Annotated in this window: 715 protein-coding genes, 5 tRNA genes, 6 pseudogenes and 3 riboswitches (1 of these 729 running past the window's edge); of the genes and pseudogenes, 375 read left to right on the top strand and 351 right to left on the bottom strand. The window is 51.4% G+C overall.

What is annotated here, in order from left to right:
- Positions 1 to 518 precede the first annotated feature (518 nt).
- Positions 519 to 1,985, top strand: coding sequence for a hypothetical protein (locus SH449x_RS00935; RefSeq protein ID WP_482379441.1), 1,467 nt, complete (start codon positions 519 to 521; stop codon positions 1,983 to 1,985).
- A 276-nt stretch (positions 1,986 to 2,261) separates the two neighbouring features.
- Here SH449x_RS00935 and SH449x_RS00940 read toward each other — a convergent pair whose 3' ends face one another.
- Positions 2,262 to 5,633 carry a TM0106 family RecB-like putative nuclease gene (locus SH449x_RS00940; RefSeq protein WP_482379442.1) on the bottom strand — a complete coding sequence of 1,124 codons (3,372 nt, stop codon included), beginning with the start codon at positions 5,631 to 5,633 and terminating at the stop codon, positions 2,262 to 2,264.
- 185 nt (positions 5,634 to 5,818) lie between these two features.
- The gene (locus SH449x_RS00945) at positions 5,819 to 6,346 is read right to left on the bottom strand and encodes a JAB domain-containing protein (protein ID WP_482379443.1); all 528 of its coding nucleotides are present in this window, start codon (positions 6,344 to 6,346) and stop codon (positions 5,819 to 5,821) included.
- 243 nt (positions 6,347 to 6,589) lie between these two features.
- On the opposite strand from SH449x_RS00945, the gene SH449x_RS00950 reads away from it, so the two are divergent.
- Positions 6,590 to 7,051 carry a hypothetical protein gene (locus tag SH449x_RS00950; RefSeq protein ID WP_482379444.1) on the top strand — a complete coding sequence of 154 codons (462 nt, stop codon included), beginning with the start codon at positions 6,590 to 6,592 and terminating at the stop codon, positions 7,049 to 7,051.
- 115 nt (positions 7,052 to 7,166) lie between these two features.
- Here SH449x_RS00950 and SH449x_RS00955 read toward each other — a convergent pair whose 3' ends face one another.
- The gene (locus SH449x_RS00955) at positions 7,167 to 7,532 is read right to left on the bottom strand and encodes a phosphoglycerate kinase (RefSeq protein WP_482379445.1); all 366 of its coding nucleotides are present in this window, start codon (positions 7,530 to 7,532) and stop codon (positions 7,167 to 7,169) included.
- Between the two features lie 353 nt (positions 7,533 to 7,885).
- Positions 7,886 to 8,098, bottom strand: a complete 213-nt coding sequence (locus SH449x_RS00960; RefSeq protein WP_482379446.1) for a helix-turn-helix domain-containing protein — start codon at positions 8,096 to 8,098, stop codon at positions 7,886 to 7,888.
- A gap of 226 nt (positions 8,099 to 8,324) precedes the next feature.
- Here SH449x_RS00960 and SH449x_RS00965 point away from each other — a divergent pair, with 226 nt between their 5' ends.
- Positions 8,325 to 9,437 (top strand): trypsin-like serine protease, encoded by a 1,113-nt coding sequence (locus SH449x_RS00965; RefSeq protein WP_482379447.1) that lies wholly within the window; start codon positions 8,325 to 8,327, stop codon positions 9,435 to 9,437.
- A 97-nt stretch (positions 9,438 to 9,534) separates the two neighbouring features.
- Here SH449x_RS00965 and SH449x_RS00970 read toward each other — a convergent pair whose 3' ends face one another.
- Entirely contained in the window at positions 9,535 to 9,720 is a 186-nt protein-coding gene (locus SH449x_RS00970) for a Flp family type IVb pilin (RefSeq protein ID WP_482379448.1), read from the bottom strand.
- A 365-nt stretch (positions 9,721 to 10,085) separates the two neighbouring features.
- On the opposite strand from SH449x_RS00970, the gene SH449x_RS00975 reads away from it, so the two are divergent.
- The gene (locus tag SH449x_RS00975) at positions 10,086 to 11,255 is read left to right on the top strand and encodes a CHASE2 domain-containing protein (protein ID WP_482379449.1); all 1,170 of its coding nucleotides are present in this window, start codon (positions 10,086 to 10,088) and stop codon (positions 11,253 to 11,255) included.
- 20 nt (positions 11,256 to 11,275) lie between these two features.
- Here the strand turns inward: SH449x_RS00975 and SH449x_RS00980 are convergent, their stop codons facing one another.
- From SH449x_RS00980 to SH449x_RS00990, 3 genes are all read right to left on the bottom strand, one after another.
- Complete coding sequence (locus SH449x_RS00980; RefSeq protein WP_482379450.1) at positions 11,276 to 12,211, bottom strand: serine/threonine-protein kinase; 936 nt, start codon at positions 12,209 to 12,211, stop codon at positions 11,276 to 11,278.
- Between the two features lie 40 nt (positions 12,212 to 12,251).
- The gene (locus tag SH449x_RS00985) at positions 12,252 to 13,481 is read right to left on the bottom strand and encodes a M50 family metallopeptidase (protein ID WP_482379451.1); all 1,230 of its coding nucleotides are present in this window, start codon (positions 13,479 to 13,481) and stop codon (positions 12,252 to 12,254) included.
- A gap of 200 nt (positions 13,482 to 13,681) precedes the next feature.
- On the bottom strand, positions 13,682 to 13,981 hold the full coding sequence (locus SH449x_RS00990) for a hypothetical protein (protein ID WP_482379452.1): 300 nt from the start codon (positions 13,979 to 13,981) through the stop codon (positions 13,682 to 13,684).
- Between the two features lie 340 nt (positions 13,982 to 14,321).
- Here SH449x_RS00990 and SH449x_RS00995 point away from each other — a divergent pair, with 340 nt between their 5' ends.
- Together SH449x_RS00995 and SH449x_RS01000 are read left to right on the top strand one after the other, a co-directional pair.
- On the top strand, positions 14,322 to 15,272 hold the full coding sequence (locus SH449x_RS00995; protein ID WP_482379453.1) for a hypothetical protein: 951 nt from the start codon (positions 14,322 to 14,324) through the stop codon (positions 15,270 to 15,272).
- Positions 15,269 to 15,715 carry a hypothetical protein gene (locus tag SH449x_RS01000; protein WP_482379454.1) on the top strand — a complete coding sequence of 149 codons (447 nt, stop codon included), beginning with the start codon at positions 15,269 to 15,271 and terminating at the stop codon, positions 15,713 to 15,715. Before SH449x_RS00995 ends, SH449x_RS01000 begins: the two co-directional genes overlap by 4 nt.
- A gap of 222 nt (positions 15,716 to 15,937) precedes the next feature.
- On the opposite strand, the gene SH449x_RS01005 is transcribed toward SH449x_RS01000, so the two are convergent.
- Positions 15,938 to 16,933 carry a tyrosine-type recombinase/integrase gene (locus SH449x_RS01005; RefSeq protein WP_482379455.1) on the bottom strand — a complete coding sequence of 332 codons (996 nt, stop codon included), beginning with the start codon at positions 16,931 to 16,933 and terminating at the stop codon, positions 15,938 to 15,940.
- A gap of 27 nt (positions 16,934 to 16,960) precedes the next feature.
- A complete protein-coding gene (locus tag SH449x_RS01010) occupies positions 16,961 to 17,662 on the bottom strand; it encodes a hypothetical protein (RefSeq protein ID WP_482379456.1) in 702 nt (233 codons plus the stop codon).
- A 407-nt stretch (positions 17,663 to 18,069) separates the two neighbouring features.
- Between SH449x_RS01010 and SH449x_RS01015 the strand changes: the two genes are divergently transcribed.
- Positions 18,070 to 18,366: a hypothetical protein gene (locus tag SH449x_RS01015; protein WP_482379457.1), complete on the top strand. Its 297-nt coding sequence runs from the start codon at positions 18,070 to 18,072 to the stop codon at positions 18,364 to 18,366.
- A 166-nt stretch (positions 18,367 to 18,532) separates the two neighbouring features.
- Here SH449x_RS01015 and SH449x_RS01020 read toward each other — a convergent pair whose 3' ends face one another.
- The 6 genes from SH449x_RS01020 to SH449x_RS01045 form a co-directional block, all read right to left on the bottom strand.
- Positions 18,533 to 19,018 (bottom strand): JAB domain-containing protein, encoded by a 486-nt coding sequence (locus tag SH449x_RS01020; RefSeq protein ID WP_482379458.1) that lies wholly within the window; start codon positions 19,016 to 19,018, stop codon positions 18,533 to 18,535.
- A 265-nt stretch (positions 19,019 to 19,283) separates the two neighbouring features.
- Positions 19,284 to 19,661, bottom strand: coding sequence for a hypothetical protein (locus tag SH449x_RS01025; protein WP_482379459.1), 378 nt, complete (start codon positions 19,659 to 19,661; stop codon positions 19,284 to 19,286).
- Positions 19,662 to 19,775: 114 nt separating this feature from the next.
- The gene (locus SH449x_RS01030; RefSeq protein ID WP_482379460.1) at positions 19,776 to 20,630 is read right to left on the bottom strand and encodes an ArdC-like ssDNA-binding domain-containing protein; all 855 of its coding nucleotides are present in this window, start codon (positions 20,628 to 20,630) and stop codon (positions 19,776 to 19,778) included.
- Between the two features lie 387 nt (positions 20,631 to 21,017).
- The gene (locus SH449x_RS01035; RefSeq protein ID WP_482379461.1) at positions 21,018 to 21,320 is read right to left on the bottom strand and encodes a hypothetical protein; all 303 of its coding nucleotides are present in this window, start codon (positions 21,318 to 21,320) and stop codon (positions 21,018 to 21,020) included.
- A 164-nt stretch (positions 21,321 to 21,484) separates the two neighbouring features.
- The gene (locus SH449x_RS01040) at positions 21,485 to 21,904 is read right to left on the bottom strand and encodes a hypothetical protein (protein WP_482379462.1); all 420 of its coding nucleotides are present in this window, start codon (positions 21,902 to 21,904) and stop codon (positions 21,485 to 21,487) included.
- 250 nt (positions 21,905 to 22,154) lie between these two features.
- A complete protein-coding gene (locus tag SH449x_RS01045; RefSeq protein WP_482379463.1) occupies positions 22,155 to 22,649 on the bottom strand; it encodes a hypothetical protein in 495 nt (164 codons plus the stop codon).
- Positions 22,650 to 23,458: 809 nt separating this feature from the next.
- Here SH449x_RS01045 and SH449x_RS01050 point away from each other — a divergent pair.
- Complete coding sequence (locus SH449x_RS01050) at positions 23,459 to 23,860, top strand: hypothetical protein (RefSeq protein WP_482379464.1); 402 nt, start codon at positions 23,459 to 23,461, stop codon at positions 23,858 to 23,860.
- An 8-nt stretch (positions 23,861 to 23,868) separates the two neighbouring features.
- On the opposite strand, the gene SH449x_RS01055 is transcribed toward SH449x_RS01050, so the two are convergent.
- Both SH449x_RS01055 and SH449x_RS01060 read right to left on the bottom strand, forming a co-directional pair.
- Positions 23,869 to 24,663, bottom strand: coding sequence for a hypothetical protein (locus SH449x_RS01055; RefSeq protein ID WP_482379465.1), 795 nt, complete (start codon positions 24,661 to 24,663; stop codon positions 23,869 to 23,871).
- A gap of 6 nt (positions 24,664 to 24,669) precedes the next feature.
- Positions 24,670 to 25,521: a DUF488 domain-containing protein gene (locus SH449x_RS01060; RefSeq protein ID WP_482379466.1), complete on the bottom strand. Its 852-nt coding sequence runs from the start codon at positions 25,519 to 25,521 to the stop codon at positions 24,670 to 24,672.
- Positions 25,522 to 26,088: 567 nt separating this feature from the next.
- On the opposite strand from SH449x_RS01060, the gene SH449x_RS01065 reads away from it, so the two are divergent.
- The 8 genes from SH449x_RS01065 (at position 26,089) to SH449x_RS01100 (ending at position 33,080) form a co-directional block, all read left to right on the top strand.
- Positions 26,089 to 26,868 (top strand): hypothetical protein, encoded by a 780-nt coding sequence (locus tag SH449x_RS01065; protein WP_482379467.1) that lies wholly within the window; start codon positions 26,089 to 26,091, stop codon positions 26,866 to 26,868.
- A 465-nt stretch (positions 26,869 to 27,333) separates the two neighbouring features.
- Entirely contained in the window at positions 27,334 to 27,912 is a 579-nt protein-coding gene (locus SH449x_RS01070; protein WP_482379468.1) for a PRC-barrel domain-containing protein, read from the top strand.
- 98 nt (positions 27,913 to 28,010) lie between these two features.
- A complete protein-coding gene (locus tag SH449x_RS01075) occupies positions 28,011 to 28,388 on the top strand; it encodes a YHS domain-containing protein (RefSeq protein ID WP_482379469.1) in 378 nt (125 codons plus the stop codon).
- Positions 28,389 to 28,391: 3 nt separating this feature from the next.
- The gene (locus tag SH449x_RS01080) at positions 28,392 to 29,270 is read left to right on the top strand and encodes a YihY/virulence factor BrkB family protein (RefSeq protein WP_482379470.1); all 879 of its coding nucleotides are present in this window, start codon (positions 28,392 to 28,394) and stop codon (positions 29,268 to 29,270) included.
- Between the two features lie 108 nt (positions 29,271 to 29,378).
- Complete coding sequence (locus SH449x_RS01085) at positions 29,379 to 30,251, top strand: SDR family oxidoreductase (protein ID WP_482379471.1); 873 nt, start codon at positions 29,379 to 29,381, stop codon at positions 30,249 to 30,251.
- Positions 30,252 to 30,486: 235 nt separating this feature from the next.
- Positions 30,487 to 31,491 (top strand): hypothetical protein, encoded by a 1,005-nt coding sequence (locus SH449x_RS01090; protein WP_482379472.1) that lies wholly within the window; start codon positions 30,487 to 30,489, stop codon positions 31,489 to 31,491.
- 109 nt (positions 31,492 to 31,600) lie between these two features.
- Positions 31,601 to 32,845, top strand: a complete 1,245-nt coding sequence (locus SH449x_RS01095; RefSeq protein WP_482379473.1) for an AI-2E family transporter — start codon at positions 31,601 to 31,603, stop codon at positions 32,843 to 32,845.
- The gene (locus tag SH449x_RS01100; protein ID WP_482379474.1) at positions 32,820 to 33,080 is read left to right on the top strand and encodes an MgtC/SapB family protein; all 261 of its coding nucleotides are present in this window, start codon (positions 32,820 to 32,822) and stop codon (positions 33,078 to 33,080) included. The genes SH449x_RS01095 and SH449x_RS01100 overlap by 26 nt, the downstream gene beginning before the upstream one ends.
- Here the strand turns inward: SH449x_RS01100 and SH449x_RS01105 are convergent.
- From SH449x_RS01105 to SH449x_RS01130, 6 genes are all read right to left on the bottom strand, one after another.
- The gene (locus tag SH449x_RS01105; RefSeq protein ID WP_482379475.1) at positions 33,017 to 33,757 is read right to left on the bottom strand and encodes a hypothetical protein; all 741 of its coding nucleotides are present in this window, start codon (positions 33,755 to 33,757) and stop codon (positions 33,017 to 33,019) included. The genes SH449x_RS01100 and SH449x_RS01105 overlap by 64 nt on opposite strands.
- Before the next feature lie 67 nt (positions 33,758 to 33,824).
- Positions 33,825 to 34,643 carry an alpha/beta fold hydrolase gene (locus SH449x_RS01110; RefSeq protein WP_482379476.1) on the bottom strand — a complete coding sequence of 273 codons (819 nt, stop codon included), beginning with the start codon at positions 34,641 to 34,643 and terminating at the stop codon, positions 33,825 to 33,827.
- A 97-nt stretch (positions 34,644 to 34,740) separates the two neighbouring features.
- The gene (locus SH449x_RS01115) at positions 34,741 to 39,222 is read right to left on the bottom strand and encodes a PAS domain S-box protein (RefSeq protein ID WP_482379477.1); all 4,482 of its coding nucleotides are present in this window, start codon (positions 39,220 to 39,222) and stop codon (positions 34,741 to 34,743) included.
- A gap of 13 nt (positions 39,223 to 39,235) precedes the next feature.
- Complete coding sequence (locus SH449x_RS01120; protein WP_482379478.1) at positions 39,236 to 39,724, bottom strand: circadian clock KaiB family protein; 489 nt, start codon at positions 39,722 to 39,724, stop codon at positions 39,236 to 39,238.
- Positions 39,725 to 40,213: 489 nt separating this feature from the next.
- Complete coding sequence (locus SH449x_RS01125) at positions 40,214 to 40,513, bottom strand: hypothetical protein (protein ID WP_482379479.1); 300 nt, start codon at positions 40,511 to 40,513, stop codon at positions 40,214 to 40,216.
- A gap of 698 nt (positions 40,514 to 41,211) precedes the next feature.
- The gene (locus SH449x_RS01130) at positions 41,212 to 42,765 is read right to left on the bottom strand and encodes a sigma-54-dependent transcriptional regulator (protein WP_482379480.1); all 1,554 of its coding nucleotides are present in this window, start codon (positions 42,763 to 42,765) and stop codon (positions 41,212 to 41,214) included.
- A gap of 327 nt (positions 42,766 to 43,092) precedes the next feature.
- Here SH449x_RS01130 and SH449x_RS01135 point away from each other — a divergent pair, with 327 nt between their 5' ends.
- Positions 43,093 to 43,443, top strand: a complete 351-nt coding sequence (locus SH449x_RS01135) for an Hpt domain-containing protein (protein WP_482379481.1) — start codon at positions 43,093 to 43,095, stop codon at positions 43,441 to 43,443.
- A 373-nt stretch (positions 43,444 to 43,816) separates the two neighbouring features.
- Here SH449x_RS01135 and SH449x_RS01140 read toward each other — a convergent pair whose 3' ends face one another.
- On the bottom strand, positions 43,817 to 44,329 hold the full coding sequence (locus tag SH449x_RS01140) for a hypothetical protein (RefSeq protein ID WP_482379482.1): 513 nt from the start codon (positions 44,327 to 44,329) through the stop codon (positions 43,817 to 43,819).
- A gap of 244 nt (positions 44,330 to 44,573) precedes the next feature.
- Here SH449x_RS01140 and SH449x_RS01145 point away from each other — a divergent pair, with 244 nt between their 5' ends.
- Entirely contained in the window at positions 44,574 to 45,161 is a 588-nt protein-coding gene (locus tag SH449x_RS01145) for a type 1 glutamine amidotransferase domain-containing protein (protein ID WP_482379483.1), read from the top strand.
- 393 nt (positions 45,162 to 45,554) lie between these two features.
- Here SH449x_RS01145 and SH449x_RS01150 read toward each other — a convergent pair whose 3' ends face one another.
- The 13 genes from SH449x_RS01150 to SH449x_RS01210 form a co-directional block, all read right to left on the bottom strand.
- Positions 45,555 to 48,875 (bottom strand): TlpA family protein disulfide reductase, encoded by a 3,321-nt coding sequence (locus tag SH449x_RS01150; protein WP_482379484.1) that lies wholly within the window; start codon positions 48,873 to 48,875, stop codon positions 45,555 to 45,557.
- Complete coding sequence (locus tag SH449x_RS01155; RefSeq protein ID WP_482379485.1) at positions 48,875 to 49,993, bottom strand: prenyltransferase/squalene oxidase repeat-containing protein; 1,119 nt, start codon at positions 49,991 to 49,993, stop codon at positions 48,875 to 48,877. The genes SH449x_RS01150 and SH449x_RS01155 overlap by 1 nt, the downstream gene beginning before the upstream one ends.
- The gene (locus SH449x_RS01160; RefSeq protein ID WP_482379486.1) at positions 49,980 to 50,942 is read right to left on the bottom strand and encodes a hypothetical protein; all 963 of its coding nucleotides are present in this window, start codon (positions 50,940 to 50,942) and stop codon (positions 49,980 to 49,982) included. Before SH449x_RS01160 ends, SH449x_RS01155 begins: the two co-directional genes overlap by 14 nt.
- A 15-nt stretch (positions 50,943 to 50,957) precedes the next feature.
- On the bottom strand, positions 50,958 to 51,863 hold the full coding sequence (locus SH449x_RS01165; RefSeq protein ID WP_482379487.1) for a hypothetical protein: 906 nt from the start codon (positions 51,861 to 51,863) through the stop codon (positions 50,958 to 50,960).
- A gap of 72 nt (positions 51,864 to 51,935) precedes the next feature.
- Positions 51,936 to 55,235, bottom strand: a complete 3,300-nt coding sequence (locus tag SH449x_RS01170) for a hypothetical protein (protein ID WP_482379488.1) — start codon at positions 55,233 to 55,235, stop codon at positions 51,936 to 51,938.
- Positions 55,236 to 55,349: 114 nt separating this feature from the next.
- Positions 55,350 to 55,982, bottom strand: coding sequence for a Uma2 family endonuclease (locus SH449x_RS01175; protein ID WP_482379489.1), 633 nt, complete (start codon positions 55,980 to 55,982; stop codon positions 55,350 to 55,352).
- 51 nt (positions 55,983 to 56,033) lie between these two features.
- Positions 56,034 to 58,259 (bottom strand): hypothetical protein, encoded by a 2,226-nt coding sequence (locus SH449x_RS01180; RefSeq protein ID WP_482379490.1) that lies wholly within the window; start codon positions 58,257 to 58,259, stop codon positions 56,034 to 56,036.
- Positions 58,256 to 60,298 (bottom strand): BatA domain-containing protein, encoded by a 2,043-nt coding sequence (locus tag SH449x_RS01185; RefSeq protein ID WP_482379491.1) that lies wholly within the window; start codon positions 60,296 to 60,298, stop codon positions 58,256 to 58,258. Before SH449x_RS01185 ends, SH449x_RS01180 begins: the two co-directional genes overlap by 4 nt.
- A 13-nt stretch (positions 60,299 to 60,311) precedes the next feature.
- A complete protein-coding gene (locus SH449x_RS01190; RefSeq protein ID WP_482379492.1) occupies positions 60,312 to 61,856 on the bottom strand; it encodes a hypothetical protein in 1,545 nt (514 codons plus the stop codon).
- Between the two features lie 38 nt (positions 61,857 to 61,894).
- Entirely contained in the window at positions 61,895 to 62,791 is an 897-nt protein-coding gene (locus tag SH449x_RS01195; RefSeq protein WP_482379493.1) for a DUF58 domain-containing protein, read from the bottom strand.
- Positions 62,788 to 63,804 (bottom strand): AAA family ATPase, encoded by a 1,017-nt coding sequence (locus tag SH449x_RS01200; RefSeq protein ID WP_482379494.1) that lies wholly within the window; start codon positions 63,802 to 63,804, stop codon positions 62,788 to 62,790. The genes SH449x_RS01195 and SH449x_RS01200 overlap by 4 nt, the downstream gene beginning before the upstream one ends.
- A 157-nt stretch (positions 63,805 to 63,961) precedes the next feature.
- The gene (locus tag SH449x_RS01205; protein WP_482379495.1) at positions 63,962 to 65,605 is read right to left on the bottom strand and encodes a serine hydrolase; all 1,644 of its coding nucleotides are present in this window, start codon (positions 65,603 to 65,605) and stop codon (positions 63,962 to 63,964) included.
- A gap of 1,399 nt (positions 65,606 to 67,004) precedes the next feature.
- A complete protein-coding gene (locus tag SH449x_RS01210; protein ID WP_482379496.1) occupies positions 67,005 to 68,756 on the bottom strand; it encodes a hypothetical protein in 1,752 nt (583 codons plus the stop codon).
- A gap of 362 nt (positions 68,757 to 69,118) precedes the next feature.
- Between SH449x_RS01210 and SH449x_RS01215 the strand changes: the two genes are divergently transcribed.
- The 16 genes from SH449x_RS01215 (at position 69,119) to rfbA (ending at position 85,584) form a co-directional block, all read left to right on the top strand.
- On the top strand, positions 69,119 to 70,132 hold the full coding sequence (locus tag SH449x_RS01215; protein ID WP_482379497.1) for a sirohydrochlorin chelatase: 1,014 nt from the start codon (positions 69,119 to 69,121) through the stop codon (positions 70,130 to 70,132).
- Between the two features lie 671 nt (positions 70,133 to 70,803).
- Complete coding sequence (locus tag SH449x_RS01220) at positions 70,804 to 71,268, top strand: nucleotidyl transferase AbiEii/AbiGii toxin family protein (RefSeq protein ID WP_482379498.1); 465 nt, start codon at positions 70,804 to 70,806, stop codon at positions 71,266 to 71,268.
- 519 nt (positions 71,269 to 71,787) lie between these two features.
- On the top strand, positions 71,788 to 73,080 hold the full coding sequence (gene tviB / locus SH449x_RS01225; protein WP_482379499.1) for a Vi polysaccharide biosynthesis UDP-N-acetylglucosamine C-6 dehydrogenase TviB: 1,293 nt from the start codon (positions 71,788 to 71,790) through the stop codon (positions 73,078 to 73,080).
- A 941-nt stretch (positions 73,081 to 74,021) separates the two neighbouring features.
- On the top strand, positions 74,022 to 74,534 hold the full coding sequence (locus SH449x_RS01230; RefSeq protein ID WP_482379500.1) for a hypothetical protein: 513 nt from the start codon (positions 74,022 to 74,024) through the stop codon (positions 74,532 to 74,534).
- Between the two features lie 432 nt (positions 74,535 to 74,966).
- The gene (locus SH449x_RS01235; protein ID WP_482379501.1) at positions 74,967 to 75,200 is read left to right on the top strand and encodes a hypothetical protein; all 234 of its coding nucleotides are present in this window, start codon (positions 74,967 to 74,969) and stop codon (positions 75,198 to 75,200) included.
- Positions 75,197 to 75,757, top strand: a complete 561-nt coding sequence (locus SH449x_RS01240) for a DUF6036 family nucleotidyltransferase (protein WP_482379502.1) — start codon at positions 75,197 to 75,199, stop codon at positions 75,755 to 75,757. The genes SH449x_RS01235 and SH449x_RS01240 overlap by 4 nt, the downstream gene beginning before the upstream one ends.
- A 1,303-nt stretch (positions 75,758 to 77,060) precedes the next feature.
- Positions 77,061 to 77,621: a Uma2 family endonuclease gene (locus tag SH449x_RS01245; protein ID WP_482379503.1), complete on the top strand. Its 561-nt coding sequence runs from the start codon at positions 77,061 to 77,063 to the stop codon at positions 77,619 to 77,621.
- A gap of 578 nt (positions 77,622 to 78,199) precedes the next feature.
- Positions 78,200 to 78,436, top strand: coding sequence for an antitoxin (locus tag SH449x_RS01250; protein ID WP_482379504.1), 237 nt, complete (start codon positions 78,200 to 78,202; stop codon positions 78,434 to 78,436).
- Positions 78,433 to 78,834: a type II toxin-antitoxin system tRNA(fMet)-specific endonuclease VapC gene (gene vapC / locus SH449x_RS01255; RefSeq protein WP_482379505.1), complete on the top strand. Its 402-nt coding sequence runs from the start codon at positions 78,433 to 78,435 to the stop codon at positions 78,832 to 78,834. The genes SH449x_RS01250 and vapC overlap by 4 nt, the downstream gene beginning before the upstream one ends.
- 350 nt (positions 78,835 to 79,184) lie before the next feature.
- Positions 79,185 to 79,403 carry an antitoxin gene (locus tag SH449x_RS01260; protein WP_482379506.1) on the top strand — a complete coding sequence of 73 codons (219 nt, stop codon included), beginning with the start codon at positions 79,185 to 79,187 and terminating at the stop codon, positions 79,401 to 79,403.
- A gap of 12 nt (positions 79,404 to 79,415) precedes the next feature.
- Positions 79,416 to 79,802, top strand: a complete 387-nt coding sequence (locus SH449x_RS01265) for a PIN domain-containing protein (RefSeq protein ID WP_482379507.1) — start codon at positions 79,416 to 79,418, stop codon at positions 79,800 to 79,802.
- Between the two features lie 802 nt (positions 79,803 to 80,604).
- Positions 80,605 to 81,756: a non-hydrolyzing UDP-N-acetylglucosamine 2-epimerase gene (gene wecB / locus SH449x_RS01270; RefSeq protein ID WP_482379508.1), complete on the top strand. Its 1,152-nt coding sequence runs from the start codon at positions 80,605 to 80,607 to the stop codon at positions 81,754 to 81,756.
- A gap of 39 nt (positions 81,757 to 81,795) precedes the next feature.
- Positions 81,796 to 82,152, top strand: coding sequence for a four helix bundle protein (locus tag SH449x_RS01275; RefSeq protein ID WP_482379509.1), 357 nt, complete (start codon positions 81,796 to 81,798; stop codon positions 82,150 to 82,152).
- Between the two features lie 32 nt (positions 82,153 to 82,184).
- The gene (wecC, locus tag SH449x_RS01280; protein ID WP_482379510.1) at positions 82,185 to 83,543 is read left to right on the top strand and encodes a UDP-N-acetyl-D-mannosamine dehydrogenase; all 1,359 of its coding nucleotides are present in this window, start codon (positions 82,185 to 82,187) and stop codon (positions 83,541 to 83,543) included.
- Positions 83,544 to 83,589: 46 nt separating this feature from the next.
- On the top strand, positions 83,590 to 84,675 hold the full coding sequence (gene rfbB / locus SH449x_RS01285; protein ID WP_482379511.1) for a dTDP-glucose 4,6-dehydratase: 1,086 nt from the start codon (positions 83,590 to 83,592) through the stop codon (positions 84,673 to 84,675).
- A 45-nt stretch (positions 84,676 to 84,720) separates the two neighbouring features.
- Positions 84,721 to 85,584, top strand: a complete 864-nt coding sequence (rfbA, locus tag SH449x_RS01290) for a glucose-1-phosphate thymidylyltransferase RfbA (protein ID WP_482379512.1) — start codon at positions 84,721 to 84,723, stop codon at positions 85,582 to 85,584.
- Positions 85,585 to 85,708: 124 nt separating this feature from the next.
- Here rfbA and SH449x_RS01295 read toward each other — a convergent pair whose 3' ends face one another.
- Complete coding sequence (locus SH449x_RS01295; protein ID WP_482376664.1) at positions 85,709 to 87,343, bottom strand: hypothetical protein; 1,635 nt, start codon at positions 87,341 to 87,343, stop codon at positions 85,709 to 85,711.
- Positions 87,344 to 87,729: 386 nt separating this feature from the next.
- On the opposite strand from SH449x_RS01295, the gene SH449x_RS01300 reads away from it, so the two are divergent.
- The 8 genes from SH449x_RS01300 (at position 87,730) to SH449x_RS01335 (ending at position 96,985) form a co-directional block, all read left to right on the top strand.
- On the top strand, positions 87,730 to 87,981 hold the full coding sequence (locus SH449x_RS01300) for a hypothetical protein (RefSeq protein WP_482379513.1): 252 nt from the start codon (positions 87,730 to 87,732) through the stop codon (positions 87,979 to 87,981).
- Between the two features lie 173 nt (positions 87,982 to 88,154).
- Positions 88,155 to 89,420: an AMP-binding protein gene (locus SH449x_RS01305; RefSeq protein ID WP_482379514.1), complete on the top strand. Its 1,266-nt coding sequence runs from the start codon at positions 88,155 to 88,157 to the stop codon at positions 89,418 to 89,420.
- Entirely contained in the window at positions 89,413 to 90,141 is a 729-nt protein-coding gene (locus SH449x_RS01310; protein WP_482379515.1) for an SDR family NAD(P)-dependent oxidoreductase, read from the top strand. Before SH449x_RS01305 ends, SH449x_RS01310 begins: the two co-directional genes overlap by 8 nt.
- An 885-nt stretch (positions 90,142 to 91,026) precedes the next feature.
- A complete protein-coding gene (locus SH449x_RS01315; protein ID WP_482379516.1) occupies positions 91,027 to 91,947 on the top strand; it encodes a WxcM-like domain-containing protein in 921 nt (306 codons plus the stop codon).
- On the top strand, positions 91,944 to 93,077 hold the full coding sequence (locus SH449x_RS01320; RefSeq protein ID WP_482379517.1) for a DegT/DnrJ/EryC1/StrS family aminotransferase: 1,134 nt from the start codon (positions 91,944 to 91,946) through the stop codon (positions 93,075 to 93,077). The genes SH449x_RS01315 and SH449x_RS01320 overlap by 4 nt, the downstream gene beginning before the upstream one ends.
- Complete coding sequence (locus SH449x_RS01325; RefSeq protein WP_482379518.1) at positions 93,056 to 94,615, top strand: O-antigen translocase; 1,560 nt, start codon at positions 93,056 to 93,058, stop codon at positions 94,613 to 94,615. The genes SH449x_RS01320 and SH449x_RS01325 overlap by 22 nt, the downstream gene beginning before the upstream one ends.
- A 111-nt stretch (positions 94,616 to 94,726) precedes the next feature.
- Positions 94,727 to 95,713, top strand: coding sequence for a glycosyltransferase (locus SH449x_RS01330; RefSeq protein ID WP_482379519.1), 987 nt, complete (start codon positions 94,727 to 94,729; stop codon positions 95,711 to 95,713).
- Between the two features lie 60 nt (positions 95,714 to 95,773).
- A complete protein-coding gene (locus tag SH449x_RS01335; RefSeq protein WP_482379520.1) occupies positions 95,774 to 96,985 on the top strand; it encodes an ISAzo13 family transposase in 1,212 nt (403 codons plus the stop codon).
- A gap of 116 nt (positions 96,986 to 97,101) precedes the next feature.
- Here SH449x_RS01335 and SH449x_RS01340 read toward each other — a convergent pair.
- From SH449x_RS01340 to SH449x_RS01350, 3 genes and pseudogenes are all read right to left on the bottom strand, one after another.
- Positions 97,102 to 97,854, bottom strand: a pseudogene (locus SH449x_RS01340) (DUF6399 domain-containing protein).
- A complete protein-coding gene (locus SH449x_RS01345) occupies positions 97,775 to 98,227 on the bottom strand; it encodes a hypothetical protein (RefSeq protein WP_482379521.1) in 453 nt (150 codons plus the stop codon). Before SH449x_RS01345 ends, SH449x_RS01340 begins: the two are co-directional and overlap by 80 nt.
- A gap of 85 nt (positions 98,228 to 98,312) precedes the next feature.
- Positions 98,313 to 98,579, bottom strand: coding sequence for a hypothetical protein (locus tag SH449x_RS01350; protein ID WP_482379522.1), 267 nt, complete (start codon positions 98,577 to 98,579; stop codon positions 98,313 to 98,315).
- A 329-nt stretch (positions 98,580 to 98,908) separates the two neighbouring features.
- Here SH449x_RS01350 and SH449x_RS01355 point away from each other — a divergent pair, with 329 nt between their 5' ends.
- From SH449x_RS01355 to SH449x_RS01365, 3 genes are all read left to right on the top strand, one after another.
- A complete protein-coding gene (locus SH449x_RS01355) occupies positions 98,909 to 100,093 on the top strand; it encodes a CapA family protein (protein ID WP_482379523.1) in 1,185 nt (394 codons plus the stop codon).
- Positions 100,090 to 101,142, top strand: coding sequence for an ATP-grasp domain-containing protein (locus tag SH449x_RS01360; RefSeq protein ID WP_482379524.1), 1,053 nt, complete (start codon positions 100,090 to 100,092; stop codon positions 101,140 to 101,142). Before SH449x_RS01355 ends, SH449x_RS01360 begins: the two co-directional genes overlap by 4 nt.
- 129 nt (positions 101,143 to 101,271) lie before the next feature.
- A complete protein-coding gene (locus tag SH449x_RS01365) occupies positions 101,272 to 101,961 on the top strand; it encodes a hypothetical protein (RefSeq protein WP_482379525.1) in 690 nt (229 codons plus the stop codon).
- Here SH449x_RS01365 and SH449x_RS01370 read toward each other — a convergent pair.
- The gene (locus tag SH449x_RS01370; RefSeq protein WP_482376664.1) at positions 101,944 to 103,578 is read right to left on the bottom strand and encodes a hypothetical protein; all 1,635 of its coding nucleotides are present in this window, start codon (positions 103,576 to 103,578) and stop codon (positions 101,944 to 101,946) included. The genes SH449x_RS01365 and SH449x_RS01370 overlap by 18 nt on opposite strands.
- A 99-nt stretch (positions 103,579 to 103,677) precedes the next feature.
- Between SH449x_RS01370 and SH449x_RS01375 the strand changes: the two are divergent.
- The 3 genes and pseudogenes from SH449x_RS01375 to SH449x_RS01385 all read left to right on the top strand — a co-directional run.
- Positions 103,678 to 103,954 (top strand): annotated as a pseudogene (locus SH449x_RS01375) (ISKra4-like element ISRma1 family transposase); the annotation flags it as partial.
- 166 nt (positions 103,955 to 104,120) lie between these two features.
- On the top strand, positions 104,121 to 105,437 hold the full coding sequence (locus tag SH449x_RS01380; RefSeq protein WP_482379526.1) for an O-antigen ligase family protein: 1,317 nt from the start codon (positions 104,121 to 104,123) through the stop codon (positions 105,435 to 105,437).
- 15 nt (positions 105,438 to 105,452) lie between these two features.
- The gene (locus SH449x_RS01385) at positions 105,453 to 106,568 is read left to right on the top strand and encodes a glycosyltransferase family 4 protein (RefSeq protein ID WP_482379527.1); all 1,116 of its coding nucleotides are present in this window, start codon (positions 105,453 to 105,455) and stop codon (positions 106,566 to 106,568) included.
- 521 nt (positions 106,569 to 107,089) lie between these two features.
- On the opposite strand, the gene SH449x_RS01390 is transcribed toward SH449x_RS01385, so the two are convergent.
- Together SH449x_RS01390 and SH449x_RS01395 are read right to left on the bottom strand one after the other, a co-directional pair.
- A complete protein-coding gene (locus SH449x_RS01390; RefSeq protein WP_482379528.1) occupies positions 107,090 to 108,724 on the bottom strand; it encodes a hypothetical protein in 1,635 nt (544 codons plus the stop codon).
- 228 nt (positions 108,725 to 108,952) lie between these two features.
- Positions 108,953 to 109,666, bottom strand: coding sequence for a transposase family protein (locus SH449x_RS01395; RefSeq protein ID WP_482379529.1), 714 nt, complete (start codon positions 109,664 to 109,666; stop codon positions 108,953 to 108,955).
- Positions 109,667 to 109,817: 151 nt separating this feature from the next.
- On the opposite strand from SH449x_RS01395, the pseudogene SH449x_RS01400 reads away from it, so the two are divergent.
- The 11 genes and pseudogenes from SH449x_RS01400 to SH449x_RS01450 all read left to right on the top strand — a co-directional run.
- A pseudogene (locus SH449x_RS01400) lies at positions 109,818 to 110,002 on the top strand (IS701-like element ISRba4 family transposase); the annotation flags it as partial.
- Positions 110,003 to 110,233: 231 nt separating this feature from the next.
- Entirely contained in the window at positions 110,234 to 111,307 is a 1,074-nt protein-coding gene (locus SH449x_RS01405; RefSeq protein WP_482379530.1) for an acyltransferase family protein, read from the top strand.
- A 68-nt stretch (positions 111,308 to 111,375) separates the two neighbouring features.
- On the top strand, positions 111,376 to 112,362 hold the full coding sequence (locus tag SH449x_RS01410) for a glycosyltransferase family protein (RefSeq protein ID WP_482379531.1): 987 nt from the start codon (positions 111,376 to 111,378) through the stop codon (positions 112,360 to 112,362).
- A gap of 71 nt (positions 112,363 to 112,433) precedes the next feature.
- Positions 112,434 to 114,602, top strand: coding sequence for a bi-domain-containing oxidoreductase (locus SH449x_RS01415; protein ID WP_482379532.1), 2,169 nt, complete (start codon positions 112,434 to 112,436; stop codon positions 114,600 to 114,602).
- 382 nt (positions 114,603 to 114,984) lie between these two features.
- Positions 114,985 to 116,223 carry a glycosyltransferase family 4 protein gene (locus tag SH449x_RS01420; protein WP_482379533.1) on the top strand — a complete coding sequence of 413 codons (1,239 nt, stop codon included), beginning with the start codon at positions 114,985 to 114,987 and terminating at the stop codon, positions 116,221 to 116,223.
- Positions 116,224 to 116,874: 651 nt separating this feature from the next.
- Positions 116,875 to 118,788 (top strand): heparinase II/III domain-containing protein, encoded by a 1,914-nt coding sequence (locus tag SH449x_RS01425; RefSeq protein WP_482379534.1) that lies wholly within the window; start codon positions 116,875 to 116,877, stop codon positions 118,786 to 118,788.
- 417 nt (positions 118,789 to 119,205) lie between these two features.
- Positions 119,206 to 120,873 carry an exosortase U gene (gene xrtU / locus SH449x_RS01430; RefSeq protein WP_482379535.1) on the top strand — a complete coding sequence of 556 codons (1,668 nt, stop codon included), beginning with the start codon at positions 119,206 to 119,208 and terminating at the stop codon, positions 120,871 to 120,873.
- A 158-nt stretch (positions 120,874 to 121,031) separates the two neighbouring features.
- Entirely contained in the window at positions 121,032 to 121,226 is a 195-nt protein-coding gene (locus tag SH449x_RS01435) for a hypothetical protein (protein ID WP_482379536.1), read from the top strand.
- 400 nt (positions 121,227 to 121,626) lie between these two features.
- Positions 121,627 to 121,854: a DUF433 domain-containing protein gene (locus SH449x_RS01440; protein WP_482379537.1), complete on the top strand. Its 228-nt coding sequence runs from the start codon at positions 121,627 to 121,629 to the stop codon at positions 121,852 to 121,854.
- Complete coding sequence (locus SH449x_RS01445; protein WP_482381867.1) at positions 121,811 to 122,035, top strand: DUF5615 family PIN-like protein; 225 nt, start codon at positions 121,811 to 121,813, stop codon at positions 122,033 to 122,035. The genes SH449x_RS01440 and SH449x_RS01445 overlap by 44 nt, the downstream gene beginning before the upstream one ends.
- A 187-nt stretch (positions 122,036 to 122,222) precedes the next feature.
- Positions 122,223 to 122,435: a hypothetical protein gene (locus SH449x_RS01450; protein ID WP_482379538.1), complete on the top strand. Its 213-nt coding sequence runs from the start codon at positions 122,223 to 122,225 to the stop codon at positions 122,433 to 122,435.
- Positions 122,436 to 123,114: 679 nt separating this feature from the next.
- On the opposite strand, the gene cls is transcribed toward SH449x_RS01450, so the two are convergent.
- Together cls and SH449x_RS01460 are read right to left on the bottom strand one after the other, a co-directional pair.
- Positions 123,115 to 124,602, bottom strand: a complete 1,488-nt coding sequence (gene cls / locus SH449x_RS01455) for a cardiolipin synthase (RefSeq protein WP_482379539.1) — start codon at positions 124,600 to 124,602, stop codon at positions 123,115 to 123,117.
- A 2-nt stretch (positions 124,603 to 124,604) separates the two neighbouring features.
- Positions 124,605 to 125,390 (bottom strand): metallophosphoesterase, encoded by a 786-nt coding sequence (locus SH449x_RS01460; RefSeq protein WP_482379540.1) that lies wholly within the window; start codon positions 125,388 to 125,390, stop codon positions 124,605 to 124,607.
- 688 nt (positions 125,391 to 126,078) lie between these two features.
- On the opposite strand from SH449x_RS01460, the gene SH449x_RS01465 reads away from it, so the two are divergent.
- Together SH449x_RS01465 and SH449x_RS01470 are read left to right on the top strand one after the other, a co-directional pair.
- Complete coding sequence (locus SH449x_RS01465; RefSeq protein WP_482379541.1) at positions 126,079 to 126,201, top strand: hypothetical protein; 123 nt, start codon at positions 126,079 to 126,081, stop codon at positions 126,199 to 126,201.
- 45 nt (positions 126,202 to 126,246) lie between these two features.
- Positions 126,247 to 127,770, top strand: a complete 1,524-nt coding sequence (locus SH449x_RS01470) for a bifunctional aminoglycoside phosphotransferase/ATP-binding protein (protein ID WP_482379542.1) — start codon at positions 126,247 to 126,249, stop codon at positions 127,768 to 127,770.
- Between the two features lie 860 nt (positions 127,771 to 128,630).
- Here the strand turns inward: SH449x_RS01470 and SH449x_RS01475 are convergent.
- Positions 128,631 to 128,939, bottom strand: a complete 309-nt coding sequence (locus SH449x_RS01475) for a hypothetical protein (protein ID WP_482379543.1) — start codon at positions 128,937 to 128,939, stop codon at positions 128,631 to 128,633.
- A gap of 645 nt (positions 128,940 to 129,584) precedes the next feature.
- Between SH449x_RS01475 and SH449x_RS01480 the strand changes: the two genes are divergently transcribed.
- The 3 genes from SH449x_RS01480 (at position 129,585) to SH449x_RS01490 (ending at position 132,728) form a co-directional block, all read left to right on the top strand.
- Complete coding sequence (locus SH449x_RS01480) at positions 129,585 to 130,877, top strand: PEP-CTERM sorting domain-containing protein (protein ID WP_482379544.1); 1,293 nt, start codon at positions 129,585 to 129,587, stop codon at positions 130,875 to 130,877.
- A 246-nt stretch (positions 130,878 to 131,123) separates the two neighbouring features.
- Entirely contained in the window at positions 131,124 to 132,242 is a 1,119-nt protein-coding gene (locus SH449x_RS01485; RefSeq protein WP_482379545.1) for a DUF1559 family PulG-like putative transporter, read from the top strand.
- Positions 132,243 to 132,308: 66 nt separating this feature from the next.
- The gene (locus tag SH449x_RS01490) at positions 132,309 to 132,728 is read left to right on the top strand and encodes a hypothetical protein (protein WP_482379546.1); all 420 of its coding nucleotides are present in this window, start codon (positions 132,309 to 132,311) and stop codon (positions 132,726 to 132,728) included.
- Positions 132,729 to 133,847: 1,119 nt separating this feature from the next.
- Here SH449x_RS01490 and SH449x_RS01495 read toward each other — a convergent pair.
- Both SH449x_RS01495 and gmd read right to left on the bottom strand, forming a co-directional pair.
- Entirely contained in the window at positions 133,848 to 135,314 is a 1,467-nt protein-coding gene (locus SH449x_RS01495) for an IS4 family transposase (RefSeq protein ID WP_482379547.1), read from the bottom strand.
- A 1,281-nt stretch (positions 135,315 to 136,595) separates the two neighbouring features.
- Positions 136,596 to 137,717 carry a GDP-mannose 4,6-dehydratase gene (gmd, locus tag SH449x_RS01500; protein WP_482379548.1) on the bottom strand — a complete coding sequence of 374 codons (1,122 nt, stop codon included), beginning with the start codon at positions 137,715 to 137,717 and terminating at the stop codon, positions 136,596 to 136,598.
- 660 nt (positions 137,718 to 138,377) lie between these two features.
- Between gmd and SH449x_RS01505 the strand changes: the two genes are divergently transcribed.
- From SH449x_RS01505 to ispD, 7 genes are all read left to right on the top strand, one after another.
- Entirely contained in the window at positions 138,378 to 138,656 is a 279-nt protein-coding gene (locus SH449x_RS01505; RefSeq protein ID WP_482379549.1) for a hypothetical protein, read from the top strand.
- A gap of 350 nt (positions 138,657 to 139,006) precedes the next feature.
- Entirely contained in the window at positions 139,007 to 142,744 is a 3,738-nt protein-coding gene (locus SH449x_RS01510; RefSeq protein WP_482379550.1) for a hypothetical protein, read from the top strand.
- Positions 142,745 to 143,165: 421 nt separating this feature from the next.
- On the top strand, positions 143,166 to 143,384 hold the full coding sequence (locus tag SH449x_RS01515; protein WP_482379551.1) for a hypothetical protein: 219 nt from the start codon (positions 143,166 to 143,168) through the stop codon (positions 143,382 to 143,384).
- Between the two features lie 105 nt (positions 143,385 to 143,489).
- On the top strand, positions 143,490 to 144,317 hold the full coding sequence (locus SH449x_RS01520) for an MlaE family ABC transporter permease (RefSeq protein WP_482379552.1): 828 nt from the start codon (positions 143,490 to 143,492) through the stop codon (positions 144,315 to 144,317).
- A complete protein-coding gene (locus SH449x_RS01525) occupies positions 144,314 to 145,213 on the top strand; it encodes an ABC transporter ATP-binding protein (RefSeq protein ID WP_482379553.1) in 900 nt (299 codons plus the stop codon). Before SH449x_RS01520 ends, SH449x_RS01525 begins: the two co-directional genes overlap by 4 nt.
- Before the next feature lie 14 nt (positions 145,214 to 145,227).
- Positions 145,228 to 146,469, top strand: coding sequence for an MlaD family protein (locus tag SH449x_RS01530; protein WP_482379554.1), 1,242 nt, complete (start codon positions 145,228 to 145,230; stop codon positions 146,467 to 146,469).
- A 37-nt stretch (positions 146,470 to 146,506) separates the two neighbouring features.
- Positions 146,507 to 147,217, top strand: a complete 711-nt coding sequence (gene ispD / locus SH449x_RS01535; protein WP_482379555.1) for a 2-C-methyl-D-erythritol 4-phosphate cytidylyltransferase — start codon at positions 146,507 to 146,509, stop codon at positions 147,215 to 147,217.
- Positions 147,218 to 147,348: 131 nt separating this feature from the next.
- Here the strand turns inward: ispD and gluQRS are convergent, their stop codons facing one another.
- The 3 genes from gluQRS to SH449x_RS01550 are packed head-to-tail and all read right to left on the bottom strand — an operon-like array spanning position 147,349 to position 149,981.
- Positions 147,349 to 148,311 carry a tRNA glutamyl-Q(34) synthetase GluQRS gene (gene gluQRS, locus SH449x_RS01540; protein WP_482379556.1) on the bottom strand — a complete coding sequence of 321 codons (963 nt, stop codon included), beginning with the start codon at positions 148,309 to 148,311 and terminating at the stop codon, positions 147,349 to 147,351.
- A gap of 18 nt (positions 148,312 to 148,329) precedes the next feature.
- A complete protein-coding gene (locus tag SH449x_RS01545; protein WP_482379557.1) occupies positions 148,330 to 149,349 on the bottom strand; it encodes a GHMP family kinase ATP-binding protein in 1,020 nt (339 codons plus the stop codon).
- Between the two features lie 56 nt (positions 149,350 to 149,405).
- Positions 149,406 to 149,981 (bottom strand): DUF2760 domain-containing protein, encoded by a 576-nt coding sequence (locus SH449x_RS01550; RefSeq protein WP_482379558.1) that lies wholly within the window; start codon positions 149,979 to 149,981, stop codon positions 149,406 to 149,408.
- 153 nt (positions 149,982 to 150,134) lie between these two features.
- Between SH449x_RS01550 and SH449x_RS01555 the strand changes: the two genes are divergently transcribed.
- Complete coding sequence (locus SH449x_RS01555; protein ID WP_482379559.1) at positions 150,135 to 150,995, top strand: hypothetical protein; 861 nt, start codon at positions 150,135 to 150,137, stop codon at positions 150,993 to 150,995.
- A gap of 2 nt (positions 150,996 to 150,997) precedes the next feature.
- On the opposite strand, the gene SH449x_RS01560 is transcribed toward SH449x_RS01555, so the two are convergent.
- The 6 genes from SH449x_RS01560 to SH449x_RS01585 all read right to left on the bottom strand — a co-directional run bounded on the left by SH449x_RS01560 (position 150,998) and on the right by SH449x_RS01585 (position 164,876).
- Entirely contained in the window at positions 150,998 to 152,104 is a 1,107-nt protein-coding gene (locus SH449x_RS01560) for a vWA domain-containing protein (protein WP_482379560.1), read from the bottom strand.
- A 331-nt stretch (positions 152,105 to 152,435) separates the two neighbouring features.
- Positions 152,436 to 154,034, bottom strand: coding sequence for a transposase (locus tag SH449x_RS01565; protein WP_482379561.1), 1,599 nt, complete (start codon positions 154,032 to 154,034; stop codon positions 152,436 to 152,438).
- 410 nt (positions 154,035 to 154,444) lie between these two features.
- Positions 154,445 to 155,389 carry a DUF1559 family PulG-like putative transporter gene (locus tag SH449x_RS01570; RefSeq protein ID WP_482379562.1) on the bottom strand — a complete coding sequence of 315 codons (945 nt, stop codon included), beginning with the start codon at positions 155,387 to 155,389 and terminating at the stop codon, positions 154,445 to 154,447.
- 231 nt (positions 155,390 to 155,620) lie between these two features.
- The gene (locus tag SH449x_RS01575; RefSeq protein WP_482379563.1) at positions 155,621 to 159,547 is read right to left on the bottom strand and encodes an outer membrane protein assembly factor BamB family protein; all 3,927 of its coding nucleotides are present in this window, start codon (positions 159,545 to 159,547) and stop codon (positions 155,621 to 155,623) included.
- 116 nt (positions 159,548 to 159,663) lie between these two features.
- Positions 159,664 to 160,755 carry a hypothetical protein gene (locus tag SH449x_RS01580; protein WP_482379564.1) on the bottom strand — a complete coding sequence of 364 codons (1,092 nt, stop codon included), beginning with the start codon at positions 160,753 to 160,755 and terminating at the stop codon, positions 159,664 to 159,666.
- A 2-nt stretch (positions 160,756 to 160,757) separates the two neighbouring features.
- Positions 160,758 to 164,876, bottom strand: coding sequence for an outer membrane protein assembly factor BamB family protein (locus SH449x_RS01585; RefSeq protein ID WP_482379565.1), 4,119 nt, complete (start codon positions 164,874 to 164,876; stop codon positions 160,758 to 160,760).
- A 171-nt stretch (positions 164,877 to 165,047) separates the two neighbouring features.
- On the opposite strand from SH449x_RS01585, the gene SH449x_RS01590 reads away from it, so the two are divergent.
- The 6 genes from SH449x_RS01590 to SH449x_RS01615 all read left to right on the top strand — a co-directional run bounded on the left by SH449x_RS01590 (position 165,048) and on the right by SH449x_RS01615 (position 169,605).
- Entirely contained in the window at positions 165,048 to 166,637 is a 1,590-nt protein-coding gene (locus SH449x_RS01590) for a substrate-binding domain-containing protein (RefSeq protein ID WP_482379566.1), read from the top strand.
- Positions 166,634 to 167,488: an ABC transporter permease gene (locus SH449x_RS01595; protein ID WP_482379567.1), complete on the top strand. Its 855-nt coding sequence runs from the start codon at positions 166,634 to 166,636 to the stop codon at positions 167,486 to 167,488. Before SH449x_RS01590 ends, SH449x_RS01595 begins: the two co-directional genes overlap by 4 nt.
- Positions 167,485 to 168,102, top strand: a complete 618-nt coding sequence (locus SH449x_RS01600) for an ATP-binding cassette domain-containing protein (protein ID WP_482379568.1) — start codon at positions 167,485 to 167,487, stop codon at positions 168,100 to 168,102. Before SH449x_RS01595 ends, SH449x_RS01600 begins: the two co-directional genes overlap by 4 nt.
- 600 nt (positions 168,103 to 168,702) lie before the next feature.
- Positions 168,703 to 169,059: a transposase gene (locus tag SH449x_RS01605; RefSeq protein ID WP_482379569.1), complete on the top strand. Its 357-nt coding sequence runs from the start codon at positions 168,703 to 168,705 to the stop codon at positions 169,057 to 169,059.
- Positions 169,019 to 169,372 carry a hypothetical protein gene (locus tag SH449x_RS01610; RefSeq protein ID WP_482379570.1) on the top strand — a complete coding sequence of 118 codons (354 nt, stop codon included), beginning with the start codon at positions 169,019 to 169,021 and terminating at the stop codon, positions 169,370 to 169,372. The genes SH449x_RS01605 and SH449x_RS01610 overlap by 41 nt, the downstream gene beginning before the upstream one ends.
- A complete protein-coding gene (locus tag SH449x_RS01615; RefSeq protein ID WP_482381868.1) occupies positions 169,294 to 169,605 on the top strand; it encodes a transposase in 312 nt (103 codons plus the stop codon). The genes SH449x_RS01610 and SH449x_RS01615 overlap by 79 nt, the downstream gene beginning before the upstream one ends.
- A 499-nt stretch (positions 169,606 to 170,104) precedes the next feature.
- Here SH449x_RS01615 and SH449x_RS01620 read toward each other — a convergent pair whose 3' ends face one another.
- The gene (locus SH449x_RS01620; RefSeq protein WP_482379571.1) at positions 170,105 to 170,734 is read right to left on the bottom strand and encodes a superoxide dismutase; all 630 of its coding nucleotides are present in this window, start codon (positions 170,732 to 170,734) and stop codon (positions 170,105 to 170,107) included.
- Positions 170,735 to 170,899: 165 nt separating this feature from the next.
- Between SH449x_RS01620 and SH449x_RS01625 the strand changes: the two genes are divergently transcribed.
- Positions 170,900 to 171,388, top strand: coding sequence for a GNAT family N-acetyltransferase (locus tag SH449x_RS01625; RefSeq protein WP_482379572.1), 489 nt, complete (start codon positions 170,900 to 170,902; stop codon positions 171,386 to 171,388).
- Positions 171,389 to 171,526: 138 nt separating this feature from the next.
- On the opposite strand, the gene ahcY is transcribed toward SH449x_RS01625, so the two are convergent.
- On the bottom strand, positions 171,527 to 173,071 hold the full coding sequence (gene ahcY, locus SH449x_RS01630) for an adenosylhomocysteinase (protein ID WP_482379573.1): 1,545 nt from the start codon (positions 173,069 to 173,071) through the stop codon (positions 171,527 to 171,529).
- 49 nt (positions 173,072 to 173,120) lie between these two features.
- A complete protein-coding gene (locus tag SH449x_RS01635; protein ID WP_482379574.1) occupies positions 173,121 to 174,032 on the bottom strand; it encodes an ArsR/SmtB family transcription factor in 912 nt (303 codons plus the stop codon).
- A gap of 352 nt (positions 174,033 to 174,384) precedes the next feature.
- On the opposite strand from SH449x_RS01635, the gene SH449x_RS01640 reads away from it, so the two are divergent.
- From SH449x_RS01640 to phnX, 14 genes are all read left to right on the top strand, one after another.
- Positions 174,385 to 174,690, top strand: a complete 306-nt coding sequence (locus tag SH449x_RS01640) for a hypothetical protein (protein ID WP_482379575.1) — start codon at positions 174,385 to 174,387, stop codon at positions 174,688 to 174,690.
- Positions 174,691 to 174,741: 51 nt separating this feature from the next.
- Positions 174,742 to 175,107 carry a response regulator gene (locus tag SH449x_RS01645; protein WP_482379576.1) on the top strand — a complete coding sequence of 122 codons (366 nt, stop codon included), beginning with the start codon at positions 174,742 to 174,744 and terminating at the stop codon, positions 175,105 to 175,107.
- A gap of 41 nt (positions 175,108 to 175,148) precedes the next feature.
- Positions 175,149 to 177,278, top strand: coding sequence for a chemotaxis protein CheA (locus SH449x_RS01650; protein WP_482379577.1), 2,130 nt, complete (start codon positions 175,149 to 175,151; stop codon positions 177,276 to 177,278).
- A gap of 64 nt (positions 177,279 to 177,342) precedes the next feature.
- Positions 177,343 to 177,825, top strand: coding sequence for a chemotaxis protein CheW (locus tag SH449x_RS01655; RefSeq protein WP_482379578.1), 483 nt, complete (start codon positions 177,343 to 177,345; stop codon positions 177,823 to 177,825).
- A 45-nt stretch (positions 177,826 to 177,870) separates the two neighbouring features.
- On the top strand, positions 177,871 to 180,741 hold the full coding sequence (locus SH449x_RS01660; protein WP_482379579.1) for a methyl-accepting chemotaxis protein: 2,871 nt from the start codon (positions 177,871 to 177,873) through the stop codon (positions 180,739 to 180,741).
- Between the two features lie 89 nt (positions 180,742 to 180,830).
- Positions 180,831 to 182,357 (top strand): CheR family methyltransferase, encoded by a 1,527-nt coding sequence (locus SH449x_RS01665; RefSeq protein ID WP_482379580.1) that lies wholly within the window; start codon positions 180,831 to 180,833, stop codon positions 182,355 to 182,357.
- A 4-nt stretch (positions 182,358 to 182,361) separates the two neighbouring features.
- Entirely contained in the window at positions 182,362 to 183,429 is a 1,068-nt protein-coding gene (locus SH449x_RS01670; RefSeq protein WP_482379581.1) for a protein-glutamate methylesterase/protein-glutamine glutaminase, read from the top strand.
- Between the two features lie 51 nt (positions 183,430 to 183,480).
- Complete coding sequence (locus tag SH449x_RS01675) at positions 183,481 to 184,593, top strand: methyl-accepting chemotaxis protein (protein WP_482379582.1); 1,113 nt, start codon at positions 183,481 to 183,483, stop codon at positions 184,591 to 184,593.
- Between the two features lie 415 nt (positions 184,594 to 185,008).
- Positions 185,009 to 185,419: a hypothetical protein gene (locus SH449x_RS01680; RefSeq protein ID WP_482379583.1), complete on the top strand. Its 411-nt coding sequence runs from the start codon at positions 185,009 to 185,011 to the stop codon at positions 185,417 to 185,419.
- A gap of 52 nt (positions 185,420 to 185,471) precedes the next feature.
- Complete coding sequence (locus SH449x_RS01685) at positions 185,472 to 185,849, top strand: response regulator (protein ID WP_482379584.1); 378 nt, start codon at positions 185,472 to 185,474, stop codon at positions 185,847 to 185,849.
- A 350-nt stretch (positions 185,850 to 186,199) separates the two neighbouring features.
- Complete coding sequence (locus tag SH449x_RS01690) at positions 186,200 to 186,598, top strand: hypothetical protein (RefSeq protein ID WP_482379585.1); 399 nt, start codon at positions 186,200 to 186,202, stop codon at positions 186,596 to 186,598.
- A gap of 7 nt (positions 186,599 to 186,605) precedes the next feature.
- On the top strand, positions 186,606 to 188,648 hold the full coding sequence (locus SH449x_RS01695) for an ATP-binding protein (protein WP_482379586.1): 2,043 nt from the start codon (positions 186,606 to 186,608) through the stop codon (positions 188,646 to 188,648).
- A 253-nt stretch (positions 188,649 to 188,901) separates the two neighbouring features.
- Entirely contained in the window at positions 188,902 to 190,032 is a 1,131-nt protein-coding gene (locus tag SH449x_RS01700; RefSeq protein WP_482379587.1) for a TIGR03364 family FAD-dependent oxidoreductase, read from the top strand.
- 11 nt (positions 190,033 to 190,043) lie between these two features.
- A complete protein-coding gene (phnX, locus tag SH449x_RS01705) occupies positions 190,044 to 190,886 on the top strand; it encodes a phosphonoacetaldehyde hydrolase (protein ID WP_482379588.1) in 843 nt (280 codons plus the stop codon).
- A 102-nt stretch (positions 190,887 to 190,988) separates the two neighbouring features.
- Here phnX and SH449x_RS01710 read toward each other — a convergent pair whose 3' ends face one another.
- The 4 genes from SH449x_RS01710 to SH449x_RS01725 form a co-directional block, all read right to left on the bottom strand.
- Positions 190,989 to 192,140, bottom strand: coding sequence for a phosphonoacetaldehyde reductase (locus tag SH449x_RS01710; RefSeq protein ID WP_482379589.1), 1,152 nt, complete (start codon positions 192,138 to 192,140; stop codon positions 190,989 to 190,991).
- Positions 192,141 to 192,207: 67 nt separating this feature from the next.
- The gene (locus SH449x_RS01715; protein WP_482379590.1) at positions 192,208 to 193,572 is read right to left on the bottom strand and encodes a hypothetical protein; all 1,365 of its coding nucleotides are present in this window, start codon (positions 193,570 to 193,572) and stop codon (positions 192,208 to 192,210) included.
- Positions 193,573 to 193,619: 47 nt separating this feature from the next.
- Positions 193,620 to 194,069 (bottom strand): transthyretin-like family protein, encoded by a 450-nt coding sequence (locus SH449x_RS01720; protein WP_482379591.1) that lies wholly within the window; start codon positions 194,067 to 194,069, stop codon positions 193,620 to 193,622.
- A 147-nt stretch (positions 194,070 to 194,216) separates the two neighbouring features.
- A complete protein-coding gene (locus tag SH449x_RS01725) occupies positions 194,217 to 195,296 on the bottom strand; it encodes a DUF1559 family PulG-like putative transporter (protein WP_482379592.1) in 1,080 nt (359 codons plus the stop codon).
- Positions 195,297 to 195,530: 234 nt separating this feature from the next.
- On the opposite strand from SH449x_RS01725, the gene SH449x_RS01730 reads away from it, so the two are divergent.
- Entirely contained in the window at positions 195,531 to 196,394 is an 864-nt protein-coding gene (locus SH449x_RS01730) for a helix-turn-helix domain-containing protein (protein ID WP_482379593.1), read from the top strand.
- 50 nt (positions 196,395 to 196,444) lie between these two features.
- Here SH449x_RS01730 and SH449x_RS01735 read toward each other — a convergent pair whose 3' ends face one another.
- Together SH449x_RS01735 and SH449x_RS01740 are read right to left on the bottom strand one after the other, a co-directional pair.
- Positions 196,445 to 200,155: a proline dehydrogenase family protein gene (locus SH449x_RS01735; protein ID WP_482379594.1), complete on the bottom strand. Its 3,711-nt coding sequence runs from the start codon at positions 200,153 to 200,155 to the stop codon at positions 196,445 to 196,447.
- A 438-nt stretch (positions 200,156 to 200,593) separates the two neighbouring features.
- Positions 200,594 to 201,742, bottom strand: coding sequence for a transposase (locus SH449x_RS01740; protein ID WP_482379286.1), 1,149 nt, complete (start codon positions 201,740 to 201,742; stop codon positions 200,594 to 200,596).
- Between the two features lie 187 nt (positions 201,743 to 201,929).
- Between SH449x_RS01740 and SH449x_RS01745 the strand changes: the two genes are divergently transcribed.
- Genes SH449x_RS01745 through SH449x_RS01775 form a run of 7 tightly spaced genes read left to right on the top strand, consistent with a single transcriptional unit; the run spans position 201,930 to position 210,479 of the window.
- Positions 201,930 to 203,759, top strand: a complete 1,830-nt coding sequence (locus SH449x_RS01745; protein ID WP_482379595.1) for a hypothetical protein — start codon at positions 201,930 to 201,932, stop codon at positions 203,757 to 203,759.
- Positions 203,756 to 205,270, top strand: coding sequence for a DUF4350 domain-containing protein (locus tag SH449x_RS01750; protein WP_482379596.1), 1,515 nt, complete (start codon positions 203,756 to 203,758; stop codon positions 205,268 to 205,270). The genes SH449x_RS01745 and SH449x_RS01750 overlap by 4 nt, the downstream gene beginning before the upstream one ends.
- Entirely contained in the window at positions 205,267 to 206,235 is a 969-nt protein-coding gene (locus SH449x_RS01755) for an AAA family ATPase (RefSeq protein ID WP_482379597.1), read from the top strand. Before SH449x_RS01750 ends, SH449x_RS01755 begins: the two co-directional genes overlap by 4 nt.
- Entirely contained in the window at positions 206,232 to 208,073 is a 1,842-nt protein-coding gene (locus SH449x_RS01760; RefSeq protein ID WP_482379598.1) for a DUF58 domain-containing protein, read from the top strand. Before SH449x_RS01755 ends, SH449x_RS01760 begins: the two co-directional genes overlap by 4 nt.
- A complete protein-coding gene (locus SH449x_RS01765; RefSeq protein ID WP_482379599.1) occupies positions 208,070 to 208,798 on the top strand; it encodes a hypothetical protein in 729 nt (242 codons plus the stop codon). Before SH449x_RS01760 ends, SH449x_RS01765 begins: the two co-directional genes overlap by 4 nt.
- A gap of 9 nt (positions 208,799 to 208,807) precedes the next feature.
- Positions 208,808 to 209,044 carry a hypothetical protein gene (locus SH449x_RS01770; protein WP_482379600.1) on the top strand — a complete coding sequence of 79 codons (237 nt, stop codon included), beginning with the start codon at positions 208,808 to 208,810 and terminating at the stop codon, positions 209,042 to 209,044.
- Between the two features lie 46 nt (positions 209,045 to 209,090).
- The gene (locus SH449x_RS01775) at positions 209,091 to 210,479 is read left to right on the top strand and encodes a hypothetical protein (RefSeq protein WP_482379601.1); all 1,389 of its coding nucleotides are present in this window, start codon (positions 209,091 to 209,093) and stop codon (positions 210,477 to 210,479) included.
- 90 nt (positions 210,480 to 210,569) lie between these two features.
- On the opposite strand, the gene SH449x_RS01780 is transcribed toward SH449x_RS01775, so the two are convergent.
- Positions 210,570 to 212,330, bottom strand: a complete 1,761-nt coding sequence (locus SH449x_RS01780; RefSeq protein WP_482379602.1) for a methyl-accepting chemotaxis protein — start codon at positions 212,328 to 212,330, stop codon at positions 210,570 to 210,572.
- Between the two features lie 600 nt (positions 212,331 to 212,930).
- Here SH449x_RS01780 and SH449x_RS01785 point away from each other — a divergent pair.
- Positions 212,931 to 214,037, top strand: a complete 1,107-nt coding sequence (locus SH449x_RS01785; RefSeq protein ID WP_482379603.1) for a hypothetical protein — start codon at positions 212,931 to 212,933, stop codon at positions 214,035 to 214,037.
- Here SH449x_RS01785 and SH449x_RS01790 read toward each other — a convergent pair.
- The 3 genes from SH449x_RS01790 to SH449x_RS01800 all read right to left on the bottom strand — a co-directional run bounded on the left by SH449x_RS01790 (position 214,034) and on the right by SH449x_RS01800 (position 220,905).
- Positions 214,034 to 215,512, bottom strand: coding sequence for a DUF1501 domain-containing protein (locus SH449x_RS01790; protein WP_482379604.1), 1,479 nt, complete (start codon positions 215,510 to 215,512; stop codon positions 214,034 to 214,036). The genes SH449x_RS01785 and SH449x_RS01790 overlap by 4 nt on opposite strands.
- A gap of 27 nt (positions 215,513 to 215,539) precedes the next feature.
- Complete coding sequence (locus SH449x_RS01795; RefSeq protein ID WP_482379605.1) at positions 215,540 to 218,368, bottom strand: PSD1 and planctomycete cytochrome C domain-containing protein; 2,829 nt, start codon at positions 218,366 to 218,368, stop codon at positions 215,540 to 215,542.
- A 125-nt stretch (positions 218,369 to 218,493) separates the two neighbouring features.
- Positions 218,494 to 220,905, bottom strand: a complete 2,412-nt coding sequence (locus SH449x_RS01800) for an alpha/beta hydrolase family protein (protein WP_482379606.1) — start codon at positions 220,903 to 220,905, stop codon at positions 218,494 to 218,496.
- Positions 220,906 to 221,143: 238 nt separating this feature from the next.
- Between SH449x_RS01800 and SH449x_RS01805 the strand changes: the two genes are divergently transcribed.
- Entirely contained in the window at positions 221,144 to 221,716 is a 573-nt protein-coding gene (locus SH449x_RS01805) for a hypothetical protein (protein ID WP_482379607.1), read from the top strand.
- Positions 221,717 to 221,756: 40 nt separating this feature from the next.
- Here SH449x_RS01805 and SH449x_RS01810 read toward each other — a convergent pair whose 3' ends face one another.
- Complete coding sequence (locus SH449x_RS01810) at positions 221,757 to 222,968, bottom strand: S1C family serine protease (protein ID WP_482379608.1); 1,212 nt, start codon at positions 222,966 to 222,968, stop codon at positions 221,757 to 221,759.
- A 425-nt stretch (positions 222,969 to 223,393) separates the two neighbouring features.
- Here SH449x_RS01810 and SH449x_RS01815 point away from each other — a divergent pair, with 425 nt between their 5' ends.
- Positions 223,394 to 224,200 (top strand): DUF3050 domain-containing protein, encoded by an 807-nt coding sequence (locus SH449x_RS01815; protein ID WP_482379609.1) that lies wholly within the window; start codon positions 223,394 to 223,396, stop codon positions 224,198 to 224,200.
- Here the strand turns inward: SH449x_RS01815 and SH449x_RS01820 are convergent.
- The 5 genes from SH449x_RS01820 to ilvD (SH449x_RS01840) all read right to left on the bottom strand — a co-directional run bounded on the left by SH449x_RS01820 (position 224,156) and on the right by ilvD (SH449x_RS01840) (position 231,804).
- Positions 224,156 to 225,151 carry an alpha/beta hydrolase gene (locus SH449x_RS01820; protein WP_482381869.1) on the bottom strand — a complete coding sequence of 332 codons (996 nt, stop codon included), beginning with the start codon at positions 225,149 to 225,151 and terminating at the stop codon, positions 224,156 to 224,158. The genes SH449x_RS01815 and SH449x_RS01820 overlap by 45 nt on opposite strands.
- A 433-nt stretch (positions 225,152 to 225,584) precedes the next feature.
- The gene (locus SH449x_RS01825; protein WP_482379610.1) at positions 225,585 to 226,784 is read right to left on the bottom strand and encodes a DUF790 family protein; all 1,200 of its coding nucleotides are present in this window, start codon (positions 226,782 to 226,784) and stop codon (positions 225,585 to 225,587) included.
- Positions 226,729 to 228,186 (bottom strand): DEAD/DEAH box helicase, encoded by a 1,458-nt coding sequence (locus tag SH449x_RS01830; RefSeq protein WP_482379611.1) that lies wholly within the window; start codon positions 228,184 to 228,186, stop codon positions 226,729 to 226,731. Before SH449x_RS01830 ends, SH449x_RS01825 begins: the two co-directional genes overlap by 56 nt.
- A gap of 241 nt (positions 228,187 to 228,427) precedes the next feature.
- The gene (locus SH449x_RS01835; protein ID WP_482379612.1) at positions 228,428 to 230,065 is read right to left on the bottom strand and encodes an FAD-dependent oxidoreductase; all 1,638 of its coding nucleotides are present in this window, start codon (positions 230,063 to 230,065) and stop codon (positions 228,428 to 228,430) included.
- Positions 230,066 to 230,121: 56 nt separating this feature from the next.
- Complete coding sequence (ilvD, locus tag SH449x_RS01840; RefSeq protein WP_482379613.1) at positions 230,122 to 231,804, bottom strand: dihydroxy-acid dehydratase; 1,683 nt, start codon at positions 231,802 to 231,804, stop codon at positions 230,122 to 230,124.
- Between the two features lie 298 nt (positions 231,805 to 232,102).
- Between ilvD (SH449x_RS01840) and pepF the strand changes: the two genes are divergently transcribed.
- Positions 232,103 to 233,902 (top strand): oligoendopeptidase F, encoded by a 1,800-nt coding sequence (gene pepF / locus SH449x_RS01845; RefSeq protein WP_482379614.1) that lies wholly within the window; start codon positions 232,103 to 232,105, stop codon positions 233,900 to 233,902.
- A gap of 319 nt (positions 233,903 to 234,221) precedes the next feature.
- On the opposite strand, the gene SH449x_RS01850 is transcribed toward pepF, so the two are convergent.
- Entirely contained in the window at positions 234,222 to 236,540 is a 2,319-nt protein-coding gene (locus tag SH449x_RS01850) for an ABC transporter permease (protein WP_482379615.1), read from the bottom strand.
- Between the two features lie 104 nt (positions 236,541 to 236,644).
- On the bottom strand, positions 236,645 to 237,622 hold the full coding sequence (locus tag SH449x_RS01855) for an ABC transporter ATP-binding protein (RefSeq protein ID WP_482379616.1): 978 nt from the start codon (positions 237,620 to 237,622) through the stop codon (positions 236,645 to 236,647).
- A gap of 286 nt (positions 237,623 to 237,908) precedes the next feature.
- Here SH449x_RS01855 and SH449x_RS01860 point away from each other — a divergent pair, with 286 nt between their 5' ends.
- Positions 237,909 to 239,129, top strand: coding sequence for a helix-turn-helix domain-containing protein (locus tag SH449x_RS01860; protein ID WP_482379617.1), 1,221 nt, complete (start codon positions 237,909 to 237,911; stop codon positions 239,127 to 239,129).
- 8 nt (positions 239,130 to 239,137) lie between these two features.
- Positions 239,138 to 239,437 carry a DUF1330 domain-containing protein gene (locus SH449x_RS01865; protein WP_482379618.1) on the top strand — a complete coding sequence of 100 codons (300 nt, stop codon included), beginning with the start codon at positions 239,138 to 239,140 and terminating at the stop codon, positions 239,435 to 239,437.
- Here SH449x_RS01865 and SH449x_RS01870 read toward each other — a convergent pair whose 3' ends face one another.
- Positions 239,438 to 240,196, bottom strand: a complete 759-nt coding sequence (locus SH449x_RS01870) for a phytanoyl-CoA dioxygenase family protein (protein WP_482379619.1) — start codon at positions 240,194 to 240,196, stop codon at positions 239,438 to 239,440.
- Between the two features lie 203 nt (positions 240,197 to 240,399).
- Between SH449x_RS01870 and SH449x_RS01875 the strand changes: the two genes are divergently transcribed.
- The 3 genes from SH449x_RS01875 (at position 240,400) to SH449x_RS01885 (ending at position 245,110) form a co-directional block, all read left to right on the top strand.
- On the top strand, positions 240,400 to 240,609 hold the full coding sequence (locus SH449x_RS01875) for a carbon storage regulator (protein WP_482379620.1): 210 nt from the start codon (positions 240,400 to 240,402) through the stop codon (positions 240,607 to 240,609).
- A 199-nt stretch (positions 240,610 to 240,808) separates the two neighbouring features.
- Positions 240,809 to 243,586: a PSD1 and planctomycete cytochrome C domain-containing protein gene (locus SH449x_RS01880; RefSeq protein WP_482379621.1), complete on the top strand. Its 2,778-nt coding sequence runs from the start codon at positions 240,809 to 240,811 to the stop codon at positions 243,584 to 243,586.
- A gap of 12 nt (positions 243,587 to 243,598) precedes the next feature.
- Positions 243,599 to 245,110, top strand: coding sequence for a DUF1501 domain-containing protein (locus SH449x_RS01885; RefSeq protein ID WP_482379622.1), 1,512 nt, complete (start codon positions 243,599 to 243,601; stop codon positions 245,108 to 245,110).
- Between the two features lie 101 nt (positions 245,111 to 245,211).
- Here SH449x_RS01885 and SH449x_RS01890 read toward each other — a convergent pair whose 3' ends face one another.
- From SH449x_RS01890 to SH449x_RS01915, 6 genes are all read right to left on the bottom strand, one after another.
- Positions 245,212 to 247,092, bottom strand: coding sequence for a MutS-related protein (locus tag SH449x_RS01890; RefSeq protein WP_482379623.1), 1,881 nt, complete (start codon positions 247,090 to 247,092; stop codon positions 245,212 to 245,214).
- The gene (locus tag SH449x_RS01895; RefSeq protein ID WP_482379624.1) at positions 247,089 to 248,066 is read right to left on the bottom strand and encodes a bifunctional riboflavin kinase/FAD synthetase; all 978 of its coding nucleotides are present in this window, start codon (positions 248,064 to 248,066) and stop codon (positions 247,089 to 247,091) included. The genes SH449x_RS01890 and SH449x_RS01895 overlap by 4 nt, the downstream gene beginning before the upstream one ends.
- A gap of 56 nt (positions 248,067 to 248,122) precedes the next feature.
- On the bottom strand, positions 248,123 to 249,712 hold the full coding sequence (locus tag SH449x_RS01900) for an amidophosphoribosyltransferase (RefSeq protein ID WP_482379625.1): 1,590 nt from the start codon (positions 249,710 to 249,712) through the stop codon (positions 248,123 to 248,125).
- A gap of 373 nt (positions 249,713 to 250,085) precedes the next feature.
- Positions 250,086 to 251,507: a sodium:solute symporter family transporter gene (locus tag SH449x_RS01905; RefSeq protein ID WP_482379626.1), complete on the bottom strand. Its 1,422-nt coding sequence runs from the start codon at positions 251,505 to 251,507 to the stop codon at positions 250,086 to 250,088.
- 5 nt (positions 251,508 to 251,512) lie between these two features.
- Positions 251,513 to 252,952, bottom strand: coding sequence for a DUF1501 domain-containing protein (locus SH449x_RS01910; RefSeq protein WP_482379627.1), 1,440 nt, complete (start codon positions 252,950 to 252,952; stop codon positions 251,513 to 251,515).
- Between the two features lie 17 nt (positions 252,953 to 252,969).
- A complete protein-coding gene (locus SH449x_RS01915; protein ID WP_482379628.1) occupies positions 252,970 to 255,477 on the bottom strand; it encodes a PSD1 and planctomycete cytochrome C domain-containing protein in 2,508 nt (835 codons plus the stop codon).
- Between the two features lie 253 nt (positions 255,478 to 255,730).
- Here SH449x_RS01915 and SH449x_RS01920 point away from each other — a divergent pair, with 253 nt between their 5' ends.
- The 4 genes from SH449x_RS01920 to pstB are packed head-to-tail and all read left to right on the top strand — an operon-like array spanning position 255,731 to position 262,648.
- The gene (locus SH449x_RS01920; RefSeq protein ID WP_482379629.1) at positions 255,731 to 256,675 is read left to right on the top strand and encodes a PstS family phosphate ABC transporter substrate-binding protein; all 945 of its coding nucleotides are present in this window, start codon (positions 255,731 to 255,733) and stop codon (positions 256,673 to 256,675) included.
- On the top strand, positions 256,668 to 259,379 hold the full coding sequence (locus tag SH449x_RS01925) for an ABC transporter permease subunit (protein WP_482379630.1): 2,712 nt from the start codon (positions 256,668 to 256,670) through the stop codon (positions 259,377 to 259,379). Before SH449x_RS01920 ends, SH449x_RS01925 begins: the two co-directional genes overlap by 8 nt.
- Positions 259,376 to 261,805 (top strand): PstA family ABC transporter permease, encoded by a 2,430-nt coding sequence (locus SH449x_RS01930; protein WP_482379631.1) that lies wholly within the window; start codon positions 259,376 to 259,378, stop codon positions 261,803 to 261,805. Before SH449x_RS01925 ends, SH449x_RS01930 begins: the two co-directional genes overlap by 4 nt.
- An 18-nt stretch (positions 261,806 to 261,823) precedes the next feature.
- A complete protein-coding gene (gene pstB, locus SH449x_RS01935) occupies positions 261,824 to 262,648 on the top strand; it encodes a phosphate ABC transporter ATP-binding protein PstB (protein WP_482379632.1) in 825 nt (274 codons plus the stop codon).
- 76 nt (positions 262,649 to 262,724) lie between these two features.
- Here pstB and SH449x_RS01940 read toward each other — a convergent pair whose 3' ends face one another.
- Positions 262,725 to 263,315 carry a Uma2 family endonuclease gene (locus SH449x_RS01940; protein WP_482379633.1) on the bottom strand — a complete coding sequence of 197 codons (591 nt, stop codon included), beginning with the start codon at positions 263,313 to 263,315 and terminating at the stop codon, positions 262,725 to 262,727.
- A 92-nt stretch (positions 263,316 to 263,407) separates the two neighbouring features.
- Positions 263,408 to 265,651: a Tex family protein gene (locus tag SH449x_RS01945; RefSeq protein ID WP_482379634.1), complete on the bottom strand. Its 2,244-nt coding sequence runs from the start codon at positions 265,649 to 265,651 to the stop codon at positions 263,408 to 263,410.
- A 595-nt stretch (positions 265,652 to 266,246) separates the two neighbouring features.
- Here SH449x_RS01945 and SH449x_RS01950 point away from each other — a divergent pair.
- Positions 266,247 to 266,711, top strand: coding sequence for a hypothetical protein (locus SH449x_RS01950; protein ID WP_482379635.1), 465 nt, complete (start codon positions 266,247 to 266,249; stop codon positions 266,709 to 266,711).
- A gap of 384 nt (positions 266,712 to 267,095) precedes the next feature.
- Here SH449x_RS01950 and SH449x_RS01955 read toward each other — a convergent pair whose 3' ends face one another.
- From SH449x_RS01955 to galE, 3 genes are all read right to left on the bottom strand, one after another.
- Complete coding sequence (locus SH449x_RS01955) at positions 267,096 to 267,749, bottom strand: CAP domain-containing protein (RefSeq protein ID WP_482379636.1); 654 nt, start codon at positions 267,747 to 267,749, stop codon at positions 267,096 to 267,098.
- Between the two features lie 392 nt (positions 267,750 to 268,141).
- Positions 268,142 to 269,359, bottom strand: coding sequence for a 1-acyl-sn-glycerol-3-phosphate acyltransferase (locus tag SH449x_RS01960; protein ID WP_482379637.1), 1,218 nt, complete (start codon positions 269,357 to 269,359; stop codon positions 268,142 to 268,144).
- A gap of 12 nt (positions 269,360 to 269,371) precedes the next feature.
- Positions 269,372 to 270,355, bottom strand: a complete 984-nt coding sequence (gene galE, locus SH449x_RS01965) for a UDP-glucose 4-epimerase GalE (RefSeq protein ID WP_482379638.1) — start codon at positions 270,353 to 270,355, stop codon at positions 269,372 to 269,374.
- Between the two features lie 164 nt (positions 270,356 to 270,519).
- Between galE and xerD the strand changes: the two genes are divergently transcribed.
- Both xerD and SH449x_RS01975 read left to right on the top strand, forming a co-directional pair.
- On the top strand, positions 270,520 to 271,473 hold the full coding sequence (xerD, locus tag SH449x_RS01970) for a site-specific tyrosine recombinase XerD (protein WP_482379639.1): 954 nt from the start codon (positions 270,520 to 270,522) through the stop codon (positions 271,471 to 271,473).
- 52 nt (positions 271,474 to 271,525) lie between these two features.
- Positions 271,526 to 272,335, top strand: a complete 810-nt coding sequence (locus SH449x_RS01975; RefSeq protein ID WP_482379640.1) for a hypothetical protein — start codon at positions 271,526 to 271,528, stop codon at positions 272,333 to 272,335.
- A gap of 276 nt (positions 272,336 to 272,611) precedes the next feature.
- Here the strand turns inward: SH449x_RS01975 and SH449x_RS01980 are convergent, their stop codons facing one another.
- A complete protein-coding gene (locus tag SH449x_RS01980; protein ID WP_482379641.1) occupies positions 272,612 to 273,043 on the bottom strand; it encodes a hypothetical protein in 432 nt (143 codons plus the stop codon).
- A gap of 285 nt (positions 273,044 to 273,328) precedes the next feature.
- Here SH449x_RS01980 and SH449x_RS01985 point away from each other — a divergent pair, with 285 nt between their 5' ends.
- Together SH449x_RS01985 and SH449x_RS01990 are read left to right on the top strand one after the other, a co-directional pair.
- Positions 273,329 to 273,478, top strand: coding sequence for a lmo0937 family membrane protein (locus SH449x_RS01985; RefSeq protein ID WP_482381870.1), 150 nt, complete (start codon positions 273,329 to 273,331; stop codon positions 273,476 to 273,478).
- Between the two features lie 265 nt (positions 273,479 to 273,743).
- Entirely contained in the window at positions 273,744 to 275,030 is a 1,287-nt protein-coding gene (locus SH449x_RS01990; RefSeq protein WP_482379642.1) for a hypothetical protein, read from the top strand.
- Between the two features lie 99 nt (positions 275,031 to 275,129).
- On the opposite strand, the gene ruvA is transcribed toward SH449x_RS01990, so the two are convergent.
- The 5 genes from ruvA to SH449x_RS02015 all read right to left on the bottom strand — a co-directional run bounded on the left by ruvA (position 275,130) and on the right by SH449x_RS02015 (position 280,941).
- On the bottom strand, positions 275,130 to 275,762 hold the full coding sequence (gene ruvA, locus SH449x_RS01995) for a Holliday junction branch migration protein RuvA (RefSeq protein ID WP_482379643.1): 633 nt from the start codon (positions 275,760 to 275,762) through the stop codon (positions 275,130 to 275,132).
- Positions 275,759 to 276,301, bottom strand: a complete 543-nt coding sequence (gene ruvC / locus SH449x_RS02000) for a crossover junction endodeoxyribonuclease RuvC (RefSeq protein WP_482379644.1) — start codon at positions 276,299 to 276,301, stop codon at positions 275,759 to 275,761. The genes ruvA and ruvC overlap by 4 nt, the downstream gene beginning before the upstream one ends.
- Positions 276,301 to 277,992: an outer membrane protein assembly factor BamB family protein gene (locus SH449x_RS02005; RefSeq protein WP_482379645.1), complete on the bottom strand. Its 1,692-nt coding sequence runs from the start codon at positions 277,990 to 277,992 to the stop codon at positions 276,301 to 276,303. The genes ruvC and SH449x_RS02005 overlap by 1 nt, the downstream gene beginning before the upstream one ends.
- A 62-nt stretch (positions 277,993 to 278,054) precedes the next feature.
- A complete protein-coding gene (gene lepA, locus SH449x_RS02010; RefSeq protein ID WP_482379646.1) occupies positions 278,055 to 279,893 on the bottom strand; it encodes a translation elongation factor 4 in 1,839 nt (612 codons plus the stop codon).
- Positions 279,894 to 279,915: 22 nt separating this feature from the next.
- Complete coding sequence (locus SH449x_RS02015; RefSeq protein WP_482379647.1) at positions 279,916 to 280,941, bottom strand: ROK family protein; 1,026 nt, start codon at positions 280,939 to 280,941, stop codon at positions 279,916 to 279,918.
- Between the two features lie 223 nt (positions 280,942 to 281,164).
- Here SH449x_RS02015 and SH449x_RS02020 point away from each other — a divergent pair, with 223 nt between their 5' ends.
- A complete protein-coding gene (locus SH449x_RS02020; protein ID WP_482379648.1) occupies positions 281,165 to 283,036 on the top strand; it encodes a multiheme c-type cytochrome in 1,872 nt (623 codons plus the stop codon).
- 114 nt (positions 283,037 to 283,150) lie between these two features.
- On the opposite strand, the gene SH449x_RS02025 is transcribed toward SH449x_RS02020, so the two are convergent.
- The 6 genes from SH449x_RS02025 to SH449x_RS02050 are packed head-to-tail and all read right to left on the bottom strand — an operon-like array spanning position 283,151 to position 290,875.
- Positions 283,151 to 283,957 carry a GNAT family N-acetyltransferase gene (locus tag SH449x_RS02025; protein WP_482379649.1) on the bottom strand — a complete coding sequence of 269 codons (807 nt, stop codon included), beginning with the start codon at positions 283,955 to 283,957 and terminating at the stop codon, positions 283,151 to 283,153.
- A complete protein-coding gene (locus tag SH449x_RS02030) occupies positions 283,958 to 285,649 on the bottom strand; it encodes a permease (protein ID WP_482379650.1) in 1,692 nt (563 codons plus the stop codon).
- Positions 285,534 to 286,064 carry a hypothetical protein gene (locus SH449x_RS02035; RefSeq protein ID WP_482379651.1) on the bottom strand — a complete coding sequence of 177 codons (531 nt, stop codon included), beginning with the start codon at positions 286,062 to 286,064 and terminating at the stop codon, positions 285,534 to 285,536. The genes SH449x_RS02030 and SH449x_RS02035 overlap by 116 nt, the downstream gene beginning before the upstream one ends.
- Positions 286,065 to 286,088: 24 nt before the next feature.
- The gene (locus SH449x_RS02040; protein ID WP_482379652.1) at positions 286,089 to 287,045 is read right to left on the bottom strand and encodes an AAA family ATPase; all 957 of its coding nucleotides are present in this window, start codon (positions 287,043 to 287,045) and stop codon (positions 286,089 to 286,091) included.
- Between the two features lie 23 nt (positions 287,046 to 287,068).
- Positions 287,069 to 289,579 carry a transglutaminase-like domain-containing protein gene (locus SH449x_RS02045; protein WP_482379653.1) on the bottom strand — a complete coding sequence of 837 codons (2,511 nt, stop codon included), beginning with the start codon at positions 289,577 to 289,579 and terminating at the stop codon, positions 287,069 to 287,071.
- On the bottom strand, positions 289,580 to 290,875 hold the full coding sequence (locus SH449x_RS02050) for a DUF58 domain-containing protein (protein ID WP_482379654.1): 1,296 nt from the start codon (positions 290,873 to 290,875) through the stop codon (positions 289,580 to 289,582).
- Positions 290,876 to 291,229: 354 nt separating this feature from the next.
- Here SH449x_RS02050 and SH449x_RS02055 point away from each other — a divergent pair, with 354 nt between their 5' ends.
- Genes SH449x_RS02055 through SH449x_RS02065 form a run of 3 tightly spaced genes read left to right on the top strand, consistent with a single transcriptional unit; the run spans position 291,230 to position 293,934 of the window.
- Positions 291,230 to 292,270: a DUF1559 family PulG-like putative transporter gene (locus tag SH449x_RS02055; RefSeq protein WP_482379655.1), complete on the top strand. Its 1,041-nt coding sequence runs from the start codon at positions 291,230 to 291,232 to the stop codon at positions 292,268 to 292,270.
- Between the two features lie 14 nt (positions 292,271 to 292,284).
- Complete coding sequence (locus SH449x_RS02060; RefSeq protein ID WP_482379656.1) at positions 292,285 to 292,830, top strand: hypothetical protein; 546 nt, start codon at positions 292,285 to 292,287, stop codon at positions 292,828 to 292,830.
- Positions 292,831 to 292,848: 18 nt separating this feature from the next.
- Positions 292,849 to 293,934, top strand: a complete 1,086-nt coding sequence (locus tag SH449x_RS02065) for an ATP-grasp domain-containing protein (RefSeq protein ID WP_482379657.1) — start codon at positions 292,849 to 292,851, stop codon at positions 293,932 to 293,934.
- A gap of 104 nt (positions 293,935 to 294,038) precedes the next feature.
- On the opposite strand, the gene SH449x_RS02070 is transcribed toward SH449x_RS02065, so the two are convergent.
- Positions 294,039 to 294,542, bottom strand: a complete 504-nt coding sequence (locus tag SH449x_RS02070) for a macro domain-containing protein (RefSeq protein WP_482379658.1) — start codon at positions 294,540 to 294,542, stop codon at positions 294,039 to 294,041.
- A gap of 468 nt (positions 294,543 to 295,010) precedes the next feature.
- Between SH449x_RS02070 and SH449x_RS02075 the strand changes: the two genes are divergently transcribed.
- Together SH449x_RS02075 and SH449x_RS02080 are read left to right on the top strand one after the other, a co-directional pair.
- Positions 295,011 to 295,673 carry a hypothetical protein gene (locus SH449x_RS02075; protein ID WP_482379659.1) on the top strand — a complete coding sequence of 221 codons (663 nt, stop codon included), beginning with the start codon at positions 295,011 to 295,013 and terminating at the stop codon, positions 295,671 to 295,673.
- 47 nt (positions 295,674 to 295,720) lie between these two features.
- On the top strand, positions 295,721 to 297,262 hold the full coding sequence (locus SH449x_RS02080; protein ID WP_482379660.1) for a methyl-accepting chemotaxis protein: 1,542 nt from the start codon (positions 295,721 to 295,723) through the stop codon (positions 297,260 to 297,262).
- Positions 297,263 to 297,416: 154 nt separating this feature from the next.
- Here the strand turns inward: SH449x_RS02080 and SH449x_RS02085 are convergent, their stop codons facing one another.
- The 4 genes from SH449x_RS02085 to SH449x_RS02100 all read right to left on the bottom strand — a co-directional run bounded on the left by SH449x_RS02085 (position 297,417) and on the right by SH449x_RS02100 (position 302,071).
- The gene (locus SH449x_RS02085) at positions 297,417 to 298,316 is read right to left on the bottom strand and encodes a ThuA domain-containing protein (RefSeq protein WP_482379661.1); all 900 of its coding nucleotides are present in this window, start codon (positions 298,314 to 298,316) and stop codon (positions 297,417 to 297,419) included.
- Between the two features lie 70 nt (positions 298,317 to 298,386).
- On the bottom strand, positions 298,387 to 299,055 hold the full coding sequence (locus SH449x_RS02090) for a GNAT family N-acetyltransferase (protein WP_482379662.1): 669 nt from the start codon (positions 299,053 to 299,055) through the stop codon (positions 298,387 to 298,389).
- Positions 299,052 to 300,317, bottom strand: coding sequence for an MFS transporter (locus SH449x_RS02095; RefSeq protein WP_482379663.1), 1,266 nt, complete (start codon positions 300,315 to 300,317; stop codon positions 299,052 to 299,054). The genes SH449x_RS02090 and SH449x_RS02095 overlap by 4 nt, the downstream gene beginning before the upstream one ends.
- Positions 300,314 to 302,071 carry an alanine/glycine:cation symporter family protein gene (locus tag SH449x_RS02100; RefSeq protein ID WP_482379664.1) on the bottom strand — a complete coding sequence of 586 codons (1,758 nt, stop codon included), beginning with the start codon at positions 302,069 to 302,071 and terminating at the stop codon, positions 300,314 to 300,316. The genes SH449x_RS02095 and SH449x_RS02100 overlap by 4 nt, the downstream gene beginning before the upstream one ends.
- A gap of 203 nt (positions 302,072 to 302,274) precedes the next feature.
- Between SH449x_RS02100 and SH449x_RS02105 the strand changes: the two genes are divergently transcribed.
- Entirely contained in the window at positions 302,275 to 303,396 is a 1,122-nt protein-coding gene (locus SH449x_RS02105) for a pyridoxal phosphate-dependent aminotransferase (protein WP_482379665.1), read from the top strand.
- A gap of 321 nt (positions 303,397 to 303,717) precedes the next feature.
- Here the strand turns inward: SH449x_RS02105 and dnaK are convergent, their stop codons facing one another.
- Positions 303,718 to 305,631, bottom strand: coding sequence for a molecular chaperone DnaK (dnaK, locus tag SH449x_RS02110; protein ID WP_482379666.1), 1,914 nt, complete (start codon positions 305,629 to 305,631; stop codon positions 303,718 to 303,720).
- 204 nt (positions 305,632 to 305,835) lie between these two features.
- On the opposite strand from dnaK, the gene pheA reads away from it, so the two are divergent.
- Positions 305,836 to 306,939, top strand: a complete 1,104-nt coding sequence (gene pheA / locus SH449x_RS02115) for a prephenate dehydratase (RefSeq protein ID WP_482379667.1) — start codon at positions 305,836 to 305,838, stop codon at positions 306,937 to 306,939.
- Between the two features lie 48 nt (positions 306,940 to 306,987).
- Positions 306,988 to 307,917, top strand: coding sequence for a putative 2-dehydropantoate 2-reductase (locus tag SH449x_RS02120; protein WP_482379668.1), 930 nt, complete (start codon positions 306,988 to 306,990; stop codon positions 307,915 to 307,917).
- A 1,084-nt stretch (positions 307,918 to 309,001) separates the two neighbouring features.
- On the opposite strand, the gene SH449x_RS02125 is transcribed toward SH449x_RS02120, so the two are convergent.
- The 4 genes from SH449x_RS02125 to SH449x_RS02140 form a co-directional block, all read right to left on the bottom strand.
- Positions 309,002 to 309,301, bottom strand: coding sequence for a hypothetical protein (locus tag SH449x_RS02125; protein WP_482379669.1), 300 nt, complete (start codon positions 309,299 to 309,301; stop codon positions 309,002 to 309,004).
- 150 nt (positions 309,302 to 309,451) lie between these two features.
- Complete coding sequence (locus tag SH449x_RS02130; protein ID WP_482379670.1) at positions 309,452 to 310,924, bottom strand: RHS repeat domain-containing protein; 1,473 nt, start codon at positions 310,922 to 310,924, stop codon at positions 309,452 to 309,454.
- 35 nt (positions 310,925 to 310,959) lie between these two features.
- On the bottom strand, positions 310,960 to 311,895 hold the full coding sequence (locus SH449x_RS02135) for an Rpn family recombination-promoting nuclease/putative transposase (RefSeq protein ID WP_482379671.1): 936 nt from the start codon (positions 311,893 to 311,895) through the stop codon (positions 310,960 to 310,962).
- A gap of 181 nt (positions 311,896 to 312,076) precedes the next feature.
- Entirely contained in the window at positions 312,077 to 312,340 is a 264-nt protein-coding gene (locus SH449x_RS02140; protein ID WP_482379672.1) for a hypothetical protein, read from the bottom strand.
- Between the two features lie 327 nt (positions 312,341 to 312,667).
- Between SH449x_RS02140 and SH449x_RS02145 the strand changes: the two genes are divergently transcribed.
- Both SH449x_RS02145 and SH449x_RS02150 read left to right on the top strand, forming a co-directional pair.
- Positions 312,668 to 315,700 carry an RHS repeat domain-containing protein gene (locus tag SH449x_RS02145; RefSeq protein WP_482379673.1) on the top strand — a complete coding sequence of 1,011 codons (3,033 nt, stop codon included), beginning with the start codon at positions 312,668 to 312,670 and terminating at the stop codon, positions 315,698 to 315,700.
- 31 nt (positions 315,701 to 315,731) lie between these two features.
- Positions 315,732 to 316,868: a hypothetical protein gene (locus tag SH449x_RS02150; RefSeq protein WP_482379674.1), complete on the top strand. Its 1,137-nt coding sequence runs from the start codon at positions 315,732 to 315,734 to the stop codon at positions 316,866 to 316,868.
- A gap of 732 nt (positions 316,869 to 317,600) precedes the next feature.
- Here the strand turns inward: SH449x_RS02150 and SH449x_RS02155 are convergent.
- On the bottom strand, positions 317,601 to 318,545 hold the full coding sequence (locus SH449x_RS02155) for an IS91 family transposase (RefSeq protein WP_482379675.1): 945 nt from the start codon (positions 318,543 to 318,545) through the stop codon (positions 317,601 to 317,603).
- A gap of 362 nt (positions 318,546 to 318,907) precedes the next feature.
- Here SH449x_RS02155 and SH449x_RS02160 point away from each other — a divergent pair, with 362 nt between their 5' ends.
- From SH449x_RS02160 to SH449x_RS02180, 5 genes are all read left to right on the top strand, one after another.
- The gene (locus SH449x_RS02160; protein WP_482379676.1) at positions 318,908 to 320,914 is read left to right on the top strand and encodes a hypothetical protein; all 2,007 of its coding nucleotides are present in this window, start codon (positions 318,908 to 318,910) and stop codon (positions 320,912 to 320,914) included.
- Positions 320,915 to 321,314: 400 nt separating this feature from the next.
- Complete coding sequence (locus SH449x_RS02165; RefSeq protein ID WP_482379677.1) at positions 321,315 to 321,665, top strand: site-specific integrase; 351 nt, start codon at positions 321,315 to 321,317, stop codon at positions 321,663 to 321,665.
- Complete coding sequence (locus SH449x_RS02170; RefSeq protein WP_482379678.1) at positions 321,662 to 322,279, top strand: tyrosine-type recombinase/integrase; 618 nt, start codon at positions 321,662 to 321,664, stop codon at positions 322,277 to 322,279. The genes SH449x_RS02165 and SH449x_RS02170 overlap by 4 nt, the downstream gene beginning before the upstream one ends.
- 355 nt (positions 322,280 to 322,634) lie before the next feature.
- Positions 322,635 to 323,600 (top strand): RHS repeat domain-containing protein, encoded by a 966-nt coding sequence (locus SH449x_RS02175; RefSeq protein ID WP_482379679.1) that lies wholly within the window; start codon positions 322,635 to 322,637, stop codon positions 323,598 to 323,600.
- A gap of 146 nt (positions 323,601 to 323,746) precedes the next feature.
- Positions 323,747 to 324,184 (top strand): flagellar basal-body rod protein FlgG, encoded by a 438-nt coding sequence (locus tag SH449x_RS02180; protein ID WP_482379680.1) that lies wholly within the window; start codon positions 323,747 to 323,749, stop codon positions 324,182 to 324,184.
- 1,006 nt (positions 324,185 to 325,190) lie between these two features.
- On the opposite strand, the gene SH449x_RS02185 is transcribed toward SH449x_RS02180, so the two are convergent.
- Positions 325,191 to 325,484: a transposase gene (locus SH449x_RS02185; RefSeq protein WP_482379681.1), complete on the bottom strand. Its 294-nt coding sequence runs from the start codon at positions 325,482 to 325,484 to the stop codon at positions 325,191 to 325,193.
- Positions 325,485 to 325,865: 381 nt separating this feature from the next.
- On the opposite strand from SH449x_RS02185, the gene SH449x_RS02190 reads away from it, so the two are divergent.
- From SH449x_RS02190 to SH449x_RS02265, 16 genes are all read left to right on the top strand, one after another.
- Positions 325,866 to 326,891, top strand: a complete 1,026-nt coding sequence (locus tag SH449x_RS02190; protein WP_482379682.1) for a methyltransferase — start codon at positions 325,866 to 325,868, stop codon at positions 326,889 to 326,891.
- Positions 326,892 to 327,043: 152 nt separating this feature from the next.
- Entirely contained in the window at positions 327,044 to 328,390 is a 1,347-nt protein-coding gene (locus SH449x_RS02195) for a beta-ketoacyl-[acyl-carrier-protein] synthase family protein (RefSeq protein WP_482379683.1), read from the top strand.
- Positions 328,391 to 328,540: 150 nt separating this feature from the next.
- Positions 328,541 to 328,723, top strand: coding sequence for a 50S ribosomal protein L32 (gene rpmF, locus SH449x_RS02200; RefSeq protein WP_482379684.1), 183 nt, complete (start codon positions 328,541 to 328,543; stop codon positions 328,721 to 328,723).
- 46 nt (positions 328,724 to 328,769) lie between these two features.
- Positions 328,770 to 329,681 carry an ACP S-malonyltransferase gene (gene fabD, locus SH449x_RS02205; protein WP_482379685.1) on the top strand — a complete coding sequence of 304 codons (912 nt, stop codon included), beginning with the start codon at positions 328,770 to 328,772 and terminating at the stop codon, positions 329,679 to 329,681.
- 28 nt (positions 329,682 to 329,709) lie between these two features.
- Positions 329,710 to 330,477, top strand: coding sequence for a 3-oxoacyl-[acyl-carrier-protein] reductase (gene fabG, locus SH449x_RS02210; RefSeq protein ID WP_482379686.1), 768 nt, complete (start codon positions 329,710 to 329,712; stop codon positions 330,475 to 330,477).
- 212 nt (positions 330,478 to 330,689) lie between these two features.
- On the top strand, positions 330,690 to 332,468 hold the full coding sequence (locus SH449x_RS02215) for an aspartate kinase (RefSeq protein ID WP_482381871.1): 1,779 nt from the start codon (positions 330,690 to 330,692) through the stop codon (positions 332,466 to 332,468).
- A gap of 83 nt (positions 332,469 to 332,551) precedes the next feature.
- On the top strand, positions 332,552 to 332,860 hold the full coding sequence (locus SH449x_RS02220) for a Dabb family protein (RefSeq protein WP_482379687.1): 309 nt from the start codon (positions 332,552 to 332,554) through the stop codon (positions 332,858 to 332,860).
- A gap of 15 nt (positions 332,861 to 332,875) precedes the next feature.
- Positions 332,876 to 333,700, top strand: a complete 825-nt coding sequence (trpC, locus tag SH449x_RS02225; protein ID WP_482379688.1) for an indole-3-glycerol phosphate synthase TrpC — start codon at positions 332,876 to 332,878, stop codon at positions 333,698 to 333,700.
- A gap of 7 nt (positions 333,701 to 333,707) precedes the next feature.
- Positions 333,708 to 334,898, top strand: coding sequence for an MFS transporter (locus tag SH449x_RS02230; RefSeq protein ID WP_482379689.1), 1,191 nt, complete (start codon positions 333,708 to 333,710; stop codon positions 334,896 to 334,898).
- A 66-nt stretch (positions 334,899 to 334,964) separates the two neighbouring features.
- Positions 334,965 to 336,026, top strand: coding sequence for an SAM-dependent methyltransferase (locus SH449x_RS02235; protein ID WP_482379690.1), 1,062 nt, complete (start codon positions 334,965 to 334,967; stop codon positions 336,024 to 336,026).
- A gap of 244 nt (positions 336,027 to 336,270) precedes the next feature.
- On the top strand, positions 336,271 to 337,260 hold the full coding sequence (locus tag SH449x_RS02240) for an AAA family ATPase (RefSeq protein WP_482379691.1): 990 nt from the start codon (positions 336,271 to 336,273) through the stop codon (positions 337,258 to 337,260).
- Between the two features lie 26 nt (positions 337,261 to 337,286).
- Positions 337,287 to 338,171, top strand: a complete 885-nt coding sequence (locus SH449x_RS02245; protein ID WP_482379692.1) for a DUF58 domain-containing protein — start codon at positions 337,287 to 337,289, stop codon at positions 338,169 to 338,171.
- Positions 338,168 to 339,349, top strand: coding sequence for a hypothetical protein (locus SH449x_RS02250; protein ID WP_482379693.1), 1,182 nt, complete (start codon positions 338,168 to 338,170; stop codon positions 339,347 to 339,349). The genes SH449x_RS02245 and SH449x_RS02250 overlap by 4 nt, the downstream gene beginning before the upstream one ends.
- Entirely contained in the window at positions 339,342 to 340,421 is a 1,080-nt protein-coding gene (locus tag SH449x_RS02255; RefSeq protein ID WP_482379694.1) for a VWA domain-containing protein, read from the top strand. The genes SH449x_RS02250 and SH449x_RS02255 overlap by 8 nt, the downstream gene beginning before the upstream one ends.
- Positions 340,343 to 343,300, top strand: a complete 2,958-nt coding sequence (locus SH449x_RS02260; RefSeq protein ID WP_482379695.1) for a VWA domain-containing protein — start codon at positions 340,343 to 340,345, stop codon at positions 343,298 to 343,300. The genes SH449x_RS02255 and SH449x_RS02260 overlap by 79 nt, the downstream gene beginning before the upstream one ends.
- A gap of 2 nt (positions 343,301 to 343,302) precedes the next feature.
- Complete coding sequence (locus SH449x_RS02265) at positions 343,303 to 346,017, top strand: BatD family protein (protein WP_482379696.1); 2,715 nt, start codon at positions 343,303 to 343,305, stop codon at positions 346,015 to 346,017.
- A gap of 269 nt (positions 346,018 to 346,286) precedes the next feature.
- Here the strand turns inward: SH449x_RS02265 and SH449x_RS02270 are convergent, their stop codons facing one another.
- Together SH449x_RS02270 and SH449x_RS02275 are read right to left on the bottom strand one after the other, a co-directional pair.
- Positions 346,287 to 347,429, bottom strand: coding sequence for a phosphatase domain-containing protein (locus SH449x_RS02270; protein WP_482379697.1), 1,143 nt, complete (start codon positions 347,427 to 347,429; stop codon positions 346,287 to 346,289).
- A gap of 36 nt (positions 347,430 to 347,465) precedes the next feature.
- Complete coding sequence (locus tag SH449x_RS02275) at positions 347,466 to 348,809, bottom strand: Gfo/Idh/MocA family protein (protein ID WP_482379698.1); 1,344 nt, start codon at positions 348,807 to 348,809, stop codon at positions 347,466 to 347,468.
- A gap of 279 nt (positions 348,810 to 349,088) precedes the next feature.
- Here SH449x_RS02275 and SH449x_RS02280 point away from each other — a divergent pair, with 279 nt between their 5' ends.
- Positions 349,089 to 349,775, top strand: a complete 687-nt coding sequence (locus SH449x_RS02280) for a hypothetical protein (RefSeq protein WP_482379699.1) — start codon at positions 349,089 to 349,091, stop codon at positions 349,773 to 349,775.
- Positions 349,776 to 349,972: 197 nt separating this feature from the next.
- The gene (locus tag SH449x_RS02285) at positions 349,973 to 352,654 is read left to right on the top strand and encodes a PQQ-dependent sugar dehydrogenase (RefSeq protein ID WP_482379700.1); all 2,682 of its coding nucleotides are present in this window, start codon (positions 349,973 to 349,975) and stop codon (positions 352,652 to 352,654) included.
- Positions 352,655 to 352,665: 11 nt separating this feature from the next.
- Here the strand turns inward: SH449x_RS02285 and dusB are convergent, their stop codons facing one another.
- The 3 genes from dusB to SH449x_RS02300 are packed head-to-tail and all read right to left on the bottom strand — an operon-like array spanning position 352,666 to position 354,959.
- The gene (gene dusB, locus SH449x_RS02290; RefSeq protein WP_482379701.1) at positions 352,666 to 353,802 is read right to left on the bottom strand and encodes a tRNA dihydrouridine synthase DusB; all 1,137 of its coding nucleotides are present in this window, start codon (positions 353,800 to 353,802) and stop codon (positions 352,666 to 352,668) included.
- Between the two features lie 4 nt (positions 353,803 to 353,806).
- A complete protein-coding gene (locus SH449x_RS02295) occupies positions 353,807 to 354,748 on the bottom strand; it encodes an alpha/beta hydrolase fold domain-containing protein (RefSeq protein WP_482379702.1) in 942 nt (313 codons plus the stop codon).
- Complete coding sequence (locus SH449x_RS02300; RefSeq protein WP_482379703.1) at positions 354,738 to 354,959, bottom strand: CopZ family metallochaperone; 222 nt, start codon at positions 354,957 to 354,959, stop codon at positions 354,738 to 354,740. The genes SH449x_RS02295 and SH449x_RS02300 overlap by 11 nt, the downstream gene beginning before the upstream one ends.
- Before the next feature lie 154 nt (positions 354,960 to 355,113).
- On the opposite strand from SH449x_RS02300, the gene SH449x_RS02305 reads away from it, so the two are divergent.
- Both SH449x_RS02305 and SH449x_RS02310 read left to right on the top strand, forming a co-directional pair.
- Positions 355,114 to 356,538 (top strand): MFS transporter, encoded by a 1,425-nt coding sequence (locus SH449x_RS02305; protein WP_482379704.1) that lies wholly within the window; start codon positions 355,114 to 355,116, stop codon positions 356,536 to 356,538.
- 217 nt (positions 356,539 to 356,755) lie between these two features.
- Positions 356,756 to 357,895, top strand: coding sequence for a Ca2+-dependent phosphoinositide-specific phospholipase C (locus SH449x_RS02310; RefSeq protein WP_482379705.1), 1,140 nt, complete (start codon positions 356,756 to 356,758; stop codon positions 357,893 to 357,895).
- On the opposite strand, the gene SH449x_RS02315 is transcribed toward SH449x_RS02310, so the two are convergent.
- The 3 genes from SH449x_RS02315 to SH449x_RS02325 are packed head-to-tail and all read right to left on the bottom strand — an operon-like array spanning position 357,846 to position 362,969.
- Entirely contained in the window at positions 357,846 to 359,174 is a 1,329-nt protein-coding gene (locus SH449x_RS02315) for an amidohydrolase family protein (protein WP_482379706.1), read from the bottom strand. The genes SH449x_RS02310 and SH449x_RS02315 overlap by 50 nt on opposite strands.
- A gap of 11 nt (positions 359,175 to 359,185) precedes the next feature.
- A complete protein-coding gene (locus tag SH449x_RS02320; protein WP_482379707.1) occupies positions 359,186 to 360,535 on the bottom strand; it encodes a DUF1552 domain-containing protein in 1,350 nt (449 codons plus the stop codon).
- Entirely contained in the window at positions 360,528 to 362,969 is a 2,442-nt protein-coding gene (locus SH449x_RS02325; RefSeq protein WP_482379708.1) for a DUF1592 domain-containing protein, read from the bottom strand. Before SH449x_RS02325 ends, SH449x_RS02320 begins: the two co-directional genes overlap by 8 nt.
- Before the next feature lie 565 nt (positions 362,970 to 363,534).
- On the opposite strand from SH449x_RS02325, the gene SH449x_RS02330 reads away from it, so the two are divergent.
- The 4 genes from SH449x_RS02330 to SH449x_RS02345 all read left to right on the top strand — a co-directional run bounded on the left by SH449x_RS02330 (position 363,535) and on the right by SH449x_RS02345 (position 369,104).
- Entirely contained in the window at positions 363,535 to 365,490 is a 1,956-nt protein-coding gene (locus SH449x_RS02330) for a TolC family protein (protein WP_482379709.1), read from the top strand.
- Positions 365,491 to 365,809: 319 nt separating this feature from the next.
- Complete coding sequence (locus tag SH449x_RS02335; RefSeq protein WP_482379710.1) at positions 365,810 to 365,932, top strand: hypothetical protein; 123 nt, start codon at positions 365,810 to 365,812, stop codon at positions 365,930 to 365,932.
- A gap of 133 nt (positions 365,933 to 366,065) precedes the next feature.
- On the top strand, positions 366,066 to 368,540 hold the full coding sequence (locus tag SH449x_RS02340) for a sodium-translocating pyrophosphatase (protein WP_482379711.1): 2,475 nt from the start codon (positions 366,066 to 366,068) through the stop codon (positions 368,538 to 368,540).
- 243 nt (positions 368,541 to 368,783) lie between these two features.
- On the top strand, positions 368,784 to 369,104 hold the full coding sequence (locus SH449x_RS02345; RefSeq protein ID WP_482379712.1) for a hypothetical protein: 321 nt from the start codon (positions 368,784 to 368,786) through the stop codon (positions 369,102 to 369,104).
- A gap of 5 nt (positions 369,105 to 369,109) precedes the next feature.
- Here SH449x_RS02345 and SH449x_RS02350 read toward each other — a convergent pair whose 3' ends face one another.
- The 3 genes from SH449x_RS02350 to SH449x_RS02360 form a co-directional block, all read right to left on the bottom strand.
- Positions 369,110 to 369,841: a hypothetical protein gene (locus SH449x_RS02350; RefSeq protein WP_482379713.1), complete on the bottom strand. Its 732-nt coding sequence runs from the start codon at positions 369,839 to 369,841 to the stop codon at positions 369,110 to 369,112.
- Between the two features lie 194 nt (positions 369,842 to 370,035).
- Positions 370,036 to 370,968 (bottom strand): MotA/TolQ/ExbB proton channel family protein, encoded by a 933-nt coding sequence (locus SH449x_RS02355; RefSeq protein ID WP_482379714.1) that lies wholly within the window; start codon positions 370,966 to 370,968, stop codon positions 370,036 to 370,038.
- Positions 370,969 to 371,099: 131 nt separating this feature from the next.
- The gene (locus SH449x_RS02360; protein WP_482379715.1) at positions 371,100 to 372,470 is read right to left on the bottom strand and encodes a tetratricopeptide repeat protein; all 1,371 of its coding nucleotides are present in this window, start codon (positions 372,468 to 372,470) and stop codon (positions 371,100 to 371,102) included.
- Positions 372,471 to 372,631: 161 nt separating this feature from the next.
- On the opposite strand from SH449x_RS02360, the gene SH449x_RS02365 reads away from it, so the two are divergent.
- The 3 genes from SH449x_RS02365 (at position 372,632) to SH449x_RS02375 (ending at position 375,528) form a co-directional block, all read left to right on the top strand.
- Entirely contained in the window at positions 372,632 to 373,138 is a 507-nt protein-coding gene (locus SH449x_RS02365; RefSeq protein ID WP_482379716.1) for a SixA phosphatase family protein, read from the top strand.
- A 94-nt stretch (positions 373,139 to 373,232) separates the two neighbouring features.
- Entirely contained in the window at positions 373,233 to 374,219 is a 987-nt protein-coding gene (locus SH449x_RS02370; protein WP_482379717.1) for a bile acid:sodium symporter family protein, read from the top strand.
- Between the two features lie 307 nt (positions 374,220 to 374,526).
- Complete coding sequence (locus tag SH449x_RS02375; RefSeq protein WP_482379718.1) at positions 374,527 to 375,528, top strand: DUF1559 family PulG-like putative transporter; 1,002 nt, start codon at positions 374,527 to 374,529, stop codon at positions 375,526 to 375,528.
- A gap of 141 nt (positions 375,529 to 375,669) precedes the next feature.
- Here the strand turns inward: SH449x_RS02375 and SH449x_RS02380 are convergent, their stop codons facing one another.
- Entirely contained in the window at positions 375,670 to 376,563 is an 894-nt protein-coding gene (locus SH449x_RS02380) for a ThuA domain-containing protein (RefSeq protein WP_482379719.1), read from the bottom strand.
- A gap of 325 nt (positions 376,564 to 376,888) precedes the next feature.
- Here SH449x_RS02380 and SH449x_RS02385 point away from each other — a divergent pair, with 325 nt between their 5' ends.
- Complete coding sequence (locus SH449x_RS02385) at positions 376,889 to 378,433, top strand: GumC family protein (RefSeq protein WP_482379720.1); 1,545 nt, start codon at positions 376,889 to 376,891, stop codon at positions 378,431 to 378,433.
- A 10-nt stretch (positions 378,434 to 378,443) separates the two neighbouring features.
- Positions 378,444 to 379,139 carry a CpsD/CapB family tyrosine-protein kinase gene (locus SH449x_RS02390; protein ID WP_482379721.1) on the top strand — a complete coding sequence of 232 codons (696 nt, stop codon included), beginning with the start codon at positions 378,444 to 378,446 and terminating at the stop codon, positions 379,137 to 379,139.
- 8 nt (positions 379,140 to 379,147) lie between these two features.
- Here SH449x_RS02390 and SH449x_RS02395 read toward each other — a convergent pair whose 3' ends face one another.
- Positions 379,148 to 380,560: an O-antigen ligase family protein gene (locus tag SH449x_RS02395; RefSeq protein ID WP_482379722.1), complete on the bottom strand. Its 1,413-nt coding sequence runs from the start codon at positions 380,558 to 380,560 to the stop codon at positions 379,148 to 379,150.
- Positions 380,561 to 380,711: 151 nt separating this feature from the next.
- On the bottom strand, positions 380,712 to 381,392 hold the full coding sequence (locus SH449x_RS02400) for an anthranilate synthase component II (RefSeq protein WP_482379723.1): 681 nt from the start codon (positions 381,390 to 381,392) through the stop codon (positions 380,712 to 380,714).
- A gap of 288 nt (positions 381,393 to 381,680) precedes the next feature.
- Here SH449x_RS02400 and SH449x_RS02405 point away from each other — a divergent pair, with 288 nt between their 5' ends.
- The 5 genes from SH449x_RS02405 (at position 381,681) to SH449x_RS02425 (ending at position 387,239) form a co-directional block, all read left to right on the top strand.
- Entirely contained in the window at positions 381,681 to 383,615 is a 1,935-nt protein-coding gene (locus tag SH449x_RS02405; RefSeq protein WP_482379724.1) for a hypothetical protein, read from the top strand.
- Between the two features lie 35 nt (positions 383,616 to 383,650).
- Positions 383,651 to 385,012 (top strand): FAD-dependent oxidoreductase, encoded by a 1,362-nt coding sequence (locus SH449x_RS02410; RefSeq protein ID WP_482379725.1) that lies wholly within the window; start codon positions 383,651 to 383,653, stop codon positions 385,010 to 385,012.
- Positions 385,013 to 385,027: 15 nt separating this feature from the next.
- Complete coding sequence (locus SH449x_RS02415) at positions 385,028 to 385,378, top strand: hypothetical protein (RefSeq protein ID WP_482379726.1); 351 nt, start codon at positions 385,028 to 385,030, stop codon at positions 385,376 to 385,378.
- Between the two features lie 107 nt (positions 385,379 to 385,485).
- Positions 385,486 to 386,223 (top strand): class I SAM-dependent methyltransferase, encoded by a 738-nt coding sequence (locus SH449x_RS02420; RefSeq protein ID WP_482379727.1) that lies wholly within the window; start codon positions 385,486 to 385,488, stop codon positions 386,221 to 386,223.
- Between the two features lie 92 nt (positions 386,224 to 386,315).
- Complete coding sequence (locus SH449x_RS02425; RefSeq protein ID WP_482379728.1) at positions 386,316 to 387,239, top strand: DUF1559 family PulG-like putative transporter; 924 nt, start codon at positions 386,316 to 386,318, stop codon at positions 387,237 to 387,239.
- Positions 387,240 to 387,255: 16 nt separating this feature from the next.
- Here the strand turns inward: SH449x_RS02425 and SH449x_RS02430 are convergent, their stop codons facing one another.
- The 7 genes from SH449x_RS02430 to SH449x_RS02460 form a co-directional block, all read right to left on the bottom strand.
- Positions 387,256 to 388,752 carry a DUF1501 domain-containing protein gene (locus tag SH449x_RS02430; RefSeq protein ID WP_482379729.1) on the bottom strand — a complete coding sequence of 499 codons (1,497 nt, stop codon included), beginning with the start codon at positions 388,750 to 388,752 and terminating at the stop codon, positions 387,256 to 387,258.
- Between the two features lie 15 nt (positions 388,753 to 388,767).
- The gene (locus tag SH449x_RS02435) at positions 388,768 to 391,989 is read right to left on the bottom strand and encodes a PSD1 and planctomycete cytochrome C domain-containing protein (RefSeq protein ID WP_482379730.1); all 3,222 of its coding nucleotides are present in this window, start codon (positions 391,987 to 391,989) and stop codon (positions 388,768 to 388,770) included.
- A gap of 185 nt (positions 391,990 to 392,174) precedes the next feature.
- A complete protein-coding gene (locus tag SH449x_RS02440; protein ID WP_482379731.1) occupies positions 392,175 to 393,239 on the bottom strand; it encodes a dipeptidase in 1,065 nt (354 codons plus the stop codon).
- A gap of 34 nt (positions 393,240 to 393,273) precedes the next feature.
- A complete protein-coding gene (locus tag SH449x_RS02445) occupies positions 393,274 to 394,128 on the bottom strand; it encodes a hypothetical protein (RefSeq protein WP_482379732.1) in 855 nt (284 codons plus the stop codon).
- A 1-nt stretch (position 394,129) separates the two neighbouring features.
- The gene (locus tag SH449x_RS02450; protein ID WP_482379733.1) at positions 394,130 to 395,083 is read right to left on the bottom strand and encodes an ABC transporter ATP-binding protein; all 954 of its coding nucleotides are present in this window, start codon (positions 395,081 to 395,083) and stop codon (positions 394,130 to 394,132) included.
- The gene (locus SH449x_RS02455; RefSeq protein ID WP_482379734.1) at positions 395,080 to 396,081 is read right to left on the bottom strand and encodes an ABC transporter permease; all 1,002 of its coding nucleotides are present in this window, start codon (positions 396,079 to 396,081) and stop codon (positions 395,080 to 395,082) included. Before SH449x_RS02455 ends, SH449x_RS02450 begins: the two co-directional genes overlap by 4 nt.
- Positions 396,082 to 397,011: an ABC transporter ATP-binding protein gene (locus SH449x_RS02460; RefSeq protein WP_482379735.1), complete on the bottom strand. Its 930-nt coding sequence runs from the start codon at positions 397,009 to 397,011 to the stop codon at positions 396,082 to 396,084.
- Between the two features lie 437 nt (positions 397,012 to 397,448).
- Between SH449x_RS02460 and SH449x_RS02465 the strand changes: the two are divergent.
- Positions 397,449 to 397,733 (top strand): annotated as a pseudogene (locus SH449x_RS02465) (hypothetical protein); the annotation flags it as partial.
- Positions 397,734 to 397,830: 97 nt separating this feature from the next.
- Here the strand turns inward: SH449x_RS02465 and SH449x_RS02470 are convergent.
- Positions 397,831 to 398,274 carry a YkgJ family cysteine cluster protein gene (locus SH449x_RS02470; RefSeq protein ID WP_482379736.1) on the bottom strand — a complete coding sequence of 148 codons (444 nt, stop codon included), beginning with the start codon at positions 398,272 to 398,274 and terminating at the stop codon, positions 397,831 to 397,833.
- Positions 398,275 to 398,432: 158 nt separating this feature from the next.
- On the opposite strand from SH449x_RS02470, the gene secA reads away from it, so the two are divergent.
- Entirely contained in the window at positions 398,433 to 402,164 is a 3,732-nt protein-coding gene (secA, locus tag SH449x_RS02475) for a preprotein translocase subunit SecA (protein ID WP_482379737.1), read from the top strand.
- A gap of 149 nt (positions 402,165 to 402,313) precedes the next feature.
- Here the strand turns inward: secA and SH449x_RS02480 are convergent, their stop codons facing one another.
- The 7 genes from SH449x_RS02480 to mutL form a co-directional block, all read right to left on the bottom strand.
- A complete protein-coding gene (locus SH449x_RS02480) occupies positions 402,314 to 403,633 on the bottom strand; it encodes a DUF1015 domain-containing protein (RefSeq protein WP_482379738.1) in 1,320 nt (439 codons plus the stop codon).
- A gap of 112 nt (positions 403,634 to 403,745) precedes the next feature.
- A tRNA-Gln gene (locus SH449x_RS02485) sits at positions 403,746 to 403,816 on the bottom strand.
- Positions 403,817 to 403,895: 79 nt separating this feature from the next.
- Positions 403,896 to 405,992 (bottom strand): hypothetical protein, encoded by a 2,097-nt coding sequence (locus SH449x_RS02490; protein ID WP_482379739.1) that lies wholly within the window; start codon positions 405,990 to 405,992, stop codon positions 403,896 to 403,898.
- A complete protein-coding gene (locus SH449x_RS02495; RefSeq protein ID WP_482379740.1) occupies positions 405,989 to 406,771 on the bottom strand; it encodes an ABC transporter ATP-binding protein in 783 nt (260 codons plus the stop codon). Before SH449x_RS02495 ends, SH449x_RS02490 begins: the two co-directional genes overlap by 4 nt.
- A gap of 6 nt (positions 406,772 to 406,777) precedes the next feature.
- Positions 406,778 to 410,992, bottom strand: coding sequence for a neutral/alkaline non-lysosomal ceramidase N-terminal domain-containing protein (locus SH449x_RS02500; RefSeq protein ID WP_482379741.1), 4,215 nt, complete (start codon positions 410,990 to 410,992; stop codon positions 406,778 to 406,780).
- 46 nt (positions 410,993 to 411,038) lie between these two features.
- On the bottom strand, positions 411,039 to 411,932 hold the full coding sequence (gene rarD / locus SH449x_RS02505) for an EamA family transporter RarD (RefSeq protein ID WP_482379742.1): 894 nt from the start codon (positions 411,930 to 411,932) through the stop codon (positions 411,039 to 411,041).
- 11 nt (positions 411,933 to 411,943) lie between these two features.
- The gene (mutL, locus tag SH449x_RS02510; RefSeq protein ID WP_482379743.1) at positions 411,944 to 413,935 is read right to left on the bottom strand and encodes a DNA mismatch repair endonuclease MutL; all 1,992 of its coding nucleotides are present in this window, start codon (positions 413,933 to 413,935) and stop codon (positions 411,944 to 411,946) included.
- A gap of 236 nt (positions 413,936 to 414,171) precedes the next feature.
- On the opposite strand from mutL, the gene SH449x_RS02515 reads away from it, so the two are divergent.
- Positions 414,172 to 415,377 carry a 2,3-bisphosphoglycerate-independent phosphoglycerate mutase gene (locus SH449x_RS02515; protein WP_482379744.1) on the top strand — a complete coding sequence of 402 codons (1,206 nt, stop codon included), beginning with the start codon at positions 414,172 to 414,174 and terminating at the stop codon, positions 415,375 to 415,377.
- Here SH449x_RS02515 and SH449x_RS02520 read toward each other — a convergent pair.
- The 4 genes from SH449x_RS02520 to SH449x_RS02535 all read right to left on the bottom strand — a co-directional run bounded on the left by SH449x_RS02520 (position 415,325) and on the right by SH449x_RS02535 (position 418,527).
- Positions 415,325 to 416,353: an HTTM domain-containing protein gene (locus tag SH449x_RS02520; RefSeq protein ID WP_482379745.1), complete on the bottom strand. Its 1,029-nt coding sequence runs from the start codon at positions 416,351 to 416,353 to the stop codon at positions 415,325 to 415,327. The genes SH449x_RS02515 and SH449x_RS02520 overlap by 53 nt on opposite strands.
- Positions 416,350 to 417,168 carry a hypothetical protein gene (locus tag SH449x_RS02525; RefSeq protein WP_482379746.1) on the bottom strand — a complete coding sequence of 273 codons (819 nt, stop codon included), beginning with the start codon at positions 417,166 to 417,168 and terminating at the stop codon, positions 416,350 to 416,352. Before SH449x_RS02525 ends, SH449x_RS02520 begins: the two co-directional genes overlap by 4 nt.
- 3 nt (positions 417,169 to 417,171) lie before the next feature.
- Positions 417,172 to 417,486 (bottom strand): DUF3253 domain-containing protein, encoded by a 315-nt coding sequence (locus SH449x_RS02530; protein ID WP_482379747.1) that lies wholly within the window; start codon positions 417,484 to 417,486, stop codon positions 417,172 to 417,174.
- A gap of 126 nt (positions 417,487 to 417,612) precedes the next feature.
- The gene (locus tag SH449x_RS02535; RefSeq protein WP_482379748.1) at positions 417,613 to 418,527 is read right to left on the bottom strand and encodes a sugar phosphate isomerase/epimerase family protein; all 915 of its coding nucleotides are present in this window, start codon (positions 418,525 to 418,527) and stop codon (positions 417,613 to 417,615) included.
- A gap of 370 nt (positions 418,528 to 418,897) precedes the next feature.
- On the opposite strand from SH449x_RS02535, the gene SH449x_RS02540 reads away from it, so the two are divergent.
- The 11 genes from SH449x_RS02540 to SH449x_RS02590 all read left to right on the top strand — a co-directional run bounded on the left by SH449x_RS02540 (position 418,898) and on the right by SH449x_RS02590 (position 436,689).
- On the top strand, positions 418,898 to 420,013 hold the full coding sequence (locus tag SH449x_RS02540) for a transposase (protein ID WP_482379749.1): 1,116 nt from the start codon (positions 418,898 to 418,900) through the stop codon (positions 420,011 to 420,013).
- Between the two features lie 368 nt (positions 420,014 to 420,381).
- The gene (locus SH449x_RS02545; protein WP_482379750.1) at positions 420,382 to 421,818 is read left to right on the top strand and encodes a hypothetical protein; all 1,437 of its coding nucleotides are present in this window, start codon (positions 420,382 to 420,384) and stop codon (positions 421,816 to 421,818) included.
- A gap of 879 nt (positions 421,819 to 422,697) precedes the next feature.
- Positions 422,698 to 425,556: an amidohydrolase family protein gene (locus tag SH449x_RS02550; protein ID WP_482379751.1), complete on the top strand. Its 2,859-nt coding sequence runs from the start codon at positions 422,698 to 422,700 to the stop codon at positions 425,554 to 425,556.
- Entirely contained in the window at positions 425,556 to 426,800 is a 1,245-nt protein-coding gene (locus tag SH449x_RS02555; protein WP_482379752.1) for an amidohydrolase family protein, read from the top strand. Before SH449x_RS02550 ends, SH449x_RS02555 begins: the two co-directional genes overlap by 1 nt.
- Positions 426,801 to 426,895: 95 nt before the next feature.
- Complete coding sequence (locus tag SH449x_RS02560; RefSeq protein WP_482379753.1) at positions 426,896 to 428,233, top strand: amidohydrolase family protein; 1,338 nt, start codon at positions 426,896 to 426,898, stop codon at positions 428,231 to 428,233.
- Positions 428,234 to 428,288: 55 nt separating this feature from the next.
- Positions 428,289 to 430,850: an amidohydrolase family protein gene (locus SH449x_RS02565; RefSeq protein ID WP_482379754.1), complete on the top strand. Its 2,562-nt coding sequence runs from the start codon at positions 428,289 to 428,291 to the stop codon at positions 430,848 to 430,850.
- Positions 430,850 to 432,136, top strand: coding sequence for an amidohydrolase family protein (locus SH449x_RS02570; protein WP_482379755.1), 1,287 nt, complete (start codon positions 430,850 to 430,852; stop codon positions 432,134 to 432,136). The genes SH449x_RS02565 and SH449x_RS02570 overlap by 1 nt, the downstream gene beginning before the upstream one ends.
- A gap of 1 nt (position 432,137) precedes the next feature.
- Positions 432,138 to 433,517, top strand: coding sequence for an amidohydrolase family protein (locus tag SH449x_RS02575; protein ID WP_482379756.1), 1,380 nt, complete (start codon positions 432,138 to 432,140; stop codon positions 433,515 to 433,517).
- A gap of 46 nt (positions 433,518 to 433,563) precedes the next feature.
- Complete coding sequence (locus SH449x_RS02580) at positions 433,564 to 435,126, top strand: amidohydrolase family protein (RefSeq protein ID WP_482379757.1); 1,563 nt, start codon at positions 433,564 to 433,566, stop codon at positions 435,124 to 435,126.
- A gap of 706 nt (positions 435,127 to 435,832) precedes the next feature.
- Entirely contained in the window at positions 435,833 to 436,426 is a 594-nt protein-coding gene (locus tag SH449x_RS02585) for a hypothetical protein (protein WP_482379758.1), read from the top strand.
- Positions 436,423 to 436,689, top strand: a complete 267-nt coding sequence (locus SH449x_RS02590) for a TIGR03643 family protein (RefSeq protein WP_482379759.1) — start codon at positions 436,423 to 436,425, stop codon at positions 436,687 to 436,689. The genes SH449x_RS02585 and SH449x_RS02590 overlap by 4 nt, the downstream gene beginning before the upstream one ends.
- Positions 436,690 to 436,738: 49 nt before the next feature.
- Here SH449x_RS02590 and SH449x_RS02595 read toward each other — a convergent pair whose 3' ends face one another.
- From SH449x_RS02595 to SH449x_RS02610, 4 genes are all read right to left on the bottom strand, one after another.
- The gene (locus SH449x_RS02595; protein WP_482379760.1) at positions 436,739 to 438,607 is read right to left on the bottom strand and encodes a tetratricopeptide repeat protein; all 1,869 of its coding nucleotides are present in this window, start codon (positions 438,605 to 438,607) and stop codon (positions 436,739 to 436,741) included.
- Between the two features lie 223 nt (positions 438,608 to 438,830).
- Positions 438,831 to 439,706, bottom strand: coding sequence for a radical SAM protein (locus SH449x_RS02600; RefSeq protein WP_482379761.1), 876 nt, complete (start codon positions 439,704 to 439,706; stop codon positions 438,831 to 438,833).
- Between the two features lie 19 nt (positions 439,707 to 439,725).
- Positions 439,726 to 441,051, bottom strand: a complete 1,326-nt coding sequence (locus tag SH449x_RS02605; RefSeq protein WP_482379762.1) for an asparagine synthase-related protein — start codon at positions 441,049 to 441,051, stop codon at positions 439,726 to 439,728.
- Positions 441,052 to 441,788: 737 nt separating this feature from the next.
- Positions 441,789 to 441,861 (bottom strand) — tRNA-Lys (locus SH449x_RS02610).
- A gap of 228 nt (positions 441,862 to 442,089) precedes the next feature.
- On the opposite strand from SH449x_RS02610, the gene SH449x_RS02615 reads away from it, so the two are divergent.
- Positions 442,090 to 444,249 carry a hypothetical protein gene (locus tag SH449x_RS02615; protein ID WP_482379763.1) on the top strand — a complete coding sequence of 720 codons (2,160 nt, stop codon included), beginning with the start codon at positions 442,090 to 442,092 and terminating at the stop codon, positions 444,247 to 444,249.
- Between the two features lie 11 nt (positions 444,250 to 444,260).
- Here the strand turns inward: SH449x_RS02615 and hemB are convergent, their stop codons facing one another.
- Positions 444,261 to 445,286, bottom strand: coding sequence for a porphobilinogen synthase (hemB, locus tag SH449x_RS02620; RefSeq protein ID WP_482381872.1), 1,026 nt, complete (start codon positions 445,284 to 445,286; stop codon positions 444,261 to 444,263).
- Between the two features lie 184 nt (positions 445,287 to 445,470).
- Between hemB and SH449x_RS02625 the strand changes: the two genes are divergently transcribed.
- Both SH449x_RS02625 and SH449x_RS02630 read left to right on the top strand, forming a co-directional pair.
- The gene (locus SH449x_RS02625) at positions 445,471 to 446,823 is read left to right on the top strand and encodes a cytochrome c (protein WP_482379764.1); all 1,353 of its coding nucleotides are present in this window, start codon (positions 445,471 to 445,473) and stop codon (positions 446,821 to 446,823) included.
- A 170-nt stretch (positions 446,824 to 446,993) separates the two neighbouring features.
- Positions 446,994 to 448,952: an alpha-galactosidase gene (locus tag SH449x_RS02630; protein WP_482379765.1), complete on the top strand. Its 1,959-nt coding sequence runs from the start codon at positions 446,994 to 446,996 to the stop codon at positions 448,950 to 448,952.
- Between the two features lie 583 nt (positions 448,953 to 449,535).
- Here SH449x_RS02630 and SH449x_RS02635 read toward each other — a convergent pair.
- Positions 449,536 to 450,576 carry a DUF1559 family PulG-like putative transporter gene (locus SH449x_RS02635; protein WP_482379766.1) on the bottom strand — a complete coding sequence of 347 codons (1,041 nt, stop codon included), beginning with the start codon at positions 450,574 to 450,576 and terminating at the stop codon, positions 449,536 to 449,538.
- A gap of 327 nt (positions 450,577 to 450,903) precedes the next feature.
- Between SH449x_RS02635 and SH449x_RS02640 the strand changes: the two genes are divergently transcribed.
- The 7 genes from SH449x_RS02640 to SH449x_RS02670 all read left to right on the top strand — a co-directional run bounded on the left by SH449x_RS02640 (position 450,904) and on the right by SH449x_RS02670 (position 458,799).
- Positions 450,904 to 452,304, top strand: coding sequence for a sensor histidine kinase (locus SH449x_RS02640; protein WP_482379767.1), 1,401 nt, complete (start codon positions 450,904 to 450,906; stop codon positions 452,302 to 452,304).
- A 1-nt stretch (position 452,305) separates the two neighbouring features.
- Positions 452,306 to 453,802, top strand: a complete 1,497-nt coding sequence (locus SH449x_RS02645; RefSeq protein ID WP_482379768.1) for a sigma-54-dependent transcriptional regulator — start codon at positions 452,306 to 452,308, stop codon at positions 453,800 to 453,802.
- 135 nt (positions 453,803 to 453,937) lie between these two features.
- A complete protein-coding gene (locus SH449x_RS02650) occupies positions 453,938 to 454,648 on the top strand; it encodes a DUF4058 family protein (RefSeq protein WP_482379769.1) in 711 nt (236 codons plus the stop codon).
- Positions 454,649 to 454,863: 215 nt separating this feature from the next.
- A riboswitch (cobalamin riboswitch) is annotated at positions 454,864 to 455,071 on the top strand.
- 125 nt (positions 455,072 to 455,196) lie between these two features.
- Complete coding sequence (locus tag SH449x_RS02655; protein WP_482379770.1) at positions 455,197 to 456,192, top strand: ABC transporter substrate-binding protein; 996 nt, start codon at positions 455,197 to 455,199, stop codon at positions 456,190 to 456,192.
- Positions 456,193 to 456,273: 81 nt separating this feature from the next.
- On the top strand, positions 456,274 to 457,251 hold the full coding sequence (locus SH449x_RS02660; protein ID WP_482379771.1) for a FecCD family ABC transporter permease: 978 nt from the start codon (positions 456,274 to 456,276) through the stop codon (positions 457,249 to 457,251).
- Entirely contained in the window at positions 457,248 to 458,054 is an 807-nt protein-coding gene (locus SH449x_RS02665; protein ID WP_482379772.1) for an ABC transporter ATP-binding protein, read from the top strand. Before SH449x_RS02660 ends, SH449x_RS02665 begins: the two co-directional genes overlap by 4 nt.
- A 31-nt stretch (positions 458,055 to 458,085) precedes the next feature.
- Positions 458,086 to 458,799, top strand: a complete 714-nt coding sequence (locus tag SH449x_RS02670) for a copper homeostasis protein CutC (protein ID WP_482379773.1) — start codon at positions 458,086 to 458,088, stop codon at positions 458,797 to 458,799.
- A 17-nt stretch (positions 458,800 to 458,816) separates the two neighbouring features.
- Here SH449x_RS02670 and SH449x_RS02675 read toward each other — a convergent pair whose 3' ends face one another.
- From SH449x_RS02675 to SH449x_RS02705, 7 genes are all read right to left on the bottom strand, one after another.
- On the bottom strand, positions 458,817 to 459,980 hold the full coding sequence (locus SH449x_RS02675; RefSeq protein ID WP_482379774.1) for a metallophosphoesterase: 1,164 nt from the start codon (positions 459,978 to 459,980) through the stop codon (positions 458,817 to 458,819).
- A 49-nt stretch (positions 459,981 to 460,029) separates the two neighbouring features.
- Positions 460,030 to 461,658, bottom strand: a complete 1,629-nt coding sequence (locus SH449x_RS02680; RefSeq protein WP_482379775.1) for a response regulator — start codon at positions 461,656 to 461,658, stop codon at positions 460,030 to 460,032.
- Positions 461,659 to 462,004: 346 nt separating this feature from the next.
- Positions 462,005 to 462,784 carry an SDR family NAD(P)-dependent oxidoreductase gene (locus SH449x_RS02685; RefSeq protein WP_482379776.1) on the bottom strand — a complete coding sequence of 260 codons (780 nt, stop codon included), beginning with the start codon at positions 462,782 to 462,784 and terminating at the stop codon, positions 462,005 to 462,007.
- Positions 462,785 to 462,905: 121 nt separating this feature from the next.
- Entirely contained in the window at positions 462,906 to 463,295 is a 390-nt protein-coding gene (locus tag SH449x_RS02690) for a calmodulin-binding protein (RefSeq protein ID WP_482379777.1), read from the bottom strand.
- Between the two features lie 29 nt (positions 463,296 to 463,324).
- A complete protein-coding gene (locus tag SH449x_RS02695) occupies positions 463,325 to 464,818 on the bottom strand; it encodes an anti-sigma factor family protein (RefSeq protein ID WP_482379778.1) in 1,494 nt (497 codons plus the stop codon).
- Positions 464,815 to 465,408, bottom strand: coding sequence for an RNA polymerase sigma factor (locus SH449x_RS02700; RefSeq protein ID WP_482379779.1), 594 nt, complete (start codon positions 465,406 to 465,408; stop codon positions 464,815 to 464,817). The genes SH449x_RS02695 and SH449x_RS02700 overlap by 4 nt, the downstream gene beginning before the upstream one ends.
- A 66-nt stretch (positions 465,409 to 465,474) precedes the next feature.
- Positions 465,475 to 465,807, bottom strand: a complete 333-nt coding sequence (locus SH449x_RS02705) for a hypothetical protein (RefSeq protein ID WP_482379780.1) — start codon at positions 465,805 to 465,807, stop codon at positions 465,475 to 465,477.
- Positions 465,808 to 466,109: 302 nt separating this feature from the next.
- Between SH449x_RS02705 and SH449x_RS02710 the strand changes: the two genes are divergently transcribed.
- The gene (locus tag SH449x_RS02710; RefSeq protein ID WP_482379781.1) at positions 466,110 to 466,319 is read left to right on the top strand and encodes a hypothetical protein; all 210 of its coding nucleotides are present in this window, start codon (positions 466,110 to 466,112) and stop codon (positions 466,317 to 466,319) included.
- Between the two features lie 90 nt (positions 466,320 to 466,409).
- Here SH449x_RS02710 and SH449x_RS02715 read toward each other — a convergent pair whose 3' ends face one another.
- The gene (locus SH449x_RS02715; RefSeq protein WP_482379782.1) at positions 466,410 to 467,315 is read right to left on the bottom strand and encodes a sugar phosphate isomerase/epimerase family protein; all 906 of its coding nucleotides are present in this window, start codon (positions 467,313 to 467,315) and stop codon (positions 466,410 to 466,412) included.
- Between the two features lie 109 nt (positions 467,316 to 467,424).
- Between SH449x_RS02715 and SH449x_RS02720 the strand changes: the two genes are divergently transcribed.
- A complete protein-coding gene (locus SH449x_RS02720; protein ID WP_482379783.1) occupies positions 467,425 to 468,852 on the top strand; it encodes a succinylglutamate-semialdehyde dehydrogenase in 1,428 nt (475 codons plus the stop codon).
- 18 nt (positions 468,853 to 468,870) lie between these two features.
- Here the strand turns inward: SH449x_RS02720 and SH449x_RS02725 are convergent, their stop codons facing one another.
- Entirely contained in the window at positions 468,871 to 469,998 is a 1,128-nt protein-coding gene (locus tag SH449x_RS02725; protein ID WP_482379784.1) for an acyltransferase family protein, read from the bottom strand.
- A gap of 80 nt (positions 469,999 to 470,078) precedes the next feature.
- The gene (locus SH449x_RS02730; RefSeq protein WP_482379785.1) at positions 470,079 to 471,104 is read right to left on the bottom strand and encodes a lipid II:glycine glycyltransferase FemX; all 1,026 of its coding nucleotides are present in this window, start codon (positions 471,102 to 471,104) and stop codon (positions 470,079 to 470,081) included.
- A gap of 429 nt (positions 471,105 to 471,533) precedes the next feature.
- Here SH449x_RS02730 and SH449x_RS02735 point away from each other — a divergent pair.
- Together SH449x_RS02735 and SH449x_RS02740 are read left to right on the top strand one after the other, a co-directional pair.
- Positions 471,534 to 471,620 (top strand) — tRNA-Ser (locus tag SH449x_RS02735).
- Positions 471,621 to 471,708: 88 nt separating this feature from the next.
- Positions 471,709 to 471,882 (top strand): hypothetical protein, encoded by a 174-nt coding sequence (locus SH449x_RS02740; protein ID WP_482379786.1) that lies wholly within the window; start codon positions 471,709 to 471,711, stop codon positions 471,880 to 471,882.
- A gap of 23 nt (positions 471,883 to 471,905) precedes the next feature.
- Here the strand turns inward: SH449x_RS02740 and SH449x_RS02745 are convergent, their stop codons facing one another.
- From SH449x_RS02745 to SH449x_RS02785, 9 genes are all read right to left on the bottom strand, one after another.
- Positions 471,906 to 472,421: a type I restriction enzyme endonuclease domain-containing protein gene (locus SH449x_RS02745; RefSeq protein WP_482381801.1), complete on the bottom strand. Its 516-nt coding sequence runs from the start codon at positions 472,419 to 472,421 to the stop codon at positions 471,906 to 471,908.
- Between the two features lie 6 nt (positions 472,422 to 472,427).
- Positions 472,428 to 475,418, bottom strand: coding sequence for a type I restriction endonuclease subunit R (locus tag SH449x_RS02750; protein ID WP_482379787.1), 2,991 nt, complete (start codon positions 475,416 to 475,418; stop codon positions 472,428 to 472,430).
- Entirely contained in the window at positions 475,415 to 476,422 is a 1,008-nt protein-coding gene (locus SH449x_RS02755; protein WP_482379788.1) for a virulence RhuM family protein, read from the bottom strand. Before SH449x_RS02755 ends, SH449x_RS02750 begins: the two co-directional genes overlap by 4 nt.
- The gene (locus SH449x_RS02760) at positions 476,419 to 476,613 is read right to left on the bottom strand and encodes a hypothetical protein (protein ID WP_482379789.1); all 195 of its coding nucleotides are present in this window, start codon (positions 476,611 to 476,613) and stop codon (positions 476,419 to 476,421) included. Before SH449x_RS02760 ends, SH449x_RS02755 begins: the two co-directional genes overlap by 4 nt.
- On the bottom strand, positions 476,610 to 477,200 hold the full coding sequence (locus tag SH449x_RS02765; RefSeq protein ID WP_482379790.1) for a hypothetical protein: 591 nt from the start codon (positions 477,198 to 477,200) through the stop codon (positions 476,610 to 476,612). Before SH449x_RS02765 ends, SH449x_RS02760 begins: the two co-directional genes overlap by 4 nt.
- Before the next feature lie 27 nt (positions 477,201 to 477,227).
- Positions 477,228 to 478,715 carry an RNA-binding domain-containing protein gene (locus SH449x_RS02770; RefSeq protein ID WP_482379791.1) on the bottom strand — a complete coding sequence of 496 codons (1,488 nt, stop codon included), beginning with the start codon at positions 478,713 to 478,715 and terminating at the stop codon, positions 477,228 to 477,230.
- Positions 478,712 to 479,356 (bottom strand): DUF4062 domain-containing protein, encoded by a 645-nt coding sequence (locus SH449x_RS02775; RefSeq protein ID WP_482379792.1) that lies wholly within the window; start codon positions 479,354 to 479,356, stop codon positions 478,712 to 478,714. Before SH449x_RS02775 ends, SH449x_RS02770 begins: the two co-directional genes overlap by 4 nt.
- The gene (locus tag SH449x_RS02780; protein ID WP_482379793.1) at positions 479,353 to 480,843 is read right to left on the bottom strand and encodes a type I restriction-modification system subunit M; all 1,491 of its coding nucleotides are present in this window, start codon (positions 480,841 to 480,843) and stop codon (positions 479,353 to 479,355) included. The genes SH449x_RS02775 and SH449x_RS02780 overlap by 4 nt, the downstream gene beginning before the upstream one ends.
- A gap of 161 nt (positions 480,844 to 481,004) precedes the next feature.
- Positions 481,005 to 481,202: a helix-turn-helix domain-containing protein gene (locus tag SH449x_RS02785; protein WP_482379794.1), complete on the bottom strand. Its 198-nt coding sequence runs from the start codon at positions 481,200 to 481,202 to the stop codon at positions 481,005 to 481,007.
- A 168-nt stretch (positions 481,203 to 481,370) separates the two neighbouring features.
- On the opposite strand from SH449x_RS02785, the gene SH449x_RS02790 reads away from it, so the two are divergent.
- Both SH449x_RS02790 and SH449x_RS02795 read left to right on the top strand, forming a co-directional pair.
- Positions 481,371 to 481,517 carry a hypothetical protein gene (locus SH449x_RS02790; protein ID WP_482379795.1) on the top strand — a complete coding sequence of 49 codons (147 nt, stop codon included), beginning with the start codon at positions 481,371 to 481,373 and terminating at the stop codon, positions 481,515 to 481,517.
- A 309-nt stretch (positions 481,518 to 481,826) separates the two neighbouring features.
- On the top strand, positions 481,827 to 482,339 hold the full coding sequence (locus tag SH449x_RS02795) for a hypothetical protein (RefSeq protein ID WP_482379796.1): 513 nt from the start codon (positions 481,827 to 481,829) through the stop codon (positions 482,337 to 482,339).
- 46 nt (positions 482,340 to 482,385) lie between these two features.
- Here the strand turns inward: SH449x_RS02795 and SH449x_RS02800 are convergent, their stop codons facing one another.
- The 4 genes from SH449x_RS02800 to SH449x_RS02815 all read right to left on the bottom strand — a co-directional run bounded on the left by SH449x_RS02800 (position 482,386) and on the right by SH449x_RS02815 (position 484,510).
- Positions 482,386 to 482,679, bottom strand: a complete 294-nt coding sequence (locus SH449x_RS02800; protein WP_482379797.1) for a DUF1294 domain-containing protein — start codon at positions 482,677 to 482,679, stop codon at positions 482,386 to 482,388.
- A complete protein-coding gene (locus SH449x_RS02805) occupies positions 482,676 to 483,056 on the bottom strand; it encodes a cupin domain-containing protein (protein WP_482379798.1) in 381 nt (126 codons plus the stop codon). Before SH449x_RS02805 ends, SH449x_RS02800 begins: the two co-directional genes overlap by 4 nt.
- A gap of 78 nt (positions 483,057 to 483,134) precedes the next feature.
- A complete protein-coding gene (locus tag SH449x_RS02810; protein WP_482379799.1) occupies positions 483,135 to 483,656 on the bottom strand; it encodes a DUF6398 domain-containing protein in 522 nt (173 codons plus the stop codon).
- Positions 483,657 to 483,658: 2 nt separating this feature from the next.
- Complete coding sequence (locus SH449x_RS02815) at positions 483,659 to 484,510, bottom strand: plasmid pRiA4b ORF-3 family protein (RefSeq protein WP_482379800.1); 852 nt, start codon at positions 484,508 to 484,510, stop codon at positions 483,659 to 483,661.
- A 259-nt stretch (positions 484,511 to 484,769) separates the two neighbouring features.
- Here SH449x_RS02815 and SH449x_RS02820 point away from each other — a divergent pair, with 259 nt between their 5' ends.
- The 7 genes and pseudogenes from SH449x_RS02820 to SH449x_RS02850 form a co-directional block, all read left to right on the top strand.
- Positions 484,770 to 485,714, top strand: a complete 945-nt coding sequence (locus tag SH449x_RS02820) for an extracellular catalytic domain type 1 short-chain-length polyhydroxyalkanoate depolymerase (protein ID WP_482379801.1) — start codon at positions 484,770 to 484,772, stop codon at positions 485,712 to 485,714.
- A gap of 25 nt (positions 485,715 to 485,739) precedes the next feature.
- On the top strand, positions 485,740 to 486,228 hold the full coding sequence (locus SH449x_RS02825) for a cupin domain-containing protein (protein WP_482379802.1): 489 nt from the start codon (positions 485,740 to 485,742) through the stop codon (positions 486,226 to 486,228).
- A gap of 129 nt (positions 486,229 to 486,357) precedes the next feature.
- Positions 486,358 to 486,906, top strand: a complete 549-nt coding sequence (locus SH449x_RS02830; RefSeq protein ID WP_482379803.1) for a DinB family protein — start codon at positions 486,358 to 486,360, stop codon at positions 486,904 to 486,906.
- Between the two features lie 34 nt (positions 486,907 to 486,940).
- Positions 486,941 to 487,687, top strand: a complete 747-nt coding sequence (locus tag SH449x_RS02835; protein WP_482379804.1) for a DUF4262 domain-containing protein — start codon at positions 486,941 to 486,943, stop codon at positions 487,685 to 487,687.
- Positions 487,688 to 487,710: 23 nt separating this feature from the next.
- Positions 487,711 to 488,010: a DUF7710 domain-containing protein gene (locus SH449x_RS02840; RefSeq protein WP_482379805.1), complete on the top strand. Its 300-nt coding sequence runs from the start codon at positions 487,711 to 487,713 to the stop codon at positions 488,008 to 488,010.
- A gap of 67 nt (positions 488,011 to 488,077) precedes the next feature.
- A complete protein-coding gene (locus SH449x_RS02845; RefSeq protein WP_482379806.1) occupies positions 488,078 to 488,341 on the top strand; it encodes a DUF2625 family protein in 264 nt (87 codons plus the stop codon).
- Positions 488,292 to 488,408: pseudogene (locus SH449x_RS02850) on the top strand (hypothetical protein); the annotation flags it as partial. The gene SH449x_RS02845 and the pseudogene SH449x_RS02850, both read left to right, overlap by 50 nt.
- Before the next feature lie 41 nt (positions 488,409 to 488,449).
- Here SH449x_RS02850 and SH449x_RS02855 read toward each other — a convergent pair.
- The 4 genes from SH449x_RS02855 to SH449x_RS02870 form a co-directional block, all read right to left on the bottom strand.
- Positions 488,450 to 489,028, bottom strand: coding sequence for a CIA30 family protein (locus tag SH449x_RS02855; RefSeq protein WP_482379807.1), 579 nt, complete (start codon positions 489,026 to 489,028; stop codon positions 488,450 to 488,452).
- Positions 489,025 to 489,489, bottom strand: coding sequence for a nucleoside deaminase (locus tag SH449x_RS02860; RefSeq protein WP_482379808.1), 465 nt, complete (start codon positions 489,487 to 489,489; stop codon positions 489,025 to 489,027). The genes SH449x_RS02855 and SH449x_RS02860 overlap by 4 nt, the downstream gene beginning before the upstream one ends.
- A gap of 355 nt (positions 489,490 to 489,844) precedes the next feature.
- Positions 489,845 to 491,491: an L-aspartate oxidase gene (nadB, locus tag SH449x_RS02865; RefSeq protein ID WP_482379809.1), complete on the bottom strand. Its 1,647-nt coding sequence runs from the start codon at positions 491,489 to 491,491 to the stop codon at positions 489,845 to 489,847.
- Between the two features lie 163 nt (positions 491,492 to 491,654).
- Positions 491,655 to 493,034, bottom strand: coding sequence for a hypothetical protein (locus tag SH449x_RS02870; RefSeq protein ID WP_482379810.1), 1,380 nt, complete (start codon positions 493,032 to 493,034; stop codon positions 491,655 to 491,657).
- A 309-nt stretch (positions 493,035 to 493,343) separates the two neighbouring features.
- Between SH449x_RS02870 and SH449x_RS02875 the strand changes: the two genes are divergently transcribed.
- From SH449x_RS02875 to SH449x_RS02900, 6 genes are all read left to right on the top strand, one after another.
- Positions 493,344 to 494,312 (top strand): LysR family transcriptional regulator, encoded by a 969-nt coding sequence (locus SH449x_RS02875; RefSeq protein ID WP_482381802.1) that lies wholly within the window; start codon positions 493,344 to 493,346, stop codon positions 494,310 to 494,312.
- A 55-nt stretch (positions 494,313 to 494,367) separates the two neighbouring features.
- On the top strand, positions 494,368 to 498,924 hold the full coding sequence (gltB, locus tag SH449x_RS02880; RefSeq protein WP_482379811.1) for a glutamate synthase large subunit: 4,557 nt from the start codon (positions 494,368 to 494,370) through the stop codon (positions 498,922 to 498,924).
- Positions 498,925 to 499,101: 177 nt separating this feature from the next.
- On the top strand, positions 499,102 to 500,610 hold the full coding sequence (locus SH449x_RS02885; RefSeq protein WP_482379812.1) for a glutamate synthase subunit beta: 1,509 nt from the start codon (positions 499,102 to 499,104) through the stop codon (positions 500,608 to 500,610).
- Between the two features lie 156 nt (positions 500,611 to 500,766).
- Complete coding sequence (locus tag SH449x_RS02890) at positions 500,767 to 503,136, top strand: hypothetical protein (protein ID WP_482379813.1); 2,370 nt, start codon at positions 500,767 to 500,769, stop codon at positions 503,134 to 503,136.
- The gene (locus SH449x_RS02895; RefSeq protein ID WP_482379814.1) at positions 503,072 to 506,233 is read left to right on the top strand and encodes a secretin N-terminal domain-containing protein; all 3,162 of its coding nucleotides are present in this window, start codon (positions 503,072 to 503,074) and stop codon (positions 506,231 to 506,233) included. Before SH449x_RS02890 ends, SH449x_RS02895 begins: the two co-directional genes overlap by 65 nt.
- Positions 506,234 to 506,343: 110 nt before the next feature.
- Positions 506,344 to 508,101 carry a hypothetical protein gene (locus SH449x_RS02900; RefSeq protein WP_482379815.1) on the top strand — a complete coding sequence of 586 codons (1,758 nt, stop codon included), beginning with the start codon at positions 506,344 to 506,346 and terminating at the stop codon, positions 508,099 to 508,101.
- A 167-nt stretch (positions 508,102 to 508,268) separates the two neighbouring features.
- Here the strand turns inward: SH449x_RS02900 and SH449x_RS02905 are convergent, their stop codons facing one another.
- Together SH449x_RS02905 and SH449x_RS02910 are read right to left on the bottom strand one after the other, a co-directional pair.
- Positions 508,269 to 509,582: a glycosyltransferase family 4 protein gene (locus SH449x_RS02905; protein ID WP_482379816.1), complete on the bottom strand. Its 1,314-nt coding sequence runs from the start codon at positions 509,580 to 509,582 to the stop codon at positions 508,269 to 508,271.
- A 568-nt stretch (positions 509,583 to 510,150) separates the two neighbouring features.
- Complete coding sequence (locus SH449x_RS02910) at positions 510,151 to 510,732, bottom strand: hypothetical protein (protein ID WP_482379817.1); 582 nt, start codon at positions 510,730 to 510,732, stop codon at positions 510,151 to 510,153.
- Between SH449x_RS02910 and SH449x_RS02915 the strand changes: the two genes are divergently transcribed.
- Positions 510,731 to 511,006 carry a hypothetical protein gene (locus SH449x_RS02915; RefSeq protein ID WP_482379818.1) on the top strand — a complete coding sequence of 92 codons (276 nt, stop codon included), beginning with the start codon at positions 510,731 to 510,733 and terminating at the stop codon, positions 511,004 to 511,006. The two genes, SH449x_RS02910 and SH449x_RS02915, sit on opposite strands and share 2 nt — an antisense overlap.
- A 1,519-nt stretch (positions 511,007 to 512,525) precedes the next feature.
- Here the strand turns inward: SH449x_RS02915 and rpiB are convergent.
- Positions 512,526 to 513,041, bottom strand: a complete 516-nt coding sequence (rpiB, locus tag SH449x_RS02920) for a ribose 5-phosphate isomerase B (protein WP_482379819.1) — start codon at positions 513,039 to 513,041, stop codon at positions 512,526 to 512,528.
- A 315-nt stretch (positions 513,042 to 513,356) separates the two neighbouring features.
- On the opposite strand from rpiB, the gene SH449x_RS02925 reads away from it, so the two are divergent.
- The 5 genes from SH449x_RS02925 (at position 513,357) to SH449x_RS02945 (ending at position 518,223) form a co-directional block, all read left to right on the top strand.
- Positions 513,357 to 515,156, top strand: a complete 1,800-nt coding sequence (locus tag SH449x_RS02925) for a 30S ribosomal protein S1 (RefSeq protein ID WP_482379820.1) — start codon at positions 513,357 to 513,359, stop codon at positions 515,154 to 515,156.
- Between the two features lie 391 nt (positions 515,157 to 515,547).
- The gene (locus SH449x_RS02930) at positions 515,548 to 516,429 is read left to right on the top strand and encodes an RNA polymerase sigma factor (RefSeq protein WP_482379821.1); all 882 of its coding nucleotides are present in this window, start codon (positions 515,548 to 515,550) and stop codon (positions 516,427 to 516,429) included.
- Between the two features lie 65 nt (positions 516,430 to 516,494).
- A complete protein-coding gene (locus tag SH449x_RS02935; RefSeq protein ID WP_482379822.1) occupies positions 516,495 to 517,247 on the top strand; it encodes an SDR family NAD(P)-dependent oxidoreductase in 753 nt (250 codons plus the stop codon).
- A 47-nt stretch (positions 517,248 to 517,294) separates the two neighbouring features.
- Entirely contained in the window at positions 517,295 to 517,588 is a 294-nt protein-coding gene (locus tag SH449x_RS02940) for a DUF1330 domain-containing protein (protein WP_482379823.1), read from the top strand.
- Positions 517,589 to 517,746: 158 nt separating this feature from the next.
- A complete protein-coding gene (locus tag SH449x_RS02945) occupies positions 517,747 to 518,223 on the top strand; it encodes a hypothetical protein (protein ID WP_482379824.1) in 477 nt (158 codons plus the stop codon).
- Positions 518,224 to 518,242: 19 nt separating this feature from the next.
- Here SH449x_RS02945 and SH449x_RS02950 read toward each other — a convergent pair whose 3' ends face one another.
- Both SH449x_RS02950 and SH449x_RS02955 read right to left on the bottom strand, forming a co-directional pair.
- Positions 518,243 to 520,414 (bottom strand): protein kinase domain-containing protein, encoded by a 2,172-nt coding sequence (locus tag SH449x_RS02950; protein WP_482379825.1) that lies wholly within the window; start codon positions 520,412 to 520,414, stop codon positions 518,243 to 518,245.
- A 5-nt stretch (positions 520,415 to 520,419) separates the two neighbouring features.
- On the bottom strand, positions 520,420 to 521,010 hold the full coding sequence (locus SH449x_RS02955; RefSeq protein ID WP_482379826.1) for an RNA polymerase sigma factor: 591 nt from the start codon (positions 521,008 to 521,010) through the stop codon (positions 520,420 to 520,422).
- A gap of 127 nt (positions 521,011 to 521,137) precedes the next feature.
- Between SH449x_RS02955 and SH449x_RS02960 the strand changes: the two genes are divergently transcribed.
- Together SH449x_RS02960 and SH449x_RS02965 are read left to right on the top strand one after the other, a co-directional pair.
- Positions 521,138 to 521,701 (top strand): hypothetical protein, encoded by a 564-nt coding sequence (locus SH449x_RS02960; RefSeq protein WP_482379827.1) that lies wholly within the window; start codon positions 521,138 to 521,140, stop codon positions 521,699 to 521,701.
- Entirely contained in the window at positions 521,679 to 522,056 is a 378-nt protein-coding gene (locus SH449x_RS02965) for a hypothetical protein (protein ID WP_482379828.1), read from the top strand. Before SH449x_RS02960 ends, SH449x_RS02965 begins: the two co-directional genes overlap by 23 nt.
- A gap of 103 nt (positions 522,057 to 522,159) precedes the next feature.
- Here SH449x_RS02965 and SH449x_RS02970 read toward each other — a convergent pair whose 3' ends face one another.
- Together SH449x_RS02970 and SH449x_RS02975 are read right to left on the bottom strand one after the other, a co-directional pair.
- On the bottom strand, positions 522,160 to 522,429 hold the full coding sequence (locus tag SH449x_RS02970; RefSeq protein ID WP_482379829.1) for a hypothetical protein: 270 nt from the start codon (positions 522,427 to 522,429) through the stop codon (positions 522,160 to 522,162).
- A 72-nt stretch (positions 522,430 to 522,501) separates the two neighbouring features.
- Positions 522,502 to 523,521 (bottom strand): hypothetical protein, encoded by a 1,020-nt coding sequence (locus tag SH449x_RS02975; RefSeq protein ID WP_482379830.1) that lies wholly within the window; start codon positions 523,519 to 523,521, stop codon positions 522,502 to 522,504.
- Between the two features lie 889 nt (positions 523,522 to 524,410).
- On the opposite strand from SH449x_RS02975, the gene SH449x_RS02980 reads away from it, so the two are divergent.
- The 4 genes from SH449x_RS02980 (at position 524,411) to SH449x_RS02995 (ending at position 528,491) form a co-directional block, all read left to right on the top strand.
- Positions 524,411 to 524,773: an RNA polymerase sigma factor gene (locus SH449x_RS02980; protein ID WP_482379831.1), complete on the top strand. Its 363-nt coding sequence runs from the start codon at positions 524,411 to 524,413 to the stop codon at positions 524,771 to 524,773.
- Positions 524,774 to 524,934: 161 nt separating this feature from the next.
- Positions 524,935 to 525,348: a hypothetical protein gene (locus tag SH449x_RS02985; RefSeq protein WP_482379832.1), complete on the top strand. Its 414-nt coding sequence runs from the start codon at positions 524,935 to 524,937 to the stop codon at positions 525,346 to 525,348.
- 145 nt (positions 525,349 to 525,493) lie between these two features.
- Positions 525,494 to 526,087, top strand: a complete 594-nt coding sequence (locus SH449x_RS02990) for a class I SAM-dependent methyltransferase (protein ID WP_482379833.1) — start codon at positions 525,494 to 525,496, stop codon at positions 526,085 to 526,087.
- Between the two features lie 4 nt (positions 526,088 to 526,091).
- Positions 526,092 to 528,491, top strand: a complete 2,400-nt coding sequence (locus tag SH449x_RS02995; RefSeq protein ID WP_482379834.1) for an amino acid permease — start codon at positions 526,092 to 526,094, stop codon at positions 528,489 to 528,491.
- 152 nt (positions 528,492 to 528,643) lie between these two features.
- Here the strand turns inward: SH449x_RS02995 and SH449x_RS03000 are convergent, their stop codons facing one another.
- From SH449x_RS03000 to SH449x_RS03020, 5 genes are all read right to left on the bottom strand, one after another.
- On the bottom strand, positions 528,644 to 528,886 hold the full coding sequence (locus tag SH449x_RS03000) for a type II toxin-antitoxin system PemK/MazF family toxin (protein WP_482379835.1): 243 nt from the start codon (positions 528,884 to 528,886) through the stop codon (positions 528,644 to 528,646).
- Positions 528,828 to 529,079 (bottom strand): AbrB/MazE/SpoVT family DNA-binding domain-containing protein, encoded by a 252-nt coding sequence (locus SH449x_RS03005; protein WP_482379836.1) that lies wholly within the window; start codon positions 529,077 to 529,079, stop codon positions 528,828 to 528,830. Before SH449x_RS03005 ends, SH449x_RS03000 begins: the two co-directional genes overlap by 59 nt.
- A 90-nt stretch (positions 529,080 to 529,169) precedes the next feature.
- Entirely contained in the window at positions 529,170 to 529,421 is a 252-nt protein-coding gene (locus SH449x_RS03010) for a hypothetical protein (RefSeq protein ID WP_482379837.1), read from the bottom strand.
- Between the two features lie 63 nt (positions 529,422 to 529,484).
- Positions 529,485 to 530,099 carry a TolC family protein gene (locus tag SH449x_RS03015; RefSeq protein ID WP_482379838.1) on the bottom strand — a complete coding sequence of 205 codons (615 nt, stop codon included), beginning with the start codon at positions 530,097 to 530,099 and terminating at the stop codon, positions 529,485 to 529,487.
- Positions 530,100 to 530,261: 162 nt separating this feature from the next.
- Entirely contained in the window at positions 530,262 to 530,798 is a 537-nt protein-coding gene (locus SH449x_RS03020; protein ID WP_482379839.1) for a hypothetical protein, read from the bottom strand.
- A gap of 282 nt (positions 530,799 to 531,080) precedes the next feature.
- Between SH449x_RS03020 and SH449x_RS03025 the strand changes: the two genes are divergently transcribed.
- Entirely contained in the window at positions 531,081 to 534,311 is a 3,231-nt protein-coding gene (locus SH449x_RS03025; RefSeq protein WP_482379840.1) for an efflux RND transporter permease subunit, read from the top strand.
- Between the two features lie 33 nt (positions 534,312 to 534,344).
- The gene (locus SH449x_RS03030) at positions 534,345 to 535,682 is read left to right on the top strand and encodes an efflux RND transporter periplasmic adaptor subunit (RefSeq protein ID WP_482379841.1); all 1,338 of its coding nucleotides are present in this window, start codon (positions 534,345 to 534,347) and stop codon (positions 535,680 to 535,682) included.
- A gap of 80 nt (positions 535,683 to 535,762) precedes the next feature.
- Here SH449x_RS03030 and SH449x_RS03035 read toward each other — a convergent pair whose 3' ends face one another.
- Positions 535,763 to 537,841, bottom strand: coding sequence for a M56 family metallopeptidase (locus tag SH449x_RS03035; RefSeq protein ID WP_482379842.1), 2,079 nt, complete (start codon positions 537,839 to 537,841; stop codon positions 535,763 to 535,765).
- A complete protein-coding gene (locus SH449x_RS03040; RefSeq protein WP_482379843.1) occupies positions 537,838 to 538,221 on the bottom strand; it encodes a BlaI/MecI/CopY family transcriptional regulator in 384 nt (127 codons plus the stop codon). The genes SH449x_RS03035 and SH449x_RS03040 overlap by 4 nt, the downstream gene beginning before the upstream one ends.
- 612 nt (positions 538,222 to 538,833) lie before the next feature.
- Between SH449x_RS03040 and SH449x_RS03045 the strand changes: the two genes are divergently transcribed.
- The 4 genes from SH449x_RS03045 to SH449x_RS03060 are packed head-to-tail and all read left to right on the top strand — an operon-like array spanning position 538,834 to position 541,935.
- Entirely contained in the window at positions 538,834 to 539,217 is a 384-nt protein-coding gene (locus SH449x_RS03045; RefSeq protein ID WP_482379844.1) for a GntR family transcriptional regulator, read from the top strand.
- Positions 539,214 to 540,152 carry an ABC transporter ATP-binding protein gene (locus SH449x_RS03050; protein WP_482379845.1) on the top strand — a complete coding sequence of 313 codons (939 nt, stop codon included), beginning with the start codon at positions 539,214 to 539,216 and terminating at the stop codon, positions 540,150 to 540,152. The genes SH449x_RS03045 and SH449x_RS03050 overlap by 4 nt, the downstream gene beginning before the upstream one ends.
- Entirely contained in the window at positions 540,149 to 540,859 is a 711-nt protein-coding gene (locus SH449x_RS03055) for an ABC transporter permease (protein ID WP_482379846.1), read from the top strand. Before SH449x_RS03050 ends, SH449x_RS03055 begins: the two co-directional genes overlap by 4 nt.
- The gene (locus SH449x_RS03060) at positions 540,856 to 541,935 is read left to right on the top strand and encodes a TlpA family protein disulfide reductase (RefSeq protein ID WP_482379847.1); all 1,080 of its coding nucleotides are present in this window, start codon (positions 540,856 to 540,858) and stop codon (positions 541,933 to 541,935) included. Before SH449x_RS03055 ends, SH449x_RS03060 begins: the two co-directional genes overlap by 4 nt.
- Before the next feature lie 281 nt (positions 541,936 to 542,216).
- Here SH449x_RS03060 and SH449x_RS03065 read toward each other — a convergent pair whose 3' ends face one another.
- The 7 genes from SH449x_RS03065 to SH449x_RS03095 form a co-directional block, all read right to left on the bottom strand.
- The gene (locus SH449x_RS03065) at positions 542,217 to 543,236 is read right to left on the bottom strand and encodes a redoxin domain-containing protein (protein WP_482379848.1); all 1,020 of its coding nucleotides are present in this window, start codon (positions 543,234 to 543,236) and stop codon (positions 542,217 to 542,219) included.
- Positions 543,237 to 543,241: 5 nt separating this feature from the next.
- Positions 543,242 to 544,327: a redoxin domain-containing protein gene (locus tag SH449x_RS03070; RefSeq protein WP_482379849.1), complete on the bottom strand. Its 1,086-nt coding sequence runs from the start codon at positions 544,325 to 544,327 to the stop codon at positions 543,242 to 543,244.
- Positions 544,328 to 544,381: 54 nt separating this feature from the next.
- Positions 544,382 to 544,963: a TetR/AcrR family transcriptional regulator gene (locus tag SH449x_RS03075; protein ID WP_482379850.1), complete on the bottom strand. Its 582-nt coding sequence runs from the start codon at positions 544,961 to 544,963 to the stop codon at positions 544,382 to 544,384.
- Positions 544,964 to 545,113: 150 nt separating this feature from the next.
- Positions 545,114 to 545,611: a nuclear transport factor 2 family protein gene (locus SH449x_RS03080; protein WP_482379851.1), complete on the bottom strand. Its 498-nt coding sequence runs from the start codon at positions 545,609 to 545,611 to the stop codon at positions 545,114 to 545,116.
- Positions 545,612 to 545,679: 68 nt separating this feature from the next.
- On the bottom strand, positions 545,680 to 546,759 hold the full coding sequence (locus tag SH449x_RS03085) for a mannose-1-phosphate guanylyltransferase (RefSeq protein WP_482379852.1): 1,080 nt from the start codon (positions 546,757 to 546,759) through the stop codon (positions 545,680 to 545,682).
- A 134-nt stretch (positions 546,760 to 546,893) separates the two neighbouring features.
- A complete protein-coding gene (locus SH449x_RS03090) occupies positions 546,894 to 548,282 on the bottom strand; it encodes a UTP--glucose-1-phosphate uridylyltransferase (protein WP_482379853.1) in 1,389 nt (462 codons plus the stop codon).
- A gap of 210 nt (positions 548,283 to 548,492) precedes the next feature.
- Positions 548,493 to 550,349 carry a ferredoxin gene (locus SH449x_RS03095; protein ID WP_482379854.1) on the bottom strand — a complete coding sequence of 619 codons (1,857 nt, stop codon included), beginning with the start codon at positions 550,347 to 550,349 and terminating at the stop codon, positions 548,493 to 548,495.
- A 258-nt stretch (positions 550,350 to 550,607) separates the two neighbouring features.
- Between SH449x_RS03095 and SH449x_RS03100 the strand changes: the two genes are divergently transcribed.
- Genes SH449x_RS03100 through SH449x_RS03115 form a run of 4 tightly spaced genes read left to right on the top strand, consistent with a single transcriptional unit; the run spans position 550,608 to position 555,150 of the window.
- Positions 550,608 to 551,939 carry a tetratricopeptide repeat protein gene (locus tag SH449x_RS03100; protein WP_482379855.1) on the top strand — a complete coding sequence of 444 codons (1,332 nt, stop codon included), beginning with the start codon at positions 550,608 to 550,610 and terminating at the stop codon, positions 551,937 to 551,939.
- A complete protein-coding gene (locus SH449x_RS03105; protein WP_482379856.1) occupies positions 551,936 to 552,244 on the top strand; it encodes a P-II family nitrogen regulator in 309 nt (102 codons plus the stop codon). The genes SH449x_RS03100 and SH449x_RS03105 overlap by 4 nt, the downstream gene beginning before the upstream one ends.
- A gap of 12 nt (positions 552,245 to 552,256) precedes the next feature.
- Positions 552,257 to 553,501, top strand: a complete 1,245-nt coding sequence (locus SH449x_RS03110) for a molybdopterin-binding domain-containing protein (protein WP_482379857.1) — start codon at positions 552,257 to 552,259, stop codon at positions 553,499 to 553,501.
- A complete protein-coding gene (locus SH449x_RS03115; RefSeq protein WP_482379858.1) occupies positions 553,498 to 555,150 on the top strand; it encodes a formylmethanofuran dehydrogenase subunit A in 1,653 nt (550 codons plus the stop codon). Before SH449x_RS03110 ends, SH449x_RS03115 begins: the two co-directional genes overlap by 4 nt.
- Positions 555,151 to 555,170: 20 nt before the next feature.
- On the opposite strand, the gene SH449x_RS03120 is transcribed toward SH449x_RS03115, so the two are convergent.
- Both SH449x_RS03120 and SH449x_RS03125 read right to left on the bottom strand, forming a co-directional pair.
- Positions 555,171 to 556,103, bottom strand: coding sequence for a D-2-hydroxyacid dehydrogenase (locus SH449x_RS03120; RefSeq protein ID WP_482381803.1), 933 nt, complete (start codon positions 556,101 to 556,103; stop codon positions 555,171 to 555,173).
- A 51-nt stretch (positions 556,104 to 556,154) separates the two neighbouring features.
- Complete coding sequence (locus tag SH449x_RS03125; RefSeq protein WP_482379859.1) at positions 556,155 to 557,885, bottom strand: hypothetical protein; 1,731 nt, start codon at positions 557,883 to 557,885, stop codon at positions 556,155 to 556,157.
- Between the two features lie 397 nt (positions 557,886 to 558,282).
- Between SH449x_RS03125 and SH449x_RS03130 the strand changes: the two genes are divergently transcribed.
- Positions 558,283 to 558,477 carry a hypothetical protein gene (locus tag SH449x_RS03130; RefSeq protein ID WP_482379860.1) on the top strand — a complete coding sequence of 65 codons (195 nt, stop codon included), beginning with the start codon at positions 558,283 to 558,285 and terminating at the stop codon, positions 558,475 to 558,477.
- Between the two features lie 47 nt (positions 558,478 to 558,524).
- Here the strand turns inward: SH449x_RS03130 and SH449x_RS03135 are convergent, their stop codons facing one another.
- From SH449x_RS03135 to SH449x_RS03145, 3 genes are read right to left on the bottom strand one after another with little or no spacing between them, the layout of a single operon-like run.
- The gene (locus SH449x_RS03135; RefSeq protein WP_482379861.1) at positions 558,525 to 560,024 is read right to left on the bottom strand and encodes a sugar ABC transporter ATP-binding protein; all 1,500 of its coding nucleotides are present in this window, start codon (positions 560,022 to 560,024) and stop codon (positions 558,525 to 558,527) included.
- Positions 560,021 to 561,205, bottom strand: a complete 1,185-nt coding sequence (locus SH449x_RS03140; RefSeq protein WP_482379862.1) for an ABC transporter permease — start codon at positions 561,203 to 561,205, stop codon at positions 560,021 to 560,023. Before SH449x_RS03140 ends, SH449x_RS03135 begins: the two co-directional genes overlap by 4 nt.
- The gene (locus SH449x_RS03145; RefSeq protein WP_482379863.1) at positions 561,205 to 562,380 is read right to left on the bottom strand and encodes a substrate-binding domain-containing protein; all 1,176 of its coding nucleotides are present in this window, start codon (positions 562,378 to 562,380) and stop codon (positions 561,205 to 561,207) included. Before SH449x_RS03145 ends, SH449x_RS03140 begins: the two co-directional genes overlap by 1 nt.
- 224 nt (positions 562,381 to 562,604) lie before the next feature.
- Here SH449x_RS03145 and SH449x_RS03150 point away from each other — a divergent pair, with 224 nt between their 5' ends.
- The 3 genes from SH449x_RS03150 (at position 562,605) to nadD (ending at position 566,145) form a co-directional block, all read left to right on the top strand.
- A complete protein-coding gene (locus tag SH449x_RS03150) occupies positions 562,605 to 563,672 on the top strand; it encodes an RluA family pseudouridine synthase (protein ID WP_482379864.1) in 1,068 nt (355 codons plus the stop codon).
- A gap of 58 nt (positions 563,673 to 563,730) precedes the next feature.
- Complete coding sequence (gene polX, locus SH449x_RS03155) at positions 563,731 to 565,461, top strand: DNA polymerase/3'-5' exonuclease PolX (protein WP_482379865.1); 1,731 nt, start codon at positions 563,731 to 563,733, stop codon at positions 565,459 to 565,461.
- 63 nt (positions 565,462 to 565,524) lie between these two features.
- Positions 565,525 to 566,145: a nicotinate-nucleotide adenylyltransferase gene (nadD, locus tag SH449x_RS03160; protein WP_482379866.1), complete on the top strand. Its 621-nt coding sequence runs from the start codon at positions 565,525 to 565,527 to the stop codon at positions 566,143 to 566,145.
- A 218-nt stretch (positions 566,146 to 566,363) separates the two neighbouring features.
- Here the strand turns inward: nadD and SH449x_RS03165 are convergent, their stop codons facing one another.
- From SH449x_RS03165 to SH449x_RS03185, 5 genes are all read right to left on the bottom strand, one after another.
- Positions 566,364 to 568,136 (bottom strand): outer membrane protein assembly factor BamB family protein, encoded by a 1,773-nt coding sequence (locus SH449x_RS03165; protein WP_482379867.1) that lies wholly within the window; start codon positions 568,134 to 568,136, stop codon positions 566,364 to 566,366.
- 232 nt (positions 568,137 to 568,368) lie between these two features.
- Entirely contained in the window at positions 568,369 to 570,786 is a 2,418-nt protein-coding gene (locus SH449x_RS03170; protein WP_482379868.1) for a tetratricopeptide repeat protein, read from the bottom strand.
- 195 nt (positions 570,787 to 570,981) lie between these two features.
- Positions 570,982 to 572,439: an outer membrane protein assembly factor BamB family protein gene (locus tag SH449x_RS03175; RefSeq protein ID WP_482379869.1), complete on the bottom strand. Its 1,458-nt coding sequence runs from the start codon at positions 572,437 to 572,439 to the stop codon at positions 570,982 to 570,984.
- 439 nt (positions 572,440 to 572,878) lie between these two features.
- A complete protein-coding gene (locus SH449x_RS03180) occupies positions 572,879 to 573,094 on the bottom strand; it encodes a hypothetical protein (protein WP_482379870.1) in 216 nt (71 codons plus the stop codon).
- A gap of 33 nt (positions 573,095 to 573,127) precedes the next feature.
- Positions 573,128 to 574,705 carry a glycoside hydrolase gene (locus tag SH449x_RS03185; protein ID WP_482379871.1) on the bottom strand — a complete coding sequence of 526 codons (1,578 nt, stop codon included), beginning with the start codon at positions 574,703 to 574,705 and terminating at the stop codon, positions 573,128 to 573,130.
- Between the two features lie 186 nt (positions 574,706 to 574,891).
- Between SH449x_RS03185 and SH449x_RS03190 the strand changes: the two genes are divergently transcribed.
- Both SH449x_RS03190 and SH449x_RS03195 read left to right on the top strand, forming a co-directional pair.
- Complete coding sequence (locus SH449x_RS03190) at positions 574,892 to 575,881, top strand: 3-keto-disaccharide hydrolase (RefSeq protein ID WP_482379872.1); 990 nt, start codon at positions 574,892 to 574,894, stop codon at positions 575,879 to 575,881.
- Positions 575,882 to 575,973: 92 nt separating this feature from the next.
- Positions 575,974 to 576,732, top strand: coding sequence for a GDSL-type esterase/lipase family protein (locus SH449x_RS03195; RefSeq protein WP_482379873.1), 759 nt, complete (start codon positions 575,974 to 575,976; stop codon positions 576,730 to 576,732).
- 46 nt (positions 576,733 to 576,778) lie between these two features.
- Here SH449x_RS03195 and SH449x_RS03200 read toward each other — a convergent pair whose 3' ends face one another.
- From SH449x_RS03200 to SH449x_RS03230, 7 genes are all read right to left on the bottom strand, one after another.
- Positions 576,779 to 577,126: a P-II family nitrogen regulator gene (locus SH449x_RS03200; protein WP_482379874.1), complete on the bottom strand. Its 348-nt coding sequence runs from the start codon at positions 577,124 to 577,126 to the stop codon at positions 576,779 to 576,781.
- 45 nt (positions 577,127 to 577,171) lie between these two features.
- Positions 577,172 to 577,747, bottom strand: coding sequence for a hypothetical protein (locus SH449x_RS03205; protein WP_482379875.1), 576 nt, complete (start codon positions 577,745 to 577,747; stop codon positions 577,172 to 577,174).
- The gene (locus tag SH449x_RS03210) at positions 577,744 to 578,703 is read right to left on the bottom strand and encodes a formylmethanofuran--tetrahydromethanopterin N-formyltransferase (protein ID WP_482379876.1); all 960 of its coding nucleotides are present in this window, start codon (positions 578,701 to 578,703) and stop codon (positions 577,744 to 577,746) included. The genes SH449x_RS03205 and SH449x_RS03210 overlap by 4 nt, the downstream gene beginning before the upstream one ends.
- Positions 578,704 to 578,913: 210 nt before the next feature.
- Positions 578,914 to 580,203, bottom strand: coding sequence for an alkaline phosphatase family protein (locus SH449x_RS03215; RefSeq protein ID WP_482379877.1), 1,290 nt, complete (start codon positions 580,201 to 580,203; stop codon positions 578,914 to 578,916).
- Positions 580,200 to 582,650: a polysaccharide biosynthesis tyrosine autokinase gene (locus SH449x_RS03220; RefSeq protein WP_482379878.1), complete on the bottom strand. Its 2,451-nt coding sequence runs from the start codon at positions 582,648 to 582,650 to the stop codon at positions 580,200 to 580,202. Before SH449x_RS03220 ends, SH449x_RS03215 begins: the two co-directional genes overlap by 4 nt.
- Before the next feature lie 224 nt (positions 582,651 to 582,874).
- Complete coding sequence (gene purH, locus SH449x_RS03225; RefSeq protein WP_482379879.1) at positions 582,875 to 584,494, bottom strand: bifunctional phosphoribosylaminoimidazolecarboxamide formyltransferase/IMP cyclohydrolase; 1,620 nt, start codon at positions 584,492 to 584,494, stop codon at positions 582,875 to 582,877.
- Positions 584,495 to 584,579: 85 nt separating this feature from the next.
- A complete protein-coding gene (locus SH449x_RS03230; protein WP_482379880.1) occupies positions 584,580 to 584,837 on the bottom strand; it encodes a hypothetical protein in 258 nt (85 codons plus the stop codon).
- A gap of 249 nt (positions 584,838 to 585,086) precedes the next feature.
- Between SH449x_RS03230 and SH449x_RS03235 the strand changes: the two genes are divergently transcribed.
- The 6 genes from SH449x_RS03235 to SH449x_RS03260 are packed head-to-tail and all read left to right on the top strand — an operon-like array spanning position 585,087 to position 589,525.
- A complete protein-coding gene (locus tag SH449x_RS03235; RefSeq protein ID WP_482379881.1) occupies positions 585,087 to 585,431 on the top strand; it encodes a hypothetical protein in 345 nt (114 codons plus the stop codon).
- Positions 585,428 to 586,486 carry a mandelate racemase/muconate lactonizing enzyme family protein gene (locus tag SH449x_RS03240; RefSeq protein ID WP_482379882.1) on the top strand — a complete coding sequence of 353 codons (1,059 nt, stop codon included), beginning with the start codon at positions 585,428 to 585,430 and terminating at the stop codon, positions 586,484 to 586,486. Before SH449x_RS03235 ends, SH449x_RS03240 begins: the two co-directional genes overlap by 4 nt.
- Positions 586,473 to 587,558: an N-acetyltransferase DgcN family protein gene (locus SH449x_RS03245; RefSeq protein ID WP_482379883.1), complete on the top strand. Its 1,086-nt coding sequence runs from the start codon at positions 586,473 to 586,475 to the stop codon at positions 587,556 to 587,558. Before SH449x_RS03240 ends, SH449x_RS03245 begins: the two co-directional genes overlap by 14 nt.
- Before the next feature lie 12 nt (positions 587,559 to 587,570).
- Complete coding sequence (gene panD / locus SH449x_RS03250; RefSeq protein WP_482379884.1) at positions 587,571 to 587,987, top strand: aspartate 1-decarboxylase; 417 nt, start codon at positions 587,571 to 587,573, stop codon at positions 587,985 to 587,987.
- A 19-nt stretch (positions 587,988 to 588,006) separates the two neighbouring features.
- Entirely contained in the window at positions 588,007 to 588,699 is a 693-nt protein-coding gene (locus SH449x_RS03255) for a class I SAM-dependent methyltransferase (RefSeq protein ID WP_482379885.1), read from the top strand.
- 28 nt (positions 588,700 to 588,727) lie between these two features.
- Entirely contained in the window at positions 588,728 to 589,525 is a 798-nt protein-coding gene (locus tag SH449x_RS03260) for a thymidylate synthase (RefSeq protein ID WP_482381804.1), read from the top strand.
- 103 nt (positions 589,526 to 589,628) lie between these two features.
- Here SH449x_RS03260 and SH449x_RS03265 read toward each other — a convergent pair whose 3' ends face one another.
- Positions 589,629 to 590,126, bottom strand: coding sequence for a hypothetical protein (locus tag SH449x_RS03265; RefSeq protein WP_482379886.1), 498 nt, complete (start codon positions 590,124 to 590,126; stop codon positions 589,629 to 589,631).
- Positions 590,127 to 590,412: 286 nt separating this feature from the next.
- Between SH449x_RS03265 and SH449x_RS03270 the strand changes: the two genes are divergently transcribed.
- From SH449x_RS03270 to SH449x_RS03290, 5 genes are all read left to right on the top strand, one after another.
- Positions 590,413 to 592,623, top strand: coding sequence for a multiheme c-type cytochrome (locus SH449x_RS03270; protein WP_482379887.1), 2,211 nt, complete (start codon positions 590,413 to 590,415; stop codon positions 592,621 to 592,623).
- A gap of 96 nt (positions 592,624 to 592,719) precedes the next feature.
- The gene (locus tag SH449x_RS03275; protein ID WP_482379888.1) at positions 592,720 to 594,915 is read left to right on the top strand and encodes a hypothetical protein; all 2,196 of its coding nucleotides are present in this window, start codon (positions 592,720 to 592,722) and stop codon (positions 594,913 to 594,915) included.
- Positions 594,916 to 594,939: 24 nt separating this feature from the next.
- The gene (locus SH449x_RS03280; protein WP_482379889.1) at positions 594,940 to 595,896 is read left to right on the top strand and encodes an AAA family ATPase; all 957 of its coding nucleotides are present in this window, start codon (positions 594,940 to 594,942) and stop codon (positions 595,894 to 595,896) included.
- Positions 595,897 to 595,911: 15 nt separating this feature from the next.
- On the top strand, positions 595,912 to 596,853 hold the full coding sequence (locus tag SH449x_RS03285; RefSeq protein ID WP_482379890.1) for an aldo/keto reductase: 942 nt from the start codon (positions 595,912 to 595,914) through the stop codon (positions 596,851 to 596,853).
- Positions 596,853 to 598,421, top strand: coding sequence for an NAD(P)/FAD-dependent oxidoreductase (locus SH449x_RS03290; RefSeq protein ID WP_482379891.1), 1,569 nt, complete (start codon positions 596,853 to 596,855; stop codon positions 598,419 to 598,421). Before SH449x_RS03285 ends, SH449x_RS03290 begins: the two co-directional genes overlap by 1 nt.
- A 171-nt stretch (positions 598,422 to 598,592) precedes the next feature.
- Here the strand turns inward: SH449x_RS03290 and SH449x_RS03295 are convergent, their stop codons facing one another.
- The 4 genes from SH449x_RS03295 to SH449x_RS03310 all read right to left on the bottom strand — a co-directional run bounded on the left by SH449x_RS03295 (position 598,593) and on the right by SH449x_RS03310 (position 606,067).
- The gene (locus SH449x_RS03295) at positions 598,593 to 601,250 is read right to left on the bottom strand and encodes a hypothetical protein (RefSeq protein ID WP_482379892.1); all 2,658 of its coding nucleotides are present in this window, start codon (positions 601,248 to 601,250) and stop codon (positions 598,593 to 598,595) included.
- A gap of 29 nt (positions 601,251 to 601,279) precedes the next feature.
- Positions 601,280 to 603,520: a protein kinase domain-containing protein gene (locus SH449x_RS03300; RefSeq protein WP_482379893.1), complete on the bottom strand. Its 2,241-nt coding sequence runs from the start codon at positions 603,518 to 603,520 to the stop codon at positions 601,280 to 601,282.
- Between the two features lie 14 nt (positions 603,521 to 603,534).
- Complete coding sequence (locus SH449x_RS03305; RefSeq protein WP_482379894.1) at positions 603,535 to 605,730, bottom strand: FdhF/YdeP family oxidoreductase; 2,196 nt, start codon at positions 605,728 to 605,730, stop codon at positions 603,535 to 603,537.
- A 61-nt stretch (positions 605,731 to 605,791) separates the two neighbouring features.
- Positions 605,792 to 606,067 (bottom strand): acylphosphatase, encoded by a 276-nt coding sequence (locus tag SH449x_RS03310; RefSeq protein ID WP_482379895.1) that lies wholly within the window; start codon positions 606,065 to 606,067, stop codon positions 605,792 to 605,794.
- Positions 606,068 to 606,320: 253 nt separating this feature from the next.
- Here SH449x_RS03310 and SH449x_RS03315 point away from each other — a divergent pair, with 253 nt between their 5' ends.
- The 8 genes from SH449x_RS03315 to SH449x_RS03350 all read left to right on the top strand — a co-directional run bounded on the left by SH449x_RS03315 (position 606,321) and on the right by SH449x_RS03350 (position 614,397).
- Positions 606,321 to 607,136, top strand: coding sequence for a PSP1 domain-containing protein (locus tag SH449x_RS03315; protein WP_482379896.1), 816 nt, complete (start codon positions 606,321 to 606,323; stop codon positions 607,134 to 607,136).
- 40 nt (positions 607,137 to 607,176) lie between these two features.
- Entirely contained in the window at positions 607,177 to 607,590 is a 414-nt protein-coding gene (locus SH449x_RS03320) for a Minf_1886 family protein (RefSeq protein WP_482379897.1), read from the top strand.
- Between the two features lie 251 nt (positions 607,591 to 607,841).
- On the top strand, positions 607,842 to 608,774 hold the full coding sequence (locus SH449x_RS03325; protein WP_482379898.1) for an RDD family protein: 933 nt from the start codon (positions 607,842 to 607,844) through the stop codon (positions 608,772 to 608,774).
- 13 nt (positions 608,775 to 608,787) lie between these two features.
- On the top strand, positions 608,788 to 609,828 hold the full coding sequence (locus tag SH449x_RS03330) for a stage II sporulation protein M (RefSeq protein WP_482379899.1): 1,041 nt from the start codon (positions 608,788 to 608,790) through the stop codon (positions 609,826 to 609,828).
- The gene (locus SH449x_RS03335; RefSeq protein ID WP_482379900.1) at positions 609,818 to 610,747 is read left to right on the top strand and encodes a hypothetical protein; all 930 of its coding nucleotides are present in this window, start codon (positions 609,818 to 609,820) and stop codon (positions 610,745 to 610,747) included. The genes SH449x_RS03330 and SH449x_RS03335 overlap by 11 nt, the downstream gene beginning before the upstream one ends.
- Positions 610,748 to 610,851: 104 nt before the next feature.
- On the top strand, positions 610,852 to 611,595 hold the full coding sequence (locus SH449x_RS03340) for a hypothetical protein (protein ID WP_482379901.1): 744 nt from the start codon (positions 610,852 to 610,854) through the stop codon (positions 611,593 to 611,595).
- A complete protein-coding gene (locus SH449x_RS03345; protein WP_482379902.1) occupies positions 611,596 to 613,140 on the top strand; it encodes a hypothetical protein in 1,545 nt (514 codons plus the stop codon).
- A gap of 69 nt (positions 613,141 to 613,209) precedes the next feature.
- The gene (locus tag SH449x_RS03350) at positions 613,210 to 614,397 is read left to right on the top strand and encodes a phosphoglycerate kinase (protein ID WP_482379903.1); all 1,188 of its coding nucleotides are present in this window, start codon (positions 613,210 to 613,212) and stop codon (positions 614,395 to 614,397) included.
- A 265-nt stretch (positions 614,398 to 614,662) separates the two neighbouring features.
- Here the strand turns inward: SH449x_RS03350 and SH449x_RS03355 are convergent, their stop codons facing one another.
- The 5 genes from SH449x_RS03355 to SH449x_RS03375 all read right to left on the bottom strand — a co-directional run bounded on the left by SH449x_RS03355 (position 614,663) and on the right by SH449x_RS03375 (position 618,147).
- A complete protein-coding gene (locus SH449x_RS03355) occupies positions 614,663 to 614,881 on the bottom strand; it encodes a hypothetical protein (RefSeq protein WP_482379904.1) in 219 nt (72 codons plus the stop codon).
- 105 nt (positions 614,882 to 614,986) lie between these two features.
- Positions 614,987 to 615,130: a hypothetical protein gene (locus SH449x_RS03360; protein ID WP_482379905.1), complete on the bottom strand. Its 144-nt coding sequence runs from the start codon at positions 615,128 to 615,130 to the stop codon at positions 614,987 to 614,989.
- 14 nt (positions 615,131 to 615,144) lie between these two features.
- Entirely contained in the window at positions 615,145 to 616,275 is a 1,131-nt protein-coding gene (locus tag SH449x_RS03365; protein WP_482379906.1) for a DUF1559 family PulG-like putative transporter, read from the bottom strand.
- A gap of 633 nt (positions 616,276 to 616,908) precedes the next feature.
- On the bottom strand, positions 616,909 to 617,079 hold the full coding sequence (locus SH449x_RS03370) for a hypothetical protein (RefSeq protein ID WP_482379907.1): 171 nt from the start codon (positions 617,077 to 617,079) through the stop codon (positions 616,909 to 616,911).
- 24 nt (positions 617,080 to 617,103) lie between these two features.
- Positions 617,104 to 618,147, bottom strand: coding sequence for a DUF1559 family PulG-like putative transporter (locus SH449x_RS03375; RefSeq protein ID WP_482379908.1), 1,044 nt, complete (start codon positions 618,145 to 618,147; stop codon positions 617,104 to 617,106).
- A gap of 794 nt (positions 618,148 to 618,941) precedes the next feature.
- Between SH449x_RS03375 and SH449x_RS03380 the strand changes: the two genes are divergently transcribed.
- Positions 618,942 to 620,342 (top strand): OprO/OprP family phosphate-selective porin, encoded by a 1,401-nt coding sequence (locus SH449x_RS03380; RefSeq protein WP_482379909.1) that lies wholly within the window; start codon positions 618,942 to 618,944, stop codon positions 620,340 to 620,342.
- 19 nt (positions 620,343 to 620,361) lie between these two features.
- Here the strand turns inward: SH449x_RS03380 and SH449x_RS03385 are convergent, their stop codons facing one another.
- From SH449x_RS03385 to SH449x_RS03395, 3 genes are read right to left on the bottom strand one after another with little or no spacing between them, the layout of a single operon-like run.
- A complete protein-coding gene (locus tag SH449x_RS03385; RefSeq protein WP_482379910.1) occupies positions 620,362 to 621,525 on the bottom strand; it encodes a phosphorylase family protein in 1,164 nt (387 codons plus the stop codon).
- Between the two features lie 12 nt (positions 621,526 to 621,537).
- Entirely contained in the window at positions 621,538 to 622,044 is a 507-nt protein-coding gene (locus SH449x_RS03390) for an FmdB family zinc ribbon protein (RefSeq protein WP_482379911.1), read from the bottom strand.
- A gap of 44 nt (positions 622,045 to 622,088) precedes the next feature.
- Positions 622,089 to 623,402: an MFS transporter gene (locus SH449x_RS03395; RefSeq protein WP_482379912.1), complete on the bottom strand. Its 1,314-nt coding sequence runs from the start codon at positions 623,400 to 623,402 to the stop codon at positions 622,089 to 622,091.
- Between the two features lie 301 nt (positions 623,403 to 623,703).
- On the opposite strand from SH449x_RS03395, the gene SH449x_RS03400 reads away from it, so the two are divergent.
- The gene (locus SH449x_RS03400) at positions 623,704 to 624,990 is read left to right on the top strand and encodes a PQQ-binding-like beta-propeller repeat protein (protein ID WP_482379913.1); all 1,287 of its coding nucleotides are present in this window, start codon (positions 623,704 to 623,706) and stop codon (positions 624,988 to 624,990) included.
- Positions 624,974 to 625,783 (top strand): TIGR02117 family protein, encoded by an 810-nt coding sequence (locus tag SH449x_RS03405; protein WP_482379914.1) that lies wholly within the window; start codon positions 624,974 to 624,976, stop codon positions 625,781 to 625,783. Before SH449x_RS03400 ends, SH449x_RS03405 begins: the two co-directional genes overlap by 17 nt.
- On the opposite strand, the gene SH449x_RS03410 is transcribed toward SH449x_RS03405, so the two are convergent.
- From SH449x_RS03410 to SH449x_RS03420, 3 genes are read right to left on the bottom strand one after another with little or no spacing between them, the layout of a single operon-like run.
- Positions 625,780 to 626,814, bottom strand: a complete 1,035-nt coding sequence (locus SH449x_RS03410; RefSeq protein WP_482379915.1) for a phosphotransferase — start codon at positions 626,812 to 626,814, stop codon at positions 625,780 to 625,782. The genes SH449x_RS03405 and SH449x_RS03410 overlap by 4 nt on opposite strands.
- A gap of 21 nt (positions 626,815 to 626,835) precedes the next feature.
- Entirely contained in the window at positions 626,836 to 627,648 is an 813-nt protein-coding gene (locus SH449x_RS03415) for an ABC transporter ATP-binding protein (protein WP_482379916.1), read from the bottom strand.
- Entirely contained in the window at positions 627,641 to 629,290 is a 1,650-nt protein-coding gene (locus SH449x_RS03420; RefSeq protein WP_482379917.1) for an ABC transporter permease, read from the bottom strand. Before SH449x_RS03420 ends, SH449x_RS03415 begins: the two co-directional genes overlap by 8 nt.
- A gap of 347 nt (positions 629,291 to 629,637) precedes the next feature.
- On the opposite strand from SH449x_RS03420, the gene SH449x_RS03425 reads away from it, so the two are divergent.
- Together SH449x_RS03425 and SH449x_RS03430 are read left to right on the top strand one after the other, a co-directional pair.
- Positions 629,638 to 630,273 (top strand): response regulator transcription factor, encoded by a 636-nt coding sequence (locus SH449x_RS03425; RefSeq protein ID WP_482379918.1) that lies wholly within the window; start codon positions 629,638 to 629,640, stop codon positions 630,271 to 630,273.
- Between the two features lie 214 nt (positions 630,274 to 630,487).
- Entirely contained in the window at positions 630,488 to 630,868 is a 381-nt protein-coding gene (locus SH449x_RS03430; RefSeq protein ID WP_482379919.1) for an ATP-dependent Clp protease adaptor ClpS, read from the top strand.
- Positions 630,869 to 631,028: 160 nt separating this feature from the next.
- Here the strand turns inward: SH449x_RS03430 and SH449x_RS03435 are convergent, their stop codons facing one another.
- The 9 genes from SH449x_RS03435 to SH449x_RS03475 form a co-directional block, all read right to left on the bottom strand.
- Positions 631,029 to 632,741: a SufS family cysteine desulfurase gene (locus SH449x_RS03435; RefSeq protein WP_482379920.1), complete on the bottom strand. Its 1,713-nt coding sequence runs from the start codon at positions 632,739 to 632,741 to the stop codon at positions 631,029 to 631,031.
- Between the two features lie 6 nt (positions 632,742 to 632,747).
- A complete protein-coding gene (locus SH449x_RS03440) occupies positions 632,748 to 633,077 on the bottom strand; it encodes a metal-sulfur cluster assembly factor (protein WP_482379921.1) in 330 nt (109 codons plus the stop codon).
- The gene (locus tag SH449x_RS03445) at positions 633,070 to 633,378 is read right to left on the bottom strand and encodes a Rieske (2Fe-2S) protein (protein WP_482379922.1); all 309 of its coding nucleotides are present in this window, start codon (positions 633,376 to 633,378) and stop codon (positions 633,070 to 633,072) included. Before SH449x_RS03445 ends, SH449x_RS03440 begins: the two co-directional genes overlap by 8 nt.
- 110 nt (positions 633,379 to 633,488) lie before the next feature.
- The gene (gene sufD / locus SH449x_RS03450; RefSeq protein WP_482379923.1) at positions 633,489 to 634,817 is read right to left on the bottom strand and encodes a Fe-S cluster assembly protein SufD; all 1,329 of its coding nucleotides are present in this window, start codon (positions 634,815 to 634,817) and stop codon (positions 633,489 to 633,491) included.
- A gap of 1 nt (position 634,818) precedes the next feature.
- Positions 634,819 to 636,228, bottom strand: a complete 1,410-nt coding sequence (sufB, locus tag SH449x_RS03455; RefSeq protein ID WP_482379924.1) for a Fe-S cluster assembly protein SufB — start codon at positions 636,226 to 636,228, stop codon at positions 634,819 to 634,821.
- Positions 636,229 to 636,278: 50 nt separating this feature from the next.
- A complete protein-coding gene (sufC, locus tag SH449x_RS03460; protein WP_482379925.1) occupies positions 636,279 to 637,100 on the bottom strand; it encodes a Fe-S cluster assembly ATPase SufC in 822 nt (273 codons plus the stop codon).
- A 67-nt stretch (positions 637,101 to 637,167) separates the two neighbouring features.
- Positions 637,168 to 637,842 carry a helix-turn-helix transcriptional regulator gene (locus SH449x_RS03465; RefSeq protein ID WP_482379926.1) on the bottom strand — a complete coding sequence of 225 codons (675 nt, stop codon included), beginning with the start codon at positions 637,840 to 637,842 and terminating at the stop codon, positions 637,168 to 637,170.
- Positions 637,843 to 637,989: 147 nt separating this feature from the next.
- Positions 637,990 to 638,145 (bottom strand): hypothetical protein, encoded by a 156-nt coding sequence (locus SH449x_RS03470; protein WP_482379927.1) that lies wholly within the window; start codon positions 638,143 to 638,145, stop codon positions 637,990 to 637,992.
- Between the two features lie 99 nt (positions 638,146 to 638,244).
- Entirely contained in the window at positions 638,245 to 639,327 is a 1,083-nt protein-coding gene (locus SH449x_RS03475; protein ID WP_482379928.1) for an LOG family protein, read from the bottom strand.
- Between the two features lie 57 nt (positions 639,328 to 639,384).
- Here SH449x_RS03475 and tmk point away from each other — a divergent pair, with 57 nt between their 5' ends.
- Both tmk and SH449x_RS03485 read left to right on the top strand, forming a co-directional pair.
- Positions 639,385 to 640,029: a dTMP kinase gene (gene tmk, locus SH449x_RS03480; protein ID WP_482381805.1), complete on the top strand. Its 645-nt coding sequence runs from the start codon at positions 639,385 to 639,387 to the stop codon at positions 640,027 to 640,029.
- A 238-nt stretch (positions 640,030 to 640,267) separates the two neighbouring features.
- The gene (locus tag SH449x_RS03485) at positions 640,268 to 642,196 is read left to right on the top strand and encodes a TolC family protein (protein WP_482379929.1); all 1,929 of its coding nucleotides are present in this window, start codon (positions 640,268 to 640,270) and stop codon (positions 642,194 to 642,196) included.
- A 15-nt stretch (positions 642,197 to 642,211) separates the two neighbouring features.
- Here the strand turns inward: SH449x_RS03485 and SH449x_RS03490 are convergent, their stop codons facing one another.
- Positions 642,212 to 644,389 (bottom strand): VWA domain-containing protein, encoded by a 2,178-nt coding sequence (locus SH449x_RS03490; protein ID WP_482379930.1) that lies wholly within the window; start codon positions 644,387 to 644,389, stop codon positions 642,212 to 642,214.
- Between the two features lie 299 nt (positions 644,390 to 644,688).
- On the opposite strand from SH449x_RS03490, the gene SH449x_RS03495 reads away from it, so the two are divergent.
- Positions 644,689 to 645,837 carry a transposase gene (locus tag SH449x_RS03495; protein WP_482379286.1) on the top strand — a complete coding sequence of 383 codons (1,149 nt, stop codon included), beginning with the start codon at positions 644,689 to 644,691 and terminating at the stop codon, positions 645,835 to 645,837.
- A gap of 354 nt (positions 645,838 to 646,191) precedes the next feature.
- On the opposite strand, the gene SH449x_RS03500 is transcribed toward SH449x_RS03495, so the two are convergent.
- Together SH449x_RS03500 and SH449x_RS03505 are read right to left on the bottom strand one after the other, a co-directional pair.
- Entirely contained in the window at positions 646,192 to 646,323 is a 132-nt protein-coding gene (locus tag SH449x_RS03500) for a hypothetical protein (protein WP_482379931.1), read from the bottom strand.
- A gap of 230 nt (positions 646,324 to 646,553) precedes the next feature.
- Entirely contained in the window at positions 646,554 to 647,777 is a 1,224-nt protein-coding gene (locus SH449x_RS03505) for an FtsX-like permease family protein (protein WP_482379932.1), read from the bottom strand.
- Positions 647,778 to 647,868: 91 nt separating this feature from the next.
- Between SH449x_RS03505 and argH the strand changes: the two genes are divergently transcribed.
- The 13 genes from argH to SH449x_RS03570 all read left to right on the top strand — a co-directional run bounded on the left by argH (position 647,869) and on the right by SH449x_RS03570 (position 664,657).
- On the top strand, positions 647,869 to 649,254 hold the full coding sequence (gene argH, locus SH449x_RS03510) for an argininosuccinate lyase (RefSeq protein ID WP_482379933.1): 1,386 nt from the start codon (positions 647,869 to 647,871) through the stop codon (positions 649,252 to 649,254).
- A gap of 195 nt (positions 649,255 to 649,449) precedes the next feature.
- Positions 649,450 to 651,120, top strand: coding sequence for a DUF1549 domain-containing protein (locus SH449x_RS03515; protein WP_482379934.1), 1,671 nt, complete (start codon positions 649,450 to 649,452; stop codon positions 651,118 to 651,120).
- A gap of 62 nt (positions 651,121 to 651,182) precedes the next feature.
- A complete protein-coding gene (locus SH449x_RS03520; RefSeq protein ID WP_482379935.1) occupies positions 651,183 to 652,475 on the top strand; it encodes a DUF1501 domain-containing protein in 1,293 nt (430 codons plus the stop codon).
- 15 nt (positions 652,476 to 652,490) lie between these two features.
- Positions 652,491 to 653,030 carry an RNA polymerase sigma factor gene (locus tag SH449x_RS03525; protein ID WP_482379936.1) on the top strand — a complete coding sequence of 180 codons (540 nt, stop codon included), beginning with the start codon at positions 652,491 to 652,493 and terminating at the stop codon, positions 653,028 to 653,030.
- Positions 653,023 to 655,284 carry a DUF1549 domain-containing protein gene (locus SH449x_RS03530; protein ID WP_482379937.1) on the top strand — a complete coding sequence of 754 codons (2,262 nt, stop codon included), beginning with the start codon at positions 653,023 to 653,025 and terminating at the stop codon, positions 655,282 to 655,284. The genes SH449x_RS03525 and SH449x_RS03530 overlap by 8 nt, the downstream gene beginning before the upstream one ends.
- Positions 655,285 to 655,627: 343 nt before the next feature.
- Positions 655,628 to 656,545 (top strand): DUF1559 family PulG-like putative transporter, encoded by a 918-nt coding sequence (locus SH449x_RS03535; protein ID WP_482379938.1) that lies wholly within the window; start codon positions 655,628 to 655,630, stop codon positions 656,543 to 656,545.
- Positions 656,529 to 656,963 (top strand): hypothetical protein, encoded by a 435-nt coding sequence (locus SH449x_RS03540; RefSeq protein ID WP_482379939.1) that lies wholly within the window; start codon positions 656,529 to 656,531, stop codon positions 656,961 to 656,963. Before SH449x_RS03535 ends, SH449x_RS03540 begins: the two co-directional genes overlap by 17 nt.
- Positions 656,964 to 657,035: 72 nt before the next feature.
- A complete protein-coding gene (locus SH449x_RS03545; protein ID WP_482379940.1) occupies positions 657,036 to 657,905 on the top strand; it encodes a tetratricopeptide repeat protein in 870 nt (289 codons plus the stop codon).
- A 3-nt stretch (positions 657,906 to 657,908) separates the two neighbouring features.
- On the top strand, positions 657,909 to 658,658 hold the full coding sequence (locus tag SH449x_RS03550; RefSeq protein ID WP_482379941.1) for a hypothetical protein: 750 nt from the start codon (positions 657,909 to 657,911) through the stop codon (positions 658,656 to 658,658).
- Positions 658,659 to 658,692: 34 nt separating this feature from the next.
- Positions 658,693 to 659,400 carry a hypothetical protein gene (locus SH449x_RS03555; RefSeq protein ID WP_482379942.1) on the top strand — a complete coding sequence of 236 codons (708 nt, stop codon included), beginning with the start codon at positions 658,693 to 658,695 and terminating at the stop codon, positions 659,398 to 659,400.
- Positions 659,401 to 659,487: 87 nt separating this feature from the next.
- Positions 659,488 to 662,394, top strand: a complete 2,907-nt coding sequence (locus SH449x_RS03560; protein WP_482379943.1) for a DUF3386 family protein — start codon at positions 659,488 to 659,490, stop codon at positions 662,392 to 662,394.
- Positions 662,395 to 662,405: 11 nt separating this feature from the next.
- Positions 662,406 to 663,941 carry a DUF2271 domain-containing protein gene (locus SH449x_RS03565; protein WP_482379944.1) on the top strand — a complete coding sequence of 512 codons (1,536 nt, stop codon included), beginning with the start codon at positions 662,406 to 662,408 and terminating at the stop codon, positions 663,939 to 663,941.
- An 8-nt stretch (positions 663,942 to 663,949) separates the two neighbouring features.
- Positions 663,950 to 664,657: a PepSY-associated TM helix domain-containing protein gene (locus SH449x_RS03570; RefSeq protein ID WP_482379945.1), complete on the top strand. Its 708-nt coding sequence runs from the start codon at positions 663,950 to 663,952 to the stop codon at positions 664,655 to 664,657.
- A 177-nt stretch (positions 664,658 to 664,834) separates the two neighbouring features.
- On the opposite strand, the gene SH449x_RS03575 is transcribed toward SH449x_RS03570, so the two are convergent.
- The 4 genes from SH449x_RS03575 to SH449x_RS03590 all read right to left on the bottom strand — a co-directional run bounded on the left by SH449x_RS03575 (position 664,835) and on the right by SH449x_RS03590 (position 667,568).
- Positions 664,835 to 665,836, bottom strand: a complete 1,002-nt coding sequence (locus SH449x_RS03575) for a ThuA domain-containing protein (protein ID WP_482379946.1) — start codon at positions 665,834 to 665,836, stop codon at positions 664,835 to 664,837.
- Between the two features lie 122 nt (positions 665,837 to 665,958).
- Complete coding sequence (locus tag SH449x_RS03580) at positions 665,959 to 666,246, bottom strand: hypothetical protein (protein WP_482379947.1); 288 nt, start codon at positions 666,244 to 666,246, stop codon at positions 665,959 to 665,961.
- 138 nt (positions 666,247 to 666,384) lie between these two features.
- Entirely contained in the window at positions 666,385 to 667,224 is an 840-nt protein-coding gene (locus tag SH449x_RS03585) for an RNA polymerase sigma factor (protein ID WP_482379948.1), read from the bottom strand.
- A gap of 2 nt (positions 667,225 to 667,226) precedes the next feature.
- Positions 667,227 to 667,568 carry a YciI family protein gene (locus SH449x_RS03590; protein ID WP_482379949.1) on the bottom strand — a complete coding sequence of 114 codons (342 nt, stop codon included), beginning with the start codon at positions 667,566 to 667,568 and terminating at the stop codon, positions 667,227 to 667,229.
- 359 nt (positions 667,569 to 667,927) lie between these two features.
- Here SH449x_RS03590 and SH449x_RS03595 point away from each other — a divergent pair, with 359 nt between their 5' ends.
- The 8 genes from SH449x_RS03595 (at position 667,928) to SH449x_RS03630 (ending at position 682,601) form a co-directional block, all read left to right on the top strand.
- On the top strand, positions 667,928 to 668,674 hold the full coding sequence (locus SH449x_RS03595; RefSeq protein ID WP_482379950.1) for a hypothetical protein: 747 nt from the start codon (positions 667,928 to 667,930) through the stop codon (positions 668,672 to 668,674).
- A gap of 566 nt (positions 668,675 to 669,240) precedes the next feature.
- Positions 669,241 to 669,504 carry a transposase gene (locus SH449x_RS03600; RefSeq protein ID WP_482379951.1) on the top strand — a complete coding sequence of 88 codons (264 nt, stop codon included), beginning with the start codon at positions 669,241 to 669,243 and terminating at the stop codon, positions 669,502 to 669,504.
- A 606-nt stretch (positions 669,505 to 670,110) separates the two neighbouring features.
- Positions 670,111 to 670,461, top strand: coding sequence for a hypothetical protein (locus SH449x_RS03605; protein ID WP_482379952.1), 351 nt, complete (start codon positions 670,111 to 670,113; stop codon positions 670,459 to 670,461).
- 216 nt (positions 670,462 to 670,677) lie between these two features.
- A complete protein-coding gene (locus SH449x_RS03610; protein ID WP_482379953.1) occupies positions 670,678 to 675,363 on the top strand; it encodes a DUF4011 domain-containing protein in 4,686 nt (1,561 codons plus the stop codon).
- A gap of 479 nt (positions 675,364 to 675,842) precedes the next feature.
- Positions 675,843 to 677,219, top strand: coding sequence for a putative collagen-binding domain-containing protein (locus tag SH449x_RS03615; RefSeq protein ID WP_482379954.1), 1,377 nt, complete (start codon positions 675,843 to 675,845; stop codon positions 677,217 to 677,219).
- Positions 677,220 to 677,562: 343 nt separating this feature from the next.
- On the top strand, positions 677,563 to 679,146 hold the full coding sequence (locus SH449x_RS03620; protein WP_482379955.1) for an alkaline phosphatase D family protein: 1,584 nt from the start codon (positions 677,563 to 677,565) through the stop codon (positions 679,144 to 679,146).
- 345 nt (positions 679,147 to 679,491) lie between these two features.
- Entirely contained in the window at positions 679,492 to 679,575 is an 84-nt protein-coding gene (locus tag SH449x_RS03625) for a hypothetical protein (protein WP_482381806.1), read from the top strand.
- Positions 679,572 to 682,601 carry a thioredoxin family protein gene (locus SH449x_RS03630; RefSeq protein ID WP_482379956.1) on the top strand — a complete coding sequence of 1,010 codons (3,030 nt, stop codon included), beginning with the start codon at positions 679,572 to 679,574 and terminating at the stop codon, positions 682,599 to 682,601. The genes SH449x_RS03625 and SH449x_RS03630 overlap by 4 nt, the downstream gene beginning before the upstream one ends.
- Before the next feature lie 542 nt (positions 682,602 to 683,143).
- On the opposite strand, the gene SH449x_RS03635 is transcribed toward SH449x_RS03630, so the two are convergent.
- The 5 genes from SH449x_RS03635 to SH449x_RS03655 all read right to left on the bottom strand — a co-directional run bounded on the left by SH449x_RS03635 (position 683,144) and on the right by SH449x_RS03655 (position 695,454).
- Positions 683,144 to 683,671 (bottom strand): macro domain-containing protein, encoded by a 528-nt coding sequence (locus SH449x_RS03635; RefSeq protein WP_482379957.1) that lies wholly within the window; start codon positions 683,669 to 683,671, stop codon positions 683,144 to 683,146.
- Between the two features lie 17 nt (positions 683,672 to 683,688).
- Positions 683,689 to 684,744, bottom strand: coding sequence for an ADP-ribosylglycohydrolase family protein (locus SH449x_RS03640; protein WP_482381807.1), 1,056 nt, complete (start codon positions 684,742 to 684,744; stop codon positions 683,689 to 683,691).
- Positions 684,745 to 684,915: 171 nt separating this feature from the next.
- Positions 684,916 to 685,374 carry a cupin domain-containing protein gene (locus tag SH449x_RS03645; protein WP_482379958.1) on the bottom strand — a complete coding sequence of 153 codons (459 nt, stop codon included), beginning with the start codon at positions 685,372 to 685,374 and terminating at the stop codon, positions 684,916 to 684,918.
- 86 nt (positions 685,375 to 685,460) lie between these two features.
- Positions 685,461 to 694,835 carry a DUF1583 domain-containing protein gene (locus tag SH449x_RS03650; RefSeq protein WP_482379959.1) on the bottom strand — a complete coding sequence of 3,125 codons (9,375 nt, stop codon included), beginning with the start codon at positions 694,833 to 694,835 and terminating at the stop codon, positions 685,461 to 685,463.
- Between the two features lie 430 nt (positions 694,836 to 695,265).
- Positions 695,266 to 695,454, bottom strand: a complete 189-nt coding sequence (locus SH449x_RS03655; protein ID WP_482379960.1) for a hypothetical protein — start codon at positions 695,452 to 695,454, stop codon at positions 695,266 to 695,268.
- A 786-nt stretch (positions 695,455 to 696,240) separates the two neighbouring features.
- On the opposite strand from SH449x_RS03655, the gene SH449x_RS03660 reads away from it, so the two are divergent.
- Entirely contained in the window at positions 696,241 to 697,119 is an 879-nt protein-coding gene (locus SH449x_RS03660; protein WP_482379961.1) for a tyrosine-type recombinase/integrase, read from the top strand.
- Here the strand turns inward: SH449x_RS03660 and SH449x_RS03665 are convergent, their stop codons facing one another.
- The 10 genes from SH449x_RS03665 to SH449x_RS03710 form a co-directional block, all read right to left on the bottom strand.
- Positions 697,120 to 697,620, bottom strand: coding sequence for a hypothetical protein (locus SH449x_RS03665; protein ID WP_482379962.1), 501 nt, complete (start codon positions 697,618 to 697,620; stop codon positions 697,120 to 697,122).
- A 1,132-nt stretch (positions 697,621 to 698,752) separates the two neighbouring features.
- Complete coding sequence (locus tag SH449x_RS03670; protein WP_482379963.1) at positions 698,753 to 700,729, bottom strand: terminase gpA endonuclease subunit; 1,977 nt, start codon at positions 700,727 to 700,729, stop codon at positions 698,753 to 698,755.
- A gap of 322 nt (positions 700,730 to 701,051) precedes the next feature.
- The gene (locus SH449x_RS03675) at positions 701,052 to 701,261 is read right to left on the bottom strand and encodes a hypothetical protein (protein WP_482379964.1); all 210 of its coding nucleotides are present in this window, start codon (positions 701,259 to 701,261) and stop codon (positions 701,052 to 701,054) included.
- Positions 701,251 to 701,655, bottom strand: coding sequence for a hypothetical protein (locus tag SH449x_RS03680; protein ID WP_482379965.1), 405 nt, complete (start codon positions 701,653 to 701,655; stop codon positions 701,251 to 701,253). Before SH449x_RS03680 ends, SH449x_RS03675 begins: the two co-directional genes overlap by 11 nt.
- Positions 701,652 to 703,793, bottom strand: a complete 2,142-nt coding sequence (locus SH449x_RS03685) for a phage head spike fiber domain-containing protein (RefSeq protein WP_482379966.1) — start codon at positions 703,791 to 703,793, stop codon at positions 701,652 to 701,654. Before SH449x_RS03685 ends, SH449x_RS03680 begins: the two co-directional genes overlap by 4 nt.
- A gap of 1 nt (position 703,794) precedes the next feature.
- The gene (locus SH449x_RS03690; RefSeq protein ID WP_482379967.1) at positions 703,795 to 704,181 is read right to left on the bottom strand and encodes a hypothetical protein; all 387 of its coding nucleotides are present in this window, start codon (positions 704,179 to 704,181) and stop codon (positions 703,795 to 703,797) included.
- Positions 704,182 to 704,183: 2 nt separating this feature from the next.
- On the bottom strand, positions 704,184 to 704,450 hold the full coding sequence (locus tag SH449x_RS03695; RefSeq protein WP_482379968.1) for a hypothetical protein: 267 nt from the start codon (positions 704,448 to 704,450) through the stop codon (positions 704,184 to 704,186).
- Positions 704,451 to 704,469: 19 nt separating this feature from the next.
- Positions 704,470 to 705,186 (bottom strand): hypothetical protein, encoded by a 717-nt coding sequence (locus SH449x_RS03700; protein WP_482379969.1) that lies wholly within the window; start codon positions 705,184 to 705,186, stop codon positions 704,470 to 704,472.
- Positions 705,177 to 706,091 carry a S8 family peptidase gene (locus SH449x_RS03705; protein WP_482379970.1) on the bottom strand — a complete coding sequence of 305 codons (915 nt, stop codon included), beginning with the start codon at positions 706,089 to 706,091 and terminating at the stop codon, positions 705,177 to 705,179. The genes SH449x_RS03700 and SH449x_RS03705 overlap by 10 nt, the downstream gene beginning before the upstream one ends.
- A 10-nt stretch (positions 706,092 to 706,101) precedes the next feature.
- On the bottom strand, positions 706,102 to 706,422 hold the full coding sequence (locus tag SH449x_RS03710) for a hypothetical protein (protein WP_482379971.1): 321 nt from the start codon (positions 706,420 to 706,422) through the stop codon (positions 706,102 to 706,104).
- 251 nt (positions 706,423 to 706,673) lie between these two features.
- Between SH449x_RS03710 and SH449x_RS03715 the strand changes: the two genes are divergently transcribed.
- The 17 genes from SH449x_RS03715 (at position 706,674) to SH449x_RS03795 (ending at position 721,316) form a co-directional block, all read left to right on the top strand.
- Complete coding sequence (locus SH449x_RS03715) at positions 706,674 to 706,952, top strand: hypothetical protein (RefSeq protein WP_482379972.1); 279 nt, start codon at positions 706,674 to 706,676, stop codon at positions 706,950 to 706,952.
- Positions 706,939 to 708,537 (top strand): phage portal protein, encoded by a 1,599-nt coding sequence (locus SH449x_RS03720; protein WP_482379973.1) that lies wholly within the window; start codon positions 706,939 to 706,941, stop codon positions 708,535 to 708,537. Before SH449x_RS03715 ends, SH449x_RS03720 begins: the two co-directional genes overlap by 14 nt.
- Positions 708,527 to 709,948, top strand: coding sequence for a signal peptide peptidase SppA (gene sppA / locus SH449x_RS03725; protein WP_482379974.1), 1,422 nt, complete (start codon positions 708,527 to 708,529; stop codon positions 709,946 to 709,948). Before SH449x_RS03720 ends, sppA begins: the two co-directional genes overlap by 11 nt.
- A gap of 66 nt (positions 709,949 to 710,014) precedes the next feature.
- Entirely contained in the window at positions 710,015 to 710,743 is a 729-nt protein-coding gene (locus SH449x_RS03730; RefSeq protein ID WP_482379975.1) for a hypothetical protein, read from the top strand.
- Between the two features lie 100 nt (positions 710,744 to 710,843).
- On the top strand, positions 710,844 to 711,824 hold the full coding sequence (locus SH449x_RS03735) for a hypothetical protein (protein ID WP_482379976.1): 981 nt from the start codon (positions 710,844 to 710,846) through the stop codon (positions 711,822 to 711,824).
- A 27-nt stretch (positions 711,825 to 711,851) separates the two neighbouring features.
- The gene (locus tag SH449x_RS03740; RefSeq protein ID WP_482379977.1) at positions 711,852 to 712,202 is read left to right on the top strand and encodes a hypothetical protein; all 351 of its coding nucleotides are present in this window, start codon (positions 711,852 to 711,854) and stop codon (positions 712,200 to 712,202) included.
- Position 712,203: 1 nt separating this feature from the next.
- Positions 712,204 to 712,713, top strand: coding sequence for a hypothetical protein (locus SH449x_RS03745; protein WP_482379978.1), 510 nt, complete (start codon positions 712,204 to 712,206; stop codon positions 712,711 to 712,713).
- Positions 712,710 to 713,654 carry a hypothetical protein gene (locus SH449x_RS03750; protein WP_482379979.1) on the top strand — a complete coding sequence of 315 codons (945 nt, stop codon included), beginning with the start codon at positions 712,710 to 712,712 and terminating at the stop codon, positions 713,652 to 713,654. Before SH449x_RS03745 ends, SH449x_RS03750 begins: the two co-directional genes overlap by 4 nt.
- Positions 713,651 to 714,241: a hypothetical protein gene (locus SH449x_RS03755; protein WP_482379980.1), complete on the top strand. Its 591-nt coding sequence runs from the start codon at positions 713,651 to 713,653 to the stop codon at positions 714,239 to 714,241. The genes SH449x_RS03750 and SH449x_RS03755 overlap by 4 nt, the downstream gene beginning before the upstream one ends.
- A gap of 69 nt (positions 714,242 to 714,310) precedes the next feature.
- Complete coding sequence (locus SH449x_RS03760) at positions 714,311 to 714,616, top strand: hypothetical protein (RefSeq protein WP_482379981.1); 306 nt, start codon at positions 714,311 to 714,313, stop codon at positions 714,614 to 714,616.
- A 322-nt stretch (positions 714,617 to 714,938) separates the two neighbouring features.
- Positions 714,939 to 716,540, top strand: coding sequence for a hypothetical protein (locus SH449x_RS03765; protein WP_482379982.1), 1,602 nt, complete (start codon positions 714,939 to 714,941; stop codon positions 716,538 to 716,540).
- Complete coding sequence (locus SH449x_RS03770; RefSeq protein ID WP_482379983.1) at positions 716,541 to 717,461, top strand: hypothetical protein; 921 nt, start codon at positions 716,541 to 716,543, stop codon at positions 717,459 to 717,461.
- On the top strand, positions 717,461 to 717,871 hold the full coding sequence (locus SH449x_RS03775; protein ID WP_482379984.1) for a hypothetical protein: 411 nt from the start codon (positions 717,461 to 717,463) through the stop codon (positions 717,869 to 717,871). The genes SH449x_RS03770 and SH449x_RS03775 overlap by 1 nt, the downstream gene beginning before the upstream one ends.
- Complete coding sequence (locus tag SH449x_RS03780; RefSeq protein ID WP_482379985.1) at positions 717,871 to 718,542, top strand: hypothetical protein; 672 nt, start codon at positions 717,871 to 717,873, stop codon at positions 718,540 to 718,542. The genes SH449x_RS03775 and SH449x_RS03780 overlap by 1 nt, the downstream gene beginning before the upstream one ends.
- Positions 718,542 to 719,609, top strand: a complete 1,068-nt coding sequence (locus SH449x_RS03785; protein WP_482379986.1) for a hypothetical protein — start codon at positions 718,542 to 718,544, stop codon at positions 719,607 to 719,609. Before SH449x_RS03780 ends, SH449x_RS03785 begins: the two co-directional genes overlap by 1 nt.
- On the top strand, positions 719,591 to 720,871 hold the full coding sequence (locus SH449x_RS03790; protein WP_482379987.1) for a hypothetical protein: 1,281 nt from the start codon (positions 719,591 to 719,593) through the stop codon (positions 720,869 to 720,871). The genes SH449x_RS03785 and SH449x_RS03790 overlap by 19 nt, the downstream gene beginning before the upstream one ends.
- 127 nt (positions 720,872 to 720,998) lie before the next feature.
- On the top strand, positions 720,999 to 721,316 hold the full coding sequence (locus SH449x_RS03795) for a hypothetical protein (protein ID WP_482379988.1): 318 nt from the start codon (positions 720,999 to 721,001) through the stop codon (positions 721,314 to 721,316).
- A gap of 245 nt (positions 721,317 to 721,561) precedes the next feature.
- Here the strand turns inward: SH449x_RS03795 and SH449x_RS03800 are convergent, their stop codons facing one another.
- From SH449x_RS03800 to SH449x_RS03925, 26 genes are all read right to left on the bottom strand, one after another.
- Complete coding sequence (locus SH449x_RS03800) at positions 721,562 to 721,879, bottom strand: hypothetical protein (RefSeq protein ID WP_482379989.1); 318 nt, start codon at positions 721,877 to 721,879, stop codon at positions 721,562 to 721,564.
- A 226-nt stretch (positions 721,880 to 722,105) separates the two neighbouring features.
- Positions 722,106 to 722,507: a hypothetical protein gene (locus tag SH449x_RS03805; protein WP_482379990.1), complete on the bottom strand. Its 402-nt coding sequence runs from the start codon at positions 722,505 to 722,507 to the stop codon at positions 722,106 to 722,108.
- 37 nt (positions 722,508 to 722,544) lie between these two features.
- Entirely contained in the window at positions 722,545 to 722,754 is a 210-nt protein-coding gene (locus tag SH449x_RS03810) for a hypothetical protein (protein WP_482379991.1), read from the bottom strand.
- Positions 722,754 to 723,071, bottom strand: coding sequence for a hypothetical protein (locus SH449x_RS03815; RefSeq protein ID WP_482379992.1), 318 nt, complete (start codon positions 723,069 to 723,071; stop codon positions 722,754 to 722,756). The genes SH449x_RS03810 and SH449x_RS03815 overlap by 1 nt, the downstream gene beginning before the upstream one ends.
- A 141-nt stretch (positions 723,072 to 723,212) precedes the next feature.
- Positions 723,213 to 723,335 (bottom strand): hypothetical protein, encoded by a 123-nt coding sequence (locus tag SH449x_RS03820; RefSeq protein ID WP_482379993.1) that lies wholly within the window; start codon positions 723,333 to 723,335, stop codon positions 723,213 to 723,215.
- Positions 723,332 to 725,842 (bottom strand): DNA primase family protein, encoded by a 2,511-nt coding sequence (locus SH449x_RS03825; protein WP_482379994.1) that lies wholly within the window; start codon positions 725,840 to 725,842, stop codon positions 723,332 to 723,334. The genes SH449x_RS03820 and SH449x_RS03825 overlap by 4 nt, the downstream gene beginning before the upstream one ends.
- Before the next feature lie 31 nt (positions 725,843 to 725,873).
- Positions 725,874 to 726,242 carry a hypothetical protein gene (locus SH449x_RS03830; protein WP_482379995.1) on the bottom strand — a complete coding sequence of 123 codons (369 nt, stop codon included), beginning with the start codon at positions 726,240 to 726,242 and terminating at the stop codon, positions 725,874 to 725,876.
- A complete protein-coding gene (locus tag SH449x_RS03835; protein WP_482379996.1) occupies positions 726,206 to 726,568 on the bottom strand; it encodes a hypothetical protein in 363 nt (120 codons plus the stop codon). Before SH449x_RS03835 ends, SH449x_RS03830 begins: the two co-directional genes overlap by 37 nt.
- A complete protein-coding gene (locus SH449x_RS03840) occupies positions 726,565 to 726,849 on the bottom strand; it encodes a hypothetical protein (protein ID WP_482379997.1) in 285 nt (94 codons plus the stop codon). The genes SH449x_RS03835 and SH449x_RS03840 overlap by 4 nt, the downstream gene beginning before the upstream one ends.
- A 4-nt stretch (positions 726,850 to 726,853) precedes the next feature.
- Positions 726,854 to 727,771, bottom strand: coding sequence for a hypothetical protein (locus SH449x_RS03845; RefSeq protein ID WP_482379998.1), 918 nt, complete (start codon positions 727,769 to 727,771; stop codon positions 726,854 to 726,856).
- Positions 727,768 to 728,535, bottom strand: coding sequence for a hypothetical protein (locus tag SH449x_RS03850; RefSeq protein ID WP_482379999.1), 768 nt, complete (start codon positions 728,533 to 728,535; stop codon positions 727,768 to 727,770). Before SH449x_RS03850 ends, SH449x_RS03845 begins: the two co-directional genes overlap by 4 nt.
- On the bottom strand, positions 728,525 to 728,767 hold the full coding sequence (locus tag SH449x_RS03855; RefSeq protein WP_482380000.1) for a hypothetical protein: 243 nt from the start codon (positions 728,765 to 728,767) through the stop codon (positions 728,525 to 728,527). The genes SH449x_RS03850 and SH449x_RS03855 overlap by 11 nt, the downstream gene beginning before the upstream one ends.
- Positions 728,768 to 728,769: 2 nt before the next feature.
- Positions 728,770 to 730,224, bottom strand: a complete 1,455-nt coding sequence (locus tag SH449x_RS03860; protein ID WP_482380001.1) for an ATP-dependent DNA helicase — start codon at positions 730,222 to 730,224, stop codon at positions 728,770 to 728,772.
- Entirely contained in the window at positions 730,221 to 730,697 is a 477-nt protein-coding gene (locus SH449x_RS03865; protein WP_482380002.1) for a GNAT family N-acetyltransferase, read from the bottom strand. The genes SH449x_RS03860 and SH449x_RS03865 overlap by 4 nt, the downstream gene beginning before the upstream one ends.
- Complete coding sequence (locus SH449x_RS03870) at positions 730,663 to 730,923, bottom strand: DUF551 domain-containing protein (protein ID WP_482380003.1); 261 nt, start codon at positions 730,921 to 730,923, stop codon at positions 730,663 to 730,665. The genes SH449x_RS03865 and SH449x_RS03870 overlap by 35 nt, the downstream gene beginning before the upstream one ends.
- The gene (locus SH449x_RS03875) at positions 730,920 to 732,098 is read right to left on the bottom strand and encodes a helix-hairpin-helix domain-containing protein (RefSeq protein ID WP_482380004.1); all 1,179 of its coding nucleotides are present in this window, start codon (positions 732,096 to 732,098) and stop codon (positions 730,920 to 730,922) included. Before SH449x_RS03875 ends, SH449x_RS03870 begins: the two co-directional genes overlap by 4 nt.
- A 246-nt stretch (positions 732,099 to 732,344) precedes the next feature.
- A tRNA-OTHER gene (locus SH449x_RS03880) sits at positions 732,345 to 732,426 on the bottom strand.
- Between the two features lie 307 nt (positions 732,427 to 732,733).
- Positions 732,734 to 733,384, bottom strand: coding sequence for a hypothetical protein (locus tag SH449x_RS03885; RefSeq protein WP_482380005.1), 651 nt, complete (start codon positions 733,382 to 733,384; stop codon positions 732,734 to 732,736).
- A gap of 179 nt (positions 733,385 to 733,563) precedes the next feature.
- Positions 733,564 to 734,520, bottom strand: a complete 957-nt coding sequence (locus SH449x_RS03890) for a hypothetical protein (protein ID WP_482380006.1) — start codon at positions 734,518 to 734,520, stop codon at positions 733,564 to 733,566.
- Between the two features lie 162 nt (positions 734,521 to 734,682).
- Entirely contained in the window at positions 734,683 to 734,931 is a 249-nt protein-coding gene (locus tag SH449x_RS03895) for a hypothetical protein (protein ID WP_482380007.1), read from the bottom strand.
- Positions 734,932 to 734,958: 27 nt separating this feature from the next.
- A complete protein-coding gene (locus tag SH449x_RS03900; RefSeq protein WP_482380008.1) occupies positions 734,959 to 735,654 on the bottom strand; it encodes a ribonuclease H-like domain-containing protein in 696 nt (231 codons plus the stop codon).
- A 41-nt stretch (positions 735,655 to 735,695) separates the two neighbouring features.
- On the bottom strand, positions 735,696 to 736,181 hold the full coding sequence (locus tag SH449x_RS03905) for a hypothetical protein (protein WP_482380009.1): 486 nt from the start codon (positions 736,179 to 736,181) through the stop codon (positions 735,696 to 735,698).
- A gap of 50 nt (positions 736,182 to 736,231) precedes the next feature.
- Positions 736,232 to 736,639, bottom strand: coding sequence for a hypothetical protein (locus tag SH449x_RS03910; protein WP_482380010.1), 408 nt, complete (start codon positions 736,637 to 736,639; stop codon positions 736,232 to 736,234).
- A gap of 55 nt (positions 736,640 to 736,694) precedes the next feature.
- Positions 736,695 to 736,850, bottom strand: coding sequence for a hypothetical protein (locus SH449x_RS03915; protein ID WP_482380011.1), 156 nt, complete (start codon positions 736,848 to 736,850; stop codon positions 736,695 to 736,697).
- A gap of 150 nt (positions 736,851 to 737,000) precedes the next feature.
- Positions 737,001 to 737,219: a helix-turn-helix domain-containing protein gene (locus tag SH449x_RS03920; RefSeq protein ID WP_482380012.1), complete on the bottom strand. Its 219-nt coding sequence runs from the start codon at positions 737,217 to 737,219 to the stop codon at positions 737,001 to 737,003.
- 167 nt (positions 737,220 to 737,386) lie between these two features.
- Positions 737,387 to 737,468, bottom strand: a tRNA-Ser gene (locus tag SH449x_RS03925).
- Positions 737,469 to 737,820: 352 nt separating this feature from the next.
- On the opposite strand from SH449x_RS03925, the gene SH449x_RS03930 reads away from it, so the two are divergent.
- The 4 genes from SH449x_RS03930 to SH449x_RS03945 all read left to right on the top strand — a co-directional run bounded on the left by SH449x_RS03930 (position 737,821) and on the right by SH449x_RS03945 (position 741,295).
- The gene (locus SH449x_RS03930) at positions 737,821 to 739,965 is read left to right on the top strand and encodes a hypothetical protein (protein WP_482380013.1); all 2,145 of its coding nucleotides are present in this window, start codon (positions 737,821 to 737,823) and stop codon (positions 739,963 to 739,965) included.
- Between the two features lie 22 nt (positions 739,966 to 739,987).
- Entirely contained in the window at positions 739,988 to 740,380 is a 393-nt protein-coding gene (locus SH449x_RS03935) for a zincin-like metallopeptidase toxin domain-containing protein (RefSeq protein WP_482380014.1), read from the top strand.
- Positions 740,374 to 740,619, top strand: coding sequence for a hypothetical protein (locus tag SH449x_RS03940; RefSeq protein ID WP_482380015.1), 246 nt, complete (start codon positions 740,374 to 740,376; stop codon positions 740,617 to 740,619). Before SH449x_RS03935 ends, SH449x_RS03940 begins: the two co-directional genes overlap by 7 nt.
- 523 nt (positions 740,620 to 741,142) lie before the next feature.
- Entirely contained in the window at positions 741,143 to 741,295 is a 153-nt protein-coding gene (locus SH449x_RS03945; RefSeq protein WP_482380016.1) for a hypothetical protein, read from the top strand.
- Between the two features lie 43 nt (positions 741,296 to 741,338).
- Here the strand turns inward: SH449x_RS03945 and SH449x_RS03950 are convergent, their stop codons facing one another.
- The gene (locus tag SH449x_RS03950; RefSeq protein WP_482380017.1) at positions 741,339 to 741,782 is read right to left on the bottom strand and encodes an HNH endonuclease; all 444 of its coding nucleotides are present in this window, start codon (positions 741,780 to 741,782) and stop codon (positions 741,339 to 741,341) included.
- 11 nt (positions 741,783 to 741,793) lie between these two features.
- Positions 741,794 to 742,015, bottom strand: coding sequence for a hypothetical protein (locus tag SH449x_RS03955; RefSeq protein WP_482380018.1), 222 nt, complete (start codon positions 742,013 to 742,015; stop codon positions 741,794 to 741,796).
- Between the two features lie 110 nt (positions 742,016 to 742,125).
- Between SH449x_RS03955 and SH449x_RS03960 the strand changes: the two genes are divergently transcribed.
- The 4 genes from SH449x_RS03960 to SH449x_RS03975 all read left to right on the top strand — a co-directional run bounded on the left by SH449x_RS03960 (position 742,126) and on the right by SH449x_RS03975 (position 746,675).
- Positions 742,126 to 743,937 carry a toxin C-terminal domain-containing protein gene (locus SH449x_RS03960; protein WP_482380019.1) on the top strand — a complete coding sequence of 604 codons (1,812 nt, stop codon included), beginning with the start codon at positions 742,126 to 742,128 and terminating at the stop codon, positions 743,935 to 743,937.
- A 4-nt stretch (positions 743,938 to 743,941) separates the two neighbouring features.
- Complete coding sequence (locus tag SH449x_RS03965) at positions 743,942 to 744,364, top strand: hypothetical protein (protein WP_482380020.1); 423 nt, start codon at positions 743,942 to 743,944, stop codon at positions 744,362 to 744,364.
- An 877-nt stretch (positions 744,365 to 745,241) separates the two neighbouring features.
- Entirely contained in the window at positions 745,242 to 746,243 is a 1,002-nt protein-coding gene (locus SH449x_RS03970; RefSeq protein ID WP_482380021.1) for an AHH domain-containing protein, read from the top strand.
- Positions 746,244 to 746,249: 6 nt separating this feature from the next.
- Positions 746,250 to 746,675, top strand: a complete 426-nt coding sequence (locus tag SH449x_RS03975) for a hypothetical protein (RefSeq protein ID WP_482380022.1) — start codon at positions 746,250 to 746,252, stop codon at positions 746,673 to 746,675.
- Between the two features lie 953 nt (positions 746,676 to 747,628).
- Here the strand turns inward: SH449x_RS03975 and SH449x_RS03980 are convergent.
- Complete coding sequence (locus tag SH449x_RS03980; RefSeq protein WP_482380023.1) at positions 747,629 to 750,859, bottom strand: error-prone DNA polymerase; 3,231 nt, start codon at positions 750,857 to 750,859, stop codon at positions 747,629 to 747,631.
- 499 nt (positions 750,860 to 751,358) lie between these two features.
- Here SH449x_RS03980 and SH449x_RS03985 point away from each other — a divergent pair, with 499 nt between their 5' ends.
- Both SH449x_RS03985 and SH449x_RS03990 read left to right on the top strand, forming a co-directional pair.
- A complete protein-coding gene (locus tag SH449x_RS03985) occupies positions 751,359 to 752,264 on the top strand; it encodes a GGDEF domain-containing protein (protein ID WP_482380024.1) in 906 nt (301 codons plus the stop codon).
- 9 nt (positions 752,265 to 752,273) lie between these two features.
- Positions 752,274 to 754,445 (top strand): ATP-binding protein, encoded by a 2,172-nt coding sequence (locus SH449x_RS03990; RefSeq protein ID WP_482380025.1) that lies wholly within the window; start codon positions 752,274 to 752,276, stop codon positions 754,443 to 754,445.
- A gap of 96 nt (positions 754,446 to 754,541) precedes the next feature.
- On the opposite strand, the gene SH449x_RS03995 is transcribed toward SH449x_RS03990, so the two are convergent.
- Positions 754,542 to 755,966, bottom strand: a complete 1,425-nt coding sequence (locus tag SH449x_RS03995) for a DUF6513 domain-containing protein (RefSeq protein WP_482380026.1) — start codon at positions 755,964 to 755,966, stop codon at positions 754,542 to 754,544.
- A gap of 129 nt (positions 755,967 to 756,095) precedes the next feature.
- Between SH449x_RS03995 and SH449x_RS04000 the strand changes: the two genes are divergently transcribed.
- The 3 genes from SH449x_RS04000 to SH449x_RS04010 all read left to right on the top strand — a co-directional run bounded on the left by SH449x_RS04000 (position 756,096) and on the right by SH449x_RS04010 (position 761,548).
- Positions 756,096 to 756,827, top strand: coding sequence for an RluA family pseudouridine synthase (locus SH449x_RS04000; protein WP_482380027.1), 732 nt, complete (start codon positions 756,096 to 756,098; stop codon positions 756,825 to 756,827).
- Complete coding sequence (locus SH449x_RS04005; protein ID WP_482380028.1) at positions 756,809 to 758,155, top strand: polysaccharide biosynthesis protein; 1,347 nt, start codon at positions 756,809 to 756,811, stop codon at positions 758,153 to 758,155. Before SH449x_RS04000 ends, SH449x_RS04005 begins: the two co-directional genes overlap by 19 nt.
- A 174-nt stretch (positions 758,156 to 758,329) precedes the next feature.
- Positions 758,330 to 761,548, top strand: a complete 3,219-nt coding sequence (locus tag SH449x_RS04010; protein ID WP_482380029.1) for a WD40/YVTN/BNR-like repeat-containing protein — start codon at positions 758,330 to 758,332, stop codon at positions 761,546 to 761,548.
- A gap of 240 nt (positions 761,549 to 761,788) precedes the next feature.
- Here SH449x_RS04010 and ilvD (SH449x_RS04015) read toward each other — a convergent pair whose 3' ends face one another.
- Together ilvD (SH449x_RS04015) and SH449x_RS04020 are read right to left on the bottom strand one after the other, a co-directional pair.
- Complete coding sequence (gene ilvD, locus SH449x_RS04015) at positions 761,789 to 763,486, bottom strand: dihydroxy-acid dehydratase (protein WP_482380030.1); 1,698 nt, start codon at positions 763,484 to 763,486, stop codon at positions 761,789 to 761,791.
- Positions 763,487 to 763,553: 67 nt separating this feature from the next.
- Positions 763,554 to 764,372, bottom strand: coding sequence for an SDR family NAD(P)-dependent oxidoreductase (locus tag SH449x_RS04020; RefSeq protein WP_482380031.1), 819 nt, complete (start codon positions 764,370 to 764,372; stop codon positions 763,554 to 763,556).
- A gap of 320 nt (positions 764,373 to 764,692) precedes the next feature.
- Here SH449x_RS04020 and SH449x_RS04025 point away from each other — a divergent pair, with 320 nt between their 5' ends.
- Positions 764,693 to 765,481: a 3-keto-disaccharide hydrolase gene (locus SH449x_RS04025; protein ID WP_482380032.1), complete on the top strand. Its 789-nt coding sequence runs from the start codon at positions 764,693 to 764,695 to the stop codon at positions 765,479 to 765,481.
- A gap of 76 nt (positions 765,482 to 765,557) precedes the next feature.
- Here SH449x_RS04025 and SH449x_RS04030 read toward each other — a convergent pair whose 3' ends face one another.
- Positions 765,558 to 766,907 (bottom strand): chloride channel protein, encoded by a 1,350-nt coding sequence (locus SH449x_RS04030; protein ID WP_482380033.1) that lies wholly within the window; start codon positions 766,905 to 766,907, stop codon positions 765,558 to 765,560.
- A gap of 279 nt (positions 766,908 to 767,186) precedes the next feature.
- Between SH449x_RS04030 and SH449x_RS04035 the strand changes: the two genes are divergently transcribed.
- Complete coding sequence (locus SH449x_RS04035; RefSeq protein ID WP_482380034.1) at positions 767,187 to 767,936, top strand: helix-turn-helix transcriptional regulator; 750 nt, start codon at positions 767,187 to 767,189, stop codon at positions 767,934 to 767,936.
- A gap of 138 nt (positions 767,937 to 768,074) precedes the next feature.
- Here the strand turns inward: SH449x_RS04035 and SH449x_RS04040 are convergent, their stop codons facing one another.
- From SH449x_RS04040 to SH449x_RS04065, 6 genes are all read right to left on the bottom strand, one after another.
- Complete coding sequence (locus SH449x_RS04040; protein WP_482380035.1) at positions 768,075 to 771,227, bottom strand: glycosyl hydrolase 2 galactose-binding domain-containing protein; 3,153 nt, start codon at positions 771,225 to 771,227, stop codon at positions 768,075 to 768,077.
- A gap of 178 nt (positions 771,228 to 771,405) precedes the next feature.
- On the bottom strand, positions 771,406 to 771,825 hold the full coding sequence (locus SH449x_RS04045) for a hypothetical protein (RefSeq protein WP_482380036.1): 420 nt from the start codon (positions 771,823 to 771,825) through the stop codon (positions 771,406 to 771,408).
- Between the two features lie 640 nt (positions 771,826 to 772,465).
- Positions 772,466 to 773,581 (bottom strand): transposase, encoded by a 1,116-nt coding sequence (locus SH449x_RS04050; RefSeq protein WP_482380037.1) that lies wholly within the window; start codon positions 773,579 to 773,581, stop codon positions 772,466 to 772,468.
- A 69-nt stretch (positions 773,582 to 773,650) separates the two neighbouring features.
- Positions 773,651 to 774,433: an ankyrin repeat domain-containing protein gene (locus SH449x_RS04055; protein ID WP_482380038.1), complete on the bottom strand. Its 783-nt coding sequence runs from the start codon at positions 774,431 to 774,433 to the stop codon at positions 773,651 to 773,653.
- 356 nt (positions 774,434 to 774,789) lie between these two features.
- Positions 774,790 to 775,617, bottom strand: a complete 828-nt coding sequence (locus SH449x_RS04060; protein WP_482380039.1) for an ankyrin repeat domain-containing protein — start codon at positions 775,615 to 775,617, stop codon at positions 774,790 to 774,792.
- A complete protein-coding gene (locus tag SH449x_RS04065; protein ID WP_482380040.1) occupies positions 775,614 to 791,192 on the bottom strand; it encodes a putative Ig domain-containing protein in 15,579 nt (5,192 codons plus the stop codon). The genes SH449x_RS04060 and SH449x_RS04065 overlap by 4 nt, the downstream gene beginning before the upstream one ends.
- Positions 791,193 to 791,409: 217 nt before the next feature.
- On the opposite strand from SH449x_RS04065, the gene SH449x_RS04070 reads away from it, so the two are divergent.
- Positions 791,410 to 793,110, top strand: a complete 1,701-nt coding sequence (locus SH449x_RS04070; protein WP_482380041.1) for a hypothetical protein — start codon at positions 791,410 to 791,412, stop codon at positions 793,108 to 793,110.
- A gap of 51 nt (positions 793,111 to 793,161) precedes the next feature.
- Here the strand turns inward: SH449x_RS04070 and SH449x_RS04075 are convergent, their stop codons facing one another.
- From SH449x_RS04075 to SH449x_RS04085, 3 genes are all read right to left on the bottom strand, one after another.
- Entirely contained in the window at positions 793,162 to 793,986 is an 825-nt protein-coding gene (locus SH449x_RS04075; protein ID WP_482380042.1) for a DUF4465 domain-containing protein, read from the bottom strand.
- 188 nt (positions 793,987 to 794,174) lie between these two features.
- Entirely contained in the window at positions 794,175 to 794,441 is a 267-nt protein-coding gene (locus tag SH449x_RS04080; RefSeq protein ID WP_482380043.1) for a hypothetical protein, read from the bottom strand.
- A riboswitch (cobalamin riboswitch) is annotated at positions 794,406 to 794,680 on the bottom strand. Its footprint overlaps the gene before it by 36 nt.
- A gap of 114 nt (positions 794,681 to 794,794) precedes the next feature.
- Positions 794,795 to 796,135, bottom strand: coding sequence for a DUF1559 family PulG-like putative transporter (locus SH449x_RS04085; RefSeq protein ID WP_482380044.1), 1,341 nt, complete (start codon positions 796,133 to 796,135; stop codon positions 794,795 to 794,797).
- Positions 796,100 to 796,375, bottom strand: a riboswitch (cobalamin riboswitch). (Overlaps the previous gene by 36 nt.)
- Positions 796,376 to 797,024: 649 nt before the next feature.
- Between SH449x_RS04085 and SH449x_RS04090 the strand changes: the two genes are divergently transcribed.
- From SH449x_RS04090 to SH449x_RS04100, 3 genes are all read left to right on the top strand, one after another.
- A complete protein-coding gene (locus SH449x_RS04090; protein ID WP_482380045.1) occupies positions 797,025 to 797,174 on the top strand; it encodes a hypothetical protein in 150 nt (49 codons plus the stop codon).
- 403 nt (positions 797,175 to 797,577) lie between these two features.
- Positions 797,578 to 798,669: a DUF1559 family PulG-like putative transporter gene (locus SH449x_RS04095; RefSeq protein WP_482380046.1), complete on the top strand. Its 1,092-nt coding sequence runs from the start codon at positions 797,578 to 797,580 to the stop codon at positions 798,667 to 798,669.
- Between the two features lie 144 nt (positions 798,670 to 798,813).
- Entirely contained in the window at positions 798,814 to 802,980 is a 4,167-nt protein-coding gene (locus SH449x_RS04100) for a DEAD/DEAH box helicase (RefSeq protein WP_482380047.1), read from the top strand.
- A 127-nt stretch (positions 802,981 to 803,107) separates the two neighbouring features.
- Here SH449x_RS04100 and zigA read toward each other — a convergent pair whose 3' ends face one another.
- From zigA to SH449x_RS04145, 9 genes are all read right to left on the bottom strand, one after another.
- Positions 803,108 to 804,334 (bottom strand): zinc metallochaperone GTPase ZigA, encoded by a 1,227-nt coding sequence (gene zigA, locus SH449x_RS04105; protein ID WP_482380048.1) that lies wholly within the window; start codon positions 804,332 to 804,334, stop codon positions 803,108 to 803,110.
- A 75-nt stretch (positions 804,335 to 804,409) separates the two neighbouring features.
- Positions 804,410 to 805,243, bottom strand: coding sequence for a hypothetical protein (locus SH449x_RS04110; protein WP_482380049.1), 834 nt, complete (start codon positions 805,241 to 805,243; stop codon positions 804,410 to 804,412).
- Between the two features lie 14 nt (positions 805,244 to 805,257).
- The gene (locus SH449x_RS04115; protein ID WP_482380050.1) at positions 805,258 to 806,517 is read right to left on the bottom strand and encodes an LL-diaminopimelate aminotransferase; all 1,260 of its coding nucleotides are present in this window, start codon (positions 806,515 to 806,517) and stop codon (positions 805,258 to 805,260) included.
- Between the two features lie 249 nt (positions 806,518 to 806,766).
- Positions 806,767 to 807,051 (bottom strand): hypothetical protein, encoded by a 285-nt coding sequence (locus SH449x_RS04120; RefSeq protein ID WP_482380051.1) that lies wholly within the window; start codon positions 807,049 to 807,051, stop codon positions 806,767 to 806,769.
- 376 nt (positions 807,052 to 807,427) lie between these two features.
- Positions 807,428 to 809,365, bottom strand: a complete 1,938-nt coding sequence (locus SH449x_RS04125) for a DUF4340 domain-containing protein (RefSeq protein ID WP_482380052.1) — start codon at positions 809,363 to 809,365, stop codon at positions 807,428 to 807,430.
- A gap of 32 nt (positions 809,366 to 809,397) precedes the next feature.
- On the bottom strand, positions 809,398 to 812,292 hold the full coding sequence (locus tag SH449x_RS04130) for a Gldg family protein (protein ID WP_482380053.1): 2,895 nt from the start codon (positions 812,290 to 812,292) through the stop codon (positions 809,398 to 809,400).
- A gap of 111 nt (positions 812,293 to 812,403) precedes the next feature.
- The gene (locus tag SH449x_RS04135) at positions 812,404 to 813,147 is read right to left on the bottom strand and encodes an ABC transporter ATP-binding protein (protein ID WP_482380054.1); all 744 of its coding nucleotides are present in this window, start codon (positions 813,145 to 813,147) and stop codon (positions 812,404 to 812,406) included.
- Between the two features lie 194 nt (positions 813,148 to 813,341).
- Positions 813,342 to 815,021, bottom strand: a complete 1,680-nt coding sequence (locus SH449x_RS04140; protein WP_482380055.1) for a SpoIIE family protein phosphatase — start codon at positions 815,019 to 815,021, stop codon at positions 813,342 to 813,344.
- 141 nt (positions 815,022 to 815,162) lie between these two features.
- Positions 815,163 to 816,335, bottom strand: coding sequence for a tetratricopeptide repeat protein (locus tag SH449x_RS04145; protein ID WP_482380056.1), 1,173 nt, complete (start codon positions 816,333 to 816,335; stop codon positions 815,163 to 815,165).
- 128 nt (positions 816,336 to 816,463) lie between these two features.
- Here SH449x_RS04145 and SH449x_RS04150 point away from each other — a divergent pair, with 128 nt between their 5' ends.
- Together SH449x_RS04150 and SH449x_RS04155 are read left to right on the top strand one after the other, a co-directional pair.
- Positions 816,464 to 816,610: a hypothetical protein gene (locus SH449x_RS04150; protein ID WP_482380057.1), complete on the top strand. Its 147-nt coding sequence runs from the start codon at positions 816,464 to 816,466 to the stop codon at positions 816,608 to 816,610.
- Between the two features lie 54 nt (positions 816,611 to 816,664).
- On the top strand, positions 816,665 to 820,552 hold the full coding sequence (locus tag SH449x_RS04155) for an alpha/beta hydrolase (RefSeq protein ID WP_482380058.1): 3,888 nt from the start codon (positions 816,665 to 816,667) through the stop codon (positions 820,550 to 820,552).
- 2 nt (positions 820,553 to 820,554) lie between these two features.
- Here SH449x_RS04155 and SH449x_RS04160 read toward each other — a convergent pair whose 3' ends face one another.
- A complete protein-coding gene (locus SH449x_RS04160; RefSeq protein WP_482380059.1) occupies positions 820,555 to 821,904 on the bottom strand; it encodes a dihydroorotase in 1,350 nt (449 codons plus the stop codon).
- Between the two features lie 240 nt (positions 821,905 to 822,144).
- On the opposite strand from SH449x_RS04160, the gene SH449x_RS04165 reads away from it, so the two are divergent.
- Complete coding sequence (locus SH449x_RS04165) at positions 822,145 to 822,870, top strand: hypothetical protein (protein WP_482380060.1); 726 nt, start codon at positions 822,145 to 822,147, stop codon at positions 822,868 to 822,870.
- A gap of 290 nt (positions 822,871 to 823,160) precedes the next feature.
- On the opposite strand, the gene SH449x_RS04170 is transcribed toward SH449x_RS04165, so the two are convergent.
- On the bottom strand, positions 823,161 to 823,361 hold the full coding sequence (locus SH449x_RS04170) for a hypothetical protein (RefSeq protein ID WP_482380061.1): 201 nt from the start codon (positions 823,359 to 823,361) through the stop codon (positions 823,161 to 823,163).
- 120 nt (positions 823,362 to 823,481) lie between these two features.
- On the opposite strand from SH449x_RS04170, the gene SH449x_RS04175 reads away from it, so the two are divergent.
- The 3 genes from SH449x_RS04175 (at position 823,482) to SH449x_RS04185 (ending at position 831,624) form a co-directional block, all read left to right on the top strand.
- Positions 823,482 to 826,739: a DUF1553 domain-containing protein gene (locus SH449x_RS04175; RefSeq protein ID WP_482380062.1), complete on the top strand. Its 3,258-nt coding sequence runs from the start codon at positions 823,482 to 823,484 to the stop codon at positions 826,737 to 826,739.
- A 4-nt stretch (positions 826,740 to 826,743) separates the two neighbouring features.
- Positions 826,744 to 828,174 (top strand): DUF1501 domain-containing protein, encoded by a 1,431-nt coding sequence (locus SH449x_RS04180; RefSeq protein WP_482380063.1) that lies wholly within the window; start codon positions 826,744 to 826,746, stop codon positions 828,172 to 828,174.
- A gap of 96 nt (positions 828,175 to 828,270) precedes the next feature.
- Positions 828,271 to 831,624, top strand: a complete 3,354-nt coding sequence (locus SH449x_RS04185; protein WP_482380064.1) for a DUF6797 domain-containing protein — start codon at positions 828,271 to 828,273, stop codon at positions 831,622 to 831,624.
- Positions 831,625 to 831,646: 22 nt separating this feature from the next.
- On the opposite strand, the gene SH449x_RS04190 is transcribed toward SH449x_RS04185, so the two are convergent.
- The 3 genes from SH449x_RS04190 to SH449x_RS04200 are packed head-to-tail and all read right to left on the bottom strand — an operon-like array spanning position 831,647 to position 834,890.
- Positions 831,647 to 832,528, bottom strand: coding sequence for an ABC transporter ATP-binding protein (locus SH449x_RS04190; protein ID WP_482380065.1), 882 nt, complete (start codon positions 832,526 to 832,528; stop codon positions 831,647 to 831,649).
- Between the two features lie 58 nt (positions 832,529 to 832,586).
- Positions 832,587 to 834,461: a serine/threonine-protein kinase gene (locus SH449x_RS04195; RefSeq protein WP_482380066.1), complete on the bottom strand. Its 1,875-nt coding sequence runs from the start codon at positions 834,459 to 834,461 to the stop codon at positions 832,587 to 832,589.
- 33 nt (positions 834,462 to 834,494) lie between these two features.
- Complete coding sequence (locus tag SH449x_RS04200) at positions 834,495 to 834,890, bottom strand: amidohydrolase (RefSeq protein ID WP_482380067.1); 396 nt, start codon at positions 834,888 to 834,890, stop codon at positions 834,495 to 834,497.
- Positions 834,891 to 834,994: 104 nt separating this feature from the next.
- Here SH449x_RS04200 and SH449x_RS04205 point away from each other — a divergent pair, with 104 nt between their 5' ends.
- Positions 834,995 to 836,875, top strand: coding sequence for an adenylate/guanylate cyclase domain-containing protein (locus SH449x_RS04205; protein WP_482380068.1), 1,881 nt, complete (start codon positions 834,995 to 834,997; stop codon positions 836,873 to 836,875).
- 28 nt (positions 836,876 to 836,903) lie between these two features.
- The gene (locus SH449x_RS04210; protein ID WP_482380069.1) at positions 836,904 to 837,797 is read left to right on the top strand and encodes a YdcF family protein; all 894 of its coding nucleotides are present in this window, start codon (positions 836,904 to 836,906) and stop codon (positions 837,795 to 837,797) included.
- A gap of 50 nt (positions 837,798 to 837,847) precedes the next feature.
- On the opposite strand, the gene purN is transcribed toward SH449x_RS04210, so the two are convergent.
- From purN to SH449x_RS04235, 5 genes are all read right to left on the bottom strand, one after another.
- Positions 837,848 to 838,432 carry a phosphoribosylglycinamide formyltransferase gene (gene purN, locus SH449x_RS04215; protein WP_482380070.1) on the bottom strand — a complete coding sequence of 195 codons (585 nt, stop codon included), beginning with the start codon at positions 838,430 to 838,432 and terminating at the stop codon, positions 837,848 to 837,850.
- Positions 838,433 to 838,436: 4 nt separating this feature from the next.
- Entirely contained in the window at positions 838,437 to 839,549 is a 1,113-nt protein-coding gene (locus SH449x_RS04220) for a hypothetical protein (protein WP_482380071.1), read from the bottom strand.
- A 66-nt stretch (positions 839,550 to 839,615) separates the two neighbouring features.
- Complete coding sequence (locus SH449x_RS04225; RefSeq protein ID WP_482380072.1) at positions 839,616 to 840,344, bottom strand: HEAT repeat domain-containing protein; 729 nt, start codon at positions 840,342 to 840,344, stop codon at positions 839,616 to 839,618.
- 183 nt (positions 840,345 to 840,527) lie between these two features.
- The gene (locus tag SH449x_RS04230; RefSeq protein WP_482380073.1) at positions 840,528 to 843,311 is read right to left on the bottom strand and encodes a phosphoenolpyruvate carboxylase; all 2,784 of its coding nucleotides are present in this window, start codon (positions 843,309 to 843,311) and stop codon (positions 840,528 to 840,530) included.
- 559 nt (positions 843,312 to 843,870) lie between these two features.
- The gene (locus SH449x_RS04235) at positions 843,871 to 845,421 is read right to left on the bottom strand and encodes a N,N-dimethylformamidase beta subunit family domain-containing protein (protein WP_482380074.1); all 1,551 of its coding nucleotides are present in this window, start codon (positions 845,419 to 845,421) and stop codon (positions 843,871 to 843,873) included.
- A gap of 568 nt (positions 845,422 to 845,989) precedes the next feature.
- Between SH449x_RS04235 and SH449x_RS04240 the strand changes: the two genes are divergently transcribed.
- The gene (locus tag SH449x_RS04240) at positions 845,990 to 849,424 is read left to right on the top strand and encodes a DUF7133 domain-containing protein (protein WP_482380075.1); all 3,435 of its coding nucleotides are present in this window, start codon (positions 845,990 to 845,992) and stop codon (positions 849,422 to 849,424) included.
- Positions 849,425 to 849,467: 43 nt separating this feature from the next.
- Here SH449x_RS04240 and SH449x_RS04245 read toward each other — a convergent pair whose 3' ends face one another.
- From SH449x_RS04245 to SH449x_RS04255, 3 genes are read right to left on the bottom strand one after another with little or no spacing between them, the layout of a single operon-like run.
- A complete protein-coding gene (locus SH449x_RS04245; protein ID WP_482380076.1) occupies positions 849,468 to 850,679 on the bottom strand; it encodes an alkaline phosphatase family protein in 1,212 nt (403 codons plus the stop codon).
- A gap of 15 nt (positions 850,680 to 850,694) precedes the next feature.
- Positions 850,695 to 850,970: a hypothetical protein gene (locus SH449x_RS04250; RefSeq protein ID WP_482380077.1), complete on the bottom strand. Its 276-nt coding sequence runs from the start codon at positions 850,968 to 850,970 to the stop codon at positions 850,695 to 850,697.
- Between the two features lie 48 nt (positions 850,971 to 851,018).
- Positions 851,019 to 851,759, bottom strand: a complete 741-nt coding sequence (locus SH449x_RS04255) for a hypothetical protein (protein WP_482380078.1) — start codon at positions 851,757 to 851,759, stop codon at positions 851,019 to 851,021.
- A gap of 250 nt (positions 851,760 to 852,009) precedes the next feature.
- On the opposite strand from SH449x_RS04255, the gene SH449x_RS04260 reads away from it, so the two are divergent.
- The gene (locus SH449x_RS04260) at positions 852,010 to 855,330 is read left to right on the top strand and encodes an efflux RND transporter permease subunit (protein WP_482380079.1); all 3,321 of its coding nucleotides are present in this window, start codon (positions 852,010 to 852,012) and stop codon (positions 855,328 to 855,330) included.
- A gap of 48 nt (positions 855,331 to 855,378) precedes the next feature.
- Here the strand turns inward: SH449x_RS04260 and SH449x_RS04265 are convergent, their stop codons facing one another.
- Positions 855,379 to 856,695 carry a PQQ-binding-like beta-propeller repeat protein gene (locus SH449x_RS04265; protein WP_482380080.1) on the bottom strand — a complete coding sequence of 439 codons (1,317 nt, stop codon included), beginning with the start codon at positions 856,693 to 856,695 and terminating at the stop codon, positions 855,379 to 855,381.
- 193 nt (positions 856,696 to 856,888) lie between these two features.
- On the opposite strand from SH449x_RS04265, the gene SH449x_RS04270 reads away from it, so the two are divergent.
- The 3 genes from SH449x_RS04270 to SH449x_RS04280 all read left to right on the top strand — a co-directional run bounded on the left by SH449x_RS04270 (position 856,889) and on the right by SH449x_RS04280 (position 861,068).
- A complete protein-coding gene (locus SH449x_RS04270) occupies positions 856,889 to 858,469 on the top strand; it encodes an alpha/beta hydrolase-fold protein (RefSeq protein ID WP_482380081.1) in 1,581 nt (526 codons plus the stop codon).
- A gap of 36 nt (positions 858,470 to 858,505) precedes the next feature.
- Positions 858,506 to 859,360 (top strand): site-2 protease family protein, encoded by an 855-nt coding sequence (locus SH449x_RS04275; RefSeq protein ID WP_482380082.1) that lies wholly within the window; start codon positions 858,506 to 858,508, stop codon positions 859,358 to 859,360.
- A 115-nt stretch (positions 859,361 to 859,475) separates the two neighbouring features.
- Positions 859,476 to 861,068 carry a sulfatase family protein gene (locus tag SH449x_RS04280; RefSeq protein ID WP_482380083.1) on the top strand — a complete coding sequence of 531 codons (1,593 nt, stop codon included), beginning with the start codon at positions 859,476 to 859,478 and terminating at the stop codon, positions 861,066 to 861,068.
- Between the two features lie 12 nt (positions 861,069 to 861,080).
- On the opposite strand, the gene SH449x_RS04285 is transcribed toward SH449x_RS04280, so the two are convergent.
- The 5 genes from SH449x_RS04285 to SH449x_RS04305 all read right to left on the bottom strand — a co-directional run bounded on the left by SH449x_RS04285 (position 861,081) and on the right by SH449x_RS04305 (position 867,396).
- Positions 861,081 to 862,853 (bottom strand): DUF4129 domain-containing protein, encoded by a 1,773-nt coding sequence (locus SH449x_RS04285; RefSeq protein WP_482380084.1) that lies wholly within the window; start codon positions 862,851 to 862,853, stop codon positions 861,081 to 861,083.
- 46 nt (positions 862,854 to 862,899) lie between these two features.
- Positions 862,900 to 864,549 carry a CotH kinase family protein gene (locus SH449x_RS04290; RefSeq protein ID WP_482380085.1) on the bottom strand — a complete coding sequence of 550 codons (1,650 nt, stop codon included), beginning with the start codon at positions 864,547 to 864,549 and terminating at the stop codon, positions 862,900 to 862,902.
- A gap of 31 nt (positions 864,550 to 864,580) precedes the next feature.
- Positions 864,581 to 865,732 carry a hypothetical protein gene (locus tag SH449x_RS04295; RefSeq protein ID WP_482380086.1) on the bottom strand — a complete coding sequence of 384 codons (1,152 nt, stop codon included), beginning with the start codon at positions 865,730 to 865,732 and terminating at the stop codon, positions 864,581 to 864,583.
- 25 nt (positions 865,733 to 865,757) lie between these two features.
- On the bottom strand, positions 865,758 to 866,501 hold the full coding sequence (locus SH449x_RS04300; RefSeq protein ID WP_482380087.1) for a hypothetical protein: 744 nt from the start codon (positions 866,499 to 866,501) through the stop codon (positions 865,758 to 865,760).
- Between the two features lie 130 nt (positions 866,502 to 866,631).
- Complete coding sequence (locus tag SH449x_RS04305; protein ID WP_482380088.1) at positions 866,632 to 867,396, bottom strand: MBL fold metallo-hydrolase; 765 nt, start codon at positions 867,394 to 867,396, stop codon at positions 866,632 to 866,634.
- A gap of 98 nt (positions 867,397 to 867,494) precedes the next feature.
- On the opposite strand from SH449x_RS04305, the gene SH449x_RS04310 reads away from it, so the two are divergent.
- Positions 867,495 to 867,932 carry an NUDIX domain-containing protein gene (locus SH449x_RS04310; RefSeq protein ID WP_482380089.1) on the top strand — a complete coding sequence of 146 codons (438 nt, stop codon included), beginning with the start codon at positions 867,495 to 867,497 and terminating at the stop codon, positions 867,930 to 867,932.
- Here SH449x_RS04310 and SH449x_RS04315 read toward each other — a convergent pair.
- From SH449x_RS04315 to SH449x_RS04325, 3 genes are all read right to left on the bottom strand, one after another.
- The gene (locus SH449x_RS04315; protein WP_482380090.1) at positions 867,929 to 869,560 is read right to left on the bottom strand and encodes an AMP-binding protein; all 1,632 of its coding nucleotides are present in this window, start codon (positions 869,558 to 869,560) and stop codon (positions 867,929 to 867,931) included. The two genes, SH449x_RS04310 and SH449x_RS04315, sit on opposite strands and share 4 nt — an antisense overlap.
- A 102-nt stretch (positions 869,561 to 869,662) precedes the next feature.
- The gene (locus SH449x_RS04320; protein WP_482380091.1) at positions 869,663 to 870,628 is read right to left on the bottom strand and encodes an alpha-E domain-containing protein; all 966 of its coding nucleotides are present in this window, start codon (positions 870,626 to 870,628) and stop codon (positions 869,663 to 869,665) included.
- 88 nt (positions 870,629 to 870,716) lie between these two features.
- Positions 870,717 to 872,216: a circularly permuted type 2 ATP-grasp protein gene (locus SH449x_RS04325; protein WP_482380092.1), complete on the bottom strand. Its 1,500-nt coding sequence runs from the start codon at positions 872,214 to 872,216 to the stop codon at positions 870,717 to 870,719.
- 307 nt (positions 872,217 to 872,523) lie between these two features.
- On the opposite strand from SH449x_RS04325, the gene SH449x_RS04330 reads away from it, so the two are divergent.
- The 6 genes from SH449x_RS04330 to SH449x_RS04355 all read left to right on the top strand — a co-directional run bounded on the left by SH449x_RS04330 (position 872,524) and on the right by SH449x_RS04355 (position 881,507).
- Positions 872,524 to 873,138, top strand: coding sequence for a TlpA family protein disulfide reductase (locus tag SH449x_RS04330; RefSeq protein ID WP_482380093.1), 615 nt, complete (start codon positions 872,524 to 872,526; stop codon positions 873,136 to 873,138).
- Complete coding sequence (gene pdxA / locus SH449x_RS04335; RefSeq protein WP_482380094.1) at positions 873,138 to 874,208, top strand: 4-hydroxythreonine-4-phosphate dehydrogenase PdxA; 1,071 nt, start codon at positions 873,138 to 873,140, stop codon at positions 874,206 to 874,208. The genes SH449x_RS04330 and pdxA overlap by 1 nt, the downstream gene beginning before the upstream one ends.
- Positions 874,205 to 874,591: an adenosylmethionine decarboxylase gene (speD, locus tag SH449x_RS04340; RefSeq protein WP_482380095.1), complete on the top strand. Its 387-nt coding sequence runs from the start codon at positions 874,205 to 874,207 to the stop codon at positions 874,589 to 874,591. Before pdxA ends, speD begins: the two co-directional genes overlap by 4 nt.
- A 402-nt stretch (positions 874,592 to 874,993) precedes the next feature.
- A complete protein-coding gene (locus tag SH449x_RS04345; RefSeq protein WP_482380096.1) occupies positions 874,994 to 877,597 on the top strand; it encodes a S9 family peptidase in 2,604 nt (867 codons plus the stop codon).
- A gap of 83 nt (positions 877,598 to 877,680) precedes the next feature.
- On the top strand, positions 877,681 to 878,232 hold the full coding sequence (locus SH449x_RS04350) for a sigma-70 family RNA polymerase sigma factor (protein ID WP_482380097.1): 552 nt from the start codon (positions 877,681 to 877,683) through the stop codon (positions 878,230 to 878,232).
- On the top strand, positions 878,229 to 881,507 hold the full coding sequence (locus SH449x_RS04355; RefSeq protein ID WP_482380098.1) for a protein kinase domain-containing protein: 3,279 nt from the start codon (positions 878,229 to 878,231) through the stop codon (positions 881,505 to 881,507). Before SH449x_RS04350 ends, SH449x_RS04355 begins: the two co-directional genes overlap by 4 nt.
- Before the next feature lie 209 nt (positions 881,508 to 881,716).
- Here SH449x_RS04355 and SH449x_RS04360 read toward each other — a convergent pair whose 3' ends face one another.
- The 4 genes from SH449x_RS04360 to SH449x_RS04375 form a co-directional block, all read right to left on the bottom strand.
- A complete protein-coding gene (locus tag SH449x_RS04360) occupies positions 881,717 to 881,959 on the bottom strand; it encodes a hypothetical protein (protein ID WP_482380099.1) in 243 nt (80 codons plus the stop codon).
- A 572-nt stretch (positions 881,960 to 882,531) separates the two neighbouring features.
- Entirely contained in the window at positions 882,532 to 883,131 is a 600-nt protein-coding gene (locus tag SH449x_RS04365; protein WP_482380100.1) for a hypothetical protein, read from the bottom strand.
- Between the two features lie 112 nt (positions 883,132 to 883,243).
- Positions 883,244 to 883,414 carry a hypothetical protein gene (locus SH449x_RS04370; protein WP_482380101.1) on the bottom strand — a complete coding sequence of 57 codons (171 nt, stop codon included), beginning with the start codon at positions 883,412 to 883,414 and terminating at the stop codon, positions 883,244 to 883,246.
- A 694-nt stretch (positions 883,415 to 884,108) separates the two neighbouring features.
- On the bottom strand, positions 884,109 to 884,444 hold the full coding sequence (locus SH449x_RS04375) for a hypothetical protein (RefSeq protein WP_482380102.1): 336 nt from the start codon (positions 884,442 to 884,444) through the stop codon (positions 884,109 to 884,111).
- 293 nt (positions 884,445 to 884,737) lie between these two features.
- On the opposite strand from SH449x_RS04375, the gene SH449x_RS04380 reads away from it, so the two are divergent.
- Positions 884,738 to 884,992: a hypothetical protein gene (locus SH449x_RS04380; protein ID WP_482380103.1), complete on the top strand. Its 255-nt coding sequence runs from the start codon at positions 884,738 to 884,740 to the stop codon at positions 884,990 to 884,992.
- A gap of 38 nt (positions 884,993 to 885,030) precedes the next feature.
- A complete protein-coding gene (locus SH449x_RS04385) occupies positions 885,031 to 885,351 on the top strand; it encodes a hypothetical protein (protein ID WP_482380104.1) in 321 nt (106 codons plus the stop codon).
- On the opposite strand, the gene SH449x_RS04390 is transcribed toward SH449x_RS04385, so the two are convergent.
- Positions 885,310 to 885,573 carry a hypothetical protein gene (locus tag SH449x_RS04390; protein ID WP_482380105.1) on the bottom strand — a complete coding sequence of 88 codons (264 nt, stop codon included), beginning with the start codon at positions 885,571 to 885,573 and terminating at the stop codon, positions 885,310 to 885,312. The two genes, SH449x_RS04385 and SH449x_RS04390, sit on opposite strands and share 42 nt — an antisense overlap.
- 517 nt (positions 885,574 to 886,090) lie before the next feature.
- Between SH449x_RS04390 and SH449x_RS04395 the strand changes: the two genes are divergently transcribed.
- The 20 genes from SH449x_RS04395 to SH449x_RS04490 all read left to right on the top strand — a co-directional run bounded on the left by SH449x_RS04395 (position 886,091) and on the right by SH449x_RS04490 (position 904,932).
- The gene (locus SH449x_RS04395; protein ID WP_482380106.1) at positions 886,091 to 887,569 is read left to right on the top strand and encodes a DUF1501 domain-containing protein; all 1,479 of its coding nucleotides are present in this window, start codon (positions 886,091 to 886,093) and stop codon (positions 887,567 to 887,569) included.
- Positions 887,570 to 887,731: 162 nt separating this feature from the next.
- Positions 887,732 to 887,995 carry a hypothetical protein gene (locus SH449x_RS04400; protein ID WP_482380107.1) on the top strand — a complete coding sequence of 88 codons (264 nt, stop codon included), beginning with the start codon at positions 887,732 to 887,734 and terminating at the stop codon, positions 887,993 to 887,995.
- Positions 887,996 to 888,101: 106 nt separating this feature from the next.
- Positions 888,102 to 889,193 carry a redox-regulated ATPase YchF gene (ychF, locus tag SH449x_RS04405; protein WP_482380108.1) on the top strand — a complete coding sequence of 364 codons (1,092 nt, stop codon included), beginning with the start codon at positions 888,102 to 888,104 and terminating at the stop codon, positions 889,191 to 889,193.
- A gap of 20 nt (positions 889,194 to 889,213) precedes the next feature.
- Positions 889,214 to 890,161: a phosphatidate cytidylyltransferase gene (locus SH449x_RS04410; RefSeq protein WP_482380109.1), complete on the top strand. Its 948-nt coding sequence runs from the start codon at positions 889,214 to 889,216 to the stop codon at positions 890,159 to 890,161.
- A 117-nt stretch (positions 890,162 to 890,278) separates the two neighbouring features.
- On the top strand, positions 890,279 to 891,268 hold the full coding sequence (locus SH449x_RS04415) for a PhoH family protein (RefSeq protein WP_482380110.1): 990 nt from the start codon (positions 890,279 to 890,281) through the stop codon (positions 891,266 to 891,268).
- 44 nt (positions 891,269 to 891,312) lie between these two features.
- Positions 891,313 to 893,679, top strand: a complete 2,367-nt coding sequence (locus tag SH449x_RS04420; RefSeq protein WP_482380111.1) for an HD family phosphohydrolase — start codon at positions 891,313 to 891,315, stop codon at positions 893,677 to 893,679.
- 24 nt (positions 893,680 to 893,703) lie between these two features.
- Complete coding sequence (locus tag SH449x_RS04425; protein WP_482380112.1) at positions 893,704 to 894,063, top strand: P-II family nitrogen regulator; 360 nt, start codon at positions 893,704 to 893,706, stop codon at positions 894,061 to 894,063.
- Between the two features lie 548 nt (positions 894,064 to 894,611).
- Positions 894,612 to 896,174, top strand: coding sequence for an aldehyde dehydrogenase (NADP(+)) (locus tag SH449x_RS04430; RefSeq protein ID WP_482380113.1), 1,563 nt, complete (start codon positions 894,612 to 894,614; stop codon positions 896,172 to 896,174).
- A complete protein-coding gene (gene truA / locus SH449x_RS04435) occupies positions 896,146 to 896,958 on the top strand; it encodes a tRNA pseudouridine(38-40) synthase TruA (protein ID WP_482380114.1) in 813 nt (270 codons plus the stop codon). The genes SH449x_RS04430 and truA overlap by 29 nt, the downstream gene beginning before the upstream one ends.
- Positions 896,959 to 897,338: 380 nt before the next feature.
- Positions 897,339 to 898,568, top strand: a complete 1,230-nt coding sequence (locus tag SH449x_RS04440; protein WP_482380115.1) for a polymorphic toxin-type HINT domain-containing protein — start codon at positions 897,339 to 897,341, stop codon at positions 898,566 to 898,568.
- An 11-nt stretch (positions 898,569 to 898,579) separates the two neighbouring features.
- Positions 898,580 to 898,987, top strand: a complete 408-nt coding sequence (locus tag SH449x_RS04445) for a hypothetical protein (protein WP_482380116.1) — start codon at positions 898,580 to 898,582, stop codon at positions 898,985 to 898,987.
- Between the two features lie 490 nt (positions 898,988 to 899,477).
- Positions 899,478 to 899,741 carry a transposase gene (locus SH449x_RS04450; RefSeq protein WP_482380117.1) on the top strand — a complete coding sequence of 88 codons (264 nt, stop codon included), beginning with the start codon at positions 899,478 to 899,480 and terminating at the stop codon, positions 899,739 to 899,741.
- A 157-nt stretch (positions 899,742 to 899,898) separates the two neighbouring features.
- Positions 899,899 to 900,075 carry a hypothetical protein gene (locus SH449x_RS04455; RefSeq protein WP_482380118.1) on the top strand — a complete coding sequence of 59 codons (177 nt, stop codon included), beginning with the start codon at positions 899,899 to 899,901 and terminating at the stop codon, positions 900,073 to 900,075.
- A 138-nt stretch (positions 900,076 to 900,213) separates the two neighbouring features.
- Positions 900,214 to 900,558, top strand: a complete 345-nt coding sequence (locus SH449x_RS04460; protein WP_482380119.1) for a hypothetical protein — start codon at positions 900,214 to 900,216, stop codon at positions 900,556 to 900,558.
- A 17-nt stretch (positions 900,559 to 900,575) separates the two neighbouring features.
- Positions 900,576 to 900,800 carry a hypothetical protein gene (locus tag SH449x_RS04465; RefSeq protein ID WP_482380120.1) on the top strand — a complete coding sequence of 75 codons (225 nt, stop codon included), beginning with the start codon at positions 900,576 to 900,578 and terminating at the stop codon, positions 900,798 to 900,800.
- Between the two features lie 62 nt (positions 900,801 to 900,862).
- A complete protein-coding gene (locus tag SH449x_RS04470) occupies positions 900,863 to 901,501 on the top strand; it encodes a polymorphic toxin-type HINT domain-containing protein (protein ID WP_482380121.1) in 639 nt (212 codons plus the stop codon).
- A gap of 3 nt (positions 901,502 to 901,504) precedes the next feature.
- Entirely contained in the window at positions 901,505 to 901,990 is a 486-nt protein-coding gene (locus SH449x_RS04475) for a hypothetical protein (RefSeq protein WP_482380122.1), read from the top strand.
- A 121-nt stretch (positions 901,991 to 902,111) separates the two neighbouring features.
- A complete protein-coding gene (locus tag SH449x_RS04480) occupies positions 902,112 to 903,140 on the top strand; it encodes a polymorphic toxin-type HINT domain-containing protein (protein ID WP_482380123.1) in 1,029 nt (342 codons plus the stop codon).
- A 78-nt stretch (positions 903,141 to 903,218) separates the two neighbouring features.
- On the top strand, positions 903,219 to 903,401 hold the full coding sequence (locus tag SH449x_RS04485) for a transposase (RefSeq protein ID WP_482380124.1): 183 nt from the start codon (positions 903,219 to 903,221) through the stop codon (positions 903,399 to 903,401).
- Between the two features lie 991 nt (positions 903,402 to 904,392).
- Positions 904,393 to 904,932 (top strand): nucleotidyltransferase family protein, encoded by a 540-nt coding sequence (locus tag SH449x_RS04490; protein WP_482380125.1) that lies wholly within the window; start codon positions 904,393 to 904,395, stop codon positions 904,930 to 904,932.
- A gap of 545 nt (positions 904,933 to 905,477) precedes the next feature.
- On the opposite strand, the gene SH449x_RS04495 is transcribed toward SH449x_RS04490, so the two are convergent.
- Positions 905,478 to 908,705, bottom strand: coding sequence for a serine/threonine protein kinase (locus tag SH449x_RS04495; RefSeq protein ID WP_482380126.1), 3,228 nt, complete (start codon positions 908,703 to 908,705; stop codon positions 905,478 to 905,480).
- An 80-nt stretch (positions 908,706 to 908,785) separates the two neighbouring features.
- Here SH449x_RS04495 and SH449x_RS04500 point away from each other — a divergent pair, with 80 nt between their 5' ends.
- The 6 genes and pseudogenes from SH449x_RS04500 to SH449x_RS04525 form a co-directional block, all read left to right on the top strand.
- The gene (locus SH449x_RS04500) at positions 908,786 to 909,403 is read left to right on the top strand and encodes an RNA polymerase sigma factor (protein WP_482380127.1); all 618 of its coding nucleotides are present in this window, start codon (positions 908,786 to 908,788) and stop codon (positions 909,401 to 909,403) included.
- 233 nt (positions 909,404 to 909,636) lie between these two features.
- A complete protein-coding gene (locus SH449x_RS04505) occupies positions 909,637 to 911,121 on the top strand; it encodes a hypothetical protein (protein WP_482380128.1) in 1,485 nt (494 codons plus the stop codon).
- A gap of 13 nt (positions 911,122 to 911,134) precedes the next feature.
- Positions 911,135 to 912,016 carry a lysophospholipase gene (locus tag SH449x_RS04510; protein WP_482380129.1) on the top strand — a complete coding sequence of 294 codons (882 nt, stop codon included), beginning with the start codon at positions 911,135 to 911,137 and terminating at the stop codon, positions 912,014 to 912,016.
- A gap of 93 nt (positions 912,017 to 912,109) precedes the next feature.
- Positions 912,110 to 912,778 carry a hypothetical protein gene (locus SH449x_RS04515; RefSeq protein WP_482380130.1) on the top strand — a complete coding sequence of 223 codons (669 nt, stop codon included), beginning with the start codon at positions 912,110 to 912,112 and terminating at the stop codon, positions 912,776 to 912,778.
- Between the two features lie 77 nt (positions 912,779 to 912,855).
- A complete protein-coding gene (locus tag SH449x_RS04520) occupies positions 912,856 to 913,182 on the top strand; it encodes a DMT family transporter (RefSeq protein ID WP_482380131.1) in 327 nt (108 codons plus the stop codon).
- Positions 913,183 to 913,284: 102 nt separating this feature from the next.
- Positions 913,285 to 913,470, top strand: a pseudogene (locus SH449x_RS04525) (hypothetical protein); the annotation flags it as partial.
- A gap of 310 nt (positions 913,471 to 913,780) precedes the next feature.
- Here SH449x_RS04525 and truB read toward each other — a convergent pair.
- Positions 913,781 to 914,659: a tRNA pseudouridine(55) synthase TruB gene (gene truB / locus SH449x_RS04530; RefSeq protein ID WP_482380132.1), complete on the bottom strand. Its 879-nt coding sequence runs from the start codon at positions 914,657 to 914,659 to the stop codon at positions 913,781 to 913,783.
- A gap of 158 nt (positions 914,660 to 914,817) precedes the next feature.
- Here truB and SH449x_RS04535 point away from each other — a divergent pair, with 158 nt between their 5' ends.
- The gene (locus tag SH449x_RS04535; protein WP_482380133.1) at positions 914,818 to 917,874 is read left to right on the top strand and encodes an FtsK/SpoIIIE family DNA translocase; all 3,057 of its coding nucleotides are present in this window, start codon (positions 914,818 to 914,820) and stop codon (positions 917,872 to 917,874) included.
- Positions 917,874 to 918,017, top strand: a complete 144-nt coding sequence (locus SH449x_RS04540; RefSeq protein ID WP_482380134.1) for a hypothetical protein — start codon at positions 917,874 to 917,876, stop codon at positions 918,015 to 918,017. Before SH449x_RS04535 ends, SH449x_RS04540 begins: the two co-directional genes overlap by 1 nt.
- 19 nt (positions 918,018 to 918,036) lie before the next feature.
- Here SH449x_RS04540 and SH449x_RS04545 read toward each other — a convergent pair whose 3' ends face one another.
- The 4 genes from SH449x_RS04545 to SH449x_RS04560 form a co-directional block, all read right to left on the bottom strand.
- Positions 918,037 to 918,603: a hypothetical protein gene (locus SH449x_RS04545; protein WP_482380135.1), complete on the bottom strand. Its 567-nt coding sequence runs from the start codon at positions 918,601 to 918,603 to the stop codon at positions 918,037 to 918,039.
- 34 nt (positions 918,604 to 918,637) lie between these two features.
- The gene (locus SH449x_RS04550; protein WP_482380136.1) at positions 918,638 to 918,994 is read right to left on the bottom strand and encodes a hypothetical protein; all 357 of its coding nucleotides are present in this window, start codon (positions 918,992 to 918,994) and stop codon (positions 918,638 to 918,640) included.
- Positions 918,995 to 919,097: 103 nt separating this feature from the next.
- The gene (locus tag SH449x_RS04555) at positions 919,098 to 920,804 is read right to left on the bottom strand and encodes an L-serine ammonia-lyase, iron-sulfur-dependent, subunit alpha (RefSeq protein WP_482380137.1); all 1,707 of its coding nucleotides are present in this window, start codon (positions 920,802 to 920,804) and stop codon (positions 919,098 to 919,100) included.
- Between the two features lie 177 nt (positions 920,805 to 920,981).
- Positions 920,982 to 922,746, bottom strand: the 3' portion of a protein-coding gene (locus SH449x_RS04560) for an efflux RND transporter permease subunit (protein WP_482380138.1). Its footprint extends 1,313 nt past the window's final position; the window shows 1,765 of its 3,078 coding nt (coding positions 1,314-3,078); its start codon lies off the right edge, out of view; it ends in the stop codon at positions 920,982 to 920,984.

A 922,746-nucleotide genomic window follows, 5' to 3' on the forward strand; every position in this document is an offset into this window, starting at 1 on the left:
AATACTGCTTGAGTCGCATTGCCACTCGAGATAAATGGGGGGCTTGAACTATCTCAGCATGATTCCATCTGAATGAGTCGTTTCAAACTCCAGCTCGTACGCATCCTACTTATTCGTGACATTGTCACGCCATACTCTATAGGAACATTTTGAACGAGAGGATAGTACGATATCAGCCGCGATGTATGTTACTAACCCTGCTGCTCAATTGCACGCATCGGCCTACCTCACTAATCGTTCATGGGATCATAATTCTGAACAGCAGAGTCCGTTTATCTTTGATTTCCGAAAAACCTGGTTTTGATAGGAAAAATCGTGGGCTAGCTCAATCGAACCATAAGGGTGGCAAACATAGTCATATTGCCGTCAAATTTTAAGTGTCAGTCCGTCGCAAGGCGCGGCATTTTCACCTACAATGTCGACGGTTTTACGGGAGCACACGCTGTGAGACACCTTACAATAATCTCCCGATCCGGCTTTGTTCCCCGATAAAACTCCTACACGATTAGGATCTGCCCATGCTTACCCAGCAACCACGCCGAAAGTTCTTCGTTTTGTTAGCCTTTATGCTTAGTTACTTGCCGCAAAATGCATTCGCTCAAAAGCCGAATCACGTAAAGCTATATGAATACGCTCAAGGTATCATGGAGGAGGAAAGAAGATTCAACGAGGCGAAGAAGATTACACTGGTCCCCCTGCCCATTGCAGAGGCAGTCCCATCCCAACCAGAGAGGCTGGATATTGACAGGCTGAATACTGGTTTGTCAGGTCGCCTTTGGCCAATGCAGTTTACACAACTCAGAGGCGGTGCAATTCTGTTCAAAGTTCTTAGTGTTCCTGATGACAAGAATACAATTCTAATCAATCGCGCCGGGAAAGTAATCTGGCTCGAAGGCTACCCAACTAATGAACTTGTAGACGGCGATAGCGTCGTAATCCTTGACTACGTAAAGGTAGTCGGCACCAAACAGTATCGAACCGTCGGTGGAGCGGATTCAAAGGTGTGGGCGATACAGTTACTACCAAAGGAGGAAACAGCAAAGAGGCTTCAAGCTGACCGAGCTCAGCAAAAGCTCGTGGTTGATCCGCTTGACAAGGAAACGGGATTTCGAGAATGGGTTCAGAAAGACCAGAAAAAGACGATGGGACGATTCGTAGAAATGAAGTCCGCTAATGTATATGTACAATCAAAAGACGGTAAAATCACTCCGATCAAGTTTGGCACGCTTGTAGATAGTGACAAGTTGCTCGCGAGAAAACTACAAGCAACCAAAGATGCTGAGAAGGCCACCCAACCAATACAAGAAAGTTCGAAACTCGGTGACAGCCAAGAATCAAATTCATTTCCAGGAAAAAGGCAGAGATGGAACAATGTCTCGTATCGAACGTACATTTTTTATACCGATGAACGTAGGTGGTCGAACGTCGACAGCGAAACAGGGAAACACCTCTCTTACATGGAGTTTCGCACCCAAACACCAGAATACGTCGAGTTATTCAATCTAGACCCACTGAGAAAAGATTTGCTCCGACTCTACAATGACCGACTTGAGTGTAAGCACGGGGATAAATGGGTTGTGATTGGATCTGGGAACTGGGATATCCCACCAGACTCGTCACCCGTCAGAACTCCGACTCGAACAAGCAGCTCGGATGTTTCTGCTGAGATTAAAGACGTGAAAATTGTCACTGAGACAAGTCCAACTGGTAAGCGAATACGCGTGGTAAAGGTCGCCTGGAAAAACACGGGTACGAAGCCCATTCGCGCACTAGATGGAAACTTCTTCATAAATGACAACACAGGAACTCTGCCCGCTAAATTCGAATACAGCATTTTCGCATGTTCAAATCTTGAACCCGGCGTTAAGCCAGGGGAAGATTTCGTTTTAGCGACCGGGGGGTTCGTGTTACCTGAAGGATGCACCGCCGATCGAGCCAAAGTTGAGATAACGAACGTTCAGGAACAATCTAACTTTGGAAATTAAGCAGGCTCTCAGACAGTGATACACGCGACTGATAAAGACTTCGCCCCCCCCTACTGGAGTCACTTAAGAACTCTGGGGAGCAATCCAGTTGCGTCCATCAAATACTCTTCCCGAACGACTAATGAGATGACGATTCAGCTGTAGGAGTGACATTGTCACGCTTTAGCCTCTTGCTAAATTTAGGATAGGGGGAACCGCAATAGCACGGGCAAAGTTTGGGATAACGGCTGCGGACTATTTGTTCAATAGGTTGCGATCCAGCCTCATTTATCTCGTTCAGGCTCTCATCCCGAACTCACCAACGCGACACAAACCATTCGCCATCTTCATCTGCTCGGGGGACGAGCAAGATGGAGCGAGTAGCAATGGACTGCCAACGACTATAGCAAGACACTTGGCGCGACTGGTCGCTACGTTCATCCGGTTTCTGTTGAGAAGGAAGGTTACCCCACGGGGGGCGTCTTCGATCGAGGAACTGGTCATCGAGTAAATCACAATAGGTGCTTCTTGACCTTGGAACTTATCGACCGTCCCAATTCGAGCCCCTTGCGGTAGGGAAAGTCGCAACGCATTCACTTGTGAGTTGTAAGGAGCCACGATCAGGATGTCCCTCAACGTGATGTCTTTTTTAACTCCATCCCGATCAACCCAAGAAAAGCCTCCGGAAAGATATTGATCGACCAGCTTCCTAACTTCTTCGACTTCCTCTAGTGAGTGATTTTCGTTACCCGTGTGCATGACCGGCAAAAATCGTAAACCAAAACTTTCCTTTCCTCCGGCACTTAGTATCTTTTGTTGATCGAGCCCCTCTTTGCTTCTCAACCGTCCGTCGTAGTAGAGCTCTGATGTAAAGCGACAAATCTCCGGATGCAAACGCCACGTGTCTTCTAAAAACAGACCCGCATTAGCGGAGATGGTGGAATTGTCTCCTAGTACGTGACTTAGAGCTGCCACGCCTGATCCATGCGGATGGCTACCTTGCTGCGGTTGTTCTAGTTGCTGTGGATCACCTAACAACACAATGTTCCTCGCTGATTGCCCGGCTGCAAGAGCCATTGCAAGCGACATTTGACCGGCCTCATCAATGAATAAGAAGTCCAGCTGCTCGCTCATCGCAGGGTCACTCCACAGCCAAGCTGTTCCTCCAACGACACACCCACTATCCAGGTAAGCAATCGAATCGGCTTTTTTTTTTGCAAGTTGAACTGTTTCTGGGAAGTCACTGCCGGGTTCGGATATCTGGTGTGCCGCATTCACCCGCGATTCGCTCATCTCGATTACTTTGCTGAGAAGATTCAGTATGACTTTATGGCTCACAGCGGTTACGCCGACGCGATAACCAGCCTGAGCGAGAGCAATAATCATGGTGCTGCCGACGTGAGTCTTGCCCGCTCCGGGAGGCCCCTGGATGGCAAGATAGCTATGGTCGAGATCCAACGCCAACTTGGCTGCAATCTCAGATATCTCTCCGTCTAGTGGGAGACTTAACGTCTTTAGTCTTGGTAATCGTCTGGCCAGTAGGTCAAATGTTGCCGATGGGGGAACCGATTGCGTTGGGGTACTCTTAACTAACTTCTTCCCAAGCTCTAAGAGTGCCTGTGGCATGCAACCAGGGCTGATGCTTTTAAAGGAGAATACATCGGATGGACGGGCTTCCAAAGTTGCTTTTGTCTTCTTGATATCGATTGTTTTAGCCTCTAGGTCAAGGCCATCAACCTTACCGATTTTGTTGCCTGCCGAATCATAAACATCGTCACCGATGTCCATCGCCACTTCCTGTTCAGGGAAGGAATACCGATGGGATGGAATTCGCGACTTACCGATCAGGGGCAATTCCGAAACATGTTGCAGACTAGCGATCGCTGCGCGTTCATAAAACAGGTCGTCTGGATTCAAGTCTCGCAAGCGGAAAAATTCCCACCAGGCTACCTTTTGCTCTCGTCTAAAGTACTCAAGCATGTGCGCAAGAAGCCATCGGCAACTCTCAAACTCATCTTGCGGGCCGTCTTCGATGCCCTGAATAAGGCTTTCAAAAACCTGTTTCGTCTCATTTGCAACATCAAGAGCCTGGGGATTAGCATCGTGCTGCTTTACGACTCGACGCGGTACTGTTTGGTTCTGCTCCTCAAATTGCAACCTAATCAGTTCAAGCCACTCACGAAGAGCCAACGTAGATTGACAGTCATCTTCGTTGTACCGCTCAACTGATTCTTTAGCGTCGCTACCAATCTGCTCGACGATATCCAACTCGATTAGGCGTTCAACGATGCTTAATGAGTAACGCGCTTGGTCTAAGGATTCTTTTCGCTTGAATCCGTAAAACTGTTCCATCTGCTTGATCGAATAGCTTTCGACGGAAGCACGAATCGATTGCTTAACGATTGAGTACAAGTCCACAAATCGTTCCGCACGAAGGATGTCGTCCAATTCATCTTCATACGTTGCATGCTCCAGTGCCAAACGCTTCAGGGCGGATGGCTCATAGGGCGCATAGTGGTAAATAAACATCTCTGGATACTTCTCGATGCGGTCAACGAGATACTGCATAAAGGCTTGAAAGTTTGCTTTTTCCTGAGCTTTGTCTAGTGCCCACAATGCAACATACCTTGGTTTCCTGGAGTTTATCTCTACGTAGCCGAGCAAATACTCAAGACCATTGTTCAATGCTCTCGGATTACCCTCGATATCAAAGAATATGTCACCTGGGTTAGGTTGTGGGAGTAGACAGAAGCCTTTTGATGGTTCGAAGGTTTCGAATTCAAACTCGGGCCGACCGTTGGACCGACCTTTCATCTGTACCTTTGCTTGAAGGTGCACCTTGGTTAGAGATTCGAGTGAACCGCGTTTTGGCCTTCCGGGGTGTGGAGTAGGGGATGAAGCGAAATCCTGCAGTCGTTTGATACCAATCTCGTGCAGTTCGATAAGCTGTGATTTTCGTATTCCTGCTACGAATCCCAGATGATCATCATTTCTAAGTTGCGACTCGCATGTACTTGACCATTTACAAACCTCGCAGTGGGAGCATGGCTGGGGATAACTTTCGGAGACCTTTTGCTCGCCGATGAACTCTAGGAAACGTTTCTTTGCCATTCGATAGTATGCGCCGAAGTCATGTATTCGATACGATTCGGTGTCAAACGGCTTTCCGGGCTTGATTACATGAAACCTGATCGGCTCCACGCCTTGGATCTCTGCGAGTAACTCGCTGTACAGACAGAGTTGCATCACCGTTGCGGCCTTTGTCGTCGAAGACAGCTTCGTGTCAGCAACTTCGTACGACCAAGGTCCGAATTTAGAAGGCGACTCGACTTTAATGAGGAAGTCGGCCTTTCCCTGCCAGGGGGCGCTACCCATAAACGCTTGGTAGATTACGTCTGCACCTGCCGTCATAGCAGAGTTCAAAGCCACATGATCCTGGGCACCGTTTAATTCGACGACTATTTTTCCGGCCTGCTTCTGACTCTCAAGGTATTTTTGTTCGTGGATATGACCAAGCTCAATGAGTAGATCGAGTGTGGGATTAAAGCCGAACGCCGGGGTTGCTCCGGACTCCAGAGAAAGCAGGTCAAGGTTTGTAAGGTGTGAGCAAGCAACATGGCCAGCAAGGTCGGACGGAGAACAGAACAGTTGGCCTTTTTCTTTGTGCATCGTTTTTCGTAAGTGGACGTAATTTGAAGTGTAAAAGCGAATACGACGCCACTAGTGTAACAGCACTAGGCACGAGATTCCAAACAATCGTTGCTTGGTTTGGCTGGTGAACAGCGAGAACTAGCCATCTTGGCCTCTGGTCGGTGCGAACATCTATCGGCTGGAGCTTCAATTCGAGAGAATTTTTATGACTCCCGTAACGACCGCACCTCCCCCGTCCCATCCCCATGAATGATGTGGTCAAGCACATTGATGCCTAACAGTTTACCTGCCTCGGTTAGCCGGTCGGTAACAAGGATGTCCTCGCGACTGGGCTCGGGATTCCCTGAGGGGTGGTTGTGCGATAGCAGAATAGCTGCCGAGCCCTCGATGAATGCGGGTTTGAAGACCTCACGCGGATGAACGAGGGAAGCATCGAGCGTCCCAACTGTCACTTTGACCACGCACTGAACTCGGTGCTTTGTGTCGAGACACGCTACGATGAACTGCTCCTGGTCGTTGGCTGGGTGACGCTTCCAGTAGTTCCTGAAAAGCTGCTTGGCGTCCTCGGTGTTGTTGATAATGGGCCGCTCCTGGAGCGAGGCCTCATATACGAGGGATACTCGCTTTACAGACGCAAATGGGTCCCCTTGGCTCCGGGCAGGAAGCGACAGCTGAGCCAGCGACTGCTCTGAGGGCTGTGGTTTTTCAAACTGTAATTGCAGCTGCCTCATTCTCCTCCAAGGAATCTTGCAAGCCACGGTACCAAGTGTTTTTTCGATTAGGATTTTTACTAATTCCCGGGCGCTACTCAATAAGCCGCGATAACGATCGAAACAATTCCCGATTCTTACGAACCGATACCGATAGGTTTGGTCCCATTCACCAATTGACGAAAAATAAGCACCTCAATTTCGAAAGCGTGACATTGTCACAGGCGGGACTCTCGCTACGATTACAGTAGAAGGGGGGGGCAAATGTCACGAACACGATTTGTTGTCACATCGGCAGATTATCTACATGCTTCCGAATATCTGACGAATCAACTGCGACTTCGTAAACTCGAGTTGCTTGAGTCCTATTCTTGGGTTGATGCCGAAAGGGCGTTCATGTCCGTCGTTGGCGGAGGCCACAAGGCCACGGTTCGCGTTGCATTGCTCCAAGAGTGGTGCGAGTCGCACTTATCAGCAAGGGACTGGAATAAACTACAAACCAATGTAAGAAAGAGACGCCAGCGATGGAAGACTTCAGAAGCTACCAAGTCGATCACGGTTTCAGCAGAGGTACATACGCTCCTGACGCGACTTGCTAATCGGGACAATGTCACGTTTGATGACGTGCTGCATTTTGCACTAACGCATACCTTAAGGTCGGGGAGAACAATCAAACCAAAGGATAGCTCAAGGAGTAGGGGAGTACGGCGAAGTCGTTCGAGGTGATACCCACAGCTGCGGCGGGATGATTGACTTTACTTGAGGACTCATCCCCTCGAAGGTACCAAAGGGACATCGGTAACTTGGTGTACAGGCAAGGAGCCTGTACACCGAATCTTACCTACCACCAAGAATCATAGAACACCTGGTATCCCTCTTGGATCGCTGCACGGGCGTTTTCGATGAACATGAGGTCTTCCTCTTTTTCTGTTCCATCGGTGATCCCAAAAAAGAATCCATCGGTACAGGGCAAGTCGTCGTTTAACACATCAGCTTCCAAACGCTCCAGGTCTTCAAGAGTTAATAAAACGGTATTGCCGTTAAAGTCGACTCCAGATCCACCTTTCTTGCGATAGAGCGATTCCATCCAGCCGTGCAAGTTTGGATGCTTGCGCCATTGCTGAATAAGCTCAGCGTGCTGAGTTGAGAAATCAACCGACTTTGTTATCTGTTCAAGAGTCCTACATGCGTACATATCCAATCCCATATCATCTCCTCTGTTAGACGTTGCTGCCCACTGGGCAAAGCGAGCCCAACAGCGGGCATAAGCCGCAGCGGTCAATGGGCAACACGGTCCGCCAGGAGTGGTGCGGGCCGCCCATTGACGGCAAGGCGACCGCTGTACAATCGAGGAGGCCAGTGGATAGCTACGTGAGAAGACTCGAGTGCAGATACCTCGGAAAGGAGTACGGTGTACTAGGTGAATCCGTCTAAGATATCGATGGGCTGGCTTTTTACGTTGCAGGCATGTGGAGTTGCTGGCCTATGAAGGTAACGGGCGGGATACCTTGAAGCAGGGGAGACTTACGTAGTCCTGTGCCCCAGGAAGATCGTTAGGCTTTAGAAGAATTCCTTGGGTGTTATTCCAAGAGCCTTAGCGAGGCGGACGATGTTACAGAGGGAGATATTTCGTTTCCCATTCTCAACAGAATTGACGTAGGTTCTGTCCAGCCCAGCGCTAAGTGCCAGTTTTTCTTGGGAAATCCCTTTCTTTTCTCTGGCACTTCGGAGTTTCTCTCCAAATGCCTTTTGGATCCTTTCTTCTGGAGTCATCCAGGAAGGATGTAGATTTTAGGTCACTGTGACTGTAGACTTTAAGTCACGTCTGTCTAAAATCATGCAAAAACACTGAGAAATATCGCATGTTTAGTGGCGTGAGCAGGATTCGACTATTTCGGCTAGTTCGATCCTGGTTCCTTAGTCCTAAAAAAGGTGCTAGCCTCCCAAGGAAAAAGCAGGGAGCCAACGCCCCTTACGTCTTTGCGTCCTGGTGAGCACTATGCAACAAAACACTGCTAAAGAAACCTCTGGCCAATCAACATCAAAAACGCATGGCGAATCACCCGCTCTTCCGAGTCATCTTTCGGATGACATGCTCAACGCATCATTACCCACAAGAACGTGGGGTGAGTTCCTTGGCGAGACGTCAAGGAAACTTGGTCTAGGCTCTGCATTGCTCGGGGCTGGGCTAGGGCTCAGTGGGATTGCGCCTAGCGGGATGGAGAAGCGGGCTGAGGGGGGGATAATTATCTCTGGGGGGGATGATCAGCAGGCTAGGGATAACGGAGTTGCATTTAGTGTATTCGGCGGGGGGAATACCGGATTTCTGCAAATGGTTTCGAGCACGAGAGTAATGCATAGTTCGGTCGTCTTCATCAACGACCGCACAGCAATTGCTGCCGCACATCAAGTCTTTAACCCGGAGTGGGGATCAGATCAGCTGTATTTTGTCGGCACCAGCCCAAATTTTAATGAACCTTCGCTGGGCTCGGTGCATCAAGCGTCTCGAATAATCGTACATCCGACGTGGAACGGAAGTTATGCGACAGGTATCGATCTGGCTGTAATTCAATTTGATTCACCAGTCGCGGGCGTTAACCCCATCGTTTTTGCGGATTCAAGACCGTTTGTGGGTGATACAGTTTGGTTTTCTGGGTACGGGATTACCGGGGACACAGTTCGAGGCTATGTTGGGCAGGATGGGTTCATACGAGCGGGAACATCGATTGTGCAATCGACAGCGCCTCTATTAGGAGGAGACCCTATGTTCTACCTCAACGCAAGGTACAGAAACTTTGATTCATTTCCGACAGATATGCGTCCTGCTGGTGGGGATTCAGGGGGTGGAGCTTGGACTCCAGATGGTGCACTTTGGGGATTGATCGTGGCTGGTGACTTGGAGGTCTTTGGAAATAGGAGCATGTCGCTTGATTTGAATGCACCTGGAGTGAGATCCTTTATTTCTGAGAACACAGTTGCAGTACCTGAACCTGGCACATTGGCTCTCCTAGTATCTGCCGGTGGGGCTTTTGCAGCCTGGCGTAGAATAAGAAGACGATTGGACGCCAAATTAAACTCAGGAGATTCTTCACCCAAATCGACAGAACTTTAGTTTGTTAGTCATTAGGAGAGCCTGCTAATCAATTGATTCATGGGCTGTGACCTCCAGTCCCGATGGAGCTATAACTACAACGTAAGCTGTGAACCACTTATCCTGGGTTGTATCCACCAGCAGCAGCAACGAATTCGTCGGTGGCGTCCTCGAACTTCATAGCCACCTGTTGCCCCAATGTCTTTACCGCTATTATACAAACCATACAAATAAGCGACATTAGGATTACGTACTCGAACAGCGATGCGCCACACTCTTGATGCTTGGTTCGTTTATCAGTCATAGTGGACTCTCTCTAGCAAATTTCTAAGGCAATTATCGACTCGCCCCATAAACACTTGAGCTTTTCTGGTTGAATTTCCGAAAACATCTGATTTTTAATAAATATCGATATATTCCTTATTGTTACGTGGAAGCCGCATGCCCTTGTCTTTGTCGAAAAGTCGCCTACTACGACAGAGTGGTCTTTTTTACGGATTTAGTCTTTTCCAAAATACCCTTGCGCTAATTGCCTGATTTTCCGATATGTTTTGGAGTGAGCCAAAATGGGTATCTTCAAGTATGTTTACGACGATCCGCAAACGGAGAATAAATTCCCTACTGAGACGCTACGGAAGTCTACCAAAGCAAGTCTCTATAGTGCTATTGATGACTGTTTTCGCTGCACTTCTTTACCTGACCTCTGCTGGATCGATGACAAATATTCAGCTAGTACGTCTGTACTTTGCGTTACGAGGGACAATTACCCCGCCTGAGGATGTGGTCATTATTGCTATCGACGACCGGAGCTATGGAGAACTGAATGCTCCGACTACTTATCCACTCCCCCGTCGATACCTGGCGTCCGTCAGTGAAGTAATTGCAGACGCCAACCCTCGGGTGTTTTTCGCTGATTTAAAGTTCCCCGATGATAGAGAGTACGACGCCGAATCCGACGATCGAATTGTTACAGCATTTGCGAGAATGCCGACTACAATCTGGACAGGGCGAGAGGATAATAAACCAGAAACGATTCCTCTTCCTTCTGGTTCGCATTTTCGTCGTGCTGCAAAAATGGAACTCGATATGTTTATCGAGGGCTCACATGGATATCTTTTTGGGGCTGGCAATAGGAGAAGCTCAGAGATTTCCTTTCCATCTTACACCCCGATCACACGAGAAAGCCCTGTTAAGTTGAAGGAGATGCTAAGGTTGCGCTCTCCGATTTGTCATGCGCTAGTCGAATTAGGTGGATATTCAATAAAACCACCCGCTGCATCGTCATTTATTAACTTCTACGGTCCGAGCAAAACGATTCCGTATATTTCTTTTGTAGATCTCATAAGCAGTGACACCCAAGCACTACAGGAAAAAATCCGTGGCAAAGTAGTCCTAATGGGTTACCTTAGCAAACAGTATATGAAAGGCATCCTTAATCGAGATGAATTTTTTGTACCTTCCGACAAGAACGGGATGTTTGGGGTAGAAATCCATGGGCATCTCATCGCGAATCTAATTCACAATCACACTATAACTCGCATGGATCTTTTGGATGAGTTGATATTTGTGGGGGTAGCTATCTTTCTGTTTGCCGCTGCAGCACTTCGAAAACCCACTCCCTCAGTCATAGGCTTCATACTGCTAACCCCACTCGTCTTACTCGCAATCGGCTACTTCTCTTTTGTCTACTTCCGGTTCTTCATTCCGGGAATCCCAATAATTACATTCATGTCGTATCTGATCACTGCGCCGAGCATAATCCACTTCCTCTTAAGGTCGCAGCGATTCAATAACTACCTCAACAAACAACTAAAAATCGAAACCGAACAAGAGATCTAACCCGTATTCCCGCAACTGCCCTACGTCGCTTTCTGCCCCGTTACCCCCCTAAAGCCCTGCACGAATCGGGCGATTAACCCCTTTTCTGTCACTTTCCCTAGGTAATGAATCACCTCTGCCATGTCTGTAAATCGGTCTGCGGGGGCCTTCTCCATTGCTACTTGCACGATGATCTCTAGTGATTTGGGGATGGCAGGATTCTTTGCTCGTATTGAGGGGGTTTTTGCTACCGCTTGGTTGGCGATAAGAGCCATCGGATTATCCATCTGGTACGGTAATTGGCCTGTACATAGTTGGTAGGCCACTATTCCGAATGCGTAAATGTCGGTTCGATTGGTGAGGGGGTCGCCCCGTACCTGCTCGGGGCTTAGGTGTGTCATGGTTCCAACGAGGCTTTTGTGTTGTGAGGCAGAGGGGTCAACTGCGGTGTCGAGGGGAACGCTTTTACACGCGAGTCCGAAATCAATAAGGGTTACGGCAAAATCACCCTCTACGTCCCTTACAAAGATGTTGGCAGGGGTGAGGTCTACAAAGACATACCCCGCGTCATGGATGACTTGAATAGCCTTGGCTATCTGGAGCAGGAGCTTCACGAGGTCTCCGACAGGTAGGGTAGCGGGGAGATCCCGTTCCTTGATCCAGGATGCTAGGGGCTCACCTTGAACGATCTCCATGGTGTAGTAGGGAACCCCGCTCTTTGTCTCTCCGCGTTCGAGTACCGTTACGATATGCGGACTCTGGAACGTGCGTGCTATTTCGTACTCGGATATCAGCCGGGACCATGCCGAGCTTCGGTCGGCTGAGGTGCTCGATGCTATCTTAATCGCTATAGATTTTCGGTCGGAGGAAGCAAGGTCGCGCACTTCATAGACACTTGCCATTCCTCCCTGCCCGAGCAAGCGAACGACTTCGTACCGTTGGTGATCATCGATAAAGCTTCCAGCAGGTAGTGCCATAGGAGGTCATCCGAAATAAGGTGAATCGCCTCATCAAGAACTACGAAATAAGCCGAGAGACGACCTCATAAGCATCCATCACTATCGAGAATCCGAAAAGAGCAAGCATGAGGTACAGGCCGCAGCAGGATAAACGCTCTTTAACGACGAACGGAACAGGCTTACCCCGAATTCCCTCAACCAGGTGGACAAGGATCTGAGACCCGTCGCAGGCAGGAATGGGAAGCGCATTGAGGATTACGATTGATATGGATAGGAGCACAAAGTAGGTCAGGAAGTTCAGTAGGTCTTGGGACGCCACAACTCCGAGCTGCACCATGCCACCAACGAAATTGAATGACTCGATTTCTTCATTCGAGTTCTTTCCCTGATTTTTTGCTTTATACACGCCTGTGAGAGAGAGCATGTTGAGAGAGATCTCCTTAAACGTGGTGCCTATAAATACAGCAGATTCCGATGCCACGAGGCCAATCGGAGGTTTTCCTTTCGTTCCAGCAAGCTGAAACCCTACGTGCCTTTTCGATTTTCCAGAGCCCGGGCTTACGACCCTCTTGGGTACGATGGTGAAGGCTAAACGCTCTCCATCTCGGTTCACTAGGATCGGGATCGGCGCGTCGTTGACGTTCGCCTTTAGGCTGCTTTTTATTTCAGAAATAGCGGGAGATTCTTTACCATCCCAGACAACGATCCTGTCTCCAGGGAGTAAGCCTGCAACTCCAACCGCCGAATCAGCCTTTACGCTTTCAACGATAAGGTTCGGATCTGTGTACTTGGTAACGAAAGCGCAATAAAAGTACGCAAATATCACCAGGTACGCCGAAAGGACATTGAAGATCAGTCCGTTCGTGTAAAAGAACATCTTCCCCCAGAAAGACGCATGCGCGAGGGTCCCGTGGCTGGCGGTCGATGATTTCTCTATTTCAGCAAGCTCCTCTTCGGAGAATTGTCCTATTGCTCGAAGGATCTTTGGGGACTTGTGATTCGGCCCCACCGTTGGATTGGGGCCACTAGCAGGCAGCACGTAGCCACCGAAGGGAACCATTGATAAGCAAAAGGTCGTTTCCCCGATTTTTCGCTGCCAAAGTCTCTTCCCGAACCCGAGAGAGAATGTGATGACTTTCACTCCGATGAGTTTTGCCGCTACAAAGTGTCCGAGTTCGTGGATGAAGATGATGCTGCCGACCAAGACTACTATGATGGCGATGATGCCTAAGGACTCCATTAATAACCTCCCTGTGTTCTCGGCGTGAGGATACGCAACGATCTGCAAAAAGATAGGTCGACTATTAGTGGTAAGTGGGTAAGGATTCGTGGCTAAATTATACGCCTAGCGAGGCCAACCCCCTAAATTTGCAATGAGTTAGGCATGCGGGCTAGATCCGAATCCGCTCAATCTCATCCAGCGTGATTTCGTCATTCGTCCGGTCATAGAGCTTTGTCGTCCGTGGGCGGCGATGGATTGGGTCTTCTCTATTTGAATGCCTTAGATACGTCGTCGTATTTATTTAAGGGAAACACTCCAATTCTCAGCAACTTCGTTTGTCCTATTCCTAATACCAAGTCGTCAGTCACTTGTTCTCTCAAATCCTGCGGATATGCAAGCATTTCCGTTCCCCCAATTTGAAAAGCAGCATAACTCAAAAACTCAAACAAGCACTTTAAACCATACCAGTCAGGGCATTTCTCAAAATCCTTGTCCTTCCAAGGAGTCTTTTCGCTCTGACGATCGGTAATTGCGTTTGCTTTTTCGAGCGTACCACTATCTTTCATTTAGCCCGTTGTTCAGCTGAGTAGTCGCGAAGGGGGCCTAGGGGCGGATCCGTTCACGGGGCTATTTTAGCTCACAAATCAAGGGAGTTGCAGGAACAACTTTTGCTGCTAGGCGAACCTTTCGCCGACAACGAGGTTAATCGCTCGTTGACTGACTTTGTGAACGGCTAGTTGTTATCACCCCCGATTTACTCCGTAGATGGACCCCTTAGGGGGATCATCGCTTAGCTCGATTTGTTGCCGAGGCGTGAACGGTTACCTAGGGGTATTGTCCACAACACACTAAACGCTAAAATCGACACGATAACATTTGGGCCCAATAGATTAACGGAGACGCCCCGTGCAGAGGATAAAAAAACATGTACCGACAGTTAGAAATGTCTGTATTTTGCTTATCGTCTTTGCATTTGGTGCTGTTCTCTTTTCGCCGAGTGATCAGCCGAGTGCATTAAGCAAACTGATAACTGACCCATCAGATTCCGCTTCCCTCCAGACTGTTGTGTTGGGTCCATTGGAGTTCCAATTCGATAACAAAAAGCGATCAAGCCTTTTACTCGTTGTACTGGCAATCCTGCTCTATTCTCCGAATCTCGTTGCGTTGCTAGTTAGCAAAGTCCAAGGTAGGCCTTCGCAGGGGAGTCAGGGTGGGCTGTTACAGAACACGGAGGTATCAAGCACCACAACAGTTAAATTAGACCAACAATTCAACTTCCCGCAACTTGAGCAAAATCTAGGTGCAGAAGCCGATTTTTTTAACGAAGGAGTTCGCGTAGGGAGTCGGTACGGATTCCAGGTCGTTGCCCATCAGATGATTGCGAAGATTCGGACAGAGGCTCGCGCATTAGGTGCAGGTTTTACCGAGGAAGAGCACGCGACTAGGTATAGGAGCTCCAAGCTAACCCGATTGACTGAATTTTGTTCATCGATCGAAGCGGCTTGCGAAGAGCAATGGTTCCTCCAGGCTTGTGAACAGTACCAAGAAAGCGTTAGTGAGAAACACGTCGCCCTTAAACAGTCCTTACAGGGGCTGGATGCAATTCGAAAGGAACTATTTTTGCTCATAGGTAAATACGAGCGGGAGGCGAAGAAGAAAAACATTCCAAAAACAATAGCGATGAAATACGAGGAGCAATTTAAGGGGATCTACGAACGCCTGATTGACGAACTCAGGACGCTATGTGATGCTTTATCGGCTTTAAACGCGCGCTGTGCTGCCGAGTTTTCGCAACTGGCTGCAACAGACGCGATGTGTGACTTTAGACTTAAGCTAGCTGCAAGGAAGAACTCATGATCGTAGCTCGAGAAATGAATACAGAGAATCTGACCGATCTAGCAGAAGCAGGATTTCCTGGGTTGCTTCTCTCCGATCTTGTTGAACTTACCGATGAATTGATGGATCGATTGCCACCACATAACAGCGGGATGGAACTTTGGGAAGTTACTTGCCAGGCGTTTAACAATGCAACTGTCCTCGCTGGAAGAACATCAGCGGTAGAGCGATTGAATTCTCTAATGAAATCACTGGAGAGATTTCACGAGCTTCTTACGACCGCTGCGGACCATAGTCATGCTCAGACTAGACTTTCCGTCTTGGAATTCATCCGCCATACAGAAAATCGACAACTAGTCATATCCGAATTGATTGACCAGGCTAGGTCAAATGCAGCCTATGAAATCCCTGCTGCACTGGAATCGTCGAGGGACGAAATTCAATCACCACTGCGACCGAGGTAGATTGGCGATTGCGGCTTTCGGTCGACCCATAACTTGCTCTCCGTCCAAGATTTAAGCGAAGCGGGTATTGCGTGACAATGTCACGTAAATGGAAACCTATTGATTGTCCGACGGAATCGTTGTGCACCCAGATCATCCATGCGATCCCGTTCGATATGGTCAATGGTAACCTACATCTATTTGCGAATAGAATCTTTAAAACACTCGATCTTGCTCGCGACGTTATATTCGGATGCGTTCAATTTCATCCAACGTAATCTCATCGCTGGTTCGGTCGTAGAGCTTTGTAGTACGAGGACTCTCATGCGCCGCAATCGCTTGCGCGTTTTCAACGGTCCCGCCGTTTTCCAAATAGGCTGTGATTCCCGTCGCGCGGAATGTATGGCAACAGATCTTCTCCGATAGACCAGCTACTGCAGCACGACGCTTTACCATGCGGAAGGCATCGGTTCTACTCATTCGGCGGTCTGTGAGCTGTCCGGTTTTGCCCTTAGCCGTCAGGAAGAGGGAAGCTCCTTTGGTTGCACCATGTCCGGTATAGGCTAGATAGGCATCCAGGTACTCCTCGGCAGTATGATGGGTTGGTACTTCGTGGTGCTTGCCACCTTTTTCGTGGAGTCGAATCCATGTTCGTTTCCCGATCTGGTAGTAGTCGTCGACGTTCATGTTGACCACGGCACTCACTCGGGCAAAGGTGAATAGCATCACCGCAATGATGGCTCGGTCTCTAAGTCCAACTGCTGTGGATACATCGATACTATCAAGAAGCACACGGGCTTCCTCAGCAGTCAGCACGGGCGTTTTGCCTTTTTTTACGACATGCTTAGGACCGCGAACCGAAGAAGACGGGTTCATGGGAAGGACTTGGCCAACAACGAGCCAGTCCAGGCACATTCGAATGGCGGCTAGGTGCTGCTTGACGGTTGGTTTGGTGTAGATGGTCCCGAGGTACTCAACATAAGCGGCAACAACAATTGGTTCCAAGTCGTCTAATTGCAGCCCTCGAGCCTCAGACCATGCAAAGAAATCGACAATCGCACGGTGGTAAGCCTCTCGAGTGTTTCGATTCCGGATGTTTGCCGTAAAGAACTCGTAGAATCGTTTGGTTGCTCTCTGCCCTGATTTTCTAATGAGGGAAGGTGCCACGGCATTGAGCCCAATCCGGGTGGCTGCCGCTACGAGAAGCTGTTTGGAATCAGTGCTTGGGAGTCGTTTCATAGCCCTTATAGTGAATCATAACGTCCTTTATGATGCACTAGGATTTACGCGTTCGGAGTCAGTGAAAAGGGTGAAAGCACTAGGCTTGAACTCTAACGTCAACCCAGAGTTCGCAAGTGCGGATAACCCGATGAGAGGTAGACGTGGATAGATGCGAGCAGGCACACTGCGTTCCTTTCGATAATTTTGCAAAGCAAATTCGTCAATTTCAAAATCTTGAGGGACATTTACGCTTGGATCGAACGTCGGGATACTTCTACCATATCTGCGGATAAGCCAAGCTCGCAAACCTAAGTTCGGCGTCTGGCGACTGGGAACAACAACATCTCCAATAGCAATTCCAAGCGGCAATAAAAGTCTGTGAGCGCTACTGTGCGGTGAATCCTGGGACTTATGAATCCACAAAGAGACTAAACCGAAGAAAAAGACGGGTTGACCATGAACAAAGATCGCCTGTTCCCGAACCTGCTTTAAGGTTTTCGGGGCGATATGAAACCATCTCTTGAAATGCCAGAAATTAGCTAAACAATCTAAAGTACAACCGGAGTCTAGAACTGCGGGCACACGCGGGGCAGATTCAGGGCAAGCGCGGGGCGTTCCTAATACGAGCGAGATCCAGACAATTGGTTGAAAGGGATAAACATGCGTGGAATGTAGTTCATTTTCAGCGGAACGAAAGACGGCTTGACTCCGCCTAGACTTGAGTTGACCTTGTGCTATAATTTTCATAAGTGATTGATACTTATACGGCTTCGAGGGGCGGGGGGGCTTCTGCAGGAAGGTCGGGAGGATTGCTTGTCCATCCTTATGCCGAAAACTGATGCCTAACCTGGCAGCGAGCATTTGGTAAACGCAAGCATGGTTTTATTGTTTTTATTCACCTAGGCAAGGTCAACCCGTGAACTATGTTCGACGTAATCTCTGTAGTCGCTTAGAGTCACTTGAAACGTGACTCAGCCGAGGTTTGCTTTGACTTTAGAGCAAAGGTCGTGTATATGAATGAAAAAGAAGTTAAGGAAAACAGCCCTTGCCCTCCACCTTCTGAATTGCCTTCCCCACCTGAGAACTTACATGGTGGTGGGTGGCGTTCTGACCTTGAAAGGCAGGAGCACGATAATTCGAAGGGAGTCACTCAGATGCTAAGTTCCAAGAATGACTTTACGGAATTCGTTCTTCCTGCTGCGGTTATCGATGGAGTCGAATTTCCCGAAGTCTCACGCATCCTTTACGACGATATGATTCTAGCCGAAAGACAGCTTAATGGGTTGGTAAACAGTGGAGTTTGTGGGCCACACGGCAAGCCGTTGATTTGCGTTTTGCCCGATGGTAGTCATTCTTTTTTCGCTACGATGGAAGAAGCAGAGGATTGGGCCGCATCTAAGGGAGAGGCGGGCATTCACTATGTTACGGACTTGTTGCCCACACAAGAATGATTCAATTGATCGGATCGCCAACAGTCACAGCGAGCCTAAAGGCATCTACTGGCTTGATACCGATGGAGCCTGCTATTGGCGATCTTACACTGGGTATAATTCACGATTTACATCGCAGAGCTGCGTTGGATCCTACTCCGTGCTAGTAGAGGCTAGTAGTACGGGCTCAGTCCCCTTTAAAGACTTCCTCGCGCTCGGATCTCAACGATACAAAATCACGATTCGTAACAATCACATGGTCCAAGAGCAGGATCCCCATGAGTCGAGCGGACTGAAAGACCTTACTCGTGAGCGATACGTCTTCTTTGCTTGCGATTAGGGACTCGGAAGGGTGATTGTGTGCCAGCACCAACGAAACAGCTCCTACCAGAAGGGCTCGTTGCAGAATCTCTCGCGGAACAGCTACGGTCATGTTTGCGGTACCGGTAGAGATCAGCGAATACGCAATCAAACTGTGATTGCCGTCTAGGAACAACCCAACCATATGTTCTCGGCTATTGTCCGGGACAACGCTCCGGAAGAATTCTGCAATGTCCTCTGGCATTCTAACCTTGAGTCTTGAATGGGACAGCGTCTTGTACTGTACAAGCACCTCACGAACAAGCTGAAGGTCAATTGGCAAATTGGGTGTGTGTTTTGTTGGTTTTGTCATAGTCCTCCTGTGATACAGACCTCGATGCCGAAGTCTTGGACCTTCTAAAATCACGGCAAGGCAAGGTGGAGCCTTTGCGAGTGAGCGAGCAAAGCCGCAAGAAAGCCGACGGAAGGAGGGTTTCGGACCTTGTTGACGTGATACGCTAACTAAGACTGAGGGAGAGAGAGCTCAATATGATGGATAGAGGTTTCCATGGCGTGCAAACGAAACCTCTATATTGATGCCAATCGCTTGGATTGGGCCGTCACAGGGAAAGAAGTCCCTAACTCCATCCTCTACTCTGTCGAGCACAGGATACAGAACAAAACATCTCTCCCACGTATTCAAAACCGGTATCGCCCAGGTACAGCGGACAGCCGCAGAAACAGCACTCCCCTTCTTCAGTATGGTGACCGATCTCGAATCGACGAGGAAGCGGCCCGGGATCTGTGCCGGTAAGCACTTCAAGCCAATCCCTGATCGCATGCTGGTTGGTCAGACCCTTCTCGCGAGCCTTTCGAACTCGCTTTTGAGTCGTTCCTAGACGATGAGCCAAACGCTCAATCGTCCACCGATGCTTTCTCATGAGCTGAACGAGACGTTTGCCCGTCAGAGTATCGCATGCGTGCGACTCTTCCGAATTTGAAAGCCCTTCTATCACGATATGGTACTCCTTTCGTGAGGTTAACAAGATAATAGAACCGATGTGACCTAACGTCTGGACCCGCCAGCTTGTAGCGGATCCAGACCAATGAGATCCTTCTTTAACCACGACTCAGGCTACCTGAGAGACCTCTGGTGCTACGCGATTGTTGTTGGACAACTGCTGCAAGATGCCAGAAGCAATCAAGCGAATCCGATCAAGGGATTGCAGCAAAAGCTTTTCATCTCCACTCCAGAGCTGGATATAGTCTGAGGCCCGTGTTGAGCACTCCAAACCAATTCCTCGACATACGACATAGGCAACCGCTTCAGCCTCCGTTTCTCGAACTGATTTCGTGACATTGTCACGCTCATCGTTCCAGTGGAGCAGCTCATGAGCAAGCTCGTGCACCATCGTTGAGAATTTCTGAGGTGGTGGCAGTGACTGCTTAATCGTAACAGCCCCCCCTTGCGACATGCCATTGGCATCGCGAGGGAGTTGCTCAGCAAACTCCAATCGAATCCCCTTCTCCTGGTAAATACCTAAGAGGGTATCTACGTGGTCCCCAGGATCACCTCCGAGGCTAGCAAAACTGGGGATCTCCTCCCCTTCTGTTTGTGAAACGTCAAAAACGTACACAACTCTGAACCCAAAAAGCACCTTTTCATCGGAAGCTGCCCCCGAAGATTCCGGTGTTCTTTCTCCGAGTTCATCCTTCTTCTTTCGAACGAGAGGGGCAAGGATAGCGATACCCTTTTCCCCCTTTCGAACGAAGCGATTTAGCTCCTTCCATTTCCCAAAACCCGCAACGTGAGTTGCATCGGGCTTTTGAGAGTAAATCAGCATACAGTTGCAGAACGAATACTGATGAAACCTCACCATGGTATCGAGGTACTTCGTCAATTGTTCGCTCTTCCCCTGCCTAAGTGCTTCAGCCAGAGATTGTAGCGCGTCATCGCTGACACGCAGTGCTTCTTCCCTATCCATCTTTCCTCCAAGTGGTATCGACCCGACGTTGTCGATAAAGAGTGTTCACAGGGAGCCCGTCGGCGGCTCAGAAACGAAGAAGCCACAGCAAAGGCAAGGTGGAGTCTTTGCTACCGAGCAAAGCCGCGAGGAGAGTCGCTCTTAGCGACTCGGGGACCTTGCTGCTGTGGTAAACTTGAAGGGGCCGCAGACGGAATGCATAAAACCGTACATGCACGCCACGGACCTCCAGGAACCGGAGAAAGTTTCATCGGCTCATGGATTCCGTAGCTGAATCATCTACCCACACCGAAATAAGGGCGAGAGGTTCAACGATGGATGAAACCTTTTGAAATGGAAGAGAGAGCCTCTCGCACCTTCGGGCAAATACCATTCGGAATCAGCGAACTATCGCGATCCGTTTCTCTGCCGACTTTCCGATCCGTTTTTCGCACGGGGATTGCGGTCTGGCTCCGACTCACCTCGATCGCTCTGCTGATAGATCCAGGTGTGGGCCATATCTGCAACTTTCCCGAGCAACGGAAGCTCGTCACGACCAAACGAGGAACTGGATTCCCAGCCATCATCAGTCTTATAGATTCGGCTGAAGGTTACCCCGTAACGAGTTCCAGAGTCATTCTCGTTCCGCCAAATGGCAGCCTTGACTTTACCGAGTCTCACTTCATGAACGGGTTTTTCATTTTGTGCCATGAGGCACCTCTCTTTCTTGGTTAAAAAAGGACAGCAACCGTTCATCCACCGTTGATCTCTCACCGCTGATTCTGCGAGCCTCGAAATCGCTAAGCCAACATTTTTTTTGTGCAACTCGGCAGTATCCTAAGATAAAAACTGATCAAAACTGCATGGAACAGAAACTAACTTTTACGTTCAGAATTCAAGCGAAAGTGCATCCAAGAAGCTTCTACGAGTGCGTCGAATCCTGCACGCCAACCGTCTAACCCTTCGATTCGGAAGATGTAACCTCGAATCGAAAGTCGGTGCTGTGGATGACGTAAGTAGCTGAAAACGATTCCTAGAAAATCGGCTTTTACATTCTTTGAGGACCGCCACAATTCATATCGCTCCAGTAAAAGCGAAAGAACCGCGATGGTAACAGGCCGATGAATCGGAAGATCATCCAGATTGAGCTTAGAAAGTCTCAAAAGCTCGCGTCCTGTTTGATATCTGGAGAGCTCGGGTAGCTGGATATTTTTGCAAATGGGGATATCGAATTGACCTAGGTCCGGAGCGTCAGAATTGAGCCCTGATGGGAAGGAGAAAGGTTCGATTTGCATAATGTTTACCGTTGTGGAAAAAGTAGAGTGCCTAGTGAAGCGTAAGCAGCTCTGCGGGGACGCAACTGCCCAGGAATAGCTAGGTCGAAAGGGTCGAAGTAAAGACTTCGTGCAGCAGGTGCTTGGGACTCCCCTCTCCTGCTGCAACCTTTTTTTCTTATGGTTCCGGAGCGCGGCCATCCGTCAAAGGTTACGATTTATTTTGGCCGCACCCTTCATTCCGTTAAGAGTTATCATCCCCTTCGTCATCCTACTGCGGGAGCCAAGCGATAAAGGCATCGACCAGATGACTTCTGAGGAACGCCAGCCTTTCCTCGAGTTCAGGGAGGACCGACTCGGCACTGCCGCAACCTCTCGTTCTATAAAGAATACCCGTTGTGGTATTGGGGCCATCCATACAGTGTCGAATCGCGATCGCGGGATAGGTTCCCCAACAGTTGGGGCAGGTTTTGTGGTCATCCCGTTTTGAGGGCCACTTTAGTTCTGCCTTTGCAAGAATGTTCTGCAAGTAGTCGTAGTCGCAAATCGTATAGACGCGGCGGTACTGTGCAGTGGGTGGTTTCTCCGTAATTTCAAACCAGACATCAACACCTTCCTCGCTGGCATGAATCGTTGGAAAGCCCTCCTTAACGGTATTCTTATGGCCGATTGTGGGAAGGTGCATATCGTTGCTGTACGCTGAGACAATAAGCTGCTGTTTTCGCATCTCATTGACTGTGGCGATCTGGTAAATGGTTGAGATCATGAATGCGGGTTCCTTTCTAATGTGGAGGTGCGTTGCTGTTTTGGATGGGGCAATCCTTACTGGTCTCGAGTCGTTAGAGTCACTAGCAAGACCGGCAGGGAATAGCGTTCACTTAAGAAGTGGCACTCGTTGGGTTTCTGCGCAAAAACTGGCTGGAGAAAAAGTTCAACTTGTTGGATAAGGGGTCACGAGTTGCCGCCAATGCCCCCCAAAAAATAGGACTTTGATTCTGAGCCATGCCCAAAAAAATCCTGGGGTTCGGGGCAAAGCCCCGAGTGTGACAAGATCGTTAGGAATGCATCGGGATCATGGCATTTTTGCTGTAAGAGAAAGAGACGGCAGAACAACGCAAAAGCGTTGATGTGCCGTCTCTTTCGACCACGTTTGAGGGCAAGTCTTTTGAGTGGCATCTTCGAAGAAGGATGCCTCTCAAAAGACGATCTTAGGTAGTGAGCCATCGAGGCAAGCAATTTTGAATTCCGGATGTCACATTTTTTGTTGGTACGTCATAACCGGTTCTGAGGACTTAGACGTCAAGGTTGTGTACCACTGGCGGTTCGCTCTTGAGCCCTTACCAGAGGACTTGTGAGCCTGCTAGGCCAGCGGGGAATAGTGTTTTTTCGGGCATTGATGGGCACCTGAGCCGCTTTTCCACTGAAATTCAAAAGCGTGGATGAAGACTGCCTTGGAGACCTAGAATCAACCCGACTGCCGACGCCCCAGTACGGTTTTGAATTTCTAGGTCCTACCATTATCCTTTAGTGATGCGGTCGTGCACCTAACACGAGACTTCAAGGGACGTGGAAACAATGGATCCTGGGTTAAGTAACAGTTCAATGGAGTTACGAAGGCATCTCCTACGTTTCAATGGGGATGATATCGTTCGTCGCATGAAAGAGTCGGGTCTTGAGACGCCAGTGGGCCTCATCGTAGAAATGACGGACCGTATGGGCAAGGTTCTGACCTATGCCGCAATGGAGTCCAACGGGATACCAAAGCATGAAATCCCGGAGTTAATCGCACGATACACCAAGGATCAAGCAACTCCGACGTTTCTTTACGTCGTGGACCTCCAGGTTGCCAAGAGAATTCTATCCGCGACTTCAGAATCTGCCGAAGTTAATCTGTCTGCCCCTCTACCTTCCGGTCGCGGTTTTGTCGTTATCGTTGCTGGTGGAGGGAACAGTTACGCACAGGTGCCGCTTCAATAGGCATTCACTCAAAAAAGTGTTGGTTGAATCGATTTAGGTGGCCAGAAAACCCCTAGTACCAGCCATGTGTTGTACGGAAAATAAGTACCCATAAAGAACCGTGTGTCTTTATCGTGCCTGCAAAGCTCGCCAAAGAACTTGGTCTTTACGCTTTCGGCGGCAGCTTCATCAGACCCAAGTCGGGCGGCCTCGTTGAGAAACAAGGTACCTAATTCCCAATCTTCGCACATGGCTACGTGTGGTTTGCTACTGTCCTCACATTCGAAGACATAGTGAAACGTGTATGGAATTTTCCGCAAGGGTTTCTGGGGAGGTCCGAAAAGAGTCATTTGTTCGAAGAGGTTTCTCCATTCTGGCTTCCACTCTTTGTCAGCAGCACGAATCTCAAGATCAAGGATTCGTGTTGGACGAACAATTCCTAATGACGTTTTGTCACGTGTGTACTGCTCTGCTAATTGAAGACGAGTAAAATGGGGTAGTCTGTCCACATAATCTCGCCGAGCCCTCCATTCATTTTTAGACGGAATAGGGTTACCAAGAACTCGAATCGAATCAAGATTTGGGCGACGACTCTCTTTTCGATCATCGTTTTTTGCACCTTTTGGTTCGAGTTCCACTTCAATCCACTGGTATTTATGGAACTGTTGTTCTGGCGGCCGATATCGGTAATCGATCGGATAGAGCCTGACCCACTCTAATTCTTCCGTTATGCCTGCGGTGCAGACAAGCTCCTGATGAGCCCGCGAAGGTAGCGGATAGGTCATCACAAGAATCAGGACTTTGGAACGTATGAGAGGACTCACTGCGTATCACGTAAGATGGGAGACAGGAAGCTTAGATTCCGATGCTATTCTTGTTGCGAGGTGGCTGCGATGGCAACAGCACGGCTCTGCTTCCATGCAGACAAGAACGGATGGCATATCCTTGCATAAGGTTGTCGCCGACTGAATGGCGTGTTTTTCAGTCACCAGCGTAGTTAATCTATACTGGTCAAACAACCGTTCATAGTCGTCTTGTGTATCGAGGCTTTGTCGTAGTTCGGAGGGAATCCCAAGTTCGGGAAAGTGAACGTAATCGATTCCAAGCGTTTCGGTTAATCGCTTCAATGTCGATTTATGAAAGCCATATCGACGTGCAATTGGGTTCCGTCTTACATCGATGAGACGTTTGATTCCGTTTTCGACAAGTCTGTTAAGAAATGCATCAATACTGAGACCTTCGTAGCCAGACGTATAAATTTCTTCCCTACCTTCGGGCCTGCTTGCAAGTCTTTGACGCTTACTGTTCATCGTAAAGTAAGGGAAGCGGGAGTAGATTTGATCTAGCAGGTTATCGACAGAGAGGTGCGAAAGGGTTTGGACAGCATTTCTCGCATCGGATTCGATGTCGGTCGGAGGTTTAATAGGAGTCTTGGGACCAAGCATCCAATGATTCTCATCGTAGGAGGCAACGTATCCGTGCTCTTCAAGTTTGCCGACCTCTTGATAAAGAGCGAATGAAAACGGACCAAAATGGTAGGGTAGAAAGTCGTAGAAGGAATCCCCACCCTGTGAGGGAGTCGCTTGCCGCAAGTAGAAGGCCCACTTCATGAGCTCAATTCGACTGACTGGCCGGTCTGCTAGCTCTAGCATCGAAAGTAGAACTTTTTGACGATTGAGCATGTTCTCGGTTCCAGGGGGTAAATTACGCTACTCAGGTATAGCAAGGGCGATTTCGTTAGAAAAGACCAAAGCGCGTTCCTGTTAGGATCTCGGCGGTTTGTTGGGCGTTTTTAAGATAAAGAGTAAGTTTTGTTCTCTGCGATCCGTATAAAAAGAGTCGCTGCGATAATTCTCGGCTTAACCCGATGATGCTGCATTCATGTTCGCCATTCGTCGCATTGCAGCGGTGGCAATCGTGCTTAAAATCGAGTTTTTCTCAGCGTCATTGAGGAAGGCCCATGACATACCGACTAGCTGAAGTTGTGGGTCAGAAAATGTCTTAGAATGACTAGAAGGGAAATCCAACTGCAGCGCATTTGCAGCGCATGATGCATGCGTAAACTCGCAAGATTCCTTGGCAAAAGTACTTAGCTCAGAATTCGATTCAGGTTCGAATCCTATCACCCCGACTTTAGTTTTATCAAGCGAATCGTTGATAAAACCGATACCGGGAGCCGTTTCCCGAGCGATGTTTTCCAATCACAAAAGTCTGTCATTACAGACTTGCAGTTGGAGGCAGTCGGAGAAATGACGAAAGAACCTGGGTATTGTCTACACAAGCCGAGCGGCAGGGCGTACGTAAATCTTGGTGGCAGAGTTGTCTATCTGGGCAAATATGGCACACCTGAAAGCCGCGATGAGTATAACCGCGTGAAAGCCGAGTGGCTGGTCAATCGCCACAATCCACGGTTCGCTATGGGTTCTAGGGGGCCGACCATGGCGGATGTCTGCCTCGCGTATCTCGACCACGCCGAAAAGTATTACCCCACCAGCAACGAATTTCTCAACATACGCTCCGCACTCAGGCCGATCAGCGACCTTTACGCCGTGATGCCTGCCAATGAGTTCGGACCAGTCGAGTTCCGTACGATTCGAGACTGGTGGATTAAGACCCCCATAGAGTTTTCCCGAAAAGGCAAAAGTAACAAGCCTCCAAAGTTTCGCAGTCGCAAAACAATAAACGATCAAATGAGCCGGCTGGTGCGGATGTTCAAATGGGCGGTATCTCAAGGGATGGTTCGGGTTGAGGTCTACCAGACCCTCAAATGTGTGGAACCTCTAAAACGCGGCCGGTGCGATGCGGTGGAGTCCAAACCGATCATGAGCGTGAAACCGGAGCTTGTCGAAGCTACCCTCCCGCACCTCACACAGGTCCTAGCCGACATGGTAAGGTTTCAAATGCTAGTGGGGTGCCGGCCGGGAGAATTCGTAAAAATAACACCTAGTAAGGTGGACCGCTCCGGCAGCGTGTGGACGATTGAACTAAAAGCCACGGAGAACCCCTGGAACAAGTTACGACACAGGTAATTATGCTCAAGCGATCAAATATGCTTGCAAGCGAGCGATACTAGAGCAATTCGGTATCGACGCTGCTAGCGTGTTATTGGGACACAGTGGATTAGATGTAGCTCAGGTCTACGCCGGGCAAGACAAAAAGGGTTGCTCAAGAAAGCACGACTTGATCTTTGATTCTTGAGGATGCAATCGAGTCCGTTGCTCCCCAGGTTCTCTGGATCGATGCCACATGGCTCTGTGATGCACCGAACGCAGAATTCGCTTTAGCGTACGTTGAGGTTGCTGGTTGAACAAACAGCCTGAAACAGAAGCAACCTTTGAGAGCGATAACCATGCACCAGCTAAACCTATCCAGGTTCTCGCCCTCGGGCAATTCAAGGTTGGCACACAAGTTGCGTTACAAATTGCGTAGGAAAGACTCGATGGAGCACTCTGCTCGCAACCTCACATTCTTAGTAACTCAGAAGGTAGACTGTTATGAAGATCTCAAAAATTTGGATTGCCTCGGTCATGACCGTTGCATTTTCCAGCACGTTGGTCGCACAGAATCCAAACGTTAAGCCCGCACAAGAGACTGCAACGCAAAACCTGCAAAAGCTTGACACCACCACATCTGGCCCAGGAATCCGTGCCAGCAAGTTGATGGGGATGAATATTCAAAACTCTAAAAAAGAGCATGTTGGCCAGATCAAGGATATCGTTGTGGATCCTATGTCAACGCGAATCCAATACGTGGCGGTCACCTATGGCGGATTCCTTGGACTCGGCAACAAAATGTTTGCTGTCCCAATGCAGGCCATCAAGGTTCAACAAGATCCAGACAATCGTGACCAAGTCGTTTTGGTTCTCGATGTAACCAAGGAACAAATGAACGGAGCTCAAGGCTTTGATGAAGCCAATTGGCCCAACTTTTCCGATGAAAAATTCTCCGGTGAGCTGCACCGTCGGTACAGAGTTGAAGATCGTTGGAATAACCGAGGAAGCCGGGATGGAAAAGTTGACGTTAACATTGGTCGCGATGGCGTCGAAGTGAATGTTGACGGAAAGAAGAAGTAAGGTTTCAAATTGGGGAGCCGGGACTGCAGTTCTGCCGAAGCACTCAGTCCCGCATACTTTTGAGTGACTGATCGTAAGTCCCGTACTAAGGAACAATCATGACCAAGTCGAATTTTGAAAATGTTACTGCAGCGAGCCCCGGATATGACGCAGAGCCCGAAAACGTAACCGAAAGCTTCGGGCCAGCTGCTGATACGGGTGAAGATCTAGCGTACGAGGGGAGCGGGAAGGAAATAGTCAAGCCTACGTTCGATGGGGGTAGGCCTGCTGAAGACCAGAAGGATAACGGTGTTTCCGAACCGATTGCTCCAACGCTTGATCCAATCTGTGGCAAGTCCGTAGACGAAGACACATTGTTACACTTGGAACGTGACGGGAAGATCTTCTACTTTTGCAGCGAGCAATGCCTTCAGACTTTCATCTCGACTATTGCGGGAGTGAAATCGGAGAGTAAGGCCGGGAGCTGTTGCGGATAGGGAATGCGATTCGCAATTAGAAGCCACTTAGCTTGGTCAATCGTGCGGGACACTGCAATCAGTTGGGTGGCTCACAATGCACCTCGACTGTCGGCCTCGCTCGCCTTTTATACGATTCTATCTGTCTCTCCACTTTTGCTCATCGCCACTGCGATTCTGAAGAATGTTTTCGTGGAAACGGGTGCGTCTGACCAGCTCATGGTACAAATGCAATCCATTCTCGGCAACTCGGGCGTTGAGGTGTTCAAAACCATCGTTCAGAATCCAGCCCCTCCGTCCATGGGAGCGATCGTTTCCATCATCGGGACGGTGACTCTGTTGATTGGTGCCACAGGAGTTCTTACTGAGTTACAGAGTGCAATGAATTTAATATGGAACGTCCAGCCGAGAACAAATGTTGATTTCTATGGCAACATTCTCCATCGAGCTGCATCTTTCGGAATCGTACTCGCCGTAGGTTCATTGTTAATCGCAACTGTCATATCATCCGCTGTGATCGCCGCGTTTGGTGTACGACTTCTGGACATCGTCCCCGATCTCAAAGCAAACCTAAGAGTTGCAAACAGCGTCTTAAGTTTCGCTCTTTTGACGATCTTATTTGCACTGACATTCAAGTTCTTGCCAGACGCGAAAATCTGGTGGCGAGATGTTTGGTACGGTGCGTTCGTTACAGCCGTACTCTTTACGATTGGAAACTACTTTATCGGAATCTATCTCAGTTCGGCTGGGATTTCGACTCCGTTCGGCGCTTCAGGATCCTTGGTGGTTTTCATCGTCTGGACCTACTATTCGTCACTCATTCTGTTCTTTGGGGTCGAGCTTACTCAGGTGACTGCGACCCATCTCGGTCATCGAATCGAGCCTTCAACTACAACATCGTAAGTGACAACATGATGCGACCGATTGAGCCTAAGGTATCGAACATCGGAGCGACCGTATCCGATGAACAGGGACTATGAAGAAGCTACTAAAAACAATTAGGAGAATCCAATGACAATCGAACAAAGCGAAAACGTGGACACCATACCTGCGCAGACCCAAAGTAAACCCGGTTTAGAATCTGAGATGCATCCCAGACCACTTTACATGGCGGATGGATACAAGGGAGCCGAGAAGCTTCTGAATCAGGTCGCGCTAATTACGGGAGGTGACTCAGGGATTGGTCGAGCGGTAAGTGTCTTGTTCGCTCGCGAAGGTGCGGATGTGGCCATTGTTTACCTACCAGCAGAACAGACGGACGCTGAAGAAACGGCAATGGCGATCAAAGCCGAAGGACGACATGCGCTGTTGTTGCCAGGAGACGTTACTCAACCCGAATTTTGCATCGCGGCAGTCGATAAAACCGTGGAGCGATTTGGCAAGTTAGACATCTTGGTCAACAATGCCGCTTACCAACAAACTAAAACACGTCTCGAGGACATCTCAAACGATGATTGGGACTTAACCTTCCGAACCAACATTTTTGGTTACTTTTACATGGCAAAAGCTGCGTTGAAGTACATGAAAGAGGGAGGAACCATCATCAACTGTGGTTCAAGAACTGGACTGGAGGGAAACAAGACATTGATCGACTACGCTTCAACTAAAGGAGCGATCCATGCGTTTACGAAGTCGCTCGCGCTAAATCTTGCTGACAGGAGGATACGTGTGAACTGTGTCGCGCCAGGTCCAATTTGGACAGTGCTGCAACCTGTCTCGAAGCCTGCGGAAGCCGTTGCTGAGCATGGTGCGAAAACGCCCATGAAGCGCCCTGGGCAACCAGAAGAAGTTGCGCCCGCGTTTGTCTTTCTGGCGTCCAATGCAGATTCAAGCTACATCTCCGGCGAAATCTTGACGGTTCTCGGTGGGGAAACGACGGCCTAAACTAATTGTAGGATTGCGAGAAGCAACATGACGAAACGATACCGTCACCGACTAGGAAGTCGGTCAATGGAGCGAGGAATGCCTCCTATTCAATGAGCGATTAGTTGCTCGATGAAGCCAGCAATTCTACGTTACGGCACGCGACGTGCGTCTCTGGAGATTTAGGAGTGTCGATATTGGAATCAATTCCCTACACGACACACAAATTGTTTTAAGTACCCAGAGGAGAATTACGATGCATCGTCATTTAATCGCAGGCGCATTTGCTTGCTTCGGTTCCAGTTTGTTTGGACAAACGACCGACACTGCCAATCAAACAACCGGCACACTTAACAAAGTTCAGAGCACACTTCAGGATGGCGTTCAAAAGGGGCAGGATTCCGTGAACCGAACTATTCAACAAAGCCCTCTAACTCCGACATTGCGAGATGGCCAGAACCAACCTTTCTTGGACAATCAAACTCAAGCTGGCGGTTCGTTGGGGCCTACCGGAAGTACACGCATCCAGAACAATTCCAATCTGCAGAACAACTTAAATCGTCAACCTGGGCAATCGAGTTTAAACTCATCCACTCAGATCCAAGGGCAAGGAACACTCAACCAACAGCTTAGGGGTAATCGCATACAGGATCCAAACAGTCAGAATGGCAATGCATACCAATTGAATGGTAACGGCGGATTTCAGGCACAATCGCCGCAAATCCAGGGGCAAACAACGCAGAATGGTCAACCATTGCAGCAGTCGTGGTCGTCGCATAATTCCGGTCGCGTTTACATGCTTCGCGTTGATGCATGCGGGCGCGAGTTTATTTGCGTAGATGGCAGGCCAGTCTATTTTGACAAGGTCAATTCGCTCTCAATGCAAGCAAATGCAGCGACTCAGAATCAATACCGATCAGGTAATGGAAGCTTCGATTCTCAGAACGGTCGCAACGCAGAAGCCCCTCCTGCGGCAGATAATCAGAACGCCGATCAACCGATAATCGATCAACAAGGCTCACTCGCTGTACCGAGGTCTTCGAGAGACGGCAGAAGCGAACCAACACAAGATCGGTCTAAATCACGCGATATCAACAATGATGAATTGAATCCTAATACGTTGGATGATGCACGCAATAACAATTCGAGCGAGCTCAACAAGCGTGAAAACGATAATGTCGTGCAAGCCGACGTTGACGCTAACGCAGAAGTGAATCAGCAGGGCGAGAGCACGAAGGATCTCATTCAGCCCAAACGGTAGTCAGCTTGCAGTGGACCACAATTCTCGATCGATGCTCGACGGCAAGCCGCATCTTGAAAGTCGGGCCGGGAGAGGGAATGACAAGTTCAAGCCGTAATAGGAGATGGAGATGACAACCAATTCGGAGCCCGGACCAAAGCGGCTGTCGATTCCTCTCTATCTGATGCTAGCCGTGGGGCTGTTCGCTTTCGTTCAGACCTTCTCGACGCTCTCCCCCATCTATCTTTCGTTTTTGCTGACGCTAATCATTTCGCTCGCGCTCAATCCTCTTGTCAACAACCTGAGGAGGCTGACAGGGGGCCGAAAGGGCGCGACTGGCTTAGTGATACTATCCATGGTCAGCATTCTTGTTTTAACCGGATGGGCTTTTTATAATCCGCTAAAAGATTCAGTCGCAAACTTGTCGAAAGCGTTGCCGGAATATTGGGAGCGACTTCAGAAGCCCCTAATCAAGATGGAGCAGCATGCCAAGCGTTCGGAGATGCGATTGCAAGAGGAAGTGAACTCGGAAAACGCTCATGATACCAACGAAGCTTACCGTCCTAACGATGATAACAACGACAACACTGAATTAGAGAATACTGGATCCGAAGGCGAATTGAACGCGAGTGACCTTCCCAGAGAATCGAATTCGATCCGATCCAGTTTGGCCGAAATGCTCCGCGGTGTCGTGGGAAACTTCACCAAAGTTGCATTCAATGGTGCCCAGATGCTTGTCGTACTTGTGACAGTGTTTTTCGGTGTCATTTTTATGTTGATGAATCCTCGACCAATCATAGGTGCCATCTTCTCGTTCGTGCCAGAACGACACCAAGGTGTCGCCATATTAATCATGCACCGTGTCTGTAGATTTGCGCCCGCCTGGGGGGGATCCACGCTAGCTGGCATGCTGTCCATCGGCTTGCTCGTATTCTTGCTGATGTGGCCATTGCTAGGCTTGATGGATGCACTCGTGTTGGGCCTCATTGCGGGAGTGCTTGAATGTGTACCCTTCCTTGGACCAACCCTTAGTACCGTACCCGCACTCTTGCTAGCTCTTGGAAGAGGGGGCATGACTCCCTTATGGGTGCTGCTGGCATACATCGGTGTACAAGCTCTTGAAAATAACATTGTTCTTCCACTCATCATGTCGCGGGGCATGAAGCTGCATGCAGTTGCTGTCATTTTTTCAATGCTTTTATGCGTTGCTGCCTTCGGAGTTCTGGGCGTACTGATCGCTGCTCCCATGGTTGCGATCGTTACTATTCTTCACGAAGAACTCTATCGAAAAAGGCTCCTTCCGACAGTGACTGATTTGGACCTGGAAAATCGAACACGGCAAGTGTTGCATGAAAAGATCCTTGCAAGCGATTAGTTTACGAATCTCGATTCAACTCATTCTTGCGGCAGCACTGGGAGGATTGCCCCGGTACGATAGAGCGAGTGCGGGAAAGCCAGTGGGTTTACGCACATACCTGTTGGTATCTCTTGTCGCAGCTTTGTTCGTATTGCTCCTTCATAACATTGAGGACGAGCCCGCCGCTTCTCAAAGATCTCCCTTTTCACCCACAATCCATCTTTCCAACATCACACGTTCCGACGGCATTTGATGCGTTCCTCCTGCCAAGATGTCTAAGAACCGGTCCCACAAATTCTTGCCATGGTCGAATTCGTGTAAAAAGTCAGCGACCGCGCTCTTGTACTGGAGTTCGTACTCTTCGGCTTCCTCAACCGAAAAGTCACTTGGGGTTTTGTGAGAGATGAACTCATTGATTCTCGTCAGTTCTTCCTCCGAATACTTCTCGAGCAATAGAAGCTCAACACGACAAGCATCGGCATAGGCAACCACCATTGGCAGAAAGACACCTTCGGAGTCTCGCATCTCCCTCTGCCACTCGACATTTTCGCTTTGAGGGAGCACATCAACTCCCATTTGGGGCAGGTCCTCCAGTTCTTTTTCGAGTTTCGTCATCACTGCGTCAAACTCGATCCACATTCCAGACGAATCGCTGCGGTCCTTGTTCTCTATTCTTCGTTTTCCCTCTGCGAGTAATCGCTTTATGGATTCAATGGAGTCATTGATAATGAGAAGCTTGGCTTTCCAGCTCGCAACTGCACTCGCGTTAGACGTATTCAGCGCAGCACCGCTTGCGCTGTCGTTTAGACGCTTTATCTTTGATTCAACCTCAACCATTTGATCGAAATTGCGATCCAAGTCCTGCCTAAATCGCTTAATCGACATCACAGCCTGAAGTTCGGACGCATGACTAAGACTAGAATTTCCCATTTTGATTTTTAAACCTTAATAATCGAGTACTATTCTCAAAGTCATTGGCAATTGCACTTCAAATTCTTCAACTGCAGAATCTGATCAGATCGGTAATAAGTTGGGCTCGATGCGTGGCGAAGAGCCCGTGAGGTGCACCTTCGTACTCGATTAGTTGCGAACCGCGGATTGCCTCTGCTGCTGGACGTGCCGTTGCGTCGATAGGTACGGTTTTGTCGAGCGTGCCATGTACGATCAATGTTGGCAGATCGAACGATTTGAGATCCGGACGAAAGTCTGTCATTGCGAAAGCGTTAACGCAATCCAATGTGGCTTTTAGGCTTGCTTGCATGGCCATTGAGAGTGTCCAAGCCAACCATTCGTCGCTCACTGGTCGCGACAGTGCCTCCACCCCGTAGAAGTCTTTAAAGAACGAAGTGAAGAAATGCGAGCGGTCTTCGATAAGACCTTCAAGCATTTCGTCGAAACCTTCTTTTGGTACCCCATGGGGGTTCGTGTCGTCTTTCAGCATGAAGGGGACAACGGACGATATCAATGCGACAGAATGGACGTTGCTTTTGCCATGGCGACTTAGGAATCTCGCGATTTCTCCGCCCCCCATCGAAAATCCTATGAGAGTGACATCCGAGAGTTGAAGTTTGGCTATGACATCCGCCAAATCGTCCGAGAGAGTGTCGTAGTTGTATCCGTCCCAAGGCTGACTGGATCGACCGAAGCCACGCCGGTCGTAGGCAATAATTCGAAAACCCGCATTCGCGAGAGGAACAGCGACGTCGTCCCAACTGTCGGCCGTCAAGGGCCAACCATGGATCAAGACCAACGGGCGTCCGACACCCCAGTCCTTGATATAGATTTCAGTTCCGCTGCGAGTCATAATGGATAGCATTGTCTTATCTTTTCTGCTTTACAAATTCGTGAAATCTGAGTGTCTTCAACCCACACTTGGCAGGAACGGACAGGAAGTTTTCGAGGTGTCGTAAGACTTAAGAGCATTCTTCGTGCCAAAAACGAACTTCCTCCAACAGTTCACGTATCACTCTGATGTCGACAGGTTTGACCAAATGATGATTGAAACCTGCATCAATTGACCGCTGTCGATCGTCCTCGTCACCATGCCCCGTTAGGGCAATCAGCATGGCGTCTTTGAGCTTGGGCTCAAGGCGCATTTGTGTTGCTACTTCGAGACCACTCATGCCCGGAATGCTGATGTCCATCAGTACTAAATTAGGCTGAAAGTCTAATGCCAAGGAAATTGCAGTGAGGCCGTCAGACGCGGTTCTAACATCGTGGCCGGATGCCTTTAATAACGTCGAGAGCATGTGCCTGGCATCACGCATGTCGTCTACAATAAGAACTCGCAATGGACCGTTTTTTTCAGTCGGAATATGTGGTAACTTGCGATCAGTGAGCAAGAGATTGCTAAGATTACTAAGGTTAACTGGCTTTACCATGTGGTAATCGAACCCAGCTTCACTGGACCTTCGCCGGTCTTCGTCTTGCCCCCACCCCGTCACAGCGACAAGGATCATTTTTTTGTCCCGGGCCTGTTCCTTCATCCGACGGCAAGCCTCGTAACCGTTCAATTTCGGCAGGCCGATGTCGCACAACACGACGTCGGGCCGAAACTTCGCTGCTGCCGCCACGGCCTCTTCGCCGTCGTGCGCGGTGTAGACATTGTTGCCCATCGCCGTGAGGAGCATCGCCAAGCTCTCAGCGGCATCCCGGTTGTCGTCCACTACCAGGATGCGAAGGTTGGAGATCGCCTTAGCATTATCGACATCTTGGCTCGCGAGGCGAGAGTAGGTTTGCTCCACGACGATCGGCAAGCGGAACACGAACTTGCTGCCCTGGCCCGGGCCGTCGCTCTTGGCCACGATGCTTCCGCCGTGCATCTCGACGAGCCGCTTCACCAAACACAAGCCGATGCCCAGACCGCCCTGTGAACGCGACAACGCACCCTCCACCTGCGAGAACATCTCGAAGAGGGTCGGCAGCTTGTCGGCGGGAATACCGACGCCGGTGTCCGTCACCGACACGACCACGTCACTGCCTTGCAGCTCCGCACGCAGGTCGATTCGACCTCCCCGCTCTGTGTACTTGGCAGCGTTGTTGAGCAGGTTTAGGATCACTTGAGCCAGACGAATCGGATCGGCGTCCACGATCACGGGGCGCGGCGGAAGCGTCACAGTCAGCTCGTGGCCCATCTCTTCGATCAGCGGGTGGCTGGTCTCGACAGCCCCCTGCACTATTTTCGCCAATTCAACCTGCTCCCGCTTAAGTTTGACCTTGCCCTGGTTGATGCGGCTGACGTCCATCAAATCGTCGATCAGCCTGGTCATCGCCTGCGTCTGCCGATCAATAACATCCTTTGCCCATTGCAATTCCGGGATGTCTGGGCCCTTCCTCCGCAGGAGTTCGACTGCGGTCCGCATGGGGGCCAGCGGGTTGCGAAGTTCGTGGGCCAGCGTCGCCAGGAACTCGTCTTTGCGGCGATCGGCGTCGCGTAAAGATTGCGCGGCCACTAGGCGATCAGTGACATCCAGATTTGTGCCTAGCACCCATTCGGCCTTGCCTTCGTGATTCGCGCGCACCGTCTCCACGGCCCTAATCCACCGGCACTCGCCGTCATTGCGCCGTCGGATACGAAACTCTCGCGTGCTTTGCCCACTACATCGGATGGTGTCTAGGAGGATTGCCTCATTCTCCGCCATATCCTCGGGCAGCACTGCGTCACTCCAGTCTTGGTAATGCAAAAATCCATCCGGTGTGGGTTCCATGCCATAGATCCGGAACATCATGGCATCCCAGCGGATCGCGTTCGTAATGACGTTCCATTCCCAGATACCGACGCCAGTGGCTTCGGCGGCGAGGCGCATGCGTTCCTGGCTCGCACGAAGCGCCGCCGTGGCCCGCGTGCGTTCAGTCACTTCGTGGAAATAGCAGACTACACCATGCTGGCCGTCAGGCAGGGTCACGCGCTGTGTCTCCCATTCGTAGGTCTGCTCGATGCCTAGGTCGTTGCGTTGCTCGTTGAAAGGGGGCGAAATGTAGGGTTCGCTCGTCGCCAACGTGTGCCGGAAGATGTCTGCAATCCGCCCTCCAACTTTCGGTCCCCAGAGAATCTCGACCACTTCCTGGAAATCGCGACCGATGATCGGATGCACGGAGCCAAAGGCTGGCATCGCCCCGGCATTAATTTGCCGCATGCGGAACTGAGCATCGACCACATAAGTCCCCATCGGTGCCTGAGCGATTAGGGTGGAAAACAGCTCGGCATTTTCCCGCAGTGCCTCTTCGACCCGCCTGCGTTCTGTGACGTCGCGGAGAACTCTAGATGTGCCGATGACTTTGCCGGCCGCATCCTTCAGCGGCGCGATGGTGATCGAGGCGGGAAACTCCCGCCCTTCTTTGGTCAGCCGGATCGCTTCAAACGTTCCACCCAAATCCCCGGCGACGATTTGTCGCTGGAGCTCGTGCTCCGCTGGCTGCCGATCCGCGGTCAAAAGCCGCATGATCGAGGTGCCCACGATCTCCTCCGCGAGGTAGCCGAAGATTTTTTCCGCTCCCCGATTCCAACTGGTAATGATCCCGTCGAGATCCTCGCTGTAGAGTGCGTCGTGGGACGATTCGACGATAGCTGCTAGTCGAGCCACAACCTCCTCGGATTTTTTCCGGGCCGTGATTTCCTCCACCACCGCACCGAATCCGATGATTTTCCCCTCCCAGCCTCGCACCGGATACCAGCTCTCATTCCAATAGCGTCTGCAGCTAGGCGAGTCAGCCGTCTCGCTACAGAACTCCAGATTGCAAACCGCCTCGCCCGTCTGGAGAATTCGCTCCGTGACCGCGCGTATGCTAGCTTCCATGGTCGGCATGATCTCGGTCACTTTTCGTCCGATGTGTGATGCAACAGGGAAGCCATTGAATCCTGCGAGCTTGTCATTGATGCGGACGTAGCGAAGCTCGCGATCCATCATGCAAAAGCCGATGGGAGCCCGCGTGAGGAGTGTATCGAGGAGGATGTTGGATTCAAGCAGCGCCTCCTCCGCGCGGGCGCGTTCCACCCGCACATACACGCGAGCGGCCAACTCTGTGAGCATCTCTACCTCTTCCACGGGCCAAGCATACGGCTCGGCATGGGAGGCGTGCAGCACGAAACTCCTGCGCCCGCCCGGCACGAAGCCCGTATTCAGCAACGCGCGGATTCCCATCGCCTCGAAGTACTCTGCCCTCTCCGTCGGGCGTCTGCCATCGCGCACGTCAGCGATCACCAGCGGTGCCCCCGACGCCAGCACCCGCTGCTCCTCCTCGGCGAGAAAGTCCGACAGTCGGTAATCGCCCGCGAGGTTCCGCGTACCAGGTGCGTTGTGATCGTGCAGCACCTTGCAGGTGTCCGTCGCTTCATCCACTTCCACGAGCATGCAATGGATTAGCCCCAGATGCTCTGCGATCCTCTCGCCGACCGCTTTCATGATTTCCGTGGCGGAGGTGAGAGGGGCGAATACCTTCTGAATGTCTGCCAGGAAGACGAGATTGCGATCACGGAGTTTGCGCGCCGTGATGTCCACATTCGTGCCGACCATGCGCGTGGGTTTTCCTGTCTCGTCCCGGAAGACCCGTCCGTGCGCCTCGAGGTGATGCACCGAACCATCCGGCCAATTCACGCGAAACTCGATCGAATATTCCTTGCGTCCAGCAAGTGCATCCTCCGATGCGGCTGTGCTGGCTGCCCTATCCTCTGGGTGCAGGCGGGCTGCCAACGCAGCGTAAGCTCCCGAAAAATCCTCCCGGCGCCCGCCATAGAGGGCAAACATGGCGTCGTCCCAGACCAGCGTATCGTTTACCAGGTTCCAATCCCAGATACCAACCCGGCCCGCCTCCGCGGCGATCTTCAACCGCTCCTCGCTCAACCGGCGCGTTTCCTCCTCGTGCTTGCGTTCGGTGATGTCGCGGATCGCGGCCACCATGCCCGTGGTCGCGCCGTCAGGACCGCGCAGCGCGACGATACTCGACTCGACGTGTAGCTCACGGCCTTTGTGCGTGACGTGGATACTTTCACCACGCCATTCTCCGCGCTCGCGCAGAGCTTCCGCAGCCGCGTCTCCGTCGCCGGGCTGGAGCCAGCGGTACTCATAAAGCTCGCCCAGGCGGCAACCGAGTACTTCGGCAGCGCTGACTCCGTATTGCCGCTCGGCGGCGGTGTTGAGAAAAGTGACGCGTTCCTCGGAGTCCACGGCGATCACCGCATCGGTAACCTGCGCAAGCATCTCGCCTCGCATGCGGTTCTGCTCGGCGTCGACGCCTTGCAGAGTGAAAAGTTTCGGCCCGGCGGCGGTTTCCACCACAATCGTATCGACCTCGCCGGCGCGGATCGCCCGCAGCATCTCTTCCGCTTCCTCTAGGCGAGCGCGCAGCAGCTCATTTTCGGCGAGGAGCGTTTCGTTGGTGGAGGTTATTGATTTCATCGTCACTACAATTTCAGGACTCGTGTTTCTCACCCTTCGCCCGCAAATCCAACCCGAGCAGGATGCGCTCGGTCCGCGACATGTCGCCTATGAAACGACGCGGGGGAAGCGGCAGTTTTTTGATCAAGGTCGGCGCGGCGATAATCTGCTCGACTACAGACAGCTTGGAGTTCTGGGTGATGTCAATGACTTCCAGGTCGTAACGCCCTTTCAGACGCTCCTCGCAAATTCTGCGAACGTTGATCATCGCCCGCATCGAGAGCGGCGTGGTGCTGGTGACGTAGAGCCGTAGTTCTAAGCTGAGCGCGGTGGGCTCCTCCGGTTGTTTTGTTTGAGTGGCTGATGTGGTTTTTATCTGCAAGGTTTCCTTCTCAATGGCGAAATTCACCACCCTCTCCTCCGCCTCGCCTCCGGCCTGGAACGCTGCGATCTGCGCGGCGAGGGTTTCGTCACGAAGACACAGCGCCCGTGTCGGCGGATAAATTGCCCGTACCCTATCCAAATAGGTTTGCGATCAGACTTTCCCACGACTGCAGCTATCTCTTCACCAATCTGAATGAACGTTTACAAGAGGTCGGATGAGTCATCGTATCAGAATGTGAAACTCAGGGGGAATTTACGCCAGGACACGGCCAGTCCTTGCGGCTGAACTTGGCAGCCCCGTCGAAGGAAATTGATTTCCACTCCATCTCACTCCCCACCCCCGCGATTTGTGGAACGGATCGACGACAGGGATGCAAGTGTCGTGCGACTCGTGGCAACGTATTTTTTCTACGGCACGGATCTCGCTTCAGAGGAGAAAAGCTCTTATACACAACGCTGAACTTCAATGGAAGGTAAGCGAGATTGGAACATCGTCCCTCATGATGGCTGTTTATCGATCAGTCTGCTCTCTGATGTTGCATCAGCCAGTTTGGCACTTCGTTTGTACTGTTCGAGCGCACTCTCGCAACGCAACCAAAGATCGCGTTAGCCGATGAGAGCCATTAATCTATTGGCCAATCACTGCCTGGACACTTAGCATTACGATGAGTCGTACCGTATTCCATGGCGGCTGAGGAATATACCGTAACGAGGAGCATCGCCACCGCGATTGCCGTACGATCAACCAGATCGTACGCACACTCTGCAAATTGGTCGTTCGGAAACCGCTCGTCTTCTCTTCGCTAGGGTTCTCGGTTGCGATAATCGACACGGCACAGCATTTGCCTGCTTGGCATATTTGGTTGGAGGATAGGCCTTCAATCAAGTAAGCGGCAACGCGCTCTTTGACGCCGATTGCCTTAACCACAATGATTATGGGCGTCGTTGCCCGAACCGATTAAGCATTCCTTGAAAGGGAGACATGATGTTTAGAAAAGTTCTTGGTATTGGTTTGATAGCCGCAGCTTGCGTCGCTGGCATTTGTGATACTAGTGATGCTGGGCATCGCCATCGACGGGCTGGCAATATTGGAGCTAGGAACCATTGTGAATCGGTTCAACAGTCTGCTTGCAACAACACCAATTCCGGGTATTCCACTTACTCGGGTTCGTGTTGCGGATACCCATCGTCGCAGCAGTACGGTTCAAGCAGCTGGTCAAGTAACTGCGGGTCAAGTAACTGCGGCTACAACGGCATAACAACCCAAAGTTATGGATCTTCGCCTTATCAAGGCGGTCAAGTTAATGTTAACGGAAGAGTTGGCGGAAATATGTTTGGGAACACGACGCTCCTGAGCCGTTAGTCAAAGTAAGGTTCTCTACCGTTTAAAGTGGTCTTCGAACCACTACATCTCGGACGCGAAACAATCTTGCGGATTGCTGGTTGGCAGTACATGGTTGCAGTACATGGTTGGCACGTCCTAGAGCGCTAGCGCAGGGTGTGAGGGAGTACCTTGGCGATTCCCACGCCCTTCGCACCTCAAGGTCGTGCCACAAGCCTGAGGAAATCCTTGATTTCAATGTATCCAAAAGCTGTTCTAACTCGCGTTGATTGCCTACAAAGCGTCTATTGCTTGCCAACAACAACAGTCCGCTCCAATGAAATTCCGAAGGCAGCGATCCGATCGCGGACCTTGCCGCGTGTTATCCCAAGAACCTCCGCAGTCTTCGACTGGTTTCCGTTCGTGACATCGAGCACTTTTGCAAAAAGTCGTCGCTCCATCTGTTCCAATGCTTCGGCGTAGATGTTCGTGGAGCCCGCAGCCAAGCGTTCATCAATGAAGTTGAATAGCTGAAAGTCGTCAACTGCTGATGGCCAGATGCTGTTTTCCTTTTGGTCTGCAACTTCAATCGCAAGTCTACCGTCCCCACATTCCGGACCGATAGCAGAACTAGACTCCTCTGCAACCGAACACACAGGCTTTGCTTGATTGGTATCTGTTGCGGCTATTTCGGACACAAACATGGGCAGGTTCTCTACTCCTATCACCGTGCCGGACGTGTTGATCATGGAGTGCCGTATGGCGGACTGTAGTTGTCGAACATTTCCTGGCCAGTCATATTTGATAAGCAGCTCATACGCATCGGAAGCGATTCCTCGAATATCCATTTTTCCCATATCGGATTTCGCCCTACGCAGAAAATATTCCAGCAGTATGGGGATATCTTCTCTCCTCTCTCGCAGCGGAGGAAGGTCGATCGTGAATCCGTTCAATCGGTAGAGCAGATCTTCTCGGAATTGATTGTCCTTAACCATGTTCTCGAGTGGCCGATTGGTTGCAGCCAAAACTCGCACGTTGGTTGTTACCATCTCAGTGCCACCAACTCGCTCAAATTTCTGCTCCTGAAGCAGTCGAAGCACCTTGCCTTGAATAATGGTCGACATGTCTCCAATTTCATCCAAGAAGATAGTACCTCCGTCGCACTGCTCAAATCGACCGATGCGCCGTCGCTCCGCACCTGTGAATGCACCCTTCTCATGGCCGAAAAGCTCGCTCTCTAGAAGTTGGTCGGGAATGGCTGCACAGTTCACGGCAACAAACGGTTTATCTGACCGATCGCTGTGTTGCACTAAAGCACGTGCAACAAGTTCTTTTCCGCAGCCACTTTCGCCTCGAATTAGGACTGCTACGTTCTCTGCTGCAACTCGGCCAATCGACTTATACACTTCGATCATCGCTTTAGATTTACCGATGAACCGTTCACTGCACGAATCCCCATCACCAACGTGAAAGGCGACAGGTTCGTCCATCATGCGGCGAGCCTTGATCGCACTGAGCGTTAGGCTCTTGATCTGAGTGATATCCAGAGGCTTCGATAGATAATCGAACGCGCCTACTCGCATCGCTTGGATCGCCGTTTCGCTCGATGTATCCCCGGTAATAAAAATGACTGGCAGCTTTCTGTCGATCGCTCGAATCTTGCGAAACAGTTCCAGGCCATTGTGATTTGGCAAATAAACGTCCAGCAAAACGACAAGCGGCTTGTGCGTTTCAATCAATTCCAATCCGATGTCACCATCGGCAGCAGATTCTACGGAGATCCCACAGTAGCCATTCAATCCACGCTCGACTGTGTGTCTTACGGATCGATCATCGTCGATAATCAGTACTTTTGGCATGCAATTTCCCTCCCACGAAACTATTGGCCAACCCATTAGTCGCTATGAGTCAGTAAGATGAAGCATCATAGCATTTATTCAACCATTACCATAAAGTTAGCCAAAATTCTCCTATGGTTCCTGCAATTAAAATCCGTTTGGTAATAGTACGTTTTGGCAACTCTGCGCTTAGTTTGATCCGTCAGCAAGCAATTGGAGGAAGGCCTGTTGGGCGAGAAACAAGACTCAATCTAACGAAATCAGTTCGGTACGGAAATTGCCCCTACTGGAAGGATTCGGAGTGCTAGGTCGAATTATTTCCTATCCTCGTTTGAGAAAAATGCCACCATGTCACCTATTGACATTGCTCGCGCTCTTCAGTCCCTAGAAGGCAATGAGGAGCTGCTAAAAGATTTGGCAAGCATGTTCGTTGAAGACGCTCCAGTTTTACTCGATCAATTGAAGGTTGCGCTATCTGACAATGACTCGCTTCAAGCCAGAAACGCCGTGCACAGCTTGAAGGGGCTCGTCTCTGCCTTCTATGCGACAAAAGGTGTCGAGATTGCACAGCGATTGGAGGATTACGCCGCTGCTGGGGACTTGGAAGAGTTTCGCAATGGCGAACTTGAGATACTTGAAGAATGCGTCAATTCGGTTTCTGCAGACTTTAGATCTCGAGGTTGGGTGGATCGGATTTAGACTTCGATGATCCAACTTGGAAACTTGCGACCATGACTTTGCACGGATATTGCACTCTTGTCAATCAAATTGTTTTGGGTACGACTTCAAGAGGGACTTCGCGTTTCAGTGGCAACGTTACGTGCGTTATTCGAGATAACCCGTCCGGAGTATCCAACCTTTGTTGTATTACAGGTGAAGTGAGAATCTTGTTTCTGATAGTGGAAACTGTTAAAATTCCTGGAGTTTATAGCACCTCCGGAACTCTAACAAGATTCCACTACTTGCTGGTTCTTAGCTCGCTGGTTCTTAGCCATTCCTGCTTGTACCAAATGGCCTCAACGTATAATCGGCCCCCTACGTAGCTGCGAAATGGTTTTCGGGCCATTCACACTTACCTGGGTTTGCTGCCAGCTCGCTCGTTGATCCGTCCATATGCATCTTCAGCGGCCAATCTGGCTTGGTCCCAAGTCATGGTTGAAGCCCCCCCTTCAGATTCCCAACGATTCTTGGCATCTTCCTCCCGTTCTTTCCAATCCAAGCTCGACGACGGATCGTAAGATTCCCAACCCGATCGGTAGGCAGGTTCGTAGTCTTCGTAGGAATATTCCTCGGAATAGTACGGGCGATCTTCATACGCATCGCGCCAGTAAGTTGACTCGACCGTTGGATCGATGTTCTCCGCTATCGCTTTTCCTGCGTACGCGCCTGCTATTCCCCCGGCGATGGTTCCGACTACCGTTCCGATCGGACCGGCAACGGTTCCCGATACGGCACCCGTTAACGCGCCTCCTAAAGCAGCTCCAAGCCCGGTTCCCATTGGATGAGCACCGGCTTGACCGGTAATTGGGTCTTCGTTACTCAATTCACTTTTGGTTGTTTCGCCACCACTAAGCTTCGGTTTCATGTTTCTTCTCCCGACAATAGGGCCAATTGAAATTCATTCTTCGAACAAAGTCGATCTTGGCCTATCGAGCAATTGCTATGCCAACAAGCGAACCTGTCGGAAATGATCGGCCGCAACTTGCAGACTCAGGACTCGGTGCGGTAGGATTTGGCATCACTTTTGCGTTAAAAGACAAGTCAGACTATTTACCGCCTTCCATCAAAATGGAATGCGATATCAAACTTCAATGCAAAGTCCAACGCAAATGGAAAACTTAATTCTTTACGGTAAAACGATCGCTTTTCTCGCAACCGATGGATTCGAACAGATCGAGCTAACAGAACCTTGGAAAGCGATCAAAAACGCGGGCGGAACAGTTAAGCTTGTTGCTCCCAAGATTGAGGGAACGATCCGTGGGTTCCATCACGATGTTCCGGGCGACGAGTTCCTCGTAGATGTGCTTGTATCGAACGCTAACATGGAAGACTACGATGCATTGGTGTTGCCAGGTGGAGTATTCAGTCCAGATGCAATGCGGTTGGATGCGGAGTCCGTCAAATTTGTGCGATACTTCTTTGATGCTCACAAACCTGTTGCCGCAATATGCCATGGTCCGTGGCTACTCATCGAAGCCGACGTCGTCGACGCGAGAAGGCTCACTTCGTGGCCAAGTCTGCGTACGGACATTATCAATGCCGGAGGAATTTGGCTTAACGAAGAATGCGTTTGCGATCGGGGACTCATTACCAGCAGGAGCCCTGACGACCTTCCAAAGTTCTGCGAGATGGCAATCAAAGAATTCGCAAAGGGGGTGCCAGCAGTTCAACCTGTGACATCTGACTCGGATGCCTAAGGCGGTCACCACATCGATCGCCAAAGTATTGTACTTTCTGTTGATCGTGTTGTTTGGTGTGAACTGGTTAGGCAACATGGTCCGTGGCCGGAATATTGTTGAGAGAACTACATGAACGTACTCGCATCTTCAGCCCTCAGTCGAGCGTTTTTTGCAATAGCGATTTTTTGCGTGGCGATTGCCATTGTCATAACTGGCAAACCGTTGCTCGCGCCGTTAGCAAACCCATAGAGCACCAACGCAGAAACCGCTCATCAACTTCGCCAGTTAATACTCTGCACGCACTGCGAAAATTCCGCCGAATGGATTGGCTGTTCGTTGGCGTGGTGAGATGCCTGAAAGAATGGGGTAAGTTGGGGGATTCCAATTTTCGGTTGTACGGCGATGGTCGGTTTAGTTGGCGAGTAAACTCTTTATGGCGAGCTGCAAGGATTGCCTTAAGTCGCTCGTGTAGCCGACTTTCACAAACGCGATCTTTCCGTCAGGTCCGATGATCACCGTTTGAGGAATGGCCTGAACTTTCAGTCTTCGGGAAAGGATGCCGTTATCCAACCCGACTTGCACCATCCATTCGCGTTCTTGCAAAAACTCTCTAATCGTAGCGGGATCCTCGTCCTGATTGACTGCCAAAAGTACGACATCCTCTTCTTCGAACTCACTGGTGGCTGCAATTAAGTCAGGCATCGCCCGGATACATGGACCACACCAAGTCGCCCAAAAGTCTAAAACGACCACCTTACCCCGCAACGTGGATAACTCCAGAGTTTCTCCATCGAGCATGGGCAATTTTAGGTCCGTGATTTCCGTACCGATCAATGAGGATTGCGTCCCAAAAAGCATATCGCTGCGTTGATCTCCCTCCGCTCCGGTCATGATCTGCGGTTCTGGAGCCAATCGGGCTACCCAATCGGAATAGGGAACATCCAACGCCTGAGTCGCAAACGAACCGAATCGCAATTCCTCTATCTGATCCAAGGGAATAGAACACTCCCCCAAGGCCTCTGAATATCCAATTAATTGATCGTCCTTCCAAGAGGTTAAGCCAAAAGTCAGTCGACGATCACCTGAGACAAGGACTTGAGCCATTTGCCGACCGTAGAAATTGGCAACTTGCTCGTCGCTAGCCTCCGTTGCCGGCAGATCGGAGCTCGCATTCGTAGAGCTGTCGACCATCACCGTATTAGAGGAATCGGTAACTGCTGATAACTCTTCCGGTTTGTAGTGAAGCCAAATCAAAGTGGAAACCAACGAGCGAGGAATCATCAATAAGTCTTGGTTAGCTTTGAACTGGATCGCATTCTCATCCAATTCAATCAACTCTCCTCGGACCATGTCTCCGTTCTCCGCGCGGAGAATGTGTTGGGGTGGATTGTTCTTGCGAATCCTCGGTATGGTCAACAGCAACTCCCGTTGGTTATTACCTGTGCTAGCGAGAGGGTCGTTCAATGAAGGGGACAGCAGAATCACTTTGGAGAGATTGCCGACAAACTTGTTTTCATTAACTCTATTAAGGGACAACTTTACCTCTGATTTTAATGAAACATCCTTCGGAATATTAAAGGTCATCATCGGGCTGTTATCGACATGCATTCTTAAAGTGTCACCAATACGACCAATGCTAATCCTTGCATTCTGGGAAGAAGGGCGCTGTACTTGTTGCATTCGCCCACCTTCGATTGTGCCGATAACCTCCGAATCGTAGAAGTGCAGGACAAAATCGAACGTACTCCCACGATTCTCCTTGTTGCTCCCGTAAACCTGCAGCGTCAAGCTGCCATAAGTATTTGGTTTCCATCCAAAATCGAATTCGAATCCACCCGCTCGCATTAGTCGGGGGTGGATCAAAGTGGCTGAATCGCTGAGTTGGATTTCTTCGTCTCTCACAACGACTGCATCTTTGGATTTCTCTGGAACAATCCAGTTTGAGTCGTTGGGTGCTATCTCAGACTGGGAAAAGGAAGAACCAAAATCGATCGCCTTGAGAAGCGAGGATGCGACTCTCGTCTTCTGCGTGAAGGACTCAAATTCAACGATGCCGTTACGAATTCCCAGGACGCGACAAGGAATTTTGTCCCGATTGTAGAAGTAGAGTGTATCGGGCCATTGCTCGTCGGTTCCCTCCTTTGCTTGACGCTTTTGCAAAAGGATTTTCGCATCCGCCGAATCAAAAGCCCCCCCTTTTTTTGTCCCCGGAAACTGCCAATGAATTATGTCGCTATCTTTTTGCGAGCCAGGCACCAATCGACCACGAATGCTCCCTGAAGTATGCAATAATTGGTGCGTGAAGTTTTCGCTAATCGCAACTTCCGGAACGGCTGGGAACGTGATTTGCCGAGCCCCGTTGATTTGAATCTCGAGCGGTTCTTCACTAGCCTTGGTTGCCAGACGCACATTGCCTTTCTCGATCCCCAACAACTCACCGGAAATCAGCATGCCGTCATGAAAATCCACTCGTGCTATCGAAGCATTCGACGGCACTGCAGGTTGCAAAGAAAATGCATTGCTGAACTCGGAATGAGGTATCGAAATGGTTGACCTTTGCTGATCTGAACTGGGCCCATCTGAACCGGACCCAGCAGGACTAATCGAACTCGTTGGCTCTACCAACCAGTGCAATCCGTCAAACGAGATAACATTTCCATTGGTAGCAGGTGCATTTGCTATTTGGTACGAGGAACGCGTGGAGTCAAAGCCTGGCTCGGATTGACGAACCCGAAACTCAGTCACGACCAAGTCTCCGGTTTTGTTCTCGATGTAGATCCCCGGCTTGTTTCGGGTTTTCGAATCATCCAAGTCTGCAGTGCACAATAATTTTCCCGATGTATCATGGATCGCTACACGCTTTTTGACCTGGTCCCAAAAAATCAACAGTCGAACCTTACGATCCTTGTTAAGGAACGACTCCATCACGATCTCAAAGTTATCCCCAAACGAGAATACCAAGGAATCATCCCACGTTTCCAATCTTGGCAATTGATCGGTTTCTCTTGCGTTGGTCGGTACACCTAACCCGAGTACCATGTCAAGTTTCTTGGTCCAGCTTAGTTCGACTTCGATCAAAGAGGTCTCTGGCAGTTCTGCTTCGCGGTACAAATGAATATTTCGCCGAGTGCTGAGTAACTGACCCAGCGTGTTGACTTGCCAGAAGCGTTTCTGCCCCCTTGCCGCTTCCCATTGATTCAAATCAAATCGATCTGTAGTCCATTGCCCAGCGATGGCCAAGTTTTGCACGGCGGCCACATAGTCGCGTCGCAGTTTTACTTCGCCAAGTCGAGAACTGAAAATCGTCCAATGCGTTGCATCGAGTTGCCGAATCTCCCCATAGATACGACCGCCGTCTACCAGTTGAATCAAGAAATCCTTAGGGGACACGTCCGTTTTGATTGTCTCGACGGCTTCTGCGGGAAAGGATATTTCCTTCAGAAAGTTTCGATCGATCTCGAGTGGGTCGCGAAACAGCGAATCAGCGAACCAATACAGTGCTCCTTGGTCGAGCCCCATGCAGCTTCCGGGCAACGTTTCACCATTAGTCCAAGTCAACGTGGCTGGACCGGACTTCCAAGTCGATGCACCTGCAGGATCGGACAAAGAGTTCGAATCGTCACCAGCAAGTCCTTTCCCATCCGTCTGAGCAAACAATCCAGCAGAATAGAAAAAGAGTACCGCAAACGCGATAAAGTTTGTCGCTAGCTGGATAACCCGAAACATATTCATCAGCGTTCGTAGATGGGGAGGAAGCGATAGTTGAGAGCGAGAGCTAGTAGTGCCATTGAAGTGGAATAAACAGGCCCGTGTTGACTGGTACCAATTTGGCCGTCAGCTTGCTGCATGTTTCGCAACGTTTGAATCGTGGTCTGATTCCATCGCTGCCACGATTCATAGTCCGCTTGAAAGAGTGCTTGAGCTTTGTAATACCGCTCGTACTCAGCCCATCCAGACCCACCCCCCTCGAGGCGGTCGATCAAGTATTGACGCGTGGCGGTACGTTCCTCCCATTCGGTACGTTTGCCGATGGAGAAAACTAGGCATGCAATTGCTGTTCTCGCATCGGAACCACCTAGACCGCCCAGCCCGCTGTAACCAACCGCACCATCAGAAGTGGAGGTCATCGATTTCATATAGTCGAGGGCGCCGTCAATGGTTTTGTCGGGAACATCGAAACCGGCATTGCGAGCGGCAAGCAGTCCCATCAATACGGCGCCCACAACCGAAGTGTCCGCCGAATTGTCGTTTGGGGAATATCGCCACCCCTTGGACGGATTCTTCTCCTGCGAGGTGACGGCCAATCGAACGGCCAATTCTAACGACTGCCCAATGGTTCTCCGTTTCGAAGGATCTGTCTCGCCCGCCCAAATCAAATCGTCGTCCACTGCTCCGTAAGCTTCTGCCAACGCCAGCATCGCGAAACCGTGAACGTACATGTTTCCTCCGTAGTACCCGGTTGAACCACTCTGTCTTTGGATAATAAAGCGAATCGCGCTACGAACATTCTTGGCATAGCGACCGAAATTGGGATCCTCTCCCGTCGAGAGAAATGCCATAACGGCCAGACCTGCGATCCCACTGGCTTCGTCGCCATGAAAATTGGCCGACGAATTCCAACTCCCATCTGCGCTTTGAGCATTCACCAAGTAGTCGATGCCACGTTGGTAAATCGTTCGCACTTCGGAAGGCACCCCCGTTCCCTCCTGGATTTGGGTTTGCAACTGCTCCAGTTGCGACCAAGCGGTCGATTGGTACACCACACCGAAAACTAGCCACAACGCTGTAGCGGCGACAAAGGAACCGAATCGGGGGGTTCTCCTCCGCTGGTTATCGTTAAACACCATCATCTGCATCTTCTCTTTCCCCTTGAACCTCCTCATCTTCCGCCTGCGCAAGCTCCACAAAATCTTTCACTGGCGCCAGAAAGATAAAATACAATTGCATTTGTGCGGGAGACAGTACCTTGGAAAGTTCCTCTTTTGTAGCTTTAGATGCAATGCAGTAGCTCAGATAGGGTTCGAAAACCGTCAATGAGGTGAGATCTGTTTTGGCAAAATGAGGATGCAAGACCCCTTGCAACTTTTTCTGCTGTTCTTCATTTAAATGAAGTTCTCGCGTTACTGCTCCCATGAACAACGTAAGCAATTCCTCTCGACGTTTCAATTCTTGCGACTCTGAACATGCGGACATGATGTTGTTCTGATCAGACGACAGAATCGTAGTCACCAAACTCTGCCAGAACTTATGTTCTCGGGGACGATTGGTTTTAAACGGATTTCCATTGATATCTAAGACGACATCCTCGATCCATGATAAATCGATCTCATTGATGTCTTCGATCTCTTTGATTTCCAAGTCTGCCATGTTCGAGAGTTGTTCTACTTCATCGCCCTCTTGCGATTCGGCAATAACTCGAGGTAGGAGATCCTTGTCCTTCCCCCACTCTTCTGTTAGTTTCTTTACAGCGCCTTTCGATGCGATACGGAGCTTCATCACTTGTTCTGGAGTCGGATTGCAAAGTTGCTGAATCAATTCAATCTCAACTTGAAATACCTGTTTCAAATAGAATCGCTTAATCGCTAGTTGTCCTTCGGGTGTATGAGCGTCGATTTTGTCCTTCGCATCTTTCTCTGGATCAACTGCGGAATCAACGATTGTCTCCTGATCGTCTCGATTCTGCTCAACATTCTTTGTGTCTTGACCAAAACCGATACCTCCCTGGGGAATGCTTAATAGAAGAAGCAGATGAGCAAACCCAATGGTCTGAAATCCTAATGCCTGGGAGCGAAATTCCATTGTTATCGATCGTCCTTATTGATCTTCCATCGCCATCATTCGTTCGATCTCGCGTGCCGGCCAGAGCATCATTCGCATCGACTGGATTTGGGCAGGCGAAAGAAACTTTGCAAGCTCATCGTTGCTGACTTTGGCTGCGAAATAGTAACCCATGTAGTTTTCGAAAAAGGGGATACCACTAACCTCCGCCGAATCAAAGTGAGGCTTGATCGCATCGTGCAACTTTTGTTTCTCGTCAGCACCTAGTCTGAGTTCCCGACAAATCGTACCCAATACCGCCTGCAGCATGTCACTCCGCTGTTGGTTCACTTGCTCCGCTTGGTAAGTTGCCAGCTTCCCCTGCTGCTCTGGCGTCAAAACGCTAGCAATGAGAGTTGCCCACACCTTCTCCTTGGTAGGTACGACGGCCTTAAACGGGTTTCCCATTTCGTTAAGCAACACCATTTGGGCCATGCGATCATCAATCTCACTTGCATCCTTAATCTCGACGATTGCCTCTTCCAGTTGGTCTTCATCCTGAGAATCTTGATCATTGCCTTCTATTTGTCCCATTCGCCCGAACATCTGACCTGACTTTTTCCACCATTCCTGGGATAGTTTTTTGACAACACCTTTAGACCCGACTTTCAACTTTGTAATTTGCTGTGGGGTAGGCTCGCAAAGTCGTTGGATGTGCTCAATCTCCAATTGAAAGGCTTGCGACAGTTGGAATCGTTTCGCCGCTAGCATCTTGCTAGGTTCAAAGCCAAAGGGATTCGCCATCTGAGCTTGGGCAAGCTCTGCGGCGTCAGCATCGTCTAATGCGACAACCTCAACTTGAACCTCGTCCTGCCAAGCATCGACTCTCACTGTCAAAGTAACAATCAGCATTAGACTCGCTACGGACAGCAGACCCAATCGAAAACCAATAAACTTCAACATGACCGCACTCCCAAACCAATAACATCAAATAGTAAATCAATCGACATCTCTTAACCACCGACACTGAATGAATCACTCTTCTAAGGATTCAAAATAGCGATCCAAGCCGTCTCGGAACTCGTCCGGAAGTTCGCGACCTGATTTGCCACTCGCTTGTAAACTTTCCCGTTGCACCGTTGCTCCGTTCTTTTCCGCAGAACTGCCCAACTGCGCTAGAGCCGAGGTTGCAAAGTCTCCTCCGGAGCGTTTTCCATCGCCAGGATTGCTTCCCCCCCCGCCACTACCATTTCCTGGACGACGAGCTTGCAACAGCCACTCGATCGCCTCGGTTTCGGCAGCCAGTGTCGGCTTACACGTTTCGGATTTCGCTAACAAGCTTTCTGCATCGCTCATCGCTGCAGAAGCTTGCGACAACTGTTGAATCTCGCGTGCAAATTCGGACTCGCCCTCTGGCAAATCTAAAATGGCTTCAATCACGGCATCGGTTCGCTCGACTAAAGCTTGTTGAATTGTTTTCAAGTTCGAAACGCGTTCATTTAGGTTTGATGCCAACAACTGCGGTCTGGCTTGTTCCGTCTCTCGAGTCTGCTCGCGAAGATCGATTTCCGCTGCCAAGATCTTCATGACTTCGAGTACGAGCGATGGCGGTAAACTCCCCTTGGGCCCGCCAGGACATTTGCCTCCTTTACAACCAGGACCTACCAACTGCTCGCCCCAACGATCCAGCGTGTCTGCAAGCCATTCCGCATGCGCTACCGAGGTCCCGGTCTCGTTGCTGGCTAATCTATCAGCCACTAATCCGATCTGCTGCGCGATTCGAACCTCTTGCATTTCGTCGTATACGGTCTGAAACTTTCCGTCAGGATTGCGTGTCAAATAGGCGGATAAGTCTTCGAGAATATTCTCAATCGTACTGATGTAGGCTCGCTGCCGTTCGGCCAGCAATTCGGTTCGGGCTCGGGTGGACTCAGCCACCTCAACAGCATCTGTTCCAAACCCGCCCAAACTGGTTCGACTGACATCGTTGGCTAGCACCAATTCGTATCGTGATAAGGCTTTCAATCGTTTGACGAACGTGCTTCCCTCCAAATTAGAAATCAGCTTCTGCAACTCCTCGGCCACCTTTTGAAATTCGGCCAAGAGCGATTCTTGAGCCGCCACTGCCGCCTGCATTTGGTTTCCCGCCGGACTCGAAGGTTCGCCTCTCGGTTCTTTATCGGGGAGTGGATCTAACGAAACCTTGGGCAACCGTAGCGACGGCGACGATGGAGAATTCGACTGCCCTGGTGGCTTGCTCTCTTGTGAGCTATTATCCCCAGAGTTCATGCTGGATTCTTTGAGCGAGACCGAAGGGACCACAGGTTTTGCTTCGCTCGCGTCATCCTGTTTTTGGTTGGCCCCTGCGCCAGCAGATGGCTTTTGTCCCGGGTTGTTCTGGATATCGGAAACGGATGTTTGCGGCGACTCGGAATCGGTAGGTTTATTCCCCTTCTCCATGCTCGTCACGGCTGCCGATGCGGCTTGTTTGAGCAAATCGGAAACCGACGGCATCCTATTTTCATGGATGTCTTTCAATTGCTGCATCATGTCGGCCAACTTCTCAAGATGATCGACTCCGAAGTTTTCGTTGCGAGCTGCTTCTTGAACCAATTTCTCACCACGCTGCGTAAGTGCGTCCAATTGACGAGCTTGTGCAGATTCCGCCGTGGCTTGTGCCTCGATTCGACGCCTCGTTTCTGGGCGATCCAAGTCCGAAGTTGACAGATCCCTAAGCTCCTTATTGCGTTGATAGAGTTGCTGCTCGCGTTCGTAAACCTCGAGGGCCTGCTTAAACCACTCATCCAATCGACGAGTCATCCAAATGGCATGCTCGTCCTCCGATAGCACGAACACCGTGTATGTCGGCGAGAAAACTGGCTCGCGGTCCGGCAAGTAGTCCTCAACAAACAATCGCAACTGAATAGCCTGTGGTTCGATGCCTTCTGTGGCAGGCGAAAAGGTGCATACAACTTGTGTCAGCTCGGCTGCGTAAGGATCTCCGGCCATGACGATCTTTTCCCCTTGGGCTGCAACAGAGGGCGAACCGGGGGCCGGTTTACCTTGCCATTGCATGCCGATCCGTCGAACACCAAAATCGTCTGACGCATCGATGGTAAACGTCAACACATCTCGCTCCATCAGGACGCGTTGTTGTTCGAGATCGCGACAAGTGATCGAGGGTGCTTGATCATCGACCGATCGCAGCTTTACTTGCAACGGTGTCTTGGCTGACAACCCAAGCGAATCATGCCACACTAACTCCAGCGTCTGGGAATCGGCTACCGACACGGGAGGCACCTTTAATGAAGCTCCTTGTACGCTAACCTCGCTGCCGTTAACGCGAGCCCTTTGCAAGTCACGAGTGGCGACAGCGGTGAGTGTCACGCGACTGCCAGCCACCGTGCTCAAACCACCACCTCGCAACGGTCGTTGCAATGGTTCAGAGCGTTGCAAGTAATCAGGAAACTCGATCGACGCAGTCAGCTCCGAGAGCTCGGGACGGGGTTGTGGGTCTAACTGAATCGAGTGCAACACATCGCCAATTCGAACCTCAGCTTGACTAGCCGCACTTATTGGTGGTAAACGAAACTGAAACGCTCCGCTCTTGGCATCCGATTCAATCTTTTGATTTCCTAGCCAAACCGCGCCTCGCTCTGGATTCCACCGCGATGTAGAAGCGATCGTTGCCGAAAACTCAACCGGTTCCGCAGCGGGGACAACCAAATGCTCAGGCAATGGATCCAACATCGTGAATGTGTATCGATCGATGGCACGCCATGGTAACAGCCAACGTTGCAGAGCGTTCCAACCAGCAGCAGGAACTACCAACAACGCAATAAGTGCAATCGCAATCGGCAAGCTCGCTGTTCCTATCCATCGTCGATGACGAGGATACGGGACTGCGTCACTCAAGTCCTTGTTGCTCGTCTCCCGGTCCGCTTGAGCCAACGCAGCACGGCATAGTGATTCACTGGTACCTTGAAAGTCTTGCGTCTTAACAAGCTCCACGATCCCTAACAGATAGTCCCCAAGCCGTGGTTGCGTAATCTTGAGCATCCGAGCGACCTGTTCCAATTGTCGGCTGCGCCAAATCCATCGGTGGCAAACCCACGGTAACCAAACCGCTAATCCTAACGAGCCCGTGATGAGAATCGCTCCTCTCACTATTGCCGAAGTGTTGAAGAAACGATCGAGACTGAAAACAAACAGATAGGAGAGTATCAAGCCGAACACGGCAGCTGAGATCCCCTCGATTAATTTCACGGTCCAAAGTCGCCGTCTAAATTCGAGAAGCTTAGATCGGGTCTGTTGGGGCAGTTCCAGTTTCGTCATGATTCCATCGAACCTTATTTCGGTAACAAGAGTCCATCGCGACATCTTCTAGCAGCAAAGAGTATACCACAATCAATTACCTAACTGCTCCTGCCAAAACTAAAGAAATACCGGTCAATCTATGATCGATTTTCGAAATTCCTTAATCAACTTGGTTTCTCCTGTCGAATTTCTGAGGCCCATGGTCGCGTTAATGCGCTCGCTAACCAACCCAGGCAATTCCACACTGGAGAGGATCGATTGATATTGGTTGTCCACGAGGCGATACATAGACAGATTCTTGCCATCGTGCCGCCAAACCTCGGGTACCTTCATCGCAGCGAACAAATCCATCTTTTTTATTGCGGAAGATGTCAACTCGACCTCGACAATTAAATCGGGGGGCGGATCGACCTCGAAATCCATGTCCTTCTTGCCCAGAACCTGTGCAGCGTGAGTGACATAGTAGGACTCATCTGGTTCGAACCCCTTTGACAAACCAGAGTGCTTCACTGTCATCGAAGCCACGCTGATAATCTCTATGTCATGAACTTCGGAATAGGTCTCGATCAGTCGCCCAAGCAAACGCCCTATATTCTCATGCTCCCTGGCCGGACTCATCATTTCTAGAATCCCTCGGTCGTAAGTCATGCGTGGAGTGCGTCCATCACGTTGGTCAGAAAGTGCATCATAGGTTTCCCAAGCGACCTCTCGTAGGACCATGCGCACCTCTGGCAATGTAAGTTGACCTAGCAGTTTGTCAGCCATAGGAGCACTCCTGTTCCGTAAAATACAACCGCTATCATGATTGCCCATCCATCATACCAGCCCCGCAAGCTTCCGACCAATCCATAACAAACTCATCAAACCGATCAACAAACCGACCCAAAGCGGATGCCCCCATAGACGAATGCGGCGTGTCTCAGGCTCTGGCTCAGGAATTTTCCGTATAGCCGTTAACACTTGTTCGATGTCTTCGGGTTTCACCACCTGCCCCCGGGTAATCGCTGCGACCTCCTGAAGCGAAGCGAAATTCACAGGCTGCCCTAACCGCTCTCGCACCATCCCTTGAACACTGATCGTTGTTTGCAACGTGCCTCCGGTCTCTCGACAAGTCAAAGTCGCTCGGTGTTCGCCAATCTCCTGAGGTACAAACGAGCCGGTAAACAATCCCCACTGTCCTGTCTCGGCTTGAGATGATAACTGCACGTTCTGCACATTCCCCGACGGTGCCACCAATTGCACGGCAACTTGTCCGGTTTGCAGCGGTTCACCATCGGCAGCCATGACATTGGCATTCAACGATAGCGTTTGACCTGTTCTTGGACGGTCTGGGGAATAAAACAAACGCATGGAATCCCCTCCAGCCATGTTTCGTTGGTATGCCATCCACCGTGCTACTTGGCCCCAGAAACGATAATGGTATTTATCCTCGACTCCTTCTCGCCAACGCCACGCTCCGTCGGTTCCCATAAACAGGATCTTGCCCGCACCGAACGTTTTGGTCACTAGTAACGGAATCCGCCCCTCCGCATTCGACTCGCTGGAGTGAACCGCTAACACCTGCGAACCAATCTTCGCTCGCAACACCGGTGCATACCATTGAAAGCCAGGCAATCGATTCCACAACGCCATATTGTTCTCTGCGGAATCGGCTAACTTAGTCAGCAAACTTTGGCTGCCGACCTCGGTCAACTGCAACTGAGCGGGGACCCGGTTTCCCCAACCGCGTGGCTGAGCGAAATCAAATACAACAGGAAAGAGATCCGATAACTCCGTATCGATCAGCGAAAATTGGCGACCTCGCATCCCCGGCATCAAGATCAAACCGGTCGCTTGGTTTTGTACTAAGCCTTTGATGCGACGACAATCCTCAACCGTTAGCTGGCCATCACCGATCCCTACGTCCCCAAGGAATATGACATCGTAAGTGGATAATGCATCCACCGAATCTGGGAACTGAGGCAAGTATTCCTTCCCGCCCCCCATAGCTTCGACATCAGGTTGGTAAAGCACACAACGAACCTCTACACCAGGATCGCGAGACAAAGCGTTTCTTAAAAATCGATACTCCCAACGCGAATACGATTCGACGATCAGCACCTTGAGCGACTCACGCCGAATCTCAATCGGAACCGTTAAGCGATTGTTTTCAACGATGCGTTCGCCGTCTACAACCTCCACCTCGACGTTCAGTTCATAGTCCCCAATCTTCTGAGGATTCCAAAGAAACGCTTGCTGCAACGTGCCGTTCGCGGGCATCGTTAACCGATTGACCATTCGTTCACCGTCGTTCGATGAAAAGGTCACGTCGACATCGACATCCCGAGGCAGCGTGCTGCTGATCGTGAACGGAATACGAGTCGGCTTGTTGACAACACCGAACGTGGGAGCTTCGAGACTGACCAACTCCAAATCGGGAAGCGGCGTTTCGCTCCCCACAGCTACCGCCCAAACCGGGACATCATTGGTCCGCAACAGTGTTGCTGTTACACTAGGGGAATTGCCATGGTTCCAGCTCCCGTCGGTCAGCATCACGATGCCTCGCAGGTTGGAATGCTTTTCCACCGTCCGTTGCAAGGCAATATCGATATCGGTAGCAGAAGTCGGCGGATTCAACTCCGACGAAAAAGGCTCAATCACGATTTTTATCTCACGATTTCTCTCCCCGACCGCAGGTGACCAAAAATCGGGATTGAGAAACCTCTCAATGGACTCCTTGCGCGACACGACCTCGTCTTTCTCAGCCCCCCCAGGCGATGGCACATCCTGCGTGTTCATGCTGTCGGATTCATCCCACAACACCACCAGGACTGGCTCGGTCTCAGGCAAGAAAGACTGAACCCACTCCGGTTGGCAAATCATCAACGCGACCAAAATTAACAAAGCGATGCGCAGCAGCTCCAGCCCTCCAATCATTCGCTTGTAACCAGACCGGCGAATGGCAATAACCGCGAGCACGACTCCGGTCAGTACCAAAAGCACGGCAAACGAAAACGCGAGTCCGCTGGTACCTGAAAAGCTAAGCGTTTGCGTTTCCGTCATGCCGCAGCCCTCAGTGGAGTCTTTACGGTTTCGGCCCGCTTTTCCGGTTTCTGAGGCATGCAGAGGATCGCTTCCACAATCAGAGCCAACCCCATCCCAATGACAAACAACCTCCAGATCTCACTTGCCAAACTCCGACCACTTCCAATTTGGTCCTCGACGATCTGAAAATCCAAACCGGCCAACAAGCTTTCGATTTCCGGTTTGGCGAGATACTGCGAGCGGTCTTCTGCGACGGGGCGATTCATCGCGATCCATTGTTTCTCATCGCCGTAAATGCCAGCCCTTGCGCGGCGATCCCCTATCCACTCTTCGTCGGTGTGCGAGTGAACGTGAGGCATTTGGTTAACCACGCGAGCCGGTACGCTTCCCGCTGTCAACGTCTTGGCATTGCCGATGGTTTCGGCTCCCGAGGCAATGGCACGCTGAATAGCCACGAACAACGTGATCCCCTCGCGATCCAAACTGGAATGAGTTCCGACCGGCCAAGTGCTCAGAAAATAAATCGTCCCGCCTCCCGTTTTGGAACGCTGGAGCAAAACAGCCCCGTTCTCGAGTTGCGCCAAGGTCGTTGCTGGAAATGCTCGGTCTGCATCCGACGAAGCTTCAAGGGCCCGCAGTTCCGCAAACTGATAAAAGCGGAGCTCGTTCACGGGTAGCGATTGTCCGTTGCGAGTACGGGCTAACAAATCTTCGTCGCTGTTCCAATAACGGACCACCTGCCCCTGGCGATCGATGTCGGACCATCTCCCCCAACGCCAACCGGCAAAGTGATTCTCGTTCGCTTCGCTCGGTGGTAGAAATACGATCGAGCGACCACTCTCGAGAAAGTTGAACATCACCCGGGCAAGATCCGCGTCAGGCAGGGGAGCTTGCCAGACAAGTAACGCGGTGGATTGCCAATCGATCAAAGCCGTTTGATCAGGCGTGAGGACTTGCGATTCGTGATCGACTCCACTTAGAGCAGGAGTTTCCGACGCACGCAGAATCGCACGAGTATAGATAGGCTGCTCGGTGACGATGACGGTGCGGCGAATTGGTTCCGGTGCAAAAGCAAAGTAAGCGAAGTTGTCACTCTCGTTTTCATCATACGGAATCTGCACCGATCCCCAACCCGACTCGAGCTCTTTGTCGATCGGGATTCGATGACCGATCAGCGTGGTCGCCTCACCGCTGAGTTCCAGGTCGTGCACGGATCGGAGCCCGTTGATTGTAAACGTGAGCGGTATTTTTACTTGATCGGTTTTTCCCGTAACCGTTATGTCGAGTACCAATTCGGCGTTGTTCGAGTCTGACACAGATTGCCTTCGAACTCGATCGACTGTGACGGTTAGATTGCTATCGGCTGGTTCCGGATATTGCAGAATTTGAAACCGCACACCGTCCCTTTTGGCAAAGCTACTTTGAAGGGCGCGCCATCGGCTACTATCTGCATTCCAATCGTTGGATGCTGCGTCGGATACGAGCCAAACATCCGTTCGGCCTGTTTCATTTTGAACGATGTAGTCCAAAGCAGTCTGCAACATGACCGGGATATCGGCAGAAGCGTCCGTCGGACCAGTTCGTGGATGATCCAGCAAATCGCTCGGGCGATCGAGCAGTAGCGGAGTTGGCGAACCGCTTTCGATCAGTACGATCGGCTTTTGGTAGCCCATGGTTTGCAAGGCTTCTACAATTTTTTCCAATCCCGACTGTAGTTTCGATTGGCCAGTGTTGGTGCGTTGTTGCTGCATGCTTGCCGAGCGATCCAGTAGCACCAAAATGGTTTCGGGTTGGCCTCCCGTAATCGATCCGATCCAACCTGAAGAAAGGGGGCGGCTGACAGCGAAAATCAGCCCGGCGATCGCAATCATCCGAGCGGTTAGAATGAGAATCTGTTTGAGGCGTGCCATGCCTCGATTCATTCTTTTGGCCATCAATAGGAATTGCATGGCTCCCCAATCGATCGAACGATGCCTACGTTGATTCAATAAATGAATCACGATCGGCAACGCAATCAACGGTAAAGCCAATAGCCAAACGGGACTCAGAAATGTCATTTGAGTCTCCGGCTTAGAACCATCGCAGAAACCGCTTTCGGAATTCTTCCATCAACTGATAGATGTTGTAAGACCATTGCTGAACCACAACCGTATTTCCATACACTTTGTCGCTGAGAACTTGCGTCCCCTCTGGCTGCATCTTAATCGTCACTTCGGTCACAACATCTGGTTTCAGTTGGATCCGAACGTAACGATCCGTGCCGTTTAGTGGCATTTCAAAGCCCTTCAACAAGGCAATCAGCTGTTGATTTCGATTAGGTGGCATCGTGTGCAATATGGCGATACCATTCTCATCGGTTTTCGCCGTATAACGGTTGCCTGCTTCAAAAACGATCTCTTTACCCTGACGTGATCCGATCAGCAAGTTAGTCATTGCGAAGGCGGTACCTAGAATTTGGGAACCTCCATCAAACCAGTACTGATATGGCCGTGAAGCAACTTCAACTCCGGGAAGTGGCTTGTTGTTGCGATCCACTACTGTCACTTTAACCGAAGTAGCAGGAATCATTTTGAGCGTGGGCTCAATTTGAGGTCCTCTCGATCGAAATAACTGTGGATACGCCACAAAGACGCCTAGCCTTTCTGCCATATCAGGGAAGAAAGGAAGAACGTCTTCCTTGGTAGGGGGCTTTGGCACCCAGCCATCGCAAATCGGTATTAACTGGAGGACTTCGTCGGTGGGCATTGACTCGAAGACAAACGTACCATCCTCTGCAATGATTGTTTTGTCCAACCAACGCCAAGTTGAAAACCAGTTGAATCGTCGGCCGTCTGACCCTCGGCGATTGATCGCGGCGGAAACGATACCGTTTTTGACAGGCCTAGTCACGGAATCATCAAGCTTCCCTTCGACCCGCGTCCCAACGGCCAACTTGATATTTCTCAATAGAACGCGGCTCCGGTCTGCGGGGTCAATCTCGATCAACTCGCTGAACAACGTCGGCTCGCCAGGGACAATCTTCATCATCCGGAACCATGTCTTATTCGACTCGTACACGGGGGATACAAGCATCCCATTCTCGGCGAGCTTCCAATCACTCATTCGCGTGTCACCGCTGACCAATCCGTACAAATCGGTCTTGATGGGCTCCCCAGAATTTGCATCCACAGCCGTGGCGGCAATGCGAAAACCTATCTTGAGAGGGACTTCTGCGGGGGCATCATCGACACTGCGATCCTCTCGGAACGTTACAAAGTCCGGGTGCTCGACCGAAATCGTAACGGTACCGACCTCGAGCTTTTCAGTCATGTATTTTGGATAGGGCAAATCCACGAGCCCCTCCGCACTGGTCTGCATTTTTGGCAAGAGACCAAACAGCTCTTCCCGCCATCCCCAATGACTACTAGGCTCCGCTTTGGTTCTCAAACCCGACGGAAACACGGTTGCATTCTCAATCGGATGACCATCAGGATCTTTCACTAAAACCTGCAAGGTCAACATCTCGACCTTGGGCTTGCCGTCCTTTTCTGCGTCCGGTGCCTGTAGTCCGAATGCAGGCTCGAGATAGCCTACGACTAGGAACGAGGCCAAACACAACATTGTTACAAGTCGCATACACTTTCCCCTCTTTTCCTGTACTATCTGTTGCCTAGCTACCTCTGCTTGGGCATTCGGGCTAAAAGAAACTTGGACAATACATCACCATAGTGCTGATCCAGCGTCAGTCGTTGGTAGTCCACATTAGCCTCCCTGACAATCGACTTGAGATCGTGCAAGTAGCCGTCGACAGCCCGACGGTACTCCGTTGCGACAATGCTAGGATCGGCCAACACGGCTGGTCCACCCTCCAAATCCACAAACCGCATTGGACGATCAAAATCGAACTGCAACTCAGATTGCTCCAGAAGATGGAATACGACCACATCGTGCTTGCGAAATCGAAGATGCTGAAAGGCGCTACTTAGCTCTTTCGGAACAACAAACAAATCCGAAAGAATGACGACCAACGCTCGCTGACGGATCCGTTCCGCTGCTTCATGCAACGCGGCCACCAAGCCCGTGCCACCTGACGCGGTGCTGTTCGCTAAAGAATCCAGAATGACACGCAAGTGTGCAGCACTGCGTTTCGGAGTAATTTGCCGCTGAAAGGTCTGTCCCGCGCAGTACAAACCAATCGCATCGCCTTGAGTGCCGGCTAGATAAGCTAGCGTCCCTGCGATCTGTTTGGCAAAGTGCAGTTTGGAAAGTCCACCACGAGAATAGTTCATCGAGCCGCTGGTGTCGACGATCAAGCACAATCGCAGGTTCGTGTCGGCTTCGAACTCTTTGATATAGAACCGGTCGCTGCGACCGTATGCACGCCAATCCAAACGCCTAGTATCGTCCCCAGGAACGTATTTGCGATACTCGGCGAACTCAAGACTCGAGCCTCGGTGCGGGCTTCGGTGCATGCCGGTAACATTACCTAGCATCGGCAGCCGAGCATGCAAATTGAGAGCTTTCAAACGCGCAATCACACGCGGTTCAATAAAGTCGTGGGGCGTTGTCATACTTCACGGTTCAGCTCGGTTACTAAACGTCTTACGATGTCGCGGCTACTTAGGCCTTCGGACTCGGCTGCAAAGGTGGTTAGCACACGATGCGTGAGAACGGGCTCTGCTACCTCCAGAATATCTTCCAGTCGGACGATGTAACTGCCGTGCAGCGCCGCGCGAGCTTTCGCACCAAGTATCAAATACTGAACCGCCCGAGGCCCCGCTCCCCAGCTTACTAACGGTTTGAGCCAGTCCGGTGAGTCTGGCGATTTGGGGCGAGACCGCCGCGTCAAATCGACCGCGAATTCGTAGATGTGATCAGGTACGGGAAAGCGACGGACCAAATCTTGAAACCGAATCACTTGCTCGCCAGTGAGAACCGGTTCCAGTGGAGCCTGCGCCGCCCCCGTTGTACTGCGAGCAATGCGGATCTCTTCGTTCCGGTCGGGATAATCGACCTCGATCAGAAACATAAACCGGTCTAATTGGGCTTCGGGAAGCGGATAGGTGCCTTCTTGTTCAACGGGGTTCTGAGTCGCCAACACAAAAAAGGGTGGCGGCAAGTGAAACGTTTTCCCGACGACTGTGATGCGTTGTTCCTGCATCGCTTCGAGCATTGCGGCTTGTGTCTTTGCTGGAGCTCGATTGATTTCATCCGCCAGAACTACATTCGCGAACAACGGACCTTTGACGAATTCAAACACGCGACGTCCATCCGCCGTTTCTTGAAGAATATCGGTGCCGGTGATATCCATCGGCATCAAGTCGGGTGTGAACTGAATCCGGGAAAAGTCGAGCGACAATGTTTCCGCCAATCGACTGATGAGCAGCGTCTTGGCCAATCCCGGAACACCCATCAACAAGCTATGCCCTCGCGCGAACAAGCAAATGGCAAGGCGTTCGATCACCTCGTGCTGACCTACGATAATCTTGCCCAGCTCAGTTTTCAGTTTTTGAAACGTTTGCCCCAGTTCATCGATGGCCGCTACATCATCGGTCTGCAATTCGTTCGGGTTGGCTATCGACATAGGCGATTCTCGTGGTGCAAGGTTTCGAAGAGAAAGCACTTTGGCTTCGCCTGTAGCATATCAAATTTTTACCCAAACTGGATAAATCCAGTCGGGATAGCAAGAAAAAAGAGGTTGCGATCCAAAACCTTTGTGCGATCCAAATCCAATGCAGGTGCTATCTGCGGAACTGCAGCTCGTGGAACCAAAGATCATCATTCGGTACATTCAGCTTGAGTTCGACAAATTCCCCTTTAGCGTTGGAGATAAATAGAGCCGAGCCTTCATCGAACCAAGCAAATTTGGTTCTCCAGCGAATCACGAACGTGTCGTAGTGGAGGTGTTCTAAGTCCGCCACCATATTGGGATTAGCGGGGATTCGCAAAACGAGCTGCTCATTTTCCAACGATACAGTCGCCTCTCCCAGCATGGGACAACGAAACGATTTTGCATAGTCGGCCATAGGATGACTCGGCTTGGTCCCTTGCGCCACCGGAGTAATCTCTGCGTCGATTCGCTTTCGAAACTCATTGCGTGACTCGGTAAACCGTTTCAAGCTCTCTTCACTTCGGTTACCAACGCTCCCGCCGGTCGCCCAATCCATCGCCATACTGCAAAGGGTATTGGGGAGTGAGGTCATGCTATTCGAGAGAACAATAATTCCAAACTGCTCACCCGGCAGTAGCATTTGGTGAGAATACATTCCATCGTAACCGCCACCGTGCCCGACGACTTTGCGCCCGTTGTAATCGGAGAGGGACCAACCCAGACCGTAAGCCCGATACAATGTTTGCGGGACTCGTTGCGAAGCGTTCTTGGAAACGCGGATTGGCGTGTAAGGTTGCGTCATCTCATGCATTGAATCGGCTGAGATCAATTGCACTCCATCCCATTCCCCTTGCTTGAGCTGGAATCGCATCCATTGAGCCATGTCCTTGGCGCTCGAAACAATCCCGCCGGCTGCAGCCATGGTATCCCAGTTGACCCATGCAATCGGCTCCGATCGATCTAGATGGGTTTTATGTGGCGTTGCAAAGTTGCCGTGACTGACGAGATCTCTGACACTCGTCACCGAACGAGACATGTTCAGCTTCTTAAGGATTCGATTCTGGACAAACGATCCCCACGACTCACCGCTGACCTGCTCAATAACTAATCCAGCCGCCAAGAACATGACGTTCGAATAACCATAATGATGGCGAAACGGACCTTCGGACGGCAAGTGTTTGCAACGTTCGAGAACTTCCTTTGCTGTGAAAGGGGTTCCGTACCAGAGGAGATCGCCGCTAAAGGTGCCTAGCCCGCTGCGATGGCACAATAGATCGCAGATTCGCATCTCATGACTCACCCCGGGATCGTAAATCTGGAACCATGGCAAGTAATCTTGAACGCGGTCAGTCCACTGGATCTTTTTCTCATCCACCAGGATCGCCAAGGCCGCGGCGGTGAACGCTTTCGAATTGGAGGCGATAGCGAACAACGTGTTTTCATCTACCGAAGCCGATAATCCGCTTTCGCGGACGCCATACCCCTTGGCGAGCAGAACGCGATCCTTATGAACGATGGCAACCGACAGACCGGGAACTTGCCACTGGGCACGAGCAGTCTCAATGAGAGCCTCGAATTCAGCCAACTTGACGGCGAGATCTTCTTCCCCCCAGGAGGAAATTCCACCCGGCAGAACCGAGTCAGGCTTGGCGGTTGGTGGGTTAGCTTCCTGCGAAAGGATTTGCGCGACCGGGGTGGCGGTCAGACACGCGGCAAAAAGGATTGACCGTGCGAGTCGTTGGGAAACGACAGACGACAAAAATTGCTTAATCATGATGAATAACTTGAGGGTGAGCAGCAAACGTAAAAGCTACTCGACCAATTATAAACCAACATCGCGCCGCGAGGCCAATAGTAGTTGAAAGGACGGAAGAAGTTTGAATTGTGAAGTTCGAAGTGTGAAAAAATCGTTTAACCGCATGGGCATCGCCCTGCGCTAGATTTTGTTTAACCGCATGGGCATCGCCCTGCGTTGAGGCCTCCAGGGCAGTAGCAACCAGATTACCAGCAGATTCAAGGAGGCCAGCAGATTAGAACTCCACCCCTTTTTTGGTTGTTTGTTCCATGTCGAAAGATTTAGGTCAAAAAATGGGATAAACATCTTTCGCCCAACATTTTTCGTCAGCCCTGATTTTGGGGCAACAACAGCCAGATTTCCAGCAGATTCAAGGAGGCCAGCAGATTGTAAAAATTCGCATCGCGAAACAAATACTAGCGGATAGGGCAGAAGAAGTTGGAATTGTGAAGTTTGAAGTGTGAAAAAATCGTTTAACCGCGTGGGTATCGACCTGCGTTTAGGGCTCCCGCACTCTCACCGCCCACCAGTTCACCCAGCTATCCCCCTCCTCCGGTGCATTTGTTTTCCGTCGCCGAAGGGCGACTCCCGGCTCGCTTCGCATTGCCGGACGACACCGTACGGCTAGCACCGTTACGCTAACATTGGTGGCATCCATCCCTGAGCGAGGAAACCCTCCCCGGTCGAAGCGACCGACCCTCCCGCGCGCGGGAGGGTGAATAAGATGCAAGGCAGGAGCCTTGACGCATCCCGTTACAAGGCAGAGCCTTGTAACGAGTAAAATGCACCTGGCTTGCCCAGGTGAAGTTTACGCTCCTCCCTTCATAAACCGTTCCCAACCCAAACCAGGAAAGCTCCTGGCTTGATCAGGAGATCGTTACGCTTCCGGCACAGAATGTTAGGATCGGCGTCGCTGGCCGGAAACCTAACGATCCGCCGCTCAAGTCGGCGGGATTCGATAGGCATCAGGGGCGGGCGTTTATTTAGCGGGAAACCTAACGATCCGCTGGGCAAGCCAGCGGGATTCGATAGGCATGATGGGCATCGCCCTGCGTTGAGTTCTCCCGGGGAGTAGCAACCAGATTTCCAGCAGATTCTTGGAGGCCAGCAGATTGTAAAAATTCGCGCCGCGAAACAAATCGTAGCGGATAGGGCGCGAGGCCTCCGGTAGGGCTCCAGCACTCTCACCGCCAAACAGCGTACCCAGCCATCCCCGCTTTGCCGGTGGTTTGGGTTTCGTCGCCAACGGCGAAACCCGGCTCGCTTCGCATTGCCGGACGACACCGTACGGCTTGCGCCGTTACGCTATTATTGCCGGAGGACACCGTAGGCCTTGCGGCCTAACGCTAACATTTTTTTAGCGTGCAGTTGTTCATCACTACTCGTCCGAGAGAGGAGCAATTTTCTTGCGAGGGAGTGTTTCGCTCGTGTCGGTCTCGCCGCTACCTTCCTGAGGGCCGAGCTCCAGCTTCTGGGAAGCCTTCCTCTCGGGCAATTCCTCAGATTTCTCGACTTCTGGCTTCGATGCTTCCACCTTTCGAGACTCGGACCCGTTGCTCCCGCTGCCGTTCGATTTAGCAGGCTCCTTCGAGCTGCCTGGCTCGGCGTAGGTCGATGCGGAGCCGTTCGATGTTGCTGGGCGGCTCTCCACGATTGGGTTACCGTAGGCATCAATCGGCACCTTGACCGTTCTTGTGCGATAGGCCATACGAGTTTCCGTGACTGGGACAGTCTTGGCAACTCGCTTTGGTACCTGAACTTTAGTCACAACTCGTTCGGTGTAGGGGACTCGGACGATGACATCCTCGGTAATGATTTCGTCACGATAGGACGTTGTGGTTACCGGGACTTCTTTGACCACAACCTCGGGAACGTACTCGATTTTTTGTCGCGCGACCTTGCGAGTAACAGGCTTTTGAACCGTATGCGGCACAACTACCTTTTCCTCGTAGGTTTCCATCCTCTGCACTTGCACCGGAGTTTGCTGCTCGACGATCTCGTTGGTCATGCGAGTTGTGGTCACGGGAACTTGTTGCTGCACAATCTCTTGTTGCATGCGTGTGGTTGAGATCGGAATCTGCTGCGCTACCACTTCTTGCTGCATGCGTGTCGTGGTGACCGGAATTTGTTGCTGCACCTGTTCGGTAACCATGCGTTGGGTTTGAACAGGAACCTGTTGCGTGATCGTTTGCGGCATGTAACTGGTTTGAGGAACAGCGAACTGTTGCAAATTCGGCTGATAGACATTCTGGGTCACTACTTGGCCGGCAGACTGGTAAGGAACCCAGCCCAATCCGCCAAACCGAAATGCTGTCTGCCCCGTTTGTTGGTTTACGTTGTAGCCGCCTTGTTGCCACCGCAATCTGTGTGTCGTATCTCCTGGTTGGTAGAACGCTTGTTGCACGTAGTTCCCGACATCAGCCACCACCGGTTGGTAAGTCGTAACGGGTTGCAATTGGGTGAATTGCTGATTCTGGTAAGTCGTTTCGGTGACCGGACGCTGGACGGTAAAGTTCTGCGTCTGCATGGTTGTTTCGGTGACAGGGCGTTGCACCAAATATTGCTGCGTCTGGTAGGTCGTTTCCGTAACAGGCCGCTGCACCGTATAGCTTTGCGTTTGCATGACGGTTTCTGTTACAGGCTTTTGGACCATGTAACGTTGCGTTTGAATTTGTGTCTCAACAACGGGGCGTTGACGAACCACGGTCTGTTCGACTTGCGAGGTTTCGGAAACCATCACAGTTTCGTCGACCCACTCCTCCCGAGTAACAGGCTTGTACACGGTGTGCTGTTCGAACTTTTTCGTCGTTTCGGTGACCGGGCGACGCACGGTTCGCTGTCGCTTTTCGATTCGTTCCTCTACCGCAGGACGATAGCTCACGACCTCCCGTTCCTCGATGATGTCTTCGTAGACAACTCGCATCGTGGTGACGGTGATCGGCTCTTCAATCCTTTGTGTTTCCAAGCGATAACGAGCGACAGGTACGCAGTCCTGGCCCAGATCGACCACTTGGCCAAAAGCTGCACTTCCTAAAGGGCCAAGTGCGAAACTGCTCGCAGCGGTGGCAGATACCAACGAGCCAACCCATAAAGCACGACGAAATCGCTGGCGTAGTAGTTTTGCATTCATAGAGTTGTTTGTCTCCGATTAGTACTGGACGCGAATCATGCCGTTTTTAGTTTAGGACGAACGGCAGGTCGCTACCGATTTAGCGACCGCATTCTCTAGGACTTGAGAGAATCCGCGCACAATGAACCTAATTCTGGTATAAGTTCGCGGAGGATTCAAATAAGAAAACCAATTACCGTACCGAATTTCCTCCCGAAGTTGTTGGCAGCACGATCTTTAGGAAAACTTTATCTTTTTGACAATCTCTTGGCGGTTGGTAGCCTTCATAATTTCCGTATTCCTTACAACCATTAAGACCGGCAAAGTCTCGCTTGTGTAGACTGCCTATCCCCCCTAAACCCCACAATGAGATCGAGATTGTTATGTCCTTTCTGTTCCGTGAAAGCCAACCGCTCGAATCCTCGCGTACGGATGAGCCTCATCACAGCCGAGATGATGCGGCAACCCAAGAATGCGATTTTCCTTGGCTAGCAAAATTGACGGAGAAGAACATCGGCGTGCTGGTTGTCGGGCACGGTACCAGGAATCCTAGTGGTGCAGGACAATTGATTCAGCTGACTGAGGAGATTCAAGCACGATTGCCTGGAGTTTCGGTCGAGGCATCCTTTCTCGAGCTATGTGAACCGGACATAGCGAGCGGTTTGTCGCAGTTGAGACAACGCGGTTGCACCGAGCTAGTGGTTTTACCGATTTTGCTGTTCTCGGCTGCCCATGCACAGGATGATATCCCTCAGGCTGTAGCAACCAGCTCTGAGGAACTCGGTATGCGAGTGCTGGGGCAATCGGAACCTCTTGGGACGCATCCTAGGGTAGTAGAGCTTTCTCGGCTGAGGTTCGATCAAGTTCTCCGGGCGCGAAGCAACTGCGAGCCCGGCCATTGCAGCTGGGGGAGCGAACCGAGCCGACGCTGCTTCACGACGGAGGGCCGAACGGATCGTTGCCGTCTGGGGGATTGGCACGAATCGCGTCGAACCGATGGATCAGCAATCGAGGGTTCGGGGCAATCTCGTATTGGTTTGGCCATGGTCGGCAGGGGGACCAGCGACCCCATTGCTCGAGGTCGGATGAAGGAGATCACTCGATTGCGGGTGGAAACCAGCCAGGTTTCGTGGCATCAGACAGGATTTTTTGCGGGAGGCGAGATCAGCGTCGATCAGCTTTTGGAGGAGGCGGCCAAGGGGGACTGCGACACGGTGGTTGTCCAGCCGCATTTATTGTTCGAGGGGGAATTGATGAACCAATTGAGGGGCAAAATTCTAGCCATGCGTGAGCGATTTCCGGCTAAATCCTGGTGGTTAGCAGGCTGTTTAGGGGCCGACCCGAGTCTTGCGGACGTTTTCGTGGGGCTTTTGGGAGAGCGGGTGGAGCGTTTGTAGAGATTTAGGCCAAGATCCGTTTTTTCTAGGTTTTTTCGTTCCAGTCCTGCGGGAGAATGGCCTCATAAGGAGACATTCGGATCGTGACAAATCGTGGTGGCGGGTTACGATCATTAGATCGGCGAAAGCGACCAAATCCCCCTGGTTGATGGATCGTCTCCTAAAAAAGTTTGCAGGGACAAAGTCGAGGAGAGAGGTCGGATTTCGGAAAAATCGGGCAAAAAAGGGATAACGAGGCCACCCACGAGAACGAAGTCTGCGCTCAAAGAGCGGTGTTGCCGCAAGGCGGCGTGCTCGGTGTTTTGTGCTTGGTTGAAAACCGTTGTGCTCGTTCCCAGGCTCCTGCCTTCCGAGATTGAAGGTTATTGGTTGACAGTTCCACTCCAATAACCAAAAGCGACAAACAAAAAACTCAAGGCATGACCGGGAAGAAGTGTGAAGTTTGAACGGCAAAGTTTGAAACTAAGCACCGAGCACCCGCGAAGCGGCAACGACCCGCGTCAGCGGCAGCACTAATACTAATAAGTTGAATGGAATCTAAAACATGGACAAAGTTCTCCGCCAGTTCGCCAGTCAGGAAGAAGCAGCCCAGGCAGAATTTCTTGACGATAATTCCATCACGTGTAAGAAACGATACGAAGCCTTCATGGCGTTAATGAGACCGTATTACCATGCTGCCCCAGGATTTCAAAGAGTTTATCGAGTTGATGATCTCAAATCGCGTTCGATTTGTGATGATTGGGGGCTACGCTTACAACCTATATCGGAACCCCCGGGCAACGGGTGATATCGATTTTATTGTGGACCTTGACCCGGAAAACGAGAAACGAATTCGAAAGGTTTTGACAGATTTTGGCTTTGGCTCGACTCTCCCGCCGGAACATCAAAAACTCCTTGAAGATGGGAAGGTCATCATGCTCGGGCGTTCGCCATTACGCATTGATATTCTTACCCGAATAGATGGGGTTGAATTCGCCGAGGTGAATGAGACCAGTCAAAGAGTCGAATTGGACGGATTGGCTGTTCCGGTAATCTCACCGAGGACTTTGTTGAAGAACAAGAGGGCGGCGGGGCGGCCAAAAGACTTGCCAGACATTCTAGAGCTTGAAGCGTGGCTTCGAACTCAGAAGGGGTAGAACCATTAAGGTTGTTGGCCGACGGAAGCAACCCTCAGTCCTTAGTCCTTACTCCTTAGCTTCCCCCGCCACCATTGACCTCGCGTCAGTGGAGCGCTGAATAACCGGCTAGCCCGCCTTTTCAAACTTCCCCCTTCACCCTTCAAACTTCCTTTCACCCTCCCCTCGGGGAGGGTCGAGCGTAAGCTCGGGGAGGGGGGGGGAATGTCAGGAATCAGTCTTCAGTTTTCAGACTTCAGTCCATACTCGTTCCCAGGCTCCTGCCTGGGAACGCACTGGCTTGGAGGCTCCCGCCTCCTGACATCAGGCTTCAGCAACCAGTCGTCAAGCTTCAGAGTTTTTGCCTTTTGTTTTACTTATCACGTAAACCTTACCCCTTACCCCTTCCTTCACCCTCCCCTCGGGGAGGGTCGAGCGTCAGCTCGGGGAGGGGGGCAGAGCGCCAGCTAACATCTCCTACCCCACAAGTCACGCTCCCCTCGAGATGTGCTCAGTGGAGAGCTAATCACTAAACACCTCATGAATTCTCATTTAACGCTATCCAACGAGTCGACGACGATCTGTGTCTGTGGCCTAGGATACGTCGGGCTCCCCCTCGCCGTGGAATTCGGCAAGCACTTCAAAACCTTTGGCTTCGATATCAATCAAGCTCGTATCGCGGAGCTTCAAGCGGGCGAAGACTCGACCCGCGAGGTCGAATGTCAGGAGCTCGCGGCAAGCCAGCACCTGAAATTCACCAGTTCTCCTGCCGATATCGCCGCTGCGAACATCTATATTGTGACCGTACCGACCCCGGTCGACGAACACAAACGCCCCGATTTGACTCCCCTTATCAAGGCGAGTGAAACGATCGGCAAGGTCATCAAAAAGGGGGACGTCGTCATCTACGAATCGACGGTATATCCTGGTGCGACTGAGGAGGATTGCATACCGGTCATCGAACGAGTTTCCGGGCTCCGTTTTAACGAAGATTTCTTCGCCGGTTACAGCCCCGAGAGAATCAATCCGGGGGACAAGGCTCACCGGCTAACCACCATAAAAAAGGTGACCTCGGGTTCGACGCCAGAAATTGCCGACTTCGTCAATGAGTTATACGGCACGATCGTAACAGCTGGCACATATAAGGCTTCTTCGATCCGAGTCGCCGAGGCGGCCAAGGTTATTGAGAACACGCAACGGGATTTGAATATCGCGTTGGTAAACGAGCTAGCGTTGATTTTTAATAAAATGGGAATCGACACGACAGAGGTTCTTGAAGCAGCGGGCACGAAATGGAATTTCCTCCCTTTCCGGCCGGGGTTAGTTGGTGGGCATTGTATTGGGGTGGACCCGTATTACTTGACCCATAAAGCTCAGGAGATCGGTTATACCCCTGAGGTGATTTTGGCAGGCCGTCGAATCAACGACAGCATGGGGCAATATGTGGTCGCGCAGGTGGTCAAGAAGATGCTCAAGAAACGGCTGCACGTCGAGGATTCCAACATTCTGATCTTAGGTTTAACGTTCAAAGAGAACTGTCCAGACATACGCAACACCCGAGTGATCGATTTGATCAAGGAGTTCCGAGAGTACGGAGCCAACGTTGATGTTTACGATCCATGGGTCAATCCTGCTGAAGCGAAGCAAGAGTATGGCATTCAGCTCATTGAAACGGTCCCGACAGGCAAGTACGACGGGATCGTCATCGCCGTCCCGCACCATCAGTTCGTTACCCAAGGGATCGAGGACATTCGCAAGGCAGGTCGCAGAGAATGCGTTGTCTACGACCTGAAATCGATTTTCCCGAAAGAGACAACCGATGGCCGTTTGTAATTGGCCTTCACCCTCCCCTCGGGGAGGGTCGAGCGCCAGCTCGGGGAGGGGGCGTCGGCAGTAATCAGGCCTCAGGAGTCAGGCTTCAGTAATCAGGTTACATTCCTTACCCCTTACCCCTTACCCCTTACCCCTTCCCCCTTACCCAAGAATAATCGCCTCAATTGTTACCTCCCGCTCGTATTTCCTCTGAAACGGACCGAAGAGGCGTTTTGGACAGGTCGGATGCAAAACGGCGAGTACATTCCTATGTTGAGGTTGCTTTCGTTGCAAAGCCCTCCCAACCGGTAAATCTTATCCATTCAAAGAATTAGCAACCTCGGTCAAGAGGGCAAAAACGGGATAGAGGCCACCCACGGGAACGAAGTCCGCGCCGGCGCGAGTCCTTAGTCCTTAGGCCTTAGTCCTTAGCTTCCCCCGCCTCCATTGACCTCGTGTCAGTGGAGCGCTGACTAACCGGCTAGCCCGCCTTTTCAAACTTCCCCCTTCACCCTTCAAACTTCCTTTCACCCTCCCCTCGGGGAGGGTCGAGCGTCAGTCAGTCCATACTCGTTCCCAGGCTCCTGCCTGGGATCCATACTCGTTCCCAGGCTCCTGCCTGGGAACGCACTGCCTTGGAGGCTCCCGCCTCTCGACATCAGGCTTCAGCCCCTAGACATCAGGCTTCCGTCGTCAGGAAACCCAAAAGCCAGAATAAAGTCATCAGCCATCAGAGTATTCCCGCTTCGCCCCTGGCTCCGTGCCTTTGTTCTTCGCTGCCCCCTGAAGTCTGCCCCCTTACCCCTTACCCCTTTTTTTAGATCTATGTGCCCTTTCGTGGTTAACTCCTAATTGTCAACAATCTTTCCACGGCTTTCCAACTAAGTACTACACGCTAAAATCGTGACTTTAGCGGCAAACATGGAGTATAGCCTTCACAAATCACAAAGAACATTGATGACTTGAAACTGTACCTCGATACCTGTTGCCTCAACAGACCGTTCGACGATCATTCACAACCTCGAGTCGCATTAGAGTCCCAGGCCATTCTCGCCATATTGTCTAAGTGCGAGGCCGGTGTCTTTGGCCTTGTTAGTTCCGAGGTTGTGCAATTTGAGAACAGCAAGAACCCTTTTCCTCAGAAGAAGGCGTATGTAGACTCGGTGATACGATTAGCTGGCACCATATTCCAGGTTACCGACCAATGCGAATCCCGAGCAATAGAATTGGAGTTACGAGGATTCAAATCTTTTGATGCGTTACAAGTGAATCTAGAATTGATGACCACCGCTGAGATTACCACGGAAGCAATTAAGCTACTTTGTCGAGAAATTGGCCCCGTTAACACAGCACGTTTCATCAACCAGTTTAGTTCTGGCACGGGGGACTATACGCAAGACAGGAGTCGTTTTCTAGGGGACCGCTCTGTTCAGGATATCGTATCCGAAATTAAAATCCAACGCACCCAACCGTAGTCATCCCAGCAACTTCAGCTATATTCAGAATCTCTATACCGGTCTTTTTTCAATCGAAGTCTTTTGCCCGTGTAGGCCGTAACAAGGCTCTGCGTAGCTACAGCATTCAGGTTACAATCCTCACCCCTTAGCTTCCATCCCGCCTCCATTGACCTCGTGTCAGTGGAGCAATGACTAACCGGCTAGTGACACCCTTTCCAACTTCCCCCTTCAAACTTCAAACTTCCTTTCACCGGCCCCTCGGGGAGGGTCGGACGCTTCGTCCGGGGAGGGGAGTGGCAGGACGCCAGCAACCATCTCCTAGCCAACAACTCTCGCCCCCACTGAGACGATCTCAGCGGAGAGCCAAGCACAAGGCACAGAGCGCCAAGCACGCCGCATCGTGGTTGCACTAAGCACTGTTTTTCAAACTGTTTTCAAACCGAGAACTGCATGCTCTCTCCTGAAACCCTTGAGTCTTACCGGCGCATGAAGCCTGGCGAGCGATTGCGTCTGACGCTTGATCTTTGCGACAGCGCATGGCCTGCAATGCTTCAAGGCAAGACTGATATCATTGAGCGTCGATTTCAACGACTGCGTGAAGAGAACGAGTCGCGAAACCAAGCGATTTGTAAAGCGTTGTATAGCACAGCATCGTCTCATCAGCCTACGAAAAGAGTCGATTGAATAAGACGGTCGAGCAGGTATTGATGGCGATGGTGGACCTGTGCGAGCGATTCTCTTTTGATTACGCGATCATGGGTGGCATTGCAGTGAGAGTCCATGGGATACCTCGTCCGACCTATGACGTCGATTTTGAAGTTGCGATGACGGACGCACAACTGGAGGTTTTTTTAGATAACGCTGAAACACTTGGCTATGAAGTGCCCGCGATCTACCGAACTGGCTGGCGAGATGAAATCGGCTCAATGCCATTGGTCAAGCTTAAGACCTATTTAGCTGCTGGCAAGAGCGTAGACGTAGACATATTTTTGGAGGAGACTGAGTTCCAGCGTTCGATCATGTCGCGCCGACAGTTGGTTGAGTTTGAAGGTAGGAATCTTTGGTTCGTCACTCCGGAAGATCTAGTTTTGTTAAAGCTGATAGCATTCCGTCCGCGCGACCTCGGTGACATATCGGACATCATCTTTGTCCAGGGGGAGTTAGATGAAAAATACATGCGGCACTGGGCATCAAAACTTGGAATCGAAGAGCGACTTACCTCCACGCTCAATCAACCCTAAGACTTAAGCAATTAGTCCTTAGGCCTTAGGCACCCGCCACCATTGACCTCGTGTCAGTGGAGCGTTGACTAACCGGCTAGCCCACCCTTTCAAACTTCCCTTCACCCTCCCCTCGGGGAGGGTCGGACGCTTCGTCCGGGGAGGGGGGGATTTCAGAAATCAGTCCTTACACCTTACACCTTACACCTTAGCCACCATTGACCTCGGGTCAGTGGAGCGCTGACTAACCGGCTAGCTCACCCTTTCCAACTTCCCCCTTCAAACTTCAAACTTCCTTTCACCCGCTCCTTTGGGGAGGGTCGAGCGTCAGCTCGGGGAGGGGGAGGCTTCAGTCATCAGTCATCAACCCTTACACCTTTCCCTGTTTTCATTAGTGTCAATCAGTGTGGATTAGTGTTCCCCCCTGGTCCTTACCCCTTACCCCTTCCATCCCCCCAATCCTGTCAATCGACGCATGAGTTGCATTGCGTTTGACCGTCAATCTCATTTAGAAACGGTTAACTCTCTCGTAAATCTTGCCTCCCAGGTCGTGACAGATTAGGTTACTCATGTAGACTCGGGGGGGTGAAGTACCAGCGTCGAGGGTAGTGAATGAGTAACGGTTCACCCAGGTGACTAGATCCAAGTGGTCGCAGCACCATTTTTTGGCACATAATGTAGTATTGGGCAAAAACGGGATAGAAGCCACCCACGGGAACGAAGTGTGCGCTGGCGCGAGACCTTAGTCCTTAGTCTTTAGTCTTTAGTTTCCATCCTTCCTTTCACCCGCTCCTTTGGTGAGGGGCGAGCGTCAGCTCGGGGAGGGGAAGGCTTCAGGAATCAGTCATCAACCCTTACACCTTTCCCTGTTTTCATTAGTGTTAATCAGTGTGGATAAGTGTTCCCCCCTTAGACCTTCCATCCCGCCTCCATTGACCTCGCGTCAGTGGAGCGTTGACTAACCGGCTAGCTCACCCTTTCAAACTTCCCCCTTCACCCTTCAGACTTCCTTTCACCCTCCCCTTTGGGGAGGGTCGAGCGTCAGCTCGGGGAGGGGGGGAATGCCAGGTTTCAGGAGTCAGCCTTCAGTCATCAGTTTTCAGTCTTCAGTCCATACTCGTTCCCAGGCTCCTGCCTGGGAACGCACTGGCTTGGAGGCTCCTGCCTCCTGACATTAGGCTTCAGCACCCAGGCTTCATTCGTAAGGAAACCCCAGAAGCCAGAATAAAGTTATCAGTCATCAGGCATCAGAGTATTCCCGCTTCGCCCCTAGCTCCGTGCCTTTGTCCTTCGCTTACCCCTTTCCCCTTACTCCTGATTTCCCATGTCCTCCACGCTTCATCTCAGTCTTCGCGAATACGACCATATGGTCAAAGTTGGGGCATTTGAAACATTGGATCGCAAGGTTGAGTTGATTAGAGGAGAGATAGTTCAAATGAATCCCGCCGGCCCGGTTCATGATGACTTCGTTGCTTACTTGACGACTTGGTCGGCTCATAATTCTGATCCTGGCAAGACGTTAATTACTTCCCAAACGGGTGTTGATTTGCCGGACCAGGACAGTCGCCCAGAGCCCGATATATTCTGGGTTCACAAGAGGCGTTACCGCGATCGTCATCCGGGGGCTGCCGACGTGCAACTCGCCATTGAGGTAGCGGATTCATCGCTTGTAAAGGATTTAGTGAGCAAGCGGTTGCTTTATGCTGAGGCCAAGATAGTCGAGTATTGGATTGTCGATTGTCGGTCCAATTGTGTGCACGTTTTCCGCGAACCCGATGGAGTCGACTATCAGATCCGATTCGTAGTCACCGCCCGCGACCAGCTCGGCCCTTTGGTCGCCCCCAACGCCAAACTCGACCTCCACGATCTTTTCGCAGGAGACTAGCCCACTCCCCCCTTAGACCTTAGTCCTTAGTCCTTAGTCCTTAGTCCTTAGTCCTTAGTCCTTAGTCCTTAGTCCTTAGTCCTTAGTCCTTAGTCCTTAGACCTTAGTTTCCCCCGCCACCACTGACCTGTTGTCAGTGGAGCGCTGACTAACCAGCTAGCCCACCCGTTTCAAACTTCACCCTTCAAACTTCCATCACCCTCCCCTTGGGGAGGGGCGAGCGTCAGCTCGGGGAGGGGGGAATGCCAGGTTTCAGGAGTCAGCCTTCAGTCATCAGCTTTCAGACTTCAGTCCATACTCGTTCCCAGGCTCCTGCCTGGGAACGCACTGGCTTGGAGGCTCCCGCCTCCTGACATTAGGCTTCAGCACCCAGGCTTCATTCGTAAGGAAACCCCAGAAGCCAGAATAAAGTTATCAGCCATCAGGCATCAGAGTATTCCCGTTTCGCCCCTAGCCGCGTGCCTTTGTTCTTCGCTGACTACTGAAGTCTGACACCTGACTACTGACCTTCGCCTTTCCCCTTAGTACCAAGTTTCCCCCCGGGGCGTCCTAGTGACCAATTAAGGCGGGCTAAAGTTATGAAAATCGTAGAAGTCATCAATGACGGGTTGGAGCAATCAATAAAGCTCCCCCATGACTGTCACCTAGAGTCGTCGGAGGTGATTGTGAAGCGGGTTGGGCGGTCTTTGGTATTGACCCCAAAAGACGTCGACCCTTGGCAGATATTTACACAGGGGATTGAAAGCTTCACCAACGATTTCATGCAGGAACGATTACAGCCCGAGCAGCAGGATAGACAGGCTCCCTTCCAATGAAATTCCTGTTGGATACAAATATTTGTATTTTTGTGATCAAGCAAAAACCAGCGGAGGTCGTTAAGAGATTTACACAATACTCGGCGGAGGAACTAGGGATCTCAACGATTACGCTAGCGGAATTGCGGTATGGAGCCGACAAGAGCAGTCACCCATCCAAGAATCACACCGCATTGGATATGTTTCTTTCCCCTCTGGCGATCCTGGATTTCGATCCACAGTGCTCCGAGATATACGGGATAGTCAGATCGGATTTGGAGCGGCGCGGACAACCAATTGGCCCTCTCGATACCATGATAGCGGCCCACGCTTTAAGGTTAAGAATTCCGCTCGTTACAAACAATACGAAAGAATTTTCGAGGGTGCCTGGATTGCCAATTGAAGATTGGACGGTTTGACCAAGAACCGATTACAGGCAGACCTTAGACCTTAGCTTCCGCGCCACCATTGACCTCGCGTCAGTGGAGCGCTGACTAACCGTCTAGCCCGCCCTTTCCAACTTCACACTTCACCCTTCAAACTTCCTTTCACCCGCCCCTTTGGGGAGGGTCGAACGTCAGCTCGGGGAGGGGGGAATGTCAGGAATCAGTCATCAGCTTTCAGACTTCAGTCCATACTCGTTCCCTGGCTCCTGCCTGGGAACGCACTGCCCCTGAGGCTCCCGCCTCCCGACCTTAGGCTTCACCCCCCAGGCTTCAATCGCCATAATCCGATGACCATTGCACAAATAAAAATTAGTTCTGGGCAAATGACTATCACATTACCAGAGGGCTTTGAGATCGAGGGCACACAGGTCTCGGTTCGACGCCGAGGTAAGACCCTCATTCTCGAGCCAATTGCTGATAGCTGGCAGTGGTTAGACAGCGTTGCTGGGCAACTCGATCAGGAAGTTTTGGACTCGGCTCAGGCCGCCAATTCTCGTGATCAATTCAGTCAAACGATTCAACCTGACTTGGATAGTATTTGAGTGGGCCCGTATTTGTTGGACACGAATGCGGTTATCGCGATGCTCCAGGCGGCACCGAACGGTGTTAAAGAAAATATTCAGAGGCATGCACCGAAGGACATCTTTATTTCGACAGTAGTGATGTTTGAGTTGTATTACGGTGCTTATCGCAGTCAGAGAGTTCAACGCAACTTGGAGCTACTGGAAAAAATTCAGCTTCCCAAGCTTGAGTTCGATGCGAATGATGCGATAGCAGCCGGTGAAATTCGGGCAACTTTGGCCAGGCATGGGACACCGATTGGTCCATATGATGTTTTAATTGCGGGGCAAGCGCATTCACGAGGAATAACACTAGTAACAGGAAACCGCAAAGAGTTTGCACGCGTATCAGGGCTTTCCATCGAAGACTGGTCAGCGTAAGAAACCAAGCACGTGGCTTCGCGATGTACAAAACCACTAGCGACACGAATTAAAGGACAGCCCTTACCCCTTACCCCTTAGTTTCCCCCGCCTCCATTGACCTCGCGTCAGTGGAGCGCTGACTAACCGGCTAGTGACACCCTTTTCACACTTCACACTTCACCCTTCAAACTTCCATCACCCTCCCCTCGGGGAGGGTCGAGCGTCAGCTCGGGGAGGGGGGGAATGTCAGTTTTCAGCCTTCAGTACATACTCGTTCCCAGGCTCCTGCCTGGGAACGCACTGCCTTGGAGGCTCCCGCCTCTCGACATCAGGCTTCAGCAACCAGTCGTCAGACTTCAGAGTTTTTGCCTTTTGTTTTCCTTACCACTTAAACCTTATCCCTTACAACTTGTTTTGCCCCCTGTTTTCATTAGTGTCAATTAGCAAAGATTAGTGTTCCCAAATGGTTTTTGCTCTTCCTGCGCCGAGTTGGCAAACAACAGAACACTAATCCACACTAATAGCCACTAATCCGAGACTTCTCGCTTATCGCCACCTACTGGTTACTGGGCTCCGCCTGGAAACCCAATGTCTTTTAGGCTCCGCCTGATTTTTTGCGGGCGATTCATAGATGCCTTAACGGCATCACTAACGAGGCAGAGCCTCCAAGGCAGTTCGTTCCAAGGCAGAGCCTTGGAACGAGTTGTTCACGGGTGGCGTTCAGCGAGAAGTGCCACTAATCCAGAATGGTTTCACCACTTGGGCATCCCCCTCCGGTGGTTACCCGCGCCCCTAGCCCCCTCGCTACCAGCTCATCTCCATGAAAATCTGCGTCGTCGTCGGCACCCGTCCAGAAGCAATCAAAATGTCCCCCATTTACCGCGAGCTGAAAACTCGAGCTGGGGTGCAAGCGACGTTATTATCAACCGGTCAGCATCGCGAAATGCTTCTTCAAACCCTGAACGCGTTTGATCTGAAGCCGGATCACGATCTCGGACTGATGCTTCCCAATCAAACGCTTCCCGAGCTAACGGCCCGAGCGATCACGGCACTAACGAACTACTTTATCGAGGCAAAACCTGATAGGGTTTTGGTACAAGGGGACACGACGAGCGTACTGGCCGGGGCCATCGCGGCGTTCTATCAACGGATTCCTATCGGTCACGTCGAAGCAGGTTTGCGAACAGGAAACATGTTATCGCCGTTTCCTGAGGAAATGAATCGGCGCTTGACGACACCACTCTGCACTTACAACTTTGCCCCAACCGAGTGGAGCAAAAAGAATCTTTTGAACGAGTCGATCGACGAATCGAAGATCTTCGTCACTGGCAACACCGTCATCGATGCCCTCCTTTGGATGCGTGAAAAAACGCGTCAGATGGATCCTCGTGCCGTGGTCCAAAAGCTACGGATTCCAGACGCGTTCGCGCTAGAGTTCTTGCTAGGGCCAGAGGCGACTTCGAAGAGAATGATCTTGGTGACGGGGCACCGGCGCGAGTCGTTTGGACAAGGGTTTGAGCAAATCTGCAACTCTTTAAATGAGCTTACCCGAATGTTTCCGGATGTGGGAATCCTTTACCCCGTCCACTTGAATCCGAACGTAAGAGAACCCGTCAATCGACTTTTGTCGAATAACCCACGAATAGCATTGATTGAACCCGCAGGTTACGAAGACTTTATATGGTTGATGGACCGCTCGTACTTTATCGTATCCGATTCGGGTGGTGTCCAGGAAGAGGCGCCCAGTTTAGGCAAACCGGTATTGGTCATGCGAGAGACTACTGAGCGTCCTGAGGGGGTGTCAGCAGGGACATGCCGACTAGTCGGCACCGATGCCGATCGGATTGTCGAGGAGGCGAGCTTACTACTCAACGACGACACCGAATACGCCAGCCGATCCGGCCTAAAGAATCCGTACGGAGACGGCCAATCCTCGAAACGAATCTGCGACGTGTTGGAAGCTGGGAGATAAGGGCGAGGGGCAGGGAGATTGGAGCAGGGGGAGTAGAGTGTGAGGTTTCGATTTGAGCAGTTAGAGATATGGCAAGCTGCTGCGGACCTGGCTTTAAAGTTGGATGATGTAGCGGATGATCTCGAAAGTAAAAAGAAGTATCGTTATGCCGAACAATTGCGAGGCGCGGGGATATCGATATCCAATAATATTGCGGAAGGGTCAGGCAGCAATTCCAATCCAGATTTCCGTAGGTTTTTATACTTCGCTAGAAAATCGGTTTTTGAATGTGCAAGTATGTTGTTAGTCTGGCAACGAATGAGTTACGTACACGTGAATGTAACAGACCATTTATGCGATGAGCTCGAATTGCTATCCAAACGCATCGTCGCTTTTGCCCGCACCCTTGATCCCTAGCTTCCTCGCCCCTAGCCCCTAGCCCCAACCTCATGACCCAACCACCAAATTCCGAATCCCAAAGCTTGTCCGCTCCCGGCTCCGTCTCCCCAGCCCCCCAGCCCTCAGCCTACAGTCCCGTGTCCCCCGCTTCCAGTTCCTCGCCCCAAGCTCCCCGCTCCGAGCCCCCTGCCTACGACCTCTGCGTCATCGGCCTTGGCTACATTGGCCTACCCACAGCTTCGATCTTCGCCACCAAGGGAAAAAAGGTCCTAGGCGTCGATGTTGTGCCGCGAGTCGTCGAGACGATCAACGACGGCAGGATCCATATCGAGGAGCCCGACCTGGACATCCTCGTCCGAGCTGCTGTTCAAAGCGGGAATCTGAGGGCTGCGACAAAACCCGAAGCCGCAGACACGTTTATTATCGCGGTCCCCACACCGTTTCATCATAATGATCAAAGCATTCTGCCCGACTTGTCGTACGTCGAATCGGCGGTGAAATCGATCGTCGGAGTGGTCAAGCCAGGGGATCTGATCATCCTGGAGTCCACCTCGCCGGTCGGGACGACGGAGAAGATGCGAGATTGGTTGTTAGAGGAAATGCCCAACAATAAAGCCGATGATTTTCATTTCGCCCATTGTCCCGAGCGGATTTTGCCTGGTCAGATGTTAAAGGAGTTGGTCACCAACGATCGGATTGCGGGTGGTTTAACTCCTGAGGCATCGGAACGAGCGTGTCGCCTATATGAAACATTTTGCACTGCCGAGATCTTTTTAACCGATGCACGGACAGCGGAGTTAGCCAAGTTGACCGAGAACTCGTATCGGGACGTCAACATTGCGTTTGCCAATGAGATGTCGATGATCTGCGATCAATTGGGAATTGACGTCTGGGAGTTAATCAAGTTAGCGAATCGTCACCCTCGGGTAAACATTCTTAATCCTGGTCCTGGGGTAGGTGGTCACTGCATTGCGGTCGATCCGTGGTTTATAGTGTCAGCATGTCCAGAGCGAGCGAGGTTGATAGAGACCGCACGGCGAGTGAATGATTCCAAGCCCGCTCACGTAATCGAGCAAGTACGCGAGCGAGCGTCCAGGTTTCGCAAGCCAATCATCGCTTGTTTAGGATTAGCTTTTAAGGCAGACGTAGACGACTTGCGGGAGAGTCCCGCCTTGTCGATCGCAGAGCGATTAGCCGACGAGTACGGCGAAGACTTAATCGTTTGCGAACCACATATCACGGAGTTGCCGAAATCGCTAGCAGGCAAATCGAAATTCGAATTAGCCGAGAATGCTATTCAAAAATCAGATATCGTGGTGCTTTTAGTCGACCATCGCCCGTTTAAGCGACTTTCCCGCAGAATCCTAGATCAAAGGGTGGTGATCGATACCCGGGGATGTTGGAAATAACGCATAGTTCCAAATAATTGGCTACTAATTCAAGCTATTGAAAAGAATGAAAATACTCGTCACTGGAGCAGCAGGATTCATTGGCAGCAATCTATGCAGAATGCTTGTCAAAAACGGCCACTCTGTCATTGGTCTGGATAAACTCACCTACGCAGGAAATTTGTCCTCGCTTTCCGATTTGCAAAACGAATCAGGATTTCGATTTGTAAAAGGAGATATCTGCGATAGCGAACTTTTGCGATCGTTGATGCCTGATTCTCAGCCAGACGCGGTCATGCACTTGGCCGCCGAATCCCATGTCGACAGATCGATCGATGGCCCTGAAGAATTCGTTCAAACGAACGTCGTCGGAACGTTGCGTCTTCTCCAGGCGGCCAGAGGGTACTATGAAACTTTAGAGGCCCCGCGAAAAGATAGGTTTCGGTTTTTACATGTGTCCACCGACGAAGTCTACGGCTCCTTAGGCGAATCTGGTCTCTTTACGGAAACCACTCCTTACGATCCCCACTCTCCCTATTCCGCCTCAAAAGCATCGTCCGATCACCTAGCCCGATCTTGGCGGGACACTTATGGTTTGCCAGTACTCGTCACTAACTGTAGCAACAACTACGGCCCCTACCAATTTCCAGAAAAACTGATTCCCGTCGTAATACTAAAGTGTTTGCGAAGAGATCGCATCCCGGTGTACGGCAAGGGGGAAAACATTCGCGATTGGCTATATGTCGAAGACCACTGCGAAGCCCTATGTCTGGTGCTCCAAAAGGGGCACCCCGGGCAAACCTATAACATTGGTGGCAACAATGAACTACGCAATATCGATCTCGTCAACACCCTATGCGACCTGATGGACGAGCTTGTCGAAACTAGCTCCCCTCGCCTCTTTCAGGGGAGAGGGGGCGGGGATGAGGGATTTAGAAGATTGATTAGTTTTGTGTCTGACCGCCCCGGTCACGATCTACGTTACGCCATCGACGCTTCGAAAATCAAGCAAGAGCTTGGGTGGACACCGAAACAAGACCACGAATCTGGTTTCCGCAAGACGGTACAATGGTATCTCGACAACGAAATTTGGTGGCAAGATATCCTATCAGGTAACTATCGTCTGGAACGCCAGGGGACGGTTAACTGGTAATCTATAAAAATCCAGGCTCCACGCACCAGGGAAAAATTCGCATTTATGAAAGGCATCATCCTCGCAGGTGGCTCAGGCACTCGCCTCCACCCGATGACTATCGCGATAAGTAAGCAATTACTGCCAGTTTATGACAAGCCGATGATTTATTACCCGCTAAGCATGTTAATGCTTGCAGGGATAAGAGAGATTCTTGTCATATCAACTCCAACCGACCTACCACTTTTCCGACTACTACTCGGTGACGGAAGGCAATGGGGTATCAGCATAAGCTACGCTGATCAACCGAAACCAGAAGGACTGGCACAAGCGTTTTTGATTGGGGAAGAGTTCCTTGATGGTGACCCTGCATGTCTTGTTTTAGGAGACAACATCTTTTTTGGCACTGGACTTGCGGCGATGTTACAACAGGCTTTTATTCAAGCCACATGCGGGGGAGCTGTTGTTTTCGGATACCGTGTTGCAGATCCTGAGCGCTACGGCGTCGTTGAGTTCGATTCGAACTACAATGTTCTAAGCCTTGAAGAGAAACCAACGAAGCCAAAATCGAACTGGGCAGTGACGGGGCTATACTTCTATGACCGAAACGTCTGTGAACTGGCAAAGCAAATAAAACCATCTGCTCGAGGAGAGTTGGAGATAACCACTCTAAATAACTTGTACCTTGATCAAAAGAAACTGTCGGTCAAGCTGTTTGGACGTGGAACAGCGTGGCTCGACACTGGAACACCTGATAGCCTAGCAGAGGCGACCGGATTTATTCAGGCGATTGAAAAACGTCAAGGGCTCAAGGTCGCGTGCCTAGAGGAGATTGCGGTGACGATGGGATTTGTTACTGCTAACCAGATGAGCGATAGTATTGCACATTTCAAGGGTTCGTACTTCGATTACGTTCGAAATAACATTTGATTCGATGTGGACAAACAACTTTGCAACTGTAAACGGAAAAAACTACACGATCCTCAAGTCGGATGTCTAATTTTTAATTTTACAACATCTAAGCGATGTTGGGGGGGTGCATTCCCAATTTGCGTCACATTTTTCCCTGTGATTTCTTGATTTTTGGATCATCTTGCTTGTTCGCTTCAACTTTTAAATTCATTGGATTTGGTATCCATCGCCAGTCGTGATGGTTGGTTTTCCGATTCATATTTCGCATTGCAGCAACACTCTCATCCCAACGTTCGCTTGTCACTTGGCATCGAAGCTGAAGCATCGTTTCCGCATTGTCGGCTCGCCAGAACATTCCGTTACCCTTCATCCGATTATTGACAACCCGGCGAATACTGCTCTCAATCGAGCCACTGCCTAGGGGAATTCCAATCTTGCGAAAGTAAACATAACTTAATCGGCCCGCTTCGCCATGCTTTCGAAGGTATTCGATCTCCGTCGCGATCGATGATGGCCACTTTTTGTCTTCCGCCAAATCGCTCAGGTCATCGACTACCTGCTGCCATTGCCCATTGCGAAGCATCGTGCGCATCACTCGGTATAGTGGCATGCGTTCCGCTTCATTAAGCCCAAGACAAGCCAGCGCAAGAGAAATGTGGTGAACTCCATGACAACAGTCAAGCACTTGGTGAATCTTCACTTCTGCCGGGATACCTGCTTTGGATACGATCGCATCAATCCGCTCCCAAATCCACGTTGCGCCATCGGAAACGAATGTAATGCTCAGTGCCTGGGCGGCCCCCATGCGATGAAGGTGCATCGCAACAAGCTCAGCTATCGCATCGGGACCCTCAAACGTTCCGTCGATCGTTGCTTGCGAGTGTTTCTCCATACGACCGTTTTCGTCATGGACAAAGATCGTACAAAGCTTCGGTTCTCGCCACTGTGGAGCATAACTTGACTTCGAAACGGGCTTGGATCTGGCTGCTGCGTCTTGCTGCAATAATCCATCAGAGTCGGGGTTATCCTGAATGCGTACCGCATTCTTCAACGCTTCACGCAGACGTGTTCGCCCCCCATCGATTTGAACGCTCACTCGCTTTCCAGCCAAAGAATCCCCCCGAGTCATTTTGCCCATTCGCCAGTCAAGGATTCGTTGCTTTCGCAATTGAAGCAAGTTTTCTCCGCATTGATTGGTAATTCGACGAACCGTTTTGGTATCCAGTTTCAAACCATTTCTAGCAAGTTCGTTGACTGCGAACTTAAAGGAAGGGCTTAAAGCGGCTTGTCGGGCTACGGTGCTCTGAACCGCTGGCGTAACACCTTTACCGAATCCAAACTGTGCCAACTCGATATAAAGACCAGACACTTCTGGGTTAGTCCTTCGGAAGACTCCCTTTTTGGGTTCACAATACAACGAACTGATCCACATGAAGAAACCACCGAGCAGCCGAATTCGAATGTTCCGATTGCGTCCTCGTGCTAAAGGATAGTCGAACCCTCGCCTTGTCTCTTCGCTCTTTCGTTCCAGATCTTTTGATAGGAGGACGACAGCTATTAGACCAGAGGTCACCATGCCAGCGCCGTACAAGAAAGCTTCTTGGATCTCTCGCTCAACAGCTTCCAAGGAGTCAGGGGACTGCATCAACTGGTTCTCCCATCCTCCCAACTTCGAATACAGTTGGCCGGTAAACTTTCCAACCATTTGCCCAACTGACTCAATAAGTTCGCCGTCTTTGCTACCCATTCGCGATGTCCCCATTGCATTCGCCTCCATGCGATCATAAGTTCTAAAACTATGAGGATACCGACAAACTGCTAAGGCAAAAACCACTGTGATTTGCTAGCAAATGCTTACGCAGAATGGGAATGCACCCTGTTGGGGTGAATTGAACCCGATGTGTTTTTTGGTTTTCGGAACTGATTGTCACGGGCATAGCACTTTTGAAAGACAACTCCTCGTAACTATTATTTGAAGCAAAATTTTTAACATAAGTTCAAAGAAACGCCTAATGCTTTCTGCTTGATTTAGTAAGAACCTACTAATTTAGCTGCATTCGAGAAGGTAGGCTTATTGCATTAACAATAAACTTATCTTTTCTACGTAAACGATATATACTAAGTCAAACGATCCGAGCGGAACACTACTACGCGAGTTGAAAAATGCTAAGAGCGTCTATACTTGAAACTTTTTTAGAAACTGCTGAGGAACAAGGGATAAATCTGAAAAATTCGATTTCCGATGATACGATCCTTCTTGAATCTGGCTTGGATTCACTTGGCTTTGCTATTCTCGTAACCAAGCTTGACGATGTGCTGGGTTACGATCCTTTCGCGTTATCCGAAGATCCCTTTTATCCAAACACTTTTGGCGAATTTGTAAGATTCTACGAGAAATACAATCCAAACTCATAAATAGCGTACATTTTTATTTGTAGCTCAAAACCAATAAGAATCCTCGTTTTGTGATCCTGAAAATCGAAACTAATCCTTTGAATTTGCTTTCGGCACTATCCACTACAACTGCCGGCAACAGTTTGCGCCTTGTATTCGGGAACACGGATGTCTTGTTTTCGGACTTGTTCAGGATGGCGCATATCTGGCGAGAGATGGATCATGCACGTGGCATGTATGGCAAACATGTCGTAATCCAATCAGCGAACGATGCGTCGGCGATTTTGGCATTGATATACCTGGATGGATGGGCAAAGTCCATAATTCTTCAACCGCAGAATGAGAATGAATCGAACCAGGATTTGATTGATAAAAAAGACGAAGTGCTGATTAGCTTCGGAGCCACTGTCTCAGAGTTGTTACGTCTGGGGGATGACGCGAGCGGGGAAGTCGGCGACAGGGTCAGTTATCCAACACAGATTCGAACGGAATGGCTTGTTCCAACTTCGGGAACGACTGGTACACCAAAGCTTATTCCGCACTCTTTCACTTCGTTAACACGCACGGTAAAACGCGACGTGGAGCGTGGGCAAGAATATTGCTGGGGGCTCCTATATGATCCGTTTCGATTCGCGGGGCTGCAGGTACTACTTCAGGCACTAGTTGGACACTCTTCATTGGTTGTTCCGTCTGATCGCGCCAACCTTCTGTCGTGTATCAGTGAATTTAAAACAAACGGCGTTAACGCTTTGTCTGCAACCCCAACACTTTGGCGAAAGCTGATGATTTCCGGAATCGGAAACGAACTCGCGCTTCGACTCGTAACACTTGGCGGAGAGATTGCAGATTCGAAAACTTTAAGTTCATTAAGAGTCGTTTTTCCTGACGCTAGAATTACTCATATATATGCGTCAACCGATGCGGGAGTCGGGTTTACTGTTGCTGATGGGTTGGCAGGTTTTCCAGCGAGTTATGTTGAAAAGCAATTACCTACTGGCGGTCGTGCACGAATTAGTGAAAGCGGGGAATTACTCCTATTGAAGTCCACCAACCATAAAAACGAACAGACTCCTGGCGGCACTGTCCATGCGGAGGGATGGATTGCGACCGGTGATCTGGTTGAGAGGCATGGAGACCGGTTTTTTTTCCTCGGACGCGCGAATGGTTCGATTAACGTCGGAGGGAATAAGGTGATGCCGGAAGAAATCGAACAGATTATTCGTGAGATCGACGGTGTATTTGATGTTTGTGTAAGGGGTAGGGGCAACAGTATTACTGGGCAGATTGTAGAAGCAATGATAGTTCCCGTTGAAATGTCGCTCGCAACATCCGAATTCAGAAAAAGCGTTATAGCAGCCTGCCGAGCTAGGCTAGTTGGCCACAAAGTACCCGGCATAATTAAGTTCGTAGAAAAGATTGAAATGACTCAGGCCGGAAAGGTAAATAGAAACCTTGGATAACTTATCTAATATCCTCGTGACAGGCGGCTCGAGAGGACTCGGATTAGCAATTGTTAAGCGTTTAGTCGAGAACAAACATAGGGTGATTTGTCTTTCTCGATCCAGTACCCCCGAATTGGACAAGATCGTCAACTCCAGTAGCGAGGTTAAATTCGTTTCGATGGATCTTGGCAATCTTGCCCAAATCCCTTCAACGATAAAGAGGATTGTTGCTGATTTTGGTTCGATCAAGGGGCTTGTCAATAACGCGGCGATCGGGCGCGATGGCGTGCTTGCAACGATGCATGATAAGGACATCCTTGATACCATAAATGTAAATGTAACAGGAACTATTTTCTTGACACGTGCAGTCGTTCGACACATGTTACGAAAGCGCGGCGGAAGTATTGTAAATGTGTCTTCTATAATTGCGTCAACTGGTTACAACGGTTTAAGCGTTTATGCTGCCACTAAGGCGGCGCTGCTTGGGTTTACTCGGTCGCTCGCTCGAGAATTAGGAAGAGCTCAAATTAGGGTCAATACGGTAAGTCCTGGTTACATGGCCACGGATATGACGGCAGGCATGGACGACGATAAGATTGCGACAATCGTTAGAAGGAGTCCACTGGGAAGGTTGGCAACGACGGACGAGGTCGCATCCTTGGTTTCGTATTTGATGTCCGAGGATTCGTCTGCGGTTACGGGTGCGAACTTTGTTGTGGATGCGGGCTCTACTGCGTGATAGAACATGCGAATGAATTCAAATAAATGTTATTCGGCATCAGAAGGTTTTGTCCTGCCGGAATCGTGTAATCTCGGGGATTTTGTGAAAATTTATCCCGGGGTAACGTTTGGGGAGGACGTACAGATTGATGATTTCTGTGTTATTGGTAAACCAGGACCCTCGGGGGGTGGCGCTACTCTCCATGTTCCAGATGGATCGATTATCAGGTCTCACAGCATCATATATTCCGGATCGACGTTTGGCCCGAGGCTCGAAACCGGACACCATGTTGTCATTCGGGAGGGAACGTCTGCAGGGAAAAACTTAAGGGTTGGCAATTTCTCGGACATTGAAGGGGATTGCCAAATAGGCGATTATTGTCGCTTTCATGGATACGTTCATGTTGGTAAGGGCAGCTTGATTGGAAATTTTGTATGGTTGTTTTCTTTGGTTACGCTTACCAATGATCCACTCCCCCCGTCTAACATTAGAGAAGGGGTGACAATCGAAGACGGAGTTGTTGTTTGTGTGGGCAGCACCCTAATGCCGGGTTGCTACATTCGATTAGGTTCGATGATTGCGTCTGATTCACAAGTACGGGGAGAAGTACCTAAACTCATGCTCTTTAATCGAGATGGTACAATCTTACCAATAAGTCGAGTTCGAAATATTAAGCACCGGAAAAGCCTTCACTGGGTCAATCACTTTTGTGAATCATATCCAATTGACGCCCAAGAACAACTTTCGCATTTGAAGATGACAATTCGTCAAGGATAGCAAAGAGTTGAAATCAGTTAAATTGCAAACAATTTTTTTACCGATTCTCCAATTGCTGTACTAATGTTTGTTGCCATCGCTCTGAGCTTTGTGTAATTTTTAAATTTCCGTATTAAGTGTCGTCACATGAAAGTTGTTGATATTATCCACCCCTTTTCCGATGTTCAATCGGTTAGTATCGGTAAGAATACCAAGATTGGGGCTTATACCGTCGTTAAGTCGGAATCGAAAATTGGCGAGAGCTGTCAGATCATGTCCCATTGTATGATTGAAGGCGGAGTAGTTCTTAAGGATCGTGTCAAGCTGATGGAGGGCGTTAAATTGTACTCGGGCGTAATAGTTGAGGACGATTGCCTTGTTGGGCCAAATTCGTGTGTAACAACTGCGTCATTACCGCTCGATTCCATAAAGAATCGCAATATCAAAACGACAATTTTGAAAAAGGGAGCTTCTTTAGGTGCGAACGTCACCGTTTTGCCAGGGGTCACTGTTGGGGCGGGTTCAATAGTCGGAGCGGGGAGTGTTGTCACGATCGATGTAGCACCATCTTCTGTTGTAATTGGTAATCCCGCAAGAATTGTTAGGTATGTTAACGCTCCGAATATTGCTAGCGAGATTAGATCAAAAAGTGAAACAATCATTTCGGTTGGTGGGGCGTGTTGGGTAGAATTTAAAACAGTGAAGGACACGCGTGGGCAACTTACCGTTGCTCAATGGGATCAGCATCTGCCATTTAGACCGGAGCGAGTTTTTTTTCTTCATCAGGTTCCGACTTCGAAAGTTAGGGGGGGGCATGCTCATATCCATTGCATACAGGTCCTAGTTCCACTTTCGGGCTCAGTAAGAGTCGTGCTCGACAACGGCTACCAACGAGAGGAATTATTTCTAGATCGTAGCGATAAGGGTTTGTTGATTCCAGCCGGGATTTGGGCTACACAATACGGCTATACGCGTGATTGCGTCTTGGCGGTGTTTGCGTCCCATGTGTATGACGAGAACGACTACATACGCGATTATGATCGATACTTGGAGTATTGCAGACGATGATTCCGTTTTTAGACCTCGAGGCGCAGACGGACGAGCTTCGTCAAGAACTTGACGAAGCTTACCACCGCTTTATGAACTCTGGACAATACGTGCTAGGGCAGGAGGTGAGTGAGTTTGAGTCCGAATACGCAAGCTTCTGCGAGGCAGAACATTGTGTTGGCGTGGGTAATGGTCTTGACGCGATTCATCTTGCATTGAGGGCATTAAACATTGGTCCAGGTGATGAAGTCATCGTTCCGTCGAATACGTACATCGCAACTTGGCTTGCGGTTACGCAAGTTGGTGCCACAATCGTACCAGTGGAACCAGACGAACGAACCTACAATATTGATCCAAATTTGATTTCAAAGGCCCTCACAAAGAACACAAAAGCCATAATCCCAGTGAATTTGTATGGGCAACCGGTTGATTACGACCCTATTTTAGCCATCGCGAAAGATGCGAATGCACGTGTCGTTATAGACAATGCGCAAGCGCAGGGAGCTAAATACCGAGGTCGAAAAGCAGGTGGCATTGCAGATATTGAATGTCACAGCTTTTATCCGAGTAAGAATCTTGGTGCCTATGGGGAAGCTGGGGCAATTACGACAAACGATTTTTCAATCGCCGCGAGAATAAAGCTATTACGTAACTACGGATCTAAGATCCGGTATTTCAACGAGGAATGTGGATTCAACTCACGGATCGACGCCCTTCAGGCTGCATTTTTGAGGGTGAAACTAAAGCGATTGGATGAATGGAATGAACGTCGCAAATCAATCGCATCTGTATATTTGAGGGAATTTGCATCATTGACAAAGACCTGTCCGCCTTTCATTCTTCCATTTGTCCCCGAATGGGCCGATCCGGTCTGGCATTTGTTTGTCATTCGGCATCCCCAACGTGGATGGTTACAAGATGAATTGAACCAGCGAGGGATAGGGACCTTAATCCATTATCCCGTCGCCGTCCATAAATCAGATGCTTATTCAGCGTTTCGCGGCTTTGATTTACCACTTGCAACGCAATTAGCCGAGCAAGTACTTAGCCTGCCGATTGGACCGCACTTGCCTCCTGAATCGGTAAAAACAGTGATTGAAGCCTTCAAAGAGATTTCTGCAGCTGATCCATGTCCGTCGCCGACGATTTAGTACAGTCAGCCAAGAATTCCGAGGAAACTCCATCGCGCGAAGAGGTAACCCAGCAGCCGCAAGATTCGGAGAGTTCCTACCGCCAGATCCTCAAGTCGAGCTCGATCATCGGTGGAGCGCAGGTCATCAACATGGTGATCGGTCTGATTCGCACGAAGATGGTAGCAGTATTGATCGGCCCAACCGGAATCGGACTGCTGGCGATCTATCAATCGATCACGACGTTAGCTTCGACCATTGCAGGGTTAGGGATTAATACCAGTGGAGTTCGCGAAGTCGCTCGGTTCGACGCTTGTGGTGATGCTGAAAATGTTGCCAAGACAGTCCGAACCCTGCGCCGAGTCTGTTGGTTTACCGGTATTTCCGGCATGTTGTTGTTGGCCGCGTTATCACCATGGATCAGTCAAATCAGCTTCGGGTCGCGAGATCATGCCTGGGCCATTTCCTTGCTTGGATTTACGATACTCTTCGGGAACATTACGGCTGGCCAAGGAGCCATTATTCAGGGAACGCGCCGCATCGGAGACATCGCCAAGATTAGCATTTGGAGTGCTTTTATTGGGACGATCGTATCGATTGGATTTTATTGGAACATGGGACTCAATGGCATCGTCCCAGCATTAACTGCGCTCTCGATCGCATCGTTATTTATTTCAACTTACTACGCTCGTCAAATAAAAATTGTAGACACGATACCGAAATGGTCAGAGACTTTATGTCAGTCCAGGCACCTTGTACGTTTTGGCATCGCGATGGTGATTAATGGAATTATGATCACCGGGGTTGCCTATGTGACACGGTTGATGATTATTCAGGAGTTTAATTTTGTCGGTGTAGGCATCTATTCCGCAGCCTTTAGTTTATCAGGGCTTTTCGTGCAGTTCGTATTATCTGCCATGGGAGCCGATTTTTACCCTCGACTGACCGCAGCACCAAACGATCATCCCCGCATGGTGAAATTGATCAACGAGCAAACAGAAGTTGGCTTGTTGCTTGTTTTCCCGGGTTTACTGGCCATCTTGGTTTTTGCACCTTTGCTTGTGCAGGTTTTATATACAAGTGAGTTTGGCGAGGCCGCGAGGCTACTTCAATGGTTTGTGATCGGTTGTTTTGGAAGAGTCCTCTCCTGGCCCTTGGGTTTTGGCCTTCTTGCCAAAGGGCAATCCGCGTTGTACATTGTTACAGAAGTCCTTTTCAACTTATTGCATATAAGTCTAATTTGGATTGGTTTAAAAACGCTGGGACTTCTTGGTCCCTCCGTCGCCTTTGCGCTGCTTTACGTAGTATATGCAGCAGCAGTGTTAATGATCAACCGTGTCTTGATCGAGTTTCGATGGTCCAGCAATGTTTGTAAATCTTTGTTTTGGATGATACCCAGTGTATTTGTCCTGCTTACTCTTTCGCGTGATATGCCGCGATCTGCTATGTTGTTAAGTGGTGGAATGATCACTCTTGTCTGCAGTTCGATTTGCTTGCATCAATTAGCGAATCGTTTAGGAGCAGAACACCCATTGATGAAGATTTTGAAAAGAAAATAGTTTTTTTGCGAAGGTTTTAGCCAACTCGGACATGTAGTCGAATTGGACAATGACAAGGAAGTCGAGGTTATAACTACTTAACTATCTCCCAACGCTGCTGAAAAGTCAATTATGGAAAAACCGCTAGTAAGTCTGATTGTCCTTTCCTACAACTCCGAAAAATTTATACTCGATGCGCTTGATAGTGTCAGAGATCAGACATACCAACCGATTGAGTTAATCATTACTGACGATCGTTCGTCGGATTCAACATGTGATCTTGCCCAGAAGTGGGCTGCAATGAATAGGGAGCGATTCGTCTCAGTCACATTTATAACTTCAGCAACGAATACCGGGGTTTCAATCAATGCTAACCGTGGACTAAACGTCGCGAATGGGGATTGGGTCAAATTTCTCGCGGGCGACGACGCGTTAGAACCCACAGCCATTGAAGAATTGATTATCTTCGCGTCCAGCGAGAAGGGGACAATTGTCGTTCATGGAAATCGCAAAGTTTATAGAAGAGATTTTCAGGAAGCCAATCTTATTGACCAATCTTCGATGTCCGAGCACATATACAATCATCCGGATATTTCGCCAGAGCAACAGTTACAAATTATGCTTAGAAAGAATTACGTGTCAGCTCCAACTCTTTTTTTCAAAACTCTGACTCTAAGGGAAGTTGGCGGTTTCGTTGAGTCAGTACCGATGATCGAGGATATACCTATTTTGTTGAAGTTAAGTGCCAATGGGATTAGGATAAGACATCTGAACAAATTTATTTCCAAATACCGGGTTCATGACAATTCTATTACACGCATTAAAGGAAAACTTCCCGTAGCCAATTATCTGATTCAAACGCTAGAACACAAGCTTAACGTATACGGTGAGAGAATGCCAACTTTCCGCTGGATCGGTCAGTCGTTGCAATTGTATTCATTGCGTTTTTGCAATATGTTGACGGGACTACTCGACAGGATCAATCCGGGATTTCTAGGGCGCATGGCCCATAAGTGTTCATCGGTTCTGTTGGCGTGCTTTTCACGGTATAATCAATGGTCAGAAAAGCGTTTGAGTAAGGAAATTGAATCGATGATAAAGAGCACTAAGGCTCTGTAAAAAAATAAATGTCCGGAGTCGGTATTGATTTGAGAGCGGGTTTTCGGTCATGTTTTCCGTATGACGGATCGAAATGTTGTTGAATGGATAAAAAGCAAGTATACCGCGATGGACTCAAGCTTGAATGAGCAATCCCGGAGACTTTGGTGCGCTGTCGAAGCACGCTCGATCGGGTACGGCGGGATTGTGGCTGTAGCGGAAGCCACAGGCATCTCCGAAAGAACCATTCGTCGAGGTTTAGCTGAGCTTAAGCTTGGCATAGAAACCGAACCGGCCAGGCAACGGCGGAAGGGTGGCGGTCGTCCCGCTATCGAACAGAGACAACCTGGGATTCGTGCTGCTATTGAACGGATTGTATCGCCCTCGACTCGGGGGGATCCGATGGGTCCACTGCTATGGACCTGTAAGAGTACCCGTTCCATAGCTTCAGAATTACAGCGTATAGGCTTCTGCATAACTGCCCCTACGGTAGGCAAGGAGTTGCACGCTGCGGGCTACAGTCTCCAGGCGAACAGAAAGACGCGAGAAGGTGAAGACCATCCAGACCGCGATCAACAATTCCAGTACATTAATCGCCGTGCGAAAGCATTTCAGCGATCCGCTCAACCGGTCGTTTCCGTAGACACCAAGAAGAAGGAAATCCTGGGGAAAAAGAAGAACGCAGGCCAAACATGGCGTCCCTCCAGGCAACCGCTGGAGGTCGACACACACGATTTTCCAGATGCTACCAAAGGTAAGGCCGTGCCGTATGGAGTCTATGACATAACCACAAATGAAGCAGTCGTAAACGTGGGCGTCAATCATGATACAGCACAGTTCGCAGTGGCTTCAATCGAGCTATGGTGGAAACGCTTGGGCAAGAAGCGTCACAAGAGCTCTACACGCTTGATGATCACCGCTGACAGCGGCGGGAGTAACGGTGCGAGAAATCGCCTATGGAAGTACGAACTACAGCGACTCGCCAATAAAACGAACCTAGAAATCGAAGTCTGTCACTTTCCTCCAGGTACCAGCAAGTGGAATAAGATCGAGCATCGTGTGTTCTGCCACATTACGCGGAATTGGAAGGGAACTCCACTGGAAAGCTACGAGGTCGTTGTGCAGCTGATCGGATCTACGACAACGACCAAAGGGCTTGAGATTCACGCGTTCCTTGATCAGCGAGAATACGAGAAATCGTTAAAGATTACGGATCAACAGATGGCAGCGATCAATATTTTTCCAGCCAAGTTTCACGGAGACTGGAATTACACAATCAGGGTTCGAGCTTAAGCCGGGCCAGCAACAAGTTTAGCAGCATTCGGAGGGGATTTCCCATTTTTTGCGCAGCGATAGCGGTGCATCTTTCGATGCTTTTTCTTAGAGTGTCTTGTTGCATGCTTCGGTCGTTACGAAGCTTTGCGTCTCCTGCGGGGACGTGAGGGAAGCGGCATGTGCTCCACCAACCACGGAAAGAGTGCCCGATGCTCCTGGCCAAAGAAGCGACTCGCTGCCGTACTGCCATCGCTTCGCTCGATCACATAGTTGTGCAGGACGCCCAGTACTTGAAGCTTCCTCCGAGTAATGGTTCGCAATCCGTGGTGACGAAGCGAAAGCTAGCCATTTCGACCTTCTACACACGAACTCGATCTCTGGAATAACTCGGCTGCCGATTTCGCTTGCTCTTCCAAGTACGTCCTGTCCTCTTCCTTCAGCTTCGATAGTGGGCCGTCGCTTGCTTGAGAAAGTATAGAACTGGATAGCTCCTGGAGTCGTTTGCGTTCTTTCGAGTCGCTGCTTCGACCAGCAGCCAGAGCGAGGTAATACCCGGCTACCAGTTGGTTCTTCCATAGCTCGATAATCTCAGGACTGTACTTCAATGCTTCGACTCGACTGGCAATCAGCTGCCAAAAGTAGGCAAGTGTAGCGATCATACAAGGTAACACTCTCTTGGCTTTGGCCAGTCGGGCGACCGACGTTGGTTTAAGGCCAGCTTCGGATGCGACTCGATCGAGAGTGTCGAAATGGATGTTCAGCTTTTCCTGGGCTTCGGAGGGGGGCACTGGGGCACCCGTTTTGAGATCATACGGATGATAGTCTTGCCCAATACACTTGCGAACATCGCGAGCCCGATGTTGCCTTGGACACATCTTGCTGAACATTAAACAGGTCAGGTGAATGATGAACACCCAAGTAGCTCTCCGCGTGCGAGACTAACGCCGTCGCCATATCGGAGACGCACTGAGTCACAGTTATCGAAAATGGCTTGAGCGCATCGCTTACCGCCGCATTCCAAGTAGGGGCATCTCGTTTCGCGGCATACTCTTCGACGATGAGAAAGTTGGAGACGGCGTCCATTGCAACCAAGCAGATCTGAGGATGGAAGGTTTCGTCCTCACAGAGCGTAATTTCGCGTTCTGGCATTTGTGGGGCCAGTCGATCTCGTTCCTCGATACCAAATCGTACGATCGCTTCTTCAATATTGGCGGCAACCGCCCGCTGAGCGCAATAGGACGTTGCTACGAATCGATCCAATTGACACAGCTCGAGAAGCCAGGAGATATTTCGAATCCCACCATCATTGGCTTGTCCTAAAACGAGATGAATCGCACAGAGGAGTTTATGTAGGAACGCGAGCCCTTGGGGTGATTCGAAAAAACTCTACGGTAGCCGGGGCCAGTCCGCTTTGTTGTTCGAGCCGAGAGCGATTCCTGGACCAGTTTTGGGCCGTTGAGCGAGGGACCGTGTTATCGCGAGCGGCTTGATTGAGCGACTTACCATTTTTGAGATCCAGTCGAATCGATTCCAGCCGAAGAGAAATTTTGCTGCGATCCCATCGAAGTTGTTTCGCATTGGAAGGGATGTTGGTAGATTGAGTGCTGTCCATGCTTGAAGCTCCTGAGGAATTTTGTGAATAACTCCATTGGAGCTTCAGGCTGGGCATTTTGCCAAACCGATTTTAAGAAAAAACGCACGAAGCAATGGCTAGCATTTTTAGCGGCCCGGCTTAAGCTCGAAGCCTATTTTCAAAATGCTTTGTTGTTTTTACCAAGAATAGGTTGGCCACGGTAGCAATCCTTCCCTAAGTCTCGATCAAAATCCAACAATCCCCAAACAGGGGATTGACCGAGAAAACAGCTGAGCAATCATTGGACCACAACCACCCATCGTGCAATTGCCCTGGCCTAAAATGCAGATAATTAAGTGATGACAGAAATGACAGTTAGACTCTTGTTTCTTGGCGACTATGCACCGTGTCGGCGGTTCGAATCAATAGCACTGGAGAGATCAAAGAACATTTTCGGAAATTTATCCGAGGTGATAAACGACTCTGACTTTTCGTTTGTAAATCTGGAAACTCCACTTACCGATTGTAAGACGCCAATTGCGAAATCCGGCCCTGCCTTGAAATCATCGCCTGGATGCGCTGAGCCACTAGCTGCCGCAGGTATCGATCTAGTTGGCTTAGCAAATAATCACATCATGGACTTCGGTGATAAAGGCCTAAAAGATACGCTGAAGACTTGCGCTGACAATGGCTTAGCAACAACTGGCGCGGGGCTGACACTGAATGACGCTCGTAAACCCCACATAGTATGCGTCCATGGCCTAAGGTTAGGAATATTAGCTATTGCAGAACGCGAATTCAATTGCGCATCAATCAATCACGCTGGTGCCGCCGATTTTGATCTTATTGACAACCTTTCGGATTTGAAAATGTTGAAAGGGAATGTTGACTTTGTTGTGGTTACATTTCATGGTGGTAATGAATACTTTCCACTTCCAAGACCAGGCCTGAGACGGCTTGCTAGATTTTTACTGGAAAATGGGGCAGATGCGATCATAGGCCATCATCCTCATGTCCCAAGTGCTTATGAAATTATCAACGGAAAGCCGGTAGTATACAGCCTCGGCAACCTGATTTTTGATCATGACAGACCACCGAAAGATTGGAATTTAGGTTACGGAGCGATACTTCATGTGGACAAAGATTGTAAACGATCTTCACTAGAGATAATACCATATGAACAATCTATTACTTTGGCTGGGGTTCAATTGCTTCAAGATTCCCGAAAAAGCGAGTTCGATCAAAAAATAAAAGAACTTAATTCCATTCTTAGTCATACCGAAGCATACCAACTCGAATGGAAAAGATTTTGCCAAGAAAGATTCGATAGTGTGTTTTATTCGAACTATTCATCGTTGCGGCTAAAGGGAATCTTTCGCATTCTTAAATCGATCAATGCGGTTGGTTTACTCTTAGGGAACAGCGATAGTGTTGCCAAGAAGCTAAACATGGTTCGATGTCCGTCACATCGTGAGCTTTTAGAAGAACTTTTGTCAACTCGGTTAGAAAAAAAAACAGCAAAGATTTCATTTAATGAGTGTAATGGGCTATGATCGGTATTCACGAAAGACTTGGAAGTTTCAGCGATACATGGATCGAGTATTGCGAAGAGCATCGCATTCCTTTTAAGCGGGTCGACGCTTTTGCTTCTGATATTATTTGTCAATTGTCTGAATGTAAAGGATTTATGTGGCACTGGCACCATAATGACAGTGCAGCGCAATTGTTTGCAAGGCAATTGACAGTGTCGCTTGAGAATATGGGTATCAAGGTTTTTCCAAATAGCAACACGTCATGGCATTTTGATGACAAGGTTGGGCAAAAGTATCTTCTTGAAGCACTCTGCCTACCCCTTGTCCCATCCTTTGTATTCTATGACCAACGATCCGCCAGACTTTGGGTTGAGACCGCCAAGTTTCCCATTGTTTTTAAACTAAGAGGAGGGGCAGGGGCTCAGAATGTTCGGTTGATTGAAGACGTAATCCAGGCGCGCAAGATCATCGCCAAAGCATTTAGTGTCCGAGGCTTTCCTGCGTTTAGTTTAGCTGCGTATACAAAACAAGCGGTTTGGGAATTCAGACGCGATAGAACATTTTTAAAACTGGCCCGAATCCCCTATTGGACGATAAAAACACTACTTGGTAAGTTGCCACCAAAAACTCGATTATTGCCCGCTCAAAAAGGCTATGTGTATTTTCAAGAATTTATTCCAGAGAATCTTTTCGATGATCGAATGGTCGTAATCGGGGACCGTTGTTTTTGTGTAAGAAGGTATTGTAGAAAAAATGATTTCCGTGCCTCTGGAAGCGGTGTTAAGGAATACAACCATGAGAACTTTCCAAGGGAATCCGTGGCACTTGCGTTCGAGATTGCCAGGAAACTAAAAACCCAAAGTGTTGCAATAGATTTTGTCTACGACGAAAAAAAGAACCCTAAAATTGTAGAAATTAGCTACTGCTTTGTCACGGGTTCATTTTATGAGAAATGCGATGGGTATTTTGGCTCCGAAGGAAGTTGGCATGATAAGCCGGTACAACCTCAAAGGTTTATGATCGAAGATTTTTTGGCTGAGCTCGTTCATTTATCGCAGGACGGTAGGTGATGGGTGTAACCGGCGTTCCGCCGGGATTGGCGTGGAATTGGTGAAATCAGGGTAAACAAAAAACGGCCTTTCTGCCATGATTCGGGTGCAAAAACAAATCCGATTCAACCAGGCAGGAGGCCGATAACTATGAACGTCCCTAATTTAGATGCTTTTGGCAACCCCAGATCTGCTGATCATCGAGCGGCTGCGAAGTATGCAAGCGAGATGATCGATTCGATTGCTACGCAACTCAAAATCAATATCGTAACGGCAGCTCAGCGCGGTGATTCTTTTGATCAAACCGAACGAAGTGTGCGAAATGCTGTCTTTCAACTGGGCAAGCAAGCTCTGGAGTTGTTCATTCAACTTCAAGGCGATGGTGACTTGGGGCCTGAAGTTACAACAGAGAATGCCAAAGTTCTTCGTCGAAGTGAGACGACAACTCGGACCACGATTCGGTCGATTTTCAGTATGCACTGTTTCGATCAGTTCACTTACGCGCCCTCTGCCAAGAAGGCAACGCAACTGCTGCCGATTAGCGCGAGAATGCTTTTGCCGAAGAGACAATGGTCCTATCTGTTGCAGGAATTTTCCCAGACAATGAAAATGCATCTGACGTTCAGCGCACGGACAGTCCCGATCCTGGACCTTCTCCACGCTTTGGCCTACGTGTGGGAAGCGGCTGGTCTATTTAAGAAAGATGATAAGCCACGAAAGGCATTCACTCGCGAGCGACTTCTGCGTATCTTGCGAGGCGATGTACAGGGTGTGATTAGCGGACTACGGCGCATGGGGACAAGGGTGCATTCCCAATTTGCGTCACATTTTTCCCTGTGATTTCTTGATTTTTGGATCATCTTGCTTGTTCGCTTCAACTTTTAAATTCATTGGATTTGGTATCCATCGCCAGTCGTGATGGTTGGTTTTCCGATTCATATTTCGCATTGCAGCAACACTCTCATCCCAACGTTCGCTTGTCACTTGGCATCGAAGCTGAAGCATCGTTTCCGCATTGTCGGCTCGCCAGAACATTCCGTTACCCTTCATCCGATTATTGACAACCCGGCGAATACTGCTCTCAATCGAGCCACTGCCTAGGGGAATTCCAATCTTGCGAAAGTAAACATAACTTAATCGGCCCGCTTCGCCATGCTTTCGAAGGTATTCGATCTCCGTCGCGATCGATGATGGCCACTTTTTGTCTTCCGCCAAATCGCTCAGGTCATCGACTACCTGCTGCCATTGCCCATTGCGAAGCATCGTGCGCATCACTCGGTATAGTGGCATGCGTTCCGCTTCATTAAGCCCAAGACAAGCCAGCGCAAGAGAAATGTGGTGAACTCCATGACAACAGTCAAGCACTTGGTGAATCTTCACTTCTGCCGGGATACCTGCTTTGGATACGATCGCATCAATCCGCTCCCAAATCCACGTTGCGCCATCGGAAACGAATGTAATGCTCAGTGCCTGGGCGGCCCCCATGCGATGAAGGTGCATCGCAACAAGCTCAGCTATCGCATCGGGACCCTCAAACGTTCCGTCGATCGTTGCTTGCGAGTGTTTCTCCATACGACCGTTTTCGTCATGGACAAAGATCGTACAAAGCTTCGGTTCTCGCCACTGTGGAGCATAACTTGACTTCGAAACGGGCTTGGATCTGGCTGCTGCGTCTTGCTGCAATAATCCATCAGAGTCGGGGTTATCCTGAATGCGTACCGCATTCTTCAACGCTTCACGCAGACGTGTTCGCCCCCCATCGATTTGAACGCTCACTCGCTTTCCAGCCAAAGAATCCCCCCGAGTCATTTTGCCCATTCGCCAGTCAAGGATTCGTTGCTTTCGCAATTGAAGCAAGTTTTCTCCGCATTGATTGGTAATTCGACGAACCGTTTTGGTATCCAGTTTCAAACCATTTCTAGCAAGTTCGTTGACTGCGAACTTAAAGGAAGGGCTTAAAGCGGCTTGTCGGGCTACGGTGCTCTGAACCGCTGGCGTAACACCTTTACCGAATCCAAACTGTGCCAACTCGATATAAAGACCAGACACTTCTGGGTTAGTCCTTCGGAAGACTCCCTTTTTGGGTTCACAATACAACGAACTGATCCACATGAAGAAACCACCGAGCAGCCGAATTCGAATGTTCCGATTGCGTCCTCGTGCTAAAGGATAGTCGAACCCTCGCCTTGTCTCTTCGCTCTTTCGTTCCAGATCTTTTGATAGGAGGACGACAGCTATTAGACCAGAGGTCACCATGCCAGCGCCGTACAAGAAAGCTTCTTGGATCTCTCGCTCAACAGCTTCCAAGGAGTCAGGGGACTGCATCAACTGGTTCTCCCATCCTCCCAACTTCGAATACAGTTGGCCGGTAAACTTTCCAACCATTTGCCCAACTGACTCAATAAGTTCGCCGTCTTTGCTACCCATTCGCGATGTCCCCATTGCATTCGCCTCCATGCGATCATAAGTTCTAAAACTATGAGGATACCGACAAACTGCTAAGGCAAAAACCACTGTGATTTGCTAGCAAATGCTTACGCAGAATGGGAATGCACCCTGGGGACAACCCACAATTTATCTGGCAAAGCCGCGACGGATCTGGCTCGCATCTGCGGCTACTTAGAAAAGAATTCCGATCGCATGCGTTACGACGAGTATCTTCGTCGCGGCTACCCAATCGCGTCCGGCGTGATCGAAGGCGCCTGCCGTCACCTAGTCAAAGATCGCATGGAACGAAGCGGTATGCGTTGGACTCTCGAAGGAGCGCGAAGTATGTTACATGCACGAGCAACATTCCAAAGCGACCACTGGCGTACATTTTTAGACCATCGTATCAAACTCGAAGTCCAACTTAATCACCCGCATCGCGATATAATCGGTGACTATCAGCCACTTACCCTCGCGTGCTAACCGGCGGGACGCCGGTTACACCCGTAGGTGATAGCTAGGGATCCGGGGTTCATGCTATTGCACTTGCGTAAGAAAGACTGAGTTTTAAATTGATTTTTAGTAGGAATATTTTTAATACTCCGGTTGTACATCCTTCATGTCAGGGCGGTGTTCGGGGAGCGACAACCGATATTGCATTATTCTGTTATGTGTTTTCACTTGCCGTCGCGGCTTCTGATGAAAAGTATGTCTTTGTCTCGACCTGTTTAGGTGGCATTTTTGTATTTATTTTCATTATCGAGCATCTTCTTTTTCGTCCTTTTACAGCACGAGATTTCGCCTGGATAAAATTTGGAGGGGGGCCGCTTATCGTATTTGCCTTTTTTGCTACGCTAGTCGGCCTTATTTTCGAAGACAGTAATCCAGAACGGTTGCTCACTCTATATCAACTTGTGATTCTATACTTGTGTACATTCTTTCACGTCTATCGTACAGGAGGGACGTCTTCCATTGCCTTTGGTTTGACTTTGGGATTATTAGCTATTTGGTATTTCGCAGGTGCCAGCTTTACAGAATATAAAATGAGAGTTGGTGAACGGTTTCGTTTTAGCCTTTCGGGTGAAGGCGAGGGAATGAACCCAAATGTTTACGGCATTTACTTGATAACAGCAGGTTGGTTTTTGTTGCGAGATACTTTGCAAGGACGTGGTTTGAGATCGCTGATTTTTAGTGGTTTTCGGATAGGATTCGCGGCAATTTGCATGATTCTTTTCGCACAACAGGTGATATTCACAACGGGCTCTAGAAAGGCACAAATTGGATTGATGTTATTGGTAGGTTTCTCTGGTTTTATTTTTCGCAGACGCGTTCAGCAATCTAAATTTCTCTCGTTCGTTGGAGTAATTGGTGCGGTGGCTCTTCCTATTTCCGTATTCTACTTCATCTCAGAAAGTGCATATTGGAAAAGATTTGAGAATATGATAACGTTTGCGGTTGAGGGCAGTGATTCGGTCAAAGAGGTTTCGATATCAGGTCGTTATGAGTTGATTTTGGAGGCTTTTCAGTTGTGGTCGGAAAGCCCATTTTTCGGGCATGGGTTTGATGCATTCCGCAATCTATCTTTTTATGGTTTGTATAGCCACTCAAATTATCTGGAGTTACTTGCGAATTTAGGGGTTATTGGTTTTGTGTTGTACTATTGGACCCACGTACGAGGGTTGGATATCCTCAAAAATGCATTACGTAATCGCGGAGGCAAAAATGCTATCGATGTATATTGGATTGCTGTTGGTTGGATCTTTGTCATCATGATCTGGGATCCTTTTTCTGTCACGTACGAATCAAAAATCAACTATATCATTCTGGCTTGTTTGATTGGTTTGTCTTCGAATTTTTCTGGAAAACAGCTGAGTAAAATTGAAGGATAGGGAGTAAGTAGAATAATGGCGAAGTCTAGAAAGATTTTGTGCCTTATCGATTCGCTTGGTTCTGGGGGAGCCCAAAGGCAAATGACGTGGTTAGTGCGAGTGTTGGTAGACCGTGGGTATGAAGTAAAACTGCTCGCTTACCAACCACAGTTGACATACTTTGGAGGGTTGGTGGAGAATTGTGGCATCGACGTAGAAGACGTTAGTTGCCGAATGAAATTCGGACGAATCTTAAGGGTCCGAAACGTAATAAGATCATGGAATCCAGATTGCGTAATTTCCTTTCTGGATACACCGAATATGATTGCGATTCTCAGTTCGTTGGGTAGTAATCGAACTCCTGTGATCGTATCGGAGAGAAATAATGATTACTCGGTTTCGTGGAAGACTAACTTACGTTTCAGTTTGTTTCGAATGGCAGCAGGAATTATATGCAATTCTCATTCACAAAAACAGTTCATTGATCAGAATTACCCTTGGCTTACGCCAAAAACCGAAGTTGTTGTCAATTGCGTTGATTTGGATAATTTCAAACCTCAAGCGACACAGCAGGGAACAAAAGATTTAGTTACGGCAATTATACCCGCCACTTTATGTAAACGAAAGAATCCACGGAATCTGCTTGAGGCAGTCTGCGAATTGAACGTTCGGTACCAGGGCCGTCTGTCAGTTTCGTGGTTTGGACGTAAATCCGAAGGTTCCCGTGAAGATCGCGAGTATCTAGCATCATTATTTCAGCGGCGCGACGAACTCAATGCCCGTCGATTCTTTAGGTTCGAAGAGCCTCGTCAAGACATGCATGAAATTATTCGGGGTTTCAGTTTCCTGATATTACCTTCGTTTAGGGAGGGAGTTCCGAACGCAATTTGTGAGGGTCTCGCTTCCGGGATACCGGTTCTTGCTAGCAACATAGGCGATCATCCTAACCTTGTTAATAACGTTGACTTGTTGTTTGATCCCTATTCCTCAGCCGACATCGCACGTACTTTAGCTTATTTTATAAACCTGCCCGCGAGCGAGGTCACTCGTATTGGGCTCGTAAATCGCAGATTTGCCGAGGAGTGCCTTTCCCCAGAACGGTTCGGAGATCAATACGAACAAATAATCTCGCGTGTAATGTCGGCCAATTGATTGACAGGGCTTGAGTGACACTGTCATTGTTGTTCAAGGCTCTTTTGAGTAAGCGGAGCTTGGATTTGATCGGGTGTGACCAGCTCATCGGTGCTTAGTCGGCAGTGAGTAGCGGTTTGCTAGCACAAGATGTTGTGGAATTATTTCCTGGGACTACCAGTGGTTTCGTTTCCTGTGTGGAGGGAGATGATAAGGGCAATGACGTGCTTTTTCGTCAGCTATTCCCGGTGAGTTGAGGTGTTGAGTAACCTGGCGTCCAGACCTAGGAATCATATAGGCTGAGTTCATTATCTTACTGCGGTTTAGTGATTAAGAACCTCTCAATCTGTCAGGTTGGATTCGACTCGAATACCTCTTTTTTAACAACTTACGGATCTTCCACGGTCGACGACTATCTACGTCCAGGCAGGAGCGTAATCAACCCAAATGGCCTAGCTCGAATTCATGCCAATCGGGCGGTTGCGAGTTCTGCCTTCTATGATCGCTCGATACAATTCGGTCGGGTGCATTCCCAATTTGCGTCACATTTTTCCCTGTGATTTCTTGATTTTTGGATCATCTTGCTTGTTCGCTTCAACTTTTAAATTCATTGGATTTGGTATCCATCGCCAGTCGTGATGGTTGGTTTTCCGATTCATATTTCGCATTGCAGCAACACTCTCATCCCAACGTTCGCTTGTCACTTGGCATCGAAGCTGAAGCATCGTTTCCGCATTGTCGGCTCGCCAGAACATTCCGTTACCCTTCATCCGATTATTGACAACCCGGCGAATACTGCTCTCAATCGAGCCACTGCCTAGGGGAATTCCAATCTTGCGAAAGTAAACATAACTTAATCGGCCCGCTTCGCCATGCTTTCGAAGGTATTCGATCTCCGTCGCGATCGATGATGGCCACTTTTTGTCTTCCGCCAAATCGCTCAGGTCATCGACTACCTGCTGCCATTGCCCATTGCGAAGCATCGTGCGCATCACTCGGTACAGTGGCATGCGTTCCGCTTCATTAAGCCCAAGACATGCCAGTGCAAGAGAAATGTGGTGAACTCCATGGCAACAGTCAAGCACTTGGTGAATCTTCACTTCGGCCGGGATACCTGCTTTGGACACGATCGCATCAATCCGCTCCCAAATCCATGTTGCGCCATCGGAAACGAATGTAATGCTCAGTGCCTGGGCGGCCCCCATGCGATGAAGGTGCATCGCAACAAGCTCAGCTATCGCATCGGGACCCTCAAACGTTCCGTCGATCGTTGCTTGAGAGTGTTTCTCCATACGACCATTTTCATCATGGACAAAGATCGTGCAAAGCTTCGGTTCTCGCCACTGTGGAGCATAACTTGACTTCGAAACGGGCTTGGATCTGGCTGCTGCGTCTTGCTGCAATAATCCATCAGAGTCGGGGTTATCCTGAATGCGTACCGCATTCTTCAACGCTTCACGCAGACGTGTTCGCCCCCCATCGATTTGAACGCTCACTCGCTTTCCAGCCAAAGAATCCCCCCGAGTAATTTTGCCCATTCGCCAGTCAAGGATTCGTTGCTTTCGCAATTGAAGCAAGTTTTCTCCGCATTGATTGGTAATTCGACGAACCGTTTTGGTATCCAGTTTCAAACCATTTCTAGCAAGTTCGTTGACTGCGAACTTAAAGGAAGGGCTTAAAGCGGCTTGTCGGACTACTGTGCTCTGAACCGCTGGCGTAACACCTTTACCGAATCCAAACTGTGCCAACTCGATATAAAGACCAGACACTTCTGGGTTAGTCCTTCGGAAGACTCCCTTTTTGGGTTCACAATACAACGAACTGACCCACATGAAGAAACCACCGAGCAGCCGAATTCGAATGTTCCGATTGCGTCCTCGTGCTAAAGGATAGTCGAACCCTCGCCTTGTCTCTTCGCTCTTTCGTTCCAGATCTTTTGATAGGAGGACGACAGCTATTAGACCAGAGGTCACCATGCCAGCGCCGTACAAGAAAGCTTCTTGGATCTCTCGCTCAACAGCTTCCAAGGAGTCAGGGGACTGCATCAACTGGTTCTCCCATCCACCCAACTTCGAATACAGTTGGCCGGTAAACTTTCCAACCATTTGCCCAACTGACTCAATAAGTTCGCCGTCTTTGCTACCCATTCGCGATGTCCCCATTGCATTCGCCTCCATGCGATCATAAGTTCTAAAACTATGAGGATACCGACAAACTGCTAACGCAAAAACCACTGTGATTTGCTAGCAAATGCTTACGCAGAATGGGAATGCACCCTGTGATCCAGATGGTAGCCTTGGTTCTTCAGCGTGTTAAAGGTCTCGTTCTCGATCTTCCATCGAGAGCGCCCTCCGCGAACCAAGTTCGCGACGTTCGAGGCATCAACTTCCAATTGGGTAACCCAACTAAATCGTTTGGCCACTTCGCCATCGGTAGTCCATTCCATTTGTTGGAGGAACGTAACTTCTAAGTCCGGATGGGAGCTTTGGATGCAGACGTCGAACTTCCATGAGCAAGCGACGAACAGCGTTCCGCTCGCAGTCGTTCTTATTGCTACCATCTTGTTGAATAATCGCTTCGACCGCGATCGGGAGCACGATATCCTTCGATGGGTGAACCAAGACGGCAGCTACCATCTGATGGCTATACTCGACCTTACCACTTTTCCTGTTCTTGACCAAGCAGTGCGGACAGGAGATGTTGGTCGAACTAAAGTAACCGGTACCGTCGATGGCTAGCAAATAATGTCCGTCGTGAAATAGGAAATCCTTTAGACTTCCTCCACGCTGGACTTCAAAAAAGATATCCGCAAAGCATTCGTTGAGCGATTTAGGGTCGACTTCATCTAGGATCTCGCGATGTTGCGTATCGCTGGGAATGGACTGGATTCGGTAGAGATTCATCAGGCTTTGGTCCTGTCGCCTCTGATCGAATGCCAGCAAAGAAGGTTCCTTCAAGGAGAACATAGCGAATGCGGCCATCAAACAATCGGGTAACGAGTGCTTGACACTTGCAGCACGCCGAGAGTCTGGCATTGCTTCGAAGCGGTTCCGTAATCCTTCAATGATAGAATCTGCGGACAGATACTTCCTTGCACGCAGGTGACCGTTTATGAGCATATTCTCGCCTCCTTTTGGATTAGCGTCATTAGACGCTTTGACGGCCATTTATGCAAAGAAAAGTGCACTGATATTGACCAAGATCTTTGCGAGACGCTAGCTAATGTGCACCAATAAATTACCAGGGTTCTCGCGCTCGCCGGGAATCGCTGGGCTGGATTGTTTCGAGGGCCGGCGTTACCTCGGCCTTAAACGCCATCTGATCTTGACAACCATTAGCTGCATATTCCTCTCGCGAGTGTGCGAGCAGGAGCGGAAAAAAAATCCGGAGTGGACAATCCAGCAATTACGGGACTCAACCGACGCGATCGTAACGAGCTGGTGCTTGCCCACTGAAACAAGACTGGCCATGCTCCAGAAAGTGGTCAAGCGAATTAAATATTATCAGCAGCGCAACGCACTAGTACGTGAATTTCATACGCGGAAATGTCTTGAGCAGTACGCTTCACGTGGCATCGCCCCGCACCAAATCGACCAATGCGACGGGCCAAGCAGTCAGCGCTGTAGTACGAGGAGGCAATCCTAAACGCAGCAGATGTGATTCAGATTGAGCTATCGATTGCAAAGATGACAGACAGAGCGATTCTACCTAACAACTTCGATCTAATACGATTATTCGCGGCAACTCAAGTTGCAATACTTCATGCGGTGTACCATCTGCAATTAGATGCCCCACCCCTTCTTTTAAAGATTGCAGATCTTTTTCCAGGCGTTCCAATCTTCTTTTTTATAAGTGGCCTTCTAATAAGCCGCTCATTTGAAAACAACAATTCCGTATCGCGTTTTACTTGGAATCGGTTTTTGCGACTTTACCCAGGACTTTGGGTCTGTTTCGTAGTATCCCTAATTTCAATTCAACTTACAGGGTTTTTTCGTGAGAATGCACCACCGAAGATAGACTTTGCGCTATGGGCTTTAGCCCAAAACACTTTTTTTCAATTCTATAACCCAGCGTTTCTACGTACTTATGGATGTGGCGTGTTAAATGGAAGTCTATGGACCATTTCTGTAGAACTGCAGTTTTACCTTCTTGTCCCAATATTGTACTTGTTCATAAAAAAACATGACGAAAAACGGAATCTTTGGCTTCTCGTCCTCATCGTCGCTTTCTTATTAATAAACATCGTCTTTAGCTCGTACCGTCTAAACGTCAGAGACAGTCTTTTCGTCAAAATCATTGGAGTTTCATTCATTCCTTGGTTCTATATGTTCTTGGTGGGCGTAGTTGTCCAAAGAAACATTGGCAGATTGATCTTTCTAGTGGAGGGGAAACCGGTTCTTTGGTTTTTATTGTATTTATTGCTTTGTTGCATTCTAAAAATAGCAGGGAGTCTGTCGTTTGGAAATAGTATAAGTCCTTTGCAGTTTTTTGTTTTGTGCATGTTCGTTTTGTCTCTAGCATACACCCGTAGGGAATTCTCGAATAAGCTAGTTCGGTCAAATGATGTTTCCTACGGCATTTACATTTATCACATGGTCTTTGTCAATTTTTGGATCCAGACTGGACTTAAACGGGATGCACTTGCATTGGTCTGCATTCTGGCTTGCACCGCGACCTTTGCGATAGCTTCCTGGCTGAGAATTGAGCGAAGAGCCTTGAGGCTAAAGAGCTTTTCGATTCGACCAGTTCATAGAGCCTAGTTATCCGTTTCGATGAGCTTTTAGAAATGCAGTTGTCATATTATTTGCAAATATAATCTATTGGCTTTATGAGCAATAAAAATTCTTGTGTGTTGTTGATTGGTAAGTGTCCGCCTCCCATTGGAGGTGTGACAGTTCATTTCAGCAGACTTGTGCATCTCTTGAGAGGCCGCTTCGATTTGTTGGTGCTGAATTTGTCATTTCAAAGCCTTTTGTATATTGCGAGGCAGACGGTGATTCAAAGAAAGGCAGTTGTTCATTTACATTCCTCGTCGCCTTATTTCCGTTTTTTGTTTGCGTTTGGTGGTCGCCTTCTTCATCTTAACCTTGTAATTACATATCACGGTAGCCTCGGTCGATTTGGAAGATTGGGTAATTTTTTCGATTTAGCAAGTCTCTGGTTGTGCAGAAAGCCCCTTGTGTTAAATGATAGTAGCTTACGAATAGGTTTGCAATTTAATCGAGCTACACAGAAGATCTCTGCCTTTGTGCCTCCGCTGGAGATTCAAGAACTTCCACGGCAGCTTTTAGCAAGAGTTAGTGTCGCAAAGCAGATGTATGATTGTGTGTTTTGCACCTGTGCATTCAACGTTACGTTTGATAGCCGAGGGAAAGAGATCTACGGAATATCCGAATTAGTCGAGATTTTTAGGCATCGCCCGCAGTTTTGTTTACTTGTTAGTGACCCGAGTAAAAAGTACCATGAGTTTTTGAGACAATCGGTTCCCATCATTCCACCCAATGTGATTTTTTTGTCAGGAGAGCATTGTTTCATGGCTGTGCTTAGGAAATCCGACGTTTTTATTCGTCATACAACGACTGATGGTGATAGTTTATCTGTGTCAGAGTCGCTTTTTTTGCGTCGTCTCGTTCTAGCAACAGATGTTGTTAGCAGGCCATCCGGGGTTATGCTTTATTCAGACGTTGACGGATTGAGTTCATATTTGGATAGAATTCATGAACTTTTAGCGAATTCAGGTGGTGAGAACTTCAAGGTTTCGAGCGATGAGATTTTAGAGCAGTACTCGAGAATTTACTTTGGAGGAGAGAATTGATGTTTAGCTTTATGTTTATTTCTTAAATCCTGGAAGCTTCTTGTTTTTCACCTATGGTCTTTAGAAATAGTATGCGGCAAATCCTTCAGAATCTCGGAAGCGGCGAGACTATCATGGCGGATGTCCCAACGCCACGTGCGGGTAGCGGGGCTGTACTGATCCGAACATCCCAGTCGCTCGTCTCGCTCGGCACGGAGAAAATGCTGATCGAGTTTGGAAAAGGGAACTTGCTCGCGAAAGCACGATCGCAGCCTGACAAGGTCAAACAGGTCCTCCAAAAAATTAAGACCGATGGCTTATGGGCAACCATCGATACAGTCCGAGCCAAGCTTGATACTCCTATATCCCTTGGGTATTGCAACGTAGGGGTCATCGAAGAATGCGGTAACGGTACCTTCCATAAACCGGGGACACGGGTTGTCTCCAACGGTCCGCACGCGGAATGGGTTGCCGTTGGTAACAACTTGACCGCTGAAGTTCCTGACGGTGTTTCGGATGAAACCGCTGCATTCACCGTTGTGGGGTCGATCGCGTTACAAGGTATTCGGCTTATCCAGCCATCTCTCGGCGAAAAAATCGCAGTTTTCGGTTTAGGCCTTATCGGACTATTGGCCGTTCAGATTCTGAAGGCGAACGGATGCCAAGTCCTAGGCATCGATTTCGACCCCAAAAAACTCGAACTCGCTCGACGCTTCGGGGCCGAAACAGTTGATCTCTCGGCAGGACAAGATCCCCCGGCGGTCGCTGCGGATTGGACAAAAGGAATCGGAGTCGATGCCGTGCTGATAACCGCGTCGACCAAAAGCGATGAGTTGGTGCATCAAGCGGCCACAATGTGCCGCCAAAGGGGACGAATCGTACTTGTCGGTGTCGTGGGATTGAACTTGCAACGCGCTGACTTCTATGAAAAAGAACTCTCGTTTCAAGTTTCATGCTCCTATGGACCTGGCCGGTACGACGAAGACTACGAGAAGCGCGGGCTGGACTATCCGATTGGCTTTGTGCGTTGGACTGAGAAACGCAATTTCGAGGCGATTCTGCAGTTGATGGCGGATGGACAGATCAACGTTGATCCACTAATTACGCATCGATTTGATTTTGATGATGCACTCAAAGCTTATGAGGCTATTAGCGAACCAGGTGCAATGGGGATTCTACTACAGTATGAAACTGGGAGTTACGCACCTGATACCTTAAAAACTACGTCAATCCCATCCGATTACGTTAATAGTCAAACGCTCCAGCTAGCAAAGAATCCCTCAAGCGCAATTTCGCCACGCCAGGTTATTGTCCCTTCGAATCGCGATGTTGGAGTGGCCTTTATCGGTGCAGGCGGATTCTCGACACGAATGTTGTTACCGGCGCTGCCCATAGAAGACGTTAAACGAATTTGTGTGGTCAGTTCGTCGGGAGTCTCAGCCGCTCACGCAGCCAAGAAATTTGGGTTTGAAAGGGCGGAGAGTCGATATGAGGCTGTTCTCGAGGACGAAACAGTCGATGCAGTATTCATTACAACCCCCCATCACCTCCATGCGAGGATGGTCTGTAAATCGTTGGATGCTGGGAAACACGTCTTTGTAGAGAAACCTCTGGCTCTTAATAACGCGGAACTGGAATTAGTTCAACAAGCAATCACACGAAATCCAAACCTCCTCTTGATGGTGGGTTTCAACAGGCGATTCTCTCCGCATTCTGTGGCAATTCAGAAATGGCTGGAATCCGCACCTTCTAACAAGGCGATTGTTATAACCGTGAATGCAGGAGCGATACCACAGAACCATTGGACACAAAATCCAACGGTAGGGGGCGGGCGAATTGTCGGCGAGGCCTGCCACTTCATCGATCTTGCACGATACCTGATTGATCGACCCATTGTTGAAACGAGCGTCACGCCAGTACGGGGTGGAGACGGGCGATTAAAGGATTGTGCGTCCATGAATCTCTCCTTTGAAGATGGTTCGATCGCGACGATCCATTATCTGTCCAATGGAAATAAAGATTTCCCTAAAGAGAGGATTGAAGTCTTTGCAGGTGGACGTGTCTGCGTGTGTGACAATTTTCTAAAGTCCTACGAAATCGGTGGAAAACGGAGACTTCGGACTCGCTCCCAGGATAAGGGACACAAGGAGGGGGTTCGGCAATTTCTCAACACCATCCGCAACGGTGGAACTGCCCCAATCGATTGTGCGGAACTCATCGAGGTTTCGGCTGCCGCTATCGATTTTGCAACTCGCATGTAGTTGCGAGCGGCAGCGATCACTGACGTGATCGTCGGATATCTTTTTCGGTTTTGATCTTATTTCGCGCCGTGGGATTGAGGATATGTGCCGCAGGCTTGCCCTGCGAAGCTTCACGCTAAGCTACTGATCCGTCCTAAGCCGCCCTTTTTCAGGTTCGGCGGCGAATTATCCGAACCTTAAAAGGGGTGAGTCTCAACCTAGTTAGCGAGAAGCGTAACATTCCCCACGTCAAGCGTGGGGCATTTCCAAAAAACGTACCAATTAGCTACTTAGCTCCTTATTGCAATAATTACCCAATCGCGACCATTGCTTTGACACCCGTCACTGGACCGTGTTAAGATCGATGCCCAATTTTTCAACTGACTACAGATAAATCTCGGCTTTGAAGATCGTTTTCTTTTCTCACTATTTCCCACCGGAGGGAAATGCACCCGCATCTCGGACGTACGATCATTGCGTACGATGGGTGCAAGCCGGTTGTCGTGTTACTGTCATCACTTGCGTTCCTAACGTACCGCATGGCCTGGTCTACAGTGGTTACCGAAATCGATTTTGGCCCCAAAGGGAATCGATCGATGGAATTGAGGTCATCCGAGTTTGGACGTACGTCGCTCCGAACGCAGGTGCGATCAAGCGGATCGCGAATTACCTCTCTTATATGTTTTCGTCAGTCATGGCGTTTCTCTTTCTCTGTCGCCGACCGGATGTCATCATTGCCACCAGTCCCCAGTTTTTCTGTGGATGGGCAGGGGTATTCGCAAGCTGGCTGAAATGGTCTAAACTGATTGTTGAAATTCGCGACATATGGCCAGATTCGATCGTAACCGTTGGAGCCATGAATAAAGGAATGGCCACTCGCTTCTTGGAGTGGACTGAAAAAGCACTCTACCGAAACGCCAACCATATTGTTACCGTTGGCAATGGATATCGCGATAACATTGTCAGCAAGGTTCCCTGTGAAAATCACATCTCCGTCATTACCAACGGAGTTGACCCAAAGACCTTTTACCCACGCCCTAAGTCTCAAGAATTTCTCGAGCGATGGGGAGGGCAAAATACGTTCATCTGTGCGTATGTTGGAACGATCGGGATGGCACACGGACTAGAGGTGGTCCTAGATGCCGCTCGAGAACTTAAGAATCGTGGAAGAACGGATATCCTTTTCTTGCTAGTGGGAGACGGCGCGCGACGAAAGGAATTGGAGCATCTTGCCGACGCTCTTGATGTTCGGAGTCATGTGAGGTTTACCGGCTTGCTTTCTAAGGAATCGATACCAGAGGTTCTTGCATCATGCGATTGCTTGCTGGTGCATCTTAAAAAATCGGAATTGTTCGAAACCGTAATCCCTTCGAAGATCTTCGAAACCATGGCAATGGCACGGCCGCTAATCATGGGCGTTCGAGGTGAGTCGGCAGAGATCGTGCGCAAAAGCGGTTGCGGAATCGAAATCGAACCAGGGAATGCCCAGGAACTGGTCTGTACCGTGACATCGCTCTGCGATGATCCGAGTCTTTATTCGACTGTTGCGTCGAGCGGGCGAGAATTCGTGGTTCGCGAATACTCTCGAGATCGCTTCGCAAATGACTTTCTAAGTGTCATCGAACAAGTTTGTAAATCGTAGGCATCATTGCCCGCCTTTACAACTTTCTTTAGTCGAGACACAGATGAGAAATTACCATTGGCATCGCAGTCGATGCCAATAGTAAGCGGCATGGGCGCAAGAACGCCGGTTAACTGTCCATGCGTTTGCAGCTCATCAATCTTCTCGTCAATCTACACCTGCAGGCAGTCTCTCCCCCTTTTTTTGGGGTACGGGGCGCGACGGCTCACATCGAATTGCCTGACATCGTTTGGGATGCGCATTACGTTCAGATCGGATGGCTCCAGATAGATAGCATCATAGCGCTTGCATCGACTTGCGGCTTTGATCTTAATTCGGGCCGTGGGATAGTGGATAAATGCGGGCCTGCCCTGCGTAGCTTCACGTTTCTCGCTAAGTAATGACTCGCATAACTCACCCCTCATCCATGTTCGGCGGCGAAACCGCCGAACATGGATGAGGGGCGGGGAGAGTCTCCACCTATTTAGCGAGAAACGTAACATTCCCCACGTCAAGCGTGGGGCATTTCTACAAGCTAGGTCAATAAGCTCAACAGCTACCCATCGCAATAATTACCCAATCGAATCCATTGCAATGAAGCTTGTCGCCGGCCCAAGTTAAGATCGAAGCCCGACTTGCGTTATGTCAGTAACCGCGCTCAAAAAAACTAATATGAACGACTTAGAGCAAGTTGCTTGGCAACAGGCCCATCCCTCACCATCGATATTGCGATATCTCGGGCGATTCATTTCGATTGCGAAACACTATTCGTGGCAACAATTAGCCAAACGAGCGTATTCTACCCTACAACGCAAATTGTACGGATCGCGACCAATCGGATCGATTCCTACAGAAGATTTTCAGATCAATTCTGACGCATTCAATGCCTATGAAAAGATCGCCCAATTAGCTCTAAAACACCAACGCCAACACCTCTCTCATAGCCAAAGTCGCCTGAATGATGGCGAAGTCGTTCTGTTGAACGAACGACGCTTTATGGGGAATCCTTGGGATTGGAGTTTGAATTCTCAACCTACGCGCCCGACTCACCTCTGGAGTTTTCAGCTTCACTATCATGAGTTTTTACAATCCGCGTGGTCAGACAAGCAAGACGGTTCGTCGGAGCAGGCGGAAATCGAGCGAATCATTCTTCGATTACTAGAGGGGTGGCTAAGTCAGTTTTCACCTGAGATGACAAGCCGATCTCACGATGCTTGGCATCCGTACTGTATTTCCAGGCGAATCATATCTTGGCTCAATCTGCATGTCGCGTTCGTATCAAACACCGCGTTAAGGAAGACACTAGAACACTCTCTAGCCATGCAGGCATCTCATCTATTCCGATCGTTGGAAACGGATTTGGGTGGGAATCACCTCACGGAGAATCTAACCGCATTAGTAACTTACGATTTGATTTATGATTCACCGGCTTCTGAGAGGCGATTACCACAAACAACTGCGACCTTGATGTCTGAGATCAGGAAACAGGTATTGCCCCACGGGGAGCATTTTGAACGGTCTCCCGTCTACCATTTGCATGTATTGGCATCTTTGCTGCGTGTCCTGCAGTTAGCCGACGTTAGAAAGCTTGATATTCGGGATGAATTGCGAACCTATTGTCATCGCATGTTTTCTTTTTCCGAGTCCCTGCTTCACCCGGATCTGGAAGTGCCACTTTTTGGTGATAGCGTTCATTATGAATCTCCCAGCGTTGCTCATGTAAGAGAACTTGCCATGCTATGCGGAGTGAGGGCCGAGGAAAGCACGGACGGTTATTCGGGAACGCCTTATCATGTCGTCAAGTTCGGAAATGAGAAGGAACTCCTTACCTTGATTGCAGACATGGGTGAGTTAGCAACCACCGGTCTTCCCGCCCATGGACATTGCGACTTAATGAACTTTGAGCTGTCTGTCGGGCCAGAACGATGGATTGTTGATTCAGGAAATTTTGATTACGAAGACTCCCTCATACGTAGCTATTGCCGAAGCTCTGTTGCGCACAACGTTGCAACGATTTCCATGCTGAACCACGCGGACGTTTGGAGCAAATTTCGAATGGGCGATCGAGGTAGGGTTAAGTCGGTAACTCGGTCGGAGTCCGAAGACTTCGCGTGCCGGATTGGAAAACATGATTCTTATCAGCAGATAGGATTCGGAGATTTATGTAGAGGTTTTTTCTGGGATAAACGCGGTACGTTGATCGTTTTAGATTGGTGTATGTCTCCGATTCCGTCCGGGCATTCATTGGATGGTTTTTTACACTTTGCGCCTGGTATCCAGGCTCATCCCACGGATGATGGTTTTCTACTGGAATCGGCTTCGACCGGGGTAAAGCGAAACTTGCGATTCACTTCGAACTGTCGTTATGAGTTATGCGAGAGTTGGTACTGTCCTGCTTTTGGTTTCCGAGAAAAGCGTCTAGCGATGCATTACTCGCGACAACTCGTGGACAGCACCTTCATTGGATGGTATCTAACCGGGGTGGATGTCGAACTCGAACTAAATCTAAACACCGATGCAGTGTGCGTGGAGTATGATGGTATAAAGGGGGCTGGTTGGACCTGGTTGGCGAGTGCGTCATGTTAATTATCCGTTAGGGAAAGCGTTTAGGTGATCGGATGAGGGTATTCTATTGCAAGTCGCAGGAACGTCCTCGTGCGATGCCCCGACTGATGTAGCTGTGGGGTTGCTAGCGTAACGGTGCAATGCGTACGGTGTCATCCGGCAAAGCCAAGCGTACCGGAAGTAGCCTCCGGCGACGAAACCCAAACCACCGTTGGAGAGAAATGGCTGGGTATGCTGATGGGCGGTAAGGGGGCTGACGACCTACCGGAAGGTTTTCGCCCGTACCGCTATTGTTGGAAATGCAGTGCGTTGCGACCGCAAGCTAATCCGGCGATTTTTCATATGCTGTTTTCTTGGATGCACTATAATTATGAGATTTCCTTTTCGTAGACGTTTGTCGTATTCAAATTCACAGATGCCCTTGATTATTAATTTTTCATGAACGATTCATTATCTGTTTCGCCTCGAACCGGCCCTCAAGAGGGTGAGGAGACGTCGCCACGCGAATCACGCGTCCCGTTTTTCGCAATACTGTTCGTACTGTGCCACGTTCCCTACGTCATTCTTTACTTCAATAATCTTCGTGGCTACTCACATTACGACTTCTTTCCTTTGGCTTTGCTGGCAAGCGCGTTTTTACTCTGGAAACGATGGGGGGGCTTGGCCTCGGTAACTCCAGGAAAAAAACGAGCCATACTCACCATTCTTGCGACTTCACTTTTCGTGGGGGGCTTGGCTATCGCTTTTTCCTCGTCATGGATAGCTTATTTTGGCTTTTTGCTAGGCAGCGCATCGGTATTGCTCGCGACGCGTGACAAGGAGACAGGACGCAGCAACATTGCTTTAATCGTGCCTTTGGTTCTTCTTTGGCAGCCTCCCTACACCCCGAACTTGACGGGAGATGTTGTCCTCACGGGATACTTACAGCGAATCTGCACTTCCATTGTTAGCTATACGCTTGATGCTCTTAGTGTCATGCACTTGAATACGGGTACTATCATCTCTATACCGGGGCGACAATTAGGAGTGGCTGAGGCTTGCAGCGGGGTCCAGTCGATGTTTCTGTATCTGGCTTTTACAGGACTGCTTTCGGTATATCAGCGTCGAAACGTTTTGCACGCAGGCATTTTGATTGGCTCTACAATCGCATGGACCCTCTTGACGAATAGCTTGCGTATTCTCGCGATCGTATTGGCCGCTTACTATTTTAATTTCGACCTAACCACTGGAATACTCCATGACAGCTTGGGCTATCTGCTGATGCTACTCGGTCTGGGGCTCATTTTTCTCTTCGACGCGGGGATAAACGTTCTGCTTGATACAAGCCAGGTGAAAGACAATGACGCTGACAAGCATGTCGCTGTTTCGAACCGAATGAGAATTCGGTCCCTCGCTCTTGCGCCGACGAAAACGACCATCTGCTTGGCAGCTTTTGCTATCGTGATCTTTTCGGCACAAGCTTGGGATTCGGTTTCTGCCTACGCTGCGAACCGAGATCGCATCTCCTTTTTTTCTGGAAATCCGATTCGCAATGTTTCCGAAGAGATGATGGCATCGGAAATGCTCGGCCTAAAGATGACTGCCTACCGACAGGAAAACCGCGAACGCGGTGCTGACTTTGGAGAACGGTCAGATGTATGGATCTTTAGTAATGGCGCTAACGAGGTGACCGTCTCATTTGATCAGGCCTTTCCAGGATGGCACGAACTTACGCGCTGTTACGAAAACGCAGGGTGGAAAACACTCGAAAGAAAAGTTGTCCTACTGCCATCGAACGGTGAAGGTAATCGACCGTTACAAGGAGTATTAGTCAAAATGCGACATCCTACTGGGGTCTTAGGGACCCTAGCTTTTGCATTGGTCGATGCTCGGGCGGAGACTCTCGAGCCACCAGGAGAGTGGGATTTGATTAACTCGCTCTATAACAGAATTAAGGGTAGATTGTCCCCAGCTATTCGAACGCGATTGTTCGGTGGGGTTGCATTTCAAGTTCAAACATTGATCACATCAAAATCGCCACAAGATCTCTCTGACCAAGACACTGACGCCGCACTAGCCTTCCTGGGTGAAGCGCTGGCGTATACTAGGGCTTATCTCCGGAAATAGGATTACCCAAACCGGCCATCCTGACCCCTATAGAAAGATCAACAGGAATCGGATGGATTTTCCTGTACGATGAAGTAGCTAATTATTGCTAGACATTGGTTTGATTCGTATTAATGTGAACGGAACGGTAATTTAGACCTACAACATAGGGATGCATCATGAGCAGTCGAGAATTAGATCTAAGCTTTGAGACGAGCAAGGCGTTGTCCGTACATCTAGGTCAGGACGCGGGAACTGAGATCGCCGCTATTTTGCGGCGTATGGCCACGCAAATCGATGATCTGAAACGAAATAAGGTAACGGTGACGAGCGTCGTGCCGGAACCAAAGGAAGAAAAAGTTTTGGAATGGTAGGGCGGCCGCAAAGCGTCGTGCTCAGGTAACTTTATCCTCCCTTTGGGGAGGGTCGGACGCTTCGTCCGGGGAGGGGGGGGAAGGTCAGGTTTCAGTTATCAGGCTCCAGTCTTCAGTAAATCCTTACCTTCATCCTCCCCTCGGGGAGGGGCGAGCGTCAGCTCGGGGAGGGGGGGACGATCAGCTTTCAGTCTTCAGGCTCCAGTCTTCAGCCCTTACCCCTGCCCCTTACCCCTTACACATAACCGAATGACTGCTTAGCTGAGGAGTCATGCTTCCACTTAGACGAGCTCAGTGGTGAGCGGGTTGCGTTTTAGCTTCGACTGACCTGGTGTCAGTGTGACATGGCTTAACGAAGGGCTGTGTTTGACGCGATTCGTCTTTGAGCTATTATGAACGTATGGAAAATTTACTCACCAGAATCACAATAGATCCCATTATTTGTCATGGGAAACCTTGTGTACGGGGGTTACGGTACCCCGTCGAGATGATTCTGGAGCTTTTGAGCTCTGGAATGACGACAGATGAGATCCTAGCCGACTACTCAGACTTGGAGCGAGATGATTTGCGGGCGGTCCTGGCTTATGCTGCCCGTCTCGCACAGACGCGAAGACTTCAAGCGATCTGACTTCGTCGACTCTCATCTCTTGCGCAACACTCCACGGAAACTGATTCTGATATCGACTGGAAACATATCTAATCGGGAACTTGAAGAACTGTTCCGCCCGTTGATCCCTCAAGTAATTCAGGAGATGCGAGTTAGCCGCTTCATTGAGATAGGACGCGATGGTATTACCTCACGCGGTTAACCCACTACCAAGGAGAGGTGCGATGGGTGGTAAGGAACGATTCACGATCGACCTTGCGTCGATGGACGGAATGACCGAATAGCTAACGAGTCATGCTTCCACGGACACAAGGTCCATGGTGAGCGAAGGCCGTCGCGGCGCGATGCTTGCTAGCCGAGGTTTCTCGCAAAATAAACGCTCGCCCATCATGCCGATCGAATCCCGCCGACTTGATCGGCGGATCGTTAGGTTTCCGGCCAGCGACGCAGTTCCTAATAATCTGTACCGGGAGCATAACGATCTCCTGGTCAAGCCAGGAGCATTCTTGGATTGGGTTGGGAACGGTTTATGTAGCGAGAAGCGTAAACATCACCTGGGCAAGCCAGGTGCATTTTACTCGTTACAAGGCTCTGCCTTGTAACGGGATGCATCAAGGCTCCCGCCTTGCAACTTATTCACCCTCCGCCCGCGGGAGGGCAAGTCGCTTCGACCGTGGAGGGGCTCCGCTCGCAGGGATGAATACCACCAATGTTAGCGTAAGACCGCGAGGCCTACGGTGTCGTCCGGCAATGCGAAGCGAGCCGGGTCGCCTTCGGCGACGGAAGACAAAGGCACCGGCGGAGTGAGATGGCTGGGTAGATTTGTTGGCGGTGAGGGCGCTGGAGCCCTCAACGCAGGGCGATGCCCACGCGGTTAAACAAAATCCGGCGCGGGGCGATGCCCACGCGGTTAAACGATTTTCTTCACAATTCAAACTTCTTCCGCCCTTTCCGCTACGATTGGCTTCGCGATACGAATTTTTACAATCTGTTGGCCTCCTTGAATCTGCTGGAGATCTGGCTGTTATTCCCCCAACCTCAGGGCTGACAAAAAATGTGGGGCGAAAGATGTCGATCCCATTTTTTGACCTACATCTTTCGACAGGAAAAAAACAAATTTTAATGGGGTTAGTTTCTAATCTGCTGGCCTCCTTGAATCTGCTGGAGACATACATCATCTGCCCCTGGAAAACCAGCGCGGGGCGGTTAAACGAAAGCCAGCGCGGGGCGTTGCCCAACGCGGATAAACGAAAACAAGATCCTCTGCGGGATAAACGATTGCTAGAGCAAGGGGCCCATGAGGCGGGCGACTCGCTCTCCAAATGTGGTCAAGAATGGACGCTTGGACCATTGGGTGGCGTCGATGATCTCGGATCGATCTAAATACCGCTGCTGGATCTGCCTCAAATTGCTGGTGAACTGCGTATCATAAACGGCTAACGTGATCTCAAAATTTAGCCGAAAACTACGCGGATCCATGTTCAGCGAACCGAACAAACTGACGTGTCCGTCGATCGTTACACTCTTGGTATGCAATAATCCGCCCGAAAACTTGGCTATAAAAATCCCGGACTGCATCAACTCGTTCTTGAACGCTTGGCTCGCCCAACGTACTAGCAATGAGTCGACTTTCGCCGGGACGATGACAATCACCTTAACGCCTCTCAACGCCGCCGAAGCTAACGCCATCTGCAACGCTTCGCTCGGCACAAAGTAAGGTGTCGTGATGATCAGCTCTCGCTTGGCGGTGTAAACCGCCGTGATGAGCAACCGCTCTATCGCCTCTACGCGATAAGCTGGACCGGACGGTAAGGCTTGAATAATCGTCGAGCCTACCTTTCTTATGGGCTGGTCCCCCGTCACATCTGGTAAATCAGGGCCGGTCGAATCGGTCTCGATGTACCAGTCTGCTTGAAATGTGACGGCGAGAGACTCTACTGCTGGCCCCTCGATTCGTGTCATGGCGTCGATCCATTCCCCGACCCCCGCTTCTTTTTTGAAGAAGCGTGGATCGACAATATTGAGGCTTCCCGTCCATGCCACTTGGTCGTCGATCAATACGATCTTGCGATGCAGCCGCAGATCGAATCGTACGAACAACATTCTCCAAAAGCCACCCGGAAGTGCCGACTGAATTTGTATTCCTGCCTTGCGCATCGCTCTGGCCTCCGCGCTCCTGAGAAAGCTTCTGCTGCCGATATCGTCGAGGAGCAGCCGACAGATAACTCCTCTCGCAGCCGCTCGCTCTAAAGCTTGTGCGACCTCCAGGACACGTCCGGCATGATGCCAGATGTAGAACTCCATGTCGCAATTGACTTGGGCGCTTTCGATATCTTCTATCAATCTGTCGAACACGGCTTGCCAGGTGTCGAACAAAACGAATCGATTGCCTGGCAACGCTGGTACGTCGAACATTCTATGTGCGGCCCGGGCTATCATCTCGCAGTCTTCGTGGGGCCCGTGCCAATCGACCCGTAGGTCGGGACGTTCCAGCGCATGGTATCGTCGTCGAGTTGCCCCTCGTAGCCCTCTGACTAGCTTCTCCCGCTTGGCCCCCAGCCTTAGCTCTCCGATCATAAGATAGGTTACAGGCCCCAGGGCGGGAAACAAGAACATGACCGCGATCCATGCGAGGGTTGCACCCACGGATCGGTTGCTCATGATGATTCGTATCACGAACAAACCTGTGACGAGAATGTGGGCGAGTAGAATGACCCAAGTCCAAAACAGAGGAGGATCCTTCTCCAGCGACTCGATCAATGTGTCCATATTTATTGTGTTTCGCGAAGGAGCAAGGGATCGGTCAGCCCTGTCTCGATGATATGAAACGATATGCCTCGTATCGATGCCCCACCGTTGTGGAATCTTAGGCCATGATACTCCACCGATCGCAACGGCCGGTGGGTGTGGCCAAAATAGATATCTCGAACTCCTGATGACAATCCCAGTCCTTGTTCGGCCAAGTAGCGATGCACCTTCTTCAGAACCCAACTATGCCTACGTGCCACATTGGCGACCAAGCAATGCAGTTTGGCTTGGACGGCAGCATCGTATAACCAGTGTCGGTAGGTCATCGGCAACGGTTTGTCTTCGTGTTTGCGCCGTCTGGCATCCACCTCGCGGTGTTCCAAACCGCCATCGATCACATCGCCGTGTAAAAAGACGCAGGAACCGAGACGGAGCAAGTGGGGTTGCCACTCGAGGTTTGAGTGCTCGAAGGCCAAGCGATCCAATTCCAGAACAAAGTCGGGATGGGAATCGTGATTGCCGAGCAGATAGTAGAACGAACAATCTTTGTGGGATGCTACGAGATCCTCGACCCACTCCGAAGCGGCCCGAATTGAGGCTTTGAGGGTTGCGAAGCGGCTCCATTTGAAGTCGAAAATGTCCCCTCCGAGAATCATCGTGTGGGCGGTTTGTGCACAGCGTCGAATGTCCGGTTCGTAAGCTGGTGCGGTGGAGCGGCTGGAAAACAGGTGCAGATCGGACAGAAAATAGCTAGGACGGCCTTTCGGTTGGTGGCTTTCGGGTTTGTTCTTATCGGAGAGGGCATTCATGCACGGTTTTTAGGATTGGAAGGGGGAAAAATCGATACTCTTCGCTGATCGTCACCAAATTGCCCCTTCCCTAACTTCGTTTAGGGAGGGGCAGCCCGCGAAAGCGTGGCTGGGGAGGGGTAGGACCCGTTTGCGGCGGCCATCAGCGAGAAGTGCCGGATCTCGTCATCATTGTAACGATTGTAGCTTCAGCGATCGAGCGACGCGATGTGACAAAGTGGGACTCAAGCCCCCACCGAATATCCCGTTTTGTCACAATGTTAGCGTAAGGCCGCAAGGCGTACGGTGTCGTACGGCAATGCGAAGCGAGCCGGGGGCGCCGTTGGCGACGGAAGACCAGAGCTGTCAAAAAATGTTGGGCGAAAGATGTCGATCCCATTTTTTGACCTACATCTTTCGACAGGAAACAACAAATTTAAATGGGGTTAGTTACTAATCTGCTGGCCTCCTTGAATCTGCTGGATGTTGAGCTGAAATTGCCCTGGAGGCCGCAGCGCGGGGCGATGCCCACGCGGTTAAACGAAATCCAACGCAGGGCGATGCCCATGCGGTTAAACGATTTTTTACGTTTGCGACGTTTTGGATCGCGATTTGCACTGTTTCTTGTAGGTCGGGCGTGGGGCTCGACTGTCGGAGACGGAAAGGTCTTGTTCGACTTGAAACAAGCTAACTAAGATAGGAGCACATCATGACCCCAGAACCGAAACCAAAGGCCAACAAGTATTTGTTGACGGAGCGACAATTTTGGATTCTAACCGGTATCTTGGCGGTCGTCATCGTATTGGTTACACGCAAGCTACTTGCAAGTTGAACAGACGGTTTTCGCGGGCCATTAGTCAGAATTGCGAGAGGATGAATGGATCGAAAAACGGAATTGCTTCTCGTCCCCTCGGCCTATCCTCACAGTGTGAATACGCCGGTCGAGCTTATTGAGACCCACATCTCGATGGTGTTTCTGGCAGGGCACTTCGCGTACAAGCTGAAAAAGTCGCTGGTTAACGACTTTTTGGATTATGGTTCACTCGAAAAACGCCATGCTGCTTGTGTGGCCGAGCTGAATCTCGGCAAGCGATTCGCCCCCGAACTCTATATTGACGTCGTGCCCATTACGATGGAGGAGGGTGAGCTTCGGGTCGACGGTGATGCACCGCCGATTGACTTTGCCGTTCGCATGCGTCGCTTCTCCTCGGAATCACTGCTGAGTAAACGACTTGCTCAATCCACAGTTACAGAAACCGAGGTGGAGCAGTTGGGTAAAAGTATCGCCCGGTTTCATGCTGATGCTCCTAAGGTAACCGGGGAACGGTCTGGAGGTGTCGCGGCCATTGGACAACGGGCCTTGGAAAACATTGCTGCTCTCGCTCACACAGACGCGTTCGCAGATAGTGCCGATTTGGCACAAGTCGATCTCTGGACGAATCAGCAGTGGGGTGAACTGAAGGAACGGTTTGCTATTCGCGAGCAGCTCGGATGGATCCGAGAGTGCCACGGCGATCTACATTGCAACAATGTGGTCTACTTTCGCGATTCCTGGACCATGTTCGACGGGATCGAGTTCAACGACCAATTGTCCTGCATCGACACGATGAGTGACATCGCATTTTTGGTGATGGACCTTCTCGAAAGAAAACATAGCGGCTTGGCTTGGATGCTCCTGAACGCATACCTTGAAGAATCAGGCGACTATCATGGCTTGTCTGTGTTCCAATGGTACCTCGTCTACCGAGCGATGGTGCGAGCAAAGGTAGCCGTCATGCGAGCGGCTCAGTGGGGCGACTCGGACGAAAAACGCGAAGGTGAAATCGATCTAGCCCGCGATTATCTTCAGTTAGCCTGTGAGTTTACGAAGGGTAATTCCCGCGAGCTCTGGATCACCCATGGGCTGAGTGGCAGCGGTAAAACCACCGGAAGTCGCTGGGCTATTCGGGATCATGGGATGATTCGTTTGAGGTCGGACATTGAGCGAAAGCGGTTGTTTCACTTGTCATATCTCGAGCCAAAAACGACAGATCTGTCCGACGCTTCCAGTGCGACGGCGGCCCGGGATATCAAAGCGGGGTTGTATAGCACCAGTGCCACCGAAGCGACTTATCGATCGTTATGGAGTCTTTCTCGGGAATTGCTGCTGGCCGGTTTCTCGGTTTTGGTAGATGCGACGTTTCTGAAGGAGTCCGATAGAAAGCGATTTTCTTCGTTGGCACAAACGATGAATATACCGTTTCGAATATTGGAATTTCGAAACGACGTACGAGTCTTGGAGCAGCGCATTTTGCATCGAAAATCACTAGGTCTCGACGCCTCCGATGCGGATGTTGAAGTGTTGCACAAGCAGATAAAAAGCTTGGAGCCACTGACCGAGTCGGAGCAGCGGCTTGTTTAACCGCACGGGCATCGCCCTGCGTTGACCGTTCCAACCCGGCTCTCACGGCACCGCTCAAGTGTCTATACCCTGAGTCGCTATCATAACCCGCCCCTGGAGCCCTCAGCGCGGGGCGTTGCCCACGCGGTTAAACGATTTTTTCACACTTCAAACTTCAAACTTCTTCCCCCCCTTTCCGCTACTATTGGCTTCGCGATACGAATTTTTACAATCTGCTGGCCTCCTTGAATCTGCTGGAGATCTGGCTGCTACTGCCCCAAACCCAGAGCTGACAAAAAATGTTGGGCGAAAGATGTCTATCCCATTTTTTGACCTACATCTTTCGACAGGAAACAACAAACTAAAAAGGTTAGATTTCTAATCTTTTGGCCTCCTTGAATCTGCTGGAGATTAAGCTGCTACTCCCCTGGAGGACTCAGCGCGGGGCGTTGCCCACGCGGTAAACGATTGGGACCAACGATCTTGCGTTGAGGGCTCCAGCGACTTCACCGACCATCATTCCACCGAGCAATTTCCCTCACTCGATAGTTCCGGTTTCCATCGCCAAAGGCGACACCCTGCTCGCGAACCCAGTCTTAAGACACAAAACACTACGAAGTAAGCATGCGGCTCCCGATTAGTGCCGATTAGTGTTCTTCTTTCTTTCGCTGCCATTAACCAGAAGAAGCCGGAAAACCGCTTCGGAGCAGTAATTACCACTAACTGGAACGGTTTGATGGTTGATGGGTTTGGCTAAAGACTAAAGGCTAAAGACGCTGGACTGAGGACTTTCTCTTTGAGGCAGGAGCCTTGTAACGAGGGAAAGCATGATGAAGTTTGAAGTTCAACTAAGCACTAGGCACCCGCGTTAGCGGCAAGCACTACGCACGTCGGAACGAAGCCATCGACAATATCCGTGGTGCGTCGGTGTCAGATTGGTAATCAGAAATCGCACGCGAGGAGTGCGAGCACGCAGGGGCTTGAGGGATGCCGAGCACACTTCTTAAGCCGTTAAGTTCAGATCGGGAGAACCGCATGGAGCTTTGTGAGAACCAGCCGACATCGGTGCTGAACGACTCGGATCTCAGAATTAGTGGCTTTTCATGGTGAGTTGGATCGAGAGCGAGCACCAAACGCTCGCCAGGATTATCTCCTTCGACAACAGCTAGAATTTGCTCTTCTCGTGCCATGGCTTTCTGAATCCTTTGAAATCTCCAGTTCAACTACCATAAGTGTAGCCGAATGCCAGAAGCCATCAAGGCTTATTGAGACAAAGTCTCAGGATCGCGGCGAATCCGCCCCCCCCGGCATCCCTCTGCGGTCCGTGCAGGGTCCCCCGAGGAACGCACCCTCCGAAAGATGGGTGGCACGTATTAAAGATCTGGTTTTTTGTTTAACCGCATGGGCATCGCCCTGCGTCGAGGGCTCCAGCCCCTCACCGCCCATCAACTTACCCAGAAAATCTCCGTCCCCCAGAAACCTCACTCCTCCTCGCCAAGGGCGATCTCCCTGATCCCGACTCCCTTCGCATTGCACATCGCCGTAGATCTCGGGTCATTACACTCTCTTTTCCGGGTGGTGCGCTCTTAGTGACGACGGGCATGATGAAGAGCCCACCTCAATTCCTCATGTATGCGTCCCGCCCGACACCTAAGCTGCCACAAAAAAGTACTCAAAAATCCCTGTGAAAATCACGAATTGTATTCCGAACATAAAATCGGAAATGAAGGTAAATTTTAACCCAAAACCGTTGCATTTAGTCCACTCGACGATTATCCTCAACTGTCAATGCAATCCTTTCACCCCCAACCATGCTCATTAAGGGAAAAATCGCCATGCGTCTATATGCTTTTTGGTTTGCTGTTATCCTGTTTCTTTTTTGCGATGGAGAATATTTGGATGCACAAACTATTGATACCCGCTGGTACGGCTCGACTAGTGGAGATTGGACGAATGCTGGCAGCTTTCCCGTTTTCAATTGGCAGGGAGGTTCGGTCCCGAACAACACCACGATTGTCGGACTTGGCAATGGTGATTCGGCGGTAGATGTAGGTAACTTCGACCTTACGATACCCACGACAGGGTCCGCCGGCGCAATCATATTTTATAATGATCCGCTTGCAACTTTTACGACACAGTCCTACACCGTTGGCTCCTCTGGGCAAGGGGTCGTAATCGCCTCGGGTGGTTCTATTGTTGTTCAGTCGGCGGTTGCAGCAAACCAAACCTTCGGCGCGAATGTTGGCGGAACCGGGGCTCTAACAATCAATAATCAAAGCAACTCGTCGTCTTTGACCTTCAATGGTAATGTTGCCAGGACGGGAGGCAGCAATAACCTTACCGTTAACAATGCGTCAGGCTTGATAGATTTCAACGGCAGCGTAAACACAGGAAATGTGAGCGTTGGATCCAATTCTGGTACTGTCAGGTTTGACGGCAGCGTAGACACAGGAACCATAAGTGTCGGATCCAATTCTGGTACCGTCAGGTTTGACGGCGCCGTAACTGCCACTAGTTTAACGGTTGATGCAGGCACTGGAGAAGTCATTTTCGGTAGTAACGGCTCCCAGTCGATTGGGGGGGGGATCTTAGCTACTGGTGGATCTGTTTCAGGCCTAGCAAATATTTCTACAAGCCTAACCGTCGCAAGTGGGACAACATACAGTCCTGGAAACGGGCTAAATGCTGTTGGTACACAATCTATCGCTAACTTGAACTTCGAAAGCGGATCGGTATTTCAGTGGGATCTCACAGGCATCGGTATTGGCGATTTCGACACTGTCGTGGTTACAGGTGCCTTGTCGCTGAACAATACCGCGAGTGTTTTGAAGTTAGATCTTGGTTCTTTCAACGAAAATGTTCCCTGGACTAGGACCATTTTTTCAGCGAATTCAATAACTGGCACGTTCAATCAGGATGGTATCACGTTAGCCGGAGATTTCTTAGGGTTCCCGAACGTTACTGCGAGCCAATTCAGTTGGTCTGTGGACGGAAGCAACGTCAATCTGAATTTCGCAGCGGTACCGGAGCCATCGTCAATCGTCTTGCTTGGCTTGGCAGGAGTAGCGGGCTTTTGGGGACGTCGCAAGCGAAAGACTGTCAATGACTCTGAAGTATTCGAATCATAGCGGGTATGGGTTTCCCGCGAGGTACAGGTCGTGTTGGGTTGGCTAATCGTGCCAGTTCCCCACGTCCTAGCTGTTGAATGATTTGCTAATTCGTAAACGAATTACCGGGATATTTCTTCAATTGTAAGTACAATACAGAAGGCAGGTAGCTCATATTCTGTGACAATGGGCGTCTGCCACGAATGTCGTATTTAAAGCTGATTCTCCTGCTTCTTTCATTCCCCCACTTTTCCCCTGCGAACAATCATGAAAAAGTTTCGATCTGGATTTACATTGGTTGAGTTGCTGGTGGTGATCGCTATCATCGGCGTTCTCGTTGGGCTTTTGCTCCCGGCTGTTCAGGCGGCCCGAGAAGCAGCCCGTCGAATGCAATGCTCCAACAATCTAAAGCAACTTGGTTTGGCTGCTCTCAATCACGAGAGTGCTCTCAAGTTCTTTCCCCCCGCTGTTCATACGAGATTCTTTCAAGGCACGCCTGGGGTTGTTGCCTCATCCAATGCGAGTTTGCAAGTGGCATTGTTGCCCTACATTGAGCAAGGTGCATTGAGCGATCTTTTTGATCTAAATTACACAGTGGATACAGGTTTACCGATCCATGCCTCGATCCCCGCTTCGACCTTAGTACCTCCACCAAACGCACTCGCCAGGTCGTTTGAGGTGCCGAGCTTTATTTGCCCCTCAGAGTCATCTGCAATCTTTTTTCTCGATCCGATAACAGGATCGCAACAAGGCCGGCTGAATTATCACGGCTGCATGGGTGGTGCCGCACTCTACGGCGGTGCAAATTTCGTCGGTCCAAATGGGGTCACAATGAATATGGACGGAATCTTTGCCAGACCACGAGTCCAGAACGGACCGACGCGCGGAGCAAAGTTCGGAGACATCACTGACGGAGCAAGCAACACCGCCCTCTTCGCTGAGGTGATGCGAAGTACAGTTGAGCCCACCAGCACGGGGATCTTCAACAACACAACAGCCTTCTACAGATCAGCAGTATTTGCTGGTATTGAACTAGTCGATGGACGCAATGTCCCACAATGTCTTCCCGCTCCCAGCGGCGCACAGATCAAGGAAACAGGGTTGAGATATTTCTTGTTTATTCCTTTTAACAGCACTTATACCCATACGCTGCCGCCAAACTGGAACCGAAGAGTCCAAAACCCAGCCCAACAAAGATACAACTGTGGTGTTCTAAGCTTGACCAACCCCATGCAGCATATGGCCGCTTCTAGCTACCACTCAGGCGGAATTAACGTTGGTAGAGCGGATGGCTCGGTTTCTCTAGTGAGCGACAATGTTGATTTCTTCGTCTGGCAAGCTCTCGGAAGTCGCGCGGGTGGTGAGGTTTTGAGCGGACTGGACTAGAATGATACGAGTCACCGTTTCGTAGTCGGTTGATTTCTTCCAAAGCAGTTAATTAGGAGTGATTGGATGCGTCCTTCGTTTATGCTTGTTTTTCTCGTTTGCGTCACTACGTTCCTAGGTTGTGGCGGGGTGAATGAGGGGGGGCCCCCCTCAAAAGATCCCCTTGAAAAGCAGGGACTGAACGACATCGCATCCATGCTCAAACAGCTCGAAGAATCCGGTGAAAAGGTTCCATCGACGGCTGCGGAGATGGCGAACTACGAGGCGTTCTATCCTTATGCAGGACCAATGCTTAGGGACAAGAAGATCGAGTATTTTCTCGGGGCCAAATTCGACTCATCAAATCCACCCAAACAAGTTGCTCGAGAGACCAAAGCTCCTGATTCCGGAGGCTGGGTCTTACTCTCCAATGGTGAGATTAGGGAGTTGAGTCCCGGAGAGCTTGCAGGGTTCCCGGTAGGCGGAAAATCGACTGCAAGCAAGTAGTCCGTAACAAGGCGTTGCACCGTTAAGTCATCGAGCAGCGATCCCAACAGTAGCGAAGCAGGCACAAGCCCTGCTTCTTTTCGTTTAACCGCATGGGCAACGCCCTGCGTTGAGGGCTCCAGCCCCCTCACCGCCCATCAACTTACCCAGCAAATACCCCTCCCCCAGCAACCTCATCTCCCCCTCGCCAAGGGCGCTCCCCCTGCTCTTTGCTCCCTGCTCTTTGCGTTCCTGAAGTCTGACACCTGAAACCTGCTTACTTGACTCTGTTCTCATACCCGGGTTGGCACGTGCTGAGGAACGACAGGCCCAATCGGCATCGATTTAGCTACGACAAATGTCAGGTAAAACTACCTAGCGATTTCGTAACCGTTCAAGGTCGAAGTCCGTGAACGAATACTCTTACTCCTACTCTTAATCTTAATCTTAATCTTAATCTTGCTCTTACTTAGCCACTGCCGCTAAACGTTTTCGATACTCTATTTCGAGCAAGAGTGCCACATCCGTTCGACTTACGGCTCCGCTGACGCAAGGTCAGTGGAGAGCCGAAGGCATCGGTTTTCGGCTCCACCGACCTTGCGTCAGTGGACCGATGACTCGCTGGCTAGCAATGACCGACGCACCGCGTGATCTTCGCCCCCATTGAGCTTGTCTCAATGGAGCGCATGACTCGCTGGCTGGAGAACGCGCCGACGCTCCGGACCACCGCCGCGTAGCCGATGAGTCACGCTCCCACCGAGTAAACTCGGTGGTGAGCCGAAGGCGGTTGGGTGGACAAGGCGGTCTAGCCGGTTAGTCGTGCTCCCACTGACGCAAGGTCAGCGGAGAGAGGGAGTATGCGGGTTTTCGGCTCCACCGACCTTGCGTCGGTGGACCGATGACTCGCTGGCTAGCTACGGACCGACGCACCGCGTGATCTTCGCCCCCATTGAGCTTGCCTCAATGGAGCGGATGACTCACTGGCTGGAGAACGCGTTGGCGCTCCGGACCACCGCTGAGTAGCCGATGAGTCACGCTCCCACCGAGTGAACTCGGTGGTGAGCCGAAGGCGGTTGGGTGGACCAGGCGGTCTAGCCGGTCAGTCATGCTCCCACTGACGCGAGGTCGAATACCGCAAGGTTAAGGTGAAAGTGCTTGTTTTTCTTGGTCGCGAGGGCGTTTGAGTTTCTCGTACTTGGCGTTTCGGTGTTTTATCTTTCGTGGCTCGCTAGGGCGGGAACGTTTGCGTAACGGAGCGTGTGCGATCGACGACAGCAGCCAAGCTAGATCATTGATCTTACACCCATCCTGTCCCAAATGGAGCCACGAATCCTTGGCCTGCTTAAAGCTTAGATCCCGCGGCTTGCAGTCAGCAATTTTCGCCGCATCACACATCGTTACTCGAATTATGTTGTAGGCACAAAAATAGACCATCAGTTCACGCTCTAGCATCTCGGGTGTGTGGCAACTTAACCAGTCCATCCCCATCACCGACTTGATGGAGCGGATATCCAACTCGCACTCCCAACGATACTTGTACAGTTCCGCAATCGCTTCGGCTGGATACTTTTCTTGGTCCAGTAGCGTGGTCACGATGGTCACTTCGGATTTACGACCATCAACCTTGTAGCGGATTATGCGCACTTGCATCGTCTCAGGCAGCTTCTCCCACTCTTCTCTGGTGAACCGCGACCTGTCAAATCCAGGCCGCGTTAAGACTACGGTCTTATCCTCAATCTTTGAGTACGGTCCGGTGAAGGGTGAGGTACGCGTCCCTTTCTTATCGCATACCGTATAAACGCCCTGTGCGGCAAGCATTGCCATGTCCCGGTAACTTTCGAAGTTACTGTCGGCGACAACGATATCGCCTGGCCGGAAACGATCGAACATTTTACGAAAAAGCGTAGTTTCTCCTGTCTTTTTCCCCTCCACCGGCCCGTACTGAACGTTTGTTACGATGCCTGTCGTTAAGCAAACCGACACGCACAGGCGAACTTGAGGAAATCCCAAGCCTGCTTGCTTGGAGCTCGGCTGAGGGTACTTTTTCTGATTCTCGGGCGTATCCGGAGCATTGACGACTAGGCCATCGACTAACAACACTCGATGCCCACGCCATCGCCAATCTGCGGGTAGTTGATCGAACGCCAATCGAGCCGTTTCTTGATTTAGTCGTTCGATCAACTCTAGCGGGATTCGCATTCTTGCTTCGCAGTAGCTCGTTGTATTGGTGCTGACTTCTGAGAGTTGCTGCTGCTTGCGTTGTTTGTTTAGCAGCGTGATGACTTCCTTGCATCCACGATTCTTCGAGAGAACTTGTTGCACGAATAGGGAAATCGTAATCGGGATGGTATAGAGACGATTACGACGAACCACAGTCTCTGGCCTAATCTCCGACAGCATCGCATTGATCGACGCATTATCAAAAAGTTTTGGTAACAGAAGTTCATCCGAATCCAACATCGCCTTGACCTTACTTCTTACCTCATTCAGCGATTGCTTCTTCTTGGGAGCTTTTCGATTGGCTTGGGGTGTCTTGGTTCGACTGGATCGGTTGAGCTTAGCTCGAGCTGGTCGAGATCGAGGAGCATCTTTTCGAGGTGCTAGCATTACTGGGCTTCCTTGCCTGATGGGAATCTTCAGAAGCAAACCACCAGCGCAGGACAGCCCTTCCGTGTCCAGATCAATTGGAAAAAATGGCTCAAATCCTTAACCTTGCGGTATTCGACGCGAGGTCAGTGGAGAGCGATGTTCGGACGGTTTTCGGCTCCACCGACCTCGCGTCGGTGGACCGATGACTAATTGGCTAGCTACGGAACGCCACACCGCGTGATCTTCGCCCCCATTGAGCTTGTCTCGATGGAGCGCATGACTCACTGGCTGGAGAACGCGTTGATGATTCGGGGCACCGCTGCGTAGCCGATGAGTCACGCTCCCACCGAGTGAACTCGGTGGTGAGCCGAAGGCGGTTGGGTGACGCGGCGGTCTAGCCGGTTAGTCGTGCTCCCACTGACGCAAGGTCAGTGGAGAGCCGAAGGCACCGGTTTTCGGCTCCACCGACCTCGAGTCGGTGGACCGATGACTCGCTGGCTAGCCACGACCGACGCACCGCGCGTTCTTCGCCCCCATTGAGCTTGCCTCAATGGAGCGCATGACTGGCTGGCTGGGGGAACGCGCTGATGATTCGGGGCACCGCTGCGTAGCCGATGAGTCACGCTCCCACCGAGTGAACTCGGTGGTGAGCCGAAGGCGGTTGGGTGACGCGGCGGTCTAGCCGGTTAGTCGTGCTCCCACTGACGCAAGGTCAGCGGAGAGCCATGTTCGGACGGTTTTCGGCTCCACCGACCTCGCGTCGGTGGACCGATGACTCGCTTGCTAGTAACGGACGACGCACCGCGCGTTCTTCGCCCCCATTGAGCTTGCTCAGTGGAGCGCATGACTGGCTGGCTGGGGGAACGCGCTGATGATTCGGGGCACCGCCGCGTAGCCTATGAGTCAAGCTCCCACTGACGCGAGGTCAGCGGAGAGCGGGAGTCGCGGGGCGCAGCGGTCTAGCCGGTTAGTCGTGCTGCCACTGACACCATGTAAGCGGAGAGCAAGTTTTGGGGCGTATATTCGTTGTCGATGATTATTCAGTGTAACCGTTCGCACCGTGAACGGTTACACGATTCCTTTGTACGACGGACTTAGAGTCCGTCGTAAGTAGGATGTTTTCCTATGCCCCTCGCTTCTTGACGCCTATTGTGGAACGATGATCTCACATCTTGATGACGTGTTTTTAATCTGCTGGCGTCCTTGAATCTGCTGGATATGAATTCTTGACTGCCCTGGAAACCCGAACGCATCGACCGTGCGGTTATAAATCCAAACAAATCGTATCTCGTTCGCCCACTATTCCTTTGCCACGCTAATGCTATGCCCGTGCAGCCTCAAGAAAGCATTCTTGCGGGCCAAGCTCAAATCGGATTCGACCATTTCCTCGCACATTTCCTCAACAGTAATCTCCGGCTCCCAGCCCAATTTGGTTTTTGCTTTGCCCGGATCACCGAGCAAAGTCTCAACCTCGGCCGGGCGAAAATAGCGAGGATGAACCTTGACGATGACGTCACCCACGGAAACCGCCGTGGCTTTCGATTCATCCAGGATGGATACGACGCGGGCAATCTCATCGACCCCGGAACCTTCAAACGCCACTTCCAAGCCTGCGTGGTAAGCGGAAAGTCTAACGAATTCCCGAACGCTCATCTGGCGTCCCGTCGCGATGACAAAGTCTTCTGCCTCTTCCTGTTGGAGCATCATCCATTGCATTCGCACGTAATCTTTAGCGTGCCCCCAATCCCTCAACGAATCCAGATTGCCGAGATACAAACAGTCCTCGAGCCCTTGGGCAATGTTTGCAATGCCCCGGGTTATCTTGCGAGTCACGAACGTTTCCCCTCGTCTCGGGGATTCGTGGTTAAACAAGATACCGTTGCAAGCGTACATGCCATACGACTCACGGTAGTTCACCGTAATCCAATAAGCATACAGTTTCGCGACGGCGTACGGTGACCGAGGATAAAACGGGGTCGTCTCTTTTTGCGGGATCTCCTGGACCAAACCGTACAGTTCCGACGTGGACGCTTGATAGAAACGAGTCTTCTTTTCCATGCCGAGAAATCGGATAGCTTCGAGCATGCGCAGCGTGCCAATCGCGTCGACATCCGCCGTATACTCCGGCGATTCAAAGGAGACCGCCACGTGGGATTGTGCTCCCAAATTGTAAATCTCGTCCGGCTGGACCTCGTGAATGATTCGTGTCAAGTTGGAGCTATCGGTCAAATCCCCGTAATGCAACCGAAAAGTGGCATCTTCTTGGCTCGGTGGTTGATAAATATGGTCCACACGCTCGGTGTTGAACGACGAGGCACGCCGTTTAATGCCATGAACTTCATAGCCTTTCTCCAGAAGAAATTCTGCCAGGTACGAGCCGTCCTGTCCTGTCACACCGGTAATTAATGCCGTCTTTGCCATGCTCTGGATTGTCGAAAGAGTACCGAAAAAGCTTAGAAGACCACGCTAAGGGGAAAATCCGTCACGGAGTTGTCAGTATACCACACTTTTTGGCCAGGGAGGCTTTCCCTCGACAATCCAGCAGCCAGTGGGGAATCGGCCCTACGCGCCCCTTGTCCGTCAGAGCGTCAGAACGTGCCACCCAACATTTGGAGCCGCCACCCCAGGGATGCCCTGCTTAGTGGCTCTTGCTCAAGATCCCTACCTCTACTCCCCTGGAGACCGCAACGCGGGGCGATGCCCACGCGGTCAAACAATTATAGCCGCGTCAGCAGCCCCCCTCCCCGAGCTGACGCTCGACCCTCCCCAAAGGGGCGGGTGAAATGGGTTAAGGGCTGACGACTGAAACTTGGTTGCTGACTACTGATGTCGTGAGGCGGGAGCCTCAGGGGCAGTGCGTTACAAGGCAGGAGCCTGGGAACGAGCATCAAAGGACTGAAGCCTGACTCCCACCCCTCCCCGAGCTAAAGCTCGACCCTCCCCAAGGGGCGGGTGAAATGGCTGACGACTAAAGCCTGACGACTGAAACCTGACTTGCTCCCTATGATGGGGGATGTTGCGGAGGCGTTGTCTCTATGCGACAATTCCGTGCTGGACCCAAAAGGCTTTAGAAAGTCGTGAATGACAATGCATGCGAACCACGAACATAAGACGAGCGAGGCGAGAGCACGTCGATTTTTGACCGCCTACATTCTCTTCGTTGTAGGTGTGAGCTCGTTGCTTTTCATTTTCAATATGGGGATCGTCTATTCCTTGACCCGAGGAATTGAGGCTGAGTTCTCCGAATTGTTTGGAATCACCGGCGTCGTGCAGTTTCTCTTGTTCGTTCTACCCGTCGCTTTGGTATTCGCCGAATGGTACCTGTGGGACATTCTTTTCGCTAAACGATACCGCTCGTAAAGCAAGCCCGCAAATTAGGCCCCTTCTCGTTGATCGACACCGTCTTTCCGTCTTCACACTCCCTGCGAAACACCCCAGCCACGCTGTCGCGGGCTGAGCCACCCTGTCACGGGCTGATCTAACCCCAAACCTCGTTTGCGGTGGGTGAAGCTGGTGGAGTTTGCCGAATTTGACGATTCTTTTCAGTAGAACGACGGTTCTATCCCCGTTTCTGGCTCTATCGGTAGTGCAACGATCCTACATTTCCGAATTTCGGAATAGACGTCCCGACCAATACATTGGGATCTATTTGTAGTCGTTGTCCTGCCCGATACTATCGCCCCATCTCGAGGGGTATAGGAGCCCCGAAAATGCCCCGAATCCTTGTCTCCCGCATTTTCTTTGCGGTCCAGGTGCCCTTGTTCGCAACGGTCACCCTCTGCTTGCTGGCTGAAAAATCCGCCTCCGCAGCACCGCAGATTGCTGGCAAACTGAGCTCCTTCGTAAAGGGGCACGGAAAGCCACCTGCAACCCAAAAGGATCCCGCTCTAGAGGGCCTGGCTGCGAACGTAGATTGGCTCGAACACCACTTGAATCAATGGGGAAGTGTCACGGCCAAATCTCCGGACGTTTGGGGAGAAGCCCGCCTGACGCAGTTCCGGGTGGAAATCGAAAAACAACTCAAAGCACAGCTGGGTAATTTCAAAGAAGAACGACTTTCCGGAGTCAGTTTCGTGAGCGATGTCGCATCTTTGCAGACCGCATTGGCTTTCGAGACAGGCATGGGAGAGTCGGGTAGCTTTTCTGCTCCGAACACCTCCGCAGGTGCCGCCGCCATTCGGAACGGAACGCCAACCGTAAGCATTAACCAATCGATCGGTAATACAACCAGTCCCCTGCTCGGCACCAACACCAATCCGGCACCCTTCTTTCGACTCTTCGAAGCGAACCAAGTGCAATTGGAACAGACCCAAGTCCTGGACAACCTAAATCGGTACCTCAACCACATCGGGCAACTGCGCCGCATCAACGAGGGGGATGACACCTCTGACGCGCCCGGCTACTCTCTCAACTTGGTGCGAATTCCGGTTTCATTGTTACCAGGTACATTGAGCCAACAAGGCTATGGAGCCGAGATAACCGTCACGGCAAATCCCTATCTCGGGCCAGAACTCTTGCCGATGGTCTACCGGGATTTAGTTACCAACGATCTTGTCGACCAGCTCTCCATCCCGCTGACACGCTTCTTCAACAGCGATCCGAATCGGACCGACAGGATCATGCAAGCGGTCAAGGCGTACTACGAAATGCCTGAACTGCTCGCTCGGTTCAATCGCGAATACTTGTTCAAGCCACTACTGCTTCCTCCCGATGTGGACAAGGTCATCAAGCAATTGCCCGACCTGCAATTTTTTAGCGGTGGTATCCTACAACGCCCCATCCAGTTCGACCCGCAGGAACTCTTTGAACTGAATCTCGAGATTGAGAAGATTTCGCAAGCTGTGGCCGCTGTACTGAAAGCGGAAGCCGAACAGCTGCTGCTGGCAAGCTGCTTGGAGAGTCCAGCAACCTCCCTCGCACTTTCTTCCGACGCGGGAACCGTCGAGGGCTCACAAACGACCTCGACCGATCTCCAGATGGTACCTGCCTCGAAAGCACTCGAATTCGTGGGAGACATCGAACGGAGACTAGGTTCGAGATTAATGGACACCCGAGCCACCATCGATGAAGCTTCCGTGAGAAGCAGCCTAACAGCCGGAAGCAGCCTAACAGCCGGAAGCAGCCTGCCAGCCGGAAGCAGCCTGCCAGCCGGAAGCAGCCTGCCAGCCGGAAGCAGCTTGCCGGCCAAAAGCAGCCTGCCAGCAACGGCGATGTACAGCAATGGTGCTGGTGACAGGGAGATCAGGCTTCGCGTGGTGGCCGACTCCTCTGCTGCTAATATCGAGCAAGTGGTCTCGAGCAAATTCTCGCTCCCGGCTCTTGAGCAGATTAGGAACTATACCGAGGCGATGAAGTTCCTTTCGACCGTGAACTCGATTTCGTTCGGTGCGTCCGGGAATCGTCGTTCCAAGCTTCCGTTCCCTCCCACGCAACTGGTCGATGTCTACAGCGAAGAGCTGATGGCTCAGCTAGCCGTAGAAGCATGGCAGGGCTTTCGCGAAGATCTGCCTAACAAGCGAGTTGTGCAGGTCATGGACGCCAAAGCATTCCTTCGGGAAGAGCTCGGTGCTGCTGTAGAGCTCGTTTACGCGGACGGGATGTTTACATGGTGGGACCGTGAGTCAACGGGCGAGCGGTATCTTTACCATCTGATTCGAACGCGACAATCGCAGACTCTCGCAGCCTATCGGCAAGAGTTTTTGGATCATATCGCTTCTCAAGGCAAATCTCGTTTGACTGCCATTCTCGCGTGGAGCGTCTTCGTCGAGTCGATCCTACTGAATGAACGACTCAACGATGACGTAAGAGAAACCGCTGGAACGCGACCAACCTGCCGTTGCGGATTTTCCTGGCAAGCCTACTTTGGCCCCAATCCTTCCGTCGAGGCTAGGCAGCAGTTCGCGGATTACATTCGCTGTCGTTGGCCGATTCGGGTCTTTGCCTTGGACCCAGTAAACGAGCAGCAATCGATTGGCGAAGCATCACAGGTCTATCGTCAAATGCAGCTCGCCGTCGCCTTGGCCGTTTCGGGGGGAGAGATCGGCTTGGGGGCCGCCATGGACATGATGCGTCGACTGCAACGAGATGCTGCTACGGTGGGGCTGAATCGTACTGCGATTGCGTTCGGTCATGGAGAGAACACCTTTGGTTGGCGATTCGAGCCTCGATTTCAAACGCCACCGGTCGAGGGTAATGCTCGCACTTTGTTTCGAGACCTTGTCGGAGGGGGCCCCACAGATCGCCAGCTCGAACGATCCCAGAAAATTGAGCCGGGTATGCGGGAGTGTACCGCCATTGTGCTCATGCCTTCGTTTGTACCGCACATCACCTTGGAAACGCGCGGTAACTGGTACAAATTGGTTCGCCCCGGTCACGCGGGGACCAGCATTCAAGACGATGTGAAGATGAGCCGAGCGATCAAGCAGATGCAGGATCAAGCTCTTGAGTGCATTCGATGTGCCCATCTTTATCGTGACGGCGAGGTGGATCGCGTCTTGAGTCGTGTGCAACAGCTCGAGCAACGGCTGCCTATGCAGTCGATCTCTTGCCAGGTTCCGATCGAAAACGTTAAGGGTGGTTTCGAAATCTTCAGTGGGGGAACGCGAGAATTGGCCCCCGAGCTGTCTGGTTGGTTTGGTTCACCCGGCTATAGTCCCACGAGAGGGGGAACATTCTTCTTGGCGGGAGACAACTTTAGCATTCGTGAGACGAGCATTTTGGCGGGCAATCACCGTCTTCAAGAGGACACCGAATTCAATCTGATTTCAAGGCAAATTGTTTGGGTCAAGCTGCCACCGAACCTGCCGATTTTGAGGGATTCGCTTTTGAAGAATCCCAATGCGTTCGAGCCGAGTCGTGCACCAAAGATCGGGTTCAACAACGACCTCGAATACGATATTGAATACGAGGGCTATGTCGATGTTCATGTCGCGACCCCTTACGGAGCGAGTGGTCATCTGCTCATTCCGGTTATTCATGAGCCGAAGCGACGGGGCGCGTCCCAATGGTTCTCGGTAACCAGCCAGCGTCTCGACGGATCGATGACACTGAAGAAAGTCCGAAATGCGACCGTCTTTGATCAGTTAACGCTCGAGTCACCTATGGCTTTGAACATATCTGTCGGCCAGCAAGTTGCGTTGGGAGGTGTGTCTCGTCCCATTCGAATGTATTTGGAGCGAGGTGAGGATAAGCTCGGAGCGGTCCTTTTCAAGTCCCCCATCCCAGCGGTCGATGGGAGTGAGTTAACGGTTCCACTTGAAGCTCTTCTGGATTCCGCCAGCAAAGGGGATTGGAAGAAGCAGTTGGAGTCGTACGTGAATTGGCTGATATCTGCCAATCAGCTGCCAGATCGGGAGCTCATCTTTGAAGGTCGCTTTACGATAGAGATTGAGAAGAAGGAAGTCCCCATCGACGGCACCATCAGCGTCCGTGTGACCTGGAGCGAATAGCCACCTCGTAGAGCTAATCGGTTCGTTTAACCGCGTGGGCATCGCCCCGCGCTGATGTCTCCAGGGGATTAGCGGTATGATTTCCATACCAACGGTTAATTATTTTATGTCGAAAGATGTAGGTCGAAAAAATAATAGCGTAAGGCCGCAAGGCGTACGGTGTCTGGCAATGCGCAGCGAGCCCGAAAGTCGCCTTCGGCGACGAAATCCGAAACAACCGTGTGAGGGAGATAACTGGGTAGAATAATGGTCGGTGAGGGCGCTGTAGCCCTACCGGAGGGCTTGCGCCCTTTCCGCTACTATTGGCTTCGCTGCGCGAACGTTTTCCATCTGCTGGCCTCTCTGAATCTGCTGGAGATCTGGCTGCTACCCCCTCAAACCGCGTTGGCATCGCCCCGCGCTGATGTCTCCAGGGACGGGCATGCGGAAATCCCGCTGGCTTGCACAGCGGATCGTTAGGCTTCTCGCTAAAGAAACGCACGCCCGCCCCCCCTCGAATCCCGCCGACTTGATCGGCGGATCATTAGGTTTCCGGCTCGCTGGGCAGGTCCGGCTAAACAAGGCGTACGCTGCCGGGCATCGCGTTGCGAGCCCGGAAGTCGCAAGCGGCGGAAATGCTAGCACACACTCGGCTTGCTAGCGTCAAAATCGGCACAATCGGCAAACTCGACTCAAGCTGCGCGTCTTAACTGCCGATCCTTCTTGTATGGCAACGGAAGGTGGCTATTCAAAATTTCGATCGAAGGTGCCCAAAGGCATCGAGAAAATCGCTATCGCATGGGGTAGCGTGGTCGTTTCTGGCTTGACCGTGGTTGGCGATATTACCCTTTTCGCCCTGCAAATGTTTCGCTGGATGTTTACGGCCCGGCCCAAAAAAGACACCCTGCTCCCCAGCTTCTATTCCGTGGGTGTCCTGAGTCTACCAGTCGTCGCACTAACCGGCACCTTCATCGGCATGGTGCTAGCAATTCATAGCTACGACCAATTTAAGAGCATCGGTCTGGAAACGCGACTGGGCGCCGTCATCAATAAATCCTTGGTAAGAGAGCTAGGCCCGGTGCTCGCCGCGACCATGCTGGCCGGTCGGGTTGGTAGTGCTATGGCGGCGATCATCGGAACCATGCGGGTCACCGAGCAAATCGATGCCCTCATCAGCATGGGGGCGAACCCCATCCATTATCTGGTCGTCCCGAGATTTCTCGCGTGCGTACTGCTGATTCCGGCATTGACCATCATGGCCGACTTTATGGGGATCGTCGGAGGCTACTTTCACAGCGTGATTGTGCTGGGGATCGATCACGCTCAATATCTACGAAACAGTCGCGATTTCGTGAACGGATTTGATCTATTCTCGGGCATATTCAAAAGCATTGTGTTCGGTGCGATCATTGCCATCGTGAGTTGCTACCACGGTTTCCATTGCTTGCCTGGAGCGGATGGAGTGGGACGTGCAGCCACAACGGCATTCGTTCAAAGTTTCGTCATGATCCTAGCTTTGGATATCGTTCTGAATCTTCTATTAAACGGCCTGGAGTACGCACTTTGGCCGGGAGGTTCGAAGTTATTCGGATGAACGCGAGCCTACTGGAACAAGTTCTCGATGAACCAGACCCAACGCCATCGGCTCTGGTTGAGACTCAGCATTTGACTCTCCGTTTTGGAAAGCAAACGATTCTCAACGATATCTCGATTGCCATTCCTAAAGGCCAAACGCTGGCCATCATCGGCGAGAGTGGCTGTGGCAAAACCATGCTGCTGAAAACGATCGTCGGCCTGGTACCGCCAACCACTGGCAAGGTCATTTTTGATAACAAAAATATAGGCACGCTCAACGATGCCGACATGACGGCATTACGAAAACGATTCGGATTCGTTTTCCAGAACGCGGCTCTGTTTGACAGCATGTCGATCGAGCAAAACATCGCGTTTCCGCTCAATCAACATGGTATCCCCAAAGGCAAGAGCAAACAGAACCTCATACGGGAGCGGCTGAACGAAGTCGGGCTGCCCACCAATGTATTGCCGAAAAAGCCTTCGCAACTTTCTGGTGGGATGCGAAAACGGGTCGGTCTCGCGCGGGCTTTGATTCTCGAGCCAGATCTGCTCCTTTACGATGAACCGACGACCGGGTTGGATCCGATCATGAGTGACGTGATCAATGAGCTTATCATCCGAACACGCAAACGTTACGAAGTCACGAGCATTGTGATTACACACGACATGCATTCCGCAAGAAAGATCGCAGACCGCATCATCATGCTTTATCCGTTTGCGAGACTGCAACCCGGTGAGTCGCAGATATTGTTTGATGGTACCCCCAGCCAACTCGACTCAGTGCGAGACCGACGAGTCAAGCAGTTCGTAGCCGGTGAGGCTGGCGAGCGACTGATGGAAATGCTGGCGGATAAAGGCCGAGGGGATCTGGATTCGCTACGACATTATCCCGAGCCACCCAAGGACGCATCCTAGGTTACGAGGCAATCATGGAAGATAGCAACTATCGTTTTGGTGTCGGTGTACTGGTTCTCGCGGCTTGTATTATCTGCGTTCTATTGATCGCGTTCTTTGGCCGTGGGCCTTCTCTTTGGGAGGAGCGCTATCGCGTAAGTATTAACTTCCCTCGAACACCTAAGGTCACCGTGGATACACCAGTTCGCAAGAATGGAGTCACGATCGGCCGCGTTGCAAGCGTGTTCCTTCGGCCTGGCAGCGGGGGTGTCGATTTGACACTCGAAATCAAAAGTGAGTATCAGCTCAAGAAAGAGGAGCTCCCCATTATTACGATGGGATCGCTTATCACTGGAGACTCGATTGTCGAATTCGTCGCGCCCACACAAGCGTCGATGTTGGCCCGATTCGATGGGATCACAGGCACGGCACGGGATGGCATGCTGGACGAGGCGGAACAACGCGTCTCCCAAGAACTGCTAGCTGCCGGAGATTACTTGTCTGGCGGCGAGGTTGCCAAAGATCCGTTCGAAGCCCTAGCCAGCGTTGGGCCTGCTTTCGAACGCTTTGATCAGATTGCGGCGATTCTACAAGAGTCGATCGACAGCGGTACAGGACCTATTAAAAACATGGCCGACTCGGTTCAAACCACCTTGAACAACATCAGCGACACCTCGTCGACCATCAATCGCGTGGCAAAACAGGTCGAGGACGCGCGTGTTGCGGATGCTATTTCTCGCAGCATTGCTTTACTGCCTCAACTATTCACCGAGGCTCAAACGACGCTACAACAAACGCAGCGCACACTCCGAGGCATCGAAACCTTTAGCAATAGCCTAGAGGGCATCGGCAAGGATTTTGAAGGTATTGGGCTATCGGTACAAGAAGCTGTCGCCAACGCGAATCGAGCCATTGAAAACATCGCTGAGATCACCGAACCAGTCAAAGAAAACAGTGAGATGCTGGTCGAGCGAGCTACCACGTTGCTCGCCAACCTCGATGTCCTTTCCACCGATCTGCGAAGATTTGCGACTCGACTCAACAACGGCAACGGTACGATCAAACAGTTGATCGATGACGACCGGCTTTACTTCCAAGCTATCGAGACGATGCGGAACATCGAAACGGCATCCGCAAACGTTCGACAAATCGCATCTCGCTTGCAACCGATCGTTGACGATGCCCGGGTTTTCGCCGACAAAGTCGCGCGGGATCCAGGCCAGCTCGGTGTGCGAGGTGCACTCAGTGGACGATCTCTTGGAACGGGACTAAAGTAACCAACACGGCCCTATTCTCGTACAATAGTAGACACCAATGCGACGTGACGTTTCCATCATCTTGGCAGCAGCGGGTAAGAGCACGCGGTTTCGCGATCCTTACATGAAGAAAGTCTTCACCCTCTGTTCGGGCAAGCCTGTGTGGCAGCATAGCGCACAAATGTTTTCCGATCATCCGAGGGTCGCCCAAATTATTATGGCGATCTCTCCTGAAGACAAAGAGATGGTCCAAGAAAAGTTTTCGGGCACACTTACCATGCTGGGGGTCGAGTTAGTTCTCGGTGGTCGCGAGCGATTCGAAAGTATCAAGAATGCGCTCGAAAAAGTGAATGATGCCGTGCGACTCGTGGCGGTACACGATGCGGCTCGGCCGTGTTTGACCCGTAGCGCCTTTGATTCTGTACTCGGTGCCGCCGATGAGAAAGGTGCCGCACTTCTCGGATCACCTATTCGGGCTACCGTGAAACGTTGTGATCCGAATGGAAAAGTGCTGGAAACGGTTTCTCGCGACGGACTTTGGCAAGCGCAGACACCACAAGTGTTCCGCACCGAATTGATCAAAAAAGCCTATGCCAACATTGGGGGTAGCCCGACCGATGATGCTCAGCTGGTCGAATCGCTCGGGATTCCTGTCCACTGTGTTGAGGGGTCAGAATCCAATATCAAAATCACCACCAAGGAAGATCTTAAGGTCGCAGAGGGCTTCTTAAAAGCACCGCAGCGCAGAAAGGACAATCCCTTCTTCTAAGACACTTTTCGATGATCGCCCTTTAAACAACGCGTGCCACCCACTACCGAGCCACGCTATCGCGGGCTGCCCCTCCCCAAACGCAGTTTGGAGAGGGTGAAATTGGTGGCGTTCAGCGAAAAGTGTTGCTCCTAGGGGACAGACTCTCGCCAGATGAATGGTTCTGCGGGAATGCGTGGTAGCCACCCAGGGGTGCCGCGTACTTGTTCCAGAATTTGTTGGGCTGTCATCGGTCTGTCCTGACGCGTGATTCCCAAGCTTGAGGCTAACGCACCTAGAAGTGTCTCAGGGGGCGTCCCACGGTCGCGATAGGAACTCAGCCGCGTGTCTCCATGCCGCTTTGCCAATCGGCGCCCATCCAGTCCGACGACTAAGGGGACATGAATCCACTGAGGAGCTCGCCAGCCCAACGCCTCGTAGATTGCCAATTGCCTGTAAGTGCTATAAATCAGATCATTACCTCGAACCACGCAACTGATTTCGGCGTCGTGATCATCGACCACCACCGCTAATTGATAGGCCACGGGCCCATAGTTTCTTGCGACCACGAAGTCTCCCAAGGCTCTAGAAGGAATCAATTCCTGTTTCCCGGCCAAGAGATCCACCCAGTCCACCAAGCTATCCTTTGTGAAGCGAAATCGCCACGCGTATTTAAGCCCCTGCGAGTCGAATCGCGCTGCATCCGAAACTTGGTACCTAGCGCAGCTGCCGGGATAGACGACACCGTCCAGAAACGACTCGTGGGGAGCGCTGGCAGCCTCGTCGATTTCGCTTCGTGAGCAAGTACACGGATAAACAAGCTCTCGTTGTTTTAAGTACTCCAGTACTTCGGTGTACCTTTTCCATTTGTCAGATTGTCTGACAAAGCCGAGATCATGCCCGTCCGAGTCCCAATCCAGTCCGAGCCATTCGAGGTCGGTAAAGATTTGATTCTCTGCACCGGTTTTGGTTCGTGGCGTATCGAGATCCTCAATTCGAAGAAGGAGTTTTCCGTTCTGCGATCGAGCATGAAGCCAAGCGACGAGATAGGTACGCGCGTTTCCGAGATGTTGAGCACCGGTGGGGCTGGGAGCGAGTCTGCCAATGTAACTCATGGTCGGTGCATCTAGTGGTTATTGTATGGTTGCCAAACCGTTTTGAACGGTCGCGACATCGGTGTTGGCATGAGGAAAAAACTCGTTCACCTTTGTCGTCAACCACTTCGCGTGTTCAGCATCTTTGGTAACCGCCAGAACCGTCGGACCCCAACTGCTTTGCGCGACGCCAAAACAGCCGAGACGAGCCAGTGCGTCGACGACCTGACCAATCTCCTTGGTTCGGTAGACTCCACCTTGTCCCGCAGCGAAAACTTGACCTGCATAGTATCCGTATAAGCCAACAGAGCGATCCCAGAGATCCCAATCTTCTGCGAGAACGGAAGGGACGATCTCGGATTCGATCAGTTCCAACATGCGGCTCCGATTAGGATTGGGAACAGACGCACATTCTGCGAACATCTTTTGCTCGGCAGATCCGGAGTCGCCGGCGTTCGTTGAAGCTCGGATGAGTATGAGCCGCCAATCTTGCGGGAACGGGTATCGCACCGTTCGATTCGCTTTTTGTGCGTCTTGGCCGTAATCGACAATAAAGCCTCCCTCTAGAAATCCTTGGAGGCCGACACATGAGCGAGCTCCGCGTCCCGTCAAATGCCGGAGGTGCTCTATGTTGGAGATCCCACGTCCGGCAGCGGCTTCTAGCAGAGCCACCACTGCACAAGCAACCTGAGTACCCGAGCCCAGCCCGCAGTGTGCCGGCGCTTGTTTCAGAAGCACTATCTGTCGCAATGGAACCCGCCCCAACTCATGGACCAGCAGCCAGCGTTTGCACAGTTCTTGGATCCGAGGCTTCCAGTAATCATCTGCTACGATAACGACATCCGATGGATCGGCAGCTGCCGCGATTGAGTCGGGAAATGTGATTCCCTCCAGTCGAGTGACTGGGCTGGCCGCCATGAGCCCAATACCACCAAAGAGATTGGGTTGCGCAGGGCAAATCTCCAGCAATCCTAAGTGCAACCTCGATCCTGTCTCGACCGAGAGAGATTTGCCGTAGACTTGATTCACCGATTCAAAAGCCATTGGGTCAAAAGCCATTGGGATTGTGCCTGCGAAGAGGCTCGCGGGTTCCGTTGGTGCTGGAGTCCTAACGGCTAGGTTTCGATTTCCGCAGCGGCCAGAACCAGTGCGTCGTCCCGGCTTCCGTTCCACTTTGGAATCTCCAATTTTGCAGCCATCCACCCGGCATGGACGATTACGCCACGCGGTGCTTTGGCACCCAGGAGTTTCCAGCGAACGGGAGATAGAGGTTCGATTAGGTCGACCGAATCCCCCTCTTTGGCAAGGAGTAGGGGCTTGATCTCAAGCATTTTGTCAAGAGATTTCCGCGCGTCCCGAAGAACGTCTCGAGCTGCCGCGCCGATTTGTGCATCGGTGTACATGTCGAGGGATTCATGGATAAGATCCAGCAGTCTCGCTTCTCTTTGCAGCGTACTCAGGAGAGTCAATGCCTCACTACGGCCACTGGTAGCACCGCTCTGAGCTGCATTCGTCGGCGCGGCTGTGGTTTTAGGCTGTGTTTCGGAGCGATTGACGCCGGTGACTGGGAGTTTGCCTTTTTCATGGCTGGGCTTAACGTCCGTTTTCGCCAACGCCTCGGCCACTCTCTGGGCGGTAGCCGGATTGGCCAACGTTGAAAAAAAGGCTTTTAATGCAAGGAACAAACGCATATCACAACTCGAAACGGTACGAGGAGAAATCGATTTTCCGTCAGTATAGCTTTGTTCTCGCAAATGTTGCAGGTGCGATTCTTATCCCGCTTCTGCTATACTGGTGCGAAAATGAACGAAAGGAATATTTTTACGAGGCAAGCACGAGGCGAAATGTTCGATCCCACAGCCAAACGGACCGATACACCTAAAGCTACTGATCCGGGAAGCCTTCAAAACATCAGTATCAACCAACGAATCGCCCGAACCAGGCGGCTCGGAGAGGTTCTGTTTCAGACGCCAGGTGCGTGGAGCGATCGAGATCAAAAGCAGAAGCGGATTGCGGATAAAGTGCTTTCACGGTCCAAAGTGATGCGTGGTGCAAACTTTCAAAAGATCTCGCGGGACGATCTGGAGCTCATGGCTTACTCGTACGACGAGCTGTTTCTGGACGGGCTCGCACTGCCCATTGCAGAATCCTATGGACTGTCGTTTCGTTTGAGTTCGCGAATGACTCGAGCGGGAGGGAAAACGACCCGCACCATCTATCCGGGATCGGCGGGCAAGCCGGCCCGAGTGCACTTTGAGATTGCCATTTCTACTTCGTTGCTATTCCAATCCTTTCGGCCTGGGGATGGAGCCATCCGCGTGTGTGGTTACGATTGCTGCGACCGGCTAACCGCCATGCAAAGAATCGTGGAGCACGAGCTTCTCCACCTCTGCGAAATGTTGGTGTGGAACCAAAGCGACTGCGCTGCAAATCGCTTTCAATCGATCGCCCGCAACATGTTCAGGCACACAGAATTTCGACACGAATTAGTAACGCAGCAAGAACGGGCTGCTAAGCAATTTAACGTTAAACCTGGGAACCGGGTCGCGTTTCGCTATCAAGGGAAAGTTCTGGTTGGTGTCGTCAATCGCATTACACGCCGGGCGACCATTCTGGTGGAGGATCCACGCGGCGAGCGATTCACCAACGGTAAAACGTACGTCAAGTATTACGTTCCTATCCACGCACTCAAGCCGATCGCCTAAATCTATTCCGGCTGAAACGACAGAACGTCGACGTAACGGTAAGTACCTTTGGTCATTTCCGCTAATCGCTTGATCCAACCGCCGTCTCCGGTTGGGGGACCATCACGAAACTCAATGGTATGGATCGTTGTCCTGGTTCGGTAGGCTCTATCCTGCAAGTCCAAGAGCTGCGATTCCGTCAATCGTGGTTCATCGGCATCGGTCATGAAAAACAGTACTTCAGGACCAAAGGCAAGCCCCATGCGAAGTGCCGTGATATGCTCCGTGCCACCGTTAGCAATCATGCTTCTTACGAATTGTTTTGCCCTCGTCTTGTCTGGTCCCTTGGCAAAGTGCATCCTGTTCGACCCCCCCCGCACGCTGGTCAATGGAATGGGGGTATCGTTGTAAAAGACAATCTGAAATTGATTGTCTTCGTTTAGGCTTTCGATACTGTTGATCAACTCCTTTTTGGCGACCTGCATGGGTGCGCTGGCGTTGACATTCATGGAATCGGAACGATCCAGTACGTAAACAAATGAGGTGCCCGTTCCCTCAACGCCGAGAAATGTCGTTTTGGTCTTATCTCCCGTACCAAAATTCCCAACCGATCGACCTGGCCCTGCAGTAGCTCCCACCCCGGAAAGCCCCGAGTCGGATGCCTCTGTGCCTGTCCCTGACGAATTGGCCTGGCTTTCACTTGGAATCAGATCCGCCAGCAGCGCATCCAGCTTGGCCGCACCATCCGCCTCGGTCATGACGGAGCTTGGAAGTGCGGCGGCCGCAGCTGACTCTGACTCGTTTGCAGCGGGTGCCCCCTCACTCCCTGAAAGAAAATACTCGGTACCACTGTTGGTTTGGTGGACAACTGCGATACCAACGGGGCGATCTGCTTCGCCGCCGGTTCCGCGAGTAACCGGACGCCAAAGAGCAACAAGGGTCACTAGCAGAATCGCATGAATCACACAACTGACCATCCACGCCCGTCCGTCTGTCCACTTCGGGACAACGGGCCTAAAAGGGGTTCTGTCTCTTCGTTCAAGCTTTTCTGGTGGAGGAATCGCGTTTTCCATGCCTCCACTGTAACAATTCCGCTCATACGAATCAATCAAGGGCTGCTGACGCGTCATCCTCAGTCAGAGTCTGTCTCTGACATCGCCCTATCGTACCGCAGGGGACTTCAACATTCAGCAGGGATGCGAGCTCAAGCGACCGTCTTTAGATACCACTGGCTTGGGAACTGTCGATTTAATCGTAGGTTGGACACTCTTGACGCGGCCGACATTATCTGGGTTTGCGATGAGAGGCGAAATCGGTTGCGTTAAAAATTTTTGCGGTGAAAACCGTCATTCATCGGCAATCGATTTTATTTACTCCGTTTGAAGCTTACAGGATGAGCTGAATTGATGGAATCAACGGTTTAACGCTCTCTTCAAGACATATTTAGTCCCCATTTTGCCTTTAGCTCGGGATTACTTGTGCCTGTCTTCTAATTTTGCGCAGGGCGACGCCGCGGAGAATGTTCCAGGCTGTCAGTTTCAGCATCACGCATAGTTTCACCGCGCGTATGCCTCGCACACGAAGCCGCTCGAGGCCGAGACGGCGTTTTAAGCCGCTGTTAGTTGACTCGATTCCAGATCGCCAACGGTAGCTTTCTCGGAACGCCTCGCTCTGCTCCTGTCGACGACGCTGTGCGGCGCGCGGGGCTTCTATGTCGAATTGAACGCGGCCATTGGCTTGGCCTGTTTCTTTATCCTTTTGGACTCGACAACGTTCAACTAGCGGACAGCCTCGACACAGCACAGGATCCATTTGAGCCCTCACCATTTCGTTTTTTTCGTTGTATTTCGTTGACTTCGGTGCATGTCCTGCTGGGCAAGCTTTAACTTCGTTGGTGTCTGTTAAAACGAACTGGTCGTAACCAATCTCATCTGGATCGAATGCTTTTCCACCTGGAACGGGTGACGTCAGCGTCACACCTTTGGATTCAGCAATCGTTACGTTCGTATCGCTGCCATAACTCGCATCAGCGGTCAACTCTTCCGGGAGAATGCCCCGTTTCTTAAGATCATCAAGCCTACCTGCAACGGCATTTGCATCATGACAAACTGCCGTTTCAACTGTTGCCGATGTGATCAGATTTGGTAGCCCTTGATCGTTGAAGGTTTCGCAGATTTGAGCATGATAACCTGGGCCTTTGTTGCCATCGTAAGTCGCATCGACATCGGATGGATTCTGGATGATATTGCCACCAGTTTTCGTACGAACCTCAACTAATTCTTCGCGAACTTCACACTGTTGATCGAAAATCGTTCTAAGATCTGTAAACGTTTTCCATTCTTGAATCGCAGGTGTTTCTGAGAACAGCGACAACACGCTGGCCATGTCTTCTGCAACTTGTTGCAATGCCAGACGGCGTTTCTCCGTAGTGTTGGCGTCGCTGAAAATGCCGCTGTCGGATTGCTTGCAGTAGCGTTTTCGTATCTCTTCAGGGACACGTTCTAACTGATCAACACTGTGTCTGGACAGTTGATGGAAGAACCGCTTCAGGGCAACTCCCATCATTCGACTTCGGCCCAGAACGGCCATGTCGCTTAGTATATGTGTCGAATCCAAACGCTGTTTCTTAATTTTCACTTCCATCGAAGTGAGCAGTGTGTCCGTCACACGCGCAAAGATATCTTCACTAACTTGCTCGTCGCTCTGTAATTTCTGTAGATAACGTTCAATCGTTCGCTGGGCGATGTCGAAACCAGGCTCCAAATTCAATGCGTACTGAATGTCGGATCGAAACAAGATGGCTTCGTGAGTCTGCGGAACGGTCCAGCCATAAAGCTCACGAATCAACAACAAGCCAATGATTGAGTAAAGTTCAACCGACGGCCTCCCCTCGGAGTCACTCATCTTGGAAGCAACTTGCGCGACGGGCATCTGTTCCAGAAGGACCTGTCGAAACAAAGATTGCCAACCGTTTTCAATTTGCTTCCAGCCAGTCTGACTGATCACCCCTTCGAACGGGTCAAACAAACGCCGTTCCGAAGGATTTCTGATGGTTTTCATCGCCGCTCCCTCAAAAAATTACCATCAGCAAACTCTAGCGCCCTAATCCTTAAACTGCTAGATCAAATACCGTCTGTGTGCGGACTTTTGTCGGGCGCGTCACTCTTGTCCGACCTGCTTGCCTTTGGCGGGCAAGAGTGCCCACCCTACGTCCATTAACTCATCAAATTCGATTAAATCGACAGTTCCCTTGTCCAGTGGAGCTTCATGCTTCTCGCTAATACGCTGGCACCACCTGCAATCCCCCCTCTTTGCTCGGCGGCAAAGCCGCCGAGCAAAGAGAGGGGACGGGGGCTAGGCGGTTATGTAGCGAGAAGCGTAACAATCCACCCGGCAAGCGGGAGGCATTCCAGAGCCATGACGCTCGTCGCGTTCCTACCGAGCTAACTTTCATTACCAACAATCGAATCCTACTGGTACTCTCCGACAACCTCGCCACCATTTCGCGTTACTAACGCATCATAGGTCAAAGCGTTCAGATTCTCACTCAAGAACTGAACCGACCCATCTCCAAGCAAATGGTTCGCTCCTCCCACGTGACGACTCGAAGGTCCCCAACGCTGATCTATCGAATTCGGAAACGCTCCACCGGTAACGAAATATCCATCTTTGTTGATGGATACCGATTCACCGGCAAAGTGTGGTGGCACAAATGCAAACCACCGCGCTGCGACCGCAGCGGTCGTACCATCAATCCACACCGAAGCACGCTCTTCTCGGGTTTCAGCCACCATGACCGTGTTGGAAGTGCCATCAGTTATCTCTCCATGCCGCGTACGCGATCCAGGGTAGATAATCCCTTCTGCTGGAATCTGTCCAGACAATCCAACAATCGTTCTCGCCCCCATCGCGACATAGTTTCGAATGGCAAATTGATCAAAACCCACGCTTGTTACATATCGAGGATCGTTGCTGAAATCGGGACCGGTGTAGCTGGGACATCGGTAAAAGGGCAAAATCTGTGACGCAACTGGGCGATTGGGGAGTGCAAGCGAGGAGAAGTTGTAATCGATGAGGTTGTAAAGATTCGCTTGCTCAATGTAAGGCAAAATCAAACTTGCGAAACTGTGCAGATGGATGTTGCGGTCATTCGGACCGTTGCCGGGCCAATTCCAGACACCTCGCCCAAATCCGCTCGTGCTACTAGGCGGGAAAACGCGCAAGGCGCTCTCGTAATTGTGAAGAGCAAGCCCAATTTGCTTGAGATTGTTTTGGCACTGCATTCGGCGAGCAGCTTCTCTGGCCGCTTGTACCGCAGGTAGCAGCAAACCAACGAGAACCCCAATAATCGCAATAACTACCAACAGTTCGACGAGTGTAAAACCTCGGCAAACATGTGCTCTTATATTCTTCACAGCAAAATGCTCCTTAACATCCTAAAGCAAAAACGTGTATCGACAAGTTGAGAACTCGTCGAACATTCAAAGCATCTTTAGAATATTGTGAAGATTGTCAAGTGGCGATGATTAGATTTTCAAATGCCGGATCGAAACGGCGGTTCCCCTTTTAGAATAGCTTTGGTGACCTTCAATTTGGACATGCGGAAACCCACGATTCTTCCGCAGTACGAGGAATCCCATTTTGACCTACTCCTTAAACTTGAGCAGTCGCATTCCACAAAGCGTCGGAGTTCCCGATTTGGTAGAAATGTTTACCACAAAATCGTCACCGATGGACACACTCTGGAATGCAACCCTGTGCACCGAACTGGCCGCCGAGTCATCTGCACTGATCACTACTTCCCGGGTCTGTGAAACTCCGTCCATGGAGACTTCAAAACTCTGGGGCTCCGCGTTTACGGACTCCGCGTCGCCGGATTTCGCAATCGTGAACAACAATTCCACGTCATATAGCCTCGCGGGCATGGCTGCTCGTGATTCCTTAGTGCTCTTTTTCTCCGTGCCGCTTGTCGCTTTCTCGTCGTCGCTGCTCGAAGCCTTCGGTTCAACTGCCACGGGAGCGTTTAGGGAAACGGCCATCTTGCTGACTCCCTGCACACCCGAGGAAACCAGCCACGGTGACTCGGCATCCGAGTAACGTGACGAGTGATGACGGTAAAACCTAGCTTCAGGATTCAACTCGACCGACATCGACACCGGGTCCCCCGACTCATTCGGCAACTCGATCCAAAGAGATCCATCGCTCGCTCTCCGGTCTCCAGGCGCACCAAGATTGACATTCAACGTATCAACCGTTCTCATATCCAGCTTGGAATTCACGTCAGGATAAACGCTCCACAGTTCCACGTCGGGAATATGGACCAGAGCAAGCGAGGTCTGGTTCTGATAGGAACAACTGCACGTACGGGTGTAGTCAGGCGCATTCAGAACACCGTTTGCAACGACAAGATTCGACGTGCAACCGGACTTAAATCCGCCGAAGTTCCCGGTACCCGAATCGCTGGTCAAATCGTAATACCCAGCTGCACCAGACCGGAACGTTAACAGATTCTCGCTGGCGATAATGTTATTGCAGCCGTACGCTCGAGCCATCTTCCAGGGTTCATACTGATTGGTGAGCGGATTTTTCACCATCTTCTGCTCGCCAGTTTGGATGAAGAAAGAACCCGCCGACTCGGCGTAGGAATTCGTGTTCGTTATGATCAGATCGTTGTGCAAAATGCAAGGCCCAGTGTATTTGAGCCCTTCGTTAGCCCACACGACACTTCCGCTGGCTGCATCGTAAACCGCCATTCCTCGTCCGACTTCATCCACCAACCTGTCGCTTGCCGACGCTCCCGCTTGGAGAAGCATGTTATGCTTTTCCGAATACCCCAACCACGTGCCAAAGATACTATCCTTGTGCTCCCAAACCGGTGATCCGGTTTTGTAGTCCAACGCGAGAATGCGATAGGTCTTTGGTAAATCCAATCCGCGACGCTTCATGGCATCCTCGATACGTTGTGGATTGCGGTCCAGACAGAATATTTTATTGTCTCCAGCAACAATCCCATTGTGCCAAAAACTGTGGGTCGCATCGGTTCGCCATAAAAGCTCGCCCGTAAATCGGTTAAAGCCCACCAGCCCCACGCTCGCTGCGCGGTCTAGACTCTTGGCACCAAATCCAGCTTTGGAAGGTTTCAGATCCTTTTCCGCCTCAAACTCCAAGCCGTATCGATCGCGGTACTTGGCAAACCCGATCCCGCCGATCAAAACATCTTGGTAAACCCCGACAAATCCCCACTCAGACGTTTCACCATTGGCGTTGGGGGGCAAACGGATTTCGCTGACATCATTACCCGTTTGTGGGTCGATCAGCTTGCACGTATCTCCAACAACCAAGTAAATATGCTCCTCGGTGACAACATAATTGGTGCCGCGACCGTTCGCGCCTGGAATGTGCACTTGATTGTACTGTGGGTCTAAGGGTGTATCCTCGTACGTCGCATCGTAATAAACGTCAAATGTGCCGAGGTTGTCAAAGTTCCGTTTCCAAAGCACCCGACCGGTGTAAACGTCTCGTGCGCTCAAGCTATTCATGCCTTCAATGAACAAACGTCCCCCGACCACTTGCTCCGGTGGACCGTGTCCGTGCCGAGGAAGCACATCGAGATTGCTGCTTGCTCCAAACCACAAGACCCCCAGCGGTAGCTTCACTCGGCTATCATCCGATTTGATCGTGTTAGCAATATCGCCGTACTGGTGGGTCCAATCGGCCGAGCCAGGCAATTTACCTCTTCGATAAACGATAACACCAAAGCTCTGAGCCTGTACGTCTGCTTGCTCCAAGTTGAGCGATTGCAACAACTCAACCAGTCCCTCCTTGCCCGCATTCGGTTCGCATAACACGACCATCGCGCCATCGTAGGGCCTAACGCTCTCGTAAATTTTTCGAAGCGTCTCGGCGTTGCTGGCAACCGCTAATTGCTGCGTCACCACAACAAGATTGCCCGTATACTGCGGTGCACGAAACTGTTCAGCACTGGAATTGAATAACGAAACCTTACGGCCTTGTTGAGCTCGGTCCAAATGCTCTCGCAATTCATTGGCATCGCGATCAGGAGGCAGTACGATGCTCCACTGTTCGAACGGCGTAACGTCGCAAATAGCGGCCAATTGCTCTTTAGTACAATCGCCATACCAATAGGCATACCCCTGGGCATCGCATTGGCTGAGCAGGCTATAAAGTTTCTGTCTCTCCTTGAGAAGGGAAGGACTCAGACGTTCGGAGGTCAAGTCGGGGATGACTCGCTCGGCATCGTTTTGTTCGACGGCAACCATCTTCTTAGGCGCGACCCCATAAGCGGTGATCCCCCCCATATCGTCGACCGCGACGAGGGTGTCATTTGCTACGATGACCCGGGCGATCGGATAGAGGGTGTCGATGGTCTGCACCTTGCTACCGCGAATCGCTAGACCCGACGGATCATTCTCCAGTTTGATGATTTCGATGGTGCGAGGTCCCGCCGCAATGAGATGATCTTTTGCCAGAACCAAATCTCGGGTTCCGTCTGCAGGCAGTTCGCCGAGAGGTTCACGTTTTCTATCCGTATTTTCATTGGCGGCGTAGATTCGAATCACGGGACCGGATTTATCGACCTCTGCGGAGTAAATCAAGCGATCGGTGATCACTGGTTCGTTGGGCAGGAACGCAGTCTTAAGTCCGGTCTCCAAATCAAAAGCACGAGTCCCTTTAAGTCGCGTATGAACATAGAAATGGGTGTTGTCCGCAGCCACAAATGCCCCGCCCGTCCCTTTCCCACCAGCGTTGATTTCAAAGTACTTTAGCTCTCCCGTGGCACGATCGAAAACCGCTGGAACACTTCTGCCCCCCGGAACTACGAGATCCTTCTCCGTCGCGACGAGGAAACCTTGTGGAGCGACGCCAGCAAATGAGGGCGCGCTGTGGGGTTGCTTGATGTACTGCGAACCGGTGCTGTCATTGATCCACTGGACGTTACCCGACTCAGCATCCAAGGCACAAATAAAAGTACCCATGAACGGCCAGATACTGCTGGCAAAGTAAACGGTGTTGTCGCGAACGGTCGGGCCACCACGCGCTGGCCAAGCCGAAATGACTCGGCGATTACCGATCACTTTCTGAGTGCTCGGAGCGGGGGAAAATTTCCAATGGACACTGCCATCAGCCGCAGAAAGTGAATACAGAAATCCGTCATCGCTCACTACAAAAAGCTTGTCATTCCAGCCCACGGGTGCAAACCGAATTGGTCCTTCTGCATAAAACGTCCAAACAGGTTCGCCAGTCTTGAGATTCAATGCCACCAATTTGCACTCATCATTGAACGGCACGAACAGCTTGCCATCCATCGCGATCGGTTCAAACTGTTTATCAAAGGTCATCAAATCCTGGTTCAATGGATCATCCCACGCTTGCACTCTCGGAGTGTATCGGTTTTCCCAGAGCATAGAGAGTTCAGGAGGCAAGCTATTGGCTGAGGCGGAGGTGCGTTGCGCATCAAAACGCCACTGCGGCCAGTCTTCGGTCGCCACCGAGTAGCTCGCCGTGGCCAGTAAGGCAGCTTGTAGCAAGATGTTCCAAACGAGGTTTTTCATTGGACTCAATAGGGAAAGGGTAGCGGGGGGAGAGAGCGGCAGGGAAAAAATTGACAAACTCGATTGATAAACGCAATTGATAACGCGATATGTGATCGCTGGCATGACTCCAGATATTACTTCTTGCGTCCCGGCGGTATGGTTAAAAGCTTGGGCTGTGCCCCTGTCCCTGGAATAGGCTGGGTGACAAACACTTCGCCGACCGATTCATCCCAGCGATGCTCTAGCAACAGGTCAAAGCCCGGGTTCTGTTCTTTTACTTGGCACGAACACGGCCCACAGATAAACTTCGATGCCGCACGAACGGTATCGCCGTTGATCCCTTTGCCAACCAACGCATACAGAACGAGTCCTCTCCCGAAAATGGGAAAGGCAATCGGTTCTTCAAAGAGTCGTAAATCCTCTTCGCTGTTCAACAGGCAGTTAACCAGAAACTGCTCCTCTGGATCATCTCGCCTGAGGCTAAGCACCGAGAAATCGATCTTCAACTGGATCTTAAGAGAGTCGAGTATTTCCGGCTTGATCTCCATCTCCTCGGCTGTGGGGAGCTTTAGCCATTCTTTATCAAGCGTTAGTTGCGTCTCGATCGCGGTGCGGGCCGCTTGATCTTTCTCCACATCGCCTGATTCCAGCAACACCCACACAGCCGATTCGCCAGCCACCAATCGCTTGGCGATCTCTTTGCGGGCGGGTGAGGTGAGCAAGGACTCCAAGGATTTGGGCCCAAGCGGAGCCGAATGAGCGATCATCCTTCGCAATTCGGATTTCTCGGGGTAGTAGGCGACCATCATTCCACTTTTGTCGTCAGCCGCGTTCCAAAGCTCCTGAATCTCCGGATCCTTGACTTCATTCGCGGTCCTCCATTCCAGCCTCGCGTAAGGTGCGAATCGTTCAGGCGAATCACCGACCCACTGTTGCTTCTCTTCGGAAGTCAGTTCCTTAGGAGTGATCACGACAACAGGGTATGCCTCGGGATTCCAGCGCTCGAGCGCGTACCGAAAAACAGGCACCTGGCAGGCGAGCAGAACTCCAGTACCGAAAAAGAACGCCATCGCGAGTCCAGCAGTCAGCCAATTCCAGCGGTGAGTTCTGAGTGAACCGCAATTTCGAAGGGATTGGCTGCGACTCATGTTTTTGCGACTCACTCTTCTGGGACTCGATCCCGAGGGGACCATCGTCACCTCGGTAGGATCTGTCGTTTTCATCATGTTTATTCTTGCTCCGAAGATGCTGAGTTGTTTGGATCGTCCTCTCGAAGGATTTCAACCGCTGCCATTTTGATTGGCTTGCTGCCCGCGTCGTACTGGGCGTCAAATACTAGTTTACTTTCTACCTCAATTCCGTGAAATTCACGAATGACGACTTTAGTCCGATGATTTCCCTCAGAAAGCTGAGAGAGTTCACCTGGCAGGGTTTTTCCTTGGAATTGAACGGGGAGCGAAGCGACATCGGCTAGATCTGTATCCACGAAATACAGCTTCACACTGTACTTCGCCCCGTTCGGATTCGTTTGCAAATCCTCTGGACCGAGCAGTTCCGCTTCGAAATGTTCAAGCTGAGTTGCAGCGGAAGCGAACATCCACGGCGCCGAAACGTTGCCGCAATCGACATTCTCTTCATGGTCACTCAGCCAGCTACCGCCGGTTGAGAAACGAGGTGCAATATCGAATACGAACTCCAATCGACCCACCGCATGCGGGCGAGGATAGCCCAGCCATTCCTTACGCTCCTCGTCCAAGCGATCTCCAGGTCCCCCCAGATTGATGCCGAGTCGTTTAACCGGTGTGCTCGGTCCGACGGCACTCAAAATCCCCCAAGCGGATTGCGTCGACTTGGGCTCCATGACAACCGTAGAAGCGATCGAGAACTGACACACGCAACCAGCGCTGGCTTCGGGAATCATAACCAAACCGTTGCCCGGTATCGCATTGATCCAGCAACCGAGCCGCTGGCCGGCAAAGTGTTGCGTCCCGGAGTCTTTGTACAAGTCGTAGTAACCGATAAAGCCCGAGCGAAAGAACATCATATTCGGCGTTGCGGTAATGATCCCACAATGGTGCCCGGGACGACTGAATTGCCAATCATCTGCCTTGCCCGTCACCGGATGTTGACGCTGCTTGGCGGCTCCCGTTTTGAGTTCAAACGCCCATGGCTCTGCGTAGACATACTCGTTGATAACCGCCGGACGATTCATGTAATTCGCATTCTTGGACCAAAGCTGCTTGCCAGTAGTAGCCTCTAAAACGATGAGCTTTCGCTTTTCAAACTCACCGGACAAGAATTGTTTCCAATAGTGCCCATTCGCGTTTGCTCCACACAGCAGCAAACAGCCGTCTGAGTAGATCACGGTGAGGCTGCCTCCCCCCGCAGAGATGTTGGTCGTGTCGGTTACATCGACGGGTTGTTCCCAGACTTTCTTACCCGTTACTCGATCCAAACAGACCGCTTTGCGCATATCGAGGGCCTTCATCTCCTCTTCGGCTTTGGCCGCTGCTTCGCCGGTCAGATCCTTGAGATCCCCTTTGTCGCGGCGATAAAGTTCTTGTCGTTGCTCGCTGGTCAGCGTGCTCTCGATAAAGAACAAATGGTCAGGGCTAATCGCGATCGTCGTGTGCAGAACATTCTCACCTCGGTAGACCCATTGCAACTCCTTGGTATCGATATCATAAGCGAATAGCCCATCGGTTTGACTCGCTACGGTAAGTCCGCGTCGGCGCATCTTCTCTTCGAGTTCTTGTCGAATCGTGCTTGTCCCGAAAAGCTGGCGACCATCGTTCGCAACATAAGCCCAAACCCGTTCGATGCCATCTGAGGATGCAGGCGTTTGATATGTGTGCTTGACTTGGCCCGTCGCAGCATCCAACGCTACACACTCGTCGTTGATGGCCATGAAGAGAGTGTCGTCGTTTGCGCAGAGATTGTGAGTCTCGCGGTTATTGAAAACACCCGTGCGGATCGCGCCGGGATTTTCGAAATCCCAAAGGAACGTTCCGTTGTAAGCATCGTAGACCATGATGCTGTCGGTTCCTTGGATGAACATGCGACCGTTCGTCGACAGGGGAGCACCGGCAGCTTCGTGTCGGTTGATCATCATGCTGGGACCGGGATCTCCGTACCACAGCACCCCCAAGCCGTCTTTGACACGCATGTCATTCGACATCGAGGTGTTGGCGATGTTGCCGTACTGGTGGGTCCACTCTCCGGCTCCAGGCAATTTGCCTCTCACCAGCAAGCCAAAAGGAGCTTGTAGTTTCAACTCCCCTTCGTTGATCGTAAACAAATTGGTCAGCCACCGATCTACGGTATCACTCGCGGCCTGGCCATCAATGAGCACTCGTTTGGCGATGAAGACACCACCGCAAGGCTTCAGGAATCTCGCGATCGATTGCGGCTCAAACGAAAAGTTTCCGTTGAGCAACTGCCTCTCAGAAAGAATCAAGTTGGCAAAGTAGTTCGATAGAGGAATATCCTCGTAGCGCAAGTTTAGAACGGTTATACGTGTCGCATGCAGACCGGCTCGTTCATAGAGTTCGCGAAGCTGGTTGCACTTTTGCTCATCTGGTTCAAGGCAGTAGATATTGAGTTGGCTTTGACGAGCCAATTCCAACGCCAATCTCCCCTCTTCATTGCCCAGCAAGAGGCAGTAGCCGTTTGTTTGACCACTGGTGGTTAGAACCTGGCTCGCGAGGTCTCGAACTTGAGCAGCAACATCGTCATTTGGGAACGGATCCGAATAAGGCCCGGGCCATTTGGCGATCTCTGTGGCGATGTCTGTGGCGATCTCGGCGTTTTTGTCTGCATCGGATGGTTTGCGTTGAAACGCGTAGACAGTTCCTTCGTCAGTGCTAACCATAAGGGTATCATCGTTGGCAGCCAGTCCCATGGCGTTACCATTGACAGCCGACTCCCATCGCAGCTCGCCAGTTTGCCGATCCAGTGCTACAACTCGATCTTTGCCACCGACAATAACTAAATCGTTGGTCGCGATCATGGTCCCGTCTAGATCGCATGGAAATTCCCAGATCACACCTACGCCTTGGTACTCTTTGATCTTTTGCTCCGCTTGAGCCAATTTTTCGGGCTCTCTCAAAACCTTGCGGGAGCGGAGGAACCATTCTTGTTTCAGCTTGCTAGCTTGGGCGTGCTCTTCCCGATCGACCGCAAAGATTTTTTCTCCGTCGAGAAGATAGGCTTTGTCCTCCGCGAGAACCATCAATCGGCCCGAAATGTAGCCAGCCCCAAGCTCACCGGTATTCTCGTCCATCGCTAGAAAATGATGAGGCCCACCCGCATAGATTTGCCCATCACCGAGGACCGCTTTGGTTCCACCGACCACGCCACCCGCATCAGTTCGCCATGAGTACTTTCGTTGAAAGAGAATCTCACCTGTTTCCTTAGACACAGCAACCGGCAGGGAGCGGCCAGAGGGTACGAATAACGTCGTGTCATTGGCGAGCAGATAGCCTTGAGGAGACAGATCGTTTCGACCCGCGTCGGCTTGACTGATTCGATCGTTTCGCCAGATGATTTCGCCGGTTCGAGCGTTAGCAGCACACAGGTAAACTTGTTCGTGCGGAAACACACCTGCACCGAAGTAAGCAATCTCACCGTCGACCAATACGCCCGTTCGGACCGGCCATCGCGAGATCATTTCACCACGTGCCAGCAGTCGATCGTCCTTCGGGGCTACTTGATACTTCCAAACCAGCGATCCGCTGCGTGCCTCGAGGCAATAGACCCAGCCGTCGTCCGACCCAAAGTAGACGCAACCGAACGCGTAGGACGGAGCAAGTCGAATCGGCCCCTCGGTGAAAAAGCTCCAAATTTCTTTGCCCGTCTTTTCCTCTCGACAATACAAGCGATGATCCACGGTACTACCGAAGTAAACGTGACCATCGACCAAGAGCATTTGAGGTGCGGCATCAAAAGTCACACGAGGCAGCATGATATGCCCCTCGATAGGAGTCGTTCGGGAGCCCGACCACGCTTTCTCAGGCTTGGACGACGACTGATAGGTCCACGCCAGCGTTAGCTCCGGGGCGAGCGAATTAGATTGAAATCCTGTTCTCGCTCGGTTACCAAGATAGTCTCCCCAGTCTCCCCCCAATCCAACAACACCTACGCCAGAAAAATAAATCGCTGCTGCGATGCCTGTAATGCCTACCGATCGTGCTCTCATGAGAATCGCTCCTGCTTTACTTTCTCTTCTCGGATCACCCCACTCGTGGATCTTGTCAAAGATCCTTCCCGCCATGCGTCGCACCCGAATACCAAGCCGATCACTCGTCTCGCTGCGGGCCGCATGGCTTGGCCGCCTAACCCAATGCATGGAATGTACCAACCAAACATGAAGACAATATTTAGAAAGCCATAAGTTCATCGTAATTTAAAACTTCGATCGCTTTTCAGGCGTGGCATGTTCCCATACCATAGCGACTTAGGTGGGGCCGCAATGCGGTTACTGGTAGGAATATAAGGTACGAACTGCGAGGGGGTGAAAATGTCAAGGACAATCTTGGTGATCGCGTCGTCCGTCTTTGTTGTGGGGATGATGTTGTTCTTGTTAGCAAATAACGAGCGCAAACCGAGCACGAGTCGACAAACCTCCAACACCGATGCATCGGGCAGTTCCTCACCAGGTTCGCCCGATGATGAGATTGTACTTCTTTGTGCAGCCAGCAATCAAGCAGTCGTCGAGCAAATTCGGAAACAATACGAGCAAGAAACAGGCCGAAAGGTCTCTATCCAATTCGGCAATTCCCAATCGTTGCTGGCCCAGCTCGACATCACCAAACGGGGGGATCTCTACTTGCCCGCCGATGATAGCTTCTTGGAGATTGCCGAATCTAAGAAACTCGTGCGAGAGATCATTCCGGTCGCTTCCATGCGAGCCGGATTGGTCGTAAAAAAGGGTAACCCCAAGAACATCCGCTCCCTGGACGATTTAACTCGCGACGATGTTCGATTTGTTCAAGCGGATGCGGAGGGTGCGGCCGTAACAAAAGTCGTCTCCTCCATTCTAAAGAAAACGGATCAATGGGAAACCATCAAGAGTGCGACCCAAGCCTTCCGTGCCACGGTTACCGAAGTCGCAGCGGATGTCCAACTCTCTGCTGCGGATGTGGGAATTGTATACAAGCCTGTTCTGGCAACGTTTCCCGAACTTGAGTTTGTTTCAATCGCTGAATTAGATCAGGGGGTTTCACAAGTTTCTATAGGTGTCGTTTCCTCCAGTCAACAGCCCACCGCTGCCCTTCATTTCGCGAGGTACATCGCATCAAAAGATAGAGGGCTGAAAATCTACCAGAACGGCGGCTACACCGTCGGCAGCGGTGACGAATGGGCGGATGTTCCGGAGTTGACCATCTACGCTGGCTCGATGTTGCGACCCGCGATTGAAGAAACGATCATTGCTTTTGAGGCTCGCGAAGGCGTTCGCGTCTCGCGCTCTTACAACGGGTGTGGAATCCTCGTCGCCCAAATGAAAGCGGGACAGATTCCGGACGCTTACTTCGCCTGCGACAAAGAGTTTATGACGCAAATGGCTGACGTCTTCCCAGATTCTGTCGACGTATCGCAAAACGAACTTGTTATATTGGTCCCCAAGGGAAACCCACAACAGATCGGTTCTCTTCGCGATTTGACCAAACCAGGCCTGCGAGTTGGTGTCGGACATGAGAATCAGTGTGCCATGGGCTGGATCACACAGAACACGTTTCGGGAATCGGGATTGCAAACCGAGTTGATGGCGAACGTCACGGTTCAAACCCCTTCAGGAGATATGTTGGTCAACCAAATGCGAACCGGTTCGCTCGATGCTGCGGTAGCCTACTTGAGCAATGCGGCGGGAGCGGCAGAATTCCTCGACGCTGTCGCCATCGAAGGCATCCCTTGCTCGACGGCTGTTCAGCCATGGGGAATCGCTCGCAATTCCAAGTTCCCACTTTTAGCGGATCGCTTGTTCCAGCAAATTTGTTCTGCGGAAAGTCAAGAAACGTTCGTCGCAGAAGGGTTTCAATGGCAGATGAAGCCTAGAAAATTCCATTCATCGGCCACGACAACTACCCAGGAAGCCACCGCAGGCGAATGAAAGAACTCAGACAAAACCCGGCTCGCCGCGCGTACGATGCAGTCTTTTTTCTCATTATGGGGGGGCTTTCGTCGTCGTTTATTGTTCTGATCGTGCTGTTGATCATCGCGGATCTAAGCTTCACGTCGTTTTCGGAATTTCGGGCTGCATTGAACAAGCCCGAGATATGGGCCGCTTTCAAACTAACCATCATGAGTTGTACCGTTGCAGCTCTATTATCGGTCTGGGTAGCCACTCCTTTGGGGTATTTGTTGTCACGCTATCGATTCTTCGGGCATCGGATCGTTGACACGATAGTCGACATCCCGATTGTGCTTCCACCCTTAGTGCTGGGGCTGAGTTTGTTAATTCTGTTCCATCAACCCTTTCCGTTCACGAGATGGTTCGGCGGCGGATTGATCTTGGACGAGTACTTGCGGGAGACGGTAAAGTTTCCGGTAACCTACCGATGGCCCGCTGTGATATTGGCGCAATTCACGGTTTCGTGCGCGTTTGCAGTTCGAACAATGCGGGTCACCTTTGACCAAATCAATCCGCGTGCTGAGGACGTAGCACGAACACTCGGATGCACCCGAGCAGGAGCGTTTCTCAAGGTGGCACTACCACAAGCCACGCGCGGCATGATCACGGCAGGGACGATCGCTTGGGCGCGAGCGCTCGGTGAGTTCGGTCCGATTCTGGTCTTCGCGGGAGCGACCAGATTCCGCACCGAAGTGTTATCGACGACCGTTTTTCTCGAGCTCAGTGTCGGGCAGCTCGACGCAGCGGTTGCGGTATCGTTGCTGATGGTGGCGATGGCGGTTGTGGTGCTTGTCGTCTTGCGTGCGATCGGGGCGGGGCTAAGCGGATGATCGAAGTCAAAGAACTTGTCGTCAAACAAGGCAATTTTACGCTGCCAAAGATTTCCTTTCGGATCGAGACCGGCAAGTATGCGGTCTTGATGGGAAAAACCGGAGCTGGGAAGTCTACAATTTTGGAATCGATATGTGGACTCCGCAAAGTGCACAGCGGTCAGATTCTGATCGATGGCGTGGATGTTACCACATGGTCCCCCCCGGACCGAAATCTGGGGTATATGCCTCAGGATTTAGCATTGTTTCCGACTTTGAATGTTCGCGAGCATCTCGAGTTCGCCATGCGACTGAGATGGGTGCCGGCTGCAAAACGGAATGAACAAGTGTCGTTTTTGGCGGGAATCTTGGGGCTCGAGAAATTGCTTGATCGCAAGGTAAAAGGGCTAAGTGGTGGAGAGTCACAGCGAGTAGCGTTAGGCAGAGCCCTTTCTTTTGGCCCGAGGGTTTTGTTGCTGGACGAGCCGCTCAGTGCACTTGATTCCGGGACCCGTTTTACTGCGCAGAAGTTGCTAAAGGACGTCAACCGCAAGACGGGCGTTACGGTGCTGCACGTCACACATAGCCAGGACGAAGCCAACGCGTTAGCCGACGAATGTATACAAATTAATTAATCGCCGCTCTGCAGGCGCCTAATTTCACCCTCCCCTCGGGGAGGGTCGAGCGCCAGCTCGGGGAGGGGGGCAGGTCAGGCTTCAGGTTTAGGCTTCAGGCTTCAGGCTTAGGATCAAGGGGTGAGATCGAGGATGAGATCAAGGGTAGGATTGAGCTGATTTGTACCTTGGGGGGCGATTCTCGGAAGAGCACCGACCAATGAAAAACTCCAGCAGATTGCGACCGAATTGCAGTCTGAACTGCGTGAGCGGGGACGGAATTTAGGAACAGTAATCTTCAGTAATCAACACTAATCTTAGATCGACGTGATCGAAGAAAAGTTTCAATGGTAACTGTTCCCGTGGTTGTACCGATTGAGGTTCGTTAACTACTACCGAGATTATTCCCCTGCCGGGGCATTCGACACTCTTCGTCCCGGAGGGGGGACGTAATATTGGTAGCCCCGATGCCCCCCCATCCGCGCTTTGCTCCCGCTCTCCACTGACCTTGTGGACTGTTGATTTAGTGTCCCCACTGCTGGGGTTTCTATCTACCCTTAAATTCCATCGGCGCTATGATAGGCGGCTAGGGTACTCTCTACGCTGGGCGAGGATGGATTCATGAGTTTTCGAACGCCGAAGTTTAGTTATTGGCAAGACGCACCGATGCCACGAGATCAGCTTGTCTTGTTTGCCGCAACGCTGGAGGAACGCATCCCACAAGACCACCCGGTTCGATTGCTTGACGAGATTTTAGATGCACTGGATTGGACAAAATGGGAGGCCGTCTATGAAGGGAAGCTCGGACAGCCGCCTATTCATCCAAGCATTCTTTGCAAAGTGCTATTGTTCGCATTGAGTCGAAAGATCCGAGCTGATGCGAACCGATTCAGGACCTACAAAGTCGAGAGTGTTTCTAAGCTCATCGAAGAGCTCGATGGGCAAATTACACACGCAATTTCGCAAGGATGGGATTGATAACAAAAAGAATCCGGCTCAGCTCCCGATTAGTGACCCCAATAGCCGAATCCTGCCGGACAAAGAAGGGGGCTACGCACCAAACTACACTCCGATGGAGGTGACTGAGACGCAGAATGGATTCATCGTTGGTGAAGATGTTTTGTTCGGAAATGTTGAGCATATCTGCATGATGGGAATGATTGATGCGATCGAAGCAGATTATCAATCGCACACCGAAACCATGATGGCCGCATCAATGAGAATTCCAAGAAGGGACGCAAAGTCAGCCATGACGAATTTCAAGAGGTCCGAGAACGACAAGCCGAGCTGATGCAGGATTCGACGGTTAAAGAGCGATACAAGAAGCGTCAGCACTATGGCGAGACACCGTTCGCATTCATCAAAAGTAACCTTGGTATACGACGATTCCTTCTACGCGGACACACCGGCGTGGTACAGGAGTGGCGTTGGGGTTGCCTGACATTCAATCTCAAGAAGTTGATGACGATGTGGGTGAGGATACGTACGCAACTGACTACGGAAGCATCTCCGGCGAGCTGCTAGGGAGAAAAAAGGGGCATTCTGAGCTTAAACGAGCCCTCACAGGCCCTCTTCAGAGGGCCCTAAAAGGAAATATGTGTGGTTACGTCGCGTACGATCGAAAAATGTCAACGGCAAGCGCGATCCGGGAAAAGCCAAAAAATTTCGAACCGCACACAGTGAACTAAATCAACAGTCCGCAAGCTCAGTGGAGAGCCGGAGGAGGCGGTGCGCGTTAGATAACGGCTGGCGGGGCAGGTCCGGCGGGTTCGGCCGGAAGCGTAACGATCACCTGGGCAAGCCAGGTGCATTAGAAATCCGGATGGGCTCGCAGAGTGGCACGACGGTTTTACAAACATGCACTGAGTACTACGTACTATGCACCGCGGCAGCGCAAGGCGGGAGCCTTGGGGGCAGTGCGTTACGAGGCAGGTGCCCCGTAACGAGTACAGAACGGTGCGTTACGAGGCAGGTGCCCCGTAACGAGTAGAGAGGATCTCAGTGGAGAATCGATGGCTGATGATCAGCTCTTCTTCGCCTCTTCGTACAATCGGCCGACTTCTTGCCAATTGACTACGTTCCAGAATGCAGCGATATAGTCTGGTCGACGGTTTTGATACTTGAGATAGTATGCATGCTCCCAAACGTCGAGTCCGAGGATAGGCGTGCCCTCGATGCCAGCTACAGCTTTGCCCATCAATGGGCTGTCTTGATTAGCTGTTGAGCCAACCTCGAGCTTGCCATTGTTGACAACTAACCATGCCCAGCCACTACCGAATCGAGTCGCACCGGCGGCTGCAAACTTCTCTTTGAACGCGTCAAAGCCTCCGAAAGTTGCTTCGATGTCGGTGAGGAGGGCTCCCATGGGCTTCCCACCAGCGTTCCAGCCAATGATCTGCCAGAAGAAACTGTGATTGACGTGACCGCCTCCGTTGTTGCGGACCGCCATCCGCTTGTCTTCCGGCACAACGCTCAAGTCCTTGATCAGTTCGAACTCCGTTTTGGATTCGAGCGGCGTACCCTCGATCGCTTTATTCAGGTTGGTGATGTAAGCTTGGTGATGTTTGCCATGGTGAATCTCCATCGTTTGTGCGTCGATGTGAGGCTCCATTGCGTCGTAAGCATAGGGCAATTTAGGCAAGGTGAATGCCATGGAATTCTCCCGAAGTTGGTTTGAGGAAATGTCTTGCTAGATTGTTCTAGACAGTACTGGATTTTACCAAAATGCCAAGATCGGAAACGCTGCTTCCCGAGGCTAGCCCTCGGATTCCAGCGAATTTGAGTGAGGTTCACCGAATTTTCTTTATTGTTGGGAAACATGATTGAAACGGAAAGACTAACCATCCGAGCCTGGGAAGCGACAGATGCCGAAAGCTTTTTCTCCCTCACCAAAGACTCGGGGTTCATGGCCTATCTGATAACGGATTATCGACAACCGAATGTCGATGCAGCGGCAACCTGGATCCGAACCCAAAGGGGGAAGTATGCAGTACAAATCCGCGAAACCCACGAACTAATCGGCATGGGAGGTCTGACACCCTGGACCTGGAACGACGAACCGCTGGTTGATATCACCTACCGCCTAAGAAAATCGGCCTGGGGCAAAGGCTACGGGTGGGAACTCGCGTCAAGCCTCAAGGACTACGCGTTTCGGACGTTACTGCTCGATCAAATTACAGCGACCATTACTCCTGATAATGCTCCGTCCCGATACATCGCTGAAAAGCTGGGCTTCCGCCTCGATTGTCGGATTACTCTGCATGGCGTTCCGACCGATTTGTATCGTGTTTTTCGGGATGGGTCATAAAAAAACGCTGAGCGAATTAGCCCAGCGTTTACGATGCTTTTCAACTCTCCCCAGCCACGCTATCGCGGGCTGCCTCTCCACAAACAACGTTTGGGGAGAGCGAAGTAGGCCTGTTGCCAATCAGCAGATCGGCAGCCGTTAGTATCGGTAGCTATCCGACTTGTACGGTCCGTTGACATCCACCGAGATGTAGTCGGCTTGTGCCTTGGAGAGTGTCGTCAGCTTGACTCCGAGTTTGCCCAAGTGGAGGCGTGCTACTTCTTCGTCGAGATGCTTAGGAAGTGTGTAGACTTGCTTCTTGAACGTTCCGTTCTTTCGTTCGTTCCAAATTTCCAATTGTGCGAGAACTTGGTTGGTGAAGCTGGTGCTCATGACGAAGCTTGGGTGGCCGGTCGCACAACCCAGGTTCATCAAACGACCTTCGGCCAAGACCAAGATGCTTCGCTTGGTGTCGTGGAAGTACCATTGATCAAACTGAGCCTTGATGTTCCGACGCTCGACTCGTCCGCTTGCTTGGAGCTTTTCCAATCCGGCCATGTCGATTTCGTTGTCGAAGTGTCCGATGTTGCATACGATGGCCTTGTCCTTCATCTTGGCCATGTGATCAGCCGTGATGATGTCGTAGTTGCCTGTGGCGGTCACGAAAATGTCAGCAGTTTCGACGAAGTCCTCAAGAGTCTTGACTTCATAGCCTTCCATGACGGCTTGCAAAGCACAAATCGGATCGATCTCGGTCACGATGACACGGCAGCCTTGTCCGCGAAGGGATTGGCAGCAACCCTTGCCCACGTCACCGAATCCGCAAACGACAGCGACCTTCCCGGCGAGCATCACATCCGAAGCTCGGTTCAAACCGTCGATCAACGAATGTCGGCAGCCGTACAAATTGTCGAACTTGCTCTTGGTCACAGAGTCATTGACGTTGATCGCTGGGAATAGGAGTTCGCCGGTCTTCGCCATTTCGTAGAGTCGCTTCACTCCCGTAGTGGTTTCTTCGGAAACCCCAATGCAATGTTTACCCATCTCGGTGTATCGGCCAGGATTGACAACCAATTCCTTGCGGAGTGTATCCAGAATAACGCCCCACTCAGCTGGCTCCTTGTCCGGATTGAAGTCCGGTACTTCTCCGGCCGCTTCGTACTTGGTCCCGAGGTGGATCAGCATGGTCGCGTCGCCGCCATCGTCAACGATCATGTCTGGACCGCTTCCGTCCGGCCATACTAACGCTTCGACGGTGCACCACCAATACTCGGGGAGGGTTTCACCCTTCCATGCGAACACAGGTGTGCCGATCGGGTTGTCAAGCGAGCCGCCTCGTCCGACAACAACCGCAGCGGCGGCGGTGTCTTGGGTTGAGAAAATGTTACAGCTTACCCAGCGAACATCAGCTCCGAGATCCACCAAGGTCTCGATAAGAACGGCTGTTTGTACCGTCATGTGTAGCGAGCCCATGATTTTGGCCCCTGCCAGCGGCTTGGTCGAACCATATCGCTCACGAAGCGCCATCAAGCCAGGCATCTCGTCCTCAGCGAGTTGAATCTCCTTGCGACCCAAATCTGTCAGCTCTTGTGCTTCGCTGCGGTTTCCGGCAGCCAGCAAATCGAAGGCCTTGACTTTGAATGGCAAGCGATTCGGATCTGCCGAAACCGAAACGCTCTTAGTGGACTTAGCTACCGTACTCATCTCTCTACTCCTAAAGTGAAATCAACAAAAGTCTTTCGATGTTCCAGCCTCAGTTGCGAACAGCCGATGCCACGAATAACCCCGTACCCTTTGCTTCAGGTTCGGGAGGAACCAATTCGTATCTAATATCTTTCCAGTTGGCTTGTTGGAGCCAACTGCATATTTGTGACTCGGAAAACCCTTGCCACATGTGCCCCATCGACTCTCGGTACTCCGATCTGTCATGGGGAACCATATCCAACATCACAAGTCTCCCGCCGTTGCGGGTGACTCTGTGAATTTGATCGAAAACGTGTTGGGGTGTTGGCACGTAGGGAAGCACCAATGACATCAACGCAACGCTCAGTTGTTCGTCCTCAAGGGGCAAACTCGTTAGCTCCCCTTTTCGAACCTCAACATTGCCACGATCTTTCAGTCGCTTACGAGCCGCCTGAATCATCGCGGTCGACGAATCGACCGCATAAACCTTAGCAACCCACGGTGCTATCGTTTGGGACAACACCCCAGTACCGCAACCCAGATCCCCAACTATCGAGTCAGGGCTCAAAGTCGCGCATAACATCCAAACGTCCATCCTGTAGCCGAACAACTCACTCCGCAGCCGATCCCATTTCTCAGCCGAAGTCGAGAAAAAAGTTTGGGAACGGCTTTGCCGAGATTCGAGCACTTGCTCCAGACGCGCTTCGTCCTGGTCTGCCGTCGGTCGATGTACACATTCTCCACTGACGACCTCCCAAAGCCGACGCTGCGCCGGGTCGACCTCCCTGGCACGCATTCGGTACAAATTGCTACACCCCTCCCGCCGCGAAGTCACCCAGGCCTCATCGCTGAGAACCTTTAGATGTCGGCTGACCGTGCTTTGGGGCAGTTGCAGCACAAGGCACAACTCAGCCACCGTCATCTCCGATCGGTCCAATATACGAAGCAGCCGAGCCCGGATTGGGTCCGATAAGCTTTGCATCCAGTTGATCATAGGTGGCGTCTGAACCATCCCTTCACTATATCATCCGCCTATCCGGATGCCAAGATAACAGATGTGGGGTTTTTTGACGATTTTTTCGAGCATCCTTAGTAACTTTCCATTCCGAAGCGGCAAATCTCAGGCAATGCAGATGGCTGTGGCTACTCGCACTTTCCTGTCGCCAAGAAACAAAAAAACCGAAAATTCCCATTTTTTTGCCGTTAAAGTTTAACCATGTCCTAGAGTTCCCACGTCGGATGACGACTGGATCACTCGCTTTCAGAGCCTTGCCCCCCTGTGTCCAGTCAAACGAGGAATCTGATTATTTGGGACTCGAATGGGGAGGTCGTTCATGTTCGGAGAAAGTGCAGTCAATGACGCAATCCGATCGACAAGAACTGGTGACATACGTGGTGGGCAAGGCATTCGAACCGCTGTTTCTCTACATGCGGAATTGTTGCGCTTATGTTCCGAACCAACGCCGCTCGTGATTAGGCTCGCAGACGTCGACAGCATAGACGCGTCTACCATCCAGTTATTGCTGGCCGCCAAACGCGATCTCGGAGAGTCATTGAAGTTTGAGATAGGCGATTCCGCTGATCTTTCTGCATGGTTGAAACTAGCTGGCGCAGAAGCGATATCTAGTTCGGCTTTATAGTATTCCATCACTTTCCTATAAGTACAATCGGTTCTATTAAGGGGTATTATCTTGAGTAAGACGGCTCTTGTTGTTGACGATTCAGCTTCGATGCGTCAAATGGTAACCTTTACGCTGCAGTCGGCTGGTTTCGACACTATCGAAGGCACAAATGGTGCAGAAGCATTAAAAGCAAGTGAGAACAAAAATGTAGATTTGGTCGTTACCGATTTGAATATGCCCGTTATGGACGGCATCACTCTGGTAAAAGAGTTAAGAGCAAGACCCGGATTTAAGTTCACGCCTATTCTACTATTGACGACAGAATCCCAAGACAGCAAAAAACAAGAAGGCAAACAGGCTGGTGCTACCGGCTGGATGGTAAAGCCGTTCAATCCCGATCAATTGCTCACAATCGTAAAGAAGATTGTGCGGTAAACGTATCCGACAAATAACAATTCGGACAAAGGGAATCGATAATGCAAATTGACTTAAGCCAATTTCGCGCAGCGTTCTACGTAGAGGCCGACGAGCATCTTCAGCACATGGAGGGGGCACTCCTGCAATTGGAAAGCCAACCTGGCGACGTAGAGCTCCTTAACACAGTGTTTCGTGCAGCCCATAGCATCAAAGGGGCTAGTACTACATTTGGTATAGATGAAGTTGGAAAGTTCACTCATGTTCTCGAGAATCTTCTCGAAAAGGCGAGGGACGGCGAGCTTAATACAACCCCTGAACTAATTGAACTGCTGCTTAGCAGTGTCGATATCATCTACGGCTTGGTGGCTAACGCTAAGGATGGAGCTCCCTTACCTGAAAATCTAGAACAAGTATTTGAAGAACTGCAGCGAGTCAATGGATCTACCGTCTCTACACCTGCCCCCATCTCCGTAAAAGATAATTATTTGAATCAAAATCAAGGCTCCGAGGGCGGTAGCGGCGTGATCTGCTACAGGGTCAGCTTGAACCCTAGCCCCGAGTTTTTTCACTTTGGACAAGATCCACTGTTGTTATTGCGAGAACTGAATGAGTTAAGCCAACATTGCAGGATTATCCTCGATCAATCGCAATTGCCACCACTTTCTGATCTTGATCCAGAACGATGTTATCTGCGCTGGGTCATCGAGCTTGAGACAGCTGTGCCCGAGGAACAGATTCGGGATGTGTTTATGTTTCTCGATTCAGACAGTAGCTATCAAATCGAGCCAATATCAAACGGTCCCAACAAGGAGACTGCTGAAGACGACAAGGCTGAATTCACTGAGACTCCATCTCCTGCCGGTGCAGCTCCCGCGACAGAATCTCCATCCGGTCGAGATGTCGTCTCCGCGGCTTCTGCGGGTAAGGCTAAAGATGTCAGAGCGGACAGTAAGACGCTCCCGACCAGATCAAATGGGGAGTTGGAAACGGTTAGGGTTGACCGTGAACGTTTGGATGAACTCATCAATCAAATTGGAGAGCTGGTCATTGGTGCATCAATGGTCGAGCAGGAGGTAAACCAAGTGACGGGGGGACGATCCTTGGAGTCTCTCGCTGCGCTTGGCAAGATCGTGCGCGATCTGCAAGAGATGAGTTTAGGGTTGCGTATGGTTCCGATCGCAGCGACCTTCCAGAAGATGAACCGGGTGATTCGAGATGTAGCCAAAAAGCTGAACAAAAAAATTGAGTTCACGACTGAGGGGGATGAGACGGAACTCGATAAAACGGTTGTTGACCAAATTAGCGATCCGCTGGTACACATGGTACGGAATGCTGCTGATCATGGCATCGAGAGCCCAGAAGATCGAATACTGTCCGGAAAGCCAGAAACAGGTACGGTCAATCTGCGGGCGTTCCAACAAGGAGGGAATGTCTATATCGAGCTGAGAGACGATGGTCGCGGACTGAATCGCAAAAAGATACTCGAGAAAGCAATCGAAAGGGGTGTCGTCCCTCCGGATGCCAATCTTTCGGACAATGAGATCTGTGGTTTGATTTTCCAACCAGGATTCTCAACTGCCGACACCGTGACAGATGTTTCGGGACGCGGTGTTGGAATGGATGTTGTTCGAAGAAACGTCGAGGCCTTGCAGGGTAGTGTCAGCATTCGATCCGAAGAGGGCAAAGGCTCCGTTCTCTCGGTGCGTCTCCCATTAACCCTTGCTATTCTAGATGGCCTCTTGATTCGCCTATCAAGTGAAGTATTTGTGATTCCACTGTTGTCGGTCATCGAATCGATCTGCGTACAGCCTAACGAGATCAAGCAGATCGTCAGCGTCGGAGAGGTCATACAGTTGCGAGGGGAAATTGTTCCCCTGGTTCGCTTGCATGATCGGCTTGGAATTCATGACGCAGATTCGTCACGCGACCAAAGCCTCTTAGTGATCGTCGAGGATCAAGGGCGTCGTTTCGCATTATGCGTTGATGAGCTACTGGGGCAGCAGCAAGTGGTCATAAAAAATCTCGAGACCAACTTTAGAAAAGTGCCCGGTGTTGCAGGCGCTACGATTCTTGGTGACGGACGTGTCGCACTTATCCTGGATGTATACGGAGTATCGAATGTCAATGGCCAAGAAGCGAGGCATTTAGATCACCCAAAAGACTTCGGAACGACTGAGGAGGTGGCATGATAAGTGTGTCAAACAATCATCACTTGCAATTCAATGAAACCTATAGAACGTATTGGAGATAATCTTGAGCATTGCCATCGAAAATGAACCCTCGATTTCGTCTGGGGGCGACATACAACAGTTCCTTACCTTTACACTTGACGATCAGGAGTTTGGGCTTGAGATCCTGAGAGTACAGGAAATCAAGAATTTCACGCGGGTGACACCAATTCCCAACATGCCTGCTTGCATAAAGGGGGTGATGAACCTACGCGGTACCATCGTACCGATCGTAGACCTCCGGATTCGTTTCGATATGACAACGACTCAATACAACCAGTTTACGGTTATCATCGTTGTAAACGTCGGATCGCGAATAATGGGATTGGTTGTTGATGCGGTTTCGGACGTTCTCAACGTCGAGTCCAATGCGATTGAGGCAACACCGGACCTCGGGGCGATTGATACATCGTTCATCAGCGGATTGGCTAAATCCGGTGAACGTCTGGTAACACTCCTTGATATCGAAAGGCTATTGGGTGATCAGGCCCAATCTGCCAACTTCTAATTAATCACTAACAACATCTAAATTTTTCTTCATTAGGAAATCAAAATGGCCTCCAAATCAACCGCAAAATCGCTAACCAAATCCTCATCCACTAAGAGTTCCGCCTCCACGCGCCGAACGGCACCAGCGAAGGCTTGGTCCGCCTCTGATGCAAAGATCCAAGCGCTTTCAAACGTTCAAGCTATCGCGGAATATAGTCCGGATGGTAAGTTGCTCGAGGTTAATGCGAACTACCTGAAACTAGTCGGTTTCGATTGGAACGAGATTCAAGGTAAAACGCATCGTGATCTGATCGATTCGAACTCTGCAAATGCCTCGGACTATAAGGAACTGTGGGAGTCTCTGGCTAAAAATCAAACCCGCAACTTAAATTATACGTTGCAAAAAAAGGACGGTTCGCAGGTTCCAGTCTCTGGAACTTTTTATCCGCTCCTTAACGTAAAGGGGGAGATAATCCGGATCGCGGAATTTGTTTCGGACGCAACGGACCATCGAAAACTAATGGCCGAAGTGGAAGATCTCCGCGTAGTCCAAAATGTCGTCAATATGACAAGTATCGTTTCCGAGGCAGATTTGCGAGGTGACATTCTCACGATTAACGAAAAATTTATCGAGGTATCGAAGTATAGCCGAGAAGAGCTGATTGGGGCTCCCCACAATACTACTCGACACCCCGATATGCCAAAGGAAGTCTTTAAGCAGTTGTGGGGAACGATTGGTAAAGGAAAGCCATTCCGTGGAATAATCAAAAACCGAGCAAAGGATGGTACACCATACTATGTTGATGCGGTCATCGCACCTGTCCTTGGGGCTAACGGAAAGCCACGCAAATACATTGGCGTCCGCTACGACATTACCGAATCCGAAATCGAACGACAAAACGCTAAAGGGATTCTTAATGCAATCGACAACACGTTCTGCTACGCCGAGTTCACTCCGACTGGCGAAATTATAAAAACTAACAGCTTGTTCGAGGCAAGCACAGGATATTCCTGCGAAGAGTTAAATGGAAAGCACCATCGAGTTCTAATCTCCGCAGAAAGATCGAAATCGAGAGAGTATGACGATTTTTGGCGAGGATTGGCTAGCGGTGACGTGCGATCGGAACTCTTCCAGAACCTCAGCAAGGCAGGTCGCGATGTTTGGTTTCAAGCAGTTTACTCCCCTGTTCGAGACGAAACAGGTCGCGTGACAAAGATCGTCATGATCGGCACCGACGTTACGCAACAATGCGAGAAGAACGCAGACTACGAAGGACAATTGGAATCAATCAATAAGTCCCAGGCCACAATCGAGTTCGATCTCGACGGAAACATTCGAAACGCGAATGAGAATTTCCTTGCAACGGTTGGCTACTCAGCTGATGAGATTAAAGGAAAGCATCATCGCATCTTTGTCGAACCGGAGTTCGCAAACAGCCATGAGTACAAGTCGTTTTGGGACGATCTCAAGGCGGGTAAGTTTTTCTTAGGACAGTACAAGCGATTGGCCAAAGGTGGACGTGAGGTTTGGATTCAAGCGTCATACAATCCAATCTTTGATCTAAACGGAAAGCCTTACAAGGTCGTTAAGTATGCGACAGATATTACTGCCTCGAAACAGATGGAGTTCCGAGTTGCAGAGAAGGCAAAGCTCGATGCGTTAGCCGCAGAGGAGATGCAACGAAAAGTTACCGAGATTCTGACCGTTGCTGAGAAAGTTGCAGAACGGGATTACTCCCAGCCACTGACAGTGAGTGGTGACGATGTCATTGGTAAACTAGGAGAGGGGCTCACTCAATTCTTCAAGAGCAAGCAAACGGCCGAGATCGCCGAGCAAGAAAGAGCAGACCGCGAACGTCATATGGCTGAAGAACAATCTAGGAAGGTTTCAGTCGTTCTAGAGATCGTTAGTGCAGTCGCTGAGGGGAACTTTGATATTCAAGTACCAGACCTCGGTGATGATGCAATCGGAAAGGTAGGTACGGCATTGAATCAGGCCGTCAAATCCATTCGTGATGCCCTTTCCGAGGTTCGCGATGTCGCTGGAACAGTATCCACAGCGGCTGAGCAACTTACTGGCGCATCGCGTGAGATTGCCGCTGGCGCACAGACGCAAGCTTCAAGTCTAGAAGAAACAGCTTCGAGCCTCGAGGAGATCACTTCAACTGTTAAGCAGAACACGGACAATGCGCAACAAGCGAGACAGCTCGCCAACGGTTCTCGAGATGTCGCAGAAAAGGGAGGCAGCGTGGTCAGCGAAGCAGTTCGTGCGATGGACGAGATTAACGAGTCCTCGAAAAAGATTGCGGACATCATAACGACTATTGATGAAATCGCTTTCCAAACAAACCTTCTTGCTCTAAACGCAGCTGTTGAAGCTGCGAGAGCAGGTGAACAGGGGAGAGGCTTTGCAGTCGTGGCTGCAGAAGTTCGTAATCTGGCCCAACGAAGTGCTAGTGCCGCGAAGGAGATTAAGACCCTTATCCAAGACTCAGTCGGCAAAGTCAAAAACGGTGCGGACCTGGTTAACAAATCCGGTGAGACACTTAGCGAGATCGTGAACTCAGTCAAACGCGTGACGGATATCGTATCCGAGATCGCGGCGGCTTCAAAGGAGCAATTGGCAGGCGTCGAACAAGTCAATCGGGCAGTGGCGCAAATGGATCGTGTTACTCAAGGCAATGCTTCGCAAACGGAGGAGATGTCCGGTACCGCTGATTCGTTGCTGTCGCACTCGGTTCAACTTTCCGATCTTGTTCGACGCTTCAATCTGGGCAAAGTAGATGCTAGAGATGACGAATCTAAGCGAAAGTCTGCACACAGAAGTTCGACCTCCAATTCTCATCAAAGATCGCAAGCAAGCGAAAGAGGCTCGCGTTTTGTTCCAACGTTTGATCTGTCAACGGGTCAGAACAATGCAACGTTAGAATTCTAAAACTTGTTTGTTAATCAAATTTAGTTCGCGTTCTAAGTCGTCAGAGCTAGAACGCGAACAATCTATCGCACAGCGTAGACAGGGTTGTTATGACGGCATTGCAGGATCGATCTCTTACGTCAAAAGAATATCAAACCGTAAAGTCGTTGATCTATCAATTCGCTGGAATCGCATTGACCGACTACAAACAGGTGATGGTTCAAGGGCGGTTGAACAAACGAATGCGAAAGCTCGAAATAGATTCCTATCGAGCGTATCTGGACTATCTGCAAGATCCTTCTAACACAGAGGAGGTCACACATTTCATTAACGTGATGACGACGAACAAAACGGATTTTTTTCGAGAACCTCATCACTTTGAATATTTGGCTAGGACAGCTTTCCCTGAGGTTGTGAAGCGAGCGGAGAAAACCGGCGAAAAAAGGCTTCGCATTTGGTGCTCAGCATCATCAACCGGCGAAGAACCCTACACCATCGCCATGGCTGTACGCGAATACTTTGGGGCGGCACACGGTTGGGATATAAAGATTCTGGCTTCCGATATAGACACCGAGGTGCTTAGTGCTGCCGAGGAAGGAACATACCAACCTGAGCGAGTTAGCGAACTACCATCTGAGTTATTGAAACGCTATTTTGAGCGCCCCACGCAGTTAACCGACGGGAATTTCGTTGTAAAATCAGCACTTCGAGATCTACTAACCTTTCGGAAGATAAACCTACACGATTCAAAGTGGCCTATTCATACCGCATTCGATATGATTTTCTGTCGAAATGTGATGATCTACTTTGATTCTGCCGCTCAATCGAAAATCATCAACCATTTCGGAGACTATTTGAAACAGGACGGATTGTTATTTATTGGTCATTCTGAATCGATTTTCGGATTGTCGGACCAGTTTGCACTCATGGGAGACACCATCTACAAGAAGACATCTGCAACCAGCAGTTCGATAACAACGCGTTTGCCTCCCATTAGAACGCAAACACCAAGAAGCCCCGTTGATCAGGTTGAATGTGGCGATCACCCGAAAATTTCGCGATCGCTTGCACCTCTCGATAAAAGCTCTCGGGACCCGGTTCACGCAATCATTATTGGGGAGGTCTACGTGAGCGAATCCCCGGTTTGGATATCAACCTTACTGGGCTCATGTGTTTCCGTCTGCCTTTACGATGAAATGAAGGGTATTGGTGGTATGAACCATTTCATGCTGCCTGCCCCTCGTGACGAGTCGGTGGTTTGTCAGCGGTTCGGTGTGCATGCAATCGAGCTCCTAATAAATTCGTTGATGAAGCGAGGTGCTGACAGGAGACGGCTGTGCGCAAAAGTATTTGGTGGCTGCAACGCTCTTCGGAACTCATTCTCCAGTATCGCGCAAGAAAACATTCGCTTTGCCCACGAATTTCTGCAAACGGAAGGGATACCTGTGAAAAGCAGCTACACAAGCCAAGGAATGGGAATGAGTGTACAGTTTCATACCAAAAGTTTCAGAGCATTGGTACGAGTTCTCGATCGAAACGAATCGATCGCAGTTGAGAGCGAAACGAATCGCCTAGCGCCGGTGGTGCTGCAGAGTATGGCCGCAAGCGAATCTATTACAATATTCCAGGAAATCTGACGCCATGAAGAAGATTCGAGTACTCGTCGTCGATGATTCAGCTCTGATGCGACAACTAATCACCGATATCCTTAAGTCAGATAATCAGATTGAGGTAGTGGGAACTGCGTCAGATCCCTATGTCGCCCGAGAGAAAATCCTAAAGCAGGAAATCGACGTTCTCACTTTAGATGTCGAAATGCCTCGAATGGATGGGCTGTCCTTTCTGGAGAAACTCATGGTCGGCAGGCCCATGCCTGTGGTTATGCTTTCATCACTTACGGAAAAAGGCTGCCAGACCACAATGCGGGCACTCGAACTCGGAGCTGTAGATTTTATTACCAAGCCCAAGCTCGACGTGGAAACCGGGATGGATTCTATAGCGAGGGAAATAATAGAAAAAATCAAGGGCGCTGCACAAAGTCGTGTAACAAGAAAATCGGCTACAACCTCGAGACCCGTTTACGAAGGGCCAAAACCTTCGCTCAACGGAGCCTTGATCACCAGTACTCATAAAGTGATTGCCATCGGAGCCTCAACCGGTGGAACCGAAGCATTGATGGATTTGCTTGTAGATTTCCCCTCTGATTCCCCCGGTACCGTTGCAGTAATTCATATGCCAGAGGGCTTTACGAAATCCTTCTCGGAACGACTCGATCGACACTGCAAGGTTCGTGTGAAAGAAGCGGAGGATGGAGACCGAATTTTGCCTGGTCACGTTCTGCTCGCACCAGGAAACTATCACATGACGGTCTACAGGAGTGGAGCGACATATGCAGTAAAAGTCTATTCCGATCCACCGGTCAACAGGCATAGACCGAGCGTTGATGTAATGTTTAGCGCCTGTGCTACGGTTCTGGGGACGAATGCCGTCGGGGTTATCCTTACCGGTATGGGATCTGATGGTGCGCTAGGATTGCTGGAAATGCGAAAACACGGGGCGCACACGATTGCACAGGACGAGGCATCATGCGTTGTCTTCGGCATGCCAAAGGAAGCAATCGCCCGCGGTGCCGTGGATGAAATACTGCCCTTGAAGAAGATCGCTAAGGCTGCCCTCGAAGCCGCAAAATGCAAAATTCTCACGAAATAAAAACAACACTCTTTACGGTGCAAATACCAGTAAACTACGGGATTTATAGAGATGCTATTGTATTTGATTGCGAAACTGGGATCAGGTTTCATTTGCCTTGGCAATAACTTACTGAATCTCTCGAACTCAACGTCACCAAGTCTAAACAAAGATTACCAGCGAACTGACGAGCAAACTACGCTGGAAAAGCCAACTTCTTCGCGCGTCAATGACGCCTCGACGAACAAAGATGCGGAGATCGAACTGCTGACGCTTGGTCAAACCATGACCGTCTTAGAACGACAAATCTCGGAGGTTAACCAGGATATTGAAACCTCGATTGTAGGCATTTCCCAAGGGTTCCAAGGAATGGCAAAGCAGGCACAAGCAGCGATCTCAACGGCCGGAACGACCGCTGGTGAGAAACCCGAAAATAAAATTCACGAGATGCAAGAGGTTGTAACAAATCTGATTCAGCATATGGGCGAATCCTGCGACTCCTTGAGCGGTGCGTCCCAGCGGTTGACAGATGTCGAAAAGCGATTGGATGTTGTTGAATCCGTGCTGAGGGATATTGAAAAAATTGCATCTCAATCTCGCCTGGTGGCTTTAAACGGCGAGATTGAAGCTAAAAGACTCGGGGACGCAGGTAAAGCCTTCGCGGTTGTTGCAGCCGAAACGAAACAATTGTCGCAACACGCTACGGAGACAAGCCGATCGATACGCGAATTGCTTTCAGAACTCACAAGTGTCGTGACTTCGACGACGAGCGATCTAATCGAGCGTTCAAAGTCCGACGCACAACGACTCAATAGTTCGAAACAAGAAGCAGAAGCTCTGCTCGAGTATATAGAAAGCGACCACTATCGCATGACGGCTTCGCTTGTGGAAACCGAAAAAATAAGTCGTGAGTTGCAAAGTAATATTGCAACGGCGGTCATGTCGCTCCAATTCCAGGATCGGGTTAGTCAGCGTATTCACCACGTCGTCGATTCCTTGAAGGTGATGAGATCAAGAGCTGAGGAGATCTCAGATCCAGAACTAAAAACTGAGGCTGAAGCGAGGAGCCAGGTGCTTCTAAAATCACTAGCGGGCCAGTACACAATGGAATCGGAACGCAATGCAATGATGGGTAGCCATGCCGCCTCCACCTCTTCGGCAACAGTCGACGTCGAACTGTTTTAAACCAATCTCTTGTCGATTTACTCGGGTGCATGGCGGTCTGCTTCGTTCGTGCGCGGCTTCTCCCGTCGTTTCGAGGGCAGTTGCTCTAACTAGCTACCTATTACGCTCCTTCGCCCACTCATCGAGTTGGATCATCAGAGACGCATTAGTCACGATGTACGTGTGGATATCCGCAGATGCACACATTCATTGAAAGTTTGCACAGGTTGATTTTTGACAATGAACACATTCAATCTATTAATTTATTCCGGTCCAGAAACACATTCCAACACACGTAATTTGTCTGTGAGCAGTTATGATACAAACTCGTGAGTGCAAACAAACTGAAAATGCATCTATTATTCAAGATGCATTCTGTCAATCTCTTCGCGGTGTTATTGAATACTATTCAAACGTCTCGATTTCGGTTAACCCGATGGGGAGGCCAAACGGTTACGATGGGACTGCATCAATCCTCGATTTTGGTGACCAAAGGTTTACCGGAGCAGCGGCATTACTGGCGACAAACCGATCACTCGAAAATCTTCCTGGTGGAAACGGATTTAATCCGATTGACTGGCTAAGCGAATTAAACAATCAAATCGTTGGACGACTGAGGAACCATTTGCTACGGATGGGTGTGTCGACACACATGGGGACCCCGCGGTCGGTATCAGGCAAGGTCCTCAACGAATCATCATTCCTAGCGAACCCACAGTATTTCAAAATAAGTTGGGAGCAAGACGAGCTCATTGCGATTATCGATCTTCAAATTAATCAGGATTTCGATTTCGTCGAAGCAGAAGACAATCAGATTGCGGAAGAAGGAAGCGTCGAATTGTTCTAGAAAGTTTTTCTGCAATCCAAAGAAATTAGTACTCGAAAATTAAAGGTTAAAAATGTCTGCAAAAATTTTAGTCGTTGACGATTCCGCAACTATCCGACAACAAGTTGGTGATATCTTGCTTAAGAGCGGTTTTCAGGTCGTCGAAGCCAATGATGGCATCAGTGGCATGCGAGAAATCGAAAAAGGGGATGTTCAGTGCGTCATTTGCGATGTTAAGATGCCAAATAAAGATGGCATTGAAATGGTCGAGGAAGTTAAGAACCTAGGTCAGTTCCAAGCACTACCAATACTTATGTTGACGACAGACGGGGCGCCTGATCTGATTCGTCGGGCCAAAGCTGCTGGAGCTTCGGGCTGGATGGTCAAGCCATTCAAACCGGACATGCTTGTTGCTGCTGTTAAGAAACTTGTCGGCATTCAACCGACTTAGTCCGGCACAAAGGCTAGACTAGCAATAACCAAGCATGGCCAAGTTACTTTGGGATATCTTTTGGGTAGGATCACATGACTGCGAGAAAAAACTCTACTAATTACTCGTCTTTGTGTTCTCAAAACGGTCGACTCCTGCCCTGGTTGACTATGTGTTTGCTTGTCGTTTGGGGAGCTATGCTAAGTTTTGTGTGCGTCATATTAATGGCCGATCACTGGGCATCCTTCAAATCACCTGACACAACGAAACTCGAAAACACATTAGCTCGATTGCATCCTATCGAGAATCAAGAAAGTAGGTGGCTAGCTATCCATGTGTTGTACCAGAACTGTGGTTGTAGCAACCTAGTCTTGAATAAACTCCTCGAGAATGGCCCAAATCCTACAGCGAAGGAGCATATCGTCTTGGTCGGTCAGGCCGATCCCTCATTTTTGAGACTTGCTGAATCGAAAGGCTTCGGGGCAACCTTACTTTCCGAGCGGGAGCTTTGGGAGGATTATCGACTGGGGATTGCTCCACTGTTAATCGTTAGAGAGGCTGATGGACAAATTCGATACTGCGGTGGTTACACGAACCGTAAGCGGGGTAGCCAGGTAAAGCTAGATGATCGTCTATCAACTTTGGTTCGCGATGGTAGGGTCCATGAGCTTCCCGTTTATGGCTGCGCAGTGTCGCAGCAGTTGAAGAACCTTGTAGATCCGTTGGGTTTAAAGGAATCCATGTTTAGTATAGATAACGCAATTTGGTGATATCTCTGTGCAAGCTGTAATTACATTGCTCTCAAAGTACATTGTACTACCGCAAGAAGTTTCTTCCTTCGAGCGACGCTATTTGACAGGCATGAATCAGGTCGCTTTCTGGTTCTTCGTCGCCCATTTACCGATTTTCGTTTTGCTTGCCGCTGCAAACGACACTGGACCAGTGCTCGCCAGTTTTCTGACCTTGTTTGTGTTAATCGGCCCACTTGCTGCCTTGTTCTTCTTGCAAAATCCACGGTCAACCTCACTAGTTATGGGGGTGACCGCAATGTTTATGGGAGGGCTATTAGTGCATTTTGGCCAAGGTCCTGCCCAAATTGAAATGCATTTCTATTTCTTCGTATTGTTGGCTCTGCTGGCCGTTTTTGCCAACCCATTGGTAATTATCGTTGCTGCCTTTACCGCCGCTTTTCATCACACGGTTCTATGGGCGATCCTCCCCAATAGTGTTTTCAATTACGAAGCCCCCTTCTGGGTTGTTACCGTGCATGCGGCGTTCGTGATTCTAGAGTCGATTGCTGCTTGTTTTATCGCGAGGAGTTTTTTTGACAATGTCGTGGGACTGGAAAAGATTGTTGCTGAACGAACCATCGAGGTATCGAATCGGAATCGGGACATGAGGCGATTGCTCGATGCCGCTTCTCAGGGCTTCTTTACGATCGATTCAGCAGGTGTTATTGGTGAGGAGCAATCGCTTGCAGTCAGGAAACTACTAGGGCAGGTCGTACCCGGACAAAAGCTGACAGATATTTTGCGATCCAAAGCTCCCAAGACGGCGGACTGGCTCAGCCTGGGACTTGATGACGTTTTTGCAGGGATTCTTCCCGTCGAGGTTGCTATCGACCAATTACCAAAGCGGATAAAAATCAATGACAAAATCATCGCGATCGATTTTCAGGCCATTTACGAGAATGGAAGACTGAACTGTCTATTTGTGGTTCTAAGCGATATCTCCGCGGATGTTCAAAGGGAATTACTCGAAGCCGAGAATCGAGAGCTTAGCGTCATCATGAACCAACTCGTTCAGGATAAGGATGGCCTTTTGAGCTTTTTCCGTGAGGCGGAATCCATTGTTCAAACGCTTCGAAATTATAGGGTTACTGATTCAATAGTAACAAAACGTTTCGTCCATACGCTCAAGGGAAATTGTGCTGTTTTCGGGCTGAATCGAGTTGCTCAGGCATGCCATGAGATCGAGGACTATATCGCGGGCAATGGAGAATTACCTGACAACACGTGCTGGGATCAGCTGTTTTACTTATGGAACAAGGCACAGGGGTCCTTGAGACGTCTCGTTCGCGAAGAGAAAAAAGGTGTGACGGTCAGAGAATCCGAGTATAGACAGACATTGAACGATTTAGTCCACTTCAACTCACACCCAACGGTGATTCAGCGAGTCGCAAAGTGGCAATTAGAGGACACTCAGGTCCGCATGTTACGAATAGCGGATCAGGCTCGAGCCCTGTCGCAACGCTTAGGTAAAGGGGATTTGGAAGTAACGATCGTTGGAGGACATTTGAAAACGGATGGGGAGTATTGGGGAGATTTTTGGGCATCGTTCCTTCACGTGGTTCGCAATGCGATCGATCATGGAATCGAACCAAGTGGCGAGCGACTACAACACGGGAAACCCGCTCGTGGTCAGCTGACAATCAAGACAGATTTACGCCACGATCAATTTATTATTTCATTACGTGACGACGGTCGCGGTATAGATTGGAATCATATCGCAGCCTTGGCAGCCCAAAAAGGTTTGCCTTGTTCAACCCAGTCGGATTTGGTGGAAGCGTTGTTTGTGGATGGTCTATCAACCTCCGAAACGATCTCAGAAATAAGCGGCAGGGGCGTTGGCATGAGTGCCGTAAGGCAAGCCACTCGTCGGCACAACGGTCAGATCCATGTTGAATCGATTCCCAGCTTGGGGACCACGATCGAATTTCAATTCCCGATGAACGAAATGTTTCCTACCACTTCCGCTTGGCTAAAACAACTTGGGATAGAGAATCTGGGTGAATCGCGGGTTCCACAATCGCAGACCTGACCCAACAATTTCGCGTCGTTCTTCCCTCGCCGCCTGCCCTGTTTCCCCCCTACGCACCCAGTTCATGGGAAGGCTTGATCTTAACCGAATGATTATGCCCGTGCGCTTCAAAGGCTGTTATTATTCTGGTACAACAATCATGGAATTGCGGTCGACCTTGACGTCTGACTTTTTGCAACCAGGGTCGTACTCTGTTTTCTACAGGGCTTGATTGTCTACATGGCTTGATTATTCAAAGGGATTGTTTGTTTTCATGCGAGAGAATGTTGCGATTGTTGGTGCAGGAATTGTCGGTTTGGCCCATGCCTGGTCCGCGGCGGAACGCGGGCATTCCGTGACGGTATTTGAACGCTCGGGGGTGGCAACCGGTGCATCGATTCGTAATTTCGGTATGATCTGGCCGATTGGTCAGCCCGAAGAATCCCGCACAGTGGCCATGTTGAGTCGAACTCGATGGTTGGACCTCGCGTCACAAGCCAACATTTGGTTGAATCCATGCGGATCCCTGCACCTTGCACATCGCGCAGATGAATGGACTGTTCTCCAGGAGTTTTTCTCGTACCATCAAAACACCGAGCTGGGGCCCCATCTCCGCCTCTTAGACCACCAATCGGCATTGCTGCGATCCCCGGCAATCAATCCTACTGGCTTACTAGGAGCACTCGAGTCGGACCTAGAGCTTTGTGTCAACCCAACAGAAGCCATCCGAACTATTCCAAGTTGGCTCAGACAACGATGGAATGTTCGGTTTGAGCACCGATCCAATGTGGTAGAGTGCGGTCCAGATAGACTCCGAACCGCCAATAGAATTCAGCACGGTTTTGACCGAATCGTGATTTGTTCCGGCCATGACTTCGAGACGCTTTATCCGGAATTGTTCGACAAGTTGCCGATGAAGAAGTGCAAGCTGCAAATGCTTCGAACGGTTCCCCAGGCTTCGTCATGGAAGCTTGGCTGCCATCTCGCTAGTGGCTTAACTCTCAGGCACTACAAAAGTTTTCAATGCTGCCCCTCACTCGAACAATTAAAGGCTCGAGTTGCCGCAGAAACACCGGAGTTAGATGATTTCGGGATTCACGTTATGGCATCACAAGATAATTTGGGGCGTGTTGTCTTAGGGGATTCTCATGAGTACGGGAACGATCTCGAGCCATTCGATACCCTACGGATCGATGACCTTATCCTTCGAGAGTTGCAGAAAATTATAAATTTGTCTGATTGGCGATTGGATAGTCGCTGGCATGGGATCTATGCCAAGACACCCGACAAAGTCGCTGTTGTGGAATCGCCGGAACCTGGGGTTTATGTCTGCACGGGATTGGGGGGGGCCGGTATGACATTGTCCTTCGGCGTCGCCGAAGAAAATTGGAATCTATGGACTTGAGAGGAAAACATATGAGGAGCGAGCAAGAGTCGTACGTACTATCCGAGTCGCAATTGTTAGCCGCATCGAAGATTCCCTGGCATTCTTTGCGTGGTTTGTTGCTGGACTGGGCGGGCACGATGGTCGACCACGGCAGCTTGGCACCGGTAGAAGTCGTGCGGAGTGTTTTCGCTGAGTACCAAGTGGAAGTCACGGAGACGGAGGCCCGTCAGCCTATGGGCAAGGCGAAGATTGATCATTTGAGAGAAGTTTTGAGTATGCCACGGGTTGCTCAGGCGTGGCACGAAGCGCAACAACGACCTGTTGAAGAAAAGGAGATCCAAGAAATCTATCGACGATTTCTGGTTCTGCAAAAGACGGTACTCGCTCGCCATGCAGAATTAATCCCGGGTGCCATCCAACTGGTCGAGCTCGCGCGAGCACGCAACCTGAAGATCGGATCCACGACTGGATACACTCGTGAGTTAATGGATGTCCTGGAGCCTTTGGCCTCGGAAGCGGGTTATGCGCCAGATGCCACCGTCTGCTCAGATGAGGTCGCTGCCGGCCGGCCTGCCCCATGGTCAAACTTCCGGGCCGCCGAACGAATAGGTGTTTATCCCATGCAGGATCTGCTCGTTGTGGACGACTCTGTGGCAGGCATCCAGGCCGGTAAATCGGCGGGTTGTTATGCAGTAGCCGTGACGGTTACTGGCAACCCGTTTGGAATAAGCCTAGAGGAACTGGCTCTCTTGGATCCTGAGGAGGTTCACCGCCGCCATCTTCAAGCGGAGCAAGAATTCTACAACGCCGGAGCCGATCTCGTGGTGCAATCAGTAGGCGTATTGCGAGACTTATGGTTACGTCACGTTTAGAGAACCATAGAAGGACGCGATATGCCACTCTTTCTCGACCAATTCCTCTCTCTCGACCGATTCCTCTCTCTCTCCACTAAGCGTGCCTTGGGGGAGCCTGTCTCATTGGCTAAGCAGATCATTAAGAACAGATGAGCTTGCCTTGCGCGGGTTGTTGGACAATCGCTCCAGGTTAACGGATTGAACAATTTGATTTATTTCGTCCGGTGACGTGATCCCGATCTCGGCGATGGATGTTGGACATCCTATTTGTCTTTGCAGATGTCGGAATTTGGAACAAGCTTCGTCAATGCTCTTCGACTGCATGGACTTAAGAATCCGCTCGATTCTCTCGCGCACTGCCGTCGGGCCACGAGGATCGTTGCAGTCAGTTTCCGCTACTTGGGAGTTGAACTCCAGCATAGCAGGAAGCGTTAATGCGACCGCAACTCCATGCGAGACTCCGTACTGGGAAGTGATCCAGTACGACAACGCATGACAAGCCGTTGTACGTGTCATGTTGATGGCCTGTCCCGCCAAATTCGATGCACGACACATGGCTAATCGTAATGCGGGATTGGGACTGACAACTGCTTTCTTGAGATTCTGTATGGCAATTGAAATAGCTTCGCAAGCCAACTCTATCGAACGGTCATTCGCAGCAACGGACCAAACGGACTCGATCGCTTGGCACAAGGCATCAAGCCCCGTCGCCGCCGTGATGGACCAAGGCAGGTTGCTCATAAGATTGGGATCAACCAACGCAAGATCTGGAAGCAAGCTTGGGTGATCGAGTGAGTACTTTTGTGGACCGAGGTAAACGACAGCGAACTGGGTCGACTCGCTCCCAGTGCCGGCTGTAGTGGGAATCGCAATGAGCTTCGTGGTACGAATCGGTATGGCTGAACGTCCTCGTATGATCGATTCGGCATTGGGGGCCAATGCAAGGGAACTGATTAATTTGGCGAGGTCAATTGCCGTTCCCCCGCCAATTGACAATAGGATATCCGGTGGCTGTTGACGGTATAGCTCTATCCCACGCGAGACATCCTCCCACTTTGGATTGGGCTGAAAGCCTGAGAATCGAAGGGTGCTGTATCGATCCAGCACTGGTTCGAGGATCGTCTTTGCGCCAGAATTTTCATAAGCATTCTGATCGATAATCGCCATAAGCCGGAGGGGAGCATCCCGCGAGCTGCTTTGCGGATTCGTTATGGAGTTTATTGCCTGTCGTAGCTCGGAAACCCCACCAGGCTTAAGGATCAATTTGCTCATGGTTGTCGCCGAGGGAATACTTACAGGATTCCGTTCGAGAAACGAACGTGCAAGAGCAGTGGGAATCTCAAACCCGAAGATAAACCCCTTGCTTCTCGACTGCTCGAACGAAGATCCATGTAATGATACAAAACAGAGCCAAACCAGAGTAGGCGTACCATGCTGGTGAGTCCTTCGGGAAGAAAGGTTTCACCGCACTCGACACTAAATCATGAAGTACATAGGCAAGCAAGGCATTCGTACCAAAGGTTCTAAACCACGCTAACTGTATCTGCCACAAGTCACAGACCACGTAAAAAGCGACAAAAAGGAGCAAGGAAAAACCGGCCGCAAAGGTAAGATACGACAAAGTGCCGGCTCGCTGGCTCATCATCCAATAGTTCCACAACCGCTCTTTCTCACCGGGGGGAGCTATAAAGGGGGGCTCGGCAAACCAGGAAAGCATACCCCCAGAATTCGCCTTTTGGGTCAACTCGTACCAACTCGGAACAACCGGATTTTCCGCAAGCTTAGGATTGCTAGGCATTGCGAAGCTCGTCTCAAGGACATCGTAGCACCGAGTACCGCAAGAAAATAAGTATCCCAGCAGCATCAGGATAGCGGCCCATCTAAGCCCCAGAAAAACAGGACTCATTACATCATCTCGGTAATTGGCAGCGCCTCCAATCGACGATTCTTTCCCTCCAGAAATTTGCGACTCGGTGGTCGGCTCGGTCGGAATAGAATCTGAGGAGATCGGATTTCCCGACGACTCGCCTTTCCTAGGCGCAAACCAATCGCATGCCAAGGATCCAAGCCCCGCAGGAATTGTCCAGGTGAGAAAGCCTAAGGGGCCACCGTCTATAGCGTTTGGAGCTGTGTTGCACCACAAAAAATTGAACCAATAGGACAAGAGGACGTGCAATGCACCAGAGCCAACGATCCATGCGATGCGAATGGAAGGTCTCGCGTGAATGACTGGCAGTAACCATAGCGATGTGACCGCGATATGCATCAAGGTTTGAAACCATTGACGCTTGAGCGGCTCGGCGATGGCTCCCCAAAAACCAAGCTCGGTGAGCTCTTGCCAATTAGCAGCGCGCGGACTTACCGAATAGACGACTAACGAGACCAAAATTAGACCTAGCAGTCGATTCACAACGCGGACATACGCAGCCGCTCCGCCTTGAGCAGTCAAGCGACGTCGAAAGGTCAACCTCAAAGAAAATCCAACCGCAAATAGGAAATGCGGCATGATGGTATCCGCATAGCTGCAGTAGTCATTGGTATGCTTGAGAACCTGCGGGCACGCTTGAAAACCACCGAAGTAGTTCACTAGCAACATTCCAATGACCGTGTACCCTCGAAATTGATCCAGAGACGCCAGCCGTTTTGGTGGACTCGCTTTATCGACATCTTGATTCGTAAGCGAGCTTTTCTGAGAGTCAGCCATCTGTAATTTGTTAAGGTTTGTCGGTAGGGGGCAAGCCAGATTCTGGTCTACTGCTGCCTGGGGAGTGCCTCGATGTCATAATGGTTCTTCTCTCCCGGCTTTACCGTAAAACTCAGCGGAGTAGTGGACACATCATAGTACTTTGAATGAATACGCGGGCGCTTACCGTCGGATTTGTCAACCCACTCTCCGCTTTCGCTGAGATAGTCATCCTTCATGGGCCAGGTGTCGCGCAGCATAACTTTGTGCGTACCTATGACAGCCCCTTTCATGGTGCGATCGTCAAGTTCGAGAAAGAAGTTTCCTGACTCGTCCGTTTTTCCAATAGACCTAGGTCCTTCGGTAGACCAAAACTCGACATGGATTAATTCAAGAGGCTTTCCATTTAGCGTGATCGTGCCGGTGACCTGCTCCGTATTGAGGCTGCTGCCGCAACCGGTACAAAGGGTAGCGATAAGAAGAATAGCGACGAACGACGTGATACTTGGTGACTTCATGTGGCAACCGAATAGCGTTAAAAGAGGGGGAAATGGCAAAAAGCTGCGGCTACTGCATCGATAGGATACAGTAACCGCAATATATTCCAATCTCGGATTAAGATGGAGACAACGGTTTTGATTTCTCAGTATCAGGCAGCAAAGAGGCTATTCTGGCATCGAGGCCACTTCGCCACCTGCTCGGGTACCGAGAGCATTGAAGGTAATTGAGTCAATCGAATCCGAAATAAATCGAACCGATCCATCGACACCGGCAAAGGTAGCTCCACCGGTATGCATACTACCGAATGCGTTGATACGGTCGTCGTATCTAAGTGGATCTTGGTATTCAGCACAGTTGCGAATCTTGAAGTTGATGGGAACACCGGTGCCCAAGAAAACGTTTCCTTCTGCACCAAACCAGACCCATCCCCAGTTGCCAATTTTGGTAGTTGAGAGACCTGTTTCAGGGCCACAACGATCGAACATTGGATCAAAGTATGCTCGCTCACCCATCAGGATGGTATTGCTGGTGCCGTCGGTTGCATCCTTAAATCCGTACTGAATGTTACGATTAAAGATACCATTCGCTCTCGAAGCAAACATGGAGGACCGGCTACCTGCAGGTCGGGGAACATCGACTCCTGGTCCGAAGGGGTTCCACAAACTTGGTCGGTTAGCATTGTAGCCTGGGTAGCCTCGTTGCCCGGCACAAGCAAAATAGTCGGCTCGCGCGTACACACCATTTCCAGTGGCTGAGTGGCTTTCGTTCCATTCACTGCCCGGGTTCGACGGGCAACGCAAAGCCCCCGACAGCCTTTGCCCAACAGCAGAGGTCCCATTGGTGGGATCCATCGTTGTCCCATCACCACCAAAAAGCGGGTTGGAGATCCGGTTGTTGTTGAAGATCAGCTGATCCCAGTTTTGGTAAAAGGCAGTCTGTTCGATATAGGGACATAGTTGATAGATGAGCGCGTATCGCCTATCTTGCCCAGCACCACCAAATTCGGGATGTCCCCAACCAGTATTGTCACGCCTAAGCATCCCGAAGGGTAGCTTTCGGAAGGCATCATGAAAATTATGAGAAGCCAGTGCAAGCTGCTTGAGGTTATTCGAACATTGCATTCGCCGCGCAGCTTCGCGGGCCGCTTGAACGGCCGGTAGCAATAGCCCAACAAGAATTCCAATGATTGCAATCACAACCAAGAGTTCGACTAGCGTAAAGCCAGTCCTAATTCGTCTAGACATGTCGTCCTCGCCGAAAGAGAGAATAAGGAAACCGGAAAAGTAAAGCGTGCTTTGCGACTTTCCGGGTCGTACCATATTTTTGATCAGGACCGGTCTATCACTTCGCACCGTGACTTACTATGGCTAAAATGTGTAGACGTGTCGTTCGAATGCGTAGCGTAGACGAAATTGAACGATTCATGAAATCTTCGTGTTAAGTTGTTGTTAAAAACCAGGTACTGACGGGACGTTGCAATGGAACAGCAGATTTCAGGCGACAAGATCGGTCTCTCTTTTATCCGCAGAGTGGCGGCTATCCGTTCGCATAGTGCTTCGAGGATAAGTTGGCACTCGCATGATTGCTATGAGATCATACTTCTGGCCGATGGGGCGACGTCCTATGAGTTTAAGGGCGGCACTAGAGTGGAGCTATCTGGTGGTTGCTTTCTAGTAACACCACCGCATTTGGAACATAGGGGCAGCAATGATGTTCGGAGTCCAGGCAAACTGCTAGGAATCATGTTCGATCCTGGAGTTGCTCCTGAAACACATTCCAATCTCTTCATGCACACCGAGTTTCTTGCAATCTCGAACGCAATACAAGCCGGCACGATTCAAACACGTCGAATGGGCTCAGCCTTGCGAAGTATGGTGCGTGATATACCAACGGATATGGAACAAGTCCAACACGGAACCTACTTGGCAGAAGCAACTTTGCGAGGGCGTCTTTGTCAACTCTTTGTAGAAATCGCCAAGCAACTCAAGATCAATTGCCCCAGCGAACCCCGCTTCTTGGTGGACGCTGCTGTTCTCTATATGAAGTCAAAGCTTTTTGAAGAGTCCACGGTTGATGAAGTCGCAAACCATGTCCATTGCTGCCGAGCAAAGCTCTTCGAGGTATTCAAGGAGTGTGTTGGTATGAGCCCGAATGATTACTGGCAGCGAATCCGTATCGAAGCAACGCAAGACATGCTGCGGAATACGGAATTGTCCGTAACCGAAGTCGCTATCCGCTGCGGCTACTCGACCAGCCAATACTTCAGCACCGTATTTCGCAAATACACTGGAACAACTCCGTCTCAATTCCGCAGAAAGAAAATCGGAAAGCCGATGAATTAGCTGGCTGTCACATCCTCACTACAAGGTAACGCCGTTCGAATCCTTTGATCTTACAACACATCGGACCTCGGCTCTAGAGTTCTCACCCCCAGGTTTCCATAGCGATGATAGTCGAATGAAATACTTTGTTCGATCACATAGAGTGGCAACTCAATCGAACCAACGGTAGATACCAAGCGATCCGCAATGTAAACCTGATGCTCGTTGCAAATCCGATAAACCGCTTCCGGAATCGCTGCGGCAACATCGTATCGCACTCGCTTGACAAAGTCTTGACGCACAGCCTCGATCAGTTCCTCATCGGTTTCCACCAAAAACTCGATCTTGCCAGCCCAATCGAGGGTGAGATTTTCGAGCGCGTCAATCGTTTCTTCATGAACTCCCTCATCGCGACTCATCACGCATCGACATCCCGATACGACGGCGGCCATAGCTCTCGCCACAATGCTAAAAACGCTGTCGGTTTCCGTAATCCTTACGCGAATCGGACTTGCAGGTAAATAGCGACGATGATTGTCTTGTCCGATCAACTTAAAATGATCATGCTCTTTCTTGATCTCCGACGCCGCAAACTCATCGTAAGAAACCATAGCGGCTCTAAGCTTTCGCAAATCATCCGGCGACGAGTTCGGCAGCTCCATCAATACTCGGCTAGCTCGCTCCAAGCGTCCCCACAAGCTCTGGAGCTCAGTGCTTGAAAAGGTTGGAGTATGAGGTTCCGTCAGTATATCCAGGTTGTCCTCAAAATCCATCAAGGTCGAAACGTAGTTCGGACCGCCTGCTTTAGCGCCTGAACCAAACGCGCTTTTACCCATCCCGCCGAAAGGTTGACGCAACACAATGGCACCAGTCGTTGGTCTATTGATGTACAGGTTACCCGCCATGATCGAGTCTCGCCAAATGGCTTGCTCTCGATCATCCAGCGACTCTAGACCGCTCGTTAAGCCGTAGCCTGTTGCATTGACGATATGGATCGCCTCATTCAGCTTCCGATACTTCATCACGCCGAGAACCGGTCCGAACAACTCTGTTCGGTGGGTAAACGAGTTGGGCTGTGTATTCCATTTAACCCCTGGCGTGAATAGACAGGGGTTGTCACCGATCTGTGATGGCATGACTGCCCACGACTCACCCCGCTCGAGTTCCTTTAAGCCTCTCAGCAGATCTCCTGATGGCGGTCTGATGACTGGGCCCATCTTGGTCGATAAATCCCATGCCGATCCGACTTTGAGACTCTCCACAGCATCGACCAACTGCGCCTTGAACTCTTTGCTCTCGAAAACCTCTTCGTCCAAAAGCAACAGCGAGGTTGCGCTACACTTTTGTCCCGCGTGCGAAAATGCACTATGCAAAATGTTTTTTATCGCCAAATCCCGATCGCTGAGACCGCTAACAATGGTCGCATTCTTGCCACCTGTCTCGGCAAACAACCGCAATCTGGGCCGGTCGTTTAGAATACTTAGGGCAGTCTCTGTCCCTCCCGTGAGAATCACTCGCGCCACCTCGTTCCTACTTAGTAAACATCGACTGGTAAGTGAGCCACTACTCGGCACGAATTGCAAAGCCTCTCGGGGCACTCCGGCTCGCCAGAAGCACTGGCACAGAATGTAAGCGGGCAAAGCCGTATCGGACGCGGGTTTGAGCAATACCGTATTCCCCGCCGCTAGAGCGGCAGCTATACCGCCGCATGGAATCGCGATCGGAAAATTCCACGGGCTAATGACTACAACTGGACCAGCCCCGCGTGCTCGGAACCGTTGATCATGCGACATATCTAACGCACAACGGGCATAGAACTCGACAAAGTCCACTGCCTCACTAACCTCGGGGTCGCTCTCCATGAGGGTCTTGCCACCGTCCGCCAGTGCAGCCCCCATCAAATCGCCACGAGCGATGCGAATCTCGTGAGCAACCTGCCTCAAGATTTGATATCGCGATTCGGGAGACATGTGAGTCCATCCAGAGGGATCGGCAACAGCACAGTCCATGGCGGTCTTCAGTTGCCCCTCGTCCGCTTGCTTATACCTGGCTACAGCAACTCCAGGTCGCGAGGGGTCCAGGGATACGTATTCCGCCCCGGTCCCCGAAACCTCAGAACCGGCGATGCAAATGGGTATCTGCGTGGCATTGCTGTCGCACCTCAGCTCCCAATTCCGTAGGATTCCTTCGCCCCAGTGGGAGTTTTGAACTAGAGAAAAATCTGTATCAGGTTCGTTCGTAAACTCCTGCCATCGAATGGGCGCAGCGGGTTGCGAAGGTGGCTGATTACGGTCTTGTTGTCTGCGGGGTTGAACCGATACCGTATCCGCACGGTGCACCGCCTCAACAAAACCGTTCTCCAAACGTTGCCAAGTCGAACCGCCTGCAGAGATATGGAACGCGTGTCGCAGAAAATTGTCTGGCCCTGTATTTTCATCCAATCGTCGAACGAGATAGCCGATCGCGTTGATGAACTCTTCTCGCAAACAGGCCGGGGCGTAGAGCAGCACACTACCCGAGAGTTCGAAAAGGGCTCGACGTTGATGATTAGCCATGCCTTCAAGCATCTCGAATTGAACCCGATCAAGTGCGTTTTGACTGGTTGCGAGTACCATTCCGTAGGCTAGATCAAACAGATTGTGCGAGGCGATCCCCAGGTGCACCGCTTTGCTATTCTCATCACGCAAACCATACTGCAACATCCGTTTGTAGTTAGCATCGGTGTCGATCTTAGACTTATAGGGTGCCTGTGCCCAACCACGGATAGATGCCTCGACTCGCTCCATCTCCATATTCGCCCCTTTCACGATTCGGACCGTGATCGGAGAGCCCCCGGCAGCTATGCGTTCGCGCGCCCACTCGGTGATCGTCTCTTGCACCAATGCTGAGTCTGGAACGTAAGCTTGCAGGGCAATCCCGGCTCGCACATTTTCCATCCCGGGCCGAGAGAGCGTTTGCATAAAGATATCAGAAGTGAGGTGCAAGTCTCGATACTCTTCCATGTCGAGATACACAAACTTGGGCACCAAAGTACCGTCGCGTTTTTTGAACTTTTCTTTGGCGGCCGCTCGGTAAAGCAACTCCAATCGATCGCAAACCGTACGAATCGTCTGGCGCCGTGCTAGAGGTGAGATCTGGGAGTAAAGGGTCGATATTTTTGCAGAAACGCACTCAATCTCGGGCAATTGCAGTGCGGCTAAGTATCGCTCGAGCCTCTTTCGCGATTCCTTTTCACCGAGGATCGCTTCGCCGAGAAAGTTCACGTTCATACGTAAGCCTTCCGAGGACCGCTCGCGAAGGTGTGATGTAAGTTTGTCCGATTCCGCTGGCAGAATAACGTTCGCCGTCTCTTTACGCATTTTTTCCTTAACCATGGGGACGGCGACCCCGGGCAAGTATTCGCCAAAGGATTGGAAACCTTTCAGCAACGCTTGGTCAAAGACATTAAAAAAGCGTGGCACCCCCTGGACATCGAGGATGTGAACCATTTGATTCACAACGCGGCCTGGTGTTTCGCTCCGAAAGCTCTGGTCCGTGATTTGGGTCAGAGTCGCCTTGTCCTCAGGGTGTTGAAGCATGCGATCGAGTTCCGCTTGCTGCCGTCTTTCTTGCGGAGTTTGAAGGGTAGCCGCACGTTGTTGGAGAAGGGTCGCCAGTGTGAGAGCAGCTTTTACCAATCTTTCGTCCCCGAGTGGCATCGCGGCCCCTTGCTCGACTCCTTGCGTAGAAATTGCGTTCTTAACATCAGAAATGGAAATCGGTTGGCTAGCGACAGTCGACATGGAACCAGCAAGCTTTCTTCGAAAACGCAGAGAAACCCAGCGTTTTGGTAATAGGAATTAGAAACAGCGATCAGATACTCTCACCCACTCGCATTTAACACCATGACATTAACAACAGCAATTGCGCCGAATCGAGATCTCCACAACTGAGATCGCAGATAAACATTTGCAAAACATTTGTGCCAACCATTCTTTATATGGTGCCATCCATTGTTTATTTGAAGTCGATTTCCTGCCCGGGTTACCACAACGGTGGTGAGGAGAGGAATCCCGTCACCCAAACCGGAATTCGACTTGGAATTTCCCCGCAACGACGCCAAACACTACGCTAAAACGTTGATCCAAGCAATCAGCGATCGCAGCAGATAGTTTGGGGTACTTTCCGCTTGCCTTCGTCGTCTAGGGAGCACCAGCAGGGCTATTTTTCGAGCGTCTCGCCTAGCTGAAACAAGCTGCGGCTCGCCGCTGGCCCCTGTGCCAACGCTTGCCTATCCGCTCCGCATCACCCGACATGGACTCCGTACCTCCGACGCAGCGGCTAAAGTACTTCTTGAAGTTCCACACCAAGTCCGAAAGCATCTCCGGCACCACGCCACATGCAATCAAAGCGTCGCTCAGCGGCTTCGGCAACGCAACCGTCCCCGCACTCGGCTTGTTCTCGGCTACCCAGCCAAGCAGTTTCTTGTAGCTGCTCCAGTCGATTCGAAGAAACCCCCTATCACTTGCTCGCAGGCCGTCACGATGCACTTGCGGGTCGCTTGACAACACTCCCGACCCTAAACATAGCGGAGCAAGCCAACTGTCTCGAGGCACCTGTTTGGTGGTCCCCTTCTTCTTGGCCTTGTGATCCTGGCGTTGCTCGGCCAGTGACTTGCCACGCTGAGCCACCGACTCTTCGTGCGTGATCGGTATTAAATCGAATGCCGCCGAAGGAATCTGCTTTCCCTTCTCCGCTTCGATGCGATCGTAAACCGACGTATGCACCGATTTCTCGAGACTCTCGGCCAAGGCAGCTCGAATCGGATTCAAGTCCACATACATGGCGCAAGCCAACAAACCCGCATCATCGACGATACGTTGCGCTTTGAAGCGTCCTTCCCAGAACCGGCCGGTGCAGTTATCCTGTCGGTTCGCAAAACGAGCAATCGGCTCGGCTAGAGCACGCATGAACCAAGAAATATCCGTCAACCTCGTCCGAATCTTGGCCAAGAGTTCCGGATCGGCAAGAACCCGTTGGACATCGGATTGCGATGGTTCGGCCAAGTGTTCTTCGAGTCTGCGTCCTGGGAAAACGCGAAGCCAGCGGATGGCGACTTCTTCGTCGGATAGGTTGGCTAGCACATCCGGTCGATTGCGTAAGATGACATGTAGGTGGTTAGAGAGAATCGCATAGGAGAGGATATCGATAGCGAAGACCGAGGCGAGTGCTTCGAATCTGCGACGAATCCATTCGCGGCGGTAGGAGTAATCGACCCCCGAAACGGCATCGAAACCGGCCAGAAAGGCACGGCGTACGCACCGCTGCACACAATGCACTACCGCGATCTCGTCATGCCTGAACTGTTCTGTGCGTAGTGGTCTACCCATGAATGGACTCCTCTAGTTAGTGGGACATTTTCCAAATGATACCGGGGGGGTAAAAAACAGTCAAGCAAAAGATGGATGGCACCATATGGAATTTTCGGGACACCGGTATTCGCGTTGATCAATCGCTACAATGACTCCGGCGTTCGGATCAAGAATTTTAAGAAATCTAGCCGCAGAACAATTTTGTATGACCGAGAGAAGGCCTGAAAACATTTGCATCTGGACTTTACGTCCCTCGAGGTTGTGCATTCTTTTTACCGTGGTAGTCTCGTTCGGATGGTTTGGCCAGACGGGACATGGGCAACAACAGTTTCGAACTCCGTCACAATCAACAAGAATCATTTCTGAGGGTAAGGCAAACCAACGATGGATTCCCATCGATCGCCGTAAACTCGGAGAACTCGGTAGACTCGGTGAGATACTCCAGAATACGCCCCCCGCAGCGGAGCAGAACCCGTTGCTGCCCGCAGAATCGGTCTCCTCCGACGAAAAGTCCCGTCTGCCGTTTGATTTGTCCAAGGTTGACCTGAGGTCTCTAGAGAACCAATTGGCGAATCTGACCCCCGAACAGCGTGAACGTCTCAAACAGCTTGCCAAACAGTATTCCGAGAGTCAGATGATTAGGGATTTGGCGACTTCAGTGAAAGAGTTACCCTCTTCTCTCGTCGAGCAAATTCGCGATTCACAATCTTTGCGCGAGTTCGCGAAAGATATTTTGGACGGAGAAGAAGCAGTAGAGGCGGTGGAATCGCTCGGCAGTCCTTTCGAAATACAGGATGCCGAACCGTGGATTAAATTCGATCCGGCCAATTCGTCACTACGCCCGTTAGAGGATGCTGCGGCCAATTCTCAACCCACTGTCAATGCCAACGATAGTGCACAAGCTGCAACAGCTATCGACTCAAAGGCGGCGGACAATTCCTCTGTAAGTCGTAAAACCAGTTCCACGAGTAAGGCCTCCCAACAGGCTGCGTCCGATTCAGTGACACGTTCGAACGAGCCAATTCCCAGAAGAGCCGACCAGGCATCTGCGCGGAAACCTGGGATCTCTACGCCCAGTATCAATCTACCTCCAAAAGCGTCTGACAAAAATTCGTCCTTCAAAACTCAAAATTCTCATTCGACCGGTAAATCTGCCGATCAAGGTTCTACAATTCCTCCCTCAAAGAACGAGACCGCTTTTGACTCGTTCCGCCGGCGTGTTGCCGAACTTGGACTCGGACAAACTCTAGAAAGACTCACCAAAGAAGCGGTCGGGATCGAACAAAAAAGAGCAGAGGATTCGAATATCGCCGTCAATTCGTCCAAGAATGATGGACGGTTCGACAGACGTAGCATTGCTGTGGAGCGGTCATCTCAAAATACCTCGAACCCTACACGATCAAGGGAGGATGAGGTCAACCAATTCGTCGCTCCAAATTTTAACGAAGCCTCGCGAACTGGAGGAAGCAATACCGAAAGCACACGTGCGAAAAGCATGCCTCGGTCTACTGTAGGTACCGATGCAGTAACACCGCCTCCCTCTACTGCGTCCAAGCAGCCAAGCGTGGTACCCGAGAACGTCGTTCCCTCTTGGCGAGCACCGAGTTGGGACGATCTGCCTAGTTTCTCATTTTTGCAAATCGGAGGAATCCTGCTCGTAGTTGTCCTGGTTGTAGGCATCCTATTCATGAATCGGGCCCCAGAGCTTGCCCGAGCAGCTCAACATAAGAGGCGTGAGATGGCCTTAAAAGTGAGTCTAATGGAGATGGAAATTTCCAACCGTGAACAGGTCGTTCTAGCATTCGATGCGGTTGCTGCTCAGAAAATAAGTGCTTTCGAGGATTGGTGGACCGCTCAGCGTGTTGTAACACACGCGACTGAACGCAATATGGACATAACGCCAAAGTTGCAAACTGCGGCGGCGGTATACAGTCGAGCTCGCTACTCTCCGCCAGATCGGGGATTGAGCGAAGATGAGTTAACTGCTGTGAGAGATGCGATACGCGCCTGCGTCAAAACGAGATCGATTGAATGAGCATTTTGCAGTTTTTTGCGATCCGTCGCTCAGTTACGCGGGCTCGATTGATACATGCATTCGCTGGTATCAGACTTCTTCTTTCGTACTTTATCTGCGGATTGTTGCTCCTGCCAGGCTCACTATCGGAGGCGCAGGTTTTTGACACGAATGATGAGAATTGGGTTTATCGATATGACATTTTCCAAGCATTCCTACAAAGAGATGGCCTAAGTCCCACGACTTCTATTGCAGATGCGCTCAACGCTCCGACGGAATCGACCATCGTACTAATGGGGGACGTTCAGCGAAGTCGCATTCAAACCTGGATAAACCTCAAGGATTTCGTCGAGTCTGGCGGGCGTCTACTAATCGCTCCAGATAATTTTCACTCATCTGTATACTTTGGTACGGTTCAACCAGGGCCTGCTCTCGCGACGGAGCAGGAGTCAATGTTCTCTGGCTTTGAAGACTGCATCAAGGTGAATCGATTTCGATTGAACCACCCGCTGGTGACTGGGCTCAAAGAACTGATCACGAACCGAACAGGGGCAATCACCAGCATGGGTATCACTGGAGATTGGCTTCAATTAGCATTTTTGCCGGACGATTGCGAGCCTAGTTTATATTCTGGTAAGGCTTTAATAGGAATTGGAGAAACGGATACCGTCGGAGCAATTGTGTTGCTGGCGGATCCTAGCGTGGTTTCTAACGGCATGTTTTCGTTTGCCGATAATGGGGAGTTCACAGGGCGTTTGGCGAACTATCTCAGCGAGGGGAATAGGCGTCTACTGTACTTCGCAATCGACAACCGTCCGCTCGCAGCGATACCTGGGATCGGTATCCCAAAATCACGAAGGCAGAATATCGACCTACCCGATGGTGACGATACTCCGCCAATTCCTCCAGATCCGCAGTTTCAGACACTGTTAGAAGTTGCCAATTCGGCCTTACAGGAGTTAACAAGTCCGCAAGCTATCAACTCGCAACTAAAGGACCAGCCCCGTTACTTTAATAAAAGGCAGTATGCCGCCACCATTATCGCTTGTCTGGCTATACTGTTTGTCGTGTGGCTTGTGTCTCGTCTATTAAGCCGCACAACGAGTTGGGTCACGTTACGTCGTCCACATGCAGTAGCGACGGTAGAGACTATGCTTTTGAATGGCCACCCCAAGGATGTTAGAAATAGAATTGCGTCAGAAACCTTAGCCAGAGAGTTCTGTCGCTCATGGACAGGGGGGGCGAAAGTCTCAGAATGGCGACAATGGCTGGATGATCTTAGGCATGTTGATCGGGATTCGCTACCAACCCGCGATCGTGTCACATTGGAGTCAATACTCGCCATAGCTGTATTTGGAGGAAAGACCCCGATGCCCGACGACGAGTTGTCGAAACTGTCGCAACAGATCTGCGATATGCTCCAACGGTATCGACAAAATGATACACTATCTCCCGCGTCGTCATCTCAAGTCGTAGCAGATGATCGTCAGCATGCACTTGCTCCTCAACGCATTAAACCAAAATCAAATTGAATCCGTTAGACCCTAAAGACTTGGCCAGCAGAGTTGCCGGCTTGAGACAATCTGTTCAAAATCAGCTGGGAGAGATCATTGTCGGTCAATCCAAAGTGATTGATCAAATGTTCATGGCCTTGCTCGCAAACGGTCACGTACTTCTAGAAGGTGTTCCAGGTACAGCCAAAACAACATTGTGCCGGTCGTTCTCGATCGCATTGGGGTTGCATTTCGAAAGAGTCCAATTCACGCCCGATTTGCTACCCTCCGACGTTACGGGGACACAGGTTTTAGATAAGCAAACCTCGACATTTGTGCTTCGCAAAGGACCGATTTTCTGCCAACTCTTGCTAGCTGACGAATTGAACAGAGCACCCGCGCGAACACAATCTTCGCTGCTCGAAGCCATGCAAGAAAGGCAAGTTACGATCGAAGGCAAGACCTTGCCCCTACCGAGCCCTTTTTTGGTTCTCGCAACGCAAAATCCCATTGAACAAGAAGGGGTCTATCGCTTACCTGAAGCGCAGCTAGATAGGTTTTTATTCAGGATACACGTCGGATACCCGGGCCGAACGGAGGAAGTCTCGATGCTCAAACTACACAGCAAACCCATTGTTGCACCCAAGCCAATTTGCGACGTCGAAGCGATACTTGCAATGCAGGCTGGCGTCGAGAGTATTTTCTGTTCCGAAGAGATCTACGATTACATTATCGATTTAGTTCGAAGGAGTCGATCTCACGCGGATTTGATTCTCGGTGCAAGTCCGCGAGCTGCGATTTCCATTCTCAAGGGGGCGAGAGTGCATGCCCTTATGACGGGACGAGATTTTGTAACCCATGAGGATGTACAAAGTATTTTAGGACCAGTGTTGGGACACAGGCTGATAATGAAGCCCGAATCGGAGATGGATGGTGAAACAGTTGATCGCGTCATAGAGAGTCTAATCAAATCGATTCCAGTAGTGGTTCAAACGAAACCATGACTTTTCGTGCTAAGTCCCTAGCGTTGATTTGCTTGGTCGTACTATGCCTCGGAATGTACGGTGAGAATTTACTTTTGTCTGGTCCCTCTATTTCTATCCTGCTGTGGATGCTACTTTCCTACGCGAATTTCAGATGGCGACATCGCGAAATCCAAAGAAGTGTCAAAGTAGAGCGAACAATTCAGGAACGCCGTCAGCCTAACGTCTATCTCTGGACGGATAGGATGTATGATGTCGAGTTTCGTCTGAGTTCAAAGCGGCGATTTCCTCGCTCCTGTCTAGTACGCGATGTCGTTCCTGATTTAATTCAGCTAAAACCTTCGGCAGATCTAACGGATCCATCGCAAAATGATCCCTCGGCATTTAGTTTAGCTGCGTGCGAGGATTCTTGGCTAGGCCGCATTTGGGGATTATTGACCCCGACGGAAAGCAAAGGGGGGCTACACGATGCAGCTACCTTAGAAGTGGCTGAGCCAAGTAAAACGCTCACGCATCAATATCGAATTCGTCCGCGAGCAACCGGTTTTGCGATCTTTCCCGGCGTACGAATCGAACACTCTGATGCACTCAAGTGGTTTCGAGCCGATTATTTCGCTCCTTGTAAACAAACAACGAGGGTTCTACCGCATTGTCGACGCGAAGCTGAACTTCGCCAAACCTTGAAGACAACCAACTCAATCCCTCAACACGGACTACATCGACAACGCAAACCTGGTATGGGGTTCGAGCTGCTGGAATTGAGAGAGTACGTCGAGGGGGATCCGCCTAAGTCGATCGCATGGAAGGCTTCAGCAAGGCGTGATACTCTCATGATACGACAATACGAATCGGAGGTCCCGATTCGGCTACAGCTGTTCATAGAGGGAACGGTTGGCTGTCGTGTCGGGAGCTTTGGACATCGCGTTATCGATCAGATGGCCACTTTGGCGACCAGCGTGGCTCGCATAGCGACTAGTTATGGTGATGCGGTCGGCGGTTATTTGATAGACAAGCAAGGGGTGACGCGGCTACAAGCTTCCTTTGGGGAATCTGGATTTTATGCAATTGCCAAGGGGCTTTCCGCTTTTAGTTCCCTTGAGTTTCCAGATCGATTTCGGTGGACTGCTGCAATGCAAGTTGCGGTGTATGCCGTCATTTGCGAGCATTATCCGGATTTGTTGGACCAAAGCGTGAATCCTTCGCACCTTAGTTTTTTCGATCTCAGGATGACAAAACTTAAGCGACAAAGAATTCAGATATGCAACATTCTAGCGGTGCATTATGGCTTATCCGACCTCCAGCATGTGGAGATGCTGGTTGTTGACGAATCGATGGCAAAGTGGATGCAGCGATTTTTGTGCGAGCACGGTCACCAATGGACCTTTCCCATGATTCCAGAGTCTGATATTCCGAAGTTCCTCACTCAAAACGCAATGAATCATTTGATTCGCTCTATCCAACAAGCGGTTCAAATTGCGAGGGACAACGAAGTTTTTGTAATCATCGCCGACTTGTTGAGCAGTCACCGTGATCTGAGTGGTCTATTGCAATCCGTAAAGGTTGCCCGCGCCAGGCACCATCGAGTTGTTGTGGTTGCTCAATCCCCATCGTTCGAACCTATTGGCAGATCTAGTCTTGATAGGCTCGACCATCCCGAGATGATTTCGGCTGAAGATTGGTGCAGGCTAGCGTCCGGAATTCAAATTGAAGAACGTCATAAAGAAGTCAAGAGTCAGTTTAGTCAAATAGGGGTCCCATTTTCGGTGACCTCCGACGCAGCTTCGATTCCGTTGGTGCTCAAAGAGGTCGAGCTGGCTCGGTCGGGTCGTTTGGCGGCTAAGTCTGGGAGCTTACGATGAACAAAAAATTGGTTCCGGGTTTGCCGCAGACTGCCGCAGCAACGATGTATCGATCTCTAACGTTGATACTATACGTGATGTACGCATTGGTCGTTACCTATTGGTTCTCTAGTGTTGTTGGTGTAACAAACCTGAGTTCGGTGTTGCTATGTTTCCTGTTGGCACTAGGGAGCCTGAAGGTTAGCGTAAATTGGACCGTTCTGGGTGTGTTTGTGGTTTTTGTTGCCAGGTACGATTGGCAGGCGCCTCGAATCGACTTAGTCCCAGGTCTTTGGCTAGGCTATTTGGGTCTTCTAGTTTGTGGTTTCCGAGCCTACTATTCTGATTTTCACAACAGATTACGACGTATTGCACATTGTGTACGTACAAGTAAGCTCGTGGACGGACGTAAGCAGCTGTTTCTATTGGTCCTACGCGTGCTACTTGGCTTGTCGTCTGCCATGCTCGTATTGGTGGCGGGAGTTATTCTATTGATGTATAGCCCCTATGGAGATCGACGGGAAGCGTGGCTCGACTCGAGTTTGGCCCGAAAGGAAGTCATGTGGCCTGGTGCAACGGCGTTGGTGCTATTGTTGGCAGGTTTTATCGTGCTCCGCGAATGGAGTTGGCGGCAAAAGAATGCAGGGCAAGCAGCGGTTTTCTTGCGATCAGATCGACTAAACTGGCAGTACCGAGACTTGATTCGTGTAGTGAAAATACAAAATCGCGACAATGGCAAAGAATAGGGGGAGTGTATGTTTTTTTGGATTCGAGAACTCGCCGGTTGGGCGTTGATCCTTTTGGCTCTGTACTGGCTTCGAGTGGGTATTCAGTTCATATGGGATTTAGAATCCCCTCAGATCATACAAGCATCAGTCATTGTTTTCGCATCCTTAGGTGTGCTACGCGCCGGAATCTTTCTAATAAGGCTATCGACTACGTCGAGACTTGCGACTCAAGCGATTAAGACACGCCCCACTCTCGAACCATGATCGAGCTACAATGGAAACTTGACCGATTTTTGGAGATCGTAAAATCATGAAGCCAAGTGTTAGAAAACTGATTGCGTTCCTGGGCATGGTTTTGCTGATGTCGATGTTCTCAAATCCGAACGGACTAGGTCAAGCCGTCACGATGCACATCGCAACGTTTGATGTCGATGCGACGCCGCCCATCGGCTCCCACATGGCCTATGATCCCGTCCGTCGCTTGGATGAAATGACTCTTCGGTGCAGAGGAATTGTTTTGTTGAGTCGTCAAGAACCTATTGTTCTCTGTACCGTCGATTGGATAGGCATAGCGAATGAAGGGCATGAGGTATTTCGGCAGGAACTGGCAAGTGCTGCTGGTACGAGCCCCCGCCGTGTTGCTGTTCATGCCTTGCATCAACACGACGCTCCAGGATGTGATTTTACTGCTGAGCGACTTATCAAGGAATGGAATATTTCGGGTTACTCAAGGTTCGATGGCGAGTTTCATCGCGATGTGATCCAGCGGGCAGCGGATGCGATTCGAGAAGCAATTCCCAAGGCCTTCCCAATTTCTCATTATGGGTACGGAGCGGCGGTTGTAGAGCAAGTGGCATCGAATCGACGAGTTGAGGTTAAGGATGGAAAAGTCGGGCGGATGAGAGGAAGTAGTAGCAAGATCCCGGAGCTGGTGGCCTTGCCCGAGGGGGTGATCGATCCGGTGGTATCAGCACTTGTATTCTGGAACGAGTCCCAACCGATTGCTGTGCTAAGTGCTTATGCCTGTCATCCCCAGAGCTATTATCGAACGGGGATTCCCAGCCCTGACTTTCCCGGGATCGCCCGTTTCATGCGTGGACAGGATTTAAACAGTACGTTGCACGTCCATTTCAATGGAGCAGGAGGTAACGTCGCCGCAGGTAAATACAACGACGGTTCTCAGCCCAACCGTATGATCTTGGCTCAACGGCTTTACGAAGGAATGAAGCGAGCGTTTGAGAATGCTATTCCGATTCCGTTAAACGACGATTCCATCGCCTGGAATTCGCTGTCGGTAAGGCTACCGCTCGCAGGCCATCTCAATCAACAGGATTTGATTACTAGATTGCAAGCAACTCCGGCTCGTGGATACATATCCTTTGCTGATCAACTAGCGTGGTGCCAGCGTGTCGAAGCGGGCCACACTATCGATGTGACTTGCTTGAAGGTCGGATCGGTGCGCATGCTCCATATGCCAGGCGAATTGTTTGTCGAGTATCAGTTAGCCGCCAAGCGGATGCGACCGGATCTCCATGTGATGATGGCAGCTTATGGAGACTACGGGCCAGGCTATATCGGGACTGCGGTATCTTACGAAGAAGGTGGTTACGAAACCCAACCTACCTCGTCGAATGTGGCTCCAGAGTCGGAGCAGATCTTACTCGATGCAATAGAAAACTTGTTGCAACGAGCGGATTAGCGGCACAGCGTACGATCTAAAATCACGCAGAAATCCTGAGGGCGGGCCCAAGAGCCCGCCCTCAAGGTTCATTGCTTGCTTTTGAGCGAGTTAGATTCGGAACTCGCTCAGAATGGCCTTGAATTCACGTGAAATTCCATTCAGCTTGGTGCCTTGTTCGCGTGTGAGACTTGCTTTCTCAGAGGCTTCGACTGTCCCTGACTCAACCTGGGTCATACATCGAGCGACTTCTTGTGTCGCGATTGCAGACTCCCGTGCACTGACGCTAAAGCTCTTTATCTCCTCCGACGCTCGCTCGACGCTGCGGGAGATATTTTGTGTTGCAGCTTCTTGGGAATCCAACTCCAAAACGATAGAGGTTGAACTTTGGTGGATGGATTCGATAACCTCCTCGATCATTCGAATCGCACTGGCGGCGGAATCCGAAGCGGACTGCATACTTTCAATACGTTCTCGAATTCCCTCTGTAGCCTCAGCGGTTTGCTTCGCAAGCGACTTTACTTCGCTGGCAACGACTGCAAATCCTTTACCCATTTCTCCTGCACGGGCCGCTTCGATGGTCGCGTTGAGTGCTAGGAGATTTGTTTGTTCGGCTATGTCTTGAATAAGTTGTGACACGCTACCGATTTGTTTTGCTGCTTCATCTAGCTGCTCGATTTGCTTAGAGCTTTCTTGAGCGATTTTCACTGCGTCCTGTGCAACGGTCGTGGTTTTCCGAGCATTAGAATCAACTCGCGTCGAAGCAGCCCTCATTTGCTCTACAGCTGCGGACACGCTTAGAACGGATTCTTGAATCGTATTCGTAGAGTCCGCCATCTGTTGAACGCTAATACTCATCTCCTCTGTTGCGGCGCTGACCGTTGCAGTAGTTTGCTTTGTTGTAAGTGCGTTTTCGTTTAGATGGTTTGCTGTATCCGTTAATTCGATCGATGCACCAGCTAGATTATCAGAATATCGGTCGATTGACTGAAGGATCGTTCTCAGTTTACTCTGCATAGATCTCATAGCGGACTGTAAAACCCCGACCTCGCCCGATGTACCGGTTGGGAAAGTCACCGTCAGATCTCCTTGTGCAAATTGATCTACGGCCTTAACACAATCGGAGATAGGTTTGATGATGCGTCGTCTTAGAACCCAGAAGATTCCACTAAGCATCAAGCCGATGATTGCAAAAAGCGCAATCAAGCCTTGGCCAGCGGAATAGGTTGCGGCCTTTTGGGAGTCGGAAAGATCCTTTATGATCTCGAAAGCACCGTGCAGATCTCCTACCTTGAGATTCTCCATATGATATCCGGTTCCGTCCAATCCATCCTTGTTTCCCCAGTATTGCTCGCTAAGAGCTGGAGATCCGTGGCACAACATGCAATCATTTGTGAGACGAATTGGGCGAAAAAATCGTACTGCATTTAAGTTCTTGTCGTGGACGTACTTTTCTTTAAGACTAGGGTCTGCTGCAAACTGCTTGAGTACATCCGCCTCGATAGCGTCTGGTTCGTTGTCGGGATTTCGCGGATTAAATTTTGGAGTTTTGACTCTCAGTTTATCTCCTTCCGCTGCGCCCAACGCGCTCTTCCATGCAGCAACAATGGGGACAGCAGCTAGGATGTGATCGGTCTTCCCCTCAGCAGCCCATTCCTTCATGAGTTCTTGAGAAAAGATCCCTAAACTCCATTTAGCAGCCATATCATTGCGAACTGCTTCGGCGACTTGAATGATACTGTTGGCTTGTTCGGCTGCTTGCTTTCGAGCCTCGCTCTGGACGCTCCAGTAGTAAAGACCGGCGAGGCAGATCGCCACCACAACGGCTTGAATAAAGACCTGCCCAACAATACTAGAGAGAAATTTTTTCACGGCTTACTATCCCAAGAATTTGAAAATGAATCGTTTTCTTGACGATGCTGGGGCTTGTCGTCGTCATCTCACTGCTTGAAGAAATCGATCGTTCCATTCCAAAACGGTTGAGGCTTCCGCGTCGGGAGCATAAGTAACGGTTGGGTATCGATGACTCTTACTGTTCGCAAGACATGGCAAGTGTAGAATGAGAACACAAGACCAAGGCGTAAAGCTTTTCCTATCTTGTTACAATCCGGATTGCACTACTTCGTAGAAACGCTACCGCTAGGTTAAACCGTCGTCAGGTTGCATTTAGACGACTTTTGTTCTTCAAAATCACCGGGATCCACCTAAAATGGCAAGCAACACTGGGTGCTTGATTGCGCATCAAAACGACACTGAGATCACTAGATTTGGCACACTGGCGAATCTTTTTGACACACTACTAACGAAAAACATCGCGACGGTTTCAAATCACAAGGTATCGTTTCAGGTGGGACAAGACGAATTTATTGTGTTTCGATCCGAGCAACGACCCTGGAATGCCATCGATTCTAAAGCTTGCTCGGTAGTAAAATTTTCGCTCATCGTCGTGCCAATTATACAAGGAAGGTAAACATGGTAAATGGTGCTCGAGTCCGGATTGCCTGCGTCTTTGGCATGCTTGTTTTCAGTGCACTCTCTCACGTTGCCTTTTCAAGCTCTCCTCCAAGTGACACGTTGGAAGCCAAGGCCGCCGATTTTTCCAGGCAGCTGTCTACTGCAGAATGGCTCGGGCCCATGTCAGCAGTAGCGTTGTCACCATTCTTTGGGCTGACTTGCTTATCGGGACTCGCGACTTACGGTCCTGATTGGGCAACACAGAACAGCCTCCTGCTAGGCGATACAGGCCCAATGAACAACCCGGTACTTTTTTGGGTGATGTTCTCGTTAACCATTGTCACCAGTCTGCCACGCTTTACGAAACTCAGTAAACCTCTGGCGTTGCTAGCAGAAACTTTGGAATCCTATTCGGCGATTATTATCCTGATCGCGATAAAGTTTTCACCCTTGATTGGTGTTTCCTCCGGCGAACCGGAAGTGGCTAGTCAATTTGGTGAACCACTAGTGCATGCAGGAATTGGGGCGTTAAGTGCGGACATCATGTTTTCAATTGTTGCGGCTACCAACATCATCGTTATCAACACCATAAAACTGAGCTGCGAGTTTTTTGTTTGGCTAATCCCTATTCCGTTTGTTGACAGTATCTTCGAGACGATCAACAAGACTGCTTGTGCAACGCTCGCTATCCTCTATGCCTATTCACCGATTTCCGCGTTGCTTGTGAATTTTGTTCTTTTCCTGGCCTGTGCACTAATATTCGTTCAGGTGACACGCTACCTGAGATACTTCAAATACCTTTACGTTTTCCCGGTTTTACGGTCCGCTGTGGGGTACAACGAATCCGAGTCCAAATCCTTCTCAGGATTCCTTACCCAGCGTTGGCGGCAGTTACCTAGCAAAACCGAACTTCAATTGATCCGGGTAAGTGGTGATCGATTGGAAGTGAACTATCCAACATGGCTCACAACTTACCCGAAAGGGATAGCGGCTATTAAGCAGATTGAATCATCAGCTCTGTGCGACAAGCTGACAATTCTTCTAGAAGGTGAAAGGCTCGTCTTGGAGGTCCGAAAGGGTATTTTTCCTAAGACTGCAGAGACGGCAGTTGCTCTCGGAAGCTAACTTAGTATCTCGCTTATGACATGCCCCTCGACGTTGGTTAAGCGTCTGTCCAAACCATTATGCCGGAATGTTAAACGGGTATGGTCCATTCCGAGCAAATGCAGAATGGTGGCGTTGAAATCATAGAGGGGATGGATATGGTCCACCGCTTTCCAGCCTAGATCATCGGTCGCTCCGTGACTAATCCCCTTCTTTACACCAGCTCCGGCCAACCAACAGGTGAAGCCATCGGGGTTATGATCACGCCCTTGTGATCCTTTTTGAAACATCGGCATCCGGCCAAACTCGGTACACCATACTACCAACGTATCCTCCAGCATGCCTCGCTGTTTCAAGTCCCTGTACAACGCAGCCACGGGTTGGTCCATGATCCCTGCATGGCGATCATACTGTTCCTTTAGCTTATTGTGGCCATCCCAGTTCAGCTCACCTCCACTTGCGTACGACCCGTTGAACAACTGAACGAACCGAACTCCACTTTCCAGTAATCGCCGCGCTAAGATGCAGTTTTTAGCAAAAGCCGCTTTGGTAGGATTCTCGACACTGTCTGCTCCATAATCTCTCAGGACATAAGCTGGCTCATTCGAGAGGTCCATCACATCGGGTACGCTCAGCTGCATCTTGGCCGCTAACTCATAACTGGCGACTCTTGCTGCTAGTTTATCTTCGCCCGCATACACGCTATCGTGTTGGTGGTTGAGTTGTCGCAGCAATTCCAATACGGCTTGGTCCTCAGCAATAGACAGATTCGGGGCCTTGAGATTGCGAATCGGCTGATTGGAACTGAACGTCGTTGCCTGAAACGCAGCAGGCAAAAAGCCAGGCCCCCAGTTATTGGATCCGTTCTGCGGGACACCGCGTGGATCGGGGATTGCGACATAGGCGGGTAGGTTCTCATTCTCGCTTCCCAACGCGTATGTTACCCAAGCCCCCAAGCTCGGAAAACCATCCAGAACAGAGCCGGTCGATAGAAAGTTTTCAGCTGGTCCATGAGTGTTACTGGTGCTAGTCAAGGAATGCAAGAATGCGAACTCGTCCGTCAATTCCGCCAAATGAGGAATCATCTCGGAGACCATTTTCCCGGTCTGGCCACGAGGTTTGAACGCATACTGCGGTTTCGCCAACTCGCCTGCTGGTCCCTGGAACGTAACCGCAGGACCATTTTCCAATAACTGTCCATCGCGTCGAGCGAGCTCCGGTTTGTAGTCCCAGGTTTCTAGCTGACTGACCGCTCCTGCACAAAAAATCACGAGCACTTTTTTTGCTTTTGCGGGAAAGTGAGAGGAACGCGAAGCATAGGGACGCGACGGATCGATACTGTCAGACTCCGTAGCCAGAAGATTGTCCTGTTGAAGCAAACTCGTCAGCGCGACAGCGCTCAACCCGCTCACAGTATCGCTTAGAAAACGGCGGCGATCGAGCCAGCTGAGATAGATGGGATTTGGATTCGTTGCGACTTGACTTCGGTGATTCATTTGGATCTTACCTTGCTATCCGGAATGCTAATGAAGGTACAAGTACTCGTTGCTATTAAACAACGCTCGACAAAGCAACGCCAAACCATGCTGACTCACGTAGGGACGTGCGATCTCGATCTCTTGAGCTGAAGGAAATCGACCAAGTATGCGTTTATAGATCTCTGAAATGTTACTCACAGTTTTATCTGAATCCACCGCATCGCTAGTTGATGAAGACACAATGGATTTGTCTAAGCTCGATGACACTTCTAGAACAATGGAACTATTCAGGAGATTTAACGCTTGAATGGGTGTCGTGGACTCTCGACGTATCGGTAAACTCTGTCCTCCGTCAGGACAATCGAATGCACCGAATACCGCGTCTCGTTCCCTGCGTACCCTATGCGCAAAAATCATCCTCCTGTTATTGGTCCCGAGAAGTTTCTCAATCGGTTCGAAACCTGTTAAGCCACCTCGCTTATCAAATAGGTCAAAGCCAGAGCCTCCCATGGTCAAAGATAATTGTCCGGTCGATGCCAGCAACGAGTCTCGTAGCGTTTCACCTTCCAGGCGACGCATCGGGTAACGCCACAACAGACGGACCTCGGAGTCCAGATTGTTTCCCGCCTCATGCGGGACCGAGCTTTGACGATAGGTTGACGAAAGCACGATCTCCCGGTGCATGGCTTTGATCGACCATCCCGAACGCTGAAACCGATCAGCAAGATAATCTAAAAGTTCCAGATGAGAGGGGGGGCTGCCATTGCGACCGAAATCGTTTGAGGTTTCCACAAGGCCCACACCAAAGTGAGATTGCCAAATTCGATTCACCATGACACGAGCAGTCAACGGATTTTCTTTGCTCGCGATCCATGCTGCCAATGTCCTCCGTCGCTCGATTTCGCTCACAGCCGAATCCAAACCCAAGTTACCAAAGATGTTTGGAATAGATGGGGGAACGGGTTGCTGCGGTTGCTCTGGATCGCCGCGACGCAACAATCGAATGTCGTCTGGATTTCGAAAAACACCTGCAAAAACGGGACGTCCGCCGTCGGGATTGCTGCGGATCTCTGCGAGAATTACGTCGTACTCTTGCTGCATGACATCGATTTGAAGTTCACTCGATTGCAATCCTTCCACCTGGATGATTGGATACTGCGGCCCGCCCTCATCGTACTGCGCACGATCGGTATGATCACTTAGCAAAAACCAGTTATCGTCACCCAATGCTCCTTCGATCCGGTACTGAATCGGGAGTCGATCAGAGTACTCGCGAAAACGATCGCGTCCCCAATCGACTCGCTCTACCTCGGTCGCTTCTCCTAGTTGGATTTCGATCCAGCCACCACCAACTTCATTAGACATCCAGCTTCTAGAATTGCCAAACTGCCCGTCGTTAACAAATCGCAATTCATGGCGATCTGGCGTGGTATTGCTGCCAGATGCAATCACCTTTACCCTATCAGTCGCCCGAGCAACGTTCATTCCATGGGAGTCGAAAATTTGAAGCTCATCAATGCATGGCTCAAGTCGATTGGTCGCCAGTACGGTAAAGCGAACGCGATCGACGCGACGAGACGGAAAACGATCAATGTTGTGGCGTGCGTTGACGGAAGGACGTTGAGCACCAGATTGGAAGAGCGGAACATGCTCGGCTAAGCGACGATTGAGTTCCGCGAATCTGACTCGAAGATCAGAGGCTCGCTCGTCAGCATCTGCATCCTTTATGATCCTATCCTCATATTCGACACCGGCTACAAAAGCTTGCATGCCAAAGTAATCGACCTGACTTACGGGATCGAATTTGTGGTTGTGACAACGTGCACAGCCAATGGAAAGACCGAGGAACGTTTGGCCTATGTTGACCACGATTTCATCCAAGGCATCTTGGCGAGCCAGTCGTTTGGATGGCTCATCCTGTCCAATCTGGCCAGGCAGTAAAACGGAAGCAGTGATCAAGAACCCGGTCGCTGCATCATGGCCGGTCGAATCCCCCGCAATTTGTTGTTGGATAAACGAATCGTAGGGAGTGTCGTTGTTAAATGACTCAATGACATAATCGCGGTAGGGCCAGGCATTCGGACGTTCCGTATTGACTTCAAAACCATGGGTATCAGCATACCGCACGACGTCAAGCCAATGCTGCGCAAACCGCTCGCCATAACGAGGAGACGCCAACAACCGCTCCACAACTTGTTCATACGCGTCAGCATCTGTGGACGAATCGAATGCGACTATCTCGTCCCATGAAGGTGGTAGACCAGTGAGGTCCAGGGTGACTCTTTTGAGCCAAGCGCGGCGCGAGGCCTCGGGGCTATGCTTCAGCCCCACGTTGTCGAGTTGCTTGGCGATGAACAAATCTAACGGTGAACGAGCCCGTGCCATAAACTGCCCGTGCTTAGACCAATCTCCTAGCAGACTTGCTACCGTCGTGTCTCTGGGAGGCTGAAATGCCCAGTGATCGAGAGGATCAGCTATCTCGACTTCGTCGATACCATCTGGCCATTGAGCTCCTTGTTCGAGCCATCGTCTGATGATGTCGATCTCGTCGGGCGATAATGGCGGGCCATCGGGAGGCATGTGAGTTTCGTGCGACTGGTCACTTATAACTTGCAACAAGAGGCTATCATCGGAACTCTCCTGAATCAACTTGGTCCCATAGAGTTCACCTCCCGAGAAAGCCGATGCTTTATGGTCCAGTCTAAGACTGCTACTAGGCTGATCTCCGGAGTGGCAAGCATAGCAATGCTCCTGAAAAATGGGGCGAACGTCTTTCACAAAATCTACAGTCACGGGCTCTTGGGCCGACAGTAGACTCATGCATGCTGCAAAGCAAACGTTGGCGATGGAAGCGACAATCGTAGCACGAACCATGAGACAAGTAGGAGGGGTATGGCAGGTGTTCGAGGCGGGTAATTAACCGCGACATTATAACATCCCGAGCATTCCGAAGGGGGCGAATAAGACCAAAAATCGCTCCCCATTGTCCTTCCCGCTCACTAAAGTTCTGCATCACGGACGTACTTATTCAGCCACAGAACCATCTCAGCGTGGGTGTGAAGCACAGATTGGCGCGCGACGTAACCATGACTCTCGTAGGGTAGCATGACCAATCGAGTGTTCCCGCCATTGCCTTTTACTGCTTGGTACATCCGTTGCGATTGGATTGGGAAAGTCCCGGAATTGTTGTCATCTTCCCCGTGTATCAACAAGATAGGAGCCTTGATTCGATCTGCATACATGAAGGGAGAAACCTTTTCGTACACCTCCTTGGCATCCCATATGGGGCGACGTTCCGATTGGAATCCAAAGGGAGTTAGCGTTCGGTTGTATGCTCCGCTTCGCGCGATCCCGGCCTTGAACAAGTCGCTGTGCGCGAGGAGGTTCGCGGTCATAAACGCTCCGTAGCTATGTCCTCCCACAGCGACGCGATTTCGATCTGCCACTCCGAGTTCGACAGCATGATCGATGGCCGCTTGCGCTGCGTCAACGATTTGCTCGATAAAGGTATCGTTCATGGTCTCAGGGTCGCCAATGATGGGCATGGTGGCGTTGTCCATGATCGCATACCCTTGGGTCAGCAAGGAAAGATGGCTTATACCACTGATTCGGGTGAAAGATGAGGGAGTTGCGGACACTTGTCCAGCCGTCGCCGCATCATTGAATTCGAGCGGATACGCCCAAACCAATAGAGGTAGCTTGGTTCCCGGTTTATAGTCTGCTGGCAAATAAAGTGTTGCGGACAAAGGCACACCATCGGCGCGTTGGTACTTGACGACCTGTTTGCTAATCTTTCGCACTTGTGGCGTTGGATCTTGAAAATCGGTCAACGCGATTTCCGAGTTGTCCGATAAGTCTTTCAGGAAATAGTTTGGCGGCGTGGTAGTCGATTCGCGACGAGTAATAAACCGTGGAGCATGGCTCGAGGATCCCGGTATGACGGTTACGACACTTTCGAGCGTGCCAGGTGCGCACCTCCAAAGGCGTTCGGTTTCCAGGGTAACTAAATTCTTCCGGTCAAGAAAAGGCAGGTTACCCTCCGGGCTTGCACCTGCACCGGCCATGTAAACCCAATCGCCATCTTGGATAACCACTGGTGCGCCGTTTTCGTTAGGCTTGGTAATCATTCGCCCTGGATCTCCGTAGGCATCCCGCTGGTTGCGATCGATGATGGTTCTCGGCGGAGCGTCGTATTGGTTCGCTTGGTAGAGCAACGATCTGATCCAGCGGCGATCCCGATCGTACTCTGTTGTCATCATCAAACCAGGATCTGAAAAGAAGGTGCCTCCTGAAAACCGATGCTCAACTTTTACTAGCAGTTCAGGCGGAGATTGAAAAGGCGCAGCCAGTCGTTTAAGTTGTTCACGGAAAGGAACTTTGTTCTTGGGATCTCCTTCGTCTAGTGCTTCTGTCCAGACCAAGGTTGCAGGGGCGTGCGGGTCCCAACGAATCGCTCTTCGTCCGAGTCGAACACCTTCGATGGGAATATTTTCTTCGAGAGGCACATCGGCAACTCGATAGACTTCGTCGCCGCTCCAATCCACCACGCTGATCGTTTTTGGGAACGAGCCGACCGTTAACTGATACGAGTACGGTTTCGCAAGGGCTGTTGTTAGGAATAGCGAGCCATCGGGTGAAGCGTCAGCATCTAAAAGAATGGCTGGTTTGCCGATCCATCGTGCGGGTTGGTTTGGAGTGAGAACAGCTAATTGCACCTTACCAAAATAGTCAAACAACTCTTCATCGTGTGGATTTGTCAGCAAGTTCTGAAACGTTCGCGCGGGTGATTTATTGCCGAACGATTCTTGAACCGTTGGCCCCACTGGAGCGCGAGGCTTGGCAGGCTCTTCTCCTCGCGCGGTGGGTACAGTTGCACAGAGTACGCTTTTGCCGTCGGGCATCCACTCGAATTCGAATAGCACTGTGGATAAACGATCGGTTAGCAAAATCGGACAATTAGGCTCCTCTACGGACATCCACCATAGTTCTTGATTCGCATCCCGCTGAACGACGTAGACAAGGCAATCGGAAGTATGGGACCAGCTCAAGCTCGAGATCTTGACAGGGGCATCTATCGGAATTGTTACCGGCGCAGCGTCTGGTTTTTCTAGTAGCCGAATCGACAGACCACGGTAGAAGCTTGTTTGAAAAGAGCTGTTGTTGGCGGGATCGATTCGCATGCCTGCAAGCGGAACCGCTCTTCGTGCCAAATCCTCGATCTCGGGCATAGCATCGCGCTCGAGAAAAACGAGCCAGCGGGAGTCCGGGCTGAGTGAAAGGGTAGGTTCTGGCTTGGCGTCGATGATATCGACGATCTCTTTAGGAGGAAGCAGGTAGCCATCGTTGGCGAAAGTGGGACTCAAGTTCATTGCAGCCGTGCTAAGAAATGCGAAAATGGCAATAAGTTTCATGATCAAAACAATCGTGATGGGTGACTTTACCGAATAATCCGATTATGACGAGTCCTTTCGGTAAATGGTATGGGTTCTCAGGCTTCTAAGTATTTCTTTCTGCGAATCTCTTTGACAAAATCGAATTTGTTCAAGTCGCTTCTTTAACAGCCAATGGGTCCTGGATACATTGGATGGAGTCAAAACCACGAGCGGGTTGATCTGCCCATCGTGAATCCACTACAGGAACGTATTGCGTATGTCTCAATCGCTACCAGCCGAAACCGAAGTTGACCTGCTTCTCCGAAACGCACAATTGCGCGATGAGTTAGAACCCTACCTTGACGAATCGGTGGATTTGGTCAGCTTACAACACATGTCTCTCGCTGAAGAGAACGAATTTTTGGCCTCGATACTTGCGTGGGAGCGAGCACCGACGCTGCCTATCAGCCAGTGGTTCGAGCCAGAACTAAAATTGCCGAACCCCGAGCATTTGACCGACGGGCAAGTTCACTCGATCCTGTGGCAGACCATAGAGCAGCTTTACGATCAACGAGTGGTTCTTGACTTAACGGATCATCTAAGCGATCGACAACTGTACTGCCTGATCGCGAGAGATATTTTACCCTCATTCGAAAAGAGGATCGCTGACCATCGCAATTTCTTGCATTGGCATTGCCTCGAGGAGAATGACATGGATTGTTGGCTCAAGTACTATGCAACAGACGTTGAGCGAGAACAATGGGAGATGGAGACGGGATTGGAACTGCCCGAGCGTGAGGAGCTTCCCTTTCCGCGTAAAATGCCACGACGTCCCAATAATATGGGCTAGCACTCGACAGTACCGATCAGCCGAGGGCAAACTTTGAGACTTACCTTTGGTTTGTCGTGAGGGGAATTAGCGAGACGTTAAGCTTGTATTGCTCTCCATCTCGGATGAAGAGCACTTCGACAGGTCGGTCAGTGCAGGTTAGTCCTACAAGCTGTACTAGATGCTCGTCGTTATCGACAATGTTGCCGTCAAATTCCAGGATGACGTCACCGTACTTAAGCCCAACTTGCTCCGCAGGGCTGTTCGGACGGACGATCTTTACAAAGGCACCTTTCGGCCTCGGAGATCCGGGGATGGAACGAGCCGGATTGTTAAAAACGGGGTCTACACTGACTCCCAGATAGGAACGCTGGATACCCCCACGTTCTACTAGTTGTTGAGCAACATTCATCGCAATATTGATGGGAATCGCGAAGCCGATTCCCTCGCTCCCACCGCTGTTGCTAGCGATCGCCGTGTTGATTCCTATGACCTCTCCTCGCAAGTTCATCAGTGGGCCACCGCTGTTGCCGGGGTTGATGGCTGCATCTGTTTGGATGAAATCCTGGAATACGATCGCTTTTGATCCTAGCTCTAGATTGCGACGCCCCTTGGCACTGACTATGCCGTAACTCACCGAATGATTGAGTCCAAAAGGGCTACCAACGGCAAAAACATAGTCGCCAATATCGACGTTACGACTATCTGCGATTCGGGCTGCTGGAAGGTCGATTCCTTCTACATCTAAAACTGCAATGTCCGTCGAGGGGTCTTCGAGAACCCGGCGTGGGCTTATTTGTCCACCGTCTGAAGTTTCAATGCGAATGCTGTGTAGGGGAGCACCATGAACAACGTGACGATTGGTCAGAATGACTGTGCTCTTAGCGATCTTAGTGATAAAGCCGGAGCCTGCTTCCTCAATGCGTTTGGGCGACGCTGACTTGAATGTTCCTCGTTCCGGAGCGGGTTCTTCTTTGATAGCTTCAATGTGAACGACGGTTGGAGCAACCAGCTTAACGACGCGTCTGAGAAGCGATTGTTGACGCTCGAGGATCTCCACCTCTTGACTGATTTGGGCATACTGCTCGTCTCGACTTTGGCTCGAGTAAAAATCAGCAGGTTTACGAACGGAAATTGGAATTTGCTCGGTACCCCTTGGCGGGAAGGGTGCCTGCTGTGCATTGCTGGATGAGGCTCCAGCAAAAATTAAACCGAGAGTGAGCCATGAAGAAAGTTGCGTTCTCTTGGAGTGGTCAAGGAATCTTAATTTCATAGGATCGCTCTGAATCGCCTTCTTTTGGATGGGTCGCGTGAAGACCGCCAGAAATGTAGATCGTAGGGAGAGGAGAGGGGACGAAAACCGCTCCTTAATCATGATTTCGGTCACGAAGTCGAAAGAAATGCTGTCTCTACCGGTTGAATGCTCAGAAAAGGGCCGGTTGATGGTCAGTTGCGACAGAAGTGAGATACAAACTGATGATTCGGATCGTGCCACCTGTACCGACCGTACAGGCAGAATGGCTTTAGCAGAACGCCCGACGGGACATTCCCGGGTGGTCACTTCTGTTTCTGGCCACCCGTCGAGACTTATGATTCCACGGAGCAGGTAACGAGTTTTTGTCTGTCAGGAGGGCTTGTCAGTGAATAGAATCCTTCGACTCCAATTTTTGCATCGATCTTAAAGCTGGGAATTGCATCATGACTTCGAATAAAAACGACCTCCTTCACTCGATAGAACCGTTACGACTCCAATTGCTTCGGCACCCTCTCTATACCTGTCTACGTGACCTCGATGCTTTGCGTATTTTTATGGAGCATCATGTTTTCGCAGTCTGGGACTTTATGTCGCTGATTAAGAGCCTGCAATCCATTTATTGTGGCACTTCGATTCCTTGGGTGCCTTGTGGGGACGCAAAAGTGGCAAGAATGATTCACGAAATCATCCTTGAGGAGGAGACCGATGAAGATGGAGAAGGTGGTTACGCAAGCCACTTCGAACTTTACCTGCGAGCCATGAAGAATTGCGGAGCTAACACTCAGCGAATTGACGCGTTTGTGCAAATTGTTGCAGACGGCACCACTGTTGATGACGCGTTGACTCGTATTGGTGCATCAGATGCTGTTAGCGAATTTGTAAGGCATACGTTCTCCGTGATTCGAACGGGTGACCCTGTTCAGATCGTATCGGCGTTTACCTATGGACGCGAGAATCTACTACCAGATGTTTTTGGACAGATCGTCGAGGGAATTGACGAGAAAACAAACGGTGAGATCTCGATGTTTCGCTACTACCTGGAACGCCATATCGGCCTAGATGGCGACGTTCATGGCCCCCTTGCGGAGCAGTTGGTTTGCCATCTCTGCGGAGACGATCCCGCTCGTTGGGAACTCGCCCAAAGGTCTGCAACTCAGGCCCTTGAGCATCGCTTGAGACTATGGGATAGCTTGCACCAAGCTATCTCAGTCGTGGTAACCTCGCCACATCCAAACCAATGTGTCGGCTAAAGTGTGTTCGTAAACATTGCCGTCGCAGTGCTTGGAGTTATAGCTGTAGACAAAGCGATAGTCATAGCCTTTTGCTTTGAGGGCGTCGGCAGTCCGACGATTCGCCATGACCCAGTTATGGTAGGTCTCTTCAGGATCGTTCGCGCGGAGATCGAACTCCGAAACGTGTGTGAAGATCCGAAGCGGCTTCTTATCGCTATTCTCAATCAGCTTCATACTTGAGTGGTATTCCCACGCACCCAGAGGATAGATCGCTTCTTCTGGCGCATTATCAGATTGCTGATCCACAAAGGTGCCGGAGTAAGTAATGATTCTTCGGAACAGATCGGGCCGAAACCACCCCATGGTCAAGGCCGCTGCCCCGCCGGAACTACATCCCATTACAGCTCGCCCCCATGGATTATCGGTGAAAGCTAGATTGGGAAAGGCCGCCCGGATTTCAGGATTGTCGAGGACAGCAGGCAGGACCTCATCGTTGATAAAGCGAGCTTCTCGATCGGACATAGTATCGTATTCGAGGCCCCTTTGGCTTCCTTTTCCATCGTTGCCGCCATTCTCAACCGAAATTGCGATAAACGCCGGAAGACGCCTATTGGGATCTTCTGAAATCGTCAGGTTGTCGAGCGCGTTCCGAACAAGATTCAGTTGGCTCGGGCCATCATGCATGACCATGATCGGAGCTTTGTGGCCATCTTGATACGCTGCCGGTACATAGACAAAGATCTTCCGCTCCTTGCGAACTTCTTTGCGTCGGTTTAACGTAGCGTCATCCCCCTTGAAGATATTGCTATCAGCAAGCTTCATTTTGAACTCGAACGTCTTACCTTTCGGATTTCCCAGATCGGTAAGGTCTTTGTCCTTTACAAACTCCGGCCCCACTTCGAAGTTACCGTTGCCCTCGGTGCCCGGTGCTTCCGTGTACTCATCCTGTGTGAGGGGGGCTGAGTACATCAAACCTGCGGAGAATACTACCGTCACGGTAGCTTGGCAAAAAGAGTGTAACAAACGTGGTGTGATTTTCATGGAGAGGTGCTCTTGATTTGAGATCGGTCAATCGGCGACGGGAGGGTTGGCGGATGCGTCTCCCCGTTCATGCCAAACCCTCAGTTTAGCAGAGCTGCATAGGAAAAACTACCAACTCAACTTAGGACCGCATTGCTTAGCGATGCCAATCCTAGCGGAACGGGCTCTAGCCCTCCGCAAGGGCTCCAACGTCATCACCGCCCATCAACATACCCAACAATTCCCCCTCACCCGGTATTATTTAGGTTTCGACGCTGAAGGGGACTCCCGGCTCGCTTCGCATCGCCCGACACCGTATGGCTTACGCCGTTACGCTCCCCTCGTGTGTTTCGGGGCATAAGCTTCCAAACCTTCAAAACGATTACAAAGACTCGAGTAAGTCGACAAGTTTGCTGATAACGATCTTTGTTTTGTACTCCATCAGTCTTTGGGTTCCCAAGGCCTCAAACTTAGCTGACGATTGAGCTTGGACCAATAGCACAATCTTGTGGGCTCGGAACTGCTCGATAGTTTTCTTTTTGTGACTCAAATACTCTGGAGTCCAGAACCCTACAATTTCGATCAAAATGCGATGTCCCGACAGGTTTTGAGCAACAAAATCCGGAATGAATACCTGCTGCCCAGAGTGAAGAATTTCCGATTCCCTCTGCAATGTCCATCCGCGAGTTTCCGATTGCTCCCAGTCTTGGAAAAACGTCTCTTCTAACTGCGAATCAAACTCGCTGTCTGGCTCTACTTCGGATGTCAATCCACTGCGATCATCTAAATGAAAGTTCAACTGTCCCCACTTGGGCTTCTTGAGCACAGCATTGGCCGACCAGCCTTTGCATGACAACAAGCCGGGCAAAAATCTCGCCATGGCGACCCCATAGCGTGTCGTTCGTTGCAACAATGAGGCAGGACCATCTAACTCAATGCGATACCCATTTCCATCTCGGTGGATCCGATGCATCAACCTAGCTAGTTTGGCAAACCGGATGATTTGCTTTAAGTCACTACTCGCCTGGATCTCGAGAGACACCGCGTCGTAAAGCACTACTTGTGTTTGAGCTACGTTGTAACGAGCCAAGAGCCCCATAGGTCTGTCGAATTTGCGAAATGCCTTTAACGTGTGATTCTCAGGTAAGTCCAAAAACATGTGGTCGGCTATGTCCTGCCACGAGCGATTGAGCTCCGCCGCAATCCTCTGTTTGGCTTCAGATTCTAACGTGCCGGACAAGGCTGATCGCTGACTCGTTATCGGCTGATACTTGGAGGCAAGCCGAAAGACTTCGCGTCTTAGCTTGGCAGATTCCCCCTTCGAATCGGTGACGTATTCGCATCGCTCATCGAGAAGCTTGCAAAAGGCATCGATTCGCTTGGGGGGGCATTGAGGTAGCTTGATAAGTAGATCACGGACTTGCTTGTGCAGCACGCCACGCTTTTTACCTGCTCCTGATTCATAGACAGCAACAAGCTCCTCGGACAGCGGTCCGTACTCGGCATGCGTCGCTCTAGTCAAACGATCAGGAATGATCTGTCGGCGGACGATTTTTGAAATGGCGAGTTCTCGCGTAAGCATCGTTCTTCCGACGTTTCCTGGATTTGGTAACTTCGTTCGTGTCCTGGCACACGACTTCGTAAAGAATCGCTCGTTCGTTACCAGTCTTTCTTAGGATTCTTCCAAGCCTCTGCTGTGATTGACGATTCGAAGCTAAACCGCCAATGATAATCGCAACTTTGACTGCTGGAATATCAACTCCCTCATCCAGGATCTGATTCGCGACCAACGCGGGGTAAATTCCATCTCTGAGACCATCTAAATAATCCAGCCGCTCTTTCTTACCGCAATGGCTCAATAAACAAGGAATCAGGAAACGCATGGAAACCTCGCGAGCCATCTTGTTCGATCCCGCGAAGATAATGATCGGTGTTCCATGGTGCAGACTTAATAGATCGTCGATGACGCGCAACTTTTCCGCAGCACGATCCTCGATGGCTTGTTTCTCACGATGGGCCATCAAAATTCGATTGGCTCGAGCATCCTCTGCGGCTTCTGTATAAAGTTGCTGCCACTGGAAGTATTCATCCTCTTGGCGGCGTTCGTAAACGTACATTGCAACCGTGGTGGCTAGCTCATCGTATCGTTGTCTTTCATGAGCTTGAAGATGCACGCGCACTCGAAATACATCATAATCTGCTAAGCTCTTACCACGTACCTCTTGGATCGACAGTTTGTACACGACTGGGCCAACGAGTTCGCATAAAGACACAAACTTAGCGGAACTTTGGTCCAATGTTGCGGTCAACCCAAGCCGCTTGGTTGCGATACTCATGCGAGCGGCATCGGATCGGATGGCGCCAGGTAAGTGATGACACTCGTCGAAAACCAAAAACTGAAATCGATCTCCAAGCTTTGGCATGTGAATGCATGCGCTATCGTAGGTGGTTACGGAAATCGGTTTCACATTAAAAGTGTTGTCGCCGATAATGCCTGCATCATATCCGAACCCATGCAAAATTCTTCGATGCCATTGGTACATCAAGTCTCGTATCGGCGCGACTATCAACGTACTGCAACGGCTGCGTTTCATAGCCTGCAATGCCACTTCAGTTTTGCCAGTACCAGTCGGCATGATAATGATCCCCGACTCTTTTGTCGTCCATGCGTCGAGAGCTTGCATCTGTTCTGATCGAAGTGTTTTCGTATCATCTTTGCTAAAGACGACAGCTTGCCATCTCGGAACGCAATCGATTACGCCTAGAGGTGCTTCGCCCAATCCATCTCGAAGCGTCTTCCGTACCAGAGCATAATTTTGAGCCGTTGTTCTCCAAAGTTGGGCGCGTTCGTCCCAGGTCCAAACTTTCCGCCCAAAGAATGCATCGATCTGAGGCCCACTCCAACGATCAAGCGTTAACGTTCCCTCGTCGAACTCAAGATAGGAGAGATCGTCAGGTGTTTCAGGGCAACTGTCCAATTCCATGACACGCATACCTTTGGCGAGTTCAGTCCGGCTGACATTCCGCTAGCGTCTGGAGATACTGGGTGATCTAACTTTCGATAATCGGACAGTTCTCTAAAAACTGTTCGAGTCGACCATTTTCAACAATTGCGTGTCGGTTCGCAAGTACATTCCGGTCCCATCAAAGGCTGGTGTTGCAAAGGTTTCACCAGATATCACGTTCACTTTGTGGATTTAGATAAACATCCGATGACCAGACACCTCAACTAGGATGGTAAAGTCGATAAGCTTTATAACCGCCTGAAAGATTTCTAACTTCGAAGCCGGATTGTGTCAGAATTCTGGTTGCGATGTAGCCTCGCTGTCCGACTTGGCAGAAAACCACCACCTGGCGTTCTTTCGGAATTTCCGCAAGGCGATCTCGCAGATGATCGACCGAAATCCACTGGGCACCAGGAATCGACCCCATCTTGAATTCGTCCTCGGTTCTAACATCGATCAAGTAAACCGAACTGGCTTTCTCGAGTTGGTCGACATGAATAATCGGATGGTCGCCTCGAACGACGCCAGCGGCAATAAAGCCAGCCATGTTGATTGGATCCTTCGCTGATCCAAACTGCGGTGCATAAGCGAGTTCGGCTTCTTCTAAGTCGAACACATTCATTCCTGCTTGGATGGCCATCGCAAGCACATCGATTCGCTTATCGACCCCATCCCCCCCCACGATCTGCGCTCCCAAAACCTTGCCATCACTTGGGGCAAAAAAGAGTTTGATCGACATTCCCTGTGCTCCAGGATAGTAACCAGCGTGATTGGCTGGATGCAGGTAAACCTTTTCGAATGCTCGTCCTTCACGTTTTAAAGTTTTCTCGCTCGCGCCGGTCGACGCGACTACTACATTGAAGGCGCGAACAATTGCGGTGGCTTGCGTCCCTCGAAATTTGACACTCCGTCCGTAGATGTGATCGACAGCCAACCGACCCTGCCGATTCGCCGGTCCTGCCAGGGGGACTTGAGCCCGCGTTTTGAGAACAAAATCTTCGGTTTCAATCGCATCGCCGACCGCATAAATATCAGGGTCGGAGGTTTGCATGCTGGCATTGGTAACAATCCCCCCACGAGGACCAACCGCCAGTCCTGAATCGATCGCGAGTTTATTCTCAGGTCTCACTCCGATTCCAAAAAGGATCATGTTGCAATCCACGGACGCCCCGTCGCTGAGTTTCGCCGTTAGCCGATCGGGTTGCGATTCGATTTCTGAGATGGTAGTCGACAAGCGAACATCGACGCCCTTTGCCTTTAACTCAGCCATAATCGGGGATGTCATCTCTCGATCCATCACCGGTAGCAATTGATCGGCAAGCTCGAGCAGCGTAACCTTCACGTTGCGATGAACGAGATTTTCTACCATTTCCAAGCCGATAAAGCCTGCGCCGACGACTATGACGTGCTGGATTCCCGAATCGACGCGGGAACGAATTCGATCTACGTCATCAAGCGTTCGCAACGTGACAACATTCGGGGCATTGACTCCAGGAATGGGTGGCAAGAACGGAGAGGCACCGGGAGAAAGAATGAGTTTGTCGTACGGTTGCCGGACAAGTTCGTTCGTCCCCTGCTTTTGAACAACGACCGATTTGTTGGCGCGATCAATCTCAACAGCGTTGCAGCCAGTTTGGACATTGATCCGAAAACGCTCACGAAGTCTCTCGGGACTTGTAACAATGAGCTTATCTCGCGACTTGATCTCATCTCCTACGTAGTAGGGGAGACCGCAATTTGCAAACGAAACGTATTGCCCGCGTTCCAAGAGAACGATCTCGGCAGTCTCATCCAAACGCCTAGCTCGCGCGGCCGCTGATGCTCCACCAGCCACACCCCCAACAATAACAATTCTCATTCCAACATCCCTATCGTACTATTCAGGCGTTCAAGGTTCATAAATGCCAAGCCATGCTACTCGTCTGTAACGCAGCCTTCGCTCGCGCTCTTGACGTTCTTGATGTATTTATACAGCGTGCCGCGAGTTGCTTTTAATGGCGGAGCAACCCAAGCAGCCTTTCTTTTGGCTAAGGTTTGTTCGTCCACGGCGACATCCAAACGGTTGTTATCGGCATCAATGGTTACAATATCTCCATCCTCGACCAAGGCGAAAGGGCCGCCCACCTGCGCCTCAGGAGTGATGTGACCAACAATGAACCCGTGCGACCCCCCCGAAAAACGCCCGTCCGTTAGCAAGGCAACATCCGAACCGAGCCCAGCACCCATGATGGCGGAGGTCGGGGTAAGCATTTCTGGCATGCCGGGTCCACCCTTTGGGCCTTCGTAGCGAATGAGGATAACATCACCTTTGGCAATCTTCTTCTCCTCGAGCGCTGCCAGCATCAGCTCTTCGCTATCAAAGCATTTAGCAGGGCCTACAAACTTAAGCCCCTCTTTTCCGGTTATTTTCGCGACCGATCCTTCGGGGGCCAGATTTCCGAACAGGATTTGAATGTGTCCTGTCGGTTTGATCGGTGCACTGACTGGTTGAACAATCTTTTGCCCCTCTTTAAGACCAGGTAGCGATTCTAGATTCTCGGCCAGCGTCTTGCCTGTAACCGTCAAGCAAGAACCATCGATGAAGCCCTCCGCGAGCAGGTACTTGAGGACCGCGGGGGTACCACCGATCGAGTGCAAATCCTCTTGAACGAATTTGCCCGATGGCTTGAGATCGGCCAAGAAAGGGACGCGATCGCTGACCTTTTGGAAATCTTGGATCGTCAGATCAATACCGACACTGCGGGCCATGGCAATCAAGTGTAGTACGGCATTGGTGCTTCCACCGAGAGCAATGACGATGACCATCGCGTTCTCAAACGCTTGCCTCGTCATGATGTCTCGAGGCTTTATATCCTGCTCCATCAAGTGGCGGATTGCTTTCGCGGCTCTAGCGCACTCATCGATCTTGGCCGGATCTTCAGCAGGGATTGAGGCCGAATATGGCAACGCCATTCCCAAGGCTTCGATGGCAGAGGCCATGGTGTTGGCTGTGTACATTCCACCGCATGCGCCCGCACCGGGGCAAGAGTTTCGGACAATGTTGGCTCGCGTTTCTTCGTCGATTTGCCCTGAAATGTATTGGCCATAGCACTGGAATGCAGAAACGATGTCCAACGAGTGGCCGTTCCATTTTCCAGCACGGATCGTGCCGCCATAAACCATCAAGGCTGGACGATTCAACCGCCCCATCGCGATGAGACAGCCAGGCATGTTTTTGTCGCAACCAGGTAAGGCGATCAAGCCATCGTACCATTGTGCACCCATGATCGTTTCGATTGAGTCTGCAATCAGATCCCGGGATTGGAGAGAATAGGACATTCCCTCGGTCCCCATGCTGATACCATCGCTAACGCCAACGGTGTTAAACCGCATACCGACCAATCCTTCGTTCACAACGGCTTTCTTGACATGCATTGCCAAGTCCAGGAGATGCATGTTGCAGGTATTGCCTTCGTACCAAACGCTTCCGATGCCTACTTGCCCTTTGTTCATGTCCTCAGGGGTCATGCCGGTTCCGTACAGCATCGCTTGCGAGGCCCCCTGGCTCTTGGGTTGCGTGATTCGTGAGGAGTATTTGTTGAGAGGCTGGGATTGCATAATGGATTGGTTTGTCTAACGAATTTACTAGATGTTTTTAAACAGTTGTTACGTTTTTCTCGAAACGTTACGTCCGGATATTGCCCTAAGCCGCCGGAACATCGGTTGCACTGTAATCCTGGCTTAGTAACGTAAACCAGGCTTAGTAACGTTGACGCGATTGTAATTGAATCGCGGCGATCCCGTAAGGCGAGCCTGCTGAGCTCTTGAGCGGCACAGTTGGAGTGGCGAGGTTTATCTAGGATTTGCTACACTGATGATTCTGTAAAGTTCTCCCATCTTTTATTGCTGACTCAACATGACCAAAGCTGATAATCCGAAACGCTCCGAAGTTCCCCTCGCGGATACTTGGGATTTGACCGTTCTCTTCCCAACCGACGCGGCATGGGAAACGGCACTCAATGAGTTCGAGTCCCTTATTGGTGGGTTCGAGGCCTTTCGCGGCAAGCTCGGCGAGTCGGCAGAAACGCTTGCTCAGTGCCTCGAGTACGACTGCAAAGTCGATCGCTTGTCCGAGCGAATCGGAGTTTTCGCTTCGTTGAAGACCAGTGAGGATCAGGGCAATAGTCACTATCAGGGCTACATGGCTCGCTATTACAGTATTGCGACCAAGGCAGGGCAAGCGGCCAGCTTCATCCGCCCCGAAATCTTGGCAATTCCACAAGAAACGTTGCAAACATTTGTCGAATCACCAGCTTTGGAACCCTATCGACTGGTTGTGGAACGAATCAACCGCTTCCGTGCTCATACGCTAGCCGAACCCGAAGAAAAGCTGCTTGCCATGCAAGGTGAGATGGCTCAAACCGCTAGCAAAGTATTTCGGCAACTCAATGATGCGGATCTAAAGTTCGGCAAAATCAAGAATGAAAAAGGAGTCGAGGTCGAGCTAACCAACTCGTCGTTCAGTTCGTTCCTGGTATCTCCAAATCGTGAAGTCCGAAAAACTGCTTTTCATCATTATTATCAACAGTTTGGGGCGCACGAGAACACTCTTGCTGCCACCTTGACAGGTAGTGTCCATACCGATGTTTATTACGCCCGAGCAAGAAACTATCCGAGTGCGAGAGAGTCCTCACTATTTGCGGACAATGTCCCGGTCGATGTTTATGACAATTTGATCCAAGCAGTGCACAACCATCTTCCGTCGGTTCATCGCTACTTTGATATGCGACGACGCAAAATGGGCTTGGAAAAAATTCATCATTACGACACGTATGTGCCAATCTTGGCGGACCGGGAAACGCACTACACCTGGGACCAAGCGGTCGATGTGGTGATCGAGTCATTGCGTCCCATGGGAAGCGAATATTGCAGCACGCTTGAGGATGGTTTGCGCGGACGCTGGTGTGATCGTTATCCGAATCAAGGAAAGCGAAGCGGTGCCTTCAGCAGTGGCACATACAGGGGCGTACCTTACATCCTGATGAACTACAAGCCAACCGTGCTGAATGACGTTTTCACCCTGACACATGAAGCGGGGCATTCGATGCACACGTACTATTCTTCGAGCTCGCAGCCATTTCACTACTATAACTATACGATATTTGTCGCTGAGGTTGCCTCGACGTTCAACGAGCAATTGCTCGCCAAGTATTTGATCGATAGGGCCGAAACTCGCGAAGAGCGAGCCTCGCTCATCAATCATGAAGTGGACAGCATACGGGCTACGATTGTTCGGCAGACGATGTTTTCAGAGTTCGAGAAGATTGTGCATGAAATGGCCGAAGCGGGCGAACCGCTCACCGTGGAATCGATCAAGAGCGTTTATCGCAAACTGCTGGAAGCGTACTTTGGGCCGGAATTCTCTTTAGATGAAGAACTATCGCTCGAGTGTTTCCGCATCCCGCACTTCTATAATGCATTTTACGTGTACAAGTATTCAACGGGGCTTTCGGCCGCGATCGCACTTTCGCGTCGTGTCCTGAACGGCGGACCGCAAGAGCTCGAGGAATACATGAGCTTCTTAAAAGGTGGCTGCTCCAAGGATCCACTTGATCTGCTTCGCGGGGCAGGTGTCGACATGAGCAAACCAGAACCAGTAGAAACCGCACTTTCCGAATTTAGCAAGCTGGTCGAGGAACTCGATAGCTTGCTGTAAGGCGGGAGGTTTATGAAAAAGTTCTGAATCGTTTAAGGTCCGCTTCGCGTCGCGAAGCCAATAGTAGCGTAGGAGCGCAAGCTCCACGTTAGGGCTTCAACGCGTTCACCGCCCATCAGCCTGCCCGGCAATCTCAGTGTCCCTGCCCTGTGTCTGAAGTCGCCAGAGGCGACTTCAGGCTCGCTCCGTGTGCACGTCACCGTACGGCTTGCGCCGCTACCCTCACATTTGCGAATGAGGCCATCGCAGCAACCTGCGGTAGATTTCTATATGCCGGCTGCAGGGACGACTTATGCTCGGAACACCTACCCTAAACGCATCACAAATCTTGCCTGTAGAGATACAGGCAACATATGCTCAGCAGAACGGTTACAAAGATCAGGTTGCTAACGATGGAGGTACCAGTTTTCTTTTCTTGATCGATCAAATCCATGTCGTTTCTGGTAATCGCCATCGATTTGGTCGCGTTCTTCACCAAAATTTCCTGCAAATCTTCAAGCTCTGCCGGCCTTTGGGCAACGATGTACATGGGACGCATCACCCATTGGTAGATTAGATCGGTAATCGTAGATCGCGGTGTCAGGTTCTGAGTTACAGAGTTTGTGTTTAAATCCCATGCCGCCAGATTCTTAACTCTGTAGGCGACCCACAGCTTTCCGTCGTCTCCCCATGAGGCTGACAATGCTTCTCCCTGTCCCGTTAACTTGGGCTTTGATATTTCGGTGGCGTTGGCGTTCATCAGCCAAACATTTTTGTTGTAATCCAATAGAACGATTTGGTCGGCAGGTCCGCTCAAAACTTGTCTTACTCTGGCTTTGCCGATGGTGTCCAAGCTCCGACTCGAGTCTGGCTGATCCGAATCGATAGCCATAGGCACCAAACCCTCGGGACAAACAAGGATTGTGGAGTCGCTGCATCCGACAATGGTGAGGAGTTCCTTTTCGAATTCGAACGTTTTGCGCCAGGCTTCGGTGTAATCACCTGTTTCGGGATTTAGTTTCCAAACGATCGCTTCTCCCTTACTGTACGCGACGACAGTATTTCTAGTGTTCGAAACGGCCCAGTCGAATGGACGTGTCAACTCTAAATCTTTGATCACCTGCTTGAATGACTCCTCCTTGGGAGGTTTTACGCCAAAGTTTTGAAGCATATTCGTGATACCTTCAAATCGATTCTCAATAGGTCGGTCTTTGGTCGGATCAAAGACGTACAAACCGTTCGGAGTCATAACAGCCAGCGTGTCCCCCCAGGGTATCAGATACTCTGCGGATTTGGGTAGATTGGCCCCACTGTCCAAACGGCTATCAGCCCATTGAGGAGTGGTAAAGGTCTGGTCAGTGGGGTCGTAGGCATCGGGAATCTTCACGATATCGAATCGCATATTTTCCCGGCCCCCTAAACCAAACGGAAGATTCTCTGTCCTGGCGAAGTACAAGGATTTTTGCGAGGCGATGGCCACCGGTCCTAGGAGTCGCTGGTCGTCTCGTTCTCCGAATGCTGATTGCCAGCGATTGGTAGATTTATCCCAGCAAAGAAGTCTACCGCTGTTGGTGCGTGCCCAGATCGAGTCATTTACCACATGAATTCCTCGAATGGACGGCTTGATTTCAACGGCATTGTTAAAATACGAGTACACGAATCCCAGCACAAAGCAGAGACCCCAGAATAATGTCGTAACCACGACACTGATGATCGCGTTTCGCCAGATCAATCCCGCTAAACAAGAAACCGCGTAGTAAACCAGAAAGGAAAATATGAACAAGGGAATGCACTTGAGAATTCCATTATTCCAAATCTCTAATTGAAGACCTGAATAGAGATACAAGCCGACTAGTACGTAGGTTACGTTCAACGCGACGAAAACACACCCACCTAGGTACTTCGTCAGGAACAATAGACTGCGGGAGATGGGTTTGCTCAGCAGCAAATGCAACGATCCAGGCTGAAACAAATCCGGTATGAGAGCGCTAGTTATCGTCAACGAAACAAACAGCATGACAAAGCTCAGACCGATCCACATGATCAGTGGATAGAAACCTTGTTCAATGAATGGTTTGGCCATCTCCTTAGTGAACGGGAGTGGGTTCCCCAGTTTGATCCCTGCGTATGCGATCCATGTTGCACGTCCTTCGGGGGAGTTCAACGTGGACGGAAACGCGGAATCCAACAACTTGCGATTCAGTCGTTCTAGTTCGACCTCGGACAAGTTCTCTTTTTCAACAAGATCGTTGTACTTGTTGAGTTTTTTTATATTTGGCCAGGCTTCTTCAGAGTAGAGGTCAGGCAGCTTTAGCAAGTCGTTGAATTCGCTGATCAGCAACCCGACCGCTACCCGTCGCTTCGTTTCCTTGCGATCCTTCATAATTTTCTGGAACGATTCGGAAAGACGAGCATAAACTGCCTTTTGAGCCCGTGATCCTTTCCCGGCTGAGGCTTCAGCCAACGCGTCCATGATATTGCCCGCGCTCGAATCGGAGCGAAAGCTGGTGCCGATGATCTGGTAGGACTCAGCAGAGGTGAAATGCAGTGGAAAGAGCAACGCCAGGAGCAGTGTCCATGCGGCGAGCAGGATCCAAAGCACGTAAGAGCGAGTCGATTCCAAGAAACTATCAAAAAGGACCGCGAAGTATGGTTTCATGTGTGAGGCTAATAAGTCGTGAAGAAGAGACTTGTGTCTTGTTGGTGGCCCGAATCAACGGGAATGATAAGCGGACGGTACGACGGTGATTCCGTCCCGTATGCTTAGTTTGTCGAGTGTGCAGGAACGGAACCCACGATGCTCATGAAGACTTGTTCCAAGCTGGGGCGGTACCTCTCGAGCCGGACCACACTGACCTGCCTAGCTCGCAACCAGTCGATGATCTGGTCGACGTCCGCCTGGTGCGGTGCGGCTAAATCCAGTTTGTATTCTTCATCGGGGGCCGGAACTCTCCGAACGGAGGTACATCTCCAATGTTGCTCGAGCTCTTTAATTTGCTCCTCGGAGCATCGCAGGGTGAGGCTGACCGTCCCTTCCTTTGCGAGGGGATTCTGCATGATCAAATCGTCGATCGTTCCCGTTCCTCGAATTTCTCCAAGGGCCATGATTGCGACCCGATCGCAAATGAGCTCGACCTCTTGAAGGATGTGGGAGTTGAGAAAAACCGTTTTTCCACGCTCTTTGAGTTTGGTTAGCAGGTCCCTGATTTGTGACCGACCCATTGGATCGAGCCCATCGGTCGGCTCATCCATGATCAGTAGATCGGGGTCGTGCAGCATAGCTTGAGCCAGCCCGAGCCGCTGTCGCATCCCCTTCGAATACCTTCGCACCGCCTCGTTTTGGCGGCCGGTTAAATCGACAAGCTGGAAGAGTTCGTCCTCCTTGCGGCGAATTTCCGAATCGCTCAATTCGCTGAGGCGGCCATAGAAATAGAGAGCGCTACGTCCCGTGTGATGCCGGGGAAAGATCAGATTCTCCGGCAGGTAGCCGATTTTTCGCCTAGCCGCTTTGCTGCCAGCACTGAGATCTAGCACGGTCGCTTTGCCCTGATTCGCATGAAGAATTCCAAGCAAAATCTTAATTAGGGTGGTTTTTCCAGCCCCGTTTGGACCGAGTAACCCGAAGACTTCGCCAGGCTTGACCTCCAGCGACACACCGCGCAAGGCGTGATGTCGTTTTCGAAAGAGCAAGCCTTCTGTGTAGCTCTTGGTGAGCTGCTCGACGTGAATCGCGGTCGCCATAAGTGATTTGCCAAATGTCTATAGGTCTTCAGGGACGCTATTTTTGCAACGCCCCAGGGATATCCGAGGATTGTAGGGATGTTTCACCACGTCGGTAACGGGTGAACGCCCAAGATTCGTCAGGGAGGCGGGGAAATTGGGAACTCCTCACCTGGGCTGCCTCACAATCGGTACAATTGAGGAAATTTCCTACCATTTGTCGTTCAGAAAACTCTAGAATAACGACTGCTGGGCAACTAGTCTGATAGGAACCTTTTCGCACAATTCCCCCAAGAGTGAACTTGGCATGGCTAATTACGTAACCCTCGATGATGCTGCAAAAATCCTAGGAGTTTCCTCTGAGGAGCTCGTTGAGATGAGATCTCGCGGTGAAATTTTCGGATATCGCGACGGTACATCTTGGAAGTTTAAGGCAGAGGAGATTGACCGAGTTCGCGCAGAACTTGCAGGCGAAGTCATGGACGAAGATGCTGGCGGCTCATCTATTCTGATCTCCGAAAGGGAGCCCGCAAAACCTGGCACAAATTCTGGGGCAGGGGTCAGCGATGTCGGCGTGGGGAGCGATGTCAAATTGGTGGCGGACCCGGGCAGCGGTAGCGGAATACGTCTGGTTTCTTCGAACGAAGACAGCAACCTCAACCTCGGATCGATCTCCGACCTAAAATTGTCTGGTGAACCAAGTTCGGGCAAGGGATCTGAGTTGGATCTCGGATCGGATCTGCAACTGTCTGGAGGCTCCGGCGACAGCGACCTTAATTTGATGCCAGATTCTGGAATCAGCTTGGGCTCGGATGTAAAGCCTGGATCGTCTGGAATCGGATCAGGTGGCGGCATTGGTTCCGAATTGGAGCTGGCCGACGACGACGAAGATGAGTTAGTCCTCGGCTCCGATTCCGGAGTGGGCCTCGCTGCAGAAAGCGGTATTAACCTAATGAGTCCGTCCGACAGCGGATTGTCGCTTGAGGAAGAACCACTCGATCTGGCTGGGACGGGAATCTCGGGACTGGATTTAGGAGCAGAGATCGCTGGCGGTTCTGGTTCGCAGTCTGGCGTTGGAAGCGGAATCAGCGGCCTAGGAAGTGGAGCTTTGGTCGACTTCTCCGATGGCGAAGAGTTTCAGTTAACACCTTCGGGCGGTATTGAAGCTGACGACGACAGCGGGTCACAAGTTATTGAGCTAGAAGATTCTGCCGAATTCGGCGGCATGCCCGCAGTCGGTGGCTTCGACGGCGGTGCAGTCATGGAAGGGGACGCGGCTGGGGGCGGCTTTGATGACGACGCGGCAATGGTCGCTACCGGGGCCGTGGCAGGAGCAGGCTACCGAGCGGTGCCCGAAACACCCTATAGCGGCTTCGACATTGCACTGCTGCTGAGCATCCTTACCATCATGTGCATCTGTGGTGTTTTGGTTTCAGATCTTGCAAGAAACCTGTGGGGCTATGACGGCCAAAACGGTATCGCGACGGGCATAACCAATGCACTCGTCAACGCGATCGGTCGTAATTAGTCTCAGCTATGCCAAAAGGATATTGGATTGCACGGGTCGATGTTTCCAACGAGGAAGCCTATGCGCGATATCGTGAGCTAAACGGTATCGCATTCGCCAAGTTTCACGGGAATTTTATCGTGCGAGGGCCAGCCGGAAAGGTTGTCAAAGGAGTCCCTAGGCAACATAACGTTGTGCTCGAGTTCCCAGATTATGAGACAGCACTGGCCTGTTACGAAAGCCCCGAGTACCAAGCCGCCAAGTCGCATCTCGACCAAGCTGGTGAAATTGACCTTATCATTATGCCAGGCTACGAAAGCGAAAGCTGATCAGCGCGGTTGTTGATTCTTGTTGGCGGTCGGCCGTACGAATCGATGCCATTGATATCCATCGGGTAGAAAATCGCTTGCAGCGAACTCCAGGTGCAGAATTCTGCGATGAAGCTTTGTACCTTCCCTAGATGATCCACTCGAGTGGCTAATCAATGGTCGCATGGCCAAAACGTCACCGGCATCTGCGAAAATCGTGACAGCCTTTTCCGCCCCCACTCCATCGCTATCCGACGAAACATGGGATCCGGGGATCACACGCAATGGACCGTTCTCATCGGTGACTTCATCTAAATGGATTCGCAAGGTCAACATCGACTTGAGCACCTCATCCGGGGCAATCACATGTGGCACTCCTGCTTTGAGCGTAGCTCTTGAGAATTGCGTAGATGGTAGGTCGTTTTGCAGCACTGCTATAGAGGTATCTTTGTGCCAGGGGAGACTCCAAGTTCTCTCGGGGGGCTTATCAAAAAACAACGCTCTGACCAACCCGAATGTCTCACCGAGTTGGCTGCGAAGCAGATTTGCCATCGGCCCAGTTTGCCAAACCTCTACGACTTCAGGAATGGAGTCAATGAGGTTCCTTGCAGCATAAACGTGCCCCCGACTGGATCGAGCCAGTATCGAGCCGGACTCTTCAGCAAATACCTCTTCGAATATATCTCGCAACTGTTCGACCGATTCTCCCCCGACCGCAGCGGGCATGAGCAAATAGCCGTCTCGCTCGAGGCCTTGGGTGGCAATCTGCATGTTCGGCATTTGTGGGTTCTCCAAGTAAGGCATCAAAGCCAAGGCGCATCGAGGAAATCCTCATTTTAGAAGATTTTCGTCGGAAACCGGCAAATGATACTTCCCTGTGACCGTACGTGTCACTGCCCTGCTGATAAATAGTCATGTTGGGACGCGGCATCCCAACCCTTTTCCCGCATGCCGCATCCACGAAACCTTGAGGATCAAGCAAAATGCTAGTACTAAGCCGAAAAGTTGGTGACAAAGTGGTAATCGACGGCAACATCACTGTCGAGGTCGTCAAGATAAACGGTAACCGAGTCACCCTCGGGATCGAAGCCCCCGCTTCCGTGAGAATTTTGCGAGGAGAGTTGAGAGAAAAGCAACACACAACGCAAACCATCGAGATCGAAGTCGAGGACGGTATGCTGGTGGCTTGTTAATGCTCCATCTTAGGCCGGTATTCTCGCCGCAAACCGATCGTTACACGGCGACACTTCTCTTGCTATAATGTACACGGGACGTTCGAAAGGACGTCCCAGCCTGCCCAATTGATTGGAGCGTTGTTCCTGAAGAAACAAGCAGGCCGTTCGCCTCCCGCCATAACTATCCCTCCCTGTCTTCCTCCGAAGGTGCCTGCTCATGTGTCATGAACGACGCAGAAAGTTGCGGAACCGAATCGAATTATCTAAGCCTGCTTCACATCGACGAGTGTCAATGGTGTCTTTCGCGTTATTCGCGACAGTCCTGACCGGGGCATGCGGGGGGTATTCCAGCGCCTACGCCCAACGAGCTTCGCTCACTCCCAGCGATTCCTACGCAGAGACAACCGAGGCAGATTCATACTTCGAAAAAGATGTCCGACCGATCCTCAAAGTGCATTGCTTTCTCTGTCATGGCGAAGAACCGGAAAAAGGAGGGAGCCTCGATCTCCGACTGGTGCGACTCATGCTTGAGGGCGGAGATTCCGGTCCCGCTCTTTCGCTAGAACACCCCAACGAGTCCTTGCTCCTCGAGAAAATTCTTTCGGATGATATGCCCCCTGGCCCGAAGAAACTGTCTTCAGAAGAGAAGCAGCATATTAGCAATTGGCTGCACCGAGGAGCCAAAACCGCCAGACCCGAGCCTGACGATCCTGCTGAAGTACGATTCACCGAGGAAGAGTTAAGCCACTGGGCTTTTCAGCCCATTCGATTGCCCGCACAGATCGTCGAAAGCCGAGAAGAAAGCTTTCTTAGCCCGCTGAGCTTTTCGAATGAGATCGATCGATTGGTAACGGACACGGCATCGCAGCATGGCTTTTCCTTGGTATCGCCTGCTGATCGGACAACGTTACTCCGTCGAGTCAGTTTCAATTTGACTGGATTACCACCCACTCGAGATGAGCTGGAGGGATTTCTGTCGGACGATAGCCCTGAAGCTTTCCATAAAGTAGTCGATCGATTATTGGAATCACCGCAATACGGTGTTCGTTGGGCTCGACACTGGCTTGATGTGGCGGGTTATTCGGAAAGCGAGGGACAGATCCTCAACGATCGCGTTCGGCCTCACGCGTGGCGGTATCGCGATTACGTCGTAGATGCGCTGAACCGCGACATCCCCTATAGCCAATTCCTCAAAGAACAAATCGCCGGAGATCAAATGATCGATGGGGCTGTCGATTCCAATAGCGATGAGCATGCTCGCCTCATGGCAGCAACAGGCTTCTTGCAAATGGCCCCCGATTTGTCCGAGACGGAAAATACCATCATGATTCGCAATCAAGCGGTTGCGGACACGATCCAAACGGTAACCTCCTCCGTCCTTGGACTCTCGGTCGCCTGCGCCCAATGCCACGACCATCGCTACGATCCGATTTCCATCGACGATTATTACAAATTGCGGGCTATCTTCGATCCAACGATGCCCTTGCAACAATGGAAGCAGCCGAGCCAGCGCTTGGTGGATCTGACCAATGACGCCACCAAAGCCGAACGAGCCGATATCGAGGCGCAAGCGGTCGCCCTCCAAGAAGATATCAATGCACGCCGACGAGCCCATTGCCAAACCATCCAAGATCGAGAGATCAACGCAGCTCCCGAAGACGTTCGAGACGCTTTGCGGGCAGCTGTCAACACACCGGTCAAAGATCAAACGGATGAGCAGAAAGCGTTACTCGAAGCTCACCCAAAGGTTCGCACCATTGATTGGATCGTTGGTCAATTGGTCGAATACGATGGCCCCTCGCACCGTGCGTTCCAAGAAGAAGAAAAGAAAGTGCAAGAGATTCGAGATAGCAAGCCGCTTGCTCGATTGGTGATGTCGGCCCAGGATCAAGCTACCACCAACAAGAGTTTTGTTTTCTTTCGAGGCAATCCAGAATCTCCGCAGCACGAGGTCGAACCGAGTGAGCTAGAGGTTCTCCTCAAGAATCGCGATGCGGAGTCAGCGCCGACAACGATTCCTAGCGAGAAGCGGAGGTTGGCTTATGCGGAGCATTTAACAGATGGATCGCATCCTTTGGTTGCGAGAGTCATCGTGAATCGCGTCTGGCAGCATCACTTCGGTTCCGGTTTGGTTCGAACGCCTGGCGAGTTTGGACTCAACGGACAACCACCAAACCACCCAGAACTGCTTGATTATCTGGCTCACGAATTCATGGCAAACGGTTGGAGCTTGAAATGGCTACACCGACAAATTGTGCATACGAAGACCTTTCGGCAACATTCCTCGGCAGCAAAAATCGAGAATCCAAGCGATCCTGATGCCACCAAGAGCTGGTCAGAGGATCCAGAAAATCACTTCCTAGCTCGGATGTCAATCAGAAGATTGGATGCGGAAGCGGTTCGAGACGCGATCCTTTCGATCAGTGGTAAGTTAAACATCAACATCGGAGGCCCGAGCGTTCCCATCGCCGAGGACGACGAGGGCAAGGCGGTGATCGGCTCTCGTATCCTTAGGGATGGATTGTTCGCTGGAATCAAAGACCCTGGCGAGGAAGGGAATCGTCGCAGTATTTATCTGAGTTCGCAGCGATCCTTGCAATTGAATCTCTTGCAGACTTTTGATTTGCCCGAGATGAAGCCGAATTGTCAACAACGTAGCGTTTCAACCGTAACGCCTCAAGCGTTGCTGCTGATGAATGACGCTTGGGTGGTCGACGCCGCCCAACGCATGTCGGACCGTCTTTGGTCCGGTACCGCCTCTCTCGAAGAGCGTATCGACCATGCTTTTCAGTTGGCACTTTCCAGTCAGCCCAATCCCGCGGAACTCGCTGCAAGTCTCGACTTTATAAGAAACCAGGCGGAGTTGTTTCGTCAAGATCCGGACGAGAAGTGGCAGCAGACGATTCAGGAACAGCCAGATGCACCGGAGCGACGCGGGCTGGCTAGTTTTTGCCAAATGTTGATGGCTTCCAATCGATTTTTGTATTTGGAGTAAGGAGCATTCCTCATGAGTCATTCGTTTCAAAGGCCCGGCAGTATAGATTCGCATAGGGACGGGATGGGGCGGCTGTGCTCCCGCCGCCATTGGTTGCAATCGTCCGCGTTTGGTTTGGGATCGGTAGCTGCTGCCATGTTGCTCAAGCAGGATGGATTGCTAGCCCAAGACGCCGCCGCGCTAAAGAAGCCTGCATTGGAAACACCGGTTTACGATCTACTTCCCAAGGATCCACCGGAACCGGCTCGCGCCAAAGCGATGATCTCCATGTTTATGATGGGGGGCCCGAGTCAGATCGATTTGTTTGATCCTAAACCCGAGCTCGTGAAGCGTCATGGCCAGCAATTCGAGGGGAACATCCAATTCGATAATGCTGCACAGGCTAGCCGGCAAATTATGGCACCTCAGTGGGAGTTCAAACCGCGCGGTGAATGCGGAATGGAGATTTCGGAGTTGATGCCTCACCTGGCTGGTATAGCGGACGAGATTACCCTCATCCGATCTATGCATTCCGCAGTCAACAATCACTTTCCTGGTTTCTTCGCCATGAATACCGGTGGGATCGCAGGTGGGCGTGCGACGCTGGGAAGCTGGTTGACCTATGCTCTCGGGAGTGAGTCTCAGGAATTGCCGGCTTATGTAGCATTGACCCACCCGTGGGGGCTTCCTATTTGCGGTGGGGATAGTTGGACCAATGGTGGGCTTCCGTCACTTTATCAGGGAACTGTGGTTCGCCCGACCGAGCCTCGCATGTTCAATTTGAATCCGCCGCCCCATCTGCGTGGTGCAGCCCAAGCAGAGCAGTTGCGATTCTTGGAAGAGTTCAATCGCCAACATGCTGTGCAGTTTCCTGGCAATACAGACCTAACAGCTCGTATCGCGAGCTATCAGTTAGCTGCTCGCATGCAACTGTCCGCTCGCGAAGCCTTTGACATATCGTCTGAGACCGCCGAAACGCTGGAAATGTATGGCGTTAACAACGACACCACGCGGGATTACGGCACGCGTTGCTTGATCGCGCGACGATTGGTGGAACGAGGAGTGCGATTCGTTCAGATATTCAACAATGGGCAATCCTGGGACCATCATTCCTCGATTGCGACCGAGCTCCCGGCTCGATGCCGAGAGATCGATCAACCAGCCGCAGCTTTGATTACGGATCTCAAACAGCGTGGCTTGCTCGATAGCACCCTTGTTCATTGGGGAGGAGAGATGGGCAGGTTGCCAACGATCCAGGTACCCGTTGGTGATACCGAGCTAAAGAATGTGGGACGCGACCACAACACCTATGGATTCAGCATGTGGGTTGCAGGAGCTGGAATCAAATCGGGGTACGTGCATGGCGAGACCGACGAGTTTTCCCACTATGCGGTGAAGGATCTCGTCACGCACCACGATTGGTTAGCAACCGTGCTGGATCGCTTTGGGCTCGATGCGAAGGAGTTGCACTTTGACGTCGGCACGCAGAAGCTATCCCTGGTAGAGAATCCCAACGCCCGCGTGATCCAAGAGATTTTGGCTTGACCGGTCGGCAGAGGCAAATAAACCCCAACTCACAGTCACAGGCTCGGAACGTTGAGTCGCCATTGGGCTCGTGCTAATACTTTTCGATCGAAATACTACGATCAGAGCCCGACCATCTCTAGCAATTTCAGTGCGTTGGTTGTCGGGGTAACTCCTGCCCTCATGACGTAATCGAACCGCATGACCTGCTTACCCTCGACCGTTTCGAAATACTCACGAAAGTGAACAATCTGAGCACTGCGCTGCATTTTTTCGTTGGATGCCAACTCGAGATCGTGCGTACTCGATAGCACAATCGCATCCATGTCCACGAGTTTCTTCAGAACGGAATCCACGGCAATTTGGCGTTCTCGCGAATTCGTACCTTGTAGGATTTCATCTAACAATACGAGCATCCGTTTTCCAGATGGCCCTGATTCTCTTTGAGCTTGATCGACCACAGCTCTCAGGCGTTTTAGTTCTGCCATAAAGAACGATACGCCATCCTGCAAGGAATCATGAACCCGGATGCTGGTCGCGATCTCGAACGACTCGCTTCGCCAGTTTCCCGCGCAGACGGGAGCACCGAGTCTCGCTAAAACCGAATTAACTCCAATAGATCGCAGCAATGTGGATTTGCCTGCCATGTTGCTACCGGTCACCAACAAAAGTCGCTTATCGTCTGTGATCTGTAAATCATTGGGTACGCGCTGCGTATCTTTTAAAAGAGGGTGTGCAACTTGATGAACCGCGAGTAATGCACCTCGGCTTTCCATTTTTGGAAAGGTCCATTGATCGTACTCGTCCGCCAAAGTTGCCGCGCTGACCAAAGCCTCCATCTCGCCGAGGGTGTCGATCCACTCATCGACCCGTTCGCCATGGCTCGCTTTCCATTTTTCGAGCCGCTTGAGGATTCGTACATCCCAAAGCAAAAGAATCTGCAACACAACATAAGGAATAAAGAACAGCGGGCTGCGTTGCATGCCAGCCAAGCTCATCAATCTCTGTAAGTCTCCGATCGACCGGACAGCGTTGTAGGAGTCATTGGCAAGCTTGTGCCGAAGTTTCGTTAACTTGGCCGACTTTGGTTCTAGCGAAACGATGGTGGACAACCAATCGATCAGTGTTTGCAGTTCTCGGTTGGCCGATCCGAGACGATGAAACAAATCGTGGATCGGGCCGATGGCAACCATGGATATCAGCAGGTTCAAGCCTAAACCTGCCAATAGTATTCCAAGCCCAATCGCTTGTCCGGTGCCGATCTCTGCAAAAACACTCGCTAGTAAAATCACCAACCCTAACGGAACCAAAGCTGGACCGAGCAACGTAACGTAGTATTGCCATTCTCGACCTGTGTAGTGATCACGGCTGCGAGCCCAGTCGAGGATAGCCTCTGGGGTCGTGGATTGATTTCTAGAAGCACAGGCTATTTCGTAGAAGCCCAATCGCCATTCCCTCTGTAACGCGAGCTCCTGCACAGCCGCCTGTCGTTCCTGGATGATCGATGGCGGTGCCCACTCGGTCATCCATTTGGCAATGGTCTTAGCCCCGGTCTGAGACATGGCCAATGAAAACCAACGAAAAAGACTTCTATTGCCAAACAGATCTAGATCGCGAGTCCAATCGCTCTGGTACGGTGCACATTCTTGTTCAGTAGGCAACTCGGGGAGCCTTTCCCAATCTCGTTCGCATCTCGCGATTAAACGCAGAAAGCCATATTTCTGAGAATTTCCACGCGAGATCATCCATTGGAGGTATTCATACCAAGTTGCAAACGCCAGGAATGCGACCATTAACACCAAACCCAACTGCCATGCCCAGCTACCTACAGCAGAGTCGAATACTCCGAATCCGATCAACAGTAATCCTGGCAGACCAGTTGCAAGCCGCAAGCGAACCAACTGTTTCGATTTGGCTTGCGATTCCGCTGTTTTCGAATCGATTTCGGCAACCTTTTGGCGGTAAGCTTCCGTGGCCGGAATTGTGGGGCTAGGATGAATCACGTTTGTATTGGTGCGCCTTGCGTCACGAAGGTAGTTACGGTGTTGATGTCTTGATGCAATTGTGTCTTCAAGGCCTCGAGAGACTCAAATTTATGCACGCCGCGAACGCGACTTAGAATCTCGAGTTCGACCTCGCAGTCATAGAGATCTCCGGAATAGTCAATAATGTGAGCTTCGACTTTTCTGGCATCCTCGCCGAACGTAGGATTGGGACCGATGTGCAGTGCCACGGCTTTGGCGACTGGAGAATCCATGCCATCATCTGTTTCGCCACTGGGACGAACCAACCGTACTAACCGTGCGGCGTAGACTCCGACGCTGGGTATTTGGACCGGGATAGCGACTAGATTTGCCGTGGGAAAACCAATCGTTCTGCCTCGCTGAGCACCGTGGGCGACGATTCCCGAAATCCGGTAGGGGCTGGAGAGCAGCTGATTCGCTAGTTCTATGTTTCCGGCATCAATATTTTGACGAATCCGGGTGCTGGAGACCCATTCGGCACCGGTCAGTTCCGGCTCCACTATTTGGAATGCGATGTTTTGCTTTTCGCATAGCGCCCCGAGCACATCGACATTTCCCTGTCGATCCTTTCCGAACTGAAAATTAGGACCTTCGACGATACCCTTCGCATGCAAGCCATTTACTAACAGCTGTTCAAAGAAGTCCGTAGGGCATAGTCGCAGAAGCTCAGCATTCGTATTCAGCACGACGACATGGTCGGCTCCCGCTGCTTGGAGAAGCTCGACTCTGCGACGGATGGTGGTAAGCGCGGGTGGGACTTTGTCGGGAGCCAGAATTTTGACCGGGGGTGGATCAAACGTGACGATGACCGCTGGACCGCTAACTTGTTTGGCAAGCTGCTTTAACTTGCTCAACAGCGTGAGATGCCCACGATGAACACCATCAAAATTTCCGATGGCTACCGCACCTCCCAGGGCAGATGCGGGAATCAAGGGGAACCATGCTGCCGCCATTGCTTTCAACTTTCTCGCACCACGTATTTCCTGAACTGTCCCGATACTTTCGACGACTAGACCACCGAATGTAGCTCGTAGGTTCGCGAATCTCCTTTGCCGTCCCGATGATTCGCCTGCGCGATTTGGTACAGTTGCTGACCAACGGGGGTTGGGTACTGGCCCGTGATGCACGCTTGGCAGAGATGGTTGGACGGTAAATCAATAGCCCGCGCGATCGATTCGATTGGCAGGTAGCGTAGCGAATCACAGCCGAGTTGTTCCGCCATGCGGTCTTGGCTCGCTTCGGTCAATATGCCATTCTCAAGGAACTTGGGAGCAAAGAGTTCGTCGATAGTGGACATATCGATCCCGTAGAAACAGGGTGCCACAATCGGCGGGCAAGCGACACGGACGTGAATTTCTTTCGCACCTCCTAGATCACGAATGCGGTTCAGCAATACTTTCATCGTTGTGGAGCGGACGATGGAATCTTCTACGAGGATGACTCGTTTGCCATCGAGAACTTCGCGAAGCGGTGTGTACTTGCTCGAGGCTTTTGCTTTTCGAGCGCGCCCACCCTCGATAAAGGTTCGCCCACTGTAGCGATTGCGGATCAGACCTTCGCGGCAAGGTATTCGCATGCGGTAGGCCATGGCATCGGCAGCAGCTTTGCTGGTGTCTGGAACAGGAACGACAATGGTGTCGTTGTCGAGAGGGAATTGGTTGCGAGCCAACTCGAGCCGAGCGAGCTCTTCTCCGAGTCGAGTGCGAGAGAGGTAAACGCTTCGTTCATCCAAAGTGCTCGCGACGTTTGCGAAATAAATCCACTCGAAGAAACAGTGGGCAGGGGGCTGAACATCGTAGTATTTCTCAATCTTGATTCCCTCGGGACTAACCAAAATGGCGTGCCCGGGCTGAACCGATTTGATTGAGTCGCGATCAAACCCCAAGTTTAAAAGAGCAACACTTTCGCTCGCTGCGGCGAACAGGGCACCATCGATGGCGTAGCAAAGAGGCTTGATTCCTAGCGGGTCTCTCGCGACCAGTAATTCTCCCTTGGCATTCAGTACAGCGATCGAGTAGGCACCATCGAAGTTTTTCGAAGCAGCTGCGAAGACATCGATCAGGGAGCGGTTTGGGGAGATTGTGAGTTCCCGTCCAATCTCATGCAAAATAATCTCCGTGTCGGTATCACGGGCGAGGTGATGTTCCCCTTCTTTGAGCAGCCGATCGCGGAGCTCTGTGTAGTTGGCCAATTGACCGTTAAAGCAGAAACTAAACCACTTGTTCTTGTGGATATGTTGCCGTTCAAAAGGTTGGGCGTAACTCTTGTCGTCTTGTCCGCACGTTGCGTAGCGAACGTGACCGATCGCCGCGTTCCCGGCGTATGCCTCCATGATGGCCTCGCTCTTGCCACGATGAGACAAACGGAAAACTTCGGCGACGGTACCGATGTCTTTCATGGTGTCTAGAATCAGTGGGCGTTCAGGATTATAGCTCGTCATTCCAGCGGCTAGCTGGCCGCGGTTCTGGATATCCTGGAGCATCCTGGGGAGCAGATAGGAAATGGCGTTTCGCCCGCCATCTGGTACTAATCGGCTCTCTTCGCCCGTTGGGAGGTGGTAAATTGCCGCAACACCGCATTCATGGTGCAGTTCGCTCATAAAAATAATCGTCTCAACGAGGGTGTTCGGCTCGGACCTTAAGAGAAACCAGCGGGATTTCGCCGCTAAATCCGCAGGACCGAATCTTAACGAAGATAAGCGGTTCTGTCGAGATTTGATTTCTCGAGAGGGAGGAGGAGGGAAGCGTCAAATTCATGCTTTTGTGCGTTTCTTCCCGAAAACGCGTCTCATTTCTGATGGGGCGTTGATTAGGGGTAAAAGCTTGGTTGGCTCCCCAGATGCGATTTGAGTGCCTCTTAGTGTTTGGAGACGAATGAAACGGCCCTCGTATCTATCCCCCCTCGCTTTTGCGTTAAACTCTGCCCTCTCGCTGTACTCGCGGGTCACTTGATGGCACGACGTTCTTTGGATTTCATCTTTTAAAACGAACTACCATGTACAACGCGAGAGACAGGACACATGCTCCTAGCTCATGAGGAATGGCTAGGAGGGATTCCCCCCGAGCGCCGCCAAGCGATTCCCAACCAAACCACCAATGTACGCCCCACATCAACGTCCCAAAGATGATCGTTGCTAATACACCAGCACGGCTGACTCGCTCTCGCTCCATCAGGATGGCCATGAACGGTACGACTATCGCCGCTAATAGCATTCCGTATGAGTCTCGCACTAACTCAAACGCAGTCTCGCCACTCCACGCGAACCCCATACCACCTGCTAGCATGATCCCGATCGACCATTTCTGAAGCCTTATTCGATTCTCCTCGGTCATCGGTCGTCGACGAAAACGCTCCCACAAGGGCTCGATCACATTGATCCCCAGCATGGTCGCTGGTGCCGATATCGCACTCATTAGTGTTGTGAGGATCGTTGCCAGAATGGCGAGAAACAATGCTAGTGCCCCCAAAACGGGCATGTGTAGCTTGGCTAAATGACTCAAGACCTGGATGTCGTCATCCATGCGATAACCGAAACCCAAAAACGCAATTCCGCACAGCACCGGAACACATCCCATCGCTAAGTAGATACCCGCTGCCAACAAACAAGACCAACGAGCGGCACTCATGCTCCGCGAAGATCTAATGCGCTGCACCAGTTCAATTGCCGGTATGTTTCCGATCGATCCGACGGCCAATGCTCCAAGCATTTGCATCCATGGCGAAGAGGCCTCTCGGTCGAGCAATTCCAAGTTTTCACTAGGGATCAAACTACTTACTTGCCAGCTATCTGACTCAAAAATGACTCCGGCTTTGACGATTAAAGCCACCATGGCAATGAGCCCGAGCCCAATGACCAGCATCGATGCTGCATTGGCAACGGCAACTCCACTGCCGCCCCCAAAAATGCAGAGAATAAAGGCCACACTCGATACCACGATCGTCCAAAAGACGATATCGCCCCCTACGAACAATCGCAGCATCATGCTGGCTGCGATCAGCTGAGCGGCAATCCATCCAAAATAACTCGGCACGATGACAAGTGACGCAAGCCGTTCTGCGTTCCCGCCAGCCGCTTGACGAAACACATCGCCTACTGTCGTGATATCCAAGTGATATAACCGTGGGACGACAAACAACCCGACGAGAACTAAACATAGAGCGATCCCAACGGGATCGATCCAAATCGCTTTCAGGCCGCCGCGCGCCACCTCGTCAGATAACGTTAACAAGGACTCTGCACCATACCATGTTGCAACTAATGCCCCTGTCCCTGCAACGACTCCGATGCTCTGCCCCGCTAGAACGAAATCATTCACCGAGGACACGCGTCGAGACGAGGCGATCGCAATCCAGACGAGCCCAACGAACAAAGCGATGGTCGACGCGAGAAACATTCTCGCTAAATCAATTCCTTGATCGGCTCAACGTGTTCGACGCCGACCAGTTTTTGATCCAAACCGCTATAAAAATACGATAGCTTGTTAGGATCGATTCCCATTTGGTGAAGAACGGTCGCATGTAGATTCTTGACGTGCAGAGGGCGTTCTGTAGCTGCCGCTCCCAATTCATCGGTGGCTCCCACCGTGGTTCCACCCTTGATGCCACCTCCTGCCATCCACATAGTGAACCCATAGGAATTGTGATCACGCCCCGTTGAAGCCTGATATTCGGCGACAGGCTGTCGGCCAAACTCACCACCCCAAACAATCAGGGTGCTGTCGAGCAAACCGGTTCGCTTTAGGTCTTGCAATAGCCCAGCAATCGGCTTGTCCGTTCTGCCTGCATGCAAATTGTGGTTGGTCTCGAGATCGCCGTGCGCGTCCCAATTGTCGTCATTGTGGGCACCGCCAGAATACAACTGGATGAACCGAACTCCTCGTTCGACCATCCGTCTTGCCATCAAACATCGCCGTCCGAAATCGTCGGTTTTTGGATTCCCGATACCATACAGGTCCAGCGTATCTTGAGTCTCATCGCTGATGTCGACCAACTCAGGGGCCGATTGCTGCATCTTAAAGGCTAACTCGTAGCTCGAAATTCTGGCTGCGAGTTCGTCTTGATTGGTGCGAGCACTCAAGTGAGCGACGTTATTCTCCTTGATGGCATCGAGTAACTCTCGTTGCAGTTCTCGCGATACGCCCTCGGGAGCTTGCAGATCCAACAACGGTGTCCCTTTCGCACGCACGATGGTACCGGCGTAGTTTGCAGGCATGTAGCCGCTCGACCAGTTTTTGGCACCGCTGATCGGTCCACCCTTTGGGTCGAGCATGACGACGTAACCAGGTAAATTTTCGTTTACCGTTCCCAAGCCATAGTTGATCCAGGACCCGAGCGATGGCGAACCACTCAGGATCTTGCCTGAGTTCATCATCAGCATGGCCGAGCCGTGAATCGGAGAATCGGCGGTCATGGAATGGATAAAGGCAATGTCGTCGACTCGGTGGGCGAGATTCGGGAATAGGTCGCTGACCCATTTTCCGCATTCTCCGTATTGTTTGAATTTCCACCGAGGCTCGACGATACGTCCTTCGTTTCTATGTCCGCCACGACCGAACGTCTTCACAGCGATGGTCTTGTTGTCCATCCCCACCATGTTTGGTTTGTAATCGAACGTATCGATCTGGCTCGGGCCACCGTACATAAACAGGAAGATGACCGACTTGGCCTTGGCTGCTGTCGGAGGTAGAAACGCGTGCGGCGAGGGTATTTGATCAGCATTAGCCCTTGAGAAAAAACCGTCTCCTGCAAGAAGCGATGCCAAAGCTGCTCCGCCAAACCCGCAGCCCGACTGCCACAAGAACTCGCGGCGTGTTCGTCCACAAAAGTTTCTTTTGGTCATGATTCGATCTTCCTTCCTCAATCGAGATAAACGAATTCGTTGGAGTTGAACAGCACCACACAGTACTCGCGAAACGCCTGTCGTTCGGTCAGTGCAAACTTCGTCTGAAGCAGCTTGATTCGCGCGATCGCTCTTTCGACTTCTTCGTCTGTTGCGGGGCGAGAATACATGTTTTCAATCGTGAATCGGAGCTGATCCTCCAATGAATCTCCGACCGACTCGTGTGCGAAACGGGCCAGGTGGGTTGAATGTTTTTGTAGAAACTGTCCGTTCATCATGTTGAGTGCCTGAGCGGCTTGGGTGGTCAAAAAGCGGGCTTCGCAGGTCACGTCTGTTTCTGGATAGTCAAAAACAGAAAGCTCTGGAGGCACAAGGGAACGCTTAATGTGGATATAGATGCTCCTGCGAGCTTGCTCATCTTCGCTCGATTTTCTCCACCCCGAACCGGGAACGCTTTGTCCTGCCTTAACATCGTCCGAGACATCGGGATAGATGCTCGGACCATACATGCTGTAGTTGATACGACCGGTAACTGCCAAGACTGTGTCACGGATTTCTTCGGCGCTGAGTCGTCTCGTGTTAAAGCGAGCAAAAAGATCGTTCTCCGGGTCCGCTGCGATAGATTCAGGTGTACCACGAGAGCTCTGACGGTACGTTTCGCTGGTCACCATCAGGCGGTGAATCGCTTTTAGACTCCAATTTTTGCGAACTAGTTCACGAGCTAAGAAGTCGAGCAGCTCCGGATGCGTGGGAACGTCTCCCATTTGACCAAAGTTGTTCGCCGAGCGAACGATTCCACGGCCAAAGTGATGCTGCCAAAGTCGATTGACGATGACGCGACTCACTAACCGATTCTCTGGTTGTGTTAGCCAATTGGCGAGCACCAACCGTCGGCCTGCGGATTTCTGATCCGGTTGCGGTTCGGGGATGATTGGTGCATCCTCGCCGAAGATTGCAGGGTAAGCTGGTTCCACCTCGACACCGAGTGCCTCCGGAGATCCCCGTAGCAGGACGTGCGTCGTCGGTGGACTGACTTCGCATTTCGCGAGCCCTAGCCTGGCATCGACCGGCATGGAATCTAGTTCTTTTCGGGTTGTTTCGAGCTCAGACTTTAAGCGTTGATATTCGGAATACTCTTGTTCGGATATGTGACTTTGCAGCTTGGCGTCTACCACTTTGTTGCGGTCTGGACTCTTGGCAGCAACTTTATCTACCTCGTTCATCTTTTGGATACCGAGTTCTTCCAAGTCACGCATGCGTCGTTCGGCTCGCCGGATTGTCGACCTCAAAGCCCTCGTCTTTTCTACTTGTTCTGGAGTGGTGATCAGAATCTGGGAATTGGTTCGCTGGTCTCCACGATTTCCGTACGATGTCACATCGCGCAAGAAGGCGACGAGTTGATAATAATCTTTTTGTGGAATCGGATCGATCTTGTGGTCGTGGCAACGGGCACAATTCATCGTGAGCCCCATGAGGCCTTGTCCGATGGTAGTCACGAGATCGTCGAACTCGTCCATCCGAGCTTGTGCTGGGTCAGCTGGTTCATCATCCCAAATTCCTAGCCGGTAGAATCCGGTTGCCGTCAGCGTCTCTGGACTGCGCTCGGGTAGTTCGTCGCCAGCGATTTGCTCACGAAGGAATTGATCGTAAGGCTTATCGTTGTTGAAGGCACTGATCACATAGTCGCGATATTTGTACGCATTAGGCTTTTCGCCATCTCGCTCAAAGCTGTTGGTTTCGGCATAGCGAACGACATCCAGCCACCCGCGAGCCATTCGTTCACCGAATCGCTTATCTGCCAAAAGGTCATCTACGATTTTTTCGTACGCTGCCCTGGACGGGTCATTTGCGAAACGATCCGCAGTCGCTTTATCGGGCGGTACTCCGATAAGATCAAAGTACAAACGACGCAGTAGCTCACGCGGTTCGGCAACTGACGAACGAGCCATTCCCTTTTTGTGAAGCTTGTCATCGATAAAGGCATCGATCGGATTGCCGGTCGATGCGACTCCTGGAATTTCCGGTACTGAAGGATCGGATAGCGGGAGAAACGCCCAGTGGGCCGTATATTCGGCACCAGATCGGATCCAACGTTGAATCTTTTCGACTTGGGAGGCAGAAAGCCCCTCACCTTCGGGGGGCATTCTGATCGAATGGTCGTCGGCAGTGATACGAGCAATCATCTCGCTCGCGTCTGGCTCTCCAGGAACGATGGCGCGAGTGCCGCTATCGGTTTCGGCTGTTGCGAACTCAAAGTCGTGAAGTGCTAATCCCGACTCCTTGGTGTCCACGCCGTGGCACGAGTAACAGTGCTTGGCCAGAATAGGACGGATTTCACGGGCAAAATCGATGGGCTCGTCATCAACTTGCTCCGGATCGTCTGTTTCACCCTTCAACTCTCGAGCACTGAGATCCGCGTTGCCACCTCGGGGGCTGAATGGCAACACTGAGCCCACAAAGAAAGCGGCAACGATCAAAACCGCTGGAGTCGTTCTTGTCATCATGCCATTCCAAAAGGCAGACATCGCAGTTCGCTTATTTAAAGGTGGGAAGGGGTGTGGTAGGATTTCGCCATGCAGGATATCTCAACGGTCTGTTGTAACGAAGTAATCCGCACGCCATGCGTTAAATTATAGCCTCATAACTCTTCAAAAGCTATGCGAAGCCTCCCCAACCGAGTACGATTCTTTGTCAGTTCGATTTTTCGCTCGATATCGCGGGAGTTGCAGGTTGTTTCAGGCTAGATCCTTTTCGTTGGGCTGTTGGATCGCCATTCTCGTGGCTTGCGGTCTAAGTTACGTTAGCAGGGCAAGTGCTCAGCAACCGGACACGGAACTACCTAGCTACCAAGTCTCGCACGGGCCGACCGGTTTAATCCGCTCCGTCGGTTCTGACACGATGATTAGCTTGATGCATCTTTGGACGGAGCAGTTCAAAACCTATTACCGTGGTGTTAGGACTGAAATTGAGGGGCAAGGATCCTCGAAAGCCATGCCGGCACTGATCGAAGGTGCCTCGAGTTTCGGCCCGATGAGCCGTCCAGCGAAACCGTCCGAGATTGATGAATTTGAGAACCGCTTTGGATACAAGCCGACGATTCTACCCGTCGGAATCGATATGGTGGGAATCTTCGTTCATCGAGATTGCCCGCTCGAATCCATCTCGCTCGAGCAAATCGATGCTATCTTTTCGAGCACCCGCCGGCGAGGGCACTCTCCAATTAAAACGTGGGGTGAGCTAGGACTTAATGGCGATTGGGCGAATCGTCCTATTGTACTTTATGGCAGAAATGCAGCATCGGGGACATACGGCTTCTTCAAGGATCGAGTCCTTAACGAAGGAGACTTTCAGCCCAAGGTTCTTGAACAACCTGGCAGCAGCTCCGTCATCGCGGCTATAGCGGACAACCGGTACGCCATGGGCTACAGCGGAATGGCCACTGGAAGCGACACGGTCAAGGTCCTAAGGATCTCTGAACAAAACGGGGCTGTCGGTGTTCCTCCTAACGAAGACAATGCCCACGATGGTTCATACCCGTTGGCTCGCTATCTGTTTATCGCGATCAACTACAAACCAAACTCGCGACTCGACCCGACTCGAAGAGAGTTCCTTAAATTTGTATTCAGTCGCGATGGCCAGAATCTGGTGTTGCGGGACGGATATTTACCGATCAATGCTGCCGTCGCTGAAGAAGCCTTGAAAGAAGTTGGGATCCGTGACTAACCCAAACCAACCAATCCTCTCAAGCCGAACATCGCCCCCTAGCTCAGCGCTGACAGATGCCGATACTCACAAATCCAAGGCAAGGAAAAGACCATTTCGCAAGCAGCTTTGGCTTGATTCGATCGCTCGCGCACTTATCACTGCGGGGGGGATCGGCACGCTTTTAGTGGCATTGCTGATCGTGATCGTCATGATTAGCCAGCTGTTGCCACTGCTTAGCTCGTCCGAGGTTTCAACGATCGCTCAATTTGAGGTCGCCTCGCATGTCGATTTTACCAATGGTGGTGCATCGGTGTCTGAACATATGGCAAGTGGCTCTCCTACTCGACCAACTAATAAGCCACTTTGTGCAGGGTTGGATGAGTATGGGGATATCGTTTGGTTCCTTTTGCCCTCCGGCAGAATTGATACCTACGCTACGGCAACCGGCGAAAGGCTCCAATCTTTTTTGCCCCACGATACAAACATGAGCACCACTGATGAGGGCAAAGCTGAGTCGCCTAAAATCACGGCATGGAGCGTTGCGGACGACGATGCTAGTCTAATGGTGGGTTACTCGAACGGTGAGGTGCGCCCTATCACCATTACCTGGAGCCTGGAGTATTTAGATCGTCCATCTGACTCGGCTAACATCCCTAAAATCCGCGATACAGCGGTACAAACAGAGCTACCGAATGGACTCATTCGTATTCAACAAATTGAGGCTATCGAATTTCATCCTCCCATCACAGTTTTCGAAAAACCGGTGCGGTGCATCGATTGGTTAACACCTGCGTCGATCTATGGTCTCGAGAAAGCCAAGAGCTGGAAGTGGCTTGCCTCGGATGGACAAAAAATCTTGGTGCAGCATCACTTGCGGAGGCGACTGGGTATAAGCCCTAACACCTCAGAAGAAATACGAACCTGTCGATTTACGCTCGATGCTGAGAATTTGAAAACTGCCATGCTCAACGCTCAAGGTGAGGGAGTTACGACACTCGATCAAGATGGGTTGGCCCAATTCTGGAGATTGGGCTCTGACCTTGCTGTTAAGCGAATTGCGTCTCATTGGTCGATCACCGGTAGTGACGGAAAGGTATCAACAGCCGTTCCTATGTTAGGCCGGAACACGCTCGTAGTTGGATCTGAGTCGGGTTATATCGAGGGAATCGCAACCTATTTTGGTTCTACCGATGCGGATTTGGTGTCGATCCATCATCTTCCGATTGGTTCCATGCCTATAACAGAACTTGCCTCGGCAACCACTTCTCGAGTGGTTTCCATCTTAGGAAATGACGGGACGGTTTCGTTCGTATACATGCCAACCAATCGGAAGCTTGCAAAATGGAAGGTTCAACCTGAAAGCCGACTTTTTTTCTCAGCGGGATCGCGTTTCATCGTTGCTGTGGAAAATGAATCTGTTCGCATCGGGAGATTAAACCTACGATTTCCTGAAGCAGGCATTCAGAGCTATTTGGGAACGAATTGGTACGAAGGGTACAACCGACCCAATCATCTTTGGCAGAGTAGCTCTGGTACAGTTCAAGGAGAGATCAAGCTGAGCGTGGTACCGCTTCTTTTCGGAACGATCAAGGGAACCTTTTATACACTGTTGATTGCTATCCCCCTAGGATTATCCTCAGCGATTTTTGCTAGCGAGTATTTGCACTCGACGACACGCAATCGCATTAAGCCGATCATGGAATTAATGGCCAGCGTTCCGAGCGTTGCCTTGGGATTCGTTGGAGCGGTGGCACTAGCTCCATTTGTTCGCGGACAACTTTTCACCTTGTTCGTATTCCTCGTACTTACGATTCTTTTTTTAGTCTGCTTGCCGACCGTAACATCAGGCCTCGCTCGTCGCCATTCCGTGAACGCGTCTCGCTTTAGAGGTTTGCTACTAAGCTTGGTGCTGGGGGTTGCCCTTGTCGCCTCCAATCTAATTGCTCCCTTATTGGAATCGGTTCTATTTAGAGGACCTCTGATACTTTGGCTGAGCGGAGAATTGGGAGGCGTATTCCCAGGATGGCTTTGTATTTTCCTAATCCCTAGCAGTGTCGCTACGTTTTTTCTCGCAAATCATTTTCAATGGGAGCGGGTATGGCTGAACCGACTTTCGCAATCTAGTTCGTCTCCGACGCTGCAATCGATTGGGTTTCTAGGGCTCAAACTTTTTACAAGCATCGTACTTGCAGTCGTTTTATCAAGCGTTTTCACTTGGGCCGGTTGGGACGCGCGAGGAACGTTGCTCGGATCCTATCAAGAGCGAAATGCACTGCTAGTCGGTATCGTGTTAGGGTTTTCGATCGTTCCCTTGATTTTCACTCTATCAGAAGATGCGTTGCAATCCGTGCCCCAGCATTTACGAGCTGCTTCTATGAGCTGCGGTGCAACCGTGTGGCAAACGACGGTATCGGTCGTAATCCCGACTGCTATGAGCGGATTATTCAGTGCGATCATGCTAGGAATGGGACGGGCTATCGGAGAGACCATGGTTGTTCTGATGGTCTCTGGAAACACGCCCATTATGGAATGGAATCCATTTAGTGGCCTGAGGTCTTTAGCCGCGACGCTCGCTACAGAGCTGCCCGAAGCGGCACGCGGAAGCACACACTATCATTCCTTGTTTTTCGTAGCACTCCTTCTGTTTGTGTTCACGGTTATAGTGAATTCGTTGGCCGAATTCGTGAGGCTCAAGTTCCGTAGAAATGCGAGCCAACTATGAGAGAATCTTTCCGGATAACATCAGCTCGTACATCCGACAGCATGTCTTGGATCTCAGGCGGAGGATTTATACTGTCCTGCGCATTGCTTCTCCTCTTCGTCGGTCACATTCTCTATCACAGTCTCCAATCGCATTGGCCTCGGCGAGTTGCGATTATGGAGCGCTCCGACGGGACGATCCTTGGGGGCGAAATCCACGGCAATTCCAAGCGTTTAGGCGGTGGGCAATCGACGGAATGGTTGATCAAAGTAGGGGGAGGTCGGCCCAATTCGCCAACCTTTTTGAATGTTCAGTCCCCGCAATTGGCAAAAGTAGAACCGATTTATCCTAAAGACTTGATTTTTTTCGAGTTGCGTGAATCTGAGCCAATTTTTGGTTTTTTGACGAGCCTATCCCAGGTCCGATATCCGCTGTTAGCAGAAGTCGCCGTGGCGAGAGTTTTTTTAACGGAACTCGAGGCTGCACAGAATCGCAGTGCAAGATCGGATTCCGAGTTAAACGAGTTCGAAAGACTTCTTCCGGCAGCGCTCGAAGCGCTAAATGCTGCGGCTACAGAGCCGATTGCGATTCCCATCGAATATTGGAGAGAATTGCTAAAGGATTTTGAGAACATTGTTGCCCTAAATGCCCAGACGATCCAAGCTAAGCAAATCGAACTCAGTCGAATCGATCAAAAAATTGAACAAACGCGAAAGCTAGGCAGAAGAATAGGGGGAACTCAGTCCCAAACGATGCTGAGTGCCATCGACGAGATTTTTCGCTTGGCGTTCGAGCTGGGAGCAGCTGAGCAGGCAACCTATGATTTAGAGGTCTCAAGAGATTTTTGGAAAGAAAAATATCAGTTCGACCCATTGGTACTTCTGGCTATTGATGATTCCTTCGAACGCCTGCGAAGTGATCTGGCATCCCGGCAAGAGGCATTGCAGATAGAGCTAGATCAACGCGTCAAGCATGGCGGTTCACTTGAAGTACCGCAACCGCTAAGCACAGATTCAACCAATCGGGTTGATGAAGGAATGGAATGGTTGATAGAAACCGCACAGATGGCGAAGTCGGCTTATAGCGATCAGCTCAAGGTAAACACTGACCTTGCCGAACTCGATCTGGTACGCCAAGCGTTCAAGGCTAAGGTTGCCGTATTATTCGGCATACCAGTTCCTTTCTCGGAGGATAGGCAGCCACGTTCGGAGGAGGGAATGTTTGTTGACGCGGGATTGGTAGCGAAGAGAGTCGGGCAAACTCTTGAATATCGATGGAATCCAAGCCGCTCAGAACAGGTGATGGAGTTCGGGTTGTTGAACAAGCAAATTTTATGTGCCGATGCTGTTCGATTCTACTTTCCTAATGAGTTAGGGGTTCTTGATCGTCTTGCTTTATTTGTAGAACGATGGCTTGAATTCCTTTTTGACTATCCGCGACGAAACGGCTTGGCAGGTGGAGTGTTTCCTGCTCTTTGGGGGACGGTCGTCATGACAATTTTGATGTCAGTCATGGTAATGCCTTTTGGGGTAATGGCTGCAATTTATATGCAAGAGTATGCACGGAATGGCGTTATGCTGAGTATTGTCAGGATTACCGTAAACAACTTGGCCGGAGTCCCCAGCATCGTGTACGGTGTGTTCGGCTTGGCTTTCTTCAGTTATCTCATTGGAGGGTTCATTGACGGTGGCCCTCAAAAAATTGGCTTGGAGCCACTCGGGGTTGGCTCATGGTGGCTGATGGCGCTAGCAACCTTAATCGCTATCGTTTGGTTGGGGTATCGAACGCTCAAGCCACAGATGAAGTTTGTGAGGCCGAGTTTGCAGTCCGCGAATCGATTCTTTTCTCTTGTTTTGCTGGTGATCGCCGTAGTTGGTGGGTTCTTGGTAATTGCCAAGGTTCCCTTTTTCGAGGGCTTATACAGCGACGAGCTACCGAACCCAACATATGGTAAAGGCTGCTTGCTCTGGGCCTCGTTTACTATGGCACTCTTGACGCTGCCGATTGTCATTGTAACCACTGAAGAAGCATTGGCTTCCGTGCCTTCGTCCTTGAAGGAAGGTTCGTACGCATGTGGTGCGACAAAGTGGCAGACAATAAGACGGCTTGTGCTTCCCTACGCACGGCCTGGCATTATCACCGGCTTGATCTTATCCGTCGCGAGAGGAGCAGGGGAGGTCGCGCCACTTATGTTAGTTGGCGTAATCCCCTTGGCTGCGGACTTACCGCTCGACACACAGGCACCGTTTTTGCATGGTTCTAGATCTTTCATGCATCTCGGTTATCACATCTATTGGTTGGGTTTGCAAAATCAGGATATTCACTCAGCCCGGCCCATGGTTTACTCAACCATCGCAGTCCTCATTCTGATTGTATTTGCTCTCAATTCATGTGCGATTTGGTTGCGAAGCAGGATCAAGAAGCAGATACAATCGCAATATTTTTAAGGTACCCAAATAACCTCCATGGACCGAGTCAAGCTAATTACGTCAGGCCAAATGGTGCCCCCGGAAATTCACGAGAGGGTACTTGAGAGCGAGCATGTGCTCTCCATGGAGAATTTTTCACTTTGGTATGGCACCAAACAGGTCTTACACAGCGTTTCCATGGGGATTCCAGCGGGAAAGGTGACGGCGTTGATCGGGCCAAGTGGCTGTGGCAAATCCACATTGCTTCGAAGTGTAAATCGCATGAACGATTTGGTTGAATCCGTTGATATCGAAGGAGATATGAAGCTTCGGGGCGAGTCGGTATATACGTCGGATATCAACGTCATCGAATTGCGAAAGCGGATGGGGATGGTCTTTCAAAAACCCAACCCATTTCCGATGTCGATCTTTGAAAACGTCGTCTATCCATTACGTATAGACGGGGAACGGAACAAAGGGCGATTGATGGAGGCCTGCGAGCGAGCTCTGCGCGAGGCGGCCTTATGGGATGAAGTAAAGGACCGATTGTCCGAGAGTGGGCTCAAGCTATCAGGCGGACAACAACAGCGGTTATGTATTGCTAGAGCGATCGTATCGTCCCCGGAAATTTTACTCCTCGACGAACCATGCTCGGCACTCGATCCGATCGCAACGGGCAAGGTGGAAGATCTCATCGAGCGGCTCAAAGGAGACTATTCCATCATGATTGTGACTCACAACATGCAGCAAGCGTCACGAATCAGCGACTTCACAGCGTTTCTCTATTTGGGGTACCTCATGGAGTACGGTTCGACATCTACCATTTTTACTCGTCCCCGCCTTAGGGAGACCGAGGACTACATCACAGGCAGATTTGGTTGAGCTGCGCGAATCTGTTCAGTAACTTGGCCGATCGAGCTTTTTTACACAGACGGAACTAGCAATTTCACGGCGGTCATTAAAAATGCAGCTTCAAATCGTCAACTTGAATGTTCCGATAGACTTCAGTCAGTGGTATTGCGACCTGTGGACTCTGCAACCTTAACGATTCCGTTAAATGACTAGCTTCGCTCAGCGTCCAAATGTTATCGCTACTACGAGAGAATATCTCTACAGAACAACAATATTGGGAGACGAGCACATAATGTTGGAGAGAGGGAAGCCTGCGGTAGTGAGCGGCTTTCGTGCCGCGATCATAGGCTTCCGTTGAGTTCGATAAAACTTCGATCAACACAATTGGATTCAAAAGAGTATCCAGTTCGTTGTCTTCGAATTCAGGTTTTCCACAAGCAATCGTCACATCAGGGTACGTATACAAACCAGAAGCTGACACCTTCACCCGCATTTCACTGGGATACACCTCATAGTTCGAGTCTTTGAGAGCTTGTCGCAATTCACCAACAAGATTTGCAACAATTAGGTTATGCTCGCGACTGGCCCCGGCCATAGCGAAGGTCTCTCCCTGGTAGTACTCGCTCTTGAATGAGGCCGCACGTTCCTGAGCTAGGTATCGTTGAGGCGAGAGTGTTAGAATTGGTTGCGTTGACATAAGGGTTTCCTTCCAATGAGTCCTTGCCCCTATATTCTACCATACGATAGCCTCTGCCACAAAACAAAGATCCTGTTTTGCTGTGACGGGGATCACATTTTCCTTGAGACGGAAATTCTTTTCCGCGTCAGATCGACCTCGAGCACTCTGACTCTAACGATATCTCCTGCCGAAACAACTTCACTGGGGTCTTTGACGAACTCATTCGATAGCTGCGAGATGTGAATCAACGCGTCGTGATGAACTCCGATGTCTACAAAGGCACCAAACTGAGTGACATTCGTGATCACTCCTTCCAGCACCAAGTCAGGTCGTAAGTCTTCGATTTTCTGAATCGCAGAATCGAATCGAACAACACGAAATTCGCTGCGAGGATCACGTCCTGGCTTAGCTAACTCGTTGATAATGTCGGATATCGTTGGTATTCCGAATTGCGCATCGACAAAATCCTTTGGCTGAATTTGACGCACCAGGGACTCATTTCCGATTAGTCGGCTCACCGATTGGTTAAGCTTTTGAGCCATCTTTTCCACTACACTATACGACTCAGGATGTACTGCGGAGTTGTCTAGCGGTTGATTACCGCCACGAATTCGCAAGAATCCTGCGGCTTGCTCAAAAACCTTCTTTCCCAGCTTCGGTACCTTCAGCAATTGATTCCGATCTTCGAAGCGGCCCTGTTGATCTCGATACTTGACGATATTCTCCGCCAGTTTTGGTCCGATACCAGCAACATAGGACAATAGAGCCGGGCTGGCCATGTTCAAATCGACACCTACCTGATTGACGCATGACTCCACGATCCGGTCCAAACACCGCTTAAGTAACGGTTGGTTGACATCGTGCTGATACTGTCCAACCCCTATAGACTTAGCATCGATCTTGACCAATTCCGCCAATGGATCTTGTAATCGGCGTGCGATGCTGATTGCACCTCTTACTGTCAAATCTAAGTTCGGAAACTCTTGGGCAGCGACTTCACTTGCCGAATAAATGGACGCTCCCGATTCGCTAACTACCACCTTAATCACCGACAAAGAATGCTGTCGGATCAAGTTGGATACAAAAGCATCCGTTTCTCGCGATGCCGTTCCATTACCTATGGCGATTAGCTCGACACGATACTGCTCTATCAATTCGCAAAGCGTTTTGCTAGCCCCGTCGATATCGTTTTTGGGAGCTGTCGGATAGACCGTAGTATTAAACATCAACTTGCCGGTTCCATCCAAAACCACCACCTTGCATCCTGTGCGGAATCCGGGATCAATTCCCATGGTGACTTTAGGACCAGCGGGAGGTGCCATGAGTAGTTCGCGCAAGTTCTTTCCGAACATGGCGATAGCTTCTTCATCCGATCGTTCCTTCAGCTTCTGCAGCACAGCCGTCTCGGTGGCAGGGAACAAAATCCGTTCATAACAATCCTCGGCCGCTCGTATGAGATCGCTGTAAAACTCAAACTGACGGTTATGAATCTGCCGCCTCTTAAGTTCGTTAAGTTCATGGGATCCCTCGAACTTGAGAGCGACTCGCAGGAGGCCTTCTGCGCTCCCACGCAACATAGCTAAAACTCGAAAACCCGGAACTCGCGATACCGACTCTGTTCGATCAAGATACTGTTCGTAATTCGCAGCCTCCTCTTTCTTGCCGCGTTTTACTTGGGATGAGATTTTAGCAAACCTGAACGCTTGATCGATCAACCAAGTCCGAATCTCGACATCGTCTCCCCAGACTTCGGCAACGATATCAAGAGCCCCTTGCAGCGCTTCTTCGGTGCTGTCAATTCCATTATCTTTGCTGACAAATCGATTCAAAAGTTGAGCACGAGATTGGCCCAAGTTTTTTTGCTGCATCAATATTTCTGCTAGAGGAGCTAACCCCTGCTCACGAGCAACGGTAGCACGGGATCTCCTTTTAGGTTTGTATGGAAGGTAGATCCATTCCAACGTCGCCAGGTCTTGGCAATCAATGATCTGCTGCCGGAGGGAATTGGTCAGAGAACCTTGTTCATCGATCGTCTTCCAAACCGTGCCTTTGCGTTGAAGAAGTGCTTTGATCTTTTCCAAAGCGTCCTCGATCGCTCTCAATGCGATCTCATCGAGCCCCCCCGTGGCTTCTTTTCGGTAACGGGCAATAAATGGAATGGTGTTCCCTTGATCCAGTAGTTGAGCGGCCGCTAGAACGCCATGCTCTACCAGTTGTAGATCGGTCGCTATCTGCCGGACAGCATTTTTTAGATCAAACGTGAACAAGGTAAAACTCCATTTCCTTTTGAAAAGACTATCGATCGCAGGCCTTCTAGGCATCCATTGATGCTTGGGAGAATATAACAAACACATCTTGTGCCATCCATTTTTTAATCCGAGTCGATTTCCTGCCTGCGTTCCATAACGGGGGTGAGGAGAAGAATCTCGTCACCCAAGCTGAAATTCGGCATAGATTGTCCCACAAAGACTGGAAACACGACGCTAGAATGCTGGTCTGAGCAAACAGCGATCGCAGCAGAGAGTTTGGTTTACTTTCCGATTGCCGTCGTCGTCTTGAGAGCACCAGCAGGGCTATTCTTGTCGCGCGATGCGTATTCCTGATTCCAATAATACCACTAGTCCCTCAGCGTGAGTTGCAGTCCAAAGTAGAGAATAGGTTTAGAACAAAGGGATGCAGACGAAGCCTTCAAGCAGTGATTTAGTCTTGAGTCGAGTTAACCCTGCACCATGTTGCCATATTTCATTCAGTTTGACAGTGCTGAGATCAAGTGCGAGAATCTTCGTGGTATTGGCTCTATGGTCGTGGTAAGTGGAAATGAATGTGACAGTTGTCGATCATGCGACACGAGTCCACGGGTTTGAGCCGCCAGTTTTACACGAATGGCTCCCACCCGCTAAACCTTGGACTTACATGGATCCTTTCTGTTGCCCAATATTTTATGCCATCATGAACACACCTGCTAGAATAGTGATTGCCCTGATGCTAATAGCCATCATGCTGTCCGGTTGCTCCAAGACCGCATCCGGACCAGTATCGGTGACCGAAACGAGTGTCGTAAGAAAAGGCCTCGCCGACCGGATTCAATTCCTCGAAAACTACGTCACTTTCAGACGCCAGTTTGAGAAACTCGACTACGACATCATGTACCAAAACAACGGTGGCGGAATGGTCCCTGCCCCATCCGACTGGGATATTCGATTGATCGCTGTCGTACCAGAAACAGACATAGAAGCTTGGATTCCCGAGGGCGCCGAGAAAAAAGACTACCCATCGCCCGCATGGTTGAAAGACCTTCCGGGTACGATTGAACGAAATGGGATTACCGAGTGGTATCGCAAATCGGAGACTGTAGTTGGGATTGATCGTGAACTGTCCATCGTTGCCTATCGCAACACATCAACACCGGATTAAAGACGTAACAGAATATAAATAGGCTTCGGTTGCAGTCGACAACTTGGCGTTTTCCACCTCGCACCTTTGCGAACTCAGGAACCGAATTAAAGTGTGGCTCACATCGAAGCGATTTTGCACCGACGCGTTTTACGGAGAGTACTCATTGAATACTGACGGTTACTCACGGATCGATTTGATCTTCGGTACTCAGTAAAACATCAAGGCGTGAAACCAATAGCCTGTTGTGACAATTGGCTTCAACATTGGTTGCTAAAGGTAGGCCTCACGCGGTATCATCCCCGCGTAGGTCGGGCCGGTTCCTACGCGTGCTTACTACCGATTCCATTTGAGGCACAGTCCGTGAATACCGTGGAACAACAGTCCCCAGAAATCAAGAACTTCCTATCTCACAAACAAATGCATGTAACGTTTGCCGTCGTTGCCCATCACCCAAGCAGCACCAGCATAGGTGTAGTTCTCGTAAGTGCAGCAGGTTCCCCAACCCCAACTAGACTCCATGGCCCCGCAACCCGCTGATCTAGCAGTCGATCCTGCTGGCAGATAGGCGAAGTCGTTCGGCAAGTGACCGGCGATCCGTCGCGAAGCCCGAATCTGGGCACATTGCTGAGCGGCTTGGGTCAAAAGTGGGTCGTGAATAAAAGGTCGCAATCCACGCCTAGCTCGTGCCGCATTTACCTCGGCCAAGGCCTCATTGACCTCCGCCTCGGGGACGATGACCCGTGCCGAAGTCGCCTCTGTCACCGTAACTGAACCGGTTCCTGAACCCGCCAGAGCCACCGACGCAGGCGAAGCGATTACAGCCTTGCTCGACTGGTCCGGTGTCGATACGACATTCGAGACACTGGAAACCGTCGCGGACGGAACCGTGACAGCGGAGGCTTGAGCCACGCTCGGCATGGTTACGACTCGAGTCGCAGGCGCGGGCCTAGTAAAAATGCGTCCCCCACGCCGCCAACCACCTGCCTCCGACGTACTCGGCAAAGCAAATCCGTGGACCGTGACAAAAATAACCAATGCGGAAATTGAAATTCGCATACCACTCCCTTATCGTGTGTACCAATTGCAGAGGAGACACGTTCAGAACTCCCCCATCTCCCTATATGTCTGGCTCGCCCCTTTATAGGCTGCATAAGCCTGCCTAATCTTTGGGCGGGTCAGACGTAGTCAGTAAACCACAAAGTGTGCGGGTTGGCAAGAAGGTGCGTAGTTTGGGTTGAGTTTACCGTTTTCGGGCACTTTGGTTGGCGGTTTACTTCATCCCATAACCCACCCAATTCTCCATCTTCAAAGTCGTCGTGAAACAGTACGGACTCATCACTGCCTATACCACTATCCTACAGAAATGCCAGAACACCAATCGCCCTCCAGAAAGATCGCTTGGGTACGTTTGACGATTCGGGCACTGTGAGAACCTTTGGAGAGATACATTACGTAACGGGATTGGCTTCGTTCGAAAGTCGATCTAGCATGCTTTGCAAACGTTCGCGTAGCTCACGCATGATTGGGTCCTCTTCACCTTTTGGAGCACGGTCGGCGGGCACCTCAATGGCGCGATCGATTTCAATGATCGCTTCGAGCGGACCATGAACACCGGCCTTGTCCGTCAGGTCTTCTTCCAATCGTTCAATGGTTTCTAAGATCCTGGTGTCAGTGGTCGGGGAAACCAAATACTCCGCCGGATAAGATGCAATTTGTTGTGCTAGATAGATTTTTGATAGCTGCTGCCATCGCGAATCACGCTCGCTTTCGAGCAGCTCGCCCGTGGTTAGTTCAGGTACGATCTTCATCCGCAAAGCTTTGATGCGCGGGATCAGCGAGTCGTTCGGGTTGGGTTTCCCCAGCCATTTTTCCTCGAGAGGATTTAATAGATGGTCTACCAGTCGTTGTTGTCGTTCTACGATGGTACCCGACTGCGCGGAACCGAAATACTCGACCTCCTTCAAGCACAACATCGCTAGGATGATGCGGTGGATCCGTTGTAGGGTCGTTCGGCTATCATCCTTCATCCACGATAAACGAGTCTCGAGAGAATTCAGCGTTCCCCCGATTGCCTTCTCCAGATTACCTTTGAAAACATACTTGATGGCAACAGGGTGAATGACCACCTTGCCTTTAACATTCTGTTTTGCACGGCGTTTCGCTGCCGTTCGTGTCATGAATGCAACCCCATCGAGCAGTGGCTGAAGAAGGTCATTTGTTCTAAAGACAGCTCCTTCGGGAAAGACGACAAGCGGACGATTGGGAGTTGACAGAATGTCAACAGCAACATCCAAAGATTGCCTATCGAGCCCCTCTCGATAGACGCTAAAGGCGCCCATTGTGGAAATTGCCCAACGCTGAAACATCGACTGCTCGAACAAGTGCCAGCTTGCCATCGCGTACATCAACGTCTTGGCTTCGGAAGCCACAAACGCCATCAGCAAAGGATCTGCGTAACGGCAATGGTTCGGAGCGAGCAGCACCCCGTGGCCTAACCGCAGGGACTCACGCAAATGATCCACTCCATGCAGGTGGCAATCGACGACTCCTTCGTACTTCCTCAAGTATCGGTGGACCAAACCGGACTTGAGAATGATCCAGGGCACCCAATTTCCTCGGTAAGGTGGGACGAACCGATAAGGTTTTTCAATGATGATGTCTTGCATAGGGCGATTTTTTTACGTGGAGTAACCGCGCGGATGGCTCTTGTGCCAAGCCCAAGCGGTTTCGACTATGGATTCAATCGTAACGTACTTTGGCTTCCAGTTAAGCTCTCGCTGAGCCAGCGAACTGTCAGCGATTAAACAAGCTGGATCACCTGGGCGGCGCTCTCCGACAACAGATGGGATCGGGTGACCGGTTACCTTCCTGCAAGCCTCTACGACTTGTTGAACGCTATGTCCTACTCCGGTCCCAAGATTCATTTTAAGCACGGAACTCGGAGCCAGCTTCAGTAACGCTGCCAAGTGTGCTGTCGCTAGATCCTCGACATGGATGTAGTCGCGGACACAGGTTCCATCCGACGTGGGATAGTCGGTCCCGTAAACCGTTATTTGTTCGCGTTGCCCCAGAGCCACTTGAAGAACGATCGGGATGATATGAGATTCCGGGTCATGGTCTTCTCCAATAGACGCATCGGATGACGCACCCGAGGCATTAAAGTACCTGAGACAAGCTACACCGAAACCGTATGCCTTGGCGTAATCCTCCAGTGCTTTCTCGACGACTAATTTTGTGAAGCCGTATGGGTTAATCGGTTTTTGCGGTGTGAATTCTGAGATTGGCATCGTCTCAGGTTCGCCATAGGTCGCAGTCGTACTGGAGAAGACAAATCGCCAAACCCCAGCAGCACGCATGGCTTCCATAAGCTCGAACGTGGCGGTTACATTGTTCTGGTAATACATGGCGGGATGCTGCACCGATTCTGCAACCAACGCGAAAGCAGCAAAATGCATTACCGCCTCGATTTCCTTGTCCCGTAAAACCTGAATCAAAAGTGCTCGATCCAGAAGGCTCCCCTCAATCAGCCGCCCTTCTGGCACGCATTCTCTGTGCCCTCTGGAGAGGTTGTCGTATACCCAAACGTCATGTCCGGATTCCATGAGCAACTTTACCGTGTGCGAACCTACGTAGCCTGCGCCACCGACAACCAAAATCTTCATTAACCGTTCCTAATCTGAGCGAAAAGTCAACCGATTCGTATCTTAATGGTAGAATCCGAGTACTCCTAGAGTGCTTCTATCGACGGTAAATATACCTCAATAGCGGTTTTGGATAGGAAAAACCAGGATTTGTTGGAAAGTCTCATCAGGAGGGTACGGGAGCGATGGCAATAAGCAAGCTGAAAAAGCTGAGACAGCAACCCCAGGAGACTGCGGTTCCATCTGAAACCATGACGGGGTGGGTTGAGCGATACACCACCTACCTGCGGAGCGAATGCCACCTTTCCGACAACACCGTGGCTGCTTACCGACGGGACCTGGACCATATGAAGGACTGGTTAAACGGCCGCTCGCCAACCCAGCTCAAGATTGACGACTTAACCGATTTTGCAGCCTATCTCAAGAATCTTGGCCTAGCTCCAACCACCATCACCCGCCATGTGGTTGCAATACGGATGTTTTTCAAGTTCTTGCAGTTAGAGTCCGCGATGGAGAGCAACCCCGCCGAGCTGTTGCTGACCCCAAAGATGTGGCACCGGGTTCCGCGAGTCCTAACCGTGGGCCAAGTTGACCGATTCATGAATGCGCCCCGCCGATCCGATCAGCACTATCTTAGGGACAAGGCGCTGTTGGAGTTAATGTATGCGTCAGGTTGCCGAGTTTCCGAGATCAGCAATCTGCTTATCGCGAACGTGCATCTTGATGAAGGGTATTGCTTAGCAGAAGGCAAGGGACGCAAGCAACGCATGGTACCCCTCGGCGAGAGAGCTATCGATGCGATACGAGTTTATCTCGCGGAGTATCGGCCCAAACTAGTTGGTAAAAAAGACCCCAGCGCCGTTCCATGGCTGATTCTATCTCGCACAGGCCACAGGCTCCGGCGCGAGGCCATATGGGAGCTAATCAAACGCTCCGCTTTGCGAGCTGACGTCGATCCTGACATCACTCCTCACACGCTTCGCCACTCCTTCGCAACGCACTTGCTCGCCGGCGGTGCGGACCTACGATTGATCCAGGAGATGCTTGGTCACGCGAATATCCAAACGACGCAGATCTATACCCAAGTAGAAAATAGCAAACTGAAGAAAATCCATAAACGCTTCCACCCCCGAAGCTAATTTTTGGCACTTCTACTGCGAACCTTGTTCAGAGCGTCATGTCTGGTATTTCATGAATACCACTTTGCTTAACAAGAAGTTTGAGTTCATCGGTGCACGATTGAAAATAGTCTATCGCGATGCACGACGTTTTCGAACAGGAGCCTCTCGCTTTTCTCTCGACATTGGAGAGGATAGAAGAGGCGAATTCTTTGAGATGGCGACCTTATTAGACACTCCTCCGGAGGTCGAAGTGCTAGATGTCCAGCGTCCAGATCGTCACCTTCTCTTGCTTTTCAGAGAGGGCGCAGAGAAAAGCAAATATCTTTGCGGGCATGATGAGCGACATTGGTTTGTGGCTGGCATACCAGAGTCAGCTCCAGTCGGGACCGTTCGGCAAGCCATGGAGGCTTTGCAGCCAATAGAGGTGCAAGCCGCAGTTGCTCACAAGGGACTGAAAAGCAAGTCTCGCAATCGACGCAAGAATGCCGCATTCGTTCGTCAGGGCGAATGGTTCTTTCTGCCAGTACCTTCTCTCGAAGTCCCTGAAGATCTGCTGCTTCGAAACGAGCCGCTGAGTCGTGGCCAAGGCAGCAAGCCGCACTTGGTAGATTTTTGCTACCGAACGGGCGGCGAGTTGGTCTATGTTTGTAGAAATTATCCCGCAGGAGTTACCGAAACGCAGTACGCATTGATCCTGGAGAGGAACGAAAGCGCAAGGAATTGGGGCTGGAGGACGATGAGACGAAACCCGAACGTGTATGTCCGTGGCAAGGTCAGGCATTCCGATCACGCGACCATTTTGCTTGGTGGATGGCACCGTGTTGTCATGAACACGGAAAGCCAAGCCAAGGCGATGCAAAACGTTGTGTTCTTGGATTGACGGCCTTTGTTTAAACGTGTTGGGCAACGCCCCGCGCTGAGTCCTCCAGGGGCGGGCAATGATAACAACTCAGGGTTACTCACCTGAGCCTCGCCATCATCTCCGGGTTAGAACGATCAACGCAGCCCGATGGGCGTGCGGTTAAACGTTGGGCAACGCCCCGCGCTGAGGGCTCGAGCATCCTCACCCCCCACAAATCCACCCAGTCATCCACCTCCGCCGGTGATTTTGGTTTTCGTCGCCGAACGCGACTCGTCGGCTGAATGCTTATCTTCCTCAAGAAATAGCTGGTACAGCTACCCTCTGAGGTTTCAAAAGCTGTCCTGCACGAGAGCCCAATAGCGAGAGCGGGATCGGTAGCACCAACGCCAGCGTAGTCATCCAAAGCGGATGGGGAATCAGAATCACATTCAAGCCCGCCATGAGTAACGCTAGAACTCCGTATATGATGGCCAATAACCATAAACGGGAACCGCCAACGATGGCGGTAACAAGCCCGCCCGCGAATGAACCGGCTGATTGAGCTAAAAGTACAAAAAGCAACGCGCCCACAGGAGCAGAGGAGACATACTGGGCGACCTGTTCCATATCATTGGCATCCAATTCTGACGGCACGGGGTAAATCCGATGACCAACAGTTTCCAACGTTAGGACACACAGGCCTCCAATAAAGAACGCCAAGATGATGGCCAAGATGTTTCGAAACATAATGAGTATCCGTGTTGGTAGAGAATCTAAACGAGCAGCCAGTAACTGTCTCAAAATGACAGCTGTCCAAGGGATTGTAACTCGCTTTCCTGAAGAAAGGTCGAGGTAGAGTTTTTTTGAATCATAGTCCAAAAAATCATGGATTTCTGATCGCATCTCTAAATTCAAGATTGGATTGATACCCGGATTGTTACGAGGTAAGCTTTGACTCGTCCGCTCATTCGCGCTACGATTTCCACTGCGGGTAGATTGAATTCGACGATACCTCCATTCAGGAAGCTTCTAGTGCTATACACGATCGCGATCGTCCTAATCTTGCTTTGGCTACTCGGTTTAGTCTCAACCTACACCATTAGCGGATTCATTCACATTTTACTCGTGATCGCTGTTATCCTAGTCTTGCTTCGCGTCATCAGAGGCCGTAAGCCATTTTGATCTTGGTCGCTTCCGTTCGAGTTGCCCCTCGCCGAAGATTCTTTGCTTGAACGACAGTTTGTGAATAATTCGTTACGTGCGCGACAGTGCTGGACTGGAATGGTAAACTATGGTCCGATCGCCATCCTTTACTCATTCGATATTCACAATGATGGACTACCGAATAACCTCTCCCTTTCGTTTGAAATTTCAATCTGTTCTTAATCTTGATCACCGTTTGCTGCTGAGCAGAATAAGGCTGAGCCATTGGTGTTGGGGTGTGGTGATGATGTGCTTTGCTCCTATCTGTATTGCACAGGATGCAGGTAAAGAACATGTCTCTGCTCCGCAATTGGTGGACAGTGCCCCCAAGCAAACATTTGAGAATCGATGGTGGAAGGGGAATTTGCATACGCACACGTTTTGGAGCGACGGCAATGATTTTCCGGAAATGGTAGCTGCCTGGTACGCTGACCGCGACTACAACTTTCTTGCTTTGACAGATCACAATATTCTCAGTCGCAACATTCGCTGGATGAGCTTGGAGCAAATCGAGAATCGTGGGGGCAAGCTGGTGCTGGATCGCTACCGATCCAGATTCGGTGACGGTTGGGTCGAAAGCCGGGATTCTGCTAAGGGCCGTGAAGTCCGACTGAAGCCTTTAGATGAAATTCGTGGCTTGGTCGAACGTTCCGGTGAGTTCATTATGATCGAAGGGGAAGAGATAAGTGACAAGGCTGAAGGGAAGCCAATTCACATCAACGCAACCAATTTGGCAAATCTAATCCAACCCGCCGGTGGTGCCACGGTTTCAGAAACCATTCGGAATAATTTGCGAACGATTATCGAACAGGAAAGGGAAACTGGGCGGCAGATTTTGCCACATTTGAATCACCCCAATTTTGGCTATGCAGTCACGGCAGCTGACTTGGCGGTCGTTCTCGAAGAAAGATTCTTCGAGGTGTATAATGGCCATCCGGGGGTGAATCATTTGGGTGATGAACAACACATCGGGATAGAGCCGATGTGGGATGTGATCAATGTCATGAGACTCGTCTATCTGAATTCACCACCAATCTATGGGATCGCTACGGATGACAGTCATGAGTATCACGGTCGCCCCGGGTCGAGGCCAGGACGTGGTTGGGTCATGGTTCGGGCTAAGTATCTTTCTCCCGAACACATTATCCTGGCCATGAAAGGCGGAGATTTTTACTCCTCCAGCGGCGTGGTATTAAGTGCGTTGGACTGGGATCAGTCGACCAAACGTCTTTCGCTCGCGATTCAGCCTGCAGAGGGGGTAAACTACGAGACCCACTTCTTGGTGGTAGACAAACCGGACCCAAATTCTATCGACGACTCGGTCCCGTTGCACGAACTGGTTGTCTCATCACTACCACAAGCGTACGCCAAGCTCAAAGTAAAAGGTAACTCGGCCGAATATCAGCTCGATGGAACCGAACTATATGTGCGAGCGGTCGTGTTCAGTGATCGGGCGCCAGTAGATCCTGTCTGGCCCGAGCAACTTGAGCAAGCGTGGACACAGCCGGTCGGCTGGACGCTGAGCGAGTAATTTTGTAGGCATCGTTTAACCGCGTTGGCAACGCCCCGCGCATTGCCCGTCACCGTACAGCTCGCGCTGTTGCGCTTCCTATTCTGGGTGGCACCCTCGCTAGCTTTTGGTGGCTTGGCGTTGATAGATCGCTTGGATCATCGATTCGCAATCCTTGAACTTTTGACCGGTTGCGATGGCCGTTTCGATCAAACGCCGCGCGTCTGCTTCGTTGTGTCCAAGTACCAACAACGCTTCATAGGTTTCATCAACCACACCTGGCTTCTGTGGCTCAACGCCAGGCGCTTCGCGTCGAACAAGCAACGCAAATCTAGGCATCTTGCGCCGCAAGGTTGCAATGATCTTCTCGGCAGTTGCTGCGCCAATTCCTGGCAATGTCGATAACCCCTTGGCATCCTGTTGCTCGATCATGATGGCGATATCCTGCACCGGTCGAACCATCGCCCGCAATGCCTTCTTAGCTCCCACCCCGTCCGTCGAACAAAAGAGCTCAAAGAAATCTCTCTCAATCGTGGATAGAAACCCCACCAACTTCGGTGTCAATCGACTCCCTTGCGCTGCATTGCCGTCAATGTAGTGAATGGTATGCAATGATATGGTGTTTCCCAACTCGGTCTGCAAATGGCGACGTGTGTATTCCGGGATCGAAATTTCGTATTCGAAAGGAGGTATGTTCAAGGTTGCGGTATCGTTGGTCAACTGGAGTAATTGACCCGTTATCTTTGTGATCACGTAGACTTCTCAGATCTGGATTGGAGTAACAATTTGGCCATGGGGCCAGAGGAAAAATGATGACAGAGTGCAATAGCTAACGCATCCGCGACGTCAGGAGGATCGGGTGGTTCCTTTAGTTGAAGCTGCATTTGAATGGCTCGCTGCATTTGGTCTTTGGGAGCGCGACCATTACCCGTGAGCAGCTTCTTGATCTTCGTCGCTTCGTACGAATGCACTTCTAACGATGCGTGAGCCCCGGCCAAGAAGAGTACCCCCCGTGCATGCCCCATTAAAATCGCAGTCCTGGGACGCTCGTAGTGAGAGTAAAGTTGTTCAATCGCGAGTGCGGTCAACGGGTACGATTTTGTTACTTCAGTGATCCCCTCGTAAAGTTCGTTCAAGCGAGCTGGCAAGCTCTGCGATCGTGAAACGCGGATGACCCCCGCCTCGACTAACGTAACATTGCCCCCAACGCTCTTAATGATGCCGTAGCCAGTTAACTGCAAACCGGGATCAATCCCCAGTATCCATTGCTCCCTCAATGGTGTTTGGCTCATTACTCCCCCTCGACAGCAGACAACATCTGCGATTCGCTCGACTGGCCAGAATGCTTGAGTTGGCCAGCATGCTCGAGCGGCGAGTACAGGCAGGCGATTTCTTCACCGTTTCTAACAATCAAAAACGGACCTGCCACCGTCGGTATATTCCATGTGATACCCTCGATGACCTGAAGCCCGTAAGCGGCATCTCCGGTTTCTGGTTCAACCAGCACAACTCGACCGTCTTCGGTGCTGACCAGTAAAGAATCGTTCACAACCAGTACCTGTCCTTGTCCATAACGCCCTTTTTTCCATACCCTTTTCCCCGTTTCAGGATTCACACACTCGAGCACTCCGTCACTCAAACCGAACAACTTTCCATGAAAGTAGATCGCGCTCGTGAATTTGGTCTTGAGCAAACTGGTGTGATCCCAAACGGTACTAACGGACCAGGATCGATCCGACGAGGCGTCATCTCCCGATGCGGAAACCTCGATCAGCTTGCTCCCTTGGGCGTACCCTTTCCCCAACAAAATTCGATTCTCGCCGACCAATACCGGTTGTGATGCACATGCATCGGCCCCCGATTTGCTTGGCCATGGGGCACGCCAATATTCTCGACCGTCGTCGATGGAGTACGACACGACAAAATCTTCTTGTATGGTAACGATCTGTCGTTGGCCCGTGATCTCCAGCTCGACTGGTGAGCTGTACGCAATCTGATCTTGGCCCACTCTCCAAAGTAAATCGCCACCAGCTAGATCGAAAGCCGCTAAAGAAATCGGTTCCGAATGGCTTTTGCGCCCTCCCAACGGCAAGACGACGGCGGGGGTACCGTTTCTGTCTACAATCAATGGCGAGCCGCTTCTTCCCCACGTGATCGCTTTTTCCGATTCCGCAAGTGTCCAGCCGCCCAAGGCAATGAGATCTTTTTTCCATACGATGGTTCCGCTAGCTGCTGTGCTAACAACCAGATGCCCCGATGCCGTTTGCGAGATCAGATAATCCTCGTACAAGGTCGGGGTTGCTCGTGGCCCGGTTCCACCCAGCGGGTGGAAATGGTATCCCGCAATCTTGGTCTCCCACAACGTTGCGCCGGTTCTCAGATCCAATGCAGCGATCGTTTCGTCTTTATCCGATTGATAGAGGGTGAAAATCTTTCCATCGCGAACGGCTGTTCCTGACCAGCCCGATCCGATCGGGCGCTTCCACAGCATCTTGGGGGAAGACTCCTCCCATCGAGTGGAAAACTCGGGAGATTCGATCCGGCCATTGCGATCGTTACCTAGCAGTTGTGTCGATGAGCTTCGCCCCACCAGTGCGATCCATTCTGGGTTCGCATCGTGAGTCGAAGCGTCTGGCCCCAAACCATTTGCCGGAATCGTTCCTCTACCCTTTAGAACGAAGATTGGCCTCAGTTCCCCAGTAAAGCCCTTGAACTCCAGCCATTGCGTCGCGGAGAAAACCCCGAGAGCTAGCAGTGCCAGCAACGCCACTGACCACTTCCAGGAGACCCAGGTCAGAATGGCACCGGCGACTAGCAAACCTCCCAGAAGAGTGAAGCCGACTGCGGTAAAATTTGCGAACTGGTGATCGACCTCGCCGACTCCCCAATAGGCGAACGGCATGAGGCACCAAAATGCGATCCCGGCGACTAAGAGAGCAGTGCGTCTCTTTCCGAACAAACGAGGTTCCTTTTGAACATCCATTTCCTACTGATCCTCGTCCTAACTTCTTGTGCTTTAAGGGGTTGGTGGTGATCGGACGACGGTTACTTGTCTGCACCGGTATCAAGCACTGCCATAAACGCTTTTTGCGGGATATCGACAGAACCGATCGACTTCATTCGTTTCTTGCCCTCACGTTGTTTCGCCCAAAGCTTTCTCTTTCGCGTAATGTCTCCTCCATAGCACTTTGCGGTAACGTTCTTGCGTAGGGCAGGCACGGTTTCGCGTGCGATAACCCTGGCTCCAATCGCAGCTTGCACTGCCACCTCGAACATGTGGCGGTCGATTTCTTCTTTGAGTTTTTTGACCACCGCTCGCCCACGTCGGTCAGCATCGCGACGGTCGCAAATGATACTGAGCGCATCGACACGTTTACCATTAACCAGGATATCCATTCGGATCAAATCAGCTTGTTCGTAACCGATGATCTCATAGTCCATAGTGCCGTAACCACGAGTTGCACTCTTGAGTTTGTCGTGCAGATCGTAGATCACCTCAGCTAACGGCAGATCATAGGTAACGAGCGAACGGGTGGCTGAAAGATATTCGTTGCCACGCAGCACACCCCGCCGATCTTGGCAAAGCTTCATCGTGATGCCAATATACTCTTGAGGCAGGACGAAATTGACCCGCACAATCGGTTGGCGAAATTCTTCGATGTCGCCTGAATCGGGAACTTCCTGTGGGCGATGGATCTCCACCTTGGTGCCATCCCGTTTAATGATCTCATAGGTCACGTTCGGGGCTGTCTGAACCAAGTCGATATTGCATTCGTTCTCTAGCCTTTGTTGAACGATTTCCATGTGCAACAGGCCTAGGAATCCGCAGCGAAAACCGAATCCGAGCGCATCGCTCGTCTCAGGTGCGAATTCAAACGAGGGATCGTTGATCGCCAGCTTTTCTAATGCATCCCGCAGTTCCGAGAACTCTTGGCCGTCGCTAGGATACAAACCGCAGTAGACCATCCGCTTGGGAGGTTGGTATCCCGCCAATGCCTCAGCGTTTTCGTCGCTCGCATAAGCCACGGTGTCCCCAATCCGAACATCCTTCAAGGACTTGATGTTGCAAATCAAATAGCCAACCTGTCCGGCTCCCAATCGATCACAAGCGCGCCGCTCTGGAACGAACTGTCCTAGCTCGAGCACTTCGTAATTGGAACCGACGCCCAAGAATCGGAGCTTATCTCCTTTTTTGGCGTCTCCCTCCATAATCCGGACATAGGTGATCGCACCTCGGTAGTCATCATAATGAGAGTCAAAAACCATCGCCTTGAGTTTCGCGGTACTGTCACCCACCGGTGCAGGGATTCGTTCGATAATGGCGGCCAACAACTCGTCGATTCCAATGCCAGCCTTACCTGAGCACTTCACGATTTCGTCCGGGTCGATCCCGAGAACTTGCTCCATCTCGGCGGTGACTTCATCGATGCGTGCATGGACCAAGTCGACTTTATTAATGACAGGAATGATCTTGAGATCGTGGTCCATTGCCGAATAAGCGTTGGCAACGGTTTGTGCCTCAACTCCTTGGAAGGAATCGACGAGCAGCAATGCTCCTTCGCAGCAGGTTAGCGATCGCGAAACCTCGTACTGAAAATCGACGTGACCTGGGGTATCGATCAAATTGATCTCGTACCATTCGCCTTTGTACTTGTAGTGCAAGCAGACTGCTTTAGCTTTGATCGTGATGCCACGTTCCCGTTCCAGGTCCATGGCGTCGAGCAGCTGCTCTCGCATCTTGCGAACTTCGACCGTTCCGGTTCGTTCTAGCAGTCGGTCCGCAAGAGTGCTTTTGCCGTGATCGATGTGGGCGATGATGCAAAAGTTGCGAATGTGAGACTGTGGGATCTCCTTTGGTTTATCGCTTCCCTTAACTGAACTCATGTATGGTTTCCGATAGCCGAATTTATTGTTTCTTGTGATGGTCCATGCGGGCGATTCCAGCGGCACCTAAGTAGCCAGCGTCACCCCCGAGGGATGCGAAATCGATGGTCGTCCCGTTTGCCACGTATTCAAAGCTTCTTTCTCGAAAGGAGCTCTTAATGCGGTTCAAGAACCTTTGACCGATGGGAGAGCCATTGCCACCAAAATCCATCGCACCTCCTAGAACGACCAAGCCTGGGTCCAAGGTATGGACTAGGGTTGTGATCCCAATGGCGAGATAGTCTGCGGTTTCGTCGATAATCTTCAAGCTAAATGTATCTCCCGTTTCCGCCGCCTCATAAATCATGCGGGCGGTAACACGGTCAGCTCGGTCTCTAAGGCAACTGTCCGCTCCGGCGAGCAAAGCTTCTTTAGCGCGGGCAGCCACGGCGCTGGCACTGGCGTATGCTTCCAAATGGCCACGCCCACCGCCCCAGACGCATAACCGGGCGTCGGGTCGGGAATCAACCAGCAAATGCCCGCATTCCCCGCCAAAGCTGTTCTGACCGACCACCAGTTGGTTGTCTACGATAATTCCTCCTCCCACGCCGGTTCCCAGGGTGAGAAGCACCATAGAGCTGTAAATGGCCCCCGTTCCGACCCAGAATTCTCCGAATGCTGCTGCGTTGGCATCGTTTGCGAAGGAGACAGGCCGCTTCAACTCGCGTTCCAGACACGGAACGATGGGAAAATTGTGCCAGTGAGGGTGATTCGGTGGGGCGATTAGCATCCCCTTGGGAATATCTTGGCTCCCAGGAGTCCCCAGACCAACCCGCGGAATTACATCCCAGTCCAGACCTAAGTCTTTGAGCAGTTCGGAGCAAGCCGCTCCGACCCGTCGCATGGCATCCTCTGGACCTTTCGGTTCCTCCGTGGGAATCGACGTAAATCCGATGGTCATACCTGAGTCGTCGACGAGACCGATTTTGATACCAGTCCCGCCAACATCGATCCCGAAAAAAAACGGGCTTGATGCTTGGGAGACTTCTGTGATTGGCTGGGAAGTCATAACTCTCTTTGAAACAGCACTTTACGAATTATTACGCGAACTCTTCGTAAGTATACGATAACCCAACAATTGCCAATAGACGCATTTTTACCTGTGCTACAGCAGAAGCTAGCTAAGCGTGGGTGCCCGGCACGCCCCCCGTAGTGGATCTTGTTAAAGATCTCTAAACCCACGCAGTGTATAATGACCGATTCTAATTCCCGTACTTTTACACATTCGGCCGATGAAGCAACTTAGTCCTCTCACGACTCTTCTCATTCTCTTTGGTTGCTTCGGAATCTTTGTTCTTGTTGCGGTGCTCTATTATCGGGATCGCATGCCGAATCGTTTCGCCAGCACGGCACGCACAAGTGGCAAAACAGAGATAGAGACCACAACCGAGGAGGAGGCTGCATCGGAACTAAGCTCTGGTCATGAACGCACCGGTAGCGAGGCTTGCGGGAAATGCCACCCTGGAATCCTAGCGTCCTATAAGAAGCACCCGATGTACTATGGCGCAACCAAGATGGTTCAAAACGATCCGGTCGTGCCAACTGATTCAGGTCCCATACAGGGCAAGATCAAAACACTTTTGGCCAATACCCGCGAAGGTCGAATGTATCACACGGAGCTCGCAACGGATTTAGAGGGAGATCAAATTTACAGCAAGCAGCGTGAGATGAAATACGTCGTCGGTTCCGGCAGGCGGGCTAAGGCGTATGTCGAAGAGCGGGGGAATATGCTTTGTTTATCCCCCTTGAATTGGTTTGGTAAGACGAGTACTTGGGGGCTAAACCCAGGTTACAGCGTAGACGATCCCAGGGGATTCGATCGAAAAGCTCTCGCGAATTGTCTGCTGTGTCATACCGGTGAAATTCGGACAGAGTCCCCCATGTCTGATTTTTATCAATCCGAACCTTTCGGGGAGCTAGCTATCGGCTGCGAGCGATGTCATGGTGCCGGCAAGTCTCATGTCGAGTTTCATGAATTAGGAGTGCAAGGTTCTGACCCCATCGTAAATCCCGAGTCCTTGGAGGAATCTGCCCGTCAAGCCGTTTGCTACCAGTGCCATTTGCAGCCTTCAACAGCTCGCATCCTTAGGGAGGGACGATCGCACCAAGACTTCCAGCCAGGCATGCGACTCGACGATGTTTGGTTAGTTCTGGATACAGAAAGTGGCGTCGATTCTGAGGGGCGAACCAAATCGGTGCGTCACGTTCAGCAAATGCACGATAGCCTTTGCTTTAAAAGATCGCACTCGATGAGATGCTCCTCCTGTCACGATCCACATTCTGTACCTGAGCCTGCCGAACAGATCGAATTTTATCGCGACGCTTGCAACCGTTGCCATACACGTACCAACGAGACACAGGGCGCATCTATCTGTACCGAAGCAATGGAGCGACGCTTGCAAGTGCAGGACTCCTGCTACGAATGCCATATGCCAAAGCGTGATTTGGACCTTTCTTCCCACGCCAGCCAAACCGATCATCGTATTCTTCGCAAACCCGAGCAGGCAACCACTGCTGCGAGTATCAGTAATGGCGATCTGAAGTTCTTTGGGGAAGTCTCTCGTTCCATTTCAGAAGACGCCCTGCGGCGGGCCGTAGCTATCTACCTAGCAAGGAATCAAAGCGTTACCCCAGCGCTGTATCGCGAACTTAAATATCTAGTCAAGCAATTCCCGAATGATGGCATGACTCTGCTGTCCTTTGGATTAGCTGCGATGACGCAGAATCAAATCCGGGAGGCAATCGATTCCTGGACAAAAGCGACGGAGCATCCCGAATCAGCGGAGTTTGCCCTCGAGGCCCTGATCCAGATCGCGCAGCGTTCCTCGGATTGGAATATGGCAATCCGACTTGCAACTCAGCTAACGCAACTTAATCCCAGCCATGCCAACGCTCACGCACAGCTCGGACAGGCTTTGCTCAACAAGGGTAGTCTTCCGGAGGCGATCCGCTCGGCCACTAAGTCTATTGAATTGGATCCGCTTACCAGTCTCGGGCACCAAGTCCTGATCGAAGCCTGTCGTGCTCAGGGTCTGGACGAACAAGCTGACCACTGGCAGGCTTCGCTAGATCGCATTTCGATGAAACTGAATTCCGCTCGGTAAGTCTTTCGGAAAGATTAGCGATAGAAACGAGGACATCGGTCCAAAAACAGAACCGGCTCCGTGTCCTTCAAAGGCCGATCAATATGCATTTGTGCAACTAGGTCGAATTGCCCCCTACCCTAGCAAATCGTGGCGGTAGTGCACCTCATCAATCCCGTCCTCGTAGTAGTCCATGAGCCTACCCGCGATCCGAAGTTTTGAAGTTGGTAACAACTCAGCAGCCTTAACAACCTCCGACGGAACCGCCATAAAAAGGGATCGCCCTCCCCACGACTTGACTTCCCGAAAGACCTTTTCGAAATCCGCCGCCGTGGAACCTTGCCCCGGCGACGCCAATTCCCATGCGATCCAAAACGCATTGTTGGTCTCTGGTATCTCGTCGACATCGGTGATTTTGATGTCGTCCAAAATACGATTCGAGTTCAACTCCCCCCTCGGTTGCAATCGCATGCCATACACCAGCATCGATTCTCCAGGTGCATAGTAATCAGGATGTTTCAGTTCTTGGATAAATCCCATGCGCGTGTATGCTTCACGAGCATCGTAGTAAACGTCTCCTTCCTCGGGATCATGGTAATCGCTCGCATGCACAAACGCCTTGCGACCTCCCTGTTCGCGCATGATATCCACAATCCAGTTCAGCATCTGCGTCCCTTTGCCGGATCTGCGATCGGCACGCTGCAGATAGGTCCATGACAAACCGAATGCATCAATGGTATTCGGGATCGGTTTCGCTCCAATAACTCCTATAACCTGGTTTCGCTCGACCAAGCAGTATTGATAATCGATTGACTCCTCATAGGTTTCTTGTGCGTCGTATGCATCATCCTCATCGTACTCTGCGATAATTGACAAAACGCGAGGAATGTCAGTATCGAGCATGGGACGTAGCTCTAGATTACCGTTAGATTTTAGTGACATTTATTCTCCTCTTTCTCTCACTCCCGTTTGCGGACCGATAGATTCCATAAATCGACGGAAAGCCAAACGGGCTTCCAGGTTCCAGTGTAGTGCCTCTTCAACATTCCGATCTTCGCATGCGTGCATCAGCATTTCCAGCTTGGACATGAAAACCTTCTTGCGCATCGCTTGGAAGCGATTCCATTCTTCACCCCTGAGGTAACGCCCCACGACCAATTTGTGCGCCCAGTCCTTTTGCTGTGGGATCAAGAACGTAGCAGTGTCCCACTCCTTGCCAGCAACAGCGCTGTTCAAGTCCGCTTGCAATGCTGCCAGTTCCCGCCTTACTTCACTCGTCTTGGGATAGTACACATAGCATCCGACAACGCTCAGCACAATCAAACCAACGAGGCTCACTGCGGCGACGACAGAGTCGGGCAGAACAATATCCTTGCTCTTAGATTTAGTCTCTCTGGCAGTCGTCAGCCATGTCATGGTTCTCCCATGGGGATCGAACCGCCGTAATCCGATTCCGACCAAAACCATGATGCCGCCGCAGATGCTCGCGAACAAACCATCAACGCTCACTGCGTCACGTGCTAAACGTGTTGCGGAGGTAAATGCGTTGTCCGCTCCCCAAGCGAACGGATTGCAATATCCGTCAAAAGCGTGAGTGTGATCGGCCGCTTGTACACCCTTTGGATGAAGCGGTCCGTTGATACCATACGAAATACACAGGACCACCACTGTTAACAAAGCGACCCAGCTCCAAGTCCGTTTGGCTCCTAGGTCTCGAAAGCTCCAAATCACTAACCCCAGGTTCACCCCGGTTCCCATGACCAAAAGGGTAAACGCGGCACCGATCGAGTTACCATGCTGGAACATCGACGCTACCTGAACAATCGCTGTCATAGGTGTCAAATACGCTAAGGATGCGACTGCGGTCATCGTCAAGGGAGCGGTCAAGTCTTTGTCACCTGCTGAGTGTTGAAGAATCCCTGCGGGCAAAATCATTGCTAGAGCTCCTACTCCCGCCAAAGCCAGCAACATGTATTTCGTGGCTGATCCCACCGCCTGCTGACACATCGAGAGTGCCACCGCACCGATTCGTTGCAAACCGAACGGGGTCGGGGGCAAATCCTCCGGCTCCATCGCACTTCCTGGAAACATCCAGTCCCAAGCGACCCCGATTACGGTCACGATACTAAGTGAGCCTATGCAGAACACGAACAAGGTGAACGGATCTGAAAGGGTTAAGCCATAAAGCACGGAAATGGGGTTAAAGAGTGGTGCCGTGAGCCCAAAGGCCAAAATCGTCCCACCAGTGATTCCGCTTCTTCGCATTTGCAACATGATCGGAATGACACCGAGCGAGCATACAGGCAGCAGCATCCCTAGTAACCACGCATACGGAATCTGCCTCCAGGTATGCCCCCCAAACAATTTAAGCGTATTGGCTCGACCGAGAATCCGTTCAAAAATCGCGGCTATCAACCAACCAACTACCACCGTTGGCGCCGCAGCAAAAAAAGCTTGAACGATGCGAACCAGCGGTCCCCAGAGATAGATATCCATGCTACTACTTATCCTCTTCGTTCTAGCTAAAACTCGCGGCATCGACTGTTGGATTCGAATCCGACTCTTCCAGCAATCTAGCTTTCTCTGCCTCTTGGCGTTCTCGAGCTTCTTCTTCTGCGATCTGCGCTCTAACACGAGCGGCCAGTTCCGCGAGTTGCTTGATTCCACTTTGTAAAGCATCTGTGCGGAGCATCTCATCAATCTTCTTTCCGCTTCCCATCGCACGCTTGAGTTCACCAGCGAGAGGGAATGCCCATGCATCCACTGAGTCAAAGTCTGCTTGGCTTACGTCACTATCAGCGACGAGTTCCGGTAACCAATCAATCAAATCGACTAGCTCCTGTTCTAGGCTGTCCGCAGCAGTTTTCGTTTCGTCAGTGTTTTGGGCAATCTGGCTTAAACGATCGGCCGCCACCAAAAAAGTCTTTGGCCAATGAGGCGGAAAGTGCCCATCCTCGTCGTGATCGTCATCCTGCTCGAGTCTACATCCGACCAGCGTGCAGCACACGACGGCCAAGGTTGTTATCTTAACAAAGAATCGCAAGTCCATAGTTTAGCGGCTCCTAAGATGATACTACAGATGAGGCACAGCGACTGCATTAAGCACGGCATCAATGGCGGTGTCAACGGTTCCTCCCAATCCGGAAAGTCTGACCGACAGGACTGGGTACGCGACACTCTGAACATCTTCCGGGATCGCAAAATCGCGACCATGCAACATCGCCATCGCCTGCGAAACACGTTGCCATTGCAACAAGCCTCGCGGGCTAAGTCCTAACGTAAACGCATGATTCTTGCGTGTCGCCTCGGCTAGATTTACCAAGTACTCACGAACCGGCTGTTCGACAGCAATTCGAGTAACACTCTGTTGCAACGCTTGCAGCTGCCCAGGCTCTAGAACCCGCTGAGCCTCTTGGTCCACCAGACTCTTGCTGCTCCGTTCCAGCAGTTGCAACTCACTCTCCCGGTCTGGATAACCGATCCGTAGCTTCATGGCAAATCGATCCAATTGCGCTTCCGGGAGGGGGTAGGCTCCAACACTCTCGACCGGGTTCTGTGTGGCTAAGACCAGAAACGTCGGGCTGAGCAACCGGGCTTCTCCATCGATGGTAACTTGTCGCTCCGCCATGGCCTCGAAAAGGGCGCTCTGGGTTCTCGGCGTGGCTCGGTTAATCTCGTCCGCCAACAAAACGTCACCAAATACTGGGCCAGAGCGAAACTCAAACTCGCGAGACTTTTGATTGAGGATATTGAATCCGGTTACGTCACTGGGGAGCAAATCGGGCGTACACTGGACCCTGGTATACTTGCCACCGATAGCGTAGGCGAGAGCCTTGGCTAAAGTGGTTTTGCCTAAGCCAGGCAAGTCATCAAAAAGCACGTGTCCGCGGGCTAAGACACAGGCGAGCAAGTTCTCGACCACGTCCGCCTTCCCCAACAGAACGCGATTGAGTTGCCCTCGCAGCCCGTCAAGCATGCATTGGATATCGTCTGTGGTGAGTTGATTTGGAGTTATGGAAGACGTCGACATCAAATGAGACCCATCGTCACTTTCTAGGATCGAGATAGTTTCTTGCGTTTTCGAAAAACCGATTCTACACGAAATAAGTCGCTTAGCCCTTGGCCAATCACAATCCAAAACAGTTCGTTAACGCTCGGTGCGGAAGCTGCTGAGCTCTGGATATTACTTCTAGGAGCATAGGCCATCTGCTGAACCGTTGCGATAAACCGGCTTTGTCCCTCGACAGAAAAAGCCGGGAGGAATCGAAAATGTTCTTCCAGCCATTTGCTCACGGTGGTTCCTTTTGGAAATCGAACGCCAGACAACCAATCGCGGAACTGCAGTAGCTTGAGCAAAACTTTTAACCGAACGTTGACCGGAAAACTGAACGCAAACAGGGCTAGTATCGATGCCATGGCATTGGCTAAACGTCGTCGCATCAATACCACTGCAATAAATAGGACACATCCACTTACGTAGCGAATCGGGTGAGTCACCATGGAATCGCGCGTTGCCCATGCCGTTTCGACGCACCACTGATACCAAGATCGATACTCTCGTGGTACTGCATGGGTTCCGCAAGGCTCAATCGGTATCCATGCACCGTGTGCATACACCTCAACCCAGGTATGTAGATCCTCTGTTAGAACCTCGGCCATACCTGCGACGCGATCAAAGCGTTTGGGGTCACAATAAAAACCAGTCACAAGTCGACATGGGATCCGCCAGTCTCGCAGCAACATGGCGGTTGCTGATGCGATTTGATAATCCGTTCCCCGCTTGTCGGTAAATACATGAGAGACCGTTTCCTCGATATCCTCGGACAATTCGAGGGATGGATCGACCGTGACGTCACGACGCAGAGCACCTACGATCGCCTCAACCTTTTGCCAATCAGTCCATTCTCTTTGAATCGACTCGGGTACAGCATCCAAAAGCGATTTGCGATAATCACCGAGTTTTGTAAGGGAAGGGGGGACCTGGAGATAGTTAGTTAGCCACCTCGAATGCCCACTCCCGTCTAGAGCTAATCGTTGGCTATCGAACGAAAGACGACTCAACGAGTCTTCGGCGTTGCGCAAAGCGTGCAAGCTAGGAATCTGATAGAGCAAATGCAGAACCGTTAGCTGTGGTATGTAGGGGCGACTCGGCATACAAAGCTGACCATCCGGGGTTAGGGAATAAAAGTCCGCTTGATCGATCTTGTCCACATGAACGTGGGTGGTCAACGCCGGCGATGGAATTCGAATCGATTTGTACTGAATCAATTTTACGGTGGCACGTTCACGTACGGGCCAAACAATTTCGGGGACATAGTTCGCAGTCACCGCCCAAGGTTTCCCTCCGAGCTCGGCGATTTGAAAAACGGAGGCCTGTTGCTTGAGATCGACATCCGATTGACTCCACTCGAACCCGTCAAATTGGTCAAACGTTTCTAGTCTCAGATGCAGCGGCAGCGACGCAATGACATGCAAAATCGCATTGGATTTCTTATCCCCGGGACGAGCCTTGCTGTCTCCCTGACTGGGGGTGCGAAGCGTACTGAATTCGCGACTCTTTTGCTTCGATTCCGTTATCTTTTCGTGATTATGCTGTGCCTGTTGTTCGAGTGATACAGCGCGGGAGATCTCTTTAATAGGCTTCTTGGCTTCTCCGTACTTCTCCGTCGCTAGATCGTACAGCGATGGGAGTTGGGACTCTAGAAAGACTTCGCTTTCAATGGGTCCGAACGTAAACGCCTGATCCTTGGCCGCGACCATCATGTCACCGTCACCGACCCCTTGTCTGGCCGCTTGATCGCTCCCCCCCTTGCCACCTGAGGTTGGCATAAAGCCATCCAACGAGACGATTCCCGAGCCTGCATTTATGGCTAACAGACCTACCAAAGCCGTCAAACCAACGAGTGCACCGATGATACCCAGTCGAATCCGGACTAATGGGACACTGGTATGAGCAACAAACCCCTTGGAAACCGATTTCCAGTATTGGGAGAGCAGCCACCAGGATGCCAGCAAACCAAAGGGAATGACAATAAGCACCATGCCGCTCCGATCCGATGTCGCAACCCCGAATAGCATCATGAAGCAACTGAGCAGGAAAGAGGTCCACTCTTGTCGAGAATTGACCGCTACGGCGGCTTGCCAGACCGCAGCGTGTTGCAGCATTCCAAGCCATACGAGTTCCGTAGCTTCCCCGCGTCCGCCGAAGACTGATCGGGTTAGTAAATTGCGAATCCAGGGAGACAACACCACCAGAACGCCAACAATGAGCATCCAGTTCATGCGCACGCTCGGTTTACTACGATCCCCAACCTGACCTGCCGAACATTGTCGACCTACAAAGTAATGAGCGACCAGAGATCCCGAGATAAGTAGGCTGTATTCCGCAATCGCGACTGTTTGAGCAGTTTCTGCCTGGAACCGTAGAAGAAAAATCGCAAAAGAACCTAGTGCGGCCAGCAACCAAGTTCCCCAGGCCTTAGGGTGTGCGCCTGGGTTCTGAGCTTGAGGGAACGAAGCGTTCTTCTTGCGTACAAGCTTTGCCGTTCTTGATCCGTTTGCCATCTATGTCACTTGACTCATAACATGTGATGACTTACCCAAACCTTGGCTGTACTTCTTCCACTGGGCATCGAGCTGATCAGAAAGATGCTTGCCACCCGCTACTTGCAAAACCGAACTATGGTTAGCGACCATTGCTGGTGTTAGTTCCTTGTCGCTAGGTACATCAGTGGTTAAAGCGATCCAGGAAAAGGAGTCGGACTGATGGACCGAAGATCGCAACGACTCCAATCGGTCTTGTGTCGTGATGATAATCGTAACGCCCCCTTTTTGTGCTGTTGGGAGAAAGCTCGTCGATTTGGATGCCTCGCCCTGCCCCTTTTCTGGTGTCCATTCCGTCAGTTGGTCCATCCAGGTTTGTTTGCCTAATTTGCCTGGTTGCAAAATCTGCCAACTGTTGTTGAGATGAACTCGAACGGTCCATGAGTGATTCACAAAATGGTTGCTGACCGAAGCTAGGATGCGGACCAAATCATCAGCGATATCTTTGGAACTTAAGGCTGCACCGGTGTCGAGCCAGATCGATACTTGTTGCCGGGCTCTCGACTGTCGCTCGAATACGACGAGCTGATCTCGTCGGGCCGTCTGGGCCCAGTGCACTTGTCGGAGAGAATCGCCGGGGCGATAAGGTCGTACACCCATCCAATCCCCTTCGTCACCGATTTGGTTGCTAGTGGAACCGATACCGCTGTTCGGCGTGCCTTGGCTTTCCGGGACATCTACCAACCGCGTGGTGTGAGGCCAAACGATAAGGGGTGTTTCGACCACCAAGTCGCGATAGCAGGTCCAGACTCCGAACGGGAACGCGGTCGCCAATTTGACCGTGCGCGTAGGATAGATCCCACGTGAGCCAGGAATGCAATCCCATTCAAACTGGCTGCGAGCGAGTCCGGGGACCAGACTGAGGCTGATCGGCTGGTCGGGATCGCTCGGTAGGGATGCAATTTGGTGGTCCGCTTCCACGAATAAGCCAAAGGCCGGCCAAGGCCATCGATTTTCCAGGGTCAGCGTCGTCTTAATCGATTCCTTCTCTTCACATCTCCCTTGGACCCAACTGAGATTTCCTCGGATCCCCGTCATGGCAATCCAGGGCCAAAGGCTACCGATGATCCCTACTGCCAAGATCGCGGCAGTGCCGAGAAACGCTTGAGAGGATACATAAATGCCTAGCAGTAACGAGGCAAGCAGCGCGAGCACGACCCAGCCGATTGGCTTTTTTAACCAATAGACGTATTTGTTGGCCCAGGGGCAGAAGTCGAAGTTCATCGCCCCATGGATATCTTTGACTGCTTTTCGCACGCTAAACTCAGTACAATCCTAAAATTCGAGCCGTTCCAGCAGGTGGCGCCGTTTTGAATAGTTAGCAGTATGGTGAAGCAGTTTCAAAAAGACCACTATACGCACGCCAGGAAATCCAGCGAACCACTCGCAATGACTCGATTATTACGTAATTGTGATTTGTAACGTTCAACAGTTTGCTAGGAAGTTTCGTAGAACTTATACTAGTACGGACAGTTGGCCGGAAGCCATAATGGAATCATGCAGCACGGTTGATACGTCGGTATCGAGTGGGCTGTTGATCAGTCTCGTCGTTTTAGGGGTTTGAGTTATGAGGGGAACAACGTGCATCACGTCCAGAATCAGGCCTTGTTTATGAATATTCGTAGCGGCGATCGCTCTCGCTATCACTCGATCAAGAAAACTGCGTTCACCTTAGTCGAGCTTCTGGTTGTGATCGCGATAATCGGACTCCTCGTGAGTCTGCTCTTGCCGGCAGTACAAGCCGCCCGCGAAGCAGCCCGCATGACGCAATGCAAAAACAACTTGAAGCAGATTTCGCTTGCCACCGATTTGTTCCACAGCGCCCACAACTATTATCCTCCGGCCCGCTTTCAGCCACGACCGGGTGATGATTTCGCGTACGCTTGCGGGGGAGAGGAGACCACTTGGTTGGTTCGCATCATGCCTTATCTCGAAGCTTCTAATTTAGAACAACGCTGGGATTATACGATCCCTTATGCTGACCATGACGAGTTCACTCGGTCGACAACGCTGCCCGTTTACTGTTGCCCGTCCAGACGAGGAGTTAGCGATGCGATTGGCGTGGGCACCATCGTTGGCGGTCAAACCGTTTGGATTACCTTGCCATGTGGTTGTCGGGTTCCCATAGGTGGAGGTGCAGATCTAAGTTTATCGGGTGCTGTTGGAGACTACGGAGGAAATCATGGAGACATGACACCTGGAAGTGCAGGTTTGCCGACTGATTTCAACTATGGTGGCAATGGGACGGGGATTATCATCTCGGTGAGAGCGCGATGTCGAGATGGCGTTCCTCGTTCGCCTCAGGATCGCGTCAAAATGGCGAGTGTAACAGACGGTTTGAGCAACACCATTCTGTCGGGTGAAATGCACGTGCCGCTTGGCCGCCTTGGGGCCTCCCCCTTCGACGCGTTCATTTTTAATGGCGATCATGTGTTCAATACTGGTCGGCTTGGTGGGCCAACGATGCCGATCAGCAAGAACCCGCGAGGAGATTCGGAAGATTTAGTTCGCTGGGGTAGTTGGCATACCGGTGTCTGCAATTTTGCATTTGCTGACGGAAGCGTGCGAACTCTCAGCGTTCACATTGACACAGAGACTCTCGGCTACATGTCGAACCGAGCTGATGGCCAAATTGTTCGTGACGTTGAGTAAGGTTTTTTCATTTGATGATGCAATCTAATCCGGTTAGAACGGTCGAGCCTTCTCCCGTTCCGTTCCCTTGCAAGATTCTTTGCCTCGTGTTTGCTGTGGCGATCCTTTCTTCCGCCAACGGTTGCAATCGGGGGCCAAGAATCGTAACGGCTGAGGGAATCGTGCAGTTCGAGGATGGAACTCCGGTCGTCGTGGGAACTGTTGAGACCAAGTCGCTGAAGTACGACGGTCTCCAGGCGGCGGGCAAAATTCAGCGAGACGGATCGTTCAAACTTACGACCTTTGTTAACGGTGATGGTGCTGCGGTTGGAGAACATCAATGCGTGATAGTGCAATTCGTTATGGCTGAGGGCTTAACGGGGCATAAACCAAGCACACAAGGGGTGGTCAATCCTAAGCACGCGAGTTATGCCTCGTCCGGTTTACTAATTAACATCCCTGACGAGGGCACGAAATCGCTCAAGATTGTCGTTACAGGCGTGCCTAAATTACCAGGCGAACGCCAACATACCGATCATAAAAATGGCGAGGAGCCAGCAGAAGGTGGTTTGGGCCGCTAACAACGCAGCTTATCACGGATGAAAGTTACTGTTTTAGAATATCTTTGCGGTGGCGGTTTAATGCTGCCAGATCCCTCAACGCAATCGTCGATTGCCGACAATGAGCTAGGGCCGCTGCTCCGCGAAGGAGAGGTGATGTGGAGGGCATTGGTAGACGATCTTATGCTTGGCGGACATGACGTTGTCTCCCTTTTGGACCGGCGTCTTGAGAATCGTTTTCGGCCTCTTGGTGCCAAGATCGACGGTGGAAGCCTCGATCTAATAACGTTCGATGAGCGACGAAGTCTTAATTGTAATTGGGAAGAAGCTTGCGACGGCGCCGACCGCGTGGTCGTTATAGCCCCCGAGATAGACGGGCATCTGTTGGATATAGTCGAGAATGTAAGGCGAAAGCGACACGTTGTCGTGGCATCGTCGTCCTACTTCCTAAAAACGGCGAGCGATAAATGGCTCACGTACAAAGCGTTAGGGCAACATATATCGCAGCCACGAACGACAACCGGAGATCAGATCAGAAACGGTTGGCCGGATGGTTGGCCTGAAAGTTCGTCATCGGGGTGGGTGCTGAAGCCAAGGGACGGTGCAGGCTGTAGCGGAATCTTCAGGTGTAAAGAAGAAAGAACTCTAAAAGAACACATTGCAAGGCTCGACGAACCAAGCAAATGGATTGTTCAGGAGTGGATCGAGGGACGGCATTGCAGCGCGGCTGTCATCATCGACGAGAACGGAACCATCACATTCCTCGGCGGTACCGAGCAAATGATTGAGATGGATGACACAACTCCGAAATACGTTGGGGCAAAGGGACCACTCCGAGGCGCATCGGTCGAGGGGCTTGCAGATTGGTGCAATCGCATACTATCTTTGCTACCTGGGGCCTTCGGATGGGTAGGTTTCGATTACATCGAGGTCCCGAGTTCGTGCGGCGAAGCGCCCGAGCGTGTCTTGATCGAAATCAACCCTCGGTTGACGACAAGCTATCTCCTCTATCGACAACTCCTTGGTCCCCGATTAGGCGATGGAGTGATCGGTTTACCCGTTGTTGAGATCATTAAGCACGAACCAAACAACGAAGAGCAGTGGGTAGTCCGCGTTGAAGATTGAATCAATGGCTTCAACGCGGCGCGATGATCTCATCCGATCCCTGCCCGTAGTGGTTGTTTCTCGATCTAGTCAGCCAACCTAGACAGCCAGCCTATGCAGTTGCCCTAGGTTGCCGCTGCCACTTCTGGCTCATCGGCTTGTACCCCTTTTTGGTACACCGTGTAGACATAAATCGGAATCTCTAAGTCACCGAGTTGGGAATCGACAACCACCTTGACGTCATCCCAGCTCAGTCCACCGACCCCAGTCGCTAGGGCAGGAATCGCCAAGCTGGTGATGCCCTCTGTCTCAATAGCGTGCCGGAGGTTACGCAAGGCATGGTTGACATTAGCGACCGTTGCTTTGCCTGGCCGGGAACCATGTCCATGGTCACCTTCTTGAGTCATCAAGTTGAAAATCCGAGCTCCACCTGTCCCGCCCCACATCCAGACTTCACCCGGCTTCGGATGGGATTGGTGCGCGTAGTGCCGAAAATCCTTTGCCATGGATGGCCAGCGCTCTCTGAGAGCCAAGGCTAAACCGGAATCAAAGTGATCATTCGGAGCGACACCGTGCGCAATAGCTTGAGCTCGTGTCAGCAGGATGTCACCAGTCACTTCGTACAACATATACACTCATCTCCGTTCTTAACGTTGGTCATGATTCCCGACTTTGGGGCTCATTTCAATAGCTACCCGGATGGTATGCGAACGCCGTGCCAACCCACGTGGGTAAAACTTAATGTCGATAATTCTTTGGCTTTTCGGGGAAGTCGTCTTGGCTTCCAGAGCGAGAATGTCCGCTGTTGTGACCAACAGTGTGCGGATTCTGCACGCCATCGACAAAAAGTTGGAGCTTCTGGGGTGACGAATGATTCCGCTAGAGTTCACACTTACGGCAGAGGGTTGCGAACATAAGGCCGAGTGCACGAACTAATCGCTACAAACGTAAAGGGTGAACATAGTCGTAAAGGCGGGATGTGGATAGCCGCAGATTGCAGCCCGGCGGGCCCAAGGAATCTGCGTGAGTGTCAACTCAAGGTTACGGTATTGGGCCGTGAAATCGGCAAACCAGTCCGTTCTTAACCAATCCTTAACATGCTCAAAGATAACCTAGTTCGATCAATCTTGGTGGGGTTGTGGGGAGTTGTCACGCTCGTGTGTTTCCTGGCGATCTTGCCCAGCATTGGTAGAGACGCCACATACCCACAGGACCTTGTTCCCAGTTGGCCTGAGTCAAGCGCGATTGAGAAAAGCAACCGAACGCCACATCTGCTGGTTTTCGTTCATCCGTTTTGTCCATGCACCCGAGCGACTCTCATGAATCTTGATTACGCTGTTTCCTCTAAGAATTTGAAAGTAACCATTGTTCAACTGAGTTCGATCCGTTTTGAAAACATTCATACCCCACTGGCTAAGATTGAAGAAGTGACTCACGGTCGTGGATGGGATTTAGTATTCGACACCGACGGCGCAGAAGCACGAAAATTTGGGGTGGCAACATCCGGCGAGTGTCTGCTCTTCGCACCTTCTGGACAGTTGGTCTTCTCGGGCGGAGTGACCGCTATGCGTGGTCACATCGGCAGGAACAAACCGCTTTCGTCTCTGATGGCACACATAGATTCGCTCGAGGGAGATTTGCTCCAGAGAAGATTGCAGCCAGCACTTTTGAATACGTTCACTGTTGACCAATCCAAAGAAAAAATCGACATCTTCCCGACATTCGGCTGCCCGCTCTTCTGCGAGGACGTGTGCCGTTAATCTTCATCATCTTTTCTGAACAACGAACCTTAACATCGAAATTCAAAATGATACCTTCAAGCACAGAAATTAAACTCCGCGAGGCTAAGCTTGTGGAGGAACGTGAAAACGACAACATGTCCGTCATCAATAAAGGGATGGCATGGGCGCTTCTCATTCAGGGGATCATCGCCGTTGGTCTGTCGTATTTCCTTTCTCCGTTGACTTGGAAGGGGTGGGAGAACGAGACGCATCCCCACGTATGGCTATCCATTGCAGCTTCGGTATTTCTTGGCGTGGGGCCTGCCTTTTTGGCGTGGCGAGAATCAAGATGGAAAGGCACACAGTATGTAGTAGCTGCCGCGCAGCTGCTTTTCTCAGCCGTTTTTATTCACGTAACCGGCGGACGAATCGAAACCCACTTCCACGTGTTTGCCTCCATCGGCGTTCTGGCAATCTATAAAAACCCGTATGTGCTTTTGGTTGCTACCGGAGTCACAGCAGCAGACCACCTGTTGCGAGGGATATTTTGGTCGCAGTCCATCTATGGCGTTTCATCCTTTGAGATCTTCAGAACAATTGAACACGCAGGATGGGCCATCATCGAGGTTATCGGACTCATGTTTGGGATCTTCCGGTCTCGAGCACAAACCCGAGAGCTCGCTAGACAAGAAGTGGCTCAAGATATGGAGCGAATGAAATTACAAAAATCGTTGGAGAGCATTAGTCCATGGCTCACGAGGGCATCCGAAGGGGACTTGAGACAAGTCAGTGTGGACGTCGAGGACGAGCTGGTCAAAGACCTTGCCAATGATCTGGCGTCCACGCTATCGCAGTGGTCCAAGGTGGTGAGTGAAGTCGTAACAACCGTTGGCGATACGACCAACTGCTCAAGAACAGTTTCCCACGGTTCGCAACAGGTGACTGACGGTATTCGCAGACAAGAGTCGGCATTTCAAGAAATACAAAACGAAATCCGCGAACTACTGAGATCTATCGAATCGATCCGTTCCCTGACGCTGGATGTGGGGGCTGACTTTAAAGCTGCATCCGTGCGGGCTCAAGAAGGAAAGGTCGCACTTCAAGACTCCGATTCTGCCATGGGATTGATCAAAACTAGTGCTGACCAAATCGAACGCTCTGTCATCGAGATTCAAGAAATCGCGGCACAAACCAATTTGCTCGCGCTCAACGCGACGATCGAGGCCAGTCGAGCTGGGGAAGCTGGTCGCGGGTTCGCCGTTGTGGCAGCCGAGGTCAAGGAACTCGCGAAGCGCTCTAACGAAGCAGCAGAGCAGATTGCCGGGCTCATTCAGGAATCGACTCAACGAGTCCGGGAAGGAGTTGTTGCAGGAGAGAAAACCGCCGCAAGTTTCGACAACATTTTCAAAGCAGTTAACTCTGTCCAAGAAAAAGTGGATCGAATCATCGAATACACGTCCGAACAGGTGAAAAACGCAGAATCGGTCGAGTCGAGCATCGCTAGTGCCGCCTCGATCAACTCTGAGAATCTTTCGGTGAGCCAGTCCCTCGAGAACAGAAGCCAAACCATCGATAAGCTCGCCAAAAAGCTCGAGGTTTCCGTTGGGCACTTTCAATGTGACCATTAAAGAAACCATGGATCTCTAACCCGCGTTCAAGACCCAATTAGACCTAGCCTTTCGCTAGGTCATTTGGTAGCAAACTGAAACGGAGATTGAGCGCGTTCGCACCTCAATCTCCGTTATCGCTTTTCGTTACCACGATCGACCGATTACGACGACGTTACTTGGGATCCAGATTCATGGCCAAGTCCGCTTCCGATACGCTGGATGCGACGCCATTCTCTGGAACATCGACTTTGGTGACCCATAGTAATGCATTGAGAACTAACTTGCGGAACTGATCGTTTCCAAAGTTCTTATGGAAATGGCCACCCGTAAATCCGACGCCGCGCGAGCCGTTTTCGTTCTCAGTACACCACATCAAATGTTCGGCACGACCCTTGGCATCCTGGATGTGCTGATACGGGCCCCGTGGATAAACATAGGGACCGTCGCGGGTCTCATCGGTGGGTTTGGCAGTTAGGATCGGTGTCACATTCTTCATGTCCTGCCGAAAACGCATGTTAAAGTACCACTCATCCAAAATGGAGAACGGTTCCACCCCATTAGTGATCGGATGCTCTGGAAAACTGTCAAATTTGGCGACCCACATCGGATTGCAGGAGTACTCGTGCTCATAGCAACCTCCAATCCAATCACGGAAGACGTCTCCCGTCGGACCTTTCGGGACCTCGACCCCAAAGTGCAAGCAGAACAAACCGGTACCACGATCCAATAATCCTCCGACTTTCTTCAATCGCTCTTCAGGGATCAGAGGGTGTCCACCGCCACCATCAGCGAAACACAGAATGCCATCCGCATCATCCAGAATGGAGTCATCCTTGGGATAGCCATTCAACACGAAAGCAGTCTCCAAGCCATCAACGATAGCAAGGCATTTCTGAAAGAGTTGAACTCCGGCATTGTGTTCGTGGCAACCAGGAGGGTGGCTGGGGCGGCCTGCGATCATGACCAATTTGCGAGGCTTTGCGATAGGCGACGAAAAAGCGTGCCTAGCCGCAGCAGTCGAAGCCGCCAAGGCGGCCGTTGTAGCGATAAAGTTTCTACGAGAGGTAATCATAGGTTTTCCCAAGCAAGAAAATCGTTCAGTCCGGATGCGATCGGCAAATGATTGTGCAGATCATGCCTCGTTATTGTATTCGGAAATCTTGTAATCGTGCCTTTTGCGTCCCGTCAGAATGAAAATTTTCTTGCGCTAGCCACAGCTGCATCATGGCTCCTATAGCAGGCCACTCTCCATCGAGCATAGAAAACCAGGCTGTATCGCGATTCTGATCCTTCACAACCATATGCTGCCGAAAGATTCCTTCAAAGGTAAATCCAAACCGAAGAGCCGCTCTTCTCGAAGCCACATTCTCCGCGTTGCACTTCCACTCCAATCGCCGATAACCGAGCCCGTCGAATACGTATTTTGCCATCAGGTAAAATGCTTCGGTAGCGACCCGCGTCCTTGCAATGCTAGCCCCCCAGAGAATATTGCCCATTTCTATAACTCCATTTTGCGCATCGATTCGCATCAGACTTTGCCGCCCCCCACATCGAGCCGAACCAAGATCGATGACCGAGTAATACAGGGGATCTTTCGTGTTCCTATTGGTTTCGAACCATTGCTCAAATTCGGTTCTCGATTGAGGCCTAACGGACAAAAAACGATACCGCTCTTCCGCACCTGGTCCCATGGATGCTGCGAATAAATCGTCCCTGTGTTGGAGCAGCATCGGCACGAGCTGGCAATAGGTACCCGTGAGTGTTTCCGCTCGGGGAATCGGACATCCTCGCCAGTTCAGCTCATGGCTCATGTCGGACCTTTTTCTTCGCGCGGCCACAAAAGTAAAAACGCGATCAGCCCCAGCAACGGTGCCCAACCCAACAGTGCGATATTCCAGTCGTATGTACCAGTCTTGTCCACGACCCATCCAAATAATTTTTGTGTCGGTGCTGAGAATAGCCAGCCCAAGCAGGAGAGTAGCCCCGTGATTCGCCCCATGTGAGTCGCAGAATACTCCTGGGTAAAAGAATAGTAACAAGGAAACACGCCCAACGACCCCGCCCCCACCAACAAAAGCACAGCCAGAAGTAAGTAGCTCTGCGGCAGGAACGCTGCTACGGTACTTAGCGCTGCTAGCAACGAACAAATCACATAGACCGTCACGCGGCTTTGGTGTACCCCCACCCCCAACTTGACAAGAAATGCTGCACCGAGCCCCGCTGCGATACACCCGACATCCGTCGCTATGTAATAGACCGAGTTAAAGTACAATGCTGTTGACTCTGGATAGTCACGCCCTTTCTGCAGAAACATGGGCAGCCAAGCACGAATCAATTGCCAGGACGTGTTTATGCAAACCACCATGGCTGCTAACGCCCAAAATCGTCGGTCTAGCAATAGATCACTTAGCCAGGCTAGCCCAGCTCGATCCGCAGGCCCGGCTGTGACATCTCCCCCAATTGGATTTGGTTCCGATGGTTTAACGTCACGATCCAAGTCTTTCTTTCCCACAATTCGGAACCAGAACACCACCCAGAGTAAACCCGAAGCACCGATGACAATAAACGGCAATCGCCAAACCGATTCGTCCTCTGATTCCCGCACCATGAACTGGATGATAAGCGGAGTGATAATCGCTCCGATCGACGCCCCACTTTGAAGAATGCTGTTGCCGAGAACACGCTCCTTGCTAGACAAAATTCGCTGCGTCACGACCAGGGCGCACGGCCAATGCCCCGCTTCAAAGAATCCGAGCAAGCCTCGACAAACGAGTAAAGAATAATAACCAGTCGCAAAACCTGTGAGCACGCCGACCAGCGACCAGCCGGTTAAGGCCAGAGGGTAAAGCCAACGTACGGAAACTCGGTCGACTAAGTACCCGAAAAATAAAGAACCTAGGGCAAAGGCGACCCCGAACACGAACTCGATATCGCCATACTGTTCACTGGATAGTCCGAATTGTTCTCTTATACGGACCGCTAGATTCGCCAATGTCTGACGGTCCATGTAGTTGATCATCGTGGCAAGGAGGAGCAGAAAACTGACCCACCATTGCCATTGCGGAGATCTCACGGTTTGAGCTCACCGCTTTTATAACGAGCCCAATATCGATCCAACTCCGATTTAATCATCCCGCTCATGATGAAGACCCCAAGCAAATTGGGGATCGACATGGACAGAATAAGCATATCGCTAAAGTTTAGAATATTGGTTGGTGAAACAACCGAGCCCAGAAAGGTGAACGTTAGAAAAAGAACTTTGTAGAACAACGAGGACTTTTGTCCAAACAAAGAAACAAAACATCGTTCTCCGTAGTAAGACCAGGATACGCAGGTCGAATAGGCAAAAAGAAATACCGCCAGATAGAGAACGTATTTGAACCAAGCGAAGGTCGGATTTTGAGTGAATGCCGCTAGGGTAATGCTCGGGCCTTGGCTGTCTGCGGCCCACTGTAGTACCTCTGGCTGATTGTAAATGCCGGTCACGATGATGGTGAGAGCGGTCAATGTACAAACGACGATCGTATCGATGAAAGGCTCGAGCAATGCAACCATCCCTTCGCTGACCGGCTCTTCAGTACGAGCGGCGGAGTGCGCAATGGCGGCAGAACCAGCCCCGGCCTCGTTGGAGAATACCGCCCGCTTGATACCTAGTACCAACACCCCAAGGAATCCACCATAGATACCATCCGGTGTGAAAGCACCCTTGAAAATCAATCCGATCGCAGGGATCAACTTGTCAGAGTTCAAACCGAGGATGGTGAAGCAAATCATCATGTATGCAACACACATAAAGGGAACCACCCGGCCAGCAAAGTTCCCAATCGATTTGATTCCCCCAATAATCACAACGCCAACCAACACCACCATCAATAGTCCGTAAATCCATGGATAATCGATCAAAAACGAGAACGCAGGCTCGGTTTTCAAAGCGTTGAGCGATTGAACAATTTGGAATGAGTTTCCGCCGCCAAAGGAACCACCGATGCAGAGAATAGTGAAAACGATGCCCAGCACCGTTCCTAATGGCCCTAAACCGATACGCGACAATCCCTCCTTCAAATAAACCATCGGGCCCCCTAGGATGCGTCCTTCCTCGTCGGTTTTACGGTACATGACGGCCAGTGTGCATTCGGCAAACTTGCTCGTCATCCCAAGAAACCCGGCGACTATCATCCAAAATGTTGCACCCGGGCCTCCCATACCAATAGCGATGGCGACACCCGCGATATTGCCCAAACCAACCGTTCCAGACAGAGCTGACGAGAGTGCTTGGAAATGGGAAACGTCACCTTTGTGGTCTTCCTTGTCATAGACCCCTCTAACCAACTGAATGGCATGAGAAAAACCACGCAAATTCACAAAGGACATTCGAATGGTAAGAAACACACCACCGATCAAAAGCCACACCACTACGAACGGAACGCTTGTTCCCAACCAGCCCTTGCGCGTCACCTTCTCGCCGGACTCATTCACGTAGGTTTTGTCACCGGTTCCGAAATCAAAGAACAAGACAGCTTCCATGGGACCGACGAGCAGTTTGCCAAACAAACTATCGACGTTAGCGATCCAGTCGTCGGTCGGTACTGCCGGTTCATCGGCAGCTACGGCCGGATCGCTGGGGGCATCGGGAGCAACCTGCTGATCCGCCTGATCAACGCTCAGCGTATCAACATTTGATGTACCTGGTTCCTGTGCGATCGTTCGAGAGGAGCTCCCAACTGCTCCAATGACTCCCCAACCAATCAAAAACGCAAGAAGAAATAAAGAGGAGCGACTCCAGCTTGCAAAACTTCGGTCAGCCCCGAATAAACGAACACGCGCCATGGATGAACTCGTACTAGGGTAAGATGCAGGGTAACAGCGGGAGGATGAATTCTGTATGCTACACAACCGAGTTCAATACGCCACCATATTGGAGTCAAAACGGGCTGCTAAAATCCAGATTTCTGCGTATCATCTTGGCGGAGCAAACCCCTCGGTTGCCTAATCGCCATATCTTTACCTAAGAAAAAAAGCCGATTCCTGATATGTCCTCATCCCACCCCTGGGTCGCTAAAAGAACGCTTTCCTTCGATTCCAGCGGAATCCGAAAAGTTTTTGCCCTGGCTGCGAAGCTGAAAAACCCAATCAACCTGTCGATCGGTCAACCGGATTTTGATGTTCCGCAGCCGATCCGGTTCTCGGCCATCGAAGCGATCGAATCTGGCAAAAACGCTTACTCCCCCACACAAGGCGTCCAGCCTCTCCTGGACAAGCTTCAAAAGTCGGTCGACCTCAAATTCGCACACAAAGACCGCAAGGTCTTCGTGAGCTCGGGTACCAGCGGTGGGCTAGTGCTGACCATGTTGAGCTTGGTCGATCCAGGCGACGAGGTGATCGTTTTCGATCCCTACTTCGTGATGTACGTGCCTCTGATCCAACTCGTGGGCGGAAAACCGGTGTTGATCGACACCTATCCCGATTTCAAGATCGACGTCGATAAAGTTCGCGCCGCGATTACCGATCGCACCAAACTGGTTATCTTCAACTCCCCTGCTAACCCGACAGGAGTCACTGCGTCCGTGGAAGAAATCGAGGCTCTAGCCAAACTATGCCGTGAAAAGAACATTGCACTGATTTCCGATGAGATCTACAGCCGTTTTCATTTCGATACTCCCATGCGTTCCCCCGCAGAATTCAACGAAGACACCATCGTTATCGATGGCTTTTCCAAGAGCCATGCTATGACAGGATGGCGGCTCGGTTGGGTGCATGGTCCAGAAGAGATCATGCAGACCATGCAGAAGATTCAACAGTATTCTTTCGTGTGCGCACCGACTCCGTTCCAATGGGTCGCTCTGGCCGCAATGGATTTCGACATGACGCAGCACTACCGTAACTATGCTCAAAAGCGAGATCGTATCGTAAAAGGGCTTAGCGGATTCTACGATTTCGTCGTGCCCGGCGGTGCCTTCTACATTTTCCCAAAGGCACCAGGGGGGAATGCGACCGCGTTTGTCGAGAAGTGCATCGAACGAGAACTGCTTGTGATACCGGGCAATATCTTCTCGCAACGAGATACCCACTTCCGAATCTCCTTTGCAGCCAGTGACGAGACTCTCGATCGCGGGATCAAAGTCCTTCGGCAACTTTCTGTCGATATGCGGTAGGGCTGATGAGGCTCAGGAACACTATTCTAGCCGCGGGTTAAAGGAAAGATGCCGCAGGCTTGCCCTGCGGAGCTTTACGTTCCTCAGAGTGTGCCACCCAGGAATTGATACACCCGAACTAAACGCCTGTCTCGATTAGAGACCTGCCGGGCTACCTAAGCTTTCACCATTTCGCTAGGCGAGCGCTAACCGGTGCCTTGAATTCCGCCGACGTCATCGATGGATGTTTTGGGTGGGGGGCGGAGCTCGGCAAATAAAAAAAGCTGACCGAGGTGGCCAGCTTTTCTTGTGCGTTCTTCGAAACTAATTCAGTATCAGTCCTTAGTTCTTGACTTCGAACTCGGCGTCGATGGCATCATCGTCGCCCGACGCTTTGGCTCCAGTCGATGCTGCGTCTGCTGCACCCGCTGGCTGTGCCCCAAGGGTCGAACGGAATGCCTGTGCGGCTTGTTCGAGCTCAGAGGTCGCTGCCTTGATCGCCACCACGTCGCCGGTCGCAATCGCCTCTCGAACCTTCTTGATCGCCAAATCCAAAGGCTCTCTATCCGATGCTGACAGCTTGTCACCTTGCTCGGTCATCATCTTCTCAAGCGTGTGGATCATGTTTTCAGCGAGGTTCTTGGCTTCTGCCAACTCCACGAATTTCTTGTCCTCGTCGGCATGGAGTTCCGCTTCGCGACGCATGCGCTCGATTTCGTCCTTGCTCAGGCCGCTTGACTGCTCAATCTTGACGCTCGCTTGCTTGCTAGACTTCAAATCCTTAGCCGATACGTTGAGGATACCGTTTTGATCGATGTCAAACTTGACTTCGATTTGCGGTACACCGCGAGGCTGGGCTTCGATGCCTTCCAAGTTGAATTGGCCGAGCAAGCGGTTTTGGCTTGCCATCTTGCGTTCTCCTTGGAAAACGCTCACCGTTACTGCGGTCTGCCCATCGGCTGCGGTCGAGAAGACTTGCTTCTTTTCCACGGGGATAGTCGTGTTCCGCTCGATCAACGCGGTGAGAACACCACCCTCGGTTTCAATTCCCAAGGTCAGCGGGGTCACGTCGAGAAGCAGAACGTCTTTGCGGTCGCCGGACAGCACGCTTCCTTGGATGGCGGCACCCACAGCAACGACTTCGTCTGGGTTGACTCCTTGGTGAGGTTCCTTGCCAAAAATATCTTTTACGAGCTGGCGAACCTTGGGGACGCGGGTCGATCCACCGACCAAAACGACTTCGTCGATGTCGGAGGGGCTCATCTTGGCATCGCGGAGTGCTTGCATGACAGGCTCACGGCATCGCTCGACCAACGAATCGACAAGCGATTCGAACGTGCTGCGGGTGATGGTCATCTGCAAGTGCTTAGGACCAGTCGCATCTGCGGTGATGAACGGAAGATTGATGTCCGTTTGAGGTAGCGAGCTGAGCTCCTTCTTGGCCTTTTCGCATGCTTCTTGGAGTCTTTGCAAAGACATCGGCTCTTTTCGGAGGTCGATGCCATTGTCCTTCTGGAACTGGTTGGCAACATGGTTCACCAAGGCTTGGTCAAAGTCGTCACCACCTAAGTGCGTATCGCCGCTGGTGCTGATCACCTCGAACACCTTGCTGGTGCTATCGTCGCCACTCATGGCCACTTCGAGAACAGACACGTCAAAGGTACCGCCACCTAAATCGAACACGATGATCTTTTGATCTTTTTTCTTATCTAGACCGTAAGCTAGAGCGGCTGCCGTCGGTTCGTTGATGATCCGAGCAACTTCGAGACCAGCGATTTGGCCAGCGTCCTTGGTCGCTTGTCGTTGTGCATCGTTAAAGTAAGCGGGCACGGTGATAACCGCCTTGGAGACCCGATGCCCGAGATAGGCTTCTGCGGCTTCCTTAAGCTTTCGCAGAACCTTGGCCGAGATTTCCTGCGGGGTAAATTGCTGGTCGCCGATTTGAACCTTGACGTACTCATTGGCACCGCCGACTACTTGGTAAGGAACAATCTTTTCCTCGGATTCCACCTCCGAGTGCCGACGCCCCATAAACCGCTTGGCAGAGTAAACGGTGCGACGAGGGTTCGTAACCGCTTGCCGACGTGCGGGCTCCCCTACGATGGTTTCGCTTTTATCAGTGAAAGCGACCACGCTGGGGGTCAAGCGATTTCCCTCGGCGTTTGGAATCACCTTTACCTCGGTGCCTTCCATAACGGCAACCACGGAGTTGGTGGTGCCCAAGTCGATTCCAATAATCTTCTCACCGGATGCCATAAGTGATTCCTCTTCGCTACGATAGGATGGTTTAGTAAAGTAATCCTGTACTCACGACGAAAATTTCAAATTCGCTGTGTAGGGTTCTCGATACAGCAATCACCGTGCCAATCTTGGCGGCGATTGTTTCGGGATACGCTAAGAGATTGCTGAGCAAGGACTTGCGGCGAAATAAAGTTGCGACGCAGGAAGAATTTAGACCCCATGGGAATCGAAGTTGAAAAGAGGAACGCCAATTTGACAGCATCAAAATCAGAATTATCCAAGCGATTAAAAGAAATCGACGGTGCGATTTGCAGCTTGGTGGAGAAGCGTTCGGCATTGCTGTGCTCGTTTCAGGACTCTGTCGGAAACTTGGCAGAACATACAGCCGCTAGTTTGCGCGGTGTACAGACGATGGGGACGGCATCGCATTCTACAAGCGACCGAAGCAAATCGGAGATTCTCGACCGCGTCGTGGCATATATCGCAGGAGTGACGCACCAATCGGTGATCACAGAGACAAAGGTCGCGTATCTGGGACCAGAGTTTTCCTATTCCTATTCTGCTGCTCGCAAATTCTTCGGTGCGGAGCATCTTCAGGCGGTGCAAACGATAGGTGCTGTCTTTGAAGAGATCGAGCGAGCTCACGCTAACTTTGGTGTGGTCCCGATAGAGAACTCAACCGACGGACGCATCGTCGACACTTTAACGATGTTTGTCCGTAAGTCGGTTCATATTTGCGGTGAGGTCTACTTGCCAATTCACCACAACTTGCTGGCGATGTGCTCTCGTGCGGAGATCAAAGACGTATACAGCAAGCCACAGGCTCTCTCGCAATGTCGTGCTTGGTTAGCGGAACACTTGCCAGGGGTCAAATGGATCGAGGTCGCTTCCACGGCCGTGGCGGCACAAATTGCAGCCACGACTCCTCATGCGGCGGCAGTGGCGTCGAAAGATGCTGGAATCGCTCTTGGGCTGGATTTGATCGCTCCCGACATTGAGGACAACCCAGACAACGTGACCAGGTTCGCGGTCATCAGCAACCAGGACGCGCTGCCGACTGGCAGAGACAAGACCTCGCTCATGTTTCAGGTCCCGCATAAACCAGGTGCTCTGGCCGATTCGATGCTGATCTTTCGCGATCGAGGCTTAAATCTCACCTGGATCGAGTCATACCCGATTCCAGGCTCCTTAAACGAGTATTTTTTCTTTGTCGAGCTCGATGGGCACCGGACGCAAGACTCGGTCCAGGATGCGATCACCGAATTGCAAAAAATGTCCCTCCGAGTTAGCGTCCTTGGGTCCTACCCCAAGGGAACGCGGTAGGGCAATGTTTATAAACTTTACACCAATACCTCAACGAACCAAATATTCATGCGATTTGCAATTGTTGGCACCGGTGCACTAGGTGGTTTCTACGGCGGGCTTCTGGTTCGAAGCGGCCAAGATGTCCACTTCTTAATGCGGTCTGACGCTGAATACGTAAAGGCTAACGGGTTGCGAGTTGATACCAAGCTTGGGGATTTTCATCTTCCAACCGTCAACGTCTACACGACACCCGAATCGATGCCACAATGCGATTGCGTCATCGTGGCGACAAAGAGCACGCAAAATGAACATCTGGCATCCCTTTTACCACCTTTGGTAGGACCTGACTCAGTGGTTTTGGTTTTGCAGAACGGCTTGCATGTCGAGCAATCGGCACGCGAGGTTGTCGGCCCGGGCCGCGTCGCGGGGGGCTGCTGTTTCCTTTGCTCGAACAAAGTCGGGCCGGGACATATTCGGCACTTGGATTATGGCAAAATTCTCATGGGCCCTTACCAAGGTATGGACGACGACGAAGCGGGGCCATCCATGGACCGGTTGACTGCGATTCGTGATATCTTTCGAGCAACGGGTATCGAGTGCGAGGTTACTGATCGCCTTACCTGGGCACGTTGGCGAAAGCTAATGTGGAATTTGACCTTTAATGGTTTATCGGTGATCCTCGACTCGAGCACCGATAAGATCATGAAGCATCCGCACTCGAGAGCTTTGGCGAAATCGATATTGAATGAGGTTCGCGAGACTGCCACCGCATGCGGTCATTTCATCGAACCGGAGTTCGTTGACTACATGATGGAACATACAGACGACATGGTTCCTTACGATAGCAGTATGCGACTCGACTTCAAGGCAGGGCGTCCGATCGAGGTTGAAGTCATATACGGCAATGCCATTCGAGCGGCAGCTAAAAAAGGGGTGCGAGCACCGATCATCCAGTCCATGTATCAACAGCTTCATTTCTTAGCGGACCATCGATAAAGGAGTTCGATACCACAGGCACGAATATGGGTGGCACGTCCCTGAGTCTCCAACCCGAGCAATAATTTAGCTCATTGTTTCTGTTGCAAGGAGAATTACAACAATATCGACCTGATGATGATCCAGGGGCATGACTTCCTACCGGCCGTGGGCATCTTAGAGAAGTGGTTAATGGAGTACGCGCGCGAACTTGGGCGTCGTACCCCGTCGGCCCACTCGGTGGGCGACTAGAATCCACGGCGACTAGAATCCACGGCGCAAAAAGACTCATGAAGTGTGATCGTTCGAATCGAACGATCGCACTTTTTTTACGTAGATGCGGCTGGGACACACACAGAATCGTTCGGCTCTGGAATCGTTGGTCGGACTACGACTGCAATTCAGCCAACCAGCACTGGTCCCACGAGAGTCGACTTGGCCCGCGACATCGTATTGGTCCTCTCCAAAATTCGCAACAATTCGGCCAACACACCGAAAAGAGGTCTAAAACTCTACCGTCTCAATTCGGCCAAAAATACGACAACAATTCGGCCCGTAACATCTACACGACGATGGATGACAAGGTCCATAAGATCCTACTCGCCGCCAGTCGACAGCTCCGGATCCCGCAACTCACGCTGCAGGACTGGTGGTTCACGAGCCAAGAGTTCGCGTCGATCAGTGAGCTCCAAGTTGGCGAAACGATTACCTGCTCACAACTAGAGTGTTCGTGTACTCGTGTGAGTAGCTTTGAGCTGTCGATGGTCCAATTACCACTGCCGGAGAATTAAGTGCATTGCATTGATCACAACAATGCCCGAACCTCAGAGAAAGTTGCATTCCTCATGCGACTGCGTGGATCGTATTCGTCGAAAGCCAAAAACCCTCTTTTAATGACCGAATTCGGTGCAACAAAGTGCTCGAAAACGGTCTCTAGCGGCTCGCTTGAGCCTCGATCGGGACAATAGGAAATCCAAAACACCGTTGGTAATCCTATAGGGAAAAGATTGGAAAAACGGCAAATCAACCCAAAGTGACCAACTGGCTACCCGACCGCAATTGGCGGAGACCTTACTGACTAAGTCTATCTCTTATTCTGTGCCATTCATTCCGAGAAGTTGCTCGGCGGTTCGATGTTCCCTTGAAAATGAAAATTTCCGTTTGCGTCCAACTCGAAACCAATAGCTTGCAAGAACTTCAACTCGATCGTGTTGTGATCGGCAAAATGTCGAAGGACTTCTGAAACCTGTTTATCTAGATCAAGTAGTCGTTTGCCGGAATAGTAGTGAATTGTGTTGAACCTTTTTGACACAAGTCGTCTGTGTAAGACATCATTCAAATCCTCAAAACGTATCAATTCCTCTTCCACTCTCAATTCGTTTGCGTCATTTACCTCCACGTTCAAAATTTGTATCTCAGAAGACAAATCTTCTGCAGGGTCGCCGCAACCTAATACGAGAACGAAAGAACCCAAAAGACAAAACACTTTTTTGTGAGGGAATCGACATGTGTTTTTAAGCCTAATAATCGTAACTCCTTTGACGGATAGTATCATCTAGTACCTCGTTGGCATGACTGGACGGAAATATATATCCGGGCGACAACAGCACATCCTTGATATTAGTTGAGGTCTATTAAAATAATCCGGGCCATCCTTTTTCGGGTCCCACGGGATTGGGGTGTCGCATTTGTCGTTTTTCGATCCTTTGGCAGCACGGCAGGGTTGGTAAGTGTACACATCGCCTGTGCATCTTAAGAAGTGAAAATCAATGACATACGATGGAGGACTGGGAGACCAGGGCAATCTCATAAGCCATTCTTGTAATTCAAAAAAGTGAACCCTGAGAAAATCGTCGGGGCCATTACAAGGCTTACCTTGTTGCTTGTACTGTTCACAAAGATACACTAACCACTGATGGAGGTTTTCCATGCTTTGTGATGAAATTGCTTTGTTAATGTAAAGATACCCCTGAGCACATTCGCGATCACCGCACTTGCTCTTGCAGTCTACTGCGGAAACTCCTAAATGACATTCGAAACCCATTGCAGTTGCCATGGACATCACACTGCCTCCTGGTTGAATGCTGATACCATTTCCTAGGGCAAAACCTGCACAATTCACATGTTCTGGTTCGACCCTGAAATCGTATAAGCCACTTGGGTCCAGAGATCGAAGAGCATTTCCTCTCACAAACTCGAATGTATTGAAGTGTAATGCGTACACTCCAATCGGATCCCTTCCCAAAAACCTACCCGCCAATGGGCTCATCCATCTAGCACGGAAGTGATGGAGGCCTAAGGTCTCGTCCCATTCTCTACCGGTGTATGTATACCGATTACCAACCGCAGAACTCGTAAGCACAGATCCGCTGGCGTTACAAATCGTAGGTTGACCGTAGGCTGTGTAAGCGTAGCGCTCGGCGACTGCGCCAGTCGACGTAGTCATAGCGGTGATGGAGTACTGTTGGTTGCGATGGTAGTAATGGATCGTGCCACCGGTTCCTGCTGCCTTGCGCACGACGGGTTCGTCGATGTAGCTGGCGTAGACGTATCGGTACAGCGGTGAGCTTGGTGCATCGCCGTATCCGTAATCCGCAATCGTTTGCTGATCGTGCTGCACGAAGACGAACGAGCCACTGCTCCCCAGTCGTGCCACACGTCTTCCCAAAGCGTCATACTGGAACTCAACGTCTACGCTACTGTTGTTGCCGAGGTCGGCTGCTTTGAGCTTATTGTCAAAATCCCATTGCAAGCCGCGGGGTGAGGCTTGAGGGGTGAGGTTGGCGGGCAGGACGGTGATGTTGCCTTTGACATCAGTGGTGATGTTTTGGCCTGCGGCGGTAAGTAGCTCGTGCGTGGGGCCGTGGGTGCGGTTTTGTGCCGTGCCGTTGGTAGTGATGCTGTTCCAGTCTCCGACTGGAGTTAGGTTCCAAGCTTGGGTGAAGGTTCCGCTGGCGCGAGCATAGCCTGTGAGACGATCTTCGTCGTCGTAGCTCGTGCCTGCTGAAGTGAACCCGTAGCCGCTCATTGTTCCGCCAATGGTCTCGGAAGTTTTGTTCTTGTTTAGGAACGCTTATGAATTTGGTTGCGAAGTGAAGTGGTGATCGCCTGTAGTTCGGTCAGTGTCTTTCCCTCGAACTCAGAATCGTCCGAAACGGAAATCTTCAAAATGTCCTGAAGTGTTCGTATCAATTTGATTTCCCCTTCCTCGCGGCCCTTTTCTAGCCCCTTTTCGAGGCCCTTTTCTAACCCTTTTTCGAGGCCCACTTCCAGCCCCTCTTCCCTCGCATCCACGAGGCTTGATTGCCAATCAAGGTAACCTTTTTCGCGTGAATCGTACATATGCTTCTCCTCAATCACTTCATTGATCTCACTGAGCTCGCGGGTGGCGTGCAAAAACGCCAGACCCGGTAACAACGCTCGCAATTCGTCTTCACTGTGATCGTGTGAATACTTGATCCAGTAACACCACTGCTCCAGAACGCTCGCGGTCGATAACAACTCTCGCGTCCCATGGTATTTCTCTAATTCTACCGTATGAATCTCAATCGCGTCCAGCAAAACCTCTCCCGAATCCTTTTCGGTCATCCGAAAATGATGGTGCAACCGATCATCCTTCCAAATCGTACCCATCAAAAGACACACCGCATAGGTCGCCTTAAGATCCTTATACCCTTGCCCGGACACCAATTGGTCCGAATAGGTTTTCGCACCGTAATACACAGCCCGTTTGGTAAAACTGGTCGTAGGGGCAATTTGCACTTCGATCACGAAAATTCGCCCTTCGGTATCAGTCGCTTTGACATCGACGCAAATGAGCTTGTCTTCCTGGAATTCCTTCATGGAAAACGGATTCAGGAACTGCACCGACTCAACGGGATTCGGCAAATCAAGCACAGCGTTGAGCAAGCTAATCAGACAGATTTCGTTGCCATGTTTACCAAAAATTTTCTTAAAGGCGAAATCGATCCAAGCTCGGATTCCGATTTTCATGGACATGGGCATCACCTTTTAGGCACTAACAGGAAACTCCAAATCAGCTGGAGCCAACCTGAATGGAGTATAGCAGTCGAACGAGCTCCGATGTTCCACATTTTCCGAAATATCTCTCGTCAGCGGACAAAGCCAGGAGGCCACGCACCCCGGCTACACCCTGGCTGACTTCGCCGCCGTCTGGAGCTTAACCCGCAGCACCGCTGCCAATGCAGCGTACATCATCCACGATGCCATTCGAGACGATGACGGCCATCTCACGCAAATCATCGACGCGCGAGGCATCGAAACCCGGTTCGAATACGATGCCCAAGGGCGCGAAACCAAAAAGACCACCGCCTACGGCACAGGAATCGCCGCCGTCACCGAAACCGATTACGATGCCGCCGGTCACGTCGTCGAAGTTCGCACCCCACGCTACTTCGACTCCACCGATACCGAAGGCTACCAAAAAGCCAAAGAAACCTGGACCTACAACGGTCGTGGTCTAGTCGCCACCCACACCGAAGCCACCGGCTCCGCCATCGCCGCCACAGAGTCCTTTACCTACGACCTCAGAAACCGCCAACTCTCCCGCACCGATTACGGCTCCAACACTTGGACCCAAATCTACGACTCCTGCTGCGACAAACAATCCGCCTCCGTCGACCCCCTAGGACACGGCACTGCAGATGCCTTTCGTACTTCACCCTCCCAAAGAATTTGGGAGGGTCGAGTGGAGGAACGATCACGAGGGGAGGGGGCTTTATGATCGCCGACCAGTCGGAACCTAAATGCGATGCTGTGCCTTTGCCCCCTCTCCGAGCTACGCTCGACTCTCCCTCCAAGGGAGAATGAATGCTGCGACGGGGTCGGGCTCGATAGCTCAGGCGGAGTCACCGTTCCCAAACTGGGCACCGGAGGCACTGGCACGTTTAACGTCTCCCTCTCCAGCGCCATCGCCAAACTAGCCCAAACCACCGCCAACGGCGGAGCAGGCATCACCTTTAGCGCCACCGCTCCCGGTCGCGCCACCGTCGTCATCAACTCCGAAGACGAAATCAGCTTCTCCATCGCCGATGCCGCAGGCCGCACCGTCATGAGTGGCAAACTCAACAATTACCGAGGTTCAGGCCCCACCGCCCTCAATACCCTGGCCACCTGGTCTTGCACCGTCCACGACGCCACCACCAGCCTGAGCGGCTTCGGAACCGTCCTGGTCACCACTAGCGTCGACTCCCTAGGTAAAACCACCTCGACCTGGACCGACGGTGCAGGTCGCACCCTACGCAGCATCGATCAACTGGGCAAAGTCACCACCATGACCTACGACCCTGCTGGAAACCAACTGTCCATCCGGGACCCCAATAATGTCGGAGCCGACATGGTTTACGATGCCCTGGGACGCAACACCGAGCGAACCGACACCGCCAGCGCCGTCACCAAGACCGAATATGACAAAGCAGGCAACGCCATCAAACAAATCGATGCCAAGAACAAAAACACCTTTATCGCGTACGATGCTCGCGGAAGACGCAAATCCACCACCGACCGCATCAGTGCCGCCACAATCTTTACTTACACCGCACTAGGCCAATTGGCCTCCCTCACCGACGCCGAATCCCAGACCACCAGCTACACCTACAACGCTCGTGGCAACAAGCTCACCGAAACCTATCCCGACCACACGGGCGGTTCCCCGGGAGATTCCACCTATGGCATCGTCACCTTCGTCTACGACAACGCCGGACGGGTCCTCCGCAAACAAGACCAACTCGGTGATACCGTGACGTATCTCTACGATTTAGCAGGTCGAATGACGCAGCGAGACTACCGCACCCGGGTCAACAGCCCTTCAGGAACCATCGCCGATTCCGATACCTTCACCTTTGACCGAGCCAGCCGCATGCTAACGGCTGTCAACGGTCGGTACTCCAATACTGTGACCTACACCTATGACCCGATCGGCAGGAAAGCCACCGAATCCCTCGCCATCGCCAGCCGAACCTACACCACCACAAGCGAATACAATTCGCGAGGCGAACTCACCAAAGTCACCTATCCCGACAGCTCCATCTCCGAGCGAACCTACCACGACACTGGAGCCTTGCACCTCCTCAAACTGGACGGTTCCACCATCAGCACCAGAACCTACGACGACGGTCGCAGGCTCACCGGAGAAACTCTTGGAAACGGGGTCACGGAAACCAGAACCTACTCCACGGATAATCTTTTAACGGGGATTTCTTATGGAGGAACCGGTACTGCCATCGGCAACCTGAGCTATACTTGGGACGCGAACAAGAACAAAACTTCCGAGACCATTGGCGGAACAATGAGCGGCTACGGGTTCACTTCAGCAGGCACGAGCTATGACGACGAAGATCGTCTCACAGGCTATTCTCGCGCCAGCGGAACTTTTACCCAAGCTTGGAACCTAACTCCAGTCGGCGACTGGAACAGCATCACCACCAACGGCACAGCACAAAACCGCACCCACGGCCCCACGCACGAGCTTCTTACCGCCGCAGGCCAAAACATCACCACCGATGTCAAAGGCAACATCACCGTCCTGCCCGCCAACCTTACCCCTCAAGCCTCACCCCTCGGCCTTCAATGGGATTTTGACAATAAGCTCAAAGCAGCCGACCTCGGCAACAACAGTAGCGTAGACGTTGAGTTCCAGTATGACGCTTTGGGAAGACGTGTGGCACGGCTGGGGAGCAGTGGCTCGTTCGTCTTCGTGCAGCACGATCAGCAAACGATTGCCGATTACGGATACGGCGACGCACCAAGCTCACCGCTGTACCGATACGTCTATGCCAGCTATATCGACGAACCCGTCGTCCGCAAGGCAGCGGGTACCGGTGGCACCATCCATTACTACCATCGCAACCAACAGTACTCCATCACCGCTATGACTACGTCGACCGGCGCGGTCGCCGAGCGCTACGCTTACACAGCGTATGGTCAACCTACGATCGCGAGCGCCAGCGGAACTGTGCTTACGAGTTCTGCCGTTGGCAATCGATACACCTACACAGGTCGTGAATGGGATGAGACTTTAGGCTTGCATCACTTCCGAGCTAGATGGATGAGCCCGCTAGCGGGCAGGTTCTTGGGAAGGGATCCGATTTCGCTACCTACATCAAACGGATTTTTGCAGCTCTTTGCGATGACATTTACAAATCGCACCCAGTTTATCTATAGCAAACCCCTTATTTACCTAGATCCCTCGGGATTGATGACTTTTCGATATGGTGATGATGCAAACGATAATCCATGGCTAGGGCCATTTGAGGACCTCATAAAGGCCATAATGGAAACCGATTTAGAGGATTTAGTCGGTCCAGGTGGACTACCGATTAAACCAGACGACTTGATAGGGTTGGCAGATGATGCCCTTGATGCACTGATTAGAGGAATTATCAATGCCGGAACGCCAGGAAAACCATGTAACCTATTATTCTATGGTCTATTAAAATCGAGCGCATGTGGGGTCGCAAACTGCAATCGCAATCAGTGTGGTAGACTTCCCCCTCAAAACCAAGTCGCCGGTCCATTTCACGAATGCATAGACCACATAACCGAAAAAACTCCTTGGCTAAGACTTCGAATTGAACAAAAGTTGCGAAAACTCATTGAGGATGCAATTGTTCGCTGTCGTGAAGCTACGACTAATGGTCCATGTTGTAAGAATGGACGACCGTTACCGCGGCACTTGTGTGCTCCAAACACACCGGGTTCTACCAATATCATGAAAAGTCATTGCGAAAAAATACGAGATGCCTGCAACAATCCACATCCTCCGAAACCTCCGCAGCGTAGATAGCAAACATGTTAGAAATTACTGAGGCCCCGTCATGTTACCAGCTTTTCTTATAATCGCCGTGATCGGCATAACTCAAGATGTCTTGGCGCGGGAAGCAATTACATCTCGAAACGCTTTGAATTTTAGAGACATAGCAATCGGTAACGAGGAAGCTGCCGTATTTTGTTGCGTTTTACTTCTGGAGGGTAAATCACAGGAGTTTGATTCTTACATCAGCGAAATAACTGAAGAAGAAAGAGAACTTTTGTGCAGGCACATGATCCACTTGGATGTAATTTATCACAGCGGCGAAATTACAAGCAATCTCTTAAGGATTAACCGCACACCGGAAATGATCTCATGGGCTGTGCAATGCAGCGCATGGGGAAATAGATTTGACTTGTCATCTCAGTACATCAAACTGGCCCAAATAGATGCAGCATCCTATCAGGAAATCGCAACGGAGCTACTAACGATTGCTACATCGCTTGGGAAATCCGACATGGTTCTGCCGCTTGAGCTCGAGGAATCAATCGTTACCAAGATCCTAGATTCCGAATACCTACGACGAAGGGCCGTTTTTTTTCAAGAAGCAGAGGAAACTGCGAAAAGAGTTGGTTTAAGTAGGGACTGGGCGGAGCTATTATTAGGTTACCACATTAGTGGGAGTGGAGTCATCCCGGATTCAGAGGAAGAGCTCATGCAGTTGCTATCCGATTCATCTGAGATTCAAGACCAGTTTCTACTCCGATTTGCTTTTTGTGCCTCTCGTGAAACGGTAGGAGATAAACTCCCTGCTAAGGAACAGTATAAAGTTCTTAAAGTCATCGTCGAATCAACCAAGGGCCTGGAAAGCAGTAGGTTAGGTGAGATGTCCTATCTCGCCTCACGGTTTGAGGATGACGAGTTCATAAAATCTCGACTGAAAAGCATCGCGTCCAAGCCTTTAAATAACCGCGGTAACTCAGCAGCACTTCTGGCGGCAGCCTCAGAGCGAAGTCTATACGAAGACATTTTCAATTATATTACCGCAGTAGACGAGCTGAAGCATAAAGAAATCATTGGTATTTCTCGTTTTGGTCACTTCGCTAGTAGTTCGTTCTGGTCGAAGTTGGAACCGGAAATTCAAGCTAGAATTTTAAACCATATTCGATGGAAAGAATTATGTAGTCCACAGAGTAAGAGATAGACTTAGTCAGTAAGGTTGCCGCCAATTGCGGTCGGGTAGCCAGTTGGTCTCTTGGGGCTGATTTGCCGTTTTCCCAATCTTTTCCCTATAGGATTACCAACGGTGTTTTGGTTTTTCTATCGTCCCGATCGGTGCTCAAGCGAGCCGCTAGAGACCGTTTTCGAGCACTTTGTTGCACCGAATTTGGTCGTTAAAAGAGGGATTTTGGCTTTCGGCGAATACGATCCACGCGGTCGCATGAGGATTGCAACTTTCACAGAAGTTTGGGCATTGTTTCTTTCGTTGCAATGCACTTAATTCTCCGGAAGTGGTAATTGGACCATCGACAGGTCAAAGCTACTCACACGAGTGCATGAGCACTCTAACTGTGAGCAGGTAATCGTCTCGCCAACTTGAAGTTCGCTGATCGATGCGAACTCTTGGCTCGTGTACCACCAGTCCTGCAGCGTGAGTTGCGTTCTTATTCACCCTCCCGAAGAATTTGGGAGGGTCGAGTGGAGGGACGATCACGAGGGGAGGGGGCTTTAGGATCGCTGACCAGCCGGAGCCTATATGCATCGCCGTGCCTTTGCACCCTCTCCGAGCTACGCTCGACTCTCCCTCGAGGGAGAATGAATGCATTCTTATTCACCCTCCCAAGAATTTGGGAGGGTCGAGTGGAGGAACGATCACGAGGGGAGGGGGCTGTTGAAATCGCTGACTAGTCGGGGCCGTTATGCATCGCTGTGCCTTTCACCCTCTCCGAGCTACGCTCGACTCTCCCTCGGAGGGAGAGTGAATGCCGTAACTGCGCAAAGCCTTGTTACAGCATTGCTCTTCGTCGTCTTCTACCATCCTGGTATCGCTAATCGCGGTCCCTTGGACGTATTCCGATAGATACACCGAACACTGTTCTTTGGTGGCTAAGCAATCGGGAGTAATCTGCGCATCGGCGATCCAGTTCTTAGCCGCGATGGGTGCTAACCAATCGTCGAAGCTTTCGTCTTCGAGGAGATGGCTCAGGTCGAATCGTCCGCACTTCTTGTGGAATTTCAGAGACCGAACGAACTTCTTCTTAAAGAGGGCTGCTAATTCTTGTGGATTCAGTGCTGGGGAATCATGCGGGATATCGATCCATTGGCCTGTATTGAGATCGATGCCTCCGGCGGTCATCATACAATGGACATGAACATGCATGAGCATCCGTTGGCCCCAGGTGTGAAGCGTGATGAGAACACCTGGCTTGCAGCCGAATTGTTTCTCGCACACTTCCATGAGGACTCTTAAAGCGATTCGAAAGAACAGGTTGTAGCACTCGGCCGCATTGTTCTCAAAGAACTCCGTGAGCTCATGGGGAGCGGTAAAGACGATGTGGTAGTATTTGGTATCCAGTTCCCAGGATTGCACCGTATCAAGCCATTTCTTGCGTTTGAGCCACCCGCAATTGGGGCAATGGCGATCCGTGCAAGGAGAGTACAAGATGCGTTTTCCAGAACAAGCCTTGCAATCAAAGACGCTGGAGCCGTATTCCCCGGTCCGGCATCCTAGAATCTTGTCCAGCGATCGTCTGGCGTGGCGTGGAATGCTGGAATCGTAAAGGAAGCCTTGCCCATACCGACGTAGCGTCGCCAGTACATTGCCTTTTGGTTCTGGTGGCAACCGATGTTCGAGGGATGCGGATAGCGTTTGAGTTGTCATTCACCCTCCCAAAAAATTCGGGAGGGTCGAGTGGAGTTTACGATCACTCGGGGAGGGCTTACGCTGTCTCATGCCGGAGCCAATTCCATTTTGCGAAGTGATCTGAATTCCTAAGAGGCCTGTTATTCGTAGATGCCTGACTCCCCTCCCCGAACTGCGTTCGACCCTCCCACGGGGAGGGTGATGTATGTGTCTACGACACCGTCATTGTAGGGAACTCTATCACTACGATGGGGCCTCATAGACGCACCCCGTTAAAAATTCTTTTTTGATTTTCATTGATTGGCTCTTGCGAGTCCTATCGCGTTGTCGCTTCTCTTAAAGGGAGTCTTCTGTTTGTTGTTTCTTGGGAGCCACGTTTCATGTTGAAGCCATCTCGCACTTTCGATACCGCTTTCCCCCGCTTAGAAGCCTTTCAAGCGTCTCCTTGGAACACGACAGCGACCGTCTACGCCGAGCATTTGCGATCTTTGAAAGAGGTCACCCGTTTAGCCTCCTTTTTAGAAGAGCGACTTGGTCTCTCGATGGAACAAGCTCACGCACTTGGCATTGGGTTTGCGGATCGCAACTTGGGGGAAGAATTACCTTCTAATCGGATTAAAGCTGGTCGCGAGATTCGCTCGCGACTCATGGAATTAGGGATCTATAAAGAGAACGGTCGCGAGACATTGCGAGGCTGCGTGACCATTCCTTTGGTGGATGAAACAGGAGCCATCACGGGCATCGAAGGCTATCGAGTCGATCCCAAGAGTAAGAAGGAACCAGCCATCGTTTTAGGCTCTGGGAAGAGCAAGATTACCGATCGGGAAGTAAAACCTCCTCAAGCCGAAACACCGAAGCCTGTTCAAGAGCCTGTTGCGCCGATGGTACCAGAAACTCCTGTTTCGATCGCTGCCCCAGTCCCCACTCCCCTGGACATCGTCGTCGAAGCCAACGCCGTCGTCATCACGCGTGGCGATCGCCGCTATCGCATCCGAGGCCTAGAACGTAACATGTCGTCCCTTTCCCTCAAGGTCAATATCACCGCCTCCCGGGAAGAACTCATCCATGTCGATACGGTCGATCTTTACAAAGCTCCGTCACGAGCTAGTTTCCAAAGAGTGACCGCTTTAGAACTCTACTGCGACGAAGAGACCGTCAAGCGAGATATTGGCTTTGTCCTGAGTCACATCGAAGAGCTGCGCAATCGTCAGATCGAAGCGGCCAAGGGAATCACCAAGCCCGTGGAATTAACCCCGGAGGAGCATCGCGAAGCGATGCTCTTGCTCCAAGATCCCGATCTCATCGCCCGCATCATTCGCGATTTAGACCAATGCGGCATGGTCGGAGAACCGTTTAATAAACTGGCCGCGTACCTAGCGGTCGTTTCTCGCAAGCTGAAAAGCCCTTTGGCGATTCTCGTGCAAAGCTCCAGTTCGGCTGGTAAATCCACCTTGGTCGACGCGATTTTGAATTTGGTACCCGAAGAAGACTGTTTGCGGCTGAGCAATCTGTCTTCCCAATCGTTGTATTATCTCGATTCCCAAAGCCTTCAACATAAAACGCTGGCCATCAGCGAAGACCACGGGCTTGCCGAAGCGGCTTACGCTTTGAAGCTTTTACAGAGCGAGGGGCAGTTAACGCATGCTACGGTGGCCAAAGGGGCAGATGGACGGCTCGCCACGCAGCTTTATACGGTTCGTGGTCCTATTCAGCTCATGCTCACTTCCACACGTCACGAGATCGACGAAGAGCTCCACAATCGTTGCTTGATTCTCTCGGTCGACGAATCACGGGAACAGACGCGTGCTATTCAGGAACGGCAACGTGTCGGGCAGACCAAGCAGGGTTTCTTGCAAAGACAGGCCGTGAGCGATCTTCAAGCCTTGCATCGCAATGCGCAGCGTTTGCTCCACCCCCTAAGAGTTTACAATCCGCTCGTCGAATCGATGGAGTTTAGTTTTGAACGAACTCGCAATCGCCGAGATCATGCCAAATATTTGACGCTCATCCAAGCGGTGGCTCTTTTGCACCAGCATCAGAGAACAATCGTCACGGAAGAGGACGGGACCGAATCGATCGAAGTCACTCAATCGGATATTGATCTGGCTACCAGGCTCATGGAGAAGCTGCTTTCGCAGTCCCAATCCGAGATGTCCCCTCAGACGCACAATTGTTTGGAGCAACTGCGCAGGTTTGTCGAGGAGCGAGCGAAACGATTGGCTGTGACTCCGCGAGAAGTGAGATTTACTCGCCGCGAGTTTCGAGAAGCGGGTGGTTGGAGCGATAACCAACTGCGAGTTCATCTTGATCGATTGATCGGCTTGGAACATGTTGTGGTTCATCGCGGTCGACAAGGCTCCACTTACGTCTACGAACTGCGTATCTAGTGAGTTGGTGCCAAGTTCGTCCCCCCTTTGTGGTGTCTTCGTGGGGGCCTCTTTTTTACGCAACTGCTTTGCTTAATAGGAGTTGCGTCGCTCTTCGTGGTTTGTTGGGAAGTGAGACTGCGCTCACTGCTTGCGTCATAGCTTCATACGCACAGGTGAGGCTTGGCTGCCCTATTCACCCTCCCAGCGAAGCGATTTGGGAGGGTCGGCAACCGAGCCGCAAGCGAGATTGCCGGGGAGGGCAGCAAGTCGGGCCTTCCAACCGTGCAGAGCCCCTCCCCAGCCACGCTTGACGCGGGCTGACCCTCCCCAAACTTCGTTTGGAGAGGGTGAATGCGATCACCGAAGCATTTCGTTTCTTTTTTCTTTGTCATCCTCTTTCCTTGAAGGAAGTCCTGTTATGAATTTTTCTGTGTTACTGGCTGCCTATTTTGAAGATCTTCGCGTGAAGAACTGGTCCGAAGCCACCATCGATCGAAGACAACATTCCTTGAATCGTTTCTGCCTGTGGCTGCAAGATCGCTCCATCGAGCGACTCGATGCCGTGACTCCCGATTTGATCGCCGCCTATCAGCGGAATCTGTACACCAAGAGAACTTACGCACCAAGAAGCCACTGCGCAGCGCCACCCAAGCTTCGTATCTATCCGCCGTCGCGCATTAGTTGCAATGGTGCTGCTTGCAAGGCCATTTGGCATTTAATCCCGCCGTGGGATTGGAGCTACCTAAGGAAGAAGTGCGACTGCCGATGAACTACTTAACCGTCGAAGAGGTTGAGTTGCTGCTCAATCAGACCGACACCACGCAAGAGATCGGTATCCGAGACCGCGCTATTCTCGAGATCCTATACTCCAGTGCCATTCGGAGGAATGAATTATTGGCCTTGGGACTTTACGATATTGATCGCTCAAGGCGGTTGCTCATGATCCGACAAGGGAAAGGGAAACGAGACCGCGTCGTTCCTTTGGGAGTAAGAGCCTTGGAATGGTTAGAGAAGTATCTACTCGAAGTGCGACCTTGGTTGTTGGCAGGCAATGGGAGAAAGCGGCTAGGTCCGATGCCTGAGGAGAGCGATCGCATCTTTCTCGGGACCACGGGCAAGCCGATATCACCTGTCCAGTTATCACAGCTCGTGCGTGGTTACTTAGAATCCGCTGAGATCAACAAGAGTGGAGCCTGTCACGTGTTGCGTCACACGGCTGCGACGTTGATGTTAGAGAACGGGGCCGATTTAAGGAGTTTGCAAACGTTGCTGGGGCATGCTAGTCTCAACACCACACAAGTGTACACGCACGTCACGATCGATCGTTTGCGTCAAGTCCACGACGCCACCCACCCCGCCAAACCCGACCAACGCCCCAAGTAGAAATCCATATTCACCCTCCCGAAGAATTCGGGAGGGTCGAGTGGAGGGACGATCACTCGGGGAGGGTGCTTTTAAAATCGCTGACTAGTCGGGCCTTAAATGCGATGCTGTGCCTCTCACCCTCTCCGAACTACGCTCGACTCTCCCTCGAGGGAGAGTGAATGCCGTCACTTCGCAAAGCCTTGTGACGGCCTTCTTTTTCATAGCTTGGGAAACCAAAAAGATGACATTCCGAGCCATGCCTTTAAAATCCCGGGGGTTTGGGGGCAGGCCCCCAAGTCATGACGGAATCGGACCGAAAAAAATCCCAAAAATCAGCTACCAATCCGCCACTTGGACCGTTTACAATTCGGGCATGACGAATCACCCGACCATCACCTCCGAAGCCCCCTCTTCCGCATCGCTGCCATTCGATGCCTCGTTGGATTCTATCGACTCGCTGACCACCTCTTTCACCGCGTCTGTAGTACCTACATTAGAAACCACAACGGTCACCGAAGTTGCATTAGGCTACCATCGCAACCAACAGTACTCCATCGCCGCTATGACCACGTCGACCGGTGCGGTCGCCGAACGCTACGCGTACACTGCATACGGTCAACCTACGATTCTAAACGCCAGTGGATCTGTGCTTACGAGTTCTGCCCTGGGTAACCGATATACATACACCGGTAGAGAATGGGACGCCACGCTTGGCCTCCATCACTTCCGAGCAAGATGGATGAGCCCGCTCGCAGGTAGGTTCTTGGGGAGAGATCCGATTGGTTACGGTGATGGAATGAATCTCAATGCGATTCTTGTAAATGGTCTGATGGATTGCGTCGATCCAAGCGGAGAGTGTGCGGATTGTAAGCAACGTGGCGGGACTCCTTTTAAGGGAGGCGGCATGTTAGTTGATAGCGTAGTAGATTCTGAAATTGATGAGTACTTTGACCAATGGGTTAAAGTGGATAAGCGAAAAAATAAAGATATTCCTGAAATAGAAAGACGTCGCACCCGGAAAACGAACCCTCGCCAAGAAATTCATTACGTAATTCGCATACAGAGCTACACAGTGATTTGCTGCAAAGAAAAAGATGGCTCGATGACTTTCGACACCTATAGAAGGACTACTACATCATATCAAAAGGGCACTTTCCGTGTCCCCAGACCTTGGGAGCTCGATTCGCAAAACAAGGATAAATACGTCAACTATATGTTTCCTGTTCCATTCTGGTATCACAGTGACAAAGGTAATAACGCAGAATGTTTGAAGACTACCGGTCTTGCCACTAATGGCTTTGGGCCAAGAATCATCGACAAAGATAGCGACATTAAATAATGCAGTAAACCATCAAAAGACGGAATGGAGAGTTAATGGAAATGGAATGTAAGACTTGTATGGTCGAAAGATTTGCAACATCATTATTAGTAGTTACTGCTGCACTAACAGTTGGCTGTGTGTCAGTTGCAAAAGAAAACCTCGCCTTGACAGATTTTAAAAATCGCCTTACTGAGACAGGGTCGAAACTGGATCTTGTTGCAACAGGAAACACGTACTTCTCTCTCATGAGAGATTCTGAGGAAGTCTATGTTCGAAGTGGCATGCTTTGCGTTTTATCGCACGGAGAGCTTGCTCTGCGAACCAACGAGGGAGACATTCCATTCAATCCGCCTGTGCTGATCCCATTTGGCGCCAGGTCATATGAAGTCGATTTAGAGGGTAACGTCCTGATCAAGATGGAGGGAGCGGAATCTTTGGTTAGCGTCGGTCAGATTGATTGCAATCGCTTCGCTGCTGGGCGTCTTCTGGGGCCTTTGCTTGCTACTGTTGTTGCCTCAGATGTGCCTCCATCAAAAGAATCGTTCGGTGTGCAGGCGGAAGCAATCGTATTGAGTGGTTGGCGTTCACAGAATAAGAGATAGACTTAGTCAGTAAGGTTGCCGCCAATTGCGGACTGGTAGCCAGTTGGTCCCTTTGGGTTGATTTGCCGTTTTCCCAATCTTTTCCCTATAGGATTACCAACGGGGTTTTGGTTTTCCTACCGTTCCGAGCGACGCTCAAGCGAGCCATGAGAGACCGTTTTCGAGCAGTTTGTTGCACCGAATTTGGTCATTTGCTCTCCACTGAGTTCACTCAGTGGAAGCACGACTAACAAGCTAGCTACGACGGACTCTTCCCTACCCCCCCCCCTTCCGTCTCGCCGCAGGCGAGACGGAAGGGGGGGGGGGGATATAATGGGCGGATGCGCTGCTAGCCTGTTAGTCATCGCCCCACCGACACAAGGTCGGATGGTGGCGTTCACAGAATAAGAGATAGGCTTAGTCAGTAAGGTCTCCGCCAATTGCGGACGGGCGGAAGAAGTTTGAAGGGTGAAGTGGGAAGTTTGAAAGAAAGCCAATCTTTTCCCTATAGGATTTCCAACGGTGTTTTGGATTTCCTACAGTTCCGATCGATGCTTAGATGAGCCGCTAGAGACCGTTTTCGAGCACTTTGTTGCACCGAATTCGGTCATTTGCTCTCCACTGAGTTCATCTCAGTGGAAGCACGACTAACAAGCTAGCCACGACGCTCTCCCCCCCCTTCCCTTCTGTCTCGCCTGCGGCGAGACAGAAGGGAAGGGGGAGGAATATATTGGGGGATGCGTTGCTAGCCTGTTAGTCATCGCTCCACCGACACGAGGTCGGAATGGAGGCGTTCTCGATCAACTCAAAGCTGCTTACATGAGTGCATGAGCACTCTAACTGTGAGCAGGTAATCGTCTCGCCAACTTGAAGTTCGCTGATCGATGCGAACTCTTGGCTCGTGTACCACCAGTCCTGCAGCGTGAGTTGCGTTCTTATTCACCCTCCCGAAGAATTCGGGAGGACCAGAGTGGAGGGACGATCACGAGGGGAGAGTGCTTTAGGAATCGCTGACTAGTCGTGGCCGTTATGCGATGCTGTGCCTTTCACCCTCTCCGAGCTGCGCTCGACTCTCCCTTGAAGGGAGAGTGACTGCTGTAACTGCGCAGAGCCTTGTTACAGCATACCGAGCTGCCAGTTCCTGGGGATTCACGGCTGGTGCACCTTTTGGGATATCGATCCATTGGCAGGTCTTGAGATCGATGCCTCCGGCGGTCATCATGCAATGGACGTGAACATGCATTAGCATTCGTTGGCCCCAGGTGTGGAGCGTGATGTGAATGCCTGGTTTACAGCCGAAGTGCTTGGCACACGATTCCATGAGAACTTTTTAAGCGATTCGAAAGAACGGGTTCGCTTGCACAAGAGTGTCAGTAGTCCCCTAGAAGACATCTCAAAGCATGAGGCGGGGTACAATAATTAGGCAAAATGGGCGGGATGCAGGGCTAGTTGCGGGAAGCGAGATACAGACCGAGATCAGACAGTTATCCAAGCAGGTATTTACGATCTCAATTCGGTACGAATTGGACAAGTTCTACGACCGAAGCAAGGGACGGAATAGCAGAGCCTCTGGGCGTGCCACCCGAACGGGGCCACTGTGCAGCACACAGTTGCCAATGGTTATGGATGCTGGCCAGGAAACCGATTAGACTTGTTCCGAGTCGATGTATGCAAGTCACTAAAATAGAAATAGGAAAAATCCGTGTTCGATCTGACCAAGGTCCCAGTGAGCGATCCCACTTCGATTTTCCGTCATCGGGATGCTCTGTATGCAAGCGACATGCTGATCGTTGCATTGAAGGGGCTGGACCTGTTTTCGAAGCTTGCTGAAAAGCCGATGTCGCTGGAATCTTTGTGCGATGAATTTGCCATACACGAACGACCTGCCGATGTACTAACCACTTTTCTCGTGGCAAGCGGCTGGTTAGTTCGTACCGGGGAAGTATTTCAGACGACGGAGGCTGCCAATGAGTTCTTGGTCAAAGGATCACCATGGTATATTGGCCCTTACTTTCCCCCCACATCGGACCGACCAATAGCAAACGATTTGCTCGAGTGTTTGCGGACTGACAAGCCGGCGAACTTTGCCAGCCGCAAGAACCATGATGACTGGCACAAAGCCATGGAGTCAGATTCGTTTGCGAGAGAGTTCACCGAAATGATGGATTGTCGAGGTGTGTTTCTCGCACAGGGCTTAGCGAAACAAGTCGACTTGTCAGACAAACGCCGGTTGCTCGATATCGCTGGCGGTTCAGGCGTGTACGCTTGTTCCCTGTGCGCGCATCACGCACACTTGTCGGCAACCGTTTTGGAAAAATCCCCCGTGGATCGGATCGCGAGTCAAGCGATTCAGGAGCGCGGCTACTCAGACAGGGTGTCGACGGTGGTCGGGGATTTGTTCGAAGATCGTTGGCCAGGTGGCTTTGATGTTCAATTGCTCTCCAACGTGTTGCATGACTGGAATGAGGGGGCAGTAAAGGACATATTGAGTCGCTCTTGGGAAAGCCTTGAGGAACGCGGTTTGCTAATCGTGCATGACACATTTCTCAACCAAGACAAGTCCGGACCGTTGCATGTGGCTGAGTATTCCATTTTGCTCATGCACGTAACGCAAGGGCGTTGCTACTCCGATCGCGAGATCATCGGCTGGGCACAGGAGTTAGGGTTTACCTATGAAAATCGAGTTGAATCGGGTGCCATGCGTAGTGGGCTGCTTTTCCGACGGTAACCTTTTTCCTGGTCGGCCAAGGTGCGCAGCGAATTCCCCGGCAGCCATGACCAGTCACGTCGAATTGGTTGTAAAAATCAGAAGGAGCGTTATGCTTCTAGCATCGATCTTCAGTACTTCCAATTCCTTCGCTAGCTTGCACATCAACCATAATGCCGGACCACCAAGGGCTGCCTGAACATCAACGAGTTGTTATCACGGGGATGGGTGTCGTCTGCCCGCTCGGACGGGATTTGGACACGTTCTGGAAGAATTTGACGGAGGGTGTGAGCGGAATCACAGCTCTCGATTGTTTGCCCGCTGAGGGGCAAACCGTCCGATATGGCGGCCAGGCCAAATGTTTCACTGGGGACATCGGTGACTTTGGGCCTTTGGAGAAAGGGCTGCAGCGAGCCATTAAAAAGAATCAAAAGGTGATGTGCCGCGAGATTGAGATGGGGGTTGCTGCGTGTCAGTTGGCTCTGCATCACAGTGGACTATCCGATCCTGCTGCTCGAAATCCTGATCGGACGGGGATCGTGTACGGTAGCGACTACATTTTGACTCGTCCCGAAGAATTTGCTGATGGGGTGAAGGCTTGTTGCGATGGTGACCAGAATTTCCGAATGCCAGCGTGGCCAGGTACGGGGCGCCCCCAGGTCAATCCGCTGTGGCTACTCAAATATTTGCCAAATATGCCAGCCAGCCATGTCGCCATCTACAACGATTTACGGGGTCCTAGCAATTCCGTAACCATTCGCGAGGCGAGCAGTGCCGCTTCGATAACCGAGGCGGTGGCAACCATACGCCGGGGCGTCGCGGATGTTATGCTGGCTGGAGCGACCGGTTCGCGGCTTGAGCCGTTACGTGCGATTCATTTTTCCATATCGGAGCAGCTTGCGAATGACTCTGATCCCGCCTTGATGTCCCGTCCCTTTGGAGTTCGTCGTTCGGGGGGAGTCTTGGGCGAGGGAGCCGGAGCGATCGTTCTCGAGTCGTTGGCACATGCTAAGCAGCGTGGTGCCAAAATCTGGGGAGAGGTCATCGCGGGCTCAGGGTCTGCTGTGTGCGACGAGTTGCACGGAAAGAAGCTTGATAGCATTCGTGTGGCAACGAAGAATGTTTTGTCAGATTTAATGGCTCGCGGAACAGCTGCTGGAGTCGACTTTTCGGCTGGCAACTGGCACATTCACGCTTGTGGAAAAAGCGAGGTCGATCACGACCGGTCCGAGGCGGCGGGAATTCTCGATGCCGCAGGAGATTCTGCTCCAGTAGTTACCGCCGCGAAAAGTTTATTTGGAAATATCGGTGCAGGTAGCGGGACTGTCGAATTGATCTCAAGTTGCCTAGCTCTAGAGAACGACACTCTATTTCCGCTGGCAGGGCACGCAGATGTCGACCCGGAGTGTCCGATCAGGGCCGCAAAACCGGGCGACAAGCCAGGCTCTGCCTTTGTTAGCTTGTCTTATTCCAGCCAGGGGCAAGCGGCAGGGGTGCTGGTCAGCAGGTTTGCTAGCTAAGGACAGGCTGGCGGTCAGCTTAGATCGTTTCGAAAGCAAGAAAACCCTTGTGTTTTGGTAGTCGTAGAGCCTTGACAGAATTCAGGGGGGCCGGTACCTTTCCGGTCCCTAAAACCATTAATTTTGCCTTATAACATTTGAGTACGAGAGATGGCAGTCCCAAAGAGACGACATAGCAATTCCCGGTCCGGAAAGCGGCGAGCTCACCACTTCAAAAAACCACGTCAGGTCATGAACTGTCCGAAATGCGGAAACGTAGCGCTGACGCACCACGTGTGTGGCAAGTGCGGTTTCTACATGGGACGAAATGTCGTTCAAATGAGCGATAACTAGTTCGTTTTCCTGCTGTTTACGCTTTACCATTTAGTTAAGACCAACCGTGCCTAACATCGCTTTGCTTTTCCCCGGCCAGGGTGCTCAAACGGTTGGCATGGGGAGTGGTTTGCTGGAACGGAGCGATGTCGCTAGAAATCTTTTCGCGACCGCGTCGGAGATTCTTGGGCTCGACTTAGCGAAGCTATGTGTCGAGGGCCCAGAGGATCAGTTGCATCTGACAAACAATAGTCAGCCAGCATTATTCGTTCATTCGATGGCTGCGTTGGCGGATTTGTTTTACCTGCACCCTGAGGTTGAGGGGCAGGTCACAGCGGTAGCGGGTCTGAGTTTGGGCGAGTATTCGGCTTTGTGCTGTGCGGGTGCCATCTCGTTTGAGGATGGCGTAAGGTTGGTGAAAGAGCGTGGGGTCGCAATGCAGGAGGCGGCTTCGGCTGTCCCGAGCGGCATGGCCAGCGTTCTTGGTTGCGAGCGGGCTCAGGTGGAAGAGATCTGCGATAAAGCTCGCCGCCCAGGAGAAATATTGCAGGTCGCTAATTTACTCTGCCCTGGAAACATTGCCATATCGGGCCATTCGGGATCCTTGGATGACGCAGAGGCGATAGCCACTGACGCAGGAGCGAGCCGGTTTATTCGACTGAACGTTGCCGGGGCTTTTCATACGGCGATCATGGAACCGGCAGTGACCCGCCTGAGCGCGGCGATCCAAAATACGAAATTCAGTGATTTGCGATTCCCGATCGTCGCCAACGTCGACGCAGCGTGCCACAGCAATCCCGGCGAAATTGCAGAGCTATTGGGGCGACAGATGGTTTCTCCCGTGCTCTGGGAACAGTCATTGCAGACACTTCTTCAGAGCGGTGTCGACCAGTTTTATGAAATAGGAGCCGGTCGCGTACTGGCGGGAACGCTCAAGCGGATCAATCGCAAGATGCCTTGCGAGTGCTTTGGCGATTAGAGAATTTTGTCGTGAACAGAGGAAAGAAATGAGTCAATCTTCACTTGGGTTGTCAGTCGACTTGTCCGGCCAGGTGGCCATGGTGACCGGAGCGTCGCAAGGGTTGGGACAAGCTATCGCAATCCGGCTCGGCGAGAATGGTGCCAAGGTGATTTGTGTGGCACGAAACGCTGATAAGCTCACAGAAACCGTAAATCAAATCAAAGCAGCGGGTGGAGATGCGGTTGCCATCTCGTGTGATGTTACCGATCGGGCTGCTATCGAGAAATTGTTCGAGCAAGTTGAGACGGAGTTCAAGCGGCTGGATATTCTCGTCAATAACGCTGGGATCACCCGCGACACGCTGCTGCCGAGAATGACCGACACGCAGTGGGATGAGATCATCGCTTCTAACTTGACCAGCTGTTTCGTCTTCTGTCGCGCCGCGACCCGGGTGATGATGGGCCAGCGTTACGGCCGGATCATCAACATGTCGAGCGTATCTGGTTTGATTGGCAACGCTGGGCAAACCAATTATTCGGCAACGAAAGCTGGCATGATCGGCTTTACTCGCTCCCTCTCAAAGGAGCTAGCCAAGCGAAAGATTACCGTAAACGCGGTTGCGCCAGGCTTTATTGAGAGTGACATGACCAAAGCTCTCGGCGACGCCGTAACGGACGAAGTCAAGAAACGAATCCCAGCCAATCGGCTTGGGCAAGCCGACGATGTCGCGGCATGCGTGCTGTTTTTGGCGAGCAAAGCAGCGAGTTATGTCACCGGCCAAGTGCTAACGGTTGACGGCGGGATGACCGGCTAGTCCGAGGTGGGATTCTGATCCCTCCAGCTAAGTACGCCCGCGGTGAAGTGTAAGTCCCAATGGTTTACCGACTGTCACTAGACTTACCGCCAAATTCTTGTAAAACTCTGAGCTATCTCCATTAGAGATAAGCCTGAAGGTGGGCTTGCATGAGTTTTTCTTAACATGCCAGCCTTTACTACTGCGCCCTTAATGTGAATTTGGTACATGTTATGCCTTTGATCGTACAGAAGTTTGGTGGAACGAGCGTAGCGACCCCTGAGAAGATAATCGCTGCGGCCCGCAAAGCGATTCGAGCTCAGCAAGAGGGAAATCAAGTCGTTGTGGTGGTTAGCGCTATGGGGCACAATACCGACCACTTGATCGAGCTATCGAAGCAAGTTAACGACGAGCCGTCTGCGCGCGAAATGGACATGTTGCTCAGCACGGGCGAGCAAGTCAGCGTGGCTCTCATGGCGATGGCAGTCCAGCGTTTTGGTCACAAAGCGGTTTCTTTGACCGGTGCTCAGATGGGAATTCGTACTGACAATTCCTTTACCAAGGCTCGTATCAAGACCATATCGACCGAACGAATCAAAAGGTTGCTCGATGACGGCAACATCGTTATCGCCGCAGGTTTTCAGGGGATTGATGATGATTTCAATATCACGACACTCGGACGTGGGGGTAGCGATACCACAGCAGTGTCGTTGGCTGCCGTTCTTAAGGCAGATGCTTGCGAAATTTATACTGATGTGGATGGGGTTTACACGACCGATCCTAGATTGTTGCCAGAGGCTCGGCAGATGGGGCAGATCAGCTATGACGAAATGCTGGAACTGGCCAGTTTGGGAGCCAGCGTCATGCACAATCGCTCGATTGAGTTTGCCAAAAAGTTCAACGTACCGATTTGTGTACGCAGCAGCTTTTCGGATGCTCCCGGTTCCATGATCGTTGCAGAACCAGAATCGTCGAGTGTTGCGGTGTGCGGCGCGGCGTTAACCAACGACGAAGCCCGTGTGACCATTCAGGGAGTGCCGGATCATCCAGGAACAAGCTACGAGATTTTCAAGCGATTAGCCGATCGAAAAATCAACACCGACATGATTGTCCAAAATATTGGACAAGATGAGCGGGCTGACATCTCCTTTACGGTTCCTCGCGAAGAGTTAAAGGAAGCGTTGCGGGCTGTCAACGAAGCTGCCGAGGTGGTGTCGGCTACCGATGTGACGCACGATGATGCGGTATCGAAGATCTCTGTGGTCGGGTTGGGGATGGCTCAACAAACCGGAGTTGCTCAAAAGATGTTTGCTGCGTTAGCTGAAGCAGGCATCAATATTCAGATGATTACGACGAGCGAGATCAAGATCAGTGTATTGCTGAAGCGATCGGAAGCTCAGCTTGCATTACGAACTGTGCATCAGGCCTTCTCGCTGCACGTAAAACCCGATGATGCCAAGAAGTGGATTGTTGGGCAAAACACAAACGTGCACCTAAGTGCGAGCGATGTCGTCGAACGACTTCGCAACTCCAACATGGAACAGCTCACCCTGTTGGATATCGATTTGGTGGGGGATCAAGCTCGAGTAACGTTGCTCGGTGTTCCCGACACCCCCGGTTTGGCCAACTCCGTTTTTCGTGAGGTTTCTGAAGCGGGCATCTTTGTCGATATGATCGTGCAGAGCTGCGACGGCTATGAAGGCGAGACTAGCATTAGCTTTACCGTGCCTGAGGAACAAATGGAGAAATGCCTTGCGGTGCTGCGTTCCACCAAGTATCAGTTCCGGAAAATCGGTGGCTCCATGGATATCGCCAAGTTATCCGTGAGTGGTATTGGCTTGCGAAGTCATACTAGCGTCGCCATCGCCATGTTCCAAGCTTTAGCGGAGGAAAACATCAATGTCCTCATGATCAACACGAGTGAACTGCGAGTAAACGTAGTGATTGATGGCAAGGATGGTGAACGTGGTTTGGCCTGTTTGCAAAAAACGTTCGCGGCCTCACTTGTCTGATGCGAGTAGCGAGTCCATATCATTCGAATTGACCACCCCGAGTACACATTCCTATAAAAACTTTACCACCCTAAGGATTGGCGATGCAACTTTCTCACATGGTTTATTTTACTTTGGCTGACGACTCTGCTGAGAAGATTGCGGAGCTCGTGGCGGCGTGCAAGAAGTACCTCGATGATCACGATGGAGTCGTCTATTTTTCGGTGGGAACGTTGAATGCGGATTTAGCCAGACCTGTGAATGATCGCGGCTATCATGTCACATTGAATGTCGTTTTTGATTCTCGTGAATCCCACGACCGGTACCAAACGGCCCCGCGTCACGTACAATTCATTGAAGAGCAAAAGGGCAACTGGAAGCAAGTCCGCGTTTTCGACTCCGATATTGCGTAGTAAGTGGGAATAGCCATGGCAACGGTGTTAGATCGAATTGTTGAGAAGAAGTGGGAGGAGATCGCGGCTGCGAAGACGAGGCGCGATTTAGATTCTCTTCGTGATGCGGTTCAATTCGCTCCCGAGATTCGCAACTTCCTAACGCCGCTGCGCATGCCCGGCAGGGTTCAACTCATTGCCGAGGTCAAGAAAGCGAGCCCATCAAAGGGGATGATTCGTCCTCAGTTCGAGCCAGTCGCGATTGCCAGAGAGTATGAGCAGGGAGGTGCTGCGGCTATCAGTTGCTTGACGGATGAGCCTTTTTTTCAAGGACGCATCGACTATCTGACGTCAATTCGCGAGGCTGTTAATATCCCCGTACTCCGCAAAGATTTCATTCTGGATGAGTATCAAGTTTACGAAGCCCGTGTTGCTGGGGCCGATGCGGTGCTGCTCATCGCCGAATGCCTTGAGGGGTCGAAGCTGAAAGAACTCTACGACGTGATAGTCTCGTTGGGAATGACTGCACTCATCGAGTTCTATGATCCGAAACACTTGAAGCGGGTACTCGACACGGGAACCAAGCTTGTTGGAGTCAACAATCGCGACCTGCATACGTTTGCGGTCGAGTTGGATCACGTTATCAATCTCAGAAAAGATATACCGCCCGAAGTCTGTTTGGTGGCTGAGAGTGGAATATTTTCTTCGACTGATGTAAAGCGATTATTCGATGCCAAAATTGACGCGATGCTTGTCGGTGAGTCATTGATGAGACAGCAGGATGTGCGGCAAGCTGCCAAGAACTTGATCGAGTTCGATCGCTTCGACGGCGACTCATTCGACGGCGACTCAGAAGAGTAGCAAAACTTTGGAACCAGAGCTAAGGCTGTCCGAAAAGATCGAATTGATGGGATTGCTGTTCCTGCATGGTATGGCACTCGCGGCTTGGTTCGTGCCGTTGGGGCCAGTTTTGGATGCAGCAGGCTTGGGTTCGATGAAGCCTTTTGCGTTTGGAGCGTCAGCCATTGCGGCGTTGTTGTCTCCGTTGTTTTTTGGGTCGCTGGCGGATCGATCGGTTCCACCGACCAAGGTGCTGCGATGGATCAGCTTTGTTACAGCCGCGTCGGTTTGGTTGATTGCGTGGGGGATCGAATCCAAATGGAATCCGTTTTTGCTATGGGGGCTCATCCAGTTCCAATCCCTTTTTTGCACGCCGACGTCGAGCTTGGCTGGTTCGATCGTCTTTTCTAGGCTCATCAACTCCAAACGCCAGTTTGGTGCGATAAGAGCTTTGGGAACCATTGGGTGGATGGCAGGTTGCTGGGTAACCAGTCTGTTGAGCCTGGACACGACCCCTAAAGCGTTCGTTCTAAGTGCTGGACTGTGGGTGGTTACCGCGTTGTATACATGGTTGCTACCAAGTTCGGTGCTTCCTGAGGTCACAGGGAGAAAGATGACTTTGCGCGAGCGATTCGGATTTGATGCACTCGGGCTTCTCAAGAATCCGGATCATCGCGTTGTGTTTATCACGGCGGGATTGGTCGCGATTCCCTTTGCCGCATTTTATCCTTATACGCCGAGGCATTTAGAGGACCTCGGGTTTCAGCGACTAACCGCATGGATGTCGCTCGGGCAAGTGTCCGAGGTGTTTGCCATGTTGGCGATTGGTGGATTGTTCGGTCGATTTCGGTTGAAGTGGATCATCGCATTAGGGTTGGTTTTTGGTGTCTGTCGGTACGGATTGTATGCTACGAACTCTGCTTGGCCAGTTCTGGTGGGTTTGTCGTTTCATGGGTTCGCGTTTACTCTGACGCACATCAGTTCTCAGATTTATCTTGCCGAGCGAGTCGCCCCCGAGTGGCGTACCAGGGCCCAAGCGTTGCTGAGTCTCATGACGGCGGGTGTCGGCAATCTGCTCGGTTATTTCTTGACCGCGTCGTGGTTAACCTATTGCACCACGGAGGGTAGCGTTGAGTGGTTTGCCTATTGGATCGGCTTGGGGGGGATCGTAATGGCGGTCTTGGGCTACTTCTTGATCGGATATCGGGGAAAGGCCTAGAGTTCTGGCGGGATCAGAATAATATGCATTCCTCTCATAGCACTTTGTAGAAACCAGCATCTTCGAATGACCGCATCTCCCACGACGACTTTTGACTACGTTGCCTGCCAACACGGAGCAGAACCGACTATAAAACGGATTTTCTGCGAACCGAATGGTCCGTATCGTTTGGCCTATTCTCAAAAGGGATTGGTGACCCTCAAGTCGAACTTTGCCATTCCGTGTTGGTCGAAAGCCGTACCGACACATCCCATAGTTCGCTCCCGGGGACACATTTTAAAAAGGTACGATGGGGAAGTGGCGGAGACCTTGGTGGATTCGATCCTCGAAGAGTACCGTAGCCTGGATTGGACCGATTTGCATGTTTGGCAAAGGGACATCGCGCAACCAGGTTGGCATGGATTTGAACCAGGGCGATCCGCTTTGGCTCGTTACGTCGCCGAGGCTTTTGAGAAACGTCTCAGCGAACTAGAAGACGAACGCGCGACGAGGGTGAACCAGCTAGCCCTGAACGAGTCACAAATTATCGAGGTCATCATCGACGATCCCAACCGTTGGTGGCTTGCAACGCGAGTCGTGCAAAGCGTCGAAGATGGTTGGGTAGGTGGTGTTTATGTCCCTCATGAACCGAATGACATGATCAGTCGCGCCTATCTCAAGATCGCAGAAGCAATCCAATGGAGTCAAATGCCGATTCGACCTGGCGATCAAGTGGTTGAGATTGGCTCTTCACCAGGGGGAGCTTGCCAGCATTTGATCGACTTAGGAGCCAAGGTGACAGGGGTCGATCCGGCGGAAATGGATCCACGAGTTGCAAGCCACCCCTCGTTTGAGCATTGGCGGGCCCGTTCGTTACAAGTAAAACGCAAAGCCTTTGCTCCGTTTCGATTTTTGGTTTGCGATGCGAATGTTGCACCGAACTACACCTTGGAAACTATCGAGTCGATCGTCACTTATCCGACAACACGCCTCGAGGGGATCATCATGACAATTAAGCTTTCGTCTTGGGAGCAATCGGACCATATTCCTGAGCAATTGGACAGGGTCCGCAGTTGGGGATTCACCCAAGTGTCCGCTCGTCAATTGGGACACAACCGCCGGGAATACTGCATCGCCGCAAAACGCTAATCAAAGCATTCGAGACTTTATTGAGTCAAGGAATGCGTTTTGCTCTCGCTTCTCTGGCAGCGTCCCCTGTGGCAATTTGGCAGGGGCAACATGATGGTTTTCCGGGGCTATTCCTGGCTTGGGTGTGCTTCTGGAATGGTGCCTCGCAGAATCGGCTCTAAAATTCTCAGGGAGTTTTGGTGTTCATGGCACTATCATGAGAGTTGTTTGAGCGAATTACCCTCGATCGGTTTAAAGAGCCTATATGACTGTCGACGTTCAGAGAATAAAAGAACAAGTACTGCGGTTTTCCGACGATATTGAGCAAATCAGGTCGCAAGTTCGCAAGAATCTGGTCGGCCAGGATGCGATGCTTAGCCGCCTTTTGATCGCCTTATTTACCGGTGGGCACGTTCTGCTAGAAGGGTTGCCCGGTCTGGCCAAAACGACAGCTATCAAGGCGTTGGCGGGTGCGATCCAGTGCAAATTCCAACGCATCCAGTTCACCCCCGATCTGCTGCCTGCGGATCTGATCGGTACCATGATCTACAACCCTCGCGAAGGGAGCTTTGGGACCCGCAAAGGCCCCATCTTTGCCAATCTGATCTTGGCGGACGAAATCAACCGAGCCCCCTCGAAAGTCCAATCAGCCTTGCTCGAGGCGATGCAGGAGCGACAGGTTACGATCGGCGATGAAACCTATGAGCTTGAGGAGCCATTCCTCGTACTGGCTACTCAGAACCCGATCGAGCAAGAGGGAACGTATCCGCTGCCAGAGGCGCAAGTCGACCGGTTTATGCTAAAAGTGATGGTCGGGTATCCGAACAAGAGCGATGAACGCAAAGTGGTTGATCAAGCGCTGGACGGTGTGAGGCGAGAAATTCAACCGGTACTCGATCCTGCGAAGCTCGTTGAAATCAAGCAGACTGTGGCTTCAATCTACATGGATGACAAGATCAAGGATTACGTATTGGACTTGGTCGCCGCGACTCGCGAGCCAGAGAACTACCGCATGAAGGAGCTTAAGCCGCTGATTCAGTGCGGAGCCTCCCCTCGGGCATCGATCAATCTTTGCTTGGCCGGTCGAGCCAATGCGTTTCTGGCAGGTCGTGGCTATGTTACTCCTCAAGATGTCAAGGATATTGCTCTCGATGTCATGAGACACCGCATTCTTCTGACCTACGAAGCCGAAGCCGAAGAGCGAACTTCGGACAGCATCGTCCAACAAGTGCTCGATACGGTACCAGTTCCTTAGTTTCCAAGTCTGAGGGGACCAAAGCCATGGCAACTCGAGACTTAGAAGAAATCCTTCGCGACGTACGGCGGATCCAGATCGTTGCCCGCCGTCAGGTGAACGATTTGATGGCGGGGGAATACGCCAGCGCGTTCAAAGGCCGCGGCATGGAGTTCGACTCGGTCCGCGAGTATGTACCTGGAGACGATATTCGGAACATTGATTGGAACGTGACTGCTCGCTCCGAGTCTCCTTTCGTGAAAACATTTTGTGAGGAGCGGGAGCTGACCATCATGGTGGCTGTCGACGTGTCGGCTTCCAATGCGTTTGGTTCGAACAGACAATCCAAACTCGATGTCGCTGCCGAGGTTGCAGCGGTTCTCATGTTCACAGCCTTGACCAACAACGATCGTGTCGGGTTGCTGTTGTTCGCAGAAGATATCGTGCGTTACATTCCGCCCAGCAAGGGGCGAGGAAGCGTTCTGCGATTAGTCCGCGAATTGCTTACCGTAGAGCCCGTCCGCGCCCAAACCAACCTGTCATTGGCCCTGGAATATCTCGCGAAAGTGCAACGCCGTCGCTGTGTTGTGTTCTGGATAAGTGACTTTTTGACTAGTTCGTTTGATCGATCGCTCCGAATCACCAACCAAAAGCATGATTGCGTGGCGGTTACGATCACCGATCCACGCGAAGAGGAAATTCCTAACGTCGGGTTCGTGACGCTTCAAGATGCCGAGACAGGCAAGATGTTGGAGCTCGACACTTCTAGTAAAGCGGTCCGCAATTGGCTGCGAGCACGCACCAAGCAAAGGCGCGATTCGCTGGAGCAAACTTTGCGGCAAGCGGGGGTTGATCGACTGGATATCCGGACCGACGAACCTTACGCAAAGAGTCTGCACGCATTCTTTCATGGACGGGAGAAGCAGCGATGACGAGATCATTCAAAAAGATTCTGGGCTTGCTACTAGTAGGCTTGCATCCAGTTGTTTCGATTTGCAGCGCGGTATTGCTGGCACTGGTGATCACGTCAACAGGCTGCGATTCCTCAGGGCCGGTGGATCGAAAAGCGAAATCGACTTCGTCAACCGATGAGCGAATTGTTCGAGTCACGGATAGAAAAGGAGTTACTCTCAACGTTGAGGTCGCACCAAAGGAGCCAAAGCTCTCTGATTTGGTTGACTTAACAATTACCATCACCTACCCAACGTCTATGCGAATTGAACCGCCTGTGTTTGGACAGTCGGTGGGCGACTTTGCAGTACGAGACTATAGCGAACGAACGAACTCTTCGCCAAATACCTCCAAATCCGAACAAGGTACTGCCCCCAAGTCGAGTTCCGATACAACTCAAGTGATTCGGTACAAGCTGGAACCGATGTTCAGCGGCAAGCATTTGATCCGCTCGATTCCAATTGTATTGATTGAAAAATCGGATGACGGGGAGGAAGTTCGTGAAATCTTGCAATCGGAACCAATCGAAGTTGTGGTTGTATCCGAATTTGGAGAGGTAAGCTCGGATCTTAGTCAAGTTGACCCGATGATCGATCCGGTCGCACCGAAACAAAGCTCGTTGTGGCTGGGCTTGGTGACCTTAGCGGTGGTGTTAACAGCCGTAGCAGTCGTCTTGGCCGCTATCCGAAAACGCAAATCGTTACCAGTTGTCGTACCGAGGCTGTCACCCGAAGATGCGGCCAAAATCGCTTTGTTGCAGCTTGTGGCAGAAGAGCTGCCCTCGAAAGGGCTGGTTAAAGAATTCTATTTGAGACTGACAGGAATTGTTCGTATTTTTATTGAGGGCAAGACAGGATTGCGTGCTCCCGAACAGACCACAGAGGAATTTTTGCGAGACATGCGGGCTTGTAAGCACTTTGATGGTCCGCAAGCGAATCGGTTGCAAGAGTTTTTGACTGCGGCTGACCTAGTCAAGTACGCTGGTCAAACACCCGATGAATCCAGTATAAGGGAATCCCTCCACCGGGCCGAAGAGTTTATTTCCATGCGATTTTCTTCGGAAGCCAATGAGGGGCCGAATTCCCAAATGGGCAATGGCTCAACGAGCAAACCAGGAGACACACTGGGGAAGAAACCTGGGGAGAGACAGCATGGTTGAGTCGTTCCGATTTCAGTCTTGGTATATTCTCATCGCGATTCCAATCGTTGTTGGATTACTCGTTTGGGTGAATCGAAGATCGGCTCGCCCCAGGGTGGTGTTTTCGAGTTTGGATGGGCTCGAGCACTGCCCGATGACAGTAATTGGTCAGGTGCGTCCCCTGTTGCCATGGCTGACCGGGGTGGGATTCGTGCTATTCACAATCGGATTAGCACGCCCTCAGTGGGGCAGAAGCGAATCGCGAATCAGCGGTGAAGGAATCGCCATTCAATTGGCCATCGATATCTCTGGTTCGATGGAGGCGATCGACTTTCAAATCAACAACGAGGATGTTGATAGACTCACTGCTGTTAAGGAAGTCGTCAAGGAGTTTGTGCAGGGCTCCAAAGCGAGCGGTCTACCCGGTCGGCGTGACGATAGTATTGGCTTGGTCGCGTTTGGCGGGTTTGCTGATAGCAAATGCCCCGTGACCCTCGACCACGGCGCTCTGATTGACATCGTTGATTCGCTTGAGGTTCCTAAAGCGGTTCGAGATCGACGCGGGCGAGTGATCAACGAACAAGCATTGCAGGAGGAGCTGGCCACCGCCATCGGCGACGGGTTAGCATTGAGCATTAGCCAGCTGAAAGAATCCAAGGCTAAGAGCAAAGTTATTATCTTGCTCACCGACGGTGACAACAACGCTGGGGTCGTGGATCCGAGGGAAGCAGCCTTGATCGCGAAAGAGTTCGGGATCAAGGTATACACGATTGGGATCGGCAGAAACGGGATTGTCCGGATTCCCAGGGAAGATGAACTCGGACGGAGGGTGCTGGTACCTGCGCAGTTTCGAGTAGACGAGCGATTGCTAAAGGAAATTGCTGACGAAACGGGCGGGTTGTTTTTTAACGCGTCTGATTCAGAGGGGCTAACCAGAGTTTACGCCAAGATCGATGCTTTGGAAAAGAGCCAGTTGGAAGAGACCAAGTTCGCTCAATACCACGAGTTGTATCCTTGGTTCGTGACGATTGGACTTTTACTGTTGGGACTCGTCCATGGGTTGAACGCAACACGATTTCGCAGTTTGACATAGGTGGCATAGAGATGGATTGGCGCAATGCAAGTTTGCTGATTTGGTTGCTACCGGCTATCGGAGGTTGGTTAGGGCTATCGATCTATACGGTGTACCGCAACCGAACAGCCCGAGAACGATTTATGGAATCCACGATGTCAGAGAAGCTTATGCCGAGCCATTCTCTGGCGCGAAAAATTGGAAAGATTGTTTTGCAAACCACCGGTATTGCAGCGTTGGTTATCGCACTGGCGGGACCGCAGTTCGGAGAACAGATTGAGACGATCGTTCCAAAGGGTAGCGACCTTTATATCTTGCTCGACGTGTCTCGATCCATGTTGGCCGATGACGTTTTCCCCAGTCGACTTGATCGAGCCAAAGCCGACATTAGCACACTGGTCAGCGATATGACAGGCGAGCGTGTGGGATTGATCGCGTTTGCAGGACAAGCGGTCGTGAAGGTACCGTTGACGGTCGACTACGAATCCTTTCGACGAGCCTTAGCAGACGTTGACACCACGAGCGCTCCGAGAGGCGGGACTGCGATCGGTGATGCGATTCGAAAGGCATTGGAGGTATTCAAGCCGAACAGTCAACGCGATCAAGCGATTCTGTTAATCACCGACGGGGATGATCAAAAATCAGCTCCCCTCGAAGCGGCTGAAGTCGCGGCGGAGCGTGGAGTTACGATTTTCTCGGTAGGCCTCGGCGATGCGATCCAGGGAGCTCGTATTCCCGTCAAAGATCGAAACGGGCAATTCATCGAGTATGAGGGAGAACAGGTCTGGAGCAAGCTGGACAGTAGTTTGCTGGAACAGATTGCATTGAAGACCTCGGGCGTTTTTATCCCGGCTGGAACCAAGAGCTACGATCTCCGAGAAATATACAAAAACTATCTTACCGATCGCGGTGGCGACACCTCCGAGACACAGACCCGTATCCGACGCGGCGAACAATTTCAATGGTTTCTTGGCTTCGGATTGGTGCTGCTAGTCATTGACCTGTTCTTAAAGCCATATAAGGCTTTGCCAACGGTAGGGGTCGAATCGTCGAATTTCTCGCGAGGCGTAAACTCCATGAGCCGCAATGCCGCCGCCGTATTGACCTTTGTTTACTTAGCGTTCGGTGCAGCCACCTGTTCCTCTGCAAACGATGCAAAGGCCAATATAAAACAAGGTCTACGTCAATATGAGCAATCTGACTTCGAAAAAGCGAGCGAGCTGTTTGCCAAGGCGGGAGATACGTTGCGAGAGTCCAAGAGTGATGCGCAGCATATGGCTTATTTTGATCAAGCTTGCGCGGAGCAACGTCTCGGTAACAAAAACAAAGCCATGGATTTGTATCTTCAGGCAGCCATGGCCCGCGATCGAGTCCTCGCAGCCAAAGCAAAGTTCAACTTAGCCCGTCTGCATGTGGATGCAGCTCAAGAGCTTTGGGGGGACGGGGCAACGGTCATTGAGAAGACTGAGGATCGAGAAAAGATCGTAGACGAAGCCCGACAGGCGATAGCAGCTTATCGATCTAGCATGGATCTGGATCCTGATTCCACGGCAGCTAGAAGAAACATAGAAATCGTCCGGCAGTGGCTGAAAGTCGTCACCGACCAGTGGAGTGATTACGATCGAAATAAACGACGCAACGAAGCCGACTTGCTACAGTTCCTGGATTATATGCAAGGAGCTCAAGGAGAGTTACAGACAGCTTCTGCGGCTCTTAGAGATATGTTCCAACTCGATCGACATGCGGAACTCAAGCTTTTGCAGGATAGTTTGCTTGAAGAGTTTCCGTTCTTGAACGAAAAAATCCAGGAAGCATTAACCCCGAACGAAGAGGATTCCCAGATATCGGTCTCTGAGGACGAAAAGCGAGAGCTGAAAAAGGTTGTTGACTTGATGCTCGGGTGGTCGGACACCTCTCGCGATCACATGAAACTCTCGTCGAAGTCTCTAGGCAAGTTCAAAGCCTCCGAGTCGCTAGAGTCGCAGCAAAAATCGCTCGATGAGCTCGACAAGATATGGAACGCCGTGGCTCCCATCGACGCAACACTCCAGCGTGCGTTGGCGGAACAACGAAAAGTGGAGTCTGCATTAAAGCGATTCGAGGAGGAAACCGAGCAAGAGTCCGTTTCCAAGAAAACCATTCGCGAGCAAGAGCGCGTCTTGGCACGTGCTATCACGCTGAAGCCTAAAGCTGAGGGAATGTTGGCGGAGCTCGAAGCTATGGCCTCGGAGGAAGAATCTTCTGAGAACGCTGAGGAGATGGGAGCTGCAAATGAGCAACAGGAACAGCTCAGAGAGTTTCTCAATAAAGCGATCGAATTAGCCCCAAGCGCCGTTGACGAGATTCAAGCTGCTATTGAGCAAATGAACAAGAATGACGGTGCAGAAGCGTTCGCACATGCTAGCGAAGCTCGAAGAATTCTTGAGGAGATTAGTAAATCTCAGCCCAAGAGTCAGGATCAACAACAAGATCAGCAGCAAGATCAGCAGCAAAACCAAGACTCTCAATCTCAGCAGCAACAGGATCAGCAACAGAACGAATCCGGCGAGGGGGATTCGTCCCAGAATCAGGATCAGGAGCAGTCGCAACAATCCGACGAGAACAAGCAAGAAGGGGATCATGATAAGAACGAAAACCAGAAGGACTCTGGCGAAAAAGATGAAGACAAGGATAAGGACGGAAAAAGCCAGGACGAACAGCAGAAAGATACTGACAAGCAAAAAGAGGATGAGAAGTCGTCTGCCGAAAGTGACGTGAAGAAGGATGACAAAGCACCTTCTCAAGATCGGATCGCCGAAGCGTTACGAAAAGTGCGCGAACGCGAGGCAGAGAAACGCGAACGAGATCGACAGCGAAGGCTTAGGGCTTATGGTCAGCTTTCAGTAGAAAAGGATTGGTAAGCATGATTTCCAAGATGACTAAACTCACTACCTTTCTCGCATCGTTAATCATGGCCTATTCTGTCACCTCGCTTGCGGCAGTGGCACAGACACCTACAGTCCAAGTGATGATTGACAGCGAAGAAATTTTTGTCGGAGAGTCATTTATCTTACAAGCGGTTGTCGAAGACGTTGACTCCTCAGAACAGCCCGACATGAGTCCGCTCGAGGAAGATTTCACCGTTCAGTTCGAGAATGAGCAGTCGATGAATTCTACCTCAGTCGTGATCGTGAATGGCAGGATGACTCGGCAAGAGAATTTGAGGACGATTTATCAGTATCGAATTACTCCAAAGAAGGCAGGTGATCTCACCGTGCCACCGATCTATGTTCGGTTTGACGGAAAAATCATTACCAGCCGTCCAAAGCAGATTCGCGTTCTAGAACCAGAGCCGCAAGAGTATGTCATCATCGAGGTAACGTCGGATCACGAACGCGTTTATCCCACACAGAATTTTCAGGTTAATCTTAAGATATTGGTTCGCGAGTTGCCTGACAGCAATCAAGATCCCTTGATTCCCATTCGGCGCAACCCACCTAGTCTTACAGTCCCGTGGATTGAGCAGGTTGAGGGCTTGCGATTACAGGAGGAGCGTGGTCGATGGTTGCAAAACTTACTGTCCGATCAAGGGTACGGGTTTAGCATCAACGATTACAGCTCGCGGTCTGGTTTTCTTTTCGATGGCCCGCGCGTCGCTCTGTTCGATCTAGTTCGCGGAAAAGAAACACGCAAGCTCGAGGATGGGGAGGAAGCCCAATTCTTCCGATACGAGATCACTCAGACTTTTGCTGCCATCCGTCCGGGCAAGTACACGTTTGGACCAGCGACGGTTCGCGGTACTTTTGTCGTCGATACCAGAGGTCGGGAATATCGTGGTAAGAAGATCGCAGCCTCTACTAAACCTCTCGAAGTCATCGTGAGCGAGGTCCCAACACCCCGGCCGACTGGGTTTGTTGGCGGGATTGGAAAGTTCTCGGCCAGCTTGGATATTTCTCCAACGAATGCTCGGATCGGAGACCCGATGACGTTGACTCTTGATATCACAGGCCAAACAGCCGACTCGCTCGAACAAGTATTTGCACCGGACTTGAGCCAGTTCGAGGTGATCGCTAAGGATTTTGAAATCATGGATCGTTCTCCTGTTGGGAAATTGGAGCGGAATCACAAGATCTTTACTTACGGGATCCGCCCTAAATCCAAGCTAGATGGGTTCCCTGAGTTGGAGTTTTCTAGTTTTGATCCTATAACCGAGAGCTTTGTCGAGTTTAAGTCGAGCGCCATTCCACTCAAGATCGAACAAGGAAGTACCCTTTCCATAAGTGAGCTTGCGGGAACCCGTAGCTCCAAATCTACGACCATCAAACAAGATCGGTCGGGGATTTTTCAGGGGACTCGCGAGATGTATCCGTTCTCGAACGACAGCATCTCGCTACCCGTGTGGTCGGGTTTGGCAGGTGCAAGCTGGTTGATTGCTTTCGCAGGGGCAGGGCTGCTGCGATGGAATCGCAAACGAGTCAAGGATAGCCCAGCGGAACGGATGCAGAGAAGCAAAGGGACGAGCTTGGCATCGTTACAGAGTGCCAAGAATGCTTTGCAGGAAGGCAGAATAGACGAAGCATTAGCCGGAATTCGAGAGTCTTTGGTCGGGCTAGTCGGGGCGATGCGAGGAAATGACGGCCAAGGCTTAACGGCACAGGATATGATCGAGTCGTTGCGAAGTACGAGTTTACCAGAAGCGGACTTGGCAAAGGTCAAGGAAATTTTTGATGCCATCGATTCCTCCAGGTACGGTGGTATGTCGAATTCAGACGTGGCGGTCATGATCGACCAAGCTTCGACTCTTGTGCAACCCATCCATACGGCACTGATGAAAACCCGCCCCCGATTAGCGAGTCGATCAAATCATGCACTGTTGATTGGGATTTTTGCATTCGCTCCCCTCAGCGCGAGCAACCCGGCTAGCTCGGAGTTTGATGTTGCTAATGAGTTTGATCAAGCGGTGATGTTGATCGAGCAGGCCAAGGACAAGGGTGAGTTAGCGGCAGCGGCAAGGCGGCTCGAAGATCTGGAGAGAGCCGGTTTGCAAAGTGGATCGTTGCATGTGCATTGTGGCAACGCATGGTATCAAGCAGGAGAGTATGGAAATGCCATCCGGCACTATCGCATGGCAAAGTTCTATTTGCCGCGAGATGCGTATGTGCAATCCAACTTAGAGCAAGCGCTCAGTGCGGCACCGGGCAGGTTGGACGGTCAGCGAGAGAACGATATCTTGGGGAATGTATTCGTTTGGAGTCGCGTGCTATCTCACCGAGCAAAGGTTCAGGTCGGAACGATGTTGCTCATCGCGGGAGCATGCTTCTTTTTTCTTTACTCGTGGCGAAGTCAGATTCGATTTGTCGTAGCGAGTGGAGTCTGCGTTTTGTTAGCGACTGGCTTGTTGGGAGAAGCGACAGTTCGTTCACCGGAGCGGTTTGCAGCTAGCTATGGGGTACTCAATTCGCAAGCGACTATTCGCAAGGGGATGGGGGACGAATATTCGCCTGCGTTTGATCGGCCATTGCTAGACGGTGCCGAGTTCGAGGTGCTACAGAGTACGCCTAGCTGGACACTAGGGCGTTTCCCTGGCATCGGTGACGGCTGGGTCAAAAACGAGCACGTTGCGGGGGCAGGACTTTAGCCTTTCGACTGCGCCTCAATTAGGGCGAGTCATTTCGAATGAGGAGCCTGTCGCTCAGCCGGGCTAAAAAATAGAGAGGCGGTTTTCCAAAGAGTTCATTCTCCCTCGAGGGAGAGTCGAGCGAAGCTCGGAGAGGGTGAAAGGCACAGCGATGCATTAAAGGTTCGAAGCGTCAGCGATTTCTAAAGCCCCCTCCCCTCGTGATCGTTCCTCCACTCGACCCTCCCGAATTCTTCGGGAGGGTGAAAGGCTGTACGGGATGGCGAGTTTTAGACAATCGGGTCTAACTCGCTCGCATGCGAAAATATTTGAATTGGCACTTCGGGGCGATACCGCTTTTGCAAAGTCACGAGTCTGGTTTGATCCAAAGGATTGGCTTCGATCTGGCGAATACAAATTCTTTTGATTTGCCCGGGATGTTTCCCTGCAATCTTGGCATAGATTTCAGGATCGCGTTCACCACTGTCGCCGATCAACACAAACGATCGATGTGGCATCCGTTTGAGAATGTTGCGAATGACCCCGCCCTTGCCCCTCTTTCGAAAACGCCAACGTTTGAGGATCTCGTCTCGTAATCGAAACCACTTCAAATGGACACTGCCGATGGGGAAACCGAATTGATTAAGAAACTCGCAAAGTGGGAGATAGATCTGCCAGGGGCTGCTGCTTACATAGTGAAAGAGAACACCCTGCTGCGCCCAACTCTGATATAAATCCGCCATACCCTCGATGTCTTCAAACGGCATCGCAAATGTACGTCGCAACATCTGCCTGCTACTGGTGACCTCTGTCAGTTTGATCGTGTCATCGATGTCCGAGATAACGCTTACCCCTTGCTCCTCCGCTAACAAAACAGGGCAACTGTTCCGTTCCCACCGCGCCTCTCGACCTGCACGCAACGGAGACAGGTCACCCGCTAAACCAAACGTTTTGAAGCCAACTAGCTGACTAGCGGGCAAATCGATCTTGCAACTGAACAGACCGCTCCGTTTGGATTTGCGTCGCAGAACATATCGCTGGCCAGCCAATTCAATCTGAATTCGCTCGCCACCGATCGGGTTAAGCAAGAAACCTCTAATGCGCTCACCAAACAATTCTCCAGCGACCATCTCGGGAGTCAAATCGAGAGCTTTCGCTAACCCCCTTAACATCAATCGCTGTGCAAAACTGGTCGATGAACCGTCCCCAATTTGCCCCTGCACCAGAATCCTCCAAACACTCCCACCAGCCATGGGATAGCCAAAGGTAGGGTACAAGGTGACACGCTCATCAGGTTCGTGTCGGTTGGTACACTCTGGGGTTATGGTTAACAGGCCGTCTATATCAGCCCGTTCGCTGGCCCGACCGGTCAGCCAAATCGATTGACTGGGAATTCTGCGACTCCTTGGGTTGTTTGCCTCGGTGATCACCATGTTTTCCAAGCTTAGGTCGTTTCAAACCGTTAACTGCTAAGCTTTCTGAACGTCTACAGATGCTCTCGACTCTATGGATTTGTAAATAGCCTCGATAGCGAGCAGGTCTTTAAGCCCCTCCTCACCCGAAACCTTGGAAGGGCGATTCTCCCGAATACATGCCGCAAAATCGTCCATCTCTGCTCCGAAATGATCTTGCTGGGCGAGATCCACCATCTTGCCATTGACCTCGAGTTGTAGGCCGGAGTAGCTGTAGGCGGGATCCATCTTTGCCATCCCCTTGCCACCATAGGCGACCACCTTGTTCAGCCCGTTGAAATTGTAGCTGGTGCTGCAGTAGGCATCGACACCGCCCGGGAATTTCATCATCCAAGTGATCGACTCGTCAACCTCAGCGAACTTGACTTCGTCGGTTTTCGTTTCCTGTGCCATGATGGATGTTGGCTCTTGACCAGTCAAAAACCGGCAGGCTTGCAAAGCGTAAATCCCCACATCCATCAGGGCACCTCCGCCTGCCAACGCCTTCTTCAACCGCCATTGGTTGGGATCGCCAATCTTAAATCCAAAACCTGCTTCCAGCATCTTCAGGTCGCCGATTGTCTTATCTCTGACCGCAGCTTGCAGTTGGAGGTGGTGCGAAGTGAACTGGCATCGATAGCCTACCGCAAGCTGTCGATTCGCGGCATTGCATGCGGCAATCATTTCGCGGCACTCCTGAGCTGTGTTTGCCATCGGCTTTTCGCACAACACGTGTTTGCCCGCCTTGGCAGCGCGGATCGTGTACTCATGGTGCATGCTGTTGGGGAGGACAATGTAAACCACGTCGACGTTCTCATCAGACGCAATTTTGTCAAAGTTCTCGTAGTTGTAGATGCTGCCAGCGGGGATGCCGTACTGCTCAGCCCATCGCTTCTCTTTTTCCGGAGTACCGGTCACAATCGCAGCAAGGCGACAGTTGGCCGTTTTCTGCAGGGCGGGTGCGATCTGATTCGTGCTTAGGCTCCCCAGCCCGACCAGAGCCACTCCGAGTTTTCGCGAATCGTCTCGCGAGGGAGTGCTGGAGAAGAAACCGGCCTGCGCGACCCCTGCCAAACAGGTTGCCGAAACGCCGGCAGTGAGAAAGTCACGACGGGGGAGAGTCTGTTTGCGTTGCATGGCTTGTTTTCTTTGAGTTGGTGGCAGGAGAATCGAGATGATCGGAACGAATGGATCGGAGAGTGTTAATAAGTTGACGGCCCCGTTGCTTACCGGCCCTGTTGTTTCGCAGGCCTGTTGCTTTGCAGCCCGTTGTTTCGCAGCCCTTGTCCGAGCGGCGTCGCAATTAGCAGCCCTCGAATCAGCTTCCGTGCCGGTTGAGTCGGCGAGCCCCAAGCGTAGCATTGGAATCGTCCCCTCCAGGCTCCGACCGCCTCATTTTACTCTAACATCACCCTCTATGGGGAGTGCTACCCGGGAGGAATGCGACCTTATTGAACCCTGGTAATTCGCGAAAAACCACGGTTAAGTTCGAAGAAGAACCTCAATTTCCTGCAAAAACATTAACGAAAGAGCAACGGAAACTTCATGTCCGGAATTCTGGGAGCCTTGTTGATCCGCCAACTTCGTTGGATTAGCATAGAGTGTGGTTTCCTCTTGTCTTACCTTCACCGAATTTTCACCATGCGAATTCCAAAACTGGCTCTTGCTGCGATCGTGACCGTTTCCACCTCTGGGCTATCAATGGGCCAGGATCCACTCATGGAGTTGTACGGCAAAGGGGTCCACACCTACTTCCGAGGAGACCACACCACCGGTGCGAACATTCTAACGGAAGCGATTTCAGCCGGGCTCCGGGACCCACGGGCTTTCTATTATCGCGGCCTCTGCAACATGAGCGTTTTGGGTATCGACTCGGCCATTGCAGATTTTGAAGAGGGGGCCCGCTTAGAAATGTTGAACCGGTCCTCGGTCGACATCGGCCGGTCCTTGGAACGCATCCAAGGGCACGCAAGAGCAGAGATCGAAAAAGCACGCAGCAAGGCCAAGCTGGCTGCTCGAGCAACTATTCTCGAGCAACAAAAATCTCGCCTGGAAATGATGTTGCAAAAAGGAGCTGGAGCTGTTTTAGTTACGCCCGAAGAAGGCAGCCCGTTCGGTGCGACGACCACACCGCTCGCTCCCAATGACCCGCTTAGAGAAGCCCCAAAGACCCCTAGGGCTCCCGATGTTTTGCAACCGTCCGAAGTCGATACGATACCGTTTCCAACCACAGATCCAGTGAAGCCTGCAGATGACGACATCTTTGGCGGTGGATCGACGACTCCAGCTACACCAAAGAGCGACGATAGCGATCCCTTCGCTTTCTAGCGAATTCACATTCCCCTAGAGTGAAGCAACATCCTGAGTGCACCACATCCTCAAGAACGAAGGGTGTGGTGCGCGAACATGCCCTTCGTTCCTCAGAGCGTGCCCCCCAGTCCCTATCGATCATCTCTCCCTCCGTGCTGAAAACTCCGCGCTGATTAGCATTCCACGCCCCCCCACCTCAGACAATCCTACCCTCCATGTTCAAAAGTTTGATCAATCTGCATCGTGCGATGTTTTTTGCACTCGGTGCTTGCTCCATTGCAACCTCAGTTGTTGCACAGCAACCGCTACAGCTCGAGCGATTTGAAAAGACCGTTGTTGTCGAAGGCCTCGTTCAACCAATGGAGTTGGATATCGCACCGGACGGTGCAATCTATCTCATCGAACTGGGGGGAACACTCAAACGAATCGATCCCAATACCGGTGATCAGGAAGTGGTCGGCACCTTGACCGTTACAACCGCCCAGGAAAACGGACTTATCGGGCTCGCTCTCGATCCAAACTTCGCGACGAATCAATGGGTCTATCTGCAATACTCCCCCCCCGATTTTAGTGGTCAGCATGTAAGCCGCTTTACGCTAAAGGATGGAAAGCTCGACCACGACAGCGAAAAGATTCTACTTCGGTACGAAGAGCAGCGGAGGGAGTGTTGTCATCACGCCGGCTCGTTGGAGTTCGGCCCAGATGGATGTCTCTACATTGGCACAGGAGATAACACGAATCCATTCGATGATTCGCAGGGCTATGCTCCTATCGACGAGAGACCCGGTCGCGAGCCGTGGGATGCACAGCGAACCAGCGGAAACACGAAAAGCTATAACGGCAAGATTCTGCGTATCCGTCCCGAACTAGACGGAACTTACTCGATTCCTGAAGGCAACCTATTTCCGAAAACAGGCGAAGAGGGGCATCCTGAGATTTATGTCATGGGTTGCCGCAACCCATGGCGGATTAACGTGGACGCTCGTACCGGTTACTTGTACTGGGGAGACGTCGGTCCAGATGCTGGAGGAGATAACGAGCGTGGCCCAAGAGGCTACGACGAAATCAACCAGGCACGGAAAGCGGGCAACTTTGGCTGGCCCTATTTTATCGGCGACAACTATGCCTACTCGATGATCGATTTTGAGACCAAGGTTATCGGCGAACGCCAGAATCCCGCTGCACCCAGGAACCGGTCCAGAAATAACACCGGGTCGGAATTGTTACCTCCCGCACAGCCCGCCATGATCTACTATCCAGGCGGTGCGTCCGCCGAGTTTCCTGAATTGGGCTCCGGTGGTAGAACGGCCTGTGCCGGACCGGTTTACTACTTTGATCAAACGAATCCCTCGACAACCAAGTTTCCCGAGGAATACCACTCCACGTTGTTTGCATTCGAATGGTCACGGAACGCCATCTATGCTGTTCATCTCGATGCGGATTCCAATTTGAAGAAACTGGAGCGATTCCTCCCCAACCAATCCTTCGTTCGTCCCATCGATTTGCAGTTCTGTGCGAATGGGGCTCTCTACGTGATCGAGTACGGGGAAACTTGGGGCGTAAATCCGGATGCGAAACTATCGCGCATCGATTACGTGCGAGGGAATCGCACGCCAGTCGCAGTAGCCGACGTCAAAAATAACATTGGGCGTGAGCCACTCCAGATCGAGTTGAATGCCACTCGGTCATTTGACAAAGATGGGGATGCACTCACCTTTGAGTGGGCCATTTTCGATAACCGCACAACGAATCCGACGCGAACTGTCGTCAGCAACCTCGCCGAAGAAGCCATCACTGTCGACCAACCTGGCGTGTATACCATCGAGCTCGCGGTCACCGACATTCATGGTGCCAGAGCGACGGCAACGCAACCTGTGATAGTTGGTAACTCACGCCCCGAAGTGATTTTCTTGGAACCTCGCGATGGCACTTTCTACACCCCAGGAGCCCCGATCCCGTTCAAAATTGCCATTCGAGATACGGAAGACGGCAGCAGCTTGGATGACGACATCGACAACGGAGACTACGAACTGATCGATGGCTCAGCTCCGACTCGAGTTTTCGTAGAGGCCAGCCTCGTTAATACTGGATACCAAGACCAACAAGCCGATGCGCCTGGGTTGGCCCTCATGAGAAAAAGCGATTGTTTGAATTGTCACGCGAAAGCTCAACGAATCATAGGGCCGAGCTTTCTGGAAATCGCCGATAAGTATCGAGACCAGCCTCACCAGAACATCCTATCGGCTCAACGTATTGTCAAAGGTTCGTCTGGAGTTTGGGGCCAAGTGGGCATGTTGCCCCACTCGCAACTAAGCGAAACGGATGTCCTGAAGATGGTGGATTTCATTTTCTCGCTCACAGCGGACTCGGCGAACCCTTCCTCAACTGGCTTTCGAAACACGATCGAAATCCCTTGGCAAGACGGACGGGTGCAGTTGAGTGCTCTGTACACAGATTTGGGACGGGACGAGCTGCCGAAATTGACCGGAACTGCGACTGTAACACTTCGCAATCCGAACATCCAAGCAGAATCGGCTGATGAGTTCCACGGTACGCAGAAGCTTGGTTCAGCCGCTGCACAAGGTGAAGCTTTTATGGGAGCGATCAATCACAAAGGATACTTGAAGTTCGAGCGTTTTGGTTTCGATGGGATCCGCAGCATAACGGTTCGTGTCGCTAGCGCCGGAGCAGGCGGGACGATCGAGTTTCGCCGTGGGAGCCAAGATGGTGCGCTGCTCGGCGAAGTCCTGGTAGAAGTAAACGGTAAATGGGAAGAGTTCTACGACAAGGAGCTATCACTGGCACCGAGTGAAGGAATCGATGACCTGTTCCTGGTCTTTAAGAACGAAAAGAACCAAGGTGGGCTGATGAACATCGATTCGTTCCAAGTTCGTTAGAGCGCAAGCTCCTAACCGCAAGATTCTTCTTCGCAGGATGCCAATTCGGTCGTCGATTGCGTGTTCGTCGATTGCGTTTCGGGATCAACTCCTGATGGATCGAGGTGCTTGGGAAAATACTGTTCGACGACCGAATAAAATTGCTCGGGTGTCTCGACCTTCGCGACATGCGTTCGAAAATGTCGCGCACCGTGCTTGCTTTGGGCGTAGCAGCACGCAAATTTGCGCATCAACAGTGTCCCTTTCTCTGGTCCGAATCGCTGAGCCACCAAATCGTAATGCCTCAGCATGCACTCTTTCTGCTCCTCAACTGTTGGATCGGGTGGGATTGGTTTGCCTGCAATCGCTGCGGCTGCTTGGGCGAATAGCCACGGTCTACCCATCGATGCGCGTGCAATCATTATCCCATCCACTCGATAGGTCCGGAACGCGTGCACGACTTGCTCGGCGCTTTGCAGATCACCATTACCGATGAGTGGAATCTTCTCGAGATGGTCCTTGATCTCCGATATGCGCGTCCAGTCGGCTGAGCCTCGAAAGAAGTCTTCGGCTGTGCGACCATGAACGGTGAGTGCGGACGCCCCCGCCCGCTCAACGGTCTTGGCGACTTCGATGTGATTCATGGTCTTACGCGTGCAGCCCAATCGGATCTTGGCCGTGACAGGCGTTGGGTAGCAAGCCTCTACCAATCTCGAAATGATGGCGTACATCCGTTCAGGATCACGCAAAAGATAGGAGCCGCTGTGCGCCTTTTCGGTTACCTGCTTTACAGGGCACCCGAAGTTGATGTCTACCACCGATACTTGATATTCCTCCACCAACCGCTTGCCGACTTTGGCCATCGTTTCGGGGTCATTGTCCCAAATCTGAACCGCTAACGGGCGAGCCTCGTCTTTGATGCCCCACAATCGATCGGGGTGCTCGCAATCGTGCTCGTCCAACCAGACGAATCCACGGGCATTGATCATTTCCGTCGCTTGAAGACCGGCTCCTCCATAGTCGCGAACGATCTGGCGGAAAGCATAATTGGTGTAACCTGCCATCGGCGCCTGGAAAATGGGTGGGTCAATCTTGAGATTGCCAATCCAAATAGGCTTTACGAGAGGAACAGGGGCGGTGGTTGTGTCGAAAAGTTGGGTAGCTGTCATGCACCTATTTTGATTGGTTTTCCTCTGTACGCCAAGCCGAATCGGGCTTAAGGATTTTGTCTAAGAAATCGAACGATTTTTCCGCTATGCTCAAGTCGGCAAAAGTCGCCAGATGCCCTTTCCCGTCGACTTCGCAGTACGCGTATTCGATCTCGTTCTCCTTGAGCAGCTTGCACATCTTTACGGCATTTTTATTGGGAACCAGCCAATCCTTACCTCCGTGAAAAACAAACATGGGGGGAGCGACTCGCTGGACATGGCTGATGGGGGACGCATTGCGGTAGACCTCTGGCGCCTCGGCGGGGGTCGAACCGAAAACACCCGCCAGCACGGAGCTGTCGCCTGGCAAATTGGTGAGATCAAATGGTGTACCACCACAAACGCACGCTCGCAGGCGAGGAAGTTCCGCAGATTCGGGGCTTGTCATCAAGGCTAACAGGGCCGTCAAATGTCCACCCGCCGAATATCCCCATGCCGCGACACGTTCTAGGTCCAAGTTCCTCGTCAACGCTTGATCTTGGATCCAACTCAGGGCCAATCGACAATCCTCGAGCTGGGCGGGAAACTTGTGAGCAGGAGCTAACCGATAATTGATGACCGCAACAAAGTATCCACGCGCGGCCAGCTTTCTCGCATGGATTCGGTCGTAAGTCTTATCCCCAGCCGTCCAAGCTCCTCCATGAATCATCAATACCACCGGCAATTTGGATTCAGCACTCCCAGCCTCAGCGGGAAAGTACAAATCCACGCGGTGCATCGGCTCGTTCTTGTCACCGTACACCACATCGGTTTCCGTTTTGATCCGAACCGAGGGACGAACAACCGGTTCGCCCGCCATGCCAACAACGGAAAATAAAATTCCGGACAATCCCAGCATCGCTACCAGACACTTGGCGTAGGAAAGAGGTCCTGTTCCGGATGTGGGGCAGCTAATCTCAGTTTGCATGAGTTTCCAAAAGTCTTGCGTCGAACCCCTCGTTCATAATAGCTCGGATCGCTTTTTCTGCGTTAGGTGCACCTTGGACAGCCGCTGTCCCCTGTCGCAAGTCCACCTCGACGTGGTCGACACCAGGAACTTCTAATAGAGCTTTCTCCACGGCAGCTTTGCAGTGTTGGCAAGTCATACCATCGACGCGGAATCGGGGATTATTGGTCATTTTCGGTTGAGTGGATTGATTCACGGAAGGAACACCTTTTGAATTATGCTATAACATTCCGCCAGTTTTGTCACGATTTGGATTGCTCGTTACCGTCATACGAGCGATCCCTCCATAACTTCACACACTATAGTATACAAGATTGGAGTCCCCAGTGTCCGAATTGAAGACCGAGCCATCTGACCTCAGCCGTCCATGGTGGACCTATTTGAACGGCTATCACTGGTTCGTTTTTGCGATGGCCTCAATGGCCTGGGTCTTCGACTGCTTAGACCAACAACTGTTCATTCTGGCACGAAATAACGCCCTTTCGTCGTTGCTGTCGGAGTCTCAGAAAGAATTTCTGTATCAGTACGGCGACTACGCCACGATGATCTTCATGTTTGGTTGGGCGACGGGGGGCTTGATATTTGGATCTGTTGGGGACCGAATCGGGCGTGCGAAAACACTGACACTGACCGTTTTTCTATATTCGATCTCGACCGGATTGTCGGCCTTTTCTACCGGTTGGCTTGACTTTGCTTTCTACCGTTTTGTGACCGGCTTGGGGGTTGGCGGTGTGTTCGGATTAGCCGTTGCGTTGGTTGCAGATACCATGCCGGACCGTGCGAGAACACCAGCCCTGGGATTGTTGCAGGCTCTCTCGGCACTTGGAAACATAACGGCGGGATTGACTTCTATGCTGTTTGCCTATTTAGGTAGAATTGGCACGATCGACCCGCAGAACTCATGGAAGTATATGTTCCTCGTCGGAGCTGCTCCCGCCATCCTGTGCGTGTTCATCCAGCTCCGACTCAAAGAACCCGAAAAGTGGGTAGAAGCGCGCAGAGCGGGCAAGCTGACGGGAGTCAAATTCGGCTCTTACGCAGATCTTTTCTCCAGTGCTCGGCTGCGAAAACATGCCCTGATGGGGATGATGCTTTGCGTTTCGGGGATCATCGGTGTCTGGGGAATCGGTTTCTTTTCTCCCGAGATTGTCAAAGGGGTCATTACCCAATCGGTGGAGGCAGAGCGGCTCAAAGGGATTGAACAACCCAGCGAAGACCAACTAAAAGAAATCCAAGCCGAGGTGAAAGTCTCAGCAGACTTCTGGATGGGAGTTAACTCCATTGTTCAGAACGTCGGGGCCTTTATCGGCATGATTTTCTTCACCTTCTTAGCTCAGAAACTGGGACGCAAACCGACCTTTATCCTCGGCTTTATGTCCGCATTGCTATTCACCGTTCTCTACTTCCAAACCTTCAATGGACTAGCCTACATACCACTCAGCGCCCTTATGGGAGGCTGTCAATTAGGACTGTTTGCCGGCTACGCGATCTACCTTCCCGAATTGTTCCCCATTCGCCTGCGAAGCACGGGTACGAGTTTCTGTTACAACGTGGGGCGATACGTGGCTGCTCTCGGACTACCGATTAAAGCTTACTTGACGGCATGGTTCGCCAAGGACGCCATCACCGCTGCCGAGAAGTTGGATGCGTTCCGCGATGCCGCTTCCTACATGTGCGCTGCATTCATTATCGGTATGGTGGTCATCCTCTTCCTACCCGAAACCAAAGGCAAACCATTGCCTGAAGATTGATCGATTCGGTTTTGATCGGCCCAAGCAGGAATTGCTCGGGCAGATAAGCGTACTTCTCGTCGATCGCGATCCGACCCGATACAAAGCCCCTCCCCAGCCACGCTTTCGCGGGCTGACCCTCCCCAAACGCAGTTTGGGTAGGGTGAAGTCGGTAGCGTTCTGCGAGAAGTGCCCAGATAAGAACCTTTTGTTTTGTAATTTTGGAGCTTGTACTGAGATGCTATTGCGATCGCTAGATGTCGTGCTGTTCGGGTTGCTTGCCCTATGCGGTACCCCCACAACTGGACTCACACAATCGAATCGTGCTGCTTCGGATGAGAGTCAGTCGGTTAGTCACAACACTTCGGAGCGTACCCTTCGACTGAACGAAATCCAAATGGTAGGGACGCACAATTCCTATCACATCGAGCCCGATGCGTTCACGAGAAAAGTCATCGCATCGACGGTGCCCCGCGAGGCCGATGCCATCGAATACACCCATCGACCTCTTATCGAGCAACTCGATGAACTGAAAATGCGGCACTTTGAACTCGATCTTTATTTGGATCCCAAAGGCTCGCTCTTTCGCGCTCCTAGCATGTGGAAGCTAGCTCAATCAGCCTCAGCCGACGTTCCCGATTGGCCACACGCATCGGACATGTCGAAACCGGGTACCAAGATCCTACACAGCCCCGATTTTGACTACCGATCCACTTTGGCAAGCCTGCGTGAAGCTCTTGAACTGTTGAACAGTTGGTCCAATCGAAATCCTAGCCATGTGACTATTTTTTTGCTGCTAGAACTCAAATCCGATTCGTTTTCTCCTCTGACCAAACCGCTTAAGTGGACGGAATCCGATATTGATCAGCTTGAACACGATATCCTGAGCACAATCCCCCGAAACAAAACACTCACTCCCGACGATCTTCGAGCAGGAAAGCCCACGCTCCGGGATGCTGTTCAAAACGTTGGTTGGCCCACATTCGAGAGCCAGCGAGGCAAATTCGTTTTCTTGCTCGACAACGAAGGTGCTGAGCGAGAGCTGCTGCTTCGCAGAAGTGAAATTCTGGAAGGCCGGTTGCTCTTTGCGAGCGTATCGCCAAATCATCCTGCCGCCGCATGGATGAAGCGAAATGATCCGATCTCGCAGTTTGCAGATATTCAGAATTTGGTTAAGCAAGGCTTCCTGGTGCGAACCCGGGCTGATGCCGATACGATTGCATCCAGAACCAACGACGCGACCAGACGCCAAAAAGCCATAGAAAGCGGAGCTCAACTAATAAGCACGGACTACCCCGAGCCTGATACACGTTTCTCCGACTACTGCGTTAAGCTACCGTTTCCTTTTGAGGACCCACACGAACAGTCTGAGAAATAACCAGCTCCAGCGGCCTCGGGTGCAACGTCGTGTTTCTAAGTTCTTTAAGGACTTGGTCGATTTGTTCCGGCCATCCATGAGGTTTGACTAAAACGTTTAGCAGGGCCGACCGTCCTGGCTCAATCAACCCCAAATCTTTTTGAAGAAAAAATAGTGCGGGTTGTGTCGTGATCATTCGGAGATACTGCTCGAACACTTGTGTTTCTGCTGGGCTATCCGTCATGATGCATTGCAGCTCTCGCCAGAGTGAAAGGTCAGGATTCGAGGCAAGCGAATCGGTTCCAAGAAAATGCTGAACCCCCATGCTATCACGCTGCATCATAGGATAGGAGTCTCTCCCCTCGGCCTGAAAATGGCGATAGGTTCTCGGACAATGAACGACGGCTGCATGGGGAGAGTGTTCGGCAATCTGTCGCAGGTCAATGTCGGAAAGGTAGTTACCATGAGCAATTAAAACTCGTTCTGCATCGAGTAACGTTTGCAAGTAGTCCTCCAATACCGTACGCTCTTCTTCGAATGCGGCATCTCGAAAAGGCTTCAATCTCGTTTCAAATGCTCCTTGTCGCTTAACGAGCCAATCCATTTCATCATGTGATTCGGCCAAGTGCATGGAAACGATTGCATTCGATTGATTTGCCAAGGATACTACTTCTTTGACAAACCTTCTCGAGGCTGTGTACGGAGCATGGGGGGATAGGTCGACGCCATTCCGTTGTGCCAAAAGACTCTTGAAGAATGACAGTGTCTCGCTTTTTCGTGTTTGATTGATATCGAGAACTTCTACGCACGGTCGAATCCGTATCGGTTCCTCGCCGCTCACTATGCGGGCTTGTGGTGTAAGCCGTTGCTGGATCGCTTGTATTCCTGCCTCGATCCATTCCGGCCTCCAGGGGGAGGTAACGGTATCCAGCAGAAACCGGGTTCCCAATTCCCAGGCTTGCACGATGCCTGATTCTATTGCTGCTTGACGGTCGGCCTCGGGATCGCCACTGGGATTCATGCGGTGCTTAACAACAGCACCAATCCATTCCGCAAAAGAGTGCGAGGCGGGGAAAGGATTTTCGCAATCACTAAACTCTAAATGGCAATGACTGTTGATGAAACCAGGCAAAAGAAACCAATCGGGACGATCGAACTGATTCGACGCCGGTATCGAAACCGGACAGCTGGGCGCAAGCTCCTCGATAACTCCCGCGCGAACGATCGCCCACGATCCCGTGCACGGCTCGCCGGCCATCGACCAAATCCATCGAGGCCGGATTGCGAGTGCGTCGTGCATAGGAAATCGCTCTACAAAGAAACCTTACCGGTGCCGTCGCCGAAGATCGCTCCCTCGACTCCCACGTGCTCAAGCATCGTGGTGAAGAGATTGTTCATCGGCGTATACTCCGAGAATTCGAGCAAGCGCCCAGTCTCAATGCCTCGACCTCCACGCCCTGCAATGAGGGCTGGCAAGTTGTGGTGATCGTGACGATTGCCATCGGAAATACAACCGCCGTAAACAATCAGCGAGTTATCCAACAACGATGCTCCATCAGCGTCCTTTGTTTCTCTGAGCTTGGTCAAGAAGTAAGAGAACTGCTCCGAGTAATACGTATCGATCTTAGCAATGTTGTCGATCCGATCCTGCTTGTTCTCGTGGTGAGATATGTGATGATGCCCTTCCTTAACCTCAATCATCGGGAACGTTCGATTGCTCCCTTCATTGGCGAGCATGAAGGTTGCGATGCGAGTCGTATCTGTTTGGAACGCGAGGACCATCAAGTCATACATCAACCGGATATGTTCAGTGATATTCTCAGGCTTGGACTTTGGTTCCAACGTACCATCAGGCAACTGCACGGGAATAGCGAATTGATTGAGTCGGTATTCGATCTCGCGAATGCTCACAAAGTACTCATCGAGCTTGCGTCGGTCTTCGTTTCCAGCGATTCGTTCAAGATGTTTTCTTTGATCGGAGACGAAATCGAGAATGCTTCGCTGCATCATCTTCTCTTTATCGTCAACCTTTTCTTCCATCCCGCCGAACAAACGCTGAAACGCTCTCTGCGGGCTGATCTCTTTACCCATGGGCAGAGTTGCAGATCTCCAGGAGATATTGTTCGAGTAGGCACACGCGTAGCCCGAGTCGCAAGATCCCGCATCCTGTCCACCTTCCGTACCGAGTTCTAATGAGGGCAACCGGGTGAGACGGCCCACCTTCTCTGCAGCAATCTGGTCTGCACTTTGCCCCACACGAATCTTGGAACCAGCAGTCTTATAAGGATGAGCACCGGTCAAAAACGCGGCAGCACTGCGAGCATGATCCCCGGGACCATCTCCCAACGATTGCGCATTAACCTGGGCGAGTCCCTTTAGTACGTTGAAATCATTACGATTGGATGCCAGCGGTGCCAAACTCGGAGAAAACTCCCAGTCCTTCCCGCTACCTTTAGGAAGCCACCTATCGTAGTTGGTCCCGTTCGGGAAAAAGACCCAAGCCAATCGCACGGGAGCTGTCACCGACTCAGAAGCTACCAACGGCGTGCTATTCATCATCTGCAGCGATGGCAGAGCCAACGAGACTCCCATAGCTCGCAACATGGTTCTGCGATCAATGCGGCGCAAATTCGAAGAGCGATCCAATCGAAAATTATTCATGGGTTGGGATCTCGTCTGTAGGGGGAGGGTTGGAAAGGGCAGGTGGGTTAACGGCGATTGGGGTTATGGTGGGCTTCTGAAGAAACGCATCGCTCAAGCAAATGGCTTCTACCAAGGACCGAACCGATCGCTCTCTCTCGTTAGTATACGCAATTATACCACGCAGGACACACCGATCTGGTCGCTGAATGCCACGCCCTGTTGCATAAATAAACATTCTGGCCGTAAGGTTTTCAAGGACTTGGTCGGACTTGGTACTCAAAATCGCCACCAATTCTGTCGGAGTCTGGAACACGCTGCCGTCGACCAATTCACCTTGGGCATCGACCGGAACCCCGTCCTCTTCATCTCTCCATCGTCCAATGGCGTCGAAGTTCTCCAAACCTAAACCGATGGGATCCATGATTTTGTGACACCCAGCGCAGCTAGGATTGCTACGGTGTAGCTCCAGACTCTCGCGAATTGTCGCTTTTTCATCGGCCACGGCTTCTTCTAGCGAGGGAACGTTGGGTGGAGCGGAGGGGGGAGGATCTCCGAGCAAATTCTCGAGAACCCACTTGCCTCGTTTCACCGGAGACGCTCGCGTTGGGTTTGACGTTAACGCTAATACTGCGGCCTGGGTAAGGATCCCTTTGCGATTTTCTGGTAACTCAACTCGAATCCACTCGTCCTCCCGATCAAACCGACGCGTTCGGCGGCGACCATCGTTGGCTCTCCGATTTTGTGCGTAGAGTTCCGCTGGATCGCGACCATCGAAGAGAACGCCATAAAATTCTGCTAGCCGAGGGTTAACGTAGGTAAAGTTAGCGGTGAGAAAATCATCGATCGATCCCGTCGCGAGTAACTCCGAGCAAAAGAGTTGCGTCTCTTTGATCATCGAGGCCCGCAACCGGTCGTTCCAGCCGACGAACTTGTTTTGGTCGATATCGATTTTATTGAGATTTCGCAGACCCAGCCATTGGGCAAAAAAGCCATCTACCAGTGCAACCGACTTGGGATCATCCAACATGCGTGTGACTTGGGCCTGAAGCACCTCCGTGTTTCGCAGCCTGCCTTGGTCTGCCAAGACGAGCAGTTCATCGTCTGGCATGGTTGACCAAAGAAAATAGGAGAGTCGAGAAGCCAGGGCGTGATCATCGATCGAACCGTCAGCGAGTTTCGCTTCGGCACGGTACAAGAACTGAGGCGACACCAGCGTGGCTTGCAAACCAAAGCGGAGGGATTCCAAATAGGAGAAACCGGCTTGGCTGGCCCGATTGCAAACGTCCACCACCGCTTCGATTTCTTCGCTCGAGACGGGACGTCGATAAGCTTTGGGGAGGAACGCGGCGAATACACGACGACTAGCCTCTGACGCTCCGATCGCCGCCTCGTCCGGTACATCGACCGATGCATCGACTTGTTCTGGATAAGCAATGACCAACCGTTCATGCAGATAGGTAAAGGCTGGCTTCCCATCGCTGGGGCCTTTGAAGCGGACGTTATCGACGAATAATCGTCTATTGGTATCCGCTTTTTTATCCGGGTTCTCGTCCGTAAAATATTCGATAGTGAGTTGATTGTGCCCGTATTTCGCATCGATCTGAAACTCGTATGGTTTGGTATCCGTATTGACGTCGAGTTCGCGGATCGTCTCACCGTTGCAACGAATGATGACATAAGCTTTATCAGGCTGCCGATCACCGAACCTCATGCGGACGGTGACGTCGTAAGTGCCTGCCGCGAGAAACGGCTCGATCGTTTGTATCTCACCGTAAGGTGTTGCGATCCCATCGAACGTTTGGTTACGCATCTTGCGGCGGTCGGTCTCGATCACTCGGTTCGCGATCAGCGAGGCCGCTTGCATGTACTTTTCTAGCATGATCGGAGGAAGCGATAGGACTTCGCCTTGATTGTCGAATCCGTTGCCAACGTCGTCTGAAAGAAATCCGATATCTTCAGAAGGCTTAAAATCGATCCCCAGAAGATCGCGAACCGTGTTGTCGTATTCTACGCGGTTGAGTCTTCTCAGAGTGACCGAAGGAGTGGGGATCTCGCAGTCACAATCGATCTCGTGCAATGCGGATTCGATCCAATCGACGAGCCGGGTTCTATCTTCTACGGAGAGTTCGGAATCTTCAGGTGGCGGCATAGCGTCGGCTCGGATGACACCTCGGACTTGCTCCCAAGAGCTTTCATGCTCGCGAATGCGTTCGATGGTTGCGTAATCTTCCAGATTCACTCCGGCTTCGTTTGCGCCTCCCATGTGACAATCGCCGCAGTGTGTTTTCAAAAGGGGACGAATGACCTCCGTGAATTCACGCTGCAGTCGTTCATCGAGGGTTTCTTCGCCGGCAGCAGCGCAACAAAAGGACGTTGCCATGGCAGCAAGAAAAGCGAATCCGAAAACTCGCACCGTATGGGTTAATCGCACCGTGTGGAAAGTAGGTGACATCGACACGCTAGCTTGGTTCTAGGGGAAGGGGCGGGGATGGAATCTGACGGGGGGATTTGATGGGGGCTGGCAATCGTGGGGTGGGCTGTCAATCTAGCAAGCCATACTGTCCCAGTATAACCGAATCGAGATTGCGGAACCAACCAAAGTTTCCTCAAGGAAAACGCGTTATTAACACTTAAAGCCTCCCTCGGATGCGGGTCGCACATGGGTCTTAAACCCAGGGGAACCGTTCTCGTTTCGCTACAAGTATTAATTTTTCCAATACTGCACAATTGCCCGACAACAGCAAATGGAGCAAATGGTGCCATCCATCAATTGTGGGGCCAATTTTGTGGCAGCAAATGGTGCCATCCATTAATTGTGGAGCTATTTTTGGGTGGCACGCTCTGAGGAACGAAGGGCGCGTGACGCCCGTAGCACGAATCTCACACGCTGAATGCGAAACCAGGAGGCTTGGCACATACCGAACATCCGGCACAAACAGACCACGTCGTAAGATAATCAATAGCGAATCCAGCCGAACAATCCTCGATGTGCTCGCGATCGTTCGATAACTCACCGCATGAGTGATCGTAACAAACCCTACATGCTAGCAATTGCCTCTGCATTGTGGCTCTCTTCAGTGTGCATGCCGCAAACGGTTTCGGCTCAAAACCGTTATCCGGTGATCATGCCCGAACAACGCCAAATTCGGGTTCGTTCTCCGGAGCAGATTGCCATTCCCCCGATCCCGAGAACACCCGTTCCAGCTACGGTAAGCGACCCGCAGTGGGATGCCACGCCGAACAACGTCTCCTTGTCCGAGGTCTTGAACCTGAGCCTTCAGAATCTCGATGTCGTTCGTGTATTGAGCGGCATCAATGCGACATCGACGGGACGAACCATCTACGACCCTGCTATCACTAATACAACAATCGATGCCGCGCGAGGCATTTTCGACCCGAATGTGGTCGTCAACAACAACTGGCAAAACAACAATCGCCCTGGGGCGATTCCAGACCCAATTGATCCGAGCCAATCCTTGATTATCGGAACTCGCAATCAAGCACACAACCTGAATGCGGGGATCTCCAAACGGATGCTCACGGGTGGAGTGATCGATTTCGGAGTGATCGACGCGAACAATCGTTTCCCCAACACTTTAAGTCCATTAAATCCTCAATCGCAATCGAACGCTGCGATTCAATTGACTCAGCCCTTGCTTCAGGGAGCGGGGTTGGCCGTTAATCGAGCACCGATCGTGATATCCATGATCGATACCGAGCGATCGTATTTCCAGTTCAAAGACTCCATTCAAACTCATGTGCAGAGCATTGTTCAAGGGTACTGGCAACTGGTTCTAGCGAGAACCGAACTCTGGGCGCGAGAGCAACAAGTAAGGCAATTAGAATTCGCACTCAGGCGAGCTGAAGATCGCGTCGAGGTGGGAGATGCGCGGCTGGGTGAACTTTCACAAGCACGCGTAGCTTTTGAAAACTTTCGCGCCAGTCTGCTTGTGGCAGAGGGTAATCTGCTTGCCCGCGAATCCGCCTTGCGAAACGTGTTGGGGCTCAGTCCTTTCGACAACGATCGCTTGATCCCCACCACTCCACTGATCGATCAGAAGCTACCCTGGGACTGGGAGAGTTTGCTTACTTTAGCGGAAACCTATCGCCCTGATTTGATCGAACTCAAATTGGTTTTGGAGGCCGACCAGCAACGCCTCGTTATCCGAAACAATGACGCTCTACCACGCTTAGATGGAGTGGCCCTCTACCGATGGAATGGGATCGAAGGAACGACGCCAGCCAACACGAGACTCCAAGCAGACGGTTTTGACGATTGGTCTCTGGGTGTCAACTTTTCCGTACCGTTGGGCTTGAGAAGTTCCCGAGCGGCGCTGCGTCAACAAGAATTGATCATTCAGAGGGACCGAATCAACTTGCAACAAGGGTTGCATCAAGCCTCTCACAACATCGCAATCAGTATTCGCAATCTCGAGTTGTTCTACGCCCAGTACGAACGATTCCAAGCGGTTCGTCGAGCCGCCTTAGAGAATCTGGAGCAACAAATAGAGATTGGAAACGAGCTGGAACAATTCATCGTGTTGCTACAAGCGATCGTGGACTGGGGAAACGCGGTTTCGAGCGAAGCTCAAGCGCTCGTGGCCTATAACTCCGAGCTCGCAGCGTTGGAACGCGAGACCGGCACCATTCTGGAATCCCACGGCATCTCGTTTGTTGAGGAGAGATACGGCTCTATCGGGCCACTAGGACGGATGGCGGTCCCCGTGCTTTATCCCAGTGCAACGCCCCCGGCTGCTAACGTGAACCGTTACGAAGGTGGAGAGGAATCTTCAGAGCTGCGATTCGATCTTGTGGATCCGCTTGAGCGGGTAACCGGCGAGGGAATAGAGAATCGGCCAGGAGACGAGATTCGCGGGGATTCCAGTCAAAGCGGCAACGTCACCGAAGCTAAGAAGATTCGATTCGGAAGCTTGATTCCTCCTTTTAGAAACCCGTTCAAGGCACGCAACTAGTCGATCGCAATACCCATGATTGATAGCAAGCGTCACGGCGCGAGCTGTACGATGTCAGTCAATTATAGCGTAAGGCCGCAAGGCGTACGGTGTCGGGCAATGCGAAGCGAGCCGGAGTCGCCGTTGGCGACGAAACCCAAAACCACCGGTGGAGAGGGATGGCTGAGTATGCGGATGGGCGGTGACAGCTCTGGAACCCTCAACGCAGGGCGATGACCGTGCGGATAAACGATTTTTTCGCACTTCGAACTTCACAATTCAAACTCCTCCCGCCCTCTCCGCTAACATTGGTATCGCAACGCGATTTTAGTGCGACAATATGTCACGACCCATCCAGCAGCGTGAATTCCCAACGCATTTGCAGATGGTCTCCCAAAAGAACCGATTGTATCGCAGTGCCGGGGAAGCTTTTCTTAAAGCTGGTTTAATGGCGACCTATTAATCCTTGAGGACTTAGACTATCTTCATTATAAACCCCACTACTCAAGCAGTTTTCGAGAATCGAATGGCTTGAAACCAAAAGGGGGGCCACAATTTGGGTGTGGCGGTTTATTCCACATTTTTGAATGGACAACATGGGTGCACTAGCAGTTGTATTCTTGGCCTTTGGCGCGTCTATTGTCGCCTTGTTCTGGGCCTATCGGTTTTACACGCAAATGATGCAGGCAGATCCGGGGACTCCGTTGATGCAGGAGATCGCCGAGGCAGTCAGATCGGGTGCCAATGCGTACTTGAAGCAACAAAATCGAATTGTTTTGATCGTTTTCCTGGTTGTGGCCGCACTGTTAGGGGTCGCCGCGTTTGGATTCAACCTGCAAAGCGGTTTCGTTCCCTTTGCGTTCCTAAGCGGTGGGCTCTTCTCAGGCCTTTGCGGATGGTTCGGGATGAAGACGGCCACCTCCGCGAGTAATCGCACTGCCTCAGGTGCCCAACGATCGCTCAACGAGGGGCTTCAAGTTGCATTCCGATCTGGTGCCGTCATGGGCTTGACCGTCGTTGGGATGGGTTTGCTCTATGTGGTTGCTTGGTTCGCGATTCTTTATTGGGTCGTACCTATGTTCGCGACGCCGCTAACGTTGCAACAGCTTTCGGTAACGATGCTGTCCTTTGGTATGGGAGCCAGTGCTCAAGCCTTGTTCGCTCGAGTGGGGGGAGGCATTTTCACCAAAGCGGCTGACGTTGGCGCGGATTTGGTCGGGAAAGTAGAGCAAAGCCTGAAAGAGGATTCGCCTCGCAATCCAGCGACGATTGCTGACAATGTCGGGGACAACGTCGGGGACGTCGCAGGCATGGGAGCGGATTTATACGAGTCCTATATCGGCTCTATCCTCGCAGCAGGGGCTCTCGGAGTCGCAGCGTTTGCCACGACCGCTATGGTGCCGAGCGGTGTCGATCCCGTCGATGCACAACTGGCGGCCCTGATGCTACCGTTGTCGATATCCGCTGTTGGGATTTTTCTTTCCATTATCGGTATCTATGCAATTCGTACCGGAGAGGATACATCTCAAAAGTCACTGTTGGCGGCGTTATCGCGCGGCATAAACTTATCCTCTTTGCTTGTGATCATCGCTTCGTTTGGTCTGGCCTATTGGCTTATGCCTCGCGTTCCTGGAACATTGATTTTTGGAGTTCCTGGAATTGCATTCAGCATTATCACCGGCCTGGGGGCTGGTTGGTTGATCGGAAAGTGGACCGAATATTGCACGAGTGCCGAGTTTAAACCTACCCGGCGTTTGGCGGACCAAGCGGTCACGGGGCCAGCCACTGTTATTATAGGTGGTATTGCAGATGGGATGGCGAGCGTTTGGTTTCCCGTCGTCGTGATTTGCCTTGCGAGCATTAGCGCATTCGGCTTTGCAACCGGTGCTCGCTTCAGCGACATGCAATACTTTACCCTCGGTCTATACGGCATTGGAATCGCTGCTGTCGGTATGTTGAGTACCCTCGGCATTACGTTAGCCACCGATGCTTATGGTCCAATCGCAGACAACGCTGGTGGCAATGCGGAAATGTCTGAACTGCCAGAGATCGTTCGAACGAGAACCGATGCCTTGGACGCGCTCGGTAACACCACGGCAGCGACCGGCAAGGGGTTCGCGATAGGGTCCGCGGGCCTTACCGCCCTGGCTCTTTTAGCGGCTTACGTAGAAGGAGTTCGAGACGGCTTTGTGCGATGGGGAGATTCCGTTGCGGTACAGATAGCTGATGATGGAATCTACAAAGTCGCACCGGGATTGGTCGTCCAGCGTCAAGGATCGGAAACGACCCCCTACTTGGTATTCCCGTCGCAGCTCGACAAAGTCAGCGTGAAGGAAAATTGGGGATCTATCCCAGTGGATAAGAATCCTACTGCGATACCCAGCGAACTGATCGCTCCCGGCGAGGATGGACTAGCCTTCACCGCCACCGGAGATGCGTTAGTCTCTATCCAATCGGCCACACTTCGGGACTTTATGTCGTACTACGACGCCTCGCTCTTGAACCCTCGCGTGCTGATCGGCATGTTTTTGGGAGCCATGGCAACCTTTTTGTTCTGTGCGATGACCATGCAAGCCGTTGGGCGTGCTGCACAAGGCATGGTGATGGAGGTGCGTAGGCAATTACGCGAACATCCTGGAATCCTAGATGGAACGGAAAAGCCAGATTATGCCCGGCCCATCGCGTTGAGTACCAAGGCTGCTCAGAAGGAGATGCTGTGGCCGAGTGTAATTGGCCTCGCTCTGCCTATTGGGGTGGGGCTGCTGTTCGGTGTCGGGGGGGTGCTGGGATTGCTCGGTGGCTCGCTGACCGCCGGGTTCTGCCTCGCGGTTTTCATGGCGAATGCGGGCGGAGCATGGGACAATGCAAAGAAGTACATTGAATCCGGGGAGCACGGAGGCAAAGGCTCCGTGGCTCACAAGGCTGCTGTCGTGGGTGACACGGTTGGCGACCCGTTCAAGGATACCAGCGGCCCGAGCCTCAACATTCTGATCAAGCTTATGAGCATGGTCAGCGTGGTGGTCGCTGGTCTTGTCGTTCGCTACAGCTTGGTCGCATGCGGCTGGTTCTGATTCAGGCTTGGTCGACAAGCTCCGGTTTTTGCTTTGCGTGGACGTTAGCGTTTCACCGCACGGGCAACGCCCTGCGGTAAGCTCTCGAACCCGGCTGGGACAGACGCGGTTCAAGCCGCCATGCCCGGCAAGATGCGGTTTTGGGCTGCCCCTGGAGACCTCGTGAACTCGGGAAGAGATCATTATGATACCATAAAACCCACCGTTCCTCATGAAGTCTTTTTCGCCAACCCTTGAGCCATCATGCCAGAAGAGCCCTACGCTCCGCCGCTAACGAGCAATTATGTCGAGCCCAACACTGAATCCAGAGGGCGCGTAAAGCGTCGCTGGGTTCGTTCGTTCATTATTCTCAACGTCATTCTTATCGCACTGCCGATTGTGGTTACAACTTTAGTCTTCGTGCGCAACTTCTTTTCGTGGCGTATCCGTTCGCATTCGGAGAACTATGACCCGATCGTATATCAGCAGACAGTCGAAGTGAGTTTCGACTTATTGGGCTTGCTTGCTTACCTCGTAATTCCGAATTGCATTTTGGTCATCGTTTGGTTGGTTCGCAGTCGGTGATTTTCTCAGTTTGACTTTGGCTGACGGATGTACTGGGGATTGCGCGGTGGTGAGACGGTGAATTCCGTTGGCATATTGGATCTAGGCAGTGGTGGTAATGCATCATCGTCGTTAGCTTGGATTCGATTGTTACTGGAGTCTAAGAGTTTTGGGGGGCCAAAGCCGATCGATGCGTTGGGCTGATCCATGGGGCCGCTGGAAAGGATGGCTCGAGTGGGGGTGTGATCTTGCGCCATAGAGGACGATGGAAGGTTCGAACGGTGGGGCTTAACCGGCCAAGCGTAAGCGTCGTTGGTTGTCGTTGGTTCGCTAAGGTTGTCGTAGTCGACCCAGGGTTTAACCTGTCCCACAATCGCTTGATCCGGGATGGAAATATCTGGCGATTTGGGCGGAGGTTCGATTTGCGTTAGCGGTTGCAATTGCCATTTGATATTCGGTGCTGCCAGTAATCCTGATTCGGTGCGTGGCAACTCGAAGGCATTGCTCGGCACTGTATTAGTTTCCGCAGCGGATGCTTGCAACTCTTCAAGAGTCGGTTGAAGGACTGCGGTATCGGTCCAACTCCATTCCGAAGCACGGTCGACGTCCCAGGGAGAAGATTCTACTTGCCGGGTGAGGTCAGGCAATGGTTTGTACCAGTACCATGTGCTGTATCCGCCAGCAGCGAGGATCAGGAACCCTAGGACTACAGGACGATTCGTCGTTTCAGGAACGTTGGAGGGCTTTTTCTTGCTCATGATAGATTGGATGCTTGAGGTTGATTTTCTGCATCCATGCAGTGAAACAATATCTTCCCACGTTCGACATCGGCTTTAGCGGTTTCGCCAATTAAAAAAAGCTACAGAATTCGCTCTGTGCGGGTTAGGTAAGATGGTGTCGCAGTAACAATATAGAGCCGCAATAACGGGTCCCATGTCCGAGCGGAAGCAAACTAAATCTTATGGCTAACAGGCGGTGCAACGACTGACGGCCGGCCCGTTACCTCTCTCGGAGCAAGCTCCTTGCCAATCACTTCGAATCGAGTTCGCCCCTCGTGAATTTCAAAGCGAGGTATCAATTCTGCGACGGCAGCTTCCACTTTCGCAAACATCTTTTGAATGCGACTTTCGAAGAACTGGGCACAAGCTGCTGCCGGTATTGCAACAATCAGACCTGCCAGGGTTGTGACGAGAGCTTCGTAAATGCCGACAGCGAGAAAGTCTGCTCGGTTCTGTCCCGCCGTAAGCTGGGTCGTGTCGTGAAACGCCCGGATCAATCCCCAGACCGTCCCCAATAGGCCTAGCAATGGTGCGACGGCGGCGGCAAAGTTGATCCATTTCACGTTGACATAAGCCGCATCGACCTCTCGTTGAATGGACTCGGCGGCAGCGGCCTCAATTTCTGCGGTTGGGCGACCTATCCTCAAGACCACTTCCTTTACCACGTTAGCAGCAGCCGAGGGATGCTCTATACAGGACTGGTAGACCAGCCGAGGATCCGCTTCGAGTTGCCTGGAGAACTGACTCAGCGACTTCTTGAATCGCGATGGCAATATCCTAGCCGAGCGCAAGCCGATGAGGCGATCAAAAACAAACGTGACAACGACCAAGCTTACGATACCGATCGGTATCATAAAAAATCCACCTTGTACTGCTAAATTCAGCAGGTTCAGTCCCGTCTTTGGTGTTACCCTTTCAGGAGGTGCGGCTCGGTTGGCAGCCGCCTCACCCGCGATTTTCGCGATCTCGACCTCGGACACTTGACCGAGAGCCGTGTTGGCCTCTGCCAGGTAGAGTCCAACGAACATTGCACTTACCAAGCCAACGAATAGCAGCGTGCGTTGCTTTGCTTGCTGAGTGAACGACTGAAAAGTTGTTTGGTCCATGGCACCGATTCCGTTGGGTTTCGAACTTTTTCGAAGTATACCGGTTTCGAGATGCCAAGTCGAACAGTTATTGGTGGAGGTTTAAAGTGCGCAGGGTGCCCTGACCTTGCCAGTAAAACCTATGCTTTGCCTCATTTTATATGGCCCTTTAGATATTGGTGTACTTCCTCTACCACTGGTCCCCAATCCCCGATTTTGGTTTGTCTAAATAGTTTTAGGGTCGGATACCATGGCGTATCATCTCGCTCCAGCAACCATCGCCAATCGGGCGTATAGCCGAGTATCAAACACGTCTTGATGCCGAGCGCTCCTGCCAAATGAGCCAACGCTGTGTCGCTGGTGACGACGTAATCCAACGATTGCAAGATCGCGGCGGTATCCATGAACGCGCCGCTGGTTTGGTCAACATCCTCTGGCAAGCAATAGATGATTTTCTTTTCTTGCCACTGCTTAAGCTGCTCCGTACCGGCACCTTTTTGCAAACTCAAGAGAACAACGTCTTCAAGATTCGCGAGTGGCTTTAGAGCTGATAATGGGAAGGAACGATACATGTCCGCTTGGTGATCCGGGTTGCCTTGCCAGTTGATACCGATTCGCGGCTTGCCAGCAGGCAACGTTCGGTCCAATGCTGACTTCCAGAACTTGACCAGTTGATCCGATAGATGGATATAAGGAATTTCCGCAGGAACATTGCTTGCATCGATCTTCATCACATCCGCAACATCCATGAGCGAACAGTGATAGTCAAACGTCATTTGTACAGGCATCGTATTGGGTAACAATGCATCGATACCTGGGCAGTGCTGCAACAGGGCGAGCAATGCAGCTTGGGCATGAACGATGGTCCGCGCTCCCAAAGCTTTCACCGCCTTTGCAAACCGAATAAAGTGAATCGTGTCTCCCAGACCTTGTTCTGCGTAGAGTAGGATAGTCTTCCCCTCGAGCGGTTGTCCTAACCACTTGGGCTGCGAGTACGGATGCGAAATGGCTTCTTTGCACAACCAGCGATGCCGATACTCACGCCAGCCTTCTTCGAAATTGCCTTGTAACAAGTGGATGACTCCCAGATTGCGGTGCAACTCTGCATCCTGGGGATTCAAACGCATGGCTTCGTGGTAATACTGAAATGCCAAATCGATTCGTCCGGTCCAAGCGTGCAAAGTTCCTCGATTTCGAATGGCATTAAAGTAGCCAGGAGACTGCGAGAGTGCTGTTTGAAAGCATCTATCTGCCTCGTCGACTCGCCCTAAGAACCGAAGACTGTTGCCGAGATTGTTGTAGGCGATGGGAAAGACGGGCTGCAACGAAATCGAGTTTTCGTACGCTTTCACTGCATCGGCGTATCGCCTCATATCGTGCAATGCGATACCCCAGAAACACCAAGCGTTGGCGTTATTGGGTTCTTTTTGCAGCACAGAACGATAGACCTGTTCCGCTTGTGCGATACCACCACGTTGATGAACCTGCCAAGCCTGATTGAGTTGATCCGCCGATGATTGCATGGGAATATGCTCTTTTCGAGTCGATTTCCTTCGAGTTCACTACATTAGCCAGCATAAGGTGCTGCTAAGATATTGTTCCCTTCCAGTTTCCATCCTAACGTGTGTGGTAACTTCGCGCCAATACGATAGCAATTTCGAAATAGACTTGCGAACAGATAGCAATGAAACAATTAGTCTTGATGAGACACGCCAAAAGTGATTGGTCCCGAAACGAACCCGACAAACGCCGCCCCTTAAATCCAAGAGGCATTGCCGCAGCTCCACGCATGGCAGACTGGCTTCATGAGAATTCTTTTTGGCCTGAGTTGTTGCTGTGCAGTTCCGCAACGCGAACCGTTGAGACTTGGCAACTCATGCAGCAGACTCGACCCGAGTCGCTGCCACAGATTGAATATCTCGATAGCCTCTATCTGGCCCATGAATTGGTCATCTACCAGACGATCTGCGACTATTGGGAGGCGCATTCGCAGATGGATACGCTTATGGTTCTCGGTCATAACCCTGGCATGGAAAACTTGGTTTTGATGTTAGCGGGTGTCCCCTTAGAGATGCCGACCGCGGCTGTTGCGGTTTTTTGCATTCCAGCCGTTCCACATCGCAACAACATCCCGAAAGAAATCTCTTGGCTGAAACATCAAACACCAAAACGATTAGGAACCAGTTCTTGATGATCTTGTCCCATTCGTTTCGGCGTTTAGCTTTATGAATAAAACGAGTGAATTCGAACTGTTGCTTAACGAAACACGTGGCTAGGATTCGTGGATGAATTGGAAACGTGATTGGTTCTTTATTGGTATGCTTGTCGCGGCACTTCTCGCTTGGATTTTCCCTCAACCGGGGGCTCAAGGGGGCTGGCTGTATCCTGAGTTTTTGACCAAGGCTGGGGTTGCACTCATTTTCTTCTTGCATGGCCTAGCCTTGTCATTCGAGGCCATGAAACGGGGGGCATTGAACTGGAGGTTGCATTTATTTATCCAGACGGCCGTCTTCCTTTTTTTTCCATTAATCGGCTTTGGTTTAATCAGTGTAACCAAAGGCTGGCTTAGTGACGATTTGAGATTAGGGCTGTTCTATTTGTGTGCGTTACCATCGACAGTCTCATCCTCTATCGCGTTAACTGCCGCAGCAGGCGGGAATGTCCCGGGAGCAGTATTCAATGCGACATTGTCCAGTCTGCTAGGGATCGTTTTGACGCCGCTGTGGATCAAGGTGGTTTGGCAAGCAAGTGGCGTAGGCATGCCGATGGGGAGTGTCGTCTTTGACCTGACCTTATGGTTGATGCTGCCTTTGGTGATGGGACAGCTATCCAGGCGATGGCTTGCCAATTGGGCGAAGAAAAATAAGTCATGGATTGGTGTAGTCGATCGGCTCACAATTCTGCTGTTGATTTACACTTCGTTCTGCGATTCCTTTGTGTTTGGCGTTTGGACCAAACATGGCACATCAGCAGTGGTGGCCACTGCGGTGATCGCTGTAATGATTTTCTATCTGGCCCTATATGTCCTCGGATATGCGAGCGACCGACTTCGTTTTTCTCGAGAAGATCGCATCGCAGCGGTTTTCTGCGGCTCAAAGAAATCCATGGCTACGGGGATTCCGATGGCTCAGTTAATGTTTGGTTCTAATCCAGCTCTCGGGCTCATTCTCTTGCCGATCATGATCTATCACCCCTTTCAGCTCGTTGTTTGTGGCTTTTTAGCTGATCGGTATGCCAAAACGGACGGATCACCAAGTCAGAAAACGCTCTAGTTCCTAAACCCAAAAGCGTGCCACCCGAATCTAAGGCATTCGCTGGGCTTGAAAAGCACGAGACCGTCGCTACAATCGTGTTGAGATTGTGTCTCAATAAGGGGCAGGCGACTTTTCTGGCTTCGGTTAGAAATCGCAAGTCCTTAATGTGAAACGACTTAACTCGAGGATGTGTCCTCGAGTTCCATCCGAGTTCGGTAAGACGTAGCCAGCCAGCTCTCCGCCAGCCAGCCAAATTCAGAATCTCGACAGGTGAACGCCAAGCGGCGTTTTTAACTTTCAGAACTTCAATGAATTGGTTGGTATTATGGCATTCTATGGGGATGTTCGTTCGCGTCGTGGCTTTCGTATCGGAGCGAAAAATGCACTCGGTTTTACCTTGGTGGAGTTGCTAGTCGTCATAGCAATTATTGGGATTCTAGTGGGGTTGTTGCTACCGGCTGTCCAAGCGGCTCGGGAAGCAGCCCGACGAATGCAGTGCGGAAATAACTTGAAGCAAATGGGATTGGCTCTCCATAATTACGAGTCCGCATTCCGTACTTTTCCGCCGGGATTTATTTCCAGAGTAACGGGAACTTGGGCCGGCGGTGGAAACGATCCGATCCCTGAGGTTGGTCCCGGCTGGAGCTTCTTTGCAATGATTTTGCCGCAGCTCGAGCAGAACAACCTTCACAATGCGATTGACTTTAGCCTGCCCATCACGCACCCAGCGAATCAATTCGCCCGAAGCACGCGTGTCAAGGAATACCAATGCCCCTCGGACGCGTGGACAGACCCCGTGACGGTCTGGCCCACCTCGCTTGGCATTACGGACATGGCTCATGCGAGTTACGTCGCCTGCCTAGGTGGTGGCAATCCAGCCGACGCTCCACGGTACACCGCGATGTATGAGGAGCAACCGTTTAACGGAATGTTCCACCGCAATATGGGGGTTCGCCATGCTCAGATTACGGACGGAACATCCAACACGATTGGCATCGGAGAAAGAGCGAGCATGTTTACACCCAATGGCTGGGCGGGAGTTATCCCTACAGGACAAACCGTCTTCTCTCCTAGGATCGCGGCTAGTCGAGGACAAGTGGTTGGCCAAACTGCCCGACCTGCGATAACGATGGCAACGGTTCACGTTCGCACAGGAGGCCCGAATGCCCCCACCGGAAGCCCCGGAGGTTTTTGGAGCCCGCACACCGGTGGGTGCCTCTTCCTATTAATGGACGGTTCAACGCATTCGATCTCGACCAATGTCGACATGGTAACATTCAGGGCCTTGGCAGGTCGCAACGACGGTTTCGTAGTGGAATTGCCTTAACGGTTTCCACATCCAATTGCCGACTGAAGATCCTATCCGGAATCACTTGCCGAGCTCCGGATGGCAAGCTCTGAGGAAAGGAGGATGTCTCACCCCGCTCGTCCCAAAGGGGTTGCCAGTTTCGTTAGGCCTGGCGCAGAGTCACCTCAGCGAAAGGACATCGGATTCCGTAGGAAATTCCGCCGGTAGAGATAGGGTAACTTTGCCTGTTGCGGCCCATTCCGTACCTCGCTGGAAAGTTACAGCAAAGCCAACGCACTGAATTTGACTGACATCATGTCCCATAACGGTATGGAAAACGCGTCCTTTGCCGTACTCGATCGTGAATAATACGGGTTCATTCTCTCCTGTTCCTCCTGTTTTCTTGTCGGAGTAAGCGACCGCCAAAACGTGTAGGTTGTTTGCAGGGCCTCTCAGCCGATCATAAAGTTCGTCGGAAACATGCCTCCACTTGGCGGGCAAGCCTTTCGTTATCGGGTGTTCGGTATCAATGTGCTCGACGACGTAAGCGTGTTGTGCTCCATGGCTGCCACCTCCACCCGGTGAGTTATCCCTGACGATTTGGCCTTCGCGGTATCGGATATAAGGTCCATCCTTTTCATTGCGGCCTCCCCAACCTCCCAGTCCGATCATCTCGTTGTAGGCTTTCCATGCTGGAAAAGAATTGTCGGCAGCATGATAGATCACAAGCCCACCGCCAGCTTCGACGAAAGCCTCAAAATCGCGCTGCGTCTCTGCGGACCAATCATCTCCGTTGTAGTTCATGACTACTACATCGTAGTTCGAGAACTTTGGCGCGAACCCCTCACTCCCTCGCTCGGGACTAGTCGCGACCTCAACGGTGAAGAGTTTCGCCGCTTCTAGGTGTGACTGTAGAACCGGCGTTGTTGCACGCCAATTGTGATTGTTTTGTCCATCGACGATTAATACCTTGATGGGTGCTTGATTTGTGACCGCCTCATCAGCATGGCTAGTCCCAAGCGACAAGCATCCCAAAAGCAGCATACTCAGGGAGGCGATTAGTGTCTTATACATCGGTTGATCCTCGAAAGGGATGGAAAGGAATGGAGGGCAAATTAGCGGCGGGATGAAAATCGACGACGGAAGTGTCGACGCTCTCACCATTATAGTCGACAATCCGCACCAGAAAAAAACGCATGGAACGATGTGTCGTTTTTTCCGAATTTCTAGATTGTAACGTATAAATCGCCTCCACAGTGCACATTCGGGAGCATCGGTAGGATCGTGATTGAACCCAGGCAATGCACCGATTACCGTTGAACCTGTGCAAGACTCGCCGGTACGCTTCGCATGATTCGACCTCCGGTGCAAATCTATCCTGATTCACGCGGTTGTTGGTATGATGGAAAATTCCTTTGGTTTTGACTCCCAAGAGATCGTAAGCAAGCTTTGGCATGCGAAATGGAAGCTCATTGCGTTCCAGGTTTTCGTTGTCGCTGGTTGCCTTGCGGTGCTGCTGCTCTGGCCGCGTGGTTATATTTCTGAAGCGAGGCTGTTTCTTCAATTGGGTAAGGAATCGGTAGCCATGGATCCGACCGCTACCGTTAGCGGCAGCTTGGTTAACGTGCAATCGAGCACGCGCGAAGATGAAATCATTACAGCCCTGGACATCCTGCAAAGCAGAGAGGTCGCTTCTAAGGTGGTCGATGCGTTAACGCCTGCCTTCGTTCTCGGGCAGGAGGATTTAAGCCAAGAGGGCACGGACGGCATCCTGGTAAAGGCAAAGGCTTTGGTTGCTCAAGCCATCGAAGCGATTCGACAAATCGATCCGTTATCCGACCGAGAGAGAGCAATCATCAATATCGAAAAGAACCTTAAGGTCTCGGCAGAGCGCAAGTCAGAGGTGATCGTATTGAAGTTTGAAGCCAAGTCTCCAGAACGAGCACAGACGATCCTCGCGACTCTAGTGGAGGTTTACAAAGAGGAACACATGCGAATTCACCGAACGGATGGTTCTCTGCAATTCTTTACGGAGCAGCAAGCGATCCTGGCTAAAGAGCTGGACGATGTCAACGAGCGGCTGCGAATCGAGAAGAACAGAATGGGTCTCGCCTCTATCGCAGGACAGCGTGAGCTCCTAGAGGTCCGCAATAAGGATGTGTCGCTCAATCTTGCCGATGCAGAACGATCGCGTGCCTCGGTCAATGCCAGGACTGCAAAACTGAAGGAGGATTTGGCGCGAGTTCCCGAACGCATCAATAGCACCGAAGTTGTCAAACCGAACTCCGCTACTGATATGCAGGCTCAACAACTATATACGCTTCAACTCCAAGCGACCGAATACGAAACCAAGTATCAGGCGGACCACCCCAAGTTGATTGCGATCCGGAATTTGGTGCGCGAGGCCGAAGAGAGCTATCGCAAAAAGGAGTCCAAGAGCCAAGAGGTTACCGACGACGTGAATCCTATTCACCGAGACTTGACTTTAGATCTGTTGAAAACAGAATCGGAAAAAGCGGGTGTTGAAGCAAAACTAAAGGATTTAGCCCTTCAAAAAGAATCCTTGCTCGTGCAGCTCAAGGAACTAAATCAATTTGACATACAGATTACCGATCTCGAACGGGAGCGAGGACTTCGCGAAGCAAAATATGTAGCCTACACCAACAGCCTGGAGGAAGCACGTCTCAACAAGGAGCTAGAGGCGAGTCGTATCTCGAGTGTTGTCACAGCGCAAGAAGCTACGCTTCAAGAGCGGCCCGTAACTCCATCCAAGGTGCTCGTCGTACTTTTCGGCATGGCTTTACTCTGTGCAGGTACCTTGTTTCTTGCCTTTGTACTTGTGAAATGGGATGACCGCTTGATGACCCCAGATAGCGTTCGAAAAACGACTGGTTTGGACGTCCTTTGCACATTGCCAAAACTACAGCAGCTCAACAGACTATAGGCTTCCGATTATGACAGAACTGACTACGGCGAAACAACCGACGGGGCGGGAGCTCGCGACAACTCGACCACATCTATCGGCAGCCACCGGCTATGTTGACTCAATCCTGATTCGATTGGCCGAATATCAGTCCGATCACGCAATCGGCACTCTTAGCGTCGGCGTTACATCGTGTGATCGTGGAGTTGGGGTGAGTACGCTCGCTCACAACCTTGCTTTGAATTCCACCTCGGTGGGGCTCAACGGTGTGTTGGTCTTGGATGCGAATTACAAAAACCCGTCGCAGCATCAGTACTTCCGCATGAATCGTGGGCCTGGGCTCGTGGATCATCTCGTTCGCGAAGAACCCTTAGAGAACTGTCTACACTCCTTTAATAACGGGCAGATCAGTCTTATGATGTGGGGGAGCACTCGGATTCCTGTTTCTGCTATATCCCCTATTCAGCTAGAAGGATTCTTTGCGGAATTACGTACTAGGTATCAAATGATTGTGATCGACATGCCTGCGATCCGCGATTCCGAGTACGGAACGTTTTTTGCCAGCCATACTGATGGAGTTCTTCTGGTGTTGGACGGAAACCGTTCTCGCGAGCGCGATGTAAAGCGATGCGTTGCAAGCCTGGAGCAGCATCATGCTAACATTATAGGGACAGTGATGAATCGCTATCAGTCGCCACTGCCAGCTTGGCTGAGACGCTGGTTTTAGAAGGTCTTTTATCGGGTACGCAGCGAGGAAAACCGAGCTTTATGGATTGGTTTCTCGCGATGCTGTACCGGGGACGTCGCTTCCAACGCTCCTCGCACTCGATTCTGCCAAAGAAAGAAAACAGCGGTCGAGAGCAGCAACGGTCCGACGCACCCTTTAAAGAAGGTTGACTCCGCAACGCCGTGGACAGTCGCCAGGCAAACGAGCGCCACACTAAAAAGTGCAGCCACGTTGCCTGACCTGCGATAGTAATTCAGGCCGATTAAGAAAGTGGCTGCTAGGGCGAGAACCATGAGCCCGCATCCGATCGGCCCGGTCTCAACCAAAGCGTCGATATAGATCGAGTGACCATTGGGAGGCTCCCAGTGAAACATTTGCGCAAAATCCTCGACTCTCTTCGTCGTCCAGTAGGCTCCGTAGCCGAAACCGGTCACTGGATGATGTTCCATGTGCTTGAGAATTTCTCCCCAAAGAGGCAAACGACCCGTCAGCGAAGCGACGTGATCGGAACGCCCAACCGTAGCCACTCCGAAGAATGTGCTGGCCACGCTTGATGGAAGAGAAGCAATAACCAACCCCATGAATGAGCCGAATGACACAAGCCCGGTGAGTAAAATCCAAGCACCAACGGAACGAGAAACAGCTATTTGCGTAAAGAGCAATGCTGCCATCAAGCTCAGCAATGTTGTTCTGGATTTGGTGAGCAACAAAAAGAATAGTGCAACGATAATGATCGCCACGATCAAGTATCGGTACGAAACGATTTTTTCAGCTTTGTGTATCGGATCCAACAGTAGCAACATCCGCCCGGCGAGTATCACCACTGCGCAGAATAACGCGGTCTCATTCGAATGCCCCACTCCGCTAAATCGATAGTAGGACCGCCAAGGCACAAACGTTCCGTAGTAGAATTCCGCACACAAGCCTGCGATCACCAAGTAAGACATCGCAAAAAGAATAGACCAAGCGATTTCGCGTTGGCGAAGAAACAAGCTGATACCCAAACCGCCCATAACCGCCATAACGAGGTGCGCGATACGTCGCACCGACAACGATGGCTCAACGCTCCAAAAGATGCTTAGGCAGCACCATCCCCACAGGGCGAAAGGCACTAGCAGTGCAATGTCTAATTTGCTGATGGTTCGACCTCGATCGCGAATCACCCCACACAAACCGAGCAAAGCTAATGTGGAGTAGCCGATAATCAACCATTTGTTCAAACCCTCGCGTTGTTCCTCTAGACGGTTATCCTTGAAGTCGTAATCGAATTGCTGAAGTAATGCCTCGACGCTCCAGTCCCAACGCAAAGAAGCCATCGCAATACTAGACGCTACCCATACCGAAATAAAGAAAACGAGTAACCACCGAGTCTGCACTAGTTGGCTGTCGGATGAATCTGTCTGTGTGGTATTGCAATGCATTGGTCAAAGTTGCGATTTGCGATTAAGGTCACCAAACTTAGCTCGGTGTTATCCCCTGTCACGTAATGCCACTCTTATTCAGAGAACTTTCCGTACTGACCTAATCAATACAATCGATACATTCGCTGCGAAAATCACCATCAATACGGAACTAGGTAATGCAGGAGCTGGTATCATCGAATGCCGGTATACTTATCGCTGGATCCCTTCTCGCTGGACCGCTGATCGATTCTAACTCGGTGTTATCCGAGTCCTGATAATCGATGGCCGCCAATCGCAAAAAGTTCTTCATATATTGGTAGCCGTGATGAGTCAGGATCGATTCAGGATGAAACTGCAATCCGTGTACGGGGTGCTCGCGATGCTGGAAACCCATAATCAGGTTGTCGCGAGTCCACGCGGTCACCTCTAAACAGTCAGGTATCGAGCCGCTGTCAACCACAAGCGAGTGATATCGGCCGACTTCGATAGGTGAGGGCAGTCCCGAAAAAAGGCCACGGTTAGAGTGTTCAATCGTAGACGACTTGCCATGACATGGTGAGGGAGCACGCACAATGTTTGCTCCGTATGCTTGACCGATCGCTTGGTGCCCCAAGCAAACTCCCAGGATAGGGATCGACCGACCAAGCTTGCGAACGACTTCCAAAGAGCAACCCGCGTCATTCGGTGCCTTGGGGCCAGGAGAAATAACGATCGCCGAGACGTTCAATCTAACTATGGCATCGACCGTTATCGAGTCGCTTCTCACCACCAGTGTCTTTTGCCCTAGTCTCTGGAGGTAGCGATCCAAGTTGTAAACGAAACTGTCAAAATTATCCAAAAGAAGGATCATGGAATTGCCAGTAGCATCATAGGTTGGGGAAACAGTTTGCCAAAAAAACTTGTGGCTGGCAGATCGTTGCTGGGTGAGCGTTATAGCGTAGTCGCCTCATTTTCGCATCGCAAACCAGATCTCATTTTTATTTGCCATCAACCAAATCCCTTGAAAAACCTTGAAAAGTGGACAAAAATCGAAGATGAGTCTCGTGGCAAGGTCCTATGACCGGATACATTCCCATATTACAATCTGGGCAATTATGGAGGTTTGCAACGAGTGTTACGAAGGAAAAAGGATATGGCAATGCCATCAGTATCAGACAGAAATCAAACGCAACCGATGTCTCGAGGGGGGACGAATTCTCCACAAGTACGGAGATCCTGGTTGTGGTCCACCCTGGCGTTTTCCATTGCTCAAGGGACATTGGCAACTGCATCAGTTGGTCTATCACTCGCCCAAACAGACAACACGACGCCTAAGCAATCAGCTGGTACACCCGGACTCCCAGCTTCCGCAGTTGAGTTGGTGAATGTGGCTCAAGATGCTTTGACGCCGGAGCTTCTGCCGTCGATCGAATCGCAAAAGGCGAGGGTCGATGTTGCTGCGCAAAAACTAGAACAGTTCCTTGCTCGCAATCCAGCGGAGAAAGAAAACTGGGTTCGCTTTCTTAAGTGGGATGAGGTGAAGGCCGAATTGGCTAAAGACTCCCCAGATCTGCTCACTCTGATGCAATACGAAAAACGATTGCGACAGAATTTCCCTGGATTAGAGATGAAGCCTTTTGTCGCTTTTCGAGATGAATTGCGAGCCTACACAAACACGCTGCGAGTTTCGTCCGATCCCAATGTCTCACTCCCATACTTGAAGGACCGACTCGCCAAACTCGCTACTTCACTCTCCGAGATCGATTTGAATGAAGATATCGACGCTCGACGCGAGGTAGCCCAAACGATTGAGTACTTGTCACAGGCCAATCAAAGCAGACCAGTAATCCAGCTTTTACGGAATTCCTACTCTCGTGCCAATGTTCGGGTGCTTCTGTCGAACGATTTCGTTCAACGACAATTTTCTAGGCCCGTTTCGGAGTATAACCCGGTTTGTGAAGTGATCCTCGGAACCAATATAACCGGCGACAGTTTCATTAACGGAACGGTTTCCCCGCAACTGCTGCCTAACTCCTCGCATGCCAGCATGCGCCTTACCATGCTCGGAGATTTCAGTAGCGACAATGTCGGCTTCAACCGAGGCGTGCAGATCAAAACGACAGGCTTTGCGAATGTCATCGCGACCGAAACGGTCTCTCTGACCGATTCAGGATTGTATGCCATGAGTGATACCTCGGCCGACGCTGACTTGACGACCCAGATCAACTCGATTTATGCCAAGTCGAAACTGATCACAAAAATCGCAACGAAGAAGGCGGCTCAACAGAAGCCGCTGGCAGACGCGATTGCAGAGGGTCGAATGGAAACGAAAATCAGAAATCAGTTTCATGAAAAGCTCCAGAGTCAGCTTTCAGAATCGAACGCTAAATTAGCGTCATCGGATTTAAGGACATTACAAAGAATCGGACTTGCAAAGCCAAGCCGCTCCTCTTGGAGCTCCCCCCAGTACTTGTCCCTTCTATGGAAGATTCAGGAGGGGGTTCAACTTGCTGCACCGATGTCCTGTCCTATTGTCGTTCAGCCAACCGGTCTCACCATCCAAGTTCACGAATCGGCGATCGGAAACCTGCTTGACCCCATTTTTGGTGGTCGTGTACTAAACAGCGAAGAAGCTCCATTGTACGCAGCTCAGTTTGGTGAACTCGGTTCCCGAATCAAGAGAGATAACGAAGAGCCTTGGAGTGTGACCATGGATTCCTTCTATCCCGTCGAAGTCAAGCTTGATGACAATTTGATCACTATTCGCGTGCGGTTGAACAAACTAGAAAAAGGTGATCAAGCTCTGAGGCAAGCAGCTTTGATTCAAGCCACTTATCGTCCTGTTCTCGATGATGGGGCCTTGCAATTCACTCGCGAGGGAGAAGTGAAGATTGAGTTCTCTGGTCGGCAGGATCGCGGCGTACGCGCGGTTTCGCTGCGTAGCTTCCTGAAGAATAAATTTAGCGAGTTCTTGAAGGAAGAACTACTCGATGTGCCATTGCGACTTTCTGACCAGCTTCCGCCTGAGTTTCAGGACCTAAATCTGGCGGGGGTCATATCCGATTCAGGCTGGCTTCAAGTTCATTTGAACTAACCGCCCTCGGTCGCAATGCGCAGCTGTGAAACGATATGAATGACTCATTTGCATCGAAAGAATCATGGGTCATCGTCGGAGGTGGTGCGCTCGGCTTGGCCGTAGCGAGGAAGCTACTCGATCAAAAGAAAAGTGTTACCGTTTTAGAGGCTGCCCCCACGATAGGCGGCCTGGCATCAGCTTGGTCGATTGGCGATGTCGTGTGGGACAGATTTTACCACGTTACCCTTCTCAGCGATCGTTATCTCCGCGAACTGCTTACGGAGTTGGATCTTGAAAGGGAAATCGATTGGGTCAAAACGAAAACAGGGTTTTATTCAAGCGGCCGGCTATACTCTCTATCCAGCTCGCTGGACTTTCTTACTTTTCCCATTCTGTCCCCAATGGAAAAGATGCGTTTAGGCGCAACGATTTTTTTTGCTTCCAAGCGTTCCGACTGGGAGAACCTAGAGCGACTAACGGTGGAACAATGGCTTCGAAAGTGGAGCGGGACCTCCGTATTCGATAAGATTTGGCTTCCTTTGCTAAAGTGCAAACTGGGAGACTCCTATCAACGAACCAACGCTGCGTTCATTTGGGCTTATATCCAGCGAATGTATGCGGCTCGACGAAGCGGGATGAAGCAGGAATTGTTCGGCATCGTAAACGGTGGTTATCGACGGGTCATGGCGGCTTGGCATGAGAATCTATCAAACGGAGGCGTATCGATTCGCTGTGGAGTCAAGGTGACCAAGGTCGCGAAGAACAGCGATTTGGCGGAATCAGAGCGTCTAAGGTTTCGGATCGAGTATTCCACGAACGGAGAGTCACGCCAAATCGAAGCGGATAATGTCGTCGTAACCCTACCGTCATCACAAGTCGCACAGATCGTAGAACCACTCTCTGAGGCGGAACGCCAGGCTCATGCTCAGGTTGAATATCTTGGTGTAGTTTGCACATCGATTTTGCTAGATCAGCCGCTAGGTGGCTACTATGTTACCAACATCACCGATCCTGGAATTCCTGTCACGGGCGTCATTGAGATGGGGGCGATACTGCCCCCAGAGAAGCTAGGCGGGCACTATTTGGTCTATCTCCCTCAATATTTGCTTGCCGAGAGCGACCGATTCAACGAACCAGACTCAAGTGTCCACCAACGCTGTCTAGCTACACTGGAGCGAATGTATCCCCATTTTGATCGTTCCGGAGTTCGAGCCATCCAGACCGCTAGAGCTCGCCACGTTATGTCCCTGCCAACCCTAGAATACTCGAAAAAAAGAGCGCCCGTAAAATGCGATACTCCGGGCCTATTTGTATTGAACTCAGCTAGAATCGTGGACGGCACCTTGAACGTCAATGAAGTGCTTAGATTGGTAGAAAACGAGTTCGGGAAACTCATTCGTTCGGATCATCCCTAGATTTTTGAGCATCTCATGAATACCAAAGTCGGCCTCGTTGTCCCTGTTGCGATGATTGCTATCGGTATCGGCGCATTGCTGACAGCATTGAAGGTAACTCCCCACATAGACTGGGTTTGGACGTTGAGCATCGCTGTTGCAGGGTTAGCGTTCCCACTGGGTTTAGGGTTTGATAAAGTCACTTTCGTAGCATGCTCGGTCTTGCTCGCCGTGGCCGTATTGAGCATTCTGAGGCAAACTGTGATGATAACCCTCTCGATAGAGATCCCCGTGCTTGTCATCTGGGTAGGAGTCGTGCTGCTGTTCGCAAGGCTAAAGGCCATTCCCAACCCGACTTGGTTCGATCAATCCGAAGAAAATCGGTAAGCCGTCTGCAATCGAACTAGGTCACGAATAGGCATTTGGCAGGGAATAGCCTAAAATCTAGCTTAGCCTGTTACCTTCCTTCCCTACACCAAAGAAACCTGTCGCAAATGTCGCTCGGTAATGACCTGCGAATCCTATATCACTTGGTCCTGCGCCCTATTCGAGGCAAAACGCATGCGCAGCGAATGGAAAGCTTTTACTCTGGCCAAGCGGAGGGATACGACGATTTTCGAAAAAGGCTGCTCCAGGGAAGAGAAAGCGTTTACAAGAACCTCGGAGAGCAGTCTGCCGGAGGAACTTGGGTCGATTTCGGTGGAGGTACAGGAGCCAATCTCGAATTCATAGGTCCTTCGATTCAAAAATTTCAGTCCATTTATGTGGTCGATCTAGCCGAATCGCTTTTGGGGATTGTTGAAAAACGTTCCGCAAAAAACCAATGGACGAATGTAAAGGCGATTACCGGTGACGCTACCGAGTGGACACCGAGCGAAGGTAGTGCGGACGTCGTCACGTTCTCCTACTCGCTTACAATGATCCCCGATTGGTTTGCGGCGATTGATAATGCGTTGCGAATTCTAAAACCTGGCGGCTTGATCGGTGTGATCGATTTCTATGTGTCACGAAAGTATCCCGCATCGGGCTTGACCCGACACGGTTGGTCGACGCGCGCGTTTTGGCCGGTTTGGTTTGGAAACGATAACGTGTTTCCGAGCGCCGATCACATTCCATATTTACAGAAGCGATTTTCAACCGTGGAACTTAATGAGAAACGCTCAAAGGTTCCCTATATCCCGCTTGTTCGAACTCCTTTCTACCAGTTCATTGGTCGAAAGGCTCAATCGTAAGTCAAAGGTGCTTAGTTCAGCAGGCAATCAGATGCTTTTCATAATGTCAGGATTGATAGTCGCGGAACAATCTGAGAGGGAGCATTTCGATTATGCCATTTGAGTTCGTGTGTCCGTTCTGCCATCACAGGACGCGGGTCGATGATAAGTTCGCCGGTCAGTCTGGTCCGTGCGTCAATTGTGGGAGATCGGTCACCATGCCCACGTTCGATAAAAATGGGCTGCTAATTGATCCCGCGAAATCCAGCAAATCCAATAACTCAACAGAGGGAGCGGGCAGAAGCAAGAACTGGTTGCCGCTCGCCATCACTTTAATCTCCATTGCGACGATGGTTACCGCGCTGGGGGTGTCCGTTTACCTCGCGATCCCACTGGTCAGCAAGAAAGCATCTTTGGCAGCGCAACGAAGCGATTCAGAAAACATGATCGCTATTGCACAGGCCCTAAATGCTTACGCTTTACGTCATGGTACCTACCCAACGCCGATCGTTAGGGACTCCAGCGGTCGCGCATTGTATTCGTGGCGAGTTTTAATTCTACCGTTTCTTGGGTACCAAGACCTTTACGATCAATTTCAATTGGATCAACCACATGATAGCCCAGCCAATTTAAGCCTCGATAGCAGAATGCCGAGGGAATTTGCGAGTAAATTCTCTGGCGGAGCGGCTTTTTCTCAAACGAATTATGCTCTCTTGGTAGGAGCTGGCACGCTATTTCCACCCGAAGGGCCAATGGCTCCCGCCGACGCAGAGGATCCCACGATTCTCTTGGTTGAAACGACGTCCGGCATGGGTTCCTGGTCGGAACCAAGGGACATCGATGCAAGCAAGGGGTTTGCTATCGGCAGTAAACCAATGAAGGAGATTGGTGGCATCCACAAGGATGTCGCACTGGTCGTCACCGTGACGGAAAAGGCCTACGCAATCCCAGCCACGAACTCACAAAATCTATTGGATGCTATGGTAACGCCAAAAGGTGGAGAGACCGTAGATCTATCCAACATATCCGAACTCTAGCAAAATTCACTCCAAGTTACGCCAATAGTTCGGGAATGACGACGGGCGATTCGACGCCGGTCAGTCTTTGATCTAAGCCTTGGAACTTGAACGAAAGACGTGAATGATCAATGCCCAAACAATGGAGGATGGTTGCGTTCAAGTCATTGACCGAAACCGGATCGCGAACCACATTGTAACTAAAGTCATCTGTCTCACCATAAACGTATCCACGCTTCACTCCACCTCCCGCCATCCACATGCAAAAGTTACGAGGATGATGGTCACGACCGTAATCATTTTTGGTCAAGGTGCCTTGCGAGTAAACCGTCCTTCCAAACTCCCCTCCCCAAATCACCAGCGTTTCATCGAGCAGCCCTCGATTCTTCAAATCCATCACCAATGCTGCTGACCCTTGATCGGTATCTTTGCACTGGTTACCCAACTGATGCGGCAATGCTCCGTGTTGATCCCATCCACGATGAGCGATCTGCACAACCCTAACACCTCGCTCCACCAACCTTCTTGCCAACAAAGCACTATGTGCAAACGTACCAGGCTTGCTCACATCAGGTCCATACATGTCGAGCGTCTCTTGAGTCTCACCGCTTATATCGACCAACTCAGGAATGCTACTCTGCATGCGAAAGGCCATCTCATATTGTGCAATTCGCGTATTGATCTCGGGATCTCCATAACGTTCCAAATTCTCATGGTTAAGTTTTTGAAGCGCATCCAACATTGCACGTCGCCCTGTATCATCCACTCCTGGAGGATTCTGCAAATAAAGAACAGGATCGCCCGTCCCGCGCAAAGCAACGCCGCTGTAGCGAGTAGGCAAGAAACCACTCCCCCACATTCGGTTGTACAACGCTTGCCCATTGCTATCGCTCGGAAACTGAGGGGTGAAAACCACGAAGGCAGGTAGGTTGTCGTTCTCGCTTCCGAGACCGTACGAGACCCAGGAACCAATGCTCGCCTTGCCAGGAATCTCAGAACCGGTCATTACAAATGTGCACGCGGGGTCATGGTTGATGGCGTTGGTCGAAACAGTTTTTATCAACGTGATATCATCGACAATCTTGGATGTATGCGGCAACAATTCTTTGTTGATCCAGATTCCAGACTCTCCGCATTGTTCGAATTGGAACTTACTAGGGGCCACAGGAAAACGACCTTGCCCGCTCGTCATGGTCGACAAGCGTTGCTCTCCTCGGATGCTCGGTGGTAAATCCTTATCAAAATACTCCTCGAGTCCTGGCTTGTAATCCCATGTGTCGAGCTGTGATGGACCGCCGTTCATATGGAGATAGATGATTGACTTAGCCCTGGCTAGAAAATGTGGTAAGCCAGGAAGCGGGGGATGTACCTTGCCAGCCTGATGGGCATTCGTTTTGGTAGCTTCACCGTCAAAGCTTTCTGCCAGTGCTCGGGCACCACTCATCGCGGCCAATGCCGCGCCACCTAATTGCAGCCCACTTCCAAAGAAGTGTCGCCGTTTCATTTGATTAAGGGCATTTAACCACTCTTGCATACCTTGTTCCCTTATTTAATTGCGATTCGTTGTTTCGTCGAGGTTCAAGAGTAGGTTGCACACAAGCGTCAAAGCCGCCAGCTCATTCGTGTCCCACTTCTTTTCGGAAGGAATATCCCCAAATGCTAGAAGAGCGTTAGCACTTTCCGGATTCGCTTGAAAACGTTCGAGTTGCTCTTGGTACAGCGTTCTCAGAACTATCAACTCGCGATCCGTCGGCATCCGACATAAAACCATCCGTACACCGAGTTCGAGCCGCCCGTCGAGCCGCCCGTCAACCCCGCCGTCAATCTCGTCTGAATCTTGCGTGAGTCTCTCAGCAAAACAACGAGCCGCCTCGACATACTGAACGTCGTTCATCAATTGTAGTGCTTGAAGCGGTGTATTACTACGCTCGCGAACTGAGCAGGATTGTTCCCGGTTAGGAGCATCAAAGTTCGACATAAAGGGTGGTGGTGCGGTTCGCTTATAGAAAGTGTAAATGCTTCGACGGACGAGCGAGGATCCGCTGTCCTGAGAATAGAATCTAGTGTTCGAACCCGCAAACCCGACAGGTTCCCAAATATTGGGTGGCTGATAAGGCTTTACACCTTTACCCCCCATTTTGAGATCCAAAATTCCAGCCACGAACAAAGCGTTGTCTCGGATTTGCTCAGCATCGAGTCGGAAACGAGGGCCGCGTGCGAGGAGTCTGTTGCTAGGGTCGGAATCCAAATGTTGTGGTTCCATTCGAGACGATTGTTGAAACGTGTGGCTGGAGAGCATCAATCGAACGAGATGCTTTACATCCCAGCCACTTTCCTGAAACTCGATCGCTAACCAATCAAGCAATTCGGGATGGCTAGGTAATTCGCCTTGGGTGCCGAAATCGTAACTGCTCTTTACGAGTCCTACTCCAAAAAACTGCTGCCAAAATCGATTCACCGTTACGCGAGCAGTAAGGGGATGATCGCCGGATACTAGCCAACGAGCAAGATCTAGGCGGGTCGCTCGTCTTTGCTCACTATCGAGCTTCAATGGAGGGAGAATCTCCAGAACTCCAGGCTGCACCGGATCACCTGGCTTGTTATATGCCCCGCGAAGCATGACAAAGCTTTCGCGTGGCGTAGGCAGGTCTCGATAGATGAATGTGCCAGGAATCGATTCCTCAATACTCTTGCGTTCACTATTGAGTGCAGCGACTTCGTCATTTAGCTTCTGGAACTGTGTTTTGGTGGTTTCGCAGATTTGTGTCAAGAAGTACCGTCGAAGCTCTTTTTCGGATGCTTCTTCTGCTGTTCCATGGGCTGTCTCTGCGTCCTTGGAGGCTTTATAACGCTGCACGCTATCTCGAATTTCTGAGGCGATCTGATCGGGTGGCGAATGGAGTTGGCTTTCCTTCCAAGCCTCGAATGAATACCTCAAATCCGTCGCCTTTGTGATAGAGCCAGACGCTCCAACACGATCCCAGTAAACGGTTCCACCGAATTGCGTGAGTGCGAATCCGACCAGCTTATCCCCGGCTTTAAGGCCTAGTTTATCAAAGGGAACCCGTAACTGCACCCAAGCTCCCAATTCCGGCAACTCTCCCATGTGGACGCGTTCAAAGGAATCAACTTTCCCCCAATTGATCGCTTCGTAGTCCCCCCACACGGCACGATGGTTCCAACCTTCTCGATGAAACTGGACCATGATCGATCGAGGAGTATTTTTGGGGTCAATCCAAACACTGGCTTCGAACACCCCATTGTCAGGTACGGTCACCGGATTCGATTTCGATTCCCAGACGTCTTGAGCGAGCCCGCCATCGGAACGCTTGAGGACCTTGGTGCCGGAGATCGGTGTAGGCTCGCTGCCCTCTACGAATTCCGTGGGGGTCCCTACAACAACTAATGTTCCACCGCTCGGAAATTCATCATCCATCCACATCGAGAACGTCAGTTCAGGATCTGGTTTAGGATCCTCCAAGGCGGGATCGGTGTACGTTACCTGTTCTGCCTCCGTCTGGATCCTTTGCGTTATCTCCCTGAACCTCTCGGCGATCGCTGCCAATCGAATTCTGTCTTCTTCTCGATCCAGTTTCGCAATCGGAGAGGTGAGAAGCGAATTGCCATCCATGGCAGGGTCGGCTGCCGAGTTGAAGAACGCATACATGGAGTAAAACTCCTTTTGGGAGATGGGATCAAACTTGTGGTCATGACATACGGCGCACCCACCTGTTAATCCCATCCAAACTTGCATTGTTGTGCTAGCTCGGTCCACCGCATAGCGGTATAGAAGCTCCTCATTGATGGAGCCACCTTCGCTACTGGTGACGTTGCAGCGGTTAAATCCTGTTGCCGTTAGTTGGTCAATCGAGGGATCAGGCAGCAAGTCCCCGGCCAACTGCTCGATGGTAAATTGATCGAAAGGCATATTGCGATTAAAGGCTTGGATCACCCAGTCACGATAGGCCCACATCTGTCGCTCATTATCGAGGTGCATACCGTGGGTGTCAGCGTAGCGGGCGACATCCAACCAGTGTCTCGCCATTTCTTCGCCATACCGCTCCGATTCCATGTAGCGATCCAACATGGCATGAAAGGCTGTTTCGGATTCGTCGGAGAGGTAAGCATTTTGCTCATCGATCGTTGGGGGGAGACCAGTGAGGGCAATGGCAACGCGACGGATCAATGTTGCTTTGTCGGCGATTGCAGATGGAGCAAACCCGCGTTCGTCAATCTTCACTTGAATGAAATGATCGATCGGGTTATTGGCAAAGCTGGGACTAGTCGTGGGGGGGACTTCTGGTCGCTTAGAGGGTTCAAAAGCCCAGTGATTCTCATAATGGGCCCCTGCGTCGATCCAAGTCTTGAGAATCTCAATCTCGTCTGAGGTAAGGGCCTTGTTGAGATGAGCAGGGGGCATTTTCAGATCTTGATCATCAGTCAGGATGCGATCCATGATCAAGCTCCCACGGCTATTGCCAGCTACGATGGCCGTCCCCCCGGAGTCTAGCGGCAATAAGCTATCCGACGTATCCAATCGCAATCCCGCCTCCCGCGTGCCAGCATCGGCACCGTGACAAGGAAAGCATTTATCGGACAAGATGGGCCGAACGTCGCAATTGTAGGAAATCGAGGCAGCAGGTACGTCCGGTTCTTCAGGTTGGGTTAATAGAGTTGCCCCTATCAAGGCCATTTGGTTCCAACAGATTGCAGCAATTGCTGTGAGTACGCACAAGAAACGAAGCAAGTGAGGATAATCGCGGAAGGACATACGGAGGTCCTTTAAAGTTGGGTGGGAGGTTGGTGGGAGTTGAAAAGGGTGTGGCAAGGCTAGGCTGGCAGGCGGGGTGCACCATTCCCGTATAAGTATACACTGTTTAAACCGCAATACTGCAACGAGCCTTGATTTTCCAAAGCGGTAATTGCGTAGAAACTTGATCGAGGAACGGGGGGCACCTAATCCGGTAGAACTTCGCCGAAGAAACGAAGCCAATTGCCGTGAAAAACGGCTTCGATGTCTTGTTCTGGGAAACCACGATTTCTCATGATTTGCGTCAGCTTTTGCAGATCGCGATATCGGTTCAGATCTGCCGGAGTTTGTTCGCATCCATAGGCACCATCCAAATCTGTTCCCAATGCGATATGACGTGCTGATCCCTTGGCTAACTGGATGACATGCTCCATTTGATCGACTGCACGCTCGAGTGTCTCCTCTGGATTGGTGATTCCTCGGACATACCCTTCTTGAAGCATGATGACGTCCATCGAAACACCGAGAACTCCATCGCGTTCGATGATCAAGCGAATTTGATCGTCGCTAAACTGTCTCTGCCAATTGCAGATCGCTCGTGCATTTTGGTGACTGGCATGTACGCGTCCTTGAAAGCGTTCTGCGACTTGCCAAAACGCAACATCGGACAGATGCGTCATGTCGATCGTTATCCCCAGTTCCTCGCAATGACGAAGCAGTGGTTCAGCATCGAGAGATAGACCGACCTCACTTCGCGTTCCACCGCCGTATCGGTTGCAACCGTAATGTGTCAGCCCAAGCGCTCTCAATCCCGCTTGGTGAAACTCCACGACCGTCTCGGGTTTCAATAACGGGTCGGCACCTTCCATGGTAAGAATAATCCCCAGCGGTGTATCATGTGGCGAATCGTAATAAGCACGGAAATGGAGAGCTAGCTCTTGCTTGGTACGGAGCAATCGCAAGTATCCATCCTGCTCTAATGCACGATAGTATGCCAGATGCGAATGGGCCATTGCATAGCACGCATGAGGTGAAGTCCAACCGAACGAATGATCGATCGATTGTTCGAGTCGAGCCAGTAGCGTCGCCAAGCAAACAGCCACTTGAGAACTTCTGAGTTCTGGTAAACTCAGCGTATTGGTACCGCGTCCGGGCTCTCGCATCTGCAAGGCCTGTTCCTGAGCACGAATGTCATCAACAGTTTGTCGGAGATCGCGATTCCAGTCGACTCCGTTTAGAGCGAGATCCAGGTGGCCGTCGAATATAATCATGCTTCAAAACTCATCTTTCTAGGGCGTTGCGACTTCAAACCTCTGATTGCCATCGGAACTGCGATTTTTGTATCCTCCATAAAGCGGACGCTAGCAGACATACGCATGCGGACACCAAGACAGCGATATTACCGGGAGTACTGGCGTCTTGGATCATAAAGTTGGGAGCCAAAAACTGCGGTGGCAAATCAATCGAGTTATAAAATATAGACCAAAGTCTGAAGGAAAACGTAAATCGGTTAATGACCGCTGGTATCGTTGCCAACAGAAACTCAACGATGATGGCGTACAGGAAAGCCACAACCATGGCTCGGCGTTGAAACAGAGTTCCAATCAACATGAACAACGAACCGTAGCAAAAGGCTGCCATAAAACACAGGAAAATCAGAGCGATCCAAACCTTCCATGCACCACTAATGCCAAGAATCGGAATGGAAAGGGTCGCCGCTAAACTAGTGCACGAGGCGGTCCAAAAAACAGCCACTAAGTACTTGCCGATAATCAGTGACCATCTTGCTCTCGGCCTTACCACAGAATAGACCCAAGTTTGGCTTTCTAATTCCGCGTTCACTATAGGTGTTGCCCACAAGAGCATGCACAGTATTGTGATCACCTCGGGAAGCAGAATAAACAATACAATTGGAAAACCTTCCAGTGCATCGTTTCCTGCACCCGTTCGGAAGATAACAAAGCGAACACAACCAACCAATACTACAGGAAACAGCATGAGTGCGAACCAGAGTAGCACGCGAAACGGAGTCAACGATCGTGAAAGCTCGTATCGAAATACTCCCAAAGCGCCGTTGAACACTGACGGAGCGGGTCGTTCGCCATTCAGGGAAATTTTACCGATCGTATCAGCACCTACGGAAACATCTCGTGTACTCATTTTAGTTTGCTACTCCTGTAATCATGACCTCGCCACGATGCTTGGACACCAATAGACGAAACAGAGTGCTAATATCTCCATCAATACCAGTGACTTGATCAATTTGGACACCTTCATGAACGCTCCACTGGACCAAGTGTTCGTACAAGTCGAGAGGCGTCTCAACAGCCACATGAATGGTGCTGGCTGCATTGTCTCGATGTAGGGTTCGCAACCATGGTTTGCCCGCAAGCTTAGAAGCTAATTCATCCATAGACCTGCTTCGAATCGTGATTTCTTGGGGGATGCCTGCCAGTAACGTTCGCAACTCACCCGCCGTCCCAAATGCAAGAAGCCTCCCGCCGTAAACTAGCAAAAACGAATTCGTAATCCGTTCGACCTCATGGAGAACGTGACTGGCCAGAAGCAAGCTTTTTCCGTTGTCCGCCCACTCCTTTAATAGCTCCGTCATCTGATGCCGGCCTATCGGATCCAAGCCGTTAAAAGGCTCGTCCAGAATGAGCAAATCAGGATCGTTCGCCATGGCCTGCGCTAGCTTGCAGCGTTGCCGCATACCCAACGAATAAGTGTGAACCGGGCGATTCATAGCATCTTTCAACCCGACCAATTCCAAAATGGTATCGGTTCGCTCCCGAGCCTTACGGCTAGTCCATCCACTCAACGCCAATTGCAGCTGTAACCATTGGCGTGATGTCACTCCATGGATTAGCAACTCACTCGCTGGGCAGAGTCCAACTCGCTGCAACACCGATGGATCTCGAAAGGGATCGACGCCGAACACCGACACACTTCCGATAGTTGGTTTCAACGCACCGGTCAACAGCCCGATTAGTGTCGATTTGCCAGCACCATTAGGGCCCACTAAAGCATACGCTCCCGTTGGCAGTTCGATCTGAAAATCGTTGATTCCGATAACCGTTCCATAGAGTACCGTTGCGTGGTTCAAAGAGATCATGCTTTTAACGTCCTCGCAACCCGCCAATAGGTAATCGAATAGCCGATCACGGTTATTGCGATCATCAGAATCCATGGTGCTAAGTGAAAATCACTCGCTGGGACCAAGGAAAAGACTTGCTTTTGTACATAGCCCAGCGATTCGTAAGGTGAAAAGAGGATAACGGGGTGATAATTGTTCAGCAAACTTTCGTTGGAACGATAACCACGCGTCTGAGCCTGAGCCACCTGCGTAGCAACCCACAACGCAGAGTAAGTGACGTGACCTAAAATCCAAACCGCAAACCAAGCGAATCCGGCGTACCGACTTTCTTGGGTCAACGAGGATAATGCCAAGGCAATGGCTGTCGTCGGAAGCATCAGAACGATTGATGCGATGAGGATCCGGAAAGGGATATCCCAGGTTAACCAAAACACCCCTGCATCGGTGGACAAACATAAACCTGCTAAATAAATCGCCAAAGCTGGGAGGGTTGCAATGGCGGTTAAAAGCACGCAGAGCACTCCTGCTTTCCCAGCAACATATTCCGCCGGCGTAAGAGGTCTAGAGAGGTATAGCAGATATCCACGACTACGAAGATCGAAACTGATCAATCTCGGGGCAACAAGTCCTATCAGTAGTATCATTCCGACCGATTGCGGATAACGGAAAAGCATGAAAAGAATGTAGCTCCACGCGAAATGTCTCGCCTTGGTTGGATCCTGACGGATTTCATTAATGTCTAGACCAGCCTGCTGCGCTAACTGGGTTGACAAGGGGGCTGACAGGATGAACTGCACACCACCCTGCCCAGAAGAGTTGTTGACCGCTAGCTGTTCAAAAACGCCAACCAAAATAGCCGCAATGAGCGAAGGCATTACCATCAATGTCAACAAACGCTTGATCCAAGTGCCTCGCCAGACCAAGCTAACGCCGGTTGAAGCGACAACCCATGCTCGCGTCCACGCGGGAGTGCGGTCCCCCTGCCACTCGCGATAGCCAATATCCAGAATGGGCATCTATGCTCCTTCCCCAACAACATCCAAAAACAATTGCTCTAAAGAATTCTTCGCGGGCTCCATCCGCTGAATCATGACGTTCACCGCGTGACTGGCTTCCCAGATAAGTCGCGTTTCCTCCATGACTCCATACACGACAAAGTCCTTGGGGCCGATCAATTCACCAGACACTCCAAGTTTTACAAGAGATTGCAGTAGCCTCTCAGCGTCGGCGACCACGGAGACACGTAAACTAGCTTGCGTTGGACGTTGCAGATTGGCCAAGGTATCGACTCGCTTGACCCGACCATTTGCGAGGATGACAACATGATCGCAAACACGCTGCACATCATGCAGGATATGAGTAGACAGAATGATTGACTTGCCTTTCTCCTTCGCAAGTATCAATATTCGATCAAGAAGCTGTTGTCGTTGAGCCGGATCGAGTCCGGTAGTGGGCTCATCCAGGATGATAAATTCAGGATCGTGCACGAGAGCCTGAGCAACTTTTAGTTTTTGTCGCATTCCAGTGGAATACGTTTCAACCGTCCGGTATCTTTCTTGGCCGAGATCGCAGAAATCAGCCATCTCGTGAGCTCTCCTGAGAGCTTCGGTTTTCTCAAGCCCTGAGAGTCTGGCCATCATCTGAATCGACTCGATACCTTGCAAGCCATGAATATAGCAATCATCTTCCGGCAGATAACCAACACGATCCCTTAATGCCCTGGTTTCCTCAGGCCATTTCAACCCGAGCACTTCCCCAGTCCCCTTGTCTACCTTAACCAGTCCCAAGAGGGACTTGATTAGAGTACTTTTTCCCGATCCGTTAGGGCCTAACAATCCAGTAACACCCTTGGAGAAGACGAGCGACACGTCTTGGAGAGCGATCCTAGAGCCATACGTCTTAGTGACCGAATCCAGCTTACCAATGATGGAAGGATCTGCGCTCAAGATTTTTCAAACACCCTTCTAACAAGTCAATGGCACACAATTTGGCCGCCAGCGGCATCAACGCAGCGATACGCCCCATGCGTTTACAACCGCACCTACGGTAACGTTCGTTTCTCCTGCAATCAATAATACTCCGGAGCAAAACCGGACTATCAATTGCAATTCCGACAAGTCTTTCCCCTTTAACAGTCAGGATCAGGTTGCAAATTCATCTCGAGTGAAAGAGACGAAACGCACGAGCATTTCGTCGCCGGGCTGCGAATCTTGGACGAACCCATTCAAACTGAAAATTCCATATGGTGCAATTCTATATGGTGCCATCCATCTATTCTTTGATTGTTTTTTGACCTCCGGTCTCATTTAGAATATGCCTCACCAACCAAAGGAGTCCGACTACGGGTAGACCACTACGCACAGAACAGTTCAGGCATGACGAAATCGCGGTAGTGCCTTGCGTTCGGCGATGCGTGCGGCGTGCTTTTTTGGCCAGTTTCGATGCCGTTTCGGGGGTCGATTACTCCTACCGCAGGGAATGGATTCGTCGCAGATTCGAAGAACACTTGGCCGAACCATCGCAAACCGATGTCGAAAGGGTTCTTGCCGACCCGGAACTCTTGGCCAAGATTCGGACGAGGTTGACGGATATTTCTTGGTTCATGCGTGCTCTAGCCGAGCCTATTGCTCGTTTTGCAAACCGACACGATAGCTGCACCGGCCGATTTTAAGAACGTAGTCAAAGCAGTGATGGAGTACCGTTGGTTGCGATGGTGGTAATGAGTCGTGCCACCGGTACCTTTAGCCTTGCTACGAATATCCTTGCTACGAATCTCGATCAAATCGGGACCGGATATCCTCCAGCGAGTAGAGTTCTCCCTGGTTGCAGCCAGGGCAGCCGGCGGCAGCTTTGGCCCATGTTTTAGGGCTCTTTACATTGGATTCCCAAAACGGCCAGGTTCTGCATTGGCTCGGTCGGGCTTGGTAGACCGTGCAATTCCGAAGCTTCGGGTGCAGAAAGATGCAGTCACCATCAGAATACTCCACCAAGCTGACTCGATTTCCAATTTGGCGGGTAAATTTCCTCTGGAACTCTTCAAGGCTGTCTTCCATGCCAATAGCCTTAGCGATCTGAACGATTTCTTCTTCGGTGACCCAAACGAAGCCAGTTCCAGGTCCCGAGCAGCAATTTCCGCACTGTGTGCATTCAAAAGAAAGCCCCTCGGAATACCAAGGAAGCTGAGAAGAGGTATTTTTGGACTCTGCCATATCGTTATGCTTTTAGGTTACTGTTTGTTGGCTAATGGGGCTGAATTGACTCAAAAGGGGCGAATCGGTACCCTCCCCTGCGAACGATCTAGAAAAATGCGTAGAATATTTGGTTTTGTACGCCTTTACCGCAGAATCCTCCTTTAACTGTTACCAAAATGCAACTGCTGGAAAAAATTTGGGAAGGCACATCGAACGCTGTCAACGGAGTCTTAGGCGGTATCGATCGCGGCTTGACCGTGTTTTTCGGCTCGGCGAACTCCCGCCAAATCAAGAAATGCATGGAGCTGGCCAAGGAGATTGGCGAGTTGGAGCCGAAGATGACGGAACTCTCGGACGAGCAGCTTCGGGAAATGACCATCGTCTTTAAGAAGCGGTTGGCCGGTGGGGAAACGCTCGACGATATCCTTGTAGAAGCCTTTGCGGTATGCCGTGAAGGTGGACGGCGGTTCTTAAAAATGAGGCACTACGATGTTCAGCTCATCGGGGGCATGGTGCTTCACGGGGGGAACATCGCGGAAATGATCACGGGTGAAGGCAAGACGCTGGTTGCGACTCTGCCGACCTATCTCAATGCGCTCGAGGGTAAAGGGGTTCACGTCGTTACGGTCAACGATTATCTCGCCCGCCGGGACATGGAGTGGATGGCTCCACTTTACATGGGGCTCGGGCTCACAGTCGCGAATATCCAAAGCGGTATGTCGAACGACGAACGTCAACGGGCTTACAATGCCGATATCACCTATGCGACCAACAACGAACTAGGGTTCGATTACCTCCGCGACAATATGCGAATGGCGGCCCGCAGTGACGACCGGTTTCCGTCTTCGCAACAACAAGTCCAAGGACCGCTGAACTACGCAGTCATCGACGAAGTGGACAACATCCTCATTGACGAAGCTCGAACGCCTCTCATCATTTCGGGCAGTGCGGCTCGAGATCTTGGCAAGTACAAAGAGGCTGATGCCGTCGCCCGCGCGCTCAAGCGGGAAGAGCACTTTGTCGTCAACGAAAAAGACCACACGGTAAACCTCACCGATGCCGGGATTCGGGCCGCTGAGAAGCTGGCTGGCGTGGAGAGCTTCTACACGGTGGGCAACATGGAATGGCCCCATCTCTTGGACAACGCTTTGAAAGCTCACCAGCTTTACAAGCGCGATGTTAACTACGTCGTCAAAGAGGGGCAAATCATTATCGTTGACGAATTCACTGGTCGCTTGATGGAAGGCCGCCAGTGGAGTGACGGATTGCACCAAGCTGTCGAGGCGAAAGAAGGAGTGCAGATCAAGGAGGAAACGCAAACACTCGCGACCATTACGTTGCAAAACTTCTTTAAGCTGTACAGGAAAATCTCCGGTATGACCGGAACGGCGATGACCGAGGCAGGAGAGTTTTCTAAGATTTACAACCTCGGAGTCGTCGCGATTCCATCCAACCGTGGCTTGCAACGAATCGAGCACGCAGACGCAATCTACTTGACCGAGAAAGAGAAATTCAACGCGATTGCCGACGAGGTTGAGCGAGTCAACAAGTTCGACACCGTCTTCTTCCACGATAAAAAGCGTGGGTTCCTGATCGGCACGATTCAATCGGAGAACGAAGCTGAGATTGCGATTAAGAAGTCTGATCAATCCGGAGTGGAAACCATTCCCAAAGCAGACATTGAGCGGATCGAACGCTCCGGGCGTCCGATCTTGGTGGGAACCGTTTCGATCGAAAAGAGTGAAAAGCTCGCTGACCTCCTGGATCAACGAGGTGTAAAGGTCGCGGTTCTGAACGCAAAGCAGCACCGACGTGAAGCGGAGATTATTGCTCAAGCGGGTCGGATGGGAGGGGTCACTATCGCGACCAATATGGCTGGCCGGGGCACCGACATCATCTTGGGTGGTAACCCGGAAACGATGGCTTGGGCACAGCTGCAAGATCGCTATCCGACTCGTCTCGAGGTTCCCAAGGAGGAATGGGAAGCGCTCATCAACCAAATCGATGAACAAGAGCAGATGAAGGCTCAGGGGGTGAAGGTTCGCGAAAAAGGTGGCTTGTACGTTATCGGTACGGAGCGACACGAATCCCGCCGAATCGATCTCCAGCTGCGTGGTCGTTGCGGTCGGCAAGGTGACCCTGGTTCGAGTCGATTCTATCTTTCGCTCGAAGACGACCTCATGCGAATCTTCGCCGGGGAGTGGGTTCGGGACTTGTTTAAGCGAATGGGGATGGGTAACGGCGAAGCGATTGAGAGTCCTTACGTTTCCAAACGAATTTCCGGTGCACAAAAGAAAGTCGAAGAACGAAACTTCGAAATCAGAAAGAATCTCCTCGAATACGACGAGGTGATGGACTATCAACGGAAAAAGGTCTACGGCTACCGTCAGGATATTCTTGAGGGGGCTAGCTGCCGCGATTTGGTGATGAAGCATCTGTCCGATCAGATCACCAACAATGTGAATCAATTCATGGATCCTCTTTTCGGGCCAGAGTCCTATGCCAAGTGGTGTGGCTCTCGATTGGGTGTCCAGCTTGAGCCAAAGGACTTCCGAGGGGTCGAAGCCAATGTTGCTGAGGTTTATGCCAAGGATCAAGCGCAGAGAATTGCTGAGACCCAGATCCTGGACGCGATTGACGAAAATCTTCCCCGCGAGACAGAAGAAGCGGAGTGGAACTGGGAAGCGATGACCAAATGGGTCAATAATCGCTTCGGCGCAAAGTTTACTCAGAGTGAACTCAAGAGAATCCCTCGCGACTCCATGGACGAGCGATTGATTGATGTGGCTTCGAAGTACATAGACTCGATCGACTTGAGTGAAGGAGCACCGTATCTCGACGATGATTTTAGCCACCGGTCTCTGGTGGGGTGGATGACGAACAAGTTCGGGATTCAAGTGAATAGCGAAGAGTTACGCGGCCTCGAAAACGCCTCAATTGCGGCAAAGCTTTTTGCGCGGGCCGAGCAGACCTACGCAGAGCGAGAATGCCAGTTTCCTGTGATGCTGTCCTTCCGAAGATTCAGTCAGCAGACGGGAAATAATGAGTTTTCTATCGACGGGACTTCCTTGGTAACTTGGGCTACGGCTCGCTTTGAAGATACCAGCATCCTACAAAAACTTTCCGACAATCCCGATAAAGCTTTTGAAAGCTTAGTCGAGGTTGCGCGAGCCGCCATTCAAAAGGGGCTGCAAATGCGGGAGGTGGTCGTGAATAAAACGGCCGACGTTTTCAGATCAAACGATACGTCCCTCTTGAGAGAGGTCGTCAACCATAACGATGCTCGCATTGATGAGATTGATCGCTGGGCACGCGAGACGGTCTTTTGGAATGGGAACAAAGAGGATTTAGCAGTTTGGACCAAGAAGCAATTTGAAACGAAAATGCTTCAGGCCATCGACGACAAATTCTTTCCTGAGATTCGGAGGATGGAGCGAACCGTTTTGCTAACTCAGCTAGATTCTGCGTGGAAAGAGCATTTGCTCGCCATGGACCACGTACGATCAAGCGTTGGTTTCCGGGGTATGGGGCAGATGGATCCCAAGGTGGAGTACAAGCGGGAAGGCATGCGGTTATTCGACCAGATGTGGTTGTCGATCGGAGAGCGATTGACGGACGTTATCTTCCGTATGGAAGCTATGGATGCTGACATCATCGCGGACAGTTGGGTCGAAGCGACCGCTCGTCATGAAGAGTTCGACCTCAGAAAGACTTTACAAGCCCAGCAGCAGCAGCCGACGATGATGGAGGAAAAGCAACGCGATCTTGAATCTGCCGAGAAAGCCGGCCAGTCGGATGAGCCTGTACAGCCTATTCGCAATCGGAGTGGGCGAATTGGACGCAACGATCCGTGCCCCTGTGGTTCTGGTAAGAAATACAAGAACTGCTGCATGCGGCAACACTTGTAGCCCTAGGGCGGCTTAACGAAATGGCGGCAATCTATTAGGGGCGAGTGGGTTGTCCAATCTGGGGAACGACGGGTGCAGAGCACCAGTACTTCGTTCCTCAGTGCTTGACACCCCTTTGCTTGCATATCGAGCTAGCGTTGGGAGATCAGCTACGGCTGGAGGGAATGCACAACCAATCCCGAAACCAACTTCGGATAAAAGTAAGTGCTCTTGGCTGGCATTCTCTCTTGATGAAGCGATATCGTTCGGATGTGATCAATCGATGCTGGCATCACCAATGCAGCAACGGGGTAATGCAACTCACCCTCTAGCTTGCGATTTAGGCCGTCAATGACCTCTTTCACGGAATGCACATAAGTCGGCTTGGGCATCTCCTTAAGCCCCAACAGATCTTCCAGTACCAATCGATGTAAAACAGCAACTCCCAGGCTTTGCCAATCAGCAGACTGGTCGGCTGCAATCTCCTTCATCCGATCCGCCCCTTCTTGACGAGCCGAAATCCGAGTCCATTCCTGCGACTTGGAAGAATACAAGGCCATGATCAGCTGCTCATCCAGTCGCTCCATCTCGGCCCAAACCGCTCCTGCATTCTCAGGCCCCGATCCTACAAGCTCGCAATCGAAATGCTTGGAGAGTCGTTCGTGTAGCTCTTGGGTGGAGAATTCTGGAATACCATGCAACAATCGGTGTGTCGGCAGGACCAACAAGCCTGGATCATTCATGCTAACCAACATGGTCAAAACGAAGTTGGCAGGATGCGTGTCGGTAAGCAGCCCCTTTTCGGTCAGCTCATCTTTGTAGTTACATGCTGTCTCGTAACGGTGGTGACCGTCGGCGACAAACATATCGCGGTCAGCCACGAGCGCCATAACCTCTTGGATTATTTTGATGTCAGTCACCGGCCACATGCGATGGACCACTCCTAGATGGTCGGTAGCTTCGAGCCCGTGTACTCCCGCGATCTTTGTTTCGAGCAACTCCTGAATCTGATTCTCGGGGTCGGGATACAAGCCAAAGATCTGCGACAAATTCGCCTCGGTCGCGCGAGTCAACTTGAGCCGATCATCCTTTGCCTTGGAATGGGTCTGCTCATGCGGATAGATATTTCCTTCACCAAACCGCTGTAATTTGACCCGAGCCATAAACCCGCGTCGCACGACTTTTTCACCCCCCAGCTCAAACTCTTGGTGATACACGTAAATGGCAGGATCTGGCTCGCACTGAAGCACACCTTCTTTTTGCCAAGTTCGATAGATGTGTGCGGCTCGGCGGTAAATTTCATTCTCGTCCGTGTCGTTCGGCTCTGGTCGATTGAGCTCCAGCCTTAAAAAATTGTACGGAGACAATTCGTAGAGATGATTCTGGAGGGCAGAATCGACTACGTCATAAGGAGGAGCGATACAATTGGACAGCGATCCGACTTGGGCAAGATTGTACCGAAGACCGCGAAAGGCCTGAATTTCTGGCATGATTTTCCGCTCGGAAAGAGAGAAAGCGAACCAGGAAAAAATCGCGATTCGCTAGGTAAATGATTGGTTAAAACGAAAAAAGCCCGGAAAATCCGGGCTCGGAATCTCAAAACTACCCCGCTAGGACTCGAACCTAGAATAAAGGAACCAAAATCCCTTGTGTTACCATTACACCACGGGGCAATCTTTCGGGGAAATCCCCTTCAGATGGACGAAGTGTAGCCAGTCCGTGTTCGCTTGACAACTGTAGTTTTCAAGACTTTTATTCGAGCTTGGAAGTTACGATTCTCAGAATCTCTTTTTCTCGAGCTTGTAGTAATTTTCCTTGCCAGCGAACAAGCTGCCGATAGCAAAACAGACTACCGCTCATCGCTAACAACGATAGCGGCACAGCCACCGGCAACCAACTTACTGACGGAAGAAAATAGCCGATCAACCACTCGATGCCGAGCGGAATCAGAGCCAAGCCGAGTATCATCGGCAGAATCGAAGACAGCAACAAATTAAGCATGACTGTCATAAAGTCCATGCTCTTCGGTTGAATGCTTCCCGATCCTAACGGAAACGGGGTATAAATGGCCATCAGGTTCATTAATAACCCGAACATAGGCAATACCGTCAGAAAAACGAGTAACGCACAAATTCCAAAGTACCACGGTAAACCTATGTAGAATCCGACAAAGATCAAAATAGGCAAGAGCAAGCTGCCGATAAATGTTCCGTGGGCGAGATTCTTTCCATACAGAATTCGCCATCTCTCCATGCCGCTCAGCACGAAGGTCCGGAAACCAGCTCGATCGAAACCGAATGTGTTACCTGCCACCCCACACGACATTAGCAGCATAAACGCCGCAAATCCGCAAACGATCAAACACTTGAGATAATCGTTCTCCGGTACGACTTTGCCTCTCAAAAACACCAACATAATCAGCGGGGCTACGAGGGGCATGAGCAAATACATCTTGACCTCGGGCGCTCGCCTCATCGACGACCATGTCATCGATACCATGGCCGAGACATCTTCCTCCAAGCCTGGAAGGGACCACTCGTCCATCCGCAACCTCTGTGGCGCCTTTGTCGCAGCTTTGGCATTCGGTTGCGCGGAAACAGATGAAGTAACCACTTGTTTTGCCGACGCAGCGTCTACGACCCTAGTTCGAACTCGTTTGTTTCCTATCTCCCCTTTCCAATAACCCAGCGTGGATCGGTAACTCCAGCGCAAGAACTGAGCTCCTACCAACAACAACGCCATGGATAGAAAAAATGCCTGCCAAGCCGAACGGATTCCATTCATCATGGAATCGATCGCGGCGACACTCCACAACGGAGGCACCGCATAGTTGCCGATGCGGGCTGACGATACAAGAACATCGAATGCCCGTGCCCTGCGCTCGTTAAGCTGCTTGATCCGTAACTCCCGATCAGCCTGTTCTTTCGCCTCATAGGCTGATTCTTCCTCAAATAGAACGTCCTCGGAAAAAGCATCCTCAGGCGACTCAGACTGTTGCGTTTCCACCTGTTCTCCCGAATCGGTAGACAAAGCATCGAATTCGGTTCGCTGCTCCACCTGCTCCCCGAGCACTGCTGTTTTTTCTGCCGAATCTACAGTTTCAGGCTCTACAACCGTGTCGCTTGCTTTCTCGCTATCCTCCTCGGCTTCCGTTGCCATCTCGGGGCCCTCTGACGAAGCAACTCTAGCCGTCTGCCTCTGGCTTCGTTCAAACCAAAGAAAAATTTGCACAGGAACCTGCGTGGCGGCAATGATGAATATTGGCAACAGCACGAGCACCATTTGCTTGGTTCGCGGGTTGATCATAAACGTTGCAATCCAACCTTGTAGCCAATAAGTGGCCGCCGTCATCGCAAACAGGAATGCGGCAACTGGGATCACAAACAAGATGGCAACGATCCCGACAGAAAACAAGGAGCCGAACACCAACCCTAAACAACCGCCAGCCGTCATCAAAAAGACCGGGGTTCCCAATGACGCCAGATAGTTAACCACAAACGCCTGACTCGGCGAAACGGGCAGATGAAGAATTTTATCGAGAGAAATGGGGTCTCCACGCTGAGCTTCATTGAGGACATGGATCACCCACATCAACATCGCTAAGAGAATAGTCGCATCCCAAATGAGAAAGTAATAGGTCTGATCAAGATACTTGGGCAGGAAAAAGCCGAGCGTAAAACCCAGCAACCAAATTGATACTACACTCAGCCCGACGACAATCGTGCCAAGGAGCGCGAACACCTGCGTTAACTTGGAGCCTCTCGATATCTGGTTGTAGCGAATGCGAAATCGCAACCACACGAAAAGCAACGAGGGCCAAATAAATCGGTCGTAGATTCCCTGCATCATGAATCGAGCCAATTCAAGCGATTCGCCCCAGTGCTCTCAGTGCCAGCCATCGACAAAAAGTACTGCTCCAACGAACCTTGATCGAGTATCTCCTGCATGGACGATTGATGCACCAGCTTGCCTTGCATAATGATCCCAACATGGGAACAAAGCTTCTGTACAATTTCGAGAACGTGCGATGTTATAAACACAGTGCACCCCCGATTCACAAAGTTTGTAAGTATCTCTCGGATGGTAACAGAGGCTACTGCATCGACTCCTTCAAACGGCTCATCCAAAAAGAGCAACTCCGGCTTGGGAAGCAACGCGGCTGCCAAAGATAGCTTCTTACGCATTCCGTGCGAGTACTCGAGCGCTAATGTCTTGGGCTCGGAATCAAGCGTCATCAATGCTAAAAGCTCTTCGCTCCTCTGCCGTATCGTCTCCAAAGATAGACCATGAACTCGACCGACAAACGTGAGATATTCGCGGGCGGTTAGATTTTCAAAGAGTGCAAGATTCTCGGGTATAACTCCGATCTTTCGCTTGGCTTGTAAACTCTGGTGCTCATGGAGCATGTCGAACCCAAGCACCCGCATCTCACCTCCGCTCGGGGCCAGCAGCCCGGTGAGCATCTTGATGGTAGTCGATTTGCCCGCTCCGTTATGCCCCAGAAAACCGTACAGCGTCCCTCGCTCGACCCTCAAATTAACCGCATCTACCGCTACCTTCGTTCCGAACTTGCGTGTCAAATCTGTTGTCGCAATAGCATATCCATCATCCGCTTCCGTATCTGACATTTAAAGTCAATCCCCACCGCGTCTTAAGTAAGTGACGATCTGAGCCATCTGCTCAGGTGTCAACAGTTTTTCAAAGCCATCCGGCATCAAGGATTGATTCGATTCCTTGATATCTTCAACATCGTCCCTCGCAATCTTCTCCACCCGTCCGTCGGCGAGCACTAATTCGAGGAACTCATCAGATTCTTGGATTTTTAGTCCCGAGAACACCAAATCCTCCTTTGTCCGAATGAGACTCCGTTTGTAGCGATCGTCCACCGACTTGCTAGGATCAATGATCGCTTCGAGCCAAGCCCGATTGGTCCAGTGGCTTAACGCTTGTAGCGAAGGCCCAATCGGCGGAATACTCAAACCGTCAACAACCTGCCCGCGATGGCATTTGGCGCAATGCGTTTCATACAGCAGCCTTCCTTGAGCCAGCTCGAATTGCGCCGGCCAACTCGCTTCAAACCGATCGATGGCCTCCTTCCTGTCTCCAGCATCGTCGCTACCGAACCACTTCACAACACTCTTTGCATATCCATCCTGCGTATTCTGCCGCAGCACCTCGACCTGACTCGGCTCAACCGCCTTGGCATGCAACTCGCCTCGCTCCAAGAAGTCAAAAAGCAACCGAATCCCTTGCGGATTACCAACGTAGTTCGATATCACAGACCTTTGCAACGGCCTAGGCCAATTGCGACTCGACGTGAGCAGGGCAACGCGACTAGCCTCGCCAAGCTTGTACACTCCCGAGACAACGACTTCCACAAACGCTTCATCCGCGCTGGCAAGCCTTTCAAGCAACTCCCCTACTTCCGCTTGAGAGTCGTCGATCAACCGGGAAGAATACAATTCCCAAGCCGCTAGCTTCAATGCCAGCGTTCCTTCTGATGAACTTACAACCTTCTTCGACTCGGAATAAATGCAATCGATCAACTCGTTTTCTAACGCGGTGACTCCGGCACTCGACGCGAGCTGTCTGGTTAACAGATAATGCCAAGCAGGCCTCGCCCCCTGATGCCCCACAATCAATCCAACGATCTTCGTAAGGTCGCTCGAAAGCAATTTCGGAACCAATCGGTTGAGATACCCGGTCCCTCGCAAATCATCCCGTTGAATCAACTCTTCTACGATCAATCCGACTCGCTCCGGGTTTACGAACTCTAGTGCAATTTCGAAACCTCTCAAGTTAGAATTCGCGAGCAACAGGTCGCACGTTTTTCGAATTGCTTCCCGATCTGTTGCTTCGCCATAATTCGCGAGACCTATCACCAGACGCATCGCAAGGAGCGGATCGATTGAGTCCTGCATCGCAACCCGGGAAACCATACTGTCGACAGCCCCCCTCGAGATCTCACCAGATCGGAGCATTTGCCCCGCAACATAGGTTGCGACACGTTCATCACGATCCTGTAACAGCACAATCCTTTGACTTTCTTTCAACGCACCCGCGTAATTCAGAATCGAGAATGCTCGCACTCGCACTTGCGGATTCGCAGAACTAAGCTCGCTAACGATAGAGCTTGGACTCAACTTTCCATCCGTGATTTGCCAAATCAAGCTCTGTTGCGCCCAGTCTGCAATTGCAATATTGTCATGTCCGAGTAAACCAATCATGTCCTCTGTGGAGAGGCTTTCGAAAACAGGTGGCGTCTGCGGAGGTTTCGACTCGTGATACACTCGGTACAGTCGACCTTGTTCCTTGCCCGCGTAGACATCGAGCCTGGCTAACCACTCTTCGGGAATCCAAGTGGGATGCTCAATGACTCGGCGATACATATCTGCGATCCAAATCGATCCATCAGGCGCGTTGACCACCCGCACCGGTCGGAACCAAGGATCTGAACTGCGGATCCACTCGCTTGACGAATCCTCAGGCAACCGTTCCGCCCGCCACGAAAAACCATCTCGCACCATCGAAAGACGCGAAACCAAATTGTGTACCGGTTCGCACACAATGGCTTGACCGAACATGCTTTCGCCGTTCCCATGGCTGAGATTGATGATGGTGCTGCAGACCGAGGTGTAGCGATTCGCGGTTAACGGATCGTTGAAACGGTCCAAGGCTTGACTAAGCGGATAAACCACCGGAGATTCAACCGGTTGTGTCAAATATCGCACGATGCCGGCGGAATGCACCATGCCAGCGGAATGCCTCGAGGAATGATTGCCCCAGTTTCGATCGGCGACATACTGATAAATGGGGTGAGTGTTGTCGTTGCCAAACCAATTCCCCCATCCATCGTGCGAGCGAATGAACTGTGTCTCTCCCGTTTCGAGGGACAATTCATGACGATCGGGATCAATGGCTAGATCGCATCCGCGAATATCGATCTCCTCAAACGAGCCATCCAACCGATGCAAAGTGACCGATTTGGTACCATCGCCCGGTCCGAAATGCAATTTGTGATCTAGCCCATAGGTAAACCCGTGGACCCTGTGCTGTGGATTTGCTAATGCGAAGCCCGATAGTATGACTCGCTTTTCATCCGCAATTCCATCTCCGTCGGTATCCTTGGCAAAAAACACCTCCGGTGCACACGCGACCACGACCCCATCTCTCCATGCATAGATCCCCGACACAAAAGGCAAATCGCTCAGAAACACCGTACTTGTCTCTAGCAATCCGTCCTGATCTTTATCCTCGAGGCAGATGACTCTGCCCGATCGCTCGCCGCCGTTGGGATAATCTGGCATCTCCAGCACCCAAACCTTGCCATCCGCTCCAAACGATATGTTGATGGGATCGAAAATCAACGGCTCAGCGGCCACCTGCTCAATCCGAAACCCCTCGGGAACTTGAATCGATGCGAGCGATTGGCTTTTCGTGAGTGGTCGATCCAAATTCCGGGTTTGGGTCTGAAGATCCAAAACCACTTTCACGAGCTTTTCCTCTGTTCCACTCACCCAGGGGCCTGGCTGATTGTAGTAAACCATCGAGCTGTCGACTTCGTAGCCACCCTCTTTTAACAAACGCTCCGAGGCGACATAAGCGAACACGTCATCCACGTAAGCAGCAACCCACACGTCGGTGAACTGGCTCAGTTCCCGTTCGAGCCTGATTTGATAATCGACGACTACTTCTCCACCCAAGAACACCCAAGCTAACTGGGTGCCAAACCCCCAGAAATGGACGGGAGCAGGATAAGACTCAGGGATGCGATCTTTGAACTTCAGTATCTCGAGCAACCCTCGTGCTCGATTCTGGATGTGCCGATTGGGATCTTGTAAAAGCCCCTGGAGCGATGAGGGGGCGGGGCGATCAAACTCGAGCCCCGCGTAGGCGAAGGATACAACCTCGGGGGCACGCAGTGGTTCCTGGTTGGATTTTATAGCACGCGTTACAGCCTCTGCCATGCTTTGAGCATGTGATTGAGCATGAGCAAACTCGCCTCGCGGGTTCGGATTCGAATCGGCACCTGTCCCGATCACTGGTACAGCAACCAACCCATCATTCTGGTTTTCGATCAACTCAGCTGATAAGCCCGCCCAATCCGCGCTGACCCGATTCCTCTCAGGACTGATCGACGTACAGTGACATGCATATTGATAAGCGACTGCCAGCAACTCGCCATCATCCTTACGGGCCGATAACACTCGCACTCGCCGATCGACGGGCCCTTCAGGAGTGGTCCCAAAATTCGCCCAACGACCACTCTGTATAACGCGACGATTGATGGCAAAGTCAGCTTGGTCGTCAGCGACGGTAATAGTGCCTGGGACTGCCCCCTTTATGGCCTGTCTCGCAGATTCGATAGCGGAATCGACCAGGAACTTCGTATAACGCTTGGACGCTTCCAACTCTGCTGGTGAAAGCGGGTCTGCGAACAAGTTCGTGAGGACACCATCCAAATGAGGAGCTGTGTGCGAGTGTGTGGTGCACAGAGCCACCTGTGCTCTGCTCAGTCCGAATTCCAATTCGAGCGTTCGATTGATCGTTTCCGTCATCGCTGCCGATATGCCGATCGCATCCAAGGACACAACCAGCAGCGGCTCCTTGTCCGTGTGGGCCATATAGAACGATCGTACAAAAAGATTCGAGTCCTTTTCCGTGGCTGGCTGAACACGGGCCGCATATCCACTCAACCGAACGGGTTCCGTTGGGGTGACATCAATCCGGCTGGCTCCGATTTGCCATTCACCAGCAACCAGAGCAATGAAGTTAAGAACCGGTAGCAGTGAAATGAACACCGCTATTCGTACGAAGATTTGGGCAGGATTTTGGGTGGGTAGGTTCATTCTCGCGAGTCCTATTGGGTCAGTGGCCCTCGCATTGTAACTCTTCTCAAGCCCCAATTGTATGAAGTCGTTTCCGTTTTTCGACTTGTACTGTTCCCCATACAAACAACGCCAACGCGGCCCAAACGATAAGGAAACCGGTCAATCGCCCCAGACCGACAGGCTCTCGAAAGAGAAAGTAAGCGATCAGAAACTGTAGCATCGGGCCGACATACTGCAACATTCCCATGGCTACCAACGGAACCGATTTAGCCGCCGAGGCAAACAGCAAAAGAGGAAGTGTCGTGATCGGGCCACCCAGCACCAACAAAGCAATCGTATCGAACGAAAGGGCCTCCTGCTCCGACCCGCCAAATCGAAAATACCACAACAGTACCAGAGACAAGGGTGCTAGAATCGCCGTCTCCATCCCCAAACCCGAAATAGCCGGCATGGTGGTCTTCTTCTTAACGGCCGCGTAACTGGCAAACGAGATGGCTAAGCAAAATGCGATCCAGGGAAATACACCCGTGGCCCAAGTCATAACTCCCACCCCGACGAAAGCTGCAACGATGCCCGCCCATTGCGTTCCGCTAATTCTTTCTCGAAAAAAGACCACGGCCAGCAATACGGTTAGTAGTGGGTTGATGAAATACCCCAAGCTCGCTTCTACAACAAACTTGTTCTGAACGGCCCAGATAAACACGAACCAATTAATGCTGATCAACACAGCTGCTAGGCAACACAAAGCTAACCGCTTTCGGTCCTTCAAAAGCTCGATCACACTTTGCCATTGCCTGACATAAGTTGTCAAAAAGACGAGCACGAGCAAGGACCAAACAATTCGGTGACTGATGACCTCGAGCGATGGAACATGATCTACCAGCTTCCAATAAAGTGGAAAGATTCCCCAAAGCGCATAAGCCGAAACAGCCTTTAGATACCCTCGGTAGTTTGTCATGAATAAGATATCTAAATCCGCTTGAACATCTTGTCGAGCTGATCGCGTGAAAAGAACAACGCGGTTGGACGACCATGCGGACAGTGATGGGTTTCTTGATGCAGATCACGCTGCTTGAGCAACTCTGAGATCTCATCATCTGACAGTTTATCACCAGCCTTGATCGCAGCTTTGCAAGCCATCATATTCATCATATCGTCCAGCAAATCTCGCACATCAGGCTTCTTGCCTCCCTTCAAAAGAGGTTCGAGCACCTGTCGCAAGACCTCGGAAGGCGAAATGTCCTTGAGCATGGCTGGGTAGGAATGGATCAAAAACGTCTCGCCTCCAAACGGCTCAACATGTAATCCGATCTCTTCCAGTACCGTTTTGTACTCGTTTACCAACGCAGCCTCCTGAGAGGGCAAGGAGACGGTCTCGGGCACCAGCAATCGCTGTACATCCACCGCCTTCGATAACACCTTGGCCTTGATCTGCTCGAATAAGATGCGCTCGTGCAAAGCATGCTGATCGATAATAACCATCCCATCTTCGTACTCGGAAACCAAATAACGATTGTGTATCTGAAATCCAACTGTCTTACTGGAGCTTGCACCATGATGGGCATGATCAACTCGATGCGCCGATGAATGACTGTGGGACGAGGTGAGCAAGGCTTCATCCCCACCGGCCGGCAAGCCCAACGAACTGTCCAGATCGATTTCGGCTGACCAAGGCATGGCGCTGGGTGGCAACTCCGGTACGGCAGACACGGGATCGCTTCTCATCGGTCCGAAAGGATCATTCTGATGGGATCGCGGTGCCACTGGTCCTCCAAACTCGTTCCGGGCCGACGGAAACGGCCGGAAATCAGGAACGGAACGTGGTAACGCGGCCGTCGTCGTTTGGGGCCAATCGAGTAAACTACTCGTCGAGCTTGCACTTTGTGAACTTGGAGACAGGGCTGCTCCAGCCAAGGCGGAAACATGCCCTGGAAGAATCGGTTCCGCCGTGGGCCTTGCCACCGGAATGAAATCGCTGTTGAGAAACTTATTTCGCAACCCGGATAGCAACCTCGAATAAATGGCCCCGCTATCCTCGAATCGCACCTCCACTTTGGTCGGGTGAACATTGACATCGACCGTCTTCGGATCGATATCGACATGCAAAAAGCAAACAGGCATCCGGCCTACCATCATCAATCCGCGATACGCTTCCCCCAACGCATGCTGCAGAGCTTTGTCTCGTATGTGTCGCCCGTTCAAGAACAGATATTGCATGCGATTGTTGCTCCGCGAAACCGAGGGATCGCAAACATATCCGTGAATAGCGACCTTGTCATCACGCTGATCGATAGAGATCAACGCATCAGCGACCTCGTCCCCAAAAAATTTGCGGATCCGCTCGGACCAACGCTCCGTGGGGGGCAAATCATGAACGGTCCTGCTACCGCTATGCAAAACCATATGCACGTGCGGAAAGGCTAGGGCAACTCGAGTGAAGGCTTCCGTCACATGTCCCATTTCCGTTTGGGCACTCTTCATGAACTTGCGACGGACCGGCGTATTGAAAAACAAATGCCGAATTTCAATGGTGGTACCAATCGGTCCAGATGTGGGACGGACCGGCTCTTGCACTCCACCCTTGACCAATAGCTCGTACCCGCTATCGGATTGTGCCGTTCTGCTCCGTAAAGTCATATGGCTGATCTCGGCGATCGATGCCAACGCCTCACCGCGAAAACCTAACGTGCGAACATCAAATAAATCATCGTCATTCTGTAGCTTGCTCGTAGCGTGCGGAGATATAGCCAGCTCCAATTGCTCCTCGTCAATGCCACAACCATCATCGGTGATCCGAATCAAATCGAGGCCGCCCCCCTCGATGCTGATTTCTACACGCTTTGCCCCTGCGTCAATGCTGTTCTCAAGCAATTCCTTGACCACGCTCGCGGGGCGTTCAATGACCTCTCCGGCCGCAATTTTGTTCACCAACCCAACCGGTAGCTTGCGAATTGTTGGCATGATTGTGTGGTCTCCTCTCAGCGCGGCATTCCTTTGAGCCTCGACTAACCCACCGAAGACTCCCTCGTCAACTTGACTTTACATTACCTCCCTTGATCTTAACGGAAAACCGCCCCTTTCGAAATGCTTACCATCTGAGATTGCGGAATCGATGAGATCTGTTTGAATACTGCGATCGTCAATATCGTAGTTTCAAGCAACTTATCTAGCCAAAACCTATACCGAGGCACCACTCCATGGATATGCATGACCTAACTCGCGAACTCCAACTGAGCAATGACAGCAAAATCGTGATGATGGTCGCCGACGGCCTTGGTGGTTTGCCCATGCAAGCGGGCGGAAAAACGGAACTCGAATCCGCAGCGACTCCCAATCTGTCCGCGTTGGCAAAACTCGGCGTTCAAGGTGCCAGCATTCCCGTTAAACCGGGCATCGCACCAGGCAGCGGCCCAGGGCATTTAGGGCTATTTGGCTACGATCCTCTCCAATATCAGATTGGACGTGGAGCACTCGAAGCAACCGGCATCGGCTTTGCCCTTCAAGAAGGGGACGTGGCGATCCGCTGCAATTTTTGCACCCTAGATGCCAATGGCAACATCTCTGATCGCCGTGCTGGACGTATTAGCAGCGAAGAAAGTGCCCCTCTAGCTATCTCTCTTCGCCAAATCAAAATCCCCGGCATCGAGGTCTTTGTCGAACCGGTCAAGGAGCATCGATTCGTAGTCGTTCTGCGCGGAGCGGGCCTAGGTGGTAACGTGGCCGACACCGACCCGCAAAAGACCGGTGTTCCTCCGCTCGATCCAGTTGCCCAAGACGAAGCGAGCAAGAAGACGGCCGAAGTAGCCAAGGAATTTTTGGCTCAAGCAAAGAAAATCCTCGCCGGGCACCCTAAAGCGAACTTCCACACCATGCGTGGCTTCGCGAGTAAGCCCGCCCTGCCAACGTACCAAGAAGTCTACGGACTGAAAGCAGCCGCCATCGCGGTCTATCCGATGTACAAAGGATTAGCTCAATTGGTCGGCATGGATGTGATCGGAAAAGCACAATCGCTGGCCGAACAAATTGATACCCTAGAAAAGGCTTGGAACGATTACGACTTCTTCTTCCTCCACTTCAAGTATACCGATAGCACCGGCGAAGACGGCAACTTTGACGAAAAGGTCAAGCGGATCGAGGAGCTGGATAGCTTGCTACCACGTATCAATGCCCTTAACCCCACCGTCTTGATCGTTACCGGCGACCATAGCACGCCATCTTATCTCAAGAGCCACTCGTGGCACCCCGTTCCCACGCTGCTCGTGTCGGATTGCTGCCGACCTGACCCGCATGTCACGTTTAACGAGTCGACCTGTATCACCGGCGGCTTGGGGCACTTCGAAGCCCAGTATCTTATGACTTTGGCATTATCCAACGCCGGGCGGCTTGGCAAGTACGGTGCATAAGATCGGCAGGCACGAATGATAGATTGGCGATGATCATCATGAACCCAAAGGTGATCATCCCCATGAACATTGCAATCCCAAAATGGACGGCAACCGCCAAGAGCAATGCGACCGGTCGCGTCCACTTAGGCCAAACGATTGCCGGGTAGAGAACTTCCCAGAACAACGTCACATGCGTCAACAAAGCGACGAGGACAGGATACCGCCCCATCCAAGTTAAATCCGTGGATTGGTATTCGTAAGATGCCGCTGCGAACCAGAGTGCGGACCCATCCCACCACATCTCGCCTCGCAATTTGCCGAGTCCGCCAAAAAAGTAGATGATGCACATGTGGATCTGCATCATTCGCGTCGAAACGGTATTCTGCCATGAAAGCGTTGTCGCGTTGACGTCGGGGGTGTTCAGTCCGGTCGCGATTCGCAACCACCACGCATCGGCAAGCTTGGGAAACCGTTTGCTCAAAATGCGATCCAAACTCAGCAAGCTGTTCGACTGGGCGAAGATTAGATAAAAACTCAACATGATCACAATCTGATCCAGACCGAACAGAAATCCGGTCAAGCGATGAACCGTCATCAGAGTCAAGAACCAAGCCAGACCCATCGTTAGCCTGGTAAGCAATCCCAAGGCTGCACAAACGCCACACAGGATCCCCAACCATTCATGGAGCCGGATCCACGCCAGCGACTCGGTCATCGCTAAATAAGTCCATTTGCTATCTCCTGGCACCCCAATCTCGGGTGCACCACTGTGCAGACGGTTCCAGAGATCGTTGCTCACCAACGCGTTCGGGCCCAGAAAATCGTCCAGCTTCAACAACCAGACACAATGCACATACGCGATCATCAAACCGGTGGCGATACGAATCGGAACCAGCGTATGCGCCGAAGTGGGCTGAAAGAAAAAGCCTAGTAATTTGTCCAGTAACCCCAAAGGCCGGTTCGATGGCGGAGGAAATTGATTCGCACTGCTCATTTGGGAATTAGCAACTCCTCAACTTGTGCATTCGCTTCGCTGGTGGGAGAGGCACCGTTTGCTGTAGGCGGGGCGATCGAAGCTGGAGGAGGTGGGGGCGGAAAATTGGATAGCGTTTCGGGCAAGATCTGAATCCAACGCGGATCGGAGATGCGAACATTTTGCTGAAGCGTCGATATTCGGTCCGGGATCTCTCTTTCCAGCCGATCCACGCGGACAAACGGCTTGCCCGTCTCACGCTTTATGTTTTCGGAAATTGATCCAATCAAGTTGCGATAGATCTCAGAGTCGTTCTCCCAGCTTTTTTGAATTAGTGGTTCCCTAGCCAATTCGGGATCCAGCTCAGGGGGAGCGAAACGCGAGTTCACAAATTCTGCGAACATCAAATAGCGATGGTAGAGCAAGCGAGGGCGATGCCGATTTCGATCGGGAATGAGGACACCTTCGTATGGATTGACCTGGAATAAATTGGCTGGTGGAGGCAAGGGATCATTGTCGGTGGCGACTCGCAACAAATGCCCCGGTCCTGGATTGGGAGCGAAGAAAAAATAACCGTGATCGAGAAATAGAAACTGAGTATAAGGCCGGAAGACGCTACGCAATAAATCAGCATCAGCCCCAGATTGAACCCGACTGCGCGAGAAAAAATGGAAAGGCTCGGAGAATACGGCAATCAGATGAAAGCAGACGGCTCCTAAGATGATTATTTGCCAAGGTCTCGATAGTCGAATTGAAACTCCGACTGATTCTGTACATGGATTCTGATCCGACGAGGTCTTTTCGGTCGGGAGCTTTTTCTGGTCGTCGCTCTTCATGAGCTACATACTTTCGTTGGAAAGGTTCGGTTTCCTCAGTTGTACGCGGATTGGTCCTTTGATGCTTTCGATGCTGCGTTCCTCTAGATCGATAACCGTCCCTTGTTGGGTGACATCGATCAGATCGTCTCGAAACATATCGGAAACCACATCGCGAACGAGTGGCATGTATTGCCGCCATTTCGAGCCGAAAGCGCGAGCTGCATCGGATGGGCAAATACTCTCTCCCGACTTAAGGCACATGAGCAGCCTGAGAATTTCATTTTTAACGTCATCAGGCCCTGGTTCCTCATGATCCAGCCAGCGCGTTTTCCCCATTTTCCATCCAACTTTCTATCGAGCCGCCGATCGCATGATCGAAAAACACCGAACATCATTATTATTAAACCATTAGCTGCCCGCCCTGTACAGGTGAGACTGGATGCTGGAGTTCCAGTTATCTGTCTACACTCCCAGCAATTCGCGAAGAGTTGCTCGGTCGCGACGATAGGCATCCATGGCAGCGGGCAGACTCGCTGGATCTTTGTGATCGGTGTACTCCATGTGTAACGAGATGGGACCAGGGAGTGGATTCCGTTTCAATCGGGCGAACAGTTTCTGGCTGACATCACCGGTACCTAGAGGTACATCCTCGACCTTACGATCGAGAATCTTGCAATCTTTAACAAAAGTTGCGCCGATCGAATCCACCAACATGTTGAGATCGATTTCCCATGACTGGAAGCCTTCTACTGTGGCATGGCGTACATCATACGCTACGGACAAATAAGCCGATTCGATCTCACGAAGCATCACACCTAAGTCCCAAAGCGGGGCGCCAACATAGTTCGCGCCAGAATGATTCTGGTAAAGTCCAGTTAACCCTAGGCTTTTGTTAAGCTCGGCAAGCTCACGCGCTTGTTTTGCGAACAGATCAAGTTGAGGAAGGATCTTTCGTTCCAAGTCATATTTGTAATACGCCATTCGATAGTAGCGTATTCCGAGTCGCGAGCCGGTTTGTAAGACCAGCTCTGCATTCTCTGAGCCGACATTGTTGATATCCGTTGTCATGATAACAACAACCTTCTGCTTGTTCATCAAGGTATCCGTTAAACGAGGAAGCTCCTCGCTTACAAGTCTAGGCTCAATCTGACCGCCTTTTCGAATGGTGGCTTCGATACCATCGACCTCTATCTCGTGACAGAAATCGGTAAGTTGATTAAAGTCTAAGTGTTGAAGGTGCTTGGCAAAAATAGCAACGTTATTGAAAGACGCATCTTCTCTCCCCGCAGCCAATCCGCTCCCAATAAGCGGAATAGCTGACGCGGCAACGGAGGAGGCTTTTAGAAAAACGCGTCGGTTCCAGTCTAATGGTATCATGTTCAATCTGCTGAATCGCGAGAGGTATGAGTGGGATAGCCGGAGGTTAGAATGATAGCCTAGGAGCTTCGTATTGAAAAATGCAGCATATCGCAACCTTCCATCTGAGGATAAGAAGCCGACTAGATAATGGTTAGTCGGTTTACCTTGGAACATTTTGGGGGAACATTTTGGGGACACACACCAACCTGGGAGCAACCTGGGGGACACAGCATCTTTTGGGAGCAACCTGGGGGACACAGCATCTTTTTGGGTTTAGATGCTAGGGGGCACAGCATGTTTGCAGGATTTCCGGATTTAGGTAGGATTGCTGGTCACAAAAGCTATTCGGTTTATTTCCGGCTTATTCGTGATCTCATCGGAGGTTCTTATGGCTCGCATTTCTCGCGTGGAAATCTTTGCACCGGACGAGGTGGCTATCGTTCACTGCGTCAATCGCACGGTCAGACGTTGCTTCCTTCTCGGGGAGGATCCCGTTACCGGTAAAAACTTCGATCATCGCAAAGCATGGATGGAGGTCGAACTCCGGAATCTGGCGAAATCCATGGGAATCGATCTGCTCGGCTACTCGATTCTTTCTAACCACTATCACCTGATACTCCGCTCCAGGCCCGATATCGTCGCCACTTGGGACGACTCCGAAATCGCTAGGCGATGGTTGATGCTCTGCCCGAAACGCAAAAAGCCTGATGGCTCCGCAGACGAGCCCAACGAACTCGAACTCGATTCCATCCGATCGTCCCCCGCAAAGGTCAAGGAGATACGCTTGCGGCTAAGCGATATATCGTGGTGGATTCGGCTTCTGAGCCAGAAGATTGCTCAGAGAGCTAATAAGGCCGATGGCGAGGTCGGGAAATTTTGGCAGGCGCGTTACAAAGCTGTTCGAATTCTCGACGAAACGGCTCTTTTGGCTTGTGCGGCCTATGTGGACCTGAATCCGATTCGGGCCGCGATGGCCGAGACGCTCGAGCAAAGCGACTACACGTCGATTCAACGAAGGATCGAGGATTTGAAGGAGCAAGCTAGCAGCAAAAGTGTCGAGGATCATTCTTCCGAACCGTCTCAACAACCAGAAACGAATTCCTCCCCTGCACCAAGTTTCGTAGGCCTAACGCGTTCGGCGTTTCTCGCACCGATCTGTTTGGGCCGCAGTGAAGAAGACCTTGGGGCCTGCCCAAGCTCCAACGGATACCGCGCCAGCGATAAGGGCTTTTTGGAGGTAAGCGTTGCAGGGTATATCGAGTTGCTAGATTGGACCGCAAGGCAGTTGGTAAAGGGCAAACGAGGAGCAACCCCAGCAGATGCCGCTCCGGTATTCGAACGCTTGGGACTCACGGAAGAAGTGTGGGTGGAGCTAGTACGGGACTTTGGCGCACTGTTTAGTGCGGTCGCGGGTAAACCGAAAGTGATTGACGCGACTAGGAGCCCTAAGCGGCAACAGCGTTACAACATCCGTCCGAGGACGCGGGAGCTGCTTCCGAGCTAGCTATTCGCGTCGCGGTAACGTAAGCCGAGCGCATAAAGCCCGCGCGTCCGCGATTTTCTTTTGGCTTTCCGACAAGAGCGGGGAAGCGGTCTGTTCTCAACGTCTGCATTTTGGCTATTCCTATGGAATCGAGCTTCGCATGTGGGCTTGTTTCTGAACGAAGTGGTCCCTTTTGAGCGTCGACCGCTTTTTCGTATTTCTCAACAGCCGCTACAATTCGACGGTTCAAAAAAATGCTGTGTCCCCAAGCAGTCAGGATCAGATAAAGTAAGATTGTTTGCTGTCGCGGTGACCCTCACATTTAGTCCGGTCGCGTGCTTTTGGATGAGTGGGTGGTAAGTAAAAGATTAAGATAAGGTTGAAAGACAATGGATCTCGCTCAAAGCATCATCGTATCTACACTCATGTTGGGTTTGGGTTTCCTGCCGCCACACGCACAGGAAGCACTTAGTGCAATCGGAGACGATAACCAGAAACAAGAGATTTTATTGTTCAAGGTGAGGGTGATTGATCCGGATGGTTACCCTGTGGAGAATGCAAAAGTATTGCCTGTCGGATTGCGAACAACGCTTGAGCCTGCGAGCCATCGGGGCTGGAACCGGAAGCAATATGGCCCCGATGGGACTCCTATAACAAATGCTGACGGTGAAGTCGAGATTTCCTATCCAAAGAATGTCGGCGAAAATTTCGAGGTGGGTACGATTACCATTTCCGTTACACACCCTGATTTCGTGACCTTTCGAGCGGATTTCAGAACGGGTCAGCAACCTGCTGAAGCCAAATTGCAACATGGGTTTCGTATAGCCGCTACCGCAGTCGATTCGGCATCGGGCGAGCGAATTTCCTCTGACTTATATGGGTTGGTTAGTGGGGAGTCGCGTATGGCAGAGTGGAAACTTACTGAAAATGGAACGCTCCTTTCTCCTGCGTTTGAGTCAGGCAAGATTTGGTTACGATTGATTCGAATCAGATCAGGAGAACCCAATCTGTTCAGTCAGTTGATCGAAGTCAACTCTAGAGACCAAAGCCGGATAATGCTTCGCGATATCAAACTCTCGAAAGGTACACGAGTAACGGGACGTCTCGACGAGTCCGTAGCCAGACCAATAAAGAATGGGCGGGTCGCTGCCATGATCGTTAGACCGGCGAACGGAAATCAACGCGGCGATTGGAAATCGACATGGACTTGGTTTGAGCACACTGCTCTGCTCGATGACGGGACTTTTGTATTTGAATCCTTACCATCAAATGAGATCCTGCAATTGATCCCGACTTGTGATGATTGGGTACCAAAGAGCCCGACGCAAGCGGAGGTGCTGCCCCATTTCAAAGCCGAGGCCGAAGAGATGAGTGAGTACTTTACTTACCCCCAAGTGGTCCGGATAAAGGGCGCACAAACGGATTCTGTATTGCATATGACACCAGCCACGTCGGTCCGGGTGACAGTCCTCGATAACGCCAGTCAACCAATTCCCGGAGCAAGAGTGGTTTCCTCCCCTAATCAATATTGGTTCGAGTCGGGTTCGCAAATACTTGGCGAGGCATTCTCGATGTCGGATGCCTTGGTCAAATCACGGGAAGCTGGTGAGTACAATTGGGAATGCAAAAATATCTACGCAGCCAACACAGACGAAAGCGGGGTCGCAATTCTAGCCTCTATGCCAACAGGTCGCTTCGTGCCCATAGCTGCCAGCAAGATGGGTTATAAAATGGAGTCGGATCGTCCTGGTATTGGCACGATGGTCCATCTCAAGGAAGAACAGGAAACAGAGGTGACCATCACCCTACTCCCGGTGGGGAATTAGTAAATTGAGACGATCCCGGAAAAAAGGACAGTACGTTTTTTGCTACAAGTCGTACTAGTTTGTCGGGGTTTCCGATGGAACATTTTGGGGACACACACCGTTTCGATGCCGACCACGCCCCCCGGTTTATCCTAGCGCTTTCCTGCGTCCCCATTCTGTCCGTGATAAAAATTTCCACACCGCCAGAGATAAGAGAAACGCAAGAGGATTGATGAGCAACGATTTTCTAGACAACTCTTGCGTCACTCTCATCTCTCGCGGTGTAATCTATTGTTTTGAAGTGGGTTGGTGGGACTCAGACATATTCGATGCCGACGCTTAGATGTCTCTCCCTGCGAAAAACTGTTCAACAAAGAGAGGCTTGGCCCATTGATAACTGGGAACCAAGGGTACCTCGAAAGAGGTTCCAGCCGTTTTCGAAAAGAAACGTCGGCTATGCCTCATGCAGTTCCGCAAAATTTCTTGGCCCACGCACTTTTTCCGATGTCGTTCCTGACACTTCCAGGTGGTACAAGGAAGTATAGACGATTCATTGATGCCATGACGGCATCACTCGCGAGGCAGAGCCTCCAAAGCAGGTCATTCCAAGGCAGAGCCGTGGAACGAGTTGTTCACTGGTGCGTTCAGCGAGAAGTCTCAAAATTTCGCCGAAATTCGGGCTTTTCGGGTGATGAGAAATTAAAGAGGTGCAAAATTTTGCATCAATGCTACTATATCTGAACTAGACTGTGCGTACGGCTCAGGCGACTCCTCTCTCTTCGCCTCGTCCTGAAGAACGGCTGCGGCCCTTGCGGAGCTTTGGTTCGTCCGTGACAAACCTCCCCGCCGACCAGTCGTCAACAAGCATGTTCGACTTACTTTGTGCAAGCACCGGTGACCATGATCGATCTCAGACGAAAGTTGAATTCGAGCAAACTGACCAGTTGGCTCTTCACTGTCAGTTCTTTTGCGACTTTTGCAAATCGAGGGGGCTTTCTTAATAGTAAATCAAGCTTTTTCGCGGTGGCGTTGCTGTGCGCGGCGATCTCATTTTTGGCTTCGACCCGATCCCTCGAAGCAGCTCAAGATGACCAGCAGACCGTAGCTAGCGAGCAAACGAACGTAGCCGACGCGAAGCCTTCTCAAGATTCCGCAGATGCCTCCAAGTCTACTGCCCCTGCGACCGTCATAATCAATGCGACCATCCACACGATGGCTGGCGACGTTCTCGCCAACGGACGGGTTGTCATCCGGGGCGGGCTCATCGAGGCCGTTGGGGGCGAAAGCTTGGAAATCCCGGCCGAATCCGAAATCATCGATGCCAAGAATTTGACCATTACCCCTGGATGGATCGATTTGAACAGTCAACTTTGGATGGCCGATCCGCCCGGTGATGCAGGCTCCTCCGACGGTAGCTTGCTCGCTACCGACTCTCTCGACCCCTTCGCGGAAGACTGGGCCGACGTGCTCCAAGCAGGTGTCACGACCGTATACGTGCAGCCGTCGTCGGCGGGCGCGATGAGTGGCCTAGGAGCTGCGGTTTCTGTAGCACCGGGGGCAAACGGCTCGTTGCAAATCCATAACCCAACTGCTGGTTTGCAAATGTCGTTTGGAACGGCGCCTTCTAACCGGGATCGTGCAGCACGATTCGAAGCCATCAAGCGGAATTTGCAAGGTGTCGTGGACTACAAGAAGAAATGGGACGACTACGAGAAAGCTGTAAAGGAAAAGGAAGAAGCGGACAAGAAGACAGAAACACCTAAGCAAGAAGCCGCACCGAACCAAGCGGAACCGGCCCCCCGAACGCCGGGCGAAGGTGTCGGACGTGGTCGGCGTGGCCCACCAGGCACTGGGGCTCCTGGCTCTGGGCCGCCAGGCTCAGGAGGCCCTGGCTCAGGACCGCCCAATTCGGGAACACCAAACGCGGGTGGTACGCCTCCCACTGCGGATTCTCCATCAACATCTAAAGATGCATCGGGACCAGCATCCACGCCGACAACAAAAGAAGAGCCCAAGAAACTGGTCAAACCAGATAAAGACCTTGTTAAGGAGCGTCTCATCGGTGTCATCACTGGCAAAATCCCGGTACGCCTGGAAGTTCGCAATGCAAACGATGTTCGCTACGCGATGGAGCTCAAGACGACTTTTTCGGATGTCCAGTGGGTCTACGAGGGACTCGATCAACTCGGCTCGGCCTTGAACGACGTAAAGAAACTCAGAGCTCCCATCGTTATGGGGCCACTCTTTTCTCTCGGGATACCATCCAAGCAACAGGCTCAGCGGACCTCGCAATTGAAGGATTTAGTCAAGGGTTACGAAGGAGTTGTCGCTGTCCAAACGAAATCAAACTCCCGGATCGGTTCGCGAATGCTGAGAGAACACTTAGCCGCTGCGGAAGCACTGGGGGTTGATCGAGATTCGCTCCTGCGATCTGTTACCGCCGATGCTGCTAGATTGATCGGATGTGATAAGCAACTCGGTGTCCTGGCAGCTGGTTTCAAAGCGGACTTAGTCGGCTTTGCTGGGGACCCACTCGATACCACATCGCCAGTCAGTCTCGTTGTGGTGGATGGCAAGCTGATCAAGCAACCGGAATCTGCCAAGGTCCTTGTCGCGGCGACTTCTCCGAGCTCGAAGTCTTACGAAGCTTTACAGGCACTCGCCAAGTCATCCGATGGTTTCTCATTGAAGTCCACGAATCTGCTTTTGGCGGATGGCCTTAAGGCAGGTGAAATCACGGTGGCCAACGGCAAGATTACACGCTTAGCAACGTCTGCCGACTCCGCGGCCGAATCGGGTGCAGAGGCTATCGACCTAGGAAACTACTTCGTTACACCAAGTCTTGGATCTGCTTATTCGACATTGGGACTAGATTCCAACACTCGAGGAACAGACTCCGATTCCTCACATCTGTCGGCGAATGATTTATCGCTTGCCGATCAGCAGCAGCTAAAGAAAATCGACGCCACAGGGTTGGGGTTAGTAGCCCTCACGACTTCCTCCAGTAATACCTTCGCCGGGCAACTGTCGGTGTTTTCTGTAGATCGAGATCGCAGCAGAGTTGTGGGCCAAGTTGCTTCGAAGATCGTGCTCACAAATGATGCCCGCAGCGTCGATCGTTTCCCATCCAGTCTAGCCGGACAAGTGAAATTTGTGCGCGATACGTTTGAAGGCAAGCGGTTGCCGTCCCGGCTCTATGTTCCCGACGCGACCCTCTCGAAGATCGATGAGGCCAAGGGAGCAGTCATCGCCAAAATTCTAGATCAGAGCCAGTTGGTCTTGTTCCAAGTCAACGATGAAGCGGAGATCGAAGCAGCTTTGCGATTGGTTCGTGACTTCAAGTTGCGAGCCGCCTTTTTTGGTGCGAAGAACTGGGCTGGATATGCTTCTGAGCTTAAAGAGTCGGGGGTGGCGGTGATCGCACTCCCAGTTAGAGATGCAGATTACCCGGTCTACATGGACGATTTGGTAACATGCCATCGTGCAGGCGTAGAAGTCTATTTCGGAGGTGACACCGGTTTGCAGATCCGAGCCACAGCAAGTCTCGCCGTCCGGCACGGTATGGATCCCGATTGGGCACGTTACGCAGTCACTCATGGACTTTCCAAGCTTTACCCGCAGGCCGCTGCGAGCACGGGGCTCCAAACCGACCAGTCGGCAGAGCTTTTGGTGTGGTCAGGAGATCCGCTTAACTTAACGAGCAAAATTGTGGCTAGAGTTTGCAACGGCAGCGTAGTTGTCAACGAGGAGAACGAATAATGAAACGGTCACAATTTCTCTGGCTCCTCGCACTGAGTTTTTGTTTTAGTGCGACCAGTCAACCAAGGATCGAAGCAGCCTCGTTTGGCGACAGCGAGGAAGAAGCCAGCAGTCTGCTTTTGGTAAAGGCCAAACATGTCGTGCTCGGGACGGGAAAAACCATCTCGCCGGGAGCTATATTGGTTCAGAATGGAAAGATCAAGCTGCTTGCACAATCTATCGAAGCCAGAGATGTCGAAACTGTGGAAGCGGAGTGGGTGATGCCCGGTATCGTCAATGCAGCCGCATCTTACGGAATAGCGGGTGGGACCTCGGAAATTTCGACCGAGGTTGCTCCTGATTTTTACACCTCGTTCTCGTTGAATCCGAACTCGCGAGATTTCCGCGAGGCGATCGACGAGGGAGTTACGACCGCTCACTTGTTGCCGGGTACTCAGAGCGTCATCGCAGGTTGCTCTAGCATTGTTAAGGTGAGTGGTGCCGGGGCAAAAGGCGATAAACCTCAAGTTCTAAGTGATAAGCATGGATTGACGATTGCGTTAAGTAGTGATCCGACGGCACGGAATCAAGCACGCGGGCGACCTGACACGATTTTTATGCGTCAACCGACGAATCGCATGGGGGTGGTCTGGATTCTGCGGAGTGCGTTGCACAGGACGCAGAAAGATTTGCCCGCATCGTTTTTGAATGATGAGAGTCGCGAGATCATCGCGACGGCCATGAAAGGGGAACTGCCCATATACTCAGTAAGCCGCAAGGATGTTGACATCCGAAGCACATTTACGCTCCAGGATGAATTCGGCATTCGCCCGATCATCGTCGGAGGAGAAGAGGCGTACCGAATCATGGACGATATCGTGGAACGCAAGCCTGCGATTATCTACATTGACTTAACTTCGAGATCGAGCAGTTCCGCATTGAGAGGTCCCGAGGGAACGCAAAAGCGATGGAATGTGGCCAGCCAGTTCGCTGATGCCGAAATCGATTTCTGCTTGGCAGGTAGCGATCTGTTGGAACAAGCGAGATTTGCAACTCGCTTTGGATTAGCCCGAGATATCGCATTGCAAAGTATTACACTCAACCCAGCCAAGATTTTAAAGATCGATGGTCAAGTTGGATCGATCGAAGAAAGCAAAGATGCAGACTTGGTCGCGTTCAACGGTGATCCTCTAGAGTTCACCTCAGCAATGGCATGGGTCATGGTCAACGGAAAAATTCATTCAGCGGAATCGGAGAAGAAATGAGTTCGGTTCAGCGTGTTGTTCGTAGGTTAGGAGCGTCAGCTTTGAGTTTGCACTTGAGACATACTATCTCCAACCTGAGTCGGAAAGGTATAGGCATGAAAGCGTTTGCACTGGCTATTGGTTCTTTTGCCTCGCTTTGGGGAATGAGTGAGGGAGCTCTCGGAAATGACACTTTGGCACTCGTTGGTGCCAAGATCATAACCCTCGCGGGGGATCCGATCGAGAAAGGGACGATCATCGTCCGCGATGGAAAGATTGAGGCGGTCGGGGCGGATGTCAAAGTTCCGCTGGAAGCGAAAGTCATAGACGTTTCCGGACAAGTGGTCATGCCGGGCTTCGTCGATCCTCACACATCCGAAGGAATGGGGCAGGCGAACGAGAGGAATGAGAACGTTCCTTTCTTGTCGGTCGTTGACGGCATCGACCCTGTCATGGAGTTTTTCGAAGAGTGTCGCAGGAGCGGTGTTACGACGGCCGCAATTTTGCCAGGCAATAGCACACTCATCGGAGGTCAAGGGGTCGTGCTCAAGACTTCCGGCCAGTACGTGAATGACATGATCGTCAAGCGGGATGTCGGAATGAAGATTTCGCTACGGCCTTCATCAGGAAGTCGAATGGGGCATATCTCCAAACTGCGACGCGAGCTGGAGAAGGCCAAAACGGCGGTAGAAAAGCAGAGCAAGCCGGAGGCGGCCAAGGACGAAAAACCAGCAGAGGGAACCGCACAATCGACCGACGAGCAGAAGCCTGCTGAGCAAACCGATGACAACAAAGGGGAAGGCGCTCAGGATGGGGCCGAGCAACCGTCAGCAGCTCAGACCACGAAAGGTCTCGAAGCGATGATGCTCGTCGTTCAAGGTAAGTTGCCTGTGTTTCTCTATTGCGACACTGCGATGGATGTTACGACAGCTCTTTCGATGGTCAAGGAGTACTCACTCAATGCGACGCTCGTACTGGGCCGTAGCACTTACAAGGCGGCTGAGCTTCTAAAGGACTTGAAGCAACCGGTTGTGCTCGATCCAAACCTTATCTTCTGGGAAACAGACCCGCGTACCAAACAAGACAAGAAGATAATCTTGACCAAGGTATTCCAAGACGCTGGAGTCCCTTTCGTGTTCCAAACCTCAGACAGTTCGACCCGAACGACCTCAGCCAGCAGCTATTTCTGGTACCAAGCGGCAGTTGCGGTGAAGAACGGCATGTCCGAAGCGGACGCATTGAAGAAGCTGTCACTCGTGCCCGCCCAGATGTTAGGCATTGATGAATTTGTGGGATCGATTGAGGTTGGTAAAGATGCCGACTTGGTCATTCTCACAGGGGAACCGCTCAAGCTGGAGACTTGGGTCGACAAAACCATTGTTCGCGGTGAGGTCGTCTACGATCGATCCGAAGACCAAAAACTGGCCCGTCTACTTTCCCCTACGGCGGAGTAAACACATGCGATCCAGTTTTTGTTGGAGTTACTCTCTGAGTTTCCTTTTCCTGCTCGTGTCTACCTCAATAGTTACCGCAGGAGAGATCGATGCTTACTTTGTAGATACTCTTTGGCCGGGTGATGGACCGCCTATCAAAAATGCCGTCATCGTGGTTGAGAACGGCACGATTCAGAATGCGGGATCAGTTGCGGATGTTGTGGTTCCAGCAGGTGCCAAGCGTCACAACTTGGCTGGCTGTAGTGTCATGCCCGGTATCGTGGCCATGGAAAGTTCGATCGGAATCGGTGGCACCGAGGACGAACGAAACGTTACCCCGGAGTATCGTGCGATCGACGCGTTCGATTTCTATCGAGATGTCAATGCGTATGTAGCTTCGGGCATTACGAGTGTACATGTGTCGCCGACCAGTCGTCGGTTCATGCCTGGACAAGCTGCGATGGTCAAGCTCGGGACCGGCTTAGCTGACTCGAGATTGCTCAGCGAATCGAGTGGAATCAAGGTGGTCCTGGCGAAGAGTGCGTTGAATCCACCTACCGTCTACGAGCCACCTGTCGGAGCGGTCTCCATTGATCGCCCCTTGGAGCCAACGCGACCGCAGCTTGGTGCGAGCTATCTGGAGTTGGTAACGGGTTTAGCGGCTTTGTTGGAGTCGAGTCAATCCGACGCATCGGACACCGATGACCGATTGTCGACTCTAGCGAGTGCACTGAAGAGGAAATCGGTTTTTCGCGTCACGGCAGAGAGTCAGTCGGAAATAGAGGCAGCTATTGGGCTTGCAAACCGATTTGAATTGAACTGGATGCTCTTTTTCCCAACGTCGATTGTACCATTCGAAAACGATTCACTTTGGAAGTCTACTGAGTTGGCGGGAATCGTTCTACGTCCCGATGCCAGGCCAGGTACTGTTACGAATGTAGTTTCGGATGATGATCCTGAGAGTAGTTTCTCGCCCAGTTGGAAAAATGCAGCCAAACTGATTAGCTTGGGATTTGAGTCCAAACTGGCTATTCAACCTGGCACCGATGGCGATTTGCAGGAAGTCATGTTTCTCGCCAAGTCGTTCCTGCGTGGAGGGATTTCGGTCGAACAAGTCGTCAAAATGTTGACGGCTAACCCAGCCACCATGTCGGGACAGGCAAACAAAATCGGTGTTATCAAGGCAGGGGCCGATGCCGACTTTATTGTTCTAACGGGGGAACCGCTGCGAGATGGGACCGAAATTGTTGCGACGTACGTTAACGGCAAGAAAGAGTATCAGTCCGAAGGCAAATCATCGGGCTCGCTGTTTAGCGCGGCTCAGATTTATACTCCCGGGGGAGTTGTATCCGACGGGATGCTGGCTGTAGCGAATGGCAAATTCATTGGTGTTGGACGAGACGTTTCCATTCCGACTAATGCGATTCGTCGGCATTTTGCTGGGGGGGTGATTGTTCCTGGAATGATCGATGTAGGATCGCAACTGGGCCTAGGTGCCCCCCTTACTGCTCAGATTGGACTCGAAACCAAGCTCGGCAATGTGCTTGCGACTGATGACGAAGCGATTCAGACTGCTCGCAAGGGAGGGCTCACGACTGCGTTTCTTAGTTCGTCGCAGCTGCCGAGCCCCGTGGTTGCGTTTAAGCTGACCGACAAGCCTCGCGTTCTCAAAGATCCGGTAGCCATCCGGTTTGCATTATCTGGAACTGTCAGTGGAGCGGAATCCTCCATCAAGCGAACGTTGGCTGCGGCCAAGCAGTATGTGGATAGCTGGAAGAAATACGAAGCGGAATTCGCTGAGTATGAAACCAAGAAAAAGGAATACGAAGAAGCCAAGAAGAAATACGAGGAAGCGGTAAAGGCAGCGGAAGCCAAGAAAGAGGAAGAGACCAAAAAGGCTGAGGGGGCAACCCCGCTTGGCACTCCTCCTGCTACAGAAAGTAAACCGGAAGATGCACCTAAGACCGATACGACCGCAGGGGCAAAGTCGGAAACAAAACCAGACGCGGCCAGTGGTACGCAACCATCATCTCAGGCAAGCAACGCAGAATTGAAGGCTCCGGAGGCTCCCAAGGAGCCGCAGAAACCGAGAGAAGTCGCGAATCTAGAGCCATACCGAGCGCTTTTCGCAAAGCAGATCGTAGCGATGGTCGAGGTTAAGGACGATGTGCTGTTCGATGTCGCGGTGCGAGTTTTCCAGGACGAATACCAATTGAATTTGGTCATTGTCGGCGGGGATGTTGCAGTCAAAATGGCCGACACGGACAAGAAGCGTTTGATCCCGATCGTTGTCGGGCCTACCCTTACCAAGACCGTTCGGGATGAGACCATCCACTTACCTGTCGAGCTATCGCTCCAATCTATCCCCATCCTGTTCCAATCGGGAGCGGCTGCGAGGGCGGGTGGCTTGGCCGATGCAATCTCCTATTCCGTCTATAAAGGATTGGGTAGGCAGGTTGCTTTGGATGGATTATCTAAAAAACCAAGTGAAATTTTCCAATTGAACTCTGTCGGTGCCCTTCAAGTTGGCAAAGATGCAGACTTTGTGGTCCTCAGTGGTTCGCCGCTTGATTTGGCCTCCGAGGTTCTTGCGGTCGTGATCGACGGACAAATTGTTTACGAAAAGGATTCGCAATAATGTGGAATCAACTCTCAAGTTTGAGATCTGCCATTTTGCTCATGGCAATGGGGTGTTTTGCTGGCTATGCCATCGGACAGGATTCTGCTGTGGAGCCAAATGTGGAAACAGCCGAGGCTCCGCAGGCAACCGTCGCTATTCGAGCGGGCAAGGTGCTGACCAGCGTTAGTGACCCCATCATTGACGGGGTCATTCTTGTGGCAGATAAGAAGATCGTCGCGGTTGGCAAGTTTGGGGAGGTCAGTATCCCTGAGGGTTGCCCGGTGGTTCATCATCCCAACTCCTTTGCGATGCCTGGGTTGATCGAAGCCCACTCGCACGTTGGGGGTACAAGTGACCTGAACGAAATGGTTTATCAAACCAACCCAGAGCTACGTAACTGGGATCAAATCATCCCGCACAATGATGACCTAAAGGTTGCCATTGCCGGAGGGGTCACCACCATTTGCTTTATCCCAGGAAGCGGGACCAACATGGGTGGCTGGGGAACTCTTATGAAGACCGGCCCTGGCAAGATGTCGGATGTCATCATCAAGGCTCCTGGTGTCCTCAAGATTGCACAAGCCGGAAACCCTGAACGGCAAGGGGGCGAGGTTGGGTCCGGAAAAGTCGGCATGAACCACGTTATCCGCCAGCAACTCATGGAAGGGCAAATGTACGTCCGCCAGTGGGACGCTTATGAGGCGGGACGAATTTCGAAGAAGCCTGAAGTGAATCTTCGTCTTGAGTATTTCAAGCCGCTATTCCATCAGGAGATTCCGGTCGTCGTTCACACGCAACAGTATCAAGTGGTTCAGTCCACATTGCGAATGTTAGTCGACGAGATGAACCTGAAGATCGTTATCGATCACGGAACGTTTGATGCTTACAAGCTGGCAGAGGAAGTTAACAAGCGAAACATTCCCGTCATGGCGGGGCCTCGAGGGTTTTGGTACGAGAGGTCCGACGGACAGATCAAAGGGATTGTGGTCGAGTATGCGAATCGTGGGACAGTCGCGTTGGGGGTGAATACTGACGCGCCGGTTATTCCGCAGGAAGAGCTTTCTTTTCAAGCCACCATGGCAGTGCGGTATGGATGGGATGAGGAAAAAGCGATCCAAGGGGTTACGATCGAGGCTGCAAAGGCACTGATGATCGACGATCGAGTCGGCTCGCTGGAATCAGGAAAAGATGCCGACATCGTTATCGCAACCGGCTCCATTATCGATCCACGAAATTACGTCGAGCAAGTTTTCATCAACGGTGCGAGCGTTTATGACATCAAGAAGGACCGGCGGAGATTCTAATATGAACGTTCCTAAATTTCGAACTTGTCTGATGGAAACCTTCCAGCATGTCAACACATTTGCCGTGCTAGCGGTATGCATGGCATGTGCAACATCTACGATTCGCGCAGAAGATTTTGTTCTTGAAAATGCAACGATTCACACGGTGGGTAAGGCAGGAACCCTCGAGAGGGGGAGTGTCCACGTATCCGCTGGAAAAATCAAAGCAGTAGGCACAGAATTGGAAGTACCGATCTCGGTTCGCAAGCTTGATGGTACTGGTAAGCATGTCATTCCTGGCTTGGTCGGGGTGTTCTATCCTGTCGCATCAAGCGGCGAAACATCTGCTGGCGAGTCTAGGACTGTCACCGTGGGAGGCAGGACGTTCACGGTGCCCGGTGGATCCCCAGCGGCAACCACATCGGCTTTTACCGTTGTGTCCGAAAACGTCGGGCTGGATACCATTGATTGGCAGTTGCCGACTCGCAATGGGGTTACCACGATGCAAATGATCGCACCTGGCTATTGCCAGTCTGCGGTTGTTAAGCCGGGTTCGGAGCGTTATTTGAGCGAGTGGGTCGAACAAAAGGCGCAGCTGGTTGTTACCCTTACAAACACTCCGCAGAGTCTTGATTTGCTCCGCAATAATCTAAAGGAACCAACATCTGGTTCTGGAACGCAAGCTGGAGCTAGATCTGGGGCAGCGACACCGCGTGCAGGTGCTCCCGTTCGAGGTGGACGTGGCGGAGTTGGCGGCCCTCCTGGTACACCCCCTGGATCTGCACAACCAGCCGCCGCAGCCTCCGCTAACGAGAGTACAACTCGACCACCGGCGGAATTGACCCCTGAGCAAAAGCTATGGAAGCAAGTGCGAGACGGAGACCGGTCACTTTGGCTCAACGTCAACAATGCAGCCACAATTCTTTACGCGATACAAATTCTTAAAGACTATCCCAAGGCCAAAGTCGTCTGGATTGCCAACGGGACAGATGCTTACCAAGCGTTGAGTCAGCTACCAAAAGAAAACTCTACCGTTGTGCTTCCTCCTCAAATCGACATTGTTCCCAATACACGTAACCGCATGAACGTGCCTTCCATGGTGATCAATGCGAAGATTCCATTCGCCTTTTCGCTCGGGCTAAGAAATGCAGAATTGACAAGAGCAGAGTCCGCTCCCTTGTTTGCGATGTCGATCATTTCGAAAACGGGTCTTGCGAAGCAGGATGCGTTGAAAGCAGCGACACTTGGTCCGGCCGAACTTCTCGGTCTGCAATCGCAAATTGGTTCACTTGAAGCAGGCAAGTTCGCCAACATGATCGTTCTCGATGGAGAGCCCTTTGAAGCCGAAACGTCGATTGTATCGGTTTACGTCGAAGGAGGCATTGTTTATGAAGACAACTAACATCCCGTGTTATTCGTCGTGGTTGAAGAACAAGGAGTCAGGAATCATGGCAAGTTTCGCTGGTAAGATGGTCGCAGATATGAGAACAAAGCTAGGGACTTTTGGATGCTGTGGCATTCAACGAATTGTGATCGGATTGATAATTGCGATTGGGGCGGGCAATTTGCTTCATGCCCAGTCACCCAAACCGAATGAGGAACCCAGCAAGGGAACAACTCCTTCGGAGACTGCAGCAAAGACTGAGAAACCGAAAAAAGAGATCGTAGCGGTGGTTGGCGGAGATATTATCACGGTGACACGTGAAAGGATCCGTAAGGGAACAATCATTATCGAGGATGGCAAGATCGTCGGTCTGGGACAAAATCTTGATATTCCAGAAGGGGCAGAACGAGTCGATGCAACGGGTAAAATCATTACGCCTGGATTTGTCGCTATTGCGATGTCGGGCGTAGGTACCTCTGCCGCCTCAAGTGCTGGTCGACTTTCAGATAAGTTAAATCCTTTTGATCGCAACATCCAGTTGGCCTTGGGTGTAGGGATTACTTCGGGATGCATCCAAGTACCGCTTTCAGGTGGAGGAGGACGGCGACGTTCCCCTGAAGATGGTTTCTATGAGTTGGAACGCTTTCCCGGCTTTGATCCTGACGAACGAGAAGTCGCGAACTGGGTAAGTGATGAGATCAAGGCGTTCGGCGACGCGACTCCACTTTGTCCATGTTGCAATCTTCCGATACTTCCGACTGAGCCGATTACACCTACCGAACCATCACCGATCGTCCCGCAGATCAGTGCCGTTATCAAGATGTCTTACAAATCAATTGATGGCATGGTAGTAAAGGAAAGCGGTTTTCTTGAGTTAACGCCGGGTGCACTTACAGGGCCCACCAATCAGGAGTCATGGAGATCGCAGCTGAAAAAGGGTAAAGAGTACCTTAAAGAGCAGGCGGCTCACGAGCTAGCGATCAAGGAAGGCAAGAATGTACCTCCACCGCGGAAACCGGTGGGAGATGAGATTCTGCAATTGCTGAAAAAGGAGATCGCATTGCGAATCCCAGCGAGCCGAGTCAGCGAGATCCGTGAATTGTTACAACTTTCCAAGGAGTTTGATTACAAACAGGTCATTTCCGGTGGCGTCGAAGCGTGGGTCATTCCGACGGAACTGGCGGAGAGCGGTGTATCGGCGATCATTACTCCACGTACCAAGCGTAGACCCCGATTTGGCGAAGAGGAAACCTCTGGCAGTTGGATCGAGCTGCCTCGTGTTCTCGAGGAAGCCGGCGTGCCGTTCGCTGTTCAACCTCTTGGGCAATCGATCAGCCTCGATGGACTAGCCGGGCGCGATCTAACAAGTCTTCCGCTTGAGGCGGCCTTTGCGGTGCGCGGCGGGGCAAGCGAAGCCCGAGCCTTGGCAAGCATTACCATCGTTCCAGCCACCATGCTAGGGCTACAGGATAGAATTGGTTCCATCGAGGTCGGTAAGGACGCGGATCTGCTCATTTTGAACGGGCCGCCTCTCGACTATCGCAGTTATGTCGAGAAAGCGATCGTAAACGGCAAGATCGTCTACGATCGACCAACCGACAAGATTTTGCCTGTTTATGAGCGTTAACCAAGACAATCTAGCCCCCCGGGGGCAGTTCTGGGTGGCACGTTTAACCGCACGGGCAACGCCCTGCGTTTAGGGCTCTAGCATCTTCACCGCCCATCCGCATACCCAGCAATCTAACGTCGCCGGTGTTTTGTCTTTCGTCGCCGCAGGCGACTCCCCAGCTCGCTTCGCATTGCCGGAGGGTGAATAAGACGCAAGGCGGGAGCCTTGGTTGCCTCCCGTTACAAGGCAGAGCCCTGTAACGAGTAAAAAGCACTGTAACGAGTAAACGTAGTGGACCTTGCCAAAGATCCTAAACTATCTGGGAACACACGAGAGATCCTTTATCTCCGATGAGTGAAGGTATGATTGTGTCCAAACCGCTTTTCCAAGGTCAAATTTGAGCCCCGAATCGTCTGTTCTCAAACAAGATGCTATCAACGTTCAAACTGCAGACACATCAGCAGAGGACCGTTTTATTGTTTTTACGCTATCCGAAACTCCAACCAACAGGTTTGTTTTCACTAGCGTTGTTGCCTTGCTACTAAGCGGTACATTCCACGGGTGCCTTGCAATTTTTAGCGATTTGCCGCTCAATCATCCGCTATCGTTTCGAAAGGCCGCATTGTTTGGAGTGTCGACAGGGGTGACCCTGTGGTCTTGCGATTGGTGTTTCCGGCAACTTCCACAACGACCTTGGCACTTAGTCGCTCGAACGCTTCTGAGCATGACCTTATTAATCGAGGTGGCTTTGATCACCCTGCAACCATGGCGTGGTGAAACCAGTCACTTCAATCGCAACGGTACGTTTAACACACTGATCGAGCAATCGATGTTGGTGATGATTACGATAGCCATGGGAATCATCTTGGTTTTGTGGATTCGCTGTCTTCGGGGACCATTTCGATCTGAAGTAACGATCAGCAACAGGAGCGCTATCCGTTGGGGGCTTGGCTATCTGATCATCTCAGGAATATTGGGGGCGGCCATTACGAGGTTCGGATATCAACAGTTGGAGTTTGGCAACTCCCCCGAGCTTTGGGGAGAGCGCGGCGTCTTAAAATTTCCACACGGTGTAGCGTTACATGCAATACAAACGCTCGCGGTGGTGGCGTGGTTGACGAGTTGGCTGCCTGATCGGATCAGTCTTCGTATTGTTCGATCCGTTGCAACGGCGCATGCGGTCGCCCTCCTCTTCGCTTGTTACAACACGTTCTCCGGAATGGGGCGATTCGAACTGTCTAGTGGTTCGATCGCAATCCTAGTCTTCGGTGGAACTGCATGTTTACTCCCTTTTCTGATTAAGAGGTCTAGAGCATGAATTGCGACCGGTTCGAGAGTTTGACCGTTGACGAGGTAAGTCGCATCGTCCAAATGGCGTGGGAGGATCGCACTTCTTTTGATGCCATCGAGAGGCAGTTTGGCCTGACGCCGAACCAAGTGATTCAACTCATGCGAAGGGAGATGAAACCGAGTTCGTTTCGAATGTGGCGAGCAAGAACAGTAGGTAGGTCGACCAAGCATGAAGCGAAACGTGGCTTTGTCGTCGGTAGGTTCCGTTGTCCTGATCAAAAGGGATCCTGAACCCCCGAGCTAACTGATTTGTCAGATTGTATTGCTTTCCTGTTGCCGTCTACTTTTGAAAATTTGGAATCTTTGACGTTCTGAGTCGCTCGAGTATATCTCTATGCAAAACCGATTGCTCTTGCTTGCCCAGGCTGGCATAGACTTCAGCAAGAATTTCGTGAAGAGCTTCGAACCCAGGATCGATCGCAACTGCCTTTTCCCATTCCTGTATCGCCTCGTTCATCGACCCAAGTCTCGCGAAAGCCTCACCTCTCATAGCGATGACGCGTGCGTATTGAGGTTCGGAGCTCAGGAGCTTTTCCGAAAGATTGATGCATTCCTGCCACTTTTCAAGCAAAAAGGCAGTATCAAAGAGTCCATCCAATGCCGCGACATTTGTAGGTTCAATGTTGACCGCCGTCTGGTAGTAGCGTCTCGCTTGTTCCATATCCCCTTTGGACTGCGTCATGGATCCCAAGGCCACAAACAGCGCCGCATCGTTTTGACGGACCTTGACCAGTTCCTTTAAAAACGACAATACGGAGTCGGGAATCGGTATCCCACGCCGTTGGCAGTGAATGATAGTCCCTAGAACAAGATTCCTCTCCTTCTCGGTTCCTGGAAAACGATCGCCATGATTATCAAAAAATGTCAAAGTGGATTGCGCCGATTCGGATTCCTGTTGATCGAAAGGTTTTCGCAGAATGCGATGATCGGTTTGAGCTACGTGGGTCATATTGGTCGAGGAAAGGTTCGGCATGTGACAAGCGATACAGTCATCCCCCCGTTGCGACCTATTGTTGTTTGTTTCTGAGCAGGTCTGACTGCCGCTCCCCACACCAGTGTGGCAAGAATTGCAGCGCGAACGATAGAACTCCAGCTTGTTCGCTTCACTTGGCGTCGAATGGGGATCATGACACGATATACATCCCATCTGCTTATCGCTTCGGTTAAAGCAAACACTATCTCTCATTTGCTGGACATGATTCACGGCTCTTGTCCTGCTGTCGGCGTCGATTTCTGCTCCATGATCGACAATCGCCCATATATCGCTGAGCAACATCCCTGGTTGAAAATCGAGATGCGTTTTTCCGGGTCTTAAAACGCGAGCTCGTGCTTCTAGATGGCATTGATAGCAGACAGCTTCCCTTTGTTCGATCGACAGCTTGGATGGATTCTTGATGTCCTCTTGGCTGTCTATGCTTTCGACATCGCCTCGCTGGTGAGCGACATGCCCAGAACCATTTCCGTGACAACGCTCACAGCCGATTTCCATCTCATGGAATGGTTTTTGCCCAAAACGATCGCTTCCCGCTTCAAGACTATTCGGAAATCCTGAGTGGCATCCCAGGCAATCTTCGGTTGCTCTACGATGAAAGCGTCGCACATCATCCTGCCGGTACCCGGGGGCTAATGCCCATAGGTCATCTCGGTGGTACCAATTCAATGGCGAAACATAGAGCCTTTCGCCAACCTGTCGGATGTAAGCCTTCGCTCTTTGCCCCGAACCAACGACAAAGTCCATGGTATGCGATTGTTGATAAATTAACTTCCCAGTCGCATCGAACATGGACTCGCTATGAACCGTTCTGCCTTTTGAATCTCGTTCCGCTTTGAGCACACGCTTCTTCCCAGGGATTATAAACTGATCCCCCTTTGTCCAAGCTCTATCGTCATCTTGAGCGGTGCCCCGAATGGAATTCCACATCGGGTGCTCGGTGTACGAAGCGTAAATTTCTGCGTGGCATTCTGCACAAGTCGCGCTGCTGACTCTATCGCCGTGCCCCGAAAATTCGTTAGCCGAATGGGTTGCGACGAGCAAAGCGTTCTTTGTCTCGATCTTGCCATGACGGTCATCGAGCCGAATTGCAGCGGCAGTTGGGATGAGTACCGCGAACAACAATATGCATGTCGTAATGAAAGGCTTAAATATCACAGAGCTGTTTAGGAATGGTACGGTGAAAGCCGTTTTGCATGAGATCGGCAAATCCACCTGGAAGAGAAAATCGCGAACCGCTCAAGCACAGTGCGAACAGTTGTCGTTAACCCTTGAAATGGAACGGGTTCCGGAGAAATATCGCACTTGGAAGTAGCTCAACCAACTACTGTTTAATTAGCAACTGCGGATTGCAAGCAAAGTTAAACCTGGGAAATGTGGTTTACTGCTGACGTAGGTTCCTTTGAACCAGTTGCGCGATTCGCTCTTTCGAACGTGGATGATCGGGAAAGAATCGTTCGGCATCCCAAAGGTCGACGAAGACTCTCCCAGAGTTTAGTCTTAGGGCGCGATCAAAGGTCTCTTCGATCATCTCCGCGCACGGTTGCTCGTATTGCCCCTTCTGCTTCGGTTCATCAAATGCTTCGCTATCACCGCGCGTTGGAATAATACTAAAACAATCGGCACCGTGACTTGCCGCATATCGTATCGATCTCAACGTCCACTCTATGGACTCCCGCTTGGAAAGATACGGTAATCCGAGCATGAGAAAGACTCGAATATGAATGCCGGTGTCTCTTAAGCAACGTACCGCCGACTCAAAATCATTCAGCGAAAACGCCTTGTTAAGCCAACGCAAGGAAGGTTCGTGACAAGTTTCTAATCCAATGGCGATCTCGAATTGCGATGGCGCAATTAACGATTGGAATCGCGAGCATTCCTCAGTGCAAAGCTTGGGATGGTTCTCGACGATGATCGTGGAAAATCCTCTTACCAATTCCGCAATCGCCTCGTGGTCTGACGTTGGAATCGCTTTGGGATCGAAAAAATTTCCACTGTTATAAAGCTTGATGCTATCTGCCGTGGGGAGTCTTTCGAGAGCCAATGCGATTTGATTTGGAATCTCACCGGGCAGCACGCTCTCGGTGAGCGTGTTTTTCCAAAGATCGCACATGACACAAGGAAAAGGACACTCGCGGTTGGTGAGGAATACCGTCGCGACCTCCTCGATCGTACCGCTTCGACCAAGTTCTCGTTCTACGAAATATGCGTATGGTTCCCTTGACGAGACAGTATTACGATTCGCTCGTGGTCGCATTATAACCCGTGAGTGGCTTTCAACTATAGATCTCTAGAAAGGCACGGCGATAATCCGATGCATGCTTAGGGAAAAGTTCCGAGAAGCGGTCCTTCGTCGTGGCACCGTGCTGAAAGCGTCGCTTGGGAAATACTGGCATTTCGAACCCTGTGACAGCCTTAACTCCCCGCCGAACGATTTCCCCCTTCAAGGCGTAGAGTTTATCGTGATCCCAATCGGTTAACTCGATGAACGGTACTCCTTCTGCAACCTCGATAACATCGGGTAACGCATACGGGCTGAAACCGCTAAATCCTAGCTTGCGAGCAGGTGCCCAACTGCGCACATGCCCACGACTTTGGCCACCGGAATAGGTCAATGAATGCTTGACCGCGTCAACTCCCCAGCCTTCTTGATAGAGCATGGTATTGTTCAACACGCTTCGAATGGTAAGCTCAGGATTGTCCTCGATCGGATAGTCCTTGAGATTCTCATCACCCCCGTCCCCATCGATGAGCAACTTCCAATCGGGATAACGTTCTCGAATTCCTTCGCACAAAGCCAACCCCATAGCTGCGGCCTGAACATCGAGTGGTTTGTAGTCTTCAATCACAGAAATGGCTTTGCGAAAATTGATTGCGTCAAAATCTTTCGCGATTACCTCGAGAAAGAGCTCTAAACCAAGCGGCTTCAAAAAATCAAACGATTGGGCTGCATCGTCCCCATCGCCACCAACCGAAAGGGTAAAGGCTTTGAGTCGGGATGGTGAGTGACCAGCCTTTAGAATGGCATCATACATCACCAGAAAAACCGATCCGCTATCAATACCACCGGAAAACAAAACACCGATCGGTTCCTTTGGATCTTGGACCGCGAGCCAATTGTTGCAGACGTTCGACAACGCTCCGATGTATTTGGTACCGATGTCGTCTAGATCGGTCGACAAACGATTTCGAACGGGATTGAAAAAACGACGATTTACGGGATTCGGGTCGGGGCATCCGATTAGTTTAAGCTCCACGACATGGTGAGCGGGAACCATCCTTGTATACGATGGGTGAAACTGATCGTCGAGTCCCTCGGTCTTGAGAAATTCGTAGATCTCGTCCATGCGCTCGGCGACTACCAAACAAGGCCCCTCGCTGCGCTTTGCCAGGAAGTAACGCATCGGTCGTCCGATCGATCGAGCCATACGAACGAGTTGCCCATCTTTCTCGATCAAAGCAAAGTGACCTTGGATCCCCCGAACACCCTTCACATCACCCGCTGCAAGCAACTTCGAAGCCGACTCAACGGTCATATTCAGAATTTGGTTCGCACTCGGATCTAGCAAATTAACAAGTCGTTCGACATATTGATGATTCATGTGAGGAGTCTCTTTTTTGAGAAGGTATTTTGAATCCGAGGGATGAGGAATTACAGCTGCGCTCCTCGGCAAAAGTCTACCAAAAAGACATAGGGACGGGGAGTGGCGGCTTAGAATGCAATTATAAGCAAATCCGAGCAAGTAAATCACGACGCAGAATCAATGTATCGCCCCACCTCGATGAAAATCAAATGCTTGATTTCCAATGAGTTCATTCTCCCACTGGGGGAGAGTTGAGCGCAGCACGGAGAGGGTGAAAGGCACTGCATCGCAAAACGGCTCCGACTAGGTAGCCCTTCCTAAAACACTCTCTCCTCGTGATCGTTCCTCAACTCGACCCTCCTGAATTCATCGGGCGGGTGAAGTTCGATAGACATTTACCTTGCCATATCCGAGGGGATCGACGGAGGCGGATTGCTTGTCACAGTAGGAGTCGTAGATTTGGGTCCAGGTGTTGGAGCCGCAATCGGTGCGGGTGCTTGGTTTTTCATGAAAGTGCATTGAGCATTACCAGCAGAAACAATCAACACCAGGGCCACCTCCTGCAACTGCTCGGCAATCCAATTGCCAGCAGATACCCGAAACCACTGGCACCATATTTGAAACCGTTGGCACGCGATTTAGTAGCAATTCGTATGACTCAGTGTGAGAAAGAGGAAGTTGAGCATAGGGGGCAGAATACCCAAAAGACATAAAAAAACCCTGGAAATCCGTTAGAATTCCAGGGTTTTCTAGAGTGAGAGTGCTGGGACTCGAACCCAGGACCCACGGATTAAAAGTCCGATGCTCTACCGACTGAGCTACACTCTCTTTTTTCTATCGCCTTGGTGACCGTTTCTAACGATTCAACACAGCTAAACCCCAACCAAACAAACGTTCCGTGCTCCGAAAACACCTGATCTCGTAGGAAGGATTTGATATCATATCCGTACGAACGCCAGGTCGAGAGAGTACTCTCGAGACCACGCCCCAACAACAAAGCTGGCTCCTCCCCAGGACATCAGCCCCCGACCTCTATAAAGCAGGAGACAATGAACAATGGAGAAGTTCGCTTTGCGAGCAGCAAATGGTAGCGAGATCGTCGGAAATTTAAAGGGGCATCCTTTGAGCTTGTTGCTGCATTTTTCCACAACAAGGGGACTTGTTTTTAATTCCTGCGTCGCAATCGTCGCAACCGTCGGCATTTTTCTGATCGGAGGAATCGGAACGGGAACGGTTCATGCCGGCGCTACCGCCAGCCAGTGGGTAGTGGTCGTAAACGGGGACTCTATTTCCTCTCGCACGGTCGCCAATCATTTTTGCCAAATTCGAGGGATTCCATCCAATAACGTTGTTGTTCTTTCTGGAATCCCCGATCGAGACCGAATCACCCTCGCGGAATTTCGCAACCTGATCCTAAAACCGTTGATGGAGGAATTGCAGGCTCGGGGGATGGCTAATCACATCCAAGGAGTCGCTTACTCCGTGGACTTCCCGACTTCCATAAATGTGTCGGTGGACGCAAAAAAAATTCCTGATCTTTCCCAATATCTGACTCCGGTTGCCTCGATCAACGGCTTAACATATTTCTACCGGTACGTGATGACAGAAAATCCTGCGTACCTCGCCTTTGATGCTAATTGGTATGCACGTCGCGCTCCGCAGGAACTGCTCCAACCGCTCTTCATCTCTGAGGAAAAAAAAGCCGAGTTTGCAGAACTCGACAAAGAAAAGAAATGGGAACCGATGGCCAAAATTCTGAGTGATGGGGCCTCGGAACTACCCAAGGAACTAACCGCTCCAACCCAACTCCTGGCGGCTATTCTCTGGGCGAGAGCTGGAAATAGTGCGAATACTCTCAAACAACTCGAGTCCGCCATCCTGGCAGGATGGAGCTATCGGCAGGTGATCGAAAGCCTCGCTGATTTTCAATTCCTAAGTGAAGATAAGGAATTTCTTAGGCTGCTTCGATTGTGTGAAAACGCCGGCTCAGACTACACCGAGATTCGAGCCTTTAACGCGCGAAATCTCTATTCCCCCAACACGATTGTGACGAAGGATCCAAAGTACGGAGTCCCCTTCTTAATGAGTGTGGTTCTGGGGGTGTCGCGAGACTTGGGACTGACTCGAGACGAGGTAATCAACAATCTACGTCGCAGCGCCTCTGCCGACTTCATGCCCCCCGAAGGCAAGGTCTTCTTTACGTTGACGTCTGATGTTCGCACGACCACTCGTGAACCTTTCTTCGCCCAGGCAATCGAGAAATTGTCTCGCCATGGAATCGAGGCTGTTGTCCATAAAAACTCGTTGCCGCCCCGAGGGACCAAGGCCGCTGGCTTGATGATGGGAGCAGCAAACTTCTCGCTGGGCACGGAAATGATCGAGTTCAATCCGGGGGCAATTGCCGAAAACCTAACTAGCTTGGGTGGTGCAATGACCAATCCATCTCAGACCAAGGCTACGGATTTTCAAAGACAAGGTGCGGCAATCACCAGCGGAGCGGTCCACGAACCCTACGCGATCGTGAACAAATTTCCTCACCCATTTATCTTTGAAACTTACGCGGCCGGACTAACGAGTGCCGAATCCTATTATGCTTCGGTAACCTGCCCTTATCAGTTGCTCATTCTTGGCGATCCTCTGTGCCAACCCTACGCAAAGCCACCTCGATTCACCCTTGTCATGCCATCAACCGTACATGATCGCAACCAACCTTTGTCCATCGTGATCAATCTCGACCGTCAAAATGAGACGGAACCTTCGAAATGCTGGGTCACGTTGGATGGTAAATTTCTTGCAGAAGGAGCATTCAGGCCAAGAATCAATCTTAACTTCCAATCCGCTCCGGTTGGTTATCACGAACTTTGCATTGGAGTCAAATCGGGGGATGCTGTAGAGCACACATACCAGCAAACTCTATGGGTCAAGCTGATCGAGGGAAGCAGTGACGATGATTCACGAGATTGGAGCTGTCCAGAGGAGTTTTCCTCCTACGAGAAGTCCGAAATCCTAGTCGAACTAACGGGCAACATACCAAGTGGCGAAATTCAGGTTTGGAATCGGTCCGAGCTGGTTGCTACCATCCCAAGTGATGCCAAAGCGATTCCTTTTTCGTTGGTACAATTCGGCATGGGCCCCGTTGAACTGCAACTCAGGCAGCGCGAGTCCGACGGTACTTTCGTCAACTATCGGTCCCGTATCATCAACATACTCCCCTGAGACGGCGCGCTTTACTCCGAAAGCCAATTCGCAACATCCATCGCGAAGTAGGTCAGTATCGCGTTAGCCCCTGCTCGGCGAAACGCCAGCATGCTTTCCAGGACGACCGCTCGCTCGTTAAGTGCGTTGGCCTGTGCTGCGAATTTGAGCATGGCATATTCGCCTGAAACTTGATAGACCGCCACCGGGACGTCGAACGAATCCTTGAGCCGACGAACGATGTCCAAGTAGGGCATGCCAGGTTTCACCATGACAATATCGGCCCCTTCCTGAATATCGAGCGCGACTTCCCGGATCGCTTCGTCGGAGTTGGCGGGGTTCATTTGATACGATTTCTTATCGCCGCTCGCAAGATTCTTAGCAGAGCCAACGGCATCGCGAAAGGGACCATAATAAGCAGATGCATATTTGGCTGCATAAGACATGATCCCAACTTGCTGAAAACCGTTCGCGTCGAGAGCATCTCGGATAGCCCCAATCCGGCCATCCATCATGTCGGATGGGGCAATAATCGTCGCCCCGGCTCGAGCTTGATTGACCGCCTGTTCGCACAGAATCTGAACCGTTTCGTCATTGGCGACATATCCGTCGATGAGTAAGCCATCTTGGCCGTGACTAGTGTAAGGATCCAAAGCGACATCGCACACTAGACCGATTGCATCGTTGGTCGCCTCACGGATTGCCCGCGTCGCGCGGCAAATCAAATTGTCGGGTGCAACGGCATGCCGTCCATCCTCCGACTTCTTCTCCTGCGGGGTGACAGGAAAAATGGCAATCGCCCCGATCCCCAGCGAAGCCGCCTGCCGCGATGCCTCGACCGCTAGGTCGATCGACATGCGGTTGACACCCGGCATGGTAGCGATCGGCTCAGTCCGATTCTCTCCTTCGATAACAAAAATTGGCCAGATCAAGTTACTGGCTACCAGATGGGTTTCTTGAAGCATGTTACGGACCCAACCCCATCTCCGGTTTCTTCGTAGGCGGGTACGCGGGAAAGATCCAGTAGCGACTGGAGGATTTGGTTCGTTTGAAAGCATGGTATTTCGTCGCAGTTTCTCTGCCGCCCCCTCGCATCGCTCGAAAGGATCGACAATTTGTTGTAAACTAAGTCTAGGCGGTGTGCGGCAACCGGTTCGATGTCGATCACCGACCTGGTCAAATCCACGTGGCGTCGCGTCCATCACACACTTCACGTACCTACAAAAACTTTAGCATTCAACCATGAATCCCAAAACACTACCGCAGACGCTTCGAGACATTTTTCTCCGCAAAAACGCGATGCTCGTCAAAGGCTCATTGCTGGTGGGTGGAGCTTGCTCCGTCTTGTTCACGGGCTGCGAACCATACTCCATGCAACCGCTCCAGTTCGAACCGAACTACCTTTATGCCAAGTCGTTAGAGCTGGACCCAGATGTCGACGTCCCTACAACTTTGGACGAGCCACTCAAAGATACCAACGCATTGCTAGAACTCTGGTTTGGTTCTCTGGACGAACCCAAACTGCCTCCATTGTTTGAGGATGAAGACGAGGACTACACCGAACTCTTGTCTCTCGACCTTTTGAAGATGGCGGCGGGCCCGCCCCTCGAGAGCCTGGAGCCAGGGGAGACTGGTTTGTATCGCCAACTGTGTGCGTCTTGCCACGGTGAGAGTGGACAAGGACGTGGGCCGGTAGCAGCTTCGCAGAATCCTTACCCACGCGAATTTCGACATGGTTGGTTCAAATATAAAACGACCGAACGGCTTGATAAGCCAACCAAGGCTGACATTGCACGGCTTCTTCGCCAAGGACTCGCGGATTCACAAATGCCCCGGTTCTCAAATCTTACTGAGAAGCAGATCGACGCGTTGGTTGACTATGTTATTTTCCTTGCGATTCGAGGCGAGTTTGAACGCTCCCTGCTCGTAACGGGAGTCAACGATTTAGAACTAGATACGGAAAGAATCTTCATTTCAGAGCCTGAGTCGCAATTAACCGCTGAGCAAAAGGAAAAGGTCGAGGAGCAGCTGGAAACCGCCTCTGATCTGTTAGGCCGTGTCGCGAGAAAGTGGACTAGGTCTCAAAGAGGTGAGATCGAAATCGAAAGACCCGCTTTTCCATTAGTGGGAACCGAGACCGATGAGAATAAGGAGGAGTTGCTCGCGTCGATCGAGAAAGGAAAGCAGCTATTCATCGGTGACGTCGCTGCCTGTGCGAAATGTCACGGGACTAACGCTGATGGCAATGGAATTCAAGCTCCCGATTTCGACGATTGGACCAAGGACTGGACGGCTCGCATTCGCATCAACCCCACCGATTCTAAGTCTCTCATGCCACTTATGGCACGTGGCGGGTTGAAGCCCCAGGCACTCAAGCCTAGAAATCTGCTGGAAGGGCACTTCCGCGGTGGTCGCGAACCGGAAGATCTGTACCGACGAATCACCCAAGGGATACCTCACTCGACCATGCCTGCCGCCGCCATGGCTGCAAGCGAGGGAGCAGTGGGACTGACCACCGATGATATCTGGCATTTGGTCAACTTTATTCTGAGTGTTGCAGACAAACCGACTTACGCTGAGGTTGTCAGCAACTAATCCGAGGATAGTATCGGCGTGACCGTGGTAAGGGCGGGCGAATGTGCGACAAGATTGGGAATGCTCGAAATGGGAACATTCGCCTGCCATACCAACAAATTTGGTGAGCACAAACCTCGGAGGAGTACATGCTGACACATTTCGCCTCTGCTCTTTCATTGTTATTTCGAATGGCTCGATTGCAAAAGGCTCCATTCAGAGGGGCTATGATGTCGACTGCTATGTTCTGCATTGCGTTGCTAGGTTGCTACAGTGCCCATGCTGTAGATGCGGATGACGTTTCGCATGTTGTTCCCTATGTTTTGAACGCTGATTATCAGCTTGTGGAACCCGGCGTAGCACCTCGCAGCTTGGCTCCTCATCTCGATTTGAGCACGACTAACCATGATGAGTTTCGCGCTTCGCTCTGGCAAATTCGCCTGTTGCCTCGAGCAGTGGGCTCCGTAATTCATACTGACATAGCATCAGCAAACATCGAGCTGTTGTTTCCGACAGCCGGGCTGGTTTCGCTACATTGGAACTCGGGTAGCCATGGTATGCCATCTGACTTCCAGCCGCACGTTACCAAACTAGATACAAATGAGGAGCATCGCTTCGAATCGATTGGAGGGCGATCTTCTGATGGTGTTATGCCCTATTTTCATTTGGCAGATGGGCATGGCGGATTCATGTTTGCCATAGGATGGCCGGGAGATTGGCAGTGCAGCATTGCTCGAACCACGAACGATGCGTCGCCATTGACGAAGCTGCGGATTACGGCCGGTTTAAAGCACTCGAACTTGCGAGCCAGCAACCGCCAAGTACTCGCTCTCCCCTCAATACTCACAATGACTTACCAAGGTAGCCCGATCGATGGTACCAATCAGTTTCGTCGGCTGATGCTAAATCATCTTACGCCCAAGCATCAGTCTCCACTCGATTTAATGCCTGTTGCGGCTAGTGTGCATGGGATGATTGGTTTCAATGATACGAATGAAGAAAACATATCAGACTTGCTGAAGCATATTGCATTGCAAAAGTTGTGCGTGGATACCTTCTGGATCGATGCGGGTTGGAATACGGGTGGCTTTCCTGGTGGTCAAGGCAATATGGGGCATGACTCAAATAGATTCCCTCGAGGGCTATCAGAGATCGGCAAGCTAGCGAAACAAAGCCAGCTTCGATTCTTACTTTGGTTTGAGCCGGAACGTGTGATGAGGAATACTCAGCTTCAACGTGATCGCCCTGAATGGTTATTGAGCCCGTCGCGTACAACGGAAGAATTTCGCTACTTCGAGAACGATGGATTCTTTCTATTAAACCTCGCTAACATAGATGCACGCAACTGGATGCTCGAGCATATCTCAAGTCAAATCACCGAATGGCAGGTTGATATTTACCGACAGGATGCAAATATAGCCCCCGCCTTCTTTTGGCACACAGACCGTGCTCCCGAAGATGCCGCGATACTGGAGGTCGAGTACATCAACGGGCTGTATCAGTTCTTGGATCAACTACAAGCTAAGCATCCCAAGCTGATCATTGACGGCTGTGCAGCGGGAGGAAGAAGATTAGATTTTGAGTCGCTGCGGCGCAGTGTGATGTTATGGAGAAGCGACAGCTGCTGGGACAATCCAGAATATCCACGAAACGTTCAAGCTATGGCAATGGGCCTATCTTTTTGGTTGCCGTTGCATGGGTTAGGTGCAGCATCGTCGGCCGCAGTCGCACTGCGAAGTGGGACTGGGAGTTGCGGGTCATTTGCGATCAACTACCGAGATGTAGATTCGATCGCAAAACTGCGGCAGCATCTTGCACGTTATCATACTGTCCGTAATCTCTATCACGAAGATTTTTACCCTCTTACCGATTGGACGTTAGATTCGACTCAGCCGCTGGCGTACCAGTATCACGATGTAAGTACAGGTTCTGGAATCGTTCAGCTTTTTCGAGATGCCAATGAGGTGGCCGCACCGTTTAGGATTAAATGGCGAGGTCTGAGCGAGGACAAGATGTATTTGGTCAAAGATTGGGACGGAGGGGGTGATCGTAGAGTGACCGGAGCGCAGTTGATGATTCAAGGTCTTGAAATCCCAGCGGGAAAACGCGGTGCGGAGGTCGTCGAGTACAGTCTATTCGGACAGGATTAAGCTCGCGGAAATTGGTGCCTTCCTCGCACTCTGCGGGCTAGGAGCGTTGAATCGGGGGCCCGGGTCTAAGGGAGATACTTCCCGTGGCTCGTTACGACTATAAAAGTGGAGGATTCACAGCTAGGTTGTAAACTGTACCCGATCAACCGATGATCACTCGGGATGCGGAGCAAAGCCATCCCGTTTGGGGGCACGATCGATTCCATCGCTCCGGTAGGGATGGAATGCATTTAATTTTCTTCCCGATGAAATTATCGAGAGAGCCAAGTTGGACCGGGCTATGTTCCATCGGAGTATTGGGCTGCAACATGGCCGGACGCACCTGATCCGGCCCTAGTGTATGCTCTGTTGTCTCGGTTGCAGCGTCGACAATGCCGGCACAAGCAGGCATCGTCGAGACCTCCTTAATCCACTGAGAATCGTAGGTGGCGACCTCGATTAGGCCAACTTAAATCGACAGTCCCCAAGCTAGCGGGATTTGCTTGCGAACCAGCAAGCGTGAAACTGGTAGTTTTCATCTACCGCTCGCCTTAGCTGACGCAGACCGATAGCGATATACTGTTAAGTTCATGTGCCTCCGAGCTTATGGCTCAACAATGATCTCACCACCGTTTCGTGTTCCCAGGCTTCGCCAAGTGGTTAGATCGATGTTTTGATCAATGATTCGGACCGAACCGTCGGCCAAAGCCGCATTGACCAGACCGGTGTGGTAGCTCCGGGACGTGATAACAGCCACGGTTGCGACCGTGCCACTGGTTCCTTCTTGTTGCGAGGTGTAATCAATATCGATTCCCTCAGGGCACAGATTCGACATCATAGCTAGTGGCAGCTTACCGTTTGGCCCCAAAGCTGTGGTGAAGCCGTGGTGGTGGACCCGACCATCAGGCCACTCCGTATGACCATTGGGGCGGCACCAACCGAACGAACTCGGTATCCGTGAGAGAACGGACGCATGGTCAGCTGCCGGAACCATATTTCCGCCTATGACAGGGACGTTTCTCCCGTAGTACTGACGAGCCTTGACCTCGGAGATGAGCAGTGTATTACTCATTCCGTCCGTAATATCCCGGGTACCTGTTCTGGAGTTAGGGCCAAAGACACCATCCCCTGATTGCCTAGTGACAGGATCGAAGACCATCCAGGAGCCGAAATTGAACCCGTAGGTAGTGGGAAAAAGCGGGCTAGCTAGCTTGGGGCTAACATCACGAGGGGTGTTCGAATTTGGGTCTGAAGGGCACGCAAAAACAGGTATTTTTAGCCCTGCAATGATAGCCTGATCATCCCATGCAAGGTTCAAATCCACTTGTTGATAGAGTTGGGCTTGCTCGAGATAAGGAAGGATTCTGCCGTGAATGGACCACGTCCCATTGGTATTGGCAGCCACCAGTGACTGAATAATTCCCCCGGGAGGAAATCGTCGATTAGCCGATTCGTAATTGTGAATTGCCAGGGCCAGTTGCTTCAGATTGTTCTGGCACGACATCCTCCGAGCGGCCTCTCTTGCGGCCTGAACGGCTGGCAATAGCAAGCCAACAAGCACCCCTATAATCGCTATAACCACTAACAACTCGATGAGGGTAAACGCGTTGCGACGCTCGAGATCTATGAATCTTGATTTGCTCACTGTTAACCCCATAAATTTTCCAATTAGACTAGAACCTGCAAAAATTCGTATAAAACTTTCAAACCTCCCCCCTTATTAGGCTGCAAGCCGTTGGGAGAAGGTAGGTTAAATCATTTAATACCTGAAAACGGGATACGCAAAGGATGTGCCACTTCCCACAAAAGATGTGCCACTGTCCATTCAGCCCCCAAAAAGCCTGGAATGTGGGGCATTTACAGTAGCAACTAAAGGCCCTTGGCTAATCCTTGCCCATGCGTGGACAAAATTTGAATAGATCGGTCGTTAACAGTGCTCCCTACTAGACTTTCGCTTCGCATGCAGTTGCTGATGCCAATGTTAATTGGCTCGGTCCTTGCCGCGACTGGCATCGCGATCGCCGCATACCGCATGGCAATCGAGCGAGCTGCAACCGAAATGGAGGAGCGGTACCAATCCATCAAGAGAGTCATGACCGAGACTAGTTTTCCGCTTACCGGTAACGTCTTACAAATTTTGTCCAAGCTCACCGATGCCCATTGGATAAAAATGGATGCGGAGGGTAAGGTCCTAGAGAACGCGGCTCCCAACGAGGAATCGATCGCGTCCTTTCCGGTCAGTGAACAAGTCTCCTTGGTCGAGCTAATCGGGACCGATGAGCATGGCGTGCCCGTGCGTGCTGAAATCCAGGGACATTTCTATCAGGCGATGATAGTCAGCGAGATTGGTCAGCGGTCCGTGTCGGTTGGCTCCCCCTCCGGTAGGTTAGTCGTGTTGTTCGACGATAAGCAGCGGTCAGAGATTGTCTACTATGCTATCGTGCCCCCTTTGCTGACAGGGCTTGTGACCATCGTGTTACTGAGTTCACTCAGTTTCTTCATCTCGCACAGGCTTGTAAAAAGAATTGCCACATTGAAAAAGGAGGTTGGGCACATTGCCAAGGGGCGATTCGAGTTTACTCTTCCCGACGACTCATCTGACGAGATTGGTCAGTTGGGTAAATCGATAAAATCGATGACAGAACAACTGGAGCATATGTGGCAAATTCTACGTCAAACTCATTCCGAACAAGTTATCGAACACCTGGCCGGCGGCTTAGCACATAATCTTCGTAACACATTGACTGGTGCGAGGCTGGCTGTCGAGTTTGCTCAGCGTGAACAGACAGGTGCATCAACGTGTTCAAACGAGCAAGCCGAAAATCCTGCCGCCGAGCTTGAGCCCCCCCCTCTGGCGATCGCTATCGAACAGATGAAACAAGCGGAGAATTACATCCAAAGATTGCTTGCTATGGTAAAGGGCAAGCAGTTGATGGTGAGAGAAGCTTACCTCAAGGAATGCTTGGAGGGTTTAAGGACAGGACTCTTGGGAGCCGCCTCACATCGGTCCATCCGACTAGATTGGCAGATGACCGAATTGATCAATCAGCAGTACGTCAAGGATGCAGAAGCTCTCGTCTCGGCCGTGAGCAACCTCGTTTGGAACGCAATGGAAGCAGGGGATCAAGTCCACGTTGCTGTTTCCTTGTTAGGGGCAGAGCATTACTGTATTATCAGAGTTTCGGACAACGGTCCTGGTCCATCAGTGGAATTGCAGGACAAGATCTTCGAACCTTTCATAAGCTCTAAATCGGAAGGAATGGGGCTTGGGCTACCGCTAGTCAAGCAGGCCGCCGATTCCTTAAAGGGCGACGTGAAGTGGTATCGTAAAGACGACAGCACCGTTTTTGAACTCCGATTCCCTGTGAGTTAGCATGAACAGCCAAATCGGCGAATCCAAAGTATGGAATGTTCTAGTCGTCGACGATGAACCTACTATCTGCTGGGGATTGGAGAAAATCCTTTCTCGAGAGGGATTCCGCGTCTTCTCAGCCGGTTCCGCTGAGAAGGGCTTGGATATTGCTCGTTCGCATCGGTTCGATCTGGTCTTGCTCGACGTCCGATTGCCAGGAATGAGCGGAGTGGAGTCGCTGAGTTTGTTTCAAGCCGCCACAAACCAGGCTCCTGTCATTGTCATGTCCGCTTTTGGGGATTTGGCTATTGCAGTTCAAGTTGTAAAACAGGGGGCGGTGGATTATCTACACAAACCGTTTGGGACGGACGACGTCCTCAATGTTTGCAAGAAGGCTTTGCGTATTGTTGAGCAGAACAAGCGAACCGAGCATGACTCCCCTGCCAAAAAATCTAGCGAGACAGTTTCCAGGCCCCATTCGCAGGAACTCATCGGACATTCCGCTGCCATGCAGGCTGTTTTTCGACAAATAGCTCTCGTCGCCGACAGCGATTTGTCAATCCTCATTACCGGCGAGACCGGGACGGGAAAGGAACTCGTGGCATCAGCTATTCATAGATACAGCCATAGAAGTGACAAACCGTTCGTGCCGGTTGCGCCTGTTACCTTTAATCCATCGCTGCTGGAAAGCGAACTGTTCGGTCATGTCAAGGGAGCGTTTACCGACGCGATGGACAATCGCGCGGGACTATTCGAGGTAGCCAGCGGAGGTACCATCCTACTCGATGAGATTGGGGATCTGCCGTTGAGTCTGCAAGTCAAACTGTTGCGTGTACTCGAACAACGGCAGTACTCGCGAGTTGGCGAGATACGTAGCCGTCCCTGTGATATTCGCTTCTTGTCCGCAACGCACCATGATTTACAGAGTGCTGCTAAAGAAGGGCGTTTTCGACAGGATCTGATCTATCGCTTAAGTGGCGCGGAGATTCGGCTCCCCTCATTGAGAGAACGACCTGATGATATAGAACCGTTGGCTGTTCATTTCCTCTCGAGAGTTGGCTATCCAAATCCAAAAGCATCGATTCCAGATAACGTAATACACCATTTGCGGTCATGGCATTGGCCTGGCAACATACGTGAACTTCGCAATACGATCGAACGAGCTGCAGTTTTAGCAAGAGGTCGTCCATTGGATATCAGTGATTTCACGTTTCTTGAATTGCAAAACCCAGCGATGCAAGGAGCAGACCAAGCGATGGAAGCGGTCCTAAATTGGGCAAGGCAATGGATTCTCACAAACCGTCAATCCACAAATGAGCAAAATGATGTCGATGCGGCAACTGGGGAAGAGTCCATCAAGGCGGGGAATCTTTACGAAGAATATTTAGGTTTCGTGGAGCCACCTCTACTCAAAGCCGTTCTCGAAAGCGTCGATGGCAACCGTTCCGCGGCGGCAGAAGTGCTTGGCATGCATCGCACCACGCTGCGCGAGCGACTGAGACGATATCAACTAGACTGAGGCTGATTACTTCAAATGGAAATGGATTTCTTGGAGGATTCCCACTGGAGCAAGCTCGTCGATTCTTAAGATTGCACCTAAAATGATACGGTAGCGTTTCTGTAGAAAGTGAAGCCTCGCACCAAGGAACACCGTATGCCGTCTCCTTTTCCTGGAATGAATCCGTACTTAGAACAGCCTTCGGTTTGGGAGGATTTTCACACCGCTTTCGCGGCGCAGATTCGAGACGTGCTCGCAGCCCAAGTTCGCCCGAACTTTATGGTCAAGCTGGAGGAACGAGTCTTTATTCACGAACCGTCCGGGGGGGAAAGACGCAAGCAGCTCGGCAGGCCGGATATCGCATTGCTGGAAGATGTCGATATAGAACGCCATGCGTTTGTCGAGATTCATGATCGTCAGAATCGAGAACTCGTGACCATGATCGAAATCTTTAGCCCATCCAATAAAAGGTACGGCCCGTACCGCGATCAGCATATCATGAAGCGAACCTCGTTGATGTTCAGTACTGCGTCGCTGGTAGAGATCGATCTGCTGCGAGGTGGCCCTAGGTTTCCACTGAACGATTTACCTCCGAGCGATTATTTTGTCGCGATCTATCGCAAGCCCCTGCTTCCCCAGGTGGAAGCGTGGCCGATTGGAATTAGAAACCAGCTACCTGTTATTCCCATTCCGCTCAAGGGTGAGTTTCCGGATGCGTCGCTGGATCTACAAGCGGTATTGCATCGAGTCTACGATGCCGCCGGTTACGAGGATTACATCTATGAGTCGAGCCCAGAGCCTCCGCTCGAGGGTCCTGACCTCGCCTGGGCTCAGTCGATACTAGGCACGAAAAATTCCGCGAGTTAAGGTACCGAGCTCCGACCACAAGGCACGAAAATGTTACTCATCAACGATGCGTGCGAGCAGGCGGTCTCCCGTACAAAAGGACTCGTTGCCTCGTCCACTACGAGAGGCTCCCGAATGCATTGGGAGGGGGTATAGGACCGCGACTCACCAGCATGAACGGGGGGATCGCCGTCAGGAATTGGAATCGTTTGACGAAGAGGCTTTGTTGGGTTAGTCTCTCGTTCAATGACTTAGGTTCTCGTGTCGCTTGTTGCGATCGGGATGAAAAGGGAAAACGGTGCAAATCCGTTGCGGGCCCGCCGCTGTAATCGGCTACGAAATTCGCAATCTGACCACTTCGGAATTCTTTTCAAGAATCCGAGGGAAGGTGCGAAAGACGGTAATGCCGAGAGCCAGAAGACCTGCCTAAATAGTCCAAACTGTTGACGAATCGTTCCTCGTGGACTGGGAACGGCAACGAGACAAGAGCTATGGCAAGATTGCCAACCGTGGGTCGATTATCTCGCCTCACGGGCCACCATGGGATGGTGAGCCAAGCAAGAAATTCTATGCCGATACACATTAGCTTGAGAACCATCACCTCCTTGGTTGCTTTTTGGCTGCTGTGTGGTCTTTTCGCAGGATGCGAGATGCCACTCACAGATTCGCAATCAAAAGACCCGCTAGACGACGCTGCGAAATCGTCCCTTCCGTCGGAGACTCAGAATCGGGTTTTTCGAGATCGGTTGGGCCGCAGTGTCTCAATACCGAATATTCCCAAAAGAATCGTATCTCTATCCCCCGCTACGACCGAATTGCTTTTTGCGTTGGATCTGGGGGGATCGCTTGTGGGGGCAACCCAGAGTTGCGATTACCCACCAGAGGCTTTGTCGATCCCCCGGATTGGAACTGGTCCGCTCGAAGGGATCAGTCGCGAAGCTATTGTTGCACAAAATCCTGACTTAATTCTCTGCAAAGCCGATACTCACGGCTCACTGACGGAGACATTCGAAGCCCTGAAGATCCCAATTCTTGGATTGGGGGCTGAGAATTTGCAAGAGCTTTACGATGAAACGATCCTCCTAGGCTCGATCATGAATCGAGCCACAGAGGCGGATGCGTTCGTTAGGAGTATGCAGGAAAGGCTACAAGCCATCGTGGCCAGGATTCCGAAATCGGAGCAACGTCCATCCCCAAAAGTCTTCTACGAAGTGTGGGATGAGCCACTCATGACAATCAATGGTGAGACCTTTATCGGTGAACTGTTAGAGATTGCTGGGGCCCAAAACATATTTGCCGATACGCCTATTCGGTATACGCGAATTAGTCTTGAGGAAGTCATCGCCAGGGATCCTGAGATCGTTTTATGCCCGACATCTCATGATCGCCCTGTCGAGCTGAATTCGGTGCTTCAACGACCTAGATGGCAAACCATCCAAGCGATCCGAGACCGGCGAGTCTACCTGGTCAATGGAGATCATATTTCTCGATGTGGCCCTCGGTTGCTGGAGGCCTTAGATCAGATCGTATCGCTCCTCCATTCTACAGAGGAAGAGCGGCCGTAATGTGGCAGCTAGAATTCTATGCATCATAGAAAACTCTCTCTGTTGGGATGGTCTATTATTGCGTTGACTTGCATAACAATCATGTTTGCAAGCACGCTGATCGGCGCTGTCACTTTGCCCTTTGATCAGTTAGTACGCTTTTTGCTGGGACAAGACTCAACGCTTTCGGAGCAGCAACAGTTCATCTTCTGGAATTTGCGACTGCCCCGGGTATTGAACGCAGCAGTAGTGGGTGGGGCACTCGGAGCAGCGGGAGTCGGCTTTCAAGGTTTGTTTCGAAACGTGTTGGCCGACCCCTACATCATCGGTGCATCAAGTGGCGCGGCTCTCGGTGTGGCACTTACGATCGCCGCAGGAGCTTCCTGGGGGGCGTTTGGTCTTTCATCGACTGCCGTGGGGGCCATGCTCGGTTCGCTGTTGGTTGTAAGTCTCGTATTTGTAATAGGCAGCTTGGCCTCAAACATGTCGTCGCTCACCCTGCTTCTAGCTGGAGTAGCGATCAGCAGTTTTTGCAGTTCGATGGTGTCGCTACTTTTATTTTTAAAATACCAGAAAGCTGTCGCCGTACTTTCTTGGTTGATGGGATCGATGGCGGATTCGGATTGGTATAGCCTCAGAATGTCTCTCGGGCTGGCGATAATTGGGATTGTGATGCTTGCGTTAAGTACTCGTGCTTTGGATGCCTTTTTGCTGGGAGATGTTTCCGCACAGAGCTTGGGGCTGAACCTTTACGTCTTTCGTGCTTTAATTGTTGTTGGAGCGAGCTTAGCTACTGCTGCTGCCGTTTCTACCGCAGGGATCATCGGCTTTGTCGGCTTGATTGCACCGCAGATTGGTCGGCTTCTCGTCGGCCCACGCCATGGCTCGCTCTTGTTCTGTAGCATTCTCATTGGTGGAACGTTGATGGTGGTGGCAGACATGATTGCTAGGACGGTATTGGCACCGACAGAGCTTCCCGTTGGCATCCTCACCGCCATGTTGGGCTGTCCGTTTTTTCTGTTTCTTATTCTGAAACGGAAAGGGGGGCGTGGGATGCCGCCTGAAGAGGTTCAGTCATGAGTGCACATCTCGATCTGCTTCGCATTGAGAATTTGAGTGTTTCCTTTAGGAAGACTGTGGTGTTCCAAAACATCAACATGAGTCTTCAACGAGGCGAGTGGGTAACTCTACTAGGTGCAAACGGCGCAGGTAAAACGACCTTGTTGCGCACCATACTCGGCCACTTTCGACCTATAAGTGGAAACGTCCATGTACAAGGACAATCGATCAATCAACTTTCGCGACGCAAACTTGCTCAACTCGTTGCGTTGATGCCTCAATTTGAACAGCGCGGGGCTGGTTTAACGGTTCACGATGTTGTCGCACTTGGTCGCATACCTCATCGGGGCTGGTTTTTACCACTGACCCGCGAAGACTACCAAATGATCCAGGAAGCCATGGAGGCATCCTGCATCTGGGAGCTGCGCGATCAGAAGGTTGAGGAACTTTCGGGAGGGGAATGGCGACGCATGTTGCTCGCGCGCAGTATAGCTCAAAATGCAACATTGCTGTTGCTCGATGAACCAACGGCGGGATTGGATCTTAAGTATCAAGTGGAATGCTTGAGGCATATCCGCTATCTTGTCGACCAACGCGGAACAGCCGTGCTTGTCTCACTTCACGATTTGAATCAAGCCTCAGCATTTTCGGACAAAGTCCTCATTCTCGGCAATCGTGGTCTTTTGGCCTTTGGGAAACCGAGCCAGGTACTGAGACCGGAAATCTTGCGAGTAGCTTTTGGGACGAACATCCGAGAGCACATACCGTCCGATGGCGGCGGTTCCATACTTCAGCCCGTTTTTGTTGAATCTCGATCGGAATGAATGGCTTGCCGAGGAGCATGAGTTGGTAGGAATGCTTGAAGTTTGCGTTCAAAGTGAAGAGGAATTGGTGATCGCAGAAGCAGCGGGAGCGCAGCGGATTGAGCTGTGCAGTCAGCTTGATGTAGGCGGGGTGACACCGCCGATCGAGGTGATCAGACAGTGCGTTGCAACGGCTCGAGTCCCGGTCGTTGTTCTGGTACGCAATCGGCCCGGTGACTTTTGCTTTAGTGATGATGAGAAACAACGAATGCTAGAGCAAGCGGAGCAAATCGTTTCCCTGGGGGTGCATGGAATTGCGGCAGGTTGCTTGACTAAAGAGGGGGATATAGATACTCCTTTTCTTGCGAAAATGAGATTGTTGTGTCACTCGTGTCAGTTGGTGTTTCATCGTGCATTTGATGAAATCGCGGACAAAGTTCGAGGGGTCGAAATTCTTAACGATCTGGGTGTGGATCGCATTCTGACAAGCGGTGGCGCGGGTGATGCCACGCACTATCTCCCGACGCTTCGTGAGCTGCAACACTTTTGTTTGGGCCGTGTCGAATTACTACCAGCAGGTGGGATTCGCTCGAAGAACCTGGCCGAGTTGCTTGCTGAAACTCAATGCACTCAAATTCATGCTTCCTTTAGAACAAACGCATCAGCAGAAAGCCACGGTCCTGATCCGAACGAGATCAAGAAAGCCATATCCATCCTTAATATGTTTATGCAGAAAACGGAGAGGCTGAATAGTCGGCGAAGTTAACGCTGGGTTTAACAAGCTTAGCTCAGGTGCAAAATGGAAACCTCGGGAGGGCACCCCCATCGCAATGGGTGGATGCCGGCCATCCCACGACTAACATGCATCAGAGTGCCATCCCGATAAAAGACACCCGATGCGTATTTGCTGCCATGCATACTCGGCGAAACAAGCGGACCAACCAAGGGGAATCGGATTTGCCCTCCATGAGTGTGACCACACAGCAATAGAGAACAACCTCGCTCGATGCCCCAAGTGAATTGGTCCGGTGAATGGGAAATCCCAAGTCGCCATGCACCGGCTTTCAGCTCTGGATCACTGTCGGTTTTGCGATCGAACCACGGTCGCTCGTTGCCCAAAATCTGGATCTCCAGTGCGCCGAGATGCGCAATTTGCGTTCGCTCGCCAGCATCCTGCCAACCTAATTTCGAAAGGCTCACACACACCTGCAGAGGATCAGTCAATCGTCTATCGTGATTACCCAGGACGAAGTAACAACCTTTCCGTGCCGCAAGCTGTTCGAAGAGTAGGGGAATGTCCTGAATGTTCTCGTCGTAGTCGACTATATCACCCGACAGCACGATCAAATCAGCAGCTTGCGCCATGATCCAATCAAAAGCGCGCTTGTAGAACTCATGAGAAAGCTGCCCAGTCAAATGGACATCCGACAAATGAGCAATCTTGAAGCCTTTGAGCTCCTCAGGCAGATGATCCAATACAAGCGTCTTGTGATTGGTATCGGTCCAGGCGATCTCGTTGCGAGGTAGCTTACCAAGCAGCTTGGTGGACTTCTTGGAGTAAGGCTCGCTGCTAAGTGTGTTTGGTCTCCATGTCTCTTCAGATGCAACATAGAACCGGTCCTTGGCCATGACAAATTGAGGCCGGATCGCAATCCACATTGGTGTGAAAATGATCGTAACCGCCGACATCAGAACCATGTATGTTTGCGTCGCGAAATGAAGATCGAGAAATGTCAGAATCTCTCTGGCTGGGACGGCTTGACTTAATCTCCACCACTCGAGGGCAAAGAAGACGATCGGCAAAGTACATCCGACGAGGATGTGAATTTTCTCGCAGGTTTTTAAGAGCTTGCGATTCCAACCTTGCGCGTTGAGGCGATTAAAACCTCCAATGATGATATAGGCCTGTCCGGCTAGCGTGGTCGCGATCAATGCGAAGAGGAACAAACTTCTGCCCCGATCAAGGGAGTAACTTGGGAGGATTCAAAGAAGGCGATTAAGCTGATGGCGGGAGCGTCTGAGTTGATTCGGACGGCGTTGACTCGGTCTGCGTTGATTCGGGCGGTTGCGGAGGTGTGGCGATCAGTTCTGGGTCGGGCTTGTAGTCGAGCAGAGTCTCAGAAACCGAGAGGAGTTGGTCCAGGCGGAACGGTTTGTAGAGAATGGCTTTGGGATGCAAGCCGGCTTGTCGAGCTTTGACGACAGAATGCCCTGGGTCGTACCCGAATCCCGTCATCAGGGCCATTGGGACGTGTTCCATTAGTTTTTGCAAGCGGACCATGAGTTGATAGCCTGAATAATCCGGCAGTTTGATATCAGAAATGATAATCTGATATGGCTCGTCGATGCCGGTTTTCACCATCGCCACGGCCTCATCGCCGCAGCGAGCTGTTTCTACGACGCAACCGTAGCGTTCCAGCAACGAATGGGCTTGCAACAGCACTTGCTCATCGGCATCCACCACCAGCACCCGCTTACCTGCCAGTTTTCCACAACATTCAATCGTGACACCGACCGGGCTAACTTCGATGGGAGCAATCGATTGGCCGATGGACTGAATAGAATTCCGGACTGCCCTGGCCTTGGATAGTACGCTTCTCAAGCGGAAGACGGTATCTGGATCGTGTCCAATATACTTCTCCATCAGGTGCACGGCATCTCTGAGCAACCCATCGATCGGCAGGGCAACAGCAGCGTGGATCGCCTCGATGCTCTGGTAGGCGGCATCGTTCTTCTGGGCAACGAGCAACTCTAGCGTGTTTAAGGCTACCGCGACATCCCTTGCGAAGATCTCTAAGAACTGCTGGTCGCTGATGGTGAACGTATCAAGTTTGGGACTTTCAATATTAATGGTCCCGATCACTTCTTCGTGCAACAGAATGGGAACCGTCAGAGAGCTACGCGCCCCTTTGAAGCCCTCGAGGTACATCGGGTCCTTGGTGGTGTCTCTGCACAGATAGCTTTTACCGCTAGCCGCAACATAACCCGTTACCCCGTTACCCTGGGGACTGGCCATGAGTCGACGGTCTGCAGCCACCTGGTCAATGCCGACCGATAATAGAGGGATCAAATCCCCCGTGGATTGCTCGAGGAGCCGAATCTCGATCACTTCAACATTCAGCAGATCCTGCGTATAGTGACGGATGTTCTCCTTGAGGAGTTCGATACGCTGATCGACATCCATCAAAAAGATCTCATCTGGCTTGAGATCGGTGAGCTTGGCACCTGCTTGGTGGATCGCGGCGAGCTTCTGTTCTTGGAGAACCTCCTCAGTCACATCGCTCAAAGTCACTACAATCTTTTTGACGAGGTCATTTCCTTGGTCGTTGCGAAGCGGTGCCGCGTAGACCTGATAATACGCCCCCGACGCTGTGAAAATCGTTGAAGTCGCCAGCTTGCCAGTCGAGAAACAGGTTTGCAGTGGGCAAGTGTCCGAGCCGACGATCTCAGGATTGGCCAATGCGGAATAGAAATTCTCACCCAAGCGGCTTACGCCGCCGGTCCATTGCTCAAAACAACTGTTTGTCCATAGAACCGACATGTCTGAGGCGATCATCGCCACACCCTCAGGCAAGCAGTTCAAGACGTCCTCAGCAGCGACGCCCGCCACACTTATTTTTGCCACCCCAGCCTCCAATACTCTTCGAATCGGATCGCTGAACTAGATATCGCGCCATCGTGCTCGATCAAGTTCCTCGTACCCTATTCAAATATAAAAGACATTGCATGCACGGCAACATAGAACTTAGCGGTAATTTCACGCAGGCAGCCGAAAAACGACTTGCATTACGCCTGATATTAGCCTGAACGATCATCGACAATTCGGTGTCGGTACTGCAACAAGTCCCACCACGAAACCCAAGACCTGCCGAACACTTGCTCCCCTTGAGATTCGCCTTCGCTGGCGCAAACTCTTTTGGACTGCCTTTGTTGTCATTTAATGTTCATTAGTACGCCTATGACAGACTTGGCTATTGAGCAGTCCAGCCTCCATCGACTGTCAAACTGGTGCCAGTGACGAACGAGCTTGCACCTGAACAGAGGAAAAGTGCAGCCCCGCAAATCTCATCCAACTCCCCCCAACGCCCCATAGGAATTTTCGAAACAAAATTTTTGTATTGTTCCGGATCGTTGAGCAAAGGACGATTCATCTCGGTTGCAAACGGACCTGGACAGATGGCGTTCACGGTGACCCCGTCAGTGGCCCATTCCAAAGCCAACACCCTGGTCAGCCCTAACAAGCCTGCTTTGGAGGAGGCGTAGGGAGTTCTACCGGCGATACCAATGTAGGAAAGAATCGATCCAAAGTTCAGGATTCGCCCCCATTTGCGTTCGGCCATTGCAGGTCCGAATGCACGAGCCATCAAGAAAGGCCCCTTGAGATTCGCATCAACGACTTGGTCCCAATCCTCCACCGTGAGCGAGCTAACCGTTCCGCGTTTGTTGAGCCCCGCACTATTGAGCAGTATGTCAATGGCTCCGACCTGGGATGTGGCGTTCCTAAAAAGCTCGTCAACCGACGCTGGATCGGTGACGTCAGCCGCTAAAGCATAGGCTTTTTGATTGGTCTCGCGCTGGATTGCTTCTGCGGCAGCCTGACATGCCTCGATGCGCCGGCTGACAATCACCACCGACGCACCAGCCTGGGCTAACGCAGTCGCTATGGTTAACCCTAACCCCTGCGATCCGCCGGTTACAAGAGCTGTGCGGCCACTCAAACAGAACTGATCTAAAACGGATTTCCTTGACATAGTTTCAAGCCCTCAGCGCAACAAAAACACTGTGGAGACAATCGGCTCTCCACAGTGTGCGGGAATGTCAAATTCTCGAAGCAAATCTCAGAGGGAGCTCACTCTTCTACAAGGCGTGCTCCTAGAACACGTCGAGGATAAAGTGATGGCCGGAGTGGTAGCGTTGCGAAGTGGGATAGTAGTTCTCCCACTTGCGATTGTAGACGGGGATTTGCATCTCGGCTGGATAGCGATGATAGAGGCTATCAGCACTTCGAAAATACTCATTCCCCCAGAAGTTCTGTGGATAGTAAACGTAAGGATAGTGTTGGAAACGATTGTAATCTCGTTGACCATTCGTTCCTCCCCACATCCGACCGTAGGCTTGCTGCGGTTGTTGAGCGTGTGAGCATTCTGCTGCAACGAGTCCGATGCCGACACTCGCAACCGCTATCAAAAAGGCTTTGCGGACCATATTCCCCCCCAGGTAATTCTTTTCCAATTCTTGGTTCTCTCGAACAGAGGATTGCATCGGCTAAAGGAACAATCGGAATTGAACTATTATTCGTCACTACCGGAACTGGTGGATTCTTTTTTGATTTTGATGCGTATTCGCTTGAGCTTTTCGACCTCAGTCGTCGGTGCTTCCTGTGGCACAAAGCCCCCATATCCTGCACCCATGCCTCCATACCCGGCACCCATGCCCCCATTTCCAGCACCAAGGGAAGCGGCTGTTTTTGCCGAATCGTTAAACTCGACCTGTCCTCTCGTTCCGCCGTCCGATCGCATGGCTCGCGATTTGAGCGTCATAGGACTTGCTGAACCAGGGGCTGATGTTCTGCTGGAGCCACCGGTAGCTAGCGACTCGGAACGCAGCATGTCGCCACCACCGTAACCACCACCGTAACCACCGCTTTGTGGTGCGTCACCGGAGGCAAACAGGGTATCACTACTAACCTCCGCAGAGCGGGAGAATCGCCAAATCGAATCTTCCGAGCCGATCGTCGACTCCGCAACCATTTCGCGAACGGTCTCATCCTTGGCAGATTTTGGCACCTCTGCGGGAACCGACCCGACGGCGACCAAGACGCTTTCGTTGCCCAGGGCGGGATCTTGCTCTAGGGCAGCAAGTAGAACTGAGAACTGAGTCTCCGGCAGTTGCAGCTCAATCTCATCTTCGCTATCTGTAGCAAAGACTAGAATATTGTTAACCGCCGGACTGCCCGACCCTGCTACCGAGGCTACGACAGCAGCATCGGCTTCAGCAGCGTCGGAGGATGCGGCGACACGATCCGTTGCCTCGATCTCTTTGGCGAATGCATCCGGCTGTTTCTCGCTATTGACCACTAGAATGTTCCATTGCAGGGGCGTCTGCCCGTTCTCAACGGACTGGTTGCTGTTAAGCTTGCGAGTCAAAAAGCCAACGAAATCTTGTGCATTTTGAGACAGAGGTTCGCTGGGCATGCTCGCGTCCATCGAGTTGGTCATCGAGTTGGCCATCGCATTCCGCTGTGCAGAAAACGCCTCAGCCATCATCGGTGCAGCAGCCGCCGAAGGTGCCACATCTTCCGACGTACCCACTCCCCCAGTTTCATTTGCCGAAAACGATTCGATTTCAGACTCGACTCCCGATCGCTTCCTTGCATCAAAACCAGGTTCCATGGCGATCTGCATTCCACCGTCCCGAACACCATCTGCAAAGAATCGAACAGAAAGAAATACTAAGCAAACCGCAGCCAGGCTTGCCAGTAAGCCTAGCCATTTTCGATGCTTCCTGCTATCTCCTGCCGAGTTGTAGATCGCGACATGATCAGCTGACAGCTTGCTCGCAGGGGCCGACCACTCGGTACTTTGCAAGCTCCTGGACAAGGCCACCTCTTTGACCGCAGACGCAGCCACCAAAGAACGAACCGCCGCGAGCTCCCGAGCTAACTGCCGCAGCGCTGGCGAATCTTGAATCGCCGACTCGACAACTTCTGCTTCTTCGGCGGTCAGTTCTCCATCTACATAGGCCGAAACGAGTGACTCATCAAAGGGGATTTCGTTGTCTTTCATCGATTTCCTCCTTCTTGGACAGGAATAAGAGAACGCAGACCAGCGTTTTCGAAAAGCTGCTTTAGCTCCAACCTCGCGCGATGAAGCCGGCTTCGAACTGTACCAATCGGTATTTCCAACACGGCTGCAATTTCTGAGTAATCCATGCCGTCAATGTCTCTCATGCAGACGATCGCCCGTTGCTCCTCTGCCAGTCGATTAATGGCAGCCCTGACTGCATCGACGGTTTCGCGTTCTTCCAGTTGGCTCAATGGATTCTCGTTTTGGGCTGCACCAAGTGCTTCGACATCGGGGACGCTAAGATCCGATTTTCTGCTCTTTTGCTTGCGGAGGTGGTCGATGCTCGCGTTGTAGGCCAACCGTCTCAGCCAAGTAAAAAAGGAGGATCTGCCCTCAAAGGAGCCTAGCTTGCGAAAAGCAGCAACAAAAGTTTCCTGCGCGACGTCTTCAGCGTCCTGGTGATTGCGTAGTAGGGATAGTGTGAATTGAAAGAGGCGGTTTTGGTGCCTTTCCACGAGAAGTGCAAAACGGTGACTGTCTCCGCTTCGGATCAGCTCAATCACCTGCAAATCATCTAGTAATGGTTCCATAAACTCTAGACGGAATCCACATCGGTTCGGTTCCCCATTTTTCTGGCATCAGGACATAAGCCCGAATTATTCATGTAGGCCGGTCACAAGGTCGCTTTCATCATGCCGGAGCTCGATAACAGCCGCAGACTCGCTGGAAGCAAATGGGAATATACCACCAACCACCATACCACCCAAGCTTATCGTGTGAGCAAACCAGCATGTGTCGTTGCAAAGAATGGTCCGTAACGTCCCCCAAGCGACAATGATGAGAGCGGTAAAGTAGAATCGCTCCGCCACGCGTTGCCATTGTTCGTTTTCACTCGCCTTGGCAACCCACATCGCACCGACAGCAAGAAACGGAACGATCAGAGGAAAGGCATCTCCAATTGTCTCAAACCAAAACGGTGCGTAAGGCATATTCAGTCATCCTGACTTCAAAACGTATTGCCACAGTTCCTGCATTCCATGGTGACTGAATCCATTCAGCACTGGATGGCCTGCCCGGGTGGCCCGTTTGACCACCCAAAGGGATACTCCAGGATTTCTTTAATCAATTCAATAGGAAACTGGAAAAAAGTCGATACTTCTCGCTAATTGCTGCCCAAAACGAAGCTTTACCCTCCCAGCGGAGCGTTTGGGAGGGTCGGCAATCGAGCCTTAAGCGAGATTGCCGGGGAGGGCAGGACGCCGTCGATCCCGATCAGCGGGAAGTGCGCTCGATGGCAACATCGCGCAGCGACGCCAATAGTAGCGGTACGGGCGCGAGCCCTCCGATAGGGCTCCAGAACTCCCACCGCCCATCACTCTACACCGTTATCTCACTTACACAGTCATTTTGGGATTTCGTCGCCGAAGGCGACTCCGAGCTCGCTTCGCATTGCCCAGACTCACCGCACGGCTTGTACTACAACGCTAACATAACGTCCTAGGGACACCCCTGGTCGAAATCAAGCAAACGAACGCATTGCCGGCAGTTTTAGCCTCTGCCCTTTCCGCCTGCCAAGATGGATTGACCGCGCTCATTCCAAGGAACCGAGCAGATTCCTTAAGCCGCGAATGTTCTGGTCTAGACGTTCGCGGGCATCCTCCTGTGTATGATTGAGAATCCCAATAGGACCGGCATACCCAGAATCTCGAATGATGCGAAAGACTTCGTTGTCGCGATTTCCCTGGCCTATAGTCAGGATCTTCTTGCCGACTTGATCGCCGTTGGTTTCCATTCCATTGACGTTGAGAGCTAACAAATGCGGCTTGAGCAACTTCAAGACATCAGCCAGCCGTTCGAGCTGGTCATGAGCGTGGTGCAAGTTGTAAACAATTCCGACATTCGGACGATCGATGGCTTTTACGAGCCGAACCATATTCTCTGGTACCCCGAACCAGCCGCCATGGTTGTATAGCGCCAGCTTGCACCCGATCCGCTCGCCCGCCTCGGCGATCGGTCGAAGCCGGTTGACTTCGGCTTCGATAAATCGCATCTCGTCTTCGCTGGACATGTTGACATCGCCTCCCCCCATGACCCAAAGCTGAGGCGTGACCTTATGCTTTTCGAAAAGCGAAAGGGTCATCTTAGCTTCGTCGTTGAGATGCCCGGGAAACCACCAAGCAGTAAGCTCGATGTCGTGCTTCTTCAATGCGAGAATCTCTTCTTCGAAGGTTGGTACATGTTCCGCTCGATAGTCGTACGCAAACTTTGCAAGCCCCAATTCAGAAAGCATTTTTGCACGTTCCAGCGGCGGGCGATTAAAACTGTCGAACGGAACAATGCACCAAGCCATCAAGTTGTCTTGTCGAAACGGATCGTTAGACTTGGCAACCGCAGTCGCCTCAACCTGGGAGTATGCTGGTGCATGAAGTGAACATGCAAGGCAGAAAACGGCCACGATAACACGTGAGGTTTGCAAAAAAGAATGGGAAGAGTCCATGAGGTAGCAATATTCCGTGGGAGGGGTCGAGGTAGGTTTCGCGACAATTGCGGCATGATGGAATATAACATAAAGTCTGGTTTGGGTCTCGGAGGTAGGAAAGACACACATGACAAGCTTTATTCGTTTGAGTCCGGTTGATAGCCGCATTACGTGGCAAGGAGATTGGGCAACCCCAGATTCGGTGGATGCCTCGTTTGTAAAGAGCGTCGAGGCCTTCAAAAATTGGTCGCGAGTTCCTGTCGAGGAACGCATGGAATGCGCTCGGCGGTATGCGCTCGCGCTGGACCGAAACAAAGATGCGATCTCGCTAGCCATCACACTCGAAAGTGGTAAACCTCTGTGGGAGAGCCAGCAGGAGGTGGCTGCTGCCAAGAGCAAGGTTGAGAACGCTATCGATGCGTTGCTCACGCGACGATCCGATTGGAGTAGCCAAACACCGACTGCTCGGAATGTGATTCGTTATCAGCCGTTGGGGGCAGTTCTGGTTCTCGGGCCCTACAATCTGCCACTACATCTGCCCGGAGCCCACATCGTTCCGAGTTTGATTGCAGGCAACACGGTTATTTTTAAACCTAGTGAAAAGACACCTGCGGTCGGGGAGTGGATTGTCAAATGCTGGCAAGAAGCCGGTTTACCGGAAGGCTGTTTAGAGATGCTGCATGGCGCTGTCGAGGTGGCGAAACGAGTTGTTGACCAACGCGAACTGGCTGGTGTGTTTTTTACTGGGTCGCACCGAGGGGGATTGGCGCTTCATCGTCAACTAGCGGGCCGCCCCGATTGTTTGCTGGCGCTAGAAATGGGGGGCAATAATCCTCTGGTTGTCGATCGAGTGCGCGATGTCGACGCTGCGATTCAAGTCTTAGTGCAATCTTGCTACATAACCAGCGGGCAACGTTGCACCTGTGCAAGGCGGCTCATCTTGATCGAGTCTCACGAAAATCGCTTGTTGCTCGAGCGTTTTGCCAGCTCGCTGGCAAAGATTCGTGTCGGTAGTCCCTTGGGAACACCGGAACCGTTCATGGGTTGTCTGGTTTCGAGCGAAGCGTGTGATGAGATTTTGCAGGCGCAGAGACGGTACATCGAAAACGGTGGACGGTTGTTGGTCGAGAGTCGACGCGTTGAGAATTCCCCCAATAGCTTGACACCTGGGCTCGTGGAAATCGGTTGTGAACAGATGAATGACCAAGAGCATTTTGGCCCGCTAACAACAGCGGTATTCGTCAAGGATTTCGAAGAGGCGGTAAGAATTGCCAACCGAACTCAGTATGGGCTATCAGCAGGCCTTCTCTCGGATGAAGCAGCAAAGTTCCAAGAGTTCGTGTCATGCATTCGGGCTGGGATTGTAAATTGGAATAATCCCACAACAGGTGCGAGTGGCGTCATGCCGTTTGGTGGCGTTGGGGCAAGCGGAAATCACCGACCGAGCGGTTACTTTGCTGCGGACTATTGCAGCTATCCCAAGGCTTCGGTTCAAGTTAGTGAATTGAAGCCCCTTACGAATCTTCCTCCTGGGCTAGAGCATTTGACTTCGTAAAGGGGAGCAAATGCGTCTTCAACTCGAAAAACGCTTTCGAAGATTTAGAAACTTTGTCTCGAACAGGTACCAGGATCCCACACTCATCGCGTACGTCAGACAAAACATGGTAACCACATAGATCAGGGCACCGAGAATGGCGTTTCCCATCAGGTTAGTACACGACGCAGGAGAAATCCAATCTTTCATCAGAGGGATTAACGGCATTTGAAACACGTACATCGCATAGCTGAATTTTCCCAGCGATCGCAGGATGCGGTTTTCAAATAGACGCAATTCCCAATCATTCTTTTGGCTGGCTATTATAGACAAGAGTACCGCCGTGCCTGCCAGAGAGACAATCGTATATCGGATGGCCAAGTCGTTTTTGCCGAGCACCAATGTGCCCATAAATGCTAAACAGCATACGCAAACAAACCATCGCAATTGGGAGCGGGTCGGTTGGAATTGAACGGCCTGGTCTCTAGTTAAGATCACCGCAGCGGAACCGAGTAGCAAACCATCCATACGGAATAACGTAAAGGTCTTGGCAGTCTCATCCAGTTGCGTGGCGTAGACGAAACCAATTCGGCATAAAGCAAAGATCCCCATGCCGATGAGGCAAGCCTTGAACAACTGCTGCGGCTTTAAAAAGAGGACAATCATTGGCCAGATGAGATAGAATTGTTCTTCGATGGCCAGTGACCAGAAATGGTCAAAGGCCCCAAAGTGCCATTGGTTCGCCCAAGCGATCGATAGGTTCGTTGTATAGAGCCACAGATGGATTGGGTTGCCACTGATCTTTTTCTCCCCCTGTGCAGCTAGATCGAGGCCTAGAATAGGTAACAAAAACAAAAATAGCAGAAGCGCTCCGTAGTAGAGTGGAAAGATTCGAAGAGCCCGTCGAATATAAAAATGAGAGAAATAAGCTCTATGCTCTTTTCGGTCCAATAGGATTCCGGTAATCAAAAATCCAGAGAGCACAAAGAACAGATCGACGCCGGATGCTCCCAAGTAGAAAGCTTTGCTCGCAATGCCGCCAATAACGTCTTCAGTAAAGGAAACCTCGCCGAATCGATAGACCGTTACCATCAGCACCGCAAGCCCTCTGAATCCATCCAGTCCTAAGATTCGGTCTTGACTGGATAGTGCCGGTGGAGAGGACATGTTCTGAGATCGGATGGAGTGGTCAAAGAGAATAACAGGTTGAACTTTGTCACGGTTGGACCGTTCGTTTGGATAGGACGTTAGCTTGGATAGAGAGTCCAACGGCGCAAAACATGGAATGCAGCATTCGCTGCTTTCATTTTCCAAGGCGAGTAGATTTTGCGGTATCGCCCGTGATTAGTTCGTTCGCCACCAAACTTGGATTTAAACTTCCCTGGTCCATAATTCTCGCCTTCCCACCCTGCTCCCGCTAAGTCGAAAACTGCGTACCCCTCTTTCGCATAATGCTTAATTGCCTCCCAGAACACAAGCGTCATCGAGTGAACTCCCGGGATTCTCTTTGTCCCAGCATACCAACAAGTTACGCGGTCTTTGTACGCGAGAAAGCAGCCAGCAGAAACGGGCACTCCATCGTAGTAGGCAATTAATAAACGAACATAAGGTTGGCTTAGCTCGACGGCGACTGAGCGAAATAGAGATACATCGACAAGCGGGATTCGGGAGCGACGATAACTACTGACTAGCAGCTCGTAAAACTCGTCCAATCCTTTGCACAAATCCACCTCTTCGACGGTAACCCCTTTTCGAACGGCGGATCGAATGTTGTTACGGCGTTTGTCGCTCAAACCACGAAACAACACATTCTCGGGTTGATCGATCGCTAGTTCGTAGTTGATATAACCGAGTCGACGATAGTTGCAATCGGACAAAGGGTTGGAGAGCCCTGGCGAGGAAAAATTGGGTCTGACCTCGCAAAAGAGCGTATTGCGGCTCATCTCTTGATCATGATTCGCAATCAGCTTGCGGACGCCAGCGCGACCAAATTCATTGTCTAGATAAATGGGTTCAGCGTACATGATGGAGCGTGATGCCACCGCAGAAGCCATTTTCTGGAGTGTCGAGACCCTGACTGCAACCAATATTGCACAAAGGTTACCGTCAGGGGCCATAGCACCAATAGCGTAGGGACTATGGAGCTTGGTAGAGTTCTCGGCTCGAACCATAGCGGTGGAATGGAATATCGAACCTCGCGGATGAGATAGCACAAAGGCATCCCAATCTGCAATGTTTGTAATATCCTTAATGGCGATTGTTTCGTATTTCACTGGAAGCGTTCATTTGGGCAAAATGAAGCTGCCACTAGAGACATTCTCGGGCAGCCAAATCTCAGAACAGTTTAATCCAGAACCACACCAACGCAGCATAAGTTTCCGTTAATTTGCAAGGCAATCCTTTGCAATCGGTTGAAAACACGGTCACTGCGAATGATCTGCCGCGAACAGGGTGTAGAAGGTGGACATTTGTGATGAGCGAGGCCGTTTAGCCCGGACAACTTGGAAAGAAATAGGGAGAAGTCCAGGTTGCTCAGATTTAGACGCCCGGCTACAATCTGCACGCCTAATTGCCCTGGAAACACGCGATGCCAAGCGTTCTGAGGGCTTGTCAGAAACTGAGATCTCAGATTCCGATCATCGAGAGCAATTTGTTCCTGATGGAGCGTCGGCAGCGGCGGATTGTTATCTTGGATACACAAAGGATGGGTGGCAGAGCGGTTTAATGCACCGGTCTTGAAAACCGGAGACGTCGTAAGGCGTCCGTGGGTTCGAATCCCTCCCCATCCGCTTTTGTTTGGTTAACTGGGCAAATGACCAACGTGTTGGCCAATTGGGTGATGGTGTTTGTCGAATCCAATTTATAGTGGACGATATCATGACAACGATCCTGGAACGCCTTGTTGAGCCATTGGCTGAGTTTATGACAGTCGAATCCGCAGCCAAGATTGCTGCGCTGAGAGCCGATGAGGATTCGCAGCAACTTCTTGATCGATTGGCAGAAAAACGCGAACTTGGGAGTCATCACCTCGGACGAGCGAGCCGTGTATGATCGGTTGCTTGCTTGGTTTCATGTCATGACCGTTGTACAAGCTCGTGCTCGGCAGATTCTTCGAGCAAGCTGATAGGGATGCTGCTAGGGAGGCCCTCGCGTTTGAAGTTTGCGGAGATGTTGATCAGCCGCCCTGCTAAGCATCTACAATGCCAATATTGAGGCCGGTTCAACCAACTTGATGATCGACCCGCTAGGATCTGTGTCACGTCGTTTTGTCGCACCTCTTGGGTAGCGATGGCACGGTTGTGGTAGGCTTTGATCGTCTTTTTCAACTTCTCGGAAAAGACTGGACTCTGGACCAGATTACGCTTGGAGCGAACCTTCAATTCATCTTTTAGCAGCTTTTCCAGAAGCTCGGCAGCAACGTTCATGTGCTTGAGCCCGCGCACTTCCGCAAGAAACTCTTCACTCAGAAAGCTGATGTCCGGTTTGGGCAAGTCGTCAGCCGTTAAGACGTCGATCACCTGCCCTTCGGTCGTAATGGCTTTACTAACAAGCTGGCGAATCGCAGCGTCGATTTGTTCGGGGGGGGCCAGCCAAGGTCAATAATACTGCCGGATATAGCCGTATGCTTTATCAAAAAGCTCTTGGTCCGTGTGCAGTTTGTATTTTAGTAGGGCTCGCCGCAGGGCTTGTTGAACTTCGCGTTCCCCTTGAGTGGTCGTCTGCCAGCCATCGAAACGAACTTGCCTCACGATGGCATCAATATCCACCACAATCCGCTCAACAATGACGTGCGTGTTTTTTGTCTTCACCTCGTTGAAGAGTTCAGTCAGCGCGGCAATCGCCTGGTCCTTTTCTTCTTGTGGATCTGTCTGCTTCTCAGCTTCGACAGTGTCCTTGGCAATCTCAAGAATCGCCTTCAAGAACTCCAGGCTGTTGAGCAGACCTTGCTCGTGCTTCTCGCGAATCTTTTCTAGTCGCTCGCCGAGTTCCTTGAACTTGGGATTGCCGGCATGTTTACGCAGACGGGCGATAAGTTTGATTTCCACCTCACGCGCCTTCTTGTCCGGATTCGCATCTTTCAAGATGGCGTCGAGCACATCAGCATCGAGCACCAATGTATCGATGTCGTCGCGAACCGCTTCTACATGGACATTCTGGTTGATCAAATCAATCGTCTTCGCACCAAGGCGATGCCAAAGCAGTTTTCCGTTACCGCTCACGGGCTTAACGGATTCATAAACCTGCGTCAGCCACCTGTAATCCGTAGCATACGCACTCAGGCAGGGATCAGGCGACAAGGCTTCCCAAATGTTGCCGAGCACGGTGTATTCACCCGCGAATTTGTCTCGCACCGCGTTGTTGGGAAGGCATTGTTGAGCCTCCAGCAGACCTTCGTAGCCGCCGACCGTGCGATCCACGTTGGGGAAAAACGCGAGGCACTTTTGAACCTGCGTGGGCAAAGCCTTCCGCAATTCGTCGATGTTGCTGACCACCTGCTGCACAGCCTTCTCGTCGAAGTCCAGTGCCTGAGCAACATCGTCGAAGATCCCGATGTAGTCTACGATCAATCCGTGCGTCTTGGACTGGCCAAACGTGCGGTTCACCCGGCAGATCGCTTGCAGAAGATTGTGATCCCGCATCGGCTTGTCGAGATACATCACTTGCAAGATCGGCGCATCGAAGCCGGTCAATAGCTTGCTGGTCACGATGACGAACTTCAGCGGGTCCGCCGGATCGCGAAAGCGGTCGAGTAGTTTCTCCTCATCATCTTTTTCACGCAGATGGACCTTCCACTCCGGTGGGTCTTTTTGCGCACCGCTCATCACGATCGCGCTGGCATCGGGTCCGGCAATTTCGTCCATCGCTTTTTTATAGAGCACGCAACATTCACGATCGAAACACACCACCTGCGCCTTGAATCCGTTCGGCTCGACCTTGGTCTGGTAGTGCTTCACAATGTGCTCGACCACCGCCCTCACACGTTCTGGGTTCTTTACCAGCACGGCCATCTTGGCGGCTCGTTTAGCCAGGTCATCGCGGTCCTGCTCGCTCAGATTGTCGGTGATCGCCTTGTAGGCTTCATCAATTGCCGCTTGATTAATCTTCAGCTTCACCGTTGGCGCTTCGAAATGCAGCGGCAGCGTGGCCTTGTCGCGGATGCTGTCTTGAAAGGAATAGCGGCTCATGTAGCCCGCGCTGTCCTCGTCCGCGCCGAAGGCCCAGAAGGTATTGCGGTCCGCCCGGTTGATCGGTGTGCCGGTCAAGCCAAACAGAAAGGCATTGGGCAGCGCCTCGCGCATCTTGCGCCCGAGGTCCCCTTCCTGCGTGCGGTGCGCTTCGTCCACCATCACGATGATGTTCTTGCGGGCGTTCCACTCGCCAGTGGCCTCCCCGAACTTGTGAATCGTCGTGATCAGCACCTTGCGGACGTCCTGATTGATCAGCCGTTGCAGCTCCTGCCGGTCGCCCACGCCGACCATATTCGGCACGTCCGCCGCGTTGAAGGTGGCGCTGATTTGCGTGTCGAGGTCGATGCGGTCCACCACGATCATGACCGTGGGATTGCCTAGCTTGGGGTGCATGCGGAGCTTCTGCGCGGCGAAGACCATCAGCAGACTCTTGCCGCTGCCTTGAAAATGCCAGATGAGCCCCTTCTTCGGATACCCGGCCACCACGCGAGCAACGATCTTATTGGTCGTTTCGTATTGCTGGTAGCGGCAGATCACCTTGATGCGCCGGTGCTTTTTGTCCGTGGCGAAGAGGGTAAAATTTTGCAGGATGTCCAGCACCACGCCGGGCCGCATTAGACTTTCCACCGAGGCCCGCACATGGCGCAGCTCGCCTTCGTCCTGATTGTCGTCATCGCGCCACGGCCCCCAGAGATCGATCGGCATGCGGATGCTGCCGTAGCGCAGCAGTCGGCCTTCCGTGGCAAAGGAGAAGACGTTCGGCACAAACATGGCCGGGATCTCCTTCTCGTAGATCTCGTTCACCTGATACGCCCCGTCGAACCACGTCACCGCGCTGCGCGCCGGCGTCTTTGCTTCGCCGATTACCAGCGGCAGACCGTTCACCAGAAAGACCACGTCAAAGCGTTTCACGACGCTGCCCGTCTGGTAGATCCACTGGTTCGTTACCGTCAGCCGGTTCTTGGCGGGCTGGTTGAAATCGACCAACCGCACCGGCACATGCTCGCCGCTGGGGCCAAAGGGCATAGTCTTTTCCCCGCGCAGCCAGGCCATGAAGTTCTCGTTCGCGCGCACTAGGCCATCACCCTGCACGGAGAGCAGGATGGCCCGCAGCGCGTAGATCACCTCGTCCGCTCGGTCGGGTTGCGCGGCGATCTCGGGATTCACGGCAATGAGCGCTTCCCGCACCCACGGCTCGACCATCACCTCGCCCGGCTGACGCGGCAGCGCCGTCGCCGCCACGTAGGACCAGCGCGATGGCGTAAACTCCTCGCCCAACGAACCACTCCAGCCCGAAGGCAAGTTCTCGCGCACGGCGGAACTGCTCGCGCCGCTGCCGAGTGTGGTCGCGGCGTCGAGGATCATCTGCTCGACGGTGTTGGATTCGGTGAAGGTCATGGTTGGTCTTTGGTTGGCCCTTGGAGTCGTTTTACTTCGCGGTCGAAGTCCGAGAGGTATTCTGCGTCCTGGCGCTGGCGATAGACTTCAAACTCTCCTTCTGCTTTTAACTTGGCTTCCAGCGCGCTGATCTTGCCTTTGTCGGTCAAAATGGGATAGCCGGAGAGTTCCAGGAAGCTGTGCAGGAAGCTCACCCACTCGCTCATCCGCGTGGCGATCCCACGCTCCGCACGATTCTCCGCCAGATCGAGATAGGCGGAGACAATGCGGTTCAGCTCCTTCACATGAGCCTCGCTCAGGTAGTTTTTTGCCACCGTCACATCCGACTTTAAAATCTTGCCGTCCGGCGCGTGCTTCCACGTCGCTAGTCCCATAAAGACCTTGGTCGCGTCAGCCTGTGAGTAAATGAGTTCCGCCGCCGTCTGCCCAGTGATGGCCCAGTGCAGCTTGTTCTGCACCATGGCGAAAAAGTCCTTGGTGGTTGGAGCCTGGGCATCGTAGTCCACCGCCAGCGCGTAGAGGTCCGTGATCTTCTGGTAAAACCGCCGCTCACTGGCGCGGATCTCGCGGATGCGCTCCAGCAGCTCATCGAAGTAATCTTTGCCAAAGACCCGCTTCCCTTGTTTCAGCCGCTCGTCATCCAGCACGAATCCCTTGGTGATGAATTCCCGCAGCGTCTGAGTCGCCCAGATGCGGAATTGCGTGGCCTGATAGCTGTTCACTCGATAGCCCACGGCGATGATCGCATCGAGATTGTAGTACTTTGTGTCGTAAGATTTCCCGTCTTCGGCAGTATGTTCCAAAATGGAACACACTGAATTCTCGACCAATTCGCCGGTTGTAAATATATTTCTTAAGTGTTTTGTGATGGCGGGCCGCTGGACGCCAAACAGCTCGGCGATGGCTTTCTGCGTGAGCCAGACGGTTTCACTCTGAAAAAACACTTCGACCTTCACCGCGCCGTCTTTGCCGGTGTAGAGCAGAAATTTCCCCGGCTCGTTCATTTACAGCCCCCTTTCCATTCGGTGTCCACTACTATGCAGTTCCAGCGTAGTGGCTTGAACTCTTCGCCCAAGGAACCGCCCCAGCCCGCAAGAGGTTCCGCACGGACCACGGAACGGCTCGCGCCGCTGCCGAGGTTGGTCACGACTTCGAGGATCAACTGCTCGGCGGTGTTGGATTCGGTGAAAGTCATGAGGTAAGTGCGTTTATAAATGTCATTTGGAGTTCACCCAGTTTCCGGAGGTAGTGGCTCGCAGGTTTCACAACGATTCCGACCGTGATCCGGTCACAAGCATCAATAGCCTTTGCGTGCCATACTCGCTCATTCGCTTCAAAGATACTATCTGAGGCAGCACACGACACTTCTTTGATTGCAGCCAAGGTTTGCTCGAACTTCATAGACGCCTCATCCACCGCCCAGAGGACTTCGGCGATGCGGCGCTGCTGGTCGAGCGGCGCGAGGTCGAACTCGAAGCTGGCGAGGCTGCTCCAGTTGGTGCGGGGCGAGAGCGAACCGGCACTCGTCCCGACCGCCACATTCCCCCAGCTCAGCACATGCAGCGACCCCGGCTCCAAATGCTCCATTGCCACAAACCGCTCCAACCCAGCTTCCGCCGGATTGCAGGTCTCGTTGCAATTCGCCACCACGTCTCCAAAACGCACTCGCTGCCAGTCGCTGCAATCAAACAACGCGAGCTCGGCCCATTCGGGATTGGGTTTTAAATTTGCGAGGCTGGCTAAAGATCTCTGGCTGGCGTTATTTATGGTCATTGTGGGCATAGTAACGATCCTCATTCTCGGCTGACTTTACGATTTGGCTTTCGCGCGGACGGCTTTGCCACGGGGCGTGAGGCGGTAGCGTTGGTTCTTGCTGAAGGGCTTCTCGGGGATGGTGCGCTCGATGACTTTCACTTCCAGAGCGGGATTTAGGTAGACCTTCGAGAAACTATTCCGGTCTTTCAATCCAAGCAGTCCCATCAGCTCGTCCCGTGAATGATCTCTGTCCAAATGGGTCAGCAGAGCGAGAACCTGCGGGGTGACCTGCTGGGTGACCTGCTGTGTATCCTGCTGGGTATCCTGCTGGGTTTCCTGCTGGGTGTCCTGCTGGGTGTCTTCCGGGGCGACTTCCGGGGGAAAAAAAGTTAGGGTGACGCCACGACGGTCATCGGACTGCCACTGCGGGGTCGGCAGGCCGCTCTTTTCGCACTCTTGAACAATAAGCACGCTCCCCCGCCCCGCCTTTTCCATCAAGCCTCGCAAGTACAACACATGGGCGATGTCCGGGTTACGCAGCACCGAAATCTGCCCCGTAACCATGGTTTCGGCGGTCACTCCGGCGGGAAATGAGCCCGCGTTCCAGATCTCCAAGCGGCGGGGAAAGACGTGAATCGCTATTCCACCAGATGAACTCGAATAGTCGCGATGAGCGAAAGCATTAATCAAGGCTTCGCGAACAGCCATTTCCGGATACAGCGGGAGGTCTTGCCGCTTGGGGTTGCCTTTGGCGAATTTTGAAACCGTAGGCGTATTGCGAACAATAAACGCGTAGGCCTGCTCAAACATAGCCATCGCTGGCCCTTCAAACGACTTCATATCCGCAAATTTGTCACCAGCCTTGTCGGAGTTGTAGCAAATCGCCCTAACACGAATCTGCGGCAGACGCATTACAGGATTCTTCGTGAACAAGACATCGCCCCCATTCGTGAGGCGTCCGTACCGAGCGACCGAGAGATCTCCGAGTGTGCGGACTACGTCGGTGGTATCCTTGAAGTAGGCTCGCCCCACCTTCTGAGCATCCTCGACTGTCGCGCGGATTTCGTTGACGTCCAGATCCGAATCCAAATCCGCTAACGAGTGGCGGCGTTCCCAGCGAATAGGTTCGATATTCGATGCGAGAACCATTTCGCGGATCGCTTCGTTGGTGGCAATTTGCGTTCGTTCCCCATCGCGAACGTAAATCACATTCTTGTACGAATAGGGAGCGTCGCTCCCCCGCGGTACCTCAATGACAACAATTGCGCGGCCGTCCAGCTCTTGCCGCTGGATTGAAACCAAAGAGGATGGAGATAATTGTTCGTGCAGTTTTCGCTCAAAGGTGGTCAGTTGCTCATCCGGAACATCGAGTCCCGTAACCTTCTCGTCATCCGTAATACCGCACACGATATAGCCTCCTGACGAATTCAGAAAGCTGCTGACGATGCGCCCAATCGCATCAGGTCCTTTAAGATTGGACTTGAATTCGACCTGAGTTCCCTCTCCCAGCTTTAGCAAGGTCTTTATCTTTTCCGGTTTCATCGCTTTCCAGACCTTTCAAAGAGCGGCGCACCGTCGCCAAGCTTTTCCCTAACAAAGGCTTCAATCTCTTGATAGCGGTAGAACTGCGATACAACATACAGCCCAGCGTCGGAGGGATCGTGGAATTTCTGTACCCAATTCCCTACGCGTTCTGGCAACGGTAATTGGTCGAATGTCGCTTCTTCGTACATATCAATCAAACGCAAATCTTCGAGGATGTCGGACCGTTTAAGGGACAATGACTTGCGACCTTCTATACCTTTATGACCAATTTTCTCGAATAATGTTCGGGCAATTAGGATATTCGCATGGGCCAGCAGCCAACGAGGTTTCTTAAGCTTAATCGCCTCTCGTAGTTCCAGGTGAGAAATGGAAATGGATGCAGGATCGTTCTTGTCGATGCCTGAGCCGTACCGGGTTCCGATGATGCCGAGAAAGATATTTGCCCGCCGGACTCCTTCCAAACAGTTTTCGAATGCCGATCGATTTGAAGAAACAGGAAGCGTTCCTTTGTGCGACATCCAGACTTCGTAGTATCCCGATCCCGCAAGAATGTCATAAACTCGATCGAGCGTATCCTCGCTTCCGTATACCGTTGACGAGACCATGATCGTTAGTTTTTTTGGCTTGACTTTGCTCATTGGCTACCTCCATTGAGCAGTTTATCAATCGCACGCCGAACTTCGATTGAACTTTGCAGCCAGCCTGCGAGCGCATTGGGCAATGCCGTGGTAGCTGTCGCGGCGACAGCGTCGGCTTGCGTCTGTGTTTCTCCGCCGACATACAGCGGGATGCTCAGGTTCCCCTCTTTCGCTCGGATTTCCTCAATGGGCACGACGCGGGTGAAGCCGGACTGGTCTTTGAAACTCCGATACGCGCGGACGACGCGATTCAGGTGCTCCTCCGTCAGAAAGCTCTGGGCTCGCTCGCGGGTGACTTCGTTCACCGCGTTGATGAACAGGATTTTCCCACGCCGAGCTTTGGGTTTCTGCGTGCGAAAGACAACGACGCAGGCCTCCATGGGGGAGTTGTAAAAGAGGTTCGGACCGAGGCCGAGGACGCACTCGATGAGGTCGGCATCGATCAGCTTGCGGCGCATGTCTGCCTCCTCCTTCCGGAAGAGGACGCCGTGCGGCCAAAGGACGGCGCAGCGGCCGGACTTGGGCTTGAGGCTTTGCAGGATGTGCTGCTGGAAGGCGTAATCGGCGCGGCCCTGAGGCGGCGTGCCGTAGAGATTACGTCCCCACGGGTCGGTGGCGAAGGCCTCGCGGTTCCACTGCTTGATGGAGTAGGGCGGATTGGCCAGTACGACATCGAAGCGTTGGAGACGGTCGCCTTCGACAAGTTTCGGCTCGGCCAGGGTGTCGCCACGCTCGATGCGGAAGTCTTCGATGCCGTGAAGGAAGCAGTTCATTCGGGCGATGGAGGAAGTCATCAAATTTCGCTCCTGGCCGTAGAGCTTCACGTTCCGCCATTCCTTTTTCTGGTTCCGCAGGTGGGAGATGCAGGAAAGCAACATGCCGCCGGAGCCGCAGGTGGGAACATAGACAGACTCGCCGGGCTGCACGTCAAGCATCTCGGTCATCAGGTGGACGACGGTGCGGTTGGTGTAAAACTCGGCGGCCGTGTGGCCGGAGTCATCGGCGAACTTCTTAATGAGGTACTCGTAGCCTTGGCCCAATTCGTCTTCAGGAAGATTGGCGACCGTGAGTTCCAGCGTGGAGAAATGCTCGATGAGGTCGCGCAGCATGGCATCGGAAAGGCGGTCTTTGTTGGTCCACTGAGAGTCACCAAAAATCCCGTACAGCGTGTGCGGATTGGCCTGTTCAATGCCCCGCATCGCAGTTTGCAGAGCTTGGCCGACATTGGTGGCCACCTTCCGAACGTCGGCCCAGTGGCAGTTCTCGGGAATCTGAAAGCCGTAGTTCTCAGGGAACAGCGCCGACTCCTCATCGCCCTCGTACATCTTAAGCGCGGCGGCGTGTTCCTCGTCATGTACATCCGAGATACGCTTGAAAAAGAGCAGCGGAAACACATAAGACTTGAAGTCTGCTGCATCGACCGGACCACGCAGGATATTGGCCGATTCCCAGAGATGCGATTCGAGTTGTGAGAGGGTTATACTCATCGGGTTTCCGGGACGAAGTCGGCTAAGCGGTGCGGGGTAGGTTGGTGAATGATGTGCTGCACCGACGCAAATCTGGCGTTCCGTTTGGACGGGACGCCATACTGCCAGATATTGGCTGTCGACTTGGAATTAGTGGCTCTTTCCTTGGTCATGAGATTTCTTTATTTTGGCTTAACGGGGCGCTCGATGCTGCGAAGGAATTTATCCAGGTCCTGTCGCTTGAACAGGCGATAGCCGTTCACCGGATTGCGATGCATCGGAATGTCCCCACGAGCAGCCCATTTGCGAATCGTGTTGTGGTGGACTCCGAGATACTCGGCCGCCTCTGCGGTGTGCATGTATTCCGACAATTTGGTCATGGTCTTGTCCTCGATACGTTGGGGGCGAGTTTCACCAGACGAGTAGCCTAACAAACCCTACACGGGTTGAACAGCACCCAGCCATTCTTGTCCAGTTCTGGCCAAACGCCGGAAATCATGGAAATTCTAGCCGAATTGTGGCCAGAGAACGCTTGGGAGAACCAAACTATGAGGAACACGAACGAACGCTTCGAAGACGACTTGGGCAACGGCCTGCGGATTGCCAAGACGTCGCAGCGGTTCTACGATGGCAGAACCTGGGTTGGCGGATCGATTGCCGGATACCCTCAATCGCAACTATTCCGCTTTCGCTAGTGTCGTGATACGGCTCTTTTTCGTTTCGGAAAAACTCGGCCGCGCCTCAATGATCGCGATCAACCTTGGGATTTGATGCTAATTCGAATCCCTCCCCATCCGCTTTTCCTTTTCTGATGACCAATCTCCTCATCGGCTTTCGAGCATCCTCTGCCATTGGGAAATTTGTTCGCTCTCCGAGCTGCCGAGCTATAATGGCAAACGAAAGACCTTGCCAAATGCAAGACCACAGGAAACCTACGCTCGCGTGTGCAATGCCTTGGCCGAAATCGGTCCTGTGGTGGGAAGGTTCCACGAAGAAGTAGGCTCATGAAGACCCTTATTTTCGAAACTGTAATCGCATTGGTTGCAATCGTAGCCCATATCGGCGACGAACCGTTCAAGATCACAACTAAGCGATCTGATGATCGTGTGGAAGTGAAGTCCGGTAAGGACAAAACCTTGTTCGTGGTTCGAAGTCCCTCTGGTATCAGCCAGGCGACCATCGAACGAACGACTGAGCATTGGCCCGATAAGCTCGCGGTTCAATTGCGATTGAACGGGTTGGAGAATGTCAAGCTATCGACCGACCAGCTAACGCTTGAAGCGTCAGTATCGAGTCACGATGGCAGTGTACGACTTTGGAAGGACGGGAAAGAAGATTCTCCGTTGGACTCGAGGAATCCGTACTGGATGGTGGTAACAATTCTGGACAGCGAGGGAAAGCCAACCAAGGCTATTCCGCTCAAGGATGGTACGTTCGAGATACAGTTACCCAAGAAGTTCTTCGAAGGTAATCCGCAGTCGATCAAGGTAGAGTGGATCGACTTTTATCGGAATTGAGCTTGGCTGCTGTTATTCGTCTAACTCAGTCGTGGTTCGTCAGTTCTTACAGTGGATTCCCAAAGAACACATACGCCGCTGTCCCGACGATTGCAACGTGCAGTACAACGACGCACCAGAAGACGATCAGGAACGACAATTTCTTTGTCTTGTGCCGGAAGTATCGCTGCCCCAGCAGCGCACCGGGCCATCCACCCAACAGTGCCAGGCTGTGCAAGGTCTGTTCAGGAACTCGGCGACTTCCTTTGGCAGCACTCCGCTTATCCCAGCCGTAAGCAACAAAGCAGGCCAGGCTCATCACAAGGACGATCCCCAGGTAAATAGCGGTAGCGATCATCATGTAGCGGTTGCATCTCCGTAAAACACTGCCAACCAAACCGTTGGCTCGTCAGGTGTGGTCCATTCTACTTGATGCTTCTGATGCGCTGGGATGTTGATGTGATCACCGGGCTTCAGTTCTATCGATTCTCCTTCAATCGACAACCTAGCGGCACCTTGTAGTACAAGCACCCATTCGTGTTGGTCTTGATCGTACCAAAAGCTCTCTGGTGATGAATGACCATGCGAAACAATTCGTTCGATGCGCAGATTGGTTGCTTCGAGCAATGTAGTGAAAAGCTCATCGAGTAAGTTTGATGGGAGATTGGTGAAGAGGTTTGTATTCATGGTTGAATGCGAGCTTTCTTGGATCGCTTCAATGATCTCCTGCTGCGTCATACCGAATTCTTTTCGAGCAGACTTATCGCTTCAGGTCGCACCTTTTTGTGCCCACATCGAATCGCTAATTTCCATCTCTCAAACTCCTTCTTGCCGATCTGCCGGGATAAATGGGATCAGCCCTTTGCGAAATGCTTCTTCTTGAACTTCCCGCTTTAGGAAGCGAGCATCGACCATGAAGCCGTTTACCTGAATCATCCACGACATCGGGTTCTGATTAATTCGGCTGCGAAGTGACCATTCCGGGTCCATCGGTCTGATCTTGAACATCTTGCGGATCAACATCGACTTGCCCTGTCCAGTGCTTTCGCCAACGCCGAACGCCTTGTCGATGGCCGTTAGTTTCATGTGCGGCTTCCGGCTACTGTCATCCAGGAAGTTCACCCAGCCAATCGTGCGGACGATTCCAGACGCCCATGAGCTCGGTTTTCCGCTAACCAATGGGGTTGGACGTTTGCGAGCTAGTTTTTCAACAAGCTTTCGGCACAAATCAGCGTATTCGTCGTTGAGATGCTCTTTGCAGAAACTGTCAACAAGTTCGGCGATTTGTTTTACAGCTTCATCACCTGGGTTTTTGCTACTGGTTTTACGTTTTGCCATGATCAACCAATCCGTCTCCAATTTGGAAGTCCACGTCGTATTTTGTTCGTTGTCTTGACTGCATCAAAGTGCATAGGATCGAATTTACCTCCCCACTGAACCAAATCTTCGTGTTGCTCGTGGTTAGGATCAGCAATAGCTTCGAGAAAATCAGCGTAGCCATTCACTCCCCCAACGTCTTCGGGTGGACAAGCGTTTTCACCTTCCAAGCAAACTGGGTAACGCACTCCCTTTTCAGATTTCAAGCAACCTTCAAATGCGATTTCATGCTTCCAGCAATCGCCAAAGTCGTACTCGTATTCGAACTGAAATCGCTTACCTGACTTGGGAATAACCTCGTGAAGCATGGTAGAGGTTGAGTCGTAGAATGAGTCGTTCTTGTCAAAGCTGTCATTGAGCAAGTCAGGATCACCGTAACGTTCGCCGCTAATCTCGAACTGGTGAAGATGCGAGTTAGTCCATCCCATCGCCGTCTGGATGTACTCGTGCAGTTTGTCCAGTGTGCAAGATTTGACCTGGATTCGTCTCCATATCAGAGGCTTGTAACCAAGAAGTGTAATCTTGAATTGGTAAAGCCGTTCGGTAATTGGAATGGCACCAATGCCTTGAGCTTCTTCCATAGCGTTTGAAATGACCTGCGTGACGTGTGCTAGGCAATTGATTACTACGCCACGATTTTCTCGCTTGTCGATCTTGCTAGCATGAAGGATAGACTTTGCTTCATCCATCGAAAGCGGAATCACTCTGCCATTTTTCGACCCGAGCTTCATCGACTCTGAAAGCTCGGGAAGCAGTGCAGCGATCTCGTTCCGTTCGAGAGATGACAACATTACTTTGATTTGTTGATTTGACATTTGCCGATGAGCCTTTTCCGTTTTCACCAGTTGAACTTAGGAATCAATACCATGCCAATAAAAACCATGCAAGTAAAAACCATGCAAATAGAAGTCCTCAAGACAAGGAATTGTAATCATAATGCACCAACGCGTGGCCGCCCCTGATTCCCCAAGGAAACGGCATATTGTGTAACTGACCCGTATTTGAAGATTCGACTTGCGATGGTAATGTTAGCAAGATCGAGGAGTGCGAATACCGACAATATGGGGAATAAAGATGTACCAAGTGGTCATTACGATGTTCGTGGTCGGGCTGACGGCATGCTTGACACACGCCCAAGAAACGCCGAAGCGAATCGAAGCACTCGGCCCAGGCGATCACACCCGCGTGCTCACCGTGGGCGATCTGAAACGCAACTACCTCGTCTACATTCCTCCCCAGTACGACCCAAAGAAGCCGACACCAGTGGTCATGGCTTTTCACGGTGGTGGTAGCAACGCCAGCAGCATGGTCTCATACTGTGGCCTCAACAAAAAGGCCGATGAAGCTGGATTCATCGTCGTTTATCCCAGCGGGACCGGGCGACTCGAAAGGATTCTGACGTTCAACGGTGGCAACTGCTGTGGCTACGCCATGAACAACAAAATTGATGATGTAGAATTCACTCGCAGGATTCTCGATGATCTCGCCAAATCTGTTAACATCGACCCAAAGCGAGTCTTCGCCACTGGCATGTCGAACGGCGGGATCATGTCGTATTTACTTGCCTCCGGACTGTCGGATCGGATTGCCGCCGTCGCCCCGGTTGGTGGTCCGATGGGGACCGAGACCTGCAATCCGAAGCGTCCTGTATCTATCATCCACTTCCACGGCACCGACGATGAAAATGCTCCGTTTAAAGGGGGCAAGGGTAAGGGGCCATCCGGCACTGACTTCTATTCTGTCGAACATTCGATTCAGGCTTGGGTAAAGGCCAATGGTTGCGAAAAGGAGCCGGTCGTTACAAAGCTTCCCGACACAGCCAAAGACGGAACAAGAATCATTCGCAAGACTTACGGATCAGGGGAGGATGGAGCAGAAGTCGTACTGATTGAGATCGAGGGGGGCGGGCATACTTGGCCGGGACAGGAACCACGCCTCAGAGCGTTGGGCAAATCCACTAAGAACATCTCAGCCAATGACCTGATGTGGGAATTTTTTGAGAAGCATCCGATGAAGTGATCGGAACATAAAGGAGAAGATGATAATGAGCATGATCTGCGATCCAACGATCCGAAAAACAAACGAGGGTCGTACTATAGCCGTCGTTGGTGACGTGTACCGCTTTCTGGCGACCGGCGACGAAACCAGTGGCAAGTATGCCACGTGGGAAGCGTTAGTTCCTCCTGGTGGTGGGCCTCCACCGCACGTTCACAGCCGAGAGGAAGAAGCCTTTTACATTCTTGAAGGCGAGATCACATTCACGGTTAACGGCGATAAAGTCCTTGCGTCGCCTGGTATGTTCGCCAATATGCCGGTCGGGATGCCGCACTCGTTCAAGAACGAATCGGATCGGCCAGCCAAGATGTTGATCACGGTTGCTCCCGCTGGACTGGAAAAGATGTTTATGGAAGTCGGTGTACCGTTAGCTGATGGTACAACAAATGCTTTACCACCGACCCAAGAAGAGATCGAGAAGTTGCTCAGAGTTGCACCTGGCTACGGCATTGAAATCCGAGTTCCATATCATGAATGAAGCACGTTTTAACGCCAGTGGGACGTAGAACAGAGCAATTTCACTCACCAATTAACTAAGCCACTTGAGGAGAAGTAAGATCATGATTCATTCAATTCCTCCCTTCACCAGAGGTTGCGATAGAAGCACATGAACGCAATCGATCTCGTTCAACGCCTTCACTATCATCGATGTTGGGTGAACAACAATTTGCTCGCTGTCGCCTCTGCATTGAGCAATGGGCAATTGCATTCACAGTTCCAGATTGGCCAGGGGTCAATCTGGAAATCCTTGCTGCATCTTTACGCCGCTGAGTACGTTTGGCTGGAAACGCTCCTTGGCAACGAAACCCCACTCATGCAGGGTGACTTACCTGGAAAACTCCCGGGCAACCAACAAGGCCAGGGCGGGATAACTAGCTTGGATGAACTGAAAGATAAGTGGTCAGCATTGGAACAGAGGTGGGGCGTCTATCTTCAATCACTAACGCCGGATTCGTTGGATGACACCGTCTTCAAGAAAAGCACCAGCCATGGTTTGGGGAAGCGATATGGAACTCGCCTTGGCGACATACTGCTCCACGTTTGCACACATGCACAATACACTGCCGCTCAAGTCGTCAACATGCTACGGCAAGCTGGCGCAGAAAAGTTCCCTCAGACGATGTTGATTTCATTGGCCCGGCAGGAAGTTGAGTGAGTAAAAAGGCCTTAAGTTCAAATGGAGAGTCTAAATGGTTCGTACAAAAGGTGAGGATAAAGACGAACAAAGGGTAATCGACGATATTCATCGAGTAGGGTGGCATATCGTCGGAATTGAGGAGGACCGGGAGGGGCCTGCATTCGCATATTCTATCGGAATGCAGTATACATTTAGCCATCCTGAGATTATCATCCTGGGACTCAATGGTGCGACCGTAATGATGGATATCATTAACGCCATAGGCGAAGAAATTCGGAAGGGTGCTAGGTTTCAAGATTGGCATGAGAGCGATCAAATCTTGCAAGGTTACTCGTGCATGTTTCGTACTGTACCCTCCGATGTTTATCCCGACTACCTGGGTTATGCGATATGGTTCTACCGTCCTAGTCCATTTCCTGTACTTCAATGTGTTTGGCCTGATAGCCAGAATCGCTTTCCATGGCAACCTGATTGCCAAACTGGAATTCAAGTTAGACAGCCAATATTGGCACAACAGACTGGATGGCCATTTGCTGAGGGTAAAAATCGAGCGGTTTTCACCACGAATCTAGTTCTTGAAGGATCACATCCGATACTTAGGATAAGTCACGACAAAGAAGGCGATTGGCAATTTTTATGCGGAACTACAACTTCTGTTGATGAGGCAAGAATCATTTCTTTGCATAACATCGTCGAACTTCACCCGTCCGTTTCTGAATTGGCAGACCTACCTAAAGGCTGGGTTGCAGTACGTGATTCGGTGAACTCACCTTGGCGGCGTGTGCATGCAGACAACTAAAACAATTTACCGGTATCAACAAGATGAGCGGAATGGTTCCTGAAAAGCACGTCTGGGTGTTCAATTGTGGAAACAAGGGGTTTCCTGGCGGTGTCTTCACGGATCGGGCGAAGGCGGAATCGTGGATCGAAACTCATCGTCTTAGCGGTGTACTTACCGCATACCCGCTCGATGAGGGCTGCTACGATTTCGCCATTCGGCACGAACTTATCAGTCGTCGCTGCTTGGAAGAAAACCAAGGCGATCCCGAATTCATCGGATCATTTTCTTCGGCATCGCTTGCTCACTACCACTATGAGAATGGCAGTTGTGATTCTGCATGATCGGTATCTGAGGAAACCAAGTGCGTCTGGCGAGGATTGGTCAATTTTGCAGAAGGAGGTCAAATGAGTGGGAAACAAAAATTCAGAGGAACTTATAGACCGGGAAGAACCGGCCATCACGTTGATTCACGATTGGATTGGGGCCGCCGAAAACCAATGCGATGTTTTTCCACCCTCGAATGAATATGCAGAAGAACTTCTTGAAATCCAAGTGACAACTCTCTCCACTCTCGGAGCATTTGCCTACGAAACGGGAGGCGTGATGGTCGATCATGGTTTGATTGCGTTTCCTCGGCTCAGGTCATCCGAAGTTAAGGCGTACGCTTTCTGAATGGAATCGAGGTCGAAACAGTGGTGTTTGGCTCGTTGCAGATGATGCGGTAGGTGTTTTTTTCGATATCCATGGTGGCGAATATGGAGATGACAGAGGCAGCATTTACTACTGGACTCCAGACCGCTCTACCTTGATCCATTCGAGCTCTAGCTTGAACGGTCCAGCTTTCTTGTCATCTAGTGTAAAGCCTAAGGAATTGATTTCCGTAGGCTTCACTGCACCTGCGTTTCTGACCACTCGACCAAAAGATGTCGCCTCAAACTTATCCAGCGGGATTCTTACTTCGATCCAAGCGTCTTTCTTCGTTGGTACGGCAGCACGATACGAGTAAGCAACCTGTGATCTGTCGGGGTAGAGATTCAGCGTGTACTCTCGACCATCACCCCGAATTTTGGCAACCAAAGTGTCACCTTTTTCCAGGTTGAGCTTTTTCGGTTTGGATCGGACTGATGCAAATCCGCCATTGTTTGCCAGCGAAAGCGTGCCGAAAAAATCCATCGTCTTCGTGTCGGAGATCTTGAACCTTCCATCGGAAACTCCGCCCATCACTCCGTCGTTGACCGTCTGCCACTCCTTCGCAGTATCGGCTCCAGCGAAATCGAATAGGGGTAGCGATTTTTCTTGAGCCATCGCCGTTGTTGCCATAAAGAGGGTTAATAAGTTGACCAGGAGTTTATATTTCATTTTGAATTTTTCCGTCTTGAAATCGCCAGAGCAAAGAGTGCGTCACAGTCTTGTTCCAATACGCCGCCAGTGATTGTACATCTCCACGCTGGACTGCGTTGAACTACTTCCTCCGCAAGGATATCAATCTGTCGCCATCCCATTTTCTGGAGGGAACGAATGGACGTACCATAGACCACTGACTCGATTCCAGTCCAGAGGATCGCCCCTTGGCACATGGGGCAAGGTTCGGCTGTTGAGTACAGCGCAAGTTTGCTGGTTTCGATTCCTGGATTGGACAGGAACAACTGATTGATGGCATCAATCTCCCCGTGAAATGTGGGATTGACGGATGATTTGTTCCAGCCCTCGGACACAACTTTGCCGCTTGCTCGATCAACGATCAAAGCTCCAAACGGAAATTCGGGAACATTCGCCGCCAGTTTGATAGCTCGTCGCATATAGAGTTCGTGTTCGTTCATGCAGTGTATTCTATCATTTACGAAACTAGAATAAACGACGAAAACCGTGTGATGCACCTCGCCGAAGTAGCATTCGCTCCCGTGAATACTCGCCCCAAAACAACTTGTGGTTAGTTCGTCTTACGAGCGGCGATGAGGGGGCAAAAAAATCTCTTACTGCTAGATACAGTAGCCTCGCCGCAAAAGATCTTGTGGTGACAGCCCTGATGGATACAAAATCCCGAAGATTGTTCCCGAAAATTTCATGGCATATCGATCTCACCACGCGTGGCTCTGAGTCAGAATCCATTCAAACGTCGTTGAGTGGGACGCAATTAATGACTCATTCGGTTTTCAGCATTCTAATTGGTGAGCTTTAGGCGGGATGCCGGCACATCGCCAAGTGTTTTTGCCACAATGGATCCTGCTTGGGATGGTCGGTTCGAAAATGGACGCCACGCGATTCTTTGCGTTGATGGGCTGCAATGGCCATTTGCAGACTGACGCTGAGCATATTCTGCAATTCCCACCCCTCGACGGAATCCAGCTCCAATGACAACACGTAGGAACAGTAATGTTGGAGCGTTTGAATCGTTTCCTCAAGCCGGTCTTCTTGCCGTCGAACGCCAACGTTACGCCACATCAACGAACGAGCACTGTTTCGAATGTCGGCGAAATCGATTAAGTCAACGGATCGATTTTGTGAATTCGAGAAAACCGGTAATACACGAAGTTCTTCGGATCGATTTTGCAAGGCTGAGTCCGAGGCGTTTCTTCCGGCGATGGTGCCATAAACGAGCCCTTCGAGCAAACTGTTTGAGGCGAGCCGGTTCGCTCCGTGCAATCCGCTGCTCGTGACTTCCCCAGCAGCCCACAGTCCGGGAAGGGTTGTTCGAGCACCCGTGTCCACGACGCACCCACCGAGCATGTAGTGCGCTCCTGGTCGCACGGGAATCGCGTCGATGGCAATATCCAATCCAAAACCAGCACACACCTTAGCGATCCCGGGAAAGCGCGCACGCACACGAGACGCATCGAGATGCTTTAAGGATAAGTAAACGCATGGCGATTGCGTTTTCTCCATCTGGCTAACGATCGATTGGCTCACAACATCACGCGGTGCCAACTCCATGCGACCGTCGTATTCCCCCATAAACCGGACGCCGCGCGAGTCGAGCAAATGAGCCCCGTCCCCTCTCATGGCCTCCGTGATCAGTGTGCGGGAGCTGCCAGCAATGTAGAGAACCGTGGGGTGAAACTGCATAAACTCCATATCACGCATCATGGCTCCCGCGCGAAACGCTAATGCATGGCCATCTCCCGTTGCGACACGAGGATTGGTCGATTCCCGAAAAACTTGCCCACAACCTCCGGTGCACAGAACGGTTTCTTTAGCCCAAATGACATACGGTTTTCCACCTCGAGTGGAAGCGATCACTCCGTGACAGCGGCCTTCGAAAGTGATCAAATCTAGGGTAAAAGTCTCTTCAATGATTTCGACGTTCTCTCTACCTTTGACATGTTCGATCATGGCGCGGATGATTTCTTTGCCCGTGGCATCGCCGAGCGCGTGTAGGATTCGCTGGTGGGAGTGCCCTCCCTCGCGTGCTAAAATAATTTGCCCATCGTGCGTATCAAATTGGGTTCCCCAGTTGATCAACTCGGTGACCCGCATCGGGGCTTCTCGCACAACCTGCGCCACCACCTCGGGATCACAAAGCCCCGCTCCTGCTACCAATGTATCTTGGACATGGTTGTCGAATCGATCTTCTGGGTCCCATACGCTTGCTATCCCGCCTTGCGCGTAAGTACTGTTGGATTCTTCGAGCTTATCCTTAGTTAGAATCAATGCCCGCAAGGACGGGGCGACTTCGTTAGCGGCTCGCAAGCCAGATAGTCCTCCTCCGATAATCAGAACATCGACAAAAAAGTGCCCCATCCGTTTGGGGTCGATATTGGTAAGGTAGCGGGGTGTCCATGTGGACCATGGGTAGTCGAGAAGTTCATTGGGGAAGGATGCCATTTAAACTTGTTTCAGTTAGCGTTCGATCGGGCTTTACAGCATATCTTACCCGAAGAACAATGGTCGCAAGCGGCGATGGGAAGAAGGGAACTGCCTCGCCCAGGGGATGGGCTTATTTGATAGGAGACTTGTTCCATTGGCCGGGATGCAAGCGGCAGCGTGACTAGTTGGGATAGCGTACGACTAGAATTACGTGAGAGATGGGGTTTAAGTCGTTTGCGGGAGGCTTGCGGTTCGCTGCCTGACGCTGCTCAATCGGCAGATCTAAAAATTGGAACGATCCCTTGGAGAAGGAGGATACCAGACCAGAGTCTCCTTTGGCTCCTAAGCGACGCACTGCTCCAGACGATTCGGTGACAAGCATGGAGCTCATTTGCGATTCGATCAGCCCTACAGCATTATCCATGACCACGTTCATTCTCATCGAGGGGAAGTCCTCATAGCTCTTCATCAAGTCGTCGTAGAACTCTGAAAGCATGCTCGCAGTTCCTTTGAGAACGAGAACTTGAGCATCACCAGCAGCGCTCGCCGGACCGACTAGTCCCGACTTGAGAACGGTCGCGATTTCATCTTGGTTCAGCACCAAATCGTCCACCGCGCCCAATCCGTGCTTTTGAAGATAAATCCCGAGAATATCCTGCTCCCGTGCTGAGCTATCCACAGAGATTTCATAAACCGCCATGAGCCGCCCCGAAGCCTTGAAAAGCGGGTTGGTACTGTGGTCGATTTCAAGCTTTTGAGGGGCTTCTGCCGATGACTTTCCGAGATCTGCTAGAAGAGTCGCCTCTTTGCCGACAGCATCTTGCATTGCGGACGCAGCATCTTGAATCGTGGACTGGTTCTTGGAATCCAGCTCCGATCCGGAAGCTAGGGCAAGCCGATCCTGCTCGGCCGGAGTTTTGAGTTTAACTGCTCCGTCGTTCGCTCGCTCGGGCTCCAAATCGCCTAACGGATTAGCCTGAGCCAGGGCTGCCGTGTCCGGTCTGGGACTGGATAATGCGTCAGGCAGTGCCCCGCCTTCCTCGTCCGCCAGATTCTCTTTAACGTTAGCCTTTGGATCAAAAACTGCCAGGATATTCTCCTGTTCCTGCTTTTTGTTAAATTCGTCTATCCTCGCCAACTCGTCTCGCTGGACAGACAAAGTGTAGGTCGCTGACAGCTTGGCAAATAAGAACGCGAACAAGCAAGTCGCCACGACGGCTGCAGCTGGCAGCAGCCATGGCAAGCGAGTTTCGGCGGGGTACAGGGATTTAATGGAAGGTTGGTACGAGTCAGGTTCAATCCATTCGGGAGCGTTCTCACCCATAGTGACGGCTCGCGACCTAGCGGCCCCCACGACTTTCGAGGCGAAAGAACTGCCGAGCTTCCCTGTTGGCCTCCCTCGCAGCAATGCGCTTCTGAGAGCTGACAGATCCTCGATGTCTGACTCGACCTGAGGATTGATAGCAATTTCGGCATCGAGCTTTCTGGACTCATCAACGGACAAATGCCCATCCAGCAATCCGCTGATCAGCTCATTGATGTCAGTTTTGTTTGTGTCCATGATTACTACCGAAGCAAGAGAATTAGCTGACTTTCGGAGTTGGTCCGCAATCGGAAAGTTCCCGCCATGCAGCATAGAATAGTAAGTTTCGGAACAAAATGTCGATTTTCCGCTTGTTCGGTAATTTTCGAGGAGACAAATATTATAATAAGATTAGCAAATACAAAGAACGAAAAAGTAAATTATTTACTAATGACGATTGACTTAGCTGGGTGTTTGCGATAAGTTCGTCATTCTTACGCTTAATGGAGGGCTTGCAAAATTAACAAGAGCAATAAAAGGGCTGCTAGCACACAAGCGGCCGTTCACATTCGATCGCTCAAAGTCTTCTTTGATGTTGTTCGAAAAAGAAGCTTTTCACAGGCCGCTGAGGAGCATGGCATGACGCAGAGCGCGGCGAGCCAAAGCGTCCAGCATCTCGAGGAGTTTCTATCAGTTCGATTAATTGATCGATCCAAGCGTCCGTTTGTGCTGACAGCTGAGGGCCAAAAGTTTTATGACGGTTTGGGCGGCATTCTGCGTCAGTTCGATACGTTGGTAGACGACGTACGGCTTGGGGGCCGAGATGGAAACGAAGTCACGGGTCACGTTGTTGTTGCGTCGATCTATTCTATGGGATTGAGCTACATCCCGGTTTTGGCGGAGAAGTTCGAGAAAGCGTTCCCGTCGGCGACGTGCAGCTATCAACTAGCGCACCCCCATGAAGTGTATCGCATGGTGGAGCAAGGGACTGTCGATTTCGGCATGGTCAGCTACCCAGATCCGTCGCGAACCTCTTTGCAAACCACGATGTGGCGTCACGAACCGATGGTGTTGGTGGCATCTCCAAGACATCGCCTCTCTTCAATGGGACGCATTTCGCCACAGGTCCTATCCCAAGTTGGATTGGTGGCCTTTGCGTCGAATTTACGGATTCGTCAAGAGATTGATAAAGAGCTCAAAGCATTAGGGGTGACGATGCGAGTCGTGGTCGAGCTGGATAACATCGACTCCGTCAAGCACGCGGCCATAATCGATAGCGGTGTTGCGTTTCTGCCCAAGATGACGGTTGAAAGCGAGTTGGCATCGGGTTCTCTCAGAGAAATCCCTTGCGAAGGCTTGGAGCTCACCCGTCCTCTCGGAATCATTCAAAGGCGTGATGTGCCTTTAAGCCGCGTTGCTCGAAATTTTATGGATCTTGTCCTAAAGAATCGAGTCTGGGATGACGAGGCGGTTCAACAGGAAACCGCCAGTCAAGAGGGCGATTCTTCGGCTGCCCCTGATTTTGCCAGCGCCTAATTTTTCGTCACGCTCGAAATGTCTTTTTTCCTCACACGTATAAACAGGCGAATCCATGAACGCACCCATCGGCTTTCCCGAGAAACATGGTCTCTATGATCCCGACCTAGAGAAGGATTCTTGCGGCGTTGGCTTTGTTGCTCACATCAAGGGTAAACCAAGCCATCAGATTGTTTCCGATGCTCTCACCATCTTGATCAACATGGATCACAGAGGTGCGTGTGGATGCGAGTCCAACACTGGGGACGGTGCAGGGATACTCGTCGGGATGCCGGATCGATTCGTCCGTCGAGTCGTATTATCGGAATTCGGCGTCGATCTACCTAAAATCGGGCAGTACTCGATCGGCAATATCTTTTTGCCTCGCGATGCTTCGGAGAGAGAGCACTGCAAAAGCCAATTCAATCGTCTGATCGCCGCGGAAGGTCAAAAATTAATTGGCTGGCGGTTGGTACCACAACTTGCAGATCAAGCCGACATTGGCCCCACCGCGCGGGAGGGAGAGCCGTGTATCGAGCAAGTTATCATAACCGCGGCTCCTGGCTTAACTCATGATGAGTTCGAACGCAAATTGTATTTGATTCGGAAACAAGCGAGCCATGCGCTTCGAGGTGACGAAAAACTTAAGCAGCGAAAACTGTTTTACGTCTGTTCATTGTCGACCAAGACATTGATTTACAAGGGGATGCTAACACCGGCGCAGGTGGGTGTTTACTATTCCGACCTGACGGATCCAGACTTCGAGACTCATCTCGCGATGGTTCACTCGAGATTCTCGACCAACACATTCCCTAGTTGGGACCGTGCCCAGCCTCTTCGCTTCATGAGCCACAATGGAGAGATCAATACGCTCCGTGGCAATGTCAACTGGATGCGGGCTCGCGAAGGCAACGCGGCTAGTGCCCTTTATCGTGACGAACTCAAGAAACTGTTCCCGGTCATTGAGCCACATTGCAGCGATTCGGGAAATTTTGATAACGTTCTCGAGTTCTTGTTGCTAAATGGTCGCACACTTCAGGAAGCCATCATGATGATGGTTCCGGAGGCTTGGCAAAAGCACGAGACCATGTCACAAGAGAAGCGTGCTTTTTACGAGTACTTTAGCTGCCTGATGGAGCCATGGGATGGCCCCGCCTCCATCGTATTTACGGATGGCCATTACATCGGTGCGACGCTTGACCGAAATGGGTTGCGACCGAGTCGATATTATCTCACCACTGACGACCGTGTCATTATGGCTTCGGAGGTGGGCGTCCTCCCCGTCGATCCTGCGATCGTTAAAGAAAAGGGGCGGCTGCAACCTGGACGCATGTTCCTCATCGACTTTGAAGAGGGACGTCTAATTCCTGACGAGGAACTAAAGGACAAGTTCGCAAAGAGCAAGCCTTACGAAGACTGGCTCAAGAATGAACGCATCACTTTGGCAGATCTATCGGTCGAGAAGGAACCGCACGGCTTTTACCCAGAGACGCTACTGTCTCGCATGCAAGCTTTCGGTTACACGATCGAAACCTTGCACTTTATGCTCATCCCCCTGATTCAAAGCCAATCCGACCCGCTCGGATCGATGGGGAACGACTCCGCTTTGGCGTGTTTGAGCGATAAGCCTCGTTTGGTTTACGACTACTTCAAGCAGTTGTTCGCTCAAGTCACCAATCCGGCGATTGATTCGATCCGCGAAGAGGTGATCATGTCGCTCGAGTGCTACATCGGCCCCGAGCAAAACCTGTTGGACGCAACCCCAGCGCACTGTCATCGCTTGCTCGTGCCGCACCCGATCCTGACTAACGAAGAGTTGGCAGCGATACGGCACATGGACATTAAGGGTTGGAAGACCAAGACGATCGACATCACGTTCGACCGCAAGCGGGGCAAGGCCGGATTGTTGGAAACGCTTGACCGCATCTGTGCTGAAGCAGAGAAGGCGATCGACGACAAGTACACGATTGTCGTACTAAGCGATCGCGAAGTCTGCCATGATCGGGTCGCGATAAGTTCGCTGTTGGCATGTGGTGCTGTTCATCATCATTTGGTCAAAGCTGCTAAGCGAACACAGATCGGCATAGTTCTAGAGACCGGTGAAGCCCGCGAGGTGCATCACCATTGCTTGCTAGTCGGATACGGCGCGGATGCGATTAATCCATACTTGGCCTTTGAAGCACTTTGGCAAGCGAGCCGCGACCAGTTGGCTGCAATGGATGACGAAAAAATTGTCGCTGCCTACCGAAAGGGTGTTGCTAAGGGGATGCTCAAGGTCATGGCCAAAATGGGGATCAGCACCTTGGCAAGCTACAAAGGTGCTCAGATCTTCGAAGCCCTTGGGCTCAAAGATGAGGTCATCGATCGCTGCTTTGTGGGGACCAATAGTCGGATCCAAGGCTGCTCGTTCGATATTTTGGCTGAAGAAACATTGCGACGCCATGCTCTCGGCTATCCACTACAAGCTTCCGATGCTTTACCGATGCTGCCGAACGTAGGTGAGTTTCATTGGCGAGCCGAAGGAGAGAGGCACGGATGGGACCCCGCCGCGATCGCCGACATCCAAGTGGCAGCCCGTGCAGGTGATAAGAACGCTTACAAACGTTTCGCAGACCATATCAATAATGATGCCAAGGTTCGGTGCGCCCTCCGAGGTTTGCTCGAATTCAACTTCGGTGCATCCTCCGGTCCAATTCCTATCGAAGAAGTTGAACCAGCCAAGGAAATCGTCAAGCGTTTCTGCACTGGTGCAATGAGCCTCGGTTCGATTAGTGCGGAAGCTCACGAGACCTTGGCAATTGCCATGAACCGATTGGGTGGCAAGAGTAACACAGGCGAGGGGGGAGAAGACCCAGCCAGATTCACACCCATGCCAAGTGGTGACAGCAAACGCTCCGCTATTAAGCAAATCGCATCGGGACGCTTTGGTGTTACCATTGACTACCTCACAAACGCCGATGAGTTGCAGATCAAGATCTCGCAGGGTGCTAAGCCGGGCGAAGGTGGTGAGTTGCCCGGCAAGAAGGTGGACAACTACATCGCTCGTATCAGGCATAGCACACCTGGTGTGGGCCTCATTAGTCCACCGCCTCACCACGACATCTATTCGATCGAGGATTTAGCTCAGCTCATCCACGATTTGAAGAACGCCAACAGAGCTGCTCGGGTGAGTGTCAAGCTCGTGAGTGAAGTGGGAGTGGGTGTGGTCGCTTCCGGAGTGGCCAAAGCTCACGCGGATCACATTCTTATCTCGGGTGATACGGGAGGAACAGGTGCCTCTCCGCTGACCAGCATCAAGCATGCGGGTTTGCCGTGGGAGCTTGGAATCGCTGAAACCCATCAGACTTTGGTTCTCAACAACTTGCGGAGCCGGGTACGTCTGCAGACGGACGGCGGTTTGAAGACAGGAAAAGATGTTGTCATCGCAGCACTTCTCGGAGCGGAAGAGTTTGGGTTCGCGACGGCCCCGTTGATCACTTTGGGATGCATCATGATGCGAAAGTGTCATTTGAACACTTGCCCTGTCGGCATCGCCACCCAGGATCCTGAGCTTCGGGCCAAATTCTCTGGCAAACCGGAACACGTCGTTAACTATTTGTTTATGGTAGCTGAGGATGCACGTGAGATCATGGCCAAGCTCGGTTTCCGGTCGATCGATGAAATGATCGGGCGAACGGAGTGTCTCAAGGTAGATGCTGCGATCAAGCACTGGAAAGCGGATGGTCTCGATCTGACTCCGATTTTGAAGCCAGCCAAAAAGGCGAATCCCGATGTACAGGTTCGATGCGTGGATGTTCAAGATCACGGCTTGGAAAAGTCACTTGACATCACCGTGTTGTTGCCAAAGTGTATGGAAACGGTGGAAACCGGCAAACCGATCAAGCTGGAGCTACCCATCATCAACATCAACCGCACGGTTGGCACCATTCTCAGCAATGAGATCGCCAAGCGTCACGGGCATAAAGGGTTGCCTGCTGATACCATACATCTGAAATTTACCGGATCGGCTGGTCAAAGCTTTGGTGCATTCCTTGCTCACGGCGTTACGTTGGAGCTCGAGGGAGACGCCAATGATTATGTAGGCAAGGGATTGTCCGGCGGGCGAATCGTCGTCTATCCATCGCCTCACGCATCCTTTCCTGCTGAGGATAACATCATTGTAGGTAACGTGTGTTTGTACGGTGCAACCAGTGGTGAGATCTATCTGCGGGGTCGGGCAGCGGAACGATTTGCGGTCCGCAACTCCGGCTGTTCTGCGGTCATCGAAGGAGTTGGTGATCACGGCTGCGAATACATGACGGGAGGCCGAGTCGTCATCCTGGGAGAAACGGGACGCAATTTTGCAGCGGGAATGAGTGGTGGTGTAGCCTATGTCATGATGGACATGGACAGTTTCCGCATTCAATGCAATCTCGGAACGGTCGAGCTAGAACCCGTGGTCGAGCAATCGGATATCGATGAGCTCCATCGGTTGGTTTCGAATCACGCCGAGTTCACCGGTTCCACCGTAGCGAATGAGCTACTGGACGACTGGGTTAATAGTGTCCCCAAGTTCGTGAAGGTGATGCCGACAGACTATAAGAGAGTGCTCCAGGAGTTGAAGCAAGCTCAATCGGAAATGGCCAACGCGTAGTCGTTCTTGTTTTCATCGAGACGACTTTCGCCCCAGAGGAAAAGGGCTCTAAAAAAAGAGCTAACGATTTGCAAAAGCGGTTCACGGCTTTTGCAACACACTGCACCGAAGAGCTGGCGACCAAACTTGGTTACCAGTCTTCCTGAGATGTAACTCCAAGCCAACGCAATAATCATTATGGGAAAGCCTACCGGATTCAAAGAGTTTGATCGCAAGAAAGTCGAATGGAGACTTCCAGTTGTCCGCTTGGGAGACTTTGGCGAGATTTACACTGAGCCAACCGAGGAGCACCTGCGGACACAAGGGGCTCGGTGTATGGATTGCGGTGTTCCCTTTTGTCAGTCCACGACCGGTTGCCCCATCGATAACTTGATTCCAGAATGGAACGACTTGGTCTATCAAGGCCGTTGGCAAGATGCTCTAGACCGTCTCCACAAAACGAACAACTTCCCAGAGTTCACGGGCCGAGTATGCCCGGCACCCTGCGAGGGGGCGTGCGTATTGGGAATCACCAATCCGCCAGTGACGATTAAAAACATCGAGAATGCGATCATCGATCATGGCTTCAGCAAGGGGTGGGTGAAAGCCAATCCGCCCAGTGCTAGAAGCGGCAAGAGCGTAGCGATTATCGGCAGCGGGCCTGCGGGGTTAGCGGCCGCTGACCAGCTCAACAAGGTCGGCCATACCGTCACCGTCTATGAGCGAGCGGATCGTATTGGAGGTTTGTTGACCTACGGCATTCCGAACATGAAACTGGACAAGAATGTCGTCAAGCGTCGGTTGGATCTGATGGAAGCCGAAGGAGTCAAGTTTGTTACCAATGCGGACGTCGGCAAAACGGTCGATCCTAAGCATTTGATGGCGGAGAATCATGCGGTGTTGCTCGCGACGGGAGCTACCAAGCCTCGGGATCTACCCATCCCTGGCCGTCAGCTAAAGGGGGTCCATTTCGCCATGGAGTTTCTTTCTGCCAACACAAAGAGTTTGCTAGACAGCGAGCATGCTAATGGCAATTACATCTCCGCCAAGGGTAAGCGGGTGGTCGTCATCGGTGGGGGCGATACTGGCTGTGACTGCATCGGCACGAGTCTTCGTCATGGTTGTTCCGAGCTGGTGAATTTCGAATTATTGGACAAGCCACCTGAGTCGCGAGCTTCCGACAATCCATGGCCGCAGTGGCCACGAGTCTTCCGCAGTGACTATGGGCATGAGGAAGCAATCTTCAAGTTCGGCAATGATCCTCGCGAGTATTGTATTCTCAGCAAGGAGTTTGTTGACGACGGCCATGGCAACGTCACCGGGATTAAGACCGTTCGGGTCAAATGGGTGAAGCAGGATGGCAGGATGGCCATGGAAGAGGTGCCTGGCAGCGAAGAGATCATCGGCGCGGATCTCGTGTTGCTCGCCATGGGATTCCTAGGACCAGAAAGTTACGCATCCGAGATTTTGGGGCTCGAGTGCGATCCCCGAAGCAATTATAAGGCTGAGCACGGTCAGTTCACGACCAATGTTCCTGGCGTGTTTGCGGCTGGGGATTGTCGCAGGGGCCAATCGTTGGTCGTTTGGGCCATCAACGAAGGGCGTGGGGCAGCCCGAGCCATCGACATCTATCTGCGTGGTTCCAGCACTTTGCCTGCTCCCGGCTTGACCATGGGCTCGGCTCTTATGACTGCCACCAACGGTTAAGCGGGCTGGTACCTCGGTGGGCTTGAACCCAGGTTCCAAGGGATATTTTAGGTTTCTTTCCCTTTTTGGAAGATTTTTGAAAGAAACCGGGCGGCAAATGTAACTAACTGGGTGGTAAGTTACGTTTTGTTTTTATCCGATGCGAGCCACCCTGCCATGAGATTGACCTTGAGAACCCTGTTAGCCTATCGGGACGGGGTGTTGGATAGCAAGGATGCCGCTTTGTTGGAATCCAAATTGCGGGACAGTAGCACGGCTCAGCAGATTTCGCAGAGGATTGACGATGGCATGGCGAATCCTCGTCTTGCTCCGATTCCGGTCGATGCCAAAGAGTTTGGCTTCGATGCGAATCATATCGCCGAGTACTTGGACGATACGATCGCCGTCGATCAGATTCCGGCGATGGAACGATGTTGTTTGGAAAACAATGCTTTGCTTAGCGAGGTGGGAAGTTGCCATCGTGTCCTAACCAAAGCTCTGGCTGCACCTGTCGACATTCCTTGGGAATTGCGAGACCGGATTTTAGCTCTGCCAGCTGCTCCCAGCGTGAAACCGAGTCGACTCAAAATCTTGAGGTTGGGCAAGGATGGCAGCACCGTCCGGTTTGATGCGCCGACCGTGGCGAAGTACGACGCAGTACGACACAATCCGACTGTGGTACAGCAGGACAGGGTACAGCAGGACAGGGTACAGCAGGACACGATAAAGCAAGAGGCCGTCCCTGCACATGGAGAGCCTGCTATCAGCTCGGTTGTGGATAACAACCAGTTGCCGGCCGTGCGTCCCTCACCCTCTGAGCCGAGAGGATCGGGGATTGAATTAAACGAAGGCTTGGGGCATCAAGTTCCCGAGTACTTGATCGGCCAGGATCGAAGCTGGCTAAAAAATGCGGCTGCCGTCGTGATGTTGGTCTGTGCATTGGTGCTCGTTGCGTTCCTCGCGATTGGTCCGCTGGAGCGGTTGCAATCGATGCTGGGAGAGGAATACAGCACCGTCGACGTGAAGCCCCCGAGGCCATCGGCTGAGAATCTATCCAGCGACAATAAATCCCGACAGCCTAGCATAGAGAAAGATGCTGGGATTGCAGGTCAAAAACCGAGCAGTACCGAGACAGTTGGGAGTCGAGAAGAGACACTGCCCAGCGTTGCGGCCGCTGGCTCGATAGAAAAGCCTGTTTCAGGAAAAGAAGGTGGAACCGCAGATAACTCCGCTTCGGGGGCCAGTGAAGCAGGTTCGAGCGAAGCCGCATCGGGCGCGGCCCCAGCGGCTATAGCGGGAGAGGCTGACAAGGTTATTACTGAGAACGATGTAGCAAAATCGCAACCTCCTTCGGCAGCTTCGACTGCAGGATCGAACGGAGCGTCATCTGATGCTTCTCCAGCAGGCCCCGCTGTCAAGTGGCTACCGGAAACGAAAGAATCTTCCCAGAGTCTAGTTTTTTATCGCAACCCGCTTGATCCCAGTTTGGCGTGGCAAAAAATCGAACTTGGTTTCTCCACAGCGATGGGGGACATTGTTGTTCCGCCCCACCAACGGACTGAGTTTGTCACGCTGGGGGGCATTCGGATCGTAGTCTGTGATGCGGCGCAGTTGGAGTTTCAAGCCAAATCGACGTCGATGGCGTACGGAAGAGCGCTTCTATTTCCGACTCCGGATGGCAGATCGTTTGAGTTGGAAACACCAACTGGTTTGTGCCGCATCGAGTTCGCGGATTTGTCGTCGAGCTGCGCCATAGAGATACGACATAACTGGGGAGAAAACACTCGCGAAGACCTGATCCAGGGCAACTTGAAAACGGTATGCTCTGTCACTCTGTTCGGAATTCAGGGGGTAAGTTCTGTCAGCTGGAGAGCCAGCGAGGTGGTCCAGCAAGAAGAGCTGCAAGTTGGTGATGAATTGCAGCTGTTGGAGTCAGGAGCGGCTAGCAAATCCGACATGACGGCTGCACCCAATTGGTTTCGGACCAGCGTGGAGCGATCGATCGACCAATTTGCAGTGCAGGATGCCAACAAAGTCTTTGGTAGATCCAATGAAAAGAGTGCGTCGGAGTTACTTGTAGAATTATCACAAAGCAAGCGTGCGGAAACAGCATCCCTGGCAACTCGTATTTTGTGTCAATTTGGTAGGTTTGATGGGCTCCTTGGGAGTAACGGGTTTATCGCTCGCAAGGGCTCGTATACCCATCTTCAAACTTGGCTTCCTGAGCTAGTAAACGTACTGGGGGAAGCCTCTATGCGATCGAAATTCTTCGAAGCAGCAAAAGAGTCTCTCGAATCGAGGACCGTTGATGTCTTGCGACTTCTTGTAACCCATTCCACTCGTCAAATGCGAGAGGGGGGGGAGCGATTGTTGATCGAGTCGTTGTCTAGCAATCAGCAAGATGAGCGGCTGCTAGCGATCGTTCAGTTGAATCAACTGACGGGGAAGACACTTGGTTTTCATCCGGAGAAGAATTCGACAGATGCCATTCAGCAATGGCGAAAAACACTTGCAAAAGAAGAATCTCGTTCCTCGCAATCCAACTAGCCACCTAATCCAACCAGCCCGAGGCGAGTCTATGTTTCCTAAAGTTCTGCAATTAATCGCTGCTATCCGAGTGCGCTCGGTACAACGGTATTGGTCGGCATCCGTTCTTATTGCTTACTTCGCGGGAGCAACAGCGATTCCTCTCTGCGCACAGGATGACCCGTTTAGTGGCGGGGGAGTAGTTGTCGTGCAAACCGCGGATGGAGTCCAACAAGTTGTGGCGACTCCGGATGGAGTCGGGGGAGCGGTTCCCGTGGGTAACGCACCGACAGCCCAAGGTCCAGGCGATAAGGCAGCCGCCGATGGAGCCATATCGGGTTCTACACCCGGCGCAGCTGTCACCGCCTCCTCGCAATCTGGAGATTCCGGAGGAGCCCAGAATGCGAGTGCAGACAGCTCGATCAAACGAGAGAGCATCCCCACGGATCCTCCGAACAAAAAAGAGTTTTCGGTTTCTCCCGATGAGGAGGGAATGGTTCAGTTTCAATTTAGAAACCAAGAGTGGCCTGATTTGTTGATGTGGTTGGCGGATGTTTCCAACATGACTCTTGATTGGCAAGAGCTTCCCACTAGCCGTGTCAACTTGTCCACAAAAAGGAAGTACACGATCGAGGAGGCACGTGATCTCTTCAATCGTCATTTGCTGTTGCGTGGCTATACGATGCTCGAGTTGGAGAGCACGTTGCAGGTTGTGAAAACCGAGGGGATCAATGTTTCGCTCGTTCCCAAGATTCCAGCCGAAATGCTGGATAGCCTTCCTCCGAACAGGTTTGTTCGGACTTCTTTTCCACTCAGGACATTGATCGCGGGGGACGTGCTAGAGGGCTTTAAGTCACTTGTCAGCAAAAACGGTGTTCTGACCGCATTAGAGGCGACCAATCGACTGGAGGCCATGGATAGTGCCGGCAATCTTGCGGAAATCTACCGGATGCTGGAAAGAGAACAATCGGATGAGGCAGTCGATCGGCTGGTGCAGGAATTCGAACTTGAGTTCGTAAGAGCAGAAACGGTCAAGGAGCAGCTCATGTCTTTCCTGGGGATTAGCCAGTCCAAAGCCAGCGCAAGTCCAATGTCTCCGGAAGAGCAGATGATGCAGCAACAACAAATGATGATGCAGCAGCAAATGCTACAACAGCAACAGCGTGGAGGTGCCCCAAAACCACCTGGATCGGAAAACAAGGACATACACATTACTGCAAACGTGCGACGAAACAGCGTAATTGTCCATGCACCTCCCAACAAGATGGCGATTGTGAGTGCTTTCGTTCGCCGGGTGGATGTCCCTAACGAGAATGCCGCGACGCTTCAACGTATCGAGACTCGAATGAAGGTTTATCGACTTGCATCGCTCGATCCTAAGCAACTCGTTGCAAGCATTGTCGGCATGGACGTTCTCGAACCGACTTCGAGGATCGAGGTGGACGACAAGAACAAAGCGATCATCGTTTACGCATCGCTCAGTGACCAGCTGCTCATTCAGCAAGTCATCGACAGGCTGGATGGCTCCGCTCGCGAGATGGAGGTCATTCAGCTACGTCGTCTGCGGGCCGAGGATGTCGCGAACACGATCAAGTTTCTATTCGGGGAGCAGCCCAAGGAAGAGACACAGAACAACAATCGTTATTATTACGACCCTTGGAGCTCGCGCAAGACAGAAGAAAAGAAGAGCGACACCTTTCGCGTAGCTGCCAACACGCAAGACAATCAAGTGCTCATTTGGGCGAATGACATCGAGACGAAAGAAGTTTACAAGCTTCTGGAGAAACTGGGAGAGATTCCCGCCAAAGGATCAAAGCGAAGCAACGTTCGGGTCATCGAAGCGAGCCGTTCCCAAGAGACAAAGGAGTATCTTGAGAGACTCCAGGAAGCTTGGTCACGCATTTCGGATACACCATTGATCCTCCCGAATGAGTCCGAGTTTCCAATCGAAGAGGATGAAAAGCAAAGCAAGCCAGAAAAAGTTGCGCCTGACGCACCTCCAGAGAAGGGAAATGCTAGTGCGGGCACAGATGATGTAACCGAAATCAATCCTGAGAGATTCGCATTGAGAGGGTTGCTGTCCGCCTTCCAAGGACCACAGGACGATCGCAACTCTGCGAACGCTGGCGAATTTGAAATCAAGAGCAATACGTCAAAACAAGGTGTGCAAATCAAGTTCGACGAAAAAGGGAATTTGGTTTTGACCGGGGCGGATCTAGATGCCCTCGATCAGTTGGAGCGGATGATGATTTCGAATGCGCCACCACAACTAGGGTACCAAGTGTTCTACCTCAAAGATGCTAGGCCAATTTGGGTGGAGCTCAATTTAAAGGATTACTTCAAGGAGGAAGAGGACAAGAAAGACAACGGTGAATTCTTTCGATGGTACTTTGGCTTCGACTCGGCAGACAACAGCAAGAAAAAAGAAGACCCAGGTATTGGCAAGAAGAGAAAACTTCGCTTCATCTCTGATCCTGACACGAGCTCGATCGTGGTCATCGGTGCCGACGAAAAACAGCTCAAAACCATTAAGAGCCTAATCAAGCTCTGGGACGTCCCGGAAAAGCCGACCAAGCAGAAGCTAAGGTATTCCAAGCTTGTGAAAGTGGAGTTTTCTAAAGCGGAAGCGATTGTCGAGACCATGAAAGACGCTTATCGCGACCTTTTGAGCACCAATGACAAGGCCTTTGCCAAGGGAAAAGAGGACAAGGAATCCAAGCATGAAGGTGGGGGAGAATCGGTCCAATCAGGTGGAGCGATGAGTTTCAGTTTTACGGGCAAGCTTTCCCTGGGGGTGGATCGAATCACCAATTCTATTCTTGTTTCCGCCGAGGGAGAGGATCTCCTCAAGTTAGTAATTGAGATGATTAAGGAGCTCGATCAAGCTGCCAGACCGACCGGCTCGGTACAGATGATGACCGTGGGAGGAACCAATTCCGCAGCACTTGAGAAAGCTCTTTTGGCTTTATTATCCAAGAATGAACCGCAACAAGCGAATAATGGGCAAAACCGGGGTACACCAGGTCAAGATTCGCAGGGAAATCAGTTTCCATCGCGGGGGTTTCAAGGAGGTGAAGGAGGCCTATTCCAGGAGGGAGGTGGCTCCAAACCTCGGTGAGATTGCCTGAATGGGAAGGCTGTCGAACCTTGATCGCGGTACCCAGTCGGCACGCTTGGCGGTAGAATCAGTCCACGCTGTTCACACTTACACGAATGAATCCAAAGGTCATGAAAAAGCTTCAGACACTCGCAACAGGCTTGGTTGTCTCCTTCACTTTAGGGAACGCTCTTCTTCATGATGCCTATGGTCAGAGACCGACCGCACCGAGGTTGTTTCCCAACAAGACGATGGCTTATATCCGCGTGGACGATACGCGTGAACTCAAGGACAAGATGAGTCAGACGGCTGGTGGTAAGCTGATGGAGGATCCCGAGATCAAGCCGATCATCGGTGATTTGTACAACGGTTTTGCACAGTTCGCACAAGGGATGCAGCAGGAAATCGGTGTAAACCTCGACGAGCTTCTTTCCATCCCTAACGGTGAGTTGGCCTTTGCGTTAGTAGCCACGAAAGAGGACCCGGTACCGTGTATCTTGATCGAGGCCGGTGACGAGATTCCAGCGGTGCAGCTGATGTTGGACAAGATGGAGGGGCGGATCGCGGCCCGTGGGGGAGAGCGGACCATAAAAACCGTTGGCAGACTCGATATCATTCAGCTCGGGCCCGGACGGCAATTCGCCTATTTTATTGACTCGGGGGTGTTTGTCGCATCCTCTGCCGCCTATCTGGAGAACCTAGCCATGATTTGGCAGGGGAGCGGAATAGATCACACCCCCCTAGCCGACAACAGAAATTTCACAGACATTTTGAGCCGTTGCGTGGGGACTGAGGGCGAGAGGCCTCAGATATCGTTCTTTGTCGATCCGATTGCGATCGCTCGTGAATCGTTGAAACGAAGCCCGTCATCGTTTATTGCCCTAACCGCAATGAAAACGCTTGGGTTGGACGGCATCAAAGGGGTTGGTGGCAGTGTGATTCTCGGGACAAACGAGTTCGATTCGATTGCACACTTTCATGTCCTCCTCGACACCAACAGGCAGGGCGTACTGCGTGCATTGCGTCCCAAGAGTGGGGCGACCGATCCCGAGTTGTGGGTAGATGATTCGGTTGTGTCCTACATGACGATAAACTGGGACGTCCAGCGTACCTTCAAAGCGATCGAAGAGATTGCCAACACTTTTGGAGGAGAGGATTTCTTCGAAGACAACTTCGTCAAGAACGCATCTCGGGCTCTCAATGTAGATTTCCGCAAGGAGATTCTCGATCAGATGAACGATCGAATCACGATGGCTCAGGTGGTTTTGCCAGACAAACGGATCAATAGTCAATCCAACGTTTTTGGGATTCATGTAAAGGACGCAGAACAAGTTAAGTCCTATGTGCTACCCAAGTTGTTTGAAGCTGCGAGACAAGCCGATAGCCGTTGGACTAGCAAGCAGACTGGCGACTACACGATCTACTATCAAGATCTCAGGATCTCGAGCGAGACGGTCCGCGCACCGCGTCCAGCTTTTACCATTGCTGGAAACCACGTGATCTTATCGGATGCCGTGGAATCAGTGGAACGTGCCCTAACCGTGTACGAGGGGGGGGACGATCTGTTGGCAGACTCGATCGAGTACAAGCTGATCCGCGATAAGATTAAAGAACAGCTAAAAGGTACAGAGTTTTCCACGATGGCTTATCAGCGTCCAGATGAGCAACTGCGGCTTTTCTACGATTTGGCTGCCGATCCAGCCAACATGGATAGGATGGAAGAAATGTCGGCGACCAATCCGATTTTTGTGCCACTTGTGTCTGCGTTGAGGGGACGCAAGTTGCCTCCGTTCGAGAAAATCTCAAAGTACATGGTCCCCTCGGGAGCTTTCCTAACCGAGGAAGAGAACGGACTCCATTACACCGCATTCTCATTAAAACGAGAATAGAAAGGGTGGCTCAAAAATAGAGTAGCCCCCCCTGACTTCGCCGCAATCTGTTGTGGACCGGGTGGCACTCTCTGAGGAACGAAGGGCGTGTCGGTGCTCCACAGCCTTCGTTCCTGTCACGGATGCACCGACCCCTCATTCGTCTCCAATGGATTGCTATCGCCTCGTCAGGCCCCCGCAATCAACGCTTGAATTCTCTTGGCATGGAGGGCAATGTCGATTTCCTCCAGTAGCGTGGGGGAGGGGGTGCTTTTTTTTGCTCCAGCCAACACAGCGGACTTGAGCTTTGCAAGCAGGTCATCGTTTGAGGTCGGCTCGAACAGTTCACCGAGCGGTTCGTTAGTCAGTCGCTTCACGCGCTCGTGAATTTCGGGAAAGGCGCCGTGAGCCGGTTCTAGGTAGGGAACACCACATGCCAAGGCTTCCAAGAGGAACAATCCTTTGGGTTCTTCGTAGGTTGTGGGAACGCAGAACAGATCCAGACTCTGGAGGAATTCCACTTTTTGACTTCGATCCACGCTTCCCACATACTGCCAGCGATCTGCGAGTCCGGCTGTGGACAATTTCTTCGACAATCGTTGAAAGTCCTCCTCGTGTTGCGGCCCTTTCCAGCCCGCGATCTTTAGCCTTACATTTTGAAAACCTGGAGCTTTCGAGAGTTCGATGAAGGCCTCGACCAGTCTATGAAAACCTTTCTCTGGACCGAGTCTTGCCAAATAGCCAATGTTGTACTCGGTCGAATTGCTAGCAACATTCGAGTGTGGCTCCTTTGCGAATTTTGCGCTCGAGAAATCTCGCAAGGGAATGCCGAGGGGGATCACATGCAAGCGATCCGAGGGAATACAGAGCATATCCTTCATCTTGTTCGCGTAGGCTCGGGAATGAACGATGAATCCGTCTACATCAGGTACAAGTGATTTCAGCAGTGCGATAGTCTGGGAGCGGTAAGGCTCCGGAAGCGACTCGATAAAGATGTCATCCCCCTGTAAGGTGACGAAGATCTTGGAGCGGCACTTTTGCTTGATTTCTCGGATTCCTCCACCAATAAGAAGATTGGTTAAGATCACGACATCGGGTGAGACATCGGTTGCGAGCCAATCCAGCAGGCGTTTGAATTCCTTTCTCTGGTTCCCCTTCAGTCCCTTGAGCATCGATACCGTCAAGGCACCGAGAAAGGTAGGTAGCGTTTTGCCCACATTTTTTGTGAGCATACGAATGAGGGCAGGAGAATTAAGGGCTCGGTCCACCCAGCTCGGCAGGTAAGCAATCCAGGGCATCTTCTGCTGTAAGTACACGTTGATGCCCCCCATAAAGACCTGGTCTTGGCTTACATTTTCGTCGTCAGTCCGGATGGGAGTGTAGACGGGCACCAACAGGCATTCGTTACCGAGCGATATCAGTTCTTTGGCGAGCGCATTGTCATGAATGCAGGAACCGCAAAACATTCCGCCAGCGCCAGCGGTGAGATAAACCATCTTCATGAGTTATGCTTCTTGTTAATTGGGGGTAAGCTTGCGGATCGCACAAACTCTCGCAACCGAATTGTCAAACAGGGCAAACTTTGCGGTGGTCAAGCCTTCCTACGTATCAGAGTCAATTCGAACGTTAAAGTTTACGTAAGTTGTTGACAGCAGGCATTTTTCGAAAAATGAACTGCCACTCTCAAGCAGCTTTCCATCTTCAGACGATACCTTAGCAGGACAACGCATCTTAACCTAGTGTCTAGGGAGGGAAGGTGTTGTTCTGAAGTGCCGGTAAACAAAAAACGGAGTTTAGGAAAGACTCGGCCGGCAGCCGTCAACATTGTTTCTCGCAGCTGAGGGGCTGTTAGGAAACAGACAACATGCAAGTGTTCGCGGGGCAAAGCAGGTAACCTTGCGATCGCGATACGAGGCTAACGAAGTCACTCCAGCACCTAGCTGGGTGGAGCCACGCCGGTAGAGGGCGATTTCGGCGGCGACTTCGTGCGCCGAAAACGGTCTCTACTCAACTGCATGTTGACTACCTGTAATTCGACGGTCGGCGACCATATTCGTAGGGAGATTTGGCTCAGATGAAATGGAACATTTTTGTAGGCTCGATGGTTCTCGGAGCGGCTCTTAGTGGCCAAAGCTTCGGTGGCGACCTCTTGAGCCGATTGTTGGGAGGTAAGGGTTGCGGAGCTTCTAGCTCTTGCTGTGACACCTCCGTTTGCGATCCGTCCTGCGGTGCAGAACTCGCTTCGTGCGATCCATCCTGCGGCGTTGAAATGGCTGGATGCGGTAGTGGTTTGTTTGGCAAGCGATTTTCCGGCCCATCTTGCGGCTGCGAAATCGCTGATCCTTGTGCAGCACCTACTTGCGGCGTTGAGATTGCGGCACCTTGTGGTTGCGGACCAACCTGCGGTGTAGAGCCATCCTGCTGCCCACCTCGCGGGACTCCAATTCTAGACGGAATCCGCAAGGATTTGGCTTGGAAGCGAGCTCGCCTTCGCGGCCTATTCGCGACAAAGTCCAGCTGCTGTGACACCGCTTGCGATCCATGCGGATCGGCTTGCGGACCAACCTGCGGTGCAGAACTCGCTCCATGCGGACTGTCTCGCGGACCATCTTGTGGAGCTGAAATCGCTGCTTGCGATCCATGTGCATCCATGGGTTGTGATAGCGGATGCGGCAGCCACAAGCGATGCGGCGGCGGATTGCTCAAGAAGATTTTCGCAACAGCTGGCAAGAGCTGCTGCGATGCAGGTCCAACAGCTTGCGATGCATGCCCATCAGCTTGCAGCTCCTGCGGATCGTCTTCGTCTGCTGTACCAACTCCAGCACCAGCTGCTGCACCAAGTGCACCAGCTCCTGTTGTTGACCCACACGCTTACTTGAACACCAAGCGTCATGTCATTCAAGCAAGCAGCACCCGCATTCGATAATTAATTTATCGAATACGGACTGCCTGTCCTAAGACATGATCTATCAAAATCAGCTCGTCGTGTTCCCTCGACGAGCTGATTTTTTTTATTTTCCATCGTCGTGTATTCTGGCTCTACGGTTTTCCGAATTCCCTCCGGCTGCGATTTTCGATGTGGCGATCTCCATTGCCTCGGGGACTTATGGTCAGCCAAACAAAATTCGCAATTCTCTTCTCTAGACACAGGCGAACCGAGTAGAGATTATGGGGGTCTTCAAGGATGAAGTCTTCCATCGTCAACTTCTTAGGCGTTCACCGTGTCTACTCCTCGTGCTCAGTCATTGAGCTATACTGCAACCGTTTTCTTTAGCATCTCCAGCTACTTTGTATTTTTTCTTTCCTTGGGTTTCAGCTCCTTTCCGCTGCAAACCCACCTTAGGCATACTTTGCCTGTTCAAACAGCCAGTTTGCTGGCAGGCCTGATTCCCATTGCTGCCTGCGGTACCTATTTTCTGGCGAGGTTTGCGGAATCGAAGGGCTTTCTGCGTTACCCCCAACGGGCTCAACTGGCTGCTGCGATAGGTGTCGCCTCGATGCAAGGAGTTTTAGGGCTGGTGCTAGCATCGGTCGCCGCTGGGCGAGTCTTTTTTTCGCCTGCGGTGGATGTCGGTCTCTGCCTTTTGGCATTGGGTTGTGTACAGTCCTGCATGATCACACTACTGAACCACAACGCGGTAGCATCGCTCGGCTCCCTGGCTTATACCGCGAGAGCCGCTGGCTCAGTGGGATATATGATTGCCGTTTTGTTCATGGGTGCCACGGGAGACAGTGTTCTCAACATCGAGGCCCAGCACTTGTACGCCGGATCGCTGATTTCCGTCGGTACCTGTTTACTCGCGATGATCGGTTGCTTCTTTTTACGGCCGATCACAACTGAGACTTCGCCTGTTCCGAATCAAAATCAAGACAAACCAAACGAGCCCGCGGTGGCTGGCAAAAAATGGTTTGGTTTGGTTGCGGTCGTGTACTTGGTGGCGATCGCGGAAATGTCGTTTGGTATGTACTCCCACGAGTTTCTCACGAGCAGGCTGGGCTCTTTCGGGTACTATCAATTCGCTATGGGGATCGCTTTGGAGATTGCAATACTCGTAACAATTCCGTTCTTCCCGGGTCTACGTCGTTACTTGTTGGTGGTTGGTCCCGCTGGCTGGCTGATCCTATTCAGTGGCTGCTTGCTCGGAATCTACGCGAATCCTTGGCTGGGACTTGCAAGCCTCGCCTTTTGCCTCAATTGCCCGTTTCAGATTTCGGCGAATGAAAATGCGATTCGAATGAAGCCTTCCGTCTCGGGGATCGCCTCTTTGACCCTTGCACAATCGCTTGGGTACGTTACGGCAGCATGCCTGTCGTCTTGGTTTGCAAGTAATTTGGCGAGGTTGGAGATGTTGTTTGGCTTGAGCTCATTGACGATGCCCATCCCCCAGTGGCTATTGTTTCTTCCACTTGGGGGAGTTGCCTTGGTAATCTCGTTGCGGATCGTCCTAAGCGGGAAGGTCGCTGACGCTAAAGCTGCCGGAGCAGACTCGTCTCTCGATGTCGGCGATCTTCGCCATGCGAGCAGCATGCCTTGGAGCGGGGCTATAGCGTGCTCCGAGGAAAGCCCGAACGACTTCAAAGGCGACTTCGGGGCCAATGACCCGAGCACCTATGCAGAGGACGTTCATGTCGTCGTGCTCAACACCTTGCCTGGCAGAGTAGGTGTCGTGGCAGAGGCTAGCCCTGATGCCAGGGAATTTGTTGGCAGCTACACTGACCCCCACGCCGGATCCGCAGACCAATATGCCTCGATCGACCTCCCCTTTGAGGATTTTCGCAGCGATAGCCTCAGCAAAGTCCGGGAAATCGCATGACTCTGCGGAGTGAGTACCGCAGTCGACGATCTCGACCGCTTGGGACTTGAGTAGCTGAAAAACCTCGTTTTTCATAAGAAACCCAGCATGGTCCCCCCCTATTGCGTACCGAAGTTCCTTGGGTGAAGCGATCGATTGTTGGCTCATATTGCTTGCGATAAGTGAGGACCCAGCAGCCGTTGCCGCTGTGGAAATTGTTGTTTTCGATAGATCTGGTTTAGCGCCGAGCTAGTGTTGCTTTGGAAAAGGATGGCTGATATAGTACCGGAATTCGTTGCCTGATCGTAAGGAGCGCCAAAAGGCGGTCCGTCAGGAAACTGGTCCACTAACCCTGCTCGTCGAATCCTGCTTCAGAACTTTATCGCCTAGAAGGAGTTCCGTAAATCGATCTTTTTCGGTTGACATAGCTTTCTCATGCGTCTCGTTCGGATTCGAAATTGAGTTGAAATAGGTTCTTTTCGCATGGTCAATCGCAATCTGATTCGTTCTCTCGAAGATGATCTCATGGAGAAGGAGCTCGACTCCTTGTTTGGAGATGCCGACGAAGAATACATTCTTGGCGAATTAGAGAACGTCAACAAACAGTTTGACGTCAATCAAATTATCGAAGGAAAAATCGTCGAGATCAACGAGGAATTCGTGATCGTCGACGTCGGCTTCAAGAGCGAAGGCGCGATTCATAAAAACGAATGGGAAGAGGGCGAACCACCTCCACAAATTGGGGATCTCGTTAAAGTTCTGATCGAAGAAGTCGAAGATCAGCACACCCCACCTGAAGATTCTCGCTCCATGATCAGCCTCAGCAAAGAGAAGGCTAAGAAGATCATCCAGTGGGAAATGATGATGTCGACTGTCCAAGAAGGACAGGTTGTCACCGGTACTGTTGTTCGCAAGATCAAGGGCGGTCTTTTGGTCGACATCGGCGTAAGCGTTTTCTTGCCAGCTAGCCAAGTAGACATTCGACGCCCCAACGACATCGGCGACTATATCGGTCGCGTTGTTCAATGCGAAGTTCTTAAGATCGATGACGCTCGGCGAAACATCGTCGTTAGCCGTCGCTCACTTATCGAAAAGCAGCGTGAGGAAGACCGTGAACACCTCATGGCCGAGCTGGACGTGGGCCAAGTCCGCAAGGGTATCGTCAAGAACATTGCCGACTTCGGTGCGTTCGTCGACTTGGGCGGAATCGATGGTCTTCTCCACATCACCGACATGAGCTGGGAGCGTATCGGGCACCCAACCGAAATGGTTGCCATCGATCAAGAAATCGAAGTCAAGATTTTGCAAATCGATCGCGAAAAGCAAAAGATCGCCCTGGGTCTCAAGCAAAAGCTCAACAACCCTTGGACCAATATCGCCGAGAAATATCCTGTCGGCTCCGTCGTCCCCGGCGAAGTTGTCAATGTGATGAGCTACGGTGCATTCGTGAAGCTCGAGCCAGGTATCGAAGGCTTGGTTCACATCAGCGAAATGTCTTGGACTCGTCGTATCAACCATCCAAACGAAATGGTTCAAATTGGCGACAAGATCGACGTCAAGATTCTCGGCGTCGATGCCCAGGGCCAACAGCTTTCTCTCGGTATCAAGCAGACCCAGTCCAATCCTTGGGACGTTGTGCTTGATAAGTATCCAGAGAATGCCGAAGTCGAAGGTAAGGTTCGCAACCTCACCAACTACGGCGCCTTTATCGAACTCGAAGAAGGTATCGATGGATTGCTCCACGTTTCCGATATGTCCTGGACACGCAAGATTAGCCATCCGAGCGAAGTCTTGACCAAGGGGCAGTCGGTCAAGTGCCGCGTTCTCAGCGTCGACCAATCTCGACGCCGTATCGCACTGGGACTCAAGCAACTCGACGACGATCCATGGAACACCTCCATCCCTGAGAAGTACCAGCCAGGTACTTTGGTCAAGGGTAAGGTTACCAAGATCACTAACTTTGGCGTGTTCATCTCCCTCGAGGATTCCCTCGAAGGCTTGCTGCACATCTCTGAGCTTTCCGATAGCAAGATCGAGAATCCAGAAGATGTCGTCAAGGTAGGAGATGAGATCGAAGTGAAAGTGCTTCGCGTTGACAGCGACGAACGAAAGATCGGTCTATCTCGCAAGCGAGTAGATTGGTCCGAAGAGCAAATGCGAGCGGAAGCCGAGAAAGAGGCTCGCGAGTCTGCCCCGCAAACTCGCTCTGACAGACCAGCTGTCGAGCTCAAGGGTGGATTGGGTAGCGAAGGGCCTCTCATCGCTCCGCCAACCGCTGAGTAATCACGAACCGGCAAACAACTAACGATTACGGCCGCTATAGGTCGTAACCAATGACTAAGAAAGCCTGGCTAACGCCAGGCTTTTTTCGTATTTCCGAATAAAACCGAACGGTCTTCAGCACGCCCCACAAAAAGCACCAACCTCCACAAGATAACCCCAACGGGGTTGCGCATCACAACCCAGGGTTGCGCCGCGCACGCTGGGAAAACTTGGAACGCTATTAATTGATACCGCCATCGCCAATGTTGAGCCTGCGGATAAAACCGAAACTGGGCATTCATTGTTTGTAATTTTGAGAAACTGCTGTCACGATCCGCCAATTCCGGTGTCCGAGGGGCAAGCGATCGTTCACTTATGATTCAAAAATTATCGCAATAGGAAAGGCCGAGCCATGCACAACCCATTCGCTGAAACTGTCGATGACTCGACGGACCGTGAGCTGATTGAACAGTCCAAGAACGGGAACAAATCTGCAGTAGAGAAACTAGTCCTTCGCCATCAAGCATGGATTTACAACATCGCGATCCGTATGGTGTTTCATCCGCAAGATGCCGAAGAAGTTACCCAGGAAGTCTTGATCAAGGCCATTACGCGGCTGAGCACTTTTAACGGCGAAAGTAAGTTCCGAACGTGGCTCTATCGGATCGTGGCCAATCATGTCCTCAACATGAAGCGTCGTGGGGGTGAAAGGGAAAATCAGACGTTTTCCACTTACGCCGTTGCCATCAACGGCACTCCCGATCTCGATCTTCCTGATCCTAAGGCTGTGCCTGCGGAAGTCCCCCTTCTTGTCGAAGAAGCCAAGATCTCTTGCACGACAGGCATGCTGCTGTGTCTCGATCGTAAGCAACGACTTATCTTTGTTTTAGCAGAAATATTTGGTGTTAGTGACACGGTCGGCAGCGAGATCATCGACATGTCACCGGATAATTTCCGGCAGTCGCTCTCCCGAGCGCGGCGAGATTTGTATCAGTTCATGAACAATCAGTGTGGGCTTATCAATTCCAACAATCCCTGTCGTTGCCACAAGAAGACCAAAGGTTTCATTGATGCTGGCCACGTTGATCCCAACAACATGATGTTTGCGTCTCAGCGCGTGCGCGAGATTAGAAGTGTAGCAGCTAGCACGTACGAGCAAGTCGACGATGTTCTTGACCGACAATATGCAACGCTCTTTCGCGACCACCCGTTCCTTGAGCCGAAGGATCAAATACTATGGTTGCGGCAAATGCTCGAACAGCGCAGCTTTCGAGACACGTTGCACTTAAACTAAAAAATTCGAGAGTGTTCTGTCACAGTCCTCCAAATGCGGTGTCAAAAGACACAGGAGGACGAAAAATGTCTAAATTGAAAACGAAAACAGCTTTAGTAACTGGTGCATCCAAGGGGATCGGGGCGGGTATCGCTCTAGAACTTGCTGCAGCCGGTGCATCGGTGGTGGTAAATTTCGCGTCGGATCAAAATGGAGCGGAATCCGTTGTTCGAAAGATTTCGGACGCGGGCGGTCAAGCGATCGCCATTCAAGGTGACGTATCGAACGCTAAAGACGTAAGCCGCCTGTTCGATCGATCGGCAGGCGTATTCGGATCGATTGATATTTTGGTCAACAATGCGGGCGTGTATAAGGCGATGCCCGTCTCCGAACTAACCGAGGCGGAGTTTCATCGAGAAATGAACGTCAATGTGCTTGGACCGTTGTTGACGATTCGAGAATCACTCAAGCACTTTAGTGCTGAAGGGGGCAGTATCATCAACATCGGCTCAGCCGCATCGCGATCGCTGCCTCCCAATTTTTCAATTTACGCAGCTAGCAAGAGCGGCTTGGATGCCATCACGGGAGTACTGGCTAAAGAGTTGGCATCGCATGGTATTCGAGTCAACTCAGTCAATCCCGGTGCCACGCTTAGCGAAGGAACCAAGGAAGCCGGTTTGTATGGTGTTGGTAGTGACGTTGAGAAGCAATTGGTGAGTATGACTCCACTGGGGCGCATTGGCACGCCACTGGACATCGCACGAGTCGTGGTCTTCTTAGCCTCGGACGATTCCAGTTGGCTGACCGGCGAAATCATCCACGCAACCGGCGGACTTTAATATTGTCTAACCAAACATTCAAACAAGAACCCCATAAGGAGAAACCAATGCCTGCTTACATGATCTTTATTCGCGAACAAACGCTCGACCGAGCTGAACTAGAAGCGTATTGGGCCAAGGTCGCCTCGACGCTCGACGGCGTTCCGATGAAAGTACTTTCTGCTTACGGTCCCCATATGACACTTGAGGGGCCTGATGTCGAAGGCGTCGTGGTAGCAGAGTTCCCCAGTATGGAAGTTGCTCGAGCATGGTACGATAGCCCTGCATACCAAGAAACTGCGAATCATCGACAACGAGGCGCAATCTATCGCGGCTTGCTTGTCGAAGGAACTCCCAGTTAACCGTGTGCTTTGCTCATCTCCAATACTGGAGTCGTTTATGCGCGACAGAGAGGAACAGTGGTTGGGTGTGAGGTCCCATTTGGAGACGCTGGACTTTAAAGAGTGCCAAGGATGCTGGCGATTGGTTTGCTCAACACAATCCCGGCTGTAAGTTATTCATGACTCAGCGTATCGTCGCCGAGATTCATTTGAGGCGTGTCAGTTCTCAACGATTACCTAGCCAAGTATGCGAAACAAGACGTGAAACGAAAGGCGACGGCTGTTTTTGTTCTGGTCAAGCGAGCGGAGCCCAAGAGAGTGATCGGTTATTATGCTCTGTGTGCGACATCGGTAGCCCTTGCTGCGCTTCCCGGGGAGGGGAGGTCGCGAGGAAACTTCCGCGTTATCCCGAAATACCGGCAATCTTGGTAGGACGACTTGCTCGAGACGTGAATCATCCTGGCGTCGGCGCGTTTCTGTTGTGTGATGCATTCACACGTTGCGTCCGAGTGGCAAGTGAGATCGCGGCAAGCCTGATCGTTGTGGATTCCAAAGGTGAATCCGCAACTTGTTTCTATAAGAAGTTCGGGTTTATCTCGCTACAGAATTTACCTGACCGGATGTTTCTTCCCATGCAGACGGCAGAGAAAACCTAATCTAGCGGCATACCCTGTATTATTGGTAGTCTTCGCTGCTGCGGTGAGCCTGGGAGTCACGGTCGGGTCGTTTGCCAGGCCGTTGAGTAGGAGTTGCTGAGGTGTTTGGTGGATTACGGAATACTCGGTGACAGTTGGTACAAGTCTCTCTGATAGCAGTGAGACGCAAATTTGCAATGGCGACGTCTTGCGATTGGGCAACCTCGAAGAGCGACTTTCCATGGTCACGCAATGCTTCACTGAAGGTGATCCATTCCGTTTGATCTTGCCTGCCATGCTGCATCAGTAGATTGCCCAATATGGAAATGGTCAGAGCCTTGCTTTTGATCGTTTCCCAATCACGTTTTGCTTCGGGCCTCGCATTCATTGAATCTTGAAGGTCATCCATCGCTGGGTTCGCTATGTGTTCCATCAAGTGACGAATGTGTTCGGGCATTCTTGATTCGACAAGTTCGTTCAATTTCTCGATTAGTTGTGAGATCGCTCTGTGGTTGGTGTCCGTCTGGCGGACTACGATGCATCGATTTTCCGGATGTGCAATGATTGAGACTTCGTCAACATTCCAGGAATCTGGGGCGACCGTTGCACGAATCAAATCGATCAGCGTCTTCAACTGGACCGCTACGGAAAGGTCGGAATCTCTATCGAGAAGCGCCCGCATACTATATGACACAACTGTCATTCTCGTCTGATCAATTTCCGTTACCTTGACAACCTTATTCCCTCCCTGGGAAAGCGTCACCATTCCATTCTCTACCGTTGCTTTGTCGAAGGAGTGTTCGATTTCAACGGTGTAATGTCCTGCCGCGATGCGAGTCGTCCGTCCATCTCGCGAAACCGTCAGCGATTTCACGACCTCGTCACCTTGCATAATACGGATCGGAACATCGTCGATTTCCGATTCAATTGTCAACGTGCCTTTATCCAACTCCAGCACGATTAAAATCCCCGCGAAGAACAGAGCAACGGCACCGGCTGCGGCGGCGATGAACTTGCTGATCGGTGGGCGCCGAGTCCTAATCGGTGCTAATTTCGCGACCGCTCCTGGCAATGGACTGGCTGCCGGTTGCTGAACATGAGCCAAACAGCCTTCTAGCAGCTCAGCAACTTGAGTTGCTGATTCGAAACGATCTTCGGGTCGCTTGGCCATCAGTCGCTCGATAAACTGACCGAGCCATTCAGGGACATCGGAATTGATTTCACAAACTGAAGTTGGATTGTCGCTAGCGATACGATGCAACACGCCGTAAGTCGTCTCTGCACGGAACGGTGAACGACCGGTACACATGGCATACAAAACACTGCCGAGCGAAAACAGATCGCTGCGCGCGTCGATCGGCTCGCCGCGAGTTTGCTCGGGCGACATGTATTGCGGAGTTCCTGCAATCACACCGCTGCAGGTCAACGACGCGTCATCGACAGCTCGTGCCAAGCCAAAGTCGGTGATTGTGACCCGCTCGACCCCCTCTTCGAGCAGGATATTCGCTGGCTTTATATCCCGATGTACTAACCCTTGATCATGAGCGGCGGCGAGTCCCGCTGCAATCTGGGCTCCAATCCGCAAGGTGTCCTTGAGCGGCAATGGTCCTTGTGAATCGATTCGCTTCTGTAGGGAAGTTCCACGCACATACTGCATCACCAGAAAGGGATGCGCATCTTCGCTGGCGACAGTGTGAATAGCGATGACATTAGGATGCAGGACTGCGGCGGCGGCTTTGGCTTCGCGTGCGAACCGCTTGCGAGCCGAACCGCTGGTGGCCAGATGCGGCGATATGATTTTGATGGCTACGATCCGGTCCAACGAGCAATCGTGCGCCTTGAGAACGACTCCCATACCGCCTGCACCGACAACTCCGGTGACTTCGTAACCACCGATGCGCCCTAGCGACTCTGGATCGTCGGTTGGGCCGAGCGCATCGAGCACTTGACGAATTCGCTGTGACCCCTGAGTTGCATCTTCGTGTCCATTGTCCGAATCGCCAGTCGAATCGTGTAAGGCACCGTTTCCCAAAAACTGCTTGGCTTCGTTCCATGCAGCCGCGTCCGCAGCCGCGTTATCGAGTCGCTGACGACAACGGGGGCAATCGTTAAGATGTATTTGCAGTTCATATTCCTCTTGAGAGCTCAGTTGTCCTCGGAGAAAAGTGTGCAGATAGTTGGGGTTGCTGCAATGTAGTTGAGTTTGTGCCATTAGTTTTATTCTCCTAGTTCAGAAATAACTTCGCGCAGTCGAAACATGATGCGACTGCGCGCGGTGTAGATCGCCCCGACGCTCTTGCCAAGCTCGGTGGCAACTTGTTCAGGTGTCAGATCACCGGCAACCGACAATTCAAAGGCCTGCCAGGAATCGGGACGGAATTCGACTTTCACCTTTTCAGCTGCTCGCAGATACAGTTCACGGCGCAGCTCGGTTTCAAGCAATGCCGTCGTAGCCCCATCTCGATCGACGGCTTCACGCAATAGTTCTTCGACGGAGGAGCCACCCGCAGCCTGATCCTTTGGCCGCCGCATCAATGCATTGAGAATCGCGTTCTTCGTCACCCGACTCAGCCAATGCCGAAACCGAGTCGACTCATCCCGCCTCTCCCACTGGGCGATCGCGCTAGCCACCACCATCAGGACTTGCTGTGACAAATCCTGAGCGTCCGCATGTTGCAGCCCCCGAGCCCGAGCGATCCGAACGATCACGGGTCGATAAATCTGAGCGAACATGTCCCACGCCTCTCGATTGGCAGGATCCTGCACCTGTACCAGCAGGCTATCACGTGTTTCTGGAAATTCGCTCAAGAAAAAGGTCTCCTACAAGGATTAACACATCCGGAGACCTATTCTGTCAGAAATTTGCCCAACAAGTAGGCGAGTCCTTGCGAGATTCTTGGAACCGACATTTCAGGCAGATACTGCAATGTGAATTGTGCTAAAACTCCCCGCATCAGACATACAAGCCCCCCTGTTCAATCATCCGGCAACGAAAGGCAAACCCGAGATCTACAAGGAGCGGCTACGTCCGATTCCATTCATGCTCCGCTTGGATGGCCAGCGGGGGGCGTGGAGGCAAATTGACGACGACGATGAGCGCGAAATGGATGCGTTGTCTGAGTCTGTCGATCGAATCTGGAAAAGTTTTTATCTCGATTTTTCCCACAGAACTTTTGAATCAGGTCGCCAGGGATGCCGGCGAATGGTTTGCCAAGCACAATTGCGACCGCAAGTTGTTCATGACTCTTTTGATCGCCGAACATTTCCCCCCCTAGTACTTCGTCAGGACCCAAAGCCTGCGGAGGGAGCGTTGATGAATTGGAAAGCGTTGTTTGCAGAGCAAGTTGCCGTCAAGGCAAAGGAACTGGCAGAGAAAAGTGGCTCTGCAGGTGTCATCACTCTCGGTCACTACCGTCAGGCTGCAACCATCGCAGTGCAGATGCTGGCGAGCGAAGTTCAGTGCACAGATTCACACGATGGCCGTCAAGAAGCAGCCTGATCCCAAATCAGCAAAAGTCTCTGCGGGGGCGAACGACTGGTTTCGTCAATTTCTAAAGCATCTCGAACTCTCTTGGTCCGAAATCGGACAAGCACTTCCTTCGGATGCCACCCCCGCAGACTTCGGCCCTACTGTAATGCGGGCCGTGTTGATGACCTTGCTGGACTCCCGACTCAACGTCGAACAAGTTGGTACTGGAAGAGGCTATCGAGCTTTTTCACCCGAAGAGCGTTTCCCGTATGTCAAGCCAATCATCATTCCCGACACCGCCATCGAATGCCGCAAGGTATGGCGCGAGATAGCCGACCTGATCCGCCAATCAAAACAGCCTTTGCATCTGAAAGTGATCTACTAACACCTCGGCATTACCAACGCTTCCCGCGCCGCCTACCACACCTGCCGCGCCGAAGCAGCAGGATTGATCAAAAAGCTCGGGCATCAAGGCGGTTGGGTTGTCGCTAAATCGCATTCCTAGGAAACCAAACACCTTTCATTTGTAGATCGTGTCGCGACGATATGATTTGGAAGTCGTCAACGAATTCAACCATTTTGTCCGAGAACACGAATCGAGATACTTGGCCATTCAACGGGCTGCAGACGAGCATCTCGTTTACGGCGGGCACATGGACTCCGTAATCATTCGCGTCTTCGCTTTCACAAACCTGCTTATCCAATTGCATGCCGCAGATTGTTCGATGATGATCCAAGTCCTTGCAGTACAGTGCCATTCGTGCCACCCACGTTTCTGGATACTGATCGTCGAAGGAATGGTGAGGACTAAGCGTTGAAGTAGACGACTACTACTTTTGTGATGATCTTTGTTTCTTCTTTCTTTCCTTACCGTACTGAACGTAGTCTTGCTCAATCTCCTCGATCAGTTTTTGCATGTCGATCTGATTGCACGACTCTTCGGTAAAGAGACTCGCATTGAATCTCTCTTCAGGAACATCGTTGCCAAATTTCCAGTTTGTAAAGAATATCTCCAAGTTCCCACAAACATTGGTGAACGTATCGGCAGTGCTCGATTCGATACAACGAGGAACCTTGCGATTCCCTACTTCAATCCAATCTGTTTTCGTCTCCGAACGCAGCGGCCAATCCTTGATGTCCTCGAGGTTGCGAGCCAAGCGATTTTCTTTTCCCGTCTTGTTGTATTTCACTCCGATAAACGCCTTGGTCCGAATGGGTAAAATGTCGTCACCAGCAGCAAACTGATACTCATACGCGATCTTCTTGCTATTTGGTAAGATCCATGCGCTAGAAACAGTACTATGTTCTTCCGGTTGTTTGAGGACCTCGGAATCGTCGATGAGCATTTTGAGAATCCCCTCTGTTTGCTCCGTTTCATAGGCGGAAAATGGACACAAAGCCATGTAGAATGGGTTAAAACGGCGTATCATTAAGTTCTGTGCAACTTGGCGCTGCCTACCGTTCTCATACTTGTCTGCAGTAGGAAGATAGCTTCCAAAAGAATCCGTCGTGACAAACGAGTTTCGATACCCACTGGTTTCCAGAACGTGTTCTTTTCGCAAGAATTCAATATTTGAAAATGACACCTCGTTAGGTTGAGCAGCATCTAGCCTGAGGTTCGACATTCCACCTTTGAAAGACATTCGACCGTAGCGAGTCACAAAACCCAACTTGTCCGTAACCTCTTGGAAGCTACACAAGCGAACACAAACTTCAGCCCGCTCCAATGAATCGCTCGCATCCAAAGCGTAAAACTCCATTCGCTCCTTGAACTCCTGCCCGAGAATACAACTCGCAAGTAAGCAAACAAACGCAAAAATGAAGATCTTTGAGTATCCAAAAATGCACATGGAAAAAATCCTTCAGAGAACCTTACCACCAATGGGGCAGAATGCTGTGCTTCTGCCCGAAAACAGACACTGATACGCTACTCAGGCTAGAGAACCGTTACCTCTTTGGGATTCCCCCCAAACTCGTCCAAATTCCGGGTCCAGAGCCTCCATCAGCGGGAGGGCAACTACCATTCAGTTGTGTTATTCGAAGATTCATGTCAACCCCCACGGTCGAGGTTGCACAGATCGAGTTGCCCTCGCCCATTGCAAGCAACTCAACTTGAAATCGTCTTCCATAATCATTCGCATTGAGATTTTCCGCAGTTAGAATCGCCTTACCCGCCAGCATTCCGTGTCGGTTCACTGTGCGAAGCGACGAAGGGAAAAACGAAGTCTCCTCCGCCAACCGGAACTCTAGTGAAATCGGATAATTCGTAACTTCATTCTTGCCTAGCAATTTGATTGGGACGTTGCACGACTTTTGATGGGCAATCTTCCGAGTAGATGAGTTCTTTGGATTCAGCGTGGAACAATTGTCTGGGCCACGGCGTGCAGATCTTGACGGACAACAACGATGGCGGGTGGATATGTCGAGTTAGGCAATTCGGCTTCGTCATGGCGATGATAGCCACATGGGTTAACAATTGCGTTGGATTTCCAGTGAGAGACCGACAAAATGATCATTCGAATCCTGTCGCATGTCTAGAGAAAAAATCCAGTGAGATGGTGAGATTTGCAAAAAAGGACTCTTGTTTTTCAGTGCGTAAATCCCGTTAGGCAAATAGCTTGAGTCGACCTGAGGTATTTCGTGAGTCGTTTGCCGTGCCGCTTTGGCATAATCGTAGGTGAAAAGGAATGTATGTAAGGAAATCTCCGATCAAGTGTGAATGATAGTAGAGGGAACCCCATGAACGAATGGCCAGCGACGAATCCAAGCTTGATCTTGCGAATCAAAGATCTTCAAAACGCCGTAGCCTGGAATGAGCTAATGGCCATCTACCGAGCTGTGGTTTATCGTTTGGCTCGGCGGAAAGGGCTGCTGCACGAAGATGCCGAAGATCTTGTTCAAAGTGTATTCATGTCTCTCGCCAAAGCCATCGATCGGTGGGAGCATGGGGAAGGCCCGCCGCGATTTCGAAACTGGCTCGGGAAGATTGCTCGCAATGCGATCGTGAACGCTGTCACACGCGTAAAGCCTGATCGAGCTACTGGAACGTCGAGTGTCATGCGCGCCTTAGAGTCTCTACCCGAGGAAGCAGAGACCACCTAGGTCTTGCTCGTCGAATGCCGACTGGAGGCGATTCGTTGGGCCGCGCGAGATCCGATCCGAGTTCTCCGACGCCACCTGGGCCGTATTCCAAGCGACCGCTATCGAAGGTCGACCAATAGCGGAGGTCGCGCAGGTTTTCCAGCGGACGATCGGAGCCGTCTATGCAGCGCGCTGCCGCGTCGCAGCTCGATTGCGAGAAAAGGTACAAGAAGCATCTGCTTATTGGAGTGAGTTTTAATGCAACCATCATTCACTTGCCTCTTGGAGAGCGGCCGCCCAGTGACTTGGATGAAGGATTCGGACCATGGCTGGGCGGACAAGGGGCGTGGTCTGCATCCACCTACACCAATGGTACTCGAGGTCTTTTTCCTACATCTGGTGCTGTGCGAGTAAACCTGCTTGCCGAATGCGACGGGCGAACGAACCTAGGCTTTCAAAGTGGAGAGCGAGGTACCCGTTGTCCAACGCACCATTGGAGCTTCCATTCTGGCGGAGCGGTATTTGCCAAGGCGGATGGCTCGGTGATATTTTTGTGTTCGCGTTGCAATCCACGTAGATTGGATTGTGCATCCTAGAGCTCTCACAGTTCGCTCTGGGTTGTTTGGTTTCGTATACCCGCATAGAATCATTTGGTTATCAACTTGCCACACACCATAAAAAGCTGCGATGGATAGGACACTACATTGGGAAAACGTCTACCAGACAAAGAGTTCGACCGAAGTGAGTTGGTACGAACCCGATCCGAAACAATCGCTCGATTTGATCCTTCTAGCTGCTGGAGAATCGCGAGGCCGCGTGCTTGATGTGGGCGGAGGCCAGTCTTTCTTGGTCGATCGATTGCTGGATGCAGGATTCGCGAGTGTGACTGTACTCGATATCTCGCAAATCGCCATCGAGGCAACCAAGGCACGACTGGGGGATCGGGCTTCCCAAGTGGAATGGATCGTGGCCGACATCACGCGTCGCGACTCACTGGGCGAGTTCGATATATGGCACGATCGAGCAGTGTTTCATTTCATCACCGATCCAGACGACCGACGGCACTACGTGGAGTTACTGAAGCGTTCTCTGCCCATTGGCGGTTACTTCATCGTCAGCACCTTCGCCATTGGCGGTCCCGAAAAGTGCAGCGGCCTCCCCATCCGCCAATACGACTCCGCCACGATGCAATTAGAACTGGGGGCGGCGTTCGAACCCGTACAATGCAGCGAGTATCTGCACACCACACCAACGGGCAAACCCCAGCAATTCTTCTTCGGTATCTATAGACACGTTGACGGAACAGCGCACAACTCGAGCCTTGAAAGTAAATGACGATATGAATGCACTCGCTCATATTAAGGCGATCAAACTCCAGGCTATTACAATCATGCTGTCTGCTAGCTTGATGGCCGCATGCACGTACGGCCAAGACTCAGACTCGCAATTGCTGGAAGATGCCAAGGCGACGTTCGGGATAGTCTCTGCCCCCACGCAAGAAGAACTCGATCAACCGATCGTGGAACTTGGGCGGCATCTGTTTTGGGATGAGCGACTCTCCGCCAATGGCAAAGTAGCGTGTGCCTCTTGTCATGCAGCATCTGCATGGGGTGCCGATGCGGAGCGATACTCACTCGACGCAAAAGGCAAACTGACAAAACGTAACTCACAAACCATCTTCAATGCAATGCTTCAGCCAGGCCTGCGTTGGACTGCGGACCGCAAATCGGGAGCTCATCAAGCAGAGAAGTCGCTCACTGGTTCCATGGGGTTTGCGCAAGCGGAGGATGTACTTCCGTTGCTTGAAGAGCACGGATATGGGCCACTCTTCCGTGTTGCGTTTCCAAACGAAGCGACTCAAGTTACGCCGACCAACTATGCTAAGGCTATCGAAGCCTACGAAGCGACTTTGACAACGCCGGCTGCATTCGATCGGTACCTCGCTGGCGAAAATGAAGCACTATCTGCCAAACAAAAAGAGGGGCTACGGCTTTTCATGACGATCGGTTGCGCAGATTGTCACACGGGCAAACTGCTAGGTGGCGAAGGATTAGAAAAGTTCGGAGTTCATGCTGACTATTGGACGCTAACCAAGTCGCAAGTCCAGGATGAAGGGCTATTCGAATCAACCAAGAAGGATGAGGAAAAGTTCTCGTTCCGCGTTTCCATGCTGCGTAACAGCGAGAAGACCGGCCCGTATTTCCACGATGGATCGGTCAGTGATCTAAAGGAGGCCATTCAGATCATGGCGAAACTGCAACTCGACCTCAATCTTAGCGATCAAGAAATTGAAGCTATCGCATCGTTCTTAACATCTTTGACCGGTCAAGTTCCCAACAGCTATAGCGAGCCAGAACAGCCGGTGACAACGACCATGAACAAGCGAAAGCGACTCTTAGATTGGACCTTCCAAATTGCGATGACCGACTCTCAGCATAAACCGGTTGCCAATGCTTTGCGCCGAGAGTTGGGGGTCTTCGGTGCGACGATGATGGGGCTTGGTGCCATTGTCGGTACAGGTATTTTCGTGAGCGTAGGATATGCAGCAGGGGTGGCTGGTGATTGGATCGTGGTCGCAATTGGTGTGGCCGCGATCGTGGCAACACTTAATGGCCTCAACAGCGCGCAGCTGGCAGCAGCTCATCCCGTTAGCGGTGGGACTTATGAGTACGGTTACCGCTGGTTGCATCCCAGTCTCGGTTTTACGGCGGGCTGGATGTTCTTGTGCGCCAAGAGCGCCTCAGCCGCAACGGCTGCACTTGGCTTTGCAGGTTACGGACTTCGATTGATCAATGTTGATGCAGACTACTTAAAAGTCCCGATTGGACTTCTCGCACTTGCAGTAGTCGTAGCCTTCGTTTTGTTTGGCGTTCGTTGGAGCAGCATCTTTAATGTATCAGTCGTTTCGATCACTCTTACTTCGTTGGCGGTATTTGTGGCCGTCGGGCTGTACACCCTTTGGTTTTCATCTGGCAGCGTTGCAGACCTAACCCCGCGTTCCGAGGCACAAGAGGGTTCACCGCTGCGCGGCCTACTTGAGGCCTGTGCTTTGATGTTCGTGGCGTACACCGGTTACGGTCGGATTGCGACTCTGGGAGAGGAGATCCGCAACCCAAGTAAAAATATTCCCATCGCTATCGTTGTGACCCTCGGCATTTCGATGGTGCTTTATATGTCTGTAGCGTGTGTATCCATCACCGTCGTGGGGGCATTCGACTTTGGAAATGCAGCCATCTCAAAAGCTGCACCGCTCGAAATGGTTGCCAAACGGTTTGCCATTTCACAGGTGAGCTATGTGGTTGCAGTCGGTGCAGTTACCTCCATGCTAGGCGTGTTGATCAATTTGGTTCTTGGTTTATCGCGTGTCGTGTTGGCCATGGGACGTCGAAAGGATCTACCCGAACTATTTGGTCGAGTGGATACTGCCGGACGCGCCCCAACGAATGCAGTTTTGCTTGTGGCGCTGATGATTGCGATTCTGATCCTCACAGGGAACACCAAGACAACCTGGTCGTTTAGTGCATTTACAGTGCTCATTTACTACTCCATCACCAATCTAGCGGCGATCCGTATGTCGGATAGCGAACGTCGTTATCCGCGCTTCATCGCTTGGCTAGGTCTGTTTTCCTGCCTTTTCCTTGCGTTTTGGGTTGAACCCGCCATCTGGCTGGTAGGGCTAGGGCTGATCGCAATGGGGCTCGTTTGGTGGCGGTTTGGTAAGCCCTGGCTCCTGCATTAGCAACTTCCAATCCAGTCCGCATTGTGAAGCGTGTTGTGAAGCGTATTGTCGCAAACCAAGGCGGCCAATGCGCAGTGGCCAGTCGTGTTGGCGGATGGACTACTTTCTGGGTCCAGCTTCGTGCATTCTACGCGCATCGAGCCAATGATAACCTAGACATCAGGATTGATTAAAAGAGCTTCGATCCTAGCAATCACGTCTGACAGTTCTGAGTCCGAAACGTGATGAATGAACTGAATATTGCGAGCTCTCCAGTCGACACTATGCAAATGATCCGAGAGCACGACTCCTGAACTGCCATCGTCACTTTTAATTGTGACTTCAAACGCATATCCTTTAGCTTGCCGGGTTGCCGGACAAAGAACGCAAATCATCGCCAAAGTCAGTTTCGCCATGAAGCTGTGAAGGTTTGCAATTCTTAAGCAATGCACCTAGGCTAAGCCTAACTGGTTTGTCCGGTCTAACAATCAATTCCCCGTCTCTCACACTAAGTTTTACAGAAGTCCCTTCCTCAACTTCAATTTGTCCTGCTAGGGCGTGGGGGATTCGCACGGCGAGACTATTTCCCCATTTCTGTACAGTTGCCATTCATATGCTCCTTTTACATGTAGATACAATGAAGACACTTCAGGAGTTTTGTTGGGGCAACGATTGATATGCGCAAAGTCATTCGCCAGTCTACCGCACGATATCGCTTGTCGCCGGCGCGGTGACAGGCCACCCGAGGGCCCACTGGAGTTGCAATTGCGCTCGGTTGTAATTGGCAACTGCATTCAAGTAGGCTCGCTGTGAGGTTTCAAGGGCTTGAATTGCCTGTAAGACCTCGATCGGCAAACCTTGAGCTTCTTGGATTCTTTCCAGATTACGTTGATAGGAATTTCGAGCCCGCTGAATAGCCTGTTCCGCTAACTCTATTTGCTGCCGTCGCATTCGAACCTGAACATTTGCCTCCGCGATCTCTTGAGCGACACGGTCTAGAACGCGTATCTTTTCTTAAACGGCCTGTTGCACTTGGGCCGATCGCTCGCGACGTGCGGCTCGCTCCCCCATTCCGAGGTTCCGCGTCTCCCAAACCATCATAGCATCAATGTCGTATCGGCCACCGAAGTTGCTGGCGTTACTTCCCAATCCCCCGCCAAAACTAGTCGTACTAAAACCTAGTAGAACACTCGGAACGAAAGGTGCATACTTTTCACGTTTATACGCTTCGCATGCAGCCGCCACTAGCGATTGCATTTCCTTAAGTTCAGGACGCGTCGAGAGCCCCGCAGAAATAAGTGTTGACTCGTCAGAGTCTGTTACAGTCAAGTCCAAAGGAATGATAACCGGCTCTTGAGGAATCAAGGCGGAGGTCATCGGAATGCTTAGGGTTCGGGCTAACCGAGTGGACGCGATTTGCTGCTGCTCGCGAGCTGTGAGTTCCCGCGTTTGCACCAAGGCTAACTCCGTCGCGCATCGATCTGCGTCGGCTTGCAGGCCCTGGCCAGCATCTGCATAGTCTCTGGTAAGTGTTACAAGCTTGGCTGTTTGTCGAAGCGCTTCTGATACGATCTCAATCTCCTGAGTGGCTTCGAGAAGATCGATATAACCAAGAGCACCTGCGAGCAATTGGTCGTTAAGAGCCGTTGTAGCGGCATGACTTCGAGCCCATGCTGTTTTCTCAGAAATGCTTGGCAGGAAGATCGCATCCGCCAGGTGAAACCTTGCTACTATACCTGGTTCTGTCGGTGAACCAGCCGCAACAGCTCCTGCTCCAAGTCCATAATTGAATTAGTTGAGATCAACATCGACGATGGCACCTTGCACATCTTGATAGTTGCCATCGCGTCGCCGGTAATTAAAACCGGACTGAATGCTGGGTAGCCACATTACTTTGGCGCGGTCAAGTTGCGCATAGGCCTCCTGAACACGCCATCGAGCGAAACCGACGACCGGGTGTTGACCACCGATCATGGCTAAGGCCGTCGGTAGGTTGATTGGTATCGTTGCAGACTCAGGTTCAACGGACATCGAGTCGGTGTTATCCAGCATGTTGCCTGCCATCTCTGGAGCAAGGACCACAGGCGATTCGGGCCAATCCGTTTGCGAATATGTCGGGGTGGGAGCTTCGACGAAGGCAGCTGGGGCCACTCCCATGGCTACGGCGTTGGTCGCGTTCAGCTGTGCTGCTGACCTAACTGCTTCTGGTTCCGCTACCGTCAAACTTTGCGTAGTCGGATACTTATGCGTAGGCGATGTTGTCGCACAACCGCCCAGCACAGTTGTCCAGGTAAGGGCTCCCACCCACATCGAATCGTGCCATCTCATATCGCCTAATTCCTTTCAGCCAAAAGCGGATCGCCCCAATCCGTGAGAGTGCCGCGATTGTGATGTCTGTGCTAGTTTTGTTTCGGCCAACGAAAACAGCAGGAGTAGCGCCTGTAACACTTGATTAGCAAATTCTAATTGTCCAGCTGTAGGTAGAACGGTTTGCACCGACTAGACTGTACGTTTCAGTTTGGGAAAACTTTGAGGTCTAACTAAAGATGACGGAACTCTCGCTTTAGCAGGCTTTCGTGTTCGCTTTGAGTGAGTAGGGATCCCCACTTCATGCAATTAATCCTGTCAGCAATGCGCCGCCCCGCGACGGTCATGGTACTGGTGCTAAGCTTAGCGATCGGCTGCTTTCTCGCTGTCGGACCCGCTGTGTTCCAGCACTTTAAGTTGCCTTATCCAGCAGGTCTTCCCAAAGGGATGGAAGTCGACATCTTCCCGAAGCTCAACCTACCGGTCATCTATGTATGCCAGCCCTACGGCGGGATGGACCCTGCACAGATGGAAGGTTTTCTGACGAACTATTATGAATATCACTTTCTGTACATCAGTGGTATTCATCACGTCGAGTCGAGGAACGTTCAGGGTACGGCACTGATGAAGCTGTACTTCCATCCCGAGACCAATATGGCTCAGGCGATGGCGGAGACGATAAACTACGTGAATCGATCGCAAGCGTTCATGCCGCCTGGCACGGTATCCCCATTCGTGATGCGATTCGACACTGGCTCAGTTCCCGTTGGCTACCTTGTACTATCGAGCGATACACGCAGCATCGCCGAGATACAGGACTTGGCGTTGTTTCGCGTGCGTCCGATGTTTTCGAGTCTGCCAGGTGTTTCAGCCCCACCTCCGTTTGGTGGTAGCGCACGATCGATCGTCATCACGGTCGACCCGAAGAAGCTACAATCGTACAGCATGTCACCCGACGAGGTGATCGTCTCTCTGACAAAGGGTAATGCGCTCAGTCCTTCTGGAAACATACCTATCGGTGACACCTATCCAATCGTCCCTGTAAACTCTGTTGTCAAAGATCCGCAGCAATTGGGTTCCATCCCCATTCGAGTTGGCGACAATCCGGTCTTCATACGCGATGTCGGTTTCATCCAAGATTCTGCTGACGCGCCGGCAGGATACGCACTCGTCAATGGACGAAGAGCTGTTTATATTCTTGCCACCAAGCGAGCCGAAGCATCGACCTTGAATGTTATCAATAACATCAAGGATGCATTACCCAAGATGAAAGAGGCTTTGGGAATCGATGGCGAAGGGATCGATGTGCGGTTCGAGTTCGATCAGTCGCCTTATGTAACGCGTGCTGTTGGAGGCGTTGTTTCTGAAGGCGTTCTCGGAGCCTTTCTTGTCGGTTTGATGATTTTGCTGTTTCTGCGTGACTGGCGGAGTTCTCTTATCGTCGTCCTCAATATTCCTCTCGCACTATTCGCGGCTGTTCTGGCTCTGTGGATCACCGGGCAGACGATCAACCTGATGACTCTTGGTGGCTTGGCACTGGCAATCGGTATCTTGGTAGATGAAGCCACTGTGTCGATCGAGAATATTCACTCGCACCTGCAACGCGGAGTCCCCTTGGCTCGAGCGGTGCGCGATGGTTCGCTCGAAACCATCGTGCCTCGCTTACTGGCCATGCTCTGTATCTTAGCGGTGTTTGTTTCCTCCTTCTTTATGCAGGGGGCAGCGCGAGCCCTGTTCGTTCCGCTATCGCTAGCCGTCGGTTTTTCGATGATCGCGTCCTACTTTCTATCCAGCACTTTTGTTCCGGTGATGTCAGTGTGGTTGCTAAAAAGCGGTCATGAACATAGCCATGATAGCAAAACCTTCTTCGATCGTTTCCGTGCCGGTTACGAGCGCGTTCTATCGAGTTTCGTCAGTATGCGATGGCTCATCGTTCCAGCATATCTGGTTAGCTGCGTTGCAATCGTTGCGTTGGTTGCACCTCAACTTGGACGTGGGGTCTTTCCCGTCGTGGACGCTGGTCAATTCCGACTTCGAATGCGGGCGCCAGACGGAACGCACATTGAAAAATCCGAAGCACTCGCCAAACAAGCACTCCGCATCATTGGTGACGAACTCGGTCAAGACAACATTGAGCTGACATTGGGTTACGTCGGCATGATTCACTCCAACTTTCCAGTCAACGCGGTCTATCAATGGTCGCGCGGACCGGAGGAAGCGATTCTCTATGTCGACTTGAGCGAGAAGCTTCATTTACCTGACGAACAGATGAAAGAGCGAGTCCGAGAGCGCCTGGCTAAGGAGATGCCAGACGTTCGTTTCTCGTTTGAACCCTCTGACATTGTGAACGAGGTGATGAGTTTTGGCTCACCAACTCCGATCGAAGTTGTTGTCAGTGGATCGGATTTTGGGAAAAGCCGTGAATTTGCGGAGAAGTTACGGAAGGAACTGGCCAGCGTGCCGGCACTACGTGACATACAACTCGGCCAGTCGATGGACTACCCAACCGTGCAGATCAACGTGGACCGCGAGAAAGCTGGCATGGCGGGACTGATGCCTGTCGATGTTTCACGCGCGCTTGTTACGGCTACATCATCCAGTCGTTTCGTCGTACCAAACTATTGGGCCGATCCTAAGAGCGGTGTAGCGTATCAAGTACAAGTGGAAATCCCCCGTCCTGTGGTGCGTTCGCCTTATGACATGGAGACCGTGGGCTCGATGGAGCAACTCGGTCGCATACCACTTCGCAAGACTGACAATGGGCAAGTCTTGGTAAGAGACGTCGCGTCTATCGAGCGTGGCACGATGCCGGGGCAATACGATCGCTACAACATGAAGCGACAAGTGACACTCACTGCGAACATCTCAGGTGCTGACCTGGGATCAGTGTCATCACAAGTTCAACAAGCGATCAAACGAGCCGGTGATGCTCCGACTGGCAGCACGGTGGAGGTTCGTGGACAGATCCCACCCATGCAAGAAATGGAAGCCGGACTTTCGATCGGTTTGATGTTGGCGATTGTGGCGGTGTTCTTGTTACTGACTGCCAATTTCCAATCGCTGCGCTTAGCTCTGGTCACAGTCTCAACGATTCCCGCTGTGGTAGCAGGCGTGGTAGTAATGCTGTACATCACCAGCACGACGATCAACATTCAATCATTCATCGGTGCGATCATGGCGGTTGGAGTGGCGATGGCGAATGCGATCCTGCTGGTCACCTTCGCGGAAAAGCGACGAGCTGAGACGAAGGATATCAAGAGCGCTGCCGTGACCGGCGCTGGAAGTCGACTGCGTGCCATTATGATGACCAGCTTAGCGATGATTGCGGGTATGTTGCCGATGGCTTTAGCACTTGGAGAGGCCGGCCAGCAGAACGCTCCGCTTGGACGAGCCGTTGTTGGCGGCCTGATCGCGGCAACCTTTGCGACCTTGTTTCTATTGCCACTGTTCTTTGCGATGTTGCAAGCCAAGGCGAGTGTGAAGTCGGCGTCGATGGACCCTGATGATTCTGAAAGCCGCTACTTCGCCAATTAACCGCACCGAACCATTTATCAAAGCTAACTTATAATGAACAAATTACTTTCCCGATTAACTCTCATGACGTCCCTAGCTTGTTTCGCAGGCTGCACCTCGAAAGAAGTGTTTAGCCCAGCAGCGGACGCTGGCGCTAATTCTCTCGATCGAGTGACTGCGGGCCCCCCGACGAAGAAGACGCTGCAGCTCTTTACAGAGCAGCCCGGGCGTGTCGTTGCGTTCGAAGAGACACCGATCCTTTCCAAGCTACCTGGGTATGTGGAGTCGGTTGAGTGTGACATTGGGGATATGGTTACTAAGGGTCAAGTGCTGGTACGTATTCACGCGCCTGAGTACAAAGACCAACTGGAGCAGAAACGCGGATTGCTAGGTCAAGCCGAAGCTCAAGTGAAACAAGCCGAAGCAGCACTCGTGGCTGCCGAGGCGGCGCTGAATTCTTCAGGAGCGATGGTTGTACAAGCGGAGGCGGGACTGGGACGAGCCGATGCTGAGTACGCACGCTGGGATTCCGAACTCAAACGCATCCAGCAATTGGTCAGCAAAGGTTCCGTGACAACCAAACTTGCGGATGAAACAACGAGTCAATTTCAATCCGCCGAGGCCACTCGCAAAGAGTCACTTGCGTTTATTGAATCTGCAAAGGCTCGCGAACGCGAAGCCGATGCAAACGTGCTAACTGCCAAGGCCGATATCGACGCTGCGAAAGCAAAATTAAAAGTATCACAATCCGACATCGCTCAAGCCGAAACTATGTTGACGTACATGGAACTCACCGCTCCATTCGACGGTTTCGTAACGAGCCGAAATGTGGACGCCGGTCACTATGTCCAGCCAGCTGGTGCGAGCAATGCCAAGCCTCTAATGACTGTATCCAATGTCAATAAGGTGCGAGTCTTTGTAAGCGTTCCAGAAAGCGAAGCCGCGTGGGTCGACGCTGGCTTTGGTAATACGGACGCTGGTGATCTCGTTACCATTCTTTCCCCTTTTCTCCCCGGAGGCAAAATCGAAGCTAGGGTCACTCGAACCAGTCTGCAGCTCGATCCCCTAAGCCGATCGCTTTCAGTAGAAATCGACCTGGACAACAACGATCTGAAATTGTTGCCGGGAGCATTCGTAACCACGAAAATACTTCTCGAACAGCGAGAGAACGTATTGACCCTACCTATCGGTGCCATCATCAAGGCTGCCGACGGAACCAAATGCTGCGTTGTGGTCGACGGCAAGATCGAGCATCGCCCCATCGAGCTAGGCCTTCGCGCCGGAGACGATGTGGAGATCAAGTCTGGCCTAGAAGGAAGTGAGAGAATAGTCCTCGTACGAGCGGGTTCCCTGCAGGCAGGCCAGTCAGTCGAAATCATCATAAAAAAGTAGTCTGCGAACATCTATCGTGAATAGCCATCTCCCAAAACAATCCCGTATTTGTCGAAGAGAACTAGCGAGAGCGCATCCCCCTACTTTGGACTGGATGACAACTGTCTTTCGATCATTCTTGGCGTAAAAGCAACGAGAACTGTGGTTTCGGCGTCGGCATCGTGTTCGTTGTCGAAGACTCGCGGAATCGCCACGACGACGGATTCTCCTGCAGCGAGCCTTACCGATGAGCTTACTTCATACTGTTCCGTAGCTGGTACTTGTACCAAGAACCCAGAATGAGGATAATCCCCTATTGGCAAGTGCGCGTACGAGACCTTACCAATACTGGATATCTTGACTTTGAAGTCTAAGTTGACGCTGTCGTCATGGCCGGCTTTAGGCGTGAGCACAAAACTCAGCCCTTCTTCCACCATCGAAAAGACCGGCAGCATGATGCCACCGGCTTTCAAATCAACTCCCGTTACAAACTGACGCTGTGTTTGATCCGCTATGCTCGCCGTTTGCCCCTCGTAAACTGTTACCTTCGGCGCGAACATGATCTTCCCTTTGCTGTCCGTCGATACAGTTCGAACCAATTGCGCCAATTCCCGATCCTCGATACGAGCCGCAAGGGCTGGCCCCAAGCCTTTGACGGTCAGCCCCTCAATCCTTCGTCCGGTCCAATCAATCGAATTGGCTGTCCGAAGGGTGGTTTGAATGAACCTTGTTTCGATCACAATCTGCTCAGGCTCACCTTTCTTCCATATATCAAGCGTTTGGCTCAACAGTCGGTGTTGGCGACCGCACAGATCTGCCGAAAGCTTTGAGCCCACCACCTGAAATCGGCCTTTTAGAGAGGGGGACAGTCGAAGCCAGGACGAGAACTGTTCCTCAGTCGTCATATTGCCTCCCGATAACGATTCTGGCATGGTTTCAAAAATGGAGGTGACATCATAGGTTGCAACAAACAATGGACCGTCATTTTCGTGAACACCCCATGGATCTGCCCATGTCGGATCGATGTACAGATCGATTGAATCGCGAGCGACTAGATTCCTTGCGGGCATCTCTTGGTCAGAGGCATCTCGTGCGTCTGTCAGGCCTAAACCAGCGATTGCTGTTACAACGCTTGCGGACAAGATCCTAGTTGGCAATCCAGTTGGTTTATGATTTTGGATCAACAACTCGACTCGCCGTTTGAGGTCTTTTCCAGAGGCGATGGAAATCAGGCCGAGTGTAGGCAAATTCTTCCGTTTAGCGCTGATCTCGGCAAATCGCAGCAATAGCTCCCCGTAGCCCAAAATTTCACTTTGCGGTACGTTCTGCAACGCCAACCGATCAGCGGCTGCTTCCATCGCAGCTCGTAGTCGCTTTACGATCAACCAGACAACTGGGTTAAACCAATGGAGTGCACCTGCAATCGAAGCGATAATCGCAACGGGAATATCGTATCGTCGAATGTGTGCTAGTTCGTGGCGAATGACCCACCGCAGTTCTTGTTCGCTTAACTTTTCGATGAGGCATGGTGGAAAGCAAATCGTGTGTCGGAACAGTCCGAAAACCGCCGGTGCGACGAGCGAAGGCACTTCCCGCACGTTCGGACGCCGGCCAACAGCCAAAGAGTCACATTCGCGAAGCAGCAAGTCGATAAGTCGCTGTTCGTCGAGCACTCGACAAGAGCGAAGCTTTAATGCAAAGCGGATATGTGATATGACGCTACGGAAGAGAAGCAAGGTAGATACGAAAATCACAACTACTAGAGCAGTGGAGAGAGTCAAGTTCCATAAATCGTCAATGGAAACAGACGGTTGAGCTTGAGCCTCGGTGCGTGTCCAATGGGTGTCAGTTACATCGGTGTTCGGCAAAAAATCATTCACATGATCGTGAACATCTCTTTGCTGATGTGAATTGATCGATTCTTTAGAGTCGGTCGAAAACCAATTGTCGATAGGTGTATGAACACTCAGTGGACTGCCTATCGAAATCGGTATCAGTAGTCTGACAACAACAATCGTTAGCAGCATGGCATGCAGCGAAGGGCTCAACTTGCGTCGAAACGCCAATGCAATTCCTGTTACTAGAATCAGTATCGGCAATGCTCTCCAAGTTGCGAGGAGAACCAGCCACATCCATGTTTCTGCAAACACAAACAATCGGTCCATCAATTCCATATTCATCCTTGCTCTCCTTCGGTTCGGTTAGTTTTCTTGTCGAGTATCGCTCGAATTTCTTCTACATCCTTCGTCGTCAACTTGGCCGTTTTCACAAAGTGGATTAGTGCCGGTGTCGCATCACCACCGAAGACTCGATCCAGAAATGATCGACTTGCTTGCCGCACGCAGGCATCCCTGTGCACCGCTGGCGAGTACAGATATTTTTTTCCGCTTTGCTCGGTTGCAAGTGCGCCTTTGCGAACCAAACGATGAAGCATGGTTTTGACTGTCGCCGCGCTCCAACCATTGTCAGCTGCGATCTGATCCACCACTTCCGACGCTTCGATCGGAGAGGAACTCCAGATCAAGTTCATCACAACCCACTCCGCATCCGAAATTTGCATTCGAACCTCCTAAAACGTGTTCGCCCAAGATTGCACCTGTAATCAATTGGTTCAGATTACAGTTGTAAACGCATTTGTGTCAATCGCGATCGCTGTTGCGATCATTAGAGATTTGCAGATGAAATAAATGTTCTGGGCGGCTTGCGCGACAGTAAAAAGATGCCGCAGGCTTGCCCTGCGGAGTGTCACGCTTCTCGCTAAACCAATGCCCCACCCAACCTCTCCCCCCTCCTCCTGGATCGACGGTGAAGCCGCCGATCCAGGAGGAGGGGGAGGATTCCGTTTCCTCGAATTCTGCGAGAAACGTAACTATCCCCACAACGAGCGTGGGGCATTTCAAGACCTAAGATGATGTTCGAGTTTACACTAGACTGGAGTGGTCTGAAGGGTGCCCAACTACTTGCGATTCTTTTCGTAGAGCTTCGTGCTTGGCTGGGGAGCAGCGAGAAACTTGAGTCCTGGAGATTGTGTTCATATGCCTTGAATCGCCGCAACCCGTCGGGTCTGATCCGTCTTTTCGATAAAATAAGTTCAGCAAGTACGTTGAACAGAGCTTGCATTAGTCGTAAATTTTCCGTAACCTGCATTAGTGCACTAACGCAGAGGTGAAGAATGTTTGTTGACCCGAAGAGCCCAATACCGATCTTTCGCCAAATCGCCGATCAGCTCAAGCAAGCTGTGGATGCTGGCGTTCATAAACCTGGTGAAATGCTGCCATCACAACGTGTTTTGGCCATTGAGATCAAAGTTAATCCCAACACAATCCAAAGGGCTTATGAAGCTCTAGAACGCGAGGGGGTTGTTGAAACCCGGCGAGGAATTGGGGTATTTGTTGTTCAGTCCAGTCGACGCAAGTTGAGCGAAGCAGAGTCGCGGTTACGCGATAAGTATGAGGCTGCCATTCTACAAGCACTCAAGGCTGGCGTGGCACCTGCAGCTGCAAGGACCATCTTTGAGGAGCTACTTCGAAAGGTCTTTACAGGAGTCAATAAGTGATAAAACCCAATGGAGGTCCAACGCCAAGTGAATTTGTGCTGGAGGTGGATAACCTGACGAAACATTATTCAGGAAAGATTGCTTGCGATCGAGTGAGCTTGCACATTCGTCCGGGGACAACATTTGGACTTTTAGGGCCAAATGGAGCAGGCAAAAGTACGTTGATCCGCATGTTGATGGGGCTCACCCCCTTTGACTCTGGGGCTATATCGCTTTTTGGCGAAGAGAGACGATTGAGTTCTCCCGAAATGCGACAACGCGTTGGTTATGTACCCGAGTTGCACTATATCTATCGCTGGATGACAATTTCAAAAGTGATGAACTTCGCAAGCAGGCTTTATAGGAGATGGGACTCTGACCTTGCTCAAGAGATGTTATCGAAGTTCGCTCTTCTCAGAGAACAGCGTGTAGGCACTCTCTCCAAGGGTATGATGGCCAAACTCGGCTTAGTGATCGCGCTAGCTCATAATCCTGATTTTCTTATTCTTGACGAGCCTGCATCAGGGCTAGATCCGATCATTCGCGAAGACTTTCTCGAAAGTGTGCTGCAGAATCACACATGTCGCGGAAGGACAATTTTATTCTCTAGCCATCACGTTGATGATGTTGAACGTGTAGCAGACGAGGTCGGAATCATGGTTGGAGGACGACTTGTTATTCGTGGTAGTGTTGATGAGTTGCGAAGCCGAGTCAAGCGAATTCGCATGGTGCTGCGGGATGGACGATTACCCGTACACATTCCAGCAGGGGTCTATAGTCAGCGGCTAGTACGCAGAGACTGGATTGTCACTGTTCAATCCTTCTCCGAGGAACTAGTGGACGAATTGCGAACTTACAACGATGCGATTCATTATGAAGTAATGGATTTGAATCTAGAGGAGATCTTTAAAGATGTTGTTCGAGGTAACCTTGTAACCGAGGGAGGTGAGAAATGATGTGGGCAATCATTGACAAGGACTTTTCTCTTCTTCGGCTTTACGTTCGTGCATCCATCATGGTTACATTAGGGTGTTACTTGTTCGCAGCCGCACTTACGATATGGCTTACGTCATATCACGAGCAATCGATGCAAACTGTTACTCAACGAACTTTTCTTTCGCTAAGTATCGGAAGCCGACTGGGATTTGTCGCAACGGTCTTATTGGGAGCCCTTGTAGCAGGGAGCGCGGTTACCCTAGAACGGAGTGATCGATCTGTTGAGTTTCTAGCTTGCTTGCCTCCAACGCGTTGGCACAATCTATTCAGTAAGGTTATTGTCGTGTGTGCAACCGTGTTGTCCATGATTGTGATTCATCTCGTGACGAACGTACTCGCACATCAGTTCTTTCCTTATGTCCGAATGGATACTCGAATTCAACTACCCGACGCAAACACCACAGCGACCTTCTTGTGCTTGATTATTTCGACCGCTGGTGGAGCTTGGGGTTTTGCATCGTGTATGAAATCCAACGGTGCCCCGATCATTATGGGAATCGGAACTCCTTTCCTCGCGCTTACCATCGTTTTACTCATTGGCAAGATACTCGATATACCGGCAGAAGGAACCAGCTTTCAGATCCGCTTTAATACGGGTTCTGTCATACTTGGGTTTACGCTTGGCTTGATCGGATCGTATCTTTATTTAACTAGGACCGAACCATGAGTGCCGTGCAGCGGATTAATTTCAAGATTAATGGTTTGTTAATACCTACAGTAATCTTAATTGCAGCAGTCGGCTGGCTGACATACGATGGGCTTCGTATAAAGTCTATGCAAGCATCCAAATATGCAATGCCGACCGACACTAGCGGCCCGTCTATATTGGAGTTTTTGCGCATCATGGATGGGGCGGGTAACGCTCCAAAAAGCATCTTTGAGTCCTCTAATATAGAGTCGATCTGTAAAGCGGTGATAGAAGCGAACGGTCTACTATCCCACAACCAAGATGGTCTTACTGATAGCGAACAAAGAGAGGCTGTTTACTACTATATTAACTATTCTGCATTATCAATCATGCACGGTTTCACTGCCTGCAACGATACGACGATTGAATCATTTCTTGCAATTACCAACTCTTATCTTGCCAAAGCATCCTCATTTGGTACTCGAGAGCGGGAGATTATGAATCGAACCATGACGCTTCTGGATGGTGCTGGCAGAATCGATGACGAAATTCTGTTTGTTGAAGGAGTCATCGAGCAGCTTACACATAGGCCTGAACTATCTTCAGATTCGACGACGAGGACAGTAACAACTTTGAAAAATGTGCTCGGTCGGTTGAGGATGGTAAATAATGTTGTGGAGCTATCGTCAAGCACATTGGATCAAAGGCCTTTTAACATTCGGGATTTACGTGGCAAAGTAGTACTCATTGAATTCTGGGGAACTCGTTGCACTGCATGCCTACAGGACTTACCGGCGTTAAAAAGGATCTACAAAAAACACAGGAATAGATTGGAAATTGTTGGAATTTGCCTTACGTCAGAACCGGCCCGTGTACAGAACTATGTCACCGAACACAGCTTACCATGGACGCAATTATGCGACGATCGAACGATTGGCTGGGAATGCAACCAGCAATTAGCAGAACAATTTGGTGTTTTGAGCGTACCTACCACTTTGTTGGTCGATCAAGATGGTGTAGTTGTAAAGCTCGGGGTTCGTCCGCTTGCCAATGAGGAGTTTTTTGATCTAGAGGAATGCCTCAATAGGCTTTTCTCAAACCAGGAGGGGCACTAGTTGGGTGTCGCCGACGAAATGACTTGTGATCAATCCGTGGCCGCACGTTTAGAAGTATGTTCACAATTAATGAAGAGCTGCGTCTCGGCGGCAACTAGATAGCTTAGTAACACTTTCGGTCTGTGAAGAACCGGACGACCCATTGCTCGAAGTGATGTGGCTGCCCAGACAAATTGGAGTTGCCCTACTCGATCAGGGCGAAGTACTTCAAGTATTCCTCCTGCAATCGCCTTTGGAATCTAGCTGTCGCAGACCATTAAAGCTTTAACAGAGCATCCGTCTTAGAACGTGATAAGTCGGCTGCTTTCGTCACGAATGATATTTGACAAGGGCTTTCCCATCGGTTTGACATCGATTCCCAGCTCTCGAAGTCGATCTGTAACACCGTACGAATCAGCGCAGACCACACAGGCTTCAAGCGTGATACCAGCGTTCTTCATCTCCATCACTTTCGTTTGAATGTCTTTATCCGATGCTACCAACCTTGAGCTGGGGCCCCAGATAATCAGACGCACTTCATCAAACCATCGGTTCTTCTTGGCCGCATGGCCGTACATCAATACCATACGGTGTGCGACTTCTGGGTCACCGCTGGTCCACAGAATCGTTAATTTCTCGGAACTTGCATCTTGATCCATTGGCTCCTTAGCAGTGGGCTCCTGAGATGAAGACGTTAGTCCTTCTAACGCAGCCAAGATCTTCCTCGATTCAAGCCGCTGGCGATAATCGGGGTCGCTGTGGGCGAAAACAATCTTGCCTTCCTGATTGATTACATAGACGGCCGGAATGGGAAGAGCATGATGTTGGTAACCGGATGCAGATTCCAAATCAATCCCGAACCCCTTGTACTTCGTAAACGTTTGATCGTCGACTCGAAATGCCAAGCCAAATGCCCGACTGGCTACCACTTGAGCATCCGAATAAAGTGGAAACGGAACGCTGTTTTTCTCATGGTTAGATTTTGAGTTTTCTACCGAATCCGGGCTTACACCGATAAGCTCTGCACCAATTTCTTGAACCTTTGGGTACACTTTGATTAGCTCTTGCGTGTGCCGTGTACAAATAGGACACCATCCACCGCGAAAGAAGACGACCACCAGTGGCTTGCTGCTGTATAAAGAGGACAACTTCACTGCTTTGCCGTCCATTCCGGTTAGCTCTACATCCGGTACGGTTGCTCTAATCTCAAGGGGCTTAGTGGCTTTTGGGTCGGTTGCGATTTGAGGACCTTGAGCCCGCAATGGGGGCATCGCCGACAAACCAACCAAAACAAACAGCCCAAACATCTGTAACCGTGTCATAAGACTTATTCCTTTTCTGCCAAAAGTTCGTCTACCAATTTTTCGATTGCCTTGTCTCCCGTAGCACCTTGCCAATTGAGTTCCCCTTCCCACAAAGAACGAATGTAGCCTCGTTTATCAACAACATAGACCGTGGGCCACCAAATGGTCCCCCACGCGTCCCAATTCTTTTTGTTCAGGTCAATGAGTACCGGAAACCCAAACCCCTTTTTCAAAGCAGCCTGTTTTACGAGACTTGGATCTCGCTCTGCCGCCGTCTCTGGTGATTGAATTCCAATGACCTTTACCCCTTTTTCTGAAAGGGATTCGTGCCAACGGTTGTAGTGATCAAAGTTGGCAACGCAGTTGTGGCACTGGAACGCATAAAAGTGAACCAAAACAACGTTACCTCGCAATGAGTCGAGGGTCGGCCGCTCGCTACCAGTCCACTCGCCGGAATCGATCAACTCTGGGGCCAAGGGAAAGACGCGTTTCAAAGCCATCGTATCAAACGGTTTACCGATAAGCTTGGCCAACGCTTGCCGGTTTGCAGGTGCAAGGGCTCCATTGATTGCAGTCTGTTCTTTCTCACGAGCAGACTTGAGTTGCTTTTCTAAATTCGTGTCGCCGCCCTGCTTTTCATTCAACTTTCGAGCGATGCCATCCGTCGTCAGACATGCCTTCTTAATATCGTTCAACTGCTGGTCATTAAGTCCGATGGACTTCGCAATCCCAGAACGAAGTAGTGATCGGGTCCCCTGCGACTGAACCTCAATCTCCCGCAAGCGACGGAGCTTTTCCGGTGTGAGTATCGACTTCAATTCCTCAAGCAATCGTTTCTCTAAATCGCGAATTGTCTCTATCTGCTTGTCCTCTGGCAAGATACGCGCGGGCCACCAAATCGCATCGATTTCTCTGAGGATTTCCAAAAGTCGCTTGTCTTCTAGAACTCCAAGCTCTTCCTGTACTTCGGGAGCGTGAATCAATTTCAGTAGGTTCTGCGGGATCAACGGCTCCTTATCGCTATCTTGAGATCGTACCGAACAAGGCATTCCTAGAACGATCAACAACACGCAATTCCAGAAATGCCCAAGCCATCGATATGACAACATAAATAGCCCTTTTGCGAACTGAATCCTCAGCCCGTTAAATACATGTTTAGATATCTACCCAAGCGAGTGAATCACTTGAGAAACAACCGCCTTGGCATCCTTGACCGACATTCCACCTTTGATCATCGCCCGAATTCCGCTCAAGCAAGTCGTGAGGTATTTGGCTGAAACTTTCGGCGAAACCTCGGGAGATATTTCGCATTGCTTGATACTATCGCGAATCGCACGTTCAAAGGTCGACTGAACGGCATCCAGTGCCACCCGCACGTCCTCCGAAAACTCCTTGCGACGCTGACCAAATTCCACGGCCGAATTCACGATCAGGCATCCCTTCGGTTCATCAGAAGCCGCATCTTCGACAACCTCTTCAAAAACGAGTTGTAAAAACTCTTGAAGTGATGACGACTGGGCCTGCAAACTGGTCAAATGATCGATAACAAATCTCTGATATTGCTTCAGGCAAACAAGGTACAGGGCTTGTTTCGATTGAAAGTCCGCATAGAAGCTACTTTTTGATAGCTTCATGGCACGCAGCAAATCATCTAAAGACGTAGCATCGTAGCCCTGTCGCCAAAAAAGCTCGACTGCAGCGTTTAGTGCTTCGTCTCGTTGATATGTTCGTGGTCTTCCTGTCATGCCTTGATTATTGGACGGAACGGTCCAAAAGTCAAGGCAGGCTTCATTCAAATAACGATCGCCCTACTTAAGCAATTGTAGTCCGACGATGCGAAGCGAGTTGGGAGTCGGCTTTGGCGGAACAAACACGAGACTTCTGAGAGAGTGGGATTACCGATCTACAAACTCAACCCACTCTATGTTTTTTGGTTGCTTTTCCGATTCCAAGCGAGTGGAATGCAGGAGCTGGACTTTCCAGCGATCGTTCTCTTTTGCCATGACTGCACTCTCGAGCCAGACAACGGTTCGCTGCCCGCTATTGCGACGAATCTCAGCTTTGTTCCAATAGCTGATCCAGGCTACATCCCCTTCTTGCCTCGCTCGAATCTGCTTGAAAAAATTCTTGCGTTCGTATGGCTCACCTTTGGGCTGGACCGCATCCACGAGCATATCCATGGTCCAGTCTTCCCCGTGTTCGAGCAATTGGAAGTCGTCTGTTGCATTCTCCCGCATCGCCTGACCATCGTGTTTCGACATTGCGGCGAATAGCTGCTTCACTGGCTGAAATGCAGGATGGTCTTCCGCAACCGCGATTCCGCTTAAGAACAAAACTCCAAAAAGATATAGCCCGGCGGTCCATGTGATGCGTTCCAAACGACTTGTTCTCATAGCTTCCACCTCTAGTTGTGTGTTGGGGACGGGAAATAGCGAACGATTGGTAACGCTGCGTTGCCAGATCACAGGTACTGCTGATGGCCAAGCTCTGTGAGTTGCTTGACCACTTCGCGAACTCGCTCTTCCTCTGTTTTGGGGGCAACTAAGGTTGCGTCAGAAGTGTGGACAACGATCGTTTCTTTCATCCCAATAGTGACCACCAAGTGATCAGATTCGCTCCGTATAATCATTTGCTCGGAGTCTATACCTAAATACGGCCCATCGACCGCATTGCCAAACTCGTCGGGTTGGATCAATCTAGCCATAGCTTGCCAGCTGCCCACATCGTCCCACGAGAAAGGCGTTTCAATGACTGATACGTTTGAGTATCGCTCCATGACCGCAAAGTCGATCGATTTTCCTTTGATCTGCTCAAAATGCTCTCGGAACTTGGCGGGGAAATCCCTGGTTCCGATGCCAGTTGCGATCTCCTCGATGTGAGAATACATCTCTGGCTCGAATTCCTTTAAGGCCTCCAAAATTGTCGATGCCTTCCATAGAAAGATTCCGCTGTTCCAGTAAAAGGTGCCCGCCTCAAGATACTCCTCGGCTGTCTTGCGGTCCGGTTTCTCGCGGAACCGTTCGACTCCGAACGCTGAGATGCCCGGCTGGCAAGCGATTGGTTCGGATCGCTGTATGTAACCGAACGATTCTGCCGGGTAGCTTGGGCGTATACCAAACGTAACGATTCGCTCAGGATCGGCTTCGATCAATTGAACGGCCGCTTTGACGGCGCGATGGAATTCGGCCCGGGGTTCGATGACGTGATCAGATGGCATGACTATCATGATGCCGTCAGGATCGGCTGCTTTAACGAGCGAAGCCGCCACGCCAATGCACGGTGCAGTGTCCCGTTTAAACGGCTCTCCCACCACATGCTCGAGAGGCAGGTCTGGGAGTTGTGCGACAACGGCATCGGATAGTTGCTCGTTGGTTAGAACTAATACACGCTCGCTGGAAACCAAGCCTTGCAAACGATCAAATGTGGTTTGAAGCATCGTGCGCGGGCTTCCCATCTTTAGAAGCTGCTTTGGTTTGATTTGTCGACTCGCTGGCCAGAATCGTGTTCCCGATCCGCCAGCCATAATCACAGCATGCAACATAGATTTGATCTCAATGGTAAGGTGTTCGAGGAAGATAACGTGTCTCAAGCATGGAGGCTTATTGCCTATCTAGGGCACCGACTACCAGCGCTCCCGTCACTTAATCTTAACCAAAATCAAACGAATCAGGTGCACTATGCAAAGTATGTGTCGACATGGATCTCAAGCGGAGATGAAAATTTTGTCTTAACATCCTCCATATCGAATGCCCAAAGTGGATGAATTTCCAAACGGATAGAATCGGCTGTTCGCACGTTGGCTGCGGCAAGCCAACGCTTAAATCGACTACTGATCGCATCACGGCACGCAGACGGAGTGTCGGTCGCAGCGCCATCAGCGTTCTTTACGGGAGCAAAGACCCCCGCTGCATCTCCCTCAACCACCAACGCCACCTTGGCCTCTGGGAGTAGGTCAAATACAAACCGTTCGAACTTAAACCCGTTAGGTTGAGATGGCTTTACCTTATCACCACTTTCGTTAATGTAAGGAACTGCTTTGTGAGCGATATGGAAAGGAAGTGATTCGGAATTTTCTGAACAATTTTGCAGGAACTCGCAGTTGAGGACATGCACAGCGATATTGCCCGCCCACAAAGCCAGACTGCCGTCCGGGTTCCGACGCTCCGCTGCCTCGTCTGGTAGATCGGAGTATTCAATGATCTGGGTTTTGCCATCGATTGAGACAACGTTCCCGACTTTCTCCTTGGCAAATCGTTTCTTGACCACTTGCGTCGTCATTTCTGAATTAGCCTGAATATGATGCCCGATAAGCAGTGGGTCACATGCGGTGACGAGCGGGTTGTCGACCTGAGCGTAAAACAACTGTTGGATACCGCGACTGCGACATTGCTCGAGAATTCCACACTTCTTCATGGCCGCGACGATTCCACCGTGGCCGTCTGGGCTAAGTGCGATTTGTGCTTCGCTTTCTAAGAGGACCTTTCCGGTAGAGGCATCAACGGCTGGCATTGCACCCTGTCGAAAAATGTGAAGCAAGTGAGCGGAAAGGCCGAGATTGTCGTGTTCCTCGAAATACCTCCTGGTCTCTACGTCCGTTGCAGGGCTGGTCATTATGAACATCGGGATCTCGCACTCGTATTTTTTCATGGTTCCCCGCAAGGAGTCCACATGCATTTCGAACAAGGTGCGATTCGAAATCGGACCGATGGGAAACATCCCCTTGGGAAGATCAAATCCCAACCGGGTCCCTTGGCCGCCCGCTACGAGCACCATTCCCACTCGACCTGCCCGGATCGCATCCTCGCCCGTTTTCCGAGCGATTTCGTTTAGCTCCGCAGGGATGCCCAGTCGGATAGCATGAGGGGGCATCGCTCGTTTGGCCAGCTCCTCCAAGCTCGTCGCTTTGCTTTTTTGATGAACGAGTCGAGTAATGAGGTCAAAGTCGATGGATTCAATCTGGCTTGCGAGCCCAAGCCTTTGAGTTTCATCCAGATGATCCCAAAATCGAATCAAGTGATCCTGCCCATGGGCTTTGAGACGATCCATTAATTGCTGTTTATTCATCTTTCCAACATGCTTATAGGGGGGGCGATCGCATTTTCGCCAGATTCTAACAGAATCGATTCCTAACTCGAAGGAGAAAACACCTCGCGACATGATCCGTGAAACCAGGCTCAGAATGCATCGTCGTTCTTTTCTCGCTGGGCAAAGAAAAAGCTCGGGTTACCCCGAGCTTTTTTGCGTTTGGACGTAGAAATTAGCGTATCCGGAATATCAATGACAGCCGCAGCCGGCTGTCCCGACCTGAACTGAACTACCACATCCACAACCGCATCCGTTGGCGGATCCAGTAGTTCCACCTACGACCTGGCCTCCCATCAATGTGGTACTTCCACTAGCGCAGGGATTAAATGTGTAGGGGACCAATTTGGGCACCATCTTGCAAACCTGAACTTGAACTTCCTTGACGACGGGAACCTGAACGCTCACGGTGTAATCCTCCAGAACATCTTCCACAACGGTTTCCATGCGCGTGGCCGTATAGGGCTCGACAACTTGTTGAAGCTCGTTGACCGTATACGTTACATCCTTGGTACGTTTCTCCGTCCGATAGGTGACAACAGGATACGCTTCTTCCTTGGTTTCCTTCTTGTAATTCACAACCTTGCGGGTTCGAGTTCGCTCTTCATCGACGTAGCTCACTACTTTGCGAGTTCTGACTCGGTCTTCGCTGACATAGTCCACAACCTTCTTGGTTCCAGTTCTGGTTTCTGGACGATAAACCAAATAAGTGCACTCGTATGGTACCTCGGTGGATTGTTGTTCGTAGACCGTGTAGGCCATCTCTTCCGTCACGACTTCGTTGGTTGCAACTTGAATCTCTTCGGTGACAACATTCGGCACCCAAACGCGACGAGTTGTCGTGACCGGCGCGGCATTGACAACGGTGCTGTTACCGCATGCATCTCCGGCAGTGGTTCCAACAACATACGAACCAACGCCGTTGCAGCTAGAGGAAATGGTAGTGGTATGAAATGCATTTCCGCAACCACAGCCCGTCGAACACGACGGCACGGCAGGACGCCCGCAGCGAACGAGCGGCCGGCAGCGATTTGCAGCAACCGGAGCACAGCCTGTGGTGCCGGATGCGAACATTGCAGAACCGCAACCTCCCCCGACAACAGCGCTCGAAATCTGCCCGCAACCCAATTCTGCGGGAGCAGCCGAAACGGAGTACCCAGATCCAGCAACCTCTTCTACAACCGTTTCCCAGTGTCCATAATCCTTGGTCACGGTTTGCGTTGTGTACTTGGGCACGGTTCGTTGGACGCTTCTTGTTTTAACAACTGGAACGGCGTTTGTAACGGTCTGCATCTTTGTAACAGATTCCGTTTGTGGAACGTAAACGGTGTAAGTAAAGTTCTCATCCCTAAGCTGCGGCACCTTGACCTGATAGGTTTCTTGGACCTCACTTATAACCGGCACTTTAACCTTGTAGGTATCCGTTACATCTGACCATTCAGGCACAGTGACGTTGACGCTTACTGTCTTGGTGGATTGCTCAGGTACCAATACGGAATACTCGACCGTTTTTGTTTCCGTTCGTGGTACCGTTACCGATTTGATTCTGTAATCTTCATAGGTAACCGGCACGCTCTTGGACACTTGACGAACGCGTTGCTTGGTCTCCTGGCGAACTTCCGTTGTGTTAATGTATTGGGTCTCGGTCACAAAGGTGGATTCCATGACCGTTCGGTAGCCCGTGATGGGCTCACAAAGAACTTGAGGCGCAGGCGTAATAGCTTGTGCGCTTGGGCCCGTCACAACTCCGCTCATTTGTACCGCCGGAGCCATGGTCGGTGCCATGGTTACAGGCGATGCATACACGATTCCAGTGCACGCTGAGGAACCATAATAAGCATTGCCAGCGTACGAGCCGTCAACGCCTACATAACCACAAGCGTTAACGCTAGGCTGGGCTAAGGTCGGGCCGCAAACTGGCGCGTAAGAAACGCTGTGTCTGGTCCGGCAAGGATCGCTACATCCACCGCATCGAAATCCAGCATGCGAGATGCTCCCTAGGGCAAGGACCAACGGCAATGCCGCATAAAATCGAATTCGATGTTTCATCCAGATGTCTCCAACAAGTTGCAAATACAATGACTGATAAGGAATGTACGGATTTTTCCGATGATGTGACTCTAATTCCGATTCCCTAAGGTTCAAGTTGCGGGCTGGAGGACAGGTGGATTTTTGTCGGAATATCACAATTCCAGGAGGTCAGGCAAGAATCTGAGATCTAGCTCTCGGAATTCGACGATACGATAATAGGTGTTCGTTAACCCAGACCTATTCGCTCTGTTAATACTGTAAATCCTGGCCAATTCGATGAAATTTTTGAACCGATCGGAGCTTCGAACCTCGCTATTTCTTGGCTGCTTTGCCGTTTTGGCTGCTTCTCCTGCATCCGTTTGGGGACAGGAGCAACTGGAAAGCACGGCGTCCCGTGCCTCGCAAGCTCCCGAGCAGCCACCTATACCAGCTGAACCTTTCGTTTCACGGGTCGAATTGCGACTCACGATAGGCGAGAAGGAGGTAGACGTGATCGAGCGAGGTGATTTGGTCACGATTCTCGAGGATCGCGGACACCGCTACCTTGTTCGTACCTTCCGAGGTGTGAAAGGGGTTGTAGACAAAGTTAATCTTTCGACGTTGGCGGAGTCTGTCGAGGTCTACGATGAGTTGATTCGGGAGCAGCCAACCATCGGGCGTCTCTACACATTAAGAGCTGGTGCCCAATGGGCTCGTGGGGCGGGCGACCAGGCCCTTAAGGACTTTGATGAAGCGATCAAGCTGGGATACGATACCGCGAACGCCTACTCAAGCCGGGCTCTGTTTCTGTCAGCCACGCAAGAATACGAACGAGCCATAGAGGACTTCACCGTCGCCATTACCAAGGGGGAAAAGAACGAAGCGAACTTCATCAATCGGGCTGCCGCCTACATGCAACGGAATCAGCTTGACAATGCAATCGCTGACTACTCCGCAGCCTTGACAATGAATGAAAACAACGCAGGCACTCTGCAACAAAGAGGAACCGCCTACAAAATAAAAGGTGATTTGGAGAAAGCAGTCGAAGACTTTTCCAAAGCCATCGTACTCAGCCCTAAGTTTATTCCCGCAATCATGGGACGTGGCTACCTATACTTTCAACAAGGCGACCACCAGAAAGCGATCGCTGATTTTACACGGGTGATCGAGCTTAACGAGAAGGCATCGGTCGCGTACAACAACCGAGGCTATAATCTTCAGCTCGTGGGCAAGGAGCGAGAGGCGCTGCTGGATTTTGAGAAATCGATCCTCTTGGAGCCCAGTTATGCGTTGGCTCATCAGAATTTGGCATGGCTTTTGGCTACCAGCACCGACTTAACCCTTCGTAATCCCACCCGGGCAATCGAATCTGCCAAAAAGGCTTGCGATCTCAATCAGTATAATGACCTGAGCGATCTAGCCGCCTTAGCCGCTGCCCATGCGTCCGCGAAACAGTTCGACTTAGCCATCGGGATCCAAGAGAAGATTGTCGAGCGAGCCCCGGGGGAACAAAAGGGTCTTGCAAAGAAACTGCTGGAACTCTACCGCGAAAATAAACCTTTCGATCCACAAGTTGCGACGGAAATCGCAACAGAGAAACCATCACTCGAAACGCCATCAAAAGAATGAAGATTGTGATCGCGGTGGTTCGGCCCTATGTGGCAGAATCCCTTCTCGAAAACCTGCGTTTCGCACCGCTTGAGGCATTGCAGGTGGCTGAGGTTAAAGGATTCGGACGTCAAAAAAGCTATTTGGATCAGTATTCCGCGACCGAGTTCTCTTTAGCATTTCTCCCCAAGATTGAGCTCACCTTGTTTGTTGATGACATGAGAGTGGAAGAAGTCGTTCAAGTTATCGTGAACACCACTCGAAGTGGTAGAATGGGCGATGGCAAAGTTATCATTCTCAATGCGGACGACCGCACTCCTACCTAGACAACCCCATCCATGACTTGTCCCTTTTGCTCGCTACTCTGCGACGATCCGTCGATTCTCGACGCATGTCCATTGAGACTACAGTTGCTACGAACTGTTCAATCTAGGAGTACCGAAACCCGCGCAGCCAACTTAGCGGAAACTAGCTGCACTTCCGACTATGAAGTTAAACGCACCCTTGCAAACAAGTGGCTCAGCGAGGCCGATTCCATCATGTTGACCGGTCGAATCAGCTCCGTAGAATCCGCACGAGCCGCAATCGCCTTCGCCCGTAGGCATAACGCCACCATCGATTTTTCCGACCAAGGTGCTTCGATGGATTTGGCGTTAGCGACTAGCCGTACAGGTGGTGTTACGGTGTCGCTAGCGGAGGTGAGAGATCTGAGCGATGTCCTCTTCGTGCTCGGGAATGACGAACTTTTGGAACTCTTTCCCAATTTTCCAGCAATCTTGTCAAAACCGGGACGTAGACCTCTCGTTGTTCTGCACGGCCAACATAGTGACTCGAACGCAGCCAGATGGAAAGATCGATTCGATGAGGTTTGGAGGATCGATTCTCCTATCCAACGAATACCGACGGCACTAGATAGCTTTTTCTCCGTGCCTTACATGCATTCACAAGAGCCTGCCTTCTCCGAGCTATCCGCCACCGGCCCCTTGCTAAAGAGGTTGCGTTCTGCAAATTACATAAGTCTACTATGGTCTCCTCGTTCCCTCGATCCAGCGAATCGTTCTGTGTGGATAGAACGGCTGCTGGAACATCAAACGAAATGGAACGAGTCACGACGTGTGGGAGCTCTGGGACTGGCAGGTCAAGATGCCGTTTTTCAGAATGTCTGCTTGTGGACGACAGGTTATCCTGGACGAGTTTCTTTCCAAGCCGAGTCGGTCGAGTATGATCCGATCGTAAACAATGTCTCTCGTTGGATTTCGGAACACGAAAATGCACCGGGCTCTCTTTTGATTGTATTGGATGAGACAGCTCACATGGATAATGATTGGCTGAGCAGTTTGACTAGGAATTTCCAAGGTCGCAGGATTGTTGCAGTTCCACGTTCACGGGAGATTTTGCCCGAAAATGCCCCAGAGGAATTGAGACATAGCGTTCGATTCGAATTACAAATTGCTGGAGTTGATCGACCGGCGGACATGCTGAGAGCGGATCAAGTTGTAATGGCTCGCGTTGCACCCAAAGGGGAGTCCGTTTCAGCACACGCCCCTTCTATTTCGCAGTGGCTAGAGGAACTAGATCAATGATTACTCGTTTGCGAAATGGCACATTATTGGACGGTAATCGATCGGAAGAATCGGATTTATATCTCGTCGATGGTCTCATCCAGGACTCTATCCCATCGAATCGGAAAATCGATGCCGATTATGACGTTGCCGGATGTATCGTGACCCCAGGCGGTATCGATTTGCACACCCACATAGGCGGTGGCAAGATCAATTTGGCGAGGCTGCTTTTGCCAGAACTCGTTAAGCACCCAACGTCTCTTGAGGTGGAGGCGCATGGCGTTAGACCACTCACCGCACCGGTCCCAAATGCTTGGGAAACGGGATTGAGGTACCTGCAGATGGGCTATACCACATGCTTGGAGCCCGCCGTTCTGCCTGCCAATGCCAGAATGGCCCATACAGAGATGTCAGACGTACCATGGCTGGATACCGGCGGATATCTTTTGCTGGGAAATGACCGACTTCTTCTAGAATGGATCGCAAGTGGAGCCCCGCAAAGTCAGATTACCAACTACGTCGGCTGGATGCTCACCGCTCATCAGTGTTGTGGGATCAAGGTTGTCAATGCAGGTGGAATCGACGCGTTCAAATTCAACGCTAGGCATCTGGATGTTGACCAAACACACCCTCGCCTACCAATCACCCCACGCACAGTCTTAAAGGTATTGTCGCAAGCGGTTGAGGAACTAGGGTTATCCCACCCGCTGCACGTGCATTGCAGCAATCTTGGAGTGGCGGGAAACATCGAATCCACGCTTGCTACGCTCGAAGCTGTCGAAGGGCGTCGTATCCATTTAACGCACGCTCAGTATCACTGCTATGGTAAAGAAGGCAAGCACGGCTTTAGCTCGGAAGCCTATCGCCTTGCCGAGTATGTGAACTGGAATCCTCAGGTGACTATCGATATCGGACAAGTCGTTTTTGGGCAGACGGTAACTCTGTCGGCGGATTCAATGCACCAATTCGACAACCGGAACCATGCAAAACCAAGGAAAGTCATTTTCCAAGATCTCGAATGTCAGGCAGGCTGTGGGGTTGTGCCTTTTCGGTACCGCGACAATCAATATGTTCACGGATTACAGTGGACGATTGGTTTAGAATTGAGTTTACGAATACTTGATCCGACGCGTGTCTTTCTGACAACCGATCATCCTAACGGGGGGCCATTTACCTCTTATCCACATTTGATACGACTGCTAATGGATTACGATTATCGCATGTCGATCTTCGATCAATTGCACCTTGATGTTAAGGAAATGAGTCCATTACCATCTCTGAAACGGGAATACAGCTTGCAAGAGATCATTGCAATGACCAGAAATGGGCCAGCCAAGAGTTTAGGTCTAATGGATCGAGGCTCAATCGCTGCGGGCACCGTGGGGGATGTCGTTGTCTATGAACGCAATTCGAATCCAGAGAGCATGTTCTCGTCCCCTAAAATGGTATTCCGACATGGGGAATTGGTTTGCCGAGACGGAACTCCACTTAAAGGCTCTTGCAAGAGAACGATTGTAGCGAAACCGGAAATCGACTCCCTTTTTGAACAGTGGCTTGCACCGCAGTGGCGCGATCAATACGGGTACTCAATTTCGATGACAAAAATCGCACATGATGAGCTCTTAGAGCGAGGTCGAGGCGTTTCAATGGCAAGCTTAAGATTAAGTTAGGCGAGCTACTGTTGAGTCATTTATCTGCTTTGACGGTAAAGCACGCTTGGATGGGGAAAGCCTAATCGTTTATCAACAATATTGAAAAGGGGTTGGCCTGCGAAATAACGCCTTAGATTCTCACATATCAAATCCGTGGTATCATCCGTTCGCAGTTTGGCTTGTGCACCCACGTGCGGGGTGATTAATACGTTAGGGAAATCCCACAGTGGGCTCGATACAGGCAAGGGCTCCACGTCCGTCACGTCTAGCCCAACACCCGCTAGATGACCGTTCGCAATCGATTTGCACAGATCTGCTTCGTTAACACAGCTACCACGTGCGACATTGATAAGATAGGAGCCCTTAGGCATCGCGGCGAGGATCGAACCATCAATGCACCCCCGCGTGGATGCATTAAGTGGCAAGGTCAGGATGAGAACCTCGGACCACGCAGCTAATTCTGCCAACTCGGTATGGGGCAGCAGATCCAGGAGTTTATCTGGTTTGTCTTCAGGAAAGTAATCAGTGGCTCGAATGGAATTGGAAAACGGAGCGAGTACGTCCACAAGTCTGCGACCGTTTCCGCCCATGCCTACGATTCCAATTTTCTTGCCATGCAAATCGTCGGTCGGCCGCCTTACAAATTCTTTCTTTTGCCATTGGCGATAAAAGATAGGTATGCCACGTAGCAAGCCGAGCAGCAGAGCTAAAGTCTGCTCGGCAACTTGATTGGCAAACAAGCCCGACGCACTACACACCGTTATCGGACTGTCGATCACCGAGGGAGCAAGGCAATGATCGAGCCCAGCAGCCGAGGACTGTATGAAACGCAGTTTGCCTGCCGCCACTACCTTATCCCAGGCGACCGGTACTTTTGCGTGGCCAACGAAAATATCGGCTTCAAAGATCAACTCGGGAATGGAATCCTGGGTAGCTTCGATGAAACTGCAATCCGGAGCTGCAGCCTGCATCCGGATTCGGTGTCGATCCTCGACAGGGAAGCAATAAACAATTGTGGTCAATTAGGCCAAGTCTCTATCTTCAAAAAGTAACAAACCGAGCAATGTGGCTCCGACGCCATAAATGGCGGTGTAAATGAACAAACTTGCTATGACGACCCAAGGAATCGTTACTTCCGCATCGATTGCCGCTTCCATCGAGAATAGATTCAAATTGGGAACGACGGCCGAGATCAATTGCGAGAAGAACTCAACAAGTGGTAGGCCACCGGCGGCCGACTCCATGATTACAGGGGTCAAATGCCCAAGTACATATAACGAAGCACAGACCGCAAGGTTGGTTAGCAATGAGACTCGTGTGCCGATGGCCACCGATATGGCCCCGAGAACAAGACACTCTAAAAACGCTAAACCAAGGCCGGGAACCGTTTGTAGCATTTCAAAGTGACATACTTGCCATACAGGGGCCTCTTTCGAGTTTTCTCGAGCTTCGTAGATTGGCTTAAAGGCAACGCAAAACAACTCCACCGAGCCAAGGATCAGGAACATTAGCATGATTAACCAGCCGATTCCAAGGATCTTACCGATGATAAACGATCTGCGGTGAATCGGCTTGCTCAACAACGTAAGAGCCGTCCTTCCTTCAATTTCTTCGCTAACCGAAGTACTAGCTGACCAAACAGCTTGGAAAATGGAAACGACGAGAATTAATATGATACCGCAGTCCTTGAGCAGCTTGATGTCTTCACCGAAAGTGTTGAACGGCAGGAAGACGAATAGCAAAATCGCAAGTGCGACGATAACGACGAGGATCTTGGGGAGAGGTTGCGACAACTCGCTCTTAGCAGTGGACAACGCGATCGCAGCGATCTTTGGCGATACACCTTGCATAAGAAAAAATGACAAACCGAACAGGAAGACAAACAGGGCAAACAACAGAATTGTGAAGGCCTCAGGGACCGGGGGGATAGACATGATCGTGATCTTTAGTTCGGCAGGATCGACCTCTTCATTCTGCGCGAATACTTCAGCGTCCATTGCAAGAGGCAATAGCGATTTGGCAGGCCCCATCATCCGATCCCAATAACGAGGGGAATCAGGCTCGATGGTTACGGTCGAAAACTTCAGCTGATCAATTTCGGAGGCATCACCCAGAATTACGCGACGGTTGGATTCGATTGCCACCTGCCCAAGCGTTTCTGCAGAATAGATAAGGTCGATTTTCTCGAACTTACGATCGTCGTCTGATCCCGCACCTGGGAGGGTAAAGGTGAAATACTGAGTCGACGGTTTGAGCAATTGTGGGATGCTCGCGAAAGCGTCCAGCGGACGATCGAACAGAGGAGTCGCTGCTATTCCAATAACGGCGACCGCGCCTAAAACGGAGAGCATTGCTCCACCAATACCCTCAAAGAGCAAGGCTTTGAGCTCCCCAAAGAATCGATCGGTCGAGCAATAAAGCGTCGCCCATACGACGATCCCGATCATGCAGGTCATTGCGACCGAGATCATTCCCAATTCGCTTGAGACCTCAGCCTCATTAACCAAGAGCAAATACCCAGCAATCCCTGCCCCCATAGCAAGAGTGATCCCGAGGGCGACCCAATTTAGAGCCCCACTGCTACGAAACCGATCCAGGCCCTTCAGTGCCCCCTTCAGAGCGAAGCAGATCGCCAAAAACACCATTAAAGCTACTAATCCCGCAGCGACCCCAACGCCGACGAACCACATCGGAGTCAGCCATTTGGCCATCCAGAAATCAGAGGCCGCGAATAAAGATTGGGAAAGTACCATAGATTGTCTTGGGATATAAGCAGATGGGAACAACGGAAATATTCGAGCAGGTACGAAGCACAGCATAACTAGGTTCGCAGAATAGCCAATAGTTTCTTTTGCAGTAGACCTATCGGGGAGATTGGGGGGCCTTCCCAACCAGTCAGAACAGTATAACCGGATTTTCGCCAGGTAGCTCTCCCCCACCATGCGCTGGATAATGCGATCAAAAAATCGCTCTTCTTCAAGATTTGCTAGGGTGCTGGTTCTCCGGAGGATATTGCAGAAAACAGGGAGCTGAATCGGTACAATAAGCATCGGATTGTCGGTATACCGATGCAACAGTTCGTTTGGAGGGCGTTAGGACAGATGACTACAATTTAGGGATACTCTGCAACAAATCGAATGGGAGAAGAATATGCCATACGTCACTTCAATTGAAAGAATTGCGAAAGACGAAGGAAGAAGCGAAGGCAAGATTGAAGGCAAGATCCAGTTACTTCAAGAATTGCTCGGCATGAGCGTGCTGTCCGATGAGCAGCTTGAGCAGATGAGCCCTCAGCAGCTGCAGGAATTGTTTGTCTCGCTACGCCAAAGGGTGGATGCTCGATAAATCATCTGGCCCGTATCAAGATCGAAGCTCCGGATTTCGTATATCAACTACGACGTGGCGGCTCGAATAATACTGTCTTGAGTCGCATCTTTCCGATCGAACATAGCAGCCTGCCGTCCCTCGTTGAGGACCATGATTCGATCGCTCAACGTTAAAACCTCTGGCAATTCACTGCTGGTCACGATGACTCCCAAGCCGCCTGCACAAAGCTCGCGAATAATGCGATAGAGTTCTGCTTTGGCGCCCACATCCACACCTCGCGTGGGATCGTCCAGCAACAAAATTTTAGGATCGGTAAGCAGCCAGCGTCCTACGATACACTTCTGCTGATTGCCGCCGCTCAATCCCGTAATCGCAGACCGCAATCCGGCTGTCTTCACCTTGAGCTTATCTACCATTCGGCTACCAAGCCCGTTTTCGGCTCGACGGCTCAACAGACCGCTCGACTGTGCCTGCTTTAACGCGCACATCGAGATGTTTTGCCCGACATCCATCGCCGGAAACAATCCCAGCCTTTTGCGATCCTCCGTTACCAAAGCCATTCCATGTCGCATGGCTTCCGACGGGTGCCGAAAGCGAACCTCTTTTCCATCAACCTGTATAGAACCAGTCGGCGGAATGATCGACGCACCAAATAATGCTTCTAACAACTCAGTACGCCCAGCCCCCATCAATCCCGCTATCCCAAGCACCTCTCCTCGACGCAAATCAAAGGATATCTCTTTGAGTCGATACCCCCGCGCGTGCCCGGGCCATGCCAGCCCCAGATTCTTCACCGAAAGGACAATTTCGCCCGGCGTGCGATTCGTCGTAACATCCGTTTCGGCGGCCAGCTCTCGCCCTACCATGCTCTGCGTAATGCGATCAGCGTTGGTTTCCGAGGTCTCCACCGTTTCGATAAAGCGGCCATCGCGGAGAACGGTGATCCGATCGGACAATCGGAAGACCTCTTCCATTTTATGAGAGATGTAGACGATTGTTGTCCCGCGAGCTTGAAGCTTGTCTATGACGCGATAAAGCCTGGCGACTTCGGATTCGGTTAGAGCACTGGTCGGCTCATCCATGATCAGCAATCGACTGTTGAGGCTTAACGCCTTTGCGATCTCAACCAATTGTTGATCACCAACCCTCAATGCACCCGCCCGAGTTCGCGGATCAATATTGCACTCGAGATCCTGAAGCAACTCGCCAGCCCGACGCACCATCTGTCTTTCATCCCGGAGCCCCCAGCTGTTCCTCGCTTCACGGCCTAGAAATATATTCGCAGCGACCGATAGCTGCTCGACTAGATTCAGCTCTTGATGAATGATGCTGATCCCCGCTCGCTCAGCGTCTCGGGTCCCGCGGAATCGAACCGCTTCACCATTGATTTCGATCGTGCCATCATAGTCGGTGTAAACCCCCGACAAGATCTTCATCAACGTACTTTTGCCCGCACCATTCTCTCCGCAGATCGCGTGCAGCTCACCATCGCGAAAGTCAAAGCTGATATCCTTTAAGGCTTGGACTCCGGGAAATGACTTACCAATACCGCGAAGCGAAATCATCGATTGCCTCGCGACTCGAAGACCTTCCAGCCCCCCAGAACAATGATCACCACCGGGATCGCGCCGATCGCAAAAGCCGGCCCTCTGGTGGTCAGCATCAGAAACGCTGTCGTCGCCGTTAAAATGCCTACCGACCAAACTCCCATCCAACCTGGAAAGATCTTGCGTCCTGAGGCGCGGAATTGGTTGAGCTGGCTAAACGTTACAGCAATCACCACTACCAAACCGACGATCAACCCTTCCCAAATGTCAGCACCGGTCTTGATAATCTTGGAAACGGAGTCGATGACGATTCGCAAAAAGAGTGCACCTAATAATGCACCACTGACGGTACCGACACCTCCCTGCAAACTGCAACCACCAACTACGGCAGCTGCAATGGCCCGGAGCTCGTGCCCTTGTCCTTGTGTCACCGGAGCAGAAACACCTTCGTTGGCGAGATAAAACACACCAGCCAAACTGGCCGTCATGGCACCAAAAACGTAGGCGAACCACTTCAACCGATCCGTTCTTATCCCGCTCAGCTTGGCCGCTTGCTCGTTGCCCCCCATGGCGTAGACGTGCCGCCCTAGGACTGTCCAGGACATGACTATCCAAGTCACGAATGCCAAACAGCACAGCACCACGATCCAGATCCAAACTTGTTGGGGATCGGAGAACCAAGTGAAAAACTGCTGCTCGACGACGATCTGAGCCTTCTTGCTGCCAACGAACGTTATGGTTGTAAACTCACAAAGAATTCGGGCCAAAGATCTCAGCCCCACCAAGGTCGATAGCGTCGCCACAAAGGGTGGTAATCCGATACAGGTCACCAGCCACGCGTGCAGGGTTCCGACCAAAAAACCAGAGAAGAGTCCCGCACTGATCCCAAGTATCACGATGGACCATTCGGGAAACCCCGCCGTAACGCTCCAGTTCTTCAATGCCAGCATGGTGCATGCGATAACAGCTCCGCTAAATGCAATCATGGATCCCGCTGATAGATCGATACCGCCGGATACAATAACCACCATCGCACCGAGAGCAAAGATACCTAACAGCGCCGTCTGCCTACCAATCTCAACCGCATTGACCTGTGGATTGGTCGCGTAAGAGTGGTTGCTATCCAGCACGACTGTAATCGCCAATACCGAAAGGATGGCGATCACTAGAGCAATCTCGTTGAATCGGAAACCGGACATTAGGAACTCTTCAATCCGTACTTAGCGAGCCAATCCTTGAACTGATCAAGGGTCATGAATTCGACGACTTCGGTATCAAAGTCCTCTTTCGTTAAAGGGGAGCCGCTGTTGGGAACAACGACTCGTAGCCCGGTTGTGTATATGTCACCGTTCTCTTGCTCTAGGTTTGGATACATCTCCTTTTGGGTAGCCTCGTCATCGGTAACCATCGCCTTCATCAGACGCACAGCTTGATAGCCCATGTCGAAAGGGTTCTGGACCATCATGGCATCGATAAAGCCATCTTCCATTTCCCGGATCGCTTGCTCTTGAGCATCGAAGGTCACGACGACAGTCTTGTCCTTTATCTTTGCAGCCTTAACTGCCTTGGCGATAGCGGGGGCGTTGTAAGCCCAAATCCCAACCAATGCAACAAGTTCCTTTTGATGATTCTGAATGGCATTGCGAACGTTCTCTTGGGCACGGCTCAAGTCGGTTTCATCGCTGACGCGATCGATTTCTTTGAATGCTTCGGAAACGCCTGCCTTGAACCCATCCATGCGTCGACGTGCATTGTCGTTATCGGTGTAACCAACAAACTGGACATAGCCTCCGCTCGTTACTCCTTTTGAACTTAACAGCTTTTGAGCTGCCTTTCCGAGCTCACGACCAGCGATCACATTGTCGGTTCCGATATAGTATTTGCGAGTGGCTCGATACTTGGAGTGCAACATGTCCCCATCGACCGTTATGACTTTGACGTTCTTAGCCTTGAGTTGCTCAAGCTCTGATGCGATAGACGGGTTATCAGCAGAAATCGCCGAAACCGCTACAGCGGCAACATCATTTTGGGTACCAATCTGCCGAAGCTTATCGATTTGCCCTTTTATGGAGCCATCTGGAACCTCCATCACTGCTTTGTAGCCGATCGATGCCAGTTCCAGGTCCTTGTCGGCCGTCTCCAGCCCCTTGCGACATGCATCCCAGAAGGGGTCGTCCGTGTTGACAACAAAAATCAGTCGCTTTGTGCCAGCAGCCCCCCCCTTGGACCCAGAATCCGCTGACTGAGAATCGCTGGGTTGATTGCAGCCAACCGTGAATACAACCGCTGAAATGGCCATTAGCCATAATGTGCTCAAGTGTTTCATTGATGGACCATCTGCGTCATCGACGCGTGGAAGGATAGGTTCAGACACAAAACGAAGCTCTAATGGTAGTTTTGCAATCCCTAAGTGACAAGCACTCATAGCGCTCGAACTATTCAGTATTGTGATTAGAATGGAGGGAGTGGAAAAAATGTGATTTTCGATGGTTGCTTTTCGAAGCGATTTGACAACATTTCTTAGTACTGTGATCCGTTTTGTGACAAAACGTGCCGCTTGTACTGACTGTAACAACCAATATCGGCAATGAACCCTACATGAAAGAATCCGAAAAATTCGTCTTGATCCACCCCACCGAGCAAGACGTTGGACGCACGCTCTCCAACGTGCTCAAGGAGCGATTGTCCGGACAATCCTGGGGGGACGTACGCACCGCCATTCTGAAGCGAAAAGTTCAGATCAATGGCAACCTGTGCATGGATGCCGCTCGCAAGCTAACAATCAAAGATGTCATCAAAGTATGGAGAGAGTCGCTTCCCAAACCGGTTGAGCCAACCGCGATCAAATTCGCGCATGTTGACGATTTTCTCGTCGTTGTGGAGAAACCACCCGGAATTACCTCAACTAGACATTTCGAAGAGCGCAATCTCTCGAAAACGCGGCGACAGTTACAGCCGACGTTGGAGGAACTATTACCTGATGCGTTGGCGACCCATTTTCAATCGTTTGTAAAAAAGTCTACCACTAGCAACAAACGTGGCCCGATGCAACGAAAGAGTCATGAATCGATTCGGCAATACGAGCATCGTATCAAACGATATGCGGTGATCGCAGTTCATAGACTAGATCGTGACACGAGCGGATTGATGATCTTCGCGCGAACCCCCACCATTGCCGAATCACTCGGACGCATGTTTCGCAAACATGAGGTGGTACGGAAGTACCACGCGGTCGTCAAAGGGCACCCGACCGCCCAGACCTTCGACAACATCTTGGTCCGTGATCGAGGTGATGGTGTTCGGGGCAGCAAACGGAGCGAGGAACCAGATCGCACCGAACAACGGGCCGTTACGCATGTCAAGCCGATCGAGACCATTGGTGATTACTCGTTGGTGGAATGCCAGTTAGAAACAGGGCGAACGCACCAAATTCGAATCCACCTTTCAGAAGCCGGCTTTCCCCTTTGCGGTGATCCGATTTACAACAAGCTGCTCAGTGGTGAACGCGTTGAGGACAAGAGTGGGGCTCCGCGCCAAGCCCTGCATTCGGCAACACTAGAATTTCGCCATCCGGTTTCCAGCGAGTTGCTAAAGTTTCGGATGCCCTGGCCGTCAGACCTTTATAAGTGGCTACAATCTCTGCGTGCTCAAAGCAAGGGAGCCTAACCAGAAAAGTTTACACGTACGGAGTTCCTTTCCTGAGGAACCGAAACCTACCATCATCGTGATTACTAACGCAGAGATCGCAGCCGCTTTTGAGGAAATGGCTGATTTATTGGAGCTATCAGGGGAGAACGCTTTTCGCATTCGCGCCTATCGCAACGGATCGCGAGCCATAGCAGAAGGGAGCGAATCGATCGCTCAATGGGTTCTCGATGGCAAAGATCTGACCACGATCGACGGAATCGGTTCCACGTTAGCAGAAAAAACCGCTGTGTTGGTCAAAACGGGCGGCTTGCCACAACTCGAGACTCTGCGGGAAAAAGTTCCACCGACGCTTCGCGACATCATGACCATACCGGGCGTAGGTGCCAAAAAAGCCATGAAGCTTTATGCGGAGCTCGCAATCAAAGATCTTCCATCACTGAGAGCGGCTTGCGAGTCCGGTTTGGTGGCCGGCTTAAAGGGCTTCGGCGAGAAAACGCAAGCTGCTATTCTTCAAAACATGGAGATCGCAGAAAAGGCGACACAACGACTGCTCATGGATCGAGCCGATGTCCTGGTCGGCCGTATTCGATCTTACATGAGTTCCTGCGGGGCGATCTCGCAAATGGAATTTGCGGGGAGCTACCGTCGAGGCAAAGAGACGGTCGGTGACTTGGATTTGCTGGTCACCAGTGTGAACCCTGCAGAGGTTATGGATCACTTTGCGAAACTTCCCATCATTTTGGAAGTGATCCAGCGTGGCGATACCAAGATGAGCGTTCGGGTGACCGATTCCTTTCAAGTCGACTTGAGAGTGGTCGACGAATCGAGTTGGGGGGCAGCCCTCCAGTATTTTACTGGCAGCAAGGAACACAACGTTCACATTCGGGGCCTGGCCAAAGCGAAAGGTCTTAAAGTCAACGAATATGGTGTCTACAAGATTGAAGACGAAACGCACCCTGTCGCGGGACGAACCGAGGAGGAGATCTATCACCTGCTCGGTTTGCCATGGGTACCGCCAGAGCTTCGCGAGGATCGAATCGAATTCCAGCCCGATGCCAAGGATTGGATCGACGGATTGATCCAGATAAGTGACATTCGCGGTGATCTGCACATGCACACCACCGCCACGGATGGCGAGAACAGTATCGAAGAAATGGCGACTGCAGCCGCGACGAGAGGATTGGAATACATCGCTATCACCGATCATTCCAAACGAGTTAGCATGGCGCGAGGACTCGATGAAACGAGGCTGAGGATCCAGTGGGAAGAGATCGATCAATTCAATCGTGATGGAAACTGTACGTGCTGGGTCTTTAAAGGGGTTGAGTGCGATATTCTAGAGAATGGTGAGATGGATATAAGCGATGAGTGCCTGGCACACGCCGATTGGGTAACCGCCAGCATCCATTACGGTCAAAAGCAACCCCGCGAACAAATCACGCAACGCATTTTGAATGCCATTCGAAACCCAAACATTCATGCCATTTCCCACCCAACGGGACGATTGATTTCCAGGCGCGAACCGTACGATGTCGACATGAAAGTGATCATGGAGGCGGCCAAGGAGCACGGCAAAATTTTGGAACTCAATGCGAACCCATATCGCTTGGATTTGAGCGACGTGCACACGCTAGCCGCTATCAAGCTAGGAATCGCGATTGCAATCAACACCGACGCCCATTCGATATCCAATTTGGATTTGCTAAAGTACGGCATTTTGCAAGCACGTCGGGCTGGGGTTCAACCATCCATGGTGATCAACACATTGCCCCTTGAGAAAATCAAGCAACGGCTGCAGAAATCGTAGTCGTTCAATCTTGCATTACTTTTCAAATTGCATTGATTAATCGGTGCAATGGAGTGTTTAAAAATGAAGATGGGAATATTCGGTGGTTCCTTTGATCCCATACATCACGGCCACTTGATCTTGGCCGAGTCTGCATGCGAATACTTGGGGTTGGATCAAATTCGATTCATCCCTGCACATATTTCGCCGCTAAAGCAGGATCGGCAACCAACGGAAGACAAGCATCGCGTAGAAATGGTTCGACTGGCGATTAACGGCAACGCCCATTTCGCACTCGACACGCGAGAACTCGACCGGGGAGGTGTTAGCTACACCGTCGATACGATGAGATCGCTCAAAATGGAGTACCCTGAAGCCGAGTTATGGCTTTTGATGGGAGCAGATAGCTTGGGCGATTTGAAAAAATGGAAGTCTCCTGAGCAACTACTGGAACTTGTACGGCTCGCGGTAATGGCAAGACCGGATAGTAACGGAGTGATTGCCGACTTAGATTGGAGCGAGGCTGAGGGGATGCTGTCTCCGCAGCTCAAGGAGCGAGGCGTGGGTCGTCCTATCCCAGCCCCTGCTATACAAATCAGCTCAACGGAATTGCGACAACGATGTCGGGAAGGCCGATCGATACGTTACCAAGTCCCCGCAGCAGTGGATGCTTACATTCGGCAGCACAATCTCTATCGCACCTAGTAGTCAATGAATCTGGTTGATTGCCATGCGATGGATGGCACAATGTGACGATCCCAAAGGCGGTCAACGCCATCTCGATTAAAGAGACCTTCTTTCGACCAGTCGCCGAAAGCGTTTATCATGTATGACGACAAGTAGCAAAAAAACGTTGGTACACACCTTGCAGTAGTGTCTAACCGCTGGATAGTGTCTAACCGCTGGATAGTACCGAATGCTGGTTATTGCTTTTCTCGTGCCCTAGGGAGTCTGTAGCATACCGCCTCGCGTGAGTTTCTAACGAAAAGTAAATCACCTGCCACTGCTAGATGGTTCCATGACTTCCCGTCCAACGCTTGGATTTTGTAGAGCTCGTTGTGCCCGGTCGGACTGGCTTCAATCAGCACTAGTTCACCGGTCTCGGACAACACAACAATCTGACTGGAATCAGCCAAGAGTAAGATTTGTCCCTTACCGTATCGTCCGCCTTTCCATTTTCTTTTCCCATCGGCTAGATCGATACAAGTCAAAATGGCACCGTCGTAGCCGTAAAGGTGTCCGTCATGCACGACCAAGTCATTGAAGTCGGGTTTCAGATTCCGCGTCGTCCAAAGCTCTTTAGCCTCGAGATTGCCGTTCACCTCGTCAACTTGAATCAACCTGGTTCCGACAACTTCATTCGAGATAACGATTCTTCGATCGTCGATTACGGCAGGTTGAAGAGCTCGGTAGCCTAGGCTAGGGAATGCGTAATCGAGTCGCATTTCACCGGTTCTAGGTTCTAGCAGCGACAACCCGGCGGCTGTCATCATGCCAACTAGTTCAAGCTCCCCAATTTTGATAAGGTGAGGAGAGGAATACGATCTGGAATCAACGGCAGCGGACCAGCGCAACTCTCCCGATTTAGTATCCATGGCGAGAATGCCTTTGTCCTTTTCACCTGCTGCGTGGATGATAACTAGATCGTTCCAAACAAGCGGAGAGCCAGAGTAGCCCCATTCTGGAGCTTGACGACCAGCAATGGGTCGCACGTCAACTTGCCAAACCAGCTTGCCCGACTTACCCTCTATTTTGCTCAGCCAACCCTCCGCACCAAACGTGTAGACGAACCCTTGATCAATCGTTGGCGTTCCGCGAGGCCCCAACCCACCTAATCCATCGAAAAATCTCGAGTACGTCGGAGTCGCCCAGAATGGACTTCCTGTGGACTTATCATAACATGCGACTGTTTCCTCTTCGCCACGTTGCTCGAGTGTTACCACCGCGTTACCCACCGCAGCAAAAGATGACCAACCGGGGCCAACTTGAATTCTCCAAATTTCAAGTGGTGGATTTGTACGCCAGTCTTTCTCGAACGTGATACCTTGAATGGTTCCGTCCCGCCCGTTTCCTCGAAACCCTACCCAATTATGATGCGGTTGTTCATCTAAATCAAAAGTCGGGCCATACTCAACTGCGTTACTGTCGTTCGATTTCGTTGGCAGGTTAGCGAGAAAGGACTCCTCTGGTGATGCTTTCCATCTCCAACTTAACCCAAAGGAAAAGTCTCCCCATGCCCCATCGTTTCGCAAGCACAAAGAAAAGGCGGCAGCGGAAAAGCCAATAAGTAATGAGACGACCGTTCTCCACCCTGCGGACGTCCTATGCATTAGCACGATTGCGATGCTAAATGCTACCACACACATAGGGAGAGTTAACACTATGAAGATTGGACCCAACATGGAACGATCGACAAATAGCCCGACAACCAGCAACGATGCTATCACACCGATCAATCCCAGCCCGCGTTCTTGGAAGGTAGCTCGGCTAAAAAGTAACCACCAAAGAATTAACAACAAGCTGACTAGCAAGGGACCAAAAGCCCCGACAGCCCAGACCATAGTTATCTCTGGAAACCAAGTCGGAAAATAGCGTGCGATACCGATTAGCGGAATGAGAAGTAGTGGAATCCAAATTCTAAGAGGGCGATTCGTAACGATTTCCGATGCTTTGTTATCTTGTTCGCTGACATTCACTTTGACATCCCTTTCGAGTCATTTTATCGGGCAGCTTACCATCCTCGAGTCGTTGTTAGGATTCGGAAAGCGTCTCGGCGGCTAATATACACGATTGGATCGTTCGCTGCACAAGAGGCTCTCGATGCGGAGCAACTCGGAATAGCAGCTCTGTAAATGCTCCGGACCGCGAACGCCCGATTCGAAACTCATCACTAGTTCCGCTAACCAAAGACTAAGCTGTCACCATTCGCTAGTCCTTTTGCCGCTCGAACGATAGGGTGGCAAAATCCGTGCTCGCACCCACTAAAACGAACCCAAAGGTATCTTGACCTTGCGAGACGACTCGACCAGTCATCGGTCCTTGTGTCTCGCTTTCCAAAGTTAGCAGACTCTCGCTGGTCGACAGCTTGCCTGACAACCGGGCGACAGCCTGGCCTTCGTTGGTCGCCTCCCAAGTAAAATTGCTATCCTGATCAATCCTTAAAAGAATCGATGTCTGCCCAACGCTTGCCTTCCATTTACCAACGAGATCGACGTTGATGCTACCGGCTTCGATGTTCGCCTTGAGGGTCGATTCGATTGCGGTCAGTAACCGCTTGGCCACTTCATCACGAGGGTCGTTTTCAACAACCGTTCTCAATGCTGTCGCTGCGTATTCGTCGTACCCAGCGACCAAATAGTGATAGGCCAATACAAAGTGACTGGCAGAGTCGCGCGGATTACTGCTAGCGTGACTTTCCAAACTGCGCAAGTGGGATGCATAGGTTTCGTCCGACCCATAGAAGTTGCTCATACTATCCCAGTCCATACCAGGGGCGACTCCTAACATCGCGTGGAGAACAACCGCTGCGGACTTGTAATCACCCAGGGCGAAAAAGGTCAATGCCCGGATCTCATGTAGTACAACATCTTGCGGGTCAACCGCGATCGCTTGATTCAATTGCTCTAACGATTCACGGTACGCACCTTTTCGGAACAACGCTTGCGATTGTTCGAACGAAGTCAAAGTCTGCGACGGATTCAGACCACTCGGTACACTGTCCCGATCTAAAGAGCCTGCCCCCAAGTTTTCCTGGGTCGAAAGCCCACTCACGCTACTGAACGCTAAAGGAACGCTGTAATCATGAACACTCGTGAAATCAAAGGGGAGTTCGTCCCAATAGGGATTGCAATACGACATGTTATTGCCCCACAGGAGTTCCGCATTACGGATCCCCCAAGCATCATAGCCCAACAGCAGCGGCGAGTAGCAGGCCGCACCCCAAGGACTCGTCCAGGTTCCACAGTACCAGTTGTGGTAGTGCACAGGAATGAATCGACCGTGCCACGCTCCCCCCCACGTTCCCCAGCCAACCGGTCCCCATCCAAATCCGCCCAAACCGACCGGTCCCCAGCCACCTACCCCCCAAGCAGGAGCATTCCACCCCCAACCTAGACCGAGGCCGCCCAAGAAAAGGTTGTTGTTGATCGTCTTGTTATGTACCTCTTGACGTGGAGGTTCGCTGGTTCCATTTTGACTATACGATTTGTCAGTTCGATAAGCGGGTGATACGGGTGTCGCATTGCCTTCCTTTCGATCAGCTAGATGATAGTACCCCTCAGGTCGTCGGTAAGTGCCCCCCCGAGTATCCGTTCCTCCCTTGACCTCGGAATCATTATCTGAGGAGACTGCGGATTTATCCGCTGGGTAAGGATAGCCGCTTCGATAGTTAGAGGAGCTGTTTTGATACTCAGAGGAACTGTTTTGATTACTAGGGGAATTATTGGAATAAGTGCTGGACCTGTTCGACGGAGCACTAGCGGATCCCGCAGAGGAATATTGCGTTTCTGCCGAAGAATATGGGCTTGCTCCGGAATATGGGCTTGCTCCGGAATACTGCGGTGCGGGAGGAGGGAACGCAGCCTGACTGCTATTGCTATTGGCTTGGCCATTGGAATACGGACTCGCAACCGATGGACGATACGCGGTTACACCATTTCCGTAAGTGCTCGAGTTATTGCTACTCAAGGCCGATGCCGTTGAAGCCGTCGACGAATAATTACCTTGAGACGTATTACTTGCACCGGCCCCTTGAGTCGGCGCGGCTTGGTACGCCCTATTCGCTTGGACTACGCTCGAGTTGGTTGAGCTTTGCGTGCCGGAATAATAAGTCGAGTAGTTAGATTGGGGTGAGACAACTCGGTAGTTGCCGTTAGTTTGCAAACTGCTGCTCGGCTGGGCTGTTGCGGTAGCGGCGGGACGAGTTTGTGCCGGTGCGACGGTGTATGATCCCTGAGCAGGAACCGATCGAGCTGGGGTCGCTGGATAAACACTTGCGGCACGTGTCCCTTCATAATAGCCCGCGCGAGCTGGCGCACTTGAAGCTGGGACACTTGAATAAGTACTGGAGTATCCCCGATTAGAATAAGCCCCTGGAGATGTGGTGTATCGCGGGGCCGAGTAGGCCCCACCACGATAGGAGCTGGCACCATATCCGCCTCCGTAACCGCCTCCGTAACCGCCTCCGTAACCGCCACGATAGCCACCTCCGTAACCGGCACCATAACCTCCTCCGTAGCCGCCACCTCTATTACCCCCCCCGCCGTAATACTGGGCATAGCTCAACGCGGTAAACAAGCTGAAATCGATGGTCACGACAAACAACACAAATGCCTTGAGGATCCTCATTTCTTGCCCCAATCCGTATACAGTTTCCGAAACTACGAATACGCCACGAATCTTTTTACGTCACATTATTCGAAGGAACATGTGTCGGGGCAACTGTCGGCATCGATCGATTTTAGCTGATTTGTGTGGATCTCACTTTGTCAAAAGTACACACGATTGGCGGCGTCACGGAACACTGTAGGTCGCGACGGCGTACTATTGTTTGCTTTGTTGCAATGCGTAGAGGCAATCCCCTCTTCGAATGAGCATTCGATCCTTGCAGACCACGACCGCATACTGACGGGGTTTGGTCTGCGGAACGCCGTTGCTATCCCGAACCTCGTTAGCAGGTCCTCCACGCTCAGGTGGTGCCGAAGCATCGGCATCGGCTTCCCAAAGTTCGTTGCTAGCGAGCCGACTTACCTCGGGACCTGTTGCGATGACCTCGGTTTTGCCAGTCTCTCCCACAAAGTAAATGCGATCTGCTACCGCGACCGGAGTTGCCCACACGCTTTGATTCAAACGCGTTACATATTTCTCTTGACCGGTCTGAACATCGAGACAAAACAAAATCCCCTGACGATCGGCAAAGTAAGCTAACCCGCCATGATGAAACGGTGAACAGAAACCACTCGAAGCCTTCGTGGAACGCCATACATAGTCAGCGGAGTAATTACCGTTTTCTCCCCGAACCGCAACTAGCCCGTTCGTGCCGATCGCTTCCTTCGATGGACCTCCCTCGCGACCAGCCGATGCACCGATGAGCAGCTTGCCCGGCTCGACCACACATGGCGTAGGAGACGAGTTACCCGTCAGCCCGTCCAAAAACCACAGTCGTTCTCCTGTTGCAGGATCTAGCCCTAGCAGATAACCCGAGGTGGGCTCGGCTGCCGGTCCTGGACGGTCAGCTCCCGCGTCATTACCGCCTCGACCTCGACTCGGTGCGGCCCCCGACGAACTCAACACCAAATGCTGCGACCCATCTGCCATGGGAGCCATAACCGGCGATGACCAAGACACTCCAGCGGGGGTGTCGACTTTCCAAACCATCTCGCCGCTAGCCTTGGCCAAAGCGATCGCATAAGGGTTCTCGCTTCTTTGGATCCATACGTATACCAAGGAGTCGGACTGCGCGAGTGACGATCCGATACCGTGGTTGGTCTGGATTGGCCCGTATTGCTCGACCAAATCTTTAGTCCAGAGTTGTTTGCCTTGATGATCCAACGCGACCACTTCACCGACCTCGAAGAAGCAGTAGACGCCATTTGCATCGACAACAGGACTCGGTGCGCTCCGTGCGATATAGTCTGAGTTCTTGCCTTCGTATTTACTGGTCTGTTCATGCCGCCACAATTCCTTGCCGGTCTCGAGATCCAGGCAAAGCACGCGTTGCTTCTCCTTGTTAGCTCCGTCGATCGTCGTTAGGAAAACCTGATTCCCCCAAACAACTGGGCTGCTCTGTCCGTAGCCAGCCAGACTTGCTTGCCACAGTACGTTCGAGTCCGGTTTCCATTCGACAGGAATACGATCCTCAGACACAGTGATCTCCGACTTGCCTATGCCCAAAAATCCCGGCCAGACAGCATCATTTTCAGCCGCCACTAAGTGCGTACCCGAGGCGATAGACGAGCTGATGAGAGCCCCCAAAACAACCCGAAAGCTTACCTTTACCATCTGTTACTCCTCGGCTTAATGAAACGCCTGTTAACGAAGCCATTCTTCCGACCCGATCTGACCCTGCGCTATGCCATAATATGCTACTCTTTTGCAATTCTGTTGCAACAGCAACCTGCGGTCTAGCCTAGCGCTACAGCCGCTTCTAGACGGATTTGGTAGCCATTCCCGGGATGTTCCGTTTGTGAAATCCCATTCCGGCATGGCCGATTCTTGGGTGTTTCATGAAAACAGGGGTGATATACGACACCAATGTCGAACGATAAGTGCATCGTGCGATAGAAACATCGTTCGTTGAAAGCATTGTTCGTTTTTAGTTTGCAAGCAGGAACGCTCTCTTGGCCAAACTGATTGCCTTCAAAGTTTGCACCGTGCGACTTCATCCGAAAGTTTGACTGACTGCCCCATTGAGCCCCGTCCCATTGGCGGTAGCGCTCTACTACCCGCTAGTCAGGTCAGCATCGGCTAAACTGTGTCGGGTCACCTGGCGATGGAGACAACCATGAGCAGTATCAAAGACGTCGATCAACTTCAATAGGAAGCCCACCGACGCATGACGGGCGAGGAGCATCTCTGGACGCATCGAGATTTTTGCCAATTCGGCAACATTGATATCGTAGGTCCACACATGGTTGCGCACGATACTGGTATTCAAAGTGCCCTTGAAAGGTTGCCCGTCTCATCGTGGCTACTTGGCAGTCGTTGCAATGACGGTAGTAATCGATTTTGGTAGCAACTCAAATCCTCGAATAGCTTCATACTCGATGTGATTCGCGTTTTCGTCGGTTAAATAAACCTTATGAGACGCAGATCCTTCTAGAATAATGTGCTGATCCATTTCCGATGCGTTTATCAGTACATAGACAAGCGTTTCGCCGTCTGGACTTTTAAACGCCGAAACCATAAGGCCATCTAAATCGTCTGGATCGTCGACTTTTACTCGAACGTAGCCTGGTCGAACAAATCGACTGTAGTGACCTAACGCCCAGAACGCTTTGGTGGTCTCGAGGCTGTGTGGCTCCAACGATGGCGCGATCTTGAGCAGACCATCTTTATAATCATAGGGGGTAACCGCCAGCCACCAGTGCCACGCGGAGACATTGAGGCGAACAAGATCACGATGCATCACCTTGGCTATATGAATGGCGAGTTGCATATCGTTCGCTTCGAAGCTTGATCCTGTAAAGGGTCTCGCGTCACCTTGGTCACCCAAGATACAGAACTCACTCATCCAGATCTTTGCGTCCGGCGAAACCTGCTTCACGTTCTCATAAGTCGTATCTCTTAGTTTTCCCAATCGATCCGGCCACGCATCGGAAAAATATCCATGCAAGGAAATCTTGTTTTCTAGTATGGCTCGCATCTCCGGGTCTCCCAGGAATTCAGGAATGTAGTTTCTAAATTTTCCTAGCCCCTTTCCGTTCAATCCCCCGTTATAGATTTTATCGTCGAAATCCCGTTTAAACTTATCGCTGAGGGCTGCGGTGTATTCCACTGCTTCCACTCCATCAACATGGACAGACTCTGCTAATCCCTTCTCGACCAGCTTGGTGTGTATGGCTCGGTAGAGGCTCTTGATATCCTTCACGTTGTAGGGGCAACCTTCTTGAGACTTGCCTCGCCAATCCCAGGTCGGTTCGTTGATAGGGCTCAGGTAGTTGACGGGAACGCCTACTGCTGGACTACGCAGATAATTTACCACCTCCACCAAAAAGCCTGCAAAGGCTTCTTCGAAGTTCGGATCAAGATTGGTTGAGCCGATTCCATTTCCATCGTTCGGATGAGTGAGGCCGTTTTTTGTTGCCCAGTAAGGTGGGCTATTCGCGAACGCCACAAAATCCACAACACCCCGCTGGTGAGCTTCTCGGAGCATGCGAATTTGTCCAACCTGTTGTCGGCTATCAATTTCCGCGCCAGGATAGGGAATCAAAAGCTCGGCACGTCGAAAAGGGTCCGGAATCAAGCTATCTGTCCCTTGCGACGCACTGCCTGCACCGATATTGAATCGCCAACCAGACAAACCGATACCCCGATCGGTGGAGAAAAGCAGGTCCGCCAGATGATCGATCGATTGTTCCTCGGCTGCGTCCATCCACTTACTGACTATGGGATTGATCGACCAAGCGTCCGAGGCACCAAAGCTGTCGATGGTTTGGTAAGTCACTTCGAGATCGACAACAAGCCTAATTTGCCCATGCAATCCATGCGTCCCGAGTCCCAGCCAAAATGCACAGAGAGTAAATAAAAGTCGAGAAAATCTCTGCATTCCTGACAATACCATTCTGTTCGTGGATGACGAGCCAGGCCGCTCGCCGCCAATTGATGGCTTCATAACGAATTACGTCCCGTGGTTGTTAACCTACCAACCTTAGATCACAATGCTAGTCTGCTTGCAATCGATTTCGATGAGCGAGCAAGCATACCCCTTCCCACCAAACCCTTTGGAGCCATCATGCGACGACTATTCCGTCGATTTTTACTTTCCTGCGTTCTCGCTTCTATGCCCACCGCATTCCTGGTTAATCCCATTTGCGGGCAAACCATCACCGATCCAGCCAAGGCCGATATCGACTACGAAATTCAAGGGGAATATGCCGGTCGAATCCAGATCGGGGATATCGATGAATCATGGGGAGCTCAGGTGGTCGCCCTCGGCGATGGTCAGTTTGAAATCATCGGTTTCAAAGGAGGACTCCCCGGCGATGGTTGGCTGCGAGGCGATGAATCGAATAAAACGCAGGGATCTAGAGAGGGAGATTATCTCTATTCTGAGGCGGACGCCTTTGAGCTTAAGATCGGAAAAGGCAAAATGGAAGTAATCGCGGAAGATCGCGTTTTGGTCACGCTCGAGAAAGTGGAGCGACAAAGTCCAACTCTCGGAATGAAGCCTCCAAAGGATGCCAAGGTTCTATTCGATGGCTCCAGCGTGGACCAATGGGTGAATGGCAAGCTGGTTGATGGTAAGTACTTGGGCGCAACCAATGTCTCCTCGAAACTAGCCCTCATGGATCACACATTGCATATCGAGTTTCGCACCCCCTTTATGCCTAAAGCTCGCGGGCAAGCTCGAGGTAACAGTGGCGTCTACATGCAAGGTCGCTATGAATTGCAAGTGCTTGATTCGTTTGGTCTAGAAGGAGCAGACAACGAATGCGGCGGGATTTATTCCATCAAGAAGCCAAAGGTCAACATGTGCTTCCCTCCGTTAGTTTGGCAGACATACGACATCGATTTCAAAGCAGCTCGCTACGAGGATGATAAGAAGGTTGAAAACGCCCGGGTGACAATCAAACATAACGGAGTAGTCATCCACGACAACCTCGAGTTACCACACGGAACTCCCGGCAACAAACCAGAAGGACCTGGACCGGAAGCATTGTTCTTACAGGATCACGGGGACCCTGTTGTCTTCCAAAACATTTGGGTCGTGACGCGCGACTGAGCGAGTTCTTTTAAACGCCCTACTACCATCTCAAAGTTTTCACGCATGGGTTAGTTGCCCATGCGTTCCTCCCATCCCACGGATACTTTACGATGAAATCCCTCCTCATTGGTCTACTAACCGTCACGTCGTTAGCTTTTGCGTTTCCCGGATCGCTTGGAGGCCAAGAGCAAAACGTTAAAGCCAGCTTGGCGATTCCATCTACCAACGAAGAGATGGAGGGGGTGGGGCCTGTGCGACGTTACGAATGGTTCAAGAACCTTTGGAATCAGAAGCGAAACGGGTGGGCGACCCGCGTTGAATTAGATCAGGGAGCAATCGTTTTCTTCGGAGACTCGATTACTCAAGGCTGGGGAGATGATTTCCAGAACAGATTCCCTGGATTGAAGCTCGCCAACCGCGGAATCAGCGGCGACACAACACGTGGCATGCTTCACAGAATGGAGGAAGATGTGCTGTCGCTCCAACCCAAGGGAGTGGTCCTGCTAATGGGGACTAACGATTTGGAGGAAAAGGCGGAACCATCGATGGTTAGCGCGAACGTCGAGCTTATCATCAAGCGCATTCATGAAAAGAATCTCGAAACACCGATAGTTCTCTGTTTAGTTTTCCCAGCGTCAGAGAAGAAATCTCGTCCAGCAGACAAAATTCAAGCCATCAATGGCTTGCTCTCTGAGCTGGCGTCTAAGTCTAAAAACGTGATTCTCGTTGACACCTGGACTATATTCGCCAACGAGACGGGTGATGCTAAGCCGGAAGAGTTCCCTGACCTGTTGCATCCGAACGAAGCCGGATACGCTAAGTGGGGAGAGTCGCTCCGTCCGGTTTTTCAACAGTTGGGCTGGGAATAGATCTGGGTAATGGGAATAGATCAGAGTGAGACGTGTTTCCTGCGGACTAGATTGCGTCTGGTCCGCGTTCCCCTGTTCTGATTCTTATGCATTCGTCCATCGGCACAACAAAGATTTTCCCGTCACCAATTTGTCCCTTCTCCCCATCTCGAGCACCTTTGAGAATGGCGTTAACGGTCGGTTCGACGAATTCATCGTTGACTGCGATTTGAAGCTGCACTTTTCGCACCAAGTTGGTGGACATGTCTTGACTGCGAAAAGCTGATTTTTGTCCCCGCTGCCTTCCGAATCCGAGGCAATCAAGAACCGTAAGCCGAAAAACTTCGACCTCAGTAAGAGCTTCTTTGACCTCTTCAAGCTTGGCGGGTTGGATGATGGCGATGACTAGTTTCACAGTTTTTTCCGAATGGAGTTGAGTGCGAGCATGCTTGCTGTATTCTCATGAAACGATGGCGGCAATCAACCCGAACACCAATAAAATTAAGGTGAATAACAAATTTGAGACTCCCAAAATCAGACCGATCCAGACAGCGGGCTTATTGTCGCTGGAGACTTCGCCCCGATGGATCCGCCCCAACTCTCCTACTCCTAGGTAAATAGCAATCACGGCGCAAACAGGTGCTCCCAAAATCGAAAGACAGAGTATCCAGGAACCGACTCCGAGAATAAGGATGGTGGTGGCTCGACTCTGTGTGACTAAAGTCGATTGGTTAGCCGCCACATCTACACGTCCTATCTGATCTCCAAAAACGTTAACGCTGGAAAAGCGTGGCAGACTCGAAGATTGCGGGTTCGCTGATGATATAGTTTCTTTCCACATCTTGAAGTCGGTGTAAAGTGAACCAGTCTGGCTTCGAACCTTACAAGTTTCGTTAACCCTGCCCTGGGATTCCCAAGCAAGGATGGTTGCTCTATCCGCAGGACCGAACTCTTGGCCGTTGGGGATTCGAACGAAAAAACGTTCTGATTCAGGTGCGGGATCACCTGTAGTGGGCTGGTTGGCGGACGTCGTCACTCTTGTGCCGTTTGGTGCAAGTGAGGATGAAGATAAATAAACGATTTGCCCAACCGGCCTCCGTAGTTACCAGCGCTGATGCTGTGTATGCCTTCAACTTGAAGTGCCGCATCGATAGATGCATACGTCGCCGAAGCAACTTGCTCCAGTGTGGAACCGTTAATGATAATCTCCATGATGGAAAGAACGCCGTCGGGCACCAAAGAGCGTTCGCCAAGTTTGCTTTTAAGAGTGGGGCAATACTCCGCAAAGGTACTTGCAATCAGGAATTTATAACTGCTGCCTGCCTTGCTGGCGCTCGCCGCTACGCCCCCTGGAAATGTCGTGATCACACCTGGGTGCTTGTCTGCGGCTTCTGCTGCCCGCTCCGCAGCCAAGATCGCGGCATCCTCGGTAAACCCAAGAAACCATAGATTGCCTCCCATGATTCCATCGGTGTAACCAAAGCGTCTGCTAAGAAAAAACTCTCCTCCAAGGGTTGGGATTGTCCAGCCTCTTTGGTCAAACTGTACTGTTCGACGCTGATGACCATCCCCAAAGAAGGCGATCTTTCGACCGAGTTTAAAGTAAGGATCGGTATCCAGAGCGTTGAAGCACCGAGTGGTTGGACAAGTCAACACGTTTTGGCTGAGCCTCGCGAGCATGACGCGCTCAAGGTGTTCTACTCGATCTTTGCGAAATCGGGGGACGTGGAACTGCAGATAGGCTCCGATCCTGCCGTCGGGAGTCTCCTGTCCAGGAGACTTTCCGTCGATTATTTGTTCAATGCCAGCTTCGCAATCACAGAGGATGGTACTGCTAGCATGACCGGTTGCTGCTTGGCAAGCAGCGAGAAGCCACTTTTCATCTCGAGCCGTTACGAGCACACGTCCATACAAGCTTCGGAAAGCTTCTGCATAGGTATCGACGACTAGGGATTTCCAGTTGGGGTTATCCAACCATGGTTTCTGTGTCATGAAAATTGATCATTACGCGAAAAGGTAATTGAATTCTATCCTGCAGATTGTAGCGAAAATCCACGCATCACTCGAGGCACGTTCAATGGATTCAGCCTGCGTCAGAGAACGATCCCGAAAAACATCGATTGCAGTTATCGAAAACGCCAATTCCGTGACTGCCGCGCGACAGCCGAAGTACTCAAGCGAGAAGCATGTTCGTATGCAGCGCTAAATAGAGGGATAGCCTAGCAAATTTCTTATATAGTTGGCGAATAGCTCCATCCTATCCGGAGCGTCTGGACCAATCACAATTGGTCCTTGAGCCGGCGAAGTGATCACACCGTGGCTTCCCTTCACCAGTGTGGCATCGAGAGGAATGACATCCATTTTGTAGCGAAAGCCGAGCTTCTTTTGCGCGAGCCTACCCATGGCTCTTAATTTGGAGGTCATGAATAGTTCGACCGGATCGTAACCAGGCTTGCGGTGGATATCAACCGTTCTTGCAAAGTCTGGTGCTGCTCTGTCATCTAACCAATAGTAGTAGCAGAACCAACTGTCCGGCTTGGCGAGTGCGATAAGCTCTCCGGAGCGTCTGTGCCCCAAATCAATCTCAGAGGGATCCACGACGCGATCGACTCCCTCGGTTCGTTCCAATAGATTCCGAACGTGAGCAACATCCGAATTTGCTCGAACGTAAACATGTGCAACTTGGTGGTCCACCACGGCAAACGCTTTGGAATCACCTGCCATAAGCATTTCACCGAAAGGGCCGTTTCGAACGTCGAGCCAGCCCTCCTGCCGAAGAACTCGGTTCAGGTAAATCGGGCGACTGACTGGCACCAAACCATATTCCGACACTACAACCGGGGTCGTGCCAACCTCTCCGCAGGCATCGATGATTCTCTTCGCACAGCGATCAACTTCCTCGACTCGCTTGTGATCAGGTACGGTAAGTCGTTGAAAGTCGTAGTCCAAATGTGGTAGGTAGACTAAGGTCAGGGGCGGCTTGTTCTTTCGCAAGACGAGCGAGGCCGCCTTGGAGATCCATTCGGAACAGGGCAAACCAGCGTTGGGTCCCCAGAAAGTGAAAAAGGGAAAGGCTCCTAACTCGTCAGTCAGATTGCAATCGGTTCGATCGATGATGTCAAAGACCTTTGACCCATCGCATCCGTAATGCGGTTTAGGGGTGACACTCCAGCGGGCACCGGAATGCTGATTGAACCACCAAAAGATTTTGGCTGTTTCTATCCCATCGTAAAGAATCGATTGACTATCAATAAGATTTCGTGACTGCTGCCAAAATCGAATTTCGGCGGTTTCGCGAAAATACCAACCGTTAGCGACAATTCCATGACCGCTAGGAGGTACTCCGGTAAGGAGTGTGGCTTGCGAGGTGCAGGTCACGGCGGGTATGGGGGGCGTCCAAGGAGTCGCCGTCCCGAGCGAGGCAATGCTGGGGGCATGCCGTAATAGCTCCGGCGTTAGCCCCACTACATTAATGACGCAGACTGATTTCATTCAGCCGTATTTGCCGCCGCTTTCCCGGATCTAGCACCCTTCTTGGGGGAATCGTCGGTGTAGTAGTCTCGTCCCACCATCGTGCCACCGTAATACCCCCCATATTGATAGGTACCTCCGTAGCCATATCCACCGTAACCGGACTTCCCGTACCCTTTACCACCGTAACCGTTATAGGAATCGTAGCGGTATCCCCCGTAGCCATATCCATTTGCCCCAACGCCAACTCCATTAACCACCACGCCAATCATATTGGCATTCATCGCATGAAGCATTTGCGATGCTCTAATCGCGATTGGCTTTAGGTTTCGTCTCAGCCGAACGGTCAGAATCACTCCATCGGAAACCGAAGCCACCGTTGCCGGATCGCTTACAACCAAGACGGGGGGAGTATCCAGAATAACAAAGTCATATCTCTCTCTTAGCTGTGAAATCGCATCTTGAAATCTCTCGCTTGAGAGGAGTTCAGCGGGATTTCCAGGCCTGCGTCCGCAGGTAAGGATATCAAGGTTTTCCACGCTCGATTTCTGAATTGCGTCTTCCAACGTCGCCTTTTCGTTGATGACTTGGACCAGTCCGGTATCCGAAGGGACACCAAAAATCTTCGCTACCCGCGGTCTTCTAAAGTCGCAGTCGACTAGACATACACGTCTGCCAGATTGCGCAATGGATACGGAAAGATTAGAAGAAATTGTTGACTTCCCGTCCCCTGGAACTGGGCTGGTCACTTGAATAACCTTGACGCCTGTTTGTTGATGATTGAAGAACAATGCAGTCCGCGTTCCGCGAATCGCTTCCGCAACTGCTGATTTCGGTTTATGAACTGTAACAACAGAAATATCAATGTTCGCATCAACACGTTTTCCACCCGAAAAGCTCGCAAGTGGTAGGTGCCCAACGATCGGCATTCCCAAATCGCTTGCAATCTCGTTTGGACCTCGATACGATCGGTCTGCAAGTTCTAGCAAATAGGCTAGGCCCAAAAATGCAGCAAATCCCAAAAACCCGGCAATTCCTAAGTATCTTAGTAGATTAGGTCCGACGAATGCCCCTATTGACGATTGCTCCAAGACTCGAACGGTTTTCTGATTGTAGTCCGTGGCAGCCAAAAGTTTATTTACAGCATTTGTAATTTCGTTGCTGGTCTTTCCCAAAGCTTCGAGACTAGCTTGACTCTCGAAGAACGCTGCAATGGATTTAGAGTTTTCTTCGACCCTCTTCCGGATTTGTTCAATTTCCTCGACATATTTCGCTCGCTCGCGACTTAGCTTCTTTACTCCTTCTTGTAGTGCAACTTTGCTAGTATTCAACTGCATTTCTACACTAGGAAGCGCGTCGGCAGCGTCTTCCCCCATCATTGTCTTGTAGGACTCAGATAATTCGAGCAGGTCATTTTTTCTGTTCTCCAAATCTTCTTCAAGAAGCTTTAGTCTTTGGCGGATGCCTTTGACGGTCGGGTGCTCTTCTCCTAGTCTGTCTAACTCTAATTTGAGTTCCCTTCGTACAGGTGCTACTTCATTTTGATCAAATGTGAGGATGGCGTTGCGAAGTAACCTTAACTCTTCGTAGCCGAGCTTAGAGTTCGCGGATTCTTGAAGCCGTTCTAAGTTTTCCGTAGAACTGGAAGCAATCAGCCGAAGTATTGACTCGGAGGACCGGCCCTCGGCCTGAGCCTCCGCTATCTGGTCGAGCAAAGAGACTACGCTGTTCTTACGAAGATCCAAGTCAACGATAGCTTTCTCCAACGTAAGCAGTTTCTCGGCAAGTGGATCTCTCGGGCGTCCCTCAATCCACCTTAGACCGTCGTTTCTCATCAACAATTCGGTGTTTCTCTGAAGCTCTTCTTTGCGATTTTCGTACTGTTCGTCGTACTTTTTCAGAGCAGCAATGGCATCGGTGGAGGATGTATCCAACTTTTCTGAAACATACTCTCGATACCCATCAACAACAGCCTCTAAAGCTTTGCCGGAAAGTTCGGCATCATCAGAAGTGACACTTACCAAAATCACATTGGTATCGGCATCCTTGCTCGCAAGCTTTGCGACAAGTACCCGCTCCTCTTTGAGCCATTCGAGAATAGCCGGGGTGGTAAGGTTGGCCAGCTTTGGATGGTTGTCGAGTCCCCCTCGCCGAATGGCTTTTTCCAGAACTCGTGTACTCCGAATCACCAATAGTTCGTCCGAAATTGTCTTCGGAGCCACATAGACACCTCCAGCCTCGATGGGTAATTGCCTCATACCCGGAGACTCGACGTTCAATAACGCATAAGCCTCGTACTGTGGCGGCCGTTGATTATAAACCAGGAAGCCGATCGTTAGTCCAATTGCTCCTCCAAGGATTGGAAGCCACTTCCATCGCCAAAGTAATCCGAATAAATCAACACCCGGATTCTGAGCGTTTTGATTTTGCTGCGAAAGAGAATCAGCGGTGACTTGGTTTGGTTCCATATTGCCTTCAGAAGCAAAAGAGCAGGTTTCTTATGGTTTGCGAAGCAATGCGTCGCAGTCATCATTCTACGCGAACGATTTCAGCAATCCAGTAAAACGATTACCTACCTTAAGCAATTATTCCTACAAACAAAGAAAAGATCGAACAATTTCGATTAGATCAATCGATCGGATTTCCTGGATTATGAGGGGTAGTCTGAGGACAAGGTTCCAGTACAAGACCTTTAATGTCGGAAATGACGCTGCCCGGTGAAGATCATAGGGATCCTGTGCTCATTACATGCCGCAATGACCTCAGCATCTTTCTTCGACCCTCCAGGCTGGATTATGGCTATCACACCCGCTTTAGCCGCTCGTTGAATGGAGTCTGGGAACGGGAAGAACGCGTCAGACGCCAAAATGCTGCCCTGAGAGCGATCCCCAGCCTTCTCGATGGAAATCTCCACACTGTCAACACGGCTCATCTGCCCCGCCCCGACCCCAACCAGAGCAGCATCCCGAGCAAGGACAATCGCGTTACTCTTCACGTGACGAACCATCTCCCAGCCAAAAGCAATGTCGTCCCAGAGTTCATCAGCCACAGCCACCTCAGTAACCGTTTTCCATAAGAGATTGGTAGGTGGCTGATTGTCGGCAACCTGAACCAATGCTCCTCCACCGATCAGCTTGTAATTTCGTTCGTAAAGTTGTGGCCCGAAATCACCGGTTGCCATCAATCTGACGTTTTCCCGCCATTTCGGCCTCGATTTCAATATCTCCAGCGCACCATCAGTGAACGCCGGCGCAACGATGGCTTCCACGAAAAGCCCCGGCTCGCTCAACACCTCGGCGGCCTCTTCATCAACGGTGCAATTGAAGCCCAATACTCCACCAAAGGCACTGAGAGGATCCCCCTCCAAAGCTTTCCTGCACGCATAGGATCCTTTATGGGCTGACGCCGCCCCACAAGGATTGTTGTGCTTGATCACTACACAGGATGGCTTGGCAAAACACCGAACCATGTTCAACGCCGCGTCCAAATCCAAAAGATTGTTAAACGACAGCTCCTTACCGTTCAGTTGCTTGGCATCCACCAATGTGCCTGGCTGCTTGCCAGGAAGCCGGTACAGCGCCGCCGATTGATGTGGATTTTCTCCGTACCGCAACGGCGTTACCAGCTGCATTGGGATGTTGATACTGCTCGGAAAAGCATCAGAGGACTCGTAAACCGTCGCCGACTCGAGCTGTGCCGACAAATAAGCCGCAATGGTCTCATCATAACGCGACGTCGCAGCAAAACATTCCGCTGCGAGTTGACGTCGTAACTTCATGGAGGTCCCGCCCGATGATTTCAATTGCTCAATAATCAGCGAATACTGTTCCGGACGGGTCGCGACTGCCGTGAACGCATGATTCTTTGCGGCAGCACGAATCAAACTCGGGCCTCCAATATCAATCTGTTCTATCGCTTCCGAACAAGTCACTCCCTCACGAGCTATGGTCGCAGCAAAAGGATAGAGATTCACTACCACCAAATCGAATGGCTTAATCCCATGAGACTCCATCGAATCCAAGTCTGCCGGGACCGTGCGCCGCGCAAGTATCCCCCCAAAAATCTTAGGGTGTAACGTCTTAACCCGACCATCCATCACTTCCGGAAAGCCGGTGTATTCCGCTACGTCCTTTGCCTCCAAGCCAATCTCAGTAAGGTACTTCCTCGTACCTCCTGTACTGTACAGTTCTACGCCAGCCGCCACTAACTCCCTGGCGAAAACATCTAAACCGGACTTATCACTTACGCTAATGATTGCTCGGTAGATGGGGCAAAGATCAGGCTGCTCGTAGGTCGTATTGGAATGGGCCACAGTGGTTTTGCAATTTCAAGGGGATTAGAAAGACGCGGAATCTTGTGCGACGATTTGTCACCGAACTCCTCCGCCCCCAATCGTCTCAAAACGCCGGGGATTGGCAACCCTTGATCGTTTCTTCTGACAGTAAGTTTTCGATTTGACCGTTTAATTGATCTAAATCCTGGATCACACGGTCGTACCTATCTATCAGCTCATTCAGAGTCGCTATTTCGTGCTCTTCTAGCGCGATGTTAGGGATTTCTCCCTCTAGGACACTGATATCGTCCTGAATGCTCTGGAGCGCTAACTCTGCCGATAGATCTACGGGAGCCGCCTCGTTGTGATGTACTTCTTGCATAAATCGAACGGAAGTAAGAGCGTCAAATTAAGGGCATTTGAGGTAACAGTTTGCGAGTCGAAGTCCGCTGGGACGAAACGCCCAGCTTTGTTCTCGGCAACGACTCGTTCGATTTGCACGAAACTGACAGACGTTAGGGTTGGCGAAGATAAGAAGACTTTATGGGCTAGGGACGATCTGCCGATTGAGTAGAGAAGGACACCAGCCCACTTCGATATAGATATTCCACACACTGGGAAGTCATTTACCATGATCACAAAACGACGGTTTGCGACAATGATCGCTCCACTATTCGGCGGGCTTTTTTTTCCTACATTGCTCATGGCGGACGTTATCATCAACGCACCACGTGCACCGCGCGAGCCGGGTTGGAGCGGGCCCGCGATCCTCACTCCAGCGGAGAAGGAAGCCAATCGTGAGATTCCGATTTTGGAACGGCATTATCGACCTGCCCATGTATACGGAAACATGGTTCGCCGCCATCACTACCGCGACACCATTATACCAAGCCACCGTGATCGGGTGGAAATGGCAGAAGCCTTCCGATCAGGACAGCCAACCAACGGAAAATACGTAAAGGACAAGTATCGTTGAACCTTTTGACCCTAAGCTACCGTACCCACGAGCTGCACAAGAAAGTTGCGTTGACAATCAGTCGCGGCAAGGCCTCTTCGTCTTGCTCTGTGATTATCAAACTGGAAAACCAGGGTGTTGTCGGTCTTGGGGAAGCGGCGGAATTCGACATACCGGGTCATGAAGAAAAATTGGATCGCATTCTTCAAGATTTGGAAGCTGCCAAGTCCATCGTTGCCGACCTGGATCCAATGCAACGAGTCGTCGTGGAGCAAGCTCTAAAACAGACGAATATTGGCAACTCAGTCAGAAATGCCATCGACATGGCCCTCTACGACTGGGCTGGCAAAAAGCTCGGGGTGCCTGTGTGGAAATTGCTAGGTTTGTCCCCTACCCCAAGGGCCCCAATTTCCGTCACGGTTGGCATCAACAGCCCAGACGCAGCTATTGATCGCCTTAAAGCTTGGCAGGCACTGGGTAATATCCGAGGTGTCAAGGTAAAATTGGGGTCGCCTCATGGAATCGACGCGGACAAGAATATGCTGGATGCGATTCGCACACAAGTTTCCGACAATGTGTACATCGGTATTGATGCTAACGGCGGATGGAATCTGGAACAAGCAGTAGCGATGTCCGGCTGGCTTAAAGAACGCAGCGTCGTCCACATGGAACAACCTCTTGCACCTGAAGATCACGCAAGCTTTCCAGAGCTATTTCATCGATCTTCACTTCCGATTTTCTTGGACGAAAGCTGTTGTAGTGCTCAGGATGTGCAAAGATTCAGTGGATGCTGTCACGGCGTAAACATCAAGTTGACAAAGTGCGGCGGCTTAACAGAAGCTCTTAGGATGATCGCTGTTGCACAGTCTTTGGGTTTGTCGACTATGGTGGGTTGCTATGGCAATACTTGCCTAGGTAATGCTGCGGCTCACCATTTAGCGTCTATGATCGATTTCATCGACCTGGACAGCCACCTCAACCTGCTTGACGATCCGACCAGTGGAATGGAATTTTACGATGGCTATCTTGTGAATAGCCAAAAGCCGGGACTTGGAATCGACTATGACGAAAGATAGATACTATCGCCCAGATGATAAGCTCGCTCTGTTAATGCATGGCGGTTTAAGGTCCGAGACGGGCAAGACAGGCTTGTCGTTATTACGCTATGCCGGCGATCGTGTCAGCGTAGTCATCGACCGAGAGGAGGCGGGCAAGTCCGTCCAGGAGGTCACAGGAATCACGCTATCGGGTTCAATCCCTATTGTGAGTTCTATGCGCGAGGCGACAAGCAGATCTGCACAGGCACTAGCGATTGGTATCGCACCGGGAGGAGGCAAGCTTCCTGATGACTGGTTCGATGATCTTGAACAAGCGGTCAAGTCGGGACTGAGCATAATCAACGGCCTTCATTTACCACTTGCGGAGCACCCTAGATTAAAGCCTCATCTACATCCGGACCGGTGGATATGGGACATTCGAAAGGAACCCGAAGGCTTGAATGTCGCCGACGGTTCAGCCCGTTTGCTTCCTTGTCGACGAGTCTTGTTCGTCGGTACAGACATGTCGATTGGAAAGATGACAGCAGCAATCGAGTTCCATCGCGCTTCATTAGCTGCTGGTTTGCGTTCCAAGTTTATGGCTACCGGGCAGACCGGGATCATGCTCGAGGGGGACGGCATCCCGCTCGATGCCGTTCGGATTGATTATGCAGCCGGCGCGGTTCAGCAAACTCTTTTGGACTTTGCCCCGGACAAGGACGTTGTCTGGATCGAGGGCCAAGGATCGTTTCTCAACCCAGCATCTACGGCTACTTTGCCTTTGATGCGAGGAAGCCAGCCAACGGAAATGGTGCTCGTTCACGCCCCATCTCGAACGACAATCAAGGGGAAACCTTGGGCCAAGATTCCTGCATTGTCCGAAGTCATCGCCATGTATGAGGCAGTAGCCAGAGCAGGAGGAGTCTTTTTCCCCACCAAGGTGGTGTGCATTGCACTGAACACGTTTGGCCTGTCTGAGACGGAGGCTCGCTACGAAATTCAAAAAACGCGATACGAAACGGGCCTTCCAACGGCTGACGTCGTCAGGCATGGGGCATCGGAACTCCTAAAAACTATCATCGGCACGGCTGGTAAAATTCAGGATTGCTGAGACAATACGACGATGCTTCGCAAGTTTTTAAGATCGAAAATTCACCGCGCCACCGTTACGCAGGCCGATTTGGACTACGAGGGTTCGCTTACGTTGCCGCCAGATTTGCTTTTGGCCGCAGGAATTGCCCCCTTCGAGTCCGTCCACGTCTGGAATGTGACTAGAGGAACGCGACTGGAAACCTATGCCATTCTGGGTGAGGAGGGCTCTAGCGACGTCTGCATCAATGGAGCCGCTGCCCATTTGGTGAGACCAGGCGATATTGTCATCATCGCTACCTTTGGATTCTTGACCGAGACAAACCCGGAGATGCGGGTCCCGGAACCCAAGGTGGTGTTTGTTGACGATAAGAATCGTATCACCTACACAGGTCGAGAAATTGCTGGCCCTAAGCGTAGGGGAGCTCCCGAAACGACCGATTGCTGCTAGTACAATAATCCCAAAAAAGATGCTAACGCGAGTACTCGAACCGGAGGTCATGGACGATCAGCGAGAAGCGGTCGCCTACAACGATATGGACCACAAAAGCGTCAACGAAAAATTCGTTGACGATATGTTAGCCATCCCCGATCTTGGGACAGATTGGCTCGACGTCGGTACGGGAACCGCATTAATCCCGATCGAAATCTGCAAGCGAACGGATTCATCGGTGCGAATCATGGCCTCGGATGCTTCAAGCTGGATGCTCGAAATTGCTAGGTATAACTTGGAGATCCATCAGTGCATCTCCCGAGTCCAACTGCACCGTGGTGATGCAAAGAAAATGGTCTTCGAAGACAAATACTTCGATACGGTTCTCTCGAATTCCCTGGTCCACCATCTCCCCGAGCATGAAGCATTCTTCAAGGAGATCGTCCGAGTCGTTCGACCAGATGGAGTAGTCTTTTTGCGAGACCTATTTCGGCCAGACTCGCAGAAGGAGCTTGATACATTGGTGGAACTGTACGGCGGAACGGACGAACATGGCCGCGAATTGTTCCGCCAGAGTTTGCATGCAGCGTTGACAGTTGAGGAGATTCAAGAGTTGCTCAAACCTTTTGGATTCCCGGCCGATTGTGTTCGTACCACCAGTGATCGCCATTGGACACTCGCTGCAAGAGCGAGTGCAGATAAATCTTGTTTCGTGAATGTTATCCCTTAGACAAGAAACGTCGGTCAGCCAAAACGCTATGGAACAGCAATACCTCGATCTGATGAGAAAAGTTCTTCTGGAAGGAGATTCCAAAACGGACCGTACCGGAACCGGCACAAGAAGTCTCTTTGGGGCTCAAATTCGATTTGATTTGGCAGCTGGATTTCCTTTGCTTACGACGAAGAAGCTGCACTTGCGAAGCATCGCATACGAGCTGCTGTGGTTTTTGCGAGGCGATACGAACATCTCCTTTCTCAAAAACCATAGGGTTTCCATCTGGGATGAATGGGCTGATGAAGATGGTGATTTGGGGCCGGTCTACGGCAAGCAGTGGCGATCGTGGGAGTGCCCTGACGGGAGGGTCGTCGATCAAATTTCACAGGTTCAGCATCAAATCATGCATACGCCTGATTCGCGGCGTCTCATAGTCAGTGCATGGAACGTGGCGGACATTCAAGACATGGCGCTTCCTCCCTGCCACCTACTTTTTCAGTTTTATGTTTCCAAGGGACGACTTAGCTGCCAACTCTACCAAAGAAGCGCGGACCTCTTCTTAGGGGTTCCGTTCAACATCGCATCCTACGCACTTTTGACCGTTATGATGGCTGGCTCGACGGGGCTAAAACCTGGTGAGTTTGTGCACACGTTCGGAGATGTCCACCTCTATAACAACCACGTCGATCAAGCCAACGAGCAACTAAGTCGGAGCCCAAAGCCCCCACCCAAGTTAAATCTGCGTAACTTCAGACCAAGCATACTCGACTACGAATTTGAAGACATCGAGCTGGTCGGATACGATCCCCACCCACACATACCAGCTCCAGTCGCCGTTTGACGTCAGCCTCCAAGTCTGGAATCTTCGCAGCAACTGAAATATAGCCAGTTGGTGATTTCCCACGGCAGGGAGTAGCGGTACCGATCTCAGCTTCTTCCGATACCTAACTTCTTCCAGTGACTAAACTGACAAGTGCTTTGTAGACGGCCGTCACCGAGTCGCTTATGAACTGAGCAGTCCCCCACTTTCCTCCCCAAGAAGGCATAAGCAGCGCTGCGAGAATAACGACCGCTGCGATGGTTGAGATGAGAGCCAAGTCGGACGAATTGCCCGCAGAGGACATTTGAGTCTTTTGTCGCTGCGAATTTTTGATCTTAGGTGCGATTAACTCTGAAATCGGCTCAAACTCGACCTCGACCTCTTTACCTTCGAGAGGCCATTTCTGTTTCGCCATAACGGCCCACAGCATCCCCCGATGATAGAGGCGAAACTTTTTTCCTACCTTAATCCTTCTAGCGACTCTAAGAGATATCCTAGCCGTAAACGAATCCCGACTCACCTCGATTATCTCAATGAGATATCTTCGTACGCCAAGCTTGATCCATCCCCATGTATCTGGGCGTGCAACTTTGCATTTGAACGCAGGTGTGGAAGAAATCATGAATTTGCCTTAAACAATCGGAACCAAAATTGCGGTTTGCAACTTGTAGTGAACTGTGGGACAGACTTTAGAAAAAAGAGTTTCGATTCTTCAAGAAACCTTGAAATGTCCTCCAAAAGGGGGGCAAAGTTTAAGGCTTGGGAAAAGCATGACGGTTTGCTTGCCTTTACCGGTCCAGAAACCAGTGCCGACTTAGGGAAAGGATCTATTTGTTGCGCCTCTGTCGGTCGATTCACCTGAACGTGTTGTAGCGTTTGCACCGATCGATGTTAAAGAGAGTCCCCAAGTGAATGGCGTGGTAAAGCAAAATCGCTTTTTGTTAATGGCCTTGTTCGCCATTCACGCTTGGACTGGGATGATGTGCGTTAACTCCCATGCCCAAGTTGTAGGAATCTGCACAGCTCCCGACGGCAATGCGTGGATGGAACCACCTCCCGACGATTACCTAGCCCCAAAAGCATCCCTGATACCTCAGTTGGGCCCCCGTCCGTCCCCCACGAAGAACGACAACATTTCCCAGTTGAAACGCTGGCTAGACAAAGATCCATCCCTCGCGGAGTCTGCCCCAGTACCATCGAATCGCTATGCCGATCAGCGTCGCAACCATTTAGCTAGCGGCACGCATACCGGCTTTCGAATGCATTCCGTGGGACACTCCTCCATCAGGCTGGATGAGGATGCTGAAGATTTGCTCGGTTCTCCAACTGCCGAAGATCTTTTGGTTCCCGGAGTGGGAACCTTTCACGGTTCAGATCCATTAGGAGGCATGGGACCCGATGCTGCCCGAGAAACCGAAAGGCTGAAAAAGCAGCAAGACGCCCCGCCCCAAACGCCACTTGGTATCGACCCACACTGGGAAGTCTATACCAACGATCGCTACCCCTCGGCCATGAAGTGTGCGAAATGCCATCAGAAGATCTATGATGAATGGCGAGTTAGTAGCCATGCCTATTCCGCAGTGTCACCCATGTTCAATCGCTTTGAACAAAAGGTGCATGAACTTGTTCGTGGTACCTCTGGGACTTTTTGCATGCGGTGTCATGCTCCTATCGCCACCCAAGCTGACTATCCACGCGATGCTTCGATTCTTGAAGCGCCGATCGTCTTCCGCGAAGGCATTACCTGCATCGTCTGCCACCGCGTCGTGGAGCGATACGGCCGAGTTAATGGCGAGAGGCGAATCGAACCGGGTTCTGAGTACGATCCCGTGGTGGGAAACCTCGGTGGACAAGGTGTCGATCAAGTCCTAGCGGACAAAGATAACTTTAAGGTAAAGATCGACCCGAGGGACAAACGCCCTTTGCAACCGATGCACCAGGGAGCGATTCAGTTCGAACAGTTGAACGATAGCTCGTTCTGCGCAGGTTGCCATCAAGTGGTCGTACAACCCGGTATCGCCCTGGAAATTGTGTATCAGCAGTATCGCCAAGGCCCCGCTTGTAAGAAGGGGATCTCCTGCCAAGACTGCCACATGGGAGTTGTGCCTGGTAAACCCCTTGGATACGAATACGGTGCCGCAGCAGTTGTCAACGACAAGCCTGTTCGAACAGACCGAAAGCACTCCAACCACATTTTTTGGGGACCCGCTGTTCCATTAGCTCATCCGGGCATTTTTCCGCACAACGAAAAATCACTGCGTTGGGCTGCCAAGGATTGGCTGCAGTTCGATCATCGCCAAGGATGGGGAACGGAAGAGTTTGAACAAGCTGTTTCCAGCGGACGGGTTCGCGTGAATTTTCCACCAGCCTGGAAATCTCCTCAAGAAAGACGGGATGCTCGGAAGGTAGTTGACGAGAACCAAAAGCTGATTGGTGTAAAGCGAGCGTCGGCTATCCAAGTTCTCGAGAATGGATCGCGAATCGATGGTCCGTTCTTTGCCTCAACTCCCACCGCAGGCCGGGATCTAAAGCTTTCTTATGTCGTTAGCAACACCAGCGAGGGACACAATATGCCCAGCGGTTCGCTCGGTGCTCAGCCACAACTTTGGCTAAATGTCGTACTGATCGGTCCTGATGGTCAACACCTTTGGGAATCAGGGCATTTGGATAGCAACGGCGACATGTGCGATATCCACTCCTTGGACGTGAGAGCAGGTAAGGTGCAACGTGATGCTCAACTCGTCAACTTTCAGACAAAGTTCCTTATCACCAACTTAAAAGGAACCGAGCGTGAAATGTATCTACCCGTCAACGTCGACATCGACCCTTTGCCATTCTTTCGACCTGGTGCAGTACCCTATACAGTACTAAATCACCCACCATTCATACGAATGGAAGCCCACAGCATTCCGCCCATGGACTCGCGGACGGCTCGCTACACGATCCCTGCCAACTTGATGCGTCAGAAAGGCAGATATCGCTTGTCTGTACGACTGAGAAGTCGAGTCGAACCGCCCTATTTTCTACTGTTCTGTGATGGCACTCCGGAAATGCTGACCTCTCTCAACGAGGCCATCTTAGACGCGCATCCCTATTCAACAGAATTCGTGGTGCGATAGATGGCAAGTGGCCTATTGAGACAACCACTGTTGCGATCGCCCTGGGGCTTTTGTTTCCTCCTCCCTTACGCATTTGCAAGTATCGCTAACGCGCAAGTGGAACGTCCAGCCCTATGGAATCCGAATCGCGACACAAGCACCTCCTTCACTTCTCCAACAATCGATCTACTGAAGGTAGTGGGATTATCCCGTGTAGCTAGTGCCTCGTATCAAGAGCCCGATCAAGAGTCCGATCGTTCTTCTTCACAAGTCCGTTCACCCTACGACGACGTTTTCGGCGAGCCACTACCACCTATCAAGCAGCCACGATCCCCCATTGCTTCCCCAAGTGATCGAATACTACTGGAAGATCGAATACCACAAGCAGGTGGTGCCGAAATTGACGAATTCACATCTCAGCAACAGAGTAGACTCGATCCCGATCGGAATCGTGTGGTTCCCTATCAATCTCCCAACGTAAGGTCGCCCAGCGAGAATGTTGTCCCGTTGCCCGTTATTCCTGCTCCCGCAGACTTTCCAGGTTTTTTTCCTCCCGATCCAAACGCCAATACCTTGCCGGAACCGAGACGAACCTTTGAGTTGCCTAAACCGGAGGTCGTTAACCCCATGGTCGGCCCAAGCCAAACACCTAACTATTCGGAATTCGGCAACGGGACGGGTTCCATGCCGTGGCATCATCCGGAGATGTTTCAGGACGGAGGTATGGAGAACCAAATTTGGAGGGCAGGCCGAGCAAACGTTGAACCATCACGATCGAGCTTCTACACAGCAAGCTACGGCCACAGATTCACAGAGGACAGATCCGTTGCAAATCCTTTGAGTACGCTACCCGAGCGATTACAAAGTCGACGATATCTGTTCAAGATAAATCCCTACATGCCCTCGTCATCGTCTCCGCTGCCGCTGATGAGCGATACCGCATGTCAGGTGGAGTTTCAGCATTCCGATTTCGCACCCAATCCACAAACTCCTCAGCCACTCGATTCTCGCAGGGAGATTGAGACCTATTCTGGTAAGTACTTTGTCGAGACTCAGCGTCCCTGGATTGAATGGGGACGTCCCTTCTATACAGGCGGCATGTACGAACCAGGAATTCCTGTCTTTAGTGAAACCAACCTTCTGACTCCGTCGTTGCTCGTTTACGGAGACTACAGAACGGCCGTCGGAATCCATCGGTTCGGGGGCAACCCAACTCGTCAGTGGGCCCATCGGTTGAATCTTGATATCGATATGCGTTTCACAGGGACGGAACGATTCCACATGTTTGTCGGACCTTTCGACGACGAGGGCAGTTTTACAAAATTGGATTTCAGCGATAGTCGCAACGTCCGCTTCGATACCGAGATCGACTTTCAACCAGTCACCGCATTCTTCGAGGGTGATCTCGGTGCTATAGCTGGCAGCTTGTCAGGAACGGACGCTCCATTCGATCTCCCTTTCACCATGGGGCTTGTTCCGCTCCTCTACCAGAACGGGATTTGGATGGAGGATGCCATAGCGGGGTTCGCCATCGGTTCCCCTTGGAGGCATTCAAGACCATTGAACTGGGCTAACTTTGATATGACCTTCTTCGCAGGTTTCGCCGACATTAACAGCCCGGCTTTTCGTGATGAGAACTCTGCTAAGGTATATGGCACAGCCTGGTTTATTGAAGCGTACGAAGGCTATATAGAAGCCGACTATGCCTATCTCGACGATCGCGAGGGTGCTGGCAAGTCCTACCACAACGCTGCCATTGCTTACACGCGGCGTTACTTTGGACGAATCTCCAATTCCATTAGGTTGATCGGAAACGCGGGGCAACGTGGGCCTCTAGTGGATCGAACTGCCGACGGAGTTTTGTTGCTTCTAGAAAACAGCCTCATCACCTCGCAACCGAGCCACTTCGTCCCCTACTTCAACGCATTCCTCGGCAATGGTCGTCCGCAAAGTGTGGCCCGTGCTGGAGGATCTGGCGGGATTCTGCGAAACACCGGGATTAACTTTGAATCCGATGGCCTCACCGCCTACCCGACCTTGAACGACACCGGAGCCAACTCCTATGGTGGAGCAGTCGGATTCAATCTGCTTTCCGCCGACTTTCGACAGCAATTCGTAGCAGAGTTTACCGCTCTCAATCCCTATGGAAATCCCGCCATTAGCCGTATCTCAGGCGCCCAATACGCCATTGGTGCGAGGTATCAACGGGCAATCAACAATCGTGCGCTGATTCGATTTGACGCCATCAATGGCTGGCTGGACAATGATTCGAACATTTACGGAATGCGCAGCGAATTTCGCTGGAAGTTCTAATCAAAACGGTCTGAGTTTGAGTTCATGAGTCAACAAGTCCACGAATGCTCTAAGAAGATTATCGCTAACATCGAGCAAGCGATCGTGGGAAAGCGAAAACAACTCGTCCTTTCCCTTGTTTCCTGGTTCTCGGGAGGGCATATTCTTTTAGAAGATGTCCCCGGTGTTGCCAAAACGATGCTTGCTCGCGCTCTGGCTGCCAGCGTCGGTTGCCAATTCAAACGCATTCAGTGCACGCCTGATCTACTCCCAAGCGACATAACAGGGGCATCGATCTTTAACCAGAAAACGGGCGAGTTCGAGTTTCGACAGGGACCACTTTTTACCAATATCCTGCTAGCAGATGAAATCAACCGGACAACACCCAGAGCTCAATCGTCCCTTCTGGAGGCGATGGCTGAAGGGAACGCGAGCATCGACGGCATCACCTATAAATTGCCCAATCCATTTCTGGTTATCGCCACGCAAAACCCAGTCGATCACGAAGGCACCTTTCCACTCCCCGAAGCCCAACTCGACCGCTTCTTCATGAAGTTTACACTAGGGTACCCATCAATGGAGGAAGAGCTGCGAATGCTGCAACTTCTCGAGCAAGAACATCCCATCAATTCGCTCAAACCCGTGGTATCCACTGAGGAAATCCTTGCGGCTCAAAAGCAAGTTAAAGCGGTCTATGTGGATCCCAAGGTACGACAATACTTGCTTCATATTGTTCATGAGACCCGTTCCCACACAGACCTTGCTCTCGGCGGCGGGCCCCGTGCGACGATCGCCTTGTTCCGGGCCTCTCAAGCCATGGCCGCCATCCGAGGACGAACCTACGTCCAACCAGATGATGTCAAGAAGATCATAGCTCCGGTGATGGCTCATCGCCTTATCCTACGCCCCGAAGCTCGTTTGCGCAAAATCACTTGCGATTCGGTACTTGATGAGATTATCGCCGAGATAGCGGTTCCGACGATCGATGAGCCCCGTAAATAGTGACGATTCGGATTCATGCAACGCGTAGACCTTTTCCCAAATGGACCAACGGTTAGCCGAATCGCGATGGGCTGCTGGCCCATTGCGGGTGTTACATCGCTAGGTGTTACCGAACAAGCCTCTCTCGCTACGGTACACAGAGCAATTGACGAAGGTATCAATTTTTTCGACACTGCTTACTCGTATGGTTTCGATGGCGAAAGTGATCGCATTCTTCGCCAAGTGCTCTCCGAGCGAGGAAGCGAGATGGTCATCGCTCACAAAGTAGGACAGTCGTGGGATGCGAATCGAAAAAGAGTGGTGGACGCTCGCCCAGAAACAATGATCGCGCATGCAAAACAATGCGTCGCTCGACTTGATCTCGACTGCGTAGACCTGATGTATCTACATGCTCCGGATCCCAACGTACCGATCGAAGAATCGGCCCAGGCACTGACCGAGATAGCCAAGCTCGGTTTAGCTCGCTCCCTTGGGGTTTGTAATGTGACCTGCGAACAAGCTGTACAGTTCGCCGAGCACTGTAACTTGGCAGCAATCCAAATACCTTTTAACATGCTACAGCAAACGCAACATAAAGCGATGCGAGCATTCGCCCAGGAGCGTGGGATTCTGCTAGTCTGTTATTGGGTCTACATGAAAGGTTTGCTTGCTGGCAAGCTTCGGCGCAACCATCAGTTCGCCCCACAGGACAAGCGATTGACTTACGAGATCTTCCAAGGGGAGGCGTGGTTACGAGCTCAGGATCTGATTGATCACCTCGAGCAGATAGCAATCGCCAAATCGTGCAGTGTTTCCCAGCTCGTTGTCACCTGGACCTTGCAACAGCCTGGCGTGGATGTCGTCTTGTTGGGTGCCAAAACTCCTGATCAGATCGCAGAGTCCGCAGGAGCAGACCGAGTGTTGCTCGATCAGGACGAACTGGCTGCTTTAGATCGTGCGATTACCGAGGCGACGTAATGAAGCGTTTCGACATCGCCATTCTAGGATCTGGTTTCGCTAGTAGCTTGTGCGGTGCTATTCTGGCGAAACAAGGCAAATCGGTGATCATCCTCGATCGAAACAAACATCCACGTTTCTCCATCGGGGAGTCCACAACCCCCGCAGCAGATTTCTTGTTGCACCATCTTGCTCGAAAATATTGTCTCGATGAGCTGTTGCCACTCTGCACCTACGGCGAATGGAGGAAGCACTATCCTGACGTCCGACGAGGCTGCAAGCGTGGATTTAGCTATGTTTGGCATGGTGATGGAACGGACTATAAAGCGACTGCGAACCATGCCAACGAATTGATGGTCACAGCTAACTCCTCTCAGGATGTCGCGGATACGCAATGGTATCGGCCTGATGTCGACGAGTTTTTCATGCGAGTCGCTATTCAACGTGGTGTCGTGGTTTGGGAACAAGCCACTATAGAGGCACTGAACCGGTCTAGTGGAACATGGTCGATTTCAGTAAAGTTCGATGCCATCGGTTCGGAAAGTCGTTCCGAGATTCAACCTTTTGAGATTGACGCAGGCTTTGTCATCGATGGCAGCGGCCCGAACAGTCTACTCATGGCTGCTCACGGCGGCGAAGATTTGACGGCTAACCTTTTAACCAACACGAGTGCCATCTACGGGCATTTTTACGGTGGTCAATCAACTCTGAATTGGCTGCGAGAACGTGGTGCGCGTATTTCTGATTTCCCCTATCCGTTTGATCAAGCGGCCGTGCATCACGTCTTTCGTGACGGTTGGATGTGGCAGATTGGATTTGATGGCGACCTAACCAGTCTTGGCTTTGTAACCAATCAGCATTCTTCAGGGGATTTGCAGCACGAACGATCTTCCATGCCGCCTGATGTTGTTCCGGACGCAAATGATGCCCGAAGGGCCTGGGATGATAGGCTTCATCGTTACCCGGTCCTCAATGAGCTTTGCGGCGGGCTGGTTGAAGTTGACTTTCCGGGGAGACTGTTCGCGATTCCTCGCATCCAACGACTTCGTTCTCGCGCCGCAGGTAACGGTTGGGCTGCCTTGAGTTTTACTGTTGGATTCATTGATCCTTTGCATAGCACGGGTATCGCCCATTCGCTAAGTTCGGTCGAGCGAATCTGCAAGATACTCCTTGAATCCGAGCCGCTGCAACACACTAGCCAACTGCAATCCTATTCACAAGAAGTCGTCGGGGAACTGCAACATATCGATCGCGTGATTGCGACCTGTTATTCAGCCATGGGGAATTTTGAGTTGTTCACGGCGGCGACCATGATTTATTTCGCCGCAGCCATCGCCTTGGAACGTCACAGGGGCTTGAATCTCGACACCGGTTTCCTATTGGCCAAAGACGCATGCTTCCAAAAAATCGTCGAGGAAACCTTTCATTCCCTATCGCAATTGAACCAAAGCCATGAGCCAGCAAGCCCTCACCAAGTGCGAACTGTCTTAGAGTCCATTAAGAAGCAGCTTGAGCCCTACAACGACGTCGGTCTCTTCACCCCCGAGACCCCCAATATGATTCTGCACACGGTCGCGGCTAAAGCGTAACGATTTTCACCCTCCCAAAGAATTTGGGAGGACCAGAGTGGAGGAACGATCAGTAGGGGAGGCCATTTCCTCGGATCAGGAAGCTTCTTCCTGAAACATAGAATCTCAACCAAAACGAAAATCAAAAAATGCGGGGAAACCTACAAACAACACACCTATCGCTCACCCCGATCAATTCTGTTCGTTCCCTCCTCGAACCGAAAAGCGAATTGGTTTCTTAGGATTTTTGGTCTTACTTTTCCCATACGAGCGGACCACCCACCAGACAGAACCAACCGTTGCGAGCCCAAACAGCCACGCAAGCGTGGAAATTAGCCTCTCACTGGGTGCCGAATCATCTCCCAACGAAATCTGCAAATCCGAAATGACGATGAGGGGTGTCACTTGTCGATGTTTCACTCCCAACCGATCGGTCATCTCTTGAGTTCGATAACTCCAGAAACGATAGAACCAACCTGAAAGCTTTCCCCTCACTCGAGGAAAGAATACATCGGCGTTGATAGGCTCCAGACTATTTGTATCTTTTAATCCGTTGCCAGCGTCCGATGGTTCGACCTCGGCACCTTGGTAAGCAGCCAGCCAAGAAGGTAGCTCAATCGCCACGCATGTGATCGGGTACTCTCCCGCATAGACAATCGGTTGGGTGTCTGTGGGGATTTCAAAGGTCACATTACCAATCTCCGCAAAGCAATCCAGCTGGAAGTAATGATCCTTACCCAAGACCGCTTGTTGCACGGGCAGATCGATGGGAATCCGAGTGACTCGCACGACTCGAACATTGCATTCGGTCCACAGAAGTGACGGTCTCTGCTTGGATTTCGAATCAGCGCCCAATGAGCTTTTCACGATCTGTGAAACGGAGGTCGCTTTGAAATTTGCATCGCTAGCCAAAGAGTCTCTCGTCTCTCGCGCGATCCGCATGAGAGAAAATAGCCCCACTTCTTCTTGGCGACTTAGAGGCTGCGCGGGCGATTGCAATCGTTGAATGATATCACGATTGGCCAAATCCCAACCTTGTTCGAGCAGGAATCGATCAACATCCGTCACGCTAGGGTTCAATTCAGCAAGCAACGATTGATCCTCGGATTGCAGTTTCCATGCTACGCGAGAACTGACAAGCCAGGACGATTTGCCGATTTCGCCCTTTGGCTGCACTCCGATTACCTCGAATGGCTGCTTCAAACTTAACGTGTCACCTCGAATTGAAGACGCCCAAGCATCTGGGATCTCAGTTGTGAAGAGCTTGTTAGCGTGATCTGTCCCCTCTCCGCGAACTTGAAGCGAAAGTTCATAAATCGTTTCCAAAGATTCTCGTGCAAGCACCTCCAACAATTCCACATCAACGCCCGCATCCCGAAGGGACTTGAGATTCAGCACTTTGATATGATTCACCCACCCATTCATCTTGCGAAGCACAAGGCTCTCGGTCGTGTCCCAATCTCGTCCGGCGGAGGCTAGTGTTTGCATCTCCGGTTCGTGTTTTTTGGCCACGAGAAGCAAGGCGAGCGCGTTGGTTAGTTCCTTGTCCCCAAGGTTATTCTCCGCGATATTTGACAGCATCGTATTGGATTTGATGGACGACTGAATCAAGGTCAAAGGGGTCTTAAAATCGACGGGAGGTCTCCAGGTTGCTGTCTGGCGATGTTCGGCAAGCCACGCAGAATATGGCCCGAGCTTGCGACGCTGGGGACCGACGGTATTGGTTACGGAGGCAGCAAATAGCACCGGTGCGATGTCTGGCCCTCGGCTGGAAGCGTACGCCTTTCGCTTCGCGAAAAAACCTAGTATCTCCAGTTCTGACTTTTGATCCTTCTCATACTTCGATGGCTCCAGTTCCACAGGTACGTAAACGGCGATAGGTTGCGAGCTTGCCTCGGTCGGCTTCATCCACCAAACTCGATAGACAACACCGTTCCATTCCACGGATTGCAATCTACCGGTTCGTTCATCGGCAGCTGCGATCGTTCCACGGAATCGGAGTGGAACTCCGCGATAGTTGTCGTTATCGGCCCCCATCAGTTGAGAAAGTTCTAAAGCGGGAACTTGAAGTGGATCCAAAAATCCGCTGTCCACTGCCGAGCGCAATTCGCGGATACGAGCCCAGGTCCTCAGTGCAACTAGCTGTTCCTTAGACATCCAATTTTGGTTGTCGAGGAATCTCTCCAACAGAGTCTTGTCGAGGGCTCGTCGAAACGCGGAATGCGAGTCGCGATCCGCGAACTGAGTCTCCCGCCACTGCGCTATGCTCGCAAGCACCTTTTCTAGTGCTACTAGGTCTAAATCCGTCGAATCCTGCGTTTGGTCCGAAGATGGCACTCTCGCGGAATGGTTTTCCGCAATCCGATCCACCCAGCCTTGAAAGGTCTGTTCCGCCGATTCGAGCAGTGGCTCTATCTCATCAGAATCGAGCGTCGATTTCGGAGCTAACCAGAAACGAACGAGCAGGACGTGCTGTTCCGGTGAAAGTCGCGACAAATAGTAGGTCCAAATGGACTGTTCCCGGTCTGATAGATTGTCGTCCGAACGCATGAGCAATGACCGATAGATTCGGATTGCTTCACTTGGTACGTCGACTGCCAGGGGCGAAGATTCACTCCTACTCGATGCCTCGTCATCGCTCGCCTGCTTCTTTTCGAACAAGCCGATGGCTTCGCCAATTTCGGCAACCTTGTCGGTATCGGATAGTTGCTGGAGGAGCAACAACACCAATCCGAGTAGTAGCACGAGCGATATTAAGGTACGACCAGGGTTCGATTGTTGCAAAACAGCTCGACGCGAGCCCCCTTGGCCTTGAGCATCGTACCATTTCGGAGTGCGTTTCGACGGCATATCAAATTTTCACTCTTGGGCAATCAACGCTACTGATTGTTTTGGAAGTAGGCACGCGTAGCATCGTGATAAGGCAAATCTTGCCAAGCGGCCGCTTTGCGTTGTGGGATGATATCTTGAATGAGCGTCTGCGACTCGTAGATGGCACGTAGCGTTTCCGTCACCAATCTCGTTGACGCATCTTTGCGGGCTACCAACAATGCGGTTGTAGCCAAGGTACCCACCCTCTGCTGGCCAAGCACAGCGTAATGCTTATCGGAAATCTCGAACGGCAGAAAGCTATGTTCTTCACGAGAGACTTCGTTGGCCCGCGGGACATCAAGCAATTGAAACCCTTCGTTCCCGATAATCTCTGCAATTCCCAAAAGTCCAGGTCGAATGACAATAATCATCGCCTCCGCTTGGTCTCTCGCTTCCTTTGTGAACCAATCACCCTCGATGATATCCAAATTTTCTTCACTAAGATCGAAGTGCTGCAACAATCGTAACGCTGCCTGTCTGGTTCCTGAGCTTTTGGAACCCATGATCACTTTGCGATTTTGCAGTTCTGGTATCTCGGAAATCATGGCCGTCGACCTCACAAGGATATGGATAGCTTCGTAGAATAGTGGTGCCACGACTGCGACTTCATTGGATCGCAGCGCGGACTGTTGCACGATTGCCAAGTCGGCCTTGCGTTGTTCCAGCTTAGTCAGATTCTCCAAAGATCCACCGGTAGGGATCACGTTCGGGTGCACACCGGCTTGTTCCTTTAGTTTATTGGAGAGCTCTCCCCCCGTCTCAAAATACATACCACCCGGTGCACCGGAAGCGATAATGATGGAATCAGGGAGTCTATTCTCTCTCAAATAATTCAAACCCATTGGGCCAAGCAACCATGCGATGAGCAACATGACCCAGAAGGTAATCAACCCGTTTTGCGTCCATCGTTGAGCGGGAGTTGGTTCCAGATTGCGGACGCCAGTCAGCGCTGCAAAGATCGGAATATTCTGAATCCAGTGCTTGGTCCTTCGAATCAACGAGGGAGGACGAGCGGAAATAGGTGCACCGCGATAGAAGCTATCGAGATCGTCGGCTAAGGCCCTCGCAGAATCGTATCGACGGGCGGGTGACTTTTCTAAACACTTTGTAACAATCGTGTCGAGATCCGGATGGACATCGGCTCGTACAGCTCGAACGCTAGGGGCCGGTTTATGCATCACTTGCATGAGGGTCTGCATGACCGAATCAGCATGAAACGGAGGTTTGCCAACGAGCAACGCGTAAAGAATCGCTCCGATAGCGTAGACGTCGGTCAACTGACTCTGTTCGTCTTGATTGCCGCTAGCTTGTTCCGGCGACATGTAGCTCGGAGTTCCGAGGGCAGCTCCTGTTGCCGTGAGCCCTTCGTCAGCGCCGATCCGCTTGGCTAAACCGAAATCTGTCAGCAGTACTTTCCCTTGTTCGTTGATCAGGACGTTGGCAGGTTTCAGATCGCGGTGAACGACCCCTCGTGAGTGTGCGTATTCAATCGCCCGCGTGACATCGAGCACATAGCGAACGGCATCACGAACAGGCATCGGTCCCTGGGCCATCAGTTTAGCCAAATCGGTACCAGGGATGTAATCCATGGAAAAGAAGTGGTGCCCATCGTGTTCGCCGCAATGATAGACGGTTACGATTGAGGGATGGGCCAAGCTGCCCGCGCTCCGGGCCTCGGCGTAAAAACGGTTGACCTCGTCCTTACTGGCCAGGGCTCCAGAGCGGATCATCTTCACCGCGACCTGACGATCCAGATTGCACTGGGTCGCTAAGTAAACGACCCCCATTCCACCTCGGCCCAAAATCTTGTGCAAAACGTAATCACCGAATTGGCAAGGCAGTGTTCCCTGAGTGCTATCGATGGAGGGGAGTCGTTTCACTCCAAAGCTGATGTCTCCGCCTGAACGGCTGCTTCGCGATGGGGGCAGCGTTGAATCGTGAGGAGAGATCGTGCGATCTGAACGCCGCGTCACGGGTGGTAAAGTTTCCGCGTTCGGATCGTAAGGTTGTTCATCGGCAGAAGCAAATGGCGTGAGCTTTTGTTCTGCATCCATTGCAAGCTTGGGGCCAGCCATGGATTCAATCCAGTCGGCTGTCGCTAGTAACTCAGAGAGCTTGTCCGAAATCTCTGGGTAGCTCTTTAAAAATGCCTCTCGGTCTTCGATCTCGCCAGAGTCGTAGCGGCGCATAAACTCCAACAGGGCGTTGTTGAGTTCAATCTCGGGATCGTCATCCTGGTCGCCGTTCATGAGTACCTATCTAGTTAAGCTTGATTCGATCCCGAAAAGATCGCAATTTTGATGTTTTTGAATCGTGGCGTACGGGATTGGGGGTCGACACTGCGAGGGACTAGCACGTTGGCTTCGGGATAATACATCATCGCACAGCCAGGCCGGATATCTTCATAGGAACGGGCCAAAAGGTTGGTCATCGTCCCCGCTTCACTGGTGACCGTGACGACGGAATCGTGCTCGAGCCCCATACGCTCCATGTCGGCGGGGTTGATCAGGACCACATCCCGGCGATCTTGGTGGCGATAGAGGTCATAATCCTCGTAGACAACTGTGTTAAATTGCCCCTCGCTGCGAACCGTCATCATACGAAGCTCATTCTCGGCAAGCGGCTCGACCTCTGGCAAAGAATGCGTATGCATCATGGCACGCCCCGAAGGAGTCTTGAACTTGGCGGTATGAAACGTTCTTTCGCCGACCTGGAATTCTTGCTTGGTGGCCTCGATGGACTCGAGTTTTTCATAGCCTGGAACGACGCGAGCGATCCAGGTTCGAATGGTTTGGGATTTCTGCATTTGTGCCCAGTCAACCGGCGTGGAATCATCTAAGACCCGCTGTCCTATTTCTGCGATGACTTGAATCTCGCTACGTGGACCGGGGAGTCGCTTAGGTCCGCCATCGCTGAGACGAACATAATTGAACATGGACTCTTGGGTGGTCGGTTCCGGCTCTTCGTCGCGAGCAAGGACGGGCAAGACGATCGTCGTTTTGGCCAACCCGTTTGCATGGCCCGTATTGAGTGTGGTGTTGAGCATAACCAACATGTCGAGATTGGCTAAGGCTGCGTCAGCAAACTGAGAATCTGGATTCGACCCGTATAGATTTCCTCCTAAGCAGAATCCAAACTTGAGCTCGCCTCGCATGGCTCCTTCCATGCAAGCCAGCGTATCGAGCCCTGGTTGCGTGGGGAGATCGACTCGGAATTTATCTTTCAAATTCTGAAAGATCTCGTCCTTGAGTTTGGGCGTTACACCGACCGAGCCAATTCCCTGAACATTGGAGTGTCCGCGTATTGGCATGAGTCCCGCTCCGGGGCGTCCCACCATGCCTCGCAGCAAAGCTAGATTCGCGATCGCCTGAACATTTTCGACTCCATTAGTATGGTGCGTGATGCCCATGGTCCATGAGAAAACGGTCCCCTTGCTTTCTCCATAGACCTGCGCGATCTCTCGAATTTCAGATTCGGCCACACCACTTTTTTGAACTATCTCCGACCATGCGGTACGGCGAAGGCTGTCTAGGTACGCCTCTGAGTTGTCGCAGTGGTTCTGTAAGTAATGCGAATCGTGTTGGTTCGCCTCTAAAGTTGCCTTGGCTATTCCGGTAAGGAGAGCCAGGTCACCTCCGATGTGAGGCTGAATGTAATGGGTTGCGATACTGGTACCAAATAGCATGCTGATGGGGTCGCTGGGGACTTTAAACCGCACGAGCCCTAGTTCTCGGATCGGATTGATCACGATGACTTTGCCACCACGTCTGCGCAGATGCATCAGAGTGGTCATGAGGCGAGGGTGGTTGCTAGGTGGATTGCCTCCGATGATAAAAATCGTGTCGCAGACATCGAGATCGTCAAGCACTAGAGTGGCGGTGCTCGAGCCGACGGTCGTTTGCAAGCCTACGCCGGACGCTTGGTGGCAATAGTAGCTGCAATTGTTGACATTGTTGGTACCGTAGAGTCGAGCAAAGAGCTGCAGGAGGAACCCGGCCTCGTTGCTGCTGCGGCCGCTGAAATACCAGAAGGTTTGGTCCGCAACGAGGGACTTTAGTTTGGCCTCGATTCGCTCAAAAGCCTCTCGCCAAGTAATGGTGCGGTAAGAGTCATCCCCGTTTTCATAAAGCAAGGGTTGGATGAGCCGCCCGCTCGTTTCTAATTGGCGAGGCGTGTAGTCCTTCATCAATCGAACGGGATGCTTGGCCCAGAAGTCGGCAGTGATCGCGGGCTGCATATCGGCTGCCATCGCTTGGATCGATTTTTTGCATACCTCGGGAAACGAACCATGCTCGTTCACCATTCCGCCGTGCTGGCCACCCATTCCTAGAGCGCAGGTCTTACAAGCGTTCCGGGATCGTAAGGCCCGATAAAATTTCCATAGCCCCCCGGCTTCAATGCCTTTTCGAAAGGTGTATCTAACAGCTTGCCAGCCTCCGCCAGCGGAAAGCTTTCTCATATCTAGGCTCTTAAAAGGTGGGAGGAACGTGTGAAAGGAAGGAAATTGACCTGACACCAGTCTACCACAAGGCGACGAAGTTTTCGAATTCTGATGAGGCTTCACTTTCGAAGCGTTGGTCCCCCCTGACATTGCCCGTCATGGACTGGCTTACCGCGTCAAGGAACCTATGGATTTCTTCGATTTCCCCTTCGGCAACCACTTTTACCCTACCATCATCGAGATTCTGCACCGTCCCCTTCACCGAAAATTTTTTGGCCACCTCTTTGGTATGGAACCGAAATCCGACACCCTGGACACGACCAGAAAAGAAACAGGTCACCCGCCGCATAACCATACCGAGCCGCTTACTTTCTTGGGAAAACTTTACATTCCTGTGCTAATATACGTTCCTTCGTGAGTTATTGGGATAGCGATGCGCGGGGGAAATCCTGTCTCGCCGACAGAGCTGTTTTACGATAGAATTTGGAGGACAGAGATGTTTGCAAGTTGTTGCCAGCTAAAGCTTCCAGTCCGGTTTCAACGGCTTCGTCGCCGCCCTACTACTCACAGCCTTACTACTCAACGCATAGATCGATATCGAAATCCCCATGTCGAAATACGTAGTCCGATGCGGACGAATGCGAACTCTTTACGTGATGAGCTCCCGAGGCGAACATCCACGTGGCCGCATTGTCATCGCACGAACCAACCGCGGATTGGAGCGTGGTGAAGTCCTATGCGAGGCGACCGACCGAGTGATTGCACAGATGTCCGATCCACTCAACGGATCGATCCAGCGCGATGCCACTCTCGCGGATGAGCAGGAGTACCAACAGATCCAGAAATCCCTGGAGCAAGATTTTGAGCTTTGCAAAGGTTTGATTCGCGAAACCGGACTGCCAATGAGCTTGGTGGACGTCGAGAGAATTTTCGGTGGCGAGCTGGTCGTCGTGTACTATACAGCGGATGATCGAGTCGACTTTCGCGAGCTCGTCAAGAAACTGTCTGGCAAGTTCCAGACTAGGATCGAGATGCGTCAAATCGGAGCTCGCGATGAAGCCAAGGTGCTAGCAGACTATGGAGATTGTGGCCAACCAGTCTGCTGCAACAATCACTTAAGCTCTATGCCTCCCGTGTCGATGCGGATGGCCAAGCTTCAAAAAGCGACTCTGGATCCCAACAAGATCTCCGGTCGTTGCGGACGCCTGAAGTGCTGCTTGCGATATGAGAACGACACCTACGAAGAGCTGGTGGCCGACATGCCGCCGCCAGGAAGTGAGATTGTGACACCGCAAGGAAAGGCTAAAGTGTTGGGGCAGGAAATTCTCGGACAGCAACTGCTCATCATGACTGAGGATGACCGCCGCATACTAATCCCCGTCACGGACTGTCTCACCGTCATCAAACGCGGTATTAGTTACTAAAGTCACCCCATTACGGAATCCTATCCCGAGTCAAAATATCGTGAACGAACAAGTTCTGGCAATCATCGAGCTTCTACAGAAGGATCAACGCTATCATCTCGAGGCGTATCAGTTTGTTCGGGAGGGACTCGGATACGCTCAAAAGGTTATGAAATTACCGGCGACGAAGGACGATAGTGGTGAAGCAGGTGGAAAGGACCATCACTTGACCGGTCAGCAACTCTGCGTTGCGTTGAAGGAATATGCTCTCGACCGATATGGGTACCTGGCACAAACGGTATTAAATTCCTGGGGAATCTACACGACGAGCGATTTTGGCGAGATCGTCTACAACCTGATTCGGATCAAAGAGATGAGGAAAAGCAAAACCGACCGACGAGAGGACTTTGACGATCAGTTCGAGTTCGAAGAAGCCTTTCAGCCGCGATTCGAGCTATCCTCCGACGCGAGTTAAACGTGGTGAGCGCGAAGCAAAAAACAGCAGTATCGCTAACCAGTTTACTGCTGGCCGGTTGGATTGCCTACCTTCTTTGGGTATGTTTCAAGATCGCGACGAGTGGCTAGATCCGGATGCTAGAATCCAGATACAATATTGTTGTTTGGTTTCATCCTGAAAAGCGGTTACACTAGGGTTCCCGAGCTTGCATATTGTGGGTTTGACTTTTCGAATGCGTTTGTCTCAAGGAATCTTAGGAAACTGCAATAATGCCTGTGGAGAGTAGTCGGCCTCCCATCGATTTACTTGCTAGGATACAAACTCCTGAGAATATCGAGTTTCAGTATCGGCTCGCAGGGCCCTTTCGCCGTCTACCGGCCTTTCTTATCGACGTGTTCGTGCGCGGGTTGATCATCACAGCGGTCTGGATCGTGTTTCTGTTTGCGGGTGGAATTCTGTTCGGGGGAATGGGTTTTGGCACGAACTTAATCATCTTCTTCCTGGTCGTGTTCCAGTTTTTTTTGCAGTGGTCATACGGTGCCTTTTTTGAAACCTATTGGAATGGGCAAACTCCTGGCAAATGGCTCTGCGGGTTGCGTGTCATATCTGTCGATGGTCGCCCGATCAACATATCTCAAGCGATTGTACGCAACCTGCTGAGGTCTGCCGATCTGTTTCCAACCGGGATTGTTGGGCTGATAGCCACGTCGGTGACACAACGCTTTCAACGCATCGGAGATTTGGCGGCGGGCACCATGGTCATCGTCAATCAGGTGTCCTGGGTCCCCACCAATGTGCGATTCGAAGATGCACGAGTCGCGTCGCTCAGCGAGCACATCCCACCCGACTTTCGTCTGAGCTCGACGCTAGCTAAGGCAATCGCATTGTACGTCGAGCGACGTTCCCGCATTCCGATAGGCAGAAGGCTAGAGTTGGCAAATTATCTCGCAAAGCCATTGCTGATCAAGTTCGAGTTTCGGGACGACACGAGCTCCGACTTGCTGCTTTGTGCCATCTACTACCGAGAATTCATGGTTCGCGATGCCTTTAACGCAGACAACCATTCCGGCAGGGGGCCTTACTTGCCTCCCCCTACGATGGCGAGCACGTCGAGCGTCCCTACACTTGCAAATTCAAACGAACAAATCGCTGCGCCACCCGTGCTCGCCCGTGCAACTCCCTCACAATCCGTAGTTAACTAAAAAGGCCCACAACATGAAGATAGCTGAGGTACTCGAACGACGACGGGAGGGATGGGTTGAGCTCGAAAACATGTGCAATGAGATGCGGTCTGGGAAATTTACTTACAAGGCGAATGGGCCCAGATTGGTACGCTTTTCGGCCTTGTACCGAGCCGCTTGCACCGACCTAGCCATGTCGGACCAGTACCAGCTACCACCTGCTACGATTGAGTACTTACACCGTTTGGTCGGGCGTGCTCATAGTCAACTGTATCGATCGAAGTCTCCTCGGTTAGACCGCATCATGCAGTACATTTTTCTAATCGTACCGCATGCTGTATTTCGAGATCCCTGCGTGATTTTGGCTGCACTTCTGTTCTTTGGTTCCTTTGGGCTTTCTGCTTACATCGCCTTTACTATTCCCAAAGCTAGAGCTCACGCAGAGCGGATTCTCGGTGAAGACCAGATCGAGATGATGGAAAAGATGCATTCGAGCTCCATCAATTCTGTCGGGTCAAGCACTGCGGGGCTAGCTAGTTCAGCTTGGTACATTCAACACAACGCTGGTATCGGGTTACAGTGTTTTTGCCTCGGCCCTTTAATCCTGCCAACTTTGGCAATGCTTATATTTAATGGATGTACCCTCGGAACGGTATTCGGTTATATGGCAACAAGTGAAGCCATGTCGTCTGCGAACTTTTTTCAATTCGTAACGGCACACGGTCCCTTTGAGCTCACCGCCATCGCTCTCGCAGCAGGTGCGGGGATGAGAATTGGGGTGGGGCTGTTCTCGACCCAAGGTTTTTCGCGAGGAGCATCGTTTCGGATCAACGCAGAGCGATCGCTTCCCATAATTCTATGCTCGGTGATCTTATTCATTTTGGCAGCCTTTACGGAAGGTTGTTTGTCGCCGATCGATTTTCCCTTTCTCTATTTGTTCAAGGTTTCGTTTGCTGTTCTATCTTCGACAGGCATGACCGCATACTTTCTTCTGCTTGGGTGGCCAACGTCGTCTCGATTGCAAAAACTGGCGCACCATCCCGATAACCCATGGAGAGTTCGCCATGCAACTTGATAAAACCGCCATTGTTATTTCGCACAGGCGTTTGTTCGATGTAGTCGACTTGAGCCTGATCGTGCTGAGGACCTATTTCAAGCAAATTCTACTTTGCTCGATAATTGGAATCGCACCATTTGCCCTATTGAACTTTGTTCTTACGCTTCCCTTGTGGGATTATGAGTTTCTCGCCATGCGATCCAGCGAATTTACGGATCCTATCGCCTATCGAATTCGTTTCTATTTCATACAGTCTGCAATCGTCTTTCTTCAAATGCCTCTGGCTCTTTCCGTTCTTACATTCTTTATCGGGCAAGCCGTCTTTGTGGAGCAGCAGTCTCTCAAGCAGGTATTCAAATCTTGTTGGGAAAGATGGCTGCAATTACTGACTGTGCTAGGCGTCTTTCGCTTGGGGCTCGTGTGCTACGTCCCCCTACTATTCATGTTCCTTAATCCACAAATGAATTTAGGACTGGAACTGGGGGTGTATCTGTTCCTAATTTGCGGTGCTTTGTACTTAGTTCGTACGGTACGCCCCTTTGCCCCCGAGATTGTCGTGCTAGAAAGAACCAATCTATTTCAAAAATCGAACTCGAAACAGAATCCCAGCTACTTCCAGAGAAACAAATGGCTACACTCGGCGCAACTAAGCGACAACCTAGGTGCGCACATTCTGCTTTCAATCATTTCGATCTGGGGTGTCGGATGCTTGTGTATCTCACTCGTGTTGCTTGTGGGGGTCATATCCAAGGCTTGGACATGGAGTGAATGGATCGATCTTATTGGGCTGCCCATCGCGTGCTGGATAATTGCGATTTGGATAACGGTGATTCGGTTCTTGCTATACATGAACACTCGCATCCAGACCGAGGGCTGGGAGGTCGAGTTAAAGTTTAAAGCAGAGAATGCTCGGTTGGAGGAGGCTTTGTCGCAATGAGCCTCGTTATACCTTCAAAATCCATTTTCTCATTCGCTTTTTTTGTTGTGCACGTCGCTGTCTGTAGTACTTGTTCGCGACTGCCGGCAATGGGGTTTGTTTTCATGCTGCTTGCATGCCAACACACACTGGCCGCTGCTCAATCCGACGCCACGGTGCTTTCCAAAGGTGCCGATCCAACTTGGTATTCCGCAGAAGATCGAACGCTGGTCCCCGCCACTCCGAAAACAAGCACCGGGATTAACACTTCGGATCGGCACAACCAAATAAGTAACGGAAGCACCAAAACGACGAGAGACTTTGGATGGCTAAGTGACATGTTCCGGGGCATGCTCTCGTTTATACGAGACTTTTGGAAGATTATATTGACCATTGTCTTGATCGCAGTCTTGACATTGATCGTATTTTTTTTGATCAGAGTCCAGCGTATGATCGACCCGCCTGGGAGTAAGTCATCCGGCAATACGAGCGTAGCAACTCAGCAGCGCAAAGTGACTGATCTACCCTTTGAGCTCGATCGACCAGACTTACCACTTCTACAACTGGTGGAACAGTATCGAAACCAAGGTGAGTTCTCCAAAGCGATCATATACTTGTATAGCTACATTTTGATCGAGTTGGATGCCGCAGGATTGGTTCGCCTCGCGAAAGGTAAGACCAATTGGACTTACCTGAGCGAATTGAATCCAAGACCGCAGGAGAAATCTCTCACCACTTCTGTTGTTTACTGGTTTGAGCACATCTTCTTTGGCAAACAGGAAATGGATGCCGCTGCCTTTGACGCTATTTGGTCTGCAATGCCCGCCTTTCACGAAGGCTTGAAAGCTATACGCAAGGAGCGAACCTGAATGATTCGGCATTCGCATATGCGAGAGATGTTCGCCTTAGTGAGTCTAGTCCTGGTCGCTTCTCTAGCCGGGTGTACTTCTACCAGGCCTACCAGCGATTACGGTGCTAGCGAGGGGGCCACTTCGCGAACCAGCCCCGATGGTTTAGCGATCATGAGACAGATGTGTATTGAACAAAATTTGGCGGTCACTACCGTCGGTAGCTTACCTGCCAATGGTGAACGCAAATTGTCTACGATTGTTTGGTTGCCACATCAGATTGCTTCGCATCGAGAAGAGCCTATGAATTGGATCGCTCGCTGGCTAGCTTCGGGTGGAAAGACCTTGGTCTATGTCGGTCGAGACTACTCCCCTAACGCCGACTATTGGGAGTTGACGCAAGGAATGCTGGGCGATCGAGACGCCGCGAATGATGCTGGTGTTAACGCTGCCTTAGAAAGAGCATCGCTCGTAAGCAAGCAGGTTAGCGCGAAAGATTATGTAGCCTATCCATGGGGCTGGTATCAAAAGAAGTTAGGTGAACACAAACAGATTGATTCCCTCGAAGGAGACTGGAGCCAAGGTCTCGAACAGCTTCCTATCAACATCAAACTACGCAACACGTTTCGAGCCTGGAGCGAAGTATCCGATTCCGAACTCGAACAAGTCTTCAATAAACAAGTCGAACCTGCGACCTCCAATCAATCGTCTAATGCCACTCCAACGGCAGGCAGCCAGCCTAGCTCGTCCTCTCAGCCTAGTACGACTCCCGTCACTTATTATCCCTGGATGAAATCTGGATCATGGGGGGAGGATTACCTAACAGCGGAAAAAGAACGACGCGCGGCACCGACTGTCGACTCGGAAGATGTCTCAGCCGAGATGGAATCCGACGAGGATTTTTTGGAGCGGGTAGCAGAATGGGAGGATGACGATTTTTTTGAGGAATACGTAAGTCCACCGTCAGAAGGGGTGACTCACGAGGTGGTGCTACGTACCGCTGACGGCCAACCGCTTATTACCGTTGTGACGAAATCTCAATGGAAGGGCTCTCGAATTGTGCTACTTGCCAACTCATCCCTCATATCGAATTTATCCCTTACCTATGACGGTAACCGACTGATTGCATCGAAGTTGATCGATACGTTTTCTCCAGGGAGAGTCGGTTTTCTATCGGCTCCCAATGATCCCGTGGTGCTGGATGGTGACAGCGGCACCGAGGGTTTGCTTTCACTTTTAACACTACCGGTCAATTTGCTGGTAGCACACCTCGTGCTGCTCGGGTTGGTCGCCCTATTTTGTTTATGGCCTATATTCGGCCGACCAGCGGAACTGCCTGCTCTGTCGACGCAGAGTTTTTCGCAGCACATTAGCGCATTAGGAAGCCTTCTGCAAAAAACAGGCGACCAATTCTACGCTCGTACGACGATCGCCGATTACTTTAGGCATGTCAAAAAAGATCCCAACTCCGCGTGGGCACAACTCGATGCAGAATATAGGGCCAATTCTGCTTCTCCTTTCCGACAAGACGATGCTAATTCGCCAACAAAAAGCGGGAACGGCTAGACATCGAGGGCGATCGTCCGGACAATGCGCCGAAAATTGTTTTGAGACCCTTTTTGACTGAGAAAAACAATGGCAAAGAAGAGCATTGCGTCGGTAGATTGCAAAGGAAAAGTTGTCCTTATGCGAGTCGACTTTAATGTCCCGCAGGATGATACGGGAGCGATAACGGACGATCGTCGCATTCGCATGGCGATTCCTTCGATTGAGTCTGTGATTTCGCGAGGCGGAAAGCTTGTCCTTCTCAGTCATTTGGGCCGTCCCAAGGGTGTTGGGCCAGAGCCAAAGTACACTCTCAAGCCAGCGGCTGATCGGTTAGCAGAGTTGCTCGGTAAGCCGGTCGCTTTCGCGGCAGACACGGTTGGTCCTGAAGCGGAAAAGACCATCCAGGGATTGCAAGAAGGCCAGGTGGCTGTTCTCGAAAATGTGCGATTCAATCCGGGAGAAGCCAAGGGAGAAACGGAATACGCCAATCGGCTCGCAGGCTGGGCCGACATTTATTGCAACGACGCCTTCGGCACTTGCCACCGTGCAGAGGCATCTATGGTGGCCGTACCTCTAGCCATGGGAGACAAACCAAAGGTGGTGGGCTTCTTAGTCGAGAAGGAGATCAAGTACTTGAGCGACACGATATCGAATCCGGCTCGCCCGTTCGTCGCGATTCTGGGGGGAGCGAAGGTAAGCGATAAAATCAACGTCATCAACAACCTTCTTGGCGTTTGCGATCAGGTTATCATCGGCGGAGCCATGGCATATACCTTCTCGATGGCTCAAGGTGGCAAGACCGGAAAGAGCCTTGTGGAGAAAGACAAAGTCGAGTTGGCGAAAGAGCTTATCGCCAAGGGGGGAGACAAACTCGTTCTGCCAGTCGATACGCACTGTGGTGATGACTTCAAGGGATCCTGCAACAAGCAGGTTGTTGCCGCAGGCGAGATTCCTGACGGTTGGGAAGGGTTAGACATTGGTCCTCAGTCGGCGGAAAAGTTCGCTGCGATCGTTCGCTCGGCGAAGACAGTGGTATGGAACGGCCCGATGGGTGTGTTTGAGATGCCTCCCTTCGATCAAGGTACGGTGGCGGTAGCCAAAGCGGTTGCCGACAGCGACGCGGTGAGCATCATTGGTGGTGGAGACAGCGCGGCAGCAATCGAGCTACTCGGTTTTGCTGACCAAGTTACGCACGTCAGCACGGGCGGCGGTGCCAGCTTGCAAATGCTCGAAGGGGAGAAATTCCAAGCCGTCGAGATCCTCGACGAAGCGTAAAACGCGTTTTGCAGTTAAGCGAAAAACTCGAAATTGTGAGGCAAGCCTACCGCTTGCCAAGAGCCCCAGAGACGAAGAATTAGGGATTCCTCCCCCCAGGGATTACCAACGTTTCGTCAAGCCAGGCTTACGGGGGAGCGTCAGATGGGTAGCAAAAGAACTGCTTCTCAAGTGTTAGCCTTCGCTGGCGATTTTGGTCGCTCTGAGAATACACAATCTTAAAATAGCATGCTCAAACTCATTTGGTCATGCCCAAACACTAGAACTACGTAGGCAAATTTGGTCTCTCTGTGACTTTGTCATTCTCAATTGCCGGACCTCTGGCCTTTGCCTTCTCCTCGAGCAACATTACGTAGGTCATGACAGTCGGACCTATAAAATAGCCACCAACTCCCAGCACAATCGCAACTATAATAAACCTCGAAGAAGCAAACCGACGCTTCGCGTTCTTTGCAGTGCTTGACGACTCTGCCTCACTTGACATGTTTCACAACCCACTAATTCAAAAATTGACTCGAAAGTGCTTATCTATAAGAACAAAAAGAGGCATTGGAAGAATCCAATGCCTCGAATTTGACAGAGTACACGACTAAAGTGAATCGCTACTCATCGAATCTGATCCGCCAGCCGATGGTTGGGGAGGTCTCTCGAGAACCGGAGCATTCTTGGTGGCTTCGGTACTTCCGCCACACCCAAGAAACACACCCAATACAACTACATAAACAAATCTCATTTAAACTTCCCTTTCTAATCGTTCAAAGCAACAACTGCGCCGTCAGCCATACCACCGAGTGCGTGCCACAGAGGGCGATCGGTTGTGGTTGGGATAGATCGAGTGGACCCATCTGCTAACGTGAAGTTGATAATTCCACCTTGGTGCATGCTGCTGTAACGAACTGGGCCCGGGAAAGACACGTTGTTCAAAAAGCCCCAAATCGCATCGTTAGGATTCCTCTCAGGGGCGCTCATCATCCAACGGGTGTACATTGGACCGGCGGAAATCCACCAGAAGGATCTGGCCCGACCAGTTCGACGTGGTGCATTGGTGAACAGACCTGTCACTTCTCCGAACATGATCGTGTTGCTCATCCCGTCAGAGATACCACCGATCTTGGTCTTGCTTCTGTGGGAAAAGATCCCCACAAGAGCGTCTGGTGGTAATCCCATCGTGTCATCCATAGGATTGCCTTGGGTCGCAGAGTTCCAAGTCCAGCTTGTTCCGACGCGACCACCCCAACCTGCACAGCCGAGGTAATTTGTTTTACCTTGAGCAAGGTGCCATGCGGCATTTTGAGTGCCTTCACTGTAGAATCCCATTGCGGGACGAGCATTCGCATCGGCCGCCCAGGCAATCGGGGTCAACAAAGAAAATTGCTGTCCAGCATCCGGATCATCGCTGGGGCAAAGCAAAGCTGGAAGCTTCCACTGACCCCAATCCCACGATTCCGTATTCCACCAGTAGCGATTAATCAACTGCTGTGTAGTACCTGTTGCAGCACCAACTCCATTTGTGTCAGGATTGAGATTGGACGCCTGGCTTATACCATTGTAGATCGTGTTTTGCTCGAGGTATGGGAGCACATGGACCAAGTGTCCAATCCCTGAGTGCTGATCCCACTGGACATCCAAGCCAGCAGATCTCGCAGGTGGACCAGGAAACATAAGACCTGGGGGCATTCGCTTGAACGCGCTTTCAAAATTAAGCGTGGCCAAGCCAATTTGCCGAATGTTGTTGCTGCATTGCATTCGCCTTGCAGCTTCTCGTGCCGACTGAACAGCTGGCAACAGAAGACCAACCAAGATACCAATGATGGCGATAACGACCAACAACTCGACCAAGGTAAAACCTCGATAACGAGCAACGATACGCTTCTTCATAAATCAAACCCTTTTAAAGACGAAGAAGAAAAAATAAAAACGCCTTTCGAAACACCTTCTAAGGCTCCAGAGGAACGTTAGAGGAGTGGATCGGACCGACACCGCTCAGAGAGGGCTATACCCCTTGCGGAATCACGTGTGTGAGTGATACCCTTCATCAAACCAAAGAAGAATTTTTTGTCAACTATCCAGAATTCGCCGAAACTTTACCAAAAGATGATTTTCGCTCGACTATCGCTTGAAAATTTACTCCAAAAACCCTTGCTTTTTTCAGGTTTGATCGCATTAGTGTGCATCGGGAAAGGCCCCAGATCACCCTGAGAATTTTTTAAAAAAATTCAAGTTAATCACCCCTTAAAATCAGCCCCACTACTTCTCGGGCCGTTTTCCTTGGGATCACGAGTCTGGTTTTCTCGAATTGGCGATCAAGAGCGATGCGGACTCAGTCAGAATCGGTTCCGGCGTTGGGCTTTTTTCAGAATGGGATTCAGGGTGGAGGATTTTCGAATGGCCAAACGCAATATTGACGGCGAATAATGAGTCGGCGAATAATGAGTGGCACTCAACGCATGCAGCTTCGCTGGGAAAAAAAAAAGGCCGGTGGAAACCACCGGCCTTTGCCTCAACAAATTCTTATCTTGGACGCAATTGCTGGCCTTGCCCGCCGCCTGCAGCGTCTCCTGAACCACCGATGGATGACCCAACTTCGGGTGGTGCGGAGGTTGCATTCGCCGGGACAGTGGGGGCCGAGTCGCCAGAACAACCGACTAACATCATCCCAACTACTAAAACCAAAAATCTCATTCTAAACCTCAATATGTGTTTGTACTAGTTTGGAACAGAAGCCACGACTCCATCGTCGCGTCCTGCGAGAGCTTCCAGAACGGTGAAATCAATGGTGTTCCCAATTCCTTGAATGGAACCGTCACCCATCGCCCAGTTCATAATGCCACCAGCATGACTGCTGCTAAACATGTACTCGTGGGCCCAAGTGGTGTTTTGGCGGTACCAAGGGTGGTGCAGCTCAATCGGGAGCCCATTGTGGTTGTACAAGAAATCTCGCTGACGCCCTGTCTTTCTGTCGAAATCTTGCCAGCTGTTGAATAACCCGGTGACCTCGCCATACATAAAAGTATTCGATGATCCATCGGTGATATTGCCAAAAGTCGTCCGAGTTCGGTTCCCGAAAATACCTTTGAACTGACCCCAATACGGATCATTAATGTGAGCACCCAAACGGCCAACCGACGGAACGTAGTTTGTTCGGCCTGCCTCTGTGCGGCCGCCGAACACCCCGTGCCCGAGCGTACCCGGCCAAGTCGCCGTCATGATTACCTCGCCAATAGCATTATTGTAGGTGTTGTCTGACGGGCATAGAAACGCCGGGATCCTAAACTGTGCAGTTGGGCTCCAGAGGTTGAAGGCACCATTGGCTGTCGAAAACCAAGGCGAATACCTTCCTAATTCAGTCGTGGGAACTCCGAAGTGAGCTTTGCCAATATTCAAATCCCTGTGAGCCTGATAGGGCTCGTAGACGTTGTTAAGCTCGAGGAATGGCATGATCAACGTCAGAGCACCGACGTTCACATGGCTCGACGCCCAACCGTTCTCAAACCAGTTCCCATTGGCACTCATGTTGGCATCGACAGGGCCGATGATTCCGGGTGGGAATCGCTTGTAAGCGGATTCAAAGTTCAGGGTCGCAAGCCCTATTTGCTTCAGGTTGTTCGAGCACTGCATCCGACGAGCTGCTTCTCGTGCCGCTTGAACAGCTGGTAGTAACAAACCAACCAAAATACCAATGATCGCGATAACGACCAACAACTCGACCAAGGTGAAACCTCGATAACGAGCAACAATTCGCTTCTTCACAAAAAAACCCTTGCTATGAGAAAAAAACGCCTTTCGAAACACCTTCTGAGGCTCCAAAAAAACTCAGTGGGTGGATCAGTCGGATTCCATTTCGGGAGGGCTGGACCCGCTGTGAAATCACGTATGTGTGTGGATATACCCTATAAAAACAAACCAAAATTCATTGTCAACCATTCGAAATTCAACAAAACTTCATTGACATTTCCCCGCCACCGTAGACTCGACCGAGCGTTTACCCATAAAATCCCTGGCTTTTCCCTTAGTTTCCTTATTGCGAAACATATCGCAGCAAACACATTATCAATATAGTTTTGTAGAAATACTCAAGTGGAAAAGTCTATTAAAATGCTCTCGAATATTGTCCCAAAGAGTGATCAGACTCTTCAGCGATCATCTTATTTTTGGCAATTTGCTATGCATCCAATCGCTTTATTTCTGATGGCTCCGACTCAAACATCGACTTGAACAATAACAATTCAACCCACGCCAGATGAATTCTCATATGCCCCCCGTTGAATAACATCATATATCCAGAGCGGGGGGAGAATTTTTCATTTTCTTTCAACAATTCTACTAGACGCGCTAAAGCTTGGAGTTCCCGCAACCGATACAACCGTTACACCGTATCGTGGATGGCCGAAAGGAATCCAAATTGGGAAGAGGAACAGCTCTTGCAAGGGCAACTTGGACACCTGGGGCACAAAAGCGATCGTGCTTCGAAAACCTACTCGGAATGGTGCGGTTTTTCATGGGCCTTTTTGATCCTTTGCTGGGGCCTCTTCCCGAGCAAAACTATGGCTCAAAGCCCTTTATTTGAACCACGACCGCCTGTCCCATTCCAGCCAACGCTAGATTCCACTGCCGACCCGCATCTCGTTGAGGGCGCTTCGCTTGCCGGTCCAGCCTCCGAGGAGGCGTTTACTGCGGACCTTCCCGAGTTGCAAAACGAACTTGCGTCGCTACGTAAACGACTTGAAGCACTGGAGAAGGAAACCGCGCAGATCGAATTCCATGTAAAGCAAGAGACTGCTCCCGCGACAAGTAAGGGGACTAAAGGCTGGAACACGAAACTCGGGGGGCATATTCAAACCGAATATGTCACCTGGGCTAACAAAGACGACTCGATCTCCGCTGCGACGAACTACTTCAGCTTTAGACGCCTACGATTAATCGCGGATGGAACGGGCTACGAGCAATTTGACTTTCGTCTTCAATTGACGCTCGAGCCCAACCAGCCCGCCGCTGGTGACATTTTTACTAGCCCTGATGTCAAAGACGCCTACGTTTCCATGAACGAAATCCCAGGTATTGGTCGCTTCCGAATTGGAAATTTCTTCGTTCCCTTTAGCTTGGAACAAGTCACCAATGACACGAACAATGTTTTCTTAGAGCGATCGATTCCCACCCAAGGCATTTTCGCAGCCGATCGTGAGGTCGGCATGGCGGTCTACAACAGCGCTCTAGACGATCGAGTCACATGGACAACTGGCATCTTTTTTGACGACATCACGGACGGAATCAAGACTCGCATCGATGCTAACCAAGGATACCGGCTTTGCGGCCGCTTGACCTGTCTCCCGATCTATGAGGAACGCGAAGAAGGGACACGTCTTATGCACGCTGGTGTTGGTATACTGCATACAGGCGACTTTGACAAACAAGTTCGTTTTCGCTCACGACCTTCGGTGCAACGTGGGCCATTCCTCATCGATAGCGGCATCTTGAATGCTGACACCTACACAACTGGCAACTTGGAATTCGCGACCATCCTGGGCTCATTAACGTCTCAAACCGAGCTCTTTGTATCCCAAGTCAATCTCAATACCGGCGGCACGGCACACGTCGGTGGAGCGTACACTCATTTGAGTTACTTTGTAACCGGTGAGCATCGGATTTTTAATCCTTTCGGGCAGCACGGCGCTCAGTTCTCTCGGAACGTACCCTTTCGCAATTTCTCCACCAAAAAGGGTGTCGAGGGCTGGGGAGCGCTCGAGCTCAAAGCACGGTGGGCCATGCTGGATTTGAGCGAGGTATCTGCGGGACAGTACAACGATTTCACGGCCGGTTTCAATTGGTACTGGTCCGATCGCACTCGAATTATGTTCGACTGGATTCATCCCTTTACAAGCAGTCAAACCGTGTTCGGACAGATCGAAGCAGACTTGTTAGCCATGCGATTCGACGTCAACTGGTGATCATCGGAACCGGCAATTATCACCCATCGATGCACCCGAGCAACGGCTCATCCATGGCCCTAAGATCGCTGGCAGGAATGCCGCCGGGATGGTCCGCTTTTACCAGCATGATGGCATCACGAGCAATTTCAAGATGCTTCAATTTCGACTCTTCGTAAAACGCTTTGGCTACGTCGGGAAGTTTTGGCTGGCCATGCAGCGGTTTGTCGGAGATGCAAAGGAGCGTTGCTGACGGAACACGATAGCGAAAACCATTCGCCGCCACGGTGGCAGATTCCATGTCGACCCCAATACTGCGACTGGCCTTCAAGTCTCGTAGCTTACGACTTAAAGTTAGCTCCCAATTGCGATCGTCGGTGGTGTAGACTACGCCAAAGCGGTAAGGCAGCTTCCGCTCATCGAGAATTCTGGCTAGATAGCGATTCAGAATAAAGCTGGGCACGAGTGGCACGGATCGAGGCAACGCATCGTCCAACACATGGTCGTCGCGCATGTAGCCTGAGGCAAGCACGAAATCGCCGACTTCCTGGTGATTGCGGATCCCAGCACAGTGCCCGACCATGATCATGGCGTCGGGGCGCAGGACTGCCAAATGATCGGTAAAGGTCTTTGCATTGGAGGGGCCGACTCCGATATTCACGATGGAAAGCCCTTCGTTGTTGACCGTATGTTGATGATAAGCCGGCATTTGCACACCAAGCCTACTCGGTTTGCGGCAGGCCGGATAAAGCTGCTCAAACGCGTCCATGTGCATCTGGTAATTGGTGAGCAGAACGTAGCGCTGAAAGTCCTCGGCTCGCGTACCTGTGTAGTGTTCCAACCGTTGCAGCGACAACTCGACTCGCTCCGGCCCGAATAGAAAAACTTTCTTCCGGGTGTGATCAAAGTCAGTTTCGTCAATCCATTGGAGAAGTTGAGGATTACCTAAATCGACCCGTTCGCGATCAGGAGTAATGTCCAATTGGGCACCGCAACCGACCAGTCGCTGCAATTCTCGCTTTAGATACCATCGGTAAGCCGAGGGGCGGGCGACCTTACCCGAGATGACAGGATTATGCTTTGACCAAACGCGAGTGACTATGATTTTGGAGTAGTGGCCGTCAGCGTAATTTTTCTCCATCTCATCGCAAGCTTGTTCGATGAGCGCATCCAGGTTCCCAGACGTTCCGGCGGGTATTTTCATTTCGCTTTGGGCTTACAGTTCGTAGAGTTCGGGATCAACGTTTGGAGCCTCGAACAATCGCTTCCAGCGTTTCGACTTGGAATCTACAGCAAACGGGTCTCCGTCGGCGTCTAGAGCATCCCCCATTTGTTCATCGATCCGGTCGGGATCCTCGCCGGCTTCCATGCGACGGATGGCTTCTTGCATCGCGTCGTTAGGTTGCATACCCGTGACGTCGAACATCTTTTTCATCAGTTTAGCCATCTGCCTCGGGTCCTCGTCACCGGAATCGTCAGATTCGAGATGAGGAGCCATTTCGGCCATGAGTTGCTCCATTTTGGACTCGTCGACATTCTCGAACGGATCCTTGGTCGCATCCGACTCTTTAAGGCCTTTCGAGATGGCAAAACGCGAGATCTTTTTCTCGAGCTTCTTTCGCTTGCACTTTGGGCAACCCGGCACCTTGGTGTTTTGCACCGACCGTGCCAGGAAGCTAAAAACCGTGTGACAATTCGGACAGTAGAACTCGTAAATCGGCATACGCTTTGTGACAAAAGGGAGTTTGTGGCTACAGCAATTAACCGCTACTGAGGATACGGCTCGTCAGGCTGTTCTTCGGCCGTTTCGGGTTTAACTTTGAAGAAGATCATGAAGATTGCAAGCCCCACAAACAGCACAATGCTCGGGAGCATCCAGAATCCTTTCCAGTCAATCGTTGCCGCGTCTCCTTCGCCCGAACTGTACATCACGGTGAGAGCACCGCAGGCCAACGTCCCTAACCAAGTCCCCAGGCCGTAAACCAGCACTCCAAGCAACGACTGCGCACTCGCCCTGAGATCTCGAGGGGCCGTTTTGTCGACATGAATAAAGCCCGCTGCGAAGAAGAAGTCAAAGCAAAAACCGTGGAGCGCCACACCCATGATCACCAACCAAACGGCGTAACCATCCGGTCCTCCATACGCGAACAATAGGTAACGCAGAGCCCAGCAAAATAGACCAACGGACATAACGATTTTGATGCCGAACCGCTTCAGAAAGAATGGAAGCAAAACCAACAGGAGCACTTCCACGATTTGACCAATAGCTAAAGTTGAGCCAACGTTTTTAATCTTAGCTCCTTCATCAATAAACTTTCCTGCGGAGTTGAAATACATGCCCATAGCGATGGAAGCCAGGAACGTAATCACGAAGAAGACGGCAAAGGAGAAGTCCTTGAGCATCGCGAGCGCACGGAGAAAATCAAATGGCCCGGAAGACTTCCCAGCGGGGGGCGTTTTAGGAAGCACGACCAAGCAATAAATCCCAAGAATCAGTGAAATCACGGATGCTTGGAAAAGCGGCCCCGCCGTAGCAATCGTGTTGGCAATTTCCTTTCCGCCAGCGGTCGTAGTCTTACCCGAAAACAAAAAATCGATGAGGAATCCTGCGCAAATCCAACCGAATGTCCCCAGAACGCGAATCGTTGGAAAATCTCGTTCACCATCCGGCACATTGCGAAAAGTGAGAGAGTTTATAACAGCAAGAGTCGGATTGAAAATCAGGGAGTAGCAGAACGAAATAGCAAAGAGGAGCCAGTACTGATCCGGTGAGGTGACCTGAGTCATGGCGAACAGCAAACCGGCACCGAGAATGTGACACAGGCCTAGCAAGCGTTCACTATTCATCCAACGGTCAGCAATATAGCCGACGAACAACGTCGATATAATCGCCCCCAGATACATGTTTGCCATGATCGAGGTGGCTTGGGTCGGCGAAAAGCCTTTGTTCTCCAGAAATGGGAAGTAGACGATCACCCAAGATCCCCAGATGGCGAACTGCAAGAACATCATCAACGACAGAACCACCCTCAAGTGCAACGAAAGTGGTGGGGCGGACGAGTTGCTGCGAGATAGGCCCATACAAGGTTTCTTTCTTAGGTGGGGTAGTAAGTGGGTAGAAACAAGCGAATTACATCGAAGGGGTGTTTAAGATCGCCATAATTCTGCCGTGGCTGTTCGGCCTAGGCTACTGGGAGTACTTTCGGATAGACGACCTCCTTACGAAGTCGGCTAGTGTGACAAATTCCCCCGCGACATGCAAGCAGGGACCGTTGAGCTTATCACCTCAGGTTTCCCTAAGAGCTGAAAATACCTTACAATCCTCCAAAGCGACGCCCCCTTCCCTGGAATAATTATCGCGTGATACGTCGGAGATAATGTCATGAAACGAACGACTTTTTACCGTCATGTGGCCTTACTTGGGTTCGGCCTGGCATCTACCATCGGGACGATCTTTGCCGACGACAGCTGGCCGCAATGGCGTGGCCCAAACCGGGATGGCTTTGCAACCCCACAAAGCTTGCTCACAAGCTGGCCTGAGGACGGCCCTGCGGTTGCATGGTCCTACGAAGATACCGGAGCAGGCTATTCCTCAGTGTCAGTCGCCGACGGCAAGGTCTACACGCTCGGCAAACTCGATGGCAAAGCGACCGCAATCTGCCTCGATAGCAAGACAGGAAAGAAACTCTGGCAAACTCCGTTCGGAGATGGCAAGGCCCGTTACAACACCGGTTGGGGAGACGGACCACGAGGTACGCCCACCATCGACGGAGATTTCATTTACTGCGTCTCTGATATGGGAGCGGTCGCCTGCCTCAACAAGGAGACCGGGGAAGTCGTTTGGACGCGAGAGCTTGTAAGCGAAATGGGGGGCGAGGTTCCTACCTGGGGATACAGCGAATCTCCCTTGATCGATGGCGACCGGGTGGTCGTAACCCCGGGCAAGAAATCGTTTTTGGTCGGCCTCAACAAAAAAACGGGTGAAACGATTTGGGAGGCCAAGCCAAAACACGAGGCGCAGTACGTCTCTGTGATCAAAGCGGAATTTGACGGAGTGCCGGTCTATCTCTCGGCCACCAAACCTGGACTGGTCGGTATCCATGCAGAAACCGGCGAGGAACTGTTCCTGCATCCTAAAACAGGCAACAACGTTGCCGTCATACCAACGCCAGTTGTTTCAGGGAACATTATCTACCATTCCTCGGGTTACGGCGCGGGGTGCACAGCACTGGAAGTTACCGTTTCCGGTTCCGAACTTTCCGTGAAAGAGCTCTACCACGGCAACAGAGGTAGCATGGAGAACCACCACGGTGGCTTTGTGCTGCACGAAGGTACGATTTTCGGATTCTCGCGAACCAACCGAGGTTGCTGGATGGCGCAAGACCTGAAGAGCGGCGAAGTTCTGTGGTTCGAAAAAGTGGGGCGAGGCGCTTCGGGTTCGATCGGATTCGCCGATGGCCACCTGTATTGCTATGACGATGCCGAAGGAATCTGCTATTTGGCGAAACCATCCAAGTCAGGCTGGGAGCCAGTCGGACAGGTGAAGCTTCCCAAGACCTCTTCGATCGATCGGGGCAAGGGAGCGATCTGGGCACACCCAGTGATTGCCGAGAAGAAGCTCTTTATCCGCGATCAAGACAAGCTGTTTGCCTATGACATCAGCAAGTGACCTAACTGCAGGAACTAATTCTAAGAAAAGTCTGATTCGCATTCTCGGAAAATGGTTCCTGTGCGTCACGATCGGCGTTGTCGTGCTGGTCGCATGTTTTTTGCTAGGCGCTTACGTTTTAGCACGTATCCCCGTTAACCGAGGGTTCCAGCATGCGACCGGCGAATCGGTCGAGATATTGCTCATCAACAATGGCGTTCACGCCGACTTGGTCGTTCCTTTGGATGCTCCCGCATTTGAGTTGCGGAGCATCATTCAAGATGGAAATTATCGCACCGATCCCAATCTATATTCTCACGCTATCGTGGGTTGGGGGAATCGAAAGTTCTACTTGGAAACCGAGACATGGGATGATCTGAAGGTTTCGAATGTGCTTTATGCCTTCACCGGCCTAGGCGAAACAACGGTCCACGTCGATCTCACCACCGATTTTCTTTTTCGCATCAAACGCGACAAGCAGCGACTGCTTCGCCTGAGTGACAACCAGTTTCGCTCTTTGTGTGAGCATATTGTCGAAACCTTAAAGAAGGATGAGGAGGGGAACCCGATCCCGATCAACTGCCAACCGTATGGTGACTCGGATTGCTTCTTTGAAGGAAAAGGGAGCTACCACATTTTTCGCACATGTAACGTCTGGGTCGGCGAAGGTTTAAAACGGGGTGGAGTCCGCGTGGGGGTATGGACTGTTACACCCAATTCACTTTTCGCGTGTTTGCCCGACGATGCACCAACAAGAGACGAAAATCCTGAACTTGTACCTGCACCTGAGCCTAGCCCTCCTGCAAGTAACTAACCCTTCAAAAAGATTTGCAATAGGTCCAATAATCGCAATACATATCGAGAGTGTTGAGATGAATCGCTTGCCTGCTCATGGATTCTTCGGCACCAATACGCAATAGAAATCGCCGTTGCAGCCTCATGTAACGATCGCAGATCTGTACCGCTACAAAGGCTGGAATGCGGATTCACTTCGAGATAAGTGTCCGCCAAGCCTTGCCACGTATCATCGACTCGGAGTGAACAGTCGGCAACAGGTAGACTCCCAACAAGTCTTATAAAATCAAAACCAGGCCAATCGATACGGCTAGCACCTACATCTACGGTGTGAATCCATTTTTCGTTTTGATCCACAAGCAGATTCTCTTTCCAGAGATCCCGAATGATCCAATGAAGCTCCAGTTTGGTCGTGCTCAGTTTGTTGATCGTTTCACGCCAACGGCCTGAGTTGGATTGAAGAATTTCAAGAAATGGAGCGATGCGAATTCCCAATAAAGGGTCGGACCTGAGTCTCTCCATCGTTGGGATCTCGACAAGAATCCGATCCAGCAAATCTGCCCTTTCTTGAACCCCTCGAGAAGAACCGGACTGAACCCCGGCTGCTCGTGAGACTCGGTGCAGATGTGCAAGCTGGCGAACATACTCGGTCCTCTGCTCCTCCGAGATCTGCGTACTACGTAGAGGTGAGCCAGGAAGCCATTTAACGAGAGTCCACCAACGAGAATCTTCTTCGATGGTAAGCTCAACTTGATCGTCGGATATATTCCAAGAAACGGGACAGGGTATCGGGCAGGATTCGAAACGAGGGAGCAAAGCTTCTTTGCGACTCTCCAGAAATTTGGCCTGCTCTGACCATAAACGGATCTTGTTTTCGTTTTCCGACGTAGCAGGCCAGCTTCGAACAACCCAGGAATCCGAGGCGATAAAAAATCGAAAGAGCGGCATACCGCTCATTCCGCCTGATAGCGGCTCCCATCGATCCAGACTTGTCCCAAACTTAGCGTGAACCGCTTGGACTAGGACTTGGGGTATGGTTTGGTGAGCCAAGGACACTTGCGACCAGAAGGTTTACTTTAGCTTTTCGACCCGTCCACCCTTGAGCCGCACCAAAGCGTCACACTGTGATGCGACATATTCATCGTGAGTCACCATCACGATGGTCAAGTCCCGTTCCTCGTTTAGCTTTTGCAGCAAACCGAGAATGGAGGTTCCTGTTTCTTGATCCAAGTTGCCGGTTGGCTCGTCAGCGAGTAGTAGAGCAGGATTGAGAATCAACGCTCTGGCAATTGCCGTGCGCTGCATTTCACCGCCTGAAAGCTGGCTCGGACGATGCTTTAACCGATGCTCCAGTCCAACAGTAGCCGCCAATTCGCGAGCTCGTTCGCGAAGCTCAAATCGGTGTTTCCAGTACGAAAATATTCCGTGCCGAATCATGGCGGGAGCTAGGATATTTTCTAGTAGCGTTAACTCTGGTAGCAAGTGGTAGAACTGAAAGATCATTCCGAGTTGAGTATTGCGAAATTGATCTCGTTGGCGCGTTGATACGTTGTCGATTCTCGCACCGTTGAAGTAAATTTCTCCTTCATCTGGCTGGTCGAGCGTTCCCAGCAGATGGAGCAACGTACTCTTGCCGGATCCACTTTGCCCGACAATCGCCGTGATCCGTTTCTCCTCAGCTTGAAAATCGACGCCGCGTAAAACCGGTACAACGACATTCTGCTTTCGATACGATTTGGTTAGTCCAGTCGCACGTAAGATGCTCGGGCTCGCAAGCGTAGCAACTGGAATATCTGCTTCGCCGTCAGCATGAACAACGCGATAACGAGTTTGCTCTGTACCGTTTGGTAGAGTTACTTTTGATGGGCTCAACGTTTTACTCATATCTAAGTGCCTCGACTGGATGCATTCGTGCTGCACGAACGGCGGGAAGAACACTAGCCAATACTGCAATAAGAATCGATCCCACACTCACCCAAACCAACATCCCGGGATGAATAATGGTCGGGATCCGATCAAAGTAGTAGATCGTCGGATCGAATACTTCACGCCCGGTTATAAACTCGACAACTCTGGCGATCTCATTAATCTTCCAGACGAACAATAGACCGCAAACGATCCCGACTCCCGCACCTACCGTGCCAAGAAGAACTCCGTAGCCAAGAAAGATGCTCGCGATGCCGGAGCCAGGTGAACCGAGCGCCTTCAGCACGCCTATGTCGCGAGTCTTTTCAACAACGATCATGAAAAAGGTTGCTAAAATCCCAAAGCCCGCAACCGCGATGATCATAAACAAAAGGATGTTCAGGATGGTCGTTTCCAGTGCTACTGCTGCCAGCAGCGGGCCTTGTGTGTCCTTCCAAGAATTGACCATAACCAAGGATTCGGGGGGAAACTCTGATCGCAACCGATCGCGAGCAACTGCGAGATCCACTCCCGGCTTGAGCTTAACCTGAATGGACGTGACGGCTCCCTGTCCCGTCTGCGGATCGATCATGCCTCGAGACTCCTGCAAAGACCGTAGGGGCACAAAAGCAAAGGTGCCATCGTATTCACTCATTTTGCTCTCATAGAAATCGACAATTGTAAATGTTTTGTCGATGGCTTTGGGAGGGGTGCCAGCATTTGGAAATGCGACACTCACATCATCGCCGGGTCTAAGGTAAAAGTGATCACGAACGTTGTTGTCTAGATCTCGCCCTCTTACGCAACCAAGCCCAATACCAAGCACGATCCCAATATGTTGTTCGGTTTCCGCATCAAAGGACCGTCCGCCTCCGGTGGGAATGCTGATCGGCTTGGAATCTCGCAAAGCTTCCAAAGCGGATTGCGATTGAGTGTTCAATGCAAGAGGATCGTAGACGACTGCTTCTTCTTGCTCGGCTGCTTGGTCGCGTTCCGAGCCGTCTTGCGATCCATTAGCGGCCAGCAATTCTTGTTCTTGAATTTTACGTTTGAGTTCATCGTATCGCTCTAGCTCTGAGCGAAACTCCTGCTGTCGCTTAGCAAATTCCTTCTTGAGTTGTTCATTGAGGCGTCTGTGTTCCCATCCTGCTGGCTGTAGCGAATCTCTCGAAGGATCGTAACCACTTTCCCTGAGTCGGAAATCGAGTCTCTTTTGGTTCTCAGGGTGGAGAAGGTATTTGCTAAAGTCGCTCACCGAAGCGTAAGTCTTCTCATCGATACCAATGAGATTGATCTGTTGAGTGTGAGACTGACCGTTTACAGAAAACGTCATCATTGCGGGTAGCGTGACAACCGTCGTGATTCCAGAAACCGAGTCCCCAAGGCGCTCACGGATTCGTTCGGCATACCAGTCGGGCTGAGCCAGACCTGCTGTCGATCGAGTTTCCACGACTATGTCGCTTAGAATCCCGTGCATGCGTTCCTGCATTAAGGACGTAAACCCGTCCATGACACTGTTAACGACGACGAGCGTCGCGACGCCGAGCATGACCGACACGATCGATGCCAACGCGATCCATCGGGTCCGCAGATATCGCCAGCATAGGAGTAATTTGTACATCGACCTTCCCTAGATACCTAGAAAACCTACGGGTGGAATCCATCCATCAGCGAAAGTTAGCAGGTTTGTCGGCTTCGCTGCAAGACGAACCCCCTCTTCAAGCAAGGAGAAAAAATTTACTATTCCAACCAGATTGGGGGGGTGGAAAGATGGCATCCCGACTTCAATCCTGCTAGCTTAATGGTGTTCAATCGCCAACCTCCGCACGTCAAAGACTCGCTATCTACCGCAAATCCCAACCCAAGGCACGTTTGGAGCGCGTTAAGAAACGATAGCTACCAAAGGGGGGGGATGCGGTGCTGTTTGCGATGCAGATGCCACGAAGTGGATTCAACCCGAGGAAAACTATGTCAAAATCAATTTTGCTGATTGACGACCACGAGATCGCTCGTCTAGGTCTCAAGCAGATTTTGGAAGGCAGTCAGCTCCAAGTGACCGCTGAGGCTTCCGACTCCTCCGCTGCTCTGGAATGCCTTTCGGGAGGGGAATTTGCTTTACTAGTCATCGATCCGAAACTTCCCAGTGGAGACGGATTTTCTCTAATCCAGCAAGTAATAGAGCGAGCCCCCGAACAAAATACGCTGCTGTTTTCGGAACTAGAAAGCCCGCCTTTGTCCTATTATGCCATTTCGCTTGGGATGAAAGGTTTGATTTGCAAGAGTTCCCCCCCTTCGACAATTGTGGATGGGCTTACTAAGGTCGCAGCCGGGGAAAGCTTATGGACCAAAGAAGAGATCAGGAAATCTTCCCGACTGGGGGTCAGCAATACCATACTCGAAACCAAATCGGGAGTTCCGTTGACCAAGCGGGAATCCGATGTTCTCTCGAAAATGGCAACAGGCATGACCAATCGCGAAATCGCGAAATCGTTCGGCATTAGCTACGAAACGGTCAAAGAGCATGTTCAGCACATCCTCAGAAAAATAGGTGTCTCGGATAGGACTCAAGCGGCGGTGTGGGCCGTCCACCATCGGCTGATCTGAGCCAATGGGCTGAGATTTTTTGATTGCTAAAGCCGGGGCGAGTTTGACGGTCGTAAGGCACCCTCGCACAGTTTCCTCGAGAATCAATTTGCAGATTTCGCCAGAACTATTGCCAAATTCGTTACAGACAGGTCTAAAATACGTGATAGTTAGAACGGTCGTAGAGGTTGTCACAGCCGAACAACTTTTGCTCTCTTTAATTTTCGAACCAATCATGAGTGCTAGAATCACGGGAAACAGCAACGCGGTCGTCGACCGAGTAGAAGCTCCGCAAGAGACCATCGTCAGGCCCAAGCCAAAGAAGAAGCCCCAATCCAAGCTTCCGCCACGGTACAACGTAGTTCTCTGGGATGATCCAATTCACACTTACGACTACGTTATCGAAATGATGCAACGCTTGTTCCATCACTCGGCAATCCAAGCTCTCAAGATCGCAGAGGAAGTTGACAAAAGCGGACGCGCGATCTGCTTCACGACTAGCAAAGAGGTGGCCGAACTGAAGCGTGATCAGATTCAGGCTTATGGCAGCGACCCGATGAGCTCCCATCCCAATAATGGAAGCATGTCCGCGTCCATCGAACCTGCTAGTGCCTAGTGTTACCACCCACTGCACCTGTGTCTGGATTCTACTCCTCAGGTTTAGGACGTTTTTCCTTAACCCAATAGCAAGAGTCGCTGCCTCGTGCAGGTCTCAACCTGCAATTCACCGAAAGGGGAGAAGATTCTCGTTCCCTAGGCCACGCCAAGAGTACCGTCTACCCGCGTCTGCTCTTCCGCTGTGTGCAGATGTGATCGACACTCTCGACGAATTTCTCCGCCTCCTCGCGGGTGTTGTACAAATAGAAGCTCGCTCGGCATGAGGAGCTGATCCCAAGCTTGGCATGTAAAGGCATCGCGCAGTGGTGGCCGACTCGAATGGCAAATCCTCGGGCGTCTAATAGCTTGGCCATTTCTTCGCCGTGAACCCCTTCACATGTAAACGTCACGATCCCCGCTCGCTCCTTTGCATGACCGGCATAGACGCTGACACCCGGTATTCGTCGAAGTCCTTCGATCGCAATCTGTGATAATTCTCGTTCATGCTCCAAAAGTCTTTGCGCCCCGAACTGCGCCAGATACTCAACCGCAGGTTTCAACGACACGATCTCGGCGATGGGAGGCGTACCTGCCTCAAATTTGTGCGGCAGGCTAGCTTCTGTAAAACCATCAAAGCTAACAGACTGGATCATGTTCCCTCCACCCTGCCATGCTGGCATCGTAGCGAGGCACTCACGCTTTCCATAAAGAACACCCACTCCCGTAGCTCCGAGCATTTTATGCCCACTGAAGACCACGAAGTCGGCATCCCAATGTTGAACATCAAGCTCGCCATGCGGCACCGCTTGGGCGGCATCAACCAACACGCTCGCGCTAATGCCATGCGCGAGTTCGACGCAATGCTTAATCGGATTTATCGTCCCCAGCACATTGGACACTGCCGTGATTGCGACCAACTTGGTTCGCTCGTTAAGCATGCTCTCGAATGCTTCCAGGTCCAATTCGTAGTCTTCACGAATCGGTACCCATTTGATAACCACCCCGAGTTCTCGGGCTAGCTGCTGCCACGGCACAATATTCGAGTGATGCTCCATCTCGGTGAGCAACACCTCATCGCCACGCTTTAGCTGCTGCCGCCCCCAAGTCTGGGCTACCAAGTTGATCGATGATGTGGTGCCACTCGTGAATATAACTTGTTCGGGTGCACCAGAACCAATGTATTCCGAAATGGCCTTTCGCGAGCCTTCAACTTGGACAGTGGTTTTCGCCGCAAACTCATGCCCAGATCTATGCACATTAGCATAGTGCTGCGAATACAAATCCGACATCGCCTGAATAACGGAGTTCGGCCGTTGTGACGATGCCGCATTGTCTAAGTAAACAACTTGATGCCCCGAGTCCAGAACGGTCGAAAGCGAGGGAAAGTCTTTCCGAACCGAATCAATCTTGTCCTGTATCGGACCGAAATCAGCCCTGCTTGATCGCGCCTCAACCAACTGAGCAGTTGCGATAGAGTGATTACTCGGGTTCATTGCCCCGGCGTAGTCGTGAATGCGTGCGACCATGGAGTGAAATCCATTGCTGCGGAGAGGCGAAAGAAAGCTCTTCAAATGAAGAGCGTCAAATAATTCCTCAATGGAATAGGTTAATATCTCTTCCGGCGTCTTGCCCGAATACGCAGAAACAAGCACTGCTGCCAACCCCCGGACCATCGGTGCATCACTTGACGCTTCAAAGAATAGTCGGCCGTTTGCTGTGCGAGGGACAAACCAAACCATGCTCTGACAACCAAGGACGCGGTACTCCTCCGTGCAATACTCGGTTGGGAATGGAGGCAACGTTTGCCCGAGTTCAATCAGTGTCTGGACTCTCTCTTCAGCCGTTTCGAGGTCCTCAAACTCGGCCTGAATGTCTTCGATCGTGTCGATCATGAGCTCCTAGAAAATCCCTAACTGGTCTCGAGCATCTTCGGTCATCTTCTCCGGTGTCCACGGTGGATCCATAACCACCTTGATATCGACAGAGGATACACCAGCCATCGATTCCACCGCCCTGCGGCTATCTGCAACCAACTGCGGGCCAGCAGGACACATAGGGCTGGTCATGGTCATTTCGACCGCCACCTTGTGGGTTCCGTCTTCGATTTTTTCGATATCGACTACGTAGATCAGACCCAAGTCGACAATGTTGACGAACAACTCAGGGTCGATAACCTGCTTTAACTGTTCCCGTACATGATCTTCTAAAATAACTGGTAGCTCACTCATCGACACTCACATACACCTTTCCGTCTTCGACTTTAGTTTTGAAAGAAGTGGTTGGTTCCGTTGCTGGCATCGTTAACGCCTCGCCCGTACGCAAATCGAACTTGGCCCCATGACGCGGACAAGCGATGCAATGATTCTCCGTCTCGCCATCGCCCAAGGCGCCGCCGTCGTGCGTGCAGACATCCTCGATACAGTAGACTTCACCGTCAATCAAGGTAACGATAACGAAACGCTCATCAACCTCGGTCGCGAAGGGAACGTTGGGGACGAGTTTTTCAACAGGACAAACAAAATGATACACCGAACTAAATGATTTCTAATAAAAAGGGGGTAGTATTATCGGAAATGCCGCAGCTCGATATCACGAACGCGGCAATGGAAATGTTCCGACGGATTCGAAAAGCTAGCGATCTACTCGTACTGTCGAACTTGACGAGCAATCGCTGCACCTAATGCATCGCGAACTGATTCAATGGTGATTCGATCAAATATTTGCTGAAAGAACCCGGTCACGATCATTCGAATGGCTTCCTGGCGAGTAAAACCTCTTGATTGAGCATAGAAGATCAATTCTTCATCGACCCGGCCGCTGGTGCTGCCGTGAGTGCAACGTACGTCATCTGCCAAGATCTCAAGACCAGGGATCGAATCCGCGCGAGCTTGATCACTCAGCATGAGGTTATCGTTTCGCTGATAACCGTCTGTCTTATCTGCCCCCTCATCCACCTTGATCATGCCTCTCCAAACCGTTCTAGAATTGTCCTGAAGAACCGATTTGTAGAGGAAGTCACTGGTGCAATGCGGTGCACAGTGACGCTGAATGGTGTTGTAGGTCAAGTGCTGCCTATCGCGAGTGAACATCACACCATTTACATAGCTGCTCGCCCCGGGGGCAACCAATTCGACTTGTTGATCGACTTGTGCGAATCGAGCTCCCATCGCAGCGACCGTCCACTGAATCGTGGCATCGCGTCCGACACTGGCACGCTGGTGGGAAAACTGCCAAACCTTTTGTCCCCAATCTTGCAAGGAAACGAATCGCAAATTCGCTCGATCCTTGACAATAAGCTCTAGTCCACCCGCGTGGAAACCAGTCGCCTGATCACTTGGGCTGCTACATTCGGATAAGATTGTCGCTTGGGCGCCCTCTTCGAGAATCACCAACACGTGGGAAATGTCTGTCCCGCCTTCGGTCAAAGCCGAATGAAAGTGGAGCGGTTGCTCAATGGTTACATTTCTAGGAACATAAAGCAAGCAACCATCAGACCACATCGCACTCTGCAACGCTGCAAATCGGTCCGGAGCAGTTCCGATCAAGGAATGCATAACACCACGAATGACTTCTGGCTTTTCACGGCAGAATCGAGACAGCGAACCAAACAGTACCCCCTTGGCAGCTAAGGTTTCGTTCAGCGAATCACTCATGACCCGACCGTCGACACTGCTGATGCTACCTGCTGCATCGACACCCTCTAATAACCAAACAGGAGCACCCGTGTCCTTGGGTAGATCCTCGGTCTCAACTGGTAGAGGATACTTATCGATTTTAAATCCCCTAAGCTCCGACCGCATCCAATTCTCGTCGCGAGGATTGGGCCATTCCATGGAGCTAAATTGTTTCCAAGCCTCTTGGCGGAGTTCCGTTAGCCACGCGGGATCGATTCGGCTCTGCAAAAAGGATGCAAAGCCGGCATCATTAAACGCTCCTAGCTGTTCATTGCGTACCATGACTGCATTCATATTAGCCCACCGAACCTTCCATTTGCAATTGAATGAGGCGATTCATCTCGACGGCATACTCCATAGGGAGTTCCTTAACGAGAGGCTCGATGAAACCGTTAACAATCATGGTGCTGGCTTCAGCTTCGCTCAAGCCCCGGCTCATGAGATAGAACAATTGCTCTTCTCCGATGCGAGACACGCTGGCTTCGTGACCGATGCTTACATCTTGATCCATGATCTCGATGTAAGGATAGGTGTCGCTGCGGCTCTGCGGATCCAGAATCAACGCGTCACAAACAACGTTACACTTGGACTTTTTAGCATCTTTCTCTACACGCACCAAACCACGATAGCTGCTTCGACCACCATTCTTGGAGATCGACTTGCTGATGATCTGCCCCGTCGTGTGAGGCGCACAGTGTACCAACTTGGCGCCCGCATCTTGATGCTGACCTGCTGACGCAAAGGCAATCGATAGGATTTCACCTCGAGCCCCAGGTTCCATCATGTAGACCGCTGGATACTTCATGGTCAGCTTGCTACCGAGGTTACCGTCAACCCATTCCATGGTCGCATCGGCGTAAGCCATAGCTCGCTTGGTGACCAAATTGTAAATATTGTTGGCCCAGTTCTGGATCGTTGTGTATCGGCATCGGCTACCTCGCTTGCAGACGATTTCCACAACCGCAGAGTGCAAAGACTCCGAGGAGTACATCGGTGCGGTGCAACCCTCGACGTAATGAACACTTGCCCCTTCATCGACAATGATGAGGGTCCGTTCAAATTGCCCCATGTTCTCCGCGTTGATGCGGAAGTACGCTTGGAGCGGGAATTCAATCTTGACCCCCTTCGGTACGTAAATGAATGAGCCACCTGACCAGACCGCCGAGTTCAAGGCGGCAAACTTGTTGTCGGTCGATGGGATGATTTTCCCAAAGTACTCTCTTACCAAGTCAGGATATTCCTTAACAGCCGTGTCGGTATCGGTGAATATCACACCTTGGTTGGATAGATCCTCCTTGAGCGAACCATATACAACTTCGCTCTCAAACTGGGCCTTAACGCCGGCCAGAAACTTGCGCTCGGCTTCGGGAATCCCCAGCTTGTCGAAGGTGTCTTTGATCTCTTGAGGTACCTCGTCCCAAGTTCGACCTTGTTTGTCGGTTGGCTTCAAGTAATAGAAAATATCTTGAAAGTTGACATCGATACTGCCGCCCCAGGTAGGCATGGGCTTCGAGTGAAAAATGTCGAGCGCCTTCAAGCGGAAGTCCCGCATCCACTCTGGTTCGTTCTTCATCTCGGATATCTGATTCACGATATCCCGATCCAGACCTTTGCGAGCCTTGAAGACAGCCTTGCTCTCGGTTCGGAAATCATACTTGTTGATTTCGCCGAGCTCTTCTGACGTTCCTGCCAAATCGGTTGCCATAGTACGTTCTATATTCTTTTCGTGGAAATGGATTGATTGAGAATCGACAATTAAACCGCCAAGGATTCCTCTTTGGCCACCATTTCTTGGTTAGCCGCATCTGCGTCAGGATAGGTTCGACGAATTCTTTCGTAACCGTGGTCATGCAATTCTCGTGCAAGCTCAGCACCGCCAGTTTCAACAATTCGCCCACCCAACATCACGTGCGTGAACTGAGGAGGATTGTGTTCCAGCAATTTGTCATGGTGGGTAATGATCAACAATCCCATCTTGTCCTTGCCGATCTCAGCGATCGAAGCACTGGCCAATCGAACGGCATCAGCGTCCAAACCACTATCGGTTTCATCAAGGATCGAAAACTTTGGAGCGAGCATGGCCATCGTGAGGATTTCTGCACGCTTCATTTCTCCCCCGGAGAAACCGTCGTTCACGTAACGTCGTGCGAACTCTGGATCGATCTTCAACTGCTCCATCTTGGCCTTCAAATCCTTGCGAAACTCTCGCATGGGAATCAGATCTTCACCCTCTTTGCGATCGGGACGACGAACATTGGTGGTCGCATGTCGCAAAAAGTCAGCGGTTTTGACACCAGGTATTGCGATCGGACGTTGAAAGGCCATGAAGATACCGGCCCGAGCCCGCTGGTCGGCTTCCCACTCGGTGATGTCTTCACCGTCTAGAGTGATGGTCCCCTCAGTGATCACATAATTAGGATGCCCAGAGATCGCCAAGCCCAAGGTGCTCTTTCCCGAACCGTTAGGCCCCATCAATGCGTGCGTTTCACCATGGTTCAGGGTCAAGTTCACGCCTCGAAGAATGGGCTTTCCATCAACTGCAACGTGCAAGTTTTCGATCTTCAATGTGTGGGACATTCGAAATCCGTAAATTCTAGTTCGTGAAAAAATCAAGGAAAAATTTTTATGGGTTGGTTTGTCGCATCTAGATCGCTTCTGATGCAGAAGCAGTCGCCACGACAGGTGAGAATTGACAACTTCCATGTCCGTCTAGTCGGCATTTGGACAAGTGAACTTCCTGACCCAGAGCCTGACTTAACGCCTCCTGCTCCAATTGACAAACCGAACGATCGGCTCCCTCGTCAACCAAGCCGGGATAGGGACAAGCATGAACCTCTAATACCGGTAGATCTTTCTCACACGAATACGAAGCCGGCACCTTGCGAGTACAAAGCACCCCGGCCAGCGTCCGCATGCGCTCTTCGATGGAAGCGTCTGGGAGCAACGATTTGTAGCTGTCACCCATGCGGCGGGCGACTTTTGCTACGATCTGTGCTCGCAGCGACTCGTCTTCTATGTCACCGATCACCGACCAAAGCGAGATGGCTAGCTCGCTGTAGGTGACCCCAGCCTGCCTCCAGCCCAAGTCGGTAAGGAAGTAGTTGAATTGCGGGCGTCCACGGCCAGCCAGTCGTTTCTTTTTCTCGATGTAACCCGAGGCCTCGAGCCTCTCGATCCGCTGACGAATGGCCGTCGCCGTCACCTCCAGACGATCCATCAGTTCCTGGATCGACAGACCCGGCTCACGCCGAAGCAGGTCCAATACCAGTTGATCCACTGGTCGAATCGGCTCGTCGGTTTGATGAATAGGAAGATCCATTGCAACATTAGTCGTGGGAAAAGTAACTACGCTGCAAGTGTAGACGCGGGGTTATTTTTGACAAGCTTAGTTGCGAAAAATAACTTTGCGTACTGAAATCTGGTTATTAGGGCGATACAAACGCCTTCCAAGAGGCTCTAATTCCCCTTAGAACCCATAACGGGAGAGAAAGACAGCATTCACATCTGCTCTCTTGATGGATGCTGAAAACTCGATGGCCATGAGCTCCGATACAATCTGGTCAATCTCACGCGGCCCAATTTCGTAGACGCAAACCGTGCATCCTACAAGTTCGATAGGCATTAGATTCTTGAAGACGTAGTTGGGGGACGTCACGATGTGCTGTTAGCCCCTACAACAGGCCTATTCGGTTTCTTCAAACCTTCACGGTAAATAATCTGATTAGGCCAGGGTCTCGCAATCGTTTACTTGGTCGATCAACAGTCGCAGCTTGCCAACATTTCGTCGGTTGAAGTGCATGACGAGTCTAGGAAGATTGGCTAGTTCTGGTTCGCTGCTTTCTTCTGGCAATGCGGACTGCTGAACGATGCGTCCGGACGCCAGGATCTCCCCGAACTCGCGGTTCAGTTCCTCGAGGCTTTCCTCCGTGAGCTTATGAGTGATTCTCAATACGAGTGTATCGTTCACGTATCGCATGCTGTGGTAATTTGAATAGAAGTGCATGATGTGCTGGGCGGCTGCTTCGGTTGAGTGCATTACGCGGTAGAGGTTCACATCTTCAGGGCTGATTAACTTTAGCTTCATCAGCTCGGATTGCACGAATGTTTCGAACCCTTCCCAAAAAGTCCCGTTGGGCTCATCCAGCAAGATGAGGGGAAACATGGTTTGCTTGCCCGTTTGGATGAGCGTAAGTACTTCCAGAGTCTCATCGAGCGTGCCGAATCCGCCTGGGCAACACACTACCGCACTGCACTCCTTGACGAACATCAATTTGCGAGTGAAGAAGTATTTTAGGGTGACCAGTTTTGGGTCTCCCTCGATATAGGGGTTCGCGGACTGTTCGAAGGGGAGCATGATATTCAAGCCCATCGACATCTCGCGCCCCGCTCCTTTGTGGCCGGCTTCCATGATTCCGCCCCCGGCTCCGGTAATGACCATCCAGCCAAAGTCGGTCATTCGCTTTGCAAACTCTGCGGCTTGGATATAGGTAGGGTGGTCTGGAGGAGTGCGTGCAGAGCCGAATATGGTAACTTTCCTACGGCGTCGATAGGGTTGAAACACCTTAAAGGCGTATCGCAACTCTCGTAACGTCCGACTAAGGATTTTTAGATCGCCACGTGTCGTACCATCGAGATGGAGTCGGTCGACCGTTCTCTTGAGCATGTCAATCAGATCCTCGCTTTCCAGCGAGAACGGTGGCTCGTCAGCGGGCTGGGGGCGTGCCTTTTCGTCTTCCCCGTAGGCAAATTCCGAATTGGCGTTTTTTGATGGGTCATTGGACGGGAAATTCTGTGGCTGATTCATGATGCATCCGAAGGGATCGTCGACGAGAATTCTCTTTGTAAGTAGGATACCAATTTAATTGGAACAGGTCTTCGGCAGTTCCTCGAACGACAGGGAAACTCAGTGTTTATTTCAATTGATGGAATCGATGGGGCGGGCAAGACAACTCAAATTGCAATGCTCTGCGAAGTACTAAAGAACGAAGGGCACCAGATTGCCCGATTTCGCGACCCTGGCACAACAAAATTGGGAGAGTCGATCCGGGAAATTCTACTGCACCGAGAAGACATTCCTCTCGATGGAACCGCCGAGATGCTCCTCTATATGGCTTGCCGAGCTCAGTTGGTCTCTGAGCAAATCATTCCGGCCCTGGAAAATGGGCAAACTGTTGTTTGCGATCGCTTTTTGCTCGCTAATGTGGTCTATCAGGGAACCGCTGGAAGTCTCTCGCCGGAAGTCATCTGGGAGGTCGGACGTACGGCGACGAAAGGCCTTCTGCCTGACAAAACGGTGGTATTGGATTTGGATCCGGAACTGGCGTTCTCGCGAATCCAGCGTGGCCATGATCGTTTGGAGAAACGTGGAGTTGAGTATTTTCGCGCTGTGAGGCGAGGGTTCGTTGAGGAATCCCGCGTCTTAGGGAGCAGTTGCCGGGTTGTTGACGCTTCCTTACCTGTTGAACAAATTCACGAAGAGATCATGGCTTTTGTTCGATCCCGTTGAGCTGTGCCTGCACATGTTAAACAGGGCGACTTAGCTAGACTGGGGCAAGGTTGCCGAGTGTGCCAATTGTTCGTGTTGTGATTTTAAGTTCCGACAAACTACGGTCCCCAAGGTTCGAGCGATTGTAGGAGTCGGTCCGATAGTTCTTGATATTCGGTCGTTACGCGTAAAACGAATGCATGCAAATTGCATGCTGGGCGAACAACGACAGGCCACGATTAATAGCACGAGTCAAAAAATGTTTCATCGAACCAGTCTGAAACAATGGATCGCCGCCGGTTGCATCACAGCAACTACACTCTCCGGTTGTAAGCCGGTCGATCGTTTTCGTGCGTGGACAGACAACAAAAACAGTTCCTACTTCCAGGAGTATATCACGCGGATTGAGTATCCTGACGTCCGGGCCGAACCGGATCTGCATATCCTGCAAACCCCGTTACCCCTCTCGATCGAGAACCCGAGCGATCTGCCGACCATCGAGATCACGCTGCAGGAAGCAATTACTGCGGCCCTACAAACGAGTGAAGTTTTGAGAAACTTGGGTGGCTCCGTGGTGGCTGCACCACAGATGCAACCGACGGAACTTGACCCGGCCCTGGTCGACGTCAATCCACTCGGTGGAGTCGAAGCAGCTCTATCCGAGTTTGATGCTGTGGTTAACTCACAGCTATTCTGGCAGAAAAATGAAAGGCCAATCAACCGGCCCGACCTACCTGAGTTTGAATTGTTCTTTCCCTTGGTCAACCAACAGACCACCGGGAACTTCATTAACCAAGTCAGCAAGCGAACCGCTCAAGGTGCTCAGTACGCATTGCGTACGAATGTTGTTTACGATCGCAACAACAACCCAAGCCGTCGCTTTCCCAGCGATTTCGTTGGATTCATTGAAGCAGAATGGAGGCAACCTTTGATGCAGGGTGCTGGTACGACTTACAATCGTATTGCAGGTCCAAATGCGATTATAGGTCAATACAATGGCGTTTTGATCGCTAGGATCAACACCGACATTTCTCTCGCGGACTTTGAAGCCGGGGTGATTGGCCTCATCAATGATGTGGAGACCGCATATTGGGAGCTCTACTTTGCCTACAGGCAGCTAGAAGCTCAAGTTTTGGGGAGGGAAAGTTCTTTGAAAACTTGGCAGCGGGTCAACGAGCTTCAGAAGGTTGGTCAACGAGGGGGTGAGGCGGATGCCGAAGCCCAGGCTCGATCCAATTTCTATTTATTTTCCGCTCAACTAAACGATGCTCTCGCTGGCCCAACAGGGCTCTACGCGGCCGAGCAGCGTCTACGTTACATGATGGGTAAGCCGCCGAGCGACGGAACAGTCATGAAACCAAAAGATGAGCCGATGCAAGCGCAGGTTTTGGTGGACTGGGAGTCCGCTGTGGTTGATGCATTAACTCGCCGTGTTGAGATTCGGCGTCAAGAATGGACGGTAAAACGACGTGAGTTCGAACTCGTCGCGGCTCGATTGAACAAACGACCGAGGATGGACGCATTGATGCAGTATCGATTCCGAGGCTTGGGAGACAACTTAATTGGCAATCGGGATCCCAACAACCGCTTTGACAATCTCTTCCACAGCATAATGGACAAGGATTTTCAGGAATGGCAAGCAGGCTTGGAATGGAGTTACAACGTAGGCTTGCGTCAGGCCTCGGCAGCAGTGCGGCACGCTCAATTGCAGCTAGCTCGTGAAATGGCGATGCTAAAGGAGCAGCAACTCCGCATCACGCACGACCTAAGCAACGCGTCTCGTGAGATGGCTCGTAGCCACCTCCAGATGGAGACAAACTACAATCGAGTCGAAGCGGACACGCTGCAAGTGGAAGTTCTGCGTAACCGTTATGAGCGAGGCCTGATCAATATCAACTTCTTGCTGCAAGCCCAACAGCAACTCGCGAACAGTACCAGCGCGTTTTACCGATCACTTGTGGATTACAATCTTGCAATGCGTGACTTCCACAGGGAAAAGGGATCGCTGCTTGCCTACAATCAAGTCAACCTGTTTGAGGAACCGCTCGATGGTGCCCAGTTGTCTCAGGCCTTTGACCGTGGGCGTTACTTTACCCCTCGCGACGATAGTTCCGACGTCCAGACGGGTGCTGCTGCCAGCGCAGGAGGGTTTGACCCGTCGTTGGTCGGTGTGCCTCAATCTGAGTAATTGGTTGATGATTGGTTAGATTTTGGTTGCGGGTCGCTTTGGCAAAGGCGGGGGCAACATCCTATCGTCAGGTGGGTTCGGGGCGGGGTTGTTGTTGGGGGGCGGGTCGCGCCGCGGAGGAGGAGGGTTGAGATCGGTGAAAGACTCCTTCCACTCCCAGCCAATCGGATTGCTAAGCTCCCTCGAGGCCAGGAGGGCCCACGGGGTGCCTGGGTGATTATCGACGACGTTTTGGAGGAGTTCCCTTGCCAAATTGGCATCTTTTTCCAGACGGCTATCTACGGAGATTTTGTCGCTGGGGGCAATAGTCCACGTGTTGTTTTTCGGGTCTTCAAAGTTCATGCCTCGTTTCGCAAGAGCGAGCATCGCATTGTAGGAGTCGTTCCTGACTTTGGCGGCCAAGGCAGTTCCGTAGGAAAGATCAAAGCTGGCAAGCCAGCGGGGCGACGTCTCCTTTGCCCTATGTTTTTCCCCCTCGGCGAGCACAAGGCACAAAGCGGTTAGCTCTGGAGATAAACGTGCTGCGGCTTGCTGGGCAACGGAGAGTTCATTGACCATCCTCGCTTCATCAACCTTGACGAACACTTGGCGAGGCCGATCCAAGGTCCCTGTTCGTGATCGAGCCGAAGCTTGGATTAAAGCCAGCCGCATCGGACTCTGCTGAACCATTTTTTTATATTCATCCGCAGAAACATAATCTGGACGATACTTTCCCATGACATCCGGCGCGAAAAAATAGCTCATTCTCGAGGCGAACGTCTCTATTTCATTAGCCCGAACTTGCGAACCGACACGACGGTTGGGGTGAATCGAAAAGTAGATTCCACCGGTTTCGTAACAAAGCCGTGAGAGAGCGTAAGGCCCGAATCCAGAGTCGATTACCGGTTCTTCGTAGTAGTTGTCTTTGTATCCGAGCATGACTCTTTCAGGGAAAAGCGTCTCAGGCCCTTGGTCGACCTGCCTCCAGTCTGGGGTTTGATCGTATTGAGGATCCGGATCCACGAATTTTATGTAGGTAAATTCTCTACCGAAGGGAGCGGGGACGCCGAGGACATGTGTTTGGATACCAAACTTCTTGCAGATTGCGATAGCCTCATCGCACGATTCTGCATCGTCCCCCCGCTCATCGGTTACGGCGATTAGGACAACATTCCGCTGCGGGCCACCCGAGCCTCGAGAAGCACGAAAGGACTTGTACTTATCCGCCACTTCCTTAATTGCCTTGAACGTGTATTCGATGCCGCTCTCATCGACCTCAATCGAATCGACTGCGTTCCGGATTTCCTCAAGAACATCAGTCGGTCTGTCAGTCAGGAATTTAACGTCCATGCCGTAGGAAATGATACTTGTCAGCAATGACGCCTCGTGATTAATCGATTTTCCGCGTCGCTTTTGGTCTTGTTCAACAATTCCGAGCTCTTCATAGATCTTCTCGAATCGTTCTCGAATTTCTTTGCGTTGTTTATCCATGGAAATCGAACTGTCGAAAAGCCAGACTACGAGCGTTGGACGCTCTTCAATCGAACGGAGCAGTTCGTAAGTAATCCGATCTACAGCTCCCTGAGTGCCGTTGACCCCCACGCCGGTTAGCCCTTTAACGATACGTTTCGACTCGGTGATCCCAAGAGCTTGCTTGATGTCCAGGGTAACGCTAATCTCACCATTTGGAATGGTCATGTCGATAGGTGGGTTGGCTAGCTCAGACATGTCCGCAACGGTAAGGGCTTCAGCGAGGGCCATGTCCGTTTCGCCGACTGAGTTTGAACCAATTTCGCTCGCTGGAGCATCGGAGTAGGCAATCTCGCTCAAAACATCGAGGGGAGTAGGCTGGTCCTCGATCGGAGTTGCCGAAAGAAATATTCTTAGGACTTCAGGATTCTGCGCGACGGTGAATGAGGCTAAACCAACAATCACGACAGCATGAACCAGCATGCTCACCAAGAACGCCTTAGTATCCGAGTCAAACCAAGGAACCTCGATATCGATCTCAGGAGGCAGTTCTTCATGGTCGACCTCCTTTGGTTCGTCGGATTGGTCGATTTCTTCAGCGACAATGCCGTCCACCGACGTTAACGCCCCGTTAGGAATGCTTTCCGTGGGAGCAACATGCAAACTATCGGCAGCCTCCGCACCACTGGGAATGGTCGAGAGTTCATCGGCGGCTTGATTCTCCAATGGATGTCTCTTCAACATGGCACATTTCTTCGGAAGGGAGTGGCTGTAAATTCGGGGGACCGACAGCAAAGGACCTATCGTCCTCCGCAGTAATTATGGACGCATTTCGACCCAGATGCGACCAATTTTCCACGCAGACACACGCTGTTCAACAATAGTAAGCGTGAAATAGCGACGAAAATACCCAAACTTCTCGAAAACCCCGAAGAAATAAATTAACGAAAAACCCCCACATAGTGCCATCCATCTTTTGCTTGACTGTTTTTTCACCTCCGGTATCATTTGGAAAATGTCCTACTAACTAGAGGAGTCCATTCATGGGTAGACCACTACGCACAGAACAGTTCAGGCATGACGAGATCGCGGTAGTGCATTGTGTGCAGCGGTGCGTACGCCGTGCCTTTCTGGCCGGTTTCGATGCCGTTTCGGGGGTCGATTACTCCTACCGCCGCGAATGGATTCGTCGCAGATTCGAAGCACTCGCCTCGGTCTTCGCTATCGATATCCTCTCCTATGCGATTCTCTCTAACCACCTACATGTCATCTTACGCAATCGACCGGATGTGCTAGCCAACCTATCCGACGAAGAAGTCGCCATCCGCTGGCTTCGCGTTTTCCCAGGACGCAGACTCGAAGAACACTTGGCCGAACCATCGCAATCCGATGTCCAACGGGTTCTTGCCGATCCGGAACTCTTGGCCAAGATTCGGACGAGGTTGACGGATATTTCTTGGTTCATGCGTGCTCTAGCCGAGCCGATTGCTCGTTTTGCGAACCGACAGGATAACTGCACCGGCCGGTTCTGGGAAGGACGCTTCAAAGCGCAACGTATCGTCGATGATGCGGGTTTGTTGGCTTGCGCCATGTATGTGGACTTGAATCCGATTCGAGCTGCCTTGGCCGAGAGTCTCGAGAAATCGGTGCATACGTCGGTTTACGATCGCATCGAAGCGGAGAAGGGAAAGCAGATTCCTTCGGCGGCATTCGATTTAATACCGATCACGCACGAAGAGTCGGTGGCTCAGCGTGGCAAGTCACTGGCCGAGCAACGCCAGGATCACAAGGCCAAGAAGAAGGGGACCACCAAACAGGTGCCTCGAGACAGTTGGCTTGCTCCGCTATGTTTAGGGTCGGGAGTGTTGTCAAGCGACCCGCAAGTGCATCGTGACGGCCTGCGAGCAAGTGATAGGGGGTTTCTTCGAATCGACTGGAGCAGCTACAAGAAACTGCTTGGCTGGGTAGCCGAGAACAAGCCGAGTGCGGGTACGGTTGCGTTGCCGAAGCCGCTCAGCGACGCGTTGATTGCATGTGGCGTGGTGCCGGAGATGCTTTCGGACTTGGTGTGGAACTTCAAGAAGTACTTTAGCCGCTGCGTCGGAGGTACGGAGTCCATGTCGGGTGATGCGGAGCGGATAGGCAAGCGTTGGCACAGGGGCCAGCGGCGAGCCGCAGCTTGTTTCAGCTAGGCGAGACGCTCGAAAAATAGCCCTGCTGGTGCTCCCTAGACGACGAAGGCAAGCGGAAAGTACCCCAAACTATCTGCTGCGATCGCTGATTGCTTGGATCAACGTTTTAGCGTAGTGTTTGGCGTCGTTGCGGGGAAATTCCAAGCCGAATTCCGGTTTGGGTGACGGGATTCCTCTCCTCACCACCGTTATGGAACGCAGGCAGGAAATCAGCTGGGAAAAAATGGATAGAGAAAAAAATGGATGGCACGTTTTGGGATTCGAAAGCGTGCTGTGCAGCGCACAAGGTTTGTTCTTCAGGATTTGCCGCCCCCAATCGTCCCCAACGGACTACCCACGTTTCGGCAGGCTAGGCTAAAGGAATTCAGCAGTAGTCTGCGATTCCTTAACGGTCCCGATTGAGCCTGCGTAACTGGCTAGCTGCGCGTCAGCAGCACGAATCAGCCCTACAACATGACAATCGAACTCGTCAATAGGTTTACTCACGGGGGTTGGTAAGGGAGACGCAACAAACTCCTCGTTGCAGTGCATGCACTGCACACTCTTGCCCAAAAGGGCTACGGGGATTTGATGAGACTTCCCACAGCAAGGACAAACTCTAGAAAAGCGAACGGATCGCGGCATCATTCTCCTCCCGATGCGAGTGACCAGAGTAGACATTATGAGGCCTTAATTCCCTTTGTCAACACACAATGCGACATTGATTCACGCAAATGCTAGAATAACGAAGCCGGGTCCGCCTTCCATAGTTTACGGACGGCTAATAAGCCCGACAAAGAGCACATCAGAATGGCTAACAGACCAACTCCGACCATGCGCTCTATTGTCATGAAGGTGGGAATGCCGGAAAGGTTCGCGGTCAAAGCGTAAAGCCCGTAAGAAAGACCTGCAGAGATGACATAGCCAGCCAGTGCCAACAACCAAGCTTGCCGCATGACGATCAGAGCGACGTACGCGTTCGAATAACCCATCGCTTTGAGCGTCGCGAATTCTGAAATCCTGCTGGTAACGTCTGTGGCGAGCACCATGTACACGATCGCGGCTCCGATGATAAACGAAAGTACCACTCCCATGGTGAAAATCATTCCGATTGGGGTTTCCGTTAGCCAGCGGTTCCGCTCCCATTCCACCTGCCGCTTCATACTGAATATCTGGATGGAAGATTGTGCATTGGGGTCGAACTCGGACATCCAGTCCAAAAGGTCTCTAGCCAGTTTCTCGGAGTTTACGCCTGGTTTGACTTGGATGAGTCCCAGGCAGGACTTGGTTCGCGTATCGATAAAGGATCGCCTCCCAAAGGCGACATCATTAACTAGGACGGCCCCGTTGGTGGCTAGACCCGTTCCCAGCTTAAAGATCCCGGCAATCCGAGTCGAAATATTGCCCAACTCCGTTCGGATACCGATATCCTCATCGGAAAAGGTTTTGCAATTTTGTGGTCCATACTCGGCCCGAGTCGTTAGATCCATCAGCATGGCATTCGGATCCTTGATCTCATCCAGCAGGGGGAGCAACTCGACCAGATCGAGAGCAGGTCGTTCGATTTCCACCCCCATCATGCCAACTGTTCGGAATGAGCCCTCCGGCGGAGCATCCGCACAATCAGGGTTTTTGGGCGGGTTCTGCCAGCGAGTCAGAGATACCCAAAAGGGTGTAACCACCTCGATGTCTGGATGGGACTCAGCCAAACGAAGCCAATATCGGTCAAAAGATCGGGGTTCATACAGGTGGACGTAATCGGGGGAGCGGATCACAATTTCGCCGACGAGTCGGCTGTAAACCAGCGTGGCAGTATTCGCGACGGCTCCTCGAAATCCCATCTGCATAAAAACAAGAAGCAGCGCGAACGACACCCCGCCCACGCTGACGGCAGCCCGGGTCGGGTTCGAGAAAAGGTTTAAAAGTGCGACGGGCGTCCGTCGAAAAACGCTCTTGGTCAAAGCATATCCTAACGAGTGTCACTTGTTGATTGTGAGATTTGTATCAGAATCATAGCTGGAATGTTCCCTTTCACCAACCTAGGACACAACATTGGCTTCCCCATCAAGAAGTGGCGTATTTGCTGCTGGTATGGATGAGCGACTGGCTCGTTTCAGCGAAAGCATTAGTTTCGACCACCGTTTGTTCCGGCACGACATTCGAGGCTCTATTGCCCACGCCAAAATGCTGACCGCATCCGATTTGCTAACCCAGACAGAATACGAGGCCATTTGTCGCGAATTAGAGCTGATCGGTGGGCGAATTGAGAGGGGAGATCTCCCCTTTCAAGTGGAGCTGGAAGATATCCATATGCACATTGAGCACGCTCTCATTGATGCTTTGGGGGATACGGGCCGCAAGCTCCACACGGCTCGCTCTCGAAATGACCAAATCGCGACCGATCTTCGCATGTGGGTCCGTGACCATCTCGACAAAACCGATGAGCAGTTAGTCGCGTTGCAAAGAGCCTTTTTGTCCCGATGTAAAAAAGATCACGGGGTAATCGTTCCGGCGTATACGCATTTGCAACGAGCTCAACCAGTCTTGGCTGCACACTATTGGCTAGCTTACATCGAGAAGCTTGAACGGGATCGAGATCGCGTGAGAGATTGTCGAAAGCGAGTTAACGTTTCGCCGCTAGGCTGTGCAGCGGTGGCCGGCACCAGCCTACCCATAGATCGGCAATTCACGGCTCGTGAGTTGGGTTTTGAGGATATCGCGCGGAACAGCATCGATGTGAGTAGTGATCGCGATTACGTCGTGGAGACGGTGTTCGTTTTGACCATGATCGCTGAGCATTTGAGCGGCTGGGCCGAAGAGTGGATTCTTTGGTCGACAACGGAGTTCGACTTTATCAAGCTTCCGCAAAAATTCTGTACGGGAAGTTCTATCATGCCACAAAAGGTAAATCCGGACACTCTCGAGTTAACCCGCGGCAAATCGGCCAGGGTGGTCGGGGCGTTGCAAACCCTTTTGGTGCTGATAAAGGGACTGCCGCTCGCTTACAATCGGGATTTGCAAGAAGACAAGCCTCCCGTGTTTGATGCCTTTGACACAGTCGGGCTGATGCTAGAGCTAGCGGCTCCGATCGTCGCCGAATCGGAGCTTAACGTCGACGCGATTCGATCCCGGCTCGATCAAGGATTCTTGGATGCAACGGCATTGATGGAGGCGTTTATTCTGCGTGGGGTCCCTCAGAGGACGGCTCACCATCGCGTGGGTGCTATGGTGGCCCTGGCCAAGGAACGGCGGTGCCGATTGGTCGATCTAAGTGATGAGGATTTCCGCTCGATCGATCCGAGTTTCGATTTGTCAATTCGGCAGATTTTGGACGTCGACGGTGCCGTAAAGGCTTATCAGTCCTATGGTTCCAGCCATCCAAAGAGGGTTGAGGAGCAGGTGGCCTACTGGACCAAGAGGCTGGGAGAGGCGAATTGAGAAGGCGAGAAGCAGGCCGATTGCACAAGAATCGGCCAGTTCGAACCCTTCTCGTGGAAGAAACTGCCCAGGGCAGCATAAAAATCTTGGATTCTGAGTACAATTAATACGAGCGGATTGCTACATCGCTAGTATTTTGTGATTGGTCCCCAGACCGACAACCGATCGGTCTTAACACCTGCCAGAAGACATCTCATGGATCGTGCACCCTCAGTTCATTTCAAACCCGTTTTGCTGGCCGTCGGGGCGATTTTGGGTTTTTTGGGACTTGCTGGGCCTCTGGCCGCGCAAGGGAAGAATCTCCCCAAACAGATCGATCTGATCAATCAAGCCATGCAGCAGGGGTGGGCAGATAACGGCTTGAAGCCTTCGCCTGCGGAGGACGAACTAAAGTGGTGCCGTCGGGTGTATCTCGATTTGGTAGGGCGTATCCCCACTTTTGATGAACTGGCAGAGTTCGCCAAGGATAAGTCGTCCTCCAAGAAGGTGAATCTGGTTGATCGTCTGCTCAACGACGATCGTTACACGGAGGAGTATGCCAACCATTGGGCAACGGTTTGGTCAAATGTCTTGATTGGTCGCAAGGGGGGGATGGAGGACAATTCTACGATCAGTCGCGATGGAATGATGAAGTACTTGCGAGATTCGTTTGCGAGGAACAAGCCGTACAATGATATGGTGTACGAATTGGTAACCGCGACAGGGACTACCTTGCCTGGCACCGAGAAGTTCAACGGTGCGACCAACTTTTTAGCGATGAAGGTTAATCCCGATAATGGTGCACTAGCGACCGCAGCGGTCTCTCGAACATTCCTTGGGCTCCAGGTGCAGTGCACACAGTGTCACAACCACCCCTTCAATCAGTGGAAGCAGCAAAAGTTTTGGGAGTTCAATGCGTTTTTTCGGCAAACCAGTGCTCGGACGGTTGATCAGGGGATGACCCGATATGCCGAGCTGAGGAATCACGACTTTGCAGGAGAAGGAGGGAATCCTGAAGAGGCTGAAATATACTATCAGTTGCGGAATGGAATCACCAATGTTGCGTACCCGGCGTTTGTTGATGGAACCGCGATTGGTCGCAGCGGCTATTTGAGCCAGGTTAATCGTCGCGACGAGTTGGGTAAACTCATGATGCAAAGTCCGTTTTTGGATCGAATGATCGTAAACAGGATGTGGGCTCATTTTCTCGGTTATGGTTTCACGAAACCGATCGACGATCTAGGACCTCATAATCCAACGTCTTATCCGGAGTTGTTTGACCAGTTGGCCGAAGATTTCCGAAATAGTAGTTACGATCTCAAGCAGTTGATCGTTTGGATTACGATGTCTCAGCCGTACCAGCTATCTTCGCGAATCACCCGGTTGAATGAGTCGGACGACCCGAGCCTCGGTGAAACACCCAAGTTCTCCTATTTTTATGCGAGGCAAATGACTGGTGAGCAGTTGTATCAGTCGATTGCGGTAGCCACCAAAGCCCGAGGTAACGTTAGCTTGGATGAACAGTCACGACTGAGAGATCAGTGGATTCGTCAGTTTTTGGTGGATTACGGCAACGACGAAGGGGATGAAGCCAATACATTCAATGGTTCGATCTCGCAGAGTTTGATGATGTTTAACGGCGATTTGAGCAAAGATGCAACTTCTGTGGAGCCGGGAAGCTTTCTTAACACGCTAATTCAGCAGAAGGGCACGCCTGCGGACAAGATACAGAATTTGTTCTTATCCGGATTGGCACGCAAGGCGAAGAACGAAGAACTAGAGGTAGCGAAACAACTGCTGGTTGTTCGCAATAATGACGTAGCTGGAATGTTACAGGATATGTGGTGGGCGATTTTGAACAGCAACGAGTTCATTTTCAATCACTAGTTCCTTGCAAACCTTAGTATTACAACTTAGAAACTTTTCGACGATTGTTAGAGGGCAAAGCGATGTGGACCAACTGGGCAACTCAAAGGCACTTGGCAACACCTCATGGAATGAGCCGACGACACTTCGCGTCTCACTTAGCCGGTGCTGCGACGATGTTTGGGGCGTCGTTATCGCTAGGGCATTCGCTGGCGGTACATGCAGACACTTTAAAGAAGAATCGCAAGTCCTGCATCTTGCTTTGGATGGGAGGGGGGCCGAGCTCGATCGACATATGGGATCTAAAGCCCGGCACGGATAATGGTGGCCCATTTCGTACTGTTTCTACCAGTGGCGATGTACAGATTTCTGAACATATGCCATTGATGGCTCAGCAGATGCATCATATGGCGGTTGTCCGATCGATGAGTACACGGGAAGCAGACCACAATCGTGGTCGCTACTACATGCACACCGGCTACGTTCCCGATGCGAGCATTGACTATCCAAGCTACGGAGCGGTCATTTCTCATCAGTTGGCTTACCAACGTCCAGACTTACAGATTCCTCCGTTTATTGCGGTCGGAGGTGCGAGTGAGGGGCCAGGCTTCTTGGGGATGGCGTATGCTCCGTTTAACGTTTCGAATAACGGAAGGGTTCGCAATCTGGAAGGATCAATCGGCAATGAGAGGTTGATGCAACGCAAAGTTGCCTTGTCGATGATCGAAGATTCCTTTATTGGGCAAAAGCGAGGTAACTCGGCGGTAGAGCACAAGAAGATTTTGGAAAAGACATATGACTTCCTTGGGAGCCGTCAACGGGATGCCTTCAAGGTGGAGAGCGAGCCGGAGGAAATGAAGGAGCTTTATGGCAAGAATGGGTTTGGGCAAGGATGTCTTTTAGCACGACGCTTGGTTGAGGCGGGAGCTCCTTTTGTGGAGGTTGATTTAGGGGGATGGGATAACCACGACGGAATTTTCCAAACATTACAGCGAGATCGGCTGCCGACCCTCGATAAAGCGATGGCCGCGTTGACTATGGATCTTGAACAGCGGGGGCTGTTGGAAGATACTGTTATCGTCTGGATGGGAGAGTTTGGGCGGACTCCGCGAATCAACGCTGGGGCAGGGCGAGATCACTTTGCCCGCGCCTGGAGCGTTGTGGTTGGCGGAGGCGGGATCAAGGGTGGTCAAGCTGTTGGCGCGACCAGCAGTGATGGCATGGAGGTTATTACCGAGCCCTATTCCGCGGAGGACTTAATGGCCTCAGTTTGCAAGGCGTTAGGCATTTCGCTCGAGACCACTTTCACCAGCCGGAGCGGACGCCCGATGAAGATTGCAAACAGCGGCAAGGTAATAAAAGAACTATTTGCGTAAAGAATCGGGTCCCCTTTGAGTTTTGAATCCGCTCCACTACAGGAAACTGCCAAGGCATTAACTCCTGAAGAATTGATTGAGCAACACCAAGCGAACGTGTGGAGGTACCTTCGTGCGCTCGGGTGTGACCAGTCGCTCGCGGATGATTTGACACAAGAAACGTTTGTGGCTGTGCTACGTAGACCATTCACTCAGATTAGCGACTCCGCGACGGCGAGCTACCTGAGACGGGTAGCCTACCATTTGCTCGTCACCTACCGGCGTAAGCACAAGCGGATCACCACCACCGAGGACATTGACTCGCTGGATGCTGTCTGGAATCGCTGGACGGGAGCTGATAACGATGGTGGGGAAGTCTTCGATGCTCTAGCAGACTGTTTTTCACGACTTACCGATCGAGCTCAAATGTCGTTGCGAATGCGATTTTCGGAGGATGCCTCGCGGGAACGGATCGCTCGCAAGTTGGGTATAACCGAACACGGTGCAAAAAATCTGATGCAACGGGCAAAATCGCAACTGAAGGAATGCGTGGAAGGAAAGTTGCAAAGTGAATAGACCAAATGACCCACGGCCTATGAAAATCGGAAATCCAGAAGAGGTCGTTTTCAACGCGGTCTTGCGGGACTTCTTGTGTAGAAACGTTCCACCGGCCCTTCGCCAGCGAATCATCTCGGAGATCGCGGTGCGCGCCCAGGAGGAGCAACCAAACGGACAACCCGCCAAAAAAACTGCGCAGCTGCAGATGTCGAATGCAGAATTGGATGAAGCCCTTGGCGCTGCTCAAGCGGACGTAGACTATGCCAATATTTCTCCACCAGTTCATATCCCCTCTTCACAGCATGGTTCGGCCCAAAGATCCCAAAGAAGCTACCGGCTCGAACCGCATTTCTGGGAGTACCGTGCAGTCCGCAGACTCATTGGATTGGGCAGTCTGGCCGCGTCTCTCGTGATCGCGGTGACGTTGACTCAGACTTGGAGGAACATTAACACAGAGAACGAGCTGACTGCTATAAATTCGAACCTGCCGCCGATGCCATCCTTTAAAGAACTCGGTTTGGATGAGGAGCGCGCTCAGGTCGAGGAAAGCGATCGAGAGACGCCCACTCTTGCATCTATTGCGGAGGCGAACGATCCCCCGAAGCCAGCAGTCCAAAAGGTTGTGCATCTTCCTAAGCCGACCCGAAAAATGTTTGAACAACCGGTTGCACTCGAGCCACAGAAGTTAACCGAAGTTATCAATTCGCAACTCAGGCAAATCTGGGAGAAGCACAAACTATCACCAAAATTGAATCGTGACGACGAGATATGGCTCACACGTGTTACGGAAGGCATTTTAGGGCGACGCCCGACCTTTTCTGAAGAAGAAATGTTGCGTCAGCAAAAAGGTGATGATCGCTATGAGAATACCGTTAGGGAAATTCTTGCGTCCACTGAGTTCTCGCAACATTGGAGCAAGCTGATTGCGGAGAATTTCCTCAATCAACCGATCACTAATACTACTCGACGCGAACTGGTAAGTCTGGTCAGCTGGATTGGAACTGAGCTCGAAAAGGGGACCCCCGTCGGTTCCATTGAAAGGCAGTTTATCGAGGTCGGTTTTGAAGAAAGCGATTCCAAGCGAGATGCAAAACTCGCATTGTTTGACGATATTAGTAAACGCCTCTCAGCTATCAATGGGGAGTTTCGAAGTAAGGACGCTTATCTCCTGGTCAAAGGGAGTAATCAAGATAGTCGTTTTGCACATTTGGCAAACAGTATCCTGCATTCCACAGGAAATGGTACGGCAAGCTGCATTCAATGTCACAGCGATAACAAGTCTGTTCTGAACGTTATTGAAAATCCAAACGAACAAGTTGCGTCGCAATTTTGGAATTTCGCGGCAGCTATCAAGATCGTGTCGTCGGCTCGAGAACGCCCCTATTCGGAGCTCACACCGAAAGACCAAGAGTTTTTCTACGATTCCAATGATGGTCAACTAAAGCTCGCCAAGGGGACCGTTTCCGCTGATCTGTACGCTATTGGAATTAGCGATGGGCAAATCGAAGCGTCGCAAATGGAATCTGATGGTGCTACGATTCACGAATGGATTGAGCAGTCGTCTGAAGCCAGAAAGGGGTTGGTAGAAGCCGCTTGGATCAAGCTGATGCAACAACCACTTGTTCCACTTTTCAAGCTTACCGAAGATGAAGCAGATGTAGAGCGACGCGACTTGAAAAACATGTTAGCCCAACAGTTGCAGGCCACAGGAGACCTTAGAACTATTATTCAGGCAATCGTACTAAGCGATGCGTTCTTTGTTCCCGATGCAAAGCTAACGAAGAGTTGGTATCTGTCCGCAACAGACAACAAGGTATCGCAGTACAACAAAGGCACTAGACTGTTCTCTTTCGTACCATCAGATCTTAGTCGTACGTCCCTCCACCGCCCGAGCACAACCGCTCTAGTCGCCAAGTGGACAGAGTTCGATAAACAACGAGGGTTTAGCAACACCGCTCTGGCACAACCCAATGTTCGGCGGACTCCAACTCTGCCATCCGGCGGAAGCAGGAATGATGACGAGGATCTTGATCAAGTTAGATTTTTACTTTCGTCAGGAAGGCCGTACTACGGTCTAACGCGATTAGCAACTCAGTTGGCAGAGTCGAAGATGTCATGGGACGACAAAGTGGATCACCTTTACCTGCTACTTAAAGGCAGGTATCCAACCAGGTCCGAACATTTTGAATGCAAGCAGATACTCGAGATTTCGCAACAAAACGAATCCAAGGCAATTGTCTATATTTGCACAGCACAGCTTGGTAGCTACTAGGAGGTTTCTCTCGATGAGTAGCCGATGTTTGGTTTATGGAACCCGATCGTTGTAGGCTCGAGTGTGGTCCCTGTCAGGATGATTCAAGCCCCCTAGGAAAACCGTATCCTAGAAATTTTTAAAGAGTGGAGTTGCCATTCTGCTCGACGTCGCTATCCTATTGACACTCGGTCTCAATAAGACTGCTAATAGGGGTTGCACAACAGCTCTGTAGCGGACCGTTTGAGATCGGCTTTCTATAGCCAGCAAGCTAGCCAGCCATCCGACTCTTATCGGAAAGCCAGCCCGCCAGCCAGCCAAACGGTTCAAGTTTCGCTTACTTTCTTTAGCTGGGGTTACAAAAATGCGTTGCGCACTCCATGGGCACCGTCGTGCCTTTACGTTGGTTGAATTATTGGTCGTGATCGCGATCATCGGCATACTTGTTGGATTGCTTTTACCTGCGGTCCAGTCGGCTCGCGAAGCCGCACGCAGGATGCAATGTTCCAACAATCTCAAACAAATCGGCTTGGGAATTCTTAACTATGAATCCGCCTACAAGCGGTTCCCACCGGGTTCCATTCGCAGCAATTTCGTGAGTGGATTTGCTGGGATTTTGCCCCACTTGGAGCAAGGTAACATCTATGAACGCTACAACTTTAGCCTTTACTACACACTTCCTGAGGCTGCGGAGATCTCGGCTCTTCAAGTCCCTACTTTTCTCTGTCCCTCAACTGTAATTCCGAGACAGGTTCCTTCACCTGCATTGACGGCTGCGGGACTTCCCGCGGAAGTCGGGGGGCCATCGACATATCTTCTCAATGAGGGGACAGGGCAGATGATGAACGCAGCCTTGCAGGACGGCATGTTCCCATGCCTGTGGGGTGCAATGGGGGCCAGAGCTTTTCCAACCAATTTCCTTGGCATGCGGGATGTTCCCGACGGTACATCAAACACCATTGCAGTGGGAGAGACCACTTATGATTTCCCGGAGTATCGATGGGCAGCCTCGGTACAAGCTCCCTTTGGCGGTACGGTTCGTTGGGGCGGGGCTCGGTGGATCGTTGGTTATCCGCGTGTTGCCTTAGGAACGACCCGCTTTCCACTCAACGCACCGCGCGTCTCAATAACCGGCGGTTACACGAGCCAGCACACGGGGGGTATCAATTTCTCCTTCGTAGACGGCAGTGTGAGGTTTCTATCCAACAACACGCAGTTTGAGATTTTGACTGCCATATCCACTCGCAACCGAGGTGAGGTCGTCGGTGATGTTGGCAACTAGCAAGGCATTATGCGGTGCCGGCATATTGATTTGCCTATTGGCTCTGGGGTGCTCCTCAGAGCCAAAGCGGGTCGCAGTGTCGGGGACCGTTACGCTTGATGGCAAGCCGGTTTCGAACTGCATTGTCGTGCTGCAATCCGATTCAAGTGAGTTTGGGGCGGGCGCAACAGCCATCGTCCAGGATGGTACTTTCTCGTTAACGCGGCAGACGGGGCCTATTCCCGGCAAGTACTTTGTGCTCGTGCATGAGGAGCAGCCCGACCTTGAAGAGTACGAGGAGCGAAGGCAGGCTGACCCTAAGAATGCTCTCAACAAGCCCTTTGTGCCAGATCGTTATCGGTTCCGATCAGATCTGGAAGTAACGGTTTCCGCTTCGGGGGAACCGGTGGTTATTGAATTGATTAGCAAGAAGCGATAGAGACCCGCAATTTCTATCGGGCAGGGTAGCCCCTTTACTGACATAAATGTTTTTAAGCGGACGGATCGTATTATGGGACGGTACATTTCCATAAAAAACACACCTGAACGACTCCACCCACTTCTGGAATCACGCTATTCAGGTTTTTCGGCGTGGGAGGCGTTTCGGCTTAATGACTTTGACATCGTGGGATGCCATGCCACGAAGATACTTCATCAGCCGAACTTGGAGTTAGGTCTAGCCTGTCGTGCGATGGAACTAGTGGGTTTAAGTTGCTATCACTTAGACGAATACGTGCTAGCGGCCCAAACGCTAGAAGCGGCTTCGATGGTTCACACTACGCATCCAGTATGCCAGTTGTTTCTCGCGGAGTCGTTAGTCCGAACGGGGCAAATTGCTTTTGGGTTAGATCTGCTTGGTAATCTTTCGCAGTTTTCCGCTAACGATGCGGAATTGCTGATGTTAATCGCGGGGAGCTATGAGAATCTCGGTATCGCGCAGCGGGCGCTCGACCTAGCCCGAAGAGCATGTTCCTTGGATCCTCAAAACGGGTCGTATCTTGTCGACCTTTCGTACTACACAGTCAGGACGCATGGGATCAATCTTGGGGCGATTGGGCTCGCATGGCAAGCGGTTAACTTGGAACCTGAGACAGCATCTCACCGAGCATGGCTTGCGACTCTCCACAACACGATAGGCGAGCCTGAAAAAGCGTTTGCAGCAATTAGAGGACTTTCAAGGGAACAGATCGCAACGATCGACTGCAGCTGCTGCTTAGATCGCCTGGCTGTTCTTTTCACCTTGAACGGGTGCCTTGACCAAGCGGAATGGTGCCAGCATATGAAGCGTCGCATTGCCAAACCCGTTCAGGCTCAAAAACCATCGAACGCTCACTACTTTTCTGTATTAAACATGCCTTCAACGGTGGAGGGATTGCTGTAAATCATGAGTCCGTACGACCTGGATTTTCAAATCCGATTTGACGAAATCCTCCGTTTACTTGGTATTGCAGAAGCAGCAACGTTCGCAAGGAACCATGTGGAGAATGATGCAAACATTGGCATTCATCATGAGTGTCTCGGGATTGCACTTTGGCTCTGGAAACGAGCTCCAGAAGCTATAGTATCAATAGTAAAGGCTCGCTGCCTAGGCACCGTCAAGCCGACCACTGATCTGATCTACATACAATGCTTGGCATCGGTTGGGCAGCGAAGAACGGCATCCCGTGTTCTTAAAGAGTTCCTGCGACAACAGGATATTTCCGAAGACCATTTGGAGAGTTTGGCATCTAAGCTTGGCAAGGTTCAAGAGTTCGCCTTGGCCCTGCAGGTGTGCCAGTATCTCGTCAACAAGAATGCTGCAAATCCAGACGCATGGTACGGAATCGCGTTTTATCAGGAGCGATTAGGATGTGCACCGCAGATGCTTTTAACTCCTTTGCGGCGAGCCGTCCTCTTCTCAGGAAGTATTTGCGCCCGAGTTCATTTGGCGCGGGTTCTTTTTTCTTTAGAAGAATTGCCAGAAGCCTACGTCCTCGTTCGGTTCATCCCGATAGAGGCTATTGACCGCCTGTGCTGGGCTCACACGATTTTCCAAATCGCCTTAGCCCAGCAAGATTTTCTATTGGCGGAAAAAGTTCGCGCCCAACTGGCCAAACTCTATGAGTGTTCGCTCGTTTCTCAAACCCATCTTTAAATTGTCACAATTAGAAATAGCAGGAGCAAGTATTATGCAACGCTTTTTATCGTGGCTGGTCGTCCCAGCATTTTTGTTAGTAAGTTCTGTGAGCCATGCTCATTTTCCTTGGCTGATCAAGGACAAAGAGGGAAGGGCTGTACTCTACTTTGGTGAGAATCTGGCAGATACAACGTACAAGATTCCCGGCTCCATTGCTGCTGCCAAGATAGTTGGCATTGATGAAAAAGGAGAAAGGCACGAGGTGAACACGACTCGCGTAGAAACAACCGAGCTTGTCGGCTTAGTCTCTTCTGAACCACAGACGCAGCTCACAAGTTTATCTTCCGAAGTGACGTTCGGAATCTACAACGGGGGACGTCTTAATTACTACTGTAACCACCTTGCTGTTCATCCCACTTCAGGCGTTTCGGCCAGCAACAATGTATCGAATACCCATCGTTTGACCGCGAGAATTGTCGCTACCACCGTCGGGATCGATGTCTATGCCGTTTGGGACGGAAAGCCGTTAAAGGACATCGAGATAAAGCTTTACTGCGCCGAGGGTCATGAAGAGGGAAGTGCTAAGACCGACGCAGAGGGCAAAGTCTTTTTTAACAGTAAGCAGGTTGAGGCAGGACTGAATGGCATTATGTTCGGAACTCGTGTCGAAGAATCAGGCCAATGGGACGGCAAATCCTACACGAACTCCGCTCACTATCTGACTGCTACGTTCTACCGTCCTGATTTCAAGGCCGAGTAGGTGGGCTTTTACCTACGTAGGAGCAGACTAAGCCCAACTAACATCACAAATTAAATTCCAACACAATCTCTCATTTAGGGTAATTCGATGCGATTTACGCAAACGAGAAAAGACCGAGTCCAACGGCTATTTCTCCCTATCTTTTGGTTAAGTACATGTTTCGTTGGCTCGAGCTTACAGAGCTGGGGCAACGAACCTGCGATGGGGCGCGAGAACGATTCTCCGGCAGTTCCGGAGGTCGATGCGACCGCGATTTATCGAGAGGCACAGAACCGGCGACACGTCTGGGAATCATTTCCAGGGTTTCAGGCGGCGATCACAGTCCAGACAAATGACACCGTCCTCAAAGGTACCATTCGCGTCGACAAAAAGTTCCGCTTTCAAACGGATTTACCAAGCGACCACTCACACACCTGGATCGACGAGAAACTGCGATCAGTCATCAATCACCGCAAGCCTTCTGGTGCCGATAGGAACGAACAGTTTCGCTTGCTGGGGGGAAACGCAATCACTGGATACCAGGTTCAACTCATCGATGGCGATGGCATCTTCCGATTGAGAAATGGAGACATTGCCGAGGTTGTCCGCAAGTCCGAAAAAAACTGGTTCGAAATTACGAACGTACGGCATCTTGATTGCGGGAACGGGAAATCTCTTCCCGAGGTAACGTCGGTAACCTATCGGAATCCCAAAAGTGGCGATATCGAACGGACCGTTGCCAATGAATTCACCTGGACCCAAGTTGGCAAATACTGGCTGCCGTTGTCTTGCTTCACTGTGGAAACGAGAGATGGTGGAGAACGGGAAGTTCGGCGGATCACCTTTACAGACCACAGGCTTGCAGAGGTTGGTAGCATGGGCCGCGACACGCTCGTAGCCAAATTGCACCGCCCGCTACCCGAACCACTCACCAGCTTTGCTGCCACGGTCATGGGAGATTATCTGTATGTATTCAGCGGTCACAGTGGGGGGACGCATGGGTTCGGAAAACAACTTTTGGTAGATCACTTCCGTCGTATACGCTTTGATAGCCCCACTGCCGAGTGGGAAGAATTGGCGATGCATGACTCGGCTCAGAGTGCGGCATTAGTTCACGATGGTCGCTACATCTACCGGATCGCAGGCTTGTCCTTTATCGATAAGGAAGATGGCAAGTCCGACTTTCAATCTACGGACTATTTCACACGATACGATATCGAGACCGATTCATGGACCGAGATGCCGTCCCTGCCGGAGCCGCGTTCCAGTCTTGATGCTGCCATACTCGGTCGGGAAATTTACGTCGCAGGGGGCTGGAATCTACAAGGTCCGTCGGCGAATACCGCCCCATGGCACGAAGACCTCTTGAAATTCGACCTCGATCGCCCCGAACTCGGTTGGCAGTCGCTTCCTGGCGTAGGCTACAAAACTCGCGCTATTTCCATGGCGGCTCACGATGGTCGTATCTATGTGATCGGTGGGATTCAAGAACGGGGTATCACCCGAAAGGTTTCCGTATTTGATCCCAAGAGCCAAACTTGGAGCGAAGGACCCGAGTTGCCACCAGATAGTCGTTCGGCAGGATTTGCAACGAGTAGCTTTGCAACGGGAGGAAAACTCTATGTCACGGGCTCCTCGGGTGTCGTGTATCGTTTAAACGATGCTGGTGATTCGTGGGAGGTAGAGAACCGATTGCTTTATCCACGTAACTTCCTACGGCTCCTTCCCATTTCAGAGGACCGTTTGATCGCTCTAGGTGGTACTGGGCCCGGGGGGCGTACCGCAGTGATCGAATCGTTGCGAGTGGGCAAGTCGAGCGATACTCCTACGGCACAGCCAAAGCAGTTTCAATGGTTGGTTCCCTATTCTGGTTCCGCCAAGCATTCGCAAACCCTGGTGCTCGATGGTACCAAGCTGTACGCATTCGGTGGCAACAAGAGCTGGGCACCCCACGACTTTAGCCCAGAAGCGTTTTCTAACGAAGTATATCGATTCGATCTGAGTGATGGCACCGTGACTCGGTTAGCGGACATGCCACGACCAAGCCAATCCGCCGTCGGAGTTAGCATGAGCCAGAACAGCGCGCACCGAGTGATTTCGTTGGCGGGCGGTTTGGGAATGAATGATGATTCTCGGTTCGGTTCGCTCAGCGACGTTCTGTTCTTCAATCCCGAGTCCAACTCATGGGAAACCTCTTCGGTTTCACTACCTGAGAGTCGCGGGATGGCTTCAGCGGTTTCTCAAAAAGATGCTATGTGGATATTCGCGGGTTCTCAATCGGGCACTCAAGTCGGACTCTCACCAAGTACCCTACACTGGTGGGGAGATGAGAGTTTGCCAGCATCGATCCCAGGTGCAGAAATTCCACATCCTCGTCGCTCAGCGGCATCGGCAGTTTTGGGGAACGACATCTACCTGATCGGTGGTATTGCAGATGGAATGAATCTGGTGTCAGAAGTGGATGTCTTTAACACCGAAACCAGGCAATGGCGAACGGTAGCATCGCCGAACAAGACACGGGTGTTTCCGACTGCTGCGGCCTCCGACGGGAAAATCTATTTGTTCGGTGGCTTTACTCCTTCAGACAATCATCTCGGCGCAACAGCTTGTTTAGAAGTGTACGATCCCAAGACCGATGAATGGAGCATTTGGTCCGAGAATCTTACTGATGTAGATGCGTCCATGAGGATGCTCAGCCACAGCGGCCGATTGTTGTTCTTTGGAATTGATCGAAGTAACGATTCGATGGCGAGATTTGTCTTGCTCGATCCGAACCCGACAGCCGTTCCGGAGAGTATTGAGACGATGTCGTTCGCCGGTCAAGGTCGCTCAAGCGACGAAGCCGAGCGAAATGCCAAGATACTCATGCGAAAGGATGTCAATAAAGACTGGATTCTTTCGCGAGAAGAGCTAGGCGGACGACTTGCTGAGTTCTTTGAGAAAGCCGATGCAAATCAAGATGGTTTCCTCGATTACGAGGAAGTCTTGGTAGCGGTAAGGACGGAACAAGAATGAGAAGTGGGATCATGAGTAATCATTTTTATGTCGGGTTTCTAGCGGTTTGCTGCATTTCGGTGGGGCGACCGCTAGAGGCGGAAGTCTTTCGATTTTCTCGAGAGCATGTCCTCGGGACAAGTCTCGAATGGACTGTCGAGATCGCGGATCGAGACAGTGCCGTTCGCACGGAGCAAACGGTGCTAGAGGAAATCGCTCGATGGGATAAGGTCTTTAGTCGATATCGGAGCGATTCGGTTCTGTCTCGTTGGGCACGTGGCGAGATTAGCGACGAGACATTGCCGGACGAGCTAGTGATGGCTCTCCAATTCGCGGAGAACACTCGTGTTGGTAGCTCGGGTGCGTTTGATATTCGGGTCACCAGACTCCAGGAGCTTTGGAACAAAGCGGTTTCGAATGGCGTAGCCCCCTCTCTAATCGAACGCAGGGAAATTGCAGAGACTTTTTTAAAAACTCCTTATCGTATTCACGACGGCAAGCTTCAATCCGAGGGTCAGCTAGGAAATATCACCTTGGATGCCTTCGCCAAAGGGTTTATCTTGGACCGAGTCTGCGATCGAATCGCCAAAACGTTTCCCGAGGCCCGTTCTTTTTGCATCAACATTGGTGGCGATTTGAGAAAATCGGGATCCTCTCCTATGCGTTTTTCTATTGATCATCCCTTCCTTTCCGCTGAACAAGGGGTACCGCTGATTTCGTGGAAAACGGAACTGCCTCTAGCCATCGCGACGAGCGGCGGTTATCGCCGTTTTGTAAAACTAGCTGATCAAAGAATCTCTCATATCTTTGATCCACGTACCGGATTGCCTGCCGATTCCCTTGCGAGTGTTACTGTTGTAGCACCAGATGCCATGCGAGCCGATGCCTATGCGACAGTGGTGAGTGTGTTGGGATGCGAGGATGGATTGAAATGGATCGAACAACAATCCGGAACTGCTTGCCTAATCGTAGATAATCAGGGCGGACTATTTGTGTCTGAGCGCTGGGAAGAATTGACCGGTGATGAAGTAAGAAATGGTTCCTTCGATAAACAGGGCGAGCGGCTGATTGCTTTCAAGGATAAAGAGGAAGGGCCTGGATTGCATATTCAATTTGAATTGGCACGTGTTGGAGGGGGAGGATACAGACGGCCTTACGTCGCCATTTGGCTTGAGGATGAAGAAAACTTTCCGGTGAAGACAGCTCTCCTTTGGATGCAGACCGAGCAACCTGGCCCGCGCTGGCATCGCGATTTAACGCGTTGGTACCGCAATGATCGCGTTCGCAAGCTTTCCGAAAAGGTGGACTTGATCGAGACTATTGCGGGTGCCACGCGAGGTCCCGGAGAGTATCGTGCTCACTTTGATGGAACGGACAACTCCGGCAAGCCGCTAAAAACGGGAAAGTACATGCTCTTTTTCGAGGTGGCGAGAGAGAATGGGACTTATCAGCTCTTAAAGCAACCCATCCAATGGAATAGCGAAGAGTTTGAAATTCAAGATTGGGGTAGTAACGTCGAAGTCGCCAAAGCTTCCATTCGGTTTATCCCCAACAAGAGTGCAGATTAGGGGGCCCGATGGATTCTGTCCAACAAGGAAGCGAAGCGGCCTACCAGAGTGTCGCTGATCGCTCCGTCGATCAGGAATGGATCGGCGGAGCGAGCCACATCAAACCTAGAAGTAAACCGAACCCAAAGAACGGTCCAGTAAAACGCTCTCTCGCCAAAGCGTTCCGTTGGGTGCATCTATATGTTTCTTTGCTCGGTTTTGCATCCTTGATGTTTTTTGCTTGGACCGGAATCACGCTTAACCACCCCGCTTGGTTCGGAGCGAGCACACCTACGCTTCGCGACCAAGAAGGGAAGTTGGAAATCGACTTACTTACAGCACCGATCGATCGCTTGATGTTAGCCGAGGAGCTCAGAGACAGGCATCGGTTACGAGGAAAAGTGGCCCGTTTTGAGGAATCCGAATTGGATATCATGGTGGTGTTCAAGAGTCCAGGCTATGCGGCGGATGTATTTATTGATCGGGCCACGGGAACGTACACGGTTAGTGAAACCGCGCACGGTATCACTTCGATCATGAATGACCTGCACAAGGGGCGGGATTCAGGCGAGGCTTGGAGCTGGCTCATCGATGTTAGCGCCATCGTGATGATGGTGATGTCCCTCTCAGGTTTTGGGCTCCTTTTCTACATGAAGAAAAAACGAGCCGTTGGATTATTGGTTGCCGTGATCGGGACGGTGGCAATGCTCGCAGTATGGATAGCAGGAGTTCCGTGAGGAAGCCCGTTCTATCGACTAGGGAAAGGAACGAGCATGGGGTGGAAAGAGTAGCGACAGGCAATGCGTGCTGACTAGACCAAACGGATAAGGAGAGCCGTTGTTGCAGATGGTCAACAGGTCCGAGAAATGCACGGGATATTTTTTCGCAGGATATTTCAAGTCGATTGCCATCCTTCACTTTCCGGTGCCGGTTTGAATGCTTTGCAAATCGTCCAACTGCGAATCAACGCCTTCGGAGGGGACTTCGATTCTTGCGGACCATACGATGAGGTTCAAGATCAGAGTTCGCATATTCGGGTCGAGCCAATTGCGAAAGTAGTGAGGCAACACGATTGCCGCGCCTCGTCCTCCGTCAGGGCGTTCAATTCCCCAGGCCACTAATTGCTGTCGTGGAGCTTCAGGAGGAATCATGGCCGTGGCAAAGGGGATCAAACGCTCATGAGTTTCCTTCGGGCCGAAATACATTTCATAATAGGGTTCGTCGTGAATGCGAAACGATTTCCATCCGGCCAAAACGGCGTGCGCACGTTCGGCTGGTTCGATGGTCGATTCAAAGATCGTAGCCACCGATTGATGATGCTCGCACGCGGTCGCGAAATATCCCCCCGTCCAATCCAACAAGGGATGGTGCCCCTCAGGTGTAACGTCATGTTTTGCTAACCCCGTCGCAAAATGCACGCAAACGATTCCACAGCCGCGTTGAGTCAGCTCGTCGAGTTGCTGTACGATCTGAGACTTGTTCTCCATGCGCGTCGGAGGAAAAAAATCCCCGAGAAAGACCACACTGGTGACCGCATCCAGCAATTCTCGATCAGCTGGCCATTGGGATACGACAGTGACCGCAGTAGGAACGATTCGCTTGCTCTCTTCCAGCAAATGCTTGATCAAACGCCCCGTGGCGGCAACCTCGTGGGTCCCAGGCGGATGTTCGCTGGGCCCCGCAACGACCAGCACATGTGTTTTCTGGAGACTCGAATCAGGCGAGGCCTCCGTCGATTTGCTGCTCCCTTCGTCGCCAGCTGTCGCGATGGCGGCGAATCCCGCCAGTAGAACTGTGACGAGGCCAATTGGGGAAAATAGTGTTCGGTACCTTTTACGAAGAAATCGCCCTTGGGGTGCATTGAACAAAAGGTACCGGATATTTTTTTCCGCCACGCCGTGATTGTTTTGAGTCATTGTGAAACCTTAAACCTACTAATGCGGGATAACAAATATTTGATTTCGATCAAACCGTTCATTCTATCCCATCTCGATGGCGTTGTCCCAGGTGCGCTCGGTGCGGGTGAGTTGGCCGGCCGTCATTCGGAAACGACTAGCCGTTCGATCTGACTTCGAATGAACGCTCGCTGTGATTCGGCGGATGCTAGGGCTAACGCATCGCGCCAATGACTCAGAGCCTCGTTTGGTTGGTGCATCCGCTCGTGCAGCTGGGCCATGCAGCAATCCCACCAGGGGCGAATTCGTTTGCGCGCGGTATCGTCTAGATTGAGCAGCAACGTTATTCCAACCTTAGGACCAGCAACGTAAGAGCGGGCGACAGATGCGTTCAAGCGAACCATCGGAGTTGAGAATCGCTGCTGCAACATTTCGTACAGGAGGGAAATACGTGGCCAGTCCGTCGCCGCAAAATTCGGTGCCCGACAATGCTCCCAAGCAATTGCCGCCTCCAGGTGATAACGGCTGAGTTCGGTGCCTTGAGCCGCGCGCTCGGCGTAGCCTATCGCCTAGCGGATCAAGCTACCGTCCCACAGATCGCGGTCTTGTTCGGCCAGCAAAACCACTACTCCGTCTCTATCCAAACGCCCCTTCATGCGAGCCAAATGCAGCAACATTAACGCCACCAAGGCTTGGGCCGCAGGCGAACCACAAAGTGGATGTTCGGCTACCATCTTGCCTAAACGTATCGCCTCCCAACATAGGTCTAGACGAATGGCGTTCTCACCACTGCTGGTGGCATAACCTTCATTAAAAATCAAATAGATCGTGGAGAGCACTGCCTCCAATCGCTCGATAATTGCGGCAGAAGTCAACTCGCTAAAATCGATTTCATATTCGCGGAGCTTTTCTTTCGCACGAGTCAATCGCTTTTCAATCGTGGCGGAACTCGTCTGCAAACCACTAGCGATTTCCTGGACACCAAATCCGCTAACCGTTTTGAGGGCTAAGGCCACTTGCGATTCGACAGAAATGGCAGGATGACAACACAGGAACAGCAGACGCAAAGTTTCATCACCTATCTCGGACTCGAAACGTAACAACTCGGCTTCCAAGATGGTAATTTCATTCGAAACACTCACGCCATCGGTCGCGCCCGTATTTTGTTGACGCTTTTGTCGCCGCAACGCATCAATCGCCAAGTTTCTGGCGGTGCGGAACAACCAAGCTGAGGGGTCAGTCGGTGTCCCTGAGCGAGGCCAAGTGACCAACGCTCGTGACATTGCCGACTGAACCACATCCTCGGCCAACTCGAGATTCCGGCCCCCCAAATCTCGAATGAGCAACGCAACGAATCGTCCGTACTCGTGACGAAAGAAGTGTTCAACCAGTTCCGATGTCGAGGTCACAACTAGTTGTACTCGGCCAGTTGGCGAATCTCGATCACACCTCCGATCGAAGCGATTGGGCAATGCTTGGCAATTTCCACCGCCTCATCATAAGAATTGGCTGAAACCACCGAGTATCCTCCGATCATTTCTTTGGCCTCGACATAAGGGCCATCCGCGACAACTCCGCCGGGTTGCAGGACGCGACCTGTCGGCAGCAGACCATCGCCACCGTCGACAATCTTTCCTTCAAATTGCTTGAACCACCCATCCCACAATTGCAGGAACGCCTGCATCTCTTCGGGCGACGGCTGGGGTTGTTGGGGGTCAGCGGAATCACGGTAAATCAACAAATACTTGGCCATTCGCTACTCCTAGGCGAAACAAAGGAAAAAACGGAAAATCAAAGGCCAACCACCGACCTGCCGAGGGTCTCGACGTGTGCCTTTAGTATAACGACGAACTCGGATCCCCATTCCGGACACGGAAAAATAAAAATCCTCGATTCTCCGGTCCAGGCCTGATATCATCGCCACTTGGGACGATACCGAGATCGCTAGGCGATGGTTGATGCTGTGCCCTAAACGCAAGAAACCCGACCACACCCCGGAGGAGCCCAACGAACACGAACTCGATTCCATTCGAACTTCCCCCGAGAAGGTGAAGGAAATCCGATTACGGCTCAGCGATGTATCGTGGTGGATTCGGCTTCTGAGCCAGAAGATTGCTCAGAGAGCCAACAAGGGCCGATGGCGAGGTCGGGAAATTTTGGCAGGCTCGTTACAAAGCGGTTCGGATTCTCGACGAGACAGCACTCTTGGCTTGCGCTGCTTATGTGGACCTGAATCCGATTCGGGCTGCGATCGCCGAGACGCTTGAACAAAGCGATTACACGTCGATTCAGCGACGGATCGAGGATTTAACGGCACAAGCAGGAAGAAACGAAGTTGCCTCCGGTTCTAGCGAAGTCACTCTGACCGAGGCACCGGTCAACGAAAATGTTCCAAGCAAACCCGCCGAGGCGACGATCGATAGTGCGAGTTCGTCCCGTTCGCCGGATTTGCCAGGACACACCCGTTCTGCATTCCTTGCCCCGGTGTTTTTGGGACGCAGCGACGAGGACCTTGGGGCGTGCCCCAGCGCGACCGGATACCGAGCCAGCGATAAAGGCTTCTTGGGTTTGAGTTTGGCTGGGTATGTGGAGTTGCTGGACTGGACAGCAAAGCGATTGGTAAGAGGGAAGCGAGGCACGACACCAGCAGATGCCGCTCCCATTTTCCAGCAACTAGGTTTGACGGAAGAGGTATGGGTCGAGTTGGTGCGGGACTTTGGCAAGCTGTTTAGTGCGGTGACTGGCAAACCGCGAGTGATTGATTCGACCAGGAGTCGGCAAAGGAAACAGCGTTACAACACCCGCCCGCGGACACGCAGGAACATTCTAGGGACACAGCATTTAATTGATGGGGATTAATTTTTTTGGCAGCGGAGGGCGGGATTCTGGCATGGCCTGATTGCCTGCCTCGATTGATTTCGTCACGATCTTTGACATTAAGTCCCTACGGGACGAACGGTTTGAATGCCCCGTAGGGACAAAATGTCGGTAGAAACCCCAACCCATTTTTCCCGGCACTTTCCTGAGTCCTCATCCTGCCCGCAATGATTCCGACCTTAAGATATTCACACCGGCAGAGATGAGAGAAGCGCAAGGGGATTAATGATCAGCGGTTTTCCAGACAACTCTTGCGTCTCTCTCATCTCTCGCGGTGTAATCCTATGTTTTGAAGTGCGTTGGTGGGACTCAGACAGATTCGTGCCAAGCGGTCGGGCCTCGTCGCCTCGGCCACTACGGGGGGGCTGCGCCCAATTCTTTCTCGTGCCGAATAGTTGCGGATAAGACAACATGGTAAGACAACATGGGGACACAGCATGTTTGCAGGATTTCCGGATTTCAGTAACGTTAGCTACTAAAACACGCTGCCAGTCTATTTCCGGCTTACGGTCTATTTCCAGCTAACCGTGATCTCATCGGAGGTTCTTATGGCTCGCATTTCTCGCGTGGAAATCTTTGCACCGGATGAGGTGGCTATCGTCCATTGCGTCAATCGCACCGTCAGAATATGCTTCCTGCTAGGAGAGGATCCCGTTACCGGTAAGAACTTCGACCATCGCAACGCGAGGATGGAGATCGAACTCCGAAATCTGGCGAAATCCATGGGAATCGATCTGCTCGGCTATTCGATTCTTTCTAACCACTATCACCTGATTCTCCATTTTGGGCGGAGCGAAAACCAAAATTGTTGACCTCCTAGGATGGCTCCCCACAATAATGTCACCAATGGTAGGAGGGCTGGGATAATCATAAGTTCAGTCGGATACAATGTACAATGTTGCGGAAAACACAGACTTTGCAATCATGACATCGACTAGACTGCGTGCGGCGAAACGATTGAGCCCAAAAGGTAATTGCCTTCTAATTCTTCGTTATAGATTCCTATTCTCAATCTGTTTGATTGCGTTTGCGGTCTGCGCAAATGGAAAAAGGGAGGCTCGACTCGCCGTCCCGAAGAGAGGAACACTAATCTTACACTTGCCCACTTCGCCGTTATGGAGAAATCCAAGCCCACCCGAGAGTCTAGCCTTTTCGCGACATTTCTCGATTCCAAAACCGATTGGTTGCTTCACGTCGTATATTATTGCGCCTGTGGACTCACTATTGCTGCTATCGTGAGTCTTGGAACATGGGTACTACTAGGAGGATGGGGGCCTCCGGTACCATGGCTGTTTGGAATGCTTGGTCTATTAATTGGTGGATGCGTTGGGTGTGTTCGCATTCCCGAGCTCGCTTCGGTATAGTTACAATACAAGGAATGTGCAACGGATCGGATGCTTTTCGTTTTGGAAGACAACATGCTGACCCAAGAACAGAAATCCACCGCGATGGCTGGTGCCTGCTTCGCGCTACGATTTCTAGCGGAACCAGAGAATCGAGAAAATGCACGCGTACAGATGGCTGGGTTTTCGGACGCCGCGATCTTCCATCGGTGGATGACCCTTTCTTGGACCTTGCGAGAACCAGAAGCTATCGCGTTTCTGGACTCTCACCAACTTTCTTTGCTCGAAGAGTTCAACACGGTCTTTGACTCAATACCTTGGGTCCCAATCGAAACGAGTCCGTTCATAAGCGACACATCAGACGCCGAACTCCGCCGACTTGTGCCAGTAGCAGTAGCGTTGTTAAGATCACTCGAGAGCCAGTGAGGCTCGCTGCCGAAAAAACCTCCCGCACATATTACCTAAAACGACATCTCTCCGCAGGCACTCTAAATGGGAGCCAATTCGAAAAGATGAAGGTATCTGTTCTCTATTTCATGGAATCATTCAAGTTGATTGGCTACAGAATAACGTCGAGCGATTTGCTCGACGTCCACCATGTCAACTTTGACCGTGTCAACTTTGTGCCAATTGGGTTCCTGAATGAGCTTGCTGTCTGTTCTCGAGAAAACCCGTCGCGATCTACTCGACCTGTCGACTAGAAATCGACTGATCCATACGTCTGTCGATGCGGATCGCTCGAATGGCATATTAATATCTGAACAAGAACCGGATTCGCTGTTCCTCCGATTGGTTCGACAAACGAAAACCTTCACCTTTGATTCCGTCGTAGAAAACAGTGCTTCCCCGGCAACCGAGCCATCCGACGTTAGCTTAAAAACGCTCTTCTCTCGCAACAAACTTCGTGAACGGCTATTGAAGTGCTTTTTCGAAGCTCGTACCGCCGAAGAAGAACAAGGGAGTAGCATTCTCTATCTGGCACTCGGATTTCTTCAATGGCGAGAAGTCGGCCCGTCGACAACCGATCGATTCGCTCCCCTCCTACTGGTTCCCGTAGACCTCTATCGAGATAACGCCAATAGCCAATTTCGACTGAAATTCCGTGACGACGAGATGGTGACCAATCTCTCGATCCAAGCTCGCCTGCTCCAAGATTTTGGGATTCGATTCCCCGATTTACCCGAGTCCTTGATGGACGATGATGACTGGACTCCCTCAAAGTATTTTAAAGAGGTCACAAAATCGATTCGAGGCCAATCGACTTGGCGTGTCCGAACCAATGAGGTTCTGCTTGGCTTCTTTTCCTTTTCTAAGTTCCTCATGTTCCGAGACTTGTCTCCAGAAGCATGGCCCAAAAACGCTCGCTTGGAAAAGAATAAACTATTGCGATCGTTGCTTGTTGATGGTTTTCGAGAAAGCTCGGGTCCTGGATTGCCAATCGACGGAACGCTCGATAAGCAACTCAATCCTGCCGATTGTATCCATGTGACGGATGCCGACTCTTCGCAAGCAGCTGTCATACACGAGATCGCGCAAGGGCGGAATTTGCTTGTCCAGGGACCGCCTGGAACCGGTAAGTCGCAAACGATCACCAATGCGATCGCCGCTGCCGTCCATGCTGGTAAACGGGTCCTTTTTGTTTCGGAAAAAATGGCGGCGCTCGAAGTTGTGAAGCGAAGACTCGACACCCTGGGCTTGGGACCGATTACCCTCGAGCTTCATTCCCATAAAACACGCAAACATGAGATCTTAGAGAACCTCAAATCGACACTAGAGGTAGGAGCGCCCACCACATCAAAATCGGTTCCGGTCGATGAGCTGCGCAAAGCAGTGGTGCAATTAAAGGAACAATCATCACTTTTCCATGAACCCATCACACCGTCGGGGGTTTCACCCTACCGAGCGATGGCGGAGCTCGTTCGACTCCGCGCTGCTCAATGTCCGACACTCCAGTGCTATTCCAACGAAGCAATGCGATGGAACGATTCGGAATTCCAAGCTCGACGTCAAATTGCGGTTGAACTCGACAAGCTCATGCAACAATCTCCATTCACCAACGCTTGGGCTGGCGTACGTTGTAAACCGATGCTACCTGCCGAAGTCGAACGGCTCTGCAAGACGCTACGAGAGGTTCAGCCTGCGCTTCGCGAATTGATCGAGTCCAGTCGTGAGCTCGCAAAACAACTAGGAGTCGACGCACCACCACACTCTGCGGGCACATCAGAACTCGCAGAACTGGCCCAGTATATGGTCAACTGCCCTGAAGGGGTGGACCGCTACCAATTGACGAACGCCCGGTGGGATAGTGAGCACAAATTCGTTGAGAAGTCGCTCGATACCATCGACAGGCTTCGCACATTGCGCTCTTGGCTAAGCGAACGCGTCACGGACGCAGCATTGCGCATGGATTGGATCGGTCCACGGCAGTCGATCGCTGCCCATGGAACGAATATGACGAGGTTTCTTTTTGCCGATTATCGCAAAGCCTTGTTTCTTATGAGAGGCTCAGCCAAAGGCAAGATACCAACGTCGCAATCGGAGCGAATGCAATGGCTCGATGCGATTCTGGAGTACCAGAGTACACTCGAACAACTAGAGCGTGATTCGGAACGTTGTAGAAGCTTGCTCGGTACCGCATTTGATGGAATCGAGACACCCATCGATGCAGCCAGAGAAATTGTTCAGTGGATCCGCGATGGTGCATCGATTCCGGCAGTTCGGCATTTTGGCCGCGTACTGGTAGCTAGGCTTGTGGATGCGAAAACCGTTGCTCGCCTGCTACCCATCCTCGCAAAAAACTCGCAGGAAGTTGAGTGTCGTTTTACGGAAATCGTAAAGCAATTGAAGCTCCACTTGCCAACCGCATTTCATACCGAATGCCCCCTACATATCCCGCTAAATGCATGGATGGAACGGATTGATGATTGGCTAGAGCAGTCGGACCAGTTGAGTCACTATCTCGCTGTGCGCTCGCGTCTGGATCGACTATCCGATGCGGGGCTACGACGATTCGCGACCGAGGTAGATAATGGTTCGATCCAGCCTGGTCGAATCACCGACAATTTAGACTCATTGCGTTACAACGCAGTGCTCGCCGAAGCTTGGCGACGGCATCCGGAACTCGGTGAGTTTCAAGGAGCGACCTATGAAGAACTCAGAGCACGATTCGCAAAATTGGACCATGATCGAATTCTGATGAGCCGCTGGGAAGTAGCCAAAGCTCACTTTGATAATCTTCCGTGCGCGGCGGCCGATAGTGGACAAGTGGGAATCCTGCGGCGTGAAATCAACAAGAAGCGTCGCCATATTCCGATTCGTCGATTGCTTCGGGAAGCGGGACAGGCTATCCAAAAAATAAAGCCTGTTTTTATGATGAGTCCACTTTCTATTGCTCAGTATCTCGAACCTGGAGCCGTGGAATTCGATTTGCTGGTCATCGATGAGGCGAGCCAAATTCAGCCTGTCGATGCGTTGGGGGCTATTGCACGATGCAAACAACTCGTCGTCGTTGGAGACCAGCGACAATTGCCTCCGACAATCTTTTTCGGACGTGAAATGGGTGAATCCGAGGACTTTCACTACAATGACCAAGATGCAGACAGTGCAGGGGATGTAGAAAGCATTCTAGGCTTGTGTGAATCCCAAGGGATGGCAACGAGAATGCTGACCTGGCATTATCGCAGCAAACATGAATCGTTGATCGCGGTCAGCAATCAACGATTCTACGAGAACAAGCTCTTTATCGTCCCAAGTCCCATCGCCTCCGGTGATTCACTCGGGCTCAAGTTTCGTTTCGTCCCTGATGGCCGCTATGATCGTGGCGGTTCGCGAACAAACCGCCTGGAAGCGATCGCGATTGCCGAGGCCGTCATGCAGCACGCACGGAACAATGCTAAACTATCGCTCGGCGTCGTTGCGTTTAGTTCTGCACAACGAGATGCGATTCTGGACGAAGTCGAGCAAAGGCGGCGGGCTGAGCCAAAGCTCGAAGCGTTTTTTATGAGCGGAGGGCCAGCACCATTCTTCGTGAAAAGTCTCGAAAATGTCCAAGGGGATGAGCGCGATGTAATCTTGATTTCCGTAGGTTACGGTAAAGACGAAGATGGCAAACTCTCGCAGAATTTTGGCCCCCTCAATCGTGAGGGTGGAGAACGCCGGTTGAATGTTCTGATCAGTCGGGCAGCAGCTTGCTGCGAAGTCTATTCATCGATTCGGGCGTGCGACATTGATTTGACGCGAACCCCAAGTGCGGGCATTGAGGCATTGCATCATTTCTTAGCCTATGCAGAATCTGGAAGTCTACAATCCACGGTCGATACTCTTCCTACACGCGATGTATTCGAGAGTCATCTAGCTAACACACTTCGGTCGAAAGGCTACGAGGTTGTTGAACGAGTGGGAGTGGGTGGATTCCATATCGATCTAGGAATTAGTGATCCAGAAACACCGGGCCGCTTCCTGATGGGGATTGAATGTGATGGCCAGCAATACAGGACATCACCGTGGATCCGAGACCGCGATCGATTGCGACCGCAGATTTTGGAACTGCGAGGTTGGAAGATGCATCGCGTTTGGATAGCGGATTGGTTTCAAAATCCAGACCAACAAATGGAAATGATTCTTAAAGCGATCAAAAAAGCGAGATCGCAATGGAATGAGGTCGATCGATCGCAAGCTTCAGCTCCTCGCTCGCGCGCTGGTTCGAGAGCTGCAAACCGAAAGTCAGATAAACCATTCTGGACTAGATCGACTGTGGACGAGAGCTCGTTTGATTCCACGCGAGCGCTCGACTATACCGTAGCGGATTTCGTCATCAGCGAAGAGGAACTCGGAATCATGGATTTGACCGATCGGCAGCTTCAGAAAGCGATTCGTCAAATTGCGATCATCGAAGCACCGATTTCTATTGATGAAATTGGTCGGCGTCTTATCTCATTGCTTGGTAAGGGCCGCATGATCGCAGCGGTGCGAGATCGTATCGACGAAGCGATTGGCGTTCTGGCGGATCGTGGAAGCGTCGAAGTCCGCAAGGGCTTTTTGTATTTGCCTGACCAGGAAGTTTTCCCAGTTCGGAATCGCCGGTCCACCGAGATTTCGCAATTGCGAAAATTGGAAAACATAGCCCCCGAAGAGATACGTAGTGCCTTGATGCAAGTGGTCGCAGAGGGGATCGGAACAGAAGCTGTGGAAACCGTTGCATCAGCGACCCGTCTATTGGGAATTTCAAGCAGTCAAGCGGTTCAGGAGAGTTTACTTAAGACGCTTGCCTCATTGAAATCCAAATCTAAAGTCCGCGACCGAGATGGCAAACTCTTCATTGTTGCCTAAGCTCTCTGTCTCGCCCTGGGAGCAAGACGATAGGAATAGTCGCCGTTATTAAGATTGGCTTTTTCAAGCGTGAACCGCAGACGCCAGTTTGGTGAGGGACGGTAAGCTCAATCATACTGCTCGGACTGATTCCCATGTGTATGCTGGTCAGATTTTTTGTGGAATCTTCGAAGCGTTGCGACGAAAAATCGGATCCGTGCCCGCCTATAAGTGCCCGTCTGCACCGGACCGCGTGGGATTTGAATGGACCGTGCTAGTCGATTATGCGAACGCGTCGAACACGACGGCCACGCTTTCTCCTCGGACTTTTTTCGATGGTGCGATAATGCGATCAGTCAATGTTTCGCTCCGAGAGTGAACTCTTATTCGTGCGGTCTGGTTTCTCTTCAGGGAGGGGGGTAGACTATCGGCAACTCACACGGATAGCGTCTGAGAAATTACGCGGGCCGAAATAGTACTGGGGGTTAATGATGAGCAGCATGCACAATTCCAAACTAACAGTATTCGCATTCGTTGCTATGCTGTTGTATCAAGGCTTCGCGATACCAAGTGACATGAGTCGAAACCATCGTTACTTTGAGGATGCCATGGGCAATCCTGTCTTCCTGGTGGGCTACTATGGATGGGCCTCGGTGGCTCCGGGTTACTACATTGACCAACCCTCGAAATACGCCAACATGATCAACCAAGGAGTGCCCTACAAACTCAACTATCTCCGAATCAGTTTGGGGATCAATCGATTTACGAGCACAACGAATCCCCCAAGCTGGGATGGCAGACCAACTCCGATGCCGTTCAAGTACATCAACGATAAGGCGGATCTGAATCAATGGGACGATACCTTCTGGGACGGTCTCAAGTACCATTGTGAACTAGCCCGGGAAAAAGGCGTTTTCGTACATGTGTCGTTCTTCGACGGCGTGGCCTTACGCGGTGGAACGGAAGCTTATCGCTGGGCGGGTTCTTGCTGGAACGTTAACAATCAGACACGTAACTTTTTCGGAACTCTGGACAGCAATGTCAACGGCGATGCAGATGAGGATGGAGAGTTCTATAGGTTGGACGACTTTATCAACAATACCGGAGTGGGGCACTATCAGCGGCGATTAATCGAGAAGACCCTAGCGGAAACCTCTGCATACGACAATGTTTTTTACGAGATAGGCAACGAGTTGATAGGAGCCCCCTCGGCTTGGTACGAGGCCGTAACGAATTACGTCAAGGCTCGGACCAAAAAGCCGGTCACGCAGAGCGACGGGGTGCGGTCATCGAACACTGACGGTTGGGCGGACCACGGAGGTAACGATCCCGTGGCAATCAAGTCCAAAGTGGCTGCCGGAGTCGGGCATGGTTATCCATGGTGGGATGATCCGGACGGCTCCGAACTGGGAAATGGTACGGCGGATGACTTGCGCCGGGCCGCTTGGTATTCCTTCGCGGGAGGGGCTGCAGCCTGGGGCGGCTTCACCCACGATTTCTGGGACGGATTACCAGGCTTCGACGCGACCAAGGCGACCTATTACAGAAACCTCTTGCTGTTCATAGAGTCTTCAGGGGTCCGTTTTAGGGAAATGGTGCCAGCCCACAGCTTGATCAGCAATAACAACGTGAACTCTTGTATCGCGAACGTCGGATCGGAGTATATGGCTTACATTCTAAGCGACAGTAGCGCAACTTTGAATCTTGTCGAGCTTTCAGGCAACACCTACTACAAACTATATGACCCCAGGACGGGTGAATGGACCAAAGAGCAATCCGTAGAGGGTGGCGGTATCCGATCCTTCGATCGTCCGACCGGGGCGGAGGACTGGGTAATTCATGTTTATCTGCTTCCCCGTGCGGAACCCTCGTCGTGACAATATTGTTTTGCACGATTCCTTCCATGTAGCCCCGCGCGCATCCTTAACTTGGCGAGTCACGCAGGGTAGCAAGGCCTAAATCATGGAGCTTAAAAATTCTGGCAGACGGATTAGCGTCTATAAAAAATTTATGAAGAGCTTGCGAAGTCTGCTTTTCGTTCCTTGTTCGCTCCGATTATGTCAGATAAAACTCCAGGTGATATAGGGAATCTTCACTCCAACCAACACTGGTTGCTTGGTCTTCCCGATCAAAGTTATCACCGCTTTGCGGCATTAGATTTGTGGCATTAGATTAGTCACGCAAAAAAAGCAGAAACCGACTGTCCCAAGGAGTAAACCCATGTTTTCTTATGAGCAGATACAGAGTTCGATTAAGGACCAACAACTCAATCGCCGCTGGTTTATGGCTTATGCTGGGGCGCTTAGTTCGATTCCACTGCTAAGTCGGACCTCGTGGGCCAATCCGAATCCAACTTTTTCAAGCGATCCATTTACATTGGGAGTCGCATCTGGCGATCCTGATTCCTCAAGCATTGTGCTTTGGACGAGGCTTGCGCCAAAGCCGCTCGAAGTGGGCGGTGGGATGACCAAGGAGCCAGTTCGTGTGACTTGGCAAATTAGCTCGGACGATTCGATGACTAACGTCGTCGCGTCAGGTACTGCAGTGGCTGCGCCTCAGTTGGGCCATTCCGTACACGTGGAGGTACAAGGCCTGGAGCCAGACCGATGGTACTGGTTCCGATTCAGAGCGGGTGATGCTGAAAGCCCGATCGGTCGAACGCGAACCTTGCCCCCCTTCGACACCCTCTCAGACAGCCTAAAGTTCTCGGTAACGAGTTGCCAGAACTTTGAACAGGGGTTGTTTACTGCTTACGAACAGATGGCTAAAGACGATCTCGATCTCGTTTTCCATCTAGGTGATTATATTTACGAATATGCCGCCGGAAGGAACGGTAAAGTGCGAACACACATCGGGGCCGAAATCGAATCTCTCGATGACTACCGAGTTCGCCATTCTCAGTACCGATCCGATCCATTCTTGCATGGCATGCACGCTCTGTGTCCGTGGGTTGTGACTTGGGACGATCATGAGTTCGATAACAACTATGCTGGTGACATCTCCGAGGAGCAAGGCATCGATCCAGTCGAGTTTTTGGTCCGACGAGCCAACGCCTATCAAGCGTACTATGAGATGATGCCACTAAGAGCTCGTTCTCTTCCAAGCGGTTGCGACATGTTGATGTACCGAGGTGTCCAATTCGGTCGATTGGCTCAGTTCCTTGTTCTGGATACGCGTCAATATCGTTCCGATCAGCCTAACAATGACAAACGCTCACCGCTTAACGAAGCCGCCACTTCCAGCAAGCAAACCATGCTGGGTGTAACGCAACGAAACTGGATGTATCGCGAATTGATCCAGTCCCAATCACAGTGGAACGTGCTTGCTCAACAAGTCATGATGGCTATGGTTGGTCTCTCCAAGGAGGGCGATGCACTTTACTCGATGGATCAATGGCCTGGATATACGCACGAACGAAAAGCCATCGTCAAGTTCATGCAGGAGCGATCTATTTCCAACCCTGTCGTGCTCACGGGTGACATTCACTCCAACTGGGCAAACGAACTCCGTGTCGATGATCGCGTAGTCGATAACCCTGTCGTAGCGAGCGAATTTGTCGCCACATCGTTGTCTAGCGGTGGCAATGGTAAACGTGAACCAGTCTACTTAGGTGACTTGCTTTCTAAAAATCCAGGTGTGAAGTTTCACAATGAAGAGCGAGGTTACATTAGATGCCACGTTACACCCAAGTCGTGGCAATCCGATTACGTCGTAGTGAGTGACGTCACGCAACCGGGTGGCAAATGCGAAACTTACAAGTCTTTTGTAGTCGAAAACGGTAGCCCCACAATTCAGAACGCGTAAGCTTGTTTGGTTAAGCCTCCTTCTTGGGTTGAGAGTTCGTGGGGCAGGATCATGAAGACGAGCCGCACCACGGACTCTATGGGGACTTGTTCTCGCAACCGAAATTCACAAAGAGGACCAAATCCTTCCGTTCTTTCTCCCTTCGTCCCGCTTTGGGACGAAGGGCTAGGGATTGTGGGAAGCGTTATCTTGCGCCGAAGACGATTTTTAGAAAAAAGTGAAAAACAGTTTGAGTCGTCTCCACCGCGCCTGTACATTTCACCTACACTTTATAGTTGTACACTAAAAGGGGACGGAGACATGGCCAAGTAGGAGATCGCTCCGCTGATTGAGTCGCGGCGAGAGATCATGGAACTCTTCTGGGAGCTTGGCGAAGCGACTGTCAATGATATCCACGAGAGAATATCCAAGAAAGGTCGTAAGCGATGAACGGTCTATTTGTCCAATGGTCATTGACCGAGTTCATTGCTGGGTTGCTCGACAAGCGTCGCGAGCGAACAACTAGCCTTAGCGGTAGTTCTCGGGCGGTTGTTGCCATGCTATCGGCTTGCTTGAGTGCTGTTCTGTTGCTCAATTTTAGATGCGATCTGTTGAACGCCGCATCCCTAGAGGCTCAACCTCCGAGTGCTCAGGAACAGTCATTCACGACCGATCCGAAAGACAATATTCGCGGCGCAGGCGATCAATTGGAGTTCCGCCTACGAGGTAGGCTGCTGAGCACGATTGAGCAGCCTTTAATAAATCCTTCGGTCACAGTAGGCACTTCTAACAACGAGCTTTCCTATGCCGCAACTGTAGTTGGTGATCAATACGAGGTGTGGGTACCAGCGAATTCGTTTAAATGGTTTCGACTCTCGCTTGAGGGCAAATCAGAGGATGGCCGAAGAGCTGTCGTGTCGCTCGACCGAAGTGGCCTGCGAAAGTCGATCAGCGAAGGCGTGGATATTGTTCTCCAGCAGCCGAATCGCTCGGTCAAGATAATAGTGAAGCATAATGATAAGCCTGTTCCCAATGCGCAAGTCAAGGCCATTGCTAATGGCATTCTGTTTGTCAAAACTGACGCGAACGGACAAGCGATGCTCAAGCTGGGTGCCAACTACAATATCAGCATGTTCACGGCATGGACCGAATCAGGCCTGCTGGGTGGTTATCAATTTTATCAGTCGCCACCGCGCGACCAAAACGCCAACGAGCATGTGATCGAACTGCTCGAATGTCGGAATAGACAGATTCGAGTTATCGATACAGACGGATCACCTGTGGCAGGAGTTCGGCTCAAGCTGCAGGTTGCAACACCAAAGCATTACAACTATTTCGGAAATCCCACCGATTGCGAAGTCATTACAGACGTCACTGGCACTGCAATTTATAAGTGGTTTCCTAAGCTAGAAGACGCTCATCACTATGCCGAGCTTATAGGTGAGCAGGATTGGAGGCTACACTCGCAAAGCAATACCGATGATGCAGTCAAAGTCATAGTCACAAAACCAGCGGCACGCGTACGAGTCGAGGGGCAGGTATCACGTGGAGGCCAGTACGTCGGCGGAGTGGTCGTGGAAGCGCGGAGCTTTCAGGGTGAAACAGAGGGTCACTCGGATGTACGTACTGTCATCGCCGATCGAGAAGGCAACTTTAGCTTCGATGCACTTCCGAATTCTACCTATGCAATGTACGTTATGGATGATGAATGGGTTTCCGAACCCCAGGTGTTCATACCTATTGATCCCGTCACTGGCGCGAAGAGGTCACCCTATCTCATGGCATTAGACGGTCACACCGTCACTGTACTACTCACATCAGGTCCAAACCGGAAGCCCATTGCAGGACAATCCGTCTCCTTTGTTTCAGAATATGATTACTCATGGAAGGAGAACGGTGAAAGGCAGTACGGAGTGACACATCGCCAGATCTTCGCCACAACGGACGAGCAAGGTGTTGCAAAAGCGATGGTGCCCTTGGGAAGTCTCCGCGCGAGTGTCTATACATCCTCGTGGCGCACAGAGTCTACGATTGATGTGGTAGCTGGCAAAGTGAATCAAGTTGAACTGCATCGCAATCAGGACACGGTGATCCATGTCAAAGGACGGATCGAGCTGCCTCCTTTCAATTCGACTGATCTAAAGAAAGTCTCTGTTGCGATACAAGCCATCGATGGTCAGGTGTCTGAGGAGTTCACGCCAGCAGTGAGCGAATCAGGGCAGTTCAGCTTTGATACCAAGGCTTCTATGGTCGGCTGTTTCGCCTACTCGGCCGATGGACAGTGGGCAGCAGTAAAGGTGGTTGAGGGACTGCACCAGCCCTTCACTATCGAGCTTCAGCCGACGGCTTATCTCAGCGGTCGATTGCTAGATGGTGAAGGGAAGCCAATCGCCAATCATCGCGTCAGTGCGAATCCAAGACTCGAAAATCGGACCATGGAATCAAGTTCGTCAGGCTTCTCGCGATCAATGAAGGGTAAATCCATAACTACCGAAACTGATGCTGACGGCAACTATCGAATAGGACCGCTGCCACGACAGATTGAAATTGGTCTATGGTGTGATGCGACTAATCCCACAGAATACAATGGCCGCAAATTCTTGGGCAATTACTTCATCGAACTTGATGAGCAGCGACCTCCACAAGTCCATCGACTTGGTTCCGAACCGAGCGTGCCTTCAAAGCTGGCAATCGAAGAACGCTTCGCCGAAGTTTTGCGTGACGCTCGACTAGGTAGCTTCCATACCATGATCATTTTGGCCGATACTACAGAGGAACGATGCAATAGCTTCGTTCAAGAGAATCTCTTGAACTACGATGCCAACATTCAAGTTGCCAACTACATGCAAATGCGATTCAACACCGGAGCGTCTGGCAGCGAGCAAAGCAAGGCGTTTGTTAAAACCAAAAACTGGCCGATCCCAACGGAGGGAAACGTGGTAGCGATTGCTCTCGATGCCATGGGAAATGAGCTAGGCCAAACAACCATTGACATATCAGCGGACGATGCCAATGACCAAGTCGTGCGCTTCATTGAGAAACACTCGCCACCTGTCGTCGATGCTTCGCAAAAGTGGAGCGAAGCCTTTGCTCTCGCCAAGAAAACGAATCGACGCGTTTGGGTTCGCATCAGTCAGCGATACTGTGGACCATGTTTTCAACTGAATCGATGGTTGGACGATCATCGAGCGGTGCTTGAGAAGGAATTCGTTTTGCTCAAGATCGACGATGTACGCGACGACCACGGGATGGAAATTGCCAAGGAGATTACGGGCGATAAGCCTTTTGGAGTTCCCTTCTTCGCGTTCTACGACGCCGACCAGAAGCTGCTAATCGATAGTGTGGGACCAACAGGGAACATCGGATCCATTTCAGGCTATGAGGGCAAACGACATTTTCGCAGGATGCTTCAGAAGGTCCGACAAACGCTAAGCGAGGCCGAGATCGAGCAGGTCGTTGGTAGTATCCAGGACTAACGCAAGCAGACTATCTGACCGCTTCGTCTGACGATAGTTCTACGATCATACCATCTCGCCAGATAACAATCTCGGTATTCGATTGGCGAGCCCGCTCGATGACTTTTCGGTAGGACGCCTCGAACGCCGGATCTGCTTTAGCGATCAGCGAGTCTGGAGAGTTTGTCTAATCATTGGGTGCGTCCTTACGATGCAATTGAGCATGTTCCCATCCATTGTATTCCAAGACAAGTTTTCTTTCACCCTAAATCTCAGCGAGTGGAATTGGCGTTTAGAAACTCACGGCAATTGGCGAACGTTGGCAAGAATGAATTTGCAAAAGTTGTTTTACCAGCGTCATTCGGCCCAGCAAGGATATAGATCGTCGCTTGCGAAGGTTCATCGACACGATTTGGTCTGCCTCGGATTCAATGTTGTGAAGCTCAGCAAGGTACTCTGCGATTTAATCGGCTTTGCTCCTGTCGTTGAGCCGTTGTACGAAAAGCACCACAACCTGGATCGCTCTGCCGATCCGAGTGCTAACCGTTTGACCGACGGAGCGGTCATCCCGACACCATTACACCAACCTTGCATAACGCTTCCTGGAGTTCTATCGCGTGATCTTCACGACGAACAACGAGATTTAGCGTCAATCTTTCCAAGCTAGACTTCTTGAGAACAGATGCGATGGCAATTCCAAAGTCACTAATCGACATTGGCCCATAGCCAGTAGCAAGCGTTGGTGACGAGACTGTGAGAGCTTGCAACTCCAAAGCCATGTCTAGCGCCTTCTCAAAGGCAGTTCCAACAAGGTATTTGGTGGAATCATAGAAAGGATCAATCGCAATCGCATGAAGAATATGTTTGAAAGGCAACGTGTAGGCATTGCTTCGCACCACAGTACCGGCAGGCAATGCAGACATTCCCTGTTGTTTCAGTAGTTCATGAAGCTCGGTCTGTAGATCTGGACCGACTGCTTCTCGTATCGCGCCATTGACTCCGCCTGATAGATTTAACCAGGGATTCGCTGTTGAAATGAGCACGTCAGCGGGCACGCTAAGAACATCTCCTACTTTGATAATGATTTTCATCGATAAATCTCGCGCCTTCAGGAATACGGTGGGCCGAGCCGCCGAAAACCATGACAAAGTACGATCGCCAGAAAGAAAAGATTTCTTAGGACCACAGCAATCGGATTCAAGCTTGGAGCACGAGAGGCTTGTGAACTCGGCCAAGCCTGTGACAGTGCTGTCCCGAGCGATTCCATCCATCTGATGCTCCTTGGCCAGTCCGAAATACCGCTGATCAGCTCGGTAGGAATACCTTCCTTACCAACGTGTGCTCCGACGATGCCACCAACGATTGCAGCGGTCGTATCTGCATCACCACCACATTCAATTGCTGCGGTCACCGCCTTTCGAAAGTCGTTCGGAAAGGAAAGCCAACAATGAATCGCCACCGGCACTGTGTGATAGGTGTACCCCGAAACACCGCGCCCAAGACCAAGTGCATTCGCATAGGTCAAAGTCGGTTCGTTCTGCGCGACAGATGCAATCGCAAACCGCAGCATCTCAATCAAATCGGCAGCTTCGCTGGGCAAGGATTGTGAAACGAGCTCCAACCATCGTTCTGGATTGACTCTGTCATTCTGCGACGCTTCGCGAGCGGCGAGTGCAACTGCGACAGCTCCAAATTCGGCTTTTGGATCCGTATGCGTTAAGCGAGATGAGGCTCGAACGTATTCGAGCAACTTTGGAACGTCGTCAATCGTCGCACCGAAAATCGCAGCTCGCATGGCGGGACCGTTGCCTGCAGAATAGCCCCCGGATTTCGACGGACGGATGCCAAGCCACAGCTTAACACAACTGCGAGCGGTTGCTTTTCCAACGCCTGCAGGCAGGGCCAGAATCCACCAACGCAATCGGGCTGCAAATCGTCTCGTGAACGTATCAACGTTATCGCCGGACTCGATGAGAGACTGCGACACCATGCATGTATGCTCGGTATCGTCCGAGATCATGCCATGTCCGAATACGAATCGATATCGCACTGGCGAACCCAGTAGCTTGCGAGCACGACTTGGGGACATTCCTTCATAGGGCAAGCCTAGAGCATCACCCACAGCGGTTCCTAAGATGCATCCGATGATCGCCTTTTCATTCACCATTAAGCTGTTTGCCTACGACAGTTTGATCCTCGATTTCGAACGGAATCTATTCTAGCGACTTACTATGGTTTCGGTTATAGCCTGGCATCTCTCTTCCCTAAACGAGCCATTCAGGGAGAGAATCGTGGAGTTCAAAAACTGCACCGAATCTTAAACCTGCACCGCATTTCAAATCAGTACCGTATCTTCGTGTTCGTAACCGGGTGCACAACAGCAGAGCAATCTGAGTTCCACTTGGCCCACATTCGTGATATGGTGAACGGCCCCAGGCGGGATAGCTATCGCATCACCGGGGCCAACTTGACGAGTCTCGCCATCAATGACCATGCTGCCCGAACCCGCGAGGATAAAATAGATTTCCTCGGTGTTTGGATGATAGTGAGCTTGCGTGGCTAAGCCGACGGCGATTCGAGCTTCGGCCAAGGATTGATTGCGGATACACGAATTCCGATGAGCCAAGAGTTCTCGGATTTCCGATCCATCCATAGTGATAAAAGCTTTTGCGTCATTTAGGTTTTGAATATCCATGAAAATATTCCGCTCTTCTCGCGTCTCGTTGATGGCAGCTTCCGTGTATTCGGGGGAGTGAACAGCAGACGAGTTTACTTGATAAACCGCCCCGATCATACCCAAGTCCTATCCCTTTTTGACCTGACATGTTGAGCTCGTAGCTTGGGCAGAGTAGTCAATCGTAAGGGGATCCACAATCCGAGCTATTCCCATAGATTGGCGGGCAAGAATTCAGGCCAGGTACCTCGGAGCTCCATGTTTCGAAGCTTGCAACCTTGGCTTCCCGCCGGGGTGTAGATTCCCGGATATGTTTGCTCGTTCGGTGATATTTCAAGCCGACCTACTTCCTCGTTGTTCACTCGTACCAGAACGATGTCTCCTTCCCTTGCAAGCTGAACGTCGTTCCATTCCTTCTCACGGAGCTTCGCCTGTTTACTATCTGTCAGGGAGAATCTCTTCCCAGCTTCAGCTTGGAGCCAGTGAGCATCGTCTTTCGTTACGAGGAATTCTTTCTTGACGATTTCCCCTTCGAGATGAATAGCTGTTCGCCCAAGTACGGGAGTTGGCACAGCCTGTCCTTTGTCGTACCAAAACGAGTAACTCCATGTCTCACTATCGTCAAGCGGGCGTTGATAGGATATCCAACTCCACTCGGTCTCCTTTTTCGATTCCATCGCTGGAATACGAATTGCCTCTTCTTCCAGCGTCCAGGGTTCGGTCTCGGTAATGGGGGTGGGTACATATTGCCAACCAGCTTCAGACAATCCGCCAACCCTGAACTTGGGATCGACAGACAATTTGGGCAAGGCAGTTACGGTGTACTCACTTGACCATCCAGGCAGCGACGGATGTAACATTCGAACACTCTTGGCAATTCGAATCGGTTGGTTCGGTTCTAACGATTCAAGTCGAATGCCTCGAAAGGATTTCGAATTGGAGAGCAAAGAGTGAATTCCGAAAAAAGGAAAAGAATCGAACCCATCTGACGCGACCTCGGCCATCAAGCTTCCATCGATTTGAATCCGCAGCTTGCCTTTTTCTCGTGTCAATTCCCATCGAGTCATTCCAGGTGTCTTGGTGGCATCCGATGGGAGAAGAAAGAACTGGCTTCGATAGCCAAGATAGCCAAACGTAGCAGCAGTGCCCGATGTCGAACCACTCAAGCCTCCCAGGGACGGCGCCCCTAACTGTTGACTGGTATGCGAGGCTTCCAACTGAATGCGAAAGTCTCCCGATAGAGGGTATTTCAAAAACAAGGATTCTCGCAATGGACCATAGACATTTCGTACTTCCGTTGTTTCTTGCGGTTGATTTGACTCGCGATCTACCGACCATCGACTCTTTTGAGCAGAACCGAATCTCGCTCCCGCTTGTACGTTGTGTGAGGCTGACAGCCAATGTCGCAGCATATCGTTGTTTTGAGAATTAGAAGCATCCGCTTCTTTTCGATACTCGTCTCGTATTTGGTAAATTCTAGCTGAGAGGGCCCGTTCCCATAACGCGTCAGCAAAGGATTGCAGTGGAACAAACAACCTGTCGGCTTTCTCAAGCTGGTTCGTCGCAAGAAGCCTTTCGTAGAGTGCAGCAAAAAGCCACGGCGTTGAATTCGTATAGTCACTTAAAGGGCTAAATTCCTTGATTTGGACCAATGATTGCAGCGCACTATTAAAAGTGGACTCGGATGTCTCGCCGCGACTAACGGTTTCGTACCATGCTTTCAGCGCAGGCAAAGCTTTATATTCAGAATTCTCCAGTTGCTGAATTCGTTTCTCTACTTCTTCCAACCGCCCTAGTTGTTTTGCGTCTTCGACCAGGTAGTCCAAGAGCCCAACGATGTACTGCTTAGCGGGAAAGGACGTTATCTTGGGGGGCGATGTTCTGGCCCACGATGGCGCTAACTCTGTTGGACGCGAACATTGAAAGTGATGTACAACCGTCGGTGTATTCGCTGGATCGTCGGTTACAAGCTTATTTTCTACTAGCAACCTTGGTAGCAATAGCTCGAATCGCTCTTCTGCGGTCATGGAGTCGACCTTATCAACGATGTCTGGGATACTGTCGCGGACCATCATGTAGAATAACCCGTATCTTTCCGGGGTTTGTAGGCCGCGTTGGATGTAGTCGAGCGCCAGATCAACTCTTCCTCCTTGAAGTAAAGCCTTCGCTCCAATGGCTAGAAGCTCATGGCGGCTTTCTGGAAACGCTTTGATCATCTTTTCTAGAACTTCTGTCGACGAACCGTCGTTGTGTTTCGCGAGATGTTCCATGGCCTCCAATCTCGCCATCTCCATAAACCTTTGGCTGACCAGCTGATCGTTGTCTCTTCCAAACACACTGAGTAACTCGTTTGGTAAGGGGCCTTCCTGCCACGCTCTGGCCAATCGCATGGCCAGAATCCATGAGAGCAATTTGACCTCGGTCGTGGTGGCTTGCGACTTTTGCGATTCTTCGAGTAGCTTCAAAGCACGCGAGCGAAATTCGATTAACTCATCATTCGATCGTAGTGTCGATTCCTCCAGCAGCGCCAGCGAGAGTCGATCTTGGATCGCCTCTGTTGTCATGGAACGCTGGCGAATTCTCTCTTGCCTCGCAATTCGCTGTTGATCCGTTTCCGATCGTTCTCGTAGCCCGATGGAGTCGAGATCAGGCATCTTCACACACTGTTTGAGAACTGTGGGAGAGCCAATAACTGAACCGCTTATCTGCAATTCCTTCGTATTCAACCAACCTAACCAAACGGAATCGGTCCGAAGAACTTGACTGTCCACAAGGTCGTTGATTTCGCTTGATGGAATTCCACCTTTCTCCCAGGCACGAATCAAATCAACCAATCTTTGCGATTCCTCCCATTCACTGGTGAAGGGAACTGAATAAACGATCTGAGGCTGACGCATGTACGTAACGATTCCTCCCACCTGTGGTGCCGCTTCGGTGGCTAGACCAGCTATCTTGCGAATATCCTTTGCGACTTTTGGCTTTTCGGCTCCTTCATGCTTAACAGCAGCCATTTTGGGAGAGGTCTTGAACAAGTCTACAGAACTCTGCACCGCTCCTCGTTCAGCCAATCGCAAAGCCACGTCGTACTTCTGGCTCTCTCGAATCGAACCGTTAGCAAACCCATCCAGTACTTTTTTGAGCCAGGGATTTGAATTGCCCGTCAATTCGGTTTGGTCTCCTTCTAAGCCTAAGTCTAACGCAACTTGATATTGCAATGGGGATTTCACCTGTTCAGGAGACTCGCATATCAATTGCCGCATCCGCTCTCCACTCTTCCGCGTGCCTTCCAACTTTAAGGCCTCGGAGGCGACGTACCATAGTACGTTCCCGTGCAAATCTAAATTGAGAGGATTCGATCTGTTTAGCTCGCACAACTGATCCGTCCAACTTTGAACAAGATCATTTTGCTCCAGACAAATCGCGATGCGGATCATGCCGAGTTTCGAAACAATGGAGTCACCGCTCCACTCTGAAATTTGTTGAATCAGATTAACGCGTAGCGAGTTTAACTCCTTCTGCTGGTCATCCGGTTCGACTCCCTGCGTGTCAAGTGGGCGACCTACCTTTTCAAGCAGTCGCTCCATGGAGCATTGATAACGATCGCCAACATCCAAGTGCTCGACGGTAGGTTCCATGAGCATTTCTAACCTTCTTTGCCCCGAGTCGCCTTGCCTAGTCACCTGCACTAGATACTCAATAGCGGTCGATTCCTTGAGAGCGGCATTGATACTTGCTTCTAGTGAATCAGCTGCCCGAGAGGTGAAATCTGCCATGGGATCTCCTGGCTTGTTTGCATTCTTCCTCATCGCCCGTAGCAACTGTATGGATTCGCCAAACAAGTTGTTCTCAATAAACAATCGAGCACCAGACTCCACTTGGGAGGCAAAGTTCATATTCGTGTTAGGCTTGAGCACCCACTCGTAATACGCTGCTATAAATTCATCCCGTTTCGTGTACGCCTTTTCCGCCGTCGCAACCTTGACATACAACTGGACAAACGTCGAATTGGTGAAGGGCAATTTCGTGGCGGCAATGTCCAGTAGCATCATGGCTTGCGATTGGAGCTCAGCGTATTCGTAGATTGACTCAGCCAGCGAAACAAGATTGTATTGCCGATCCCCAGGGTTGAAATCGTTTGCGATCTTTCTCGCATCATCCCAACGTTTTTCCCGAATCGCGAATTGGACTAATAGGTCAACGATGATCGGACGACTCGGATCTGACTGATAATTTTCTTCGGCAGCTTCTTTCAAGGAGTCAAGATTCGCAGGCTCTTTTTCTAGAATGTCTAAAAGGACACTTGTGAGTAAAACAGGTTTTGGCCCTCGGATTCGATAAAACGAACCGATATCCCGTTCCGAAGGGTTTCTGATGAGATCGATTAGAGTATCGGTGATCTTTTTGCGAGTCTCGATACTGCTCTTTTCGGTTAAGTAACGATAATGGGCAGTCTGACCTCCCTGGTTGAAAACGATGAAGCCATAACTCTGAACGAGTTTTTCTATCAATTCATCGGCAAGAGCTTCGTTCCGGCGTTCCAGATTCGCGATGAGCGTCCCATAGGCACTTCCCCAACCTGTCTTCTCAACATACGGCAACACAGCCTTTGTGATAGAATCAGCTCTTCCAGGGTCGGAGTAATCAACGACCGCATCTGACCGAAGCTTAGACCAGGCTTTGGGATCCTCCTTGAGCAGTTTCTCGATCTCGGCGAGCGACAGCTTCTTCACACTGCTCCCCAACGGATCCCTCACATTTAACGTATCCGTTTTAGGTTCTGGTTGATTAAATTTCTTTCGAAGCTCCCTTTCTAGAGAGACATCTCCCATCGCTGCTGCAATATTGGCCAGTTGTATTGCTGATCGCTCAAATGCCGGGGAAGCATCAAATTGCCTTTTCAATTCGTCACGAAGAGGTCCCAACGCATCGGCTCCCTTCAAATAGGTAATGGCTTCCTGACGGGGATCGGGCTGGTTAGAAATCCTGTAGCCGGTGTTCGAATTCCAATACGCTTCGAATGCCGTTTTGCGAACAATTTCGTACGCAATTTCAATAGCTGATTCTTTAGCCCCGAGACCATCATAAACATTCATTACATCGCGAAGGCTCGTGAATGGAACTCGAAATCGAATGCTGTCCAGAAGCTCACGCCCTTTTTCAGGGAGCTGTAATTCTCCCAAGGTCTTTGCAAGCTTGATTTGGTCCGCCATCGACAGTCCGGTGGTCGCCATGGAGGTTGCAACCCGCTGGCTCAGCTCAACGTCCCCTGTCTTAAGGGACGCTTGCAGTCGCAGTCGCGTCAGTCCAGAATTTGCAGCGAAACTCGTGGGCGCAATCCGATCACATTTGGCCAAGCACTCTGAAAATCGACCGTCTCGATAATCGATACCCGCAGCAACCAAGTCTACGACGTCTTTGGCTTCGATTGCATCTTGCCAACGAATCAAATACTTGTCTCGGGCGTCACTATTTCCTCGAAGATGTTCAACATAGGCCACAGCCGCACAATAGACTGCTTGACGCTCCTTGGAGTGAACGCCGTTCGGTGCATCCGCAATTTCCCGGAGCTCCTCTAGCCAACTCTGGTTGCGTTCTGTATTAGTTGGCTCGCGATGAATGACGGTAATAGCTCCTTGTAATTCAATCGGCAGATAAGGAGTTAAATCAAAGATACGGCTGTTAGGAAGAGTGCTGCCTACTCCTCTGTCGCTTTGGATGGCATAAGGCATATCGATCAAACTGACGAAATGACTCCTCATGGATTTGGATAGTTTCGCGACCTCGGTGGCTTGCGTGTCCAAGTAGTAAATTAACAGGTCTCGCATCATGTCGGGCGGATCCAGCTCTTTAGACAGGCACTGCCCAAAAAAGGAGGGAAGGTAATTCGCTGTCGTGTAGAGCTGCGTAGCAGGCTGAAGCTCGGTTAGCCGCCTACCTACCATCATCAACAGCTTGCTGTTCTTTTGAGTCTGGCAAAAATTTACCACCGCATTGCGGACACTTCCGTCACGGGTGTTCAGCGCGATCCTAGCAATCTCCTCGGCTTCGGCCACTCTCCCCTTCTTTGTTAGCTCATTGAGAGCCTTTCCAACGGGGACAAAGTAGTTGTATCCATCCTCTGGAACACCGTTGCGTAGGACCTCGACCAGCAATTCCAGATCGTTAGCTTCGATCAATTTCTGATTCGGATCACCTAGGTTTGAGGTAATGTACATATCCACTCCCTCTCGATTACCCCTTCGCCAGGATTCTATGGCCAACGCCCGAAACTCGGGCGATTTGGGCGTCTTCGAAGAAAACTCGTTTGGTTGGACGCCTGGTGTCGTTAACTCTAAAATCATCGCTTGCTTCAGCTGTTGATCGGTGAGCGTACCGGCCTTCAAACTAGCCTGGTACCTCGAACTGAGTTCGGACCGAGTATCCGCGTTTAGCGAGTAATAAACGAGTCCCTGGGCTGCACCTCGCAACCCCACGATGTTTCGAATGGGCCCCCAATCACTCACATACGACGAATTGGAATTTGGTAACTTGGCCTGGTCCAGTTTGGTGGTCATACCAACTGCTGCGTTCAACTCTTGTTGCAGTAAGCTGCTCTTGGTCCCGGATTGAAAGTAAACGTAGTTCCCTTTCTGGATCGTAGTCGGAATCATCGAGTTAAAGTCAAAAGCTTCAGACTCTGTGTTATTGAGAATTCGTCGAGCTGCCACCAATGCCTCTTGGTTTAGTTTCTGCTCCAAGAGGATATACATGGCGATTCCCTGGATCTCCCAAGGAGCCTGATCCGATTCGGCTATTTTCTTCGCGTACTCAATCGCTGCGGGTATGTGTTTGCCAAGATACAGATACTCCATGGCCGTATTGCGTATACTAATCTCCTTGCTAGTTCGCACGAGATCCAGGTAGATATCGCAAGCTCGCTCTCGATCACCGGCGTAGTTATAAAATTTGCCCAACACGAGTCGATTTTGATCGCTCGGGTCTATCTGAAGCAGACGCTCTTGCCAAGTAATCATTCCGTGAAAATCGCGATCAAGCTCCGAAAGACTTGCCAACATCTCAACAACTGATGGGTCAAAACTGTCACTTTGTGCAAGGGGCTCCAGAACGGCCCTCGCTTGACGAAAGCTTCGAATGGCTTGAAAAGCATACGACGCCCAAAGCGCCGCCAGCCGATCCGATTGCTTTACTTTGGCAATCTCACTCAGCTTATCGGTCAACTCCACCATCCTTCGTCGTTGCAAGTACAGGGGAGCTAACTTCTGGATAACCGAATTCTGTTCGGCAAGACTCTCCGACAAATCAAACGCTTTCCAATAATTGGCAATCGCCTCATCGGTTCGACCAAGCTTGACGGAAGATTCGGCCACTTGAATGAAACCGACGCGATACGTCGGATCTTTTCGAATGGCGACGTTCCATAGCTCCACTGCCATTTCGATTTGATTTGCGTCGACACAAACCAAAGCACAGTCATTCAGATCTTCGCTGCTTGCGACGGAATTCGCTAAGATGTTTGCTGCTGCCTCGATAGCTTTGGTTGGTTGCCCAGTCTGCAAATAGAAACGAGCCAGCTGTTTCTCCCATTGGTTGCGGTTCTCCGGATGGTTCGCAATCAGTTTGTCGCAAATAGAAATGGCTAGTTTGTATTGCTTTACGTCACGGGCAATATCCAAGGACTTGGTTAGCTCCAAGTACCTGTTTGGTGAATCCACGTTCAAGTTCTCAACGATACTATTTACCAACGCGAGACCCGTTTCCTGTTTTCCTAACTTGCAAAAGATACTCGCTGCAGTCAACTGATCTATCGGGGCAGTGGACGTCGCCAATCCCTCTGCGGTAAAATCCGTCCACACAGCTGTGTCCAGTTCTGCGTTGAGTATCTTCGTAAGTGAACTAAAAAACAGATCGCCCGAATCCGCGTCCACGCGATTCATGGCATCTCGAACGGCAACAGTAGCTTCTCTGTCTTGCTTAGTCGCAATCAAAAGCTCAGCGGCGACAAAAAAATCGCTGACCACGACCTGGCTAGGTGCATCCTGGCTCGCACGCATTTCATCGAGAATGGCCGTCGAGATATCGATTGCCTCAGGATAGAGTTTGTGCCTGCGGAACAGCTCTACTAATCTGCGTCTCTGTTTGATATTGTCATTCGGCGGGTCAGTTAACTGCTTCCAAGCGGCTATGGCCTTTTCTTTTTGACCCGATTTCCAATAAAGCTCGCCAAGCTCATTGCGAAGCTCCAGGGCCAAGTCAGCGGATTTGGGTTCCTTGGCACTGAGAGCAATTCCTTTTTGAAGCCAGTCGATGGCCGGCTCCCAAGCCTGTATGGTACTCATGGCTTCAGATACGCGAAGAATACTTGGCACATCGTCCTGCATCTCTTTTGGGAGCGAACTCCAAATCTCGACCGCCTTATCGACGTTCTGGTTGGATGCCCGATAGGCAGCATCCCCCCATTGGATTCGATAGTCCAAATCGCTTGGCTGTCGCATCACCAATCGTTGCCAAGCTTCAGCCGCTTTCGACCAGTCCTTGCGAGACTGGTACTGTTGAATCAGAGCTGTCTGCAATTCGATGCTGGTAGGAGACCGAAGTAGTGCGTCCCGCAACCTTTGCTCTGCGAGTTCCGGTTTGCGAAGATAGAAGAACGCCTGAGCGAGTCGGATTTCGGAGTCGATGTCTTCGGGATGTTCCTTAAGCTGGTTCAGCAGATACCGAACCCAGCCATCGAAATCGTTACTGGCCATAAAGATATTTTCAATCCGACGCCGCATTTCCTTGAACCGCCAACTGTCAGGCTTGAGCTGAGATGCGATCCGTTCATAAGTTGCGATGGCATCGACGGCTTTGCCAGATTGAGCCTGCAAGGCCGCAGCAATGCATTCAAATTCGAACCGACGATCATTGTCTTTGGATTCACTCGCGAGGATTTGGAATCGCCTCAGTGCCTCAGGCAGATTGCCTTCCGTTTGGTTTATTTGAGCGATGCGTTCGCTAACCAGTAGATCCTTTGGAAATGCATTTTCGAGCCGCTTCCATACTTCAGCCGCCTTGTCACGTTGTTGAGTCCGAAGATATAGACGCCCAAGGGACTCTTCAATTTGCAGTCGTTCGACTTTGGTCGGATTCTTCGTAAGCGCACGTTCGAATGATTCGATCGCATCCGATGTCTTACCTGCGAAGACTTCAGATTGAGCCCTGTATAAGCTGAGCATTGGCTCTTTGGGAGCGAGCTCTTCGGCTTTTCGGAGCCAATCGATGGCAGGCAAGTCTCGACTGCGTTTGCTTTCCAGCAATCCTATGACCGCGAATACGTTGGCAGCATTGGAGCCCTCTTTATCAGCAGTGGATTCCAATAGTTTTAAGTAATCGTCTAGATCGCCACGTTGAACGTGCGCTTCGTAAACTTTGTCCAATGCAATCCCCTTCTTGGGGCTTCGCAGCAATACCGATTCAAAACGTTCAAGCGATCGCTTGGAGTCTTCTTCTGATTGAGATGAATCCTGTCCCAATATCGGCGTAGAAAACGGCAACGAAGGGACTAACCAAAAAGCCAAGATCAACATGAATCGGACGTTCATCGACATTCTCCCGTAAACGAAGGTGTGATCAATCGAGACCGATTGTACCGAGCCGTAATCCGAGTTGCTAGAAGCAAAATAGTGCGTATTGGAACGTCCTGTATGCCGAGAATCGGAGAGTGATCGTTACGCAAACAAAAAGGATATCTTTGGGATCCATCCTGTACTGGCTCGCAGGATGGATCCACAGAGGTTGCGTATGAAACTTAATACTTTACTGGGACACCAGGTGTTCAATGTAGCGCAATTGTCCTCCATTGTTCCGTCATCCGAAGATGAACGATTGGGACAATCGTTTTACAGTATGGTCGATCAAGTGGCCAACTGCACTACTGACTAGTCGGAAATTAGGGCCCCTCCCCGAGCGCAACCCTCTTCGTGACAGTACTCTCTTCTTCGAAATGCCGTAAGAGGTTTGCGAGCAGATATATTAGATGAGTTCGAGAACCGTTCTGTCGGTGGCTGACGGGCGGAAGCTCTTCCAATCAGGAAGAACGGAGACCGCTAATGGCCTAAAAAGTGGGGGCACAGCACGAAGCGACCCGCGAAACACGGTTGACAGGATTACACCGCGAGAGAGGGGAGTGACACAAGAGTTGTCTTGAGAATAGTTGATCATCGATCCTTTTGCGTTTCTCATATCTCTAGCGGTGTGAATATCTTAAGGCAGGGGGCCGCATGGGGAAACTGTGCGGGAGAATACGTGAGTGGCACTTTTCTTTCTTCTTTCTGTGTCGAGCAGCAAACTCGATGGATGTCTGATAGTCCGTCACGAGCTGGAAAATCGAGCGAGAACCAACTCACAAAAACATAGAAACGCCCCAACAGATCGCCCATTTGCAAAAAAGTGAGTCTAGGATCATCGATTGTGCAAAATGCGCCTCAGAGAAACTCGCGCTTTACCGTCAAATCGACTAATAGCGCCTAGTTCTCGACCCCATTTTTCCGGAATGTCCTGCAGCTCCGGACGGCAGCAGAGTCATGGCTGGTTGCTGAGAAAGGATTTCGCACTGACCACTGGGACGGAAAAGCTCAGGTTGCGAGAGACGGCAAAGAGTTCGAATTCTACCACCTCCACTTGCAGAGATCGTGGCTTGGCTGGAAAGTGCAAAACCCCGGTGTTGTGGCGAGTCACGAAACTTGAACAATAACTCGAATCGGGGTGATCGACGCAAAATCCAACGCAGCAATCCGCTACATACCGAGTTGCATTGGTGCTACAGAAGTCCTAGCAAACTCGAGAATAACACGAATTCATTAGGAAAAACATGGATTTTTCAGCGGAGGACAAGGGATTCGAAGGTGCCGTCAAAATCATTGCGGCAGGAAAAGGAGGAAAAGACGGAACTTTTTTGGACGGATCGAAAACTGGAAACTAAGTTCATTCCGAAAGGAAAACCGTCCCATGACACTGAACGAACTTTTGGACCTTTACGCTCGAAAACGCCTGAAACTTGCGTCCCCAAATACTCTTCGACTCTATCGGCATTCCATCGTAGCTTTCGGTCATTCGCTTGGCCGAGCTGCTACGATCGACGATCTGCACGACGATGCCCTCGAGCTTCACATGGCTCGGATGATCAAAGACGGGTTGTCGATCGCATCGGCCAACAAAGACTACGCCCAGATCACCGCATTGTGGCGATTCGCAAATCGAAACCGCATTGTATCAACCTGGCCAAACGTGATCCCGTATCGAGAGCCAGAGCAAATTCCTCTGGGATGGATGCGTAACGACCTGGAAAAGCTTTTCGCTGCAATCGATCAGGTCGATGGAAAGATTTGTGGCGCACCTGCCAGGATGTGGTGGCGATGCTTGTTGCTCGTATTGCTCGACTCGGGAGAACGCATCGGTGCGATTCGCAAGCTGGAACGATCTCACTTGCTCGGTGATCACCTGCTTGTGCCGTCGCAGTTTCGCAAAGGTAATCGCCGAGACAAGCTGTTCCCCCTGGAAGGCCCAACGCAACAGGCGCTCAAGGATCTACTGGCATTGCATCGCGATCAAAAGCTTTTCCCATGGGACAGATCGGAAACGTACATCTACCACAAGTACGCTAAGATCCTTAAATCCGCTGGGTTGAGCACAGACCGGCGATCAAAGTTCCACCGCATTCGCAGAACGGTCGCGTCCGCTGTTGCCTGCCAGGGAGGAAACCCCACTTCGGCGATGGATCACGCGAACGCTAGAACAACCAAGCGGTATCTCGATCCTCGCATCGTCGGGGAAGTCTCGACGGCGAACTTGGTTCGAGAGTGGATGGCAAACGAGATGGTGAAGTAACTACTTCTTTTTGTTCACGCTCTTTTGATATTCCAACAGCTTTCGCATTGTCGAGAGCTTCATCGTCACCAGTGCTTTCCCCTCGTGTTCTTGCGATTCGACAACCTGCACCGCTGGGACAAGTCGAACGATTTCATCGACCTTGAGCTTCTTGTTGGGATAGTCAACAAGCAGAAACGATTTCTTCTCAAGCTGTAGCAAAGTTGTCTTGTCATCAATGATTTCTTTGACTGTAAATCTATGATGATCAAATGATGCGATCCCATTGACAACTAGATAAGATGGGTCCGCACTACCATCTGGTATGTAATTCTTCTTTGGTCTATATCCGCCGTCAATGTACAGCTTTGTGTCATTGTTCCATTGCTCCATCTTTAACATCTTAGCTCTTTCAGCACCCCCTCCTTGAACGCGAGACTCATTGCCTCGAACTCCTTGGCCCAGCGAAACAGAGCCCATAACCAGCCAGGTGGAAGCCACTACAAACGCGATTCGGTGCATAACACCCACTCCTATTGAACGACCCAGAAACAGAAAGCCTAATGCAAATACCAGGCAGAATCGATTCTAACGGTTGTCGCGCAAAAAAACGAAAAAATTGATTTTCAAAAAATGAAAAAACGAAAAACGAAAAATCGAAATTTCAAAACCACCCGAAAGAGGGGGTTTTCCCGTTCCAATAGGACGTTCAGGACGCTTCTAGGACGGCTCTAGGACGTGCTTTTCCCTTTATATTCCTTATATATTCTTCTTTTCGTCTTATCGTCTTATTAAAAAAGAAGAATAGAGGTAATAAGAAACTGTTAATGGTAGAGGAATGGCAGAGTGGTGATACCGAGAGCTGTAAAGATTGCCGGGATAGAAAATCGATAGGCCGATAGGACGGATAGGACGGACCACGAATAGGAGGCCCGTAGACGAACGCAAGGCGATGGGCTGGGAGAAATGCCAAGCGAGCGATTTAGACGAGCGAGAGGTATCAAAACGGAGCCCAGGCGGGAAGTCTTGGGTCCCTTCTGACTGCCACTTTTTCCTTGCGGTGGCAAAATCGCAGATTTGCTCGCAAAAGTTAGGCTTTCTAATTTTGGCAGACAAAAAAATAAGCCCCGCTGATGCGAGGCCCGTTTTTTCGTTTTTCGATTTTCGTTTTTCAAATTTTGATTTTTGAAATTTCGAAAATCGATTTTTCAGATTTCGAGATCCGGAATTTTCGAATTTTCGTTTTTCGAATTTTCGTTTTTCGAAATTTCAGAATTTCCGATTTTCTCGGGCTCGGAATTTTTCGCAGCGATCGGTGCGACCGGCTCGGCCTGCGCGACGACCGGAGGGAGCTGAGACTCCACCTGCTCGAGGATCCAGCAGAGCGTCGTGGCCGTGCTATTCACTGGCCGGTTGTCTGCGGTCGTTGCACCTTTGAGCATGAGACCGTTCATAATCCTGTGAAGCGTCGTAATATGATAATGTCTCATTCGATATGAATTAGATATTACATTCCGACTCTTATAACCTTTCGAATCCTGTACAGTAGCAGGTATTGTGAGCGTTACATTTCTCACTTCGAAAGCTTCGACAGATGTAACCGAACTAATTGAATCCATCACCATCCCCTTGTAGTTGCCGTGCCTGGCGTCGGCTATTGTACGAAATGTATCGACTGTAGAGAAGAGATGCAGCCATGGACTTCGGCAGCGGCACAAGCCATGTAGGTCGCATCGAGCCAGTGATTGTTCGGCGATACTGGGATGAACTCCTTTTCGCGGAAGCCTTTCTTGGCTCGGTACTCTTCGGCAACGATGTGCTTCGCGAATGCCGTGTGAGCCCTTACCCTGGCAGGTCGAAACAGCGTGAGCGTGTTTGGGTTCTGATTGCCCAGGCTGTCGAACGACTCAGTGCGGAATCGCTCTTGGACCCACAACTTCCAAAAGTTCGCGTCGGGGTGATAGAGCCAGACTCCCTTTTGCGAATGCTGCTTGGCCCACCAGTGGTTGCCGTAAAGGATATCGTCTTGTTGTTGCGGTTCGAAAGACTGAGGTTTAGGGCCCTGACCCTTACCGTATCCTTTCGATGCTGCGATCGGGGGGAAGTCCAAGCAATTGACGATAAACTCGTACAACGCATCGGTGAGCACCCCATCGGAAGTGTCGAGGAACGTCCAGTCTGGCGGAGCTGCGGAGTTCGCTTGTTCTTCCTGCCAGTCGGCCAATGCTGCCTTGATAGACTTTTCGATTGATGCCTCGTTGTAGTTGTGGACCTCGATCACCCCGTAGTCTGTGATCAGGCCGCGATTCTCTCCGAGCCAGGCGATCTTGGTCCAATGGCAGAACCGCTTGCCCACGTCCACCCCGCAAGTGATCCCGATGGCTTCGTCTGGTACCTTGCCTTGCTCGTACCCGTTGGTGCGAGACTCGACCACCTTCGCGCGAAGGATATCGTCTGGCTCCTGTGTGTCTTCGTCGAACACCCGAGTGTCGTTTTGGTATTCGCAAAGGAACGATTCGACTGACTCGCTATCGCACATGAAGTTCATGCAGGCCTGCAATGCTGTGATCTCGATCGGGTTCCCGTGCGGGGAGAGCTTGTTCTTGAACCGGTACGGGTTCCCCATCTTGCATCCGGCGTTCATCGCTTCGAAGTTGTCAATGTAGAACTGGGTCGCCTTCCACGCGAACTTGTCGCCTTCGAACTGGCAGGCTTTTCGAAGCTCGAAATAGTTCTCCCACAAGTGCCGGTTCGTAGGCCATTCGCGAATCAAGCCGCGTCGAATCCCACCCCAGGCTGGCTTTTGCTGCCGATCGGTGATCTTGGCCGCAAGGCTGTGCTTGTTCATGATCGTCACCAAGGCCACCATGCCGAACAGCCCCGAGGGACCTTTGAGGCCTGCGAAGTCCTCTTCGATGATCCGCAATCGCTCGCGAACTGTGTCTGGGTTGTTCGCCGACTGCCTGGTCTCGGGATCGTCGATCACGCCGAAGTCTGGACGCATCCCGTCGACCAGGGCGCCACGGATCGCACCATCGATCGAGAGCGGCTGAATGATCCCGCCCGAGCAAGGAGATCCGTCCACCTCTGGCAGGTGAATCGCGTTAGCAGTCCACCGAACATTCGTTAGCTTGCCCGATACGGTTTGCTTGCCAGCCAAGCGGGAATCGTTCCCCAGGGCTCGGAGCGGGTAGCCGATCTCTGGGAAGTCCTCGACGAACTTGTCCGACGTGAGAAGCTTTTTGAGGTTGCTGAGGATCTGGTTCGCTTTGTCCTCGATCGCGGCCAGGATCACCGGGAAGCTAATAAGCCCCCGGCACAATCCCCAGGTGATCATCCCGGTACAGATCGACGTCTTGCCGTCACCCCGAGGAGCTGCGATCGACGTTTGCGTCCCGTACTCGATCGATTCCGCGATCGCATCGATACACTCGTTTTGGTACGACACAAACGGGTTGAAAAAGATCCAATCGAAGTAAGTGCGGAGGTAGCGTTGCGGATCAGCGAGGCAGAGTGCGCGACGCTTGGGAGATCTTACCCCTGGCAGGCGAAGATCCCGAGCCATGAACCGCCGCTCGTTCATTAGCTGGCGTTGGTATTCGCGTTGTTTATCTGAGTGATCGTAAGCCATTCATGCAATTTATTCCAATTGCTAATAGCTCACAACGAATTGAAACGCAAGAACTAGCAAGAACTAGCAAGAATTAACCAGAACCGGAAATTTCTTTCGGGTCCATAGCCCGTGAATCCTCTCCCACTCTACACTCGATGCGTCGTCCAATCGGCAAGACTAAAGCCTGCCGGGAATGCGTAGATCGTCTGGCCTGGTGTGCGTGTTAGTGTGACTGGTGTCATGTTGTTATCCTATTGCGATCCCATCTCGTACATCCCGCCTGTGAGCGTGTTGGGCAGCACCGAGATTGAGACCGCGTTGGCGTTGATGTAGCGTTGCATTACAGGCTCCAATCCGTAAATGCCGACAGGTCAATCGGAGTCAGTTGGTAACCGCCGCCAAGTGTTGTCATTGCCGCATTGACCTCGCTTGCGTACATGCCGATATTCGGGCAGCCGATAGCAGTGAAATGGCATCCGAGCAACTCTGCAAGCCCAGAGTCATCCCGAACATTTACTGTGTCACCGTCTTTCCAGATTTCAAGATTCATCGTCGGTCTCCACTCTCGTCAGTCCCATTGCCTGCAACGCCATCATAGCATCATCCATTACAATACCAACGATCTGCTCTGGATTGGCTGTAGGTATATCTCCCTCACCCATCCATAGCTGTATTTTGCTTTGAGCAAAACTTGCTAGCTCAAAGCTCCATTCCTCCGGTGCAAAGTCTCGTCTCTGCAATTGGCTTCCGGCATAAGCAAACAGCGTAGCCGTTGCTTGTGTCGATGCTACGCTGTATTTGTTGCCGTTGGCGTCGATCCAATCGGCTTGGGTAAACGACTCGAAATCACCTGCACTTTCGCCTATTGCAACTGCGAGATGGTTCGCGGCTGTCATCAGAGCTTCCGGCACCGCAATCGTCAGACGGTAAGCGTAAAGTGTCATAGGTCGATCCCCGCTTTTGCCGCTACCCAGAATCTTTCGTAGTCTGACAAGACTAACGGATTGAGTATGCGATTGATTACGAAACCGCTGTTCAGATGACCGCTAAAAAACAAACTGGCTTGGTTGCGCGAACCTAGATTCAGAGTCCGCAACGAGTAGTTACCCGTACCCTGATCCGTAGTTGAGTTAATGGCGGAAACTCTGTTGACGGCTAGCGCAAGCAAATCGCTAGAAATTTTGGATTGCATCGTCAACAACCGAACAAACCCTGGCGGAAACGAATTCGCAGAATTCGCCGTAACCAAGTTAGACCCGTTTGATCTCACGCTTATTGTATTCGCTACGTTTCCTGCGGAAATTGAAAAGATGCCAGTGTTGCTGAAGTTATCCCCAAGCTCTAAGACAACTTGCGATGCGTCCGTTAGCTTACGTGCTCCAACACAAACCGTCATCTCATCCGTGTTGCTGAAATCAATCGCGGTTGCACTCTGTAAACAATCGTCGATGCCGTCGAACCAGAGGTAGTTGATGCTTGGCTGGCCGGTTTCGGTTACGTCGAATTGGTTCGTGACTCGTTGGTATGCTGTTGGAGTTGGCCCCACCTCTGCTTGTATTTTTGTCAAAAATATACCTAACGCACTATTTCCAGTTTGATCGGATGTCCAAATTGCAAACAATCCCGCCGCTTGAAGTGGTGCTGTCATGCTACATCGATACCAGCCATCACTTAGCGGCGTGATGGTCGCAGACGTGACCAACGCTCCTGGCGTGACACTCCCGGCACCCGTCAAACTGAAAAACGTGCCTGTCGAAGCGTTGCCTGTATACACACATCTCGGGTTACTCCTGCCGTTCGACTTTGCTTCGAATGTAACCGTCAGCACCGTACCAGCCGCCAAACCGGAAATTGCTGTGTTATTAACCCGTGGAGCCGAACCGCCGTTGACCTCTAAAACGGCATCTGCCGTAAGCGTGCCGTCCGCTGCCGTTGTCGCATTAGGTGTAACCGTTGCGTTAACTTTTGACCAGTAAGCATTCTCCAACTCCTCTGTTCTCTGCAATAAATTTCTCACCCCGCTTTTCGGCCTTCGTGCATACGTCGGCCTGCGGAGTGAGGTGGCTTGTATTAAATTATTTCCTTTGCCTGAAACGTCATCCACTTTACCGACTGGATCGCCGTAAGCGGTAACCGGCGTAGTGCCAGTTGAGTTTTGCCATAGAGTGCCGATCTGGTCTAAGTCCCATGCTAGGCCTCTTTCGGCTGCTGTAGGGAACAGGTGCGTAATGGAAACATCTACTGTCAATGCAACTGCATTTGTGTTTTGCGTCCCAAACTCATTAGTAAGCCTGCAACGGTACAGCCCGTTGTTACCAACCAAGGCAGGATTGAACGGAATGCTCGGTGACGTTGCTCCGGTGATGTTGTTATAACTTACTCCGGCATCGGTGGAGAGTTGCCACTGGTACGTGAGATTGAGATGCGTGTTGGGCAAAATGCCGCCTAGACATGATAGCGAGAGCGAGTCCCCTACGTTGACCGATGCGGCTGTTGGTTGCGTTAAGACTACAGGACGCAGAGCATCTAGCGGACCAACATTGACCCACGCTGCGATAGCTTGCCTTACCCGCTCCGCTGTCCAAGCTCTGCGAGTTGTAGCCGTGCCAGTCTCGGCTTCTTCCTGCGAAATGGTTTCGGCAGTCCATTCGCGTGCGTTAGTTACTGCTGGATCGGTAGTATCAAGCTTACCCGACAATGCCGATGATAAACCAGACACGTCGCTGATTGCGTGACCGTGTGTTAAAGGTGTACGGGCATCGCTTAAACGCGGGTCGGTAGTATCAACCTTGCCAGCCAGTCCAGCCGCTAACTCCGCATCGGTTGCAAACTGGCTAGGATCAACACTCGTTACTTTTCCTGCCGCGTGACCGAGTAGACCAGTACCTGGGAACGTCGTGTCGGTCTCGGGCGTGATGAGATTGGGACCGTTTAGCGACTCGAGCCACTCGGCCTCTGTGCCAACGAAACCGTTGGCTACTGCGATCCCGTAGGCAGAGACTCCTTGGCTGCCAGTTTCGTTGATCTCGACGCTCGTCAGATCGTCGTCGTAGATTTCGATCGATACAAATTCGACTGACATGCTAGCTCCTTGTGACTCGTGGCTCGAGGTTCAAAGGACTCAAGGGGATCGGATACTTGTCGACCCCATCCTTGGTGCGCCGAATGTCGTAAAAGTATTGTCCGTCTTTGCTGCCAAGCACATCACCAGCTGGAAGGCTTGCTGTCGCGGAACCTGCCAGGATGGCGAACACGAAACCGTTGGCGGCTTGTGTAGTATCGAAAGTAAACGAGGCGGATACCGTTGACGACGAAGGAAGCTTCCTCACCTGGCCGGTAAAGGTCTCGCTACTCACGTCGATCACTTCGCCGGTCTGCGTGTTGCGAAAGACCATGCGAATTGTCAACGTCGCACCTTGCTTGACTCGCAAGGGTAAAGGTTGATTTCGGTATCCAATTGCTTTTGACACGATTAGATTTTCACCTCTGTCGAGGGTTTTTCCAAAAGGCTGAGTCGCGTTCTTATTTCTGCAAGCTGCTCTCTTGCTTTGCCGTGCTCTTCTTCGCACTTGTCAAGCTTCTTTTCGAGCATATCAACACGAGCATCCAACTTGATTTCTGCCTTCTCATATGCCGCGATTCGCGACTTGTACAAGTAACTGAGAGCTGAAGCTAGTGTTGCAATCACAGTCGTAACCCCTGCCAAAACCCAACCAAAAAAGGAAGTATCGTTGCTCAATTCCGATCAAGCTTTCTTGCTAGCGTAGTCCGTTTACGATCGCCTGCACCGTTGCAGCGTATTGACTCGATGATTCGATTTTGAGCGTTTGCATAAACGAGTTGTTCGGGATTCTCCAGCCATCAAGCCACAAGGCATCCCGAGAGGATCCGCGACGTTGCAGCAACGTTGACTCAATTGCCATTTGCACTTGTCTCTGTGCTGTGGCAAGCGTTGGGCATTGCCTCGCAGCGCACTTAGCATTGATATCGTTCACTACTGCTTGGAGCGATTTGGCAAGCATTTCCCTGGTAGGTGCATCATTAAGCCGAAGACTGTTGTCTCGAGATAGTTTTGTAAGCTGCTCGAGACCAGTTTGTGGTGGAGGGTCAACCGGATCAACTGGCGGTGGCTCGACTGGTGGAGGAGGTGGAGGGGCATCGACTGATTTAATCTCAACAGTGAGCGAATCAAATTCAATATTCGCTTCTTTGTCGGCAACGATCAGGATAAATTTGTATTTACCCTCTCGAGGAGTGGCGAAGAACACCTGCGACTTAACCGGATCGCAACCGGCCTGAGCTGTCGAGATCCCTTCCGGTACGATCCAGCGATGCGAATCACCGACTGAATTGTTGCTGTTGAGCACTACCAATTCACCTGGTAATGCACTCTCCGGACCGTCGATCACTGCTTTAGTTTGCCCCAAACATGCAGTGATCAGTAACAACCAAATCGATAAAGTTCTTATGACCACAACAGTTCCCCCCGAATAAGCGACTGCAAAAGATGGTCGGACACTGGAACGCCCCAACCGAAACGAGGATCGAAGCCAGGAGCCCCTGCATCCTTGAGGTTCTTCTTGAAGATCTCTCGCACCACGCTAGCTGCCTTCATTCGCGTGGCTCCTTGTCGGTACATGATCTCGAGCATGCACGCGAGCAAGCCAGACCCGAATGGTGTTGCCATGCTGGTCCCAGACATAGTTCGGAAGCCGCTGCCATTGGTCGAGAAGCTAATGATCTGCTCCCCTGGACACGCCCAATCAATCTGAGGCCCGCCCGATGAAAAGTTCGCGATCCGACCGTCAGCTCGATAAGCTCCGGTACAGAGACAGTTTTCGTATCGGGCAGGCCATCCGATTGTGTTGGCTCCGTTGTAGCCAGCGTTCCCCGCAGCTGCGTTGACTACGCATCCCAACGACCAGGCATGATCGATCGCACGGTTCGTCTCGGCATCGCTACCGCCCCCACCCAGGGAAAGGCTAATCACGTCAGCCCCCTGATCCGCAGCCCAACGGATACCGGCAGCGATCGCCGAAGATGAACCGCTCCCCTGGTTCGACAAGCACTTAAACACGATCAAATCAGAGCCTTTAGCGACTCCAATTCCATCGCGACCAAGAGCTGTTCCAGCGCAGTGGGTACCATGGCCGTGACCGTCGAGCACGGACTGACCAGCGATAAACGATCGTTGTGCAATCGGGACCGGCCCACTGACATGCTTGGTGTATCCCGTATCGCCGATAGCGATTTTGATACCACGTCCGGTTGCAATCTCTGCAACCTTATCAGCTAGTTCAGTAGGCCAATGCCAAAGCCTCGGAGACAACGCGAAGAAGTCATCCAAGACAACCAGGTCAGGTGGAAGTGTGTAGTCCATGGCTCGGAGATTAGCTCCTGCGCGAGAGCCAAAGCTCGATCAACTTGAGGATGATCGGGATCCATGGAGTAGGATCGAAATTCGGGTCGGCTTGAACCGATGGCTCGAGCATCGACTCGAGAGCGAGAAGGCAACCGTCGAGAGTTGCAGGTACCTCAAGCACATCGAAGACTTGAGAAGTGAAATTGTTGTTGAGCAATGAGCCGATCTCACCGGTGATCGCACCGACAAGCATCATGTTTTCAGCAAACTTGCGTTCGCCCGATCGAATGTTCTTGACCAGTTCCATAACGTGATCAAGAGGAACTCGAGGTTGAAAGGCATACATCATTAACCATCCCCTTAAACTAAGACTTTCGGAAATTCCGAGTTGAACATTGTCAGCTTCTTGATAGTATCTCTTTGCCTCCGGTGTACAAGGTTGTTCAACACGCGGAAATCTATTTATATAACTACGATAACTCACTGTGCTTCAAGTGCTTGAGTCGGCTACTGTCGTGTTCGTATTCGGTGCAGCTACCTGTTTATCGGATTTGTTTATAAACATCTTTTCTAGGTGAGTGCGTTTGGTATTGTTTCATCATGGCACCTGTTGACATGAACGAAATCATTGAAACGATCAACACCAATGCGGATTGGCCCGAGACCATGAGTCTCACTAAGGCCAAGCTGTTCGCGTCGGCAGTTCGTCGCTATATCATTTTTTCGCCAAAGCAATCTTCACAACCTGGCGGGTTCGGCTTGACCATCGACACTGTGACAATGAAGCAACTGCTCGATCAAGCTCAAGAGTTTATTACCGCCAACGATCCTTCGTTAAGTTCATTCTCGATACTGGGGGTTCGTCATGGGCACCGGTAGGTACGATGTGAACATTGCTGAGAATCTCCATGAGTTCCGGTCGGACTATGATGCCGCTCGCGAATCTAACTATGTGCGATCGCGTGCAGGACTTGCCCCCCTGGGAGGCGGTGCGGATTATCACATTCGCAGTGAGCCCACCTACTTAAAATTTATTGAGCGTGCTCGCGATCTCTGCCGCAATGCTTCGATCGTTGAAAAGTCAATTGAAAAAGCCGCTACCAATGTCGTTGGCGACGGGTTCGTATTGCGACCCGAGACCGGCGATTCTGAAGCGGATCTTTATCTTTTCGAAAAGTGGAAAGCATGGAGCGAGAACCGTGACGATTGTGATATTGCAGGGGAAAAATCATGGTCCGAAATGGAAGAACTTGCCGTCATATCGTGCATTCGAGACGGCGATATTATCGGCCTGGGAACCACAAGCGGTCAGCTGCAAATCGTCGAAAGCCACCAGGTCAGGAATCCGAAAGGCAAGCGAGGCGAAAAGAAGAACGCGAAGCCGATCATCGGGGTTGAGATCAACGAGTATCGCAAGCCTCAGATCTATCACATTCGAGCCGAATCCGTCGACCCGTATCGTACAACTCAACAAGAAGAAAGTCGACCTGTTCGAGTCCGTGATTCTAACGGAGTCCGAGTTCTTTTCCACTTCTTCGTGCGAGATCGATCCTCAGCGACTCGTGGGGTCACCGCTCTAGCTCCGTGCTTTCAAAAGCTCGCGATGTTCGACGACTTGGACTTCGCGAAGCTCGTTCAGGCTCAAGCTTTATCTTGCATCGTCGTCCAACGAATTAAGGATGCGGCTCGGGCCGGTATGCCTACCAGGGCAGGATCTGTTGGGCTTCCCAAGACGGAGCAACAGGACAGCACTCAGGTAAGTATCGAGCAAGTGCAGCCAGGCACAAGCTATGACAACAAGGCCGGTGAAAAGCTCGAAGCGTTTTCGCCTGACGTCCCGAACACGAACTACTTCGAACATGCCAAGATGTTGCTGACGATGTTCTTTTTGAATATCGGTTTGCCATACGTCATGGGCATGATGGATGCGAGCGAAACCAACTTCTCAGGCTGGCGTGCCGCAACGGACGAAGCGAAGAAGGGGTTCAAGCGGATCCAACGCCAGTTGCGGGACAAGTGGCACCGACCGATCTACACCTGGAAGGTCCACCAATGGATCGCCGAAGATCCCAAGGTCAAAGAAATCTATGACCGCATCGGTGATCGCATTTTCAAGCACACATGGGGTATGCCTAAGTGGCCTTACATTCAGCCTGTCGAAGATGCCACGGCCAAGATCCTACGCAAGCAGAACATGCTCTCGAGCCCTCGCAGGATCCATGGCGAAGACTCCGAGGACTGGGAAGAGATTGTCGACGAAACCGTTGACGATGTGGCTTATGCCATTCGAGCGGCTGCGATCAAAGCCAAAGAGCTAACCGAGGAGCTAGGTCTAGATCCTCCGTTGCATTGGCGTGAATTACTCAATCTTCCGATTCCGGACGGCTTGCAAATCGCGGTTAATACTGGTGTTCCTGTGACCACGGCACCTGCCAGGGAAGGACAACAAAACAATGCAGCTTAACCTTGATTTCGGTGGGAAACAGGTTCCGTACCTTTCCAATTGGGTCGGTGCATGGGCGATGGAGGAAAAGAACTTCCACGCGCTCCGCACTCAGCTCGAATCGTCGAACTTGAATTTGCACTTGAGCACGGTCGACCAGAACCGACAAGAGGCGTTGGATCGCATCGAAGATTCGTTTGCGACTACCGAAGAGGGGATTGGCGTGATCAACATCGAGGGTGCTTTGATGAAGCATGCCTCGAGTTTCAGTTCATCCAGCTCGACGGTTGCAATCCGCAAGCAATTGCGAGCCATGGCCGCCGACCCGCGAGTCTCTGGGATCCTGCTCAAGATCGACTCACCTGGCGGAACGGTATCGGGAACCAAGGAACTGGCTGACGAAATCGTCAAAGCTCGCGAATCGAAACCGGTTTGGGCGTTCTGCAACGATCTCACTGCATCGGCAGCTTATTGGATCGCGAGTCAGTGCGACCGCATCGAGGCGAATCCCACTTCCCTGGTAGGTTCCATCGGTACTTATTGCGTCGTGGTCGATTCTAGCAAGGCCGCCGAGAAGGCCGGTTTCGAAGTCCACGTTGTGCGAGCAGGTGCATTCAAAGGCATGGGCACTTCTGGCACCGAGATCACAGACGATCAGCTTGCCGAGTTGGACAAGCAGGTCGTTGGGCTGAACCAATTTTTCTTACAAGCTGTCGAGTCTGGTCGTTCGCTCTCGAGGGAGCAGGTAGCCAGTCTCGCAGATGGTCGATGTCACTTGGCCCAACAAGCCAAGACGCTCGATCTGATTGACGACGTGTCATCGTTCGAAGATTTCTTCGACCGATTTGTTAGTTCTGTTTCTACACCGGGTTCACCGGTGGTTTCTCACAGTGAGGATATTGATATGAGTGCTGAGACCGCTAAGCCGGTACCTGCGACGATTGCTCAACTCGAGCAACGATTCCCCGAAGCTTTGGACTCTTGGAAGCTTTCCTGCCTCAAGGCCGGATACACCATGGAGCAAGCTGTCGAAAACTACAACCAAGTGCTGATCGCCGAGAAGGCCGCACTGACCAAGAAGCTCGAAGCCGCTGAGAAGCGAGCCGAGCAACTGGCATCTTCCAAGCCTGGCGTGTCGGCTCTCAAGCCAAAAAGCCGCAAGTCTTGCTCCGAGTACGACAAGGACAAGGAGATGGAAGAAGACGAAGAGGAAATGGCCGAAGACGATGAGTTGATGGAAGAAGACGAAGAGGAAATGGCTGAGGAAGAAGAAGAGACCACTGCAAAGTGGAATCGTCTTGTTGATCGCGAACTTGCTTCTTGTAAGGGTGATCGCCAAAAGGCTACCTCTAAGGTTGCGAAGCGATACCCAGGTTTGCGAGCCAAGCTAGTAGCTTCCGCCAACGCTGGCCGTCGACGTTCCCGTCGCTAGTTTCTCTGCTCGATAGCAAAGAACAAAACTTACAGAACCAAAACTTAGTTTGAGGAATTTTTGATTATGAGTCAGTACGTCGAGACTGCAACTAAGACCTTTAACGCGGGTGGTGCTATTGCGCAGCACTTGCGCGTCATCGGTCCCACGTCACTTACCCTGGCAGGTGCTGGGGACATTGAGCTAGGCACGATGGATCTGCCTTGCCTCGCTGCCGGTCCTACAACCGTCCGTTTGCGATCAGCACAAGGAACCGCCAAGTTCGTTGCCAATGGTGCGATCTCTGCCGGAGCTGCGGTGTTTGCCGCTGCTGGTGGCAAGGTCGGAGCTTCCGGAACGATCTATATCGGCGATGCTCTCGAGGCTGCTTCTGGCGACGGGGCAGTGATCGAAGTGTTGCGAGGTCCATTGCCTGGCGTGCAAACCGTTCGCCAGCGATTCACCACGGCTGAGATCAATGCTGGTGCGACTTTGCTGCCTGCAATGCCTGGCCGCAAGTACCGTCTGGTTGACTGTGCAATGATCGCCATTGGTGGTAATGCTGCCACGGCTACCAGTGTCGATCTGCGAGGTACTCAGGCCGCTTCGGTGGTCAATCTCGTTGCCGCTGCGGTAGCTGGATTGACCCAAAACACTTTGTTGCGAGCAGGTGCAACCAATGCTGCGATCTTGGCCGCTGGTGCCTCGTTCGCGCCTTGTGATGTCAACACTCCGATCACAGTTGCCAAAACTGGATCCAACTTGGCGACTGCAACGCATGTTGATTTCTTAGTTTCGTACACCATCGAAAACTAAGCGAAACATCCCCGAAGCTGCCCGGTGTGCATGGCTTCCACATGCCGGGCAGCCTTCTGAAACTCAAAATCTGATTCAAAAAATAAGGAATTGAAAAGTTATGGCTAGTCCAACCAGTTCACTCGCAACCCTCCGACCTGAGTTGGCCGGATCGTTGATGGAGTTCGATCTCGCAATGAACCAACGTGGTTTCATTGCATCCCAAGTGCTACCAGTGATCGACGTGTCTTACCAGTCTGGTAACTACGGACGCATTCCGATTGAAGAACTACTCCAAGAGCGAGAAACCTCGCGGGCTCCTGGGTCTGGATACTCTCGAAGTAAGTTCAACTTCAAGCCTGAGAGCTACGCTTGCCTCGAGAACGGTGCAGAAGAAGTCATCGACGACCGAGAAGCTCAGATGTACGCCGAGTACTTCGACGCGGAACTGGTCGCAACGGCTCGAGCTTACTCATCGGTCTTGGTCAACCAAGAAAAGCGAGTCGCTTCCAAGCTGTTCAACACGTCTGTTTACACTGGTGTTGATTTCTATTTGGATACCACGGTCCCGTGGACTCAAGCGACCTACGACACGTCCAAGCCAATCGATGATGTTCAGTTCGCTGCTGATAAGGTGTACGCAAACACTGGTCTTTATGCCAACGCGTTGATCTGCAATCGATTTGTTTTCCGCGATCTCAAGCGATCTGAGCAAATCATTGATGCTTTGGTGGCGATGGGTGCTGGTAACCGGTCGACATTGCGAGACGTTACGGCTGATCAAATCGCTGCCGCTTTGGATCTCGATATGATCATCGTTGCCGAGGGAAGCCGCAACAGTGCAGCCGAAGGGCTCAATGCTTCGATCGGCCAAATCTGGTCAAGCTCCTACGCCATGGTAGCTCGAGTTTGCACAACCAACGACATTCGCGAGCCTGGTCTCGGTCGAACGTTCCACTGGTCTGGTGACGGATCTGCTGTGGGTGGTGCTGTTGAGTCCTACCGAGACGAAACCGTACGGGGCGATGTGATTCGAGTTCGACACGACACCGACGAAAAGATCCACTACTTCGAGTGTGGATTCTTGCTCAAGGTCGACTGATCCTAGTTCTCCTTCCCCTGGCAGGTCATGACTCGCTTCGCGATTCTCAATCAATTAGCTGCACAGACTCACTCGTTTTTCCACGGTGAGACTGTGCAGTATTTTCGAGCCGGTGAACACCAGCCTCGAGAGTACATAGCTTTGATTGAGCGACAGTATGACCAGATTGTCAAGGAGGTAGGTGATCTGTCTTCTCCCGCGTGGATCATTTCCTTGATCGCCACTGAGGACAAGACGAAAGGTATTACTCCTGCTCAGGTCAACACTGATTACGATCGCGTTAATATCGAGATCCATCCAGGTGAGGGATTCTCGGAGCGGTCAGTTGTTCGGATTCTATCCAGCCACGCTGGGAAAACACGCTTATTGATTGTTTAGCATGTCATCAGTATTCGATTCAGAAACCACTGCTCCTGTTCTCGAGCGTATCGCCGATACGATCCTTGAGCGTGTTGCAGCTGCGAATATCGCTGACGTCAAGATCAATCGCCCCGATCGGGAAGGCAGGAATTTTACCCCAGCCAATCGATCGATTTCGTTGCATCAGCTCGAGGTCGCTTGGAACGAGACGTTAAGCCATGAGGGAAACCCTCCTGTCATGGCTTATGACGTCACTTTCCACCTGGCCTGCTTTGTTCGCAACCAAACGGAATACGAAAACTCTTACGCTGCGGCTTGCAACAAAATTGCAGCCGAGGTGATTCGAGCTATTACCAATCCCGCTGTCGATCCTGCGCTTTGGTACAACATGGACGGCCTCGCAATTAACTCAGAGATCGGAAGTCAATTTCCGCTGCCCAACGAAGAGGGCAAGATCACTGGTGTCATTGTGCCGTTGGTTGTTACCTACCGTGTGTCAGAAAATAACCATTATGAGGTCCGTGCATGAGCACTCCATTACTTAGTCGCAAATCTGTATTCGCTGCCAAGATCGAAACCACTGCCGGTACCGCTGAGACGATCACGGCTGCTGAAGGCGTATTCAACGCGCAAGACATTTTGCTTAACGCTAACCCTACGTTCACCGAGCGACCTGGCCAGGGTGGTGTAGGCCGCCGCCCTTCTACGGTTGAGGGTCACACTGGCCAGATGACGTTCCGAACCGAAGTAGGCTACGACGGAACAAACATTCCGACTTGGGCGTCGGTACTGTTTCCCGCTTGTGGCCTTGTCGACAACGGATCTGGTGTGTTCTTTCCTCGATTCGAAGCTCCTGGCACCAACGTAAAAACACTGACTCTTGCCCAGTATCTTGATGGGAAGCGTCGAACATTGCGGGGGGCTTCTGGTACCTTCCAGATGGTGTTCGAGACTGGCAAGCTGGCGTATATCGACTGGACATTCAGTGGGATCTGGGGTGGCGAAACCGCAGTCGCCTTGATCGCTCCCAATTACCCGGAGGCAAACACTCCGCTCCGTGTCTCTGGTGGGGCAACCTCTTTTGCCGGAGTCAACGCTTGCTGCCGCCAAATCACGTTCGATGTTGGCAACACCGTGGTAGGTTTAGAGTGCAATGACAACACCAGCAACGTGACTGGCTTCCATTACTTCTTGATCACCGACCGAAACCCGACTATCACAGGAGATCCCTTGTCTCGCTTGATTGCTGGTCAGGATCGAATGGCAATGATGTTTGGATCGACCGAGGGTGAGTTTATCGCCTCGATCGCAGCTCCGAGCGCGTCGGCTGTGACTCTCAATGCCCCCAAGGCCCAACTATTAAGCAGCCAGCTCGGGGATCGTGACGGGATGGCTGTCGACCAACTCCAATGGCAGTGCAATCGAAACGTAGATGCGGTTGACCAGGAGTTTAGCATCGCGTTCACATGATAACGGTCTCGATTGACAAAGACAGCCAGGAGAAAACTCTTGGCATGCTTGCAGGGACACAAAAGAATCTTCGCAAGCACTTGAAAGCGGTAGTGAATCGCACTTCGAAGCGAACACAAGCTTTCGTGGCAAAGTTGATTCGAGAAGAGATCGTTATCACAACGCGAGGAGCCAAGAACGCGATCAAGCTTACCAAGGCCGCCAGTGACGTGAATTTGATCGCCGAACTGGACGTGGTGCGAGAGGATCGGATTTCACTCAAGGAGTTCGGAGCCAAGCAAAACAAGAAAGGAGTGTCCTATCGAGTATCCAAGGTGGAGGGTCGCAAACACATAAAGGGAGCCTTCATCGTCGCTTCCCTGGGAGGTCACGTCTTCATGCGAGACGGGCTGAAACGCCCAGCTACCAAGGGGCGATACAAAGGCCAGATGCGCCAAAAGATTTACAAGAAACAAGGTCCCTCGCTTTATCGTGTAGTCGCTCAGGATGACAAGCTTGCTGCGATCAACGAATTTACGGGGAACGAATTGACAAAGCAGATGGAAGACCGCATCCGGTTCTTGTCACTGCCGCCAACAGGGGAATGAGAAAAGGGGATTATTGTGCCAGTATTTTTAGAGCCAAACCAAACGTTTGAAATTTGTCTTGATTCAGATATGAACCTGCCAGAGGAAAGCAGGCCGACGTTCATTGCTCGTTCTCAGACGATGCGGAATCAGTTGAAAATTCTCGAAGTCGTTGACCGTCTTTTTGTTGCCGAAAAGATCGAGCTGGCTGGCTTGTTTCAAGAAACGTTAGACATGCTTGCCGTCGCAATTGTCGGCTGGAAGAACATGGGCGGTATTGAGTACAACCCAGAAATGTTCTCGGATGTTCTTACGTATCGCGAGGCTCGAGAACTACTGCGAAAGGTGGCGTTCAATCAACAAGTAACTCCTGAGCAAAAAAAAAGCTCCGAATAGCATCGCTGATCCGTTACGGGATCGTGTGTAGAGGGTGTGGCAATGAGTGTTTCGATAAGCCGACAGAGCATAGTCCGGTCAATGTCCAGTGCCCAATGTGCAATGGTTCAGGGTGCCAACATTGCGACAAGGGAACATTCCCTGTTACCGACTGCTTCGGAACATACTGCCGCGAACTTACCCACGCGATCGCATTGGCCGACTTCTCCGAGCGAGGCCCTATGCCACTCCTGGCAGGCTCCCTCGAGCAATCAGCCTGGTTCGTCAACTTCGTATCCGCTCTGCAATGCCAAGACGCAATCGCGAAAGCTGAGGCCATGAAATGAGTAAGAAGGAATCTATCAAGATCCTGATCGAGGGCGAAGACCAGGCGTCTGCGAAGATCCAAGAAGCTGCGGCGAAAACACGAGAAGCACTCTCGGAAATCAAAGACGCTGGCGGAGAGGTAAAGACGTCGCTTAATTTCGTTTCTTTTCTAGCGGATCAGCTAGGAGGATCTGAGGTAAGTGCCTTCGTTGGTGAAATCACTTCTGCGACGGATCAGACGATCAAGTTTGCTCAGGTTGCAAAAAACGGTGGAGCTGGGGCGTTGGCTTTCAAAGCTGGCTTGGCTGGCCTGGTTGCAACAGCAGCTTTTTCTGTTGGTAAGTTCATTGGTGAATGGATTTTCCAAACGGAAAAATGGAACAGCGAACTGGAAAAAGGGCTGCAAAAATCAAAAGACCTGTCAGCTGAAATAAGAGACCTTGCTCAACAACGATTTACGGACAGCAAAGTCGATATTGAACTGATTCGGGATCCAGAAGAAAAGCGAGCTGCCTATGATCAGCTCTTGAAAGAAGTCAATACGAATCTTGTCGGTGTCGAGGGGCAAGCCAGGGCTAGTAAGAAAGCAGCCGAAGAATGGGCAGAAGCCTGGCAGATCACTGGGGAGCGAAAAGGATCCGCTCAACTTGCGCAACAACAGGCCGATGACGATCGAGCCAGGCTTGATCTATTAAAGCAGCAACAAAAAGAGCTTCAGCGAATTATAGGGATTGAAGCGGAACGGGCTGCGATTCGCGAGCAAAATCGAAAAGATGATTCTGACGATCGATACATTGAGAACCTTGAGAAACAGCTTGAGCTAGAGAAGGCAATCGGCGACGAAAAGATTGCTGTTCAGGCTCGGCAGTCTACTTTCAGTGATCCAGCCAGGGAAAGAGCTGAGCAGCTGCTGCGCGAGATGGAGGCCATTAAGCAGCTTCGTGAACAAGAAAAAGCAAGGGCTCAAGAGCTTGAAGCGGAACGTACCAAGCAAATCGAATCGGACCAAAGGTATCTCGAAGGCCTTCAAAAGCAACTTGAGCTAGAAAGAGCTGTCGGCGATGAGAAACTAGCCATCCAGGCAAGGCAATCTGCCTACAGTGATGATGCACGATCTCAGGCAGAGGAGATGCTCCGAGAGCTCGAATCTATCAAGCAGCTCAGGGATGCGGAAAAAGCTCGAGAGCAGGAACGTAAGGCCGCTGCTACTGCAATGATGCAAGAAGCAAGCCGTATCCAATCTGTCTACGACCGGGAAGTCGACAGCCTCGAGCAGCAAATCGTTCTCCTGCGCGACGGCAAAGAAGCCGCTCGGCAAATGGCACTTGAAAAGCAAGGTATCGCCAGAGAGGACGCCAAGCGATTTGTGGAGATGCAACGCCAACTCGAGGAACAACAGCGAGTCGAAACAACCAGGCCGACATCAACCAACACGGCCATGGAGTCTCGGGTTATGGCTCTAGGAAACGTCGAGGACAGCCCAGCCAAAGAGACGGCAAAGAATACCGAGGAGGCCAAGAAGATTCTTGACGCTATGCTCCAAGAACTAAAAGAGCAGGCTCGGCTTCGTAGCGAATCAACAGAACAACAAACCATAGAGCTTGTGGGGGTCGAGTAAATGGCAGTGCAAGCAGCTCTCAGGATGTGGTCTCGAGCCGCATCGAACGTTGACTCTCAGGATAATTTCCGGAGATTTGATGTTGGCTTTACCGAAGCTTTTCAGATTCTTCACGACGTTGGAGAACCGGAGGTCAACAAGTACTCAGCTCCTGGCTTACCCGCTGCGGGGAGTGTCTACCCGGGAACGAACTTTGTTTTAGCAGGTCGCGCTCGTATGCAGCAAGTCTCCCCGATTATGACTGTAGCTACCGTCGAGTACCGAGGAGAAATTGCACCGTCGAATGGATCGGGACCTCCATCGAGCAATCCGATCTCAGCACCTCCTACTATCGACTGGGACACAATTCTAAGCGAAGAGGAGATCGATGAAGATATTTACGGCAAGCCAATCGTTACTGCTGCCGGTGAGCGAGTGAGGGGCATCAAAGCCGAATTTCCTGATCTTCTGCTGACAGTGAATCGCAACTTTGCGTTTTGGAATTCCTACACTCAGGCCGCATTTGCTCGAGGCGTTAACAGCCTTGATTATGCAAACTGGCCGCCTGGTACCGGTCGTGTCGTCAAGCTTAAAGCGTCCAGCGTTATCGGAGATCCTGGCAACGGTTTTGGGTATTGGAGAGCGACCCTGCAAGTCAAGTTCCGTATTCCGTGGCGCACCACACCAAATAAGGCATGGTTCGCTCGTTGGTTTCACCAGGGCTACAAGTGCAAAAAAAGAATTGACGGAGATCCGGATGCACAAGGCAATAATCCTTTCAAAATTGTTCCTTGTGTCGATGGCCACAAAAGCGTCTCAACTTCGCCGCGTCCTCTTGATGTGAACGGTTTTCAAGTGGAGGACAACGACGAGAGCCAATTTAACTGGCGTGAGACTGAGCGATACATACCGATGGATCTTAACTTACTAGGATTTCTCTAATGGCAAACTTAACTCAAACCGCCGCCAACGTTGGTGTCGGATCGTCAAACGGTCGCGTTCGTATCGTCCAAGCTGGCGAAGCGATCACGAAAGGCATGCCGATTTACGAGTCGGCTGGCAAGTGGTTCCAGGCCGACGCGAACGTCCAGGCCGCATCGCAAGCTACCGCGATCGCCATGAGTTCTGCTGGCGTGGATGGTTGGATCATCATCGTCGAACAGCCCAATGCGTTGGTGAACCTGGGAGCTACGCTAGTTGTCGGTGAGACCTATGTAGTTTCGGCCACGAAGGGGGCGATCTGCCCGATCGGCGATCTTACGACTGGTGACTATCCCTGCATCCTTGGTACTGCAACCACAACCGCACTGCTTCGGACCGTGTTCTACTACTCGGGAGCGCAGAAGCCGTAATGGAACGAAAGCGGATCGCAGCTTTCACTCCCGAGCAAGCTGCGCGAACATGGGAAGCCACCGAGTACTACGAAAGGATGCTTGGATCGTCTGCGGCGGGGTTGGATTACCTGCCAGGGGAAAGAGGCATCCTGTTTCGCAACGACTCGGGCGAAGAGATTCCCCCATACGGATTGCTTTACATCACTGGTTGTGTTGACGACAAATTTAATTATGTCAAAGTCGACAAGCCGTCATCGTTAAACGTCATCCGTTCTAAGTTATTGGTAAACGGCCCTGAGCCTGTTGAAAGCGGTTTTGAGGGAACAGCACAAGCGGGGCCGGTCTTTCGCGTCATCCATGACGGATCAATCGCTTATTTGCCAGGCGATCGCGTTGGGTACATCAACGATTCCTTCCTGGCAGGTCTTAATCCAACATTCTTAGTCTTAGGATCGGACGACATTGCCGACGATTGCCTTCGAGTTATGTTCGACGACTCCACGCTTTATGGAGTCGCAGCCGGAACGATTACCAGCTCCATGGCGGGGAATGTTACAGTCTCAAGCCCGTTTGCTCCTGTGACGAGGACGCACAAGGCTAAGACTTTTTCGGGGGCTATCAATTCAGGAGTGCCGGTTAAGCTCTTTACAGTGCTCGGTGAGTGGATCGCGCTTGAGGTTTGTGAATAATGGGATCAATAGGCAAGTGCTGTTGCAGTGGAGATCAGTGCCTGTGTGATGCCGCGTGGAATCTATCTGGATGGAAGATCGATGATCTATGGGGTTTTGATTTGTCGGCAAGTTTTGAGCCAGCAACAGAGGACAAAACAGACCCTCAGTGCTGGCGACGTGGATTAAATTATTGCAACAACAGAAGCATTAACAACATTGTCAAAACGCAAACTATAACAAGCGACTGGTCTAGCCCAGTGTATTTGGGGTACAACCCAGCTATCCAGGCTTGCGATGGAAGAAACGAATTTGTCCCGAACTGCTCGTCTGGTTACTATGTCGATTTTGCGCAGGATTATACAAAATTTTCGTTTCGTATTTCGCAAAGAATGTATTGGTATGCGTCGTTCGAGGTGTCTGCTGAGGTGTGGGCAATATCCTTGAGCCCGACAACTTTTTACCTGTACGCTGCTGTTTTTTACTTTGCGTCTTTTTATCAAGTGCTTACCAGACGAGAGCAAGGACGCGTCAGGGTCGAACGAAGAACTTGCTCAACAAACACGCTAGTTAGCGACACAGACTGGCTATTGGACTTTACAGAGATAGACTTAACGGAACCCTTGCTAACATGCAATTCGTCTGACATCTGGAAATGGCCGTTCCCAAGAAATCCCCTTGGATGCCCGCCCAATGGAATACCTGAACCTACAGGAGAAGATTGCGGATTCGACAAAAGGTATCCGATTGAAATCGAGCGATTGAACTTTGACTGTGAGCTAGTCCCTGTCACCTCTAGCGGAAGCTTAGACCTAAGCGGTTTTTCGTTGCAGCGAATCAATAACGGCGGGCCTGTTAATTTTTCTGCCCAAGATGCTTTTTACGATACAAGGTACGGTGTAAGAATTTACAATTCCGCTCCGATACAATGCGACGACATCCCAGCAGAAGTAGAACTAGAATCTATCCAAAACGATCAAGTTGTTGGTCCTGTTTGGGGTAGCGGGGAGTTTAATATATTCACTCCGCCTGCTGCTTTAGAAGGCGGAAAAACCATACCAAAAAAAATATGGGTCAAGATATCGTAGCGTTCGAATCGCTTCCAGAATCGCTAAGGCAGCAAATTTTTGAAAGACTGCAAAGCATACCTGCAAATGCGGAAGTTAAAATACAGACGGTGCGCCACGAAAGCATATCGCACTATTCGCCGCCGGACTTGCCAATTTCTATTCCAAAGGATTGGATAAACATCTGGACGGACTTTTTCCACGTACAATCGCTTGAGCAACTCACCAAATGGGAGCAAGTTCTGTTCTCACTAAATTGTGCGTGCGTCAAGTTCTACCACACCTGGAAGGCCGACAACCCACCTGCTGATCCTGTTCCGTTCGAGTGGAAGTACAGGCTTAAATCTGCCGTCAACGAGAAACTTGGCAAACCCGATCTGTCACTAGACCAAGCTCGCTGGTTGTATCGCTTCACCGGCCAGCGTGGTCCGGTACACCACATGATCACGCGAGAGGATTTGGCAGAGGACACGAGGCACTTGGCACGACTGATTTACTCACGTCACCCAGACGTTGCTGGTATCGCAGGTGTGGCTCGCTCTGGCATGGCTCCCGCTGTTGATATCTCCTTGATGCTTGGCGTTGACCTCTACGAGGCTACACCCGACGGATGCAGGCTGCTAAGCGGTGGCGTTCGTCGAGTCGGGACGCTACACGGGGAGAGACGAATCGATAACGGACCTATCGTTATCGTGGATGACTCGACGTGCAGCGGCTACTCTCGCAAGCAATACCAGCAACTCGGGCATCCGTTTTACACTGTCTACGCAGGCGGCGACGGGAAGCGGATTGTTGATGGTTTCGCAGTGCCGATAGAGTTGCCACACCATTTCGAGTGGAACCTTTTTCACAATGGCGTACTGCTCGACAAGTGTGGTACATGTTTCGATATGGATGGTGTGTTTTGTGAGGATTGCCCGGCGGATTGTGACGACGATGGGCCGAGATATCTCGACTGGATGCGGCGTGTTAAACCATTGCAATGGAACATCGAGTATCAGGTGCAGACGATCATTACAGCTCGACGCGAAGTCTATAGAAACCAAACGCTAGATTGGCTTGGTCGGCATGGCATCCGAGTCAAAGAACTTGTAATGTTTCCAGGCACTTTCGAGGAGCGATCACGAACTAACGTAGCTGCATGGAAAGCAGAGCAAGCCATTGCAAGGAATCGCGGTATCTTCGTCGAGTCGGATTATCGACAAGCTTGCGAGATCGCTAGATTGATGCCAGGCTGCCAAGTAGTGAGCATCGAAAGGCCAAAGCATGTTTTGGAATCCTAAAGTGATATTCATTCACGTTCCCAGGACCGGCGGAACAGCACTGACGGAAATCTTCGGCGCGTTGCCATCGGTGTCAAAAGATGTACATCGCAATAAGCATTTACCGGCCTCTGTCGTCCGTGAGTGAATGCCCGAGTACTGGGAGACCGCAATTAAGATTGCCGTATATCGACCGAACGAGGAAATCGCAAAGAGTTGGTACAGGCACGTCCAAGCGAGCTTCCGTTCCGACTTGTCGTATGCCGATCAAACATGGATTGATTTTGTCTCGCGATGTCGCGGCATGAGCTTTGAGGATTTTCAAGCCAGCGAGACAATGCCAACGATGGAACAGTACGTTGACTGCGAAGGCGTCCAGGTCGTAAGCTGGACCGAGGCACGCGAGCAGATCAGCAGCATTCTTGGGATGCATTCAGCTTTTCCCACTCCCTGGCAGGCCTCTTGATTTCCGCCACTCCTTAAAACCATTGCTTCCTCGCAGCATCTCCTCCACAATCCCGGTCCCAGTGTGAGTTAGATACAGATCCACATCTTCCGACACCTTGATTGATCTTGGAATGTTACGAGGCTGTTGAGCATCGCGAGCCTTGCGCCCAGCTCCGACTCGAGGGCCACCGCGTTTCGGTTGCGTGTTGTCTGTCATCTACTACCCTGGTTGAGTCTCGTAAAACATGTTTTGTGATCCGAAAACTACCAAGCCATCACTGCAACAACCTTGGCGTTGCTGATATAAATCTCGTCGGCAAAGTCGGTGCCACGTCCAGCATCGTCACCAGTAATCAGGACGATACTGCCGCCGATGCCTTTGCTGTACTGGGCATACTTGACCATTGCTGACCAGGACTCAAACGCACATGTGCCAGGTAGCTCGTCGTCTAGCTTTTCGTCGCCATCCCATACAAAGCTATTTCCTAGTTCGTCGCCTACTTTGACTTCATGATCGCAAAATCGGAATCCACATACTTGACCGGCTGCAATCAATTCGTTTGCTTGTTGTTCGAGGCTCATCTTTTTATCTCCTGTTTGGCGGCTCGCGTTGTGCTTGCCTGACTCATGCATTGTCGGCAGATCGCCGACGAATGCAATAGCCGTAAGTCAATAAATCGGCATTTTGCCGAAAATAGTTTTGCGAAACCGAACCACGTAACAATTGATTGGATTTAAGCCGCCGAACTACCGTTTCCCCGATGGCAGCTTTTCACCGGCGGCTAAATCAATCAAACCGTTCGTCGGATCACTCAATGCTGTCGCAAGGCCAATCGATCAGCCTCGCGATCACATCATCTTTCAGTTCTTGGTAATCGCTGTACCGAGTCACGTATTTGATAAATCGCTCGTTCATTTTTCCATCCACCATAAATTCAGTAGCAAAATGATGGGACCCTATATCAGCGTGGTCGTGATCGAAGTCCCAGGATCGGCACCCAATCGCGGTTAAACTGATCGGCAAATCCCAGCCATCCCCAGTTGCCGAGAGGTATTCGACCACTTGCTTCGCCACACTTTCAAATTCTGCGCAACCGAACATCCGGCAAAATGGCGACTTCCGCAGCATCTCCTTAGCAAGCACCTGGGACGGACGAATGACCGACGAACAAAGCGATGCATCGGAGTCGCGTGAGGCTTGGTTTGACATGGTTACTTTTTCTTTCGCGACCCGATGATCGCTGACGTTACGTAGATTCGGCTTGAGGCTTTCTTCCACGCTTTGGGCGTTTCTTAGCCCACTTCTTCGCGCTGGCGATTTCTACCAGCCGAGTCCCGCCGCACGTTGCGACGTGTACTATCTCACCACGATCGACCGCCGATTGCAGCGTTGTCCTTGGCACCGAGATGACTTTTGCCGCCTCGGTTTCCGTGCCGTACTTTTCTGACTCAATCATTACCATGCCATCACCGCCACAACCTTAGCGTTTGCGACGTAAATTTCGTCCGCGAAATCGGTTCCGCGTCCTGCGTTGTCACCAGTGACGAGGACAATTTTGCCGCCGATGCCCTTGCTGTACTGAGCATACTTGACCATTGCTGACCAAGACTCAAAAGCACAAGTTCCAGGTAGCTCGTCGCTAGTGATCTCGTCACCGTCCCAAACAAAGCTGTTGCCTAGCTCGTCACCAACAGAAACCGCATGATCAACGAAACGAAATCCGCAAACTTGACCGGCGGCAATAAGTTCGTTGGCTTGTTGTTCGATTGTCATCTTTGCGTCTCCGGTTGTGGTCATCGTCGGGCGACGTGCTCGACTGATGTAGTAACTATATCGGCTGGCATTTGATTAGGCAATACCCAAACAAAAAGAATCTAGAAATTAACCGGGAAGTTTTCTTACCCTCCTGGCAGGTCAAAGCATCCAGCCGATAAGTTTGCCGATCCCCATGGATACCGCAGCGATCACGCACATCATTGCCGAGACGATCGCCAGCGAGATAAACATCTCATAGTAGTTGTCGTTGCTGTCCATCATATGCCGTACCTCTTTTCGTCTGTTTCGCGGCCTGCGATCTCGGTCGTGGTGAAATTCAGGTTACGATAGAAGTACTCGCGTTTCGAGCCCCCTTCTCGCTCCTTCACTTCCCCGTACTTGCGTTTCATCTCGACCCCGAAGTTTCGCAAGCTCATAGGCCGGTAGTTGTTGCTCGCGCACCAGTGTTGATAAAGCCCAAACAAGTGAGCAACATAGATTCTACTTCCTTCCGATACCTCGAGATAGTCGTCGAAGAAATCGAGTACCGGGTTGTTCTCCCGCTTGTAGTCGTCGATCGCAGCCTCGCTTGCCGAGGATCTGGTGAAATCTTTTTGATCTTGCAGCCTCTGCAATCCCACGATCGCCCAATTCAAAATGCCGCTGATCTCCCCTGAGTCGATCCAGTACTCGGCTTGGTCCATGTGCCGCACAATCCGGTCGGCTGGTACGGACTTATTAAACGGTACCAGAAGCATCCGCCGCCACATTCCTTTCGATCGATCCTTGATCTTGGGGGCCTTGTTGAACGATAAGATTAGCTTCGCGCTCGGCCTGCAAACGATGGGCGAAAGGTTCTTGCGGTCAAACTGCATGGGATCGCCTCCGGTGAACTGCTTGAGGATCCCCTCCGCGAGCGAGTCGATTTCTCCGACGTCGTTGCAGATGTTCGCAGCCTTGCCGACTACGGTGCCGAGGTCGAACCTGCCAGAGAAGTTCTCGAGGGGTACGTGACCACAATTGTCTTGGCCGAGCAAGGCGACGATCACCGCCATGAAAACGGACTTCCCGTTCCCCCCATCACCCATCAACGCGAGAAACTTCTGCATGTAGTTGCTCGACGTGAGCATGTAACCGCACCATTCTTGGAGCAACGCGATCCGCTCGTGGTCTCCCTCCATCGAGTATTCGATGCAATCCATCCAGCGTGGGCATTTGGCTGACGGATCGTAGGGATAATCAAGCCGGTTCGTTGCAAACCATTTCTCCGAGTGCGGCCGTAAATGGTCCTTGGTGTCACGACCCTCGAAGATCGCTTGCAAGTCCAAGATCCCGTTCGTCATCGAGATCCAATGCGGTTGGGATTCGTCCTCGAGCCAGCACGGTTGCGGGACTGAGCCAGGCAGCAAGCACAACGACTTTGTGCATTCGATCACGTTGCTGGTGAGGGTGGCCGAGATCTTTCGCACCGCCGTAGCTTCGCCCCCAGCCTTGATCGTATCGCGAAAGTCCCGTTCGAACTCGGATTGGATCGCCCCAACGATCTTGCCCTTGATTTCGTCCTTGGCGATCTTGCTGTACTTCCCAGCCTTGTACCGCCACCATTCGTCCTTCCAGTACTTCAACGTCCCGCCAAAGTTCCTGCGGTACTGCTCGAGGTTGATCCGTGCGAGCCGCATCGGGCTGTCGATCTCCTCAATGAGATCCTTTTCGTCTTCGTCGTCGGGCTCGAGAACCTCGGACTGTTCGGCCAGCTCCAAGAACTGAGTCCAGATCTCTGCCGGTGTTTGTCCCGTTTCGAGCTTCTCACAGATCCAGTCTCGCAGATCTTTGCCGTGGGAATCCTCAATCGGGTAAGGCAGTACTACGTTGCGAGACTCCGCAGCTGTGGAAGCGAAGGCGACGGACCAGCCAGGGCGTGATCGATTGTTGCTCTCGACGTAGGTGGCCCCCGATTGCCCTGAGTAGTCGCAGTCGTGGACCGTATAGACTCGACGGCCTCGGATCTTGTCGACCAGCCAGGGGATAGGCGTTTCGGTGGCTCCGTGCGGGTTGCAGATGACCGAGACGTCTGCCGGTGCAATGGTGAGCATCGCAAGCATATCGGTCGGCCCCTCCGTCTTCACGACAAGCCCTTCCCCTGGCAGGTACCGCCCCATCCAGCCCGAATCCCCTTTGTTGATAAGGTTCTTCACTTTGATGAACTCAGGCTGCTCCCCTGGGATCGGGTAGTACTCGAGCATGCCACCGGTGGCGTTGTAGATCGTGTACCCCACGACCGCATCGTTCGGCCCATGGATCGGCAGGGCGATAATCGAATCCTTGCCTCGATAGGTGCCAAATTGCGCCGCAGCCTGCTCGAGAGAAGTGAGGTTGATCGGGAACTTGCGAGCAAACCACTGGTTCAGCAACTTGGCAGCCGGTTTCGTCCAGTGGAGTTGTTGCAGCCAGTACGGCTCGTTTGCTTTCGATTTCTTCGACGTCTTCTTTTTCTTCGATGTGGTCGAAGCGATCCCGAGATGTTTCGCGATCGCTTCGACCACATCGAACGTGGATTTGCCGGTGAACCATTCGAGGACCGCGATCCCGTCCCCGAACTTGCCGCATTGGTTGCAGACTGCCGAGCCCGTCTCCTCTGAGGTGAGACGCCACCGATCTTTGCCGCCGCACTTTGGACACGGCCCATGTCGACCAGTCAAACAATCGGTAGGGATCGGTCCCACGGAAGAGAGGATCGAGAGCCACTGCCCTGTGGCTTTGTCTTTGACGTCGGAAATCTGCGCTGCCATGCTTAGGTGGGTTCGTTATGAGTGGGGATAATCAAGCTGTTGGGTAAATCACTGGCGGAATAGCATAGCTTGGTTGATATTGATAAAGCACGGTAAAGTTCACTTCAACGCATTTTGAAATCCGCTTCTTGTCCTTAACCATGTCGATAATTACATTGCAAGTCCTTTCTTTCCCGAACATCGTTCGCCATTTCCATTCAAACCACTGATCGGTTTCGGTCATAAAGTCGAACGGGTTGCGAAAGCTGCATCCTTTCCAAAGATCAAACTCGGTAAGCTCCAAGCTTTCTCGAATGATCTCATCAGCTATTCGCTTGTGAGCATCTTTCACAGCCTGAACGAAGTTGCTAGGCAATGAACCGTTCAAAGTCGATGCGGTAAAGTATTTTGGTTCACGCACGATTCCCCCTTTGCTTTCGCAATCGCTGCTCGGGCTTTGTCTTCCGCTTCTTTTCGTTGCAGTTTGTGTTCCCACATACCGGCATCGGTGAAGGGCTTTCTTTCGCTTGTGGACTTTAGTAGTAACTCTAAGGCTTCAAGCAAATCGGGAGAGGCTGCGATTAGCTTCACATTGGCCTCAATTTGATTGTGGATTCCGCAAATCTTTATTTCCTTCGCACCGACGAACGGCGATTCGTACGTACCTACGATCTCATGTTCGACTATAGCACGATCGTGCGGTCCTTTTGGCTTGCGTATTTCCCACGGTCCTGGTGTGTGACTCATGATTTCTCTTCACTCTCGGCAATAGCCGCCTTAATCTGTTTACATTGTTTGACAATTCGCGTCATGTCCGACTCACCGACAAACGTCGCATCAGCAAGCCACGAGACAATTTCCAGCATATCCGGAGCCGACGCGATTAGCTGCGCATTAGCTTTAATCATTTGCATTGTTTGGTCGGAACCACCGACAATGGCGACATATTCGTCACCAGCGAAGATTCTTCGACATTGCCCATCACGTAATGATCCGACCACTTCCCACGGTCCTGGTGTATGACTCATCGCCTTAAATCAAATCCGAATCATCGAGTAACGCATCGTCCAGGCTCACTGTGATGCCTGACTGTTCAACGGGCTCTTGCTTCGGCTCCTCGGTCTTACTAGGCTCTGCCGTTGCTGGCTCCTCTTCCGTGGCAGGCTGATTCGCCACCGCGATCTTGCTTCGCAGCTTGGCCCAGTGGTTCTTCATCACCTCGTAGCATCGCTCTTGGAGCTTGTCGGCCAACGATGGACCGATCCCCTCGGGCAACAGTTCTTGGAAGGACTTGAACTGCTTGGATGCTTCCCCTCGCAGATCCTCCATCTGGCCGCAGTTGGCGAACGTCTCGAGGAGCAAGTCCCGTTTCTTTGGCCCGAGCCCTGGGATACCGCTCAGCACCTCCATCGCGGGGATATCACGCCAAGTCGTATCGGCCTCAATCATCGCTTCGAGATCCTTGGGAAGTTCGATTGCTGGCTCGGTGGGCTTCTTTTTCTTGCCCTTGGAACCTGCCAGGGAAGGAACCGACGTTGGCAATTGCGGCCCGGAGAGTTGCAGATTGAAGAACTCCTCCAATGCCTCCTTCTGCTCGCGCTTCGCGTCCTTGAGTTCCTTGGCGATCTCCATCACCTTGATCGAGGCTTGAGCGTGCAAGTCCTTGGCCTCGTTCAGTCGCTCCTCGTATTCTGTTTGGGCTTCGGCTCGCAAGCGTTGCAGCTCCTCGCTAGTCTCCTCTGGTGTCGTCACAATCACCGGGGGCGTGTCCGGTGCAGGGACCGGTTCCGTTGTGGTGACAACAGGCTCGGGGGCGGGCTCGGTGGTGACGATCACAGTCTCTTCACCCCCTAGCAGGCCCTCCGCCTCGCGGTTCTTAATCGCAATCTCAACCGCTTCTTTCGTCATCTCAATCGCTTCGTCGAAAATATCCAATGGATCGACAATCATCGTTTTTTCATCCTTTCGATGTGTTTGTAAAAATACCGTCTCAAAATCTGGAACGTGGTTTTCTCGGCAAACCGCCGCGTGTCGCAAAAGATCCACTGCACCGCGAAGTCTTGCTGCCACGCAAGCACCTGGCGGTGGAAGATCCGTTTGTTCTCCGCTGCCGATTTGCCTTTGGTCTCGCGACACTGAGCAATGCACTGGCCGAACGAGCCCTCGACGACGATCGCCGAAACTTCGCAGCCTCCGAGGTATTGCAACGTGCGTTGGAACTGATCGCGACGATCGCCCCAGCCTAGCACCGTGCCAATGCAATCATCGATTGATTTCCGGTCGATGTGAACGTGGCCTTCGTGGCCCTCGATCGAGTAATCGCCGTGGCTCGCTCCGAGTGATTGCCGCTTGGTGGGCACGATGATAGGCCGGGAATCGTCTTTCGAATCTGCCGTCAATCCCGCAAAGGTAAACGGCAGCTGCTCTTGTGCGTCGATCAGGATCGTAAACGGGCACATGACCGAGCGGTCTTCGTCGGAATAGACAAAGGCTCCCAGCCGTGACTTGATCAATCGAGACTGCCAAAACTCTGGCGTCTGATCATCGAGGAGCGTGAGCCCCTGACCTGCCAGGAGGTAACGCAAGTGATTGAGGGTCGCTTCCCCAATGTCGGGCTGTGCGAGCACCTCAGCCGGTCGGATGCGTGTCCAGTCGGCAGGCTCCGTGATCTGGAAGTGGAACCGCAATAGGTCGAGCTTGGAATCAAGTACCATCGTCGAGAACTCCGAATGGGGTACCAACAGCAAAATTCCAATCGTTTAACATCTCTTCCCAGGTTTTTATTGCATGAAGAGAGCAAGTTGAAACTGTGCATCCTGCATCGGAAAACGATAGGATCTTATGAAACGGATAAGTAACTCCTACTGGGTTTTTCGCAAAGCAATAAACGATTTCGCCGTCACGTCTGCGATACCATTTGCCAACTTCTAATTCAATCTTACTCATCGCTATATCTCTACTTTCTCTGCATTCAGCAGTCCAATTCGTTCCGTTAAAAAAGTCTTCCGTTTATCGATCTTCATCTCCCAGCAGAATCGCATCGCGGTTTCGAATTTGCCTACCAGGTGGCAAGTGTCTTTGGCTCGCGAAATCGCTGTATAAATCCACGAGCGATCGCAGATCTGCTTCGCCCCTGGGTAGTCGTCGATAAGAACAATCGCGTGCGGGAACTCCGAGCCCTGGCTCTTGTGAACACTGAGCGCGTAGGCCAAATCCCAATTGCCGAGCGAGCCCGATTCGCCGCTCTCGTTTTGTTCCGCTTTGAAAGGTATCACTACGATTCGATAGGGGGCTTGTAGTTCAACCGTGATCTGCCCCGCGTCGATCGATTGCACCGAAGCCAGTTCGCCGTTCGCGACGTAGACTTCGCCACGATCGTTCTTTCGCAAATCCTCGGACTGTTCGCTGTAGGTCGATCGATAGAAACCGTTCTTCAAACAAACGATCTTGTCTCGCTCGCGGAAGAGTGTTCCCACCCTGGCAGGTTGTTGGTTCAACTCATCTTGCAACACCTTGTTGATCTCCGACCGAGCCAACGGGCTTTTCTCGTTGACCGCTACGAGTACCTGGCAGTCCCAAATCGGATCGGCTCCGTCGGCTTGGTGTTTGCGAATAAGTTCAATCGTTTTCGCGATCTGTAATTCCGGTTGTCCGACCTCGTGCATTCGCAGATTTGTGTCACGAGCGGTTGTAAACTGATACCATGGCTTTTTGTCTCGGATCGCAGCACAAGCCTCCACGATACCCCCCGAGTTTCGTTTGATCTCGGTCAGTTCTCCGTAGGGTAGCCTGGCTCGGATCATGTCGCGAAGTGGTGCACCAGCTCCGACCGGTGGTAGTTGGTTGACGTCACCTACCAGGAGGAAGTGCGTGCCCACGTCTCGCGCTCGCATGATCGCCAGCATGAGAGACAGATCGATCATCGACGATTCATCACCGATGAGAACTCGATAAGGCAGCTTGCATTCGCGGCCGTAAGTGAATTGCCAGCCCCCGGTCTCGCTGTTCGCCGAGATGCCCAGGATCGAGTGCCAGGTGCGAGCCCGTAGCGATAACCCCGAGCGTTCCATCAACTCGGTGACTCTAACGGCAGCTTTCCCAGTCGGTGCCCCGATGCAAATATCGTGAGCCCCCACAATGCCTTGATCGATCATCGCCTTGATCAGCTTCGCGACCGTGTAGGACTTGCCCGTCCCAGGCGAACCGCCCAGGATCCCCATCCGTGCTACGGTGGCGCGTGAAAGCATCTCGCGTTGGTGTTCGGTAATGTCTGGGATGGAATCGACGTCCGGCCAGGCCGAGAAGGCGGGAATATGCTTCCAGTCAGCAGGGTGCGACTCGATCCACTTCTTAACGTGCGGGTGACGTGCGAGCCAATCCTCGCGGGAGATTTGTTCGATCACAGTATCAGCCCCCGGTAGGTGAACGAATAAGCGTCTTCGTCGTGGGCTCTATAGGCACCCTTGATAATGCCGTCACAAATAAAATGGTTCTTTGACAAAAGCATTTGTGCCGGGAGGTTCGTCTCTCGCACCAACGCGGTGATGTGGTCGCGTCGAAAGTGGCCGTTGACCTTGTACTGCAATCTCTCGATCAGCAAAGTACCAGCCGAGCATCGACGGTATTCGGGATGAACGGCCAGGTTGAGGATCTCTAGGCTCCGCTTGTGCAATGTGTAGACGACGTAGCCAGCAACCACCTCCTGGTAGGTGAACACCATGCCGATGTTGTTTGGCACTCGCAATCGCTCAATGAAATCCTTTTTCTGCCAAGGATCATCAAACGATTGCTTTTCGATCTCAAGCACTTCGTCCATATCGCGTCGGATCATCCACCGAATATCAACAGGCTGGTAGATTCGCTTTTTCATTTGCATTTTGTCGTTCCTTCTGTTGGGATGGTTTCGGACCTGCCAGCATGGTGGCCCAGTGGGTAACGGTGAAAAGCACTTTGTTGCCGTCGACGTATCGCCAGCAATCGGAATCGTGGTAGCCAATCCAGACCTTTTCGCCGGTCGCGTCTGGCTCGAAGATGTGCACCGTTTCGTCATCGTCCGGCATGTCATCTTCTACGCTGTACCACTGAACTATCTCTTTGCTCATGTCGCGATCTTCTCCACGCAAGTTGGCCCGTAAGGCAATCCGTTCACGACAAAAACCGTATCCGCCGTGAGAGCCCTGCCGCATCGTGCACACTGCACCACACTGGCAGGGAATGTTTCCGACCGCTCCACGTCTTCGTAGATCGTGATCAGCGAGTTCTTGGCTTCGTGCTGCGCGTCGACCACGAGCGAGGCAAGTTCTTCCTCCTGGCAGGCTACCTTGTATTCCGCAAGCCATAGCGTTCCCCCCGCGTCGACGATCGGCCCAGTGTGCCCATCGGTACGGAGAGTCGAGACCATGCCGTATTCGCTGATCTCACCCTTGGCGTACTTGATCGCGGCAATGTAGTCGCACCCTGCACCGATCATGGATTGCAGGCGTGGGATCATCTCGGTGGCTGGATACCAGCAATGCCCGTTCATGTCGGCTGCGATCGAATACCAAAGCGATAGGGCTTGCCGTCGGATCGCCTTGGGATCGAGCCCCAGGGACATATAGAGCTTGTCGCATAGCCGAAATCCCACGCCCTTGAACTGCATCAAGACGTAAGGATCGGCTGCGATAGTCTCGGAGGCCTTGTTCCCCCACTCGCGAATCACTCGACGGGTCAGCGTGCGAGGGAACCCGTTACCGGTGAGTAGCTTGTCGATCTCAATCTGTACGTTCTCGGTGGCTTCTTTGTCGCGTAGGAGAGAAGCGAACTCTTCGGCCTGCCAGGGTGGAATCCCCGTCACCTTCGCAACTTCGCTGGGATTCTCTCGGCACTGGCCCAGAACCGTTTCGGTCCCGAAGTACTCCACAAGCTTCTTGGCCTTGGCTGGTCCTATGCCGTTCCCCTTGCCATTGCTCGCGAGGTATTGCACCAGGCCGTCTGGATCGTGCGGTACGTGCTCGACGAAGGTCCGGAAGTGGAACTGTCGTTCGACGTCTCGCGAGGATCTGCGTGGGTTGGTGTAGTCGCGGAACGTGCCCAAGAATCGATACATCGATCGTTCGTGCAGCTCGGTCAGCTCCGCAGGCCCTTTGACCGTAACCGGTGAGTCTGGATCGACCACGCCGTGCTGCTTCGCGAGATCTTTGCAGCCAGGATGCAATCGCACCGAGCCAACGATCTGATCGCCAAACTGAAAGCGAGTCGATTCGTACCGGCCTATAAGTTCAAGTGTTTGGGACATGCTACCTACTCCGTTGAAAAAAAGTGCATCGTGCAGGAATCGAACCTGCTTATCCCTTGGGCTTTGACATCGCGTATCTACCGCTTATTCAAGCAAGCACCTTGCGGGATACCTAGCTTGTTTCAGGCGTGTCACCATCCACGCCGACGATGCAAAACTAACTAAAAGCTTTTACATTGATCGTTGATCTTCCCACGTTGTATCACTCACAATCAATCTCCTTCGTTAATAACTAATCGCAACCAATCGACCGCCCAGGGTTCGAACCTGGATCTCCTGCGACGTCGCCCAACATCTCGCAGTGCTCTACCAATTGAGCTAGCGGCCTATTTGCCAGGGTTATCGCTTTGTACCTGGCTCCTCTCGCTAGAGAGACAGTCACTGTGACGCCAGTAACCAACGGGCTGATTAACGTGGAGCCAAACCACGTGGATAAATCTCGGTGATCGAGGCCAGGCACCGACACCCGACCACCGAGCCGACTCCATGCGAGCATCACGCACTTTGCCGGATATTTCAAAAAATGGTGCGGGGCTCAGGCTGGCAAGAATGAACTAAAACCCAGCCCGATCTGTTGGAGAAACTCACCCCGCACCGCGTCGACCATCTAGCAGCCAACATGCACCCAAAACCTGCTAGATGTCGCACAAATCTGCATCAGTCACGCGAGAGGTAGACGAACTCGCGGAAGCCGATGCGGATTTCTTCTTGGTAAGCACATCGAAGTATTCGGGCTTGTGTCGGTTCTCGGCTGGGGCGATCGTCGCGAGGAGCTTGGCGTTCATCTCAGCACCCTTGGCCCGAGGATCATCAACGTGGTAAATGTTCGCCCACACGAGCTGCGGCTTCTTGCCCTTCTTGCCGTCCTTCTTGGTGTATTCCTCGATCTCAACCTCAACAACGATCTGGGAGCCGACAGCATCCTCGAGGTTCACCGTGGCTCGCGTGCCCAACTGATCGAGCTTGACCAGATCGCAAGCGATCGCAAAAGCGGCTTGCTTCTTGCGGCTCCATGTGTTGCCTTTCGAGTCGTCCGGCTGGTCGAACTTGGGACCCCAGAAGATCAACGAAAACTTCTTGTTCGCCTGCTCACCTCCGAGTACCTCTAGGGTACAGGAAAAGCCACCGGCCAGGGGTTTAACGAATCCGCCGTCATCGCCTTCGCCCTGATCGTTCGGCATGCTTTCAACGTGCATCGTCGAGACCGTCGCGTGGTACTTGCCAGCCACCTCGAGGTATGCACTTGTGCCGCCAATGTCTTCGGGAATGTCAATTTCAAAGCCCATAACAAAATCCTTCTATTCACTTAGGAAACGGGTTAGTCTGCTCAGCTCGGCACCACTGACGGCCCAGCTGATCGGATAATCAAACAGTTCAAGAAACGAGTGCCACACTCGATCTGATCCAAAGCGATCGACTAGCTGCCGGATCGCTCGTGGTTCACCCTCCCACCAATTGGCGGGAGCTAGGTAGGGTTTTCGGTGCCTCGACTCAGCGATAAGGCAAAAACCGCATCAACCTCTTTGCGCTCGAGCACCTCGAGGAGCTTTGCACCCTCCGCGATCGTCAGGCCAGTTGCCTTGCCTTCGGGGATCCCAGCGTTGACCAGCTTCTCTTTCAGTCGCTTGGAGAAGTCAGGCTGAATCTGGTTGATCAAAGGGACTAGTTCGCGAATGCGGTTGACCATCTTCTCGGTGATCGGTGAGTCCGGATCGGGGAGTGGAATATCGGCACCTGCCAGGGGTTGGGGCTCCTCTACCAACGGAGTCTTCGGTTGTGGAACGTCGACTGGTGTTGGTGGCGGCTTGATCTCCACTGGTGCCCTAGGAGTTGGCACCTCTGGAACAGCTCGCGAGTTGCCTTCCCCTGGCAGGTCCTCGATCTCCTCTTGTGTGTAGACTCCGTAGTTCACTTCGGGGCACATCGAACGGATCGCATCGGAAACAACCCGAGCGAACAGCATGATGGCGCGTGAACGTGGCGTGGCGTATTTCGCTTTCAATTGTGGTCGTTCGCCTTTGGCAAGCTTTTCGATCACCATCTGTTCCTTCATCTCCCTATCAGTGTGATAAGGAAACGTTTCTTGCTGTGCGTCCTCCCAGGAAAGGGAGAACGTTTTCTTGAGATCCCCAAACTCAAGCTCGATCGATGCGAGATCCGCCGTCTTGCTAATCAAACGACTCTTACCACCTCGCTCGTGAAACTCGGCCAACATCGTGTCATATTGCTTGAACGGCTTGCCGTTGACGATCTTGTTCCGCTTTGCGTATTCGAGCGGTGAGATCCCCGAGAGAAAACAATCTGTGGCGATCACCACTCCTTGATCCATCGACTGACAGCCAAACATGCCGGACTTGGCAATGCTCTGGCCCAACTTCTCGATCGCTCCATAATTCGCGACCAATTCCGGATAAGTGCCCATTAGAAACCATCCCCTTAAAGAATCCTAAAAATCAAACCTGTGTACAAAAAAGCAGGGTAGGAACACCACTTCCCGTTTAAGGCCGACCATGCTAGTTGCCCCATCCCAAAGCAACATCACAGCGTCATGCGGCCCCCTGCGACCCACCCGTCCCTAGTGGTTCTAAGCAGCCTCTTGCTGTTGGCCCGAAAGAATCATCGCGACGTATTCCGCCGTCAGCTCGATGCGTTGCTCTTGCAGCTCGCGAAACCGCTTGACGATCTCCAATTGTTCGCGTACCAGCTCCAATTCAGCTTCACCCCCTGGCAGGCTGTCTTGGTTGATCGCGTGCAGATACAAACCGCCGATCAATGCCGTAGCGAGAATGCGATCGTGAATGAGTGAATTTTGGTAATCGTGAATTGCCGACATGGTATTTGGTGCCTTGTGATTGATGCCTTACAAACAGTTGCAGCGAGAAGCGAGTTCCCACGTCATATCGAGATCGTTGAACAAGTACTGCCGTGCGATCGCTCTCTTCTCAGATCCGCCGTTCCAAAGCTCGGAGAACATCGAGCCGTCAACGCCCTCGGTCTTGGCTCCAATCCCGCAAGCTCGGCAAATCGCATCTAGTGAGCCAGTGCCGTTGTACTGGCCTGCTTGCCAGACCTTGCGAAGATCGACGAAAAGCGTGTCGAGGTACTTGCCCTGAGCGAACAAGCACTTCGGCACCGAGATCCCGAGCACAATCGATCGACGGACCAGGAACGGAATATCGAAGTCGGAAATGTTGAACCCGATCATGTTGTTCGATGCTTGTCGCGACTGCTGATACAGCTGCCAGAATCGAGTCAGGATCGCATGCTCGGTGAGAACGACACCATTGGCACCGGTTTCACCCTGGCCGTGGATCGTCTTTTTCTCCGCTGTCTTGTAGCCGATCGCAAGCACCTGGCCGGACAGTGCCGAAAGTGCCGCCGACCGCTTGAACTCATCCTTAGCCGATGCGAGGTATTCAGCGTACTTGGCCTGCTTGGTTTCTTCTTTCCAGTTCCGGTCGCCGATGAACTCGGCCATGGTCTTGGGCACGAACAGCTCGGTGATTACTTCATCACTGGCAGGACCAGTCTCAATATCAAATATGATCGCACTCACAATTGTCTCCTATCGTGTGCGGTGTGGTAAAAGGCGTCTCGCTACAGCTGCGATTCGCGTCTCTTGAAGTCTTCGATGTGCTCCTTGAGCGTTGCCTCGGCTGATTTGCCGTTCCAGCACATATCGAAAGCGGCCTCGGCAGATTGCGAACCGTCGGCGATCTCTACGCCCATTACCTGGCAGGCCAAAAGCTCGCATCGTCGCATCTCAGCCCGACAAGCAAGAATCAACTGCTCGATCTTGCCCAGTTCGTCGAGCTTGCTCGTGTGGTCGTATCCGTGACAACCTGGTTCCATAGCCTCACCGTCGATCGAAAGGCGGGTAAGTTGTGAATAGGGGTGGAACATCTGCAACGCTTTGAACCGCTTGGTAGATCCGATGTGCTGCGAGGTGTCTTCGACGACCCATAGGCCGTCCATGTTCGCATGGATGAAGACGGTGATCGGTTCGCGGTTGGGCTCGACCAAGTGATAGTGCCCGCGAGTGATCGGTCGATTGTAAATGTCGCGTAAGATCGTGGTTTCCATTTGGGGGTGCCTCCGTGGGAAACTGGGTGATGTGGTGTGGTTAGACGTGATTAGTTCGAAATGAATTGAACAGCCAACGTCAGATAGTCGATCGTCCAGCAAAGAGCTTTGTACTCTGTTGAGTCTTTTTGATCTGCGTACATTGGCTTCATGTCATTGAGATAGCGAAGCTCAGCTTCATAAGCTTCGCGCTGAGTCGAATAAAACGAGCCATGCTGTAAAGGAATCGATTCCTTCTCAGCTCGCATCGCAAGTTCTTCAAGCAAAATGCCATTTTGCTTTTTCTGGCCAAGCTCTGAAAATGGGACAAGAATAAGCTTTTCGTTTTCGTTCTTTGTCACCGCAAAGCATGTAGGCCGGAAAGCGAAAATGTCAAATTCCGAAGCAATGTCAATCGTGCAGAGTTGCCTAAAAACAACCTGCCCATATCGAAGCTTTCTAAGCTCTAAACGTGCCATAAAAAAATCCATTCTCCGCATCCATTGCCGTCACCGGCATGCGGTCTAAAAAAAACTAGCTACGGCGAATAAGAACGAAACCATCGATAGAACACTGGTCGTCACCAAAATGATTTGGAACGATGCGAGCAACGATGTAGCCGTCAGCTCGCAAAGCAGCGATTCGTTCGTGATCCAGTTCGGACACAACGATGAGTTCCGTGTTTTCCATGACCTTCTCCGTAGCGGTCTAAGTCGTTCGTACGACCTTCGAGGAAGCATCCTCAAGAAGTCGTGTTGTTGTCTCGGTGCAGTGCTCGCGTCTCACGGCTTGCACTACACCCGTATTTGTACCAATTAGCGGTTCAATTGCAATAGGTCACTAGGAATTTTTTTTTGGTTTTCCCGGCGACCGTCTTTCTTTTTGGTAGCGATCACACTCAGAACGTGTGAAAAGTAAAGAATTTCCTAGCTTTCTTGCAGGAGAAAGCAGGCTTCGCTTGCAGTAAGTACGAACCGTATCTTCAGCAACCCCAAGATAGCTTGCTGCTTCCCGGGTCGTGAAGTATTCCTCGTTGTTGCCTTTTATGCTCATTATCATGACTCCAGTATTGTATTCACTATCGGTCCAATTACAACTGAAAAATAAGCTCGCTACGGGTGAGACTGATTCCAACACGCGAACCAAACCGCAGCGAGCCTAAAAACAAACCGATTCACTTTTGCCTGTTTTCTGAAGATCACAAAGCAAACAAGCGATGATCGGAGCGGAGGACAAGGGATTCGAACCCTCAACCGGTTACCCGGCGCCTGATTTCGAATCAGGTTCCTAACCATTCGGCTATCCTCCCGGCCGGCGTAATTCTAGGAACTGTACCCGTCCTTAGCAAGTCCTACGCTTGTTGCACTTACCGCTCGACCAACAACGCCTGACGGACTTGCTATATTCCCCCCAGACTGTCCTGACGAAACCGTGAAAGTTCAGGTGGTCCGAGAGGTCTTTCTGCCCAGACAGATATTCATTTCGACGGTAGCATCGACCCTGTCACGGGACGACGTCAATTCTCCGGACAGGGAATCGGGGAAATGGAAATCTCCGGAACCTACCACCATTCCGCCAGCGACACTCGCCAGGCAGGCTGGATATCTGGGCAGCGCATCAACGACGCGACTATGTTCGCGAAGGCATCATCACGAACAAGTTGCACCAAGAAATCGGAGATTTTTACACCGAAGGTGTATTGAGCGGTGAGTGGCACGTTCGCAATCAATCTCAGCTCGTGGCCAATTCCGGTTGGAGTGGACATCTCGTTCAAACCAACTCTAACCAACAGGGCAGCGGACAAGGAAGCGGACAAGGCAGCAGTAGTGGCTCAGGAGATCCGAACGATCCAAACGGTGAAGCCAGTGCGAGCAACGACGGCCCCCCAGCACCTCCGGTAGTTACCAACACCTACCACACCTTTGACCAGTTCACATGGCAACACGCGAGCGGGCAAGAGAACTTTGATTCGACCTTCGGGATCTACGGTCGGCAAGCCCGTGATATCGAGGTCGGCGGAGAGATTATCGAATTCGGTCAAACAACCTTCGAGATCAGTGAATTCAGCTCCAACAAGTCGGAGGAGGGCCGAAAATACCGCAAACTATCGCAACGCAACGTCTCCGCTGATGATGGCTATGGCTGGATCTACCTTGGTGGAGGCACCGGCAACCGAACCAACGAGCTTTATGACATCACCTACTCCACAGACGTAACCATCGAAGAAGGGGGGGGAGGTGGAGAGAAGAGCTTTTTCATTATCATCGAAGAATACGATTGGAACCCCCAAGGAACGATGACTCATTTGTATGAAATGTCGACCTTTGGCGGCTCCTTATCAGAAGCCCACTCGTACGAGCTTTCCGAAGAGACAACCTTTCATGGCTCGGGAGTCTACACCGGCGCAGAAGGACGGACCGGTACTTGGGTCGTCACGGGCGAGAATCTTTATGAGCAGTTCGAGAACATATCATCCTCTCAATCGGGAAGCACGACTCGCGAGCGGCTTCTCGGTCAAGAAGAGGTTGTCACGCAAAATTCGCAGTACCAAACGGATTACGAGGGAGAAGGCTTTTTCTCCCACGAGTACACAAAAGCAGAGAACTGGACAGCCCAGCACGGAAACACGCATATCTCGGGCTACTACAATACCTTCGAAGCAGGCGAACACTACGATTACAAACAGCTCAGTACGAATTCGGCTAACCCCAGTTCGGGGCCTGGCATCCAGCATGGCTACATCTACCGCACGGGTCATTCGGGTGGGCAAGAAACGTATACGACCTACACCCCCTACGATCCGAATAGTGGTGGAAACCAGGGTGGCGGTGGCTATGGAGGGGGAGGTTATGGCGGCGGGTCTGGAAGCGGCAGTGGCTCCAGTAGCGGATCTTCCAGCGGTGGTAGTAGCGGGGGCGGCAGCGGAACCGGTTCGGGCGGGGGACAATCGAGCTCGTCGACCGTTGTTCTTGGGGGCGGGTCGTACGCCTACTTTCAGGACTTGCCCGACTATTCCTTCCCCGATGCAGGTGCGTTCCAGAACTTAGTCGATTTAACAGCCAACTGGAACGCGCTTCGTCAACCGAACGCACCGTTTATCTTCAACGGCGGCTGGAACGAACACTTCACTGAGGCGAAAGAACTCTTTCCCACGGTGGGAACGGATTTCGCAACGGTTCAAGATACCGTCAAGCGTTCGAGTCTTTACAGCGGAGCGGAACGTAAACCGAAAGGTGTCGAGCTAGACGAAGAAGACCATCGCCGTCGCCAAGAAGAGGAAGCCGCCCGGCAGGCGGCGCTTAAGCAACAACAGCGTGAGGACGATAATCGACCGCTAAGTGTTCTTTCTGCGAATCGATTCTTACCGCAGGATGAGAAGTATCAAGAGCGAATACAGCTTGCCCACGACGGTGCGTTGGGCATGCAGGATACATTCCTTGAGGCGATGCCTGTGGTAGGTGGGATGAAGAATCTTGCCGATGCCTATGCTGGTGAGAATTTGATCACGGGCGAGAAGCTCAGTATTTGGGGACGTGGCAGTAAGTTCCTTGCTGGAATCACCGGAACGGTTCCGATGGTGAATACCGCTTCGAACGCGGTAAGCAGTGGCAGCAAGGTAGTCCGAGCCGGTAAGACTGGTGCGGAGATCGCGGAAAAGAGTTTAGATGTCGCTTCGATCGTGAAGAACGGCAACAAGCTCAACAAGGTGACCGATGGAATCAAGGCTACCACTCAAGGCCCCGCGAAGGTAAACTCGAGTTGGTTTCGCAATGCCTGGGACCGCATTTTTGGGAACCCCAGTTAGTGGACTGATAGACGATGCATTCATGATTGGTAGGCGTGCGGGTGAGGTAGTACCCGACGCAAGCTTGAAAGCGCTGTCGATGCGTCTTCTGCGTAATCGAGTGAACTTAGTTCGCAATGCTGACGAAGCATTGGACGCAGCGGGAGCAGGTGGGCTGTTCAGGGTTTACAAAGACGGAAGTGCGTCAATCCTTCTACGCAAGAACGCTACGTACTACGAAGTCGCCCATGAGTTACGACACTACGAGCATTACTTGCGAATCGGGGCCGATGCATATAAAAAGCTAAGTCCGCTTGTCCGTGAACAACAGGTTTACGACGCACTTCGCAACAGTCATAGATGGCTGCAAATGACGGCTGATGAAATCAAGCATGCGCAGCAATACATCAAAAAGGTCGGAGGTGATGCATGGTAACTAACGATACTCGTTTGACGGACCGCGATCGAGCGATTCAGTCAGCATGGGCGTTTGTGCGTTCTAAAGCGTTTAAGGTATTGTCGCTTGATTCATGCCAATACTTCGATGAAGAGAAGCCTGAATGGGTCGTACGGTTCCGGTTGGAACTGCCTGAAGATGTTGCCTGCGGTGGCGAGCTTCTGCTAGTAACTGTTGACTGCAAAGAGTGGAAGGCTTGTCTGTTCGAGTCACTGTAGGGTCACAAACTGAAACCGTCGGACAACAGACGTGATCGAAGTAGAACGGCCGCAATCCGGCGGAACTTCGGTAGATGTTCCAATGCGTGATACTTGAAGCGCAATGATGCGTTGCGCTCCGGCGCTGCAGGACATTCTGGAAAAAAGCGTTCGAGAACTCGGCGCTATTAGTTGAGTTGATGGTGCGGCGAGAGTTTCCCTGAGGCGCATCTTATACAGTCGATGAACCTAGGATCACTTCTGTGCAAATGGGCGATCTGTTGGGGTGTTTCTATAGTTTTGTGAGTTGGTTCTCACTCGATTTTCTGACTTTCGACGGACTATCAGACATCACTCGAGCTTGCTGCTCGCATGGTGCTCCTCTTTTCTTGGTACAAGACACATGTGCACAAGACTTAGCTCGTGTTGTCTTGGAGGGGAAACAATCAGTGCCATCCACGTAATCTTCCGCACGGTATCCCCATGCGACCCCCTCCCTTAAGATGTTCACACCGCAAGAGATAAGAGAAACGCAAGAGGAACAATGATCAACAATTTTCATGACAACTCTCGCGTCACTCCCATCTCTTGCGGTGTAACCCTATCTACCGAGTTTCGCGGGGCGCTTCGCGTGGGCGAGCTGATTGGGGCCACACCATCAACCAATCAGCCAGTAGGCTCAACGGCGGGGGCTTGAGTCCATCAGCGGTGGATTCCTTATTCCGGTACGCGGGCCGCACTCAGAAGTGCTGTGTCTCCGTACTTTCTGAGTCGTCGAGAGCCTGAGGCGGAAACAAGCCGAATATCTGCTCCGACTGACGAATCTTGATACGCCGCTCATGGTTCAAATTAAGCAATCGGATTGTCAACACTCCAGTATCCGTTTTCCCAACGAGCTGATAGTCATCCCACTCGAAATGATCACTCCACCTGTGTGTCCTGGGATGGAATAAAGCAATAGCAGCAGAGTCTCGATCAAGGGCGGAGGACACACGGTCCGCTTTATGGAGGTTACAACTAGGACACGCGAGAGCCAGATTACCCAATTCGCTGGTTCCTCCCCGCACACGAGGAATCACATGCTCGATGTGGAATGTCGCTCCCTGCAACGACTGGTGCATTTTGCAGTATTCGCATCTGCTCCCTGCGCGGGCAACTACGATCGCTTTAGAGTCGTCGGCCACTTCCAGCCCAACTATGGTTTTCGACCAAGAAGGTGCAGAGCCTGTGCGCGAACCAGCGAAAGTTGTTCGCTGAGCTCCGCCAACGCCGCCAGATCCGCCCTTTCTTGCTCCGTCAACAGCCCCTCGTTATTGCGGTCCATAAGCTGCTGAAGACGTCGATCGGCTTGCTCTGGCAATCGAAGCATGGCAATGTTTTCCACCCACTGTTGCGGTGCGTCGATCGTTGCGGCCATTATTCCTCCAATTGCAGTGCGTTTCCCAGGTTCCCAACTACATTCTACAGCGTCAAGGCAGGCGCGGGAAGTTTGTTCAAGCCTTAGCGAGGTTCTTACCCAAGCTAACAATGGCGATTGGCGAAGAGACAACCTTTCATAGCTCGGGAGTCTATACCGGCGCAGAAGGACGGACCGGTACTTGGGTCGTCACGGGCGAGAATCTTTATGAGCAGTTCGAGAACATATCATCCTCTCAATCGGGAAGCACGACTCGCGAGCGGCTTCTCGGTCAAGAAGAGGTTGTCACGCAAAATTCGCAGTACCAAACGGATTACGAGGGAGAAGGCTTTTTCTCCCACGAGTACACAAAAGCAGAGAACTGGACAGCCCAACACGGAAACACGCATATCTCGGGCTACTACAATACCTTCGAAGCAGGCGAACACTACGATTACAAACAGCTCAGTACGAATTCGGCTAACCCCAGTTCGGGGCCTGGCATCCAGCATGGCTACATCTACCGTACTGGTCATTCGGGTGGGGAAGAAACGTACACGACCTACACCCCCTACGATCCGAATAGTGGTGGAAACCAGGGTGGCGGTGGCTATGGAGGGGGAGGTTATGGCGGCGGGTCTGGAAGCGGCAGTGGCTCCAGTAGCGGATCTTCCAGCGGTGGTAGCAGCGGGGGAGGCAGCGGAACCGGTTCGGGCGGGGGACAATCGAGCTCGTCGACCGTCCTTCTTGGGGGCGGGTCGTACGCCTACTTTCAGGACTTGCCCGACTATTCTTTCCCCGATGCAGGTGCGTTCCAGAACTTAGTCGATTTGACAGCCAACTGGAACGCGCTTCGTCAACCGAACGCACCGTTTATCTTCAACGGCGGCTGGAACGAACATTTCACTGAGGCCAAAGAACTCTTTCCCACGGTGGGTACGGATTTCGCAACGGTTCAAGATACCGTCAAGCGTTCGAGTCTTTACAGCGGAGCGGAACGTAAACCGAAAGGTGTCGAGCTCGACGAAGAAGACCAACGCCGTCGCCAAGAAGAGGAAGCCGCCCGGCAGGCATGGATTACAACTTCAGCGGAAACTGACGGTTCGTTTGGCGAACCTACGTTGGTAGGCGGGTTCCTCCAAGATTTCGGAAACCGAATGTACAATTTTTGGGCAGTCGGTTTCGTGAACGGAGTTACGAAACAGATCGGAAGCGGCTGCACTGTCGACGAGTTCATGGAGTTTGCGAGTAACTTTAGTTCTCCGGAGAGATTCTCTGAATTTCTTCAGAACCAAGTTGATGGTTTCCAGGACATGCTTATGGCGAATATCGAATTCGCGGGAGCATTCATTGACGACCCGATTGGAGTGGGGCTTGAGCAATGGAACGGCATGGTCGAAAAGCTCAGTACGGACGAGGGGCGGGGGGAACTATTTGGCGATCTTGTCTTTACCGTCTTGACTCGACGAGCGGGAGGTGCGCGTGGGTTGTCAGGTGTTTCGCCTGGGACTATAACACCAAAGCTTGGATCTCGTCCAGGAAATCGCTTGGGCGTTATGAATGGCAACTTGGGTGGCAATCCTGGCCAGCTTAACAACCGCCCGAACACGCCGAATAAGCCAACACAAGACGCAATAGATCGAGCCCGCAAGAAGACGTTGCCACCACGAAGTGACGATGAAATTGTCTCATGCAGATCTCAATGGCGTAATCGATTTTCAAATGAAATCATTCATAGCGATGCCGTAGGATTGGGATATAAGACGAGAATTCCGCCTCAACGTGCGCCGTTTCGTTCCCATGGGCAAGACGTGTTTTCGAACGGAGTTAACTATATAACACGAGATATTGACTCACATATTGGTGGGGTGTGGAAGATGTTTGATCGGCAAGGGCGACGCCTAGGCACTTATGACGCAAACCTCAATCGAATTGGAGACTAGCTAGATGTTCGATATATCCCTAAATTCTAATGCGATCGAATCTAGTACCTGCGTTGGTGAGATACGAATTGGAGGGTTTTTCGAATCGTTCGAGTGCTCACTGGAGTTTTGGAAGGCAAGCGACTACGAAGCTCAATGGCGAAGAGCGATTAACACAATCGTTTGTGGAGCGGAGAAGTCTTGTTTGATCACGTCCATGACAAATCCAGCTAGTGCAAACTTCCTTTTCTGGTGGCCAATATACCGAGTTGATCGCGTAGTGTTCATTCAAAATCAAGTCCTCTTTTTGGATGAATGCAGAAAGACCTTTGATTTGGGCAAGCCCGAAAAGTGGGTACCAGATCGCGTCTCAATCAATGAGGACGGCTCAAAAATTTCGGAATGGTCAGCACCACTAACCGACTTAAAAGAGTGGCTAAAAATTTGAATACACTCCAGGCTGGTCTTGCCATAGCCGTTAGGCACGGCAGGACATTCTGGAAAAAAGCGTTCGAGAACTCGGCGCTATTAGATGAGTTGATGGTGCGGCTAGAGTTTCCCTGAGACGCATCTTGTGCAATCGATGAACCAAGGCTCACTTCGGTGCAATTGGGCGATCTGTTGGGGTGTTTCTATCGTTTTGTGAGTTGGTTCTCACTCGATTTTCTGACTTTCGACGGACTATCAGACATCACTCGATTGTGCTGCTGGCTGACAGGTGCTCCACTTTTCTTGGTTCATGGCACATGTGCACATGGCTTAGCTCGAGTTGTTTTGGAGTGATACAAGTGCTGATTCGCTGGCTCTCTCTTTGCATCGATCACACGATAGAGCGCGATTGCTCGTTAATCTCGCAGCTCGCGCTGTGGCTCGCTTCTCTTTCAGATAAGCGGGACATTCGCTCCAGTCCCAAGGTACATCTCGTCGGGTGTCTGCCCTTGAAAGGCAAAATGGGGAACAACCGAGTTGTGCTGCTCCACGGTCCGGCGCTGCAGGACATTCTGGAAAAATGCGATCAAAAACTCGGCGCTATTAGTCGAGTTGATGGTGCGGCGGGAGTTTCCCTGAGGCGCATCTTGTACAATCGATGAACCCAGGCTCATTTCGGTGCAAATGGGCGATCTGTTGTAGTGTTTCTATAGTTTCGTGAGTTGGTTCTCACTCGATTTTCTGACTTTCGACGGACTATCAGACATCACTCGATTCTCAAGACAACTCTTGCGTCACTCCCATCTCTTGCGGTGTAAACCTATCCACCTAGCTTCGCGGGTCGCTTCGCTTGTTGCCCGTCGCTCGTTGCCAGCCATTTCCGGTGAACTCCAACGGTGCAAGATACCGTCAAGCGTTCGAGTCTTTACAGCGGAGCGGAACGTAAACCGAAAGGTGTCGAGCTTGACGAAGAAGACCAACACCGTCGCCAAGAAGAGGAAGCCGCCCGGCAGGCGGCGCTTAAGCAACAACAGCGTGAGGACGATAATCGACCGCTAAGTGTTCTTTCTGCGAATCGATTCTTACCGCAGGATGAGAAGTATCAAGAGCGAATTCAGCTTGCCCACGACGGTGCGTTGGGCATGCAGGATACATTCCTTGAGGCGATGCCTGTGGTAGGAGGGATGAAGAATCTTGCCGATGCCTATGCTGGTGAGAATTTGATCACGGGCGAGAAGCTCAGTATCTGGGGACGTGGCAGTAAGTTCCTTGCTGGAATCACGGGGACGGTTCCCATGGGGAGTACCGCTTCGAACGCGGTAAGCAGTGGCAGCAAGGTAGTCCGAGCCGGTAAGACTGGTGCGGAGATAGCGGAAAAGAGTTTAGATGTCGCTTCGATCGTGAAGAACGGCAACAAGCTCAACAAGGTGACCGACGGAATCAAGGCTACCACTCAAGGCCCCGCGAAGGTAAACTCGAGTTGGTTCCGCAATGCCTGGGACCGCATTTTCGGGAAGAAGCCAAACAGTACAGTGGACTTCACGGAGCAGTTGGGAGTCAGCCACAACCGAGCCCGTGCAAAACTTCGTAGTGCTCTTGGAAGCTCTGCTCCGCATCAGGCACACCATATAATCCCGTGGGAGACTCGTAGCCACGACTTGGTACAGCGCGCTGCGAGGGGTGGATTCAACATTAACGGTGCCGAAAACGGAATTAGCTTGGCTCGTACGCAGCATCTTGGTTCGCACCCTCGATACAATGCAGCGGTCAAGCGGAAGTTAGATGAGCTACTTTCAAACAATCCGGGACTTTCTGATTCGCAATATGCCGACTTGCTGCGTGGGTACGTCGAACAGCTCCGAAACGGACTGACAACAAGCAATAGTATGCTTCACTAGGGAACGATGATGGATTTTGAATTTGAAAAATCAGGACGGCACTCGATTCATTCTGCGACGATCAGCACTTGCGAAGAATCGAAAATTGAATCTGAACTCGAGGAATTCTGGTCGAAGGTAGCGATGTGTTTTCAAGCCGAAACTGTGGACCACCTCCGAGTTGAGTTGTGGGCGGATTCCGGGCGATTGATCTGTTTCGGTGTTGGGGAAGCAGGCGAACAGCGAGTTGGTGAATGCACGGTTCAAGTCACGATCAATCAATTCGCCCAAGATTGGCTTCAAGTTGAGGAGGCGTCGGATGATGAGTTCGACATAAAGGCTGAGCAATTGAATCGACGCTACATCGCGTTATCGGAACAGGCCCGGTCGAAGCGTTCGCTATCGACCAACGTTCGCTATTTCGACGCTGATTCTGAAGATTCGGTCACCTAGGCATTCGAGACAGGGGCAGAAAGGCGGCGCTTCAGTTGGTGCCACCCAACGCAGATAACGGGGCACCTTGGGACACAGCATATTTCCCGGGGTAGTTTTCGTCACGTGTAGTGACCGCTTCGCGTGGTGCTAGCGCCAGTCCTTCTTGGTGGCGGGTCGCTCCGGCGCGACAGTACATTCTAGAAAAATGCGTTCGAGAACTCGGTACTATTAGTCAAGCTGATGGTGCGGAGAGAGTTTCACTGAGACGCATCTTGTGCAATCGATGAGCTTGGGCTCACTTCGGTGCAATTGGGCGATCTGTTGGGGTGTTTCTATCGTTCCGGCGCTGCAAGACATTCTGGAAAAATACGTTCGAGAACTCGGCGCTATTAGATGAGTTGATAGTGCGGCTAGAGTTTCCCTGAGACGCATCTTGTGCAATCGATGAACCAAGGCTCACTTCGGTGCAATTGGGCGATCGGTTGGGGCGCTTTTATTGTTTTGTGAGTTGGTTCTACCTCGATTTTCCGGCTTGAGACGATCAATCAGACATCCATCGAGCTTGCTGCTCGCTTGGTGACACTCTTTTCTTGGTACAAGACGCAGGTGCATAAGGCTTAGCTCGAGTTGTCTTGGAGGAGAAACAATCAGGGCCACCCATGCAACATTCCGCACTGCGTCCCCATGTGCCACCCCTCCTTTAAGATATTCACACCGCTAGAGATAAGAGAAACGCAAGAGGAACAATGATCATTCATTTTCCACACATCTCTTGCGTCGCTCCCATCTATTGCGGTGTAAACCTATCCACCGAGTTTCGCGGGTCGCTTCGCGCTGTGCCAACCATTTTTTACGCCATTAGCGGACTCTGTTTTTCCAGATCCGAAGACTAACTCACGAAGACGATGATCATACGAGTTCTGTTGGCGTTTTGATGCGATCAATTAGAGTGCCTTTCAATCTCGCACGAGCTAACGGAAATCTCGCGATGGAATATTCAGCGGACCAATAAGTTCTTGTAAATCCTCAATGCGTGCCGCGACAACGTGAATCACTCCCTCGCGCTTTTCTAGTACGCCCTGAACATGCCATGCGTTCGACTGTTTACAGGTGAGGTAGTGATCCTTCCAGACCTGCGGCTTGATCACCAAATTGATGGAACCCGTTTCGTCCTCCATCGTGACAAACGTAATTCCTTTGGCCGTCCCCGGTCGTTGCCTCAGCATGATCAAGCCAGCGACGCGCACGAATCGGCCATGGTCGGTTGCTAAAAGTTCTGCCGCAGTTTTAACTCGTTGCTCGGCCAATTTTTCGCGAAAGAAGCTCATCGGGTGACCTTGGAGAGACACGCCAACCGTTGCGTAATCGCTATAAACCTCTTCTATCGGGCTCAACTTGACAAGCTCCCCGGGCACCATCTCGTCGTCATCAACTCCTGCCGTCTCGAAGAGGGGCATCTGTGTAGATGACTTTTCCCTCGCCAACGATTGCCAGTATGCGGCCCGTCGATCTCCTGATATCGAGTTAAGTGCTCCGGAATCGGCCAGAATCGCGAGTGTCGGCTGCTCCAATCGAACTCGCTTCACAATGTCGGCTTGATCGCGGTAAGGACCTAGGCGATGTCTATTGCTGACGAGTTGGTCTGCCTCGGCCTGTTTTAGTCCACGTATCATCCGCAAACCTAGCCGTAAGGAGAGCCGCGAATGCTGGAACTCGGCATCTGCCCGCTTAATAGGCGCGTCCATCTCCAAAGTGCAGTCCCAGTCGCTCAGATTCAAGTCAACAGGAAGCACCGCGACGCCATGTCGCTGAGCATCCTGAAGCAATTGAGCGGGGGAATAAAATCCTAGCGGCTGACTGTTGAGCATCGCGCAACAGAATACTTCCGGATAGTGGTGCTTGATCCAACAGGACGCATAAACCAACAAAGCAAAGCTCGCCGCATGTGACTCGGGAAATCCATACTCGCCAAACCCTCTCAATTGCGTAAATACCCGTTCAGCGAACTCTTGTTCAAGTCCCTTGGCGAGCATTCCGTCAATGAGCTTGCGTCGGAAGTTCTCGATAATCCCCTGCCGTCTCCATGCGGCCATAGCACGCCGCAATTGATCTGCTTCACCAGGTGTGAATCCTGCCGCCACGACCGCTAATCGCATCGCCTGTTCCTGGAATATTGGGACTCCCATCGTTCGTCTTAGAACCTCTGCGATCTCCTCGGTAGGATACGCGGGCTGAATTCCACTGCTGCGGGCCTTCAAGTAAGGTTGAACCATTTGGCCTTGGATGGGACCGGGACGAACGATCGCTACCTCGATCACTAGATCGTAAAAACATCGGGGTCTCAAACGGGGCAACATACTCATCTGCGCTCGGCTCTCGATTTGGAACACGCCGACCGTATCCGCTTGGCAGATCATGTCGTATACCGTCGGGTCTTCGGCAGGTATCGTCGCCAAATTGTAACTGCGTTGATAATGAGATCCGATCAGGTCGAGGCTTCGGTGAATCGCAGACAGCATTCCCAGAGCCAAGCAGTCCACTTTGAGAATGCCGATCTCATCCAAATCATCTTTGTCCCACTGAATGATCGTGCGATCAGGCATGGACGCGTTCTCGATAGGGCACAGCTCGCACAACGGGCCTTGGGTCATAACCATGCCGCCTGTGTGTTGCGAGAGGTGGCGAGGAAAACCTGTGATGGAATCGACAAGGTAAATAAATCGTTCACCCAGCGGGGAGGTTGGATCGATACCTGCTGTGGTGCAATGTTCGGTAAAGCTGTTCTCTGGGCCCCGTCCCTCGACGATTTTCGCCAAGCGATCGATGCGATCCTGCGAGAGTCCGATCGCTTTTCCGCAATCCCGGATGGCCGAACGTATTCGATAAGTGGTAACAGCCGCAGTCATGCCCGCCCTGGTGCGCCCATATTTTTGATAGATGTACTGTATCACCTCTTCGCGTCGTTGGTGTTCAAAGTCGATGTCGATATCGGGGGCTTCATTTCGCTCGCGACTGATGAAACGTTCAAAGAGCAGATCGAATTGATTGGGATCAACACTAGTTACTCCTATGCAAAAGCAAACAGCCGAGTTGGCTGCCGAGCCACGACCTTGGCAAAGAATGTTTCTGGAACGAGCGAACCGCACGAGATCCCAAACCGTCAAAAAGTAAGGCTCGTAGTGCAAGTCTTCAATAATTTGGAGTTCGTGACGAAGCATGGAAATGATTTTCTCAGGCACACCACTAGGGTATCGTTGCTTCGCGCCCGACCAAGCGAGTCGCTTAAAGTATTCTATCGGTGTCATTCCGTCAGGTGCCCATTCCGTCGGGTACTCGTACTTGAGTTGGTCGAGACGAAACTCGATTTGTTTCGCGATTTCGGCGGTGTTGTAAAGCGCTTCGGAAGCGTTCTTATATAGGCCTGAAATCTCGGCAAGTGATCGCAGATGGCGTTGCGAGTTTTCCGGCCGAAAGGCAGCGACATCCTCGATGGTTACACCAGTGTTGATGGCTGTGATGCAGTCATGCAGCAACATTCTTTCCGGGGTGTGATACAGAACGTCGCCGGTAGCAACCAAGGGAACCGACGTTTGCTTCGAGAAGTGACATAGCTGGTCCAGCCACGCTTGGTCGTCGACTCCACGATGGACCGATGCCGCTAGATAGAGATTCTTTGAAAAGATAGCCTTTGCTCGAAGCAACCATTCTGCAAGCCCCATTGATAGCCCGATTGATGGCTCTTTGGAATCGTTCTTGTTGGCGTACGGTCGCTCTGATTCATAGCACGGCTGCCCATCCTGAGGCTTGAGACAGAACCCTCTGGGGATTAATGCAACAGTGCAACTCTCGAGGGCCCCGGCCAGGTCACTCCAAAATAGCAAGCATTCCCCTTTCTCGGCTCGTTGTCTTCCGAGTGACAGGAGTTTACAGAGGTTGCCGTAGCCTGATCGATTTCGTGGCCAGACAAGAAGAGGTGGACCGTCAACAAAGTGCAACTCTGAACCGACAATGAACGGAATCTCACAGTCTTTCGCCGCCGTAAACGCACGCACTACTCCCGCCAAAGAATTGCGGTCGGTTAGGGCAATTCCCGCGTAACCCAGCGATTTCGCCTGCTCCACCAGCTCGTGCGGATGCGAAGCCCCCTCGAGAAACGAGAAGTTCGACTTCGTGTTTAGTTCGAAAAACTTCAGGGCAGACAAAGTAGCTCAAGAAAAAGAGTGTGCAAATGCTCTGTGGTTCCAACGAATCACAAACCTATACCAGGGTGCATGACGAAAAACTATCCCCAAGACGGCATCCAGTCTGCGATTATTTTCAAGGCAAAGAATGCAAGGCCCGCGAACGCTGAGATCTCAGGTTCAGGGCAGGATTTTCTAACTTAGAGGTTGTAACGATTAGCCGAAACTGAGATCTTCTTCATTTAAACCGACAAACTACAAAACTAATGCCATTGCACGCTTGAAATAAACGGCAGGTTGTTTAAAAAATCGACAACGTCCGCATTCGTCCTAAGATGATGTGGAACTCCATCGTGTGGCTTGTCCGGAACGTGATGAGCTCGCATACTAATCGGAACTGCCCCTGTACTCCTCTATTTGCTACGGAGCTCCCAGTTAATTTGGGTTCGATCCCAGTGATTTGGGTTCGATCAAGGTCGGCCCTGGAGGCTCAGTAACAACAGACTCGTCGAAGCTTCAAATGGAACCAGATCAAATTGAGTCCCTCCGCAATTTGCCAAGCCGAATGGGTTACACCAAGGTCTTACTGATCGAAGACAACCCTGGTGACGTTGCATTGGTAAAACACTATCTCTCCGGTGGTGCTCAGCAAGAAATCGATATTGTGAACGTGGCATCGATTGCAGAAGCAGAATCGCTTCTTGCAAACAAATCGTTCGATTCGATTATTCTTGATCTTCGATTACCGGATGCCAATGGACTGGAAGCGATTCAAAAGATCCGGGAATATGCCAGCGATATTCCGATCATCATTTTGTCGGGAACGCTCGACCATGCCATAACGCCTGAACTCGTTGGTGCCGGCGTGGACTCTTTTCACCGCAAGGAGTCAATCTCAGCCGACTCGTTGGCATGGTCATTGAAATTAGCGATCGACCGTAGCAAGGGGTTGATGAATAGCAGTGATACAGGAGTAGATGAAGAGACCGGGCTCTTTAGCCAATTCGGTTTTCAAAACGTGGCCGATGAGGCATTTAATGCGGCAGATGCGTCTGATTCAAATCTTTGTGTGATTTGGCTGACGGTGAGGTCTACCAAGGAAACGGGACTGCCAGCCGACTCGATTAAAAGGATCGCAAAACTTATCGAAGAGTCTGTTCGAAGCTCTGACTTTCTTGGCAGGATAGAAGCGTCCAGCTTTGTGATAGCGATGCCGGGGGTCGGAAGCGAAAATAGTGAGGGAGTTTGCAAACGCTTAATTTACAAGCTCGGTGGCATGCAACAGGAACACCTCGGGGTCGATATTGGACTAGCCTTTTTAGAACCAAACGTATCCACTCTTTCCACGCTGATTGTCAACGCAAAAAGTAAAGCGAAGCCCGTGGATTGGGGGGCCGTGCGCCGCTCGACTGGATTCCAAGAATGATATTGTTCAATGGCTAAGGACGAGATTCCCGCACCGGATACCAAGGGGCGTTTTACTCCCTCCCCCAAGCTCAAATGCTTACTAGTTTTCGTAGCGGCCTACATCGCTCTGTCTGTTGTAGGAGATTACTTGCTAGTCGACGGATCCACTGCCGGCCCTATATGGCCTGCCGCGGGCTTTGGGCTCGTCGCTGTTGTGCTGTGTGGCCGAATAGCACTACTTGCAATATTCATCGGTTCACTCATCAGTACCAACTACGGTGGCATCGAATGGACTGCATCGTTTGAGCAACATCTCGCTCGTTTCCTAGGCCTCCCACTGGCCAACACAATGGAGTCGTGGATCGCAGTTAGTCTGGCAAGAATCCTTTACCTGCGTCGACGTCCCAATGTCGTAGACTCCTGGCATTCCAATTCGATTGACTTGGAAGATAGGTTACAAGGCCCATGGCGGATGGATTCTCTGCGAGCGGTTACCATCTTGATGATAGCGATCTTTGTGGGAAGCTGCATAGGAGCCGCGATAGGGGGCGGGATTTACACAAGAATAGATCCTACGTCGAACTACCTTGCCGCGACTTTGTCATGGTGGGGAGCTGACGCGACTGCGATGATTGTGGTACTACCGGTCCTTGCAGTCATAAAGAACTGTAATTCATCGGATTGGATCGCAGCGGCTTCGTCGCGCTTTCTGTTCGGGTATGTGATTGTCCTCATTATGCTGTTTATGTGTTTCGCAGGATTTATCAAGTCGTCTCTGGCTAAGGAATTTCTGCTTTGTTTGATTGCAGGCAGTTGGATTCTCATATGTGCTCAGGGAAACTTGGCCGTCGTCGTTGTTGGACTAAGTCTAATAGTGTCATTCTGTATACCGGCTACAACACTCGGCTTAGGCCCATTTGTGGGTCGAGCAAAACCAGACGAGTATCTAATCATGCAAGCCTACTTGATTGTGATCACCTTCTGTGGACTTTGCTTGCACGGACTGATTCGGGAAACGAATCGTGCCAATCAATTACTAATGGCTATAAAGGAGCGGGAAACGATCCAACGATACGAGACTAAGCTGGAAGAATCCTCTAGATTGCTACAGGAGAAAAAGGTCGATCTGGATGGAGTGCTCGGTACCTTTCCGGATCTATATTTCTGGCTCAGCCAGGAGGGTAAATATCTAAGGTACTATGCAAATCAAGAGCTGTTTGTTCCGCCGGAAGTTTTTATTGGAAAACACATCTCAGAAGTAATTCCCAGCGATATCTGTGAAAATCTTTTAGCTGCTTTCCAACGATGCTGCCATTCCGGTCAGACTGAGGAGGTTGAGTATTCATTAGAGATGAACGGAGCGGAGTATTGGTTCGAAGGAAGATTCAAGCTTTTGGAAAATGATCAGGTCTTGGTTGTAATCCGTAACATAACACGCAGAAAAGAGTCCGAACAGCAAATCCAGGCCCTTCTCGCGCAGCGTGAAATCGATTCCGAGCTTTTGAGTTTGAGAGCAAAGGAGTTAACTCGTTCCAATGCTGAACTGGAACAATTCGCCTATGTCGCAAGCCACGATTTGAGGGAACCGTTGCGCATGGTCCGAAGCTTTTGCTCCATCCTCTTCGACAAGTACTCCGACTCGCTGCCTTCTGAAGCAAAGGAATACTTGAACTTCGCGATGGACGGTTCACAAAGGATGCAGCAGATGATAGACGATCTGCTCACTCTATCGCGGGTCGGTGCAGGCCGTTATTTGTTGAGGACATGCTCTCTCGAGCAAGCATGTGATGAGGCAATTTCGACATTGAAACACTCTATCCAAGAGAAGAAAATTCGAATCGTTAAAGGCAATCTACCTCAGGTCGTGGCAGACAAGGAGCGTTTGGAACAGGTATTGCTCAATCTAATCGGAAACGCTGTTAAATTTTCCAGAACGGAAGATCCAGAGATTTTTTTAGACTGCGAAGAGGATTTGCATCAGTGGAAAATCAAAGTGGTAGATAATGGGATCGGAATTGAAGAACAATACTTCGATAGAATTTTCTTGCTCTTCGAGAGGCTCAATCCTTCCAGTAACTACGCAGGATCTGGTTTGGGCTTAGCCCTTTGCAAGAAAATTGTCGAGCAACACGGTGGAGCCATTGGCGTTACGTCTGCTGTTAGCAGCGGTTCTCAGTTTTGGTTTACGCTTCCCAAGTGAACCGAATCGGCATAAACGTTGAGTTGAGCTCTAGCCTTCCAGAAAGCGCGAGTAGACGAGTCACTCAGATTCCAAAAAAATGTGATTTGAATCGTGTTATTTTAGATTCGTTCGTGAGCGAGCCAAGCGATGGTGCTTTTCCTGGCGAGTCAAAAAGCCCCAGTTCAACGCTTCGTCCTGTTCGTAGCGTTTTCCTAGGGACAATGCCGTTAGGGCTTTGTGAAGCTCAAACCCGAGATAAAACGCATGAGATGGATCGACATTCCTCGATTCGGGCAACGCCATCAACGCTTGCATCATTTCGTAAGGATCGGTTCCACGGATATGGATATTCGCACTAAGCAAATGGAGTTCTCCTGAGCCTACGAAGATCCGATAGTTGTTGTCCTTAAGATTGGCCGCCAAGTGTTCGATCGCGGTGTCCGACATAAGAGGATTCGAGGGATCGCGTAGCATCACAAGCCGTTCCTCTAAGTGTTTTGGGGGAATACGGTGACGAACCGAGTAATTCACTAGCTTGCGTGCCAAGTTACACTCCCTCACTGCCGATTGTGCCCAAGAAATGACCTCGGTCGTCAGTACACTCCCTATTTGCAACTCTTCGCAGAAGCCAAGCAATACGACGTTGATAGCCGCAGAATCGGCATCCGTTAATTCCGTGATGTTTCCAATCCCCATCATCATCGGAACATCTGGAAACAGGCGACGCGTTTGACAGTAGCGTTCTAATGAGTTCGCAAAGCCACATCCAATAGGTTCTAGAATCGGATCGAGTCGAAATGGCACACCATGTTGTAGCAGAAAATCGACTGTCGACTCAAGGCTCTTCAAGTAGTCCCCCCCCATTTCGGGGACTACTACAACTTCGACGCCCCAATCCCTCGCTGCGGATCGATTGGACTCATTGACAGATAGAACAAGACTCGCACCTGCACGTGACGCTTGTTCCGCTTCCCAGGTATCAAACGTGTCGATCGACATCTCGAGGCCTTCATCTCGCAGTGCTTCCACAGCATCGGCAACCGTACTCCATCGCGAGCTTGGGTCGCAACCAATATCGATTCGATCAGCCCCATCTCGCTGGAGTCGCTTGGCTTCACGTATCAACTCGTCGCGAGTCATTCGAGGCGCATGATTGATTTCGGCAATGATTTCTATGGAATGTTGTCCGTAGTCTTCGCCGCGATGACGCTTCTTGCCGAACATCTTGGGTAAGTCACGAACATCCTTTGGTCCACACTCGATCAGGAGATTGCGGCCAGGATAAGCCGCTTCGATCATGTCGCGAACATCGGATAAACCGGGCTCGAGATAACCAGGTAGAATGACGCGAGTGGTATCGGCGGGGATCGAAAGATGTCTCATCAACCACTTCGGCGTCATCAATGCAGCGACAGTAATTGGCAACACGTCGATCGTGTAATCAAAGCCAAGCTTGTTAGCTAGTGCCGTGACCACTTCTCGCAATGACGCTTCGGCGAGCTTACCAGTGACAAAATGGATCGACTGAATTGTAGACATCGTTGGTGATAACCCTATTGACCTGCTGTGCAACTTACGGGAATATGATAGTAACGAGAAGCACATAGACTTCGTAGTCAGGTTGACTCGAATTCGTGGCCGGTGCTTCTCGTTTTTTTATTGGTAGTGATGAACATACTATTCGAACATCCTTGGTTCCTCGTCGTAAACAAACCGACCGATCTTTTGACCCAAGCGGTTGCAGGGATCGATTCTTTACAAACGGAATTGGTTCGTTACCTCAAAGAGCGAGCACCTGATGGTGCGAATCCATTCATCGGTATACCACATCGACTAGATCGAGTGACGACAGGCGTGATGGTGGTTGCACGAAATCAGAGAGCTTTGCGAAGACTGAGCGAGCAGTTCGCAGCGAGAATCGTTTCCAAAACGTATCATGCAGCAGTACCAGATCTTGGTATGGATTTGCTGGAAAAAGAGAACTTACGCTGGATTGACTACATCCGAAAGGTTCCCGAGGAAGCCCGTGGAGAGGTTTGTTCGCCTGAAATCGATGGAGCCAGGGAAGCGGTAATGATCGTTCAGCCACTCCAAAGAGCCTGGCTGAATGGTTGCGACGAAAGGCTTCGATTGTGCGAAATTCAACTCGAAACAGGGCGAATGCATCAGATAAGGATCCAATTTGCAGCTCGCGGGCGACCAATCGTTGGAGATCAGCTTTACGGAAGTACAATACCTTGGATGGAGGGTGAGTTCCGCAATGCTCCCATAGCTTTGCACGCGCGAAGCCTACAGTTTCGGCACCCCCAAACAGCAGAGCCCATGGCGTTCGAGGCTCCTTACCCTGAGTCTTGGAAACGGTTGCGATTCGAGGAACAAGAGTGCAGTCAGGCAGATTAGAGCGAATCGCGAAACGTCTTCAGATCGACCGATCGCTTTGGTATGCCATGGCGGCGAGAGCGTGGCAAGCGATCTCGGGACCGTTGACGATCGTGTTTTTGGTCCAAGCCCTGACGCTTGGGGAACAAGGTGTTTATTACGTGCTAGCCAGCGTAATGAGCATCCAGCTTTTCTTTGAATTGGGTTTGCTCAATGTACTGATTAGTCAATCCGGCCACTTGGCGAGTGAGATTGGTGAGAATCGCCCAGATGCCAAGTCCCGAATGAATCAATTGGTTACGGTTGCGGGCAGGTGGTTTCTCGGAGCGAGTATACTTTACGCATTTTCAGCGATCCTCTTCGGTTGGAGAGCATTAATCGATAAGGCATCTACCAATGATTGGCAGTTGCCATTGATCTGCTTGAGTATCGTTGCGGCTGGGTCCGTGGTATTGGCACCGCGACTCGCAATTCTCGAGGGGGCTGGTTACCGAGAAAATGTTTACAAGGTTCGATTCTTTCAAATGTTGCTCGGTACGTTCGCGGTGTGGTGCGCCTTGCTCATGGGGCTTAAGCTGTGGGCTCTCGTTTTGTCGAGCGCTGTACAATTCCTCTGCTCTTTTCTTGCGACGGTTTATTTCTATCGCGACTTTTTCGTTGCTTTGAAAACAGCACCGAATCGTGAAATCATCAAGCCTAGTACCAGCGACGAATCGAGCTTGAAATGGTTTAGTGAAGTGTTTCCGTTGCAATGGCGGGTCGCGGTCACGAGTATCGCGTATCACGTGGCGACCCAGTTCTTCACCGTGATATTGGTGAGATACCACGGCGAAGAGGCGGCAGGGCGACTTGGCATGACCATGAGCGTGGTTATGGCGATACAAGGGATGGCCATAACATTCATACAGACCAAGTTCAGTTTGGTGTCGGCATTGCACGGTGCTGGCAAGCGGGAAGAAGCTGGAGAATTATGGCGACGATCCGCATTGATTTCTTCGGGTTTGTTGTTGGTTGCTTTGTTGGGAATGCTGGCCGCAATTTCGCTGCTCCCCTTGGCAAACAGAGGTTGGGAAGAGCGGTTCATCGAGCCTTGGCAGATCGTAATCTTGGCGCTAGGGTGCGTAGCAAACCATGGAGTGGCGCTGCAAGGATTCTATGTGCTGTCAAGAAAAGGGAAGCCGTTCCTGAGTGCTTGTCTGGTCGGGTTTGGCGCGACAGCAGCTGCTGTTTGGTATGGTGGCGCCGTCTGGGGCGTTACCGGCATCGTGGTCGGTTACTGGCTAGGAATGTCTCTCGTGGCGTTACCGTTTCACTCGTGGTTTTACATGCGTTACCGTTCGGTCAGATAATAACCGCGATTGAAAAAAGCAACAGGAAAAAAATTTCGCAGCCGCAGCGATTTTGCTTCTTGAACGGTCACCAACTTAGTTAGACTAAGGTCCGGTTCCAACAGCCAGACCTCTCCTCTGGAATAAGGGTATCTTTCCTGCGCCCCATGCTCCCTATCCCTTCATCGGTGATTCATGCGAAAAGCTTTGAAATTCCTCTTGTTGCTCACTTTGACTTTTGCAACAAACGCTCGCTTGTATTCGCAGGAGACAAACGAGACGGAACCGCCAGTCGTCGCGTCTCCACCAGCCGAGGAGGTAAATCAACCAGAGCAGGAAACTAAGGCAGAAACTGCGGCAGAACCTGCGACCATCGTTCCCGAACCTGTGTTGCCCCCTCTAAGCAACGAGTCAATTCCATGGCTCAAGGATTTCTCCTGGCGATCCGTTGGCCCAACTGCAATGGGAGGTCGAATTGTCGACATCGCAGTTAATCCTACCCACGAACACCACATACTTGTCGCGAGCGCTGCGGGGGGCGTTTGGGAGACCAAGAATAACGGTACAACTTGGCGAAACATTTTCGGAAATGAAGGATCGAGTTCGATTGGCGATATCGCTTTTGACCCTCAAAAACCAGAAACGGTCTGGGTCGGGACCGGTGAAGCGAATAACCAAAGAAGTTCAATTCAAGGAGACGGCATCTACAAGTCAACCGATGGCGGTAAGACCTGGGTCAACAAGGGCTTGCGAGATTCTTACCACATCGGTCGCGTCGTCGTTGATCCAACCGACTCCAACATTGTTTACGCAGCTGTCGCCGGTCATCTCTACACCGAAAATGAAGAACGCGGTTTGTACAAAACAACCGATGGAGGTGAGACTTGGAACAAGGTTCTCTACATCAGCCCTCGCGTTGGCGTAATCGATGTTGTGGTGCATCCCACCAATCCTCAGATTGTACTGGCCGCGTCTTACGAACGACTGCGACGTGCATGGGATCTAGGGGAGTCCGGTCCGGGATCAGCGATCCATCGTTCGGAGGACGGTGGTCAAACCTGGACGCGAGTGGAGAGTGGACTCCCAAGCGGTGAAATCGGTCGAATCGGCATCACCTTTTTCCACGGCGATCCGCAAATTATGTACGCCACTGTCGCGAATATGAACATGAGAGCTCCACAGGCTCCACCGACTCCGCCGCGAGGTGGAGATAGATCGCCGAGGGGCCGTGGCGAGAATCGCTCTGATAATCGAGAAGAAAATCGAGAAGAAAATCGTGAGGACGGGGCCGAAGAAGGGGATGAAAAAACCGATGACACGGCCGATGAGAAGGTCCAGGAGAACGAACAGGAATCAGCCAGCCGACCAACACAGGAGACCTCTCCAACAACCGAGGATTCGATTCCGACTCGGTTTGGCTTCCAGCTTCGACGCCAAGACGAAAACTGGACGGTCGCAGGCGTTCGCAATGGTTCTCCGGCAGCCCAAGCTGGCATCCAAAATGGTGACCGGCTGGTTTCCATCGGCGGGACCGGCGGGTGGAATTCTGAGTCTTTAAAGTCCTATCTGCAGCAGATTCAGGCAGGTGATCGGATCCAGTGGGTCGTAAAACGAGGAGATCGTGAGCTGAACATCAACCTTACGGCACCTCGCTCTCCCGGTCCGCAAAGAGTAGGTGGAGAAATCTATCGCAGTGAGGATGCCGGACTGACATGGAAAAAGGTTAATCGCCAACCCGTCGGAGGAAACCCTCCCTATTATTACGGGCAAATCTATGTCGACACCCAAAACGCAGATCGGCTGTATGTGCTAAGCGTACCGGTATACGTTTCCGATGACGGTGGTAAGACCTTTAATCAAACGGGTGCTCGTGGCATTCACGTGGACCACCATGCCATGTGGATCAACCCACAAAATTCGCGGCACGTTCTGTTAGGCAACGATGGAGGGATACACGTTAGTTATGACCGATGCGCGACTTGGGATCACATCGCAAACTTGCCGTTAACTCAGTTCTATGCTGTCACTGCTGACAACCAGCGACCGTATCACGTATACGGTGGCTTGCAAGACAATGGTAGTTGGGGTGGCCCCAGCGAAGGACAAGGTGGTGTCTCCGCAGACCAATGGTATAACGTCGGGGGGGGCGACGGATTCTACGTTCAAGTCGATCCGCGTGATCACAATATCATCTATGCAGAATCACAGTTCGGTGCAATTTTTCGTTTGAATCGAGCTACCGGGCAACGCAAATCGATTCGACCGCCGCAATCTGAACCAAGGCCGGGACCTGCCGATCGTTACAACTGGAACTCGCCTATTCTGTTATCTACGCATAATTCGAATACGATCTATTTCGGCGGCAACAAACTATTTATGTCGTACAACCAAGGTGACGACTGGATGGTGATTAGCCCCGACCTTACAACAGCAGACCCCTCTAAGTTAATCGGGAACGTGCCCCATTGCACGATCACGACAATCGCCGAATCTCCCCTAGATCCCAATTGGCTCATGGTGGGAACGGATGATGGTAAAGTTCACGTGACTAAAGACCGAGGGAAAAACTGGAGTGATATTTCGAATGGGTTTCCTGTGCAGCCTGCCTCTTGGTGGTGCAGTCGTGTTGAGTTTTCGAATGCAGATAAAGCAACTGCCTTTGTTTCCTTTACAGGCTACCGCGAAGACGACTTCCGTCCCTTTGTTTTCTCAACCACCGATGGTGGACAAAACTGGAAATCGATCAGTAGCAACCTACCCAATGAATGCGTCAACGTCGTCAAGCAAGATCCTCGACGCTCGAAGACGCTGTACGTGGGAACCGATAAAGGTTGCTATGTCTCAACCAACGAAGGGCAGTCGTGGAGTCGCCTAGCGGGCTTCGGAACACTGCCAGTACACGACCTTTTCGTTCATTCACGCGAACGCGATTTGATTATCGGCACCCATGGACGAGGGATTTGGATCATGGATGACATCACGCCATTGCAAGAAACCTCAGACAAGATCGACAAGCAATCCGGGCACCTGTTCACAGTCCGAGATTGGGAGTTGTACCCACTACCTCAAGGCGGTTCCTATTCCGGTGACCGTTTACGCAAGACGCCAAACTCGACTCCCGGTGCCATTCTTTGGTATCAAATTAACCCATCCTCGGAGGGCAAGAATATCGAGCTATCGGTACGCGATAAGGACGGAAGAGAAGTTGCGAAGTTGCCTGTCAACAAGGAAATGGGCTGGCACAGAGTCGTTTTCCCGTCAGCCGCCCCCGGAGGTCCCGGTGCAGGAGCAGCAAGGGACAGACGAGGTGCCGCAGGCGGAGGACGCCCAGCCGGGCCGGGAATCTACCGCGCGGTCTTAAAAATCGGGGACGAGTCTTACGAGCAAGTCTTTCAGATCCGCAGGGTTGAATAGTCTCTGGCAATGCGAAGCGAGCCGAGGACGCCATTCGACGAATGGAAAAAGACTAGTGGGGGAGTGTGACTACCAGCTACGCCGATGGACGACTGATTTGTTGACGCCCTACCGGAGGGCTCGCGCCCGTTCCGTTCCTATTGGCTTCGCAATTAGGAGCGTCACGGCGCAAGCCGTACGGTGACGGGCGACGCGAAGTGAGACTGGAAGGCCGTAACTTTGCAAAGCCTCGTTACGTGCCTACAACTCGATGAAGGCTTTACTTACACAACCGTGGTTCGCTTGTGCTACGGTAGCGGAAAAGTCCGCTAAATAGCCACGCATCAGATCGAGCTTTGGTGGCTTCCAGCCATCAGCTCTCCTCTGGTGCTCTTCGTCTGACACATGCCATTGAATTGTTCCGGCTAAGACATCGAAACTGATTTGATCTCCATCTTGCACGAACGCGATTGGACCGCCCACAACAGCTTCTGGTGCACAGTGAACTCCGATAGCCCCGTGAGATACGCCCGAAACGCGAGTGTCCGAAAGTAACGCAACCTTGCCGTCAAGTTCAGGGACAGCCAACGCTGCCGATGCTACTAGCACCTCTGGCATACCGGATGCCACAGGCCCCATTTTCCTCAAAACGATGATATGCCCAGGGCGAATCCTTTTCGCTTCAACCGCATCAACCACACTCTTGGAGTCTTCGAAGCAAATCGCTGTACCTTGGAAAGCAGGTTCCTTCATACTGCTCACCTTGAACACGATTCCATCAGGCGCTAAATTGCCAAAGCAGATTTGCATATCAGCGAATTCCTTAAATGGCTTGTCGATCGGTGCCATGAGAACTTGATCCTCAATCACATCAGGGACATTGGCCAAGTTCTCTGCCAAAGTTTTGGTTGTGACCGTCATGGCCGAGCCGTCGATCACGCCCGCCTTGAGCAGATGTTTAAGCAGTACCGGGGTACCGCCGAGACGATGCAGGTCGACCATCGTCTGATCTCCTCGCGGTGCGAAGCTACATAGTACGGGTGTTTCGCGGAAAATTTTCTGCAGGTCACGGAGGGTGAAATCCACCTCAGCTTCTCGAGCCAGCGCTAATAAATGCAAAACGCCGTTCGTGGACCCGCCAGCAGCGGCGATGCTAGCCGCAGCGTTTCGAAACGCAACGGGAGTCAGAATATCTCGCGGGCGCAGGTTTGCCTCAAGAAGCTTCTTAACGGCTAGCCCGACATTCAAGCACTCGTCCTTTTTGGCTTGATCGATGGCGGGTATTGAACTGCTGTAGGGGAGCATTAGCCCGATAGCTTCTAGAAGAATTCCCCAAGTGTTGAATGATGCCGCGATTCCGCAACCACCTGCTCCCGGACAAGCTACCTTGAGAATTTCATCGGCTTCTGACTGTGGAATCGAGCCCACGGCCGCAGCGGCTTGGGAATCGTAAACATCCAGAATCGTAACATTCTTTCCCTTGTAACAACCTGGCATGATACTCCCGCCACTTACGATTAATCCGGGGTAATTCATCCGAGCTAAGGCCATGGCAAAGCCAGGTCCGTTCTTGTCACAATGATGCAAACCCACCATCGCGTCATAGCAATGAGAAGAAACCACCAGCTCGGCGGAATTGGCGATAATATTTCGAGACACGAGCGAAGCGTTCCCCCCCTCATGCCCTTGAGTAATGTTATCGCTAACACCGGGGGTTCCGAAAGGAAAGCCCATAAGACCCGCATCACGGCAGCCCTTGGCGATGAGTGAGCCGAGTTCATAAGCATGGATATTGCAAATGTTACCCTCGAGTAATGGTACCCCAACTCCAACTTGAGGTCGGTCAAAGTCGGACTCCTTCATTCCCAGTCCAAAGTAAAACGCGGTAACGCCACGTTGCCAACCGCGTGTCAAGGATTTGCTGTTCCAGTTCAATTCGTGTTTCAATTCGTGTGCCATCCCAAAACTCCTGATAGATTTATGCGTAAAATTCAATTATGTATCGCCGACGCTTGATTAACGGATGTCAGCTGAGCGGTCCGTAGATTGGACGGTGTTTGGTGTACCCTCCGTCCGTGGTGAGAATTTCACCGGCGCACCAGCATTCGTTTGCCCAAAGAAACATCGTGGCAGCGGATATGTGTTTCGGTTGGGTTAAAGCTCCCATAGGCATCGCATCTTCGACCGCTTGCAGTCTCCCTGCACTGATTGGGTTTTGTGCAGCCATAGGACCTCTCAACGGAGAAGGGGCTAGGCCGTTCAAAATTAGATCGTATGTCTCGACGAAGTACCTCGCTTGCAATTTCAAAAAATTGAGCAAACCACCCTTAGATTCCTCGTAAGCGGAACTAGCTCGTCCCTCGGAGCCAACCGTCGCCGAGGTCGACAGTACGATCACTCCTCGTGCTCCCTTGCTAAAAGACTGACTCTTGATGCCGTGCTTGATGATGTTGTGGGTTCCCCAAAGGTTCACCTCGCAAGCGCCCATGACATCCGCTTTGGTCATGTCCTCAGGGGGTGTCAGCGGCTTGGGAGAAATGCCAGCGGTTAGCATCATGTAGTGGATGCCTGTATATTTCTGAAAAAACGCCGCGACCTCTTCTTCGCTCGTTACATTGACGGTTTCGGTGCAAACCTCCAAGCCGGAAGATGCGCTCGAAATAGATTTTCCGAAAGCAGCGAGCTCCATCTTTTCAGTACCAACAGCAATAACAGGGCTATGGTCGACCAAAATCAACCGCTTGAGACCTAGCCAATTTCCGGAGTTCTGGGCCAAGTGCTGTCCCATAAGGCCGACGCCGACTATCAAGGCGGTCGCTGAATCGTGATAGGAAAAAGGCCCCATAGATACTCAATAACTCCATGTGATGGTTTGCAAAGGAACTTCCGGCATGCTCGGCACGCAAAAGGCAAGACTGTTCGAACGCCCAGGCTACCATTAACTTGGTAAGCGTGCACCACAGCTGTACCCTGCCGACAAAGGCATTGATGTTACCTTGCCCAGCCTCTAGCGGTAGTCCAAACCTCAATGGGGCGATGCGAACCGGATTGACGTAAGTTATAATCACCTCGGATGAAACTGGTAACGATAGCTTGGAATGGCGTTACCGTGCCCTCCTTTAGACTCCCTTCCTAACTTCCCTCCAACCACCACTTTCCGGCATCATGACGAAGTTAAAATCAAGCAACCGTTTCACTAGGCAAGCAAACTGGGTATTGCTTTTGTTCCTACCAGTCGCTGCGATTCTATCGAGTTTGGGAACAAAGAGTACATTAGCTCAAAGTGACGCGCCTGATCATGGCCCTAACCCGCCAGCCATTATCATCGACGGCACGGGGCCCGGCTGGAAGGAGCTAGGAGAGGCTGATTTCACTCGCGTTAATTGCGACCCAGAGACTTGGGTCTGGGAAGGTAGCTTAGTAAAAAGCACCGGAGTTCCGATCGGCGTGCTGCGATCGACGAAGTCCTACAAAAACTTCGAAATGGTCGCCCGCTGGAGACATCTGAGCAAAGGTGGAAACTCTGGCTTCTTCGTTTGGACACCACTCGACGCATTGGACGGACTAGCTCCCAATCGGCTTCCCTCGGCTGGGATCGAAGTCCAAGTGCTCGATCACGGCTATACCGAGTTATACGAATCCAGTTCAGGTAAAAAAGGGGATTGGTTTACCACGAACGGAGATATTTTTCCTGTGGGCAAGTCAAAACTCAAACCCTTCCCACCTTTGTCCCCAGATGGCTCTCGTAGCTTTCCCCGATCGAATCATTCGCTGGGTACCCCGAACTGGAATCATTACTATGTACGGGCTATCAACGGAGAGATTCGCCTATGGGTAAATGGACACGAAGTCTCGGGGGGAAATCAGGCTGATCCTAGCCAAGGCTATTTGTGCTTGGAAGCTGAGGGAGCACCTGTGGAGTTTCAAAACATCCGAATCCGTGAGTTGCCTTAATCGTTCAATTACTGGCGAGCATAGTTAGGGTAAACCTAGTTGTGATCAAACAAAGGCGAACTCGGCTCGACGATACTTAGGCAGTTTCCGCTTTCTTCGGATCCGATTTTGGAAACTGTGATGGGTAGATGGTGGAACGCCCACTTGCCACTCGAGCTACAAAACAACCCGCAGCCAGATACAGGACGAAACCAGAGCTTACCAACGTCGGGTTATCAGGAAAAAACAGCTCCACCCCCATGATCGTGCAGGCCAATGGAGTTTTGGTTGCTCCAGCAAAGACCGCCACAAATCCGATCGCAGCCAGCAGATCCACAGGCGCACCGGTCAGCGTCGCAAAGGCATTTCCCGCCGTAGCACCGATGAAGAAGAGTGGTGTTACCTCGCCACCCTTGAAACCACTGCCCACCGTGATCGCCGTAGACAGAAGCTTCCAGAACCAGCTCAAAAAGTCCGCCCCACCAGGCTCGAAACTAGTCGTAATACTCACTGCTCGTTCCAAATTTGGATTCGGATCCACTCCCAACCCCAAATAATTTCGCGAACCTAAAAGCAATGTCAGTCCGATTAGGAAACCTGCACCAACCATCGGTCTTAGCCAAGGCCGAGATAGCAACCTTTTTAGCATGCGATTCACACCATGCGATAGCTCCGCAAAGAGGACGCTGATGAGCCCGAAAAGTATCGACGCGACAACGACCTTGCACCAAAGCGAAAAATCCATCCCCATGAATATTGGTGCCGGCTCCAAGCTTTGAGAGGGATCGACAGTCCCACCTCCGAGGCTGGATAGGATAAAATGCGAATGCTTGGCCCCCCACAACAGCGCAACTCGATCAGCCACGACAGCAGCCAGCAAACATGGCCCAATATTCATCAACTTGGTGCGCCCAAGCCATATAACCTCAATCGCAAAAACAGCCCCTGCAACGGGCGTTCCGAAGACAGCTCCGAAACCCGCCGAGATTCCACATAGCAATAAGCTTCGCTTCCACTCTTCTCCCTTCGGAAGAAACTGGGCAAACCACCCAGCCAGACCGCCCCCCATTTGCACTGCGGTTCCCTCCCGACCAGCAGATCCACCGAAAAGGTGAGTTATGAGAGTGCCCATGAGAACCAGTGGAGTCATGGCAATTGGCACCCACGGCTGCTTGTCCGGATGACGAATCCGTTCGAATAGTAAGCTGTTTCCACCATCTGCGGAATTGTTCACCAGCTTATACATAACCCATGTCAAAGGCCCCGCGATAGGCAATAAAAAAAACAGCCAAGGGTTCGACCAATGAAATTGCGTTACGAGCTCCAGCGACCACAAAAAGAATGCCACGAGTGATCCCGTCACCGTGGCAAGCAGTATCACCAGGGTAAAAAATCGGAGAACGTCTTTCCACATAAGTCGGCCGTGGGGCTGTTCTTCATCCTGCATTAAGAAGTTCCTCGCGGGATCAAAGTAAACTCAAACCAAACATTCCCCAGGCAACAAATGTGGTCATCCACATCTGATCCATGATAGACCACAATTTCCTTTGATCCAATGCCATTCAATCGCGAGCAAGCTCATTGCAGTACCGTCGATACTCGGGATTCCCTTACTAGTACTTGGCCGATCTTACACGAACACGCTTTACTTAGCCGGTTGAAAATTTCGATAGCACGTTTAGAACCAACGTGTTTTCGACAGCCGGAGTTTTCAATTGACAGGTAGATGATGGAAATATTTCGTTCGCAGTCGACTCCCAAGGTGTTCGTGTTAGCTAGTTCGATTGACGCGCAGGAAAAGATCTCGCGAGCCCTAGGCACCGAGCCCGTTCAAATTATAAATCTACCACAACAAGCAAAGTATTTTGATCTAATCGATGATATCGAGGCGGCTTGCGTCTTGGTCGAGATTTCCACGAATTCCAATGACGAACTGGATCTGCTCACGGCCCTACAATCGAGGGTAAAATCTCTTCCAATCATCGCTGTTGGGGAACAATGGTCAGTGAACGATGCCGTTCGGGTCATCAAATCGGGAGCAGACGATGTCTGTGATCTACATGCCCAACTAGATTCGCTGTCTAAGCTCGTTCACAAGGCGATGGCATCCGGAGCACCTCGTAAAGGAGAGCTTCAAAATGTGATCCCCCCCAACATTCTCGAAAGACTCGACACAGAAGAAGCGAGAATCGTGCACTTAATCACCCTCGGATTGACTGCCAAAGAAATTGGATCGGCCCTGGACGTAAGTATTCGCACTTATCACTATCGTAAAAAGACCATCTTCGAGAAGCTGAACATTTCCAACCGCTCAGAACTAATCGAGCTTATTCGCACTTCCCGCATCCGCATCGTAAGTTGGCACAATGCTCACAGCGGTCCCCAGTCTCCCATGATTGTTGGTCCAGCAACTGCCACCACTCGCTTCGCGCCAGAAATGATTACTTCTGCAATTAACGATGATGGCGTTGAGTGAGCCGCGTTCTCGGTCTTCACTCTCACATCGAATGGGCATGAAGGTTCCGCAACCGAGCCTTCAACGAGCAGTATCCGAAGTTCCAGCAGTTCAGGGCTTTATCGGTTCGGGCGTGCACTGGCCGACGAATGATTTAGACTAGGGTGAATACTGAGCCGTCCGCCTTTGCAGTATCGCGGATTTTGAGGAGGGCAACTCGCTGGAAAAGTAGACCTTGCGAAAAATACCACCTGCCCCCTGCCAATCATCGACCAGCACCGCAACACGGGCCACACCTCTTTGATCCGAGGGAATGGGAATGGCAATCGTCATATCAAAGGCGGTCTTTTTGTTCTCCAGATCTCCGCCTGTACCGCACTTAAAGCCGTTTACAAAAACCTCAAAATAGTCATCCACTCCCGTAAAGATCATGTAGTTGGCTTCTTTGGGAATAGTCAACTCCTTGGAGTACCATGCCCAACCATCCAGCCCTTGATACCCTTGTCCGTCCCAATGCTCTGCAATCCGTATTGTATCCCAAACTTCGTCAGGAACCTGTTTGAACCACTCTTCGGCTATCCCAGCTCTTTTCGAGTCTGGTTTGAATCGCCAATCGGCCCTAGGCACTTCCACCAACTCGCTCCTCAAATCGTTTAGCATGCGTCCTAGTGTTTCCTCTTGTAGCGACTTGCTGAACGGTCCCGACTCCAAGCGGGTCAAAGCGAAACGCAAAAAGGATTGCGTCGCCGCTCCTCTCTTTCCATCGGCCTCCAACGTGCTTACAAACAATCGACCTTGCCCCACGTTTGATCCCCAACTGCACGCATGGAGCCGATACTCTTTGATGTCGTGATTGTCCCAGAGCAAAACAAATGGCTCCACCTCATCTAGATAATCGGGATTAATCATGACAGGACCAGCCAAATCAAAGGCTTGTAACGCCTCGATCATACCGCTCATTCCCGCATCTCCGATCCGCTGATGATTCACAATCGGCCCCCCACGCAGAAACCAATGCTCCGCCACAGGGAAGGAACCCGTCGCTCCGTCCGGAATCATTAAAACCTTGCCACCTGCGACGAGCCAACGCCAGAGCGGCTCATCAAACCTCCGGGCAACAACGATCCCGGAATCCATCTTGGAATCGATCGCCCAATTCCCTAACTCCGGCAAATCACTCGATAAACCTAATCGCTTCGCATCCAAGCTCGCATGGGCTAGTAGCCGTGTTGCGGGCTCCGCCCCATCGAACCGAGGCACAACCCAAAGCTCCCACGCGTTCTGTGCAACAATCTGTTCCCCTTTCTTCCAGGTTGCAGCAAGCTTCACTCGTTTGGGGGAATAGGAGTCGGGTTCAGCTGATTCGAGCGAAGCACGCCACGAAGCCTGCACAGTCAATTTTTTCGCCTCGTCGTCCTCTGAGATGGCAATCAAAGGCTCTTGATTCTTGCCGTCGACACTCCATTCCACTCGATGCTCGCCCACCTTCGGCTCCAACAAGTGAAAAGAGAACGGAACATCCTCTCCCAGGAAAATGCTCCGGCTATCCTCTGATGTCTCTAGGCAGATCATTTGTTCGCCGTGCCAACTCCACTGATCCGGTGTGGATTTGGGATTATTCTCAAAATCAATCAGCCCCATGGCAGCAAAGGGAAAGTCACGTATGACACTTACGTTGTAACCTTGCCGAGGCAATTGATGCCGATATCGTTCGATCTGGAACTTACGGGTCTCGTGAGCATGAACGAACGACGCTTCTCGCCATGAGTTGCCTTCTCCCATCAGCTCTTCTATGCGGCGCTCTGCCTCTTCAGTATGAGGGCTGGATATCAATGCGTGAGGTGCCTCAGGCATGACCATCCTCGCATCGGTCCAAGTGTCAGCAGCGATCGCTTCACCAAGAATCAGTGGCTTCGGACTTCTTTCTTGAATGTAGGCATCGAGCCCTCTGAGAACGCCTTTCCATTTGTGGTTATTGCCGTAGGGATGATCGTCATAGAAATCGTGAACCCTTTGCCAGCTGATCCAACTGCTATCGTCTTCGACGAGGGCCTTCGGAATCATCGCGTGGGCTTTGTCATAAAGCTCTTGAATGACATCGATCTCGGCTGAATGCCCCGTTTCACACGTTAAACTCCGCAAAATGACCGAGGGATGATTGCGATCATATTGAAAAAACTCCTCGTACTCCAGCAGCAGTTGCGAACGATACTGTTGAGTCAGCTTGGGATGCCAAGTAGGATACTCGACCCACGCCAGCACGCCCATCTCATCACAAAGATCCAAGTACTCTCGCGGAGGAATCCAAAGACAAAACTTCATCGTGTTGAAACCGCGAGCCTTGATAAATTCTAATTCCTTCTGCATCCACTCCATATCGCGCGATGGGCATAAACGAGGAGGAGCGTATCCCCAGTTTAGTACTCCTCTGACCGACACGACCTCTCCGTTCAAGTAGATATCACGCCCGCGTGCTTCCACGACTCTACGATAAACGTTTTTCATCTGCCGATCGATGATCATACCTGTAGCATCATCACGCAGAACGATCTCGCATAATGCACCGGCAGGGTTGGCGGGAGACCATAGCGGCCAATCCTCAATCTCATCACCTGAAAACTCGATTTTCACAGATGAGTCCTCTTTCGTGATGGAATGCCATTTCCAAGCATCAATACCTACGCGTCGCACCCCCACCGAGAGTTTTGCAGCTCGATCCTTTACTCCCTGCAAGTCGATTTGAAAGGTGACCCGTTCGTTATCCCAACCTGCAGCAAATAAACTCAGATCGTCGAGATAGCCCCGGTCGGAAACCGTGAGCAAATCCACCTTGCCCCAGATACCGCCAAAGTGAGGAATGAAGACTGGCAAGAAACCTTGGGTGTTGTGCCCGGGCTTTTCATCAACGACAACTTCGAGGACGCCACCAGGCTGATAGCCGTCGGTGATATCAACACGAAAGGGAGTCCAACCACCAATGTGCTCGCCTACCACGCGGCCATCGAGCTTGACCGTCGCAAAGGTCGCCACTGCCTCAAAGTGCAGTAAAATTTTCTTTCCCGAATTGTCTACCGCTGGTAGTTGCGTTCGATAAGTCGCTACACCATCGAAATCGCCCCCTAGTACCGTCTCCCAGGAATCGCCGATCGAAATAGGCTGTGGTTCTCTCCCGGAAACTTGAATGGTCCAGCTACCGAGTTGAGTCGATGATCGCGAATCGTTCCCAATTGCAGCAAGAGTACTCACAGGTATCAGCAACGCCAGTAGAAAGTGGCTGACTACAAGGGGGTAAAGCGGAGTTGCATATCGCATGGTCGTTATCCAGAAAAATACGGGTGGGGGGCGCTGCGCAGTTCCTATAGGCCGTGCCTGCGACATTCGAAAGGGTAGGTGTTAACGTAGATTGTAGTTGTAGCAAGCCGATTTGTAGATTGCCATTTCCGGCATCTCTGATGCATTATTGGTAGACCGCAAACGTACCTGTTCGTCGTCACCAAACGAATTTGGTGATGACCATCACCACAGCAAAAGTTAGCCCAACAAAAACACCCAAGATGGCGAGGGACATCAGATTCGGTACAACATCAAAAGGATGCAGAGGATCGAACCAATTCGCGACAAGTCCGCCGCCAACGGCGATTAGTGGTCCGATCAAGAGGGAAGCAGATCCATAGACCATCAGGTTCCTTTTTTTAGGCAATTGGTTTGAACGAATCTCACGTTGATTAGCATTTCTCTCCCGTCTTGTAATCCAAGCGATACCGATGACGGTGATCGCCGAAACCAGCACGAAGACCAATAGACCCAATCCATTCCCTCGGAGGATGAAATGCAGCCCAGCAAATGCACCTAGCGTGGTTGCAAGTGCGACGGCAAGTAGCAACGGTAGGTTGGAGACGCGATCTTTCATAAATTTCTGTCTACCCTAATCCAATCGCTAATGGGCGGCTCCCTATGCAGTAAGAGAAGCAAGCTGTATCGTAGTTCCGCGCATTATATCGAACTCTACGGAAATCTGACCCAGACAGAGTATTGGAGGAAGAGAACAAGCAATATTGCAGGCACCGTTATCCATAGCCATCTACGGCTTGGAATCGTTGAAAGCACGATTACAGATCCCGCAGAAATTGGCGTAGTAATCAGCTTCAGCCCTAAGAGAGCACCAGGAGGACTCAACTTCGAGGAAAAGTTTATGGCGGGAAGGCCGAAAAACAAAAGTACGATCCACAGGACTGCGAGAAGTAAAAGCCAGTTAAGCTTGTTCATCAATTCGTGCATTTGTGCGGGGGAGTAATTAGTACTTGGGGGACACAGCATTTTCTTTGACCATTGAATTGTAGCGGCCGTTGTGAAATACGAGAAAGCGGTCGACGCCCAAACGGGACCACTTCGTTCAGAAACACGCCCATATGCGAAGCTCGGCTACAGAGGCATACAGAAATCGCGGCCTTTGAGAACAGACCGGTTCCCCACTCTTGTTGGAATGCCGAAAGAAAATCGCGGACTTGCGGGCTTTATGGGCTCCGCTTACTTTGCCGCAACGCGACAAGCTAACTCGAAAGCAGCTCCCGCGTGCGCGGACGGATGTTGTAACGCTGTTGCCTTTGCCGACTCCTGGTTGCGTCAATGACTCTCGGTTTACCCGCGACCGCACTAAACAGCTTGCCAAAGTCTCTTGCTAACTCAATCCACGCTTCTTCGGTAAGTCCCAAGCGTTCGAATACCGGAGCGGCATCTGCTGGGGTTGAGCCTCGTTTGCCCTTTACCAATTGCCTCGCGGTCCAATCCAGCAACTCGATATACCCTGCAGCACTTAACTCCAAAAACCCCTTGTCGCTGGCTCGGTATCCGCTGGAACTTGGGCAGGCCCCTAGGTCTTCCTCACTGCGTCCCAAACAGACCGGTGCCAGAAATGCCGAACGTGTAAGGCCTGAGAAACTTGGTGCAGGGGAGGAATTCGTTTCTGGTTGTTGAGACGGTTCGGAAGAATGATCCTCGACACTTTTGCTGCTAGCTTGCTCCTTCAAATCCTCGATCCTTCGTTGAATCGACGTGTAGTCGCTTTGCTCGAGCGTCTCGGCCATCGCGGCCCGAATCGGATTCAGGTCCACATAGGCCGCACAAGCCAAAAGAGCTGTTTCGTCGAGAATTCGAACAGCTTTGTAACGCGCCTGCCAAAATTTCCCGACCTCGCCATCGGCCTTATTAGCTCTCTGAGCAATCTTCTGGCTCAGAAGCCGAATCCACCACGATATATCGCTTAGCCGCAAGCGTATCTCCTTGACCTTTGCGGGGGACGATCGGATGGAATCGAGTTCGAGTTCGTTGGGCTCGTCTGCGGAGCCATCAGGCTTTTTGCGTTTCGGGCAGAGCATCAACCATCGCCTAGCGATTTCGGAGTCGTCCCAAGTGGCGACGATATCGGGCCTGGAGCGGAGTATCAGGTGATAGTGGTTAGAAAGAATCGAGTAGCCGAGCAGATCGATTCCCATGGATTTCGCCAGATTCCGGAGTTCGACCTCCATCCATGCTTTGCGATGATCGAAGTTCTTACGGGTAACGGGATCCTCCCCTAGAAGGAAGCAACGTCTGACCGTGCGATTGACGCAGTGAACGATAGCCACTTCATCCGGTGCAAAGATTTCCACACGAGAAATGCGGGGCATAAGAACCTCCGATGAGATCACGAATAAGTCGGAAATAAACCGAATAGCTTTTGTAACCGGCCATCCTACCTAAATCCGGAAATCCTGCAAACATGCTGTGTCCCCCCTGGATCCGCCTTTCTCCAGCAAATACAAAACCACTTTCCATCCGGTCTTCATGGCAAAAAGCATAAGCGGCGGTGCATCGTGATTTATCGTGTCATTAAGGTGTACCCCCGCATCAATAAGCATAATCGCATTTTCAACACTCCGCGGAGAGTCAGAGTAAGCGAAGGTAGCAGCAAGTGGTGTACCTGCATTATTTCGATGGGTTTTTGTCCACAGATTGGGGTCTGCCCCATGCGCAAGCACTAATTTGAGCCAATAGCTATCCGGTTCACTCGCAGATAAGAAGGTAACGGTTTGTTTGTTGGACAGAAACTGATCAGGATCGGCACCTTGCTGGAGTAGGGCTCGAAAGGCATCTCGTTTTCCGTTCTCGAATGCATACTGTAATGGTGTTTTCCGGTTCCAAAAACCCATTTTACTGAGCTCATGATCAAAGGTACCACTTTCGATTGCCCTACCGTCGTCATCATCAATCGCGGACCAGATAGTTTGAGGAAAAATAGAGTTCCCATAGCAGCCTGACAGGGAGAACATGATGACGGCCCCTAGGATTATCCAAAATCGTCCTAGGAAGGTTTGAGTGGCGGGTTGCCTCAAACGTCTGCCTAGCGAAGCCGATGAATGTCGGGCGGAACAGGCTGCTGACGGCGTTTTGACGCCTGGTACTGCATCGAAACGATTGCTCAGAATAGAGTCCGGCGCGAGTTTGGGCATGAATTCTCTCCTGTCAAAACGATCAATCATTCTTTTCCTTCCGCTTGGACGGTCCCATAAAAAATCTATACAGCATGCATAGGGGAATCGGACCGAGCAGAATGATCCAGGAAACTATCTCCCACCATATTGGCACCTGTACTTCTGGCTTATAAAAGCCCGTCAAAATTAACACCAAAATAAGGCTGATAATGCCTATTGGGATTCCGAGTATCCCAGCTGCTATGTACCCACAAATTGTTCGAATCAAGGAAACAAAATTTTTCACTGCTTTGCCACCTCCTCACGCCAGGCTTGAATCACGATATTGGCAAACCCCATTTCCTGTCTTGGGGACGGATCTTTGTCCATTATGCACATGATATCCAGCCGACGAAGTTGGGATGTTAGTCTTGGAGTGATTCGGCCTGGTTATTCGAAAAGCTTGGTATTCGCCATTTGCCAACACCCTTCTTCTCATCAGTGAATTCAAATGTCGCATTAAAGACATCCATGTCATGATCGTGATACCATTGGACAATCTTTTGATACCAGATATCTTGCCTTGCCGTTTCCGCAGAGGTTTTATCAATCCCCCGGCCGGTCCAACACTGCTGGATTCCCTTTATGGCTGTTGAATACAGAAACGTCTCTGCATTCGGATCAGCTCCATTTGCAAGCATGTAGTAAGCAGGTTCGAATTGGCGAAACTCAACAGCAACATCATAATGCTGCTGTCCATTGTCGAATTGCCCTCGAACATCTGCGCCGTACTTCAAGGCTAACATAGCATGGGTTGATACGCGTCCGTGAAGGGATTCTGACAAAGGAGTGATTTGGTTTCGACTTCTCTTATTTGGGTCACCACCGTGAATGAAAGCTGTCTCGAGCCAGATGGGCTCTTTCTCTCTTCTCGCTAGATGATGCAGGAGCGGATACGGACCAAACTCCGTTTTCAGATAGGCTACGTTTACGTTGGCTCCATTCTTGAGTAGCATCTCAAATATTTCTACATTACCTACTTGATATGCATCCCCAAGAAGTCCGGTTGCTAAGTGTGAGTTCCCTTGAACGAGTTTTTCAAGTGCCTGTTTGTCATTGTTCTTAATCATTGCGACACCGCGAAAAAGCTGAAGGTAATAAATCGTCGTTCGCGCGACCAGAAAGGTGGCAATGAACATAAACGAGAACACGGCGATTTTCTTCCAATGATTTTTGATTTGGTTCGTTTTCAAAAAAAATCTTCCATACCTTGCAAGATGTCGTCGGTGTGTCGAGCGATGGGACTGTCACTCCGCCCCCTTAACCAATAAGTTGTACCAGCAGACGAATTGGGCAGGAACCATCCAAAAAATGGAGAATCTTGTAGCGTACTCAAGATTTCGCCTTGAACTCTATAGTTCGTAATCAGACGGGAAGCACCGGAGGTCCTTGTTGTATTAGGATTAACCCCAGCGGCATTGAAGGTAACGGCCTTCTGACGCGTATGCAGGGCAGATGCGGTAGCAAGCCCTCCTCCTAACGAATGCCCAGTCATAGTGATTTTATAGCCAAGCCTTTCAGCCATCTCGACTGCTTCGACAGCGTCCCTTTTTGCCCTGGTATACTGCCACCCTGCATCCACCATAGTGGTTCCTTGTTGAAAGTTATTCGCCCAGTCTCCGAAATGAGACAAACTGGGGGTGGATCCTTCATAAACCATAACGAGTTCCCTTCGTGAGTCATTTTTATAGAGTCTCGATCGGTAGGAATAAAACCTGTCTTCTCCCCCAATACCGTCAATGCCCTCCCAACCGTCACTCTCGACAGCATCGCGCATCCTACGCGCTCCCTCATAGATTGATAAACTCAAGCGTGCGTAATCGTAATCATGACGTGCACGTTCTGGCGTGGGTGGTGGTCCCTTCTGTTTTAACTCGGCCGATTTCATGCTTGCAATCAAAGAGAAGAAGAGCCCTTCAGTGGCCACTATCGACAATAAAACAGACCCAAGCCAACCTGCATATCCGACCAACCATATCCCCCCGTAAGCAAGCCCCATTCCAGCAAACATGCCTACTAAAATCCCTCTGGATAAACCCAAAATGATACTGGTGCCAGAATAGTACGCCATTGTCGCGCCCACAGCCCCTCCTATTAGCCCACCCGCAATTCCAAAAGCAATCGGGATTTGGGTAATGAAAGACAAGCCTGACGGATCGATGCCGGTAAGTGGATCGCCGTGGACGAAGCCGTATTTGTGGAAACTGAAGGGGTCGTTGGGGTTGCCGGCGAAGGGGTCTAGACGCTCCCAACGAGCGTTCGATGGACTGTACCAACGGGCTCGCATGTTGTAGAGCCCCGTTCGTGCGTCAAACGCTTCGCCGTTGTAAAGCTGAGACGTTAGTGGGGAGACTTGAGTTGTGAGGTTTTGACCTGAAGCGTTGTGGAGCCCTAAGAGTTCGCCATAAGCAGAATAGGTGAAGATCTGTGCGATGGCGGCGGCAGTATCCAATAGAACGCGAGTGCTTCCTTTCCCATCATGACCGAAGGTGTGAGTCTCGGTCGAGACAACCGAGCCACTCGATGGGTCGATCTCACTAACCGTTTGCGTGATCTCGTCATGACCGAAGGTATACGATATCCGCTTCGTGGTTTGCCCCTCGGCATTCTTGCTCGTTTCAAGAACCGTTTGAGCATAACCAGTGAAGTTATGATGGTCGATCAAATATTCGGTTGAACCTTGTAGCTCGAAACTCGACGTTTGAAGGTCATAGCTGTAATCGGTTGCTATAAACCGGATGCCTCTTGGATCATAGCGATACTCTACTTGAGTCCGACCAGTGAAGGTGTCGGAACCATCACTAGTAGTCGTGACGACTCTTTCAAGCTGCCCCTTCAAACCATAAGACATGGTTTGAACCATTGTCGACACGGAGGGGACAGAAACGGTCTTGGAAGTCTGTTGGGTACCGGTCCAACCGTAAGATGTCAATTGTGATGGCGTTCCCGTGCTGGTGAGATTGTTGTAACGATACTCGTTCAACAAACGATCACTTGAGTCGTAAACATAAACATCCGTGAAATCATTCTCGATGCCAATTCGATCAATCGTGCGACGCATTCGATTACCAACCAAATCCATGATATAGGACTCGGTTTGATCGATGCTGTCGTCGCTGGAATCTAGAATTTCCCGAATCAAGCGTCCCGCATTATCATACGTCCAGGTGTAGCTATTGGCTAAAACCGCATCCGTGATCGCACTCACAGGCTGGAAGCCGAAGCCGCTTCCGCCATATTTCTCGGTAAGCCCCACTCGTCTGCCATCTGCCCGATATTCGTAATCGTAAATCGCAAGTAACGCATTGTCGGTCAAGTTTCGATTGTCGTTGTCAGCCTGGAAGTGGCGCATCACATCGAGCCGCCCGAGGAGGTCAAACTTATAATCCTCCACGATGCCATTGGGCATTTCCGTGTAATCCATCCGCCCGAACAGATCGTAAAAATAAGTCGCTCGTTCGGGCTGATCACCAGGCACGATAGGATCAACATCGACGGGAACGCCATCGCGAACCGTTGTGCTGACGGTACGGAGTCGCCCGAGAATATCGTAGGCGTATTTTACTACGGAAGTTGGCGTTACCTCCAGGTTTCCATCGGCATCTCTAGTAAACGCGGACACTTGGATTCGCCGATTCAATGAATCATATTGATACTGAACCAAACCTGTCGGTGAGGCTTCTTGAGCGAGCCGATTCTGTAAGTCATAGGAATTGGTCCAAGTATCGGTAAGCTTAACCGTCGCTCCATCCCGATACTGATGAATGGTGGATTCTAAACGCCCTCGGCTATCATAGGACATTCGAATCGTCTCCCACAGCTTACCGGTGGGGAGAGTACCATTCAGTTGGTAGTTCACGTAATCTTGTTCGGAGCTGAACAGGTTATAACCGATCATCCGACCGGCGCCCGAGGGAGTGTCGTCATAGAGTGATTGCTTGTGGACACCTTCGAAGGAGACGTGCAATACGAGACGTTGACGATTGTCGTAGGAGAATGATTCGGTTTGCGAGTCGGGAAGCACACGGTGGGTGTTTTGGCCTCTTGAGTCGAAAGCAAACTGGGTTTCCCGACCGTTAGCGTCAACGAGTTTCGACATCTGCCCAAAGACGTTGTAATGATATCGGTAGATCGGCTGTTCGACCGGATTATCTGCTTTGAGCGGATTCGGTACAGCGGGGAGTTTCACTGCGATGAGTTGGTCGAGATCGTTGTACAAAAACTCTTTGCGAGTACCGATCGCGTCGATTTCTGCGACGACTCGCCCGCGATCATCATACTCGCGCTTGGTTGAGGATTCGAGGGGGGTACCGACGGCGTCGATGGTCTCGATCACTTGCCCGAAGGAATCGGTGATGTCTTTGCGTGTTCGTTCTTGAGAGCGATCGATCTTGACAAAACTGCCATCAAGTTTCTCGATATGGATGATTCCCGTATGGGTTACGGTAGCTCCACCGAGAGAGTCATAAACCTTTTCATTTCTTAAGCGGACGAGGAAGTTTGAACTAGGGAGGTTGAAGGGTGAAAGAGTAAGATCGAGGCCGACGTCCGAGGCGGGGAGTGGATGGCCCAGCGAGGCGATCTGACGTCCGCGAGTGTCGAACAGGGTATCGGACAAGACTCCAGGACTCAGGTTCCAGCTTTTAGCATACGGATCCCTAGCGGTGCCATGTGTGGGATAGTTTGCCAGGGCGGCGGATTGGGCCAAGGCGGTTGGGGAGAGGGTGGACAGGGGGACTCGGCCGGAGATGGTGCGCCAGACTCGACCGGCGCGGTCGTAAAGGGTTTCGGAGACGGATTCGAGAGTGCCGGGAGATTGGAGGACGAAGGCGGCCCTCCCCGGCTGCGCCGACCCTCCCGGAGGGAGGGTGACTAGGGCGTCGGTGTAGCGCTCGGTGGCGATACTGCGGCCTTGGGAATCGTAGACAGTGCGGGTGATGCGCATACTGATCGGCGGAGCGATCAGCGACTTTGGGTCCTCACCTAAAGGTGTGTCGAGAGGCACGAGGAAGCCGTCAGTCGAAATGATGGCTCGTCCGAAGTTGTCATAAATCGTTCGGGAGACGAGCCAGTGACCGGTGGATGCACCGGAGGCGGGAGGCAACTCGGTGCGGGACTCGACGACTTCGCCGTGCTGGCCGTAGAGGGTTTGGGATCGTAGACCGTGTTCGTTGAACGTTTCGATGACTCGCCCAGCGTCGTCGTAATGGGCACCGGAGAAGGAGATGACCGTGCCAGCAGAGATTAGGCGAGAGGTTGGAGGTTGAATGCCAGACGTGACGATGTCGATGTTGAGCCCAACAAGTTGTTCGGTTCGTTCGACTTGTCCGAGTGTGTTGTAAACGGTATGGGTGCCGGTGATCTCTTCGGGATGGTTGGTAAAGACATCTTCGGTAAAGGAATCGGTGGAGTAGATGGCACGCCCTGCGGCGTCGTAAAGTGTTCTTGATAAGAACCAGACAGAGTTTCCATTTTCGTCGATGGATTCTTGGCGGTATTCGATTGCCAAGCCACGTCTGTCGTAAATTGTTTCCGAGTTGAGCCCGGTCGAATCGATTTGGGTCGAGCCACGATTGAGCGCATCATAGAGAACACGAGAAGTCTGACCACGAGGATCGATCGATACGTCGAGTTGTCCGTCTGGTCCCAGGACGGTGGTAGAACTAAGGGTTTTGTCTGGCAAGATGCCGTTAGGGTCGGTCCAAACATAGGAAGCCCCGATTTGGCGACCGACGGAATCATACTGCATGGAGCGCGAGTTGCCATCAGCGTCGGTCATCGCGATGATATCGCCAAAGGTGTTATAGACCATACTAGAGGTCGTGGAGGTCCCGACGCTCCAGTTGGATTGCGTCACGTGGGTAATGTTCCCAAACGAGTCGTAACCGAAGGTAGTGCTGTTACCCAAATGGTCGGTTGTGCCGACCAATTGATCGTCATGGAACGCAAAGGTTGTTGCATTGCCGAAGACATCGATGTTCTGTCGCGGGTAACCTTGATTGTCATAAATGGTTCGGGTGACATGGCCACGGGAATCGGTTTCGCTGGTCCGCTGGCCCCATTGGTTGAAGGTGAATTTCACGACCTGGTCATCGCCAGTCCCGGCAGCAATCTGCTCGGGGGTGTCCGGTTCGCCGACAATCGTGGTCATTCGGCTGGGGAGTCCCCGCTTTTGGTCGGAGTACTCGGTGAGGATCACGATACCTTGTTCGTCGACGCTGCGGGTAGGGTTGCCGTGCCGATCGAGCGAGACTTCGGTCGAGCCCGATGCTGACGTGCTAGCGACGGTGAGTTCAACGATGTCGTAGGCGATTTGAGCCGATTGCCCCTCTGCGTCGACCAGTTCGATCAAGCGACCTGTGTCGGGATCGAAGTTGGCTTGTACTGCAACCACCCCCAGAGGATCGGTGATTTGCGTAAGGTAATGAGCAGCGCCGGGGATTCCAGCAAAAGCAGGATTTTCTGCGAGGTTATAAGCGAACCGGATCGGCGTGGGATCGTTGCTCGGGTCCGCATCATTGAGGCGAGCGGTGGCGCGGCGGTCGTAGAAGCTAACTAGTTGCCCGGCGGCGTTGTACTCGTACAGGAGCGAATGCCCAGCGGGATCGGTAATTCGAGTGATGCGACCTCGCATGTCTCGTTCGAACAAGATGCTGCGCCCGCGATTGCTGTGCAGACCGTCGTAGTGCGGTTCGACTCGGTTACCATAGCGATCTTCTAACGAGACGGTCTTACCCGTTGTAGCGTTGACATTGTATTTGATACGACTCGGGAACGTGGTGACTTGGAATGCGTTGCCGAACTCGGGGTCTTGTGGGTTGTAGGTCGTGCCAAAGCCACTGAGGTATTCGTTACCGAGTTTTTTGAGGCCTCCAGCGGGAGCTTCAAGGCGATAGCTGTTCCCAGCGTCGGGAATAAAAAAGCTTTTCCAACTGAGGGGAATTCCGAACACGGATTGATCCGGAATCGCATGGAACGTGAATCCCTCCTCGGTTCCTTCTGGGGTGGTTACAAAGACGCGAGTCCCATCGACAAAGGCTCGGAAGCGACCGGAGCCTACTCCACCCAAGGTCGAAGCGTCTATCCGCACGGTCGCTTGCCGGATATCGAGCGACCAGCCATAACCAAAATCACCTGACGTTTGGGCATCGAGCGTATCGTATTTGCGAACAATAGTTATAGGAATTCCGGCAACAGGGATAGTGAGATCGTTAAAGGAGAGGGAAAAATTACCCAGCTTCAAGCGGCCTTCAACCTGGACGTAGGTGTCGCGGATCGTTTCATTGAATCCAGCATCTCGGGCGATGGCTCGGAGGATATAGGAACCATTTGGAAGATTGGTCGGGTCAAAAAGCCCGAGAGAGAGGTCGGTGACACTCGAGAGGGTAGAGCCGGCGGAAGCGACACGGGAGCCAAAGGGACGGAACGGAGCCGATCCATCGGCGGGTGCAAAGAAGAGTTGTACCGAGGTCAGGTCGTTTTCTGGATCGGTAACGGTAAGATGAACGTGGGTGGGGGCGGTGATGGAGGTGCCACCAGTTGGCTGAGTGAAATGGATTACTGGAGCTGCGTTGTTGGGATCCCGAACGAATACATCTAGGGTGGTCGTGGTGGTATTGCCTGCCCAATCAGAGGCAGCAGCGGTAACGACGTAACGCCCTGGGGTTTGGAACGTAAATTTGCTAAATCCTGCGGAGGAGATGGGTAAATTGGTATCGTTAACCCGAAGGGTTCGCTCAGCGATACCTACATCGTCGCTCGCGCGAACTTCGATGGACAGTTCGGTACCGACGTTGACAGATGTTTGAGGAACAATAATTTGCACCGATGGTGCCGAGATGTCTGGCTGGACAGTCAGTATCCAAGATTGTTCGATTGGGGTGGGAACACGGGAGTCGGTGAGTGAGACAGAGATAGAGTGCTGCCCGATGTTCGCTGCAGAGGTGGTCCAAGTGACTCGACGGGTTTGGGGATCGAAGACCAGACCGTTGGGTGCAGCGACGAGGGCAAGCGTGAGTGAGTCGAAGTCGGGGTCCGAGACCAGGACATCGTAGCGATAGACGGCTCCAGCGGTGATGGTGGTTGGGGGAATCGAGTCGTACTGAGGGGGGCGATTGGCCGTGCGGACTGGGAGGTTAAATTGATAATGTGCGGCATTGCCAGCGGGGTCACTGGCTGTGAGACGGACAGCATGAGAGGTATTGACCAGGGAGGCAGGTGGATTCCAAGTCACAATGCCGTCGGTGGCGTTGATGGTCAGACCGGCAGGTCCGGAGACGACGGTGTAGGTGATCGGATCACCTTCGGGGTCGGTGGCCGGAAATCGGCGGGAGTAAGTACTACCGATTTCAGCGACTCCGGGGGGAGTGTTTTCGAAGGCGGGTGGATCATTGGGACCAAAGGCATCGACACGGACATCGAACACTATTTGCGTGCCTGCACCTAAAGGATCAACGGCGGCAACGTGGAATCGGTAGGTGCCCTCGGTTTCGGGAGTCCAGGAAAGTACGCCGGTGGTTTCGTCGAGCGTAGCAGCGTGATTAGGGTAGTCGGGAACGAAGCGGAAGAAGATCTCATCCCCATCGGCATCGACTGCTGTAAATTTGGTTTCGTACGTTGTGCCGCGACGATGATGGACGGGCGGGTCACCTGCGATCAGGGCGGGGCTATTTCCGGATCGCGTGAGCAGTGTATAGGTGAAACGATCGGATGCACCGGCGGTATCGGTCACTTGGACAGTTATCGTTTGCGAACCGACATTACTGAAGGTGGGGCGATAGTCAACCAAGCCGCGTGAGTCGATGCGGACTCCCGATGGGGCATCGACCAGGGACCAGACGAGCGTATCGCCGTCGGGATCGAACGCGTCAAAGAGGGCTTGATAGGGGCGTCCCGCTGCTGCGTGCAGTAGAGCTGCTGGGGGAGGATTGTTGGATTCAAGAGAGTAGTCGGTACCGCGAACTTGAACGCTGGTAATAGACGGTGCGGTGTTGGCAGCCGAGTGTGCGACGTTGATGCGCCAGGAGGCTGAGTTAGAGCCACCTCGTCCGTCGCTGACCGAGACAGTCACGGAGTGAGGTTCGCCTCCCGTGGTGACTTGTTCGGAACTGGGTGTCCAGCGGAGTATGCCCTCGTTGGTCACGGTCAGGCCTTTGGGACCGGAGACGAGAGTAAAGGTTAATGGATCGGCATCGGGGTCGGTGGCGGGGACTTGCCACAGGTATTCGCTGCCGAGTTGGAGTCGGTTGCGCGGGGCACCGGTGATTTGGGGTGGCTGGTTGTTGCCTGTATCGATGACTAGGAGGTCAAAAGTTTGCTGGTCGCGGGCACCGAGGTTGTCGGTGGCGAAGACTGTCAGGGTAAAGCTACCTGGAGTGGTTGGAGTCCAGGCAAGGAGTCCGCTGGTGGGATCGATGCTGAGTCCATCGCGCGGCACGGCGGAGAAACGAATGGTATCACTGGGGTTGGGATCGACAGCGGTTATGTTGTAAGAGAGAGATTGGCCCAGTTCGAGGCGAGTGGGTGGGGTACTAGTGATTCGGGGAGGGGCGTTGGCGAGGACGGGAAGGCTGAAACTTTGGGAGATGGAGGCCCCAAGCGGATCCGAAACGGTGACGATAAAGGGGAACTGTCCAGCAGAGGTAGGAGTCCAAGAGAGGAGTCCGGTGGCGTCAATGCTGGCCCCCCGGGTAAGGGAATCGGCATCGAGAGAATAGGTCAAGGGATCGCCATCGGGATCAGTCGCGATCACAGGGTAACGATAAGCAAGGTTACGGACGGCGGGTCCGAGTGGCGTGCTGGTGATCTCGGGGGGCCGATTGGGTTGTCCGGTCGGGAGAATTTGTAATGTAAAGGACTGCGTAAAGGTGCCGCCGGTGGAATCGGTTGCGGTGATGGCGATGTTGACCGGTTCGGTGCGATTAGGTGTCCACTGAAGGAGAGCAGCTGCGGTGCATTCGCTTGTTCCGGCGGGGCAAGATTGCGAAACTAGGGTGAGGCCACGAGCAAGCGCGATCTCGTCGAGTGTGAGGGAGATGGTATCATCAGGGTTGGGATCGGTGGCGATGACGAGGTATTCGTAGGGTTGGCCAACGCGAGCCGGACTTGTAGGGGTGCTGACGATGCGTGGGGGAGCGGCATCGGAGACCGGGAGGAGGAATTCTTGGTAGGCGACTCCGCCGCGCCCGTCGTTGGCGGAAACGACAAAACGATAGGCACCGTTGGCTAGAGGAGTCCAGGCGAGGAGCCCGGACTGCGGATCGATCGTGGCACCGGTGGGAGATTGGTTGGGGAGGAGACCAAAGGTGATAGCGTCCCCGTTTGGGTCGGTAGCCGTGACGGGATAGGTCCAGAGGAGTCCCGGGACCGCAGGCCCGGAGGGGTGGCTGGTGATGGTGGGTGGATCGTTGGTTTGCGAGACAAAGAGTCGGTAGCTTTGAAAGGCCAAACCACCTCGTCCGTCGGAAACGCGCAGGAGTATATCGTGCTCCCCTAGGTCTGCTGAAGTGGGATTCCAGGCGACAACACCGGTTTCGGGGTCGACGACTAGACCATAGGGAGCAACGATCGCGGAATACGAGAGTGGATCTAAATCGAGGTCTTCGGCGAGGATTTGGTAGCGGTAAGGGCGGTCGACGACGGCGAAGTCGATAGGAGTGGAGAGAATATTAGGTTGACGATTGGGGGTGACTGTCGGGGGGGAGATTTCGACAAGCCAAATTTGTTGATCGCTACCACCTTTCGCGTCTGTCACTCGAATTGTGACCGCGTGCAGGCCGATTTGGTTGATGGTAGGAGTCCAAGAAATCTTGCCAGAAAGAGGATCGATCTGGAGACCTCGTGGGATTGCGGTGCCACCGGCTGCAGGACCGATGATTCCGAAACGGAGTTGGTCGCCGGAATCGAGGTCGAAGGCACGAGCTGTGATTTCGATCGGTTGCCCCGCGGGAACCACCATAGGGGGAAACGGGGCTAGGATAGGCGGATTGTTTTCTGCACGAACATCTCCGACGGTAACTGTCCACGTCTGTGTATCAGTTGCTCCCCAAGGGTCACTAGCCTGAAGTGTGAATTCGTAATGGCCGGGTGCGGACGGCCGCCAGCGAAGTTTGCCAGTATCAGGATCGAACGAGGCACCGTGGGTTTCGCCGATCAGTTCCAAGGTGACGGGGTCGTCATCTGGATCGATGGCTGCGGAATTGTATGCATAGCGATCGTTGATGGCGACAGGGATGGAACCGACGGTTTCACCGGCACCAGGTCGAACGAATTGCAGGTCGAACACATAAGCCTGACCATCTCCTAGAAACTCGGTTTCAAAGGGAACGATAGAGCCAGGACGAACACCGAATTGGATACCGGTGAGGTTGGTAAATCCGTTAGTGAAATCGGTAGCCAACAAGTCGACGTTGGTAGGAGCGTTTCGTACAGCAGATTCGATGGCAGCGACAACACCTGCGGAGAGGGAGTTCGGGTCGTCGGTGATTTGAAAGTAGAGAGGTTCGCCAGGGAGTATGGAGCTGTTCGGAATATTGTTGGCGAGGGGCTGATCACTCGAGTTGATAGCTCCAGTGAGTCGCGAGATCGCCTCTAAGGTTTGACGAGGTGCTGCGGAGATTGACGCATTTGTACCGAGTCCGACGACGAGAGCACCTTGAAGGAGCAGTGCATCGATCGCTTGTTGGATCGTAGCACCTCGTCCTCCAGGAGTGTTATCGCGAGAGAAAGAGGAGAGCTCGGAGAGAGGGATTTCCAGGCCGTTGATACCGACGATGCTCGTCGCTCCATCAGCCTGGTAAGCCGTGCCGGTATCGGTTGCGGCGAGGATAATTGGGATAGCACCTGGGCGGAAGCCCGCTCCCCCTCGGGTGCCTGGGCCGAATGGGACAAATTCGTCGTTTTGATTACCGTTGTTACCAGATGAGATCGCTTGTGTGTAAGTGTTTTGCAAGGGTTGGCGGGCTACGGTGAAGCCGAAAGGCTGAGAACCTGTGGACGAACCAAATCCACCCGGAGACACCGTGATGCGGTGTGCGCCGGGGGATAGCAAAATGGGACGGGAGAGGAAGGGGCGTTGATTGTTAGGGTCATATCCCTCAATGGATTCGAACCAGTTCGACCCACCTTGGGCAATGAAACTCCAGTCGGTAGAGCCACTGGTGCGTGTCACTGTAACATAGGACCAGTCGTCAAGCTGAATTTCGAAATCTTCTCTGGGATGTTCAGTAGAGACTGTTCCGAAAATCGGTATGTCAAAATCAATCGAGATGGGTGTCGGATAAGATACGGTCGAACCAACCCCATTCGGCGTGATCATCAGGCTAATGTCTTGCTGGCTGGAGTAGCCTGCCCAGAAGGTCGGTTGCAGACCGAATTGGTGGATTGGATCGCTGTTAGAACCGGGATTACTACTCGAACTCGGATATTGGAATACGATCAAACCGTGAGCGTCAAGGGTGATTTCGGGAGCGGGGACTAGTCGAAAACGCTCGCCAGGGGTGCCATCGATTCGCACCCAGTGCATTTGGTTCGCTTGAACAGAGAAGCTTGATGGGTTGCCTATGGCTGCGGTTGAGGAAGACTGAATAGGGAAAATTGAAGGAATAAATCGAATCGGGTTGGTTGGGTTGCGACCGCGAATGGTCAAAGTATAGGAATCGGCTGCGAGAATATGCTGTTGGTCCCGTGGATGGAGTGTGCTACCGTCGAAACCGTGACCAGAACCGCTAATGGGGACTCGTGTGTTTATGAAGTCCGAAAAGACATAGCCAGAAGAATCGGTGAGTTCCCAAATCACCGATTCGGACGCGGATATGGCATCGAACGAAACGAAACTGGGGGAAGCGAGAGTAAATGTGTACTCTCGCCAGACATCGGATGGGTTTGCATCGAGGGTTGTTTCGACGTCAAACGAGAGGGGTTGGGAGATGGGCGCGAAAGTTGTTCGCCGAACAGTACCAGGTTCAGAAAGATTATTTGCGACGAGGAGGTACTCGCCATCAAGAGAACTCATATCGATGATTGAGGCACCCGGTTCAAAGGTGCGAACGAGGCGATCTTGAGGGTTGAGCAAAAACCATTGTCCCATTCCTCCGTTAGTCGACGTTTCGATTTGGAAGAACTCGCCTTCGGTTAGGTTGAATCGGTAGGCTCGGTTCGCGAGAGTATTGGCTGGAACATCAAGAGTTACATTGAGGGGCAACTCGACTGCTTGAGGGCGTTGTTGACTGAAGTTAATGGAAATGAACGGCGGGACGTCGCCTGAATTGCCTGGTGTTGTTTGAGTGCGTACCGCACCTACAGGACCACTTTCGAGGAGATTACCATTGTTGTTGCCGTCGAAACCTACCCCCGTGGCGACTTGAAAGAGGGCTTCGATCAGGGATTCTGGACCATCACCTCCACTTCCTGGAGCTGTCCGATTCAAGGCGGAAACGATCCACTCGTTCATGTCAGGCCAATCGACGGGTAGAATCGGTTGGTTAAGAATGAATGGACGGTCCAATGTTGAGGTGAATTGCCATGGGTGACCGTAGTCCTCAAACCGTCCAACACCGAATCCGAAATCGACGTCGGGCAATGACGTCTGCAGCTGCGTTATAACCTGAGGGAACACGTTGGCCAGAATGGGGCCCTGGCTGGCGAAGCTACCCGTATCGTCTAAGAGGAGAAAAACGTCGACTTTAGGGAGAGTCCTGGGGATCTGGACGGTGACGGGTATATTGGCTAATTCCCCCGGTGCAAGATCTAGTTCGATCATTGAAGGTGTAACGATACCTGAGGCTTGGCCTAGGAGACCGGCGATATCGAATTCGAATTGGGGAGTCGTTACGATCACCGGGGGGCGATTGTTGGGATTGGGATGGACGTAGATTTCGTAACTTTGAATCGCGACTCCCCCACGTCCATCGTCAACTTGCAAGGAGACTGGGACAAACTGACCAATGTGTTGCGGAGCAGGTGTCCAAGATACATTGCCAGCCGGGTTGCCTGGATCGCCCGAATGTGCAGGCCCCCGTTCCATTCGCATACCATCGGGACCGGCCAGGATCGAATAAGTTAGCCGGTCTAAGTCTGGATCGTTGGCTCGTGATGCGTATGTGTAGGGAGAACCCACATAGGCGTCCACGACTGACATGGTGACGAAGACGGGAGGCCGGTTAAGACCACTGCTCGATACGCTGATAGTGTAGATTTGTGTATCGTAGGCTCCCCACGGATCGGTGGTGCGGAGCGTGACGAGATGACTGCCCTGTTGGGAGGCGGTCGGTGTCCATGTCACTTGACCGGTTGCCGCATCGACTGCCAAGCCGCTAGGTCCCGAGATGAGAGCATATTGCAATACATCGAGGTCTGGGTCAATCGCTTGACTGTTATAAACATAGGCGTTGCCGAGTGCGACCGTAGTGACAGGAATTGAGGTAAATCGAGGCGGACGGTTAATAGTACCGAGGACTTGGATTCGGTAGTCAAATCGTTCGAGGGTTGACTGGTGGAACTCCAATGGAAAGCGGATCGATTGGCCGGGCTCCCAAGCGGTCTCGACGGCATTGGCAAAAATGTTTCCTGGGGCCAAAGCAGGTGTGGCATCAAAGAACGGTGAACCGGCGAGAGCGGCGACGGCCGGATCGATAAAGCGACTCGTATCCCATGGAAGAATGCCCGCATATCCAGTGAGGGACGCGGTCAATGATTCGATCTGATCGACCGTTATGAGCACCGGGCCTCGAATCGCTTGTTGGGATTGGTTGGTGAGGGTGAGACCCGCGATGACGGTTTGCGTATCGGTATCGTAGGCGGTCCAATCGTACTGAATTGCAATCGAAGGAGTGATCTGGCTCAAGTGTCGCCAATCGTCCGATTGGAAAGCGCGAACAGAGCCATCTAGAGTACCGGGGAAAGGACGATCGGTGGAGAAACTGGCAGCGACGCGTTTAGACCCAGGTATTTGGGTGACATGCGGGAGGAACGAAACGCGTGTGCTGTTGTCGGAGTCGTTATTGACCAAACGGAGAACAAGATCTCCCGTGAATCCGTCTGGCAGATGAGACACATCGATAGTGAGTCGACCTCCTATATCGGCTGGGCCAATGTCGGTGATCTCATAATGGGTGCCTGAAGCGACAAGCGTGGTTTGCGAGTCGGTCTGGTTGAATAGGGCATCTCGATCCGGTGCGATCGAGCCCACCACCGGGCGACCCGCAGAGTCTAACAAGGCAACTTCAAACGCATCTCGCATGCGGCGACGATCTGTTCGATCGAAGTTAAGACGAGAAAACGTAGTTTCTAAATGGGAGATACCAGCGGCGAGCGTTATAGGAAAACGATGTTCGGTAACGAAGCGATCGCCTTCAACGATTTCGAGCCAATCGGAGAGGACGGTAATCGTAAAGCTCTTTTCATCAAAGAGACTCGGGGAGCCATCATCGGTTACGCGGACAGTTATTGGGAAAGTGGTTTCCGAGAGGACCGATGGGGCGGTCCAGCGGAACAGGCCAGTTGTGGGATCAATCGAGGCGCCTGCCGGTGCACCGGGGCGCAATGAGTAGGTTAGGCGATTGGTGGGGATATCGGGATCGGATGCGGAAGTTTGTAAGGTGAGAGTTTGACCTGGAGTGAGCGTGGTGTTGGAAATTGGAGAGAGGATGGGCGGCCGGTTGACTTCGTGGACCGAGATCGTAAAGGATCGAATTGCAAAAGCACTAGCAGAGTCGGTAACACGGACCGTGACACCGTAGGTGCCTGGACCGTCCACTTCGGTGGGAGTCCAAGACAGTAGGCCTGTATTCGGATTGATTGAGAGGCTGGGAGGAGCAGCATCCAGGGAAAAGGTTAGGGTGTCGTTTGCAAGGTTGGGGTCTCCCGCAATGACTTGAAGGACGAAAAGGGTTTCCTCGGGATGAGCTTGATTGGGAATAAACGAGATAAAAGGAGCGGCGTTGGAAGTGACAGGTGGACTCAGGGTAAGATCGACAATCGCATCGTCAAATCCGCGATCCCCGATGATGGGAAGATTGGAAACAGGAGCGTGTTGCTCCCAGCCTATACGTAGTCGGTTTTCGGCCAGTGATAAAACGCGTAAGTGCGATTCAGGTGAACCATTGCTAGTCGCAGACTGAAGAACATAAACACGGACATGGGATGCAGCGGGAAGCGAGAGTTGAGTCGTGAGATCAAAAACATCGCTGCGCGAATAGAGAACGCGGCGGGATGCTGATCTCCAAACGGCCTGGGGGTATTCCGGGTGGTCAGGAAGAAGTCCATTAACGCGGCCTTGTTGGTCATCGACCACGAAAATCCCCATCTCATTGAACTCTCGTTTTCGTACGGTGAGTTGAGCTTCGATGTTGACTATTTGATTTTGGGAGCCCGGCAGGTGAGCGAGCGGAACGCTGATAAATCCAGCGGGAGCGACTTCGGAGTCACCAGGATTAGGAAATACGAAACTACCGGATGCGCCGGAGTTAATTGCATTAATAACGCGAAGGACATCGAGGGGTGTGAGTTGGGAATCACCATCGACATCGTAGTAATAATCAAGAGGGTTGATCCGGATAGGAAGTGGTCCCGATCCGAACGCGTTGATACGATTGATGAGAACGAGGGCATCGAGGGGCGACAGGGTTTGATCATTGTCGACATCGAGGGGGCGTGCAGGGTTTTGCCATGGGGAGTAGAGAACGCGTCGATCTTCGAGTTGTTCGAGAAGAATGGAGCGGGTTCTGGCTCGATTCTTGTTAAGGGAACGGCGCTTTTTAAGAATTCGCATGGGAGTGTGTCGTGAAATCAGGTCATGAAGAGAATGACGAGGCTGAGTCCAGTCTCAAATCGAACGTTTGAGTTTAACGGTTGTAAGGGCTGAATGTTGTGCGATGTGCGCAAAACCAGAAAAAAGTGATCAACCGGAAAAAGCGTCGAATTCGGAGAAAGCAAAAAATCGAGAATAACTGTCAGTGACGTAAACAGTTAAAACAGGAATCAAATCCATGAGATTTATTAATATTATTCTCTCAGGGGTGGCTGGTTTTTGCTCGATTGGCTTTGGTCCACGAGTGGACGCCCAGGTTACTTTCTCGCTCTCGGATGCATCGTTCGCAGATACTACAGAAGAGAGCTCGGGATTAGCAACTTTCGATCCGGCCCCCTCGACGGAAATCTTATTGACTGATGAGGATCCCAGTTATTCCCAAGGATCAATTGAGCGGCTTGTTCTGGACAAAGAGAACTTGAGATCCTTACGTTTTAAGGACCGAACCCCCGCCATGATCGGCGATTTTTTTGGTGGGTCCCATTGGCGATTCGGTGCGAATTCGGTAATCGATCGGGCGTTTATCGTCGCGGATGATTTGGATGTGCCGCTAGTATTACCAGGGGCCGGCAGCGTGTTGTCGATCAGCGAGACAGGGCCGATCGGTATCTTTAGTGGCAGCGTAACCAAGATCCAGGAGCTTCAAGCTCTATTGCGAGCGGGACAACCACTGTCAGGTGTAAACTTAATCGGAACACTCCCCGACGATGCTACCTTAACGACCGCATTGACGGTCGGAGATATCCAGTCGCAACTGGGGAACGCTGTGTTGCCGTACACCATCATTGCTTTGGCTCCTCCGCCTGCGGCTTATGATGCGGCTGTCAATGCAATCTTCTCAGCCAATAATGCCTTGCCTGGAACTACGGTTTACTTGGCGCCTTCATCAGGTGCATTCACTCAAGGAGGTGTCAACTCCATCAATGGTGGCGATGATTTGGATGCCTACTACTTCTACGAGTACCGAATGCGAGTTGATACTCGGCTCATCGATGCCGCAAGTGGCGGCGTCGGGCGTGTCAAAATCGCCGAGGGCGGAACAGTGTTGCCACAGACTCGAACGTTCCTGCATTATGGACATTTTCATAATGTGGCTTATGGAAACACTCGTGTTGCACTGAACCGATTCACCCCAGGCTTTGAAAGAGCTTTTGCGGATGGGTTGTTCTCCGTCGAAGTGCGAGCACCAATCGCTGCTGACGCGCGGGCTCTTAGCACTTGGGATGGTGATCGTATGAACGCCAGCGGCGAAGTGCGATTCGGAAATCTCACGACCTATCTCAAGACCCTGCTCTTCGATCGAGGCCCTCTCGCCGTATCGGCTGGATTGGGTATCGCGGCTCCGACGGCAAGCGATCTGCGGGTTCGACTGCCTGATGATACTGAAGTGCTGCGAGTCGCGAACGATGCGGTCCACTTGCACCCGTTCGCAGGCGCGTTGTTCACACCCAACGAGCGATTCTTCGCTCATGGATTCTTGCAATGGGATCTCGCAGCCGGTAGTAACCGAGTTCTTCTGGCCGGTGACAACAACATGATGACCGCAGGAAGAATGAACGATCCTAATCACTTGCTCGTGAGCGTCGGCTTGGGGACATGGCTGTACAAAAGCCAGGCCCGCCGCGGGCTGACCGGCGTTATCCCAATGCTCGAGGTTCATCACGCCAACTCGATCGACCGGGGCCAAGCCATGATCTCTGGCCCGATCGAGGTGGGGAATTATTCCGGCACAATGAGCATGACCAGTGTCGTGGCCGGAACGACTTTCGAGTATTCGCGACGAACCCATCTCACCTTGGGCTATGGAACCGCACTGACCAACGGCGAAGGACGGCAATACGACGGAGCCTTTCGCGCCTCGCTACAGCGAGGCTGGTAGCTTACTCCCGTTTTTGGTCGCTAGTCCCCAACTCCTCGCGAACTTTGTGCACTATCGTGGCGATTCTGTGTAACGCATTTTTCGTCTGCGCCATACCCAAAGTGAGCCAGCCACTGCGATCAAGGCTAAACTTGACGGCTCAGGGACAGCGGCGAAACGAAGATTATCGAGTGCGACATAAGCGGGAGTGTTCATGCCCCAAGCTCCCACGTCACTAGACGAAAAGGAGAGTCTCACAGATCGAACGATTCCCAGGGAGGTCAAACTGAGATTGGTCCACTCGTCGATAATGTAATCCAAGCTGTTGTCAGCGAACCGGAAATCCGCCAAATAGAAATCGACGCTGCCCGTCGTACTGCCAGTTGCATTGACGTCCGAGAATCCCGTAAAAGTAACACGGAACCAATCGGGATCGTTACCCGTTAGACCTCCGAACTGTTTGGAAAACGAGTCGCCGTCTCGCATGGACAATGCCGTATAAGTTGTATTCGTCACCGACATGGAAATGAGTCGGCTACTCTCGGGCATGTTAAAGAATGAATTCGCCCCCCCAAAAGCGACCGCATAATTTGAGGAGCCGTTCGCGCCGGCTCCTGGATTTGCCGATGCAAAAGCCGCATATTGATTTCCGAATCCAGATGTGGTCTTGTCCACAACATTGCTGTAGGCGAATCCGCTCCACGAGCCCCAGTTTGGATTGTAGCTGTTGTTAAAGAAGACACCGCCACTCGTCCAACCACCAGCCGCGTCGGCACCGTTGTAAAAACTGTTCTGGGATAAACTTAACTCTTCAAAACCAACAAGCACGTCTGCGTGGCAGCGGGGCAGCGACCAAAAACTCGAAATGCCGAACAACAATAGAAACAAAACTCTCATGAACTAAATCCTCAGGTTTAAAAAACAAAAATTCAACAAACGTTCCCTCGTTACGGAAACCAACTAAGCAATATGACTAACGGCCTTCGTTGCTTTCTCGTGCAGTCCGTCGCCGCAGCCTGCGAACGAGCAATGTGGCGGTGGACGGGAGGAACAAGCCACAACAGAGCAGTGGCACAACAACGAAATTAACCAGCAGAGATCGCATCTTGAATCCCGATCTGCGCACGAACTCGCCGAAGACTCGCGTCAACGCACGAGCCAAACGACAAAGGAGTCGATTCTAGCAGTTCCAAGTAAGTGTGATATAGACTCCAGCAGCTTTTACCGAATCCCCTCAGCCTGATCGACTTGCGAAGCATTCTCGGGAGCATGGTTGAAAAAGCAACTGCGACGAATGCTCCAATCCAAGAGAGCACGAAATCGTCTAACCCGAGGTAGGTCTTCTGACTCACTGCCGTATCGCCTGCTCACAGCCTTCTCATCCTTTTGCTCCGACGGTGCCGAAAGGCACCAAATCGGAAGGACAATGGCTCATTCGTTAGAAAGGAGCGACGATTGCGATTCTTTCGAAATCGCAGGCAGCACACAGCGGCCGGACCGTCCCGGAATTGTCTCTAAAAAGAGACGCACCGGAGTTCCCTGTTCATCCCGTTAGTTGCTAACGTGGATCACCTCAGGTCTGCGTACTTTAACGGTCTGGTAAATCATGTCAACTAACAAGACGGCAAAAATCGAGAATGCAGAATCGGAACCACTGTGAACTTTGCCAATGCGATTCCTTCGCTCAGTGGTTTACTTTGCAACCTCAATAGTCGCTGATGATCTCGCCTCCCTTGCGGGAGAGTAAGGCAGCAAACGTAACAACATCGATTTGCTCGTTCACGAAGCGAGCTGCACCATCGGCCATCAAGAAATTCGCACCACCTCGATGGTAGCTATGAAACTCCTGCCCAAAATCACAAAAATCTCCACGGCGACTTTTGAAAGGTGGGGCGCACGAATCCCAATGGGATCCGAGCTTGACCTTTGCATTCAGTGGAGAACTTTGGTCGAAGACATTTTTGTGACCAATCCATATCGAGTGCCTCCCCTCGGGGGCTTCGCCAATGACGATTGTTTGTGAGCTTCCGTCGAGGATATCCGTTACGCTGATCTGCTTTTCATGTCCAAAAAGCATCACGCCTCGACCGACTCCATCTTGGATTCCCAAATCGGAATAGTTGTTCTGGCAATTCCTTCGTGGAAAACATCGCATCGATCTTTCGCCGTAGTTGCCGCCGTAGTCCGTTCTGCCGAACAACACACTGGAACTGAGATCGTCTCCATTGGGTCGATAAAGTTCTGTTTGTGTGGCTGACGGGCATAGATAGGTTGAAACAAGCTTGGCTCCACCCGAGTGATTCACTGGATCGATGTACGGTACGCCGACGTCGATCTCCATATAGAGGGGCAATTGCTCGATGTAAGGTAGCGAGGCAGCTCCCCAGCTCGCTCTCCACCGTGCCCGTACGGTGGGATTGGTAAGGCTTACTGCTCCAGCACCCCCTACTGGAAACCTACGATAGCTACCATGATAGTTGTGAATCGCGAGCCCAATCTGTTTTAGGTTGTTCACGCATTGCATACGCCTGGCTGCTTCGCGAATTGCCTGAACCGCTGGCAATAGCAGCCCGAAGAGGACGCCGATGATCGCAATGACAACTAGCAATTCGACCAGCGTAAATCCAGATTTTAAACGCTCGGGCTGCAATCGCTCTCTAGCGTTCTTCAATATTTCGGCCTGGGTTTTGCGGTCCCCAACAGACCATTCTGCTATCTCGCTTCTCGTGCGACCACAACCGACGCAATAGGAATCCCCTGTGAGTCGACAAACACCGGTACAAGGGGATACTAGACTTTCCGAAATATCAAGGATCATAAGATGAACCCCATCGTCGTCGTCCCCAATATGTCCGCGTCGCAGCAACAAATGACGGTTAAGTAAAAAATGCAGCGGGACTGCAGGGAACTTAGGAACACAAAACGTGCTAACGTGTTCGAGGAGCCTCTGTGCAACGAAACACTTCGCAGAACGACTCTTCGCAACGATTGCCTCAATCCAAGAAGGCACGACATCGTCTAACCTGAGGTAGGTCTTCTGACTCACTGCCGTATCGCCTGCTCACAGCCTTCTCATCCTTTTGCTCCGACGGTGCCGAAGGGCACCGAATCGGAAGGACAATGGCTCATTCGTTAGAAAGGAGCGACGATTGCGATTCTTTCGAAATCGCGGGCAGCACACAGCGGCCGGACCGTCCCGGAATTGCCTCTCAAAAAGAAACGCACCGGAGTTCCCTGTTCATCCCGTTATTTGCTAACGTAGATCACCTCAGGTGCGTGTAATGTAATGGGGTGTCAGTTTGTGTCAACGAATACTTCGACAAATTTCGAAGACGCATCGCCGACTGCGACAATGCTGCAAATAGATTCCCGTGCTAAAACCGTCTGCCTGAGATTGTCTTGCCCTTCTGAGTAACCTACCATCTATCATAAGGATTTCGATACAAAAAATTTTTCGGTACGCAATCGTTGTGAATAGCTTTAGAAAAAGAGGTGCGAAGCAATTCGGTCGAGTAGGTGTTTACCTACTTACGATCGTTTTTTGCACAAGTCTCTTTCCAAGTCCTAAAGCTCCCACGTTCCGATTTCTCGCTGGTCAATCAGCGTCAAGGCATGCAAAGGATTGTTGCCGCTGCGATGCGAGCAGTACCGCACGGTGTTGCTGCCAGGAGAATAGTTGCTGCTCGAATAATAGCACCAGCCGAGAGAACGGTCCCGGCCAAGACGACCGATTCGAATCGGCACCGCAACTAAACTTGCTGTCGCGTCTCATCCGTTCCGATTCCTACTGCGGAACAGCAACTCCACGAGTCTCCCTAGCGGGAAACGGTGGCTCTAAGGATGGTGGCGTTAAGCCAAAAGCTAAGCAAAAAAAGCAATTTTCTATCCCGATAATCGATGGGCCTAGGTGTGATTCGAACTACTTTGGTTTGACTATGCTTCCGCCCTTCGTCGCTCCTGAGTGTGTAGGTGGCCAGACGATTCAGTACCTCACAACGGACGCTCTCACATTGGTTTCTAGGCCTGAAGAAACCGTTCTTGAAATCCCCGTCCCGCCACCTCGGATGCACCTAGCCGCTTGCTAGAGTGGTGCATGTATTGGCTCATATTGGGCAGGGTTTGTACTTGTGAGGGCTGTCTCTTTGTATAGCACTCATTTGGAATAGTGCCTGCTTGCTCTGATCCCTACTTGGTACACCTTTTAACGGGTAGCGTGACTGTGCCTCTAGCTACGTGTAGCTCGTAGGACGAATCGATCCGTTCGTGTAGAGCGGTTTGGTCGTCTGCGTGCCGAGATTGTTATCGCTTTGTATTCATTACAAGGCGTCTACCGAATTCCTTGCGTTGCGATCAATAGATTTCCCTGAGCGAGATTCCTTTCTCGGTTGGAAATCAATGTGATTACGCGAGGGACTATGGATACGTGCGCACTGATTGGTTGTGGCGTACGACGTTTTTTCATCTTTAATAACAGACAACAAATTTATCATGACATATTTCCGGTTTAGAAACTTTAGCCATTCAAGACGTGCATTCACTTTGGTGGAACTGCTAGTGGTGATTGCGATTATTGGGATCCTCGTCGGCTTGTTACTCCCAGCGGTCCAAGCTGCACGGGAAGCGGCTCGCAGGATGCAATGTTCGAACAATCTCAAGCAAATGGGATTGGCACTCCACAACTATGAGTCGGCCTACAAGCAGTTACCTGCTCTATACGGCATACAAGGTGGCAACGCAGGGAATTTCTCTATTCAAGCGGCGTTGATGCCTTTCTACGAACAGGGAAACTTGTTTTCTCAACTCGATTTTGCACAGCGGCTGCAGATTGGTTGTTGCCCTGGAATTCTTCAGCCGCAGTTTGTCGAGCCTGCTCGCACCGTGGTTCCTATGCTCTTGTGCCCCAGTGACGGTGGACCGCAAATTTTCGAGGTGGTAACTATGAGTGGCTCTGGGCCCATCAACCAATTCGCTGGCCTCAATTATCACATGAACATGGGAACCAGTGTCGGAACGAACTACGATTCGCGGCGACCAACTGATGGGATCTTGTGGACCAATGCGAAGGTGAAATTCGGATCGATCACGGATGGGTTAAGCAATACGGCAGCGTTTTCGGAATCCCTTCGGGGTCTTGAACAAAATAATGTCCCCGAGCCCGTGAGTCGTGCGGAGAGACGCCGCACCATGATCAACGTGGCTTGCGTGTGGACATCGAGTACGATTCCGCCAGCTGTCCCAGGATTGGCTAATGGTTTCCAAGCCCCCGAAGACCCGTCACTTTACGAAGCGATGGCTTTAGCAATTCGTCGAGGGTTCAATGGTCAACGAGGTGGTGGTTGGATCAATGGCCGCGAGTACTACGGTGCTTACAGTCACTATCTGCCACCGAACTCGGATTGGATGGACATGAACACGTGTGGTTATGGGATCTTCGGTGCCCGCAGTAATCACACGGGGGTTGTCAATCTAACCCGTTGTGACGGAAGCGTAAGTTTCATCTCTGAGAGCGTTGACCTACGCGCTTGGCGTGCCCTGGGTACGCGAGCTGGCAGCGAAGTTCTCGTCGGCATCGATGACTAAGCTACCTAACAAACAATCCAGCCTGCGAACCACTTCGCAGCTCCTGGCTCTACTTACCCCTTACCCCTTAACATCGAAGTCACTCTGCCATAGAAATACAACCGATGGATTTTCAAAGTTGCGGTTTTCGGGCAGAATGCTGCCATGAATGAACTGCAAAGCAAATACCATCGGTTCGACGGAACCAGCAAGTGCTTGATGCAATTGCTCGCGTTTCAGCATTGGAATACGTATTACGGTGACCTCCATAGCCGAGCTAAATCCTTTGAACTGAAAAAAAGCAACGGTCGCAGTTTTACTCAAACGGATATACGAGAAGTACTAAAACAATGGACAAAGAGCGGTTTTCTTTCGGAGTACCCTAAACGCCCCGTTGATGCCCTTATGGATGTACTCATCCGGGAAGGGATTGAGGGAGACAACTCGAAACGATTTCTCGAGCTTGCAAATCCCCCCGACCGCTGGATTCATCGCTCGGCAGTGCTCGATTTCTATGTCGCGTTCTACTCCAGCGATACCGAGAAGTGGAAGGCCGCGCGAAACAAGATTCACGTGGGAGCATTGCCTTTACTGGAACCCTTTTGTAAGAAAACCTTCGAAAGACTTGCTTCCGAGATCCAATCTGATTACTTTTCCTTCGTCATTCCGTGTTGGATCGCCAAGGGACGATCCGATGCGAACGCGGTAGCAGAACTCCAGCAGCGACTCGACAATGAGTCGCCCTTTCCCGCTAAATCGCTGCCCCGACTGCTCGAATGGGGGCTCGCCTCCGGAAACGTAGCGCTGCTGGAGCGAATTCGTTTGCAAATGGCGGGCAAGATGCAAGACGTCGAGGGTTGCTTGAAGCTTTTGCGCGGAGACTTTAGCGACGCATTTAAGTTGCTTGCCGGGACGCTGTCCAATCGAGCGAGCAAGCAGTCGCTGACCAAACTGGGTGACCTCCCCTCGATTCTTGCAACACTCTCAGCCATTGCGGGGCACCCTAGCGTTCCGCGTGACCAAGCTCTCAAGGCGACGATGGCCGCGATCAAGCCCAATGTGACACCCTATGCTGACGCGTTCGCCGTCATTCAGAACGGTTTGTTGTTCATGGGAACGCCTGGCAACATCACCAAACTTCTTTCCGATATCAAAACGATTAAATCGCCGCTCGCTAAGTGGACAGCCGGTTACTTGCAGTCGTGGTTGGCGGCTGAGGCGGACCAGAAAGCCCAAGTCGATGGACTGGTCGATGCTGCGCAAGCTTTTCACACCCAAGGATGCTTCTGGTTGGCAGCCGAAACGTTCGCTGCCGCTGGACGTTCGAAAATAACTACGGCGAAGCAGCAACAAGAACTGGCCGAGCAAATCCATCGCATCCATGGTACCACCAGCTTGATGGATTTCGTTCAACCCGAGCCTGCTTGGGCACGTACGCTTAATGCGATCGCATTGCTCGGGGGCATGAATAAGCCCATCGCAACGGCGAGTACAACAGCAGAGTCGCCTGAACGCTTGATCTTCGAAATCCATCACAATAGCTATGGTTTCCACCTAGACGTTTTTCACCAAACACGCAAAGGCTCTCAGTGGTCTAAAGGTCGCAAGATCGCATTGTCACGCTTGTTTCAACAACATGCTACGTTAGAGTTTTCGTTTCTAACTCCTGAAGACCGGGCTCTGTGTCAGAGCCTAAAACATTGGTCCGTGCGAGGTCCTTATGGCTATCCTGAAGAGCACACCGAGTTCGAAACGCGGTCGGGTTCACGCGCGTTGATCGGCCATCCTCGCATCTATCGCCCCAACGAACGTGAACAGCCTGTCGAAATCGTGGAGAAGCCTGTCACGCTAGTCGTTCGCCAACTGGACGATTCTCAACTAGAACTGGCTCTCGATCCAAAACTGAATGGTTCAAAAGAAGTCCTATTCGAAAAAGCTGGACCGAATCAAATCACCATCACGTTCTTCGAAGCTTCGCATCACACGTTGCAAGCCATGCTAGGCAAGGGGCTGCGAGTGCCCATGTCGGCCTCAGCTAAGGTGCTCGAAACGATCACCCAACTCGCTTCGGTGGTGACGATCCACTCCGAGATTGGTGACCTTGATCGCAGCGCGAATCCAATCGGCAAGCGAAGACGCAAAAAGAACAGGGAGCCTGTCGATGAGACGGCCCCCGGAGACAACGTTGTCACTCCCGCGAAGAAGGTTGCTGGGGATCCTCGGTTGCACGTTCGCTTGCTCCCCAGCGGTGAAGGATTGCGAGCGGAACTCTATGTACGACCGTTCGGTGAGACCGGCCCCATCTGCCGACCAGGCGAAGGCGGAACGACATTGTTCGCCACGATCGACGGTGAAGCCATATCGGCCCATCGTGATTTGCCTCTCGAGGTGCAAAACGGACAAGCGTTGATCGACCAATGCGAGACGATCGCAAATCATCTTACCGACTCGTGGACCGCTAGCTTCTCCACGCCATTCGAATCCCTCGAACTTTTGCTCGCTCTCGAACCATTAGCGCAGAGTGAAAATGTAACGTTGCACTGGCCGAAAGGTCGATCGTTGCGTTTGGCCGGCGAAGCGAGCGAGTCGATGATGCGGGTTCGAATACGTCGTGACCACAATTGGTTTGCCGCTTCTGGGGAACTCATGATTGATCGTGACCGTTCCATCGACATGATGCAATTGCTAGACCTAGTATCGGCATCGCCCGGTCGCTTCATCAAGCTCGATGATGGCGAATACCTGGCGCTGACCAACAACTTGCGGCAGCGCATCGACGATATGCGAATGTTTGGCGATCGTCGTTCCGCCAAAGGTAAGCTGCGTTTCGGAGCGGTTCACGTCGGGCTGCTCGAGGACTTGGGCGAAATAAAAGTCACTGCCGACGCGCATTGGAAAAAATGCGTAGAGCGAATGCGGCGGTCGACAACAATCGATGTCCATGTACCTGAGACGTTTCAAGCCGAGCTGCGTCCCTATCAACAGGATGGGATCGCTTGGATGCAGCGTCTGGCGGCATGGGGTGTCGGAGGCTGTTTGGCGGATGACATGGGGCTGGGGAAAACGGTCCAAGCGATAGCGGTTTTGTTACAGCGTGCCGCCGATGGACCTGCAATCGTCGTCGCGCCCACATCGGTGATTCACAACTGGAATGACGAGATCACACGTTTTGCTCCCACGTTGCAGCCGCGAATTTTGGCCGAATCATCTCGAAAGGATCTGCTCGATACGCTCACCTCGCGAGACGTTTTGCTGTGCTCTTATGGCTTGATGCAAAACGAAATCCAGGAGCTCGAAAAGATTACCTTTAGTACATTGATCCTCGACGAAGCCCAAGCGATCAAGAACGCGGCAACTCAACGTTCCAAAGCTGCCAAGCGATTGTCCGCCGATTGCCGTTTTCTATTGACAGGGACGCCGATGGAAAATCATCTGGGCGAGTTGTGGAATCTGATGGATTTCATCAACCCGGGACTGCTCGGAAGCGCGGAGAATTTTCAAGAGCGATTCGCGATTCCGATCGAGCGAGACGGAGATCGTGCCGCGCGTCTGGGACTCAAACGACTGGTTGCACCATTCATCTTGCGTCGCACCAAGGCTCAGGTGCTAACCGAGCTACCATCGCGAACCGAAACGACCCTACGAATTCAACCCAGCGACGAAGAAGCTGCGTTCTATGACGCGGTTCGATTGCGGGCGATCGAAAAACTGGCGGAGGTTGCTGATGGAAAACCGAAGCTGCTTCAGGTTCTAGGTGAAATCATGCGTATGCGACGCGCCTGTTGCCATCCCAAGCTCGTGATGCCCGAGTCGACCATCGAAGGCTCAAAACTGACGCAAGTTATGGAAACCATCCATGAACTGCGCAGTGGTAATCACCGAGCGTTGATCTTTAGCCAGTTCGTTGACCACTTGCAACTCGTCCGCGAGCAACTGGACAAACATGAGATCGCCTATCAATATCTCGATGGCAGCACGCCAGCGCGGGCTCGCAAAGAACGGGTCGAAGCCTTTCAGTCGGGACAAGGTGATGTTTTTCTAATCAGTCTAAAAGCTGGTGGAACAGGATTGAATCTAACGGCAGCCGATTATGTGATCCATCTGGACCCTTGGTGGAATCCGGCGGTGGAGGATCAAGCGTCCGATCGAGCGCACCGCATCGGACAACAACGCCCCGTTACCATTTACCGCATGATTCTGGCTGGCACGATTGAGGAAAAGATTCTAGATCTGCATGCGACCAAACGCGATCTAGCTGAAAGCCTACTTGAAGGGACCGACCGTAGTGGCAAGCTGACGACCGAAGAGTTGCTACGTTTGATCAACTCTTAAACCCAGGAGCGATTATCGAAATTGCGAGAGCTATCGCGGGCTTACCCTCCCCAGTTAGAACCGTTGGTGAACCATTTAGTACAGTTCGCCCTCTCGCGGCAATCCGTTCCGTCTACCTAGTTCGCTATCAAGAACTCTCCAACGATGCCAGAACATCATCGATGGTTCGATTCCATTTCGGAAAGGGATCTTCGAAGTCAGCCCACGCGGCTGGCCCTAGAGCCAACTCTTCATCGGTTAACAAGCATGCTTGTAGCGAATCGTAAATTTCGACTTCGTCCATATCGATCCCGATGAAAACTAACTCTTGTCGACAATCACCCACTTCGGGATTCCAATTTCGCTGGATGCCCTCTCGAATCTGAGGTATGTCAGGCCAACGATCTTGCGGGATTGCGGCCCACCAAAATCCACCAAAATCCAACCTCGCTACCTTGCCCGCCTGCGACCAAACTCCAATCTTGTCGAGCCGACTGGCTAACCAAAAGAATCCCTTGGATCGTAAGATACCAAACCAATCCTGGCTAAGCCGATCATAGAATCGCTGGGGATGAAAGGGCCTTCTCGATCGATATACGAAGCTGGTGACACCATACTCCTCCGATTCGCTCGCTCCCTCGCCACGCAAAGTTAATTGCCATCCCTTGGACTGCTTCGCTACCTCGAAATCAAACCGGCCTGTTCCAAGAATTTTGGAGGGCTCAATCTTGCCAAATTCACTTCGCATCTTGAGAGCAAACGGATTCAATCGCTCAATCAAAGATTCGATCCGTTGAACCGTCGCTTCGTCTACCGTATCCGTTTTGTTAAGAACGATCACGTTGGCAAACTCAACTTGATCGATTAGCAAGTCGGCCACTGTCCGGGTGTCTTGATCATTGACCGCTTTCCCTAAGCTTTGCAGGTCTTCGCTATAATCCAGGTCCTCGAGAAAGTTCGCGCAATCCACGACGGTGACCATTGTGTCCAGTTCCGATAGATCCGATAGGGCCAGCCCGTCGCCAACGGCAAAGGTAAACGTGTCAGCCACGGGTGCTGGTTCCGAAATGCCGGTTGATTCGATGAGCAAGTAATCAAAGCGGCCTTCTTTGGCCAAGTTCGCGACCTCGACCAGGAGATCTTCTCGAAGCGTGCAGCATATGCAACCGTTCGACATCTCGATCAGCTTTTCATCGGTGCGACTCAGCCTCGCTTCCCCACCAGCGATTAGTTGGGCGTCGATATTCACCTCACTCATATCGTTCACAATCACGGCGACTCGCAAGCCCTCTCGATTGCAGAGAATATGATTGAGCAAAGTGGTTTTGCCTGCCCCGAGAAAACCGGAAAGAACCGTCACTGGTAAACGTCGCATAAAATCATCTGGCCATGGAAGAGGTCGGAAACAAGAGAAGAAAGTCGGTTTTACCGGCCTGTGCTAACTGTTATTTTAGCAGGACTGATGCTCTTCAATTGACTCTCTGATGAGGTTGTGGTTTGCGGAAGAGCCTGTCCAAAATTGGAAATTGCATGCCGCTTCTTGAGCCACCAGTTCAAGCCGATCGATAGGAACCAAACCCAACTGTCTGGCGATCTCCAGATCCTCTATCGATTCCCGTTCCGTTCGCGGACTAACTTGTAAAAAACACGCATCATCTGCCCAATTGACAGTCGCAAGCTTTTTAACAAGGCCCCGTGGTATGCGTCCTTCTACGATTAATGCGATCGGTTTCTGGGCCGCATCATTCTCCTGAAAGTCAGGGACCTCTGTTTCTAGGGATGGTTCAATATGATGCAACTCGGCGTCCCAATCTCTTTCGCTTACGGCGATGCTCTTCGCCAACGCAGGTGAGGAAACGCAAAGCAGCTTACTTCTAGCCTGCTGCTTGTCATCGTCGACCTTAACCTCTCCTGCAATCTGGTTAGTGGCCTTTTGGATTGTAAGCCAGATTGATTGTCCCTGGAGATTGTCGCCAAGCCAAGATCTGCCCTCGACCCGACCGACTGTGACCCTCCCCAGTGCCAATGCGGACTCTGTGACCGTGTCCATGAACGGAACGACTTCCGCCTGATAAGGGTCCAGCACACAGAACCCTTGCAGTCCGAGAGCTCGGATGCCGCGTATCGCGGCTTCAAAGTCTTCCCGCTGAACGTATGCGGTGAAAAATCGCCAGTCCATACCAGTTTCGGCAGCAGTGCGAGACATCACGAATTGGGTCGGATTTCCCGCAACTGCATCACCAAAACAGCAAACCAATGGCTGCAATACTTTGGATAAAGTCATGTTTGGGCGCCAGATTAAAATTCTAGCTCGATCGATCCGAGCCTTCGCTGGGTTTCTTCCATGAGAGCATCCTCGGCTGCTTCATCGGCTGCCTCATAGGTCACGGAGAACCGTAGATAAGGTCCGGCATCATCCCAAGGAACGGTGACCATCGAGTGCTCTGTAATGAAATACTGGGACGCTTCCTCGGCATTCGCAAAGCGGGGTCCGCCAGCGACACCTCGCGGAGCCTTTGTGTAGAGGAAGTAGCTCCCGCCAGGAACGTCGCACTGGAATCCGCAATCTTTGAGGACCGAGACGAGTTTACGTAGACGGCGACGATACTTAGCATTGATTCCAGCAGGAATGCTGGGGTCATCAAGTCCCGCGATCGCCGCTTTTTGGATGGCCGCAAACTGCCCGCTGTCGCAATTGTCCTTCACGTCCGAGAACGCTTGGACAATTTTTGCATTGCCGCACACCCAGCCGATTCTCCAACCGATCATGTCAAAGCCTTTGCTCATGGAGTGTACTTCGACCCCGACATCCATCGCTCCGGGAATCTCAAGAAAGCTCAACGGCTCGCCTTGAAACGTCAGCATAATGTGAGCAGCGTCCTGGACGACGACGAAGCTCTTTTCTTTGGCAAGTTCGATAACCTTTGCATAGAACTCCCGCGTCGCAACTTGCCCGGTCGGACTATTGGGGTAGTTCAAGACAAGCATCTTCGTTGTTTCCCAGATATCGTCTGATACTGAGTCCAAATCCGGTAAAAAGCCGTTCTCGGGAAGGAGCGGAAGCCTATGAACTTGCCCGCCGTAGTAGCGAGTGTGGGTACCAGCGACCGGATAGCCGGGCACGGTCATCATCGTGATGTCCCCTGGATTGATGAAGCAAGCTGGCAGCATCGACAGAGCCGTTTTGCTCCCGATGCAGTGATTGACTTGGGTATTGGGATCGAGATCGACCCCGAATTGTCGCTTCATGAACCGAGCGGCCGCTTGCTTGTAAGCCGCGATGCCGTTGTCGGCGTAGCCTCGGTTGGAAGGCTCATTGACCTCGAGGGCCATTTGGCTGCGAACCTTCTCGTTCGCCATGGAATCGTTTTCACCGATGCCAAAATCGAGTAGGGAGCGATCAGGATAGTCCGTTAAGGCCTTTCTCTTGGCTCGCTTGATTTTCTCGAACTTATAAATCTCGTTCCCTTTTCCATAAGAAGCACCGCCGATTCGTTCCGCGAAGAGATCTTGAAAGTAAGGATCCGAAGCGATTTCTTCTTTAGTTACCGTTGCCATATCGTAAATTTTAGATCTTGGTTGGTGGGAGAACGCTAGTGGGCTATCAACAAGCCGTTAGAACCATACATTTTTTCATAATCGTCTAAAAGCACAAGCATTGACGACTATAAATCCGTGTCGATACCGTGAAGAATGGCCGGTGAAGAATGGCCAGGAGGGGGGATTGCCTGGGTAGGCTGACGGGGGGCGAAGGTGCTGAAACCTCAGACGCAGGACGGTGCCGATGCGGTTAAGCGAAAATAAATGTTAGCGTGAGGTCGCAAGGCGTACGGTGTCGTCCAGCAATACGAAGCGAGCCGGGTGTCGCCAGCGGCGACAAAGCCGTTGGTTAACCGGCGGAGGCAGCCATTGGTCAACCGGCGGAGGCAGCCATTGGTCAACCGGCGGAGGCAGATTGCGTGGCACGCTGACGGGCGATGACCACGCTGGAACCCTAAACCAACGCAGGGCGATGCCCATGCGGTTAAACCAACGCAGGGCGATGCCCGTGCGGTTAAACCAACGCAGGGCGATGCCCGTGCGGTTAAACAATATGAAATCTCACGCGGAGATTTGCAAATCGAAAGCTCGTTAAATCACAGGCTACTTCTTGCGGTGACGGATTCGTGCACGCATCCGCCTCTTCTTACGACCAATCTTACGACGTCCTCGACCTGTCTTCTTAACACCCACGAGCGCCGGCTCCCCGTTAAATAAAAGTATGGATTTTTAAGCCACCGCGTAATGCGGTGTTCAGTTGTTTTGCGAACCTAGCAGGATAACCGATCCTGCTCTGCTCCACAACCCAGTTTTTGCTTAACCAGTGTTTGGGTTTTCGCAAAAAATCGTTCTCTTCACCGGTTCCAGGGTCAAGAAAACCGGACCGAGAGGTCCAGTTTACGGTAAGGCCGTTTCTGTAGACTCTTGATCAGAAGCCGAATGGCATCTCTGGGGCGGAGGGTGAAGCCGCAGCAGCTGATTTGGGTTGAATCAAATCATCCAGCTTGATTTTGAGCTTCCGATAGTCTTCCTCGCTTATTATGTAGTACCAGTCTGCAAAACGGCGATTGAGTTCTGCCACCTTGTTCTTAGCGAGATTCAGCTTCTCAGCACGATCCTCGATCTTTCGTTGATTGGACTTTGTGACCTCGTCACGTTTGACCGCCAATCGCTCCTTCCACTCTTCCTCCGTAAGCTCTTGATCGTCATCGGCTTTTTCGTCGGTTTTGTCATCTGCGGTCTCCACCACTGGCGGCTCTTGGGCAGTTTCTTGCGATTCCTGAGCGGCTACTGTCTGGCTAGCCTCAGTCTGCTGGGCCTCAGTCGTTTGTTGCGGTGGCTGCTCTCCGTCTTGAGGACGCGTACGAACCAGCTTCGCGGCGTTATCACCAAAGGCTTGGGCCACCGGAACACCTGGATCGTCGTTTACTGGTGGCTCGCTGGTGGACGCCTTGGGTGGATCGGTATTCTCCGGATCCTTTACCGTTGTTTCAGCGGGGGGATCGACTGCTTCCGTAGGAGGGTTGACGGGCGGTACATCATTGCCAGTGGTTTCGGGAATGGGTGGCATCGTGGATTCGTCCCCGAAAGGAATTGATCCGTTGGGTGAAAAGGGAATCGTCGAGTTCTTTTGAAGGCTTTCCATCGCCTTGAGCTCTTCTACCGTTTCAGGAGCTTTTTCCAGTAAAGCCTCGGGGATCTTAGATTCATCTAGGCGGCAAGTGACCAAAAGATATCGGTTGATGGAAATCTTGCCTTCGTCGGAGCTGTCGATGGGTTGGCTCATGTCAGCACCAGCCGAACCCCCGAGCCTGAGCACATACTGAACCCCGTTTCGCAGTGACACAATGAGCTCACCGTTTTCGGAATAGAACTCCACGACATCTCCGTCCTTCTGTTGCGGATCGGGGTAAAAGCCCCGTTTCGCCAAGGAGAGCAATGCATCCTCACCGAGTTGCTTGCGATTTCCCTTGAGGTCGGCAGCTAGACCGGTAGGCTTCTTGGCAACATCTGCCAGTGTCAATCGATCCAGGGTGGTCTTGATGTCGTTCAGCTTGGTAGCGTTGAGTTGCTCCTCATCGGTGAGAACCCTTTCCTCTCTACCCTCAGCCCCATAAGTTGTGATTTGTTTCGGCTCCCATTGTCCCGTCGAACTAACGAAATTGATAGTTGCTTCGTAGTTCCGAGAGAGTGCGAGCCCCTGGTTGGTGGGGACGAGTTGATAATCCTTGATACCGATGGTTTCTATATCGTTGCTGCTAAGCTTGAGCAGATCCCCCTCGATCCATTGCTTGAAGTCGGTTGACAAAGGATTGGTATTGATATCAGCAACGTAGATCACATCTTCGTTCGGAGCACGCAAGAAGCGTTTACCATCATCGGTTTCTTTCCCAATAACGATGTCTACCAGGATATTGTTCTTAGCATCTCGCATTTGAACGAGCATACCGACGCCATCCCCACCTTGCTCGCGCTGAACGCTGGGCTCCAGCACTCCGAAAAGCTCTTGGTCCGTTCGCTTCTCACTAGCGACATCTAAAGCCTTTAATCCTACGAACAAGGTCGCGGCTTCGGCCATTTGTTTCGATGCATCAGCTGGATAACCATCTCGAGAAGGGATGGACCACAACCCTGACTTAGCATCTTTCGCGACCTCGAATTCGACGGTCGCCTGCTGGGCATCATCAAACCTTACGATCTTAAGCCAGGAGGCGTCGAGCGGATCCTTGAACTCCTCGAACAGGACGGCACCCATTCGAGCCTTGGCTGATTGATCTACGGTGTTGCGAGGTGTGGTCACCCATGCCAGCAAAGCTACCGCGCCAGCGATTAGGGCGAAAACACCAGTTTTGCTTCCTTCGTTCACTTTGGTCTTCTCCGGTTTGCTTTTCTAGGTTGTTACTTGAGTCTGTTCTTGGAAATGCCTTCTCGTTCGCGCAGTCTTCGAGAGACCATCACGATGATTCCAACCAAAAGTGGTGGAATGGGCGGAATGGCGACAGCAATCCATTTATAGAAGTCTTGGATCTTTCTAATCGCGTTCTTTGCATCATTCTTTGCATTCCGAATTCCAGCATCACGTTCGCGCTGCAATCTTTCTTTCTCGATAATGAAGCGTTTCTGGGCGTTTTGAGCCTTGGCTTGGAGCTGGAATTGTAGGTCTTCCAGAGCCCGCAAGTCTTCGGCATCGATATTCCCTTTGGTTCGAAGATTCTCGATACGCTCTCGAAGCTCTCGTTCTACTTTGGAGTTTTCTTCCTCCCGTTTGGCGATGGCTTCGTTGTAGTTCTTGCTAAACTCACGTCGCTTGATTTCTTCTTCCTCCAAGGCTTTTTCGGATTGGATTTCGATCAGCTTTAGAGTGCTGAATACAGGGACATGTTTTCGAATCTGAGGGAATCTCGTTTCGCCTGCCAGAACGTCAATCGTATTGAGTAGGAAGGTAATGTTTTGGAATTGGAAATTGATGTTCTCGATTTCCGAAGGTCGATTTCGTAGATTAACAAAGACCTCAGAGAGGATGTCGATATCAGAAACGTACACGGCATGAATCGGCTTCGACTTCCTCTCTGAAGTCGTTTCGATTCCGTCCGCCGATGAGTCTTTCTTTTGGTCATCTTTACCTTGGACCAACACTGCCAGAATTTGCTGCCCCACCGAGTCGCTGCGACGCAGTTTGTACTCCGTCGCTCGCGACAAGCTCGAACGCTCAATACTGTTCACATCGATCTGCGAGATCGTACCAGCCTTGGTACCTGTTTTAATCAGTGGGGTAACGGTTACCGATTCCACACCGGACATCGGGCGTATCACGGATGGGAACGGAAGCATCACTTCGCGCAGCCCACTGGTAATTTCGCTCTCATCGCTAAACGCATCTTCTCCACCGATCGCATCTTTGCTTGCAAAGACCCATAAATCGGTCGCTTCGGTAAGATTTCGCAGGATCGGATAAGGATTGAATTCATGCCAACAATAGTCTGGAGCAGGGAGCCCCATCGCTCCTGGCGTGCTTGGGATATCGATACCCAATAGTCTCCACAATGGGCGAATGTCCCCCTTGGGTTGCATCCCGCCACCACCGAACATGGCCATCGGTCCACCGGCTTGTTTTGGCTCGCCTGTGCCAGGCACGTTCAACCAGAAAGCAGCTTGCGGATCCTCGAAAATCGCTGTCGGCAAACCGTTCTTAACCGCTTCGATGAAGTTCGTCATATCCTCCGGCGACAGGGACGATGGCTGAACAGCCAACAGCACATCGAGGTTCTCAACGTCGATCGGAGATGCTGCGGAAATGGAGACCACATCATATTGTTTGGCTAACTCAGCGACGATGGGGTGCTGGTTTGTGGGACGCATAGCGCTCGCGTTAAAGCCACCCATTAGCTGAGCGTCTGTGTTGAGAATACCAAGCTTCTTCTTGGTAGGTTTCGACACCGTTGTTAAAGAACGCACGAGCTCGTACTCAACGGGAATGCCCGGTTCGAAAAACGGAATGACGACTTTTTGTAAGCCGCTGCGAATGGCGGCCCCCAACAGGATGGCATCATCGGAATATTCACCACGCTCGCGGGATCGAACTGGTTGCGGCACAATTCCGTACTGCTGCTCTGCTTGCTTTTCTTCCTCGCTGGCCGTCTGGACCGAGTCGAAAATTCGCAGTTGCAAGGCAACCCCGGCTGAACTTGCCGTCGCTTGAAATTCTTTCAGAGTAGAAACGATCTCGTACTTAATTCTCGCGTAGTCGTCAGGAACCACATCGGATAGGTAGGCATCCACAATGATTTCACGCTCGGAACCCAGCGAGCGGATCAATTCTTTGGTGACAGGCGAGAGAGAACTGATCTTGAGCTCGGTCGCATCGAGCCGTTGGTCTTTGTTGCGGAAAAGCATAACCCCGCCGAGCACCATCACCACGATGAGAATGATCCTAAGCAGATAATGCCCGAGTCGTTGATTCCCGCCCGATCCGCTACTCCAGTGTCGTTTGCCGATCAAAACCATGCAGACGTACAAACCGAGGACGGTGAGCAGAACGAAGTAGCTAATGCTGGACAGGCTGATAACACCGCGACCGAAATCGTCAAAGCGTTCTGGGACACTGTAATTCTTGACCCAGCGTGTAACGTTCTGGTCAGAGATCGCTTGCAGCGACGAGGCAAAGGCGAGCGGGGCATTGAACAACGCTCCCAAAATAAAGCCCACCGTTAGATTGTTCGTCAGAAAGGACGCCACCATACCGATGGAGATCATCGCCAGTCCGATGAACCAGTACCCAAGGTAATTGGTGAAGAACAGGCCTGTGTCGATATCACCTAGCGTAAGATAGGCCAAAACCAAAAAGGTGGAGAACTGCGAGAACAGCAAAGAAACGGAGTAGATCGCGGCTGCTGCTACGTATTTCCCGATGACGATATCGAAGTCGTCTGCCGGGAGTGTAAGGAGCAATTCGTCGGTGCCTTGTCTTCGCTCCTCGGCCCAGATGCTCATCGTGATAGCTGGGATGAAGAAGAGCATGATAAAGGTGAACCATTTGTTGAGCTGTGCCAAGGTCCCAAGGTTCGAGCTGAAGAATTCGTCCGGCCAGAATGCTGCTAAGCCAGTCAACAACACGAACAAGCAAAGGAAGACATAGCCTGTTGGATTGGAAAAGTAGCCATAAAAATTTCGTTTCAGAACGGCATACCCAACCTTGCGAGACATCGACAGCGTCATGACGACAACGAGGATCACGCCAAGGAAAATTAGATCCAATACCAATAACTTGGTTAAAGCAGCCAAAACGTTATTCACGGTATTCAGTCCTAGTAATCGTGTAACAACAAATTTGTGTTAGATGTTTGTAAATTGTGCTTGATCCGTGCCTCAAAGGCAGGGATCGAAAACCGTCCTCGGGATTTATCCCTAGGCGGCAGCCCCTGTTAGTTTGTGGAACGCTTCGGCCAAATCCCCTTGGATTTCCTTGAGCTCGGCTACGCTTCCCTCAAAAACTTTGCGACCCTCGTTAATCATGACGACGCGAGATGCCATCGCCTCGACCTCTTGGAGAATGTGAGTCGACAGGAGAATCGTTTTCGTCTCTCCCAGCTTGCGCATCGTGTTTCTAACCTCACGGATTTGATTCGGGTCCAAACCTGCCGTAGGTTCGTCAAGAATGAGAACGTCAGGCTCATGGAGCAAGGCCTGGGCCATACCGACACGCTGACGGAACCCTTTAGAAAGTTTGCTTATCGCTTTATGAACCACGGACTTTAAATCGCACAACTCGATAACGGCCTCGACGCGAGTCTTCTTGTAATCGGTGGCCATACCACGAGCATCCGCAAAGAAGTTGAGCAAACTAAAGGGGGTCATGTCGGGGTAGAGCGGTCCATTTTCAGGGAGGTATCCAAGTTTTTTCGAACCCTCGATTCGATCCCTGGCCATATCGTGCCCGGCAATCCTAGCCACCCCTTCGCTCGGGGATAGATAGCCGGTAAGCATCTTCATGGTCGTGCTTTTCCCCGCACCATTGGGACCGAGAAAGGCAACCAGTTCGCCCTTGTTGACCTTGAACGAGATCCCTCGAGCTGCGGCAAAGGGGCCATAAAACTTGGACAATCCATCAGCCTCGATCATGGCGATGGAATTGGTTGTCGATTCCGTCATAGGGAGTCCTTCTCTAGAATTCACGCAAGTTTTTCCGTTTGAGGGGGCGCAGTATAGCCAGAATGCCGCATACCACAACGGCTTTCAATTTTGCCACTACGACACCGGCGCAGGTTCGGTTCGGTAAGAAAATTGGTCGCGCCGGGAGAAATCTCCCCTGAGAATCTGTCAGCTAAGCCAATCCTGGCCTCCGATTAATCGTCGCGGCCGAGGATAACCAGGCACATATCGTCCTCCTGGTCACAGCCCTGAATGTGCTCGCTCACCTGCTTCATGATTAGATCGCCACATGCTTCGATCCGTTTACCATGGCTTTGCACCAGTTGGCGAACACGCTCCATCGAGAACTGGTCGCCTGCTGCGTTGGGAGCTTCAAAGATTCCGTCTGTATAGAGCGTTAGAGACTCCCCTCTTCGAATATCGACCTCGATGGCGTCGAACGGGATGTCGGTCATGATTCCCAGCGGAGGACCGCCAACATCCAGCCCTGGTTCATCAATTTTCTGATGTTGATCGAGCCGGATCGGTGGCATATGTCCCGCTATTAGAATTTTAGCTTTGTGCTGGGAAGCATCAAGGATAATGACAACCATCGTCACGAAACGCTCGGCACCGAGATTGGTGATTCTGTCGTTCAGGCTAGCCATTGCAGCACACGGGTCCTCGATGGCAGCGAATGCAAACCTCGTCTCCGCCGAGAGTTTGGCCATGAACATGGCAGCCGCCACTCCATGCCCAACCACGTCGGCTAGCACGATCGCCCAGCGGTCAGGCGCGAGTTGTATGTAATCAAAGTAGTCTCCCCCAATTTGTGCGGCTGGCTCGTAGCTTTGAAAAAAGGAATAGCCAGGAATCTTGGGAGACTCCTTGGGTAAAAAGGCAAGCTGCACCTGACGCGCGAGTTCTAGATCTTGCTCGACTAGTTTCTGTGCAACAACCTGTTCGTGCAATTGCGCATTTTCGATGGCGATCCCTGCCTGGTTGGCTACCCCTACAAGGATTTCCAAATCTTTGCTCTCGAATCCACCTTTATGTTGAATCGTATCGATTTGGATAGCTCCGATCGGCTCTCCCTCGCTATTGAGCAGCGGAGCTACAATCATCGAGCGAATTCGAAAATCAGCTATGCTCTGGCTCATTTCGAACCGCTCATCGCTTCCCGCGTCGAGCGACATGATCGCCTCGCCGGTTTGCATGACTTCGCGCAGTACGGTTCTCGAGACCCTTACCATCTCCTCTTGGTCCGGTCTTCGAGTCTTGACCCATCGAGGTGTCAATTGACCTTGATCATCCTTAAGAATGATGAAGCCTCGGTCGGCCTGCAAAAAAATCGCAAATAGGGAGTCGAGTACCTTTGGTAAAACCGCATCGAGCCCAATCGCTTTGCCGAGATTCTTCATGATCTCCAGCACTGCCGACAGTTTGGATTCTGCGGAAGCATTAACCTGCACCCCAAATTGGCTTCCACGAACATCCAGCTTGGCGGTTACTGACCGCATAACCGGTTCGCCATCCCGATCGTCGACCATCATGATTCCGAGGCTTGAACCATCCGAGGCACCAAACCTGATTTCTGATAAGCTACCATCGTCATGGTAGGTTAGCTCAATGTCGCAAATGCGAATCGAGTCACCGTCCACTAATTTTGTGGCTTCACCGATTAGTTTGCCGTTGATAAAGGTGCCGTTGCGGCTGTTCAGATCCTCTAGCAGAAAGCTGGGACCCGACTTGATTAGCTTTGCATGTTGCCGCGAAACCGATCCGCTCTCCAAAACGATGTTACAGTCTGGATGTCGCCCCAGAACATACTGCGGAAGATCGAGGGTGTAACGACGCCCCATGGCGGGGCCGGTCACGGCATCCAAGTAAGGCATAGATATGGAGTGTCAGAAGATGAAAGGAATTTTGAGCCTTCATCTTAGCCATTTTTTTTGAACCTTGTAGCTCGCTAAAAAAATCTGATCGCGATCAATCGATTCTTTATAACGCAGGGCCCAAGGTGATTTGAGACGCCACTACCTGAGAATAGTGCCGGTTGAATTGCCTGCCGTCGAAGGTGGAAGCGGGAGCGAAAACGCTCCTGACTGTTGGGCAGCATGGGAGGGGCCAGAGTAATTGATGGTTGGCAAACCACCTGACTGATCGCTATTCGCAGGAGATAATTGTGCCGGGGGAAGTTGTGCAGGAGGAAATGCCGCACTCGAATTGGCTGCCCCTCCGATCATTCCCTGGAGGTTGGTTCCCACCGCCGAGGCTTGCTGAAGCGTCGATTGGGCCTGGTTGAGCCACTGGCTACCTTGGCTAGCCAAATTTTGAACGGACTGTGCCCCGCCGATGCTGGCCATCAATTCTCGTGCAGGCCCGAGATTTGGGTCGATTTGCAACGCGGTAGCCGCATACTGCTGCGCTCCGGGAACATTTTTGCGAGTGAAGTGCAGATAAGCCATCTGATAGTTGGCCATCGCGGGGGTGTATGAATTCATCAACTCGTCGATCGCCTGATCGCCTTGTCCCAGATCGAGCAACACGCCTGCCAGCGCCGTTCGGTAACTCGTAGCCTTTGGGTCTAGTACGACTGCCTTCTGCAACTCTTCTCGAGCAGCGTTCAAATTGCCAGTCTTGGCGTGAAGACTCCCCAACTCTGCATGGGTCGACGCAGTTGGTGTGACCTCGATACACTTTTGGTAAAACGAAATGGCTTTATCACGTTCGTTCAGACGATCGTACAATCGTGCCGTCGCAATCAAAGCCGCTGCATTTTTTGGCTCGATCTCCAACGCTTTACTATAGCTGTTCAACGCATTCTTATAGTCACCTGTCGACTCGTTCATTTGCCCAGCCATGACGAAGACTTCTGGATTGATCGAGCCTGGTTTGGGCAACGTTGCTAACGAAGCCCCCGTCGCTGGATCGATCCCCGGCGTCCCGGTGAACGGAGAAGTGATAGCGTCCTTGGCCTTGCCATAAGCCGAATTGAACGCGGTCCCCACAGTTGACAATTGCCCCTTGGTCTTCGAGGCCCAGCCTGTCATCCCGGGCGATGGTTGAGAGCCTGCGAACTCCGAGGTTCGCGTAGGCCATATAGAGGTTCTCGTCCCCGGCGTGGTGGTGCACCCCAAACTTAACGTGACTAGGCCGGCAATGCTCAAAGCTGAGAACTGGACCTTTATCAATCGCTTTACCAGCATTTTGTATCTTCTACGTTAGGGGTCGTGGGATGCCTACCCTTTGCCGTATCGGAAGCGAGACAGCTTTCCCTTGAGTTACAATCGCTACAAACCGATCAAAGAGATAGGCATCAGAGGGATAGGCATTATTGCGTTGGTTAATAACTATCATCGACTCGATTCGCTATTGTGCTAGCGATTGCGAATCGCATATCGTCGAGGGTCAAATGCGACTGGAAACGCTATCAATCAGCACCGGAGATGATGCAACGGCGATGATGCAACGAGACCAATAGCAAAACAATCACCAAATCGGATCGGGGGCAAGGATGCAATCCACTATCCAGCGAATGGCGACAACATACGCAATCGGGCTGCTACAAGTGGCTTTGATTGGATTCTCCGCCATGACTTGGCCGGTCGTCTCCTTCGGGCAATCAGCCGCGTACAACGCAAGCAAGTACAAATTTGTTGGCCCCAAGACTGTCCATTGGAATGTGAGTCACACCAAGTTTGCATCCCAACCGCCCTCGCACACCGTCAAGGCCCAAGGTGCATATGCGGTTACCGAGATTCGCTCGCTCCCACAGCTACTCCCCCAATTAGTTGATGCGTTGCAAGCCACCGATCGCGCCACAAGATTCGCTGCTGCGAGAGCACTTTCGAATGTCGCACTGAAGATTCAGCGGAATGTCTACTTTCGCAATCCGAACCCGTCCTGGTCGATCCTCGAACCTGAATTCGAACGAGCTCTTGCTCTAACTGCACTTCAGCCAAACATGGCTCGTTGCCAGCAAGATGTCGAGCGTCTAATGGCACGCATGAACTCGGGAACGCTTGAGCAGTGGACAAACGTGCGAACCTCCAGGCCGCTCAACGTCGAGCAATCTCAGTTTTTAGATGAACTGCGATTAACCGAAAGCATTCCAACTCCCGTTCTGATCCATAGATTTGAGAACGGTATTCGAAACTTCACACCGGTACAGCGGCGTGAAATACTAGAGCAGTTGTGCGAACAATGGCCTCCCTCCTTAATCGAAATTATTCTCCTCAGCTCGGATCGATACGACGACGACTTTCTCGAGGTATTGCTGAAACTCGCAGAAGAAGAGGACAACCCAACTTGGGAGTTGCTCATCGCTAGCTGTTGCCCTCAGAGCAAAGAGACTCGCCAGCGTTTGACCGAGTCCTTTTTACGTTCAGGCAACCAATTCAGCCGCAAATCCGAGGTACTGATCTCATTCTCACGAGCCAAATACGTCGAACCAGAGTTCGCAAGACGAATCATCCTGGACACTCAGAAGAGAATCGCCAACTCTATCGGACCGGAGGCTTCAAGCTTTCTTTCCTCCGTGGAGGAATTTCTGCTTCGGCATACAGCGTCGATTCCGCCCAAACAACTGGACGAACTAAAACGACTAGCCGTAGCAAAACTGCTTCAAGCTGACAATGACCATGAGCATCGGTCCGCGATGCTAAGGTTGCTTGCAATAGGTTTTCCTAGGGATCTCATGGTTGCTGATGTTGTGGCCCAATTACTTCAAGACAACAGATCCGACGATTCCCTTCGGTTCGATACCATTGCGGCAATTTCCACCAATGAGAACCTGGCTCGGCGCACAAAGTTGTTTTTACTTAAAAATGCAACCAGCGATGAACCTTCCATGCGAGAGATGGCCTTGCAAGGATTAGCTCACGTCAAGGATCTCGATTCGGACGCGATTAGCAGACTGATGGCGATCGCTTTTGACGAGCCACAAAACTCTCGCGCCAAGTATGACGATAGCACGAAAGTCCTTGCGGCAAAGGCTATCGCCGCGCAAGGAGCGGCCGCGCTCGAGCCATTGCACGTGTTCCTGAGAAAAGAATGGAATCGAGGCCCTGAACCCGGCAGTTTGCTTACTGTTTTTAGGACAATCGAGAAGTGTGGTGAACAACATCGTGAGATCGATGGCCTTTTGAGCCAAGCGACCAAGGCTCCGTTTCTTAGTTTGGATGAGAGGCTCGCGGCATGGCATGCCCGCGCGGTTACGTCCCAGATGAACGACCGTGTGATGAAGGAAATCTTCTACTATCTCAACGACTGGGAACATGAGAGCGAGGCGAGAGCCGCAGCACTAGGGGCCCTGGCTCGCATCTGCGGTGCTTGTTCTCTAGCAAAGCTCTCCGCCTTCGCCCACGACGAGGATCCGTTGATCCGCGTCACGGCTCGATTCGCCCACCACTATGCCGGTGAATCAAACGTTGCGATGCGATTGCTATTTGATGAGCTTCAGTCCTTATCCGAAAATGACGAGTGGGATGAAGAGACTAAAGTTCAAATCGAGGAATCCCTCCAAGATTTGATTTTCGAGTTAGCGAGTAACGCGAACGAATCCTTGAGACAGATCCTCGCCTCAGAAAACTATACGGCGAAGCAAAAGGTCGTTGCATTTCAGGCCTTGGCGTCCAGTACAGAGCGATCGTGGCGAGATTTGTTATCCACGATAGTTTGGAATGATGATAATCTAGATTCTGAAGCCGGCGACCAGTTCGCGATGGCGATTCGCAGGGCATGGAACTTCGACACAGAACTTGTCCCTGCACTTTACGCAAAGATCTTGGATTTGAATCCTGAGTCGAGAATTGCAAGCGACTTATGGCAGATCGCAGAAGACACGACATTGGGATTAGGAGCTGGCGACGACGGTGACTTGTGGGGGGACGGTGCACTGCGGGTCGCCATAGGTCGTTACGCTGATAGCTCCGCTCTGGTCACTCGGTCGCAGCGTAGAACGACCAGTGAATTTAGTTCCGAGCAACCGATGGCAGCGGATGCCTCTTTGCGTTCAGTTACTGAAAGCTTGGCAGCAAAATTAACTGAGGCTAATCCTTCCGCGGAGGAGAGCACTGGTTCCATGAACACAGATTCACAATTAGCGCGTGCCCCTATCGGACCGTTTTATCGAATCAAAGAGCTACAGAGTGCTCCCATGCAGATGATGGCGCTTAACCAGAATGGCAAGAGTTCGAAGGTGGAGCCGGTCACGCCTCAAGAAAACAATAGGGTCGTGAATGTGTTTTATGGAACAAACAGGCAAGCCAGGTCGCTTCCGAATTTGGGGGGAGCTTTGCGATGGGGGGCTTTCGCGATTTCCCTGGTATGCTTCTTGGTGTTTGTAGTGAAGTTTGCGAGACAAAAGTCCATGAAATTTGCAATCATCGCGCTCCTAGGACTTTTGGGTCTGACCTCAATGGCCCGCGACTCGCTTGACATTTCGTATTGGTTACCCAGTCGTAATGCACTTTATACCGGTGAGTATTCGTCAGAGATCAAATATGGTGTGTGCGAAGTTAGCATTCCCCCGATTCATGTGCCTGGTGAATTGGAGTCGCCATCCCTTTGGATGAAATGGGAAGTCGTCGAGGATCCCGACAAACATATAGTACTGAAGAGCACTCAACCGCTACCGCGCGATGAATTCTTCGACAAGCTGCGAGACACACTCGATACCAAGGGCAAGAGCTTGCTGGTTTTCGTACACGGTTACAACGTTTCCTTTGAGGATGCTGCTCGCCGCACTGCCCAAATGGCTTATGATTTGAAGTTCCCCGGTGCTCCGGTTTTCTACAGTTGGCCTTCCTACAACAACTGGTATCGTTACCCCGACGACAAAATCAACATCGAGCGCAGTGTAGATCAAATCAAGGATTTTCTACAACAGATCGCCATAGACTCAAAAGCCGAATCGATCAATCTCATCGCCCACAGCATGGGGAACGTCGGTCTTACTCAGGCGCTAGCAAAGATGGGTGTCGAGCGTCCGATATTCAACCAAGTCGTGCTGGCAGCGCCCGACATTGACTCCAGAGTGTTTCGTGAAGACATTGCTCCCAGGATTACGAGTAAAGCCAATCGAATCACTCTGTACACTTCCAAAAACGACTTGGCCTTGGTGGCTTCGAGATTCTTCAACTCGGGTAGCCGATTGGGAGATTCTCGCGATGGCCCGGTAGCGGTCCCGGGTATCGATACGATTGATGCAACCGACATCGATACCAGTTTGTTGGGGCATTCGTACTATGGAAGCAATGCGAGTGTCTTGGACGATATTTCCAGTCTCTTGCTGGGCAAGCCACTGTCCGAAAGATCTTATCTTCGAATGCAAAGCAACGTGACACCGCCATACTGGACGTTTGACCCTTCGTGGCGAACCGCTCAAACCGAGTTGCTAAACACGACGCCAGTGCAGCGGTAGCGTCAGGCCAACCCGATCCCGTCTGGGGTGTTCCAGTATCCTCCCCGGGCGTGATCGAATACGAGCCGTTTTCCGGCCTGCGTGGAGACGATCTTACCGTTTTCGAAGACGGTTCTGCCACCGAGAATGGTTCGCACAGGCCAACCAGTCAAGGTGACTCCGTTCCATGGACTCCACTTGGTCTTTGTGAATTGCTCTTCGTTTCGAATCGTCTTCTGTCGGTTTGGATCAACTAACACTAGATCCGCGTCGTAACCGACCTCAATTCTTCCCTTGCCGACAATTCCCCAGACTCTTGCTGGTGCGTCACTGGTCCAGGACGCAATCTGTGACCATGTGCATTCGCCACGACTAGCGCGATCCAGTAGCAGAGAGAAATAGTTTTCGACCGCAGGGAGTCCGCTGGGACTGGCTGGGTACGGCTGCTGTTTCTCGGCTAGCGTGTGAGGAGCATGATCGGTCGCGACCACTTGGATTGTGCCATCGACGAGCGCCTGCCAAAGTGCCTCCGTATCTGCCTTGGTCTTGATAGACGGATTCATCTGAATCAACGTGCCGAGTCGTTCATAGTCATCGATGGAAAAATACCAATGATGGGGACAAAGCTCGCAAGTGATCAGGTTGTTGTGATTCTTGACCAATTCCAATTCGGGGGCAGTACTCAAATGCAGAACGTGGAATCGGTGTTTGTGACGGAAGGCAAGATCGAGGGCTCGCTGGGTCGCGATAAACGCAGCCTTGTGATCACGAACTTTGGAGTGGTCGGCAACCGTTCGATTCTCAGGAAGCCGCCTCATATTCTCGTTGACCGTTTTTTCGTCTTCGCAATGGGCGCAGATGGGCAAACTGGTTTCCGCAAAGATCTTTTCCAGGACCTCTTGATCGTCGACGAGCAAGTCCCCCGTGCTCGAGCCGATAAAAATTTTAATGCCCGGAACCCCTGTAGCGGCCTTCAAATCTGCGAGATTGTTGGTTGATGCACCGATGTAGAAGCCGTAATTGACGATCGACTTTTGTGATGCCAGGGTGTACTTGTCCTCGATCAGAGCTTGGGTTGTCGCCGAGGGCTTGGTGTTGGGCATCTCGAGAAAGGAGGTTACGCCACCGGCCGCACACGCTTGACTGGCCGTTTGCAAATCTTCTTTGTGAGTAAGGCCTGGCTCGCGAAAATGAACCTGGTCATCGATCAACCCCGGAAAGAGCAGCAGACCGCTGGCGTCTATGATTTCGTCAGCTGAGGTAGTGGTTGGGGCATCGACGGACACGATCTTGCCATGTTCGAGCAAGACATCGGCAACAGCATTAGCTTGTGGGAATATGACTGTTGCACCGCGAATTAACGTCTTGGTCATGGTAAAGTTTACCCCGCCTATCGAAGGGAATGCGGACTATGGAAGGGAATACAGCATGCTTTCGGTTTTTTACTTCCCGACTACTGTACAATTCGGGGAGGTTTACGCCAGTGGGATGCCTTGGTCGAACAGGATTTGGACGATGGCGGTTTTTAGCGGGTCAGGTTGTGATCAGAAGGATACAAAGCGATGAGGTTTGTGATAGGAATTTTGCTTTTTGCGATTTTGGTAAATGTCCAAATGAATTCTCTGAATGCGCAACCACCGGGATTGGCGAACCGGGTGGAATGGGCCATTCAAAACGGAAAATCAGCTGAGCTCTTGGAGGAGTTGGACAAACGGATTTCGGCTGAGCCAGACAATGCGGATCTTTACATCTTGCGCGGCTCTCTATTCTTTCGAACCCACCGAGTCAAGGAATCACTTGTCGATTTCGATGTAGCGGTAGAAAAGTCACCCGAAGTTTTGCCCTATCTTTGGCAACGAGGAATTTCGCAGTATTACGCTGGTGAATACAGGAAGGGGCTAGAGCAGTTCGAGGTACACCGCACGGTCAATCCAAACGACGTGGAAAACGCGTTTTGGCATTTCCTGTGCGCTGCGAAGTTGCATGGAATCGAAAAGGCTTCCCAAAGTGTCCTACTGGCGGGTCAGGATAATCGAGAACCTCTTATGCAGGTTCAACTCCTCATCCAGGGGAAGCTCGAGGAAGAAGCACTCTTAAAGGTAACTCAGGCAGGAGGGAGGTCGACAAAATTCTACGGATACCTCTATCTAGGCTTGTATGCGGACGTTGCGAAAAAACCGGCAAAAGCCATAGATTACCTGGAAAAGTGCTTGGAAATCGACTATCCGGGTTACATGCATGACGTGGCTAAGGTTCATTTGGCGATGCTCAAGGAACAGAACCCGGTTGGAGAGGGGGACGAAAAAAGTACTCAGGAAAATGGTAGCTTAAAAAAATAATTCCGAAAAAAGTCTCTCAGGGTATTCCCAAAGTTCCGCGAAGTGCTATTCTTTAGATGTCGTCGCTGAGCGGATTTCGGGCGTGACTGCTCGCGGCGATTCAACCTTGCCCCATTGTGCTTTGACTGGATTTCGGGCGTGACCAGTCTCGGTGCATTGGGGCTTTTTCGTTTTTCCACGTCAAGCGATTGCCGTTCTCTACGCTGGCAACCGTTCTCTACGCTGGCAACCGTTCTCTACGCTGGCAACCGTTCTCTACGCTGGTAACCGGTCTCTACGCTGGTAACCGGTCACTGTGTTGACCTCGGCCCGACAAAGCCGTGACCGCTGACTAGACGGCCTACCCACCTTGATAGCTTGCTAATCATCGTTCCAACCATACCAATTCGGTATGGCGTCCACAGCTTGGCCCGTAACAAGTCGCCCGCGATCATTCCAAGCTTCTTGGGAGAGGGAAAATGATGGCGGCTGTACTGTTTTGCCGCTACCATAAAGATTCTCTCCGGTTGATTTTCGTGACGCGGATTTTTATTAGGCGATGCTTCGCTCGCCTAATCCATTTTTTCCCGTCATCCCCCACCTTTGATCCCTCCCTATCCAAAAAGAACCGCATGAATTTGTTACCGGTCCAGCCATCTTGTTTTGACCAGATTGTATTTCTCCGTTTCGCCGCATTAGTCATTTTGCTGATTGGGCCATGCAAGACTACCCTTCTGGCTGACGAGACTGCTGAACTCGAATTCTTTGAGAACCGCATTCGCCCAGTTCTGATAGAGCACTGTTACGAATGCCATTCTGCAGAATCTAAAGTGCTGAAAGCCGGGCTTCTGGTCGATTCGGCGGAAGGTCTCCGTGTTGGCGGAGATTCCGGTTCGGCCTTGCTACCTGGAGATAGTTCGGGAAGTTTGCTAATGCAGGCTCTTCGTTATGAGAGCACTGAGATGCCCCCGCAAGGTAAGTTGCCCGATCAAGTCATCGCCGACTTCGCTCGGTGGATTGATTCGGGGGCGATTGATCCGAGAACTAACTCATCATCCTTTCAGAAACCTAAAATCGACATTGAAGAGTTCCGCAACTTCTGGTCATTTGTTCCTCCTGCAAAGCCTGAGGAACCTGAGATCAAGCGAACCGACTGGCCTGCCCATGTGATTGATTACTTTGTATTGGCCAAAATGGAGGAAAAGTCGCTGGAACCGGTAAAGCCCGCCAGCAAGCGTGCATTGATACGACGGGCTACGTTTGATTTGATCGGACTCCCACCAACCCCCGAGGAAGTAGCGGCCTTTATCAATGACTCGAGTCCCAACGCATTTGAAACTGTTGTAGAACGATTGCTGCAATCGACCGCTTACGGGGAACGCTGGGGGCGATATTGGTTAGATGTCGCGAGATACGCAGAGGACCAAGCTCACACGTTTAGCGTTACCCCCAACACGAATGGATTTCGATACAGAGATTGGGTTATTTCTGCGTTCAATTCCGATATGCCTTACGATCTATTCCTCAAGCGACAGATTGCTGCCGACTTGATGGACGAACCCGAAGAAGATCGTCTGCAACACCTTCCTGCATTAGGCTATTTTGGATTAGGTGCTCAGTACTATAAAAACACGGATGCTGCCAAAGCGGCGGCAGACGAGCTGGACGATCGCATTGATACACTAACACGTGGATTCCTGGGGCTGACGGTTTCCTGTGCACGGTGCCACGATCACAAATTCGATCCCATTCCCCAGCAAGACTATTACTCACTGGCTGGAATTTTTCAGAGTTCCCGTTTGCACAATGCTCCACTCGTTCCTAAGCCCGAAGTCGAAGCTTACCAGCGAAGCCAAAAGCAAATCAAAGACTTAGAGGAAGCCATCTCCCAAACGATTGCAACCCAAGGGCCGAGAGTCCGTGAGGCCCGCGTCGAGCAAATTGCGTCTTACATGATGACTGCTTGGAAACAGTCTCGTGCAAGAGCATTGAAACTGAAACTTCCTTCTGAAAAAATGGCAGAGGATTCCGGCTTGGATGCCAAGACTCTCAAGCGTTGGAGCGAGTTTCTTCGTAAAGAAGAATCGAAAAAGATCTCTGTGTTAGCGAAGTGGTACGAAGCTATTCAAACCGACTCCGAGCAACAGACCTCTTCATCTCCAGCGGATACGCTGGAAATCCCCGACACGATTCGCGACGCTGCCCAACAAGTTCAGCGCATCGCGGCTCTACTCCTTCGTCAACGAGATGGCCAACTGTCCGAAGCAGAAGCAAACGAACTAGCCAAGTCGGTTGATACCGGCAACGCCATCTATCGTAGCCGTCTGGTCACCAAGAGCGAGCCCGTCGTAACAATCGATGTGGATATCACCGATTCAAAGGAATTATTTTTGGTTGTAACCGATGGGGGCAATGGCAACAGTTGCGACCACGCCGATTGGGCAGAACCTGTTTTGCTAACAAAGGATGGCAATGAACTAAGTCTGACGGACCTCAAGTGGCGGGAAACGAAGACCACTTATGGAACTGTCAATGTCGATCGCAATGTCAACGGACAAGGGATTCGCATTGGCGGAAAGCAGTACCGATTCGGATTGGGGACACACGCCACCTCGATGATTGCCTACGAGCTTCCCGAAGGTGTTACGAGATTCCGAGCAATCGGAGGTTTGGATAACAGCGGCTCCGATCAAGGAGGCTGCGGTGCCAACGCAAGCGTGCAGTTTCACGTTTATACGCAATCACCTCGCGATGTTCAGATCAATCAGGCGGATGTGCTGGATTTGTTGTTCGGAGAAAAAGGGGTATTCGCTGTTGAGTCTGACGAACTTGAGAAGCACTTGCCCCCTGAACAAGCTGAAGCGTTAGCAGAACAACGCGACTCCTTAAAGCAGCTCAAAGAATCCGCTCCCGCTATGTATCCAATCGCTCACGTTATTGCTGAGGCAGAACCGGCGAACATGAAGGTTTTCATTCGCGGCAATCCTGCAAACCAAGGGGATGTTGCGCCGCGCCGCTTTCTTAGGATTCTTTGCAATGAAGAGCCAGCCCATTTTCAAAAAGGAAGCGGTCGGCTCGAACTGGCGGATTCGATCGCTTCAGCAGACAACCCGCTTACGGCGCGAGTGATGGTCAATAGAATTTGGCAACATCACTTTGGTCGAGGACTCGTAGGGACTCCCGACAATTTCGGTGTATTGGGAGAGAAGCCAACCCATCCAGAGTTGTTAGACTACTTAACCCATCTCTTTCTGGAAAGTGGATGGTCGATCAAATCGATGCATCGTGAAATCATGCTATCGTCGACGTATCAGTTGAGCACGGATAGGAATGATTCTAATTCCAATATTGATGCAGACAATCAGTTTTTGTGGCGGATGAATCGCAGAAGATTGCAGATCGAGGCATGGCGTGACGCCCTTTTGGCTGTTTCCGGTCGGCTTGATCCACAACTCGGGGGGCCCTCAACCAATTTAGCTGATGCCGGCAACAATCGCCGAACGATTTATGCATTTATCAGTAGGCATGAGCTGAACAATATGCTGCGTCTATTTGACTTTCCCGATGCCAATATCACAGCATCGACTCGTACAGAAACGACCGTACCGCAGCAGCAATTATTTGTACTCAACAGTCCGTTCATGATCGAGCAGGCAAGAGCCTTTGCAAAACGACTGTTGGATGAAGTCGGCGAGGATATAGAAGCACGCATTCATTATGCATTTGAATTGGCTTACGGTCGTTCTGCGACGCAACGAGAAGTTTTGTTGGCAAAACAATTTTTGTCGGGAGAAGACCAGGAAGAAGAGCGGAGTCTGAATTCGCTCAACCGCTGGGAGCGTTACGCTCAAGTGATTCTGGGTAGCAACGAATTTATGTATTTGGATTAATACGATGAAGAACCATAAGTGGGACCAAAGGAATTGGATGCGAGGTATGACCCGTCGCGAGATGCTGCATCGCTTTGGCACTGGAATGGGAGCCCTCGGACTTGCGGGGGTGTTCGCTGCGGACGAGGCTAGATCCGGTGCGTATGCGGGAGAGATTTCCGCAAATCCATTAGCTGCAAAGCCACCAATGTTTGCTCCCAGAGCTAAGCGAATCATACACTTGTTCATGAATGGTGGCCCTAGCCAAGTCGACACGTTCGATCCGAAGCCAGCTCTTACCAAATACGATGGCCAGAAGCCGCCAGGAGCTGATTTGAAGACGGAACGTAGAACAGGCGGATTGATGAAATCGCCGTTCAAGTTCGGCAAGCACGGAGAATCGGGACTGGAGATGAGCGAGCTCTTCCCTCATTTGAGCCGCTGTGCCGATGATCTTTGCGTCATTCGCTCCATGCACACCAACATCCCCAATCATGAACCGTCCTTGTTAATGATGACCAGCGGCGAGACTCAGCCAACGAGGCCTTCGATGGGGTCTTGGTTACTCTACGGTTTGGGCACTGAGAACGAGAATCTACCTGGCTTTGTAGTGCTTTGTCCAGGCAAGCCGGTCGTCGGTCCCGCTCTTTGGGGGAATCGATTTCTGCCGGGAATCTACCAAGGTGCGCAGATTAACAATGCCAAAATGGATCCTCGAACAATCATCCGAGATATCAATAACTCGGCTCTTACCTCGAAAGCCCAACGAGAGCAACTCGATTTGCTCAAGGCGATGAATGAAATGCATTTGGAAGAGAGGGGTGGAAGCGACAATCCTCTTGAATCCCGCATTCAGTCTATGGAGATGGCGTTTCGAATGCAGACTGAGGCGCAGGATGTTTTCGACTTGAGTCACGAGACTCAAGCCACACGTGATGCATACGGTAAAGGTGAATTCGCGGATGGTTGTTTAGCGGCACGTAGACTAATTGAGCGTGGCGTCCGAATGGTGCAACTGTTCTATGGAGATGGGCAACCGTGGGATGATCATGATGATATCTCCAGTCATGCGAGCAAAGCAAAGGCTGTGGACCAACCTATAGCAGCGTTGATCGAAGATTTGAAGCAACGTGGATTACTTGACGACACTCTGATTTTATGGGGCGGAGAATTTGGAAGAACTCCTGTCTCAGAGGGCTCAAAAGGCCGCGATCATAACAATCACGGATTTTCCGTTTGGTTAGCGGGAGGTGGAGTGCGTGGCGGAATGGTGTACGGAGCAACAGATGACTTTGGATTCGCTGCGGTGGAAAACAAAGTTCATGTTCACGATCTCCACGCAACGATCTTGCACCTGATGGGGATAGACCACGAGAAACTAACTTATCGCTATTCGGGTCGCGACTTCCGACTCACCGACGTACATGGACGTGTCGTTCACAATATCTTTGCGTAAAAAGCCCAGTAGTCTGGTCGCCAACCCAAGTACCCCTGATAAGGTTATCGCCTTCTGCTCTGGCATGAGCATACAGAATACAAACAGGAACACAAAGTGAAGCACTATTTTGCGGCTGCCATCCTCTCAATGATCAGCTGGAGTCTGGTCATCGCTTCAGCTTATGCCCAGACGTTGGACAGTGAACTTCAACCTGTTCCAGTTGGTGAGCTCGCCAACTCTGCGCGGCAGTTGGGTGATGCGACTCGCGGGGCTATCATCTTCCATCAACCTAGTATGGCGTGTTCCAAATGCCATGTGGTCGGCGGTGATGAGAAATTGGCTCTCGGTCCCGATCTGTCTGCGCTTGGAAACGACGTAAGCGATGAGGCATTGGTCGAGTCTGTGCTTCAGCCCTCCAAGACGATTCGCAAAGGATACGAATCGCTGGTTGTGCTGATGACGGATGGCAGTGTGATCTCTGGGATTCCAGTTGAGCAGAATACAGAAACAATCGTGATTCGCGATTCGTCGCGAATTGGTCAAACGGTTGCGATTTCTGTAGCCGATATCGAAGAGGTAAAACAAAGCGAGCTATCTATCATGCCGGCTGGTCAGATGAATCAACTCACCAGTCGCCAACAATTCTATGACTTGATCCGCTACTTGATCGAGATACGAGATGGCGGCCCACAACGTGCGTTACAGCTACAGCCTTCACCTTCACTACTCGTATACCAACTGCCTGAATACGAAAACCATCTAGATCACGCGAAGCTTATTAATGGTTGGGATGCAGGATCGCATCAACGGGGCGAAGCAATCTATCAACGTGTTTGTGCAAATTGTCACGGCACACTTGATCAACTTGGCTCGCTCCCCACATCGTTGCGATTTGCCGAGGGCAAGTTCAAGAACGGTAGTGATCCGTACTCCATGTATCGCACTTTAACTCACGGTTTCGGACAAATGACGCCCCAAACATGGATGGTGCCAATCCAGAAATACGATGTGATTCACTACATTCGCGAAACGTATCTGAGAACACACAATCCATCCCAATTCACTGAGGTAGATGCGAACTATCTCGCCACTCTGCCAAAAGGCGATACTTTGGGGCCAGAGCCACGTACCATCGAGGCTTGGTCGGCCATGGATTATGGGCCAAGTCTAACGCATACCTACGAGATCCCCGGTCCCCAACACAACTTTGCCTACAAAGGGGTTGCGGTACGACTAGATCCCGGGGCAGGTGGGATTGCGCGGGGTGGCCATTGGATGGTTTTCGATACGGATACGCTGCGTGTTGCCGCAGGCTGGCATTCGGGAGATAACAAAAACCGGAGCAACTTTATCGATTGGCGAGCGATTCAATTCGATGGTGCACATGGTGTTCATCCGCGAATCGTGGGCGAAGTAGCATTTGCTAACGCTACAGGTCCGGGATGGGGAAGACCAGCCGATGGTAGCTTTGTCGATGATCAACGCGTCCTCGGTCGAGATGGACGACCGTACGGTCCTCTTCCAAACTCATGGGGCAAGTTCAAAGGCCTTTATCATCACGACCAAGATGTCGTCCTGTTGTATTCGGTCGGAGATACCGACGTGTTGGAAATGCCGCGATTGCTGAGTCGCGAAAACGCCTCTCCCATGCTGGCTAGAACGTTTAATATCGGACCGCGAAGCCGCGATCTTGTGCTACAAGTCGCGGAGCATGCAAGCTCTGATGTCCAGCTACAGCCACTAAGCGGTAATATTGGCTCGGGGGTAATTGTTGCGGAACAAACCGGTGGAGAGAGAACAGGATTCGTGCGACGAGGCACAACGTCCCAACGTTCCAATCATGGCCCGTTGGTTGCTGGATTTTCTCCAGAACACATTAAAGCCGAATGGATTCTAGAAGGCAGTAATCTAAGGTTGAGAATCCCAGCAGGTGAAGAGCCGGTAAGGTTCACCATCTGGATTCCTGCAACGTGGGATAAAGAGGCCAGTATCGATGGAACTGCGTTTACGGCCCCCACCGTCTTGAATTCCGACATGGATCTTCAATCGTTGACTAAAGGTGGACCGGCTCGTTGGCCACAACGCCTAACGACCAGCATGCGAAAGGGCGGCGATAACGCTCCCTTTTCCATTGATGTTTTGGAGGCTCCTGAAACGAATCCATGGCTTGCATTGACCCGATTTACCGGTTTGGATTTCTTCTCGGACGGGCGGCTAGCGGTATGCTCTTGGGACGGCGACGTTTGGATTGTGACGCCACGCAGTGAAGGAGAGCAGACTTTGCTGGATTGGCAGCGAGTAGCGTCAGGTATGTTTCAGCCCTTGGGATTAAAGATCTTGGAAGACAAGATCTACCTGACTTGTCGCGACCAACTAACAGTTTTGCATGACTTGAATGGCGATGGAGAGATTGACTTCTATGAGTGTCTGAACAACGACCATCAGGTTACCGAGCATTTCCATGAGTTTGCAATGGGTTTGCAGACGGATGTCGACGGTAATTTCTACTATGCCAAGTCGGGTTGTCATGGCAAGGCCGCAGTCGTGCCACATCATGGTACTTTATTGAAAGTCGCCGCGGATGGATCGAGAACTGAGGTTTTGGCAAATGGTTTTCGGGCGGCCAATGGTGTATGTCTGAACCCAGACGGTTCATTTGTAGTCACGGATCAAGAGGGATTTTGGAACCCAAAGAATCGTATTAACTGGGTAACACTCAACGAGGGCGGAAAACCGAATTTTTATGGCAACATGTTAGGTTATCACGACATCGAAGACTCGTCGGATACGGCGATGGAACAGCCATTGTGTTGGATTACGAACGACTTTGATCGCTCGCCGGCAGAGTTGCTGTGGGTTGATAGTGCTCAGTGGGGACAATTGAAGGGCTCATTACTGAATTTGTCTTACGGTTACGGCAAAGTCTACTTGGTTCCGCATGAAGAGGTTAACGGGCAAATGCAGGGAGGCATGATTGAGCTGCCGCTGCCCACCTTTCCGACCGGTGTGATGCGTGGACGTTTCCATCCCGCCGACGGACAGCTTTATTTGTGCGGGATGTTCGCGTGGGCTGGTAGTGCGACTCACCCGGGCGGCTTGTATCGTATCCGCTACAATGAACAACCCACAGGTCTGCCCATGGAGCTTCACGCATACGAGTGGGGAATGGAGCTTAAGTTTGCAGACGAAATCGAAGCGGAATCGGTTAGCGATCTAAAGAACTATGCCGTGCAAGCTTGGGATTTGAAACGGACCGCCAATTACGGTTCGGATCATTACCGCCAACGAACGTGGCCGGTCACTTCTGCGGAGCTACTCTCGGATCACAAGACCCTGCGGCTCAAAATCCCCGAAATAACACCGACTTGGGGAATGGAAATCCAGTACCGCCTAAGGGGTCGTTTAGGACATGAATTCAACGGTAAGATTCACAACACCATTCACCATTTGAGAGGATCCGCAGAGTAGCCGCTACAACGCAGATTAGCCACTACAACGCAACGCTATCGGTGTGGATGCGGTCGTACAATGTTCTCAGACCGACTGACTCTACCACCACATTATCCAAAGGGATGGATTGCAACAGTTGAAGATGTTTCGAAAAATCCCCGTCCAGTTCAAACTCAACGAGATTCCCTCTTCTTACCACATTGCGAGCAGCCTCGTGATCGGTAAGATCAAAGGATGCAGTCTTCAGGACTCCGCGCACCCTATGAACTGCCTTCATCGATTTGATGTCGATGGTTTCGACGGCTTCGCCTCGTCGGAGTATGGCAGCTCGATCGCATATCTCTTCAATCTCGCTTAAGACGTGTGAACAAAAAATAACCGTCGCCCCGGAGGCCTGTGCTTCTTTTACCAATACCAGGATCTCGGCACGGACATTGGGATCGAGGTTCGCGGTGGGTTCATCGAGAATAATCACGCTGGTCGTGCAACTCATAACGCAACTGATTGCTAATTTCTGCCTCATACCGGTCGACATAAATGCAACACGCCGAGACCAATCCAGCTGGAGTCGTTGGGCGATCTTCTTGGCACGTTCGAAATCCCCATGTGGGTGAATGCTTGAAAAAAACTCGATGCAATCGACACCTCGCATCGTCCGGAACAGTTTGGTCTCGGCAGGTAAATAGCTGGTTCTTTCGCGGACTTTTAGTGACTCACGGATACAATCAAAACCATCGATCACAGCTTTCCCGGATGTGGGTTTAATGTATCCCAACAAGCTTCGTATGAGGGTTGTTTTCCCAGCTCCGTTGGGACCGAGCAAACCGAAAACAGATCCTTTAGGGACCTCCAGTGAGCATTCATTCAGCGCGAGAAAATCTCCGTAACGTTTGGTAAGCTTGTTAACAGATACAATCGTCATGCTTTAGAGAATAAAGGTGCTGATAGCGAAAAAACGGGCGGCCACAATTGCCGGAATGTCACTCTGACGTAGTTTCCTCTGATGTCAACTCCTTCTTGGCTCGCTCGATCAACTGTTTCGCCCAAGCCTTGTCCTGGAAGAGTTCGATCAAGGCCGCGAACCATTTTCGCCGCCGATCCGGGGACAGATTGGCACTGACCCACTCTGCTTGCTTTTCGAGTGCTTCCAAGGCCTCGTTCTTCTTGGTGTCACGTTGTTGGGCGAGGATGGATAGGGAACGCTTCGCTTGTACGATTAGCTGTTTGGATAATTTGTCGTTCTCAGCTTCTCCTGCGAACATAGTTAAGAATGCTTGGTATTTGCGAATCGCTGTTCCTGCATCAATAGATTGAGACTCAACACACTCCAAGTACGCTTGTTGGATAGGCGACAGTTGATCGGCAGTTCCCCGACGCGCTCTGCGTTGCAAGGCCCGAATGGCTTGAATGGACTCGATTTCTTCGAGAGTGGCTTCGACATCGGCAATTCGTGGATCCGTTGGGTACAATTCGCGAAACCGTTGTGCCGCCAACTCTGCGGATAGCCACACTTCCTCGTCGTTACTTGCAATCGCCTCAGCAACCTCGCCGTAAAGGGTGTTCGCTGATGGGGCACGCAACATCCACGCAATGGCTCCGATGCAACCTAGTAACGCGATGCCCAGTATGGCAATGGGAATCCATTGAGCCCATCCGTGATGTTCGTGAGGCTCACTGCTTGTAAAGACAACCTGTCGACGATCTTCTTCCTCGAACTCCTTGAAGTTGGTTTTCCCCATGTGCTCGATTCCGCTTGGACGATCGGGATTCAAATCCTGCATAGAATCTCGACCTTGGCCGGTTTCAGCCGCAACTGTTTTTTCGTTTGGTCCAGCGCGGGAGGGGAGATCCGGTCGAGTAGCAGTACCTTTTTCCACTGCTTTGGGATCTTTCAAGTGGGTTCGATCGGAAACGACGACCGTTTGCTCTTGCTTTACGCGAGGATCATTCAAAATCTCGGGGTCGATGTCGATACTGGTAAGCTCTTTGAGTCGGCTTGCATCGGGGCCTTCGGTGATTTGTGTTCGCTGTGCGAGTCCCATTTTCAGCGATTGAAAGCGATTACCCACCACTAGGCCGGTCGGGGGGCGTCGAGACGGATCCTTGGTCAGCAACTCTTCTACAAGCTCACATAACTCACTAGGCGTATCGGGTACGATATCCCGAATAGGTATCACGTTTCCGTATCTCACGTTGAAAAGAACTTCCGGCACCGTCTTGCCTTGAAAAGGAGCTCGCCCTGTAAGAGCTGCGTAGCAAACGCTCCCCAATGCATATAGATCGCTTCGAATCGAAACTGGCTTTCCTTCTGCTTGTTCGGGAGCCATAAAATCGGCGGTTCCGAGGATGGAGCCTTCGACTGTTGCGTCCGCAGCGCCGAAAAGCTTGGCGATACCAAAATCGGTCAGCTTCACGCGGCCGTTGCTATCGATCATGAGGTTCGCTGGTTTCAAATCCCGATGGATGATTCCAAAGTCATGTGCATGCTTGAGTGCGGAACTAGTCTCTATGCCAATCTCGATGACGCGTCGCCAATCGAGCCGCTTTTCTCGTCGCAATTGCTGTTGCAGATTCTCTCCGTCGACGTACTCCATCGAATAGAAGAGCATTCCCTTTTCTTCGCCAGACCCGATTAGCTGAACAATATTTGGATGTTTGAGTTTGAGCAAGGTCTGGATTTCCGCGTCAAACCGTCTCCGGAACCGTTGATGCTGAGCCAAGGCTGGGGCGATAATCTTTACGGCAACGGGATCTCCCGACCTAGTATGGACGCCGTGATAGACCGTTCCCATCCCCCCCTGTCCGAGAACTCGAACGATTTTGTAGGGGCCTATGTATTCAAACTCAGTCTTCACAGCGTTAACCTTTAGTCTTTTATGCTCGGAGCCTTACTCAGAATCATTCGATGCAGCCTGCTCCGAATTCAAAAGCTGACCAATTCTGGCCACAGCAATCCCGAGCGATTTGGAAGCCATTTTGAAATTCATGTGACCGGAAACCTCAGGCTGTATCTCTGCGAAATGCTCGGCCGCTCGACGTAGTTTGGAAAACTTCTTGCGGGCTAGGTGCAAATACTTTCTCGCATCTCCAGAGTCAACCGATGGCCCTAAAGCTAGCATGAAATCATAAAGTTCGCGATGGACCTCCGCCAATTCCTCGTCCTCAGAGGCTTCGTCAGAGTGTTTCAAAAAGGTCCTTACCATCCAGACATGGCTCAAAACCTCGTCGATTCGCAGCATCAGCTCGGTCTCGAAAGTATCAAGGGCGGGTTGTTCTGAATCCATATTAGTAGTGATGTTCGAGATCAAATTAGTCCGATCATCAATTATACTCGGAAATCGTATTTTGTAATGTCGCACGAAACTGCTGTCTTCCCTAGGATGGAACGATGCCGGATTTAATCGCTCAAGGCCCTTCGACTACAGATCGGTGGCGAAGGTCATTGCCACAAGCTGACGTCACATCAACCGCTGTCATCGTCCTAGGACGTGCTGCGGTGGGGTGGTCTGTCCCCTGGGATGATCGAATTTCCCGCAGCCATGTCAAGCTAACTTGGAATGGCGCAAAACTTTCCATAAACCGTCTCGTAGAAGCTCGAAATCCTGTCTTCTTCAAGGGGCTTCGCCGCGATGACTTTGAAATAGGTATTGGCGAACATTTTGTCATTGGTCAAACAACCTTCAGTCTAGTCGATCATCGTATTCGGATGGTTTCACCGGGTGATGCTCCCCCGGCAATGACCGAACTAACCTTTGCACCAGCCCAACTTAGGCAATATCGATACCGAGATGCTGATCGGCGCATCGAAGCGTTAAGTCGATTACCCGAGATTATCTCTGGTAGCCGATCGGATGATGAAATGTGTGTAAGAGTGGTGAGCATGCTTATGCAGGGGATACCGCGAGCCGCTTTAGTCGCCGTGGTCGCCGATCCGGCAATGCAGTGTGATTCGGACGACTACATTATCAGGGACTCAATGACAGATTCTTTGAGTGTCCTGCCACGCCCCTCTGGCGAACCTGGTATTCGAGTGTTGCATTGGGATTCTCGCAGCACTCTTAGCGAACCGTTCGCTCCCTCAGCTCGATTGATTCAGCAAGCACTTAAAACCCAACAAAGTGTACTAAATATTTGGAACCGAAATCAGTACATGTCGAAATCCTCGTTCACGCAGAGTGAAAACGTCGATTGGGCTTTTTGCACTCCGATTCTAGGGGAAGCATGTCCTGGCTGGGCGATCTACGTCGCTGGCGATTTTTCCGGGATCGAAGATATGCCGCAAGGTAAAAACTCCACCTTGGAGGTCGAACATGGGCTTCACGACGAGCTGAAGTTTGCAGAACTAACTGCGACCACCATTAGCTCGCTGCGACAGACCCGTTTACTTCTACGACGACAAGATTCTTTGCGACCATTCTTCGCTCCCGTCGTTCAGAAGGCCCTTGCGACGGCGGATCCAGACCAAGTGCTCGCCCCTAGAGAAACCGACGTTTCCGTTCTATTCTGTGATTTGCGAGGTTTCTCTCGTCGAAGCGAAGAGTCAAGCGATCGCTTGCTCGAATTGTTACAACGAGTCAGCGATGCTCTTGGAGTCATGACGCACCACATACTGGCAACCCATGGAGTGGTGGGGGATTTTCATGGGGACGCGGCCATGGGTTTTTGGGGTTGGCCGCTCGGACAATCAGACGCTGTATACCAAGCGGCCGAAGCGGCTCTCGCCATCCGAGCGGAGTTTGAAGCAGCCTCGCAGCGCAAGGATCATCCACTGTTTGGTTTCCGAGCTGGCTTGGGGTTAGCAACCGGTCGAGCAGTCGCGGGACGTATCGGAACAGTTGACCAAGTTAAAGTTACCGTGTTTGGGCCGGTGGTCAATTTGGCATCTCGATTGGAGAGTATGACCAAACAACTCCAAGCACCGATTTTGATCGACGAGGCGACAGCTAAGAAACTCGCGAACGGCAACCATCGTTCCTTTCGAATTCGAAAAGTTGCTAGAGTCATTCCTTACGGCTTTACAACCCCTCTAACCGTTAGCGAGTTGTTGCCACCTGCTGGCGAAGGAGTATTGCTTTCGGATGAACATATCCAAGCGTACGAACAAGCCCTCGAGTGTTTGCAAACCGGAGATTGGGACGCTGCGTTCCGGTTGCTTCATCGTGTGCCAGCCGAAGATCGCGTCAAAGATTTTCTCACGGTGTTTATCGCTCAGCACGGTCGAACACCACCTGCGAATTGGCAAGGTATCATTCCCTTAGCCAACAAATAAAACCTATTACGAAACCCAAAAGAGCTAAATGAATCGAGAACCAATAAAAGAACCAAGTGCCAGTCTTTTTGATTGGATAGGCTCAGGTTTTCTGTGCAGTTCCTTCACAGTCGCCTTGCCTATCCTATTGGCCTACCGTTTCACGGGAAAAACGGGCATGGAAAAAGCGATGACCGCCATGGTGAATCCACTTTTCCTGGTTTGGTTTTGTATCTTAACTGCTGCGCTCGTTGCTAGAGGACGAGGCGAGAAGGGATTGTTTCGCGGGTTGTTTTCGTTAGGACTGTTCCTTTGGGCTTGCTCTGCTCCGTATGTCGTAAACTCGGTCGTGGCGAAATGGGAGCATCAATACCCAATCCAAACACTTGACGAATTCGAGCCATACGATGTCGTCATTGTGCTAGGTGGCGGCTGTTCATCTCGACCGGCGAAAGATCCACAGTTGAACGATGCGGGAGATCGGATCGCATTCTCAGCTCGCCTATATAAGCGAGGGCTTGCGAAGAAGCTCGTGACGACCGGGAGCAACCTCGAACTCGTGGGCTCACTGCTGGGTGAGCTACAACAAGGCGACGGTCCTAGTGAACAGACCAAACAGATTTGGATGGATTTGGGCATTCCAGAAAACGATATCGAGCAGATTTCAGGGCAAAACACGTCGGCAGAGATGGCAGGCTTGGCAGAACGAAAAGACTTGTGGCAAGGAAAACGTTGCGGACTAGTAACGAGCGCTTTTCACATGCCGCGAGCCATGACGTTAGCTAATCAGGCAGGGCTAGAGCTCGATCCCATTCCGGCTAACTTCTGGAGCGGTCCCGATGATCAGCCCGTTACCATGGAGATGTTTCTCCCGAGTCCTTATGCAATGGATCAAATCGGTAAGCTAACGAAGGAGTGGATTGGGATTCGCATAAAAAGATGATAATCGCGATTCCTCAGTGGAATTCGCTGGTCGCAAATCTGCTTACGAGTTTATACGAACCGATTCTCGAGTTTCGTGATGGCTTGCGGTAGAGCGTCGCATTCTAGTTGGAAGACCCTTCTCTGCAGGTCAGCCGGAGTATCCGTGTCAAAAACATCGCAGGCTTTTTGCAAGATAATTGGTCCATGATCGTACTCGTTATCCACGAAATGAACCGTGCATCCCGAGATCTTCACACCGAACTTAATCGCTGCTTCGTGAACCTTTATTCCGTACATTCCATGACCGCAGAAGGAAGGAATCAAAGAAGGATGGATGTTGATGACGCGATTCTCAAAATCTTTTGGGATCAACACATGCTGTAGATAGCCCGCCATGATAACAAGTTTAGCACCAGACTGTCTGATCGGTGTAAAAACGGCTTCCGAGTGAAGGGTGGGATCGTCCCCTCTTTTTTTTGTGACCACGATTGAGGCGATCTTCTCTGCGGCAGCATAGTTCAACCCAGGGGCGTCAGCGCGTGAGCTAACGACCAGGCGGAAGTCCACATCCAATTGCTTCGCATTTCGCCGATCAATGAGATTCTTTAAAGTGGTTCCACCTCCAGAGATCAATACGGCAATCGGAAGTGACATGGCTCTATCTTTGAACAGCAGGTAATCTTTTAAGCTCGATTAGAAAAGCTATCATCGTGGGCTTTTGTGCTTCACCAGCTAGCTCAATGGCTCGCGTCTGGTGGACGATAGCTTGTTCGGTTTTCCCCATCAATCCCTCGAGTTTCGCTAGTGTATGGAGCAGTCCAGATTCTGTCGACCCGTCTTGAACTAGCAAGATGGCCCGCTCCAATGCATCGCAAGCTAGCAGAATTACCTTACCGTCCTTGATATGTCCTCGTAGGGCGAGTTGATAAACCGTAGCGGAAACATCGTGTACGAATAGGGGCTCCTCCTCGCAAATTGCGAAGAGCTGTTGAACCACGACCGCAAACTCAGTTGCGTGTTTACCTGATCGGGAAAAAATCTCTAGCTTACTCTTGAGCAACCCGTAGGTTATCCGAGGCTCGTCTGACATTGCAAGGAAGCGATCAATCTCGTTAATGGCCCCGTCCCAATTCTTGGCTTTGGTCAGTCGAGCTATTGAGGCTTGCACCTCTTCCACTAAACGCTGTTCTCGCTCCATTTTTTCACGATCCCAACGGCCCAGAACGACTGCTTCTAAAATGGTATCGAGCTCGCTAGGATGACCATCCCATTCCACTTTTCCCTCCCGCCCAACGATGAATGCCCACGGCAAATGGTTATCGAATTTTTTCCCCAAGTAAGCCCGCTGCGGGGAGCTATTCTGGGCGGAACCAATGACAAGTTTGTGGGCTAGCCGACCGTAGCTTATGGTTTGCTGGTCTGGCGTTTTAACTGTTTCCCTTAGGAAAGTACTAATCGTCGCTGGAGGCTCGTGGCTTACGAAAGTGAATCTTACATCTTGCTCGCGAAAGGTGTGTTGAAGGGCCACTAAGTGCAGGAAGCTTGGGTCAGCCTCGGTGCATGTGGTGCTCCAAAATTCGATGACGTTGACTTTCCCATTCACAATTCCTGTGGGAACATTTGATTGATCGCCGCCTGTAGAGATCCAACGACTTACTTCAAGGCGAGGAGCTTGTACGCCTGGCCTGATGGCTGCAATTTCCTGCGCAAGACCTGAAGCGGATGAAAGTATCCCAATAATCGGCAAGATCGTCAGCAAGTACTTGAGCATGGGAGGCGACCAAGTGTGGAAGAATGAAAGCTAGAATCCGTTTAGTGCTTCAGACGCGTGGCAATACTAACGCCAAATAGAGAGGAACTGGCTGGCCAAGCTAGGTGCTTCTGGCTGAATATCATCGCCATTCATATATTGTTTCCACTTTGCAACGTCGCCTCGAAAATCGACACCGGTGTGGTGTTTTAATGCAACCGTCGCGGAGGATTGAATGGCGGGAGAGCGATCGTTGAGTTGACTGGCGAGGAACGTTTTGACTTCATCGTCCGTGTGATGCCCGAGAGATTCAATAGCCAGCAACTTAACGGCCTGGCTTTTATCGCTCGATGCCATTGTGATCAGCGTTTGAGTTGAAAGTGAGTTGTCACTCTTACTGAGAGATTTCGCAACTGCCATTCGAACCTTCTCGTTACCGTCCCTCGACAACTTAGCCAGTCCCTCAATTGCTCTCGGGTCGTTCGGGACCTCTTCTAAGACCATGGCAACTCGTCGACGAATCTCGGGAGAAGTGTCATCGATCGAGGATTGGGTCAACGTATTGATGAAGCGAGCTTGTTCGTCCGGCGTGTAGCTGGCAATTTGTGCTTTGAGCAAATCGAACTGTTTGATTCTGTCGTCGAAAACTTCTGCTCGTTTCTTATCTTCGTTCCATTGCTTCACAATCCAGGGATTTAGTTTCTTCATCTGGTAGAGTGGACCGTCGGCACAACCAGTGCAAACGAGAAAACAGCCGAGTAAGATCCCGTGCTGAAACCTAGTCTTAACACCATTCTTGGTTGAGAAAGCAGTCATGCACATTCCAGAACGATAGTTGGAATCGAAAGCGAAGTATCCTTTAGTGCAGACATTAGTAAAACATCGAACCCGGAGGCTAGGGCAATCACAGCAAAAATCTAGCCCCCCGTTCGCTGCACTTCTTCGCTAGCAAATCGAAGCTATTGCCTTTTTGCTTGCGCACCAATGCAATCGCTCTGCTTAGCCTGTCGTTCCCAATCCGCTGGCGATGGCGTTTACAGTTAGCAACAACTGGGGAATAAGATTATCTGCTTCGTTGGTGGCTTGCATGCGATGATAACTCCGCCACATTGTGAGCAAACCAATCTGCTGCTTGTGAAGCACGCGAAGCCCCGAAGCACGCAAGTTCATCATGCGTTGAACGTTGGGCCTGCGCTGTGCTAAAGATCCCCCGTAGATTGCTTCAACCATACGACTGGTCAATGCCAACTCCGATTCGATCTTATCCATGCATCGAATTCGCAAATCTGCATCCTCAACCATGCCAGCATAGGCTCTCATGATCTCCAGATCAGTTGCAGCGAGACTCGTTGCAACATTACTGATGAGGTAATGGAGCGGTGCCCACTGAGACATCGTCCTAAATAGCTCGCCGAACTGTTCAGGGTTGTTTTGTTGCAATTGGTTCAACGCCGTCCCGACTCCATACCAGCCAGAGAGAAAAAATCTGGCTTGCCCCCAACTAAAGACCCATGGGATCGCTCGCAAGTCCGCCAGCGTTTGCTGCCCCGTTCGCCTCGATGGACGAGAACCAATTCGGCTTTGTTCGATGGCGTCGATCGGCGTTGCTTGCCTAAAGAATGTTACAAAACCATCGGAGTGCAAAAGCGAGGTGTAGCACTCCCGAGCCCACTCAGCTAACTGTGTCAACGTTCCTTCGAGCGGATGTTCAGCTTCATCGTGCTCTATATCCCACAACGTCTTTCGCGTTACTCCCGCTAGGAACAATTCCAAGTTGTAGATTGCCGTGGACTGGTGAGCGTACTTCTGCGGAATGGTTTCTCCTTGCTCGGTTACGCGCAGATCACCACCTAGCGTATCATCCGGCAATGACTTGATAAATCGATGGGTAGGCCCAGCGCCTCGGCTAATCGTCCCTCCACGACCATGAAAGAAGCGAGCTCGAACACCATTCTTTCTACCCACCTCAAAAAGTGCCTTTTGGGCACATCGCAAATGGACCAAACTGGCCAAAATACCGCCATCTTTATTGCTATCGCTATAGCCAATCATGACTTGTCCGACCGGACTCGCTTCCCCATTATGCTTCTGGATCGCGTTCAAGCTGCGTTGGGTAACAGGGTGCTGCAAAAATTGATCATAAATACCGGGACTATTCTGCAAATCATCGACCGTTTCGAAAAGAGGAACGACTGGCAGAGGACATAGCAATCCCTCTGGCGTATCTTCCACCAAACCAACTTCCCTGGCCAGCAAATAAACCACGAGCAAGTCTGAGACATTGCGAGTCATGCTGACGATTAATGCGCCCAACCCATCTTGACCATGCGCAACACGAAACTCCTTAAGTACGTGCAGCGAGGATAGTACAGCATCGGCTTCTACACCGAGAGAAACGCCCGGTCTTGCAAAAGGGCGTTTGGAAGCCAACTCTTTCGTCAGAAAATCCAATCTCTCGATTTCACTCCACTGCGAAAAGTTAGTTCTATCGAAGCCTGCGGCGCTCAGCAACTGCTCAACAGCGCGATCGTGAAAGTCGCTATTCTGACGCACATCCAGCACAGCTAGGTGAAAACCAAACGTTTGCACAACTCGCATCAACGGCTGGACGGAGTATTCGGCTGCATGCTTTTGCCCACATGCAATCAAGCTGTCGTATAAGATGCGCAGATCATTTAGCAGCTCAAGGGAACGCTGATAGGTCGGTGCCTCTTCCTTAACGATAGTGTCACCAGCCGAACCATGCTTCGGGAGCCTGGCAATCATGGTGTTGATGAACTGTCTCCACGGTTCATTGGGGTTGCGATCCAGAGACTTCTTCCCCTCAGATCCAGTTCGATTCGCAGCTAAAGCGAGGGCCTGCAAAAATTCCGGATTTGGCTTTTGCCAGTAGGCGGAAAGACTGAGTTGCCTCGCCAGTTGCAATAACTGACGATGGATCAGCCCGATCGCACTCTTCCGCATTTCCAACAAACTTTGTCGGGTAACATCCGCAGTCACCAATGGATGCCCATCGCGATCCCCACCCACCCAGGTGCCAAACGTCAACTTTGGAAATACCAGTGGGTCGTCGAAAACCTTTGGGTCTAAACCAACATCGCTCCAAGCGCGACGCAATCGCTGATCCAAGGGGCGTAACACCGAGGGAAAGACATGCGTCAAATAATCTAATACGTTGCGACGTTCGGATTGGATATCGGGTTTGTCCAGATAAATCTCGCCGGTACGCCATAAAATCGCCAGGATAGCATGAACGGCGTAATTGATCTCTTCGCTTACCGGGTCAACGCGATCGTGAGCAGGTTGTGACAGAGCGCTTCGTTGCTGAAAACGTTCGAACAGGCGTCGGTGATGAGCCAGTACGGTCGCACGTTTGGCCTCGGTGGGGTGTGCTGTGAGCACGAGTTCGACGCGCATCTTCGGTAATTCGCGAGCAATCTGTGCCGAAGAAAGGCCACTCTCTTTGAGTTGGCGAAGGGAATCCCCCCAGAGTGCTGGCAACGCGTCCGCACCCGAGCGTCGCTCTACCCCTTTGCGAAACTGATCTGCTGCATTCTGCTCCGCCATGCTGAGCAATTGGAATGCGATCGAATAAGCTTGGGTTAAATGAACAGAATCCTGAGTGATCTGACAAGGTACGGCCGCATCTCCCAGCAGAGGCAGCAACTCAGCCAAGTCGCCATCACCTGACTCTTGCAATACTTCTCGAAGACATCCGAGAATCCAGTTCCACTGTTCGATAAGATTCTCTTCATTTAAAGCCAAAACGCTTTCGACAACCATAACAATCCAATCTGAAAGAGAGCTAAGAGCAACAAATGCGTGAGCAAGGGTTTGAGAGGAAAGCATAGCCTAAACGGGAATGCATCGATTATCTACTCGGGATTTTTAGCCCTCCTAACTTTGATCACGCAACATCAAAGACATCAGAAAGTGGTGCCATCCCTTTTTTCTTGACTGTCTTTTTGCACCAAGATGGAATTTTCGAAGGGTCGACTAACCAAAAAAAGTCCGAGTCCACGTTGCCCCCGAAGCTAGGAACGGAGAGCATTCTAGGGACACAGCACTTGATCGATTAAAATTCAAGAGACGTAGCACTTGATCGATGGTCAACTGATAGAATCGCTGGATCTTAAAGACAAGCTGTGTCCCTAATTGCCCTACCATCTCTCGCGGTGTAGTCCAATCCACCGAGTTCCGAAGTGCATTGGTGAGGCCACACAACATTTCGATGCCGCCCCGCGACGCCTGATGCCGATCCTGCCAACCCAGTTTATCCCGGTGCTTGCCAATGTCCCCATTCTGCTCATCCTTGGCATAATGGGGGGCAAAATGGTTGCTGTCAACTGCGGATCATTCGATTCAAAACATTTCTGGTCATCCGCTGAACTCTCGCGTCAACACCTTGCGGGGCGGTGTAAACCTTGGGTGATTGATAACCAGGTGGGGCGCTCAGCCCGTCAACCCACCAGCAAGTAGAGGCATTGAAGACAATGTTCCCCTGCGGACCGGGATAGACGGTTGCGGTGTAATGACCTCCATTTAGCTTGCCAGGGGCCGATTGCGTTGGCCCCTCTGCGACGATCTCTAGGCCCGGAATGGGAGCAGGATCACCATGGTACTCCCACCCAATCAGACCCTCGATACGATCTCCCAACTTCATGCCCGTGTTCTCGTACAACCAGTGGTCCGGTCGAGTGCAAATCCAATCTGCTCCGCCCGTCACAGGTCCAGTACTGTGTGCACCAATCAATTCGTTCGCATAAGGCCTTTCGTGTAGTAACGAACTCATCGATTCGAACTCGTGCGTTCCCCCCGGCGGCCCAAAGACCCCAACGCGCTGAATCGATCTGGTGGATTCCTCCCACGCGACACGCCCGCAAACGGCATTGCCACTGAAGAATCCAACGCTTACGCCACTTGCAATCGCGGATTGGACATTTCGAAACATCTCGATGGTCCAATACTCGTCATGCCCAACGCTCAAAAATCCTTTTCCTCGGGCTGCTGTAGCTTTGTCGCGATGGGTATCGGTGTTGGACACATAGGTTACGTCGTAGCCCTCTCGTTCTAGCCAATAAACAAAGGGAAACTCCCAGAGAAAAAATTCTCCGGTTCCAATCGAAAGTGGTGCGTCAAGTATCTGACAATACTTTCCGTACGGACGATTGAAACTGACCATGGCCTTGCGGCCCCAATGCCACTCATTCTGTCCATCGTCATAGAGTGAAAATTGGCTGGGCCACCGGTTATAGGCTTGCCAAGTATGATCACTGGCTTGATAGACTAAATCTGCTTTTCTTTCGTCGCGAACCACGAAAACAATATAGCTCTCAAGTCGTTCGTTAAGCTCCGTGAGCTTCGCAACGTAAACGCCACTCACCCAACCCTTGCCAATCAAAAGCTTAGCAGATGGTTCCCAATCGCAATCCATTAACCGCAACTCTCCTGCTTCTGGCGTGGGCTGCTGGGTACATGGAATTGGCCCGAGCTGTGCGACCCGCCGGCCTCCACTCCCGTTGTAATAACCCATTCGATAGACATCGATCAGAACTTGTGCTTTTGGTTCGGTACTGATCATCAGGTCGAGCGTCTCTCCAGGCTGAATACTGGCGTGGGAGGCATAGCCCTCTACCCAAGGACAACGAAACTTGGTTTTCGGGTCGATTCGAGTATGACTCGGTAGCCAAGTGGTATCTCCCGCGAGCGAGTTCTCGTTGGAAATAACCGAGGAGGTAGAATTCAGTAAGCTCCCCTCACCTCCTGTTGGAGACGAAGCCTGCGTAGAGGACGAACCTTGTGTGCCAGGCAAATTCCATAGGTTTACCTGAGCTGCCGCGCAGCTAGAAGCGATAACCTGCAAGGCATTTCGTCGTCTAATCGGCTGATTCATTTTCTTGGTTCCTTTGGAGGTTCTTCGTATTATTAGGGCATTTTGTTAGGCCGTAACAAGTCTTGGAAGAGACGCCGTTACGGCATACTGTCGATCTAGTAACTGTTCACACGGTACTTATCTAATTCCATCTTCGACTCAAGAATCGGCAAACGTTTAATTCGACTCTAGCAACTGACCGACGGAGCGGTCAGCGACATTGTCGCGGATCGCTCCGCCGATCCGATTTTCCGTATCCCGGTTATCCCCACAACTAATTCTGCTACCAAGCCGTGAACGGATACTCGATTCAACACTTAACCGTGATCGATGCCATCCAATTGTCGAAGTTTTCTTCTTTGGGTAGATGGGGTTGGCCAAACGAACGTTCTGGCTTTTCACTGGTAGGCTCAACTACCAAGACATAAAATCTACTAAAATACCGGTGGGGACGGGAACGGGAGTCGCTGATAATGCGCCAATCAACAGTTTTGGTTCCAAGTCCCAATCTCCCCAAAAAGTGCTCGCTTAACATAACACGGATATTCTTCTAATGGTTTTATCTACGAATCTTCGACGAAATCCCCACATGAGTTTTCTTCGCGTTCACTCCAGCTTAATGGCCATTGTCTTTTGCTTTGTAATCGCTTGCGACTCTGCATCGATGCTCCTTCGGGCTCAGGAGCCTGGCAATCCGAATCAGGCGTCTGGGGGGCACGTGGTCGCCGATCGTCAAACGGTAGATATCGATGGTTTTCAATTTCAAGTACACCCGAACTACAAGTGGGAAAAAGTCGCCTCACGAGACCTGACCCGCTGGCCGATTGTTGCGACGTGGCACCACGATGGAAGTCTCATTGTAGCCGAATCTGCAGGTGTCAAATCCTCAGTCCAAGAACAACTGCTTACTCGCCCACATCGAATCGTCCGCCTTTCGGATTCCGACCACGATGGAGTGCTCGACACACGAACAGTTGTCGCAGAGGACATGCCGTTTCCCGAAGGTGTTCTCGTATACAAAAACCATTTACTCGTCGCTGCACCACCGGAAATCCTGATCTTGACCGATACCAATCAGGATGGAGTTTACGATTCGCGTTCGGTCTGGCACGATGGAAAAACGCTGACGCACTGTGCAAATGATCTGCACGGTCCGTTCTGGGGCCCCGATGGATGGATTTATTGGTCCAAATCTGCGTTTGCGGAACAAGACTTCCCGATTTCCAATCGAATTCACGGAGCCAGCAGCGCGTCCCATTTGTACCGCAAACGATTTGGAGCCCCCTTCGACACGACAATCCCAAATATCCCCGAACGATTGATGACCGGTGGTATGGATAATCTCGTTGATGTCGCTTTTCACGAATCAGGAGACCGATTCTTTGTGTCGACGTTTCTCCATCATCCAGGTGCCGGCGTGCGCGATGGAATGGGGCATGCTGTCTACGGTGCAGTTTTTGGTAAGGACCATGCTGTGTTGCAAAATCATCTTCGCACAGGAAGCCTCTTTGCTCCGATTGCCGAATTGGGCCCGGCTGCACCCGCTGGCATAGAAATAGTTGACTCACATGCTTTCATCGCCGAATTCAATCTGCAACGGGTCTCATCACACCGATTGATTCCTGATGGTGCCGGTTTCACAACCGAGCGACAGGATTTGGTGATCGGGGAACAACTCGACTTTCACCCAGTCGATATCCTTCAAGATATCAATGGCAGTTTTCTCGTTGTCGACACAGGGGGATGGTACGATCTGTGCTGTCCCAGTTCAGGAAACGAAAAGCGAATTTCAACTGGCGGAATCTATCGCTTAACCCCCCTATCAGCCCGGTCCTACGCGAGTCTCTACGATTCCGTGATCGAGACCTTACAGCACACACCTGCGAAATGTTTAACTCACACCAATCGACGTGTCCGCCAATGGGCAGATGCGATCCTCGTTTCCGAGTTTTCGAATGATCCCCAAATACCGGATCAAGTCCGTTCCCTATGGAACTCTACTGACCTTAGCGATGCGAGCCGTCTGACCGTTTTTTGGTCCCTCACTAAATTTATTGCATTGAGCGATCAAACGGCCCCCAGCGCCGCACCCGATTTCGTCCTGCAAGCCCTCCATTCAACCCAACCGCCTCTGCGATACGCGGCGTTGCACACCATTTCGCTCTATAAATGGTCCGATTGCCAATCGCTGTTGATCTCGCTTCTCAAGGAATCAACCGATCCCACGGTCGTTCGCCTTGCAGCCGAAGCTCTCGGCAGAATCGGAGACGTATCGGTCCTAGAAGCCTTGCTAGAGCGCTGGACACGCGAACATACGATTCCGCAACGCTCGCAAACTACGAAGTTGGAAGCAAAGCACGCAGATACGCCCCACATAGATCGGGTGCTCGATCATGCTCTTCTGTATGCTATGATGGAAATCTCATCGGATCAGAGTGTCGCATCCGCCGCCGTCCCATTTTTGGTCAAGCAATTACCCACTCCGCAGCAGCTTAGCGACGTATCCGACCTATCCGACGCATCTCTAAGCTCGGTAGCTTTGAAGCAAGAAGCAAATGCCTTGCCGTCTGTCGCAGCCTTGCGAGTACTGAAAGAAATCCTCGCGCTCGACTTGTCGGTCTTGCCCTCTTTGATCGCCGCGACCCATTCCCCACACCCAGAACTCGCCCGTCTCGCGTGTGAAGCGATCGCTCAGTCTTCGGAACTGACATCTGCCTATTTTGCTCTTCCTGAGAGACTCGGGCAGCATTCCCAATCGCCGACACTTCAGATCGCATCGATTGCCTACAAGCACCCAGCAGTCATCGAGTGGGTTGCCAATGTCAGCGTTGATACAACTGTACCGCAACGAACGAAAATGCAACTCATGGAATCGCTCATTCCGAAATATTCGAATCAAACAATCCCCAAAAGCTGGAACGCTGGGTTCGCGGTGCTTTTGCGGGAGCTGGTTTCACAGCGACAACCCGCGCTGTCTCAAGCCTCAACATCCGCAGCGAAAGAACTAACAGACTCCGAGACCGAATTGGTGCGCTGGCTTCAATTGCTCCATCAGACAACGATCAATTCCGAGTCTGTGGACTTACTGAACGTTTTGAAAGGCATTGCGAAATGGGAAGCGGATTCGACGGAGCCGAATCTTTCCACGGCAGGGCTCTATGCAATTTCGTTGTTGCCCCAAGGATCGGTTGCAATTCCTTCACCCGTTCAAATCCAAATCGCCGCGTATGTTCTCCACCCTCAACCGGGATCGCAGGACTCCCGAAGCATTGCCTTGAAATCGCTGAAAAAAATAGACTGGGACAGCCATGCCTTAAATGTGTGGCTTGAGCATCTTTCAGAAATTGGGACATTGGAGTTTACGATGGTTCTCGACAGTCTCATGGGCAGTCAAGTGGCGAAAACTCCCGAAATGTCTGCTTTACTTATGGAGGTGTTATTAAAGGCACCCGCTGTAAAAACGGTCCCCGAATCGGATTGGAAACGCCTCATCAAATCCCAGCCCGAATCCATGCGTCCAAAGTGGGAAGAGTTTGTCAAAGAGTTGCACCGACTCGATAGCCAATCCGCTACCAAAATCGAAGCGATACTGGCATCGCTCCCACCTGGAGATGCCTATAGAGGCCAAGATCTATTTAGAAGTCAGCGAGCAGCGTGCATTCAATGCCACAAAATCGCTTATGTTGGCGGAACGATCGGTCCAGAATTGACACGGATCGGACAGTCCCGAAACCGACGTGATTTCCTCGAAGCCATTTTATTTCCAAGCCAGCGTATTGAACAAGGTTATCAGACAACGAGCATCCTGACCGAAAACGACGAGACCTATCAAGGACTCATTGCGGTGGAAGATGCTTACAGGATTGAATTGATCGTTAACGCGAATCAGCGGGTCTCGGTTGACAAATCGGAAATCTCCGAGCGAAAGACAAGCTCCACCTCGATTATGCCTGCTGGAATGGAGAACGTACTCAGTCCCTCAGAGCTCGCGGATCTTATCGCGTTTCTGGAGCAATGTCGTTAAATGAAAAGTATGGTGATATTTGAGACGAATCAAAGGAAATCGGCTATCGGGTCGGTTTGATGAGCTCTTCGTCTAGCCAATTAACTGGTCCAGGTTCTTCGCCTGATGTGTGAGCCTGCACGAGTTTGTCACGAAGAGCGTGCATTTTTTCAACAACCGCCGTAGCTCGGATGGAAACTTCGTTTTGCTCCCAACGATCATCGGGCTTGGCGAAAAGTTCGGCGCCTCCCTGAGTGTTGGCGGTCCCCTCTGTGATTCGACAAGACCATGCAGGAGAAATCACATAGCATTCGTTGGCAGCTATCGCGATGGCTGCACCGATACGATCCATGGTGTCGATGCTTTCATCGCATAGCGATGCAAAGATCAATTCCTCGGATTCTTCGCTTGGGTCGGAGTTGAGCCACTTTACGATCCAGTCTCCTATCTCATTTGGCTGCATGATCGTTGGGAAGCGAATTCCAACCGGCAGAGAGTCTCCCAAACGAAAGATACAAGGGCTCTGCAAGGCTTCCGCGTAGAGTCGTCCCGCCTCACCTCCCACCATGCCGTGTTCACCCAGCGGATAACCAGAGACGCCGATGAGTCCGAATAAAGTGTCTTTTGTCAGATTCAATTCCTTCAACGTGCCCAACAGCTCGCCAAGTGCTTGATCGATCACGACCACTTGGCCTACTATTGCACAAGCGACTCCGAACACATCGTCAGGATCGGTAGACTTGTTCACCGAAAAAGTTATTGGGGTCACGTCGGTTGGTGGCTCGGGGTCGTCTTCATCGCACATGATGCGTCGATAATCGTAGGGGGCGTCCCATACCCCACGCAGGCCGCGTGAATGAATCCATAGCATGGAAAACATGTTCGACTCCGCCACCCAAGCTCCCATGGCTGCCTCGAGCAATTCCTCAAACTCGGTTTCGTCCTCGAGATCTTGATGATCGACCAGGAGCACCCGTTCGAACAAGTTGGCCGATGGAGACTCCAGGACTCTTTTGTCGTCGGTGACAAGCAGTCCTTGCCCTACCCATTGGATCCACTCCGAGTAATCGGCAGACTCGCGATTGAGCTTGTGAGTGCCGCTCCATAGGGAGGTTAAGACCTCGAGCGAGTTGGAGGAATCAGCCCAGCACTGATCGAGGACTATGGATCGAGCTGCAAGTGCGTTCATATTCGGGGTTGGGCAAAGACTGTTCCCGTAGGTTCCAACCATATTGGTTCCGAGCCCGTCGATACTTACTAGGATCGCTTTCTTCATGTTCTCTCTTAAGTTCTAACGAGACTCATTCACGAATATAAGACTGCCAGCCCAGCCTAGGAGGCAAGCCTCTTCTCTTGAAGCCCAATACCATGATTCGCAACTAGAGTGTAGTTGCTCGACATGCTCTCGCATCAATCGATCCGTCAGTTGCGGATCGGACCATGCTGCATCGCATTCGTCGCATTGGCATACCGATCTCAAAAATTGCTTTGATACTACAGCTCGGATTCGTACTAATCCCTGTTGGCAAACGGGACACTCCGAGATGTAGAGGACGGAATCACTCATGGAATCAAGCAATCTAAATTCGAGGTTCAATTGATTGGTACTAAACGTTTAGCGGATGGGAAACGCGGTGATTACAGCATCTCCGTTACGAACGACGATTCGCATGCGCTGCAATTTAGGGTTGCGTTGCCTCTTGCCAGCTTCACCACCGAGGTAGCCGATCGCCTCGGGGAAGCTCGCCTCGTAGATCATAGCACCTTGATCTTCGCTGACACTGGTTCCCTTTTCACGTCCCCGCGCGGCAAGATAAGCCTGGTCGATTTTCTTTAAAAAATCAACCATTGATCCTGCAAAGACGCCATGTGATCCTGGTCGGTTCGGGATGTCCTCCAAATGTCTTTCGATATGCTTTAAACGATGTCCCTCGTCTGATCCAGGCCCGTAAATAAGTCCTGCGGGGGAGCGGAATCGGTTTCTTGGAAGCTCAGTCAGAAAATCTTCTGCACTTTGGACAGATGATGATCGAGAGTTCGTAGGCGAATCAGCGGCAGCCGCATCCTCCTCGTGACCAGTCTCAAGCCGCCCACCATTGGTTTGAGGATTATCCTGGGAATCGTTGTTTTTTGGGGAGGTGCCCGCGATCTCATTCGTATCGTCTCGGGTTCTAGACTCCTGGGATTGTAATTGCTCAGCGATCTGTGCAATACCTGGTAGTCTCCAACCAAGCTTGTTGTTTATTAGTGGCTGGAAGAGGGCATAGATCGCGAGAAAACCAACGATAATCAGGGCTGTTCGTGTGTTGATTCCTCGATTGCCACTCCTGCCGTTTTGCCTATTCCGATTATTCATGTTTTTAACCAGCTCAATATCTGGAGATCTCGCGTTCTGCTGCTGCCTTAGGGTTGGAAGAATCTGATCTAGTGGTAGAGGATTCTTGGCGGACTAACTAAACTAGGGGCGTAGGAGCAGCGACCACACTCCGCTCCAATCCCTTCCCGTTTCCCGGTAGATGCCCCCCGGGTTCCCTCCTGACAGCCTCCCAAAGTTTAAACATGTTCCCACTTGTTTCCCTTCCTTTCCAGCCGAATTTGGTGATCTAGTGTATTGGTTGGCAGAAATTTGCGTAAAACGCCCTGTTTTCGCATTGATGCTGGTTATGGCATTGGTCGTGGCAGGGATTGTTGCGTTTCCATCCCTAGGGATTGATCGCTATCCGAAAACCGACCTACCAACTGTGTTCGTTCGGACAACTTACCCTGGGGCGGCATCGGAGGAGGTCGAGTCCGAGGTGTCGAAGATCATGGAAGACGCTGTGGCCACGGTGGCCGGGATCGAAGAGCTGCGAAGTATCTCGCAGGACGGCAGCTCTCTCGTTTTGGTAACCTTTAACCTAACTCGCAATATTGATGCAGCGGTTCAGGATGTTCGAGATGCTGTGGCTTCCGCAGTTCGGCGACTTCCTCCAAATATCGATCCTCCGGTTGTTTCCAAGTCGGACCTGGACTCCAGTCCGATTATGACAATCGCATTGTCTGGTGATCGTAGCCCATCTGAACTTTATTATTTGGCAGATCGTTACGTGAAGAGCGTCATCGAATCCGCTCAGGGGGTCGGGCAAGTTTCGATTTCGGGAGCCGCCGAGCGAGCCGTCAAAATCAATGTCGAAGCGCAAAGGCTGGCAGCCTATCAGCTGTCGATCATGCAAGTTCGCGAGGCGATCGTTCGTCAAAACACTGAGGTTCCCGGCGGTCGAGTGGACGAAGGTCTCATTGAACGTGCGCTCCGGACCATGGGCCGAGTCCCCGAATCGAAAGAATTCTCCGAACTCGTGGTTGATACGGTAGGAAGTGTTCCGATTCGCTTGCGAGATCTGGGTACCATCGAGGACTCAACCAAGGAGGTTCGTTCGATCTCCCGATTGAATGGGGTTCCGAACGTAACCTTAAGCGTTCAGCGACAATCTGGTGAAAATACGGTTGAAGTGATCAGTGCGGTAAAGCAACGTTTGGATCGCGCTCGAGCCATTCTTCCTTCCGATATCGAACTCACCATCATCCAAGATCAGTCTCGCTACATCTTGGCTGCGTTGCACGAGATACAGAATCACCTGATATCGGGCTCCATTTTGGCATGCCTAACGGTGCTGCTCTTTATGCGTTCATGGCGGTCGACGCTGATTGCCTCGGTAGCCATCCCTGCCTCGATCATTGCAACCTTCGCTTTCATGAAAGCGTTCGGCTTTACGCTAAACAATGTCACCATGTTGGCTTTGGTGCTTATGGTGGGAGTGGTTATCGACGACGCTATTGTTGTCCTGGAGAATATTTTTCGCTGCATAGAAGAAGAGGGGATGGACCCTAAGGAAGCCGCGATCAAAGGAACCAAAGAGATCGGGTTAGCTGTTCTCGCAACGACAGCTTCTCTGGTCATTGTGTTTTTGCCCGTTTCGTTTTTATCGAGCGTCACAGGCCGAATGCTTTTCCAATTCGGCATCACTGCCACCGTGGCCATTCTGGTGTCTATGTTCATCAGTTTTACTCTGACACCGATGATGTGCAGTTTGTTGCTCAAGAAACCGAATCATGCTCTCAAAGGAAAACAAAACGCAACCTCCCGAGGTGGTTTCTATTCGTGGATTGAAGCTGGCTATATGTTCAGTTTGCGCACTGCCATGAGGTTTCGTTTTGCGACCCTGATACTCTGCTTCTTGACCATTGCCGCTAACATTCCACTTTATTCGTGGGTTCAACAAGATTACATTCCGACCAACGTAGACGAATCCGAGTTCGAGGTCAGCGTCAACGCAAAAGAGGGAACGACCATAGCCTCGATGAACATTGCTATGGAAAAGATCGAGGAGAAGCTTCGCAATGTCGATGGTGTTGTCTTTACGCTTGCATCAGTAGGAACCCGCGGCTTTGGTGGAGTTAACAACGGCAATATCTACATTCGCTTGGTTGATTCAGAGACTCGTAACTTTTCGTTAGGTCGATTCTTTAAAGAACTGCTGAAAGGAACTCCCTCTCAAGCATTCGTCGGCAATTACTCGCAACAAAAAAAAATGTCCGAGGTTCGCGAACTCCTAAAGTCGTTTTCGGATGTCAGGGCTTCGATACGGAATCTGACATCGTTGCGTCAAGGGGCCAACGTGGACATCGACTACTCCATTGTTGGTCCAGATGCCAAGGAGATGGCTAAGTTCAGTGAAGAATTGAGAAAGCGAGTTCGAGAGATTCCGGGGATCGTCGATGTGGATTCGACTTTGCGACTTGATAAACCGGAAGTATTGGTCGACATAAATCGAGAACGAGCGGCTTCATTGGGCGTCTCTGTTCAGGAGATTGCGGACACATTGCGAATCGCCGTTGGGGGCGATGATCGAGTATCCAGGTATCGAGATCCCGCTGTCGACGATGCCTATGATGTTGAGCTTCGGCTTGTGGGGGTTGATCGTCAGGATGTGGATGCCATATCTCAACTCTACGTGCGTGCTAATCCGATGGTATCATCAAGTGGGACCCAATATGCCGCCTCGATGGAGAATAGTGGTGGGAATGTCTTAACCAGGATTGAGAATTTGGTTTCTTTCCGCTTTGGAGATGCATCAGCTCGAATAGACAGATTGGATAGGCAACGCATGGTGGCGATACGGGCAAACATTGCTCAAGGCTACTCGCTATCCGATCGTATTGAGGCCGTGAATGCGGAAGCTAAAAAAATTGGTATACCAGCAGGTTTCGACACTCGAGTTCTCGGTAGAGGACGAGAATTAGAGCGTACGGTAGGTGAGTTTCGGTGGGTTCTGCTATTAAGTTTCGTCTTTATGTATATCGTACTAGCGGCCCAGTTCGAACATCTGGCCCACCCGCTTACCATTCTCTTTACCCTACCGCTCTCGATTCCATTTGGCCTGTTCAGTTTGTGGCTGGGGAGTGAGTCGCTGAATGTCTATTCGGCCCTCGGTGTACTGGTGCTATTCGGAGTGGTGAAGAAAGCAGCTATTCTTCAGATCGATTGTATGAATACTCTGCGGCGGAAAGGCGTTGACCGGACAACAGCTATCTTGGAGGCAAACCGAGATCGATTCCGGCCAATCTTAATGACCACCATTTCGTTCGTGGCAGGTTTGCTTCCGCTCTTGATCGCAACTGGTCCGGGAGCAGAAGAAAGACGCTCTATCGCCGTCCTTGCCACCGGAGGCCAGACCTTATCCTTGCTGTTGACACTCCTAGCAGTACCTGTGATTTATTCGTACTTGGACGATTTGTCGCTATTGTTCCAACGAAAAAATCGAACCAGCGATTCCGATATGGAGGATTCTTCGCCAGACCAAGGCCCCGCCACCATCACAGTTGACAAATCCTTGATCGACCAAACACCAGCAGCCGAGCCACCTGCTGTGCAACCATCCGTTGCATGAAAATGTTCTAGCTAATACTGCAAGTCCGACCGCACGACCCTTGCGTTTTTACTTGATCGCAAATCGAAAGATCAGCTCTTGGTCTCTGACGTAGAGCTTGCCATCCGAGATCGTCATGGGAGTCCAATTTTTGCTGCTTGGCGCCGGGAATTTGGTTTCTTCTGGTAATGTGAATGAAGATCGCAAAACGAATTCCTTGGGGTTCGCATCGACCAAAGCGACGTCGCGACTTTCTTCGTCATAGCACAGAAGCTTGCCATCCGCAGCGATCACCGAACCCGCCTTGAGAGGTTGGCGAGCGGCCCATATTTGGTTGCCTGTCTCCAAATCTTGGCACACCCAACCTACCTTGTCCGAGTAGCCATATACTTTCCCGTCCAGAATCACGGAACCACTCACGCTGTTCTTCATGACCCTGTTTGTTTTACCTTTGTATTCGGATTGGGCCGAAAAAACATCTCCTGTCTTAACGATGGAAACCAAATCGCAAGTGGATGGGCTGCTACCCGCACTGACGTAGATTTGATTTCCGACAACTATTGGTGTGGGAATCACGACGTCAGCATACTTCTTTTCCCAAACCCAAAGTGTTCTTCCGTCGTCGGCTGCAACTCCGGTCATCCCACTGTTGTGCAAGAATACATACTGTTTGACCCCTTCGATCTCTGCGGCAACGGGTGACGCATACGAGGCTTGATTCTGAAACTCCGCACTTCGCCATGCCACATCGCCTGTCGATAAATCCCAAGCGATAGCAGCCCCTTTGGGCCCACCTGGATTGCCAATAACGCGATCGCCGTCGATAAGAGGGGACCAGCTATACCCCCAGCCGATCTTTGGCTCACCAGGTTTGGTTCCGGGGCCGCCACCGACCGGATCTACCTCCCCCCCCAAATCAGCCATCATGTGCTGCTGCCATTGCAAAGCTCCCGTTTCCGCATCCACGCAAATTAGTTGCCCCCCTCCGCCCAATGCAACGACCTTGCCACTTGCCACCGACGGCGTCGAGCGTGGTCCCGCCCCCCACTGATTCCCATTGAAATCAAACTTCTCACCCATAGGAACCGCCCAAAGCTCTTTACCCGAGCTAAGGTCAACGCAAATCAAGAACTCTTGCTCCTCCCTAGCACCGCAAGTGAACAAGCGACCGTCGGCGATTGCCATACTAGAGAAACCAACACCCGCGTCTCGAAAGGTCCACTCTAGTGCCGGTCCCACCTCTGGCCATTCGGAGAGCAGTCCTGTTTCCGCCGAAATTCCATCTCGAGTCGGACCTAAGTACTGAGGCCAGTCGGCTGCCATAGAGTCCACTGCAATACTCGTGGATGAAGCCAACAAGGACGCGATCAATGCTCGACGAAACATAGTTTTCTTGCTCCTGGCCGAGATCAGCTTTTCCAAACCGAGGACGGCTGCAATTCGTGGTATTATTTTCAGAGAATCTCCCTAAACCTATGGAATGAGTCTAAACTGCGGAGAACCCCTGGGCAAGGGAACTGTTGTTTTCGATAAAGGTTATCCATCTCAGGTCTTCCGAATTATTCTCGATAAAATCAAAATGCAATTGTTGAAAATGAAACCATTCGTTGGCTTCTTCCGAACGACGACCACGATTTTGGCTTTCTTGGCGTTTTCAGGCTTCTCGGTTTCTTTGCTCCCGCCGACCGTGGTGGCACGTACGGATAGATCCTCGCATCTCGTTGACGAAAATAGACTGGAAGTAGTCGTTACCGATCCCCATTTAGAAATACCGGACTCACCTGGAAGACTATTAGTTGCTTTCGCGACTGGCAACGGACGGCCGAGATTTACGGATGCCTCCTTTCCGGGGCAACCGATGTTCGGCTTGGCCGTGGAAAAGCTTGTGAGAGATAAACCGATCGTGTTGGACGACAGCGTGACAGGCTTCCCGGTCGGCATGGAGCTCGGAAAACTTCCTCCAGGACAGTACAAGGTACAGGCGATTTTTACGCACAATCCTTCCATTAACTTACCCAACGCCCCGGGCAACCTCCGGAGCGAGGTGATCGATGTCAACTGGCCCTTGGCTTCCGGTGAAACCCTATCCATTCCGTTGACGGATGTTATTGCCACGAGACCCGCTCGAGAGCGTGCTGGCTACGAATTGGTGGAGATCCCTAGCCCTTTGCTCACGGCATTTCATGGTCGCCCGATGACACTAAGGTTTGGAGTGGCGTTGCCGTTGGAATCGGAGACGGTCGAAGAAAAAAGCACCCCGACCAATGATACCGAAATCCCTAAAGGGCTCATCATCCATATCGGTGGCTTTGGACAGCGCAGCACGAGTGCCTTGGGATTGGAACGCGATCCACGGTTTGTTCAGATTTTACTCGACGGGGCAGGTCCCTTTGGGGACCCCTACTACGTTGATTCCGAAAATAATGGTCCCTACGGCCAAGCCCTGATTGAAGAGATTATCCCTTATGTTGAGAAAACGTACGTTTGTGCGGGTTCTGGAAAGTATCGCTTTACGACCGGCGGAAGCACCGGAGGATGGGTCTCCCTCGCTCTGCAAATCCTTTACCCTGATTCGTTCAACGGTTGTTGGTCATCCTGCCCTGACGGAGTCGACTTTCGCAACTTTCAACTCATCAATATCTACGAGGACGATAACGCTTATTTTGCCAAGGATGGGTCTGAAGTTCCCGCGAAGCGAAATCGCAGCGGTGCCGTCGATTACAGTATCCGTCACGAGTGCCAGCTAGAACGAGTGCTGGGAGCCGGGCGTTGGGAGTTGGGCGGGCAACAATGGGCTAGCTGGAATGCGGTCTACGGTCCCAAAGGAGTGGATGGTCCCGTTCCGCTATGGGACGGCGAGACAGGCAAAATCGATCGGCAAACCGCAGAGGCCTGGAAGAGATTCGATCTGCGTCTGATTCTCCAGGACAATTGGTCCAGACTTGGCCCACTTCTGGCTGGGAAGATCCATGTCTGGGTGGGTGACAAGGACGAGTACTATCTCAATTTGGCCGTAGAGCGTTTCCAAGCCATGACCACCTCGCTGACCAACCCGGCCTTTGATGGAGAAATCACCATCGAGCCAGGCAAAGGGCACACCAGCGGCTGGAGATCTTCGGTAATTCGGGACGCTATGTACGAGCGAATGCTTGGTTTGTAGGTGGACTCCTGTAGCCGGGTTCCCTAGAATCTTGTCATGTTCAAAACCTTATATCTAGGCAGTCTGTCTGGCATTCGCATCTACATCCACTGGTCTTTCTGGTGGTTGACCCTCTACGTATTGATCTCCGGTTTAGGTGACGGCTTGAGAGGGGCCATCAGCAACGTAGGTTTTCTCTTTGCTATCTTCGGCTGCGTGTTCTTGCATGAATTGGGGCATGCTTTCTCAGGGCGTTGGTTCAACGTACCGACAAAGGACATTACGCTCCTTCCAATCGGTGGGCTAGCGAGGATGGGGAACATACCCCCCGGGCCCAAGGCGGAGTTTGTGATTGCAATCTGCGGCCCCCTAGTCAACGTTGTTATCGCTCTGGCTCTCTACATTTTCTTCCCGATAAAGATACCAACTGAACCCGGCGGGTTCTCGATTTCTGAGTTATCTCCTCCGACACAGATGTTTTTAGTAAACGTCATGCTGGCGGTATTTAACATGCTGCCCGTTTTTCCGATGGACGGCGGGCGGATACTGCGAGCCTTGCTCCAATTCGTGGTCAGTCGACGAACAGCGGTTCTTTGGACCGGTCGCCTCGGGCAAGTCCTGGCTGCGATGTTCGTAATCTACGGATTGATAACTTTTCAGATAGCTCTTGTTTTGATCTTTGCCATTATGTTCGTCGCATGCTCTGTGGAAATCTTTCAAAACAACATGAAGGATCGGTTGCAGCAAATGGCCGAGCAAATGGATGCCGGTCCGCTGGGCAGCTCCTTTACCGTCGGTACCTATACCTACGGTCCATTTGGGAGCAAAGCCACCGATGATGACTTTCCCCAATCTCCCGGAACAGTAAACGGTGAAATCGTCGACGCTCAGGATATTCGCCGAATACAATAGGCAGCCTAATACCAAGGTGTGCTTTGGTAGGTTAGCATGGGAGTGGTTACGCCCCCACAACTAAGATACACGTTGCCCAAGCCCACCGATTTCCCCTATACCTGAAGGGCCAGCCATGAAACCTCTTTTCTTCGCCATTGCCTGTTTGGCCGTCCTGCCTCAGATCAGCCTCGCGAGTCAACCAAACATCATCTTTATCTTTTCGGATGATCACGCTCGGCATGCGATTTCCGCGTACGGTTCGAAAGTCAACCAGACCCCGCATCTAGATCGCATGGCGAAAGACGGTGCGATCTTCCAGAACGCATTCGTCACCAACAGCATTTGTACACCGAGCCGAGCCACACTCTTAACTGGCCAATACTCGCACAAAAATGGAGTTCCCGTCTTCAATCGATTTGATGGCTCGCGTGATCATATGGCCAAGCATCTGCAATCGGCTGGATACCATACCGGGATGATAGGAAAGTGGCACTTGGGTTCCGATCCGACCGGTTTTGATCGATGGATCGTACTACCCGGTCAAGGTTCCTATTGGGATCCGATGTTTCTGGTCGACGGTCAAAGAATGACCCTCAAAGGCCACTGCACCGAGATCACAACAGAATTGGGAATAGAATTTATCAAAACTCGCCCCAACGATAAACCATTCTTCTTGATGCTTCATCACAAAGCTCCCCACCGAGCCTGGGACCCCGACACTCGCAATAAAGAAAAGTTCGCGAATCAGGTCATCCCCGAACCCGATACACTCTGGGACACCTATGCTACACGACCTGCGGCTTTGCCATCCAATCAGCAAACCATCGCCAGAGACCTTTCGCGACGAGATTTGAAACTCATTCCACCTGCCGATCTAAAGGGGCCCGAACTAAATAGATGGTACCAAGAGGTCCCTATGGAGTTGGAAGTAGATGGTCAGATTCTCCGAGATGAAGATCTAGTCCGCTGGAAATACCAAAGGTATATGCAAGACTACCTCGCCTGCGTCCAAGGTGTGGACGACAGCGTGGGACAAGTTCTGGATTACTTGGACGAATCGGGCCTCGCAAATGAGACGATTGTCATTTACTCCTCAGATAACGGCTGGTATCTGGGGGATATGGGAATGTACGACAAGCGATTTATGTACGAACCTGGTCTTCGCATTCCGTTGATCATGCGAGGCCCCGGAATCCAACCAGGAATCGCTCCCGAGGAAATGGTGCTCAACATCGATTTTGCCCCTACGATTCTTCGACTCGCAGGGCTCGAGGTTCCTGCTTCAATGCAAGGAGAAAGCGTCGACGTACTTCTGGGAGGCCAGCCCTCCGCTACATGGCGAAAATCGATCTACTATCGATACTACCACGATCCCGGTCATCATAATACGCGGGCGCATCTGGGTGTTCGAACACAAACGCACAAGCTGATTTACTATTGGAAGGAAGATCTTTATGAGCTGTACGATTTGATCGCAGACCCCAATGAGCAAAACAATCTTCTGTTCAACGAAGGAGCCAACCAGAACCCTCAAGTCGCGAACCTCTGGCAAGATCTCAAGGCAGAGATCGTACGGTTGCAATCGATCTATCAAGATGATGGAGCGTTCGCTGACCCATCAACTTGGCCGAAGGATGGGGTCGATGGGCCGTTTTCTACCTATCAAGCCCTCGGTCAGAAGACGGTCGTGGAAGCGATCGCTCTCTCCGGAGCAAAAGAAGAATAGTCACTTTGTGCTCTATCGGTTTGCGCTGAGCCACCCCCAGAGCGATTGCAGCGGTTGTACTTCGCGATCGCTCACGCGTCCGCGTGCATAGGCAATCCGGCTATACAAAAAGCCAAGTGTGCGTAGCGTCTCCCACTGTTCAGGAAATCGTTTGCCTAAGCGTTTGACATATTCGTCGGGGGTCTCTTCGTCGCCGCGATCAATTCGTTTATCGTGCCCCCAGGCTTGAATCGCTTGAAACATCTGCGTCACAATCTGCTCACGACTTAATCCACGGCTGGAGAAAGGGTTCGCTAATGTAGAAAACGTATCACGATTCTCGACCACTTCGCTCTTGGTCGAGATGGCTGTAGTGCTGGCCTCTCGCTGCCGATTCAGACCGAGCAAACGTCGAATAAATTCCATAATCTCTTTTCGGTGCAGCCAGCCGTAAAAACAAGCAACCGCTAGTATGGCCAAAACGGCGATCCACTGAAACAGAGGTCCTGGGTTCCATTGAATCGACCACGATGTCTGAGGTCTTGTCGATGGTTGCTGGGAAGAAACATCTTGGCGAGACTTAGATTTTTGCGGTGACGAATCTTGTCCTGAGGATTGCTTGCCCTCTTGTTTAGCATCTCTTTGCCCGCCGTTCTCTTGGCTGTTACTGTCTTGTTTCTGCTGCGATTGTTGATCGTTGGAAGACCTTTGTGCTTCATTGCCGCTCGCGCTCTTTCTCTCGTCTCCCGCTTGTTGTGAGGATTGTGATTTGCTATCCGAAGACTCTCGGCTACCGTCTGGCGATGAGGAGTCAGAGTTTTTGCTCTCGCCCGTGCCCCGATCGTCCGCCGAATTCGGGTTGGTAGACTGCTCGCCTTTCTGAGCTTTCGGAGATTGAGATGCAGGATCGTCAACTCCTTCGTTACCCCATCCAAACCGACTCGATGATAAATTTTCTCGATTCGTGATCTTGAAGGGCAAATCTAGCTGAAAGATCGACTTGTTCGGTAGAGGAATCAAGAACAGTAAAAACAAAAGTAAGAAGCTCGAGGTCACCCCATAGATGATCCACCGCGAGGCCAATCCGGCTTCCATGGTGACACCTCGGTCTCGCAAGTATTTTCGAAGGGTAAGCAGGGCTATGAGCACAAGCAGACTCAGTGAACTGAACAAATACACGAAGACCATCTTCCATGCAAAAGCTCGATTGGCATCGTCCACCGCGATCAGTTGTCCGATCGCAAACAAAGGTACAGCTCCCAACGCAAAGTAAAGGATCCAAACACCCGGGTTGTGCCGACGTTTCTCGTTCGAATTCCTGGCTGAGGCTCGGCCTAAGTGGCTTGATTGCTTGAACTCCTCAGCCTTTGCAAGCCCCAGCGATTGTAGTAGCCCAACGCCATTGCTCTCAACATCTTCGTTCATCGAGGTGCAATCAAAGGTAATTCGATCCGATAAGACCGCGATTAAAATCAACAGCGGCATCACTACTAAAATGCCCCCCATGAGTGAGCCGTCTTGACCACTTAGATACGCAGGCGTTGCTACCATGGTGGCCGCTCCCAGCGCGAACATATACCCGAGACTGTAGGTTCTAGATTGCTCGATTGCAATCCGGGCAATTAAAACGCTGGCCACGGTGTAAAGTCCTAGTATCCACATCAACCGGACCGGAAAGCTCCCTCGATACAAAACACAAACCAGAAAGTAAACCAATGAACCGATCATCCCGATTACAAAAATCGGTGCCAATGCAGCCAAAAGATAATCGAATGATTCCGGCCTAAGCCGCTTTCTGTCTGTCATGTACGCAAACCTTCACTCCTGATTCGCTATTGTACTCGAAAGGAGCTTAGTCCGCGATTTTCGTGAGAGTTAAGGATCCTTGATCTACGACCAAAAGACCGCGAGTGGCTCTCAGAGCAATTCCCATCTCTATGCGGCGTTGATCTTCAACCACTCGCGACTCTATCGAGAACTCTTGCCAACCATTGGTTTTGGCGATCGAAACCCACTCTTCGTTTCTATTCAAACGCCAGACTACGGTCTCCTCCGCATCTTCAAACGCTCGTGCGTCGGTGAGCCGGAACCTTCCCGTAAATCTATAAGTTCCTCTGGTCACAAGATCAGAGCGCTCTACTCCGCCGTAGCCTTCGCCATCCTTCGGAATCTTGACCCGAATTTTTTCTGTTACGCCCGCCTCCGGGATAATAATCTCGATCTCATCCCGATCCTTGGTTTCGTACCAATCTGATAGTCGCATTGGTTCGTTCAATGCAATATTTACAGGCTGTGGCTCCTCGACATCTAACTGTTCCTTAAGAATGCGGAACCGCTCCTTTACCCGTTCCTTGAGATCCTCGATGCGGTCTGCCAGTCCATCGACCTCTTCGTGTAGCGGTTCCTGTAATGCGTTCAGAAGAATTGCCCCTCGTTCTTCAATCCGTTTGTCCCAGTCGATCGCTGAAAATCGATCGTAGACTCGCTTGACCTCGAGGCGATACTTTTGCCGCCAAGTGTTTGATCCCATCACAAAGGCGGCTAACATCGAATGGGAATATTCCATCATGTCCATCCCGAGGCTATCGAACAACTGATCCATCCCGTGAGGCAGAAAGACAGCCTTGTTCGTTTCCGGATCGAAATAAAGTCGATAATTGTTGATGTTGCAGGAATAACCATCCCAATGACAAACCAATCGCTCCAACGCCATGAATGTAAGGAAACGATCCATGTCAACCAGATCCGGTACTAGCCTCTGCCGATCCGAAAACTCCTCTGCGGTTAAAGCATCCCTGAGCTTTGCTAAATCTCCCCGTTCGTCATCTCCTTCGCCCGAATCCTTTTCGAGTTCAGAGTCTATGTCCTGGACGAAACCACCGTCATAGAGATTCCCTTTTGTGTTGGCAAAGAAACGACTAAGCAGTTTCGGGTTATAGTTCTCTCTGACGACGTAGAGTCTCTTTTCGCCACTGTTGATCGTTACCCATGCATGCCCAACGCGCGGATAAGGATAGCCCATGGTATGAAACATCTCCGAGCCAATCCACTCATGCAAGAACGTCTCGTCTTGTACCGCATTGTTGAGATGGAATTTATCGATACCATCGAACGATTGTTTTTTGCGAAACTTATCAAGCTTGATCGTGAAGCCAGGCTTTTCGTCAAAGTGCCTATAGCTTCCCGCTGCACCCTTTAGCTTTAGCCCTGACGAGGGAGAGGCCTCGCCATTGATAACCAGTTGGGCTCGTCCGTAAGGTCGATGATCGGCCTCCACCTCACGCATGGTAGATTCTGAGATTTCGATTTGAACATCGTGAACCGATGTGCCAAACAAAATCGCCCCTGATTCCGGTTTGGCGTCTTTTGCGGGAGCAATTGTTGGTCTCGACTCGGGTTCCGCCAACCGAACCGAGGACTGAGACATAGCGGTTTGAGAGTGGGCAACACTCAAACTTATCAACGCCAAGACAATACGAACTCTCAAGCTCATGCGACTCATGGCAAAACCTGTCGATCCAGAAATACAGCAACTAGGTGGCTGGCTTTGGCTCAGCATTCTTGGGAGTAGCAGCCCCAGCCCCAGGCGGCTTGGCTTTCGGGGCAAACAAAAGAACCGTTACCGCCCCCGAGATGCCGAGTAAAAGGGCTATGATAAAGTACAAAGAAATCTTGTCCAAAGTGCCAGCGACGACCATGGAGACGAGGGTGTTAATTACCGGTGCAAAACCAAAAACCAATGGCATCACGAAAATCGGCTTGCCCCCATAGTTGAAAGCCAAAATGATTCCCAGTGCACCAGCCGCCCCAGCGCCACCAGCCAGAACCGCCCAAGTCATCCCGCTTGCGATTTGCTCAAAGGTTAACGTAATATTGTCAGGTGCCGCCATCAAAATCATCACGGGCACCGCAACTGCGATAAAGAAGTAAGCGATCCCAACGCAGCAGAATGGTCGCAATCGCGATCCACCCATTTTGCTCTGCCCCAAATGCAAAACCGGTCCGTAAGCACCCCAGCAAAGAACAGCCATTACAATCGAAAAACCCACGCTTATAGGGTTGGGGACCTCTTTTGATTCGCTGGCTGTGGTTGCGTCGGAAGACGTTTTCTCATTTGACGCAGCGATCGATTCCGAGGCTCCGGATGCGGTAGCCGTATCGCCACCGTCCGAGCTCTCAGAAACGGGTACGGATGTATCGTTCTTCGCAACAATATTCTTTTTGGCGACAGGCTTGTTGATGAGAACCCCAACCGCTCCTATTGCCACAAGAATCAAACCGACTAAGAACATTGGTTTGATCTGCGAAAAGGACTTGTTGATCCACGAGGTCACCAACGTATTAACAACCGGTGCTCCTCCGAACACAATCGGCATCACGTAGATGGGATCCGCCTTAAACGCCAAGGCTAAAGTAACCCCCAAGGCCCCGAGCGCCCCGACCGTTCCCGCAAACAGGGAGAGTAACGTCCCTCCGATAGACCAGTGCCCTTTTTCCGGCTTGCTGCTGAGCCAGATTGCTGGCACCAGGACAGCAACCAAAAAGTAGGCGATCCCCACCCCGATAAAAGCTCGGATGGAGCTATCCCCGAGCTGATGAGTGCCTTTGTGAAGCACGATTCCGTAAACTCCCCAGCTCAAAGCAGTCAATGCGGTAAAGGCGAGAACGAAAGGGAGTTTAATCATGGTCAGTGGTGGAGTTCGCGGATGGTCAACGGGCCGCGATGGCAGCCTGTAAAGGTTTAAGGATATTCTCTACGATGTAGTTGTCCATCAGCTCTCGCATTAAGACTTCTAGTCGACTTAGTTCCTCGGAGAATTGTTCCTCGGGAGTCAAGGACTCGAAACGTCGAATCGTAACATACACACTCAGCAATTCCTCCCCATATTCCTGGCTTTTCGACTGATATGTGGTCGTTCTAGGCTCGAAATTGATTCTGGCGTGCGTTTTGAACGTGTCGTCGAGTGAAATTTGTATGGCTGGCTCGAAACTCATCAAATGCGAACCGGGACGGGTCGCCAATGGTTCTAAAGCTCCAGGCAGCCCGATCGCTTCTGCTAGAAGCAAGTTGTGATTTGTCCGGCACTGATAATCGAATCCGTACATCAACCCGATTGATTCGCAGTCCAATTTGCTGATAGACATGTGATAGGGGACCATCTCCAAAATGGTCTGATGCTGCTCCATGGCTTCCTCGAGCGTGTTCGGATTGACGATGCCGCTGCAAATTCTTTTCTGTTCCACCGAAGCCCACCGATATGCGCCGTGCGATCGGTCCTCCTCCAATATGAACTCACCTCGCTCCCGCTGATAGAACCGCCCCATCTTTGGATAGCGTTTTTGGAGCTGTTCAAAGTAATGCAGCACCGTTTCCCGCTGACTCGGCAAATCCATCTCGGTGTGCAAATGTGTATTAATGTAGAAGTCGTCACTCAATGACGCATAAGGATTCATGAAGCTAATCTTTCTGCAAGTACGTCAATTCAGAGCCTTCTGAGTTGTCCAGCGCGTATCCTGCGCTGGATCACAAGTTGGCTAACCACCAACAGCGACAAGTATAGGGCGTATCGATTCGCTTTTAAAGTCACCCTAAATCAACAACTAATCCATCAGTCGCCAAGATGATCTGTTCGGGGGTTCTGCGCAAATTGCGCGATGTCACTTTTTCTAACCCAACGGGATCCGCGCCGAGCACTAACGGATTGAAATGAGTAAGCATCAGCCTGGAAATCCTTGCTCGATGGGCACATTCGAGCACATCGCTCAAGCAACTATGTCCGGTCTTGATGGCTAGCTCTGAGTACTCGTCCGAAAAATTGCATTCGTGCATCAACCAATCGACACCTTGAATCTCTTTCCAATAGATTGCGTCGACTTTGCAGGTAGTATCGGTAACATAGGCAAGTGAGGTGGTTTCCCAATCTAACCGATAGCCAACAGATCCCCCGGGATGTTCTAGCGGGAACCATTTTACCTTCGCACTATCGACCGAGAATTCCTGACCCATATCTTCCAACGCATGCCAATGAAAATCGGGCTCTAACGGAAAAAGCGATGGATGAAACAAATGGGCGCGGATGGCTTCGATCTTGCTTCGCTCCGCGTAGACGTGAAGATGCTCCAACTGGGTGGTCGCCAACAGATCCAATACAAAAGTCAAACCAAGAATATGATCGAGATGGGCATGAGACAGCAGAATATGTAAAGTGTTGGAACGAAGCAACTCACCTATGCGATAGAATCCACTACCTGCGTCGAGAATGATGCCCGACTCGGGTAATGCATAACAACTTGTGTGGCGGCAATCGTTTGGGTGATAGCCCGCCGTTCCAAGACAATGAAGTTTCATTAAGCTCCCATCCTCAATCCCATTCCGCGACGATTCGCGAGACACTAGTTGTTCGACTATTCGGAATCAGCATCTTACCAATTAATGCCAGGAACCAAATGCGACCCCAAGTCTACTCGAGCGGATTTCTGATCTTTCGACAGCGTGAGACGTTAGAGTTTCTTTTAATGAAGCATGCCAAACGATGGGATTTACCCAAGGGACACCTCGATCACCTGGAGACAAAACTCGAAGCCGCTTTCCGGGAGCTACAAGAAGAAACAGGGATTGAGCCGGAATGGGTTTGGCAGGATCCCGAATTCGAGTTCCGCTCCCAATATATGGTCCAATACACGAAATCCGAGCCCGCAAAACTAAAGGAACTGACGGTATTCCTCGGTCTGCTCCAGCAAGATGTCTCGATCGAGGCTACGGAACATCTCGGCTTCCAATGGTTCCCGTGGGCTCCACCTCACGTTATTCAAAGCGAAACCATTGATCCGCTGTTGGCTCAAGTCGCGGAGCATTTTGCTAGTCGAGCGACCTGGCCGAGCTAGCCACCCGCCTTTTCTTTGGCCATTTGCTGAAGACCTCGCAGGTCGAGCTTGCCAGTTCCCAAAATCGGTATCGCATCGACTTTGATGAAACAGTCTTCTGCCGGAATAAACAAATTCGGCAGCCCTCTCTCGCGAAGCTTCTTCGTGATTTCGGACGGAGTCACTCCGATTTCGGTATGCAGCACAATCAATCGCTCCCCCTTTTTCTCATCGGGAACGCTGGAGACCGCTACGGAAAGAGCTCCCTCGTTATCTCCAACAATCTCCGTTATAGCTTCCTCGACTTGGATGTGAGGAACCATCTCTCCACCGATCTTGGAAAAGCGGCTTAGCCTGCCGGTAATGTAGACGAACCCATCGTTGTCGATGTGACCGACATCCCCAGTTGTATACCAACCATCTTTGATCACTTTCGCGGTAAGCTCCGGTTGCTTCAAGTAACCACTCATAATGTTCGGGCCACTTACCTGCACCATGCCGGTCTCGTCCGTATTGAGAAGAGTACCGTCATCAAGCGACACAACTCGCGCGGTAACGCCAGGAATTGGCCTTCCTACTGATCCCTCTCTCAATCCAGACGCGGGATCTACCGTTGTCGCACGACTTGGCGGTAAATTTACACAGGCCACAGGACTGGTTTCCGTCGCACCATACCCTTCCACAGGACGAACGCCAAACCTCTCCTCGAAGATATCAAATAGATCGAGGGGCATTTTCTCCGCCCCCACCACGACCACCTGAATCGATTGGAATTGTTCAGGCTCAATTCTCCGAGCGTAGGAACGAATAAACGTGGGGGTTCCGAGTAAAACCGTCGACTGGTTGGTCTCAACCAGCTTGGCGATTTGACGTGGTTCGAGCGGGTTAAAGTGATACGACGCAGAGGATGGCAATGTGAGTGCCCCCCACAACGTTACGGTGAAACCAAACGAGTGAAAAAATGGCAAGACACCAAGAAAATCATCACTGTCTAGAACGCGAATGTATTCGTTGAATCCCTGTACGTTCGATGCGACATTATTAAAGGTCAGCGGGACTCCCTTGGGATTACCCGTAGAACCGGAAGTGAAAATGATGGTGATCAAATCGTCGGGTTTGCAATCGTTGAGTCCCAAAAGTCGATGCAACAGAAACTGAGGCATCAATTTCGCATTGATTAAACTCGCGATTTTGTCGAGCTGTGTGGCCTTTTCCTTCATGTCTTCCAAGTAAACTAGCTTGGCGTTCGGTTTGAGTCCGAACTTCTCCATCGCCTTGGAACTGGTGATGATTTTTTTGATGCCGGCCTGCTCGATACAGGCATTAACGATCTGGTCCGAAACGGTGTAGTTAAGGTTGATGGCAACCCGTTTACCCAACGACAACGCGATATTGGTGACGGCAGCTGGAACCGTGGGAGGCAGCAATACCCCGACATGCTTGTCGTCGGCATCGAGCACGTCCCGTTCAAATATTCGTTTGAGAACGAGGGATTTCAGGAGCAAATTGGAGCCGCTCAGGGAGGTGCCCGTCGAGTCCGCCACCTTCTTTTTGGCTCCTTTCTCCCGGCATCGACGAATCACAAGCTTGAGTAGATTCCAGTCCCATTGGTTTGCATAGGGAGTTGCGGAGATAGCTGGCTTAGGCATAGTCACGATCTAAAAGAAAGGAGGGAGGGATTAGATTTTCCGGACAATATACCAACCACAATGCTGTCCGCGTAGATGGGAATCAGCCGACCTCGCCTTGGACTAAGCTACAAATTGCGGAGTCTCCGCGACCGCGAAAAAGCTATTGCTGACCGCCTCTCCGATATCATTCACCTGGCCTTGCAGATTATCGATAAACTCGTGCAACCCGGTGTCCATGACCTCGTCAATATGTAGATAATCCAACTCGCTTCGCAGCCGCCCTAAAAGCTGCTCAGGGGGATTGTTGAAATTACCCGTTGTCCCCCCCGTAATGTTGAGCAACGATTGCTCGGCGCGAATGATGCAAAACCGAACCGCACGCGGGAAATTGCGGTCGAGCAATAGGAAATGAGCCACGTTTTTCGGTAGCAACCGCCCGAACTGCTTGCGATACATCTCCAGAGCACTCGCACTCTTGAGTAGCGTCCCCCACTGGCTTATGTCTAGCGGAGTGCCGATGTCCTCCATCTTGGGCAACAACAAGTAGTACTTCACATCCAGGATTCGCGAGGTCTTGTCGGCTCGCTCCAGCAGCGTACCGAGCCTGCCAAAGTTCCAAGCCTCCCCGTGAGACATGGTTCCGTAAGTCACCCCCTCTAGGAGATAACCTGCTTGCTTGATTTTGCCGAAAAATTCGAACGGTGATGCAATCGCTCTGGAATCATTCCGAGCATCACGGACCAACAGATAGAATTTGTTGAGCTCCTCCCACATCTGACTGCTGATCATTTCGCGAGTCGTTCTGGCATTCTCTCTGGCCATCTTGAGGCACGAAATAATCGAGTTGGGATTCTCTTCGTCAAAGGTTAGAAACCGGATGACGTTCTCTTGGTTGGCAACACGATATCGCTCGAAAAACGCTTCGTGATCACCGGTTGTAAAGATTAGAGGCTCCCACTGAAAGAGCTTGTCTGTCCCCATGTCAATGGTCAGGTTTAACGTCACGTCGATGAACCGGGCGACATTCTCGGCCCGCTCGGTATATCGACTCATCCAAAATATGGAATCAGCAACTCTCGACAACATGGATGCGAAACTCCTACCCTACTCTAATGTAATAACTATCCGACTATCCGAACGAAGCCCAAAGAACAAAACAATGCGCCGAACCTATCTATTCTCGGAGCACCCACGTGTCTTTACTGCCGCCACCTTGAGAAGAATTCACAACCAGCGAACCCTTCACGAGCGCGACTCGCGTCAAACCACCCGGCACGATATAGATGTCCTCTCCGTACAAAATATAAGGCCGTAAGTCGACGTGCCTGCCTTCCAGTCGCTCGCCACAAAGAGTAGGAACCGTCGAGAGTGCCAGCATTGGCTGTGCTACATAGTTCCTCGGATTGGCTTTGATCAACTCCTTGTACTGATCATGTTGCTCTTTAGTCGATTTCGGTCCGAGCATGATGCCATAGCCGCCGGATTCATTCGCTGGTTTGATCACCAGCTCATGGATATGCTCTAGGACATACTTCCTCTCCTTCTCATCGGCACACATGTATGTAGGCACATTGGGCAGAAGCATTTCCTCCTGCAGGTAGTACTTGATCATCTTCGGCACAAAGGCATAAACCGCCTTGTCATCCGCCACCCCAGTACCCGGTGCGTTGACCAGCGCCACACGCCCTTCACGATAGACTTCCATGAGCCCACGCACGCCGAGGGTCGAGTCGGGACGCAAGCAATCCGGATCGAGGAAGGCATCATCGACCCTTCTGTAAATGACATCAACCCGCTTGAGCCCTTTGGTTGTCCGCATATAAACGAAGCCATCCCGGACGACGAGATCGCTACCCTGAACCAGTTCGACACCCATCTGCTGAGCCAAGAAGCAATGCTCAAAGTAAGCCGAGTTGTAGATTCCAGGGGTCATCACCACAACCGTCGGATTGCGAGAATGATCCGGGGCAACATACTGCAACATCTTGAGCAACTGCTCAGGGTAAGTCTCTACAGGGAGAATGCTGTGCCCCTCAAACAACTGAGGAAAGCTACGCTTCATGACTTCCCGGTTCTCAATCAGATACGAGACCCCCGAGGGGCACCTTAGATTATCTTCGAGCACGTAGACTTGCCCATCCGCTCCTCGAACGAGATCGGTGCCGGTAATGTGACACCAGATACCCTTGGGGGGCTTCATACCCTTAATCTGGTGAAGAAAGCCCTTGCTGGACGAAACCATGTACTCAGGGAACACCCCATCCTTGACGATCATTTGATCGTGGTACATGTCGTTGATGAACATGTTTAGAGCGCGAATCCGCTGCTTGAGCCCCGCCTCGATGTAGAGCCACTCTTTTTCGTCGATCACACGAGGAATCAAGTCAAAGGGCCATACCTTTTCCGTTCCCGCTGCATGGCCATAAACGTTGAACGTGATGCCCATGTTGAGCAACTCGTGGTCGGCTGCTTTTTGCCTTCGTTGCAATTCACCAGACGCCAGGGAGGCTAGCTTTTGCACCAAAAACTGGCAGCTAGACCGCGCGGTTCCATCAGAGCCGAACATCTCATCGTAAAAACCACTCGCCTCGTACGAGGTCAACCCTAGCGGATCATGGTTCGCTGGATCGACTCGAAAGTCGCTCCCAGTGCCCCCCATGCTTTGAAATTGCATACCAACCTCAGAACGTCTTACCAAATAACGAAACCGACGAAAAGCTACGAAGCCTTTCGCGCACAATTCTTCTGTGACTGGAGAGGAATGTCAGAAGGGTCTATTGTTACAGATTATTACGATCTGATGGCAATGCCAGGATGTTTTTTCCTAAATCCAAGAGACCATTTTTCTCGGATTTCGTCCCAATCCCCCGCTTAATTGAGTACCGTTTATCGCGGTTTAGGGGTTTCCGGGCGTTTAGAAAATTCGACAATCGAAACTTCTTTCAACGAAAAACCCAAGACCTGGCAATCCATTTCCCAATATGTCTAGCTCCGAACCGCCAAACCAAGCCGCTTCCACGACCGCTTACCGGTACTTGATCGGGGCGGGGCTCTTTATGGTCTTGGGCATCAGTCTTCTGGTTTTCCTCGGCCGAGAAGAAGCTCGCGTGCGGCAAATGGAATTAGCAGAATTGGATTTGCAACCTCTCCTCTATACCGAGACACCGCTCACCGAGCAGTCCCGGGCCGGAAAAGTTGTCGTTCTTTACTTCTGGGGTTTTTGGAACGCTCCCAGTCGCGAACCCTACCCAGACTTTGTGGAACTGCAGAAAGAATTCCGAGACAACCCGGAGTGCCTGGTGATCAGTGTTGCCTGCCCGCAAAACGATCAGGTTACGATAGACCAAGTCGCCTTTCACACCAAGAAATACATCGACCGCTTGCGCTACGACGAAATGCCTATCTACACCGATATCTACCAGTTTTCCCGCACTCAAGTCAGCCGGCTCTTCTCCTCAGGCGGTTTCCAGTACCCGACGACAATCGTCCTCAACCGGGATGGCAAGGTCGAGGGGGCTTGGCGAGGTTCGCTCAAGATCAAAGAAGTTCGCGACGCGATCAAGTCAGCTTTAGCCACCCCTGCCTCGGAAAAATAATGCCTGACAAACCTGTCCTCGCGATCACCCTGGGTGACCCAACGGGAATTGGACCTGAGATCACGATAAGATCGATCGCGTGCTCCAACATTACGGAGTCCGCAAATATAGTCGTCCTGGGATCTCCCGTTGTCCTGCGCCGCGTCGCCCAATTTTCTGATCTCGATCTTTCCATCGAATGTATCGACGATCTGGATGATGCAAAGACGACCTCCTACAGCACGAAGACCACGGTCCGCTGCCTGCCCACAGGTCCCGACGAATGGGATGACCTGCAGCCCACCGTCATGGCCAAAGGTGGCGAGGCTGCTTACCAGTGCTTAGTCCGTGGCACCGAACTGGCTCTCGCGAAAAAAGTCGATGCCATCGTAACTTGTCCGCTACACAAAGTAGCACTGCACCTTGCCGGTCACGATTGGCCTGGCCATACGGAATTGCTCGCCGAACTATGCGGAGTCCGGGATCATGCCATGATGCTCTATCTTCCTCCACAACCAGATGGAAGACTCGGACCGCTAGGGCTAGGTGTCGTTCACGTGACTCTGCATATGGCTCTCCGAGAAGTGTTCGCACACATCACACAAGAAAACATTCTGGAGAAAATCGGCTTAGCCCACCACGTCTTCGATCGCATCGGACAAGCCACCCGCAACCCATATAACGTACGCATCGCCGTAGCGGCATTGAATCCTCATTGTGGCGAACAAGGCCGATTTGGCCGTGAAGAAATCGATATCATCCAACCGGCTGTTGAATTGGCCAAACAAAACGGCTTGCCCGTTGTAGGGCCACTCGCCGTCGATTCCCTTATGAATAAGGCGGCCGCTGGTGAATACGACGCTGTAGTGGCCATGTATCATGACCAAGGGCACATCGCTCTGAAGCTACTCGACATGTTCGATGCGGTAAATATCACGCTGGGTTTGCCCATAGTCCGTACCAGCGTTGCCCACGGTACAGCTCACGATATCGCTTGGACCAATCGCGCCACCAACTCCGCTCCGATCCAGTACACCGGTATGATTCGCGCCGTTCAAATCGCCGCTTCTCTCGCACAAGGCCCACGATGAGTCAAGCAAGCAACATGAGTCAAGCAAGCAACACGGATTCGAGTGGCATCCTAGGTTGGCACTGGTTCCTCGACTTCCGCCAATGCCAATCCATTCCCACGCAAGCGATCGAACTGGAAAGGATCATGGTCGAAGCAGCCCGTCTTGCACGAGCGACTGTGGTTCAGCGTTGCTTTCACGAGTTTTCGCCCCACGGCTTAACTGGCGTCTTAGTCATCGCCGAGTCTCACTTTGCCGTACACACATGGCCAGAGCACCAAGCGGTCTGCGTTGATATCTTTTCCTGCACAGCCAATCTCGACATCGAAGCAGCAACTGCCTTTCTGCAACAAAAACTCACCTGCCCACGAGTTCACGTCCGAATGGAAGAGCGTAGCGCTTGATCCCAGGCCCCCCACCGACGCTAACGGTACAACTCTAACATATCAAAAGAGCACTGCTTTACAGGAACCCAAAGCCTTGCTTGCGAATAACAAGACGAGTCGTGCCGTATCATCATCTGCTCCGCCTGCTCTAAGCGAGCCTAGACGACTCAAGCGTTCTCGGTGTAGCAACCTGATCGAAGCCTTCAATTTTGACAAAAAGATTTCAAGATTCCGAACCAATTGCGAAATACGGAGACTGCGTTACCCTCTATTGTCCAAAAATTATGCGACAATTGTTGTGCGTCGGTTGCCCTCGAAAGTTGACTTTCTCTAACAGTGATGAAACTCATGAGTTTTTCTATCCTCGCAGCAAGACTGCTCCGATTCAAGCTCCCCTTATTTGCCTGTTTGGCTTTTACGATGACAATTCCAAGTCTGCCCGCTCAAGAAATCCCGATCCTGGATCGCAATCTGTTTTTCGGGAATCCCCAGATTTCAGGTGGCCAGCTCAGTCCAGATGGCAAGACGATTTCCTTCATGAAAGCCTACAACGGCATCATGAACATTTGGGTCAAGGACTTTGACGCACCCTTTGACGAGGCTCTGCCGGTGACCGACAGCCAGAGGCCGCTGATGGGTTATGCTTGGACGGACGACGGAAAGTTTATTCTCTACGTCAAAGACAAAGATGGTGACGAGAACCTCAACGTATTCGCAGTCGATCCCAAGGCTGCTGCTCCTGACAAGATTCCCGAATCCCGAAACTTGACTCCCCTCGAGGATGTCACGGCCCAGCTGGTTCACGTCAGCCAAAAAAATCCTGACTTGTTGTGGGTCGGTCTAAACGATCGTGACAAGGCTTGGCATGATTTGTATCAGCTCACGATTTCTACCGGTGAGCTCAAGTTGCTTTATAAAAACGAGGATCGTATTACTGGTTACGAGTTTGACTGGGACGACAACCTTAGACTGCTCAGCCGAACCGACGAAAAGGGAACGACGACTCTCTTAAGAAAAGACGCTGAGGATCTCGTTCCGATTTATGATACTCTCGTAACGGAAGGAGCCGGCGTTATTGGCTGGACACCGGACAACAAGAAACTCTACCTGGAAACCAATAAAGGGGAGTTAGATCTTTCGACCGTCTTCCTGATGGATCCCGAGACGTTGGAGATGACGTTGTTCGAAAGCGATCCCGAGAAGCGGGTTGACTTCGGTTCCTTACAACTTGACCAGAACACTCGCAAGCTGATTTCGACATCTTACGTCGACGACAAAGTTCGATACTACTGGAAAGATCCAGTCTGGGAAGCCAACTACAACTTCTTGGTGGACAAATTCCCTGGCCGGGAGATCTCGTTCCAAAGTTCGACCAAGGACTACTCGAAATTCTTGGTCGCGGTCTCCGGAGATCGATTTGCAAGTGAAGCTTGGTTCTTCGATGCCCAGACAAAAGATCTGATCTTTCAGTACACTCCTCGCCCTGAACTGAAAGACGTAGAACAATATCTTGCACCGATGATTCCGATCCGATATGCGAGCAGCGACGGCTTGGAGATCCCTGGCTACCTAACCCTTCCTGTCGGCAAGCAACCGCAAAATTTACCGATGGTCGTCGTCGTACACGGTGGCCCCAAAGGCCCACGCGACATGTGGGGGTACGACCCTGAAGCACAATTCTTAGCCAACCGTGGCTACGCTGTCCTCCAGCCAAACTTTCGTGCAAGTGGCGGGTATGGAAAAGCCTTCTTGAATGCTGGAGATGGCGAGTGGGGTAAACTCATGCAGGACGATATTACCTGGGGTGTCAAGCATCTGATTGAGCAAGGCACGGTCGATAAGTCCCGGGTGGCGATTATGGGTGGCAGCTACGGCGGCTACGCGACCTTGGCAGGACTGACCTTTACACCCGATCTATATGCATGCGGCGTTGATATCGTTGGACCGAGTAACATATTCACCTTGCTCGACTCCATCCCTGCCTACTGGGAGGCTGGGCGAGCATTCCTTTACGGCATGGTTGGAGATCCTAGCACCGAAGAGGGCAAAGCCCGAATCCAAGAAGCCAGCCCATTGTTTAGCGCTAGCCGCATCCAGAAGCCCCTGTTGATCATCCAGGGAGCAAATGACCCTCGCGTCAAACAAGCTGAGGCAGACCAGATAGCAATTGCTCTTAGAGATCGCGGACACGACGTTAGCTATTTGCTGGCTGAGGACGAGGGGCACGGCTTTGCAAAACCGGTCAACCGAATGGCTATGTATGCCGAGGTGGAGCGGTTCTTGGCGGACAAAATCGGCGGACGCTATCAAGAGTCAATGCCTGAAGATGTTGCGAAACGGCTTGAAGAGCTCCGAGTGGATATATCCAAGGTGACTTACGTAAATCCAAAGGATATTGCTATCGCCGATGCGTTGCCTGAAATTACCCCTGCATTGAAAGAGGGGACCGAAGAATGGAAAGTTAAGATTTCCGTTCAAGGCCAAGAGTTGGCCATGAAGACGACTCGCACAATCACCAAAAGTGGCGATACCTGGTTGATCAAGGATTCGACCGTGGGCCCATTGGGTAACATGACCGATTCAGCGACCTACTCGGCTGGGCTGGCACCGCTAACGAGGTCTTTGTCCGAGGGAGATCAATTGCTCACTGCAAGTTTTTCGCCGAACAAGATCACCCTTACCAAGGATGGCGAATCTCAAGATATGGAGTACGCAGGAGCGTTGCTTTGCGATGGGCCAGGACGAGACTTCATTATCAGTGGCATGCCGCTCGAAGCCGACATGAACTTGGTCGTCAATGTGGCGGACATGCAAACTGGTAAGGTTCAACCAACGCGCGTTCAAGTTACCGGAAACGAGGACTGGAACGGGGCGACATTGACCAAGGTTACATTGACCAACCTGGAAATGCCTGCCCAGAAAACAACGCTTTGGATCGACCCAACGACCAAAACCGTTAGAAAATCGCAACAAGTTTTGCCTCAACTAGGTAACGCTGTCTTGGAATACGTCAGAGCGAACTAGAAAGTTAGCTTCTGCGTCAACATTTTCGATTAGCATGGAGTCATCCTCCTCAACCAACGGACGACAGACCAGAGCTGTAGAATATGGACGCCGAATTCGATACTTTTCGAGCCTATTTGACGCTCCTGGCGCGTGGGCAAATTCCTGCCGCTTTGCAGTCGCGTTTAGATGCCTCCGACATTGTCCAAGAGACCTTGTTGGAGGCCTACCGAAAACGTGAACAATACCGGGGAGAGAATGAACCCAAACAGATTGCAGGCTGGTTACGGCAGTTGCTATCTTGCAATCTCATCGACGCGTTGCGCGCTCAGCGGCGCGCGTCCCGCGATATCGAACGAGAGCAATCCATAGCGATGTCGCTCGAAGAATCATCCATGGGGCTCGAGCATTTGTTGGCATCGGACCAATCGACCCCAAGCCAGATCGTTGAACAACAATACCGAGCATTGTTGGTCGCCCAGGCGATTGAGGGATTACCGGAATCGCAACGTGACGCGATCACCTATCGCTACTTTCAGCGAGCTTCGTTGGAGCAAATTGCAGAGCAGATGAATAAGAGTAAGCCTGCCGTAGCAGGATTGCTAAAACGAGGTCTCGAAGCCTTGAGAGCGAGTCTACGAGGAAAGGACCTATGAGTTCGATCGATCCCTCGTCGTCTGACTCCTCAGACAGCTCCTCTGACAACTCTTCAGAGCAGCTCGAGAGAGCCATTGCGGAATACCTCGATCTCATCGATCAAGGTGCGGTGTTCGATGTCGAGGCATGGCTGGCTAGCCACCAGTCAATCAGATCCCAATTAGAAGAGTTTCTCGAAACGGAAAGGGAGTTCGATTCGGCATTTCCGCCTCGAAATGCACCTAGTGTCGGCTCTTTGGATGAAACCTGCGAAATGCCTAGCGGAGCGACAGATTCATCCACGCCGTTGCCGTCGGCAAGTGGTCGCAATAAGCTGTTTCGCGGCAAAGACAGGATTGGTCCTTATCAGTTCAATCGATTGCTTGGGGCCGGGGGAATGGGGCAGGTTTTCGAAGCTTTCGACCCGAATGGAAACTTGGTCGCCGTAAAGGTTTTGTCGCAGCAATGGTCACGATCGCCTGAATCGCTACAGCGTTTCAAGATGGAGGGCAAGATTGCCAGCGCCATCAATCACCCTCGCTGCGTTTTTGTGAGGGCTGCCGATGAGGATCAGGGTGTCCCTTACATCGTCATGGAACTCATGACGGGTAAGACTTTAAAAGACTTGAGTCAAGAGTCAGGCAAGCTACCTGTCGACAAAGCAATTCGAGTCATCATGGATGTTCTTGATGGGCTCGAGGAAGCCCATTCGCACGGAATGATCCACCGTGATATCAAGCCGGGGAATTGTTATCTCGAATCGAATGGTCGAGTCAAACTCGGTGATTTCGGCTTGGCACGCTCAATTGAAGATAGCTCGGAGTTAACTCGCACTGGGGATTTCGTCGGGACTCCATTGTTTGCGTCTCCCGAGCAGGTCAAAGGTCAATCAATTGACGCGCGTACCGACATTTACTCGGTGTGCGCAACGCTTTATTTTTTGTTAGCGGGACAAGCCCCATTTGCCGGTTCTTCTCCCACGAACGTAATCGCAAGAATTGTTTCAGAGGATCCCACCCCTCTTCGCAAACTGAACCCCGAAGTTCCAGTATTGCTCGAACGCATCGTGATGCGGGGACTGAGCCGAGACCGCAAGCTCAGGTTTCAGACGGTAACAGAGTTGAAGCAAGCTCTAGAGCCATTTGTTCGAGGGCGCCACTCGATTGCAGCGTGGGGACGGAGGTTTGCCGCATTTTGCATAGACGGTGCATTCACCGCTATACTCGGTGGCATTGCAACTCAATTCGTAAAGACGGAAGATGCGACCGCAGTGCTTCCGTTGGTCAGTTATCTGTGTCTTATGGCGCCCCTTCTGATGTACTACCTCCTTTTCGAGGGATTTGGCTATGCCTCTCTTGGCAAGATTCTGTTGAGGCTTCAAATCGCCGACCGTATCACGGGTGAGAGACCTCATCGCCTCAAAGTCGTTGTGCGTACGCTAGTTGCCTTAATACTTATGGGGATTGGAACGGATCTCTTAACCTACCTTTCAGCCGATCCCTCTGATACTTTCGGTTGGGTGTTCCGACAGTGGACAGGCTACTTCATTTCTTACACTCTGATTCTGGTTCCGGTTCTATTTACCAAACCGTATCGTTTGTTGATGCATGATTGGCTGACCGGGACTATGGTCGTTGATCGGCCTCGAAAGTCGGCTCAGCAACAACTCGCCCAATCCGCTTCAGAATTCCAGGCACCACTCCTCTCGGCTACCTCGTATCCTGAAAAGATAGGAGAGTTTTCGGTCAAGGGGCTAATTCAATCTGGAAGCCGTTGTACGGTTCTTTCGTGCCGTGACGAAAGTTTGAATCGGAACATATGGGTTTGGATGAGAGACAGTGCCGAGCCTGAGCTTCCTATCGCTCGGCGGGAGTGCGATCGATCGACGAGGCTTAGATGGCTGAGTAACGGACGATTTAAGGATCGGCAATGGGATGCGTTTCTGGCTCCAACCGGTGCCCCTCTAAAGCATTGGATGACACCCGAGTCACCTTTGGGATGGAAGGAGACTCGCGGAATCCTAAGGCAGCTCGCAATAGAGATTGAAGAGAGTCAGTGCGAGGATTTGCCAAATCAAATTGAAACATTGGATCAAGTTTGGCTTGACTCCAGGGGGCGGCTGACCCTGATCGATTGGTCCGTCTCAGATCAACTCGACGGCACATCGCGCAACTCACAATTAGAACAATCTAGAGGCATTTTGTGCGAAGCGGCCAGGCAGTGCCTCACCGGTACAAGTTTACCGTTGGATTCAGAACGCCGTCCCATCAAGGCATTAGTGCCTGTACATGTGCGAGCTCTATTGAGCGAACTTTCAGCCGCTGCCTCGACCGAGACGTCTACGAATTCTAAGGAGACGCCTCCGTTCTCCGTTGGCTCCTTTCTTCAGAAATTGGAATCGCATGCCAACAAGCCTACCGAGCCAACCTACGAAAGTCGCTTGTTGGGCTTGGGGGTTGCGATCACTCCAGCATTGCTCTTGCTCGGGATGGTGATGGTAGTGTCTCGAATGGGCAGCGTTCTGGTTCTGGACAAAATCACCGATCTCATGGTCGCACCGGTTGTTGCGAAAGCGATGATTGATGAGGGAGAAGACCATGGCGTCTGGTCCGGCTCTGGGAATGAAAGTGGGCTAACAAAGCCAGAGCTAGAACAGTGGCTCGCTGGGCAACCAGATCGACTGGAGACGCTCAAGGATCTGTACAGTCGACGTTATCCACAATTGAGCGGATTTGCTGGGGTCTTAGCAAAAGAGACGAAACTGGTTGAGGATCCGGTCGGTCAGTTGGATAAGGTGGTAATAGAATGGAAAGACGAGCGATGCGTTGCAGTAAATTGGAAGAGCGATGACGATCGAACAGAATTCGACCTTGCTGCGATCGCTCGATTGGTCCAAGCTCCCACTGATGCGAAGCCGCAAGAGTTACTTCGGCGCAGTTCCATCATTCTGACCATCGTCACGCTCACCCCCTTTCTACTTTGGATCGGCTGGGCGGGAGTGACCGGCGGGGGGCTTTCCATGTGGATCTCGGGTTTGCAAGTCGTCCGTGCTGATGGAACGCCTGCAAGTTGGCTAATTCGGCTGATTCGGCCTCTATTGGCTGGCATACCCTTCTTAGTTCTACAAGCCTTTATTACCTGGAACGACCTGAACAATCCCAACCTTCTCTGGCTATCCAGTTTGGCTCACCAGGTACTGTTGTGGCTGTTTCTGATTTATGCCATTTTGGTGGTGGCATTTCCGAGGAGAGCACCTCACGACTGGCTTTTGGGTACCCATCTCGTGGCCAAGTAAAACGTACTATCCTGTGCGTTTAGCAACACGCTGGCCCCGCATGCTAAGTAGTATGGCAGGAGTCCGCAGCAATGCGGCCCAAATGCCGATCGCCGGTTAGCGGAGCACGCGCTCATGCCCGGAGGTCGAGTGTCGTATCCGACCTTGCTGACGTGTCATTCACAGTCAGAGACAGTCTCTGACATCGCAATATCGTACCACAGGGGACGTCAACATTCAGCAGGGAAGAGAGTGCGATCGATTGACTGTAGATACCACTGGCTTGCCCAGTGGAGTTTCATGTTTCTCGCTAAATCAATCGCACCGCCTGCCCCCCCCTCTTTTCTCGGTGGCTTTGCCGCCGAGAAAAGAGGGGCATACGGGGGCTGAGCGGTTGTGTAGCGAGAAGCGTAACAATCCAACCGGCAAGCTGGAGGCATTCCAGAGCCTTGAAGCTCGTCGCGTTCCTTCATTACTAACTACATCGTAAATCGAGTCGACGTCGAAAAACTATCATTTCAAAATGCCGACTAAATGGCGATTGCGGTCGAGCGCGTTGCTTTGGCGTTTCCCCGTACAGACGATTGCGTACATGACCACACCAGTAACAAGACCGACTGGAAAAGCGATGTAGGATTTGGCAAGCAGGAATGCGAAAGATGCCGGGGGGGCAACCAAGAGTGCACCTAGAATCGGAGACATAAAACCGAACATAGCCCATATTCGAAGCTCCCTATCTTTCAAAACAAAACTGGCGATGCTCCAAATTAGCATTGATGCCACGCACACATAATGAGTCCAAAAATCATTAATCCCTGGGAAAACGGGCGTTCCTAGGTACATTAGAATTAATCCACCCCAGCCCATTAAAGCAGCAGTCCCACACACAATAGGTAATCGCAAAAGCCAAGATCTCATACCTTTCGACACCTTTCTCAGATCTGTTTTTCAAACCTTTAGTCGATACTCAGTCTAACTGTTGTTTAGGGTACGTGTTAACGCCGAACCGCAATAGAGTGCCAAACTTTTCATCAACAAAGCCTATTTATGTTCTGTCCTGCTGTGTCGGCATAGCATCGAGTATCCAGTCGGCAATCTCAATGCGGAAGTCAGCGTGTGCGCGGGCCTGAGCGACGGCAAACGAGTCACAATAAGTCTCATATTCTAGTCTGTCGTAGTGGTATTCCAAGTAAACACCGTCATCGGTTGCATACTGCACTATTCTTGCAAGATGCGGACGATTGGCGGTCAAGCTAGTGTATTTGCCCTCGGAAATGAACCCGAATTGGAATTCGCCAGTTGGTTCGTTGCGATCCTCATCCAACCTTGCAATTTCCATTACTCTCGGCAGGCGTCGAGCAAATTCCGTAATGAGCGTCGCGAAGTCGCTGATCGCGGCAGTTTCAGGGATGTTGCCCCATTTGATAATCTGCCACCATCCAAGACTCCTATTGCCACGTGCCAGTCTTCGAACAAGCCATTCCGAAAATTGTCGAAATGGTGGAACTTCTGCCAAGGAATGGTTGCTGCTTTTGATGGCAAACTGATAGCCATCGATAAACGATTTGACCTCGCCAATAGTCGTGACGCCATAAGCCGCCGGGTGTAGGCCCATGTCCGATAGTACAGCGTAGATGTTTGTCATTCGATCTAGTATTTATTGTCAAAAGCGAGCATTACCGACAACAAGTGGTTGGCTTATCGCAAGTCAAAACGGCCGGTCGAGTGCTTCGTGGGCGAACTGCTGTTACCTCATTTTATCGAGTCAAGTCGGGACTGTCTCGCCACGCTTGCGTTAGTTTCATCGCAATCTTGATTCGTTCAATCGCCAAGTCCATATCGGAAACTCGGAAGAGTATCTCCGAATCAAGTATTGGCAACTCACCCTCGGGCAGTCGACAAGTTTCTTCAAAACCACCGTCAACCATTGCGTTGATAGCTAGGGTGGATTTCTTTACGTGGCTTGCTGTTTGTCCCGGGGCTGTCGATTTAAGAGTTCATCCATTTGAACAATTGTAATCATTTTTGTTTCGAGGGCAGATGCAACTAGTAACGACAAGCGAAGGCCTGACAACGTGCCTACAATCGCTCCAGTGATTACGCCTGGTACACCAAAAACGATTCCTGGTGTAGCGCAAATTGCTGCACATCCCGGTACCACCGCAACGGGAACATATTTCATTGCATCAAGGGCACGTTGTGTTGCATCTGCAACGCGCTGAGAATCGGCGTATATTCGCGACAATTGAGAATTCTTTCTGTAATGAGCTAACGAAAAAAGGATCAATCACGTCGAGCGGAAATCATGGACCGCCGAAGCCCCCGGAAACGAGACGAGGAATGCAAGCACTGGTTAGCGGAGTACGCGTTCTTGCCCGGAGGTCGAGTGCCGTCGTCCGCATTGCTTACATGCCATCTTCGGTCAAAGACTGGCTATGACATAGCACAATTGTACCATAGGGGACTTCAACATTCAGAAGGGGGAAAGTACGAGTGACCATCTTTTCTGCTCGTCGCGTTATTTTTGAGTTGAAACGAGTGGCGATCTATCTTCAACGGAATTCAGCCTAAGGGTAAAGCCAGATTGTCCATTAAAAATCCACCAGACGTCGCCACTTCCATTCACACCGTCGTTTTAAGACGTTTACGTAGAAGCCAGGTGGCAAACAAGGTATTAGGTATTGTAGCAATCAAGAGTAAAAAAATGGCAGCATCCCAGTGCCAGACGTTGAGTAGGTGTTCAATCAACGTGCCACTTTCACTGCCGAAAAGAGGACCCAAATCTTTGGTGTTGATTATTCCAGCACTGAGCAATTTTGATTGCAGTCCAGACATAACGATCCACAACGGACCAGTCAGGAGCAAGAGGAATGCACCAGACCGTACAAACCAGTGTCGACGGTCGGTTTGCAACGACTGCGAATCGTGTGATGTTGGTTGATACGCATCGGTGATCATGGATAGTTTGGTGTTTGCGTGACGGCACAACCGAGTAGCGTAGACTAGTCGAGTGGCTTGCTTAGCACGAATAAATTGGACGCATGGGTCAATAAGCCCCTTCTGCTTTCGATTGATGACGAGACAACAACCTGCTAACGAAAAAGGATCATTCAAGTCCAGCGGGGATCATGGACCGCCCAATCTCACGGGATCGAAACGTCGAATGCATCAACTGGTTCGTCGGCTCTTTTGCCCTGCACATGACATTACCGATTTTTCGCGTATAATCTAGGCTTCATGCGAAAGGAAATATGATGTTATCAGATCAATCGAGGCTGATCGCTCTTGAATCGAAGAAAATCTATGATGAGCGGCTTCGTGAGAAGCTCGAGAGCAGCGATCACGGAAAGTTCGTCTGTATCGAACCGAAGTCAGGCGATTATTTCGTCGGAGAAACATTTGATGATGCCGTTAACCACGCGATCGACGCTCATCCGGACCGGCGGACGCATACATTGCGAATTGGCCATTCCGCAGCACTGCACCTGGGAGTCCTGGTTCGGTGAAGGGCATCGTTGACAGCGAGTTGTGAGCATTGATCGAAGTGGCTATCGGAAATATGCGTGGCGGAGGAAAATCTGTCATCATGGTATGGGTAGACACCGCATTCAACGGTGGGTTGGTTCTTCCGAGGCAGGTAATCGACGATTTGAAGCTACGGGAGTACTCCTCGACATCGGCAATTCTGGCTGACGGTCAGCAAGTAGAACTACCAACCTATACCTGCTATCTCGAGTGGTTCGGAAACGAGTATCGAACGCAAGTCATCGCAAACGATGGTGCCCATCCTTTGCTGGGCACAATGCTGCTGAACGACCATGATCTACGCGTCAGCTATAAACGAAAGACTGTGGAGCTGGATTAGCCGACGCACGAAACGCAATCTATCCCTACCGGAGTTTAGCTGAGCGGTGGGATAGGTTGGGCGTACAAACCGTATGGCTTTGTTATGGTTTTGTTGTGGGATGCGGAGAATCGGATCGGCGGAGCGATCCGCGACAATGTCGCTGACCGCTCCGCCGGTCAGTTGCCAGAATCGAGTTAGACGCTGGGTAAAGGCCGTGACAAGTTTGTGATAGGGAGTCATAACTCGCTTCCTAATCCTGAAACAGAAAGTGAAAATGACCAGCGATTACGAAAGAGATGGCCCTACGAATCAGGATGATTAGCGTCGTCTGCTTGTTAGTTCAACGGACGCATTGACCAAGTGTGAGAAGTTGGCTCAACACAATTCAGGAGCGGCCGGTTGTTCATGCGGGTAGTAGGGATCTTTAACAAGATCCACCACGTTGAGGTCCATTGCGGGGGAATGTGAACTGCGCTGCTAACTGTTTCGGTCATGGAGGCATCAACGCAAGGCGGTTAGAGCGTTGGAACCCTACCAGAGAGCTTGCGGATCGTTCAGCTACTATTGGTAAGGTTGCGCTTTCCACGTGGATTTCGTAGTTTTTCGTTTGCCGTTCGACTAATAGGGAAAGGTGGGTGCATCGCACGGGTAGACAACGTATAATGGGACGTCAAGGTGAGTGGCGGCTCGACTCGTTTCTCACCGACTCACCCGCCGTTCCGCCCACCCTCTCCGTTCCGCTATCCCATCACTTCCCATGAACAACGTTACTCAGTGGCAACAACTGATGGCCCGAAGGCAGTTCTTTTCCGGGGCCGGTCTCAGGCTTGGGGGGCTTGCCTTGAGCAGTTTGCTTGGTCCGAGCCCTCTGACGAACCAGAGTAGAGCATCGGAATCCGATTCGCGAGTGCACCCGCCTCTTCCGGGCTTGCCTCACTTTCCGGCCAAGGCTAAATCGATCATCTACTTGCACATGAACGGTGGGCCTTCTCAAATCGACATGTGGGATTACAAGCCCGAGCTCGAAGCCCAGTTTGATAAGGATCTGCCCGACTCGATTAGGCAGGGGCAGCGGATCACCACGATGACGAGCGGCCAGTCCCGGCTTCCGGTTGCACCCAGTAAGTTTCGATTTCAGCAACATGGCGAATCAGGACGTTGGGTGTCGGACTTGTTGCCCCAAACGGCCAAGGTTGTCGATGAACTCGCCGTCATTAAAAGTGTCCATACCAACGCCATCAACCATGACCCTGCGTGCACGTTTGTAATGACGGGGAGCGAAGTGCCGGGCAAGGCGAGTTTGGGGTCTTGGATATCGTACGGATTGGGAAGCGAGAGCAATGATCTACCAGCATTTGTAGTGCTAACTCCCACTTGGTCCGCAACCGCTCCTGCCCAGGCTTTGTTTACTCGCATGTGGTCGAGCGGATTTTTGCCAACTCGATTCACCGGTGTTGCGTTGCGCCGTGGTGGCGACCCAGTATTGTACTTGCCCAATCCGGATGGAGTCACCTCTCAAGACAGACGCGTCATGCTTGATGCCCTGCGAGAGATGAATCTCGAACGCTTCGGAATGTTAAAGGATCCTGAGATACAGACTCGCATCTCTCAGTATGAGATGGCGTTTCGAATGCAGTCGAGCGTTCCGGAGTTAACCCGGATTTCCGATGAACCGTCTCATATACTCGATATGTACGGTCCAGAGGTCACCAAACCCGGAACCTTCGCGGCCAGTGCTTTGTTAGCCCGGAGGATGGTAGAACGCGGAGTACGTGTTGTCCAGGTTCTGCACCGAGGCTGGGATCAACACGGCAACATCGCCAACGATTTGCCCGCCCAGTGCCGGGATGTTGACCAAGCCTGTGCTGCGCTCATCAGCGATCTCAAGCAAAGAGGCTTGCTAGACTCGACATTGATCGTATGGGGAGGCGAGTTTGGAAGGACTGTCTACTGCCAAGGTGGTTTGTCCCGTGACAATTATGGCCGAGATCACCACCCGAAATGCTTTACGGTTTGGATGGCGGGTGGCGGCGTAAAAGGTGGCATCGAGTACGGCACAACCGACGATTACAGCTACAACATTGTTGACAAACCGGTGCACGTGAACGACCTCAACGCCACAATTCTACATTGCATGGGGATCGACCATGAGCGGTTCGTGTTCCCTTCACAGGGGTTAGAGCAGAAACTCACGGGTGTCGAACCACAACGCGTAATTACTGAGATCTTAGTTTAGCTTTGCCGAATTTCGCGTGGTCGAAGAGAATTTCTTTTCCTCGCGACCGATTTTCTTTCTCTCGTGACCAGAGGTGTCAACAAGGACCCGATAGTAGTGATATGGATTGATGACAGCAGTTCATCAGTGCGTTATTTGCCAGTTTTCGGGGAGGATCCAGAGATGACATCAGTCGATATGAGAGCGTTAAACCAAGCCATGTCGGCACCGGACGATTTGGTCGTGGCGTTGCGATACACCGACAAAAAGGGGGTTACGACGGAGCGAGTTGTCAGCCCGATTCGGTGGCTTCAGGGCAAAGCGTTGTTGGCGCTGTGCCTTTGCCGAGAAACCCCGCGTCGATTCGAGTTGGAGCGATGCTCCGAGGTACGGCTTATCAATTCCAATGATATTCTTATGCCTGTACCGATCAGGGTTGTCGCCTAGCGAACGTTCCTTTTCTTTGGGTGGCAATCAGGGGTAGATCGTTGAGGCGGCGTAACGGATAATCCCCCCTTTACCCAACCCACAAGAATTTAACGAATCAAACCCTATGGAAGCAGGTATCGTAGGCTTACCGAACGTCGGGAAGAGTACCTTGTTTAACGCCTTGACCGGCGCCGGCAATGCTCAAGCGGCCAATTATCCGTTTTGTACCATCGAGCCAAACGAAGGAATCGTCAGCGTTCCTGACGAACGGTTAACTCGAATCACCAAGTACATTGTCCCTCAAAAAGTGATCCCAGCGATCCTGAAGTTGGTGGATATCGCCGGGATTGTTAAGGGTGCGAGCGAAGGGCAGGGTTTAGGCAATAAGTTTCTGAGCCACATCCGGGAGGTCGATGCCATCTTACAAGTCGTCCGCTGCTTTACCGATCCCGATGTGATTCACGTGGGGGGCAAGGTTGATCCCTTGGCTGACATTGAAACCATCGAGATGGAGCTAATGTTCGCGGACTTGGAGGGCTTAGAAGGAGCCTTGCCCAAAGCGGAGCGGGCGGCCAGGACCGGCGACAAAGAGGCCAAGTTGCGTGTCACCGCAATTCAGCAATGCCTAGAGCATCTCAACAAAGGTTTGCCGCTGCGAACGTTAACTTTGGGTGAAGCGGAATTGAAATCGATATCCAGTTTCGGTCTAATGACCGCTAAGCCGATTTTGTACATCGCCAACGTCGACGAGAACGACTTGGAGGGTAAGAGCGAGTCGGTGCAGCGCGTCCGTGAATACGCAGAAAAGGTGGGGGCGCAGATTGTGCCCGTTTGTGCCAAACTAGAAGCAGAAATCGCCGAACTCGACGAACCGGATCGCACCGAGATGTTGCAAGCGGTGGGCTTGACTCAGCCGGCTCTACAAGCTGTGGCTCAAAAAACTTATCAAACATTGGGATTACAGAGCTACTTTACAGCCGGCGAAAAAGAGGTGCGAGCATGGACGATACCGATTGGTGCCACTGCTCCCCAAGCTGCTGGTGTGATTCATACCGATTTTGAAAAAGGCTTTATACGCGCCGAAGTGTATCAGCTTGAAGATCTAGAAACCTACGGCAACGAAAAAGATATCCGATCAGCAGGAAAGCTACGGACAGAGGGAAAGACCTACGTGATGCAGGATGGTGACATCTGCCATTTCCTGTTCAACGTTTAATCGAACAAAAGGCTGCCCCTGTGTTGCAACGAAGATTATTTTCGGCGTTGATTCTGATCAGCGTCGCTCTCGGTTTGTTGTGGCTCGACGCAACCTATTCTGTTCGAGGGCAGAATGGAGTGTGGACGATTCCGCTGCTTGCAGGTTTAGCACTGGGTACGGCTTGGGAATTCTCAGTCTTGTTAAGCGGGAGATGGCCCTTCTCACCTCGAATTACTTTGTTTCATAGTTCGGTCGCCCTGTGTGTAGGATTGTTTCCCGTTTGGTATGGATTGGTAATGAGTCAGCCCTATCCCACCGACTGTCCGGTAGGCAGGTTGGGATGGATTCTCGTTGGCTTATTCTCCGGAATGGGGCTTAGTGGACTTCATGCTCTGCGGGAGTTCGGACTTGAAGACGCTAGGCGGAGCCAAAATCCAGAGTCCTTGGGGCGGGAAAGTTATTCCGAGCGAACCCTTTTGGGGTGGGTACTGTCCTCCTTTGTCATTACCTATGTTGTTGGATGCATGTTATTGTGGCATGCGATACGGATGCGATCCCCCGTAGAGGGTGTTTATGAGTTGATCGCATTGGTCGCAGTCGTGAAACTGGCCGACACGGGGGCGTACTTTACGGGTAAGCTCCTTGGCAGAAACAAGCTCGTTCCATCCATATCACCTGGAAAAACTGTGGAGGGGTTAATCGGTGGTGCGGTCTTTTCGATAGCGGCAGCCTTTATTGGGTTTCGTGTCGTTCTGCCTAGTTTAGGGGTAGAGGCGGGGCCCTATGTTTGGGGGCCAGTTGTTACGGGCTGTTTGTTAACGGTTGTAGGGGTGATAGGGGATTTGTTGGAATCCATGGTAAAACGAACGGTCGGGGCTAAGGATAGCGGATCGATTCTTCCTGGACTTGGTGGGGTGTGGGATGTGACCGATTCTTTGCTCCCGACCGCAATTGTCGGCTATCTTGTACTGATGGCCCGGCTTTAAAAGATTGTTTTCATTCCAAGTTCAGGCATACAATATCTCTGGGTGAGTAACTCTAGGTGAGTTTGAGCGTCTTTTCTAATCCTAACGCAACGCTACTGAAACTCTGGAAAACACAATATGTCAGAATCGACTATAACGCTCGCCGACCCTCATCTTGCACTGCAACTGTTCGGTCCAAACGACACCAATCTTAGGCAGGTACGCAACCAACTCGGAGTCGCAATCACCCATCGCAACGGTCAGATTCGTATCGCTGGGCCTGCGGATTCCGTAAGAATGGCGACAGAGATCTTGGAGCGACTCAAGGACAAAGTCTATCGGGCTGGAACGGTCAGCTCGGAGGATGTGACCGATTCCTTGGCTACATCGCTCGATAAGAAACTACCGCCAACCTATGAGAAGAACGAGGTCGCCATCGGAAACGCGGGGCGACGCATCAAGCCACGCACAGAGGGGCAAGCTGAGTACCTAGAGGCCATCAGGCGACATGACATGACCTTTTGTATTGGGCCAGCTGGGTGCGGCAAGACTTATCTCGCTGTAGCGACTGCTGTGGAAGCGCTCAAGTCTCGCACGATACGCAAAATCGTTCTTGTGCGACCTGCCGTGGAAGCGGGCGAAAGCCTGGGATACTTACCTGGTGATCTCCATGAAAAACTAAACCCATACCTTCGGCCTCTGCTGGATGCGATCAACGAAATGATCGATTTCGATCAGGTCAAATACTTGATGGAACAGAACATCATCGAGGTAATTCCCTTAGCCTACATGAGGGGCCGCACACTTAACCAGGCATTTGTTATACTGGACGAAGCGCAGAACGCGACCGTAGCTCAGATGAAGATGTTTTTGACTCGTATGGGCGAAGGTTCCAAGATCGTGGTATCCGGCGACGTGTCGCAGGTTGACTTGCCACCGGGCACGACGAGCGGATTGCGAGATGCAGTTCAAAGATTGGGCGGCATCAACGGGATTTGTTTCGTACGATTGTCCGAAGGGGACATCGTGCGGCATCCATTAGTCAGAAAAATTGTTGCAGCTTACGACGGTCCCCAAGCCATGGGGAGCCGCAATACGGAACGCGGTCAGCGCCCCGAAGAGCGGTAGACAGTAGTAGCCTCAAACCAGCGCAGACAAAACGAGCCATAAACGTGTCCTCAACGACCGGAAACGTCAAAAACCGAAGTGAACGGGCCGCAAATCTAAAAATAGATCGGCACACTTGGCGGCAATCGCTTGCGCGAATCATGGAGTGGGAGTCGCTCGGCAGATTCGGCATAGCATTTATGGTTGCTATCGCACTTCTTTTATTTCTGCGGGCCTGGGAGCCACCGTTCACCTTTCAGCAAGGGCTGCTTCCGCAACGAGCGATCTTGGCTCGCGTTCCTTTCATGGTTGAGGACGAGAACAAGACCGAGGTTTTGAGGTTGCAGGCAGCCCGTGAGGTATTCTGCATCTACCAAAATCGAAACGAAGCTATCTCGCAGTTGGAGGGAGCCTGCAAGGAAGCCTTGATGTCCCTGCAAGATCTCACCGATCTCAGCGCAGTAACCACGGCTCAAACCGTAATCCTCGAAGCCCTGACGGTATCTCCGACCGACACCAACTCTCCCAAGATTTCCTACCCCGAGGCAATCGACACGATACGAGCTTGCCTTGGGAACGACGCAGGAATTTCCAAATACGACTCGGCGATGCGAGAGGTGTTCGCACCTTATCTCGAGATCGGCTTGATCAAAGCCTTAACGCATGACCTGGAGATGGGGAACCAGCGTTTCATCCGAGTGATTCAAGCCGGCGCTAGCGAAGAAAAGTTCATTGACGTTGATGTGCAACGAGTACGCGTTTCGGAAGTCATTATCACTCTCCGAGACTCTCTGGTACGCAAGTTCGAGAATCTGTACGAAACGAAGGATTCAAGATTGCTCGCCAAGATGGTCCATAATTTCTTGGCGAGCAAGCTTCCTGAGACACTGACACTGAGAGAAGATTTGAGTGCTAAAGCGAGACAAGAAGCGATTGCAGCGACCAAGCCCGCGATGGTGACCTACGATCCGTCGTTTGGTGCCGTCGTACCAAAGGGACGGGTGTTGGGGCCAAAGGAGATCGAGCTGCTGCGAGCGGAACACGAAGCCTTTACCAAGAGTTTGAACCTAAAGCACAAACTGCAAAGGTTTGCGGCTTTTGCAGGCTTGATCACAGCCTTGTATTTGCTGTGCGGGTACACCTTGTATCAATCTCAGGAACGCAAACTGATTACGGACCTCAAGCAATTCTTGAGAATGCTGGGGCTTTGCGTCGGCTGCATCGTATTGGCTGTATTGACGGTTCGTGATCCGCTTCGCGCAGATATCGCGCCGGTTACAATCGCCGCCATCGTAGCCACCTTGGCGTTCGGCAGACAGACGGCGTTGCTGCTCATGGCTGCTGTATGCTTGGTCATCATCTACGGCACCCGGGTTGATCTGTCCAGTTTTGTAAGACTCAGTGCGGCATCGGCAGGAGCGATAATGCTTTGCGGACGGATACGAAACCGAACGAGACTTATGTACGTGGGTGGTGGCGTAGCGGCGATCGTTTTCACAACGATCATCGGTGTTGGAATCATGACAGGGCAAGCACTGGGTGGCGCGACCGATGGTGCCACGCCGGGCTTTGTGCAGTCGGTGTCTGATGTGGTGCTCCCAACGCGGTTGCTTAGCGACGCTGGTTGGCAAGCGTTATTGGTACTCGCTTGTGGCCCGTTGCTGGTCGGATTGCTGCCAATTTTCGAATGGCTTTTTGATATTCAAACCGATTTGAGTTTGCTCGAGCTAAGTGACATGAGCCATCCGCTGTTGAGGCAACTCGCTCAGCGGGCACCTGGGACTTACAACCACAGTATATCGGTTGCCGCCTTGGCCGAATCCGCTGCGGAGGCGATTGGTGCGAACGGGTTGCTGGTAAGAGTCGGAGCCTGTTTCCATGACATCGGAAAGATGTTCAAGCCGAATTACTTTGTCGAAAATCAGACCGCCGGGAACAATCGACACGATACGTTGCAGCCAGCCATGAGCACTCTCATCATCATTGCCCACGTTAAAGACGGTGCCGACTTGGGGCGACAACATCGCTTACCTCAGAGAATCATTGACTTTATCGAACAGCACCATGGCACTACCTTAGTTGAATACTTTTATCGTCTGGCCAACAAGAAATGCGAAGAGGACCCCAGCTTAGACGAAGCCCCAGAGACTGCATTTCGCTATCCTGGGCCCAAACCTCAAACGCGAGAGGCAGCCATCCTGATGATTTCTGACGCCGTTGAGAGTGCATCGCGCGCTTTGGTTGAGCCGACTCCCTCGCGCTTAGAAGGCTTGGTAGAAAAGATTGCGATGAAGAAGCTACTCGACGGGCAGTTTGAGGAATGCGCGTTGACCCTAAAAGAGCTCGAGAAAATCAAGCGATCGCTCGTCAAGAGCCTGACTGCGATCTATCATGGTCGCATCAAATACCCCGAGCGGCAGTCTGCTAGTTGATTCTCTGTTGTCAGCAGAGGCTTGATGAGTGTAGAACGCTTGGTAAGAACCACTGTTGGTCAGGAAAAATCTGTGAAGCTTTTGTTGGCGGTCATTCAACCGAATAAACTGAACCCTGTTCGCGAAGCCTTGTATGATATTGGGGTTACGAACATCAACGTCCTTGATGTCCAGGGTTATGGTCGGCAAAAAGGACATTCGGCCCTCTATGGTGGCGTGGAGTACAAAATCAACTTGCTTCGTAAAGTCATGTTGGAAATCGAGGTCCACGAGGACTACATCGAACGGACGTTAGAGACGATCCAGACGGTTGCCAGGACCGGTAGTGACGGGGCAATCGGCGACGGCAAGGTTTTCATCTTGCCGACCTTGGATCTCGCGTGACGAATCGCAGTTAACTATTAGTGTAGCCGTTCACGGAACTGTTCAAGTAAGGGGAGAAGGCCCAGAGTTTTGGTTGAATTTTAGGAAGGCGAAAAGCAACACGCAGCCGGTACGGCTCTGCTTCGCTTTAGTCTTACGGCTCCACTGACCTTGCGTCAGTGGACCGATGATTCGTTGGCTAGCCACGGGACGCCGAACCCGCGTTCTTCGCCCCCATTTGAGCTTGCCTCAATGGAGCGCATGACTTGCTGGCTGGAGAACGCACCGACGCCGCGAAATCTTCGTCTCTCAAACTTCACCCTTCACAATTCAAACTTCCTTCGCTTCCACTGACACTTGGTAAGTGGAGAGCAAGGGGTAGGGGGTATACTTGTTGTCCATGAATATTTCAGCATAACGGTTCACTCCGTAAACGGTTACCTATCAGTTTTCGAGTGACGGGCTGAACATCCTGAGGAACGACTGCGACTAGTCTAAATGAGTGTTTTCGTGTAGTCTTACACCTTTCAAAGACGACGTAAATCGCACCCAAGACTAGGCAAAAACTCATGGAAAACGTTTATCTCAACGGCACCTGGAAAGCTTCGCAATCGGCTGGCAGTTTTCAGGCCACAAACCCGACCACGGGGGAAACGCTCGCGACCCAATTTCCGGTTAGTGGCTGGGAGGATGTCAACGAGGCCTTAGACGCTGCACAAGAAGCCTTTGCCGAACTGCGTTCTATCAGTGTTAACAAGCTAGCGGAGTTTCTTGATACATTCGCCGATTTGATCCAGGCCGACAAAGAAACATTGGTGAAGCTCGCGCACGAGGAGACAGGATTGCCCGTGGCTCCTCGCCTTGGCGATGTGGAGTTGCCTAGAACGGTAAACCAACTAAAGCTCGCAGCCGAGGCAGCAAGGACCGGTTCATGGGCGTTACCGGTTATCGATTCCAAGGCAAACATTCGTGCGTGTTACCAGGCGATTGGGCCAGTCTGCGTTTTCGGCCCCAACAATTTTCCCTTTGCGTTTAACAGCTTGGCAGGTGGTGACTTTGCAGCCGCTATCGCTGCGGGCAACCCAGTGATAGGTAAAGCGAATTCGTCCCATCCAGCGACGACCAAACGCTTTGCGGAACTTGCATCGCAAGCCATCGAAAAGACAGGTATGCCGCGCGGGTTGGTTCAATTGATTTACCGCACATCGCACGCGGACGGCGAGCGATTCGTAGGTGATCCACGCCTGGCCACTGTGGGGTACACGGGCTCACGTAACGCTGGGCTTGCACTAAAGGCCGTAGCAGATCGGGTTGGAAAGCCTTTCTATGCTGAGCTCTCGAGCGTTAATCCGGTCGTCTTTTTGCCAGGCTCCCTCAAAGAGCGTGGAGCCGCTCTGGTCGACGAATACGTTGGCAGTGGTTTGATGGGGGCTGGCCAGTTCTGCACCAATCCAGGGATGCTGCTCCTGGTCGAATCGCCGGAGACCGATACGTTCATCCATGGGGTCGTCGAAAAATATCAAGCGGCTGCACCTGGGACGTTGCTCTCGCGAAGCGTTGAGACGTCCCTTGGCAAGAGCGTAGAATTGCTAACCAAGGCTGGAGCCGCCTTGTTGACTGGTGGCGAGAAACAGCCTGGTGGCCGCTGTGCTTTTGGCAACACGGTCATGAAGATTTCAGGCAGTCAATTCTTGAGCGACCCGCACGTTTTCCAGACGGAAGCATTTGGAAACGCTGTGCTTATCGTCGTTTGCAAGTCGCTGGACGAATTGGTTTCGAGCTTGAAGCAGTTAGAGGGCAATCTTACCGGCTGCATCTACTCCGCCAAAGATGGAAGTGATGATGCTGCCTATCCGGCCGTTGCATGTGAACTTGCTCAGCGAGTCGGTCGCTTGCTGAACGACAAGATGCCGACCGGCGTGGCGGTTAGTCCAGCCATGAATCATGGTGGTCCGTTTCCCGCGACGGGGCATCCAGGCTTTACGGCTGTTGGAATTCCTGCCAGCATGATCCGATTTGCGAAGCTGACCTGTTTCGATGCGGTTCGTCCGGAAAGATTGCCAGATTTGTTACAGGACGGCAACCCGAGAAAGGCGTGGCGAAATGTCGATGGAGTCTGGTCCAACGCCTAGCGTACCCGGATTGCGAAACTTTGCCATCACCGTTTCCTATAACGGGACACGGTATGGAGGTTGGCAGATACAGAACAATGCGACCTCGATTCAACAAAAGCTTCAAGAAGCGATCGCCCAAGCGACTTCGGAGCATGTGATTGTTCGGGGGAGCGGCCGGACTGATTCCGGGGTTCATGCACTTGGGCAAATCGCTACATTTCGTCTAGAGAATTGGCGAGCCCCAGCGGATCGACTGGTGCCTGCGTTAAACAGATTCTTGCCAAAGTCTATCGTCGTAAAGCGTTGCCGAGACGCGGTGCTCGCCTTTGATCCGACCCGCGACGCGATCAGCAAACGCTATCGATACACCATCCGCAATGCGAGGGTCCCCGATGCGTTGTACTATCCGTTTCAATGGTGGTATCCCAGGCCCCTCGAAGTGGAGCCCATGAAACAAGCCGCCAGTTGGTTATTGGGGACGCACGATTTCAAAGCCTTTGAGACCCTTGGTTCTCCACGAAAAACCAGCGTTCGAACCATTTACGATTTACAAGTGCTGTCGTTTGAGCATGACGACGGTCAAGATATCTGGATCGAGATTGAGGCAGATGGATTCCTTTACAACATGGTTAGGAACATCGCTGGAGCCTTATGCGAGGTGGGAGTAGGCCGATTTGGCCATCGTTGGATTCAGTCCGTTTTGGAGTCCAAGGTGCGTGATTCATCGAGCCAGACAGCACCACCTCAAGGCCTATCCTTGGTCAGAGTCAATTACCCCGACTCTTTATTCTTGAGCCCATGATTCAAGCCAAAGGACCACGTGGCTGGACTGTCAAAACGATTTAAGTCGTTGCAATCCTTTTAGTTGCGAGAGTTTTCTTATTGTCGGCTTGCCTCCCGACTCCGTGTACCCGATCAACCCAGGTAGCCATGGGGTTTTGAGTTGGTTTGTGGGCCGTAGTGGAGATGCCTTTGATCAAACGGTCAATTTCGTTTCTGGGTTGGGAGACGGCATGACATTTGGCGCATCCAAAGCTATGCCAAATGCAATTGGCATGGATTATGTGGATGAAAATGGAGCAGCCTATTTCGTAGGCGATCTTTCTACGATGGCAATCCCAGGTCCGACAGCTATTGCCAAACACGGCACCACAGTTTGGAAGCTCCACAACAAATTCGACGATGCTGGAAAGTGTGCGAGTTGGCTCACAAAGCTATGTCAAAGGCGGTTGCTTCGTCTCAGGAACACCAGTCACGATTTCCTCACTACCCTATTCTGCCGAACGAGAATCTTCTCTCTGGAGTGAAACCGATTGGCTTGAGTCCTACTCCCTTCGCCCCGCTTCGGGGAGAGGGGTTGGGGGTGAGGGGCTGGCTGCCAAGAATCACCTCCATCATTCCACTTCACCCTTCTCACTTCAAACTTCTCTCCACATTCCCATCGAGCAAATCCCCCTCGGTGCTCGCATCCCGACCAAGAATCCTCGTCCTTGGGAATACGACGACACGCTCCCTGAGCCTGATCAAGCGACCTGGGCCAAGGTCTCCATCACGATGCATCGCAACGATGGCGGCATCGTGGATGCAAAATTGATTCGGCCTCGCTGGTGGATCGCTCAGCACAACATCGTCGCTGGCAAGCACTTGCCGATGAACATCGAGGAGTTGCAAGTCCACGGCCCCGCCATCGTCACCGCTGTTGACGAATGTCCTGAAATTGCAAGCGGCGTGGCACGGACTTCCAGTCCGTCCAATCACACCGAGAGGACCAGCGTCGTCACCGCCCGTTTCATCACACGTGAAGTCAACACGATCGCCCGAGCCGAGATTATCGGTCCTGATGGAACCATCGAACTCATCGAAGGCACTCCCATCCACCCCATCTGGTCGGTCGACAATAACGATTGGGTCCCGCTAGATGAACTCACCGAAGGCGAAACGCTCCAAGCGTCCGACGGCATCGCCACCGTTTTATCGCTTGCCCTCGTCACCTGCTCGCTCCCCGTCTACAATATCGAGGTCCACGGCGAGCACGTGTACGAGGTCGGTGAGCTTGGGCTGCTGGTGCATAATAGCGCTCAAGATTGTATTAATGCTTTAGAAGCAGGAAACGAACACAAGCTAATAACCGGAGCATCGGAAGCCGTCTTGCGGATTGTCGATGATACGTTGGAAGTAACCTCGCCCTACGTTCAGAACCCTAGTTTCATTGAATTCGTTAGCGATGTCAGAACAGTTGCTCATGCGACAGGAGCTAAGGTAATAAAAATGAAAGATGTTGGTTTTGGATTCGGCACGGTCGAAGGAAAAGCAAATCTGATGAAGTCTTTGTTCGAGCGACATGGCACAGTTAAAAAGACAGGAACCGATCTACTTGGGGATCTATACGAAATTGTCATCCGATTGGATTGAGGTTGATTGATATGAAAATAACGAAAGCAACGAGAGACTATTGCGGTCATGTATTGAAAGATTCGGCAATTGTTCTGAACAAATTGACTGAACTTCGAACAGCGAACAAATCTTATCATCCTCAAGCAGATGCGTTATCCTGGGATGATGAGTACAGCGAAGATTTTTCGCATGAGATGAAGCGAGTTTTTATTGTTTTACTACAGCTTCGTACAAGAAAAATTTTGGATTCGATCGATTGTGTAGGATTAGAAGTCCTTGGGTTATCTCAATTTATGGCAACCACGTGGTCGTTTAATTGCCCAGCTCGATTTGCGAGCACTTTAGCCCAAGACTACGTCGACATGCGAAATCTGTTTCAGTCTCAATCAGATGCGTTGATTTCTGAAGCACTGGGGAGAGGTACATCCGACTTTTAGTAATCCAAATACGAGGATCCTGGGGGACACGGAAAGCGCCGGGATAAACCGGATTGGAGTTGGGAATGCAAGAGTCCTACAAAGAAGATTTAGCCAATCACTTTGACCTCGAGTTGTACGCTGATGGCGGTAACGTCATGGGTGTAGATCTTTGCACCTGACGAGATTGCCATCGTCCACCGTATCAACCGAACCGCCAGAAGATGTTTCCTCTTAGGCTACCATCCGGTTACTGGTAATAGCAATCGGTGCAAGGCACTTTTCGGGCCCCCGGGTCGACGGGCGAGAAATCCCCAACCAACCCCAATGAGGTTGCACAACGCCCCATGTTGAACCCCGTTGGGGGGTCTTATTACATCTAAGTTGCCGTTTCCCGGGGTGCGCTCCGCGCCCCCGGGCTTTGATGTTTGGGGGAAGAAAAGGGGACGGGGGTAGTTTTGCGTGAAAACGGGGGCTGCAATTGGCGATTTTGCATTGTGGGAGCGGTGTGATGCCACGACAAAAACGGATCGATGAGGCAGGTACAGTCTATCATGCGCTCAATCGTGGTAACGCGAGACAAACAATTTTCAACATGCATGAAGATTACGACGCGTTCATTCGCGTGCTCGCTGATGGGTTGGAGAAATACTCGGTTCAGCTTTTCTCGTTCACACTTATGCAAAATCATTGGCATCTCGTTTTGCGACCGACCCAAGATGGACAAATGGGCAAGTTTCTACGCTGGGTGATGGCAACGCACGCGTTGCGTTAACATGCTCATTACCATACTCTCGGCGAGGGGCATATTTATCAGTCTCGTTACAAGAGTTTTCCTGTGTAAGACGACAGCCACTTCTACGTTCTCTGTCGATACGTAGAACGGAACCCTGTTCGCGCCAACTTGGTCGAACGTGCGGAGAGCTGGCAGTATGGCTCGTTGTATCGTTGGAATCAGTCTGTGGAACCCAGTCCCCCAATTTTGTCACCGTGGCCGACCGTTTGGCGACGACGAATGGACCGAAGAGATGGCAGAAAAGCACGGAGTTTGGTTTACACTGCGTCCTATCGGGCGTCCAATCAAGAAAAAGAAGCCGACGCCCCCCTGAAACTACCCCCGTCCCCTTTTCTTTCTTCTCACCGAAGGGGAAACACTCCAAGCGTCTAACGGCATCGCCACCGTTTTATCGCTTGCCCTCGTCACCTGCTCGCTCCCCGTCTACAATATTGAAGTCCACGGCGAGCACGTGTACCAAGTCGGTGAGCTTGGGCTGCTGGTGCACAATGCATGCATCGTGGACGACGTGCTGAACGAATCTGCGAGCGCTATTCGTAACATTACAAGTAAATTTAAATTGACTGAAGCTGAAGCATTGCAGGCAGGCCTCAAATGGCTTGGCAGCGGCTATAAAGAGATAGGCAAAGCGGGTAGCGGAGTGTATCGAAGTGCAGATGGACTTCGACAGTTCAGGATTGATCCTAGCTCACTTCTAGGGCAACATCCGCCCAATATTCCCCATGTTCATTTTGAGTGGTTCAAATCGATCTTTAAAAAAGTTCCTGGTGGTAACAACCATGTTCCTATATTTTGAGAAGCAGTCATATGCGAATGGAAGGCACAATAACGTTCGGCGAATTCTCAGGATGGAGACTGAAAATTCAACCCGATAAGCAAAATACCGGTGGATACTATCTTCTTGCATTCAATCCGCTAGATCCGTCAAGTGGTTGGGATGAATGGTACGAGTCCGAACAGGATGTAAAGATAGCACTTTCGGAGCATTCTTTTCAAGTAACTTGGGATGCCGACGAGCAAGGAGAACTAAGTAGGTGAGTTAGTCTGCGGAAAAAAGCGGCCATTTACTTTTCGCTAATTCCCGCTCTTCCCAACCCGAAGTGTCAGCGAGGGAACTTGGCTCGGTCGTCACCGCGCGCTTCATCATCCGCGAAGTCAACACAATCGTCCGAGCCGAGATCATCGGCCCCGATGGAACGATCGAAACGATTTCTGGCACGCCCATCCACCCGATCTGGTCCGTTGACCGCAACGATTGGGTTCCGCTAGGTGAACTAACCGAAGGCGAAACGCTCCAAGCGTCCGACGGCATCGCCACCGTTTTATCGCTTGCCCTCGTCACCTGCTCGCTCCCCGTCTACAATATCGAAGTCCACCGTGAGCACGTGTACGAGGTCGGTGTGCTTGACCTGTTGGTACATAACAGTGATCTTACATGCAGTATGCTCGGACTAGACGATGCAAAATACGTTGTTGATGGAACTATTCACGTGATCGATGACGTTGCCTACGCATATATTAACCGAGTAGGGCTACAGGCTGGTGTCAAATCAGGCGGCGTGGGCTTCTTGAAGGTCACTCAAAAACTAATGGACTCTGCGAAGAACATGGGAGCGAAGTCAATTTTTGCTGAAGCTGAAATAAAAGAACAATCAGGTCGACTAATTGATATCCTCTATAAGCAGGGTTGGAATGGGTATAAGGATTCTTTTAAGATTTTCTTGATGAAAGATCTCTAGGTTATGGAAATTGACATCACTCCAGAGATCAGGGCATTCCGAATATTCAAACGAGTGAAATGTTTCCGGTTTTGCGATTGCGTGTCGAATTTGCCTTCGCAAGCAGTTCCCTTGTTGGATTCGACTGCCCATCATCACGAAAAGCCGATCGGCTGGTTACCGAATCATCCGCATGTGGAGAAAGATAATCCTGAGCAGAATGGCCAGCGGTTTTTAATACTTACCGACAAAGCCATCTATGATGTCTGGTCGGAGCGCGTCACACGGTACTGCTACAGCGATATGGGTTGGCCCAGTTGGGAAGGAAAGAAATCGGATCTAGATCGCGGGGGAGTTCTCCAAGTGTCGGCTGTTCGTGGTGACGAAATGCACATACCCGTAAACTACTGCGACCAAACGGGAGCTTCGATCTTCTCCATCTGGAGATTCCTTATAGCGATCTGTCATCGAGAAAGAACTCGACGGAACTCTGAGGGAAACATGGAGTAGCTGAGTCCGCAAAGTGAGCTGAGTAGCCGGTTCGCTGAGTCGTAGGAAAGCGAGATGGGGACGGGGGGGGCTCTTCTCTAGGTGTTGGATCGCTCAGCACAACATCGTCGCGGGCAAACACTTGCCGATGAACATCGAGGAGTTGCAAGTCCACGGCTCCGCCATCGTCACCGCTGTTGACGAATGCCTCGAAATCGCAAGCGGCGAAGGTTCCGTCGTCACCGCCCGTTTCATCACTCGCGAAGTCAACACGATCGTCCGAGCCGAGATCATCGGCCCCGACGGAACGATCGAACTCTTCGAAGGCACTCCCATCCACCCCATCTGGTCGCTTGACCGCAACGACTGGGTTCCACTCGGTGAGCTCATCGAAGGGGAAACGCTCCAAGCCGCCGGTGGCATCGCCACCGTTTTATCCCTTGCCCTCGTCACCTGCTCGCTCCCCGTCTACAATATCGAAGTCCACGGCGAACACGTCTACCAAGTCGGCGAACTTGGCCTGTTGGTGCATAATGCTTACCCAAATATCGCCCCAAATGTGACCGATTCGAAGCTTCGAAACTTAGTTAGTGATCTATTCAAGGGAACGAAAACTCCAAACCCACTTGGAACAGGATCAACGGCAGATGCAGTAAGAAATGAACTCCTTACTGGACTTCCAACGCATGGGCGTTTCCATTCTCAGAAAGCTCAGGAGTACGTTAACGCATTGACAAATTGGCTAAAGAAGAATCCCAACGCCTCGCATCATGACCAACTCGTGGCGAGAAGTCTAATCGATGACCTTCGAGCTGCGCTGGGGGGGGAATTAATGATGTCAACGATTTCATTCTGCGAACGGCTATGTGAACAAGTAACGGTTGCGCGACCAATCTTAAACGAACATCTCGCAGACTATGACGAGTTGCTCCCGCATGTGTTCCTTGGTCAAATCACAAGACATGTACTATCTGATAAACCTGGCCGTTCCCAAATCGTCGATTTTCTTGAAAATAACTTTCATAAACTTGGTCCAGAAATAGAGGAATTGATTGCTGTATCCTTTATCGAGAACATTGAAACTGAATACGATCTTGAGCAAGCTACTCGAGGTGTGTCCGCCGAACACCTCAAAGCGGAATGGAGACGACAAAAGCAAAGAGATAGATAGGGAAGAAAAGGGGACGGGGGTAGTTTTGCATGAAAACGGGGGCTGCAATTGGCGATTTTGCATTGTGGGAGCGGTGTGATGCCACGACAAAAACGGATCGATGAGGCAGGTACAGTCTATCATGCGCTCAATCGCGGTAACGCGAGACAAACAATTTTCCACAAGCATGAAGATTACGAAGCGTTCATTCGCGTGCTCGCTGATGGTTTGGAGAAATACTCGGTTCAGCTTTTCTCGTTCACACTTATGTCAAATCATTAGCATCTCGTTTTGCGACCGACCCAAGATGGACAAATGGGCAAGTTTCTACGCTGGGTTACGGCAACGCACGCGTTGCGTTAACATGCTCATTACCATACTCTCGGCGAGGGGCATATTTATCAGTCTCGCTACAAGAGTTTTCCTGTGTAAGACGACAGCCACTTCTACGTTCTCTGTCGATACGTAGAACGGAACCCTGTTCGCGCCAACTTGGTCGAACGTGCGGAGAGCTGGCAGTATGGCTCGTTGGAATCAGTCTGTGGAACCCAGTCCCCCAATTTTGTCACCGTGGCCGACCGTTTGGCGACGATAAATGGACCGAAGAGATGGCAGAAAAGCACGGAGTTTGGTTTACACTGCGTCCTATCGGGCGTCCATGCAAGAAAAAGAAGCCGACGAAACTGTTTAGTGCAGTTGCGGGCAAACCGCTAGTGATTAATTCGACCAGGAGCCTTCGGCGGCAACAGCGTTACAACACCCGCCCGAGGACGCGGGAGCTTCTTTCGATTAACTTTATCGCGTCCCGGTAAGGTAAGCGAAGCCCGCACATCCGCGATTTCCTTTTGTTGTTCCGATAAGCGTGGGGAATCGGTCTGTTCTCAAAGGCCGCTATTTCTGTATTCCTCTGTAGCCGTTCTACGTATGTGGGCCTATTTCTGAACGAAGTGGTCACGTTTGAGCGTCGACCGCTTTTTCTTATTTCACAACAGACGCTACAATTCGATGGTCGATGAAAATACTGTGTCCCCAAGCTGTCCGTTGGTTTACACCACCGGCAGTTCATGTATCGCCCTCCAGGCTATTTGTTGCGGTGCGAATCTGGTGAGTTCTACGACCAAAGCAAGGTCCGTAACACGCCACAGCTACCGGAGCCAAATCTTGGTGTATGGATCGATTTATGCTATAATCAGGTGACTTTGTGAAAGGGAATCAGATGGTGCATGGACTGACTGTTGTCGGTGATCAACTCTGGAGGAAGATAGGCGAGTCAATGGATCGAGTTGAACTACGACTACGAAAGACAAATTCAATACTCGAAGCGGCTGGTATTCCTTTCGCGATTGTAGGTGGGAATGCGGTGAGAATTTGGGTTGCCCAGGTCGATCCAGGTGCTGTGCGAGCAACCAATGACGTCGACGTTTTGATACGCCCTGAAAACCTTGAAGAAGCCAAGAAGGCGATGGCAGACAATGGGTATCGATATCGAAAGGTTGCAGGATTGGACATGTTCCTTGAAGGCGACGAAGATTCGGCTCGATTTGGGATTCATGTTGTTATTGCGAACCGAATGGTCAAGGAGAATGACTATGAAGCAAATCCCGATGTTGAGCCTAGCGAGTTTGGTGATGGAATTCGTACGTTGCCTTTGGAAAGATTGGTCCGAATGAAACTAAACTCCTTTCGCCTGAAGGATCGCGTGCATCTACTGGATTTGATCGAGGTCGGTTTGCTGGACAGAACTTGGATCGATAGATTTCCAGACGTGCTTGGCGAAAGACTTCGGGAACTTATCGACAACCCAGACCAATAGCGATTGGCCCAGTTTCGAGTAATCTAGGGCGGGTAATCTAGGGCGGGTAATCTAGGGGACACAGCATTTTTGCAGGGTTTATGGATTGGGATATACTTGGCGGCTATGACGAGTCTCCTGTTTTTCCCTGCTAACGGAGGTTCTCATGGCTCACATTTCATGGGTGGTTATCTTTGCACCTTACGGAGTTGCAATAGTTCATTGCATCAATCGAACCGTCAGCAGTGTCTTCCGTCTAGGATACAATCCAATTACGGTAGGGACTTCGACCATCCCAAAGCGTGGATGGAGCTAGTGCGGGACTTTGGCAAACGGTTTCGTGCGGTCGCGGGCAAACCGAAAGTGATTGACTCGACCAGGAGTCCTCGGCAGCAGCGTTACAACACCCGTCCGCGGACGCGGGAGCTTCGTTCGAGTTAGGACTTTCCGAATTTCGGTCACGTCATCCGGACGCAACAGGCCCCGCGTTCGTAGATTATTTCTTGGCCCATCGAATCGCTGTATCCCCAATCGCCCCCCTTGTGACTCTTAAGCCACCGGAAAATCTATTGATCGCGGTATTTCGTCTCTAGGTAGATAGGAAGATTGATCGGCTGATCCAAAGGAATCGTAAAGCCTTTGGCTTGAAGCATCGAGACAGCTTCCGTTTTGTCTTTTAAGTCCGAGTTGGCGATGATGCCATCCGATTCCTTGTTCACTTGCCTGATCAACTCTCTCCACTCCTCAAGCGATTCCAAGTAGCGTTTGAAGTCGCGAACGATTGTTTTCGGGTCCAAATTCGGAGAGTTCACCAGGATTTCGAAAAGTCTAAGCTGCAGTATCAGTGCTTGCGTTTGGGTAAGCATCTGCTTCACATCTTCTTGCTTTTCTGGTGGATAGCTTGCCACAGTTTCAAGTACAACTGTTGCACCATTGCCGTACGTTCGATTAATGCCTGCTAGAAGGTTATTGGGAGAAATCTTTGGAGAAATCGATTCGTATCGCTTTAATCCCTCTCCGGATAATTCACGCATTGCTAAGGCAAGCTCTAGTAACTCCGCGTGAAACTCCCTCACCAGGTTGTCTTGAGGCACTCCCAGTAATGTCAAACTGGGGGTTAATGTCCAGCCGATACCACATATAGACTGCTGTAAACCTACCACTTTCATGGAGTCCCACTCTCGAGAATCGGTCCCCCAATGAAAACGTTGCATGAAGTCCGCTGGAACCGATTTCAGCTGCTTGCGATATTCATCGAAAAGACTTTGTTGCGTCAACGCAGAGGACAGCTTGCTCTGATTATCCATGAGCAATCGAATTGCGATGATGCGTTGTTCTGAATTTGCGTTTTTCGAATTGAGAACCCGTTCCGCTGCGCGTACTTGATACAGATGTTCATTTGGTTGTTCGTATGGAAAGCCACCACTCGAAATACGCCCCTGAGAACCTCGAGTTAAACGATTCCAGAGAGCGTTTTCTATAACGTAGGTATCGTAACGATGAAATAGTTCAGGATTGATTTTCTCTAGTTCCGACAACCAATCAAAATCAGGTTTATAGACAGAACCCAAATCACTTTGATTGCTTTTTCCTACCGGCTCCTTAACGTTTGCTCGCAGTCCGGTCAGGCTATCAAACCATTCGCTAGCGTCTTTAGCACCCGATGCGTGTTGGTCTTCTATCCACTCTAACACTCTCGATAATTGCTCACTGTTGAAACGTCTCGTACTCTTTCTCGTTGAGCTTAAAAACGAATGTTTAGCCGCCCTATCCATTTGCTCAAATTGTTTGAATACTGAGTCTACAATTCGCGGATCGTGCCAGCTACTAAGTGGCACGCGAAAACCGATTTCCATTTCGCGACTCCAGAATAGCTTTGCGAACACTTCCTCAAAGAGAGCTTGTTCAGCGGAATGCCCCAACAATACCACTAACGCTTGGAATGTTTCGGCAGGTAATCTGCCGTTCTTTTGCTGCTCGTAAATTTCCAACCATTCTGAGAGATTTTTGCCCTGATACCGAGCTTCGAGTGTTGGTCCTGTAGCAGGGGAGCTCGCAGCAATGGAATTCGCAGGAACGGGCTCCTTTGTGTCAACAATAGTCGGGGTTTCCCGGGTTCCCCCGATTTCTCGGGTTTCCGGTGATTCAGAACGTTTTAATCGTACTTTGGCTACAACCGTCTCTCCCTTCGATACCACGAAGGTATCATTCTCGATCGCGATGCTATCGCTGGGGCTGTTGAGTTCTAGGGAATACTTACCTGCACGTAGTTTGGTTACCTGCGGCCCGATATCCAGCTTGAGCTGCTGCTCGTGTCCATCTTTGGATCGGACGATTTTTAGCTCGCTCTCGGGTAACTCCGACTCGATGATCAGCATACCTTCCTCGACGGGGATCTGGATCAAGATGCCCGCAATAAAAGCTAAAGGGAGCAACGCTAAAGCCACCAAGCTACCATAACGGCGCCACCTGCTCGGGGGTGGCAAGGTGTCGGCAGGCTCTCGTGGCGTTGGCGGATCGTCCTGGTCGCTGGCAACCAATTCCTGCTGGCTGATCAATGCCTCGTCGCGGGGCTTGAGCGTGGCTTGGGCTGCATTCCCTTGTTCAATCAAACGCTTCAGATCAGCCTGTGCAACGAATGGTTCCAGGGCTTCTGCAACGTGCGCGGCGCTAGGTGGGCGATCGTTGGGGTCGGTCGACAGTAGACTGTCGATGATCTTCACTAGGGCTGCAGGGGCATCGCGTCGTAGAGTTCGCAAGCTTGGGGGAGCATGGTGAGCCAGCAACCGCAGCTTTTCCAAAGGCGACAGGTTAGGTGTCGAGGCTAACGGAGCTCGACCGCATAGCAATCGAAACAACGTGGCCCCGAGTGCATACAGATCGGCTCGATGGTCCACTTGCCCTGACCGTTCGGCTTGTTCAGGAGCCATGTAATCGAGTGTGCCCAGAAATTGGCCGACCGAAGTGAGTTCGCTAAGTTCATCGTCCCATCGATCGATTTGTACAAGTCCGAAATCGAGTAGCTTGATCCGTCCTTCGTTGTCTAGCATGATATTCGAAGGCTTGATGTCTCGATGCACCAGTCCTTGAGCGTGCGCATAGGAAAGAGCTAAAGCAATTTGCCGGCCGATCTCCGAAACATCGTAGATGGAAATTTCGCCAATGAGCCTGTTCAATTTGGAGAGATCAAATCCCTCCACGTACTCCATTACGAGGTAATGCAGCGGGCCTTCTTGTCCTGCATCGGAGGCGGTGACGATGGATGGGTGGCGCAAGCGACCGACCGCTTCGGCTTCGCGTTGAAATCGCGATTGAGCGTGAGACAATGATCGTGGCAAGTAAAGTAGCTTTATAGCGAACCGCCGGTGTAATCGAACATGTTCCGCGAGAACGACTGCCCCCATCCCACCTTGTCCGATCAGACTAAGGATTTTGTATGGCCCAATCTGTTTGGATTGAGGCAACCAAGACTGCCAGGGATAGCATCCGCTAACGCCATCGTTGGAACGATTCTTATCTTGAGGGATTAGCGATTGTTCCCTGTTTTGCTGCGTCTCGGCGGCTCGTTCGGGATTTGGTGAGACGGCTTGGAAATTTTCGGGTGAGAAGTCTCGCAAGATGTCTAGTTCCTCTCTGGCAGTCTCGAATCGCCGGAACAATGCCATGCACTGTTGGCAATTTTGCAAATGCTGTTCGATCGTCTCCATTTCAAGGTCAGGGACCATGCCTTCCCAGTAGGATCGTATGGTGTCGGCGGATAAACATTCTGTTTGGACAGTCGCTTGATCGGTCACGTATGCGATTCCTATTTGAGAAGCGTGCTATTCCGATTTGAGGAGCTAGTGGAGCTACACTATACTAGGACGAAATCAGCGTGACAAAACTTCTCAAAGTCTTTCCAATGCCATCGACCGATTCGACCCGTCCCAGTCTGCTAGAAGGGGTAAAAAACTCTTCGTCAAATGCTTGGCATCAGTTGTTTGACATTTATTCGCCGCTGGTGCGAGCATGGGGCAAGCGATTGGGATGCAGTACCGAAGAGTGTGAGGACCTGTCTCAAGAAGTCTTTCAAGCGGTTTCGTCGAGCATTCATCAATTTCGTGGGGATGGCAAGTCGGGTAGCTTTCGTGGTTGGCTTTGGCGGATTACCTATAGAAAGTGGATAGATAGAACTCGCCAGATGCGAGATGAGCTACAAGCGGCTGGTGGTAGCACGGCGGCTGAGGAGTTGGGGCAGTTCGCTGATCCCGACGCGGAGGGGATACCCGAGCCGAGCACGCCTGATTTAATTGGTGCGGTGTTGCAACGTGGAATGGAGCTCGTTCAGAGCGAGTATCAAGAGCGACATTGGCGGGCATTTTGGCTAACTGCCGTCGAGGGGATGCCCTCTGATGTTGCGGCAAGTAAGTTAGACATGTCAGAGTCGATGGTGCGTCAATGCAGGAGCCGGATACTGAGACGTCTGCGACAAGTTATGGGTGATCTGGCATGATCAAGTAGTTTCCGCGGGGAGCTCATCTTGGACGCACGCTGTTATGCCAATGCGAGTCGACAAGTCGGGGTAATAGCTCAAAGGTAATGCCAAGCAAAGCATTAGAATGCAAGCATTCGGAATGGGTAAAACTGCTCAAGCTTTATCGTTTGCGAGGGTTCTAGTCACGTCAACGCAGCATGCAGTCCGATCCTTAGAAACGAGTCTTCGTTTTCTCTAGGGGTATACACGTGATGAGCCATTCGGAATTCGCATTTCAGCCAACCCGACGTCAACTCTTGGCCGCCCTCCTGGCAACGAGCCTGCTGGGTAGCTTTAACGCGTACGGAGATGACCAATCCGAAAATTACAAATCGAAAACTTACCGTGCCAAGGCTGTTGTGAAGTTGAATGGCGAGGTGCACTTAAAAAGTCAGTTGAGCGAGGGTACCGATGGCAAGGGGCGCACAGCCATCGACCGCAAAGCCCCTTTTCAATCGACAGCCACTTTGGAGTATGAAGAAGATGCGCAATTCGACCAAGGGCTCATCGACTGCACGAGTGTACTGAATGTCATCGAAGCTTCTTCGGAAATGCAAGTTGACCGGCATTTGACCAAGACGAAGCTTCGCGAAGAATGCAACGATATCATCCGTTTCTCGCGTACATCGAAACGGATTCTGACCTCGGGGCTCAACAGTCCTATTTTCCATGCCGAGGTCGGTTTGATCGAGCTGCCGATTAACGCTACTTTCTTGGACGAGATTGTCACGAAGAAGCAGGTTAAGATTACGGACAAATGGACACTCAGCGAAGCGTTGACTACCCGCTTATTGGGAGTGGATACCATTCGCGATGGGGAATTAGTCGCTTGCTTAGTGGATGCAAACGGAGATGGAGCACAAATCGAAGTCAAAGGAAGAGTCAACGCAGTCGTCGCTGGTATCCGAACAGCTATATCGGTTGACGGAAAGGCTCAATTGGATCGCAAAGCTGGCGAGATTACTTGGTTCGCTGCGAATGTAGAAGAAGAGCGAGAGATCAGCGAGCGAGCCCCGGGATATAAGGTGTTAGCTCAGGTTCAGATTCGTAAGCAGCAGATCGATGCACTTTCAAACGGGGAAAGCCTGGACACAATAGTGGATCGTATGCCTTCTGTGGAAACCGCCAGCTTCAGGCGATTCCAGTCCGATTTGGGGCATTTCCGGTTCATTGCCGATAGCAAATGGATTACGTTCCGTGACACTGGTGAGAACGCGACATATCGATTTATCGTTGATAATACTAGGGTTGCTCAGTGTAATGTCACGAACCTTGTAGACTATGAGCCTGGCCGACAGCTCAGCATGGATGGATTCGTCGCGGATGTGAAAGCATCGCTGGCCAGTTCTTCCTTCCAGGTCCAGCAATCCTCTGAAAAGGTTACGGGATCAAAAATGCGAGCGATACGAATCGAATCCTATGGACGCGTTAAGGATGTCGATGTCATCTGGATCCACTATCATATATCTAATGACGATGGTCGTCGCGCCGTTCTGGCATTTACACTCAACGCCGAGGATGCGGAAGCTTTCGGGGCTGAGGACAGCCAGATCGTGGATGCATTCGAGCTGATCAATTGGCCGAAGAAACTCGACAGTAAGACGATTGAACAAGAGCTAGCCAAAGCCGAAGGCGAGAAAAAAGGGGACGCTAAGCCGGATGCTACGACCTCCTCTATTCCTAAAACAGCTAGATAAGTGAACCCTGCAAATGAACGGACCTTCGCTGGTAGCTCCCGTAGAATCTTGGATCGAGTCGACCAGCGGTAGGAAACTTTTTGTTAGGAGTTGGGCCAGCGAAGAACCAGCGGGCGTTGTGTTGCTGGTGCACGGGCTTGGCGATCATTCTGGACGCTTCGAGCCCGTCGCACAGACCTTTTGTAGGTCCAACTTTAGCATTGTTGGTTTTGACGCCGTGGGGCACGGTCGAACGGGCGGTTTCATGCCCGAGTTTTCTGTCCTGGCTACAGATTTGGCCAAGGTGATTCGCTGGGTACGAGACAGTGTTACCGTGCCGGTTATTCTGTATGGGCAAAGCCTTGGTGGTGGTCTCGTATTGCATCATGGGCTGAGTGACCGTGAGCCAGCAGATTGCATCATTGCTGGCAGCCCTCTTCTGAGACCTGCTTTTCAGCCACCTGCTTGGAAGCTCTTGATTGGTCGGACCCTTGGTAAATTTTGGCCGTCGCTTACGTTGGGAACCGGGTTGAATCCAAACCATCTAACCAGTGATCCCAACGAGGTTGCGAGATACCTTAACGACCCCGTGGTCCTGCGGCACGTATCGGCTGCCCTTGGAATCTCGATGCTGGAGGAAGGAGAGAACTCCCTCTTGCGAGCTAGGCAGTTGGTCACGCCGACGTTGATTATGCACGGCACTTCGGACCCCATCACTTCGCATCAGGCCAGCCAAGAGTTCGCAAACAGAGCAGGCAAGATCTGCGAACTCAAGCTGTGGCCAAATCTCTTGCACGACCTCCATTTCGAGATCGACAAAGATTCCGTTTTGGCTTTCGCAATCGATTGGATTCGAGACAAGCTAAACGAAGGTGTCGTTTCGAAACGCAACCAACTTCCTGGTAAACCGCGATAAGTCGACTCTCCAAAAGACTGGTATTCGCTATAATCCGCGGTTCCTGCATCTCGAAGAAATTCGATGCCTTTACAACCAATCAGGGAGGAAGCAATGGCTCAAGACCAACGAAAACGACAAAAAGCTCTCGCGAAAAAGAAGCAGCGAGAAATTCAGGTGCGTAAGGAAGCCAATAAGCTTCGAAACCCAACTCCGAGTGAACTTGTTCGTTCCATGCAAAATGGTGCTTGGTACGCATGTTACGAGATGGGGGTAGAAGGACTGCATAACCTGATGTGCATACGCCAAACTCAACAGGGACCGATTGCGTGTACTTTTTTAGTTGACCTGTTTTGTCTTGGTGTCAAGGATGCGGGGATCAGGAGATCCATCGATTTAGCGATGATTTCAGATTTAGTTCTAGAACGAGACGGTCGCCGTGTTTCGCCAGCGTACGTCCTAAAGCTGCTTAACTTTGCCAGCCGGGAATCGCAGAAAATCGGGTTTGCTCCCCATCGGTTAACATCGACTCTTTTGCCCATTTTCCATGATGTTGACGAAGGTGATTGCCCGGAAACCTTTGAATTTGGCCGCAATGGAAAGCCGTTTTACATGTCAGGTCCCAACGAGGACTCATTCCAAATCCAGGAAATCGTTGCCACTTTATCAAAACTTGGACCTGGTAACTTTGACGTAATGGTAGGAGGGAACAATGGCATGCAAGCAATGCTAGAATCGCATTCCATAACGACTGACGCTGACGGCGATGCGAAACCTAGCTAGTTTGTGATTTCCTTTCAAAAACCGGCACAATCCCCTATTCTCGTCGCCTCGCAGCCAGTACCACAAGGGATTTATTAATGAGTTGGATCATCTTGTTCTTAGCTGGAATCTTTGAGGTTGCGTGGGCTGTGGGGTTGAAGTTCACGGAGGGGTTTACAAAGGGATGGGCGACCTTGGGAACTCTTGTCGCCGTTGCATTAAGCATGTTGTTGCTGGGCTTAGCACTCCGTGATTTACCTGTAGGAACTGCTTACGCCATATGGGTTGGCATTGGAGTCGTCGGAACTGCTGCCGCAGGCGTCATTCTATTTAGTGAACCGGTCAGTGCATTTCGTGTTTTGAGTTTGGCCTTAATTGTGATTGGCATCGTCGGGCTCAAGTTAACTTCTACACCAACGCAGTGACGGCACTGGGGCTCATATATGGTGCCATCCACCTTTTTCCTGACTGTTTTTTAACCCCCGATATCATTTGGACAATGTCCCACTAACTAGAGGAGTCCGAACATGGGTAGACCACTACGCACTGAACAGTTCAGGCATGACGAGATCGAGGTAGTGCATAGTGTACAGCGATGCATACGCCGTGCTTTTCTTGCCGGTTTCGATGCCGTTTCGGGGGTCGAGTACTCCTACCGCAGGGAATGGATTCGACGCAGATTCGAAGCCCTCGCCTCAGTCTTCGCCATCGATAGGCAAGCGTTGTCATAGGGGGCAGCGGCGAGCCGCAGCTTGTTTCAGCTAGATCCGAGTTCCGAAAGAACGGGACATCGGGATCTAGTAAGCCCATAACGGCAAGCGAGCAGTCTGGCAAAGCTGCTTGCGAGGATCGACGCTGCCTGCAACTAGCCAACAAGTCCAGCCATTTTAGTTGTTTGCGGTGCAAACGAATCGCACTACGACTGTTGGCCATAGGATTCTGTTCGAGTCAATTAAAAATTGGGGATCGACTGTATCGAAACGACGAGATAAAAAATGGATGGCACAAATTAGTAGGGATGAACTATCCTGGGAAGTACTTTTCGACTTTCCACGTTTCAGTGGATGGCTCAAATTTCACTAGCGAGTGGAGTTGGCCGTTCGCGTTTATGGCTACATGTGTTTGCTCGACGAACACAATAGGTATTTCCAATCGAACTCGTTGACCATCCTTGAGCCTTTGCAGGTCTTGTTCGCTTGGTGCGATGATTGGCATGTGGCCCAACGCAACCAAGGGCGACTGGAGTGCTTGAGCAACGCGTTCCTTCGAATCGATAGATTCCAACGAGTAGCTGTCAGTTATCGAAAACGGTCCGATACGAGTTCTCACAAGACCAGTCATAATGGCGTCCGACTCAAGCGAGCGAGCGAGATCGCGTCCAATGGAGCGAATGTATGTGCCCGTGCTGCAAACAATTCTTAATACCACCTGGGGATAGGAATAGCTCACTATCTCGATTTCCGAGACGGTAACTTGGCGAGCGGGAAGATCGGGGGTTTCTCCTGAGCGTGCTAAGTCGTACGCTCGCTTGCCATCGATCCGCACTGCAGAATAGATCGGAGGGGTCTGTGTTATCAAGCCCCGAAACAGTTCGAGGGCAGTTCGCAACTCGTCGAACGTTGGGATTCGGCAACTCGGGAGCAATTCCACATCGGTCTCTTTGTCAGCCGATGGGCTACTAGCTCCCAATTCAAACGTCCCCAGATACTCCTTGTCCAATTCGTGTACATAGTCGGTCAGTCGGGATGCTTGGCCAACCAGAATCAACAAAACCCCGGATGCTATCGGGTCCAAGGTTCCCGCATGCCCGACCTTGATAGGGCGGATCAGTCGTTGGATTTGATTTACACAATCGCGACTGGTGGGGCCGGCCGGTTTTCCCAAATTGATAATGCCAAACATTTCCGAAGCAATCTAAGAACAAAAGAGCGAGAAGCAAGACGATTGTGCGGATCGTAGCGGAAGAGCATGGAGGGGGCGAGGTCTATACAGAAATCCCAGCAGTTTTGCCGAAGATTGAGATGGGCAATTGTATCTTGATCGTAAGGAGGAAAGGCATCATGGAAAAACAACGATCCGTTCGCTGGGACGTGGTTGCGGTCTGCATGTTCGCTTTCTCTGCGTTTCTATGGCTATCGCTCTGGACTCATGATGCGGCAGACAATCTGGGCAAAGCACCGCGTCCTCTGAGTTTAGTCTACCAACCAATGCCCGCTGCTTATCCGCCGAACGAAAAGTTTGAGAACGCGTGTGGATATTTCGGAGCCCTATTCAGTGACTTTCTGATACAGAGCACCGGAATCGGGGCCTACTTGATCGCCGGTCTAAGCCTGCTATCGGGTATCGTCATGCTCAGACAAAAGCCTTGGGCCTCGTCGCTTGGCAGATCGATCGGCTGGTCTCTGATTCTTCTCTCGGTATGTTGTATGCCGGACCGATTCGGTTGGAAACCGCAAGTAGCTGTTCCTGTCGGGGGAGGGGGCTATCTTGGAGCTGTCGCTAATTTATGGATGGACGAGCACTTGGCTCACGCTGGGTCGATCGTTATGGTCCTAAGCATGTTTATTGGTGGTATGCTTCTAAGCACGGAGTACGCCATCGTAAGGTACTTTGGATATTGCGGTACGTTTGCCATGGTTGCAGCTCGTTACTTTCGCATTCCTCAGTGGAGTTTCCGTCGGCACAAGGAACTGCTGGAGGGCACCTTCTCACCAAAACGCTCGGATTTACCAGCATCGCTTACCTTGCGACAAGATCCAACCTCGATTACGGCGAGCATACCAGCGGCACCGGAGAGCCTGCAAGCAGAGCCTACCTCCTCTAGTTCGAGCTTCACTAGCGTTCGCGGCGCATTAAAGAGCATTGCAACCGCGATTTCTGGGCCAGTGACGAAAGAAAGCGATTCAACTTCGGCGCAAAATATCGTTAACAATCCTGATGGCGGCCCCAACATACGCATTGGACGGCGGGCAGAAGCAAACGTTTCCATTGCCGACCTGGCATCCGAAAGACGCGGTCCCGTACGTACCGACTTGACCGCTCCCAAACCTGTCCCGTTGAGCGAGCTAACGCAAAAAACTGCTTCCACAGCTACAGACGAAGACGAAGAAATCGGCTACGAAGATGACGAATACGTTGATGAAGAGTCATCCGAAGGGGAATACGAAGAAGAGTACTACGAAGAAGATGATAGCGAAGAAGACTTCTCCGACGAGGAGGATGATGATGAAGAGGTACACAGCGAATCTGATGAGGAAGAAGAGACGATCACCGAGGTGACGCCAAAGAAACGGCGCAACATAACGCTTCGTACCGACGCCTCACACATCGAGGAACGAGTACCGACAATAAAGAATGGCAAGACCTCCAAGAAGGATCGAGAAAAGGAAGAAAACGAAAAACCAGCCGAAGAGGATCCTGCCGATTCGATCAAGGATATGGACGATACAAAGCTACCAGAGGGTAGCGAAGAATATGTATTGCCAGGCTTGGACTTGCTCACTGAATCGGATGACATTTGCTACGAAGAGCAAAACGAAGAAGTGCGACGCAAGGCCAAGCTTCTGGAACAAGCTTTTGATAGTTTTGGCTTCAACGTAAAGGTAGTTGAAATTGAAACTGGACCGGTTATCGCTCAATACGAGATCGAGCTGGAAGCAGGGCTTCGACTCAGCAAAATCACCAGCCTGGCTGACGATATCGCGATTGCACTTCGCGTTCCAAGTGTTCGAATCGTGGCGCCTATTCCAGGCAAGAATAGCGTTGGGATCGAAGTGCCGAATGAGAAACGCCAAGTTGTCAGGATGCGAGAAGTGATTGAGGAAAGTGGGCCTCAAATCAAGAAGCAGAAGATACCGTTGTTCCTGGGTAAAGACGTGTCAGGAAAGTCGTTGACAGTCGATTTGGCCAGCCTGCCCCACCTGCTTATTGCAGGACGGACCGGTACAGGTAAGTCGGTCTGTCTCAACTCCATCATCTCATCCATTCTAATGACCAGAAGGCCAGACGAAGTTCGGATGTTGATGATCGATCCGAAAATGGTGGAGCTGAGTTGCTATGGACGCCTGCCTCACCTAATGCACCCAGTCGTGATTGATATGCGAAAAGCAGAAGCCATTCTCGCCTGGGCTGTGGATAAAATGGAGGAACGATACGCGTTGCTAGCGAGAGCAGGAGTGCGACACCTTACCAATTACAATCAGCTAGGGCGTGAGGAGTTGGTCGAGCGTCTCAAACCCGAGTCACCCGAGGAAGCGGATCTGATTCCCGATCATTTGCCGTTCATCGTCATTGTGGTCGATGAGATGGCGGATTTGATGATGACCGCAGGAAAAGAAGTTGAGGCCCACATCATTCGTTTGGCGCAGAAGAGTCGTGCCGTTGGTATTCACTTGATCCTGGCAACGCAAAAGCCGACCGTTGATGTTATCACTGGTTTGATCAAGAGCAATTTACCCGCACGGATCAGCTTCCAAGTTGCAAGCCGAACTGACAGTCGGGTTGTTCTCGATGAAATGGGGGCTGATAAGCTACTTGGAAACGGGGACATGCTGTTCTTGTGGCCAGGAACAAGCCAGCTTCTGCGAGGGCAAGGTACGTTCTTAAGTGATGACGAGATCAACGCTGTGGTCGATCATTGCAGTATGGGTGCAGTGCAAAACTTTGTACAAGAACTCGTTCAACTCAAAGTCAATCAAGAGGGTGGCGAGACCAAGCCGGGAACCTTCAAGAAGCGTGACGACTTATACGAAGCGGCGGTCGATATCGTCGTACGCGAGGGGCGTGGGAGCTGTTCCTTGCTACAACGAGCGCTCGGAATCGGCTACGGTCGAGCAGCACGATTAATCGATTTCATGTCCGAGGATGGGATCGTGGGTGAGTACAACGGTTCTCAGGCCCGCGAGGTCACCATCTCGGTTGCAGAATGGGAGACCATGCGTGCGGATGCTGCAGCCGAATCGGCTGGTTCTGGCAAGCGTGGTAAGAAGATACGAAGGGACGAAGGCTGGGACGATACTCCAAAGAAGCCCAAGTCCTCGAAAAAGAAAAAGCAACCCGAGCCAGAGGAGTCGCTAGTCACGCCGCAAGAAGACGATTACTGGGAAGAGACCGATTGATGAATCTCCGTCCACAGACGTCCGGGATCAATAACGAAAAAGCGTATCCGCAAAAGAGTACTGCTCTTTACGGATACGCTCTTGTGAAAGAGAAACGAGAGCACGAGGCTATGCTTAATCCCGCTCCCTTTTGGTTGGCTTAAAAAACGCTGAGAGAGCACCTCAGACGAGATGATGCTCAACCTTGGCGATCGCGGCCGATTCCGATTGCGAAACGCTTCCGAGTCCCATAAAACCACCGGAAGCCTGGGCAACCGTCTGACATAACTCGATTAACTCCCTGACGAGTGTTTGGCGATCGGCTGGTTTCATCTGATTCAAAAAGTTTGTTGCAAACTCTTTCCATAGATTCCACAAATGGTCAGAGGGGGGAGTTTGGAACCAAGGGTGATCCATAAGCAATTTTGCTGATTCAGTAGGGAAACCTTTTTTCTCAAGCAGTTCGATAATCGCTTTCTTCTCGGCCTCATCCGCATGCCCATCTGCCCAAGCAACAAAGACAATTGGAGCCCATATGAAAGCAGCAGCCGCCGAGGAATCCCAGCCTGCGTCGACTAAACTCTCGATAACCTCACGGTGAACAATACCTGTTAGTTCCTGGATGGCTTGGATCGATTCCTCGCGATTTAGTTTTTTCCCAAGCAGATCGATCAACTCTTGATCCATGCGGAAGAAAAATGCTTCTGCTAAAGTTTCACCTCTACTTAGTTTCTGTACATCTTGAATCATTTAAGTACCTCAACCCTTCGGAAAGTGAATGTAATTAGTTTTCCACCGACTCGTTTTGAAACCAACTTCGCCGAAGCACCTTGCGTCGGCGGCATATATCAATCCTCTGGCAAGCAACGACGCCCAATCGGTCAGTGATCCGATCAATGACGACGTCCACTTTCTCGTCGATGTCTTCGATGATGATCGGATCCTGATCACGGATACGGACTTCGATGCGACATGCTTTGTCGACACCTCCTAAGAACGGGCCATTGGTATCGTAGATGGTTACACTTATATCGCTGATCTGGTTCTCAAGCCGATCCAGAGCTAGCTCAAGCTTTTGATAGGTTTGTCGCTTGATCGCATCGGTCAAGTCGATACCATGGGTGTGGATGCACATCTGCATGATCAAACTCCTAGCCAGAGAACACGAAATGCCAATGTTCAATAATACGGCTAGTCGATCATTTGGGTGTACTAATTAGACCGCAATGATGCGTTGAAAAAACCTAAGTGTCGATTTTCTCAGTGGATTCCGCTGATTTCGTCGATTGCTGTTGTGCTTTTTCTGCCTTACTAAGAGGCTTGACCGCAGAAATCGCACAGCCGCAACCCGAGCCGCACGCCGACTTTCGAAGAGCTAGCTCATTCTCTATTTTGAGGGAAGTAGGAGTGATCGCCAACCCTCCCAAGGAGGTACAGCGATGCTCGCGAGGCATCTTCGAAGCAACATCTTTTGCAGCCCAAATGACTTCATCGAGGGGGATAAGCGAATCAAAGTTGGCGAGAGCCATATTCGCACAGCATAGAGCATTGCTAGCGGCCATAACATTCTTCCCCAAACAGGGGGCTTCGACCCGATTGGCGATCGGATCACAAATGAGGCCAAGCATCGACTGAAATGCTAACGATGATGCCGCTAGGCATTGCTTAAGGTTCCCACCCGTGAGGGTTACCAGTGCAGCTCCTGCCATGCAAGCGGCCGCGCCTCCTTCAGCTTGGCAGCCTCCCACCTCTGCGGCAAAGGTCCATTGGCCAGCAATAAAGACACCAATCAGCCCGGCGGCGAGCATAGCACGTGCCATGTCTTCCTCTGATAGTTGTAGCTCTTCCGCAACGGCGATCACAGCTCCTGGAAGGGCAGCACAAGCACCGGCGGTAGGTGCTGCAACGATAACCCCCATCGAACTCTTGACTTCCATCAGAGAGGTAACATACAGGATGATTCTGTTCAACATGCTTCCGCCGAGCAACCGCCCCTGTTGCCATTCTTCTTGGAAGCGACCTGATTGATGCCCCAATACGCGGTCATTGTAGGATGTACCTGCAATTCCTTGAGAGATTGACCGTCTCAGGATGCGAACAATATCAACCATTTGATCGATAACCTGCTGCGGGGACAGATTGCCCCGATCACACTCATAACGAACAGCTAACTCCCAGAGTGACAGTTCCGTCTCTGATTCCGCGGTCGCTGCGACGTATTGAAAAAGTTCGTTACCAGTGCGGAACGGTACCTTTAGCCCTCGATAGGATTTCACTGGCAGAACGGAATCCAGTTGCTTAATCCATTGGATCGAGATCCATTTTGACAAAGATGACAAGGACTCCAGCTCGAACAGCCTACCTGCTTTAATCTGAAGGAGATGTTGATCTGCATGGGAATGCATTACGACTTCATCGCACTCGAGGTGGCTAAGAACCCACGCTTTAACATCCGCCTCGTTGACGTTTGAGTTGAGATGGAAGCAAATCAGTGTTTCGCAATAATCACCGAGCATGGATAGCCGGAAGCCATCGATCTCGATGACTTCGATCATTCCACCACCGGTGGAAATCGCTATGAGAGAGTGAGTTTCTTTTTGGTTGCCGAGTTGTAAGCGATAAGTATTCGGGTGGGGATCGTCAATGTCGATCGTTTCGAATCGCAGTTCTATACCTGCTTCTTTCAAGTATTCGTAGGATGCGGGCAAACGTTCATCATCAGCAGCCCATCCCAGCAAACCTCCGAACAGCCCCATGTCGGAGCCTTGGCTTTCATGCGTCGTGGGAAGTGAGCCACCGCGATCAAATTCAACGAGAACGTCTTGAATAGCGTCTCCCATCAAATTTCGGGCCAAACGCCCAATTCTTAAGGCCGCAGCGCAATGGGAACTCGAGGGGCCTCTCATCACCGGCCCAATGACGTCGTTAAAAATACTGACAGGGTTTTCCATAGCGATTTTTCTGATTTGCAGCCTGCGAGAGCGGTCGAAATTCCGACCACCCCCAACGACCAATTATCACACAAATCGCGCCAAAGTGAATGCCCTCGATCCGGTCCTCTGTACATTTGTCCAACGTGCGTCAAATCAGCCAAGGTTGTTAAAGATGCACGTTTTCCAGCAAAAACACTAAATCGGCTTAGCTGGGGGGGCAATAATGCGATAAGCCAGCGGGCTGATGAACAGCGAAAATAGCGTAGAACCAGTTAAGCCCCACACGATCACGTTTGCTAAAGGGCGCTGAACATCAGAGCCAAGTCCTGTGGCCAAGGAGGCTGGTAATAGCCCGAGAATGGCGACCAGCGAGGTCATCAATCCACGCCGCAAGATATCGCACCTGCCAGCCACAATTGCCTCGTCGATGCCCATGCCTTGCAATCGATAGCCGGTGACAGCTTTGTACATCAAAACCGCATCCATCATGGCGATTCCGAACAAGGTCGCAAATCCGACTCCGGTCGATACGTTTAGATACATGTCTCGAAGCAAAAGAGCCAAAGCGCCGCTGGCTACAGCAAACGGGACTGGTGTCATCATTACGAGAGCAGCTCGCAAGGACCCAAAGACCACCAACAAGGTCGCAAATATCAGACCGATCGTAACGGGAATGAGAATCATAAAGTGTCGGTAAGCACGATCAAGATTCTCGAACATTCCCAACCACATCACGTTATATCCTGCCGGCATGGAAATCGCTTCTCCAAACTTTTGCTGCGCCTCCGCAACAAATCCCCCTTGGTCTCGCCCTTCGATATCGCAACGCACGGTGATACGGCGACGACCGTTTTGTCGAGCGATGATCGTTTGTCCGTCTTGGACTTGAATGCGGGCCACCTGCGACAGGGGAACCGGAGTCCCCTCCTCGTTGTAGACGAACAATTCCCCTATGGCAGTCGGCGATCGACGTGATTCCTCATCTAATCGAGCCACGATGTTGAAGACACGCTCACCCTCGAACAATTGACCTACGGGCTGACTGCCAATCGCGGTATTAACGAGTTCCATGACATCTTGGATGCGTATATTGAATCGAGCGCATAGTACGCGATCTGGCTCGATCAACAACTGCGGTTGCGGCCCTTCCTGTTCGATATTCACATCCCGAGATCCGCGAATGGAACGGAGTAGATCCACGGTCTGATTGGCCAGTTCCAGCAATACCCCCTGGTCTTCACCGGACAATTCCACCGCCAGATTTGCAGAGGTTCCGTTAGCGTCCTCGGTAACGCTGTCAATGATAGGCTGAGTGAAGTTGAACCGCGTCGTAGGAAACTCGTCACGAAAGCGATTACCAATCGCGGCGACCAATTCCTGTTTTGATTGGAATTGCTGCCACGAGTCTCTCGGTTTGGGACCGATCATCATTTCAATGCGGCTCGGCGGGAATGGGTCGGTTCCGTCGTCGTTTCGACCAGCCTGAACCACAGCGAATTTCACGTCCTCGAACTCCAGGGCTATTTCACGTAATCGCCCACCGTAAATGCTGGTTTGTTGCAGAGCCGTGCCGTCGGGAAAATTACAACGGACCCATACGACACCCTCGTCGAGATAAGGTAGAAACTCGACTCCCAACCTGCTGAACACTACCCCGGAGACCAATGCGAGCACCCCCAAAGCACCTGCAAACACGAAGACTCGTAGCTTGAGTAAGGTCGTCAATATAGCACGATAAACCGGTAATCCCCATCGCAATACTGGACTGATCCAGTCGGTAGGTGGTTTCCGAAAAAAGAAGGTCGCTAGAGCCGGTAATACAAAAAGAGAGTAAATGAGGGCACCTGCCAACGCGAATAGAATCGTGATCGCCATCGGGCGAAACAATAACCCTTCAATTCGCGTCAAGGACAATAGGGGCAGAAATGCTATCATGACAAGCCCCATCGAAACGAACACG

Origin of the sequence: Brakhagea baltica (assembly GCF_052161605.1) — a bacterium.
Taxonomy (GTDB): domain Bacteria; phylum Planctomycetota; class Planctomycetia; order Pirellulales; family Pirellulaceae; genus JBKCUI01.

What these genes read in the sequence shown, in the direction of transcription:
- SH449x_RS00935 (WP_482379441.1), top strand. Translation starts at nt 519, where the DNA reads ATGCTTACCCAGCAACCACGCCGAAAGTTCTTCGTTTTGTTAGCCTTT.
- SH449x_RS00940 (WP_482379442.1), bottom strand. Translation starts at nt 5,633, where the DNA reads ATGCACAAAGAAAAAGGCCAACTGTTCTGTTCTCCGTCCGACCTTGCT.
- SH449x_RS00945 (WP_482379443.1), bottom strand. Translation starts at nt 6,346, where the DNA reads ATGAGGCAGCTGCAATTACAGTTTGAAAAACCACAGCCCTCAGAGCAG.
- SH449x_RS00950 (WP_482379444.1), top strand. Translation starts at nt 6,590, where the DNA reads ATGTCACGAACACGATTTGTTGTCACATCGGCAGATTATCTACATGCT.
- SH449x_RS00955 (WP_482379445.1), bottom strand. Translation starts at nt 7,532, where the DNA reads ATGGGATTGGATATGTACGCATGTAGGACTCTTGAACAGATAACAAAG.
- SH449x_RS00960 (WP_482379446.1), bottom strand. Translation starts at nt 8,098, where the DNA reads ATGACTCCAGAAGAAAGGATCCAAAAGGCATTTGGAGAGAAACTCCGA.
- SH449x_RS00965 (WP_482379447.1), top strand. Translation starts at nt 8,325, where the DNA reads ATGCAACAAAACACTGCTAAAGAAACCTCTGGCCAATCAACATCAAAA.
- SH449x_RS00970 (WP_482379448.1), bottom strand. Translation starts at nt 9,720, where the DNA reads ATGACTGATAAACGAACCAAGCATCAAGAGTGTGGCGCATCGCTGTTC.
- SH449x_RS00975 (WP_482379449.1), top strand. Translation starts at nt 10,086, where the DNA reads ATGACTGTTTTCGCTGCACTTCTTTACCTGACCTCTGCTGGATCGATG.
- SH449x_RS00980 (WP_482379450.1), bottom strand. Translation starts at nt 12,211, where the DNA reads ATGGCACTACCTGCTGGAAGCTTTATCGATGATCACCAACGGTACGAA.
- SH449x_RS00990 (WP_482379452.1), bottom strand. Translation starts at nt 13,981, where the DNA reads ATGAAAGATAGTGGTACGCTCGAAAAAGCAAACGCAATTACCGATCGT.
- SH449x_RS01000 (WP_482379454.1), top strand. Translation starts at nt 15,269, where the DNA reads ATGATCGTAGCTCGAGAAATGAATACAGAGAATCTGACCGATCTAGCA.
- SH449x_RS01005 (WP_482379455.1), bottom strand. Translation starts at nt 16,933, where the DNA reads ATGAAACGACTCCCAAGCACTGATTCCAAACAGCTTCTCGTAGCGGCA.
- SH449x_RS01010 (WP_482379456.1), bottom strand. Translation starts at nt 17,662, where the DNA reads ATGAAAATTATAGCACAAGGTCAACTCAAGTCTAGGCGGAGTCAAGCC.
- SH449x_RS01015 (WP_482379457.1), top strand. Translation starts at nt 18,070, where the DNA reads ATGCTAAGTTCCAAGAATGACTTTACGGAATTCGTTCTTCCTGCTGCG.
- SH449x_RS01020 (WP_482379458.1), bottom strand. Translation starts at nt 19,018, where the DNA reads ATGACAAAACCAACAAAACACACACCCAATTTGCCAATTGACCTTCAG.
- SH449x_RS01030 (WP_482379460.1), bottom strand. Translation starts at nt 20,630, where the DNA reads ATGGATAGGGAAGAAGCACTGCGTGTCAGCGATGACGCGCTACAATCT.
- SH449x_RS01035 (WP_482379461.1), bottom strand. Translation starts at nt 21,320, where the DNA reads ATGGCACAAAATGAAAAACCCGTTCATGAAGTGAGACTCGGTAAAGTC.
- SH449x_RS01040 (WP_482379462.1), bottom strand. Translation starts at nt 21,904, where the DNA reads ATGCAAATCGAACCTTTCTCCTTCCCATCAGGGCTCAATTCTGACGCT.
- SH449x_RS01045 (WP_482379463.1), bottom strand. Translation starts at nt 22,649, where the DNA reads ATGATCTCAACCATTTACCAGATCGCCACAGTCAATGAGATGCGAAAA.
- SH449x_RS01050 (WP_482379464.1), top strand. Translation starts at nt 23,459, where the DNA reads ATGGATCCTGGGTTAAGTAACAGTTCAATGGAGTTACGAAGGCATCTC.
- SH449x_RS01060 (WP_482379466.1), bottom strand. Translation starts at nt 25,521, where the DNA reads ATGCTCAATCGTCAAAAAGTTCTACTTTCGATGCTAGAGCTAGCAGAC.
- SH449x_RS01065 (WP_482379467.1), top strand. Translation starts at nt 26,089, where the DNA reads ATGACGAAAGAACCTGGGTATTGTCTACACAAGCCGAGCGGCAGGGCG.
- SH449x_RS01070 (WP_482379468.1), top strand. Translation starts at nt 27,334, where the DNA reads ATGAAGATCTCAAAAATTTGGATTGCCTCGGTCATGACCGTTGCATTT.
- SH449x_RS01075 (WP_482379469.1), top strand. Translation starts at nt 28,011, where the DNA reads ATGACCAAGTCGAATTTTGAAAATGTTACTGCAGCGAGCCCCGGATAT.
- SH449x_RS01080 (WP_482379470.1), top strand. Translation starts at nt 28,392, where the DNA reads ATGCGATTCGCAATTAGAAGCCACTTAGCTTGGTCAATCGTGCGGGAC.
- SH449x_RS01085 (WP_482379471.1), top strand. Translation starts at nt 29,379, where the DNA reads ATGACAATCGAACAAAGCGAAAACGTGGACACCATACCTGCGCAGACC.
- SH449x_RS01090 (WP_482379472.1), top strand. Translation starts at nt 30,487, where the DNA reads ATGCATCGTCATTTAATCGCAGGCGCATTTGCTTGCTTCGGTTCCAGT.
- SH449x_RS01095 (WP_482379473.1), top strand. Translation starts at nt 31,601, where the DNA reads ATGACAACCAATTCGGAGCCCGGACCAAAGCGGCTGTCGATTCCTCTC.
- SH449x_RS01100 (WP_482379474.1), top strand. Translation starts at nt 32,820, where the DNA reads ATGAAAAGATCCTTGCAAGCGATTAGTTTACGAATCTCGATTCAACTC.
- SH449x_RS01105 (WP_482379475.1), bottom strand. Translation starts at nt 33,757, where the DNA reads ATGGGAAATTCTAGTCTTAGTCATGCGTCCGAACTTCAGGCTGTGATG.
- SH449x_RS01110 (WP_482379476.1), bottom strand. Translation starts at nt 34,643, where the DNA reads ATGCTATCCATTATGACTCGCAGCGGAACTGAAATCTATATCAAGGAC.
- SH449x_RS01115 (WP_482379477.1), bottom strand. Translation starts at nt 39,222, where the DNA reads ATGAAATCAATAACCTCCACCAACGAAACGCTCCTCGCCGAAAATGAG.
- SH449x_RS01130 (WP_482379480.1), bottom strand. Translation starts at nt 42,765, where the DNA reads ATGCCAAAAGTACTGATTATCGACGATGATCGATCCGTAAGACACACA.
- SH449x_RS01135 (WP_482379481.1), top strand. Translation starts at nt 43,093, where the DNA reads ATGTCACCTATTGACATTGCTCGCGCTCTTCAGTCCCTAGAAGGCAAT.
- SH449x_RS01140 (WP_482379482.1), bottom strand. Translation starts at nt 44,329, where the DNA reads ATGAAACCGAAGCTTAGTGGTGGCGAAACAACCAAAAGTGAATTGAGT.
- SH449x_RS01145 (WP_482379483.1), top strand. Translation starts at nt 44,574, where the DNA reads ATGGAAAACTTAATTCTTTACGGTAAAACGATCGCTTTTCTCGCAACC.
- SH449x_RS01150 (WP_482379484.1), bottom strand. Translation starts at nt 48,875, where the DNA reads ATGAATATGTTTCGGGTTATCCAGCTAGCGACAAACTTTATCGCGTTT.
- SH449x_RS01155 (WP_482379485.1), bottom strand. Translation starts at nt 49,993, where the DNA reads ATGATGGTGTTTAACGATAACCAGCGGAGGAGAACCCCCCGATTCGGT.
- SH449x_RS01160 (WP_482379486.1), bottom strand. Translation starts at nt 50,942, where the DNA reads ATGGAATTTCGCTCCCAGGCATTAGGATTTCAGACCATTGGGTTTGCT.
- SH449x_RS01165 (WP_482379487.1), bottom strand. Translation starts at nt 51,863, where the DNA reads ATGTTGAAGTTTATTGGTTTTCGATTGGGTCTGCTGTCCGTAGCGAGT.
- SH449x_RS01170 (WP_482379488.1), bottom strand. Translation starts at nt 55,235, where the DNA reads ATGACGAAACTGGAACTGCCCCAACAGACCCGATCTAAGCTTCTCGAA.
- SH449x_RS01175 (WP_482379489.1), bottom strand. Translation starts at nt 55,982, where the DNA reads ATGGCTGACAAACTGCTAGGTCAACTTACATTGCCAGAGGTGCGCATG.
- SH449x_RS01180 (WP_482379490.1), bottom strand. Translation starts at nt 58,259, where the DNA reads ATGACGGAAACGCAAACGCTTAGCTTTTCAGGTACCAGCGGACTCGCG.
- SH449x_RS01185 (WP_482379491.1), bottom strand. Translation starts at nt 60,298, where the DNA reads ATGACATTTCTGAGTCCCGTTTGGCTATTGGCTTTACCGTTGATTGCG.
- SH449x_RS01190 (WP_482379492.1), bottom strand. Translation starts at nt 61,856, where the DNA reads ATGCGACTTGTAACAATGTTGTGTTTGGCCTCGTTCCTAGTCGTAGGC.
- SH449x_RS01195 (WP_482379493.1), bottom strand. Translation starts at nt 62,791, where the DNA reads ATGACAACGCCCCACGACTTTATTGAACCGCGTGTGATTGCGCGTTTG.
- SH449x_RS01200 (WP_482379494.1), bottom strand. Translation starts at nt 63,804, where the DNA reads ATGTCGATAGCCAACCCGAACGAATTGCAGACCGATGATGTAGCGGCC.
- SH449x_RS01205 (WP_482379495.1), bottom strand. Translation starts at nt 65,605, where the DNA reads ATGATTAAGCAATTTTTGTCGTCTGTCGTTTCCCAACGACTCGCACGG.
- SH449x_RS01210 (WP_482379496.1), bottom strand. Translation starts at nt 68,756, where the DNA reads ATGAATGCAAAACTACTACGCCAGCGATTTCGTCGTGCTTTATGGGTT.
- SH449x_RS01215 (WP_482379497.1), top strand. Translation starts at nt 69,119, where the DNA reads ATGTCCTTTCTGTTCCGTGAAAGCCAACCGCTCGAATCCTCGCGTACG.
- SH449x_RS01220 (WP_482379498.1), top strand. Translation starts at nt 70,804, where the DNA reads ATGCTGCCCCAGGATTTCAAAGAGTTTATCGAGTTGATGATCTCAAAT.
- tviB (WP_482379499.1), top strand. Translation starts at nt 71,788, where the DNA reads ATGAATTCTCATTTAACGCTATCCAACGAGTCGACGACGATCTGTGTC.
- SH449x_RS01235 (WP_482379501.1), top strand. Translation starts at nt 74,967, where the DNA reads ATGCTCTCTCCTGAAACCCTTGAGTCTTACCGGCGCATGAAGCCTGGC.
- SH449x_RS01245 (WP_482379503.1), top strand. Translation starts at nt 77,061, where the DNA reads ATGTCCTCCACGCTTCATCTCAGTCTTCGCGAATACGACCATATGGTC.
- SH449x_RS01250 (WP_482379504.1), top strand. Translation starts at nt 78,200, where the DNA reads ATGAAAATCGTAGAAGTCATCAATGACGGGTTGGAGCAATCAATAAAG.
- vapC (WP_482379505.1), top strand. Translation starts at nt 78,433, where the DNA reads ATGAAATTCCTGTTGGATACAAATATTTGTATTTTTGTGATCAAGCAA.
- SH449x_RS01260 (WP_482379506.1), top strand. Translation starts at nt 79,185, where the DNA reads ATGACTATCACATTACCAGAGGGCTTTGAGATCGAGGGCACACAGGTC.
- wecB (WP_482379508.1), top strand. Translation starts at nt 80,605, where the DNA reads ATGAAAATCTGCGTCGTCGTCGGCACCCGTCCAGAAGCAATCAAAATG.
- wecC (WP_482379510.1), top strand. Translation starts at nt 82,185, where the DNA reads ATGACCCAACCACCAAATTCCGAATCCCAAAGCTTGTCCGCTCCCGGC.
- rfbB (WP_482379511.1), top strand. Translation starts at nt 83,590, where the DNA reads ATGAAAATACTCGTCACTGGAGCAGCAGGATTCATTGGCAGCAATCTA.
- rfbA (WP_482379512.1), top strand. Translation starts at nt 84,721, where the DNA reads ATGAAAGGCATCATCCTCGCAGGTGGCTCAGGCACTCGCCTCCACCCG.
- SH449x_RS01295 (WP_482376664.1), bottom strand. Translation starts at nt 87,343, where the DNA reads ATGGAGGCGAATGCAATGGGGACATCGCGAATGGGTAGCAAAGACGGC.
- SH449x_RS01300 (WP_482379513.1), top strand. Translation starts at nt 87,730, where the DNA reads ATGCTAAGAGCGTCTATACTTGAAACTTTTTTAGAAACTGCTGAGGAA.
- SH449x_RS01305 (WP_482379514.1), top strand. Translation starts at nt 88,155, where the DNA reads ATGGCGCATATCTGGCGAGAGATGGATCATGCACGTGGCATGTATGGC.
- SH449x_RS01315 (WP_482379516.1), top strand. Translation starts at nt 91,027, where the DNA reads ATGAAAGTTGTTGATATTATCCACCCCTTTTCCGATGTTCAATCGGTT.
- SH449x_RS01320 (WP_482379517.1), top strand. Translation starts at nt 91,944, where the DNA reads ATGATTCCGTTTTTAGACCTCGAGGCGCAGACGGACGAGCTTCGTCAA.
- SH449x_RS01325 (WP_482379518.1), top strand. Translation starts at nt 93,056, where the DNA reads ATGTCCGTCGCCGACGATTTAGTACAGTCAGCCAAGAATTCCGAGGAA.
- SH449x_RS01330 (WP_482379519.1), top strand. Translation starts at nt 94,727, where the DNA reads ATGGAAAAACCGCTAGTAAGTCTGATTGTCCTTTCCTACAACTCCGAA.
- SH449x_RS01335 (WP_482379520.1), top strand. Translation starts at nt 95,774, where the DNA reads ATGACGGATCGAAATGTTGTTGAATGGATAAAAAGCAAGTATACCGCG.
- SH449x_RS01350 (WP_482379522.1), bottom strand. Translation starts at nt 98,579, where the DNA reads ATGGACAGCACTCAATCTACCAACATCCCTTCCAATGCGAAACAACTT.
- SH449x_RS01355 (WP_482379523.1), top strand. Translation starts at nt 98,909, where the DNA reads ATGACAGTTAGACTCTTGTTTCTTGGCGACTATGCACCGTGTCGGCGG.
- SH449x_RS01360 (WP_482379524.1), top strand. Translation starts at nt 100,090, where the DNA reads ATGATCGGTATTCACGAAAGACTTGGAAGTTTCAGCGATACATGGATC.
- SH449x_RS01365 (WP_482379525.1), top strand. Translation starts at nt 101,272, where the DNA reads ATGAACGTCCCTAATTTAGATGCTTTTGGCAACCCCAGATCTGCTGAT.
- SH449x_RS01370 (WP_482376664.1), bottom strand. Translation starts at nt 103,578, where the DNA reads ATGGAGGCGAATGCAATGGGGACATCGCGAATGGGTAGCAAAGACGGC.
- SH449x_RS01385 (WP_482379527.1), top strand. Translation starts at nt 105,453, where the DNA reads ATGGCGAAGTCTAGAAAGATTTTGTGCCTTATCGATTCGCTTGGTTCT.
- SH449x_RS01390 (WP_482379528.1), bottom strand. Translation starts at nt 108,724, where the DNA reads ATGGAGGCGAATGCAATGGGGACATCGCGAATGGGTAGCAAAGACGGC.
- SH449x_RS01395 (WP_482379529.1), bottom strand. Translation starts at nt 109,666, where the DNA reads ATGCTCATAAACGGTCACCTGCGTGCAAGGAAGTATCTGTCCGCAGAT.
- SH449x_RS01405 (WP_482379530.1), top strand. Translation starts at nt 110,234, where the DNA reads ATGACAGACAGAGCGATTCTACCTAACAACTTCGATCTAATACGATTA.
- SH449x_RS01410 (WP_482379531.1), top strand. Translation starts at nt 111,376, where the DNA reads ATGAGCAATAAAAATTCTTGTGTGTTGTTGATTGGTAAGTGTCCGCCT.
- SH449x_RS01415 (WP_482379532.1), top strand. Translation starts at nt 112,434, where the DNA reads ATGCGGCAAATCCTTCAGAATCTCGGAAGCGGCGAGACTATCATGGCG.
- SH449x_RS01425 (WP_482379534.1), top strand. Translation starts at nt 116,875, where the DNA reads ATGAACGACTTAGAGCAAGTTGCTTGGCAACAGGCCCATCCCTCACCA.
- xrtU (WP_482379535.1), top strand. Translation starts at nt 119,206, where the DNA reads ATGAACGATTCATTATCTGTTTCGCCTCGAACCGGCCCTCAAGAGGGT.
- SH449x_RS01435 (WP_482379536.1), top strand. Translation starts at nt 121,032, where the DNA reads ATGAGCAGTCGAGAATTAGATCTAAGCTTTGAGACGAGCAAGGCGTTG.
- SH449x_RS01440 (WP_482379537.1), top strand. Translation starts at nt 121,627, where the DNA reads ATGGAAAATTTACTCACCAGAATCACAATAGATCCCATTATTTGTCAT.
- SH449x_RS01445 (WP_482381867.1), top strand. Translation starts at nt 121,811, where the DNA reads ATGCTGCCCGTCTCGCACAGACGCGAAGACTTCAAGCGATCTGACTTC.
- SH449x_RS01450 (WP_482379538.1), top strand. Translation starts at nt 122,223, where the DNA reads ATGCCGATCGAATCCCGCCGACTTGATCGGCGGATCGTTAGGTTTCCG.
- cls (WP_482379539.1), bottom strand. Translation starts at nt 124,602, where the DNA reads ATGGACACATTGATCGAGTCGCTGGAGAAGGATCCTCCTCTGTTTTGG.
- SH449x_RS01460 (WP_482379540.1), bottom strand. Translation starts at nt 125,390, where the DNA reads ATGAATGCCCTCTCCGATAAGAACAAACCCGAAAGCCACCAACCGAAA.
- SH449x_RS01465 (WP_482379541.1), top strand. Translation starts at nt 126,079, where the DNA reads ATGACCCCAGAACCGAAACCAAAGGCCAACAAGTATTTGTTGACGGAG.
- SH449x_RS01470 (WP_482379542.1), top strand. Translation starts at nt 126,247, where the DNA reads ATGGATCGAAAAACGGAATTGCTTCTCGTCCCCTCGGCCTATCCTCAC.
- SH449x_RS01475 (WP_482379543.1), bottom strand. Translation starts at nt 128,939, where the DNA reads ATGGCACGAGAAGAGCAAATTCTAGCTGTTGTCGAAGGAGATAATCCT.
- SH449x_RS01480 (WP_482379544.1), top strand. Translation starts at nt 129,585, where the DNA reads ATGCGTCTATATGCTTTTTGGTTTGCTGTTATCCTGTTTCTTTTTTGC.
- SH449x_RS01485 (WP_482379545.1), top strand. Translation starts at nt 131,124, where the DNA reads ATGAAAAAGTTTCGATCTGGATTTACATTGGTTGAGTTGCTGGTGGTG.
- SH449x_RS01490 (WP_482379546.1), top strand. Translation starts at nt 132,309, where the DNA reads ATGCGTCCTTCGTTTATGCTTGTTTTTCTCGTTTGCGTCACTACGTTC.
- SH449x_RS01495 (WP_482379547.1), bottom strand. Translation starts at nt 135,314, where the DNA reads ATGCTAGCACCTCGAAAAGATGCTCCTCGATCTCGACCAGCTCGAGCT.
- gmd (WP_482379548.1), bottom strand. Translation starts at nt 137,717, where the DNA reads ATGGCAAAGACGGCATTAATTACCGGTGTGACAGGACAGGACGGCTCG.
- SH449x_RS01505 (WP_482379549.1), top strand. Translation starts at nt 138,378, where the DNA reads ATGACAATGCATGCGAACCACGAACATAAGACGAGCGAGGCGAGAGCA.
- SH449x_RS01510 (WP_482379550.1), top strand. Translation starts at nt 139,007, where the DNA reads ATGCCCCGAATCCTTGTCTCCCGCATTTTCTTTGCGGTCCAGGTGCCC.
- SH449x_RS01515 (WP_482379551.1), top strand. Translation starts at nt 143,166, where the DNA reads ATGCGGAAATCCCGCTGGCTTGCACAGCGGATCGTTAGGCTTCTCGCT.
- SH449x_RS01525 (WP_482379553.1), top strand. Translation starts at nt 144,314, where the DNA reads ATGAACGCGAGCCTACTGGAACAAGTTCTCGATGAACCAGACCCAACG.
- SH449x_RS01530 (WP_482379554.1), top strand. Translation starts at nt 145,228, where the DNA reads ATGGAAGATAGCAACTATCGTTTTGGTGTCGGTGTACTGGTTCTCGCG.
- ispD (WP_482379555.1), top strand. Translation starts at nt 146,507, where the DNA reads ATGCGACGTGACGTTTCCATCATCTTGGCAGCAGCGGGTAAGAGCACG.
- gluQRS (WP_482379556.1), bottom strand. Translation starts at nt 148,311, where the DNA reads ATGAGTTACATTGGCAGACTCGCTCCCAGCCCCACCGGTGCTCAACAT.
- SH449x_RS01545 (WP_482379557.1), bottom strand. Translation starts at nt 149,349, where the DNA reads ATGGCTTTTGACCCAATGGCTTTTGAATCGGTGAATCAAGTCTACGGC.
- SH449x_RS01550 (WP_482379558.1), bottom strand. Translation starts at nt 149,981, where the DNA reads ATGCGTTTGTTCCTTGCATTAAAAGCCTTTTTTTCAACGTTGGCCAAT.
- SH449x_RS01555 (WP_482379559.1), top strand. Translation starts at nt 150,135, where the DNA reads ATGTTCGATCCCACAGCCAAACGGACCGATACACCTAAAGCTACTGAT.
- SH449x_RS01560 (WP_482379560.1), bottom strand. Translation starts at nt 152,104, where the DNA reads ATGACGCGTCAGCAGCCCTTGATTGATTCGTATGAGCGGAATTGTTAC.
- SH449x_RS01565 (WP_482379561.1), bottom strand. Translation starts at nt 154,034, where the DNA reads ATGAAAACCATCAGAAATCCTTCGGAACGGCGTTTGTTTGACCCGTTC.
- SH449x_RS01575 (WP_482379563.1), bottom strand. Translation starts at nt 159,547, where the DNA reads ATGAAAAACCTCGTTTGGAACATCTTGCTACAAGCTGCCTTACTGGCC.
- SH449x_RS01580 (WP_482379564.1), bottom strand. Translation starts at nt 160,755, where the DNA reads ATGATGAAAACGACAGATCCTACCGAGGTGACGATGGTCCCCTCGGGA.
- SH449x_RS01585 (WP_482379565.1), bottom strand. Translation starts at nt 164,876, where the DNA reads ATGCATTGGGTTAGGCGGCCAAGCCATGCGGCCCGCAGCGAGACGAGT.
- SH449x_RS01590 (WP_482379566.1), top strand. Translation starts at nt 165,048, where the DNA reads ATGTCAAGGACAATCTTGGTGATCGCGTCGTCCGTCTTTGTTGTGGGG.
- SH449x_RS01595 (WP_482379567.1), top strand. Translation starts at nt 166,634, where the DNA reads ATGAAAGAACTCAGACAAAACCCGGCTCGCCGCGCGTACGATGCAGTC.
- SH449x_RS01600 (WP_482379568.1), top strand. Translation starts at nt 167,485, where the DNA reads ATGATCGAAGTCAAAGAACTTGTCGTCAAACAAGGCAATTTTACGCTG.
- SH449x_RS01605 (WP_482379569.1), top strand. Translation starts at nt 168,703, where the DNA reads ATGAGTTTTCGAACGCCGAAGTTTAGTTATTGGCAAGACGCACCGATG.
- SH449x_RS01610 (WP_482379570.1), top strand. Translation starts at nt 169,019, where the DNA reads ATGGGCAAATTACACACGCAATTTCGCAAGGATGGGATTGATAACAAA.
- SH449x_RS01620 (WP_482379571.1), bottom strand. Translation starts at nt 170,734, where the DNA reads ATGGCATTCACCTTGCCTAAATTGCCCTATGCTTACGACGCAATGGAG.
- SH449x_RS01625 (WP_482379572.1), top strand. Translation starts at nt 170,900, where the DNA reads ATGATTGAAACGGAAAGACTAACCATCCGAGCCTGGGAAGCGACAGAT.
- ahcY (WP_482379573.1), bottom strand. Translation starts at nt 173,071, where the DNA reads ATGAGTACGGTAGCTAAGTCCACTAAGAGCGTTTCGGTTTCGGCAGAT.
- SH449x_RS01635 (WP_482379574.1), bottom strand. Translation starts at nt 174,032, where the DNA reads ATGCAAAGCTTATCGGACCCAATCCGGGCTCGGCTGCTTCGTATATTG.
- SH449x_RS01640 (WP_482379575.1), top strand. Translation starts at nt 174,385, where the DNA reads ATGTTCGGAGAAAGTGCAGTCAATGACGCAATCCGATCGACAAGAACT.
- SH449x_RS01650 (WP_482379577.1), top strand. Translation starts at nt 175,149, where the DNA reads ATGCAAATTGACTTAAGCCAATTTCGCGCAGCGTTCTACGTAGAGGCC.
- SH449x_RS01660 (WP_482379579.1), top strand. Translation starts at nt 177,871, where the DNA reads ATGGCCTCCAAATCAACCGCAAAATCGCTAACCAAATCCTCATCCACT.
- SH449x_RS01665 (WP_482379580.1), top strand. Translation starts at nt 180,831, where the DNA reads ATGACGGCATTGCAGGATCGATCTCTTACGTCAAAAGAATATCAAACC.
- SH449x_RS01670 (WP_482379581.1), top strand. Translation starts at nt 182,362, where the DNA reads ATGAAGAAGATTCGAGTACTCGTCGTCGATGATTCAGCTCTGATGCGA.
- SH449x_RS01675 (WP_482379582.1), top strand. Translation starts at nt 183,481, where the DNA reads ATGCTATTGTATTTGATTGCGAAACTGGGATCAGGTTTCATTTGCCTT.
- SH449x_RS01680 (WP_482379583.1), top strand. Translation starts at nt 185,009, where the DNA reads ATGGGGAGGCCAAACGGTTACGATGGGACTGCATCAATCCTCGATTTT.
- SH449x_RS01685 (WP_482379584.1), top strand. Translation starts at nt 185,472, where the DNA reads ATGTCTGCAAAAATTTTAGTCGTTGACGATTCCGCAACTATCCGACAA.
- SH449x_RS01700 (WP_482379587.1), top strand. Translation starts at nt 188,902, where the DNA reads ATGCGAGAGAATGTTGCGATTGTTGGTGCAGGAATTGTCGGTTTGGCC.
- phnX (WP_482379588.1), top strand. Translation starts at nt 190,044, where the DNA reads ATGAGGAGCGAGCAAGAGTCGTACGTACTATCCGAGTCGCAATTGTTA.
- SH449x_RS01710 (WP_482379589.1), bottom strand. Translation starts at nt 192,140, where the DNA reads ATGAGCAAATTGATCCTTAAGCCTGGTGGGGTTTCCGAGCTACGACAG.
- SH449x_RS01715 (WP_482379590.1), bottom strand. Translation starts at nt 193,572, where the DNA reads ATGGCTGACTCTCAGAAAAGCTCGCTTACGAATCAAGATGTCGATAAA.
- SH449x_RS01720 (WP_482379591.1), bottom strand. Translation starts at nt 194,069, where the DNA reads ATGAAGTCACCAAGTATCACGTCGTTCGTCGCTATTCTTCTTATCGCT.
- SH449x_RS01725 (WP_482379592.1), bottom strand. Translation starts at nt 195,296, where the DNA reads ATGTCTAGACGAATTAGGACTGGCTTTACGCTAGTCGAACTCTTGGTT.
- SH449x_RS01730 (WP_482379593.1), top strand. Translation starts at nt 195,531, where the DNA reads ATGGAACAGCAGATTTCAGGCGACAAGATCGGTCTCTCTTTTATCCGC.
- SH449x_RS01735 (WP_482379594.1), bottom strand. Translation starts at nt 200,155, where the DNA reads ATGTCGACTGTCGCTAGCCAACCGATTTCCATTTCTGATGTTAAGAAC.
- SH449x_RS01740 (WP_482379286.1), bottom strand. Translation starts at nt 201,742, where the DNA reads ATGGGTAGACCACTACGCACAGAACAGTTCAGGCATGACGAGATCGCG.
- SH449x_RS01745 (WP_482379595.1), top strand. Translation starts at nt 201,930, where the DNA reads ATGACCGAGAGAAGGCCTGAAAACATTTGCATCTGGACTTTACGTCCC.
- SH449x_RS01750 (WP_482379596.1), top strand. Translation starts at nt 203,756, where the DNA reads ATGAGCATTTTGCAGTTTTTTGCGATCCGTCGCTCAGTTACGCGGGCT.
- SH449x_RS01760 (WP_482379598.1), top strand. Translation starts at nt 206,232, where the DNA reads ATGACTTTTCGTGCTAAGTCCCTAGCGTTGATTTGCTTGGTCGTACTA.
- SH449x_RS01765 (WP_482379599.1), top strand. Translation starts at nt 208,070, where the DNA reads ATGAACAAAAAATTGGTTCCGGGTTTGCCGCAGACTGCCGCAGCAACG.
- SH449x_RS01770 (WP_482379600.1), top strand. Translation starts at nt 208,808, where the DNA reads ATGTTTTTTTGGATTCGAGAACTCGCCGGTTGGGCGTTGATCCTTTTG.
- SH449x_RS01775 (WP_482379601.1), top strand. Translation starts at nt 209,091, where the DNA reads ATGAAGCCAAGTGTTAGAAAACTGATTGCGTTCCTGGGCATGGTTTTG.
- SH449x_RS01785 (WP_482379603.1), top strand. Translation starts at nt 212,931, where the DNA reads ATGGTAAATGGTGCTCGAGTCCGGATTGCCTGCGTCTTTGGCATGCTT.
- SH449x_RS01790 (WP_482379604.1), bottom strand. Translation starts at nt 215,512, where the DNA reads ATGAATCACCGAAGTCAAGTCGCAACGAATCCAAATCCCATCTATCTC.
- SH449x_RS01795 (WP_482379605.1), bottom strand. Translation starts at nt 218,368, where the DNA reads ATGGTTCGTGCTACGATTGTCGCTTCCATCGCCAACGTTTGCTTTGCA.
- SH449x_RS01800 (WP_482379606.1), bottom strand. Translation starts at nt 220,905, where the DNA reads ATGAAACTTATTGCCATTTTCGCATTTCTTAGCACGGCTGCAATGAAC.
- SH449x_RS01805 (WP_482379607.1), top strand. Translation starts at nt 221,144, where the DNA reads ATGTCTCAATCGCTACCAGCCGAAACCGAAGTTGACCTGCTTCTCCGA.
- SH449x_RS01810 (WP_482379608.1), bottom strand. Translation starts at nt 222,968, where the DNA reads ATGAAATTAAGATTCCTTGACCACTCCAAGAGAACGCAACTTTCTTCA.
- SH449x_RS01815 (WP_482379609.1), top strand. Translation starts at nt 223,394, where the DNA reads ATGACTTCGAATAAAAACGACCTCCTTCACTCGATAGAACCGTTACGA.
- SH449x_RS01820 (WP_482381869.1), bottom strand. Translation starts at nt 225,151, where the DNA reads ATGTACTCAGCCCCCCTCACACAGGATGAGTACACGGAAGCACCGGGC.
- SH449x_RS01825 (WP_482379610.1), bottom strand. Translation starts at nt 226,784, where the DNA reads ATGCTTACGCGAGAACTCGCCATTTCAAAAATCGTCCGCCGACAGATC.
- SH449x_RS01830 (WP_482379611.1), bottom strand. Translation starts at nt 228,186, where the DNA reads ATGGAATTGGACAGTTGCCCTGAAACACCTGACGATCTCTCCTATCTT.
- SH449x_RS01835 (WP_482379612.1), bottom strand. Translation starts at nt 230,065, where the DNA reads ATGAGAATTGTTATTGTTGGGGGTGTGGCTGGTGGAGCATCAGCGGCC.
- ilvD (WP_482379613.1), bottom strand. Translation starts at nt 231,804, where the DNA reads ATGCAATCCCAGCCTCTCAACAAATACTCCTCACGAATCACGCAACCC.
- pepF (WP_482379614.1), top strand. Translation starts at nt 232,103, where the DNA reads ATGACCAAAGCTGATAATCCGAAACGCTCCGAAGTTCCCCTCGCGGAT.
- SH449x_RS01850 (WP_482379615.1), bottom strand. Translation starts at nt 236,540, where the DNA reads ATGAAACCATACTTCGCGGTCCTTTTTGATAGTTTCTTGGAATCGACT.
- SH449x_RS01855 (WP_482379616.1), bottom strand. Translation starts at nt 237,622, where the DNA reads ATGGCGACCGCGATTCACGTCGAGCAGCTCACCAAGAGCTACACAGAA.
- SH449x_RS01860 (WP_482379617.1), top strand. Translation starts at nt 237,909, where the DNA reads ATGGCTAATTACGTAACCCTCGATGATGCTGCAAAAATCCTAGGAGTT.
- SH449x_RS01865 (WP_482379618.1), top strand. Translation starts at nt 239,138, where the DNA reads ATGCCAAAAGGATATTGGATTGCACGGGTCGATGTTTCCAACGAGGAA.
- SH449x_RS01870 (WP_482379619.1), bottom strand. Translation starts at nt 240,196, where the DNA reads ATGCCGAACATGCAGATTGCCACCCAAGGCCTCGAGCGAGACGGCTAT.
- SH449x_RS01875 (WP_482379620.1), top strand. Translation starts at nt 240,400, where the DNA reads ATGCTAGTACTAAGCCGAAAAGTTGGTGACAAAGTGGTAATCGACGGC.
- SH449x_RS01880 (WP_482379621.1), top strand. Translation starts at nt 240,809, where the DNA reads ATGTGTCATGAACGACGCAGAAAGTTGCGGAACCGAATCGAATTATCT.
- SH449x_RS01885 (WP_482379622.1), top strand. Translation starts at nt 243,599, where the DNA reads ATGAGTCATTCGTTTCAAAGGCCCGGCAGTATAGATTCGCATAGGGAC.
- SH449x_RS01895 (WP_482379624.1), bottom strand. Translation starts at nt 248,066, where the DNA reads ATGGCGGCAGCATGGTTCCCCTTGATTCCCGCATCTGCCCTGGGAGGT.
- SH449x_RS01900 (WP_482379625.1), bottom strand. Translation starts at nt 249,712, where the DNA reads ATGAGCGAACTGCACCATGAATGCGGTGTTGCGGCAATTTACCACCTC.
- SH449x_RS01905 (WP_482379626.1), bottom strand. Translation starts at nt 251,507, where the DNA reads ATGTTTCTCGCGTCGACCATCGCTTTGTTCGTTGGGCTCGTCTGGATT.
- SH449x_RS01910 (WP_482379627.1), bottom strand. Translation starts at nt 252,952, where the DNA reads ATGACCAAAAGAAACTTTTGTGGACGAACACGCCGCGAGTTCTTGTGG.
- SH449x_RS01915 (WP_482379628.1), bottom strand. Translation starts at nt 255,477, where the DNA reads ATGTCTGCCTTTTGGAATGGCATGATGACAAGAACGACTCCAGCGGTT.
- SH449x_RS01930 (WP_482379631.1), top strand. Translation starts at nt 259,376, where the DNA reads ATGAGAGAATCTTTCCGGATAACATCAGCTCGTACATCCGACAGCATG.
- pstB (WP_482379632.1), top strand. Translation starts at nt 261,824, where the DNA reads ATGGACCGAGTCAAGCTAATTACGTCAGGCCAAATGGTGCCCCCGGAA.
- SH449x_RS01940 (WP_482379633.1), bottom strand. Translation starts at nt 263,315, where the DNA reads ATGTCAACGCAACCAATTCTAACACTCTCGCCTCAACGATACCTAGCT.
- SH449x_RS01945 (WP_482379634.1), bottom strand. Translation starts at nt 265,651, where the DNA reads ATGTGTTTGTTATATTCTCCCAAGCATCAATGGATGCCTAGAAGGCCT.
- SH449x_RS01950 (WP_482379635.1), top strand. Translation starts at nt 266,247, where the DNA reads ATGAACACACCTGCTAGAATAGTGATTGCCCTGATGCTAATAGCCATC.
- SH449x_RS01955 (WP_482379636.1), bottom strand. Translation starts at nt 267,749, where the DNA reads ATGCGAATTTCAATTTCCGCATTGGTTATTTTTGTCACGGTCCACGGA.
- SH449x_RS01960 (WP_482379637.1), bottom strand. Translation starts at nt 269,359, where the DNA reads ATGCAAGACATCATCATTGAAAAACCTTATCGGTTCGTCCCACCTTAC.
- galE (WP_482379638.1), bottom strand. Translation starts at nt 270,355, where the DNA reads ATGAAGATTTTGGTTGTCGGTGGCGCAGGCTACGTAGGTTCGCACACG.
- xerD (WP_482379639.1), top strand. Translation starts at nt 270,520, where the DNA reads ATGGCAATAAGCAAGCTGAAAAAGCTGAGACAGCAACCCCAGGAGACT.
- SH449x_RS01975 (WP_482379640.1), top strand. Translation starts at nt 271,526, where the DNA reads ATGAATACCACTTTGCTTAACAAGAAGTTTGAGTTCATCGGTGCACGA.
- SH449x_RS01980 (WP_482379641.1), bottom strand. Translation starts at nt 273,043, where the DNA reads ATGTTTCGAAACATCTTGGCCATCATCTTGGCGTTCTTTATTGGAGGC.
- SH449x_RS01990 (WP_482379642.1), top strand. Translation starts at nt 273,744, where the DNA reads ATGATGTGCTTTGCTCCTATCTGTATTGCACAGGATGCAGGTAAAGAA.
- ruvC (WP_482379644.1), bottom strand. Translation starts at nt 276,301, where the DNA reads ATGAGCCAAACACCATTGAGGGAGCAATGGATACTGGGGATTGATCCC.
- SH449x_RS02005 (WP_482379645.1), bottom strand. Translation starts at nt 277,992, where the DNA reads ATGGATGTTCAAAAGGAACCTCGTTTGTTCGGAAAGAGACGCACTGCT.
- lepA (WP_482379646.1), bottom strand. Translation starts at nt 279,893, where the DNA reads ATGAGTTCAGTTAAGGGAAGCGATAAACCAAAGGAGATCCCACAGTCT.
- SH449x_RS02015 (WP_482379647.1), bottom strand. Translation starts at nt 280,941, where the DNA reads ATGACTTCCCAGCCAATCACAGAAGTCTCCCAAGCATCAAGCCCGTTT.
- SH449x_RS02020 (WP_482379648.1), top strand. Translation starts at nt 281,165, where the DNA reads ATGAAGCAACTTAGTCCTCTCACGACTCTTCTCATTCTCTTTGGTTGC.
- SH449x_RS02025 (WP_482379649.1), bottom strand. Translation starts at nt 283,957, where the DNA reads ATGTCACTAAAATCTAACGGTAATCTAGAGCTACGTCCCATGCTCGAT.
- SH449x_RS02035 (WP_482379651.1), bottom strand. Translation starts at nt 286,064, where the DNA reads ATGGACTTGCGATTCTTTGTTAAGATAACAACCTTGGCCGTCGTGTGC.
- SH449x_RS02040 (WP_482379652.1), bottom strand. Translation starts at nt 287,045, where the DNA reads ATGTCGACGTCTTCCATAACTCCAAATCAACTCACCACAGACGATATC.
- SH449x_RS02045 (WP_482379653.1), bottom strand. Translation starts at nt 289,579, where the DNA reads ATGGCAAACGGATCAAGAACGGCAAAGCTTGTACGCAAGAAGAACGCT.
- SH449x_RS02055 (WP_482379655.1), top strand. Translation starts at nt 291,230, where the DNA reads ATGAATATTCGTAGCGGCGATCGCTCTCGCTATCACTCGATCAAGAAA.
- SH449x_RS02060 (WP_482379656.1), top strand. Translation starts at nt 292,285, where the DNA reads ATGATGCAATCTAATCCGGTTAGAACGGTCGAGCCTTCTCCCGTTCCG.
- SH449x_RS02065 (WP_482379657.1), top strand. Translation starts at nt 292,849, where the DNA reads ATGAAAGTTACTGTTTTAGAATATCTTTGCGGTGGCGGTTTAATGCTG.
- SH449x_RS02070 (WP_482379658.1), bottom strand. Translation starts at nt 294,542, where the DNA reads ATGTTGTACGAAGTGACTGGTGACATCCTGCTGACACGAGCTCAAGCT.
- SH449x_RS02075 (WP_482379659.1), top strand. Translation starts at nt 295,011, where the DNA reads ATGCTCAAAGATAACCTAGTTCGATCAATCTTGGTGGGGTTGTGGGGA.
- SH449x_RS02080 (WP_482379660.1), top strand. Translation starts at nt 295,721, where the DNA reads ATGATACCTTCAAGCACAGAAATTAAACTCCGCGAGGCTAAGCTTGTG.
- SH449x_RS02085 (WP_482379661.1), bottom strand. Translation starts at nt 298,316, where the DNA reads ATGATTACCTCTCGTAGAAACTTTATCGCTACAACGGCCGCCTTGGCG.
- SH449x_RS02090 (WP_482379662.1), bottom strand. Translation starts at nt 299,055, where the DNA reads ATGAGCCATGAGCTGAACTGGCGAGGATGTCCGATTCCCCGAGCGGAA.
- SH449x_RS02100 (WP_482379664.1), bottom strand. Translation starts at nt 302,071, where the DNA reads ATGGCGCGTGTTCGTTTATTCGGGGCTGACCGAAGTTTTGCAAGCTGG.
- SH449x_RS02105 (WP_482379665.1), top strand. Translation starts at nt 302,275, where the DNA reads ATGTCCTCATCCCACCCCTGGGTCGCTAAAAGAACGCTTTCCTTCGAT.
- dnaK (WP_482379666.1), bottom strand. Translation starts at nt 305,631, where the DNA reads ATGGCATCCGGTGAGAAGATTATTGGAATCGACTTGGGCACCACCAAC.
- pheA (WP_482379667.1), top strand. Translation starts at nt 305,836, where the DNA reads ATGGGAATCGAAGTTGAAAAGAGGAACGCCAATTTGACAGCATCAAAA.
- SH449x_RS02120 (WP_482379668.1), top strand. Translation starts at nt 306,988, where the DNA reads ATGCGATTTGCAATTGTTGGCACCGGTGCACTAGGTGGTTTCTACGGC.
- SH449x_RS02130 (WP_482379670.1), bottom strand. Translation starts at nt 310,924, where the DNA reads ATGAGCGGCTACGGGTTCACTTCAGCAGGCACGAGCTACGACGACGAA.
- SH449x_RS02135 (WP_482379671.1), bottom strand. Translation starts at nt 311,895, where the DNA reads ATGTCCATGAAAATCGGAATCCGAGCTTGGATCGATTTCGCCTTTAAG.
- SH449x_RS02145 (WP_482379673.1), top strand. Translation starts at nt 312,668, where the DNA reads ATGCTGTGCCTTTGCCCCCTCTCCGAGCTACGCTCGACTCTCCCTCCA.
- SH449x_RS02150 (WP_482379674.1), top strand. Translation starts at nt 315,732, where the DNA reads ATGTTACCAGCTTTTCTTATAATCGCCGTGATCGGCATAACTCAAGAT.
- SH449x_RS02155 (WP_482379675.1), bottom strand. Translation starts at nt 318,545, where the DNA reads ATGACAACTCAAACGCTATCCGCATCCCTCGAACATCGGTTGCCACCA.
- SH449x_RS02160 (WP_482379676.1), top strand. Translation starts at nt 318,908, where the DNA reads ATGTTGAAGCCATCTCGCACTTTCGATACCGCTTTCCCCCGCTTAGAA.
- SH449x_RS02165 (WP_482379677.1), top strand. Translation starts at nt 321,315, where the DNA reads ATGAATTTTTCTGTGTTACTGGCTGCCTATTTTGAAGATCTTCGCGTG.
- SH449x_RS02170 (WP_482379678.1), top strand. Translation starts at nt 321,662, where the DNA reads ATGAACTACTTAACCGTCGAAGAGGTTGAGTTGCTGCTCAATCAGACC.
- SH449x_RS02175 (WP_482379679.1), top strand. Translation starts at nt 322,635, where the DNA reads ATGACGAATCACCCGACCATCACCTCCGAAGCCCCCTCTTCCGCATCG.
- SH449x_RS02185 (WP_482379681.1), bottom strand. Translation starts at nt 325,484, where the DNA reads ATGGAATCGTGTGCCAAGCACTTCGGCTGTAAACCAGGCATTCACATC.
- SH449x_RS02195 (WP_482379683.1), top strand. Translation starts at nt 327,044, where the DNA reads ATGCCGGACCACCAAGGGCTGCCTGAACATCAACGAGTTGTTATCACG.
- rpmF (WP_482379684.1), top strand. Translation starts at nt 328,541, where the DNA reads ATGGCAGTCCCAAAGAGACGACATAGCAATTCCCGGTCCGGAAAGCGG.
- fabG (WP_482379686.1), top strand. Translation starts at nt 329,710, where the DNA reads ATGAGTCAATCTTCACTTGGGTTGTCAGTCGACTTGTCCGGCCAGGTG.
- SH449x_RS02215 (WP_482381871.1), top strand. Translation starts at nt 330,690, where the DNA reads ATGCCTTTGATCGTACAGAAGTTTGGTGGAACGAGCGTAGCGACCCCT.
- SH449x_RS02220 (WP_482379687.1), top strand. Translation starts at nt 332,552, where the DNA reads ATGCAACTTTCTCACATGGTTTATTTTACTTTGGCTGACGACTCTGCT.
- trpC (WP_482379688.1), top strand. Translation starts at nt 332,876, where the DNA reads ATGGCAACGGTGTTAGATCGAATTGTTGAGAAGAAGTGGGAGGAGATC.
- SH449x_RS02235 (WP_482379690.1), top strand. Translation starts at nt 334,965, where the DNA reads ATGACCGCATCTCCCACGACGACTTTTGACTACGTTGCCTGCCAACAC.
- SH449x_RS02240 (WP_482379691.1), top strand. Translation starts at nt 336,271, where the DNA reads ATGACTGTCGACGTTCAGAGAATAAAAGAACAAGTACTGCGGTTTTCC.
- SH449x_RS02245 (WP_482379692.1), top strand. Translation starts at nt 337,287, where the DNA reads ATGGCAACTCGAGACTTAGAAGAAATCCTTCGCGACGTACGGCGGATC.
- SH449x_RS02250 (WP_482379693.1), top strand. Translation starts at nt 338,168, where the DNA reads ATGACGAGATCATTCAAAAAGATTCTGGGCTTGCTACTAGTAGGCTTG.
- SH449x_RS02255 (WP_482379694.1), top strand. Translation starts at nt 339,342, where the DNA reads ATGGTTGAGTCGTTCCGATTTCAGTCTTGGTATATTCTCATCGCGATT.
- SH449x_RS02265 (WP_482379696.1), top strand. Translation starts at nt 343,303, where the DNA reads ATGATTTCCAAGATGACTAAACTCACTACCTTTCTCGCATCGTTAATC.
- SH449x_RS02270 (WP_482379697.1), bottom strand. Translation starts at nt 347,429, where the DNA reads ATGGTGATCACCGAGGCAAACAACCCAAGGAGTCGCAGAATTCCCAGT.
- SH449x_RS02275 (WP_482379698.1), bottom strand. Translation starts at nt 348,809, where the DNA reads ATGCTACGCTTGGGGCTCGCCGACTCAACCGGCACGGAAGCTGATTCG.
- SH449x_RS02280 (WP_482379699.1), top strand. Translation starts at nt 349,089, where the DNA reads ATGCGAATTCCAAAACTGGCTCTTGCTGCGATCGTGACCGTTTCCACC.
- SH449x_RS02285 (WP_482379700.1), top strand. Translation starts at nt 349,973, where the DNA reads ATGTTCAAAAGTTTGATCAATCTGCATCGTGCGATGTTTTTTGCACTC.
- dusB (WP_482379701.1), bottom strand. Translation starts at nt 353,802, where the DNA reads ATGACAGCTACCCAACTTTTCGACACAACCACCGCCCCTGTTCCTCTC.
- SH449x_RS02295 (WP_482379702.1), bottom strand. Translation starts at nt 354,748, where the DNA reads ATGCAAACTGAGATTAGCTGCCCCACATCCGGAACAGGACCTCTTTCC.
- SH449x_RS02300 (WP_482379703.1), bottom strand. Translation starts at nt 354,959, where the DNA reads ATGACCAATAATCCCCGATTCCGCGTCGATGGTATGACTTGCCAACAC.
- SH449x_RS02310 (WP_482379705.1), top strand. Translation starts at nt 356,756, where the DNA reads ATGCTATTGCGATCGCTAGATGTCGTGCTGTTCGGGTTGCTTGCCCTA.
- SH449x_RS02315 (WP_482379706.1), bottom strand. Translation starts at nt 359,174, where the DNA reads ATGCACGACGCACTCGCAATCCGGCCTCGATGGATTTGGTCGATGGCC.
- SH449x_RS02320 (WP_482379707.1), bottom strand. Translation starts at nt 360,535, where the DNA reads ATGAATAATTTTCGATTGGATCGCTCTTCGAATTTGCGCCGCATTGAT.
- SH449x_RS02325 (WP_482379708.1), bottom strand. Translation starts at nt 362,969, where the DNA reads ATGTCACCTACTTTCCACACGGTGCGATTAACCCATACGGTGCGAGTT.
- SH449x_RS02330 (WP_482379709.1), top strand. Translation starts at nt 363,535, where the DNA reads ATGAGTGATCGTAACAAACCCTACATGCTAGCAATTGCCTCTGCATTG.
- SH449x_RS02335 (WP_482379710.1), top strand. Translation starts at nt 365,810, where the DNA reads ATGTCACGACCCATCCAGCAGCGTGAATTCCCAACGCATTTGCAGATG.
- SH449x_RS02340 (WP_482379711.1), top strand. Translation starts at nt 366,066, where the DNA reads ATGGGTGCACTAGCAGTTGTATTCTTGGCCTTTGGCGCGTCTATTGTC.
- SH449x_RS02345 (WP_482379712.1), top strand. Translation starts at nt 368,784, where the DNA reads ATGCCAGAAGAGCCCTACGCTCCGCCGCTAACGAGCAATTATGTCGAG.
- SH449x_RS02350 (WP_482379713.1), bottom strand. Translation starts at nt 369,841, where the DNA reads ATGAGCAAGAAAAAGCCCTCCAACGTTCCTGAAACGACGAATCGTCCT.
- SH449x_RS02355 (WP_482379714.1), bottom strand. Translation starts at nt 370,968, where the DNA reads ATGGACCAAACAACTTTTCAGTCGTTCACTCAGCAAGCAAAGCAACGC.
- SH449x_RS02360 (WP_482379715.1), bottom strand. Translation starts at nt 372,470, where the DNA reads ATGCAATCATCGGCGGATCAACTCAATCAGGCTTGGCAGGTTCATCAA.
- SH449x_RS02365 (WP_482379716.1), top strand. Translation starts at nt 372,632, where the DNA reads ATGAAACAATTAGTCTTGATGAGACACGCCAAAAGTGATTGGTCCCGA.
- SH449x_RS02370 (WP_482379717.1), top strand. Translation starts at nt 373,233, where the DNA reads ATGAATTGGAAACGTGATTGGTTCTTTATTGGTATGCTTGTCGCGGCA.
- SH449x_RS02375 (WP_482379718.1), top strand. Translation starts at nt 374,527, where the DNA reads ATGGCATTCTATGGGGATGTTCGTTCGCGTCGTGGCTTTCGTATCGGA.
- SH449x_RS02380 (WP_482379719.1), bottom strand. Translation starts at nt 376,563, where the DNA reads ATGTATAAGACACTAATCGCCTCCCTGAGTATGCTGCTTTTGGGATGC.
- SH449x_RS02385 (WP_482379720.1), top strand. Translation starts at nt 376,889, where the DNA reads ATGATGGAAAATTCCTTTGGTTTTGACTCCCAAGAGATCGTAAGCAAG.
- SH449x_RS02390 (WP_482379721.1), top strand. Translation starts at nt 378,444, where the DNA reads ATGACAGAACTGACTACGGCGAAACAACCGACGGGGCGGGAGCTCGCG.
- SH449x_RS02395 (WP_482379722.1), bottom strand. Translation starts at nt 380,560, where the DNA reads ATGCATTGCAATACCACACAGACAGATTCATCCGACAGCCAACTAGTG.
- SH449x_RS02400 (WP_482379723.1), bottom strand. Translation starts at nt 381,392, where the DNA reads ATGATCCTTCTTTTGGATAATTTTGACAGTTTCGTTTACAACTTGGAT.
- SH449x_RS02405 (WP_482379724.1), top strand. Translation starts at nt 381,681, where the DNA reads ATGCCATCAGTATCAGACAGAAATCAAACGCAACCGATGTCTCGAGGG.
- SH449x_RS02410 (WP_482379725.1), top strand. Translation starts at nt 383,651, where the DNA reads ATGAATGACTCATTTGCATCGAAAGAATCATGGGTCATCGTCGGAGGT.
- SH449x_RS02415 (WP_482379726.1), top strand. Translation starts at nt 385,028, where the DNA reads ATGAATACCAAAGTCGGCCTCGTTGTCCCTGTTGCGATGATTGCTATC.
- SH449x_RS02420 (WP_482379727.1), top strand. Translation starts at nt 385,486, where the DNA reads ATGTCGCTCGGTAATGACCTGCGAATCCTATATCACTTGGTCCTGCGC.
- SH449x_RS02425 (WP_482379728.1), top strand. Translation starts at nt 386,316, where the DNA reads ATGCCATTTGAGTTCGTGTGTCCGTTCTGCCATCACAGGACGCGGGTC.
- SH449x_RS02430 (WP_482379729.1), bottom strand. Translation starts at nt 388,752, where the DNA reads ATGCAAGAGTGGTTAAATGCCCTTAATCAAATGAAACGGCGACACTTC.
- SH449x_RS02435 (WP_482379730.1), bottom strand. Translation starts at nt 391,989, where the DNA reads ATGTCCTTCCGCGATTATCCTCACTTGCTTCGTTTCTTGTGCGTACTC.
- SH449x_RS02440 (WP_482379731.1), bottom strand. Translation starts at nt 393,239, where the DNA reads ATGATTATATTCGACGGCCACCTGGATCTCGCTCTAAACGGAGTCGAC.
- SH449x_RS02445 (WP_482379732.1), bottom strand. Translation starts at nt 394,128, where the DNA reads ATGAGTACACGAGATGTTTCCGTAGGTGCTGATACGATCGGTAAAATT.
- SH449x_RS02450 (WP_482379733.1), bottom strand. Translation starts at nt 395,083, where the DNA reads ATGATCTCTTTGAACCACGCAACGGTACTCTATGGAACGGTTATCGGA.
- SH449x_RS02455 (WP_482379734.1), bottom strand. Translation starts at nt 396,081, where the DNA reads ATGCCCATTCTGGATATTGGCTATCGCGAGTGGCAGGGGGACCGCACT.
- SH449x_RS02470 (WP_482379736.1), bottom strand. Translation starts at nt 398,274, where the DNA reads ATGGCAGAGTCCAAAAATACCTCTTCTCAGCTTCCTTGGTATTCCGAG.
- secA (WP_482379737.1), top strand. Translation starts at nt 398,433, where the DNA reads ATGCAACTGCTGGAAAAAATTTGGGAAGGCACATCGAACGCTGTCAAC.
- SH449x_RS02480 (WP_482379738.1), bottom strand. Translation starts at nt 403,633, where the DNA reads ATGCCAGAAATTCAGGCCTTTCGCGGTCTTCGGTACAATCTTGCCCAA.
- SH449x_RS02490 (WP_482379739.1), bottom strand. Translation starts at nt 405,992, where the DNA reads ATGATGCAGGGAATCTACGACCGATTTATTTGGCCCTCGTTGCTTTTC.
- SH449x_RS02495 (WP_482379740.1), bottom strand. Translation starts at nt 406,771, where the DNA reads ATGTCAGATACGGAAGCGGATGATGGATATGCTATTGCGACAACAGAT.
- SH449x_RS02500 (WP_482379741.1), bottom strand. Translation starts at nt 410,992, where the DNA reads ATGAACCTACCCACCCAAAATCCTGCCCAAATCTTCGTACGAATAGCG.
- rarD (WP_482379742.1), bottom strand. Translation starts at nt 411,932, where the DNA reads ATGACAAACTACCGAGGGTATCTAAAGGCTGTTTCGGCTTATGCGCTT.
- mutL (WP_482379743.1), bottom strand. Translation starts at nt 413,935, where the DNA reads ATGCCAACAATTCGCAAGCTACCGGTTGGGTTGGTGAACAAAATTGCG.
- SH449x_RS02515 (WP_482379744.1), top strand. Translation starts at nt 414,172, where the DNA reads ATGGATATGCATGACCTAACTCGCGAACTCCAACTGAGCAATGACAGC.
- SH449x_RS02520 (WP_482379745.1), bottom strand. Translation starts at nt 416,353, where the DNA reads ATGAGCAGTGCGAATCAATTTCCTCCGCCATCGAACCGGCCTTTGGGG.
- SH449x_RS02525 (WP_482379746.1), bottom strand. Translation starts at nt 417,168, where the DNA reads ATGAAGAGCGACGACCAGAAAAAGCTCCCGACCGAAAAGACCTCGTCG.
- SH449x_RS02530 (WP_482379747.1), bottom strand. Translation starts at nt 417,486, where the DNA reads ATGGGGAAAACGCGCTGGCTGGATCATGAGGAACCAGGGCCTGATGAC.
- SH449x_RS02535 (WP_482379748.1), bottom strand. Translation starts at nt 418,527, where the DNA reads ATGATACCATTAGACTGGAACCGACGCGTTTTTCTAAAAGCCTCCTCC.
- SH449x_RS02540 (WP_482379749.1), top strand. Translation starts at nt 418,898, where the DNA reads ATGGCTCGCATTTCTCGCGTGGAAATCTTTGCACCGGACGAGGTGGCT.
- SH449x_RS02545 (WP_482379750.1), top strand. Translation starts at nt 420,382, where the DNA reads ATGGATCTCGCTCAAAGCATCATCGTATCTACACTCATGTTGGGTTTG.
- SH449x_RS02550 (WP_482379751.1), top strand. Translation starts at nt 422,698, where the DNA reads ATGATCGATCTCAGACGAAAGTTGAATTCGAGCAAACTGACCAGTTGG.
- SH449x_RS02555 (WP_482379752.1), top strand. Translation starts at nt 425,556, where the DNA reads ATGAAACGGTCACAATTTCTCTGGCTCCTCGCACTGAGTTTTTGTTTT.
- SH449x_RS02560 (WP_482379753.1), top strand. Translation starts at nt 426,896, where the DNA reads ATGAAAGCGTTTGCACTGGCTATTGGTTCTTTTGCCTCGCTTTGGGGA.
- SH449x_RS02570 (WP_482379755.1), top strand. Translation starts at nt 430,850, where the DNA reads ATGTGGAATCAACTCTCAAGTTTGAGATCTGCCATTTTGCTCATGGCA.
- SH449x_RS02575 (WP_482379756.1), top strand. Translation starts at nt 432,138, where the DNA reads ATGAACGTTCCTAAATTTCGAACTTGTCTGATGGAAACCTTCCAGCAT.
- SH449x_RS02580 (WP_482379757.1), top strand. Translation starts at nt 433,564, where the DNA reads ATGGCAAGTTTCGCTGGTAAGATGGTCGCAGATATGAGAACAAAGCTA.
- SH449x_RS02585 (WP_482379758.1), top strand. Translation starts at nt 435,833, where the DNA reads ATGACCTTATTAATCGAGGTGGCTTTGATCACCCTGCAACCATGGCGT.
- SH449x_RS02590 (WP_482379759.1), top strand. Translation starts at nt 436,423, where the DNA reads ATGAATTGCGACCGGTTCGAGAGTTTGACCGTTGACGAGGTAAGTCGC.
- SH449x_RS02600 (WP_482379761.1), bottom strand. Translation starts at nt 439,706, where the DNA reads ATGCGACCACGAGCGAATCGTAATACTGTCTCGTCAAGGGAACCATAC.
- SH449x_RS02605 (WP_482379762.1), bottom strand. Translation starts at nt 441,051, where the DNA reads ATGAATCATCAATATGTCGAACGACTTGTTAATTTGCTAGATCCGAGT.
- SH449x_RS02615 (WP_482379763.1), top strand. Translation starts at nt 442,090, where the DNA reads ATGGAGAAGTTCGCTTTGCGAGCAGCAAATGGTAGCGAGATCGTCGGA.
- hemB (WP_482381872.1), bottom strand. Translation starts at nt 445,286, where the DNA reads ATGCTTTCAAACGAACCAAATCCTCCAGTCGCTACTGGATCTTTCCCG.
- SH449x_RS02625 (WP_482379764.1), top strand. Translation starts at nt 445,471, where the DNA reads ATGAATCCCAAAACACTACCGCAGACGCTTCGAGACATTTTTCTCCGC.
- SH449x_RS02630 (WP_482379765.1), top strand. Translation starts at nt 446,994, where the DNA reads ATGGCTCGATTGCAAAAGGCTCCATTCAGAGGGGCTATGATGTCGACT.
- SH449x_RS02640 (WP_482379767.1), top strand. Translation starts at nt 450,904, where the DNA reads ATGCCAATGTTAATTGGCTCGGTCCTTGCCGCGACTGGCATCGCGATC.
- SH449x_RS02645 (WP_482379768.1), top strand. Translation starts at nt 452,306, where the DNA reads ATGAACAGCCAAATCGGCGAATCCAAAGTATGGAATGTTCTAGTCGTC.
- SH449x_RS02650 (WP_482379769.1), top strand. Translation starts at nt 453,938, where the DNA reads ATGCCGTCTCCTTTTCCTGGAATGAATCCGTACTTAGAACAGCCTTCG.
- SH449x_RS02655 (WP_482379770.1), top strand. Translation starts at nt 455,197, where the DNA reads ATGCCGATACACATTAGCTTGAGAACCATCACCTCCTTGGTTGCTTTT.
- SH449x_RS02660 (WP_482379771.1), top strand. Translation starts at nt 456,274, where the DNA reads ATGTTTGCAAGCACGCTGATCGGCGCTGTCACTTTGCCCTTTGATCAG.
- SH449x_RS02665 (WP_482379772.1), top strand. Translation starts at nt 457,248, where the DNA reads ATGAGTGCACATCTCGATCTGCTTCGCATTGAGAATTTGAGTGTTTCC.
- SH449x_RS02670 (WP_482379773.1), top strand. Translation starts at nt 458,086, where the DNA reads ATGCTTGAAGTTTGCGTTCAAAGTGAAGAGGAATTGGTGATCGCAGAA.
- SH449x_RS02685 (WP_482379776.1), bottom strand. Translation starts at nt 462,784, where the DNA reads ATGTCAAGGAAATCCGTTTTAGATCAGTTCTGTTTGAGTGGCCGCACA.
- SH449x_RS02690 (WP_482379777.1), bottom strand. Translation starts at nt 463,295, where the DNA reads ATGCAATCCTCTGTTCGAGAGAACCAAGAATTGGAAAAGAATTACCTG.
- SH449x_RS02695 (WP_482379778.1), bottom strand. Translation starts at nt 464,818, where the DNA reads ATGAAAGACAACGAAATCCCCTTTGATGAGTCACTCGTTTCGGCCTAT.
- SH449x_RS02700 (WP_482379779.1), bottom strand. Translation starts at nt 465,408, where the DNA reads ATGGAACCATTACTAGATGATTTGCAGGTGATTGAGCTGATCCGAAGC.
- SH449x_RS02705 (WP_482379780.1), bottom strand. Translation starts at nt 465,807, where the DNA reads ATGCCTTACGCACCGTTTTGGTTTGAGACAATTGGAGATGCCTTTCCT.
- SH449x_RS02710 (WP_482379781.1), top strand. Translation starts at nt 466,110, where the DNA reads ATGGCAACATCGCGCAGCGACGCCAATAGTAGCGGTACGGGCGCGAGC.
- SH449x_RS02715 (WP_482379782.1), bottom strand. Translation starts at nt 467,315, where the DNA reads ATGGACTCTTCCCATTCTTTTTTGCAAACCTCACGTGTTATCGTGGCC.
- SH449x_RS02720 (WP_482379783.1), top strand. Translation starts at nt 467,425, where the DNA reads ATGACAAGCTTTATTCGTTTGAGTCCGGTTGATAGCCGCATTACGTGG.
- SH449x_RS02725 (WP_482379784.1), bottom strand. Translation starts at nt 469,998, where the DNA reads ATGTCCTCTCCACCGGCACTATCCAGTCAAGACCGAATCTTAGGACTG.
- SH449x_RS02740 (WP_482379786.1), top strand. Translation starts at nt 471,709, where the DNA reads ATGACAACGATCCTGGAACGCCTTGTTGAGCCATTGGCTGAGTTTATG.
- SH449x_RS02750 (WP_482379787.1), bottom strand. Translation starts at nt 475,418, where the DNA reads ATGACCTTCACCGAATCCAACACCGTCGAGCAGATGATCCTCGACGCC.
- SH449x_RS02755 (WP_482379788.1), bottom strand. Translation starts at nt 476,422, where the DNA reads ATGAACGAGCCGGGGAAATTTCTGCTCTACACCGGCAAAGACGGCGCG.
- SH449x_RS02760 (WP_482379789.1), bottom strand. Translation starts at nt 476,613, where the DNA reads ATGACTTTCACCGAATCCAACACCGCCGAGCAGTTGATCCTCGAAGTC.
- SH449x_RS02765 (WP_482379790.1), bottom strand. Translation starts at nt 477,200, where the DNA reads ATGCCCACAATGACCATAAATAACGCCAGCCAGAGATCTTTAGCCAGC.
- SH449x_RS02770 (WP_482379791.1), bottom strand. Translation starts at nt 478,715, where the DNA reads ATGAAACCGGAAAAGATAAAGACCTTGCTAAAGCTGGGAGAGGGAACT.
- SH449x_RS02775 (WP_482379792.1), bottom strand. Translation starts at nt 479,356, where the DNA reads ATGAGCAAAGTCAAGCCAAAAAAACTAACGATCATGGTCTCGTCAACG.
- SH449x_RS02780 (WP_482379793.1), bottom strand. Translation starts at nt 480,843, where the DNA reads ATGAGTATAACCCTCTCACAACTCGAATCGCATCTCTGGGAATCGGCC.
- SH449x_RS02785 (WP_482379794.1), bottom strand. Translation starts at nt 481,202, where the DNA reads ATGACCAAATTGTCGGAATACATGCACACCGCAGAGGCGGCCGAGTAT.
- SH449x_RS02790 (WP_482379795.1), top strand. Translation starts at nt 481,371, where the DNA reads ATGAGGAACACGAACGAACGCTTCGAAGACGACTTGGGCAACGGCCTG.
- SH449x_RS02795 (WP_482379796.1), top strand. Translation starts at nt 481,827, where the DNA reads ATGAAGACCCTTATTTTCGAAACTGTAATCGCATTGGTTGCAATCGTA.
- SH449x_RS02800 (WP_482379797.1), bottom strand. Translation starts at nt 482,679, where the DNA reads ATGATGATCGCTACCGCTATTTACCTGGGGATCGTCCTTGTGATGAGC.
- SH449x_RS02805 (WP_482379798.1), bottom strand. Translation starts at nt 483,056, where the DNA reads ATGACGCAGCAGGAGATCATTGAAGCGATCCAAGAAAGCTCGCATTCA.
- SH449x_RS02810 (WP_482379799.1), bottom strand. Translation starts at nt 483,656, where the DNA reads ATGGCAAAACGTAAAACCAGTAGCAAAAACCCAGGTGATGAAGCTGTA.
- SH449x_RS02815 (WP_482379800.1), bottom strand. Translation starts at nt 484,510, where the DNA reads ATGTCAAATCAACAAATCAAAGTAATGTTGTCATCTCTCGAACGGAAC.
- SH449x_RS02820 (WP_482379801.1), top strand. Translation starts at nt 484,770, where the DNA reads ATGTACCAAGTGGTCATTACGATGTTCGTGGTCGGGCTGACGGCATGC.
- SH449x_RS02825 (WP_482379802.1), top strand. Translation starts at nt 485,740, where the DNA reads ATGAGCATGATCTGCGATCCAACGATCCGAAAAACAAACGAGGGTCGT.
- SH449x_RS02830 (WP_482379803.1), top strand. Translation starts at nt 486,358, where the DNA reads ATGAACGCAATCGATCTCGTTCAACGCCTTCACTATCATCGATGTTGG.
- SH449x_RS02835 (WP_482379804.1), top strand. Translation starts at nt 486,941, where the DNA reads ATGGTTCGTACAAAAGGTGAGGATAAAGACGAACAAAGGGTAATCGAC.
- SH449x_RS02840 (WP_482379805.1), top strand. Translation starts at nt 487,711, where the DNA reads ATGAGCGGAATGGTTCCTGAAAAGCACGTCTGGGTGTTCAATTGTGGA.
- SH449x_RS02855 (WP_482379807.1), bottom strand. Translation starts at nt 489,028, where the DNA reads ATGAAATATAAACTCCTGGTCAACTTATTAACCCTCTTTATGGCAACA.
- SH449x_RS02860 (WP_482379808.1), bottom strand. Translation starts at nt 489,489, where the DNA reads ATGAACGAACACGAACTCTATATGCGACGAGCTATCAAACTGGCGGCG.
- nadB (WP_482379809.1), bottom strand. Translation starts at nt 491,491, where the DNA reads ATGGCATCCTTCCCCAATGAACTTCTCGACTACCCATGGTCCACATGG.
- SH449x_RS02870 (WP_482379810.1), bottom strand. Translation starts at nt 493,034, where the DNA reads ATGGACACAAACAAAACTGACATCAATGAGCTGATCAGCGGATTGCTG.
- gltB (WP_482379811.1), top strand. Translation starts at nt 494,368, where the DNA reads ATGAACGCACCCATCGGCTTTCCCGAGAAACATGGTCTCTATGATCCC.
- SH449x_RS02885 (WP_482379812.1), top strand. Translation starts at nt 499,102, where the DNA reads ATGGGAAAGCCTACCGGATTCAAAGAGTTTGATCGCAAGAAAGTCGAA.
- SH449x_RS02890 (WP_482379813.1), top strand. Translation starts at nt 500,767, where the DNA reads ATGAGATTGACCTTGAGAACCCTGTTAGCCTATCGGGACGGGGTGTTG.
- SH449x_RS02895 (WP_482379814.1), top strand. Translation starts at nt 503,072, where the DNA reads ATGCCATTCAGCAATGGCGAAAAACACTTGCAAAAGAAGAATCTCGTT.
- SH449x_RS02900 (WP_482379815.1), top strand. Translation starts at nt 506,344, where the DNA reads ATGAAAAAGCTTCAGACACTCGCAACAGGCTTGGTTGTCTCCTTCACT.
- SH449x_RS02905 (WP_482379816.1), bottom strand. Translation starts at nt 509,582, where the DNA reads ATGAAGATGGTTTATCTCACCGCTGGCGCTGGCGGAATGTTTTGCGGT.
- SH449x_RS02915 (WP_482379818.1), top strand. Translation starts at nt 510,731, where the DNA reads ATGGGTTGTGATAGCGGATGCGGCAGCCACAAGCGATGCGGCGGCGGA.
- SH449x_RS02910 (WP_482379817.1), bottom strand. Translation starts at nt 510,732, where the DNA reads ATGGATGCACATGGATCGCAAGCAGCGATTTCAGCTCCACAAGATGGT.
- rpiB (WP_482379819.1), bottom strand. Translation starts at nt 513,041, where the DNA reads ATGAGCCAACAATCGATCGCTTCACCCAAGGAACTTCGGTACGCAATA.
- SH449x_RS02925 (WP_482379820.1), top strand. Translation starts at nt 513,357, where the DNA reads ATGGTCAATCGCAATCTGATTCGTTCTCTCGAAGATGATCTCATGGAG.
- SH449x_RS02930 (WP_482379821.1), top strand. Translation starts at nt 515,548, where the DNA reads ATGCACAACCCATTCGCTGAAACTGTCGATGACTCGACGGACCGTGAG.
- SH449x_RS02935 (WP_482379822.1), top strand. Translation starts at nt 516,495, where the DNA reads ATGTCTAAATTGAAAACGAAAACAGCTTTAGTAACTGGTGCATCCAAG.
- SH449x_RS02940 (WP_482379823.1), top strand. Translation starts at nt 517,295, where the DNA reads ATGCCTGCTTACATGATCTTTATTCGCGAACAAACGCTCGACCGAGCT.
- SH449x_RS02945 (WP_482379824.1), top strand. Translation starts at nt 517,747, where the DNA reads ATGACTCAGCGTATCGTCGCCGAGATTCATTTGAGGCGTGTCAGTTCT.
- SH449x_RS02950 (WP_482379825.1), bottom strand. Translation starts at nt 520,414, where the DNA reads ATGGCACAAACTCAACTACATTGCAGCAACCCCAACTATCTGCACACT.
- SH449x_RS02965 (WP_482379828.1), top strand. Translation starts at nt 521,679, where the DNA reads ATGGCCGTCAAGAAGCAGCCTGATCCCAAATCAGCAAAAGTCTCTGCG.
- SH449x_RS02970 (WP_482379829.1), bottom strand. Translation starts at nt 522,429, where the DNA reads ATGGCACTGTACTGCAAGGACTTGGATCATCATCGAACAATCTGCGGC.
- SH449x_RS02975 (WP_482379830.1), bottom strand. Translation starts at nt 523,521, where the DNA reads ATGTGCATTTTTGGATACTCAAAGATCTTCATTTTTGCGTTTGTTTGC.
- SH449x_RS02980 (WP_482379831.1), top strand. Translation starts at nt 524,411, where the DNA reads ATGAACGAATGGCCAGCGACGAATCCAAGCTTGATCTTGCGAATCAAA.
- SH449x_RS02985 (WP_482379832.1), top strand. Translation starts at nt 524,935, where the DNA reads ATGCAGCGCGCTGCCGCGTCGCAGCTCGATTGCGAGAAAAGGTACAAG.
- SH449x_RS02995 (WP_482379834.1), top strand. Translation starts at nt 526,092, where the DNA reads ATGAATGCACTCGCTCATATTAAGGCGATCAAACTCCAGGCTATTACA.
- SH449x_RS03000 (WP_482379835.1), bottom strand. Translation starts at nt 528,886, where the DNA reads ATGGCGAAACTGACTTTGGCGATGATTTGCGTTCTTTGTCCGGCAACC.
- SH449x_RS03005 (WP_482379836.1), bottom strand. Translation starts at nt 529,079, where the DNA reads ATGGCAACTGTACAGAAATGGGGAAATAGTCTCGCCGTGCGAATCCCC.
- SH449x_RS03010 (WP_482379837.1), bottom strand. Translation starts at nt 529,421, where the DNA reads ATGCGACGGCAGCAAATAGAGTTAGCGGAACAGGCTATTCAGCGGGCT.
- SH449x_RS03020 (WP_482379839.1), bottom strand. Translation starts at nt 530,798, where the DNA reads ATGAGATGGCACGATTCGATGTGGGTGGGAGCCCTTACCTGGACAACT.
- SH449x_RS03025 (WP_482379840.1), top strand. Translation starts at nt 531,081, where the DNA reads ATGCAATTAATCCTGTCAGCAATGCGCCGCCCCGCGACGGTCATGGTA.
- SH449x_RS03030 (WP_482379841.1), top strand. Translation starts at nt 534,345, where the DNA reads ATGAACAAATTACTTTCCCGATTAACTCTCATGACGTCCCTAGCTTGT.
- SH449x_RS03035 (WP_482379842.1), bottom strand. Translation starts at nt 537,841, where the DNA reads ATGAATATGGAATTGATGGACCGATTGTTTGTGTTTGCAGAAACATGG.
- SH449x_RS03040 (WP_482379843.1), bottom strand. Translation starts at nt 538,221, where the DNA reads ATGCAAATTTCGGATGCGGAGTGGGTTGTGATGAACTTGATCTGGAGT.
- SH449x_RS03045 (WP_482379844.1), top strand. Translation starts at nt 538,834, where the DNA reads ATGTTTGTTGACCCGAAGAGCCCAATACCGATCTTTCGCCAAATCGCC.
- SH449x_RS03055 (WP_482379846.1), top strand. Translation starts at nt 540,149, where the DNA reads ATGATGTGGGCAATCATTGACAAGGACTTTTCTCTTCTTCGGCTTTAC.
- SH449x_RS03060 (WP_482379847.1), top strand. Translation starts at nt 540,856, where the DNA reads ATGAGTGCCGTGCAGCGGATTAATTTCAAGATTAATGGTTTGTTAATA.
- SH449x_RS03065 (WP_482379848.1), bottom strand. Translation starts at nt 543,236, where the DNA reads ATGACACGGTTACAGATGTTTGGGCTGTTTGTTTTGGTTGGTTTGTCG.
- SH449x_RS03070 (WP_482379849.1), bottom strand. Translation starts at nt 544,327, where the DNA reads ATGTTGTCATATCGATGGCTTGGGCATTTCTGGAATTGCGTGTTGTTG.
- SH449x_RS03075 (WP_482379850.1), bottom strand. Translation starts at nt 544,963, where the DNA reads ATGACAGGAAGACCACGAACATATCAACGAGACGAAGCACTAAACGCT.
- SH449x_RS03080 (WP_482379851.1), bottom strand. Translation starts at nt 545,611, where the DNA reads ATGAGAACAAGTCGTTTGGAACGCATCACATGGACCGCCGGGCTATAT.
- SH449x_RS03085 (WP_482379852.1), bottom strand. Translation starts at nt 546,759, where the DNA reads ATGTTGCATGCTGTGATTATGGCTGGCGGATCGGGAACACGATTCTGG.
- SH449x_RS03090 (WP_482379853.1), bottom strand. Translation starts at nt 548,282, where the DNA reads ATGAATAAACAGCAATTAATGGATCGTCTCAAAGCCCATGGGCAGGAT.
- SH449x_RS03095 (WP_482379854.1), bottom strand. Translation starts at nt 550,349, where the DNA reads ATGAAACATCGAATTCGATTTTATGCGGCATTGCCGTTGGTCCTTGCC.
- SH449x_RS03100 (WP_482379855.1), top strand. Translation starts at nt 550,608, where the DNA reads ATGAAATTTTTGAACCGATCGGAGCTTCGAACCTCGCTATTTCTTGGC.
- SH449x_RS03105 (WP_482379856.1), top strand. Translation starts at nt 551,936, where the DNA reads ATGAAGATTGTGATCGCGGTGGTTCGGCCCTATGTGGCAGAATCCCTT.
- SH449x_RS03110 (WP_482379857.1), top strand. Translation starts at nt 552,257, where the DNA reads ATGACTTGTCCCTTTTGCTCGCTACTCTGCGACGATCCGTCGATTCTC.
- SH449x_RS03115 (WP_482379858.1), top strand. Translation starts at nt 553,498, where the DNA reads ATGATTACTCGTTTGCGAAATGGCACATTATTGGACGGTAATCGATCG.
- SH449x_RS03120 (WP_482381803.1), bottom strand. Translation starts at nt 556,103, where the DNA reads ATGCAGGCTGCAGCTCCGGATTGCAGTTTCATCGAAGCTACCCAGGAT.
- SH449x_RS03125 (WP_482379859.1), bottom strand. Translation starts at nt 557,885, where the DNA reads ATGGTACTTTCCCAATCTTTATTCGCGGCCTCTGATTTCTGGATGGCC.
- SH449x_RS03130 (WP_482379860.1), top strand. Translation starts at nt 558,283, where the DNA reads ATGCCATACGTCACTTCAATTGAAAGAATTGCGAAAGACGAAGGAAGA.
- SH449x_RS03135 (WP_482379861.1), bottom strand. Translation starts at nt 560,024, where the DNA reads ATGATTTCGCTTCGCGGTATTGGTAAGTCATTTCCCGGAGTCCAAGCC.
- SH449x_RS03140 (WP_482379862.1), bottom strand. Translation starts at nt 561,205, where the DNA reads ATGTCCGGTTTCCGATTCAACGAGATTGCTCTAGTGATCGCCATCCTT.
- SH449x_RS03150 (WP_482379864.1), top strand. Translation starts at nt 562,605, where the DNA reads ATGAAAGAATCCGAAAAATTCGTCTTGATCCACCCCACCGAGCAAGAC.
- nadD (WP_482379866.1), top strand. Translation starts at nt 565,525, where the DNA reads ATGAAGATGGGAATATTCGGTGGTTCCTTTGATCCCATACATCACGGC.
- SH449x_RS03170 (WP_482379868.1), bottom strand. Translation starts at nt 570,786, where the DNA reads ATGAGGATCCTCAAGGCATTTGTGTTGTTTGTCGTGACCATCGATTTC.
- SH449x_RS03175 (WP_482379869.1), bottom strand. Translation starts at nt 572,439, where the DNA reads ATGGTAAAGGTAAGCTTTCGGGTTGTTTTGGGGGCTCTCATCAGCTCG.
- SH449x_RS03185 (WP_482379871.1), bottom strand. Translation starts at nt 574,705, where the DNA reads ATGCAGAGATTTTCTCGACTTTTATTTACTCTCTGTGCATTTTGGCTG.
- SH449x_RS03190 (WP_482379872.1), top strand. Translation starts at nt 574,892, where the DNA reads ATGCGACGACTATTCCGTCGATTTTTACTTTCCTGCGTTCTCGCTTCT.
- SH449x_RS03195 (WP_482379873.1), top strand. Translation starts at nt 575,974, where the DNA reads ATGAAATCCCTCCTCATTGGTCTACTAACCGTCACGTCGTTAGCTTTT.
- SH449x_RS03210 (WP_482379876.1), bottom strand. Translation starts at nt 578,703, where the DNA reads ATGACACAGAAACCATGGTTGGATAACCCCAACTGGAAATCCCTAGTC.
- SH449x_RS03215 (WP_482379877.1), bottom strand. Translation starts at nt 580,203, where the DNA reads ATGAAATCAGTCTGCGTCATTAATGTAGTGGGGCTAACGCCGGAGCTA.
- SH449x_RS03220 (WP_482379878.1), bottom strand. Translation starts at nt 582,650, where the DNA reads ATGGAACCAAACCAAGTCACCGCTGATTCTCTTTCGCAGCAAAATCAA.
- SH449x_RS03230 (WP_482379880.1), bottom strand. Translation starts at nt 584,837, where the DNA reads ATGCAAGAAGTACATCACAACGAGGCGGCTCCCGTAGATCTATCGGCA.
- SH449x_RS03235 (WP_482379881.1), top strand. Translation starts at nt 585,087, where the DNA reads ATGATCACAAAACGACGGTTTGCGACAATGATCGCTCCACTATTCGGC.
- SH449x_RS03245 (WP_482379883.1), top strand. Translation starts at nt 586,473, where the DNA reads ATGACGAAAGATAGATACTATCGCCCAGATGATAAGCTCGCTCTGTTA.
- panD (WP_482379884.1), top strand. Translation starts at nt 587,571, where the DNA reads ATGCTTCGCAAGTTTTTAAGATCGAAAATTCACCGCGCCACCGTTACG.
- SH449x_RS03255 (WP_482379885.1), top strand. Translation starts at nt 588,007, where the DNA reads ATGCTAACGCGAGTACTCGAACCGGAGGTCATGGACGATCAGCGAGAA.
- SH449x_RS03260 (WP_482381804.1), top strand. Translation starts at nt 588,728, where the DNA reads ATGGAACAGCAATACCTCGATCTGATGAGAAAAGTTCTTCTGGAAGGA.
- SH449x_RS03265 (WP_482379886.1), bottom strand. Translation starts at nt 590,126, where the DNA reads ATGATTTCTTCCACACCTGCGTTCAAATGCAAAGTTGCACGCCCAGAT.
- SH449x_RS03280 (WP_482379889.1), top strand. Translation starts at nt 594,940, where the DNA reads ATGAGTCAACAAGTCCACGAATGCTCTAAGAAGATTATCGCTAACATC.
- SH449x_RS03285 (WP_482379890.1), top strand. Translation starts at nt 595,912, where the DNA reads ATGCAACGCGTAGACCTTTTCCCAAATGGACCAACGGTTAGCCGAATC.
- SH449x_RS03290 (WP_482379891.1), top strand. Translation starts at nt 596,853, where the DNA reads ATGAAGCGTTTCGACATCGCCATTCTAGGATCTGGTTTCGCTAGTAGC.
- SH449x_RS03295 (WP_482379892.1), bottom strand. Translation starts at nt 601,250, where the DNA reads ATGCCGTCGAAACGCACTCCGAAATGGTACGATGCTCAAGGCCAAGGG.
- SH449x_RS03300 (WP_482379893.1), bottom strand. Translation starts at nt 603,520, where the DNA reads ATGAACGGCGACCAGGATGACGATCCCGAGATTGAACTCAACAACGCC.
- SH449x_RS03305 (WP_482379894.1), bottom strand. Translation starts at nt 605,730, where the DNA reads ATGAGAAAGCTTTCCGCTGGCGGAGGCTGGCAAGCTGTTAGATACACC.
- SH449x_RS03310 (WP_482379895.1), bottom strand. Translation starts at nt 606,067, where the DNA reads ATGGTTATGCGGCGGGTGACCTGTTTCTTTTCTGGTCGTGTCCAGGGT.
- SH449x_RS03315 (WP_482379896.1), top strand. Translation starts at nt 606,321, where the DNA reads ATGTCGAAATACGTAGTCCGATGCGGACGAATGCGAACTCTTTACGTG.
- SH449x_RS03325 (WP_482379898.1), top strand. Translation starts at nt 607,842, where the DNA reads ATGCCTGTGGAGAGTAGTCGGCCTCCCATCGATTTACTTGCTAGGATA.
- SH449x_RS03330 (WP_482379899.1), top strand. Translation starts at nt 608,788, where the DNA reads ATGAAGATAGCTGAGGTACTCGAACGACGACGGGAGGGATGGGTTGAG.
- SH449x_RS03335 (WP_482379900.1), top strand. Translation starts at nt 609,818, where the DNA reads ATGCAACTTGATAAAACCGCCATTGTTATTTCGCACAGGCGTTTGTTC.
- SH449x_RS03340 (WP_482379901.1), top strand. Translation starts at nt 610,852, where the DNA reads ATGCTGCTTGCATGCCAACACACACTGGCCGCTGCTCAATCCGACGCC.
- SH449x_RS03345 (WP_482379902.1), top strand. Translation starts at nt 611,596, where the DNA reads ATGATTCGGCATTCGCATATGCGAGAGATGTTCGCCTTAGTGAGTCTA.
- SH449x_RS03350 (WP_482379903.1), top strand. Translation starts at nt 613,210, where the DNA reads ATGGCAAAGAAGAGCATTGCGTCGGTAGATTGCAAAGGAAAAGTTGTC.
- SH449x_RS03355 (WP_482379904.1), bottom strand. Translation starts at nt 614,881, where the DNA reads ATGTCAAGTGAGGCAGAGTCGTCAAGCACTGCAAAGAACGCGAAGCGT.
- SH449x_RS03360 (WP_482379905.1), bottom strand. Translation starts at nt 615,130, where the DNA reads ATGAGATTTGTTTATGTAGTTGTATTGGGTGTGTTTCTTGGGTGTGGC.
- SH449x_RS03365 (WP_482379906.1), bottom strand. Translation starts at nt 616,275, where the DNA reads ATGAAGAAGCGTATCGTTGCTCGTTATCGAGGTTTTACCTTGGTCGAG.
- SH449x_RS03370 (WP_482379907.1), bottom strand. Translation starts at nt 617,079, where the DNA reads ATGAGATTTTTGGTTTTAGTAGTTGGGATGATGTTAGTCGGTTGTTCT.
- SH449x_RS03380 (WP_482379909.1), top strand. Translation starts at nt 618,942, where the DNA reads ATGGCTCAAAGCCCTTTATTTGAACCACGACCGCCTGTCCCATTCCAG.
- SH449x_RS03385 (WP_482379910.1), bottom strand. Translation starts at nt 621,525, where the DNA reads ATGAAAATACCCGCCGGAACGTCTGGGAACCTGGATGCGCTCATCGAA.
- SH449x_RS03390 (WP_482379911.1), bottom strand. Translation starts at nt 622,044, where the DNA reads ATGCCGATTTACGAGTTCTACTGTCCGAATTGTCACACGGTTTTTAGC.
- SH449x_RS03395 (WP_482379912.1), bottom strand. Translation starts at nt 623,402, where the DNA reads ATGGGCCTATCTCGCAGCAACTCGTCCGCCCCACCACTTTCGTTGCAC.
- SH449x_RS03400 (WP_482379913.1), top strand. Translation starts at nt 623,704, where the DNA reads ATGAAACGAACGACTTTTTACCGTCATGTGGCCTTACTTGGGTTCGGC.
- SH449x_RS03405 (WP_482379914.1), top strand. Translation starts at nt 624,974, where the DNA reads ATGACATCAGCAAGTGACCTAACTGCAGGAACTAATTCTAAGAAAAGT.
- SH449x_RS03415 (WP_482379916.1), bottom strand. Translation starts at nt 627,648, where the DNA reads ATGAGTAAAACGTTGAGCCCATCAAAAGTAACTCTACCAAACGGTACA.
- SH449x_RS03420 (WP_482379917.1), bottom strand. Translation starts at nt 629,290, where the DNA reads ATGTACAAATTACTCCTATGCTGGCGATATCTGCGGACCCGATGGATC.
- SH449x_RS03425 (WP_482379918.1), top strand. Translation starts at nt 629,638, where the DNA reads ATGTCAAAATCAATTTTGCTGATTGACGACCACGAGATCGCTCGTCTA.
- SH449x_RS03430 (WP_482379919.1), top strand. Translation starts at nt 630,488, where the DNA reads ATGAGTGCTAGAATCACGGGAAACAGCAACGCGGTCGTCGACCGAGTA.
- SH449x_RS03435 (WP_482379920.1), bottom strand. Translation starts at nt 632,741, where the DNA reads ATGATCGACACGATCGAAGACATTCAGGCCGAGTTTGAGGACCTCGAA.
- SH449x_RS03440 (WP_482379921.1), bottom strand. Translation starts at nt 633,077, where the DNA reads ATGAGTGAGCTACCAGTTATTTTAGAAGATCATGTACGGGAACAGTTA.
- sufD (WP_482379923.1), bottom strand. Translation starts at nt 634,817, where the DNA reads ATGAATGCAGTCATGGTACGCAATGAACAGCTAGGAGCGTTTAATGAT.
- sufB (WP_482379924.1), bottom strand. Translation starts at nt 636,228, where the DNA reads ATGGCAACCGATTTGGCAGGAACGTCAGAAGAGCTCGGCGAAATCAAC.
- sufC (WP_482379925.1), bottom strand. Translation starts at nt 637,100, where the DNA reads ATGTCCCACACATTGAAGATCGAAAACTTGCACGTTGCAGTTGATGGA.
- SH449x_RS03465 (WP_482379926.1), bottom strand. Translation starts at nt 637,842, where the DNA reads ATGGATCTTCCTATTCATCAAACCGACGAGCCGATTCGACCAGTGGAT.
- SH449x_RS03470 (WP_482379927.1), bottom strand. Translation starts at nt 638,145, where the DNA reads ATGCCTATCGAACTTGTAGGATGCACGGTTTGCGTCTACGAAATTGGG.
- SH449x_RS03475 (WP_482379928.1), bottom strand. Translation starts at nt 639,327, where the DNA reads ATGAATCAGCCACAGAATTTCCCGTCCAATGACCCATCAAAAAACGCC.
- SH449x_RS03485 (WP_482379929.1), top strand. Translation starts at nt 640,268, where the DNA reads ATGTTTCATCGAACCAGTCTGAAACAATGGATCGCCGCCGGTTGCATC.
- SH449x_RS03490 (WP_482379930.1), bottom strand. Translation starts at nt 644,389, where the DNA reads ATGTTGAAGAGACATCCATTGGAGAATCAAGCCGCCGATGAACTCTCG.
- SH449x_RS03495 (WP_482379286.1), top strand. Translation starts at nt 644,689, where the DNA reads ATGGGTAGACCACTACGCACAGAACAGTTCAGGCATGACGAGATCGCG.
- SH449x_RS03515 (WP_482379934.1), top strand. Translation starts at nt 649,450, where the DNA reads ATGGATCGTGCACCCTCAGTTCATTTCAAACCCGTTTTGCTGGCCGTC.
- SH449x_RS03520 (WP_482379935.1), top strand. Translation starts at nt 651,183, where the DNA reads ATGTGGACCAACTGGGCAACTCAAAGGCACTTGGCAACACCTCATGGA.
- SH449x_RS03535 (WP_482379938.1), top strand. Translation starts at nt 655,628, where the DNA reads ATGCGTTGCGCACTCCATGGGCACCGTCGTGCCTTTACGTTGGTTGAA.
- SH449x_RS03545 (WP_482379940.1), top strand. Translation starts at nt 657,036, where the DNA reads ATGGGACGGTACATTTCCATAAAAAACACACCTGAACGACTCCACCCA.
- SH449x_RS03550 (WP_482379941.1), top strand. Translation starts at nt 657,909, where the DNA reads ATGAGTCCGTACGACCTGGATTTTCAAATCCGATTTGACGAAATCCTC.
- SH449x_RS03555 (WP_482379942.1), top strand. Translation starts at nt 658,693, where the DNA reads ATGCAACGCTTTTTATCGTGGCTGGTCGTCCCAGCATTTTTGTTAGTA.
- SH449x_RS03560 (WP_482379943.1), top strand. Translation starts at nt 659,488, where the DNA reads ATGCGATTTACGCAAACGAGAAAAGACCGAGTCCAACGGCTATTTCTC.
- SH449x_RS03565 (WP_482379944.1), top strand. Translation starts at nt 662,406, where the DNA reads ATGAGTAATCATTTTTATGTCGGGTTTCTAGCGGTTTGCTGCATTTCG.
- SH449x_RS03570 (WP_482379945.1), top strand. Translation starts at nt 663,950, where the DNA reads ATGGATTCTGTCCAACAAGGAAGCGAAGCGGCCTACCAGAGTGTCGCT.
- SH449x_RS03575 (WP_482379946.1), bottom strand. Translation starts at nt 665,836, where the DNA reads ATGACTCAAAACAATCACGGCGTGGCGGAAAAAAATATCCGGTACCTT.
- SH449x_RS03580 (WP_482379947.1), bottom strand. Translation starts at nt 666,246, where the DNA reads ATGTTGCAGCAGCGATTCTCAACTCCGATGGTTCGCTTGAACGCATCT.
- SH449x_RS03590 (WP_482379949.1), bottom strand. Translation starts at nt 667,568, where the DNA reads ATGGCCAAGTATTTGTTGATTTACCGTGATTCCGCTGACCCCCAACAA.
- SH449x_RS03600 (WP_482379951.1), top strand. Translation starts at nt 669,241, where the DNA reads ATGGCTCGCATTTCTCGCGTGGAAATCTTTGCACCGGATGAGGTGGCT.
- SH449x_RS03605 (WP_482379952.1), top strand. Translation starts at nt 670,111, where the DNA reads ATGCTGACCCAAGAACAGAAATCCACCGCGATGGCTGGTGCCTGCTTC.
- SH449x_RS03610 (WP_482379953.1), top strand. Translation starts at nt 670,678, where the DNA reads ATGAGCTTGCTGTCTGTTCTCGAGAAAACCCGTCGCGATCTACTCGAC.
- SH449x_RS03615 (WP_482379954.1), top strand. Translation starts at nt 675,843, where the DNA reads ATGCACAATTCCAAACTAACAGTATTCGCATTCGTTGCTATGCTGTTG.
- SH449x_RS03620 (WP_482379955.1), top strand. Translation starts at nt 677,563, where the DNA reads ATGTTTTCTTATGAGCAGATACAGAGTTCGATTAAGGACCAACAACTC.
- SH449x_RS03630 (WP_482379956.1), top strand. Translation starts at nt 679,572, where the DNA reads ATGAACGGTCTATTTGTCCAATGGTCATTGACCGAGTTCATTGCTGGG.
- SH449x_RS03635 (WP_482379957.1), bottom strand. Translation starts at nt 683,671, where the DNA reads ATGAAAATCATTATCAAAGTAGGAGATGTTCTTAGCGTGCCCGCTGAC.
- SH449x_RS03645 (WP_482379958.1), bottom strand. Translation starts at nt 685,374, where the DNA reads ATGATCGGGGCGGTTTATCAAGTAAACTCGTCTGCTGTTCACTCCCCC.
- SH449x_RS03650 (WP_482379959.1), bottom strand. Translation starts at nt 694,835, where the DNA reads ATGAACGTCCGATTCATGTTGATCTTGGCTTTTTGGTTAGTCCCTTCG.
- SH449x_RS03655 (WP_482379960.1), bottom strand. Translation starts at nt 695,454, where the DNA reads ATGATCAACTATTCTCAAGACAACTCTTGTGTCACTCCCCTCTCTCGC.
- SH449x_RS03660 (WP_482379961.1), top strand. Translation starts at nt 696,241, where the DNA reads ATGACACTGAACGAACTTTTGGACCTTTACGCTCGAAAACGCCTGAAA.
- SH449x_RS03665 (WP_482379962.1), bottom strand. Translation starts at nt 697,620, where the DNA reads ATGCACCGAATCGCGTTTGTAGTGGCTTCCACCTGGCTGGTTATGGGC.
- SH449x_RS03670 (WP_482379963.1), bottom strand. Translation starts at nt 700,729, where the DNA reads ATGGCTTACGATCACTCAGATAAACAACGCGAATACCAACGCCAGCTA.
- SH449x_RS03675 (WP_482379964.1), bottom strand. Translation starts at nt 701,261, where the DNA reads ATGAATCTTGAAATCTGGAAAGACGGTGACACAGTAAATGTTCGGGAT.
- SH449x_RS03680 (WP_482379965.1), bottom strand. Translation starts at nt 701,655, where the DNA reads ATGACACTTTACGCTTACCGTCTGACGATTGCGGTGCCGGAAGCTCTG.
- SH449x_RS03685 (WP_482379966.1), bottom strand. Translation starts at nt 703,793, where the DNA reads ATGTCAGTCGAATTTGTATCGATCGAAATCTACGACGACGATCTGACG.
- SH449x_RS03705 (WP_482379970.1), bottom strand. Translation starts at nt 706,091, where the DNA reads ATGGACTACACACTTCCACCTGACCTGGTTGTCTTGGATGACTTCTTC.
- SH449x_RS03710 (WP_482379971.1), bottom strand. Translation starts at nt 706,422, where the DNA reads ATGATGTATGCCTTTCAACCTCGAGTTCCTCTTGATCACGTTATGGAA.
- SH449x_RS03715 (WP_482379972.1), top strand. Translation starts at nt 706,674, where the DNA reads ATGGCACCTGTTGACATGAACGAAATCATTGAAACGATCAACACCAAT.
- SH449x_RS03720 (WP_482379973.1), top strand. Translation starts at nt 706,939, where the DNA reads ATGGGCACCGGTAGGTACGATGTGAACATTGCTGAGAATCTCCATGAG.
- sppA (WP_482379974.1), top strand. Translation starts at nt 708,527, where the DNA reads ATGCAGCTTAACCTTGATTTCGGTGGGAAACAGGTTCCGTACCTTTCC.
- SH449x_RS03730 (WP_482379975.1), top strand. Translation starts at nt 710,015, where the DNA reads ATGAGTCAGTACGTCGAGACTGCAACTAAGACCTTTAACGCGGGTGGT.
- SH449x_RS03735 (WP_482379976.1), top strand. Translation starts at nt 710,844, where the DNA reads ATGGCTAGTCCAACCAGTTCACTCGCAACCCTCCGACCTGAGTTGGCC.
- SH449x_RS03740 (WP_482379977.1), top strand. Translation starts at nt 711,852, where the DNA reads ATGACTCGCTTCGCGATTCTCAATCAATTAGCTGCACAGACTCACTCG.
- SH449x_RS03745 (WP_482379978.1), top strand. Translation starts at nt 712,204, where the DNA reads ATGTCATCAGTATTCGATTCAGAAACCACTGCTCCTGTTCTCGAGCGT.
- SH449x_RS03750 (WP_482379979.1), top strand. Translation starts at nt 712,710, where the DNA reads ATGAGCACTCCATTACTTAGTCGCAAATCTGTATTCGCTGCCAAGATC.
- SH449x_RS03755 (WP_482379980.1), top strand. Translation starts at nt 713,651, where the DNA reads ATGATAACGGTCTCGATTGACAAAGACAGCCAGGAGAAAACTCTTGGC.
- SH449x_RS03760 (WP_482379981.1), top strand. Translation starts at nt 714,311, where the DNA reads ATGAACCTGCCAGAGGAAAGCAGGCCGACGTTCATTGCTCGTTCTCAG.
- SH449x_RS03765 (WP_482379982.1), top strand. Translation starts at nt 714,939, where the DNA reads ATGAGTAAGAAGGAATCTATCAAGATCCTGATCGAGGGCGAAGACCAG.
- SH449x_RS03770 (WP_482379983.1), top strand. Translation starts at nt 716,541, where the DNA reads ATGGCAGTGCAAGCAGCTCTCAGGATGTGGTCTCGAGCCGCATCGAAC.
- SH449x_RS03775 (WP_482379984.1), top strand. Translation starts at nt 717,461, where the DNA reads ATGGCAAACTTAACTCAAACCGCCGCCAACGTTGGTGTCGGATCGTCA.
- SH449x_RS03780 (WP_482379985.1), top strand. Translation starts at nt 717,871, where the DNA reads ATGGAACGAAAGCGGATCGCAGCTTTCACTCCCGAGCAAGCTGCGCGA.
- SH449x_RS03785 (WP_482379986.1), top strand. Translation starts at nt 718,542, where the DNA reads ATGGGATCAATAGGCAAGTGCTGTTGCAGTGGAGATCAGTGCCTGTGT.
- SH449x_RS03790 (WP_482379987.1), top strand. Translation starts at nt 719,591, where the DNA reads ATGGGTCAAGATATCGTAGCGTTCGAATCGCTTCCAGAATCGCTAAGG.
- SH449x_RS03795 (WP_482379988.1), top strand. Translation starts at nt 720,999, where the DNA reads ATGCCCGAGTACTGGGAGACCGCAATTAAGATTGCCGTATATCGACCG.
- SH449x_RS03800 (WP_482379989.1), bottom strand. Translation starts at nt 721,879, where the DNA reads ATGAGCCTCGAACAACAAGCAAACGAATTGATTGCAGCCGGTCAAGTA.
- SH449x_RS03805 (WP_482379990.1), bottom strand. Translation starts at nt 722,507, where the DNA reads ATGTCAAACCAAGCCTCACGCGACTCCGATGCATCGCTTTGTTCGTCG.
- SH449x_RS03810 (WP_482379991.1), bottom strand. Translation starts at nt 722,754, where the DNA reads ATGATTGAGTCAGAAAAGTACGGCACGGAAACCGAGGCGGCAAAAGTC.
- SH449x_RS03815 (WP_482379992.1), bottom strand. Translation starts at nt 723,071, where the DNA reads ATGACAATCGAACAACAAGCCAACGAACTTATTGCCGCCGGTCAAGTT.
- SH449x_RS03820 (WP_482379993.1), bottom strand. Translation starts at nt 723,335, where the DNA reads ATGATGGACAGCAACGACAACTACTATGAGATGTTTATCTCGCTGGCG.
- SH449x_RS03825 (WP_482379994.1), bottom strand. Translation starts at nt 725,842, where the DNA reads ATGGCAGCGCAGATTTCCGACGTCAAAGACAAAGCCACAGGGCAGTGG.
- SH449x_RS03835 (WP_482379996.1), bottom strand. Translation starts at nt 726,568, where the DNA reads ATGAGTCACACACCAGGACCGTGGGAAATACGCAAGCCAAAAGGACCG.
- SH449x_RS03840 (WP_482379997.1), bottom strand. Translation starts at nt 726,849, where the DNA reads ATGAGTCATACACCAGGACCGTGGGAAGTGGTCGGATCATTACGTGAT.
- SH449x_RS03845 (WP_482379998.1), bottom strand. Translation starts at nt 727,771, where the DNA reads ATGATTGTCGATCCATTGGATATTTTCGACGAAGCGATTGAGATGACG.
- SH449x_RS03850 (WP_482379999.1), bottom strand. Translation starts at nt 728,535, where the DNA reads ATGGTACTTGATTCCAAGCTCGACCTATTGCGGTTCCACTTCCAGATC.
- SH449x_RS03855 (WP_482380000.1), bottom strand. Translation starts at nt 728,767, where the DNA reads ATGAGTAAGATTGAATTAGAAGTTGGCAAATGGTATCGCAGACGTGAC.
- SH449x_RS03865 (WP_482380002.1), bottom strand. Translation starts at nt 730,697, where the DNA reads ATGCAAATGAAAAAGCGAATCTACCAGCCTGTTGATATTCGGTGGATG.
- SH449x_RS03870 (WP_482380003.1), bottom strand. Translation starts at nt 730,923, where the DNA reads ATGAGCAAAGAGATAGTTCAGTGGTACAGCGTAGAAGATGACATGCCG.
- SH449x_RS03875 (WP_482380004.1), bottom strand. Translation starts at nt 732,098, where the DNA reads ATGTCCCAAACACTTGAACTTATAGGCCGGTACGAATCGACTCGCTTT.
- SH449x_RS03885 (WP_482380005.1), bottom strand. Translation starts at nt 733,384, where the DNA reads ATGGGCTTTGAAATTGACATTCCCGAAGACATTGGCGGCACAAGTGCA.
- SH449x_RS03890 (WP_482380006.1), bottom strand. Translation starts at nt 734,520, where the DNA reads ATGGGCACTTATCCGGAATTGGTCGCGAATTATGGAGCGATCGAGAAG.
- SH449x_RS03895 (WP_482380007.1), bottom strand. Translation starts at nt 734,931, where the DNA reads ATGTCGGCAATTCACGATTACCAAAATTCACTCATTCACGATCGCATT.
- SH449x_RS03905 (WP_482380009.1), bottom strand. Translation starts at nt 736,181, where the DNA reads ATGGAAACCACGATCTTACGCGACATTTACAATCGACCGATCACTCGC.
- SH449x_RS03910 (WP_482380010.1), bottom strand. Translation starts at nt 736,639, where the DNA reads ATGGCACGTTTAGAGCTTAGAAAGCTTCGATATGGGCAGGTTGTTTTT.
- SH449x_RS03915 (WP_482380011.1), bottom strand. Translation starts at nt 736,850, where the DNA reads ATGGAAAACACGGAACTCATCGTTGTGTCCGAACTGGATCACGAACGA.
- SH449x_RS03920 (WP_482380012.1), bottom strand. Translation starts at nt 737,219, where the DNA reads ATGATAATGAGCATAAAAGGCAACAACGAGGAATACTTCACGACCCGG.
- SH449x_RS03935 (WP_482380014.1), top strand. Translation starts at nt 739,988, where the DNA reads ATGATTGGTAGGCGTGCGGGTGAGGTAGTACCCGACGCAAGCTTGAAA.
- SH449x_RS03940 (WP_482380015.1), top strand. Translation starts at nt 740,374, where the DNA reads ATGGTAACTAACGATACTCGTTTGACGGACCGCGATCGAGCGATTCAG.
- SH449x_RS03945 (WP_482380016.1), top strand. Translation starts at nt 741,143, where the DNA reads ATGATCAACAATTTTCATGACAACTCTCGCGTCACTCCCATCTCTTGC.
- SH449x_RS03955 (WP_482380018.1), bottom strand. Translation starts at nt 742,015, where the DNA reads ATGGCCGCAACGATCGACGCACCGCAACAGTGGGTGGAAAACATTGCC.
- SH449x_RS03960 (WP_482380019.1), top strand. Translation starts at nt 742,126, where the DNA reads ATGGCGATTGGCGAAGAGACAACCTTTCATAGCTCGGGAGTCTATACC.
- SH449x_RS03965 (WP_482380020.1), top strand. Translation starts at nt 743,942, where the DNA reads ATGTTCGATATATCCCTAAATTCTAATGCGATCGAATCTAGTACCTGC.
- SH449x_RS03975 (WP_482380022.1), top strand. Translation starts at nt 746,250, where the DNA reads ATGATGGATTTTGAATTTGAAAAATCAGGACGGCACTCGATTCATTCT.
- SH449x_RS03985 (WP_482380024.1), top strand. Translation starts at nt 751,359, where the DNA reads ATGGAACCAGATCAAATTGAGTCCCTCCGCAATTTGCCAAGCCGAATG.
- SH449x_RS03990 (WP_482380025.1), top strand. Translation starts at nt 752,274, where the DNA reads ATGGCTAAGGACGAGATTCCCGCACCGGATACCAAGGGGCGTTTTACT.
- SH449x_RS03995 (WP_482380026.1), bottom strand. Translation starts at nt 755,966, where the DNA reads ATGTCTACAATTCAGTCGATCCATTTTGTCACTGGTAAGCTCGCCGAA.
- SH449x_RS04000 (WP_482380027.1), top strand. Translation starts at nt 756,096, where the DNA reads ATGAACATACTATTCGAACATCCTTGGTTCCTCGTCGTAAACAAACCG.
- SH449x_RS04010 (WP_482380029.1), top strand. Translation starts at nt 758,330, where the DNA reads ATGCGAAAAGCTTTGAAATTCCTCTTGTTGCTCACTTTGACTTTTGCA.
- ilvD (WP_482380030.1), bottom strand. Translation starts at nt 763,486, where the DNA reads ATGGCACACGAATTGAAACACGAATTGAACTGGAACAGCAAATCCTTG.
- SH449x_RS04020 (WP_482380031.1), bottom strand. Translation starts at nt 764,372, where the DNA reads ATGGGGCCTTTTTCCTATCACGATTCAGCGACCGCCTTGATAGTCGGC.
- SH449x_RS04025 (WP_482380032.1), top strand. Translation starts at nt 764,693, where the DNA reads ATGACGAAGTTAAAATCAAGCAACCGTTTCACTAGGCAAGCAAACTGG.
- SH449x_RS04030 (WP_482380033.1), bottom strand. Translation starts at nt 766,907, where the DNA reads ATGCAGGATGAAGAACAGCCCCACGGCCGACTTATGTGGAAAGACGTT.
- SH449x_RS04035 (WP_482380034.1), top strand. Translation starts at nt 767,187, where the DNA reads ATGATGGAAATATTTCGTTCGCAGTCGACTCCCAAGGTGTTCGTGTTA.
- SH449x_RS04040 (WP_482380035.1), bottom strand. Translation starts at nt 771,227, where the DNA reads ATGCGATATGCAACTCCGCTTTACCCCCTTGTAGTCAGCCACTTTCTA.
- SH449x_RS04045 (WP_482380036.1), bottom strand. Translation starts at nt 771,825, where the DNA reads ATGAAAGATCGCGTCTCCAACCTACCGTTGCTACTTGCCGTCGCACTT.
- SH449x_RS04050 (WP_482380037.1), bottom strand. Translation starts at nt 773,581, where the DNA reads ATGCCCCGCATTTCTCGTGTGGAAATCTTTGCACCGGATGAAGTGGCT.
- SH449x_RS04055 (WP_482380038.1), bottom strand. Translation starts at nt 774,433, where the DNA reads ATGATTGATCGTTTTGACAGGAGAGAATTCATGCCCAAACTCGCGCCG.
- SH449x_RS04065 (WP_482380040.1), bottom strand. Translation starts at nt 791,192, where the DNA reads ATGCGAATTCTTAAAAAGCGCCGTTCCCTTAACAAGAATCGAGCCAGA.
- SH449x_RS04070 (WP_482380041.1), top strand. Translation starts at nt 791,410, where the DNA reads ATGAGATTTATTAATATTATTCTCTCAGGGGTGGCTGGTTTTTGCTCG.
- SH449x_RS04075 (WP_482380042.1), bottom strand. Translation starts at nt 793,986, where the DNA reads ATGAGAGTTTTGTTTCTATTGTTGTTCGGCATTTCGAGTTTTTGGTCG.
- SH449x_RS04090 (WP_482380045.1), top strand. Translation starts at nt 797,025, where the DNA reads ATGCTTCCGCCCTTCGTCGCTCCTGAGTGTGTAGGTGGCCAGACGATT.
- SH449x_RS04095 (WP_482380046.1), top strand. Translation starts at nt 797,578, where the DNA reads ATGACATATTTCCGGTTTAGAAACTTTAGCCATTCAAGACGTGCATTC.
- SH449x_RS04100 (WP_482380047.1), top strand. Translation starts at nt 798,814, where the DNA reads ATGAATGAACTGCAAAGCAAATACCATCGGTTCGACGGAACCAGCAAG.
- zigA (WP_482380048.1), bottom strand. Translation starts at nt 804,334, where the DNA reads ATGCGACGTTTACCAGTGACGGTTCTTTCCGGTTTTCTCGGGGCAGGC.
- SH449x_RS04110 (WP_482380049.1), bottom strand. Translation starts at nt 805,243, where the DNA reads ATGACTTTATCCAAAGTATTGCAGCCATTGGTTTGCTGTTTTGGTGAT.
- SH449x_RS04115 (WP_482380050.1), bottom strand. Translation starts at nt 806,517, where the DNA reads ATGGCAACGGTAACTAAAGAAGAAATCGCTTCGGATCCTTACTTTCAA.
- SH449x_RS04135 (WP_482380054.1), bottom strand. Translation starts at nt 813,147, where the DNA reads ATGACGGAATCGACAACCAATTCCATCGCCATGATCGAGGCTGATGGA.
- SH449x_RS04140 (WP_482380055.1), bottom strand. Translation starts at nt 815,021, where the DNA reads ATGCCTTACTTGGATGCCGTGACCGGCCCCGCCATGGGGCGTCGTTAC.
- SH449x_RS04145 (WP_482380056.1), bottom strand. Translation starts at nt 816,335, where the DNA reads ATGCTGGTAAAGCGATTGATAAAGGTCCAGTTCTCAGCTTTGAGCATT.
- SH449x_RS04155 (WP_482380058.1), top strand. Translation starts at nt 816,665, where the DNA reads ATGGCGACAACATACGCAATCGGGCTGCTACAAGTGGCTTTGATTGGA.
- SH449x_RS04160 (WP_482380059.1), bottom strand. Translation starts at nt 821,904, where the DNA reads ATGACCAAGACGTTAATTCGCGGTGCAACAGTCATATTCCCACAAGCT.
- SH449x_RS04165 (WP_482380060.1), top strand. Translation starts at nt 822,145, where the DNA reads ATGAATTCTCTGAATGCGCAACCACCGGGATTGGCGAACCGGGTGGAA.
- SH449x_RS04170 (WP_482380061.1), bottom strand. Translation starts at nt 823,361, where the DNA reads ATGGTAGCGGCAAAACAGTACAGCCGCCATCATTTTCCCTCTCCCAAG.
- SH449x_RS04175 (WP_482380062.1), top strand. Translation starts at nt 823,482, where the DNA reads ATGAATTTGTTACCGGTCCAGCCATCTTGTTTTGACCAGATTGTATTT.
- SH449x_RS04180 (WP_482380063.1), top strand. Translation starts at nt 826,744, where the DNA reads ATGAAGAACCATAAGTGGGACCAAAGGAATTGGATGCGAGGTATGACC.
- SH449x_RS04190 (WP_482380065.1), bottom strand. Translation starts at nt 832,528, where the DNA reads ATGACGATTGTATCTGTTAACAAGCTTACCAAACGTTACGGAGATTTT.
- SH449x_RS04200 (WP_482380067.1), bottom strand. Translation starts at nt 834,890, where the DNA reads ATGGATTCAGAACAACCCGCCCTTGATACTTTCGAGACCGAGCTGATG.
- SH449x_RS04205 (WP_482380068.1), top strand. Translation starts at nt 834,995, where the DNA reads ATGCCGGATTTAATCGCTCAAGGCCCTTCGACTACAGATCGGTGGCGA.
- SH449x_RS04210 (WP_482380069.1), top strand. Translation starts at nt 836,904, where the DNA reads ATGAATCGAGAACCAATAAAAGAACCAAGTGCCAGTCTTTTTGATTGG.
- purN (WP_482380070.1), bottom strand. Translation starts at nt 838,432, where the DNA reads ATGTCACTTCCGATTGCCGTATTGATCTCTGGAGGTGGAACCACTTTA.
- SH449x_RS04220 (WP_482380071.1), bottom strand. Translation starts at nt 839,549, where the DNA reads ATGCTCAAGTACTTGCTGACGATCTTGCCGATTATTGGGATACTTTCA.
- SH449x_RS04225 (WP_482380072.1), bottom strand. Translation starts at nt 840,344, where the DNA reads ATGACTGCTTTCTCAACCAAGAATGGTGTTAAGACTAGGTTTCAGCAC.
- SH449x_RS04230 (WP_482380073.1), bottom strand. Translation starts at nt 843,311, where the DNA reads ATGGTTGTCGAAAGCGTTTTGGCTTTAAATGAAGAGAATCTTATCGAA.
- SH449x_RS04235 (WP_482380074.1), bottom strand. Translation starts at nt 845,421, where the DNA reads ATGAATCAGCCGATTAGACGACGAAATGCCTTGCAGGTTATCGCTTCT.
- SH449x_RS04240 (WP_482380075.1), top strand. Translation starts at nt 845,990, where the DNA reads ATGAGTTTTCTTCGCGTTCACTCCAGCTTAATGGCCATTGTCTTTTGC.
- SH449x_RS04245 (WP_482380076.1), bottom strand. Translation starts at nt 850,679, where the DNA reads ATGAAGAAAGCGATCCTAGTAAGTATCGACGGGCTCGGAACCAATATG.
- SH449x_RS04250 (WP_482380077.1), bottom strand. Translation starts at nt 850,970, where the DNA reads ATGAGTGATTCCGTCCTCTACATCTCGGAGTGTCCCGTTTGCCAACAG.
- SH449x_RS04255 (WP_482380078.1), bottom strand. Translation starts at nt 851,759, where the DNA reads ATGAATAATCGGAATAGGCAAAACGGCAGGAGTGGCAATCGAGGAATC.
- SH449x_RS04265 (WP_482380080.1), bottom strand. Translation starts at nt 856,695, where the DNA reads ATGTTTCGTCGAGCATTGATCGCGTCCTTGTTGGCTTCATCCACGAGT.
- SH449x_RS04270 (WP_482380081.1), top strand. Translation starts at nt 856,889, where the DNA reads ATGCAATTGTTGAAAATGAAACCATTCGTTGGCTTCTTCCGAACGACG.
- SH449x_RS04275 (WP_482380082.1), top strand. Translation starts at nt 858,506, where the DNA reads ATGTTCAAAACCTTATATCTAGGCAGTCTGTCTGGCATTCGCATCTAC.
- SH449x_RS04280 (WP_482380083.1), top strand. Translation starts at nt 859,476, where the DNA reads ATGAAACCTCTTTTCTTCGCCATTGCCTGTTTGGCCGTCCTGCCTCAG.
- SH449x_RS04285 (WP_482380084.1), bottom strand. Translation starts at nt 862,853, where the DNA reads ATGACAGACAGAAAGCGGCTTAGGCCGGAATCATTCGATTATCTTTTG.
- SH449x_RS04290 (WP_482380085.1), bottom strand. Translation starts at nt 864,549, where the DNA reads ATGAGTCGCATGAGCTTGAGAGTTCGTATTGTCTTGGCGTTGATAAGT.
- SH449x_RS04295 (WP_482380086.1), bottom strand. Translation starts at nt 865,732, where the DNA reads ATGATTAAACTCCCTTTCGTTCTCGCCTTTACCGCATTGACTGCTTTG.
- SH449x_RS04300 (WP_482380087.1), bottom strand. Translation starts at nt 866,501, where the DNA reads ATGAATCCTTATGCGTCATTGAGTGACGACTTCTACATTAATACACAT.
- SH449x_RS04305 (WP_482380088.1), bottom strand. Translation starts at nt 867,396, where the DNA reads ATGAAACTTCATTGTCTTGGAACGGCGGGCTATCACCCAAACGATTGC.
- SH449x_RS04310 (WP_482380089.1), top strand. Translation starts at nt 867,495, where the DNA reads ATGCGACCCCAAGTCTACTCGAGCGGATTTCTGATCTTTCGACAGCGT.
- SH449x_RS04315 (WP_482380090.1), bottom strand. Translation starts at nt 869,560, where the DNA reads ATGCCTAAGCCAGCTATCTCCGCAACTCCCTATGCAAACCAATGGGAC.
- SH449x_RS04320 (WP_482380091.1), bottom strand. Translation starts at nt 870,628, where the DNA reads ATGTTGTCGAGAGTTGCTGATTCCATATTTTGGATGAGTCGATATACC.
- SH449x_RS04325 (WP_482380092.1), bottom strand. Translation starts at nt 872,216, where the DNA reads ATGCAATTTCAAAGCATGGGGGGCACTGGGAGCGACTTTCGAGTCGAT.
- SH449x_RS04330 (WP_482380093.1), top strand. Translation starts at nt 872,524, where the DNA reads ATGTCTAGCTCCGAACCGCCAAACCAAGCCGCTTCCACGACCGCTTAC.
- pdxA (WP_482380094.1), top strand. Translation starts at nt 873,138, where the DNA reads ATGCCTGACAAACCTGTCCTCGCGATCACCCTGGGTGACCCAACGGGA.
- speD (WP_482380095.1), top strand. Translation starts at nt 874,205, where the DNA reads ATGAGTCAAGCAAGCAACATGAGTCAAGCAAGCAACACGGATTCGAGT.
- SH449x_RS04345 (WP_482380096.1), top strand. Translation starts at nt 874,994, where the DNA reads ATGACAATTCCAAGTCTGCCCGCTCAAGAAATCCCGATCCTGGATCGC.
- SH449x_RS04350 (WP_482380097.1), top strand. Translation starts at nt 877,681, where the DNA reads ATGGACGCCGAATTCGATACTTTTCGAGCCTATTTGACGCTCCTGGCG.
- SH449x_RS04355 (WP_482380098.1), top strand. Translation starts at nt 878,229, where the DNA reads ATGAGTTCGATCGATCCCTCGTCGTCTGACTCCTCAGACAGCTCCTCT.
- SH449x_RS04360 (WP_482380099.1), bottom strand. Translation starts at nt 881,959, where the DNA reads ATGAAGGAACGCGACGAGCTTCAAGGCTCTGGAATGCCTCCAGCTTGC.
- SH449x_RS04365 (WP_482380100.1), bottom strand. Translation starts at nt 883,131, where the DNA reads ATGACAAACATCTACGCTGTACTATCGGACATGGGCCTACACCCGGCG.
- SH449x_RS04370 (WP_482380101.1), bottom strand. Translation starts at nt 883,414, where the DNA reads ATGGTTGACGGTGGTTTTGAAGAAACTTGTCGACTGCCCGAGGGTGAG.
- SH449x_RS04375 (WP_482380102.1), bottom strand. Translation starts at nt 884,444, where the DNA reads ATGATCACCGATGCGTATCAACCAACATCACACGATTCGCAGTCGTTG.
- SH449x_RS04380 (WP_482380103.1), top strand. Translation starts at nt 884,738, where the DNA reads ATGATGTTATCAGATCAATCGAGGCTGATCGCTCTTGAATCGAAGAAA.
- SH449x_RS04390 (WP_482380105.1), bottom strand. Translation starts at nt 885,573, where the DNA reads ATGACTCCCTATCACAAACTTGTCACGGCCTTTACCCAGCGTCTAACT.
- SH449x_RS04395 (WP_482380106.1), top strand. Translation starts at nt 886,091, where the DNA reads ATGAACAACGTTACTCAGTGGCAACAACTGATGGCCCGAAGGCAGTTC.
- SH449x_RS04400 (WP_482380107.1), top strand. Translation starts at nt 887,732, where the DNA reads ATGACATCAGTCGATATGAGAGCGTTAAACCAAGCCATGTCGGCACCG.
- ychF (WP_482380108.1), top strand. Translation starts at nt 888,102, where the DNA reads ATGGAAGCAGGTATCGTAGGCTTACCGAACGTCGGGAAGAGTACCTTG.
- SH449x_RS04415 (WP_482380110.1), top strand. Translation starts at nt 890,279, where the DNA reads ATGTCAGAATCGACTATAACGCTCGCCGACCCTCATCTTGCACTGCAA.
- SH449x_RS04425 (WP_482380112.1), top strand. Translation starts at nt 893,704, where the DNA reads ATGAGTGTAGAACGCTTGGTAAGAACCACTGTTGGTCAGGAAAAATCT.
- SH449x_RS04430 (WP_482380113.1), top strand. Translation starts at nt 894,612, where the DNA reads ATGGAAAACGTTTATCTCAACGGCACCTGGAAAGCTTCGCAATCGGCT.
- truA (WP_482380114.1), top strand. Translation starts at nt 896,146, where the DNA reads ATGTCGATGGAGTCTGGTCCAACGCCTAGCGTACCCGGATTGCGAAAC.
- SH449x_RS04440 (WP_482380115.1), top strand. Translation starts at nt 897,339, where the DNA reads ATGCTGGAAAGTGTGCGAGTTGGCTCACAAAGCTATGTCAAAGGCGGT.
- SH449x_RS04445 (WP_482380116.1), top strand. Translation starts at nt 898,580, where the DNA reads ATGAAAATAACGAAAGCAACGAGAGACTATTGCGGTCATGTATTGAAA.
- SH449x_RS04450 (WP_482380117.1), top strand. Translation starts at nt 899,478, where the DNA reads ATGCCACGACAAAAACGGATCGATGAGGCAGGTACAGTCTATCATGCG.
- SH449x_RS04455 (WP_482380118.1), top strand. Translation starts at nt 899,899, where the DNA reads ATGGCTCGTTGTATCGTTGGAATCAGTCTGTGGAACCCAGTCCCCCAA.
- SH449x_RS04465 (WP_482380120.1), top strand. Translation starts at nt 900,576, where the DNA reads ATGGAAGGCACAATAACGTTCGGCGAATTCTCAGGATGGAGACTGAAA.
- SH449x_RS04475 (WP_482380122.1), top strand. Translation starts at nt 901,505, where the DNA reads ATGGAAATTGACATCACTCCAGAGATCAGGGCATTCCGAATATTCAAA.
- SH449x_RS04485 (WP_482380124.1), top strand. Translation starts at nt 903,219, where the DNA reads ATGCCACGACAAAAACGGATCGATGAGGCAGGTACAGTCTATCATGCG.
- SH449x_RS04490 (WP_482380125.1), top strand. Translation starts at nt 904,393, where the DNA reads ATGGATCGAGTTGAACTACGACTACGAAAGACAAATTCAATACTCGAA.
- SH449x_RS04505 (WP_482380128.1), top strand. Translation starts at nt 909,637, where the DNA reads ATGAGCCATTCGGAATTCGCATTTCAGCCAACCCGACGTCAACTCTTG.
- SH449x_RS04510 (WP_482380129.1), top strand. Translation starts at nt 911,135, where the DNA reads ATGAACGGACCTTCGCTGGTAGCTCCCGTAGAATCTTGGATCGAGTCG.
- SH449x_RS04515 (WP_482380130.1), top strand. Translation starts at nt 912,110, where the DNA reads ATGGCTCAAGACCAACGAAAACGACAAAAAGCTCTCGCGAAAAAGAAG.
- SH449x_RS04520 (WP_482380131.1), top strand. Translation starts at nt 912,856, where the DNA reads ATGAGTTGGATCATCTTGTTCTTAGCTGGAATCTTTGAGGTTGCGTGG.
- truB (WP_482380132.1), bottom strand. Translation starts at nt 914,659, where the DNA reads ATGTTTGGCATTATCAATTTGGGAAAACCGGCCGGCCCCACCAGTCGC.
- SH449x_RS04535 (WP_482380133.1), top strand. Translation starts at nt 914,818, where the DNA reads ATGGAAAAACAACGATCCGTTCGCTGGGACGTGGTTGCGGTCTGCATG.
- SH449x_RS04540 (WP_482380134.1), top strand. Translation starts at nt 917,874, where the DNA reads ATGAATCTCCGTCCACAGACGTCCGGGATCAATAACGAAAAAGCGTAT.
- SH449x_RS04545 (WP_482380135.1), bottom strand. Translation starts at nt 918,603, where the DNA reads ATGATTCAAGATGTACAGAAACTAAGTAGAGGTGAAACTTTAGCAGAA.
- SH449x_RS04550 (WP_482380136.1), bottom strand. Translation starts at nt 918,994, where the DNA reads ATGCAGATGTGCATCCACACCCATGGTATCGACTTGACCGATGCGATC.
- SH449x_RS04555 (WP_482380137.1), bottom strand. Translation starts at nt 920,804, where the DNA reads ATGGAAAACCCTGTCAGTATTTTTAACGACGTCATTGGGCCGGTGATG.